Source organism: Streptococcus nakanonensis (genome assembly GCF_059738785.1).
Map to the genome: position 1 here is coordinate 1,456,041 of NZ_AP027139.1, position 671,697 is coordinate 2,127,737.

Consider the following 671,697-nt stretch of genomic DNA (forward strand, 5'->3'; position numbering starts at 1 on the left):
CCACCTGGTCTGAAAATCATTACCAATACCAAGGCCAAAGCGTAGATAATCATACGCACGCTAGCAACATCTTGGAGAAGCATATTCAAAATCCCCAGAACAATAGCTGAAACAATGGAACCTGTAATGGAACCAAGTCCACCAAATACAACAATAATCAAAACGTTGATTGAGTTGATGAAAGTGTAATCTTTCGGTACAACAGACCCGATAAATCCTGCCTGAAGTGACCCTGCAATACTTGCAGTAATGGCACCAAAGACAAAAGCGATGATTTTAATTTTAGTCGTATTAACCCCAACTGACTCAGCAGCGATTTCATCCTCACGAACAGAGAGGGTTGAACGACCAATTGGACTACGCAAGAAATTCAAGGTTGCAATGGTTGTAATCACGACAAAGAAGTATACCATTTGCCAAGTTGTAAAGTTTGGAATTCCCAAGATACCTGCCGCACCATTTGTAAGGCTTCCACCATTGATGATAAAGATACGGATAATTTCAGAAACACCAAGAGTTGCTACCGCAAGATAGTCCCCCTTCAAGCGCAAGGTTGGAATTCCGACAAGCAAGGCAACTGCTCCTGAAAGCAAAGCTCCTACCAGCATGGCTCCAAAGAAGGCACCGTAGGTTGGTGATTTAGAACCAATAATAGCTGCTGCATAGGCACCAATCGCCATGAAACCAGCATGACCAAGTGAAAATTGTCCTGAAAAACCAACGATTAAGTTGAGACCAACAGCCAGAATAATATTGATTCCGATTTGTTGTAAAATCTGTACATAGAATAGGTTGAGTACTCCGACTGAAACCAGTACACTAATCAAGCCATAGCCAGCTAACAAAAGGAGTAACCATAGAATATTAACTTTTAAATTTTCCTTCATCGTTTACACCTTCTCTTTCACATTTTTACCAAGGATACCAGCTGGGCGGACAATCAAGATCAACAACAAGATTCCATAAACAATGGCATCACGGAAGTCTGACATTCCAAAGGCTGTCGCAAAGGTTTCCAATAGACCAATCACAAAGCCACCAAGAGCCGCACCAGGAATGATTCCGATACCGCCAAGTACTGCGGCAACGAAAGACTTAAGACCTGGAGTAACCCCCATCAAAGGCTCAAGAGAGTTATAGTAGAGGGCAATCAGAACACCAGCCGCACCCGCAAGAGCTGAACCTAAAGCAAAGGTAAAGCTGATAGTACGATTTACATTGATCCCCATCAATTGCGCTGCATCGCTATCTACAGATACAGCACGCATGGCTTTCCCCATCTTAGTCTTTTGGACAATGACTTGTAACAAAATCATCAAAATCAAGGAAATGGCCAAAATCATTAACTGCACGTTTGTTAGGCTAACTGGTCCCAAATCATAGCGAACTGTTTGAATCGCTTGAGGGAAGGCGCGAGTATTGGCACCAACCAGATAGACCATGCCATACTCCAGTAGGAAAGAAACCCCAATAGCCGTAATCAAAACAGCAATACGCGTAGAGTGGCGCAAAGGTCGGTAAGCAAGGAACTCAATCACGACACCAAGAATGGCTGTCGCTAGCATCGCTACAATAAGCGCTACAAAGAAATTCATTTGGAAAGAATTGATCAAGAAATAACCGATAAAGGCTCCCATCATATAAATATCACCGTGGGCGAAGTTGATGAGCTTGATAATTCCGTAAACCATGGTATATCCTAGGGCTAACAGCGCGTATACACTACCTAGAATCAAACCATTTACTAGTTGTTGGAGCATAGGATTCACTCTTTCTATTTATAATTCCGAGGGTTGCCCCTCACTTTTGATAGGTTCTTAAACATCGAAACAGGGAGTGAGTCCGAGGCTCATTCCCTATTTCAACATTTTTCTATTATGGTTTTACAACTTCTGCTGCTTCAACCTTACCATTGTTCATGGTCATCATGTAAGCAGTTTTGACTGTGTTGTGGTCTGCATCGAAGCTTGTTTGACCAGTTACACCTTCAAAATCTTTTGTTTTAGCAAGGTTATCCTTGATTTCACCAGAGTTTTTAGCACCTTTTGCTGCATTTGCTACAAGGTGAACTGAGTCATAAGCCAAGGCTGCAAATGTTGAAGGCTCTTCATTGTACTTAGCACGGTATGCATCAAGGAAGGCTTTTGCTTTAGCTGAAACTTCTACAGTAGTTGAGAAGCCTGAGATAAAGTAGATGTTTGATGCTTTTTCAGCAGTTGCTTGTTGTACAAACTCTTCACCGTTGAATCCATCACCACCAACGATTGGTTTGTCAATTCCCATACCACGCGCTTGGTTTACAATTTTACCAGCTTCAGTGTAGTAACCAGGGACGATGATAGCATCAAAGTCTTTCCCTTTCATTTTTGTAAGGGCTGCTTGGAAGTCTGTGTCACCTGCTACGAAAGTTTCATCTGCAACGATTTCACCCTTGTAGGATTCTCGGAAAGATTTAGCAATCCCTTTAGCATAGTCACTGGCATTGTCAGTGTAAAGAACCACTTTCTTAGCATTTAATTTTTCAGAAACATAGTTTGAGATAATTTTTCCTTGGAAGCTATCTTGAAAAGTTCCGATAAAGAGGTAATCTTGACCTTTAGTCAACCCATCTTGCGTCGCACTTGGTGAGATCAATGGAACACCTGCTTTTGTAGCATTCGCTACCGCAGCTGCAGTTGCACCAGATGTCGCAGGTCCTACGATTGCTGATACTTTAGATTGAGTTACAAGGTTAGTTGTTACTGAAGCAGCCTCTGCTGTTTCAGACTTGTTATCTTTATCGACTACTTCGATTTGTTTTCCATCGATACCACCTGCGGCATTGATTTCGTCAACAGCCAATTGGGCACCTTTTTGTTCAGATGTTCCGTAGGCAGCTACGGCACCAGTTTCTTCGAAGTTAAATCCGATTTTAATTGTCTTTTCCTCTACTGAGTTACCAGCAGTGTTAACTGCTCCAGACTTCACTTCTCCACAGGCTGCAAGAAGTGCTACACTTGCAAGCGCCACAAAGGATAGGGCAAATTTTTTCTTCATCTTTTTTGTCTCCTTATTTCTTAAATAGTCTGTTAAGAATATACCGAATTATCAGAAAATTGTCAACACTTTTCTTTAAATTTTTATCTGATAACGTTTTCCTCTCGATAAAGATTGCCCACAAAGGGTGTTTCCAGCTCTTGGATATGACAAACTCTGACTTTTTTGATAAACTTTTCCTTGCCCAAGCGCCCGACTAATTGCTCCATTTCTTGAGTTGGAACATAGAGTTGTAAGTAACGATGTTTCTTGGAATGATAGGTAATATCTCCATAATCCTGCAGTTTTTTGGCATCACGATTATAGTAAAGATAGATAATCAAGCCAGATCGATTGACTTTTTCAAACATGGTAAATCCTCTTTCTAAGAAATCTCTCCCTATTATACCAAAAAAAGCAAACCCAGTCGAGTTTGCCTCCTTTGATTATTAGTTCAATGAATTGTTGGCCATGATTTCATCAATAAAGCCATATTCAAGTGTTTCTTGGGCACTCATCCAGTTATCGCGTTCTGCATCTGCGTGAACTTTTTCGATTGACTGACCTGAATTTTCAGCCAAGATTTTTTCCAAGGTGTTACGAGTTTTAAGCAAGTGTTCTGCAGCGATAGCCATATCAGTTTGTTGGGTACCACCACCTGTACCACCCATTGGTTGGTGAATCATATACTCTGCATTTGGAAGCATGAAACGTTTGCCTTTTGCTCCACTTGATGCAATGACTGTACCCATAGATGCAGCCATTCCCATAACGATGGTTTGGACATCTGCCTTGATAAAGTTCATGGTATCAACGATTGCCAAACCAGCTGATACAGAACCACCAGGTGTATTGACATAAAGGTAAATATCTTTTGTACTATCTTGGGCATCTAAGAAAAGCAATTGGGCAATAACAGAGTTGGCCATGTTGTCTTCAACTGGACCTGTCAGCATAATGATGCGGTCTTTGAGAAGACGTGAGTAAATATCGTATGAACGTTCTCCACGGCTTGTTTGTTCAATAACTACAGGAATCATTTATTTCTCCTTTTGAGTTTTAATTTTGTTGGTCAAATGACTGAAGATAAGACTATTATAATATCTTGGTCAAAAAAGGTCAAATTTTTGCTCTGTTTTCATTAGACAGAAACAAAAATTCAACCTCCTTTCGTGACTGGAACTTCTTTTCCAAGTCAATCTCTTTTTAATTTTATTTTGTACCGAACAAGCGGTCTCCAGCATCTCCAAGACCTGGAACGATATAACCGTGTTCGTTCAAACGTTCATCCAAGGCTGCTGTAAAGATTTCTACATCTGGATGAGCTTCTTGAAGGGCTTTTACACCTTCTGGAGCAGATACAAGGCAGACAAATTTGATATTTGATGCGCCACGTTTTTTAAGAGAATCAACAGCCAAGATTGCTGAACCACCTGTTGCCAACATTGGGTCTACGACAAAAATTTGACGTTGGTCAATATCTTCAGGCAATTTCACCAAATACTCAACTGGTTGAAGCGTTTCTTCATCACGGTACATACCGATGTGACCAACCTTAGCAGCTGGAACCAAGCTCAAGAGTCCATCGACCATCCCGATACCTGCGCGCAAGATTGGAACGATGGCCAATTTCTTACCTACCAATTGTTTTTGAACTGTTTTTGTAATTGGTGTTTCGATTTCCACATCTTCTAGTGGAAGATCACGAAGTACTTCATACCCCATCAACATTGCAATCTCATCTACTAGCTCACGAAAAGCTTTTGTGGAAGTATCTGTACGACGCAAGATTGACAATTTGTGTTGAATCAGCGGGTGATTAATAACTTCAATTTTTCCCATTTTTGGAATTCCTTCTTTCAATTTATTCTTCTTATTATACCAAAAAACGGTTTAAAAATCTTTCTAAACCATTTATTTTTGATATTTTTTACATTAGATCAGCCTCTTTAAGAGCTGTCTGTACGGTCTCAAGTGGTAAATGAGTCAATTCTGTTCCCTTTTCTTGATAGAGGTATTGGGCGTAGTCATCCATTCGGTACTGGTTGATATAAACCACACGCTTACAACCGACCTGAAGCAATTGTTTTGTACAGTTGAGACAAGGAAAATGGGTTACATAGGCTGTAAAGCCTTTAGGAACACCACGTTCTGCACCTTGAAGGATAGCATTGACCTCAGCGTGAAGGGTGCGAACACAGTGACCTTCAATGACCAGACATTCGTGGTCAATACAATGCTCGGTACCTGACACCGAACCATTGTAACCAGTGGAAATCACCTTATTATCCTTAACCAGAATTGCACCCACTTTAGCGCGTTTACAAGTGGAACGATTGGCAATTAGTAATGCTTGGGCTGCAAAATACTCATCCCAGGCCAGTCTTTTTTCAGTCATATCTCTTCTCCTTTTTCTCTATTTTTTAAAAAATGGTAACCGTAAATCTGCAATCTTTTCAGCAGGTACCTTCATGCCATCCTTAATCCATTTTAGAAGGACAGAGACGATAGCCGAGCTCCAGAAGGAATGAAGATAAGAGCTGACACCTTTTGATTTTCCATGGTATTTTTCCAGAAACTCCTGCATGGCTTGGACAAAGATTTTTTCCAGATGGTAATCCAAGGCCAGTTGAATCACTCTGGCTTCCTTTCTGGCCTCTCGGAAAAGGTGAACCCAGACCAGATAAAGGTCTGTCTTTAAATCATAATGATGCAACTGTTCCATAATATTGTGGACAGTTCGTTTAAAGACACTTTCTAAAATCTCCTCTTTGGAATCATAATTGCGGTAAAAGGCCGCACGCGAAACGCCTGCACGTTTGACCAATTCAGAAATACTAATCTTGGTCAGGTCCTTTTTTTCCAAGAGCTGCAAGAGGGCTGTTTCGATGGCTTCTCTAGTTAATAAATTCGATTCTTGGTTTGATTTTCTGAGATTTTCAAGAGACTTTTCAGAGATTCTACGTTCAGACATAACATTTTCTTTCTACTTGTCACAACAGATGGATGAGGCTTTTGTTTCAAGGGCTTTCATGATATAATTGTAAAAAAAGACAGAACCTTTGTCAATGTATAACTGACAAAGATGGAGAATTTCTATGACTTGGAAGATTATTGCTGACTCTGGTTGTGATTATCGTCAGCTGGCAACACCAGCTATTGATACGACCTTTGTGAGTGTTCCCTTAACCATTCAAGTAGCTGATCAGGTCTTTGTTGATGATGCCAGTCTTGACATTGACCAAATGATGGAAACCATGTATGCAACTGCAGAAGCTTCAAAATCAGCTTGTCCAAGCCCAGATGATTATTTGCGAGCATTTGAAGGAGCCAAAAACATTTTCCTAGTAACCATCACTGGTACTCTTTCTGGCAGTCACAATAGTGCTCAACTAGCTAAGAATATTTATCTGGAAGAACATCCTGATACTAAGATTCATGTAATTGATAGTTTGTCTGCTGGTGGGGAAGTTGACTTGCTCGTAGAAAAATTGAATGATTTGATTGACCAGGGCTTGTCTTTTGAAGAAGTGGTTGAAGCTATCACCGCCTATCAAGAAAAAACCAAGTTGCTCTTTGTCCTAGCTAAAGTCGATAACTTGGTGAAGAACGGCCGTTTGAGCAAGCTTATCGGTACGGTCGTTGGCCTTCTAAATATCCGTATGGTCGGAGAAGCTAGTGAAACTGGAACCCTCGAATTGCTACAAAAAGCACGAGGACCAAAGAAATCAGTTCAAGCCGCCTATGATGAGTTAGTAAAAGCAGGATATGCTGGCGGTCGTATTGTCATGGCTCAACGCAATAACGAAAAATGTTGCCAACAGCTTTCAGACCGAATCCGTGAAAATTTCCCACAGGCGGATATTAAAATTCTCCCAACATCTGGTCTCTGCAGTTTCTATGCAGAAGATGGCGGTCTGCTGATGGGATATGAAATTGATTAATTGCATTCTTGACAAGAGGTGACTTCATCTCTTGTTTTTTTGTGGTACAATAGAGCTATGAAACATTTTGATACTATTGTCATCGGTGGAGGACCTGCTGGCATGATGGCTACGATTTCCAGTAGCTTTTATGGTCAGAAAACCCTCCTCATCGAAAAAAATCGGAAACTTGGGAAAAAATTGGCTGGGACTGGTGGAGGACGTTGCAATGTGACCAACAATGGTAGCTTGGACGACCTACTAGCTGGAATCCCTGGGAACGGACGCTTTCTCTACAGTGTCTTCTCCCAGTTTGATAACCATGATATCATTAACTTTTTTACAGAAAATGGTGTTAAACTTAAGGTCGAAGACCACGGACGCGTCTTTCCTGCTAGTGACAAGTCTCGTACCATTATCGAAGCTTTAGAAAAGAAAATCACTGAGCTAGGTGGCCAAGTTGCTACTCAAACCGAAATTGTTTCGGTTAAAAAAATCGACAACCAGTTTGTCCTTAAGTCCGCAGACCAAACCTTCACTTGCGATAAACTCATTGTCACAACTGGTGGTAAATCCTATCCTTCTACTGGTTCGACTGGGTTCGGTCACGAGATTGCCCGTCATTTTAAACACACCATTACCGAGCTTGAAGCAGCTGAAAGTCCTTTGTTGACAGATTTTCCACACAAGGCGCTTCAAGGAATTTCACTGGACGATGTGACCCTAAGTTATGGCAAACATGTCATCACTCACGATTTACTCTTTACCCACTTTGGTTTGTCAGGCCCTGCTGCCCTGCGTATGTCTAGTTTTGTAAAGGGTGGGGAGGTTCTCTCACTGGATGTTTTGCCTCAACTTTCTGAAAAGGACTTGGCGGTATTCCTAGAAGAAAATCGTGAAAAATCCTTGAAAAACGCTTTAAGAACTTTATTACCTGAGCGTTTGGCAGAATTTTTTGTACAAGGCTATCCAGAAAAAGTCAAACAGCTTACTGAAAAAGAACGAGAACAACTTGTCCAGTCCATTAAAGGACTTAAAATTCCTGTAACTGGTAAAATGTCTCTTGCCAAGTCCTTTGTTACCAAAGGGGGCGTCAGTCTCAAGGAAATCAATCCCAAAACTCTAGAAAGTAAGCTGGTACCTGGACTCCACTTTGCTGGCGAGGTCATGGATATCAATGCCCACACGGGTGGGTTTAACATCACTTCTGCCCTCTGTACTGGTTGGGTGGCGGGATCAAACCCAATCTAAATCTGAATTATTTAATGGCTAAATCAGCCCCAAAAGAAAGGAAGTCCTTTGGAACATATTATCTTGTTAAGGGGAGTTACTCCTAATGGAAAAAATGCTATCCCTAAAATGTCTTATCTAGTAGATATCTTAACAGAAGCCGGTTTTCAACAAGTTCGAACCTATATTCAAAGTGGAAATATTATTCTTGAAAGTAACTTAGCTCTCGAAGAAATACGAGAACAGGTTCATACTCTAATAAAGGAAAAGATTGGAGCCAATCTCAAAATAATCATTAAGAATAAGGATGATTTTGAAAACATTGTCCAAGAAAACCCGTTTGGAGAACACTATCTTTATGACCGTATACACGTGATTTTTTATCAAGAATCTATTCAAAGCCTCCCTTTAGACAAATTGAAAATCGATTACGGTGAAGAAGAAATTTGTATCGGTAACCATTGTCTTTACCTCTATCTCCCTAGAACTGCAAAACAAAAGAAACTCCATACCAACTATCTTGAAAAGCTTTTTAATGTAGATTTGACAATGCGAAAACTAAATGTAGTAGAAAAATTATTAAGCAAGTAGTACTTGAATTTAGTAAAAATCGGAAGAATACTCCTCCGATTTTATTTTGTCTGAGTTTGGACATAGTGGGCAATCACATCTGATGTGTACTGGGCTGTTCCAGTACCAAATTTGTCAATGTTTTCCTTAAATTCTGGGTTGTAGACGTAGCCTTTACCGATATGACCGAATACCTCAATAGAGCAGTCAAATCCATAAGTACGGATGGCTTGCAAGAGTTTAGCAGCTTCTTCTTGGTTTTCTGTTGCTGTTACAGGTATACCAGCTTGAAGATTTTGTGACAAGGCTCGAAAAACTTGGTTGAAGGCAGCCGTAGCTTCGTCTTCGTGACCTTTCTGGCGCTCCAGCGCTTGGTCCATGACTTCTTGACCATATTTCTCTACCGCCTCTTGGTGGTATTTTTGATGATCTTGGTAGTTAAATCCAGCGAATTTCTCTTGAATGCTCATTTCTCTTTCTCCTTTTTGTTCTTGAATGGTTTTTTGCAAGGTTGAAATCAAGGTATCCAGATGTTCCCTTTCTCGAGTCAAATAGTCCAACTGTCTGGTCAAGTGAGGCAACAAATCTGATCTATCTCCCTTTAATAGCTCTGCTATTTTTTCTAAGGAAAAGCCTAGATATTTATAGTAAAGAATGACCTGAAGACGTTCCAAATCTTCTTTACTGTAGATTCGATAACCGTTTTCTGACTTTAAAGGAACTAAGAGTCCTATCTTGTCATAGTGGTGCAGGGTCTTGACAGAGACGCCCGAAAGCTGCGCAGCTTCTTTTATATGGTACATGATTTCCTCCTTATACTCAATGAAAATCAAATAGCAAACTAGAAAGCTATCCGCGGGTTGCTCAAAGCACTGCTTTGAGGTTGTAGATAAGACTGACGAAGTCAGTCACATATATAATCCAAGGCGACGCTGACGCGGTTTGAAGAGATTTTCGAAGAGTATTACATTGATAGTATAACCCCTCCCCTTAGGTCAGAGTCAAGCGTTTTTGCGAAATTTTTTACTTTATCATAACATGAAAATGGTTTTCTTGACAGACCTTAGAAAACATGATAGGATAGTCAAGTCTATCAATCAAAAGAAACACTCACTTTGAGTACTGATGAGGCTATTTGCCAAGGGCAGTAGCTTTTTCTTTTGTAACACTAATTTTAGGAGTTTAACTATGTCTGAAAAATCGCAATGGGGTTCTAAACTGGGCTTTATCCTAGCATCTGCTGGTTCAGCCATCGGACTTGGTGCCGTTTGGAAATTCCCTTATATGACTGCTGCTAACGGTGGAGGAGGCTTTTTACTAGTCTTTCTCATCTCCACTATTCTAATCGGTTTCCCTCTTTTGCTTGCAGAATTTGCCCTCGGCCGAAGCGCTGGTGTCTCAGCTATCAAAACCTTTGGAAAACTGGGCAAGAATAGCAAGTACAACTTTATCGGTTGGATTGGTGCCTTTGCCCTTTTTATCCTTCTCTCTTTCTACAGTGTTATTGGGGGATGGATTTTAGTCTATCTAGGCATTGAGTTTGGAAAATTGTTCCAACTTAGCGGAACGGATGATTATGCTCAGTTATTTACTTCAATCATTTCAAATCCAGCCATTGCGCTTGGAGCTCAAGTAGCCTTTATCTTATTGAATATCTTCATTGTATCACGTGGGGTTCAAAAAGGGATTGAAAGAGCTTCGAAAGTCATGATGCCCCTGCTCTTTATCATCTTTGTCGTCATCATCGGTCGTTCTCTCAGTTTGCCAAATGCCATGGAAGGGGTTCTTTACTTCCTCAAACCAGACTTTTCAAAACTGACCAGTGCTGGCCTCCTCTATGCTCTGGGACAATCTTTCTTTGCCCTCTCACTAGGGGTTACAGCCATGCTGACCTATGCTTCTTATTTGGATAAGAAAACCAATCTGGTCCAATCAGGAATCTCCATCGTAGCCATGAATATCTCGGTATCCATCATGGCAGGGCTAGCTATTTTCCCAGCCATGTCAGCCTTCAATATCCAGTCTGAAGGGGGACCGAGCCTGCTCTTTATCGTCTTGCCTCAACTCTTTGACAAGATGCCTTTTGGAACCATTTTCTACATCCTCTTCCTCTTGCTCTTCCTCTTTGCGACGGTCACTTCTTCCGTTGTTATGCTGGAAATCAATGTGGGCAATATCACCAATCAGGACAACAGCAAGCGTGCTAAATGGAGTGTTATTTTAGGAATTTTGACCTTTGTCTTTGGAATTCCTTCAGCCCTATCTTACGGTGTTATGGCGGATGCTCACATCTTTGGGAAGACCTTCTTTGACGCTATGGACTTCTTGGTTTCCAATCTCCTCATGCCATTTGGAGCTCTCTGCCTTTCACTTTTTACAGGCTATATCTTTAAAAAGGCTCTTGCAATGGAGGAACTCCATCTCGATGAAACGGCATGGAAACAAGGACTTTTCCAAGTCTGGCTCTTCCTTCTTCGTTTCATCATTCCAATCATCATCATCGTGGTCTTCATCGCCCAATTTATGTAATCAAAAAGGACTTGAGTAGTAAACTCAGGCCCTTTCTTTTTTATGGATGGCTAACAATCAATTCCAAACCTTTCCCTTCCAGAGTCCAAGCCTCAACATCACTAGGTAGGATAAAGTGGCTACCTTTTTGAATTGAATAGTTTTTTCCATCAGCAGTTAGCTGACCTTGACCAGCTAAGACACTGAATAAGCTGTAATCAGCTGTCTTTTCGAAGTCAACTTTTCCAGTAATTTCCCACTTGTAAACTGCAAAAAAATCATTGGATACAAGGAGAGTTGAGCATAAATCATCAGCTTTGACAGTTACAGGACGGCTATTTGCAGGCTCACCAATGTTCAAGACATCAATGGATTTTTCAAGATGAAGCTCACGCAAGTTGCCATTATCATCCCTACGGTCAAAGTCATAGACACGGTAGGTTGTGTCACTAGATTGTTGTGTTTCAAGGATTAAAATACCTGCACCGATAGCATGCATGGTGCCACTTGGCACATAGAAGAAATCTCCAGCTTTAACTGGTACTTTTGTCAACAAAGCATCCCAATTCTTGTCCTCAATTTGCTGACGGAGTTCTTCTTTTGACTTGGCATTGTGACCGTAGATAATCTCTGAACCTTCATCCGCAGCGATGATGTACCAGCATTCTGTTTTTCCAAGTTCGCCTTCATGCTCGAGTCCGTAAGCATCGTCTGGGTGAACTTGGACGCTGAGCCAGTCGTTGGCATCGAGGATTTTGGTCAAAAGCGGAAATACAGGTTCTGGACGATTGCCAAACAATTCACGGTGTTCTGCATACAAAGTTGCTAGGTCTGTTCCCTCGTAACGACCATTTGCCACCTTTGAAACTCCATTTGGATGAGCTGAGATGGCCCAGTATTCCCCTATTTTTTCTCTTGGGATGTCGTAGCCAAACTCATCACGTAGCTTGGTTCCACCCCAAATTTTTTCTTGCATAACTGATTGTAAAAATAATGGTTCTGACATGTCAATCTCCTGTCTGTTTTCTCCTTTCATTATAGCAAAAAAAGAGTTTCAATTGAACTCTTTTTCACATCTTATAAAGTAGGGAGAAGATTTTATAAAAATAGTAAACAAATGTGCTCTACTTAATACTTGCACCATTGCTGGCAATGACATCCTTATACCAGTAGAAGGATTTCTTCTTGCTCCGTTTGAGAGTCCCATTTCCTGCATTATCTCGATCTACATAGATAAAGCCATAGCGCTTATTCATTTCGCCTGTTCCAGCTGAAACCAGATCGATACAGCCCCAAGTCGTATAACCAAGCAAGTCAACTCCATCGTTGTAAATAGCATCTCGCATGGCCTTGATATGAGCCTCTAAGTAAGCAATCCGATAGTCATCTGCTACATAACCATTCTCATCTGGCGTATCCATAGCACCGAGACCGTTTTCCACGATAAACATAGGCTTTTGATAACGATCCCAGATGGCATTGAGGGTGATACGAAGACCAAGTGGGTCAATCTGCCACCCCCATTCTGATGATTCGAGATAAGGATTTTTGATAGAGGCAAAGACATTTCCAGCGGTCAGATCCCTCACTTCTGGATCTCCTGAGGCTACTCGACTTGCATAGTAAGAGAAGGAAACAAAGTCAACAGTGTGATTCTTTAACAAATCTAAATCTTCTGTGGTCATTTCAAGCTCAATTCCTTCACGTTCCCACTGCTTCTTGGCATAATTTGGGTATTCCCCACGCGCTTGAACGTCAATGAAGAAGTAACTCTTGCGTTCTTCCTCCATGGCTGCCCAGTAGTCTCTCGGATGGGCTGTGTTGGGATAGTATTGCCCTGCTGCCAACATACATCCAACCTTGTTTTCTGGGTCAATTTCGTGGGCAATTTTCGTCGCAAGGGCTGAAGCCACCAACTCATGGTGAGCCGCTTGGTATTTAACCTGTTCTTGATTTTCTCCTTCTTCAAAACAGAGCCCAGCTCCCATAAAGGGGGCATGGAGAATCATGTTGATTTCGTTGAAGGTAAGCCAATATTTGACCAAACCCTTATAGCGGGTAAAGAATGTGCGACAAAGTTTTTCATAGAAGTCTAACATGCGACGATTGCGCCAACCACCGTATTTTTCAATCAAGTGCATAGGACAGTCGAAATGCGTGATAGTCACTAGAGGTTGGATTCCATACTTGTGACATTCCTTAAACAAATCCTCATAAAAGGCTAGACCAGCTTCATTTGGCTCCGATTCATCACCCTTAGGAAAAATCCGAGTCCAAGCAATGGAAAACCGATAGGTCTTAAAGCCCATTTCTGCAAAAAGAGCAATATCTTCCTTGTAATGATGGTACATATCAATGGCTTCTTTGGCTGGGTAAAAATAACCCTCCTCAAACGAAAACATCTTTTTCTGACCTGTGATAATGGCTTCACGGTCAGGACCGATTGGAACAACATCCACGTTGGCCAATCCACGACCGTCTAAATTATAAGCACCTTCACATTGATTAGCTGCCGTAGCACCACCCCAGAGGAAACCATCTGGAAATTCTAGTCTTTCTGTCATCACTTTACCTCACTTGATTTATTACTTCTATTATACTAAAAAAGGAGATAAAAAGTTTGAAACTATATGGATAATGATGTCCTGAGCTTGCTCACATGTACGAAAAAAAGACTGAAAGCAGTCTTCTTTTTAAATCAAAGCTGTAATAGCCGTTACTAAACCAAAAACGATACCCGGTGCATTGGCAGCTGCAAGTGGAATATCTCTTTCGTTTTTGAAAAGACCATAGTAAACCCAGAGACTACAGTTGATAGCTGCGACTAGGGGTTGAATGAAGTTGCCTTTTTGACCGGCAAGATTATTCATGATTTGTGGGAAGTAAGACACATACATCATAACAGACATAAAGGTCGCTACCCACCCCAACACTTTCATTTGTTTTTCAGACATTTTCAAAACCTCTTTTATTCTTTTATACTTTCTATTTTATAATTTAATACAAAAATAAGCAAGACTTTAAGACTTTTATTATAAAAATGTAAACTATCACAGTCTTGTAATAAGAAACAGACCGGATTGCTCCGATCTGTTTGATCCATAAAATGTAAAAATGAATAGCTATTGTCAATCAATGGATGGACTGATTGATTGTCAGTAAGCCGTGGTTAATTATTGCTGCAATATCTTCAAGACCATGCAAAATAAAACTTCCTATAATCAGTCCTATAATAACTGAACAGATAATCATGGTCACACAGATTAGATAAATATCCTTTTTTTGCATCTCTTTCCTCCTACTATCTATTCATGGAGATATTTCAATCCCAAGTTCCAATGAAATAAGAAAATCCACTTACTACAGCTGTTTAATCATATTTCTCCTTTCCATATCAGTTTCATTTTCTACTGTTATATTTTTATTATAAGATTTTAAGAAAGCGCTGTCAGTTATTTATATGCAATTTCTTTATATTAAAAAGACCGGATTGCTCCGATCTTTCAATAGTTCCTATTCTCAATTTCTGTTTTAAAAATAGCTAAGGTTAACGTCAAATGACTAAGCGCCTTATTTTATACGATAAAAATCAATCACTAGACCAGCAGGACCTTTAACTAATAAGGACTCTGTCCCCCAATCGGTTAGAGCTGGACCGTTTAAAACCTGGATACCAAGCTCTTTCAACCGTTGGTAGTTCTGGTCTACATCCTCAACCTCGATATGAATAATGATTCCTGACTGAAAATTTTCCAAAGGAACCAAATGATTTTGGGACAACATCAAACAGTGACTGCCAATCGTAAACTGAGCAAAACCTTGGTCAACATAGTCTGCCTGTTTATCCAAAATACGCTCCAAGTCAGCACAGACTTGGGGAACATCTGAAATGATAATATCTAATTGATTTAAATCCATTTACTATCCTCCATAAAAAGACCGGATTGCTCCGATCTTTTCAAGTTTCTCTCTATGAAAATCAAAGAATAAAATCTACAAGTTTTATATTTGATTTTCGGCTAGAGGAATTATTTAATTGCGCGTGATTGCAATCCTTCTTCTTCCAAGAAGAGACGAAATGGTACGAGTTCTTCTGCTTCGTATTTTTCCTTGAAGGCTTTGATTGCTTCTTCTGAGTGTTGTTTTGGATCCAACTCAAGTACTTCTACTGGAAGTGGACGGTGTGGAGTGATGCGAGCATCGATCACAACAGTTTTACCTTCTTTGTTCAATTTAACAGCTTCTGCAACAACTGCATCGATGTCTTCGATACGGTCAACTGTAAATCCTACAGCACCTTGTGCTTCAGCGATTTTCGCATAGTCAGCATTAGAGAAGTCACAACCAAACAAGTGTTTGTTTGTGTCTTCGTATTTGTCCTTGATGAAGGCATATTTACCATTTGAGAAGACAACGTTGATAACTGGAAGGTCGTATTGAACGTTTGTGATAACGTCTGGGTAGCACATGTTGAATGCACCGTCACCCATGATGTTCCATACTTGGCGATCTGGATTGTCTTTCTTAGCAGCGATACCACCAGGCAGGGCAATACCCATTGTCGCAAAGAGTGGAGATGTACGCCACATGTTCTTAGGTGTCATGTGAAGGTGACGAGTAGATGTTTGAGTAGTGTCACCTACGTCGATTGAGTAGATAGCGTCTTGATCAGCATGTTTGTTGATTGCATTGTAAACTTGATACAATTGCAATTCACCCTCAGTTTTACCTTCGAGTTTGTTCATGTAATCACGCCAGTTTTGGTTGTTCTTAACGTTTGCACGCCACCATGGAGTAGATTCAACTGGGTTCACTTTGTCAAGGATAGCTTTAGCTGCTTGACCTGCGTCACCAAGGATAGATGCGTCAAGGGCATGACGTTTACCAAGTTTGTAAGGGTCGATATCGACTTGGATGAATTTTTCAGTATTCTTGAATGCTTCGTAAACTTCAGCAAATGGGAAGTTTGAACCAAGGAAAAGAACTGTGTCTGCTTCAAAGACCACTTCGTTAGCTGGTTTCCAACCAACACGGTAAGCAGAACCTGTCAAACCTTCATAGTTCCATTCGAAAGCTTCAAAGTTTTTACCAGTTGTGATGATTGGTGCTTTGATTTTACGTGACAATTCAGTAATCACTTCACCAGCTTTAACACCACCGTAACCAGCATAGATAACTGGACGTTCAGCATTGTTCAAGATTTCAACAGCTTTGTCGATTTCAACTTCGTTCAAGGCAGGAGCGATAAATGAACGCTCGTATGAACCTGAACCATAGTATGAGTTTTCGTCGATTTCTTGGAAACCGAAGTTTACTGGGATTTCAACAACAGCTGGACCTTTTTTAGAAACTGCAGCACGGCAAGCTTCGTCGATTACTTTTGGCAATTGCTCAGCGTAAGCTACACGTTTGTTGTATACAGCGATGCCGTTGTACATTGGGTTTTGGTTCAATTCTTGGAAAGCATCCATGTTGAGTTCGTTAACTGGACGTGATCCAAGGATCGCTAGGAATGGAGTGTTATCCATAGCTGCATCGTAAACACCGTTAATCAAGTGAGTCGCACCTGGACCACCTGAACCAACTGCAACCCCGATTGAGCCACCGAATTTCGCTTGCATAACCGCTGCAAGAGCACCTGTTTCTTCGTGGCGAACTTGCAAGAAGCGGATATCTTTTTCTTCAGCCAAAGCGTCCATCAATGAGCTGAGTGTTCCTGATGGGATACCGTAGATTGTGTCTACGCCCCATGTTTTCAATACGTTAAGCATTGCTGCAGATGCAGTAATTTTCCCTTGAGTCATAGTGATAACTCTCCTTCAATTTTTTTAGACTTGGAGAATACGATTACATAGAATTGGAAACGTTCTCCAAACTTTTACTATTCCACTGTATCATATTTATGCTGACTTTTCTAAAAATCTGCTCAAAACTCTCTATTCTCTATTCTAATACAGTTTTGAAAATGCTGCTATCCCTGTTTTATAACAAAGAAATCTAGTCATTACTTTTAGTCTATTTTAGTAAAGTTTAACAGAAGAGAACTGGTCAAAACAGATACAGAACTAAAGGCCATGGCTAGACCTGCCAGTTCTGGATTGAGGGCCAGTCCAACACCAGAAAAGACTCCTGCTGCAATCGGAATTCCGACAACATTGTAGATAAAGGCCCAGAAAAGATTGAGCAGAATTCGATGGAAAGTTTTCTTACTCATATCAAAGGCACGCACCACTCCTAAGAGGTTATTGGTTGTCAACACCAAATCGGCTGACTCGATAGCGATGTCTGTTCCAGCTCCCATGGCAATCCCCACATCTGCTACACTAAGGGCAGGAGCGTCATTGATACCGTCCCCAACAAAGGCTACTTTGCCAGCCGCTTGTAGTTTATGGATTTCATGAGCTTTTTCTTCTGGCAAGACACCTGCAATGACCTCTTCGATTCCGATCTGATCGGCAATCGCACGCGCCACACCTGCATTGTCTCCTGTCAGCATGACTGTTTTAAGACCTCGTTTTTTCAACTGACTGATGGCAAGCTTAGCATTTTCCTTAGGAATATCTTGCAAAGCAAGCAAGCCTTTGATTTCATTGTCAACAGCCAAGAAAACAACTGTCTTAGCTTCTTTTTCCAGTTCTTCTAGTTTTTCTTGATAAGTGCTAGAAATGTTCATGCCATCCAGCATTTTAGCATTTCCAAGCAGAACTTGTTTTCCATTGATTTGCCCTGAGACACCTTTTCCGTGCAAGGCTTGGAAATTTTCAACATTGTGAAACTCAAGTCCAGCTTCACTCGCTCGTTTCACAACGGCTTCAGCCAGTGGGTGTTGAGAAGCTTCTTCCAAGGAAGCTGCCAATCCAAGCACTTCTACTTCGTCGCCGATGATATCTGTGACCACAGGTTTCCCTTCCGTCAAAGTCCCGGTCTTATCAAAGACGATAGTTTGAACTTTCTGGATTTCCTGTAGAACCATTCCATTTTTGAGGAGAACTCCCATCTTGGCACTGCGTCCTGTCCCCACCATAAGAGCTGTCGGTGTTGCAAGTCCCAATGCACAAGGGCAGGCAATAATCAAAACAGCCACCCCATAGAGAAGAGAAGAGACAAAACTCGCTCCAAGCACAACTACACTATCCCTGAGCAAGACGAACCAAACCCAAAAGGTCACAATCCCTAAAATGACAACTGCTGGGACAAAAATGCCTGAAATTTTATCCGTCAAGTCCTGAATCGGCGCACGACTTGTCTGAGCTTTCTTCACAAAATCCACAATCTGAGCCAAAACAGTCTCTGAACCAACTTTTTCTGCTCTAAAAACAAGTGTTCCACTATTATTGATGGTTGAACCAATGACGGTATCTCCAACTGTCTTGTCCACAGGCAGACTCTCACCTGTCACCATAGACTCGTCAATACTAGAGATACCTTCTACTACGACACCATCAACCGCAATCTTTTCACCGGGACGCACTCGAATCAGGTCACCTACCTTGACTTGTTCCAAGGGGACTTGAACATAATTATCCTCACGCAAGACTTCTGCAGTTTTAGCCTGCAAGTCCAGCAATTTCTCCACAGCTTGGGAAGTATTTTTCCGCATTTTCTCCTCAAAAACGGCTCCCATAAGAACGAAGAAGAAGATAAATGCAGCACTTTCAAAATAAACAGGGAGGCCAGCGAAGAGGGCAACTAAGCTATAGAAATAGGCCACTAGGGTTCCCAGAGCAACCAAGGTATCCATGTTGGCATTGTGCTTTTTAAAACTAGCCCAAGCACTTTGGATATAAGGACCACCTGCTACTAGCATAATCGGTGTTGTGGCTAAAAAGGTGCCCCAACGCATGACTTGGTGACTAATTCCTCCTGTCGACATCCCAATCATGAGAATCACAAGAGGCACAGTAAAGATACTGGTAATCCAAAAACGCTGGAGTAGGGATAGAGATTTTCGAGTCTTCTCTACGACTGTATAACTTCCCTTTTGCATCTTCATGCCACAAGAAAATTCATGTTGCCCTAATTCTTGAGGTGTAAAACGAATGACTTTCTCCTCATCCACGCCGATTGGTTCCAAGATACCTTCTTCTTCAAACAGAATTTCCTTATAACAGTTTGAAGGAGTGGCGCGATGAAAGGTAATCTCAGCTGGAATTCCCTTTTGAAGCTGGATATGGGCTGGATGGTAGCCTTTGTCTGCCGTGATACGGATTTTTTGAACACCATTTTCAAGACTTGCTTTTACAATTTCAGTCATATCATTCTCCTATTCTACAATCATCTTACCGTGCATCATATTCATGCCACAAGAGAAACCATACTCTCCAGCCTGCTCAGGCGTGATTTCCACTACATACTCTTCCCCCATAGGCAGGTCCGCATGTACACCAAAATCTGGAAAAACAATTTGGTCCAGACAGGGTGAAGGGTCCTTACGGTCAAAGACAATGCGGGCTGGCACTGATTTTTTGAGGATAATCAACTCAGGCGCATAGCCCCCCATGACCTCCACTCGAATCTCTTGGTAGCCGTTTTTTTGCTGAGCCTTTTGTCCAGATTTTTCAGGCTTTTTGAAAAACCAAAACAAGATAAAGGCGATAAGGGCAATACAAATAATGGTTACAATACTATTTAACATGACGTCTCCTTTACATACAATTACATTTTACTTCTGTCACAGCGCTTGATTTCTTCTCAGAAATCACAGCTTCCAAGTCTTCCAAGTCAGCCTGAGTAAAATCACATTCAGCAATCAAATCAGCCAACAAGTTCTTAATCCTACGAGAACAAACCTTGTCCTTGATATCTTTAACAAGCAAGTCTCGACTTTGGTCCAAAGTTAAAAGTGCTGAATAGACAAAGGACTTGCCTTCTTTTTTCCTCGTCAGGCACTCTTTCTCAACCAAACGAGCCAAAAGAGTCTGAATGGTCGACTTGGACCAGTCGAACCGCTCAGCCAGAACCCTGATTAAATCCGTACTGGTCTGCTCTCCTTGCATCCAAATAATCTTCATGACCTGCCATTCTGCATCTGAAATCTGCATCATCACACCTCCTAAATCTACATTTGTCAATTACAATTATTAGTATACTTCAAAAATCTACATTTGTCAATTATAAAATCAATCTTTTCTTTGAAAAATTGAATTTTAACCATTTGATAAAGGATTTGCAGTCAAATATTACTATATAAACAATAAAAATATGCTATACTAAAGAAAAAAGAAAACAACCACTAGGGGTGCGTAAAGCTGAGATTAACAACTGTTAGACCCTTTGACTCAATCTAGGTAATGCTAGCTGATGGAAGTGGAAATGATAATGGGGACTAGCAGTCTTCTATTACCTTTCTAAAACAGACCAGCTTGTTCTTAAGAATACAAACTTCAGTTGGTTGGGAGGTTTTAGATGACTTATTTACCCGTTGCTTTGACCATTGCAGGGACTGACCCTAGTGGCGGTGCTGGCGTTATGGCTGATTTAAAGTCATTCCAAGCGAGAGATGTCTATGGAATGGCCGTTGTGACTAGCCTTGTTGCTCAAAATACCAGAGGCGTTCAATTGATTGAGCACGTTTCTCCTCAAATGTTGAAAGCCCAATTGGACAGTGTCTTTTCTGATATTCCACCTCAGGCTGTAAAAACTGGAATGTTGGCAACTACTGAAATCATGGAAATCATCCAACCCTATCTTAAAAAACTGGATTGTCCCTATGTCCTTGACCCTGTTATGGTCGCTACGAGTGGGGACACTCTGATAGATACTAGTGCCAGAGACTACCTAAAAACAAATCTGCTTCCCCTTGCAACCATCATCACACCCAATCTTCCTGAGGCAGAAGAGATTGTTGGTTTTTCAATCCATAATCCAGAAGACATGCAACGTGCTGGTCGCCTGATTTTAAAAGAATTTGGTCCTCAGTCTGTGGTCATCAAAGGTGGCCATCTCGAAGGCGGTGCCAAGGATTTCCTCTTTACCAAGGATGACCAATTTGTCTGGGAAAGTCCACGAATTCAAACCTGTCATACACATGGTACTGGATGTACCTTTGCGGCAGTGATTACGGCTGAACTAGCCAAGGGCAGAAGTCTTTATCAGGCAGTTGATAAGGCCAAGGCCTTTATCACGAAAGCTATTCAAGATGCCCCTCAACTCGGTCATGGTTCTGGTCCAGTCAACCATACAAGCTTTAAAGATTAAAAAAAACTCTCTAGTTCCCACTTTAAGGGAATTAGAGAGTTTTTATACTCTTCGAAAATCTCTTCAAACGACGTCAGCTTTATCTGCAACCTCAAAATACTGTTTTGAGCTGACTCTTATCTAAAACCTCAAGGCAGGGCTTTGAGCAACCTGAGGCTAGCTTCCTAGTTTTCTCTTTGATTTTCATTGAGTATTAGTTAGGAAATAATGTCATCCAACTTTGATAAAAAGGCTTGGGTTTTTGCCTCAATATCTTCTGCCTGCATCAGATCGCGTACGACTGCTACTCCAGCTATGCCAGTGCCAATAAGCTGGTCAATATTCTCTGAAGTCAAGCCTCCAATAGCAACTACTGGAATGGCAACCGTTTGGCAAATTGTTTTCAAGGTTGAAATCAGGGTGATAGGCGCATTTTCCTTGGTGGTAGTTGGGAAAATGGCTCCTGTCCCCAAGTAATCTGCACCTGATGTTTCTGCTTCCAGAGCTCTTTTTATTGTTTTAGCAGTTACACCAAGGATTTTTTCAGGTCCCAAGACTTGTCGGGCAACCGAAACTGGTAGTTCATCGTCTCCGATATGCAGACCAGCAGCATCAACCGCAAGACAAACATCCAAACGATCATCGATTATCAAGGGTACCTGATAGGCATCTGTTATTTCCTTGACTTGTTTTGCCAGTTGATAATATTGATTGGTTGTGAGATTTTTTTCTCGTAATTGAACTATGGTAACACCTGAACGGCAGGCAGTCTCAACTTTTGCAAGAAAGCTTTCCACGGAATCTTGATAGCGATTGGTTACCAGATATAGTCTAAATGCTTCTCTATTCATAAACTTCTCCTTTGATAGCGTCTAGCCAGTTTTCATCTCTTTTGAGGAGCGAAAGCTGATTGAGTACTTGGTAACGAAATTCTTCCAATCCCATTCCTTGAAAAACTATTCTCTCAGCGGAGATATTGAGATAAGAAACCGCTAGACACGAAGCTACAAAGCCAGTCTTTCCTTGGCTGAGAAAAACAGCTGTTAAAGCTCCAACCAAATCTCCTGTCCCTGTTATCCAGTCTAACTCTGCACAGCCATTCTCCAATACAGCGACCTGATTCTTCGAAACGATAAGGTCCTTGGGGCCTGTGACTAAGAATGACATACCAGGATAGGTCTGACACCAGTCTTTCAAGACTTGAAGCAAATCCTCCGTTTCTTGGTCTTTAGCACTCGCATCGACCCCAACGCCGTGGTGTTTTAAGCCAACAAGACTTCGAATTTCTGACATGTTTCCTTTAAGGACTTTAGGTCTATAGTCTAAAAGGTCTTTAACTAAGCTCTTACGAATGGATGAAGCTGTTACGCCAACTGCATCTACTACCATTGGGAGAGAAACTTGAGTTGCATAAGAAGCTGCCATACGGATTGCTTTTTCCTTCTCAGCTGACAAATGCCCCAAATTGATGAAGAGAGCCTGGCTTTGCTTAGTAAAATCAAGAACCTCACGGGGATCATCTGCCATGACAGGTTTGCATCCCAGAGCCAAAATCCCATTTGCCAGCATCTCACAAGAAATCTCATTGGTAATACAGTGAATAAGAGAACTCGTTTCCAGAGAAAAAGGATTTGTCAATTCCTGCATCAGTCTATCCTTTCAGCAAAGAAATATCCCTGCACTTTTTTAAAGAATTCCTGCTTGATTAAAAATCGAAAGGCAATAAAGGAAATCGCTGTACCAATCAAGGTTGCTCCGAAAAATCGAGGCGTGTAGATAAACCAGCTGAGCTTGGCCGCAGATCCCGTAAAGAGAACCATGACAGGATAGGAAACAATAGAACCAATAATACCTGTTCCCAAAATTTCTCCCAAGGCAGAAAAGTAAAATTTTCGACCATACTTATAAAAGAGACCTGCTAGAAGGGCTCCAAAAGTCGCTCCTGTGAGAGCTAAAGGTGGAATCCCTTGAGTCGTCATACGGATAAAGGCTGTCACTGTAGCCATAACCAAGGCATAAACAGGTCCCATCATGATTCCTGCTAGAATATTGACTACACTGGACATCGGTGCCATTCCCTCAATCCGAAAGATAGGCGTAAGGACTACATCAAGGGCAATCATCATGGATAAAATGGTTAATTTGTGAACTTGTAATTGGTGCTTTCTCATGTTTCTATTCTTCTCCTGTCTCTAAAGACTGTAAATCACTCTTCCATGTCTGGTGTTGGTAGGCCATTTGCCAAAACTTGGCTTCCATATGAACACTGATGTGGAAGGCATCTAGCATTTTTTTCTTGTCTGTCTCGTCACTTTCTCGATAGAGTTGATTGACCAGCGCTCCCTCTTCTCTGATCTGCTGCTCTAACTCATCCGTAATATACGTTTCAATCCATTGTTGGTAGAGAGGATTTGGTGATGGTTTACGATTAAGTGATTTGCCTATATCATGATATAGCCAAGGACAAGGCAGCAAGCTCGCAAATGCAATGCCCAAGTTTGGCTCTGCAAATTGACGATAAATATGAGAAATGTAATGATAACAGGTTGGAGCGATTGGATGTTGCTCCATTTCCTGGTCGCTGATTTCCAATTCCTTGAAAAATTGTTGGCGGATAAATAACTCACCCTCCACTAGACTCTGAGCATTTTGTTTCAAGAGTCTTTTCATCTCTTGGTTTGAAGTCTTATCAGCCAAAAGGTGATAGATTTCTGAGAAGGCCTTCAGATAGTAGGCATCCTGAATCAGGTAATAGCGGAAAATGGCAGGTTCTAAATTCCCCTCTTGTAATTGTAAAATAAAGGGATGATGAAAGGAAGCCTGCCAAGCTTTCTTGGATAATTCCATCGCAATATCTGTAAATTCCATAATAACTCCTTTATAAAAATAGACTGGTTTGAAGCAATAAAAAGAAAAGCAGGTAGATGAATATTGTCCTTTGAGGAATATAAAAAGTCCTATAGCTATTCTTCAACTGTGCATGTTCGTCATATCCATGCGCCGACAGAGCTCTCAGGTAAAGATGGCGCCACCTAAAGACTGTCATCAGAACCTTGCTGTAAATCAAGGGAGACCAAACATGCAGTTCTTGACCGCGTAATAAGCACGCTTCCTTGAGGGACTTGATTTCTTGCTGAATAAGGGGAAAGGAATTGAATACCACAATCAAGGCATAAGCCCAAGACCGTGATAGCCCCTTTTGAGCCAAGTATAAAAGAAGCTCTTTTAGGGAAATAGAGGAAACAAAGACAAGACCAATACAAACGGTAACAAAGGCCCTCGTTCCAAGTATGACTGCCTGCGAAGCATCTCCATGTAACTGAACTGCCCAGTAGTTGGCAAAGGATGGCAAAATGGCAAGCAGAATCATCCAAGCCAATACTTTAAATCTACGGTAATAGAGCATAAAGAGAATACAAAATGCAACTACCGAGAGATTAAGAGCAATCGAAGGAATGAAAGATGTTTCCAAGGATAAAATCAGCAAAAAGAGACTGATAATCGGTGTCTGGGTTGCTACTTTGACCATACTATCTCACCTCCCCTTGGGTATTGCTACTCTGAGATGTGAGTGGTTTGGTAATTGTCACTGCTTTCACATGACTGAGACCCTGACTAGTCATCTCAATCCAATAATCAACCACAGAGATCAAGGGATCCAAACGATGGCTAATGATCAGAAAACTTCTTCCTTGATTTCTCTCCTCCACAATCCACTGACAAAAATAATGACAAGCTCTATCATCCAAACCTGCAAAAGGTTCATCTAGTAAAATCACAGAAGCCTTGCTGGTCAAGATGGTCAAAAGCTGAAGAATCTTTTGCTGACCACCACTTAATTGATAGGGACTCTTATCAAGTTCCTTCTCCAGATCAAAATATCGTAAGGCTTGAAGAATACGCTGATTTCTTTCAGAATCAGGTCCATCTAATTGAAGTTCCTCTCGCAGACTGGATCGAATAAACTGCTTCTCAGCTTCCTGAACCACACCCGTCAGGTCATGATACAAACTCTTTTTCTTTTTCAGAACTGTCCCCTTCCAGGTAATGCGCCCCTTATACTTTTGAAATTGAAGAATGGAGCGAAAGAGGGTTGATTTCCCGACACCATTATCACCCAAGATACAGGAAATTCCTTGGTAGAATGTGAAATCTGCAATCGAAAAGAGGGGGCGATTATTCAGCTCACAAGTTGTTTTGTCCATATGGAATAGTTCTGGGCTAGAAGCAACCTCCTTTGAAGCAACCTGTGTCATTTCAGAGGTAGGGATTTGAAACACTTCCCTTAGTTGACCATCTCTTAGCTCCACCATATGGTCAATATAGGCTTCATAGTCCGTTAAATCATGGTCGCACAAAATAACTGTCTTCCCATCAGAGACCAACTCTTTTAGAATCTCCAATATCTCTATCCTACTCTTGCGGTCAATGGAAGCGAAAGGCTCATCCAAGAGATAGACCCTAGGATTCATAGCAAAGAGAACAGCCAAGGCAGCCTTTTGCTTTTCTCCACCTGATAAGTGATGGATGGGACGGTGCAAGATCTTCTCACAGCGACATTGTCGAACCACCTCTGCTATTTTTGAATCAATTTCCTGAAGGTGATAGCCGATATTCTCCAAGGTAAAAATCAGCTCCTCAAACAAGCTCTCCATGGTAAATTGATGATTAGGATTTTGAAAGAGAATACCAACCGTCTGGACACGTTCGATGATAGAAAGCTGACTGACCTCGCTCCCATTTATCAGTACTTGACCGCTATAGGGAAGAGAACTAACTTGGGCAATCATTTGAAAGAGACTCGATTTTCCAGAACCACTGCTCCCAACCAACAAGGTAAAAGCTTGCTCATGAAAAGTAAAATCAATCGGTTCCGAAAAAATTGGGGACTGAATCTCCCGTAATTCCAGACCCATCTATGCTTTTCCTCCAGCTGCAAACTGATGATAAAGTTTGACAATGGCACGAACCAAGATGGTACAGAAGAAAAAGACGGAAATAAAACGTACCACTAGCAAGGAAAGTACAAAAGGCACTGAAAAGGCGTAGTAACCTAACTTAATGTATTCATAGACAAAGCTAACAAGCGTAATCCCAATACTATTGGCAGTTAGAGAGAGCCAACTTTCATAGCGATTCTTGGTTACGATAAAACCAAGTTCACTTCCCAAACCTTGAACCAAGCCAGACAAAAGGGCACCTAGCCCGAATTGGCTACCATAAAGGACTTCAGCAAGCGCAGCTAGCACTTCTCCAATCGTTGCACTTCCGACTCTCGGAACAAAGATGGCAGCAATGGGCGCAGCCATACACCAGAGTCCAAAAAGGATTTCATTGGCAAAAGCCTGTAAACCAAGAGGTGTTAAGAGTAGGCTGAGAATATTATACACATATCCTGAACCAACGAAAACCCCACCAAAAAAGATAGACAAGAAAGCAAGCAAAATAACATCTTTTAACTGCCATTTTTTCAACATAAAAAACTCCTTTTTAAAGAAAAGTGGGGTGCTCAAGGTGAGCTGCCAAAAGGCTTTATAACACCTTCATCCAGTTTCGTAAAAGAAAAAACTCTAATTACAGATAGGAATTAGAGTTCAGCTTACAAGATTAGACCGTTCTTTTCGACATACGAAAAAAGCGTTTCACATTTCCCTTCGCCAGTCTTAACTGTATCAGGTTCAATGGGTATCATCTCAGCCTAAAGCACCCCAAATGTCTTTATTATTTAATTATGTGATTATTATAACACACATTTTATACTAGTTCAAGAAATTGAACTGGAAATACAGCCTTGCACTCACAAAGACAGCAGATCTTTCTTTTGCAAAAAACAAATGACCTGTTTGATGAATTAGCCATTCAAGCTGAATCTGGACATATCTTTTTAGAAAAGGAAAACTTCCACTTACTTAGAATCCAAGGATAGATACCTATTGTTCACTCATTTCTCGAACAGTTTTTTCTATATTTTTTGCATACGATATTGCTGAAATGATTGAAACACCGTCAACATTGGTCTTCATAATGTCTTTAATATGTTGCGTCTGTATCCCACCAATTGCAACTAAGGGCATTTGTGGCAATAGTTTTCTCATCAATTTAAGACCTTCATAACCTATAGCGCCACCAGCATCATCTTTTGACTGGGTATCAAATACAGGACCAACACCAACATAATCTACATATTCAACTTTTGACTGTTGAAATTCTTTCTCGTTTTTTATAGAAAGACCAATTATTTTATCTGGCATCAATTTTCTAATTTCATCAACACCTAGGTCATCTTGTCCTACATGAACCCCATCAGCATCTATTTCTAATGCCAACTCTATATCATCATTTACGATAAACGGTACATTGTATTTTTTACAAAGTTTTTTAAGTTTTATTGCTAATTCCAGTTTTTCTTTACCTTCTAAAGCACCTTTACCTTTTTCTCGAAATTGAAATAAAGTTATACCACCTTTTAAAGAATCTTCAACAACTGTATATAAATCCTTACCTAAGCAAGTAGTCGTTCCACAAATAAAATATAATTTTAATAGTTCTTTATTAAACATCTTATTTCACCTTTTTAAATGTTTCTATATCTTTATCAGTAACTTCATATAATGCATTAATAAATTCAACTTTAAACGTTCCTGGTAGATGTCCATTAGGACGCTTTTCTGCCATTTCCCCGGCAATATTATATGCTAACATTGCTGTTTCTAAAGATTTCAATTCTTGACCTTTTTCTAGTCCGATAAAGCTTGCTACTACAGCACCTAATAAGCATCCTGTCCCAATAACTTTTGGCATCATGGCACTACCATTATGAATCGTTACCACTTCTCCATTTACCGCAATAGCATCCACTTCACCTGTTACTACAATTGGAATATTGAACTTAGCGTTGGCTGCTAGAGCAATCTCATCAATATTATCCACACCAGCACTATCTACTCCTTTAGATGCCACATTTATACCTACTAAAGAAGCAATCTCTCCAGCATTTCCCCTAATCGCAGCTAGTTTGTAATTGTTGATTAAATCATCTGCTACTTTTTTTCTATATTCTCCTGCTCCACAGGCTACAGGATCTAAAACTGCAGGGACATTATATTTTTCAGCAATTTTTAGTGCCTCTTGATACAGCTTCCAATTTTCATCCGTTAAAGTCCCAATGTTAATCAATAATCCTCCAGCATATTTTAATAAATCTTCTAAGTCTGCTGGGTACTCGCTCATAGCTGGTGACGCACCCAGTGCTACTAATCCATTTGCTGTGAAATTTTTTACTACATCATTGGTGATGCAAATGACCAAAGGTGCTTTTTCTTTTAATAATTTTAAACTTGTCATATTGAAATCCTTCCTTTTCACTTTATACGATATACTGATTTCGATTTATCTCTATCTTTTGTTAAGAAATTTTTTTCATTTACATTGAATGATTTACCTCATCAAATTTGTAACTATCCTAAACTTTCTCTAGGCGTCATAACCAATATCAAAAAAGGCTAATTCTAAAGCGACCGCTTGATTCCAGCGTTGCTGAAGTTCTGTCAAATCTTCTCGACCTTTCCCAACACGATTGAGTTCGTCAACCAGAAATTGAACCCACTCTGCAAAGAAAGGACCTCTGTGGAGATTGATCCATTCCGAATGAATATAGGCTTCAGGTAGAGCCAAATCTTTAGAACCCCAGTCTAAATAGAGACCTTCTGCAATGACCAGCATGACCAAAAGATGGGCATAGTCTGATGAAGCCACTGCCGAATACATAAGATCCTGAAAGGCTTTTGTTACAGGGTGCAAGGTCACTTCCAGATAATCATTCTCAGATACTTTTAACTCTTTGAAAGCCTTTTGGAAATAACCATCTTCATCTGCTTCAAGAAAGCCTAGTTGCTTGGCAAAACGAAGTTTGGATTCAAGCTGGTCTGCGTGAGCTACGCAGGCACCCAGCATGGATAAGAAGGCATCAAAGAAGTGATAATCTTGAATTAGGTAGTCTTTTAAGACCTTATTCTTAATTGTCCCTGCAAAAAGTTCCTTGACAAAACGATGATTGACAGCAGCCTGCCAATCCTTCTGACTACTTTTTAATAATTCTCCAACAGTCAAACCTGGCTGAAATGCATAAATCTGTGTTTCCATATTTATTTTTCCTCTCTTTACTCCTTAGTAATCAATAAAATACCAAGCAAAATCCTAGTTTCACTTGACCCTTTTAAAGAAAATCTAGGGCATTTGCAGAGAGCTACCTAAACAAGCCTATCCAGTTTTATATAAACAAAAAAACTCCAATTACAATCAAGAATTAGAGTTGACTTACAAGATTAGATCGTTCATTTCGCCATACGAAAAAAACTGTTCACATTTCCCTTCGCCAGTCTTAACTGTATCAGGTTCAATGGGTATCATCTCAGCTTAAAGCACCCCAAATGTCTTTATTATTTAATTACTGCACCAGTATAGCAAAAAATGAAAGCTCTAGCAAGATATTTGACCGAAAAATATCTTTATATAGTTTTTGATAGCGATTTATTCTTCCAATACACGAAGAAAAACCTCCACATTCAGTGGAGGCAATCTCTTTTATCAATACAATTTTAAGTCACGTGGGTCAACTGGGAAGGTTGGGTTGTATGGATTGTGACGGAGCTTGAAGTGTTTGACATCTTCAATAGTCTGAGTTCCAGACAACTGCATGACTGTCTTCAATTCCGCATTCAAGTGTTCAAAGACTTGACGCACACCAACACTACCGCCGAGAGCCAAGCCATAGATAACCGGGCGACCAATAGCTACTAAGTCTGCTCCTGAAGCCAAGGCTTTAAAGACGTGTTGACCACGGCGAACACCAGAGTCAAAGACAATCGGCACACGTTTGTCAACTGCTTCTGCTACTTCTTGAAGTGAGTCGAAGGCAGCTGGTCCACCGTCGATTTGACGACCACCGTGGTTGGTTACCCAGATACCAGAAGCTCCTGCAGCAAGCGAACGTTCAACGTCCTCACGGCATTGTGGTCCCTTGACATACACAGGAAGTCCTGAGTATTCAGCGATAAATTCTACATCGCGTGGAGACAAGCGTTGTTTAGCTGATTTGTAAACAAAGTCCATTGATTTACCAGCACCTTCTGGCAGGTATTCTTCAACAATCGGCATGCCAACTGGGAAGACAAAACCATTACGCTTATCCACTTCACGATTACCCCCTACAGTAGCATCTGCCGTCAAGACAATCGCCTTATAACCTTCAGCCTTCACACGGTCCATGATGTGGCGGTTAATGCCATCATCTTTACTAAAGTAAAATTGGAACCAATGAGGTGTCCCTTGGAGGGCTTCAGAAATCTCTGGAAGGTCAACAGTAGAGTAAGAACTGGTTGTGTAAAGAGAACCGAACTCATGCACACCACGCGCAGTTGCCACTTCACCTTGTTCGTTTGCCAATTTATGAGCCGCAACAGGCGCCATAATGATTGGTGAAGACAATTTTTCACCTGCAAATTCAATTTCTGTACTTGGATTTTCTACATTGCAAAGCGTATGCGGAACGATGAGTTTGTGGTTAAAAGCACGGATGTTCTCCCGTAAAGTAAAAGTATCCTCTGCTCCACTGGCGATATAACCAAAGGCTGCTTTAGGGATCACTTTTTGCGCCATGGGCTCCAAATCATAGGTATTGATGAAATCTACATGACCTTCTGCATTGCTTGTTTTGTATGACATAAACTGTCCTCCTTGATTAAGTAAGCGTTTGCTTTTTACTATACAACTATAATAACTCTTTTTTCAATCATTTTCAAGAGTTTTGCTTAAAAACCATCTTATTTTTTCATACAATATACTATCCCTACTTTCCTTAAACTCTAAACTTTAGTCTATATTAAGTGAATCGTTAAGATTTTTTGCTGCCAGGCATTTGAACTACTTTTTTATTTGCTGATTCTATCTACTAATGCTATAAAAAACAAGTGAATACGACACCTCAACATCCCCATGGAGCGGCTATTGACTTGTATCAATTCCATACCTACCATTTAAGCGAGGTGCTATCCCACTTATTAATTTTTTATTTATAGTGAATCTGAACAAATCAATTGGAGAATCCAAGTCAATTTCTAGTACTTTTTGAAAAGTTTCAGCGTACTATCGTAAAATGAAATAAAACATGCGCAAATTGATTAGGGAATTTAAACCAATTTCTAACAATGTCTTAGAAATCAAAGTGTACTATTTCAACTTCAATACACTATACTTCATTTTCTCCTTAAATTCAGTCTCTTTTTGCATCAAAAAAATCCTCTGACAAGTACCAGAGGATAAGCGTTTATTTCATTGTTGGGAAGAGCAATACATCACGGATAGTAGTTGTATCCGTGAGGAGCATGCAGAGACGGTCGATACCGATTCCCAAACCACCTGTTGGTGGCATACCATATTCAAGGGCTTCGATGTAGTCATAGTCGATACCTGTCGCTTCATCGTCACCAAGTTCTTTAGCTTTAGCTTGGGCTTCAAAGCGACTAAGTTGGTCGATTGGATCGTTGAGCTCAGTAAAGGCATTGCCGTACTCCTTAGTCATGATGAAGAGCTCGAAACGGTCAGTAAAGCGTTGGTCTTCAGGATTTTTCTTAGCCAGTGGAGATACAGCTACTGGATGTCCATATACAAAGGTTGGTTGGATCAAGGTTTCTTCAACAAACTCTTCAAAGAAGGCATTGATGATGTGGCCAACTTCAGTGTAGTGTTTCTCAACTGGAACTTTCTTCTCAGCAGCGATAGCTTTGGCTTCTTCCAAAGTCATGTCTTGCCAGAAATCGACACCAGTAATTTCTTTGATAGCATCCACCATGTGAACACGTTGGAATGGTTCGTTGATTTTGATTTCAGTTCCTTGGTAATTGACTGGGCCGTCGCCTTTAACTGATTTAGCAGCGTATTGGATAATACCTTCAGTCAAGTCCATGATGTCTTGGAAGTCAGCATAAGCTTGGTAGACTTCGATAGAAGTAAACTCAGGGTTATGAGTAGCATCCATTCCCTCGTTACGGAAGATACGGCCAATTTCATAGACACGTTCCATACCACCCACGATAAGGCGTTTCAAGTGAAGCTCAGTCGCGATACGAAGCACCATGTCAATGTTTTGGGCATTGTGGTGAGTGATAAATGGACGGGCAGAAGCACCACCGGCTTCGTTATGAAGAACAGGTGTTTCCACTTCAAGAAAACCTTTTTGGTCAAGGTAACGACGGATTTCAGAGATGATTTTTGAACGAGTGACAAAGCGCTCAAAGCTTTCACGGTTAGAAATCAAGTCAAGGTAACGTTTACGGTAAATTGTTTCAACGTCTGTCAAACCATGGAATTTCTCTGGTAGAGGACGAAGAGCCTTAGACAAGTGTGTGATGTGAGTAGCCTTGATAGAGAGTTCTCCCATATCTGTACGCATCACTTCGCCTTCGACACCAAGGAAGTCACCAAGGTCTGCTTTTTTGAAGATTTCGTAGTTTTCTTCACCGACAGCATCCTTACGAACGTAGATCTGGATTTGACCTTCGCGGTCTTGAAGGTGGGCAAAACCTACTTTACCTTTACCACGTTTGGTTACCAAGCGTCCTGCGATAGTAGCTGTTTCGTTTTTATCATGTAATTGTTCTTTATCGAGGTCGGCATATTTATCTTTTAATTCTTGTGAATTTGCAGTACGTTCAAAACGTTTTCCGAAAGGATCGATTCCTTGTTCACGGAGCGCAGCCATTTTTTCACGGCGAACGATCTGCTGGTCATTTAGTTCTTCCATATGTTCTGTAGACATGGGATCCTCCTAGTTTTACTCAAAATTGAATACGATGAGTCATTTTTTGCGATACTCCCATTTTATCATAAATAACCAAGAAATTCACGGATAATCTTTCAAAACTAAAAAGAACTTGACGCTAAAATCACTGAAAAGACTGGGATAAGCAAGAAATTCCAAAATCTCAGAAAAGGAAATCTGACCATGTTTATGGATTATACTTTAACCCTTGTAACTTTCATGACGTGTGCTATTTTTTATATAAGAGCAAGCCAAGCAAATCTAAAACTTAAACAATTGACGTAAAAAACATTAACAACTTGAATCTTGTCATTCATACACCTGATATGACAGAATAGTATAATTTTTAACCTTTTAGTCTTTTGATTTTTTACACCTCTTGCCAATTCTCTTGGTCTTCTTTAAAGCGTTTTAGAAGATCAAGGCCTTCTGGTGTGATATACCCTTCTTCTTGGGCTAGGTGGATGAGTTCACTGTAGTTAGAAAGCGTCACAAGTTTAACACCAGCATCTGCAAAGTTCTTATCTGCTTTTGGCAATTGGTAGCTGAAAATCGCTACAACTCCAAGTACATCTGCTCCTTCTCGCTTGGCTGCTGCTACAGCTTCAAGAACTGAACCACCCGTTGAAATAAGGTCTTCAACCACTACCATTTTTTGACCTTGAGCTACGCGACCTTCGATTTGATTACCAGCTCCGTGGTCTTTTGGTTTGCTACGGATGTAGGCAAATGGCAAGTTCATCTTATCAGCAATGATAGCTCCGTGTGGAATCCCAGCTGTCGCAGTTCCTGCAATCACTTCAACCTCAGGAAAGGCTTCTTTGATAGCATCTACAAAACCATTTTCAATTAAGGTACGAGTTTCTGGATAGGCAAGGGTCACACGGTTATCCGTATAAATCGGTGACTTGATACCAGATGCCCAAGTGAAAGGCTCCTCTGGTTTGAGGTAAACGGCTTGAATTTTCAAGAGGTGGCTAGCGATATCTTTAGCAAGTGTCATGGTCTTCTCCTTTTGTTTTTCTAATCTATTTCTTTAATTCTAGTCTTGGTTCCATTCATCCTTGATAGCATGATAAGCTACAACAGGATCCTCAGCTTGAGTAATGGGACGTCCCACTACGATATAGTCACTACCGATTTGATAGGCATCAGCAGGTGTCATAACGCGTTTTTGATCTCCAACAGCAGCTCCGGCCGGACGAATGCCCGGTGTTAGACAGATAAAATCTGGATTGGTAGCCTGCTTGATGACTTGCACTTCCTGAGCCGAGCAAACGACACCATCCAAACCCGCTTCAGCTGTCTTCTTAGCATAATGAATGACAGATTCTTGCAGGCTGGTTTGGATATTTTGAAAATCCTGCATCTGGGCTTCTGACGTTGAGGTCAGCTGAGTCACTGCAATCAATTTGGCTTGGATTCCAAGACCTTCACGCGCAGCCTTCATCATCTCTACACCCCCAGCCGCATGAACATTGGTCATGTCCACACCAAGCTGAGACAGGACCTTCATGGCTGACTTAACTGTATTGGGAATGTCATGAAGTTTGAGATCCAAAAAGACACTGTGACCCAGATCTTTCAAGTAAGACACAATCTCAGGCCCCGTTGCGTAATAAAGCTCCATCCCTACCTTTAGATAAAGGCTTTCTTCTGCTGGGAAAAGAGCTAAAAATTCCTTGACCGCCTCAAAACTAGGAAAATCAAGAGCAATGACTGGACGATGTTCTCGCATAGGTTTCTCCTTTTACCTTTGCTAGTGAGAGAGTCTGGCCACAAGAAGCCACGAAAAAAGGAACCTGCCAACAGCAAGGTTCCACGAAAAATAGGTAGTCTCCACCCTTTCACCGTCTAACCTTAGCTGCCTCTCTGGACTGCTTTAAAGGTTTTTTACTATTCTATTATTTCTACTAGCACTTGTCAAGTAAAAACATGGAAACTAAAGGGCTATAGGAGAAAAGCTAAACCTAACGACGCGATGAACGCTGATTTGTTTGATTTCGATTGCTCTCTTCCTCTTGTTTTTTCTGTTCTTCTTCTAAACGTTTACGTTCTTCTTCCTGCTTTTTCTCGGCTTCCTTAGCCTCTTGTTTGGCTTTTTCCTCAGCCTCCATAATTAATTTATCCGCCACAGTGTAACTGTAAATTCCAGCTTCCATGTCGACCACACTTGGTTCTGACAATTGTGGCTTAATCTTGCTGTAATAAGGCAATTTCTTACTCATTTCAGAAAGGGGAACCAAGATTTCGTCCGAATCATTCATGGTCAATCGAATTAAATCGGAAGTCACCTTGCTTGGGGCTAGTTCCACCTTTTGGATCTCTGCCTTGAGTTCTGGGCTAATTTGAGCAAGTTCTGAGACAAAAGCCTTGATTTGTTCGCTGTCATTAAAGAAAACTGATATATAAGTTTCTGGCAGACTGACCAGGCTCACAGAACTAGTCTCAAGCTGACCGCTGGAAAGAATAGGATAATGATTTTCACCAGAAACATAGTAGGCCACAATATCGTATTCCTTGACCTTGATAGTGAACTTGGTTGGAAATTGATAAACAAGCTGAGCTGATTCAACCCAATAGTTAGACTTAATCTGCTCTTCATATTTTGCCTTATCTAGCAGAAGGTTAATCGTATAATCCGAATCCTGAATGCCTGAAGCCTGTCGAATATCATCAGCCGTAGTTTGCACTGTTCCCTCAACACGGATATCCTTCATAGTCGCATAAGGGCTGAGCAAGTAGGCAGAGACAATCAATAAAAGCAGACTTGGAAATAAAATCGTTAAGGCTCGTAAGATATGGATGCCAGGAATCTTTGCTTTGGCTGTTTTTTCCTTAGTAGCCTTTTTAACAAGCTTTTTATCCTGTTCCTCCTTCTCTTTAGACCCTGATTCTTCTATCTCTTCTTCCTCTTTGTCAGCCTCTGAGGATGCTACTTTTTCGTCAGACTCTCCCTTAGCTGATTCTGGGTCTTTTGGATCAAATTCACTCTTCTGGTTCTCAGTTTCATCTGACTCTTCGGATTTTGAAGCCATTCGAGCTTGTCTTTCCTTTTCCTTCTCCTCAGCTAAGGCTGCCTCTTCTTCAGCCTTCTTTTTTAGGTATTCTTGGTTTCGTTTCTGCCATTCTGATAACTCTTTCAATTCTTCGAGGATTTCTTTGCCCTCATTTTTCTTATCTTTTGACATTTACTTTCCTTATGATAAATCTTTTTTCAACAATTGATAAAAATCTGCTAGAGATTTCAATTCCTTTGAAGCCTTCATCTTGGCTTGGTAATCTTCCTTGTGACTTAGTAAGTGAGAAAGCTTCTCTTCCAAACTATCCAAGGTCAAATCGCTTTCTTGAAGCTCTTCTGCATAGCCTTTTTTTACAAAGTAAGCTGCATTTTCAATCTGGTCACCACGACTAGCTTCACGACCAAGTGGCACAATAACATGCAATTTTGCCATGGCCAAGAGCTCAAAAATCGTATTGGCACCACCACGTGTCACAACAATATCAGCCAATTCCATCAAGGGTTGATAGAGATTGGTCACATAGTCAACACGAAAAAGATTTTGGCTCAACTCGTTCAGGCTAGAATCTCCAGTTAGATTGATAATATTGTAGCGTTCTGTCAGTTCTTTCTTATGGTCTGTCACCAATTGGTTAAAGACACGAGCACCCGCAGAACCACCGACAAACAATACAGTTGGCAATTGGGGATTAAAGTGGGTTTGAATATCTACCAATTCATCTGGTTCTGGATTTTTTTGATCTGAAACCTTGGTCACTGCTCCCACATGCTCGACCTTAAACAAACTTGAAGCTTGCTCAAAGGTTGAATACATCTTAGTCGCAAATTTATAAGCGATTTTATTGGCCAAGCCCATAGACAGGTCAGATTCATGAATAAAGACAGGAACTCCTGAAACACGCGCTGCGATAACTGGCGGCACAGAGACAAATCCTCCCTTTGAAAAAAGGGCCTGTGGACGAACTCGTAACATGATAAAGAGCGATTGGACAATTCCCCAACCAACTTTGAAGACGTCCAGCATATTTTGCCAAGAGAAATAGCGACGCAATTTTCCAGTCGCAATGGAGTGGAAGGTGACATCTAGACCCGACTTGAGGATTTCTTGATGTTCGATCCCACGCTTATCTCCGATATAGTGGACTTCCCAGCCATCTTCGATGAACTTGGGCATTAACAAAAGGTTGAGGGTCACGTGTCCAACCGTCCCCCCACCTGTAAAGACAATTTTTTTCATATTATTCCTTTAACTCCGCTACTGTGTCGATAAAGAGGTCGCCACGTACTTCAAAGTTAGCATACATATCCCAGCTGGCATTGGCAGGACTGAGAAGAACCACGTCTCCTTGAGTCGCAAGCTCGTAGGCCTTGCGGGTCGCATCTGCAATATCAGTCGCATCCACATAAGCCACACCAGCCTTATCTGCTGCCCGTTTGACACGTTCTGCAGACTGGCCCAGGATGACCATCTTCTTGAGTCCAGTAATATCTGGCACCAATTCGTCAAACTCATTGCCACGGTCTAAACCACCTGCAATCAAAATGACCTTGCTATTGTCAAATCCTGACAAGGCTTTTTGAGTCGCCAAGATATTGGTTGATTTGCTATCATTATAGAACTTCACACCCTTGATTTCATCCACAAATTGGAGACGGTGTTTGACACCACCAAAGGCTGAAAGAGTTTCTTTGATAGTTTGGTTATCCACACCACGAAGCTTGGCAACAGCAATAGTCGCAAGGGCATTTTCCACATTGTGGCTACCTGGAACTCCGATTTCATTCGCTGCCATGACCACTTCCCCACGTAAGTAGAGCTGACCATCTTCCAAATAAGCTCCATCAACCTTTTCCTGTGTTGAAAATGGTACAACGGTAGCTTGTGTTTTAGTAGCCAATTCTTTTGCCAAGTCTTGGTTAAAGTTCAAGACAAGGAAATCAGCTGCTGTCATCTTGTTCTGGATATTCCACTTGGCTGCTACATATTCCTCAAATGAACCATGATAATCGATATGAGTTGGCATGAGGTTGGTAATAACCGCAATCTCAGGATGGAATTCTTGAACACCCATGAGTTGGAAAGAAGAAAGTTCCATGACCAGCGTGTCCTTGTCTGACGCAGTTTGAGCAACCTGACTGGCAGGATAGCCGATATTTCCTGATAAAAGACCATGTTGCCCAGCAGCAGTCAAAACTTCCCCAATCATAGTCGTTGTGGTTGTTTTACCATTTGAACCAGTAATACCAACAATCGGTGCTTCTGAAATCAAGTAAGCCAATTCCACCTCAGTCAAGACTGGAATTCCCTTGGCCAAAGCCTTTTCAATCATAGGATTATTGTATGGAATACCTGGATTTTTCACCATAAGAGCAAACTCTTCATCCAAGAGTTCCAAAGGATGGCCACCTGTAACGACCTTGATTCCTTCTTCCAACAAACTTTGGGCAGCTGGATTGTCCTCGAATGGTTTTCCATCATTTACTGTCACAATGGCACCTAGCTTATCCAACAAACGAGCTGCCGATTCACCAGACTTGGCCAAACCTAAAACAAGGACTTTCTTATTTTTAAATTGATCTATTACTTTCATGTCTCAAACTCCATTTCTACTCCTACTATTTTACCATTTTTATGGAAATAATTCTAAATGAAAATGCTCAGATTAGGCATTCTAACAAGCAAAAAGAGAGCCGAAACTCTCTTTTTTATCTTCTTTTACTTTTTTTGACTGGCATGAGTGTGATGTCTCTCACACTAAAGTAAGCTAGGATTAACATGGCTATTGCTAGGAATATTTCTGTTGGTAATTGAAAAATTTTCAGAAAAGATAGAGCCAACAAAACCAAAAGTGCCACTAAAATACATACCATAGCGACGATATTGACTGTCCCTTTAATGCTTTCTGGTGTCGCAAATACATAGAGTAGGAGCAGTAAAATTCCTAGGACTAAATAGACCATCTTTCTCTCTTTCTAGCTCTTATTCAGCTGATTTTTTCTTCTTGTTAGCTTTCTCACGCTCTGCTTTGTTAAGGATTTGTTTACGCAAACGGATAGACTCAGGCGTTACTTCCATGTACTCATCGTCGTTCAAGAACTCAAGAGACTCTTCAAGTGTCAAGATACGAGGTGTCTTGATAACAGCTGTTTGGTCCTTAGTAGCTGAACGAACGTTGGTCATTTGTTTCGCCTTAGTGATGTTAACTGTCAAGTCATTTTCACGAGAGTTTTCACCGATGATCATTCCTTCATAAACCTCAGTACCTGGGTTGACAAAGATCGTACCGCGTTCTTCGATAGACATGATTGAGTAAGTTGTAGCCTTACCAGCATCGATAGAAACAAGGGCACCACGGTGACGACCACCAATTTCACCTGGAATCAATGGCAAGTATTGGTCGAAGGTGTGGTTCATGATACCGTAACCACGAGTCATTGACAAGAACTCAGTTGAGTAACCAATCAACCCACGCGCTGGAACAAGGAAGACCAAACGAGTTTGACCATTACCAGTTGAAATCATATCCAACATTTCACCCTTACGTTCAGAAAGGCTTTGGATAACAGAACCTTGGTATTCTTCTGGAGTGTCGATTTGAACACGTTCAAATGGTTCGCATTTAACACCGTCGATTTCTTTTACGATAACTTCTGGACGAGATACTTGAAGTTCATAGCCCTCACGACGCATTGTTTCGATAAGGATTGACAAGTGCAATTCTCCACGTCCTGAAACAGTCCATTTATCTGGAGAGTCAGTTGGGTCGACACGAAGGGAAACGTCTGTTTGCAATTCTGCCTGCAAACGTTCTTCTACCTTACGAGAAGTTACCCATTTACCTTCTTTACCAGCAAATGGTGAGTTGTTAACCAAGAAAGTCATTTGAAGAGTTGGCTCATCGATGTGTAGGATTGGAAGAGCTTCAACTGCATCTGTCGGAGTGATAGTTTCACCGACAAAGATATCTTCCATACCAGAAACGGCAATCAAATCACCTGCTTTTGCTTCTTGGATTTCACGACGTTCCAAACCAAAGAAACCGAAGAGTTTTGTAACACGGAAGTTTTTAGTTGTGCCGTCAAGTTTAGAAAGGGTAACTTGGTCCCCAACCTTAACAGTACCACGGAAGACACGACCGATACCGATACGTCCAACGAAGTCGTTGTAGTCCAAAAGTGACACTTGGAACTGCAAAGGCTCATCTGAGTTATCTACTGGAGCTGGGATATGGTCGATAATTGTGTCAAAGATTGGTGCCATAGTAGCTTCTTGGTCAGCTGGATCATCTGACAATGAAGAAGTTCCGTTGATCGCTGAAGCATACACCACTGGGAAATCAAGCTGGTCGTCATCTGCACCAAGCTCGATGAAAAGTTCCAAGACTTCGTCCACTACTTCTGCTGGACGAGCTGATGGTTTATCGATTTTGTTAACAACCACGATTGGGACAAGGTCTTGTTCCAAAGCTTTTTTCAATACGAAACGAGTCTGTGGCATGGTTCCTTCGTAGGCATCTACGACCAAGACAACACCGTCAACCATTTTCATGATACGCTCAACTTCTCCACCGAAGTCCGCGTGTCCTGGTGTATCCATGATGTTGATACGAGTTCCGTTATAGGCAACGGCTGTATTTTTAGCAAGGATGGTAATTCCACGCTCTTTTTCGATGTCGTTTGAGTCCATAGCACGCTCAGCCAATTCAGTACGTGCATCAAGCGTTTCTGATTGTTTCAACAATTCGTCAACGAGGGTTGTTTTCCCGTGGTCAACGTGGGCGATAATCGCAATGTTACGGATATCTTCTCTTAATTTTGTCATGATTTCCTCTATAATATTCAAAATTTATTTTCTAACTGAACGATTATACCATAATTTCAGGTAAATAACATAACTCAAGCAAGTGTAAATGTTTTCACTCTGCTTTTCTTTTCACATCAAGCCTTTTCAAAGCAGGCGACTTATGATAAGATAGGCACAGTATGCGTTTAGATAATTTATTAGCCCAAGAAACAGTTAGTCGAAAGGGCATGAAGCAAGCCTTACTCAAAGGGGAAATTCTAGTCGATGGTCGCCCAGCCCGCTCCCTAGCCCAAAATATCGATACAGGACTACAAGAACTCCTTTTTCAGGACCGAATCATTCAAGGCTATGAGCACACCTACCTTATGCTTCATAAACCTGCTGGTGTCGTTACAGCCAATAAAGACAGGGAACTTCCAACTGTCATGAACCTGCTGTCACCTGACATCCAGTCTGACAAGCTCTATGCCGTCGGCCGACTGGACCGAGATACGACCGGCCTCCTCCTCTTGACCGATAACGGTCCCTTGGGCTTTCAGCTCCTCCATCCCCAATATCATGTCGATAAGACTTATCAAGTTGAGGTCAATGGACTTCTGACACCTGACCATATCCAAGCATTTCAAAAAGGAATTGTCTTTTTAGATGGTACTGTCTGTAAACCTGCAAGCCTAGAAATTCTATCTGCAAGTCCTTCCCACAGTCAAGCCTCTATTACCATTTCAGAGGGGAAATTTCATCAAGTCAAGAAAATGTTCCTCTCGGTTGGTGTCAAGGTGACCTCCCTCAAACGAGTTCAATTTGGTGATTTTACATTAGACACAGAACTAACAGAAGGCCATTACCGTCCTTTGAATCCAGAGGAATTGGAAATCATTAAAAATCACTTAGAGAAAAGTGGATAAAAGAAAAAAGCTTTATGTTTAAAGCTTTTTGTTTATTGCTTATCTAAAAAATACTGCGACGGCTACAATCCAGTTAAGTACAGAAACCACAAGTCCTACGATGTTGAGAATTTTTTCTGTTTTATAGTCTAGTCCAGATTCTTTTTGGTATGAAAAAGCCAAGACCAATCCTATGATCCCCAAAATCAGGCCTACAATTGGAAATAACAAACCAAGAATAATCGACAAAATACCCATAAAAAGTGGATTCTTCTTCTTTTCTTTCATGTTCTAAGAACTCCTTAAATTTTATACAAATTAATTATACTATAAAACAATAGCTTCATCCTATCATTCGACTAATTTGGAAATAAGGTTAGCTAGTCTTCACTTTCCCTTTCCAAGAATCCAATCCATAAGAAAGGATATAAATCTCAGAAAAACCTTGTTTTTTCAAGTAAAGGGCTGCATTTGTAACTCGTTGCGCACGTTGGTTTTCGTAGAGAAGGACAGGTTTATCCTTACGAAGGGCTGCAAGACTCGTCTTCAACTGACTTGAAGGAATATTGCGGGCACCAAGGATATGTTTTATGTGGAATTCAGCTGGGTCGCGCAAATCAATCAATTGACCTGTACGAATCAAGGCTTCAAACTCCTCATTGTCTACAATTTTAGCCGCACGACGAATACGAAGATAGTTAAAGCCCATCCACGCCAACATTGCTAGTATAAGTGCCCACAAAATCCAAGTAACCATTAGTTCTTTTCTCCATTTTTCTCAATATAATCCAATTCTACCTTGTGCTCTCTGCGAAGAACCGCTTCTGCTTCTAGATAGTCTAATTTGTCCATCAACCCTGCATCGTAAATCCGAGAGAGTTCCAGCTTCATCAGTTCAATATCATATAAGCGTTTTCCCATGTAAACAATAATACCAAATCGTTTGAGGAATTGCTGCACATCATAGAATGTTTTCATAAGACTCATTCTAGCAAATTTTTGTCTTTTTTTCAAGAAGAGACTCATACTCTCCCCCTTATTTTCCTATCTTCTTTGGCGATTCTGACGCAAGTGTGGTACAATAAAAACATGAGAATTCAACAATTACATTATATTATCAAAATCGTCGAAACTGGCTCCATGAATGAGGCAGCCAAGCAACTCTTTATCACTCAGCCGAGTCTTTCCAATGCTGTGAGAGATTTGGAAAATGAAATGGGCATTGAAATCTTTATCCGCAATCCCAAGGGAATCACCTTGACCCGTGATGGGATGGAGTTTCTCTCTTATGCCCGTCAGGTTGTCGAGCAAACTCAGCTTCTGGAAGAACGCTATAAAAATCCTGTCGCCCACCGTGAACTCTTTAGCGTTTCGTCTCAACACTATGCCTTTGTGGTCAATGCCTTTGTTTCTCTACTCAAGAAAAGTGATATGGAGAAATACGAGCTCTTCCTTCGTGAAACTCGTACTTGGGAGATTATCGACGACGTCAAGAACTTCCGTAGTGAGGTCGGTGTCCTATTTTTTAACAGCTACAACCGTGATGTTTTAACCAAGATGCTGGATGACAACCACCTCCTGGCTCATCATCTCTTTACCGCCCAACCGCATATCTTTGTCAGCAAGACCAATCCTCTAGCAAAGAAAGACAAGGTCAAACTAGAAGACTTGGATAACTTCCCTTACCTCAGCTATGACCAAGGAACTCATAACTCCTTCTACTTCTCTGAAGAGATTCTCTCGCAGGAATACCACAAAAAATCTATCGTAGTCAGCGACCGTGCTACCCTCTTTAATCTCTTGATTGGTTTGGATGGTTATACCATTGCAACAGGTATTTTGAACAGCAACCTCAACGGAGACAATATCGTTTCTATCCCACTGGATATTGATGACCCTATCGAGCTGGTCTATATCCAACATGAAAAAACCAGCCTTTCTAAGATGGGCGAACGCTTTATCGACTATCTCCTAGAAGAAGTCCAGTTTGATAGTTGAGAAATAATAAGAACCAATATGTAGGTTAGCAACAACCTGCACATTGGTTCTTTTTACTTATAATTAAAAGTTTCCCCTGCCAACTTATCAGCTAGCTTGGGAAAGAGAGTATAAAACTTATGAGCTAGATTCAACAAAACTGGGAGATTGAGTTCCCGTTTGTTTTTTCCTATAATCTTGACAATCTTTTTAGCCACTGTATCTGGTTCTAGCAGGAAACGGTCAACCGACTTAAGATAAGTTCCATCTGGGTCAGCTTGGTCAAAAAATCCTGTTCGGATTGGTCCTGGATTGACTGTTGTCACATAGACTCCATATGACATAAGTTCGAGACGTAACGCATTTGAAAAACCAATGGCCGCAAACTTGGTCGCTGAGTAGAGACTGGACTTGCCAGTAGCGATCAAACCTGCCATGCTGACGATATTGATGATATGACCTTTTCGACTTTCCTTCATTCGAGCCGCAAGACGACGAGACAGATTCATTAGGGCAAAGGTATTGACCTCGAACATCTGATGAATATCTTGGTCGGAAATCTGGTCAAATTCCTCAAAAATCCCGTAACCAGCGTTGTTTATCAAGACATCAATCTTGCCATAACGGAGATAGAGGTCTGCTACCAGAGTTTCTAAGGCTGAATCATCGGTAATATCGATTTCAATCAATTCTGCATGGGGATGGTCTCCGTAGAGTTGGGCTAATTTTTCCTTATTTCTACCAAGCAAGATGAGTTGGTCATTTTGCAAGAGTTTGACCATTTCTTGGGCTAGGCCACCGCTAGCTCCGGTAATGAGAATAGTAGGCATACTTATCCTTCCCCAATCTTTTAGATTTCCACTTCTTCCAAGTCTTTGACCACATGGACATTTTCAAAAACACTAGCAGCGTCTTTTTTGAGCTTGCTGATATCTTTTGAGAGGAAACGGGCACTGATATGGTTGAGCAAGAGGCGTTTGGCACCTGCTTCTACTGCGACCTCCGCTGCCTGCATATTGGTTGAGTGACCATGGTTACGAGCAATTTTTTCATCACCCTTGCCATAAGTGGACTCATGAACAAGGACATCGGCATTGACAGCCAGACGCACACTGGCATCCGTTTTTCGAGTGTCTCCTAAAATAGTGATAATTTTACCTGGACGTGGAGCTGAGATATAGTCAGCTGCCTTGATTTCAGTTCCGTCTTCCAAAACAACATCTTGACCGTTTTTGATTTTACCAAAAAGTGGGCCAAATGGGACACCAGCTGCCTTGAGTTTTTCAGCATCCAGCGTTCCTTCCAAGTCCTTTTGAATGACACGGTAACCAACACAGAAAATAGTATGATACAGCTCCTCTGCATACACCGTGAATTTATCGGTCTCAAGGATTTTTCCTAAAGAATCTTGGTCAAACTCATGAAAATGAATACGGTAAGGCAGACGCGAACCTGACACACGAAGGCTGGTTAAGACAAAGGACTTGATCCCTTGAGGTCCATAGATTTCCAAATCTGTCTGCTCTTCATTGGCCTGAAAGGCACGGCTAGAAAGGAATCCTGGCAAGCCAAAAATGTGGTCTCCGTGCAAGTGAGTGATAAAGATTTTGCTGATCTTACGCGGTCGAATTGTGGTTTCCAGAATGCGATTTTGCGTACCTTCTCCACAGTCAAAGAGCCAGACTTCGTTAATCTCATCCAAGAGTTTCAGGGCGAGACTTGAAACGTTGCGGGCTTTAGAGGGCTGACCTGCCCCCGTTCCTAAAAATTGAATATCCATTCGATACTTTCTAATTAATCAATATATAACATGGCTGTGCGGTTTTCCGATCGGAAATAGCGCTTGCCAGAAAAAACAGCAGCTTCTTGCAGTAAATCCTCTTGGCTGTAGCCTTTGAGACGTTTGCGACCATCAGCCAAGTTTTCCAAATCTGTCAAAGCTGTGAGACTCTCTACACTAACAACTTCCTCATCTCCGACAGCCTTCATGTAAATCTTGCCAGACTCCTCAAAGACTAGCTGATGGGGGAAAATTTGCGCAATCTCAAAGAGTAAGTCATCCGAGATTTTCTCCTCATTTTCAGAGAAAATCCGACCAAGATCCTCACTCTCATAACAAAAACCAAAGGATTTACCAGACAGATTCAGACGAATAAAGGGCTTATTTTCAAAGGTGAAACTTGGTTCAGCATTGTAGAGATTCAGTTCCTGACTGACTTCTGCAAAATAATCCGTCGCAGCCTCAGGACTTTTTTTCTGGTAGAGTTCTGCAAAGTAAGCATTGACCACGCTAGGTGGAGGAGTGATCAGTGCCAACTGCTCTTGCTCTGTTCTACCAGCTAGAAGTTGATCCAGATAGACCTTATCCATACTTGTATAGCCCCCATATTTTAGAGCCAACGTTTTAATATCAGTCATAAAATTCCTCTAACCTCCATTTATTTTTCTCGGAAATGTAGCCTGTAATGACTTCGCCGTCCTCCTGATAATCACGTTCTTCAAGAATCGCAACACTTTCTAAATCATGAATCTTGTAGGACTTAGAAAAAGGCACGCGCAGGGTAAAAGATTCAAAAATATCCTTGATTTTCTCCAAAAATAGTGCCTGCAAGTTCTCACGACTATCCTCAGACTTGGCAGAAATGAGGGCATAAGGCGTTTGGGTAGGCGTGAAATCTTCCACCAAATCCGCTTTATTATAGAGGGTCAGGCGAGGAATATCTTCCATATCTAAGTCTTTCATAATAGACAGAACCGTTTTTTCATGCTCCTCATGGTAAGGATTGCTGGCATCGATAACATGAACCAGAAGGTCCACATGCTTGCTTTCTTCCAAGGTCGACTTAAAACTGGACACCAACTCTGTCGGCAAATCTTGGATAAAGCCCACGGTATCTGTCAAAGTTACTTGAAGATTGCCCCCCAGATGGATACTCTTAGTCGTCGCGTCCAGAGTCGCAAAGAGCTCGTCAGCCTCATACTGGGTTTTACTGGTCAAGGTGTTCATAATAGTTGACTTCCCAGCATTGGTGTAACCAATCAAACCAATCTTAAAGGTGCTGGACTCCAGACGTTTTTCTCTGATTGTGGCCCGATTTTTCTCAACCACCTTGAGTTGGCGCTCGATATCCGTGATTTGATTGCGAACACTACGACGGTTCAACTCCAGCTGGCTTTCACCAGGACCACGGGAACCAATTCCCCCTGCCTGACGGCTGAGCATAATTCCCTGACCAACCAAGCGAGGCAAGAGATATTTGAGCTGGGCTAGGTGAACTTGGAGCTTCCCTTCATGGCTTCGAGCTCGCATGGCAAAGATATCCAAAATCAACTGCATACGGTCAATGACCTTAACACCCAGAACTTCTTCTAGATTGACATTTTGCCTTGGGGTCAGACGGTTGTTGACGATGACAGTGGTGATTTCTTCTGCATCCACCATGAGGGCAATTTCTTCCAACTTACCAGAGCCGACGAAGGTCTTAGAATCATACTTTTCACGTTTTTGTCTGTAGCTATCTACAACGACTGCCCCAGCTGTCTTAGCTAGACTGGCCAATTCTTCCATAGAGAGAGCAAAATTGTCCATGCCCTGCAATTCTACACCAATGAGCAGGACCCGTTCCTCTTTTTTCTCCGTTTCAATCATCTAAAAACTCCTCTATCTGGCTTAAAATTCGGTCTTGCACACCAGCTTCTCCAATCTGATAAAAGGTGACCTGCATGCGATTACGGAACCAGGTCAACTGACGCTTGGCAAAACGACGGGTCGCCTGTTTGAGGCTCTCACTAGCTTCCTCCAAACTCTGCTCTCCACGGAAATAAGGAAAGAGTTCCTTGTAACCAATTCCTTTAGCAGCCTGCACATCAGGGTAATGGTCAAAAAGCCACTTGGCCTCATCCAAAAGCCCAGCCTCAAACATCAAATCCACTCGATGATTGATTCGTTCATATAATTGACTGCGCTCATCATCCAAGCAGATAATCAGCGGTTCATATAGACTCTCTTGATTTTCCAAATCCTGACCAAAATGAGCAATTTCCAAGGCACGCATAGCACGACGACGATTAAACTGGGGAATCTCAAGACCTGCTTGCGCCACCAGATGAGCTAATTCCTCATCTGTATAAGGCTCCAAACTAGCCCGATAGGTCAAAATCTCTTCATGGGGAGTCTCCCCACCCAGGTGATAACCTTCTAGCAAACTCTGGATATAAAGTCCTGTTCCACCAGCGATAATAGCAAGCTTGCCACGGCTGTGAATATCCTCAATAGCCATCTTAGCTTCTGAAACAAAATCAAAAGCCGAGTAAGACTCGGTTACCTCTCTAACATCGATTAAATGATGAGGAACAGTTGCCTGCTCTTCTAGACTAGCCTTAGCCGTTCCAATATCCAGACCTCGATAGACTTGCTGGCTATCTCCACTAACCACTTCGCCATTAAAACGCTTGGCCACTTCAATGGCTAGAGCCGTCTTTCCAACTGCAGTCGGTCCAACAATCACAATTATTTTTGTTTTCATCTTTTTTCCTTGAAAAATTCCCATTTTTTCGTTACTATTATTATAACACAAAAAGGTCAGTCAGAAAAATGTGACCTCTTGAGGAGGCTGGCTGATTAAGAAGATAAAGGAGGAAGACTCATGGCTAAAGGATTCGCTAAAGGTCTTGTAACAGGTGTCGCAGGAACTGTCGCTGCCGTTGCAGGTGCAGTATACGCATTTAAAAAGAAAGTAATCGAACCAGAAGAGCAAAAAGCAGCTTTCATCGAAGAAAACCGTAAAAAAGCAGCTCGACGTCGCGTATCACGTTAAGAAACAAAAGAAGTTGGGAGTTATTTTCTCAACTTCTTTTTTCTATTCTTTTATACTCAATGAAAATCAAAGAGCAAACTAGGAAACTGGCCGCAGGTTGCTCAAAACACCGTTTTGAGGTTGTAGATAAGACTGACGTAGTAAGCTCAAAACACCGTTTTGAGGTTGTTGATGAAGCGACGCTGACGTGGTTTGAAGAGATTTTCGAAGAGTATTAAATAGCTAGATCAAACTTCAACTGTGGCTTGACAGGGTCATAATCCACCAACTCAAAATCTTCTGCTTTGATATCAAAGAAATTGGTCCCATCTGGAACATTCAAGACCAAACGTGGTTGGCAGTTTGACGGCTCACGACGAAGCAATTCCTGAGCTTGTTCAAATTGATTGTCATAGATATGGAGGTTGTTGATAAAATAGAAGAACTTCCCAACCTTCCAGCCAAAATGCTTGGCAATCATCATTTGAAGAGCCACGTACTGCATAGCGTTGATGTGGTGGGCCACCAGCATGTCATTCGAACGCTGGGTCAAGGTCGCATCCAGATAGATTTCCCCATCAACACGACGGACATCAAACATGGTCTGAAAAGCGCATGGGAGCAGCCCATCTGTTTCTTCGAAAGCTTGGTAATCCCAGAGGGAGATGATATTGCGGCGGTTCCAAGGATTGGCTTCCAACTGTTTAAGAAGCTTATTGATAATGTCGTGTTTCTTAACAACGGCACCATAGCGCTCACCGATGGTTCCTGTATTTCCCACTTCCCAATCATTCCAGTAGTGAACATTGTATTTGCTATTCAGCACTTCTAGGCTATTGGACTGGTCTTGGTAGATCCAGAGAACTTCTTTGATGGCGGATTTGATGGCAATGGGACGCAAGGTTGTGATAGGAAATTCTCCTTTTGCCAAGTCATACTCAGCAAATGCACCCGTTACATATTTAGAGTTGGCAACAGTCCCATCCTTGTACTTGGGACGGGCCTGCTCAGAAAAGACACCGTCTTTGAGGATTCGTTCAATATTCTCTTTAAAAATCGTATCTGCTTTTGTCATTTACTCTCACCTCATTTATTGTCCTAACTAGTATAGCATAAAAAAAGAAAGGAGGAAAATCACTCGCTTTTAGAAAGCAATTTTCTCCTTCTTTATCTTATTGCAATACAAGTGATGCTGCTCCGATAACTCCAGCGTCATTTCCTAGAGTTGCAAGAGCTAATTTAGTAGATGTGCGTACTTGTGGGAAACTATTTTCATCGTAGACTTTTTGAACACCTTGTAGAAGGAATTCTCCCGCAGCTGATACACCACCACCGATAACGATTGTTGATGGGTTTAGGATTGAACCAATGTTAGCACAAGCGATTCCCAAGTAACGTGAGAAGTTACGGTAAACGATTAAAGCAAGGTCGTCTCCTTCTTTTGCCAAATCAAAGACAGTCTTAGCAGTTACTTCTTCTCCGTTATCAATCAAGCGTTTCAAAGCTGCATCGCCTTCGTATTCATCCGCATAGCGACGAGTCAAGTTGACAATCCCTGTTGCTGAAGCAACTGTCTCAAGGCAACCTTTCTTACCGCAAGTACATGCAATTGGTTGGTCAAAGTCAACAGTGATGTGGCCAAGCTCACCTGCTGCACCAGCAACACCGTGAAGCAATTTACCTTCTGCAACGATACCGCCACCAACACCAGTACCGAGTGTCATAAAGACAACATCTGGTTGGTTATCACCAGCACCCATCCAGCGCTCACCAAGAGCTGCCACGTTGGCATCATTATCGATGAAAAATGGAATGCCCAAGGCTTTTTCAATCTTTTCTTTGATTGGTTGAAGGGTTTTCCAGTTGAGGTTGTAGGCACCGATAACAGTCCCTTTTTCACGGTCAACCACACCTGGTGATCCCATTCCGATACCTTGGAAGTCTGCTGCTGCCAATCCAAGCAAGTCCAAACGATGTTGAATAGACTCAATCATATCATCTACGATATGACTTCCCTCATCCAAAATGTTAGTCTTGATAGACCATTTTTCTTGGATTTCTCCTGCTGTTGTCAAGATTGCAAATTTGATAGAAGTTCCACCAAGGTCAATCCCAATAATCTTTTGACTCATCATATTCTCCTTTTTCATTGTATAATAATTGAAAATGCTTACAGATATAGTATAACAAAATTCATTTACTTATGCAAAGGTTTGCATTAACTTTCTAAATTTTATCTGATTTATGGTTTCCAGAGACCTGAGGCATCTACATAGTAGCGGCCTCCATCAACTCGCTCATTTTTAGCCATTTTACCATCTGATTTCAAATAGTAATTGCCTTGCCATGCATTGCGAGCGTATGAACCATCTGATTTCAAGTAATACCAGGCTTGATAAGAAGAGTCATAAACCCACTCACCTTGTGCCATTTTACCGTTTGACTTAAGGTAGTAAGCTCCTTGCCATGCATTCTTTGCATAAGATCCATCTGATTTCAAATAATACCAAGCTTGATAGGAAGAATCATAAATCCATTCGCTCTGGGCCATTTTCCCGTCTGCTTTCAGATAGTAGCTTCCCTGCCATGCATTTTTCACTGGATTGCCATTTACATCAAAGTAATACCAAGCACCATCCTGCTTAACCCAGCCACTTGTTGTTGCTGAACTTGTATCAGTTTGGGTTGTAGTCTCTTGTTTTGCTTTAAAGGCACCCTTAGGGGCATTTTTCAATTCACAAGCCACACCATCATGATCGCGGTCTAACTTGGCAGAATATCCAGGTTCTCCCTCGTGAATATCTGCGTATCCATTCGCCCAAGCTTCTTTACAACTAGAAAAATGAATGTTTTCTTCTGCTAACACAGGTTGTGAAAACAAGGCTAAAACTGGCAAGGTAGCCAGACTCATTTTTAAAAATAGACGTTTATTCATTTCTTTCTCCTCTAACAATGTTATCGATTTCAATATTATTTTATCAAACTTATTTCAGCAATTCAAGAGTCTCTGTGGGCTTATCCTTCAATTGATTCTGAACTTCTTTCCAAGACTCTGCTGACTGCCCCAACCCATGCAAAAATATCAGTTTCATCTAGTTCTCCTCAAGGCTTAGTTCATACAAGCCTCTCACTGCATTACAGCCGTAAATAGCTTCTGCTTGGGCTAAATCTACCAAGGTCAAGGATTTCTCTTCTACCTGTCCTGTTTCTAGCAAATGCTGACGGTAAATTCCTGGCAAGATTCCAAGTCGGATAGGCGGTGTGTATAGTTTTCCAGCGATTTTCAGAACCAAATTTCCTATAGAGGTTTCAAGCAGTTCTCCTGACTTATTGTGGTAAATGATCTCTTGTTCTCCTAGGCTCAAATGCGGTCTATGAGTCGTTTTGAAATAGGTAAATGCTAGTTGCAAATTGGCTTCCTGCAGGCAAAGTTTGGCCTGACAAAAACTTGGACTAAGAAGTGTTAAGATTTGTCGACTAAGTTCTATCTCTCCAGATTTGCTAAGGCTAATTCGCAAGCGGTAATCTTGATTAGCATCACAAGCCTGACACTCTTCCTCTATCTTTTGTCTTAAGTCTTCTGCATCAAAAGGAAAGGCAAAATATCGACTAGCTTTTCTCAGTCTTTCCAAATGTTGTTCTTCAAACAACAAGTTCTTCTGGCTGATTTTCCCAGTCGTAATCAGCTGAAAACGAGCTTGTTTACGATAGAGAACAGCAGCCTTTTGATGAACTTCACGGTATTCAGATTCCCAAGTACTATCCCATGTAATACCTCCGCCAACTCCATAGATGGCTTGCCCCTTGTAAAGTTGAATGGTCCGAATGGCCACATTGAAAATCCGGCGCCCATTTGGAAGCAGGAGACCAATCGTTCCGCAGTAGACTCCGCGCGGTTGTGGCTCCAAGTCCTTTATAATCTCCATAGTCGCAATTTTCGGTGCGCCCGTTATGGATCCGCAAGGGAAGAGGGAGCGGAAAATTTCAACAAGGTCCACATCCTCTCGCAACCGACTCTCGATGGTCGAAGTCATCTGCCAGACAGTCGAATACTGCTCCACTTGACACAAACGCTCCACATGCTCACTTCCCACTTCAGAAATACGGTTCATATCATTGCGCAAGAGGTCCACAATCATCATATTTTCAGACCGATTTTTAGGATCCTGCTCCAACCAACTGGCTTGTTTTAAGTCTTCTTGGTCAGTCACGCCACGCTGAGTCGTTCCCTTCATTGGTCGCGTCGTCAATTCACGGTCATTTTGCTCAAAAAAGAGCTCTGGACTCATGGAAATCACTGCCATATCGTCATGTTCCACATAGGCATTATAGCCCGCCTCCTGCTCTACTACCATACGATTGTAGATGGCAAAAGGATTGGCACTTAAGTCCTGCTTGAGTTGGACGGTGTAGTTGACCTGATAGGTGTCTCCCTGTCGCAAATGATGGTGAATCTGTGCAATGGCCTTTTCATAGTCCTCTGCAGGCGTTACTTCCTGCCAATTTGAAGGCAAATCAACCTCATCATAAGTCAGAGGAATAGGGGATGTTTCTACGCTATCATGAACAGTAAAGTAAAGCAAGTACTCGCCCAGTAGAGGAGCCTTATGAACTGCTAATTTTTCCTCAAAAGCAGGTGCAGTCTCGTAGCTGATATAACCCACCACATAATAGCCTTGCTCTTGGTAGCTTTCCACTTGTGCCAGCAAGGCTGTTACTTCCGCTAAATCTCTCGTTTTTAACTCTTTAATCGGCTTGGTAAAGGTGTATCTCTCCCCCAAAGCCCTAAAATCAATCACTGTTTTTCTATGCATACCTTAAGTATAGCATAAAAAGGCAGATACAGACAAAGCTGATCTACCTTTTTTCATTTTACTAGTCCTATCTACTATTTAGTGAATAAATCTCCAGTAAATCCGTCTGATTTCTGCAATAGTTGTTTGTAAACTTTCCATTTAAGATTCACTGTATTATCAAATTTATTACCTTGAAGGTCTTTTTCAATTGCAGCATCGAATAGCTCTTGAAGTTTTTCATATGTTGAAATCTTTTGACCATCAATTTCAATTTCTACAAAACCTTTCTCAGCTTTAGCTCTGACTTCTTTATACCATTCTTTCTTCCACTCTTCTAATGTATTAAATCTACCTTTAGAAACTTTTTGGATGATAAAATCATCACCTAGACCTACGTTGCCGGCTGCTTTAGATTCTTGTTTATACTTGTTAGATGCATACCCTAAGAATCCATCAAGGTAACCGTAGTAACCCCACATACGGAAGGCATTGTGTTTAAATGATAAGGCAGGCGCACCATCACTTGAGTTACCTCCATAGATACCAGCCATCATATTTACATTAACATATGCAGAACCGAAGTCTTCAGGGCGATATCTACCATTACCTACACCATGTTTAGTTGCAAAGTTATTATCAACTAGTTGATCGATAGTTGTAAGAGCCATAGTCTTCTCAGTATCGTTTAAATCACGAACTAGATTCAATTGATGAGGTGCACCGATTAAATCGTTATGATCAGCTTTTTCACGATATTTCTTATCGATTCTCTTGAACCACTTATCGTTAGTTCCAGTGTTTTTCTTAATTATAGATTCAGCTTCTAAGTAATCAAGCATCATCATAGATTCATTATAGTTCTTCATGTAGTGGTCAATTTTCTCACGGAGTTCTTCTGGTGTCAAATACGTAGTACTATCCGTTACAATCGCAATTTTCATTTACTAGACTCCTTTTCTTAAAATTAGCAATCACGTTACTTTCTGTAGTATACCAAATATATATTAGGAGCACACGTTGGAAATTAGCAGAGCCACAAAAAGGAGCTAGGCTTTCACCTAAACTCCTTAACACTAAAATTTTATTTTGTAAAAACTTCTTCTTTAAAACTATTTGTAGCTTGTAATAATTTTTTAAAGACTTTTTCTTTCAGTGAAACTGTGTTTGTATATGATTCTTTGCTTGTTCTAGCCATTTCTTCTTTATCTTTTTGAACTGCTTCTTGGAATAGTGTTTCCAATTGCGCATATGATGAAATGGTTTTTCCGTCTATCTCAAATTCATGTATCCCATCTTTAGCTTGGGCTACAACTTTTTTGAAATATGCCTTCTTCCAATCTTCTAAAGTATGGAATTCACCTTCAGAAATTTTTTCAATAATATAGCTATCACTTAATACTTTATTTTCTTTTCGAGCTTCTGCACTATATTTATTTGATGCATAACCGACAAACCCTTTTTCATATCCATAGTATCCCCACAGACGGAATGTATTGTGTTTAAATGATAATGCTCCTGGAGAACCTTCACTCGTATTTCCTCCATAGATTCCCCCGGTAATTCGAACATTGACATATGCTGTTTGGAAGTCTTCCGGTTTATATAAACCATGGAAATCTCGATTTGTAATGAAATTGTTCGTAATTAAATCATCGACAGAATTTAGCGGTACTTGTTTATCAGTATCATTCAACGGACGAACATTGTCCCATTGATCTTTAGAGTTAGCTGGATTTCGAAGTTGTTTGTCCATCTTCTTGAACCATTTGTATTTTAATGCTGTATCCTGTTGTTTAACAACCGTATCCCCTTCTAAATAATCCAAGAGCATTAACGTATCATTATAACCTTTCATATAATGATCAATTTCCTCACGTGATCTTAATTCGTTTGGATTTGTATTATACCATTGATTTCCATTATTTGGACGAATGTAAGCCATATTCAATCCTAACGCTCCATAATCTCCTTGGTGCCCAATTTCAGAAGGCGATTGTAACATTCCTTGCGCAAACGCTTCAACATTAGTTCCCGGACGATGTCTCCATCCACCTAAGTAAGCCATACGGTCGTTAACGTGTGTCGTTTCATGCGTAAAAGCTGAAATCCCAAACGGACTAATCATATTGGTAAGCATAAAGAATACTGATGCTTCAGGTCTATTCGGATCATCATAGATAGATGCCATTGCCCCCATACGTGTATCAGTATTATGATATGTTCCTGTCGGTCCGAACACTTCCCGAATCGGTGCAATTGCTGTTCCTTGATTTGAATACCCTAGACGATTTGCAGATACACCTGGATATAATTGATTATCCCAGACCGGAGTTGGTACTATATTTTTACTCTTCAACAGACGTTCTCGAACATTTGGTAACGCTAATCGAGACCAGAAGTCTAAATACGCTTGTTGAGCTGTAGCCACCTTATCAATTTCCGGTTTAAATGCATTTCTTTCTTCTTCCGTCATCTTGCCATATTTCTCAAATGAACTAAAGGATAATGTATTATAAGTTGAAATTAAGAACATATGCGCATTCTTTACGTTTAGAAGCGGTAAAATCATCTTAGCATGGGTACCATTATTCAATCCATCGTAAGCACGATGTTTCTTATCTTTAAAATCTTCCGTTGTTGTCTCTGGTTCCGAAACATATACATGATCTCTCGTTGCATCAATAAACCAATCATTCATATTATCAATATTTGTAAATAATTTACGATTATAATCTAAGAATTGATGTAAATTACCAGACAATGTATCCTTCGCTAAGATTTCACGGAATGCATCTTGCGTACGGTTACCTTTGAGGTTATTCTCTTTTGAACCAATCTCAATCAATCGATCCAATACACTTACGTTTTTACCATAGAAATCTGGTTTGAATAACATTAATTCTTTAATATTTACCTCTCCAAATTTTACTCCGTAATAACGATTTAGATACGTTAATCCAAGAATTAAAGCCGCTTTATTCTTTTCAACTTTATCTAAAATCATTTGTTGTGCTACTAGAGAATCATTTAATTGATGATTTTCATTTTGAACTAACTTAGTCACTAGTTCTGTTAAGTTATTCTTCACATAATCAAAGCTTTCTTCTAAGTAAAGATTTTTCACTGCATCAAATCTTCCTGATCCCAGTCGATTAAAGTGTTTATAAATAACATCTGATTGTAATTCAATCGGACTTAATTTTGAAACAATTCCATTCACTAAACCATCATAATTTTTTTGAACAATATTTAATGTATATTTAACTCCTAAATCTGTTACAGTGTATTCTTTAACATTACTTAATCCTTCTGTACTGCCAGATAGATTTAAGTATTCTTTTGTTCCATCCGCATAGTGAATCATAATTTTATTCACTTCTTCTAAATTTGTAACGAATTTTGTATCATGCATTGGTGTTACAGAAAGAACTTCTTTCGTATTTAAGTTATGTGATTTATCCAATTTATTAGCTTGATGTACAATATATTCTTTATTATAGAATGGTTGTAATTTTTCAAAATTCTTATATGCTAATTTATATTCATCGTTATAATCTTGGATTTGATCATAAGCAGAATTTTGAGACACTGTTGCGTTTAATGTAGCCACTAGTGATTTTTTGCTTTCAAAAGTATTAGCAGTAATATTATAGCTAGCTACTTTTTCATCAGCTTCTTCTTTTGTCAATTCAATTTGTTTATTAGGATATTTAGTGTATGACTTTTTACCTTCACTATATCCAGCTACACTGTATAATTTATCAATTTGTGGATGTGCATAATCATCATCAATATCATTTGAACCAAATAACATTTCTGCATTTTTCACTTTTACATAACTAACATTATCTTTTACTGTACCAAAAGGCCATGTCTTACTTGCAAACGCTCCAGTTTGTACTGGCGTAACTACATTAATCATTCCTTTGGCAACAGATTTGGTCAAGTTTCCTTTAGTTCCAGTTAAATAATCGCCTACCATTCCGTATTCAACATATGGAATTAATGAGCTTGCTCGTACGTTATTACCTGTTAATATTGCATCTACATAAGTTCTCGTTACAATGCCTCGATAATTTTTATCAGCAATACCACCTAACATAGAACCATTTGCATGTAATTTTCCGATGAATGCAACATTTTCAATGCGAGTTCCATCGTTCATATTATTAACAACACCCGCTACATTATTACGTCCAATAACAGAACCTGTAATTTTAACATCTTCAATGACAGAAGTGCCATTCATTGTATTTGCTATTGTAGCAACACCATCATCATTTTTACGATCGATATCGACATCTTCAAAATTAATATTTTTTATAGTAGCATTCTTAATAACATTGAATAAAGGTCGTTCTAACTCTGTAATAGCATAACGTTTTCCGTCTTCACTTAATAATTTTCCTGTAAATTCACTCGTGATATACGATTTTCCATTCGCAGATGCATTTCTAGCACTCATACTTTGACCTAATCGGTATTCTCCTGCTGGATCTTTTTGCATTGCTGAAACTAAATCTTCAAAATCATAATAAACATTTCCGTTAGCTGCAACTGATTTTTCAATGTAATGAGTATATTCAGATTCAAATGTTTGATCTTTTTGACGCCCAACTAAATTATCTGCTGTTGCAGTTACTTTATACATTTGTTTTCCATCAACGGTTACTTCTTCAATATTTTTCACTGCTAATAATGTTGATTTTTGATCATGTGAAGTGACTTTTAAGTAGTATTTACTCTTATCCTCTGGGATTGATTTTAATCTAGATTCATTCGTTTCTGTTTCTTGATCATATTTGATTAAATCAGTTCTTCTAATATCTTTGATTTCAACTTTTTTAAGATCTAATTGAATTTTTTTATCTTCTAATGTTTGAGTTTCTTCGCCTTCACCTCTGTCATAAACCATTTTTGTAGATAGAGTGTAGCCTTTATAATATTTCAAGTCTTTTAATGTTGCTTGTAAATCATTTTCCGGCACGTCAACTTCTTTAACTACTTCACCAGCTTCATTTTTTAAAGCAACTTTAATCGATTTAATCGTAACTCCAACTGGTTTATTTAAAGTGTATTTAGCGGTAGCGCTCTTCTTCAATTCATCTTTATCTGTTGTATTCCATTGTAATGTTGGTTTTTCTAAACCTTTTGTACCATTCTTAATAATTTTATCTTGAGGTTGTAAGATAACTTTTTCTTCTACTGTTGGAGCGTCGTTTGTTTTTTCTCCACGAATCGTTTTATACGTCTTGGTAATTTGTTTCTTACCGTTTACACCTTCTTGAGCAACTGTAGTTGTTCCACGTTTTAAAGTGTCATCATCTTCTGTTTTTGTAGCAAAAGGAATGGCTTCTTCTCTTGTTTCAATTGTTGTTCCTTCAACTGGTTTTGTTCCTTTTTTAACGACTTTAGGAACAGCAGGAGTTTTTACGTCTGTAGTTGTTGAAAGGACTTTGTTTGTTTCCACACCTTCCACTGTTTCGTAAGTTGTTTTCGTAACTTGAACTCCTTTAGACCCTTGACGTTCAACAACTTCTTCATCTACATATTTTGTGTCATCCGGAACTACTTCTGTTGTGAAATCTAATTCACTTTCGGTAGACTTCTCAACTGTACCTGTTGTTACTTTATATTCTGGGTTTACTTCTTGTACTGGTGCTTGACCTTCTTTGCCTTCTTCTTGCGTACCTTTAGCTGTTTTGGTCTCCTCTGTTGGTTCTACAGTTTCTTCAGCCTTGGTCTCTGGAGAGACTTCTACTGGTTTCGGGGTTTCTTCCGAAACCTTCTCTTCCTCAGAAGCTTCTGGTTGCTTTTCTGGAGAGACTGGTGCCTTTTCGTCTTCACTTGGCGCGACTGGTTCACCTGCTTGTTCAACTTTTGGTTCCGTTTGTTTTTCTACAGCAGGCATTTCCACTTTTGGTTCTTCAACAGGTTGATTAGCAGCCTCCTCTTTTGATTCTACTACTGCTGGCTGTGCATCTTCTTGTTTCGGTGTCTCTTCCGATACCTTATCCTCTTTAGGATCTTCTTGTTGTGATGAATCTTTTGGTATCCTTGGTTGCTCCGGTTGTTCTGGGACTTTTGCTTGTTCTACTGGTGGTTCAACTTTTGATTCCTCAGCTGGTTTGTCTGATGGTTGACTTTCTGGCTTAACTGCTACTTTTTCCTCTGGTTTTGACTCAACTTTTCCACTTACTTCTTCAACTGGAGCTGGTTCTACTGAAGCTTCTTTTTCTTCTTTTCCTTTAGGGAGGGGCTCGTCAGTAGGTTTTACCTCCGATTTTGGTTCTTCCTTTGGACTTTCTTCTGTTTTAGGTGCTTCTTCTTTTGGAGCTTCCTCTGTCTCTACTGCTTGGTTTTCTGGCCTCGCTTGCTCCTGATTTGTTGTTACTTGGGGATTCTCAACTTCGACTACAGTCACCTCTCCAGGTTTAGCTGAGGCTTCTTCTAAAACAGTGTCCAAGCCAAGCGTTTTGAGGATGTCACCTGATAGATAACCAACATAGCGATAGCCCTCCATTTCAACAATACCCTCTCGACTAGCCGGTGCTAGAGTCGCAACTGGGTCTACAGCTCCTGCACTAGGAAGAACTACCAATCCCATAGCTCCAACTAGAAAGACGCTGGCAATTTTCTTTCTCTTGTAGATTAAAAGTAAGCTCCCAACAGTCAGCAAACCAAAAGCTGTCAAAACAGATGCTTCTGTCCCTGTTTGTGGCAACTGGTCTTTTTGATATACCAAACCATATACAACTTCATTTCCATCAGGCTTTCCTGTTTGGATTAAATCTTTAGCTTCTTGTGAAATAACCTCTTTATCTACATAGTGATAGGTAGCTGCGTCCACTACAGAAGGAGCCATCAAAAGGCTTCCGAGAAATACAGAACCTACAACTCCATTAATCTTACGAATTGAAAAACGGTCTTTTTTAAACACTTTCATCTCCTTTATTCATTCTCACGACTTTCTGATAGAATCTTGCGGATAGTGCGCACGCGCACCTCCGATTAATTTTGGACGACTAGCCAGTGCCGTTACATGGGCATGACCAATCTCTCTCAAAAGAGGGCGAATCGGAACCTGAACATGCTTAATATGCATACCAATTGCAGTGTCTCCGATATCCAATCCAGCATGAGCCTTGATAAATTCAACCTCAACTGGATCCTGCATAAACTTGAAGGCTGCCAACTGACCTGAACCTCCTGCATGAAGAGTTGGAAGGACACTGACGATTTCCAGACCAAACTGCTCTGCCACTTGACGTTCAACAACGAGGGCTCGATTGACATGTTCACAACCTTGAACGGCTAAATGGATACCTCTACCACCTAGAATACCCAAGATAGTCTCCACTATCAGCTCACCAATCTCTTGACTGGATTCTTTCCCAATCTGACCACCTATCACCTCACTAGAAGATAGACCTAAAACAAAAAGGGCCCCCTGCTTCAAATTGGCCTTTTCTAAAACATCTTCTAATACCTGACGTGTTTCTCTTTGAATCTGTGTCTCGTTCATCTCTGTCACCTCTTTTGTCACTCTTCTATCATACCGTTTTTTCTTGTTTTTAGCAAGATAGACAACCTAGAAAGCTTGCCCAATTACGCATAAAACTCCCAGAATTGACTGGGAGTTAGCTAGTTTCTATTCCATTTATGTATATTTCAACTTTCGTTCCTTTTGAGGGGGCAGAATCAATCTTCATCTGGTAATTGTCTCCAAAATGAAGTTTAAGACGCTGGTCAACATTTTGAAGGCCTACTCCTCCACGTTTGAGGTTACTCTGACTACTATCGCCAGCAGTTTGGAAGCCAACGCCATCATCCTCAATACGGATGACCAATCCTGAATCCTTTTTCTGAACAGAAACTCTAATATGTCCCTGACCTTCCTTCTCCTTGATGCCATGGTAAAGAGCATTCTCTACAAGAGGTTGTAGGACCAGCTTGGGCAAGACTAGATTATCAAAGGTAGGATTTTCCTCAATCTCGTATTCCAGCTTATCTCCATAGCGTTGTTTCTGGATAAAGAGGTACTGGCGAACATGATTGATTTCATCAGACAGGCAAATCAAGTCCTTACCTTGATTGAGCGCTAGGCGGAAATAGGTTGCCAAAGACTTGGTCACCTGCACCACTCGCTGACTATCCTGAAATTCAGCCATCCAGATGATGGTATCCAAAGTGTTATAGAGGAAATGGGGGTTAATCTGGCTTGATAGGGCTTGAAGTTGGTACTGACGGGTCGTTTCTTCCTGCCTGCGAATATCTGCCATCAGCTGATCAACCTGATCCAACATGGCATTGAACTGACGAGACACTTCTCTCAGTTCATAGGCACCAGTTTCCCTGGCACGAAGATTCTGATTACCAGAAGCAATTTCCAGCATGGTTTCTCTCAAATCCTTCAAAGGAGCAATCCAGCGTTTAAGACTAAGCCACACCAAGCAGAGACAGACAAGAAGAGATGTGATACTAGCCCCAAGCAAGGTCCACAAGAGTTGATTCCGAACCTGGTCTAACTTCTCCAACGAAGACACACCAAGCACCGTCCAATCAGTTCCAGCAATCTGTTCCTGACTGACGTAGGATTTGTGACCAGGAGTATAGCCCTGACCCGTCTCAATGTAGGATTTCATGGCCTCCATTTCGCTAGACGAACTATAAACTGTGTGTTGAGGATGGTAAACAAATTCATGTTTTTCATTGATAATGAAAGCAAATCCCTGCTGACCCAACTGAAGCTGGTTGAGATAGGCTTCCAGAGTTTCGTAGGAAATATCCAAACGAAGCACGCCCAGATTAGCTCCCTTTGCATCAACAAGTTCTTGAGTGACAGAAATGACCCATTGACTATCTGATTTACGAGCTGGAGTCAAAACGGGCATGGCTCCCTGATGAATAGCCTTTTGATACCAATCCTCAGCCATCATATCAGAGGAAGTTTTCATCTGCACACTGTCATCTGTAGAAATGACCTGACCAGATTTGGTCACCAGCACAACAGTTTTCAAGTCCTGATCTGCCTTTAAGATGGTCAAAAACAGATCTCGGATTTCCTTGACCTTTTCTTGACTGGGATTCTCAGCATAGGCTAGGACATCAGTCTGCTGGGTCAAACTGGTCGAGGTGGTTTCTAATTTTTTGATATAAGACTGGATAAAGTGGCTAGTCTGGCTGATGGTCGTCTGGCTATTGCCCTCAATGCTAGTCTCAATGGCAGAGGAACTAGATTGATAGTAGAAAGTCCCAACAACAGCTAGGAGAATGAGAAAGACCAGAAAGATGGAAATAACCATTCTGACTAGGAGAGAAGAACGCTTCATCGGCCTTCTCCCTTCTTAAACTGACGAGGTGTCACACCCGCAATCTGTTTAAAACGTTGGGTAAAATAGTTCATATCTTCAAAACCAACCTTTTCTGCAATCTCATAAATCTTCAGATCTGTAGTTAAAAGCAAGAGTTTGGCTTGTTTAACACGTTCTCTCACCAGATAATCCTGAAAAGGCAGACCCAGCTCTTTCTTAATCAAGGAACTCAGATAGGTCGGACTAAAACCTAAGTCACTGGCCAAGCTCTTTAAACTAAACTGGCTATCAGCCAGATGAGATTGGATTTTCTGGGCCATGTTTCCTTCAAACTTATCAGTTAATAAATCTTGTAACTGCTCTTCCTTTTCTTCCTTATCCAACTTTTGCTTGATTTTCCCCAACATTTCCTCAATATCCTGACGAGAAAAGGGCTTGAGCAGGTAATCGTCCACACCGAGTTTGACAGCAGACAAGGCATAATCAAAATCATCGTAGCCAGTCAAAAAAACTAGATGAACCTGAGGATAGGTTTCTCGTACCAGACTGGCCAACTGGATGCCATTCAGCTGAGGCATGTTGATATCGGTTAAAATAATATCTGGTATCTGTTTTTGGATTAAGTCCCAAGCCTGTCTTCCATTTTCAGCCTGACCGATGATTTCCATATCGTAGGCTGCTACATTGACCAGCTTGGTCAAGCCTTGTCTTACCAGATATTCATCTTCTACGATTAAGATTGTGTAGGTCATGCTTCTCTCCTTTGTCACTTACTAGTATCAGTATAGCAAAATTCTCCTCTAACTGCTTAGGAAAGACTTCTTAATCAACATAATCTAGTAAATAAGCGTAGCCTTTTTCTTCCATTTGGTCTTTGGGAATAAAGCGGATAGAGAGGCTATTGATACAGTAGCGCAAGCCACCCTTGTCCTGTGGGCCGTCCGTAAAGACATGGCCAAGGTGAGAATCTCCTACTCGGCTTCTCACTTCCATGCGCGTCATATTGTAGGACTTATCTTCTTTGTAAGTAGCAACATCTGGACTGATGGGTTGGGTGAAACTAGGCCAACCACAACCAGACTCAAACTTGTCCTTTGATGAAAAGAGGGGTTCGCCAGTTGCCACATCCACATAGATACCAGATTCAAATTTATCCCAGTAGCGGTTTGAAAAAGCCCGTTCTGTTTGATTTTTCTGGGTGACTGCATACTCCTCAGGTGACAAGGCCTTTTCCAATTCTTCATCACTTGGTTTGGAATATTTGCTGGCATCAATGACAGGATAAGCCGCCTGATTAACATTGATATGGCAGTAGCCATTTGGATTTTTCTTGAGATAGTCTTGGTGGTAATCCTCAGCCACTACGAAATTCTGCAGACTCTCCTTTTCAACTGCTAGAGGTTGATCGTATTTCTTAGCAACTTCATCAAAGACTTGGTTAATCACCTCTAAATCCTTGTCATCTGTGTAATAAACACCAGTACGGTACTGGGTTCCCACATCATTTCCTTGTTTATTTTTGCTGGTTGGATTGATAATGCGGAAATAATGAAGCAGGATTTCCTTGAGGGAAATTTGCTTGGCGTCATAGGTGATATGAACAGTCTCCGCATGACCTGTTTGGTTAATCAATTCGTACTTGGTTGTTTCCCCTCTACCATTTGCATAGCCTGAAACGGAATCTGTTACCCCAGGAACTCGAGAAAAATACTCCTCAACTCCCCAGAAACAACCACCAGCTAGATAAATTTCGTGCAAGTCTGCATCTTTACTAACTTCTGTTTTTTTCACTGTTTTTCCTCCTTGGCTAACTGCCGCTTTCTCAATTTGCGAGGCATCTGTCTGCCCTGCATTTCTCATCAATAGAAAATAGAAACCGGTTATGGCTAGGAAAAAGATTCCTGCCAAGACAAACAATTTTACTTTATCATTCATGACCTTTCCCTACCCCATTTCTTTCAATGTTTTTAAAATCATATCCTTATCCATAAAACCTGGTTGCGTTTTGACCAGCTTTCCTTCCTTGTCTATAAAGGCTTGAGTTGGGTAAGAACGGACACCATAACTTTCCAAAAGTTTGCCTGATGGGTCAACTAGGACTGGGAAATTTTTATAATCCAAGCCCTTATACCAATTCTTAAAGTCCGCTTCAGATTGCTCTCCCTTGTGTCCTGGTGACACTACTGTCAAGACAACATAGTCATATCCAGCTTCTTTAGCGATTTCGTCCGTATCTGGAAGGCTAGCTAAACAGATGGAACACCAAGAAGCCCAGAATTTAAGATAGACTTTCTTTCCCTTATAATCAGACAAGCGGTAGGTCTTGCCATCTACTCCAGTTAGCTCAAAATCAGCCACCTCTTTCCCTTTAGCCGTGCTTGTTTTACTAGCTGTCTGCTCCATCTTCATCTCATCTTTCATTTGGTGTTCACTGGTCATGGACTTGCCTGAACAAGCCGTCAAACAAAGGAGCGAACCTGCTCCAAGAACACATGTTTGCCATTTTTTCATACTGATATTCCTTTCCGTTTTATTCAAATAATTGACTTAAAATTGAAGCATTTCCAAACAGAACCAAGAGTCCCATCACAATAATGAGAAACCCACCCACTTTTTTGAGGATTCCGAGATAGGGATGAAGTTTTCGGAAATGTTTCAAAACATAACTAGAGGCCAGAGCTAGAAGCAAGAATGGTAGCGCCAAGCCCAACGTGTACACCAACATGAGACCCGCTCCCTGCCAAGCTCCTGAACCACCTGAAGCCGCCAAGGCTAAAACAGACCCCAGAACCGGCCCCACACAAGGCGTCCAAGCAAAACTAAAGGTCAAGCCCAATAAAAATGCCTGACTATAGCCCTTACCATTTTGCCCCTGTCCTTGCAGTTGTAACCTCTTTTCCTTATAAAGCCCCTTAAAGTGTAGAATCTCCATCTGGTGCAAACCTAAGAGAATGATAACCGCACCCGTCACATATTGAAACCAAGATGCATAAAGCAAATCTCCTAAAAAACCAGCTCCATAGCCCAACAAAATAAAGATAAAGGAAATCCCCGCTATAAAGGCCAGCGTTCGCAATAAACTAGTAACTGAGATGGAAAATTTGCCACTAGAAGCCTGAGCACTATCCTTATCATCTAGTAACACCCCTGCATAGACTGGTAACAAGGGTAAGATACAAGGAGAAAAGAAGGATAGAACCCCTGCCAAAAAGACACTTAGAAAAAAGAAAATATGACCCATAAAGTTCCTCCTATCATTTTATTGATAGATTTATTATACTCCTTCCATTTTCGAAAAAACAGGGACAATGATAGGGAAAAATAGGAATTTAATCAGATGATTTAGAAATCTTGGACAAAAATTATACAAAAACTGTCAAAGCACAAAAGCGCATAGTATCAAGGCTTTATAGAACCTTGATACTATGCGCTTTTGTAATAGATAAATAGTTAATCTTTTCTAAAGCTCGGATCTTTCAAGCTCTGAACACTGGCATTGATCACCGCGCCTAGGATAACAATTTTAGCAATCAAGATAAACCAAAACATCATAACAACAAGAAGAACTGAACCTAAAATTCGGACATCCACCAAATGATGGACATAGTAATTGAGATAACTAGAAAACAGAGTTAGTAGAACTAAAATCACTAAGAGAACAAAGGTACTGCCTGGTAGGGTATAGCTAATTTTCCTGTTAGATAGATTAGGAAGAAAATAATAAAGCATGACCAAGATAGCAAAGAGGAGGGCGTAAGTCAGAGGACCTGCCAACCCTTGTAAAGCCTGATAGATAATGCCATCTTTTGTCCAATAATGAGCAAGTAAATCCAAAATCATCTGCCCAAATAAGCTCAAAAACAAGGCAAAAGCAAAGAGGAGCTGCAAACCAAAACTGACTAGGAGACTTACCATCTGATGGGAAATAAGTCCACGACTCTTTTCGACGCCATAAGCCTTGTTAAAAGCTTTTTGCAAGAAATTCATAGATTTTGAAAAACTCCATAGAGCCGATAAGACAGAAAAACTCAATAAACCTGTTGAAGGTTGAGTCAAGACTTCTCTGGCTATTTTTTCCACACCTTCATAGAGGCTTGGGGGCAGGACGTCTTTCATAAAGCCCAGAAATTCTCCCACAGGAATCTGAAAATAAGGCAGGATATTGACCACCACCAAAAGCAGGGGAAAAATCGAAATCAACCAATAGTAGGCTACCGCGACACTGGTCAACTCACTATCTGATGCTTGATAATAATGCAAAAAAGCTTTTACTAAAGGCTTGTCTATCAGCTCTTTCCAGCATTTTTTCATGTCACACTCCTTCACTTACAATCTTATACTCAATGAAAATCAAATAGCAAACCAGGAAGCTAGCCGCAGGTTGCTCAAAGCCCTGCTTTGAGGTTGTAGATGAAACTGACGAAGTCAGTCACATATATAATCCAAGGCGACGCTGACGTAGTTTGAAGAGATTTTCGAAGAGTATTAACTAATTTCTTCTTACCAATTCCACCATATCATAAGGCAGGGTATTGGCAGCTTCCTTCAAGGAATAGTTCTCTAAGTTATTGACATTTTGTCGTAACTTCTTGGCATACTTGGTCGTAATCAATCGTTTTTCTTCGTATTCGAAAATCAACTTACGCTCCAGATAATATCCTCTCAGCATTTCATCGATATTGTTGGGCTTAACGCGATTGATAACCCGTTCGACAAAGGCACCACTGCTGATAATAGCTGTTTCACGAAGACGAGACTCCTGCATAAAACTAATCAAAGAGCGTCTATAGACTCCCTTCAGGTTTTCCAAACTTTCAATAATCATCTCTGTATTGGCAAGATAGAGCTCTGCTATTTGGTCATAATCAAGAGCACGGAGACGGCTTTGCTCCTTGTCCTTCCAGCTACGGAAGGTCTTTCCGAGAGTAAAAACTTCATGCAGGAGAAAACGTAAAATCCGCAAGGAAACAAGAAAATAATAGGTCAGTCTTGACGCAAACTTACGATTGATTCCTCGTTCTATGTTTTTCAGATAACGTTGGTAAACTCGGTAAGCACGATTGCTAATGTTCCCCTCTTCATAGGCCTGTTCCAATCCATCACTTTCAATACTAAGAATCAAGAGTTTCAAAGCAGCCCAGTCTTCTTGAGCCCCCTTATTTTCTTGACTCAGGATGAGATTTTCAATACGTCCATGATAATTGTCAATAGCTGCATAGAGAGGAAGCTTATTTCTGGTATCTTCCAACTCTTTTTCCAACTCTATCGTTACTTCATTCAAAATGGCGATATGCATGAGATAGTCCTTGCTTTCTTCCTGTTCATCAGAAAGATGAGGCAAGACCACGAGGCCTGTTAAAAAGCTTACAAGCGTCACACCTGCAACGAGGAAAAGTAAGAGAGGATACTCCTGCTCTAGATTACTTGGTATCAGAAGGATTGTCGCAATCGACACCGTTCCCTTAACACCTGAGAAGGTCAAGAGAAGCATGTCCTTCATATACTTATTTAGCTTTTTCTTGAGACGTCTAGTCCTATAGGCATAATAGCCATAAATCATGATAAAACGAATGGCAAAGAGGACAAAGGTCAGGGCGACAAGAGATAGCAATAAAAGTAAGGGATTATAGATTGGATTGGTCAAGATAGGCTCTGCTATCATTTCCAGCTCCATCCCTAAAATCACAAAGACAGAACCGTTGAGCATAAAGTTGACTGTGTGCCAGACCGTCTCGGTCACCGTATCCACTTGGGCTTCGAGTAGCGTAATCTTCTTAAAACGGCTTGCCTTTAAAATCCCAGCAACCACAACGGCAATAATCCCCGAAACATGGACTTCTTCTGCTAGGAAGAAGGTCACCAGAGGCAAACTCAATTCTAATAAAAGTTCGCTGGCAATATCTGTTGCTCGCACACTTAGCAAGAATGTGTGAAGGAAACGGTTGGTCATAGCTGTTAAAAAGCCAATCAAAAAACCGCCTAGAATTGAAAAGATGAGCGAACTACTAGCTTGCCCAAGGGAAAAAGCTCCAGTTGTCCAAGCTGTCAAGGCAACCTGAAAAGCCACCAAACCAGAAGCATCATTCAAGAGTCCTTCACCTTTAAGGATATTGGACACGCGCTTAGGAAAGCTAAAACGCTCCGAAAGAGAGGCCAAAGGCAACCAAGTCCGTAGGGCCAAGTGCCGCCCCAACAGCCAAGCAAGCTGCCAATGGAAGGCTGAGCCAAAGAAGATGGGCCAAGCCACCCAAACTCAGAGTCGAGATAAAAATCACTGGAAATATGAGATAGATAATGATTCGCCAGTGTTTTAAAATAGCTGTAATGTCCGCTTCTTCCGACTCTCGAAAAAGCAAGGGCCCGATAACCAGTGCCAAAAACAACTCCGTATTGAGGTGAAAGTCGGTATTGGGTAAAAAGAGACCAATCACAATTCCCAAAAGAATTTGCACCAAAGGAAGAGGCAAAAAGGGGAGGAGCTTATTGGTTGTACTTGAGACAATCAAGACCAGTAAAAATAGGATGAGGTAAATCAGTAATTCCACGCACTTCCTCCTTACTCTTTTTTACAACAGGATTCAAATATCTCCTTCTGCTCTTTGATTTTTTGGTCAATCTTGGAACAATCCTTGTGCTCAATTTTTCTCTGGCACCGTTCCATTTCAAGAGCAACTAATTTTTTCTTGATTTTGAGCATTTTTTTGCTCATGTGTGCTTGGTCTAGCACGCCCACCGCTCGTTCGTGGTGGGTTGATTCAACAAAATTCTGGCGCATGGCATCCAGCTTTTCACGTAGGTATTGTTTATCCATGTCTATATCTCTCTAATTTTTCAATCATTACTAAAAACGGTGGATTGTTGACTTGGTTTAAAGTTCGATAAATAGCAGCTGTGTACTCTTGTTGGTTCAACTGGCTAACAAAATCCAAGACAGCATCCCTCTCGAGGTCGCCTCCATCATGACCATAATAGATCATAATGGCAATTCGTCCACCTTTGACAAGTAAATGACACAGCTTTTCTAATGCTTCAATCGTTGTCTGAGGTCGGGTGATGACAGACTTATCAGCTGATGGCAAATAGCCCAGATTAAAAATCCCTGCCTTGGCTTCTGTCACAAACTGGTCCAGTATCTCATGGCCTTGCAAGATTAACTGGGCATTTGTCATTCTAGCCTGGTCCAAACGCTTTTGCGTCTTTTCCAAGGCTTGCTCCTGAATATCAAAAGCATAGACTTGCTTAGCTAGCTTGGCTAGAAAAAGGGTATCGTGACCATTTCCCATAGTCGCATCTACTACGATATCATCCTGAGTTACAACCTCAGCCAAAAAATCATGTGCCATTTCAAGTGGTCTTTTCATTTTCAAACTCCTGTTTTACAGCCTTGCATCCTTGAACACTTCCGCGACGTCGCATCTCCATCTCAATGCTGTTAAGGACTTCCCATTTATTGAGGCTCCACATAGGCCCAATCAGCATATCTCTCGGTGCATCTCCTGTGATGCGATGGATGACGATATGCTTGGGAATGATTTCCAGCTGATCACAGATGACCTTGACATATTCATCCTGACTCATCAGTTGCAAACGTCCCTCGTGGTAATCTCGTTGCATACGCGTATTGGTCATGAGGTGAAGCAAGTGCAGTTTAATCCCTTGAATATCGTTATCCGTGACACAACGGCGTACATTTTCAAGCATCATCTCATGGGTTTCACCAGGAAGTCCATTGATCAGATGGGAAACAATCTCAATCTTGGGATACTTTCTCAAACGCTTGACCGTTTCCACGTACAATTCATAGGAGTGGGCACGGTTAATCAAATCAGAGGTTGTTTCATAAGTGGTCTGTAAGCCCAATTCAACCGTCACATGCATGCGTTCCGATAACTCAGCCAAATATTCAATGGTTTCGTCTGGTAAACAGTCAGGGCGTGTTCCGATATTAATTCCCACTACACCTGGCTCGTTGATAGCCTGCTCATAGCGTTCCCGAATCACTTCCACCTTTTCATGGGTATTGGTAAAATTTTGAAAATAAACCAGATACTTCTGCACGTCTGGCCACTTGCGATGCATAAAGTCAATTTCCTTATAAAATTGCTCACGGATAGGCGCATCCGGTGCTACGATAGCATCTCCAGAACCTGAAACCGTACAAAAAGTACAGCCTCCATGAGCCACAGTTCCATCACGATTGGGACAGTCAAATCCCGCATCAATAGGGACTTTAAAGGTCTTTTCTCCAAAAAGTTTTCGATAATAATCATTCAAGGTATTATAAGATTTCATAACCTTCATTATAACAAAAATCACCCACAATCTCAAAAGCCTAACTTTCCTATAAATTCCTCTGTTTCTCGTTTCCATTAGACTTTTTTTATGATACAATATGGGTATGATTTTAATGAAATTAGCATCTATTTTATTATTGATACTGACCTTAGTCGTCTGCATTATCATAACCAAACTGTTTAGATTAAAAAAACTAGGACGAAATTTTGCGGATTTGGCTTTTCCAGTCTTGGTATTTGAGTATTACCTAATCACAGCTAAAACTTTTACCCATAATTTCCTCCCTAGACTGGGTCTAGCCCTCTCAGTCCTAGCTATTATTCTCGTCTTTTTCTTCCTTTTGAAAAAACGCAGCTTTTACTATCCTAAATTCATCAAATTCTTCTGGCGTGCAGGATTCTTATTAACCCTTGTCATGTATATCGAGATGATTGTTGAATTGATGGCTCAGAAATAAAAAACTAAATCAAAAACACCTCAATCAAACTAAAATACAGTGATTGAAGTGTTTTTCTTTATATCTTTTTTAATAATTCTTATTTTCCTTCTTTATCAGGAAAAAGGTAACCAATACCTACACAAGCCAGCACACCTGCTCCAATCACCAAGCCACTTGAAATTGGCAACAGGTCCAAAATTGCATTGGCAATAATAAAGGCAATAATTAAACACATCAGACTAGCCTTGTAATCCTTTTTCAAAAGATTCTCTAGTGTGAAAAAGAGGAACAAGCCTACCGGAATCAGTGACCAGAGATTGACATCTAAACTTGGCCAGCCAACAGAACCAAAATACACTACTGTCGCTGCTGCTATTAAAAATACAATCCCCAATAACTTTTTCATTTGTTTATCTCCAATTTCTTTTTTAGGAACTTGACTTATCTGATAGTGACGCCTCCTGTTCCTTACAAAAATCATTATAGCAGAGGAGTTTCTCAAGAACAAGTTCGTTTGCCTATCTGGTCTCAATCTCGGTCTAAGTGGCTCAATAATAGCCGTAAAATAAGGAAATAGGTGAAAAACTTCCTTCCAAATAAAAAGGAATTAAGCAACCAAACGCCTTAATTCCTTGAAATTGTCTCATCACCTCTATTAGCCTTTAAATTTTGATAGACTCTATTTTCTAATCAATATGACCAATATTGTCAATACTAACCCTTTCAATCAATTCATTAGTTATCGAAACTAAGTCTATTAATAGATCCAAAAAAGAGTATCAATAGTAAAGTAAACTAAATAATTAAGTTATAAATAGCTATTTTTACAAAACTGTTTCATCATCATACTATCTCAGTACACAAACCATTTTTCTATAGCTTTTGTCTTAATCTTGATCTTTTTTCTTTAATCCAAGAAATGCACCTAAGGTAAACATTATTCCAGCAATGAATGGTGTAAAACCTTCTCTAACTGTTCCGGTTTTTGGCAATCTATCAGAATTGTTAGTATCCGATTTACTATCGATATTGGTATGTTTATTAGCTATATTCTCTGGTTCATTAAGATAAACTTCCTTCTTATTTTCAAAGTTTTTATCATTTTTATCAGGAACTGGAGCTGTAACATCCTTAGTTGAATCAGATCTTTGACTTTCATCTAATTGACTATAATTTACTTGTACAGAAACTGTAGATTTGACATCCTTAGTTGAATCAGGTTTTTGTGAATGATGTTCTCTTTGTAAATCCTCCTTTTTGTAATTTTCATCTAATTGACTATGATTTGCTTGTACCTTATCTTTCTTTTTCGATACATCAAAAGTAGGTTTATTTTCCTCCTCCTTTTTCTCCTCTATTTTCTTAAATACAGGTTTTATAAGGGTATCTTTTGATAGATTAAGAACATAGCCAACGTCTTTTTTCCCTTCGAAACCAGAAATTTCCCAGCCATCAAATTGATATCCTTTTTCTAATTCACCCTCATAGACAGGTAAAATGAAATCTTCTTCCGACACTATCGTTGAACTCATTTCTTTTCCATTTTGAATGGTCACAGTTACCCTATGAGGTTTTAGTTCTCTTACCTCTCCCGTATCTTTGTTTAAAATGAATTCTTTTACGGTTGTATTTCTTGCGAAATCTTTTACAAGAATCTTAATATTTAGTGTCTTATCTGTTAGTTGTTTAATATCATCAAATGATTTATATTCTTTTCCATTTACATAAATATGTTTGTCTTGAATCTCACCATTGAATCCATTATCTCTTTTATCATTGATGTTAAAGACTACAGATTTTCCATCAGCATATTCGATACTAGTATTTCCCTCAGGATCAATGTTTACTTCTGGTTTAACATTATCATATAAAAATTGATAGTGTACTCCAACCGCTTTCGCATTCAAATCGCTATAGCCAGTTTGAAGATAAACATTTCCATCCATATCTGTTACCTTATCTGGAAATCCGTTTGCTTTATAGTCTTTCATTCCCCAGTCCATGATGTCACCGTCTTTAACATTAAGCTTAACGTTAAAATCTCTAGTGTTATCAATGTGTAAATCTCCGTAGATTAAATAATTATCTACAACAGATTCATTAACTCTCAATTCCCAGTTAAAACCACCCTTATCAGAAATCTTACCTCTTAAATAAAACTCTGGATTTCGTACATAAATTTTATTAAATTTAGATGGATTAAAGTAGTTCTTGTCCATTGAAAGGTTTACTGGTTTTGCATCAATAAATAACGTAGAGCCATCTTCTTTTATAGCTTCTACATTGGACTTATCCTCTCCAGTGTACTCTTTATCATCTTTACCAAATAATACAAGTTTAGAAGGATCTGTTACAAGATTTCCATCTTTATCGATTGCCTCCCCTTTATCGTTCATTTTAAATCTAAACACTTGATACCTTACAATGTTAAAGCCGTCCAAAGCCGACATTAATACAGCTTGAGTACTTCTTCCATCTTCAACATTTCTACTGTCAGAATAAATTATTTTTTCTGAAAGGGCTCTTAGATTAGGATTGGAATTTTGTATTTTTGCTATATCTTCCTTGCTATAGACTCCATTTCCTTCTAACATATCCGTTTTTCCAGGATTATAGGTAGTCACTTTTAGTGCATAGCCTTTTCTCAGAATGATATTATCCTTTAATAGATATTGTTGTTTTTCTGAATCAGAATAGATTTTACCAGATTCCATTTCAGTTAAATTGTTTGGTTTGTTCTTTGAAAGATCTCCTTCCCCTAATTCTATTATATTCCCATAACTTGATGCATAGAGATATTCTGTCTTAGTTTCCCTATTTTTTTCAGGCATTCTAATCTTCGTTTCAGCTTTTCTCTGACCATCATCTGTAACAAAGAATCTCATATCTCCTGCAAAAGCTAATCCATCCACAATATCATTAATATTAGCGTATAAATCAAATGTCATCGTTTTTGAATTGGAATCATACTTGGTCGCTTTGATTTCTATATATTTATAGGTATTTCCATAATATACCTTGGCATTTTTAGACACATTACGTATCTTTCCAAGAATTTCAAAGTGTCCATCTTTAGACGGGCTTAGAACACCATAAATTTTTGATTTGATTTCGTCAAGTTTTTCAGTTTCATATTCTAAGGCGCTACCATCGTCATAGGCAGCTATATTTCCTTTATCGTCATATCGATAATCAAGTTCTACTGTTCTTGTACCACCATTTACAAAGTCCTCTTCTTCCCTATATTTCTTTTTAATGAGTTTCTTTAGGTCTTTATTTTCAAAGTTTCTAATTGTTGAAATAGTTTTATTTATTTCAAGGCTAGCTTCTCCCTCAACTGAACTTTCTTCATCTGGTTTTGAATCTTCATCCTTAGCTTGATTATTATTGGTATTTTCCTCTGAGCTCTTTGCATTTTTGAGTTTATCTTCAGAAATTTCACCAAGTTTTTCATATTTAGAAGCATCTTTGTCAGGATCTACTAGGTAATAAGAAATCATCCCCTTTTCATCAGCATGATCAGCAAATTTAATTCTATGAATCTTTGTGAAATTACTAGAGCCATCTAATGCAATGACTTCAATGATTTTTCCTCTTAAATCTCCTGCACCATTAATTTCATAAATAGTATTTCCGTCTTTGTCAAGTTTTCTGTTTCTTCCTTGACCCTCACCTGCATAAGTTACTTCAAGATTTTTCTCAACCTCTCCATCTTCATTAACAAGAGCGGCGCCAGCATACCAAACTTCGTTTGCAATCTCGTCAAATTTTTCAGGATGTTCTTTTTGATCTCTAGCAAACAAGGTTTCGTGTTTGTACTCATCCTTTACCTTGTGGTAGGTATCTTTTGCGATCAATTTAATTTTATCTGGATTAGAAAAATCAATTGAAATAATTTTTGGAGCTGTATTATCAATTTTTACTGGTATATAAGAAACCTGCCATGGGTAATCCTTGGTTAATCTATATTTAAATTTATAGAAATATTGACCTTCCGCAATCGGTTCAAATTGACCTCTTATCTTAGTAGCAGGATCTTGATTATCCTTACTTTCTGGTGCATTTTCTTCTCTACCTCTAGGATTATAGATGAGTCCATCCCACTTCAAGTCACCCCAAACTTTTAGTTTAGAGGATTTGATTCCCTTTGCATCATTGCTTTTAGAATTTAAAATTCCTCTAATAAAGTGTTCTCTCGAAATGACTTTTAAGTCTCTTTGATTTTCTCCCTCTTTATTTGTATTTACTATTGAAATTAATCCTTCTTCTGCACTTCTTAATACAAGTGGAGAAGGTGTTAATCCTCTTTCAAGTTGAGCCTTTTGAGGATTTCCATTTGAATCTAAAGGATAAATGTTAGCAATATTAGAACCACTTGATGATGCATTTAGCCCTTCGTTATTGAAAGCAAATAATTCTGGATTTTGATCTAGGGATGTTCTATTTTTATCTTTTCTATTTTGTATAACTCCTGCTGGATTAAATTTATCTATACCATGTTCTCCACCAATTCCCTTATTTAAGGTTCCTGGAATTTTCGGTTTACCATCATCATCATAACCTCCCATTGTTTTTGATTTTGATCCTTCTTCCCAAGCCCATTTATCAAGGATTGGTTCGTGATTCCAATTTCCAGCAAAGCCCATTAGAGGCATCGATAAAGAAGGTTGGAAGTTTATTTTCTTCCCGTTAGAGTTTAGAGCTTCCATTTCTTCCACTGACTCAAAATGAATAAATGATTCTACAAATTTATTTTTGTTTTTAGCCTCTCCAACATTTATAACCGCATTCAAATCAAAGCTAGAATTTGCGCCTATAGTGAAAGTATCATGCTCAAATGTGATATTTGCTCCTTTGATTTTTTCTGGATGGATTTCTGGAACAATTTGCTTACCATCTGGAGATTTTTCATCTTTATATGTTTCATCAAGTTTTAATCTGTCAGTTAGAGAATCTGTAGTTATCGCTGATGCTGAAACTTTAAAAGTCAAAGGTCTGTTTGATGTATTGTGAAGCTTAATTTTAAAATATTTTTCTTCTCCTTTTATTTCTTTAAGAGAAATAGAACCATAAGAGTTTACCAAACCTTTAGAATCCTTGTTTTTAAAAGTCGCTACAACTTCATTTCTCAAAGCATTGGCCACATTAATTAGCCCTGCTCCCTGTTGTCTAGGTGATGCAAAGTATTGGCTTTTTTCTTTCCAAGACGTTGCGTCCATCATAGGTCGCGCAGTATTTTGTAAAGCAATTTTTGTAAGACTTGTAAGGTCTATTTTGTCATCTCCCTCAAGATTTTTCAATACAGGTCTTTCAAGCATTTCCTTTAACTTCGGTCTAATCAAAACAGTAGAAGCTGCTACGATTGGAGTTGCCATACTAGTTCCTGACATATAGCCATAAGTTGATTTCCCATTAATGACATTGAGAGTAGATTTAATGTTTTTACCAGGTGCTGAAACATCGGGTTTTAAAAGTAAATCTATTCTTGGCCCCCAAGATGTGGATCCTGCTGGAACGATGACATCTTCTTTATAGAGTTCTTTGTCTGTGTCAGGTGCAAACTTAAAGTCAATCTCTTTTTCGTCACCTACATTCGGTTTGTTGGAATTAAAACTTTCCATATCAATTGGATAGTATTGCTCCAATTTATCTTTAAAATCTTCTTTATTATTCCTTTTAATCTCAGTTTTTTTATCAGGATTAATCATGTTCCATAGCTTTACACCATCATCTCCTGAAATTGAAAACACTTGACTTTTAGTACCTTCATCCGCTTCATATCCCATAGCTGGAAGTTCTGTCCAATTATCTCTATTGTAGTAATTGACAGTATTTACAACCATAATGGCGCGTGCTCCCTTATTCGTTGCTCTTTTAAAAGCATCTTTTAAATCCTTGGTATAAATTCGATCCATTACTGCAATTTTGCCTCTAAGATCCAAACCTATCAACTCTTGGTCTTGGCCTTTGCCTATATATACAAATTTCAATTTATCAGGAGCTTTTGAACCATCTTCATTTGTTGTGATTTTATTCTTATCGAAAAAGGCTCCTATATTTCTGTATTTAAAACTTTTTCCTCCAATCTTAACTTTATCAAACTCAACTGTCTGATTTTTAGCAGAAGCGACCGCTATCGCATCTTCATGTGCTGCAGTTCGCGTTACATTTCCAGTATCTGTCATTTTCAGATTATTATTTGCCACTAAATCCCATGAAGAACTTGAAGCAGAAGTCGCATAGTTACCTGTAGCTACAACCATTGGAATGCCTGCTTTTCTTAATGCTCTAATAGCTTGCCAATATTTCTCACCTACAAGACCTGTTCCTGTAAAACCAGATGATACCGAAACAACATCGACATTGTGTTTAATGGAATCTTCAATAGCATGAAACATTGTTTCATCTCCTGCGAAGCCAGATCCTGCGTCAGAGTACATTTTATAAGAGAAGATCTGTGCATTAGGAGCAATTCCATCTATTCCGTTAAAGTTTTTAATATCTTTTTCAGTATCATTTCCCGCAAGAATCCCTGCAATATGCATCCCATGTGGATCAAAATAATCGCTCCCATCATCAGCTTTTTCTACAGTAATTTTACCACCATTATAATAATTGAAAGCATGAGGAATCTTATCACTCAACCAGAAATTTTTATCAGTACCTTTTAAGTCTTCTTTTTTAAATCTCATTGAGTCTTTAGCATCATCATCAATCCTCATGGCCTTATGCCTATAATCTGTCCCGGTATCGATATTTGAAATAACCATACCTCTACCATCAAAATTTTTACCAAATGGAGCATTGATAGATTTTAGGTAATCAATTGCCTCTTCAACTCCAATTTCCTTCCTAGCATGATTCATCATTGGCTGGACTTTTTGTGATCGTTCAACCGATGAGATACCTTCTATTAGTTTAATTTTGTCCAGATTATCTGGAGTTGTTTCTATTGAAACACCATTAAAAATCGTATTATAGGTATATAAAACGTTTGTATCCTTAAGATTGGATAATTCCTTGATTGCTTTTTCTCCAGATTCTTTATCTTTAAATTCAGCAATATAGACAAGTTTATCCTCTTTTTTGGGACTTTCTGGGTCTTTAATTGCAGACGAGTCCGCTTTATCTTCTTTGGATTGATTGGAATCTTCTTTGATTTTTTCTTCTTCATTGCTAGTTTTGTTATCTATCACAGATTCTTTACTAACAACTTCTTTTTCCTCAATAACCGTTGTTTTCTTCTCTTCAGTATCTTTTGAAGTTTCTATAGCATTATGAATATTTTCATGTTTTTCTTTATTTTCTGCTTCCTTATCTACTACTACTTTTTCTGTATCAGAGATATTTAAAGCATCTTCAGAGCTAGATGTGTCTGCTAAAACTACCTCATTAGGGACATATGCTGCTAAAATAACTGCAGCTGTGGTTAATGACAATACTGTACTTTTTTTCATTTTAATTCCTTACATATTTATTTAAATTCCAATAGATAGTAAACTTTAACTTTGCTAGCCTTTGTTATAAAAAGTTTTACTAAGTATTATCTAGGAAATAGAGTAGTACATTTATATATAATTGTTAGCTCTCCATAAAAATAGTATATCATTTAAAAAATTTAAGTCAAGAAAAATTAAGGCAGGTTAATTTTATTTTTAACGCATGTTAATAAATGATGCAAAAGTTTCGTACTTAACGGGGATACATTATAAGCACATTCATACCATCAAAAATAGTAGCAATCAAATTGAACCACTACCAAAATCACAAAGTCAAACATCATTGATGAAATATCAGCGCTATTAAACAATATAAATAACCGCTAAGAATAAGGCTTAACGGTTATTTATACATATCTATTTTTTCAAATCTTCAGTCATATGTTCACCTGTGACCTAGGCTTTACGAGTGCCTTGCTCTAGCAACTAATACTCAATGAAAATCAAAAAACAAACTAGGAAGCTAGCCGCAGGTTGCTAAAAGCACTGCTTTGAGGTTGTGGATAGAACTGACGAAGTCAGTCACATATAAACGGCAAGGTGAAGCTGACTTTGTTTGAAGAGATTTTCGAAGAGTATGAATACTCACGTCCCTTACAAAAATTATTATAGCAGAGGTCAGTTTCAAGAACAAGTTCGTTTGCCTATCTGGTCTCTATACCGGTCTAAGTGGTCTGATTTTCTTTAAAAAGAAAAAGAAGCCTGATGAGACTTCTTCACTTTGCCGATTGCAGGGATCGAACCTGTGACCTAGGCTTTACGAGTGCCTTGCTCTACCAACTGAGCTAAATCGGCTATTACACTTACAGTATAGCACTCTGAGAATAGATGTCAAGGAATTTTCATCTCTATTAGAAAAAGCCTGTCCTGAGACAAGGCTTTGAGTTTCTTCATCTTAGGACCCAGCACTTTCGTAAGAATCCAAGCCCCTGTCCCAGAGTTTAAGGGAAATACCAAAAAAGACAAGGGAAATCAAAATCAAACCTCCAATGTTAAAGAGTACATCCTTGTCCTGCAAGAAATAGCTAGCAGGATAGTATGCCGTAAAGGCAAAAGGTACAATAAAACTGATTAACCAACGAAGAAATGAATTATAAATTGAAATGGGATACTTGGCAAAATCATTAAACATATAGAAAATGTAGATCATGGCGCCTGACTGCTTGGTCCAAAAAGCGATACTAGCTGTCGCGATTTTCAAGGAAGTATAAATCAAGGTCGCAAAAGGAATACAAACTAGGAAAAGCAGGAATTTTGGAAGAGTCCAATCAATGCTTGATACTGTTGTCGCTAGTAAAATTCCACCGACCAAGAGTTCTCCCAAGGCATCAATCTGAAAGGTCTCAACTAGAATATGAAAGAGGGGATTAATAGGACGAGTCAGATACTTGTCAAACTCACCTTTTCGCACTAAGCGCTGTCCCAGAGCCCAAAGATTGTCAAAAAAGAGATGGTCCAAACCCTTGGGAATCAAAGAAAAACCATAGATAAAGGCAATTTCTTGAAAAGTCCAACCTTCTAGGGATGGGATGTGTTGAAAGATGACATTGAGAAACAAGAGATTCAAGCCTTGAGTCAAAAAAACTCCCAGCACACCAACCACAAAATCCACCTTGTACTCCATAATTTGCTTGATGTATTGTCTAATAAAAATCAGATGCATGCGTTGATATTTTTTCATACTAACCTCCTTGAATGGTGATAAATGACTGGACTCGTTTCCAAATCAACTGAGACAAGCCCACCATCACTAAGAGCCAGAAAAACTGCAAAAGGAGCGCCTGAATCATCTGACTGGCATCGTATTTCCCAACAATAATCATGACCGGAGTGTAGATCAAGGATGAAAAAGGCAGGAAGGACAGAATATCTGAAACAACCTTTGGAAAGAAAGCCAAGGGAATCAAACTTCCAGACATAAAGGCCACTATGGAAGTCTTAAGTAGGTTGGAACCCCAAAGATTTTTAAATACAAAGGCTGAAAATCCAAAGCAAATATTAAAGAAAAAGTTAATCAGATAGGCCAGCGTTAAGCTAAAAAGATAAAGGACAGTTAATCCCAGCACCTCTGCAATCCCTTGCCCAGATAAGATTTTCATCAAGACAATGACACTTAAAAATGGAAGGCCAACGCTAATAAAAATCAACCACTTGGAACCAAGTTCTGTGAAAAGATAAGAAGCCGCAAAATGCACTGGTCGCAACAAGCGCATGATAATGGAACCATCCTTGACCTCCTCCCCAATCATAAAAGAGCTATCGGATCTAGTCAGAAGATTGGTCACAAAACTCATGATGATGTAGAGGGTGATATCCGCCATACTGAAGCCCTGAATTAAAGACTCCTGAGAGGAATCAAAGACAGCCTTCCAGAGATAAAAAGCCACAAAAGCCCCCATGACATCGCCAATCCGATAGAGAATAAAGTTGACTCGGTAAGTAATCAACTCCTGAACACCTGCATTGATAAAGGGTTTATAACGTCTCCACAATTTGACCATCTTAGAGCTCCTTTCGATAGAAGCGACGGATAATATCCTCAATATCCGTATCCACCATCTTCAAATCACGGACTTCAAAATCAGATAAGGTTTGCTTGATAATATCAGCTGATTGGTAGCGAGAACTATCGAATTCAATGTTGAGACTGTTTCCTTGTCTATCAACGGTCATATCAGGCAAGCCTTCATAGTGAGAGACGAGATGACTTTGACCTGGCACTAGGTCAAAGGAGAGCGTCTTCATCTTACCAAAGGTCTCCTTGAGTTGGCTCACCGTTCCATCAAAAATCTCCTGCCCCTTATCAATCATAAAAATCCGATCACAGAGTTGCTCAATGTCGCTCAAGTCGTGAGTGGTCAAGAGAATGGTTGTTTCTTCCTCTTGATTGATCTGAGTAATGGCCCGACGAATGTTGTCCTTGACCGAAACATCCAAACCAATAGTCGGTTCATCTAAAAAGAGAACCTTGGGATTGTGAAGCAAGGAAGCCGCTATATCCGCTCGCATCCGTTGTCCCAATGAAAGAGTTCGTACGGGATCCTTGATAAAGTCCTTCAAATCCAAGACTTCATTCAAAAAATCCATGCGCTTATGAAAGAGCGAGTCTGGCACGTCGTAAATCTCCTTTAAAACCGTGTAGGTCTCTTGCAGAGCCAAATCCCACCATAGCTGGGTACGTTGTCCAAAAACAACCCCAATATCTTTGACGTAATCTTGACGATTATCCTGAGGAATCTTGCCGTTAATCCGACAAAAACCAGATGTCGGTTTCAAAATCCCAGTCAGCATTTTAATGGTTGTCGACTTCCCAGCACCATTTGCCCCGATGAAGCCTAAAATCTGCCCCTTGGGAACCTCAAAGGTCAAATCTTTGACCGCTTCAAAGGTCTGCTTTTCAGGATGAATAAAGGAGCGCAAAGCCCCCTTCAAGCCCGGTTCCTTAACTGTCTTCACAAAATTTTTCTGAAGATGTTCCACTTCTATCATTGCCATATCTATCTCCCTATGGTAAGGAATTGCAACATTGTCTTTTGACTACAAATATTCTAAATCCTTACTTTCTAAACCTTCAACATTTTATTATTACAAAAGGCTTTATACCAACCTATTATAGTCCAATAAAAACTAGAATGCAAGCGTTTGCCTAAAATTTGTGAAATTGAAAATTTTTCTCTTAAAATACTACTTTTAATCAAAAATTCTGTTTAATAGTTTAAATTACCAACCTTCCACCCTTCCCTACTAAAACATCCCTTGACTTTCTCTATCTTTTTTTGTAAGATATGTGTAATACAATATCATTACAAGGGGAAATGCCATGTCAAGACTTACACGAGACCGAGTTTATAACTTCCGCGTCAATACTCAACTATTTGAAGAAGCAAAAACCATCCTAGAAAGCCAAAACATCAGCCTTTCAGATGCCCTCAACCTCTTTGTAGAACAAATCGTCCTTGAAAAAGGTCTCCCAATTAAAACAGCCGACCAACTCAAAGCAGAAATCTTCCTAGGCGAACTCAAGGCAGAACTAGATAAAGGCTACCAAGACATCATCGAGGAGCGTCTCTACGACGCAGACGAGGTCTTTTCAAAGTATGGACTATAAAGTACGCTTTACAGAACAAGCCAGACAAGACTTGGACGCTATTTTCATCTACTACTCCACAGACTTCAGTGAAAACATAGCCAAGAAAGTCTTCACTCGTCTCCAACAAATTATCAACCTACTCACCTTCTCACCAGAGGGCGGTATTAACTTTGACCAAAAAATCGGATACTCCCTCTATCCAGAAAATATGCTCAGAATGATTGTCTCTAAACAATACCTACTCTTTTACCTCATTCATGAAAAAGAAGTCCATATCCTGAAAATTATCAATTCACGCACCGACTACCTAAACCAACTCGACCACCTCTTTCAACATATCCAAGACTGAGAAGTAAGCTCTCAGTCTTTTTATTTACTGTAAATCAATGGCATATAAAAAGCATAAACAAGGATTTTTTAAAACTCCCAATCCTCTAACATATCAAGGAGCTCCCCAACGTTCGACTCATGCACAAGCTCACGTTTGGAGAGAGCAGCAATCAAGGCATGGAAACCATTCTCTTTTTAGACTCAAAATGACGAGATTCTGGAACTTCTACAGGTACAAGAACTTTTAACATTATAGTTGATTGAATCTGGAATAGTCCGCCGAGTTTTCTAAAACATTGTTATAAGTTGGTTTAAATCCCCCAATCAATTTATCCATTTTTTATCTCATTTCACTATACAATAAGTAAGACTGAAAAAGTCTTTAAAATTAAAAAACGCATAATATCAGGTCTTGAAAACTTGATACTATGCGTTTTATTGTGGCTTCATTTTATCCTGAAATGAAGTTTTTGCCTATCCTCATTAAGGACAATCTGTTCATTGCAAACAAATTATACCCATTAGAAAGATTAGTCTTCTTTTTTCTTGCGAGCAAGAAGTCCAAATCCACTCAATACTCCAAGAAGTCCAAGTGCTGCAAGACTAGCGTTAGCTTCTGTACCAGTATTTGGTAATTCTTTTTGACCATCAACATATTTAGGTGTTGCTGGCATTTGAGGTTTAGCTGGCTGTTCAGGTATTGCTGGTGTTGCTGGCTCTACCGGTTGTGCTGGTTGAGTCGGTTCAACCGGTGTTGGAGTTGGCATCTCAACTTTGTGGAAGATATGTCTGATATTTCCATTTGAACCTGTCACAGTCTTCACATATTCGTAACCTGGAATTGTTCCCGGTTCTTTAGAACCTGGCTCAGTTGGTTTCAATGGATTTCCATTCTCATCAGTCCAAGTAGTTGTATTTTGCTTACCTGGATTTGGTTGAGGAGCTGGTGGTGTTACTTTTTCATAAACATGAACAGTATCTCCATTTGACAGTTTCTTAGTCTCTACGAATTTATAACCTGGAATCGTTTTAGCCGGAGTTTCTCCTTCTTCTGTTGATTTCACAGGGTTGTTGTCTTTATCAACAGTAATAAGATTGCCTTCCTTATCCTTGAATGTTGTTGTTACTTTTTCGTAGATGTGTTCGATATCTCCGTTTGGAAGTTTCTTAGTCTCTACAAATTTATAACCTGGGATCGTTTTAGCTGGGATTTCTCCTTTTTCCGTTGATTTCACAGGGTTGTTGTCTTTATCAACAGTAATAAGATTGCCTTCCTTATCCTTGAATGTTGTTGTTACTTTTTCATAGATATGAGTTGTATTACCCTTGTTATCAACTTTAGTTTCAACAAATCTATAACCTGGGAAGTCCTTCTTATCAACTTTGCCATCTTCTGTAGTACTTCCTGAAACAACATTCCCATCTGTATCTTTAAACTCCGTTACAGGACGCACAGTTGGAGTATAAGTTTCAGAAACTACCTTACCATTGACGTCTTTCACTTGAACTGTTACTCCAGAAGTTTTCCCTACAAAATCTTTTTCTGGTGTAAATTCAACGACTCCATCCTTGAGTACATATGTTCCTTCTCCTGGAACTACAACTTCTTTCACTTCTTTACCAGTTTTATCAACTAATGTTAGAGTAGACTTATCAAGTTCAACTTTTTCATGACCTTTATTAAAGTTTACTGTTGTATTATCTTGATCTGGCGTATCAAATACTACAGGAGATGTTTGAATAGTTCCACGAGCTCCTTCAGTAACCGATGAAGCACCTGTTGGAGTTACAGCTGTTACCGTTGGAGTGTAAGTCGTTGTTGTAATTGTTCCGTTGGCATCCTTCACTTGAACTGTTACTGGAGTTGCCTTTCCTACGAAACTTGAAAGAGGTTGGAAGGTGATGGTGTTGGTGTCTTTGTTTAGACTGTAGGTACCTTGATTTGCCACTGTGACAGTTGTAGTTTCTGCTCCATCGGCATCAAGAAGCGTTACCGTTCCCTTATCTAGCTCGACAGACTTCTCAACAGTTTCAACCATAGCACTACCTTTAGTAAAGTTCACAGTGCTAGCGTCTGTATCTGCAGTGTCATACTTAATAACTGAAGTCTGGGCTTGTCCTTGCGGTCCAGTTGTCTCTGAAGCTTCAGAGCTTGGTGTTACTGGAATAACTGTTGGGGTGTAGGTAGCTTCTTTCGTAATGCTTGCAGTTTCATTCTTGGCATTTTTAACAGTCGCAGTTGCTTCAACTTTGATGGCATCTGGTGTCCCCTTATACGCACCATCTGGTTGGAAGGTTACTTTACCTGTCGTTGAATCAATTGTATACTTACCAACTGATTGAACAACTACAGATGTTTCATCTGTCGCTTGGCCTGTAGTTGGATCCACAAGCTTATAGCCTGTGATAGTCGTTGTTGCTTCTGCTCCATTTGACAAGGCAAAGGTTGGAGTTCCTTCTTGTTCTGCCCCTTGAATGTCTTTCGATGTCACATTAGTCGACGTTAGAGAAACTGGAGTAACTGTCGGAGTGTAGGTAGCGGTTGAAGTTTCACCATTTGAGTCCGTTGCTTGAACAGTAACACCTGTCCCCTTCTCTTTGTATGATGGATCTGGTACGAAGGTCACAAGACCTGTTGTTGGTTCAATTGTGTACGTCCCCTCACCTGGAATTGTCACACTATCCGTTGCTTGATTTGTTTCTGGAGAAATCAACTGGTGCTTCACAACTGTTACACTCTTGTCTGAAGTCTTAAAGGTTGGAGTTCCACTTTGAGTAGCCCCTTGAATACCAGTCGATGTAGCATCTTCAGATGTCATGGTCACAGCTGTTACCGTTGGAGTGTAAGTCGTTGTTGTCGCTGTTCCGTTGTCATCCTTCACTTGAACTGTTACTGGAGTTGCCTTTCCTACGAAACTTGAAAGAGGTTGGAAGGTGATGGTGTTGGTGTCTTTGTTTAGACTATAGGTACCTTGATTGGCCACTGTGACAGTTGTAGTTTCTGCTCCATTGGCATCAAGAAGCGTTACCGTTCCTTTATCTAGATCGACAGACTTCTCAACAGTTTCAACCAGAGCACTACCTTTAGTAAAGTTCACAGTGCTAGCGTCTGTATCTGCAGTGTCATACTTAATAACTGAAGTCTGGGCTTGTCCTTGCGGCCCAGTTGTCTTAGAAGCTTCAGAGCTTGGAGTTACTGGAATAACTGTTGGGGTGTAGGTAGCTGTCGCAGTTGCAGTGAGTGGGTTGCCAGTAGTATCATTAGCAAATGTTACTGTCAAACGTACTGTAACTGCTGGTGCTTCCCCTGTAAAGTCTTTTTCAGGAGTGAAAGTGACCAATCCTGTATCTTTATCAATCTTGTAAGTACCTATTGTCTTACCATCTTTTGTAGCCGTTACAGAGCCATCTATCGCTCCTTCAAGGCTATAGAGTTTTGTTCCCTGATCAATCTCTGTCTCTTTCTCAGTCTCAGTTTCGGTATCTGTTTTAAACTCAAATGTTGGGTTACCTGATTGTGGACGTCCTTGAATAGCCAATGATTTCGTAGGTTGACCCTCTATATCCAGAGGAGTAACAGTAATAGTGTAGACTGTTCTTGCCGTGGATGTGTTTGCACCATGATCTGTCCCTGCTGTTGTCTCACCAACGTTTGTCTCATCAACTAGGTTAGTATTACTATCCATAACATCTACTGTAACCGTATAAACACCAACTTCTGTCAATTTTAAGCTTGTTGCATCTGGGTAATTATGAGCATCACCAGTCTTTGTGTAAGATGCAACCACCCCACCATTTGGATCAGTTACTGTAATAGTTGTTATCTTGGTATTGTGACTAGTCTTGAAAGTTTTCTCAGCATCACTTGTAGATGGAAGTGAGTCATCTTCTGCATCAGCTACTGTCACATGAGCATTAGTTGTTACCGTACTTACTCCGTCCAAACTGCGATCTACTAAGTCTACAGTTGTATTCATCTTAGTTGTATAAGAAGTCGAAGTAACAGTTGGTTTTCTATTGATAATCGTAGCTTCGTCCGTTGATTCTGCTGTAGTAGCCTTAACCACACCAGAAAATCCTGATGAAGTAGATACTTCCCAATGATCAGCATCTGTCTTTCTAGCTGTCACTACTGACTGATCCGATGACGACCATGTGTTCGTAGCTTTATCGTAAGAAACTGTTACATAGGTTCCATTCCCAACTCTTGTAGCTAAGGTATTTTCTCTCGCATAAACTGTTTCTTTACGAGTCACATCATTAACTGCTGTAACCTTTCCTGTAGCATCATAACTACGGTTATAGGCATAAATATAGAACTTGATAGAGCCATCCGCTTGCACAGAGGTGTAAACTTCTCTATTCGTTACATCATAAGTACCATCTCTGTGATCGGTTCTAACAGTCGCATATTCAGCTGGTAGTTCCCAACGTCCACTTGTTTTATTCAAGGTTGCAACATGTGACGAGTTATCATTATCTTGGAGTGTGACAGATGAACGCATCAAGGATGCTGTAACAGCTTCTGTTTTAGCATAAACAGATATCTTATTTACACCAGCTGTTGCTGTCATTTCACTTGTAACTTTTAATTTAAATTGTTCACCAACTGTTCCGACTAATTCACCAGCTGTCACTGCTGTATTTGTAGTTCCCTCCGCGGCAACATACCACTTGCCTTCTCTATTTTCAAGTGCTGTGACACTTCCATCAGGCATGGTTACCTTGGCATAGGTAGCTCCTTTAGAGATAGTCACTGGGACTTCTGTTCCATATGCAGCAATGTTGAGGACATCAATTTTCGGTGCTACCTTAACTGTGATACCTGCATGGGTTTCTTGCCCCTGGGTTGTCCAACCATTTGCACCTGTTGGCTGGTTCCAGTCCTTAGCATAGGCTGTAACATAATAAATACCAGCTTCCGTTGGAGTCCCACTAATCAAGGCCTTCCCTGTATAACCCGTAGTCACACCGTCAGGACTAGTTAAGGGTTTACTACCATCTAGTGCATAGGTCAATCCCGGAATCTCTGTATCCACGGCACGAGCTGTTCCAGTAGCTGTCACAATATTACCCGAGATTCCTGTAGTACTTGGTCCGTATTGATTACGGACTGTAACATTCGTCCCATCTGCTAGCGTATAGCTAACATTAGCACCGCCAGACATAGCACGAGAACCTGAAGTATCTGAGTAGTGGATATCAATACTATTTGTAGAGTGACCTTGTTCATTGGTAAAGCTACTTTTACCAACCTTTCCTTCAAAGACCTCTCCATTGGTTCCAATGTTTGGTGGAGTTGTATCTTGCCAACCAATCCAACCCCCACGAAGATTTCGGTACACTGCACGTACAGTAGCATTGGTCTGTTTATTGGTATAGGTCACATACATCCGCGTATCATATACCCCATTTGCCAGACCATCTGTCACAATCTTCCCCTGAATAGTATCTGTAGCTGCATTATAGGTTAAACCTGTTGGTAAGTTTGTCGGCTCTACCTTTGAAACCTCCCAGCCAGCTTTGGCTGCTTTCTCTGTCACACTAAATCGTCCCTTGATTTTTTCGATATAAACACGGTCAGTACCTTGTTCATAGACATAGTGATAGATGTGGGTTGCAAGGTATTCATATCCTCCTCCTGCACCAAAAACTACATTATTACCTGTTGAAATTGTTGACCCATCTGCACGGAGTTTTCCTTTCCAGAGGGGAGCTTCTGCAGCCAAGGCTTCTGCTTGTTCCTTGGTTAGAGGAAAATCCATTCGACCTTTATTATTATTTCCTTGACCTGAGTTGCCAGGATTCGTGTCGGTACCTGTCCGTTGGTGAGAGTACACGACTGCTTCCAGAGTCGTAATATCTCCACTGATTCTATCCGTTGAGACATCTCCTCTTGTAGCGGCAGTTGCACCAAAGGTATAGATATCCTTACCTGTTGCAGAGGCTTCTGTTATAGCTGTTGAAACTATCTTATAAGTGCCATCCCCCTGCGGAATGGATATATAATCTTTGGCATTTGGTTGTGCAATTACACCACCGGCAGGAGGCGTATCAGCCAAGGAAACAGAAAATTCTTCTTTGCCTGTTTTACGGAGAGTAACATAGACAGCTTCAATAGATGACTTCAGTTCTGCCATCGATTGGTTAAGGGCTTGGGCACTCGCATCACCATTTGCTAAAGCAGCCTTTGCTTCTGTAATTTTAGCAGCATTGCTGGCTATGGCAGCTCTAATAGCACTCTTGACATCTTCAGAAAGACTTGAATCATTTGCTTCTTTTTCCAAAAAACTATTTGCTAAACGATTGGTTACATCCGCCTCTGACACTCGCTTTTCTAACTCTACTTTTTCAGATGATTGATTTGTTTCTGCTGTATCGACTTGATTAGCTTGTGCTTGACTAGACGCCTCTGCGATTACAGTAATAGCATTTGTTAGGGCTTGAACTTGCTGAGCGACCTCTTCTTGACTTGTTTTAGCTTCTAAAACTGCTTGCGCACTTGTCAATGTTTGATTAGCAAAGTCAAGAGCTAGACTGTCTGTCCCCTTAGTAGCCGACTGGATTGCAGTACGTAAGGTCAAAATTTTCGATTGTAGTTCCGTCTTATCTGCAACTGTTTCTGTAGAAGAGCTAGTTGCCGCTGCTTCGGTATTCTCATCGCTAGCTTGGGATGAGGCAGTATCTTCACCGCCGTCCCTAGTTAGGACTGGTTTTGCGTCATAAGTAGTGGATTTAGATGAGTTAGCACCTTGATTAGCACCCTCATCGCCTATGGTCGGTGTTGGAGTAGCTGTTGAAGATAGTTCATTAACTCCTTCTACTTCTGTTGCTGATACCGCACCAGCTCCAAGAAACATCAAACCAGCCGCAATTGCCACTGATGCTGCCCCAAAACTATACTTACGAATACCATATCGAAGGTATCTTTCAGTTCTAAAATCTTGTTGACCTCTCTTCATGAGATTCAACCTCCTTGATTTATTTTATTCGTGTTGATTTAAAGCATTAGGGCAAATAAAAAGCCCCCCCCTTAAATTTTTTAGTAATATTAAGAGAAGAACATCTTAAAAAAGATTGCTATATGATTGTAAACACTTTAACTGATTATAACATTTAAATTTATAGCATTCAAGTATTATAACTGATAATTATTGAGTTTGAATGAGTGTTTTTTAATTTTATTAGAGATTTTTCTATTTTTCATTAACGATGATCAATGCTTTAGTATAAAACCAATTTAAATACTCTTAAAGAGTATTGTATTGAAACACGTGACCCTAAGAATAACAGCAGTAACTTAAATTTATACTCTTCGAAAATCTCTTCAAACCACGTCAGCTTCACCTTGCCGTACTCAAGTACAGCCTGCGGCTAGCTTCCTAGTTTGCTCTTTGATTTTCATTGAGTATTACCTTACAAGAAGATATTTTGAAATCAAAAAAAGTTGAGACATAGCGTCTTCAACTTTTTTACATTACTTTAACTACTGATTAAAGTGAGTTTACGTCAACTTTGATACCAACACCTTGAGTAGTTGTGATAGTCAAGTTTGTTACATAAGTTCCTTTAGCTGTAGCTGGTTTTGCTTTTTGAATTGTTTCGTTGAAAGCTTTGAAGTTTTCAACCAATTTTTCAGCTTCAAATGATACTTTACCGATGATTGCTTGAACGTTACCTGCACGGTCAGCACGGTAAGTGATTTTTCCACCTTTAGACTCTTCAACTGCTTTAGCAACATCCATTGTTACAGTACCAGTTTTAGGGTTTGGCATCAAGTTACGTGGTCCAAGGACACGTCCAAGACGTCCAACAAGAGCCATCATATCAGGTGTAGCGATAACTACGTCGAAGTCCAACCAACCGTCGTTGATTTTAGCAACAAGGTCATCTTCACCAACAAAGTCTGCACCAGCAGCTTTTGCTTCTTCAGCTTTTGCACCACGTGCGAAAACAAGAACGCGTGAAGTTTTACCAGTACCGTTTGGCAATACCATTGCTCCACGGATTTGTTGGTCAGCTTTTTTAACGTCGATGTTCAAGTTGTAAGCAACTTCTACAGTTGCGTCAAATTTTGCAAAGTTAGTTTCTTTTGCAAGTGCTACAGCTTCTTCTACGCTGTATGCTTTTGTGCTGTCGATTTTCTCAAGAGCAGCACGAAGTTGTTTGCTTTTTTTAGCCATTTTCTATTCTCCTTGTAAGTGGTTCAATCGATTTTCATCTCCCACGTCACTTCTCGAAATGATGAAGTCTTGCGGGTTATATTGGGGTGTTATTGATTAGTCAACAACAGTGAATCCCATAGAACGAGCAGTACCTTCGATCATACGCATTGCAGACTCTACGTTTGCTGCGTTCAAATCTGGCATCTTAGTTTCTGCAATTTCTTGTACTTGCGCACGAGTAACTGTAGCAACTTTAGTTTTGTTAGGTGTACCTGATCCTTTTTCAACACCTGCAGCTTTTTTCAAAAGAACAGCAGCTGGTGGTGTTTTAGTGATGAAAGTAAATGATTTATCTTCGTAAACTGAGATAACAACTGGAATGATCATACCAGCTTGGTCAGCTGTACGAGCGTTGAACTCTTTTGTGAATCCCATGATGTTGATACCAGCTTGACCAAGAGCAGGTCCAACCGGTGGAGCTGGTGTAGCTTTACCAGCAGGGATTTGCAATTTTACAAGTTTTTCGACTTTTTTAGCCATTTTTAAATCCTCCTTTGTGGTTTTGGCGGTAATTAGAGATTTTTACCTCCCACAAGTATGCTTTTCACATACCCATCTATTATACACTATTTATCTGGAATTGCAAGAGAAAAGTTTATTTTTTAATCGACGTAATCTCCGCCTTCAAAGCCATAGTATTCTTCCAAACTGAGACCACTCTCAGCAATTTCTTTTGCTTCTTTTCCTACATAACGCAGGTGCCATTCCTCAGCCATATAGCCTGTTTCCTTTTCCTTACCTTTGAGATAACGGACAACAAAACCATAATCAGCTGCATGATCCAAGAGCCATTGGGCCGCTTTTTCTTCTGTCACCAAATCACCATTTGTCCCAATCACATCAAAGGCCAAGCCAGTTTGGTGCTCGCTATAGCCAGGACGGGCAGAATAACGGTCAGCAGCTTCTTTCCCATCTTGATTGACATAATCTTGATAGAGCTTGGTCTGAGTTTCATAACTTCTAAAGCCACTGTAATGATCGCTGATTGGGAAACCTGCCTCTTGCATGGCTTTGATGAGCTTGACCAACTCTGCCTTGGCTGTTGGATTTTCCCCTGGATTGTAGTCTTTCGACAATGGATAGTGTTTATTGGCTACGATGATTTCATCGTATTTCCCTTGAATGCTGTAATAGTCTCCTTTGTTAACCACTTCTGCTTTTTTCTGAGCAGCTCCTTGAGACTTACTTCCGACTGTTCCATCAGCTTTGGCTGTTTGTTCTGTCTTAGCTGCTCCATCTTCATTTTTTGATTTTTCTTGTGAACAAGCTGCTAGACTCAAGGCTAGCAAGGCTGTCAAAACTAGGTATCTTTTTTTCATCTCTACTCCTTTATTTCTAATAGTTTATCTACTTCTGACGATAAACATTTGACTAATCTTTCAATCTCATCCGGTTTTACTTGGCAGGTTTCTGCTGTCATTTCTTCAAAAGGAACCCACCAAACTGGCCCACGACCTTTAAGACCGTGGCCATTCATATCACCTGTCCGTCATGGAAACAGATGCCAATGAAGATGGGCATCGCCATTTCCTAGCAGTTCGATATTCATTTTCTCAGCAGCAAATGCCTTGGCAACTGCCTCTTGGACTAGACTCATTTCTTCGAGAAAACGGAGTCTTGTTTCCTTTTTCAAATGGTGCAATTCGGTGACGTGTTCCTTGGCTAGAAAAAGACTATAGCCTGCAAAATACTGGTGATCTCCAATGACCACATAGCCTGTTTCCAACTCTTTGACAAAGTAAGGATTTTCTCCCTTCTTGATGAGGTCAATTCTCTGACAAATCAGGCACATATTAGTCTACCAATGCGCTCTTAAGATAAGCATCAACCATACGCTCTGTTGCGACTACCGAGTCAATATGAGTACGTTCATATGAGTGACTAGATTCGATACCCGCACCAAGAAGGGCATGCTTGACCTCAGCCCCTGCAGACATAGCCGCTGAAGCGTCCGAACCATAAAATGGATAGATATCCAGCTTGAATGGAATATCTTGGTTTTTAGCCAAGGTCACCAAATGTTGACGGAAGTCATAGTGATAAGGACCTGAAGCATCCTTGACACAGATGGACACTGTGTACTCATCTGTTTGCTGATCATCCCCCATAGCTCCCATATCCACAGCCAGATATTCGACTACTTGAGCAGGAATATTAGAATTAGCACCATGCCCCACTTCTTCAAAGACTGAAAAGGCAAAATGGGTTGTTACGGGCAACTCAATCTTCTCTTCCATATAAATACGAAGCAGGTTAAGCAAAATCGCTGCGCTGACCTTGTCATCCAAATGACGAGACTTGATAAAACCTGTCTCTGTCACGACAGTTCGTGGATCAAAACTGATAAAATCACCGACCTCAATCCCCAAGGCACGAGTTTCTTTTTCATTGGTTACTTTGGCGTCCAAACGCACTTCCATATTGTCCTGGGTACGTTCTGCAGTTCCTGCATCCTTGTAGACATGGCAAGAAGTTTGGTGGATGAGGATGGTGCCTGATACTTTTTCACCTGTGCTAGCCACATGAACGATACAGTTTTCTCCTTCGATCATGTTCCAAGGGAAGCCACCGATACGGTCCAATTTGAGACGGCCGTCTGGTTTGACAGCACGGACAATGGCACCCAGCGTATCCACATGGGCAGTCACATAGCGTTGTTGCTCATCATTTTGACCTTTGATAGTCACATTGACACCGCCCTTGGCTGTGCGAACCGGCTGGTAACCGAAACCTTCCAGAGTCTTGACTAAATAGTCCGCAATCTCACGAGTAAATCCTGTTGGCGATGCGATGGCTGTCAGTTCTTTGATATATTCTACTGTTTGATTCATTTCTTCACCTCTTTTGCTACCTATTATAACACATTTATCATCGGATAAAAAAAGAAAATCACCCCTGTAGACTTAGCTACAAAAGTGATTTTATACTCAATGAAAATCAAAGAGCAAACTAGGAAACTAGCCGCAGGCTGTACTTGAGTAGGACAAGGCGACGTTGACGCGGTTTGAAGAGATTTTCGAAGAGTATTAGTGATTATTCCATTTCAAAAACATCGCTCTCTTGCTTGTTTGGTAGAACCAATGAAAGCAAGATTCCGACGATGGCTGGTACCAACCATGGGAGAGATGCCTTAGCAAATGGAAGAGCGTTGACAAGGTTTGCAAGAAACTCAACTTTAAACGAGCTTCCTAGTACGCTTGCAATGGCAATAGCTGTAACAACAGCAATTGTCAACTGCATACCTGGTTTTGAAAGAGCCACAAATTTGTTGACAATGACAATCATAACGATGGCAATGGTGATTGGGTACAAGATAACCAATACTGGAATGGAGTACTTAATAATCGCATCAAGGCCCAAATTAGCAATGGCAAATCCAATCAAGGTAAAGGCTGTCGCATAAACCTTGTAGCTGATTTGTGGGAAGCGCTCATTAAAGAACTCAGCTGTTGACACAATCAGACCAACTGTTGTTGTGAAGCAGGTTACAGTAACCATAGCTGCAAGGAAGAGTTGAGCTGTTGAGCCAAATATTTCTTGAGTAGCTTGTGACAAGATGTAAACACCAGGTGTTCCACCTTTCATCGCTTCAGCTGGTACTGGGAAATGATTTCCAAGGAAACCTAAACCGATATAAAGAGCACTAAAGGCAAGGGCAACAACGATACCAACAACCCAAATAGTTGAAATGTATTCTTTCTTGCTTGAAAATCCAAGTTGTTTCAAGGTTTGAACTGCGATTACGCTAAAGGCAACTGAAGCAAGGGCGTCCAAGGTATTGTAACCTTCTAGGAAACCTGTACCAAAGGCAGAAGCTTGATAAGCGGCTGACGCAGCTTGAGGACTTGTTCCACCGTATTTGAAAGCTCCCAGAACAACCAAGATAACAATCAAAATCGCAAAAACTGGTGTTAAAATACGGCCGATACGGTCTAAGATTTTTGATGGATTAAGCGAAATCAAATAGGCTGCCGCAAAATACAGAACCGTAAATACAATCAAGCCAAGTCCTTTATTTGCATCCGACAAAAGGGGGCTAATCCCTACTTCGTAAGCTGTTGTAGCAGTACGTGGGATAGCAAAGAATGGGCCAATTGACAAGTAAAGAACTGAGAGGTAAAGAGTCGCAAACCAAGGCGCTATCTTTGTTGAAATCTCGTAGATATATCCTTTAGGATTTAACGTTCCAATAATCAGAGTCAAGACGGCGATACCGACACCTGAAAAGACAAAACCTGCGATGGCAGGAAGAAAATGTTCTCCAGATAGAGCACCTAGAGAAGGCGGAAAAATCAAGTTCCCCGCACCAAAAAATATTCCAAACAGGAGCAAACCTGTTAAGGCACCTTTTTTAGCCATGAAAATCTCCTTCATATTTATAAAATACTGACCTAGTATATCATGAATAGGAGTATGAAAAAAGCTTCACGAAGTAAATATTGAATGTTTTCAAGATTCTCAAAAATGAGAATTGTCTAAAAATAGGCTCTATAATATTTGTAGTGGGTAAATCCCCTATAGATATTATGGAGCCTATTTTGTTGTAGAAAAAAAGTCCCATATGACCTATAATGAAAAGCGACAAAACAACTCATTAGAAAGAATCATATGGAACAATTACATTTTATCACAAAATTACTAGACATTAAAGACCCTAATATCCAAATTATGGATGTTGTTAATATGGATACCCACAAAGAAATCATTGCTAAACTAGATTGTGAGGCCCCATCTTGCCCTGAGTGCGGAAGTCAAATGAAGAAATATGATTTTCAAAAACCTTCTAAAATTCCTTATCTTGAAACGACTGGTATGCCTACTAGAATTCTCCTTAGAAAGCGTCGATTCAAGTGCTATCACTGTTCAAAAATGATGGTCGCCGAAACCTCTCTCGTCAAGAAAAATCACCAAATCCCTCGTATTATCAACCAAAAAATTGCGCAAAAATTGATTGAAAAGTCTTCTATGACCGATATTGCTCATCAGCTGGCTATTTCAACTTCAACTGTCATTCGTAAGCTCAATGATTTCCGTTTTAAGTCTGATTTTTCTTACCTCCCTGAGATTATGTCCTGGGACGAGTACGCCTTTACAAAGGGAAAGATGAGCTTTATTGCGCAAGATTTTGACAAGCTCAATATCATCACTGTTCTTGAGGGGAGAACACAAGCTATCATCCGAAATCACTTTCTGCGCTACGATAGAGCCGTTCGTTGTCAGGTGAAAATCATTACTATGGATATGTTTAACCCCTACTATGACTTGGCTAAACAGCTTTTTCCAAACGCTAAAATCGTGTTGGATCGTTTCCGTATTGTCCAACACATGAGCCGTGCTATGAGTCGTATGCGTGTCCAAATCATGAATCAGTTTCATCGAAAATCCCATGAATACAAGGCTATCAAACGCTACTGGAAACTCATCCAACAAGATAGTCGGAAACTCAGCTATAAACGTTTTTATCGCCCTACTTTTCGCATGCACTTGACGAATAAAGAAATTCTAGACAAGCTTTTGAGCTATTCAGAAGACTTGAAACATCACTACCATCTCTATCAACTCTTGCTTTTTCACTTTCAGAATAAGGAACCGGATAAATTTTTCGGGCTCATTGAGGACAATCTAAAGCAGGTTCATCCTCTTTTTCAGACTGTCTTTAAAACCTTCCTCAAGGATAAAGAGAAAATTGCCAACGCCCTTCAACTACCCTATTCCAACGCCAAACTGGAAGCCACCAATAATCTCATCAAACTTATCAAGCGCAATGCCTTTGGATTTCGGAACTTTGAAAACTTCAAAAAACGGATTTTTATCGCTCTGAATATCAAAAAAGAAAGGACGAAATTTGTCCTTTCTCGAGCTTAGCTTTTCTTCAACCCACTACAGTTGACAAAGAGCCTAAAAATAAAATTCTCCTACCCAGTCCACACCAAGTAGGAGAAATGCAAAATTTTAAAGTTCTTCAAAGGCTAACATGCCACCCTGAACATTGATAACTTCATAACCCTGTTCAGCTAGAAATTGACAAGCACGCGCCGATCTCATTCCAGATTTGCAAATAACATAATGTAACTGGTCCTTGTCCAACTGATCATAGGTATCAGCCAATTGACTCAGAGGAAGATTCTGAGCACCTTCTAAGTGAAGAGCTTCAAACTCATCCACTTCTCTCACGTCCACTAGAGAAAGTTGGTCATTTTGGTAAAGCTGGTAAAATGCGTCAAAGGTTATTTCTTTCATTCTTTTTCTCCTAATACTCTTCGAAAATCTCTTCAAACCACGTCAGCGTTGCCTTACCGTAGGTATGGTTACTGACTTCGTCAGTTCTATCCACAACCTCAAAACTGTGTTTTGAGCTGACTTCGTCAGTTCTATCCACAACCTCAAAACTGTGTTTTGAGCTGACTTCGTCAGTTCCATCCACAACCTCAAAACTGTGTTTTGAGCTGACTTCGTCAGTTCCATCCACAACCTCAAAACTGTGTTTTGAGCTGACTTCGTCAGTTCCATCCACAACCTCAAAGCAGTACTTTGAGCAGCTTGCGGCTAGCTTCCTAGTTTGCTCTTTGATTTTCATTGACTATAAAATGGTTTTAATTCTTTTTTTCAAATCTGGCACCACTTCTGACTCAAACCAAGGATTTTTAGCCATCCAGATTTGATTTCGCGGTGAGGGGTGAACTAGTGGAAAATAGGTTGGCAAGTAGTTCTGGTAATGTTTTACTCGTTCTGTTACCTTGCCACTGACTTTCTCCTGCAAATAGTAGGCTTGGGCATATTGGCCAATCAAGAGGGTCAATTGAATATCTGGTAATTCTTGCAAGAGCTGTGGATGCCATTTTTCTGCAAAGCCAGTTCTCGGTGGCAGGTCACCTGATTTTCCATGCCCTGGAAAGTAGAAATCCATAGGCAGAACAGCAAAATATCCTGAATTGTAAAAGGTATCTTCATCCACACCTAGCCAGTCTCTCAGGCGGTCACCACTCTTATCTTTCCAGTAAAGGCCTGCTTCTTGGGTTTTAAGACCAGGCGCTTGACCGATGATATTGATGCGAGCAGTCTTTGGCGCTGCAAAGAGAGGCTCAATGCCACGCTCTGTATAGCTGGCATTTTGTGGATCTGACATAATAGCCTGCTTGATTCTTTCAATTTGAGACATCTACTTTTCCTCCAAAAAGAAGTCTAAGCATACAATCTCAGACTTCTATCGTTTTATTTGATCAATTCGTAAATAGCTTCGGCATAGATTGCTGCTGCTCGGAAGAGATCATCCAAGGCGATAAATTCATTGGCTTGGTGCATGGTGTCAATTGAGTCTGGGAACATGGCTCCATAGGCAACACCTCGTTCTAGCAAGCGACCAAAAGTTCCACCACCGATGACTTGCTCGTGACCTTTAAGACCAGTTTGTTTTTCATAAACATTCAACAAGGTTTGTACAAGTGGATCTTCCATTGGCACATAGTGAGGGGTATGACCGTGTTCAGAAAGGCTAACAGAAGCAACTGGCAAGTTTTCAAGAATTGACTTGATTTGTTCTGGACTTGTTCCTTTTGGATAGCGGATGTTAAGGGCAATGGTATTATCAGCGCTTGTTTCATCAAAGCGGAAGACACCGGCATTCATAGAAAGGGCACCCATCTTTTCATCCACATGGGCAATCTTGAGATTTTCACCTTCATGGTCGTTCAAAAGAATCTTACCAGCGATATCAAGGTAGTCTTTTGCTGGACCAGCAAAGTCAAACTGGCTGAGGAAGAGGGCTAGGTAAGTCGCACCATTGACACCTGAAGCAGGCATAGCACCGTGGGCTGATTTACCAATGATGGTCACCCTGTATTGGCCAGCTTCTTCTTGAATTTCTCCTCTGAGTTTGTGTTCTGCAACAAAGGCATCTAGTTTAGCTTGCAAGTCAGTCAAATCACCTGAAACAACGGCTGTTGCTGATTCAGGCACCATATTTTCACGCAAACCACCTGTGAAGCTATGAAGACGAGCAGCGCCTGCATTTTCACCTGCAAAGTGGAGGTATTCAGTGATATTTCCTTTTTCACCATTGATGATAGGGAATTCAGCGTCTGGAGAGAAACCGAAGTCTGGTTTGGCAAGTCCTACGTGCTCGAAGTAGTAGTCCATGTCTGCCCAGCCTGATTCTTCGTCTGTTCCGACGATGAAGCGAACTTTTTTAGAAGTTGGAAGGCCCAATTCTTTGATGATTTTCAAGCCATAGTAACAAGCTGTTGTAGGACCCTTATCGTCTGAAGCACCACGCGCATAGAGGCGACCGTCTTTGATAGTTGGTGTGTATGGGTCTGTGTCCCAACCGCTACCAGCTGGCACCACGTCCATGTGGGCAAAGATTCCGAGAACTTCTTCTCCATCACCAAACTCGAAATGTCCTGCATAGTTATCAACATTCTTAGTTGGATAGCCATCACGGTCTGCGATTTCAAGGAATTTCTCCAAGGCTTTTACTGGACCAGGCCCAAATGGATGCTGGGCATCTGCCTTGCTATCATCACGTTCAGAGTTGATTTCCAAAAGGCTAAACAAGTCAGCCAAGAGGTCTTCTTTGCGTTTTTCTACTTCTGCTGTAAAATTAATTGCTGTCATATTATCTTCCTTCTATCTTTTCTCGATGATTTCATCTACTGGCAAGCGGTAGCTTGGTTCCAATTTTTCATCTGTGTAACCTACCGTAATCAAGAGTTCTGGGCGGAAACGGTCTTCAATGTCCAAAACTTCGTTGACTTTTGATTTGTCAAATCCAAGAATCATATTTGATCCGATTCCTTGGTCTGTAAGAGCGAGAATCAAGTTCATAGCAACCAAACCTGCATTGAGGGCTAGGTAGTCACTAACTTGTTGTTCATTGTAGCGTGCAAATTCAGCTGGCAAATTTTTCATGAAGTATTGAAGTTGTTCTTCTGAGAAATTGTTAGCACCACCAACTCGGGCAATCTTACGAGCACGTTTAGCTAAATCTGTGTCTGTAAAGAGGGCAATAGTTACAGGCGCTGATGATACCTGCTCAAAGTTGGAACCGTAAGCCAACTTTGCCAATTCAGCATTTTTCTCACGAACGACCACAAATTTCCAAGGCTGGCTATTGTGGGCACTTGGAGCCAAGGTTGCAATTTCGATAGCCGTACGCACATCTTTAGGATCCACTGGCTTATCAGTGAAATGCTTGGTCGCATGACGTTTTTTATTTAATTCAAGAAATTTCATAATCGATTTCCTTTTCTAATTCTACTGCTTCCATTCTACCATAATTTGAAAGAGCTTGCAGGGATTTTTCATGATTAAGATTTTTTATTACAGCCATAAAAAATATATATTGGTTCATCGGGAAAGTTTCTGATAAACTAGCAGATAACTTTACATTTGAATGGAGACATTATGAAAAAATTTAGCCTATTACTAGCCATCCTACCATTTTTGGTTGCCTGTGGAAATCAAGCTACACCTAAAGAGACTAACTCCCAAAAGACAATCGTCGTTGCTACAGCTGGTGATGTGCCGCCATTTGACTACGAAGACAAGGGCAATCTGACAGGCTTCGATATCGAAGTCCTAAAAGCAGTGGATGAAAAACTCAGCGACTACGAGATTCAATTCGAAAGAACTGCCTGGGAGAGTATCTTCCCAGGACTTGATTCTGGTCACTATCAGGCTGCAGCTAATAACTTGAGTTATACAAAAGAACGTGCTGAAAAATACCTCTACTCATTTCCAATTTCAAACAATCCCCTCGTCCTTGTCAGCAACAAGAAAAATCCTTTGACTTCACTTGATCAAATCGCTGGCAAAACAACTCAAGAGGATACCGGAACTTCAAACGCTCAATTCATCAATAACTGGAATCAGAAACACACTGACAATCCCGCTACTATCGTTTTTTCTGGTGAAGATATCGGCAAACGAATCCTAGACCTCTCTAACGGAGAGTTTGATTTCCTAGTCTTTGACAAGGTATCCGTTCAAAAGATTATCAAGGACCGTGGCTTAGACCTCTCGGTCGTTGATTTACCTTCTGCCGATAGCCCCAACAACTATATCGTTTTCTCAAGCGACCAAAAAGAGTTTAAAGAGAAATTTGATAAAGCGCTCAAAGAACTCTATCAAGATGGAACCCTTGAAAAACTTAGCAATACCTATCTAGGTGGTTCTTATCTTCCAGATAAATCTCAGTTACAGTAAGATAGACTAAAAGCGATTGGACTAGCCAAGCGCTTTTTTAGTTTGCATTGCTTATTTTAGGAAACTCTTACAAAAAATCAAAAAAATCTTTCACATCCTTTACATACCCATGCTTTTCTATTAAGCTGGCTAAGAGTTCCAGATTGTGTCCCTGATAGTTGTCTTCTCTTCGTAGCTCTTCATACATTTCGATAAAGGGAAGTCCCTTGGACTTGGCCAATTCTAACTCAGCCTCGTAATCATAAGCGACTTTACGAAATTGGATATTGACCAATTCCCCATCTTCAATTTCTATCACGGCATACTGGGCACGGTGATTTTTTAACGCCTCCCAATTAAAATAGGGCATGCCAATCGACCCTGGATTGATGATTTGTTGCCCTTGACTGCCATAACGAAGCAACTGCTTGTGAACATGACCATAGACTGCCACGTCGGTTTCCGCATCTAGCAGTTGGTCAAATTTTTCTGTATCATTCCCAACCAGTAGGTCCCCACCATAGTTTTTGTCAGGTAAATTATGAGAGATAGAAAAGCGTAGTCCCTCAACTTCTTTCTTTTCCAGCAAAGGCAAGCTTCGTAGCCAGACAATCGTTGCAGGATCCATTCGCTCCATCAAAAACTGGGTCATGCGCATTGACTGGATTTCTTTCGGATGTTCCAAACCATATTCGCCATCCAAGGCCTCAAGGACACGATCATCCCAATTGCCTCGAACACTGGCTGTGATAGGAAGGTCCTTTAGCAGGGCGACCAAGTCATTCGCACCGGGACCAGGAAGAAAAATATCTCCCAGAAGCCAGTATTCACTGACTCCTTGATTTTTAGCATCTGCAATCACTGCTTCTAAGGCAGTTGTATTGCCATGAATATCTGATAAAATTGCGATTTTATGTTTCATTGTGATTTCCTTCCGTTTGATAATCTACTCTTTCTTCCGCTACTTGGGTCAACTCCACTTCTTCCTGCGGGTTCAACTTCCTCTGCACAGCCTCTGCAACGGCTCTTGGCACCCCAACTTCGACAATCTCATCCACACTGGCTTCCTTGATTTTGGTCAGAGACTTGAAATGCTTCATGAGATTTTGCTTGCGTTTAGGTCCCAGCCCTTCAATGCCATCCAATTGTGATGAAAAAGAATTTTTGGAGCGCAGTTGACGGTGGAAAGTAATGGCAAAGCGGTGGACCTCATCTTGGATGCGTTGGAGGAGGAAAAATTCTTGAGAATTGCGAGACAACTCCACCACCTCAAGCGGATCTCCAAAGAGCAATTCATGGGTTTGGTGCTTGTCATTCTTTTGCAGACCTGCAATTGGAATATCCAAGCCTAGCTCCTCTTGGATGACTTGCTTGGCGATATTGACCTGACCTTGCCCCCCATCAATCACAATCAAATCTGGCGGAGTCAAGCCGTCACGTTGAACTCGACCATAACGCCTGCGAATGACCTCTCTCATGCTGGCATAATCGTCTGGACCGACAACCGTTTTTATCTTGTACTTACGATAATCCTTCTTACTTGGTTTGCCGTTGACAAAGACCACCATGGCTGAAACAGGACTGGTTCCCATGATATTGGAGTTATCAAAGGATTCGATGCGGACTGGTGTCGGGATTTGGAGCAAGCGTCCTAGATTTTCAATAGCTCCTTGGGTCTTTTCGACTGATTTTTCTAGCAGATTGAACTTCTGCTCCAGACTAACACGGGCATTTTTTATGGCTAGATTGACCAGCTGTTTTTTCTCTCCACGCTGGGGTTTGAGAATCTTGGAATCCACTAAGGCTTTAACGGCTTCTTGGTCAATATCCTGCGGAATCAGTACCTCATTGGGAACCAGGTGAGATTTTTCTTGATAGAACTGTCCCACATAGGTCAAGAAATCCTCATCTGGATCATTGAAGTAGGGGAAGAGATTGACATCGCGCTCGATAAGCTTGCCCTGACGGACAAAGAAAACCTGAACACACATCCAACCCTTGTCCACATAGTAGCCAAAGACATCCCGATTTTGGAGATCCTTAGCCATGACCCGTTGCTTGGTTCGAAGTGTTCCAATGGCCTGAATTAGGTCACGGTATTCCGCCGCACGTTCAAATTCCATAGTCTGGGCTGCCGCTGACATTTTGCCCTTGAGGTCATCAATGATTTTGTCATCCTGCCCTTTTAAGAAGTCAGAAACCTCCTGAGCCATAGACTTGAAATAGGACTCATCCTTCTTACAGATAGTGTGAGCCATGCATTGACCGATATGGTAATAAAAACAGACCTTAGACGGTGGGTTTGTACACTTGCGAAAAGGGAAAATTCGATCCAGCAGTCGCTTGATTTCATTGGCTGCCCCCACATCTGGATAAGGCCCAAAGTAGAGACCACCGTCCTTTTTGACCTGACGGGTAATAATCAAACGAGGATAGCGCTCGTTGGTGATTTTGATGAAAGGATAGGACTTGTCATCCTTGAGCATGATATTGTACTTGGGCTTGTTTTCCTTGATTAGGTTGATTTCTAGGAGAAGTGCCTCAATATTAGACTCCGTAACGATAAATTCAAAATCCACAATTTCAGACACCAAGGCCTCTGTCTTGGTATCGTGACTCCCACGGAAATAAGATCTCACGCGGTTACGCAGATTTTTAGCCTTTCCTACATAGATAATGGTGCCGTTTTTATCCTTGTGAATGTAGCAACCAGGGCTGGTCGGCAAGAGCTCTAGTTTTGATTTAATCAAGTTGTTCATAATTCCATTATAGCAAAAAAGTAGGGAAAGATTGTTCCCTACTCACTAGTCTCATATATTTTTCGGAGGTTTGCAACATCCTCTTCCTGGATACCATAAAAAGAACCTGCTGGTTGCATGACAGACTTCTCATCTGTATGGTCCAAGCCAATCGCATGACCCAACTCATGTTCTGCCGTATGGACAATACGCTCATAGGAATAGCCATAGTTAGGATTGGACAAATAATAATGATTCAACCGTACCGTGACAGATAAGAATTGTCCTGTCAAGAGATTGGTCTGACTTTCAGCCTCTCCTGCCACAGGAGTGTTTCCGTCGTTCATCTCAGTAGCCAAGGTATCCGCCTTGCTGGACTCAGCGACAATTTCAAAGTTAAAAGCACCAGTTTGATTCCAATTCTGGATTGCTTCTAAATAAGCTTCTTGAAAGCGTGAATCCATCTGGGGATTCAAGTAAATACGAGCAGAAGCCTGTGGCCATCTTCCTTCAGAGTGTTGATGGCTATCTGTCTGGTTCAACTTAGGCAGTTGCCCTGTTCTTTCCCATTGGTCGATACTTTGTTGACCAATCTTTACTGACCGTTCTGCTTGCTTTAGCGCCCCTTGAAAATCCCCGTTCAGATACCAGAGAAATCCGAAAGCAAGCACACATAAGAGCACAACTATCCAAACCAGACGCCAAAACAAACGCCAAACAAAAGAAAAGAAAGCCCCTATCAAACGAAAAAGCCAGCGCATATCCTTCCACCTTTCTAGTAAATAAAGTCTATTTTACTAAAAGAAGCTGAAAGAAAACTAAATACTGACTTTTTCATCTTATACTCAATGAAAATCAAAGAGCCAAACTAGGAAGCTAGCCGCAGACTGCTCAAAACACTGTTTTGAGGTTGCAGATAGAGCTGACGTGGTTTGAAGAGATTTTCGAAGAGTATTAACGTCCTAATATTTTTTTGAATAACTGAATAGTTTTGTATTTTAAAGGCGATGGATGATAACGGAAAGTACCCGCTTTGCGTACAATATAGCCATTAAAATTTTGTTTAAAACGCAAAACACCATCACTACCATCAAAAATCCCTTGAATGCCTAGGAAGTTGTATTTAGGTATTCCACGTTTTATACTTTCCAACATAACATATTTTTGAAGCAGTGCAGGGGCATAGAATTTATTAAACTCAGTGTAGGAACCACTAAAGAGGTAAGTCGTTTCCTGAGGCATATAGACAAATAAACTCCCAGCTAAAACAATATCTTCTTCTCCATATTTTTCAATCAAGTCTCGCGCTTCTGCTTTTCGAACTTCAAACGTTTCAAATTGACTAGAGTATTCTCTCAGTTGATTTTGTTTTTTCTCAGAATGAGGATTTTTACTCAAATCAAGTCGCAACTTGTCCAAGACTTCTTCTAGTTTACTTTGCTCACCTTGCAATTTGCTCATATAGTCCGAAAAATTCAAGCTTGCTATGAGAAACTCAGCTTGTTCTCCAAAAGAATCATAAAAGTGCTCATAATATTCTAAACTTTTATCACTATATTCTCTACGTTCAGAGGTTTCTTTTGTGATGTTCTTAAAAATCGATAGTTCTTCACGTTTTAACTTTTTCAACCGAATGCCAAAGGTTTCAGCCTTTTTCACCAAGGGTTTCCCTTTTTTACTAAAACTTTTAAGCAAATTCTTTTCAGTTAATTCAGTCAAATCTTTATAGTATAACCAATCTGGTTCTCCACCTGGATACCCTGTCGTCAATCCATCAAATTGATAACCTAAATCAGTCAAACCTTGAATCATACTTTTTTTCTCAGCATCTATTGGATTACCTTGGCTATCAAAAGTTTGATAAGTTTCATAAGGTTTTACAAGCAACTCTAATACACCATTTTGCTTGGCATATTCTTTTAACTCCGCATAAAAAACTGGAAGGGCATCTTGTTGGGTATAAATCGGCCCCGAATTGAGCTCCATATGCAGACCACCCAGCATGGGCAAGCTATAAACCAGAGCTGCAACTTGAATTTCTCCTTCTTGTTTCAAAGCAAGATAAACAATTCGAGCCCCTCTTTTTTCTAACAAGTCCCCCATCTGGACAGATTGCATAAAGGAACGAGAAGAAACCTGATCAGAATAAGTCTGAAACTCTTCTTTCGTGAGTGTTGTTAGTACCATATACTTACTTTCTATGTTTTTTTCTTAATGTTTTACGGAAATCAAGAGCAAGTCTTAACAGAGGATAGAGAGGATGGGTAGGCATTGTAAATTCACCCAAGTATTCTTCAATCGTTGGATTAAATTTTTCCTTAAAATGATACAGTCCACCATTGAGAGAGTTTTCAACACCACCTAAATTTTGCCAGACCATACCTCGCTCAAAGGCATAGCGAGCCGTTTCATACCAAGTTAAAATTGGTGCATTGTAACGTTTAAAATCATCATCCATACCAGCATATAGATTGACAGAGGTAGTACCAAATTCCAAACTCAAAGTAGCCGCTAAGGGAACTCTCGCTTGACCTGCATCTATATATTCCTGCAGGAAAGTCAATTCCTCTAACAAACGTTCTTTTTCCTTCTTCTGCGCTTCTACTTTTGAAGTGCGAGTCGACTCAGTAAAGGTCTCTTCCAAGGCTCTATTTTTCGCCAACTGTTCTTCTAATTCTTGCGAACGTTTAGAGACATCCAAGGTTGCCAAGGTGATGTAGGCCTTGTCCTTAAAATTATCTAACAATTTTTTATAATAGGCTTCATTCCTCAAATGAATCTCTTTCCGCTTCTCGGTTTTTTTCATCAAAAAGGAAAAAGACTCCAATAATTCAGTTCCGCCAAATTGAATCTCTACCCCCTTATTCCGTGCTGTTCGAATAGCCTGTTTTGTTGATTTAGAAAGTTTATCTTCTTCAAAATTTTCTTTATATATTTTCGCCTGAATACGAGGCTGAATGGTGTCATCCATTTCGGTTGTCCGCCCAGACCACTTCACTCCTAATTGCCCTAAAATCTCAACAATAGAAAGTTTTTCAGGATATTCTGTTTTATCTTGATTAACCAAATGTTGAGATAGACAAATACTTGGATCGAAAGTCACAAAAACCGCTCTCTTACTGCGAGCATAAGACTTAATGGACTGAATGACAAAACTCAAAAGTTCCGTATCCCCATAATCCAATATAGGTCCTCTTGGGATGTAAAACATTTTATAGCCTAGCGGAAGAGTTCTAATCAAAATACTAGCTGTCGCCAGTAATTTTTCTTCCCTGTAAACACCAAACTTCTCATGTTCCCAGTCAGACTTCACTTCTTCCCAAGCACTACTTTGTAATACATTGGCTAATTCATGGTCTTTGACAAACTGATCATATTCTAATGCGGGAATGCCAATTTGATAACGGTACATTTCCTACTCTCTTTCCTCCAGTATCTTATTACTATTCTACTACTTTCGCTTGAAAAGTCTAGTGAAAACATATTTTATTTTAGTTCTACTCCCCCTATGCTGAAGTTCAAACTAAGTCAATCTCTCTTCTAATTTGAAATCGATTGGCAGGGTTGCTAAGAACCGTTCCAATTGTTTTTCCCAGTAGTACCATTCGTGAGTTCCAGCGCTATGGCTATAGGTCACATCAAATCCAAGTTTTTTGAGATTTTTCACTGCGAGATTATTAGCTTCATACAAGAAATCCTGCTCGCCACACCAAGCCCAGAGCTTGGTCTTTTTGTCCGATTTTTTAGCCAGACTTTCAAGAGAATAGGGGCTAGCTGTCCAATCTTTAATCTCCCCAAAAATACCTCTCCAATAAGCTGGCGTTCCCAAATCTTGGCTTTCAGGAGAAAAATCTTGAAAACTAAGGGCACCTGAAAAACTAGCTGCATGAGAAAAACGATTTGTAGCAAGAGCCAGTTTAAAGCAGCCGTAGCCTCCCATAGAGAGACCAGCGATAAAGGTCTTTTCACGCTTGCTAGTCATGTTAGGGAAGAAGCGTTTTAAAACCTGTGGTAATTCCTCTGCTAGAGCCGTGTAGTAGTCAAAACCATATTGGGTATCGGTATACCAACCGTTGCTGGTATTGGGCATAACAACGATGAGATTGGTTCCTCGAAGTAAGCGTTCTACATTGGTTCTCTTGAGCCAACTATTATGATTACCAGACATCCCGTGCAAAAGGTACAAGACGGGAATATCTTCACACTCTGGTTCTTCCACTCGATTGGCATCGGGGTAAAGAACATTCACTCCCCACTCCATATCCAAAACTTGTGAGTAATACTCAATTTTCATTACTGCCATGATTTGCTCCTTCTATTTTCCGATAAGAAAAGCCAAAACTCGGCTTTCTCTCTGTTTATTTCAAAGATTATTTCGCTTCCATCACCACTGGTAAAATAGCTGGACGACGCTTGGTTTGGTCAAAGAGATACTTGGTCAGATTATCCCGAACCTTCCCTTTAAGATCTGCCCAGTCAAAGTCATCTCCTTGAAGATAGTCTTCTACCGTTTGGTTAATCAATTCTGAACTTTCACGGAGAATATCGCGACTCTTCTTGAGATAAACAAATCCACGCGTGTGAACACGAGCCTTAGCTACAATTTTCTTCTCACGTCGGTTAACTGTAATTGCGACGATGAAAATGCCATCCTCTGACAAGACCTTACGGTCACGAAGAACCACATTTCCAACATCACCTATGGCATTCCCGTCAATCAAGACATCCCCTGCCGAAACTGCTCCAGCTGGGACAAAGTCTCCATTCTCATAAGCCATGCTGGTTCCCTTTTTAGGGATGAAAATGCGTTCTGGCAACATACCTACTGCCATAGCAGCCTTAGCATGGGCATCCAACTCGCGGTATTCCCCTTGAATTGGGAAGAGATACTTAGGTTGCAAGAGATTGATCATCAACTGCAAATCACGCGCATTTCCGTGCCCTGATACATGTAAACTTTGGGTAATCAATTTGACAACCCCTCCTGCCTGATAAATCATATTTTCCACACGCGCAACGAAGGCTTCTTTAGCAATAGACGGAGCCGTAGCAATATAGACCAGGTCCCCATCCTTGATTTCTACATAACGATGGCGACCAATCGACATCTTACGAAGTCCATTGATAGGTTCACCCATACGACCTGTCTCAAGAATAATCAACTCATGGTCTTCAAAGCGAGACATATCTTTCGGCTTAATCAAGAGAATTTCGTTGGCTAAAGACAACTTCTTGAGACGAATCGCTGTGCGGACGATATTTTCAATATCAAATCCTGTCAAGACGATACGTCGACCTGTTTTATCCGCAGCGTCAAAAATCTGCTGGATACGAGAAAGGTTACTGGAAACAGCTGCAACGATGATACGACCTTCCCAGTCAGCAATGGTTTGGGTAATTTCATCTCTAACTTCACTTTCACTAGCCACCTGAATATTGCTGTCCGCATTGGCCGAATCACTGAGGAGAGCCAGGACGCCGTCACGACCGATTTCTGCCAAACGAGCGAAGTCTGTCGCATAGGATTCACTAGCTGTCTGGTCAAATTTGAAGTCACCTGTATAAACGATGCTCCCTTCAGCTGTCTTCAAGACAATTCCCAGGCTCTCTGGAACGGAGTAAGTCGTAGGGAAGAAGGAAACCACTGTCCCACCAAAATCAATCTCCGTATCTTCATCAATAACATGAAAATCATTAAATTTCTTGACTGCGTCATTTCCTTTGACAAAGAGTTTTGCCAACTCAATGGTCAACTCAGAGCCAAATACAGGTACCTTGGCTTCAGCCAAGAGATAAGGCAGAGCACCAATAGCATCTGCATGTCCGTGAGTTAAAAATACCCCAGCAATTCGATCTTTATTTTCAAAAAGGTAGTCCATCTTTGGAATCACCACATCGACCCCTAATTGTTCATTTTCGGGATATTTTAACCCTGCATTCAAAACAAAAATGGACTCTCCAATTTCAGCAATGTACATATTTTTCCCATTTTCACGTACACCACCAAGTGTTGTTAAACTAATATTACTCATTTTTCCTCCAAAATCTTAGTTTATCTTGATTATAGGGTTGCTTACCCTCTTATTCTAAAAGCACTATTACTGTTAGCCGAATCTTTTCCTACCATTATACCATTTTTTTGATGATTTTCAAAATGAAGATTTGTTTTCAAAAAAGAGCTGGTTTCCCAACTCTTTCCTATGATCTACTCTTTTTCCATTAAAAAGTCATAAATTTCTTGCACGGTACCCAGCGCCATCATTTCTTGGTCTTTGACGGTTTGTTTGAGATTTTGGTAAATCTGACTTTCTCCGATTTCTCTCTTTGGCGCTTCTTTATTGACTGTCATAACCCCATCTTTGATCGTCACAAAGCCTAGTTCTTCAAATACTTGAATCATCTTAACCAGCAAGATTTGTTGGATATTGAGATAAGCAGCCAAATCCTTGAGCTTGTAGCGAATATCAAACTCTGGAAACTGGTAGATAGTCTTGTACAATTTGGCAAACTGCTCTCTAGTCCCATAGCCTGTCAGATAGTAGGCCTTGTCAATATCATTTTTGAAATAGACAGCGGAAAAATTCTGTTTCTGAAAAATGGTCTTCAGCTGAGTAATATCCTCTGGAATGGTTTTTACGACAACAGCTTCACTATTTACTAGACTCGGTAATTCTCCAGCAAAATCCAAGACTGGAACCCCTTCTGGCAAGACTGCATTCTTCCCACGGATGTTAAAAAGTTGAACACCCTCTACACGCGCATCCACCATCATCAATTGGAGGGCAGTTTGGCCATTCCATTGGTTGACAGACAATTTGACTGCCAACTCTAAATTCTTGGTTTGAGCAAATTCTGTTGCCCACCTGCCTTGTCCGAAGGCCACCACTTCAAAACTCGCCTCACCTTTGGAAATTTTCAACTTGAGATGAGCATTGCCTGCCCCCATAGTACGGGCACTTTCGACCTGAAAATCCTTTATATAAAAGACAGGTTTCTGATTATCCATTCCAAAAGGTGCCAAACGTTCAAAGTTCTTGACTGTTTCAAGACTCAAAGTCTCCAAATCCAGTTCTTCATCTAAATTTAACTTGTTCTTGCCACCAGCATCTGCGCCTTTTTCACGGACATAATCTTCCAAGACCTGAGATAAATCTGAGAGTTTCTCAACTTCCAGCGTCATGCCAGCCGCACCAGCATGACCGCCAAAGGCGATGAAGAGGTCTCGATGAGGATCCAGAGCCTCAAAAATATCGACCGCTTCCACACTACGAGCACTACCCTTGGCACGACCGTCTTCTATATTGAGAACGATGACTGTCTGTCCTAGTTTTTCCAGCAAACGACCAGCCACGATTCCTAGAACCCCAGGATTCCAGCCTTCCTTGGCCAAGACTTGAACCTTCTTCTCAGGGTCCACCATGGTCTTAGCTTCTTCATAGATAGACTGAACTATTTCCTTGCGCTCTTCATTTTTCTGGTGAATCATAAGGGCAATCTCGTGCGCCTCCTCATCATCAAAGCCAGTCAGCAAATCAATGGCAGGATTAGGATCATCCAAGCGCCCCAAGGCATTCAAACGAGGGGCAATCTGGAAACCAACTGTCTCTTCTGTCACTTCATTGGCAGCAATCCCAGCCATATCCATCATTTCTTGTAGACCAATGCGCTGAGTGTGTCCCAACATTTCCAACCCATACTGAACCAAGATACGGTTCTCATCTGTCAAACTAACCATATCAGCAATGGTACCAATAGCAACCAAATCAAGCAATTCCACTTGTACTTCTTCCAAAAGTGCACAAGCCAACTTGAAAGCAACTCCACAACCAGCCAAATATTTGAAAGGATAGTCCGCATCTGGATGTTCAGGGTGAACGATAGCATAGGCATCAGGCAGGGTTTCAGACATAGAATGATGGTCAGTCACAATGACATCCACTCCCATCGACTGGGCCAATTCAATGGCTTCGTGACCAGCAACCCCATTATCCACCGTCACAATCAAGGAAATCCCTTCTTGCTCGATAAAATATTTGTAAACACTGGCATTAGGTCCATAACCGTCGGTAAAACGATTAGGCAGATAAACCCGGCACTCGGCACCAAGCTGTTCCAAACTTTCCTTAACAATAGAAGCCGAAGTCATTCCATCCGCATCGTAATCTCCATAGATGAGAATATTTTCCCCTTCTTCAATGGCCTGACGAATACGAGCCACTACCTTGTCCATATCATGGAGCAGATAAGGGTCATGCAAATTCTCCAAGGAAGGTTCTAAAAACTTCTTCAGACTTTCTTGGTCCTGAATCCCTCTCTCAAATAATAACCGAGCCACCTCAGGACCCAGTCCAGCCTTCTTGGCTATTTTTGTAAAATCCGCATCTTCTACCTGCGGGGCAAACTGCCATTCATAAGTAGGTGTTATCAAAAAGACATCCACTCTTTCTAAGAATTCTATTGCTTCATTATAACACGATTTAGGCTTTTTCTCTATCCGGATTGCTTTTTTATAAAATTTTAGTGAATTTTTAAGATATGATTTGACAAGACAAATCTTTTGGTGTAGAATCATGTTATAAAATCTAACACAAAGGAGATTCCTTATGGCTTTAGTAGAATTTGAACACGTCGAAAAATATTACGGAGACTACCACGCACTCCGCGACATCAATCTCCGTTTTGAAAAAGGACAAGTCGTTGTCCTTCTAGGTCCATCTGGTTCTGGAAAATCCACTCTTATCCGTACCATCAATGGTTTGGAGGCTGTAGACAAAGGAAGTCTTCTAGTAAATGGTCACCAAGTTGCTGGTGCCAGCCAGAAAGATTTAGTTCCTCTTCGCAAGGAAGTCGGCATGGTTTTCCAGCATTTTAACCTCTATCCGCATAAAACAGTGTTAGAAAACGTAACACTTGCACCCATAAAAGTTCTAGGAATTGATAAAAAAGAAGCTGAAAAAACAGCCCAAAAATATCTGGAATTTGTAAATATGTGGGACAAGAAAGATTCTTATCCAGCCATGCTGTCTGGTGGACAAAAACAACGAATCGCCATTGCTCGTGGACTCGCTATGCATCCGGAACTCCTTCTCTTTGATGAACCAACATCTGCCCTTGACCCTGAAACCATCGGTGATGTTCTGGCAGTTATGCAAAAATTGGCCCACGATGGTATGAATATGATTGTCGTTACCCATGAAATGGGCTTTGCCCGTGAAGTCGCTGACCGCATCATCTTTATGGCTGACGGAGAAGTGTTGGTGGATACAACAGATGTTGATGACTTTTTCGACAATCCAAGCGAACCTCGTGCCCAACAATTCCTCAGCAAAATCATCAACCACGAAAGTGACAAAGTCAAATAAGGAGGCGCCTATGAAAAAGAAATTCTTTTTATCCGCATTATTGATTAGCCTTTTCGGCCTTGCTGCTGTAAAACCAGTCCAAGCTGATACCAGTGTCGCAGACATTCAAAAAAGAGGCGAGCTAGTTGTCGGTGTAAAACAAGACGTTCCCAATTTCGGCTACAAGGACCCTAAGACAGGGACCTATTCTGGTATTGAAACTGACTTGGCCAAGATGGTAGCTGATGAGCTCAAGGTCAAGGTTCGTTATGTGCCTGTTACCGCTCAGACACGTGGCCCCCTTCTAGACAATGAACAGGTTGACATGGACATTGCAACCTTCACCATCACAGACGAACGCAAAAAACTCTACAACTTTACCAGTCCCTACTACACAGACGCATCTGGATTTTTGGTCAATAAGTCTGCCAAAATCAAAAAGATTGAGGACCTAAACGGCAAAACCATCGGAGTTGCCCAAGGTTCCATCACCCAACGCCTGATTACTGAACTGGGTAAAAAGAAAGGTCTGAAGTTTAAATTCGTCGAACTTGGTTCCTACCCAGAATTGATTACTTCCCTGCACGCTCATCGTATCGATGCCTTTTCCGTTGACCGCTCGATTCTGTCTGGCTACATCAGCAAGCGCACAGTACTACTAGATGATAGTTTCAAGCCATCTGACTACGGTATCGTTACCAAGAAATCAAATACCGAGCTAACCAAGTATCTTGATAACTTGGTTACTAAATGGAGCAAGGATGGTAGTTTGCAGAAACTTTATGACCGTTACAAACTCAAACCATCTAGCCATACCGCAGATTAAGGAGGACACCCTATGACAGATTTATCATCTTGGACAGCCTATTTTCAGGATTTTGGACAATTTTTCAATGGTTTCCTCTTCACCCTTGCTCTAGCGATTGGATCCTTTATCCTAGCCATGGTTTTGGGCATCTTCTTCGGAGCCATGTCAACCAGCAAACGTCCAATTTTGCGCATTTTAGCTCGCATCTTTGTCGAATTTTACCAAAATACTCCCCTCTTGGTGCAGTTTGTTATCGTTTTTTATGGCCTACCTCTTATCAGTGACCATATCATCATGATTCCGATTTATTGGACAGCTGTTCTCTGCGTCGGACTTTATCACGGCGCCTATATCGCTGAGGTGATTCGCTCAGGGATTCAGTCTATTCCTAGCGGTCAGATGGAGGCCGCCTTGTCGCAAGGTTTTACCTATATCAGTGCTATGCGTTTGATTATCTTGCCTCAGGCCTTCCGTATTATTCTCCCTCCTTTGACCAACCAAATCGTCAACCTCATCAAGAACACCTCTACAGTCGCTATCATCTCTGGAGTGGACTTGATGTTTGTGACCAAGTCTTGGTCAGCACTTAACGGAAACTACATTCCAGCATTTTTAGGCGCTGCCCTTCTCTACTTTTCTCTATGCTTCCCTGTTGCCCAGTTTGGTCGCAAGATGGAGCAAGCCAACAAAAAAGCCTATTCACTTTAGGAGGTTACTATGGAATCCATTTTAGAAGTTTTGACCCCAGATAACCTAGTCTTTATCTTTAAAGGATTTGGCTTGACCCTCTACATTTCTCTGATTGCCATCGTCCTCTCTACCCTTATCGGTACGGTGCTAGCTGTCATGAGAAATGGCAAAAATCCTGTCTTGCGCATCATCTCCAGCATTTACATCGAGTTTGTGCGTAACGTTCCCAACCTCCTCTGGATTTTCACTATCTTTTTAGTGTTCAAAATGAAATCCACACCAGCAGGTATTACAGCATTTACTCTCTTTACCTCAGCGGCCCTAGCTGAGATTATCCGAGGCGGTCTCAATGCCGTAGACAAGGGGCAGTACGAAGCAGGAATGTCACAAGGATTTACTTCTGCACAAATCCTCTACCACATCATTCTCCCACAAGCAATCCGTAAAATGCTGCCAGCCATCATTTCTCAGTTTGTAACTGTGATTAAGGATACCAGTCTTCTATACTCTGTTATCGCCCTACAAGAACTCTTTGGATCTAGCCAAATTCTCATGGGCCGTTATTTCGAACCAGAGCAGGTCTTCAGTCTTTATATCCTGATTGCCCTCATCTACTTCAGCTTCAACCTAGCAATTTCTAGCCTATCTCATATGCTAGCAAAACGTTGGCAACAAGCTGCAGAATAATACTCTTCGAAAATCTCTTCAAACCACGCCAGCTTCACCTTGCCGTATATATGTTACTGACTTCGTCAGTTCTATCCACAACCTCAAAACAGTGTTTTGAGCAGCCTGCGGCTAGCTTCCTAGTTTGCTCTTTGATTTTCATTGAGTATAAACAGCCACTCTCCAGTTCAATTGGAGAGTTTTTTGATGATAGTAGATATTTATAGACCTCAATTTGACACCATACTTTTTCTATGATAAAATGTAACAAATCTGTTTACAACTAATCAAAATCTTAATGAAATGGAATTTTCTATGAAATCAATCAAAGGACTACTCTTTATCATAGCTAGTTTTATCTTGACTATTTTGATTTGGATGAACACTTCTCCCCAATTCACGATTCCAGGACTAGCTTTAACAAGCCTATCTCTGACTTTTATCCTAGCCACTCGTCTCCCCCTACTAGAAAGCTGGTTTCACGGTTTGGAGAAGGTCTACACCGTCCACAAATTCACAGCCTTTCTCTCCATCATCCTACTAATCTTTCATAACTTTAGTATGGGCGGTTTGTGGGGCACTCGCTTAGCTGCTCAGTTTGGCAATCTTGCCATCTATATCTTTGTCAGCATCATCCTTGTCGCCTATTTAGGCAAATACGTCCAATACGAAGCTTGGCGATGGATTCACCGTCTGGTTTATCTAGCCTATATTTTTGGACTCTTTCACGTCTACATGATGATGGGCAATCGTCTCCTCACATTTAATCTTCTAAGTTTTCTTGTTGGTAGCTATGCCCTTTTAGGCTTGCTAGCTGGTTTTTATATCATTTTTCTATATCAAAAGATTGGCTTCCCCTATCTAGGGAAAATTACCAATCTCAAACGCTTAAATCACGATACTAGAGAAATTCAAATTCATCTTAGCAGACCTTTCAACTATCAATCCAGACAATTTGCCTTCCTAAAGATTTTCCAAGAAGGCTTTGAAAGTGCTCCGCATCCCTTTTCTATCTCAGGAGGTCATGGCCAAACGCTTTACTTTACTGTCAAAAATTCAGGTGACCATACCAAGAATATCTATGATAATCTTCAAGTCGGCAGCAAAGTAAGCGTAGACAGAGCTTACGGGCACATGATTATAGAAGAAGGACGAGGAAATCAGGTTTGGATTGCTGGGGGTATTGGGATCACCCCCTTCATCTCTTACATCCGTGAACATCCTATTTTAGATAAACAGGTTCACTTCTACTATAGCTTCCGTGGAGGTGAAAATGCAGTCTACCTTGATTTGCTCCGTGACTATACTCAGAAAAATCCTAATTTTGAACTCCATCTAGTAGACAGTACAAAAGACGGCTATCTTAATTTTGAGCAAGAAGAAGTGCCCGAACAGGCAACCGTCTATATGTGTGGTCCTCTTTCTATGATGAAATCACTTGCCAAACAGATTAAGAAACAAAATCCAAAAGCAGAGCTTATTTACGAAGGATTCAAGTTCAAATAACCACTCATACTCTCCTGAAATTTCCCAGGAGAGTTTTTTATAGCCAAATGAAATAAGACCGGAGCGATGGAATTTTGGCATTCAAATCAATTGATAAGAATGTTTTATAGTGGAATGAAATAGGATACGAACAAATTGATTAGGAAAATCAAATGAATTTACAGAAATCTTTTAGCAGTCATGGCATCCTATTCCAGTTTCAAAACGCTATAGAAGCAGCATTGTGCTAGTCTAGTTTCAGTTTACTATACTAAAACGAGTAGCTTGAAACACCAAAAAACCCACCCAATGGGTAGGTTTCATCTGTATTATTCAGCTAGATTATGCTTTACCTTCTGAACCGAATACGTCGATACGTTCTTCAACTGATGCTTGGATAGCTTTTACACCGTCAGCCAAGAATTTACGTGGGTCGAAGAGTTTTTTCTTGTCGTATTCTGCTTCGTTTGCTTCGTAGTCACGAGCAAATTTACGAGTTGCGTTAGCGAATGCGATTTGGCATTCAGTGTTAACGTTAACTTTCGCAACACCAAGTTTGATAGCTGCTTGGATTTGCTCGTCAGGAATACCTGATCCACCGTGCAATACGATTGGGAATCCTGGAACAGCTTCAGTCAATTTTTGCAAGTGATCAAGGTGAAGACCTTTCCAGTTTTCTGGGTAAGGACCGTGGATGTTACCGATACCAGCTGCCAAGAAGTCGATACCAGTTTCAACCATTGCTTTAGCGTCTTCGATTGGAGCCAATTCACCATCACCGATGATTCCGTCTTCTTCACCACCGATAGTACCAACTTCAGCTTCCACTGATACACCATTTGCATGAGCAAATTCTACAACTTTACGAGCTTTTTCAAGGTTTTCTTCAACTGGAAGGTGTGAACCATCAAACATAACTGAAGTATAACCAACTCGGATACACTCAAGTGCATCTTCGTAGTGACCGTGGTCAAGGTGGATAGCTACTGGTACAGTGATACCCATTGATTCAACAAGGTTAGCGATCAAGTTGCGAGCAACTTTGTAACCACCCATGTATTTAGCAGCACCCATTGAAGTTTGGATCAAAACTGGAGCTTTTTTAGCTTCTGCTGCGCGCAAGATAGCTTGAGTCCACTCAAGGTTGTTTGTGTTAAATCCACCAACTGCATAACCGTTGTCACGAGCTGCTTGGACAAATTTTTCTGCTGAAACGATTGCCATTTTATCAGGCCTCCTGTATATTTTTATGGGTCATCCCATTTACATTGTTCATTTTATCACTTTTTGACAAAAAAATCTAGTTTTTCCCGTAGTTTCGATTGAATTTCTTCTAGCTTCATCTATGTAAACCCTTTCTCTCTAGTCTTGGGCGACTTTTGGAAAAGCTATAAAGAAGGTTAAACGATTCTCCGCCATCTCAAAACGATAAGCTAATTTTTCATGTTCCAATAGACTTTTGACCACAAAGAGGCCCATCCCAGATCCCTTTGCCTTGCGACTAGCATTATCAGAAAAAGACTGGGCTAGTTTTTCTTGTTCTTCTGGGCTACAGCTATTTTCTATAAAGAATTCCCCTTCTCTTTCTCCAATGCGAACCAAGCCACCTGGAACAGAGTGCTTAATGGCATTGCTAATGAGGTTAGACAGGATTAACTTCATAACTGATGGATTTAGATAAGCCTGCTGATGGGTCAAACTATTGTCTATCTGGAGTTCTCTTTCCTTGGCTAGTAAGGCATAATCCTTAACGAGACTTTGCGTCATCTGGTGTAGGTCAATTTGTTCCCTATCATCTCGCAATTCCTGCACAGAAGAAAGAGAAAGTATCTGGAGAACGTGGTGATTGAGCTCATCCACAATTCCTAAGGCTACTCCCAGATAGCGGTCTCTATCCTTATAACGACCGACATTTTCTTTCATGTTTTCGATCAGGATTTTCAAACTAGCCAGCGGTGTTTTCAATTCATGAGAAGCCCCTCGTAGGAATTCGACCTTCATCTTCTCCAGCTGGAGAATAGCTTCATTCTTGTCATGCAAGTCCGCAATGACAGTCAAAAGATGCTGGTAGAGGCTATTGATTTGTTCCTTGAGATCACCAATCTCATCCTTAGAATCCACGCGCAATCGCACTTGAGTATCCAGTTCCATCATCCGTCGGGTCACCCGCTTGATTTCCAAAATCGGGGCCACAATGGTCCGAGCGTAGATGTAGGCCACCAATAGGGAAATCAGAAAGGAGGCCAGCAGGGTATAGGGAAGAAACTGGAGACTGATTTGCTCTGCTTCCTTTTGCAAATCCATGGACGCTAAAAACTGGAGAGTCATGGTACCACCGTCCTGCGTTTTCACCTCACGCTCCTCGATAAAGAGAGAGGTGGTCTGGCGGTCTGTGTCCAGAGGAAGATTGTCCTTGACTTCTAACTTGTCCTCGGTCATCTCACCCTTGACCGCCCCCTTAATCTCACTAGTCTGGGAATACAGCTCTAACACTTGCTCGATACTCTGCCTATCCTTCCCTTCTAGGGACTGAGCAATGGCTGTCGCTTTCTGGCCAATGGTTTCCTGACGATGGCTCAGATAAGTCGAAGGAAAAAGAAAATAAATGGCTAAATGGAGACAGACGACTAGAACACTAAAAATCGAGAAGGTATAGATAAATATCTTTGTAAATAAACCTGTTCGTTTCATTTTCGCTCCAATTTATAACCAACATTGCGCACAGTGAGGATGCAGTCCAGGTCTAGCTTTTTCCGCAGTTCCTTGATATAAACATCAATGACTCGGTCAAAGGGAACCTCATCTGTCGCCTTCCAGACTGCATCGATAATCTGAGAACGAGTCAAGGCTCTTCCTTCATTTTTCACCAAATAATCAAGAATTTCTAACTCTTTGGCATTGATAGCTACTTCCTCACCTGCGAGGCTTGCACTGTAGCTTTCAAAGTCCACCTTGGCATCCTTGTAAGAAAAGATTCTTCCCGTATCATAATAGCGCTTGAAAATCGCATCCACCCTCACTTTTAAGAGGGAGAGGGAGAAGGGCTTTTCCAGATAGCCATCTGCTAGCGAAGCAAAGGCACTCATCTTGTATTCTTCATCCTGAAAGGCTGTCAGCATCAAGACAGGGACTTGGCTGGTTTTGCGAATCTCTGCTAGCACTTCTAGACCATTGAGCTTGGGCATCTGGATATCCAGTAAAACCAAGGCTACTTCATAGCTGGAAAATTTTTCTAAGGCTTCTTGCCCATCTGCAACCTCAATGGTTTCATAACCACAATCCGTCAAATAATCACTGATCCCCTCACGAATCATCTCTTCATCTTCTACAATTAAAATTTTCATACTTTAACTGCTCTCTATTTTTTATTTTTCTTAGAATAATACTCAATGAAAATCAAAGAGCAAACTAGGAAGCTAGCCGCAGGTTGCTCAAAGCACTATTTGAGGTTGCAGATAAGACTGATGAAGTCAGCTCAAAACACGGTTTTGAGGTTGTGGATAAGACTGACGAAGTCAGTTACCTATACCTATGATATCTACGGAAAGGTAAAGCTGGCGTAGTTTGAAGAGATTTTCGAAGAGTATAAATACCTACTCTATTTATTATAATCTCTTATTGGCATTTTGTCTTTAAGAAACTTGCTACTAGATAAAACAAAGAGAGCCTATCGCTCTCTCTGCTCATATTTCACTCCCTATGGAATGAAAATTATTTAGCTGCTTTTGAAAATGTTACAACGTAGTTATAATCTTTCCCATTAGCTTGATAGACATAGTCCTCTTTGAAAGTATAGCCACGTTCACGTAGTTTATCTTTCATAGCATCAACTTGAGTCTTGACAGCTTCTTTCACCTGTTCGTTAGTTGAACCAGCTGCGACTTCAAGAGGGGTTCCATTGATATCTCCTAGAAAACCTGCAATATCCTTCATTTTATCAAAGTTATAAAATACATTTACTTTGACCTTTTGAGGAGCTGGCTGTTCTAGACTTCTACGATTTCTACTAGCGCGTGGTTGAACTGCTGGAGCCATTCTGAAACCTGTGGTTCCTACTGGCTGTGTTTTGGATTCTTTTGTGAATTCTACAACATAATCATAGCTATCTCCACCCTCAACGATTTGATCCAAGTCTGTTGTGGACTTAACTGTAAAGCCTTGTTTTTTCAGTTTCTCAATTTGTGCTTTTGTTTTTTCTACAACAGCTTTTTTAATATCTTCTTTAGTTGCATTACCTGGTAAAGTTAAAAGATTATTTTCTCCTACTTCACCTAATGCTCCAGCTATATCTTTAAGAGCTGTTAAATTATAGTAGATATTTATTTTTTTAGTTTTATTAGATAAATCTCTTTTTACAACTTTTTTAGCTCTAACTTGAACTTTTGGTGCAATTCTGAATGTTGATGTCCCTTGAGTTTCTTTTGAAAATACTACTATATAGTTATAATTTTTCACTTGCGTATTTTCTTCAAAAATTATCTCATTCTTAACATTGTAACCGTGTTTTTTCAAATCAGCTATTTTCGCATCTATTTTTGCTTTTACCAGTTGTTTAGCTTGTTCTTCTGTGGCATTGTTTGGAATTTTTACTGTATTATTTTCCCCTGGATCAGCGAAAAAACCATTTATATCTGGCATCCCAGCAAAATTATAACTAATATTTACTGTACCCTCTTGTTCTCCTGCTGCACGAGCTACTCTTCTTGCTCTTGGTTGATATGAAGGAGCATTTCTGAAACTTGTATTTTCTGTTGTTGGCTGAGTAGTTTCTGAGTTTTCTGTTGTAGTTGCGTTTGCTGAAGTCGCTGGCTGTGTAGCTTCTGTTCCTGCTTCTGGTTGCGTTACTCCTGAAGATACTTCTCCTGAACCATGCCCTATTACCGTACTTCCATTATCAATTGTAGTTCCATCATTACGTCCATTTGATAAGCCATCCTTGTTATAGTTAGGAGATGTAATTTCCTCACCAGGAACTTCTAAAGCGAGAATCTCATTCTGATATTTATCTGTAATCTCTGATGCAGTTTCATCATCTGGCGCTGCTTGGATTTCTGCAATAGCCTTTGTTTTCAACTCTTCTAATTTCGCTTTAAAAGAAGTTTTATCAGATTCATCTGCAACTTTTTCAATCGCAGCTAATTTATCAGCATAAATAGAGTCAATATTTGTCAAATTTTCTTTCTTAGCTTCCTCTAATGCTGTATTCAACTCTTTTTCTTCCTCCGTTGCAGCTGCTGATTCTGTTTCTTTCGATGTTTCTGTTCCAGCTGGTTGTGTAACTGTTGTATCTCCAGCCGAATCTTCTGCTTTCGGAGCTGAAATTCCAGGTTGTTCTGTAGTTTCATCATTTGAAGGAGTAGCGTCTGTTGATGGATTATTTGAAGGGACATTGTCCGTTACTGGAGTTGATTCTGCTTCTTTTGTTTCTGAAGATTCTTCTACTGGTTGACCTTGATTTCCTGAAGTTGTAGCCTCTGACTCTTCAACTTTCGGAGTTTCTGCTTTCTGTTCAGATTCTACATTAGCTCCGTCTGTTTCTTCAGTTCCATTTACTACTTCTTCTCTTTTTGCTTTATCAGAAGTTGATGTTGTTGATTCTGAGTTTCCGTCTCCAGTTGAGGCTTCAGCATTTTGTGAATTTGTTTCTTCTTTATTGCCTTCTGTTACTGAATGTGATGACTCTGAATCGCTTGAATCATTTGTAGCATCTACAGATGGAGTAGTTGAAGTTTCTGACGTTACTTCTGGAGTTTTTTGCTCAGCTTCTTCTGTTTCATCAGAAGTCAACGTTGAAGGAGTTGAATTGCCATCCTCATTTGACTCACTTGTAGATGATACTGAATCTCCAGCTGGTTTGGCAACCTCTGAATCTGGCTCTGTTGATTCTGCTCCCTCATTCGATACTTCTGGAGCTGATGGTTGTTCCTCTACTTTCGGTTCTTTTTCAGATTTACCTTCTTCTCTAGCTGGTTGTGTAGCTGGCGACCCACCTTCAGAAACAGTTGATGGTTCTGTTGAATCCCCTGATTGCTCATCAGCTTCTTTCTCTTCTTTTCCTTCATCTCCTGCTGTTGTTCCCACTTCTTTTGGAGCTGGTTGTTCTTCTTTATTTTCCGAAGTTGTACCCTCTACCACTGGTGTTTCTGAAACTTCTGCTTTCGGAGCTGAACTTCCTGATTGTTCTGTAGTTTCATCATTTGAAGGAGTAGCGTCTGTTACCTTAGTGGATCCACCTGAATCAGTACTAGTTGTAGCACCTGTTGATGGATTATTTGATGTTTCGACGTTACCTTCTTCTCCTGCTGGCGCTGTCTCCTCAACTTTCGGAGTTACTCCTTCTGTTCCTTCAGCTCCATTTGCCGCTGATTCTGTTGAAGCTGGTGCTGATTCCACAGTTGCAGATGTTCCTGGTTCTGCTTTTGCTTCTTTTTCTGTTACTTCTGGTGTTGTTTCTGAAGCTTCTCCTGTTCCCTCTGGAGTTACGTCTGAAGTTCCTTCTTCTGCTGTTGCACCTGGTGTAGTTCCTTCTGTTTCATCTTCTTTAGGTGTTGTTTCTGCTGAAGTTCCTGAAGCTTCTGTTGATTCTGTTGGAGCTTCTACTTTTGGTTCAGTTGGTTTCGCTGCCTCTGGCTCTGTTACTTCAGCTTCCTTTGCTACTTCTTCTGTTGAAGATGGTGTTTCTGGTTTTGATGGTGCTGGGGTTTCTTCTGCTGGTTGATCTTGTTCTCCTGAAGTGCCTTCCTCTACCACTGGCGCTGGTTCTGTTGGTTCAGCTGACGCCTCTGGTTGTTCAACTTTCGGCGCTTCTATTTTTCCTTCAGTTGCATCTTCTTTAGGTGTTGGAGTAGTTGGCGCTTCTACTTTCGGAGTTGGAGTTTCTGCGTTTGGTTCAGCTGGTTTCGCTACCTCTGACTCTGTTACTTCTGGTTCCGGTGCTTCTGTTGCACCTGGTTGTTCTTCTTTATTTTCCGGAGTTGTCGGTGCTTCTGTTTTTGGTTCAGATGATTCTGTTGGCTCTTCCACTTTTGTCGCTGGAGTCGCTGGCTTCTCTTCTTTCGGCGCTGGTGTTACCACCTCTGGTGCTGTTTCTTTTGGTGCTACTGGAGCTTCTGTTTCTTCTTTAACTTCTGGGCTTGTCACAGCTGGTGCTTCTGAGGCAGGCTTTTCACCTAATTCTTCTGCTCTTTCCACTACTGGTGCTGATACAGGCTGATAGACTGGGCTATAGTTCACAGTCATTTTTTCAACTTTCTCAGTGACATCTGTTAATTCAAAGGTAACAGCTTTTGTTTCCTGATCTTTCTTGAGCAAGACTTCGTAAGTGCGAACTTCGCCACTTGCACCACTTTCTTTGATGACAATCTTGTGTTTTGTGACTGTATCTGAAACCGTTTCAGCTTCGGTAAAGTACAATTCATTGTGTGGTAAGAATAAATTCTTGCCTGAAGCTTGATTCATTTCTTGGAGTACATCTACAGGGATATTGCTTGCTTCGCTGATAACACTTAATGTATCTCCCCACTTAATGACATACTTAAATAAATCACCTTCTTTTTGAAGGTCAGCTTTCACTTCCTCAACTGTTCTGGCTACCCAAACACCATCTTGTTCACTGGCTGATACAGTTGGAGCTAAAAAGCCTAGCCCCAGTAGAATCACACCTGTCGCAACGATTGCACCAGTTCTCAATTTTCTAAAACCACGGAGGGACAAGCTTCCTCTAACATTTGTTTGTCTCATAATGTTTATTTTTCCTCACTATTCTATATTTTCCAAAGTAGACCTTGCCTAGGTCTACTAGCCTATGTTTGCGATATGGATAGGCTTCTACAGATTTATCTATCTATTTTCAAGATAAGATTTCTATAGACTTTTATGCACAATTACATATATAAGTTATGAAACCCCTTTCTAATAAATTCCATAACTTTAGTATATCATATTTAAGTACTAAAGTCCAAAGAAAGCAACTGAAAGCAATGATTGTTACCATTGCTTTCTGCTTCATGTATCATTTTAAAACTTTCAGTTGCTAGCCTCATTTTTCAATCTAGCATCAGTATTATTCACCATCGAGCAAGAGCTCTTTTGGTTGTTTTCTGAGGAGATTGCTTGATGCAAGTGCCATAACGAGAACCACTAGAACTAAAGCAAGGACAAAGACGATGATAAAGTCTGATGTCTGAATGGAAATATCTAGGCTTGACAAGGTCTTGTTAAAGCCATCTACTTCTGCACCACCACCAAGGTTAGAGGCTTGAGCCGCCTTGCTAGCCTGTTTGGCAACACCTGAAGTCACATTGGCAAGGACAGTGTTTCCAATTGCACGAGCTGTGTAGTTGGCTAGGAAATATGATGCAACAAGAGCTGGGATAGCAATCAAAATCGATTCAGTGATGAATTGACCCAAGATACTTGCCTGCTTGAGACCGATAGAGAGGAGAATTCCCACTTCCTTGCGACGGGCGTTGATCCAAAGACTGAGCAAGAGGGCAAGGAGAAGAACTGAGAAGCTCAAGCTACCCCAGAAGAGGAGGTTGGCCATCTTGTACATACCAGAGATGGATTGCTCAAGAGCTGGGTAGTTAGAGGAGCTCTTCACAAGTGTGTAGCTCTTCCAGTTGATACCGCTGATGCCACTCAACTCTTTCATAACATCATCCAAGTTCTTATCCGCTGTTACAAAGAAGGTTGCGTCCCCATAAATAGCTGTGTCTTCTGTATAACCATATAGTTTAGCAGCAGTATGGATGTCTGTGATGGCTGTATTTTCGTAAAGCTCTTGTGAGTAAGTTACTGCTGACTTATTATGACCATCAAAGAGTCCCTTGATTGTCACTTGGACTGTTTCCTTGGCTCCTTTTTCATTATCGGCATCGTAGATATTGGAGTCTAGTTTGACCTTATCCCCGACTTTCCAGCCGTGTTTGGCTGCCAAGTCCTTGTGCAGGAGAATCTTGTCTTTGTCATCGTTTGTTAGGTGCTCACCTTCGACCAGCTTATAAGAACCAGAGACAAACTTGTCTTCTTTAGAGGAGTCATTGACACCTGTAATCATCAAGCTACTTCCAAAATGTTTAGCACGGTCAGGTGTCAGATTTTTCTTGGTTTCTGGAGTTTCAATGAGGTCATATCCAGTCAAATCTCCGATAGCATTGATGCGTTTCACATAAGACTCAATGGCCTTGTTTTCAGTGATTTTTTTGATGTCTTCACCCTTAATATTCCCAGCACCACGTGGCGTCCCTTGATTAACGCGACGATTGATTTGCATGGAGAAGCTGTTGGTGATATTTTTAAAGGTCTCCTGAGAAGCTTTGGCAGTAGCTCCCTTGATCGACAAGCCGACCAAACTCAAGCTCGCCATAAGGAGAATAATCAGGAAGATGACAATCGATTTGAAAAACTTCCTTGTAACATAGGCAAATGCGTTGTGTAACATAGGTTCCCTTTCTAAATGTTGTTTTAATCATTCTATCAAAATAAGCTCATATTATTTCGTCGTATTGCGAGTTTCAGTCAGTTTCTTGTCCTTCAACTCAAGTGTAATATCTGACGCTTGTGCCACTTCTTTGCTGTGAGTTACGACGATGACACATTTACCTGTTTTCTGGGCAAGTGATTTGAGCAGTTCGACAATATCTCCAGCAGTTTTAGGATCCAGATTTCCCGTTGGTTCATCAGCAAGAATAACTGGAGCTTCTGAGACCAAACTACGAGCAATGGCAACACGTTGTTGTTGACCACCTGATAACTGGAGAACATTCCGCTTGATCTGACTTTCATCCAAACCAAGCTCAAGCAGTGTATCCTTGCTTGCTTTTTTGTTGACCAAGCGGATATTTTCCAGTGGAGAAAGATAATCTATCAAGTTATAATTTTGAAAGACCAGGGAAATATGGTGCATGCGATGGTAGGAATAACCCTTCTTACGAATGTCCTCTCCTTGGAAAAGGATAGAACCTTCAACAGGACTATCTAGACCAGCCAGTAGGGACAAGAGAGTGGATTTCCCCGCTCCTGACTCCCCAATAATACTGTAAAATTTCCCGGGTTCAAAATGATAATTGATCTGATATAAAACTGCCTCAGCAGTGTTCTTATAACGGTAGGTAAGGTCTTGTAATTGTAATAAAGTCATGATTTCTCCTTCTTAACTAATAGATGATAAAATTTCTTTCGGCGATTTTCTAAATAAGAATAGGAAACAAAGGGCTACAGATAAGCAACTAAGCAGAACTAGAAAAACATAGGATTCTGCAAAAGATAGGATGCTGGTTGATAAACTGCTTGCTTTGGATAGCGTGTCTTGTAGGGTTGTCTGATCTCCACTTGCGAGTAGTGTTTGGAGTAGGTAAGATGTGATGGCGTTTCCTGCAACAAATGCTGGAAGCAAGGCACCGAGAGATACCAAAACTACCTCTAAACAGAATTGTAGGAAGATCGAGCTCTTACCTTTTCCAAGTGCTAGAAGGATTCCCACTTCGTAGACCCTTTCTCTCAACCAGAGAGACAAGACCAAAATCAAAGCTCCTGCTCCTGCTATCAACATTCCATAAAGGAAGATGGTTAGGAAAGTTTGGAAGGTAGCAACGGAGTCTTTGATTTGTTCAAAGGCCTTATTTTCCTTCTCTACTTGGTAACCTTGATTTTCCAAAGCCAAGTTTTCCACTTGCTTGATGAGTCCATCCATTTCCTTAGGATTTTCTACATAAAAGCGCGCTGCAGTGACTTGTGGTTCACTATTCCCCAAAAGGCTTTGGCTACTTTCATAGTCTGTAAAGACCTGGTTTTCACTGAAGTCGGAAGACAAGCCTGTGAATTTCTCTTGTTTTTTACCAGAAAAGATGCCGACAATCTCAAATTCTACTGTTTGTCCTTTACCAGATTCTGACTGTCCAGCATCCAAGCTAATCTTGTCATGAAGCGAAAGACCATTCTTCTTAGCCAACTCTTCGTGGATCAAGATTTTCTTGGAATCCCCTTTTTGAAGGTGTCGACCTTCTTTTAGATTGAAAGCTGAACTGGTAAAGGTCACATCCTTGGATGAATCCTCAAGAGCCGTTAAGCTAACCAAGTTCTTGTCCGCTACTGACAAATCATCACGTTCTACGCTCTGCTCGCCACTCACTGCTTCCTTGTCTTTTAATTTTGCGACCGTCTCGAGTTCAGGAGAGACATTTTCCAGTCCCTTAATCTTGTTCACAGCCACTAATTCCGACAACTTGAAGGTCTGCCCATTTTCTATCTTCTTAATAGAAAAAGATGTATTGAGTGATTTGTAAAGATTGGTTTCCACTGTTTTGTTGGACTTCATCAGAGTCAAACAGGCTGAAATTCCGGCCAATAGGACCAATAAAATCAGAAATAAAATAAAACTTCTCAGTCGCTTTCTGCTGACATAAGCCCAAGCTCTTTGGATTGGATTCATTTGTCACCTCCATATTTGTAAGACTATTATAAAACCCAAATATGAAATGTTTATGAAATACAAAAAAAATATCAAAAAGAGCAACGGCTTTCACCGTTGCTCTTTCGAGTACTATTCTAGCTAGTTTCCGACTAGTCTAAGCTTAACTTATCTTAACTGAGTAAGAATAGCTTTGAGTTTATCAATCAACTCATCTTCTGTGTGGTCAGACTCTTTCTCATTGGCTAGGAAGACAACTGCTTGAGCGAGAGCTTCTCGTGCTTGATCAAGGACTTTCGCATCTACACTTGTAAGGTCACCGTCTTGCAGAACCTTAGTCAATTCCTTGGTCAATTTCTTGAGTTCTGACTCTTTCTTACGACGCGCGATGAGGAAGAGAAGGAGACCAAGAAGGGCGAGAAGGCTGCCAATCATCGTACCGTATGGAAGATGACCTTGCTCTTTCCTTGTTTGTTTCGTTTCTTCTTCATCCTTAGTCGCTTGCTTGCCTTTCAAGGATTCGAGTGCTTCTTTGACCTTGTCAGTCATCTCTTTCAAGCCTGCCTCTGTCAAGTCAGCATTTCTAAGGGCTTCTTGACCCTCTCCGAGAATGACCTTCGCAGCGTCGATGACAGATTGATCAATACCATCCAAGTCTTTCAAACGAGTTTCCAGTTCTTCAACCAATCGAGCAAGTTCAGACTTGTCAACAGAACGAGTCTCACTAGGAGTCACTGGAGTGCCTGAATTGTTTGAAGTAGATGTAGAAACTGGTGTTTCTTGAGCTGGAGTACTTGCTTGAGCCTGTCCAACAGTAGATGATGGAGTAGCAGGGGTGGTGTTGCTACTATCGTCTGTCGTCACACTAGGGACTGGAGTGTTGCCACTGTTACCTGGTGTCACACTGTTGCTATTGCTGTCAGCAGGGGTGGTAGTACCGCCGTTGTTCGTGTTAGCACCGTTATCGGCATTAGTACCGCTGTTGGTGTTAGCACTGTCGTCAGGACGTGGAGTTGGATTTGGACGAGGAGCAGGCTGAGGATTGATATTATTGATAGCGGTAGTGCCATTATTCTTCGCTTCATCTACCTTATCGTTAGTTGGAGCGTCGTCAATAGCTTTCTTAGCGTCTTTTGCTGCTGTATCAACATCAGATTTCGCTTTGTCCTTCTCTTCTTTCGTCAAGTCGGTACGCTTATCAATCTCAGCTTTCTTAGTCTCAGCCGCTTTGTCGATTTCTTTCTTAGCTTCAGATTTCTTATCGCCAGTTGGATTGATGTTATCGATAGCTGTATTGCCATTATTCTTCGCTTCATCTACCTTATCGTTAGTTGGAGCGTCGTCAATAGCTTTCTTAGCGTCTTTTGCTGCTGTATCAACATCAGATTTCGCTTTGTCCTTCTCTTCTTTCGTCAAGTCGGTACGCTTATCAATCTCAGCTTTCTTAGTCTCAGCCGCTTTGTCGATTTCTTTCTTAGCTTCAGATTTCTTATCGCCAGTTGGGTTGATGTTATCGATAGCTGTATTGCCATTATTCTTCGCTTCATCTACCTTATCGTTAGTTGTCGCGTCGTCAATAGCTTTCTTAGCTTTTTCTGCTGCTGTTTCAACATCAGATTTCGCTTTGTCCTTCTCTTCTTTCGTCAAGTCGGTACGCTTATCAATCTCATCTTTCTTAGCCTTAGCTGCTTGGTCGATAGTCCCTTTAGAAGCATCTGTGATTTTATATTTCACTGGTACATTTTCCGTACTACCATCTTCATATGTCACTGTAAGTTCAATATCATGGAAACCATCTGTTGTAGGATAGCTTGTTCCATCTTTCAACTTAGCAGACTGTTTGTGTTCAGCATTTACAGCGTCTAACAAATCATTATCTGTAACATTTTGTTTGTATGGTTTGACTAGTGTATTTGTAGTCACACTGTGACTTTGTTTCGTGTGAGGCGTACTGCTAGCGCTATTTTCAAGATCACCTTCTCCAACTTTTGCTGTTACGGTGACGCTATCGCCTACTTGGTTCGCTGGAACTTCAATCGAACCTTCTCTCACCTTAACGTCTGGATGGTTACCCTCTACAGTCCAAGTGCCGTCTTGTCCTTTCTTGACAAGTACTTTATCACCTGAAGCTAACGGAATCTCAATCTTATCTCCTCCATTTGTCGTATCTGGAGTCACTTTCAAGTTACCGTTTTGCCATTGTCCTACCGTTGGTGCGGTTGGCGCGGCTTTCGTCACTTTCAAGGTTACCGTTGTGCTTTCTTGAGAACCATCACCGTAAGTAACCAAGACATCTACTTGTTTTTCAGTATCAGCTTCTACTTTTGGTAGAGTTCCTACAGAGGTGACTGATGTGATTCCTGAGTCTTTATATGGCTTGTCTTGATCATTTTCACGAACGCCCACAACTCCCGTATTGGTATGAAGGTCTTCACCACTCAAGCTTTCTGTTGGTTTCTTAATGATATCCTTCTTCACAAGACTGTGACTTTGTTTCGTGTGAGGCGTACTGCTAGCGCTATTTTCAAGATCACCTTCTCCAACTTTTGCTGTTACGGTGACGCTATCGCCTACTTGGTTCGCTGGAACTTCAATCGAACCTTCTCTCACCTTAACGTCTGGATGGTTACCCTCTACAGTCCAAGTGCCGTCTTGTCCTTTCTTGACAAGTACTTTATCACCTGAAGCTAACGGAATCTCAATCTTATCTCCTCCATTTGTCGTATCTGGAGTCACTTTCAAGTTACCGTTTTGCCATTGTCCTACCGTTGGTGCGGTTGGCGCGGCTTTCGTCACTTTCAAGGTTACCGTTGTGCTTTCTTGAGAACCATCACCGTAAGTAACCAAGACATCTACTTGTTTTTCAGTATCAGCTTCTACTTTTGGTAGAGTTCCTACAGAGGTGACTGATGTGATTCCTGAGTCTTTATATGGCTTGTCTTGATCATTTTCACGAACGCCCACAACTCCCGTATTGGTATGAAGGTCTTCACCACTCAAGCTTTCTGTTGGTTTCTTAATGATATCCTTCTTCACAAGACTGTGACTTTGTTTCGTGTGAGGCGTACTGCTAGCGCTATTTTCAAGATCACCTTCTCCAACTTTTGCTGTTACGGTGACGCTATCGCCTACTTGGTTCGCTGGAACTTCAATCGAACCTTCTCTCACCTTAACGTCTGGATGGTTACCCTCTACAGTCCAAGTGCCGTCTTGTCCTTTCTTGACAAGTACTTTATCACCTGAAGCTAACGGAATCTCAATCTTATCTCCTCCATTTGTCGTATCTGGAGTCACTTTCAAGTTACCGTTTTGCCATTGTCCTACCGTTGGTGCGGTTGGCGCGGCTTTCGTCACTTTCAAGGTTACCGTTGTGCTTTCTTGAGAACCATCACCGTAAGTAACCAAGACATCTACTTGTTTTTCAGTATCAGCTTCTACTTTTGGTAGAGTTCCTACAGAGGTGACTGATGTGATTCCTGAGTCTTTATATGGCTTGTCTTGATCATTTTCACGAACGCCCACAACTCCCGTATTGGTATGAAGGTCTTCACCACTCAAGCTTTCTGTTGGTTTCTTAATGATATCCTTCTTCACAAGACTGTGACTTTGTTTCGTGTGAGGCGTACTGCTAGCGCTATTTTCAAGATCACCTTCTCCAACTTTTGCTGTTACGGTGACGCTATCGCCTACTTGGTTCGCTGGAACTTCAATCGAACCTTCTCTCACCTTAACGTCTGGATGGTTACCCTCTACAGTCCAAGTGCCGTCTTGTCCTTTCTTGACAAGTACTTTATCACCTGAAGCTAACGGAATCTCAATCTTATCTCCTCCATTTGTCGTATCTGGAGTCACTTTCAAGTTACCGTTTTGCCATTGTCCTACCGTTGGTGCGGTTGGCGCGGCTTTCGTCACTTTCAAGGTTACCGTTGTGCTTTCTTGAGAACCATCACCGTAAGTAACCAAGACATCTACTTGTTTTTCAGTATCAGCTTCTACTTTTGGTAGAGTTCCTACAGAGGTGACTGATGTGATTCCTGAGTCTTTATATGGCTTGTCTTGATCATTTTCACGAACGCCCACAACTCCCGTATTGGTATGAAGGTCTTCACCACTCAAGCTTTCTGTTGGTTTCTTAATGATATCCTTCTTCACAAGACTGTGACTTTGTTTCGTGTGAGGCGTACTGCTAGCGCTATTTTCAAGATCACCTTCTCCAACTTTTGCTGTTACGGTGACGCTATCGCCTACTTGGTTCGCTGGAACTTCAATCGAACCTTCTCTCACCTTAACGTCTGGATGGTTACCCTCTACAGTCCAAGTGCCGTCTTGTCCTTTCTTGACAAGTACTTTATCACCTGAAGCTAACGGAATCTCAATCTTATCTCCTCCATTTGTCGTATCTGGAGTCACTTTCAAGTTACCGTTTTGCCATTGTCCTACCGTTGGTGCGGTTGGCGCGGCTTTCGTCACTTTCAAGGTTACCGTTGTGCTTTCTTGAGAACCATCACCGTAAGTAACCAAGACATCTACTTGTTTTTCAGTATCAGCTTCTACTTTTGGTAGAGTTCCTACAGAGGTGACTGATGTGATTCCTGAGTCTTTATATGGCTTGTCTTGATCATTTTCACGAACGCCCACAACTCCCGTATTGGTATGAAGGTCTTCACCACTCAAGCTTTCTGTTGGTTTCTTAATGATATCCTTCTTCACAAGACTGTGACTTTGTTTCGTGTGAGGCGTACTGCTAGCGCTATTTTCAAGATCACCTTCTCCAACTTTTGCTGTTACGGTGACGCTATCGCCTACTTGGTTCGCTGGAACTTCAATCGAACCTTCTCTCACCTTAACGTCTGGATGGTTACCCTCTACAGTCCAAGTGCCGTCTTGTCCTTTCTTGACAAGTACTTTATCACCTGAAGCTAACGGAATCTCAATCTTATCTCCTCCATTTGTCGTATCTGGAGTCACTTTCAAGTTACCGTTTTGCCATTGTCCTACCGTTGGTGCGGTTGGCGCGGCTTTCGTCACTTTCAAGGTTACCGTTGTGCTTTCTTGAGAACCATCACCGTAAGTAACCAAGACATCTACTTGTTTTTCAGTATCAGCTTCTACTTTTGGTAGAGTTCCTACAGAGGTGACTGATGTGATTCCTGAGTCTTTATATGGCTTGTCTTGATCATTTTCACGAACGCCCACAACTCCCGTATTGGTATGAAGGTCTTCACCACTCAAGCTTTCTGTTGGTTTCTTAATGATATCCTTCTTCACAAGACTGTGACTTTGTTTCGTGTGAGGCGTACTGCTAGCGCTATTTTCAAGATCACCTTCTCCAACTTTTGCTGTTACGGTGACGCTATCGCCTACTTGGTTCGCTGGAACTTCAATCGAACCTTCTCTCACCTTAACGTCTGGATGGTTACCCTCTACAGTCCAAGTGCCGTCTTGTCCTTTCTTGACAAGTACTTTATCACCTGAAGCTAACGGAATCTCAATCTTATCTCCTCCATTTGTCGTATCTGGAGTCACTTTCAAGTTACCGTTTTGCCATTGTCCTACCGTTGGTGCGGTTGGCGCGGCTTTCGTCACTTTCAAGGTTACCGTTGTGCTTTCTTGAGAACCATCACCGTAAGTAACCAAGACATCTACTTGTTTTTCAGTATCAGCTTCTACTTTTGGTAGAGTTCCTACAGAGGTGACTGATGTGATTCCTGAGTCTTTATATGGCTTGTCTTGATCATTTTCACGAACGCCCACAACTCCCGTATTGGTATGAAGGTCTTCACCACTCAAGCTTTCTGTTGGTTTCTTAATGATATCCTTCTTCACAAGACTGTGACTTTGTTTCGTGTGAGGCGTACTGCTAGCGCTATTTTCAAGATCACCTTCTCCAACTTTTGCTGTTACGGTGACGCTATCGCCTACTTGGTTCGCTGGAACTTCAATCGAACCTTCTCTCACCTTAACGTCTGGATGGTTACCCTCTACAGTCCAAGTGCCGTCTTGTCCTTTCTTGACAAGTACTTTATCACCTGAAGCTAACGGAATCTCAATCTTATCTCCTCCATTTGTCGTATCTGGAGTCACTTTCAAGTTACCGTTTTGCCATTGTCCTACCGTTGGTGCGGTTGGCGCGGCTTTCGTCACTTTCAAGGTTACCGTTGTGCTTTCTTGAGAACCATCACCGTAAGTAACCAAGACATCTACTTGTTTTTCAGTATCAGCTTCTACTTTTGGTAGAGTTCCTACAGAGGTGACTGATGTGATTCCTGAGTCTTTATATGGCTTGTCTTGATCATTTTCACGAACGCCCACAACTCCCGTATTGGTATGAAGGTCTTCACCACTCAAGCTTTCTGTTGGTTTCTTAATGATATCCTTCTTCACAAGACTGTGACTTTGTTTCGTGTGAGGCGTACTGCTAGCGCTATTTTCAAGATCACCTTCTCCAACTTTTGCTGTTACGGTGACGCTATCGCCTACTTGGTTCGCTGGAACTTCAATCGAACCTTCTCTCACCTTAACGTCTGGATGGTTACCCTCTACAGTCCAAGTGCCGTCTTGTCCTTTCTTGACAAGTACTTTATCACCTGAAGCTAACGGAATCTCAATCTTATCTCCTCCATTTGTCGTATCTGGAGTCACTTTCAAGTTACCGTTTTGCCATTGTCCTACCGTTGGTGCGGTTGGCGCGGCTTTCGTCACTTTCAAGGTTACCGTTGTGCTTTCTTGAGAACCATCACCGTAAGTAACCAAGACATCTACTTGTTTTTCAGTATCAGCTTCTACTTTTGGTAGAGTTCCTACAGAGGTGACTGATGTGATTCCTGAGTCTTTATATGGCTTGTCTTGATCATTTTCACGAACGCCCACAACTCCCGTATTGGTATGAAGGTCTTCACCACTCAAGCTTTCTGTTGGTTTCTTAATGATATCCTTCTTCACAAGACTGTGACTTTGTTTCGTGTGAGGCGTACTGCTAGCGCTATTTTCAAGATCACCTTCTCCAACTTTTGCTGTTACGGTGACGCTATCGCCTACTTGGTTCGCTGGAACTTCAATCGAACCTTCTCTCACCTTAACGTCTGGATGGTTACCCTCTACAGTCCAAGTGCCGTCTTGTCCTTTCTTGACAAGTACTTTATCACCTGAAGCTAACGGAATCTCAATCTTATCTCCTCCATTTGTCGTATCTGGAGTCACTTTCAAGTTACCGTTTTGCCATTGTCCTACCGTTGGTGCGGTTGGCGCGGCTTTCGTCACTTTCAAGGTTACCGTTGTGCTTTCTTGAGAACCATCACCGTAAGTAACCAAGACATCTACTTGTTTTTCAGTATCAGCTTCTACTTTTGGTAGAGTTCCTACAGAGGTGACTGATGTGATTCCTGAGTCTTTATATGGCTTGTCTTGATCATTTTCACGAACGCCCACAACTCCCGTATTGGTATGAAGGTCTTCACCACTCAAGCTTTCTGTTGGTTTCTTAATGATATCCTTCTTCACAAGACTGTGACTTTGTTTCGTGTGAGGCGTACTGCTAGCGCTATTTTCAAGATCACCTTCTCCAACTTTTGCTGTTACGGTGACGCTATCGCCTACTTGGTTCGCTGGAACTTCAATCGAACCTTCTCTCACCTTAACGTCTGGATGGTTACCCTCTACAGTCCAAGTGCCGTCTTGTCCTTTCTTGACAAGTACTTTATCACCTGAAGCTAACGGAATCTCAATCTTATCTCCTCCATTTGTCGTATCTGGAGTCACTTTCAAGTTACCGTTTTGCCATTGTCCTACCGTTGGTGCGGTTGGCGCGGCTTTCGTCACTTTCAAGGTTACCGTTGTGCTTTCTTGAGAACCATCACCGTAAGTAACCAAGACATCTACTTGTTTTTCAGTATCAGCTTCTACTTTTGGTAGAGTTCCTACAGAGGTGACTGATGTGATTCCTGAGTCTTTATATGGCTTGTCTTGATCATTTTCACGAACGCCCACAACTCCCGTATTGGTATGAAGGTCTTCACCACTCAAGCTTTCTGTTGGTTTCTTAATGATATCCTTCTTCACAAGACTGTGACTTTGTTTCGTGTGAGGCGTACTGCTAGCGCTATTTTCAAGATCACCTTCTCCAACTTTTGCTGTTACGGTGACGCTATCGCCTACTTGGTTCGCTGGAACTTCAATCGAACCTTCTCTCACCTTAACGTCTGGATGGTTACCCTCTACAGTCCAAGTGCCGTCTTGTCCTTTCTTGACAAGTACTTTATCACCTGAAGCTAACGGAATCTCAATCTTATCTCCTCCATTTGTCGTATCTGGAGTCACTTTCAAGTTACCGTTTTGCCATTGTCCTACCGTTGGTGCGGTTGGCGCGGCTTTCGTCACTTTCAAGGTTACCGTTGTGCTTTCTTGAGAACCATCACCGTAAGTAACCAAGACATCTACTTGTTTTTCAGTATCAGCTTCTACTTTTGGTAGAGTTCCTACAGAGGTGACTGATGTGATTCCTGAGTCTTTATATGGCTTGTCTTGATCATTTTCACGAACGCCCACAACTCCCGTATTGGTATGAAGGTCTTCACCACTCAAGCTTTCTGTTGGTTTCTTAATGATATCCTTCTTCACAAGACTGTGACTTTGTTTCGTGTGAGGCGTACTGCTAGCGCTATTTTCAAGATCACCTTCTCCAACTTTTGCTGTTACGGTGACGCTATCGCCTACTTGGTTCGCTGGAACTTCAATCGAACCTTCTCTCACCTTAACGTCTGGATGGTTACCCTCTACAGTCCAAGTGCCGTCTTGTCCTTTCTTGACAAGTACTTTATCACCTGAAGCTAACGGAATCTCAATCTTATCTCCTCCATTTGTCGTATCTGGAGTCACTTTCAAGTTACCGTTTTGCCATTGTCCTACCGTTGGTGCGGTTGGCGCGGCTTTCGTCACTTTCAAGGTTACCGTTGTGCTTTCTTGAGAACCATCACCGTAAGTAACCAAGACATCTACTTGTTTTTCAGTATCAGCTTCTACTTTTGGTAGAGTTCCTACAGAGGTGACTGATGTGATTCCTGAGTCTTTATATGGCTTGTCTTGATCATTTTCACGAACGCCCACAACTCCCGTATTGGTATGAAGGTCTTCACCACTCAAGCTTTCTGTTGGTTTCTTAATGATATCCTTCTTCACAAGACTGTGACTTTGTTTCGTGTGAGGCGTACTGCTAGCGCTATTTTCAAGATCACCTTCTCCAACTTTTGCTGTTACGGTGACGCTATCGCCTACTTGGTTCGCTGGAACTTCAATCGAACCTTCTCTCACCTTAACGTCTGGATGGTTACCCTCTACAGTCCAAGTGCCGTCTTGTCCTTTCTTGACAAGTACTTTATCACCTGAAGCTAACGGAATCTCAATCTTATCTCCTCCATTTGTCGTATCTGGAGTCACTTTCAAGTTACCGTTTTGCCATTGTCCTACCGTTGGTGCGGTTGGCGCGGCTTTCGTCACTTTCAAGGTTACCGTTGTGCTTTCTTGAGAACCATCACCGTAAGTAACCAAGACATCTACTTGTTTTTCAGTATCAGCTTCTACTTTTGGTAGAGTTCCTACAGAGGTGACTGATGTGATTCCTGAGTCTTTATATGGCTTGTCTTGATCATTTTCACGAACGCCCACAACTCCCGTATTGGTATGAAGGTCTTCACCACTCAAGCTTTCTGTTGGTTTCTTAATGATATCCTTCTTCACAAGACTGTGACTTTGTTTCGTGTGAGGCGTACTGCTAGCGCTATTTTCAAGATCACCTTCTCCAACTTTTGCTGTTACGGTGACGCTATCGCCTACTTGGTTCGCTGGAACTTCAATCGAACCTTCTCTCACCTTAACGTCTGGATGGTTACCCTCTACAGTCCAAGTGCCGTCTTGTCCTTTCTTGACAAGTACTTTATCACCTGAAGCTAACGGAATCTCAATCTTATCTCCTCCATTTGTCGTATCTGGAGTCACTTTCAAGTTACCGTTTTGCCATTGTCCTACCGTTGGTGCGGTTGGCGCGGCTTTCGTCACTTTCAAGGTTACCGTTGTGCTTTCTTGAGAACCATCACCGTAAGTAACCAAGACATCTACTTGTTTTTCAGTATCAGCTTCTACTTTTGGTAGAGTTCCTACAGAGGTGACTGATGTGATTCCTGAGTCTTTATATGGCTTGTCTTGATCATTTTCACGAACGCCCACAACTCCCGTATTGGTATGAAGGTCTTCACCACTCAAGCTTTCTGTTGGTTTCTTAATGATATCCTTCTTCACAAGACTGTGACTTTGTTTCGTGTGAGGCGTACTGCTAGCGCTATTTTCAAGATCACCTTCTCCAACTTTTGCTGTTACGGTGACGCTATCGCCTACTTGGTTCGCTGGAACTTCAATCGAACCTTCTCTCACCTTAACGTCTGGATGGTTACCCTCTACAGTCCAAGTGCCGTCTTGTCCTTTCTTGACAAGTACTTTATCACCTGAAGCTAACGGAATCTCAATCTTATCTCCTCCATTTGTCGTATCTGGAGTCACTTTCAAGTTACCGTTTTGCCATTGTCCTACCGTTGGTGCGGTTGGCGCGGCTTTCGTCACTTTCAAGGTTACCGTTGTGCTTTCTTGAGAACCATCACCGTAAGTAACCAAGACATCTACTTGTTTTTCAGTATCAGCTTCTACTTTTGGTAGAGTTCCTACAGAGGTGACTGATGTGATTCCTGAGTCTTTATATGGCTTGTCTTGATCATTTTCACGAACGCCCACAACTCCCGTATTGGTATGAAGGTCTTCACCACTCAAGCTTTCTGTTGGTTTCTTAATGATATCCTTCTTCACAAGACTGTGACTTTGTTTCGTGTGAGGCGTACTGCTAGCGCTATTTTCAAGATCACCTTCTCCAACTTTTGCTGTTACGGTGACGCTATCGCCTACTTGGTTCGCTGGAACTTCAATCGAACCTTCTCTCACCTTAACGTCTGGATGGTTACCCTCTACAGTCCAAGTGCCGTCTTGTCCTTTCTTGACAAGTACTTTATCACCTGAAGCTAACGGAATCTCAATCTTATCTCCTCCATTTGTCGTATCTGGAGTCACTTTCAAGTTACCGTTTTGCCATTGTCCTACCGTTGGTGCGGTTGGCGCGGCTTTCGTCACTTTCAAGGTTACCGTTGTGCTTTCTTGAGAACCATCACCGTAAGTAACCAAGACATCTACTTGTTTTTCAGTATCAGCTTCTACTTTTGGTAGAGTTCCTACAGAGGTGACTGATGTGATTCCTGAGTCTTTATATGGCTTGTCTTGATCATTTTCACGAACGCCCACAACTCCCGTATTGGTATGAAGGTCTTCACCACTCAAGCTTTCTGTTGGTTTCTTAATGATATCCTTCTTCACAAGACTGTGACTTTGTTTCGTGTGAGGCGTACTGCTAGCGCTATTTTCAAGATCACCTTCTCCAACTTTTGCTGTTACGGTGACGCTATCGCCTACTTGGTTCGCTGGAACTTCAATCGAACCTTCTCTCACCTTAACGTCTGGATGGTTACCCTCTACAGTCCAAGTGCCGTCTTGTCCTTTCTTGACAAGTACTTTATCACCTGAAGCTAACGGAATCTCAATCTTATCTCCTCCATTTGTCGTATCTGGAGTCACTTTCAAGTTACCGTTTTGCCATTGTCCTACCGTTGGTGCGGTTGGCGCGGCTTTCGTCACTTTCAAGGTTACCGTTGTGCTTTCTTGAGAACCATCACCGTAAGTAACCAAGACATCTACTTGTTTTTCAGTATCAGCTTCTACTTTTGGTAGAGTTCCTACAGAGGTGACTGATGTGATTCCTGAGTCTTTATATGGCTTGTCTTGATCATTTTCACGAACGCCCACAACTCCCGTATTGGTATGAAGGTCTTCACCACTCAAGCTTTCTGTTGGTTTCTTAATGATATCCTTCTTCACAAGACTGTGACTTTGTTTCGTGTGAGGCGTACTGCTAGCGCTATTTTCAAGATCACCTTCTCCAACTTTTGCTGTTACGGTGACGCTATCGCCTACTTGGTTCGCTGGAACTTCAATCGAACCTTCTCTCACCTTAACGTCTGGATGGTTACCCTCTACAGTCCAAGTGCCGTCTTGTCCTTTCTTGACAAGTACTTTATCACCTGAAGCTAACGGAATCTCAATCTTATCTCCTCCATTTGTCGTATCTGGAGTCACTTTCAAGTTACCGTTTTGCCATTGTCCTACCGTTGGTGCGGTTGGCGCGGCTTTCGTCACTTTCAAGGTTACCGTTGTGCTTTCTTGAGAACCATCACCGTAAGTAACCAAGACATCTACTTGTTTTTCAGTATCAGCTTCTACTTTTGGTAGAGTTCCTACAGAGGTGACTGATGTGATTCCTGAGTCTTTATATGGCTTGTCTTGATCATTTTCACGAACGCCCACAACTCCCGTATTGGTATGAAGGTCTTCACCACTCAAGCTTTCTGTTGGTTTCTTAATGATATCCTTCTTCACAAGACTGTGACTTTGTTTCGTGTGAGGCGTACTGCTAGCGCTATTTTCAAGATCACCTTCTCCAACTTTTGCTGTTACGGTGACGCTATCGCCTACTTGGTTCGCTGGAACTTCAATCGAACCTTCTCTCACCTTAACGTCTGGATGGTTACCCTCTACAGTCCAAGTGCCGTCTTGTCCTTTCTTGACAAGTACTTTATCACCTGAAGCTAACGGAATCTCAATCTTATCTCCTCCATTTGTCGTATCTGGAGTCACTTTCAAGTTACCGTTTTGCCATTGTCCTACCGTTGGTGCGGTTGGCGCGGCTTTCGTCACTTTCAAGGTTACCGTTGTGCTTTCTTGAGAACCATCACCGTAAGTAACCAAGACATCTACTTGTTTTTCAGTATCAGCTTCTACTTTTGGTAGAGTTCCTACAGAGGTGACTGATGTGATTCCTGAGTCTTTATATGGCTTGTCTTGATCATTTTCACGAACGCCCACAACTCCCGTATTGGTATGAAGGTCTTCACCACTCAAGCTTTCTGTTGGTTTCTTAATGATATCCTTCTTCACAAGACTGTGACTTTGTTTCGTGTGAGGCGTACTGCTAGCGCTATTTTCAAGATCACCTTCTCCAACTTTTGCTGTTACGGTGACGCTATCGCCTACTTGGTTCGCTGGAACTTCAATCGAACCTTCTCTCACCTTAACGTCTGGATGGTTACCCTCTACAGTCCAAGTGCCGTCTTGTCCTTTCTTGACAAGTACTTTATCACCTGAAGCTAACGGAATCTCAATCTTATCTCCTCCATTTGTCGTATCTGGAGTCACTTTCAAGTTACCGTTTTGCCATTGTCCTACCGTTGGTGCGGTTGGCGCGGCTTTCGTCACTTTCAAGGTTACCGTTGTGCTTTCTTGAGAACCATCACCGTAAGTAACCAAGACATCTACTTGTTTTTCAGTATCAGCTTCTACTTTTGGTAGAGTTCCTACAGAGGTGACTGATGTGATTCCTGAGTCTTTATATGGCTTGTCTTGATCATTTTCACGAACGCCCACAACTCCCGTATTGGTATGAAGGTCTTCACCACTCAAGCTTTCTGTTGGTTTCTTAATGATATCCTTCTTCACAAGACTGTGACTTTGTTTCGTGTGAGGCGTACTGCTAGCGCTATTTTCAAGATCACCTTCTCCAACTTTTGCTGTTACGGTGACGCTATCGCCTACTTGGTTCGCTGGAACTTCAATCGAACCTTCTCTCACCTTAACGTCTGGATGGTTACCCTCTACAGTCCAAGTGCCGTCTTGTCCTTTCTTGACAAGTACTTTATCACCTGAAGCTAACGGAATCTCAATCTTATCTCCTCCATTTGTCGTATCTGGAGTCACTTTCAAGTTACCGTTTTGCCATTGTCCTACCGTTGGTGCGGTTGGCGCGGCTTTCGTCACTTTCAAGGTTACCGTTGTGCTTTCTTGAGAACCATCACCGTAAGTAACCAAGACATCTACTTGTTTTTCAGTATCAGCTTCTACTTTTGGTAGAGTTCCTACAGAGGTGACTGATGTGATTCCTGAGTCTTTATATGGCTTGTCTTGATCATTTTCACGAACGCCCACAACTCCCGTATTGGTATGAAGGTCTTCACCACTCAAGCTTTCTGTTGGTTTCTTAATGATATCCTTCTTCACAAGACTGTGACTTTGTTTCGTGTGAGGCGTACTGCTAGCGCTATTTTCAAGATCACCTTCTCCAACTTTTGCTGTTACGGTGACGCTATCGCCTACTTGGTTCGCTGGAACTTCAATCGAACCTTCTCTCACCTTAACGTCTGGATGGTTACCCTCTACAGTCCAAGTGCCGTCTTGTCCTTTCTTGACAAGTACTTTATCACCTGAAGCTAACGGAATCTCAATCTTATCTCCTCCATTTGTCGTATCTGGAGTCACTTTCAAGTTACCGTTTTGCCATTGTCCTACCGTTGGTGCGGTTGGCGCGGCTTTCGTCACTTTCAAGGTTACCGTTGTGCTTTCTTGAGAACCATCACCGTAAGTAACCAAGACATCTACTTGTTTTTCAGTATCAGCTTCTACTTTTGGTAGAGTTCCTACAGAGGTGACTGATGTGATTCCTGAGTCTTTATATGGCTTGTCTTGATCATTTTCACGAACGCCCACAACTCCCGTATTGGTATGAAGGTCTTCACCACTCAAGCTTTCTGTTGGTTTCTTAATGATATCCTTCTTCACAAGACTGTGACTTTGTTTCGTGTGAGGCGTACTGCTAGCGCTATTTTCAAGATCACCTTCTCCAACTTTTGCTGTTACGGTGACGCTATCGCCTACTTGGTTCGCTGGAACTTCAATCGAACCTTCTCTCACCTTAACGTCTGGATGGTTACCCTCTACAGTCCAAGTGCCGTCTTGTCCTTTCTTGACAAGTACTTTATCACCTGAAGCTAACGGAATCTCAATCTTATCTCCTCCATTTGTCGTATCTGGAGTCACTTTCAAGTTACCGTTTTGCCATTGTCCTACCGTTGGTGCGGTTGGCGCGGCTTTCGTCACTTTCAAGGTTACCGTTGTGCTTTCTTGAGAACCATCACCGTAAGTAACCAAGACATCTACTTGTTTTTCAGTATCAGCTTCTACTTTTGGTAGAGTTCCTACAGAGGTGACTGATGTGATTCCTGAGTCTTTATATGGCTTGTCTTGATCATTTTCACGAACGCCCACAACTCCCGTATTGGTATGAAGGTCTTCACCACTCAAGCTTTCTGTTGGTTTCTTAATGATATCCTTCTTCACAAGACTGTGACTTTGTTTCGTGTGAGGCGTACTGCTAGCGCTATTTTCAAGATCACCTTCTCCAACTTTTGCTGTTACGGTGACGCTATCGCCTACTTGGTTCGCTGGAACTTCAATCGAACCTTCTCTCACCTTAACGTCTGGATGGTTACCCTCTACAGTCCAAGTGCCGTCTTGTCCTTTCTTGACAAGTACTTTATCACCTGAAGCTAACGGAATCTCAATCTTATCTCCTCCATTTGTCGTATCTGGAGTCACTTTCAAGTTACCGTTTTGCCATTGTCCTACCGTTGGTGCGGTTGGCGCGGCTTTCGTCACTTTCAAGGTTACCGTTGTGCTTTCTTGAGAACCATCACCGTAAGTAACCAAGACATCTACTTGTTTTTCAGTATCAGCTTCTACTTTTGGTAGAGTTCCTACAGAGGTGACTGATGTGATTCCTGAGTCTTTATATGGCTTGTCTTGATCATTTTCACGAACGCCCACAACTCCCGTATTGGTATGAAGGTCTTCACCACTCAAGCTTTCTGTTGGTTTCTTAATGATATCCTTCTTCACAAGACTGTGACTTTGTTTCGTGTGAGGCGTACTGCTAGCGCTATTTTCAAGATCACCTTCTCCAACTTTTGCTGTTACGGTGACGCTATCGCCTACTTGGTTCGCTGGAACTTCAATCGAACCTTCTCTCACCTTAACGTCTGGATGGTTACCCTCTACAGTCCAAGTGCCGTCTTGTCCTTTCTTGACAAGTACTTTATCACCTGAAGCTAACGGAATCTCAATCTTATCTCCTCCATTTGTCGTATCTGGAGTCACTTTCAAGTTACCGTTTTGCCATTGTCCTACCGTTGGTGCGGTTGGCGCGGCTTTCGTCACTTTCAAGGTTACCGTTGTGCTTTCTTGAGAACCATCACCGTAAGTAACCAAGACATCTACTTGTTTTTCAGTATCAGCTTCTACTTTTGGTAGAGTTCCTACAGAGGTGACTGATGTGATTCCTGAGTCTTTATATGGCTTGTCTTGATCATTTTCACGAACGCCCACAACTCCCGTATTGGTATGAAGGTCTTCACCACTCAAGCTTTCTGTTGGTTTCTTAATGATATCCTTCTTCACAAGACTGTGACTTTGTTTCGTGTGAGGCGTACTGCTAGCGCTATTTTCAAGATCACCTTCTCCAACTTTTGCTGTTACGGTGACGCTATCGCCTACTTGGTTCGCTGGAACTTCAATCGAACCTTCTCTCACCTTAACGTCTGGATGGTTACCCTCTACAGTCCAAGTGCCGTCTTGTCCTTTCTTGACAAGTACTTTATCACCTGAAGCTAACGGAATCTCAATCTTATCTCCTCCATTTGTCGTATCTGGAGTCACTTTCAAGTTACCGTTTTGCCATTGTCCTACCGTTGGTGCGGTTGGCGCGGCTTTCGTCACTTTCAAGGTTACCGTTGTGCTTTCTTGAGAACCATCACCGTAAGTAACCAAGACATCTACTTGTTTTTCAGTATCAGCTTCTACTTTTGGTAGAGTTCCTACAGAGGTGACTGATGTGATTCCTGAGTCTTTATATGGCTTGTCTTGATCATTTTCACGAACGCCCACAACTCCCGTATTGGTATGAAGGTCTTCACCACTCAAGCTTTCTGTTGGTTTCTTAATGATATCCTTCTTCACAAGACTGTGACTTTGTTTCGTGTGAGGCGTACTGCTAGCGCTATTTTCAAGATCACCTTCTCCAACTTTTGCTGTTACGGTGACGCTATCGCCTACTTGGTTCGCTGGAACTTCAATCGAACCTTCTCTCACCTTAACGTCTGGATGGTTACCCTCTACAGTCCAAGTGCCGTCTTGTCCTTTCTTGACAAGTACTTTATCACCTGAAGCTAACGGAATCTCAATCTTATCTCCTCCATTTGTCGTATCTGGAGTCACTTTCAAGTTACCGTTTTGCCATTGTCCTACCGTTGGTGCGGTTGGCGCGGCTTTCGTCACTTTCAAGGTTACCGTTGTGCTTTCTTGAGAACCATCACCGTAAGTAACCAAGACATCTACTTGTTTTTCAGTATCAGCTTCTACTTTTGGTAGAGTTCCTACAGAGGTGACTGATGTGATTCCTGAGTCTTTATATGGCTTGTCTTGATCATTTTCACGAACGCCCACAACTCCCGTATTGGTATGAAGGTCTTCACCACTCAAGCTTTCTGTTGGTTTCTTAATGATATCCTTCTTCACAAGACTGTGACTTTGTTTCGTGTGAGGCGTACTGCTAGCGCTATTTTCAAGATCACCTTCTCCAACTTTTGCTGTTACGGTGACGCTATCGCCTACTTGGTTCGCTGGAACTTCAATCGAACCTTCTCTCACCTTAACGTCTGGATGGTTACCCTCTACAGTCCAAGTGCCGTCTTGTCCTTTCTTGACAAGTACTTTATCACCTGAAGCTAACGGAATCTCAATCTTATCTCCTCCATTTGTCGTATCTGGAGTCACTTTCAAGTTACCGTTTTGCCATTGTCCTACCGTTGGTGCGGTTGGCGCGGCTTTCGTCACTTTCAAGGTTACCGTTGTGCTTTCTTGAGAACCATCACCGTAAGTAACCAAGACATCTACTTGTTTTTCAGTATCAGCTTCTACTTTTGGTAGAGTTCCTACAGAGGTGACTGATGTGATTCCTGAGTCTTTATATGGCTTGTCTTGATCATTTTCACGAACGCCCACAACTCCCGTATTGGTATGAAGGTCTTCACCACTCAAGCTTTCTGTTGGTTTCTTAATGATATCCTTCTTCACAAGACTGTGACTTTGTTTCGTGTGAGGCGTACTGCTAGCGCTATTTTCAAGATCACCTTCTCCAACTTTTGCTGTTACGGTGACGCTATCGCCTACTTGGTTCGCTGGAACTTCAATCGAACCTTCTCTCACCTTAACGTCTGGATGGTTACCCTCTACAGTCCAAGTGCCGTCTTGTCCTTTCTTGACAAGTACTTTATCACCTGAAGCTAACGGAATCTCAATCTTATCTCCTCCATTTGTCGTATCTGGAGTCACTTTCAAGTTACCGTTTTGCCATTGTCCTACCGTTGGTGCGGTTGGCGCGGCTTTCGTCACTTTCAAGGTTACCGTTGTGCTTTCTTGAGAACCATCACCGTAAGTAACCAAGACATCTACTTGTTTTTCAGTATCAGCTTCTACTTTTGGTAGAGTTCCTACAGAGGTGACTGATGTGATTCCTGAGTCTTTATATGGCTTGTCTTGATCATTTTCACGAACGCCCACAACTCCCGTATTGGTATGAAGGTCTTCACCACTCAAGCTTTCTGTTGGTTTCTTAATGATATCCTTCTTCACAAGACTGTGACTTTGTTTCGTGTGAGGCGTACTGCTAGCGCTATTTTCAAGATCACCTTCTCCAACTTTTGCTGTTACGGTGACGCTATCGCCTACTTGGTTCGCTGGAACTTCAATCGAACCTTCTCTCACCTTAACGTCTGGATGGTTACCCTCTACAGTCCAAGTGCCGTCTTGTCCTTTCTTGACAAGTACTTTATCACCTGAAGCTAACGGAATCTCAATCTTATCTCCTCCATTTGTCGTATCTGGAGTCACTTTCAAGTTACCGTTTTGCCATTGTCCTACCGTTGGTGCGGTTGGCGCGGCTTCTTTGACTCCCACATAAACAGTCAGTGCTTTGCTTTCTTTACCTTGGCTGTCGACTGCTTTCAGAGCTACTTTATATAATCCAGCTGGAGTTGCGCCTGTTGCTGTAGGTAATCCAGATACAACTTTAACATTTCCTGTTCCGTATGGTTTTTCACTTTCAGTAGTACGACCATCTTCTGCATCTGTTACTGTTACCAAATCTTTTAACACATCGGCTGTCAACCTTGTTCCAGAATCATAGACTTTTCTATGAGTTGCATCTTTTCCTGCGTCACCTTTTACTTTGATAGTAGGTGCTGTATTCGTAACATTAACTACTTTCCAATTTCCAGCATCCGTTGGGTCTTGTCCTGCTTCTGGCTGATATTCTACACGCAAACCTAGTCCTTTGCCGTAGGTTGCTGTATTATCTCCGTTAGCAGCTTCTTCTCTAATATAAAGTTTCTTACCGTTACGTTCTTCATTCAGAGGAATAGTAATAATATTTTCTGCTGGATTCGTCTTGCTTGCGCTAGAACTAATTCTTCCGACATATCCAGAAGCATCTGTCACGCTTGTGTTTTCTGCTCGTGTGGAATCTACATGCCAATCTCCACCATCTGCACCACGTACAAGAGTGATACTGTTTACTTTATCTCCTGTTTCCGTACTGTTATGGAAGCGTAATTCTACTCGTTTAGCATCATGCGGAACTGTAATATCGATATGCTTGCTACCTGCAATTGTAGGTGATACAGAATAAGCACCCATTGAGACTTCTTTTGCATCACTTGTAGTAGAGATTGTCGTACCTGCAACCTTATTCTCTACTGTAATACCTGATGGTTTGGCAGTTTCTCCATTTTTAGCAACTGATTGGCGAAGTTTTACATTGTCTGGAAGTTTAGCTATCCATTTATCTCCAGTGATTGTCACTTCTCCAGAGTTTGCACTTGATAAAACTGTATTATGTTCATCGTTCAAATGAACTTCGACTACTTTATTAGGAGCATCAAATCCACCTAATGTACCGCTTAGCGTACGACTAGTTGAAGTCACTTTTGCTGTATCAAAAGTTGGTTTTTGAGGAGTGACTTGGGCATCATCACTGTTTGCCGATGACAAGTTATAGGCTGTAGTTCCGCTACCACCCGCAACTTTAACCACCGCATAAACTTTCTCTCCAAGAGTCAGATTAGACGTATAATTAGTAGTATCGAAATGAACTGAACCTGCTCCATTAGTTACCTCATCGCTACTTAACTTTTTAGAAGCTACTTTGTTACCGCCTTGATAAAGCTCAACCGTAACTTTTGCATCTTGCCCTAACTGATTAGCTGTTGGAAGATTGCTCACTGTAATCTCTGGTCTAGTTCCTGCTTTACCTTGGAATTGATTTGCAGTTAGGGTTGGTGGTTGGGGTAAAACAGCAAATTTAACATCTAAGTTTTGATCGCTATAGTGTCCACTTTGAGTAGCGGTATCTCCTCTAGCTGTAAGAATACTATTATACCAAGTATTAATTACACCGCTATAAATTCCTACTTTCTTCTCGATGTTATCAACCGGAGTGCTATTCCCTTGTCCATTTCTATTCCAATAAACCCCTCTACCTGTAGTTACAGTTTTATTGATTGGTCTCACATACTCGTATCTGTACTTAGAAAATGCCTTTCCTACCGTAGTTTCAAATCGATCTTTACCGTTTTCATAAGCTATCTCATCACCATAAGTAGTGATAGTTATTTCTTTCTCAGTAGTTACACCATTAGGGTAAGTTACAGTTATAGTTTTCGTTCTTGTACCGACATCTTCTCGACGACTTCTATCTGGAAGGTTTCCATCCTTAAAGGTAATTGACGTTCCATTTGGTTTACGTCCATCAAATGATATATACCATTCCGCTTCAAATGGATCTCTAATATGCCCTCCATTTTCATATATAGCCCCTGTCAACGGTTGACCCACAATCTCAGAGTACCTACTTACTTCTTGATTATCTTTTTTACGATAAGTAACCGCTGGGTACTGTGTTTTAAAGAATCCTAGACTTGTTCCATCACTATTATCTTCAGAGCTCTTATTACCAGAACTATCCACCGTTTTAGCTAAAAGCTCATAGACTGTTGTTGGAGTAGCATCTTGATACAATTTATCGATAACACTAGTCTTCTCTACCCCATTTTCCACGATTTGAGTCTTAGTATTTCCTGTTTTAAGCCACATATTTAGCTTGCTTCTTAACGTATTGGTATTCGCATTGGTATCATCATCTTTATCATAATTATCTGTTAATTTCACAAGACTAGTGAAAGATGGGCGCCCCTGTTTCGGTAAATAGTCATAGACTCTTTCAGTAACCCCTAAATTATTTGTACTAGAACGTTGTACCTGTGGTTTTTCTACATCTATAGGTACAAAGTAAACATTTATAACATTAGTCGTTGTATCTTTATTCTCACCTCTCTTAGTTAAGGCGTCAGAATTAACATACTCAGGACGTAGATATAACTGGGCTTTGTAAATAGCTTGGCTACCATTAGGCACATTTTTCAGTAAAGGTAGTAGTACGCCATTTTCTGCAGGCAGATTGGCATTTTGTAAAGTCGTGTTTACAGTATTAGAGCCGCCTTTCCCTGTTTCTACTAGCTTACGAGGTGTATTTGCAACCTCTTTACCTCCTACTAGAGTTTCTCTCTCTACTAAGTCAAGGGTATTGATATAATCTTCACCTTTTTTAAACTCATTTGTTCCAGAGGTTTTACTAAATCCTTCTCTTCCGTTTTCTGCCTTATCTTTATCACCACCATTAGCTTCTACAAGAGATGGATTTTCTACACTATTTGTACCAGCTTTAGGTTTCAACGTTAATGTTTTCAATACATCGTTTAAAGTGAATTTTTCACCTTTTGTAGCATCATAGTAATAGATTAAGCTACGATTACCATTTACAGTTGGATCAGTAGTAGTACCAGCCCAAACAAATCCCTTATCAGAATCCCTGTTCGGAAGTTTTGTTCCTTCGATATTTTCTAGCAAGAAATCTTTACGAATATTTGCAAATCGAGTAACATATCCAGCACCATTATCTTTATTTGGATTAGTTTGCAACCAACCTCGTTTTTTATCACTAGTAGTTACAACAATAGCACCACTATCACTAATTTCAATATTGTCATCATTCAAATTAAGAGTTGAATTTGCTTTTCTTAAAGCTATACGAATCGCTCTTTTTTCTGCATCATTAAGTTTTGTATCATTCGCTTGAACAATACGATTGTTAGCATTTTCCGATAAGTTTAATCGTTCTGTTACTAGACGAGCATCTCCATTATCTGAAATAACAGATCTTCCCTGGTCTGTTACAACAACCTTAGCATAAAGTTGCTCATTAGCATTTAAACCATTTGGACGTTTTGCTTGATAATCAGCTGCTGTAAAACGACTTGTTCCTGTATTATCTGTTATAGTCTTTTCTGCTAGCGGTGCTAAACTATTCAAGCTACTAAATAATTGTACTTTCCTAGTTGCTGTGGCACTAACCTCGGTTGATTGGATAATATTAGAAACTTCTATTTCTGGTTTTTGACCACTTTGTCCATAAAGTTGACTTTCTTCTATAACAGGTGCTTTGGGAGTAACCAATAGACGAATATCTCTTGTAATAGTTCTTGGAACAAATAATCTTCTTGTAGTGCTATTTTCATTTATCGGTTCACCTGTACCAGTAAAGTCAGCTTCCACTTTTTTAGTATAATATCCTGCTTTGTCTAGCACTTCGCCATATTGATCGTGACCATTATTCTGTTTCCATTTCCAACGCATACCTTGTGGTAGATAACTATCCCCACGAGATGTATTTGAACTATCATCAATTACTGATAGAAACTCATGTGCATCTTGATTTTTAGGGTGGTCTTCTTTACTAAGAGCTACACCTTGGGGAACAGATACAGCTGGGAATCCGTCAAAATTTTGAGTACTATTAGCTATCGTCAAATCAACAACTCTATATTTGAATTTAAACGTACTAACATCTGTTTCATTTGAACCTGTTATTTTAACAGTTGCTTCTCTTATTCCTAAAGTCTCTGAAGTTGAAACACTACCAGAAGCTAATCGTTGACTGTATTTATTTTCCTTTGTCTTACCTTTTTGTTCAGTAGAAAGTCCACTAGGTGAAATTCCTGATGGGAGACCAGATATTTCGATTTTTTTTATTTTTCCAGAGTTGTCCCACACTTTTAATTCTGGATTAAAAGTAGCCCCTCTGAAAATCGTAAAGTCTGGCTCTGTAGATGTTGTTCCTAACGAAATACCATTTAAACTAGCTTGTGGTTTTTCATTATCCGCTACATTAAACGTAATTATCTTTTTAATTGACTCAGGAGCATAGATTGTAACATCTCCACGTTTAACACCTGAACTTGTTCTAGACCCCATAGGAAAGACTGCCTTAGCTACCTTCGTAACGGTGCCTGGCGTTTTGAATGTTTCTTCACTATTAGCATTTTCCCATTGCCAACTCATCCCTTCTGGAAAACTTTTATCACCTCTACCATGAACACCATTTTCAGTATCTTCTAAATAATTATGTGAATCGCCTAGTTTATCAGTTACACCTACAGCAGCTGGTGAATTTTTTGTTTTAATATCAACGATAGTATATTGAAACTTGTAAGTTCTACTATTTCCTGCAGCATCACTAACGTCTACACTAGCTATTTTTGTTCCTAAAGCAGCATTATCATCCACTTTCTTATCGCTAAAATGGAAGTTGTCGTTATTAGACATTGATGCTATTGCTGGATCTTGATTATTTTGTCTATTGAACCAAACACCCGGTGGTACATCACGAATTTTAAAGTTTCTGATGTTATTTGAATTATCTGTTACTTTAAATGTTGGATCGAAATTAGCTCCTCTAAAAATAACGAATTTATTGTCTTCAGCATTTGTTGTCAAAGCTTTTCCATTTATCATAACAGTTGGTGCTTGAGTATCAGGACTTTTAGCCATTCCTATCGCAGAGCTTTCATCACTATTCAAATAAGTAGCAACCCCTCTTACTGAAGTATTATCAGCTACTGTTGGTTCTGAAATTAATACACTTCCCGAAGAGCTATCAACTGTAATTCCAGATGGACGAGTACCTACCACTCCCCAAGATGTTCCCTCTTTTTTAACAGTGATTGTCTTATCAGTACTTTGACCGCTAGGTCTGTATGATACTACCAGCTTATCTGTTGTTCCTGTTGGAGTTACTGATACAGAACCATCTACCGGTGTATCTACTCTTGGGGCAGAAGGTGCCACTTCTTTTCTTATATTTTTGAATAAGACATCTACATAATCCACAGAATCATCCTGATGATTTGTACGTGCATTATTTTCATTATCGTAATAAGTAACCTTGATTTGTTTTTTCACCCATACAGGAGTTGTTTCAGTAACAGTAGGAACTGTCCCTACAAGATTACCATGTTCATCAAATGTTTGATAAGTATTTCTGATTTCTTCGTTAAGTTTTCTTACATTTTCCGCTGAAATCTTCCCTCCTGGAAGCACATCAATAGTACTTGGAACTGTAAATAATGTTTTCTTGTTATCCTTAAGAGTTAATTCGATAACTCTTGAACCTGTAGAAAGAGCTGAACCTCCTACCCACTCAGTGCTTCTAACCGATTGGTCTTTTATTTGATCACTTGTTGTTGGGAACGATTCTATCAAATCTTTATAAAATGCTCGCCCTGGATTTGGGGCAGTCATATCTCGATAGTCTGGTCTTTTAAATTTGGGGATAGTAGATGAAACATCAGCATAACTTTTTATATAAGTCGACGCATCCTTTAATTTTTCTGAATAATTTTTTGTATCTAAAACATCTGAAACTATAGGCTGATACACATCTGCTTGCGTTACTACCCTGTACGGTAGATTAAACTCAATTTTTTGATCATCAATACTTGCTTCAATATGTAAAAGATGATAACCTTTTGTACTATCTGCCGTTACATCATCAGGTGCAGAAGCATTTTTATGACTATACCTATTGTGAATATTGGCGTAGTAATCATTATAGAAGTTTCCAGTAGGCTTATATGTCTTGTAATCTACTATATGAGCCTTCTCTGGGTTAAGTTTCTTGTTATTATTATAAGTATCTTCTAATGTAATAGCACCACTTTTCAACCCTCTCTCATCATCAAATAAACCAACTCCCGTTCCTTTTAAGAAAGTTGTTTTAGCCTCGCTATCATCAACTTTTATATTATAGCGTTCTTGTGCCCTATTCCATTGCTGGTAACTTTTATGTTGAAAAACTCCTCCTCCTGCCTCATAAGATTTCATACCTGCTATATAATATAGTGGAGTAGTAGTATTCCCCTTGGTATCAAATTCGACAGTATAAGTACTTCCTGCGTTGTATTCCTTTGGTTTCAAAGAGAAGATGTTTTGAGTAGAACCTTTAATCTTTTCATACAATTTATCCGAAACATCAATATCTTTTTGAGGAATACCATTCCTATTAAAATAACGTCCTGTATCGTTTTTAACAAAATCATCTAAGGTTCGAATACTATCCCTGTTACCTATGATAGAATGAGTAACATTTGCAATGTTTTCATAGTACGGAGTTCCATTAACCCCAGATTCAGGAGAACCCACCGCTGTCTGATATTTATCATTTGCGCCATTAAATACCTGTGCAACCCCTCCACTTTTCACAACATTCCCATTCTCTTTTAATGTCATGTTAGTTATAGCTTGTCCAGCAGGAATCGTAAAGTAATAAATCGGATTTTGTCGTGGTTCCTTACCTTCATTAAAAATTATCTTCCAATGATAGCCGCTTCCATCAGCTGCTTTAGTTACTTCCGCGAAAACTTTTCCCTTTAATCTATTAACAGGTTGACGACCTAAATCTGGACTAGAAAAAGCTCCAGTTCTATCATCATTGTGCGATATATATAAGAAAGTACCCGGTTCGTATCCATACTTACGATCTTCTTCTTTTGTAAAATATCCAACTAAAGCATTTTCTTGCCCTGAATTACCTTGAGCGTTATATACTCTTCGTCTTGCTTCTCTATCGTCATAAGCTCTAAAATAAGCATCTTTATTCATTATATGCCCATTTAACAAATCACGTTTTCCTGATTTTTCACGAGTAAGCGCTAAGGCAAGTTTCTTCTCAGCTTGCTTCCCTTTTTTGAGGAGTTCTTCAATTTCAGCTGGTGTTAACTGAGGCTGTAATACACTAGCTTCAATTGATTTAACAATTTCTTCTACTCCTTCTAAAAGTTTCTTAGTCTCAGGACGTGTGATTTCATTTGCCTGTATCAAATAGGCAGACAAATCTTTCGAAATCGCTTTCAATTTTTCTTTATTCTGATTATCACTAACTTCTGACTTTGAAAGTTTAGTTGATGGAGTCCTAACTTCTCCATTAGTTGATGCTACAGGATTCTTCTCTAGGACTTTTGTAATAGCCTCCTTTGGAGTTAGTACAGTCCCCTCTGGAGCAGCCAGCGTAGTGTTTGTCAGACCTGCTTTTTCTAAGACTGGAGGAGTTGAAACTTGAGGTGACAAAGCTTCCCTGACCCGACGAGTCAGGTCTTCCATGAGTTTGACTTGCTCATCAACCTGTGCTTGCGTTGCTTTTGGATTCTCTAAGACCGCCTTAGCCTTTGCGAGACCTTCTTCGACTTCTATGTGGAGAGCCTTCATGGAGTCTAGGGTCAGATTTGCCAACAAAGCTTCTAGGGTGCTTTGTGTCGATTTGGCTGCACTTGTGTCAGCTACTGGCGCTGATACTTCCTGATCTTTTTCCTTCGCCACCTGAGGAGCTTCTTCTTTATCGTCTATCTTAGTCTCGGGCTGAGGACTTTTAACTTCAGCTTCTGATTCTTCTTGACTTCCTTCTTCAGCTTTAGCTTCTGGAGCGCTAGATTCTCCTGCTGATTTGAGATCAACTGGCTGTTCAACTACTGCCGTTTTCTCCGGATTCTCCTCATCTGAATCCTGTGGATCCCCATCTGAATTTCCAGAAGGTCCAGCAACTACATCACTAGCTGTTACCGGAGACACTGCAGGGGCCTGCGCTTGCACCCCATTCGCAAAGAACATCAGAGCCGCCACTGCAACACTAGCAGCCCCAAAATGATATTTCCTTATTGAGTAACGGTAAATTTTTTCACCATTATCATCACGATATGATTTTCTCATTATCTTACCTCTCGTTTTCCCTTTCTGGAGGTACCAAAAAATACCCCCCCCTTAAATATTTTAGGTATTTAAAGAAAGGATATGTTTCTTTTTATTCCCACACTTGTCAAAAGACAAATTCCGAGATAGTATTATTATATCCTATTTTCGCAAATTTGAACAGCAAAACGCGAAGTTTTTAGCAGTCTCGTGGAGACGTTAAAAAAGTAACAAAAAAGCCGATATAATAGCATTTTCTCGCGATTATATATATATATATATATATATGCACACCCTTATCTATCAACCTTATTATGGATAATATTTTAAATTTAATATAAATAAAAAACAGACCTTATCTATAGAAAGATAAAATCTGCCATTTTTTCGATATAAAATCAACAGAAGCATTCTGCTGAAAATAGTGAAATACGATGTAAGTTTCCTAGCACTCTGATAAGATTTTGAGGGAAAAGCTAGATACATCCCCTAACTTACAAAAGCGCCTCAAACTCAGCCACGGTCATACCCAGTTGCTGACTGGCAACCTCAGGTGTCAGAAGACCTTGACGAACTAGATTTAGTAGCATAGACAAACTTCCTTCAGCTTTCCCACGTTCAAGTCCTTGTTCAACTCCTTCAGCTCGTCCACGCTCTAAACCCTCTGCACGGCCACGTTCAAGTCCACGCTCTAAACCTTTTTCTTCAGCTTGTTCCAAGGCATAGTCATGTGCTAACAAGGCTTGTTCTTCTCGCATACGTAGTTCACTAAACATTTTCCTGTCCTCCTCGGACCAGCTCTTGTAATCCAGCAGTTGGTCTGCCTGGCTGATGGCTCGCTCAGGGTGCTGGGTAAAGGGTTTATTCCCGAAAAACTCCAACCACGGTTTGCGAATACTATCTTTGCTGGTTTCTCTATATTTTTTTAATTCCAAGAATGCCATCTTGACTAGATGGTTTTCTTGTCCATTGTTTGTGATGGTTAAGACTTCACCTGTCGTGTCTTCGCGCATACTGAAACTGTGGAAAGCTAGATCATCTTGGAAATAATTACTATCCACAATAGCTATTGCGTAAACAGGTGCGATATGCTTGTAACTCTGGTGGGTATCACCTTCTCGCTGACGAATTTTTTCTAGGTTTTGATTGACCTGACTACACAGGTAAGCCCACAGGCGATTGATGAAAAAATTCTGATGATGAACTTGAATTTCAATGATTACTTGGGTTCCATTATCTAGTTCAGCTAAAACATCTATACTGGTATAGAAATCCTGCGCTGAGTAAGGCAGGGAGGGCAAGACATGAATATTACTTCCCTCCAAAATGGTTACATTTTTGGCTGGTAAATCCAACATATCGCGAATAAATTGACAAGTGATTTCTGGGTTGCTAAAAATTTTCTTAGCAACCAAGTCGTTGGTTGGGCTGATGCCCGGATGTCTGAGAATCATCTTTTTCCTCCTTTTATTATACCACAGTTTTATACTCAATGAAAATCAAAGAGCAAACTAGGAAACTAGCCGCAGGTTGCTCAAAACACTGTTTTGAGGTTGCAGATAAGACTGACGAAGTCAGTCACATATATACGGCAAGGCGACGTTGACGTGGTTTGAAGAGATTTTCGAAGAGTATTAAATCTAGGTTTACTAGATTCACTGCTACTATCTATTTATTCGGAAAAGAAAGGAGAAAGTTAAAAATTTTTAGACTTCACAGGTTGAAATTTACATAAAAAAGCAGCTGATTCTTTTTTTGATTCTACCATATTTCTAGCGATTACTCCTATAAATAGGATACATTCCAGTTTCTAGTAGAAAAGGACTCTGAAAAGCAAACAAAACCCAGTATTAGGAAGAGTTAAATCTTATCTGAAAATGACTAGCTCTCAAGCTATAGTTTTGTGTCTAGATATAAGTATCACTAGGAAAAACTCCATAAGTAAACACACCAAAATTGGATGTTCCTACTATGCGAAAACCTCTTCAAACTACGTCAACTTTGCCTTACCTACAGCTTCAAAAGGACGTTTTGAGTCATCTGCTGGTAGATTTATTCATTGATTTTCAATCTTCTAATACTAAACAAAAATCAAACAACTATAGTAAAATAACACAAAATTTGCATAAATAGATTAGGAAAATCAAAGCAACTTCTAAGAATGTTTTAGCAATCGCAGTGTACTTTCCCAGTCTCAATCCACTATAACTCTGCACATAAAAATGGAGAAGATGGAAATCCTCTTCTCCAAATATTAACTTCTTTACAAACCAACTATAGTTGACAAAGAACCTAAAATCAATTGATAACACAGAGTCAGGTCGGTCAACTCCTTCAACTGTAGCCCTGTCAATTCTTCCCACTTATCAATCTTGTATTGGAGAGAATTGCGGTGCAGATAGAGTTTCTGGGCTGTTTTAGTGAGAACAGCACTATTTTCCCAAAGAGAGAGGATGATTTCCTGAATCTGATCTTGATCCAAAATCATCTGGTGTAGACATTCCTTGATTGGCTTCAAGTCTACAATTCTTTCCCCCATACTCCAAAGATAGAGTTGTGAAAAGGTATGAACACCTTGGTGACCCTGACGCCACCAAGTCTTAAACAAATCCCGCTCCGCTTTAATCAAGTCTGATAGGGCTTGATAGCCTGTCTGAGACCAAACCTGACCCAACATGATTGACAGACGAAGTCCAAAGTCATACTCAACCGCTTCAATCGTATCACTTAAAATAGCTCGTACAGAGGTGTATTTGTCTTGTTGAAGCACGAAAACATAATCCTGAGCTCCGACCTGAAGCACCGTCTGACAGTTGGGAAAAAGAGTCCGCATCATATCTAGCCAAGAAGCCAGATTTTCCTGCTGAAAATAGGAAAGATGACAATAAACCAGCTGAATTTTTTTAAAAGATTGCGGTGCCTGACCCTTGCCCTCAATCAGATAAGAATACCAAGGATTGAGCGAACGAGCCTGCTCCTGCTGGGTCAAAAGGGAAATCAACTGCTTTTCACGCTCACTGAGCCCAGTTTCCTCCAGCAAAATCCACTGCTGAGAAGCTAAAGGGAGAGTGAGATAGCCTTCTTTCTCTACTGGTTGGTCTGAAATCTGAGCTTCAGGAAACCAGTCTTGTAGTTCTTTTGACATCATGTCCTAACCCTCCACTTTTTGGATGCACCACGAAATCAAGCTCTCAAGACGTTCCAGATTTTCAGTCATATGGAGATAGCCCATGACTGCTTCAAAACCTGTGGACATGCGATAAGTCACCACATCAGCATTTTTAGCCTTTGTGTGACTATTGGTATTGCGACCACGTTTGTAGATTTCTTCTTCTTTTTCCGTTAGGACCTGCTCCTCCAACATGAGAGAAATCAGGCGAGCCTGAGCCTTGGCTGAGACATACTTGGTCGCTTCTTGGTGAAGTTTATTGGGTTTGGTCATGCCTTTGAGGATGAGGTGACGGCGAATATACATGGAATATACCGCATCCCCTTCAAAGGCTAACGCAATCCCGTTAATGAGATTGACATCAATCACGCCTCCACCTCACTCCATCCTTGGTGTCAAGGAGCTTAATTCCTTGAGCAGCCAATTGGTCACGAATCTGGTCCGCTGTCGCAAAGTCACGATTGGCACGCGCTTCTTGGCGTTTTTGAATCAAAGCCTCGACCTCTGAATCCAAAACTTCCTCAACAAAGACAATTCCAAAGACCTCTAACATAGCCGCAAGAGCTTCCTTAACACTTGCATCATAGTTGCCGGAATTGATCCACTTGGCCATTTCAAAGACTACTGTGATACCATTTGCAGCGTTGAAATCCTCATCCATAGCCGCCACAAACTTATCTTTAAAGGTCTGTAATCCTTGAGCATCTACAGTCCCAGAAAATGGTTGCTCATAGGTGTTTTTCAAATACTTGAGATTGGTCTCGGCATCGCGAACTGCTTTTTCCGTAAAGTTGATGGGCTTGCGATAATGTTGAGTCGCAAAGAAGAAACGAAGCACTTGCCCATCAAGAGTTTTAAGGGCATCGTGCACTGTGATAAAGTTGCCCAAGGATTTGGACATCTTGACATTATCGATATTGACAAAGCCATTGTGCATCCAGTAGTTGGCAAAGGTCTTGCCTGTTTTTGCTTCTGACTGAGCAATTTCATTGGTATGATGCGGAAACTCCAGATCGGCTCCGCCACCGTGGATATCAATGGTATCGCCCAAAATCTCTGTTGACATGACCGAACACTCGATATGCCAACCCGGACGACCAGGTCCCCAAGGACTGTCCCAAGAAATCTCGCCTGATTTAGCAGCTTTCCAGAGGGCAAAATCCACAGGATTTTCCTTACGAGCCGTTTCTTCATCGGTACGACCTGAAGCACCTAACTCCAAATCTTCCAATGTTTTATTGGCCAACTTGGCATAGTTGTGAGATTTTTCCACACGGAAGTAAACATCCCCTTGACTCTCGTAGGCAAAGCCTTTTTCAATCAAGTCTTCCACAAAGTGGATAATGTCAGCCATAAACTCCACCACACGTGGGTGTCGTGTCGCAGGCTTGACACCCAAGGCCGTCACATCCTCACGAAAGGCAGCGATGTACTTATCCGCAACCTCCTGAGGCGTGATGCCTTCTTCCTTGGCACGGTTGATAATCTTATCATCCACATCCGTAAAATTGGAAATATAGGCAACCTCATACCCACGGTACTCAAAATATCGACGAATGGTATCAAAAGCCACCGTTGAACGGGCATTTCCCACGTGGATATAGTTATACACGGTTGGCCCACAAACATACATCTTGACCTTGCCGTCCTCGATTGGGACAAATTCTCGCAAATCACGAGACATAGTGTCATAGATTTTAATCATAAATCATAGTCAGGAAAGCTAAAATCCAAGAACTGTTAGTTTCATCACTAAAAGTTCAATTGAATTTCAGTCCGAATGTCTCTACACTTCGGAATCCCTTGCTCCTTTCTAAAAAGTAAAAGAAGAATCAAATAAATGCAAGAAAAGGGCTGACAGTCGCCCTTTTGCTTTACGACCTACTCAGTCGAATATCGTCTTTTAAAAAATGTTAATAGATAAAAGAATCATCATAAATTATAATCCAGACGATCTGTGACTGGCATCTTTAGCCTGCTCGAGTTTATTGACGTAGTACTCTCGTTTTTCTTCGACTTCGTGGATCGTCGGTTCATCCTTCTGTCCATGAACTCGGACAATCTTGGCCGGAATACCGACAACCGTCACATCACTAGGTACATCTGCTACGACAACTGCTGCAGCACCGACCTTGGCATTTGCACCAATTTCTACAGGACCAATAACTTGGGCATGCGCTGATATAAGGGCACCCTGACGAACGGTTGGATGGCGTTTGCCACAGTCTTTCCCTGTTCCCCCAAGAGTCACCCCATGATAGAGGAGAACTCCCGTCTCAACGATAGCCGTCTCTCCAATCACCAAGCCAGAACCGTGGTCAATAAAGACTCCAGAGTCGATTTGAGCACCTGGATGAATCTCAATTTGAGTCCAAAAGCGCCAAAACTGGCTGTGCATACGCGCCAAGAGTTTAAAGCCATGCTTCCAGAGAAAATGCGAGAGACGGTGGGCCGCCAAGGCCTTGACACCTGGATAAGTCAGCAAAACCTCCAAAGTGGTGCGGGCCGCTGGATCATTTTCTTTTACGATATCAATGGTTTCGCGCCACCATCCCATACATTTCTCCTTTTCTTATTCTGAATCTTTTGGTGTTTCTGTAAATTCTTTCTTAGGTTTGTGGTCCTTGTGATGACGTGGGCGGTGAGGTCGCTCAGACTTTTCGCCTTTTTCATCACGTTCAGGTTTTGGTGGACGAGGAAGAAGGGCTTTCATAGAAGCATCCACACGTCCTTTTTCATCAATCTTGATAACCTTAACATCAACTTCATCCCCGATTGCTACCAAGTCTTCGACATTATTGGTACGCGTCCAAGCCATCTCCGAGATATGAACAAGGGCATCTGTCTTATCAAAGAGGTTAACAAAGGCACCAAATTTCTCGATACGAACGACTTTAGCACGGTAAACTTCGTCCACCTTAGCTTCACGAACCAAACCAGCAATGATTTCTTTGGCACGGTTAATAGCATCTTGGTCACTAGAGTAGATAGACACATTTCCTTCTTCGTCGATATCGATCTTAACGCCTGTTTCAGCGATAATCTTGTCGATGGTTTCTCCACCCTTACCGATGACAATCTTGATCTTGTCCACATCGATCTTGATGGTATCAATTTTCGGAGCAGTTGGAGCCAATTCTGGACGAACTTCTGGAATGGTTGCTTCAATCACATCAAGGATTTCAAAACGCGCTTTCTTGGCTTGGGCAAGGGCTTCAGTCAAGATTTCTGCAGTGATCCCTTGAATCTTGATATCCATTTGAAGGGCTGTAATCCCGTCACGAGTACCTGCAACCTTAAAGTCCATATCTCCAAAGTGGTCTTCCAAACCTTGGATATCTGTCAAGACTGTGTAATTATTTCCATCTGAGATAAGTCCCATTGCAATACCAGCTACTGGCGCCTTGATTGGCACACCACCAGCCATAAGGGCAAGAGTTCCCGCACAGATAGAAGCTTGAGATGAAGAACCATTTGATTCCAAGACTTCTGCTACCAAGCGGATAGCATATGGAAATTCTTCCAAGCTTGGCAAGACTTGAGCCAGGGCACGCTCACCGAGAGCACCGTGACCGATTTCACGACGACCTGGTGCACCGTAACGACCAGTTTCCCCTACAGAGTATTGTGGGAAGTTATAGTGGTGCATAAAGCGTTTCTTGTACTCTGGATCCAAACCATCAATGATTTGAGTTTCTCCCATTGGAGCCAAGGTCAAGACAGAAAGGGCCTGAGTTTGCCCACGAGTAAAGAGACCAGAGCCGTGCACACGAGGAAGGAAGTCAACAACCGCATCCAAAGGACGGATTTCATCGACCTTACGACCGTCAGGACGCACCTTGTCTTCTGTAATCAAGCGGCGCACTTCAGCGTGTTCCATTTGTTCCAAGATTTCAGCCACATCACGCATGATACGGTCAAATTCTTCGTGGTCCGCATATTTTTCTTCGTAAACAGCAGTCACTTGGTCTTTAACTGCTTGAGTTGCAGCTTCACGGGCCAATTTTTCTTCTACTTGAACCGCTTTTTGAAGGTCGCTGTTGTAGGCTGCGATAATTTCAACTTGCAAGTCAGCATCTACATGAAGCAATTCTACTTCTGCTTTTTCTTTACCAACAGCAGCAACGATTTCTTCTTGGAAGGCAATCAATTCTTTAACTGCTTCGTGCCCTTTAAGGAGAGCTTCCAGCATGATTTCTTCTGACAATTCTTTAGCACCAGACTCTACCATGTTGATGGCGTGCTTGGTACCAGCTACTGTCAATTCAAGTAGAGATTGCTCTGCTTGTTCTTGCGTAGGGTTGATGATGATTTCACCGTCGACATAGCCCACCTGTACCCCAGCAATTGGTCCGTCAAATGGAATATCTGAAATAGAAAGCGCCAAGGATGAACCAAACATAGCAGCCATTGGTGCAGATGCATTTTCATCATAAGAAAGTACTGTGTTGATGACTTGTACTTCATTACGGAAACCTTCCGCAAACATAGGACGGATTGGACGGTCAATCAAACGCGCTGTCAAAGTCGCATCTGTTGAAGGGCGTCCTTCACGTTTCATAAAGCCACCAGGAAACTTCCCAGCTGCATACATTTTTTCTTCGTAGTTGACTTGGAGAGGGAAGAAATCCCCAGTTGCCATTTTCTTAGACATAACTGCCGCAGTCAAGACAGTTGACTCACCGTAACGCACAACAACTGCGCCATTTGCTTGCTTAGCAACCTGACCAGTCTCTACAACCAACTCACGACCCGCAAAAGTCGTTTGAAACACTTGTTTTGTCATTTTAATCCCCTTTGGATTGATGAAATTATACGCCTTGCCTACAAAAATCAAGATACTAAGCCGTAAAGCAACTCAAAGGAAAATAGGAAATCGAACGACGGAGCGACTGCTCCTAGGTAGATTTATCTTTTTCCACAGAGTTGTAGGCGAGTTCAATTACTCAAGATATAAATCATTAGAAAGGTTTGATACTAAAGCATCTAAACCTTTCACGCTAATCGCTATCAGGCGATTAGCTAAATGCTTTACTAACTCTCTCGTCAAATAATATCGATTTGACTCGCTCGTGTCGCTCCAACCACATTTGAAAAAACCTTTAAAACTTCAATACCCTCATCTTTGTATCAAGTACGTACAGAGTCTATTTTATCATATTTTTCTTAAAAAGTGCGGTCTTTACCATTAAAAAGGAACCATTCCCCTCAGCTGAGAAGAATGGTTTGCTTTTTATTATCCTAGAGACTGGTGATTAAACAAGGCATGGGTTGCTTGGTGGATGTATTTTGCTGTATCCGCATTGTTCATGGTGTAGAGATGCACACCGGCCACATCCTGAGTTACCAAGTCCACGATTTGGTCCACCGCATAGGCAAGTCCTGCTGCTCTGAGCGACTCAGGGTCATACTCATACTTGTCTAAAATAGCTTTAAATTTGCGTGGAAGATGGATATTCTCACAAGTCTTCAAGAGGCGGAGAGCCTGATTTCGATTCAGAATTGGCATAATCCCTGCATGAATGGGAACATCAATCCCAGCCAAGATGCACTTGTCTTGAAAATCATAGAAGCGCTCATTGTCAAAGAAAAGCTGAGTTACAAGGCTCGAACAACCTGCATCCACTTTCTTCTTAAGATTTTGAATATCTGAAATCTGATTTGGCGAATCTGGATGCCCTTCTGGATAGCAAGCACCAACAATATCAAAGTGAGGGGCTTGTTCCTTGATGAACTCGATCAAGTCAGTTGCGTAGCGGAAATCCTTTTGTGGTTCCACATCAGGAATAATATCCCCACGAAGAGCCAAGATTTTCTGCACCCCAACCTTGTCCAAGTCTGCAATAGTTTCAGCAACCTTGTCCTTAGTCAAATAGATGGCTGGCAAGTGAGCAATAGTCGGAATCGCCAAGTCATTTTGGATAAAGTCAGCCAAACGGACCGTCGTTTCCTTGATATTAAATTTATTATTGCTGGCAGTCACACTGATAAAGTGGGGAGCCAACTCCTGCATATCTTGAAGAGCAGAAATAATGTTATCATTACCCACTGCTGGGTTTGGAGGGAACACTTCAAATGAGAGTGACGGTGTTTGGCGTGACATAGTCTTATCCTTTTCTAGTTGATTTTTTCGTTAGCTGGACTCTTAGAATCCGAGTGAAACAGGCAGATTGACCAAACAGTGCTTCTAGAGAAATCTTGTCTTACAATTTCTCACGCGCAGCTTTAGCTGCTTCAACAAGGCGGATCAAGCTTTCTTTTGTTTCTGGAATACCACGTGTTTTCAAACCACAGTCTGGGTTGATCCAAACTTTCTTACTTGGTACTTTAGCAAGGATAGCTTCGATTGTGTGGTCGATTTCGCCTTCATTTGGCACACGAGGTGAGTGGATATCGTAAACCCCAGGTCCCACTTCTGTTTGGAAGTTTTTCGCTTTGAGTTCGTCCAAGATTTCAAGGTTTGAACGGCTAGCTTCAAAGGAAATAACATCTGCATCCATGTTGTCGATAGCTGGGATGATATCTGTAAATTCTGAGTAACACATGTGAGTGTGGATTTGTGTGTCTGGCGCTACTGTTGAGTGTACCAAGCGGAAGGCAGGAATTGCCCAGTCAAGGTAGTCTTCGTACCAGTCGCTACGACGAAGTGGCAATTTTTCACGAAGAGCAGCCTCGTCGATTTGGATGATTTTCACACCAGCAGCTTCAAGGTCAAGCACTTCATCCTTGATAGCAAGGGCGATTTGAAGAGTAGAATCCTTGATAGAGATGTCTTCACGTGGGAATGACCAGTTGAGGATGGTAACAGGTCCAGTCAACATACCTTTAACAGGTTTGTTTGTACGGCTTTGTGCATAGCTAGACCATTTAACAGTAATAGGGTTAAGACGAGTGACATCACCCCAGATGATTGGTGGTTTAACTCCACGCATACCGTATGATTGTACCCAACCATTTTTAGAGAAGAGGTAACCTGACAAGTTTTGACCGAAGTACTCAACCATGTCATTACGCTCAAATTCACCGTGAACAAGGACATCAAAGTCGATATCTTCTTGCCATTTGATCCATTCGTCGATCGTTTCAGCAAGGAAAGCATCGTACTCTTCTTGAGACAATTCACCCTTACGGTAAGCCAAACGCTTCGCACGAACTTCCTTAGTTTGAGGGAATGAACCGATAGTTGTTGTTGGAAGAGCTGGAAGTTTGAAAGCTTCTTCTTGGATAGCTTCACGTTCTGCAAATGCTGGCAAACGAGTGTAGTCTGCGTCTGTCAAGCCAGCGATGCGCGCACGAAGTTCCGCATTTTCACCCACACGCTCAGTCGCAAAGAGTTCTTTGTTGGCCGCAAGAGCTGCTTCATCTTGACCATTGCGGATAGCATCCAAATCACGGATTTCGTCTAATTTTTCAACTGCAAAGGCAAAGTGGTTCAAGATAGCTGGTTCAAATTCTTCGTTAGCTGTTGTAAATGGCACATGAAGAAGTGAGCATGAACTTGTCAAGACAATATTTTCAGCTGGGATTTGTTCAAGAACAGCCAAGCTCTTTTCGTAGTTGTTGCGCCAGATGTTTTTACCATTGACAATACCTGCATAAAGAGTCTTATCAGCTGGGAAACCACCTTTAACCAATTCAAGAGTTTTCTTACCTTCAACGAAGTCAAGACCGATAGCATCAACAGGCAAGTTTACAAGGTCAGCGTAAACGTCACGAACGTCACCAAAGTAAGTTTGAAGCAAGACTTCAAGACCTTTTTTGTCAGCCAACAATTTGTTGTAGAGGTCCAAGAAGAGAGCTTTTTCTTCAGCTGTCAAATCTTTTACAAGAGCAGCTTCATCCAATTGGATACGAGTCGCACCAAGTTCTGCCAATTTAGCAAAAACTTCTTGGTAAGCAGCCACTAAGCTGTCTACGAAGTCTTCTGCTTTCACGCCTTCTTCAAAGTCTGACAATTGAAGGAAAGTGAATGGACCTACAAGAACTGGGCGAGTGTTCAATCCAAGTTCTTTTGCTTCTTGGAATTCATCGAAAATCTTATGACCTGCAAGTTTAACTTGAGTGTCTTTTTCAAATTTAGGAACGATGTAGTGGTAGTTGGTGTTGAACCATTTCTTCATTGGAAGGGCGCGAACGTCTCCTTTTTCTCCTTGGTAACCACGACCCAAAGCGAAGTAGCGCTCAAGGTCAGACAAGTCCAAGTTTTGAACTGAAGCAGGTACCACGTTGAAAAGGAAAGCTGCATCTAGGAAGTTGTCATAGTGAGAAAAGTCATTTGATGGAATTTCAGTGATGCCTTTTTCTTTGACAATGTTCCAGTGTTTAGCACGTAAGTCTTTTGCTGCTGCAAGGAGTTCTTCTTCTGTGATTTCTTTTCTAAAGTATTTTTCAGTTGTAAATTTTAACTCGCGGAATTCGCCCAAACGAGGGAAACCGATGATTGTAGTTGACATGATGTGTCCTCCAAAATTTGTTGTTGAAACTATCTTAACAGAAAAGAAATCATCTGTATAATTGTAAAAAATTAGGCTTTGATATAGTTTGAAACTATATCTCTATTTTAGACAAAAGAAAAAGACTTGAGACAAGTGCCTCAAATCCTTTGTGTAACTTGTTTTTTAACTATATTTCAGTTAGACGGTTCAAACGCGTTATTAGTAATTCTTATAAGTGACTATGGCTTGTTATTAGAAAAGATTATAACTGATTCTAGTCAACTTTTCCCCTGTTCGAGTGGGACGACTGCTAGTGTCTTTCCTAAACTGGCTAAAACTTTCAAGACTGTATCCAACTGAGGACTAGTCTTTCCTGTTTCCATTCTAGATATTACAGGCTGGCTTACTCCACTAAGTTCTTCTAGCTTTTTCTGGCTGATTCCTTGCTCATGCCTAGCCTCAATCAGCTCACTCATGATAGCCACTCGCATATCACTTTCAAGGATTTCCTCCTTGGTAAAGAGCTCAGAGCGGATATCCTTCCAATTACTCCCGATAGCACTATTCTTCATCACTTACCCCTCTTTCTTTTAGATCTATATATTTTTTGAAAAAATGAGCGAATTATGATTCGATAGATTGACCAGCGGGTTTAAAATTGGTGCTAGCTTGTTTCTTAAGCGCTTTTCCTTTTCTAGGATAAAGCAGATCCTGTTTGCTTAACCCCAATTTTCCATGATGAATCCAGTAGTAGATGGTAGAAATTCCCACGTTAACGCCCTTAGCCTTGACCATCATTTCGGGAGAAAACTTTTTGTTATAATAGTGGAGAATCTTTTCCTTTAGTTCCTTGCTTAAGCTTGATTTCAGTATGGATAGTTTGAGGAGCTTTTCCTTTAGTTCCTTGGTCAAGCTTGATTTCTTGACCGAGTACTTGCGATTGCTTTCATAAGATTGTTGAGCATAGTCAGCAGAATAAACCTCTTTAAAGCGCCCTTTTCCAAGACATTGTCGGACTGTCCCACGCTTGATTTCAGTATGGATAGTTTGAGGAGCTTTTCCAAGTAGAGAGGCAATTTCTCTATTTGATTTCCCTTCTTTTTTCCATCGTTCGATTAAGCAACGACTATCGATTGTCAAATGTTTACCTTTTGTAGTATAATTGTCTTGCATCTCTGTGCCTTTTAATCATTTCAATCTTAAATTGGACTTTTTTTACTTGGATTGTACTTAATCTATAAGGAAGACAATAAAAAGAATATCAATCTAGTAAAGTCACAAAGTCACATTAGCTCCGAGCAACCATTGCAAATTGAGGTACTCATACAATGATTAAAACATTTCTCTCTGCCCTTTCCCTCATTCTCTTCGCTATCCCTATCATAGCTTATTCTTTTTTCCCATCTTCTAATCTTAATATTTGGCTATCTACCAGACCTATCTTGGCACAGATTTATGCCTTCCCCTTAGCTACTGCAACTATGGCTTCTATTTTAAGTTTCGTATTTTTTTCCCTATCTTTTTACAAGAAAAATAAACAAATACGGTTTTACTCTGGCATTTTGCTCTTATTATCGTTCATATTACTATTATTCGGAACAGATAAAACCCTTTCTTCCGCATCAAATAAGACTAAAACCTTAAAATTAGTAACTTGGAACGTCGCTAATCAAATAGAAGCACAACATATTGAGCGAATTTTTAGCCATTTTGATGCCGATATGGCTATATTCCCTGAACTAGCTACCAATATCAGAGGTGAGCAAGAAAACCAGAGAATCAAACTATTGTTTCATCAAGTTGGACTTTCTATGGCCAACTATGATATTTTTACTTCTCCACCTACTGACAGTGGAATAGCTCCTGTGACTGTGATTGTCAAGAAAAGCTATGGTTTCTATACAGAAGCTAAAACTTTTCATACAACACGTTTTGGGACAATTGTATTACATTCGAGAAAACAAAATATACCAGATATCATTGCTTTGCATACTGCTCCTCCTCTGCCAGGTTTAATGGAAATCTGGAAGCAAGACTTAAACATCATTCATAATCAATTGGCTTCAAAATATCCAAAGGCTATTATTGCAGGTGACTTTAATGCAACTATGCGTCATGGAGCACTTGCAAAAATAAGCTCTCATAGGGACGCATTAAATGCACTTCCACCCTTCGAAAGAGGAACTTGGAATAGCCAAAGTCCAAAGCTTTTTAATGCAACAATAGATCATATTTTATTGCCTAAAAACTACTACTATGTTAAAGATTTAGACATTGTAAGTTTTCAAAACTCTGATCATAGATGTATTTTTACAGAAATCACATTTTAATTATTTTATACTCTTCGACAATCTCTTCAAACCACGTCAGCGTCGCCTTACCTTAGACATATGGTTACTGACTTCGTCAGTCTTATCTACAACCTCAAAACAGTGTTTTGAGCAACCTACGGCTAGCTTCCTAGTTTGCTTTTTGATTTTCATTGAGTATTATATAAAATCACCCCTCTAGTGTTCATAAACTAGAGGGGGAATTTGTATCATACTATCGTTTAACGCACTTCTGCATTGACTTTTTCTTCGAGAGACGCTTGGATTTTTTCCATATAGCGTGCGACTTCTTCGTCCGTTAAGCTGTCTTCCGGATTTTGGAAGGTCAAGCTATAAGCCATTGACTTCATACCTAGTCCCAATTTCTCACCTGAGAAGACGTCAAAGAGTTTGATATCTGTCAAACGTTTCACGCCGGCAGCTTGGATCGCGTCCACAACTTCTTGGTGAGTCACTTCTGCCTTGAGAAGGAGGGCAACGTCACGGCTGACTGCTGGGAATTTGGTGATTTCCACAAATGGAGCAGCAGGTTGAAGGGCAGCTTCGATGGCTGAAAGGTTAAGCTCAGCTACATACGTTTCTGGAATATCGTAGGCCTTAGCAGTGACTGGATGCACTTGGCCAAGGAAACCAAGAACTTGGTCACCGAGTGAAATCATAGCTGTACGACCTGGGTGGAGGCTTTCAATTTCAGCTGTAGCTGTATAGGTCACTTCTAGTCCCAAACGAGCAAAGAGGGCTTCAAGGATTCCCTTAGCATAGAAGAAATCAACTGGAACTGCTGCTGTTTGGAAATCTTTTTCAGCAACCAAGCCTGTCAAGGCAAAGGCAAAGCTGTTGATCTCATTTGGAAGTTCTTCTTTTGGATTACCTGTTTGTTCAAAGACTTTTCCAATCTCGTAAAGGGCCAAGTTTTTGTTCTTACGAGCCACGTTGTAAGCAACTGTATCTAGGATACCTGAAATCATATTTTGACGGAGAACAGAACGGTCCACTGTCATTGGCCACATGAGTTCAGTAAGGTTGCTTGGTTGAGCCGTAAACTCAACTGCTTTTTCAGGAGTTGTTAGAGCATAGGTGATGATTTCTGTCAAACCTGCTCCTTCAGCAATGGTACGAACTTGACGTCGAAGTTTTTGTGTCGCTGTCAATTCACCAGCTGTCCCATCGTCTTTTGGAAGACTGGTTGGCAAGCGGTCATAACCATAGATACGAGCGATTTCTTCAAAGAGGTCTGCCTCGATAGTGATATCCCAACGACGACGTGGGACTCTGACTGTAAAGCTATCTGCATTTCCAGAAAGGCCAAATCCAAGACGACGGAAGACATCTTCTACATCCGCGTAAGAAAGTTCTGTACCAAGGACACGGTTAACATCAGCAAGCGTTGAAGAAACTTCCACATCAGAGGTATCAAGTTCACCTGCTGAAACGATGCCTTTACGCACCGTCGCACCTGCAAGTTCTGCAATCATACTAGCCGCTGCATCAAGGGCTTCATTGACTGTTGCCACATTGATGCCTTTTTCAAAGCGAGAAGAGGACTCAGAACGAAGGTTGAGGCGACCGCTGGTCTTACGAATTGATTTACCATTGAAGACTGCAGCTTCAAGGACAACACGACTAGATTTTTCAGAGATTTCTGTTGCTTGACCACCCATGACACCTGCAAGAGCAACTGGCTTGTCTGCGACAGTGATGACTAGGTCATTCACGTCCAAATCACGTTCTTCACCATCTAAAGTCACCAATTTTTCACCAGCACGCGCTTCACGCACACGGATGTCATTTCCTTCAAAGGTATCCAAGTCAAAGGCGTGCATTGGTTGACCAAAGTAGAGCAAGATGTAGTTGGTCACGTCCACTACGTTATTGATGGGACGGATACCTTCGTTCATGAGGATATTTTGCAACCATTGTGGACTTGGTGCGATAGTCACATTGTCCAAGATACGAGCTGCATAGTAAGGCGCCTTGTCTGTCTCAATGCCCACAGAAAGAGCATCTGCTGCAGCTTGATCAGTTTCTGAAAGAGTAAATTCTTTAAAGTTGACTGCCTTGTCATAGATGGTCGCCACTTCGTGAGCCACCCCACGCATAGAAAGGGCATCTGCACGGTTGGGTGTGATAGACAGTTCGATGATTTCATCATCCAAGTCTAGGTATGAGAAGACTTCCTCACCTGGAACGGCATCTTGAGGCAAGATTTGGATGCCATCTGCGAATTCCTTTGGTACAACAGAGTCAGAAATTCCCAATTCACCAAGTGAACAAATCATCCCAAGTGACTCAAGACCGCGGATTTTCCCTTTTTTGATTTTGTAGTTGTCAGCGATGCGAGCTCCTGGAAGAGCCACCATAACCTTGATGCCATCACGCACATTCGGTGCACCACAGACGATTTGACGGGCTTCTTCTTCGCCAACGTTAACCTGACAAACATGGAGGTGAGTTTCTGGCACATCTTCGCAAGACAAGACCTCACCGACGACAATTTTCGAGAGACCAGCAGCCGGTGATTCGACACCTTCTACCTCGATCCCTGTAGTTGACATTTTTTCAGCCAACTCTTGTGATGGAACATCAATGTCCACCAATTCTTTTAACCATTTATAAGATACAAGCATAATTTAGTTCTCCAGAATGACAGTTGCCACTCTAGTTCTTTTCCTTTCCTATCATTTCAATAGAAGAATCCTCTTCTTACCTTAATTTCTTTTTCAGTAACCAATCCGTATCTACTTTTTGACCAACCATAAAATGATGTTGGCTAAATTTTTCAAAACTATATCGGTTATAAAACGCTTGAGCTTTTGTATTATGCTCCCAAACACCTAGCCAAGCCCAAGAAAAACTATTTTTTTCAGCAAGTTCAAGAGCAAATTCAAACAGTTGCTTACCTAGTCCAAATCCTTGGAATTTTTGTAGCACATAGAGGCGTTGAATTTCAAAAGCGTTCTCTAATTCTCTCTCAGTTTGAGCATTTCCCCAGTTGACTTTGAGAAAACCAGCTATCTCCTCTTCGTGCATAATGAAATAGGTTTCGGAGTTAGGATTTTCCAACTCAGTTAACAAAACTCTCAGACTATAAGCCTCTTCAAAGTATTCCTGTAACTGCTCTTCCGTATTATCATGCGCAAAAGTTTCACGAAAGGTTTGTTTGGCAATTTTAGCCAACACCTCAACATCTGCCATTTCTACTTTTCTAATCATTATTTAAACTGTTCTGAGAAGCGGACATCTCCTTGGTAGAAGCCACGGATATCATTGATTCCGTAACGGAGCATGGCTACACGCTCTTGTCCAAGACCAAAGGCAAATCCAGAGTAAACAGTCGCATCGATACCACTCATTTCAAGGACACGTGGGTGAACCATACCGGCACCCATAATTTCGATCCAACCTGTTTTCTTACATACGTTACAGCCTTCTCCACCACACTTGAAGCAAGAAACATCCACCTCAACAGATGGCTCTGTGAATGGGAAGTAAGAGGGACGCAGACGGATCTGACGCTCTTCACCGAACATTTTTTGCACAATCAATTGAAGGGTTCCTTGAAGGTCTGCCATAGAAATGTTCTTCCCAACAACCAAGCCTTCGATTTGGTGGAACTGGTGACTGTGGGTTGCATCGTCCGTATCACGACGGAAGACACGCCCTGGTGAGATCATCTTCAAAGGACCTTTAGAGAAATCATGGGCATCCATGGCACGCGCTTGAACTGGAGACGTGTGAGTACGGAGTAAGATTTCTTCTGTGATATAGAATGTGTCCTGCATATCACGAGCTGGGTGATCCTTTGGAAGGTTCATACGTTCAAAGTTATAGTAGTCTTGTTCAACTTCAAATCCATCCACCACTTGGTAACCCATCCCAATGAAAATATCTTCGATTTCTTCACTGGTTTGAGTGAGGACATGACGGTGACCAGTCGCAACTGGGCGACCTGGAAGCGTCACATCGATACTCTCACTTGCTAGTTGAGCTTCCACTTTCTTTTCTTCCAAAAGCTTAGCTGTTTCTTCAAAGGCTGCTGTCAAGACATCACGAGCTTCATTGACGTGTTTCCCAATGATTGGACGCATCTCAGCAGAAACATCTTTCATCCCTTTGAGGATTTCAGTAAGCGAACCCTTTTTACCAAGGACAGAAACACGCAAATCTTGCATCTCTTTTTCATTTTCAGCAGTAATCTGCTTCAAGCTAGCTAGCGTTTCTTCACGAAGCGCTTTTAATTGTTCTTCAATAGTTGACATAATTCCTCCATCAGTCTCTCGTAGATAAAAAGAAAACCACATGCCAAAAACTCCACTCGGAGCGTTGACACGCGGTACCATCCGTTTTCATCTGACAAGTCAGACCTTCATTTCTAAATCCATGCGCAAGTGAATTCACCCAGCTTTCATATAGAGAGCTTGCAGTCACGGCTCTCCTCCCTCATATACTTCCCTTGGGCTACTAGTCTTGCAGATTCCTATTCAATTACTACTTAGTTTATCAGATTTTTACCATTCTTGCAAGACCTATCTCACTTCTGTTTGTTAGCTTATTCTTATCTAAATCAACTATTTATAATTTCTGTAACAAAATTAAATTAATTAATCCCCCTATAAAATAAAGAGGTTTAGAATTTGATGTCTTCCAAACCTCTTTATTTCATATTTAATGAGATGTTGCCTTAACCGTGATAATAGCTAGTCATCAATAAAAAACTATTTGAATAAGGATTCTCCATTTGATTCAATCACTTCTTTATACCAAGTAAAAGACATTTTCTTATATCGATTTAATGTACCACTTCCATCATCGTTTCGATCAACATAAATGAGACCGTACCTTTTAGAAAGTTGTGCAGTGGACATAGAAACACAGTCAATACATCCCCAAGACGTATAGCCCATAATTTCAACACCATCCTGTAGAGCTTCAGCTACTTGCAATAAATGTTCTTTCATATACTGAATTCTATAATCATCTTGGACGGTTAAGTTATTAAGTTCATCTTTTATTAGTTGATCTTTAGCACCTAATCCGTTTTCCACTATAAATAATGGGATTTGATAACGGTCATAATATCTATTTAAAATTATACGTAGTCCAATTGGATCAATTTGCCATCCCCACTCAGAAGACTCTAAATAAGGATTTACTAAACCACCAATAATATTCCCTTGTCCTGAATTATACTGTGTTGGAAGAGCAGATTGAGTCACACTCATGTAATAGCTAAACGATAAAAAATCTACAGTATAATTTTTTAATAACTCTGCATCTTCAGCTGCAAACTCTATGTTAATGTCATGTTCCTTGAAATATCTTTTTGCATAATTCGGATAATAACCTCTAACATGCACATCTGAAAATAGATAATTTAGATTCTCATACTCATGAGTCGCCCATACATCTTTTGGATTTGGAGTCATTGGATAAGCTGGCATAGCTAATACCATACACCCCACCTTAAACTCTGAATGAATCTCACGAGCAATTTTTGTAACCAAACTCGAGGCGACTAATTCATGATGTATAGCTTGATATAATTCTTGTTTCGAAAGATTCTCCTTAGGTATATCTATTCCTCCACTAGTAAACGGTAATTCCAAAACAGAGTTTACTTCGTTAAATGTAAGCCAATATTTAACTTTATCTTTATACCTTTCTAAAACTGTTCGAGCAAATTTTTCATAAAAATGAATCATTCTCCTATCAATCCATCCATGATATTTTCTTGCTAAATATAATGGAGTCTCATAGTGTGAAAGAGTTACAAGTGGTTCTATCCCGTGAGCATGTAGTTCATCAAATAATTCATCATAATATTTTAAACCAGCTTCGTTAGGTTCTTCCTCATCTCCTTTTGGAAAAATTCTACTCCATGCAATAGAAGTACGAAAAACATTAAAGCCCATTTCAGAAAACAAGGATATATCTTCCTTATATTTATGATAAAAATCAATACCTATCAATTTTAAGTTATCTTCTGTAGGATTTTCTGTTGCTTCTCCTAATCCACCTTTGGGTAACACATCCTGAACTGATAAGCCCTTACCATCTTCATTATATGCTCCCTCTACTTGATTAGCTGCAACAGCTCCACCCCAAAGAAAATCATCTGGAAAAATGGTCATAACTTTCCTCCATTATAATATTACCAGTAATTCCTTAGAATGCTCGATTGTCTGATTATTAGGTAATACTAATACATCTAGAAAATCATTGGTATTCGTTACAATTACTGGTGTAACTGTTTCGTAGCCTTTACTCTTGATTAAATTCAAGTCCATTTCAAAAATCAACTGATTTTTGAAAACTCTGTCTCCTTCTTCTACATGACTAATAAAACCTTGACCTTTTAGCTCAACAGTATCTAATCCAATATGAATTAGTAACTCAATACCCTCATCACTCTTCAATCCAATTGCGTGCTTAGTCGGAAAAATATTTGTAATTTTCCCATCGAATGGTGCATAAACCTTACCTTCACTTGGGATAATCGCTACTCCGTCTCCAATTAGTTTATCTGAAAAGGTTTTATCCTGGACATCGCTTAACGGAATGATTTCTCCTGATATAGGAGAAAATATCATTTTTTTATTTGAAACTCCAGCTTCAACTTCTAAATTACTAGAACTCTCTTCTTCATCGATTCCAAATATATAAGCTAATACAAAGGTAATAACAACCGAAATGACCGCCACAATTAAAGCATTTACAATATTTGATGGTGCATCAGAATAAATAAATTGAGGCAACGCTATCAAAGATGGGACAGCAAATAGATAGGCTTTAACACTAGTAAGACCTGCAAATAATCCCGCTAATCCACCACCAATCATAGCTGCATAAAGCGGTTTTTTATATTTTAAAGTCACACCATATAATGCAGGTTCGGTAATTCCTGCAAGTAAGGCTGAGAAACCTGCTGCAAAAGCAATTTGTTTTGTATTATTATTTTTACTCTTTAATGCAACAGCCATCGAAGCAGCCCCTTGAGCTAAGTTTGACCCTAACATTGCTGGAAGAATTAATACGTCTGGAGTAGCAATAGATGCCGCCAAAAAAATAGGTGCAAAAGCCCAATGCATTCCAGTCATAACAATAAATGGCATAATAGCACCAAGAATAGCTAATGTAAGCCATCCAGCTACACCATACATGTGCCCAACTAGATTTGATAATCCTTCACCAACAATTACTCCAATAGGTCCGACTACAACTAAGGCAATAAAGCTTGATACTAATAATACTAGCGTAGGTTGCAAAAAACTCTTAGTAACAGCTGGTGTTAATTTAGCAATCATTTTTTCAATATATTTCATCAACCAAACCATAATAAGAATTGGAATGACTGATGAACCATAACTAGCTGGTGTCACAGGTGCACCAAATAAACTAAGAGGATTCCCTGATTGCACCATTTGAACAAAATTTGGATGGAGAAGTACACCTGCTACAGACATAGCTAATGTAGATGTTACTTTTAATTTTTGTGATGCAGAATAAGCTAATAACAGCGGTAAGAAATAATATGGAGCATCCCCAAAAAATGTCAAAAAAGCAATAGTCTGAGAATCTGATTGCAATATACCAAGCATTGGTAAAATGATTACCAAGACTTTCAACATACCTCCCCCTAACATTGCTGGAATGATTGGAGTCATGGAACCAGCGATATATTCAATGATTCTTTCTAAAATATTCCCTTTATGCCCTTGATCAACTGAATCTGTTTCAAAATTGCCAAGTTTAATGAATTCTTTATAATAATTGGCTACATCATTACCAAGTATAATTTGATATTGCCCATTCTTTTTCATAATACCTATTACACCTGGTATCTTCTTCACATCATCATCATTGACTAAATTTTCATCTTTTAATTCTAATCTTAAACGTGTTACACAATGGGTAACTCTATTGACATTTTTTTCGCCTCCAATTACATCGAGGATTTTTTGTACCGTATCTTTATAACTCATGGTATTCTCCTATTCTATTAATCTAAATTTTTTGTTAAGCGACGAATATGAGCCATCAAATAAACTAATTCACTAGAAGTCAGCAAATAATTGTACTCAGTTTGTATAAACATTGCCACCTGTTTACCACATTCATATTCCCTAGGATATTTATTTTTCATTAATGCTAACAAGTCTTCATCATCATCGTCACAATAAGTTGTATTTTCAACCAAACGATGGGCAAATAATTTTATATGAGTTATGAATCTATAATAATCAATAGAATCTTGGTTAAACTCAGTACAATAGAAATCTTGAATGATTTTCTCAATTCCCATAATTATTTCAGTGATTTTATACGACTCTTGAAAATTATTTTCTAAATTAGCATTAACAAAATGTAGCGCTATGAATGCAGCTTCGTCAATTGGAAGTTCAATACCTAACTCTTTTTTTATTATTTGTAAAGCCCTTTTCCCAAGCTCAAATTCTTCTTTATAATATTTCGAGATTTCCCAACGTAGGGGATTCGAAATAATAACTCCTTCTTTATAACGTTCTATACTCGAAGAAATATGATCCGTTAGATTTATATAGATAATCTCATCAAAATTATTACCCAATGTTATTTTACCGAGATTAATTATTTTTTCGGTGATGTACACCAACTCCAAAGGAACGTTAATAAACATCTCTGTAAAACGGGTCATATTATCTCTATTTTTGAGAAAAAAACTTTTCTCAATATCAATTGGATTTACTTTATCTCCAATTTTTCTTCCAAAAGCTATTCCCCTTCCAAAAAGAAGAATATCGATATCTTTTTTACTTTGCGCAATTACAGCATTGTGGTTTAGTATTCGTTTTATGATCATAAAATTTCCCTTTTAAAATAAAAGGAACCTACTTAAAAACATCAAGAAACTTCTTCCGATGTGATTAAATAGGTTCCTGCTCACTTGTATTAGTGATAACATCCTTTTATTTCAATTTTTAATGGTGACATGAAGCTTAAATAATTAATAACTCTGTAACCATTTTCATTTTAAGATATTTCAATCTATTTGTCAAGTACTTGTAGAAATTTTTTTATTTTGTGTGATTCGAATGTGATAATGTCAACAGCCTCACTAAAAAATGAAAATCATACATAGAAATTTTTAAAAGTTTTCTCTATCGTAAACCTGCCACTAGTTCAGAAGCTATACTAGCTGATTCCAAACGTAATATGGTCTTTTCATCTACCTTCCCTAATAATGGCATTGCACCATACCAAACAATGGTCTTGTTTACCAAAAGAATAGGCGTGACTATTTTTGATTGAGTAAAAGATACTTTAATTTTCTGGCTCTTCAACTGGTCTAGCCATGCTTTGTTTGCAACCGTCTCTGGTATACATATCTCAATTTGACTAATCCTAAATTCTTTTAGAAAATTCATCAGTTTTGTCTGGTGCACATAAGGTAAAACAAGTATACACTCCTGTCTTTCCCCTGCTAAGTCCTCTCTCAGCACATTCTCATATCTACTATCAACATAAACGAATTGTTTCTCCTCACCCTCGATGGCACGATAATCCATCTTTCGATAAGCTACTTGTCGTTTCTGAAACATCTTTTCTAAATAAGGAACATGAATATCCACATAATCGAAAATACGTACCAAAGACTTATCCTTGTAGTTTCTATGAATCCGACCTGCATACTGAATCAAATTATTTTTCCAAGAAAAGGGCGCTGCCAAGATAAGCGTGTCTAGCTGAGGCAAGTCAAAACCTTCGCCAATGTATTTTCCAGTAGACAACAAAACAAACCCTTTATCTAGCTGTTCTAGCGTCTCTAGTAAACTTGTTCTCTCTCGGACTTTGGTTTTGCCACTAATAATATAAAAATCATCAACCTCTTTCTCTTTCAATAATTTTTCAAAGACATCTATCTGTTGAATTCGATTGACTAGAACCAAGATATTCCGCCCTTCTGCCACTTGGCCTAGAATATCCTTAAGAATCATCTGATTCCTCACTGAGTCAGTAGCAATCCAATCACTAAGCTGTATAAAATTACTTGCTTTGGTCTTTTCAATTTCCAAATGACCAAAGGAAGTGAATCTTAGTTGCAATTGCCGTTTAAAATTCGTTCCCCTCTTATCAGCAGTATGAAGTATCTCACCAATTCTCTGAAAAACGATAGGCTCATGACCATTCTTACGCTCAGGCGTAGCCGTCAAACCGTAAAGATACTTCCCTCTAAACTGAGCAACAACTTTTTCAAACATCAAGGCAGAGACATGATGACACTCATCCACAATCATCATCTCATACTCATCCAAAAGACTTTGACTATTTTCCAACTTAAATAGAGATTGGATCATAACGACATCAACCAGTTCACTCAGCCATTTCTTAGTCCCACCGTACTGCCCGACATAGCCTATTACCCTTTCACGACCTGATGGCGTATAACGGGTAGCTTCTTCCTCTTCGAAAGTCAAAAAGCAGTTTAAACGATCCAGCCATTGGTCTAAGAGTTGCCTATTATGAACTAGGATAATTGTTTTGGTCTTCCGTTCAGAGATGAGAGCAGTACCTAAAACGGTCTTCCCAAAACCAGTCTCCGCATGGAGTAAACCATTTTCTTTGGAAATCATATTTGACAGGGCTAACTCTTGCTCAAAAGTAAGTTCTCCCTTAAATTCCACTCTAATAGACCTCTGTACCTTTCTCCTATCTTCCACAGATACCTGCTTAAATTTATCTTGCAATGTATACAGCAAGCCTCTTGGCAGCCATAAATAATGATCGGATTCTCCAAATAAATACATTCGCTCAGGAATTTGATAGGTTGGCTGTCGCATAGCCTGCTTTAAATAAAATTCGGGATTAGAAAATGAAGCCATATTTTTCAAGAAAAACAGTGTCTTGGGTGTCACAGACGATTTTTCAAGTTGGATCATATTGGATAAGACGACCTTCAACTCCTTATCCAATTCTTGCTTGCCTAACTCCTCTTGGATTAACAGTGTCACTTTAGCAGTTGAAACCCTCTGAATCTCTTGTAGATACCTCCATTGGTCTTCATAAGGCTGAAACTGTTCATCCACAAAGACCGTTCGCCCTTGATGATAAGCTTCTCCTTGAAAAGGAAGGGCAATCAAATTACCAAATCCCCCCTTAGGAAGAACATCCTGATTTGGAAACATGCGATCAAAAGAATCAAAGGACAGTTGCATACTTTCCTGCATAGCCAATTCTAATAGTTTCTTTCCAAATAAGCGAGCCTCTTGACTCGGAATCGCTTCCTCAAAGAAGAACCAAATATGGAGTCCATGACCCGAACGAGAAATCTCTAAATGGGCTTCCATCTGGCGTTCCCTGGCTATTCTTTGAATGACTAAACCGGCTTCTTTCCAATCTCTTTCATCCAAATCAAGTACCAAAAAATAACAGCTATCATCTAAGTGCATAGGAAAGATACCGATAGCTGTCTCCCCACGAAAATGAGATTTCAAAACGGAGTCCGTTAATGTCTGGAAACTCCGTTTTTCAGGCGGCAACTGCTTCCAACCATAATCATAGGATGGAAAATATTGAATTTTCCCTTGATCATTGATAAAACTCTTAGCATAAACATCAAAACGGCCAGCAAACACAGAGGTAAACAATTGTAATTTTTCTTGCGTCGTCAAGTGACTACTTTGAAGTTGGAACATCTCCTCGAACTGAGAGCGTTCCATCACAAACTGACTCTTGTCTTTAAGACGTTTACACAAGAAAAATTCACTATCCCCATTGAAAGAAGAAAAGACATCAAGGACTTCTACCACAATTCCATCCAAAGACACAAAAACAGCCATAAAAGTCGCCTCCTTGATTCCTATAGGCTGATTATAACAAGACTAGCTGAAATTATACACGAAAATAAAATCCCTTACTTGTTACAATAGCTTTGAAAACTTTTATTTCTTTGCTACCCAGCCAATGGCATCGCTTGGGGGATTTTCGGTATCAATCCAGATAAATTCAATACCGATTTCCCCATTTTTAAACTTGGTTAAACGAATACCGTTGATTTCCAGTTCATTGAATCGTTGACCCGTCAAGACTTCTCGTTTTTTCAACTGGAAAACTTAAGGGGGAACTAATACAAATCTTCTAAGCTTCTGTATTCAATAATTTCATTTTTTATAATATTCTTTTTAAACTCAAAATGTTTTAAAGGATTATCAACTAATACTAACTTTGGAATATCATCAAGGTTTGTGACCAAGGATAAAATAAAATCCGATTGAAACTCCTTGGCTTTTTCAAATTCTTTTGCAGTTAAACGCACACGCCCCTTAGATTTTCGGATACCTTTTACTTCGGCAAGGTAGGAATGCTCTTGGACATCTACTTGGAAATCATATCCATCACCATAAAGACGGGCATCGGTTAACTGTCCACCTTGGAATTTTTCTTCTTTATCAAAATGAAGGATAAAATAATTCTCAGCCTCCATTCCCGTTTCCTGTAGACGTTTGAATTTAGTTCGAATAATTGGTTTTTCAATGGTAGTAATGCCTATTCGCTTTCCTTCGCTGGCAAGTAACATTTTAACTATTTCAGCATAACTCTGAACATCTTCATTTCCAAACATCATATCAATTAAATCTTTACGAAAACGGTAAACTTCAGCTTTCTGCCACCAACCTTTTCGATTATTGTCAAAATAAGGATCAAATAAATCCATTCTATTTTTTACAACTCCAGTTGTTTCAGCAATTCCCAGAGAAACCACATAGCGATAAAACTCCGACTTACTAGAACATTGAAATTCTTTTATAAAAAGCTTGTCAAACTTGGCAAGACCGTAGCCAATTAAATTTAACAATTCATAATGTGGGTGCTTAGACATCACTTTCTCCATCAATAGATATTGATTTCATTATACCAAAAAACACGGCTCATCACCGTGTTTCTGTGTTTATTTCACCAACTTCTTCATCTCATCAATACGTGCGACGGTCGCGTCGTATTTAGCTTGGTAGTCAGCTTGTTTGTCGCGTTCTTTTTGGACGACTTCTGGTTTGGCATTAGCTACGAAGCGTTCGTTAGAGAGCTTCTTGCCGACCATGTCCAGTTCTTTTTGCCATTTAGCTAGTTCCTTGTCGAGACGAGCAAGTTCTTCTTCGACATTGAGGAGGTCTGCCAGTGGCAAGTAGATTTCTGCTCCTGTGATGACGCTTGACATTGCAAGTTCAGGCGCAGGGATGTTTGACGCGATTTCCAAGTGTTCTGGATTTGTAAAGCGTTTGATGTAGTTGACATTGCTGTTAAAGAAGGCTTCCAAGTCGCTATCGCTTGTCTTAACAAGGATAGTAATAGGCTTGCTTGGCGCTACGTTTACTTCCGCACGCGCATTACGAACGGCACGGATCAAGTCTTTGAGGCTTTCTACACCAGTGTGAGCCGCAAGGTCTTCAAAGGCTGGGTTAACAGTTGGGTATTCTGCTATCACGATAGAGCCTTCTGAGATTTGTCCAAAGATTTCCTCTGTCACAAATGGCATGATTGGGTGAAGGAGACGAAGAATCTTGTCCAAAGTATAAAGGAGAACAGAGCGTGTGATGACTTTCTCTTCTTCATTATCGCTGTAAAGGACTTCCTTGGTCAACTCAACATACCAGTCCGCAAACTCATCCCAGATGAAGTTGTAGAGGATGTGTCCAGCCACACCAAACTCAAACTTGTCAAAGTTGGCAGTTGCTTTTCCGATGGTTTCATTGAGGTTGTGGAGAATCCAGCGGTCTGTGACATTTCCAGCTTCTTTGTTGACCACTTTTTCGACATTGGCAGTTGCTTGCTCAAGGGTCAAATCTTCATTGTTCATGAGGATGTAGCGAGAGATGTTCCAGATCTTGTTAATGAAGTTCCATGAGGCATCCATTTTCTCGTAAGAGAAGCGCACGTCTTGGCCTGGTGCAGAGCCGTTTGAAAGGAACCAACGAAGGGCATCCGCACCGTATTTCTCGATGACGTCCATCGGGTCAATCCCGTTACCAAGAGATTTAGACATCTTGCGTCCTTGCTCGTCACGAATAAGACCGTGGATAAGCACGTTTTTGAATGGTTGACGGCCAGTGAATTCCAATGATTGGAAAATCATGCGAGACACCCAGAAGAAGATGATGTCGTAACCTGTTACCAAGGTTGAAGTTGGGAAGTAACGTTTGAAGTCTTCTGAATCGACATCAGGCCAGCCCATGGTTGAGAATGGCCAGAGGGCAGAACTGAACCAAGTATCCAAGACATCTTCATCTTGAGTCCATCCGTCACCTTCTGGAGCTTCTTCGCCAACGTACATTTCACCCTCGGCATTGTACCAAGCAGGGATTTGGTGACCCCACCAGAGCTGACGAGAGATTACCCAGTCGTGGACATTTTCCATCCATTGGAGGAAGGTATCGTTGAAACGAGGTGGGTAAAATTCGACCTTGTCCTCTGTGTCTTGGTTGGCAATAGCATTTTTCGCCAATTGGTCCATCTTAACGAACCATTGAGTAGACAAACGTGGCTCCACCACTACACCTGTACGCTCTGAGTGTCCAACACTGTGGACACGTTTTTCGATTTTAACAAGGGCACCGATTTCTTCCAACTTAGCAACGACTGCCTTACGAGCTTCAAAACGGTCCATGCCTGCAAATTCGAAGGCAAGCTCATTCATAGTTCCGTCGTCGTTCATGACGTTGACTTGTGGCAAGTTGTGACGTTGACCCACCAAGAAGTCGTTTGGATCATGGGCAGGTGTGATTTTTACGACACCAGTACCAAACTCAGGATCTGCATGCTCGTCTCCAACGATTGGGATGAGTTTATTAGCGATTGGGAGGATGACGTTTTTACCAATCAAGTCCTTGTAGCGTGGGTCTTCTGGATTTACCGCAACCGCAACGTCCCCAAACATAGTCTCAGGACGAGTTGTGGCAACTTCAAGGGCGCGTGAGCCATCTTCCAGTATGTAGTTCATATGGTAGAAGGCACCTTCGACATCCTTATGGATAACCTCGATATCAGAAAGGGCTGTGCGAGCTGCTAGGTCCCAGTTGATGATAAACTCACCACGATAGATCCAACCTTTCTTGTAAAGATCTACAAAGACTTTGCGAACAGCTTTAGACAAACCTTCATCAAGAGTGAAACGCTCACGAGAGTAATCTACAGAGAGCCCCATCTTGCCCCATTGTTCCTTGATGGTAGTGGCATATTCGTCTTTCCATTCCCAGACCTTATCGAGGAATTTTTCACGACCTAGGTCATAACGTGTAATGCCCTCTCCACGCAAGCGCTCCTCAACCTTAGCCTGAGTGGCAATCCCAGCGTGGTCCATCCCCGGAAGCCAAAGCGTATCGAAACCTTGCATGCGTTTTTGACGGATGATGATATCTTGCAAAGTAGTATCCCAAGCGTGACCAAGGTGAAGTTTCCCAGTTACATTTGGTGGCGGAATCACGATTGAATAAGGCTTAGCCTTTTGATCGCCTGAAGGCTTGAAAACATCGGCATCAAGCCATTTTCGGTAACGACCAGCCTCAACCTCGGCTGGATTGTATTTAGGTGAAAGTTGTTTCATTTTAGTTCTCCTTTATTGTTGTAATTCGATTATAATACTAGGGTCTTCAATGAGTGATTCAATAATATTCATAATAATTTCACTTAAAATCATATTAAATTTTCTGATTTGATCAAATACACCATTTGACTCAGCATCTTCTGTTAGGGATTGTTTATTAAATATTTGATTCAATTCGTTAACCACTCTTCTAAAGTTATTATGAATAACTTTATTTCTGATTAGAGCTATCTTCTCAGATATTATTTCTTTATTCAGAAGTTCTGAAATAGGCTTATAATCTTCTTTAAGATACACAGGCCAGACCATAAAATTAGAACCACTTATAAAACTGGGGAGTTTTTCTTTAGCTTTTTGTTTATTGTTACTATTATCGGAAGGATTAAAAATTAATAGTTCTACAATATTAAAGAATTTATTAATTTTTAGTAATGAGTGATCATACTTTGTTTCAAGAAAATCATCTAAAAAAAGTAGCAATTGATATAATTTCCAAATATCATTTCCCCAATATTCCAAAATTAAATTTAAACCTTGTACAAACTTTGCAATATCTTTAGAATTCCGATTAGTATAATACAGTTTTTGAAGAATTTTGGATAATGTAGTATCGAAGCTATCTTCATTTGTTCGATAAATTCTTGAACCATATATTTCTGGTAATAACGACCCTTCATAATCCTCAGTAGAAATAACTAAATACATATTATCTGAAGTACAATAGTAAAATCTATTTCCTATCATCTCTAGACTATAAGGATTTTCTTTATTATACTTAACATCATTCTTTCTCGTATCCTCTAGACATTCAAATTCACATAATTTTAAAGCTAATTTTTGTGATAAGAAAATTTCATTTTTCATTTTAAAACGACTCCAATTAGATTAATAAGATTTTGTAGTTTTATTCTTGAGCCCCCCACTCACTCCTCAGCAAACCATATATCAGACTGTCACAGCGATTCCCTTGGGCATCTTTGCGGTCTCGGATACGAGCTTCGAGGGTAAATCCAAGTTTTTCTGCGACTCGTTGACTTTGGACATTATAGTCAAAGCGAGTTAGTTCAATCTTGTGAAGGCCCAAATCTTTAAAGCCTAAATCAATCAAGGCACGCGCAGCTTCTGGCACATAACCTCGCCCCCAATAGTCTGGGTGTAAGGTATAGCCGATTTCCAGCACATCATCTTCATGGCGATGGTTGAAATCGACAGAGCCAACGATCTTATCCGTTCCTTTGACGACAATCCCGTAGCCTGCTGGGAGATTTTCCTTTTGATTACGCTCCGGAAGAATGTGCTCCAGATAATAAATCTCATCTTCCAAGGTCTTGACGGGTAGAAAGCCTGCTGGGTAAGAGACTTCCGGACGACTAGCATAGTCAAAGATATCCTCAGCATCCGCCACAGTACGGACTCGTAAAACGAGACGTTCTGTTTCCAAGCGTTCTGGTAACTCAACTCTTGTCATCCTTCTTCCTCGCTTTTTTGATGAAGCTCCCCTTAATATCTACACGCTTGTCCAGATAACGATAGACGCGCTGATATCCATCTCCCATGAAATATGTTGGGGCAAACAGTTCATTTCTAAAATGCCCCTTTTCATCCAAAAGTTCTGGGTCAACAAGTCGCTCAACAATCTTAGCAAAGATATGACAGATTCCATCTTCCTCGATAATCCGATCTACCTGACAATCCAAAACGACTGGACAATCCTCTAAAATTGGTGCCTGAGTTCGTTCAGAAATTTCATAATGCACTCCCAAACGTTCCAATTTCTCCTGATGACTGATAAAACCAGCCTGCTCCATCTCGAGCATGAGATTTTCATCAGGGATATTCACAGTAAATTTTTGATAATGTTTAATTTGCTCTGCAACATTCTCTCTCGCAACAACTCCAACCACAATCCAATCTCCTAGACTATAAGAAGAACTACAGGTCGTGATGTTATAGCCAAAATTCTGATCTTGATATCCTAAAATAAAAACAGGAAAGCCATAGTATAGTTTATTAGTTTTAAATGATTGTTTCATAACAACCTCCTTTGCCTAAGACACAAAAAATCGCCCCTGCCATCTACATGACAGGGACGAATGTGCTTATCCGCGGTACCACCCAATTTCGGGCAGTTGCCCGCAACTTTGTTTATTTCATTTTCATCCATTAGCAACCAGTTTTGACACATTTGTGGACTTCTCAGCGCCGCCACTTTCTGTAAAATGTGGGATTCAAAACACCTCTAATGGCTCTATTGTAGCAAGATTTTTACGGAAATGCAAGGCACAAGAAAGATTACTTGAACTTGATGCCATTTTCCTTCAATTTCTTGATTGTAGCTGGGCCGATTCCTTTCAAGGCAAGGAGTTCTTTTTCAGTCCAGTTTTTGAAATCTGACGCAGACTTGATTCCTTCATCATAGAAAGTCTTAGCACGGTCAAGTGGAAGTCCACCCAAGTTTGCTGCAAAATCTTCTACAGAATTGGCTACTTTTTGAGCTTGCTCTTTGGTAGCTTCCACTGCTTGTTCAACCTTTTTAGAAACAGCCTTACCAGCTTGGCTCGCTGACTGCTCTGCACGTTTCACGACTTTTTTTGTCTCTTCTACAACCTTAGTCACAGTACTTGAAAAGGCACCTGCACGACGGAGGCTATTTCGTAATTGTTTTTTACGATTGAGTTTCTTTGACATGATAAAATCCTTTCAATAAAAAATCCCTGCTCTGACAAGGATTTAATATAAATATTCTATCAAGATTTTAGTAAAAAATCAAGAATCTTTCTCGTTTAATAATTTCGCTCACCAAACAAGCCATCTGGCAAATCATGGAATCCCTTGCCTGCTTTGAAGTTTTCAAACTTACCAAGCAAGAACTGATAAGCATCCAAGCGGCTTTCATAGCGAATCATGGCATCTTTGGCACGCTCATCTTGGTCTTCTTCGTAGACTTTTTGGCTTTCCTTGTGTGCCATGTCGTTGATCATGATTTGGGTATTGACCCAGGCTTCAAATTCCTTCATAAATTCTTGTTCGTAACTCATTTTTTCTCCTTATTCTAATCCACGGAAATAGTCCGTATCAATCTCACGGTAGGGCTGGATATCCTGAACGTATTCCAGTACACCTTGGAATTCTCCGTTTTCATCGTGCACTGCTGCGTAAGTGATGTGGACAAACTTGCCTCGTGACTCAGATTTGAACCACATTTCATACTTGTCTTTACTTCCCTCACGAAGCCCCTTCATGATGGTCTTGACCTTGTCCAAGTACTTAGGTGGATGGCAGAGTTCGACATTCCGTCCAACTTGGGACGGTGTCCGTTTGAAAATCATCTCATCAGCTGGCGTATTGTCATTGTAATACTGGAAAATGTCGTCTTTATTGACAAAGGTAATCTCCATAGGGAGGTGATTGAGGATGAGATTGGCCTGCTCGACTGAGAGATAACCATTGCCAAAAGCCTGTTGACTATGGCGATCCAACACCGCTTCCTTTTCCTTAGGAGTAAAGGTAATAGTAAACTGTCCTTCTGGTGTATCGATAACTTGCTGAACTTGCCCCTCTGCCGTGTCTAGTTGTACAGGCTCCTCTTCGCTCTTTTCCTCAACAAAACTCTGTCTTTCTGGCACCCATTTCTCAGACGGACGGATGATAGCATAACCATAAGCATCACTCTCCTCTGCAATCTGAAGCCAGTCATCCTGAGTAAAGGACTCAAGGAGAATCATGAGGAGGATGGACTCTTCCTTGAAAATCATACTTTCAAACTCTGTCGCAAAGGCTTCAAAATCTTCTTTTACACTGCGAGTCGGCACTTCTGGTAGTGACTTGGCTGTCGCTAGAGCTGTCTGAAAGAGCTCCCTGATCTGGTCATCCACTCCCCACATGACCTTAGGAGGTGAATCGTGACCATAACGCTCCATGATGGGGAAAAAGAGCTCTTCCTTGCGCTGGTAGTGGATGTCAAATTGCCCCAACAGCCCCATTTGACGGACCAAGCCCTTGCGCATCTCTGCCAGCATTTCCTCGTCTTCCATAGACTCATAAGTATCTAACAATCTACGAATGCGAATCAAGGCAGCGCGGAGAGCCAGATTTTCATCCTTGAAGACCCGAACTGGGTGACCTGGGTGCTCGGTATCTGCAACTTCGACACCCTTAACAGCATTTTTAAAAAGATTGGCATGGACATCACAGAGTTCCATAACATCTTCAAAGGTGACACCTGAGTCTGAGTTCATCAGCTCGTGCTCCATGAGAGAAATCTCGATGGCTGAGACACCCGCAAAGGTCGCATCAAAGCGCTCCTGAACCGACTCAGGAGAGGCGCCATTGTGCAATTCTAACAAAATATCCCGTAGGATATGAATCCGTTCATCTGCCATTAGTCTAATCCAATCACTTCGTAGCCATTGGCTTCCAACGTGCGGACAATCTTGTCCATAGGGGTTCCTTCAAGCTTAGAACCCTGTTTGAGCGATACTTTGCGACCAACAGTATTACGCATCAAGGGATTGGCAAGGGGTTTAAATCCAAGCTCAACTAAGATTTCCAAGACTTCTGGATGCTTGTCCACCACTTCTGCAACAGGAATTGACACATCGATGATATTGTCCATAACGACCTCCATTGTATGTTCTAAAATGATTTTACTGCTTATATTATACCATATGGAAAGAGATTAAAAAACTAGCAGTGGAGTTCCTGCTAGTTCTCTGCGACTTGGATTACCATCTAGATAAGTTTAAAGAGCCAATCCAATATTTTAAATAATAGCTTGTAAAACAGCAATTGGACTGCAAAAGAGATGATCATCCAAAAGAATTTCACAATTCCAATAATCGGTTTGATAAAAAGAATAGCAAGAAGTCCCCAGAAAAATTTCATTCTCTCTCCTCTGGCTTGATGAGCCACCGAGCCGTATCTATTAGCTTGTCTGCAATAAAAAGTTTTCCCAGATCGACAACAGCGTGGTCATCTTTCTTTATCGTTTTCATTACTTTTACACCTTGCATGGTCAAAAAGTAATTCCCATAAGTTTTAGCTAGAATTTTTATGAGTCCCATATTACTCTCCTTCGATGATTTCAGCCTCTTTTCGGATTGTTTCAACATCTTCTTGATATTGAACTTCACTATAGTTGATTAGTTTAGACAATTCTTTCTGCAAGCTTTCCCCCATCGGTTTCATAGTTGCAAAGGTTAAACCACCTGAAATGATACCTCCCAAGATAGGTATGAATTTCCCCATTCCTTTGGCCAACCCTCCCTTGGTCAGATTCACACCAAATATTTTTAAGACTTTTTTCAAAATAGGGTACCAAAGCGTCTTTGTTAAAGCTTTATTAGGTACTGTTTTCATTACCTGTTTGGCAATTGTTATACCACCAGCACGTAGCAAGGCAGCGGTTCCATTTACCCCCAACATGACGCCTAGATAAAGCAAGAGGGTATTTTGAGCATCTTCACTCAACTCCTCGCGTGAAGCCCAAAGATCCTCATAACCATAAATATAACCTAATTCTTGAGCCAATTTCAGAGAGAAACCATAAAATTGAGCCACATCAGCTGGAATGGTAATTGCCATAGCAATCCCTCCAGGTAATCCTGCCAAAACAGAGGTTCCACTCGCTAATAAAACATTATCCCTAATACAGGCATTAGCCACTCGATCTAAGGTTTCTTGAGATAAGAGAGACGTTGGACCTTGTTCTAATAAGGTAGGAATGTCCTGTGGATCCAATTCTTTGGAAAACTTATCCACTAAAAATTTCGAACGTTCAACCTTAACAACTGGTAGTTTTACCACTTGTTGTAATACTTGCATAGCTAACTCTTGTTCAGCCATATACAAACTCCTTTTACTTCTGTAAGTTATATTCTATGATAGCATACTCTTTTAAAGTATGTTTCAAATCCCCCTCAAAAATTTTCAAAAAATCCTTAGCAACTTATTTGTTTTGTTAAAGATTTTTAATAGTCTTTGTAGAGACAGCTAGAATATTCCACTCCTACCTTTACAACATGATATTCTATCTGTGAACGATAGTCTATTATTGTTTCACCTAAAATGTTCCTTGAATACACACTAACTATGAACTTTCGAGCTTCATCTTATAAATCCATAATTTCTTTTTTCTTTCGATCAAATTCTTCCTGAGATAATATCCCTGCATCCAAAAGAGATTTTAGTTTTGTAAGTGCCTCTATTTGCTCATCTAATGATAGACTTGGTTTCATGGCTTTTTCATCTAAACTTTGAGCCATATTCATTCCAAATATCATTCCAGCACTATCACCTAGACCATGTTGCTCCACTCCTGATGCAATTTTTTGTTGTGCTGCAATATTAGAAGATTTCTGCGATACATCATCATAAGCTTTTAAATTCATCTTATTTGATGAAAATTGTTTAACCAATTCCTTAGATTCTGGTGAGAACTCAATATTAGCAATGGCAACTTTTACAATCTCAAATCCAAAACGTTCTTTCCAAGTCCCTGCATACTGTCCATCATTCGATACTTGGGTTGCAAGAACTGCAGCTTGTGAGGGTAATTGTGAAATACGATAAGTTGTTGACAAAGAATTAAGTGCAACAATAAAAGATTGAAGAAACTCTGTTACTATTTGTGATCTAGCTTGAGCGCTATCAAAGGTATAATAAGTCACATTGGCAGGAAGAAAGTTTCTGATAAATTGCTTAGCATCTGTAATTTGGATAGAAAATGTTCCAAAAGCACGTACTTCTAAATCTGTCCCATAAAACAAATCATTATACATGACTGGACCACGAGTCCCAAATTTAATATCACGAATTTCTCTCAAATTAACAAAACAAATCTGTTTTTGCTGATCACTTTGACCACCGAATCCAACACGATTAACAACATTGTCAAACAGTGACTTTTTCAATCCATCACCGTTAAAAACACTGCTCTCACCATTTTGGTATTCATATCCACCTGGTTCTGTAATAATTTCCTCGATACCAGACTGACTAAAGATAAAGGCAGCAGTATTTTCTGGAATAAAAATCTTGGATCCGTTGGAAATAACACCTACAGATCCCTTCGTATTGACACCCCTACCATTATTACTTTCTTGAACAATACCTGGACTTACAGCTGTATGTTCATCAAAAGCTTGAACTGTGATAATTTCTTTCCACTGATCTGCAAATGTCCCACCAATAGAATCTGTGATGGCTTTTATCAACCCCATTTAATTGCCCCCTTATAAACTCTGCTCCATATCACAATAGGCACATCTTACTGTTTGCTTCACTTGACCTGACAAAGGTGCTCCACAAAAGCTACACTTGGTTGAAATCTTTTCTGGCTCTGCATCCTTAATCCCAAGCCCTGCTTTAAAAGTGTCAAATGTATCCTTAAATGTTTCTGCCAAAACATCTGCTCCAAACAAGCTACTATCCCCCAAGGTTTCAAAATTACTTGTATCCCCTGAAATCAATTTAATAATGTTTCTAGCCCACTTGTCAGTATCCTTAGTATTATTAAATGCAAAGATAGCTTGTCCGCCATTATAATAAATTTCCAGCCGTTTCACACCATTGGTTTTGGTTACTGAAACTTGAGGTTTCCCTTCAAAAATTTTAATCTGGTTAATGGGTATGGTAACTTGGTCTTTTTTTCCTCCCCACAAACCTTTTTTGATATATATTAAATGTAGATTCGTTAAAATTAATTCATCTGTAGACAAACCATTTTTCCCAAAACTCACATGGTCACTATTCATAACCATATATTCATGTGGCAATAATTGATAATCCATATTGAACTCCACTCTTCCTATTACAGACTAGCTTTCCACTGCTCCACTTGTTCATGTAGATTATCACGATAATCTTTTAGAGTCTTAATCACTTCTTCTTTCCCTTGAATCGGTGCTTTCTTTAGTGGACCATATTGTTTTTTCAAATCTTCCATTTCTTTTTTAGTGCTATCTTTTAGTTCTTGGATAGCAGCGCTATCTTCTAAAACAGTCCCTTTAAAGGCTTCATCTGCTTCTGTATAGTAATTATCGATTATTTTCTCATTCATAATCAAGTAATCTTCATAGGTTTTTATAGACTCAATTGTCGTATCGCTAACATCTTGTGGGTTGAAATCGCTTGAACTGAGTTTTTCTTTTGCTTTAGCAAACAATCCTTTCTTTTCAGAACTACTAGATGAAGTTTCTGTTTGATTCTCACTAGAAGAGCTACTTGTTTTTTCAGAAAGAGAACTACAAGCAACTAGAGTAGAGACGGAAAGACATAGCAAAGCTAAACGACAAACTTTTTTTATATTATTCATTGATAGAATCTCCTTTTATTTATGAAATCATCATATCATATTTCCTAAAAAAAAAAAAGCATTTTCTGATTAGCTAACATTAAAAAATACAGAATCCCTTTTTTAAAAGAATATTTTTCCATTTCAAATTCCACCTATTTTCCCCACCAAAAAAAGAGGGTTGCCCCTCTTCTTTAGTTCTTATCCAGATTGCGTAGCATTTCGTCAATCTTGTTCCCATATTCGATGGATTCGTCTTTGACGAAGGTCAAATCTGGGATTTTGTACAATTTCAAATTGCGACCAAGTTCACGTTTGATAGTCCCAGTTGCTTTTTCAAGCCCGATTTGAGCTTTTTGATTATCTGAAGCAAGGTTACTCAAAATGGTGTAGTAAACCTTGGCAACAGACAAGTCACCTAGCATCTGAACATCTGTGATGGTCACACCTTGGACACGCGGATCACGGACTTTCTTTTGCAAAATCTCATTGACTTCACGCTTGATTTCCATGCCCACACGATCCGTACGGAAATGATTTGCCATGATATTCCTTTCTCTACTTTGAACCAAAAGCTAGGCCAGCAGACCTAGCTATTTTTAAATTTCTTGATTTTCATTTCAAATTGGAACGAAGTTCAATTTGAAATCATCTGCTTCTTTCGCCGTGGTGAAAGTGATGGAACTGATTGATCAGTCCCATCACAGTGGATTTTTGAGACTCTAGGCTCAAAAATAAGCAATGAAACCATCGGTTTGCTTGCGTCCCTCACCACCTAAGAAAGGAGCAAAAATCTTATCGTTTGATTTCTTCCATGACATAGGCCTCAATCACATCATCCATCTTGATATCATTGTAGCCATCGATCATCAATCCACCTTCACGGCCGTTTGTAACTTCCTTAACGTCGTCTTTGTAGTGTTTCAAGCTTGCGAGTTCGCCGTCATAGATAACGACACCGTCACGGATAACACGGACTTTAGAGTCACGGGTAACCTTACCGTTGATAACCATGAATCCACCGATAGTTCCCACTTTAGATACCTTGAAGGTTTCACGAATAACTGCTTCACCGATAACTTTTTCTTCAAATTCTGGATCAAGCATCCCTTTCATGGCTTCTTCCATCTCTTCGATAACCTTGTAGATAATACTGTGGAGACGGATTTCAACATCATCAGCTTCTGCTTGTTGACGAGCTTGTGGTGTAGGGCGTACGTTGAAACCAACGATAAAGGCATTTGAAGCTTCGGCAAGGGTCACGTCAGATTCGTTGATAGCACCGACCGCTGAGTGGACGATAGTAACTTTAACACCTTCCACGTCGATCTTTTGAAGTGAGGCAGAAAGGGCTTCAACAGAACCTTGTACGTCTGCCTTGATGATGACGTTAACAGACTTAAGTTCACCAGCTTTGAGGGTATCAAAGAGGTTTTCAAGGCTGACACGTTGGGTAGCTTGACGTTGTTTCATAAGGGCACGTTTGGCACGCTCTTCACCTGCTGCACGCGCAGATTTTTCATCTTCGTAAACAGCAAAGTGGTCACCCGCCATCGGTGCTTCGTTCAAACCTGTAATTGAAACTGGTGTTGATGGCCCTGCAACCTTAACACGACGACCAAGGTCATTGGTCATGGCACGGACACGACCGAAGGTATTTCCGACAACGATTGGGTCTTGAACATTCAAGGTACCTTGTTGAACAAGAAGGGTTGCGACCGCACCTTTTCCTTTATCCAAGCGAGCTTCGATAACTGTACCGATCGCACGAACTGTTGGGTCTGCCTTGAGTTCTTGGATTTCAGCTACAAGAAGGACTGTTTCCAACAATTCTTCGATGTTTTGGTTGAATTTAGCCGAGATTTCAACAAATTCAGAATCTCCACCCCAAGCAGTTGACATAACTCCATGCTCTGCCAATTCACCGATAACGCGTTCTGGGTTGGCACCCGGTTTATCAATCTTGTTGATGGCTACGATGATTGGAACGTTAGCCGCTTTTGAGTGGTTAATAGCTTCGATTGTCTGAGGCATAACACCGTCATCCGCCGCTACGACCAAGATAGTAATATCGGTAACAGAAGCACCACGCGCACGCATTGATGTAAAGGCCGCGTGTCCTGGTGTATCAAGGAAGGTAATCTTCTTGCCATTTTCAACGATTTGGTAGGCACCGATATGCTGAGTAATACCACCTGCTTCACCTGTCGCAACACGAGAATTACGAAGGGTATCCAATAGGGTTGTTTTACCGTGATCAACGTGTCCCATGATGGTTACAACTGGTGGACGCTCTACCAATTCATCTTCATTGAGATAACCATCTTCAACAAAGAAACGTTCGATGTCAGCATTATCCACTTCAACCTTTTGTTTGGCTTCGATACCATAATCCACCATGAGGAGTTCAATGGTTTCCCCATCCAAGGATTGGTTTTGTGTGGCCATGACACCCATCATAAAGAGTTTCTTAACGATTTCAGCTGGTTCACGTTTGATACGTTTTGCGATTTCCGCAACCGTCATACCATCTGTATATTCAAATTCTGTTGGCAATTCATGGAATTTACGCTCTGTAACAGGTTTTGGAACCTGATTACGGTTGTTCTTGTTATTGCCTTTTTTATTCTTTTTGTTGTTATTCCAGTTACTATTCTTTTGATTTCTCACTTGATTTTGACTACTTCGATTCTTTTGTTGTTTTCTAGGACCATCTTCTTCGTGATCATAATCGTCACGATTTTTGTCTGGTCGAGCTTGTTTTTTACGACGTGTATCCACTGCAGGTTCTTTTTTCTCAGGGACGACTTCAACCACTGCTTGAACTTGCTGTGCTTGTTGCGCTTGTTGCGCTTGTTCAGCTAACTTAGCCGCTTCTTCAAAGATTTCCTCTGGTTCCTTGCGTTTGTTAGCTTGAGCCAAGGCTTCTTTAGCAGCCTGATACTGCTTGAAGCGTTCCTCACTTGAACGTGCGTACTCTGCATTTTGCTCTGCTTTTAGGGCTGCTGCACGGGCTTTAAAGTCAACACGTGGAGCCGCTTGATTTGGACGTTTGTCCTCTTGCTGACGGCGCTCATTTCTACGATTTTGCTGACCTTGCTGTTTCTTAGCTTGGTCATTAAAGCGACGATTGTCGCGGTTGCCTTGAGCTTGTTTCCCACCATTACGACCGTCGTTTTTCTGACGGTTGCCGTTTTGTTGTTGGTCACGGTTATTGCCTTTATTTTGCTTGCGTCGTTCTGCCTGCTCTTTAGCACGTGCTTCACGCTCAGCCTTGAAATTACGACTTTGCGGTTTAGCCACTACTTTTTCTGCCTTCGGAGCGACTGCCTCAGCTGGTTTTGCCTCTTCCTTGGCTACAGCTGGTTTTACTGGTTCAGACTTTTCGGCTTTCTTTTCTGCACTTGCTTTTGGGGCTGCTGGTTTTACCTCTTCCTTAGCTACAGCTGATTTAGCTGGCTCAGATTTTTCGGTTTTCTTTTCTGCACTTACTTTTGGTGCTGCAGGTTTTGCTTCTACTTTCGGAGCAGCTGCAGGCTTAAAGCTAGCAGCAATTTTTGCAGCGACAGCTTCTTCCACACTTGATGAGTGGCTTTTCACATCCAAGCCCAACTCTTTTGCACGCGCTACAACTTCTTTACTTTCTTTTCCAAGCTCTTTTGCGATTTCGTACAATCTTTTCTTAGACAAATCATGTCCTCCTCTTCTATTCCATAAGAGACCTCATTTTCTTTGTAAATCCAGCATCTGTTACAGCCAAAACCTTTCTCGATTTTCCGACTGCTATGCTTAATTCCAGTGTTGAAAACACGGTTACAATTTCTACTTGATAATAATGACTTTTATCTTGAATCTTCTTGGTCAGATTGGGTCCAGCATCATGGGCTAGAAAGACCAACTGGGCCTTGCCGTCTTGAATGGCCTTAACCACCAATTCCTCACCCGATATGATCCGCCCTGCTCGCTGAGCAAGCCCCAAGAGATTGCTTATCTTTTGCTTATTCAAGTCCTAACTCTCTTCTTTTCACTTTGTGATCCACATAAGCGATCAACTCGTCATAAAAGCTTTCTTCCACTTCCATGCTAAAGCTGCGGTTAAAGACCTTCTTCTTTTTCGCCTCTAGGGCTTCTGCGTTGTCTAGCTTGATATAAGCGCCACGGCCATTGGCCTTGCCTGTCGGATCGATAAATACTTGTCCTTCTTTGTTTTTGACAATGCGGAGCAAATCCCGCTTATCAATCACTTCATTGGACACAACAGACTTGCGCAAAGGGATTTTTCTCGTTTTCATCTTTCCCTCCTCTAGCAGCTTTTATTCTTCTACAGTATCGTTTTCTGCTTCCAAATCTACCGAACCAGCTTCTTCCATGGCTTCAAATTCGCTAGCAGACTTGATATCGATACGGTAACCAGTCAAGTGAGCCGCCAAGCGAACATTTTGCCCACGACGACCGATAGCAAGAGAAAGCTTGTTATCAGGAACAACCACCAAGGCACGTTTGCTGTCGTTTTCGTCAAAGATAACTTGGTCAACCTCTGCAGGAGCGATGGCATTGTAAATAAATTCAGCTGGATCTGCTACCCACTCGATAACGTCGATGTTTTCTTCGATTGGTACCATACGGTCATTTTTGGCATCGTAACGAGCTGGGTGGAATTTGCTAGTGATTTTCTTGATATTGGCTCCACCGCGTCCAACGATTGTACCGATAGCATCCACGTTTGGATTATGACTGCGAACGGCAACCTTGGTACGGTCACCAGCTTCACGAGCCACGCTCATGATTTCAACAGTTCCGTCATAAACTTCTGGAATTTCTTGCTCCATCAAGCGTTTGATCATTTCTGGATGGCTACGGCTAACAAAGACGTTGACACCACGAGGGTTGTCTTCAACCTTGTAAACATAGACTTCGATACGATCATGAGAAGCAAAAACTTCACCAGGGATTTGGTCTTGTTTTGACAATTGGGCTTCGATGCTGCCAAGGTTGACATAGATAAAGCGGTTGTCAAAGCGTTCTACAGTACCAGACATGATTTCTTGTTCATGCTCTTTGTAAGTATTGTAAGTGATGGCACGTGTTTGCTTGCGCATTTTTTCCATAATGGTTTGTTTGGCAGATTGGGCTGCTACACGACCAAACTCAGCAGGTGCTTCTTCAAACTTGATTTTATCACCAAGTTCATAGGCTGAATTAATGGCAAGAGCATCTTTCAAACTGATTTCCAAACGGCTATCAAATACTTCATCAACCACTTCACGGACAGTATAGACTGTAAAGTCACCTGTTTTTTCGTTAAAGTCAATAGCTACGCTGTCTGATTGACCATAGCGTCTGCGATAAGCGGAACGAAGCGACTCTACTACTGCGTCGATGATATCTTCTTTTTTGATTCCCTTGTCTTCTTCCAAAATGCGGAAGGCCTCTAGCATTTCTTTACTCATGTTTTCTTCACTTTTGAATCCTCAAAAGCTATCCTTTCTTTTTCTATAATTTAACTGCTAAACGTGCTTTTGATACTAAACTGTATGGAATTTGGACAGTTTTCTTACGCGTCTTGTCCATATATTCCATGGTCAACTCGTCCTCTTCAAAGGACAACAAGGTTCCTTCAAAGACCTTTTGCTTATCGATGGCTTGATAGAGCCCGACATGGATGTATTTCCCAACCGCTCCAGCAACTGCATCCTTGGTTTTCAAAGGACGTTCCAAGCCTGGACTTGTGATTTCTAGGAAATATTGTTCTGGGAAGGGATCCGGCTTGATAGTATCTAGGACAGGACTGATTATTTCTGTCAAGTCCGCTGTGTCGTTCAAGGTAATTCCTTCAGGTTTATCTACAAAAATACTGAGAATCATGTCACTGCCAATCTTTCCATACTCGATATCCACGAGTTCGAAAGGAGCTTCTATGACAGGTTCTACAACTTCTCTGACTAATTCTACGATTGTTGCGATTGCGTCCACCTCCTCATAAGCAAGAGGCGAAGATATTTCCCCGCCTCACTTTTCATATTCTTACTCTTAGTATAGCACGTTTGCCAACTTATGTAAAGCAAAAGCACTTATACAACCTGATTTCAGGCTATTTCTTAAAATTCTGCCTCAACTCGGTAGATAACTTGCCCCTTGTTGGAGAATTTTTGCTCGTATTCTGTCATGACATTGCCTTCAAAATCACTAGCATGTAAATCAAGCCAGACGCCGTTGAGCTTCATGCCATACTGAGAAAAGCTCACTAAACTGTACTCAAACAAGCCACGGTTGTCCGTCTTGAAATGAATTTCTCCATTTTCAGGCAAGATACGCTTGAAGGTATCCAAGAAGGTCTTGTAGGTCAAACGACGCTTTTCATGGCGTTTTTTCGGCCATGGATCTGAAAAGTTCAGATACAAACGATCAATCTCACCGTCTTCAAAGTAGTCAGTCAAGTCAGAACCATCTACCCACAAAAGCTTAATATTAGGTACTCCAACTTCAAGTACCTTGTCCAAAGCGTAGCTCAAAACAGACTTTTGAATATCAATCCCGATATAGTTGATATCAGGATTTTGTTTGGCCATACCTGAAACAAAGGCACCCTTTCCACTTCCAACTTCCACATGAATGGGATTATCATTGCCAAACAAGTTCCGCCATTTCCCCTTGGCTTCCAAGGGATTGAGGACCACATACTGGGGATTTGCCTCTAGTAATTCTGTTGCCCCTTTACGATTTCTAACTCTCATCTTCTCTTTCCATACTTGTCTCGGAAGTGACGCAAGCCATGAATCTCCCGATTAACATTTTCTAAATCTTGGTTCATATAATACTTGGAAATCTGGCTCAAATAAGACAATTGACCGTACCAATACAATTTACTTAATACCGTTTGATTGTACTTATAACCGTAGTAGGTCAGCCATTCCTTCCACTGATGTTCTGGAATATAATGGCAGAGCATATGGGCCACATCAAACATGCGGTCGGTCAAGCGAACCGAATCCCAATCTACCAAATAAATCAAGCCACTGTCTGTCTCAATCCAATTACTATGTCGTACATCTCCATGGACAATGGTCGCATAGTCCTCTCTAAATCCTGGAATAGTCTGACGTAAATCAGCCATCACTTCACTGATAAAATGATTTTTACGCAAAGCGTCTGGAGCCATCTCTTGCCAAGACTGTAGTAAATCTACAGGTGTTTCCATGGCATAGCCCAACCGACTCAACTGTGTCATCAACGGACGTGAGCGATGAAGGCGGGTTAAAATATTGACGATTTGTTTACGATTCATATCATAGGGGGTCAATATCTTGCCTGTCAACCATTCTTGAGCACACATATCACGCCCATCTGCCAAACGGCGACTCCATAATAATTGTGGAGCAATTTGTTCTCTAGCTAGACCAGGTAGGATTGGAGAGGTGTTCATTTTTACAAAGATGCGCTTCCCATCAGGATAGCTACCCATATAAGCCTTGCCACTTTTCCCAGGTATGGGAGTCAGTGTTAGCTCATTATCACCCAAATCCATTTCTTTCCTCCGTATAAAGTTTCCTTACTATTCTACTAGTTTTTGGCCTATTCGTCAACCGCTCCACACCCGATTCTAAAAGAAAAGCCTCTGGTGTAACTTCTCAAAGTAACTTCCACTTGCCTGACCAAAGTGGAAATTAGTCTAAAACGGATTTTTATGGTGGAATTAAGTGTGAGACGTTTGAGTTAGAAACGAGGTCTACTATGACAAAACATAAACACCTTACCCTTTCAGACCGTAATGATATCCAATTAGGTTTAGAGCGCAGTGAAACCTTCAAAGCTATTGGACAATCCATTCTAAAAGACCCGACTACTGTTTCTAAAGAAGTCAAACGAAACAGACAAGTCCGAGAGTCTACATGCCATAACCTTCCTTGCCCTCTACTCGACAAAGCTCCCTTTGTCTGTAACGGCTGCCCTAAAAGAAGACAGAATTGTGGCTATAAGAAGATCTTCTACCTCGCTAAGCAAGCTCAAAAACAATACGAACAAACTCTTGGCGAAGCTCGTGAAGGAACTCCCCTCAATTCCAAGACCTTCTGGGACATGGACAAAGTCATTTCTGATGGGGTTAAAAAAGGACAACACATCTATCATATTCTCAAAACTCATAACCTTGATGTCAGCTCCTCAACTGTCTATCGACACATCCGAAAAGGGTACCTATCTATCGCTCCGATTGATCTTGCCAGAGCCGTTAAATTCAAAGAAAGACGAAAAAGTAAGCTACCTTCCATCCCTAAAGAAGCTAAAAAAGGCCGTTCCTATGAGGATTTCCAAAACTATTTAGCACTGAATCAACTAGACTCTTGGCTGGAAATGGACACAGTTATGGGGAGAATGGGAGGTAAAGTCCTACTCACCTTCAATCTATCTTTCTGTAACTTTATCTTCGCTAGACTTCTGGATAATAAAACTGCCCTTGAGGTTACCAAACATCTCTATGACATCAAGAACACTCTTCACCAAGCGGACAAAGATTTCTTCCAACTCTTCCCTGTCATTCTTACCGATAATGGTGGAGAGTTTGCCAGGGTTGATGACATCGAAATGGATGTGCGAGGAGAGAGTAAACTCTTCTTTTGTGACCCTAATCGCTCTGACCAGAAAGGGAGAATTGAGAAAAATCACACGCTGATTCGCGACATTCTACCTAAAGGAACTTCTTTTGACAATTTAACTCAAGAGGACATCAATCTCGTCTGCTCTCATGTCAACAGCGTCAAACGTGCTGCTTTGAATGGAAAGTCAGCTTATGAACTCTTTGCCTTTACTTATGGAGAAGAAATTCCTAAGCTTCTCGGTATTTCTAAAATACCTGCAGAAGACGTCTGTCAGTCTTCTAAATTACTCCAACATAAGTTCTAAAAACTAACCTAAAACCCTATTCAAACGTCTCACACTAACTTCCACCATAGCGGAACTTAATCTGAAACGCTTTCAGATAAGAGGATTTTGTGCGCTCTTTTTTTCGATTCATTTTGGCTACAAAAGCAATAAAATCAAGCATTAGTAAAACATGTGAACTAGAGTAGAAACCCATAGGTTTTGGCTCTTTTTATAAGCAAAGCCCAGCAACAAGCCCCCAAGTAGATAAAAAATAAACGAAGGGACATTAGAAGGTCCATGCATGAAAGAAAAGAGAGAGGAAGTTAGCACAAGCCCTAACCAAGAGTTGTCAAAAACCGCACCTTGAAGAAGTCCTCTGAAAATGAGTTCCTCCTGGATTGGTCCAAAAACTGAGGTAATCAAAATCAAAGACAGGGAAATTCCTCTGCTGACTTCCGCCAAGTGTTGAACTCCTGCGCCAGAAGAAATAGCGAAGAAATGAATATAAACCAACGTCTCAAGCACACTTAGAAGAAAGATTACAATGAAAAGTAAAAGTTGTTTCTTGCTTAACATCCCAAAAGAAATCATTTCAAACTTTCTAGCATAAGCAACACTCACCAAAGTTACAAGAAGACTTACAATAATCAGTGCAGGCTCATTTTGAAAAAAATCCCCATGGTTAATCGTATAAGGAACTGTAATGACAATTATTAGTACTAAAAATCCAAAACAAAAGGCATGAAATTGATCAAAAAACTCCATAAAACTATCCTCCTCACCAAACAGACTTCCTACGCGTCATCCTTTAGCTCTAACCTTTCCAAAACAAACCATTTTAGTAACCAAAATCCAACCACATCGCCAGCTCCTAAGAATATAGCCATTAAAGATAGCATGGGATTCAGAAAATAAAACATCACAACAGATACAAAGGTTAGCACAAAAACATTAAAGGCAATGGTGTCAGAAGCCAAGACCAGAATATAAGGTGTCAACCAGTCTAAGGTTTTTGAATCTAGGAAAAATAAGTGTTTATACATGATAACCTCCTCTATGGCTGAAAAGCAAGCCTTTGGTTTTTTTACCCTAAGACCCTATGTAGAAAAGTAAGCAAAAATGGTAAGTTTGCAATGATATTATTAACAATATGAATCGAATAAGAAGGATAGATACTCTTCGTATAACGCGTTAGACAGGCAAATAGACAACCCACTGCCGTATAGACAAAAATATCTGCGAGACTTGGCAAGCTAGAAAAGTGGGGCAAGGCAAATAAGAATGACGGAAAGAGAAGATCCAGCCCCCACCTCGAATTCTTAAAGAAGGCATGTTGAAGCAATCCCCTACATACCAATTCTTCCATCAGAGGTCCTAGTACGATTAAGGTTAGGTAAACACCAAACTCCGCAAAATTTGTCTCACTATAGGCAATAAACAAATTCCACCCTTCATTAGTTCCCTGAACGTGTTTAGCTGTCAGATAGTTAAAGCAGATAAGTACAACAGCGGCTAACACCGTCAGAACAGAATAGCTCAACCACTTTTTCCTAGGGATACGAAAGAGATAAGCATGGCCCGACCTGACCAAAATCCAAATCATCAAGCAGATGAAGAGAAGACTGATGATGTTTCGAATCCAGATAAGATTTCCTACCCAAGACGAGAACTCCCAATAATTGCTCCAAAATTGGGTTGTCCAAAACAATCCGAAAAACAAAAATAAATAAGAAAGAATGGCACTCGTTTTGAAAAGAATAGCGTGTTTTTTCATAGAACTCCTCCTACTATCTACAAGGCAACGACTAGCCTAGTACCTCCCCTTGCCAGACCATAGGTTAGTCCCATATAAAACAAGCTACTTTTTATAATACTTCAAGCCCCAAATGAGCAGAAGCATGATAAGCAAGCAGAGAATAGCACCAATGTAGGCAATCAATTGCTGATAGGATTCTCCTGCTGTGATCCCTCTATACAAACAAATAATAGACATAAAACCTGTCAAGCCGATGAACATGAGTTGATTAGTTCTAGGACTAACCAAATCATCGTCTTCAAACTCTTTTATCCGCATTTCCCTAGTGAGGTAAACAGTGACCAAAATAGAAGCTAAGTTAATAACCACTAAAAAAAATTGGAAAACTAAGGAAAAATTTAAAAACTGACGAGATAGAAATAGATAAGTAGAGACAAGCAAGGGCAACTGACCTAAGAACAATCTCGCAAGGAAGATGTTCCGTTTTTTAGCAAGAAAAATTTTCATTTCTTTTCTCCTTTCTTTTTATTGATAGCAAAATAGATCATAACTGCAATCACATAGGCTATGGTATAAAATAGCTGATACCAAGCACTCTCCCTAAGCGGATATAGAAAGATGGACATGATTAGATACAAGATGAAAATGACAAGTATTTTTTTCTTCATAAGATTTCCTCCTAAATGTTTGTTGAGCTAGAACCTTTACACTATTAGTATAGCACTTATTTTGACCTTGGATCACTCAAATCACAAATGGTCATCAAAACATCTTGAATTGTAAAAAATTTAAAAAGCAAGCATGAAAAACATACTTTCCTCTTTATATTGTATTGATACCAACTTGTTTGTAGACTTTTCATCCTGCTATCACATATCATTTTGACAGGCGAAACAAAATTAAAGAAACTCCCCTGTAAATTAAGCTAGCAAATACAGGGGAGAAATTTATTTTTTAGGGGGTACTATCCGTATCCTTTTTGGGAGATTTTGAAAATATTTTTCTAATTAAATCATCCATATAAGGACCAAATATACCAACTACTAAACCAATAAGAAAACTTTTGAAATCCATAATTACCTCCAAGTATAGCTCCTCTACTTACAGGCTCAAGCCTTTAAGCAAGCATAATAGCCAATGGTAATATTGTTTTTGCATTCACGAGGAATACCTCTTTTTACTTTTGTCCTATTACAACCTTAATAAGGTTAGTATACTACTATTTTTTAAAATTTTCCATCCAAATCACAAATGGTCATCAAAACATCTTGAATTGTTAAAAAATTTAAAAAACAAGCATGAAAAACATACTTGCCCTAAGGGAACTTGACAATATGAAAATACAAAATAGAAAACTATTCACCCTTACTTTCGTCTGTTCTGATAGATTCTCATGATTGCAACAAGGATACAGGCTGTCCCACTTGCCAAAACTAGGAGGGTAATGATAATGTTGAAAATTTCAGGCGTCCTCTCTATTCTGTTGACAAGACGGACTAAAGACAATACTGTCAATAAGAGTAAAGCTACTGACTCTGTCCTAATTAAAGAAGCCATTCGGTTCTCAACCGCATACAAAAATGATGGTAACATAACACAGGCTATAGCAATCACAAACAGGTTGCTCCCCGTTTCTTCTCCCTTGTTCACTACGGAAATCATGAGAAGATTCGACGCTATAATCAACGTAGAACAGATGATAAAAAAGGATTTCTTATTCATTTAATATACCTCACATACTATGGAATTTTAATTGATGACTACAGGCAGTACTTCTTCCCACAAGTCTTCTAATCATCAACTGACATCGAGTGAACCGTTAAAACCTGACGAAAGACTTGATTTTGACAGGTGGTATTTAGACTGGTATTAGGATGGCTTTCCACAATTTTCATGACAGTATAGAGACCAACTCCTCTCTCCTCCCCTTTAGAACTTGCTCCAAAGGAGAAAATCTCAGAAATATCTATGCCCTCTTCTTTGATGGAGTTTTCGATGATAAAGGTCTCCTGTGCTCCATTTTTTAAAAAGGCGATTGAAACATGAGGTTGACTAGCCTCTGCACTGGCTTCAATAGCATTGTCACAAAGGATAGACACAATAGTCAGAAAATCAAGCAGGCTCATCCCCTCTACCTGAATCTCCTCAGGAACTTCGACATTAAAGACTATGTTCTTATCTCTAGCTTTTAGAAATTTCCCTGCTAAGAGACTTTTGAGGGCTTTATCACGAATATTCACTAATCTGCCCAGGTCGTATTTGTTGTCCTGCAATTTTTCACTAGAATCCTTTAAGACCGAGTCGTAGACCTCTTTTATCTGCTCCATGTCCTCCTCTTCAATGCCTAGACGTAAACTGGTCAAGAGGTTAGTGTAGTCATGGCGAAAGCTCCGGACTTCCTTGTAAAGTTCCTCTATATGCCGACTATATCGCTCCATATCTCTGTAGCGCAAGGCCTGCTCTTGGTCCAATCTCTCATGGAGTTTGTCCTTCAAATAGGTATCCAGCTTCTTGATAATCCCCATAAAAAAGAGCAAGTAAAACACTAGAATCAGATGGCGAACAGTCGTTGATTGAATACCTTGTTCATATTCAAAGAAAGACAGACTTTGCATCACTAGATAGTAAGTCCCCATTATCCAGTTAATCGTAGTCAGGGACTTTTGAAAACCTTTATCGAGAATCTCCTTTCTCAAACTAGTAAAATCATAGTTCAACCATTTCAAAAAGGCTAGAGAAATGAAGAAATTGAAAATTATTATACACAACCAAATCAAAGAGTAATCATCATGTACTTGCCCTTGTCCCAAAAATGGAAGCACAAAATAAGAAATACCTCTATAAAAGAGATTCACCAATATCATTGGAAAGAGACCATAAAAGAAAAGGAGTTTTTTAGGAAGCCCTCTTAACAATAAGAAAGACAAGCCTATGCCGTACAAGGGGTCCATAAAATAAGATAGGTAATGATTTCCTACTATATAGCTAATCGTTACAAAAGCAACTGCCAACAGTATCTTAAAAAGAAAGGACTTAAAAATTCTCTCCAAAGTGAGACCAATTCCATCCACCTTAAAAAATATAAACAATTCCAATCCAACTATCAAAAATGTATATACTATCTTCCAAACTATTTCCATTACATTACCTCACTTAGTGTAAGTTATTGATAGCTTCAGACACTTCCCTGACCTTATAACGCGCAATCATACAGCTTCCGCCATTGGGAAAGTAAAGAAGTCTTTCTTTCTTATCCAAACGAACCACATTGGCAGGATTGATGAGAAAAGAGCGATGGCACTGCAAGAGACGGGGTTCCTGCTTGAAAACCTCCTCTAAACTCGCTGTAAATTCCAGCCTGTCTGTCTTGGTATAGAGAATAACACGATGGGCTCTGGGCGACGTTTCAAGATAGTAAACCTCTTTAAAAGGATACTGAAATTGGGCAAATTTTGATTTAAAGTAAAAGCAATCTTCAGCTAGACTCTTACTGTCTTGACTATTGGCATAGAGAAGGGCTGTCTCGATACGAGACTCAAACTCCTCAGCTGACAAGGCCTTATCAATATAGTCCAAAGCAGACACTTGGTAGCGAAAGGACAGAGGCATAAACTCCGAGTGAGTCGTCACAAAGACAATCAGGGCATAGGGGTCTCGATCCCGAATCCTTCTAGCCACTTCTAGCCCCTTCATCTCTTCATTTCGAATCTCAATATCCAAAAAGAATAGCTGATGGGCTCCCTTCTCATGCACCTCTGCCAGCAGTTGGTCTGGCTTGCCAAAGACCTCAAAAGAGCTGGGAGTGATATGATGTTCCTTCAAGAGTTTCTCAATCGTCGTTTCAATCCTAGTCTGCTGGGAAAAATCATCTTCTAAAACAAATATTCTCATCTTCTTACTCTCCTTGTTTCGATTTCTTCCTAAAAAGAGAATAGCAAAAATACTTTGATACAAGCCCACCAAATCCTAAACAGGCCTTTAACGCTCCTGAAGGGTATCTTGTTCCTCAAATAAGCATGATAATCTTACCACTATTTTATCATAAAATCTTAACAGTATCATTCAGGAAATTTCAAGGGCAATTAAAGATTTTATGGTGAAAAAGGAGATAAAAGTGATAGACTAACAGTATCAAAACACAGTTGCTAGAATCAAAACTAGCACCTAGATTAAAGGAGGAATTCTCATGACAGATACAGACCCTATCAAAAGAGCTCAGACTTTGATTACTGACTTAAACAAAGCCTATCAAGCATGCAAACAGGCAACCGCTGACGACGTCCGCTTTCAGGAGCAATTAAACTCTATTCTTGGTTTTCTAGCCAAGGCTGAAACAGTGGATAATCGAGTCTTGATTGAACTGGAAAAATTTTACCAGACTTCCAGTCTTCTCATGGGACTCAGCGCTCTTGATCCAGATGCTCCAACTCGCGCCGCTTGGCGGGCCTATGACCGCTTCCACTTTGACCAAGTCAAGACCAAGTTGAGTCTCTACGGACCAACCATTATCCTGTAGAAAATAAAAGAAGTTGAGACAAACTGAACTCAACTTCTTTTTTAATATCATATAAGCAAGTTTTAGTCCTGCATCTGACGTTTTACCTGATAAGGTAAATACAAGACTAGTAAAACCAAACCAGCTCCCAGTAAGGCTAAAAGGGCTAGTTTTTCTTGGAAGGTAATCAATCCAACAACTAATTCCACTACTAAGACCAAACTGGTCAATCCTCGGACTACAGCCTGTAAGCCCTTTTCCTTTTGCCCCTTGTCCAGCGGAAAAAGTTGGGTCAAATACTGGTAGTCAAAGGCATGATAGAGGGCCAACAACTGGAAAAGCAAGAGGTAGTTAAACAGCACTACCACTGCTGTCGCAATCCAAGCTTGCTCGATAAAAATCTGCGCCAGTAAGGAAAGCAAGAGCAGACGGAGACTGAGGGCAAAGAGGTCTCCATTTCGCAGATAAGAACGCAGATAGAGATTTTGCCAAATCTTTCCAGGCACCTTCTGAACAGCCTTTAGGATAAAGTCCAGATAGGCACGACGCTTGACGCTGTTTGAAATCCCCTTTACCTGGGTAAAGAGGGCAAAGAAACGAAGCAAGACTTGCTTACGCTTGCTTTCTTGGGAAATAACATAGTCCCAGTCCAGTCCAGTTTCCGTGAAAAATTTGCTGGCCTTTTGACGAAAGAGGAAATATTTTCCTACCCCCAATAAAAGCACATAGACAAAAAAAACAGGCAAGCCATAACCCATGGCTAAAAATAAGGGCGCAAATAACAGCAAGAAAAGGGTCTGGACAAAGAGCCAAAAGACTAGGGAAATGCCAGTTTGACGCTTGAGATGGAGTTTGATTTCCTCTTCTCCGACTAAGAGAAAGAGCTTGTCTGGAGCCTCCATATAGGTGGCAATTCCTCCCCAAAGCAAAAGTAAAACAGACGTAATTCCTACAAATAAAAGGATAGGCCAATGATTTTCAGGAAAATCTTGTAAGAGTTGACTGTACTGGTAGGCTAAAAACCCCAGCAAGACAAGCAGGAACAAGACAAAGTGGTCATTGAGAACATAGCGCAGATAACCGACACACTCCTTACGAAAAGCCTGCTTTCTCTTTAAAAACAAGTCTTTCATAGCTCCTCCTCTTTGGTCAGAGCCAAGTAAATATCATTCAAACTAGCCTCAGGCATATCAAAGGCTTGGCGCAGTTGCAGGAGATTTCCCTTAGCACGCACCTCACCCTTGTGGAGAATGACAAAGGCATCACACATCTTCTCCGCCGAATCCAGCACGTGGGTACTCATGAGAATGGACTTGCCCTTTTGCTTTTCCACTTCCAAAAGCTGGATCAAGTCAGAAATAGCCAAGGGATCAAGACCAAGGAAAGGCTCATCCACGATAAAGAGACTCGGATCCACCACAAAAGCACAGATAATCATGACTTTCTGCTTCATCCCTTTTGAAAAATGAACAGGAAACCAGTCTAATTTCTGGTCCAAACGGAACATTTTTAACAAGGGCTCTACTCGCTCAAAAGCTACTTTCTGCTCAATACCATAAGCCATAGCCACCGTTTCGATATGCTCTCTGAGAGTCAATTCCTCATACAGGCTAGGCGTTTCTGGAATGTAGCCAATTTGCTTGCGGTAACTTGTCGCATCTTCTTGCAGGGTCAAGCCATTGATATTGATGGAGCCACTATAAGGTGTCAACAGACCAATAATCTCATTGATTGTCGTCGATTTTCCAGCACCATTGAGACCAATCAAACCAACCAACTGCCCACTTTCAACAGTAAAGGACACATCTTTCAAGACAGGGACATGGACATAGCCACCTGTCAGGTTTTTAATTTCTAACATATTTTCTCCAAATCTGGTATAATGTAGCTATATTATATCAAAATTCAATACAGTAGAGGTAGATTTTATGTCAGATTGCATTTTTTGTAAAATCATCGCAGGGGAAATTCCTGCTTCAAAAGTATATGAAGATGAGCAGGTTCTTGCCTTTCTTGATATCTCTCAAGTGACACCAGGACACACCTTGGTCGTACCAAAAGAGCACTATCGCAATCTTTTGGAAATGGACGCTACTAGCGCCAGCCAACTCTTTGCCCAAGTACCAAAAGTAGCTCAAAAAGTCATGAAAGCTACCAAGGCTGCTGGTATGAATATCATTGCCAACTGTGAAGAAATCGCAGGGCAAACAGTCTTTCATACCCACGTTCACCTCGTGCCTCGCTACAGTGCGGACGATGACCTTAAGATTGATTTTATCGCCCACGAACCAGAATTTGACAAACTTGCTCAAATCGCTGAAACCATCAAAAATGCCTAAGGAGTTGCCATGAAATTATCCAACCTACTGCTATTTGCAGGAGCTGCAGCCGGAAGTTATCTGGTCACAAAAAATCGCCAAACCATCACAGATGAAGTCTTGAATACCACTGACCGCGTTCAAGCTATCAAGGATGATGTGGATATTATCCAAAGCAGCCTGCAAATCATCGACCAGCAAAAAGAACTCATTAAGGAATACCAAGAAGACCTAGCTTACAAGTTTAAGGTCTTGGAAAAAGATATCCAGACTAGACTAGCTGTCATCAAAGAAACACAGGAAATTGAAAATAAGTAAAAAGAGCCCAACGGCTCTTTTTTAAAACGTAAACAAGTTATATCCCATCAATTATACATCATAATTTAGGCAACTCATTCACCGTTTCATAACTAAATCGAAGAATTTCCCCGACTTTACGCCGTAATGAAAACACCTGAAACAGCTTAGTTTCAGGTGTTCGGAAACTTTGAGACCTAGGCTCAAAGTTTAGGTATGGAACTTCGAATAAGATCGCTACCGTCCGTCATTACTTAAGGAAAGTTTTTAAAAATCTATAAACAAAAAGAGCCCGACGGCTCTTTTTACTTTATTCTCCATCAAAGGCATCTTTAATATGGTCAAAGAAGCCTTTTTTCTTTGGATTGACTTTCAAGTCACCAGCAACTGCGAATTCTTTAAGCGCTGCTTTTTGGCGGTCATTCAAGCCTGTCGGTGTTACGACATTAACTGTAACGTATTGGTCCCCAACTGCACCACCACGAAGGCTCGGAGCTCCCTTGCCACGTAGACGAAATTTCTTACCAGTCTGAGTTCCCTCTGGGATAACCAATTCAACATCACCGTGAACCGTTGGGATATCAACTGTATCACCAAGAGCCGCTTGGACAAAGTTGAGGTTGAGATTGTAGAAGATAGTGGTTCCTTCACGTTCAAACTTATCGCTGGCTTCCACAGAAACCACTACATACAAGTCACCATAAGGTCCACCGTTAAATCCAGCTTCACCTTGACCAGCTAGGCGAATTTGTTGACCAGTTTCCACACCAGCAGGGATTTTGACATGTACGCTATGCGCTTGTTTTTCATGACCTGTTCCGTGACATGTTGTACATGGATCTTTGATTTCTTTTCCGCGACCATGACAGACATCACAGGTTACTTGGCGACGCATCATACCAAGCGGAGTCTGTGTATCGACGTTAATGACACCAGCACCATGACAGCGTCCACAAGTGACTGGACTTGTTCCTGGCTTAGCACCAGAGCCATTACATGTACGACAACCAGCTTCACGATGATACTTGACTTCTTTTTCAGCTCCAAAAATAGCTTCTTCAAAGGTCAAGTTCACACGATACTGGAGATCATCCCCCTGACGAGGAGCATTTGGATTGCGTGAAGCTCCGCCTCCGCCGAAGAAACTTGAGAAGATGTCCTCAAAACCACCGAAGCCACCTGCCCCATTGAAACCGCCAGCTCCACCACCGAAGCCTCCAAATCCACCATTGGCGCCTGCAGCACCATATTGGTCATAGGCAGCCCGTTTTTGGTCGTCACTCAAAGTCTCATAGGCTTCCTGAACTTCCTTGTATTTTTCCTCAGCACCAGGCTCCTTATTGATATCTGGGTGATATTTTTTCGAAAGCTTACGATAAGCCTTTTTGATCTCGTCTGCCGAAGCGTTTTTTGACACCCCCAGACGATCATAAAATTCAGTATTGTTCATACAAGATACCAAGACCGTAAAATTCGACTGAAAAATAGGAAATCTGACGCTGGAGCAATGCTCCTAGGCAGATTTATCTTTTTTCCGAGAATTTAGGTCGGGTTCAATTCCTTTCTTTCATATTGAATAAGAAATTCTGGAACCCGTGTTCAATTCCCTGAACACCCTTGTTCCTTTCTATAATTTACATGTAAATCTTTAGAGGCTGTTTTCTATACTCTGCTTCACTTGATTAAACTCTTCATCTGATAGAGTAAATATCAAATCCTCTTCAGCATACTCGTTCTGTTCTTTAAAATAGTTGTCCGTATTCTCTGCCAACCCTAAACCGAAAATCACTTTTCTTGCAAACTCTTGATGTGCAAAACCGATAGCCGTAATGATTTGTTTATCTTGGACAAGAACTTTCGGTTGGAAATTCTCACGTGGAAGAAATTCAAAATAGTCAAAGAAGTTTTGCCAAATTCCACCTGTAAATTTCGTGTCGTTCAACAAGCCAGCTTTCGCCAATAAAAGGGGCGCTGAAGAAATGGCTACAATTAGGATATCTTGCTCATTAAGACTTCTCAAAAACGAAATCAATTTCTCATCTTGTAGAGCAGGACCTATATTTACCATTCCTGGCAAAATCACACAAGAATAATCTTCTATACGGATCTGATCCAATGTTTTCGTCGGTTGACAGGGCAAACCATCCTCAGAGACCACCATCGAATTCTCAGAAGATACATAATCAATCGTGATATCAAAAGACAGAGCTAAAGTACTTGTTAAAGCGGTTATCTCATAAAGAGAAAAATTAGGATAAATGATACAAAGTACTTTTTTCATACACAACATCCTCTATTTTATCGAAAAACAGAGGCTGGGTTGCAACCTCTGGATTTCTTCCTATCATTACGACGTTCGAGTTTTAAAAATCAAACTAGTAATGCTAAATCGAGCACTCCCTAACCTCTTGGTGAAAAAGACAAATCTTCCTAGAAACTAAAGTTTCTGCGTCAGATTTCCTATTTTCACTGTGAGGTTTTAACGGGCTTTGCATCTTATTTTTCCGTAAACTCTCCGTCTACGACGTCATCACCTGCGTTTCCTGTTGCTTGTGCGCCTTCTGCTCCTGCTTGAGCTTGTTGGGCTGCTGCGGCTTGTTCGTAGAGTTTCACAGCAAGTCCTTGAGCTTTTTCGTTCAATGCTTCAAGTTTTGCTTTCATGTCGTCCAAGTTATTGTCTTCTTGCGCTTTCTTAAGGTCATCAAGGGCAGATTGGGCAGCGTCACGTTCTGCGTCGAATCCTTTGCCTTCAGTTTCCTTGATTGTCTTTTCAGTCGCAAAGATCGCTTGGTCTACTTCGTTACGAAGGTCAACTTCTTCTTTACGTTTCTTATCTGCTTCAGCGTTTGCTTCTGCATCTTTCATCATGCGGTCGATTTCTTCGTCAGTCAAACCTGAGTTTGATTGGATGACAATTGTTTGTTCTTTTTGAGTTCCAAGGTCTTTGGCCTTAACAGACACAATACCGTTCTTGTCGATATCAAATGTTACTTCGATTTGAGGAATTCCACGAGGTGCAGCTGGGATATCTGTTAATTGGAAGCGTCCAAGAGTCTTGTTATCTGCTGCCATTGGGCGTTCCCCTTGAAGAACGTGGATATCAACGGCTGGTTGGTTGTCTGCCGCAGTTGAGAAGACTTGTGATTTAGATGTTGGAATAGTAGTGTTGCGGTCGATGAGTTTTGTGAAGACACCACCCATTGTTTCGATACCAAGTGACAATGGTGTTACATCAAGAAGGACAACGTCTTTGACATCACCAGTGATAACACCACCTTGGATGGCAGCACCCATAGCAACTACTTCGTCAGGGTTTACTGATTTGTTTGGTTCTTTACCAGTTTCAGCTTTAACAGCTTCTACAACGGCTGGGATACGAGTTGAACCACCAACAAGGATAACTTCGTCGATTTCTGACAAGCTCAAACCTGCATCTGAAAGGGCTTGACGAACTGGAACTTTTGTACGTTCAACAAGGTCACGAGTCAAATCGTCAAATTTCGCACGAGTCAAGGTCATTTCCAAGTGAAGAGGTCCAGCTTCACCAGCAGTGATAAATGGCAAGCTGATTTGAGTTGAAGTTACACCAGAAAGGTCTTTCTTCGCTTTTTCAGCTGCATCTTTCAAACGTTGCATTGCCATCTTGTCAGTAGACAAGTCAATACCGTTTTCTTTTTTGAATTCTGCTACCAAGTGGTCGATGATTTTTTGGTCAAAGTCATCACCACCAAGTTTGTTGTCCCCTGCAGTTGACAATACGTCGAAGACACCGTCACCCAATTCAAGGATAGATACGTCGAATGTACCACCACCAAGGTCAAATACCAAGATTTTTTCTTCTTTATCAGTCTTGTCCAAACCATAAGCAAGGGCTGCTGCAGTTGGTTCGTTGACAATACGTTCTACTTCAAGACCAGCGATTTTACCAGCATCTTTTGTTGCTTGACGTTGAGCATCGTTAAAGTAAGCTGGAACTGTGATAACTGCTTTAGTTACTTTTTCACCAAGGTAGTCTTCAGCATAACCTTTCAAGTATTGAAGAATCATAGCTGAGATTTCTTGTGGAGTGTATTCTTTGCCGTTTGCAGAAACTTTTTCAGAAGTTCCCATCTTAGATTTGATAGAAATAACTGTATCTGGATTTGTTACTGCTTGGCGTTTTGCAGCATCACCAACGATGATTTCGCCGTTTTTGAATGATACTACAGATGGAGTTGTGCGGTTTCCTTCTGGGTTTGCGATGATTTTGCTTTCAGTTCCTTCAAGAACTGCTACTGCTGAGTTTGTTGTACCTAAGTCAATACCGATAATTTTAGACATGTGTTTTTCTCCTTAAATTTTATATTCTATTTTTCTTTTTGATACTCTTCTTAAGTGGCGGCGCCGTCAGAGCTTGACTTCGTCAATCTCTTTGACTAAACTTTGAGCCTAAGGTCTCAAAGTTTGCGCAAATAGCGCCACGGCGAAGAGTATCGTCTTTGGTCCGCTTCGCTCACTATTGCAAAGCCAAACATATTTTATCTTTCTTCATAGTTTATTGTCATTTCGGACAAGTTTTGTCAAGTTTTCTAAACTAGTTATAGACAACTACCATAGCTGGGCGTAGGATGCGGTCATGGAGTTTGTAGCCTTTTTGGAAGACTTGGGCGATGGTATCTGCTGGGTGTTCATCGTCTGCTGGGAGAGTTTGGATGGCCATATGATAGTTATGGTCAAATTCGCCATCAGCTGCGATTTCTTCGATTCCTTCTTCTTTCAAAGCGTGAATCAAGCTTTCTTGCACCATCTCCAATCCTTTTTTGACATCGTCTGTCAATCCTTCAACTGCGAGTGCACGCTCAAGATTATCGAGTGATGGCAAGATTGCTTTTGCCAAATCCTGGCTACGATAACGTTGCAAGTTTTGACGCTCTTCATTGGCACGGCGTTGGATATTTTGCATTTCTGCATGAGCGCGAAGGTATTTATTTTCGAACTCATCCGCACGTTCATTTGCCAAGTCCAACTCAGATTTCTCAGGAGTTGTTTCTTCTACCGTTTCCACAACTTCCTCTTCTTGGACTTCTTCTACTTCTTCATTTTTTATATCTTGGGCCATTTTCGCCTCCTTTAATGATTTCAATCTTAATGTACTTCGTAATGATTACTGCTGAGGTAGCGGTAAAAATCTGTCAACTTCATGGTCAAAACACGGTTGACCACATTGACTTGGTTGATTAGCTGTTGGTAATCCAGATTAACAGGACCGATAATGGCTAGAATTCCAACTCCCCGATAAGGAATGAGGAACTTGCTACTAATCACCGCTAGGTCAGCTAGACAGGACTCTTGACTGTCTGCAACACGGACGTTTTGCATCTGATCCTCACGCAACCCCTCACGAATCTCCAGAGCCACCTTTTGCGGTTGGTCAAAGAACTGATAAGCTGCCAGATTGGCAAAATTCAAGAGATTAACCTTGCCCGCCACCACAATGTTTTCGTTGAACATTTCCTTAAAGATGTGTTCAAAGAGATCGATAACATTATCCGTCGTTGTAAAGTAACGCTGGATAATCTGCGGAATCTCCGTCCGAATCTTGTAGTGAATATCTAGAACGGTGTGGCCGAGGAAACGTTCCTGAATGATACTCTTCAGTTTCAGCAAATCCTCCTGCAAGAAGTTCCTTGGAATCAGAAATTGACTGGTAACCGTGCGCGATTCGTCTAGGGTAAATACTGCCAAGGCTGTATGTTGCCCCAAAACAACGATATCAAAGGCTGTCAAACGTTGCCTGCTCGGCTCAACATCCAGTGCCACTACCGTACAGCCACTCAGGTCTGTCAGTAGATTAGCAGCTTCTTGCAGAATATCCTCTAGCTTGAAGAATTCCTGATCAAAGGCTTTGACAATCTCGTAAACCTCATTTTCAGCCAGTCGATCAAAATCCAGTGAGTGTTTTACATAGTACTGAAAACCAGCAACACTTGGCATCCGACCGCTTGAAGTATGAGCCTTCTCAAGCAAACCTTGCTTTTCTAAAGCCGCCATGTCATTACGAATGGTTGCACTGCTAGAGTTAATAGACTCTTGCAAGGCTTTGGATCCGACAGGTTCGTGCGTTTTGGTAAAGATGTCAATAATCAGATTTAAAATATCCTGCTGACGCTCTGTAACCACCTCATCACTCCTCTCTGTCTGACCAATTAGCACTCGATACACTCAAGTGCTAACTTATAATTCTATTATACACCCTTAGAAGAGAATGTCAAGATAAAAACTCAAAAAATTAGCACTCTTTTATCAAGAGTGCTAAAAATCAGTCTACAGACCGAGAAACTCACCTTCCATCTACTTGATATTTCCTTTTTAGTCTGAAATAACCATGGATTAGATAAGAAATCATAAAGGCATATAGAACAAAAATGACAAAGAAAGGTTGCGACAGTTCTTCTCGAAACAAACTCATACAAACAACAAGACCACCTAAGAAAGTAGCTGCACATGAACGAAATCTATATCGCATAACTTCCCATCTGAGCCCCTTACTCATATAGACTTGATCCTCTGGAAGTAAATTAGAAGACGATTTACGAAGAATTGAACAAAAACCTCTTTCTATCAATTCCCAATCTCTATTTCTAAAATCTTGCAGTTCACGCTTATGCTTTTTAAGAAATCTAGAATCATAGATACGGTAAATGACATCGTCTGGTTGACATTGGTCAAAATAGAATAAACCAAAACGACTCGTTCTATACCTCCAACCTTTCAAATGCATCTCATGTAAATATTCTTCTTCCTTGTCCAAATCAACAATAGTGAAAATCCGAAATTGTACTCTGCTATTCATTGTCTTACCCCAAAATTAGAAAACACGCCTGGCGTTATTTATTAGATAATTCTTTCCACTTTTGACTCAATCTCCAAAAAATATAAGAAATCTGAATCGCAAAAACTATCAATAAAACCCAATCTATTATGAAAATCAAAAATACTTCCCCACTGAAAGAACTACCCCCACTGACAAACTTTGAGAAAACCGGTAGTAGAGCTAAAAAGAGAAGCAAAATAGGAAGCATTCGCCTCGTTAAAATCCGTTTGACCATAGCTAACTTCCCGGCTGCGTCATTATAAATTTCAAACTCAGCATCCGACTCAATTCCAGAATGAAGTTTTCTAAAGTAGGAAAAACCATTAAAGTCTGTAATATGCTCCCAGCCACAGTCTTTAAATAATTGTAAATAGGAGGCTATATCGGATTTTTTCATGGGATAAAAGTCCAACTGATAAGACACTTGCTCAGGGTGACACTTTTCAAAGGTATACTTAACTGCAAACAATAAGATAGAATAGCTTACTTTCCTAAGCTTCCAGCCCTTAGCATGCATTTTTCTAAGATATAAAGCCTCTCTATCATAATCCGCAATGGTAGCAATTCGATAAACAATTTTCTTTTCCATCATCCTTCCTCCCGACTATTTCTGTAGAGGCGTTCAATACGCTTCAATTCAATATCTAAGACTTTTCGTCCCAAGTCTGTGATCTGATAGATTTTCCGTTTTTCCTCTTCGCGGACAAAGGAAATCAAACCATCCTTTTCCATCTTTGACAAGGTTCCATACATAGTTCCAGGACTAATCGAAACTTGCGAATCCGTCATCTCCTTGACCTTTTGCGTAATACTATAACCATGACCTTCCTTTTGCAGACAGAACAAGATATAAAAACCCGTTTCCGTCATCGGAAGATAAACACGACGAATCTTATCCGGTAATTCCATTTATATCCACCTCCTATTTAGTTCGATATATCGCACCTCGTTATATAAAATATATCACACCTCGATATAAAACACAAGAAAAAAGACTACCCTCAGGCAATCTTTCCTCTATATTAATAAAGATCTAAATAGTTATCAATTTCCCATTGTGAAACGAAGGTTGCATAACTTGCCCATTCGATTCGTTTGGCTTCAAGGAAGCTAGTATAGATGTGTTCTCCGAGAGCTGCTCTGACAACCTCATCCTCTGTTAAAGCCTTCAAAGCGTTGTGAAGAGTTGATGGAAGGTCTGTAATACCAGCTTCCTTACGCTCTTCTGCTGTCATAATGTAGATATTTTCTTCGATAGGAGCTGGTGCTTCGATTTTATTTTCAATACCATGCAAACCAACTTCCAACAGAACAGCCATCGCGATATATGGGTTTGCCATTGGGTCCACTGAACGCAACTCAAGACGAGTTCCCATACCACGTGAAGCAGGCACGCGCACAAGTGGCGAACGGTTACGACCAGCCCAAGCAATGTAAACAGGCGCTTCATAACCTGGAACCAAACGTTTGTATGAGTTAACCGTTGGGTTCATGATGGCAGTATAGTTGTAAGCATGTTTGATCAAACCACCAAGGAAATGGTAGGCCGTTTCTGACAACTGCATTCCTTTTGGATCATTTGGATCAAAGAAGGCATTGTTTCCTTCTGCATCAAACAAGGACATATTACAGTGCATACCTGATCCAGCAATACCAAATTTTGGTTTGGCCATAAAGGTTGCGTAAAGCCCATGTTTGCGAGCAATGGTTTTAACAACGAGTTTAAAGATTTGAATCTTATCACAAGCACGGAGAACTTCATCGTACTTGAAGTCAATCTCATGTTGTCCAACTGCAACCTCGTGGTGACTGGCTTCTACTTCAAATCCCATTTTGGTCAAGACATTCACAATCTCACGACGTGTATTGTCCGCAAGGTCAGTAGGCGCCAAATCAAAGTAGCCACCCTTGTCATTCACTTCAAGCGTTGGATCTCCATTTTCATCCAACTTAAATAGGAAGAATTCTGGCTCTGGACCAAGGTTGAAAGATTTGAATCCTACTTCTTCCATGTGACGAAGAGCACGCTTCAAATTGCCACGAGGGTCACCTGCAAATGGTTCACCTTCTGTTGTATAGACATCACAGATCAGACCTGCAACACTTCCATTTTCATCTCCCCAAGGAAAGACTGTCCAAGTATCCAAGTCTGGGTACAAGTACATATCTGACTCATTGATACGTACAAAACCTTCAATAGAAGATCCATCAAACATCGCCTTGTTTGACAAGACTTTATCTAACTGTTCATCTGTGGCAGGAATTTCGACGTTTTTCATGGTTCCCAAAATATCTGAAAACATGAGACGAATAAAGGTAACATTTTTTTCCTCGACTTCACGACGAATATCTGCAGCTGTGATTGGCATGAGTTTTCTCCTTAATGTATGACTACTTGCGGTTGCCTAACCGCGACCAAAAGGTGATTGCACCGAAGCAAAGCGACCCTGTTGGAGGAGTTCATTGTGAAGTGCACGGCGCACCTCAGTCTGACTCACCGCTTTCTTGGATTTCGCTTCACGTTCAGCATATTTTTTCTTAATAGCAGCGATATTATAACCTTCAGAGATATAATCTTTGATTTCAAGCAGACGATCCATGTCATTCAAGGAATACATGCGACGGTTCCCTTCGTTTCGATCAGGTTTAATCAACTCTTGATCTTCATAATAACGAATCTGACGCGCCGATAGATCGGTCAACTTCATAACACTGCCGATAGGAAAAACAGCCATATTTCGGCGAAATTCTTTTTCCTTCATTTACAATTTCCTTCTTTCTGTCTATTATAGTCTAAAAAAAGACAAACGTCAATTGATAATGTTATAAAATGTAACATTATTTTTCTTTTTTCTCTAAAAGGAGCCGAATACGATCAATATCGTAATTTACGAGAATTGCGACAAAAACTCCCATGAACGTTTCTGATACACGCGCAAATACGTACAAAATCGTTTCGCCACTCGGAATCGATAGGGTAATGATTAACATAGCTGCTACACCACCAATAACTCCTGCTTTGTTATTCATGGCTACATTTGTCATAATGGTTAACATGGTGCAAATTGGAACAACTACCAAGGTCACCCAAAAGGCTTCGTGGAAAAAGGTATTTAATAGGAAGAAGAGGAGGGCATAGAGGCCACCGATACTATTTCCTAGAATACGCGAAGTCCCAAAATGGACACTCTTATCAAAACTCTCCCTCAGGCTAAAAACGGCTGTCAAAGCACCGATTTGAAGACCTTTCCAGCCAAAAAAGCCAAAAATCAAGAGAACTAGAAAAACAGCAATACCTGTTTTAAAGGTTCGCATACCAAGTTTAAACTGGGATTTATCGAATTTATATTTTTTAAAATAACTCATAATCTCAACTTTCTATTTCCATTTTATCATAATTTGGGTGATTTTATGAGCAATAGTTGAGAGGAAGCGTTTTTATTTTAAGCAAAAGAAAAGAGGAACTCTCATCCCTCTCTTCTTTGATTTAGTTATAAAATCTTATTTTTCTGTCAAGGCTGCAAGTCCTGGAAGAACTTTACCTTCGAGAAGTTCCATTGATGCTCCACCACCAGTAGAGATCCATGAGAATTTATCTGCACGTCCAAGGTTGATCGCTGCGGCAGCTGAGTCACCACCACCAATGATTGATTTAACTCCTGGTTGTTTCACGATAGCGTCCATCACACCAATTGTACCAGCTTGGAAGTCTGGGTTTTCAAATACACCCATAGGTCCGTTCCATACAACTGTTTTGGCACCAGTCAAAGCTTCGTCAAATTTAGCGATAGATTTTGGACCGATGTCAAGACCAAGGAAGCCTTCAGAAACTGCTTCACCTTCAGTGTCACGCACTTCAGTGTAACCAGCAAATGCGTTAGCTTCTTTAGAGTCAACTGGTAAGATCAATTTTCCGTTTGCTTTTTCAAGAAGAGCTTTCGCAACATCCAATTTGTCTTCTTCTACAAGTGAGTTACCGATTTCGATACCTTGTGCTTTGTAGAATGTGTAAGTCATACCACCACCGATAAGGACTTTATCAGCTTTTTCAAGCAAGTTTTCGATAACACCAATCTTGTCTGAAACTTTTGAACCACCAAGGATAGCTACGAATGGACGTTCTGGAGTTTCAACTGCTTCTTGGATGTAGGCAATTTCGTTTTCAAGAAGGAAACCAGCAACTGCTTTTTCAACGTTTGCTGAGATACCAACGTTAGATGCGTGTGCACGGTGAGCTGTACCGAATGCATCGTTTACGAAGATACCATCTCCAAGTGATGCCCAGTATTTACCAAGTTCAGGATCGTTTTTAGATTCTTTCTTGCCGTCAACATCTTCATAACGAGTGTTTTCAACCAAAAGAACTTGTCCATCTTCAAGAGCATTGATTGCCGCTTCCAATTCAGCACCACGAGTGACACCTGGGAAAACAACATCTTGACCAAGTTTTGCTGCCAAGTCTGCTGCTACAGGAGCAAGTGATTTACCAGCTTTATCAGCTTCTTCTTTCACACGTCCAAGGTGAGAGAAAAGAATTGCACGTCCACCTTGTTCGATGATGTACTTAATAGTTGGAAGAGCTGCTGTGATACGGTTGTCGTTAGTGATTACGCCATCTTTCAATGGTACGTTGAAGTCAACACGAACGAGGACTTTTTTACCTTTCAAGTCAACGTCTTTAACAGTAAGTTTTGCCATGTTACAAAAACCCCTTTATTTATTTTATTCGAAACTATTATATCACACTTTGGAAATATAAGGAAAGATTTCACAAGATTTTTCGATATTTAATCTTCATGTCATGCTAGAGTGTATTATTTTTACTTTTTCTAACGAATTTTCTTTCTAAAATCTTAGCTTAACACTTGTTAGATTTACTTTTATCCTTTAAAATAGAATAGGAGATATTCCGCGATTATTTTTCGGAGGAAAAAGAAATGTCCATTAATTGGCAGGAAATTTTATTTCACTTTTTAGGTGGTCTGGGACTATTTTTATATAGTATCAAGACCATGGGAGACGGTTTGCAACAAGCTGCTGGAGATCGCCTTCGTTTTTACATTGACAAATATACTAGCAATCCTTTCTTTGGAGTTCTGGTTGGTATTGGGATGACTGCTCTAATTCAGTCTAGTTCTGGTGTAACAGTTATCACAGTCGGCCTGGTCAGTGCCGGTCTCCTAACCTTACGTCAGGCTATCGGGATTGTCATGGGCGCTAATATCGGGACAACTGTCACATCCTTTCTCATCGGTTTTAAACTAGGTGACTATGCCCTACCTATGCTCTTTATCGGTGCCGTCTGTCTCTTTTTTACGAAAAATCGGACAGTCAATAATATCGGACGCATCCTCTTTGGTGTCGGTGGTATCTTTTTTGCCCTCAATCTCATGAGCGGTGCAATGGCTCCACTCAAAGATTTACAGGTCTTTAAGGACTATATGATTGAGCTAAGTAAGAATCCTGTTTTGGGTGTCTTTGTCGGTACCGGCTTGACCTTGCTAATTCAAGCTTCCTCGGCTACCATTGGGATTTTACAAAACCTCTACGCCAGCAATCTGATTGACCTACAGGGAGCTTTGCCAGTTCTATTTGGTGATAATATCGGGACAACCATTACAGCCATCATTGCCTCTTTAGGGGCTAATATTGCAGCTAAACGGGTAGCAGGAGCTCATGTTGCCTTCAACGTTATCGGAACAGTCGTCTGCGTTATTTTTCTAGTTCCTTTTACAGCCCTGATTCATTGGTTTGAAACCACGCTAAATCTAGCTCCAGAAATGACCATCGCCTTTGCTCACGGAACCTTTAATATCGCCAACACCATTGTCCAGTTTCCATTTATCGGAGCCTTGGCCTACTTTGTAACCAAGATTATTCCTGGAGAGGACGAGGTTGTCAAATACGAACCCTTATATCTTGATGAACACTTCATCAAACAAGCCCCATCTATCGCTCTCGGAAATGCTAAGAAAGAGCTCTTGCACTTAGGAAACTACGCTGCCAAAGCCTTTGACCTTTCCTATAAGTACATCATTGACTTGGATGAAAAAGTTGCTGAAAAAGGGCATAAAACCGAAGAAGCCATTAACACCATCGATGAGCAATTAACACGTTATCTCATTGCCCTTTCAAGCGAAGCTCTCAGCCAAAAAGAAAGCGAAGTGCTCACCAATATCCTTGATTCTTCCCGTGATTTGGAACGAATTGGAGACCACGCGGAGGCTCTACTCAATCTGACTGACTATCTTCAACGGAAAAATGTTGAATTTTCTGATGCCGCCTTGAAAGAATTAGAGGAAGTTTACCGCCAAACTAGTGACTTTATCAAGGATGCCCTTGATAGCGTGGAAAACAATGATATCGAAAAAGCTCAAAGTCTGATTGAACGCCATAAAGAAATCAACAATATGGAACGTATTCTCAGAAAGACTCACATCAAACGCCTCAACAAGGGCGAGTGTTCAACACAAGCTGGGGTCAACTTTATCGATATTGTTTCCCACTACACTCGTGTATCAGACCATGCTATGAATTTAGCTGAAAAGGTCATCGCTGAACAAATCTAAGAACCAAGAAGCTATCCATCATAATTGGATGGCTTTTTGCTTTTTCCTAAGCAAGACTAGGCTGAATGAAACTGAAAGAGTATTCTGCAGATATAGTGGATTAAATTAAAAAAGTATAGTGTATTGAATCTATAACAGTACACCTTGACTGCTAAAATATTTCTATAAATTGATTTGGATTCCCGAATTAATTTGTTCAGATTTTATTTCATTTCAATATACTGATAAATCCATTCGCTAGCACAGGGCAAGCGGGAGTCGCTATTGATTTCAAGGGTAGTAGGTACATACAGAGGACTCCTACCTCAGATATACTGCAATATCATCGTATGCAAAAAACCTCTGAGATTCTTCTCAAAGGTTCTGATTTTCCTAATTGCTGTTCTCAACCGCTGCAGTGACAAAGGCAGTGTAGAGTTCTTCTGGACGATTTGGACGGCTTGAAAGTTCAGGATGATACTGACACGCTACAAAGAATTTATTTTCAGGAATTTCCACAATTTCTACCAAACGATTATCTGGAGAAACTCCTGAGAAGACAAAGCCTGCTGCCTCAAACTGCTCACGGAAGGAGTTGTTAAACTCATAGCGGTGACGGTGACGGCGTTGCACCACTTCTTGATTGTGATAAGCAGCTGCTGCCTTAGAGCCACGTTTCAACTTAGATGGATAAAGCCCCAAGCGAAGGGTTCCCCCCATATCCTCAACATCAATCTGATCACGCATGATATCAATGATAGGGTATTTTGTTTCTGGTGCAAGCTCTGCAGAATTGGCACCTTCAAGACCTAAAACGTGACGAGCAAATTCGATACATGTCAACTGCATGCCCAAGCAGACACCCAACATTGGAACATCATTTTCACGCGCATAGCGAATGGCTTGGATTTTCCCTTCCGTACCACGTTGACCAAAACCACCTGGTACGATAATTCCGTCTGCATCAGACAAGAGCTCTGCCACATTCTCTGCTGTCACATCATTGGCATTGATCCAATTTATCTTAACTTCTGCGTCGTTGGCATAACCAGAGTGTTTCAAGGCTTCAACCACAGAAATGTAGGCATCTTGCAATTCCACATACTTACCGATAAGGGAAATTTTAACTTGTTTCTTGAGGTTCATGACCTTATCCACCATGGCTGACCATTCTGTCATATCCGCTACTGGTGCGTCTAATTTCAAATGATCACAAACAATTTGGTCCATACCTTGTGTCTGCAAGTTCAGTGGAATTTGGTAGAGATGCTCAACATCCAATGATTCGATGACAGCTTCTGGTGCCACATCACAGAACTGGGCTAGTTTGTTTTTAATTCCTTGACCAGCTGGCTCTTCTGTACGAATAACCAACATATTTGGCTGGATTCCCAAGCCACGTAATTCTTTGACAGAGTGTTGGGTTGGTTTGGTTTTCATTTCACCAGCAGCCTTGAGGTAAGGAAGCAAGGTTGTATGAATGTACATGACATTATCCGCACCAACATCTGCCTTCATCTGGCGAAGGGCCTCTAAAAATGGCAAGGACTCGATATCCCCAACGGTTCCACCAACCTCTGTGATAATGACATCAGAATCAGTCGTTAGAGCGGCACGCTTGATTTTTTCTTTCAAAGCATCTGTGATATGAGGAATAACCTGAACAGTTGCCCCAAGGTATTCTCCACGGCGTTCCTTACGAAGAACTTCACTATAAATTTTACCAGTTGTCACGTTGGAATATTTGTTAAGATTGATATCGATGAAACGTTCATAGTGACCCAAGTCCAAATCTGTCTCAGCTCCGTCATCTGTCACAAAAACTTCCCCGTGCTGGTAAGGACTCATAGTTCCCGGATCAATATTGATATAAGGGTCAAACTTTTGAATGGTTACTTTGAGACCACGATTTTTCAAGAGACGGCCTAGACTCGCTGCAACAATCCCTTTCCCAATAGACGATACCACACCACCAGTTACAAAAATATATTTCGTAGACATAGATTCCTCTTTCTAAAATGCTCAAGGCCTTGTTAACTACGAGGGGAGATAGAAAACAAGACCCTACTAATAAGAATAATCTGGGACAACTGCACCAGATTCACAACTAATACTCTTCGAAAATCTCTTCAAACCGCGTCAACGTCGCCTTGCCGTAGATATGTGTTCCTGACTTTGTCAGTCTTATCTACAATCTCAAAACAGTGTTTTGAGCAACCTGCGGCTAGTTTGCTCTTTGATTTTCATTGAGTATAAAACACAAGAAGATAACTTCTTAAAAAAAACAAAAATAGCTCCCTAAGAACTAGGGAGCCCCGACCTCTAAAAGAGGTGCCCGAACAATATGATACCTAAAAATAGGATAATTGTCAATAGCTAACTTTTATTCTTCGCTGGTTTCAGCATCATCTTCTGAGAACTCGTCATCTTCTTCGTTGAGATCCACGTCTTCACCCAAGTCATCAGGAGCGATTTCGTTGATTTCTGCATCATAAGCTTCCACTTCGTTTTTCTCATCATCTGGATTTTCATCATCGTATGAAAGAGCTGGATCTGCTTCATATGCGTCTTCATCCTCTGGATCATCTGCATTGTAGTCAATAGCATCTGAATCGCCATCCATGAAGGCATTGACACGTTTTTTCTTAGTTTTTGGTGCTACTTCATCATCGTCATTTTCTTCAAGAGCGATGATTTCTTCGTCAATTTCGTCCACACCATACCATGAACGAAGACCCCATTTGTTGTCTCCAAGTGAGATGAAGCTACCGTCAAAGTTCAACTCTGTGTAGAACAAAGGTAAAGCTTCACGGATATCGCTATTTGATGTTCCAAGGTAGTTTTGAATTTCGTTTACAAGATCGCTAAAATGCATCTCATGATCGCGACCACGAAGTTCCAAGATAGCACGCGCCACCTCAATCATAGATAGTTCACTTTTTTCTTGCCCAGCAAATACTTCTAATTCCAAAGCGTTTCTCCTTATTTTTACTACTATCGCCAGAGCAAATAGACTCTGACCTCATTTTATCATGTACTCTTTATTGTACGATAATTTTGCAGAATAGTCAAAGGTTAAGGGGGAGAAAGTGACAGGATTAGATTATTTTCAATATAAAACTCATTCCTTTTTCTGTTGCTCCATTTTCCACAAATCCAAGCGACTTGAAACACCTCCTAGAAGCATGATTGTAGGTGTAGATTTCCTTGACTCTCAATTCTTTCCATCCTTTTACTCGAGCCAATTCAATCAAAGCACTTAGAATCTTTTTTCCAAGTCCTCGATGTTGGTAAGCGGGATTCCCAATCACAATGGGGAGATTATCCTGAGATAGTGTAACATCCCCAATTGGAAACCATTCTCCCTTCTCCTTGACTTCAATCCAAAAAAGCTCACCATGCTGATCCAAATAGGAATACATAGCTTCCAAAGTTTCTTGACTATAAGGTCTCTTCACACCATCTACGAGGTAAACCAAGTTCACATCCTGATACCAAGCAAAAGCTTCCTCACAATGATTGACCTTATAATAAGGAACAAGACGCAGTGCATTATCTATTTGTAAAATCCGTTTCATCTGCTTTCCTTTTCAATAAGAGAGTTGCTGCTTGATTAAAACCATCACACCAGTTATACCATTTTGCTTCATACTCATCTTGAGCTAAGATATGATTTTTCAAATCCAGAACAGAGTAAATCTTTCTTTCCTCACAAGCTTGCGCATAAAGATGATATAGTTCGTCACCACCATCTCTATCCCACTCAGCAGAAATCGTATCCCGACCTGCCAATAAAGCCTGATAAGCCCTGTGATGCCCATCTGTAATTAACAAGTAATCTCCGCACACAAGAATACTGATTGGATCGACTTGGTTTGTTTCTGCCGACTGGTAAAGCATCTGAATATTTTGCAACTTCTTTTCTGATAAGTATAGTTGAGTCGGATGAAGATCTGCTATATTGACTTTCATTTCTTTCTCCTCAAGGGAATTTGATACTCACTTCTGCTTGCCTTTAAATCGCCATTGGAAGCGTAGCTTGTCATAGAAGGGAAATTCGATAAACAAGACTCCCAAGCCCACACAGAGACTGGCAAGGACATCTGATGGATAATGAACTCCCAGATAGACCCTTGATACCAGCACACTGACTAGGTAGAGACCTAGCACAATTTGCATGATTTTTCTCCAGACCGGATTTTTCATCCGTTGACTGAGAATGACAATCAGAGAGCCGACCATCAAGGTTACAGCCAGAGAATGACCACTTGGGAAGGAAAATCCCTTCTCCTCAACCAAGTGTAAAATAGCTGGTCGTGGGCGCTGGTAAATATTTTTAAAGGTCACGATTAAAAGACCTGCCAAAGCCAGATTTCCCAGCATGAAGAAACTTTCTATCTTCCACCGCTTACGATAAAAGACAAAAGCTGTAATGACAACCCAAGTGATAATCACTGGAATATCAATCAAGCGTGTGATTGCTCGGAAAAGAATAGTCAAATAATCTGGCAAGTCTCCTCGAACGGCAGTCTGAATCGGTTGGTCAAAACCGAGCAGCGTTTTAGGGTAAAATTTGACCATGTAGCCAAGAATAACGAAAAGTAAAAGGGCAAAACTGCCCTTCATTAAAAATGTTTGTTTATCTTTCATAATGTTTTAAGGTTGGTTTCAAAAGGACGTACAACAACCAGAATGAAACGGAAAAGATGATACCCTCAATCAAGTTAAAAGGCAATACCATAGTCATTAGGTAGTTGGAAAGTCCCAAAATTTTTCCAATATCAAAGTTAGCAAACTTAGCGTACAAAGGAACAGCATAAACATAGTTGAGAACCAACATAGCCACGGTTAAACCAATAGTCCCAGCTAGAGAGCCTAGTAGGAAACGAAGAGTTGTCCGTTCCTTTTTCCAAATCAAAGCAAATACGATGACAAAAACTCCCAAAGCTACGATATTCATCGGCAAACCAATGTAAGTATTCACTCCCTGGCTGTTAAGAAGCAGTTTCAAGAGTGAGCGAAGCAAGAGAATTCCTAGAGCAGCAGGCAAATCCATGACCACCAAGCCCACAAGGACTGGCAAGATACTAAATTCGATCTTGAGGAAAGATGCCGCTGGCAAAAGCGGAAAGTCAAAGTACATCAGCACAAATGAGATGGCTGATAAAATCGCAATGGTCGAAAGTCGACGTGTGTTTGTCATAACAGGTTCCTCCAATTTTCTATAAAATCAGAAGAAGTTAGAAAGGATTCCTCTATCTATTCTCACTTTTTATATCCCAAATCTTCCCTCTCACTTTACCAAAGCAAACTAAAGCAAGCGGTTACAATCTAGCTATAAATCTATCAGAACAGACAAAGCTATTCTTTCGTCTTCTCCCATCCAGACTATACTGTCGGTTGTGGAATCTCACCACATCAGCTTACGCTCGCGGACTTATTTGGCTAAGATATTTTAGATTTATCTAGGCGTCGCAGTCGAAGATAATACTTAAAGTATATCGAGACCAGACAACGACGAGAAAGCTAAAATAGCTAGTCAAATTTACCGCCGGTCGGGAATCACACCCTGCCCTGAAGACTCTTTTATCATAACAAAAAACGCTTGCAAGCGCAAGCATTTTGTTTATTTTCATTTTCATTTTCATTTTTTATTTCAATTTATCCACTTCATAGGTATGAACGAGCTCAAGACCTGCAAAATTCTGCTGGCGGAGAGCCTCATAGACAATCATGCAGACGGTATTAGACACATTGAGACTGCGAACATGTTCATCATTCATAGGAATACGGAGAGCTTTCTCAGGATGTTCGCGCATAAAGTCCTCAGGCAAGCCCTTGTCTTCACGTCCAAATAGAAAATAATGGTCTTCGTCAGTCGATAAATCTACCTCAGAATACACTTTCTCAGCAAATTTCGAAATCAGATAGAGTCTTCCCTTCATCTGAGACATGAAATCATCCAAACTCTCGTAAAAATAAATCTCTAGTTTATCCCAATAATCCAATCCAGCTCGCTTCATCTTGCGGTCATCAATAGGAAAGCCCATTGGCTTGATGATGTGGAGGGGAGAATTGGTCGCAGCGCAAGTACGCGCGATATTGCCTGTATTTTGTGGAATTTGTGGTTCAAATAATACAATGTGATTTGTCATGACTTGCTTCCTTTCACCATTGCAAAAAAATAGCCACACTGCCCGGAGTCAAGCTCAGCAAACAGCGTGGTTAAGGCATCGTTAACTTACCTCACAACAGGTTTGAAGTAAATCAGCGAAACTACTTTCTTAGTATAACACTTTCAGAATCATTGTCAATAGAAACGACTTGATTTTTTCAATTTTTTCAAGCTATTTCCAAGGGTTGTAAAATCGTCCGTGATTCTGCAAGATAAGTAGTAAACTAGCTACTAAAAACAAGATTGCCAAGAACAAGGTAAGATAGTCTCCTTTTTTCAAAGCCTGATAACTATACCAAGTGCGTTTTTTCTCTTTCCCAAAGCGTCGAAGCTCCATGGCGGTCGCGATGGTATCAATCCGTTCTAGCGAGCTAAAAATCAAGGGAGTAATAATGCGCAGATTACCTTTGATTCGTTGCATGAGAGAAGCTTTCTTGGATAATTCCAGCCCACGCGCCTCCTGAGACATCTTGATAGTAAAGAATTCTTCCTGCAAATCTGGAATATAGCGCAAGGTCAGACTGACTGAATAGGCAATCTTGTAAGGCACACCAATTTGATTTAAACTGGAAGCAAACTGACTAGGGTGGGTTGTCATCAAAAAGATAATAGCCAGAGGAATAGTGCAAAGGTACTTAATGGCCAAATTTAGCAGATAAAAGAGCTCTTGGCTGGTCAGAGTGTAGGCACCGATTCCCTGCCAAATCACACTTCTCTCTCCGTAAAGTCCAACCCCATACTCGGGAGAAAAGAGATAGACCATCAAGACGTTTAAAACGGCAAATACCGTCGCAAAAACGGCCACAAAGGAAACATCTTTAAAGCGGATTTCTGACAAATAGAGGAGAAAGACCGAAAAGATGGCAATCAGAACAAGCAGTCTGGTATCATAGCTAATCATGGCCGCCAATGATACAAGGATGAAAAAGAGGAGTTTCCCAGCTCCTGACAAGCGATGAATCACAGTATCTCTATGCTGGTAACCAATTAGTTTAGCTTGCATCCTTCTCTCCTTTCTTTATAAAATGCCGTTAAAGCAAGTGGATCCACGTCTAGTTTTTTAGCCAAGTTGAAGATGGAGGTTTCTTTTAGATTGGCTTTTATTAACAGCTTAGGATTGCTCAACAGACTAGCTGGATCAGTATCAGCAATCAATTCTCCGTCCACCATGACAAGGGCCCTGTCTGAATAATCCAGCATCAATTGCATATCATGAGTAATCATGACAATGGTATGCCCTTTTTGATGCAACTCTTCGAGAAATTCCATAATCTCAGTATAGTTCTTCTGGTCTTGACCTGCTGTCGGTTCATCTAAGAGGATAATTTCAGCCCCCAAGACCAAAATCGATGCAATGGTGACACGTTTTTTCTGACCAAATGACAGGGCAGAAATGGGCCAATTACGGAATTCATAGAGACCACAGATTTTCAAGGTTTCATAGACTTTCGTTTCAATTTCCTGCTCGTCCACACCTCGCAAACGTAGTCCCAGAGCCACCTCATCAAAAATCATATTGATTGAAATCATTTGATTAGGATTTTGCAACACATAGCCTACTCGTTCCGCCCGCTCTGCAACAGAATCTCCTTTTATATCCTGCTCTTCCCAAAGATAGCGGCCTTCAGTCTGAATAAAAGCACTTAGAGCCTTGGCTAGAGTTGATTTCCCTGCTCCATTTTTTCCGACAATGGCAATCTTTTCGCCCTTTTTAATATCCAGATAAATGGATTTTAAAATCGGTCTATCATCATAAGAAAAAGACACGTCCTCTAATTTAAAGAGTGACTGCAATTCTGGGGTTTCTTTTGCCAATTCATTCTGCAACTGAATCTGGCCTTTTGAGATAGACAAGTTATCCAGATTTGCTAACTGTTCTTCCTTGGCTAAATCCACACCTAATTGACGGAGAGTGGTTAGATAAAGGGGTTCCCGAATTCCATTTTGTGTCAATAAATCAGTCGCCAGTAACTGGTCAGGACTCCCATTAAAGAGGATACGACCATCGTTTATCAAGACAATTCGATCCACAGGTCGATGCAGAACATCCTCCAAACGATGCTCAATAATAAGTGTCGTCGTTCCCTCTTCCTTATGAATCTGATCAATCAATTCGATAATATCCTGACCTGACTTGGGATCCAGATTGGCGAGTGGCTCATCAAACAAAAGAATCGGACTCTCATCAATCAAGACACCAGCCAGACTGACTCGCTGCTTTTGTCCACCTGACAAATCCTGGGGACGCTGAGACAGTAAAGGGAGAAGGTCCAGCTTTTCAGCCCATTTATGAACACGACTTTTCATCTCTTCTAGTCCTGTTACATCATTTTCTAGAGCAAAAGCCAAGTCCTCTGCCACGGACAAGCCGATAAACTGCCCATCTGTATCCTGCAAAACTGTACTGACTAGATGAGATTTATCATAGATACTCATATCAAAGGCTGCTTGCCCCTTGATCAAAAATTCTCCAGACATCTGCCCCTTGTAAATATTGGGAATAATTCCATTCAAACACTGACTCAAGGTAGATTTACCTGACCCAGATGGCCCAACAATTAAGACTTTCTCTCCCTTGTAAATGGTCAAGTCTACCCCTTGCAAGGTCGGTTCTTGTTGTGTTTCATACCGGAAAGAGAAATCCTTCCACTCAATTATAGCTTCTTTCATTTTACTCTCTTCATTCGCTTCTTAGACTTCTATTTTATCATAAATCTACCCCTTCTTGCAGTCTCTTCTCTTAAAATCTTAGCGCCAAAAAGATTCCTATCCTAGCTTACTTGCCTAACTAATCTATAAACATCGAAAAAGACTGGTTGCCCAGCCTTCCCCATCATTTTAGTCCTTTTTCAAACTTCCTGCACGAGTTTGAGTTCCTGCATAGGCAAGCAAGAGAAGAGTTCCTGCAATAGCTACAGATACACCATTAGCAATTCCCGCAACAATTCCTTGTGCAAATACTTTTTCTGCCGCTTCTTGATAAATCACAACATCTCCAAGTGGTGCCAAGACACCCCAAACAAGGGCATTTGCAAGTAGTTGAATGAGGTTAAAAATAAGAATATCTTTCCAGTCAAAGACACCATTGATTACACGAACGTACTTTCTAAAAAGTCCCACAACTAGACCAAAGAGCCCGCTAGCGATAATCCAAGTCCACCACAGACCATATCCAGCAAGAGAGTCCTTGATTGCATGACCAATCAACCCGACAAGCAAACCGATAATCGGTCCAAAAATAATAGAAAGTAGCGCTTGTACCGCATACTGAAGCTGGATGCTTGTATTTGGAACAGGGGTCGGAATGTTGATCATCCCGATGACGACAAAGAGGGCAGCGCCAATTCCGACAGCAACAACTTGTTTAATTGTAAATTTGATTTCCATACTATTTATTCTCCTATTTTATCCTTCTATTTTCTTTATTTCAATTGTCCAAGATGAACCGACACCCACATTATAGGCCTTGGCAAAAGAACCTTGGTTGATAGCCAGACCTAAACGATAGAGAGAGTTGATGTAAAGGATGGGTTGCCCAATTCTCACATCTGCAAATGATTTGCCATAAACAACCTGATTTTGATAGACCAGCATATCAGCGTGATAGATGGTCACTTCAAAACGATCACCGAATGCTGGTTCCAGTTTGTAAAATTCTTCCCGTGTGATAGAGGTCCAGAGCGAACCAAAACGCACATCCAGAATATCAATAGCTCCCTTCACCAGATGATCTTCAATGATGGTCTCTACGACTGGAAGCTCTACAATATGGTCTACACTGAGCTCTGGCCCCACTTCCTCAAAAGTAATGTGACCGCTGGCTAGTTTAGCACCAGTATAAGCATAGACATCACGACCGTGGAAGGTATAAGAATGCTCTGTATTTTGACGTCTATTGGCCACCTCAGAAATTTCACGAATAGCTACAATGCCAACGTGTTTCTTGATAAAAGAAAGCGTCCCATTATCTGGCGTGACAATGTATTGATTTTTTGCAGTCTTGGCAACCACACTCTTACGTTTCGAGCCGACACCTGGATCGACAACCGATACAAACGTCGTTCCCTCAGGCCAGTAATCCACCGTCTGAAAGAGACGGTAGCTCCCCTCAAAAATATTATATGGCGTGATATCGTGCGTCAAGTGATGGATTTTTAAGGTTGGAGATTCTTCTAAAGCCACTCCAATCATAGCCGATACCGCACCATCAACCAGACCAAAGTCTGATTGTAATACCAGTAAATTATTATTCATTTTATCTCCTTGTATATCCTTTATCATACCATATTTCAGAGAAAGTCGCTAATAGCTATTTCAATTGCTTAGGGTATAGTTTTACCTTATAGCAAATTTCCTACTAAAAGCTCTGGTTATTAGCTAGTAGGTGCATTTTTTCTTGAAAAAAGGTATGATAGTTACATAATGAAGAAGTAGGTTTTATTATGAAAATTATCCTTGTCGGAGGGGGAAAAGTTGGTTTTGCCCTCTGTCGCTCCTTGGTTGCAGAAAAGCATGATGTTTTGCTGATTGAGCAAGACGAAGCTGTTCTCAATCATATTGTTAATCGCTTTGATATCATGGGTATCCTTGGTAACGGGGCCGATTTTACCATCCTTGAGCAAGCCAGTGTCCAGGATTGTGATATCTTTATCGCCCTGACTGAGTACGATGAAGTGAACATGATTGCAGCCGTTCTAGCCAAGAAAATGGGAGCTAAAGAAACTATCGTTCGGGTACGAAATCCTGAATACTCTAACTCTTATTTCAAAGAAAAGAATATTCTCGGTTTTTCTCTTATCGTTAACCCTGAGCTCTTGGCTGCCCGCGCTATCGCGAATATCATTGACTTCCCCAACGCCCTCTCTGTCGAACGTTTCTTTGGCGGACGCGTTAGCCTCATGGAATTCACTGTTAAATCCTCCAGTGGTCTTTGCCAAATGCCCATTTCTGATTTTCGGAAAAAATTTGGCAATGTCATTGTCTGTGCGATAGAAAGAGATCATCAAATTATCATTCCAAGCGGTGACATGACTGTACAGGATAAAGATAGAATCTTTGTCACTGGTAACCGTGTTGACATGATGCTCTTCCATAATTATTTCAAGTCTCGTGCCGTAAAGAGTCTCCTTATTGTTGGAGCTGGTAGAATTGCCTATTATCTACTAGGTATCCTCAAAGACAGTCGTATTGATACCAAGGTTATTGAAATCAATCCTGAAATCGCTAGCTTCTTTAGCGAGAAATTTCCAAATCTTCATATCGTCCAAGGAGATGGTACTGCAAAAGATACCCTGCTGGAAGAAAGCGCCCAACACTATGATGCCGTTGCAACTCTAACAGGAGTCGATGAGGAAAATCTGATTACTTCGATGTTCCTCGACAGGGTAGGTGCACAGAAAAATATTACCAAGGTCAATCGGACCAGTCTCCTCGAGATTATCAATGCGCCTGATTTTTCAAGTATCATCACCCCTAAAAGCATTGCCGTAGACACGATTATGCACTTTATTCGTGGTCGTGTTAATGCCCAGTATTCAAACCTTCAAGCCATGCACCATCTAGCCAATGGCCAAATCGAAACCCTGCAATTCCATATCAAGGAAGCCAATAAAATGACTGCCAAACCTCTTTCTCAACTGAAACTAAAAAAAGGAGTTCTTATTGCAGCCATCATTCGAAAGGGCAAGACTATTTTCCCTACTGGGGAGGATATGTTGGAAGTTGGAGACAAGCTCCTAGTAACAACCTTGTTGCCAAACATCACCAAGATTTATGACTTAATCGCGAGGTAAGAAATGAATAAAAGTATGATTCGTTACCTCCTTTCAAAGTTACTTTTGATTGAAGCTGTTCTCCTCTTGGTTCCTGTGTCTGTCGCTGTCTATTACCGTGAATCGAGCCAAGTCTTTACAGCCCTCTTTTCGACCATTGGGATTCTCGTATTACTAGGCGGTTCAGGAATTTTACAAAAGCCAAAAAATCAACGGATTTATGCCAAGGAGGGAGTCTTAATTGTGGCCCTCTGTTGGATCCTTTGGTCTTTCTTTGGCGGTCTCCCCTTTGTCTTTGCTAGACAAATTCCCAGTGTTATAGATGCCTTTTTTGAGATCAGTTCTGGCTTTACAACTACCGGAGCAACTATTCTGAACGACGTTTCGGTCCTCAGTCGTTCCCTCCTCTTCTGGCGAAGTTTTACCCACTTGATTGGAGGGATGGGAGTGCTTGTTTTTGCACTTGCTATTATGGACAATGCCAAAAATAGCCACCTAGAAGTGATGAAGGCTGAGGTTCCTGGTCCCGTCTTCGGTAAGGTTGTATCCAAACTCAAAAATACTGCCCAGATTCTCTATCTCCTTTATCTAGCTCTCTTCTCCCTCTTTGTCATCATCTATTATCTAGCTGGTATGCCCCTATTTGATAGTTTTGTCATTGCCATGGGAACAGCAGGTACAGGAGGATTTACCGTCTATAACGACGGAATTGCTCACTATGGCAGCTCATTGATTACCTATCTGGTTAGTATCGGAGTTCTGGTGTTTGGGGTGAATTTCAACCTCTACTACTACCTCATGCTCCGTCGCGTCAAAGCCTTCTTTGGTGACGAGGAACTTCGTGCTTACTTGGTCATTGTACTGCTTTCTACAGGATTGATTAGCCTCAATACCCTCTATCTCTACCCAGGATTTTCAAAGAGCTTTGAAATGGCCTTCTTCCAGGTTTCCAACATCATTACAACAACTGGTTTTGGATACGGAGATATTACCAACTGGCCCCTCTTCTCCCAGTTTATCCTCCTCTTCCTCATGGTAATCGGTGGCTCTGCTGGATCAACTGCAGGTGGACTCAAGATTATTCGAGGCCTCATCCTTTCAAAAATTGCCAAAAACCAAATTTTGTCAATCCTATCGCCCCACCGTGTTTTGACCCTCCATGTTAATAAAACGGTGATTGACAAAGATACCCAGCATAAGATTCTCAAGTACTTTGTCATCTATTCTATGATTTTGCTAGCGCTTATCTTCATTGTCAGCCTAGATAGCAATGATTTTCTGGTTGTGACCAGCGCTGTCTTTAGCTGTTTCAATAATATCGGACCTATCCTAGGAACCACTTCTAGTTTCTCAATCTTTAGCCCTATCTCAAAAATCCTCCTCTCCTTTGCAATGATTGCAGGGCGCTTGGAGATTTATCCTATCTTACTTCTCTTTATGAAGAGAACTTGGTCTAAGAGATAAAATACAACCACACCTTGTGTCTTACAAAGTGTGGTGTTTTTATTTCTGATGATCTCTCACCCCCAACTAACTCTCTTTTTAAACCAAGCGAGACACTTCAGATCCTGACTTAAAATATTTAAGAATCCCAAAACCCTCAGTCGACTGACCGAGGGTTCCTTATTTCATTATTCAAGAACTTGATTAGCTCAACGCATCCAAGGCATCATCCATTGAAAGAACTTCGTGGAAGACACGTTGTGTCAATTCAGTTTTTTGTTCTGGAGTGAGATATTTAGTGTTTACACAGTATCCAGAGATACGTACGATAACATCTTCACCTGACATAATCTTTTCGTAAACATCGTTCAAGTCCATAACGTTCAAGTTAACGTGTTGTCCACCGTTTTCGAAGTAACCATCAAGGATTGTTACCAAGTTATCAACTTGTTCGTCACGAGTCTTACCAAGAGCACGTGGAGAAACCTGAGTAGTCAATGAGATACCATCAGCTGCATAACTAAAGTCAAGGCTAGAAAGTGAGTTCAAGTTTTGCAACCATCCACCTTTAGCTTTGTTAGATGGGTTAGCACCTGGTGAGAAGAATTCCAGTTTAGACAAGTTCACAGAACCATCTTCGTTGAGGTATACACCTTTGTGGACTGGTGAGTTACCAGTTTGTTTAGAGTAAGCAACGTTTGATGTGATAGTCAAAAGTGAAACTGTAGCTTCTGCGTCTTTGTAAAGTTTGTGGCTACGTAGACGAGTTGTGTAAGCTTCGATCAACCATTCTGCCAATTCGTTTGAACGTGGGTCATCTTCACCCCAACGTGGGTATTCACCGATTGTTTCGTAATCGTAGATGTAGCCATTTTCGTCACGGATTGGTTTAACTGTAGCGTATTTGATAGCTGACAATGTATCAACAGTGTTGGCAAATCCACAGATACCGAATCCCATGTTCGCACGTTGTTTAGTTGGCAAGAAGGCCATTTGAACAGCTTCGTAGTTGTACTTATCAGTCATGTAGTGGATGATGTTCAAAGCATCTACGTAAGTGTCAGTCAACCAGTCAAGAGATTTTTCAAAGTTAGCTTTAACTGATTCAAATTCAAGAACTTCGTCACGGATTGGTTCGATGTCAAATACTTTGTAGTCTTTGTGAACATCGTCGTAACCACCGTTCAAACCAGTAAGAAGGGCTTTCAATACGTTTACACGCGCACCGAAGTACTGGATGTTGTGGCGTTGTTCTTCATTTTCTGGGTCAAGTGGAGACACACAGCATGAGATACAGCTCATTTCACCATATCCGTCTTTAGCCATTGTTGTTACACCTTCATATTGGATTGAAGAGTGTTTGTGGCTCATGTGCATACAGTAGCGACGGAAGTTGTATGGCAATTTATCAGTCCAAAGAACTGTCAAGTTTGGTTCTGGAGAGTTACCGATGTTGTCAAGTGTGTTCAAGAAACGGTAGTCCATCTTAGTAACACGGTGACGACCGTCGTTACCCATACCAGCCATAGAAGTTGTGATGAAAGTTGGGTCACCTGAGTACAATTGGTCGTAAGCTTTTGTACGAGCAAATTTAACTGTACGAAGTTTCATAACGAAATCATCAACGAATTCTTGGATTTCTGATTCAGTAAATGTACCACGAGCAAGGTCACGTTCTGCAAAGATGTCCAATACGATTGGTACACGTCCTAGAGATGTAGCAGCACCGTTGATAACACGGCAGACAGACATGAAGGCGATGTTAACCCATTGGATAGCTTCTTTAACGTTCATCGCTGGTTTGCGAACGTCAACTCCGTAAAGGTCACCCAAGCGAACAACTTGTTGCAATGCTTGGTATTGAAGGTTGATTTCTTCACGAAGACGGATTGTTTCTTCATCGATTTCTTCGATTGCATTCCAGTCGTTTACTTTTTCTTGCATCAAGTAGTCTGCACCGTAAAGAGCAAGACGTGCATAAACACCGATGATACGTCCGCGTGAGTATGCATCTGGAAGACCAGTTACAGTGTGAGCGTGACGAGCGCGACGAATGTTTGAAGTGTAGGCACGGAAGATACCGTCGTTAACTGTTGTTACGTATTTAGTAAAGATTTCGTGAACAGCTGGATCTGGTTCGTATCCATTTTCTTTCAAAGTAGTTTCAGCCATACGGATACCACCTTTTGGCATGAAGTTCAATTTGAAGAGTTCATCGTTTTGGATACCGAAGATAACTTCGTTTTCTTTATCGATAAATCCTGCTGGGATATCAGCGATAGATGTTGGACGAGTGTCCATTGGGAAACGAGTTTCTTCGTAGTGAGCCTTCGTTTCTTCTACAATTTTTTTGATGTGAAGTGAACGTTCTGTTGGTCCAGCAAGGAAGCTTTCATCTCCATCGTAAGGTGTGTAGTTAGCTTGTACGAAGCGTGATACACTTGCTTTTTCTTTCCAATCTACGCCTTTGAAGCCTTCCCAAGCTTTGTCAAAAATATCTTGTGCTTCAACAACTGTTTTAACAACCATGTTAATGTCCTCTTTTTTCTTTCTAGTAACAACCATCTGTTACATTTATGAGACAAGTATACCACACAGTAACCGATTTCAACAAGTGAAAATTCCCTATTTTTACACTTTCTTTTCTAAAACAGTCTACATTTTATTTCAAACTGTATTATATTTTTGAAAAAATAAAGTCCTTTTTTCTTTTTTTCAGAAAAAAGGGTATAATAAAAGAAAATAAGCGGTAAAAAGGGGCTAGGTATGTTGATTTTTCCTTTGTTAAATGATTTGTCAAGAAAAATCATCCATATTGACATGGATGCCTTTTTTGCTGCAGTGGAAATCAGGGATAATCCTAAACTCAGAGGAAAACCTGTCATTATCGGAAGCGACCCTCGGCAAACAGGTGGACGTGGTGTCGTTTCCACTTGTAGCTATGAGGCTCGAGTTTTTGGTGTCCATTCAGCCATGAGCTCCAAGGAAGCCTACGAACGTTGTCCCCAGGCCGTCTTTATCTCAGGAAATTATGAGAAATACAAATCTGTGGGACTCCAGATTCGAGCTATCTTTAAGCGTTATACAGATTTAATAGAACCCATGAGCATTGACGAAGCCTATCTGGATGTGACAGAAAATAAACTCGGTATCAAGTCAGCGGTCAAAATCGCTCGCCTCATTCAAAAAGATATCTGGCAAGAACTCCATCTAACTGCTTCTGCAGGCGTTTCTTATAACAAGTTCTTAGCTAAAATGGCTAGCGATTATCAAAAACCACATGGTTTGACAGTAATTCTACCTGAACAGGCTGAAGATTTTCTCAAACAAATGGATATTTCCAAGTTTCATGGAGTGGGAAAAAAGACGGTAGAACGTCTGCATCAAATGGGTGTTTTTACTGGCGCTGATCTACTTGAAGTCCCTGAAGTGACCCTAATAGACCGCTTTGGCAGACTGGGATACGACCTTTATCGAAAGGCTCGTGGTATTCACAATTCCCCAGTTAAATCCAATCGCATCCGTAAATCAATCGGCAAGGAGAAAACCTATGGAAAGATTCTCCGTGCCGAGGAAGATATCAAAAAAGAGCTGACTCTCCTATCAGAAAGAGTCGCTCTCAATCTCAGTCAACAAGAAAAAGCTGGAAAAATTGTCATTTTGAAAATCCGCTACGAGGACTTTTCAACTCTTACCAAACGAAAAAGTCTGGCCCAAAAAACACAGGATGCTGGTCAGATAAGCCAAATAGCCCTGCAACTCTATGAAGAACTAAGCGAGAAAGAAAGAGGTGTCCGCCTGCTGGGGATTACCGTGACTGGATTTTAAAACCTTGAAGAGCTGCCTCTTCAAGGTTTTTCTTATACAAATAAACGAACAAAGCTATAAAGTAGCAAGACACTACCAAGCACGATACGGTATTTACCGAAAAGGGTAAAGTCGTGTTTTTTCACATAGCTGGTCAAGAAGCGAATAGCAACCATGCTGACTGCAAAGGCGACTCCCATCGCAACCAAGAGCAAGAATAATTGCCCAAAGCTCAAGAGCTGTCCTGCTTTTATAAATTTGAAAATCTTTAAGGCACTGGCTCCAAACATAACAGGAATCCCTAGATAGAAAGTAAATTCTGTCACAACTGAACGACTGGTTCCATTTAACAAACCACCGACAATCGTTGCCCCAGAACGACTCGTTCCTGGTAAAAGGGCAAGAACTTGGAAGAGGCCGATATAGAAGGCTGTCGTATAAGGAAGCTTGTCCAACTCTGTTACACTTGGTTCAATAGCACGAGCTTTATTGCGCTTTTCCAAATAGATAAAGGCAATCCCATAGATACTCAACATGAGAGCAACAGAAACCATATTATGGAAGTGGGTATCAAACCAATCATCAAATTTAAAGACGGCAAGTAAAGGTAAAGTTGCAATCAAGACCTTCAACCATAGTCTCCAAGTCTTACGAACTTCCTGTTTGTCCTTAGTCGGTTTGAAAGGGTTGAGCTTGTTAAAATAAATCACCATAACTGCTAAAATAGCACCAAGCTGAATCACGACATTAAACATGGACATAAAGGCTTCATTTTGATTTTGGTATTGGATAAACTCCTCTGCTAAAATCAAGTGCCCTGTACTGGAAATCGGCAACCATTCCGTAATTCCTTCAACAATCCCGAAGAAGATAGATTTTAAAATTTCAATAAGATACATAGATTACTCCTTTTTTCTATCTTCCATTATAGCATACTTTTTCAGTCCTGTGGCAGTTCTCTTTAAAAGGCTCCTATACTGCCGCCACCTCCGCCTCCAGAGAAGCCACCCCCAGAACTTCCACTTCCAGAAGATACGGAGTAGGTACTTGCTGTATTTGCAACACTAGCATAATGGCTCATTTGTGCCGTTGAATGATAAAACATACTGTGCCAGCCATAAGCTACATAGAGATTGATATCTGGATTTTCTACTTGGATGTGATGCACCTTCATCAAATGACTAACCTTATCCGCATAGCCAAATAAGGTCGCATAGACCAAGAGGCGATTCCAGACCACAATACTTTCCAACTCTGCCTGATCCAATCGTGCAATCTCACGCAACATATTTTCAAAACTGGTCCAGAGATAGTAGACCTCTGCTCCTGCTTCATTCAGAACACCATCACGATTATCTAGTCGAAGCTTCCAATAATAGAAAACAGCCAAAACCAAACCTAGAAAACCAAGTATAGGCAAGGGGAGGAAAAGATAGCCATAAACATCCAAACTGTACAAGAACAAACCAAATCCGATAAATAGAGGCAGGACAGTAGAGAGTCCCATACCCACTTGCAAGACCTTTTCTCCACCAGTCAAGGGACGATAGTAATCTGGAAGCCCCCAGAAGGTAACCCGATTTCTCACCCCTTCTTGCATCTGGTTCAATACTTCTTCAAAAGAAGATTTGAGTTGAAGCCCTCTTGCTTGAATCCGTTTTTCATCAGAGACTTTTGCTCTACGATAAAGACTATCAGATACCTTGTAATCCGCAAACAAATTGGAAAGAGTTTCTTCTTTTTTACCTGAAAAAGCCAGATTTAGACAGTCTCTCTCAAAACTTGACAAACCATCTTCTTTGACCAGCCTCAAACCAACTGCATCTCCTTCTGAAATGATAGAGACATTCCCACGGTCTATCACATCTAGCAAGGTAGCTTGAATAAGTTGATCAAAGGTGAATTTTCCAGCTCCCTTGACCAAGGGACTCACTTCCTCCAAGGAGGTCGAGTAGACTGCTTCTGATAAAACCATAGGCTCTAATTCCATTGGTGGTTCATAGAGACGATGATTTTTAGCATATTTGACGGAAGGAGTGGTCTTTCTTCTATAAATAAAATAAAAGCAGACACTCAATAACAAGGAGATAGAAAGTATCGAAGGAAACACCCACGTAACGAGTTGTTTACTTTGCTCTTTTTCTTTAACAATCGAGTCTTCTATCTTATTAAACTCGTCTAAACGATTCCCTTTCAAACCCTGATCCCTAGCGCTAGCAAAATCAGTTCGAGGCCAATAGGCATGCAATTCAACTCCACGCTTAGCCGGAAGATTGTCTAAACGAATAGTATAATCAAGGTTACTCTTTTCAACCATTCTCTCTCTAAAGAGTTTCCCTGTATGGAAAAAGAGTTTTTCTGCCCCCATGTCTCCTCTTACATGAAATTCAAACTTTCCAATAGTCCCTGAACTATCTGTCAGAGGTTGCCAATTTAATTCAGCGATGTCATCATATAGAAAAAGCAAATTTTTTAAGTTCCATGTAAGGTCAACTTCAACTATGTCGCCCTCCTGACCCGGATTGTAGACTTTCACAGTATAACCATCTGCTCCTTCTGTCACTTCGCTAGTAACGTCTGCTAGCTCAGCACCGTTTTTCGCAGCCTGAACCTTTGGATGAGGGTCAATGTCAAATCCACTAGGCATCTTGCCAGCACGTCCAAGTCCCACGATTTGGCCCTTAAAGTCCTCCTCAAACTGGTAAACTATCTTCTGTCTAAATTCTGCTGTATTGTCTGCATGAATATACAAATCCCCTTGGTAAGAGTTTATCTTGAAATCAATGGCAAAAACAGAGAGTGGCAGAAAGCAAAACAAGCCTAACACCAGTAATAAAAAAATTTTTTTCATCAACTAAGCCCCCTTTTTATCTTTCTTATCATTATAGCATTTTTTCGTAAGTAAAGGCTTACTTATGTTGAAAAATTACGCATTTTTCGATAAAATAGGAGACAGTTATTTTTTAATAGATTAGAAATAGGAGAAATCATGAGAAAAATATACTTATCTATTTTCACAAGTCTCTTGCTGATGCTGGGACTTGTCAATGTTGCTCAAGCTGATGAATATTTACGCATCGGGATGGAAGCAGCATATGCTCCCTTTAACTGGACTCAGGATGATGATAGCAATGGGGCTGTCAAAATCGATGGGACCAACCAGTACGCTAATGGATACGATGTCCAAATCGCCAAGAAAATCGCTAAGGACTTAGGTAAAGAACCTTTGGTTGTTAAAACCAAGTGGGAAGGTCTAGTCCCTGCCCTTACTTCTGGTAAGATTGACATGATTATCGCAGGTATGAGTCCAACTGCCGAACGCAAACAAGAAATTGCCTTTTCGAGCAGTTACTACACTAGCGAACCAGTTCTACTAGTCAAAAAAGATTCTACTTATGCAAACGCAAAATCTTTGGATGACTTTAATGGTGCGAAAATCACTTCTCAACAAGGTGTCTACCTTTACGATTTGATTGCACAAATCCCAGGTGCTAAAAAAGAAACAGCCATGGGAGACTTCGCTCAAATGCGCCAAGCTCTTGAGGCTGGTGTCATCGATGCCTATGTTTCTGAACGCCCAGAAGCTCTGACTGCCGAAGCTGCTAACTCTAAGTTCAAGATGGTCCAAGTAGAACCAGGTTTTAAAACTGGAGAAGAAGATACAGCTATTGCCATTGGGCTTCGTAAAGATGACAATCGTATTAGCCAAATCAATGCCAGCATTGAAACCATTTCAAAAGATGATCAAGTTGCCTTGATGGATCGTATGATCAAGGAACAACCTGCCGAAGCTACAACAACTGAAGAGACTAGCAGTAGTTTCTTTAGCCAAGTCGCTAAAATTCTTTCTGAAAACTGGCAACAACTCTTGCGTGGTGCTGGTATCACTCTTTTAATCTCTATCGTCGGAACCATCATAGGTCTCATTATTGGTCTTGCCATTGGTGTCTTCCGTACTGCTCCTCTCTCTGAAAACAAAGCCATTTATGGCCTACAAAAACTAGTCGGTTGGATCCTCAATGTCTACATTGAAATTTTCCGTGGTACACCAATGATCGTTCAATCGATGGTTATCTACTATGGAACTGCCCAAGCTTTCGGTATCAATCTGGACCGTACACTGGCTGCTATCTTCATCGTTTCAATCAACACTGGTGCCTACATGACCGAAATCGTCCGTGGTGGTATCCTAGCAGTTGACAAGGGACAATTTGAAGCTGCGACTGCTCTTGGTATGACCCATAACCAAACCATGCGTAAGATTGTCCTACCTCAGGTTGTCCGCAATATCCTACCAGCAACTGGTAATGAATTTGTCATCAATATCAAAGATACATCTGTATTGAACGTTATCTCTGTTGTCGAACTTTATTTCTCAGGAAATACCGTGGCAACTCAAACTTATCAATACTTCCAGACATTTACAATCATCGCCGTGATTTACTTTGTCCTCACCTTCACCGTAACACGTATCCTACGCTTCATCGAACGCCGAATGGACATGGATACCTATACTACAGGTGCTAACCAAATGCAAACGGAGGATTTGAAATAATGACCCAAGCAATCCTTGAAATTAAACACCTCAAAAAATCCTATGGACAAAACGAAGTGTTAAAAGACATTTCACTCACTGTCCACAAGGGAGAGGTCATCTCTATCATCGGAAGCTCTGGAAGCGGAAAATCAACCTTCCTACGCTCCATTAACCTCCTTGAAACGCCAACTGATGGACAAATCCTTTATCATGGACAAAATGTCCTCGAAAAAGGCTATGACCTCACGCAATACCGTGAAAAGTTGGGAATGGTGTTCCAATCCTTTAACCTCTTTGAAAATCTCAACGTTCTTGAAAACACAATAGTCGCTCAGACGACTGTCCTTAAACGCGAACGTACAGAAGCTGAAAAAATTGCCAAAGAAAACCTAGAAAAAGTCGGCATGGGAGAACGCTACTGGCAAGCCAAACCAAAACAACTCTCAGGTGGTCAAAAACAACGTGTGGCTATCGCTCGTGCCCTTTCCATGAATCCTGATGCTATTCTCTTTGATGAACCAACATCAGCTCTCGATCCAGAAATGGTTGGAGAAGTCCTCAAAATCATGCAAGATCTGGCTCAGGAAGGCTTGACTATGATTGTCGTAACCCATGAAATGGAATTTGCCCGTGATGTCTCTCACCGTGTTATCTTCATGGATAAGGGTGTAATCGCTGAAGAAGGCAAACCAGAAGACCTCTTCACCAATCCTAAAGAAGATCGTACAAAAGAGTTCCTTCAACGCTATCTCAAATAAAAAGAAAAGGCTGCATCAACCATGCAGTCTTTTTGCTGTTCAAAATGAAAAGGCAGATTCTCTATCTCTACTACTTGAGGGTCAAGAATCCGCCGTTATCCAAAGATTAATCTTCAAATTTTTCATAATTTTTTTCATAGAAATCAATTAGGCCTAGGGCTGTTTCAAATGAAATATTTTTTACTTTTGCACGACCCTGCGCCAGAGCAATGATAGACATTTCACGCGCATTCGTTTCTTTAGAGATACGGTAGCCTGTGATTTTCTTATCACGAACCCAGCCAACAACTGATTCTACTTTTTCAAAGTTTGACTTAGCCATGTTTTTCTCCTATTTTCTTCTTTACAATATTTAATTGTATACGTTTTTACTACTTTTGTCAATAAAAAAACATATATTCAATAAAATAAATGATCTAGAATATTCTTACTTCCTTTTTAAAGCCGATAATATATAGGTTTTGCTAGCCTCTACACCATAAATATTTGCTAATAAAAATATTGTATTATTACCCTCTTGAGGTGCAAAATTATTCAAGCTTTTAAAAAAATGCTTCCCTATTTCCGTAAGATAGCTTATTTCTTCGATTTAATAACTGAATATGACAATCCTAACCTTTAGAAATCCAAGCCTTCACTAGCTCAAAAACTCCTATCTTTCTTCCTCAAGAAATCATCTGATAGATAGCTATTCCTTATATTCTTCAAATTCATCACTCATTTGGATATTGAGGTGCTAGCCTAAAACCAAACACCTGATTCTCTAAACCATCCTTAATAAAGATAACAAGACAGATAAGCTCAGTCAATTACTTATATATCCTTTTAATATGGTATATTTGTCAATGAAAAGAAATCAAATCACATCTTAAAGACCATGTGAGTTTACTTTTCAAAATAGATGGGAAATCAAAATGAAGGATAGAAATCTGAGCCAAACATCATAAGTGCTATAATGAACAGAAGTAAGAATTGCACGATAAGCTTCCTAAAACCATAGGAATCGCCCCCTTTCTTCATCTTCATTATAGCACCTATACATCAGTTGTGCAAATAATATGATATTTTTTTATTAGTCCTCAGACAAGCATATTATAAAGCGTTTCATTCCCATTTAAGTTAATATAAGCCGGATCAAAACCTTCCATTCGACGGATCAAACCTGCATAATCATGCTTATCCGCTAAGGCGATTCCGATCAATACTGGGCCTGTTCCCTTGCTAGCTCGTTTGATATACTCAAAACGTGTGATATCATCATTTGGCCCCAGGATATCATTTACAAACTCACGCAATGCTCCTGGACGCTGTGGGAAATTGACCACAAAGTAATGCTTAATCCCATCATAAATCAAGGCACGCTCTTCCATTTCTGGCATACGGTTGATATCATTATTTCCTCCAGAAATGATACAACAAATGGTTTTCCCCTTGATATATTCAGCTAAAACTTCTAAAGAAGCGATACTAGCCGCTCCAGCAGGTTCTGCTACAATCCCTTGTTTAGAGTAAAGGTCAATCAAGGTTTCAGAAATCAATCCCTCATCGACACCTACTAAGGTTTGAACATGTTGGCGAGTTGACTCATAGGTCAACTGTCCCACCTTTTGTACAGCAATCCCATCCGCAAATTTGTCAATTTCTTTGAGTTTAACAGGTCCACCAGCTTCAAAGGCAGCCTTCATAGAACGCGCTCCATTCGCCTCTACCCCGATAACCTCAATCTCTGGACTTGTTTCCTTGATATAGGTAGAAACCCCGGCAATGAGACCGCCACCACCAACAGGAACCAAGACAGCATCAAAATCAATCGATTCTTTTCGAGCTTCTTCTAAAATCTCATAAGCAACAGTCCCTTGACCTGCTTGGACATGAGCATCATCAAAAGGATCAATAAAGGTACGATTTTCAGAGACTGTAAATTCTTGAGCTGCTTTGGCTGAGGCATCAAAGGTATCTCCAACTAGTTTAATAGTTACGAAATCCCCACCAAAAAAGCGAACCTGCCCAATTTTTTGTTGCGGAGTAGTAATGGGCATAAAAATAGTAGCAGGAATTTTCATCTCATTACAAGTATAGGCAACTCCCTGCGCATGATTTCCCGCAGAAGCGCAGACTACTCCACGTTCACGCTCTTCCTTGCTGAGTTGGGAAATGGCATAATAAGCACCACGAATTTTAAAAGAACGAACACGTTGGGCATTTTCTTTTTTCAAATAAATCTTAGCACCATACTTCTCCGATAAATAATGGTCATAATCAAGCGGTGTATTAACGACCACACCATTCAAGACCTTGTGAGCCTTGATGATATCTTTTGAACTTAACATCTTTTTCTCCTAGACTATTTCATACTTATCTCAATCCATCCTCTTAAAAGAAAGCTGAATTGATTATAAAAGCGAGTTAGTCCCCCAACTCGCCTTCACCTTAATTTCTATCAATTAGTTATAGATTTTGAATGCATCATCGTCGTTTTTACCAACGAATGGCATTGCTTTACGCAATTCTGCACCAACTTTTTCAATTTCAAGGTTAGCTGCTTGTTCACGGTAAGCAGTCAATTTTGGACGTCCAGCTTTATAGTCATTTACAAAGTCATTTGCAAATTTACCATTTTGGATGTCTGCCAAGACAGCTTTCATGTTTTCTTTAACTTGCTCAGTGATTACACGTGGACCTGATACATAGTCACCGTATTCAGCAGTGTTTGAAATAGATTGACGCATTTTCTTGAATCCACCTTCATAGATCAAGTCAACGATCAATTTCATTTCGTGAAGAACTTCAAAGTAAGCCAATTCTGGAGCATATCCTGCTTCTGTCAAGACTTCGAAACCTGCTTCGATAAGGGCAGTCAAACCACCACAAAGTACAGCTTGTTCACCAAACAAATCTTCTTCAGTTTCTTCTTTGTAAGTTGTTTCAAGAAGACCTACACGAGCTGCTCCAACACCTTTACACCAGTCCATAGCAATGTTTTTAGCATTTCCTGTTGCATCTTGATATACTGCGTAAAGAGCTGGAACACCAAATCCGTCTTCGTAAGTACGACGTACCAAGTGTCCTGGTCCTTTAGGAGCACACATGAAGACATCTACATCTGCAGGAACTTTGATAAATTCAAAATGAATGTTGAAACCATGAGCAAATCCAACTGCGTTTCCAGCTTCCAAGTTTGGAGCGATTTCTGCTTCGTACAATTCTTGTTGGATTTCGTCTGGTGCCAAAATCATGATAACGTCAGCCAATTTAGTTGCTTCTGCTACTGTGTAAGTGTCAAATCCGTCTTCTTTTGCTTTGTCAAAAGATTTACCTGGACGTACACCGATAATAACGTCACGACCTGAATCACGCAAGTTTTGAGCATGCGCATGCCCTTGCGAACCATAACCAATAACGGCGATTTTTTTACCGTCCAGTGCTGCTACTTTAACATCTTTTTCGTATTCCATTTGAACTGCCATAGTTTTTCTCTCTTTTCTATTATTTATTGCCTTTTAGGCTGGTTTAACAAATTTAAGTTGGATTTTTAGTCGCGGGTAAATCCAGTTGCACCCGTTCGAGCAATATTGCGAATACCGTATGGTCGAATGACTCGCAATAGAGCTTCACTCTTTTCAGCATTTCCTGTCATTTGAATGGTAATCGAGCTTGGCGCTACGTCTACCACTGTTGCACGGAAAGGTTGAATAATCGCTAGAATCTCAGCTCGCTTCTCAGCTGGTGCTGACATCTTAACCAAAATCACCTCGCGCTCCAAATGAGGCTTGTCTGTAATATCTCGAATGCGAATCACATCAATCTGACGATTGAGTTGCTTGATGATTTGCTCCACTTCATCATGTGAAGCTACATCAATAATAATGGTAATGCGCGATACATTCGGATCTTCTGTTGCTCCAACAGAGATGCTTTCGATATTAACCTGACGACGAGACAGAACGCCAGTAAAGCGATTGAGGACTCCTGAACGATTTTGTAGTTTTGCTGTTAACATTCTACGCATGGAACTTCACCCCCAACATCTCATGATTGCTCTTACCAGCTGGCACCATTGGTAACACCTGCTCCTTACGAGAAATATCTACCTCGATTAGCATAGGAACATTCTCAGTGATGACTTCAAGGTCTTGAGCCAAGGTCTCAGGATTGTCAAACTTATAGTTTTTAATGCCATAAGCTTGTGCCATCAATTGGAAATCAGGAAGAGTGTCGAAGACCGACTCTGATGTTCTACCTTCATAGAAGGATTCCTGCCACTGGCGAACCATTCCAAGTGAGTGATTGTTCAGCATAACCACCTTGATTGGCACCTTGTAAATGTTCAAAATAGCCAATTCTTGGTTGGTCATTTGGAAACCACCATCCCCAACAAACAAGACTACTTCCTTATCTGGGTTAGCAATTTTAGCCCCGATTGCTGCTGGAATTCCAAATCCCATCGTTCCCAAACCACCTGAAGTCACTAACTGACGTTCGTTTTGGTAGGGATAATACTGAGCTGTCCACATTTGGTGTTGACCAACGTCTGTTACCACAATGGCATCTCCATTCGTCAATTCACCAATTCGTTCAATAACGGCTTGCGGTTGAACCACACGCTCTTTCTTGTCATAAGAACGAACACGGTTCTTGTCTTTAGTGACTTTCTCAATCCATTTCTCAGTATTGTTATGAACGGTTGGTTCTGCCAGCAACATTTGCAAGGCTTTCTTAGCATCTCCAACTACAGGAATATCTGCACTGATAATCTTGCCAATCTCAGCTGGGTCAATATCAATGTGGGCAACCTTAGCATTCTTAGCGAAGGTCTTAGGATTTCCTGTCAAGCGGTCATCGAAACGGCAACCAATACTAATCATAAAGTCCGCTTCCGTCATGGCAATATTAGCTGCGAATGACCCGTGCATGCCTCCCATTCCAAGGAAGAGTGGATGACTAGTTGCAATCGTTCCTTGTCCCAAAAGACTGGTTACCACTGGAATTTGATAGCGTTCTGCAAATTCATTTAATTCTGCAGCTGCTTCAGCATAACTAATTCCACCACCAGCTAACAAGACTGGCTTTTTAGCCTTGGATAATTGCTTCAAGATTTTCTTGATTTGCATATCATTCGGCTCAAGAGTTGGCTGATAGCTTGGTAGATTGACTTCTGGTGAATAAATGAAGTCTGTTTCCAAAGCAGATACGTCTTTAGGTAGGTCAATTACGACTGGCCCTGGTCGACCTGTAGTTGCGATATGGACAGCTTCCGTAATGATACGCGGAATATCTGCCGTCTCACGAACTTGGTAATTGTACTTAGTGATTGGCATGGTAATTCCCACGATGTCTGCCTCCTGAAAGGCATCCTTCCCAATACCTGCTCGCGCCACCTGACCTGTAAAGACCAAAAGGGGAACGCTATCGCTCATGGCATCCGCAATCCCTGTAATGGCATTTGTTGCTCCTGGTCCACTAGTGACGACGGCAACACCCAACTTTCCAGTTGATTTGGCATAACCTTCAGCTTCATGCAAACAACCTTGCTCATGGCGCCCTAGAATGTGGCGAATGCCTTTAAAATTATATATCGCATCATAAAAAGGCAAGACTGCACCACCAGGATAACCAAAGATGGTATCAATTCCTAAATCACGAAGTGTTTCCAAAACTAGGTCCGACCCCGTCTTAGGAGATTCTAAACTGATTTTCTCCATTGTTCCCCTTTCTTTCCTCTTAAAAATAACTTGTTACTATCATACCATTTTTTCAAGATTTTTCAAGAGAAAAGAAGAAATTTTCTGAATTTTCTATTTTAACGTTTATTTATGAATATTATTTTTGTTTTTATAAAAAAGATACCGATTTCATTTACTAAAAAAGAAAAAAGAACTGATTTCTCAGTCCTTCATTAATCTTATTCCACACTAAATAGGTATGGGTAAACAGGTTGTTGGCCTTGGTGAATCTCGACTTCAACGTCTTCGAATTCTTCTGCGATTTCTTGAGCAATTTCATTGGCAAGTTCTTCGCTTCCGTCTTCACCGACATAGAAGGTTACGATTTCACTATCTTCATCCAACATATGTTTCAAGGTTTCAGTCAAGGTTTGGTGCATATCAGGGTTTGACACAAGAATTTTCCCATCCACCATACCAAGATTATCATTTTCATGGATTTCTAAGCCATCAATAGTTGTATCACGAACAGCTGTTGTGACGCTTCCGCTAACGACATCGCTAAGAGCAGCAGTCATACGCTCTTGGTTTTCTTCGATGGACTTGCTTGGATCAAAGGCAAGAAGACTTGTCAAACCTTGAGGAAGAGTACGAGCTTCTACCACTACTGCTGGTTGCTCCAAAACTTCTGCTGCAGATTGAGCTGCCATGAAGATGTTCTTGTTGTTTGGTAGGAAGATAATGTTACGAGCATTGACCTGTTCAACAGCCTTGATAAAGTCTTCTGTTGAAGGGTTCATAGTTTGACCGCCCTCGATAACATAATCCACACCTTGAGAACGGAAGATATCTGCTAGACCTTTACCAGCCACTACAGCAATCAAAGCATACTCTTTTTCTTCAGATGGTTTGCTAACTTGGGCAGCTTCTTTCTCAACCTGTGCTTCGTGTTGGTTACGCATATTGTCAACTTTTACCTTGACCAAGCTACCATATTTGAGACCTTCTTGCATAACAAGTCCGGGATCTTCTGTATGGACATGGACTTTGACAATTTCATCATCATTGACAACAAGGAGAGAATCCCCAAGTTCATTCAAGTAGTTACGGAATTCGTCGTAGTCAAAATCTTTGGCATAGGTTGGACCTTGCTTAAGAGCTACCATGATTTCAGTACAGTAACCAAATGTGATGTCCTCAGTCGCTACGTGACCAGCCACAGACTTATGATGCTCTGCATTGATCATCTCACTCATGTTGGCAGGAGTGGCTACAAAGTCCTCAGATGCAATATATTCGCCAGTAAGGGCTGAAAGGAAACCTTCGTAGATAAAGACCAATCCTTGACCACCTGAGTCCACAACACCAACTTCTTTCAATACTGGAAGCATGTCTGGCGTTTTAGCTAGAGCTGTTTTAGCACCTTCTAAAGCTGCACGCATGACTTCAACAGCGTCATCTGTTTGCTCAGCCTTTTTCTTAGCACCGATAGCAGCACCACGAGAAACTGTCAAAATCGTTCCTTCAACTGGCTTCATCACTGCCTTATAGGCAACTTCCACACCTGATTGGAAGGCAAGGGCCAAGTCTTGACCTGTTAACTCGTCTTTATCCTTGATAGCTTGTGAAAATCCACGGAAAAGCTGAGATGTAATAACTCCTGAGTTCCCACGCGCACCCATCAAAAGACCTTTGGCAAGAATGCTCGCTACCTCGCCAACTGTAGAAGCTGGCTTGTCTGCAACTTCTTTGGCTCCATTTTCAATGGTCATCCCCATATTTGTCCCAGTATCTCCATCTGGAACTGGAAAGACGTTTAATGAATTGACATATTCAGCTTGCTTATTCAAGCGAGTTGATGCAGCCTGCACCATTTCTTGAAATAAGCTAGTAGTAATTTTTGACACGGTTATTCTCCTACAACTTTGATATTTTGAATGTAGACATTTACAGTCTGAGCAGTAATTCCAAGCTGGTTTTCCAAGCTAAAGGCAACACGCTCTTGAATGTTTTTTGACACTTCACTAATCTTTGTTCCGTAGCTCAACACGGTATACACATCAACTGCAATGCTGCCATCTTCGGCTGCCTTTACGACGACACCTTTGGAATAATTTTCCTTACCTAGAAGGGCTTGAAAATTATCTTTGAGGGCATTTTTACTAGCCATACCGACCACACCAAAAATCTCAGTTGTTGCACCGCCTACGACAGTTGCAATCACTTCATCTGTTAGTTCGATTTGACCATCTTTTGTATTGATTTTTACAGTCATCCTTTTTACCTCAACTAGTTGATACTCTATTTTATCATATTTCAGCCCGAGTGTAAAAGCAGAATAGTGTATCAGCGGATATTTACTCTGCTTTTAAAATGATTTTTTCACTCTGACAAAAGAAAAAGACCCTGAGGTCTCCTTACTTTTATTATTAAACGCGTTCAACTTTACCTGATTTCAAAGCACGAGCTGAAGCCCAAACTTTTTTAGGTTTACCATCGATAAGAACAGTAACTTTTTGAAGGTTTGGTTTTACGGCACGTTTTGTTTGGTTCATCGCGTGTGAACGGTTGTTTCCTGATACAGTCTTACGACCTGTAAAGTAACATACTTTAGCCATTTGTGTTTTCCTCCTATTAGATCTAATATAGCGGATGTGCTAGCACCACATACCGTACTATGTTATCACACTTTCTTCATTTTTGCAAGGGAATTGGAAGATTTTTTTATTTATTGTGATTCGAAGGTAACTTCTCAAAGTAACTTCCACTTGCCTGACCAAAGTGGAAATTAGTCTAAAACGGATTTTTATGGTGGAATTAAGTGTGAGACGTTTGAGTTAGAAACGAGGTCTACTATGACAAAACATAAACACCTTACCCTTTCAGACCGTAATGATATCCAATTAGGTTTAGAGCGCAGTGAAACCTTCAAAGCTATTGGACAATCCATTCTAAAAGACCCGACTACTGTTTCTAAAGAAGTCAAACGAAACAGACAAGTCCGAGAGTCTACATGCCATAACCTTCCTTGCCCTCTACTCGACAAAGCTCCCTTTGTCTGTAACGGCTGCCCTAAAAGAAGACAGAATTGTGGCTATAAGAAGATCTTCTACCTCGCTAAGCAAGCTCAAAAACAATACGAACAAACTCTTGGCGAAGCTCGTGAAGGAACTCCCCTCAATTCCAAGACCTTCTGGGACATGGACAAAGTCATTTCTGATGGGGTTAAAAAAGGACAACACATCTATCATATTCTCAAAACTCATAACCTTGATGTCAGCTCCTCAACTGTCTATCGACACATCCGAAAAGGGTACCTATCTATCGCTCCGATTGATCTTGCCAGAGCCGTTAAATTCAAAGAAAGACGAAAAAGTAAGCTACCTTCCATCCCTAAAGAAGCTAAAAAAGGCCGTTCCTATGAGGATTTCCAAAACTATTTAGCACTGAATCAACTAGACTCTTGGCTGGAAATGGACACAGTTATGGGGAGAATGGGAGGTAAAGTCCTACTCACCTTCAATCTATCTTTCTGTAACTTTATCTTCGCTAGACTTCTGGATAATAAAACTGCCCTTGAGGTTACCAAACATCTCTATGACATCAAGAACACTCTTCACCAAGCGGACAAAGATTTCTTCCAACTCTTCCCTGTCATTCTTACCGATAATGGTGGAGAGTTTGCCAGGGTTGATGACATCGAAATGGATGTGCGAGGAGAGAGTAAACTCTTCTTTTGTGACCCTAATCGCTCTGACCAGAAAGGGAGAATTGAGAAAAATCACACGCTGATTCGCGACATTCTACCTAAAGGAACTTCTTTTGACAATTTAACTCAAGAGGACATCAATCTCGTCTGCTCTCATGTCAACAGCGTCAAACGTGCTGCTTTGAATGGAAAGTCAGCTTATGAACTCTTTGCCTTTACTTATGGAGAAGAAATTCCTAAGCTTCTCGGTATTTCTAAAATACCTGCAGAAGACGTCTGTCAGTCTTCTAAATTACTCCAACATAAGTTCTAAAAACTAACCTAAAACCCTATTCAAACGTCTCACACTAACTTCCACCATAGCGGAACTTAATCTGAAACGCTTTCAGATAAGAGGATTTTGTGCGCTCTTTTTTTCGATTCATTTTGGCTACAAAAGCAATAAAATCAAGCATTAGTAAAACCAGTGGAACTTACCCTGACATGGATTTCCACTGGTTTTTACAATTTTTATCAGATTAACTTCCACTTCTACTAGCGGTGGAACTTAGTTTGGGAATTTACCATTGTGATTCGAATGTGATAATGTCTTTAGTAAATCGAACGTGAAAATGTCTCATTTGATAGAATAGTCATATGAAAAGGATCCAACTAAATATGAATGAAACGAAAAAATATCTTGTGATAACAGCTATTGCCCAATGAAAAAAACAAAGAAACGAGCCTGTGTCGAACTCAATCTTTCTGAAAGACAAATCAATCGTCTGCTACTGGCCTATCAACCGAAAGGAAAAGAATCCTTCAGACACGGAAACAGAGAATTGGAAGATTTTTTATTTGTGTCTTAAATCAGATCTTACGTGACATTTTCTGCTCTCCACATGTCATTGTTAATTAACAAAAAACCAGCATTGAAAATAGGTGTATAAAAATCATCTCTAACTGCTACTAAGGAGATGCCTGTCAAGTCCAAGTCCCACAGCTCATCTATCTGTTTTCTTACGATAATATCCGAGTCTAAATACAGTACACGAACCTCACTTACATACTTAGGGATAAAATACCTAAATAAGGGAGCGTAAGAAAGTCCCTCAAAAGGGAGACGATAACCTTTCAGAATCCTACTGTTAATCTGAACGTTCACAATCTCACTGTTCAAAGTTTCTAGTCTTTTCTCCATCACTTGGAACCATTCTCGTGGAAGATCATCATTAAAAATATAAAACTTCCGATTATCATGATGAACACAAAGAGATTTTATCGTAGTCTCAACTTTATTCATACTGAGCATTACCTGCGCCTAAGATAATCGCTTTTTTCTCTTCTTTCACTCTTTATCTCATTTCTTTTTATTCCCATCATATGTTTCTACGTAACCATTATTTTCGCCCATTCGTTCGTAAAACCATACCAGTGGAAATTTTAATTGAAGTCCCATTACGGTTTACGATTTTCACATTACGACACGAAGAGATGAAAACAATCTTTTTTCGCCGATGAGTTAGTAAGGCAATTAGCTAGGCAGCTTCCTTCCCATTATGACGGCAAAGCGTTTTGGTAAGGCTATCTTTTACACTACGACACTGAGTTTTACAAATCGATTCCATTTGTAAAACTCAGTTAGTGAGGCAGTTAGCTAGTTCGCCAAATAGCGACTAGCGTCCAACAATTTGGAACTTTAGTTCCAATTGTTGGTACTGAGTCACATTTTCTCTTCCAACTCTACATCTGGATACTTGTCTGCAAACCAACGGAGGGCAAAGTCATTTTCAAAGAGAAAGACTGGTTGGTCGAAACGGTCTTTGGCCAAGATATTTCGGCTTGACGACATGCGTTCATCCAAGTCCTCAGGCTTGATCCAACGAACGGTCTTTTTACCCATTGGGCTCATGACAACTTCTGCATTGTACTCGCCTTCCATGCGGTGTTTAAAGACTTCAAACTGGAGCTGACCAACAGCTCCCAGCATATACTCACCTGTTTGGTAATTCTTATAAAGCTGAATGGCACCTTCTTGCACCAATTGCTCGATTCCCTTGTGGAAAGATTTTTGCTTCATGACATTCTTAGCAGATACTTTCATGAAAATTTCAGGTGTAAAGGTTGGTAGGGGTTCAAATTCAAATTTGTTTTTGCCAACTGTCAAGGTATCTCCAACTTGATAAGTACCTGTATCGTAAACACCGATAATATCACCTGCTACAGCGTTGGTTACATTCTCACGACTTTCAGCCATGAACTGAGTGACATTCGAAAGTTTAGCCCCCTTACCAGTACGAGGCAGGTTGACACTCATGCCACGCTCAAATTCACCTGATACGATACGGACAAAGGCAATACGGTCACGGTGACGAGGGTCCATGTTGGCTTGGATTTTAAAGACAAATCCTGAGAAATCCTTGTCGTACGGATCCACAACTTCACCGTCTGTTTTCTTGTGTCCATGTGGTTCTGGAGCAAACTTAAGGAAAGTCTCAAGGAAGGTCTGAACACCAAAGTTTGTCAAAGCTGAACCGAAGAAGACAGGTGTCAATTCTCCAGCAAGGATAGCTTCCTCTGAAAACTCATTTCCAGCTTCATTTAAAAGCTCAATATCATCCTTGACTTGCTCGTAGAAAGGATTGCTACCAAAAAGCTTGTCCCCATCTTCAAGACTAGCAAAACGTTCATCCCCTTTATAGAGCTCCAAGCGTTGGTTATAGAGGTCATACAAGCCTTCAAAAGCTTTCCCCATCCCGATCGGCCAATTCATAGGGTAGCTAGCAATGCCCAAGACTTCTTCCAACTCTTGCAAGAGGTCTAGTGGCTCACGACCGTCACGGTCTAGCTTGTTCATAAAGGTAAAGACTGGAATACCACGGTGTTTGACAACCTCAAACAACTTCTTAGTTTGGGCCTCGATACCCTTGGCAGAGTCCACGACCATGACCGCAGCATCCACCGCCATCAAGGTACGATAAGTATCTTCTGAAAAGTCCTCATGCCCTGGCGTGTCGAGGATATTCACACGCTTGCCATCGTAGTCAAATTGCATCACAGATGAAGTAACCGAAATCCCACGTTGTTTCTCGATATCCATCCAGTCAGACTTGGCAAAAGTCCCTGTTTTCTTTCCTTTTACGGTACCAGCTTCACGAATCTCACCCCCAAAGTAAAGCAACTGCTCAGTGATGGTTGTTTTCCCTGCGTCTGGGTGGGAGATGATGGCAAAGGTACGACGTTTCTTAATTTCTTCTTGAATATTCATAATTTCTCTTTCTTTGATTCTCTATTTTTCTTGTTTCGATAGCTAAGAATGATTTTTACATTGGATTTTACCATTCCTTTCAACACTCCATTATATCGGATTTTAGCATTTTTTTCAATTTCTATTTCTTTTCACTTCCCCCTCCCTTATTTATAGGAAAATATGGTAAAATAGAACAGACTAAAAATCATCATTTCACGAAAGGATGCAAGATGAAAATTACGCAAGAAGAGGTAACACACGTTGCCAATCTTTCAAAATTAAGATTCTCCGAAGAAGAAACTGCTGCCTTTGCGACTACCTTGTCTAAAATTGTTGACATGGTTGAGTTACTGGCCGAAGTTGACACAACTGGTGTTGCACCTACTACAACCATGGCTAACCGCAAGACTGTACTCCGCCCTGATGTGGCCGAAGAAGGAACAGACCGCGATCGCTTGTTTAAAAACGTACCTGAAAAAGACAACTACTATATCAAGGTACCAGCTATCCTAGACGATGGAGGAGATGCCTAATGACTTTCAACAATAAAACCATTGAAGACTTGCACAATCTCCTTGTCTCTAAGGAAATTTCTGCAACAGAATTAACCCAAGCAACGCTTGAAGATATCAAGTCTCGAGAGACAGCTATCAACGCTTTTGTCACCATCGCTGAGGAGCAAGCCCTTGCGCAAGCTAAGGCTATTGATGAAGCTGGAATTGATGCTGATAATGTCCTCTCAGGGATTCCATTGGCTGTTAAGGATAACATCTCTACAGACGGTATTCTCACAACTGCAGCCTCAAAAATGCTCTACAACTATGAGCCAATCTTTGACGCAACAGCCGTTGCCAATGCAAAAGCTAAAGGCATGATTGTTGTTGGGAAAACCAACATGGACGAATTTGCCATGGGTGGTTCAGGCGAAACTTCTCACTATGGTGCCACTAAAAATGCTTGGGACCAGACCAAGGTTCCTGGTGGTTCATCAAGTGGTTCTGCTTCAGCCGTAGCCTCAGGACAAGTCCGCTTGTCACTAGGTTCTGATACTGGTGGTTCTATCCGCCAACCTGCTGCCTTCAACGGAATCGTTGGTCTCAAACCAACCTACGGAACAGTTTCACGTTTCGGTCTCATTGCCTTTGGTAGCTCATTAGACCAAATCGGACCTTTCGCACCAACTGTTAAGGAAAATGCCCTCTTGCTCAACGCTATTGCCAGCGAAGACGCTAAAGACTCTACTTCTGCTCCTGTCCGAATCGCCGACTTTACTTCAAAAATCGGTCAAGACATCAAGGGCATGAAAATTGCTTTACCTAAGGAATATCTAGGCGAAGGGATTGACCCAGAGGTTAAGGAAACCATTCTGAATGCAGCCAAACACTTTGAAAAATTGGGTGCTATCGTCGAAGAAGTCAGCCTTCCTCACTCTAAATACGGAGTTGCCGTATACTACATCATCGCTTCATCAGAAGCTTCATCAAACTTGCAACGTTTTGATGGTATCCGTTACGGCTACCGCGCAGAAGATGCGACTAATCTTGATGAAATCTATGTAAACAGCCGTAGCCAAGGTTTCGGTGAAGAAGTGAAACGCCGTATCATGCTAGGTACTTTCAGCCTTTCATCAGGTTACTACGATGCCTACTATAAGAAGGCTGGACAGGTCCGTACCCTCATCATTCAAGATTTCGAAAAAGTCTTCGCGGATTACGACTTGATTTTGGGTCCAACTGCTCCAAGTGTTGCCTATGACTTGGATTCACTCAACCACGACCCAGTTGCCATGTACTTGGCTGACCTCTTGACCATCCCAGTCAACTTGGCAGGACTTCCAGGGATTTCGATTCCTGCTGGATTCTCTCAAGGTCTACCTGTCGGTCTGCAATTGATTGGTCCTAAGTATTCTGAGGAAACTATTTACCAAGCTGCTGCTGCTTTTGAGGCGACAACAGACTACCACAAACAACAACCCGTGATTTTTGGAGGTGATAACTAATGAACTTTGAAACAGTCATTGGACTTGAAGTCCACGTAGAGCTCAACACCAATTCAAAAATCTTCTCACCCACTTCTGCCCACTTTGGAAATGACCAAAATGCCAATACAAATGTGATTGACTGGTCTTTCCCAGGAGTTCTGCCAGTTCTCAATAAAGGTGTTGTCGATGCCGGTATCAAGGCTGCTCTTGCCCTCAACATGGACATCCATAAAAAGATGCACTTTGACCGCAAGAACTACTTCTACCCTGATAATCCTAAAGCCTACCAAATTTCTCAGTTTGATGAGCCAATCGGTTATAACGGCTGGATTGAAGTCAAGCTAGAAGACGGTACGACTAAGAAAATCGGTATCGAACGTGCCCACCTAGAAGAAGACGCTGGTAAAAACACCCACGGTACAGACGGCTACTCTTACGTTGACCTCAACCGCCAAGGGGTGCCATTGATTGAGATTGTATCTGAAGCTGACATGCGTTCTCCTGAAGAAGCCTATGCTTATCTAACAGCCCTCAAGGAAGTTATCCAGTACGCTGGTATTTCTGATGTTAAGATGGAAGAAGGTTCGATGCGTGTGGATGCCAATATCTCTCTTCGCCCTTATGGTCAAGAGAAATTCGGTACCAAGACAGAGTTGAAAAACCTCAACTCCTTCTCAAACGTTCGTAAAGGTCTTGAATACGAAGTTCAACGCCAGGCTGAAATTCTTCGCTCAGGTGGTCAAATTCGCCAAGAAACACGCCGTTACGATGAAGCTAACAAAGCAACCATCCTCATGCGTGTCAAGGAAGGGGCTGCAGACTACCGCTACTTCCCAGAACCAGACCTACCTCTCTTTGAAATTTCAGACGAGTGGATTGAGGAAATGCGTACAGAGTTACCAGAATTTCCAAAAGAACGCCGTGCGCGCTACGTATCTGACCTTGGCTTGTCAGACTACGATGCTAGCCAGTTGACTGCAAATAAAGTCACTTCTGACTTCTTTGAAAAAGCTGTTGCCCTAGGTGGTGATGCCAAACAAGTCTCTAACTGGCTCCAAGGAGAAGTTGCTCAGTTCTTGAATGCCGAAGGCAAGACGCTGGAACAAATCGAATTGACACCAGAAAACTTGGTTGAAATGATTGCCATCATCGAAGACGGTACTATTTCTTCTAAGATTGCCAAGAAAGTCTTTGTCCACCTGGCTAAAAACGGTGGTGGAGCGCGTGAATACGTGGAAAAAGCAGGTATGGTTCAAATCTCAGATCCAGAAATCTTGATTCCAATCATCCACCAAGTCTTTGCGGATAACGAAGCCGCGGTTGCCGACTTCAAGTCAGGCAAACGCAACGCAGACAAGGCCTTCACAGGATTCCTTATGAAAGCAACCAAAGGCCAAGCCAACCCACAAGTCGCCCTTAAACTCCTTGCTCAAGAATTAGCGAAGTTGAAAGAAGATTAATATGTAAAAGAAACCAGCCCTGAGGTTGGTTTTTTTCTCCCCTACCATCTCCCAATAACTATTTTGGCTTTATTTCCAGAAGATTTTATGGTAAAATGAAGAGTAATAATATTTATTAAAGAGGTAAAAACATGATTGAAGCAAGCAAATTGAAAGCTGGTATGACATTTGAAACTGCAGACGGAAAATTGATCCGCGTTTTAGAAGCTAGCCACCACAAACCAGGTAAAGGGAACACGATCATGCGTATGAAATTGCGTGATGTCCGTACTGGTTCTACATTTGACACAAGCTACCGTCCAGAAGAAAAATTCGAACAAGCTATTATCGAGACTGTTCCAGCTCAATACTTGTACAAAATGGATGAAACTGCCTACTTCATGAACACTGAAACTTACGACCAATACGAAATCCCAGTCGTAAACGTTGAAAATGAATTGCTTTACATCCTTGAAAACTCTGATGTAAAAATCCAATTCTACGGAACTGAAGTGATCGGTGTAACTGTACCAACTACTGTTGAATTGACAGTTGCTGAAACACAACCATCTATCAAAGGTGCTACTGTTACAGGTTCTGGTAAACCAGCAACTATGGAAACTGGACTTGTTGTCAACGTTCCTGACTTCATCGAAGCTGGACAAAAATTGATCATCAACACTGCAGAAGGAACTTACGTTTCTCGTGCCTAATCTCTAGAAAGAGGTCATTCTATGGGAATTGAAGAACAATTTGGCGAAATCGTTATCGCTCCACGTGTACTTGAAAAAATCATTGCTATCGCAACTGCTAAAGTTGATGGTGTCCACTCATTTTCAAATAAATCCGTATCTGACACCCTATCAAAACTCTCTCTTGGTCGTGGCGTCTACTTAAAAGAAAGCAACGAAGAACTAACTGCTGACATCTATCTCTACCTTGAGTACGGTGTGAAAGTACCTAAAGTTGCTATGGCTATCCAAAAAGCTGTTAAGGACGCTGTTCGTAATATGGCTGATGTGGAACTTGCTGTTGTCAATATTCACGTTGCGGGAATCGTTCCAGACAAAACACCAAAACCTGAGTTGAAAGATCTGTTTGACGAGGACTTCCTCAATGACTAGTCCATTATTAGAATCCAGACGTGAACTTCGTAAATGCGCTTTTCAAGCTCTTATGAGCCTTGAATTCGGAACAGATATGGAAACTGCTTGTCGCTTTGCCTACACACATGACCGTGAAGATGAAGATGTGCAAATCCCAGCCTTTCTTCTAAACTTGGTTTCTGGTATCCAAGCTCAAAAAGAAGAGTTGGATAAACAAATCAACCAGCACCTCAAATCAGGCTGGACAGTTGAACGCTTGACCTTGGTCGAAAAAAATTTACTACGCTTGGGTATCTTTGAAATCACATCATTTGATACACCTCAGCTAGTAGCAGTCAATGAAGCCATTGAACTCGCCAAAAATTTTTCAGATCAAAAATCAGCCCGCTTTATCAATGGACTGCTTAGTCAATTTGTAACTGAAGAAAATGAATAATCGAAAAGGTGTTTGGTCTTCCAAGCACCTTTTTTCTTCGTCCTTTATACAGAGTAATACTCTTCAAAAATCTCTTCAAACCGCGTCAGCGTCGGCTTGTCGTATAGATGTTACTGACTTCGTCAGTTCTATCTGCAACCTCAAAACAGTGTTTTGAGCAGCCTGCGGCTAGTTTCCTAGTTTGTTCTTTGATTTTCATTGAGTATAAGAAGCACATAAAAACTAGAACTGACTGCCAGTTCTAGTTTTTGTATTAGTATTTTCTAAATCGTTGATAGCGTTCTTCCAACAACTCTTCTAACGATTTTTGTGAAAGTAGAGCTAGCTCAGTTTGGAGTTCTTTTTTAACATTCTTAATCAATTCTTTGCTAGAAAGTCCTGCTTCAGAAATCACCTTGTCTACTACGTCCATTTCTAACAGTTCGTGTGAAGTGATTTTCATCAGTTCTGCCGCTTCCATGGCACGACTGCCGTCCTTCCATAGAATGGAAGCAAAGCCTTCTGGGCTGAGAATAGCATAGATAGAATTTTCCAGCATCCAGACACGGTCCGCCACGGCCAGAGCCAGAGCTCCACCTGAACCACCTTCACCGATAATGATGGCGATAATCGGAACTTTCAGGTCACTCATTTCCATGAGATTGCGAGCGATGGCTTCCCCTTGACCACGTTCTTCCGCTCCCACACCAGGATAGGCACCTGCTGTATTGATAAAGGTCACAACTGGACGGCCAAATTTTTCAGCCTGTTTCATCAACCGTAGAGCCTTGCGGTAGCCTTCTGGATGCGGTTGTCCAAAATTCCGTTTGAGGTTGTCTTGCAAACTCTTGCCTTTTTGGATACCAACCACTGTTACAGCTTGGTCACCAAGCCAGCCAATACCACCAACAACTGCACCATCATCGCGAAAAGAACGGTCACCATGTAATTGGATAAATTCATCAAAAATGCCTGTCGCAAAGTCCAAGGTTGTCAAGCGACTCTGCTCACGCGCTTCTCTGACTATTTTTGCAATATTCATCTAGGACTCCCTCCGTGCAATCTGACTAGGCTAGCAATGGTGTCTGGTAAATCTCTTCTTTTGACAATCGTATCCACAAAGCCATGTTCCAATAGGAATTCTGCCTTTTGGAAATCCTCAGGCAAGCTTTCACGAACCGTATTTTCAATGACACGACGCCCAGCAAAACCAACCAAACTCTGGGGTTCAGCCAAAATGATATCCCCTTCCATAGCGAAAGAAGCCGTTACACCACCTGTCGTTGGATCTGTCAAAATGGTCAGGTAAAAGAGGCCTGCATTTGAATGACGTTTAACTGCTGCAGAAATCTTGGCCATCTGCATGAGACTCATGATTCCTTCCTGCATACGGGCGCCACCAGAGGCTGTGAAGAGAACAACTGGCAATTTTTCAACAGTCGCATACTCAAACAAACGAGTGATTTTTTCCCCTACAACTGTACCCATAGAAGCCATGATAAAGTTAGAATCCATAATCCCAAGAGCCACAGTCTGACCTTTTATAAGAGCAGTTCCTGTCACAACAGCTTCATCCAGCCCTGTTTTTTCACGCATAGATGCCAGTTTCTTTTGGTAACCAGGGAAATGCAAGGGATCCTTGCTTTCAATCCCTGTAAACAATTCTTTGAAGGTTCCCATATCAATCGTCAAGGCCAAGCGTTCTTGGGCAGAAATACGAAAGGTGTAGCTACAATGTGGACAGATACGCTCACTTCCCAGATCCTTCTGATAGATGGTATGCTTACAGCCCGGACACTGGGAAAATAATTCATCTGGAACCTCTGGCTTGGCTTGAGGTTTTTCCCTAACCGAACGATTGGGATTGATTCGAATATACTTATCTTTTTTACTAAATAGAGCCATTGATTCCCCTTTTCGGTTTAAACTCTTGAAGTCATTTTATTCTTTTTCTTGATATTTGGGTAAGAAGGTTTCCATCAAGAAGGAAGTATCGTAATCTCCAGCAATGACATTGCGATCTGAAATGAGGTCAAGCTGGAAATCTGCATTGGTCTGCACCCCTTCAATCTCTAATTCATATAGGGCACGTTGCATTTTCATCAAGGCATCAAAACGATTTTCACCGTGAACGATGATTTTGGCAATCATACTATCATAATAAGGTGGAATGGTATAACCTGGATAAACTGCTGAATCCACGCGCAAGCCAACTCCACCACTTGGAAGATAGAGATTGGTGATCTTACCTGGACTTGGAGCAAAGTTGAAGGCTGGGTTTTCTGCATTGATACGACACTCGATGGCATGACCGCGTAGGACAATATCTTCTTGCTTAACAGACAAAGGCTGACCTGCCGCAATGCGAATCTGTTCCTTAACGATATCCACACCTGAAACAAACTCTGTTACTGGATGCTCTACCTGAACACGAGTATTCATTTCCATGAAATAGAATTTTCCACTGGCTTCATCAAGAAGAAACTCAATGGTCCCTGCATTTTCATAACCAACAGACTCTGCCGCTCGAACAGCCGCAGCACCGATTTCATGACGCAGCGTTTTTCCGATTGCAATTGAAGGACTTTCTTCCAAAACCTTTTGATTATTTCGTTGAAGAGAACAATCTCGTTCACCCAAGTGAATCACATTTCCGTGTTCATCTCCTAGGATTTGAACCTCGATGTGGCGAGCTGGATAGATAACCCGTTCAATGTACATGGCACCATTGCCATAGTTGGCCTTGGCTTCGCTAGAAGCAGTTTCAAAGGCTGAAACAAGGTCTTCTGGTTTTTCAACCTTACGAATCCCTTTACCACCTCCACCTGCTGAAGCCTTAAGCATAACAGGATAGCCAATTTTTTCAGCAACAGTCAAAGCTTCCTCAGAGTTATGCACTTCTCCATCTGAACCTGGTATGACAGGCACGCCTGCTTTAATCATCTGAGCGCGCGCATTGATCTTATCCCCCATCATATCCATAACATGACCAGATGGGCCGATAAACTTGATTCCCACCTCTTCACACATAGTTGCAAATTTGGAATTTTCACTGAGAAATCCAAAACCTGGGTGAATGGCTTCTGCTTCAGTCAAGACTGCGGCTGATAGAACCGCGTTAATATTGAGATAAGACTCTGTTGCCTTGCCAGGACCGATACAAACTGCTTCATCTGCCAAAAGCGTATGAAGGGCTTCCTTATCAGCAGTTGAATAAACCGCTACCGTCGCAATCCCCAATTCACGCGCCGCACGGATGATACGAACCGCAATTTCACCACGATTGGCAATTAAAATTTTTCGAAACATGGAGAACCTCCTTAGTTCCCAATTGCAAAGGTAAGAGTACCACTAGCTGCAAGCTTGCCATCCACTTCAGCCTTTGCTTCAACCACGGCTATGGTGCCACGACGTTTTACAAAAGTCGCTGTCATAACCAATTGGTCGCCTGGTACAACTTGCTTCTTGAATTTGACCTTATCCATACCAGCGTAAAAGACCAGTTTTCCTTTATTTTCAGGTTTTGACAACTCCAACACACCAGCTGTTTGCGCCAAGGCTTCCATGATCAGAACACCTGGCATAACTGGATATTGAGGAAAGTGACCGTTAAAGAAAGGCTCGTTGATGGTCACATTTTTGATAGCAACAATAGTATCCTCGCTCACTTCCAACACACGGTCCACTAGGAGCATAGGATAACGGTGGGGAAGGGCTTCTTTGATTCCTTGAATATCGATCATTTGATGCGTACCAATCCTTTACCAAACTCAACCATTTCTTCGTTAGAAACAAGAATTTCCGTTACCACACCATCCTTAGGAGCTGGGATTTCATTCATGACTTTCATGGCTTCGATAATCACTAGTGTTTGACCTTTTTTGACACTATCACCAACTGTAACGAAGGCAGGTTTATCTGGGCCAGCAGCCAAGTAAGCCACCCCAACAAGTGGGCTCTCTACAATATCTCCCTCAGCAGCCACACTTGCTTCAGCTGGCGCTGAAGTTTCTTCCACTACAGTTTCTGCTGGAGCAGATGTAGGAGCTACTGGACTCGGTGTTGCTTGAACGGGTGCTGGAGCGACTTGAGCTGTAACTTCAGGCACAAGTCTAGCTTCATTCTTGCTGAACTGCAACTCATCCGTCCCATTTTTATAAGAAAATTCTCTCAAACTTGACTGGTCAAATTGGGCCATCAAGTCTTTAATATCGTTTAAATTCATACTTATTTATTCTCCCAACGTTTGAAAGCAAGAACTGCATTGTGGCCACCAAAACCAAAGGTATTTGAAATAGCGTATGGAATTTCTTGCTCCAAGCCTTGTCCATAAACGACATTGGCTTCGATATAGTCTGATACTTCGCTTGTGCCAGCTGTCATTGGTACAAAGTTATGACGCATAGCTTCAATTGTGACGATAGCTTCTACCGCACCTGCAGCACCTAGCAAATGTCCTGTGAAAGACTTGGTTGATGATACAGGCACTTCCTTACCAAGAACAGCTACGATCGCACCACTTTCTCCTTTTTCATTAGCAGGAGTTGATGTTCCGTGAGCATTGACATAGGCTACTTGCTCTGGAGAAATCTCAGCTTCTTCCAAGGCTAGTTTGATGGCCTTGATAGCTCCTTGACCTTCTGGATGTGGTGAAGTCATGTGGTAGGCATCACAGGTATTTCCATAACCAACCACTTCAGCAAGGATAGTTGCCCCACGTTTTTCAGCGTGTTCCAGACTTTCAAGAACCAACATCCCTGAACCTTCACCCATAACAAAACCGTTACGGTCCTTATCAAATGGAATAGAAGCACGAGTTGGATCCTCTGTAGTAGAGAGAGCTGTCAGGGCTTGGAAACCAGCAATAGCAAAAGGGGTAATAGAAGCTTCTGAACCACCTACCAACATAACATCTTGGAAACCAAACTTAATTGAGCGGAAGGCATCCCCAATCGCGTCATTTGATGAAGCGCAGGCAGTATTGATGGATTTACAAACACCGTTTGCTCCAAAACGCATAGCAACATTTCCTGAAGCCATATTTGGCAAGGCTTTTGGAAGGGTCAATGGTTTCACACGTTTTGGTCCTTTGTCATTTAGGCGAAGCACTTGATCTTCGATTTCTTTGATTCCACCAATACCAGAGGCCACGATAACACCAAAACGATCTTTATCAAGGGCCTCCACATCAAGACCTGCATGATTGACAGCTTCTTGAGCCGCATACAAGGCATACAAAGAGTAGTTATCGAAACGATTGGTATCTTTCTTAACAAAGTATTTATCAAAAGGAAAATCTTGGATTTCTGCCGCATTATGCACATCAAAGTTACTATGATCAAATTTTGTAATTGGACCAATTCCGATTTTTCCACTTGTCAAACTATTCCAAAATTCTTCTGGTGTATTTCCGATTGGAGATGTTACTCCATAACCTGTTACTACTACGCGATTTAGTTTCATCTTTTTTACCTCTAGCTTCTGCTACATACTGAGGCCGCCATCAATGGCAACCACTTGACCAGTTAGATAATCTTGGCCTGCTAAAAATACTGTCAAATCTGCAACCTGCTCTGCCTGACCAAATTCTTTCATAGGAATTTGCGCCAGCATGGCATCTTTTACCTTGTCCGATAGGACAGCTGTCATATCAGACTCAATCATTCCTGGTGCAATAGCATTAACCCTGATATTGCGATTGGCCACTTCACGAGCCACAGACTTGGTAAAACCAATCAAACCAGCCTTAGAAGCTGCATAGTTAGCTTGACCGATATTTCCCATCAAACCAACAACACTAGACATATTAATGATAGCACCTTCTCTGGCTTTCATCATCGGTTTCAAGACTGATTGTGTCATGTTAAAGGCACCAGTCAGATTAACCTTGAGAACTTTTTCAAAATCTGCTTCTGTCATCTTGAGCATCAGGGTATCTTGGGTAATCCCTGCATTGTTGACCAAAACGTCTACTGAACCCAGCTCTGCAATAGCTTGATCAACCATACGTTTAGCGTCTGCAAAATCGGATACATCTCCTGAAATGGGAACTACCTTGACACCATAGTCTGCAAACTCGGCTAGCAAGTCCTCTGAAATTGCCCCACGGCTGTTTAAGGCAATGTTGGCTCCTGCTTGTGCAAACTTGTGGGCAATGGCAAGACCAATACCACGACTCGAACCTGTAATAAAGATATTTTTGTTTTTTAGTTGCATTCTTTTCTCCTGTTTCCTCTTGTATTTATGGGAGAAGGGATTACTCGTTTTCTAGCAAGGCTTCCAAACTCGCCTGATCTTCAACATTGGCTAGTTTAGCTGTCTTATCAATTTTTTTGACAAAGCCTGACAAGACTTTCCCCGGTCCAATCTCGATAAAGTTGGTTACGCCTGCTTCTTGCATAACCGCAATACTTTCATAGAAACGAACTGGCTCCTTGACCTGACGCGTCAAGAGTCGAGCGATGTCTTCTTTTTTCATGACAGCAGCTTCTGTATTGCCGACTAGGGGACAAGTAAAATCTGAAAAACTTACCTGAGCTAGAGTTTCAGCTAGTTTCTGACTAGCAGACTCAAGGAGAGCGGTATGAAAGGGACCTGACACCTTGAGAGGAATCAAGCGTTTGGCACCTGCTTCTTGCAAGAGTTCAACAGCTCGATCAACTGCAACCACTTCTCCACCAATCACGATTTGTGCAGGTGTATTATAGTTTGCTGGGGTAACCACTCCAAGTTCAGAAGCTTTTTGACAGGCTTCTTCAATGACCTCTACTGGTGTATTGAGAACAGCCACCATCTTGCCAGAGCCAGCAGGAGCCGCTTCTTCCATATAGGCTCCACGCTTAGCGACCAAAGCCACCGCATCTTCAAAATCCAAAGCGCCACTAGCTACCAAGGCAGAGTATTCTCCAAGAGACAAACCAGCAATCATATCTGGCTGATAGCCCTTTTCTTGCAATAAACGGTAGATAGCAACTGAAGTTGCTAAAATAGCTGGTTGCGTATAGCGGGTCTGATTGAGTTTTTCTTCTTCCGTATCAATGAGATGACGCAAATCATAACCGAGTACCTGACTCGCTTGATCAATCGTTTCTTTGACAATCGGGTAGTGATCATAGAGATCCCGTCCCATACCTAGATACTGGGCACCTTGACCAGCAAATAAAAAGGCCGTTTTAGTCATTTCTTACAACTCCTGCCCAACGAGAGGCTTCTTCTTGAATTTTCTTAGCTGCTCCGTAATACAAATCTTTTAGGATTTCTTCAACGGTTTCTTCTTTAGAAACAAGCCCTGCAATCTGACCTGCCATAACAGATCCGCCATCCACATCACCGTGAACAACTGCTTTGGCTAGGGCACCTGCTCCCATTTGTTCAAAGATTTCTAAATCAGGATTTTCCTGTTTAAAGGCATCTTTCTCAGCTTTTTCAAAATCACGAGTCAATTGATTTTTAATAGCACGAACAGCATGGCCAAAGTGTTGAGCTGAAATCGTAGTATCAATATCTCTAGCTTTTAAAATCTTGGCCTTGTAATTTGGATGTGCATTAGACTCTTTGGCAACGACAAAACGAGTTCCAACCTGAACAGCCTCTGCACCTAGCATAAAGCCAGCCGCAGCACCTTCACCATCCGCAATCCCTCCTGCCGCAATAACAGGAATAGATACAGCTGCCGCCACTTGACGCACCAAGGTCATGGTTGTTAATTTACCGATATGCCCCCCAGCTTCCATTCCTTCTGCAATAACAGCGTCCGCACCGATTTTTTCCATTCGCTTAGCTAGGGCAACACTTGGTACAACAGGAATGACTGTGATCCCGGCTTCATGGAAACGTTCCATGTATTTACCAGGATTTCCTGCGCCTGTTGTCACTACCTTAACACCTTCCTCGATAACAAGGTCTACAATATCTTCCACAAAGGGAGACAAGAGCATGATGTTGACACCAAAGGGTTTATCCGTTAACGATTTGATCTTGTCAATATTTGCCTTGACAACTTCTTTAGGGGCATTTCCCCCACCGATAATGCCTAGTCCCCCAGCTTTAGAAACAGCCCCTGCCAAATCACCATCAGCAACCCAGGCCATCCCTCCTTGAAAAATAGGATAATCAATATTCAATAATTCTGTAATACGCGTTTTCATAGTGCCTCCATCGTTTCTTGCTTACGTAATAGTTCGATACTGTCATAATTTGAAAATCAAACTATTGCCTAAACAAGAGGGAGCGGGTTTCCCTACTCCTTCTATTTATATTCTGCTTATTTTGTTTGCTCTTCAACGTAGGCAACCAAGTCACCAACTGTTTTCAAGTCATCTTCTGCTTCGATTTGGATATCAAAAGCATCTTCGATTTCTGAGATTACTTGGAACAAGTCCAATGAATCTGCGTCCAAATCATCAAAAGTTGATTCAAGTGTTACTTCTGATGCGTCTTTTCCAAGTTCTTCAACGATAATTTCTTGTACTTTTTCAAATACTGCCATGATAGGACTCCTTTAAAATAAATAGTTTTTTATAACAATGTGTTCACCACATGATTACCTAAATTGTAAGAATGAGCGTGCCCCAGGTCAAGCCTCCACCGAAGCCTGATAGCAGAACAGTCTGGCTACCATCTAAAGGGATGAGGCCTTGTTCTACACACTCTGAAAGTAAAATCGGGATACTGGCTGCACTGGTATTGCCATATTCCATCATATTAGCTGGAAGTTTGTCTCGGTCAACACCAATTTTTCTAGCCATCTTATCCAAAATACGGATATTAGCCTGATGCAGTAGCAGATAATCCAAGTCTGTCGCCTCTACAGGAGATTCATCAATAGTCTGCTTGATAGACTTGGCTACATCCCGAATAGCAAAATCAAAGACTGCGCGTCCATCCATCTTCAAAAATGAATCTACACTTTCTTGATCTGAAAATGGAGAATGTAAGCCTGAGTGTCCATAGGTCAGACACTCGCTGCGACTTCCATCACTATTGAGACTCTCCGCTAGGAAATGTTGCTTATCGCTAGCTTCTAACAAGACGCCACCAGCACCATCTCCAAACAAAACAGCTGTTGATCGGTCCGACCAATCGACTGCTTTAGAGAGGGTTTCACTACCAATCACCAAGCCTTTTTGAAAGCGACCAGAAGCGATAAACTTTTCAGCAGTTGAAAGAGCAAATACAAATCCACTGCAAGCAGCTGTTAGGTCAAAAGCAAAAGCTTTTTTTGCACCAATATTAGCTTGAACACGAGCAGCTGTAGAGGGCATCATCGAATCTGGAGTAATGGTAGCTAGGATGATAAAATCCAACTCCTCCCCTGTGATTCCTGCTTTTGTCATCAGTTTCTTAGCAACCTCTGTAGCCAAATCACTGGTAGATTCTGTTCTTGAAATATGCCTTTGTCGTATTCCCGTCCGACTTGAAATCCACTCATCATTGGTATCCATAATCTGAGCCAAGTCGTGATTTGTAACCACTTGCTCTGGCACATAATGAGCAACCTGGCTTATTTTTGCAAAAGCCATTATTTCAAATCCTCCAAAAATTGATAAAGATTGGTCAAACCTTTGCTCATAACATCAATTTCTTCCTTACTCATACCATCAATGATTTTTTCAACCATGGCCTTGTGGAAGCGTTTATGCAGCCTATGAACCAAGCGACCCTTCTTTGTCAAATGTAGATGCACCACACGACGATCCTGCTCTGAGCGAATGCGTTCAATGTAACCCTTGCGTTCGAGATTATTCAAACTAGTCGTAACTGTCCCAAGAGTCACCATCAACTCTTTTGACACTTGACTTGGTGTCACGTCTGGGAATTTCCCAATCACATCAATCGTATGCATTTCTTTGATGGAGATATCCTTGAAACGACTACCTCTCAAGCTCACTTCCTCAATGACAAGGACATTGTTAAATATAGATGTTAAATATTCATTAATTCGTTGGTAGTCCATTTTTCATATCCCTCCTTCTCAAAAAAACTTTTACAATCAAAACATTTGACAAGAGAATTATATCAAAGTTCAAAGAATGATGCAAGTATTTTTTTATTTTCCTGTAAATTTAGGTCTTCTTCTCTCCGAATGAGCTCGCACTCCTTCTTTGAAATCCTCTGTTTGAGCTAAGGATTCCTGTAGGTTCAGTTCTAAAGTAGCGTAATCCTGCCAGTCTTTAAATTGGCTCTCCCAAACCAACTTCTTAATGGCAGCATAGGAATTACTTGAACCACGTCTTAATTTTTTAAGAAGCTGTTCTCTCGTCTTTTCAAGTTTATCAGCTTCAGAAACGCGGTAAACCAATCCCCATTCTAGGGCTTTTTCTGCGGTCAAAGCCTCACCTGTCATGGCTAATTGAGTTGCACGCGTCACACCGATACTGCGACTCAAGAGATGAACTCCCCCTGCATCTGGAGCCAAGCCAACGCCAACAAAGGCTTGGATAAACTTAGCCTTATCCGTCGCCAGACAGAAATCTGCCGCAACAGCCATATTCGCTGCGGCACCTGCAACAGCACCGTCAACTTCCATTAAAACAGGCTTTGCAATTTGCTTGATTTTATAAGAAATAGCATTGACCAACTCTGCGATTTTTGTCAATGATGGAATATCATCCTCATCCACTGCCCGCTTCATCTCTACCAAATCTCCCCCAACAGAGAAGACTTTGCCATTCGCGTTGATTAAGACAAAATGCACAGCTGAATCCTCTTCCGCCAGAATCAAGGCTTCTAAAATTTCCTCACACATAGGAATATGAAAACCATTAGCGACATCAGGACGGTTTAAAGTAATAATTGCCAAATCCTCTTCAAGCTGATAAATAATATGTTCCATCTGGGCTCCTTTTTATTTTTATAAGCAAGTTAAATCATTTTATTAGCAAAGTATATCTTTTTCACTCTTAAAAAGCAAGAATAAGAATGTAATAAGTGTCTCAGCCGATTTTAGATTCCTTATCTTTCCCTGTAAAATAGCTTATTTTCTTCATTGAAAAAAGGCTTTCTTTCTGCTATAATCGTATAAAATACTTACTTTAGGAGTTCTTATGAAAGTTGTTAAATTTGGAGGTAGCTCTCTTGCCTCTGCTGGTCAATTAGAAAAAGTTTTAAACATCGTTAAAAGCGATCCAGAGCGTCGTTTTGTAGTTGTTTCTGCACCAGGAAAACGCAATGCTGAAGATACTAAGGTTACGGATGCCTTAATTAAATACTACCGCGACTATGTTGCTGGTAACGATATTAGTAAGAGTCAAAACTGGATTATCGACCGCTATGCTGCTATGGTTAGTGAACTAGGACTAAAACCTGCTGTTTTAGAAAAAATCTCTAAAAGCATTCGTGCCTTAGCCACTCTTCCTATTGATGAAAATAAATTTCTCTACGATACTTTCCTAGCAGCTGGTGAAAATAACAATGCTAAATTGATTGCTGCCTACTTTAATCAAAACGGGATCGATGCACGCTATGTGCACCCTAGAGAAGCTGGTATTGTGGTCACAAGTGAACCTGGTCACGCTCGCATCATTCCATCAAGTTATGACAAGATTGAAGAATTGACAAATGCAAATGAAGTCCTTGTCATTCCTGGTTTCTTTGGAGTTACCAAGGAAAATCAAATCTGTACCTTCTCACGTGGAGGATCAGACATTACAGGTTCTATCATTGCTGCTGGTGTCAAAGCTGACCTCTATGAAAACTTTACGGACGTTGATGGTATCTTTGCAGCCCACCCTGGTATTATCCACCAACCACACTCGATCCCTGAGTTGACCTACCGTGAAATGCGTGAATTGGCCTATGCAGGCTTCTCAGTCCTTCATGACGAAGCCCTTCTTCCTGCCTACCGTGGAAAAATCCCTCTGGTTATCAAGAATACCAACAACCCTGACCACCCAGGTACTCGTATCGTTCTAAAACATAGTAATGATGAATTTCCAGTTGTGGGAATTGCTGGTGACTCAGGCTTTGTCAGCATCAACATGTCTAAATACCTCATGAACCGTGAGGTGGGATTTGGACGCAAGGTTCTGCAAATCCTTGAAGATCTTAACATCGGTTGGGAACATATGCCAACAGGTATCGACGATCTTTCGATTATCCTCCGTTCTCGAGAACTAACTCCTATCAAGGAAGAAGAAATCCTGCGTCAGTTGGTTCAAAAGGCTGAAGTAGACCATGCAGAAATCGAACACGACCTTTCTATCATTATGATTGTTGGAGAAAAAATGAAGAGTCATATTGGTGTCACTGCTACTGCGACACGCGCTCTATCTGAAAATAAGATCAATATCCAGATGATGTCTCAAGGTTCTAGTGAAGTTTCTATCATGTTTGTTGTCAATAAAGACCAAGAGAAAGCAGCAATCAAAGCCCTCTACAATGCCTTTTTCGGAGAAAGTAAGGAAGACTAATCATGGCCCAATCACTTAATAAAACAGTGCTTCTCAGCACGACAGGCACTTCCTACCTCTCTATCGCTGGAAAAGTTGGGAAATTCCTTGTCGGAGATCAGGCCTTAGAATTTTACCCAGACGTCAATGTCGAACAATTTATCCAGATTCCTTGGGGGCATATCAATCAGATTGGAGCCAATGTCACTGGACGAAAAATCAGTCGCCACTTCGAAGTCTTTACAGACAGAGGAAAATTCCTCTTTGCATCAAAAGACTCAGGTGCCATTCTCAAAATTGCACGCGAAAAACTAGGCAATGACAAGGTCGTCAAACTTCCTACCCTGATTCAGACAATTGGTAAATTCCCAAACTAAGTTCTACTGCTAGTAGAAGTGGAAGTTAATCTGATAAAAATTGTAAAAACCAGTGGAAATCCATGTCAGGGTAAGTTCCACTGGTTTTACTAATGCTTGATTTTATTGCTTTTGTAGCCAAAATGAATCGAAAAAAAGAGCGCACAAAATCCTCTTATCTGAAAGCGTTTCAGATTAAGTTCCGCTATGGTGGAAGTTAGTGTGAGACGTTTGAATAGGGTTTTAGGTTAGTTTTTAGAACTTATGTTGGAGTAATTTAGAAGACTGACAGACGTCTTCTGCAGGTATTTTAGAAATACCGAGAAGCTTAGGAATTTCTTCTCCATAAGTAAAGGCAAAGAGTTCATAAGCTGACTTTCCATTCAAAGCAGCACGTTTGACGCTGTTGACATGAGAGCAGACGAGATTGATGTCCTCTTGAGTTAAATTGTCAAAAGAAGTTCCTTTAGGTAGAATGTCGCGAATCAGCGTGTGATTTTTCTCAATTCTCCCTTTCTGGTCAGAGCGATTAGGGTCACAAAAGAAGAGTTTACTCTCTCCTCGCACATCCATTTCGATGTCATCAACCCTGGCAAACTCTCCACCATTATCGGTAAGAATGACAGGGAAGAGTTGGAAGAAATCTTTGTCCGCTTGGTGAAGAGTGTTCTTGATGTCATAGAGATGTTTGGTAACCTCAAGGGCAGTTTTATTATCCAGAAGTCTAGCGAAGATAAAGTTACAGAAAGATAGATTGAAGGTGAGTAGGACTTTACCTCCCATTCTCCCCATAACTGTGTCCATTTCCAGCCAAGAGTCTAGTTGATTCAGTGCTAAATAGTTTTGGAAATCCTCATAGGAACGGCCTTTTTTAGCTTCTTTAGGGATGGAAGGTAGCTTACTTTTTCGTCTTTCTTTGAATTTAACGGCTCTGGCAAGATCAATCGGAGCGATAGATAGGTACCCTTTTCGGATGTGTCGATAGACAGTTGAGGAGCTGACATCAAGGTTATGAGTTTTGAGAATATGATAGATGTGTTGTCCTTTTTTAACCCCATCAGAAATGACTTTGTCCATGTCCCAGAAGGTCTTGGAATTGAGGGGAGTTCCTTCACGAGCTTCGCCAAGAGTTTGTTCGTATTGTTTTTGAGCTTGCTTAGCGAGGTAGAAGATCTTCTTATAGCCACAATTCTGTCTTCTTTTAGGGCAGCCGTTACAGACAAAGGGAGCTTTGTCGAGTAGAGGGCAAGGAAGGTTATGGCATGTAGACTCTCGGACTTGTCTGTTTCGTTTGACTTCTTTAGAAACAGTAGTCGGGTCTTTTAGAATGGATTGTCCAATAGCTTTGAAGGTTTCACTGCGCTCTAAACCTAATTGGATATCATTACGGTCTGAAAGGGTAAGGTGTTTATGTTTTGTCATAGTAGACCTCGTTTCTAACTCAAACGTCTCACACTTAATTCCACCATAAAAATCCGTTTTAGACTAATTTCCACTTTGGTCAGGCAAGTGGAAGTTACTTTGAGAAGTTACAGATTCAGACAATTGATCAAAAATTTAAAAATCTATTTGCAAAAAAGTAGAAACTTTAGTATAATCATAGCAACGGATAAGTAGGTTATCTTCTTCTTTCAGAAAGTCTGCGGGTGCTGCGAGCAGATAGGAGGGATAGGTGAAATTCTACCGTTAATAACAATTACATAAACAATCAAGTGCACACCTGTGAAGTTGGATGGAACCGTGGCCCTGCCACTCCAACGCTTTGTCAGGTGTGCTTTTTTCATAAAGGAGTTCTTATGTTAGATATCAAACGTATTCGTACAGACTTTGATGCTGTCGCAGAAAAATTAGCTACACGTGGTGTAGATGCTGCTGTCTTGAATGAAATGAAAGAAATCGATGCTAAACGTCGTGATATTTTGGTCAAGGTTGAAACTCTCAAAGCAGAACGCAACACAGTTTCTGCTGAGATTGCCCAAGCCAAACGCAACAAAGAAAATGCAGACGACAAGATTGCTGCTATGCAAACCCTATCTGCTGAAGTAAAAGCCTTGGATGCTGAATTGGCAGAAATCGATGCTAAATTGACAGAATTTACCACTACTCTTCCAAATATACCAGCTGACAGCGTTCCTGTTGGGGCTGACGAAGACGACAATGTGGAAGTTCGTCGTTGGGGCACTCCACGCGAGTTCGATTTCGAGCCAAAAGCTCACTGGGATCTTGGTGAAGACCTTGGTATCCTCGACTGGGAACGCGGTGGTAAGGTAACAGGCGCTCGTTTCCTCTTCTATAAAGGTCTCGGTGCTCGTTTGGAGCGTGCTATCTATAACTTTATGTTGGATGAACATGGAAAAGAAGGCTATACAGAAGTCATCACGCCTTACATGGTTAACCATGATTCTATGTTTGGGACTGGTCAATATCCAAAATTCAAGGAAGATACTTTTGAACTCAGCGACAGCAATTACGTCCTTATTCCTACAGCTGAAGTTCCTCTAACAAACTACTACCGTGATGAAATCCTTGACGGTAAAGACCTGCCAATCTACTTCACTGCTATGAGTCCATCATTCCGTTCTGAAGCGGGTTCTGCTGGTCGCGATACTCGTGGCTTGATTCGTTTGCACCAATTCCACAAGGTTGAAATGGTTAAATTTGCCAAACCAGAAGAATCTTACGAAGAATTGGAAAAAATGACAGCCAACGCTGAAAACATTCTTCAAAAACTTAACCTTCCATACCGTGTCGTTGCTCTCTCTACAGGAGATATGGGCTTCTCAGCTGCCAAGACTTACGACTTGGAAGTTTGGATTCCAGCTCAAAATACCTACCGTGAAATATCAAGCTGTTCAAATACAGAAGATTTCCAAGCCCGTCGTGCCCAAATCCGTTACCGTGATGAAGCAGATGGCAAGGTTAAATTGCTTCACACCTTGAACGGTTCTGGACTTGCAGTTGGACGTACAGTGGCTGCTATTCTTGAAAACTACCAAAATGCAGATGGTTCTGTGACCATTCCAGAAGCACTTCGTCCATACATGGGTGGAGCTGAAGTCATCAAACCATAAAAATAAGGTTTAGCTATTTCTAGCTAGACCTTTTTTCGTAACCAAATCAGATAAGCGCCTAATACAAAGAATAAAATAGTTAGACAAATAACGGTTTCAGCCACTACCAGATAATCCAGAAATGGAAGTTTCAAAATTCCCTGAGACATCTTGAGCGCGATAGCTGTGCTAATGGTTGGGAAGGGAAGGGCTGAGAAGGATGGTTGAAAGCCTTGTTTTAAAATATTGGGCAGGCGAGTTAAAACAAAGAAAAAGAAGGATTGAGAAGCCAAAATCATGACGATTAAGACCCAATTTGGTAAGCTCTCTCCTCCAACTCGAACAAGGGAAGCCAAGAGTAGAGAGAAAGGAGCACAGTAGATTCCTTCTTGCGCAAGCAAGGCTAGCGGGAGTGGATGTTTCTTTAAATCGCTATAAATAAGGGGATAGAGATAGAAGGTCAAGAGAAAACCAAAACTCAAGGTCGCATAGGCAATCTCGATGATGCCTACCAGAGGATAGGTCAAGGCTGCCACTGCTATCCCCACATAAAGCACCGTCCAGCTGGGAGTAGAGTTTACTCTCTTACATGGATAGGCAAATTTAATTGTAAAAATAACAATCAAGGCCCAATCCAAGAGAAAAGAAAACCACCAGAGTCCTTGCGCTACTATTGGCAAATGAGGGAAAATGCGAAAGACATAAGTCGATAAAATCATCCCAGCCATGGGAAAGGTCCCCATTCCTGACAAAAGAGGAGGCTTAGTCAACTCTTGCTTGGTTTCCTTCCAACTAAACAAATGCAAAATCAGAAAGTAAATCCACAAAATCAAACCTGTCAGACTAAGCAGATGGGACAGAATCGGTAACGTATCTAACATAAGATTTCCAGCTCCTGCCAAACCTAGCAAACAACCAGAAAATACCAAGGGGAGTTTTTTCATCTTAACCTCCAATAATCATGTCAGTTTCAGTATAGCATAAAAGTGCTTAAATGAGGGGATAAAAAAACGAAGTCCGATTATTTCAGACTTCATTTTACTCAGATATGAATTAAGCATAAGGTTGCAATTCTGGATTAATTGGGGTATTAGCTAGGTTGTTGGCATAGTTACAAAGGCTTGCTAGGCTGACACCAAGAACCACATCCAAGGCATTTTGTTGGGTGTAGCCAGCTTCTAAAAATTCAGATAAGGCTTCATCTCCTACACGACCCTTGGTATTGATAACCGCCAAGGTAAACTTAGCTAGGGTGTCCAATTTAGGATCTGTTTCAATTGGAGTACGATTGCGGAGGGCTTGCAAAAGGTCATCATTCATCTGGATTTGTTTGATGGAAAAGGCTGTGTGACCTGCGACGCAGAAGGCACAACCATTGGTTACGGCTGCTGTGATTTGCACCACTTCACGCTCAACGGGTGTCAAGCTGTTGCGACGGTTGATAGCTCCGACAGTACGGTAAGCCTCTAAAGCAGTCGGTGCATTAGCCAAGAGACCAATTAGGTTAGGAATATAGCCATTGTTATCTTTTTCTACTGTTTCAAGAACTTCTTTCACTTCTGCTGGTGCTGATTCGACTGTATGGATTGTAAATGTTGTCATCATAAAACCTCTTTTCATGTTGTTGAAATCTAGTCTATCACAGATTCTATACCGTGTATAATATATATTTTAAATTACACCGATAGAAATTTTTTATGAATGAAAAAAATCACACGAGCTGTGTGATTTCATTATTTATCAAAATACTTTTTAGTTTCAGCAATAACGACTGGTGACAAGACTAAGAGGGCAATCAAGTTTGGCAGAGCCATCAAGGCATTGACAATATCTGCGATAATCCAAACCATATCCAACTCGATAAATCCTCCCAACAAGACCATGAGCACAAAAACCACACGGTAGAGCCAGATAAAGCGAACCCCAAAGAGAAACTCAAAACAGCGTTCTCCATAGTAGTTCCAACCTAGAATCGTCGTAAAGGCAAAGAGCACAAGGAAGATGGTCAAAAGGGCAGGTCCAAAGTGTGAAAAGACTGTTGAGAAAGCAGACTGAGTCAAGGCAACCCCATTTAAGTCGCCACTCCAAACACCAGTTACCAAGATGGTCAAACCAGTCAGAGTACAGATAATGAGTGTATCAATAAAGGTTCCTGTCATGGAAATCAAACCTTGCTCTACTGGTTCATTTGTCTTAGCCGCAGCAGCTGCAATAGGAGCTGAACCTAGACCAGACTCATTTGAAAACACACCACGCGCCACACCATTTTGAATAGCCATTCGAATGGTAGCACCGGCAAATCCACCTACCGCAGCAACAGGACTAAATGCTGATGTCAAGATTAAAGCGATTGTGGCAGGGATTTTTTCGATATTAAAGAAAATAACTGTAAGAGTTCCCAAAATATAAATGATAGCCATAAAAGGAACAACGGTAGTTGAAACCTTTGAAATGGACTTGAGTCCACCAAAGACAGCAATCGCTACAAAGACAGACAAAACGAGAGCGGTGATGGCTGGCGAAATAGCCGTTGTATTTTGGATAGATTCTGTAATCGAGTTGACTTGGGTAAAGGTCCCGATTCCTAATAAAGCTACTAACACACCTGCCAGAGCAAAGAAGATAGCAAGGGGACGCCACTTTTCTCCCATCCCTAGAAGGATATAGTGCATGGGACCTCCCGCCACTGCACCATGGTCGTCCTTTGTGCGGTATTTAATAGCTAGTAGTCCTTCCGAATACTTAGTAGCCATCCCAAAGAAAGCAGCCATCCACATCCAAAAGAGGGCTCCTGGGCCACCGACCTTGATAGCCGTCGCCACCCCGATAATATTTCCCGTACCAACTGTAGCTGCGAGGGCTGTACACAAGGCCGCAAAACTGGATACATCGCCATGCCCCTTGTCCTTAGTAAAAATAAGCTGGAAGGCCTTGGGCAGACGCAAAACCTGCAAGAGGCCTAGACGGGCAGTTAGGTAAATCCCTGTTCCGACCAATAAAATCAAAAGGGGTGGGCCCCAAGCAAAAGCATCGATTGATTTAAGCAATTCTAACATTTCCTTCTCCTATCTTTTCAACCCCAAAAGAAAGAGCACATGCAAGATACATGTACTCTGGAATGCTTAGATAAATGCTAAAAAGCGGTCTATCCTAGCTCTGTCCTTTTACCTGAGAGTTTGAGCAGTTGCCTGCCTTGCCCCTTCGGTGCCTTTACGGTCTCTCCAGAGTTCCGTCCATTTACAGTCATGGAAAATCAAACAATTCCCCACTTCTATTAAACTTCATTCGGTGTTGGTATTTAATTGATTCTTATTTTACAAAAAATGTTGGCTTTTGTCAATGTGTTTATTAGTAAAAATTAGTTCAACAGTTTTTACTTTATAAAGTCCAGAATACTGCTATCCTTTAAAAGTCACAATAGTCGCGCCACTGCCTCCAGCATTTTGTGGGGCATAACCGAAACTCTTGACATGCTTGTTTCTTTGTAGATATTTGGTAACTCCTTCACGGATGACACCTGTTCCGATACCATGGATGATATCAACTTGAGCCATATTATTAAGCAAGGCTTGGTCTATAAAGGCATCTAGCTCATTCATGGCTTCTTCATAGCGCTTGCCTCGAAGATCCAGTCTAGCTTGAGGTCCTCGACCAGAAGTTCGTTTCACCACATTGACTTGTTTCTTCTTGACTGGTTTTTCTTGCTGGACTTGAACGAGGTCAAATTCTTTCTCTTCCAAAGTCATCTTAATCAAACCGACTTGGGCTTCCCAGCGGCCGTCCTTGAGTTGACTGGTCAAGGTACCACGCTGTCCATAACTGAGAACCACGATGTCATCTCCCACCTTCGGAGCTCGTTTTTTCTTGGCCTTTTGAAGGACCTTGTTTTTAGACAAGTCCACTTTTTCAGGAGCCAATTTTTTCAATTTAGCCTTGGCTTCAATGATTTCGTGGGGTTTGAGTTGAGATTTGCTGTGGAGATTTTTGAGAATCTGGTCACTCTCACTTAGAGCCATGTCCACAATCTCAGCAGCCTGTTCACGCGCCTTGTTGAGCTCGGTTTCCTTTTCACGATTGAGCTCGTTGTAGAGTTTTTTGAGAGCACGGTTCATCTTGAGATTTTCTTGCTCCACCTCACGGATATTATCCAAGCGTTTGCGACTCTCTAGCGTCTGCTCTTCCAGTTGCTCAATGATACGGTTAACATCATTGTCCTGATCGACCTGCTGGCTGGCATCCCCCACGATGACTTCAGATAGGCCTAGACGTTTGGCAATTTCAAAGGCATTACTTCGACCAGGCACTCCCTGCATAAAGCGATAGGTCGGGCGAAGAGTCGCAGTATCAAACTCCATGCTGGCATTTTGGACAAAAGCTGTCTCAATACCATAGGCCTTGAGTTCTGGATAGTGGGTGGTCGCCATAGTCTTAACTTGACGCAGGCGAAGGTCCTCCAGAATAGCCATAGCAAGGGCAGCTCCTTCTTGAGGATCCGTACCAGCCCCCAACTCATCCAAGAGTAAGAGTGAATGTTGATTGACCTTGCCAAGAATATCCACAATATTGGTCATGTGGCTAGAGAAGGTAGACAAGCTCTGCTCAATAGACTGCTCATCGCCAATATCAGCAAAAATTTCTTCAAAAATACCAACACGACTTCCCTTATCTGCTAAAATCGGCAAACCAGACTGAGCCATAACCTGCGTCAAGCCCAGAGTTTTAAGCATGATGGTCTTCCCACCTGTATTGGGACCTGTAATAACAATGGCTGTTAAATCTTGACCAAAATGGACATCATTTGCGACGGCATTTTTGACCAAAGGATGGCAGACATGGAGCAATTGAATTTCCTGATTTTCTGACAGCTGAGGAACGACTGCTTGCCTTTCTTGGATAAAGCGGACCTTGGCACGAATCAAGTCCAGATGACCGATAATCCAAGCATCATTAGCAATCTCAGCCGCATGAGGGCGAACACGCTCAGAGATTTCTTGGAGAATGCGAAGCATTTCATAACGCTCATCTGCTCGTAAACTAGCAATTTCTTCGCTCAGTTTGACCACCTCACGGGGTTCGATATAGACGGTGTTTCCACTAGCAGAAATATCATGAACGACACCTGCAATCTTATTGCGGTAGGTATTTTTGACTGGTAAAACCTGACGACCATTTCTGCTAGCAACGATTCCTTCTGTCAACATCTGCGCTTTTTGTTTGAGCAAATCTTGCAAGACATCGCGGACCTGACTCTCGCTGTCATGGATTTTTCGACGGATGCGCGCCAATTCTTCACTGGCAAAATTTTCAATGAAACCTGCATCATTAAAGGCTTGGAGATTTCCTTGTAATTGCGGAAAATCGTGTAGTTTCTCAAACCAAAGGGCTAATTCTTCCAAACTGACATTTTCCAGATTAGCATAAAAACCTTGAAGCTCTCGGCTAGAAAGAAGCACGCGCTTCAAGAGTAGGAACTCCTCAATATTGAGGTCTGCTCCCATCTCCAACCGCTTGCAGACTCCTGCAATTTCCTTAGTTGCGAGAATGGTAAAATGCGGTTGCTCGACAAAGAGAGCCTGCATTTCCTTCATCTCAGCAAAAGCCTGTTTGATTTTATCTGCTTTGGCAGTCGGAGCCAGCTGTCTCAATTGCTCCAAGCCCTGCTCGGTCAACAAATGGGGTTCAAACAAGGCCTTGACCTTATTGAACTCTAATGTTTCTAATATTTTCTTGTTCATCGTTATTTCCTTGTCTTTGAATGTCTAGGTGGGATAGCTTTTTACATTCTGGTAGATTCGAGTCAATCTGTAAACAAAGGGCTAGGAAAACTCCTGCCCTTTTTATCCGATTAAATTTGTCACCCAGATTTGTTTGAGCCAACTAGTTGTTACTGGTATGCTCTGGATGATATGTTTTGCGACGATACTCTTTTCAAGAGGATTTTGTACAGCTGCCATGGGAATGGTTGCTAGTATGGTCAAGGCCATTTGCAAGACAAATAAGGTCACCAACATGGACAAGATCCCTGCTGAAACTTGGAACAACTTACCACCCAGTTTTTTACTAGGAAGTAAGTGTAAAAGGAGACCAAGCAAACGACCGATGCTATAGACTATCCCAAATACAAGCAAGTAGCCGATCCCTGCGTAAAATACCTTATCCAACTGAAAGAGTTGATCCGATGGGAAAAAGAAAGTCCCCTGACCTTCCTGCGGATTTGCATAAGGGAGCAATAAATGGAACTGCTCTCCAAGTCCCTTGTAAAACTGGCCAGCCATAAAAGCCGATGCCATGGCTGAAATCAGGTAATAAACCTGCAAGAGCAGACCTCTCCGATAGCCAATATAAAATCCCCAAGCCAAGACCAATAGAAGAAGGAGTGAAATCATAAGGAATCCTCAATCTTGCTCTGTTCTTGCTTGCAAGTCACAAGCTTGTGACGGAGTTCTTCTAATTCTTGCTCCTTATCATCAAATTCAATCTCACGGCTGAGCTGAGTTGATAAACAGTTGACTGCCAACAAAAGAGCGATTGTTTCATCGTCTGCACTAGGCATTTGTTCTTTAATTGCTTGGTATTTTTCTGTCGCAACCTTGGCGATTTCCTCCATAAAAAGGTTATCATGCTCGCTTGTCAAAGTTAATGATTTTTTCCCGAATGTAAATTTGAATCGATTTAGATTTGCCATAAAATTCACCTCACGATATTATACCAAAATTCGCTAATTTTGTCAGTTTTTACAAATTTGCCTGCTTTTATGGTACAATAGAAACTATGGCAAGTATAACACTCACACCAAGTGAAAAGGAGATTCAGGCTTTTCTTGAACACTATCAAACCAGTCTGGCTCCCAGCAAGAATCCCTATATCCGCTACTTTTTGAGGCTACCCCAAGCAACGGTTTCTATCTATACTTCTGGAAAGGTCTTACTTCAGGGTGAAGGGGCTGAGAAATACGCTCGTTTCTTTGGCTATCAAGCTGTAGAGCAAACCAGCGGACAAAATCTCCCTTTGATTGGGACAGATGAGGTAGGAAATGGTTCCTACTTTGGTGGACTTGCAGTTGTGGCTTCCTTTGTCACACCTGACCAGCATACCTTCTTGCGAAAACTCGGTGTAGGGGATTCCAAGACTCTGACCGACCTAAAAATCCGTCAGATTGCCCCTATCCTCAAAGAAAAAATCCAGCACCAGGCACTGCTTCTCTCACCAAGCAAGTACAACGAGGTCATCGGAGACCGCTACAATGCTGTTTCGGTTAAGGTTGCCCTCCATAATCAGGCTATCTATCTCCTCCTTCAAAAAGGCATCCAGCCCGAGAAAATTGTGATTGACGCCTTTACCAGTGCTAAAAATTATGACAAGTACTTGGCGCAAGAGGCCAATCGTTTCAGCAATCCTATTAGCCTAGAAGAAAAGGCCGAGGGCAAATACTTGGCCGTCGCAGTTTCTTCTATCATTGCGCGTGATCTCTTTCTAGAAAATCTTGAAAATCTGGGACGAGAACTGGGCTATCAACTTCCAAGTGGAGCTGGAACGGCTTCTGACAAGGTGGCTAGCCAGATTTTACAAGCCTATGGTATGCAGGGACTAAATTTCTGCGCCAAACTGCACTTTAAAAATACTGAAAAAGCGAAAAAACGCTTAGAAAGGTAAGTTATGAATTCATTTAAAAATTTCCTAAAAGAGTGGGGATTGTTCCTCCTGATTCTGTCATTACTAGCTTTAAGTCGTATCTTTTTTTGGAGCAATGTCCGCGTAGAAGGGCATTCCATGGATCCAACCCTAGCGGATGGCGAAATCCTCTTTGTTGTCAAACACCTCCCTATTGACCGTTTTGATATCGTGGTTGCCCATGAGGAAGATGGCAATAAGGACATCGTCAAGCGCGTAATTGGAATGCCTGGCGATACTATCCGTTACGAGAACGATAAACTTTACATCAATGATAAAGAAACGGACGAACCTTACCTAGCTGACTACATCAAACGTTTCAAGGATGATAAACTCCAAAGCACCTACTCAGGCAAGGGCTTTGAAGGAAATAAAGGAACTTTCTTTAGAAGTATCGCTCAAAAAGCCCAAGCCTTCACAGTCGATGTCAACTACAATACCAACTTTAGCTTCACTGTTCCAGAAGGAGAATACCTTCTCCTCGGAGATGACCGCTTGGTTTCTAGCGACAGCCGCCACGTAGGTACCTTTAAAGCAAAAGATATTACAGGGGAAGCTAAATTCCGCTTCTGGCCAATCACCCGTATCGGAACATTTTAAGAGACCTAAGAGGCCGAGAATCAAGAATCTCAGCCTCTTCTTCTATCGTGAGAAGTGATTGTTTATTGACTAATACTCTTCAAAACACGTCAGCTTCCATCTGCAACCTCAAAACACTGTTTTGAGCAACCTGCGGCTAGCTTTCTGGTTTGCTCTTTGATTTTCATTGAGTATAAAATAAAAACAATCCCAACTCTCACCTATTCATGCAAAGGAATTTTATGGAAGTTTATTTTTCAGGAACCATTGAACGGATTATTTTTGAGAATCCCAGCAATTTTTATCGCATCCTCCTCCTAGAAATCGAAGATACGGACGCAGAAGATTTTGATGATTTTGAAATTATTGTCACCGGCACCATGGCTGACGTGATTGAGGGAGAAGACTATACTTTTTGGGGGCAAATTGTCCAGCACTCCAAGTATGGGGAACAACTGCAAATCAGCCGATATGAACGCGCAAAACCAACTAGCAAGGGCTTGGTCAAGTACTTTTCAAGTAGCCATTTCAAGGGAATTGGTCTCAAGACAGCTCAGAAAATTGTGGATACCTATGGCGACAATACCATTGACGAAATTTTGCAACACCCAGAAAAGCTAGAAAGTATCTCAGGACTCTCTGCCAAAAATCGCGAGGCTTTCGTCTCCACTCTTCGTCTCAACTACGGAACGGAGATGGTTTTGGCTAAACTAGCCAACTACGGCATTCCCAACAAACTAGCCTTTCAGATTCAAGACTTTTACAAGGAAGAAACCCTTGATGTGGTTGAAAATTATCCCTACCAACTGGTTGAAGATATCAAGGGTTTGGGCTTTACTATTGCTGACCAATTAGCGGAGGAGCTAGGCATCGAAAGTCAGGCTCCTGAACGCTTCCACGCCGGTCTAGTTCACAGTCTTTTTCAGGCCTGTATGGAAACAGGGGACACCTATGTTGAAGCTCGGGATTTGCTAGAACAAACCCTTACTCTCCTTGAATCTTCTCGCCCAGTGGAACTGGATCCCAGCCAAGTGGCCCAAGAACTCTCCTACCTGATTGAAGAAGACAAGGTCCAGCAGATTGATACCAAGATTTTTGACAACAGCCTCTTTTTCGCTGAGGAAGGCATCCGCAGTCACTTGGTTCGTATTCTTGAAAAAGGAAAACAGAAGAGTCATGATTTAGAAACCATTCAAAAACATATCGCTACTGTCGAGGAAGAGCTGGGGATTGAGTATGATAGCATTCAAAAACAAGCTATCTGTGATGCTATCCAGAACAAGGTCTTTATCCTAACAGGTGGACCTGGTACTGGTAAGACAACTGTGATCAATGGGATTATCGCTGTTTATGCCCTCTTAGAAGGACTTAACCTCAGGAAAAAAAGCAATCTGCCGATTCTTCTTGCTGCTCCAACTGGACGAGCCGCTCGACGTATGAATGAATTGACAGGCTTGCCTAGCGCGACCATACACCGTCATTTAGGAATGACAGGTGACGATGATACCAGTCATCTGGAAGATTATCTGGATGCCGACTTTATCATCGTAGATGAATTCTCCATGGTGGATACTTGGCTGGCCAATCAACTCTTCTCCAACATCTCTTCTAACAGTAAAATCCTCATCGTGGGTGACAGCGACCAGCTACCGTCTGTCAGCCCTGGACAGGTTCTAGCGGATCTACTCCATATTCCCTTGATTCCTCAGACTCGTTTGGAAAAAATTTATCGACAAAGCGAAGAATCAACCATAGTAACCTTAGCAAGTCAGATTCGACAGGGCATCTTGCCAGCTGATTTCACCCAGAAAAAAGCAGACCGTTCCTACTTTGAAATTGCTAGTGGCCATATTCCTGCTACTATTGAGAAAATCTTAGGCGCTGCCCTCAGAAGTGGTATCCCTGCTCGTGATATTCAGGTTCTAGCTCCCATGTACCGAGGGACGGCAGGGATTGATGCCATCAACCAGCTCATGCAAGACCTCCTGAATCCACCACAAAAAGACCAACTCAGTTTTGAAGCTCCCCAGTGTCACTATCGTAAGGGCGACAAGGTCATTCACTTGGTCAACGATGCTGAAATCAATGTCTTTAATGGAGATTTAGGAGTCATCACAGACCTGATTCCTGGCAAATACACCGAGTCGAAACAAGATGAGATTGTCATTGATTTTGATGGCAACGAGGTCTCTTACCCACGTAACGAATGGTACAAGATTCGCCTGGCCTATGCTATGAGTATCCATAAGTCACAGGGAAGTGAGTTCCCTGTTGTCATCCTGCCTATCACTAGTGCTAGTAGGCGTATGCTGGAGCGCAATCTCATCTACACAGCCATTACTCGCGCCAAAAGCAAGCTTATCTTACTAGGAGAATTACAGGCCTTCGATTATGCTACTCAACATATCGGAACTGCCCGAAAAACCTATCTGATTGAACGCTTCAGTGATTTATTGGAGAATGTTGAAGAAAAGCAACAAGCGGTCTCTGAAACAGTAACATCAAGTATCTCTGAACAATCCTACATCCTAACCGAAGAAAACTGGGACAGCATCCCAGCCATGATTGGGATTACAGACGCAGACCTCAAAGAGATTTTTGGAAAATAGTGTATAAGAAAACCCACCAATTCAGGTGGGCTTTTTGTTTATTAAGATTATTTTACTGTTGCTGTGCTTGTGATCAACTCAACAGCTTTTTTGATTGTGATATCGTGTTTCAACATATCAGCTGAAAGCAAGCTTTGTACTTGAGCAACTTCCATGTTGTAGTCTGCTGCCAATTGCTCGATTTCTTTTTGGATTTCTTCTTCTGAAGCGTCAAATCCTTCAGCTTTGGCAACTGCTTCGATAACAAGGTTAGTTCTAGTACGTGACTCAGCTTCTGCTTGGTATTGGTTGTGAAGGTCTTCTTGAGTAGTTCCAGTGATTTGGAAGTACATGTCAGGGTTGATACCTTGACGTTGCAAGTTCCCAAGGAATTCGTTTACTGAGCGGTGAACTTCTTCGTGAATCATTTCTTCTGGAAGTTCTACGATTTCAGCGTTTTCTACAGCTTTATCAATTGCTGCACCTTCAACTGCATCTTTGTAAGCTTCTTCTTTAGCAGCAGCCAATTCGTTGCGGTATTTTTCTTTCAATTCAGCAAGTGTTTCAACTTCTTCGTCGATGTCTTTTGCAAGTTCATCATCAAGAGCTGGAACTTCTTTAGCTTTAACTTCGTGGATAGTTGTCACGAATTTAGCTTCTTTACCTGCAAGGTCTTCTGCTTGATAGTCTTCTGGGAATGTTACGATAACATCAACAGTTTCGCCAGCTGAGTGACCTACCAATTGGTCTTCAAAGCCAGGGATGAATTGACCTGAACCAAGTCCAAGTGAGAAGTTTTCACCTTTTCCACCATCAAATTCAACACCGTCGATAGAACCAACGAAGTCGATGACAACAGTGTCACCGTTTTCAGCAGCAGCTTCTTTGATAACCAATTCAGCCAAGTTGTTGCGTTCGCGTTCGATACGCTCTTCAACGTCAGCATCAGTTACTTCTTTTTCTACATCAACTGATACTTCAAGGTTTTTGTAGTCACCCAATTTTACTTCAGGTTTTGTAACAACTTCAGCAGTGATAACCCAGTCTTGACCTTTTTCCATTGAAGTTACGTCAATTTTTGGTTGTGCAACGACTTCAAGACCAGCTGCTTTTACAGCTGCTTCATAAGCGTTTGGCAAAAGAGCGTTCATAACGTCTTGATAAAGTGATTCTTCACCAAATTTTTTGTCGAAGATAGAACGTGGAAGGTGACCTTTACGGAAACCTGGAACATTAAGAGATTTCTTCACTGAGTTGAAGACACGATCCAATTCTGGTTTAATTTGGTCTTGAGAGATAGTGAAAGTCAAGACACCACGGTTTGTTTCTTTGTTTTCAAATGATACAGACATTCTGTCATTTCTCCTTAAAATTTTTTAAATACAGTCTATTATAACATAAATGGACGACTTTTTTCAAGTAATGACTGCGCTTTTCAATGATGCTAGAGGTACTTGCTCGCTTCTTTGATACTAAATTAAGTCATTTCTCCGATATTATTTTATATAACTACTAAAACTCCTCACGCCCTACCAAACGATGCTGAAAGGCATAGACTGCCGCCTGGGTACGATCACTGACTTCAAGTTTGGCAAGGATATTGGACACATGGGTCTTGACCGTCTTGAGAGAGATAAAAAGTTCGTCTGCGATACGCTGATTTTCGTAGCCCTTGGCAATCAGTTGGAGAACATCTCGCTCACGCGCAGTCAAATCCTCATGTAGTTCCATGTGATTGCGGTGGTATTCAACCTTCTTGCTGACCTCTTGCTCAATGGCCAGCTCACCAGCAGCCACCTTACGGACGGCATGGAGAAGTTCGTCAGCACTAGAAGTCTTGAGCATATAGCCCCTAGCACCTGCATTTAAGACAGGCATGATTTTTTCATTGTCCAAGTAAGAAGTCACAATCAAAATCTTGGCTTCAGGCCATTCTTTGAGGATAGCCAAGGTCGCGTCAATTCCATTCATCTCAGGCATGACAATATCCATGACAATGACATCTGGACGCAGTTCCAAGGCCAAGTCAATTCCTTGAGACCCGTTGGACGCCTCGCCCACAACTTCTACATCATCTTGGAGGTCAAAGTAGCTTTTCAAGCCCAAGCGGACCATTTCATGGTCATCTACTAGTAAAATTTTCATCTTTACTCCTTTATCATTCCTTATCTAGCAGGGGAATACGAATATCAATTGCCATCCCTTGCTTGGGAGCTGTTAATAACTGAACCGTCCCTGCCATATCTTCAACCCGCTCCTTGATATTTCGCAGTCCATAACTCAAGTCGTCTAAACTCCCTAACTGAAAACCAATTCCATTGTCCACCACCTTCAGTTGCAATTCAACATCTGTCTGATAGAGATAGACATCTAAACAAGAGGCCTGGGCATGGCGAAGGGTATTGCTGATCAACTCTTGCAGGATACGGAAAATATGCTCCTCAATTTTCTTGGGCAATTTCGTTACATTATGCTTGAAACCAACCTTGAGATCACTCTTGTCCTCAAGCTCTTTTAAGAGGATTTGGATTCCCTCAACCAGATTCTTCTGCTCCAGCTCAACTGGTCGCAAATGCAAGAGCAAGACCCGCAAATCCTTCTGGGCTGTTTCTAAAATAGCTGTGACACTCTGCAACTGGGGCTGCATCTTTTCTCTATCCAATTTCAAAGCCTGCTGACTGATACCCGATAAAATCATGTGGGCCGCAAACAACTCCTGACTGACTGTATCGTGCAAATCCCGAGCAATTCGCTTCCGTTCCTTCTCGATGATTTCCTCTTCCTGAGCAAGGCTATGATTTTCAGCTTTTTGAAGAGCCTCTGTCAAAAGGTTAAGTTTACCTGACAAGGACTTGAAACTGGCATCCAAATCTGGATCTGCAACCTGAACCACTTCTTGCCCTGCCAATAAACGCTTGAGATTAGTCTGCATTTTTCTTAGAGAAAGCTCTTCGATACCTCTCCAAAACAGGGCTAAGAGACAGGTCATGGACATGCTGAATACCAACAACAAAAAGATAAATTTTTCTGTTTTTTCGACATCGTGCAGAAAGATAGACCAGTCAAAGTCAAGGATTTCCAGCAAGCTGTGGGAGAAAAACAAGACAAACAGGAAGGAGGTGAGGACAATGATTACATAAGCTTGTTTTTTCATCCTCTGACCACCTCCACATCCCCAATCATAGTAGTCAAGAAAATCTTGACACTCTTGTTACTCTTGAGATAGTCTCTTGTTTCTTGATGATAGTGTTCATTGCGGAGGGCTCGCTTGGGCTGGTTGAAAAAAGTCAAATCACCATAGAGACAGTTAACGCTAAGGCTGACTTCCACATCTACAGGTACAATGATTTTGGTCGTTCCTACCATCTTTCTGAGGATAATGACATTGTCATGATTGGTTAGGATGACCCTCTCCAGATGAATAGTGTCCTTGCCCATGAGGCGAAAGAGATTGATATCATCAAACTGGCAAGTCTGGTAGCTTGAAAAATGATGGAGATTTCCAAACCAACGATTTTTCTCCTTCTTAACCGTTACCACCTCTTCAAAAACCAAATTGGTCTGCTCTTTTTCCTGGTTCATCATCGGATAAAGAAGAAAGAGGCTGTAGATGACCGCAACAAAAATAGCTAAAATCACAAAAGGATTGAGCATGACGATGAAAAAGAAAAGAATGGTTGCCACCACTAAAAGAAGATTATTGCCCTCTTTACCAGTGTAATAACGAATCAAAAGCAAAAAGAGGAATAAAATCAGCAGAAAACGCGAAAAATGCTCTGAAACCATCAAAATCAGAGCTCCTGTCAAAAGACAGGTTTCGATAAATAAAAAGATTTTAAATTTTCTCATAAGTTCATCCTCTGCTTTCTATTTTATCACAATTCAAAAAAGTCACCTCAGTCTAAAGATGGAAAAAAGGCGGTGGTTACGCCTTTTTCATCTGATCCTTTGCTTCTTTTAATTTTCCATAAAGAAGATAGTCTACTTTTTGCAGATCTGCTATGGTGGCACAATTAAGAGCACACATAATCAAGCGTAGATCTGCTTTCCAGCCTTGGACAATGCCAATCACTTCTTCGACTGTGTAGCTTTCAACCAATTCTAGAACTGTTCGAGACAGTCCTACAGCCTTAGCACCAAAGACCAAGCACTTAATCATATCCAGCGGATTCCGAACCCCTCCACTAACTAAGAGTTCGACCTTGTCTTTCCATTCTTGGGCATTGAGAAGGGCCTGCATGGTGGACTGGCCCCATTGATTAAGATAATCACGCTGACCACTGCGACGGTTTTCGATATAAGCAAAGCTGGTGCCACCACGACCTGATAGATCAACAGTTCGAACGCCTAGTTCATAGGCTCTTTCGATGGTCTTGGCATCCATTCCAAAGCCCACTTCCTTGAGGGCAATCGGAACAGGGATTTGCTTGCTATAGTCTGCTAGATTCGATTGCCAGCTTCTGAACTTCCTTTCTCCCTCAGGCATGAGTAATTCCTGCATGACATTGACATGCACTTGTAGGAGAAGAGGATTCATTTCTTCTACCGTCTGAAGTCCTAACTCGACAGGCTTGTCTAATCCAATATTGGTTCCAAGAAGGAGATTTGGATGACTAGACTTGACAGAAAAAGAGGCATCTGATGGATCTTTGAGAGCCGCACTATAAGAGCCTGTCACAAATAAAATACCACAGGCTTCCGCCACCTGAGCTAGTTTTTGATTGATTTCTTTACCTTTTTCACTCCCACCTGTCATGGCATTGATATAAAAAGGAAAAGCCCACTTTCGACCAGCGAACTCTGTCGACAGATTGACTTCATCCAGGTCGTAAAGAGGCAAGGAAGAATGAATCAACTCCACCTCATCAAAGCTATTATAGGAACTTTTCTGCTCAAGGGCATAGCGGATGTGCTCATCCTTACGATTTGTCGTCATGTCCTATCCTTTCTTGGTATAAAAGCTCAATCCCCAGATCGGCCCAACGGTTTTTTAGGGTTTCAGTTGATTGCTCATCAAAACTCAAGGCAATACCACAATCACCACCACCAGCGCCGCTACTCTTAGCAACAGCCTGCAAATCTTGACTGGCTTCTTTCAACTGTCTAAGCGAAGGCGTGTAAATATCTGTACTCAAACCTTCTAAAAGCTGACTGGCTGTTTCCACCTGCTCAATGATTTTTTCTGCATTCCCTTGCTCCAAGGCTTCTACCAAAGAAGCCACCGTTTCTTTTGAGGAACTTAAAAAATTCTGATTGATATTTTGCTTGATTTGCTGAACCATGTTACTAGACACAGCTACTTCCTTGGTCCATCCCACTAGGAAATCACATTCTAGGGCAGGTTTCACTTGTAAGATGGAAAAGCCCCACTCACGCTCCAAAACTGTCGTCAAGTTTTCTTCTTCCAACCAAGCAGCCACCTTCTGGCGATTAAATGACTGGTAGAGAACCAAATCCTCTGCTACAATACAGGCAAGGTCGCCCATGGAACCATTGTCTCCTCGCTTGAGCAAGACAGCACTAGCCAGCTTAAACAAGAGATCTTGATTAACCGAAAGATCATATAGAGCAAGCAGAGCCTTGATAACCAAGACAACGATGCTACCGCTAGAACCTAGACCAAACTTTTTCCCTTCTCGTTCCATTTTCCCACGAATTTCTAGAGAAAAAGGTCGCAAGGTTTGCTCACGATAAACGAGGAAATCTTGCACTAAAGCAATTGTTTCTTGAATCAAGCTATAGTCAGGATTTGGCGTCAAATCCACTGCGAAATCAAACATATCTGAGTAGATACGGTAACTATCAGAAAAAGTAATCTCGCCCTTCATATAGATGGGAATGGCATTTATCAAGGCCAACTGCCCTGGCTCTAAAATAGCATATTCACCTGCCCAATAGAGTTTTCCGCAAGTTTTAACAGCAATCATCTTGACTCAAATCCTTTGTTTTTGACACAATCAAGCGATAACGTTGACCGAAGATTTCTGATAAATGCTCCAAGTCTTTCTTCTGACAGAGGACCTTGACATTGGGACCAGCATCCATGGTAAAGTAGCAGGATTCTCCTTGCTCACGAAGCTGGCGGACAAAGTCCATGGCTTCATAGCTTGCATCCGTCAGATAAGAAAAGGCTGGTGACGCAGTTTTGGTCGTAGCGTGCATAGCAAGGGCATTTTTCTCCGTTAATTCCCCAACCTTGGCAAAGTCATTTTCCTTAAGGTAAACCAGCATATCCTGATAATCCTTCTCAGACTGACGCACCCAGTCATCAAAGGTCGTCGAAGTTTCCACACAAAGTTTCATCCCATCACGACTAGAGATTGGTTTTTTCTTGTCCTCTAGCACCAACATAATCATAGCTAGCTTCAAGTCTGTCTCTACAGGGTAAATTTCCCCGCTATCCTTATCCCAAGCACCGAGTGGTCCATAAAAACTCCGAGAGGAAGATCCTGAGGCAAACTTAGCCTCCTGTGCCAACTGGCTCCGAGTCAATCCAAGCTGAAAATAAGCATTACAAGCCTTGACCAAGGCAGACAAACCACTAGAACTTGAGGACAGACCCGCTGCCGTAGGCATATTGTTTTGAGTATCGATACGGACAAATCCTTCTCCAACTGGACGGTAGCGGTCAATAATCTTGCTCATCTTGGCATGCTCCACCTCATTTTGTAGCTGACCATTGATGTAAAAGGCATCAGCTGTCGCATCCGTCGGTAGAGATGACAAAGTCGTCTCCGTGTACATATTTTCCAAAGTCAGAGAAATACTGCTAGTAGCAGGTACCATCTCTTTTTCTTTTTTCTTTCCCCAATATTTGATAATAGCAATATTTGCGTAGGAACGTACTGTTACAGGCTCTCTATCCATGTCTGAACAGCTCCTTTCTCTTCTAATCTTTCTGCTAGTTCTTGAGCTTGAGTCAAATTGGTTACCAAAGCTATGATACAGCCTCCTAGCCCACCACCGCTCATCTTGGCACCCAGAGCACCATGGCTAAGAGCCGTTTCAACTAGAGAATCCGCCTCAGGGCTACTAACACCAATTTCTTTTAGATGTAAATGCGCTTGACTGAGGATTTTTCCCAGTCCTTCAGCATCTTTTCGTCTAATCGCATCTTCTGCCTGCTGGGTCAATTCTCCCAAGGCATGCAAAAACGGCAGGGCATCCTTCCCCTTGTTTTGAACCACTTGGATGGCTTCACGAGTATGACCATAAACACCCGTATCTGCAATGACCAAATAGGCGGATAAATCCATCTCAAGCTCTGTAAATCCTACGTTCTTGATAAAGCGAATAGGCTGGTCACTGAGACAGGTCTTAGCATCCAAACCACTTGGATTCATATGGGCAATCATCTCAGCCCGATTGACCAAGATTTCTAGTACATCATGAGGTAGTTCTGCCTGATAGTAGTCAAATACCGCACGAATGGCCGCTATGCTGATAGCCGCTGACGAACCCATCCCCCGTTTCTCAGGGATAGCCGAGTCAATCTCACAACGAATGCAGGCCTCTGTGATATTCAAATACTCCAGTGAGGCATAAACCGCCATGGACAAGGTATCCTCCTCATAGAGACGCCAAGGACTCACTGCAGGAACTACCTTACAAGTCACCTCCACCTCTAAAAGAGGCAGGGAAATGGCAGGATAGCCATAAACGACCGCATGCTCCCCTATTAAAATAATCTTACTATGTGCCTGACCGACACCAATTTTTTTTGTCATTTTTTCCTTTTACTAGACGAAAAAGCCGTCCCATTTTTCATACAAGTATTTATTCTTTCCTATCTATTTTATTATATTTTCACAAAAAAAGCGATTGTTTCCATTCACAATCGCTTTTCCCATTATAAGGATATATTTACATCATTTTATTATTTAAACGATTTTTATCATATCCTATTCTTCTCGTTTTTTAGAAAATACCGTCAAAGCACCTAGGAGAGATAAGCCACCTAGAGCTACCAACCATTCATCTTGTTGACTACCTGTCTGAGGTAGTTCATCCCGCTTGTGCACTTCAGTACTTCCTTGATCCCAATTCTCTGAAGGAGTTGGGCTTGGTTTTGGTTCCGGTTTAGGCTCTGGCTTAGGCTCCGGTTTTGGTTCTGGCTTAGGCTCTGGTTTTGGTTCAGGTTTTGGCTCCGGCTTCGGTTCTGGCTTAGACTCCGGCTTAGGCTCTGGTTTTGGCTCCGATTTTGGTTCTGGCTTAGGCTCTGGTTTCGGTTCTGGCTTAGGAGTCGGTGCGTTAGCCACGAATACCCATGTTCCTACAAACTCTACATCTGCTTTATTTACTACTTTATTTTCAGCATCGTAACTCTTGAATACCCATTTACCATCGTTTTCTGCATCTACGTACTCTTTAGTTGTCGGTTGTGTTGGTGTTACATTTGCTTTATCTGCATAACGATTTTGGTCTGTTGGTTTATAGCCTTCGATTGCTGCTGGCAATGTCTTACCCGGGGTTCCACTTTCAAATTTGTAGGTTACACCGTATTTATTAGCTTCGAATACCCATGTTCCTACAAACTCTACATCTGCTTTATTTACCTGTTTATTTTCAGCATCGTAGCTCTTGAATACCCATTTCCCATCATTTTCTGTATCAACATACTCTGTTTTTGTTGGTTGAATTGTTGTTACATTTGATTTATCTACATAACGGTTTTGGTCTGTTGGTTTATAGCCTTCTATTGCTTCTGGCAATGTCTTACCTGGTGTTCCACTTTGGAATTTGTAGGTTACACCGTATTTATTAGCCTCGAATACCCATGTTCCTATAAACTCTACATCTGCTTTATTTACCTGTTTATTTTCAGCATCGTATTTTTTAAATACCCATTTACCATCATTTTCTGTATCAACGTACTCTTTAGTTGTTGGCTGAATTGTTGTTACATTTGATTTATCTACATAACGGTTTTGGTCTGTTGGTTTATAGCCTTCTATTGCTTCTGGCAATGTCTTACCTGGTGTCCCACTTTCAAATTTGTAGGTTACACTGTATTTATTAGCTTCGAATACCCATTTTCCTATAAACTCTACATCTGCCTTATTTACTGCTTTATTTTCAGCATCGTAGCTTTTGAATACCCATTTTCCATCATTTTCTGTATCAACATACTCTGTTTTTGTTGGTTGAATTGTTGTTACATTTGATTTATCTACATAACGGTTTTGGTCTGTTGGTTTATAGCCTTCTATTGCTGCTGGCAATGTCTTACCTGGTGTCCCACTTTGGAATTTGTAGGTTACACCATACTTATTAGCTTCGAATACCCATGTTCCAATGAACTCCACATCTGCTTTGTTTACTTGTTTTTTAGCTTCATCATAATCTTTGAAGACCCATTTCCCATCGTTTTCTGCATCTATATACTCTGTAGTTGTCGGTTGTGTTGGTGTTACATTCGCTTCATTTTCGTAAGTAGCTGTATCTTTTGGCTTATAGTTTTCGATTACTGCTGGTAATACTTTTCCCTCTGTTCCACTTTGGAATCGGTAGGATACATTATAAAATGTAACATAACCTAGTTCTAAAACGTTAGCTTCTACTTTGTCAATAGGTAAATTTGTAGCTGAATTAAACCAACCGATTTTACCTGCATTTGGGTGAACATTACCCTCAACAGAACCTGTTACTTTTAAAACTGTTGTACCATTTGTATCTGCTAACTCTTTGGCTTTTTCTTGATTAATACGAACAACCATCTGATTGATTTCTTCATCACTCTTATTAGGGAATAAAGCTTTAAGTTCTGTTGATGTAAGAGAGCGAAGTGTCATATTGCGCATAATTGTTTCAGCAACAGACTTCCCTTCATCCGGTTTTACTACACTCTCAGCTATACGCTCATTACGTTCACCTTCCGGTCTATTACTATCATTTCCGTTTAAAGATCTAAGAATCATTCTAAATGTTATATTATGGTTACCTTTAGTTTCAACACCAAATGTGACTCTAGGGTCCGTATTACTAACGATTGAATTAAAGCTATCTTTTGCATTTCCTAACGCTGTTCCATCTTTTGAATACACATTTAAGATTTCCTTCGTTCCATCTTCCTTAATTCCAAGAGCATATAAAGGTCTCCATGAATAACCATTAAACTCTGCATATAATTTTTCCGGAACAACTAAATCTTTGTCTAAATTCACATTTAAGTCTACATAGGTGTAAGTTTTTCTCCTTTCGCCCAATTCAAATTGATTCCCTTTATATGAATTAGATAAAACAGGACCAACATATCCTATATGAGGATTTCTATACACAGTCATCGCTGTAGTTTTATCCATTTCAAACTCAGCTTTTAAAACCACTTCATTCACTTTTGTAGTATCATTATTGTCCGGTTTATACTCATCGATGATACGACGTGTATTTTTTTCTTTATCTTCTGTGTCTTTGTTTAACTTAGTATTGGGTAATACATCATCCGATTTTACATTTGTATCAATATTAACCTTATTATCGTTAATTTTAAATTTATTCATTCCACCTATAATCGCAAATCCCATAGAAAATTTATCTGTAGGGAAAGGCTCATCTTGATCATTTAAACTGGCATAAACACCATACAGCTTGGAATCAGCTTTCAATCCATCTGGAAAGGCAGTGGCTAAAGTGTCTTCTGGGGAGAACAGTCTTGCTCCTTCTGCAATTTTTCCATCTACAGGCGGCTTGTCAGACCAACCAAGAAAAGTTTTTGCAGCAGCACGGAAAAGACCGGTATTTGGTAAGGGACTCCCTAATTTATCTGTAGCATTCTTATATGTATTTTCAGTATCTTTTTTTTCGTGTGATTCACTTGTCCATTGACCGATAAGACTTACTTTACCATCATAATTTGCTGGTTCTGTTGCTCTTTCAAGCCCTCTAGGTTTCTCATTATTATTTCTTGCTTCAACATTATCTTCTGGCTTAATAGGCCCATTTTCTGTTAATGCAGCTCTATTATTTCCATTACTCTCAGTTGATGCAGCTGTATTTGTATCTGTATTTGTATTTTCTATTTCTGTGTCACCAGTATTAGCACCAGAAGTGCCTAGTGTGCTTGTTGTACTTGCTGAACTTGCTGAACCTGGTGTACTTGGTGGGGCTGGTGTGCCTGATACTGGTTCACCTGCTCCTGGTCCATCCGCTTGCACAGTCGCCACACCAGTTGCAAAAAATAATACCGAAGCTACTGCTACACTAGCTACTCCCAAATGATGCTTTCTAATAGAATAGCGTAAAACTTTTTTCCCGTTTTCTTCACATTTTCTTGACTTAAAGTTCATTTTCAACCTCATTTCTTTTTTACAAATGGGTACTTATACCCCCCCCCCTTAAATATTTAAGTATTTAAAGAAGGTTCGATTTTTAAGCCTAAAATTGTAATTGTTGTGATGCTTTCAAAAAAACACTTGATATTACACTAACATTATATACCTTTTTCTAAAACATGTCATGTAAAACTGGGCAAAACTCAATTTTGTTAAAAATAAGTAAATCTTTCCACAATAAACCGCATATTATCAAGGTTTTGCCAATTTTTTGACGCCTGATAATATGCGGTTTTCTGATTTTAAAAACTTTTTATCCAGTATCACTTCGTGAAGCTGCACTCTTACTTAAAATTTATCTCAAATTACAAAATACTATCATTATTTATTGAACCCATTCGCCATTATAATTGACAGAATAGCCATCTACAGTCGTATTTACTGCCAAAGTACCTGAGCTATAGGCGTAATACCATTTACTACCGATCTGGAACCAGCCTGTCGCCATAGCTCCTGATGAACGGAGATAGTACCACTTGTTGCCAAGGTTTTGCCAACCCGTTTTCATATCACCATTTGACTGGTCTAAGTAGTACCAAGTTGAACCTTCCTGATACCAACCAGTTGCCATGGCCCCCGATGAACGGAGGTAGTACCACTTATTATCAAGGTATTTCCAACCAGTTTGCATTGCAGCACTTGTTGGATCCAGATAGTACCAAGTTGAATTATCATTGATCCAGCCAACACGTCTTTCACCCCCAAGGTAGTCTTTCCCTGAATAACCTATTTTTGCTAAGTAATACCAGTTAGACTGATCATAAAGCCAACCTGTTTTTAAAGAATGGTCTTGATCAAAGTAATAATTTGCTAATTTAAGAACTTCTAAGCCTTCAAAGCCCTCACCATGTTTTTTGCCAACATTTAACGAATCCTTAACTTCTAATTGTTTCCATCCAACAAATTCTTGAAGAACCCCATCTTGATTAAAGTAGTACCACTTCGGTTGAAGGGCAATTTCGAAAACTGGTCGATTATCAAATAAATCATCACGATAACCTGTCCCAGGGATTTCTAAGTATTGCCAACCGACTACCATTTCTCCACTATCACCAAAATAGTAGGTTTTACCGTCTATTTTATGCCAATAGATTGCTTTATGGTCATCTTTTATATAATATTTTCTATTATCCTTATCAACAAACTGTCCACCTGTAGTATCCGCCAATACTGCACTTGTTACCAGTAAGCTAAAGAACAAGACTGCTAATGCGATTGGCATCAATTTTTTTATTATTTTCATTAGACCTATCCTCCATAACTGATTGTAGCAAAGACCCGACTGCATGTCAATATATAAAAGCTCCTCAAAAAAAGCAGTTACATAACTGCAACTGCTTTCTATTCTGGCTCTATAATATTTGTAGTGGGTAAATCCTCTATAGATATTATGGAGCCTATTTTTGTATAGAAAAAAAGTCCCATAAGATCTATAATGAAAAGCGACCAAACAACTCATTAGAAAGATTCATATGGAACAATTACATTTTATCACAAAACTGCTCGATATCAAAGACCCTAATATCCAATTTATGGATATCATCAATAGGGATACACACAAGGAAATTATCGCTAAACTGGATTATGAGGCCCCCTCTTGTCCTGATTGCGAAAGTCAAATGAAGAAATATGACTTTCAAAAACCGTCTAAAATTCCTTACCTCGAAACGACTGGTATGCCTACTAGAATACTTCTTAAAAAGCGTCGATTTAAGTGCTATCATTGCTCTAAAATAATGGTCTCAGAGACCCCTCTCGTCAAGAAGAATCACCAAATCCCTCGTATTATCAACCAAAAAATTGCGCAAAAGTTGATTGAAAAGACTTCTATGACCGATATCGCTCATCAACTGGCTATTTCAACTTCAACTGTCATTCGCAAGCTTAATGACTTCCGTTTTAAGCCTGATTTTTCTAGTCTTCCTAAGATTATGTCCTGGGACGAGTATGCCTTCACTAAGGGAAAGATGAGTTTCATTGCACAAGATTTTGATAATCTCAACATCATCACTGTTCTTGAAGGCAGAACACAGGCTATCATACGAAATCACTTTCTGCGCTACGATAGAGTCGTTCGTTGTCAGGTGAAAATCATTACGATGGATATGTTTAGTCCTTATTATGACTTGGCTAAACAGCTTTTTCCATGTGCTAAAATTGTTCTAGATCGTTTTCATATTGTGCAACACTTAAGCCGTGCTATAAGTCGTGTCCGTGTTCAAATCATGAATCAATTTGAGCGAAAATCCCATGAATATAAGGCTATTAAACGCTACTGGAAACTCATTCAACAGGATAGTCGTAAATTGAGTGATAAACGATTTTATCGCCCTACTTTTCGTATGCACTTGACGAATAAAGAAATTCTAGATAAGCTTTTGAGCTATTCAGAAGACTTGAAACACCACTACAATGTCTATCAACTCTTACTCTTTCACTTTCAGAACAAGGAGCCAGACAAATTTTTCGGACTCATTGAGGACAATCTTAAACAGATTCATCCTCTTTTTCAGACTGTCTTTAAAACCTTCCTCAAGGATAAAGAAAAGATTGTCAATGCCCTTCAACTACCTTATTCTAATGCCAAATTAGAAGCAACTAATAATCTCATCAAACTTATCAAACGAAATGCCTTTGGATTTCGGAACTTTGAAAACTTCAAAAAAAGGATTTTTATCGCTCTCAACATCAAAAAAGAAAGGACGAATTTCGTCCTTTCTAGATCTTAGCTTTTCTTCAACCCACTACAGTTGACAAAGAGCCTCTATTCTTGCATGGTGTAACCGACACCACGCACGGTTTTAATGTAGCTTTTTTGACCTTTTACATCAAGCTTGCTACGTAGATAACGGATGTAGACATCCACGATATTTGTTTCGGTCGCACTTTCATACTTCCAGACACTTTCCAACAACTGCTCACGAGTCAGAACTTTCTTGCTTCCCATAAGAGTAGCCAAGAGGTCATACTCACGACGGGTCAGAGCAATCATCTCTTCGCCACGATAAACAGTATGATGTTCTACATCCATACGCAGATTGCGGTAAGACGTTGGAACCTTCATCTGACTACAGTGTTGGTCGATGAAGTCCCTACCTCGGAAAATCGCTGAAATACGAGCCACCAAATTGTCAATAATAACCGGCTTATAGATGTAAGAAACGGCAAAGCGTTGGATTGTCTCAATCTGATCTTGCAAATCTTCACGATGGTCCAAGACCATGATGACTGAAGCTGGCTTAGTCCGACTCAGCTTATCTGCAAAATCCTGGGCTGTCATATCCCCCAGACGAGCATTCAATAAAATCAAGTCATAGTCTGTCTGAAGAGCCATGGAGAGGGCTTTTTGCCCCTCCTCAACCTGATCAACTCGGTATTGCTCTTTTTGGAGTTCCAAACTTAAAAAATGAGCTAGATTTCGTTCTTTCTCAAGTAATAAAATCCGTTTCCCCATGGCAGACCTACTTATTTTTCGTCATACCAAGAGTAGTGGAAGGTTCCTTCTTTGTCTTTACGTTGGTAAGTGTGGGCACCAAAGTAATCACGTTGTGCTTGGATCAAGTTAGCTGGAAGGTCAGCTGAACGGTAGCTATCAAAGTAAGTAATCGCTGCTGAGAAGGTTGGTACTGGTACACCAGCTTGAACAGCAAGAGCTACGATATCACGCACTGCTTGTTGGTACTTGGCAGTAACATCCAAGAAGTACTCATCCAAAAGAAGGTTAGCAAGGTCTGCATCACGGTTGTAAGCATCTGTAATCTTTTGCAAGAAACGAGAACGGATGATACAGCCATCACGCCAGATAGATGCGATGTCTGCAAATGGCAAGTTCCAGTTGTTTTCTTTAGAAGCTACACGCAATTGAGCAAAACCTTGTGCGTATGAAATGATTTTTGAGAAGTAAAGGGCTTGACGGATCTTTTCAATCAACTCAGCCTTGTCTCCTTCAAATTTGAAGGCGGCTGGTTTTGGAAGAACCTTGCTAGCATGCACGCGTTCTTCTTTGTAAGTTGAAATGTAGCGGGCAAATACTGACTCAGTGATGAGTGACAATGGCACACCAAGGTCAAGAGATGATTGGCTAGTCCATTTACCAGTTCCCTTGTTACCTGCAGCATCAAGGATGTAGTCTACGATTGGTCCATCTTGACCTTCATCGTCTTTGCGGCTCAAGATGTCAGCTGTGATTTCGATCAAGTAGCTGTCCAATTCACCCTTGTTCCACTCAGTAAAGATTTCAGCCATATCTTCTGCAGAAAGACCTAGCAAGTGTTGCATCAAGTCATAGCTTTCTGCGATCAATTGCATATCCCCATACTCGATACCGTTGTGAACCATTTTTACATAGTGACCAGCTCCATCAGGGCCGATATAAGTCACACATGGTTTGCCATCTTCTGGTGCTTTAGCTGAGATTTCTTCAAGAACGTCCGCAACCAATTCGTAGGCTTCTTTTTGTCCACCAGGCATGATAGAAGGACCTTCAAGGGCACCTTTTTCACCACCAGAAACCCCAGTACCGATAAAGTTGATACCTGAGTTTGCCAATTCTTCATTACGACGGATGGTATCTTTGTAGAAAGTGTTTCCGCCATCAATCAAGATATCACCCTTGTCAAGGTGTGGAAGAAGGGCTTGAATTGTCGCATCTGTACCAGGTCCAGCTTGAACCATGAGCATGATACGACGAGGTTTTTCGATTGAGTTTACAAAACTTTCAACGTCATAGCTTGGTACAAAGTTCTTTTCAGGATGGCAAGCAATTACATCTTCCGTTTTTTCTTTACTACGGTTGTAAATAGCAACTGTGTAACCACGAGATTCAATATTAAGGGCAAGGTTACGACCCATTACGGCCATACCTACGACACCAAAGTTAGCTTTTGTCATTTGACACTCCTCTTGTTTAATTTGTTTTATTTTATCATTTTTACTTTTGAAAAGAAAGAATTTTGTAACGACTGCTTAGTAGTCCAAGTCATCCGCATGACCAGCGCCATTTCCGACAAAGTAGCCTGTCTTACAGTTAAGGGTAAAGAGATAGGTTCCATCTGGCTTGTAGAGGTTGTAATAACCATTGCCGTTAACGATATTGACACGTTCAAGGATGTATTGGTCTCCAGTGATATAGCCACGTGAACGTGAAGTAGCTAGAATTTGTTCCAAGACACCATCCGCAAAATCCCAGGCAGAGTTGTTACTATCATCAATAGCAGACTGATTATAGGCAACACGACTAGCACTTCTTTGAACAGCAACCCCTGCACTTGATAGACCCATATTGACTTCGCTACGAGAACTTCTAGTCTCATTTGAGGCAGTATTTGAGCTACTTGGGCTTGTCTCACTGGTCGTATTTGAGCTTGCTTGACTAGAGCTTGAGCTACTAGTTTGACTTGAACTTGAGCTCGAAGTACTTGTTTGCTGGCTCTTACCAAGGCTGATAGCTTTATCTAGCACTTTATCAAGCTCCGTATTTCCAGTTTTAATATCTGTAAATTTAGCATCCGATTTGGCTTTGGCATTGGTATCCAACACACCATCCACAATAGCTGGTTTTTCAAATTGTGCATTGACGTCTTGAATGGCCTTGATTTGCGTTGCTAGACTATCATATTTAGATTTGGCAAGGGTATGTTCACGACTACCTTCCAGCTTATCAAGTAAGTTCTTGAGTTGACTCAGTTTATCAAACTGACTATTTTTCAAAGCCGTTTTATTGCTGTCTGTGTAGAAGGCGTCATAAAGTGTATTAAAATCATCCACATCTGATTGATTGGCTGTAACTGATTGAGAAGTTTCAATTTCCTTGGTCGAGCGATTCACTTGACGATAGACATAATAAGCACTAACACAGATAATTACTGATACAAGTGCCAAAGCGGTTAAAACAAAGCCTTTTTTGCTTTTCTTTTCTGAGTCTTCTTGTTCCAGACGAGAAAGGTTTTGCTCCTCTTCCACTTCTTCAGTCATTTCTGTTGGACTTTCATCCTCTAGCAATAGAGGATCCAAGCCTTGCCCCTCGTCGTCCAGAGGCAAGGGTGGTAAGATGTCTTCAGAAGATGAAACTTCCTCCGAAGAAGCTTCTGACTCTTCTACAGCCTCACGCATCTCTTGAATTAAATCATCCAGACTCTGTGTTTCAACTAACTCCTCTTTTTTGTATTGGCGAGTCGCAAACTTATCCGCCTCAATTTCATCTTTGTGTTGTTTAACATACTTGTCCAAAATGGAATCCTCAGGCAAGACTCCTGCTTCCACTTCTTCATTTTTACGAATAGCTTGACCAACTGTTAGCTCTTTTGCTTCATCAAAATCAAATTGCGGTTCTTGACCTTCTTTTTTATGACGATTTCGTCTTTTTTTACTCATGAGTATCCCTTTCTATTTTACCTCTTGCCGTTTAACACGCTGACCAAAATATTGATACAAATCCACTTTCAAGGTTCCGTTGTATAACTTACGCTTCTTATCTGCTTGGCTACCATACTTGCTTTCAAAGGCTTCATCACTAGTTAGGATAAATTTGCTCCAAGTTTTCAGTGGTGCAAATACCTGACCCATCTCAGCATAGAGCTTGGTCACCCCTGCATCATCTGACAAACGTTCCCCATAAGGTGGATTTGAGATAATCACACCATTGATTTTATCGGAACGTAAATCCTGCACGCGCATCTGCTTAAATGTAATATCCCCTGCAACACCAGCTGCCTGAGCATTAGCTTTAGCAATTTCCACCATGCGAGCATCAATATCACAGCCCATGATATCCAGTTCCAGCTCACGATCCACTTTCTTAGCCGCTTCTGTACGCACTTCCTGAATCAGTCGATCGCTAATCCAGTTCCATTCCTCAAAGGCAAAAGAGCGACGAAGACCAGGCGCCATCTTTCGAGCAATCATGACCGCCTCGATACAGAAAGTCCCCGAACCACAGGTCGGATCAATCAAAGGCTTGTCTGGATACCAGTTAGAAAGTTGTAAAATGGCTGCCGCCATGTTTTCCTTGATAGGGCCCCCCCCTTTTTCGGTACGATAGCCACGTTTAAAGAGACTGGAGCCTGTCGTATCAATCATGACAGTTGCTATGTCTTTAAGAATAGAGACCTCAATCTTAAACTCTGGTCCATTCTCCATCAGAGGAACACCTTCTGGGCGGGCGTAGTGTTTCTGCAATTTCTTGACAACAGCTTTCTTAGAAATAGCCTGTACACTTGGCTCATTGTGAAGTTTGGACTTAACACATTTGGCTTTTGAAATCGGAAACCGAGCTCCAAGTGGTAAATAATGTTCCCAATCTAAAGCAAAAACTCCCTGAAACAGTTCCTCAAAAGTCTTAGCTGGGAAAGTTCCTACGATAATTTTGATACGATCTGCTGCTCGAAGCCAGAGGTTGGTTTCGATAATAGCTCTCACGTCTCCTTGAAAACGAACACGTCCATTTTCAACCTGACAATCGTAGCCCAGCTCTCGCACTTCTCGTCCTACAACAGCTTCAAGCCCTGCTGCTACAGTTGCAATTAAATTAAATTCTTTTTTCATGTTACAGTCTTGCAAGACCTTTCTATATGTCCACTTTAAAAAATGAGGTTGAGAAAATTTCTCAGCCCCAACCTATATGCAATTTTCTATAAGCCATGTTTTGTTCCAGAAGTGACTAGGACCACTTCCTTCGATAATCATCTGTCTACCACTAACAGCTCTAGCTGATAGCAGTCAGAATACTACGTTCGTTTCCGCGTACTCCATGCCCCGACCAAAATTTGGGTTGCTAGCTTGAGGGGTTTACCGCGTTCCACTCTCTCTGTTTCCAGAAAGACTCCGTCACTGTGGCACTTTCAAGCCTACTCTGACCTATCCAAGGACTTAGCCATTTCAACTGCCGTAACGATTTCTCGTCCCTAGGCTTATGGTTTCGCCTAGCACAAACACTACAGGCATCACAGCCTGTGCTAGCATGGACTTTCCTCATGAGAAGCAATTCTGCTCACGCGATTATCCAAAAATTGCATGTAACAAGACCTGAATTACAAATCAGTATTGTCTAAAATTTGTTTACCGAATACTTCTTTTTCAAGACGATTCAAGCGTTTCAAAATATCAAAATTCGTCATAGAAGATGAAGCTGCCACATCAATTGGATCTGGGTGACTAGGACTTGGAGCCGAACTCACTTGCGGTTTACGGGCTAATTCTTCCTTCAAATCTGCAATTTCCTGACGAAGTGACTTGACCAAGGCAGCATAGGTTTCATAGTCCTTGATGACATCGTCTAAAAACTCGTCAACTTCTACCTTACTATACCCTCGGACTTCACGCCCAAACTCTTGTTCAAAAATATCTTTTGCTGAAAAAATAATACTTGCCATGTCTCTCTCCATTCTCGCTTGCTAGTATTATTATATAAAAAAAGGCAAACAAAAATCAAGGTCAAAGCTTCAATTTTCGGAAAAATTTTCAGCAAGTTCATTTAATTGATCAAATGTTAATCTCTTTATAAAATAGTCCTCTTGATTTTTCATCTTTTGGTAAAAATAAGCTAATTTCGTTTCATTTTCTTCATCATAAAAAAGATAGGAACTATTCGTATTTTCCAGTAAAAACTGCTGGTAATCTCTTAACTGCCCCTTGTGTTCATAGCGAGGATAGGCATATTTGACAAAATCTACTTGCTTAAAACGACTCAGTTTCATCTGATTGTCTTCATTCCAATTTTCCCCATGGGTTTCAAAAGCAAAAATGGTAGCCAACTGGAAACCGTACTCGGTTTTCATCTCCTGAGCAACCTCTAAAACCCAATATTCAAAACCCAAACTTCCTGTAAACACAAGCCAAGACACCCCATCTGTTGCCATAGCCTCTAAATCTTTACGTATCGCTTTTTTAATCAATTTAAGACGAGGATCCTTGTCAGAAAACAAACCCAAATCAAAAGCAGAATAGCCTAAAACCAAAGCTGTAGCCATTTTTAACCCTTTCTGTGCAAATTTATGGTATAATAGAGTGATGTTATTGTACCAATAAGGAGAATTATGGTCAACTATCCACATAAACTTTCATCACAAAAAAGACAAACATCTCTTTCTCAACCCAAAAATTTCGCAAATCGAGGAATGTCTTTTGAAAAGATGATCAATGCTACCAACGACTACTATTTGTCTCAGGGCTTGGCTGTTATACACAAGAAACCAACCCCTATTCAAATTGTACGAGTGGACTATCCACAGCGAAGTCGTGCCAAGATTGTTGAGGCCTATTTTCGACAAGCTTCAACGACGGACTATTCTGGCGTTTATAATGGATATTACATCGACTTTGAAGCCAAGGAAACAAAACAAAAACGTGCGATTCCGATGAAAAATTTTCATCCACATCAAATTCAGCATATGGAACAAGTCCTTGCCCAACAAGGAATCTGCTTTGTCCTTCTTCACTTTTCTTCTCAGCAAGAAACCTACTTATTGCCGGCATTCGATTTGATTCGCTTCTACCATCAAGATAAGGGACAAAAATCAATGCCACTTGGATATATTCGAGAATATGGATATGAAATCAAGGCTGGTGCCTTCCCTCAAATTCCCTATCTCAATGTTATCAAAGAACATTTATTAGGTGGTAAAACAAGATGAACAAACAAACTATCCTGCGAATAGCTAAGTATGTGAGTATCTGCTTCTTAACTTTATTTATCACAGCAGTTATGCTGGGAGGAGGCATATTTCTCTATTACGTCAGTAAAGCCCCAGCCCTATCTGAGAGCAAATTAGTCGCAACCACGTCTAGTAAGATTTTCGATAGTAAAAACGAACTGATTGCCGATCTGGGCTCTGAACGCCGAGTAAACGCTCAGGCCAACGAAATTCCTACTGATTTGGTCAAGGCTATCGTATCAATCGAAGACCATCGTTTTTTCGATCATCGAGGTGTCGATACCATCCGAATTATAGGAGCTTTTTTACGTAACTTACAAAACAACTCTCTCCAGGGAGGATCAACCCTTACCCAACAATTAATTAAGTTGACCTATTTCTCAACTTCCACTTCTGATCAGACCATTTCACGTAAAGCCCAGGAAGCTTGGTTGGCTGTTCAATTAGAACAAAAAACCACAAAACAAGAAATTCTGACCTACTACGTGAATAAAGTTTACATGTCTAACGGAAACTATGGAATGCAGACGGCTGCCCAAAACTATTACGGCAAAGATTTGAGAGAACTATCACTACCTCAACTTGCCCTACTAGCAGGAATGCCACAGGCTCCAAATCAATACGATCCCTATTCTCATCCAGAAGCTGCCCTTGACCGTCGTAACTTGGTACTTTCAGAGATGAAAGGTCAAGGCTACATTTCTGCCGAACAGTATGAGAAGGCTATCAATACTCCTATTACTGATGGACTCCAAAGTTTGAAATCAGTCAATAGCTACCCAGCATATATGGACAATTATCTCAAAGAGGTTATCGACCAAGTAGAACAAGAAACTGGCTATAACCTTCTAACTACTGGAATGGATGTTTACACAAATGTAGACCAAGAGGCTCAAAAACGTCTGTGGGATATCTACAACTCCGATCAATACGTCTCTTACCCTGACGATGAATTGCAAGTCGCTTCTACCATTGTTGATGTTTCTAACGGTAAAGTCATTGCCCAGCTAGGAGCACGCCATCAGTCAAGTAATGTTTCCTTCGGAATTAACCAAGCAGTGGAAACAAACCGCGACTGGGGATCAACTATGAAACCGATCACAGACTATGCTCCTGCCTTGGAATACGGTGTCTACGATTCAACTGCTACTATCGTTCACGATGAGCCCTATAACTATCCTGGGACAGATACCCCTGTTTATAACTGGGATAGGGGCTACTTTGGCAATATCACCTTGCAATACGCCCTGCAACAATCGCGAAACGTCCCAGCCGTGGAAACGCTAAACAAGGTCGGACTCAACCGTGCCAAGACTTTCCTAAATGGTCTCGGAATCGACTACCCAAGTCTTCACTACTCAAATGCCATTTCAAGTAACACAACCGAGTCAGACAAAAAATATGGAGCAAGTAGTGAAAAGATGGCTGCTGCTTACGCTGCCTTTGCAAATGGTGGAACTTACTATAAACCAATGTATATCCATAAAGTCGTCTTTAGTGATGGGAGTGAAAAAGAGTTCTCTAATGTCGGAACTCGTGCCATGAAGGAAACGACAGCCTATATGATGACCGACATGATGAAAACTGTCTTAGTATACGGAATCGGACGTGGAGCCTACCTACCTTGGCTTCCACAAGCAGGTAAAACAGGTACTTCTAACTATACTGACGAAGAAATTGAAAAGTATATCAAGAACACTGGTTACGTAGCTCCAGATGAAATGTTTGTAGGGTATACCCGCAAATATGCAATGGCTGTATGGACAGGCTATTCTAACCGTCTGACACCACTTGTAGGCGATGGCCTTACGGTCGCTGCCAAAGTTTACCGCTCTATGATGACCTACCTGTCTGAAGGAAGCAATCCAGAGGACTGGAATATGCCAGATGGCATCTATCGAAATGGGCAGTTTGTTTTCCAAAATGGAGCAAGACCGACTTGGACTGAAACGACATCCCAATCATCTTCAACCGAAAGCTCATCAACAAGTGCAGAAAGCTCTACTAGTCAAGCACCAGCAACAAGTCCTGATGCTAGTACTAATGGTCAAAATCAAGCACCAAATGCACCAGGAGCCAATCAAAATCCAGCTCCACAGACTCCTCAAGTCCAACAACAACCACAACAGTAAGATGAAGAAAATCCTGAGAACTCTAAACTCAGGATTTTTTCATTTTCAAAATAAAATACAGAAATCAAGTAAAGTAGATTGAAATATAGTGAAGTGAAATAAAAACAGGACAAATCAATCAGTATAGTCAAATCAATTTCTAACAATGTTTTAGAAATCAAGATGTACTAATCTAGCTTCAATCTACTATAAAAACTAAGCAAATTGATTAGAAAATTCAAATCATACTCAATGAAAAGCAAAAAGCAAACTAGGAAGCTAGCTGCATCTTGCTCAAAACACTGTTCTGAGATTGCAGATGGACGCTGACGTGGTTTGAAGAGATTTTCTAAGAGTATGAATAGATTTTCGAAGAATATAAAGGAGTCGGCTACAAACCAACTCCCTTACCTTTATTTCACATGTTTTGCGAGTTCTTCTTGCGCTTTTTTATTGGATTCTGCTTTTTCTTTCATCCATTTTTCTTGAGCTTTTTGATATTCATCTGCAGTAACTGCCTTGTCTTGAAGTTCAAGGTATTTATACAAGACTGGGTCACTTGTACCTTTATTTCCTGACAATGCAAATGGTATTGTAAATGGTACCATCTTAGACAAGATTGGACGACCAGTTTTAGAAGTTGTTGGGATGATCAAGGCACTATCTGTCAACCAAGCTTGGGCTGCTGCGTATTTATCATATCGTTTAGCAACATCTGTAGTCTCATCACCAGCTTCAGTAACCAATTTTTCGTAGTCATATAGACCTACTTTTTTAGCAGCTACATTATCTTCCCCTGAGTCAAATCCTAAATATGTTTTAGTACTTTCTCCTACAGAAGGTTTGATAATATCAAGGTAGGTTGATGGATCGGCAAAGTCTGGACCCCAACCGACATTATCTGATAAATCCCAGTCTTCGCCAGCAGCATTTTCGGCAAATAGAGTTACATTAAGCAATTCATCTTTTTGCAATTGTTGGATATCAATAACGACATTATCAGTTCCTAAAGTTGCTTCCAAGGATTGTTTCATAGATTGGACACGTTGAACTTTTGTAGTTGCTGTCTGGTCAACAGGCATATCTAGGTGAATTGGGAATTGTACTCCCTCAGCTTGTAGGGCTGATTTGGCTTTGGCAAATTCTGCTTTAGCTTTTTCTGGATTGTAAAGACCATCTTGTGAATCTGCAAGATTGACATCCTTCCATTCATCCCCATAAGTCACTAATTTTTCTTTGACTATATCGCCAAAGTTCTTCCCATCTGCTTGAACAAATGTTGGTGGCACAAAGAGATTACGCAAGATTTTGCTTGCTCCAGTTTCTCCATTCAACTGAGAGGCATAGGCTGTACGGTCAAAACCAAAGGCAATAGCCTGACGGAAATCCTTGTTTAAGAGAGCTTTTTTAGTAGATGTCTTTTGTTCGTCGCTAGTCTTAGATGTGTGTTTATAAGATTGACGGTCAATATTTGTTCCTACTAAATAAGTCGTAGAGTCTTGTTGAGTATAGACAATATTGTCTTTCATACTCTTCTCAAGCTCTGCGAAACTTGCACTTGTTGGATAAAGACGAGCTGCTGTAAGGCTACCATCTTTAAAGTTTTCTGCTGGTTTGCTGGTATCTTGCCCATCCCAGAATGACAATTTGACCTTGTCAATATGCACATTGTCTTTATCCCAGTAGTTCGGATTTTTCGCAAATTCAACAGAGGATTTAGTTACAATGGATTTCAACAAATAAGGGCCGTTATACAAGAGACTACTTGGATCCGTAGCTTTGGCAAAATCATCCCCTTTTGAATTCAAAAACTCTTCATTAACTGGCGCAAGCACACCCATGGTTGTTTTTGAGTTCCAAAAAGTTTCAGGTTTGTTCAAGGTGTATTGGATTGTTTGGTCGTCAAGGGCTTTAATCCCGACTTGAGCGAAGTCTGTGATTTCACCTTTGGCATAGGCATCCAGACCTTTGATTGAATCCTGTACCAAGTAAAGGGCTTCTGCTTTCTTATCTGTTGCATATTTAAGTCCTGTTACAAAGTCCTGAGCCTTAACAGGAGCGTACTCTTCTCCCTCAGATGTATACCACTTGGCATCCTGACGAATCTTATAAGTATAAGTCAAGCCATCCTTAGAGACTGACCAGTCTTCTGCCAATGAAGGAACAAGGTTCCCGTATTTATCATTTTCAAGTAGTCCATCAATCACATTACTAGTAATCTCAGAAGTTGCTGCCTTACCAGTTGTCAAATAGTTGAGATTATCTGGATGTGTCTCGTAGGTAAATGCAAAGGTCTTTTCACCTTGAGCGCCTGAACCCCCAGAACAAGCAGCTAAAACACCAGCTGCTAATAAGGTTACTCCCGCAAGAGCCAATACTTTTCTTGTTTTCATAGTATTCTCCTTTGTTTTTTTATTCATTATAGACTCTTTTTCAAGTCCTGTCAATAGAATTTTCTGAATTTTAAGAGTTATTTGTTATATTTGATATATTCTGAAAAATAAAATTGTTCATTTATGCTAAAAAAGCCAACATAGGTTCTCTTCTGATAAGCAGAAAAGAATCTTGTTGACCTTACTTCTAAAAATCTTAAGTAGCAAAGATTCTAAAATAACGGAATCCTTGCATTATTGTCCCAACTCTTCCTCGACCACTTCCAAAGCCCGTTCAATGACCACATGCATGTCATAGTATTTATAATCTGCTAAACGACCACAGAAAATAACCTTATCATTTGTTGCCGCTTCTTCCTGATATTTGGCAAATATAGCATTGTTTCTCTCATCATTGATTGGATAATAAGGTTCATCTCCACGTTTCCAATCAGCTGGGTATTCACGAGTAATGACCGTTTTAGCTTGTGTACCATACTCAAAGTGTTTATGCTCAATAATGCGAGTATAAGGAATTTCTCGTTCTGTATAGTTGACAACAGCATTTCCTTGATAGTTTTCTTCATCAAGAACTTCATGCTCAAAACGAAGACTACGGTATTCTAACTCACCATGTTTATAATCAAAGTATTGGTCAATCATCCCTGTGAAGACAACCTTTTCAGCAGAAGCTTCTAATTCCTGACGATTGGCAAAAAAATCAAGACCAAGTTCTACTTCCACATCCTTGAGCATATTTTCGATAATGACATTATAGCCACCGATTGGAATTCCTTGGTAACGGTCATTAAAGTAGTTATTATCAAAAGTCAAACGAACTGGTAGACGTTTAATAATAAAGGGTGGAAGGTCAGTCGCAGAACGTCCCCATTGCTTTTCAGTATATCCTTTAATCAACTTTTCATAAATATCTGGACCGATCAACTTGATAGCTTGTTCTTCCAAGTTTTCAGGTTCAACGTCCTTCATGTGAGCCGTTTGCTCAGCAATCTTATCTTTGACCTCTTGAGGAGTTTTTGTCCCCCACATAGCATAGAAAGTATTCATATTAAAAGGTAGATTATAAAGACTACCCTTGTAATTAGCTAGAGGCGAATTGATATAGTTGTTAAACTCAGCAAATTGATTCACATAATCCCAAACTTTCTTGTTAGAAGTATGGAAGATATGGGCACCGTATTTATGAACATTAACTCCTTCTACATTCTCACAGTAGATATTCCCACCAATGTGGTCACGTTTATCAATAACTTTTACTTTTTTCCCACGCTTGGTTGCTTCATAAGCAAAAATTGCTCCCGACAAACCAGCACCAACGATTAGATAGTCGTACATAGTCTCTTCCTTATCACTTATCTTTACATCTCCTTAACTATAGTAAAAGAGAGAATCTTATACTCTTCGAAAATCTCTTCAAAGCACGTCAGCGTCCATCTACAACCTCAGAACAGTATTTTGAGCTGACTTCCCAGTTACTCTTTGATTTTTATTGAGTATTCGTTTCAATCTATTTTAGCACAAAACAAATCATTTCTCAGTTTTCGATAGCCGAGTGATTTAAAAAGACAAGCACCAAAACTGATGTTTGTCTTTAGGATTTTGCTTGAAAAGGCTATTTCTAACTATTTAACATGTTTTTCTGCTTCTTTTTGGGCTTTTTCAATTGCTTTTTTGCTTTCTTGCTCCCATTTAGTTTTAGCTTCTTCATACTGTTTGGTTGTTACAGCATCTTTTTGCAGTTTCATGTACTTGTAGTTATTGCCATCACCCTTAATACCAACCAGTGAATAGCCTCTTGTAAATGGCGTTACTTTGGTTACAGACGCTGTTCCACCACTTGACATAGCGGACATGATTAGAGAATTGTCAATCATCCAAGCCTGTGCTTCAGCATATTTTTCATAGCGTTTGGCTACATCTTTATTTTCAGTATCTGCATCTTTGAGCATCTTGGTATAGGTATCAAGACCCAAGCTAGCAATCTTAGCTTTATCTTCCTTAGCATCTAAACCAAAAATCTTGAGGTAGAATCCATCCTCTGCATTGAAAGGATTGAGATAAGTTGACGGATCTTGGTAGTCACCTACCCAACCATCAAAGTTCAAATCGTAGTCTCGATCAGCTGGTGTCGGTGCCAAGAAGGCCACATTATTGAAATCATCTGTTGACAGTTGTTGAACATCAATGACAATATTATCAGCACCTAAAACTGATTCAAGAGTCTGTTTCACAGAATTCATACCAGTCACAGCATTTTTACTTGTCTGATCAACAGCCACATCCAAGTGAATAGGGAAGGTCACACCTTGACTTACCAATTCTTTTTTAGCTTCCGCAAATTTTGCTTGGGCTTTTTCTTTGTTGAAATAGGCATCCTGAGCATCTGCCAAGTTAATACCTGACCATTCTGTTCCGTAGTTGACCAATTTAGCAGCGACTACTTCCCCGAAGGTCTTGTCTCCAACTTGGACAAATGTAGGAGGCACCAGGGTGTTACGAAGAGTCTTGCTAGCTGCTTCTTCCCCATTTGACTGGGCAGAATAGGCTGTGCGGTCCAAGGCAAAGTTCACTGCTTGACGGAAGTTTTTGTTCAAGACAGCTGTCTCAGTCGACTTCTTCTGCTCATCTGTCGTTTTAGATGTATGGTTGTAGGCCTTACGGTTGACGTTGAAATTAAAATACCAAGAAGTCTTGTCCTGCAAGCTATAGACGATATTATCCTTATATTTCTCCTTGGTCTTAGCAAAGTTAGAACTATTTGGATAAACCCCAGCGATAGAATAGGCTCCACTTTCAAAGTTACGGATGGTCAATTCTTGGTCTGAGCCATCAAAGTAAGCCAATTTCACATGTTCAATCGATACTTTATCATGATCGTAGTAATGCGGATTTTTCACATACTCAATCGATGATTTTGATGTGAAATCTTTTAACAAATAAGGTCCGCTGTAAAGAATGCTATCTGGAGACAGGGTCCCAAAATCTTTCCCTTTTGAGTTTAGAAACTCTTCATTCACTGGGAAAAGAATACTGTTGGTTGTTTTTGAATTCCAGTAAGGTTCTGGGCGTGTCAAAGTATACTCAACAGTCTGGTCATCAATGGCCTTTACCCCAACCTTAGAAAAGTCAGAATCCGCTCCTGTAATATAATCATTCAAGCCCTTGATCGAGTTTTGAATCAAGTCAATGGCCTGTGATTTATTATCCACTGCATACTTGATACCTGTCACAAAATCTTGTGCCTTGACTGGGGCGTACTCTTCACCGTCAGCCGTGAACCATTTGGCATCTTTTCTCAGTTTATAGGTATAAGTCAGACCGTCGCTTGAAACAGACCAGTCTTCTGCCAAAGATGGAACTAGGTTTCCATGATTGTCATTTTCAAGCAAACCATCAACTAGGTTGGTAATGATGGCTGTATTATCAGCGTAGTAGTCTAATAGGTAGTTAAATGTAGTTGGGTTTCCACTAAAGGTTGATGAGTAAGTTTTTGTATCTGAACCTGATTGACCGCAAGCAACTAAAAGCAAAGCAGCCGTAAAGGTCAGGCCTGCGCTAAGGACACGCTTTTTTGTATTCATCTTCTTTCTCCTTTATGTCAGTTTTTGTAACATAGGTTTATTTTACCAAAATAGTGGGAATTTGTAAAGTTAATTGAATTTTGAGAATGAAAGTTTATAAATCTTGGCCATAAAAAAACAAAGGATTTCCGCCTTTCATACAGTCCTCCCTTGTTTTTATGCGATTTATCATTTAAATATCAATGAATTAACTGATAACCTAACGAAAGCAAGATTCTCATTCACATTATTTTATGTGCTTTTCTAAATCCTTTTGATACTGAGCATTCGATTCCAGTTTTTCCTTTTGCCACTTTTTGAAGGCCGCATCATACTCTTTAGTTGTCACAATATCATTTTGAAGTTCCATTCCTTTAAAAATAAATGGATCCCCCTTAATACCAACCTGTGAATAAGCTTTGGTAAATGGAACAGTACGACTAACCATAGGAGAGCCCCCTGAAGAAGCAACTGGAATAAGAAGTGAACTATCAGTAACCCAAGCCTGTGCTTTGGCATACTTTTCGTATCGTTTATCAAGATTACTTGTCTCAGAAGCCGCATCATCCAAGAGCTTCTTGTATTCATCCAAGCCAACTTTCGCCACAACTTCAGGATCCTTACCCTTTGTTATACCTAGATGTTTCAAGGCAGAACCCTTCTTAGCATCTAAAATATTGAGATAGGTTGCTGGATCTTGGTAATCTGGTCCCCAACCTGTTCCGTTCAAATCATAATCTTTCTGGGTTGGAACTTTAGCTTGAGAAGTAATACTTTCCTTCTCATTATCTGTCATTTGAAGAACATCTACAATGACATTCTCCGTTCCAAGTGTTTCTTCAATTGATTGTTTTAGAGAATTGGTTTGTTGAACCGCAACTACATCAGTTTGCTCAACAGGCACATCCAGATGAATCGGGAAACTCACTCCCTTAGCTTGCAATTCTGACTTCGCTTTTTCAAATGCAGACTTGGCCTTTGTTGGATTGTAAATTGTATCCTTACCATCTGTGAGAGTCACATCTTTCCACTGTTCTCCATATTTCAGTAGTTCATCCTGAGCCAACTGTCCGAAGGTCTTCCCAGCTACTTGAACGTAATTATCTGGCACTAGACTATTACGAATAATCTTATCCGCACCCTCTTCACCGTTTAATTGAGCTGTATAGGCGTGGCGATTAAATGCAAAATTAAGAGCCTGACGGAAGTTCTTATTGAGAAGAGCTTCTTTTGTTGATGTTTTTTGTGACTCATCTGTTTTAGCTGTTTTATTGTAAGACTGGCGGTTTACATTCACAGTGAGGTAGTAGCTTGTTGCCTCTTGTGGACTATAGACAATCTTATCTCCGTACTCTTTCTTAGTTGACTCAAAGTTTGAGCTTGCTGGAAAAAGACGTGCAGTGGTATAGGCACCTTGTGTAAAGCTACGAATTAAGGATTCTTGATCTGAACCATCATAGAATGTCAATTTAACATTATCAATTTTGACATTGTCCTTATCCCAATAGTTAGGATTTTTTTCATATTCAATCACAGATTTAGAAATCAAAGATTTCAAAAAATATGGGCCATTGTAAAGAATACTTGATGGAGTTGGCGCTCCGTAATCCTTGCCTGTTGCATTCAAAAATTCTTCATTTACAGGAAGCATGGTTGCTGTGGTTACTTTAGAGTTCCAAAAACTTTCCGGGTTATTAAGGGTATATTCTACCGTATAATCATCAAGAGCCTTCACACCTACAGTTGAGAAGTCGTTTGTCTCACCACTAACATAAGCCTCCAATCCTTTGATAGATTTCTCAACCAAAGAAAGACCATCAGACTTTCCATCTGCTGCATGTTTCAGACCTGTAACAAAATCCTGAGCTTTAACTTCCGCATACTCTTCTCCTTCTGAAGTATACCACTTCACACCTTTACGTAGTTTGTAGGTATAAGTCAAACCATCTTTAGAAACTGACCAATCCTCTGCTAGAGAAGGAATGAGATTCCCATATTTATCATTCTCTAAAAGACCGTCGACGACATTACCTATTACGTCAGAAGTTGAACTTTTACTTGTAAGGCTATAATCCAAGGATGATGGATCAACTGCATAAACATAAGAAAATGTTTTGGGAGCATCTGCATTCTTTTCACTTTTCCCACAAGCTGTTAAAAGAATGGCTGTGCTCAAGGTCACTCCTGCTCCTAAGAGCCACTTTTTCGATTGCATAAATAATCTCCTTCAAAATAGTATTTTCACTATTATACCCTATTTTTTTATAAATGCAAGACTTCTTGTAGAATTTGTTAGAAAATTCTAACAAATGTTTTTAAAATAGTTTTTTATACAACTTTTAGCAAAAAACCTCAAGCTCTAAGGCTCAAGGTTCTCACTTTTTAGTTAGTCATTTCCACACAGAAAGCATCCCATGGAGCTAAGATTTGTTTTTCAAAGACTTCTTGAGCTAGGGTGTTTTCAATCAAGACAGATTTGACATTTCCTTCTACTACAAAGACTTGCTCTTCATTGGACAAGTTAGCCACGACTAGGAAGCGACGGTCGCCATCCTTACGGATATAGGCAAAGACCTTATCAGCCGTATCAAGCAATTCAAAGTCAGCTCGAATCAGCCAGCTGTTTTCCTTACGGATTTGAACCAGTTTCTGATAGGTATAGAAAATAGAATCTGGATTTGCCAGCGCTTCTTGAACGTTGATTGTTTGATAGTTTGGATTAACCTCCAACCAAGGTTGACCTGTTGAGAACCCGGCGTTTTTGCTCTCGTCCCATTGCATAGGGGTGCGGGCATTGTCACGTCCAATAACACGGATACTGTCCATGATTTCTTCAATCGGAACACCTTTTTCAAGAGCCTCACGCGCATAGTTGAGGGATTCAATATCTTCTACTTGGTCCAGTGTTTCAAACGGATAGTTGGTCATCCCAATCTCCTCACCTTGGTAGATATAAGGTGTCCCTCTCATGAGATGAAGCAAAATCGCAAAGGCTTTGGCAGATTTTTCACGGTATTCCTGGTCATTTCCCCAGATTGAGACGATACGAGGGAGATCATGATTGTTCCAAAAGAGGGAATTCCAGCCATCCTCAACTCCTAATTCTGTCTGCCATTTGTTGAAAATCTCTTTTAACTTAGCAATATTCAGTTCTTTTTGATAGTGCCATTTAGGCTGCCCTTCCTGATACTGAAGACCGATATGCTCAAACTGGAAGACCATAGACAATTCTTGCCCCTTTGGATCAGAGTAGAGCTTGGCAATCTCTGGTGTTGCTCCCCAAGTTTCCCCCACCGTCAAGAGATCTTTATCTCCAAAGGTCGCTTGATTCATCTCCTTGAGATAGGGGTGGAGCATAGGACCATTATTGACTACCTTCTCGTCAGGAATTTTCCCAATCATATCAATAACATCCATACGGAAACCGCCAATCCCTTTATCAATCCAGAAATTCATCATCTCATAAATTTTCTGGCGAAGTTTTTCATTTTCCCAGTTGAGATCCGGCTGTTTCTTACTGAAAAAGTGGAGATAGTATTGACCTGACTTTTCATCGTATTCCCAAGCAGATCCGCTAAAGATAGAGTCTAGGTCGTTGGGCTCATCGCGCCAGATATAGTAGTCTCTCTCAGGGCTATCAGGATTTTCACAGGCCTCGACAAACCAAGCATGTTCATCTGATGTATGATTGACCACCAAGTCCATGATAATACGAATATCACGCTTCTTGGCTTCCGCAATCAGCTCATCCATATCCTCCATGGTTCCGAAAATAGCTGCAATCGCTTGATAATCGGCAATATCATAGCCATTATCATCCATGGGGCTGTCATAAACAGGAGAAAGCCAAATCGCTGTAATCCCCAGCTTGGCTAGATAGTCTAACTTACTAGTAATTCCTGGCAAATCGCCAATTCCATCTCCGTTGCTATCCATGAAACTCTTTGGATAAACTTGATAGACTACGGCATTGTGCCACCATTTTTCTTGCATCTTCTTACCTCATTATTTTCATAATCTATAGTCTATGATAGCGCTTTTTAGAATTTTGTGCAAGCGTTTGCCTAATCTTTTTAATTTCTTTTTTGACTCCATAGTTTCCTAACTTCCAATTTTTTATTATAATAGAGGTCAGAGGTAAAAAAATGAAAAAACAAGCTTTTAGTTCTGAACAATATTTGAATCTACAGCGCGACCATATTTTGGAGCGCATTAACCAATTTGACGGCAAGCTCTACTTGGAGTTTGGTGGCAAAATGCTAGAAGATTTCCACGCTGCTCGCGTGCTTCCTGGTTATGAGCCTGATAACAAAATCAAGCTCTTGCGAGAGTTGAAAGAGCAAGTTGAGGTTGTAATTGCCATCAATGCTAGCAACATCGAACATTCCAAGGCACGTGGTGACTTGGGTATTTCTTATGACCAAGAAGTTCTTCGTTTGATTGACAAATTCAATGAACTGGGAATTTTTGTCGGCTCCGTTGTCATCACACAGTACGCTGGCCAACCAGCTGCAGATGCCTTCCGCAACCAACTCGAGAAAAACGGAATTGATTCTTATCTTCACTATCCAATCAAAGGATATCCGACGGATATGGACCACATCATTTCCCCAGAAGGCATGGGAAAAAATGACTACATCAAAACCAGTCGCAACTTGATCGTCGTAACCGCTCCTGGACCTGGTTCTGGAAAATTGGCAACCTGTATGTCCAATATGTACCACGACCAAATCAATGGCATCAAGTCTGGCTACGCTAAGTTTGAAACCTTCCCAGTTTGGAATCTTCCTCTTCATCACCCAGTCAATTTGGCCTACGAGGCTGCCACAGCTGACCTTGACGATGTCAACATGATTGACCCCTTCCATCTCCAAACTTACGGAGAAACCACTGTCAACTACAACCGTGATATTGAAATTTTCCCAGTTCTCAAACGCATGTTAGAACGTATCCTAGGAGAGTCTCCATACGCTTCTCCAACAGACATGGGTGTCAACATGGTTGGTTTCGCTATCACAGATAACGAGGCTGCCATTGAAGCCTCTAAACAAGAAATCATCCGTCGCTACTATCAGACTGTCCTTGATTTCAAAGCCGAAAAAGTGGGCGAATCTGCTGTCAAGAAAATCGAGTTGCTCATGAACGACCTCGGCATCACACCTGCAGACCGCAAGGTTGCTGTCGTTGCCCGTCAAAAGGCAGAAGAAACTGGCGGACCAGCCCTAGCACTTGAATTGCCTAGCGGGGAAATTGTCACTGGTAAGAACTCAGAACTCTTTGGCCCTACAGCAGCTGCCTTGATCAACGCCATCAAGAAATCAGCTGACATTGCTAAAGAAGTAAAACTAATCGAACCTGAAGTTGTTAAGCCAATCCAAGGTCTTAAAATCGATCATCTGGGTAGCCGCAATCCACGCCTGCATTCAAATGAAATCCTGATTGCACTTGCCATCACAGCTACAGAAAATCCTGATGCTGCTCGTGCTATGGAAGAACTTGGCAACCTCAAAGGAAGCGAAGCCCACTCAACCATCATCTTGACAGATGAAGACAAGAATGTCCTTCGTAAATTGGGTATCAACGTAACCTTTGACCCATACTACCAATACGACCGCTTGTATCGTAAGTAACGATTTGAACCTCTCCACCCTCGGAGAGGTTTTCTCTCTGTCTCAGGAGCAACCTTTATGATATAATGAAAGAAGAAAACTGAAAGGATTTACCATGTCAAAAGAAGTTATTGTCGAAAGTTTTGAACTTGACCACACCATTGTTAAAGCACCTTACGTTCGCTTGATTGGGGAAGAAACAGGGCCAAAGGGAGACATCATCTCCAATTATGATATTCGCTTGGTGCAACCAAACGAAGACTCTATCCCTACTGCCGGCCTTCACACTATCGAGCACCTCTTAGCCAAACTCATCCGTACCCGCATCGACGGCATGATTGACTGTTCACCATTTGGTTGCCGCACAGGCTTCCACATGATTATGTGGGGGCGTCATACCAGCGCTGAAATTGCAGCAGTTATCAAGGATTCGCTCAAGGAAATCACTGAAACTACTACTTGGGAAGACGTCCCTGGAACAACCATCGAATCTTGCGGAAACTACAAGGATCACAGTCTCTTTTCTGCTAAAGAATGGGCTAAACTCATCCTAGAACAAGGTATTTCAGATGATGCCTTTGAGCGTCATGTGATTTAAATGTAAAAAAGGAACCAGTTTTTTTCAGCTGGCTCCTTCTTTTTATTCTCAAAATCTTGGCTTATACTCAATGAAAATCAAAAAGCAAACTAGGAAGCTAGCCACAGACAGTACTTGAGTACGGCAAGGCGAAGCTGACGTGGTTTGAATTTGATTTTCGAAGAGTATTAGGCTTTTTCACGAATGACCAAAACACCATCTTCCATATCTGCTTCCAGATGTTTAGCATCTAGGTGATCCAAGTGGAAGTCTGTCACCTTATCCCGAATTTCTTGTTCAACCACGCGACGGAGCGGACGAACACCCATGACTTCGTCATAACCTTCTTCTGTGATATAGTCCTTAGCTGCTTGACTGACTACCAAGTCAATGTCTTTCTTAGCCAAGGTTTGGTTGACTTCAGCCAACATTAAATCCACAATCTTAGAAAGGTCTTCCTTCGTCAAGTGCGAGAACTCGATAACTGCATTAAAGCGGTTGAGGAATTCTGGACGGAAGAAGGGTTTCAAACGGTCCATCAATTCTGGTTTGTCCGCATCTTCTGTCAAGTTAGCTTCATAGCCAAAACCAGCATTTGATGTTGCGATAATGACTGTGTTTTTAAAGTTAACGGTATTTCCTTGACCATCTGTCAAACGACCATCATCCAATACTTGGAGGAGAAGGGTAATGACTTGAGGATCAGCCTTTTCAATTTCATCCAAGAGAATGATAGAGTATGGATTGCGACGAACACGTTCTGTCAAGGTATTGCTATTGTCATCATAACCCACATAACCTGCTGTGGTACCAATCAGCTTAGAAACTGCTGTGCGGTCACTGTATTCAGACATATCCAAACGGATGATGGCGTCCTTAGTTCCAAACATATCCAGCGCCAATTGCTTAGCAAGTTCTGTCTTACCAACCCCAGTTGGTCCTACAAAGAGGAAGCTGCCGATTGGGCGATTACCTTCATCAAAACCAGCACGGTTACGACGGATAGCACGGGCCACTGCTTCTACTGCCTTATCTTGACCGATTACCTTATCTTGCAAGCGATGAGCCATATCTTTCAAACGCTCGATGTCTGATGCTCCCATTTGCGATACTGGAATACCCGTCATACGTTCTACAGATTCAGCCACATCGTTGACACTTGCAGTCACTTTCATATCTTCTGTGTGGTTTTCGATTTTCTTTTCCAATTCTGCGATGCGTGTTTTATAGTTTAGAGCTGCTTCAAAATCTTCTGCCTCAACTGCTTTTTCTTGCTTGTCTTTTTCTGCCTCGATTTCACGTTCAACAGCATGCACATCTGTTACAGGATGCTGAGCTGCCAAGTGAGCAGCCGTTACATCGACAAGGTCGATAGCCTTATCTGGCAAGCTACGTTGAGGAATATACTGAACAGAATAATCCACCGCTGCTTTCAAGACTTCGTCTGGCAAGATGACATTGTGGTGTTGTTGATAGAGGTCACGAATTCCTTGAAGAATTTTAAAGGTATCCTCTGCTGAAGGAGCATTGACCTTGACTTCGTTGAAACGACGAGCAAGAGCTGCATTCTTCAAGATGGTGTTACGGTATTCATCTTGAGTCGTTGCCCCAATCACTGTCAATTCTCCACGAGAGAGGGCTGGCTTGAGAATATCCGCAAGCCCTTTAGAACCACTGTCTCCACCCGTACTACCTGCACCGAGGATTTGGTGAATTTCATCAAAGAAGAGGATAATATTCCCTGCTTCTTTCACTTCATTGACTAGGTTTTGGACATTTTCTTCAAAGCTACCACGATATTGAGTCCCAGCCTCAAGACCTGAGATGTCAATGGAAATAATTTCCTTGTTCTTGATAGCAGCAGGAACATCACCATTCACAATAGCTTGTGCTAAACCTTCGACAACGGCTGTCTTACCAACACCTGCATCTCCGACAAGTACAGGATTGTTTTTAGTACGGCGTGAGAGGATTTCAGATGTTTCTTGAATTTCCTCGTTTCGTCCGATAACAGGATCCAACTTGCCCTCGCGAGCTTCTGCTGTCAAGTTTCGACCTAGTTTAGCAAGGACACCGTCTTGTTTCATACCTGACGTATGTTGTGGCATTTGGCCATCAACTTCTGCATTTCCTGGTAATTGACCAGTCGCACGATAGTGAGTAAATTCCTCAGGTGTGACTTCACGTCCATTAATCAAGTAACGACGATTTTCAGAACTGTATCCGCGCATACCACCCATCAATTGGTTAAATAAATCATCCATGTTGTTAAAATTATTAAAGTTGTTGTTCATATTCTTTACCTCTTTTTGTTTACTTAGTTATGATTACTGATATTGACTATCTTTGACCTTTGTTTTAAAAAATTTAGACTAGCTAAATCGCTACTCTAGGTACTATTTCTGGTTTTTCTTTTTCAAGCAGGAGTAGACTATCTTTACTTCTGAAGATTTCTAGATTAAACATAGACCCCACCTCTTTCTATTTTACTTTAAATAAGTGTTCGAGTAAGGCTTTCATTTACCTTACGTTCATAATATACTACATTAGTCAGAAAAGGTCAAGTGATTTGACTTTGACTGACCAATATTTTTTATACTCTTCGAAAATCTCTTCAAACCACACCAGCTTCGCCTTATCTACAAGCTCGAAACCGTGTTTTGATAACCTGCAACTAGCTTCCTAGTTTGCTCTTGATTTTCATTGAGCATAAGTGTTCGAGTAAGGCTTTCATTTACCTTACGTTCATAATATACTACATTAGTCAGAAAAGGTCAAGAAATTTGACTTTGACTGACCAATATTTTTTAAAAAGCAAAAACACCCTGAAACGTCAGGGTGCTATTCTTACATCAAATATAAAATTGCTAGAGTCAGGAGACTTGCTAGAAGCCCCACTCCCCAAAAGAAGAAGTCAACCTTCCACTCGCTCCAAGGATTTCCTTTACCAGACAATCCTCCAAGCTCAAAATGGTGATGTACAGGCGTCATACGGAAAATACGTTTACCACCTGTCAGTTTGAAATAGCTGACTTGCATCATGACCGAAGTTGTTTCAAAGACATAAACAATTCCGATAATCAAGAGAGTCCATTCTTGGTGGAGAGCCATAGAAATCGCTGCCAGCATTCCACCTAAAGCCAAACTTCCCACATCCCCCATAAAAACCTTAGCAGGCTTGTGGTTAAAGACGAAGAAACCAAGCAAACCACCAATCATGGCAATAATCACTAGAAGAATATCCATCTGACCTTGCACATAGGCAATAACTCCATAGGCAGACAAGCTAATCACAACGGAAATACTAGCTAGACCGTCAATACCGTCTGTCAAGTTGACTGCATTTGAAAAACCGACTAGCCAGAAAAGAGCGAAGAAAATATAGAAAAATCCCAAATGAACTGGATAACCAAATACAGACAGGATATCCCCCCCGCGCTCATAGAAAAGGTAGAAGATAACTCCACCTAGAAGCTGAAGAGCCAATTTCTGCTTGGGATTTAGCCCCTCATTGATTTTACGAAAGACCTTGAGAAAGTCATCTAAAAATCCGACCAAGCCATACAAGACCAAGATGAACAAAATCATTCCCACATTATTGCTGAATTGGCTACTAAATAGGGCGAAAAAGAAAGCAACCAAAACAGAAGTAATTAAGAAAACCAAACCTCCCATTGTAGGAGTCCCAGCTTTTGCCTGGTGCTGTTTAACATCCTCATGCATCTGCTGGCCTGTAATTTGCGCCTTTCTATAAAATTGGATAAAGGCCGGAATTCCTACTAAAGTTAGTAAAAATGTCACAATTCCAGCACTAATAGAAATAAACATATTAGTCTCCTAAAGTTAATGTAATTTTTTTAATGTTTTTGATAGCTGTATTAGTCCGAACATCTTGCTTCTGAACAACGGAACCTGAACCTTCAAATTCCAGTTCAATATCCAACCATTTAGCAAAGGTCTCGGCAGTCTCTTTTTTCCAGCCATACATGTCTGGAATTTCTTCTACCTTATCCGATAAAAGGAGAACTTGTTGGTTTGGTGCAAGATTGGTCCCTTCTTCTACAGAAGTCTCTTTAATCTTTGTTCCAGTACCTACAACGATTGGTTGCACAATATTTCGGCGTAAGGCTTCCGCCAACTCACCAGGTGAAATATCCTTGATGCTAGGCATTGCATAAGAAGATTCTGTCGTAACTTTATCTAAATTTTTGGCTGGAGATTGAAGATTGAGAGATTCTTTCATAGCTGAAGCCCGCTCCAAGATTGGGGTGGCAAATTCTCCCAACTGGATACCTGAATAATGCTCAGGCTGTTGAACCGTTACATACAAGATAAAATCAGGATTTTCAGCAGGGTTCATCGATACAGCCGAAAAAATGTAATTGGTCATACCAACCAAGTAACCTCCATTTTTCTCATCGGCAATCTGGGCTGTACCAGACTTGAGGGCTACATTTTGACCAGGAACAGTTACAGTTGGCTTGCCTGTACTGTGGTTATGCATGGTTCCATAAACTGGATCTGTTCCTACCAAAACCATGTTGGTTCGAGTTAGACTGGCTGCATCTTTGGAAACAGGATTTCCTACAATCTCTTTTTGAGATTTCCGAACAGATTGGTCATTTGGGTCATACAAGGCACTGATAAATTTAGGTTCTAGCATAACTCCATCATTGGCAATAGCCGTGAAGGCACGAATCATTTGCGTCTGGGTTACTGAAATCCCTTGTCCAAATGAACTCTGAGCAATATTTACGATATTGTCAGCCGGAAGTTGACCTGCATATTCATCCGTCAAGCCAAAACGAGTCGGAACACCAAATTTAAAGCGATTTAGATAATCCAGCCAGGTAGCATCTCCCATCTTTTGCTCAAGAAGCGTCATCCCAACGTTACTTGAGTGCGCGAAACCTTGAGAAAAGGTCATCATTCCTCCGCCAGTTAATCCTTCATTGACGTCCCAATCTCGGATAGTAGCATCTGCTACTTTTAACTCACTACTATTGAAGACTTCTCCGCCTGGGAAAGTGTTATTGTCAATAGCAGCAGCGAGCGTCATGACCTTCATGGTTGACCCTGGCTCATAGTTACTTTGATAGAGGATATCACGCCAAACAAAGTCCTTGGTAAGTCCTTCCTTAGTATCGGCATCAAAGGTTGGTCTCTGCGTCGTTGCAAGAATTTCTCCCGTTTTAGCACTAACCAAGGTTGCTGTCATATACTTACCTTTTACTTTTTCTTGAAAGGCATTCATCTGGGTCTCCATGAAGGACTGAAGGGTGCTGGAAATAGTCGTATAAACATCCTTGCCATCTACCGTTTGTTGGGAAACTTGTTCTGTTCCAGGGACAATATTACCCAGACGATCCTTTTCATAGGTAATAATACCGTCTTTCCCTGCAAGAATACTATTCAAGGAACTCTCCATCCCAGAAGTTCCCAGCAAACTCTTGCTTCCATCTTCATTTTCATGGAGTTGAGCTAAACCAATAAAACTAGAAGCAAATTGTCCGTTTGGGTAACTACGATTGGGACTGGTTGTAAAATCAATCCCCTTGACCTCTGCAGTTTCCAACTCTTTTTTGATAGACATCATATTGGCATAGGTAATCCCATTGCCCTTTGCTCCAAAGGAAACTTGCTTGAGATTAGGTTGCGAGAGTTGCTCTCTTACATAGGATTCTTCCATGTCCAGATACTTATGAAAGACCTCTGCAACCTTGTTAAATTGTGTTTTTTCTACGTAAAGAATCTTACCCGTTGCTGACTTATAGTTCTCATCAATGACCGCATAGACATTATAAGATGTCGCATCCTCAGCAATCGGGACTCCATTTCGGTCATAAATAGTCCCACGTTTGGCAGGGACTGTACGGGTGGTTTGATGAACCTTCTTAGCTTCCTTCGCTAAATCTGTTCCAAAGCGAGTGCCCGTCCCAATAATGACCGCAAAATTGACTAAAAAAACGGCAAAAACAAAGACAGATAATAAACTCAGACTTTTTCCAACTCTGCGTCTGTTTTCAGCCGGCGATTTCCGATTTTTGGTCGCATAACGGATTACTTTTTTTGTCCACTTCATATCTTACTCCGCTATTCGAATATTTTCATTGTTTAATTGCAAATCGTGTGAATTGGCAATCTCTTTCAAACGTTCTGCACGTAATAGTTCATTGACCTCTTGCTTGGCATCGTCCAATTCGGTCTTCTTTTCCTCTATCTGCGCATTGATTTTTGTCAAATCATTCTGCACCTGCAAGAGCTTGGTCTGCATAAAAATAATACTAATGGCTACAATAAGAGTGGTTACAGCAATGGAAAAGTAAAAAGCTTTTTCCACACGCGAAAACCGTTTAAGTTGCATCTGTAGTATTTGACCTGTTTTTTCCATTCTTTCTGCCATCTTTTTTCCTCTTACTTGTGAATTTTTCTGGCCACGCGCAACTTGGCTGAGTGCGAGCGGTTATTGGCTTCTAACTCTTCTGCACTTGGCAAGATTGGCTTACGGGATACCAATTCCATCTTGGGCTTGAGATCATCTGGGATGAAAGGTAAGCCTTTTGGAACTTCAACTGTTGAAGCTTCCTTGAACAATTGCTTGGTCAAACGGTCTTCCAAGGAATGAAAGGTAATCACTGAAATCCTACCATCCAGAGCCAACATATCCATAGCCTGCTGGATGGACTCATCTGCCGCTCCCAGTTCATCATTGACTTCAATTCGAATAGCCTGGAAAATCTGTTTGGCAGGATGGCCCTTCTTCTTGAGCTCCTTGGCAGGTTTGGCCGACTTGATAATCTCTGCCAGCTCAGTCGTTGTCTCGATTGGCTTGACTTCACGCGCTTGTTCAATCTTACGCGCAATCTGTTTAGAAAATTTATCCTCACCATACTTGAAGAAAATACGAACCAAGTCATGATAGTCATAATTGTTCACCACTTCATAGGCTGTCAGACTAGCATCCTGATTCATCCGCATGTCCAATGGTGCATCCTTTTTATAAGAAAAACCACGCTCACGCTGGTCCAGCTGAGGACTAGACACTCCCAAGTCATAACAAATTCCATCAATTTCCTGAACACCAGCTTCGCGCAAACGTGCCTGTAAATGACGGAAGTTATCCTTTATAAAAGTCACCATCCCTTTTTCGATATAGGGTGCCAAACGTTTTTGCGCATTGGCAATGGCATTCTGGTCCTGGTCAAAGGCATAGAGATGGCCTTTTTCACTTAATTTACTCAATAAATATTCGCTATGGCCCGCTCCACCCAAAGTCGCATCAACGTAGATACCGTCAGGCTTTACGTCGAGCATATCAACCGTTTCGTGGAGTAAGACCGTTACATGATGAAATTCTTTTGTCATATCTTATCTATTTTACCACAAATCCTACTAGCTTGCACTAGTCAGACAAATAGGTCAAAAAAAGTAAGATTTCTTTAAGAAATATGTCAAATATGCTTGACATTCGCTCTATAGAAGAATATAATATAGTCAAATATATACGACACAAATCAGAAAGGAGACCAGATGAATCGTGTGAAAGAATTTCGCAAGGAACTAGGTATTTCCCAGCTCGAGCTCGCCAAGGATATCGGTGTTTCGAGACAAACCATCAATATGATTGAGAACGACAAGTACAACCCAACTCTGGAACTCTGTCTCAATCTCGCCCGCAGTCTCCAAACTGACCTCAACAGTCTCTTTTGGGAAGATAATTTTTAAAAAAGGAGCAAACTTATGAAAAAAGAAACCTTCACTGAAAAACTGATCAAGCGCACATACGGTATTTCTGATCCCCTTGACGAATACAAACGACGCGAGGCAGACCGTATAGGTAACCAAGTCTTTATCTTCCTCTTTTATCTGATGATTTTCGGAAATCTTATTCCACTCCTTCTGGCCTATAAATATCCTCAACTAGTGGCTCTAGTCTATCCTCCTCTGATTTTAGCGATTGCCCTCATCGCTGCTGGCTATGTCACCTATCAAATGCAAAAAACAGGGATTACAACTATTGAACCAGATATGCTGAATGAGAAAGAAAGCAAGCAACTACACTACCCAGGTCTGAAAGCTGGGATAGTCTATGGATTAATGAGTTTTTTTACAACCCCTCTTCTCCATATACTGCTAGGTGAGAGTCAGGACTATCTTCAGTCACTTCTCGCTTTTAAAAATATTTTTTCAAGTATCCTCCAGTCTGTCTTCTTTGGAGTGGTTATACAGATTCTCATCTCCCGTCGCATTGCAAAAACTAAGAAAGATCAAGATGAGGATTAGGAGGTGCCCTATGAAAAAAGAAAAGAAACAGTCACGTTATCCTGGTCTGAAAGCAGGTTCGATTTATGGAACAGTGATATTTTTTATAATTCCACTCATTGATACCCTAACAAGTGAAAATCCAAATTTTATCAGTTCTCTTCTAAATACAAAACATATTTTTAAAACTATACTGGGAGCTTTCTTTTTCGGAGTGATGATACATATTGTCGACTCACTTCGTATTGCAAGAGCTAAAAAAGACCAGGATTAGGAGGTGCCCTATGAAATCACTACTAACTTTACTTACCTATCATCTTTTGTTCAGTTCTCTTCTCATCTTCATCATCGTTTCAGGGGACTTGCCATTCAGCGAGATATTCCTCCTTCTAGTCTTTATTCCAGCCCTCAACAAAGGACTGACTTATCTAAAGATTGACTCCCAAAAAACACGCATACTCAACTTAGCACTGTGCTTTATGATTCTATCTTTTCCACAACTGATGCTCATCTCAAGCGGTTGGAAATATTATTTACTGCTGACTATTGCTAGCCTTTCTTCTATCACTTATCTTTATTATCTCTATCAATTCGTAAAAGAAAATCAGTAAAACCGCTCATTTAGGAGGTTACTAGTATGAAAAAAGAAGACTTCACCACTCGCCTACTTCGAAATCTCTTTCATATCCAAGGCCCTTTTGATGAATGCCGACAAGAGATTATCTACAAGGCTTGCGCCCGTTCTATGGTTCAAATCGTTTATTCTTCCTTCTTCCTCTTCTTATTTTATCTGTTATTTGGACGCTTCATAGAAACCGTTCGCTATGCTATGCCCTACGTTTACACTGGACTCATTTTTTTCATTACTTTAAAAACTCAAAGAGCCGTCAAAGAACTCCATCTGGAAAAAGATGACAAGTCAGAAATCATCCTCAAAACCTACAGCAAAAAACAAATCAAATTTCGAAGCTGGGTTGTGTTTATCGGTCTTCAGATTGGCCTCTTTACGCTACTCATCTTTCATAAAGTCTTCGTTCAGCAGATGTCCCTTCCAGATTTTATGAAGTTGCTCATGCAATTTGATAAAAGTGGTCCTTTCCTAATGTACGGCCTGATTATCGGTAGCATTTTTGGAACCCTGACCTACGGCTTTCTATCCCTACAGGAGGAAAAAACTCCTAAAAATACCAAACAGAAAGAGAAAAGCAATCAATGACTTCACTATACGATTTTTCAATCTTGAACCAAGACAATCAAGAAACCCCATCCAATGGAAATTTCCAATATTCCTAGTCGTAACCATCATCTCAAGTTTGGTCTACTTCTATAACTTTTATCAAGTAGTTAAAGAAGTAAATCAAAAACAGTTGATTTAGGAGATTACTCCCATAATTTCTCATTTTATAGACAAATAATCCCGTCCAGCTCATGCTAGATGGGATTATTTTATTTCTTAACAGAGGTTGCCAGTTATTTCCCTTTCATCTTAGAAAGTCGACTCTTTCCAACTCACACTACAATCCAAGACTTGTTGCCTTTCTTCTTGATTGAGGCCTTCAATCTGGTCAATCAAAATCTTTGTAGCCTGTTGTCCTTCTTCAAAGGCGGGCTGAACCAACGTCGAAACACTTGGAGAAGAAAAGCAAGTCCACTCCGTATTGTCAAAACCAATCAACCCAACTTGTGGCAAGTTATAATTCAACTCTTTGATAACGGTAAAGACTGGAGGTAGGGCCCAACAGTTAGGAACAAATACCAGAGTTTTTTCATCGGGATTGATTTCTTTTTGTAAAAATTCCTTAATTTGTTCCAAATTCGTATGCTTATCTTCAATGGTTAGCCTAGCGTGGCGCATATTAGCATCTGTTAAAGCATCCACAAAACCACTTGCCCGCTCAATCCGAGTACTCAAACGACTCGTATCCGCTGTAATCAAGAGAAAATGCTCATAACCTTTTTCGATACAGGACTGGGTCATATCATAAACGGCATCATAGTTATTGGTTTTGACCCAGCTAGTCCGGTGTTCATAGAGCCGACTATCAAAAAAGACCATTTTCTTCTTTTTCTCATCGATGATACGAGAATATTTTCGGAAATTAGAGGTAGGCTGAATAATAAAGCCGTCTACTCCCAAGAGAAGCATGCTTTCAATATACCTGTCCTCACTCTCTTGGCTGTAGTTACTATTTCCTATCATTACCTGGTAGCCATTCTGGCTGGCGATATCCTCAATTCCCTTAACAATTTGGGTTGAGAAACTGTTGGTAATATCACCAATCAAAACACCAATTAATTTTGTTCGTTTGGAGTTTAAGCTACGCGCAACAATGCTCGGTTTGTAATTTGTTTCATGAATAACTTTTTTAATCTTTTCACGTGTCTCTTGGGACATTTTTTCATATTTCCCGTTTAGGTAAAATGACACGGTTGTTTTCGAGGTCTGAGCCATTTCTGCAATATCTTTTATGGTCAGTTTCTTCTCCAATCTAAAACACCTCCTACTAATACTCATTATAACATATTCACTATTCAAAACGCCTATTTCTAGCACTGCAAGCGAATCATTCTCTCATTTATTTTATCATATACTAGACATTTTCCACGCATTTTTGTTCCGTCAACGAGGCATAATTTTTCACCTACACAAATATCCTCGCTTAATAACAGAATCAGCTTGTCTGTTTCGTCATTTTTCACTTCAAAAGCCAGAGCATTTTCTACTTGATGACCATCTGTCTGGTAGACAGAATGACGGATGATTTCAAAACTCTCATGCGCAATGATTGTATAATCCAGCATCTGATTCTCAAAGAATTGGTGTTTGGTGAGTTTGCTACTTTTTTCAAGCTCATTGTATTTAGGAGAAATGATCGTAGCTTCCAAATCAAAATCAACTTCACTCCATAGTTTCAACTGATTGATTTTCCCATCTTGATAGGTCACATCCTTGTCAAGGATAAACTGAGTCAACGCCTCATGCTGACCTTGACACCTGATATCATCTACCAAGAGCCATACATCCTCTGCCAACATGAGGATTTTTCTCCTGTGAAGATAAGGCAAATCAGGTTCTGCTGACAAATAAGCCCCCTCAATATAATGCACTCCCTCTCTTTCTTTGTGGTGACAAAACAGGGAGTGAGGATAGTATTCATATTTCCAGGATCCCGTGATTCTTTCCGGAGCTTTCCCATCTACAATGCAGGTCGAATGACTCCAAGCACTCTTTAAGAGATAACGTTCATATATCTCCCGATAAGAATAACGCCCAGCATCTATGAAAATAGGTTGGCCTTGATACTGTAAGCAAAAACTATTCTCATCACTATGGCTATGGGCACTTCCTAGCGGACCATTTTTGAAAAATAGATAACGATGTTCATCCTTAATGCAGACATGTCCAGAGTCTTCAAAGATCATGGACTTAGGCTGCCAAGCTCTCTTTTCAAATTCCTGCAGTCGCTTGACCTTTTCTCGCCCCAGGAACAAGAGGCTAAGCAAATCGACTTTAACATCCAGACCGTTAAGAAGGTCTTCCTTGTTCAACATCACAGCAGACAGGCTCAAAATTTCTGTCGTTTCTGTAGAATCGCTATCACCAAAAGCCAGAGTCCGTCCATCTAAGCCTGTCATCATTTGAATATAGGTCGCCATCTTTTCCAGCAACTCTTGGTAACTATCTTGCAAGTCTGGAAGCAAGAGACACAAATCCAGCAAGGCTTTATGAACCTCTACATGATAGAGAATCGACTGTTCAAACTGGCTTCCATCACCTAAAATCTGTGTCTCAATTTGCTGTTTCAACTCCTTTAAAGCAAAATGGTAAGCTTCTTCTAGGTCCATCTTATCTGAAAGGAAATGATAGGTTGCAAGTATCGGAATCGTTTGTAAAATCCCCCAGTTACTAAGGGTGTACTTGGCGCGATAATGGCTTTTCATAAAGTCAATCTGCTTTTCTAGACTGACCAAAATTTTCTCTAGTTCTTCCTCCTCTAGCAAGTCAAATTTCAAGAGGAGCAAGAGTAGTTTCAACCAAGTAAAGGAACGAATACCCGTATCCAAGGTTCTAGTCATCAAAGATTGAGGACGAAATTCTCTCACCTGCTCAATCCAGTCAAATAGAAAGAACTTACACTTTTGAATATAACCCTTATCTCCTTCTACCAGATACCCTATCATAAACTGCAAGAGATATTCTTGTCGATTGAGCATATAAGCCCATTCTGGATCATCTTCAAATACTTGATTCCACACCATCGGCTGGATTTGATGGATTTTTGAACAAGGTTCCATATCCCAAGGACTATCAAACATAAAACGATTGTCCATCAAGCGTTCAAGGGAACGCTTGACTTTCTCATAGTCTTGTGAACAGTGGGACAAGATATAATCACGATATTGATCCCCATCAATTCTTTCAAAAAATTGTCTTCTTTCTTCTTTCATTATCTATTACCAGAAAAAGAACTACTTAAAAAGCAGTTCTTTTGTCTTTCCCATTACACTTTCCTTTTCTACATAGATGACCACACCTTTTGCAATCTGCAAGGAGACCAAGTCATCTTTGATAGAAATGATTTTTCCATGAATTCCAGACAATAACAACACTTCATCACCAGATGTTAAAGAAGCTAAATACTCTTTTCGTTGCTCCATCTGTTTGCGAAGCAACTTTTGCTGACGAATAGAATGAAAGCTTGACAGTAAAAGGGGGCTCACTGCCAAGACAATCACTATTCCATAAAACAATGTTGTATCCATTAAGCTAGAATCTTAAGCCAGCTTCCGATAATTCCGATGATAACTGTTAAAATAACGAGTTTATATGTTGTCCATTTCTTTTCTTTGATCAAGTAGTAAACTAAAAGTGTAAATAGGGCTGGTAGAAGAGCTGGAGCAACCTTATCAAGCATTCCCTGAATACTTACGATACTTTGTTTGGTATCTGCTTTAACTTCCCCTGCAGCAAAGGTGATTGGCACCATAATCTTCACAGATGTCGCTGCCAAACCAGCAATTACGGTTACACCGATAATATTAGCAATACGAGAAATCGTTGCCATCTGTTCACTTAGTTTATCAATCACAGTCGTTCCTAGTTTGTATCCATAGAGACCAGTTGACAATTTAATCGCTGTCAAAATCGTATTCATCGCTAGGAAGAACAAGATTGGACCGACAACCAGGCCTTCTTGAGCAAAAGAAGCGGCGATGGTTGAGAACAATGGAGCTAAACAGAATTGAGAAAGAGAATCCCCAATACCTGCCAATGGCCCCATCAAGGCCATCTTGATGCTACGTGTCTCTTTTGCCGGACGGCCATTTTCCAACATTACAAGGTGCAAACTGGTAATAAAAGGCAGGAAGTGTGGGTTGGTATTATAGAATTCACAGTTTTCTTCCAAGGCTTGGTAGAAACCTTCCTGATCCTCTCCATAGTGTTTTTTCAAAGCAGGATACATCACATTGGCATATCCCAACCCTTGATAGTTACTATAGTTAAATCCATTTTGACAAAAGAATGCCCGCAAAGACGTTTTAAGATAATCACGTTTTGTTAATTTGTTAGATCCAGTCATCGTGTGCTTCCTCCTCTACCACATGATTCGCTGTTTTTGGCTTGTTATAAAATTCAATCAAAGCAAAGATAGTACCTACAATTGCAATACCAATTGTTGGGATGTTTAGATAAGCTGCACAAACATATCCCAACAAGACAAAGGGAATCAACTCTTTCTTAGCCATCACTGACAAGATCATCGCAAAACCGATAGCTGGGAGCATTTTACCAGCAACTGTCAAACCTGTAAGCAATACCGGTGGAATGTAGTCTACGAGTTTCAACAAGGTATCCATTGAAAGGGCACCCAAGCAACCCAAGGTAAATCCAATAAAGGCAAACAACCAAATTGTTGCATTTAGAGTGAACTTGAATTTCTTCAAATTATGGTTTTTCAAGTGCTTCATCGCCGTTTCAGGCGCACCAGCACGTACAGTGTAGGCGAAAGTTTGTAAGAATTGAATCGCCACAGCAATCGGAGTAGAGAGGGCAAGAGCCGCTTCTGGACTGACTTTACCAGCACTAGTGATAGCCATCAAGGTACCAAAGATACCAGGTCCGATTGGGTTTGGTGGAACAGTACCTCCAGCACCAACACCGAATCCCATATAAGCCAATTCACCAATAGCTCCCATTGCAAGAGCAGTAGGCAAATCACCTAGAATAATTCCGACACCAAATGACAGAACAATACATCTATTGGTGTAAATTCCTAACAGCATTCCACTAAAACAGAAAGCTGTCCATAATCCAATTAAAATCGCTTGAAATACATTAATCGACATAACGATCTCCTCTTTTAAATATAGTCCATAATGTTGACTTCAACAGCTCCATCATTTCCTGTTGGAGTTGTTTTCGTATTAAATGTTACTTGATAAGTTTGGTTCAATTCCTTGAGGGCTGCCTTGTCCTCTTCACCCAGGAAGATGGAGCGTGTCACTTGCTCTTTACCAGGGGCATTGTGAATGTTCCCAATATTGATTTCTTCAATAGGGACACCACCTTCTACCAAGGTTAAAGCGTCCTTCACATCCTTTACAACGATAAAGATCGTTTGAGCAGGATTAGCCTTGTGAATGATATCAATCACCTTTTGCAAAGGGAAGAAACGCATGGCAACTGAGTCTGGCACAACTGTTTTCATCAGAGTTTGTTGCATCTTGTCCGTGCTTACTTCATCATTGGCAACAATGACCGTATTACAACCTAGGTATTTTACCCAAAGTTGTCCTTGCCCATGAATCAACCGTTCATCGATACGGGTCATAATAATATTTGGCATTGTCATATTTCTCCTCCTACCAATATAGGTTCCAGTCTTTGTAGAAACGGATAAGGGCTTCTAGGTAATAGTAGTCACCCCAGATATTGCCTTCGTCCACTCCTTTACCTGAATGCCATGAGTACACACCGTGGAGGAGACTTGTCCCACCAGGGGTAAATTGATCATTTGCATAATGTTCGATCAAAGAACGAAGCATGGCATGCATAGCATGTTTATAAATATCTTTGTCAGCATCCACCTCTGGGAGATGTTTTAGCATTTCATGAATCCCACAGACAGCGATAGCTGTTGCTGAAGAATCTCGTGATTGATCACTACCATCATTAAAAATCAAATCCCAATAAGAAACATGATCTTTTGGCAGACGATTCAAGAAATAATTGGTTACACCCTTAAACAAGTTAAAGCAGGACTCGTCTTTCAGGTGACGATAAGTCAAAGGAATACCATAGACTCCCCATGATTGACCACGTGCCCAGCATGAATCATCACTATACCCTTGTCTCGTTACACCTTTAAGGGGTTGACCTGTCTCAGGATCAAAGTAGAAGGTGTGGAAGGACGAAGCGTCATCACGGATTACATTATTAGCTGAAACATAGAAATGGCTTTCTGCAATATCGTAGTATTTTTGATCGCCTGTTTCTTGATAAGCAAAGAATAAGAGTTGGATGTTGAGCAAGCAGTCGATAATCAAACGGTAATGCTCTTTCTTGCCCAAGTCTCCCCAAGCTTGAATAAAACCACCTTTTTCTTGATAGCGTTCAATCAACTTATCTGCAGCTTTCAAGGCTGCCTCTCTGGCCTCTCCATCTCCATTTATCTTATATTCAGCCATACAAGACGGTGTGTACAAGAAGCCGAGATCATGGTGATCCAATTCTACTCTCTTATTGACACGATCCAGGAAAGAAAGAACATTTTTATGAGCGATGTTTTTAAATTCATCCTGTTGACTGTATTCATAAGCCAACCACAGTTCTCCTGTCCAGAAACCATTGGTCCATTCCGTATTATCCATGATTGGATAGACATTATCAAAGGTAGCTGGCGTCGGGAAATCTTCCTTGAAATAGTCAAGGTTGAGTTCTAACTGCCGAATAACCTTATCGATTGCCTGGCCGACTTCTTCTTTCGTCAGAAGTGGTACTTCTAAGAAGCGCTCAGGCGATTTTATTTCTTCAATCGTAACCTTTTTTATCATTCTTTTACCCTTTAAATACCCGATTCGAAATCTTCTTCCTCTTCCTCTGCATCCGTTGAAAACAATTCTTTACCATTTACGACTCCGCCCTGAGCCGCCACTACTGATTTATTAACAACCTCATCAAAGCTATGAGTCATTCTAGCAAAGACTGCTTCCATTAACATAGCTAAGTTCAAACCCGAGAGAACATTCATTGTTTTGGCTGGATTTTCTCCCATTATGGTAGAAGAAACCTTGAATGGCGATCCTCCCAAGAGATCACTTAGGATTAAAACTTCTTCTTCATTTGAAATTGCAAGTAAGATTTTTTGCTTGAGTTCATCTGCTGACATTCCTTCCACAAAGTCAATCGCCTCCACATTTTCTTGATTGCCTGCAATCAATTGTAAAGAACTATAAATCCCTGTGGCAAAATGTCCATGCCCTACAAGTACAATTTTCATCTTTTCTCCTTTCTTTTTTGAGTTTACCGGTTTACTCTATATTTTACATTGTAGACCTTTATTTTTATCTTGTCAATAGTTTTTTCAAAAAAATATTAGCGCTTTCATTACTTATTTAACCATTACATTAGACAGAAACTTCAAAATCTTCCGTTTTTTTAGGAAAACAAAGATTTTCAGAAATAAAAATATTTAATTATTGACAAAACCGGTTTACTAGAATATAATTTGGTTATAGAGAAGTCTTAACAAATTTGAAAGGAAGTATCAAATGACAAATACATCATTCTCAATTGAGCAGTTTTCTTTAAAAGGAAAAATTGCTCTCATCACCGGCGCTTCTTATGGAATTGGATTTGCTATTGCCAAATCCTACGCTGAGGCCGGCGCTACTATTGTCTTTAACGATATCAATCAAGACCTGGTCAATAAAGGGATTGAAGCTTATCGTGAAGTTGGCATCGAAGCCCATGGGTATGTCTGTGACGTGACAGACGAGGACGGTATCCAAGCCATGGTCAAGCAAATCGAACAAGAGGTTGGTGTCATTGACATCCTTGTTAATAACGCTGGTATTATCCGCCGCGTTCCAATGTGCGAAATGAGCGCCGCTGATTTCCGTAAGGTCATCGATATTGACTTAAACGCACCATTTATCGTTTCAAAAGCAGTCATTCCTTCTATGATAAAGAAAGGGCATGGAAAGATTATCAATATTTGCTCGATGATGAGCGAACTGGGACGTGAAACGGTTAGCGCTTATGCTGCCGCTAAAGGCGGCTTGAAAATGTTGACCCGCAACATTGCGTCTGAATACGGTGGAGCCAATATCCAATGTAACGGAATCGGACCGGGTTATATTGCCACTCCTCAAACAGCACCTCTTCGTGAGTTGCAAGAAGATGGTTCTCGCCACCCATTTGACCAGTTCATCATTGCAAAAACACCTGCTGCACGTTGGGGAAATCCTGAAGATTTAATGGGCCCTGCTGTCTTTCTCGCTAGTGATGCCAGCGACTTTGTCAATGGCCACATCCTATATGTAGATGGCGGTATCTTAGCCTACATCGGAAAACAACCTGAGTAAAAATAGAAAGAGGATCTTATGAAAATCGCATTAATCAATGAAAATAGTCAAGCTAGTAAGAATCACATTATTTATGATAGTCTAAAAGAAGCGACAAATAAAAAAGGCTACCAATTATTTAACTATGGTATGCGTGGAGAAGAAGGTGAAAACCCATTAACATACGTACAAAACGGCCTAATGGCTGCCATCCTTTTAAATACAAAAGCAGTCGACTTTGTTGTTACCGGCTGTGGTACGGGTGTAGGAGCTATGCTTGCTTTAAACAGCTTCCCTGGTGTTGTCTGTGGTCTAGCAGTGGACCCAACTGACGCTTACCTTTATTCTCAAATCAATGGTGGTAACGCCTTGTCTATCCCTTATGCCAAAGGATTTGGCTGGGGGGCAGAACTGACCCTCAAATTGATGTTTGAACGCTTATTTGCTGAAGAAATGGGCGGTGGCTACCCAAGAGAACGTGTAATCCCTGAACAACGCAACGCTCGTATCTTAAACGAGGTAAAACAAATCACCTACAATGATTTGATGACCATCCTTAAAACAATCGACCAAGACTTCCTCAAAGACACCATCTCTGGCAAATACTTCCAAGAATACTTCTTTGAAAACTGCCAAGATGATGAAGTCGCTGCTTATTTGAAAGAAGTATTAGCCAAGTAAAGCTATTCTAAACCAGAAAGGAACTAATGGATGACGAAAATATTACTGTTTGGCGAACCATTAATTCGAATCTCACCATTAGATGCCACCAGTATCGGCGATCATGTTGCCAGTTCGACTTATTTTGGCGGATCAGAAATTAACATCGCTTGTAATTTGCAGGCCCTGGGTATCTCAACGAAAGTCTTTACCGCACTCCCTGCCAACGAGATTGGAGATCGTTTTCTCACATTCTTGAAACAGCACCAAATCGATACCAGTTCAATCTGTCGGCTTGGCGATCGAATCGGCCTCTACTTTTTGGAGAACGGCTTTGGTTGTCGTCAAAGTGAAGTTTTCTACGATCGTAAGCATACGAGTATCAGCCAGATTCGGCCAAACATGCTAGATATGGATTCTCTCTTTCAGGGGATTGGCCATTTTCATTTTAGTGGAATCACTGTAGCTATCGGTCAAGAGGTTCGTACGCTCCTTCTCCTACTCTTGGAAGAAGCCAAGCGCCGAGGGATTATCGTTTCAATGGATCTCAATCTGAGAACAAAGATGATTTCAGTCCTAGAAGCCAAGTATGAATTTTCTAAGTTTGCACGTTTCGCTGACTATTGCTTTGGTATTGATCCTCTCATGATTGATGACCAAAATCTAGAGATGTTCCCAAGAGACAGAGCCAGCCTAAAAGAGGTGGAAAATCGCATGCGACAATTAAAAGAAGCCTATGGTTTCAAGGCCATTTTCCATACCCTCCGCTCTAGTGATGAACAAGACAAAAATGTCTATCAGGCCTATGCTCTGGGAGAACGATTTGAAGAGTCTGTCCAACTAAAAACTGCAGTCTATCAACGAGTTGGTAGCGGGGATGCCTTTATATCTGGTGCCCTTTATCAACTACTCCATCATTCCTCCTTAAAAACTACCATTGACTTTGCAGTTGCGAGCGCAACTCTCAAATGCACTCTTCCAGGAGACCATCTCTCCACTTCCGAAACTAGTATTGAAAAATTACTGGCAAATGCACAAGATATCATTCGTTAGGAGAATTACATGACCAAATCAGATACGATTATTGAACTAAAAAAACAAAAAATTGTCGCTGTTATTCGAGGAAATACAAAGGAAGAAGGACTGCAAGCCTCGATTGCTTGTATCAAGGGAGGTATCAAAGCTATTGAAATCGCCTATACCAATCAGTATGCAGGGCAAATCATCAAGGAACTTGTAGACTTGTATCAGGACGATCAAAGTGTTTGTATCGGTGCAGGTACTGTGATTGATGCCGTAACTGCTAGAGATGCTATTCTAGCCGGAGCAAATTACGTTGTTTCTCCATCTTTCCATGCTGAAACTGCAAAAATGTGCAATCTCTACAGCACACCGTACATTCCAGGCTGTATTACTCTCACAGAGATAACGACTGCACTTGAAGCCGGTAGTGAAATCATTAAACTCTTCCCAGGTAGTGCTCTCAGTCCAGCATATATCTCTGCAGTCAAGGCACCGATCCCACAAGTTTCCGTAATGGTAACCGGAGGAGTCGGCCTAAACAACATTCCTCAATGGTTCGCTGCTGGTGCAGACGCCGTTGGAATTGGTGGCGAACTCAATAAACTCGCTTCCCAAGGCGACTTTGACCGCATTAGCGAGATTGCCCAACAGTATGTTACACTCAGATAAAATGAAGTGAAAAGAGTCTGGGACAAAAGTCTAACCTTAAATATAAAAAGCGAACAAAACGAGTTATCTGACACTCAGAATTCTGTATTGTTCGCTTTTTTGTCTAATTTATCGATTTTTAAAATTTATAATAAAGAATTTCTAAAATCAAAATCTTTTTGTTCCAAACTCTTTTTAAAAGAAAAATCCGAAGATGTTTGACTTTCTTCGGATTTTTTCTATTTTCCACAGTTTCATGTGATTCATCTTAGATGATGAACAAATCAGTTATTCTTTCCTCTACGGAATAGATAAGTCGCCCCAAGTAGCAAGAGCCCTAGACTTGCCAAGATTGACTGACCTTCTCCTGTCTGAGGGAGATTCTTTTGATCCGAATGGTTCTTTTCTTCTTCAGATTTTTCCTTTTCTTTTGAATCCTGAGTTTGTGGTTGAGCTGCTTGTTCTAACTTTTTAAAGACTTCCTGATCTGGAGCTGATTCCTGGGTTTCAGGATTGTAGTAGGCAACCTTATAGTCATCCCCTTCTTTTCGAATCGTATAGACCCCACGTTTCAAGACTTGGAATTGGTTGGAAATAGTAGAGACAGAATCATCATATTTCACAATGCCCCAAACTCCTTGTTTGGCATCATAAACAGACTGAAGGATCTCATTGTTATCGATGAGACTACTTTCTAACTCTTTTACCATTTGATTGAAGGTGGCACGATCCACGTTAGGGATGAGCATATAGCCATAAGAATCCCCATTTTACTTATGAGCCTGACTAATCGTAAGAAATTCATTTTCAACTTCCTTGTCTGACTGTCCTTCATTGATATCCTTCCAAGATCCCTTTTGGACAGCCTTACTCATACTGATTGAACTCTTCTTAAAGAAAAAGTAACCAATATTCTTTTTCGAATCGGACGATTCTAAGAAGACACTTTGGGTTTCAGGATAATCCTTTTCTTGTTCCGTGAGGGAGGCTTCTTTATCATTGACATAGACTTTATATGGATCACTTGATTCCAGTTTTCTCTGGTCAATTGTAGTTGCAGCAGTATCTGTTGAAGTGTTTTGGATATTGCTTCCTAAAAAGGCGATCTTATCCTTCAGCATAAACCAGCTCTTATGAGCAGTCAGTGTTTGATTCCAGTTAGTGAGATCCATGGTTGCTGTCGCATTGGCCTCATCTAGTTTGCTCGTTCCAACGAAAGCAGACGGTAGAACTTTACCTGTATCACTATCCGATCTCTTAGCATCTGTTCCTGTCGCACCAGGCATCTTATATGGATTAACTGTTGGCCAGTAGCCATCGCTATAGTGACTCAAATCGCCATTGTAAAGATAGAACATCCCATCACTCGTATACCAACCACGTTTGTTTTCCTTGTTCATGTGTTCGTAATTCAAGATACGACTGGAAAAGAGTGACAAGCCAAATCCAAACCCTTTCTCCGCATTGTACATAGCTGTTTTATCCATCTTATTAAAGGCAGATAGGTAACTGGTTCTTGGAACACTTGCGACTCCAGCATCGCTTAACAAAGATTGCATCAAACTGATATCCTTATAAGTCTTCAAATTCTTAAAGACATCATAATAACTATCCGATTGGACAATGGTCTTCACAAAACTCTGCAAACGTTGTTTGGTTTCTCCTTCAGACATATCCGCTATCCGGTGAATCCCTCTTAGCACTTCTACTACGGCCACGTGCCCCTCGCAATTTGCACGACTGATCGAGCGTCCACGACTCATATCCATCAGCTCTCCATTCACCAGCAAAGGGGCAAACGATTTATCAATCCAGCGGTACATAGTTTGCATTTTATCTTTATTGATTGGGCTCTTGGTCTTTTGAATGACTGGCAACAGTTGAGACAGGCCATCAATCAAGACATCCCCATAAGCACCCGTATAGGCAACATTGGTGTGGTCGATATAGAATCCATCTTGATAAAAACCTTCACCTTGGTCTACCAACTTGAACACTTGCTCAATCGAACGAATGATAGAAGAAATTTCTTGGTCATCCTTGCGCAGTAAACCAGCTATTACTTTTACCCTTCCCATATCCACTAAGTTTCCACCTAGGGACTTAAATGGGTTATCAGTCGTCTTTCGGAAATATTCGGGATCTGGCGCAAATTTTTCAATCACATCTGTATACTTTTTAATTTCCTCATCAGAGAAGTATTCTTTCATCAGAGACAAGGTATTGTTGATGGCACGAGGTATACTGATTCCATAATCCCGCCAACTCCCAACAATGCTTTTTTCACTATTGTAGACATGTTTATGCATCCATTCCATGGAATCCCTAACTGTTCGAATAACGGTTTCATCCTGATAATAACGAAAAGAAGGATTGGTCACTTGCTTGGTCATCTCCTCCAATTTCCGATAAGTGGCAGTTAGATTCGCAGACGTTTTATAATTTGAAAATTTTTCCCACAAATAGGTGCGGCCCGCCTGACTTGAAATACTGGATAGGCTATCAGCCACCTTTCCTTCCAGTTCCTGGTTTAATTTGGCCATCTGTTCATTTTTAGAATCATAGTATTTATTCCCAGCGATGATACCATTCCAGTCATCCAAACGGGCTGTGTATGCATCCTTAATAGAGGCTAGAATCTTCAAAGGAATCTTTTTCACCTCCTTGCCATTTTTACTGACAATGACATTGGTTGTCCCTTCCTTAAGAGGTTCTAAAATTCCATTTTTGACTGAAGCAAAATCAGGATTTTCTACCTTATAAGTATAGTCTGCAAGAGCAAAGACATGTTTTTTCCCAATTGGTAAATCAATCTTTTCCTCGAGCTGTTTATCTGTTTGAGAATCCTCAGAAGGCTGGTCTGCTACCTCTACCAGCTCAATATCCTTAAAAGAAATAGTCCCAGTTCCCGTTTCATAGAATAACTCCAGCTTGATTTTATCAACATCTAAAGTCGGGCTATAGTCTGCTCCAATGGTCTTCCAGTCCTTTGTTCCTGACGTCGTTCCAAAATTCCACAATTGCTTGTCCTTACCACTTTCCTAAATGATACGAACCTTAGCAATCCCGACTTTATTATCTGTTTTAATCTTGAAACGCAGTTTATACTTTTTCTTAGCTTCAATAGGAACCATACGGTGAACCACTGCCCTTAATTTCTCATGGCTTGAGATAGTGATAGCCCCATCCTTAGCCTCAATAACTCGAGTTGAGGTATCTGCAGAACTATTCTTCTGGTCTACCCAAGCTGACCACCCCTGAGCTTTGCTTCCTGTCCACGGACTGCTTCCGTCCTCCGTCTGACCAAAATCACCATTTTCAACTAAATTTTTGTATCCCTTTGCTGATACTGAACTTCTGGCTTTTCTGAATGGTATTCGTAGTCGTTTCTTTCGCTCCAACTGTCAGATAATGGTGTAATAAAAATCCTGATAAAACAAGTGAAGACAAACTCACAATGAGTTTCTTTGTTTTTGTTTGCATGTATACACTCCAATAAATCAATAGGAACTAAATCTCAAATTAGAGATTTATAGCAACTAAGTAACCCGGCTTAATTAAACCACACCATTTTTTTAAGCTATTTGTAAACGGTTTCTATTATATCAAGAACCTATTTTTCAACAACATCTTCCATCCGACTCGACGAAAAAAGTAAAAACTGTTACAATGTAGAAAAAGAAAAGAGACCCTCATGACTTCACTTTATGATTTTTCCGTTTTAGACCAAAACAACCAATCAACTCCCTTGGAGAGCTATAGTGAGAAAGTTCTCTTGGTTGTCAACACTGCTACTGGATGCGGTTTAACGCCCCAGTACCAAGGTCTCCAAGAACTCTATGATCGCTATCAAGAACAAGGTTTTGAGATTTTAGACTTCCCTTGCAATCAGTTTATGGGACAAGCACCAGGCAGCGCAGAGGAAATCAACACCTTCTGTAGCCTACATTATCAGACCACCTTCCCACGTTTTGCCAAGATCAAGGTCAACGGTAAGGAGGCAGATCCCCTCTATGTTTGGTTGAAAGACCAGAAATCTGGCCCACTAGGTAAACGAATCGAATGGAATTTCACTAAATTTCTCATCGGTCGTGATGGGCAGGTCTTTGAACGCTTCTCTTCAAAAACAAACCCAAAACAAATTGAAGAGGCCATACAAACCCTACTATAATTTCACAATTTCACTATGATTAGGTTTCTTTTAGCCTAAGAATAGTGGGATTTTTTGATTGGCTTTGACTTAAATAGAAAAACACTCCATGATATGAAACATGAAGTGTTGTAAAAATGATACATTCATAGCAGACAATTCACTACTAAACACTATTTTTAACCCCAGCATATACATAGGTCCTATTTCTAGGACACTCTTTTTCCGTTACCACCCTAAAATAAAAGCTATGCTCCCGACCATCCTTGGCATTTTCCTTATTTAAGACAAAGTAGTTTTTCTGATTCATCGCCATGGTTCGTAGGATGTCATCAATCAAAAAAGTCAAGGGCACGTTCATGGCAGAGTATTTTTGAAAATCCTCTTCAAAACGAATATAGTCATCTGAAAAATAATCCATCTGCAGTTTGTTTTCATACAGCTCTTTTCTAGTCATACACTCCCTCCTCCCACAGTCGAATTTCGAGGACATCTGCAACCTCTATCAACCTATATCCCTCGTTTGTCCTAATAGATAGAGTCTGATGTGATAATTCTCTCACCACACCGATAATAGTGATTTTCTGCTTCTTTCCCTTTACCACAAAGCGTCCCTTATGTTGGCCAACATAAAGCTGAGACAGCAAGTGCAACTTCTCAACTGGGTTCAAATCCGTCGAAAAATCAACCCGATTTTTTTCTTCACTGAGCGAACCGGTGTGTTCTGAAAGGTAAAATCCCATCCACTTCTGCATACCTGGATCTTGATAATCTCGCGCGGATTGAAAGGGTAAGTAAAAACGATCAATCATTTTAATCCATCTAATCCTCCAGCAGAATGTCCCCCAATCAGCTTGCTTCTGGCAAGACTCCTAGAGGCTTCTTCCAGTGCATTGGCTCTTAAAAGGGAAGTGAAACCAAATTGTTCCCGAATCGAGTCAATGGCCGTCTGGAGCCTTTCTTCTTTTTCTAACTTGTCAACATCATTAAAGAGGGAAATCAATCCAAAGGACTCGTCTACAAAGCCTGAATAGTTAACTCCGACACTTCTGACTGCTCCAGAAGTGTATTTGTTATGAAATAACTTCAAAACATAATTCGTTAAGACAGCTGTATTATTGGTCGGTTCGATCTTTATTTGTGTGTGAATAGACGGCCTAACTTCCTGTTTAGAGAAACCGACATAGATAGAGACAAGGGTTGTTTTCTTGCCAGACCTTCTCAGTCTAATAGCTACCTGCTCTGCCATTTCTCGGAGAATAATTTCAATATCCCGTAGCTTCACGTAGTCTCTCGGCAAGATTTGAGAATTCCCCAAGCCCTTGGATTTGGCTTTATAGGGCTTATGAACATTGCTCTCATCAATCCCGTTAGCATGAAACCACAAACGCAAGCCAGACTGACCCAGAACTTTCTTTAGCTGGTCAGGATTGCTGGTTGCCAATTCCTTGATGGAAAAAATCCCCAGAGCATGCAAGCGTTTCTCCATCCGCCTGCCAATCCCCCAAAAATCCGTCATCTTAGGGATTGCCCAGACCTTCTCTTCCACATCCTGGTAAGACCAGTTGGCCCTCATGGTCGGAGTGTGCTTGGCCTCATTATCCAGAGCCAACTTGGCCATTAAAGGATTGGCATTTGACATGCCCACTGTAGAGTAGATCCCTGTCTGCCTCCAAATATCCCTCTGAATACGAGCAGATAGCAAATCCAACTTGTCTTTACGAGAGAGACTCTTATCTGGGATGAAATAGTTTAGCGAACTAGTCAGGTCAATAAAGCCCTCATCGATAGAGTAGGGATAAATATCATCTGGACTGCCATAGTTTTGAAAGATTCGCTGGATTTCCATATTGACTGCTATATATTCATCCATCCTAGGTGGCACAATCAAGGTCACTTGAGCCCAATCTTCGATGTAGCGAACATAGTCTGAGTCGGTCGGTAACCCTTGCTTTCGAGCATTGTAATAAGAAAATTTTCGCGTTTTGATATCAAAGGGCAGATCATAGGCCCGACCAACATTTGACTTGCCAAAAATCTTCTTAAACAGGGGAGAGGAGGCTAGAATAAGACCAGTTGAATTATCCGCGCGACTCATGACACAAAGCGAGGTTTTCAGCGGATGTAAGCCCCTTTTCACGCACTCAACACTGGCATAAAAGGATTTCATATCGACAAAGGCAATATCACTTTTGGGCTCTCTAGAATAATCAAAGTAGCCCATTGGCTAGCCCTCCATCGGCACAAAGTTCCCAACGATAATCCCCACAATCCGATGATCTTCCTCATAGGAGATGAAAATATCCTTGTATTTAGGATTGATAGAGACCAGACGCAATCCATTCTCCTCTCGATAGACCCGTTTGATATAGGTCTGGTTGTTGCAAACCACTGCATAAACCGCCCCGTCATAGTCAAATCCTGTCTCTCGAATCAGAGCTACTGAACCATTTTGGTATTTAGGTTCCATGGAGTCCCCAGACACCCATGACGCAAAATCATGGGCCAACTCCTCATTAAAGTAAACCGTATCAAAATTCTGATCATCGTAGACCGAAGCCCCAATCCCTGCTGACATGCGTTCATAAACACGGTACTCGTAGAGACGCTCTGGAATAGCTGTTACTTTTTGGGCTTGCTCCTCTTGAGATAGGTTGCGAGCATAGAGAACAACCTTCTCCTGCCCTTGCTTGGAGAGGCTATGGTAGAGACGGACAATCTCGATCTGAGTAAAATATCCTTTTGGTACTTTTAAAATATTCTCTAGCTGGAATACCTTCTCCTTGGACGGTTCCTTGACTCCACGTTCCCAAGCTGAGTAAGCCTGAAAGCTAATCCCAAGTTGCTCTGCAATTTCCTTTTGTGTTAGTTTTAACTCTTTCCTCCGAGCCTTTAATTTTTCTGGCTGATACATACTTCACCTCCTATTATGATGATTTAATGGACATTATCTCCCTTAGAAAGACTAATCGATGCTTGAATCCAGATTTTTAGGACTCAACCAACATGGTTTAGTTTTATTAAATAAAAAAAGTAGACAAATGTCCACTAGGAAAAGCAGAAACATCGTGAGTTTTATACTCAATGAAAATCAAAGAGCAAACTAGGAAACTAGCCGCAGGCTGTACTTGAGTACGGCAAGGCGACGTTGACGCGGTTTGAATTTGATTTTCGAAGAGTATTAATCAAACTAAAAGGACCTAGCCCTATACAATACAGAACTAAATCCTTTGAATGAATAATTGCTCTAACTTTTAGAATTCTTACAGAAATTCCAGTTTTTCTCTATTTGATACCAGACATTAGTTTTTCAATACGTGGAACGTAGAAGAGTAAGATAATACCGAATACAATCGTAATTCCTCCAACAATTCCATAGTAAGCCACTTCAGTTTCGCTTGTATAAAATTTTACAATTTGAGCATTGATAGCTTGGGCAGCAGCGTTACTCAAGAACCAGATAGACATCATTTGTGCTTGGAAGGATTTTGGTGCTAGCTTAGTAGTGACTGATAGACCAATAGGCGAAATCAACATCTCCCCCACAATCACAATAGCCCAACTCATAATCAACCAGAAAGGACTGACCTTAACATCTGTCCCAAAGAGCATCCCTGGTAACATCATCCACAAGAAGGATAAACCTGCTGCTAATAAACCGTAAGCAAATTTCTTAGAAGAGGACGGTTGCTTTTTACCCATTTTCCCCCACAACCATGCAAAAATCGGCACATAAATCATAATGAAAAGTGGATTGATACTTTGGAAAAAGCTAGATGGGAAATGAATCTGATTCCCAAATACATTAAAGTAAAGTCGAGTTTGATCATCCGCAAATAGAGCGAGAACAACAGACCCCTGCTCCTCAATAGACCAGAAGAGTACTCCAGCGATAAATAAAGGAATGTAGGCAAATACTCGGGATCTCTCAGTAGCAGTTATTTTCTGACTAGATAAAATTTTGAAGAAATAGTAGATTGGAATGATTACCGCTATCACTGTAAAGATATTAACAATCATATCCACGTTAAATTGGTGAGTAAAGACTAAGCCTATAATCACCAGAATAACCATGACAAGTGTAAGTAGCAAGCGTTTAATCAAGGTCTGCTGGTCCTTCTGTGAAAGTGGATCAGTGGGGTAAAGACTTGATTCAGGAAGATATTTCTTCCCATCTAAAACATACTTCACCAGACCAAAGAACATCCCAATGGCAGCTAATGAGAAACCTAGATGGAAATTGACTTCCTGACCTAGATAACCTACTAAATAAGGGGCAACGAAGGCACCTAAGTTAATACCAAAGACAAAGATACTAAAACCTGCATCCCGTCTATCATCCTCTTTCTCATAAATTCCCCCAACCATATCTGAGATATTGGGTTTTAAAAATCCAGTTCCAAAGATAATCAAGGCAATAGAAAGATAGAGAGCCACTTGTCCAAAAGGTGTTGCCAAAGCAATATGCCCTAGCATAATCAGAATCCCACCGTAAAAGACAGTCTTACGGCTTCCTAAAATACGGTCACTGACAAAACCACCGACAACCGAGGACAAAAATACCAGTGAGCCATAAATCGCCATAACCGATGCAGCCGTGGTCTTATCCATCCCCAACCCACCATCTTGCACACTATAGTACATATAGTAAAGTAGGATAGCTCGCATCCCATAGTAAGAAAAGCGTTCCCACATCTCTGTAAAGAAGAGGGTGGACAAGCCCATAGGATGTCCAAAAAATGTTTTCTGTTTTTCCATATATATTCTCCTTTAGCGATGTAATAATTCATTTTACAGAATTTTCAAACAAATCCTGTTTTTTTAGAAAATTTTCTGAAAAAATCACACGTCTCATACTTAATTTCACCATAAAAATCCATTTCAGACTAACTTTTACTTCGGTCAGGCAAGTGGAAGTTACTTTGAGAAATCACCTTTAAAAATTTGCTCTTGTTTAGTTTAAAAAATATTTCAAAACTTGAAACTTACTTATCTTATCCTTTCCTCTTCAGTAAACAAAAAAATCCCTATGCAAAACTTGTAATTACTAAAATACAAGTCAATAAGCATAGAGATGTAAAACTATTACACATTAAATAATAGAAATTGTGTACGAAATTTCTCAATTAGTTTTGGCTAGTAAATATCATTTCCAACAAACGTCCTCTCAATTCCTTATTCTGATGATGCAAGATATTCATTAAGTCATGAGAATTTTTGGCATTGATGAATTGATTTAACAATCTATCTTTTAATTCATATGGAAGAGAAGCCGTCTTTAGTAGTCTAAAAACTTCATCATTTAGAGATGGCATTTTATTTTCTTTGCATTCAAATCTAGCTGTATCATTCTTATTTGGCCATTCAATTATAGACACATTCGTTCCTTTAAAATGAATTCTATGTCTTCTATTACTTGGAACGATACTAGGATCTCCTTGTAATGCTAACTCTACCATTCCCTTTTCCCAATCAATCGATAATCTTGTTTTATATCTTTGACCATTTTGATCTTCAATCATTTCAAAAGAATGTTGTTTGCCTGGGAATACATACCAATCTACAACTTCAGGTAAATCAACACCCATATCTATCTCAGAACCAACCAAGGGAATGATTGCACCACTTTTAGCAAACACAGGTATAGTCGAAATGTCCCTATAAACACTTAATTTCACACCACCTGTATATTTTTTCTCTGAAAAGAAGTCATACCATTCACCTTCAGGGAACCATACATCCACTTTTGCAGATTGGAATGCCAAATCCATCTTTTCTACAATGGGAGCCACCATCAGTTCTGTTCCAAAAAAGTATTGATTTGGAACATTATAGCTCTCATCATTCTCTGGGTAGAAATAATAGATTGGGCTGATTAAAGGGGCACCTTCCTCATGTGTCTTTACATTCATGGTATATAGATATGGAATCATCTGATGTCTCAAACGAAGGTATTTCTTCATAATCTTAGATGTTGTTTCTGAAAAAAACCAAGGTTCTTTACTATTGAAGGGACTTCTAGAACTATGTAATCGAGTAATCGGACTAAAAACACCAAACTGTAGCCATCTAGTTTGTAACTCTTCGTCATAATCCCCCAACATGTGTCCACCGATATCATGACTCCACCAACTATAACCGATATTTGATGCTGTCGCTGTAAAATAAGGTTGAAATCTTAAGGAATTCCAACTAATAATGGTGTCCCCTGAAAAACCAACAGGGTATCGGTGACTTCCAGGACCTGCATACCTTGATAAAATCAAGCCACCTTCTTCATTTTTACAACTATCCTGATAGTGATAATGGTTTAAAAGCCACAGTGGATCCAACATGCCTTGAGTCCCTTGTTGCCAGTCAATCCACCAAAAATCTACTCCCTGCTTTTCTAGCTTATAATGAACATCTTTAAAGTAGGCTTCCCTAAAAGAGGGATTAAAAAAATCAAAAATAGCAGGTTCTTCTAGTTCTACATTTAACCCCAATCGTTTGGCAACTCGAGGATAAGCTTCTTCATAAGCCCGTATACCATCAGCAGGATGGACATTTAAGGAGAGTTTTAACTTTCTATCATGAAGTTGTTGCAATAACTGTTCTGGATTAGGTATTAAGTTTCTATTCCAACTATATCCTGTCCACCCACTTCCAAAACGGGCTGGAATTTCAGTTATATGCCAATCCATATCTAAAACACCGATAGATAATGGAATTTTCTCTGTTTCAAATCTGTCTATTAAATCCAAGTATTCATCCGACGTATAAGGCCAATACCTACTCCACCAATTTCCTAAAGCATATCTTGGCAACAAGGGTGTTGAACCAGTCAAATGGTAAAAGTCTCTGATTGCTCCTCTATAATCATGCCCATAGGCAAAGAAATACAGGTCAATTTGATTTTCTCTCTCAATATAACCAGACTGTTCATCCCAAATCAATCCTTGAGAATCATCCAATAAGGCTATACCATTTCGGCTAATAATTCCATCTTCTAATGGGATGGCTCCATCTGCCTCATCCAGAGTCCGAGCTGTTCCTTTTAACGTTTCAATAGATTCACCAAAATACCAGCGACTACCATATACAGCAAAATTTCCTTTTAATTCTATAAATAAATTTTCGGCGTTAAATTCTCCTTTATTAAAATGCAAATGAAAATATTCCGTCATAATATCTAGTACGTTTGGTGTCTCGATATAATCTAACGAAACTTGGCCAAAATCTCTATTATAGATAAGTTGTGTAGTCCTACCCTCAAAACTTCCAGTTTGAGAGTATTCTAGCCTTACTAGCTTGTCTGTTAATACAGAAATTCGATAAAACTCTCCCTTAAAAATTTTCAATTTGTTGTCCTCCTTTTAGTAAATTTCTTTACCTTATCAAACATTTTATTTGTTATCGTTACATTCATCAATCCGCAAAAAGCAAATCCCCCAAATGTAAATACGTAAATAGCTGTTAAAACTCGTTCTGGACTACTAAAACTCATATACAGTACAGAAATATTAAATAAAACCAACATGATAGCTTGTATTGGATTTAACATACAAATTAATACGCTATTTACAATACTATTTTTTAGATTATCTTTAAATAAACCAATATAGGGAAAAATAACACTCATCAAAAGTATTATAACAAATAAAAAGGGCAACACTAACAATAAACTATACTCTGAAAATAAACTTGAATAGCCCCAAAGACAATAGTTCACATATAAAAGTAATTCTATTAGGAGGATAAACAACCAAATAAAAGTTGACTGTTTAAAATTTCGTCTAAAGATCCGAAAATAATGATAAGCAATATCGGTATCTTTACCTTTTAAAATACGATACCACATTGTCGTAAGAGAAGTTAATGATGCCCCAATTGTAACTATTGGAATACAACTAACAATAAATAGAGTATTTAAAATAATTAAATCTGTCAAAAAAGTTAAAATTCTAACCACTTTTCCATCTAATGAAAATAATTTTTGCATAATATATTCTCCATAAAATCAATCGTCTTAACTCTATATTTTAGAATGTCAGTTGCACAAAAATATTACCTAAATTATTTAAAAAACATTTCCAAATTTCTTTAAAAATTAGAATAAAGGAAGCGAGATAATTTGATGTTATCAGTCTCGCTTCCTGTAATTAGCTAGTCCCTTGTTTATACAACCAAGAGTTCATATAAAGTATTACTCTTTTACTTCTTTTTGGTAACGATTATATGCTTCCTGTTGAATCTTCATAAATTCGTCCAATCCCATATTCTTAAGAGTTTCTTTGTATGAGTCCCATTCTTTTTCTATGCCGCCTTCAACTACCCATTTAGATGCTTGTTGTTTGACATAAGATTCAATACTCACATAGATTGATGATAATTTGTTAAGTTCTTCTTGTGAATAAATCACATTAGGGTAAGCTGGCAACGCAAATTGTTTCAAATCTTGGTCCATCTTCAATTTCAATCCATCACCTTGTGTTTGATCGATTTCTACGCGACTATTGATATCATCGCTTACGTATTTAGGACCAAAATCTCGAAGTGAATTAATCCATGCCCATTCATCAGCTGATTTACCATCTTTAGGAGGTAACACTTTAAACTTATCACCATTCTTTTCAGTAGCTATTCCAAATGATCCATAGAAATTCTGAATACTTGCTTCATCTGTATATAATTTATCCAACCATTTCAATAATTTAGCAGGATTTTTACTCTTATTTGTAATCAAAATTTCATTTCGACCATAGTTGTAATGATCTGGATCAGAAAAGACATATTGTTTACCATCCATACCTTTTAAAGCAGGTAGAGCAATATATTCACTTGAATGTAAGCCAAACGTTGCATCTGCTGTCCAACCACTAGAAACACCTACTCTAGATACTCCCTTATCCATACGTTTTGCTACACTCATAGAGGTATCTTCTGTAAAGATTTCCGGATCAATCAAACCTTTTTTATAAGATTCGTGCATTGCTGCAATCCCTTGTTTATAACTTTCCTCTGTACGAAGGTAGACTGGTTTCCCATCTTTTACAGACATTTCATACGTATTATCTGCCCCTAAACGATTATTGAACGGAAGAATATATGAGAATGTTGGATCAAAGTTTCCTGCTCCGAATGGAATTTCATCAGAAGCATCTCCATTTCCGTTCGCATCTTTATCCTTAAATTCTTGTAGTACTTTTACTAAATCATCATAAGTTTCTGGAACCTTTAATCCTAAATTATCCAGCCACTTTTTATTAATAAATAGCTGATTAGCTACTGTAGGACGCATCGGTAATTTTTTAGGTAGACTGTAGATATGACCATCTGGTGAAGTAATCATAGCTTTAATCTTAGGTTCTTTCTCCATAGCCTTAGTTAAATTTGGCATGTTTTCTTTGATTAAATCTTCCAATGGAATAAATAAAGATTGGTTCTGAGCAATTTCTGAATCTGTAAAAGCATTTGAACCTAAAAATGCATCTGGTAAATCTCCACTAGCAACCAACACAGATTTCTTATCTGCCCAATCTGCGGCTACAAGTGTATCCCATTTAACATCAATACCTGCTTCCTTGGCCGAATCTGTTAGAAAACCTTTATGATAATCTTCCCCCCAGTCAGACCAACGAACAGTTGTGATTTTATAAGAATCTTCTCCAGACTTATCGTCCTTATTCGCATTATTGGAATTTGCACAGGCTGTTAAGCCAGCAAGTGTAACTGTTCCTAAGAACAAATATGTAAATGATTTATGTTTCATGTTTTTCTCCTATTCTTTCAAGGCTCCAATCATTACGCCTTGATTAAAATATTTTTGAACAAAGGGATACAACAACATAATCGGAGCGGTTGAAATAACAATTGCTGCATATTTCATCATATCAGCTTTGATACGAAGATCTGATGCAACTTCTCCTGTTGCTTGCGATTGTAACATTTGATTACTAATTAGTAAACGTCGTAAAATTAATTGCAATGGCTGTAAATTTTCATTCGTTAAATAAATTAAAGCATTAAACCACGAATTCCAAATACCAACTGCAGTCCAAAGTCCAATAACTGCTATAATAGCTTTTGATAACGGAACAACTATTTTAATAAAATAACGAATTGTACCACAGCCATCAATTTGCGCAGCCTCCCACATCCCGTCTGGAATACTATTATTAAAGAAAGTTCTAGCAACAATAATATTGTATGATGAAACTGCAAAAGGTATTACCATTACCCAAAATGTATCAATCAAGCCTACATTCTTTACTGTTAAGTAGGTAGGAATCAAGCCACCTGATACAAACATAGGGATTATGTATAGAATACTCATCCACTTTCTACCAACTAATTCTTTTCTAGATAAAGCATAACCAGCTGGAATATTGACTACTAAAGCAACTAAGGTACCAACAACAGTATATAAAATGGTATTTAAATAGCTACGCAAAAATAAAGGTTGTTGAATAAGACGTAAATATCCATCTAATTTCCATTCTCTAGGAATAAACCATACCTTCCCATTTGCAACATCTGAAGGATTACTAAAAGATGCAATCACTACAAACCATAACGGATAAACAATTAACAGGATAAGGAAAATTGCTAAACCATAGGTAACTATATCAAATAATAATTCAGAGTTTGTTTTTCTTGATTTATGAAACCATTTCACCTTGAGCACTCCTTCCTTTAAAAAAGACCCGTTCTAGTATATCTTTTCGAGAACCAGTTAACAGATAACAAAATTATTAGATTGACTACGGTGTTAAATAACCCTATAGCTGTCGAATAACTATACTGAAAGTTCACCATACCAACTTTATAAACATAGGTCGAAATTATCTCACTTCCTGCTAAATTAAGTGGATTCTGCAGTAGTAACACTTTCTCAAAACCTACACTTAATAAACTACCTGCTCTTAATATTAATAAAATCATAGCAGTCGGCAAAAGCAATGGTAATTCTATATGCCGAATTTTTTGTAACCTAGAGGCACCATCCATAGTTGCAGCCTCATAATATGTAGGATCAATTGCAGAAAGCGCCGCCAGATAAATAATACTATCCCAACCAATATGTTGCCATACATCACTCCAAACATAAACACCTGCAAAATGACTAGGTTTTGATAAAAAATCTGGAATAGTGATTCCAACAGACTTAAATACATTCGCTAACAAACCACTAGTAGGAGATAAAAATAAGATGATCATCCCACACATAACCATTGTAGAGATAAAATGAGGTAAGTAAGTTGTCACTTGAAATATTTTTCTAAATTTCCCAACTCTTAACTGATTACTAATGATAGCTAGTATAATAGGTAAGGGGAATCCTACTACAATACTATAAAGTGAAATTTTTAATGTATTGAACATAGTTGTCCCGAATTGGAATGATGAGAAAAATTGAGTAAAGTACTTAAATCCTACCCACTGACTAGCAAAGATACCATTGGCTGGTGAATAGTCTTTAAATGCAATAATTAGTCCCAACATGGGAATATAGGAAAATAAAATTAATAGCAATATTGAAGGAAAAAGTAATATATATAACGGAATACTATGCTTTAATTTTATTTTATGAAGTTGAGATGCTACTTTCATGTTTTTCCTCCCATCTGATTTTCTACGATTATTTTACACCATATAGAATTCTCTTAATAGAACTTTTTGGACTAGGTTTATCAATTTTTCAGTTTTTTAATTTTAAAAACTATTACTTTTCCGACATCTTGAAAAAACATATCTGTTTTGTTACATGATATCGTATTTTCAAAGTGCTATAATTTTAAGAGGAGAATAGTATATGAAATTAAATCACGACTTATCAAAAAAACATTCCATTCATTTTTTCTTTAAACTCCTACTTGTACTACTATTGATAAATATTTTAATCAATATTGCTATGAGTAACATCACCAGAAATTTTATTAAAAACCAAAATATAGTACACCTACGTAGTTCAATTGAAATTTATGCTGATTCTGTTAATGAGAAATTGCATTCTGTAGAACGCTTTATGTACTCAACAATAACACATAATGAATCTTTAGAGAACTTAAATCATGTACAAACGTTTCTTGAGTATCAAGAAAATCTTAAAAAAGTTCAAACTAGCTTTACAGAGTTTGAATATCAAAATGAAACTCATATGACATTCTTATTAGAAACCGATAGTACTGAACATTTTATAAACGTCTCCAATCTTTATATTCCATATGAAGATTATCTACTATTAAAATCAAATCTAAAATCATTGCGTAGTGATATAAGTGACCGTAAATGGAAAAATGTAACCACTAAAAACAGCGAATACTTAGTTAAATCTGTTCATTACGAAGGAAAAATCATTTATGCCGTCATATCTTCAGAAGATATCCTAAAACCTCTAAGAAAACTTAATATTGGAAATAATGGTAAACTCTCCCTAAAAGAGCCTAATAATATACCCTCCGAAAACTACCTGATTCATGCTCAAAATGAAAAAACGCATTTACCTTTCGATATTTATGTTTTAGTCGATTATGCCGAAGTCTTTAGAAATATCACACTCTTAGAAGTATTTTTATCAGCCGTTCCTATCATTATTACCATTTTATCAATCATCATTATCCTGTATATTCGTCAATGGATGATTAAACCAATAACAAGACTCACTGAACGACTCTCTCAACTTGGGGACTCCATCCCCCCTTCTGAATTTTTTATATCTGAAGGTATACTAGAAATTGATAAGGCAAATGATAAACTTAATAAAGTAATATTTGACATGCAAGAATTAAAAATACGAGAATACCATTCACAACTAGAACTTAAGAAGATTGAACTTAATTATCTTAAAAATCAAATCCGACCGCATTTCTACTTAAATATGTTATCAATGATTCATAGTATGCTTCAAACAAAAAACTATAAGGAAATTGAAGAGTTAACTATCCTAACTTCAAATTATCTCCGTCATTTATTTATGGCTAATCAAGATTTTTCAGAACTTAAAGATGAAGTTCAGCATATTAAAGATTATTTAGAAATACAACGAATTCGATATGGAAATAGTATCTACTTTTCACTAGACTACAATTCTGATTTACAAAATACTCTTGTCCCATCATTACTGTTACAAACGTTTATTGAAAACACAATCAAACACGGTTTTTCATTTCAAGATTTATTTACAATTTTACTATCAATAAAAAAAGTAAAAACTGAGAACTCAGATTATATTCAGATTTGTATCGAGGATAATGGTCCAGGTTTCTCTGAAGAAATTTTATCAAAACTAAATCAAAAACAGTCTCTAATAACAGAAGATGGACATCATATTGGGATCACAAACACCATCGAACGTTTAAATCTTCTCTATCCTAATGACTATAGTATTGCATTTGAAAATAATGAAGAAGGTGGGGCTAAAATTCTTTTACTTATTCCATACAAGATTATAGACGGAGGTTATAATGAACATCTTATTAGTTGATGACGATCGCTTTATCATTGAGGCTTTACGAGAGAAAATAAATTGGGCTAAACTACACATTGACACTGTTTATGTTGCCTATAGCCTCACTCAAGCTCAAAATATTATTAGAGAGCATCCTATTGATCTCATGATAAGCGATATAGAAATGCCTCAAGGCAGCGGCCTCGAACTCTTATCGTGGATTAGAAATGAAAAATATGATATAAAAACAATTTTTTTAACCAATTACGCCGACTTCAACTATGCTCAAAAAGCAATTGAATTACAAAGCTTCGAATACTATCTAAAACCCATTAACTTTGAAAAATTAGAATTTATTATTCAAAAAGCCATTAGTAAAATTGAGAATCATAACTTAAACGGAAAAAATGATGCACTTTTACAAATAGAAGAGAACTTCTGGTATGATTACCTTAGAAAACCTCAAATTTCTCGCATTGATGAGCTAGAAAACATAGCAAGCAAACAAGGTTTTATTCTTAAAAAACACCAATATTTTTTCCTTGCAGTTTTAACAATCAATCTTAATGAAGAAGATTATTCTGCAGAAACTCCATCATGGACTTCTCAACTAAAAAGAGAACTTCAAAGAATTTCACAACCTTCTTATAAGCTGATAAGTTTGTTCAAGATGGAAAGCCAGGTTGATCAATATGTTTGTCTCTTTAGAGTAGACTCATCCAAACGTAGTGACAAATTGGCATATGAAATTCATTCTCAAATTTCTAATAATTTTAGTAAATACTCAAACATTATATATAAGAGTTGCCATAAACTATCCGATATTTTATTTCATACCAAAGAACTCTACACTTATAATGAACAATATGTTTCTTATTGGAATACTATTACATGTGTTCCACATAGTTTTCCAACTTCCTTTAAAACAGAAACTCTTTCAATTACTTTTTTAGATACCTTAAGTGAATACGAATTAAGAGAAAAAATTAATTCACTTGCTTATAATTCTCAAATTCCTACTTTCACACTACAACAAATTTTACTAGATTGGACTCAACAAATAGGAATATATCTAGATCAAAATGGAATCTCGGCACATAAATTGTTCCAAAATAGCACTCATGATTTCTTATTCCAACGACGCTTTCATTCAATTGAATCTTTTCAGGATTACTTTGATTATTACTGGTCACATGCTAAGAAATTTGCAACAAACATTGAAAACCAAAAAAATAGTATTCAACGCATCGTCGAATACATAGATCATCACTACTATGAAGATATAAATCGTTCTATCTTAGCAGATATGGTTTATCTCAGTGCAGATCATTTAGCTAGAATTTTTAAAAAAGAAACTGGAGAAACTCTTGTTAAATATATAACGGATAAGCGCATTAATGCTGCTAAATCTCTCCTATCTCAAACAAATATCTCGATATCACAAGTATCTTGTCAAGTAGGGTATGATAATTATTCTTACTTTACTAAAATTTTTAAACAAAGGACTGGACTTTCTCCTGGAGATTACCGTAAAACATATCAAAATAAAATGTAAGCAATCTAAATCATTGAAATGATAAGTAAAATTCAAGGTCTGTAGTAATTTTTGACATTCTACAGTTTTTCCAAAGATAAGTCTGGGACAATAGTCTCTTATGTCCCAAAAAAAGCAACGGATTTACCGTTGCTTTTTTGCATGGTTGCGATAGTCTTGGTAAAATAGAATTGCTTAATAAACCATTTAGGAAGGCTATCCCATGCATATTCACTATAACACAAATCAAACAACTTTACCACTAGAAATCAGTTCCTTCTTGCCACAAGACCATCTCGTCTTTACGATTGAAAAAGTGGTGAATACCTTGGAAGATTGTCACTTCCATACCTTCTATCATGCCTTTGGTCGCCCGTCTTATCACCCTAAAATGCTTGTATCTACTCTTCTATTTGCCTATTCACAAGGGATTTTCTCTGGTCGAAAAATTGAAAAAATGATGGTTGAAAATCTGGCTATGCAATACCTAACAGGGCAGTTGCTTGTCAGCTACCGCACCATCAATCGGTTTCGTGTAGCTGAAGGGATGGAAGAACTCATTCGCAATCTTTTCATCGACCTCAATCTTCGTTTAAAAATGGAAGAGTTAGTGACTTTAGATTGTCTGTTTATTGACGGGACTAAGATTGAAGCCAATGTCAACAAGTATAGTTTTGTGTGGAAGAAAGCGACAGAGAAATTCTCCGCCAAACTTCAAGAACAGATACAAGTCTATTTTCAAGAAGAAATCACACCCCTTATCCATCAGGCTATTAAGCTGGATGAAGAAGAAGCAATTTCTTCAGAGCAGTTGCTTGCATTCGCTCAAGTCCTTGAAGAAGAATTAGAAAAACTGAACCAGGACATTGAGGAGACACCCGTTAAAGGAAAGGATGAACGTAAAACCCAGCGTCGTAAACTCAAGAAAGTCTTGCGTAAAGTCAAGGAGGATTTTTCAGTACGTGCTGAAAAATATGAAAACTATAGGCTGCTTATAATCTTCAAATCGCTACTGAAAATCAATTTGTTCTTCACTATGATGTCTTCTCAAATCCGACAGACACCAAGACTCTTCTGCCATTCCTTGAAACTTATCCGCATGACTTGAAGACAGTTGTCACAGATGCTGTATATGGAAGTGAAGAGAACCTCCTTCGTTTAGATGAAAAGGAGGTAAACCATCTGATTAAATATGCCATGTTTGATAAGGAACAGAAAAGAGGGTATAAACAGTCGGCTAGAAACTTAGCGAATTGGTACTATGATGACAAGGAGGATAGCTACACACATCCTGATGGCTGGTGCTATCGTTTTCACCATATCAAGCACCAGAAAACACAGACGGACTTTCAACAGGAAATCAAGGTTTACTACGCTGACGAACTTGAATCAGCCCCCCAAAAGGGACTGTATATGAACGAACGCTATCAAAACTTGAAAGCTAAAGAATGTCAGGCGCTTTTATCTCCTGAAGGTAGACAGATTTTCGCTCAACGCAAGATTGATGTGAAACCTGTCTTTGGGCAGATAAAGGCTTGTTTGGGTTACAAGAGATGTAATCTGAGAGGGAAGCGTCAAGTGAGAATTGACATGGGATTGGTACTTATGGCCAATAACCTCCTAAAATACAATAAGAGAACGACTCAAAATTAAAAAGCTAGAGTTCCACAATTGGAAATCTCTAGCTTTTTTGTGGTCGAGAACTATTTTGTCTCAGGCTCTATTATTTCAACCTTGCGAAATAGAAGAAATATCTATTATCTATCGTTTTATTCTTAAGTTTAAGTAATTCAGTAAGCTCTTTTCTCGTTATAACAATACATTCAAATTTTATTTCAGTTATTTTAATAGCGAAAATAAAGAACGATATGCTATGGTCATTAATTTTTTTCTCTGTCAACACATTCCATGAATGCCACTCAAATTTCTCCTTATCACTATCTTTCATTTCTGGAATAAAGTTTTTACTAATACTAATAAAACTATTGTCTTTAGACATGTTGTTAAGTGACTTTTCATATACTCTTTTCAAGATATTGAAAATCTGCTGTTTAACACCTGAATTTTCTTCATTTATACTAACGTCTAAAGCTTTTCCACATTCTATAAACATGTTTATCGGTCCATAGTCTGATAAATCTCTACGTTCATATATAAAAGGCTTTCGATACTCTTCCTCATCTTCTCCTCCTGTATCAGCCAATATCTTTTGAGTCTTATTCTTTTGTTTTCTATTGATTGCTGAATTTAAATCTTTTTGATTATCTTTAGAAGTTTTTTGTTCAGTGGACATTACAGTTTTTTCTTTTGAAATTTCTTGATCAGTCTGATATTTATGAATAGAACCAAATTCATCAATATAGAAATAACTTTTTAACTCAATATCATCCTTAATTTGAGAAATTTCCTCAGAAGTTAGTTTCCTGTCCAAGAAAACATCTTTAAAAATATATAAACCATCATTCACAGTAATAAACTGCATTAAATCATTAGCTTTAAACTCACAGCCATAAAAAGACGAAGCTCGTGCATATTTCCAAAGCAAATCAGAATTTTTATTAAAATCAATAGCACAAACATCTTCAAAATTCATATAATTAGGAGCTGTAGATTTTATTTTATGTATAATTTTATTATTGAGAATCCTCCAAGAATAATATAGTGAATTGGGATCTTTTGAAATTTCAAATTCAGGTCTAAGATTCTTTAATTTTTCTTGTATCGATACAAATAAGGACAAGAAATCAATAGGTTCAAATGATTCATTAGGTTTATCTACTTCACTTCCTGAAATTCTCTCAAACAGCTCAATTCTATCAATAATCTGTTCAAGGCTAACCAAAGTTAAAATTTGATTCATTTCTTTTTTGTGAAAGTCTTCTTTCAATTTCAGGTAATCACTTTTTAACTCCGTATATACTTGATAAATATATTGCTTCTTTTTAGTCTCATTCTCTTCTTTTTTTTCTTTTTTATCTTTTCGATACCATGTTAGCAGAATAGGAAAAGCAACTGCAATTCCAACTATAACCTCACCCGAAACTAGTTTATGAAACATACCCGTTTCAGAACGAAAAGAATTGTAGCCTCCAAAAACGATTGCTAATGAAAATAACGAACCTAATAAAGCTTTACTTAAATCTTTGATGTAGTCATCTTTTGACCTATTTATATTCCACAATAAAAAAAATAAAGCACTCAAAAATATTATAGCAATCCAAAATTCTTCATGATTAATAATCAATTTTAAAGCCTCCAAAATGTTAACAACATTATATCAAGCTATTACTAGTTTTTCAATAGTTATCACTAATTCTTTCTCTCAAAATACTTCTTCCGCTCTTCCATAAACTCAATCAACTCTTTCTTGAATACTTCCTTTTCTTCTTCGGTCAGTCCCTTTGAGTTCATACGGAAAAGCAATTCAATATTATCTAATTCATCTGATTTTTCTTCTGAGTTCCCAACTAAATAGTCAATTGAAACATTCAAAACTTGTGCAATTTTAACAAGATTTTCTTGTGTTGGTTTTTTTACTCCACGTTCCCATGAAGCATATGCTTGTTGGGAAATGTCTAGTTTTTCAGCTATTTGAGCTTGTGTTAGTTTCACCTGTTTCCTTAGTGTTTTCAAGCGTTCTGCAAATTCCATATGTGACCTCAAAAAATATTTTAAATTTTTGCAAAAAATCGTTGACAATAACAACTATTAGTTGTATAGCGATTGAAAATAATAACCTTATCTTCAAAGCTAAATCACGATTATTGACAATTTAATAAAAAGTGCGTCTGACAACCAGAAGACTGATTGCCAAAACAACACTAAACTTCGTACCTTTATTGTAAATGTTTTGATAAGAAAAATCAAGCCCCTTTTATGGTTGAAGTGAAGATAGAAAACAAGCGATAGAAAACAAGATTATATTCTTATGGGCTTCCACGCATTTCGGACTTTCGCACTTTTCCGAATAGTAAAGTGAACTAGCTTCGCCAAAGGGCGTAAGAGAACCCAATGAGTATGATAATGACTACCTATTGAGGTTGGCTGGGAGAGCGATAGTAATTCATGCAAAGCACCTTGCTAAACGTTGCCACCGTGAAGGAGGGATCCTTCAACCAAATAACTTTTCTTTACTGCTGTCTATCCTTATCAGATAGACTCACTCTCAAGCTACTAAGTCTTCTTTTTACTTAGTAGCTTTTTCACTTTTATAATAAAGGAGAAAACTATGACTAACTTTTTTCGCACTACAATGTAAACGACTTTACGATAATTACACTTTTACTTATAGAATATTCAGTTCATCTGATAAGCTAACCGCACAGCTATACACTCAAGCTTTGAATGATTTAGAGTCTTTAGCAAAGAAATCACTTGTTACAGGATTTTCTCATGCGAAGTGGAATTCTATACTAGAATGTTTAAACGTAAACTCTCTACTCACTACTACTCAAGAGGCTGGGACAAAAAGATTTTGATTTTAGGAATTCTTTATTATAAAATTTCAAAATCGATAAATTATACAAAAAAAGAGAACAAAAACAGGATTCTAAGTTTCAGATAACTCGTTTTGTTCGCTTTTTATATTTAAGATTAGACTTTTGTCCCAGCCTCTTTTTATTTTACAATCAGAAAGGAAAAAACTTATGATCCCAGAAACTTTAAAAATGAAACCAGAATTTATCGGTCTAGCTTACTATGAAAAATTGGGAAACACTCCTCGTTATGTCTTTGGTAAAGAAGGAAAGTACCAAAGACATATTCTAAATAGTGAAACTCATGGTGCCTTCCACGTTATCACACCTGCTTCTACCACTGTCTTTCCAGAAGATACTCTTGTTGAAGCAGTTAATCCTATTTTCTTATCAGATACTTCGCTGAATGGAAATTCTGTCGCACCTGCTCCCAACGTTTTTGCTGAGAAGCTAGTGATTAAGAAATAACAAAATAAAGGAGAAAACAAAATGGCTAAAACTGGATTAAACTATGAAATCTATAAAGCTCTAACACACAGCGATACAGGTATAACTCAAATTTATGTCAATACTTCTAACGTTATTCCCATGACCGTTGGTGAATTTGCCTTAAAGTCTCTAAAACAATAAGGTGAAAATAAGGTAAACTTTGAGGTGAACTTTTTCAAAAAACATAAAAAAAGCACCCATGAGGTAAACTCTTGAGTGCTTTGAAACGTTGATATAACCGTATTGATTAACGTTTTGAGAATTGTGATGCTTTACGAGCTTTCTTAAGACCTGGTTTCTTACGTTCAACTTTACGTGAGTCACGTGTAAGAAGTCCTGCGCGTTTCAATGAATCGCGGAAGTCTGGGTCTACTTGAAGAAGGGCACGAGCGATACCGTGACGGATAGCTCCTGATTGACCAGCGTATCCACCACCTACAACGTTAACGAAAACGTCGTATGAACCTGTAGTTGAAGTAACTGCGAATGGTTGGTTGATTACAAGACGAAGGTCAGCGTGTGGGATGTACTCTTCAACATCTTTTTTGTTAACAGTGATTTTACCAGTTCCTGGAACAAGGCGAACGCGTGCAACAGCGTTTTTACGACGTCCAGTACCTGCATATTGTGCTTGTGACATACTTTATTGTTCCTTTCCTTAGATAAGTCCTGAAATATCAAGAACTTCTGGTTGTTGTGCAGCGTGAGTGTGCTCAGCTCCAACAAATACTTTCAACTTCATACCTTGAGCGCGTCCAAGAGTATTGTGTGGAAGCATACCTTTAACTGATTTCTCAATCAAACGTACTGCATTTTTAGAACGAAGTTCACCTGCAGAGATTTGTTTCAATCCACCTGGGTGGTTTGAGTGAGTGTAGTAGATTTTATCAGTTGCTTTTTTACCAGTCAATTTAACTTTTTCAGCATTGATAACAATCACAAAGTCACCTGTATCAGTGTGTGGTGTAAATGTTGGTTTGTTTTTTCCGCGAAGTACGCTAGCAACTACTGCAGAAAGACGTCCAAGTGGTACATCAGTTGCGTCAACTACGTACCATTTACGTTCAACTTGGCCTGGTTTAGCCATAAATGTTGTTTTGTTCATGATTTCTCCTATATATAGTTCGATTTTTGTTTACGGTGATGGGTGTTCCTTCCCATCGAAAAGTATTTGGAAGGTTCCGGGGCCTTTCAAATGGGGTAAACAATACCGCCTACTATAATACCAAATTTCACCCCTAAAAGTCAATAGATATGAAAAATATTTTTCTGAACGGTAACTTCCGTAACTTCTCAAAGTAACTGAAAGTCATATAATCAAGTTAATTTGGGAATTTACCTATTAACTTCGGGAGATTTTTGGGATTTTTTCCCTGTAGCTAAAATCCTTTTCAAAAAATCACCTTTTCTTGATTTTTAATCCTATTTGCTGTATGATAAGGGAAAAGAAAGGGGGCAAAAATATGGCTTTTACCAATACCCAGATGCGGTCTGCTAGTTTTGGCATTGTTACCAGCTTGCCTGATGATGTCATTGATTCTTTTTGGTATATTATTGACCACTTCTTAAAAAATGTCTTTGAATTGGAAGAAGAACTTGAGTTTCAATTGCTCAATAACCAAGGAAAAATTACCTTCCACTTCTCAAGTCAACACCTCCCCACAGCCATTGATTTTGACTTTAATCATCCTTTCGACCCTCTTTATCCCCCGAGAGTTCTGGTTTTAGATATGGATGGTAGAGAGACTATCCTCCTCCCAGAAGAAAATGACCTATTTTAATACTCAATGAAAATCAAAGAGCCAATTAGGAAGCTAGCCGCAGGTTGCTCAAAGCACTGCTTTGAGGTTGTGGATAGAACTGACGAAGTCAGCTCAAAACACTGTTTTGAGGTTGCAGATGGAAGCTGACGTGGTTTGAAGAGATTTTCGAAGAGTATAAAAACTCTAGCCTTCAGTTGCAAACGACTGAAAACTAGAGTTTTTTCTATTTTTTCAAAGCATTATACAAGTTACGGATCGGTTGCTTTAATGTCGGATGGATAAAATGAGGCGCAATTTCCTGTAAGGACTCAAGGACAAAAAGGCGTTCCGCTATGTAAGGATGAGGCAGGATGAGGTCGTCTGTATAAATGACCTGGTCCTCCACAAAGAGCAAGTCCAAATCAATCAAACGAGGTCCCCAATGCACTTCTCTCACCCGTCCCATCTCTGCTTCAATGGTTAACAAGGTTTCTAATAGCACTGGGGCAGGCAACCATGTTTCTACTTCAACCACTTGATTAGCAAAGCTATCTTGCTCCACACCACCCCAAGGCTCCGTCGTCAAGACACTGGACTCTTTGAGAATATGGATACCTCGATTTCGCATTTTCTCAATGGCTTGTCTCAAGTTTGCTTGTTTATCTCCCATATTGCTTCCTAGGGCGATAAAGGATCGTTGCTTGCGGCGATGAATGGCTACCGAGCAAGTATCTAGTGGCAAATGCACTGGCGCCCAAGGTTTTTTCAGTTCCAGCTTCATTTCTTGGACAAGAGGATAGGCCTCAAAAGTACGTTCCACCAGTTTATAAGCTACCGTTTCAATCAAATCCTCAGTTGTTTCCTGAAACCAAGTCGTCCACTGCTGACACAGTTCTCCATAATGGACAGAAGCCGTTAAATCCAAGTCTGTCGCTGCCTTGGTCATATCATAGGATAGGATGGCTGAAACGACAAACTTCTGCCCCAATTCTTTCTCACTAGGAAAAAGACCATGATAGGCAAAAATTTCCAAATCTTTAATCTGCAGTTGATCCATAATGATTCCTTTCTCGAAAAATCCGCTTGAAGCGGATTCTTTTTATACTCAATGAAAATCAAAGTGCAAACTAGGAAGCTAGTCGCAGGCTGCTCAAAACACTGTTTTGAGGTTGCAGATGGAAGCTGACGTGGTTTGAATTTGATTTTCGAAGAGTGTTATAGTCCCATTAAACGATAAGCTTGGTCGCGGAGGTCCTTATCTGTTTCAAATAGACCACGAGCTACTGTCGTCAAGGTTGCAGTGCCTGGTTTTCTGACACCACGCATGCTCATACACATATGTTCTGCTTCAATGACAACAAAGGTTCCCTTAGCACCCAGATAATCCATCAAGGCATCGGCCACTTCGATATTCAACCGTTCTTGAATTTGTGGCTTTTTCGAATAAACTTCAACCGTACGGGCTAGCTTAGACAAGCCTGCCACACGGCCATCTGGAATGTAGGCAATGTGCGCTTTCCCATAAAATGGCAAGAAGTGGTGCTCACACATGGTGTGGAAAAAGATATCCTTTTCTACCACCATATTATCGTCAATAATCTCAAAGGATTTTGACAAATGTTCCTCTGCTGTTTGACCAAGACCTGAAAAAATCTCTTGGTACATACGGGCCACACGAGCAGGTGTTTCCTGCAAGCCCTCGCGATTAACGTCCTCTCCGACGGCCTCGATAATCATTTTTACAGCTGCTTCAATCTTTTGTGTATCCATTTTCGTTTTTCCTCTCCATTAGATAGGCTCTCACTTGGCTCAAGAAATACAAGGAACCTGTGACAATCCTAACTGTTTGTTTCTCTTCTTTTTTATCTGTCAATTTCTGCTCTAGAAAATCCTGCCAACCTTGGTAGTTGAGATTTCTAGACTTAGCTGCCTCTTTCAGCACGCTTTCATCAGTCGCCCGACTATCGTCAAAATGTGTTAGAGTAAGCTCGGTATCTGGCATGGCCCCCAGCAAGTCCAACATATCCTCCAAGGCCTTGGTTTTGATACAAGTAAAGAGGATTTCCTTACGATAATCCGCAAAGCGTTCTTGCAAAGTTGCTATTAAAGCCTTGATAGCATGGGGATTATGGGCTCCATCCAAAATCATCAAGGGGTCTCTCAACACAACTTCCAAACGTCCCGGCCACCTTGTTTCTTCCAAGGCTTGATCAAGCAAGTCATTGCTTACTAGTTCTCGACCATCTTCTTTACAAAAAGTATCAAGTAAAGCTATGGCCATCCCAGCATTCTCTATCTGGTGCAAACCAAGCAGGCCGGTCTGGAAGCGACCTTGTCTGAGAGAACTGGTATAGTCAAAGACTTCCCCTGTCACCACACTTTCTTGATGACGAACCTGATAATCTGTCCCATAGGCAAGTCTCGGCGCATTTTTAGTTGCCGCAATAGAGTCAATCACAGCTAGCGCTTCTGGAGCAATACGCCCTGTTACCAAGGGAATCCCTTGTTTGATAATACCTGCTTTCTGCTCTGCTATGGCCTCCAAGGTGTCACCAAGTAGGGCCACATGATCCAAGCCAATGGTCGTAATGCCTGTTAGAATAGGCTGGCAAACATTGGTACTATCTAAAAGCCCACCCATGCCCACTTCCATGATAGCCACTTCTACTTGCTCCGAGGCAAAGTAGTCATAGGCTATGGCTGTGATAATCTCAAACTCGGTTGTCCCCTGCAAATTGGCAGCCACTTCTCCTTCAAGCAAAGACTGATAGTCTGCCATGAGGGCTTCTAGCCTAGACACTGGAATGGATTCCCCATTGATGCTAATCTGGTCTGTGTAATGAATGAGATAGGGCGAGCTGAAAACACCAACTCTCAGCCCCATCTTTTCTAGCATATTTTTCAAAAAAGCAATGGTCGAACCCTTGCCGTTAGTCCCTCCGATATGGATGACCTTGAGTTTGAGATGGGGATTGCCACGCAAAGCTAACAGTTCCACCATTCGTTCCAATCCAAAATGCGGTTGATCCGTCCGGTAGTTAGCAATCCACTGATTGTTTTCAATTTCTTTCATCTTATTTATATTGTTTTAAATCTAAATTTTCCGCTTCATCAGCCAGACGAATGGCAGAGGCAATTTCAACTGCCATCCTGTGACTAGCTACGTCATGCACGCGCACCACTTCTACACCCTGTCTCGCAGCGATACTAGTTACATGAGCCGAAGCCGTGTCCCGATTTCGGAAACCAAGCTCTGTCTCAGGATTGACTTCAAACCCACTTTCTTCAAGGATATTGATGACAAATCGCTTGCGCGACACTCCGAGAAAGATTGGATAGCCCTTCTGATGTAGTTTATCCAGGTCCCGTAAAAGGAGGAGATTTTCTTTCTTGGTCAGACCAAAGCCAATTCCTGGATCCAACAGGATATTTTCTGGTGCAATACCAGCTTCTGCCGCTCTCGCTAGTGCTCGTTCAAAGAAAGCCTCCATCAATTCTTCGATTGGCAATGTTTCAAAGTCAGCTAACTCTTCCTCTGTAAAAGCTTGACCAAAACCAAAATGAGGGAAGATGAGCGAGCTAGGGTGCTGAGGTCGCGCCATAACTGGATTAAACATGATGACCACTTGCGCTCTCGCTTCAGCTACCACATGAGCCATTTTCTCATCACCCATAAGACCAGTGATATCATTGACTAGATCGGCACCAGCAGCCAAAGCAGCCTCTGCTACTTGACTCTTCCAAGTATCAATAGAGATGAGGACATCACTTTCCTTGCGAATCGCTTTGATCACTGGAACAACACGCTGGATTTCCTCTTCTATCTCAACATAGCTACTGCCCGGCCGAGTCGATTCTCCGCCGATATCGAGCATACTGGCTCCTTCTGCTATCAATTTACGAGCCTGCTGGAGTGCCTGCTCAAGAGCAAAAAATTGACCACCGTCCGAAAAGGAGTCTGGGGTTACATTGATAATTCCGCAAATAGCTGTTTTTGCATGATTGGCTTTACTTGACATATCGGTCACTCCCTCAAGGCTTTTCATCTTATTATTTTTCTATTTTACCATAAAAAGAAAAAGATGGACACGATTGCATTCATCTTTCCCTAGTAGAAAGAGGTCGGTTTCTACATAAAAGCTTTTAAACAGAAATTCCTAATGTCCGACTCATAATCACCACAAGAGCCAACAAACAGAAAGCAATCCCATTAACAATCATGTGAAGCAAGATCGACATTTCCAAACGTTGGGTCTTGTAGGTCGTCCAAGACAGAACGATCGACATACCTCCATAAATCAATAAAGAAGGTAAATTACTTGGTTGATGCAATAAAGCAAACACAATCGTACCGACTACAAATCCCAAGTTCTCCTTGCCTCGGAAAATCTTTTTAGGAACAATCCCTCGACATAAAATCTCCTCACAAATAGGAGCTATTAGAACCAGTAAGAAAAAACTGGAAATTAAGGAACTATTCTGGACCAAATCATTAATATTTGATTGATTGCTGGTTGTTGTTTCATTCATCAAACGCAGTAAGACCACACCAAGAATATTAAAGGCAAGAATCACTAGATAGCTTAAGGCCAATCTAGCCAAATCCTTAGCCTTGAAAAACGATAAACCAAAACTAGCCAACTGTGTTTTCCTAGCACCTATTATAAATACAGTTAAAACCACAAGAGATAAGACCCCTACTAATAGTCCAGTTTGAAGCAGTGGAAATTTTCTGCTAGTTAGAAAAGTTGCTAGGGCTAAAGGAAACTGAGAAAACAAAAGCCCTACTAGAAAGATTATTAACCACTTCCCCCTGTTTAATACTTCATCCCAAATATTCTTTTTTATCATCAATTATACTCCTACCATTCAATCAAAATCACCTACCTAGTTTGAAGCAATTTTCAAGTAACTATAATATAAAAAGGGGAGAACCCCTTTTTATATTATAGCATTTATAGGGCCATGCTGATGTAGTTCAGGATAAACAAGGCATCCAAAATCCAAATCATGACATGAACATCTTTAGCTTGACCTTTGACAAGCTCAGTCAAAGTGTAAGTCAAGAAACCAACTGCAATCCCTTGAGTGATAGAGTAGCTGAATCCCATAAAGATAGATGTGAAGAAGGCAGGAACCGCTTCAGCCATATCGTCCCAATGGATATTTTTCAAGCTAGCCAACATCATAATCCCAACGATAATCAAGATTGGAGCTGTAGCGGCTGTTGGTACAATCGCTAGAAGCGGGCTAAAGAAGCTTGAGATCGCAAAACAGATAGCTACGACCAAGGCTGTCAAACCAGTACGTCCACCTGCACCAATACCAGCAGCAGACTCAACATAAGTCGTTACGTTCGAAGTACCTGCGATGGCACCGACTGTCGTTCCAATCAAATCAGAGTAAAGAGCCTTATCCAACTTAGCTGATTGGTGATTTTCACCATTGGTCGCTACGATACCAACTTTTTCACCTGTACCGATCAGGGTACCAATTGTGTCAAAAATATCTGTCAATGAGAAGGCAAGAATAGCCATAAGCGTTTCAGGCAAGCGAGCTGTATCTGAAACCAAAGCTCCCAAACCTTCTGAACCAAGAGCTGCACCAAAGACTGTCTTCAAATCTTCAAAAGCTGCACCAACATGGTTATTAGCAAAATCGATGCTTGACAAATCTACCAAACCAACTGCAATAGCAAGAACAGTTGTTGTCAAGATAGAGAGGATAATTCCCCCTTTAATCCCTTTGATAACAAAGAAGATAGTAATGGCAAGTCCTGCAAGAGCCACCAAAACAGCTGGATTATTAAAGCTGACCAATCCTGGAACTGCTGAAGAGTTTGCTGCAATCGTTGCTTGCGCTTTGTCAGCCCCTTCTCCTACAACAGTATAGTTACCTGGATCAATCGTAAATTTCAAAAGTCCAGCATTCTTAATCCCTACATAGGCAAGAAAGACACCGATACCAGCTGAAATAGCTGAACGAAGGGCGTTTGGAATCGATTCAATGATCATTTTACGAACATTTGTCAAGGTAATAATCAATGAGATAATTCCACAGATAAAGACCATAGCTAGAGCTTCTTGCCATGAATAACCAAGCCCGAATACAACTGTAAAGGTGAAGAAGGCATTGAGTCCCATACCTGGCGCTTGGGCATAAGGTAAGTTAGCGTAGAAGGCCATCATCAGGGTACCAGCTACTGCACCAATAATCGTTGCTAGGAAAACACCCTGAGCAGGCATCCCTGTTTGTGAAAGCATTTGCGGGTTTACAAAGAGAATATAGCTCATTGCAAAGAAAGTTGTTAAACCAGCGAGAACCTCTGTACGAACGTCTGTACCGTTCTCTTTTAGTTTAAATAATTTGTCCATTATCAATCTCCTTTTAATTTTTACGAACAATAATAGAATTATATCATTTATCATTCACTTTTTCAATATCTTTGTTTGATTTATTTAAGAATTTGATAGAATTTCATTTTTTGTTTCTAATCTGCTTTTCTCTCTGCTTTTTGTTATAATAGAAGACATCTTATCTGGAAAGAGACTAGAAAGGTTTATATGACGAAGAAAATTATTGCAGTTGACCTGGATGGAACCCTGCTCAACTCGGACAGTCAGATTTCTGACTTTACCAAAGAAACTATTAAAAAAGTTGCTGAAAAAGGCCATCAGGTTATTATTACGACGGGTCGCCCTTACCGCATGTCAAAAGATTTTTACCGTGAACTAGGCTTAGACACTCCTATGATTAATTTCAACGGCTCCCTTACTCATTTACCAGACCAAGTTTGGGACTTTGAAAAGTGTTTGACGGTAGACAAAAAATATCTGCTGGATATGGTTCAACGTTCAGAGGACATTCAAGCCGATTTTATCGCTGGAGAATATCGGAAAAAATTCTACATTACAAACCCTAATGAAGAAATTGCCAGTCCTAAACTATTTGGTGTAGAAGCTTTCCAGCCTGAAGATCAATTTAAGCCTGAGTTGGTAACCAAGGATCCTAACTGTATCCTCTTGCAGACCAGAGTCAGTGACAAATATGCCTTGGCAAAAGAAATGAACGCCTTCTACCAGCATCAACTGTCTATCAATACCTGGGGAGGTCCGCTCAATATCCTTGAGTGTACCCCAAAAGGTGTCAATAAGGCCTTTGCTTTGGACTACTTGCTCAAGGTAATGAACCGCGATAAAAAGGATTTGATTGCCTTTGGAGATGAACACAATGATACCGAAATGCTAGCTTTTGCTGGAAAGGGCTATGCCATGAAAAATGCCAATCCAGACTTGCTCCCCTATGCAGATGAGCAAATCGCCCTAACCAATGACCAAGATGGGGTTGCTAAAACCCTGCAAGACTTATTCTTATAACCTATACTGATACTCAATGAAAATCAAAGAACAAACTAGGAAGCTAGCTGTAGGTTGCTCAAAGCACTGCTTTGAGATTGTATATGAAACTGACGAAGTCAGCTCAAAACACTGTTTTGAGGTTGTAGATGAAACTGACGAAGTCAGTAACCATATATACGGTAGGCGAAGCTGACGTGGTTTGAAGAGATTTTCGAAGAGTATGAGTCTGGGACAAAAGTCTAACCTTAAATATAAAAAGCGAACAAAACAGAATTCTGTTTTGTTCGCTTTTTTGTCTAATCTATCGATTTTAAAAACTTATAATAAAGAATTCCTAAAATCAAAATCTTTTTGTCCCAGACTCTTTGTGCTCTTTTCACAGTCTCATCAACCAGTTAATCGATTGTTCTACTTTTTGCCTCCAAAACCTTGGAAAAGGCTTTCTTTTGTGATATACTTCACATATAAATACAAGAGAGCTCGTCACACTCGACTCTGTTGACACAAAATCAATCCAGTCCCGTTGTCCCTGTTCTCGGTCAATATAAAGGAGGATAGCTATGAAAGCTGTTGTTGTAAATCCAGAAAGCACTGGTGTTGCTGTTGAAGAAAAAGTACTCCGCCCACTTGAAACTGGGGAAGCACTTGTAGAAATTGAATACTGCGGTGTTTGCCACACCGATCTCCACGTTGCTCATGGTGACTTTGGTCAAGTACCAGGACGTGTTCTTGGCCACGAAGGTGTTGGTATCGTTAAAGAAATTGCCCCAGATGTGAAAAGCCTTAAAGTCGGTGACCGCGTCAGCGTTGCTTGGTTCTTTGAAGGATGTGGCACTTGCGAATACTGTACAACTGGCCGTGAAACTCTTTGCCGTACAGTAAAAAATGCTGGCTACTCAGTAGATGGTGGTATGGCTGAACAATGTATCGTAACTGCTGACTATGCTGTCAAAGTTCCTGACGGACTTGATCCAGCCCAAGCTTCTTCTATCACATGTGCTGGTGTAACAACCTATAAAGCTATAAAAGAAGCAAAAGTTGAACCAGGTCAATGGGTTGTCCTTTACGGTGCAGGTGGACTTGGTAACCTCGCTGTTCAATACGCTAAAAAAGTATTCAATGCTCATGTTATCGCAGTCGATATCAACAACGACAAACTTGCCCTTGCAAAAGAAGTAGGTGCTGATGTCGTTATTAACGGCCTCGAAGTTGATGATGTACCAGGACTCATCAAGGAAAAAACTGATGGAGGAGCTCATTCAGCTGTCGTAACTGCTGTGTCTAAAGTTGCCTTCAACCAGGCTGTTGACTCAGTTCGTGCCGGTGGTCGCGTCGTCGCTGTTGGTCTTCCTTCTGAAATGATGGAACTCAGCATCGTGAAAACAGTTTTAGATGGAATCCAAGTCATCGGTTCTCTTGTCGGAACTCGTAAAGACTTGGAAGAAGCCTTCCAATTCGGTGCAGAAGGTTTAGTAGTTCCAGTTGTTCAAAAACGTCCAATAGAAGATGCCGTAGCCATTTTCGACGAAATGGAAAAAGGTCAAATCCAAGGACGTATGGTACTCGACTTCACCCACTAATCTATTAGAAACCTATTTTAAAAGTTGGAAACTTTTTCCAACTTTTTTATATTAAATTTTTAAATAAGGATTCAAAAAAACTTCTCTAAAACTCAATATATCAATATTTTCAAATGTAGTTTTTTTAATTATTTTATTATAAATAGTTGATTTTTAGATGAAAACGGTTTATACTTAAAAAGTCTTAAAGTTTTCTTAAACGAAAACTAAAACAAAAAAGGAGGAATGACAATAATGAGTATCGGAATCATTATTGCGAGCCACGGCGAATTTGCTGCGGGTATTCATCAGTCAGGATCTATGATCTTTGGTGAACAAGAAAAGGTTCAAGTTGTAACCTTTATGCCAAATGAAGGCCCTGATGATCTATACGCTAAGTTTAATAACGCTGTTGCTGCATTTGACGCAGAAGATGAGGTTCTAGTTTTGGCTGACCTTTGGAGTGGATCTCCATTTAACCAAGCTAGTCGCGTGATGGGAGAAAATCCTGAGCGTAAGTTTGCCATCATCACAGGACTTAATTTACCGATGTTGATTCAAGCCTATACAGAGCGCCTCATGGATGCTGCTGCAGGTGTAGAAAAAGTCGCTGCGAATATCATCAAAGAAGCCAAAGATGGCATCAAAGCTCTTCCAGAAGAGCTCAACCCAGTTGAGGAAGTAGCAAGCGCTGCAGCTGCTCCAGTTGCCCAAGCTGCTATTCCAGAAGGAACTATCATCGGAGACGGTAAACTCAAAATCAACCTTGCACGTCTAGACACTCGTTTACTTCACGGTCAGGTTGCAACTGCTTGGACTCCAGATTCAAAAGCAGACCGTATCATCGTTGCTTCAGATAACGTAGCTAAAGACGAATTACGTAAAGAATTGATTAAACAAGCAGCTCCAGGTAATGTCAAAGCTAACGTGGTTCCAATTCAAAAATTGATTGAGGTTTCAAAAGACCCACGTTTTGGAGAAACACATGCCCTTATCTTGTTTGAAACACCTCAAGATGCCCTTCGTGCCATCGAAGGAGGCGTGCCAATCAAGACTCTTAACGTTGGTTCTATGGCTCACTCAACAGGTAAAACAATGGTCAACAACGTTTTGTCTATGGACAAAGAAGACGTTGCTACATTTGAAAAAATGCGTGACCTGGGTGTTGAATTTGATGTCCGTAAAGTACCAAACGACACAAAAAAAGATTTGTTTGACTTGATCAATAAAGCAAACGTACAATAATCGATTTTATGAAAGGATTTTAAAGATGTCTATTATTTCTATGGTTTTAGTAGTCGTTGTAGCCTTCCTAGCAGGTCTTGAAGGTATCCTCGACCAGTTCCAATTCCATCAACCACTTGTAGCCTGTACTCTTATTGGGCTTGTAACAGGTCACTTAGAAGCAGGTATTATCCTTGGTGGTTCTCTTCAAATGATCGCCCTTGGTTGGGCTAACATCGGAGCTGCCGTAGCTCCTGACGCTGCTCTTGCTTCTGTTGCTGCTGCCATTATCATGGTTCTTGGTGGCGACTTTACCAAGACAGGTATCGGTGTTGCCCAAGCGGTTGCTATCCCTCTTGCAGTTGCTGGTCTATTCTTGACTATGATTGTCCGTACACTCTCTGTCGGATTGGTTCACACTGCTGATGCTTCTGCTAAAAAAGGTGACTTCAAAGCAGTTGAACGTGCTCACTTTGTCGCACTTCTTCTTCAAGGTCTTCGTATTGCAGTCCCTGCAGCACTCCTTCTAATGGTACCAACTGAAACCGTACAAAGTATCCTTAGCGCTATGCCAGACTGGCTCAAAGACGGTATGGCTATCGGTGGTGGTATGGTCGTTGCCGTTGGTTACGCTATGGTTATCAACATGATGGCAACTCGTGAAGTATGGCCATTCTTCGCTATTGGTTTCGTGCTTGCTGCCGTGTCAGATATTACTCTAATCGGATTTGGTGCTATCGGTGTTGCTATCGCTCTTATCTACCTTCACCTTTCTAAAACTGGTGGAAATGGTGGCGGAGGAGCCGCGACTTCTAACGACCCAATCGGCGATATCCTAGAAGACTACTAAGATAAGAAAGGACTGAAAACATCATGACTGAAAAACTTCAATTAACTAAATCAGATCGTAAAAAAGTTTGGTGGCGTTCGACTTTCTTACAAGGTTCTTGGAACTATGAACGTATGCAAAACTTGGGTTGGGCTTACTCATTAATTCCAGCTCTTAAAAAACTCTACACTAAAAAAGAAGATCAAATCGCTGCTCTTGAACGCCATCTTGAATTCTTCAACACTCACCCATACGTAGCCGCTCCAATCATGGGGGTTACTCTTGCACTTGAAGAAGAACGTGCTAACGGTGTTGAAATTGATGACGCTGCTATCCAAGGGGTTAAAATCGGTATGATGGGACCTCTTGCTGGTATCGGTGACCCAGTATTCTGGTTTACAGTACGCCCAATCCTTGGATCACTCGGTGCTTCACTTGCCCTTACTGGCAATATCTTGGGACCACTCCTCTTCTTCGTTGCATGGAACTTGATTCGTATGTCATTCTTGTGGTATGTTCAAGAGATTGGATACAAGGCTGGATCAGAAATCACTAAAGATATGTCTGGCGGTATCCTTCAAGACATCACTAAAGGAGCTTCTATCCTTGGTATGTTCATTCTTGCTGTCCTTGTTCAACGTTGGGTAAATATTAAATTTGCTTTCGATGTTGCCAAAGTTCAACTAGATGAAAAGGCTTATATCCATTGGGATAAATTGCCAGAAGGATCTAAAGGTATCCAAGAAGCATTCGCACAAGTAGGACAAGGATTGTCTCAAACACCTGAAAAAGTTACTACTTTCCAACAAAACTTGGATATGTTGATTCCTGGACTATCAGGACTACTCCTTACTTTCCTTTGCATGTACTTGCTTAAGAAAAAAGTATCTCCAATCACTATCATCCTTGCCCTCTTCGCAGTGGGTATTGTGGCACATGTTCTTCACATCATGTAATCAAGCAACTTAAAAGGAACCAGGTTCTAAAATCTGATTCCTTTTTTCTATGCTTTTATACTCAATGAAAATCAAAGAGCAAACTAGAAAGCTAGCCGCAGGTTGCTCAAAGCACTGCTTTGAGGTTGTAGATAGAACTGACGAAGTCAGCTCAAAGCACTGCCTTGAGGTTGTAGATGAAACTGACGAAGTCAGTGACCATACCTACGGCAAGGCGAAGCTGACATGGTTTGAAGAGATTTTCGAAGATATTATTCAGCCAAGGCACCCATTGGATCCCATGGTGCTAACACGATTGGTTCTGCTTCATAAGCAACTTGTTCTTCTGCTGTCAGCAATTCTTTGCGAACAACGATTTGGTAAGTGTATTCGTCCATCCAAGCGTCTGAGGCAACAAAGTAACCATCTGTACCAACCTTGTCTCCCCATGAGTTTTCAACCTTCCACTTGGTTGACTTGCCATTTTCATCCAAGTCAACACCTGTCAAGACCATAGCGTGGGTCATTAAGCTTTCGCTGTAGTCCAAACGTCCAGCCTTGTCTTGAGTGAGTTTAATGTCCATGCTTGATTCAAAGTCATAAACATCTGTCGCAAGAATTCCAGCTTTGCGGTTGCTGAGCTGACCGACATCTGAACCAAACCAAACAGTCTCACCTGCTTGCATTTGAGCAATTGCCAACTCTTTCAAGCGCTCCATAGGAACGTTGATATAACGAACCGCACGGCTACCAACCACATTTCCTAACATCTCAACTGTATAAGATTTGCCGTAAGGCTTGTCAGCAGTTGGTGCGTTGATAACAGAAACATAGTCTTCTAGCGGAAGATTGACATATTTCTTGTAAAATTCTTGTGGTGTGATACATTTTTCGCTTTGGTAGTTGTTATCCTTATCGCGATAAGCAAAGTCAAATTTACGTGGTGGAAGTCCTAAAGACATAGCAAGAAAGTTAAAGATTTCTTGCAAGAGGTCTTCTTTCTTAGCTTGAACAGTCGCTTGATCAGCACCTGAAGCTAATAGATCACGCAAAATTTGAGCATCTTGGCGAAGCAATTTGTTAAGAATTGCATTTAGCTCACGGCTGCTACTAGATGAAACAGACTCAGGGTAAACTGACTTAGGCACGACACCGTATTTCTCAAAGAGAGAAACGACCATATCCCATTGACCGCCATCTTGTTGTGGTGTTTGAAGTAGGAAGCTAACCTTACGGCTCGTCAAGCCTTGGTCTGCAGTCTCAATGACTTGCTCCAAGAACCAGTTTGATTTCTCATACTTGTCCCAGAAGAATGTGTGGGCCTGTGATAACTCAAAATTTTCCAGTTTGTATTGTGAGATGAGCTTGTGGCGGAAGGTGTTGAGAGCTGCAAACATCCAGCAACGACCAGATGCTTTCTGGTTAGTAACCTTGTCCTTGGTCAAATCCAATGAGAAAACAGGTGTGTTGTCTACATGGCTTTGGCGACGTTCTAAGGCTGCAAAAATTCCGTTGTGGCTGGCAGCATTTTCAATCGCTTGGTATTTGACATTTGCTTCATAATTGGCAAATAGTTTATCAGTAAATGATTCTTGAATCGCGTTCATAGATTCCTCCTTTTATTCTACAGTCTATTATAACTCTTTTCACAAAGTAAGCAACTGAAAAACATAAAAGGCAGGGATATTCTCCCTACCTTTTTCGAATATAAACTAAATTAAGCAATACTAGCACGGAGAGCTTCTAACTCTTCCTTGGTCAAGCGACGCCATTCTCCTCGTTCTAGGTTCTCATCCAATACTAGAGTTCCCATAGTCAAACGTTGCAAATCTACTATTTCCTTGCCACAGTAGGCCACCATACGCTTGACCTGATGGAACTTCCCTTCTGCAATGGTCACACGGATTTGGCTTTGATTCTTTTCTGGATCTATGGACACAAGTTCCAGTCTAGCAGGCTGACAAGTAAAGTCTTTGAGAGGAATTCCCTTGGCAAATGTCTCCACATCTTCTTGGGTCATCATTCCCTTAACATGGGCCAGATAAGTCTTGTCCACATGACGCTTTGGTGAAAGAAGAGCATGGGCAAGCTTGCCATCATTAGTCAAGAGCAAAAGACCATGCGTGTCAATATCCAAGCGCCCTACTGGGAAAACTTCCTTGCTCCGAGCAGTATCATCCAGCAAGTCCAGAACGGTTCTGTGCTTAGGATCCTCAGTCGCTGAGATAACTCCTTGGGGCTTGTTCATCATGTAGTAGACAAACTCTTCATACTCCAACACTTGCCCATCAAAGCGAATCTCATCTATTTTTTCATCAATCTGCAATTTAGCTGATTTCTCTTTTTTACCATTTACCGTCACGCGCCCAGCCTTGAGCAAGTTTTTGACCTTAGTCCGGCTCCCCACAGCGCAGGCAACTAAAAATTTATCTAATCTCATAGAACTATTATATCATACTCAAAAGGAGGCTGGTACAATGACCAACTTCCTTTTCGTTTCATACTCTTCAAAAATCTCTTCAAACCACGTCAACGTCGCCTTGCCGTATAGATGTTACTGACTTCGTCAGTTCTATCTGCAACCTCAAAACAGTGTTTTGAGCTGACTTCGTCAGTTCTATCTACAACCTCAAAACAGTGCTTTGAGCAACCTGCGGCTAGTTTCCTAGTTTGCTCTTTGATTTTCATTGAGTATCAGATTTAAGAAATTAACTTCCTCGTCTCCAGAAAATCGCTAAGACAATCATGGAACCTAGTACTGCCGGAATAATGGCAGTTCCTGCTATTATCGGTCCCCAAGTCCCAAAAAGCAAGTGGCCTATAAAGGAACCAATCCAGCCTAGGAACATTTTTCCAAAACATCCCATGCGTTCTCCACGATTGGTTAGAGTACCTGCTAAAAATCCCACTAGGAGACCAACGAACATACTTCCTAACATATTATCTCCTTAATTTGCCCAATCTCCGTTACGGAAAAGTGGTACACGTGTCCCATCCTCACGGATACCATCGATATCCATTTGGTTAGAACCAATCATAAAGTCTACATGAACATCTGAACGGTTAAGCCCCGCGGCTTCAAGCTCCTCTTCGCTCATCTCCGCTCCACCAGCTACGCTAGTCGCATAGGCTGCACCGATAGCCAAGTGGTTTGAAGCATTCTCATCGAAAAGGGTGTTAAAGAAGGTAATGCCTGACTGAGAAATTGGGCTTGGATCTGGTACCAAGGCACATTCACCCAAGGCACGCGCACCCGCATTTTCAAATACTAGGTCTTTCATAACCTGATCCCCCTTCTCAGCAGTAATGTCAACGATTTGTCCATCCTTAAAGGTCACCTTAATACCTTCAATGATATTTCCGTTGTAGCTAAGCGGTTTTGTAGAAGTGACATAACCATCTGCGCGACGGAAATCAGGCGCTGTGAAGACTTCCTCTGTCGGCATATTTGGCAAGAATCCTTCACCCTGTGCATTGATAGCACCTGCTGATTCCCAAACGTGGTTCTTCGGCAATCCAAGGGTCAAATCTGTCCCTGGCGCTGTGTAGTGAAGGGCTGAAAATTGCTCTTTATTAAGCATATCAGCCTTGCTCTTAAGGATAGCTGCATGATCTTCCCAAGCCTTAACAGGATCTTCTTCATAGACACGGCAAGTTTTGAAAATTTGATCCCAAAGAAGATCAACTGCTTCTTCATCGCTCGCAGCATTTGGAAAGACTTTTTTAGCCCACTCAAGTCCAGCAGCGGCTGCCACAGTCCAACTGACTTTATTGGATTGCGTTGCGATACGCATTGGCTTCATGGCAAGTCCCATAGCTTTAGCAGAAGCTGAAAGCTTGTCAGCGTCCACTCCATTCAAGGCACCTGGGTCAGAAGAACGAACCCCAAGACGGCTAGCCTTATTCTCCAAGAGATAGTTCATCTCAGCAATCTTGTATTCTGGCACATTGTCCAGACGCCCCATCGGCGCATGGAGGAATTTCTCACGGTTAATCACATCATCTGTCCACTGAACGATGACCTCATGCGCACCCAAGGCATAAGCTTCTTTGACAATTAAGTGAGCCAACTCACGTTGCTCCACATCGATAGAGAGAGCCAAAGTGTGACCAGGTTGCACGTTAATTCCGTTCGCAACCAACAATTTCGCATATTTTTCTAGATTTTCTTTAAAATTTGGTAAAACCTTGTTGTTTTCTCTTTTCCATTTTTATTTTTCTTTCGAAGCAGAAAAGATTCCTGCTAAAGCAATAGCACCTGCCAAGAATGCTGTTGATAGAAGAATTGTCTGATCAGCAAGTTCTAATTGATATTCAAATACCTTCTCAGCTGGCCTATCTTCCGCAAAAATTCTTAGTTTTTTCCTGAACCCCTTAAAATAGATTAAAATAAATCACTATGACTGCCTGTCCGCAGCAAATTTAAAAGCAATTCTTCCTTGTCTACTTTATAAACCAAAAGCCAATCCGGCTGGATATGGCATTCACGAACTCCTTGAAAATGCTTAGATGCCGTTAATTGATGATCACGATATCTAGCAGGAAGTTCTTTTTTCTTGAACAAGAAAATTTAAAACTTCTTCTAATAATTCTGCCCTAAAACCACGCTTCATAGCCAACTTAAAATCTTTTTTAAACTGTTTATGATAACGAATCTTAAGCACGCAAGTCCTTCATCAAGTCTGAGACTGATTCAAAGGATGGGCTCATATTACGATTTTGGTCTAAATCCGTTAACACTTGGAGCAACTTCCAATTTTCGTCTAGTCTAACATCAAAAGGTAATCCCTGATATTGAATAGCCTGACGAAGAAAAATATTGATAGCTGTTGTCATATCCATTCCCAGGTTATTAAACACCTGTTGGGCCTGCTCCTTAACCTCACTATCCAGACGGATACTCATACTCGTCTTTGACATACTCTCACCCTCTTTCTATAGACTATTTTAACAAAAAAGAAGGCTAATGTAAATCTATTGGATATACATTAGCCTCTTTGGATAGATGATTAAACAATTTTTTAAAACAACTCATCAAACAAACTCAACTGGTTATCCTCTGGCATATTGCCGAGAATCCCCATTTCATCCATCTTCTCAACCAAAGTTGATGAGAGTCCACCGCGTTTGCGTAGTTCTGTTTTAGAGAGGAATTCTCCCTCTTCACGCGCTCGCACCAACTGCTTAGCAACGTTCTCTCCCAGACCATCCATTGCTACAAATGGCGGAATGAGGGTATCCCCATCGATAAGGAACTCTGTCGCCTGACTACGGTAGAGATCGAGTTTGCCAAACTTGAAACCACGTTCCCACATCTCATTTACAATCTCAAGAGTTGTATAGAGATCGATTTCCACATTAGAGGCCTCATTGTTCTTCCGTTTTTCAGAGATTTCTTCCATTCTGCGTTTGATGGCATCCAAGCCCGCACCCATAGTCTTGATATCAAAAGCCTTAGCACGGATTGAGAAGTAAGCACAGTAATAATAAATAGGATGGTGAACCTTGAAGTAAGCTACACGCAAGGCCATCATAACGTAGGCTGCCGCATGGGCTTTAGGGAACATGTACTTAATTTTCCCACAGGACTCGATATACCACTCTGGCACCTTATTAGCCTTCATGGCTTCGATGTAGCCATTACGTTCCTCTTCTGAAATCTTGAGCCACAAGCCCTTACGTACCCGTTCCATGATAGTAAAGGCCATCTTAGGTTCAAGACCCGCATGCATGAGGTAAACCATGATGTCGTCCCGACAACCGATAACAGTCGATAGATCCGCTATTCCTTGCTTGATCAAATCTTGGGCATTTCCCAACCAAACGTCGGTACCGTGGGACAAACCAGACAGCTGAAGCAACTCCGCAAAAGTCGTCGGATGCGTCTCATCTACCATCCCACGTACAAAGTTGGTTCCAAATTCTGGAATCCCCAGCATACCTGTCGGCGTTCCGATTTGTTCAGGAGTCACACCTAGCACATCAGTCCCAGAAAAGAGGGCCATCACACCTTCATCATCCATAGGAATTTCATTAGGATCAATCCCTGACAAATCCTGCAGTTTCCGAATCATGGTCGGATCATCATGTCCCAGTACATCGAGTTTGAGGACGTTCTCGTCTATATCATGGAAGTTAAAGTGAGTGGTCTGCCATTCAGCCGTCACGTCATCCGCTGGATACTGAACAGGCGTGAAATCATAGACATCCATGTAGTTCGGAATAACAACGATTCCCCCCGGGTGTTGGCCTGTCGTTCGTTTGACACCAGCAGCTCCCTGGGCTAAACGTTCCACCTCTGCATCACGATAAAACTTGCCATAATCTCTCTCATAGCCCTTGACAAATCCATAAGCGGTCTTGGCAGCTACTGTACCAACTGTTCCTGCACGGAATGCATATTCCTCACCAAAAATATCACGTACATCCAAGTGGGCGCTAGGCTGATCTTCTCCCGAGAAGTTCAAGTCAATATCGGGAACCTTGTCCCCATCAAAACCAAGGAAGGTCTCGAAAGGAATATCCTGTCCGTTTTTGCTGAGCTTATGACCACATTTAGGACAGTCCTTATTGGGCATATCAAAACCTGAACCATAAGAACCATCTGTGATAAACTCACTGTACTGACACTGACCACAGACATAGTGTGGAGAGAGAGGATTAACCTCTGTAATCCCAATCATGGTCGCAACGAAACTGGACCCAACAGACCCACGAGAACCAACCAAGTAGCCCCGTTCATTGGAACGTTGTACCAGCATCTGCGAAGCCAGATAAATCACAGCAAATCCATTCCCCAGAATAGAGGTTAGTTCTTTTTCAATCCGCAAATCAACAATATCTGGCAGCGGGTTTCCATAAATCTCAAAAGCTTTCTTATAGGTCAACTCAGCAACTGTTTCTTCAGCCTTGTCGATGAAAGGAGTGTATAAGTCACCCTTAACAACCTCAACGGGTTCAAAGATTTCTGCCAAGGCATTGGTGTTTTCAATAACCAATTTCCGAGCTAATTCCTCTCCCAAGAAGGCAAATTCATCCAACATCTCATTGGTCGTTCTAAAATGAGCCTTTGGAAGTGGTGCCGGTTGGGCATGTTCTCCATGACCGATAGTTCGGTTAATCATCGCCCCCTGGCCTAGACTACGGACGATAATTTCACGATAAATCTCTTCTTCCGGTTCGATATAATGGACATTTCCCGTAGCCAGAACGGGCTTACCAAGACGGTCTCCAACTTCTATCAAACTTTTGATAATGGTCTGGAGTTCTTCCATATCCTTGACCTGCTCCTTGGCAATCAAGGGAGCATAGATAGCTGGTGGCATGACCTCGATAAAGTCATAATACTTGGCCACCTCAACCGCCGCATCCACACCTTGGGAAACGACTGCATCAAAAACTTCACCTTCAGAGCAAGCTGAACCTAAAATCAAACCTTCCCGATGAGCATCTAGAACTGTTCTCGGAATTCGTGGCACCCCTTCAAAGTACTTGGTATTGGATAAAGAAACCAGCTTAAAGATATTTTTTAGCCCTACTTGATTCTTGACATAAATGGTCGCATGTTTAATCCGAGCTTTTTTATAAGAATCTAGACTAATCAAATCAATGTTGAGTCTAGCTAGATCGGTCACACCATGTTTTTCTGCAACCTCTTTGATAAAGATGAAGAGCAGGCGACCTGTAGCTTCCGCATCGTAGTTGGCCATGTGATGGTGTTCCAGTGCCACACCGAAACGCTTAGTCAAAGGGCCCAAACCATGACGTTTATACTCAGGGTAGAGATTTCTAGCAAATTCTAGAGTATCGATTACTGGCTGGCTAATCTTAGGCAGACCATGGCGCTCATAGTTGGCATTCATAAATCCAACGTCAAAGGTAGCATTGTGGGCAACTAGGACCGTATCCTTGCAAAACTCTTGAAATTCTTGCAGAACTTGTTCCAGTGGTTTGGCATTTTTGACATGATCATCTGTAATTCCAGTCAACTCAGTAGTAAAAGCTGACAAAGGATGTCCAGGATTGATAAATTCATCAAATTCAGCAATGACATTCCCCTTGTACATCTTAGAAGCCGCAACCTGAATCAAGTCATTATAGATGGCTGAAAGGCCTGTCGTTTCCACGTCAAAGACCACGTAGGTCGCTTCCGACAAGTTCATCTCCACTTCGTTATAAACGATAGGAACACGGTCCTCCACGATATTGGCTTCCATACCATAGATCAGCTGGATTCCCGCTTTCTTAGCCGCCTTATAGCCATGTGGGAAGGACTGAACATTTCCATGGTCTGTGATGGCAACCGCCTTGTGTCCCCACTTAGCAGCTGTCGCAACGATTTCTTCTACCTCTGGTAGAGCATCCATGGTCGACATATTAGTATGAGCATGAAACTCAACCCGTCGTTCTCCTTCTGGCATTAAATCCTTCCGCTCATAGTGAACAACTTCCTGCACGTCTTGCACGTTCATAGTCAAATCGCGTGTGAAGTTATTCATCTCCACATTCCCACGAACACGGAGCCAAGAATTTTTCTTGATGAGATCAAATTTCTGAGCCTCTTCCTCATTCTTAACCCACTTTTGCATCGAAAAACTTGAAGTGTAGTCCGTCATTTTAAAGTTGATCAAAACACGCCCTGTTCTGGTCACTTTTTGCTCCACATCAAAAACAACCCCTTCAAAGACCAAACGATTTTCCTCCGTCGTCACTTCAATCATAGGAGTAATCTCTGCCTTATCCAGCTTCGGTTTAGCTGCAGCTTTTTTAGCTTGAAAATCAAAGGATGGTTTCTCTTCCGCTGGAGGAGGTGCCATCTGTTCTAGTTGTTCCATAGCACGGAGCGCTTCCTCATTGGCCGCTTGAACAATCTGCTCATTTTCAGCATGAAATGCTTCTTCCTGCTCTTGAGTCAGCACATCATTCTTCTCGACTTGACAATTAAAAGTTGGAAAACCAAATTTTTCAAGTTGTTTGGCTAAATTAGGAAGATGATTTTTCTTAAAGTGTTCCTTATCAATCGCCTCAGAGCCTTCAATAAAGAGCTGATTGCCCTCCGCACGAACTTGCAAATTTTGATAAAGGGACTTAAAACCTTGACTAGCACATGGCCCCTCAGAAAAAGCCTCTCTATAATAGGCCTGCAAGAGTTGATTTGAAAATTCTTGAGACAGAGCCTTGATTTCGAAAACAGCTTTATTGCCTGTCTTAGAAAATTCTTCGCTCAAACCTCTCTTTAATTCTAAAAAGATTTCAATCGGTAAAATATTAGAAAATACGAAATGAAACTCCCATACCTTACTAATTTTATGAACCACAACTCGCTCAATATCGGCCTGTGCTAAAGCAGGAGCCTGTCTCATCTCAGCAGGCATCCCCAGTTGATTCATTAAAATTTCAAAACTGTTTGACATTCATTTTCCTCACATTATTCTCCTACTATTTTACCATACTTAGAGGTATTTTCTAAAGACAAAAGGAAGCCACTAAGTGACTTCCTTCTAGAGTGAGGACTGATTAGTCTTCACCTTTATTTTTCTTAATGATTTCTTCTTGTACTGACTTAGGTACATCTTCGTAGTGGTCAAATACCATCATGAATGTACCACGTCCTTGAGATGCAGAACGAAGAACTGTTGCGTAACCGAACATTTCAGCAAGTGGAACGTAAGCACGAACAATTTGGCTGTTACCGTGTGCTTCCATACCATCTACACGTCCACGACGAGCAGTTACGTGACCCATAACATCACCAAGGTTTTCTTCTGGAACAGTGATTGTTACAAGCATCATTGGCTCAAGGATAGCTGGTTGTGCTGATTTAGCAGCTTCTTTAAGAGCAAGTGAAGCCGCGATCTTGAAGGCAGTTTCGGATGAGTCGACATCGTGGTATGAACCATCGTAAAGCTTAGCTTTAACGTCAACCATTGGGTAACCTGCAAGAACACCGTTAGCCATAGATTCTACCAAACCTTTTTCAACCGCTGGGATAAATTCACGAGGAACCACACCACCGACGATTGCGTTTTCGAATTCAAATCCTTTACCTTCTTCGTTTGGAGTAAATTCAATCCATACATCACCGAATTGACCTTTACCACCAGACTGACGTTTGAAGAATCCACGTGCTTGAGTAGAAGCGCGGAATGTTTCACGGTAAGATACTTGAGGAGCACCTACGTTCGCTTCAACTTTGAACTCACGACGCATACGGTCAACAAGGACATCAAGGTGAAGCTCACCCATACCAGAGATAACTGTTTCACCAGTTTCAACGTTTGTTTCAACGCGGAATGTTGGATCTTCTTCAGCCAATTTTTGAAGGGCGATACCCATCTTATCTTGGTCAGCTTTAGATTTTGGCTCAACCATCAATTGGATAACTGGTTCTGGAACGTTGATTGACTCAAGGATGATTTTAGCTTTTTCATCTGTCAATGAGTCACCAGTTGTAGTATCTTTCAAACCAACGGCAGCAGCGATATCACCTGAGTAAACAGTGTCAATTTCTTGACGGCTGTTGGCGTGCATTTGAAGGATACGTCCGATACGCTCACGTTTACCTTTAGAAGTGTTCAATACGTATGAACCTGATTGAAGCACACCTGAGTACACACGGAAGAATGTCAAACGACCTACGAATGGGTCTGTCATGATCTTGAAGGCAAGAGCTGCAAATGGCTCTTCGTCAGATGCTGGACGAGTTTCTTCAGCGTCTGTATCTGGGTTAATACCTTTGATTGCTGGGATATCAAGTGGGCTTGGAAGGTAGTCAATAACCGCATCAAGCATCAATTGAACACCTTTGTTCTTGAAGGCTGAACCACACAATACTGGGAAGAATTCAACGTTTATAGTCGCTTTACGGATACCAGCTTTCAATTCTTCGTTAGTGATTTCTTCACCTTCGAGGTATTTCATCATCAATTCTTCGTCAGTTTCAGCAACTGCTTCAATCAATTTTTCACGGTATTCTTGAGCTTGATCAAGGTATTCAGCTGGGATGTCTTCCTCAAGAATATCTGTACCAAGGTCGTTCGTATAGATTTCAGCTTTCATCTTGATCAAGTCGATGATACCACGGAAGTCATCTTCAGAACCGATTGGCAATTGGATTGGGTGGGCATTTGCTTGAAGACGATCGTGAAGTGTGCTTACAGAGTAAAGGAAGTCAGCACCGATTTTGTCCATTTTGTTGGCAAATACGATACGTGGAACTCCATACTCAGTTGCTTGACGCCAAACTGTTTCAGTTTGAGGCTCAACACCTGATTGCGAGTCAAGAACTGTAACCGCACCGTCCAATACACGAAGAGAACGTTGTACTTCGATAGTGAAGTCCACGTGTCCTGGTGTGTCGATGATGTTTACGCGGTGGTTGTTCCATTGAGCTGTTGTCGCAGCAGATGTGATAGTGATACCACGTTCTTGCTCTTGCTCCATCCAGTCCATTTGTGACGCACCTTCGTGAGTTTCACCGATTTTGTGGATTTTACCAGTGTAGTAAAGGATACGCTCAGTTGTAGTTGTTTTACCAGCATCGACGTGAGCCATGATACCGATATTACGAGTTTTTTCAAGTGAAAATTCGCGTGCCATGAGGTTTGTTTCTCCTATTTATTTTTGATTTCTATTCTATTATAACACGATTTTAATAAAAACGGATAGGCAGGACCTACCCGTTCTCAATGTTTTCATGCTATTGTTGGTTTCAACTTACGAGCTGGTAAGTTGAGTTATAGCTAATACTAATCGATTTAGCTAATTTGAACCCAGGCTAAAAGCTCGGAAAATAGATAAACTCTCCTAGAATCTTCGATTCTTCGTCAAGTTTCCTAATTTTCAGTCGCTTTTTTAACGCCCTTAGTATCTTAATCTTACCAACGGAAGTGTGCGAATGCACGGTTAGCTTCAGCCATACGGTGAGTGTCTTCACGTTTCTTAACAGCTGCACCAGTGTTGTTAGCAGCATCCAAGATTTCTTTTGCAAGACGGTCTTGCATTGTGTGTTCACCACGAAGACGAGCGATTGTTACCAACCAACGAAGTCCAAGTGTTGTACGACGTTCTGGACGAACTTCAACTGGGACTTGGTAGTTAGAACCACCAACACGACGTGCACGTACTTCAAGTACAGGCATGATGTTTTCCATAGCTGTTTCAAATACTTCAAGTGCATCGTTGCCAGTAGCTTCTTTGATTTGCTCAAAAGCACCGTAAACGATTGAAGCAGCTGTACCACGTTTACCGTCAAGCATAACGCGGTTGATAAGACGAGTAACTAGTTGTGAATTGTAAAGCGGATCTGGCAATACGTCACGTTTTGGAGCTCTATTTTTACGACTCATTTCTCTTTATCCCCTTTCCTTATGCTTTTGGACGTTTAGTACCGTATTTAGAACGGCCTTGTTTACGATCGTTAACACCTGCAGTATCAAGTGCACCACGGACGATATGGTAACGTACCCCTGGAAGGTCTTTTACACGTCCACCACGAAGAAGCACCACGCTGTGCTCTTGCAAGTTGTGTCCGATACCTGGGATGTAGGCAGTAACTTCGATAAGGTTGCTCAAACGTACACGAGCGAATTTACGAAGGGCTGAGTTAGGTTTTTTAGGTGTCATTGTTCCAACACGAGTTGCAACACCACGTTTTTGTGGTGAAGAAACGTTTGTTTGAACTTTTTTATGACTGTTGTAACCAACGTTCAAAGCTGGTGATTTAGATTTTTCTACTTTTGATTTACGCGGTTTGCGAACCAATTGGTTAATTGTAGGCATCTACATTCTCCTGTGTTTTTTTATTTTTGGTGATGATACACTTGGTGACAGCTATCATCTGTGTGTACTTTTGCAACATTTGTCAGCACGTCCCTGTACACTCTTGAGAGACCAAAAGTAAAAAGTACCGTCTATTATTGTAACAAAATTTTCCATTGGTTGTCAAGATATTTTTCTTTTTTATTGTTAATCGTAACTTCTCAAAGTAACTTCCACTTGCCTGACCGAAGTGGAAATTAGTCTAAAACGGATTTTTATGGTGGAATTAAGTGTGAGACTTTCCGTTCCATCGTTGAGAATATGGGAAAAGGTCCGTCAACGATTTCAAAGGAAATTAAGCGCAATCGCATCATGCATCCAACATCCGTCAAATCTGATTGCACGGATTGCCCACTTCTCAAAAAGCTCCTTATGTCTGTAACAACGCGTTTTTCTCATACTAAAAGCTAGGTTGTGGAAAACTGGAAGTTGGTTTTATATTGAATTGAAATAAGACATGAACAAATCTATTGGGAAAGTCAACTTAATTTCTAGAAATGTTTTAATAGCAATAACGCACTATTCTAGTTTCAATCTGCTATAGAAGTTCCCATTTTCATCTTTTCATTCTCTCAAAAGTCAATCATAAAAGAGGAGAAATCGAAGTTCCTCCTCTTCACTGTTTACTATCGAATCAAGTAAATCAAATCGTTACTCATTCACAATTTTTTCATCAACTTTAGGGTTTAGAGTTGTTCCCCAATGTGTAATTGTACGCTGTTGTACTAGTGGTAAGTCTGTGCGGTTGTAAACTGTACGCCATGGTTCCCATACAAGACCCGTCTTTTCTTGAACCTTGATACGAAGATTACGGACATTTCCTTTAAATTGAATCTCTGTTTGGAAGCCTGAAGTTCTGTTTTTTCCGTTATCTTCCCATTGACGTGAACGAATTTCTGGATTTCCTTGTTCATCATATGTAATTTCATCCCAATAGATGTAGTAACGCGCAACATAAGCACCCTTATGATGAAGTTTCAAGAAGCCATTTTTATAAGAAGTAACCTTCGTTTCGATATAGTCTGTACTATTTTGTAAAGTTGCTTGGGCATTATCTTTTAGGAAGGCAGTCTTATATGAGATTGGCACAGCTGGACTTTGAGCGCTAAAGTCAGCTCCTTCTCTGATGAGTTCCTTCAAGTTTTCGACTGTTCCTGTGACAACTTTGGCAGCACCGCTAGCATTACCTCCTACAATTACCGCTGTTACAGAAGTATTCTTCAATAGACGGCTCCATTCAGAATTTGGAGCAATTGTTGCGCCTTTGATAACCGCATTGATAGCTGCTTTTAATTCAGTAGACTTACTTGTTGACTCAAACTTAACATAGATTTGACGTCCGTAAGAAACGTTTGATACATATACAGGTGGAGTTTGTGAATCAACGCCTCTTTGTTTTAAATCTTCAGGTGTCACACTCTTGTCAAATACAGCTGCTGGATTGGTCGGTGCATCAAATGTCGCTGTATAGTAGATTTGTTTAAAGTTTACAACTTCAATTTGCTTTTCACCCTTTTGCACAGCCTCAAAGTCAATCTTGAGCGGTGCGCCTGCTTTTTCAAAGTCTGCACCAAATTTTGCTTTCAATTGGTTCATGCTATAGGCTGTAGTTGATTCATACTGAACACGGGCAGGAACGGAATGGCTAGATGAATAATTCTTTGTCCATCTTTCAACCAAGGTATTCATCGCAGACTGCATACCACTAGTTGTAGGAACTGCTTCAATTCGGCTGTCAGACTGAATCATACCAGGTAAATCGACGCTGACTGTCCCCTTTGCACGGGCAAGACTAATCAATTCTGGCTGATTTTCTAGCAGATTTTGGTTTGCCTTATACAAGCCACCTAGGAAGACATTTTGATTTCCATTGATGGAAACATCTGCTGTGCCTGTAGAGAGGGTTTTCTTGATTTTTTCTACAACGACAAACTCTCCATTTTGTTCCTTAGCACTTGTGTTGTAGCGATTTTCTAAGGTTTCTCCCTTGCGAGTTAAAATATCCAAAGGATTATAAGTTAAGCCAAAAAGGTAGTCTTTCAATGCTGATGTTTGATCTACTACTGGTGCAGTTCTATCCTGTCCAACTTGAGTTGTTGCTGAACGGAATACTTCCACTTCTGCCAAGCTCAATGGGGTATTTTTAGTTTTCAACTCCACTTTTACATAACGAGCGTCTTTGGCTGTGAAGAAAACTTCAAGTTCTGCCTTCCCGTTCAAACTATCAAAGTGTTGACGAGCAACTTCTTGTTTTGCTTCATTTAACAAAACAACATCAAAATTGGAAAGACGATTAGCTACATTCCCATCTCCACGATTGTAGAGTTTAACTTTTCCAACATTCTCTGTTTTTCCAAGATCAACTTGCCACCAAGCATTGTCTTCAAAGTTTGTGTGCGTTACAGAATGGTGTCCATAGTCACTATCAACATTACCATCCACTGCTCGTGTAGCAGCTCCTCCATAAGCAGTAGAACTTTGACTAGCTTGTTTTCCACGAGCAATGTTTTCTGTCTCAACTGGACGATTCCCTTGCTCTGTAGCCAAAGCTACTCCCTGAGCGTTCAATAAAAAGGCCGCAACAACAGCACTACACACACCGAGTCCACACTTTTTGACAAACCGATGCAAACGTTTTTCTTGATTCATTCCTTATTCCTCCGTTTTTAAATGAATACGTTTTCCTATTTGTCTATAGTTTATCAAATTTCAAGTAAAAGTCAAGCACAAATCAGCAAAAAAGTCAAGAAAATAAGAAGAAAACGTTTGCTGAATTTTTCTGATATTTTCTTTAGATTTCCAGTAAATACTATGGTTTGGAAACTAGATAAAACTTGAGAAGCGCTAGCTTTTTCTCTTCCTATTTATAGTTTCGCTAGATGAACTTTTTAAAGAAATATTAGAGAGCAATTTCTGAATAAAAATAGCTGAGAACACGTCCTCTTCCTAATAATACGTCTTGTCTTATGTGACATTTTTATACTCTTCGAAAATCTCTTCAAACCACGTCAACGTCGCCTTGCCGTACTCAAGTACAGCCTGCGGCTAGTTTCCTAGTTTGCTCTTTGATTTTCATTGAGTATTATTTCCATTATTTATACTGATATATAAAATAATACGGAAAACTTCTCAAAAGTAAGAATTTCTTTGACAAACCAAAGAAAACGCTTGCACTATTTCCTGCTACATGCTATACTGATATAGAAATTTATTGATTGGAGAATCATTATGAGAAAAACACCATCTCAAACTGAGAAAAAAATGGTCTACAGCATCCGTTCCCTCAAAAATGGAGCTGGTTCTGTCCTTATCGGCGCAAGCCTTGTCCTACTTGCTATGGCTACGCCAACTATCTCAGCCGACGAAAGTACAACAACCACTAACGAACCCAGCAACGGAAATACAACCATCCTTGCCCAACCTCTTACTGATACAGCAGCTGGCTCTGGTAAGAAGGAAAGTGATATTTCTTCACCCGAAAATGCAAACGCTTCCCTAGAGAAAAAAGAAGAAAAACCTGCAACAGAGCCAACAACTCCTGTTGCAAGCCCAGCCGATTCAGCACCACAAACTGGACAAGATCGTTCAAATGAGCCAACTACTTCTACTAGTCCAGTAGCAACTGAAACTAAGGCAGAAGAGCCAATCGAAGACAACTACTTCCGTATCCATGTCAAAAAACTTCCTGAAGAAAACAAGGATGCTCAAGGACTATGGACTTGGGATGATGTTGAAAAGCCTTCTGAAAATTGGCCTAACGGAGCCTTGTCCTTCAAGGATGCCAAGAAAGATAACTACGGCTACTACCTAGATGTCAAATTAAAGGGAGAACAAGCCAAGAAAATTAGCTTCCTCATCAATAATACAGCTGGAAAAAATCTAACCGGCGATAAATCTGTAGAAAAACTAGTTCCAAAAATGAACGAGGCTTGGTTGGACCAAGATTACAAGGTCTTCTCTTACGAGCCACAACCTGCAGGTACTGTTCGCGTCAACTACTACCGCACTGACGGCAACTATGACAAGAAATCTCTCTGGTACTGGGGAGATGTGAAAAATCCAAGCAGCGCTCAATGGCCTGACGGAACAGACTTTACAGCTACAGGCAAATATGGCCGCTATATCGACATTCCTCTTAAGGATACCGCCAAAGAATTCGGCTTTTTATTACTAGATGAGAGCAAAAAAGGAGACGACGTGAAAATCCGTAAAGAAGATTATAAGTTTACAGATTTGAAAAATCATAGCCAAATTTTCCTAAAAGACGATGATGAATCGATTTACACAAATCCATACTATGTCCATGATATCCGTATGACAGGTGCCCAACATGTAGGAACTTCTAGCATCGAAAGTAGTTTTTCAACACTAGTCGGTGCCAAAAAAGAAGATATCCTCAAGCACTCCAACATCACTAATCACCTAGGAAACAAAGTAACTATCACCGATGTTGCAATCGATGAAGCTGGTAAGAAAGTGACCTACAGCGGAGATTTCTCTGACACAAAACATCCATATACTGTTAGCTACAATTCCGACCAATTCACTACCAAAACAAGCTGGCGCCTGAAAGATGAGACTTACAGTTATGATGGCAAACTGGGAGCTGACCTAAAAGAAGAAGGAAAACAAGTTGATTTGACCCTTTGGTCACCAAGTGCTGATAAGGTTTCTGTCGTTGTCTACGACAAGAATGACCCTGACAAAGTAGTTGGAACTGTCGCTCTTGAAAAAGGGGAAAGAGGAACTTGGAAACAAACTCTAGATAGCACAAACAAATTAGGAATCACAGATTTCACTGGCTACTATTATCAATACCAAATCGAGCGTCAAGGTAAAACTGTTCTTGCACTCGATCCTTACGCTAAATCCCTCGCTGCTTGGAATAGTGACGATGCTAAGATTGACGATGCCCATAAAGTGGCTAAAGCCGCCTTTGTAGACCCAGCTAAACTAGGACCTCAAGACTTGACTTATGGTAAGATTCGCAACTTCAAATCGCGCGAAGATGCTGTCATCTATGAAGCTCATGTGCGTGACTTCACTTCAGATCCTGCCATCGCAAAAGATTTGACTAAGCCATTTGGTACTTTTGAAGCCTTTATCGAAAAACTAGACTACCTCAAAAACTTGGGTGTAACCCACATCCAGCTCCTTCCAGTCTTGTCTTACTACTTTGTCAATGAGTTGAAGAACCACGAACGCTTATCTGACTATGCTTCAAGCAACAGCAACTACAACTGGGGATATGACCCTCAAAACTACTTCTCATTGACTGGTATGTATTCAAGCGATCCTAAAAATCCAGAAAAACGAATCGCAGAGTTTAAAAACCTCATCAACGAAATCCACAAACGTGGCATGGGAGCTATCCTAGATGTCGTTTATAACCATACAGCTAAAGTCAATCTCTTTGAAGATTTAGAGCCAAACTACTACCACTTTATGGATGCTGATGGGACACCTCGAACTAGCTTTGGTGGTGGACGTTTGGGAACAACCCATTATATGACCAAACGGCTCCTAGTTGACTCTATCAAATATCTAGTTGATACCTACAAAGTGGATGGCTTCCGCTTCGATATGATGGGAGACCATGATGCGGCTTCTATCGAAGAAGCTTACAAGGCTGCACGCGCCCTCAATCCAAACCTCATCATGCTTGGTGAAGGTTGGAGAACCTATGCTGGCGATGAAAACATGCCTACTAAAGCTGCTGACCAAGATTGGATGAAACATACCGATACTGTCGCTGTCTTCTCAGATGACATCCGTAACAACCTCAAATCTGGTTATCCAAACGAAGGTCAACCTGCCTTTATCACAGGTGGCAAGCGTGATGTCAACACCATCTTTAAAAATCTCATTGCTCAACCAACCAACTTTGAAGCAGACAGTCCTGGAGATGTCATCCAATACATCGCAGCACATGATAACTTGACCCTCTTTGACATCATCGCTCAGTCTATTAAAAAAGACCCAAGCAAGGCTGAGAACTATGCTGAAATCCATCGTCGTTTGCGACTTGGAAATCTCATGGTCTTGACTGCTCAAGGAACTCCGTTTATCCACTCTGGTCAGGAATATGGACGTACTAAACAATTCCGTGATCCAGCCTACAAGACTCCAGTAGCAGAGGACAAACAACCAAACAAATCTCACTTGTTGCGTGATAAGGACGACAACCCATTTGACTATCCTTACTTCATCCATGACTCTTACGATTCTAGCGATGCAGTCAACAAGTTTGACTGGACTAAGGCTACAGATGGAAAAGCTTATCCTGAAAATGTTAAGAGCCGTGACTATATGAAAGGGTTGATTGCCCTTCGTCAATCTACAGATGCCTTCCGACTTAAGAGTCTCCAAGATATCAAAGACCGTGTCCACCTCATCACTGTTCCAGGTCAAAATGGTGTAGAAAAAGAGGATGTAGTAATTGGCTACCAAATCACTGCTCCAAACGGTGATATCTACGCAGTCTTTGTCAATGCGGACGAAAAAGCCCGCGAATTTAATTTGGGAACTGCCTTTGCCCACCTCAGAAATGCTGAAGTTTTAGCAGATGAAAACCAAGCAGGACCAGTAGGAATTGCCAACCCGAAAGGACTTGAATGGACTGAAAAAGGCTTGAAATTGAATGCCCTTACAGCTACTGTTCTTCGAGTCTCTCAAAATGGAACTAGCCATGAGTCAACTGCAGAAGAGAAACCAGACTCAAGCCCTTCCAAGCCTGAACATCAAAATGAAGCTTCTCTCCCTGCACATCAAGATCCAGCTCCACAAGCTAAACCTGATTCTACTAAACCATCTGCAACAGTAGCTGATTCAGAAAATAAACCTAGCCAAGCTACAACTGGTTCACAAGCTGAACAACCACATAAAGACAATAATACTCAATCACTTCCATCTACTTCTACACAAGCTATTGTAACTTCCTACACCCCAGCTTATACAAATAAGAAACCGGAAACTCCAAATCAGACAACTAAAGCTAGTTGGAAACAAGAAAATGGCATCTGGTATTTCCATAAAGCAGACGGTTCTCTAGCTACTGGTTGGATAAAAGATGGAGATACTTGGTATTATCTAAAAGATGATGGCTCTATGGTAACTGGTTGGGTAAAAGATGGCAATGTTTGGTACTTCCTAAATAGTAACGGCTCTATGTCAACCGGTTGGGTTAAGGATGGAGATACTTGGTACTATCTTGAGCCATCAGGAGCTATGAAAGAAAATCAATGGTTTGAAGTTTCTGGCAAATGGTACTATGTTGATTCATCAGGTAAACTTGCAGTTAATACAAGAGTTGAAGGCTATTTGGTTAATGAAAACGGTGAATGGGTTAGCTAAAACTGCTACTGTATAACCTTTGCATAGCTAGATATAACTAAGCTCAACGATAACAAACTCCTGTTTGCAGGAATCAGCCTCCTTGCCCTTCTAGGTCTCGGGTTCTTGCTAAAAAACAAAAAAGAGAACTAAACTGGCCCTCCTATAGAAAAATCCCCCTAGACTTAATGCTTGGGGGATTGATTTTTGTACAATATTTGTTGTCCTAATAAACTTGATTAGTATTTTTTATTAAGCCTCTTTCATGGCAAAATAAGCCCGGACTTTGGGTGCTACTTGCATTCCGAAGAGTTCAATAGCTCTCAGAACCTGATCATGTGGCATGGAACCAAGCGGTAGATGGAGCATGAAGCGTTCCAACCCTAGATCTTCAATCATACGAATCAATTTTTCGGCCACCTGATCTGGATTTCCCACAAACATGGCGCCATTTGGCCCAACTTGCTCCAAATATTGCTCATAACGCAATTCTTGCCAGTGCGGACGATCTTTAGAAATAGCATCCACCACTTGCTTGGTCGGATGGAAATAATCTTTCACCGCCTGCTCGCCATCTTCCGCAATCCAACCCCAAGAATGGGCTCCAACCTTTAGTTCCTGACTGGCATAACCCGCTTCGCTCCCAATCTCACGATAAGCCTGAATCAACTTTTTAAAATAACGAGGGTTACCACCAATAATGGCATAGACAATCGGTAGACCAGCCTGAGCAATCTTCACTGTTGATTCGACATGACCACCTGTCGCTACCCACAAGGGCAATTTGTCCTGAACTGGACGAGGATAAACTTCTTTGCCAGATATTGTTTGAGTCAATCGCCCTTTCCAGTCTAGCTTGGTCTTTTCATTGACTAACTGAAGCAAGGCCAATTTCTCATCAAAAAGAGCTTCATAGTCTTTCAAATCATAGCCAAACAGAGGAAATGATTCCGTGAAAGAACCCCTTCCAGCCATAATCTCCGCACGTCCATTTGACAAAGCATCGATAGTGGCATACTGTTGGAACAAACGAATAGGGTCCATGCTCGAGAGAATACTGACTGCACTGGTCAAACGAATTTTCTTGGTATTGACTGCCCCAGCTGCTAGTACAATCTCTGGCGCAGATACCGCAAAATCCGCTCGATGGTGCTCACCAAGCCCATATACATCCAAACCAACCTTATCAGCCAGTTCAATTTCTGCCACCAACTGGCGAATGCGTTCAGCATGACTATAAGTTTGCCCAGTTCCTTCAAGCGCCGTTGTTTCCCCAAATGTTGAAATTCCCAATTCTACCACAGTGATTCTCCTTGTCTATTTCTGTTCTTCAATTTGAAAAATTATTCTAATACTCAATGAAAATCAAAGAGCAAACTAGGAAGCTAGCCGCAGACTGTACTTAAGTACGGCAAGGTGAAGCTGACGTGGTTTGAATTTGATTTTCGAAGAGTATAACACGAATCATGAGTACAAGCAACCAATCTGCTCACAAGAAAAAGCCTAGATAACTAGACTTTTTTAGCTTATTCTACCGTTACTGACTTAGCAAGATTACGTGGTTTATCCACATCAAGTCCACGGTGAAGGGTTGCAAAGTAAGCGACCAATTGCGTTGGTACAACCATTGAAATTGGTGAGAGGTATGGATGTACAGTCGTAAGAACGATATCGTCTGTATCTTTGGCAACATTTTCTTCTGCGATAGTGAGGACTTTAGCACCACGGGCTGCGACCTCTTGGATATTTCCACGAGTATGGTTGGCAAGAACTGGGTCTGACAAGAGGGCCAAGACAGGTGTTCCTTCTTCAATCAAGGCAATAGTTCCATGCTTGAGTTCTCCTGCCGCAAAGCCTTCACACTGGATGTAAGAAATCTCTTTGAGTTTAAGGCTTGCTTCCATAGCTACGTAGTAATCTTGACCACGTCCGATGTAAAAGGCGTTGCGAGTTGTTTCAAGAAGTTCACGAACCTTAGCTTCAATCGTTTCTTTCTCTGAAAGAGTTGATTCGATAGACTGAGCCACGATTGACAACTCATGAACCAAGTCAAATGCTGACGCTTTAGCATTGCCATTTGCTTCTCCGACTGCTTTTGCAAGGAAAGCAAGGGCTGCAATTTGCGCTGTATAGGCCTTTGTTGATGCCACGGCAATTTCAGGACCTGCATGAAGAAGCATGGTATGGTTAGCTTCACGAGAAAGAGTTGAACCTGGTACGTTTGTCACTGTCAAGCTTGGGATTCCCATTTCATTAGCCTTAACCAAAACCTGACGGCTATCCGCTGTTTCACCAGACTGGCTAATAAAGATGAAAAGTGGTTTCTTGCTGAGAAGTGGCATACCGTAGCCCCACTCAGATGAGATTCCAAGTTCAACTGGTGTATCTGTCAATTCTTCCAGCATCTTCTTAGAAGCAAATCCTGCGTGGTAAGATGTCCCAGCTGCAAGGATGTAAATACGGTCTGCGTCTTGAACAGCCTTGATGATAGCTGGGTCTACGACAACTTGACCAGCCTCATCTGTGTAGGCTTGGATGAGTTTACGCATCACTGTTGGTTGCTCATCAATTTCCTTGAGCATGTAGTAAGGATAAGTTCCCTTACCGATATCTGACAAGTCAAGTTCTGCAGTGTAGCTAGCACGATCACGACTGTTACCATCATAGTCTTGAACTTCAACACTATCAGCCTTGACGATTACCAACTCTTGGTCATGAATTTCCATGTATTGGTTGGTCTCACGAATCATAGCCATAGCATCTGAGCAGACCATGTTATAGCCTTGTCCAAGACCAATCAAAAGTGGTGATTTATTTTTAGCCACGTAGATGACTTCAGGATCTTGTGAGTCAACCAAGGCAAAGGCATAAGAACCACGGATGATGTGAAGAGCTTTTTTGAAGGCTTCAAGAACTGAGAGACCTTCTTCTTCCGCAAATTTTCCAATCAAGTGAACGGCGATTTCAGTATCTGTTTGCCCCTTGAAGTGGTGTCCTGCAAGGTATTCTTCCTTGATTTCAAGATAGTTCTCAATGACCCCATTGTGAACCAAGACAAAACGTTCTGTCTCAGAGCGGTGTGGGTGAGCATTGTCCTCAGTTGGTTTCCCATGAGTCGCCCAACGAGTATGTCCGATACCAGTTGTTCCCTCAACACCAGCTGTCTTGGCAGACAATTCTGCAATACGGCCAACCGCCTTAACCAGATGATTTTCAGAACCACCTAGGACAAAAATTCCCGCAGAATCATAACCACGGTATTCGAGCTTTTCAAGCCCTTGAATCAAAATATCAGTTGCATTTGTGTTTCCAACAACACCAACAATTCCACACATAATATATACGACACAGACCAGCTGTGCTTTCTCCTTAAAATTGGTATAGTCTGATTCCTCTTTTATAGAACCAGCAAAAACAGTATATACTTGTTTCTTTCACTTGTCAAGAGTAAAAATTGGTATAGTTCAAATTACGCTCCTGTAAGCAAAAGACTCTGACCAATTAGGATAATCAGTCAGAGTCCTTTTTTAAAATCCATTATTATCGCTTAATTCCTTGAACCAGTACCCTGATTTTTTCAGACGACGTTCTTGCGTTTCCAAGTCTAATTCGACCAAACCATAGCGATTTTTATAGCTGTTGAGCCATGACCAGCAGTCGATAAAGGTCCAGATTAAGTATCCTTTACAGTTGGCTCCGTCTTCAATGGCACGGTGAAGTTCACGCAGATGACCTTTTACAAAGTCAATACGGTAATCATCTTGAATCATTCCATCTTGACGGAATTTTTCCTCTCCTTCAACACCCATACCATTCTCAGTCAACATCCACTCAATATTGCCATAATTTTCCTTGATATTTTGGGCGATGTCATAAATCCCTTGCTCATAAATCTCCCAGCCACGATGAGGATTGATTTTACGTCCAGGCATTATATAAGGCTCGTAAAAATGTTCTGGCAAAAGAGGACTCTCTGGATTCTTAGCAAATCGAGGTGCCATAACACGCAAAGGCTGATAGTAGTTGACACCAAGGAAATCCACTGTATTGTCACGAATGACTTCCAATTCTTCCTCCGTAGCATCAGGCAAGAGACCGTGTTCATGCAAGATTTCTATCAACTCCTGTGGATAAGTCCCCAAAACAGACGGATCTAAGAAAGATTGGGCCTGAAAAAGGTCCGCAATACTAGCAGCCTTGACATCAGCAGGATGCTGGCTACGTGGATAAGCCGGTGTCAAGTTTAAGACAATCCCAATCTTGGAATCTGGCAAAAGTTCATGACAAGCCTTAACCGCCCGACTGCTAGCCAATTGTGTATGATAAGCTACTTTAACGGCTGCCTCTGCATCCACCTTATGTGGATAATGGGCATCGTAAAAATAGCCAAATTCTACAGGAACGATGGGCTCGTTAAAGGTAATCCATTGATCCACTAAATCTCCATAGGTCTCAAAACAAAAACGAGCATAGTCTTCATAGGCTGAGACAGTCGCCTTATTTTCCCAACCATCACCATCTTCTTGAAGGGCAAAAGGCAAATCAAAATGATAAAGATTCACTAAAAGACGAATCCCTTTGTCCTTAATAGCCTCAAAAACCTTACGATAGAAATCCACACCTTGAGCATTGACTTCCCCACGCCCTTGTGGAAAAATCCGTGACCACTGAATAGAAGTCCGAAAGGCCGTGTGACCAGTTTCTAACAAGAGGTCGATATCCTGTTCCCAATTTTCATAAAAGGTCGATGTTTTATCTGGACCAATTCCATTATAGTAGCGATTTGGCTCCACTTGGAACCAGTAATCCCAGAGATTATCTCCCTTACCGTCACCAGCTATACGTCCTTCTGTCTGCGGCCCAGAAGTAGAGGATCCCCAGACAAAATCCTTTGGAAATCTTAGCATACATTTACCTCTTTATCTACTCATTTTTCCCATTATACAGAAAAAACAAGGTAAAAACTAGTTACATTTTTTCCTTGTTTTTCTTCTGATTATAGTTTTTATTTCTTGCTGAGAATTTCAAGCGTTTCAAGTAAGTTATCTGCATGAACTTCGATGGTGTCACCAGTCGCTTTAATCTTCACTTCTACGATGCCATCGGCTGCTTTCTTCCCAACAGTGATACGGATTGGCAATCCAATCAAGTCGCTATCGCTAAATTTAACACCGACACGTTCGTTACGGTCATCTGTCAAGACTTCGTAACCAGCTCCCATCAAGCTTGCTTCAAGCTTTTCTGTCAAGGCTTGCGCTTCTTCATCCTTGACATTAACAGTAATCAAGTGCACATCAAATGGTGCCAACTCTTTAGGGAAGTTGATTCCCCAAGCGTAACGGTATTCACCTTTTGGCGTTTTGTTAACAAAGAGGCGAGCGTGTTGCTCCATCACTGCTGAAAGGAGACGACTGACACCGATACCGTAACATCCCATGATGATTGGCACAGCACGGCCATTTTCATCCAAAACATCTGCTCCCATGCTTGCTGAATAGCGAGTGCCGAGTTTAAAGATGTGACCAATTTCGATACCACGCGCAAAGTTAAGGACACCTTGCCCGTCTGGGGAAATTTCACCCTCACGAACTTCACGGATATCCACATATTCTGCAGTAAAATCACGGCCTGGGTTCACACCAGTCAAGTGGTAGCCATCTTCGTTAGCACCGACAACTGCATTGCGAACATCTTGCACCTTACGATCTGCAATAATTTTAATATTCTCTGGCAAACCAACTGGGCCAAGTGAACCAAATCCTGCTTGAACAAGATTCGCCACTTCTTCTTCGCTAGCAACGTCGAAGAAATCTGCTCCCAAGTGGTTTTTCAACTTGACTTCGTTGAGTTGGTCATTTCCAACTAGAAGGGCCGCAACAAGCTCTCCATCTGCCATGTAGAAGAGGGTTTTGATCGTTTGTTCTTCTGGAACGTTAAGGAAGGTTGCAACCTCATCGATTGATTTAACATCTGGTGTTGCAATACGAGTCACTTCTTCTTCAGCGACAACACGGTTGCTTGGTTTGTACTCGTTTGTTGCCATTTCCAAGTTAGCAGCATAGCTAGACTCACTTGAGTAAGCAATGGTATCTTCACCAGAAACCATCCACTTAAGCAATTCTGCCTTGATTTCTTCTTGCACTTCTGCAGGAATTTCGTCAAATGAGGCAACTGACTTGTCCAAGACAACCCAGCGGTCAAGGTCTGTACGAGCAGGTGTAATGGCCATAAATTCTTGGCTGTCCTTACCACCCATGGCTCCACCGTCACCAATGATAGCCTTGAAGTCTAAGCCACTACGAGTGAAAATACGCTCATAAGCAGCCTTGTACTCATCGTAAACACTATCCAAACTATCATAGTTAGCGTGGAAGCTATAAGCATCTTTCATGATAAATTCACGTGTACGAAGAAGTCCATTACGTGGGCGTTTTTCATCACGATACTTGGGCTGAATTTGATAAAGGTTAAGTGGCAATTGCTTGTAAGATTTAACAGAATCACGAACAATAGCTGTAAAGGTTTCTTCGTGTGTTGGACCTAGGATAAAGTCGGATTTCTCACGGTTTTTTAGTTTGTAAAGGTCCTCACCATAAGTTTCGTAACGACCTGATTCGCGCCACAATTCTGCACTAAGAAGGGCAGGAGCCAACATCTCAACGGCACCAATCTTATCAAATTCTTGGCGCATGATATTTTTGGCTTTTTCAATCACACGGTTGGCAAGTGGTAAGTAAGAATAAACACCTGCTGAGACTTGGCGAACATAACCAGCTCGCAACATAAGAGCATGGCTAATAACTTGAGCATCGCTTGGCATTTCGCGAAGCGTTGGGATAGGCATTTTACTTTGTTTCATAATATTCCTCGATTATCTAAAAAAGAGTCGCATGATGTCATTCCAGGTCACAGCAATCATCAAGACAACCATGATGACCACTCCGGCCAAGGTGACATAGGTTTCAATTTCTTGTTTCAATGGTTTGCGGCGGATAGCTTCTAGGATATTGAGCACAATCTTACCACCATCCAGGGCTGGAATCGGAATAAGATTAAAAATCCCGATATTGATGGAAATCATTGCCAAGAAGTACAAGACATTCTCAATTCCATTTTTAGCAGCATCACTACTTGCCTTAAAGATGGCAACAGGTCCACCCAACTTGTTCAAATCCGGTTGGAAAATCAGATTTTTCAGTGCTGATAAAATTCGTAGGGCCGAGTCAGCAGCAGTTGTAAATCCACCTACAAACATAGATAGAAAATCTGACTTAATCCCCGGTTGAACACCTAGAAGGTAACGGCCTTGACTTTCTTCCGGAGTAACAGTGACTTGTTTGTCACTACCCTTTTCAGAAATAGTCACATCCAAGGTCGGGGCTGTCTTATCTTTGGTTTCTGATTCCACAGCCTGAATCAAACTTTCCCAGTTGCTAATCTCATGTGAGCCAATCTTGGTAATTTGTGCCGTTTCTGGTACTCCTACCTTAGCCAAGGCCCCTTGAGGCATGACATGAAACTGATTAGTGTCAACATCTCTGACACCACCCTGCATAAAGATTAAAATCCAAAAAACAACGACCCCTAAGATAAAGTTATTCATAGGGCCTGCAAAGTTGGTAATCAGTTTCCCCCAGATAGTCGCATTTTGGTATTGAACATCTAAGGGTGCAATCCGAACCTCAGTTCCATCTGCTTCCACAACCGTCGCATCGTGATCCACTGCAAATGTTTTTTCTTCTTCCAGAACCAAGCCCTTGATAAAGAGCTTGTCTTCAAAGTCAAACTGAGTCACCTGCATAGGGAGAGCTGTTTGATCCAACTTTTTACCTGAAAGATTAATGCGTTTAACCTTACCATCGTCAGTAAGTGTCAAACTGACAGGAGTACCTGTCTTGATTTCAGTCGTATCATCGCCCCAACCAGCCATACGAACATAGCCTCCCAGAGGCAAGATTCGAATAGTATAGGCCGTTCCATCCTTGCCAATATGAGCAAAGATCTTGGGTCCCATGCCAATGGCAAATTCACGCACTAGAATTCCTGATTTCTTAGCAAAATAGAAGTGTCCGAACTCGTGCACCACCACAATAATCCCAAAAATCAGAATAAAGGTTAAAATTCCGAGCATAGTGTTTCCTCCGTCTTTTGATTAAAAGAGTCCAAACAAGTGCATGATTGGAAATACAAGCAACATACTATCGAAACGATCCAAAACACCACCATGTCCTGGGATAAATTTCCCAGAATCCTTGACACCAAAGTGACGTTTGATCGAACTTTCTAGTAAATCACCAAATTGTCCAGCCGCACTAAAGAAAATAGCAAAGACTGACATCTTGTAAATTCCATACGGCAGAGCGACTGTACTGTCAACTATCATAAAGATGATGGTTACTAAAATAGCACCTAAAATACCACCCAAGGCACCTTCAAGAGTTTTATTAGGCGATACCCTTGGTGCTAATTTTCGTTTCCCATAGTTCATCCCAACAAGATAGGCACCACTGTCTGTTGCCCAAACAATACACAAGGCTAATAGTGCCTTATCTAAACCTGCAATTCTAGCATCTAATAGAGCATTAAAACCAAAGCCCACATAGAAACTCATAGCAAGAGGGAAAACCGCATCCTCAATCGTATAAGACTTGCTAAAAACGGTCGTTCCTAACATGATTGAAATCAAAACACTATAGGCAACCACATTCCCATCAACTGGCAAAAAAGTCAGGTAATTCTCCAAGGGAATGGTCAATGCAAAGGTTGCAAAGAGGGTCAAGAGGCCCTCCATCGTCATGGTCTCTAGACCTCTCATCTTCAAAAGTTCATGCATGGCTAGCATGGCTATGATTCCGATTGCTATCTGAAGCAAGAGGCCCCCAATCATTAAAATTGGTAGGAAAATAGCCAGGGCAATCCCTGCAAACAAGGTTCTTTTCTGTAAATCCTGGGTCATATTTCCTCCTAAACTCCTCCAAATCGGCGATGACGACGATTATAGGCAAGAATAGCTTCCTGCAAGGCCGCTTCGTCAAAATCAGGCCATAAGGTGTCCGTAAAATAAAGCTCACTATAGGCTCCCTGCCATGGAAGGAAATTGCTCAAACGCAATTCTCCACTAGTACGGATAATCAAGTCTGGGTCTCGTAAGTCCTTAGGCAAATGCTGGGTAAAGAGATAGTTACCAATCAATTCCTCTGTGATGTCACCTGGATTGATTTTGGCATCTAAAACATCCTGGGAAATCAACTTAAGCGCCTGTGTAATCTCAGCACGTCCACCATAGTTAAGAGCAAAATTAAGAATCAATCCTGTGTTGTTCTTAGTCAATTCCTCAGCCTTGGTTAAAGCTTCAAAGGTTTGCTTAGGCAGGCGGTCTGTTTCTCCGATCATTTGAATCTTAACATTATTCGCATGCAGTTCCGGGACATAATTATCATAAAACTCTACTGGCAAGTTCATGATAAACTTGACTTCCTGATCTGGACGGGTCCAGTTTTCTGTAGAAAAAGCATAGACCGTAATAACCTTAACGCCTAGTTTGTTAGCTGCCTTGGTCACGGTTTGCAATGCTTCCATGCCCGCCTTATGTCCAAAAACTCGCGGTTGCATACGTTTTTTAGCCCAACGGCCATTTCCATCCATGATGATGCCGATATGAGCAGGAACCTGTGTCGGAACCTCTACTTCCACAGCCTTATCTTTCTTAAAAAATCCAAACATGATCTTATTCCTATTCAAAAATCTATCGTTTCATTATACCATATTTCCCTATTTTCTTCTATCACTAAGCTATTTATTCTCAGGCACCAAGACCATTTTTCAAAAAAATGTAACTTCTCAAAGTAACTTCCACTTGCCTGACCAAAGTGGAAATTAGTCTAAAACGGATTTTTATGGTGGAATTAAGTGTGAGACGTTTGAGTTAGAAACGAGGTCTACTATGACAAAACATAAACACCTTACCCTTTCAGACCGTAATGATATCCAATTAGGTTTAGAGCGCAGTGAAACCTTCAAAGCTATTGGACAATCCATTCTAAAAGACCCGACTACTGTTTCTAAAGAAGTCAAACGAAACAGACAAGTCCGAGAGTCTACATGCCATAACCTTCCTTGCCCTCTACTCGACAAAGCTCCCTTTGTCTGTAACGGCTGCCCTAAAAGAAGACAGAATTGTGGCTATAAGAAGATCTTCTACCTCGCTAAGCAAGCTCAAAAACAATACGAACAAACTCTTGGCGAAGCTCGTGAAGGAACTCCCCTCAATTCCAAGACCTTCTGGGACATGGACAAAGTCATTTCTGATGGGGTTAAAAAAGGACAACACATCTATCATATTCTCAAAACTCATAACCTTGATGTCAGCTCCTCAACTGTCTATCGACACATCCGAAAAGGGTACCTATCTATCGCTCCGATTGATCTTGCCAGAGCCGTTAAATTCAAAGAAAGACGAAAAAGTAAGCTACCTTCCATCCCTAAAGAAGCTAAAAAAGGCCGTTCCTATGAGGATTTCCAAAACTATTTAGCACTGAATCAACTAGACTCTTGGCTGGAAATGGACACAGTTATGGGGAGAATGGGAGGTAAAGTCCTACTCACCTTCAATCTATCTTTCTGTAACTTTATCTTCGCTAGACTTCTGGATAATAAAACTGCCCTTGAGGTTACCAAACATCTCTATGACATCAAGAACACTCTTCACCAAGCGGACAAAGATTTCTTCCAACTCTTCCCTGTCATTCTTACCGATAATGGTGGAGAGTTTGCCAGGGTTGATGACATCGAAATGGATGTGCGAGGAGAGAGTAAACTCTTCTTTTGTGACCCTAATCGCTCTGACCAGAAAGGGAGAATTGAGAAAAATCACACGCTGATTCGCGACATTCTACCTAAAGGAACTTCTTTTGACAATTTAACTCAAGAGGACATCAATCTCGTCTGCTCTCATGTCAACAGCGTCAAACGTGCTGCTTTGAATGGAAAGTCAGCTTATGAACTCTTTGCCTTTACTTATGGAGAAGAAATTCCTAAGCTTCTCGGTATTTCTAAAATACCTGCAGAAGACGTCTGTCAGTCTTCTAAATTACTCCAACATAAGTTCTAAAAACTAACCTAAAACCCTATTCAAACGTCTCACACTAACTTCCACCATAGCGGAACTTAATCTGAAACGCTTTCAGATAAGAGGATTTTGTGCGCTCTTTTTTTCGATTCATTTTGGCTACAAAAGCAATAAAATCAAGCATTAGTAAAACCAGTGGAACTTACCCTGACATGGATTTCCACTGGTTTTTACAATTTTTATCAGATTAACTTCCACTTCTACTAGCGGTGGAACTTAGTTTGGGAATTTACCTTTTTCAAAAAAATAAGTCGCCTGATTGGGCGACTTATTTTTTATAGGGAGATTATTATGAAAAAGTTTTAGGAGTTTAAGTTAAGGTCTTCTTAACTTATGGACTTAGTATACACTCCCTAGCTTAAAGTTTCCTTAAGTATTTTTAAAAATCAAATTTTTCCATTTCTCCTGCCAATTTTTCTTGGATAGACGTGTTTGATAAAGTTCCATTCGGTCTTGATTCTCTAAAAAATGAGGAGTTGGACGAACTTGAAAATTCAAAATATCCTCCAAACCGTAAGGTACATAGAGCTCAAAATCCGATTCTTCATTCAAGCGCAGTCCAACTGCCGTACACCGTTCTGGATACTTACTCATTGCATCACAAGAGTGGCTATAGGGAGCAGTATGAGGGCTGTGCTGGTGCATATAGACTTGATTTTTCAATTCCCACTGGTACTGAGGAAAATCCTCTCGCAGTTTTTTCTCTAGGGACAAGGTTTCCTCATAAGAAATATCTGGATCAAAGAAAATGACATCTACATCTGTTTCACAGTCAAAAGGGGATTTGTCTGACAAGAGATTCCAGATAAAATTTCTGACAGAACCTGCTGCCAGCCAGGAATCTGTCAACTCCAGATTTCGGATGATAGTCAGAATAGCCATCATATCTGAATTTTTTCTAAAAGCCTCTAGAATTTCTTGCTTATTTTTCATTGTACTCATACCCCAAATGATCATATGCCTTAGCAGTCGCCACCCGTCCAGAACGTGTCCGCATGATAAAACCTTTTTGAATCAAGTAAGGCTCATACATGTCTTCGACAGTCTCGCGCTCCTCGGCAATATTAACAGAAAGAGTTCCTAGACCAACAGGACCACCACCGTACATCTCAATCATGGTGCGAAGGATTTTTTGATCCACATAGTCCAAACCTTCATGGTCAACATCCAGCATAGTCAAAGCCTTATCCGTAATAAGATCATCGATCACCCCATTCCCCATTATCTGGGCAAAATCGCGCACGCGCTTGAGGAGACGATTGGCAATACGAGGGGTCCCACGACTACGTAGGGCCAACTCAGATGCTGCCTCATGAGTGATTTCCATCTCAAAAATATCTGCCGTCCGCTCGACAATTTCCGTCAAGTCAGCATGGGCATAATACTCCATGTGACCTGTAATTCCAAAACGTGCCCGTAGCGGATTTGAGAGCATACCTGCCCGAGTCGTCGCACCAATCAAGGTAAAAGGTGGCAACTCCAAATGAACACTGCGACTGCCTTCACCAGCCCCAATCATGATGTCAATGTAGAAATCCTCCATAGCACTATAAAGCACCTCTTCCACTGACATGGGCAAACGATGAATCTCATCAATAAAGAGAACATCCCCAGGCTCTAAGTCATTCAAAATCGCTACCAAATCCCCAGCTTTTTCAATGACTGGACCCGAAGTCTGCTTGAGATTTACTCCCAGTTCATTGGCAATTACAAAAGCCATGGTCGTTTTTCCCAAGCCTGGAGGGCCAAATAAGAGCACATGATCCAGTGCTTCATCCCGCATTTTGGCAGCTTCGATAAAGATTTGGAGCTGGTCCTTGACCTTGTCCTGCCCAATATATTCACGTAAGTACTGAGGACGGAGTGTGCGTTCGACTAACTCCTCATCCCCCATTATCTCATTATCTAAAATTCTACTCATGACTCTATTATATCAAAAATCCAAGTCACAAACAAAAAAGCCACTGGATTGGTGACTCCCGAGTTTAACACTTATGTGGTGTAATATTCTACGGCACTTCTACAGCTCCTACGAAAGGAGGTGAGATAGCCCATGATGGAACTAATCCTTAAAACTATCATCTGACCAATCGCGGTCGGTGTCGCTCTTCGATTAGTCGATAAATGGCTAAACAAGAACAAATAGTGTCAAAAAGACCCCAAGCTTATTTGGTCGTGAGCTTGCGGTCTTTTCTAGCCTATGATATAGACACAATACTTAATTCTCTTTTATTATCCCATAGTTCACAAAATTTGTCAAAACTTTACATCCTCTTTAACCGCTGTACGACAAGACGTTCAAGATTAAGCGAAAGTTATCGGAAAATGATGTTTAGAAAACTCCCGAAAAGCCTGAAATAGAGCCAAAAAACTCCACCTGATTGGGTGCCTCCCGAGTTTAACATTTATGTGGTATAATATTATACGGCACTGCTACACCGCCTACGAAAGGAGGTGAGATAGCCCATGATGGAACTAATCCTTAAAACTATCATCGGACCGATTGTGGTCGGTGTCATCCTTCGCTTAGTCGATAAATGGCTAAACAAAGATAGATAGTGTCAAAAAAGACCCCAAGCTTATTTGGTCGTGAGCTTGGGGTCTTTTCTAGTCCATGATATAGAACTAATCCTTAATTCCTCTCCATTATCCCACAGTTCACAAAATTTGTCAAAACTTTACATCCTCTTTAACCACTGTACGACAAAACGTTCAAGGTTAAGCGAAAGTTATCGGAAAATGATGTTTAAAATAGTCCCCAAAAGCCTGAAATAGAGCCAAAAAACTCCACCTGATTGGGTGACTCCTGAGTTTAGCACTTATGTGGTATAATATTATACGGCACTTCTACACCGCCTACGAAAGGAGGTGAGATAGCCCATAATGGAACTAATCCTTAAAACTATCATCGGACCGATTGTGGTCGGTGTCATCCTTCGATTAGTCGATAAACGGCTAAACAAAGATAGATAGTGTCAAAAAAGACCCCGAGCTTAATGTGGAAGTTAGCTTGGGGTCTTTTCTAGTCCATGATATAGAACTAATCCTTAATTCCTCTCCATTATCCCACAGTTCACAAAATTTGTCAAAACTTTACATCCTCAGCTTCTCAAGCTTTAACCGCTTTACAACAAGACTTTCAAGTTTAAGAGAAAATTAGGGATTCTATCAATTTCATAGAAATTTTGATTTAGTAAACGAATAGACAACCTTACATGTCACTCCTCATTTAATACGCCACTACTGGACAAGCAAAATCATTATTACAGCAGTTTCAGTCCTTCAATTAACAGTCGCTTACAATCAAATTGAGTTTGAAATAGCTGAAGCGACAACAGACCTATTTCTTAGCCATATTCGCTAAAAAATCCCCGCCAAAATCTCAAAAAGTCCCCGCCAATTCCCCGACCAAAATCCGAAAAATACCGAAAAATATCGAAAAATGATTTTTAGAATAGTCCCCAAAATCCTGAAATAGAGCCAAAAAACTCCACCTGATTGGGTGGAGTTAAGGGAGATTATTATGAAAAAGAAAAGTTTAGGATTTTATTAAATAAAGTTAGGAGGTCTTTATTTAATAACTATATGATACAAGACAAAGCTTAAAACTAGCTTAACTTTTCTCAAATTCTAGCATTTTTTAAAAATTTCTATCAGCATCACATCACCCCACAAAAAAGCCACCTGATTGGGTGACTTCATTAGGAGATTATGATGAAAAAAAGTTTTAGGATTTCATTAAATAAAGTTAGGAGGTCTTTATTTAATGACTATATGATACTAGACCATCCTTAAACTTTGCTTAAGAAAAAACAAGTTTTGTTATTTTTCTCGATTCGTCCAAATCATTCCTGTACAGTCATAGGTGGATAAGATTTCAAAGCCCATAGAACGATAAAATCCCACGTTTTTTTCTGTCTCTTCTGTCACCAGCTGGACTTGATAGGCCTCTTTAAAATTTTCTAAAGCCTCTTTCATCAAGGAGCTACCAATCCCTTGGCGCTGATAGCTAGGCAAAACAATCAAATCCTGTACAAAAACTGATGAGAATCCATCTCCAACCAAACGAATCAAGCCCACCACAGCATCTCCATCAAGCGCCAAATAAATCACTAATGAATGAGATAAGGCCTGCTCCAGCATCTGAGGTTGATGGGTATAATTTGTCCAACCGACAGCCTGATAGAGATACAAAACATCCTCGAGCTTGACGATTTCTTGCTTTCTAATAGTTATCATATCATCACCTCTTAGAGTTCCCTCAAGCTCTTGTACTGCTGTCCATTTTGGTCAAAATTTTCAGGACGCAACCATGTTTCCAAACGATCTTTGACTTGAGGCCAGTCCATATCAATCATAGACAACCAATCCGTATCTCTCGTACGCCCCTTATAAACCACCGCCTGGCGGAAGGTTCCTTCATAGACAAATCCCAAACGCTCCGCAGCTCGTCTTGATGGCAGATTAAGAGCATCGCATTTCCACTCATAGCGACGATAGTTAAGCTCTTCAAAGACATAGCGAGCCAGTAGATACTGGGCTTCTGTCCCTATCCGTGTCCCCCTGAGCTCTGGAGAAAAAGTGACAGCTCCCACTTCTATTACTCGATTATTCTGATCAATACGCATGAGAGAAAAAGTTCCCAAAGCCTTACCAGTTGCCTTATCTATGATTGCATAGTAAAAACGGTCCTTACGAGCTAACATCTGATTTAAAAGGCTAACCAACTCCTCCATATCTGCTACTGGCTCCTGAAAAAGGTAGGTCCACATCTCCCGAGGCGTATCAGGGCCATAAACAGCTAATAAATCCTCCGCATGCTTTTCCACTGAAAGAGCCTCTATCCTAGCATAACGCCCTTCTAAGAAATCAATAGAAGGCAGTGCACCGGGTGTATAAGCTTCCATTGACTCCCCAATCATCTGACCATATTCATTTACTGGCATAGCTTTCTCCTTTTTTCACTTTTCAAACTTTATAGTTGCCCATAGTATATCATACTTTCATAACAAGATTCAAAAAATCCCCCAGATTCTACTCTGAAGGATTTATTTCTTATCTAACAACGATATTGACGAGTTTAGTTACCTTCACTTTAGAAAGAGCAACACTACGAATTATTCAACTTAGTCAAATAGGAAACCCCTCTTTTCATATTTAAAAAATTACTTTTTAACCTTCATAAACATCAATTGGGTACGATATACCAAATACATCTGAAAATTCATCATCAGAAACTTTCATAAATTCTTCATCAGAAATATTAATATTATTGACTGATTCTAACACATTAGTGATATGCAATAATGGAGTCAATGCCGATATACTCATACAAGGTTCAATATCCTCCTCAATTCTCAATACCTTTAGAAAGATATCCTTATATTTTTCAAATAATTCAGCTATATCTCCTATAGTCCTCAAATCCAATTTTTTCGCCCTCTGAATCATAGTAGATAGAAAAGAACTATCAATATTAAAATCTATATCCATATCTGATGATTTAATCGTATTCAATAGTTCAATGTAATTTTGATCTTCTTTTACATAAGTCATAAGCGTGCTGCTATCTATCGGTAATTCTTTTTTCGAAGTAGATAATTTCTTCTTTATCTCCTGCTCATAGTTATTAATATTATTTTTTAACTGTAAAAAATTATCATCGGCCAATTCAATTAGTCCCGCCAATCTGGAGAATTGTCTTCTATATTGATCAGGTATATCTTCCTTACTTTTATATCCCAAATCATGTTCAATTTCAGCCCAGGCATGCTGCATAACTGTCCTAATTTGTATCTCTAATTTTATATTCTTAAATCTATCATATAAAGTAGGTGAAGTATTCTCTTCTTTTAAACCCACCACATAATGAAGTGAAACATAACCAAATTTTGTTGGATCCTCACTTTTACGTTTATCAATAGTATTCTCTACATCAACCTCGAATTCTTGACTGATTAACTCAGCTATTTTATCAACATCATCACTAAAGTACGTTATGATACGAATACCGCATAAATCGGTAATCTCAGCTAAATTAGAATAATTTTTCCTTTTGACTTTGCCTTTAAGAGACTCTACAGTTTTTACTCTCCCAATTATTTCATGAACGTTAATAGATTGACTTTTAATAATATTCTTTACAGTATTCTCTACATAATTTAAGCAATCTTCATAACTCCCCTGTGAATCAGAATATCCATCAACAATCTTCTTATGACTTTGAGTCATCATTAATCCCTCCTAAAAAGTGAACAAAAAAACTGTTTCTTTTTTTAATCAACCATAGTCTATAATTATTTCACAACGATATTTACCAGCTTGTTAGGTACCGCAATCACTTTCACGATTTCCTTACCGTCAATTTCTGCTTTGACTTTTTCATCCGCTAGAGCAATTTCTTGCAATTCTTCGCGTGATAGGTCTTTAGCGACCATGAGTTTAGCACGGACTTTTCCTTTGATTTGAACGACGATTTCGATTTCGTCTTCAACCAATTTGCTTTCGTCCCACGTTGGCCAAGCCACGTAAGAGATTGACTCACCTGTTGCTGCAACTGTTTGCCAGAGTTCTTCTGCCAAGTGAGGTGCAAATGGGGCAATCAATTGGATAAAGCCTTTGGCATAGTCCACATAGAGCTTGTCTTCCTTGTTAGCAGCGTTGACAAAGACCATAAGTTGGGCAATGGCTGTGTTGAATTTCATGGATTCGATTTGCTCAGTGACAGATTTAACGGTTTCGTTATAAACCTTGTCAAGAGCACCATTGTTTTCCGCAATAATTTCCTTACTTGTAATCAAACGGTAAACACGATCAAGGAATTTACGACTTCCTTCCAGACCTTCTTCTGACCAAGCGATTGAAGCATCAAGTGGGCCCATGAACATTTCATAAACACGAAGGGTATCGGCACCGTATTGTTCCACCACATCGTCTGGGTTGACAACGTTCTTGAGCGATTTAGACATCTTAGCTGGTGCTTGCTCCAATTCTTCTCCTGTTTCCACATGGAAGAAAGAACCGTCACGTTTTTCAACCTTATCAGTTGCCACAAGAGCCCCACGGTGGTCACGGTAGCTTGTTCCCAAAATCATTCCTTGGTTAAAGAGTTTTTGGAATGGTTCCTTAGTTGGAACGACACCGAGGTCATAGAGGAATTTGTGCCAGAAACGAGCGTAAAGCAAGTGAAGAACAGCATGCTCTGCACCACCCACGTAGATATCTACTGGCAACCATTGTTTGAGAAGGTCCTCATCAGCCAATTTCTCAGTATTGTGTGGATCAATATAGCGGAGGTAGTACCAGCTTGAACCTGCCCATTGTGGCATAGTATTTGTTTCACGACGACCTTTGACACCATCTTCACGAGTCACTTCAAGCCAGTCTGTCAAGTTAGCTAGTGGACTTTCACCAGTACCTGAAGGGCGGATGTCCTTGGTTACAGGCAAGACAAGTGGCAATTCACTTTCAGGAACAGCTGTTGAAGTTCCATCTTCCCAATGAATGATAGGAATTGGTTCACCCCAGTAACGTTGACGGCTAAAGAGCCAGTCGCGGAGACGGTAGGTAACCTTCTCTTGTCCATAGCCTTTTTCTTCCAACCAAGTTACAATCTTGGCAATAGCGTCTTCTTTGTTGAATCCATCTAGGAAGTCTGAATTGACATGAAGTCCATCTTCTGTGTAGGCAGCTTCTGCTACATTTCCACCTTCAAGTACTTCTACGATTGGAAGGTCAAATTGTTTGGCAAATTCCCAGTCACGTTGATCGTGGGCAGGCACAGCCATAACGGCACCTGTTCCGTAACTAGCAAGAACATAGTCGGCAATCCAGATTGGAATTTCCTTACCATTGACAGGGTTGATGGCATAAGCACCAGTCCAAACACCAGTTTTTTCTTTGGCAAGGTCTGTACGAGCCAAGTCAGACTTAAGGCTAGCTTGGTGTTTATAGTCTGCTACTGCCTCTGCTTGCTCTGGACTTGTGATAGCGTCAACCAAATCATGTTCAGGAGCCAAAACAGTGAAAGTCGCACCGAAAAGGGTGTCCGGACGAGTGGTAAAGACTGTGAATTCCTTGTCTGTTCCCTTAACTTTAAAAGTTACATTAGCACCAGTTGATTTCCCAATCCAGTTGCGTTGCATGTCCTTGATAGACTCTGGCCAATCTAGTTCATCTAAGTCATTGAGCAAGCGCTCTGCGTAGGCCGTGATTTTGAGCATCCATTGGCGCATTGGTTTGCGGACAACTGGATAGCCTCCACGCTCAGAAGTTCCGTCAGGAAGAACCTCTTCGTTGGCGATGGCAGTTCCCAATTCCTCAACCCAGTTTACTGGCACTTCCGCTTCATAGGCCAAACCTTTTTCGTAAAGCTTAGTGAAAATCCATTGCGTCCACTTGTAGTAGTTTGGATCTGTTGTATTGACTTCACGATCCCAGTCATAAGAAAATCCAAGCGCATTGATTTGGCGTTTGAAGTTGGCAATGTTCTCAGCCGTAAATTCTGCTGGGTCATTACCTGTATCCATAGCGTATTGCTCTGCAGGCAAACCAAAAGCATCCCAACCCATTGGGTGAAGGACATTGTAGCCTTGCGCACGTTTGTAACGACTGAGGATATCGGTTGCAGTATAGCCTTCTGGATGTCCTACGTGCAGACCCGCTCCAGACGGATAAGGAAACATGTCAAGAGCATAAAACTTCGGTTTTGATGCATCTGTTCCAGTCTTAAATGTATGATGTTCTGCCCAGTAGCCCTGCCACTTAGGCTCAATTTCTTTATGATTGTAAAAACTCATGGTCTCTCTCCAATTTTGTGATGTTACTATTATACCATTTTTGAGGGAATTTGAAATGTGTTTAAAGAAAAAACTGTATACTGTATCTCATTAATTTTGATGACTATGGATTGCTCTATCACTCACTTTTTTATCTTATTGTTATGCGGGAAATCAAAGAGCACAACAAGAAGCTTATCTCTTATAACACAAAATACTAATTTTAGACCGAAGATACGACTGGAATGCTAATTAATGTATTTATAATAAATAGCCGACAACCTATGTCGCTTTTTGATTTATGAAGAACGTCGGATTCAATACGAGGATCAATAAAAGACTACCATTTGGAAAACAGTAGTCCTTATTGTTTATTTTGAATTTACATAAGCGTCTACAGCGATGATAGCTTGAGCAACATCTGAAGGCGAAATCTTAAACGGCATCTGATGGATTGTCTCACCCTCCATAGTTGCTTGTTTACCAACTTTTATTAAATCATCATATCCAACTTGATCTAAATGAATTTCTTTTAGAGTTGTTGGCATACCAATTTTTTTGTAAAACTCAATATACTTATCAAGTTCTTCTTTAGGTCTATTTTCCAATAATAGTTGTACCAAAGTTCCATAAGCTACTTTTTCACCATGTGTTAAATGATGAATGTCACCTGTCAATGCAGTAAAACCATTATGAATTGCATGCGCCGCAGCTAATCCTCCACTTTCAAAACCTAGGCCACTCAATAAAGTATTAGCTTCAACAATATTTTCTAATGCTGGTGTCACCACTTTAGCTTCACAAGCTGCCATAGCCTGTAAACCATCTGCAAACAGCGTTTCTTCACATTTCTTCGCAATTGCAACTCCAGCCAACGTTTGCTGTTGTCCTAACATAGTTTTTCCATTTGCCTGCATAACCGCACGCGCCTCAACCCAAGTTGCTAAACCATCTGCAATACCAGACGCTAATAAACGCTTAGGGGCTTGTGAAATAACTTTTGTATCAACCAAAACTAAATCTGGATTTTTAGAATAAAATAGATAATGATCAAATGCACCTTCATCTGTATAAATAACAGATAAAGCAGATACAGGTGCGTCGGTCGATGCAATTGTTGGAGCAATAATAACAGGCTTTTCAATCAAATCTGCAATAGCTTTTGCGCTATCAATCGTCTTTCCTCCACCAAGACCGATAATACTATCACAATTTTCTTTCTCAGCCAAGGCAACAACTCGATTGATTTCATTGTCAGAAGCTTCACCATTAAACTGGGCTAGAACAATATGGAAACCATACCTATGTAGGTAATCTTCAAATCGTTTTCCAACAATATCATAAACCAACTGATCGCATAATAGAATCGGACGATTTCCCAAATCCAATATTGATTTGGCATTTTCGAACAAGGCATTCTCCCCTTGAATATATCTCGAAGGACTAGCAAAAATTCTCATGTTTGTTTCCTTTCTACCTAAATGGAACGACTATTTTGAATAACAAACCAATCGTCAGAAAAATCATCAACCGCCTTTTGGATAGATGGCATGGCGAAAGCTGATTCAAAAACATCTGCTCCTGCTGTAACAGCATGCGCACCTGCAGCTAAAGCATTATTTACTTGTGCTACATTTTTAAAGGATGCAGCTAAAATCTTACTAGGAGAGTTCTGTCTATCAATAGCAAGAGCTAATTGACGAATGACAGAGTTTGAATCAATATTCAGATTTTCCATTCTATTATAATATGGAGCTAGGTAATCGGCTCCTGCTTCAATAGCTAATAATCCCTGAATAACTGTATAAATAGCTGTTGCAGTGATAGGATAGCCCTCTTTTTTTAGCACCTTTATTGCACGTAATCCAGCTGGAGTAACAGGTACTTTGATAAATGTATCATCTCCTGCTTGTCTCCGAATTTCATGAGCATCCTTTAAGATGCCTTCAAAATCTTGAGAAATCACCTGAACATGAATAGAGGGCGCAGAGCCTATCAATTCTCTTACATCTTTGATTCGTTCAAAAAAATTAATAGAACCCTCTCTTTTTGCAATAGTGGGATTTGAAGTTACCCCAGCTAGTGGTAAAATTTCAGACCACTTTTTAATCTCATCTAAATTTAATGTGTCAAGCATAAATTCCATAAAAAGAACCTCTTTATTTTACAAAGTATGCTCAGTACGTCCTATAATATCATCTTGGGTTGCCTTAGAAAGAACATTGAAGAATGCAGAGTATCCTGCAACACGAACAATTAAATCTCTGTGTTTTTCAGGATGTTTCTGAGCGTCAATCAACGTCTCTCTGGAAACAACATTGTATTGAATATGGTACCCATGTAAACGATTAAAGAATGTTCGTAACAAAGCAATTAGTTTTAATTTATCTTCTTCTTTGGCTAACGTTTGAGGATTTACTTTCTGATTTAAGAGAACCCCACCTACGATTTCATCTGTTGGTAATTTTGAAACAGATTTTAAAACAGATGTAGGGCCGTGTTGATCCATATTATGTGATGGTGAACAACCCTCTGCTAACGGTGTACCCGCGTTGCGTCCATCTGGAGTTGCTAATGTTCCACGTCCCTGCCCTACGTTGGCTGAGATAGAAGATGTTCCTGAATAACGAATTCCTCCAATAGGACCTCTTCCATAACGTGTATTAGGATATTTAGCAATTTCATCAACATAAATGTCATAAGCAGCAGTAACCAATTTGTCAGCATAATCATCATCATTACCGTACTTAGGTGCATCATGAATCAACATTTCTTGAATGACCTTACCTTCTTCTCCGGCATAATCTGTTTCCAGTGCATGCCAAAGCTGACTTGGGCTTATACGTTCTTCCTCAAATACCAATTTTTTAATTGCAGCTAATGAATCCGACAAATTTGCAATTCCAACTTGCAAACCTGATATATAATCATATACTGCTCCACCTTCTTTAAGGTGTTTTCCACGACCAATACAATCATCAGTCAATGCTGAACATAGAATATCAGGAACTTCTCGTTCCAATGATAAATCAATAGAATTTTCAACAATAACACTCATTCGTGTCAAATATCTTAGTGTTTTATCCCAAGCATTTTCTAATTCAGAAAAGTTCTTCATATCCTTAAAATGACCAAAGCTTGGTGCAAACCGTTTCCCCGAAGCTGGATCAATTCCATCATTCATCGTGATAAGTAGAACTTTAGGGAAGTTCATGTAACTCATACCTGTGCAACGATATCCCCATTTCCCTGGAACTGCCGTTTCAACACATCCAATGGCACTGTAATCATAAGCATCATCTTCCAATACTCCTTTTGCAATAAAAGAAGGAATAATAATCTCATCATTATTAAATGCAGGCATACCAAAACCAAGTTTCATCACTTCAATACACTCATTCATGAAACGAGCATCTAAACCTGCATGGTAACGTACAGTTAGATTAGGTTGCGGTAGATGGGTTTGTGCAACTGATTTTAATACCAAATAAGATAATGGGTTAACAGCATCCTTCTTATCTCGAGTCTGTCCACCAATTGTAACATTTTGATATAAAGGACTTCCTGCTGAAGAAAATGTATGTGCTTGACTGCGAACCTTATTAATTGTAATTGTCTTAATCCAAAGATTTGTTAGACGTTCAACAATGCTATCTTCTGTTTCTTTACCACTTTCTAAATCAGCCTTCATATATGGATACATATATTGATCAAAACGGCCATATGAAAGAGAGTGGCCATTAGATTCAATTTGTAAAATACATTGAATAAACCAGACTGATTGAATAGCTTCTGCAAAAGTAGTTGCCGGTTCATATGGGACTCGAGAGCAAATATCTGCAATCTCAAGTAATTCTTTCTTACGTTTAGGATTTGCATTTTCGGCTAAACTTTTAGCAAGATCAACAAAGCGATTTGCATATACTTTAATAGCATCGATTACGATAAATATAGAGTCGTAAAAATGATATTTATCAATACTTGCTGGATCTGTTAAATCTAGCGCTGCTTTCGCTTTACGAGCCCGCTCTTCAAAACCTCTTAAACCAAATTGCAACAGTTTCTGATAGTTAACTGCTAAGTGAGCATCTCCAGAATTCATCTTACCTTCCATACCGAAGAATCCTGTTTCCATATAAACAGACACTTCTTCAGGTAACAAGGCACCAGCTCTAGCACGTAAATTATTATTTTCCCAAAACGGAGCAATACTTCTAAGTTGTTCTTTTGTTTCTTCTGTAATATAGAAAACATCTCCATCACGCTTTTCAAAAAGATCCAACTCATTGAGAACAAATTCTAGCGTATATTCTGGAAAAATAGGAGCATCTTTATTGGAAGAAGCTTGATTTCCCGCAATCATAGATTCTTCTTCGATATAGATAGTCATATTTTCCAAAATTTCTTTGAGCATATAGGCGCGTTTTAGGACATTAGGTTGTTCCTTATATCGATCATAAGCGCGTGTTGCTAAAACTGCTCTTTCAGCATCAATATAAGGTTTTTTATTTAAAACATCTTCTCGATATTTGTTCATCCTTTCAGTAAGGCTGCCAAAATATTCTGTCTTGATTGTTGTTCTTGCTACTTCTGTATTTACCATCGTAAGCACCTTTCTTTCGAAAATATTTTTGTTTCTTTCGAAAATATAATACCTGGTTTTTTAGAAAATTTCAAGCTTTTAACTAGAAAAACTTTAACTCTCTAATTTTTAGCACAAATGTGTATGTTTAATGATAATACACAAATGTTTTTTTAGAATTATCATGCTTCATTCTGATAAGCTAAACGATCCTGTACTTTAAAGAATGGGAAATAAACTAATGTAGACATCGCTAATATCACCAGCTGAGTAATAACTCCTTGCCATCCACCAACCATAAATCCTGATATAATAGCTGGGGTGCTCCAAGGTAATGTAACTCCTGAAAATGGCTGCATGAAACCTGTTGCAATAGCTCCATATACTATAACAGCTGCAAGTACAGGAACAAGAATGAAAGGTACAAACATAACTGGATTCATGACAATCGGAAATCCAAATACAACTGGCTCATTTACGTTAAATATTGCTGGAAAAGCTGCTACTTTCCCTAAGGCTTGGTATTGTTTTGATTTTGCTGCAAAAAGCATGGCAACTACAAGACCAAACGTAATCCCTGAACCTGATAGAATTAAAAATGAATCTAAAAATTGTTGAGTAACAATATGTGCACCATTTTCTAATGATAGATTACCAGAGGCTAACATAGCTTTATTAGCATCAAGATTAGATAAAAGCAGAGCTGTCACTACTCCATTTACTACCGATTGTCCATGGACACCAAACCACCACAAAAATGATATAAAGAATGCAATTCCAATAGCACCATACAAAGATCCAGTTAAACCTTGCAACGGAACTTGAATAGCAGAATAAATCATTTCTATGAATGTTCCGCCATTAGTCAGTGACTTCGCTAAAATATATACAATCATAGAAAATAAGAAAATTACAAATGCTGGAATCATTGCTTCAAACTGTTTCGCAATAGCTTGTGGAACTTGTTCTGGCATCTTAATAACAATTTTTCTCTTTATAAAGAAGGTATAAATACTTCCTACTACCAAACCTATAATGATAGCACCGATAATTCCTTGGCCTCCAAACCAAACTTTACTAATAGCGTCTCCAATCGCCTCACCTTGTTTAGGGATATAAGACGATCTTAGCAAAATAAAGAATGCAGATACAGAAAGAACCCCAGCTGGCAATGCCTCTACTCCGCTATTCTTAGCATAAGAATAGCCAATTGAAAAACAAGAAATTAGACCCATAATCGCAAAAGTTCCTGAATAGACTTGCATAAAAGGCTCTGTCCAATCTGCTCCAAATACACTAGCAATACTTTGATTCAATCCTTCAAAGGGTAATTGCCCCATAATTAGGAACAAACTCCCAACTACTGTTAATGGCAAAATTGCTAACATACCATCTTTTAGAGCTATAATACCAAGCATATTCACAAACTTCATCATAGGTGCAATGATTTTTTGAACATCCATCTTTGCCATAATAAATCTCCTTTTCTTACCCACTAATTAAAGATAGGGCTAAATCTAATACTTTTTTCCCATCTAACATACCATAGTCCATCATCGGAATAACAGCTATCGGAATATTACACTTATCACAAATTTCTTTTGATTTATCTAATGTATAAGCAACTTGCGGCCCCAATAGTGCGACATCTATATTTGGAGCATAATCCGCTAATTTGGACTGAGAAAACGCCTCTATTTCTGCTTCAACTCCACTAGATTGCGCTGCAATTTTCATATTATTTACAAGCATACCAGTAGAAAATCCTGCTGCACAAAACAAACCAATCTTCACCATTATATTTTCCTCCTCTATGTTAATAACAATGATAATACTCTAGTATTATTTTTTATGAAGTTCTTTTCTCAAACTAATAATTTCTTTGATTAAATTAATCTCCGTCATACTAGTCATGAGATGATCTTGTGAATGAACAAAGAGAGCTGTAATTTCTGTCTTTGTACCAGACGCTTCCTGTGCCAAGAATTTTGTTTGTAGATTATGGGCTTCTAATAAGGCTGCATCAGCTAACTGGATTTCTTCTTCACATCGTTCACATGTACCGTTTTTTATATAATCTAACGCTTTATAAATATGTTGTTTCGCATCGCCAGCATATAAAATTAAACCCATGATAATTTGATCTGGAACAATCATTTCCATAAATTCCTCCTCATTTCACTATGTAAAAAGCTTTTTTCATTTGAAATTTTAAAATTTTCTTTTGTAACTATAGAATACAACTACATAAGAAACTTGTCAATCCAAAAATCAACAAATAAACAATTTTTATTTATATAAGCACAAATGTGCAATCTACTAAAAAGAAAAACGATAAACTGAATCAGTCTATCATTTTCACTCACATAAAATATTTCGAAAAGAAAAATCACCATCTTCTTCCAAAACTTTTAAAATGGTATTTTTATCTGTAATCAAATGATTTACTAGATTAGCACGCAAGACAGAAAGAATCGCAGATACTTTCGTATCACCATAAGCAACAGCTAAACTTTGAGGAATATTTTTTAAATCTTCCAAAGAGATTGCTATCGTTCTTTCCTGTAAGTTTTCATAGACTTCTTTACCTTTTGAATCAAAAAATCGACAACAAATTTCTCCTACAGTTTTAACTTTGGTCAATTCTTTAAAGTCATCCTCTGTAAGCATGTCTAACCATTGATGTTTTCCTTTATTGCTAAAATCACCAATTCCGACTACAGCTATATCTAAATCTTTCCAACTATTTTTCAAATCTTCAAAATATCTTGATTGCAAAATACCATCTGCTAACAATTTATTTTCTTGCACAATCGTTGCATTCATAAATGTACACTCTCCATGAAATTTTCTAGACATTTCATAAATCAGTGTATTCACATGGTATTTAGCGTGTATGTGACTAGGACCACCTGCTAGAGGATAGAAGTGAACATTTCGGACACTTTTACTGTGAATTAAATCTACTAAATTACTTAAACTTTTCCCCCAAGAAAAGCCAATTTTCATATTATCATCAATTAGATTCCTAAGGACGCCTGCTGCAACTTGAGAAATTCTTTCAGATAAAATTGTTGGATTGTCATCAAATTCATTTGGAATAATTTCTAAACTTTCCAGACCATATTTTTCTTTTACATAATTTTCCAACTTAAACATATTGGTATCAAAATTCTCTATTTCAATTTTAACAATTCCTGCATTCCTTGCTTCTGTTAACATTCTACTAATAGAGGTTCTATAAATTCCTAATTTTGCTGCTATTTGTGACTGATTTAAGTTTTCAATATAATACAGATAAGCAATTTTAGAGAGCAGTTTATTCCTATCTTGATTCATACACTTAACCTCTTACGAAACTACCTTAACCATTATCCCAGCATTTTCTAATGTAGCTATATTTTGTTTAGAAAGTCCTTCGTCTGTTATTACTTCATAGACTTGACTTAAAGCAAATCTTCTTACTGTACCCCTTTTATCAAATTTACTTGAGTCAGTTAGCACAATGACTTTATCCGACGCTGCTGAAATATATTGAACTACCTCACTGCGCATTAAATCTTTTCCTGTAAAGCCCATCTCTTTATCGTAGCCATCTGTCCCAACAAAAGCTTGACGCACATGAAAAGTCTGTATCATTTCTTTTAATAAAGGTCCTACAGTAACCTGTGAATCTTTCTGAAACTCTCCACCAAGAACAATAACACGACATGAATCATAAGCTCTCACAAAATTTGCTATAAAAAATGAATTTGTTACAATAGTGACATTTCTTTTTTGCTTGCAAATTTCCTCAGCAAGTAAAGCACAGGTCGATCCTGATTCTATCATTATGGTTTCATTATCTGATACCAATTTTACTGCTTCTTGAACAATTTTTCTCTTAATTTCATAATTAATTGACAAGCGTACATTTAAGTCATCTCCACTATTTAACACGGCATAGCCATGCTCTCTGTGTAATAAACCTTTTGACTCTAATTTATCTAAATCTTTTCTAATCGTTACTTTCGATACATTTAATTTTTCCGATAATGTATTAACGTCAATCTTTTCATATTCTGATACTAATTTAATAATTTGTTCCAATCTTTTCATTTTACACCTCCGTTTTATTCTACCAAAATAAAAAGCAAAAAACAACAAATTAAACTTTCGTTCGTAATTGTTTTTCTTTCGTTTTTGTGATAGGATAGACTTATGAAGAGGAGGAACTCTTATGGAAATATCTAAAGGAATTATTTTTAATATTCAACACTTTTCAATTCATGACGGTCCGGGTATTCGTACAACTGTTTTTTTAAAAGGATGTCCTCTGCGCTGTCCATGGTGTTCTAATCCTGAATCTCAAAGAATGAAACCTGAAAAAATGAAAGATGCTCAACGAGAAAAATTCACTTTAGTAGGTGAAGAAAAAACTGTAGAAGAAATTATTACAGAGGTATTAAAAGATAAAGAATTTTACGAAGAATCCGGTGGAGGTTTAACTTTATCAGGGGGTGAAATATTTGCTCAGTTTGAATTTGCTAAAGCCATCTTAAAGTCAGCTAAAGAACATCACATACACACTGCCATTGAAACTACTGCCTTTGTTGATCATGAAAAATTTGTTGATTTAATCCAATATGTGGATTTTATCTACACAGACCTAAAACATTATAATTCTATAAAACATAAAAAAGTGACTGGGGTTTTTAATCAAATGATTATTAAAAACATTCATTATGCTTTTTCTCAACATAAAACTATCGTTTTAAGAATCCCGGTTATTCCTGATTTTAACAATAGTTTAGAGGATGCAGAAGAATTCGCTACTCTATTTAACTCATTAAATATCGACCAAGTTCAACTACTCCCTTTTCATCAATTTGGTGAAAACAAATATCGTTTATTAAATCGGAAATATGAAATGGATGGAGTCAACGCACTTCATCCCGAAGATCTTATTGATTATCAAAAGGTATTTCTGAACCATCATATTAATTGTTATTTCTAGTTTATTTCCTTGAAATGCTCTAGCTATTTGCAGATAACAATCATCTATAATACATACTTAACTTTTCAAAAGGTTTAGCTAAAAAATTTTAGCCAAACCTTTTCTATTTTACCTTGCTCTAAAATTTTTAAACTGCTATACTTATAACAGAAAACCCTTCCAAGGAGGTAGCGGATGTCTCATTCCTTTAAAAAATCTCTCCAAAAAGAAATTCTCCATAGAAGCTCTATCGCAGCCTTTGTGACCTCACTCTTACTACTCATTTTACTTTTTGGTTTTTCCTATTTTTTACAAAAGCAGCAACTCTCCAAAGATACGAGACAGATTGTAAAACAGGTTCAAGAAATGAAAGAAGCAAATAATGAGCTCCTGACTACCATGAACCATAAAATGATTCTTGAATTTTTGGATGGCAAACACACAGAGCGAGAAGTCTTTAGCTTATTTTACGAGACAAAAGCTAGACTGAAGCTTAGTTCCGACCTCATTATTCTAAGCGATACAGGTGAATTACTATTTAGTACCAATCGAAATCATCAAGAAAGTATTTTATCTCCCTACTATCTAAAACTGCTCATTCAAAATCCTTCTCAAGATAAAGTTACAGAAAAAATTGCACTCTCTTCAGATAAGCAACATTACACACTCTTTATCAAACCACTACTTCAAAACCAACGAGTTAAGGCCTATACTATTGCTTTCGTAAATGAGAATGATTTCATTTCAAGTTTCCCAATGATCAATTCCAAATACATCATTACCGATAGCTTTGGAAATATGTTTTCCAACAATACAAATCAGTTTACTCGTTCCACTCTTGAAAAATTGGATGAAAAACTCCTACACTCTCGCACCCACTGGTATGCGAATGAACCGCTTATTGTTCAAAAAGAAAAAGTCGGTGCTATTTTTTCAATCTATACTTTTCAATCCTTCTTTCCCATTCCTAGCTTACTCGGTCTAGCCTCCGTCCTCACCTTATGTATATTCTTCCTCTACTTCTGGCAAGCGAGACGAATTGCTCATAAGATTGCTACACACAATGCTGTTCCTATTGAAAGTTTGGTTTATCAACTTCAAGAAATTCCTAAACAAGCAGAAAAAAGGCTTTCTCTACAAACAGGTGATGAGTTTGAGTTTATGGCAGAAAAAATCAACAATATGTTGTACGAATTAGATCAACTTCATCAAAAAATGTTGACCATAGAAAAAGAAAAGTGGATTTTTGAAAGAAAAATGCTGGAAGCTCAGTTCAATCCTCATTTTCTCTACAATACACTTGAGACGATTAAAATCACTTCTTTAATGGATGCAGATCTCACACAAGACCTGATTCAAAACCTCACGCGCATTCTTCGCTACAGTATCACCGATTTAGAAAAAGAAACAACCATTTGCCAAGATTTAAAGATTATAGAGGATTACCTGATGATTCATAAGATTCGTTTCGAGCACTTTTCCTATGATATTGTCTGCCCAGAAACTGTTGATAATCAGCCTATTCCTAAGCTTTTCTTGCTTCCTCTAGTAGAAAATGCTATAAAATATGGGATGCAATACCGTATTGATCTTCATATTGATATCCAAATTACCTTGGAAGCAGATTCTCTGACTTTTTTAGTCAAGGATAATGCCGGAGGGCTCACCAAACAAGAGCGACTCGCTATTTTAGACTCTTTAGAAAGCCCTCATACCCAGCATGGCATCGTGAACAGCTACAAACGATTGAGCAATTTCTTTTCTGATGTCCAGCTAGATTTAGGAGTCAATCGCCAAGGAGAAACTTGGGTCAAATTTGTAACGAAAGGACTAACTCATGTTTAAGCTCATTATCGTAGAAGACGAACACCTCATTCGCAAATGGCTAGAGATTGCCGTAGACTACTCTGCCTTGGGTATCCAAGTCGTAGGAACTGCCAGTCACGGTCAAGAGGGAATGAAACTCATCCAAGAAAAAGAACCTCATATTGTCTTAACAGACATCACCATGCCAATTATGGATGCTTTTATGATGTTTGAAGCCACTCGTACCCTTTCCTATGAAAAAGTTATCTTATCAGGTTATAACGATTTTCAAAATGCCAAAAAAGCCATGCAATATGGAGCAGTTGATTTCTTATCCAAGCCAATTGATACCAAGGAATTGACAGAATGTCTTCAAAACATTGTTTTGCGATTACAAGGTAGCACCTATCAAGAAACTCCTTTTTTAGAAGAATATCAAACTTTACTCACCTCTATCCAACAGGTTGATACACAAAACCAAATCATTCAGCAAATTATTTCCTTTGTCCACAAGCATTATACAGAGCATTTTACGATTGCGACTATTGCTGAATCTTTAAACTATAGCGAAAGCTATCTATATAAGGTTATCAAAAAAGACTTCCCCATGACTCTAAATGAATATATCTTACAATATCGTCTGAAACAAGCTATAGATAAGATGGCTGAATCTCCCAACTCCCCTCTAAGCGACATCTCTGATCAAGTTGGATTTTCAGACTATAAATATTTTGCCAAAGTTTTTAAAAAGTATCTCCATATTTCTCCAAAAGAATTGAAATCACTCGGAAGAATAGTAAAATAAGCTATTCTTCTTTTTGTAGAGAATTTTACTCTAATAGAATAGAATTGTCAGTTTTAAAAACGCTTACATTGTTTTAAAATAAACTTAAATAACACAACGGAGGTATCCATCATGAAAAAGAAATGGATGTATTATGCTGCTTGCGGACTAGCTCTTTTTGGTCTTGCTGCTTGTTCTTCTAATGAATCTGCCGATGGCGGTTCATCTGATAAAGGAGACGGCGGTTCGCTAGTCGTTTATTCACCAAACTCAGAGGGCTTAATTGGAGCAACTATTCCTGCCTTTGAAGAAAAATATGGTATCAAAGTAGAACTGATTCAAGCTGGTACTGGAGAACTTTTCAAAAAACTAGAGTCAGAAAAAGAAGCGCCTGTAGCTGATGTCATCTTTGGTGGTTCTTATACACAATATGCTACCCACGGAGAACTCTTTGAAAACTATACTTCAAAAGAAAATGATAATGTTATCAAAGAATATCAAAACACAACTGGTTACTCTACACCTTATACACTAGATGGTAGTGTTTTAATCGTCAATCCTGATTTAACGAAAGGCATGAACATCGAAGGATATAGCGACCTTCTCAAACCTGAACTAAAAGGAAAAATCGCAACTGCTGACCCAGCAAACTCTTCTAGCGCCTTTGCTCAATTAACAAATATGCTACAAGCTCAAGGTGGTTACAAAGACGATAAAGCCTGGTCTTATGTAAAAGATCTCTTCACACTTATTGATGGGAAAATCGGTTCAAGCTCATCTGGTGTCTATAAAGCAGTCGCTGACGGAGAAATGGCTGTTGGTCTCTCTTATGAAGATCCAGCAGTTAAACTCTTAAATGACGGAGCTAATATCAAGGTAGTCTATCCAAAAGAAGGAACCGTCTTCCTACCTGCTAGTGCTGCTATCGTTAAAAAAGCGAAAAATATGGAAAATGCCAAGAAATTTATCGATTTTATTATCTCTCAAGAAGTACAAGATACACTTGGTACAACCACTACTAACCGTCCTGTTCGTAAAAATGCTAAAACAAGCGAAAACATGAAACCAATTGACAAAATCAAAACACTCACTGAAGATTATGATTATGTCATCAAGAATAAATCAGATATTGTTAAGAAATACAACGAAGTCTTTACAGATATCCAATCTAAACAGTAAAAGAGGTTCACTATGAGTGAGATCAAAATTATTAACGCCAAAAAAATCTACCACGATGTCCCTGTTATTGAGAATTTGAACATTACAATTCCAAAAGGAAGTCTCTTTACCCTTCTTGGGCCTTCAGGGTGTGGGAAAACGACCCTTCTTCGTATGATTGCAGGTTTCAACAGTATCGAAGGTGGAGAATTTTACTTCGATGATACAAAAATCAATAATATGGAACCCAGCAAACGCAATATTGGCATGGTTTTCCAAAACTACGCTATTTTCCCACATTTGACTGTCCGAGATAATGTCGCTTTTGGTCTCAAGCAAAAGAAAGTTCCAAAAGAAGAATTGATTCAACAGACCAACAAGTATCTTGAACTCATGCAAATTGCTCAATATGCGGATCGGAAGCCCGATAAACTCAGTGGTGGACAACAACAACGTGTCGCCTTGGCACGTGCCTTAGCTGTTAATCCAAGTGTTCTCCTCATGGACGAGCCGCTCAGTAACCTAGATGCCAAACTTCGCTTGGATATGCGTCAAGCCATTCGAGAAATCCAACACGAAGTGGGAATTACAACTGTTTATGTAACCCACGACCAAGAAGAAGCCATGGCTATTTCAGACCAAATTGCTGTTATGAAAGACGGAGTCATCCAACAAATCGGTCGGCCAAAAGAACTCTATCATAAACCAGCTAATGAGTTTGTAGCCACCTTTATCGGACGCACAAATATTATCCCTGCCACTCTTGAAAAACGGAGCGACGGCGCTTATATCGTCTTTTCAGATGGCTATGCCCTTCGAATGCCAGCTCTTGATCATGCTGAGGCACAAGCTATTCATGTAAGCATTCGTCCTGAAGAGTTTATCAAAGATGAATCTGGAGATATTGAAGGAACTATTAGCGATAGCGTCTATCTTGGACTAAATACGGAGTATTTCATCGAGACAGGCTTTGCCTCAAAAATTCAGGTTAGTGAAGAATCAACTTTTGAAGAAGATCTACAAAAAGGCGATCGTATTCGTCTACGAATCAATACCCAAAAATTAAACGTCTTTTCTGCAGATGGTTCCCAAAACCTGATAAAAGGAGTCAACCATGGAACGTAAAAAACTAAATATTTGGACAGCCTCCTCTTTCTTCATCTTTCTTACCTATCTTGTCTTTCTCGTTTATCCTATCGTTACCGTGCTCAAGCAAGCACTTATACATGAAGGGCAATTCTCACTAGCTAATTTTGTCACTTTCTTTGGTAAAGCCTACTACTCTGAGACACTTGTCAACAGTTTCAAGGTTTCCATTACCGCTACTGTCACTTCCTTAGTTGTAGGAACCCTATTAGCTTATCTCTTCTCTATGTATGACTTCAAGGGGAAGAAATTTCTACAAATATTGATTATCATTGCTTCCATGTCAGCTCCTTTCGTGGGAGCCTACTCCTGGATTCTCTTGCTGGGACGAAATGGGGTCATTACTAAATTCCTGACAAATACCCTTCATCTTCCAGCTATCGATATTTATGGATTCAAAGGAATTGTACTTGTCTTTACACTGCAACTATTCCCACTGGTATTTCTATACGTTGCTGGAACAATGAAAAGCATTGACAATTCCCTACTTGAAGCCGCTGAAAGCATGGGGTCCTTCGGATTTAAGCGTATCGTAACGGTTGTTTTACCTCTCCTCGTTCCAACCTTACTAGCAGCTGCCTTGCTTGTATTTATGAGAGCATTCTCAGACTTTGGAACACCGATGTTAATTGGTGAAGGATATCGAACTTTCCCTGTCCTGATTTATACCCAATTCATTAGCGAGGTTGGAGGAAATTCTGCTTTTGCATCTGCTTTAGCAATTATGGCGATTATCATTGCCTTGACAATTTTCCTTATCCAAAAACACATTGCAAACCGCTACAGTTTCAGTATGAATTCGCTCCATCCAATTGAGCCTAAAAAAACTACAAAAGGAAAAATGGCTGCCATTTATGCAACAGTCTACGTAATTATCTTTATATCTGTTTTACCTCAAATCTACTTGATTTATACTTCCTTCCTAAAAACATCAGGTATGGTATTTGTCAAAGGTTATTCTCTAAACAGTTACAAGGTAGCTTTCAATCGTATGGGATCTGCTATTTTCAATACCATTCGTATCCCTTTGATTGCCTTAGTACTAGTTGTTCTATTCGCAACATTTATCTCCTACCTAGCCGTTAGAAAACGGAATTTGTTTACAAACTTAATTGACAGCCTCAGTATGGTACCTTATATTGTACCAGGAACCGTTCTAGGGATTGCCTTCATTTCTTCCTTCAATACTGGTCTATTTGGAAGTGGATTTCTTATGATTACAGGGACAGCTTTCATTTTGATTATGTCCCTATCTGTCAGAAGATTGCCTTATACTATTCGCTCATCTGTTGCTAGCTTGCAACAAATAGCGCCAAGTATTGAAGAAGCTGCTGAAAGCTTAGGAAGTAGCCGTCTCAATACCTTTGCCAAGATTACAACTCCAATGATGCTATCTGGTATTATTTCTGGAGCCATCCTATCTTGGGTCACAATGATTTCAGAACTCTCTACTTCTATCCTCCTCTACAATGTCAAAACAAGAACAATGACTGTAGCTATTTATACAGAGGTTCTCAGAGGGAATTACGGTGTAGCCGCAGCCTTGTCAACTATCCTGACTGTTCTAACAGTAGCTTCCTTGCTCTTGTTCATGAAAATCTCTAAAAGCAATAGCATTACACTTTAGTTTTCCCCATCAAAAACAGCCGAAAGGATTACCCTTGGCTGTTTTTTCTTATCTTGATATTCTTATCAAATCCCTAGTTCATGGCAAGCAAGTCTAGACTGATTAAATAGAGGCTTCCTCCATCTTCTCACGTCCTAGTTCCCGGTAACTACGGTCGCCGACAACCTCAACGCTAAACTGGCCATCTTCATATTCAAGGATCGTCACGCTACCATTATCGAGACCATGTGGATGCATACCATTGATCAGATAAACAATGGTTCCAATAGTCATTCCGTGGCTGACAACGAGGGCATTGCCCCCGCCTTGTTCTTCCATTTCTTTGGCAATTGCTTCAAAACCTTCCTTGATTCGGCTACTGAGTTTTTCCCATCCTTCAGCCCAACCAGCTGTATCGACCTCTACCAAACCCTCAGCCAGTTCAGCATAAGATAATTGGTGAACGTGGTCCACATTAAAGATACGAGGAATAATGCCCATGAAAAGATCGCCATCGTAGGCCCCATCAAAACTACCAAAACACCATTCTCTGATACGCTTGTCCATGCGATAAGGGATTTTCCCCTGCAGACCAAGTTCTTCAAGGATAATTCCCATAGTCTGAATGGTGCGACCAGAATCACTCGAATAAGCGCGCTCAAACTGTAGACTAGACTCTCGCAAACCGATTCCTAATTCTTGAATCCCTCGCTCACCTTCAGCTGTTAAGGGAGTATCGCTCCAACCTTGCGCGCGACCAATCGTGTTAAACATGGTCTTGCCATGACGTACCAAATACAATCGTACTTTTACCATTTTCCGTCCTCCGTTTGCTTCTATTATATCATGGATAATAAAACAAAAGCCACCCAGACAGGCGACTTTTGCAGGAGATTATTATGAAAAAGTTTAGGAGTTCTATTAAATAAAGATATTAGATGAAAATCAAATTCAAACTAAATCAGAGTTATCTGTTTCAAATAATATTAGGAGGTCTTTATTTAATGATTATAGTATACACACCTAACCTTAAATAGAACTTAAAATTTCTCCTATTTTCTTAATTTTTAAAACTATGAATTGGTGCTGGGATTTGTCCTCCACGAGAGATGAAATCAACAGACGAAGCCCCATTGACTTTCATAACTGGTGCAGTTCCTAATAGCCCACCAAACTCAATCATATCTCCTTCTTTTCCTTTTGGAATGATACGAACAGCCGTTGTCTTCATGTTAATGACACCAATTGCCGCTTCATCTGCAATCATAGCCGCAATGGTTTCAGCAGGTGTATCCTCCGGAATGGCAATCATATCCAAACCAACAGAACAGATAGCCGTCATAGCTTCTAGTTTTTCCAGATTAAGGGAGCCATTTTGCACTGCAGCAATCATCCCCTCATCCTCGGAAACAGGAATAAAGGCACCAGACAAACCACCGACTTGGTTGCAGGCCATCACTCCACCCTTCTTAACTTGGTCGTTCAAGAGTGCCAAGGCAGCCGTCGTCCCATGCGTTCCAACTGTTTCTAGCCCCATTTCCTCAAGGACACGTGCAACAGAATCTCCAACCGCAGGAGTTGGCGCCAAACTCAAGTCCACAATACCAAACTCCACACCCAGTCTCTCACTGGCCATTTGACCAACCAATTGACCGATACGAGTGATTTTAAAGGCAGTTTTTTTAACTGTTTCGGCTACTACATCAAAGCTCTGTCCACGAACTTTTTCCAAGGCACGTTTCACCACACCAGGACCAGAAACCCCGACGTTGATGATAACATCAGCTTCCCCAACACCGTGGAAGGCACCTGCCATAAACGGATTGTCCTCAACAGCATTAGCAAATACAACCAACTTAGCTGCACCCATATCAGATAAATTAGCCGTTTCCTTGATAACTCGTCCCATATCTGCGACAGCCGTCATATTGATACCAGACTTGGTTGAGCCGATATTGACTGACGAGCAGACCTTGTCCGTTTCAGCCAAAGCACGAGGAATAGAATTGATAAGAATCTCATCTCCCTTTTGGTACCCCTTTTGTACCAAGGCAGAGAAACCACCAATAAAATCCACACCGATTTCTTTCGCAGCCTTATCAAGCGCTTTTGCCAGAACCACGTAGTCCGTCGCATCTGTCGCGGCCCCTATCAGAGAAATAGGAGTCACCGATACACGCTTATTAACGATAGGAATTCCCAACTCAGCTGCAATTTCATCACCAACAGCTACTAAATTTGCTGCCTTGGTCGTAATCTTTTGATAAACTTTCTCCGCGGCACGATTGATATCTGGATCGATACAGTCCAACAGGGAAATTCCCATGGTAATGGTTCTAATATCAAAGTTTTGCTCCTCAATCATGGCGATGGTTTCAGTAACTTGTCTAATATCCATGATAACCTCCTAGATATTATACATAGCTTCGAAAATCGCTGCACTCTGAATATTGATTTTCACATTCAAAGTTTGCCCAAAAGCTTCAAATTCATTACGAAGATAAGTGAAATCTTGTTTTTCATCACTAGAGACGACAGCCATCATCGTGAAATATTCATCCAAGACAGTTTGAGAGATATCATCAATATTCAAACCCAATTCTGCAATTTTACCAGAAACACCTGCAACAATTCCAGATTTATCTTTACCAACAACAGTTATAATCGCTTTCATAAGCAAACTCCAATTCTTCTTAAAATAAGAAACCTGAACATTAAACAGGATTCTTTTCAAATAGTATAGCATAATTCCAACTAAAATACTCAAAAACGCCTGCTTACGAAGTTGTTCTTAAGAAAAAAACAATTTCGTAAACAAGCGTCTACTATCCCAACTTATGATGAGTGTTCCCGCTAGGACCGAAATCCTAGCGGTAGACCAGAGCTAGACTAAGAGCACAAGACTCCATCATCATAACACTCAACAAAATTGATGATTTTATACTAATTCGATGATCGCCATTGGCGCTGCATCACCACGACGTGGTTCAGTTTTAAGGATACGAGTGTATCCACCGTTACGTTCAGCATAACGAGGTGCGATTTCTGAGAACAATTTTTGAAGTGCTGTAGTAGAAGTGTACTTATCAGTTGCTTCATCATAGTTTTCAGATGCGATTTCATTACGTACGAAAGCAGCTGCTTGACGACGTGCATGCAAATCACCACGTTTACCTAGAGTAATCATTTTTTCAACAGTTTTACGGATTTCTTTAGCACGAGCTTCAGTTGTCACGATTGATTCGTTGATCAAAAGGTCAGTTGTCAAATCGCGAAGCATTGCTTTACGTTGTGAGCTAGTGCGTCCTAGTTTACGGTAAGCCATGTATTCCTCCTTTATTTATCTTTTAATCCAAGACCCAAATCAATGAGTTTGAGTTTCACTTCTTCCAAACTCTTGCGTCCAAGATTTCGTACTTTCATCATCTCTGCTTCAGATTTTTCTGTCAAATCATGCACAGTATTGATACCGGCACGTTTCAAACAGTTGTATGAACGCACAGACAAGTCCAGTTCCTCAATCGTACGATCCAAAATACGGTCGTCAGATTCAGTATCAGCTTCTTTCATCACTTCAGTTGACTTAGCAATCTCAGTAAGATTTGTAAACAAATCAAGATGTTCTGTCAAAATACGTGCCGAAAGCCCTAAAGCATCTTCTGGAATAATTGTTCCATTTGTCAAGATTTCAAGGGTTAGTTTGTCAAATCCATCATTGCTACCTACACGAGCAGGTTCCACTTGATAGTTGACTTTTGTAACTGGTGTATAAATAGAATCTACAGCAAGTGTTCCAACTGGTGCATTATCTTTTTTATTTTCATCAGCAGGTACATATCCACGACCACTGTTAACAGTCATAGTCGCTTTTAGGGAAGAACCTTCACCGATTGTAAAGAGATAATGATCTGGATTTACAATTTCAATATCGCTATCTGTCAAAATGTCACCAGCTGTTACTTCAGCAGGACCTTCAACATCCAGTTCGATGATTTTTTCGTCTTCAACGTACGATTTCACTGCAATTCCTTTAATGTTCAGAATGATTTGCATCACGTCTTCACGAACACCTGGAACTGTGTCAAACTCATGTAACACGCCATCAATGTTGATAGATGTCACAGCTGCTCCTGGTAGAGAAGCTAGAAGTACACGACGAAGAGAGTTACCAAGAGTTGTACCGTAGCCACGTTCAAGTGGTTCGATTACAAACTTGCCATAATCTTTATTTTCATCAATTTTTGTTATATTTGGTTTTTCAAACTCGATCATTTAGTTACTCCCTCTTAAACGAAAAGCAGTGTAATGCGATGATTATACACGGCGACGTTTTGGAGGACGAGCACCATTGTGTGGCACTGGAGTCACATCACGAATTGCTGTTACTTCAAGACCAGCGGCAGCAAGCGCACGAATAGCTGACTCACGACCAGAACCTGGACCTTTTACAGTAACTTCAACTGATTTAAGACCGTGTTCTTGTGCAGATTTAGCAGCAGCTTCAGAAGCCATTTGAGCAGCGAATGGTGTAGATTTACGAGAACCTTTGAAACCAAGAGCACCAGCTGATGACCAAGCAATTGCATTACCATGCACATCAGTAATCATAACAATAGTGTTATTAAATGTAGCGTGAATATGAGCAATACCAGATTCGATATTCTTTTTCACACGACGTTTACGTGTTGGTTTAGCCAAGACTTTTACCTCCTATATTATTTTTTCTTACCAGCAATCGCAACGGCTTTACCTTTACGAGTGCGAGCGTTGTTTTTAGTGTTTTGTCCACGGACAGGAAGTCCACGACGGTGACGGATACCACGGTATGAACCGATTTCCATCAAACGTTTAATGTTCAAGTTTACTTCACGACGAAGGTCACCTTCAACTTTGATTGCATCCACTTCACGACGGATAGCATCTTCTTGATCTGATGTAAGATCACGTACACGAACATCTTCTGAGATTCCAGCAGCAGCCAAAATTTTCTTAGATGTTGCAAGTCCGATACCATAAACATAAGTCAATGAGATTACTACGCGTTTGTCATTTGGAATGTCAACTCCAGCAATACGAGCCATGTTTTCTCCTTTCTATCTTATCCTTGACGTTGTTTGTGTTTTGGATTTGCTGGGCAAATTACCATAACACGACCATTACGACGAATAACTTTACAGTATTCGCAAATTGGTTTGACCGATGGTCTTACTTTCATTTCTTATCCCTCCAAGTTTTTCGATTATTTAAAGCGGTAAGTGATACGTCCACGTGTCAAGTCATATGGACTCATTTCGACAGTAACACGATCTCCCGCTAAAATACGAATATAGTTTTTACGAATTTTACCAGAAACTGTTGCTAAAATCTGATGTCCATTTTCAAGTTCAACCGTAAACATTGCATTCGGCATTGTATCAACTACTTTGCCTTCAACTTCAATCACATCGTCTTTTGCCACGCAAAAGCACCTCCATAAATTTCGATTCGATGCCTCTAGACACAGAGACAACAATTATAAGTCAGACTATCTTAGTATAACATTTGTAGCGGATTTTTGCAAGTGTGAAAAACGCTTTATTTCAAATTTGTCAATACTTTTTCGATATCTGAGAAGACATCATTGATATCTTGATTACCTTCGATGTCATGAACCAAACCTTTGGCACGGTAGTGAGCAATGATTGGTTCCCCTTGAGCAATATTCACATCCAAACGACGTTTGACTGTCTCAGGCTTATCATCTTCACGTTGGTAGTAATCTTCTTCTTTATAGTCAACTGGTGGGTTAAAGACCTTGTGGAAAGTTTCTCCAGTTACGCGATGGATGATACGACCACTCAAACGTTCCAAGAGACTGTCAGGATTCACTTCAATGTTGATGACACCTTCTAGTTCAATGCCAAGTTCAGCCAATGTTTTGTCCAAAGCATGAGCTTGTTCGATCGTACGTGGGTAACCATCCAACAAGAATCCTGTTTCTTTAATATCATCTTGTGAAAGACGTTCTTTTACGATCCCATTTGTAACTTCGTCAGGAACCAATTCACCCTTGTCAATGTATGACTTAGCAAGAACACCCATTTCAGTTTGATTTGCCATAGCAGCACGGAACATATCACCTGTTGAGATATGCGCAACATGGAATTGTTCTACGATTTTTGCTGCTTGAGTTCCCTTACCTGCACCAGGTAAGCCCATAATCAAAAGATTCATGATTCGATCTCCTTATTTTATTTTTAAATAGAAGCAAAAAGTCTTTTCACCCCTATTTAAAAACAAAATAGAAGAGGGGAGACCAAACTCTCACAAATGTTAGAGTTTAAACCTCCACTCCCTCAGTATTTACTAATTCATACTCAATGAAAATCAAAGAGCAAACTAGGAAGCTAGCCGCAGGTTGCTCAAAGCACTGCTTTGAGGTTGCAGATAAAGCTGACGTGGTTTGAATTTGATTTTCGAAGAGTATCAGTAAATACTTTTATTCTGTTCTATCCATGAAACCAACATACTTACGTTTCAATAGGTAACCTTCCAATTGCTTGATTCCTTCAATACCTGTAGAGATAATGATCAAAAGACTTGTTCCCCCAAAGGCAACAACATCAGAAAGACCAAATACATCTTTAGCTGCAATCGGCAAAATGGAAATCACACCAAGGAAGAGGGAACCAACCGTTGCAAGACGACGAAGAAGTTTAGACATATATTCTTCTGTACCTTTACCAGGACGAACTCCATGGATATAGGCACCGCTCTTTTGTAGGTTCTCTGCCGCTTTTTCAGGATTAATCTGTACAAACGTATAGAAGAATGTAAAGAGAATAATCAATAAAGCATACATGGCAATACCAGTTGGTGAAGTGGTTGCCAACATCTCTTGTGCTACCCTTACCCAAGCCCAATCATGACCTGTAGCGCTCAAAAATTGAAGAATCGCCGCAGGCGCTGCAGTAATCGAACTGGCAAAGATAACAGGGATAACTCCAGCAGGGTTTACCTTCAAAGGAAGATAAGAGCTAGATGGAGCACCTTGTGCAACCTTAGTATATTGGATTGGAATTTTGTATTCTGCTTGTTGAACATAAGTTGTAAAGTAAATAATCAACAATACAGTAATAATCAAAATGATTACGAAAATGATAGATGAAGTGATACGGCTACTTGGCACGTTCACAAAGTAGTCCACATAGATGCCCTGAATCATCTCTGGAATTGAGGCAACAATCCCGGCAAAGATAATCATGGAAACACCGTTTCCGTATCCCTTATCTGTAATTTGCTCACCCAACCAAGTGACAATCATACTACCAGCTGTTAAGATGATACCAATCGTCAGAAAAACTTGTGGAGTTAAAGCAGTTTTAATCAATTGAGCTCCAGCCAAGGTATTAAAACCAGCTGTAATCCCGATAGATTGCACAAAAGCGAGAACTAGAGCAATATAACGAGTGGCTTGATTCAATTTTCTTCGGCCTACTTCCCCTTGTTTTCCCCACTCTACAAACTTGGGTAAAATATCCATTTGCAAGAGCTGGACAACAATAGAAGCGGTGATATAAGGACTAACTCCTAGGGCAAAAATCGAAAAGTTTTTTAGGGCATTCCCTGAGACCAAGCTCAACATGTTTAAGAAGGATAATCCACTTAAAGCATTCAAGCTATTGGCATTCACACCAGGAACTGTAATGCTAGTCCCGATACGAAAGACCAAAACGATAAAAATTGTAAATAAAATTTTTGATCGAACCTGCTTGACTTTAAGAGCTTCTCTTAATAATTTAAAAAACATAGGTCACCTCTCTTAGATGACTTCTACTGAACCACCTTTAGCAGTGATAGCTTCTTCAGCTGATTTAGAGAATTTAGCTGCTTTCACAGTCAATTTCTTAGTCAACTCACCGTTACCAAGAATTTTAATACCTGATTTTTCAGCTTTAACAATTCCTGCTTCGATAAGAACAACTGGAGTTACTTCAGCACCATCTTCAAAGACGTTCAATTGGTCAAGGTTCACAATTGCGTATTCTTTAGCGTTGATGTTAGTGAATCCACGTTTTGGAAGACGACGGAACAATGGAGTTTGTCCACCTTCAAAACCAAGGCGAACTCCGCCACCGCTACGAGCTTTTTGACCTTTTTGACCACGACCAGATGTTTTACCGTTACCTGATGAAGTACCACGACCAACGCGGTTACGTACTTTACGAGAACCTTCTGCAGGTTTCAATTCATGAAGTTTCATTTTTATTTTCTCCTCTTTTGTAAAATGCTAGCGCCGATAAGGGAGAAAAGGTTGTCTCCCCCATCAACTCGCCTATACGACGTCATCATAGATGACTATATCTAGTTTTAGGGGATGGTATAGTGCACATCCCCTAAAAATTCATTAGTTTACTTCTTCAACTGTTACCAAGTGAGATACTGCTGTGATCATACCACGGATAGCAGCGTTATCTTCTTTAATAACAGAGCTGTTCAATTTGCCAAGTCCAAGTGCTACAACAGTTTTACGTTGTGATGGAATGCGTCCGATTGGAGACTTAGTCAAAGTAATTTTAATTTGAGCCATTTTATCCCCTTTCTTATGCCAAATCAGAAACTGAAATACCACGAAGGGCAGCAACTTCTTCAGCGCGTTTCAATTGTTTCAAACCTTCAACAGTTGCACGAACAATGTTGATTGGAGTGTTAGAACCAAGTGATTTAGATGTAATATCTGCCACACCTGCCAATTCCACAACGGCACGAACTGCACCACCAGCGGCAACTCCAGAACCTTCTACAGCAGGTTTCAACAATACTTTAGCTCCACCGAATTCTGAAAGAACTTCGTGTGGGATTGTTGTTCCAACCATAGGAACTTCGATCAAGTTTTTCTTAGCATCATCTACTGCTTTACGGATTGCTTCTGGAACTTCTTGAGCTTTACCAGTACCAAATCCTACGCGACCGTTGTGGTCACCAACAACAACAAGAGCTGCGAAACGAAGACGACGTCCACCTTTAACAACTTTTGTAACACGGTTGACAGCAACTACGCGTTCTTCTAATTCAACTGCATTGTCTTTAAATGCCATTTTCTAGTGTCCTCCTATTAGAATTTCAATCCGTTTTCACGAGCTGCATCAGCCAAAGCTTTCACACGTCCGTGATATAGATATCCACCGCGGTCGAACACCACTTCTGAAATACCTTTAGCGTTTGCACGTTCTGCAACGAGTTTACCGACAGCAACGGCTTGTTCAGTTTTAGTTCCTTTTGAAACTTCTTTGTCAAGAGTTGAAGCACTTGCGAGCGTTACACCCGCTACGTCATCAATCACTTGAGCGTAGATGCCTGTATTAGAACGGAATACGTTCAAACGTGGGCGATCAGCAGTTCCAGAGAGTTTTCCGCGAACGCGACGGTGGCGTTTTTGGCGGAGTTTGTTTTTATCTGGTTTTGAAATCACAGTTTTCACCTCTTTAGTTTTAAATCGTGTGCTATGCACAAAGTTGGAAAATAGGTTGGTGGTTGAAAATCAACCACTCAACATTATTTACCTGTTTTACCTTCTTTACGGCGAACGAATTCACCAACGTAACGGATACCTTTACCTTTATATGGTTCTGGTGAACGAAGGCTACGTACGTAAGCAGCTGTTTGCCCAACTACTTCTTTTGAAATTCCGCTAACAACGATTGTTGTTGGGTTTGGAAGTTCAAAAGTAATTCCTTCTGGAGCTTCAACTTCGTCTGGATGAGATTTACCAACAGCCAAAACAAGTTTAGATCCTTGAAGTTGTGCACGGTAACCAACCCCGCGCATTTCAAGTTCTTTCTTGAATCCTTCTGATACACCAACAACCATGTTGTTCAAAAGGGCACGAGTAGTTCCGTGGATAGTTTTCATTTCTTTTGAATCGTTTGGACGGTGAAGAGTTACTTCAGTGCCTTCCACACGGATTTCAATATCTTTTGAGAACTCACGAGTAAGTTCTCCTTTAGGTCCTTTTACAGTTACAAGGTTGTCATTGTTAGTGAGTTCAACACCAGCAGGCAACACGATAACTTTATTACCAATACGTGACATGTTTATTTTCTCCTGTTAAATTGTCAGGCCAGAACGGCCAGTTTTCACGGGGGTCAGATACTTATTTAGTTCAAGAGCTGAACTGAACACGCTCTAACGTGCTTTGTATCTTGATTTGAGTTCGAGCTAAGAATTTGGTGAAAAAGATAAGTTTGTCTTGGAGCATCGCTCCTGCTACAAACTTCCTATTTTCACTGCATTCTTTTAACGCTCTCACATCATCAATTACCAAACGTAAGCGATAACCTCACCACCAACATTCTTTTGGCGTGCTTCTTTATCAGTAAGCAAACCTTCAGAAGTTGAAAGGATAGCAATTCCAAGTCCGTTAAGAACTTTTGGAAGGTCTTCACGTTTTTTGTAAACACGAAGTCCTGGTTTAGAAACACGTTTCAAGTTAGTGATAACTTTTTCACCGTTTGGTCCGTATTTAAGGAATACACGGATGATGCCTTGTTTGTCATCTTCGATGATTTCAACGTTTTTTACAAAACCTTCGCGTTTAAGGATTTCAGCAATCCCTTTTTTGATGTTTGATGCAGGTACTTCAAGTACTTCGTGTTTAGCTTGGTTAGCGTTACGAATACGAGTTAGGAAGTCTGCGATTGGGTCAGTCATAACCATTTTGTTTTTCTCCTCTTACTAGTAGTTTGCAAGTTGCACTTGCTAGTTAATGATTGAGCTAGGCTCAGAATATGTTTCTAGGTTTCAATTCCTAAGTGAGTCTAGGCATCTGCTTGCAGACATAACTTGAGTTAGGCAAAAGCAGATAACGACGAATCACGACGGGATTGAAAGTTAGAATTACCAAGATGCTTTTGTTACACCAGGAATTTGTCCTTTGTAAGCTAATTCACGGAAGCAAACACGGCAAAGTTTAAATTTGCGGTAAACTGAATGTGGACGACCACATTTTTCACAACGAGTATAAGCTTGAGTAGAGAACTTCGCTGGACGTTTGTTCTTAGCAATCATTGATTTTTTAGCCATTAGATTTACCTCCTATATTATTTTGCAAAAGGCATTCCAAGGCCTGTAAGCAATGCACGTGACTCTTCGTCAGTGTTAGCAGTTGTTACGATAACGATGTCAAGACCACGAGTTTTGTCAACGTCATCGAAGTTGATTTCTGGGAAGATCAATTGTTCTTTCACACCAAGTGTGTAGTTTCCGCGTCCGTCAAATGATTTTGTTGGAACACCGTGGAAGTCACGTACACGTGGAAGTGAAACTGAAACCAATTTATCCAAGAATTCGTACATACGTTCACCACGAAGGGTAACTTTTGCACCGATCGCAACACCTTCACGAAGACGGAAGCCGGCGATTGATTTTTTAGCTTTAGTGATAAGTGGTTTTTGACCTGAGATAAGTGCCAATTCTTCAGCAGCTTTTTCAAGGCTTTTAGCGTTTGATACAGCTTCACCAACACCCATGTTCAAAACGATCTTATCTACTTTAGGCACAGCCATCACTGATGAGTAGTTGAATTGTTCTGTCAAAGCAGGAACTACTTCATTAAGATATTTTTCTTTTAAACGATTTGCCATTATACTTCTCCTTTCCTTCGTGATTAATCAAGCACTTCGCCTGATTTTTTGTTGTAGCGAACTTTTTTACCGTCTACAAATTTGTAACCAACACGACCAGCTACACCATTTTTGTCCAAAACTTGAACGTTTGATACGTGGATAGCTGCTTCTTTCTCGATGATACCACCTTGAGGAAGCTCGTTAGTTGGACGTTGGTGTTTCTTAACGATGTTAACACCTTCAACGATAACTTTGTTTACTTTTGGAAGGGCAGTAAGGACAACAGCTTCTGTTCCCTTATCTTTACCAGCGATTACGCGAACTTTGTCGCCTTTTTTTACAAACATTAGGTTTCTCCTTGATTTTTCTTACGCCCATAAGGGCACCCTGGAGGTAAATCCAGGGGACTAGTTTGTTTCTAAAAATTAAAGTACTTCTGGAGCAAGTGACACGATCTTCATGAAGCCACCTTCACGCAATTCACGTGCAACTGGGCCAAAGATACGTGTTCCGCGAGGAGTTTTGTCTTCACGGATGATAACTGCTGCGTTTTCGTCAAATTTGATGTATGAACCATCAGCACGACGAGCACCTGATTTAGTACGAACGATAACTGCTTTAACAACGTCACCTTTTTTAACCGCACCACCAGGAGTAGCTTGTTTTACAGATGCCACGATAACATCACCGATGTTTGCAAATTTACGTCCTGAACCACCAAGAACTTTGATAGTCAAGATTTCGCGAGCACCGCTGTTGTCTGCGACTTTCAAACGAGTTTCTGTTTGAATCATTTCAGTTTTCTCCTTTCAGGTTTGATTAGATGATGACCGCTTCTTCAACAACTTCTACAAGACGGAAACGTTTTGTAGCTGAAAGCGGGCGAGTTTCCATGATACGTACGATATCGCCTTCTTTGGCAACATTGTTTTCATCATGAGCTTTGTATTTTTTAGAGTAGTTAATACGTTTACCATAGACTGGGTGGTTACGTTTTGTTTCAACTACAACTGTGATTGTCTTGTCCATTTTGTCAGATACAACACGTCCAACAAGAACTTTACGATTATTGCGTTCCATTGAAATTTCTCCTTCCCTAGTCTATTATTTCGCTTCAGATTGAACTGTTTTGATACGAGCGATTTGTTTTTTAACTTCTTTCAAGCGAGCTGTTTGTTCCAATTGACCAGTAGCAGCTTGGAAACGAAGTTCAAACAATTCTTTTTTCAATTCGTTTTCGCGCTTCGCGAGTTCTTCTTGAGAAAGACCACGAAGTTCTTTAACAAATTCTTTTACTTCATTAAGTTTCATGCCTTCTCCTTATTCTGCTTCACGTTTTACGAATTTACATTTAACTGGCAATTTGTGGCTAGCAAGACGAAGCGCTTCGCGAGCGATCTCTTCAGATACACCAGCGATTTCGAACATCACTTTACCACGTTTAACTGGTGCTACCCAACCTTCAGGTGCCCCTTTACCAGATCCCATACGCACACCGATAGCTTTAGCAGTGTATGATTTGTGTGGGAAGATTTTAATCCAAACTTTACCACCACGTTTCATGTAACGAGTCATGGCGATACGAGCAGCTTCGATTTGGCGGTTAGTGATCCAGTGGCTAGTTGTAGCTTGAAGACCGTATTCACCGAATGCTACTTCTTTTCCACCTTTTGCTTCACCGCGCATTTTTCCACGGAATTCACGACGGTGTTTAACACGTTTAGGTACTAACATTGGTTATTTACCTCCTTTAGTGTTTTTGCGAGCTGGAAGAACTTCACCACGGTAGATCCATACTTTAACACCAAGTTTACCGTATGTAGTATCTGCTTCTTCCCAAGCGTAATCGATATCTGCACGAAGTGTGTGAAGCGGAACAGTTCCTTCAGAGTATCCTTCAGCACGGGCGATATCTGCACCGTTCAAACGACCTGATACTTGAGTTTTGATTCCTTTAGCTCCAGCACGCATTGCACGTTGGATTGCTTGTTTTTGTGCACGACGGAAAGCAACACGTTGCTCCAATTGACGAGCAATTCCTTCACCTACAAGGTGAGCATCCAAATCAGGTTGTTTGATTTCGATGATGTTGATGTGTACTTGTTTTCCAGTCAATTTGTTAAGTTTTGCACGGAGTGCATCAACGTTAGCACCACCTTTACCGATAACCATACCTGGTTTAGCAGTGTGAAGTGAAACGTTAACTTTGTTTACTGCGCGTTCGATTTCAATAGTTGAAACTGCTGCGTCAGCAAGTTCTTTTTGAACGAATTTACGGATTGCAAGATCTTCATGAAGGTAATCCGCGTATTCTTTTTCAGCATACCATTTGGCATCCCAATCACGGATGATGCCGACACGCATACCAATTGGATGTACTTTTTGACCCACGATTTTACCTCCTTATTTTTCTGCAACAGCTACAGTGATGTGAGCTGTACGTTTGTTGATTGGTGAAGCTGAACCTTTCGCACGTGGACGGAAACGTTTCATAGTTGGTCCTTCGTTTGCGAATGCTTCAGATACTACCAAGTTAGCTTTATCCAAACCAAAGTTGTTTTCAGCGTTAGCTACAGCTGAGTTCAAAACTTTCAAGATGATTTCAGCAGCTTTGTTTGGAGTGAATGTCAAGATTGCGATTGCATCGGCTACGCTTTTACCACGGATGTTATCAAGAACAAGACGTGATTTACGAGGTGAAACACGTACTGTACGAGCCATTGCTTTAGCTGAAGTAATTTCTGCCATTTATGTTCTCCTTATTTTCTACGTGTTTTCTTGTCGTCTGCAGCGTGACCTTTGTAAGTACGAGTTGGTGCAAATTCACCAAGTTTGTGACCTACCATGTCTTCTTGGATGTAAACAGGTACGTGTTTACGTCCGTCATAAACTGCGATAGTGTAACCAATGAAACTTGGGAAGATCGTTGAACGACGTGACCAAGTTTTAATAACTTTTTTCTTTTCGTCGTTAGCTTGAGCTTCAACTTTTTTCATCAAATGCTCATCGACGAAAGGTCCTTTTTTAAGACTGCGTCCCATTTTTATATTTTCTCCTTTAAATGTTGTACCACAGCGGCTTGCGCTCCTATGGAGTGCTACCGAGCTGGCGGATTTACTAGTTGCTTAAGCGACTAGTTTAATATTATTTCTCGTTGCGACGACGAACGATAAGTTTGTCAGATTTCGCTTTCTTGTTACGAGTTTTAAGACCAAGAGCAGGTTTGCCCCATGGAGTAGATGGTGCTTTACGACCAACTGGTGCTTTACCTTCACCACCACCGTGTGGGTGATCGTTAGGGTTCATTACAGAACCACGAACTGTTGGGCGGATACCTTTCCAACGGCTACGTCCTGCTTTACCAAGGTTTACAAGTCCATGTTGTTCGTTTCCGACAACACCAACTGTAGCACGGCAAGTTCCAAGAATCATACGAACTTCACCTGATTGAAGACGAACAAGTACGTATTTACCTTCAGAACCCAATACTTGAGCAGATGCTCCAGCAGCACGTACTAATTCACCACCACGACCTGGTTTCAACTCGATGTTGTGGATCAAAGTACCAACTGGGATGTTAGCAAGTGGAAGAGCGTTTCCGACTTTGATATCTGCTTCTGGACCTGAAACGATACGTTGACCAACTTCAAGACCTTTTGGAGCGATGATGTACGCTTTCACACCGTCAGTGTAGTGTACAAGAGCGATATTTGCAGAACGGTTTGGATCGTACTCGATTGTTTTAACAACTGCTTCAACGTTGTCTTTGTTACGTTTGAAGTCAACCAAACGGTAGAAACGTTTGTGTCCACCACCTTGGTGACGAACTGTGATACGACCGTTGTTGTTACGACCAGCCTTGCTCTTCAATGCAACAAGCAATGATTTTTCAGGAGTGCTTGTTGTGATTTCAGCGAAATCCAAAGAAGTCATATTACGGCGACCGTTTGTTGTTGGTTTATAAACACGAATTCCCACGATATTTCCTCCTTAGATTATTCAGCTTCAGCAGCAAACAACTCGATTGCTTTAGAATCAGCTGTAAGTGTGATGATAGCTTTTTTAGTTTTGTTAGTAAAACCAGTGTAACGTCCAACACGTTTAGCTTTTGGTTTTACGTTGATTGTGTTAACATTGGCAACTTTAACACCTTCGAAAGCAGCTTCAACAGCTTGCTTGATCAAAAGCTTGTGTGCACGAGTGTCAACTTCAAATACATATTTGCCTGCTTCAAGTTGAGCCATTGAGCTTTCAGTGATGACAGGTTTTTTGATAACATCATACAAATTCATTATGCAAGAACCTCCTCGATTTTAGAGATAGCTGCTTGAGTAACAAGAAGTTTGTCACTATTTGCGATGTCAAGAACACTTGCAGTTGTAGCAGTCGCAACTTTCACGTTTGGAAGGTTACGAGCTGAAAGAGCTGCGAATTCGTTTCCTTCTTCAAGAATAACAAGGACTTTAGAATCGATGCTCAAAGCTGCAAGAACTTTTGCAAATTCAGCAGTTTTTGGAGCTGTAAATTCAAGAGAATCAACGGCTACAAATTTATTTTCAGCAACTTTTTCTGAGTAAACAGATTTAAGCGCAAGGCGACGAACTTTTTGAGGAAGTTTGTACGCATAGCTACGTGGAGTTGGTCCGAAGACGATTCCACCACCACGCCATTGTGGAGAGCGGATAGAACCTTGACGAGCACGTCCAGTTCCTTTTTGACGCCATGGTTTGCGTCCGCCACCTGAAACAGCTGAGCGGTTTTTAACTGCGTGAGTTCCTTGACGAAGGCTAGCACGTTGGCTGATAATCACATCAAACACAACAGATTGGTTTGGTTCGATACCAAAGATTGCATCGTTAAGAACAACTTCGCCCGCTTGTTTACCAGTTTGGTCGAATAATGTTACATTTGCCATTTTGACTGTATTCCCCTTTCCTTATTATTTACCAGCTTTAACTGCTGATTTGATAGTGATAAGAGATTTCTTAGCACCTGGTACGTTACCTTTGATAAGGATAACGTTCTTTTCTGGAACAACTTGTACAACTTCAAGGTTTTGAATTGTTACGCGGTCGCCACCCATACGTCCTGCAAGGTTTTTACCTTTGAATACGCGGTTAGGTGCAACAGGTCCCATAGAACCTGGACGACGGTGGTAACGAGAACCGTGAGCCATTGGTCCACGTGATTGTCCGTGGCGCTTGATAACACCTTGGAAACCTTTACCTTTAGAAGTACCAGTTACGTCAACAACATCTCCAGCTGCGAATGTTTCAACTGTGATTTCAGCACCAACTTCCAAGCCTTCAACGTTTTTGAATTCACGAATGAAGCGCTTAGGAGCCGTGTTAGCTTTCGCTACATGTCCTTTAGCAGGTTTGTTGCTCAATACTTCGCGTTTGTCATCGAAACCAACTTGGATAGCGTTGTATCCGTCTGTTTCAACAGTTTTAACTTGAAGAACAACGTTTGGAGTTGCTTCAATAACTGTTACAGGGATCAATTCGCCAGCTTCAGTGAAGATTTGAGTCATTCCCACTTTTTTCCCTAAGATTCCTTTTGTCATGAGAAAATAGTTCCTTTTCTATATTTTTTATTCAAAAAGTTTTTAACGAGCGTTTTTTATGCTCAAGTCTAAGATACAAAGGGCGTCAAACTCAAAGTGAAAATAGGAAACTGACGCAGTGTCTAGCAGACACTAGGAAGTTTGTCTTTTTCACACCGAGTTTAGCCCGTGTTCAATTAGATTGAAACACCAGCCTCTGCTCTTTTATATTTTAGATTAAAGTTTGATTTCTACGTTTACACCACTTGGAAGATCCAATTTCATCAAAGCATCAACTGTTTTTTGAGTTGGGTTAACGATATCGATCAAACGTTTGTGTGTACGCATTTCAAATTGTTCGCGAGAGTCTTTATATTTGTGAGTCGCACGAATGATTGTGTAGAGGCTACGTTCAGTTGGAAGTGGGATTGGACCCGCAACTTGTGCACCTGTACGAGTAGCTGATTCTACGATTTTTGCAGCCGCTGTGTCAAGCGTACGGTGTTCGTAAGCTTTCAAACGGATACGGATTTTTTTGTTTGCCATCTTTTTCTCCTTTTCGTCTATTTAAGATAATAGGCTAGCTCCACAAGAAAACCGACGCGGTGTTGCGTGGCAATGCAACCGAGCGTGTCGCAACCTCTTGCATCAAAGCTAAAGCTGTAATTTACAGCACCATAATAGAATAACACAAAGCCCCTGCGATTGCAAGGGATTTGTTGCTGTTTTTTCGTTTTTTTACAATGAAACTGTTTTCCTATTTTTTCTTTCTAGAATTAGGGATTTTCTTTTATATAAGTTGAGTTCTCTTGACTTCAAATTTACCTTCTGATTGATCCACTAAGACATCCGCCTTAGACTCAGTTTCTTTATAGTATAACAGATACTGCTCCCGTCTCATCTGATGACTAGCCAATATAAAGGATGCAGCACGATTTCTCACAGTCGTATCTCGAGCTAGGCGCCGCTTTAATTCGGTGTCCTCATCCGTGTAGAAACAGATGGTTTTGTCAAAGAGTTCCTTGGGTAGAAAGCCAACAGACATCCCTTCGACAATCAAAATTAGTTTGGTTCCAGACAAGACCTCACTAGCCTTCCAAGGTTCTTCAATTGTTAAGACATCCATACCTGCTTGTAAGGCGAGGATATCTCTCTGCAAACTCGCCAGTTCATGCGCCACTGGCAGACAGGCTGTCACCTTTTGATTCGGCGCGTACTTTGGTACTACCAGATGACGTTCTGAAGTGATATAAGGATCTGTTTCTAGCAAATTTACCGTAGTAGAATCTAAAGCTTGGTACAATTCCTCTGCAAAGGTTGATTTACCTGAAGCTCCATGACCGTATATTCCCAGTGTTTTGACTTTTCCAGCTTCTATCTCTGAAACCAGTTGTTTTATCAGGTCTTTTTTCTTCATTCTCTCTTCACCTGTTCATAGCTTTCTTTTCCGTCATTGAGCTTGTCCCAAATCACTACTTGCCCACTTTGGAGCGATTTTTGCACATCTATAATTCGTTGGTTGGACGAACCTCGAAACTGGAGCATGAGATTTCTCTTAGTTCGATCGTATCGTCCATCAACCAGAATGTCAATCAGTGATAAGAGTTCCAGTTTATCTTGTGTCTCCAACATCATTTCTTCCCAAGTGTAGCCCGTCCAGGACCAGATGTCTTTTTCTGGCAATTCCTTTCGGATGCGTTTAACCAGAGGTAAGAGAATCCCAGTATTGAGAAAGGGCTCCCCTCCCAGCAAGGTCAATCCTTGAACATAGGGCTGGGCAAGGTCTGCCATGATCTGTTCTTCTAGCTCTGCTGTATAGGGAATGCCAGCATTGAAGGACCAGGTAGCTACATTATAGCATCCCTCGCAGTGAAACATGCAACCTGATACATAGAGAGAGTTGCGCACTCCTTCTCCATCTACAAAGTTAAAGGCCTTGTAGTCAATGATACGCCCTTGACTTAGCTCCTCACTTTTCCATTCTTGTGGTTTTGGATTATTCATTCGCTACCTCTATCCAATAACGCTCCACACCATTGCGAACATCCTCAATAAGACCTCCATTTGCTAGAATAACTACTCTGCTAGCAGGATTCTTCACGCTACAGGTCACTAGAGCTTTCTTGATGTTCTTTTCCTTAGCAACTTGCAAGCCCTGACGGAGAGTCTCTTTTGCATAACCCTTGCCTCTTTCAGATGGACGAATGGAGTAGCCAATGTGGCCAGCATAATTCAGTAACCCCTCATTCAGTCTCAATCGCAGATTCAAAAACCCTAGAGCATGACCTGCATCATCAAATGATACAAATTGAATAGAAGGAACACGATTTTCAGGCAAGTTTATTCCCATTTCTTTTTGCATATTTGTTTCCAACCACTCTTCATACACAAAGTTCTCTGTATCCCAAAATCCGCCATCATGGGCTGATTGGCTCTTTTCAAACTCTGCCATCATCTCTAAAACTGTTTCTTTATCTGCTAATCTTGGTCTGCGTAATTCCATCCTTACCTCCCACTAAGAGAAAAGCGAGAGCTGACTCTCATACTCTTCGAAAATCTCTTCAAACCACGTCAGCATCGCCTTACCGTACTCAAGTACAGCCTGCGGCTAGCTTCCTAGTTTGCTCTTTGATTTTCATTGAGTATCACTTTTATTTTTTCTTGTTCTTGTTTAAAAATTGTTCTCTGAGGCTGAGCAAGCGTTCTTTTTTACCAGCTCCACCTTTAGAGTGTTTCTCGTGATAACGGGTCACTTGTGCGCGTCCCTTATCGTCTAATTGATATTTTCCCATTTCAGTTCTTTCTAATTTGTTACTTGATGGCCAGCTATTTTAATCGTTGAGCCATTCATGTGTTTGACACGCGCAGCGATTTCCTTGTGACGGCCGTTGACCATCGGTCTCGCTTGAGGATTGCCAAGATAGCCACAAGTCCGTTTAACAACGTCTACTGTTTTAGGGTCGCTATTGCCACAGTTAGGACAAGCAAATCCTCTCTCAGTTGGTTCAAAATCCCCTTCAAAGTCACACTTGTAGCAACGGTCAATTGGAGTATTGGTCCCCAAATATCCCACACGGTCATAGGCATAGTCCCATACAGCTTCCAAAGCCTTTGGATTTTGCTGGAGGACTGGATACTCACAATAATGGATGAAACCACCTGACGCACCTGCTTCTGGATAGACTTTCTCAAAGTCTAATTTTTCAAACGGTGTTGGATTTTTACGAACATCGTAGTGGAAAGAGTTGGTATAGTATTCCTTATCTGTAATATCAGGAATAGAACCAAACTTGTCTGTATCTAGTCGACAGAAACGGTCTGTCAAACTTTCAGACGGTGTTGAGTAGATAGAGAAATGATAGCCATATTGATCTGACCACTCTTCTACACGGCGTTTCATATCACGAATGATATCCAGCGTGAATTCCTTGGCTTCTAGATTGCTTTCCCAGCTATTTCCAAAGAAAACAGTAGCCACTTCGTACAAACCGATGTAACCCAGCGAAACGGTCGCTCGACGATTCTTAAAGAGCTGGTCAACACTTTCTTCTTTACCTAGACGATGACCAAAAGCACCGTATTGATAAAGGATAGGAGCATTTGCTGGTGTTGCTTCTTTAGTGCGTTCGACACGGTAAACCAGAGCATCTTCAGCGATATTCATCCGCTCGTTGAAGATCTCCCAGAACTTATTCATGTCTCCCTCAGACTCGAGGGCAATACGAGGCAGGTTAACCGTCACAACGCCTAGATTCATCCGACCTGAATTGACTTCTACACCATTTTCATCCTTCCATCCTTGAAGGAACGAACGACATCCCATAGGAACTTTGAAAGAACCTGTCAACTCGATAATCTTATCATAGGACAAAACATCTGGGTACATCCGCTTGGTTGCACACTCTAGAGCCAACTGCTTAATGTCGTAGTTTGGAGTCCCTTCTTCCAAGTTAAGGCCTCTTTTCAGAGTAAAAATCAGTTTAGGGAAGATAGCCGTACGATGTTCTGAACCAAGGCCCTTAATGCGAATGTTTAAAATTGCCTTTTGAATTTCACGCTCAAAACGATTGGTTCCCAGACCAAAACCTAGCGAAGTAAAGGGTGTTTGACCATTTGAAGTGAAGAGAGTATTGATTTCATACTCAAGAGATTGCATGGCATCATAGATGTCTTTTTGGGTTTTCTTCCAGGCATAATCTTCTCGTTTTTCAGGCAATACCCACTCTTCTGCATCTTTGAGATGTTTTTGATAGTTCTTCTCTGCATAAGGCGCCAAAACTTCATCGATACGGTCAGCTGAACAGCCACCGTACTGGCTAGAAGCAACGTTGGCGATAATTTGGGAAATCTGAGCTGTCGCAGTCTGGATAGACTTGGGACTTTCTACCTCTGCATTTCCAATCTTAAAACCATTTTCCAACATACCTTTAAAGTCAATCAAACAGCAGTTGGTCATAGGGGTATAGGGGCTGTAGTCCAAATCGTGATAGTGGATATCTCCCTTTTGGTGGGCATTGGCTACGTGCTTAGGCAGCATTTGCAGTCCGATTGATTTCCCAACAATCCCTGCTGTCAAATCACGCTGGGTATTAAAGACATCGCTGTCTTTATTAGCATTTTCATTGACAACTGCTTGGTCTTTGTTGAGTAGTTTATGGATACTAAAGTTAATATCTGTCGCTTTTGAGCGCTCAAAATCCCTCTGCGTCCGATAAGTAATATACTCCTCAGCCAGCGCATATTCTTTGGCTTCAAGGAGTTCATGTTCTACAATATTTTGAATTTCGTAAATCTTAACCCCCTGTGGAAAGCGACTATGAATTTCTGTGACAATTCGCTCGGTCAGAGCATTGAGGCGTTTTTCGACCAAGGGTGTCACATCCATAACCTTGTCTGCCGCCTTGTGGAGAGCCTTGTCAATCTTGTCCACATCAAATACAACACGTCTCCCATCTCGTTTCTCGACGAAGAGAGTTGGCAAAATTGTAATTTTTTCTTCTAGTGCAATCATATGCATTCTCTTTTCTAAAATGTTCTTTCTAAAAAGTATTATACCACTCTAAAAAGAAAAATCAATATCTTGTGTTAAAAATCCTAAAATTTTTAAAAATACACAAGATATTGATTTGGTTATTTAATTTTATAGACTTTAAACTCTGAGTAATCCGTCTTTACTGGTTGGTAATTTTCTTTTAAGAGTGTTTCCACTTCAGACCAGACTGGCACCTTGTCATTCACCACAATCACCTTAGGTTGTTTTTCTTTCAAGTCATTGAGTAGCTTATTCCGGTTTTCCTCAGTTGCTGTATAGTGCACGGGAGACAAAATCGCCGATGGCGACAAGCGCTCACTCTTACGATAAAGAGTCGCAGTATCATCCCATGCATAGATAGCATCTTCCGTATTTGTCTCCTCTTTTACCAAATCAGCAAGACGATTACGTTCTTGATAAGGTACCGGATAAAGGACAAACTTCATCAAAAAAGGAACAGTCAAAAGATAGACAAGCCCTAAAACTGGCAGATATAGATTTCCTTTAAAAAAACGACTCCATAGGCTAACTGGCGTTTCTCTTCGTCTTCTTCTAACACTACGCCCCCTCTGTTGACTCTTAATATTGGTTACCAATAAAAGTAGGAAAACAGGGAAGACGACCATCAAATAAGAAGCGTGCAGAGGCTCTTGTGAAAAGAAAAGCAAAATCAAACCTAAAATTGTCACAAGACTTGCAGGAACCGAAATGACGTATAGTTTAGAGGGCTTGGATTGAAAGAGACCTAAAAAGATACAAACCACAAATCCCAAACCAAGGGACAACAAGCCATAAAAAGCCATATTCTCTAAAATTTTAGAAGTGAAATCAAAGCTAATACTGTCAATAGGATAACGAATACCACTAATGGCATCCCCAAAACTTCCTGTTGCAACACTATAGTAGGCAGTTGGATAAAAGATAAGTGAAAAACCTAAAGCCACTGCAAGAAACTGATAAAACCCATGCGCAAAGCGTCTATGCCCAAGGTTAAAGACCAACAAGCCTAAACTCACTACAGCAATAAACAGGAGCGATGACAAGGGGGCAAAGAAAAATCCTCCCGCCAAAGCCAGCCCAATCCGTATAAATCCCTTATCATGGCTTGGATTGCTTAGATAGGCCGCAACTAAACTAAAGGCCGCGAATAAGAAAGGAAGCGCTAAAAGAGTCGCATAACCTCCACCAAAAGCAAGACCTGTAACTAGCATGTAAAAAATAGTCACCACTTGTCCAGCTTGGTCTCCTTGCTCTGTCAAGGTGTCCGCCGATTGAAAGAGGAAAAATCCTCCTGCTACCAAGGCTAACCACTCAAAAATGGCAAAGAAAAATCCGCCCTGAGTCACATAAGTCAGCAAATAATAAAGCAAACCTTGACTTCCATAATAGTCGCTGTAAATCTTCCCTGTCTGATGAAGCGCCCAACCTGCATAAAAATCCTGCACTTCTTGTGCACTCATTAAATCGAGTAATAGCGGTACTCCTAGAGTTATCCCCGTTACAAGCGTACTCCATAGTAAAATTTTCACCAAAGGAAGACGACTTGATTCACGATGATACGATTCTTGTTCGATTTGGTATTCTAGAGGTTCACGATTCTCCTGATGAACTTCTTCTACTCTACCATACACACTCATATCGTTTCTCCTATTCAATTTATCTGTCTTAGTATATCAAAAAGTCCTAGGATTGTCAGCTTGCGATGGCTGTTTGAGTGATTTTTTGCATAGTTTCACAAAGGTTTCAATTTCCCGAAAGCGGTGTAAATGTGTCTGTTTGAATGTCAGGATATAGTTTATTTCTTTCTGAGTCATCATCATCCCTCCTATATCTTTCTATTCGTAAAAATCAAGAAAAAGAGGACTCGGTCATTTCCTAAGTCCTAGATTTCTTATAAGATTGGGGCGAATAACTGGGCAATTTCTTTTACAAGTTTTTGATACCAGCTCGTTTTGATAGAATGAGGATAGACTTCCTGAGAATCTGCAAATATATTTTGAAAATCTCGGGCTATTTCCATTATAGAAGGAGTTTTATAGAGTAAGACTGCATTTTCATAATGGTGCACCAAGCTTCGGTAGTCGAGATTGATTGTCCCCACCACCGCAAAATCTTCGTCTACCAACATCTGCTTACTATGAATAAAACCTGGACTATACTCATAAATTCGAACACCAGCAGAAAGAAGGTCTGGATAAGCCCCTCTTGTGACTAACTGAATGAACTTCTTATCTGGTATGTAAGGGGTGACAATCCGAACATCGACCCCTCTCATAGCAGCATTTTTGATTGTCTCCGTTAAATCATAATCTATGATCAAATAAGGTGTCGTAATATAGACCGATTCAGTTGCTTGATTGATCAAACTCTGATAAACCTTTTTCCCTACCTGCGTTCGAAAAATTGGCTTGGGTCCACTTCCGTATGGAATGGTTAAACCGTCACTTGGGATAGAATGATTTTCTAAATGATATTGATCAAAATCACTAATCTCTCCTCGATTGATGTACCAAGTGGTCAAAAATAAGCGTGTCAGGGCTTTTACCGCTAGTCCGTCTAAGCGAATTCCACTATCCTTCCAATAACCAAATCTCTCGACGTGGTTAATGTACTCATCTGCCAGATTGACCCCACCAGTATAGGCTATCTGACCATCAACAATCAATATTTTTCTATGATCTCTGTTATTATAGGCCACTGTCAAACGAGGAATAACTTTATTGAATTTATGGGCCTCGATGCCCAGCTGACGAAGTCGATGTGCATAATCTCCTGTTAAAGTAGCCATACAGCCAATATCGTCATAGAGCAGTTTAACTTCAACTCCTTGAGCGACTTTTTGCTCCAAGATTTCTAAAATACGATTCCACATCAAACCTTCTTCTATAATGTAATATTCCAAGAAGATAAATTTCTCAGCCTTTTTAAGATCTTCTACCATCTTTTTCCACATAGCCTCTCCGTTAGGAAAAAATGTAGAGGCAGTTTGATCATAGACATCGGCATTGGTATCCATACTCAATAAGGACTTGATGACGCCATAAGCTGCCTTATCACTTTCTTTTAATTCCTCTTTTAGTAGCTGGCTATTTGCTTCTTGGAAATGCATAGAGCCTAGCTTCTTCAGTTGTTTGATTTCTTTTTTGGACAAGCGCCTTTCACCAAACATCAGATAGAGCAAGGGGCCAAATACTGGTACAAAGGCTACTAACAACCAGGTTACCTTATTCTCAGGAGTCGTATTACGGTTGACTATCGAAATGATTGTGATGATACTCAGTAGAATGAGGACAGTAATCCATAAAATGGGAGCCATGCGCCCTAAATAAAGAAAGAGACCAAAAACCAGACAAAGTTCAAGTAGCATAATCGAAAGACTAAAGCCATACTTGGACATCAATAATTGAAATTTTCTATATTTCATATCCTCTCCTTGATATTTTGATACTCAATGAAAATCAAAGAGCAAACTAGGAAGCTAGCCATAGGTTACTCAAAGCACTGATTTGAGGTTGCAGATGGAAGCTGACGTGGTTCGAAGAGATTTTCGAAGAGTATGAATGCTAAAAACAGATAATTGATACTAGTATAACGCAGGTATTCACTAAAAGGCAAGTACTTATTATCATTTTTCTAAGTGAAAGCAAAAAGGCTGAAAAATCCAGCCCTTTCTACTTGCATAGTCTTATTTAGTTAAAACGATTTGGTCCGATGGATCTCTATCCATATCGTCTACGACGATTTGATTACCGTTTACAGTGTAAATTTTGACATCATCGCCAATAATCATGCGTTGATTTGCTGCATCAAATGTAACCTGTTTGACTTTCTGATCCCCGTCAGATTCGAGCTCAGTCCATGTACCAGTCGTTCCAGTGACCACTAAAGTGATACGGTCTCCGTCATCCTGACCAGTATAAGTTCCATCAATATCGGTCGGTTGAGCAACAGGTTGGTTCTGTACTGGAGCCGCTTGATTTTGGTTAGTCCCTGCATTTGCAGTATTGGTATTCTGTTGAGCAGGTTGTTGAGCAGGTTGTTGGACCTGCTGCTGAGCCACAGGCTGTTGAACTGGTTGTGTTCTTTGGGAACAAGCAACTAGCAAAGATACACTCGCTAAAGAAACAATAGAAAGTGCTGCTGTTTTGAATGTCATAATAAATGTCCTTTCTCTTGCCATGCTAGAAAAATAGATTTTCCTTAGCCAGCAATTCCCCTAGCATAACAAGTTCAAAAAAGTGGTCAATTTATCTGCTCATGCCCCAGTATGTGGCTCCGTACTTCTGAGATAAAATAGAGAGACCCTGTAATGAACAACAAATCCTGGGCATCTGCTCTTTCTTCGAAACTGCTGATAAATTCTCGGTAAGAAGAAACTATATCGTAACCTGTCACATCCCTTTCGTCCAAAGCTCCCTGATAGTCAAAGCCGGTCACCTTGAGTTCCACCTGAGGCAATTTTTCAGTCAGATAAGTCAACATCCCTTGATAATCCTTCCGTTTCAAGGCTCCAAATAGGATTTGAGGACGATAACCTTCCTGCTCTTTTTCTTTGATAAACTCAACCAAGCGAGTCAAGGCAGGGAGGTTATGAGCACCATCCAAGTAAATCTGAGGACGAATACGCTCCAAGCGACCAGCCCAATGGGTCTTCTCCAAAGCCTGTCTTACAACCTGCTCATCAACAGCTTCCTTTCCTTCTCTCATAAAGAGAAGAAACGTTTGTAGCGCCAAGGCCGCATTTTCCTGCTGATAAGCTCCTTCCAATCCTATTTTCAACTGCGAAAAAGTTCCCAAAGAGCTTGAAAAATCGCCATTCAGCATTGAAAATTCCTGGCCTGCCTGATAAAGGGCAACAGCTAAAGAGTCGGCTTTTTTCTGACAGACAAGTCTAGCTTCTGGAGGCAATTTCGCAATCACTGCCTTTTTACCAGCCTTGAAAATACCAGCTTTCTGCTCTGCAATTGCTGCTATATTGTCACCCAGAGTCTCCTGATGGTCAAGTCCGATGGAGGTGATGACAGCCAGCTCTCCAGTTACCACATTGGTCGTGTCAAGTAAGCCGCCAATCCCCACTTCTAGTAAAACCAAGTCCACCTCTTGCTCCCTAAAGTAGAGGAAAGCAAGCAAGGTCAGCAACTCAAAAAAAGACAACTGGTCATGAGTTTGCAGAAGCGTTTTCTCCATCTCCTTGACCTGCTCAACCAAACGGATGAAGTCTGCGTCTGCTATAGGTTGCCCATTAATGCAGATTCGGTCATTGATAGAGACGATATGAGGGGAGGTAAAAGTCGCAACTTTTTTGCCATGTCCCATAAATAACTCCCTCATGAAAGCAATGGTAGATCCTTTCCCATTAGTCCCTGTTACGTGGATAATAGGGTAAGACTGCTCAGGATTTCCTAACAAATCCACTGCTTGCTGCATTCGGCCCAAACCTGATCGAAAATTCAAACCAATCCGACTATGGAGCCATTCTTCTACTTCAAACATATACATCTCCTTGACAAAAGTCTAATCAATTATCTAGCAAAATTCCGTAGATAACAAAAAATGAGGTCAGGATTTTCGTCCCGACCTCTTACCTGGTTAGCTAATCACTAGCAACTATGAATGTTAATCTGGAATAAAATTCTCCCCAGATGTTCCAACCCTTCCAATTTCTAGGGGTTGGGCTGATACAGTCTCCCAGACTACCTGCGTTTCTAATTTCTAGCGCAGGGCTAAAAACGTCCCCGAACTTACCAGCTCTTTTTTATTTCAAAGAGCTGGGCTAAAAACGTCCACTGGACGTTCCAACTCTTCCAATTTCTAGGAGTTGGGGTAAAAATATCCCCCGGATATTTTTACTCCTCCATAAAACTATTGAAGACTTCTTCAATCATGTTCCATTCGTCTTCTGAGTCTTCTGGGATTGGTTGCAATTCGCCTTCTGTTCCATCTTCGTTTTCGATGAATGAGTAAGCTTGAATTTCAACTTGTCCGTCTTCGTCTTCTTCTGCGTTAACTGGTACTAGAAGAACATAGTTTTTACCAAATTCTTCTTTTCCATCAATCGTCAAAAGGATTTCAAACAAGGTTTCATTTCCTTGCTCATCTACTAGTGTGATTAGTTCACGTTCTTCGTGGTCGTGGTTATGATCGTGTGACATAGCCTCTCCTTTATATTAAAATTTTCTATCTAAATAATTTTGTAAAATCAGCTGAGCTGCTAACTTATCAATGACTTTTTTACGCTTATTGCGACTGATATCTGCTTGTTCAATCAACATGCGCTCAGCAGCCACTGTTGTCAAGCGTTCATCCTGATAGTCTACTGGTAAACCAAAAAGTTCTTCTAACTTCGCTCCGTAGGCTTGACTAGCTTCCACGCGCGGTCCGCTTGTATTGTTCATGTTTTTAGGCAAGCCCACTACAAATCGTTCCACCTTGTAAGCATCAACCAATTCCTTAACGCGTTCAAAACCAAATTGGCCTTGCTCCTCATTGATTTGGATGATTTCAAGCCCTTGAGCTGTAAAACCGAGCGGATCGCTAATAGCCACCCCTACCGTTTTTGAACCGACGTCCAATCCCATAATTCTCATAGGTTACAGATCGACTCCTTGTCCTTTAAGGTAGTAGCGGACCAATTCCTCAACGATTTCATCACGCTCATACTTACGGATTTGATTTCGTGCATTATTATAACGAGGAACGTAGGCAGGGTCTCCACTCAATACGTAACCTACGATTTGGTTAATTGGGTTGTAGCCCTTATCGTTCAACGAAGCATAGACATCAGTCAAAGTTTCGCTAATTTCTTTTTTATTGGAATCGTCCAATTTAAAACGTACTGTTTCTTCAGTAAATCCCATTCTAACACCCTCTTTCCTTAGAATAGTACCATTATAGCATAATTCCTTACGTTCTACAATTCAGGCAGTCTATTTATTTGGATTTTCTATTGTTCTGTCGCGCCATTTGCCAATCTGTCTGAAATATATTTGCTCGGTTCATTTTTCAAAAGATTTTCCAAGCCAATATTCTTCAGATATTCCAACTGAGAAGCCTTTTTGACGTCCAAAACTTGAAAATCAAAACTAGTCGTTGTTTGAAGTTCTGTTGCACTCAATAGTTTAGTTTCAAGCTTAAATCCTGCTAATTTACGAGCTTCTATGATGGCCTCATCCTTCTCCTCCGCCTCAAGAAGAGCTTTTTGGGTTTCTTCCACTCCGTGTTGGTCAATATAAGTTTTCAACTCATCAGAGACTGGACGCTTTTGTTGGATAGTTAGACTCAAAAAAGTCTTGTCTTTATATGTAATGGTTTGAGTTTGCTGGCTGCCATCATCTGACTTGGGCAAAACCAAAGTCTTGGTTACAACTGTATTCTTCTCGGCATTTTCAATAACTGGCAATGCCGACTGAAGCGTATCTTTTTCTGTTTTTGTAGCTGGTCCAGTTTCTTTTTTCTGTCCGCAACCAACCAGGACAAAAAGGAAAGCTAGACTAACAAGAACTATTTTTTTCATTTCATTCTTCTTTCTTTTTGAAATTAAAATAGAATAAGACTGGGAATTGCTCCCAGCCTTGATGTTTATAGAGCTGCACGCAAACGTGCTTCTGCATTTTCTACATTACGGACAGAGCGTGGTAGGAAGGCACGAATATCATCTTCCTTATAGCCAACTTGCAGGCGTTTTTCATCTACAAGGATTGGGCTCTTTAAAATTCTCGGTGTTTCCATAATCAGATTGAGGACTTCGTTGACACTCAAATCTTCAATATCCACTCCAAGGGCTTTGGCATAGCGATTTTTAGATGAAACGATGCTGGCTATTCCGTTATCTGTTTTGGTTAGAATATCCAGTAATTCTTCTCTCGTAATTCCTTCTTTACCAAGGTTTTGTTCTTTATAACTTAACTGGTGGGCATTGAGCCAGGTTTTTGCTTTTTTACAGCTAGTACAACTTGAGACTGTATAAATTTTAATCATGTACCTACCCCTTTCGCTACATGTTACTATCAGTTTAGTCTATTATACCATAAAAAACATCCGACTTGCGACCTATTTTTAAATTTTTTTGACTTTTTTCGTCATTTTCGTACTTTTTTCTTGACAAAATGAAATTTACAGCCATTCATTATATTTCTTGATATAGATTTTTTTCACAATTGTCACGCTAATCATATACAAAATAATGATGAAAAGTAAAAAGATGAAATAAATCGGTTTTAAAGGAGTTAAATGAAGTAGGACTGCGAGTGGACTGTAGGGAAGAAAGGTCACAAAGGCTGCAGCCAATAAGGTTGTCACAAGGACTAGCCAGGCTGGACGACTTTGTAAAAAGGGAATTTTAGCTGAACGCAGCATATGAATAACCATGGTCTGTGACCACATGGACTCGATAAACCAACCTGTCTGAAACAAGACAATAAATCCTACGGCAGACTCCGCTCCATGGACATAGGCTTGACCTGTCGTCATGGGTACAATGATAAAATAGAGCAAAATAAAGGTCAAAATATCAAAGGCAGAAGAGATAGGCCCCATCCAAACCATGAAACGTGTGATGGACTTAGCTTCCCAGGTATGCGGATTTCTCAAAAAATCTTTATCCACCTTGTCAAAAGGCAAGGCAATACAAGACAAATCATAGACTAGATTTAGGATAATCAAATGGACTGGTGCCATCGGTAAAAATGGTAAAAAGATTCCAGAGACCAATAGGGATAAGATATTTCCAAAATTAGAACTCACTGTCATTTTGATATATTTAGTCATATTGGCATAGACCTTGCGACCTTCAACAAGTCCTTTTTCCAGCACCATGAGATCCTTATCAAGTAGGATAACATCGGCCGTTTCTTTGGCAATATCTACTGCTGTATCAACAGAAATCCCCACATCTGCAACTTTCATAGAAGGAGCATCATTGATTCCATCTCCCATATAGCCTACAGCATGACCATTAGCCTTAAATTGCAAAATAATCCTTGCTTTTTGGTCAGGAGAAAGTTTGGCGAAGACGGTTACCTCCTCCACGGCTTGAGCCAATTCTTGATCACTCATCTGATCAATTTCAGATCCTAACAGCATCTGATTGATATCCAAACCAACCTTTTCACAGACTGCTTGAGTAACTTTTTCGTTGTCTCCCGTCAAAATCTTTGTTTGAACCCCATGTTCTAACAGAGCCTTAATTGCTGGTGCTGCAGATGGTTTAGGAGGATCTAGGAAGGCTAAATAACCAGTTAGAATCATATCCCCTTCATCATCAACTGTATAGGCATGGCCTTCCCTCAAACCTGACTTATAGGCCACTCCCAAGACACGCAAACCTTGTTGATTTAGTTGTCTGACTTCTGCTAAAATTTCTTCTCTAATAACATCTGTCAAGGGAGTAATCACTCCTTGGTATTCCGCATAACTGGAAATCGTCAACATTTCCTCTAGGGCACCCTTGGTTACCAAACTAACAACTTCGTGTTCATCCTTAACGATAACACTCATCCGTCTACGTTCAAAATCAAAGGGAAGCTCATCTATTTTTTGAAAAGTTTGAGCCAGATTTTGCAAGAGGGCGTGTTCTTTGGCTTCCTTTTCAGTCCGTTTGATGATGGCTCTGTCCATCAAATTTTTCAAGCCCGTTTGAAAATAAGAATTGAGATAAGCTCGTCTCAAGACGGTCAAATCCAAGCGTCCATGGATGTCCAAGGGATATTCAAGGACAATTTCGTCTTGGGTTAGAGTTCCTGTCTTATCTGTACACAAAATATCAATCGCCCCTAAGTCCTGTATGGCATTGAGTTTCTTGATAACCACTTTTTCCTTGGCCATAATGATGGAGCCTTTTGCTAGACTGGCCGTGATAATCATAGGAAGCATCTCAGGTGTCAATCCAACACCAACACTCAAAGCAAATACGCCAGCTTCCAGCCAGTCACCATCTGTTAAACCATTGGACAAGAAAACGATGGGCACCATGACCAGCATCAAACGAATCAAGAGCCACGAAATACTATTCATCTCCCGCTCAAACGAAGTAGGCTCGTCATAGGTGTTCAAAGTCTGCTCAATGGCTCCCATCATGGTATCATCACCAACTGCTAAAACCACGGCCTTGGCACTACCAGACAAGACATTGGTTCCCATAAAGGCGAGCGCTTCTGCTTCTAGCAGACTATCAGATTGTTGAACTGTTGCCTTGGTAAAGGCCAATTTTTCAACCGATTCACTTTCACCTGTCAAGCCCGACTGTTGTACAAAGAAATCGCGCGACTCAAATAAAAGAAGATCTGCTGGAATCATGTCTCCAGCGCTTAATTTAACCACGTCACCCACTACCAAATCATCGATAGGTACTTCTTGGATTTCTCCTTGACGAATGACAGTCGCTGTGTTGACAATCATTTTTGATAGATTGGTCGCAGCCTTATCACTACGGAGTTCTTGGACAAAGCGTATGCTACCAGAAATGAGGACTAGGACAACGATGATAATGGAAGTTGTCGGATCTTCTTGATCTGGTTTTGCCAACCAGACATTGGTCACCAAGGAAATCACGGCGATGACCAGCAAGATGATTGTAAAAGGATTGATAATGGATTCGTAAATCTTTTTGAGGATACTGTCTTCTTGACCCTTTGTGATGGTATTTTCGCCATATAGGTCACGATTTTTCTCCACCTGCTCCTCAGTCAAGCCTGTTAGACTTGTCTTATAAAAAGATAGAGTTTCGTTTAAAGATGTATGAATAGCTGTTGCTAATCTTTCTTTTGTAGTTTTCATTGATTTCTCCTATCTGTATGAATGATGTGTTTCATACACAGAGACCAATCACTTTACAAGGGCAGAACGACACAAATCAGCGATTGGCTGTGTATGTGCGGTTCCGGATGGTCGTCAATTTGCATCGTCTATCTCCTTTCTTTGATTTAAACAGTAGAAAATCCCACCATAAAATGGCAGGATTAAAAAACTAGTTATCTGTTTTTTCGTTCAAGCTTTAACTCCATAGGGCAATGTAATGAGCTTAGTCTTGGCCTTCGCGACCAGGACTGTTGACCAACGAGTAGTGTCTCCACTGCTTTGCGGTAGTCATCCGTATCCCTATGGTAGCCTCACCTACCGTTTTCGTCTTTCAGTATAAACCTTTAAAATTTAAAAGTCAATCATTTGAGTTGTTTAACTCTTAAATGACTATCAACTCTTTTGGAGCTAGGGTCAATAATTCACAACCTGTCTCTGTAATCAAGATATCATCCTCGATACGAACCCCGTATTTACCTTCGATATAGATACCTGGTTCATCTGTCAATGCCATACCTGCCTTAATAGTTTCAGTAGAAGTTTGGCTAAAGTAGGGTTCTTCGTGGATATCCAGTCCAATACCGTGGCCAATACCGTGAGTAAAGTAGTCGCCATAGCCTGCCTCGATGATAATATCGCGAGGGATTTTGTCAAAGTCACGGAAACCTAATCCTGCCTTAGCTTGATCAATCAAGGCTTGGTTGGCTTTCAAAACCGTATTGTAAATCTCTGCTTGCTCGTCGCTCACATGTCCTAGATAGATAGTCCGTGTCATATCACTGACATAGTGGTCATAAAGGCAACCGAAATCCATAGTAATGGCTTCTCCTAGCTCCACTGGTTTGTGCATAGGATGGGCATGGGGTTTGGAAGAGTTGATACCGCTAGCTAGAATGGTGTCAAAAGACAAGCCAGATGCTCCCAACTCACGCATGCGGAAGTCAAGGAAGTTGGCAATCTCAATTTCAGTCTTTCCTGGCTTAATGAAGTCAAGCGCATCGCGGAAAGCTTGGTCTGAGATAGAACAAGCCTTGCGAATAGCTGCAATCTCCGCTTCATCCTTAATCATTCGAAGACCTTCGACAAACTGAGTTTGTGGAAGCAAGTCAATTCCTTCAAAGGCTGCCTGCATACGGTGGTAATAAGAGACTGAAATCTCATCTTCAAAACCGATTCGAGACAAGCCCATGTCCTTGACAATGCCTGCAATGACAGCCAATTCATCACGGTCAGCCACAATCTCAAAACCACTGGTTTCTTGCTTGGCTGCAATGATATAGCGAGAATCCGTCACCAAGACCTGACGGTCACGGCTGATGAAGACTGTTCCGTTTGAGCCCCAAAAACCAGTCAGGTAATAGACGTTTTTAAGGTTGTTGATGATGATACCATCTAGTTCTTTTTCTTGCATTTTAGCTAGAAATGCTTGTACACGTTTATTCATGATGTAACTTTCCTTTCAAATACTGTCCTGTGTAGCTGGCTTCATTGGCCGCTACTTCTTCTGGAGTTCCTGTTGCGATGATGGTTCCACCGCCGACACCGCCCTCAGGTCCCAAGTCGATAATATGGTCTGCTGTCTTGATAACGTCTAAATTGTGTTCAATGACGAGAACTGTATTGCCATCGTCGACAAAGCGAGCCAAAACCTTGAGCAAGCGAGCGATATCCTCTGTATGAAGACCTGTCGTCGGCTCATCCAGAATGTAGAAAGATTTTCCTGTCGATCGTTTGTGGAGTTCACTAGCCAGCTTCATACGCTGAGCTTCTCCCCCAGAAAGGGTGGTAGCTGGTTGTCCTAAGGTCACATAGCCTAGCCCCACATCCTTGATGGTCTGGAGTTTACGTTGAATCTTTGGAATGTGTTGGAAGAATTCCACCGCATCATTGACAGTCATGTCCAAGACCTGCGAGATATTCTTTTCCTTGTAGTGAACTTCTAGAGTTTCACTGTTATAGCGGGTTCCGTGGCAAACTTCACAAGCCACGTAAACATCTGGCAAGAAGTGCATCTCAATCTTGATAATCCCGTCACCTGAGCAGGCTTCACAACGACCACCCTTGACATTGAAACTGAAACGCCCCTTCTTGTAGCCTCGAATCTTGGCTTCATTTGTCTGAGCAAAAAGGTCACGTATATCGTCAAAGACACCTGTATAGGTAGCTGGGTTGGACCTAGGCGTTCGTCCGATAGGGCTCTGATCAATATCAATCAAGCGGTCTACATGCTCAATCCCTGTAATAGTCTTAAATTTACCAGGCTTGTCTGAATTACGGTTGAGCTTCTGGGCAATGGCTTTTTTGAGGATACTATTGATTAGAGTAGATTTCCCTGAACCTGATACCCCTGTCACTGCGATAAATTTTCCTAGTGGGAAGCGAGCTGTGACATTTTGCAGGTTGTTCTCACGCGCACCTGTCACTTCGATAAAACGACCATTTCCGGCACGGCGCTCTGTTGGCACTGGAATAGCACGTTTACCTGATAAATACTGGCCTGTGATAGACTTGCTGTTGCGAGCTACCTGCTTGGGCGTACCTGCAGCAACAATCTCCCCACCAAAAACACCCGCACCAGGACCAACGTCAATCAAATAATCAGCCTCACGCATGGTATCTTCATCGTGTTCCACTACGATGAGAGTATTGCCCAAATCACGCATCTTTTTCAGACTGGCAATCAGGCGGTCATTGTCCCTCTGGTGAAGACCGATTGATGGCTCATCTAGGATATAGAGCACACCTGATAGGTTGGAACCAATCTGGGTCGCCAAGCGAATACGCTGACTCTCTCCACCTGAAAGGGTTCCTGCCGAACGTGACAGAGTCAGATAGTTAAGACCCACGTTATTAAGGAAGGTCAAACGATCCTTGATTTCCTTGAGGATTGGGCGAGCAATGATGGCTTCATTTTCAGATAGAGTCAACTGGCTTACCAAGTCCAAGTGGTCTGCGATAGACAGGTCTGAGATTTCTCCGATATGTGGCCCTTGCTCGCCACCCACACGGACAGACAAGGCCTGGTCATTGAGACGATAGCCGTGACAGGTTCCGCAGGTCAGCTCATTCATGTAGAGGCGCATTTGGGTGCGCGTGTAGTCACTATTAGTTTCATGGTAGCGACGTTTGATATTATTGACAACTCCCTCAAAAGGAATATCGATATCGCGCACGCCACCAAATTCATTCTCATAGTGGAAATGGAATTCCTTACCATCAGATCCATAGAGAATCAAGTTCTTATCTTCTTCTGACAAATCTTCAAAAGGTTTATCCATATCCACTCCAAAGGATGTCATAGCCTGCTCTAGCATGTTTGGATAGTAGTTGGATGAAATAGGATTCCAAGGAGCCAAGGCTCCCTCACGCAAGGTTTTGCTGGCATCTGGCACTACCAAATCAGTATCCACCTCCAGCTTGATGCCCAAGCCATCACACTCACTACAAGAGCCAAAGGGAGCATTGAAAGAGAAGAGACGCGGCTCTAACTCTGGGACAGTAAATCCACAAACTGGGCAGGCATAATGCTCAGAGAACAGTAACTCAGAGTCGTCCATAGTGTCGATAATGACGTAACCTTCTGCGATACGAAGGGCAGCCTCAATGGAATCAAAGAGACGGCTACGAATGCCCTCCTTGATGACAATACGGTCAACCACGACATCAATATTGTGTTGCTTGCTCTTGGACAACTCTGGCACTTCGGTCACATCATAGACTTCCCCATCCACACGGACACGGACATACCCGTCTTTCTGAACCTTCTCAATGACACTCTTATGTTGGCCTTTTTTCTTGCGGATGACAGGGGCCAAAATCTGCAAGCGCTGGCGTTCAGGCAATTCTAAAACCTTATCCACGATTTGCTCCACAGAAGAAGCCTTGATAGCCCCATGCCCGTTGATACAGTAGGGCGTCCCCACACGCGCGTAGAGGAGACGCAGATAGTCATTGATTTCAGTCGTGGTTCCCACCGTCGAGCGAGGGTTTTTGCTAGTCGTTTTCTGGTCAATGGAAATAGCTGGGCTGAGACCATCAATAGCGTCTACATCTGGTTTTTCCATATTGCCCAAAAACTGACGAGCATAGGCTGACAAACTCTCCACATAGCGACGTTGACCCTCCGCATAGAGGGTATCAAAGGCCAGACTGGATTTCCCTGAACCTGACAAGCCGGTCACAACAACCAACTTGTCTCGCGGAATCTCCACATCAATATTTTTTAAATTATGGGCACGCGCCCCATGAATGACAATTTTATCTTGCATCTTTGTTCTTTCTAGTCCATTATTGCTTACCATTATACCAAAAAAAGTGAGATTCTATTACCCAAAAGGCCGATTTTGTAGTATAATAGTACGGTGTGAAAAAATCTGAAAAATGAGAAAGGATAAGGGATATGAAACAAGTTTTTCTCTCTACAACAACTGAATTTAAAGAGATCGATACGCTTGAACCGGGTACTTGGATCAATCTCGTCAATCCGACTCAAAATGAATCACTCGAAATCGCCAACGCCTTCGATATCGATATTGCCGACCTCCGAGCACCGCTCGATGCGGAAGAAATGTCTCGTATTACGATTGAAGACGAGTATACCCTGATTATCGTAGACGTTCCAGTCACAGAGGAAAGAAATAACCGCACCTACTACGTAACCATCCCGCTTGGTATTATCATCACTGAGGAAACCATTATCACTACGTGTTTGGAACCACTACCAGTCCTCGATGTCTTTATCAACCGTCGTTTGCGTAATTTCTACACCTTCATGCGTTCGCGTTTTATCTTTCAGATTCTCTATCGCAATGCAGAGCTTTACCTAACAGCCCTTCGTTCAATCGACCGTAAGAGTGAGCAAATCGAAAGTCAACTGCATCAATCAACTCGTAATGAAGAATTGATTGAGCTCATGGAATTGGAAAAAACTATCGTCTATTTCAAGGCTTCCCTCAAAACAAATGAGCGTGTGATTAAGAAATTGACCAGCTCAACCAGCAATATCAAGAAATACCTTGAGGACGAAGACCTGCTTGAAGATACCCTGATTGAAACCCAACAGGCCATCGAGATGGCAGACATTTATGGAAACGTCTTGCATTCTATGACGGAGACCTTTGCCTCTATCATTTCCAACAACCAGAACAACATCATGAAAACCTTGGCCCTTGTGACCATCGTCATGTCCATCCCAACCATGGTCTTTTCTGCCTACGGGATGAACTTTAAGGATAATGAAATCCCCCTAAACGGTGAACCAAATGCTTTTTGGTTAATCGTCTTTATCGCCTTTGCTATGAGTGTCTCGCTCACTCTCTATCTCATCCATAAAAAATGGTTCTAAGAGGAGTTCCTATGTCTCAGATTGATCTACAAAAATTAACAAAGAAAAACCAAGAGTTTGTCCACATCGCTACCCAACAATTCATCAAAGATGGGAAAACAGACGCTGAAATCAAGGCTATTTTTGAGGAAGTTATTCCCCAAATCCTTGAGGAGCAAGCCAAGGGTACGACTGCTCGTTCCCTCTATGGTGCACCGACCCACTGGGCTCATAGTTTCACTGTCAAGGAACAATATGAAAAAGAGCATCCAAAAGAAAATGATGATCCAAAACTGATGATTATGGACTCAGCTCTTTTCATCACTAGCCTCTTTGCCCTCGTCAGCGCCCTCACAACCTTCTTTGCGGCAGATCAAGCTTTCGGCTATGGATTGATTACTCTTCTATTAGTTGGACTGGTTGGTGGATTTGCCTTCTACTTGATGTACTACTTTGTTTACCAGTATTATGGACCAGACATGGATCGCAGTCAACGCCCACCTTTCTGGAAATCTGTACTAGTTATCCTAGCTTCTATGTTCCTTTGGTTGCTTGTCTTCTTTGCAACAAGCTTCCTACCAGCTAGCCTTAACCCAGTACTTGCTCCATTGCCGCTGGCTATTATCGGAGCAGCCCTCCTAGCCCTTCGCTTCTATCTAAAGAAACGCTTGAACATCCGCAGCGCAAGTGCAGGACCAACACGTTATTAAGAAGAATGATAAAAGCAACTGCAGGTGCGGTTGCTTTTTCACTTACTTTTTTGATTCTAAAGTATTCTTCTGACATCCCACATAGCTCTATCTAATCTTTTGTGATAAAATAGACTCAATCTATTTCTAGGAGGATAAAATATGATTTCTACTATTGGTATTGTTAGTTTATCTAGTGGCATTATCGGAGAGGACTTTGTCAAACACGAAGTGGACTTAGGTGTCCAACGTCTCAAGGACCTGGGACTCAATTCTATCTTTTTGCCCCATTCGCTAAAAGGATTAGACTTTATTAAGAATCATCCTGAAGCGCGTGCAGAGGATTTGATTCATGCCTTTTCTGATGATAGCATCGACATAATCCTATGCGCCATCGGTGGAGACGATACCTATCGCTTACTACCTTATCTTTTTGAAAATGACCAACTCCCAAAGGTTATCAAACAAAAAATTTTTCTTGGCTTCTCGGATACAACCATGAACCATCTCATGTTGCATAAATTAGGAATCAAGACTTTTTATGGTCAATCCTTCTTAGCAGACATTTGTGAATTAGACAAAGAAATGCTAACCTATAGCCTTCACTACTTTAAAGAATTGATTGAGACGGGAAGAATCTCAGAAATACGCCCTAGCAATGTTTGGTATGAGGAACGAACTGATTTTAGTCCTAAGGCTCTGGGAACACCTCGTGTCAGTCATGCAAATACCGGTTTTGAGTTGTTGCAAGGAAATGCACAGTTCGAGGGGAAAATCCTCGGTGGTTGCCTCGAATCCCTCTACGATATCTTTGACAACTCTCGATACGCAGATAGCACGGAGCTCTGCCAAAAATACAAACTTTTCCCTGACTTGTCAGACTGGGAAGGAAAAATCCTCTTGCTAGAAACAAGCGAAGAAAAGCCTGAGCCAGAATACTTCAAAAAGATGTTGCAGACTTTAAAGAACACTGGTATGTTCGAGGCTATCAGTGGACTCCTGGTCGGAAAACCTATGGATGAAACTTTCTATGACGACTATAAAGAGGCACTATTGAATATTATTGACAGCAATATCCCGATTATCTATAATCTAAATGTCGGCCACGCAACTCCAAGAGCAATTGTACCCTTTGGGGTCCATGCTCATGTAGATGCACAGGAGCAAGTCATCCGCTTTGACTATAACAAAAAATAAATAGTTTCTCTATTTTTGTGCTTTTGTATTCGTTTTCGTTACAATTTGTATCTGAATTTATTGCATTTCGCTAATTTCTATGTTATCCTTTTGAAGGAGGTGTATATGACAAAACAAAAAATTAATCGAATCGTAGGTTCTATTGGTGCCTTTATTGGAATTATAGTATTTATTGCCTACATACCTCAAATTATCGCTAATTTACAGGGAAATAAAGCTCAACCATTTCAACCTTTATCAGCTGCTATATCTTGCTTAATCTGGGTTATTTATGGATGGACAAAGGAACCTAAGAAGGATTGGATACTAATCATTCCAAATTCAGCTGGTGTTATTTTAGGTGGAATCACTTTTTTGACTTCACTCTAACAAATCTAATAGTATATATAAAAAGCTGGGAAAAGTTTCTCAGCTTTTTTCTATATTCTATTCTCAGATATGCGAGTTACCTGTACACACTAATGACCGCTTTTCCACTCACAATCATTCTCATGGTCATCAACCAGACCTGCAGCCTGCATAAAGGATAAAACGGCGACTGGTCCTGTAAACTTGAAGCCTCGTTTTTTGAGATCTTTGGCTAATTTTTCAGACAAAGGTGTTTTAGCTGGGGCTTGGCGGTAATCGGGAACATCGTTAACGATCGTTCTCCCCTCAACAAAAGACCAAAGATAGACATCAAAAGAGCCATATTCTTCCTGTAGTCGTAGAAAGGATTGGGCGTTAGCGCGTGTAGCAAAAATCTTGGCTCTATTTCGGATGATGGCTGGATTATCCAGCAAGCCTTCCAATTCAGTGTCGGTCATCTCTGCGACCGCTTGAATTTGATAGCCATGAAATGCTTCTCGGAAAGCTTGACGTTTGTTGAGCACCGTTTCCCAAGACAGGCCTGCCTGATAGGTTTCCATACACAACAACTCAAACAATGCTTGGTCATCATGGAGGGGCTGGCCCCACTCCTCATCATGATAGGCGATGTAGAGCGGATTGGTCATCTTGACCCACGAACAACGTTTTGTCATGCTCTGCTCCTATTTGACCAACATTTTAAGAGCCGACTTGATATAGTTCTCAGCTGTATCTGTCGTTCCTTCAAAGAATTTCTTGATTTTCTTGAGCTCTGTTGCCTTGTAGCCCAGAGCCAACATGGCTTCCATGGCTTCTTCCAATTCTTGGTTTTCTACGCTAGCTTGCACTGCCACCTTAGCAGGAAGGTCATCTCCTACAACTACTACCTTGCCTTCCAAGTCCAGCACCATCTGCTGGGCTGTTTTCTTGCCAATTTTAGGAAACTTGGTCAAGTAGGTGATGTTCTTGGTTTCGATGGCTTGAACCAAGCCAGCATTGTCATCGGCAGCGATAATAGCGAGAGCTGATACAGGACCAATCCCAGAGACCGAAATCAGACTAAGAAAGAGCTTTTTCTCATCTTCTGAGCGAAATCCATAAAGCAGATGGGCGTCCTCACGCACGACTTGGTGCACATAAATTTGAGCTTCTTGATTGACCTGTCCTGAATAGGCATAAGGATTGGCCACATGCAGGATATAACCGATACCATTGGTTTCAAGAACAATGTATTTGGCCGTGATTTTGGTAATGATTCCTTTTAAATATTCGTACATAGTTTTCCTTTTAGTTTAATATTTCCCCAACTCACGGAGACTGGTGTGATTTTCCTGAATGCGTCGGAACATCTTTTCCATATCCGACTTGGTAAAATGCACCAAAACAGGACGTCCGTGAGGACAGTTATAGGGATTGTCACATTGAGAAAGCTGATAGAGGAGTTGTCTAGCTGAATGATCATCAATACGATGATTGGCCTTGATAGATCGCTTGCAAGACATCATGATAGCCAGCTCTGCTCGGTATTTCTTGATAGAAACTTCCTTGGTCAAAAGGAGCATGTCGCACATCTCATAGATGCCTGATTCAATCTCTTCTTCTGCCATCCAAATAGGATGTTCACGTAAAATAAATTGATTTTCTCCGTACTCTGCTAGAAAGACGCCCACTTCCTCTAAGAGAGACATTCTTTCCTTGAGACGCAGGGCATCATCCGCAGGAAATTCAAAGATATAGGGCACTAGGAGTTGCTGCTGGCTCTGGTCAACATTGCCAATGCTTTCACGGTACTCCTCGTACTTGACCCGTTCCTGAGCAGCGTGCTGATCTATGATGTAAAGTCCATCTCGCCCTTGGGCAAAGAGATAAGTCCCGTGCATTTGCCCGAAAAATTCCAACTCTGGGAAGCTGGATGATTCTTCTCGCTCCAGCTTGTCATAAGCCTTATCAAGACTCGCAAGGTCTAACTCTGGGTGATCTAGCTGGTCGTAGTTAGCAGGCTTTCTCTCTGCAAAATGCAGTTTGCTAAGCTTAGTCAGCTGCTCCAAGGTTTCCTTGGCAAATAGGGTTAAATCCTGTCCTTCCTCAGTCAATTCCACCTGATAATCAGCTACTTCAGCTTGACTAGGTCTTGTCGGATCTGTTTTCTCATAGTAGAGCGTATTTTCTTTGAGTGGAAGAATAGTTTGTTCCACCTTCTCACGATTTCGCACAGTCGATTTGGCAAGATTTTCCAAGGCATCTGGTATCAAGGTTTGTTCCTTGAGACTATTGGAAATAGCTTCTGAAACCAAGGCCATCAATTCTTTTTCCTTGGAAATCCGCACCTCTTGCTTAGTCGGATGCACATTGACATCCGCTAGATAAGGATCGATATGGATGTGAATGACAGCCAGTGGAAAACGCCCCACCATAAGCTTGCTGCCATAACCATCTAAAATAGCACGATTGAGTAGGAAATTCTTGATATAACGACCATTGATGAAGAGGCTGATATAGTTGCGATTAGCCCGAGTCAACTCAGGCAAGGATACAAAACCTGAAATTTCGAAATCAAGGTCAGAATTTTCAATTTCAATCATCTTCTTGGCGCTAGCTAAACCGTAAATCCCTGCGATAGCTTGGCGCAATTGACCTGTTCCCGCTGTTCGCGTCATTTCCTTACCATCACTAATCAAACTAAAAGAAATCTCAGGATGGGCCAAGCCCAGACGGTTAACAATATCAATGATATGAGACAACTCTGCTTGCTGGCTCTTCATATACTTGAGGCGGGCAGGCGTATTGAAAAAGAGATCCTCCACGCAAACCTTGGTTCCCACAGGACTAGTCGCTGGGATGACTTCTTCAACTTCTCCCCCACGCGCAACGAGCTTTGTTCCGTGACTCGCACCATCCACCGCCGTCAACAAAGTCAGGACACTGACAGATGCAATAGAAGGCAAGGCTTCACCACGAAAGCCAAGCGTCCTAATCCGAAAGAGATCTGCCTGATTTTTTATCTTACTGGTCGCATGACGACGCAGAGCCAGCTCTACCTCATCGTGGGCAATTCCATGACCATTATCTGTGATTTGAATCTTCTTGAGACCTGATTCCTCAATCTCAATGATAATCTGACTAGATCCCGCATCAATAGCATTTTCTACCAACTCTTTGACCACACTGGCAGGACGTTCAATAACCTCTCCAGCCGCGATTTGGTTTGCCAGCACCTCTGGCAATTCAATAATATGAGACATTTTTCAGCCCCTTTCTGTATCTATTTTCCTAGAAATTGATTAGTGCTATTATACCATATTTCAGATAGGACAGAAAAGCTCCACCACATAGGATACAAATCCCTCCACATAGACAAAGTCCCTTGCCAGGTGTCGTAAAATAGTGTTTAATAAAGGTGTACAAGAAGTGATCACAATTTTGTATGAAAAACAAGGAGAGAAATTTATGAAAGTAGAACTACAGATTAGTGAAACTTACGAAGAGGAAAAGCTGATTGTTCAAGCACCTCAGCCGACAGATAAAGTCCAGAAAGTCATCGAGTTCGCAGAAAATCTTGACCAAAAAGAAACAATCAAAGGAAAGATTGATGATCAAGTCTATCTAGTTAAGGTTGGTAAGATACAACGCTTCTATATCGAGAATCGGAAGGTTCTAGCAGAAACGGCGAGTCAGACCTACAGCATTGATTTGCGACTCTATCAGGTTCTTGAAATTCTGCCGACCAATTTTATCCAAATTTCCCAATCAGAAATCATCAATATCAACTCCATCTCCCATCTCAAGCTAACTCCCAACGGTCTAGTAGAAATCTTTCTAAAAAACGAAAGTTTCACCTACTCTTCACGCCGTTACCTAAAAACCATCAAGGAGAAATTAGAACTATGAAAAAACAAGTATTTCACGATGCAGCTGCCGGTGTTCTTATCGGCCTCATCCTCTCTATCATCTTTTCACTCATTTATGCACCAAATACCTACGCACCACTAAGTTCCGACTCTCTCATCGGCCAAGTGATGGCTCAACATCAGGTTCACGGTGCCCTGGTCTTGCTCTACTGCACACTGACCTGGGCAGCCATTGGTATTCTCTTCAACTTTGGCAAGCGATTATTCAGCCGTGACTGGAGCTTGCTCCGTGCAACTCTGACCCATTTCTTCCTCATGCTAGTAGGCTTTATCCCATTAGCAACCCTAGCAGGTTGGTTCCCCTTCCACTGGATTTTCTATCTCCAGCTCATTCTTGAGTTTACAATTGTCTACCTCATCATTTGGACTATTTCCTATAAAAGAGCATCAAAAAAAGTAGACCATATCAATCAACTCTTGGAGCATAGAAAGTAAGAACCTCATAATAAGCAAATCCGAGAAAGAAACTTCTCGGTTTTTCTTTATCCTGCTGTACCTTACTATCATAGCAGTTATTTTCAGATCTTCTTTGTAAATTTTCTGTAATTTTCTATCTTTTTTCAAAATATTCTTGCATTTTCCCAAAGTTTTTTGTAGAATATAGATTACATATCCAGATTATTCTGAAAATTCAAAAAGGAGTATTTATCATGTCACAAGCTATTTCCTTAAATCAATCAACCTGGGCAAGCAAGCTAAAAGCAATGGGACCTGGAATCCTAATGGCAACTGCCGCTGTTGGAGGTTCCCACATTGTATCTTCCACTCAAGCTGGCGGTTCTTACGGTTGGTCTCTACTTCTCTTGGTCATCTTAGCCAATGTCTTTAAATATCCATTTTTCCGTTTTGGTGCTGAATACACAGCTGATACTGGAAAGACTTTGGTTGAAGGTTATGCCGAAAAAGGAAAACTCTATCTCTGGATTTTCTTTATCCTCAATGTTTTTTCGGCTATGGTCAACACAGCTGGTGTCGCCATTCTGTGCTCAGCTATCATCGCCAGCGCCTTCCCAATGATCGGTCTTAGCATCACTCAGTGGTCCCTCATTCTCGTTGCAGTCATTTGGGCTATGCTACTCTTTGGAGGCTACAAACTCTTAGATGGTATGGTCAAATGGATTATGTCTGCCTTAACCATTGCGACTGTTCTTGCAGTTATCATCGCAGCGGTCAAGCATCCAGAATACAGTTCTGATTTTGTCGAGAAGACACCTTGGCAAATGGCAGCTCTGCCCTTCATCGTCTCCCTCCTAGGATGGATGCCGGCTCCTATTGAAATTTCAGCTATCAATTCACTTTGGTCAGCTGAAAAGAGAAAGACCGTCAACTTTAACACAGAAGACGCTCTGTTTGACTTTAACACTGGTTATATTGGAACAGCTATCCTAGCCGTCTTCTTTGTAGCACTGGGAGCACTGATTCAGTATCCTACAGGGCAGGCGGTTGAAGCTGCTTCGGCCAAATACATCTCTCAATTCGTGGGCATGTATGCCTCTGTTCTTGGCGAATGGTCCCGTTACTTGATTACCTTTATTGCTTTCCTGTGTATCTTTGGAACAGTTATCACTGTTATTGATGGCTATTCTCGTGTCAATCAGGAATCTCTCCGACTGCTAATCAGTCAAAAAGAAGACAATCGTAAATCTTTGAATATCTGGATGACCATTACTGCTATCATCGGTATCGTCATTATCAAGTTCTTCTCTGGTCAGGTGTCAACCATGCTCCGCTTTGCCATGATTGGCTCTTTCCTGACAACACCTTTCTTTGCTCTTTTGAATTACGCCTTGGTAACGCGTGAAAACAAACATCTTCCTTCTTGGCTCAAACACCTTGCCATTGCAGGATTGATTTTCCTCTTTGGCTTCGCCATCTTCTTTATCTACGCACTCGCAATCGGAAAAGCAGGATAATCGACAAAGTGCGAGATAAAGATAAGGTTTCATTTCAAGAGAAAATGCAGCAAATATTTCTATGATAAAAAGCATAAGAACAAGGTTTCGAATACCTGAACTTATGCTTTTTTACGTTCTCAAAGACTGTTTATACTCAAAAAACAGCTAGCAAATCCCAAGCGCCTCTTATATTGACTTTAATTCTCCCTTTCCAACTCATACAAATCTGCGATAATAGCTGCGACACGTTTGATATCTTCCAGCATGCCTCGCATTTCAAAATCAGCCAATACAGGGAAACCAAAACGTTGACTGTATTGCTTGGCTGTCAGGCAGTATTGGTTATTAAAGTTACGATTTCCTGAACCAACCACACCAAAACACTTACTAGCATTGTCACCATAGGCGATAAAATCTCCCACTGGTGTCGTCAAAATCTCGACATCTCCGTTATCCACACCATTCCCACCTTCGAGATAGGTCGGCAAAAAAGCGACATAGGGATGGTCCATTTCATAGAAATCGTGACCTTCCTTGACCAAATCCTTGATATGAATCTTTTGAATCTCAATCCCTTTGTACTGGGACAAGAGATAGTCTTTCAGGCGTGTCACAAAACTCTCAGTGTTGCCACTCAAACTAATATAAACTAAAGAAATTGTCTTCATATGTACCTCCATGATTTTATTTTTAATCGAAAAAGAACTACCAAGATTGTATCTTGATAGTTCTTTTTTGTCAATACTTAAGCAAGTTCTTCTGTTTCTTCTTCTGCCAAGACTTTCTGCTGACGCCACATCTTATAGAAGACAAGGGCTAGGAAGAGAACATTGATGACGATATAGAAAATACTGACAGCTTTTGAACCAATACTCATTGTCAAACGCATGCTTTCATCTTGAACCAACTGCACAGCGTCCTGTAAACCAACATAGCCATAAATCGAACCGATAATAGCTAACAAAACATAGCCAACGTAAGTATAGTTTGCATATTGCAAATTCTTACGAATAAGGAAGACAATCGCTACGACCACTAAAATAACAGATAGCACAATCAAGGCCATATTAAAAATAGAATGATACGCTTCTGCTACTCCATAGTTATAATTAAGCTGGTCTTCTAATTGCTGAGCACTGACCCCTGCAACTTGTTTCTGAGCAGCACGAAGGGCTTCTTTACTAGGCAAGGGACTCACAATCCCAAACAGAGACGGAACTGAAATAAGGGCAGACAAGATTAACAAGACCCATAGATAAATCGGTTTCTTTTTCATGATAGAACCTCCTAATAATATTATTCATATTATAGCACATTTTGTAAAGGAATACAAATCTTATAGTATCGTTTCTACCTGTTTTCGGTAGGCTTTTGGCGATTTTCCGCACAATTTTCGGAACACTTTATAGAAATATCCAAGGTTACTGTAACCAACAGCATAACAAATATCTTCGATACTGTCACTGGTTGAAAGCAAGAGCTGCTGGGCGGCCTTAATACGTTGTTTGTTTAGTAACTCTGCGAAGGTCGAATCGGTTTCTCGCTTAATCAACTGCCCTAGATAGACAGGATTGATAAAGAGAGCCTTACTGATATCCTTGAGAGAAAGCTCCTTTTGGTAATCACGACCAATGACTTCCAGCACACTGACCACATTTTCATTCATACGGTATTGACCGAAAAAGCTGGTCAGAGTTTCCTTGATATAAGAAACCAATTCATCGAAGGATTGAATAGCATGAATCGTTTTGACAATGTCCGTCATATCATCAGCTTTGAGATGTTCAAACAAGTGAAAGACATCCATGACAAACTGGATAAAAAGCTGTTTGGTAATCGGAACACGGGGTGTATTTTCAAGAACCACCTTCTCCAAGAGGTTTAACTCTTCCACGATTTGATTGAGGTTCCCCTGAATGATAACCCTATAAATCGGTTCGTAATAGGCAAAGAGACTCTCAGACTGTTTTAAATTTACAGAACCGTAAAAGAGGGCTTTCTCAGCATTCAGCTTCCAGCGTTCAAAGTGTTCTTGATAGGGAGCTTCAAAGGGAGTAACGACTAAACCATCTAGGGGTTGATCAGAAATAAAAATCTGCCAGTCTTGACCCAATACATAGTAGGGAATAGTGAAAGAGCCTTGTTTTTCCTTGGATAGACCTATCCACCAATTCTCCTTACCTCCTAGATAACTAACAAATCCAGCCTCGTCTAAATCTTGACTGAGGGTCTGACTTTTCTTTCCTCTCTCGCCGAGCTGACCTGCAATCTTCTCCAGCAGATTTCCTAACTCTACCTTATCAACAGGCTTGACCAGATAGTCCACCACACTAAGGTTCATGGCTCTTTTTACATAATCAAACTCCTGATAACCTGAAAGCAGGATATAGGCAGCATCTGGTAAGATTTCTTTCATCTCCCGAATCATATCAAGCCCTGTTTTGTCGGGCATATTGACATCTGAAATGATGACATCGACGGGATTGTTCTGAACATATTCTAGGGCTTCATCGGCATGACTGGCTGTTGCGACGACCTCCATATCCCACTTATCAAAGGGAATCAAACGTTTCAGACCTTCTGTCACCATGTACTCATCATCTACTAATAATACTTTATACATTTTCTCCCTTTCTACTCATCTTGAATTGTAATACGATACTGAACACCTGCTTGCTCTGCAGACTCTATCGTAATGGCATAGCGGTCTCCAAAATAGAGCACAAAACGCTCATGTACATTGACAATCCCGATAGACTGCCTTTGATCACTGTAGCTGGCTTGGTGTTCAAAATGTCTCTGACTTAATTTTTCTCGAATACTTTCCAGCTTTTCAGCAGACATCCCACGACCATTATCTACCACTAAAATTTCCACAAAACCATCCTGTTTAAGAGCCTTGATACTAATCACATTATCTGTCCGTCTATGGTCAACACCATGCGCGAAATAGTTTTCTACCAGCGGTTGCAAGGTGAACTTAGGAATCTTCATATTCTCTAACTCTGGGTCTATCTTGAAACCATAGGCAATGGACTTGGGATAGCGAACCATGCAGAGATAGCTATATTTACGGCAAAATTCTAATTCCTGTTTGAGAAGAGTTTCTCTTTCGTCAGAAATATTGTTACGCAAGAGACTACTGAATTCATAAATGATATCTGCCAACTCATCTTGACTCTGCATAACTGCATACATGCGCAAGAATTCCAGCGTATTATACATAAAATGAGGATTGATTTGCGCCTGCAGGGCTCGCATATTGGCATCTTTTTGACTAAGCTCTAACTGGTAAATATCATGGATATTCTTTTCCAATCGATCCAACATATCATTGGTGGTCTCTGCGATTAGGAGCAATTCCTGATCCTTTTCAAGTGTGTCAATGCGAAGACCTTCTTCCCCTTGGGCAATAGCCTGAATGGAATCCACCAAATCCACTACCTGCTTTTGGTAGTTAGCAAAGGTCTGCCTCAACGTCAGATAAAGAATGACAATAAAGAGAAGGCTCAAGCTCACAATCAAAGCAGAGCTAGTCACTGTTCCTTGTAAAACAAAGTTTTTGGGAACTGCCACCTGAACCTGATAACCATGAGAAGTTAAGCCAACTAGCCAATTTTCACTCTCCTTATCAACTGTTTCACCAATATGAAAAATCTCCGTATCAAAAGGTGAGGTCACTGTTACTGCCATCGGAGTATGACCTCTAGTATTATCAATGGCATGGTATAAAACAGCAGGATCCAAGGAGATGTAAATCACTCCTAAGTCTTGATCTGACACTGGATCTGACACCGGAATGGCAAAACTATTTCCTGCTGGTTTGAAATCCTCAGCCCTGATTTTTTCTCCACTACGTTTGTCTTTAGTAGAAACATAGACTTCCTTGTAATCTTGAAAAGCAATGGCCACTCCAGTTACAAAATCATTTCGAACATAGAGGTCATCAACATTTTCATGCAGAGAGACCGATACATAAGGCGAAGCTTTCCGCTCTAATTGCCAGTAAAAATAGTCTGGCATGCTAAGGCTAAAGTATTTATAGATTCCCTCAATACGAGCTTGATTTTCAACTAAAGCCTGAGCTATTTGGGTTGACTCTCTATGGTAATATTCAATTTCACTCACTGTTCTAGCAGTTACACGCTGGGCTACTCTCTGGGCTTCCTTTTCCCGTGAATCCCAGTCAGCATAGGAGAGTAAGATTGCAAAACTCGCAATAATAATGATCATAACTGAACTGTAGGTTCGCAGAAGCGTATGTAGCCAAAACTGCTTCATTCTATTTTGTCGCCAATTTTTCATGGATACTTTCATATACCGGTTCCAACATATCACTGATAAAGAAATGCCACATCCCAATTCCTACAAAGAAAAGTAGGGCAGGCATATAGTAACCAATTGCCACAAGTAGCACAGTTCCAAGGAGAACCTTGCCCACAGCTGCTAGACTCATAAAGATGCCAATCAAGGATAGTTTGAGACTATTTCGATAAGACAAGTCAAAATAAACTTGTAATTTCAAAGATACTGTATAAGCCAAAAAGATCAGGGCAACTACTAGAACATTTAAAAAGGTCGCAATCAAATGAATAATAGTCTGATGAGGCAATTGCACCAAGAGATACAAGCCATAGACCAAAACTAGATCCACTCCTAAAAAGCTATAGAAAATCAGGTTGCTTGAGACGAAATTTTGCTTATAAAGAGACCACGCCTCCTTCAAGCTATATTCCCGAAAACTATAACCATGTTCTGCATATAGGCTCATCAAGGTAGCACTAGCTGGCGCTAGACCAAGGATAATCCCTCCTACTAAAGTTAATAGCCAAAAGAAGGCTGTCGCAATCATCCCTAAAAAGAAACGATTAAAGACAAAGTCTAAAAATCTCCCCATGATATCCTCCTAAAAATAACTATGAAACTATTATATCATATTTCAAGCGTTTTCAAAAACTTCTAGTATCCATTTACAATCCCATCAAACAGTGGTACAATGAGAATTGTGAAAAAATTATCAGGAGACAATTCATGAAAAAATCTATCTTAACTACACTGCTTTTTGCAATTCTTTACTTCCTCTGCATGGGGATTGGTGTCCTTTTGGGCAATCTCTTTGACCAAACTGGAAACATGTTTTATGCGCCTGCCTTTACTGCCCTTGTCGGCGGTAGCGTCTATATGATTCTGGTCTCAAAAGTTCCGCGTTTTGGAGCCATTACAACTATCGGCCTTGTTATTGCTCTCTTTTTCTTGGGAACTAAACACGGTGCCGGTGCCTTCCTTCCTGGAATTATCTGTGGGCTGCTAGCAGATGGAGTAGCTAACCTCGGAAAATACAAGAACCAAACTAAGAATTTCCTTTCTTTCATACTCTTTGCCTTTAGCACAGCAGGACCAATCTTGCTTATGTGGATTGCGCCCCAAGCCTATATGGCTACTCTTCTAGCAAGAGGAAAATCGCAAGAATATATCGACCGTATCATGGTTGCGCCAAACCCTGGAACTGTCCTTCTATTTATCGCAAGTATTGTCATCGGAGCCCTAGTGGGTGCCTTGATTGGACAAGCCTTGAGTAAAAAATTTGCACAGAAAATCTGATTAGTTAAAAAGAGCCAGGCGGCTCTTTTTTATTTATGGCTCAAGACTTGGTCAAGAAGTCTCCCAAGAATTGATACTCTTCGAAAATCTCTTCAAACCACGTCAACGTCGCCTTGCCGTAGGTATATGTAACTGACTTCGTCAGTCTTATCTCCAACCTCAAAACAGTGTTTTGAGCAACCTGCGGCTAGTTTCCTACTTTGCTCTTTGATTTTCATTGAGTATGAATTTAAAGATAATCAAAATGATAATGATGGTTGCCAAGATAGTTTTATCGTGATTGTAGCGGTTAAATCCATAGGCGATAGCTACGTTACCAATACCACCAGCTCCAACCGCACCGGCCATAGCTGTTTCCCCAACAAGGGAAATCAAGGTCACAGTCGTCACACGGATCAAATCTGGAAGACCTTCTAGTAAGCCTGATTTGCCTAGGTTAAACTTTTTTACCTGAAAAACTTCTTTTTTCTAGTGATAAAATCAACCCTATCACACTCACTACCAAAAATACCCACCAACAAAGCCTGATATCTTGCAAAGCTAAGAAGGAAAATACAGACATCCCCAAAGGTAATGTTAGGGAAACAATCATACTCAAGAGATTATTACTTCGAGCTAATACATCCGCGCTCAAATTAGACAATAACAGAGTATCTAATTTAGGCATTGATTTCGACATCAAATACATGACAAAGGTTAAGCAGGCAACACCTACTAGAGGAGAAAAATCTAAAATATTAGCAGTAGCAAGCAAGACAAACAGACTTGCATTGAGCGATAGCAAACTTGAAAACGACAATTTCCCAAAATAATCATTGGGGGTTAGGCTACCAAGAATAGCTCCTCCCAAGCTAACACATTCAATTAAAAATAGGGCTTGAGCATAGCTGAGATGATAGATAGTATGGTCTAATAAGTAAAAGTGATAAATACCTCCAACAGCTCCTCCCAAAGTATTCATTACCAAAATGACAAGGATCATTTTAAACAAAGATTTACTTTCTCTTTGCCTAAAGATATCATCCATGTCCGCATAGATTGCCTTAACTTGTTGAAGTAAACTAATCGACTCATTCTCTACCGTTACAGACAAATACGTCAATTCTCTTCTATTTTTGAACAAAATAAGAGAAGATAGTAAAAAGAAGCCAGCATTCACAATTGCAACAAAAGAAAAATTTTGATTGCTGGTTGTGAGTAACCACACTCCTAAGGCTTGACCTCCTAGATTTGATAAATAGGAGACAAACTGAGTAAAGGAATAAGCTTCATAGAGCTTATCTTCCGAAATATTATGCTGGATAATCGGCATACGAAGGCCTGCTGTATAATCCGATAAAATATCTGAACAGATATTAACCATACAGATAAAAGCAAACGTTACGAAGTTCTGATCATGAATCACACTAGCAATCAAAAGAAATAGTAGACTTTGCACACAACCAACCCAGATAATTATCCCTGCTTTATTCCGAGTATGATCAGCCTTAATCCCAACATAAAAAGTAAATAGAAAAGGTAAAATCGTAATCATATTCGCCATAAATACAGCTATATTTTTAAAGGGTAGACTCGCAGCATAAACGATAAATACCAGATTATAAATATAAGCTCCACTTGAGCTTAAAAACCTCGATAAGGTCAGTATCCTAAATAAATGATGTTTTAAGAATAGTTTCATAATAGGCCTTTCTCACATTTCAAAGAGTATTCTATTGAAATCAGTCTAACAAAAAAAGCGGGACTCCCCACTTTTTTGTAATATATTTTTTCTGAAAATAGAAACTCTAGCGCCTAGAAACTGCTAATTATCAATCCATCTACAAGCCTATTTATTTTGCATCAATAGATGTAACGAGAATATATTACAAATCTTTATTTGAGAGCTGATTTGCAAAATAATTTTCATAGTATCTTGCACCACCTACATACTCTAAATCTTGTAAGATTGTAATGCCTCTCTGGATTTTTTCAAGACCCTTATTTTTTACATTAAAAATAGTATCATAATACCCTTTAGCAATCATATAAATGATTTTAAGATAAGCTTGAGATTCTGGCAATTCTCGTTTTTCAATCTGAAAGATAAAATAATCTGCTTTTAATTTATCCTTTTCCTCTATCGCTTTAAAGAGTCCATTAATTAAAATGGTGTCAATACCAACTTTGTTACTAGGTAAAGAGCCTAATAAATCTGTCTTTTGTAACATCTCCCTAGAATATTTAAAATAGAGGGGCAGAGGAAACAAAGTAGAAATCGTTGAAAATAGTTCTAATTCATAATTTCCCCAGATATCAATAGTAAAAAAATAGTCATAGAGAAAAGTCAGTTCTTCATCCGTTGCTCTTATTTCTGAATCAAAAAACACAAGAAGGCTTTTGATACGAATCATTTGTAAAAGATAGCTTGTTTCACCACTTGATCTATACTTTTGAGTCATCTCTTCATACAAGGAATGGAGAGAATCAATCCCTTCTCTGTCATATAAATCCCAAAGATTTTCTTGAAAAGCCAGAACCTTTTTCTGAGAAAAACCACGTACCAAGTACATAAATTCATTCAAATCAGAGTGAATGTTATCTAAGGCAGTAATCAATTTCATAGATGATAAGTCTGCTTCTCCACGCTCAAATTTGCTCAGCATGGAATAAGTAAACTCTCCTCCTGTCGCCTCCTGTAGGGATACATTCCGACTCTTTCTCAATTCTTTAAAAACTTCTCCCAGATTTTGCATATTGACTCCCCACAATTCTGAACTCTCTAACTCATAAAAATAACAACCGATAGTAGCTAGTACAGAGAATTTTAATACTCAATGAAAATCAAAGAGCAAACTAGGAAGCTAGCCGCAGGTTGCTCAAAACACGGTTTTGAGGTTGTAGATAAGACTGATGAAGTCAGCTCAAAACACTGTTTTGAGGTTGTGGATAGAACTGACGAAGTCAGTAACCATACCTACGGCAAGGCGACGCTGACGTAGTTTGAAGAGATTTTCGAAGAGTATAAGTCTTGACTATAACGACAACTCCTAAGAATGATGTACAGATTGCCTAGATTTTTTTATTTATGACTCAATTTCTTGGTCAAGAAGTCTCCCAAGAATTGGATTGCAAAGATAATCAAAATGATAATGATGGTTGCCAAGATAGTTACATCGTGATTGTAGCGGTTAAATCCATAAGCGATGGCCACGTTACCGATACCGCCAGCTCCAACCGCACCAGCCATAGCTGTTTCCCCAACAAGGGAAATTAAGGTCACAGTCGTCACACGGATCAAATCTGGAAGACCTTCTGATAGGTAAACACCCACGATGTCCCAGAAAGTCGCTCCGCTCGCTTGAGCCGCCTCAATGACACCACCATCTAACTCAGCCAATACCACCTGTACTTGACGTGCAAAGAAGGCAAAGACTGCAAAAGATAGTGGTACGATAGCCGCATTTGGACCAATGCTTGTTCCTACGATTAGGTGTGAGAAGGGTGACAAGACTGCCAAGAGGATGATGAAAGGAACCGCACGGAAAATAGAGGTAATCTTGTCTAAAATCCAGAAAACGACCTTATTCTCCAAAACACCACCTGGTGCTGTCAAAACAAGGAAGAGACCTGCCACCAGTCCCAAGAAACCTCCGATGATGAAAGAAAGAACTGTCATATAGAGGGTTAGGTAGATGGCTGTTCCCCAGCCTGCCTGACCAGCCCAACCCATCTTATAGACGTTTGGTAAGTATGCTTTAATCAATTCTGCCATCTTACTGTCCTCCCTTCAATACTTTTAGCTGTACGCCTGCTTGACGAATGGCTTCTTGGGCACCTGCCAACGCTGCTTTTTCACCTGACAAGACCACAACTAATTCTCCAACAGGAGTACCATCGAGAATTTCGATATTTCCATAGAGGATATTAGCCGTTACTTGGTAATGCTTATACAATTCATTCAAAAGTGGCTCGTCTGTTGAAGCACCTGCATACTTGAGCTGTACCAAAATGCTATTTTCAGACAAGTATTCCACGATTTCTTGCTTCTCGATTTTGACCATAGCTTCATCAATGCCTGTGGCTGTTGAGATAAAGTCTTGAGTCAAAGGTTGTTTAGGGTCTGAGAAGATTTCAAGCACACTACCCTCTTCAATCAAATGCCCGTCCTGCATAACTGCTACACGATTGGCAATGTCTTTGACAATCTGCATTTCATGCGTAATTAAGACAACAGTTAAGCCTAATTTTTGGTTCAAATCTTGCAACAAGGCCAAAATCTGCTTGGTTGTCTTAGGGTCAAGGGCAGAAGTTGACTCGTCTGAAATCAAGATTTTTGGATCATTTGCTAAGGCACGCGCAATGGCTACACGCTGTTTTTGCCCTCCAGATAATTGTGAGGGGTAGTTTTCAGCGCGATCTGCCAAGCCGACCAAGTCCAACAACTTAGCAACTTTAGCCTTCTTCTCTTCCTTGCTAAGTCCAGAGTGTTTAAGGGCAAAGGCTACATTCTCCTCTGCTGTCTTTTGGCTCATCAGGTTAAAATGCTGGAAAATCATTCCAATATCTTGACGTTTACGACGCAACTGTTCTGCCGTCAAGGTCACCTTGCCATCAAAAATCACATCGTCGTCAATGGTAATTTTCCCTGCAGATGGTTTTTGCAAGAGGTTAATCACCCGTACAAGGGTTGATTTCCCTGCTCCAGAATATCCAACGATTCCGTAGATATCCCCTTCTTGGATGTGAATGGTCACATCCTTGACCGCTGTGATAGTTCTCTTCTTTTGATGAAAAGTCACATCGATCTGATCTAACTTGATAATATCTCTACTCATAGCTTCTAATCAGCTCCTCTACTAATTCAATATGGGTGTAATAATCGGCGATTCGCACGTTCTCATCTCCACCGTGGTCTCGGCTATTGGCATTTCCTAGGCCAAAGGCCACCATTGGTACTTCTAGGGCATCAAAAACCGTATGCATAGGACCTGTCCCCGCTGTAGTCGGCAAGACTGAAACGCCCTGTGGATAGAATTTCTTGGCCAACTCGATCACATTGAGAATGGCTGGTGCGCTCATATCGCTTCGATAGCTCATCTCTCCCAAGGTATAGTATAATTCTACCTTATCAAAGCCATTTTTGTCTAGCTGTTTCCGAATTTTTTCCAGAACATCATGCGGTTCTAAGCCCGGAACCAGACGAACTTCTAGCTTGGCACTGGCTTCTGCAGGCAAAATCGTTTTGACTCCTAGTCCTTGATAACCTGACTGGATTCCTTCGATATTAAGCGCTGGCTCGAAAAAGAAACGTTTTAGAAAGGCCATCCGCTCCTCCTGTAAGAGAGGCAACTCCAATCCATAGATCCGACTAACTTCCTCTGGGTTTCGTTGACCATAAGTTTCTAGCAAGGCCATTTCTCGTTCATTTGGCTCTTGCACTTCTTCGTACAAGCCTTCAACCAAGATACGGCCATCTGCAGCGCGAAGAGACTGTAGGGCTTGGAGGAGATACCAGGGAGCTGATTCCACAACCCCACCATAACTAGAATGGATATCGACATCCGCACTTTTTACCTTGGCATCAAAGGTCACAATCCCCTTATTTCCACCAGAAATTTCCAGCTGTTCCAAGGCATTTTTGGTCCCTTGTTCCCAGACCAACAAATCCGCCCCACGGAGTTTATCCGCATGTTTTTCCAGATACTTATCTAGGTCTGTCGAAGCCGATTCCTCCGCACCCTCCATGATAAAGCTGATATTGACAGGCAGGTCATCGTGGTGCTGCATGTATTTTCTCAAAGCACTCAAACGAGCTGTGATATGACCCTTATCATCGTCAACCCCACGCCCATACATGAAACCATTGCGCACCGAAAGCGTAAAGGGATCCTCTGTCCACACTTGATCTCCGTCCGCTGGCACAGTGTCATAGTGGTTATAGAAAATCAAGGTTTTGGCATCTGGACGCGAACTCTTGAAATGCGCCATGACAAAAGGCGCCGTGTAAGACTCATCAATCTCCACTTCAGCCCCAACACGCTTGAAAATCTCACCCAGATAGTTGGCAACTTCTTTGAGACCCACCTGTTGGGCAAAGACCGACTTCTTAGAAATCAAGGTACGCAAAACCTCAAAATAATGCTGGGCTACATGATCCTTTTCAAATTTTTCAATCTGTTCTTGTTCACTAGGAAAAACCATATTCTCTCTACCTTTCTATGAACTACTCTTCCTGACAATCCATGCTCTATACAAAAGCAAGAGGTGGAATTCTCTCTCCCACCTCCCTGTTTCTTATTACCAAACTGGTTGATCCAAACCGTCTGATGTTTCTTCGATAACTTTTTTCACTTCATCTGTATGGTAAGCTGCGATCACTTTCTTGATAGCATCAGCTTTTGGTGATGTTTCCCAATCTTTTTTCGCAACGATGATGTTGTACCATTGTTTTGAGTTTTCATCAGCTTGTTCTTTGAAAAGTGCTTTCTTGTAGTCCAATTTTGCTTCTGTAACGAAGGTATTGTTTACAACGGCAGCGTCAACTGATGACAATGAACGAGCTGTTTGGCTAGCGTCCAATTCAGTGATTTTCAAGTTCTTTGGATTTTCTTTGATGTTAGCAACTGTTGCAAGAGCAGTTCCTGAAACGTCCAATTTAATCAAGCCAGCTGATTGAAGCAAGTAAAGCGCACGGCTTTCGTTTGTAGCATCGTTCGGTACAGCGATTTCTCCGTTTGCTGGGATGTCTTCTACTTTAGTGTACTTGTTGTCACTTCCATTCAAACCTGAGTAAAGGCGGATTGGAGAGATGTAAGTATCAGCAATCGCTACAAGGTCTTTCCCGTTTTCCTTGTTCCAGTTGTTCAAGAAGTTATAGTGTTGGAAAGCGTTCAAGTCTACTTCGCCATCAGCAGTTGCCTTGTTTGGTTGTGAGTAGTCTGTGAACTCTGTAAATTCCAAAGTGATTCCGTCTTTTTTAACCAATTCTTGAACTTTATCCCAACGAGCTTCTTCAGAACCGCTACGGTTAACAGTTGCAATTTTGATAGTTGTTGCATTGTCTGCTTTCTTTTCTGAGTTTCCGCAAGCTGCAAGAGCCAAACCTGCGACTGTAGCAAGGGCTGCTAGGCCAAGCCATTTTTTAATTTTCATGATTCTTTCTCCTTAAAAATAATACCGTACTAGTATCTCATACTTTGTTCAATTGCACAAATTGTTATTAGATAATCAGATATATAGTTTAAAACTATATCCCTAAAAACTGAGAAATCACCCATCTTACTCAGAATGGATGACTTCAAAAAATTATTTAATATCAGCTTCTGCTGGTAGATAAGTATCTCCGAAGAATTGTTTAGACAATTTTTCAAGCGTTCCGTCTTTGTAAAGTTCTTTGATGCGTTTGTCTACAAATGATTTCAACTCATCTTGACCTTGAGCAAGAAGTGGGTAAACGTAAGGTTGTTGGTCGCTTGGAAGTTCGATAACTTTCAAGTTGTCCAAACCTTGGTTCTTGATAACTGTTTCAACACCAATTTTATCAAAAATCTTATAGTCAAATTGTCCATCGCTCAAACGTACCATGATTTGTTGGAAGTCTGCCTTAGTATAGTTAAGGATAGTTGGGTTGTCCGGGTGTTCAGCGTTGTATGCTTCTAACTGCTTAGCTGATGTAGTGGCTTGAACGACTTCCGTCGATTTTCCACCGATATCAGCGAGAGACTTGATGCTAGAGTCGTCTTTCTTCACTACAAGGACATTAGGGTTTTGGGCAATTGGTGCGGCATAAAGGTATTTCTCCGCACGTTCTTTAGTGTAGCTAAGATTGTTGACAGCCATATTGTAACGGTCAGCGTCAAGACCAGCAAAGACACCTGACCATTCTGTCTTTTCAAACTTGACATCATATTTGTCAGAATCTTTAAAGATAGCGCGAACGACTTCAATCTCGTAACCAGTCAATTCGCCATTTTCTTCATAGATAAATGGTTTTGGCGAGCCATTGGTTGCAACGATGATTTCTTTCTTGCTAGCTGCTTCTCCTTCTTTCTTAGCACCACCTGAGCAAGCTGCTAACACACCTGCAGCAACAAAAGCAAGGGCCGCAAGAGATGAGTATTTAACGATTTTTTTCATGTCATTTCCTCCAAAATAGAATACCTTATAATCTTAACAGAAAAAGACTATTTACGCCATTATATGATATCTATCTCTGTGATAAGTTTTCTTTATGGCTGATTTATACTCAATGAAAATCAAAGAGCAAACTAGGAAGCTAGCCGTAGGTTGCTCAAAGCACTGCTTTGAGGTTGTAGATAGAACTGACGAAGTCAGTAACCATATATACGGCAAGGTAAAGCTGACGTGGTTTGAAGAGATTTTCGAAGAGTATTAAAAGACCAAACGCAAGACTGCAATTAAGACCACTCCAAAGAGAACTGTTCCGACTAGATTGCGGTAGCGAAAGGCTACCCAAGCTGTTGGAAAGACGGCTAAGAAGTCCAGCCATTTGATTTGAGGAAAGCTCCCAACCTTGCCTGTCACTACGCTTGAAAGAATCAAGGCAAAGATAATAGAAACGGGCAAGAACTTCAAAAAACGTTCAACAATCGCAGGCAAACCCTTATACTTGACTAAGATGAAGGGAATCATACGGGGAATCCACGTCACCAAGCCAGAGAAAATAACTGCTAATAAAAGATACTTACTGACCATCTAAAACCACCCCCATTGTACAACCAAGTAGCGTCGCAAAGAGAACAGCTAGCGACTGAGACACCACTGTCAAGAGTAAAAAGAAGGACACCGCAACAACTGCTAGGATAATGAGCAAATTGCGGACAGGAATCCGTCTTTGCATAATCTGGAATTGCGAAGCAAAAATGCCGATAAACATCCCAACTAGGGCAAAATCTAAACCAAAGATTTCTGGATTTGGCAGCAGGCCACCCAGAGCCGTTCCGACCACTGTTCCCACAAACCAAGCCACATAACTGTTGAGATTGTTCCCGTGCATCCACATAGGATTGACCTTGTCTGCATGGGCCAATTCGCCCATCAAAACACCATAAGTCTCATCCGTCAAGATACTAGACATACCGATATTGTGCCAGAGACTAGTATGACGAAAATAGGTCGACGCATGCAAACTCAACAAAAAGAGACGCAAATTGATCAAAAAAACCGTCATAGCAATAGCTGCCACAGGAGCTTGAACCGCAATCAGTGCCAGCATGGCAAACTGGGCACTCCCAGCATAAACAAAGAGGCTCATCAAGCCCATCTCCACAGGTGTCACATAGGGCGCACCAATAATCCCACAGGCCAGGCCGATACTGACATAACCAAGTGCCGTTGGCATAGCTGCCTGCGCCCCCTCCCAAAATCCTTTTTCTTTCATCTTTCTCCTCATATTGTCTTAATAAATGGGCTGAAAAGGCTCCAGCCACAGCATGGACTATTATAACATATTCAGGAAAGAGAAAAAAGTCTGCTGATTGTAATCAGACAGACTCCATTTTATTCTATAGTATCAAAAACAAGACTTGGTTTGGCATTGAAATCCAAGTCTTGCTCATATTCAGATTCATCCATTATGCGATGCTCATGCCGTATTTTATAATGAATCATATTTTAAAAATACCAGACCACACTACTCCCTGCTTATATTTAGCTTCTTTCTTTTGGACAAATTTTGCCAAATCCAATAACTCTGTCGGTGGTTCACCTTTAAAGCCCAATAATTCTTTAGAGACGGCAAATGAGAGACGTACAGCTAGCAAATCTTCACTAGTACTAGAGAACTGTTTTGCTGTTTCCAGCAATTGCTTCCTAAATTCTTCCGTCAAGCTAATTTCTTTATTATTGTACAGGGAATGAATTAAAATTTGTAACTGACTCTGTTTTTCCATCGTTTACCTCATTTTATCTAGGACGCCAAGGACCATATTTAGCCCAACCATCCACCATAACATTTACAGTGTGTTCCAAATTAGAAATATATTGTACAGACTTCCAGTTGCTAGGTGAAATTTCGTTTCTTTCATGGACACCTCTAAAAATTTTTAGAAGTTCTTTTCAAATAATCATGCAACATTCATATAAAATAAATTTTAACAATTAGTATCATTCTTTTTGAAAAAATTACAAATAACTAATAAATAAATTCCTATAGATAGTGTAAATCCATTTATTAAAATACCCAAAATTTTTATATCTGTATAAAATTGAGGAATAATCAAAAATAGAATGGCAAATAAAGCATATAAACTTGAATTAGTCGAATATATCAATCCCATAGTGTCGTATCTATACTCTGAGTAAATCATTTTTTCAAACATATTTCCTGATATACCTATTAAAATAAATGCTAAAAAAAATAACAACAACTTTATTAACGGAAATGGAGTAATAAATACTAGCATGAGTGCTAATCCAGATACAGTATAATCAATAAAGAAAAACATTTTATACGGAATTCCCACTCTAGGAGCCAAAATTGCTCCTATCAAATCGGCAAATCTTTGAGCTCCTAGTACCAATCCCAAATATTGAATAGGTATGCCTTCTGATAAAAGATACAGTGGCATTAAAGTTAAAAGTAGATCTGTACCCCCACTTAAAATTGACTCTGTAACTACTATAAAAGAGGCAAATTTTGATTCTCGAAAAGCAGAAACAGTTTCCAAAAATTGGAAAGAAGAATTACTTTCCAAATCTACCTTTTCAGGTCGAACACTTTTAGTATTGTTTTTGGAACCGGGCAATCTGATTTTAATCATAAAATAAATAGCAGCCACAAAAAACGGAATACTTAAATTAAAAACAACAAAATAAGATAGAAGCCCTAATAGTAGAGATGCAGTTAAATTACTAATAATATCTAACACATTTGATGCCAAGTATTGAACATCTATCGATTTCTTTATTAGCATGTCATCATTATTTAAAGTTTCTGGAACAATTTTCATCTGCAGTGTATTTAATAAATTAGTTGATAATGCGAACAAAAAATTCAATACATAGATATACACAACACGAAAATGATACCTTAAACACAGAATTGTAATCACAATTATAATAAACTGGAGAATCTGGAAAATCACTAGCCAAATTTTATCTCTCTGAATTTTATTTATAAAACTTCCATAAAAAACAGCAAGCAAATTTGGGATAAAACCAATTAGAGTAAATAGAGATAACTGTCCTGCCTCAATATGATATACACTTACTAACCCTATCGATAAAGCAATAAAGTAAAAACTATCTGCAATATTCCTAGACGATCTACCTAATATTAAATTTATAAAATTTTGGCTAAATTTTCTTAATATCATGCTTATAAACCTCAAAATTCATGCAATCGATTTGAATATAATCCGTTAAATTCAATAATCCTGTTAAAGTATCTAATACTTTATAAGATATGATTGATGCAGCCATATATGATATTGGAGAAATAACACTATACGGTATTCTACTATCCAAAACATGATCATCTGTTATCATAAAGTCCCTATAAAACTCCCTCAATGAAATAGTTTTGCCCGGAATAATATGTAGGTAGTTTATTACCGTAGATGCATATGAGCCAACAATAATAGGTCTCGTATATTTATGAGCTAAATCATCAAACCAGTAGTCTATCTCTATTCTAGGAGTATCTGCACAGCATAAAGCAATGTCAAAATTATAATCTTTAAAAATAGTTTCTAAGTCATTCTGACACTCTAACTTCCTATAAATAGTTGTCACATTTGAATCAGAAATCTCTTGAATATGCTGTTTTATTATGTCTATTTTTAGCTTACCAATATCAGATTTCTTAAAGGATGTTTGTCTAGTAAGATTTGACTCTTCCACAATGTCAAAATCTACTAATATGAAATTACCTATACCTAGACGAGCTAAAATTTCGACTGTTGTTGATCCAATACCCCCTACACCAACAATTAAAACTGTTGAATTTAATAATCTATCCTGATACTTACTAGGGTCTAAATTTTCTGACAAATCAACCCACTCAAAGAAATTAATATTTCGGGAATATTTGGAATTATCATATTGATTACTAGTCACTAATCCCATAGATATCATCGACTCAACAACTTGTTTTTCTCCATTAGACAACAATTTTATATCAATGTCATTATCTAATTTTTTTATTAAATTGATGTTCTCTTCATTAAAATCAATCTCCCTTACAAGAGAAGCATTACCAAAACCAAATTTTATTTTATCTTTAAATATATACGGTTGAAGAGTTCTCTTTATTCTCATTTAGATCCTCCTAATCAAAAACTATTAAAAGATAAACAACAAATAGGAGTTTGGAAAATATTTTCCTAAACTCCAAAATTATAAATACGAATACAACTCATTTATAATTTCTATCCATATAATAAATTAAAATACAAAAAACTTATCGACTTCTAAAATTCAGTTAAAATCTTAATAGCATGCAGATATTAACTTTTAAACATTATGAATATCATCATTCTTCACAATTATTAAGATTTAAGATTTTTTGTATAATATCCGTTGCATTTGCAGCAAAATATATATTAATTAGAATTTTTGTCGTATATGTTTATCTTGATTTCAATCCACTATATCTAATCCAAAGTTTATCTTTTCTATCCTATAGATTGCTATTATTTAACTAACGGCCACCTAAACGATGCCCTTGAAATGAATATGGTACAGCAGACATTGTTTCTCCTCCAATTATTTTTCTTTGTAAACCACTTATGCGACCTAGGATTTGCTTCAAGTACTTTACAAGAACACTATAACACGAAAATTGGCGTATTTGAGAAAATCGCATATTTGATATTTTTTCTTATAGAAATTTCTGATTTGCGATTTTGGTGGATTTGATTATTTCCCTGGTATAATAAAGTTACTACTAACAAGGAGGGATATAATGATGAAAAAAAGAAAAATCCAACTGATACTCCTGCTTATTTCGGAGTGGGTTATCGTCTTCCCGTTTCTAATCAATCGATAAGTTCTTTGTATTGCTGAAAACGCAATTCGAATAGAGCTGTTAATTGTGGATTTTCTAATACTTGCAGAGATTGGATAAAGTGTTCAATCTCTTTTTGATTGCTTCCTTTAGTTTGAAGAAAGACACTCATTTTCTTTAAAAATTGCCACGATACTTTCTCAAAAACATCGTACGGACGCAACATGCTCTCCAACTCGGCTTCGAAGATTGGGATGTATGAGAAAAGTTTTCGCTCCATGAGCTCTGATATAATATTCAGAAATCCACTTTTCATATACAGTCTATTATGTACCAACTCTTTAAATTCCTTGGATTTTTCAAGCAAAGAGGTTGATAAAAAGATTAGGTCTTGATTGCTCAAGAAGGGCATGGTATTACAAAAGAGATAGAGTTCAAACCAGGTCCAAGACTCAATAGCATAGAGATAAGTAGTCAAAAACTCCCTATCCTCCTCTGTTAGCAGATAGCTCTTATTTAAGGAATGAATAGCATTTTTAATCACAATGGCATTCAAACGACGATAGGTCTCTGCCATCTGTTCTTGCTCGACTTCCTCCAACAGTTGCTCTAAGCCAGCAATATCTTGATGGGCAAAGCGATCCACAACCCTTCTACCAATTCGCATATGTGGGGATTCTTGATAGTTGTTGAGCTTATGCCCAAACTCATCAAAATTCATATTGATTCCTTGAATAGCTAGAATTAACTTGTCCGCAGATAACATAGACTGCCCTAGTTCAAACTTAGACAACTGAGAAGCTGTTAGTCCAGCACAAGCCACATCTGACTGCTTGAGCTTTCTCGCCCAGCGCAATTCCTTGTAAAATTCTCCCAATTCCATTCTCTCAATCATCTTGCCACCTCCTAGCTTTTGCATATTATATCATTATTTCTATAGTTTTGTCAAAATATTCTGACACTTTGGTGATTAAAAAAGCCAGCCTTAAGCTGACTCCATTTTATTCCATCGTATCAAAAGCGAGACTTGGTTTGGCATTAAGATCCAAGCTTGCAAAGTTTTCTTTGTTCCACTCGCTGACGCTAGCATAGGCAATCATACCTGCATTGTCTCCGCAGAGGCGCAGAGGTGGAATGATGACCTTGACATCTGTGATTTCAGTTGCTAGGCGTTCTCTGAGACCTTTATTGGCTGCCACACCACCTGCTACGACTAAGGTTTTAACAGGGTATTTCTCCAAAGCCTTCTTAGTTTTTGCCATAAGAATATCCAAGACAGTTGCTTGGAAGGAAGCACACAAATCCTCTGTGGACAAGCTTTCTCCCTTTTGCTCGGCATTATGGTGAAGATTGATAAAGGCAGATTTCAAACCTGAGAATGAAAACTCCAGATTATCTTCCTTAATCATGGCACGAGGAAAATCATAAATATCCTGCCCCTGATGAGCCAACTCGTCAATCTCACGACCAGCAGGATAGGTCAAGCCCATGACACGGCCGACCTTATCATAGGCCTCGCCAACCGCGTCATCTCGCGTTTCTCCAACAATCTTGTAGTCACCAGCCTCGGAAACATAGACCAACTCCGTATGTCCACCGCTAACCAAGAGGGCTAGCAAGGGAAACTCCAAAGGCTCCACACTCTGAGCGGCCATGAGGTGGCCAGCCATGTGGTTAACGGGAATTAGCGGAAGTCCATGTGCCCAAGCAAAGGCCTTAGCAGCTGACAAGCCAACTAGCAAGGCTCCGACCAAGCCTGGTCCATAGGTAACCGCAACAGCTGTCACATCCTCTTCCGTAATCCCTGCTTCTGCTAGCGCCTCCTCGATGCAGGCTGTAATGACCTCGACATGGTGACGACTGGCTACTTCAGGCACTACGCCCCCAAAACGTTTGTGGCTCTCAATTTGACTGGCAATGACATTGGACAAGAGCTCATCGTCGTTTTTCAAGACGGCGACACTGGTCTCATCACAGGATGTCTCAAATGCTAAAATATATCTATCCTTCATCTATTTCTCTCTTCATGATGATGGCGTCCTCGACTGGGTCATAGTAGTAGGCCTTTCGCTCAGCGATAACCGCCATCTTTTCTTTCTTGTAAAATGCTTGCGCTCGATGATTTGACTTTCTGACTTCGAGGAAAATCTCCTTGTCTGTCGGCAATTGAGCAAACAAGGCTGACGCAATTCCCTGACCCTGATAGGCTCCTTTGACAGCGATTTGCAGGACTTCTACTTCAAAGAGAGTCTCCTGCACAGCTAGAAAGCCAATCACTTCTGCCCCATCATAAGCCAGAGCATACCAAGTCTGATCTTGAGCTAGGTCTGCTTGGATTTGTTCCAGCGTCCAAGGGCTGACTGGGTAAACAGCTGCCATGACAGCGTAGATGGCTTGAGCCAAGTCAGGTTGCTGTTGGATTCGTTTAATTTCTATCATAGGCGTTTAATGTAAGACTCGCCAGACTCGGTATGGTTCTTGAGCCAGTTTTCCTCAGCCTCGACACGCTTGAGGTAGTTAGGCACAAAGTCGTGCAAGGAGTCTGCTTCCTTGTCCCAAGCCAAAAGAGCTAGATTGGCTGCATTAGGCAAGGTTTCTTTGTAATTAGTCCTTGGTAAATGTTCTTGAATCTGCTCAACAAAGGGGCCAACTTCTCCGACAAAGGTTACCTGACTAGCCCCCTTGATTAACTCAATCACTCGCTCAAAGGGCAGGTGTGCTTCTGGCATGACAGGTTTGGCATTTTCATAAAATCCTGCGTAAACATTGTTGCGACGCGCATCCATCAAAGGAACGAACAAGCCTTCTTGTTGATATGGCACCAAAGCCAAGAGGCTAGACATACCAACCAACTCGATGTTCAGAGTGTGAGCTAAGGCTTTGGCAGTTGCCACCGCAATTCGCAAGCCTGTGTAGCTACCTGGCCCTTCCGCCACCACGATTCGGTCCAAATCCTTGGGCGTCCAATCCAAACTTGCCATCAAAAAATCAATGGCAGGCATGAGGGTAATACTGTGATTTTTCTTGATATTAATCGTCGTCTCGGCAAGAACCTGCTTGTCCTCTAAAATAGCGAGAGAAAGAGCCTTGCTGGACGTATCAAAAGCTAATACTTTCATAACACATTCCTATCTTTTTATCTGCTTACTATTATACTACAAAAGCTGGCACATGGGAATTTTCTTTATCCCCAAACAAAAATGCCTATACTTAGCCCAAAAACAATTCGCAAATAAAATTCAAAAAAATGCTCACTTTTCCTTTTCTTTTACGAATATAAAAGTGAACAAGAAAAAAGGAGGAAAGTTCAATGACAAATTTTGACGTTCTTGACAATCAATTTTTATCCTTATCTGAAAATGAATTATCAGATATTGATGGCGGTCTCGCTCCCTTGGTTATATTTGGAGTAGCAGTATCTTGGAAAGCTATTGCAGGTGGAACAGCACTTATAGGTTCTGGTTTGGCAGCTGGTTATTTTTTAGGAGGAGATTAATATGATGAAAGATTTGAACAACTATTGTGAAATTTCTAATAAGGAATTGCAAGAAATAAAGGGTGGCTTTGGTGTAGGTGTTGGTATCGCTTTATTTATGGCAGGTTATACCATTGGAAAAGACCTTCGTAAAAAGTTTGGTAAGTCATGCTAGATAAGAAACACATTTTTAGAAGGATAAATTTTATTGTCTTCATCTCTTACAGTTTTCTCAGCATTCTCAATGATTTAAACATGACTACTATCCCTTTACCAATTGATCTATCTGTTTGTATTGTTTTATTTTTATGCTTCAACTCTATTTTTGAGCAGAACAATGACTCCCATAAAAATAATAAGCTCTGAAAATTCCACTGTCATGTCATTTTAGAAAAATGCAAAGATCACCTCATCTTGATAGATGGGGTGGAATTTTTCGTATCGTAAATCTACTATCTCTATATCCCCAAACAAAAATGCCCCAGCATAAGCAGGGCATCTAGGCATTTAATCCAAAGTAAAATACAAACCAAACGACATAGGTTACGAGGAGGAGAAAAAGCGAGTAGAGAGTCACAAAGGTAATTTTCCACAAGAACTTGGTTTGTCGTCGTTCCAGTTTGGCAAATAGAAGATTCCCCGCATAAACGCAAGCAACAAAAACAATAAAAGCTACCAAGCGAGCTCCGATAGCAAAAGCAAATAAGTTATACATAGGACAACCTCCTTGACTTAAAAACTATATGGAATTATGACAAGCAATAAATTTCACTTCCGTTATCAATATAACACATTTTCTTTATTTTTGCAAGCGCTTACCAAAGAAATCACCCCATGACTTTCTCGTTTCCGTCTTTTACTAATTTTTCATTTTGTGGTATAATTGAAATAATTGTAACGAATCAAGGTCAATCTAGACACAAAATGGAATGAAATCAAGCAAATCTATGCTAAAAGTTTGGAATAAGCTGACCTGTAAAATAGAAAGGAACTATATGATTTACAAAGTTTTTTATCAAGAAACAAAAGAACGTAGCCCACGTCGTGAAACAACACGCGCACTTTACCTAGACATCGATGCCAGCTCAGAACTTGAGGGTCGTATCGCTGCTCGCCAACTTGTCGAAGAAAATCGCCCAGAGTACAATATCGAGTATATCGAACTCTTGTCTGACAAATTGCTAGATTACGAAAAAGAAACTGGCGCCTTCGAAATTACGGAGTTCTAATATGGCCTACACTCTTAAACCTGAAGAAGTCGGCGTTTTTGCCATCGGTGGTCTGGGAGAAATCGGGAAAAATACATACGGGATTGAATACCAAGACGAGATTATCATCGTCGATGCTGGGATTAAATTCCCAGAAGATGACTTGCTTGGTATCGACTATGTCATTCCTGACTACTCTTACATCGTGGACAATATCGACCGCGTCAAGGCTGTTCTGATTACGCACGGACACGAGGACCACATCGGTGGGATTCCTTTCCTGCTCAAGCAAGCAAATGTCCCTATCTATGCTGGTCCACTTGCCTTGGCTTTGATCCGTGGGAAACTCGAAGAACACGGCCTCTTGCGCAACGCCAAACTTTACGAAATCAACCACAATACTGAGTTAACCTTTAAAAACCTCAAGGCAACTTTCTTTAGAACGACTCACTCTATTCCAGAGCCTTTGGGAATTGTCATTCATACTCCTCAAGGGAAAATTGTCTGTACGGGTGACTTCAAGTTTGACTTAACACCAGTTGGTGAACCTGCGGACTTGCACCGTATGGCAGCCCTTGGTGAAGAAGGCGTGCTCTGTCTCCTGTCTGACTCAACAAATGCGGAAGTGCCAACCTTTACCAACTCTGAAAAAGTCGTTGGTCAGTCCATCATGAAGATTATCCAAGGTATTGAAGGACGTATCATCTTTGCATCCTTTGCCTCAAATATCTTCCGTCTCCAGCAAGCAACAGAAGCTGCTGTTAAGACTGGACGCAAGATTGCGGTCTTTGGTCGTTCCATGGAAAAGGCCATTGTCAACGGAATCGATCTTGGCTACATCAAAGCTCCTAAGGGAACCTTTATCGAGCCAAATGAAATCAAAGACTACCCTGCAGGAGAAATTCTGATCCTTTGTACAGGTAGTCAGGGTGAGCCGATGGCAGCCCTCTCTCGTATCGCCAACGGAACCCACCGTCAGGTACAACTCCAACCAGGTGATACCGTTATCTTCTCTTCAAGTCCAATCCCTGGAAATACGACTAGCGTCAACAAGCTGATCAACATCATTTCTGAAGCTGGTGTCGAAGTTATCCACGGTAAAGTGAACAATATCCATACATCTGGACACGGTGGCCAGCAAGAGCAAAAACTCATGCTCCGCTTGATTAAGCCAAAATACTTCATGCCTGTCCACGGTGAATACCGCATGCAAAAAGTCCACGCTGGACTAGCAGTGGATACTGGTGTTGAGAAGGACAATATCTTTATCATGAGCAATGGTGATGTGCTTGCCCTCACCGCAGATTCTGCTCGTATCGCAGGTCATTTCAACGCCCAAGACATCTATGTAGATGGAAATCGTATCGGTGAAATCGGTGCTGCTGTCCTCAAAGACCGTCGTGATCTATCTGAAGATGGTGTCGTTCTGGCAGTCGCAACTGTTGACTTCAAATCGCAGATGATTCTGTCTGGTCCAGACATCCTCAGCCGAGGCTTTGTCTACATGAGAGAGTCTGGAGACTTGATTCGCCAAAGCCAGCGTATCCTCTTCAATGCCATTCGTATCGCACTGAAAAATAAGGATGCTAGCGTTCAATCTGTCAATGGTGCCATTGTCAACGCTATTCGCCCCTTCCTTTATGAAAATACAGAACGTGAACCGATCATTATCCCTATGATTCTCACACCAGATGAAGAATAATACTCTTCGAAAATCTCTTCAAACCACGTCAGCTTCGCCTTGCCGTACTCAAGTACAGCCTTCGGCTAACTTCCTAGTTTGCTCTTTGATTTTCATTGAGTACAAGTCAACAAAACAGCCCCGATTTTTCGGAGCTGTTTTTCTCTATGCTTTCTTTTCTTGATTTTTAGAAATACTACGATTTTTACCTTCAAGATACACCATCAAAATAGAAATATCTGCTGGATTTACTCCCGAAATACGGCTGGCTTGGCCGATGGTTTCTGGATTGATAAGTTTGAACTTCTGACGGGCTTCGGTTGCGATAGAATCAATGTCATCCCAGTCGATATTGGCTGGAATGCGTTTTTCTTCCATGCGTTTCATCTTGGCAACCTGGTCCATGGCTTTGGAAATATAGCCTTCGTACTTGATTTCTGTTTCAATCAATTCGATAATCTTGTCATCCAAGTCCTCTGCAGCTGGTCCGATAAAAGCCACCACATCTTGGTAAGACACTTCTGGACGGCGAAGGAATTCCTTGGCTGTCACTGCATCGGTCAACGGCTTAAAGCCCATCTCCTCAACCTTGGCATTGGTTTCCTTGACTGGCTTGAGTTTGATGCTGTCTAGGCGTTTCATCTCATTTTCAAATTGATTTTTCTTGATTTCAAAACGAGCCCAGCGTTCATCATCCACAAGACCAATCTCGCGTCCCATCTCCGTCAAACGCATATCAGCATTGTCATGACGGAGGATAAGACGGTATTCAGCACGACTGGTCAAAAGGCGATAAGGCTCAATCGTTCCCTTGGTCACCAAGTCATCAATCATCACCCCGATATAACCGTCACTGCGCTTCAAAATCAATTCAGGCTTGCCTTGGATTTTCAGAGCCGCATTGATCCCAGCGATAATCCCTTGGCCTGCTGCCTCTTCGTAACCTGACGTTCCATTAGTCTGACCAGCAGTGAAAAGTCCGGAGATTTTCTTGGTTTCCAGAGTCGCACGCAACTGGTGAGGCAAGACCATATCATACTCAATGGCATAACCTGTCCGCATCATCTCTGCATTTTCCAAACCTTTGATAGAATGAACCAAGTCACGTTGGACATCCTCAGGCAGACTGGTTGAAAGTCCTTGGACATAGACTTCCTCTGTATTGCGCCCTTCTGGCTCAAGGAAGAGTTGGTGGCGTTCCTTGTCCGCAAAGCGCACAATCTTGTCCTCAATCGATGGACAGTAACGAGGCCCCACTCCCTTGACCACACCTGTAAACATAGGCGCACGGTGGAGGTTATTTTGGATAATTTCATGACTGGTACCATTGGTATAGGTCAACCAGCATGGCACCTGATCCTTGACATAATCCTCATCACGTGAAGTGTATGAGAAGTGATTAGGCGCTTCATCTCCTGGTTGGATTTCTGTCACATCGTAGTTGATTGAAGAAGCCTTGACACGTGGAGGGGTTCCTGTCTTGAAACGACCGATTTCGAGACCCAATTCCTTGAGATTGTCAGCAAGGTTAATAGATGCTAGGCTGTGGTTAGGACCTGATGAGTACTTGAGGTCTCCGATGATAATTTCCCCACGAAGGGCTGTCCCTGTCGTCACGATAACGGCCTTGGCAGCATACTCTTGATGGGTCGCCGTACGCACACCGACAACCTTGCCAGCTTCCACCAAAATCTCATCAATCATGGTCTGACGAAGGGTCAGATTTTCTTGATTTTCAACCGTCTTGCGCATCTCCTTAGAGTAAAGCTCCTTGTCAGCCTGCGCACGAAGGGCACGGACAGCTGGACCTTTCCCAGTGTTGAGCATCTTCATCTGGATGTAAGTCTTGTCAATGGTCTTGGCCATCTCGCCACCGAGGGCATCAACTTCACGCACGACAATTCCCTTGGCAGACCCACCGATAGAGGGGTTACAAGGCATGAAAGCCAGCATTTCAATGTTGATAGTCGCAAGCAAGACCTTACAGCCCATACGGCTAGCGGCCAAGGAAGCCTCGACCCCAGCGTGTCCCGCACCAATTACAATAATATCGTATTCTTCAGTAAAATGATAAGTCATATTTCTCTCCTATTCCTCAAGATGAATGTGTCTTAGTTGGCCGTCCCAATCTGGTAGGGCTGTTTTTAGAAAGGCTGGAACTAGCTGGATATTCTGGAGCTTATCCAAATCAATCCATTCGCAAGGTTGCGTCTTCTCATCTTCCTGCATAGTCAATGGGGCATCGTCAAGCAAATTCACTAGATAATGAAACTCGATATTGTGATAGGAAACACCGTCCTGTTCAAAACGATTTTCAACCACGAAAGCTAGCTGCCCAGCTTGAGCTTTGACACCCAGTTCTTCCCTCACTTCACGGACTACCGCGTCTTCCGTGCTTTCATTGACTTGAATCGCACCGCCAATTGTGTAATACTTGCCCTTTTCTTTGGTAACTAGGAGCTTGCGATTTTGGACAATCAAGGCTGTCGCCCGAACACCAAAAACCGTATTTTCTACTTTTGTCCGAAAGTCTTGTTGAGTCATTCTTGTCCTTTCCCTTAAACGACACAAAAACAGTCAAAACTCCAAAGAAGTGCAGGACAAAAAAGCCTGCAACATCCATGAGCTTTGACCATCATTTCTATTGCTGTTATTATTGTAGCAGATTGAGAAAATTTGTCAATCTAAATGTACTGACAAACTTGTCCATCTCGATAAGCATTGTCAATCAAGCCACCACCTAGACACTCTTCGCCATCGTAAAAGACAACTGCCTGTCCTGGTGTAATCGCGCGTTGCGGTTCTGCAAAGACGACCTCTGCCTTGTCTCCTTTGACATGGACGGTCACCTTCGAATCAGGTTGACGGTAGCGGAATTTAGCCGTACATTCAAGCGTAAACTCCTCTGGCATGTCACGAGTAAAGTGGACTTGGATAGCCTCTAGGCTGGTTGACATGAGCGAATCATGGTAGAATCCTTGACCGACATAAAGGATATTCTTGCTCAGGTCTTTTCCGACAACGAACCAAGGAGCATTGTCTCCGCCGTGTTGTCCACCGATACCGAGACCTCCACGCTGACCAATCGTATAATACATAAGACCTGCATGCTCGCCCATATCGCGACCATCCACAGTCATCATGCGACCAGGCTGAGCTGGTAGGTAGTTGCTAAGGAAGTTTTTAAAGTTCTTTTCTCCGATAAAACAAATCCCTGTCGAATCTTTCTTCTTAGCAGTCGCAAGTCCTGCTTCTTCTGCTAGTCTGCGAACTTCAGGCTTTTCCAAATGTCCTAGTGGGAACATGGTTTTTTGAAGTTGTTCTTGCGAAAGCTGGCTGAGGAAATAGGTCTGGTCCTTGCCATTGTCCACGCCACGAAGCATATGAACAGTACCATCTTCATCACGCGCTACTCGGGCATAGTGCCCAGTCGCTACATAGTCTGCCCCCAAGGTCATGGCATAGTCCAAAAAGGCCTTAAACTTGATTTCCTTGTTACACATAACATCTGGGTTTGGCGTGCGCCCTGCACGGTATTCCGCTAGGAAATACTCAAAGACGCGGTCCCAGTACTCTTTTTCAAAATTAACAGAGTAGTAAGGAATACCAATCTGGTCTGCCACCGCAGCCACATCCTTGTAATCTTCGGTCGCCGTACAGACGCCGTTTTCATCTGTGTCATCCCAGTTCTTCATGAAGATACCGATCACATCGTAGCCCTGCTCCTTGAGAAGAAGAGCCGTCACCGACGAATCAACACCACCACTCATCCCCACAACAACACGTGTTTTAGAGTTATCACTCATGGTAAGTCTCCCATCTATTCGTTTATTCACGATTGAAGGTCGTGTGTGCTTCAACGATTGAAGGTCGCTTGAGCAGTATTCATTATAACATGCTTGGTTGGAGAAGACAAGAAAGAGGCTGTCAATCGACCAACCTCTTATTCTGAACCTATCAATCTAGCACTTTTTAGCTTCATTCGCTTTCTTAGCAACTGCAATTTGGTATTTCACTTGGTCAAATCCTGTACCTCCCAAGGAATTTCGTCTTTGAACAGCAGTTTTAGGTTGCAAGTAGACATAAATATCCTCGGCAATGAGGGAATGATAGGTTTGCAATTCCTCCAAAGTCCAATCTTGAATATTTTTAGCAGACTTGATAGAGTCTAACACTAATCTTCCCACAACCTCATGAGCTTCTCTAAATGGCAAACCTTTCCCTGCCAAATAATCTGCCAACTCAGTCGCATTTGAAAAATCCTTCTCTGTCGACTCTTGCATTTTTTCCTTGTTTACCTGCAAGCTGGATAACATACCTGCCAACACATCGAGGGAATTTAAAATCGTCTCGACCGTGTCAAACATCCCTTCCTTATCCTCTTGCAAATCCTTATTATAAGCTAAAGGTAAGGACTTCATGACTGTCAACAGTCCAAACAGATTCCCATAAACTCTACCAGTCTTTCCTCGAATCAACTCAGCCATATCTGGATTTTTCTTTTGGGGCATAATAGAGGAACCTGTTGTAAACGTATCCGACAAGGTAATGAATTGGTACTCAAAGCTACACCAATTGATCATTTCTTCACAAAAACGGCTCATATGCATCATGAGTATACTGGCATTGAATAGAAATTCTAAGATAAAATCGCGGTCACTAACAGCATCCAAAGAATTTGTATAAGGTTGCTTAAACTCCAGCAAATCGCTAGACAATTGGCGATCAATGGGGAAAGTCGTCCCTGCCAAAGCTGCCGCACCTAGAGGGCATAAGTCTGTATGCTTCTGGTTAAATTCAAAACGTTCACTGTCTCTTTGAAACATATTGTAGTAAGCCATCAGGTGGTGGGCAAAACTAATAGGCTGGGCATGTTGCAGATGGGTATAGCCCGGCATGATCGTCTCCACATGATTTTCCGCCAAGTCTAATAAAACACCCTTGAGATGAGCCAGTTTATCTAGGACATGACCTAGTTGGTCCTTGAGATACAAGTGCATATCTGTCGCAACTTGGTCATTTCGAGAACGAGCTGTATGTAGCTTCCCTGCAAGGGGACCAATTTTTTCTGTCAGCAACACTTCCATATTCATATGAATATCTTCGTTTGCGATATCAAAGTCAAGTTGGCCTGCCTCTAGCTCTTCTAAAAGCTCTTTCAAGCCTTCTTGAATCTTTTCTGACTCCTTCAAACTCAAAATGCCCGTCTGACCCAACATCTGAACGTGGGCTAAAGAACCAATCAAGTCAAATTTAGCTAATTTCTGGTCAAAAGATATACTCGCACCAAAGCGCTCTACCCAGTCTTCGACAGTACCTTCAAAGCGACCACCCCATAATTTTGTATTCTTAACCATATCACATTCACCTCTCTAGTCAATCGCCCTATTTAGCGCTTTTTTGAACCTCAGAATGAACCTTGGTTGGAAGTCCCCACAACTTAATAAAGCCAACAGCTGCATCTTGGTCAAAGGTATCCGCACTGGTATACGTCGCCAAATTTTCATCGTAAAGTGAATTTGGTGATTTCCGAGCCACGACCTGAGCACTTCCCTTATACAGTTTGACTTTTGCAGTCCCATTGACAACTTTTTGAGTCTCTTTAATATAAGCAATCAAGGCTTGCGTAGCTGGACTAAACCACAAAGCATTATAAATGAGATTTGATAATTCATTTTCTATGATTGGTTTAAAATGAGCCACTTCTCTCACAAGCGTCAAGTCCTCAATTTCCTTATGAGCTGTCAGTAGAGTCACTGCCCCTGGGCATTCATAGATCTCTCTTGATTTAATCCCAACCAAACGATTTTCCACGTGGTCAATCCGTCCGACCCCATGTTTTCCAGCTATTTCATTGAGTTTTTGAATTAAATCTGCCAATTTTAGCTCTTCTCCATTGAGGGAAACTGGAACACCTTCACTAAACTCAATCTCAATGTATTCTGGCGTATCTGGAGCTTGCTCTGGAGAAGTTGTGATACCAAAGGCTTCTTCTGGAGCCTGATTCCATGGATTTTCCAAAATACCACACTCATTGGCACGTCCCCAAAGGTTTTGGTCAACAGAGTAAGGATTGTCAAGGTCAGCAGGAACAGGCACCCCATTTTCCTTGGCATAATGAATTTCTTCCTCCCGAGACCATTTCCATTCACGAACTGGCGCAATCACTTTTAAATTGGGATCCAAGGCTGCAATCGATACTTCAAAACGCACTTGGTCATTCCCCTTACCTGTACAACCATGAGCAATTGTAGTCGCTCCTGTCTGATGCGCGATTTCAACCAATTTTTTAGAAATAAGAGGGCGGCTCAAGGCAGATACCAAGGGATACTTTTGTTCATAATAGGCATGTGACTGAAGAGCCACTAGCACATAATCTGTAGCAAATTCGTCCTTAACATCAATGACATAAGATTCGACTGCCCCAACCTTAAGAGCCTTATCATGGATGAAATCTAAGTCTTTCCCTTCACCCACATCCATACAAACTGCAACAACATCATAGTCTTTCTTTAGCCAGGTAATAGCAACTGATGTGTCCAAACCGCCAGAATAGGCCAAAATTACTTTTTCTTTACTCATGTTCTTTTCCTTCTTTCTATTTTTCAATGGACGCTTTAAAGGCATCCTCAATGAGTTTGTCTAATTCCCCAGATTCCTTCAACTTTTGAATGGTTTTATCGATTGCCTCTTTTAATTCCTTGCTATCTTTTTTCATGGCGACCGCATAAGAATCATCTTGCTCTTTTTCAAAATTGAGGTCTGCGATTGCTAAATCAGGATTATTTTCCACAAATCCCTTGGCAACTGGTTCTTCAAAGATAACGGCATCCACTTGTCCTGATTTTAAATCTGTGATTAAATTCCCATTTTTAGGCAGAGATACGAGGGAAGAATTTTGTAGCAAATCTTTCGCCATCGTCTCTTGAATCGAACCTTTCTGCGCTCCAACCTTTTTCTGTGCCAAGTCGTTTACAGACTGATAAGTGGCTAAATCAGATTTTTTGACAATGAGCTTATTTTTTGCAGTATAGTAGGGAGTTGAAAAATCGAACACCTTGCTCCGTTCATCTGTCTTAGAAACACCTGATATGGCAAGATCAGCTTTTCCTGATTGAACACTAGCCAGTACATTGTCAAAACTCATGGGAGATAGTTCCAATTCGACACCTAGTTCTGTTGCGATAGCTTTGGCTAATTCGATATCTGAACCCACAATCTGATTTTTCCCATCAACCACTTTTTGGTATTCAAATGGAGCAAAATCTGGATTGAGGGCTACAACCAATTTCCCTTTGGACTTGATGGCTTCAATTCCAGCCGATTGATTGTTACTACAAGCAAATAGTAGGGGGAGCATCACTAAACCAAACATCGTCATCAACACCTTCTTCATCTTATTCATAACAAAGCCTCCTTTATGTTTATTCCTTTTGTTTGTATAAATAATACACCTATCTTCATCCCTTGTCAAGCCTAAATTGTAATTTTTTTCAATTTAAAACAGAAAAACCTAGGAAAATTACATAAAAATGTCATTCCTAGGCGTATTTATGCTATTTCTCTTTGGGAAATATGAGTATTCAGTCAGTCAAATGAAGCTGAACGAACTCATTTCCCCTCGCCCAATTCAATGATCCGATGACATTGTTGGGCTACATAAGCATCGTGGGTCACGATAATGACTGTTTTCCCTTCTCGATTCATCTCTAAGAGAAACTTCAAGACCAAATCTCTATTTTCAGGATCCAGCGAACCTGTCGGTTCATCGGCTAAAATCAGCTGGCTGGGTTTTAAGATGGCTCTAGCAACTGCAATTCGTTGTTGCTCCCCACCAGACAACTCGGAGACCTTTTGATGCAACGTAGCTGACAAACCTACTCTCTCTAAAATCTCTTCCACCTTTTTGAGCTTGTCTTTCTTAGACAATTTTACATATTTCAGCGCCAGCATAAGATTGTACTCGACCGTTTCATCATCAATCAGGGCAAAATTTTGAAACAGATAAGAGATATGTTCACGGATTATTGTTTGTGACTTGGCAGAATTAACCGCTAGATTTGTCTGACCAAAAATCTCATACCGTCCACTATATTCACCATCTATCAAACCTAATAAATTTAACAAGGTCGACTTACCACTACCACTCTTGCCAACAATGGCTACCAAATCCCCCTGATCAATCCTAAGAGACAAGTGATCCAAAATCACTTTTCCTCCAATGGTTTTGGTAATATTTTCCAACTCAATCATAAGATGCCCCCTTTCAATAATTCTACTAGACTTCTTTTCTCCATCCTAGAAGCCAAGACTAGCACAAATAGTATATCCAAACATGTAAAACCTGCAAAAAGTAGGAGTGGCAAGAGCGCATGGGAAAAGAAAATCAGGACTAGAAGAGGGAGACTATAGCCCAGCAAGAGCAGAACTAAGAGAGGACGGTAGCGATCGACCAGTTTCCACCCCATAAACTTCTTGGTAATGATATCCCTGCGCTTCAACAAGAAAGTAGTAACGAGTAAAAAGTAGGAGACAATCATACTGAGAAGAGCAAATAAGGCAAAAAGAACGTTAAAATTACGAACAGAATCCCGATAGGTATCAACTATCCCCTCTTGAATGGCTTGAATAGATGAAAATTTTAAATAATTTCCATCTGACAATTTCTCAACTAACTCTGTAATCTCTTTTTGATGTTGAACCGTATTTTCAATTTTAATCGGATTATTTAAGCCAGTTGTTGACAGGGAGGCTTTCTCATCCCACATCATATCAGAATCATTGACCAAGCTAATAATTGGATTGGAGAGATTTTCCTTTCGCTTATCACTATATGGGAAAAATGACCAATCTCCTTCATAGTAGGCAATTTCTACATCCATATCTTCTATCCTTTGCTTTTGCTGATCTTCATACCTCATCGAATGAAAGGCAATTAACTTCCCCAAGAGCTGATTTTTATCTTCTTCACCTTTCGTACTTGCTGGCATCAAAATAACTTTTTTAATACCGGTATCTGGTAGCTTGAATCCCTTGCTCTTTAGAAAATTGCGATTGGCATAGTAAACATCCACCGTATCTGTTAACTGATATTGCTGAATCTGTTCTGATTGGACAAAATTTTTTACAGGAAGACTGCTACTCTGCACATAGCCCGCCTGCGTTTTTTCTACCAAATCCTGATAAAATCGATAGAAATAATCTGTAGATTTCCCTGACCCTGCTAGCTCTTCTTGCCACAGATTATCATTGAGTTTGAAGGTTTCTAAGGTCAGGTAATTACCTTGACTTACCCACTGTTGCTGATAAGCAAGTTCTTTGTTTTCTTGTTCTAAACTTCTGCCCACCCCAATCAGTAAGACCGTCAGTAAAATAGTTGTCCCTATTTTCATCACATAATTGAAGATAAGACCAAGTTTGACAGATGAAAAACCTTTCAACATGGAACTGACTGTCATTTTCTGAATCATCAGGTAGGTCAGCCAACTGATGAACAAATACAACTGTAAAAGTAGAAATTGGGATAAGAGTAAACTTGGGAACAGAAGTTTTGGTCTGTAGTCCAGCACTAAAAATAGTCCCAAGTCAATGATAAGACTTCCACCCAAGAGAAGATAAAAATTAGTCTTTACAAAACCAGCTAAAATCACCCTGCTTTGAAAACCAAGTAACTTTTGAACCCCCACTCGTTTCATCTCCATCATCGGCTGATAAACTGTCATTAAAATCACAAGCAAGATTGCCAAGATAAAGATAATGATAGATAGTAACAACTCTTGATTTAGCACTCCAACCTGACTTCGGTAAGTGGGTTCTAATAAAATCGTCTTATCTATCTGGAAAAAATCACTCCACTTTTGTAGAATGGTATCGCGATCTATCTCTTTGCTGGAGGTAATCATGTAGCGCCCATTTACAGTATGGGATTTATCCTCAATATAAGATTGGAAGGTCTGGAGTCGAATGAGTTTCACCTTTAAAAAAGTGGGAATGGTTCCTAGATTATTGGGAAGATCCTGGTTGCTGTAGACCCCCTTCTCATTCTTTGAAAAATCAAGAGAAGTCAGACCGAACTCCTGATAGGGGAAGGTTTCCTTATTAAAAACACCAGCCTTGACGGCTTCATCGCCATTATCTACTTTGATAATAGAAACCTTGTCTTGATTTGCAACCTCTTCAAAAAATTGGAGAATCGTTTCTGTCGGTTTAGTGACATCTTTCAAGTACAAGTCAAATGAATAGGTTGTCTTGCCCATCTCCTGAATCCGCACTATTTCTCGTGTAACATTTACATTCAGGACAAAAAACGTAGTACACAGCAAGAGCAGGAGCATACAAAGATGACTGATTTTTTTCATAGAGATACCTCCCGTGAAGAGACGAAAGCGAGATAGGTGCAGGTACTTTTTATTTTTTACTAAATTTTAAATAGGTGTAAATAAATCCTGCACTTATAGCCAAAGTTGTCCACCATTTAAAATCAATATGCAAAAGTGAAAAGATTATAAAACTGATGATTAGCGAGGCTAAAATATAAACAATGATTAAAATTTTATTTTGCATAGGAATTGCCTTTCTGAATAGATTCTAGTGTTTACAGCTCATTTGTAAAGTTTACAATAAGCTGTTAGGGCAATTGTCTATCAGAATGTCCTTTTATCTGTCAATAATCCTAGAAAATCTTGTCTCTTTAAGTCTGAGAAATGTTTGGTAGAAAGACTTCCTTTTTGAAGTCCATCATCTCTAACCTGCAAATAATAGCTATGTTGGCTTGTTTTAATTGTCAAAAAATCGCCAAATACAAAAAATTTTTTCCAGTTACGAATCTCAAATTCTTTCATCTCTGATTTTGGAATGCGGATAAGTCCTTGCCGCAAATCACGATGATGCTCACTTGTGAAAGTCATCCCATTCCCAAGATTTCTTATCAGTAGTTCATCTGGAGTTACCATCACCAGCGCTATTTTAGTTAAGAAAATTTCAACTGTTGGTGGTAAAATCGCCAAATCAAACCAGGGATGTAGGTAGCGATAGGCTAAGAAATAATGAGGCTCCTCACCCAATCCTAGTTGTTTATATAAGGTCTTGACCTCACTATCTAACCTCGCTTCAAAAGACACATCCGAATGCTCTTCTTCCTTCCTCTGATTAAAATAACGCATCCAGACGAGGAAACCTATAAAGGCTATGATAAATATTCCTGATAAGATATATTTTAAATTGTAGTTCATCACTTAACCTCCTGATTCACTACTCCGCCTAAAGCAGAGGCCTATCTATTTTGAAAATAGTTCCATAACAACTTTAAATAAGACTTGTGTCATTGTATCAAGCTAGAATTCTTTCTTTTCTAGCTACATCATAGTACTACTTAAACTTATTTTAGTTTTCTCCCTTACTTTCTATATTACTATTATACAATATTTTTGCTAAGATTTTATTATTTGTTAACTTTTTTCATAAAAAGGAGTACATCATGCGTTATGATTTCGGGAAGGTCTATAATAAAGTTAGCCACCTACCATTACTAAAAGTTAGATATCTCAACTAATTTACCATTTTTCAATTCAAGAACAATATCAGATAATACTTCAATATCCTCTTTATTGTGAGATGTGACCAACATAGTAATATGATTCTTTCGAGCATAACTCTTAATTATTTTTCTAAGTTCTTCTACACCTTCATAGTCCATACTATTAAATGGTTCATCTAGGAGTAAAATCTTAGGATTTTCCATCAATGCTTGGGCAATCCCTAACCTTTGTAACATACCTAATGAATAATTTTTTACTTTTACATCTTTATCCTGATATAAACCTACCTTATTCAATACTTCCTCAATCTCTTTCTTAGTAATTTTATTTTTGATTGCAGCTAATTGCTCTAAATTCTCTAATGCAGTTAGACTAGGCAAAAATCCCGGATGTTCAATAAGTAACCCTACATCAAGTGGCATAGAACCATTTTCCCCAACAATTACACTCCCAACTGTAATCTTACCAGTAGTAGGTTTCATTAATCCTGAAAGCATTTTAAATAATACACTTTTACCGCATCCATTGGTTCCTACAATTCCATATATTTTACCTGATTCAAAAACATAACTAACATCATCTATAACATACTTTTTCCCAAATATTTTTGAAAGATGATCTACTTTTATACAATTCATACGTTTCAACTCCTTACTCATTTTGATACTGCTTACTTCCTTTAGGTAATGCAATATCTTTATTTTCAAATATTTTAAAATTTAATAGAAGCAACATTGCATCAACAAATACCAATATCCCACATCTACCAATGAAATTTATGCCGTAACCATACACTGAACCAGAAATGGAAAACAATGAAAATGCTCTCAGATGTTCTCCTAAAAAGCCCAATGTTGAACCCGCCATTATAATCAAAATGCCCGTATAGATAACAAATACTAACGATTGTGATATTCTAAACTGTGTTAAAAGTGCATGGAGCAGGGAAAAGAAATATAGCAATAATCCTTGTAAAATTATTATCTTTACTATCTCATAAATTACTATATTCGTTTCAAAATTTCCAAATAAATACGTTTCTGAAAATTTTTTTGTGGCTGTTGAAATGCCAATGCCAAAGTTAGAATCTCCTATTCCTACTATAGTGGAAAATATACAAATACTAACCACATAATAAATCACACTTTTCAAAATTTTAAAATGCTTATTTCTATAAAAATCATTTCTACTTGAATACCTACTTAGTACAAAAAATATATTTTGTTCAACTGGGCTTTGTAGCATCATTATGAAAGCTAATAAAAACGGAAATGTGAAATATCCAGTATAGGAATCATTAAACATGATAAGAATCAGCTCACCAAAATGAAAATTCCCAAATTTATATTTCAATACTATCAGCTGACTAAAATTTGCTAATATAGCAAAAGCAACTAATAAATATATAAAACCTATATAAAAATCTTCTTTATTTTTTAATTCTTTAAATTTCTTCATCAGTTTCTATATCCCTTTTAAATTTTTTATACGATATCCAATATGATATTACTACTATAAGGATTAAGTATACAAAAACAAATATTACGCTTATTCCTTTTACTCTTGAAACATCAAAAATTGCCATTGGTTCAATTTTAGTAAGACCTAAAAACATCGCAAACAATGATCCTATTGTCGTTAAAATAAATGGGGATAACCATGCAACAAATTTGCTCTTAATAAAATATGACATCGCCAATCCAACACTACTATATGCAACGCCAACAAAGGAACAATGTAAAATGATTATTACTACATAAAATAACGGAGATGTCCTCACTGCTGATTCATAAATAGAAACTTTTGTTATTGCATAATAAGCATCCATATTTATACTTCTATTAAAAAATAAAATTGACATTATCAAGAATAATAACATTCCAAAAATAAATGTTGTAAATGATATGAATCCATTGATTATAAAAATAGAATTAAAATACTGTTTATATCCCATCCTTGATACAATATATTTCATTGTTCCACTTTTTCTATTTTCGATATGCTGTGACGCAAAAGGAATTGTTGCAATAAGAGGTGCCAAAACTATTAACAACGACCTATCACCATTATAACCTTGTAAAAATGCCACAATATAATCGTGATTAAAAAAATACTCCATCCCCTCTTCAATAAATGCACTTACAGAAAATATCATAGAAGTTAAAATAATTAATATTGCTAAAAAGAATTGCTTATTTTTCATCCCTTTTAAAAACATACTGACCTTGTAATCCATACTTCTCTCCTATAAAACAAATGGGATGAGCGAACATGCTCACCCCCAAATATACAAACCTATATTCTAGCTCTTAATACTCATCAGGACTCCATGAACCTCTGGTTTGAACTTTAACATATGTTGCGAACCCTGTCCATCCACCCAATCTAAGATTAGATCCTTCTGCATCTGATGGACTATTATAATTCAAATAAATCCTATCTCCACTGCCTGCAGAATATGTATGTGTCATTTGAGCGTCACCTCTAAAAATAGCACAGTGCATTGTATAACCACCACCGATTGATGTATTATTATTTACTCCTCTTGATTGATTTGTTTTATATAATGAGTCAGTCACTGTACGACCTCCAAATCTCGGCATAATCATATCGTAGTCCGAAATTTCTCTAGCAGAGACAGCCATTGCACCAATCATTAACGTAGCACATATACTTGCAAATAACTTTGTTTTAGTATCTAGTTTTTTCATTATTACAATCCAATCCTTTCGCTCCACTTACGACACAATACAAAATGAAAAACATGTTGTATTGTGTTGTTTTCTTTAATTTGGGATATGATATACTTTCTGTGAAACCAAATATGATAAACTAAAAATCAAAATTATAATGAATTCAAATTTATAGAATAACTACCTTAAAACGAAATTAACATTCACAGAAAATCTTATGTAATCACTAAATAATCCATTGGACTCACCTTCCTTTCATTTTTACAACTAGCGCATTATATCGGCCATTTCCATGGGAAAACCGTAGCAATGCTGAATAAGAAAGCAAGAGCGAAAAACTTTTTTATTCATACTTTTTCCCTCCTCCCTGTATTTTGTATCTACAGTATACCTCTTCTTTACTCTATTTTAAAATTAGTTAACTTTTTTCACACAATATTTTAGTTTTCTTTTTTACTATTCCTGTTATTATGATACAATATTTTTAATAGGATTTTATTATTTGTTAACTTTTTTCACAAAAAGGAGAAAGCCCATGCGTTATGATTTCGGAAAAGTCTATAAAGAAATACGTGAGTCAAAAGGATTGACCCAAGAAGAGGTCTGTGGGGAGGTTCTCTCAAGAACCAGCTTATCAAAGATTGAAAGTGGTAAAGTAACTCCCAAATATGAAAATATGGAGTTTCTTCTCCGGCAAATCAATATGAGTTTTGAAGAGTTTGACTATATCTGCCACCTCTATCAACCGAGCCAACGAACAGAAATCATGCAAACCTATCTCAATATGAGCTCAACCCTAGGGACTAGTGAACTCGAAAAACTATTTCAAAAATGCCAAGACTATCTCAAAACCCACCACGACCTGCCCATAGAAGAAATCAGAGATATGTTGGAAATTGTCATTCATATCCGTCAACATGGTACAGAGCAACTGTCAGACCAAGTGAAACAGACTGTCACAAAACTTTGGGAAAAAATTGAAAAACAAGATACATGGTATGAAAATGATCTAAAAATCCTCAATACCATCCTTTTCAGCTTTCCCATTGATCACCTCCATCTCATTACTGGAAAAATCCTGCAACGCTTGGAAGTCTATAAAAACTACCAACATTTATATGACTTACGAATGGCAATCCTACTCAATCTGTCCACCATTTACTTATACCATCAAGACAAAAACATGTGTCAACAAATCTGCTATACTTTACTAGAGGATGCCAAGAAAAAGAAGCACTACGATAGGCTTGCTATCTGCTATGTCCGTATCGGGATTTGTAGGGATGACGCTAGACTTATCCAAAAAGGGTTCTCCCTTCTGGAGCTGACCGAGGAAACTTCTATGCTGTCTCATCTCAAAAAAGAAGTGGAGAACTATTATCAACCGAAAGAAATATAAAAAGTCGAGGGATTTCCTCGACTTTTTCATATTATTCTGTTCGTTATTTCTTAATACCAGCCGTTGTTAAGCCAGAAGTTTTTAGCGGCTGTCCATGAACCGTAACGTCCTGCAACGTAGGCATCTGCTACACGTTCTTGGTTTTCAGCTGAGTAGTCACCATTCAAGTATGAATCTGTCAATTGGTAACGTCCGATGTAACGGCCATTTGTAGCTGTGTAGCTACCACCTGATTCTTTTTGAGCGATCCATTCTTTAGCTTCTGCTTCAGATCCGTTTACAGTTGAAGCAACAGTTTCTTCTGCTACTGTTTCGCTTACTACTGGAGCTTCTTCTGCTACTTCTGTAGTTTCTGTCACTGTAGCTGAAACAGCCTCGTCTTGGGCTGCTGGAGCTTCATAAGTCGTTGAAGCTGGTGCTACTGGCGCTGCTGGACCGTCGATAACCAACTCTTGACCAACATAAATCATATGGATGTTGTCAATGTGGTTGTTTTCTGCTAATTTCTCAACAGTTGTGTTGTGAGTTTCAGCAATTTCTGAAAGTGTATCACCTTCTTTAACAGTGTAAGTTGATGATTCTTGAGCAGATACAAATGATGGAGCAAATACTGCAAACAAGGCAGCTACTCCTGCAAGAGTTGTTTTAATCTTTTTAGTTGTTGATTTCATATTTGAAAATTCTCCTTCTTTCTATACTTCTATCATACCCTTTAAATATTACCGTTTCTTGACACTTTTATGTAGAAATATTACAAAATTATTTTTTATTTCCCTAAATAAAGTGTTTTTTGTCATAAAAGATACTATTTTTATGCTATTTGAGGTATTAGAAAGGTTTTCATCCACAATTAAAGTCAAGACCTTTATTCTTTGATATAATGGAGATAAGAATTTTTATAAGGGGAAACTGATGAAATCACTTCGTTTTCAATCTGTCTTTGATATCATCGGACCAGTTATGATTGGCCCATCTAGTAGTCATACCGCTGGTGCTGTTCGTATTGGGAAGATTGTCTCTTCCATTTTTGATGATACTCCGACAGAAGTCGAATTCCAACTTTTTAACTCATTTGCCAAGACCTATCGTGGTCACGGGACAGACCTAGCCCTTGTTGCAGGTATTTTGGGCATGGATACAGATGATCCTGAAATCCCAAATAGTCTGGAGATTGCCCACAAACGTGGTATCAAGATTGTCTGGACCATTCAGAAAGACAGTAATGCTCCTCATCCAAACACCACTAAAATTACCGTCAAAAATGCTCACAAGACCATCAGCGTGACTGGTATTTCTATCGGGGGAGGGAATATTCAGGTCACCGAACTCAATGGCTTTGCCGTCTCTCTCAATATGAATACACCGACTATCATCATTGTTCATCAAGATATTCCAGGTATGATTGCCCTCGTAACAGAGGCTCTTTCACGCTATGGTATCAATATCGCCCAGATGAATGTTACTCGTGAAAAAGCTGGTGAAAAAGCCATTATGATTATCGAAGTTGACAGTCGTAACTGTGATGAGGCTATCGAAGAAATTCGAAAAATCCCTCATCTCCACAATGTCAATTTCTTTAAATAGGAGGAAGTATGTTTTATTCTATTAAAGAATTGGTCGAGCAGGCAGAACTAGACTTTCAAGGAAATATCGCAGAACTCATGATTACAACAGAGTTTGAATTGACCGGTCGCGAACGTGAAGAAGTCTTCCTTCTCATGGAACGCAATCTGGAAGTTATGAAAGCCTCTGTCCAACTTGGCCTCAATGAAAATAAATCTCGTAGTGGCCTGACAGGTGGAGATGCTGCCAAATTGGATCACTACATCAAAAACGGAAAAACTCTGTCAGATTACACAATTCTCTCTGCTGCCCGAAATGCCATCGCAGTCAATGAACACAATGCTAAAATGGGCTTGGTCTGCGCTACTCCGACCGCTGGAAGTGCCGGCTGTCTCCCTTCCGTTCTCACTGCTGCGATTGAAAAATTAGACCTCAGCCACGAGCAACAGCTGGATTTCCTCTTTGCTGCGGGTGCCTTTGGATTAGTCATCGCCAACAATGCCTCTATCTCAGGTGCTGAAGGTGGTTGTCAGGCCGAGGTTGGTTCGGCCTCTGCTATGAGTGCTGCAGCCTTGACTCTAGCTGCCGGTGGAACACCTTATCAGGCCAGTCAGGCCATTGCCTTTGTCATTAAAAATATGCTAGGCCTCATCTGTGACCCTGTTGCCGGCTTGGTCGAAGTTCCCTGTGTCAAACGCAATGCCATGGGAGCTAGCTTTGCCTTCATCGCAGCAGACATGGCCTTGGCAGGGATCGAATCTAAAATTCCTGTAGATGAAGTTATCGATGCCATGTACCAAGTAGGAGCAAGCATGCCAACTGCCTTTCGTGAAACGGCTGAAGGTGGACTCGCTGCCACCCCTACTGGTCGTCGCCTCCAAAAAGAAATTTTCGGAGAATAAGCTTATCAAATAGGAGAAACCATGACCTCTATCTCAGCTATCTTTTTCGATCTGGACGGAACCCTCGTTGATAGTTCTATCGGGATTCACAATGCTTTTACCCATACCTTTAAGGAGCTGGGGGGGCCTAGCCCTGATGCCAAAACTATTCGTGGTTTTATGGGGCCGCCTCTTGAAAGTAGTTTTGCGACCTGCCTGCCTAAAGAACAAATTTCTGAGGCTGTGCAGATATACCGATCTTACTACAAGGAAAAAGGCATCTATGAAGCTCAACTCTTTCCTCAGATTGTAGAATTACTTCAAGAACTATCCAAGAATTACTCTCTTTATATCACCACGACAAAAAATACTCCAACTGCTCAAGATATGACTAAAAACTTGGGAATCCATCATTTCTTTGATGGCATTTATGGTTCCAGCCCTGAAGCACCCCATAAGGCAGATGTCATTCGCCAAGCCTTGCAGACACATCAACTAGCACCGGAACAAGCCATCATCATCGGAGATACCAAGTTTGATATGCTTGGAGCTCAAGAAACAGGTATTCAGAAATTAGCCGTCACTTGGGGATTTGGAGAGCAAGCAGATTTGCTCAACTATCAGCCTGATTATATCGCCCACAAACCCATAGAAGTTTTGGGGTATTTTCAATAACATAGACAGGGCGACAACCCCATTTCAGAAGAAAATGAAGTAAATCTATACATAACAAAACGCATATTATCAAGACCACTTTTAAAGTCCTGATAATATGCGTTTTGCTTTTTTTTATTCAACGTGGGTTGTTTGATTAGCAAAGGCGATAATGGCTTGCTTCAACTCATCTCCACTGAGAGTACGGAACTCTTCAATTTTTTGGTCGATTGCTTCTAGAGGCATGACATTGACCTTACCAACGAAAATCTTATCCATAACTTGGTTATCAACAAGTTCGGTTGATACCAAGAGTTCTTCGTAGAGTTTTTCACCTGGACGGATTCCAACTTCAACAATTGGAATTTCGCTTTCGGTATGTCCACTTAGAAGGACCATTTTTTTGGCCAAGTCATAAATCTTGACTGGTTTGCCCATATCAAGGATAAAGACTTCCCCATCCTTGGCATAAGCACCAGCATGGATAACCAGACGGCTAGCTTCTGGAATAGTCATAAAGTAACGGGTCATGCGGAAGTCTGTGACCGTCACAGGACCACCTTCAGCAATCTGACGTTCAAAGACTGGAATAACACTACCACGGCTACCAAGAACATTCCCAAAACGAACTGCACAGTAGGTTGATTGGCTACGTTGGTTAAAGCCTGTGACAATCAACTCAGCCACGCGCTTGGTTGCTCCCATAACATTTGGTGGATTAACCGCCTTATCTGTCGAAATCATAACCATCTTAGGTACTTTGGCTTCATCAACAGCCTTAGCAACATTGTAAGTTCCACGAATATTGTTTTTGAAGGCTTCTTTTGGATTGCGCTCCATCATAGGAACATGCTTGTGGGCTGCCGCATGATAAACAATAGCTGGTTTGTACTGCTCAAAAACTTGCAAGAGACGGTCATAGTCTTGAATGTCCGCAATCACAGGTACATAATCAATCCCTTGGAACTTACGAATCAATTCATGATAAACAAGGTAGATTGAATTTTCCCCATGACCGAGCAAGACGATGCGTTCAGGATTGAAACGACTAACTTGGCGACAGATTTCAGAACCGATTGAGCCACCAGCCCCTGTAACCAAGATTGTTTTTCCAGTAAGTTCTACGCCCAGACGCGATTCGTCAAGACGAATTTCCTGACGGCCCAAAAGGTCTGTGATATCAATTTTTTGGAAGCCAGTAGCTGCTTGGTGAAGGCCTTGAACAACAGTTTCAACTTTAGGCATCTTGTAACATTTGACACCCAGCTTATTACACATCTGCAGGATACGCTCATATTCTGATGGATCAAGCGACGGAATCGCAACAATGACACGCTCGATTTGATGGCGTTTAGCTAATTCAGGCAATTCATCATATGAACCCAAAACAGGAATCCCACCAAGTTTTTGTCCCTTTTTCTTCGCATCCTTATCCAAAATACCAACAAGTTCCAAATCACTGGTTGGATGTTGGTAACTATCCATAAAGAGGGCCCCACCATCACCAGCACCAATCAAGAAGGTTCGACGGTGTTCTCCATCGCCACTTCCTTTTTTGCGTCTAGAGTAGATTAACTGCCAAGTAATCCGTGGCAATAAAATCAAGAAGGTACTCAACAAGATAAAGAGAATGATGAAACGGATTGAAAAGAGTGGCAAGAAGGCATAGCAGATACTATATGACAAGACGCTGCTCGCAGTCACACCAAAAAAGATTTTCATAAAGTCCGTAATCTTGCTGTAACGACTAATACTAGCATTCAAGCCCCAAAATCCAATCATCAATTGATAGAACAGGAAGGCCAAACTCGTATAGATAATGTAGTCAACAGGTGCTGGATTAATCAAGCCGTAGAATAAAATATAAGATACAATGATGGAAACCACCATACTGAAAATATCAAATATTCCCCAGAAAACCTGCTTTTGTTGTTTATTTAAAATTTCCACCAGATCAATCACATAATCTGTTAGTTTTTTATTCATGTCAATCTACTCCTCCTTAAAAGAGCTGGATATTTATATTGTTATTATAACACTTTTTATCCAGTTTACGATTTACTACAATCTTTTAATTGCTTTTTCGTAACAGTTTCATAAAAATAAACTGTCTGACAAATCCTGGACAAAGAGCAACAACCATCTGAATGGCAACACTCTTGGCATACTCCATGTAAGAAATTTGCCCTCTCTTCAGCATGCGCTGACGAGCTTGACGATAGAGTTTGAGGTAACGCAGTCCCCCACGACGCTCAAACATCCCTGCTCCGACACGAACCTGACACAAGATTTGATCCAGATTTCCAGTCTTGGCTCCTGCAGCAATCATATTAAGCCAGAGGAGGTCATCTTCCATATAAAGCCCATCTTCATAATTGCCTGCCTTGAGAACCATTTCCTTCTTGAACATGACAGTCATGTGGTTAAAGGCACTTCTCATCCTTTGATAAGCCACAATATCTGCATGTTGAGTCGGAACACGACGGTAAGAAACAATCTCATCAGGATTATCAATAAACTCTGCAATATGTCCACCTAATAGGTCGAGCTTGTCCTTCTCCATTAACTGAACCTGTTTCTCAAAACGATCTGGAACAGCTATATCATCCGTATCCATACGAGCGATAATATCATACTGACACTGCAAAACACCCTGTCGAAGAGCCAGACCCAAACCTTGATTCTGCTCAAGAGGATAGCGTTTCACTGGAATATCAGACTCAGCTTCAAGCTGGTCTAATACCTGATAGAGCTCAGGAGTCAAAGGCCCATCTTCAACCAGAACCAATTCGCTCGGTTTCAGGGTCTGATTTTGAACACTCTCAATAGCATCCTTTAAAAATGTCGGATTTTCCTTGATATAGACCGACATCAATACGCTGATTTTTTGCTTTTCAGACACAGTTTTTCTCCAATGTATAGATTTCCTTCCACTATTTTATCATAATTTTCAAGACTTTCCCATTTTTATCTTGAAAGCCAGAAACCTTACTTGACATTATAGGGAAAAAACCTTAAAATAAGCTGTTATTAAAATCAGTTAGAAGAGGTATTATATGAAAAAGCAATCACTCTTTTTTGTTCCAGGTATTATCCTGATTGGTGTTTCCTTGCGGACTCCTTTTACTGTTTTACCCATTATTTTGGGAGATATTTCGCAAGGGCTGGGAGTAGAAGTTAGTTCGCTTGGTGTCCTAACTAGTCTTCCTCTCCTCATGTTTACCCTCTTCTCGCTCTTTTCTACCCGACTGGCTCAGAAAATCGGCTTAGAGCATCTCTTTACCTACAGCCTCTTCTTCTTGACTATCGGTTCTCTCATTCGACTAATCAATCTGCCCCTGCTCTATCTAGGAACCTTGATGGTTGGGGCAAGTATCGCAGTCATCAATGTTCTGCTTCCTAGTCTTATCCAAGCCAATCAACCAAAGAAGATTGGTTTTCTGACCACCTTATATGTAACCTCTATGGGGATTGCAACGGCTCTAGCCTCCTATCTGGCTGTGCCTATTACACAAGCCAGTTCTTGGAAAGGACTTATCATCCTCCTCACCCTGCTCTGTCTAGCAACTTTTTTGGTCTGGCTGCCTAATCACCGCTATAATCACAGACTGGCTCCACAAACAAAACAAAAAAGCAAAGCAAAGGTCATGCATAATAAACAGGTCTGGGCAGTGATTGTCTTTGCAGGTTTTCAATCCTTGCTCTTTTACACAGCTATGACCTGGCTACCTACCATGGCCATCCATGCAGGCCTATCTAGTCACGAAGCTGGCTTGCTGACTTCTATCTTCTCTCTGATTAGCATTCCTTTTTCAATGACTATCCCAAGCCTGACAACCAGCTTGTCTACTCGCAACCGTCAGCTCATGCTCACTCTGGTTTCACTAGCTGGTGTGGTCGGTATTTCCATGCTCTTTTTCCCAATCGGTAATTTCTTTTACTGGCTTGCCATCCATCTCCTCATCGGAACCGCAACCAGCGCCCTCTTCCCTTATCTCATGGTCAACTTTTCACTCAAGACAAGCGCCCCTGAAAAGACTGCCCAATTGTCTGGCTTATCTCAAACAGGAGGCTATATCCTAGCAGCCTTTGGGCCAACCCTCTTTGGTTACAGTTTTGACCTTTTCCACTCTTGGGTGCCAGCTGTAGCTGCCCTCTTACTCGTCGATATCCTGATGACTGTGGCCCTCTTTACAGTGGACAGAGCTGATAAAATCCTTTAAACTTCTAGTTTTTCCTAGAAGTTTTTTATATATAAAAATTTTACACATTTCTCTTGACAGGGCTTTCTTTTAGATGTACAATGTATGTGTAGAAAAATTATATATAAAAATCTTACACATTAGAAAAGGAGGTTTCCCATGTACTTTCCAACATCCTCTGCCTTGATTGAATTTCTCATCTTGGCCGTACTGGAAAAAGGGGATTCTTATGGTTATGAGATTAGCCAAACCATTAAGCTCATCGCCAATATCAAAGAATCCACACTCTATCCCATTCTCAAAAAATTGGAAGGCAATAGCTTTCTGACAACCTATTCTAGAGAGTTCCAAGGTCGCATGCGCAAATACTACTCCTTGACAAATGGTGGTATAGAACAGCTCTTGACCCTAAAAGATGAATGGACACTCTATACAGACACCATCAATGGCATCATAGAAGGGAGTATCCGCCATGACAAGAACTGAATACCTGACTCAGCTAGAACTTTATCTCAAAAAACTGCCTCAGGCTGACCAAATTGAAGCCATGGACTATTTCAGAGAACTCTTTGACGATGCTGGAGTCGAAGGAGAAGAAGAACTCATCGCTAGCTTGGGAACTCCTAAAGAAGCGGCCCACGAAGTTCTCTCCAATCTTCTCGATAAAAAAATCAATGAAGCACCCGCTCAAAAAAATAACCGACAAATTTTGCATATCGCCTTGTTAGCTCTCCTTGCAGCCCCTATCGGTATTCCTCTGGGAATCGCCATCCTCGTGTCCCTGTTCGCAATCCTTGTGGCAGCCTTGACTGTCATCTTGGCTTTCTTTGCGGTTTCCATACTTGGTATCATCGGCGGATTCCTATTTTTAGTTGAAAGTTTCACTGTCCTAGCCCAAGCTAAATCAGCCTTTATCTTGATTTTCGGCTCTGGTTTACTAGCCATCGGTGCTTCTTCACTAGTCTTACTAGGTATTTCCTATGTAGCCCGCTTCTTCGGCCTACTCATTGTTCGCCTGGTACAATTTGTTCTCAAAAAAGGAAAAAGAGGTGACCAGCATGCGTAAATTGACAAAAGGATTTCTCATTTTTGGTGTGGTGACTACCATTATCGGCTTTATCCTGCTCTTTGTAGGGATCCAATCTGACGGGATTAAGAGTCTGCTTGCCATGTCCAAGGAGCCTGTCTATGATAGTCGGATGGAAGAGTTGACCTTTGGCAAGGAAGTCGAAAACCTAGAGATTACTCTCCATCAACACGCACTGACCATCACAGACTCTTTCGATGATCAAATCCACATTTCTTACCATCCATCTCTTTCTGCTCACCATGATCTTATCACAAATCAGAACGATAAAACGCTGAGCCTCACTGATAAGAAACTGTCTGAAAGTCCATTTCTCTCTTCTGGAATTGGCGGGATTCTCCATATCGCAAGCAGCTACTCTCGTCGTTTTGAAGAAGTTATTCTCCAATTACCAAAAGGGAGAACTCTAAAAGGAATCAACATCTCAGCAAATCACGGTCAAACCAGTATCACCAATGCCAGCCTTGAAAATGCGACCCTCAATACCAATAATGCCTATCTCCTCCGAATTGAAGGAAGCCGTATCAAAAACAGCAAATTCAAAACACCAAATATCATCAATATCTTTGATACAGACCTTACAGATAGTCAGCTAGAGTCAACGGAACATCACTTCCACGCTGAAAATATCCAAGTCCATGGTAGGGTTGAACTGACTGCCAAATATTATCTCAGAATCATCCTAGACCAGAAAGAGAGCCAACGAATTAACTGGGACATCTCAAGCAACTATGGTTCTATCCACCAATTCACAAGAGAAAAGCCTAAATCAAGAGGCACGGAATTAAGCAACCCTTACAAAACTGAAAAAACCGATGTCAAGGATCAACTCATTGCTAGATCTGATGATGATATTGAACTAATATCCACACCAAGCAGACGTTGACAAAAACGCTTACATCTGCTACTATGGAAACATATTTATCTAACTAAAAGGAGGTTCTACCATGAAACAAGAATGGTTTGAAAGTAATGATTTTGTAAAAACAACAAGCAAGAACAAACCTGAAGAGCAAGCCCAAGATGTTGCAGACAAGGCTGAAGAAACGATAGCCGATCTCGATACACCAATTGAAAAAAATACTCAAGTAGAGGAGGAAGTCTCTCAAGCTAAAGTCGAACTGGAAAGCCAGCAAGAAGAGAAAATTGAAGCTCCTGAAGACAGTGAAGCGAGAACAGAAATAGAAGAAAAGAAAGCATTAGATTCTACTGAAGAAGAGCAAGATCTTTCTGGGGAAACAGAAAAAGTCACTATAGCTGAAGAGAGTCAAGAAGCACTTCCTCAGCAAAAAACAACCACGAAAGAGCCCCTTCTTATCAGTCAATCCTTAGAAAGTCCTTATATCCCTGACCAAGCTCCAAAATCGACGGATAAATGGAAAGAGCAAGTACTTGATTTTTGGTCTTGGCTAGTAGAGGCTCTCAAATCTCCTACAAGCAAGCTTGAAACAAGTAGCACACACAGCTACACAGCCTTCCTCTTGCTCATTCTGTTTTCTGCATCTTCCTTTTTCTTTAGTATCTACCACATCAAACATGCTTACTATGGACATATAGCAACTATGCATAATCACTTCCCTGAACAATTTGCTTCATTGAATCTCTTTTCGATTATCTCTATCCTAGTAGCAACAACACTCTTCTTCTTTTCATTCCTCTTGGGTAGTTTCGTCGTGAGACGATTTATCTACCAAGAAAAGGACTGGACGCTAGAAAAGGTTCTCCAACAATATAGTCAACTCTTAGCAATTCCAATCTTCCTCACTGCTATTGCTAGTTTCTTTGCCTTCTTTGACAGCCTACGATTTACAGCCCTCTTGTGTGTGATTAGCGTTGGAATCATTCTACTTGCTAGCCTCCATATCATTACAAGACCAAGTCAAGCAAGTGAAACCGACTCCTTCTATCAGTTATTCTTGTCTGTCCTTGTGAACGGAGTCATTATCCTCCTCTTCTTTGTAGCTGAAGTCGCACTGATTGGAGATTATCTTCGTATCTTGGCCCTTCTTTAAACTTCATACTCTTCGAAAATCTCTTCAAACCACGTCAGCTTCGCCTTACCGTAGATATATGTTCCTGACTTTGTCAGTCTTATCTACAACCTCAAAACAGTGTTTTGAGCAGCCTGCGGCTAGCTTCCTAGTTTGCTCTTTGATTTTCATTGAGTAGCAATCCTGTCTTTCATGGCAGGATTTTTCTATGCCAAAAAAGCAAGTCAATTGACCTGCTTCTGCTTTACTCTTCTTGTGTTAATGTTTTAAAATCTTTGTCTAAGATGGGTTGCACTTCTAATTGATTGGCATCTAGTTGGTGGTAAGATGCTGATGGTAGTGACTCTAGGAATTTTGCATAGTCCAAGCGGGCAATGGCTTCATAGTTTTCTGGTTTAGAGCCATCTCCTGTGATTTGAACCAAGTCAATCTCCCACTTGACTTCCTTATCCACCAATTGCTCCATATAGGCTACAGGAACAAATGGCTCTCTCGGTAAAACAGTCTTGACTCCTTGAGCTAGATGGTAAACGCCATGCACTTTTCCTTCTCCATCCTGATAGAAGGAAACTCTCGCAAAGTAGGCATCGGTCTCTTGAACTGCACGCACACGCGCTTCAAACTGTGCCAAACCATCTTCCCCTAAAAAGCTTTTCAAATCCTCATGACTAAAGAAAACAGGATTAAAAATTCCTTGGCAAATCGTAAAGCGCGCTCCAGTGTCTGCCAAATGGGCTTGAATACTTGCTTGAAAATAAGCTTCAAAATCAAAACCATCTAGCCCTTCAATCTCAGTTCCTGTATAAGCAAGCAGAGCATCTAAAAATGACTTGATAATCTGCCAGTCTGTCTTCGTGAGTAGGTCAGGAAGATCGACACGATATGCCTTTTGATCATCAGCATAACTGACCTTAAAAAGAAATTGCGATTTCCCCACTATCGCACATTCGATATACTCGAGACGGTTAAGAGGCTGACGGAGATAGACAGCATCATAACTATGCGACTCCAAACCGTCTAGCAAGGCCAAGATCGACTTGGCAGTCAAAATCTCCTGTTCTCCTAAAATGCTCTGTTTATTTGGAATAAAAAATGTTTTCGCCATAACTGGGCTCCTTTGAAATCGTTTACATATAGTATACCTTATTTTTCTGAAAGATACAAAAACAAACTTTATACTCTTCGAAAATCAAATTCAAACCGCGTCAGCTTCGCCTTGCCGTACTCAAGTACAGCCTGCGGCTAGCTTCCTAGTTTGCTCTTTGATTTTCATTGAGTATTAGATTTTTGAGTACAAAGCATAGAAAAACAGCCCCTGAGGACTGTTTGATCTTATACAGTAGCTGCTTGATCCAAGCTTTCACCGATAGCGGCTAGGCGCTCAATCACTTCAGCTTGTGTCAATTCATGTTCTGAAACATAGCGGTTACGTGGGTGAACACGGCACTCGTGTGAGCATCCACGAAGGTACTTGTCTTCATTTTCTTCTGATGTCAAGATACGACGGTTACAGAAGGGATTTCCACAGTTGACATAACGTTCACATGGTGTTCCATCAAACCAGTCTTTCCCTACGATGGTTGGGTTGACATGGTTGACATCAACGGCGATACGCTCGTCAAAGACGTACATTTTTCCATCCCAAAGCTCACCTTGAACTTCTGGGTCTTTACCGTAAGTTGCGATTCCTCCGTGCAATTGGCCAACATCTTTGTAACCTTCACGGACCATCCAACCTGAGAATTTTTCACAGCGAACGCCACCTGTACAGTAAACCACGACACGCTTGTCCATGAATTTTTCCTTGTTATCACGGACCCACTGTGGCAACTCACGGAAGTTGCGGATGTCTGGGCGGATAGCCCCACGGAAATGTCCTAGGTCGTACTCATAATCGTTACGTGTGTCAAGGACAACGGTATCTTTATCAAGAAGCGCTTCTTTGAACTCTTTTGGAGACAAGTAAGCACCTGTTGTTTCAAGTGGGTTGATGTCATTGTCAAAGTCGTTGTCTTCCAAACCAAGGTGGACAATTTCTTTCTTGTAGCGAACAAACATCTTCTTGAAGGCTTGTTCATTTTCTTCGTCAATCTTGAACCAGAGGTCTTCCATACCTGGGAGGCTGTGAACGTAGTCCATGTATTTTTGAGTTGTTTCATAATCACCTGAAACTGTTCCGTTAATTCCCTCGTCAGCGACTAGGATACGGCCTTTAAGGCCGATCGATTTACAGAAATCCAAGTGGTCTGCAGCAAATTGCTCTGCATTTTCAATTGGAGTATAAAGGTAGTAAAGTAAGACACGAATATCTTTTGCCATAAGATTTGTTCTCTTTTCTATTCTTAAATTTTCTAAATTTTTTATTTATCCATACCAGTATACCTGCTTGAGAAAACGAATGCAATTTATTTGACTGGAAATTGCTATATTTCAATTTAGAAAAAAATTTCTTGTACACTACACTTAGTATCAATCATATTTTAAAAAATCCTTGGATTTTCCAAGGATTCATTTTTAAACTTTTTTAGCTTTAGCCATATAGAACAGTTGGAGTAAAATACCAAGGATAGCCATGCCGATAACGATAAAGAAGGCCATTGTATAATCTCCTTGGTTTGCCTGTGCAAGACGTGCTCCTAACTGAGGACCAGCAATAGCAGCTACGCCATAAGCAGTAAACATCCATCCATAGTTTGTCCCTACGTATGTAACTCCCCAGTTTTCAGCAGTAATTCCTGGGAATGAACCGAGGAAGCCTCCAAATGACAAGGCAACCATCATAATTCCAAGGATGGCCAAGATGCTTCCAGGACCTTTGAATAAGGCTGTGAGCAACAAACCAGTAGCAACCGCTCCAAACATGGCAATAACGGTAGGATAGCGACCAATCTTATCAGATACCGTACCCCAGAAGATACGACCAAATGTATTAGCGATAGATACCAGCATAACAAAGAGTGTAGCTTCTCCTACAAGTTTATACTGGTCAGAAATTGATGCTGCAGTACCGATAATCATCATTCCACCAGTAGCACCAAGAACGTAAATCAACCATAGAAGCCAGTAATTTCCATCACGAAGCATTTCTTTGTAAGTTTTACCTTCTGGTTGAGCTGTTCCAGATGCCGGCGCTGCTGCAGGAGCTTTCTCCATTACCAATGAAGAAGTACAAATAACAATTAGAAGAATGATACCTAATACTTTGAATGTTGAGTAAACACCCATAGAAGCAATCAAAGCTTTGGCAACTGGACCGATAATGAGTGGGCCTAACCCGAAACCTGCTGCTGTCAAACCACCAGCTAAACCTTTTTTATCTGGGAACCACTTAGTGGCAACTGAAGTAGATGCTCCATAAGCTGAACCAATACCAAGTCCTAGGACAACCCCATAAGTGAGGTACAGGACTGGAAGAGAAGTAGCAAATCCAGTAGCAAACATACCAGCACCGAAGAGAATACCACCTAGGAATACAAATTTCTTAGGTCCTGCTGAATCAACCTTAGGACCGAAAATAATCATACCAACAGGTACCATTGCAAAAGAAATACTAAAGGCCAAAGAAGTTTGGGCTTGAACCCATCCTTGACTAGAATTGGTTTCTAGCAGCGCCTTTTGAAAGACTGACCAGGCGTAACCAGCACCTAGAGATAGATTCGTTAAAATGGCTGCTGCCAAAATTAACCATCGATTGGGTGTTTTTTTCATTTGAATAACCTCATGTAAAATTTCTTGTTCCTAAAAAGAATAAAGAACAACTTTTATCATTTTTTCACCTACCTCGTTTAAATTGATCATTGTATAAATTTTTAAGTATATAGAACTATGTAAATGATATACATCTATATACGACTGCTTAAAAATTTGTATCTATAGATCTCTTAAATCAGAACAAGATGAATTTTCACAATGTTAAGCGCTTTCATTGTACTCTTATTATAAGCTACTTTATTCTAAAAATCTACTTAATAAAAATTAATAAAGATATAAGAAATTTTAATATTTTAATCACCTGTTATCATTTTAATATTGTTTGCATCATCTAATTCGGATAATTATCTAAATAAGGTAAAAAATCACTGCCTCCCCCAGACCAACCTGAGGAAAGCAGTGATTCTTATTTTAGGAGTTAGGAATTGAATGTAAGGAACTACATTTGACGTTACTATACTAAAAATCAAAAACAAGGTATAATCTTTATTGAAAACGACCATAAAGATAACCACTTAAACACTAAGTACACCTTCCTACAAGTCATCCTTTACCTCCAATCTCTCTAAAACAAACCATTTTAATAACCAAAATCCGACAACATAGCCAGCCCCTAAGAATATAGCTATAAAAGCTAGCATGGGATTCAGGAAAGAAAAAACCACTACAGATACAAAGGTTAGCACAAAAACATTAAATGCAATGGTGTCAGAAGCCAAGACTAGAATATAGGGTGTCAACCAGTCTAAGATTTTTGAATATGGAAAAAATAAGTGTTTATACATGATACGTTCCTATACAGTATAGAGAGTATAAGCGCAAAGAGATACCCAGATTAATAATTCTATATCCTAACTAAATCCTCTAATGTGGCCATAAAACTGAAGCTGCCGCCCCACCAGCTGCACAAATTAAATAAATCTGCGGAGTTGGGAAGGGGATTGTCTGTGCACAAAGCGAAAGCCCCTCAACTGCACCACCTACTCCACTTAAAAATCTGTCTGCAAGTTGTTTATCACCAGCTGTTATCATTGTTAATTTTTCATCGGATAAAATGATAAAATTATTTACTGATTGTTCCATTCTTTTCACACTTTCTTTGTTAAATTAATTTGGCTAGTAGACAAAAGATAAACTAAGGCATTAAAGACAATGAAAATATTTCCATAAAGTAAAATCAGTCTCTCATCCAAACCAAGATAAAGTTTTACCGCCAAAAAGATGAGCAAAAGAATTTGAAACCATAACGTTTTTCCAAAAATAAATTTAAAGCGTTTTTGAATGTCTGATTCCTTGATTTTTACCGCCAAACCTTTATTAGCAAGAAGGAAAACTCCTGCTTCAAATAAGCCACTGTAGAGAACAATCCACCCAATCGATACATTCGAGATTTTCAAAAATGTACCTAAAAGAATATCCAAAACACTACTCAAGAAAATAATAAGAAATAATCTGTATTTCATATAAATCACCTCCTTTTACTACTATTTCCAATCTACTATATCGCTAAAAGTTTAACTTGCTCTAAAAGCTCCCCAAGCCGCTGTACAAAACTGTGCTCCTAAAACCCCGCCGGCAAGAGTTCCCACAACTGGGATAACACTCCCCAGAGCTGCACCTCCTATTGTACAAATTCCTAATGCTTGAACAACTTCTCCAGCCCCTACTTTATCTCCACCTTCAACACGAGCAAGCATTTCATTATCCATAACAGAAAATTGTGACATTGTTTTTGTATTCATGATGAATACCTCCTTTTTATTTTTAATTTTTGTCTTGTTGCAACCTTAACAACATCAATATATCATAATTAACTGATATCATTTCTTTAAAATCATAAAATGTCTTTTTTTCATCACGAAATGTTTTTCATAAATTTTATCAAAGACCAAAACTAATATATACTATCGTCAACTATAAAAATCAATGGTTCATCTTACTTAATAAAAATTACTGTTCATGACAATATAAATACCGTTTACGATTTAGCAAGAAGTTTTTTAGTAAAGTTTGGCATAATATACCTATCTACTATATGAAAGGAATTGCCAATGACTTCTTATAAACGTACATTTGTTCCTCAAATAGATGCTAGAGACTGCGGTGTTGCTGCCTTAGCCTCGATTGCTAAATTCTATGGTTCAGATTTTTCTCTAGCTCACTTGAGAGAACTTGCAAAGACCAATAAAGAAGGAACGACTGCCCTTGGCATTGTAAAAGCCGCTGATGAAATGGGCTTTGAAACAAGACCTGTTCAAGCAGATAAAACGCTCTTTGACATGAGTGATGTCCCCTATCCATTTATCGTTCACGTTAACAAAGAAGGAAAACTCCAACATTACTATGTTGTCTATCAAACAAAGAAAGACTATCTGATTATTGGTGATCCTGACCCTTCTGTAAAAATCACTAAAATGTCAAAAGAACGCTTTTTCTCTGAATGGACTGGAGTAGCTATTTTTCTAGCTCCCAAACCCAGCTATCAACCCCATAAAGATAAAAAGAATGATCTACTAAGCTTCCTTCCTCTGATTTTCAAGCAAAAATCTCTCATTGCTTACATTGTTCTCTCAAGCTTATTGGTCACGATTATCAATATAGGTGGTTCTTATTATCTCCAAGGAATCTTGGATGAATACATTCCAAATCAGATGAAATCAACTTTAGGAATCATCTCAGTTGGTCTGGTTATCACCTATATCCTCCAACAAGTCATGAGCTTCTCCAGAGATTATCTCCTAACTGTTCTGAGTCAAAGATTAAGTATTGATGTAATTTTGTCCTATATTCGCCATATTTTTGAACTTCCTATGTCTTTCTTTGCGACACGTCGTACAGGAGAAATCATTTCACGGTTCACAGACGCTAACTCTATTATAGATGCCTTGGCTTCTACCATTCTTTCTCTTTTTCTGGATGTTTCTATTCTGATTCTTGTAGGAGGCGTCTTACTGGCACAAAACCCTAATCTCTTCCTTCTTTCTCTTATTTCCATTCCTATATACATGGTCATCATCTTTTCTTTTATGAAGCCTTTTGAAAAAATGAACTATGATGTCATGCAAAGTAATTCTATGGTTAGTTCTGCCATTATCGAAGATATCAACGGGATTGAAACTATCAAGTCGCTCACGAGTGAAGAAAATCGCTATCAAAATATAGACAGCGAATTTGTAGATTATTTGGAAAAATCCTTTAAGCTCAGTAAATATTCTATTTTACAAACGAGTTTAAAGCAGGGAACAAAATTAGTTCTGAATATCCTTATCCTATGGTTTGGCGCTCAATTAGTCATGTCGAGTAAAATTTCTATCGGTCAGCTGATTACCTTTAACACACTTCTTTCTTACTTTACAACTCCTATGGAAAATATTATCAACCTCCAAACCAAACTCCAATCTGCGAAGGTCGCTAATAACCGTTTGAACGAAGTCTATCTAGTCGAATCTGAATTCCAAGCCCCAGAAAACCCTGTTCATTCACATTTTTTGATGGGCGATATTGAATTTGATGACCTTTCTTATAAGTATGGTTTTGGACGAGATACCTTAACAGATATTAATCTCACGATTAAACAAGGAGATAAGATTAGCCTAGTTGGAGTTAGTGGTTCTGGTAAAACAACTTTAGCCAAAATGATTGTCAATTTCTTTGAACCCTACAAAGGACATATTTCCATCAATCATCAGGATATTAAAAACATTGATAAGAAAGTCTTGCGCCGTCATATTAATTACCTACCCCAACAAGCCTATATCTTTAATGGCTCTATCTTGGAAAATTTAACCTTGGGCGGTAATCATATGATTAGCCAAGAAGATATTCTAAAAGCTTGTGAATTAGCTGAAATCCGTCAAGACATTGAAAGAATGCCTATGGGCTATCAAACTCAGCTCTCTGATGGAGCTGGTCTATCAGGAGGACAAAAGCAACGAATAGCCCTCGCTCGTGCTCTTTTAACTAAATCTCCTGTTTTAATACTAGACGAAGCCACTAGCGGTCTTGATGTCTTGACTGAGAAAAAAGTTATAGATAATCTTATGTCCCTAACTGATAAAACCATTCTCTTTGTAGCCCATCGTCTCAGTATAGCCGAACGAACTAACCGTGTCATTGTTCTTGACCAGGGGAAAATCATTGAAGTTGGTAGTCACCAAGAGTTAATGCAGGCGCAAGGCTTCTACCATCATCTATTCAATAAATAAGGAGAATGTCATGAATCCTAATCTTTTTAGAAGCGTCGAGTTTTATCAGAGACGTTACCATAACTATGCGACAGTGTTAATTATACCTCTTTCATTACTACTTACTTTCATCTTGATTTTCTCCCTTGTTGCCACAAAAGAAATTACTGTTACTTCCCAAGGAGAAATCGCTCCTACAAGTGTCATTGCATCCATTCAGTCAACCAGTGATAATCCTATCCTTGCTAATCATTTAGTGGCAAATCAAGTAGTTGAAAAAGGGGACTTACTCATCAAATACTCTGAAACAATGGAAGAAAGTCAGAAAACTGCCTTAGAAACTCAATTACAAAGACTTGAGAAGCAAAAAGAAGGACTTGGAATTTTGAAACAAAGCTTAGAAAAAGCAACTGATCTTTTTTCTGGCGAGGATGAATTTGGCTACCATAATACCTTTATGAATTTTACTAAACAAGCTCATGATATTGAGCTAGGTATCTCAAAGACTAACACCGAAGTTTCAAATCAAGCCAATCTTGCCAATAGCAGTTCATCAGCTATTGAACAAGAAATTTCAAAAGTTCAACAACAAATTGGAGAATATCAAGAGCTGAGAGATGCTATCATAAATAACAGAGCACGCTTACCAACTGGCAATCCGCACCAGTCAATTTTGAATCGTTATCTTGTAGCCTCACAAGGACAAACACAAGGAACTGCAGAGGAGCCATTTTTATCTCAAATTAATCAAAGTATTGCAGGTCTTGAATCATCTATCGCAAGCCTCAAAATTCAGCAAGCTGGTATCGGAAGTGTAGCAACTTATGACAATAGTTTAGCAACCAAAATTGAAGTACTCCGTACTCAATTTTTACAAACAGCCTCACAGCAACAACTAACCGTGGAGAATCAATTAACAGAATTAAAAGTACAACTAGATCAAGCAACGCAGCGCTTAGAAAACAATACCTTAACCACCCCAAGTAAAGGTATCATTCACTTAAACAGTGAATTTGAAGGTAAAAATAGAATTCCAACTGGTACAGAAATTGCTCAAATATTCCCTGTCATCACAGATACAAGAGAAGTACTAATCACTTACTACGTATCTTCTGACTATCTACCTCTACTAGATAAAGGACAAACTGTAAGATTAAAACTGGAGAAAATTGGAAATCACGGCATTACCATCATCGGCCAACTTCAGACAATTGATCAAACTCCTACCAGAACAGAGCAAGGAAATCTCTTTAAATTAACCGCTCTTGCAAAACTATCTAATGAGGATAGTAAACTCATCCAATATGGCTTACAAGGTCGCGTCACTAGTGTAACTGCAAAGAAAACATATTTTGATTATTTCAAAGATAAAATTTTAACCCATTCTGATTAATTTTCAGATAACACTCTATAACTATTTATTATCTTATCAAAAAGGAGAATCATAACATGGATAAGAATCAAAACCTAACCTCATTTCAAGAACTAACAACTACCGAACTCAACCAAATTACAGGTGGAGGATTGTGGGAAGAGCTATATGAAACTATAACAACACCATTAAAATTACGGACTACTTTCAAACCATAAAAAATCTATAGAATTATAAAAACGCATAATATCAGATTTCAAAATGACTGATACTATGCGTTTTATCATGAAAAGATTATAGAAGATACAAGTCACCCATCCCCACCTATACTTCTATATCTAAGACTTGTTTAAATCTAAAATTAGAACTTGTAGTTTTTAGAATGATATTTGGGTATTTTGTCAAAATACTATTAACATTAGACAAACCAACTCCTCTATTCTGCCCTTTAGACGACATTCCTCTCTCAAATATTTTTGTAACATCAATCTCTCTATCTAGGGTCGGATTTTGGATAATTAAAACTTGCTTATTACTTCTAATATCTTCAAAAAAACAAACACTTAGAGGTTCCTCGACAGTGGCGCTTGCAGCGGCCTCTATCGCGTTATCTAACAATATAGAAACAACTGTTAAAAAATCAATTTCCTCAATCTTTTTGATAGTAATTGGTTTTTCTATTTCCAAAGAAACTGGCACTAGTAAACTCTGAGCCTCGGATAATTTTGAGATTAATAAACTCTTCAAGGATAAATCCTCTATATTTCTCAATCTCACTACATCAAATTTTGTATCTTTTAAATTTTTCCCTGAGTCTTTCAAGACACTGTCATAAATTTGAGCAACTAAATCAATATCTTTTCGGTCTATTCCTATCTTTAAACTTGTTAAGATATTTGCATAATCATGCCTAAAGCTTCTAACCTCTTGATAAAGTCCTTCTACTTGTTTACTATAGCTCTTAAGATTTTGAAGTTGAATCTCTTTTTGAAGTACTAAATCTTTTTGCAATTCCTCACGTACATTTCTATCCAGTATATTGACAAAATAGATAAATAAAAAGAAATAGATTGCAGTTATAGCTCCTTGATAATGATTTATAGATAAGTTCAAGATTTTTTTAATATAACCAATAAAAGGAACCAAGATAAAATAACCCAACATTGCAGCATTAGCAATCCTCATTATTTGAGCTAAATGTTTATCCAACACTTTACTTCTTAGATAGCTAAAATCATACTGAAAAACTTTTATTATAAGCAAAGATAGGAGACTTGCTAAAATCGAGAAAATTGTGGCATCGTAATAAACATATATGTCTGTTAAACTAGCAAAATTAGGAATAATAAAATCAACAAAGAAATCATAGATAATCGACCAAAATGTGATAGGAAACAGAGCATAAAAAAGTGTCAATATCAGACTGTACTTCTTTTTATCCAACAAAAATGTGTAGATAATAAAAAAGATGGGATAATCTAGTACTGTAATAACAACAGGGATATAGAACGTCTTAATCAAGATTAAAAGTAAAAACTCTAATAAAAAATAGAAAAGCAATAACTCTAAAGATCTCTTTATAGTCAATTGATAGCCATAAATTTTTGCATGAAGAAATAAAAGTATGTAAAAATTCAAAGATACTAACACAAAAGACATTTACTACTCCTTACTATCATGTAAATCTTTAACTATATTCAGCAATTCCCTCATTTTTAACCTAGATACTAGGCAACTTGACCCGTTCTTCAAATAGACTAGTTTTTCTTCCTTATCTATTGAAGAGATATTATAAGGATTCACAATAAAAGAGCGATGACACTGAACCAATCTTGGTTCTTGCTTCAATATATCAGAAATTTTACCGTAAAACTCTATTCTTTCTCTCATAGAATAAAGAACTAGCTTATGAGGAATCATTGACGTTTCTATATAAAGCAAATCCGAAAATGGAACCTGAACGAGTGCTTTAGAATTTGTAAACACAAAAGAATCTTCAGTCATTAGTTGATGTTTATTCTTGTGAACATAAGCGATTGCCTTTTCCACACGTTCCTTAAAAGAGCTTTCAGGTAATTCCTTATCAATAAAATCTAAAGCTGATACTTGATATTGAAAACTAACAGGCATAAATTCTGAATGAGTTGTTACAAAAACAATGACTGCATTTGGATCTCTATCTCTGATTTCCAAAGCAATATCTAACCCTTTTCTAACATCGTTTTTAATTTCAATATCCAAAAAGAAAAGTTGATGACCTCCACGTTCCATCATATCTTCTAACAATTGATTCGGTTTACCATAAACACCACAGTGCTTTACTTCCCAACAATTCTTCTCTAAAATATCATACACCAGATTTTCCATCCTAGTCTGCTGTATAAAATCATCCTCTAATATAAAGATATTCATTTCTCGTCTCCTTTAGTATTTAACCATCTTTCTTTTACAGTTTTAAAATATCTTCTAGAGCAGATAATATCCGATACTCTTTCATCCATAAATAAAATGGTCTTCGTTTCATACTTCAATCCTATTACTTTGGATAAGTTAACAAGAAACTTTCTATGACACCTGAACAATTTCCCCAGACTCATTTCCTCAACTCTAGCTAGGCTCATATACTTCTCAAATACTCCATCAGCTGTAATAAAAATAACAGCATGTGCCTTCGTAGGATGTGTTGTCACATAGTAAACCTTAGAATGAGGCACTTTAACAACTGCTCTGCCTTGGCTTAAAATATATTCTTGCATATTTTTCCTCCTTACTCTCCTATATCATATCAAAACTAGTATCCTATGATGGGAAAAATCTTAAAAGGTATCTGAGTTATCATAAATGGTTATTTTTCAACATTTCATGCTAACAGTTATACAATCTAAGATTTCGACATCTTCTATCGGATGTTTTTGATATGATAGAGCAAGAGGAGAAATATGGATACAATTCAAATTCTACATTTTTCATTATTAGGATATATCATCACAAGTGACATCAATTCTTATATTAAAGAAAACTTATCAACAAAAACGAGAATTATAGCTTCTAGGCGTATCATCTATTCCTATAACACTACTACCTATTTTATCATAAAATCAATGTTTTTATCTTCAGATACAATGTATTCTTATATAGAAGATATACGACTCCGTTCTGAATTTGCCCACATTATTATCATAGGAAGTTACATTGATTATGACAAACTTTTCCGTAGTCATTACAGAATATTCGGTGTCATTGATACAGCTAGAAATCATTCTTTACAATCTATACGACAAGAAATTCACTCATATTTAGATGGTATTTATAACAACCTGAAATAAATTAGGTTTGGTAGCCTTTATACATTTCCTCAGCATACATGGCTTCAAAAACTTTCAAAAAATCACTGCCCTCCTCAGACCAACCTGAGGAAAGCAGTGATTCTTATTTTAGGAGTTAGGAATGAATACACGAAATCAATTGATCTTATGATTTTTTGTTTTTCAAGAATTCATCGTATTGTTTTTGCATTTCGTTCAATACTTTTTCGTAGGCACCTTCAGATTTCAATTTTTCCATCAATTCTGGAATCGCTTTATCTGGGTCTACAGTACCAGTGTTGATAGCTGTATCAAATTGTTGCATTGTGTTAGAAATAGCTGAGATTTCAGATTTCACATTGTCAGTATTAAAGATAAATCCAAGCGCTGGAGATTCTTTAGCTTCTGCCAATTCTTTCTTAGAATTTTCGATTTGTTGGTCTGTAACGTTTTCGTTGATGTAAAGGATCCAGTTGTTACCAGTGTTCCATCCACCCATGTGAGTGTTTCCTTTGTAGCCATCAAGAACGCGAACACGGTTTTCTTTACCTTCAATTTTTTCCCAGTTCTTGCCTTCTGGACCGTAAACAAGACCGTTCAAGAGTTCTGGGTTCGTATTCAAGAGGTTCAACACTTCCATTGATTTTTCTTTGTTCTTAGAGTTGTTTGAGATGACAAAGTTAGCAACTTGTGTTGTTTGGTTTTTCTTGATGAAGTTAGTGAATGATTTGATTTGGATATCTTTGTTGGCAACACGTGAAAGCAAGCTGTTACCGTAGTCAGCTGGTCCTACTGTTTCTTCACGAACGAACCAAGTATCTTGTTGAAGGTCAAATGTAGTGTCACTTGTTGCGACGTCTTTTGGAATGTAGCCAGCTTCATAGAATTTGTGAAGAGTCTTTAAGTGTTCTTTGAAACGAGGAACGTCATAACGGTTTACAATCTTAGTAGTATCCCCTTCAAGGTCGATAACGAATGGGAGACCGTTTGCTACTGGGTAGTCAAAGTTCTCAGAAGGGATGAAGTTCTTAGTAGCTGCAAATGGTACTACGTCTGGAGCTTTTTCTTTGATTTGTTTCAAGACTGGCTCAAGAGTTTCGTAAGAAGTAACACCTGAAATATCGATACCATATTTGGCAAGGAGAGTTCCGTTGAAGGCAAAGTTTTGAGATGATGCAACGTTGGCTGCAACTGGAACAGCGTAAATTTTACCGTTTACAGTATTACCCTTGATGTAAGCTGGGTCAAGTGCTTTGTAAAGATCTTTACCTTCTTTTTTGTACAATTCTGTCAAGTCAGCGTAAGCACCTTTTTGAGCATTTACAATGTAGTTATCTGCAAAGGCAATATCATAGTTTTCACCAGATGATGTGATAACTGACATTTTCTTACCATAGTCACCCCAGCCAAGGTATTGGATATCCAATTTGGCACCAACTTTTTCTTCGATGATTTTGTTGGCATTTGCTAACAATTCATCCAAGTTGTCTGGTTTGTCACCGATTTGGTACATTTTGATAACAGGTTTGTCACCTGAATCAGCAGCTTTTTTGCTGTTACCTGTCAAATTTCCACAAGCAGCAAGACCTGCAGCCAAAGCGACTACACTAGCAGATGCAAAAGCATATTTTTTCCAGTTTTTCATGATAAAAACTCCTTTTTTTATTTTTAAACTTATAAACAATGTAATGATCTTATACTCAATGAAAATCAAAGAGCAAACTAGGAAACTAGCCGCAGGTTGCTCAAAACACTGTTTTGAGGTTGCAGATAGAACTGACGAAGTCAGCTCAAAACACAGTTTTGAGGTTGTAGATAAGACTGACGAAGTCAGTTACCTATACCTACGGCAAGGCGACGTTGACGCGGTTTGAAGAGATTTTCGAAGAGTATTAACTTCACACAAGGGAAGTTGGGAACTGAGAAATGTTCTTTCTCAATAAGCACTATTCTTTCACACCACCGATAGTCAAACCTTTTACAAAGTAGCGTTGGAAGAATGGATATAGAATCGCGATTGGAAGGGTTGCAACCACAACCATGGCCATACGACCTGTTTCTTTCGGTAGAGCAACTCCCAGTTGACCAGTCAAGCCGACCGCTTTGGCAATGTAGTCCATATTTTGTTGGATTTGCATGAGCAAATATTGCAATGGATACAAGTTGTCACTCTTGATGTAAAGAAGGGCGTTGAACCAGTCATTCCAGAAACCAAGAGCTGTCAAAAGCGTGATGGTTGCGATACCTGGTAGTGACAATGGCAAACAGATTTGGAAGAAAATCCGGGCTTCACTGGCACCATCGATACGAGCGGATTCAAGAATGGCTTCTGGAATGGTCTTCTTGAAGAAGGAACGCATCAAGATGATGTTAAATGGTGAGAGAAGCATTGGAACAATCAAGGCCCAAACAGTATCCCCAAGCTGAAGCACACGGGTCACCATGATATAACCTGGTACCAAACCAGCGTTGAACAACATACTGAGCAGAACGAAGATGGTAAAGAATCTGCGATACTTAAAGGTTGTCCGTGAAATAGCGTAGGCATAGGTTGTTGTGATAAAGACATTTGTAAATGTCCCAACTACGGTTACAAAGACAGAAATGAAGAGGGCTTGTAAGATTTTATCCTTAAACTGTGCCAAGAACTCAAAACCGTCTAATCCAAATTGGGATGGGAAGAAGCTGTAGCCGTATTGGAGGAGGCTTTTCTCGTCCGTCACTGAAATAATGATAACGAATACGAAGGGTAGGATACAAGAGAGGGCAATCAAACCCGAAATGATACTGAAGAAGATATCTGCTTTCTTACTGAAGGAGTGAATGCCGACATTATCAATTTTTTCTTTTTTAATTTTCTTTTCTGCCATATTCTCCTCCTTTCTAGAACAAAGCTGAGTTTGGATCAACTCGTCTTGCAAGTAAGTTTGATAGAACCACCAGAATCAATCCGACTACTGATTGGTAGAGACCTGCTGCTGAAGCCATCCCGATATCCGCTGTCTGGGTCAGACCATTATATACATATACATCCAAAACGTTGGTTACGTTATAGAGCTGACCAGCATTGTGAGGGATTTGGTAGAAAAGACCGAAGTCTGCACGGAAGATATTTCCGACTGCAAGGATGGTCAATACGGTTACCAGCGGTGTCAACTGCGGAATGGTGACATTGCGAATGCGTTGCCATTTGCTGGCTCCGTCCACTGTCGCTGCTTCGTAGTAGGTTGGATCAATTCCCATGATTGTCGCATAGTACATGACACTGCTATATCCAAAACCTTTCCAAATACCTAGGAAAAGTAGGAGATAAGGCCAGATTCCCAAATCAGCGTAGAAGTTGACTTCTTTTAGACCAAGACTTTCCAATAAATGATTGAACACCCCTTTATCAATATTTAGGAAGGCATCTGTAAAGAAACTGATGATAACCCAAGACAAGAAGTAAGGGAACAACATAGAAGTTTGGAAAATCTTCACCATTCTCTTGGAACGGAGTTCACTGAGGATAATGGCAATCCCTACAGACACAACTAAACCTAGAAAGATGAATCCAAGATTGTAGAGGACCGTATTTCGTGTGATAATAAAGGCGTCTCTTGAACTAAATAAGAATCTGAAATTATCGAGTCCGACCCATTTACTATTTATGATACTATCTATGAAACCATTACTGGTCATGTGGTAGTCTTTGAAGGCGACCACGTTCCCAAATACTGGAATGTAGAAGAATAGAATCAACCAGAGTGCCCCTGGCAAAACCATCAAGAGAAAGATCCAGTTGTCTCTCAAGGTTTTTGAAAACTTATTCATAATTTCCTCCCTTTTTATTTTGATATCCATCTAAAAATTCCTTTTTAGACTTTTGATAACGATTACATTATTAGTATACTCCAATTTGCAGATTAGGTTAAACTCCTAATTATAGAAAAAACTCCACAAATTATGTAGCGGATTTAAAACTTTATCACCACTATCAAACAAATGTCCTAAATCAATTGTTTATTTTATCTCTATTTGCACCGTGATGGCGTCACTCTGTTATCCTGTGCTAGTCTCTCAAACTAAATTTTAGGAGCAATGAAGCCCACTATTCTTAGAAAAAAGCCTATTATCAAGTTCCATAGACTTTTGACCATAGGCGTTTTTCTCTTTTTAACGTTTTTTCTCAAAACTCATCATGAGCTCTGTCTAAAAATAAAGGTACTGATTTTCTCAACTTTTTTAGAAAGCTAATACTCTTCGAAAATCTCTTCAAACTACGTCAGCTTCCATCTGCAACCTCAAAACAGTGTTTTGAGCAACCTGCGGCTAGCTTCCTAGTTTGCTTTTTGATTTTCATTGAGTATAAGGCAAGGCCAAATCAATTTATAACAATGTTTTAGAAGCGATATTGTACTAGTCCAGACTCAGTTCATTATAGTGTCTGATTTCTCCGAGACTGACTCCCTACAAAAAGTGCAAATAAGAACTCTCCAGCTTAGTAACTATCAGTGAGTTCTCGAGTCTGGAAATTTTTCAATATACTTCGTTATTGAATGGTTACAGTTTGCCGTCCACTTCCTGACATGCAAAAATCTCCTAGCAGGCTTTCCTACTAGGAGATTTTCTTATGAGAGGTACTTGTTTCAGCTTTGAAAATCGGATTTATCATCTGATAATTATCAAACAATCTACCAATTAAGCTTCTTCGTCTTCTTTACGACGACGGCCTGCAAGACCAAGACCAAGTAAGGCACTTGCGGCTGCTGCTACCATAGCTATAGTAGAATCTGCTGTACCTGTATTTGGCAATTCTTTAGATTCTTTAGGCGCATTTGCTTGTGCTGATGCTTCTTGGTTGGCATTCGCTGCTTGAGCAGTAACTGGAGCTACAGCTGGTGTCTGAACACTTTGATCCTCAGCTGGAGTTACATGGTCAGCTGCTGGAGCAAGTTTCGCCATAAAGTCTTCGATACGTTTCACCATTGCATCCACTTCTGCTTGACTTGCGTCTGCGTTAGCAAATACTTTCTTAGCATCTGCTGATAATGCATTCGCTTCTTTTGCAGTTTCTGCATCAAGCTTAGCTGATTCTTGGATGATTAGCTCATCTAGCTGATGAATAGCACTTTCTAACTTGGATTTATTCACTTTGGCTTGAGTGTTCGTCATTCCGTTATCGGCAGAAGGGCCGTAGTTTCCACCATTATATGGAGGTATCATATCTTGATTGTTTGGTGAAATCACTTCAACTGGAACTTCAAGTTTTTGTACACTTCCATCCGCTAGTCTTAATGTCACTGTAGCAATTTTAGTACCGATAGTATTCGTATCAGGCAATACCATCTTGATGACTGAGATTTCTTCTGGTAAATCTAATTTCGCTAACACATCTGCTTGGGAAAGGGCTTTACCACGTTCAACTTTCACTACTCCATTGATTAAAGCTTTCAGGGCATCTTCTAGTTTTAATTCTGGAAGATCAGCTACAAGTGCATCTTGATCAACTTGGTATAAGAAGGTTCTGAGTGCTTTATCGAGTTCTGCTTGGGTTGTGGAGTTGTCGATGGCCTCTAATGCTTTTTCTTTTAAGGCTTCAACTGTATCAAGTACTTTTTGCTTTTCCTCATCAGAAAGTTTTTTATCTGCTTTGATACTTGCAATTTTTTCATTTGCTGTCGTTTCAACTACTTCTCTAGCTTCTACAGCATCAAGTAATGATTTTTTCGCAATTTCTAAAGCATCTTTTGCCTTAATTGCTAGTTCTAAGGCTTTGTCAACCTCAACCTGTGAAGCATTTTCATTATCAATAACTTTTTTAACTTCTTTTAAAACTTTCTCTGATTCTTCTTGTACTTTTTTATACTCATCAATCGTCGCTTTGGTCTTTCCTTTTGTCGAATCTTCTAAAATTAAATTATTTAATGCGTCAGTGGTGTTTATCAATTGTGTTTTATCAGTTGGTGCTCCATCTAAGGCTTTTTTAGCCTCTGTAATGGCTTTGAGCGCTTCATCTACTTGGGGTTGCGTAGCGTTTGGATTCGAGATAACGTCAGCTGCTGCTGATACCGCCGTATCATACGCTTGTTTCTGAGCGTCTGTTCCGTTGTAGTACTTCGCATCCGTTGTTTTGGTGTTTTGCGCATCTGTTGTTGAAGCTGTTTTTAAGGCTTCTTTATCAGTTGGTGCTCCATCTAAGGCTTTTTTAGCCTCTGTAATGGCTTTGAGCGCTTCATCTACTTGGGTTTGCGTAGCGTTTGGATTCGAGATAACGTCAGCTGCTGCTGATACCGCCGTATCATACGCTTGTTTCTGAGCGTCTGTTCCGTTGTAGTACTTCGCATCCGTTGTTTTGGTGTTTTGCGCATCTGTTGTTGAAGCTGTTTTTAAGGCTTCTTTATCAGTTGGTGCTCCATCTAAGGCTTTTTTAGCCTCTGTAATGGCTTTGAGCGCTTCATCTACTTGGGTTTGCGTAGCGTTTGGATTCGAGATAACGTCAGCTGCTGCTGATACCGCCGTATCATACGCTTGTTTCTGAGCGTCTGTTCCGTTGTAGTACTTCGCATCCGTTGTTTTGGTGTTTTGCGCATCTGTTGTTGAAGCTGTTTTTAAGGCTTCTTTATCAGTTGGTGCTCCATCTAAGGCTTTTTTAGCCTCTGTAATGGCTTTGAGCGCTTCATCTACTTGGGTTTGCGTAGCGTTTGGATTCGAGATAACGTCAGCTGCTGCTGATACCGCCGTATCATACGCTTGTTTCTGAGCGTCTGTTCCGTTGTAGTACTTCGCATCCGTTGTTTTGGTGTTTTGCGCATCTGTTGTTGAAGCTGTTTTTAAGGCTTCTTTATCAGTTGGTGCTCCATCTAAGGCTTTTTTAGCCTCTGTAATGGCTTTGAGCGCTTCATCTACTTGGGGTTGCGTAGCGTTTGGATTCGAGATAACGTCAGCTGCTGCTGATACCGCCGTATCATACGCTTGTTTCTGAGCGTCTGTTCCGTTGTAGTACTTCGCATCCGTTGTTTTGGTGTTTTGCGCATCTGTTGTTGAAGCTGTTTTTAAGGCTTCTTTATCAGTTGGTGCTCCATCTAAGGCTTTTTTAGCCTCTGTAATGGCTTTGAGCGCTTCATCTACTTGGGGTTGCGTAGCGTTTGGATTCGAGATAACGTCAGCTGCTGCTGATACCGCCGTATCATACGCTTGTTTCTGAGCGTCTGTTCCGTTGTAGTACTTCGCATCCGTTGTTTTGGTGTTTTGCGCATCTGTTGTTGAAGCTGTTTTTAAGGCTTCTTTATCAGTTGGTGCTCCATCTAAGGCTTTTTTAGCCTCTGTAATGGCTTTGAGCGCTTCATCTACTTGGGTTTGCGTAGCGTTTGGATTCGAGATAACGTCAGCTGCTGCTGATACCGCCGTATCATACGCTTGTTTCTGAGCGTCTGTTCCGTTGTAGTACTTCGCATCCGTTGTTTTGGTGTTTTGCGCATCTGTTGTTGAAGCTGTTTTTAAGGCTTCTTTATCAGTTGGTGCTCCATCTAAGGCTTTTTTAGCCTCTGTAATGGCTTTGAGCGCTTCATCTACTTGGGGTTGCGTAGCGTTTGGATTCGAGATAACGTCAGCTGCTGCTGATACCGCCGTATCATACGCTTGTTTCTGAGCGTCTGTTCCGTTGTAGTACTTCGCATCCGTTGTTTTGGTGTTTTGCGCATCTGTTGTTGAAGCTGTTTTTAAGGCTTCTTTATCAGTTGGTGCTCCATCTAAGGCTTTTTTAGCCTCTGTAATGGCTTTGAGCGCTTCATCTACTTGGGGTTGCGTAGCGTTTGGATTCGAGATAACGTCAGCTGCTGCTGATACCGCCGTATCATACGCTTGTTTCTGAGCGTCTGTTCCGTTGTAGTACTTCGCATCCGTTGTTTTGGTGTTTTGCGCATCTGTTGTTGAAGCTGTTTTTAAGGCTTCTTTATCAGTTGGTGCTCCATCTAAGGCTTTTTTAGCCTCTGTAATGGCTTTGAGCGCTTCATCTACTTGGGTTTGCGTAGCGTTTGGATTCGAGATAACGTCAGCTGCTGCTGATACCGCCGTATCATACGCTTGTTTCTGAGCGTCTGTTCCGTTGTAGTACTTCGCATCCGTTGTTTTGGTGTTTTGCGCATCTGTTGTTGAAGCTGTTTTTAAGGCTTCTTTATCAGTTGGTGCTCCATCTAAGGCTTTTTTAGCCTCTGTAATGGCTTTGAGCGCTTCATCTACTTGGGGTTGCGTAGCGTTTGGATTCGAGATAACGTCAGCTGCTGCTGATACCGCCGTATCATACGCTTGTTTCTGAGCGTCTGTTCCGTTGTAGTACTTCGCATCCGTTGTTTTGGTGTTTTGCGCATCTGTTGTTGAAGCTGTTTTTAAGGCTTCTTTATCAGTTGGTGCTCCATCTAAGGCTTTTTTAGCCTCTGTAATGGCTTTGAGCGCTTCATCTACTTGGGTTTGCGTAGCGTTTGGATTCGAGATAACGTCAGCTGCTGCTGATACCGCCGTATCATACGCTTGTTTCTGAGCGTCTGTTCCGTTGTAGTACTTCGCATCCGTTGTTTTGGTGTTTTGCGCATCTGTTGTTGAAGCTGTTTTTAAGGCTTCTTTATCAGTTGGTGCTCCATCTAAGGCTTTTTTAGCCTCTGTAATGGCTTTGAGCGCTTCATCTACTTGGGGTTGCGTAGCGTTTGGATTCGAGATAACGTCAGCTGCTGCTGATACCGCCGTATCATACGCTTGTTTCTGAGCGTCTGTTCCGTTGTAGTACTTCGCATCCGTTGTTTTGGTGTTTTGCGCATCTGTTGTTGAAGCTGTTTTTAAGGCTTCTTTATCAGTTGGTGCTCCATCTAAGGCTTTTTTAGCCTCTGTAATGGCTTTGAGCGCTTCATCTACTTGGGGTTGCGTAGCGTTTGGATTCGAGATAACGTCAGCTGCTGCTGATACCGCCGTATCATACGCTTGTTTCTGAGCGTCTGTTCCGTTGTAGTACTTCGCATCCGTTGTTTTGGTGTTTTGCGCATCTGTTGTTGAAGCTGTTTTTAAGGCTTCTTTATCAGTTGGTGCTCCATCTAAGGCTTTTTTAGCCTCTGTAATGGCTTTGAGCGCTTCATCTACTTGGGTTTGCGTAGCGTTTGGATTCGAGATAACGTCAGCTGCTGCTGATACCGCCGTATCATACGCTTGTTTCTGAGCGTCTGTTCCGTTGTAGTACTTCGCATCCGTTGTTTTGGTGTTTTGCGCATCTGTTGTTGAAGCTGTTTTTAAGGCTTCTTTATCAGTTGGTGCTCCATCTAAGGCTTTTTTAGCCTCTGTAATGGCTTTGAGCGCTTCATCTACTTGGGGTTGCGTAGCGTTTGGATTCGAGATAACGTCAGCTGCTGCTGATACCGCCGTATCATACGCTTGTTTCTGAGCGTCTGTTCCGTTGTAGTACTTCGCATCCGTTGTTTTGGTGTTTTGCGCATCTGTTGTTGAAGCTGTTTTTAAGGCTTCTTTATCAGTTGGTGCTCCATCTAAGGCTTTTTTAGCCTCTGTAATGGCTTTGAGCGCTTCATCTACTTGGGGTTGCGTAGCGTTTGGATTCGAGATAACGTCAGCTGCTGCTGATACCGCCGTATCATACGCTTGTTTCTGAGCGTCTGTTCCGTTGTAGTACTTCGCATCCGTTGTTTTGGTGTTTTGCGCATCTGTTGTTGAAGCTGTTTTTAAGGCTTCTTTATCAGTTGGTGCTCCATCTAAGGCTTTTTTAGCCTCTGTAATGGCTTTGAGCGCTTCATCTACTTGGGTTTGCGTAGCGTTTGGATTCGAGATAACGTCAGCTGCTGCTGATACCGCCGTATCATACGCTTGTTTCTGAGCGTCTGTTCCGTTGTAGTACTTCGCATCCGTTGTTTTGGTGTTTTGCGCATCTGTTGTTGAAGCTGTTTTTAAGGCTTCTTTATCAGTTGGTGCTCCATCTAAGGCTTTTTTAGCCTCTGTAATGGCTTTGAGCGCTTCATCTACTTGGGGTTGCGTAGCGTTTGGATTCGAGATAACGTCAGCTGCTGCTGATACCGCCGTATCATACGCTTGTTTCTGAGCGTCTGTTCCGTTGTAGTACTTCGCATCCGTTGTTTTGGTGTTTTGCGCATCTGTTGTTGAAGCTGTTTTTAAGGCTTCTTTATCAGTTGGTGCTCCATCTAAGGCTTTTTTAGCCTCTGTAATGGCTTTGAGCGCTTCATCTACTTGGGTTTGCGTAGCGTTTGGATTCGAGATAACGTCAGCTGCTGCTGATACCGCCGTATCATACGCTTGTTTCTGAGCGTCTGTTCCGTTGTAGTACTTCGCATCCGTTGTTTTGGTGTTTTGCGCATCTGTTGTTGAAGCTGTTTTTAAGGCTTCTTTATCAGTTGGTGCTCCATCTAAGGCTTTTTTAGCCTCTGTAATGGCTTTGAGCGCTTCATCTACTTGGGGTTGCGTAGCGTTTGGATTCGAGATAACGTCAGCTGCTGCTGATACCGCCGTATCATACGCTTGTTTCTGAGCGTCTGTTCCGTTGTAGTACTTCGCATCCGTTGTTTTGGTGTTTTGCGCATCTGTTGTTGAAGCTGTTTTTAAGGCTTCTTTATCAGTTGGTGCTCCATCTAAGGCTTTTTTAGCCTCTGTAATGGCTTTGAGCGCTTCATCTACTTGGGGTTGCGTAGCGTTTGGATTCGAGATAACGTCAGCTGCTGCTGATACCGCCGTATCATACGCTTGTTTCTGAGCGTCTGTTCCGTTGTAGTACTTCGCATCCGTTGTTTTGGTGTTTTGCGCATCTGTTGTTGAAGCTGTTTTTAAGGCTTCTTTATCAGTTGGTGCTCCATCTAAGGCTTTTTTAGCCTCTGTAATGGCTTTGAGCGCTTCATCTACTTGGGTTTGCGTAGCGTTTGGATTCGAGATAACGTCAGCTGCTGCTGATACCGCCGTATCATACGCTTGTTTCTGAGCGTCTGTTCCGTTGTAGTACTTCGCATCCGTTGTTTTGGTGTTTTGCGCATCTGTTGTTGAAGCTGTTTTTAAGGCTTCTTTATCAGTTGGTGCTCCATCTAAGGCTTTTTTAGCCTCTGTAATGGCTTTGAGCGCTTCATCTACTTGGGGTTGCGTAGCGTTTGGATTCGAGATAACGTCAGCTGCTGCTGATACCGCCGTATCATACGCTTGTTTCTGAGCGTCTGTTCCGTTGTAGTACTTCGCATCCGTTGTTTTGGTGTTTTGCGCATCTGTTGTTGAAGCTGTTTTTAAGGCTTCTTTATCAGTTGGTGCTCCATCTAAGGCTTTTTTAGCCTCTGTAATGGCTTTGAGCGCTTCATCTACTTGGGGTTGCGTAGCGTTTGGATTCGAGATAACGTCAGCTGCTGCTGATACCGCCGTATCATACGCTTGTTTCTGAGCGTCTGTTCCGTTGTAGTACTTCGCATCCGTTGTTTTGGTGTTTTGCGCATCTGTTGTTGAAGCTGTTTTTAAGGCTTCTTTATCAGTTGGTGCTCCATCTAAGGCTTTTTTAGCCTCTGTAATGGCTTTGAGCGCTTCATCTACTTGGGTTTGCGTAGCGTTTGGATTCGAGATAACGTCAGCTGCTGCTGATACCGCCGTATCATACGCTTGTTTCTGAGCGTCTGTTCCGTTGTAGTACTTCGCATCCGTTGTTTTGGTGTTTTGCGCATCTGTTGTTGAAGCTGTTTTTAAGGCTTCTTTATCAGTTGGTGCTCCATCTAAGGCTTTTTTAGCCTCTGTAATGGCTTTGAGCGCTTCATCTACTTGGGGTTGCGTAGCGTTTGGATTCGAGATAACGTCAGCTGCTGCTGATACCGCCGTATCATACGCTTGTTTCTGAGCGTCTGTTCCGTTGTAGTACTTCGCATCCGTTGTTTTGGTGTTTTGCGCATCTGTTGTTGAAGCTGTTTTTAAGGCTTCTTTATCAGTTGGTGCTCCATCTAAGGCTTTTTTAGCCTCTGTAATGGCTTTGAGCGCTTCATCTACTTGGGGTTGCGTAGCGTTTGGATTCGAGATAACGTCAGCTGCTGCTGATACCGCCGTATCATACGCTTGTTTCTGAGCGTCTGTTCCGTTGTAGTACTTCGCATCCGTTGTTTTGGTGTTTTGCGCATCTGTTGTTGAAGCTGTTTTTAAGGCTTCTTTATCAGTTGGTGCTCCATCTAAGGCTTTTTTAGCCTCTGTAATGGCTTTGAGCGCTTCATCTACTTGGGGTTGCGTAGCGTTTGGATTCGAGATAACGTCAGCTGCTGCTGATACCGCCGTATCATACGCTTGTTTCTGAGCGTCTGTTCCGTTGTAGTACTTCGCATCCGTTGTTTTGGTGTTTTGCGCATCTGTTGTTGAAGCTGTTTTTAAGGCTTCTTTATCAGTTGGTGCTCCATCTAAGGCTTTTTTAGCCTCTGTAATGGCTTTGAGCGCTTCATCTACTTGGGTTTGCGTAGCGTTTGGATTCGAGATAACGTCAGCTGCTGCTGATACCGCCGTATCATACGCTTGTTTCTGAGCGTCTGTTCCGTTGTAGTACTTCGCATCCGTTGTTTTGGTGTTTTGCGCATCTGTTGTTGAAGCTGTTTTTAAGGCTTCTTTATCAGTTGGTGCTCCATCTAAGGCTTTTTTAGCCTCTGTAATGGCTTTGAGCGCTTCATCTACTTGGGGTTGCGTAGCGTTTGGATTCGAGATAACGTCAGCTGCTGCTGATACCGCCGTATCATACGCTTGTTTCTGAGCGTCTGTTCCGTTGTAGTACTTCGCATCCGTTGTTTTGGTGTTTTGCGCATCTGTTGTTGAAGCTGTTTTTAAGGCTTCTTTATCAGTTGGTGCTCCATCTAAGGCTTTTTTAGCCTCTGTAATGGCTTTGAGCGCTTCATCTACTTGGGGTTGATCCGCATTAGCATCAGCTATTACTGTTTGTCCACTTTTTATCGCTTCATCATATGCATTCCTCTTTGTTTTATCTGCATTATAATATTTAAAGTTTCCTTTAACAGTAGTTTCTTCTCCTACCGCTTTTCTTAACTCCGTCTTATTTCCTTTTTCAACTAACAAGCTTTTAGCTTCATCTAATTTGCGTTTTACTTCCTCTACTTTTTGTAATACTTGACTGACCTCATCTTTAGTTGCATTTCCTTGTTTGGCTAAAATAGTCCTTAGTTCTTCTTTTAATGACCGAATGTCCTGATTGTACTTATCAAACTCTTCATTGTATTTATCAATGCTTTCAGGCGTTTTATTTTCTGTTGATACCTTTTTCAACGCATCAACTTGCGCAGATAGATTAGTCTTTTCTTCATTTGTTGCCGCAGGTACTAAAGCTTCTTGTTTTGCTAAAAGCGTTGAAAACGCCTTTTTATAGTCTGCTGTTGTTTTTAACTGTCCAGTAAGAAGATTACGTACTTTTTCAAGTTCAGCTGTATATGCATTGATAGTATCGTCCGTTTTCCCTGCCTTATCAGTCGTTTCCGTTTCAAGTAATTTATCATAAATTCTTTGTAAGAGGTTCTTCGCAACTATACTTGTATCTTGATTTACATTGAAGTCCAATCCAGTAATAGGTAAAGAGTACTGTAAATAAGATGAATTATAACTCATACCAGCTTGATGTTTGTTTTCCAAACTAATTCTCACCTTATATGAAGTTACTCCCTTTGGTAAATTAATTTCTCTACTTGTAAATGTCCCTCCTGTTGCATTCGGTCTATTTTCAGTTAAAGCTAATTTTTCTTCTATCTGTTCTTTTGAAAGACTATTAGCACTAAAAGTCTGATTTTTTGCATTTCCATCTCTTGCAGCAACTACTTTCATTTCAGGACTATTCACGTTTTTTTCTGGTGAGACTACTGCCGTATAAATTAACTGTTCATTGCCATTTTCAATACTGAACACTTCTACTTTATATTTAGCTTTTGATCCATTATTATCACCAGTATAACCCGTTTTAAAGTTCACTGTTACTTTTGTTCCTTCATTCGAAGCATATGCTTTAAAAGTTTTTTCAATTCCATCAAACCACTTAGCTGCTCTCGCTGTTTGTGCACCGGGTTCATTATTTTCTAAATAGGGTTTATCATCATAGACTGGTTCGTCTCTATTCTGTTTAGTAACTAATTTTGATAGTAATAAAATATATTCACTACGTCTATCAAACGATTGCTCCCTAACCCAAACCTGATTAGTTCTAGTAATATTTACTGTATATGCTGGGAAAACTCCAGCTTCAGTTTTTCTAGCAATCGCAAATTTCCCATTTTCACCTACTGCTTTCCATCCACCAAATTCTTTAATATCCCTAACACTACCCTTTGCAATATTTTTTTCATTCCCTAATGCATCCATATTTTGAATTTTTTTATTATTCTCAATAACTTCAGGCAATGCTTTTAACTTATCTGCTAACGTTTTTAAATCCGCATTCTCTGCAGGTGCTGTGTAAGTCTGATTCGCAGCTGGATCAGTATCCGTCGTTGTCTCACCTGTTCGGAATGGATTATTTCTATCTAGGGCTTGTCCATTACGTGAATCATGTTGTCCTGAGTTTGCGATAGAGTTGGTTCCTGTAGCTTTCTCAGTATTGCTTGCTTTCTTACCGACAGTCGCTTTTCCTTCTGTCGTATCTAGTTTAGGACTTTCCACTTGCGCTTTAGGCTTATTACGTAAACCGCTGCTAGCTGTCATAAGAAGTTTTCTGTAAGCTTTTGTTAACTCTTCTTGACTTTTGGCTGTTGTTAGGGCAAGTTTTGCTAATTCTAAATGTTCTTTAAGGGTTGCGACACTTTCATCTGTCTTAGTTGCATAGCTACCTGAGGCTAATTTAGCATCAATTTCTGCTACGTAATCTTCCAGCTGTTTTGTATCCAAGGTAGGTCTAGCCTTTTCTTCTACTTCTTCTGCTGATGGAGTAGTAGATGACCTATCAGTCTTGTTCCCAGCTTCTGTTGCTGAAACACTAGACGACGCTACTGATGAACCGCTTACATCAGTAGGTGTTGGAGTACTTGTCTCTTCTTGACCTTTCGGAGCAGTAGTCTCACTGCTACCAGAATTTCCATCCAACTGACTGACTACTGGAGTCGCCCCATAGGTTCCATTCTGGACATCTGGATCTTTCAGTGGTGAGCCTTGTGTTTCCTCATTAGTTGGGGTTACACCTTGCTCTGTGGCAGACACTGCCCCATTTCCCAAAAACATAAATAAGGCAGCTACTGCAACACTAGCTGCTCCAAAACTAACCTTACGAATACTATACCGTATGGTTTTCTCCACTTGTGAACGATCATGCGATCCTTTATAATCAAACATTGCTACACTCCTTTTGCGATAATTATCTGTTGATATATATTAAGAAGGACAAATAAAAAGCCCCCCCCTAAAATATTTATGCATATTTTAGACTGGCATAATTCATTATACTCTTTTTTGTTTTATAAATCAAATGTTATGAACTAAGCTTGATATGATGCATCTTATCCAATTCTTCTGTTTCACGCGAAACACCCTGCGCTAGGCAAGGTGTTCTTGTTTTAGGTTGTATAAATCGTCGAAGCTGTCGCAATAGTATGCCATTGGTTGGCTGTTGTGGCTGCGAAGCCCTTGTCTGCGTAGAAGTCGTTAAATGGCAGGATTTCCACTTCTAGTTCGTCGATGCGGTCAAGCTGGCCAGCCAGATAAGCCTTGATACGGCTTTCTGCTCGTTTGATGCGTTGCAAGAGTCCGCCCATACGGATGTCAACTGTATCCAAACCAAAGACCTTGTTTTCTTTCAGCCATTGGTGGCTAAAGAGGGCATGGAAGTGTTCAATTTGGCTTCTGAGTTCTGGTAATTCTTGCCTTGCGATTTCTTGCAGACTTTCCTTATCATTCGCTTGATAGGCTTGACGAATGCGTCGTCCCACATCGACTTTGCTACTTAAAATCTGGTTCAACTGAGCCTGAGTTTCAAAGAGGTAAGAGTAAGCACCAGCTTTTTCTTTGATTTCAGCAAGTATCTCAGCAGCCTGAGCAAAGTGCGGTTTGTCCTGTTCAGGTGTCATGTGTTGATCAAGAATCGGACAGAGAACATCCTGATAAAAGACATAGCGGTTAGGATTGATGCCACTGAGATTGCCTGGTAGATCTGGTAAGAGATTGGCAAGGTCAATCTGCATGAAATCCTCAACCGATAGACCAGTATTGGTCTGGAAGTGAGCAGACAAACGGTCTAGGTCATTGCGATAGCTGAGTTCTGCCCAGATTTGCAAGCTTGGGAGAATAGAAAACTGAGCTGTCTCACCACCATTGTCCCCCCAACCCGTCACGATGACTTCTTTGATGTCATTGGCACGACAGGCTTTATTAGCCTCGATAGCCACTAGACGGCTAAAATGGTTGTGAGGTGTAAAACCAATCCACTTCCAAGCACCACCTGCAAAGGCAAGGTCATGACTAATCTTATGATGATTGCGGAAATTACGGTTGTATTTTTCCTCGCTATCCTGATAATAGTCCCAGTAAACCAAGGTCACACGGTCTTTGAGACGGTCTAGGTAGACACGAGTGTCTTCTGGAATTTCCACATCACGGTCGTACTGGCCATCCGCTGACATAAGTTTAAAGAACATATCGCTCCACATCTGGCAGTGGAAACCATATTTATCAGCAATATCCAGCACGCGCTCCAAGTGTTGGCACATGAGGAGACTACGGTCCACAACACCGTTCAATATCAAGTAGCGTCCCAAACCAACCAAGTGGGCTTCGTCCATCCCGATATTGACCTTGCGAGTTTGTAGTTTAGATAGAGTAGCAAACATGCCATCAATCAGATCATAAACCTTTTCTTCGCCGATAAGGAGAATGTCCTCTACATCACGGAGTTCCTGCACTTCTTTGACACCCCATTTGACGAAGGCTGACAAGTGGGCCAAGGTCTGGATACAAGGCACAAAGGTCATGTCAAACTGTTGGGCATAGGCTTCGATTTCCTGCAATTCCTCAGCTGAGTAGGCTCCACGGAAATAGCCAAAGTAAGGCTGCCCTTCAATCTGGTAGGTGTCTTCCATGTAAAGCTCAAAGGTTGAGTAGCCCATGAGAGCCAAGACCTCAACCATCTGCTTGGCAGAAGCGACATTCAGCACTGCATTTCGAGAACAGTCTGCCATGTAGGCTAAATCTTCATAAGCCGCCTGCTCCTCAATCTCTACTTTATCAGCTTCTGCTAGAACTGTTGCCAACAAGGACAAGGCTCGATAAAGTTGGTGGGGTTTGCGGTAAGTTAATTGATAGTGGCCACCCTCACCCTTGATAGAGATAGAGGCTTGGTCAGACTGAGCGACAGCTACCTCTACATCTGGTAGCAGAATGTGCTTTTTAAGCAACTCTAATGCTTGCTCTTGTTTGTCACTAATTCCTGTAAATCTTACCATTGGTTTTCCTCCTGTAGCCAGTTAACAAGGGCACCGTAAAGATTAGCATCTGCATGATAGGTGCAGGCTTGGATAACGGGTGCGACCGTGTATTCTTCGTAGGTATCGACAAAGTCTTCAACAGCTTCCTTGACACCTTGGATAAAATCTGGATTTTGGCTGATAGAGCCTCCCAGGCTAATGACATCTGGATCGATCAGATACTGGATATTAAGCAAACCTTGCGCCAGATTACGGTTCATGCGCTCAATTGCTTCTTGGCAAAGGGTATTTCCTGCTGCGGCCTCTTGGTAAATCTTGCGACCGTCCCAATCAGTCTGACCAGATTTTTCAATCACATATCGTACCATATTCCCAGTTGACGCTAGTTGCGACCAGTTGTTGAGCTTTTCAGCAGGGGCAAGGGTTGTCATGTAGCCAAATTCTCCACCCAGGCCGTGGCGACCTCGATGAAGTCTACCATTGATAATCATGGCTCCGCCAATCCCTGTCCCAATCACGACACAGGCTGCATTTTCAAGTTCTGGATGAGCCAGTAATTCACTGAGTCCAACGCAGTTGGCATCATTTTCCAGATGGACAGGAATCTGATAAGAGCTAAGCGCCTCATACCAAGAAAATCCGTGAATGTAGGGCACCGCACTGAAGCCATCAATCACACCTGTCTCTTGATTGACCGCACCTGGAACGCTCATAGCAATCCCGCTGTAATCCTGCTCTGACAAGCGCTGGTCTAACCAAGCTAGTAATTCCTCCAAACTTTCTGGCGTTGGGATGCTTGTCTTATCCAATATTTTCCCATCAGGAGTTAGACTAGCAAACTTAATCCCAGTCCCTCCGATATCAATCGTTGCAATGGTCATTGTTTTTACCATAAAAAGGGGCGAATCAGCAGTTAGTTCTTACTTTTTCGCCCCTCCTTTCTTTTTATGTTTACTTTTTGAAATTAAATTTCTTCTTTTTTGATGAATTCTGTACGAATCTCTTGTGGTGCGATGAGGCCTCTATGAACTGGGTATGGTCGTTCAAGTAGGTCAAGAAAGAGATGTTGACTTTCCGGTACACGCACATTTTCACTACACATATTGTAGTAGCGAAGAACATAGCCTTCTTCATTTTCAGCTACCTTAAAGGCTGTTGGACAGATTTGCGGTATGCTGAGAACAGAATGGCTCAAGAGGCTACCAGTCGCAGCGACGCTTCCTTCTTGTCTAGCAAGCTGAAGGCTGGTGAATGGTGTCTGCAAGGCTTTGGCGCGACGATAGGCTGAGAAGCGTTCTTGGGCTTGGTGGCATTCAAGAGCAAACTCGACTTCAAATTCACGCAAGCATTGTGCTTCTGGTGTTGGGAAGTAGCCCCAGTCACCTAGCTCACCTGATGCACGCAAAATAGTCACTGCAATAGTGTCGTCTCCAAGGATTTCGTATTCATTCAATCCCTTGTTGGATACAGTCACACCTTTTTCATCGTCATACAGACTAACAAAGGCTTGTTGGTGTTGAGGATTTTCAGGATTTTCCCATGAAGCTGCTGGTTTGTTTGGTCGTGTCACCACCTCATAGATGCTTTCAGAATCATTGCTTGGACGCGTGTTATGAGTCTTGACCAAGAGACGGATACGGTGATCTTTGGCAGTGTTAGTAAAGCGAGTCTTGCAACGGATTTGTGGATTATCAACGAAGATAGTCATCTCAGTTTCAAGAGGAATGCTTGTCAATTCTTCTGAACGTCCAGCTTCACGCTTCATAAACTCGATGATGCCTTTTTGCTCTTCTTCTAGCTTTTCATCTGCACTGACAGGCACGGTCAATTCATGTTTGAGCAAAATCTTAGCGTAGCGAGCTGTGTTTTCCAAGACCTCGTAGCCCTTAAGCTCTGCATAGATTGGCTCTGTTCCTTTTGGTTGGAAATAGATATACTCGTTTCCGATGTCCCCACGGTCTTCAAAGCGGATAAAATCTTCATAGGCTTCGTGAGTTGTCTTGTCATAAACTGTGATGTTGTCATCCACACTCACCGTTATAAATGGCGTATCAATCACTCCGTTTTGGTAAATACCGTCGCGGTGTTCTTGTTCTCCTTCCAGCAATTGGAAAGTTGTCCAAGAAAGCGGCGCTAGGTGAACTGGAATGGTCACGCGCACTTGTCGAGCAATACGAGCTTGGCGAAACTTATCTTTTGGTAAATCGTACTCAAAATTAGCTCCGAGATCTTCGATTTTAGCCTCTACAGGACGCCCATCCAAGTCCTCCACACGGTAACTTGGCAAGGTAAGAGCAGCCATCTTCTTGTATCCCTCTGTTGGGTGTAATTCCTTGAAATCACAAGTCGCCACATCAATCACTGTGCTGACAGTATCAACCTTATCATGCAAGCCTGTGTTAATAACCGTAAAGAGATAGTCACTTTGAGCCTTAGCCGTAGCAATTTTACCCTTCCACTCGTTGAGAAGATTGGCCTTAACAAAGTTTCCTACTTGATTGACCTTGGCAAAACGAGTTTCCATCTCTCGGTGAACTTCGTCCACGCTACAGCCACAGATGCTATCATGTGGCGCATTCTGCAAAAGAGTTTTCCAAGCATAGGTCAACTGATCCTTGTGGTTATGACCCCCAGTGATAATCGTCAAGGGTTCTACAACTTGCTCTAGGAGGTTGCTATTTTCTTGGAAGGCTTGTTTGAGATAAATACGAGATGAAGAAGTGTTGGCAAGTGTGTACCAGCCATCTGTTTCCTGACTGGTCAACTCTCCTGTCACCGTTGATAATTGCTCTGGAAGCGCACCTTCCACGGCTTGGACATATTCATCAAAAGAACTATGAACAAAGGTTACATCTGGGAAGAGTTCATTTGCCACACGAATGGCTTCGCTCAGATTTTTCTGTACAGGCTGGTGGTCACATCCGTTCATCATCAACCACTGGTTGGTCGAAGCATAGGCACGCACATCTGACAATTTTTGTTCCCAGAAGGTCAAGGCCTCATCTTTATCAACTGGGATTTCATTCCCGTTACTGTACCAGTTGGCAAAGAGAATCCCGAGGACACGACTACCATCTGCACCCTGCCAGTACATTTCTGAAAACTGAGAAGTAAACTGCTCATCTTCGAGAACTTGGTTGTCAAATCCAATCGGCTTCACACCACGACCAAAAGCTGCCACATGAATGCCTGATTTTTGAAGAATTTGAGGCGCTTGTCCCATATTTCCAAAGGTATCTGGGAAGTAACCAATCTGGGTTGATTTGCCCCATTTTGCAGCCTCCTGCTGACCGATAAGAGTATTACGGACATTGGCTTCACTTGAAATCAAATAATCATCCTGCAAGATGTAAAATGGACCAATCTTCAATTTTCCTTCGTCAATGTAGCGTTGAACTTTGTCGCGATTTTCAGGACGAATCTCCAAGTAGTCATCAAGGACAATGGTTTGTCCATCCAAGTGGAAACTCTTGAATTCAGGATCATTTTCAAAAAGATCAAAAAGATTGTCAAACAATTCCACCAACTGCATACGGTGGCTTTCAAAAGGCAAGTACCACTCACGGTCCCAGTGACTATGTGAGATAATATGTACGACAACATTTTCCATGAAGTAAAACCTCATTCTAAATTTAAATTTTTATTGTTAACGTTTTTGGATGTAAATTTGTGATTCTTTCCAAGAATCAGTGAAGCGAAGGCGAGCTCCTTATACTCAATGAAAATCAAAGAGCAAACTAGGAAGCTAGCCGTAGGTTGCTCAAAGCACAGCTTTGAGGTTGCAGATAAAGCTGACGTAGTTTGAAGAGATTTTCGAAGAATATAAAGCATGTTCCCTAGCGAATATCTAGGTAATCCAAGACCAATTCACAGAACACCATGTTAGCCCAAGAGAACCATTCACGAGAATAAAGAGTTGGGTCATCTACGTGGAAGCTTTCATGCATAACACCTGTACCCCCATCGCAAGCAACCAGCTGATCCAGCAAGAATTTTTTCTCTGCCTTATCTCTTGTTGTCAAACCTTGGATAGACAGAGCGATTGGCCAGATATAGCGATAGAAGGTATGAGAACTTCCGAGACCGCTAGCGTATTCTCCTTGGTAGAAATATGGATTTTCCGGGCTCAGAATGGTACGACGAGTGGCTTGATAAACTTCGTCGTCAATATCGCAGTAGCCCAGATAAGGTGCAGCCAACAAACTTGGTACGTTTGGATCATCCATGATGCTGGCATTTCCTAGACCATCCACTTCAAAGGCATAAATCTTTTCGCCCTTGCTGTTGCTTGTGTAGGCGTAGTTTTCGATACCTTCTTGGATTTCAGACTGGAGGCGCTTGGCATCAGCAATAACACTCTGGCTATCAGCTAGATTCAATTCTGCAAAGATCTCTTGCACATAACCCAAGACTACTACAGCAAACATATTGGACGGAATCAAGTAACTATACTGGCAGCAGTCATCGCTCGGACAAAAAGCTGACCAAGTCATGCCTGTCACTGCAAAATCAGGGCCAAAGCCATCATTTACCAAGGTATCTTCCTTGCGGTCCGTATCTCGGACAAAACGATAAGGAGAGTTGGTGTGGTCTTGTTCCACTGTCCACAGATGGAGAATTTCCTTAGTCGCTGCGACAAAAGTCTCATCAAACTGACTAGTCTCGCCAGTCTCTTTCCAAAGGAGATATGCTAACTGCAACGGATAGCAAAGCGAGTCCACCTCGTACTTGCGTTCCCAAATCCAGCCGTTAAGGTCGGTATGGTCAGTCTCATGGTGCCCCTTCCAGTTTTCCTCAATGTTAAAGGAATTGGCATAAGGATCCTTGAGTACCAAGGTCATCTGACGTTTGACCAAACCTGCAATGGTCTGACGCAGGAGCGAATCTCTTTTAGCCACATGCAGGTAGGGTCTGAGTTGGGCTGTCGAATCTCGAAGCCACATAGCAGGAATATCCCCAGTCAAGACAAAGGTTGAACCATCTTCTAGGATTTCAACCGTATTGTCCAAGGTGTCTGTGTAGCAACGCTCGAAAACATCCACCCACTCTGGATGGTCCTTAGCCCGCTCTGCTACTTCATCTAGCCATTCTCTAACAATTTCTTTTGAATAAATCATCGTGCAGTATCCTCTTTCAAACAAGTTTCATTTTCAGTATATAGCTTTTGAGACAGAAAATACATACACAAATGATAGTCATTTTTCTACAAAATAGTTATCTTTGAAACTCCTTTTCTAAAGGCCCTATTTTTCTGATATAATGTAGAAAAACAGCTAAAGGAAAGACTATGAAACCACTACTTGAAAGCATCGATACCCGCTTTGGAACTGCCAGCAAGCATGCCTTTTCTCGGGGAAATACCCTGCCATACACAGGCCTTCCTTTTGGGATGAATTACTTTGTGCCCCAGACCAGTGACCAGGAGAGCTCTTGGTTTTTTGATCCACATCTGCCTATCTTTCAGGGGATTCGATTGACCCATCAACCAAGTCCTTGGATTGGGGACTACTCTTGGCTCCTTCTGACACCTGTCACCGGTCAACTGGGTGGAGACAGCCTCTTTCACCGCCAATCTTCCTATGACATAGATAAGGCCTCTTTCCAACCTCATTATCTGAAAATTTTCTCCCTGCGCTATCAGATTGAAAGCCAGCTTACACCGACTTGCTACGGTGCTTCTATTCGTTTGAAGCAAAAGCAAGGCAAAGCCCTCTCCCTCTATCTTCACGCAGCAGATGAACTGACAGTAGAACAAGTAGATAAGCGAACTCTCGCCCTGCGACAAGAAGGAAAAACTGAGACTAACAAAAATCCGCTAAAACTATTCACTGCCATGCAAATGAATACGGATATTCTTGCTGTCAGCCAAGAAGGGGGAGACTGGCGAATTGACCTGGAAGATAGCCATGCAGAGATTCAACTAGGCACTTCTTTCATCTCCCCTTCTCAAGCACTGCTTAATCTACCTCAAAAGGACTTTGATAGCTGTAAAGAAAATGCACAAGCGAACTGGGAAAATCTCCTCCATCGTTTTGACGTTATCGAGACAGGAGAGGCTGACCGAACCTTCTTTGATCACTGCCTTTACAGACTCTTCCTCTTCCCACAGACTTTTTATGAGGTTAATGAATCAGGGCAAGCCAGCCACATAGATCTGGCTACTGGTTCTGTCAAGCCCGGTGTCCTCTTTAGCAACAATGGTTTCTGGGATACCTTCCGTACCACATTCCCCCTCTTTGCCCTTGTCATACCGGAACACTATCGTTTCTTTTTAGAAGGTTTTCTCAATAGCTACCGCGATACTGGTTTCCTTCCAAAATGGTTGGCTCCAGATGAACATGGCATGATGCCAGGTACACTTTTAGACGGCATTATCGCAGATAGCGCCTGCAAGGACATGGCTCCTGACCTAGAAGAAGAACTCCTCCAAGCCATGCTTGAAACAGCCAGCAAGTCCGACCCTCTCGGCATCAATGGCCGTCACGGACTAGCCCAATACCAAGAACTAGGCTACCTCTCTACCGACCACCACGAAAGCGTCAGCCACACTCTTGACTATGCCTATAGCGACTTTTGTATCGCCAGCTGTGCCGAAAAACTTGGTCAGAATGACATCGCGGAAACTTATAGAACTGCGTCACAAAATTACCGCCATCTATTTGATGCTGAGACAGGTTACATGCGAGCGCGAGACAATCAAGGAAACTTCCGTCCTGACTTCTCTCCCTATAGTTGGGGACGAGACTACGCTGAATGCTCTGCCATCCAAGCGACTTTAGGCGTCCTCCAAGACATCCCAGACTTAATTCAACTTATGGGTGGAAAAGAAACCTTCAGCAACTATCTTTTGAAAGCCTGTCAAGATGCTCCCCTCTTTGAGACAACAGGCTATGGTTACGAAATTCACGAAATGAGCGAAATGGCTACTGCTCCTTTTGGACAACTCGCCATTTCTAACCAACCGAGTTTCCACATTCCTTATCTCTTCCGCTACAGCGATTACCCTGACTACACTGCCCTTCTCATCAAGACTCTACGTCAAAAAGCTTTTCACCCAAGTTGGGAAGCCTATCCTGGTGATGAAGACAATGGCAGTCTCTCGGCCTGGTACATCTGGTCGGCTCTCGGATTTTATCCAACCTGTCCAGGCAAGCCCAGCTATGATCTCGGAATCCCTCTCTTTGACCACCTCCGTATTTATCTAGCTAAAGAAGATAAATGGTTGGATGTCCATACTAAACAAAACCACAGCCATTTTAACTTTGTCAAAGAATATCGACTAGATAATACCTCTATAACTAGCATTCAACATCAAGACCTCTTAAAAGCTGAACAGCTAACCTTTACACTTAGCTGGTTGCCAAGTCAGCCGTCCACTTCCTGAAATGCAAAAATCTCCTAGCAGACTTTCCTGCTAGGAGATTTTCTTATGAGAGGTACTTGTTTAAGCTTTGAAAATCGGATTTATTATCTGATGTTTATCAAACAATCTACCAATTAAGCTTCTTCGTCTTCTTTACGACGACGGCCTGCAAGACCAAGACCAAGTAATGCACTTGCGGCAGCTGCTACCATAGCTACAGTAGAATCTGCTGTACCTGTATTTGGCAATTCTTTAGCTGCTTTACGCGCGTTTGCTGCTGCTCGGTTGGCATTTGCTGCTTGAGCAGTAGCTGGAGTTACATCTGATGTTTGAGCAGCTTGGTCCTTAGCTGGGCTTGTAGGGTCAGTTGCTGGAGCAACTTTCGCCATGAAGTCTTCGATACGTTTCACCATTGCATCCACTTCTGCTTGAGTTGCGTCTGCATTAGCAAATACTTTCTTAGCGTCTGCCAATAAGTCAGTCGCTTCTTTTGCAGTTTCTGCATCAAGCTTAGCTAATTCTTGGATGAACAATTCATCTAATTGATGGATAGCACCTTCCAACTTCGCTTTATCTGCTTTTGCGTCAGTGTTAGTAGCTCCGTTATTACCTCCACCATTTGATGGTACATAAGGACGTTGTTTGAATGCATCATCTCTTGGAATTGCTAATACTTGACCTTCTTTTGTAACGATTGTTACATTTCCAGCTTTGTCAATGTTAATAGCTAATTCTTTCTTACCATCTTTTTCGACTGTTGCATTACCATCTTTGTCGATTGTAATTTTCACTTTACCATCTTTAGATGTGTAAACTGTATTTCCGTCTTCTGTTGACTTAATGTAAGCATCTAAATCGAATTCTTCTACATTAGTGATAGCACCTAGAACTTTGAATTGGAATTTCGCTTTTTCTTCTGGAGTAATATTAGCAAGGTTTGCTACCGTTACTTTACTCAAGTCGAAATCAAGATTATTACCACCGTTTTTAGCTTTCGCTTCTTCTGCATTCTTCACTAGTTGTTCTTTAGAAATTGTTGCTGTAGAACCGTCTGGCATTGTTACTGTTGCGTTTCCTTTATCGTCTACTACTACAGTTGCACCTGGGTTAACTGCTTCAATTGCTTTCTTAACAGCGTCTTTTTCGTCTTTTGTTAAGTTTTCTTTATTTCCAACTAATGTACGGATAGCTGGTGTTTTCACTTTAGCGTTCTTAGCTTCGTCAGCTAATTTTTCTGCTGGGATGACTAAGTCTGAAGCTGGAATGTTAAGAACTGTGCCATCACCTTTGGTTACTGTTGCGTTTCCTTTATCGTCTACGACTACAGTTGAACCTGGGTTGACTGCTTCTACAGCTTTCTTAACAGCTTCTTTTTCAGCATCTTTAAGTTTCTCTGAATCTGCTACTACAGTCTTAGCTGCTGGTGTGTTCGCATCGTTACCACCATTTGGTTTCGTAGCATCATCTTCAACTTTCACTAAGTCTGTTGATGGGATAACTGAAACATTACCATCTTTAACTACTGTTGCATTTCCTTGGTCGTCTACGACTACAGTTGCGCCTGGATTTGCTGCTTTAACTTTATCTTCGATGGCTTTCTTCTCAGCTTCAGTTAAGGCATTTGGATTTGCGACTTTTGTCTTAGAGGCTGGTGTAACTGCATTGTCTTTAGCTTTTCCATCGTTCACATCTTTTTCAGATTTTGTTAAATCTGATGCTGGGATAACTGCTGTATTTCCGTTTGGAAGAGTTACTGTCGCATTTCCTTGGTCGTCTACGACTACAGTTGAACCTGGATTTACGGCTGCTACTTTAGCTGCAATTGCATCTTTCTCATCTTGTGTTAATGAGTCTGGATTTGCAACTTTTGTCTTAGAAGCTGGTTTAACGATGTCGTTTCCTGCTTTTGGTGCCTTTTCTGCATCTGCATTCTTCGTTAAGTCTGCCGCTGGAATGACCGCTGTCTTACCATTTACTGTTACAGTTGCATTTCCTTTATCGTCAACTACTACAGTTGCGCCTGGATTTGCTGCTTTAACTTTGTCTTCGATTGCTTTCTTCTCTTCTGGAGTTAGAGCATTTGGATTTGCTACTTTTGTCTTAGAAGCTGGTGTAACTGCGTTGTCTTTAGCTTTGCCATCGTTCACATCTTTTTCAGATTTTGTTAAATCTGATGCTGGAATAACTGCTGTATTTCCGTTTGGAAGAGTTACTGTTGCGTTTCCTTGGTCGTCTACTACTACAGTCGCATCTGGATTTACTGCTTTAACTTTAGCAACAATTGCATCTTTCTCTTTTGGAGTTAGAGCATTCGGATTTGCTACTACAGTCTTATCTGCTGGTTTAACGATGTCGTTTCCTGCGTTTGGTTTAGCTGCGTCTGCTGCTGTCTTAGTTAAGTCTGATGCTGGAATTACAACTGGTTTTCCATCTTTAGGTGTAACTGTTGCATTTCCTTTGTCGTCTACTACTACAGTCGCATCTGGATTTACTGCTTTAACTTTAGCTGCAATTGCATCTTTTTCGTCTTTTGTTAACGATTCTGGATTTGCTACTACAGTCTTATCGGCTGGTTTAACTACGTCGTTTCCTGCGTTTGGCTCTTTAGCTGAATCTGCTGTCTTAGTTAAGTCTGATGCTGGAATGACTGCTACTTTACCATCTTTCGTTGTTACTGTTGCGTTTCCTTGATCGTCTACTACTACAGTTGCTCCTGGATTTACAGCTTTAACTTTGTCTTCGATTGCTTTCTTAGATGCTTCTAAGTCATTTGGATCCAAGACTGTCTTATCGGCTGGTGTGTTTACATCGTTTCCTGCATTTGGCTTAGCTGCTTCTTCTGCTGTTTTCACTAAATCTTTCGCTGGGATAACCACTGTCTTACCATCTTTAGTTGTTACAGTTGCATTTCCTTGGTCATCAACAACTACAGTTTTAGCTTCTGGATTTACTTCTGCTACTTTAGCTGCGATTGCATCTTGCTCGTCTTTTGTTAATGATTCTGGATCTTCTACAACTGTCTTGTCAGCTGGTTTAACTACGTCGTTACCTGCGTTTGGTTCTTTAGCTGAATCTGCTGTCTTAGTTAATGCCGCCGCTGGAATGACCGCTGTCTTACCATTTACTGTTACTGTTGCGTTTCCTTTGTCATCTACTGCTACAGTTGCACCCGGGTTAACTTCTGCTACTTTAGCTGCGATTGCTTTTTTCTCATCTTCCGTTAATGGTTTAGTAGAATCAACCGCTACTTTATCAGCTGGTGTATTGACATTGTTTCCTGCATTTGGTTTAGCTGCTTCTTCTGCTGTTTTCACTAAATCAGTAGCTGGAATTGTTGCAACTTCTCCATCTTTAGTTGTTACCGTTGCATTTCCTTTATCGTCAAATGCCACCTTAGCTTCTGGATTTACTGCTTTGATTGCTTCTGTAATCTTAGCTTTATCTTGGTCTGATAAATGATCTGGATCGCTTACAACTACTTTATCTGCTGGTGTGTTAACTTTGTTTCCTGCATTTGGTTGTTTAGCTTCTTCTGGACTTGTTACTAAATCTGCCGCTGGAATTGTTGCTGTTTCCGTATTACCGTCTTTATCTTCTATAGTTACCGTTGCATTTCCTTTATCATCTACGAAGATCGCTTTTGCATCTGGATTTACTGCTTTAATCTTAGCTTCAATCGCTTTTTTCTCTTCTGGAGATAATGGTTTAGTTGGATCAGCTACTACTACTTTATCAGCTGGTTTGTTAATGTTGTTTCCTGCTTTTGCATTTTTAGCTTCTTCTGGAGTTTTCACTAAATCTTTTGCTGGAATTACAAAGCTTCTACCATCTTCTGTAGTTATCGTTGCATTTCCATTGTCATCAACAACAACCGTTGAACCTGGGTTAACTTCCTCAACAGCTTTCTTAATAGCTTCTTTATCCACGTTAGCTGGATCTGTTACTAATACCTTATCAACAGGTTTCTTAATTAAATCTTGTTTCTCAGGTTTTAATAGATCTGCTTTTGGTTTCGCTAAGGCTTCTACAGGAATTGTTGCGATGTCTCCATTTGCATTCTTAACAGTCGCATTTCCTTTTGCGTCAAATACTACTGTTGCTCCTGGGTTAACTTCTAAAATGTTTTTCTCAATTTCTTGAATATCTTCCGCTGTCAATTTGTCTCTGTCTTTGACTAAGACTCTGTCTGCTGGTGAATTGATTTTATTTCCTGCATTCACTTTAGCTTTATCAGCGTCAGTCTTCGTTAAATCAGCTACTGGAATTGTTGCAGTTTTACCTTCTGGTGTTGTTACTGTCGCATTTCCTTGGTCATCTACGAATACTGTTGCTCCTGGATTTATACGTTGAACTTTAGCAGCGATTTTCGCTTTAACATCATCCGTGATTTGTCCATCTTTAACAAACACTCGATCTGCTGGTTTGTTAATAACGTTACCTGCTTTTGGATCGCTTAATACTTCATCATCAGTTTTCACTAAATCATCCGCTGCGATTACAGCTGTCTTACCATCTTTAGTTGTTACTGTCGCATTTCCTTTTTCATCAACTACTACAGTTGCTCCTGGGTTAACTTCTGCAACTTTAGCTTTAATAGCTTTACGGTCTTCATCAGTTAATGCATCTTTATCAGCAACTACTGTTTGATCGATAGGTTTCTTAACTGGGTTTTGTTTAGCTGGATCCAATAGATCTTTTTCAGCATTTGATTTCACTAAGTCACTTACAGGGATTGTCGCTGTAGCCATAGTACCGTCTTGATTTGGTACTGTTACTGTTGCGTTTCCTGCTTCGTCAAATACGACTTTAGTTCCTTCAGGATTTACCGCCTGAATTGCTGCAGTAATCTTAGCTTTTTCAGCATCAGTTAATTCAGCTGGATTTGCTACTACTGTTCTTTCAGCTGGAGTATTTACTTTGTTTCCTGCTGATGGAGTTTCTTTAGCTGCTGGATCTTTCAATAAGTCTTCAACTGGGATTGTTGCTGTCTTACCGTCTGGTGTTGTTACTGTTGCGTTTCCTTGGTCATCAACAAAGACAGTCGCACCTGGGTTTACTGCTTCAACCGCTTTTTGGATTTTAGCTTTAACTTCATCTTTATTCGGTCCAACTAAATCTGCCGCCGCTGCCGCTACTTTATCCGCTGGCTTGTTGATGTTATTTCCTGCTTTTGCACCATCAACTTCTTGTGGAGATTTCACTAAGTCTTCTTTGGCGATTACTACAGTTTTTCCTTCTGGAGTTGTGACTGTTGCATTTCCTTCGTCATCAACTACGATAGTTGTCTTCGGATCTCTATTTACCTTAGCGATTTCTGCTTTGATTGCATCTTTTTCAGCTTGAGTTAATTTACCTGCTTTCTTAACAAGTGTTTTATCTGCTGGTTTCTTAACTTCATCTTGCTTGTCTGGCTTAGTTAAGTCAGCTGCATCTTTTGCTAAATCAGATGCTGGAATTGTTGCTACAGCTCCATCTTTCGTTGTTACTGTTGCGTTTCCTTTGTCGTCAAATGCAACTGTTGCACCTGGGTTAACTTTAAGAATTTCTGCTCTAATCTTATCTTCATCAGCCTTGATATTAGCAGGATCTGTTACAACCACTTTCGTTGCTGGAGTGTTTACTTTGTTTCCTGCATTTGGTTGAGTTGTATCTTTGATAAGATCTTCAACAGGGATTGTCGCTGTTTTACCATCTGGAGTTGTTACAGTCACATTTCCTTGGTCGTCTACGAATACTTTTGAACCTTCTGGGTTCACTGCTTCTACAGCCGCTTTGATTTTAGCTTTAACGTCTGCTTTCTTCGCATCATCAGCTAAATCAGCTTTTGTTGCTGCTACTTTATCTGCTGGTTTGTTGACGTTGTTTCCTGCTTTTTCATCTTTAGCTTCTTCTGGAGATTTCACTAAGTCAGTTACTGGAATTGTTGCTGTTTGACCGTCTGGTGTAACTACTGTTGCATTTCCTTTTGCATCAACTACTACTGTTGCATCTGGGTTTACTGCTTGAACTTTAGCCTTGATTGCTGCGATATTTTCAGGAGTTAAGGCATCTTTAGCAGCAACTACTTTGTCTACTGGTTTGTTGATGTTATTTCCTGCTTTAGCAGTTTCTTTGTCAGCTTCTTTCTTCACTAAGTCAGCTTTTGGAATCACTACAGTTTTACCTTCTGGTGTTGTTACTGTTGCGTTTCCTTTGTCATCAACTACTACAGTAGAATCTGGATTTACTGCTTCTACAGCTGCTTTAATAGCATCTTTAGCGGCACTTAAATCTGCATTTGGATCATCTACTAAAGCTGGATCCACTACTACTTTGTCTGCTGGTTTGTTGACAGCATCTTGTTTCGCTGGGTCAGCTAAGTCAGCTTTAGCTTTTACTAAATCGCTCGCTGGGATTGTTGCCACAGCTCCGTCTTTCGTTGTTACTGTTGCATTTCCTTTTTCATCTACAACAACTGTTGCATCTGGATTTACTGCTTGAATTTTAGCTTTAATAGCGTCTGTAACTTCTTGTGGTAATGGTGCATCTGTACTGTCCACCACTACTCTATCAGCTGGAGTGTTTACTTGGTTTCCACCGTTAACATTCTCTTTATCCGCATCTGATTTGACTAAATCTGCCACTGGAATTGTTGCAGTTTTACCATCTTTAGTTGTTACAGTCGCATTTCCTTGGTCATCGACTACTACTGTAGCATCTGGGTTCACTGCTTCAACTGCTGCTTTAATTCTAGCAAGTTCAGGGTCTGTTAATTGCTTACTGTTATCAACACGTACTCTGTCAGCTGGGTTGTTGATGTTGTTACCAGCTTTGGCAGTTGATGTTTCATTAGGTTTTTTAATTAAATCATCTGCGTCAATAACTGCTGTTTTACCTTCTGGTGTTGTTACAACTGCGTTTCCTTGGTCGTCAACTACTACAACTGCACCTGGATTTACAGCTTCAACTTTTGCTTTAATTTCAGCTTTTACTTTATCAAGTTTTTCTTTATTTGCTTCACCTTGTAATGCTGCAATATCTTCTACAACTGTTTGAGCATTCGGTTTATTGATGTCATCGCCACCGTTTGCTTTCTTAGCATCTTCTTCTGTCTTGAATAAGTCACCTGCTGGAATTGTCGCAATTGTTCCGTCTTTAAGAACTACTGTTGCATTTCCTTCATCGTCATATTTAACAGCTTTAACTTTTTCGTCGCCACCATTTAATTTTTTCAGTTTTTCAGTTACTTCAGCTTGTGCTGCCGGGTCTGTCGCTAGTCCAACTTTTTTATCTGCTGGCTTACGAACACCTGCATTACCTGAATCAGGATTTGCTGCATCAGCTAAAGTACGCACCAATTCTTTGGCTGTAAATCCTGCTGTATTTCCTTCTGGTGTTGAAACCGTTACTGTACCATTGTCATCAATTGTCACAACAGCATTAGGATTTACTTCACGAACAGCTTTTTTGATGTTTTCTTTATCTGCATCTGTCAAACTTTCAGGATTTCCAACAATCACTTTATCCGTTGGACGGTTGATGTTGTTGCCACCACCTGCAGTATCTAAAGCATTTACATCTTTTGTTAGGTCTGTTTGTTTTAATGTTTCAGGTGCTTGCTTCCCTGGTAAGGTTACTTCAGCACTTCCATCATCCTTAACAACTACCGTCGTTCCAGGAGGGTTTACTGCTTTAATAGCATCTTCTAGTTTTTTCCGTTCATCCTCATTTAAGGCTGTTGGATTTTCAGCAATTACCTTGTTCGCTGGTAAACGAGCAGAGTTGATGGCTTTAATCGCTGCTTCTGCTGATTTCTTAGCGTTATCAACACCGGCATTTTTCTTAGCACCATCGATTGCCTCTTCCGAAGCTTTCTTAACAGCATCTACCTCAGCTTGAAGTTTTGCTCTAGCTTCTTCAGTCAAGGCTGCGTCTTGAGCAATTTCTTGCTTTTTAGCAGCGGCTGTAGTTTCTACCGCTGTTTTAGCTGCTGGTTTTTTAGCAGCAGGTTTAGTAACACCCTCTACCTGTGTTTTTCCAGTATCGCCTGCTGTATCGATTTTACCTTGCTCTTGTGTAGCTGCTTCAGGCGTTTCTGCATTATCATTTTTATCCTTAATTTCAGCTTTCTTAGCATCAGCAAGTTTTTTAGCTTCTGCCTTCGCTTCTGCCTTTTCTTCCTCTGTTAGGTCAGTGCGGGCATCCATTTCTGCTTCTTTAGCTTTTAAAGCTTCATCGATTTTGTCTAATGCTGCTTGTTTACCGATTGGGTTGATTTTAGCAACTTCTTTGGTTCCTTCAGCTTGTTTTTCATTTACAGTAGTTTGAGCTGCTGTTGCCGCAGCTGCTGTTTCTGCTGTTGCTGGTTGTTTTTCGATTTCAGCAAGGGCGGCGGCTGCCTTGTCTTCAGCATCTTTTTTAGCTTTTTCCTTCTCGGCTTGTGTTAAGCTATCATTGTTCGCAATAGCATCCTTCTTAGCTTCCAAAGTCTTAGCGATTTCTTCTTTAGCTTTTTCTTTACCGATTGGATTTACTTTCGCTACAGCACCAGTACCTTCATCTTTACCTGCAGTTATATCTGCTGCATTTGTTGCATCAGCGATTTTTTCTAATGCTGCGTCTTTATCTTTATTAACTTCAGCAATAGCTTTTTCTTTTTCAGCTGGTGTTAACTTATCGTTACCATTGATAGCTGCGATTTGTTCTGTCGCTTTGTTAGTAACCGCATCAATAGCTGGTTGTTTATCTAATTTCACAACTTTCTCTACAGGAATTGTATCTTTAGAATCATCTTGATAAGTTACTACTAAGTTCGTACCCTCTTGAACAAGATCTTTTACAACCTTCTTAGCATTTTCAGCTTCTACTGCTTTTCCTTTTTTATCTTCTAAGTTCTTATCTTCATTTTTCTTAGAGTATTCTAATGGAAGATTTTCTTTAATATTAGCTAACTCATCTGCTGGAATATTATCAATGTTTGATACCACCGGTTTCTCAGCATCAGCCAACTCTCTAATGTCATATTTTTTCGTTTGAGATTTTAATACAATACTGAATGAACCTGGGTCAGTTTCATATGAAGAACCTTTAGCAACATTACGAATTTCTTTTCCATCTGTGTCAGTTGCAGTTGCATAACGAGTTACAATTTTAAGTTCTTGATTTGCTTCTTTAGGGAATTTGCTCTCGGCAATTCCAGAGTTATCTTTTGAAATATTACCTTTAATTTTTACAATAGCAGGCTTTTCTGCTGTTGCTACTGTTTCAGTAGAAATTTTTTCAACTGTTGTATTGTACTCATTATCTAAAATATCAGGATTAGATTCATCTTTAGCTGGCGAATCCTGATTCCCACCACGTTTAATTGTCGCAGATGCTATTTTCCCTGAATCATCTGTATATTTAATAGGAATTTCAAAATCTTCATTTGCATATACATATACATCTTTTTTACCGTCTACAGAATAAGGGATTGTTACTTCTGGAGCATTGTTTGTACGTGCAAAATCAGTCAATGGTCTAGTGTCTGTTGAACCATCTTTATAAGTTACAACTAGATTGTTATCAACTTTTTTAATGCTTGCGATACGTTCTTCTTGATTTTCTACAGTTTGACCTTTTTTATCAGCTAGACGAGCATCCATATTGTTTTTAGAGTACTCAATCTTAAGCTTTTCTTTGATTTTATTAAATTCTGCTTCAGTTACTTCCGATGCATCATCCACTGCTACTTTATCAGCTTCTGCTGGTGTTTGAATGTCATATTTTTGAGTTTGTGGTTTAAGCATAACTCTAAGTGACATGTTATTAGCAGTTTCTTTTCCAGAACCTACAAATTCTTTTCCTTCAGAATCGACTACTTTTAAATAACGCCATCCTAAAGCTACGCCTGGAGGGTTCTCTCCTTTAGTTGCAGCCTCTAATTTAGCTTGTGTAAATGACCCTTCTGGAGCTGGGGTACCTGAGTATGTAATAACTGCTGGCTTAGCTTCTGTGGCTGTTGTCTCAGAAGAAATAACATTAGCTGTATATCCATATTGTGTATTGACTTTATCTGTTTCACCTGCTACAGGTTTAAACGGATTACTTCCCCATTGTAATAAAGTCGCACTTTTAATCTTATCCGCATCGTCTTTAATTTTGATGTCGAATGAGTTTTCTTCTGCTCCGTACACATAAATTTCTCGTTTAGGTTCATCAGAGAACGGGAACTCCACTACAGGATCCAGATCCGTACGTGCCACATCAGAAATTGAAGCTGTGTCTGTTGAATCATCGTTATAGGTTACAGTGATAGTTTGTCCATTTACGTCAATACTTTTCACTACAGAAGCTTGATTATCTAAATCTTGACCTTTTTTAGATTCAAATCTAGCATCTTGGCTAGTTGTAGAATATCCAATCTTGATTTGGTCTTTAATTTTCTGAATATCATTTTCCGTTAAGTTGTTAATATTTGAAACAGCAATTTTATTAGCGTTATTTTCTGGTTGTTGAATGCTGTATTTGTATGTTTGAGATTTAACAACTAGTCTGAAATAACCCTCTCCGTTTGTACCTGCTCCTGCTTCAATCTTTCCTCCTGCTGCATCATAAATTTGCATAAACCTAGCACCTAATCCAGCATCTTGGTTTTCTTGTTTTGTATATGCAGAAAGTTCTTTGAACTTATCATTTGGTTTCCCTGTTACTCGAACTGTTACCGGTCCTTGAGCTGGTGTTAAAACAGAGTGATAAGTCCAACCCCAACCATCTGTTTCCTCTGGTTTAGGATCCGAATGTATATCTCGTTTATCTAAATACTGACCGCTTCCTCCCTTAACATAGGCTTTTACAATATTTCCAACGGTTGAATTTACAGAAATACTAACATCCGCATTTTCTTCATTGTATAAGTAGATTTCTTTTTTAGATTGATTTGAATATTCCAGAGTATAGCTAATGTCGCCTTTAGTCTCAGTCGTCTCAGCTCTAAACGCATTCTCTTTATCCATCGCTTTACCGTTGCGTTCGTCTTTTGAACCGGTGTTTTCGATTGAGTTAGTACCAGCTTTTGGTTCTGTGTTTTCTGCTTTTTTACCTACAGTTGGTTGTCCGTTAGTAGTGTCTACTTTCGGAGCTTCTTTTGAACCTTTTGGTTTGCTTGTTAATTTTGAGTTTACTGTATTGAGAAGGTTTCTGTAAGCTACGTTCAATTCATCTTGAGTAGTTGCAGAAGCGAGTGTAGACTCAGCAGAAGCCAATTCCCCATTCAAAAGAGCAAGGCTCTCCTTTGTTTTATTAGCATACGTACCTGCAGAAAGTTTTGATTTAACTTCTGAAATGTAGTTTTCAAGTTGCTTTTTGTCCAAAGCTGGAGTTATTACTTCTGGTGCAGCTGGTTTTGCTGGTTCTTCTACAACTGGTTGTGCTGCTGGAGTTGATGGGGCATCAAGGGCTGGCGCTACTACCGAAGCACTGTCTGCTTCTTGTGGTCCCTCATGTTCAGAGGCTAGCCCTGGAGCTGCTAGAGATGTCTCTTGTTTGCTTAGCTCATTAGCTGATACAGCTCCATTTCCCAAGAACATGAACAGGGCAGCAACTGCTACGCTGGCTGCTCCAAAACTATATTTACGGATTGAGTAACGTGTGACCTTTTCACGGTGCAAGCGTTCAACACGACTCATAGGCGATTTCTTCTCCACTTATTGTGTTCTCCTTAAAAATATTTTTTTATGTCCATATCTACATGCAAAGATTCCTCGCCATAGGCGAGGTTTTGCATATGATACCTTACTTCTTCATTGTACATGATAAGTGATATATATGCAAACTAAATGCTCATCAAATTCACAAAAAAAAAAAAACATTTTCAGACAATTTTTACAATTTGTTCGTTTTTATAACCAAAATTATGAATTTTTTAACTTTAAAATCAGGAAAATATTTTGATTTTCTGCACGTTATTATATTGTATTAAAACCTGAAATTCGGAAATGAATTTGGATAAAATCTTTTTATTTTGAAAAGCAGATAACTTTGATACCTAAAAGGAACTATTCTACAATTTTTAAACAAAACATTCGTAAAATAAATATACAAAAATTTTTAGGTTTTTGGCTTTTTTTCTTCCAAAAAAGAGAACCTGTCAGTTAAATGCCCAGATTCTCTGATAGCTTTCTAGCAGAGCCCAACAGAACCAGACCCTATCTCTCATATGCACTATTCTCTTAAAATTCAAAGGCAAAATACGCCAGAGTCGCCTCACCGTAGAAATATGACTGACTTCCACATCCTAATTACGACCTAAAAGTGTTAGCATTCTCTGGCTGGTCTGCCTGTTGCAACTAACAACTAAAGCTAAAATAAAACATGCTACCTCATTCTGGCAACATGTCATCTGTTCCTATTTACAGCAATGCCTCAAACTCAGCGACAGTCATGTCTAGCTGCTCACTTGCAACCTCAACGATTAAAAGATGTTGGCGAACCATATCTAAAAAAGCAAACAGTTTTCCACGTTCTAAGCCCTTTTCCTCCGCTTGTTCCAAGGCATAGTCCTGCGCTAATAATGCCTGTTCTTCACGCATACGTAGTTGACTAAACATCTTCCTGTCCTCCTCGGACCAGCTCTTGTAGTCCAGCAGTTGGTCTGCTTGGCTGATAGCTCGCTCAGGTTCTTGGGTAAAGGGTTTATTCCCGAAAAACTCCAACCACGGCTTGCGAACCTCGTCTTTGCTGGTTTCTCTGTATTTTTTAGGTCTTATTTATGATGGTCTTTCAGCAACGATTCAAACTCCGCGACTGACATACCCAGTTGCTGACTCGCAACCTCCGAAGTCAGAAGACCTTGACGAACCATATCTAGGAAGGCAAAAAATTTCCCTTCCTCCCTAGCTGTTTCCAAGGCATAGTCCTGTGCTAACAAAGCTTGTTCTTCTCGCATACGTAGTTGACTAAACATCTTCCTGTCCTCCTCGGACCAGCTCTTATAGTCCAGCAGTTGGTCCGCCTGACTGATGGCTCGCTCGGGTTGCTGAGTAAAGGGCTTGTTGCCGAAAAACTCCAACCATGGTTTACGAACCTCGTCTTTGCTGGTTTCTCTGTATTTTTTTAATTCCAAGAAAGCCATCTTGACCAGATGGTTTTCTTGTCCGTTATTGGTAATAGTTAAAACCTCACCTGTCGTATCCTCTCGCATACTAAAACTGTGAAAGGCAGAATCATCTTGGAAGTAGTTGCTATCCACAATGGCGATGGCATAGACTGGTGCGATGTGTTTATAGCTCTGGTGAGTATCACCTTCACGTTGGCGAATTTTTTCAAGATTTTGATTGACCTGACTGCACAGATAAGCCCACAGGCGATTGATGAAAAAATTCTGATGATGTACTTGAATCTCAATGATTACTTGAGTGCCATTATCTAGTTCAGCTAAAACATCTATACTGGTATAAAAATCCTGCGCTGAGTAGGGCATGGAAGGCAAGACGTGAATATTACTTCCCTCCAAAATGGTCACATTTTTGGCTGGCAAGTCCAGCATATCGCGAATAAATTGACAAGTGATTTCTGGGTTGCTGAAGATTTTCTTAGCAACCAAGTCATTGGTTGGGCTAATGCCCGGATGTCTTAAAATCATCCTTTTCCTCCTTTTATTATACCACAGTTTTATACTCAATGAAAATCAAAGAGCAAACTAGGAAACTAGCCGCAGGCTGTACTTGAGTACGGCAAGGCGACGTTGACGTGGTTTGAATTTTATTTTCGAAGAGTATTAAATCTAGTTTTACTAGATTCACTGACTCTATCTATTTATTCGGAAAAGAAATGAATTGTGAAGATATTTTATCTCGTTTCAACTAAAATATGAGCTTGATCAACCAGTTGTCCATCAACAGTCAGATTCAGATAGAAATCCAAGGTCTTATCAGCAGCAAAATACAGGGTTGGTATGGTCAAATCTTTTTTGCTTTCCCCAGCTTGGAATTGAAGGACTTGAATCTCGTCCTGATAGACGACACCATGGACACCTGTCCCCGGTTGAATCGAAATCTTAGTCTCCAAAGGAGTATTACTTTCGCTACGTTCAATCCTAAAATGAAGAGTCTCTCCCTTTGCTACAGCTAGACTTTTTTCTGCAAATGCTAGTCCCTGACCAACTACTTTTTGTGATAAGCTAGGAGTTTTATAGAGTGAAATCTTGGTCAGTACAGGTAAATCCTGTGCCTCTGTAATTATCACGCGCACCTTCTGTGCCTCTACTAGCGGACCTCGCAAGAGACGCTTATGACCAACGGTGAAGCCCGTACCAAATTCCTGCCAGACGCCATCCACCTCTACTTGCACATGAAAAGCAGCGATTCGTTGCCCCAGCTTCAAATCTTCTCTTAACTCAATTACATCAAAAGTTTTAGGTGACCCTAAGTCTAGTTCTAGCTGGATGGGCAAGTCTACATCGCTTGCCCAAGAACTGGTCTCAAGGCCATCTGTCAGATGATGACAGGCAAAGTCTGTGGAAAGAGCTGGACCAGATACCTCAGATCCCAGAGCCAAATCTTCTTTATAGAGCTCATTGCGATAGGCCGCAAATTCATAGAGACGTTCAATATCCTTTGCATCAAAGAGCCCATCTTTATTCGGCGGAATATTAAGCAAGAGTGGAGTTCCCCGACCCACCGAGTGAAAGTAGATTTCGACCAACTCCTCAAGAGACTTAGGTTCTTGATCCTCATGGTAAAACCAGCCCGGTCGAATGGAAACATCTGCCTCACCAATTGAAAAAATAGTGCCTGAAGAATCTCCATGCTGAAGATAATCCAGCTCTGCTTCTGTTCCTAGTTTGTCAGGATTCACCTTTTGCCACAGTGGATCACCTGCATACCCTCGTTCATTGCCAATCCAGCGGATACTAGCGCCTTCTGTTGAAAAAATTAAGCAATCGCCCTGCAGGTCACGAATGGTTTCAAACCATTTTTCAAATTCATAATTGACCTTTTGAGCGCCCTCTCCTCTGGCACCATCCATCCAGACCTCAGCAAATTTCCCTCCATTTCCATAGGCAGGATTTGATAAAATCTCCTTCAGCTGAGCCAGATAATAAGCATTATAGTCCGCTTCTCGGTCCACATGATAGAGGGGGCTGTGGGCGTCCCACGGCGATAGGTAGACCCCCATATCCATATCAAACTCTGTGGCAGCTTGGGATACTTCAAGGAGCAAATCCCCCTCCCCATTCCTCCAAGGACTGGTCTTGATCGAATAATCTGTGTGAACTGTCGGATAAAGGACAAAGCCATCGTGGTGCTTGACCACCAAAATCAACTTCTTAAAGCCCGTTTCCTTGAGCATGCGAACCCATTCACGCGCGTCTAACCTTGTCGGGTTAAAGCGTTCAGGATCCTCCTGACCTGTCCCCCATTCCTGGTCATAAAAGGTATTGGGCCCAAAATGTATAAATGCTGCTAGTTCATCCTCTAAATAAGCTAGCTGGGCCTGACTAGGCAAGGGGCCATGCGGTTTTATTTCTCTTACCATACTACTTCCTATCTACATTTTTCTTTACTTTTTTGGCATGCACTTGCAATTCTGTTAACGCTAGTGGATTTACCAAGTTTTCAAATCGAAGACGAAGGGCATAGGTCTCCACCTTGTCAAATTCAAAACGAAGCTCTTCATCCTTGTCACTTGACACTTTTCGGATAGCTGATACAGGGCGCCAATTCTCCTCTTGTTTGAGTAGAGAATCCTTGTCCAAATGATTGGGAGTCCGAGGCAAGCTAGGTTCATTCCCTACATAATAATCAATAAAGGTCGGCTCAACAGCCACATATTCTGGATTTTCAACATAATACAAGGTCAGGTTATCCACAAATCGCGGTTTTAAAATCCCTGCATCTCCAAACAGAATGCCGACGCTAGCTTGCTCTGACTTGATAATCCAAGTATTGCCTGTCGATTTCTTCCGAGAAATGACCTTGTCATTGAGGTAAGAAGCTGGGTGATTCGGCTCTGAATGAGAAGCAAAGACCAGAGGCAGGTTGGACCCTGTCCACTGATTGGAAATGACTTCCCCATCTACACTGGCATCTGTCACATGAATGGTGACTGTTGCTGGCAATTCACATCCCGCTACTTGTCCTATAAGTACACACTCTCCTACCTGAGCATAGACTTGGGGTTCAAGTTCATCCCAAGTCACCTTGGCCGTATCTCGTCTGCCATCTGATAAGACTAGCTTAACTCTGTCTGGTAAGTGTGGGGCTTCCTTAACAAGCGTCCAGACCCTTTCAGGCTCAATAGCGCAAATCCCTTGAACACAAACCTGAGCCGAAGCCTTTAGATCCAGCCCCTCAAGCTGACCAGATACCATAAATTCATGAAATTTTTCCAAATCTTCTTTAGGAATTTCCTCCCAGACAACCTTGACTCGTTTTGCATCGCCTGACTCATAGTCCACCAAGACCGAGGACGGAAGCTGTGGATAAGTTCCCTTAGCTGTATACAAGCGAAGTGGTCGCACAGAAACTGCCTGCCCTAGTGAGGTATTTTCTGCGACCTGCAAGTGAGTTTGATAGGTTTTCCCTTGATAAATGGCACGGATAGCCAAGTCACCTGCAGACATGCAATGAAGCACTCCCTGCTTGATAATGGCGTGGGCACTACCACTCGTCTCCCAAATCACTTCACTATTTCCCACTTTGTTCACAGGGTTATCCACAGTTTGTGGATAAAGTCCAATGGCTGGGGAATCCCCTTCTTGTAATCCTGCCTGCTTGTCCACTCGAATCTCAAACAAGCGCTGATTTTTCACTGGCTGGCAATCAAAAGCCTCTCCCACTAAGAGATCAAAACTTGCTGGCTCTAGCCCTCTGGCACTGGCCTTTACTCTGACTAGACCCACCTGCTCCAAGCTCTGAACTAAGAGGACACCTCTGCCATGAAAGGCTTTCCGCTTAAACCGACCATTTTTCTGGGCTTGGTAACGTTCACGACTAGCCTGCCTACCATTATCCACACCCACAATGCGAGCAGGGCCCTCAATTTTAAAATGAATCTGATTGGAAGCACTCGGCACCCAATTTCCATCCTTGTCCAATACATCAAAATAGAGATAGAGGAGGTCTTGCCCATCTGGCTCCAGTTGTGTTTTCTCGGCATGTAACCCGATTTTGGCTGGCTTACCTGCAGTCACTACCCTATCTTCTGCCACAATCTGACCTTGATGATCATAGGCTACAACATGCAATTCTCCTGGTTGATAAGCCAAGCGCCATTCGAGATAGAGTTGGTCAGAACCTTGTCCCTCTTGGTATTTTCTGCCATCTGAAGTCCATTTTTCCTGAAAAGTCTTCCTGCCTTGAGATTTTCCATTGAGAAATAGCTCTACAGAACCAGCATTTGAATACACTCGAACAGGGATATCCCCATACTTATCCACAACTTGTTGATAACTCTTGTGGATTTCCCAATTCCAGTGGGGCAGGATATGAACCATGGGATGCTGATTTACGTCCACCCACTGACTTTGATAGAGATAATAATCATTTTTAGGAATCCCTGCTGTGTCCACAAGCCCAAAATAGGAACTCTTGACAGGCGTATCATTTTGGTTGTGCCAAGGAGTCGGCTCACCGATATAGTCCACTCCTGTCCAGATAAACTGACCTGCATAGTCTAGCCGATTTCTATCTGCTATCCAAGAAGCCGTCGCTGTCTTCCCCCAAGGAACCCGATCATTGCCATAGTCTGACTGTTCAAAATTCCGCACGCGGCGATTATCCCCAACCCATTCCTTAGCTGGGCGAAAATAGCTATCACGCGTTCGGGTAGCCGATGAGGTTTCAGACCCGTAAAGTCGCCACTTGGGATGTCTTTTACGAATCCTATCAATATTATCTTCCGAGTAATTCAAGCCTACCACATCCAGCAAATCAGCAATCTTTTCATGACCTCCAGAACCATCTCCAAAGCGGAACTGGTCCATTCCCATGGTCACAAAACGGCTATCATCAATCTCATTGACCCTTTCCAGCAAGCGTTTAATAGTTTTCAATGAATGGGCATCGCCATTTGCTTCGCTGACTTCATTTCCCAAGGACCACATAAAAATCGCTGGATTGTTCTTGCCACGCTCAATCATAGTGCGCAAGTCGTAATCTGACCAGAAATCGCCTGCTTTCGCTTCTGGATGAGTCGCTTCTTCCTCAAAAAAGCGACCATAGTCATATTCTTTCTTGCCTCCATACCAGGTATCAAATGCTTCTTCTTGAATAAGTAGCCCCATTTTAGCAGCCACATCTAGCAAGATACTACTAGCTGGATTATGGGTGATTCGAATCGCATTGACGCCCATTTCCTTCATCTGGCGCAATCGTCTCTCGGCAGCTGACCTGTTTTCCACAGCTCCCAGAGATCCATAGTCATGGTGCAGACAAACTCCATGAATCTTCAACCAGCGACCATTTAGAAAGAAGCCCTTATCCGCTTGCCAATCTATATAGCGGTAACCAAAGCTCTCCTCTTCTTCATCAACCAAAATGCCATTTTTATAAAGGCGAGTCTTCAACTGATAGAGATGAGGATGGTCAATATCCCAAAGCAAAGGTTGGAAAATTGATATGGCTTGTTGGAAAGAATATTTGTCCCCAGACTCAATCACTAGAGAGTCTGTCGCCTGCCAGTCTGACAGCTGTTGTCCATCATACCAGATACTCTGTTCTAAATATACCGACACAGACTGAGGCCCATCATTTGAAACTTTACTTTCAAGCTGAGTTTCCACCCATCCATCTCTTTGCTCCTTGAGCTTGGGACTTGCTATCTTAATCCCATATAAATCCAGATGCACCGAATCTGTCATCAACAATTTTACTTCTCGGTAAATACCGCTACCAGAGTACCAACGACTGCTAGGTTGCTGATTTTCCACAAAAACCGCAAGCTGGTTGGCCGTCCCATCATTTCTTAGATAAGGCGTGATATCATAAGAAAAAGGTGTGTAACCATTGGGATAATAGCCCAGCACTTGCCCATTGATATAGACTTGGGCATTCATGTAAACCCCATCAAAGAGCAAACGCACCGATACAAGACTGACATCTTCTTCCAAGTAAAACTGCGTCCGGTACCAAGCCTGACCACCGTTTAACTGGCCACCCTCATTTTGCGCTGGCGAGTACTGGTCAAAATCATTGTAAATACTCCAGTCATGTGGTACTTGAATGGCCTGCCAATTTTCCCTCTGAAAATACGGTGCCAAGGCATCTTCTTTCCCCACCTCTTGACTAAAAAACCAGTGATTTCGTAAAACTTCTTCTCTTCTCATACAAGCATTCCTCTTTAAACAAGTCTATTGACTTGACTATAGCACAAAACAAAAGCGCTTTCAATACTTCCTCTATCACTCCCTAAATCCTCAGAAAAGATTCTATAATTTGTGGAAAAGTCTGAAAATCATTCCATATTCAGGCAAACTGTAATTTTCAAGAAACAGGGTCAAACCTTACAAAAGCGCAAAAAACACCTCTCTGAATGTTCATTCCAGAGAGATGTCCCTTTTGTCTTAACTATTGTAAATCGACTGTCTAAAGTCATCTGAATCTTTGAGATAAGCTTTATAAATCGCTTTTTTCAGTTTTTGAACGGGTGTTTCGATAAACTCAAACTTTTTAGCCGTGGTATTTCCTGCTTTTATTTGAGCAAGTTCTTCTTTAACAGCTTTATTCATAAGCTCTTGTAATTTTTCTTTACTATCAATCACTTCTTCTTTTCCGTTATAATTTATAGTAATTGGTTTTAACTTACCTAATTTATCAACACGCTCAGTTATTTGCTCTTTTTTGAAAGCTGCGTAAGATTTTCCCAAAATGTTATCGAAAATATATTTATCAGATAGCGGTTTACCTTCTTCTTCAGCTTGGTTTTTATATTGATTTGATACATAAGGAACAAATCCTTCATAGTAGCCCAAAGCAGCCATCAATTCAAAGGCTTGTTTTCTAAAGGTGATGTCCCCACTCATACCAGAGTCATTTTGACTAACACCATAAATGGTATCAAACATATCCACTAAATAATATCCATTAGCTTTTATATCACCTGTTGCATAAAATCCATTTATGATATAACGATTAACTAAAATATTATTATCAATCAGACTATTGATATCCGTTAGTTTTTCCGCTTCTGTCAGTGTAATTTCTGAGATTTTTTCACTCTTATGCGTAGATTTAACCGCTGGATTTGTGTATGTTACTGTCGCTCTAGGTCCTATCGACGCAATTGGTGTTATTTTTTTGAAATATTTAGTTTTATCTTCTGCTGTAAGTTCCATTGTTGCTTCCGCTTCTAAATAATCTAAACTATACAGCACATCAAAACTTCCATGCATATAAGATTTCAAATCTGCATCCGTCTTAAATCTATCTGGCGTTTTGTTGTAGAAGCCATTTTTCTTACTTTCATCGTAAACAAAGTTTAAGTTGAAATATGTATCTGTCTCTGGTGTATAAGAATTCTCGAAGATTCCTCTAGCATAAAACTCTGCCGCTGTACCATCTCGACGACCGTGATTATTAAACAAGACCGTTCTATCTAGTAAGTGCGTCATTTCATGAGAATAAGTCGCTGAACCCCTATCATCCAGAACTCTGTCTATGAAGTAACGGACACCTACTCCGTTCGCTTCTGCACCTACATTTTGCGATGGCGAGTACATTCCTAAAGGTGTCATGAAGTCTTTAACCCCTTTATCCGCTGTTGGTCCTGATTCTTTAGACCATGTTGTCGCTATTCCAGCAGACGTATCCGTCGTATATTTCTTCATCGTATCTACAATTACTCTATTTGTAATTAGTTTCGGACGATTTTCTTCTTTTGTTATTCTGTATAAAGTGTCAACATAATTAGCCTGTCTTGTCGCAGTTAATTCTATCAATGCTTTAACTTTTTCTAATTCTTCTTTATACTTAACTGGATTCGTTTTCTCTAAAGAAGTATCCATATACGTTCCGATGTTTCCGTAGGTTACCGTCGCTATGTTAGTTATAGCATACACGCTTGGTTCTTTGATATTTACCAACCCTAATAATGTAGCTACATTTTGTTGTCTTCTACTTTCTATTTGACGATTTTCAGCTCCATATTTCTCAGGAGGGGTAGTTAATTTTGTATATAAGTCTACTTTTTCATCAGGTTTTTCTTTCGAAGCTTTTTCAACTACGATAGCTTTAGTCGCTTTCTTCAACCACGTATCGCCATCCATATTAGTGAATGTAGTTCTATTGTAATCTAGGAAATCTAATAGCGTTGGTTTATCTGTAATTTTTCTAAAGTAATTCTCAAAGGTTTTTGGACTATTCGTTAATTTAAGTTCATCATAACTCATAGACCCAAGGTGTGTTAACCAATCTAAAGCAGTAACCTCTTTCTTACCAAATGAGCTTGGATTATAAGCTAGAATATCACGGATGTTGGTATCTCCAAAATCAATATTATAAAAACGATTGATATAGGATAACCCTAGTAATATTTTCTCTTTATTAGCTTCAATATCACCTTTTACTTTTTCTCTATTTTGTTGATTGTCACCTAAAATACTCAAGGTATGCGCCGCAACTTTTTTCAAACTAGCTTCTAAATCGGTTTTAGTCGCATCGAGTGTTTCTTTAATCGATAATTTTTCAAGATATTCTTTTCGTAGAATTTCTCTTACTTCACTATCCCTTATCTGCGGCTGCGTTTTTTTCAACTCACTACGTTTTTTATAAAAATCACGCTCTATTTCTAAAGCAGGCGGAGTTAGTTGCGCTTTAAAGTTTTCATCTGTTAAGAAGTCTACAGACTTCATTTCTCTACTAGCTTCCATCACATCCACTGCATTTTCTAACTCACTATTTTCTGGCAGTAAATGCGGTTTGTCTTCTTTAGTACCAACCAAGATTACTTTTTGGCGCATAGCTTTAGTTACTTCAGTTTTCTCAGTTGGATTTGTTAATTCTCCTGTCTCCGGATTAACTTCATAAGTGTTAGTGACGGTTGTTTCCCCTTGCTCACCTTCATCTTCAACCTTTTCTTTTCCTTTCAGAAGTTCAGGAGCGTCTTTTTTCACCTCTGTAATTTCTATAGGTGATACTATCTTTTCCACATTACCAACTTTTACTATTTTGTCTTTAGCTGGAGTGTTCTCTGTTGTAGTTTCTTCTGAGATAGCTCCTGTTTCTTGATTTACTGTGTATTTTGTAGTTGATACTGAGCTACCATTCTCCCCTGGTGTTTCTTCTTCTTGCACATTGTAACTTAAAACTGGCGATGCTTTATAAATTGTCTTAAACGGAATTTCTTGTGATTGAACTGTTGGTTTTGTTCCTACTGCCGTTATTTTCGCTTGCATTGCTTTGGCTACTTTTGTTGAAATTTCTGGTTCTGTCAACTCTCCTGTTTGCACATTTACTTTGTAGACTTTTATTGTTGTCGTTTCTTCGTCCTGACCCTGATTTCTGACTTCTTTGACACCTTTATCAAGTGACTCATCCGCAACAAACTGTTCGCGTCTTTTGGTTATTGATGTTATTTCTTCTATATTCCCAATCTTAACAATTCTATCCACCGGTTGTTTCTCTATTTTTGTTGAGGTATTTTCCACTATTTTTCCAGTATTTTTGTCAAGAGTATACGTAGTAGTAGTTACTTCCCTTCCTTTTTCTCCTGGTGAGACTTCTTGTTGCTCTTTGTAATTTAAAGTTGGCGATGCTGTATAGATTGTTTTATAGTCCAATACTTTTTCTTTCATTACTGAACTCGGGACAGTTGGTTGCACTTGTGAATCTGACTGTTCTTGGGGAGCTAAGGGGTCAGGCTGAACAGCTGGTTCTGGTTCGTTTCCTTGACTTGGGTTGACCTCTGGAGATGGAGCCGTTTGTTCTGGTTGTTTTTGGGTTTCTTGTGGGGCAGACTCACCAGCATCTTTTGCCCCCTCAACTGGATTCTCCAGCTGGTTCTCCTCACCCTTTTGTTCCGCAGGAGATTGATCTTCTTCGCGTCCTGATTCCACGGCTGGGGTTGCTGGTTCAGAATCTTTGGTCTCAGCAGTTTCTTTAGATGGTGGCTGGGACTCAGTACCTTGTGGGGCATGAGTTTGATTTTCCTCGCCCCCTGATTCCATGGCTGAGGTTGCTGGATCTGGTTGCTTCGGCTCGGCTTCGAGTTTGTCAGGTGTTTGTTTCTCGCCCGGTGTTGCTTCTGTACCCGGCGTTTCTTCTGCTCCTGGTCTTGGTTGTCCTATTCCATCAGCTGGTTTTGTCTCTGTCTCATTCTCTACTATTGGAGTTTTTTCAGGTTGAACTGGTTTAACTTCCTCTGGCTCTGGAGTTACAGGTTGTGTTGGTTTTGGTGCAACTTCTTCCTTAGTCCCAACTGCAATCACCTTGTCCACCGGCTCTTTTGTGATTATATTTTCTATAACTTTGCTAGATTTTTCCCCATTAACGATAGTGACTTCCGTATAGATGGTGCGTTCACCAACAACACCTTCTTGAACAACTTTAGTTTGCCCTTTAGCTAAGGTTGCATCTTCTTGTTCTATCGTTTGGAAAGCAATCTCCTCTGTAGTGACTAGCAATTCTGGTTTCTCTACTGTGGCATTTAACACGCCTTCCTCAGGACTTGTTTTATAATCACTATTATTCTCTGATTTCGGTTCTTCTCCTTGGGGATTTCCTGCAACTTCTTCCTTAGTCCCTATAGGCACAATTTCATCAGGAGCTTGTTTGCTTACAGGAACTTCAACAATTTTCTCAACTGCGTAGGATGGTTGAGGAGATTGCACAAGGTCTTCAGTCGAGCTAAAATGAGATGCAGTCTGTGGTACAATCTTCTTAGATTGAGGTTCTGAACTGTCCTCCTTTTGAGATAATGCTGGCGACTCTACCTTATCGACAGAAAGTTCCTTGTTACCACTATCTCTTACCAAATAATATCCCGTAAATTCATATCCTTGAACTCTTTCAGGACTTGGTAAAAACTGACCTTCTACTCTCTTAACAAGGGCTGGTTGCAATTCTACCAGATTTTCGAAAGCAGAGATGGATGCTCCCCATCCACCAACAGCAAAGACTGTCACAAGGAAGTAAGACGCTCCCCTTTTTCTCTTGATTAAAGTGAAGGAAAGCAATAATAATCCTGCTCCCAGGATAAACGTCCCATCATTAGAAAAAAGACCTGTTTCTGGTAATCTTGTAGCCAATTTTCGATAGACAAAGTAGTATTCTTTTCCCTCTTTTACCTCAATCTTATTTTCTTCAAACCATTGCAACTCAGATTTCAGCTTTTCAGATAAATCCTGCTCATCCAAATAATGACTTGAAATTAGTGTTGAACTCGTTTCGGTAGCCTGTACAGGCTGAGCATCCATACCAGCAAAAAATAAACTCGTTCCTAGCAAGACCGAACAAGCTCCTATTGCATATTTCCTCAAAGAAAAACGCTGCTTTCGCTCAAATTGAAATTCTTTCATCCCATCTCCCATCATTCATTATTACTGTATATTTAGTATATCAGAAATAGTTTGTATTCACAAATCTTTCTAGTTATTCCCTTATCATTCCAAGTTAAGGGCAACAACATACAATAATTTTTATTTAATACTCTTCGAAAATCTCTTCAAACCACGTCAGCTTCCATCTGCAACCTCAAAACAGTGTTTTGAGCAACCTGCGGCTAGCTTCCTAGTTTGCTCTTTGATTTTCATTGAGTATAAATGTATATCAATGTTCTTTGTTTTTCTTAACAAACGCAACGCAAAAAGAGCCTGTTGCCAAGCTCTTTAGTCTATTATTTCTTCTCAGCGCGAAGGGCTGACAAGATTTGTGTACGGATATCATCCACACCATTTGGCGTATTTGGTAAAAAGATGGTTTGATTTCCTTTAGAAGCAAAGGTATTCAAAGTGTCCAAATACTGGTTGGTCAATAGGATGGACATGATTTGTTCTTCTGTCATGCCAACATTGGCTTCCTTGAGTTCGGTGATAGACTCTGCCAATCCATCCACAATCGCCTTACGTTGTTGAGCAATCCCCACACCATGAAGGCGGTCTTTTTCTGCTTCGGCTTCAGCTGCAGTGACAATTTTAATCTTATCGGCTTCTGCCAATTCTTGCGCCGCGACCCGCTTACGTTGCGCCGCATTGATTTCATTCATGGATTGCTTAACTTCTGCATCTGGCTCCACCTTAGTAATCAAGGTTTTCACGATAATGTAGCCGTAAGTAGTCATTTCTTCTGCTACTTGGTGTTGAACTTCAAGAGCAATCTCATCTTTTTTCTCAAACAATTCATCCAAGGTTAATTTGGGAACAGAAGAGCGAAGAGCATCTTCGATATAAGATTTAATCTGAGATTCTGGACGCATGAGTTTATAGTAGGCATCTGTCACGCTCTGCTCATTGACACGGTACTGAGTCGCTACATTCATCATAACGAACACATTGTCCTTGGTCTTAGTCTCAACCACAATATCACTTTGCAACAAGCGTAACTGAATGCGTGCTGCAATCGAGTCAATCCCAAAAGGCAAGCGAATGTGAATACCGCTATTGGCAACCTTTTGGTATTTCCCAAAGCGTTCAATAATCGCCACCGACTGCTGACGAACCACATAAACCGTACTCAGTGTGACTATCAGCAATAAGAGCACACAAACAATCAGAAAAATCATGAAAAATATTGCCATGATGGAACCTCCACAAGTATTTTTCTAGTATTATAGCACATTTAAAGAAGGCTGTACCGTTTTTACTGCGATTTTTCCTGAAATGTCAATAATTAGAGGTAAATTGTCCTATTGTCGTCTAATCTCTTGCTAAAATAACTGGTAAGAAATTAGGTGCACCATGCCAGTTCTTTCTAACTCCGTTGATTATCAACATACTATCTGAGTTTTTCAAACCGTGGACAAAGAACCGAAACAAGTAACAGTTAATCCCTTTAAAAGACTCACAAAAAACATCATTGAAGTGAACCGCACTCCAATATTTCAAGAGTTAAGTGAGATTGATGATCTAAATTTATTGTGGTATACTATTTTGGTCATCGGTTACCGATTACGTTCCTTACGGTTCGTGAAAGGAGGTAAAACTAATGAGCCTTATCATAGAGCTCGCTCTTACTATTATAGCGGATGTTATAGCTGGAGTTATCTTGTATTTCGTCTGCAGATGGCTAGATAGTAAGGAGTAGACCGAGTGACTAGTCTATCAACACCCGTTAAATCGCTAAGATACGTCAAAAAAGCCCTTAACTACGGCAATAGTTAAGGGCTTTGGTGTTCTAATGAACCTTATCAATTAACTATATTCTAGCATATAATCTACAATAGTTCAAGCATTAAGTGAGGTTGATGATCTAAATTTAGTGTGGTATAATACTTTTGTCATCGGTTACCGATTACGTTCCTATGGGTTCGTGAGAGGAGGTGAAACTAATGAGCCTTATACCAGAGCTTGCTCTTACTATTATAGCAGATGTTATAGCTGGAATTATCTTGTATTTCGTCTGCAAATGGCTAGATGGTAAGAAGTAGACCGACTGACTAGCCTATAAACACCCGTTAAATCGCTAAGATACGTCAAAAAAGCCCTTAACTACCGACATAGTTAGGGGCTTTGGTGTTCTAATGAACCTTATACACTAACAACATTCTAGCATATAATCTACAATAGTTCAAGCATTAAGCAATGTTGATGATCTAAATTTAATGTGATGTAACTTCTCAAAGTAACTTCCACTTGCCTGACCAAAGTGGAAATTAGTCTAAAACGGATTTTTATGGTGGAATTAAGTGTGAGACGTTTGAGTTAGAAACGAGGTCTACTATGACAAAACATAAACACCTTACCCTTTCAGACCGTAATGATATCCAATTAGGTTTAGAGCGCAGTGAAACCTTCAAAGCTATTGGACAATCCATTCTAAAAGACCCGACTACTGTTTCTAAAGAAGTCAAACGAAACAGACAAGTCCGAGAGTCTACATGCCATAACCTTCCTTGCCCTCTACTCGACAAAGCTCCCTTTGTCTGTAACGGCTGCCCTAAAAGAAGACAGAATTGTGGCTATAAGAAGATCTTCTACCTCGCTAAGCAAGCTCAAAAACAATACGAACAAACTCTTGGCGAAGCTCGTGAAGGAACTCCCCTCAATTCCAAGACCTTCTGGGACATGGACAAAGTCATTTCTGATGGGGTTAAAAAAGGACAACACATCTATCATATTCTCAAAACTCATAACCTTGATGTCAGCTCCTCAACTGTCTATCGACACATCCGAAAAGGGTACCTATCTATCGCTCCGATTGATCTTGCCAGAGCCGTTAAATTCAAAGAAAGACGAAAAAGTAAGCTACCTTCCATCCCTAAAGAAGCTAAAAAAGGCCGTTCCTATGAGGATTTCCAAAACTATTTAGCACTGAATCAACTAGACTCTTGGCTGGAAATGGACACAGTTATGGGGAGAATGGGAGGTAAAGTCCTACTCACCTTCAATCTATCTTTCTGTAACTTTATCTTCGCTAGACTTCTGGATAATAAAACTGCCCTTGAGGTTACCAAACATCTCTATGACATCAAGAACACTCTTCACCAAGCGGACAAAGATTTCTTCCAACTCTTCCCTGTCATTCTTACCGATAATGGTGGAGAGTTTGCCAGGGTTGATGACATCGAAATGGATGTGCGAGGAGAGAGTAAACTCTTCTTTTGTGACCCTAATCGCTCTGACCAGAAAGGGAGAATTGAGAAAAATCACACGCTGATTCGCGACATTCTACCTAAAGGAACTTCTTTTGACAATTTAACTCAAGAGGACATCAATCTCGTCTGCTCTCATGTCAACAGCGTCAAACGTGCTGCTTTGAATGGAAAGTCAGCTTATGAACTCTTTGCCTTTACTTATGGAGAAGAAATTCCTAAGCTTCTCGGTATTTCTAAAATACCTGCAGAAGACGTCTGTCAGTCTTCTAAATTACTCCAACATAAGTTCTAAAAACTAACCTAAAACCCTATTCAAACGTCTCACACTAACTTCCACCATAGCGGAACTTAATCTGAAACGCTTTCAGATAAGAGGATTTTGTGCGCTCTTTTTTTCGATTCATTTTGGCTACAAAAGCAATAAAATCAAGCATTAGTAAAACCAGTGGAACTTACCCTGACATGGATTTCCACTGGTTTTTACAATTTTTATCAGATTAACTTCCACTTCTACTAGCGGTGGAACTTAGTTTGGGAATTTACCAATTTAATGTGATATACTATTTTTGTCATCGGTTACCGATTACGTTCCTTACGGTTCGTGAGAGGAGGTGAAACTAATGAACCTTGCCCCAGAGCTCGTTCTTACTATTGTAGCGGACGTCATAGCAGGAATTATCTTGTATTTCGTCTGCAAATGGCTAGATGGTAAGAAGTAGACCGAATGACTAGCCTATCAACACCCGTTAAATCGCTAAGATACGTCAAAAAATCCCTTAACTACTGCAATAGTTAAGGGATTTGGTGTTCTAATGAACCTTGCCTATCGATTTTATTCTAACATACAGGTCCAGATATTTCAAGAGTTTTATTTATTATTTAAAGTTCCTTAGTTCTGAAAGGTATTTGATTTTTCATCAATTCATTTAAAAATACTATACAAATTTCTTACATTTTCCATAAGTGTGATATAATGGACTCAATAAGATAACTTGTGAAGGATAAACGCTGGGTCCCAGAATGGGGTAGACTGAAAGGTTGAGCATTCCTATGTGCCTGGGGGTATCTTTTTATTTTGATTTTTTAAGGCTCTCTACAAAGTTTAGAGGGTCTTTTTCTATTCCTGTAGAATATACCAAAACACCCCTTAACTACGGCCATAGTTAGGGGCTTTGGTGTTCTAATGAACCTTATCCGATGGAATTATTCTAACATATAATCCCAGATATTTCAAAAGTTTTATTTATTTTTTAAAGTTCTGAAAGGTCTATAATGAAGCTAGCTATCTAGTACCCAAAAACCGACTAGATCATAGGAACTAGTCGGTTTCTCATCAATGCGCCAACATTTCTTGGGCGATTTCTTGGCCAGATAGGTTATCTGGGTAGTAGGTTGGCCAATTATCCATTTCTTCAAAGAGGGCTTCTTGGCTTGTGCCTCCAAAGAAGATATGGAAATGTTCTGCCTTAACTGGGGCGATATTGTGGTCGCTAAACTGAACATACTTGAACTGTCCAGCATCCGCATCTGTGGCTTCAAAAAGGAAGCGCACGCCACGATTGCCTTTCTTGTAAGTCAAAATTTTCTTACCCACATACTTGTAAGTGTATTTCTTGCTTTGTCCACCTTGAACAAATTCCATAGTGTTATCAGTAATGTTAATCTTAGTCACATCTGTCTGGTAGCCTTTTGTATAGTAAGCCTTGTACTCAGCCTGAGTCATCTTACCTGTCAACTTAGCCTTGTAGTCAAAGACCTGATCCAAAGTTCCATCTTCAAGGAAAGGATAAACTGATTGCCAGCTACCTGCATAGTCACTCAAGGTGCGATCCTTGACATCTGCATCCTCAAAGTAACCATTTTGGACTGTCTTGGTATCCTCTGCCTTTTCAGGCTCGATTGCTGGGCCTTCTTGGTCTGTTGTTTGTTTTAGAGCCTTGAGATTTTTCTCCATCACGGAAATATAGTTTTCACCAGCCTTGGTGTCCTCTTCTGTCAGACTTTCCAAAGGATTGAGGACATCTGTTTTGACACCTGCCTCTTTTGAAAGTGTATTGGCGAGGGCCTGTGAGGCATTTTCCTCAAAGTAGATATAGGCAATTTTATTTTTCTTAACGTACTCTGTCAATTCTGCCAGACGAGCAGCTGATGGTTCTGCATTTGGAGAGATGCCTGAGATTGCGACTTGTTTGAGTCCATAGTCCAAAGCGAGATAGTTAAAGGCTGCGTGTTGCGTTACAAAGCTCTTTTGTTTGGCTTGAGACAAACCTTCTGCATAAGCCTTATCCAAGGCTTGCAATTTTTCGATATAAACAGCAGCATTCTTCTCAAAGGTCTCTTTTTTATCAGGATAGTCTGCTGACAAGCTGTCACGGATGTGCTCTACTAGTTTAATAGCGCGAACTGGTGATAACCAAACATGGGGATCGTACTCATGGTGATGACCTTCTTCTCCATGGTCATGGTCTCCCTCTTCTTCCTCACCACCTGGTAAGAGCAACATATCGCCTGTCGCTTTTATGGTTTTCACCTTTTTCTTATCCAAGGTATCTAGCAATTTAGGGACCCATGTTTCCATGTTTTCATTTTCATAAACGAAGGTATCTGCGTCTTGGATTTTGGCAACTGCTTTGGCAGATGGTTCATATTCATGGGGTTCTGTACCAGCACCGATTAGGAGTTCTACATTAGCAGTATCTCCTGCGACTTGCTTGGTAAATTCATAGACAGGGTAAAAGGTTGTCACAATATTTAGTTTGCCATCTGCCTGCTTTTGATTGGAACAAGCCACTAAAAACAGGGCACATAGACTAGCGAGTAATAAGCTAATTTTTTTCATCTTAGTCTCCTATTTAATAAAACGTCTTACTAAACTGATTAGCAAGAAAACAGTTACAAAAATAATAGTAATACTTGCACTTGCAGGTGTTTCTGCATAGTAGGAAATGTAAAGTCCTGCTACCATTCCCAAAAATCCAATAGCACTGGCAAGCAGCATAACCGATTTAAAGTTTTTCCCCAGACGCAGGGCAATACTAGCTGGCAAGACCATGATGGTCGACACCAAAAGAGCTCCTGCTGCAGGAATCATAAGGGCAATAGCCACCCCTGTCACCATGTTAAACAGAATGGACATGGTACGAACTGGCAAGCCATCCACAAAGGCCGTATCCTCATCAAAAGTCAGGATATACATTGGTCGAAGGAAGAGGAAGGTCAAAATCAAAACAACCGCTGCAATGACAAAGAGGGACATGACCTGCTCTTCGCTGATAGTCACGATGGAACCAAAGAGATATTGGTCCAAACTCATTGAACTCGAGCTTTTACCCTTGCTCATGACAATCAGAGAAACAGCCAAACCTGTTGACATGAGGATAGCTGTCCCGATTTCCATAAAGCTCTTGTAAACCGTACGGAGATACTCCAGAAAGACCGCCGCAATCAAGACAATGGCAATAGTGGAAATAGTCGGAGAAATCCCTAGTACCAGACCAAAGGCTACACCCGACAGCGAGACATGGCTAAGGGTATCACTCATCAAACTCTGACGGCGCAAGATAAGGAAGGTTCCAAGAACTGGCGAGAAAAGACTCATAGCAATAACCGCCAGAAAGGCACGCTGCATAAAGTCATAAGATAATAAACTAAGCATGGCCCACCTCCTGGTCATTCTCATGAACGTTGAAACAACGCCATGGCGAGTCTTGGTTACGGACTAGATGAATATTGCGGTCCGCATAGTCCTTAACTTCTTCAGGGTCATGGGTAATCATCAAAACAGCCTTGCCATGATGATGGGCGCTGTGGTGCATGAGTTCGTAAAATTCGTTTTTACTTCCTGCATCCATCCCCGTTGTCGGCTCATCTAGGATAAACACATCAGGGTCAGAAGCAAACATACGCGCAATCACCGCTCGCTGCTTTTGCCCCCCAGAAAGAGACCCCAAGCGTTTGTCTCGGTGTTCCCACATGCCAACTGAATCCAGACTGGCCTTGATATGCTCCTCATCATGAGCATTCAAACGACGGAACCATCCTTTTCTCGGATAGCGACCCGACTTGACAAATTCATAAACCGTACTTGGAAAACCAGCATTAAAGCTGGCAATCTGTTGAGGAAGATAGGCTATTCTCAATTTCTTACCCTGCGTATTTGTCTTTGAAATGGTTACCTTACCAATGCGTGGTTGAAGGATTCCAAGACTGGCCTTGATGAGCGTTGTCTTAGCCGCCCCATTTTCTCCCGTCAAGGTCACAAATTCTCCACTATCAACACTATAATTGATATGTTCAAGAACGGGCTCCTTATCATAATAGAAGGACAAATCCTCTACCGTAATATATCTCATTATTTGATTTCTCCTACTAAAGCAGTCAAAAACCGCTGAATCACTTTTTGTTCATTTGGAGTAAACTGAGTCGCCACTTGTTCATAGGTTAAAAGCGTATGCTCATGGTGATGGTGGTGCTCCTCAGCAATTGGACGAGCCAAATCAGTCAACTGATAAAAAATCACACGCGCATCCTTAGGATCTTTAGATGTTTCCAACATCCCTTCCTTGACCAAAGACTTAATGGCCTTGGTAACCGCCGCCTGACTGACATTGAGACGACGAGCCAACTCTGAATTTGTTAAAGATTCCTCTGACAAGAGCATGAGAATGTGCTCTTGAGTATTGGTCAGGGCCACCTCACTAGTGCAATGACCTATTAGAATTTCATGCTGATTTTCTGCCTGCAAAATTACCTCATTCAAAAAAGCATCGATATCCTTCGCTAGCTGTCTCATATCTGACTCCTTTCCTTTTAGACTTCTCTTTTTTAAGAGAAAAATACTATTCTTTGAAAAATTGTTTACCAGTTAATTATATCACAAGCAAAAAAAGAGTCAAGAAAAAACGTAAAAATCGGCTTCATTCTTGAACTCTTCTATATTATGATCTATTGAAATTCCTTGACATCTCCATCATAAGTCGCCCAGTCTTTGCTGAAAAAGCGCTCATTCAGATGGTAAGTCGGAGCTGGTGTGGGATTGGATAGGAAAGGATCAACGGCCTTGTCAAAAGCCAACCAACCCAACCAACCAAGGTGAATGGTGTCCTTCATAAAGAATGGCTCCCCGCCGTCCTTAGAAAAATCTGCGATATTGTCAAACCCTTGACTTTCTAACTGATAGCGAATCTTCTGCACCGTCTGTTGGTACATGTCCTCTCGTAAACCAGCATAATCCATCCATTTTTTGTTAACAGGTGGAATGATAAAAATTGGGTTTACCTTAGATTTAGAAAACTGTGTTAAAACCAACTGCAGGTCATTATATTCTGGCGATTTGAGGTAGGTGAAGTTTTTCTGAGAATCCTTTAATTTCTTCAAATCCTTCTTGATCTGCTTACTATAGAAATCATTCTCCATTCCCAGATCATTATTGGAAGTATTTTTTTCAGCATCTGCTTTAACAATATCTTCTATGGCTTGATAAGAAAACTGATCTGGCAAGGTCTTTAAATACTTAGCTACATGCTTCTCGTAGTTGATATAGCCTCTAACCGAAAACTGACCAAAAAAGGAAGCTTGGCGTTCATTAAACCGAGCCAATAATTCAATCATTTCATTGTCTGCCGTCGACAATTCTTCTTTACTTGCCAACTTCTGAACCAAATCCTTCATAGCTACGTTTGGGAACTGCTGCAGTAAGCGAGTCGCTGCATATTGACTAGCCTGATCTCCAGATTGATGTTCCAGAAAACTGGTCAACTGGTCTCCATTAAAATACTGCTGAAAGGCTGCTGGCTCATAGCCATTTTTACTGAACCACTGGGGCGAGATAACATACACAACTTGTTTATTCTCCAGTTGTGGCAACATCTGTTGCATTCCAAAATACTGGTTAAGCGATGCAGCTCCCCTCTGTCCTAAAAGATAAGGACGGTAGGAGCGATTGTATTTCTCAGCTAATACCGCAGGATGGGCACCGTCAAAACGAAGCCATTCACTAGAGCCAAAGAAGGGAACAAAACGCATATTTGGATCAGATAGTGCTCTGACTTTTTGACTTCGCTCCTTAAAACTATCGATAGTAGTAGCCACCGCTGAACGCTTTTCAGCTCCTAGATTATGACGCATCTCAGTAGGATAAAAGAAAATGAGCAGAAAAACCAACAAACCAGCTATCAAGACCGGTCCGAAGATCATCCATAAGCGTTTAAGCATTTTGTAGCTCCACAATACCAGCTATGATTTTATTAGCTGTATTCCAGTCATCGCGACCAAACTCTGTCACAGGGACACGAATGTCAAAACGGTTCTCAATCTCCACAATCAATTCAACCGTTCCCATACTATCCAAGACACCTGCATCAAAAAGATCTTCATCCATTATGTCAGAAACATCTTCCATAAACAACTCATCAATAATTTCGATAACTTCTGATTTGATATCCATATTTTATTTCCTTTTATTTTTTAAACCATAGATCATTCAAGAATCCAGAAAAGATTAAGAATGACAGCATGACGACATGGAAGGTGACAACCATGCCAAGCAACTGAATCCAGCGATTCTCAGGTAGAGCAGGCTTCCCTGCTTTTTTCCGCTCCTTATTGAGCGTTTTTTTCTTACGAATCCAAGCGTCATTGATAACCAGTCCAATCCCATGAAAGAGGCCATAGGCGATATAGTACCAGGTCACACCATGCCAAAATCCCATAACCAGCATATTTACAATGTAGACCACACTTGAGGTTACATTTCGATTCTTAAAGACCTTCTTTCTGGTCAATACCATCACCATTCGCATAAAGACAAAGTCACGGAACCAGAAAGAGAGACTCATGTGCCAACGATTCCAAAATTCCTTTAAATCCCTTGATAAAAAAGGCTTGTTAAAGTTGATAGGGCTACGGATTCCCATAAAGTTTGAGATGGCCAAGGCAAACATAGAATAACCTGCAAAATCAAAGAAAAGCTCCAAACCAAAGGTATACATAACTGCCAAGGCATAGAGGTTAAAGAAGCCACCTGACTGCAAGGCTAAATTCTTCAAAGGAGGCAACAAGGTCTCTCCTAAAACATGAGCTAGGATAAACTTGTACAAAAAGCCCCACATGATATAGCGAACAGATTCATCCAGCATATCCATCAACTCATCCCGCTCAGGAATGGTCTGATAATTTTCATTAAAACGCTTAAAGCGATCGATTGGACCACTTGAAAAAGTCGGCATGAAGAGAAGAAAACGGAGGAATTCCCAGAGGGTAAAATCCTTAATCACTCCATCTCTCAGCTCGATGATAATCCCAACCGAACGAAAGGTCAGGTAAGAAATTCCCAAAAAGCCAAGCAAAGACTGCGTTCCATTGATAGCCGGCTGCACCTTGACAAAGATAATCGGAAGGAGGGACAGAAAACTAACTAAGTAGAAGACCCACTTGCCATCCTTGCTTTTTCGATAATGCTTGTAGAAAAGCAGGAGCAATATTTCCCAACAAAGGTAAATACCCAAGGCAGCCAATTGGTTAGTCTTCCCACCTACCAACATGGTGACGATAAAGAAGAGGCTAACCAATACCTCGTACCAGGCGAATCGTTTCTTGAAAAAGAGGCCTATAAAGATGGGCAAGGTTGCAGCAATCACATAGACAAAATACTGAGGATTCCCATATGGCTCTAAATGAGGAAGCTGTTGAAAAAACTCCATCATCTCTTGTTCACCTCGTTAATCAATCCTTTGATGTCAATCTTTCCATTTGGAGTCAGTGGCAAACTGTCTCGATAAAGGAATTTAGACGGCATCATGTAGGACATCATGATATCTGTTAAATCCTCCTTGATAGCCTTGGTAATATCAATATCTCGCTCAAACTGCTCACGCACACCATCTTTTAAGATGACATAGGCCAACAGATTTTGCACCTTATGATCCTTGTTATAACGTGGAACAGCAACAGCAGACTCGATAAAGCGAGACTTGTTGAGGTTTTGAGAGACATCTTCTAACTCAATGCGGTAACCGTTGAACTTAATCTGGAAGTCCATGCGTCCGCCGTAGAGAAGTAAGCCTTCATCTGTCATAGTTCCCACATCTCCTGTATGGTAGGCTGGTAGACCTTCAAATTCAAAGAAGGCTTCCGCTGTTTTTTCAGGATTGTTCATATAGCCTTTTGAAACGGCTGGTCCAGAAACAATGATTTCTCCCTGTTCGCCATTTGGCAATTTATTGCCTTCCTCGTCAATGATAAAGGTTGGAGAGTCAGCCTTGGTATAGCCGATTGGTAGGCGTTTGAGAGTCGCTAGCATCTCGTCTGTCACAGCAACTGCTGATAGGGCTACTGTCGCTTCTGTTGGACCGTAAGCATTGATAATACGGGCATTTGGGAAACGCTCGCGCAGTTTTTGAGCCGTTTTAACCGTCAATTCTTCGCCATCAAAGTAGAAATGCGTGATGCCAGGCATTTTCTCACTATTAAAGTCTTCAGACAACATGGCCATATCTGCAAAAGAAGGGGTTGATGTCCAGATAGCAATTGGCAATGAAAAGATGGTCGCAAAGAGTTGCTTAAAGTCCTGAGTAATAGCTGAAGGAAGAGCGAAAAGCGTACCACCAAGTGCCAAGGTCGGTGCCCAGTACATGACAGACAGGTCAAAAGAATAAGGTGGCTGAGCCAGCATTTGCGGACGACTTGGCGTCGCAAATTCCTTGTCCGTAATCATCCAATTGGTAAAGCTGAGGAGATTATCATGTGAAATCTGCACTCCCTTTGGCTTACCAGTTGTACCAGAAGTAAAGATAATGTAGTAGTTATCATCGCCCTTGACTGGATGCGTGATCTCATAGCTAGTCCCTTGGGCAAAGGCTTCTTGAACCTGAGCTAGAGTCATCATTGGTGTAGAAACCTGCTCCAAGGGAAAGTCTGAGATGGCAATAATCAAGCTTGGCTCTGCTATTTCTAAAATAGATGAAACTCGCTCCAAGGCCGAATGGCTATCAATTGGAATGTAGGCATGACCTGACTTAGTCAGCGCTACAAAGGTTGCCAACATTTCATATTCTTGGCCACCAAAAACAACCACAGGAGACTTCTCAGGCAAGCCTAGTTGGTCAATGGCTGTAGCCAAACTATCCGAATCAGCCTTTAAATCGCCATAAGTGTGTTCCTGCCCCAAAACATTATAGACAGGATAGCTAGGCTGGGTCTGAGCAAAATGCTCAATGGTTTCAATCATATCTACTATTGGTTTATTTGACACAATAGGGATTCTCCTTCAAGTTAAAATTCATTATAGATAAAGCTTCCTTGACCCTGGCCAAGATAGCTAAAGAAGTAAAGCAGCCCTAGAAAGATAAGAAAATACAAGGCTGTCCGACCAAGAAAGAGGTACAATTCTTTTCTCTGTTTCATCAAGAAAAACCATTCATTTCTGTAATTTTTGCTAAATAAGATAGACTCTTACTATAGTATTTTTCTACTATTGTACCACTTTATAGACTAGTTTTTCAATTGTTTACCGTACATTTTCACTAGATTTCAGCTTATTTTAATGATTATGCGGTTTTTCTATGTATATTTTAAAAGAAAAGAACCCGAGATTTTCATCTCAAGCTCTATCAACATAATTGTTTTCCAGATTAGAAAAGTGAAAATACAAGCACAGCCAAGGCTGCACCGATAACAGGCCCCACAACAGGAATCCAAGCGTAAGACCAGTCTCCGTCTCCCTTGTTTGAAATCGGAAGGATACTGTGCATGATACGAGGTCCAAGGTCTCGAGCTGGGTTCAGGGCATAGCCTGTTGTCCCACCTAGTGATAGACCGATACCGACAATCAAAGTCCCCACCGCAAAGGTTCCGATACCTGCCTGAAAATCGTAAAGACCCAAAGCAAAGATTGTTAAGACCAAAACAAAGGTTCCAAGGATTTCGCTGATCAAGTTTGATACAGTATCTTTGATAGCTGGTCCAGTACTAAAGGTTGCAAGGATATTACCTGCATTTTCTTCTGCCTCATAATGCGGTTTAAATTGCAACCAAACCAAAATCTGACCGAGCATGGCCCCTGCGAACTGAGCTAGGATATAAGGGAAAACGGAAGCCCAAGGCAAACCACCTTTTAAGGCCACACCGATGGTCACAGCTGGGTTTAAATGAGCTGGACTGAGCTTGCCAGATACAAATACTGCAACCGCAACTGCAATCCCCCACCCCATAGTAATCACAATCCAACCTGAACTGTTGCTCTTAGTTTTAGGAAGAACCACACCTGCAACAACACCATTTCCTAGAAGAATCAGGATTAAAGTCCCTAGAAATTCTCCAAATAATTCATTCATCATCTTTCTGTCTCCATTAAAAAGAAGGAGAGGGTAAACTAGGAGTCCTGCCCTCCGCCTCTTTTATTTTTTCTTAATTTTTTAATTCTGCTAAGTCATTTTGAGCGAGAGCCGCTTCGACATCCGCACGGTAGCCTGCTTTTTCTTCTTCTGACCAATCATAGAATCGTCCCATTTCATTCAAAACTGGCTCAACGATGCTATCCAAACTATCACGCATAAAGAGCATATGGTTGGTACGACGAAGAAGGAAGTCAACTGGGCTAAGAGCCAACTCATTGCGCATTGCATAGTGAAGGGACAAGGTATCTGCCAAGCTGAGTCCTGGCGCTTGTTCCAAGCTGTGAGCAAGGGCAAAGACTTTCGGTGCATTTGAACCGTAAAGATTTGCCAGATAGTGAGCTTCCTTACTATCCAAGCCACGTGACACTCCAAGTTGCGCAAAAGCTTCGATTTCTGAGTCCACATTTGCTGGGTTCAATTCCCCACCTGAAACAGGGTATGTCTTAGAGTTGATGAGTTTAAAGCTGCGGTCAAATTCTGCTTTGAGGATGTCAACCACGCGCTCCATAGCTCCTTCAGCCATCTTACGGTAGTCTGTGATTTTACCACCAGCAAGGGTCAAGAGGCCATTATCATCTCGGTCCAAGCTAGAACCACGAGAAACTGCAGATGGGGCCAAATGTTTCTCAGATGTGCTGCTTTCAAGCTTGCTGACAGCAGACTCAACATCTTCACGTGTTTTTTCTTTAGAGAGATAAGATTCAACAGTCGCAATCAAGTTGTTAAAGCTTTCATCACTGATAGTTCCGTTATTTCCGCCATTGTAGTCAGAAGCGCTATTGCCTGCGATCAATGGACGAAGACCTGCCCAGCTACTTTCAATGTCAGCAACTGTAATATTCGCTTCTGGGAAGCGGTTGTTGACAATGCCAAGTAGGTAATCTACATCTTCTTGAGTTACTTTTGGATGTTCCAAATCACCTGTGTAGTCTGTATCAGTTGTACCAAAGTAAGTCTTGTTTTCACGTGGGAGAACAAAGACCATACGGCCGTCACCCAAACCTGTGTCAAAGTAAACTGGCTGTGAAACCTTGATCTTGCTTGAATCCACTACCAAGTGAACTCCCTTAGTTGGACGCATTTGTGAGAATTGGGTTCCCTTATTAGACAAATTGCGTACCTTATCACTCCAAGGACCTGTTGTATTGATAACCAAACGGGCCTTGATTTCAAATACTTGGTCTGTCAAGAGATCACGAGCTACAACACCTGTAATATTGCCGCTTTCGTCAAAGAGGAAACCTTCTGCCTTCACGTGGTTAGCAATGAGGGCACCGTCTTGGTTGGCACGTTTAATGTTTTCAATCACCAGACGCGCATCATTGTTACGGAAGTCAAGGTAAACCCCACCTCCTACCAAGCCTTCTTTCTTCAAGTTTGGCTGGCGTTCCAAAACTTCTTCCTTGCTCAAAACCTTGTTAGCAGCTGGTGTGTTGTTAACTCCTGCCAAAAGGTCATACAAGTCCATAGCTACTTTCAGACGGAAGAGGCTAAAGGTCGCTCCATCTTCATCGTAAACTGGCAAGAGCATTGGGTCTGGTTTCGGAATGTGGGGAGCGATTTGTTGAACCACTGCACGTTCAGAAACTGTATCTGAGACCACTTCTACGTCAAATTGTTTGAGGTAACGAAGACCTCCGTGAACCAATTTTGTTGAACGGCTAGATGTCCCTTCTGCGAAGTCCTGCATTTCAATCAAACCAGTCTCAAGACCGCTAGCTGCTGCCTGCAAAGCTACACCAGCCCCTGTGATTCCTCCACCGATAATCAAGAGGTCCAGGGTACGTTCCTGCATTTTTTTAATTGATAATTCACGTGTTTTCTTTGAAAATTCCATTTTTACACACTTTCTAACTGAATCGCTTTATTCTTCCAATATTAGTCGTCTACTTCCGCAAAGACTTGGGTTGCTTTTACAGCCTTCTTCCAGCCCTTGTAGAGTTGTTCCTTGCGAGATTCGTTCATAGATGGCTCAAAGAGTTCTCCTGTCTCATTCAAGAGTTTCAACTCATCCAAGTCCTTCCAGTAACCTACTGACAAACCTGCTAAGAAGGCTGCCCCCAAAGCTGTTGTTTCCAAGTTTTTGGCGCGTGCGATATCGATTCCCAAAATATCAGCTTGGAACTGCATGAGGAAATTGTTCATAGCTGCACCACCGTCTACTTTCAAGACTTGGATAGCTGTCTGCGCATCTACTTGCATGGTATCGATGATGTCACGCACTTGATAAGCAATAGATTGCAAAGTCGCCTTGATAAAGTCTTCTTTAGTTGTTCCACGAGTCAAGCCAAAGACAGAACCGCGAGCGTTTTGGTTCCAGTATGGAGCACCTAGACCTGTAAAGGCTGGAACGACATAAACTTCATCGTTGTTGTGAGAATCACGAGCGTATTTTTCAGACTCTGGTGAATTTTCGACCATGCGAAGACCGTCACGAAGCCATTGAATGGCACTTCCTGCGATGAAGATTGAACCTTCCAAGGCATAGTAAACCTTGCCATTGATTCCGTAACCAATGGTTGTCAAGAGGTTATTTTCAGACAACTGCATTTCTTCACCAGTATTCATGATGATGAAAGAACCTGTTCCATAAGTATTTTTAACCATACCAGGTTCAAAGGCCAACTGTCCAAAGAGGGCTGCTTGTTGGTCCCCAGCCATACCTGAGATTGGCACTTGTCCACCATAGAAATGGAATGGCGCTGTCTTACCGTAAATTTCAGAGTTAGAACGAACTTCTGGAAGCATAGCCTTAGGAATGTTGAGAATTTCCAAAATCTCATCATCCCATTTGAGTTCTTTAATGTTATAAAGCATGGTACGAGCTGCGTTTGAGTAGTCAGTCACGTGAGCCGCACCGTCAGTCAATTTCCAAACCAACCAAGTATCAATGGTACCAAAGAGCAATTCACCCTTTTCAGCTCTCTCTTGAGCGCCCTCTACATGGTCCAAAATCCAACGAACTTTAGTAGCAGAGAAGTAAGCATCGATGATCAAACCAGTCTTTTTATGGAATTTTTCCACATAGCCTTGACTTTTTAGTTGCTCAGCCAAAGGTGCTGTCTGGCGTGACTGCCAAACGATTGCGTTGTAGATAGGAAGCCCTGTTTTCTTATCCCAGACAACAGTTGTTTCACGCTGGTTGGTAATCCCGATTGCTTCGATTTGATTTGGCTTGACACCACTTTCGATGAAAGCACCCGCAATAACTGACTGGACTGAGTTCCAAATTTCATTGGCATTGTGCTCTACCCAACCTGCCTGAGGGAAAATCTGAGTAAACTCTTTTTGACTCGAGCTAACCTTCTCTCCTTTTTTATTAAAAATGATGGCACGAGAGCTTGTAGTTCCCTGGTCAATGGCCATGATGTATTTTTCTTGTGACATGTGCTGTCCTCCTGATAAAGATCTTGAGGATGTTTCCTCTTTACACTTACTAGTATACAAAATAAAGCGCTTTCTTGTTTATCAACTTTTTTTAATTTTTAAAAAAATGTGAGGAAATTGTGTGAATTTCACAAAAAAGACCTGGAACCACCAAGCCTTTTAAGTGAATAATAACTGACGAATAGCCGCCAAATCTTCCATATCCAAGTCATTTTTTAAATAATAAACTGGGGTCTGTTCCTTCTTATGAATCGGGTTATTGGTAACCAGCAAATCATAATGGCGAGTTCGGTCATAGGCTTCAATGGTAATAAAACGATTGTATTCCAAATACCGTTTCAAAATGGCTGCCATCCTTGAAAAGACAAGAAAACCAGATGTCAAATCCAGACCAATTCGCATATGCTGGCCACCATTTTCAGCCATATATTCGATCAACTGCAGCCATTCCCAGAGAATTTTCTTATCCAAATCCGTCCCCTGCTGAAAGGCAGGTAGAGCATGAAAAATCTCCTCTGCTGTCCCCTTAAAATCATGTTCCATCAGTAAATATGGATGACGATTCTCTAACTGATACTTGTAGCGATCCTGTAAAATATAACCCTTATAGAGATAGACTTGAGCACAAAGCTGGCTAAGTTCATAGGTGACATGGTCCTCTGTGTAGTCCCCCAGCAGCTCCTCCTTCTTCATTTCTTGAATCAATTGCGTCAGCAAATCTACCAACTGCCCTCCAAAACCAAGGATGTACTCCATAGTATGAAGAGGAAGAATGCGATGAGACAAGAGGAAAGAGAAGAATATCATCATCTCACCATCCTCAGTTCCTAGAGGAAGGTGTTGCCCAGCAAAAAAGGACGGAGCCTTTCTCAGCAAACGAAGATAAAAGATATTGTCAAAATACCCTCGCATTTTCTCTTCTATGACTTGAAACTGACAGGCGTTGACCCGAAGACGCTGTTGACTGATATGAGCCCAGAGAATCAAGTCCAATTTCTGACCCGAAGACAAACTCGCACCGCAGATTTCTTCTAGTGTAGCAATTTCCTGCTTTCTCTCTGGTTTCTGCATGTGACCTTCCCACTCCTGACTGGACCAGACCTTGCGGAAAATACAAAAATAGAAATAGCGAATCTGATGCTCTGGACCTCGCCAACGTCCATTTTGGATGGATAAATCAAATTCTGACAAAATCTGATTTAAGCTAGCTAAGTGACGACCAAGCGTAGCCTCGCTAATCATCAATTCTTGAGCCAGCTGATGGGCTAAAAACTGTTGGTGGTAGAGAAGATAGACCAAAATCTGGTATTTAACAGCATTCTCCAAAAACAAGCTCCGGATATCTCTCCCCTTGGTAGCTGCACCGATTAACAGACTCAGATTTTCATCTTCTAAGGAGATAGTCAGCTCTAAACCACTTTCCAAAGTCTTGTCATTGAGCAGGGTGACATATTTGGTTAGGGTTGCTTTTGAAAATCCTGTTTCCTCCATTACAGCCTTGACGGTCGTCTGAGACTCTTGTAATAGAAAGGAAAGGATTGAAAATTGACCACACTCGGCTTTCTCCATCAAATCTCCTAAATACATTTGTTACCCCTTTCATTTTCTACCTTAAGCATAGCATAAATCTTAGAAATCCTGAAATAATCTGTTTCTCTTTTTATTTTCATGCTGATTTCCTGGTCCATTATCCTGAAAATCAGCAAACACACGGCTCCCCCTTTGGGCATTTTTATGCTAAAATAGTAGCTATGGATAAAATTATTAAAACTATATCAGAAAGTGGCGCCTTTCGTGCTTTTGTCCTTGACACCACAGAAACCGTCCGCACTGCTCAAGAAAAACACCAAACCCAAGCTAGCTCAACTGTAGCGCTTGGTCGAACTCTTATCGCTAGCCAGATTCTCGCAGCCAATGAAAAAGGAAATACCAAACTAACAGTGAAGGTACTGGGAACTAGCTCTCTAGGAGCCATTATCACCGTTGCTGATACCAAGGGGAACGTCAAAGGCTACGTTCAAAATCCTGGTGTTGACATCAAAAAGACTGCAACTGGTGAAGTCCTAGTTGGACCTTTTGTTGGAAATGGTCAATTTCTCGTTATCACAGACTACGGCATTGGAAATCCTTATACTTCCTTGACCCCACTCATCTCTGGAGAGATTGGGGAAGACCTTGCCTTTTACCTGACTGAAAGCCAACAGACCCCTTCTGCAGTCGGTCTCAATGTCCTTTTGGACGAGGAAGACAAGGTCAAGGTTGCTGGTGGTTTCCTAGTTCAAGTCTTGCCGGGAGCCAAGGAAGAAGAGATTGCTCGCTTTGAAAAACGCATCCAAGAAATGCCAGCTATCTCAACTCTTCTAGAAAGTGAAGACCATATCGAAGCCCTCCTCAAGGCAATCTACGGGGACGAGGCCTACAAGCGTCTTTCTGAAGAAGAAATCCGTTTCCAATGTGACTGTAGCCATGAGCGCTTTATGAATGCTCTTGCCAGCCTTCCAAGCTCAGACTTACAGGAAATGAAAGAGGAAGACCACGGAGCAGAAATCACTTGTCAATTCTGCCAAACTACTTACAACTTTGATGAAAACGACCTGGAGGAACTCATTCGTGACAAATCTTAATACACCTTTTATGATTGGCAATGTTGAGATTCCCAATCGTACTGTTTTAGCACCCATGGCTGGTGTGACTAACTCAGCCTTTCGGACCATCGCAAAAGAACTCGGAGCGGGACTCGTTGTCATGGAAATGGTCTCTGACAAGGGAATCCAATACAACAATGAAAAAACTCTACATATGCTTCATATCGATGAAGGCGAAAACCCTGTCTCTATCCAACTTTTTGGTAGTGATGAAGACAGCCTAGCACGCGCAGCAGAATTCATCCAAGAAAATACTAAGACCGATATCGTCGATATCAACATGGGCTGCCCAGTTAACAAAATCGTAAAGAACGAAGCTGGTGCTATGTGGCTCAAGGATCCAGATAAGATTTACTCTATCATCAACAAGGTCCAATCTGTCCTTGATATTCCACTTACTGTCAAAATGCGTACCGGCTGGGCCGACCCATCTCTGGCAGTAGAAAATGCCCTCGCTGCTGAAGCAGCAGGTGTTTCTGCCCTTGCTATGCACGGCCGTACCCGTGAGCAAATGTATACAGGTCATGCAGACCTTGAGACCTTGCACGACGTAGCTCAAGCTCTGACCAAGATTCCCTTCATCGCCAACGGTGACATCCGTACGGTCCAAGAAGCCAAACAACGTATCGAAGAAGTCGGTGCTGACGCAGTCATGATTGGCCGCGCTGCCATGGGAAATCCTTACCTCTTCAACCAAATCAACCATTACTTTGAAACAGGAGAAATCCTCCCTGATTTGACCTTTGAAGACAAGATGAAAATCGCCTACGAACACTTGAAACGTTTGATTAACCTCAAAGGGGAAAACGTAGCAGTTCGTGAATTCCGTGGCCTCGCTCCTCACTACCTCCGTGGAACATCTGGCGCAGCCAAACTCCGTGGAGCTATTTCACAAGCTAGCACTCTGGCAGAGATTGAAGCTCTCTTGCAGTTGGATAAGGCTTAATAGATTAAAACCCGTAACTCTCTTAAAGTTTACGGGTTTTTCCTTGAGTTATATACAAGTAATGTCTATATGAAATTAGTCATTCTCCGTCTTTTTTCCTTTTAATAGATAAACACCTACTAGAGATATAAGACCTAAGAATTCCATAAGCAACGTTGACATTGTTCCAGTTGATGGGAGCGCTCGCTTATCTTTTTTATCTGAATTTGAACGATTTTCACTCATTTGATTTGCTTTATCAGCAAGAAGAACCATTTCCTTATCATCAGATTGAGTTTTTCTTTCCCTATTTGCCTCTGGCTCGGTAGCCATTTGTTTTTTAGGAAGTGTTTTAATCGCAAATAAGCTGAAATGACTCGTTTTGAAAACGACTTGCCCATTTTCAACTGTTGATGGGAGCAACTCCAATTCTCCGTTTTCTTTCACATGGTAAACTTGAATCTCAGAATCAATATTACCAATTGCAAGACGAACTACTCTCTCTCCCTTCACATGGGTTTCTTTTCCATCTTTTGAAAGGGAAATATCAAATATGCGCACTGTTCCTTGCCCTGTTTGACGGGTAACATTATCAATCATTTCTTTTGTTGTTACCTCTTTAAGATTGACAGAGTCTGCTTCTGTAGCAGTTTCAAACATAACAGTAATCTTGGTATTTCCATTTTGAGTTGTAAATACCTTTTGAACAGTAGATGTCGGTTGAGATGAGAGAGTAGGAGAAAGACTGTTAGATCTTGTAGGAGATGAAGAATTTGTCTCGTTTCCTGATGGTTTACTTGGGGTAGATTGTTCTACTTCTTGCTCTTTTTCTGGAGATTTTGGTTTAGTGGAAGCACTAGAACTTCCTGAAGAGCTAGTGGAACCGGAGTGACTTCCTGCAGTGGATCCTGATGGGTTCTGCTCTTTTTCAGCAGGTTTGCTTGGAGCAGGTCGCTCTGGTTTTTCTGGAGTTTCTGGTTTAGTGGAAGCACTTGAACTTCCTGAAGAGCTAGTGGAACCGGAGTGACTTCCTGTGGTTGAACCTGATGGATTCTGCTCCTTTTCAGCAGGTTTGCTTGGAGCAGGTTGCTCTGGTTTTTCTGGAGATTTTGGTTTAGTGGAAGCACTAGAACCTCCTGAAGAGCTAGTGGAACCGGAGTGACTTCCTGCAGTGGATCCTGATGGGGTCTGCTCTTTTTCCGCAGGTTTGCTTGGAGTAGGTTGCTCTGGTTTTTCTGGAGTTTCTGGTTTAGTGGAAGATCCTGAATTTGACGAAGAAGATAAGCCCTTTTTAAAGTTAGACAAAGCTTCATCTAGTTTTGATTGACTTTCTGTAACCAGATTCTGTAGTTGGGCTTTTTGGGTTGAGTCATCTAATTTATGCAAATACGTTTTTTCAATATCTTTTAGCTTTTTAATTAGCTCTACAGTATTGATATGTTGCTCTTTTTCTAAATTTTTCTTGATGTCATCCAATAAGCCTGTTAGATGTTTAGTAACTGCAGCCTTTGCCTTATCTCGCTCTAAGCTGATTTCTCTATTTTGATGAGTAGCTATCAGTTCATCAATTGCCTGTTTAGATTTTTCTATCAGAGCTTCCACTTCTTCTTTACTCGAAGCACTCTCAAATTGCGTACTATATTCGGATAAAGTCTTTTGAGACGCCAACAAGAGGTCTCCAAACCAAAAAGCAGCTGGATTTAATTTTGTTAAACGACTTTTTCTATAATTATCCAAAGTTGTTTTAGCTGTTTCTTTAGCTTCTTTAAGATTTGTCTCCGTAGTTTTTTCAGTAGAAACTATATTTCCTCCTTGATTTTCTACTTTTGGTGGAGTTGGATTATTATGTTCTTTTCCAGAAGGTGAATCAGAATCTAATCCTTGATTCGCAGGCTTAGTCGTATCACCTCTACCATTAGAAGAATTAGAATTTCCTGATGGTTCACTTTGTTGATTTGATAAACTATTCTTAAAGTCCTCTACCAACTTATCTAGCTCACTTTGTCCTTTTTGTCTCATCTGTTCCACTTCTGCCTCATCATAAGCTTCATCAAACATACTTTGATACTTTCGGACAATACTTTTAACACCCTCTACTATCTCCCCGATTTTAGAATTATCTTGTTTTTCCAATTTTGTAAGTTCGTCTAAGCGATGTTCCATATATTTAGATAGAAGTAACTTAGCTTGAACAACTGCCTCATTACGTTTAGTCTCACGTATTGTCCGAGCCTCATCATAAAATTGATTTTGTACGCTCGCTAATGTTGAATAGTCCTTCCCATCTTCAATTTGTTTTCTATAGTCAGCTTTTCTATCACTAGATAAATCCGTATCTTCCAACTCTTTTATCAACTGCTGCTTGTATTCCTTCAACCTATCTTGCCCACTAGATGTAACCATGGGGTTATTCCCACCACCAACCACTTCTGCATGGACTACTCCTCCTAAGAACAGACTAGCAACTACTACACTAGCTACTCCAATACTAAATTTACGAATTGAATAACGTACTTTTCTTTCACTTTTTGATGCAAACATAATTATTTCCTCCAATATTTTTCTTAACACTACTATATCATTTCAATATGAACTGTATATGAATTGAATCTTGTATTTATCTCTTTATGCTTCCATTTGGGATTATAACTTCATGTAATAACTTTTCCTCTTCAGCTATTCGTCGATACAAAATAACTGCATAAACTGGAAAAACTAAAACAAAAGTCATATAGGCATGACTCAGCAAGGTTAAGCCAATCAACTCAGGAAGGATATTTAAAAAGTAATTGGGATGTTTTACTGTCCTAAATAAGACATGATCCACAAACTTATGATTTGGTGCCAACATCAACTTGACTGTCCAAATATCCCCAAGCAGATGAATAACAAGTAGCAACATCAACATAGAAAATATCAGGAGCACCAAACCCACAACACTCATCATATTGAAAGACGGTCGATAGACTAGGGCTTCCATAAAACAAGCCATATAAAAAACAATATGAACCAAGGTAAGACGTTTGGTATTTTTAATGCCAAATTCTCGCCCACCATCCCTACGAAGCCGTTTTTCATTTGCAATTGATTTCTTTAGGAACAACAAGCGAATTAAAAATACACAGATAATGATTATTGCTATCATCACGATCCCCTTTCTTTACCACTACTGTAACATCTCTATGTTAACCCAATATGAATTGAAAAAGAAAAAGAACGAAAACTGATTCCGTTCTTTGATTTACTCTATCACTACCATTCAAACTATGCTTCCTTAAATTATCCTCAAGTAAGAAAAGAGTATCACTAAAAGCTAACTATCTGGTAACAAGCAGATTTTAAATTCCATCCCTTGTTCATAAGGCAAGAAACTATAGGACATACGATGACTTTCTAAGATATTCTTCACAATATAAAGACCCAATCCTGATCCTGTTTCTCTGTCTGTTACAATTTGTGAATGGTAAAAAATATCAAATAAATGTTCTAACTCTTCCTGATTCAACGGAGCACATGTATTCCTAATAGAAAGATAACCATCTTGCTCAGAAATAGTCACAATGCCAGATTGATCTGAGTATTTGATAGCATTACTGATAAGATTTGTCAAGACTTTATCCAAAGCCTTCAAACTCATCCTTACTTTTGTATCAGTAGTCAACTGATTATCAATCACAAGATTTTTAGAAAATGCCAATTCCTGATATCGAGACAAAACATCTGTCAAAACGGTATTTACCATTAAAATCTCACTGCACTCTGTCCATTCTTGAAATTTAGAAGATTCCAACACTTCCTCTAGCAAGAAACTCATCTGATCGATTTTATCAATACTCTTTTCAAGATACTTAGGATGATCTTTATAATCCCCCACATTGTATTGCATATTTTCTAAGATAATCCTGAGAGTAGCTAGAGGTGTCTTTAATTCATGTGATGCTCCACGGACAAAGGAAACCTTTTGATTTTGCAATTTTACAATTTGCTCATTGCGATTTTCCAACTCATGAATAACTTTCAACAAGTGCTCATACACACCATTAATCTGTTTTCCAACTTCCCCAACTTCATCTTTTCTGCTTTCATCAAAACGAATATTGTCATCCAAATCTTGCATCTTACTAGTCACTTCTGAAATGTAAAAAAGAGGATTGAGCAAGCGTTTCGTATAAAAATAAGAAAAAACAAAGGAAAAAGCAATTGTAACCAAAAATGTATAGGGGAGATACAAAAGCAAAATATTCTTTGCTTCTTTGTAGATATCCACTCCCTGCACAAACTGCACCGTTACCTGTTTACCATCTGCTGTACTAACAGTCTTATCTAACATCACGATATAATTTGATAGCTCTCCATCTTTAATATCCAAGTCATGCACAAGAGGGAGCCGCTTATCCAAGATATCTCTTTTAAGGTGAGCAGATATAGTCAAGGACTTTGAATAAGACTGGAGTAAGCTTGGAATTTCGTCAGCTGTCTTAGTCTTTAAATACTCCGTAAACACTCTTGCGCTCTCATTAAACTTTTCCCCCTCCAATTGAATATAATAAAAAGGAAAGGTCAGATAAATAGCTATATGAATGACTAGACCAACACCACCTAGAATTGCAAAACTTCTTAAAAAAGACTTGGTTAATAATTTAGGATTTTTTATCATAAGCTAATCTTATACCCAACATTTTTCACAGTCACAATGCAATCTAAAGCCAATTTTTTGCGAAGAGTACGAATATAGACATCAACTACCCTATCACAAGGTAAATCAGCTACATCTTTTGAAATTTCTTCCAATATCTGCTCTCTACTTAAAACTTGATTTTTATGCTGAATCAAACACTTTAGTACCAATAATTCCTTTGGTTTGAGATCAATTTCTTCATTTTTATAATGTGCTTTGTAAGAGGTAAAATCCACTGTTACATCCTGATATTGCCAAAGATCCTCTATGACGTAGTAACGTCTGATAAGCGCTTTAATACGCTTGGCAAGCAGTACCAAAGAAAAAGGCTTTGTCACATGATCATCAGCATAGAGATCAAATACCTGTGACTGAGTAGTTTCATCTCCCAGAGCACTCAAGACGATGACAGGAATATCGTGCTCTTGATTGATTTCTTTTAACACTTCAAAACCACTCTTCCTAGGCATCATTAAATCCAGTACCATGAGATGGATAGGGAGATCTTGAAATTTTTCCAAGGCCTCTTGTCCATCCTTAGCCATAATGACATGATAACCCTCTTCTGTCAGAAATGCTGCAATTCCTTCTCTAATCATTTCCTCGTCATCTGCAACTAAAATGTTCATCTCTCTCCCTTTCTACTACCAGAACTCCACACATCTATTTCCTGTATGTTATTTGAAAATTTCCTACCAGCCTATCATCTATGATAATGGAATGGATTTCATTTATCCGCTACTTGTTGTCAACAACAACGTAAATACAAGAAAATCATTTATCTTGCAGCTTAGTTTGATTTTTCAAATACCAGCTAGAACGGATTTGACATGCAAAAAAGAAACAGGTCTCTTTTGAAAGGATAAAAATTTCAGATAAGACTGCTCTTTTTCTACTACACACGCTCTAAGACAAATACGATGGAGGGTAATAAACATATGAATTTTGGGTTGAATAGTGAAAACCACGGATCCTTTAGAAGCTATAGGTTTTAGTTTCATACTCTTCGAAAATCTCTTCAAACCACGTCAGCTCTATCTGCAACCTCAAAACAGTGTTTTGAGCAACCTGCGGCTAGCTTCCTAGTTTGCTCTTTGATTTTCATTGAGTATCACTCCACTGTGACTTATGGTCAGATGCTGATACTTTTATTCTTTTATACAATATCAAATTTTAACTGGCCTGCTTTGACACCAATCTTAAGTGTGCTACCTGCCACTAATTCTCCCTTAAGAAGAAGTTCTGCCAACTTGTCTTCCACTTCTGTTTGTAGGGTTCTGCGAAGTGGACGAGCTCCCATCTCTGGGTCATATCCTTGATTGGCCAACAATTTCAGTGCGGAAGCTTGTAATTTCAAGTCAATGCCTTTTTCAGCCAAACTTGCCATTAAAGGTTTGACCATAATCTTTACCACTTCCTGCATATGGTCGCTAGAAAGGCTATGGAAGACCACCTTTTCATCAATACGGTTGATAAACTCAGGTCTATAAGCTTTTTTCAGCTCTTCAAACATTCGTTTTTCCATATTTTCCTGATCAAAACGAATATCCTTAGCTCCAAAACCGACGGTCTTGTCATCCCGAAGGGCTGTCGCACCAAGGTTTGACGTCATGATGATAATGGTATTTGAAAAGTCAACCTTGCGGCCCTTGCTATCGGTCAAAACACCATCATCCAAAACCTGCAAGAGAACATTAAAGATGTCTGGGTGGGCTTTTTCTACCTCATCAAAGAGGAGAACAGAGTATGGTTTGTTGCGAACCTTCTCTGTCAACTCCCCACCTTCTTCATACCCCACATAGCCTGGAGGAGCTCCATTGAGACGGCTGGCTGCGAATTTCTCCATATACTCACTCATATCAAAGCGGATAAGGGCTGATTCGTCGTCAAAGAGAACTTCCGCCAGAGCCTTGGCCAATTCGGTCTTACCGACACCTGTAGGCCCTAGGAACATAAAGGAACCAATCGGACGCTTGTGACTACGAATCCCTGACTGGTTGCGGCGAATCGCACGGCTAATGCTTGAAACAGCTTGATCTTGCCCGATAACACGTTTGTGCAATTCAGCTTCCAGATTCAGGTATTTCTTAGCATCAGTCTGAGTCAGTTTTTGGACTGGAATTCCTGACAAGCGACTCAAGGTAGTCAAAATATCAGACTCTGTCACCAAGTCTTTATAGACAGGCACTTCCTCTTCTTTTGCGATTAGCTGGGCTGCCTGTTTCCACTTGCCATCCATCAAGGCCTTGTCAGCTGGACTCAAACCTAAATCGTCTGCTTTTACATTCTTAGCCTTATTTTGCACTGTTGCTGCTGCTTCATCTAAGAGGTCGATAGCAGAGTCTGGCAAATGACGACTCGTCAAGTAACGATGGGCCATCTTGACCGCTGTTTCAACCGCTTCATCTGTGATTTGCACACGGTGATGCTTCTCATAAGTCGCCTTCAAGCCTTGTAAAATGGTCATGCTGTCGGCCACACTTGGCTCTTCAATCGTTACTTTAGCGAATCGACGAGAAAGGGCCGCATCTTTTTCAATGTGTTTTTGGTACTCTTCCTGAGTTGTCGCACCAACCGTTCTCAAAGTTCCACGCGCCAAGGCTGGCTTCAAGATATTGGCCGCATCCAGAGTTGAGTCAATTCCACTCCCAGAACCCATGATGGTATGAAGTTCATCGATAAAGAGAATGACTTGGCCATCTTCTTCAATATCCTTGATGATATTGTTCATGCGTTCTTCAAAGTCACCACGGAAGCGTGTCCCTGCCACGACATTCATCAAATCAAGCTCTAACACGCGCATCTTAGCCATTTCCGCAGGCACGTCACCACTAGCAATACGCTGGGCAAGACCAAGTGCCAGAGCAGTTTTTCCGACACCTGCATCCCCAACCAAGACAGGATTGTTCTTGGTCTTTCGACTCAAGATTTGAATCATACGTGAGATTTCCTTATCCCGACCGATGACTGGTTCTAACTTGCCAGAACGCGCTTGCTCTGTCAAATCATGCGTATAGTCCTCAAGACCACCGCTCGGAGTCTGCGGCATGCCCATCATATTAGCCATAGAATTTTGCTTGTCAGCTACTGTACGATGACGTTGGCGTAAAGCCTTGAGATCTTCACGAGTCCAACCTGCCCGTTCTTCTAAATTTCGACGTAGGGCAGCAATCTTGACCTGATCTTTCTTGTCTTCATAAGAAAAACCAGCCCTTTCCAAGATACGAGTCGCCAAGGCATTGCCATCATGCAAAATCGCATAAAGGAGGTGCTCTGTCCCTAGCACCTTAGCATGGACCACTGACGCTACATATTCTGCTTCATCAAAGAGAACCTGCAAACGATGGGAGAACGGCAATTCCGTATAGGTTTCATCCTGGCTATAGTCCGTTTCAGTCAGTTCCAAAGCGACTTCTTCTAAACGGTCTATCTCATATGGATAATCATTTAAAGTTGCCCCTGCCACACTATAACTGTGATTGGACATGGCAATCAACAAGTGCCAAGACTCTAGATAACAAGCTCCAAAATGGCCAGCCACCATGTAGGCACTTTCGATACATTCATTCAATGCTTTTGAATAGTTCATCTTACTTCCCTTTTCTATCTACCTCTTGTATGACCTGTCGTAGCATATTAGCACGAACAACTGGAGCTTCTTCTCCTAGAACGCGATCCAAAGCTACTGATACTAGCAAATTCATCTCCTGCTTGGTCATCAATTCCTGCTCAACCAAAAGCTGCAGAATATCTTCATAAATTTCTTGACTGACCCGCTCACCAATCGAGTAAAGCAGTTCTCGGAGCATTTCATGATGACTAGAAAACTCAATCCGTCCTATACGAATATAGCCTCCGCCCCCACGCTTACTTTCAACCAAGTAGCCTCTACTTTCCGTAAAGCGTGTCTTGATCACATAGTTAATCTGACTGGGAACAACCTGAAAAGTATCTGCCAACTGACTCCGTTGCAACTCCACAATTCCAGATTGATCTAAAATCGCCTTGATGTAGGCCTCAATATGATCCGATGTATTTTTAAATCTCATTACAAACCCACCTCTCTCTTTAAACCTTGACTATCTTTGACTATTATACCGAAATTTTCTCATTTTTAAAAGAAAAAGGGCGCTGGTAAAGGATAATCTTCACCAACTCCCTATTTTTCTACTTATCTAAGCCTAATTCTGCCAAGATTTGACGTTTGTAGGCAATCTTTTGGACTTCCTTGTCCTCATCTTCAGACCAATCTAGTTTAATTTCTGAAACAATCTGCCCAGGGCGATTTTTCAAGATATAAATGCGGTCGCTGAGACTGAGGGCCTCCTCGATACTATGCGTGATGATCAAGGTTGTGAGCTGCAACTGCTTGTGAATCTCAAGGTACCAAGCGTGGAGTTCCATCTTGGTCATCTCATCCAAGGCGCTAAAGGCTTCATCTAAGAGAAAGAGCTTGTGTCCGAAAAGGTAAGTTCGAAGCAAGGCTACACGCTGACGCATCCCGCCACTGAGTTCATGAGGATACTTGTCCCGTACAGCTGTCAACTGGAAGGTCGCAAGAATGTCATCTGCGCGAGCAATAGCTTCTGCCTTATCCACCTTTTGAATCAAGAGGGGCAGAATGATATTACCAAGCACCGTCTTGTGCTCCAAGAGCAGATCCTTTTGCAACATATAACTCACGCGCCCCTTGGGATTTTCTTCACCATCAAGGACAATTCTCCCTGACTGAACTTCTAAAATCCCCGCAATTAAGTTGAAAAGCGTAGTCTTACCAACACCACTTGGGCCTAAGATAGAAACCACTTCTCCTGAAGTCACCTGCAGGTTAATGTCCTCTAAAATCCTCTCTTGACCATAGGCATAACTGACGTGTTCTAGTCTAATCTCTGTCATTATTTCACAAATTCGTTGGTGAAGCCTTTGTCTGTCAAGTCTTCTTTAAGGATACCATTTTCTTTATCCCATTTGTAGAAGGCATTCCAGCGAGCTGCATCAAATTGACCCCATTTTTCCTTGTCGCTTGCGTATTCTTTTGACAAGTATTTTTGAGATTCGATGACAAAGTCACGTTTTTCCTTGAGTTCAGGTGCATTTTTGATGAGGATATCAGCTGCTTCTTCTGGATGCTCCATAGCATATTGGTAGCCTTTTTTGATAGCTTGGATGACTTTACGAGCTTCTTCTTTGTTATCTTTCAAATAGTCGTTGTTTGCGATGATAACTGGTGAATAGTAGTCAAATTCTTTAACGTAGTCTTTCAAGTACATGAAATTAGCATCTACACCTTGAGATTTTGCAAGGATACCATCCCATCCATAGTAGATCCAAGCAGCATCAAAGACGCCATTGGCAATCGGTGTGATCGAGTTTGAATCGTTATTTGGTACTTTTTCGACCTTCTCAAAGTCTCCACCTTGAGATTCTACCAAGGTTTTCAACATAGCCAGTTCCGTTGGGTCATTCCAGGTTCCGTATTTCTTACCAACCAAGTCTTTTGGACTAGCTACATTGTCAGATTTACGAGAGATGATTCCTGATGTATTGTGTTCAACAATAGCTGCAACGGCAGTAATTCCTGCCCCTTTTTCCAATTTTTTAGCCATGTAATCTTGGAAATAAACTGCAAATGGTGCCTTTCCGTTAATAACCAAGTCAGAAGAACTTTCTTCTGGTGGCAATTTCAAGTCAACATCCACTCCAGCTTCTTTGAAATAACCTTTTTCCTTGGCAACATAAAGCCCTGTGTGGTTGGTATTTGGTGTCCAGTCTAGGATAAAGTCAATCTTCTTAAGTTCTGCTTCCTTATTATCCTTAGAAGCAGTTCCTTGGCCACAGGCCACAAGCACAACAGCTACAAAAGCTGTTACAAGCGTTAAAAACACTTTCCATGTTTTTTTCATTTTGATTTCCTCTTTTCTTTTTGAAACATTCTAATTCTACGAACGTTTCCATTTAATAACATATTTTTCACTGATATCGACCAACTTCATACCAAGAAGACTGATAATCGATACCAGAATAATAATCGCGAACATGGTATCATACTGAAACAGTTTCTTGGACTGAATCATGTAGACACCTAGTCCTTCAAAGCCTCCCAACCACTCAGATACCACTGTTGTGATAAAGGCGTAGGAGACACTGACCCTCAGACCTGCATAAAAGTAAGGCAGGCTGACTGGAATTTTAAAATGCCACAGGATTTGCCAAGGCTTGGCCCGCATCAAACTAAACAAGGTCAGCATATCCTTGTCACAATGCCTAAAACCGTCCAAAATACTGACGATGATAGGAAAAGTTGTCGTCAAAATAATCAAGACAATCTTGGGCAGAATCCCATAACCTAGCCACAAGACCAAGATAGGAGCTATGGCAATGGTCGGAATGGTCTGAACAACCACCATCATAGGGTAAATCAGGTCATTGAGCCAAGTTAAACTATCCATAAGTACAGCCATGAGACAGGCAATCAAGACTCCCAAAATCAGTCCCAATAAAGCCACTCTCAAGGTCGCCCAGCTATGGTGCCAGAGAAATTCTCTGTCACGAACAAAGGACTGGAGAATTTCAAGAGGTGTCGGCAGGATAAACTTGGGGAGAAGTTTAAGAAAACCTGCTAACTGCCAGATTGACAAGACTCCCAGAAAGCCCAATAGACTAATGTGTCGTCTCAGTATACTTTTCAAGTTTCTCATCAATACTTAAAATCTCTCCTACATTTATTTTGACATTGGCAAAGACATTATCTGCCTCCTGCCCTGCCACTTCCAGCGCTTCTTTTAGAATGCGCATAAGCTCATCAAACTCCCCTTCCAAGACCGTTTCAAATGGTGTCACCACCATGGTCACTTCTTGAACTTGCAGATAAGCAATGACCTGATCGATAACAGCTATCCGATCAATCCCCTGTGCTAGGGGTAAAACTTGCAAGGCAATGCTTGCTTTCATAAAAACCTCCTCTTCTCGTTTTCCTTTGACAAAAAGAAAAACCTTTACCATATATGGAAAAGGTCAAGAATAGACTAAGTATCGTTCCCTACGCTGGCATTACCCAGATCAGGTGCGGTCGAAGTTTAACACTTCCTCTCAGACTGTACACAGACTCCCATATATTATATAGATATATGATAGCGCAAAATAAGAAAAATGTCAAGGAAACTGCTTACAGAAAAGAGCAGGAAACATTTCCTACTCCAATTTTCTATACTCGTTCTCCATCACTGTTTACTCTGTAGCCATCCACCGTCGTATTAACAGCTAAGGCACCTGAAGAGTAAGAATAATACCACTTACCAAAAACTTGATACCAGCCTGTTTTCATTGCCCCTGAACTATCCAGATAATACCACGAGCCATTTTCCTTTAACCAGCCTGTCTGCATTTCACCAGATGATTTCAAATAATACCAGCTGGAACCATCCTTCAACCATCCCGTTGATTTAGACCCATTTGATTTAAAATGATACCAACTACCATTTATTTTCTTCCAACCGACAGTCGATCCATTATTTGAGCTATAATTAGAGCTATTCCCTGATTGGTTCTGATAATTCTGTGAAGAAGTCACTCCCTCTAGCTGTATATAGCGATGACTTCCGTTATAAGCTGTATAACTCAACCACTTGTATCCATCTTTTTCGAGAATTTGATCATAATGAACCTTCTCCCCAGGATAATAGTAATCAATCACAGTTGCGCTAGCTAGAGGTTCAGTTTTAATAGCAGACTTGGTCTTAAAATAATGAGTTCCACCGGTTGAAGAAAGAACAGAATTACCTAGAGGATTTTTATTCACAGCCTCCAATTGAACATAACGATAGCTTCCATTATAGGCAGTATAACTCAACCACTTGTACCCATCTTTTTCGAGCATTTGATCATAATGAACATTCTCCCCAGGATAATAGTAATCAATCACAGTTGCGCTAGCTAGAGGCTGATTTTTGATAGCTGACTTAGTCTTAAAATAATGTGTTCCTCCTGTTGAAACTGAGGTTTGACTATTCCCAACACTGCCACCAGCCAAATCTTTAAAATGAATAAATCCTGTCATCGTATTTGCTTTTATAATTCGTTTATTATAGGCTTCTGTATAACCATAGTTATATTCCTCAATCTCAATCTTATCTCCCATTACATTTGACACCCAGGCAACATGCCCATAAGTTCCTGCAGTAGACCAAGCAATGGAGCCAATCGTCGGTGTATTATCTACACGATAGCCTTCATGACGAGCACGGTGCCCCCATTCATTCGCATTTCCATAAGCCCTTGGAATCTCAAAACCATTGACACTACTCAAACGAAAGGCTGCAAAAGAAGTACACTGACGAGAATACATGCGCCACTGATCAATCTCCTGACTCCCATTTTTATAATAAGCAGGATAATCATCCCCACGCGCAATTGATCCATTCCCTCCAGAATAGGCATAGACACTATCACCCGCTGCTAGCATCAATCCTACTACTAAAAAAGGAACAAGCTTTTTAACTGACATCTTCAAGTAATAACTTGTCCCTCTTGCTATAAACGGTAAAATTTTCATTCTTCCTCCTTGAAAAATAATATAAATCGAAGATTGCCTTCACTTAAACTATTCGGAGAAAAAAGAAAAAGTGAGAAAATTTCTCACTTTAGTCCAGATAATGAATCAAATTCTTTTCAGTAAGAATATCTGAGTAAGTAAAGGATTCAACGTAAACATTAGCTTGTTTATCTCCTTCCACATTCCCAAATTCCACAATAAATAGGGATGGATAAACTTCAATTAACTTACCCAATCTATTTTTTTGGCGCTTACGACCATTTTCCAAAGTCATTTCGATTACATGACCCTCATGCGCCTTGATTTCCTCTTTGATTTTTTTCATCTTGGCTACATCTGTAAATGCATCTGACATCTTATGCCTCCCTCTTTGAGATACTTGAAAATTTATTGTATTCTTTTTGGAAAATTAATTCCACCGTTCCACGAGCTCCACTACGGTTTTTCTCGATAATAACTTCTACCTTATTATTTGGGATGCCTTCCTCTTCTTCACCACCACGCTCATAGTAATCGTCGCGATAAAGAAAGGCTACGATATCAGCGTCCTGCTCAATAGACCCAGATTCACGAATATCAGACAAGACCGGTCTCTTATCCTGACGTTGTTCTACCCCACGAGAAAGCTGACTAAGAGCGATTACTGGAACCTTCAGTTCCTTAGCTAAAATTTTCAACTGACGTGAAATTTCTGAAACTTCTTGTTGGCGGTTTTCTCGCCCAGTTCCCGTGATAAGCTGCAAGTAATCTATCAAAATCAAACCAAGATTCCCAGTTTCTTGAGCCAGTTTACGAGAACGAGAACGAATTTCCGTAATCCGAATCCCTGGCGTATCATCGATATAGATACTTGCATTAGCTAGATTCCCTTGAGCAATGGTATACTTTTGCCACTCCTCATCGGTCAATTGACCTGTACGGATAGAATGGGATTCCACCAAACCTTCTGCCGCCAACATACGATCCACTAGACTTTCCGCACCCATTTCCAGTGAAAAAATAGCAACCGTTTTGTCCAACTTAGTCCCAATGTTCTGAGCGATATTCAAGGCAAAGGCTGTCTTACCAACCGCCGGACGAGCTGCTAAGATAATCAACTCCTCTTCATGCAGACCAGTCGTCATATGATCTAAATCACGATAGCCTGTCGCAATACCTGTAATATCGGTCGTTTGTTGCGAGCGAGCTTCCAGATTTCCAAAGTTGACATTCAACACATCTCGAATGTTCTTAAATCCACTTCGATTAGCATTTTCGCTGACATCAATCAGGCCTTTTTCTGCCTGAGCAATGATTTCATCAGCTGGTTGTGAAGCCTCGTAAGCTTGGTTGACAGACTCTGTCAACTTGGCAATTAAACGACGTAGCATTGCTTTTTCTGCAACGATTTTAGCATAATACTCCGCATTAGCAGAAGTGGGCACAGAATTGACAATCTCAACTAGGTAAGACAGGCCACCAATATTCTGCAAATCACCTTGATTATCAAGAATGGTACGAACCGTTGTTGCATCTATAGCATCACCACGATCGGATAAATCAACCATAGCTTGGAAAATCAAACGATGGGCATACTTAAAAAAGTCCCGAGACTCAATGTATTCTCGCACAAAAACAAGCTTACTCTCATCAATAAAGATAGCCCCTAAAACGGATTGCTCAGCTAAGATATCTTGAGGTTGTACTCGTAACTCTTCTACTTCTGCCATCAGACTTCCCTTCCTTTTACAATCTTGTCAAGAAGGTGTAAACTTATCCTTCTTTCACACGAAGATTGATTACACTTGTAATATCTTGATAGATTTTCACTGGTACATCAATCAAACCAACTGCTCGAATCGGAGCTTGTACTTGAATATGACGTTTATCAATCTTAATTCCAAATTGCTTTTGCAATTCTTCTGCAATTTTCTTATTGGTAATCGAACCAAAGGTACGACCATCTGGACCAACTTTTTCAACAAATTCTACAATAGTTTCCTCTGCTTCTAATTGGGCTTTAATTGCTTTTGCTTCTGCAATCATCTCAGCATGAGCTTTTTCTTCAGATTTTTGTTTACCACGAAGTTCACCTACAGCTTGAGCAGTTGCTTCTTTGGCTAGATTCTTTTTGATAAGAAAGTTTTGCGCATACCCTGTTGGTACTTCCTTAATTTCGCCTTTTTTACCTTTTCCTTTGACATCTGCTAAAAAGATTACTTTCATTCTTCTTTCTCCTTTTCCTTTATTTCATTTAATACAATTTCTGTCAGTTTTTCACCTGCTTCTGACAAGGTTAAATCCTTAATTTGAGCTGCAGCTAAATTAAAGTGGCCCCCACCGCCTAACTCTTCCATAATCCGTTGTACATTCAGTTTACTACGACTCCGAGCTGAGATGGATATAAATCCTTGTGTATTTTTCGCAAGGACAAAACTCGCTTCAATACCTGACATAGCTAACATGGCATCTGCTGCCTTACTAATAACAACTGTGTCATAGCATTTCGTGTTCTTAGCCTCTGCTATTAGTACATCTGAACCTAATTTACGCCCCTGTAAAATCAGTTCATTGACCTCACGATATTCTTCAAAATCTGTCGCAGCGATTTCTTGGATAGCAATACTATCGCTTCCGCGCGTTCTGAGATAGCTAGCAACATCAAATGTCCGACTAGTCACTCGTGAGGTGAAATTTTTAGTATCCAGCATCATACCAGCCATCAAGACGCTTGCTTGCATACGACTCAAACGATTTTTCTTAGAATTCTGGAACTGAATCAATTCCGTTACCAACTCACTGGCACTGCTTGCACCACTTTCGATATAAGTAATGACCGCATTATCTGGAAAATCCTGATCCCTTCTATGGTGATCAATAACGATGGTCTGTGTAAATAAATCATAAAATTCTTTCGATAAAGTTAAAGCTGTCTTTGAATGGTCTACAAGAATCAACAAAGAACGATTGGTTACCATCCCCATTGCATCCTTAACAGACAACAACTTCGTAACTCCTTCTTTTTCTAAGAATGAAACAGCTCGTTCAATATCTGGAGACATTTGTTCTTCATCATAAAGAGCATAGCTATTTTCAATCACATTGCTGGCGAACAACTGCATACCTACAGCAGAGCCCAAGGCATCCATATCTAAATTTCTATGCCCAACTACAAACACTTGATCCACACTACGAATCTTATCAGATATGGCTGTCATCATTGATCGAGTACGGGTACGAGTGCGCTTGATGGACGCAGCAGATCCACCGCCAAAGTAGACTGGATTTTTCGTTTCATCATTCTCCTTGACAACCACCTGGTCGCCACCACGTACTTCAGCCAAATTCAAGTTGAGCAAAGCAACTTTCCCTATTTCATCATGATTTCCATCGCCATAAGAAAATCCCATACTTAAGGTCAAGGGCAACTGTCTCTGTTTCGACTCTTCTCTGAAAGCATCAATAACAGAAAATTTATCATTCATCAAGCCCTCAAGCACCGTGTAGTCAGTAAATAGATAAAATCGATCCATACTTACCCGACGAGAAAACATCATGTATTTTTCTGAAAACTCTGATATAAAATTAGCTACAAAACTATTGATTTGACTAATATCTGACTCAGAAGTTGCATCCTCCAAATCATCATAATTATCCACAGATACAACTCCAATCACTGGTCGACTCGTTACTAATTCATCTGTTATGGCTTGCTCCCTGGATACATCTACAAAATACAAAACACCGGAAGAAGCATCCATATGAACAGCATAACGCTTCTCACCCAGTTTGGCATAAGTAGACGGATTTCCTACTGAAGCCTTGATAATCGTTTGAACAGCTTCCAAATCAAAATCGCCATCTTCCTTGGTCAAAATCAATTCAGCATAGGGATTAAACCACTCAACTTCTCCAGAAGATAAATTCAATTTCATAACACCTACAGGCATCTGTTCCAATAGAGCTGTCAAACTTTCTTCCGCTTGGTGGTTTACATACTGTATCTGTTCTACATCACTCCTTGTATAATGCACTCTCAGTTTCTTAAATAAAAAAACATAGCCTCCTACAAAAAGAAACAAAATGAAAACCGTCAACAGATTATTATTAACAAAAATAATGAAAGTGGATAAGACTCCAAACGCAACCAATCCTACTAGAATAGGAAAAATTGGACTTACATAAAATTTTTTCATTCCAAACCTCTTGGCACCCATTATACCATAATACCCCTCAAAAAGCGACTTTTTAAAAGTGTAATCAGTAATTCTATCAATTATAAGAAAAAAGAGGTTTACAATTCAGTAAACCTACCTTTACACATATTGAAATTAAGATTCTTTAACCTCTAACAAACCAATTTCGCCATCCTCACGACGATAAATCACATTGGTTGTCTGATCTTCAACATCCACATAGATAAAGAAATCATGTCCTAACAAATCCATTTGTAGAATAGCTTCTTCCAAATCCATTGGTTTTAAATCAATTTGTTTTGAACGAACAACTTTAGACTGGACAACATTTGGATCTTCCACCAAAGCATCTGTAAATAATTGACTAGTTGCTACCTTATTTTTATTTTTACGCTCGATTTTTGTTTTATTTTTACGAATCTGACGTTCAATTTTATCAGTTACAAGGTCAATTGAACCATACATATCTTGAGATACATCTTCTGCGCGGAGAGTAATAGATCCAAGCGGAATCGTTACTTCCACTTTAGCCGTTTTTTCACGATAAACTTTTAAGTTAATTCGGGCATCCAACTCTTGTTCTGGCTGGAAGTACTTTTCGATCTTTTCGAGTTTAGAAACTACATAATCACGAATTGCTTCTGTTACTTCTAGGTTTTCACCACGGATACTATATTTAATCATATGAGTACCTTCTTTCTAAACATTTTTGTTTTTATGATTTTATTATAACGCTTTCATTCTATTTTTGCAAATTTTTTCCTCATCTTACAAGGGAAAATGTTTTTACATCCTCAGCACCAGCTTCTTCCAGCAGTTTCTTCACACGATTTATAGTTGTTCCTGTAGTATAAATATCATCTATAAGTAGGATTTTCTTAGGAATGCGGACTCCACTTTTAATAAAGAAAGGAAGTTCTGTCGCCAAGCGCTCTGAGCGACTTTTAGAAGAACTGGCTCGTTCTTCTCTTTTCTCTAGTAAGTCTTGAAAAGAGAACCCTGCTGCTTCAACTAAACCTTCAACCTGGTTAAATCCCCTCTCGAGCAATCTTTCAGGACTTAGGGGAATGACTACAAATTGATACTCTTTGTACTTTTTTAACTCCGCACTTAAAAATGAAGCGAAAATTTTTCTTAAAAGGAAATCTCCATCAAATTTATACCGACTGAAAAAATCCTTCATAGCTTGATTATAAGTAAAAATCGCTCTATGACTGACTTCAACTCCTTCTTTACACCAAAGTTGACAATCTTGACACTTTGTTGACAAACCTGTTTTCATACAATTTGGACAGTTCTCTTCCCCAATTCTTTCAAAAGTAAAATCACAGTCTGAACAAAGACAGGAGTCATCATTCCTCAGAAGCAAGAGACTACTAAAAGTTAAAACAGTCTTCATAGTCTGCCCACATAACAAGCACTTCATAGACCAGCCTCCTTATTCATCATCTGAATTTCCTTAATCGCCTTCTTGATTGAATCATTTAACCCATCATGGAAGAAAAGTAAATCTCCTGTCGGTCTATCCATGCTTCGTCCAACTCGTCCACCAATTTGAATCAAACTAGACTTGGTAAACAAATGATGATTGGCCTCTACTACCAAAACGTCCACACAAGGGAATGTAACTCCACGCTCCAAGATTGTCGTACTGATAAGTATTGTCAGCTCCCCATCTCGAAAAGCTTGTACTTTCTCTAATCGATCCTCTGTTACAGAAGATACAAATCCAATTTTCTCATTTGGAAATTGCTCCTGTAAGATTTCTTTTAACTGCTCCCCTTTCTTAATTTCTGATGCAAAAATAAGTAACGGATAAGATGTCTTTCTCTGCTTATCAATATAGGACTTTAACTTTGGCGACAAACACTTCTTATCTAAGTAGCGATTAAAATCCGATAACCAAATTGGTTTTGGAATAATCAACGGATTTCCATGAAACCGTCTCGGTAAACTCAGTCTTTTTAGTTCTCCTAAACGGACCTTTTTATCTAACTCATCGGTCGAAGTCGCTGTTAAAAAGATTCTCAGCCCATTCTCCTTTACACTATTCTTGACAGCATGGTAAAGCATGGGGTTGTCAACATAAGGAAAGGCATCTACTTCATCCACTATCAGTAAATCAAAAGCTTGATAAAATTTCAATAACTGATGGGTCGTCGCAACAACTAGTGGTGTTCGAAAATACGGCTTTGATTCTCCATGTAGGAGGGCTATCTCGCAAGAAAAATCCTTTTGCAGGCGCTTGTATAGCTCCAAACAAACATCTATGCGAGGACTAGCCAAACATACTGAACCACCCCTATTAATCACCTTAGCCACAACTTGATAAATCATTTCTGTCTTTCCAGCCCCTGTTACCGCATGTACTAAGGTTGGCTCGTGCTTGTCTACTGCTTGAAGCAGTCCCTCTGACACCTTCTCTTGAAAAGGAGTTAATTGACCACGCCATTTAAGAACATCTTGCTTCGGAAAATCCTCCTGCGGAAAATAGTATAAAGCTTGATTACTCCTGACTCGCTTCATCAGCAAGCACTCTCGACAATAGTAAGCACCGATGGGCAAATACCATTCTTCTAGAATAGTACTATTACAACGTTGACAGAAAATCTTCCCCTTTTCCTTTCTCATTGCTGGAAGTTTCTCCGCCAACTGACGCTCCTCTTCTGTTAATTCATTCTCCGTAAACAAACGACCGAGATAATTTGGATTTACTTTCATACTTCTTTATTCGTAAAAACTAGCACTTTAGATGATTTTTTAGTACAATTAAATCATGGAATTTAGAACAATTAAAGAGGACGGTCAAGTCCAAGAAGAAATCAAAAAATCACGCTTTATCTGTCATGCCAAGCGTGTTTATAGCGAAGAAGAGGCTCGTGACTTCATTACTGCTATCAAAAAAGAACACTACAAAGCGACGCATAACTGCTCTGCCTTCATTATTGGAGAACGTAGTGAAATTAAACGTACAAGTGATGATGGTGAGCCTAGTGGTACTGCTGGCGTTCCCATGCTTGGGGTGCTAGAAAATCACAATCTTACCAATGTCTGTGTGGTAGTGACACGCTACTTTGGTGGTATTAAACTAGGCGCTGGAGGACTGATTCGTGCTTACGCCGGCAGTGTCGCCTTAGGTGTCAAAGAAATTGGTATTATTGAAATAAAAGAACAGGCTGGCATTGCTATTCAAATGTCTTATGCTCAGTACCAAGAGTACAGTAACTTCCTTAAAGAACATGATCTCATGGAGCTGGATACAAACTTTACAGATCAAGTCGATACGATGATTTATGTTGATAAAGAAGAAAAAGAAAATATTAAAGCTGCACTTGTAGAGTTTTTTAATGGAAAAATCACTTTAACTGACCAAGGTTTACGAGAAGTTGAAGTTCCTGTAAACTTATTGTAAACAATGGATAATACAGCGTTTCGTTGACATTCTCACAACTACTTTAGCGAGCAAAATAAAAAGATGCTTGCCAAGACCTACTAGAAAATGAAGCAATTCAAAAAGAAAACGGATAGCATTCTCCTTTACACCTATTTACTAGAATTAGCCTATCACAATCGCTTGAAAATTAATAGCTTTGACCTATGATATAAAAAAATCCTATCACTTCGATAGGATTTCTATATTTTACAAATGTTATAGATAGCGTTATACTAGAGATATCTTATACAAAGAGGTATTCATATGTCTATTTATAACAACATTACTGAATTAATCGGTCAAACTCCGATTGTTAAACTCAACAACATCGTGCCAGAAGGTGCTGCGGACGTCTATGTAAAGCTTGAAGCATTTAACCCTGGTTCATCGGTAAAAGACCGTATTGCTCTTAGCATGATTGAAAAAGCTGAACAAGACGGTATTCTGAAACCTGGTTCTACTATTGTTGAAGCAACAAGTGGAAACACTGGTATTGGACTTTCATGGGTAGGGGCTGCTAAAGGGTATAAAGTTGTTATCGTTATGCCTGAAACTATGAGTGTGGAACGACGTAAGATTATCCAAGCCTATGGTGCTGAACTCGTCCTTACTCCTGGTAGCGAAGGAATGAAAGGTGCTATTGCTAAGGCTCAAGAAATCGCTGCTGAACGTGATGGTTTCCTTCCTCTTCAATTTGACAACCCAGCAAATCCAGAAGTACACGAAAGAACAACAGGAGCTGAAATACTAGCTGCTTTCGGTAAAGATGGACTAAATGCCTTTGTTGCTGGAGTGGGTACCGGTGGAACGATTTCTGGTGTTTCTCATGCACTCAAATCAGCAAATTCAAACATTCAAGTTTATGCAGTGGAAGCTGATGAATCCGCCATTCTATCTGGTGAAAAACCTGGTCCTCACAAAATTCAAGGTATCTCAGCTGGATTTATTCCTGATACACTTGATACTAAAGCCTATGATGGTATCGTTCGTGTAACATCAGATGATGCTCTTGCACTCGGACGTGAAATTGGTGGAAAAGAAGGCTTCCTTGTAGGGATTTCCTCAGCTGCAGCTATCTACGGAGCCATCGAGGTTGCCAAAAAATTAGGTACAGGTAAAAAAGTTCTTGCTCTAGCACCAGATAACGGTGAACGTTATCTCTCTACAGCACTCTATGAATTTGAAGTTTAGTCTCCTAAATGCACTTAGCCCTTATTATAGGGCTTTTTATTTTTACCTTGAAAATAGGAAGCTCTCCCTATAGGGATCGACTGCATAGAAAAAAGGAAGCAAATTTACTTCCTTTCTATAATTAGTTATTCAAGGCTGCTGCCATTGTAGCTGCAACTTCAGCTTCAAAGTCGTTTGCAGCTTTCTCGATACCTTCACCAACTTCAAAGCGAGCGAACTCAACTACTGAAGCGTTAACTGATTCAAGATATGCTTCAACTGTCTTGCTATCATCCATGATGTAAACTTGTGCAAGAAGTGTGTAAGCTTGGTCAACTTTAGTGTTGTCAAGCATGAAGCGATCCATTTTACCTGGGATAATTTTGTCCCAGATTTTTTCTGGTTTGCCTTCTGCAGCCAACTCAGCTTTGATGTCAGCTTCAGCTTGAGCAATAACATCATCAGTCAATTGAGCTTTTGATCCATATTTCAAGTGTGGGAGAGCTGGTTTGTTAACCATTGCACGGCTTTCGTTATCTTGGTCGATAACGTGGTTCAATTGTGCCAACTCATCTTTAACAAATTGCTCATCCAATTCTTTGTATGAAAGAACTGTTGGTTTCATAGCAGCAATGTGCATTGAAATTTGTTTAGCAAGTGCTTCGTCTCCACCTTCGATTACAGAGATAACACCGATACGTCCACCGTTGTGTTGGTATGCTCCGAAGTGTTGTGCATCTGTTTTTTCAATCAAAGCAAAGCGACGGAATGAGATTTTTTCTCCGATAGTCGCTGTTGCAGATACGTATGCAGCTTCAAGAGTTTCACCTGAAGGCATAGTCAAAGCAAGTGCTTCCTCATTATTAGCTGGTTTTCCTTCAACGATTGCTTTAGCTGTTGCGTTTACCAACTCAACAAATTGAGCGTTTTTCGCAACGAAGTCAGTTTCAGCATTTACTTCAACAACTGCTGCAATGTTACCGTCAACATAAACACCAGTCAAACCTTCTGCAGCAACACGGTCAGCTTTCTTAGCTGCTTTTGCCATACCTTTTTCGCGAAGCAATTCAATCGCTTTTTCGATATCGCCTTCCACTTCAACCAATGCTTTTTTAGCGTCCATAACACCAGCACCAGATTTTTCACGCAACTCTTTAACAAGTTTAGCTGTAATTTCTGCCATTTTGATTCTCCTATATTTTTTAAAAATAGGAGAGCCGGGCTAAGCCCCGCCCTCCTAGGTAATTACTATTTATATAAATTAAGCGTTGTCGCCTTCTACAACTTCAACGATTTCTTCAATTGAATCTGCTTGAGTTTCTGAAGCTGCAAATTCTGCTTCAACCGCTGCTGCATCTTCACCTTGACGTCCTTCGATGATAGCGTCAGCCAATTTAGCTGTAATCAATTTAACAGCGCGGATAGCGTCATCGTTAGCTGGGATAATTACATCGATATCATCTGGATCAGTGTTTGTGTCAACCATCGCTACAACTGGGATTCCCAATTTTTTAGCTTCTTTAACAGCGATTTGCTCTTTATGTGGGTCAACTACGTACATCACATCTGGAATACGAGGCATATCTTCGATACCACCCAAGAATTTTTCAAGACGCGCACGTTGTTTGTTAAGAAGTGCAACTTCTTTCTTAGGAAGAACTTCGAAAGTTCCATCTTCTTCCATACGTTTGATTTCTTTCAAACGAGCGATACGTTTTTGGATTGTTCCCCAGTTTGTAAGAGTTCCACCCAACCAACGGTGGTTGATGAAGTATTGACCTGAACGTACTGCTTCTTCAGCAACTGCATCAGCTGCTTGTTTCTTAGTACCAACGAACAATACAACTGCATCGTTAGCTGCTGCATCACGCATGAAGTCGTATGCTTGGTCAGCGTATTTTACAGTTTGTTGCAAGTCGATAACGTGGATTCCGTTACGTTCTGTAAAGATGTATTTAGCCATCTTAGGGTTCCAGCGACGAGTTTGGTGACCAAAGTGTACACCAGCCTCAAGAAGTTGTTTCATTGAAATTACTGCCATGAGTATTTCTCCTTTTTGTTTTTTTCCTCTTCTTGACTTCAACTCGCAAAACGACCCAAGAGCAACTGCTTCACAATTCATCAAGAATGAGTATTATCGTTCACACGACAATTTTCATTTTACCATACTTTTCCAATATTTTCAAGCTATTTTGATATAATTTTTAATAGTTATTGTCTCTGGTAAAACCTGAAAAAGAGGGCTCTATTCGAGTCCCTCTCTCTAATTAGTCTGCATAAATATATGTTACAAAACCTTCAGAAGTCGTTGTTGGATTAAACCATCCACGGTGGTTTCCAAGTGTACGATTACCTGCATAGTTTGATTCTGATACTTGGATACGTGTTGTTGATTCAACAGCTGTAACAACCGCTACGTGTCCATATCCACCATCGTTCCAACATGCAATTGCTCCAACTTGAGGTGTCGATCCTGTACGGAATCCTGCTGCAGCTGCACTTGTAGCCCACTGTGCTCCATTACCCCAATAGTCTCCAGCCCAAGGTGCTAATGTTTTAACTCCCCAGGTACATTCTCCAATTGGGTAAGTTGAGGCATCCGTGTTATATGTTGGACGTACTTTAGCCTGAACAGGTGCTACTGCAGATTCAGATACTGCTTGTACCTGTGCTGTTAGGTTTGTATTACCTGAAGCAAGTACTGATTGTTGTTGGCTAGCTTGTTTTTCTTTATAAGCCGCTTCTTCTGCTGCTGCTGCACGAGCCTCAGCCTCAGCTGCTGCTTTTTGCTCTAATAGGCTTGCTTTTTCCCCTTCAGCTGTCGCTTTCTCAGCAGCAAGACTCAATTCAGCAGCTTTTAGTTCTGCCTGTTTCGTAGTCAATGCTTGAGCATCATCAGCTAATTTTTGTTGATTAGCAATTACAGTATTGATAGCATCATTATTTGCTACTTGTTTTTCAGAAATAGCTTTTTTATCTGCCTTTTGTTGTTCCAACATTTTGTTGTTAGCAGATACGATTTCACTCATTGCAGCAACACGTGAAATAGCTTCTGTAATTGATTTCGAGTTTACAATGGTATTGATATAGCTAGTTGCGGCTCCATTTGTTTGAGCACTACGAGCTTGTTTTTCCAAAGATTGGTTACGAGAAACAATGTTTTTAGAAAGTTCTGTAATCTCACCCTCGAGTTTCTTAGATTCTGCTTGTAATCTATCATTTTCAGATTGCAAGTTAGATTGCTCTGCTTGAATAGCAGATACTTGCTCCTGAATTTGATCAACTTGTTTTTGTGCTTCTTCTTGTTGTGCTGTTAAGTTACTAATTTTATTATCTTGAGCAGCAATTTTGTCATCAGTCGTTTCTGCATGGGCAGTCGTCAATACTGCTGCCTGGGAAACCATTACTGTACTTAATAAAAGCGAGGCTAAGATTTTTTTCTTCATGGTTAATAAATACTCCTTCTGTTTAAGACAATACTAGTATACCAAAAAAAACTCCAATAAATATTACGCCTTTGTTACATTTATATGTCGTTCTTATAGATAATATTTTTCAAAAATAAATTGAAAAACAGTAATCCATAAAAAATTTAAAATCATCGTCGGTACCAAGCTATAGACTATAAAAATCGACATGTTATCCACTGTCAGCCCTACCATAAAAGCCAAAAGATAACTACCCATTTCAAACAGGAAGGTCAGGACAATCATAGAGAGCATTCGTGTCCAACGATTCAACAAAATAACACTATTCAATTTATGAAGAAAGGCTCCCAATAAGATAAATAAGAGAGTTGCAATCCCTATTAGATGGAAAAAGTAAACATCGTAAACCAAGCCCACCATAAAACAATAGACTAGATAGAGATATTCTGATACTTCTATTGTCTCAAATAAGAGAAATAGAAAAAGAAAATGACTAGCCAAATGTACATGGGGGAAAAATGAGCCCAGAAGCTGGCTAATATGGGCGTCAATTAGAACAAAGAAAGGGAGCAATAAAAACACTCCAACCCGCTTCAACTGTCTCATTATGAATTCCCCACTAATTCTATCACATCCACATTATGAGTATCTGCACTCAATTTAACAGTTACTTCTCGTGTCAAATAGTCTGTACTATGCGTTGTGGCAACCACTTCACCTACAGGAATATCAGCAACGTTAAAGTTTCCTAATCCACCCGTTGTCACCTTATCTCCCGCACTAATATCGCTATTGCTATTTAATTGGCTAATTTTAAGAACTTCATTTTCTTTATCATAGCCAACAATAATTCCATAAATTGTGGTAGAACCATGTTGAATTTTTACCGAAATCTTATCAGCATTTTCTGTATTTGTCAGAAGGTTGACCATAGTAGAATTGTCCTCCACTTTTGAAACACTCCCAATCAAGCCACCATTTGCAATAGCTAACATGTTCTCAGAAGCCCCTTTTGATTTCCCTGCATCTAAGGTCAACTCCTGCTTCCAAGATACTGGAGAACGCATAATAACATCTGCTGCCAAAGTCTCTGTAGCTTGCAATTTGGACTTCATATCAAGCAATTGGCGCAGTTGCTCATTTTCTGTCTTTAAACTTTCCGCCTCATTTGATTTAACTTCTAATTGGTAAATTTGTTTCTTCAAACTTTCATTTTCATTATATGTTCGTGTCAAATGAGCCAAATCTGATTTGACAGAATCAAACCACCGAAAAGGTTTTTGTACAACCCTATCAACCAATGAGATTCCATCTCCTAATTTTGTCACAATTGTACTTGAATAAGTCGTCGCCAAGAGAGCTGATACAAGCAGAACAGTGACAAAAACAATAATGACATATTTTGATTTTTTAAAACGGTTCATATCCCTACCTTTATATCAAGAACTGTTACAGTAACTTTTTTATCAATTCCTGAAAGCTACTAAGATTTTAAGAAAAATAAACAACAACCAAGTACGAGAACAACAAGTATGGTTAGCGTATCCTTTCGAGTCCATTTCAATTGTCTGTATTGACTTCTGCCTTTTCCACCCTGATAACCACGCGCTTCCATGGCGATAGCCAAGGAATCTGCACGTTTTAAACTTGTCGCAAAAAGAGGAATCAAAATGGGAATCATCGCCTGTACTTTTTGAACGATGCTTCCTTCACCAAAATCCACTCCACGTGCTTTCTGTGCATTCATAATCCGCGTCGTATCATCCATCAAGGTTGGGACAAAACGCAAACTCATAGACAGCATCAAACCAATTTCATGAACTGGAACTTTCACACGCTTTAAAGGCGCTAACAAAGCTTCGACAGCTGATGCCAAACTTAAGGGCATGGTCGTTAAGGTTAACAAAGTTGAAAAGAAAATAATCAATACGAATCGACAAAAAATAATCCCAGCTTGTTGCAAAGCATAATCTGTGATTCTCACAAACGAAAACTCAAATAAAACATTCCCATTAGAAATGAAAAATAGTTGAAAAATAGTTGTGAAGGCAATCAAGAAAAACATAGACTTCAAGCCCTGAATAAAAAATGAAAGAGATACTCCTGACAAGGCAATAAATATCCCTGTCGCTATAAAAAGAATTAAATTCGTCAAGGGATTATTAGCCCAGAAAACGATTAAAATCAGTAACATCATAGCAAGCAATTTGCTACGTGGATCCAATCGGTGAACAATCGAATCCCCTGGGATATAACGCCCCAAAATCATACTATCCATTTAGCGACTCCTTGAACTCCTCTATCTTAATCGGTAATCGTTTAAATGACACGCCTCTATCAGCCAATCGTTTACAAAAGGCCGTAATTTTAGGTACTCCCAACTGCACTTCTTCCATAAAGACAACATCTTGAAAGACATCACTTGGCTTACCACCCTTAACTAGACGTCCCTTTTCCATCACATAGACTTGATTCGCATATTCAGCAACATCATCCATCAAATGCGTTACCAAGACAATGGTCATCCCTGACTGGTGGAGTTTTTTGAACAAATTCATCAACTCTTTTCTACCCAGAGGATCCAGGCCTGCTGTGGGTTCATCTAAGACTAATACAGCTGGCTCCATGGCAAGTATGCCTGCAATGGCCACACGTCTCATTTGTCCCCCTGACAGCTCAAACGGGCTACGATTTAAAAGTGATTCATCAATTCCAACCAGAGCCAGTTTCTCACGCGCAATCTTCTCCGCATCTTCTTCAGAAACTCCAAAATTTTGCGGTCCAAAAGCAACATCCTTCAAAACCGTTTCTTCAAAAATCTGATTTTCAGCAAACTGAAATACCAAGCCAACCTGTTTTCTAATTTGACGAATATCTTTATTTTTAGAAGTCGAGGTGATTAAGGTATCAAAAACCCTCACACTCCCTTGACTTGGTACCAATAAACCATTTAAAAGTTGTAAAATAGTTGATTTACCACTACCTGTGTGCCCAATTAAAGCTGTATAAGAACCATCTTCAATCGTCAAAGAAACATCCGACAAAGCTGCTGAAGCTAATGGAGTACCTTCTTGATATGTAAAACTCACATTTTCTAGAGCAATTCCCATAGCTTATCCTCTAGCTCACTTTCTGTCAAATAATTTTCAGGCAAATCATAGCCATTCTGGCTCAAAGAATGTTTTAATTGATTGGCAAAAGGATCGTCTAATCCAATTTGATCTAAATCATTTCGAGAGAAAAGATCTCTTGGACTATTAGTTGATTCAATTTCCCCTTTTTTCATGACCAACACACGGTCACTCATGGCAACTTCTTCCAAATCATGTGTAATGGAAATGACCGTCATATCATAGTCTTTCCGAATTCCTTTTACTGTCTCAATCAGTTCTCTACGACCCTCAGGATCCAACATACTCGTTGCTTCATCTAGAATTAGAATAGCTGGTCTTAGGGCTACAACACCTGCAATAGCTACACGTTGCTTTTGGCCACCCGATAGACGCGCTGGCTCTCTCTTTTTAAAGTCCAACATGCCAACTAAAGCTAGAGCTTCCTCCACTCTCTTTTTCATTTCTTGACGAGAAAGACCCTGATTTTCCAAACCAAAGGCAACATCATCTTCAACAGTCGCTCCAACAAATTGATTGTCTGGATTTTGAAAAACCATACCGATTTGACGACGTATATTCCAAACATTTTCCTCAGTCAGCCGTTGGCCATCTATTACAATCTCTCCGGATTCTGCTTCTAGTAAGCCATCAATTAAACGAACCGTCGTTGATTTACCACTACCATTATGCCCTACAATCGAAAGCCATTCTCCACGTTTCACGTGAAACGTAATATCCTTCACATCATAGTATTCCTGATTTTCCTTATAACGAAAAGAAAGATTTTTTACATCAATTATTGATTTCATTTCGAACCAAATGTCCTTTTAAATACATAGGCACTACCCTTAAAATAATCATAGCCAGAGTAGATAGTGAAAAATAAGGCTACATAAAGTAGAACTTGACCAAGCAAAGTCCAATGTAATAGCAAGAAAATAATGGCAAACATCTGACTAAAAGTTTTAATTTTTCCAGGCATTGCTGCTGCTAAAACTGTTCCTCCAGTTTCAACCAATAAAAGCCTTAAACCTGTCACAGCTAACTCACGACAGATAATTACTGCAACAATCCAAGCTGGAGCCATACCTAACTCAATCAGCATAATAAAAGCCGACATAACTAGTAACTTATCCGCCATAGGATCTGCAAATTTACCAAAATTACTGACCACATTCCATTTACGTGCTAAATATCCATCTAAATAGTCGGTAATACTGGCAACAGCAAAGATAATAGCTGCCACTATATGACTCTCTATCGAATTTCCTACTGTTAAAATAAAGATAAAAATAGGTATAAAGAGAATTCGACCTATTGTTAAGAGATTGGGAATTTGTTCTTTTTTCATTCGTTTTTCCTTAATTTTTAGTAAAGGTTACAGTGATTTGTCCAGTCTGCGCTGTTAACTTCGATAAATCAACAGTCTGATTATCTACTGTCAAAGTAACACCTTTTACAACACCTAACGTAATTGTTACAGGATTTTTTGTTGCAACTGTTGCTTCTGCACTTTTATTATCCGGTGATAAGGTTACACCGCCCTCAAGTTCGCTTTCTGAAACGCTGATCCAACTTGTAACATCTGAAACTGCCAATTGCAATTTAACTGTTTCCTTACTTGTCTTATAAGCGATTTCTACATGATTTCCTTCACCTGACACACTTATAGCTGATTCTACACTAGAAGAACTGCTAGATGAACTACTACTTGAAGAGTGGGGAACAGAGCTAGTTGAACTTATTGAACTTGTTGATTGAACCACACTGTAATTAGAAAGAGAAGCCCCCTCTGGTTGAGTTTGAATATAGTTCCAAACATAATAGGTCACAAAAATTAAAATCGATAAAGCAAAAAGGATAAAATAGAATAAAGGTAAAAATGATGTTTTTTTCTTCTTTTTCTTACTTGAACGTCTACGACCTGTCAACTCGTCTTCATCAACATCTACTTCCTCATAAGTAATCATACTCCCAGAATCATAAGCATCCAAAACAATTTGGTCATCTAACTCAACAGCCCATGCATATTTTCTCAAGAAAGAACGCGTGTAAAAAGGACTTGGAAGTTGATCGAAATCGTCTGCTTCCATTGCTTCCAACATATCTAACTGGATTTCTGTTTTTTTCTGCAATTCATCTAAACTCAATCCCTGATTGATTCTAGCTAATCGTAAAACCTCTCCAATTGTTTTTTTTCTCATACTTGTCATCCCTTCTTTCTAGTGTCTATTATGATAGGTTACTACGATGGGAATATTGTAAAATCAACTATATCCCCTTCATCTATTAAATGATGTCCAGCATCAAGGACATCCTCTAAAGTAATTTCCTGTAAAATCTTCGGCAAATCAAAGATTGTCTCACCTTGTCCAAAAGTATCATATTGCGTTGCAATAAATTCAAGAGAGTTCATGCTACTGAAAAATTCTCCAAACATCTCTCTTTTGATAGTATCCAAATGATCCTCTGTAATATCTAAATCCTTTGTAAAATTACGAATGGCCTTCCTAAACTGATGAGATAAAGCAACTGGCTCTTTTGTATCCATTGTCAACATGACAAAATGAAAGCGACTTGTTACTTCAACTTCCAGAGATAAGGACGCATCAATTTTACCTGATTCATATAATTTTTGAAAACGATCAGAAGTCCAACCAAACATCATTGCAAACAATAATTTTAATAAAATATGATGTCGATAGCAATCGGCCTCAGCAACTTCTCGCTTACCTCTAATCCCAATCGCTAATTTAGGAGAAGACACTTCCATTCTCATACTGTCTGTTTGCTTTACATCTTGTAAAACAAACTTTTCTCTTGCTACTTCCTGAACATCTAAATCTTTACGTTCTTTTCTTTCAAAGTAGTCCTGTACTTGATCCACATCAAAATTACCAACTAAAAACAGAGACATGTTTACAGGTTTGTAAAATCTTGTAAAATTTTCTTGCAAATTAGTTAGATTGATTTGGAAAATGGACTCCTCACTACCAACTATATCAGTTGCTAAAGGTGTTCCTGGATACAAATTCGCTAAAGTTGAAAAGAATAAACACGAATCTGGATCATCTTGATACATTTCTCGTTCTTGCTGGATAATATCCTGCTCTCTCAGAATGGAGTCTTCAGTAAAGTGTGCTGATGTTACCAATTCATCAAGTAAGTCTAAATTTTCTAAAAAATGATCCGTTGCTGAAAAAAGATAACTTGTTTTTGTAAAGCTTGTAAAGGCATTACTATCTGCACCTAGACTCGTAAAAGCCGACATCAAGTCGCTAGAATCTTCTCTTTCAAATAATTTATGTTCAAGAAAATGAGCAATTCCTGCAGGATATTGTTTTACAGCTCCGTCAACTCCTGTGACAAGCGCATCTGCTGAACCAAACTGAACAGTGACACTCCCGTAAACCTCTTTAAATTCCTTTTTAGGCAAAAGAGCAACTGTCAATCCGTTGGCCAAACGAGTCCGATAAACCATTTCTTTTACAGCTGGATAGTATTTTTCTTCAAAAATAACCTTTGTCATTCTATTCCTTCCATAAAGTAAATCGCCTGTAGTTTCACATTATTAGCTGCTCTACAAATATCATCTTTGGCAACTTGCTCGAGTTTTGCAATCCAACTTTTAAAGTCTGCCGAAAATTTTCCAAGTAAGGCATTTTGATAAGCACGTTCAATCAATGAAGATTGATTATCTTGAGAAAGTAACAAAGACCGACGAATCATTTCCTTGGTCTGCTCTAACTCAAGCTCTGTAAAATATCCTTTTTTTAAATCAATCAGTTGATTATTCATCATTTTACGAGCCTGGTTACGATTTTCTCGATTGATACCAGCATACATCTTCAAGAATCCACTAAACAAATCAAGCTGACTTGAAATAGTATAAGCCAATCCAGCATTTTCACGGACATTTGTAAATAGTTTAGAGTGAGCAAATCCACCAAGTAAACCATTCATTACAATCATGGGGAAATGTTGCTCATCACCATATTCAGCAGAGCAATGATATCCCAACTCTAAAATAGACTGTCCCACATTTTTCCTAACCATGCCTTCTTGCAAGATATTGGAATAAGGTTGGCAATATTGAATCTTCACATCCACTTCTCGACCTTTAAAGGCAAATGATTCTAATACATTTTGAATTTCAACCTCATTAAAATCACCTAGGAAAAAGAAATCGATTCGATCATTGGCCAAAAATTCTTGGAAACAAGAATAAGAACTTTGTGGAGTTTCAGCTAAAATACGATTTCGTAAATCACTATATTCCAATTGGAGACGTTCATCATGAAAAAATAATTTATCTAATTCTTTATGTGCGAAATAAAAAGAATCATCCATATCAGCTGCTAAACTTGCTAGCAATTGCTTTTTCTCAATTTCAAATAAGGCCGAATCAAACCCATTATCAACTACTACGGGTGAAAAAAGAGTTTCTTTTACAAGTTCCAAAACCTGAGAAGTTAGCATATTTTTCCTACTTAAAAACTCATCACGAACATAGGTAAATGTCAATTCTACAATGTGACTTTGCCCTCTTCTGAAACAATTGGTTGACATATCTGTACCGTATAGACTGGCTAAATGTCTTCTCAAATCTTGAGAAGTGGGGTACATCTGATTAGCAGTCTCTAGCATACTCGCACTCAACATGCGACCTGCAATCGTATCGAGGGATAATGGAGTGGTAAAACGCACGGCGATTTTGTTCGTTTTAAACTTCTTTGATTGGATAAAATGTGTTGAAATTCCATGCACTAACTCCATGATTTACCTCCTTATATACAGACTTCTATTATATCACGAAAACCTGAAATTTTCTTGTTCTCTGTAACACTTTTGAAATAAAAATCGCTTACATTTCTCCCTGTTTCTCTCACTATTTTTAGGAAAATATGGTATAATACCAAAGATTGAGGTGAATTATGGAATACAAATTATTTGAAGAATTTATTACCCTCCAAGCACTACTCAAAGAACTTGGAATCACACATAGCGGAGGAGCTATCAAATCCTTTCTCTCTGAACATTCTGTTTACTTTAATGGGGAATTAGAGAGTCGTCGCGGTAAAAAACTTCGTATTGGCGATAAAGTTGACATCCCTGACATGAATATTGACATCTTGTTGACACAACCTACTTCTGAAGAACTAGATGAATACCAAGCTGATAAAGTTGAAAAAGAACGAATCGCTAAACTTGTTAAGGAGATGAATAAAGGAGTAAAAAAAGACAACTCTAAACCTACTTCATCACCAAAAAGCAAACAAGCTCCGCGATTCCCTGGTAGATAATCATGTGGCTACAACACCTATCTCTCAAGACTTTTCGTAATTACAAAGAGACGAAAATAGACTTTAATCCTAAATTGAATGTCTTTTTGGGACGTAATGCACAAGGAAAAACAAATATGTTAGAGGCTATCTATTTTTTAGCCTTAACGCGTAGTCATCGAACTCGAACAGATAAAAATCTCATTCATTTTGATGAGGAACAACTTCATCTTTCAGGTCTTGTTCAGAAAAAAACGGGATCTATTCCCCTCGAAATCGAACTAACACAAAAAGGACGTGTGACAAAAGTTAATCATTTAAAACAGGCACGCCTTTCAGATTATGTAGGACACATGAATGTTGTCTTATTTGCTCCTGAAGATTTACAACTAATTAAAGGAGCACCTTCGGTTCGACGAAAATTCATTGATATGGAACTTGGACAAATCAAGCCAATCTATTTATCTGACTTAACCAATTATAACCACATCCTAAAGCAAAGAAACACTTACCTAAAATCAGCTCAAAAAATAGATGAAACCTTCCTTTCAGTACTAGATGATCAGCTAGTTGATTATGGATGTCGTGTGATGAATCACCGCTTAGATTTCATAAAAAAACTAGAATATTTTGGCCGTAAGAAACATTTTGAGCTTTCTAATCAGATTGAAGAGTTGTCAATATACTATCAATCTTCTGTCAAGCTAACTGACAAAGAAGACTTATCCGAATCTTTCAAAATTTCTTTAGAAAAAAGTAGATCCAGAGATTTATTAAAAAAGAATACTGGTGTCGGTCCTCATCGAGATGACATTTCTTTTTATATAAATGGGATGGATGCTAGTTTCGGAAGTCAAGGCCAACATCGTAGTCTCGTCCTTTCTATAAAATTAGCAGAAATCGAATTAATGGAAAGTATTACTACAGAATCTCCAATATTACTGCTTGACGATGTCATGAGTGAACTTGATAACACTAGACAATTAAAATTATTAGAAACGATTTCTCATTCAATCCAAACCTTTATCACAACAACAAGCTTAGATCATCTTCAAAATCTGCCAGAAAATCTAAGTATCTTCACTATTCAAGATGGTAAAGTTATTGTAAATAAAACTTGACAATATTGTAAAAGAACTCCTGTTTCCATGGGAGTTCTTTTCATTGTTTTTTACATAGAATAATTTGGTGCCTCATTAGTAATTTGTACATCATGAGGGTGGCTTTCTTTCAAACCAGCACCAGACATTTCAATAAATTGAGCATTATCGTGTAGTTCTTTAAGGTTAGCTGCACCACAGTAACCCATACCAGAGCGAATACCTCCAATCATTTGGAAGACAATATCAGCTGCTGCTCCTTTATAAGCAACACGACCTTCAATTCCTTCTGGAACAAGTTTATTTGCTTCATTGACAGAACCTTGGAAGTACCGATCGCTTGAGCCTTTTTTCATAGCAGCAATTGATCCCATACCACGGTAAGTCTTGAACTTACGTCCTTGGAAGATTTCAGTCTCTCCTGGAGCTTCATCAGTTCCAGCAAACATTGATCCAAGCATAACTGCATTTCCACCAGCAGCAAGAGCTTTTACAATATCTCCAGAATACTTGATTCCACCGTCAGCAATGATCGTTTTTCCATATTCACGCGCAACGGCTGCAGCATCGTAGATAGCTGTTACTTGCGGAACACCAACACCAGCAATCACACGAGTAGTACAGATAGAACCTGGTCCAATACCAACCTTGACAACGTCTACACCTGCTTCATAAAGGGCACGCGCTCCCTCAGCAGTAGCAATATTTCCAGCAATCAAAGTACGATCTGGGAAGTGAGCACGAATCTCAGCAATTTTACGCAAGACACCTGCAGAATGACCATGTGCAGTATCAATAACAATCGCATCCGCTCCTGCCTCAAAAAGAGCCTCTGCACGTTCAAATGTATCTGAAGTAACACCTACTGCACCTGCAACTAGAAGACGACCAAATTCATCTTTAGCAGCATTTGGAAACTCAATAACTTTTTCAATATCTTTGATAGTAATCAAACCAGAAAGACGACCAAACTCATCTACCAAAGGAAGCTTTTCAATACGGTGCTCTTGAAGAATACTCTCAGCTGTTGAAAGATCTGTACCTACAGGAGCAGTCACAAGATTTTCACTGGTCATATGATTTGAGATTGGTTGGTTATAGTCAGAAATAAAACGAAGATCTCGGTTTGTCAAAATACCAACCAATTTACGATTTTCAAGTGTTTCAACAACTGGAACACCACTGATGCGGTAACGACCCATAAGCTCATCTGCTTCAGCAATTGTATGTTCAGGCGTCAAGAAGAACGGATCAATAATAACTCCATTTTCAGAACGTTTTACCTTACGAACCTCGTCTGCTTGTTGAGCAATTGACATGTTTTTATGGATAACTCCGAGACCGCCTGCACGAGCAATAGCAATAGCCATTTGACTCTCTGTAACTGTGTCCATGGCAGCGGTAATAATTGGGATATTTAAAGTCAGATTATCTGCCAATTTAGTTGTTAAATCTGCATCGTTAGGCAACACATGACTTTCAGCTGGAATAAGCAATACATCATCAAAGGTAAAACCTTTTTTCAAAAATTTAGTGTCCCAATTAGACATTCGAAGTTTCCTCTTTTCTTTCTTTTTGAGCTTGACTCTTTTTATATTGTATCTATCATACCATTCTATAAAAATTTGTCAAATGTTACAGGGGTAAATAAAAAACTATCTTTTCTTTGAGATAGAAATGATAGTTTCTTATAAAATAAACTTAGTTAAAGTAATGAAGTCCCATTGCTCCTTTAACTTCAGATAGGGTTTGACCTGCAACTTCACGCGCTCTTTCACTACCTTTTTGAAGCATATTATAAACTTCTCCCATATCCTTAGCAAATTCGATACGGCGCTCACGAATAGGACCAAGTTCACGTTCTAATATTTCAAGTAGATAACGCTTGGTCTTCACATCACCAAGACCACCTCGTTGATAATGTTCTTTCATGTCAGCAATTTCTTGAGCATCTTCTGGGCGACCAAAAACATCTAGATAATGGAAAACCATATTGCCCTCAATCTTACCTGGATCTTCCACCCGAATATGATCTGGATCTGTATACATACTCATCACTTTTTTACGCAAAGTATCCGCATCATCAGCTAAATAAATACCATTATTGAGTGATTTAGACATTTTAGCATTTCCATCTAAACCAGGCAAACGCCCTGCTCTCTCATTTTCTGGATAAATACCTTCCGGCTCTACCAAGACATCACAGTTATATGCATTGTTAAAAGAACGAACAATTTCACGAGTTTGCTCAATCATTGGTTTCTGATCTGTCCCAACAGGAACATAGTTAGCCTTGAAAGCTGTGATGTCAGCTGCTTGAGCTATTGGATAGACCAAGAATCCTGTCGGAATGCTTTCTCCAAATCCTTTCTGAGCAATTTCTGTCTTGACAGTTGGATTACGCTCCAGACGTGCTAATGAAACCAGATTCATATAATACATAGACAACTCAGCCAACTCTGGAATCTGGCTTTGAATAAAGATAGTTGATTTACTTGGATCCAATCCAACTGCAAGGTAATCCAAAGCCACATTTCCGATAGACTCTACAATGGTTTGAGGATCTTTGGCATGATCTGTCAAGGCTTGTTGGTCAGCCAAGAACACAAACATATCATACTTATCCTCTTCCTGTAATAATACTCGATTTTTGAGACTTCCAACATAATGTCCAATATGCAATTTTCCTGTTGGACGGTCTCCTGTTAAAATAATGGGTTTAGTCATTTTATTCTCCTTCGATATGGTCCCTTCAATTATAGCATTTTTTTAATGAAATAACCGCAATTTATCAAAATAAATCAACCTTGCTATTTACGGATTTGCGTAAAGTATGCTGTAAATTTAATTTACACAAAATTGACAGATAAAAATTTGAATATTTCCGTATTTTCTAGTAGAATAAATATATTACACATATAGGAGAAAAACATTGCTTACAGTATCTGATGTTTCACTACGTTTTAGTGATCGCAAACTTTTTGATGATGTCAATATCAAATTTACAGAAGGAAATACTTATGGATTAATTGGTGCTAATGGTGCCGGAAAATCAACCTTTTTAAAAATTTTAGCCGGAGATATCGAACCTACTACTGGTCACATCTCTCTTGGTCCAGATGAACGTCTCTCTGTTCTTCGTCAAAATCACTTTGACTATGAAGATGAACGTGCCATTGATGTCGTTATCATGGGAAATGAAAAACTTTATAGCATCATGAAGGAGAAAGATGCTATCTACATGAAGGAAGATTTCTCAGATGAGGATGGAGTGCGTGCTGCCGAACTCGAAGGAGAGTTTGCCGAGCTTGGGGGCTGGGAAGCAGAAAGTGAAGCCTCTCAACTACTTCAAAACCTAAACATTCCAGAAGAATTGCACTATCAAAACATGAGCGAATTGGCCAACGGTGAAAAAGTAAAAGTTCTCCTAGCCAAAGCACTTTTTGGTAAACCAGATGTTCTTCTCTTGGACGAGCCTACCAACGGTTTAGACATCCAATCGATTACTTGGTTAGAAGACTTCTTGATTGATTTTGATAACACTGTTATCGTAGTATCCCACGACCGTCACTTCTTAAACAAAGTATGTACTCACATGGCCGACCTTGATTTTGGAAAAATCAAACTCTATGTCGGAAACTATGACTTCTGGAAGGAATCTTCTGAACTCGCTGCTAAATTGCTAGCAGACCGTAATGCTAAAGCAGAAGAAAAAATTAAACAATTGCAAGAATTCGTTGCTCGTTTCTCTGCTAATGCTTCTAAGTCAAAACAGGCAACATCACGTAAGAAAATGCTTGATAAGATTGAACTTGAAGAAATTGTACCATCTAGTCGTAAATATCCATTTATCAACTTTAAAGCGGAGCGTGAGATTGGTAATGATCTCTTGACAGTAGAAAATCTAACTGTAAAGATTGATGGTGAGACTATTTTAGATAATATCAGCTTTATCTTGCGTCCAGGTGATAAAACAGCACTTATTGGACAAAATGACATCCAAACAACTGCATTGATTCGTGCAATCATGGGGGACATCGACTATGAAGGAACTGTCAAGTGGGGAGTAACTACTAGCCGTTCTTACCTGCCAAAAGATAACTCAGCTGATTTCGCAGGGGGAGAATCAATTCTTGACTGGTTGCGTCAATTCGCAAGTAAAGAAGAAGATGACAATACTTTCCTACGTGGTTTCCTCGGCCGTATGCTCTTCTCTGGAGATGAAGTTAACAAACCTGTAAATGTCTTGTCAGGGGGAGAAAAAGTTCGTGTCATGCTTTCAAAACTCATGCTCTTGAAATCAAATGTCCTTGTCCTTGATGATCCAACCAATCACTTGGACTTGGAATCTATCTCAAGCTTGAACGATGGATTGAAAAACTTTAAAGAATCAATCATCTTTGCCAGCCATGACCACGAGTTTATTCAAACTCTAGCCAACCATATCATTGTCTTGTCTAAAAATGGCGTCATTGACCGTATCGATGAAACATATGATGAATTCCTAGAGAATGCAGAAGTACAAGCAAAAGTTAAAGAACTTTGGAAAGACTAAAAAAATTCAAAACTCAGTTGGGTTAACCAGCTGAGTTTTCTAACATTTTATGAGGTAACATGAAATTATTTTTTAAAACATATTGGACCTATTTTGTTTCTTTCATCATTCCCATAATCATTATGATAGGAGTATATCTATCTCAAGGTATCTACTGGAATAGCGATACATCTCCACTATTAGGAGATGGCTTTCATCAATACGTTATTTTTGATATAGCTCTAAGAAATATCCTACACGGAAATGGTAGTTTGTTCTACACCTTTACAAGTGGCCTCGGATTGAATTTCTATGCCCTATCTAGTTATTACTTGGGAAGTTTCCTTTCACCTCTAGTTTACTTTTTTGATCTAACGAATATGCCAGATGCTGTCTATCTGACAACTCTCTTAAAATTTGGATTGATTGGTTTGTCAACTTACTTTAGTTTAAATAAATTATTTCAATCGATTCCTAAGCCTTTAAAACTAGCTTTATCTACTTCCTATGCTCTGATGAGTTTCACTGTCAGTCAATTAGAGATAAAAACCTGGCTAGATGTTTTTATCTTGATTCCTTTAATTATCACTGGTTTACATCTACTGATAACTGAAAAGAATTTCCTATTGTACTTTACAAGTCTGTCAATCTTATTTATTCAAAATTATTATTTTGGATATATGACAGTATTGTTTCTTATTTTCTGGTATCTCTGTCAAATTTCGTGGGACTTTAAAACCCGAAAATCATCTGTTCTTGATTTTGTTGTGACCTCCTTTTTAGCTGGTATGGCTAGTTTGATTCTGACTCTTCCTACTCTGTTTGATTTACAGACACATGGGGAAAAATTGACTGAAGTTACAAAGTTTCAAACTGAAAGTAGCTGGTATCTTGATCTCTTTGCTAAGCAATTCATCGGTTCCTTTGATACAACCAAGTATGGGGCTATTCCAATGATTTTTGTTGGACTACTTCCCTTTATTTTGACTATTTTATTTTTTACGCTGAAATCCATTAAGTTTCACGTGAAACTTATCTATGCAATCTTCTTTGCATGTCTAATTGCAAGCTTTTATATTGAATCTCTTGATTTATTTTGGCAAGGCATGCATACTCCAAACATGTTTTTACATCGCTATGCTTGGATTTTCTCTACCTTGTTAATTTACACAGCAGCGGAAGTCTTAAATCGTCTGAAAGAAATTAAAATCTGGAATTTTTTAGTTTCGCTTTTTCTTATAGTAACAGGATTTTTAGCTACCATCTATCTAAAATCACATTATTCTTTTTTAACAGATTTGAATATTCTACTGACTCTTGAATTTTTGGTTGTCTATTCTCTTTTACTCCTTGCAGTTATCAAAAAGTTTATCTCTGTAAATCTATTTGCCATTCTAATCTCTTTATTTATAATGGTTGAAATAAGTTTAAATGCTTCATCTCAAATAGACGGAATTGCTAAGGAATGGGGATTTGCTTCTCGAAGTGCATATAATCGAGATATCCCAGCTATGGAATCTTTCTCAACATATATTGGAAATCAATTTACTCGTACTGAGAAACTAGAGACTCAGACAGGAAATGACAGTATGAAATTCAACTACAATGGAATCTCTCAATTTTCATCTGTTCGAAATCGTTCAGCAAGCTCTACTTTGGATAAACTTGGGTTTAAATCCTCTGGGACTAATCTCAATCTCCGCTATGCAAATAATAGTATTTTGGCTGATAGTTTATTTGGTATCCAGTATAATATCTCAGACAGTCCTATTGATAAGTATGGTTTTAAAGATATCTATCAAAAAGATAATCTTACCCTATATGAAAATCAATTCTCTCTTCCGATTGCCTTTGCTAGTCAGTCTGTTTACAATGATGTCAAGTTCAATGAACACACTTTGGATAATCAAGCCTCGTTTTTAAATCAACTTGCCAACGTCAATTTTGATTATTTTTCTCCAATACCTTATGAAAAAACTGAAAATACTGATGATTTGATTAGTGTTACAAGTTCTTCAAATGAGGATGCAGCAATCCAGTATCAAATTGAAGTACCAGAAAACAGCCAAGTTTATCTTTCTTTCACAAATCTTCACTTTTCTAATGATAAACAAAAGAAGGTTGACATCCTTGTAAATGGAGAAAAGAAAACTTTTACAACTGATAATGCCTTCTCCTTCTTTAATCTAGGTTATACAAAAGAGACAAAAACTTTCAATATTCATGTTAGTTTCCCTGGAAATTCACAAGTATCATTTGAATCTCCTACCTTCTATCGTTTAGATACCCAAACTTTCACCAAGGCAATTCAAAAAATTAAAGAACAACCTGTAACAGTATCAACTTCTAAAAACAAGGTTTTTGCTACATATGATGTCCAACAAGATACATCTATTTTCTTCACTATTCCTTATGACAAAGGTTGGTCTGCCTACCAAGATGGTAAGAAAATAGAAATTAAACAAGCTCAAACTGGCTTTATGAAAGTTGACATTCCAAAGGGAAAAGGAACTATTACACTTTCCTTCATTCCCAATGGTTTTATTACTGGAGCAATCTGTTCCTTTACTTCTCTTTTACTATTTGGAATCTATAATCACAAACGAAAGTCTTCTAAGACATAAAAGAGGCTAGGCAAAAACTCAATTTCAGGAAAATGAAGTAAATCTTCCCACAATAAAACGCATAGTATCAAGGTTTTCAACACCTGATATTATGCGTTTTTATGATTTTAAAGACTTTTTGCCCAGCCTCTTTTAATCTTCCTCCATTTTCTTAGGTTGATAGGCTAGCATACCTAAACCAATAAATAGAGCTAGTATCACGGCAAGGAAAACGACTTGATGATAAATATTTCCTGTCATAGAAATTGTTTGTCGTAATCCAGAAACCGAATAACTCATTGGTAACCAAGGATTAATGGCTCTAAAGAAATCATTTGTCAAGGCAAGTGGATAAGTACCTGCACTTGATGCTAGCTGTAATAAAAGCAAAATAAGAGAGAAGAAAGCTCCTATACGGCTATTCCATGTTGTTAAAGCAGTCACCATGGACATGAATACTAAACTTGTTAGGATAATGAGAATAAATGTTCTCATTTCATGATTAGCAGTTAAACCAATAATATGAACTCCTCCATATACCAAAATTCCTGCTAAAACAGCTATAATACCATTTATTTCAGCTCGAGATTTCAACCAAGCCCAACGACTCTTTGGATGACGTCCTGAAGGCAACTTCGCAAAGATCATATTCGTTGATATTGCTGCAACAAAGAGAGCAACTGATATCATATAAGGAGCCATTGCGATTCCATTTACATGAACTTGCTCATTGTCTGTTTTGGAAAGATTGAGTGGATTTGACAAAATCTCTGCATTTTTAGATTCCGTTGATGCTGATTTAAGTTGATCACTAGCATTACTTAGTCCTTGTCCTAAAGAAGCAGCTCCTGTCTGTAAACCTTCCAATCCAGAAGTTAACTTTGTTCCACCTTCTGCTAGTTTCCCAGATCCATCTGCCAATTTATTAGCTCCATTCTCTAATTGAGAAGCACCTGAAAGTAACTGACTGGATTTGTCTGCTAATTTCCCAGATCCTGATTGTAATTTATCAATTCCTGCTATCAATTCTTGACTCTTTTGATTCAATTGGTTAGAGCCAGTTGATAATTTTTCAATACCAGATACTAATTCTGGAGTTTTTTCAACTAATTGACCAACTCCTGCTGTCAAGTTAGAAGATTTTTGTGTCAAGGTAGTTGAGCCTGAAACTAGTTGATCCAGACTACCTGTCAAGGTGGAATTCTTTTCACTTAGTTGACTTGCGCCTTGAGAAACTTTATCAACACCTGCAGTATATGCATTTACACCCGATGTAATCGACTGACTGGCAGGAACTAATTTGCTAGCAACAGCTCCTTGTATCTCTGTTAATCCACTTGACAATCCTGTCAAAGAAGTAGAAGCAAGCGGTAATACTTGATTAGCTTGATTTTTTAAAGTCGAAAGATTAGAAGATTGATTTTGTAAGTTTTCTAAACTTCCTTGTAAACCTTGAACTAAAGCTACAATTGACTGTGCTGATTGAATACTATCAGTCGAATTTTGAGATACAGAAGCACTTATCTCAGCTTGTTGCTCACTTGTCAATGATTGATAAGCTGCTGTCGATTGAATATTAGCTAATGTAGTCGCTTTATCAGACTGAGCACTTGCTAACATTTGATTAGAAAGAGATGCTATACTTGATAAAACAGAATCTAATTGTTTTGTATCTCCAACATCAATATTTTGAATAACTTGATTTAACTGATTCAGACCAGAAGATAATTGAGCAATTTGATCTTTTTTCCCAGACGAAGCATCTAACTTGCTAGAAAGTTGTTGAATTCCTTCATTTAATTGCTCCACACCCATTCGAAGTGTAGCTGATTGATTGGATAACTGATTAGCACCTGTTGCAAGATTTCCCACTCCATTGGTGTAGGCACTAACACCAGATGAAAATTGATTAAGACCAGCATTAAGCTGAGAAACACCGCCAGTATAGGATTCTACACCAGTATATAACTGATTGATTCCTCTTACTAATTCAGGACTTTTAGAAGATAATTGACCTAATCCGCTATCTAATTGACTCACTGCACCAGTATATGTAACTAAACCACTATTAAAATTCCCTAAGCCAAGATGAAGTTGTTCGACACCAGAAACATAAGCAGATAATCCTTTAGTAAACTGCTCCGTTCCATTTGAAAAGGTTAAACTTGAAGCTGCTAAAGAGTGTAGGTTAGTAGTTAATGTTTGACTTCCTGTCACTAACTGATTCGCTCCATCAGTTAATTTTTCACTACCAGAAGCTGCTTGACTCATGCCATCCTTTAAATCAATCATTTTGTTAAATAAGGCTTTAGTATAGGTCTCAGTTACATTTGTAGAAACATTCTGCTTCAATTGTGTCATCGCAGAATCGCTCATCTTGCTGGCAATAAAGCTATGACCACTTGAAGTCTGATAATCAATTTGCATTTGCTCTGGATGATCCGTTAAAATAGAAGCTGCTTTTTCAGATAAATCACTGGGTAAAGTCACTACCATATAGTAATCTCCATCTTCCAATCCCTTCTTTCCTTCATCTTCATCCACGAAATGAAAATCCAAGGTTTTATTTTCTTTTAAATTGGACACCATGTCTTTTCCTATTGCCATAGTATTACCATTATAGGAAGCCTCTTTATCATTATTGACAACTGCCACAGGTAAGTCAGACAATTGACCATACGGATCCCACATTGAGGACAAAAATATAATATTGTACAGAGCTGGAATAAGAGAAATCCCTATCATGACAATAATAAAGGTTGGTTTTTTAAAAATTGCTTTCCATTCTTTAAACATAGTTTCTCCTTTTTTACACATATTGTCTAAAATTTTGATATAATAGATTATACATTAAAAAATCTAAATTACAAGATAAAAAATCTATTTTTAGACATATAGTCTAATTTGTTTATAAGGAGAAAATATGCAAGAAAGTAACAAACGCTTAAAAACAAAGCGAACTATTGAAAATGCTATGGTACAATTACTGATGGAACAGCCATTTGATCAAATTTCTACTGTAAAGTTAGCAGAAAAAGCCAGAATTAGTCGTTCCAGCTTCTATACTCACTATAAGGATAAGTATGATATGATTGAGCATTATCAAAGCAAGCTATTTCATACATTTGAATATATTTTTCAAAAACATGCTCATCACAAAAGAGACGCTATTTTAGAAGTCTTTGAATATTTGGAATCAGAACCACTTCTGGCTGCCCTTCTTTCTGAAAATGGAACCAAAGAAATCCAAAATTTCTTACGAAATAAACTTCATATCATGCTCAGTACAGATTTACAAAAGCGATTTATGCAACTGAATCTCAATACAACTGAATTAGAATACAGTAGCATCTATCTAACTCATGCACTTTTTGGTGTCTGTCAAACTTGGATTGCACATGGAAAAAAAGAAAGTCCTCAAGAAATAACAGATTTCCTTATGAAGATGCTTGGTGATACAAATTGATACAAAAAGAGGAACACAGTTGTGTTCCTTTTTATCTATACTCCGCCAGTAGGACTCGAACCTACGACATCATGATTAACAGTCATGCGCTACTACCAACTGAGCTATGGCGGATAAAATAGTCCGTACGGGATTCGAACCCGTGTTACCGCCGTGAAAAGGCGGTGTCTTAACCCCTTGACCAACGGACCTTCTATCTGTAGCAGATATAACCATTATATCAATTTCTTACTAATTGTCAATCACTTTTTAGATTTTTTCTCTAAAATATCTTTTAATTTTCTAATTTTTAATCTTGAAATAGGACAACGATGATCTTCATAGAAAACAATTTCTAGGTTTTTTCGATCAATCTCTCTAATATTGCCTATATTTACCAAAAATGACTTATGAGGAGAATAAAATCGCTGAGTATGTTTGTCCTTTTCCTGAATATCTGTCATGGTACCGTAAAACTCTTTGGCAAAATTCTTACCAATAATACGTAATTTATGAGAGACTCCTGTCGTTTCAATATACAAAATATCATGGTAAGGGATTTTTAAATCATTTCCCTTGTAATTGTAGTCAAAATAATCCACCACATCTTCATTTTCAAGTAACATACTCTTCGTGTAAAAGATATTTTGCTCAATTCTCTTCTTAAACATCTCATCGTTGATATCCTTATCAACAAAATCTAGGGCTGATACCTGGTATTTATAGGTTAGAGTCGCAAACTCTGATCGACTGGTGATAAAGACGATAATAGCGTAAGGATTGTAATGACGAATGAGCTGAGCCACTTCAAATCCCTTTTTCTCAATTCCATGAATATCAATATCTAGGAAATAAAGCTGATTTACTTCATCGTTTTCAATGTATTCTTCAAATTCACGGACTTTTCCTGTTGTCTTGTATGATATTGGAATATTCGATTCTTTCGAAATTTCATCCAATATTCTCTCTAGTCTCACTTGATGTTCAATAACATCTTCTAAAATTAAAACTTTCATTCAAATTCCCTCTTAAATCTAATAATTTGTCTAAATGTACTGCCTTCCATCTCTGTTTCTAAAATAATATTGTTGTACTTATCTAGTAGTTCTTTCACATTATTTAATCCTACCCCGCGATTTCTTCCCTTAGTGGAGAATCCTAAAGCAAATAGATCTCCTGAAGGAGTCATCGTCATTTTACATGAATTCTGAATCACAATAACTGTTTCAGTTTCCATCTTAATAACTGCTACTTCCATCTGCTTTTTATAGCTATCAGCCGATCCTTCGACAGCATTGTTCAATAAAACGCTCATGATACGAACCAAATCCAATAGTTCAATTGGGAGCTTGGTAATCGTATCTTTTACTTCCAGTGTAAACTCTACACCATTATTTCGAGCATAGACAATAGACTGAGCAACCAAACTTCGTAAAGCTGAATCTTCTATGTTGTTCAAATCAAAGTAAGTGTACTTATCTGAACGCAATTTATGATTTGCTTTGACCAAAACTTCATTGTAAACTCTGTCAATTTCCTGTAAATCACCACTGTCAATTGCCATCTGCATACTGACAAGCATTCCAGCATAGTCATGTCGAAAACCACGGATTTCATTATACAGTCCGACAATTTCATCTGTATAATTCTGTAAATGTTTCTGTTCAAATTTCTTCTGCTTCAAAGCAATCTCTTTTTCCATTTGTTCTTTATGCGAATTCATTGCAAAGAAGGTCAAAAGGAGAGAAATAAAGACAATAGATGACAAGATACTTCCAAAACTATTCAAATGTTTAATCGTACTTACTATATCTGAAACGAAAGATAAAAGATGTAACAATAGTAAAGCAAAAAATACTTTTTTCAAGAAAGGATAAAGGTAGTCCTTGTCAAAATAGGTTAGTTCTAAGTGGAAATAATGAATGATTTTTAATATAACAACATAAGTCAACACCGTTACAACGAAAAAGAATGGGAAATGATATTGTGAAACAAAATTGTCTCCTGTTATAGAGGAGAAAGTTACGGACAGAAAGTTATGAGTGCTCTCATATAAAAGAGATAGTAGTAAACTTAGGAATAGTCCTCTATCCCTCTCATACTGTTTCATCCATCGAAAATAGGAATATAAGCCCAAAGGAAATAAAAATCTTTCAATCCCTATTTTATCTAAATATGGAAGATAAAAGGAAAGTTCAAGTACTGCTTCTACTAGTAATGTATAGATACCAAAAACATATAGTTCTTTTCTATTTATTTGACCTTTACAAATTAAACGGTAACTGTGACTAATAATTAAAAAATGAACAATAACTGTCCCAAATCCAAGTAAATCCATTACTCTTTCTCCTTATTTTATTACTTTTTTCGTAGGAAAAGAAAATCAAGGATGATTCTTGAAACCCTACTTTCCCCACCTCGAATCTCCTGCAAGTCTTTTTCCTTCAAGGCTACAAACTGTTCCAATTTAACTGTGTTTTTCATAATAAAATCTCCTAAAATGTTTTTTTCTTGTAAGCTAACTTACAAAAACCATTATACAAAATGGAATTTCATTTTAGATAAAATTCTCTCAACTGTCATTTTTTTCTCCCCAAGTGTACTTTTTTAAGAAAAAAGCCGGGAAAATTCCCAGCTTTGCTACTATATTGATCCCAGCAGGATTCGAACCTGCGACCGTTCGCTTAGAAGGCGAATGCTCTATCCAGCTGAGCTATGAGACCTAACACAATTATTCTACCAAAAATTCAATTAAAAGTCAATTCTCTATTTATGATAGGGTGATCCCTGCTGAATCGTAAAAGCGCGATAGATTTGTTCAACAAGAACTAGTCTCATTAACTGATGGGGCAAGGTTAAACGGCCAAAGCTGACAGAAAGATTGGCTCTCTTTTTTACAGCTGATGATAATCCTAAACTCCCTCCAATGATAAAGGTAAGAGTAGAAAATCCTTTTATAGAAGCTTCTTCTAAATTCTTACTAAATTCTTCCGAGGAGAAAGTTTTCCCTTCAATGGCTAACACAATAACAAAATCACGGTCACCAACTTTTGATAAAATTCTCTGACCTTCTATTTCTAAAATCTTTTGATTTTCTGATTCACTGGCCCTATCTGGTGTTTTTTCATCTGCTAACTCAATCATTTCAAGTTTAGCAAATCGAGAAATTCGTTTTGAATACTCTGCAATACCATCTTTTAAATACTTTTCTTTCAGTTTCCCAACTGTTACAACTTTAATTTTCATGACTCTATTCTAACATATTCTCTATTTTTTCACATCTTATTCACAAAATAAAAAATAGATTTCAATTGAGAAAATCACAGTTTTAAAAGAGTTATCCACAGTTTGTGTAAAACTTTTTGTGTTTAAGTTATAATTAAGCTAGTCAGTTTATACTTTCAGTAATTCAAAAATATGGAGGCAAATATGAAACATTTAAAAACATTTTACAAAAAAGGGTTTCAATTATTAGTCGTTATCGTCATTAGCTTTTTTAGTGGAGCCTTGGGTAGTTTTTCAATAGCTCAACTAACTCAAAAAAGTGGTGTAAGTAGCTCGAACAACAATAGCACTATCACACAGACTGCCTATAAAAACGAAAATTCAACAACGCAGGCTGTTAATAAAGTAAAAGATGCCGTTGTATCCGTTATTACTTATTCAGCAAATAGACAAAATAGCGTATTTGGCAATGATGAGACTGATACAGATTCTCAACAAATCTCTAGTGAAGGATCTGGAGTTATTTATAAAAAGAATGATAAAGAAGCTTACATCGTCACCAACAATCACGTTATAAATGGCGCTAGCAAAGTAGATATTCGATTGTCAGATGGGACTAAAGTACCTGGAGAAATTGTCGGAGCGGACACTTTCTCTGATATTGCTGTCGTCAAAATCTCTTCAGAAAAAGTGACAACAGTAGCTGAGTTTGGTGATTCTAGCAAGTTAACCGTAGGAGAAACTGCTATTGCCATTGGTAGCCCGTTAGGTTCTGAATATGCAAATACTGTCACTCAAGGTATCGTATCTAGTCTTAATCGAAATGTATCTTTAAAATCTGAAGATGGACAAGCCATTTCTACAAAAGCCATCCAAACTGATACTGCTATTAACCCAGGTAACTCTGGTGGCCCACTGATCAATATTCAAGGACAGGTTATCGGAATTACCTCAAGTAAAATTGCCACAAATGGAGGAACATCTGTAGAGGGCCTTGGTTTTGCAATTCCTGCAAATGATGCTATCAATATTATTGAACAGTTAGAAAAGAACGGAAAAGTGACACGCCCAGCTTTGGGAATCCAGATGGTTAATTTATCTAATATAAGTACAAGCGACATCAGAAGACTCAATATTCCAAGTAATGTTACATCTGGTGTAGTTGTTCGTTCTGTACAAAGTAATATGCCTGCCAATGGTCACCTTGAAAAATACGATGTGATTACAAAAGTAGATGACAAAGAGATTGCTTCATCAACAGACTTACAAAGTGCTCTTTACAATCATTCTATCGGAGACACCATTAAGATCACTTACTATCGTAACGGTAAAGAAGAAACTACATCTATTAAACTTGACAAGAGTTCAGGTGATTTAGAATCTTAATTGACATCTATGTAAAGAAAGCTTTACATAAGAGAAAAGATATGTTAGTGTAGAATCATGGAAAAATTTGAAATGATTTCTATCACGGATATACAAAAAAATCCCTATCAACCTCGAAAAGAATTTGATGGAGAAAAACTAGATGAACTAGCACAGTCTATCAAAGAAAATGGACTCATTCAACCGATTATTGTTCGTCAATCTCCTGTGATTGGTTATGAAATCCTTGCAGGAGAGAGACGCTATCGGGCTTCACTTTTAGCTGGTCTAAGGTCTATCCCAGCTGTTGTTAAACAGCTTTCAGATCAAGAGATGATGGTCCAATCCATCATTGAAAATTTACAGAGGGAAAATTTAAATCCAATAGAAGAAGCACGCGCTTATGAATCTCTCGTAGAGAAAGGATTCACCCATGCTAAAATTGCAGATAAAATAGGCAAGTCTCGTCCATATATCAGCAACTCCATTCGTTTGCTTTCCTTGCCAGAACAGATTCTCTCAGAAGTAGAAAATGGCAAACTATCACAAGCGCATGCACGTTCTCTAGTTGGGTTGAATAAGGAACAACAAGACTATTTCTTTCAACGGATTATAGAAGAAGATATTTCTGTAAGGAAGTTAGAAGCTCTTCTGACAGAGAAAAAACAAAAGAAACTGCAAAAAACTGATTACTTCATAAAAAAAGAAGAAGAGCAGTTAAAAAAACTACTCGGATTAGATGTAGAAATCAAAATGTTTAAAAAAGATAGTGGAAAAATCATTATTTCTTTTTCAAATCAAGAAGAATACAGTAGAATTATCAACAGCCTGAAATAAGGCTGTTCTTTTATTTTTTTATCTCACAAGGTTATCCACTATTTTTTTCAATAAAAAGCTTAATAAATCAATAGTTTCTGCTTTTATCCCCAACCTGTGGATAAAACTTGGT

The 671,697-nt window shown here is 40.3% G+C and carries 571 protein-coding genes, 4 tRNA genes, 1 other RNA gene, 15 pseudogenes and 7 riboswitches (1 of these 598 cut by a window edge); of the genes and pseudogenes, 127 read left to right on the plus strand and 464 right to left on the minus strand.

Annotated elements, in window-relative coordinates; genetic code table 11:
* From AC6I9F_RS07070 to AC6I9F_RS07105, 8 genes are all read right to left on the minus strand, one after another.
* Positions 1–887, minus strand: partial view of a branched-chain amino acid ABC transporter permease gene (locus AC6I9F_RS07070; RefSeq protein ID WP_262081717.1) — the 5' portion only. Its footprint begins 70 nt before the window's first position; 887 of the gene's 957 nt are visible here — the first part of the coding sequence; the start codon lies at positions 885–887; its stop codon lies beyond the left edge, outside the window.
* 3 nt (positions 888–890) lie between these two features.
* Positions 891–1,760, minus strand: coding sequence for a branched-chain amino acid ABC transporter permease (locus AC6I9F_RS07075; RefSeq protein WP_000941427.1), 870 nt, complete (start codon positions 1,758–1,760; stop codon positions 891–893).
* A gap of 115 nt (positions 1,761–1,875) precedes the next feature.
* Positions 1,876–3,036, minus strand: coding sequence for an ABC transporter substrate-binding protein (locus AC6I9F_RS07080; RefSeq protein WP_138700164.1), 1,161 nt, complete (start codon positions 3,034–3,036; stop codon positions 1,876–1,878).
* An 83-nt stretch (positions 3,037–3,119) separates the two neighbouring features.
* Complete coding sequence (locus AC6I9F_RS07085) at positions 3,120–3,386, minus strand: YlbG family protein (protein ID WP_050236911.1); 267 nt, start codon at positions 3,384–3,386, stop codon at positions 3,120–3,122.
* 78 nt (positions 3,387–3,464) lie between these two features.
* The gene (gene clpP / locus AC6I9F_RS07090) at positions 3,465–4,055 is read right to left on the minus strand and encodes an ATP-dependent Clp protease proteolytic subunit ClpP (RefSeq protein ID WP_000613475.1); all 591 of its coding nucleotides are present in this window, start codon (positions 4,053–4,055) and stop codon (positions 3,465–3,467) included.
* A gap of 172 nt (positions 4,056–4,227) precedes the next feature.
* Positions 4,228–4,857 (minus strand): uracil phosphoribosyltransferase, encoded by a 630-nt coding sequence (upp, locus tag AC6I9F_RS07095; protein WP_054370555.1) that lies wholly within the window; start codon positions 4,855–4,857, stop codon positions 4,228–4,230.
* Positions 4,858–4,945: 88 nt separating this feature from the next.
* Positions 4,946–5,413, minus strand: a complete 468-nt coding sequence (locus AC6I9F_RS07100; protein ID WP_000136976.1) for a deoxycytidylate deaminase — start codon at positions 5,411–5,413, stop codon at positions 4,946–4,948.
* 18 nt (positions 5,414–5,431) lie between these two features.
* Positions 5,432–5,989: a TetR/AcrR family transcriptional regulator gene (locus AC6I9F_RS07105; protein WP_000004136.1), complete on the minus strand. Its 558-nt coding sequence runs from the start codon at positions 5,987–5,989 to the stop codon at positions 5,432–5,434.
* Between the two features lie 124 nt (positions 5,990–6,113).
* On the opposite strand from AC6I9F_RS07105, the gene AC6I9F_RS07110 reads away from it, so the two are divergent.
* The 3 genes from AC6I9F_RS07110 to AC6I9F_RS07120 are packed head-to-tail and all read left to right on the plus strand — an operon-like array spanning position 6,114 to position 8,759.
* On the plus strand, positions 6,114–6,959 hold the full coding sequence (locus tag AC6I9F_RS07110) for a DegV family protein (RefSeq protein WP_498021322.1): 846 nt from the start codon (positions 6,114–6,116) through the stop codon (positions 6,957–6,959).
* Positions 6,960–7,016: 57 nt separating this feature from the next.
* Positions 7,017–8,189, plus strand: a complete 1,173-nt coding sequence (aao, locus tag AC6I9F_RS07115; protein ID WP_498021324.1) for an aminoacetone oxidase — start codon at positions 7,017–7,019, stop codon at positions 8,187–8,189.
* A gap of 48 nt (positions 8,190–8,237) precedes the next feature.
* Positions 8,238–8,759: a DUF1697 domain-containing protein gene (locus AC6I9F_RS07120; RefSeq protein WP_498021326.1), complete on the plus strand. Its 522-nt coding sequence runs from the start codon at positions 8,238–8,240 to the stop codon at positions 8,757–8,759.
* A gap of 41 nt (positions 8,760–8,800) precedes the next feature.
* Here AC6I9F_RS07120 and AC6I9F_RS07125 read toward each other — a convergent pair whose 3' ends face one another.
* Positions 8,801–9,541, minus strand: a complete 741-nt coding sequence (locus AC6I9F_RS07125) for a MerR family transcriptional regulator (RefSeq protein ID WP_498021328.1) — start codon at positions 9,539–9,541, stop codon at positions 8,801–8,803.
* Between the two features lie 385 nt (positions 9,542–9,926).
* Between AC6I9F_RS07125 and AC6I9F_RS07130 the strand changes: the two genes are divergently transcribed.
* Positions 9,927–11,267 (plus strand): sodium-dependent transporter, encoded by a 1,341-nt coding sequence (locus AC6I9F_RS07130; RefSeq protein ID WP_498021330.1) that lies wholly within the window; start codon positions 9,927–9,929, stop codon positions 11,265–11,267.
* A 40-nt stretch (positions 11,268–11,307) separates the two neighbouring features.
* Here AC6I9F_RS07130 and manA read toward each other — a convergent pair whose 3' ends face one another.
* From manA to AC6I9F_RS07175, 9 genes are all read right to left on the minus strand, one after another.
* Entirely contained in the window at positions 11,308–12,252 is a 945-nt protein-coding gene (gene manA, locus AC6I9F_RS07135; protein ID WP_498021332.1) for a mannose-6-phosphate isomerase, class I, read from the minus strand.
* Between the two features lie 118 nt (positions 12,253–12,370).
* Complete coding sequence (locus AC6I9F_RS07140) at positions 12,371–13,810, minus strand: 6-phospho-beta-glucosidase (RefSeq protein WP_498021334.1); 1,440 nt, start codon at positions 13,808–13,810, stop codon at positions 12,371–12,373.
* Between the two features lie 129 nt (positions 13,811–13,939).
* Entirely contained in the window at positions 13,940–14,200 is a 261-nt protein-coding gene (locus tag AC6I9F_RS07145) for a SemiSWEET family transporter (RefSeq protein ID WP_498021336.1), read from the minus strand.
* Between the two features lie 178 nt (positions 14,201–14,378).
* Positions 14,379–14,534 (minus strand): hypothetical protein, encoded by a 156-nt coding sequence (locus AC6I9F_RS07150; protein WP_173233699.1) that lies wholly within the window; start codon positions 14,532–14,534, stop codon positions 14,379–14,381.
* Positions 14,535–14,816: 282 nt separating this feature from the next.
* Positions 14,817–15,164 carry a VOC family protein gene (locus AC6I9F_RS07155; protein ID WP_498021338.1) on the minus strand — a complete coding sequence of 116 codons (348 nt, stop codon included), beginning with the start codon at positions 15,162–15,164 and terminating at the stop codon, positions 14,817–14,819.
* A 110-nt stretch (positions 15,165–15,274) separates the two neighbouring features.
* Complete coding sequence (spxB, locus tag AC6I9F_RS07160) at positions 15,275–17,050, minus strand: pyruvate oxidase (protein ID WP_112443465.1); 1,776 nt, start codon at positions 17,048–17,050, stop codon at positions 15,275–15,277.
* 206 nt (positions 17,051–17,256) lie between these two features.
* The gene (locus AC6I9F_RS07165; RefSeq protein WP_498021340.1) at positions 17,257–19,500 is read right to left on the minus strand and encodes a heavy metal translocating P-type ATPase; all 2,244 of its coding nucleotides are present in this window, start codon (positions 19,498–19,500) and stop codon (positions 17,257–17,259) included.
* A gap of 9 nt (positions 19,501–19,509) precedes the next feature.
* Positions 19,510–19,881 (minus strand): cupredoxin domain-containing protein, encoded by a 372-nt coding sequence (locus AC6I9F_RS07170; protein WP_498021342.1) that lies wholly within the window; start codon positions 19,879–19,881, stop codon positions 19,510–19,512.
* A gap of 10 nt (positions 19,882–19,891) precedes the next feature.
* The gene (locus AC6I9F_RS07175; RefSeq protein WP_485674787.1) at positions 19,892–20,287 is read right to left on the minus strand and encodes a CopY/TcrY family copper transport repressor; all 396 of its coding nucleotides are present in this window, start codon (positions 20,285–20,287) and stop codon (positions 19,892–19,894) included.
* A 183-nt stretch (positions 20,288–20,470) separates the two neighbouring features.
* Positions 20,471–20,568, plus strand: a riboswitch (TPP riboswitch).
* Positions 20,569–20,651: 83 nt separating this feature from the next.
* Here AC6I9F_RS07175 and thiD point away from each other — a divergent pair.
* On the plus strand, positions 20,652–21,443 hold the full coding sequence (gene thiD, locus AC6I9F_RS07180; RefSeq protein ID WP_498021344.1) for a bifunctional hydroxymethylpyrimidine kinase/phosphomethylpyrimidine kinase: 792 nt from the start codon (positions 20,652–20,654) through the stop codon (positions 21,441–21,443).
* A 197-nt stretch (positions 21,444–21,640) separates the two neighbouring features.
* Here thiD and thiE (AC6I9F_RS07185) read toward each other — a convergent pair whose 3' ends face one another.
* From thiE (AC6I9F_RS07185) to typA, 19 genes are all read right to left on the minus strand, one after another.
* Positions 21,641–22,273 carry a thiamine phosphate synthase gene (thiE, locus tag AC6I9F_RS07185; protein WP_498021346.1) on the minus strand — a complete coding sequence of 211 codons (633 nt, stop codon included), beginning with the start codon at positions 22,271–22,273 and terminating at the stop codon, positions 21,641–21,643.
* The gene (gene thiM, locus AC6I9F_RS07190; RefSeq protein WP_498021347.1) at positions 22,266–23,069 is read right to left on the minus strand and encodes a hydroxyethylthiazole kinase; all 804 of its coding nucleotides are present in this window, start codon (positions 23,067–23,069) and stop codon (positions 22,266–22,268) included. The genes thiE (AC6I9F_RS07185) and thiM (AC6I9F_RS07190) overlap by 8 nt, the downstream gene beginning before the upstream one ends.
* On the minus strand, positions 23,069–23,593 hold the full coding sequence (thiW, locus tag AC6I9F_RS07195) for an energy coupling factor transporter S component ThiW (protein WP_020900146.1): 525 nt from the start codon (positions 23,591–23,593) through the stop codon (positions 23,069–23,071). Before thiW ends, thiM (AC6I9F_RS07190) begins: the two co-directional genes overlap by 1 nt.
* Positions 23,594–23,597: 4 nt before the next feature.
* Positions 23,598–24,290: a thiaminase II gene (gene tenA / locus AC6I9F_RS07200; protein ID WP_498021349.1), complete on the minus strand. Its 693-nt coding sequence runs from the start codon at positions 24,288–24,290 to the stop codon at positions 23,598–23,600.
* Positions 24,291–24,300: 10 nt separating this feature from the next.
* Positions 24,301–24,951: an energy-coupling factor transporter transmembrane component T gene (locus tag AC6I9F_RS07205; RefSeq protein ID WP_498021351.1), complete on the minus strand. Its 651-nt coding sequence runs from the start codon at positions 24,949–24,951 to the stop codon at positions 24,301–24,303.
* A gap of 1 nt (position 24,952) precedes the next feature.
* Positions 24,953–26,338, minus strand: coding sequence for an ATP-binding cassette domain-containing protein (locus tag AC6I9F_RS07210; protein ID WP_173233687.1), 1,386 nt, complete (start codon positions 26,336–26,338; stop codon positions 24,953–24,955).
* A complete protein-coding gene (locus AC6I9F_RS07215; RefSeq protein WP_173233684.1) occupies positions 26,339–26,899 on the minus strand; it encodes an ECF transporter S component in 561 nt (186 codons plus the stop codon).
* A 155-nt stretch (positions 26,900–27,054) separates the two neighbouring features.
* Positions 27,055–27,143: riboswitch (TPP riboswitch) on the minus strand.
* A gap of 209 nt (positions 27,144–27,352) precedes the next feature.
* Positions 27,353–27,982, minus strand: coding sequence for a thiamine phosphate synthase (gene thiE, locus AC6I9F_RS07220; protein WP_166731202.1), 630 nt, complete (start codon positions 27,980–27,982; stop codon positions 27,353–27,355).
* A 1-nt stretch (position 27,983) separates the two neighbouring features.
* The gene (thiM, locus tag AC6I9F_RS07225) at positions 27,984–28,766 is read right to left on the minus strand and encodes a hydroxyethylthiazole kinase (protein ID WP_173276684.1); all 783 of its coding nucleotides are present in this window, start codon (positions 28,764–28,766) and stop codon (positions 27,984–27,986) included.
* 129 nt (positions 28,767–28,895) lie between these two features.
* The gene (locus tag AC6I9F_RS07230; protein ID WP_173276685.1) at positions 28,896–29,564 is read right to left on the minus strand and encodes a TenA family protein; all 669 of its coding nucleotides are present in this window, start codon (positions 29,562–29,564) and stop codon (positions 28,896–28,898) included.
* A gap of 207 nt (positions 29,565–29,771) precedes the next feature.
* Positions 29,772–29,860: riboswitch (TPP riboswitch) on the minus strand.
* Between the two features lie 148 nt (positions 29,861–30,008).
* On the minus strand, positions 30,009–31,145 hold the full coding sequence (lctO, locus tag AC6I9F_RS07235; RefSeq protein WP_088791092.1) for an L-lactate oxidase: 1,137 nt from the start codon (positions 31,143–31,145) through the stop codon (positions 30,009–30,011).
* 601 nt (positions 31,146–31,746) lie between these two features.
* A complete protein-coding gene (gene lysS / locus AC6I9F_RS07240) occupies positions 31,747–33,237 on the minus strand; it encodes a lysine--tRNA ligase (protein WP_498021354.1) in 1,491 nt (496 codons plus the stop codon).
* A 373-nt stretch (positions 33,238–33,610) separates the two neighbouring features.
* Positions 33,611–34,243, minus strand: a complete 633-nt coding sequence (pyrE, locus tag AC6I9F_RS07245) for an orotate phosphoribosyltransferase (protein WP_138335561.1) — start codon at positions 34,241–34,243, stop codon at positions 33,611–33,613.
* Between the two features lie 39 nt (positions 34,244–34,282).
* A complete protein-coding gene (gene pyrF, locus AC6I9F_RS07250) occupies positions 34,283–34,978 on the minus strand; it encodes an orotidine-5'-phosphate decarboxylase (RefSeq protein WP_112443452.1) in 696 nt (231 codons plus the stop codon).
* A gap of 232 nt (positions 34,979–35,210) precedes the next feature.
* Positions 35,211–36,431 carry an FtsQ-type POTRA domain-containing protein gene (locus AC6I9F_RS07255; protein WP_112443451.1) on the minus strand — a complete coding sequence of 407 codons (1,221 nt, stop codon included), beginning with the start codon at positions 36,429–36,431 and terminating at the stop codon, positions 35,211–35,213.
* 9 nt (positions 36,432–36,440) lie between these two features.
* A complete protein-coding gene (locus AC6I9F_RS07260; RefSeq protein ID WP_498021357.1) occupies positions 36,441–37,499 on the minus strand; it encodes a UDP-N-acetylglucosamine--N-acetylmuramyl-(pentapeptide) pyrophosphoryl-undecaprenol N-acetylglucosamine transferase in 1,059 nt (352 codons plus the stop codon).
* A gap of 1 nt (position 37,500) precedes the next feature.
* The gene (gene murD, locus AC6I9F_RS07265) at positions 37,501–38,853 is read right to left on the minus strand and encodes a UDP-N-acetylmuramoyl-L-alanine--D-glutamate ligase (protein ID WP_498021359.1); all 1,353 of its coding nucleotides are present in this window, start codon (positions 38,851–38,853) and stop codon (positions 37,501–37,503) included.
* Positions 38,854–38,968: 115 nt separating this feature from the next.
* On the minus strand, positions 38,969–39,223 hold the full coding sequence (locus AC6I9F_RS07270; protein ID WP_000262803.1) for a DUF3165 family protein: 255 nt from the start codon (positions 39,221–39,223) through the stop codon (positions 38,969–38,971).
* 19 nt (positions 39,224–39,242) lie between these two features.
* Positions 39,243–41,084 carry a translational GTPase TypA gene (typA, locus tag AC6I9F_RS07275; protein WP_000164111.1) on the minus strand — a complete coding sequence of 614 codons (1,842 nt, stop codon included), beginning with the start codon at positions 41,082–41,084 and terminating at the stop codon, positions 39,243–39,245.
* 161 nt (positions 41,085–41,245) lie between these two features.
* Between typA and AC6I9F_RS07280 the strand changes: the two genes are divergently transcribed.
* Complete coding sequence (locus tag AC6I9F_RS07280) at positions 41,246–41,971, plus strand: pseudouridine synthase (protein ID WP_498021368.1); 726 nt, start codon at positions 41,246–41,248, stop codon at positions 41,969–41,971.
* A 39-nt stretch (positions 41,972–42,010) separates the two neighbouring features.
* On the opposite strand, the gene AC6I9F_RS07285 is transcribed toward AC6I9F_RS07280, so the two are convergent.
* From AC6I9F_RS07285 to AC6I9F_RS07295, 3 genes are all read right to left on the minus strand, one after another.
* On the minus strand, positions 42,011–42,238 hold the full coding sequence (locus tag AC6I9F_RS07285; RefSeq protein ID WP_498021370.1) for a hypothetical protein: 228 nt from the start codon (positions 42,236–42,238) through the stop codon (positions 42,011–42,013).
* Positions 42,239–42,326: 88 nt separating this feature from the next.
* Positions 42,327–42,707, minus strand: coding sequence for a rhodanese-like domain-containing protein (locus tag AC6I9F_RS07290; protein WP_498021372.1), 381 nt, complete (start codon positions 42,705–42,707; stop codon positions 42,327–42,329).
* On the minus strand, positions 42,707–42,976 hold the full coding sequence (locus AC6I9F_RS07295) for a YqgQ family protein (RefSeq protein ID WP_112443446.1): 270 nt from the start codon (positions 42,974–42,976) through the stop codon (positions 42,707–42,709). Before AC6I9F_RS07295 ends, AC6I9F_RS07290 begins: the two co-directional genes overlap by 1 nt.
* A 63-nt stretch (positions 42,977–43,039) precedes the next feature.
* Between AC6I9F_RS07295 and AC6I9F_RS07300 the strand changes: the two genes are divergently transcribed.
* Entirely contained in the window at positions 43,040–43,948 is a 909-nt protein-coding gene (locus AC6I9F_RS07300; RefSeq protein WP_070528091.1) for a LysR family transcriptional regulator, read from the plus strand.
* 53 nt (positions 43,949–44,001) lie between these two features.
* Here the strand turns inward: AC6I9F_RS07300 and AC6I9F_RS07305 are convergent, their stop codons facing one another.
* Genes AC6I9F_RS07305 through miaA form a run of 5 tightly spaced genes read right to left on the minus strand, consistent with a single transcriptional unit; the run spans position 44,002 to position 48,453 of the window.
* Positions 44,002–44,757, minus strand: a complete 756-nt coding sequence (locus AC6I9F_RS07305; RefSeq protein ID WP_498021374.1) for an SDR family NAD(P)-dependent oxidoreductase — start codon at positions 44,755–44,757, stop codon at positions 44,002–44,004.
* A 20-nt stretch (positions 44,758–44,777) separates the two neighbouring features.
* Positions 44,778–45,707: a ribonuclease Z gene (gene rnz / locus AC6I9F_RS07310; RefSeq protein WP_498021376.1), complete on the minus strand. Its 930-nt coding sequence runs from the start codon at positions 45,705–45,707 to the stop codon at positions 44,778–44,780.
* A gap of 14 nt (positions 45,708–45,721) precedes the next feature.
* The gene (locus AC6I9F_RS07315) at positions 45,722–46,345 is read right to left on the minus strand and encodes a cystathionine beta-lyase (protein ID WP_261074758.1); all 624 of its coding nucleotides are present in this window, start codon (positions 46,343–46,345) and stop codon (positions 45,722–45,724) included.
* Complete coding sequence (gene hflX, locus AC6I9F_RS07320) at positions 46,338–47,576, minus strand: GTPase HflX (protein WP_498021378.1); 1,239 nt, start codon at positions 47,574–47,576, stop codon at positions 46,338–46,340. Before hflX ends, AC6I9F_RS07315 begins: the two co-directional genes overlap by 8 nt.
* Positions 47,569–48,453 carry a tRNA (adenosine(37)-N6)-dimethylallyltransferase MiaA gene (gene miaA, locus AC6I9F_RS07325; protein WP_173213816.1) on the minus strand — a complete coding sequence of 295 codons (885 nt, stop codon included), beginning with the start codon at positions 48,451–48,453 and terminating at the stop codon, positions 47,569–47,571. Before miaA ends, hflX begins: the two co-directional genes overlap by 8 nt.
* A gap of 120 nt (positions 48,454–48,573) precedes the next feature.
* On the opposite strand from miaA, the gene AC6I9F_RS07330 reads away from it, so the two are divergent.
* Positions 48,574–48,744: a DUF3042 family protein gene (locus tag AC6I9F_RS07330; protein WP_001051780.1), complete on the plus strand. Its 171-nt coding sequence runs from the start codon at positions 48,574–48,576 to the stop codon at positions 48,742–48,744.
* Positions 48,745–48,803: 59 nt separating this feature from the next.
* Positions 48,804–48,962: a hypothetical protein gene (locus AC6I9F_RS07335; RefSeq protein ID WP_498021391.1), complete on the plus strand. Its 159-nt coding sequence runs from the start codon at positions 48,804–48,806 to the stop codon at positions 48,960–48,962.
* Here AC6I9F_RS07335 and AC6I9F_RS07340 read toward each other — a convergent pair.
* The 18 genes and pseudogenes from AC6I9F_RS07340 to mnmL all read right to left on the minus strand — a co-directional run bounded on the left by AC6I9F_RS07340 (position 48,959) and on the right by mnmL (position 71,134).
* The gene (locus tag AC6I9F_RS07340) at positions 48,959–49,798 is read right to left on the minus strand and encodes a thymidylate synthase (protein WP_173229551.1); all 840 of its coding nucleotides are present in this window, start codon (positions 49,796–49,798) and stop codon (positions 48,959–48,961) included. The genes AC6I9F_RS07335 and AC6I9F_RS07340 overlap by 4 nt on opposite strands.
* Positions 49,799–49,895: 97 nt before the next feature.
* Positions 49,896–50,855 (minus strand): ROK family glucokinase, encoded by a 960-nt coding sequence (locus AC6I9F_RS07345; protein WP_033684051.1) that lies wholly within the window; start codon positions 50,853–50,855, stop codon positions 49,896–49,898.
* Between the two features lie 110 nt (positions 50,856–50,965).
* On the minus strand, positions 50,966–51,658 hold the full coding sequence (locus tag AC6I9F_RS07350) for an excalibur calcium-binding domain-containing protein (protein ID WP_498021393.1): 693 nt from the start codon (positions 51,656–51,658) through the stop codon (positions 50,966–50,968).
* A gap of 58 nt (positions 51,659–51,716) precedes the next feature.
* Positions 51,717–51,815: pseudogene (locus AC6I9F_RS07355) on the minus strand (alpha/beta fold hydrolase); the annotation flags it as partial.
* Entirely contained in the window at positions 51,816–53,537 is a 1,722-nt protein-coding gene (pabB, locus tag AC6I9F_RS07360) for an aminodeoxychorismate synthase component I (protein WP_498021395.1), read from the minus strand.
* Between the two features lie 74 nt (positions 53,538–53,611).
* Positions 53,612–54,406, minus strand: a pseudogene (locus AC6I9F_RS07365) (ZmpA/ZmpB/ZmpC family metallo-endopeptidase); the annotation flags it as partial.
* A gap of 194 nt (positions 54,407–54,600) precedes the next feature.
* Positions 54,601–60,459, minus strand: coding sequence for a ZmpA/ZmpB/ZmpC family metallo-endopeptidase (locus AC6I9F_RS07370; protein ID WP_498021397.1), 5,859 nt, complete (start codon positions 60,457–60,459; stop codon positions 54,601–54,603).
* A 21-nt stretch (positions 60,460–60,480) separates the two neighbouring features.
* Positions 60,481–61,044, minus strand: a complete 564-nt coding sequence (locus AC6I9F_RS07375; protein WP_498021399.1) for a TIGR01440 family protein — start codon at positions 61,042–61,044, stop codon at positions 60,481–60,483.
* Between the two features lie 115 nt (positions 61,045–61,159).
* Complete coding sequence (locus AC6I9F_RS07380; RefSeq protein WP_498021401.1) at positions 61,160–62,851, minus strand: cache domain-containing sensor histidine kinase; 1,692 nt, start codon at positions 62,849–62,851, stop codon at positions 61,160–61,162.
* Positions 62,848–63,585 carry a response regulator transcription factor gene (locus tag AC6I9F_RS07385; RefSeq protein WP_498021402.1) on the minus strand — a complete coding sequence of 246 codons (738 nt, stop codon included), beginning with the start codon at positions 63,583–63,585 and terminating at the stop codon, positions 62,848–62,850. Before AC6I9F_RS07385 ends, AC6I9F_RS07380 begins: the two co-directional genes overlap by 4 nt.
* Positions 63,586–63,655: 70 nt before the next feature.
* Positions 63,656–64,768, minus strand: a complete 1,113-nt coding sequence (gene msrB / locus AC6I9F_RS07390; RefSeq protein WP_173270727.1) for a peptide-methionine (R)-S-oxide reductase MsrB — start codon at positions 64,766–64,768, stop codon at positions 63,656–63,658.
* Positions 64,769–64,777: 9 nt separating this feature from the next.
* The gene (locus AC6I9F_RS07395) at positions 64,778–65,344 is read right to left on the minus strand and encodes a TlpA family protein disulfide reductase (RefSeq protein ID WP_173217731.1); all 567 of its coding nucleotides are present in this window, start codon (positions 65,342–65,344) and stop codon (positions 64,778–64,780) included.
* Between the two features lie 19 nt (positions 65,345–65,363).
* Positions 65,364–66,074: a thiol-disulfide oxidoreductase-associated membrane protein CcdA2 gene (gene ccdA2, locus AC6I9F_RS07400; RefSeq protein ID WP_498021405.1), complete on the minus strand. Its 711-nt coding sequence runs from the start codon at positions 66,072–66,074 to the stop codon at positions 65,364–65,366.
* Positions 66,075–66,283: 209 nt separating this feature from the next.
* Positions 66,284–67,144 carry a YihY/virulence factor BrkB family protein gene (locus AC6I9F_RS07405; RefSeq protein WP_498021406.1) on the minus strand — a complete coding sequence of 287 codons (861 nt, stop codon included), beginning with the start codon at positions 67,142–67,144 and terminating at the stop codon, positions 66,284–66,286.
* A gap of 178 nt (positions 67,145–67,322) precedes the next feature.
* A pseudogene (locus tag AC6I9F_RS07410) lies at positions 67,323–69,378 on the minus strand (cation:proton antiporter).
* An 11-nt stretch (positions 69,379–69,389) separates the two neighbouring features.
* Complete coding sequence (locus AC6I9F_RS07415; RefSeq protein WP_049521301.1) at positions 69,390–69,644, minus strand: hypothetical protein; 255 nt, start codon at positions 69,642–69,644, stop codon at positions 69,390–69,392.
* Complete coding sequence (gene mnmM / locus AC6I9F_RS07420) at positions 69,637–70,194, minus strand: tRNA 5-(aminomethyl)-2-thiouridylate-methyltransferase MnmM (RefSeq protein WP_498021408.1); 558 nt, start codon at positions 70,192–70,194, stop codon at positions 69,637–69,639. Before mnmM ends, AC6I9F_RS07415 begins: the two co-directional genes overlap by 8 nt.
* Entirely contained in the window at positions 70,178–71,134 is a 957-nt protein-coding gene (gene mnmL, locus AC6I9F_RS07425) for a tRNA modification radical SAM protein MnmL/YtqA (RefSeq protein ID WP_261053797.1), read from the minus strand. The genes mnmM and mnmL overlap by 17 nt, the downstream gene beginning before the upstream one ends.
* Before the next feature lie 91 nt (positions 71,135–71,225).
* Between mnmL and AC6I9F_RS07430 the strand changes: the two genes are divergently transcribed.
* Positions 71,226–71,585 (plus strand): DUF3397 domain-containing protein, encoded by a 360-nt coding sequence (locus AC6I9F_RS07430; RefSeq protein WP_023945634.1) that lies wholly within the window; start codon positions 71,226–71,228, stop codon positions 71,583–71,585.
* A gap of 79 nt (positions 71,586–71,664) precedes the next feature.
* Here AC6I9F_RS07430 and AC6I9F_RS07435 read toward each other — a convergent pair whose 3' ends face one another.
* The 6 genes from AC6I9F_RS07435 to AC6I9F_RS07460 all read right to left on the minus strand — a co-directional run bounded on the left by AC6I9F_RS07435 (position 71,665) and on the right by AC6I9F_RS07460 (position 82,561).
* Complete coding sequence (locus AC6I9F_RS07435) at positions 71,665–71,973, minus strand: hypothetical protein (RefSeq protein ID WP_285306204.1); 309 nt, start codon at positions 71,971–71,973, stop codon at positions 71,665–71,667.
* 481 nt (positions 71,974–72,454) lie between these two features.
* On the minus strand, positions 72,455–79,024 hold the full coding sequence (locus tag AC6I9F_RS07440) for a S8 family peptidase (protein ID WP_498021411.1): 6,570 nt from the start codon (positions 79,022–79,024) through the stop codon (positions 72,455–72,457).
* 764 nt (positions 79,025–79,788) lie between these two features.
* Positions 79,789–79,861 (minus strand) — tRNA-Thr (locus AC6I9F_RS07445).
* Between the two features lie 100 nt (positions 79,862–79,961).
* A complete protein-coding gene (locus AC6I9F_RS07450) occupies positions 79,962–80,747 on the minus strand; it encodes an ABC transporter permease (protein ID WP_498021414.1) in 786 nt (261 codons plus the stop codon).
* 1 nt (position 80,748) lies between these two features.
* On the minus strand, positions 80,749–81,567 hold the full coding sequence (locus tag AC6I9F_RS07455; RefSeq protein WP_164226854.1) for an ABC transporter permease: 819 nt from the start codon (positions 81,565–81,567) through the stop codon (positions 80,749–80,751).
* Position 81,568: 1 nt separating this feature from the next.
* Positions 81,569–82,561 carry an ABC transporter ATP-binding protein gene (locus tag AC6I9F_RS07460; protein WP_498021417.1) on the minus strand — a complete coding sequence of 331 codons (993 nt, stop codon included), beginning with the start codon at positions 82,559–82,561 and terminating at the stop codon, positions 81,569–81,571.
* Positions 82,562–82,886: 325 nt separating this feature from the next.
* On the opposite strand from AC6I9F_RS07460, the gene relB reads away from it, so the two are divergent.
* Positions 82,887–83,174 (plus strand): type II toxin-antitoxin system RelB/ParD family antitoxin, encoded by a 288-nt coding sequence (relB, locus tag AC6I9F_RS07465; protein WP_498021418.1) that lies wholly within the window; start codon positions 82,887–82,889, stop codon positions 83,172–83,174.
* Positions 83,164–83,505 (plus strand): type II toxin-antitoxin system RelE/ParE family toxin, encoded by a 342-nt coding sequence (locus tag AC6I9F_RS07470; protein WP_498021419.1) that lies wholly within the window; start codon positions 83,164–83,166, stop codon positions 83,503–83,505. The genes relB and AC6I9F_RS07470 overlap by 11 nt, the downstream gene beginning before the upstream one ends.
* Positions 83,506–84,016: 511 nt before the next feature.
* On the opposite strand, the gene AC6I9F_RS07475 is transcribed toward AC6I9F_RS07470, so the two are convergent.
* The 7 genes and pseudogenes from AC6I9F_RS07475 to brnQ all read right to left on the minus strand — a co-directional run bounded on the left by AC6I9F_RS07475 (position 84,017) and on the right by brnQ (position 96,070).
* Positions 84,017–90,448: a YSIRK-type signal peptide-containing protein gene (locus tag AC6I9F_RS07475; protein ID WP_498021421.1), complete on the minus strand. Its 6,432-nt coding sequence runs from the start codon at positions 90,446–90,448 to the stop codon at positions 84,017–84,019.
* 531 nt (positions 90,449–90,979) lie between these two features.
* Positions 90,980–91,669 carry a 50S ribosomal protein L1 gene (gene rplA, locus AC6I9F_RS07480; protein ID WP_001085675.1) on the minus strand — a complete coding sequence of 230 codons (690 nt, stop codon included), beginning with the start codon at positions 91,667–91,669 and terminating at the stop codon, positions 90,980–90,982.
* 96 nt (positions 91,670–91,765) lie between these two features.
* Positions 91,766–92,191: a 50S ribosomal protein L11 gene (rplK, locus tag AC6I9F_RS07485; RefSeq protein WP_001085807.1), complete on the minus strand. Its 426-nt coding sequence runs from the start codon at positions 92,189–92,191 to the stop codon at positions 91,766–91,768.
* Positions 92,192–92,313: 122 nt separating this feature from the next.
* Complete coding sequence (gene ldcB, locus AC6I9F_RS07490) at positions 92,314–93,030, minus strand: LD-carboxypeptidase LdcB/DacB (protein WP_498021434.1); 717 nt, start codon at positions 93,028–93,030, stop codon at positions 92,314–92,316.
* Positions 93,031–93,032: 2 nt separating this feature from the next.
* A pseudogene (locus tag AC6I9F_RS07495) lies at positions 93,033–93,503 on the minus strand (HIT family protein).
* Position 93,504: 1 nt separating this feature from the next.
* On the minus strand, positions 93,505–94,542 hold the full coding sequence (locus tag AC6I9F_RS07500) for a M42 family metallopeptidase (protein ID WP_498021436.1): 1,038 nt from the start codon (positions 94,540–94,542) through the stop codon (positions 93,505–93,507).
* 202 nt (positions 94,543–94,744) lie between these two features.
* Positions 94,745–96,070, minus strand: a complete 1,326-nt coding sequence (gene brnQ, locus AC6I9F_RS07505; RefSeq protein ID WP_001074581.1) for a branched-chain amino acid transport system II carrier protein — start codon at positions 96,068–96,070, stop codon at positions 94,745–94,747.
* A gap of 249 nt (positions 96,071–96,319) precedes the next feature.
* Here brnQ and AC6I9F_RS07510 point away from each other — a divergent pair, with 249 nt between their 5' ends.
* Entirely contained in the window at positions 96,320–97,576 is a 1,257-nt protein-coding gene (locus AC6I9F_RS07510) for an ISL3 family transposase (protein ID WP_498021438.1), read from the plus strand.
* An 87-nt stretch (positions 97,577–97,663) separates the two neighbouring features.
* Here the strand turns inward: AC6I9F_RS07510 and AC6I9F_RS07515 are convergent, their stop codons facing one another.
* Genes AC6I9F_RS07515 through AC6I9F_RS07535 form a run of 5 tightly spaced genes read right to left on the minus strand, consistent with a single transcriptional unit; the run spans position 97,664 to position 100,942 of the window.
* Complete coding sequence (locus tag AC6I9F_RS07515; protein ID WP_125410107.1) at positions 97,664–97,951, minus strand: rhodanese-like domain-containing protein; 288 nt, start codon at positions 97,949–97,951, stop codon at positions 97,664–97,666.
* Positions 97,952–97,961: 10 nt separating this feature from the next.
* The gene (locus AC6I9F_RS07520) at positions 97,962–98,288 is read right to left on the minus strand and encodes a hypothetical protein (protein WP_498021440.1); all 327 of its coding nucleotides are present in this window, start codon (positions 98,286–98,288) and stop codon (positions 97,962–97,964) included.
* Positions 98,289–98,291: 3 nt separating this feature from the next.
* Positions 98,292–98,870, minus strand: coding sequence for a uracil-DNA glycosylase family protein (locus AC6I9F_RS07525; protein ID WP_164226835.1), 579 nt, complete (start codon positions 98,868–98,870; stop codon positions 98,292–98,294).
* Positions 98,871–98,923: 53 nt separating this feature from the next.
* Positions 98,924–100,324, minus strand: coding sequence for a dipeptidase PepV (gene pepV / locus AC6I9F_RS07530; protein ID WP_498021441.1), 1,401 nt, complete (start codon positions 100,322–100,324; stop codon positions 98,924–98,926).
* A gap of 12 nt (positions 100,325–100,336) precedes the next feature.
* Positions 100,337–100,942 carry a nitroreductase family protein gene (locus AC6I9F_RS07535; protein WP_000670160.1) on the minus strand — a complete coding sequence of 202 codons (606 nt, stop codon included), beginning with the start codon at positions 100,940–100,942 and terminating at the stop codon, positions 100,337–100,339.
* Positions 100,943–101,113: 171 nt separating this feature from the next.
* Between AC6I9F_RS07535 and AC6I9F_RS07540 the strand changes: the two genes are divergently transcribed.
* Positions 101,114–101,914: an amino acid ABC transporter substrate-binding protein gene (locus AC6I9F_RS07540; RefSeq protein WP_498021444.1), complete on the plus strand. Its 801-nt coding sequence runs from the start codon at positions 101,114–101,116 to the stop codon at positions 101,912–101,914.
* 67 nt (positions 101,915–101,981) lie between these two features.
* Here AC6I9F_RS07540 and AC6I9F_RS07545 read toward each other — a convergent pair whose 3' ends face one another.
* The 8 genes from AC6I9F_RS07545 to recJ all read right to left on the minus strand — a co-directional run bounded on the left by AC6I9F_RS07545 (position 101,982) and on the right by recJ (position 113,059).
* On the minus strand, positions 101,982–102,815 hold the full coding sequence (locus AC6I9F_RS07545) for a metallophosphoesterase family protein (RefSeq protein ID WP_498021446.1): 834 nt from the start codon (positions 102,813–102,815) through the stop codon (positions 101,982–101,984).
* Positions 102,805–104,652 (minus strand): excinuclease ABC subunit UvrC, encoded by a 1,848-nt coding sequence (gene uvrC, locus AC6I9F_RS07550; RefSeq protein ID WP_498021448.1) that lies wholly within the window; start codon positions 104,650–104,652, stop codon positions 102,805–102,807. Before uvrC ends, AC6I9F_RS07545 begins: the two co-directional genes overlap by 11 nt.
* A gap of 38 nt (positions 104,653–104,690) precedes the next feature.
* On the minus strand, positions 104,691–105,392 hold the full coding sequence (locus AC6I9F_RS07555; RefSeq protein WP_173234568.1) for a M57 family metalloprotease: 702 nt from the start codon (positions 105,390–105,392) through the stop codon (positions 104,691–104,693).
* A gap of 193 nt (positions 105,393–105,585) precedes the next feature.
* Positions 105,586–106,818: a peptidoglycan bridge formation alanyltransferase MurN gene (murN, locus tag AC6I9F_RS07560; RefSeq protein ID WP_196312418.1), complete on the minus strand. Its 1,233-nt coding sequence runs from the start codon at positions 106,816–106,818 to the stop codon at positions 105,586–105,588.
* 4 nt (positions 106,819–106,822) lie between these two features.
* Entirely contained in the window at positions 106,823–108,043 is a 1,221-nt protein-coding gene (gene murM / locus AC6I9F_RS07565; protein WP_498021451.1) for a peptidoglycan bridge formation alanyltransferase MurM, read from the minus strand.
* Positions 108,044–108,154: 111 nt separating this feature from the next.
* The gene (locus tag AC6I9F_RS07570) at positions 108,155–108,934 is read right to left on the minus strand and encodes an alpha/beta hydrolase (protein ID WP_050307302.1); all 780 of its coding nucleotides are present in this window, start codon (positions 108,932–108,934) and stop codon (positions 108,155–108,157) included.
* Between the two features lie 67 nt (positions 108,935–109,001).
* Positions 109,002–110,663 carry a ribonuclease J gene (locus tag AC6I9F_RS07575; RefSeq protein ID WP_000065626.1) on the minus strand — a complete coding sequence of 554 codons (1,662 nt, stop codon included), beginning with the start codon at positions 110,661–110,663 and terminating at the stop codon, positions 109,002–109,004.
* Between the two features lie 173 nt (positions 110,664–110,836).
* Complete coding sequence (gene recJ / locus AC6I9F_RS07580; protein ID WP_164226844.1) at positions 110,837–113,059, minus strand: single-stranded-DNA-specific exonuclease RecJ; 2,223 nt, start codon at positions 113,057–113,059, stop codon at positions 110,837–110,839.
* Positions 113,060–113,234: 175 nt separating this feature from the next.
* On the opposite strand from recJ, the gene AC6I9F_RS07585 reads away from it, so the two are divergent.
* From AC6I9F_RS07585 to AC6I9F_RS07605, 5 genes are all read left to right on the plus strand, one after another.
* Entirely contained in the window at positions 113,235–113,993 is a 759-nt protein-coding gene (locus AC6I9F_RS07585) for an amino acid ABC transporter ATP-binding protein (RefSeq protein ID WP_001229569.1), read from the plus strand.
* A gap of 10 nt (positions 113,994–114,003) precedes the next feature.
* Positions 114,004–114,798: a transporter substrate-binding domain-containing protein gene (locus AC6I9F_RS07590; RefSeq protein ID WP_498021455.1), complete on the plus strand. Its 795-nt coding sequence runs from the start codon at positions 114,004–114,006 to the stop codon at positions 114,796–114,798.
* 12 nt (positions 114,799–114,810) lie between these two features.
* Positions 114,811–115,488 (plus strand): amino acid ABC transporter permease, encoded by a 678-nt coding sequence (locus tag AC6I9F_RS07595; RefSeq protein WP_000131137.1) that lies wholly within the window; start codon positions 114,811–114,813, stop codon positions 115,486–115,488.
* A 9-nt stretch (positions 115,489–115,497) separates the two neighbouring features.
* Positions 115,498–116,157 carry an amino acid ABC transporter permease gene (locus AC6I9F_RS07600; protein ID WP_498021457.1) on the plus strand — a complete coding sequence of 220 codons (660 nt, stop codon included), beginning with the start codon at positions 115,498–115,500 and terminating at the stop codon, positions 116,155–116,157.
* 294 nt (positions 116,158–116,451) lie between these two features.
* Positions 116,452–117,642 (plus strand): ferredoxin reductase family protein, encoded by a 1,191-nt coding sequence (locus tag AC6I9F_RS07605; RefSeq protein ID WP_498021458.1) that lies wholly within the window; start codon positions 116,452–116,454, stop codon positions 117,640–117,642.
* A 321-nt stretch (positions 117,643–117,963) separates the two neighbouring features.
* Here the strand turns inward: AC6I9F_RS07605 and AC6I9F_RS07610 are convergent, their stop codons facing one another.
* From AC6I9F_RS07610 to AC6I9F_RS07695, 18 genes and pseudogenes are all read right to left on the minus strand, one after another.
* Positions 117,964–118,845 carry a class II fructose-bisphosphate aldolase gene (locus tag AC6I9F_RS07610; RefSeq protein WP_001019006.1) on the minus strand — a complete coding sequence of 294 codons (882 nt, stop codon included), beginning with the start codon at positions 118,843–118,845 and terminating at the stop codon, positions 117,964–117,966.
* Between the two features lie 138 nt (positions 118,846–118,983).
* Positions 118,984–120,312, minus strand: a complete 1,329-nt coding sequence (vncS, locus tag AC6I9F_RS07615) for a sensor histidine kinase VncS (protein WP_498021460.1) — start codon at positions 120,310–120,312, stop codon at positions 118,984–118,986.
* Positions 120,309–120,965 carry a response regulator transcription factor VncR gene (gene vncR, locus AC6I9F_RS07620; protein ID WP_173253501.1) on the minus strand — a complete coding sequence of 219 codons (657 nt, stop codon included), beginning with the start codon at positions 120,963–120,965 and terminating at the stop codon, positions 120,309–120,311. Before vncR ends, vncS begins: the two co-directional genes overlap by 4 nt.
* Before the next feature lie 367 nt (positions 120,966–121,332).
* Entirely contained in the window at positions 121,333–125,361 is a 4,029-nt protein-coding gene (locus AC6I9F_RS07625; protein WP_498021462.1) for a hypothetical protein, read from the minus strand.
* Between the two features lie 322 nt (positions 125,362–125,683).
* Positions 125,684–127,063: an ABC transporter permease subunit Vex3 gene (gene vex3, locus AC6I9F_RS07630; protein ID WP_164227009.1), complete on the minus strand. Its 1,380-nt coding sequence runs from the start codon at positions 127,061–127,063 to the stop codon at positions 125,684–125,686.
* A gap of 51 nt (positions 127,064–127,114) precedes the next feature.
* On the minus strand, positions 127,115–127,762 hold the full coding sequence (gene vex2, locus AC6I9F_RS07635; protein ID WP_049512209.1) for an ABC transporter ATP-binding subunit Vex2: 648 nt from the start codon (positions 127,760–127,762) through the stop codon (positions 127,115–127,117).
* A 12-nt stretch (positions 127,763–127,774) separates the two neighbouring features.
* Positions 127,775–129,052, minus strand: a complete 1,278-nt coding sequence (locus AC6I9F_RS07640; RefSeq protein WP_498021465.1) for an ABC transporter permease — start codon at positions 129,050–129,052, stop codon at positions 127,775–127,777.
* Positions 129,053–129,199: 147 nt separating this feature from the next.
* A complete protein-coding gene (locus AC6I9F_RS07645; RefSeq protein WP_498021466.1) occupies positions 129,200–156,211 on the minus strand; it encodes a DUF1542 domain-containing protein in 27,012 nt (9,003 codons plus the stop codon).
* 473 nt (positions 156,212–156,684) lie between these two features.
* Positions 156,685–157,644: an Rpn family recombination-promoting nuclease/putative transposase gene (locus AC6I9F_RS07650; RefSeq protein ID WP_498021468.1), complete on the minus strand. Its 960-nt coding sequence runs from the start codon at positions 157,642–157,644 to the stop codon at positions 156,685–156,687.
* Positions 157,645–158,453: 809 nt separating this feature from the next.
* Entirely contained in the window at positions 158,454–159,338 is an 885-nt protein-coding gene (locus tag AC6I9F_RS07655; protein ID WP_498021470.1) for a helix-turn-helix domain-containing protein, read from the minus strand.
* A gap of 3 nt (positions 159,339–159,341) precedes the next feature.
* Complete coding sequence (locus tag AC6I9F_RS07660; protein WP_000567927.1) at positions 159,342–159,728, minus strand: Mini-ribonuclease 3; 387 nt, start codon at positions 159,726–159,728, stop codon at positions 159,342–159,344.
* Positions 159,721–161,064: a cysteine--tRNA ligase gene (gene cysS / locus AC6I9F_RS07665; protein ID WP_498021473.1), complete on the minus strand. Its 1,344-nt coding sequence runs from the start codon at positions 161,062–161,064 to the stop codon at positions 159,721–159,723. Before cysS ends, AC6I9F_RS07660 begins: the two co-directional genes overlap by 8 nt.
* Positions 161,065–161,298: 234 nt before the next feature.
* Entirely contained in the window at positions 161,299–161,916 is a 618-nt protein-coding gene (cysE, locus tag AC6I9F_RS07670) for a serine O-acetyltransferase (protein WP_112445046.1), read from the minus strand.
* Positions 161,917–161,931: 15 nt separating this feature from the next.
* Positions 161,932–164,145: a polyribonucleotide nucleotidyltransferase gene (gene pnp, locus AC6I9F_RS07675; RefSeq protein WP_498021475.1), complete on the minus strand. Its 2,214-nt coding sequence runs from the start codon at positions 164,143–164,145 to the stop codon at positions 161,932–161,934.
* A gap of 450 nt (positions 164,146–164,595) precedes the next feature.
* Positions 164,596–165,462: a methylenetetrahydrofolate reductase [NAD(P)H] gene (metF, locus tag AC6I9F_RS07680; protein WP_498021477.1), complete on the minus strand. Its 867-nt coding sequence runs from the start codon at positions 165,460–165,462 to the stop codon at positions 164,596–164,598.
* Between the two features lie 100 nt (positions 165,463–165,562).
* Positions 165,563–167,812, minus strand: a complete 2,250-nt coding sequence (metE, locus tag AC6I9F_RS07685; RefSeq protein ID WP_498021479.1) for a 5-methyltetrahydropteroyltriglutamate--homocysteine S-methyltransferase — start codon at positions 167,810–167,812, stop codon at positions 165,563–165,565.
* A gap of 260 nt (positions 167,813–168,072) precedes the next feature.
* Positions 168,073–168,366, minus strand: a complete 294-nt coding sequence (locus tag AC6I9F_RS07690; RefSeq protein WP_498021481.1) for a helix-turn-helix domain-containing protein — start codon at positions 168,364–168,366, stop codon at positions 168,073–168,075.
* 58 nt (positions 168,367–168,424) lie between these two features.
* Positions 168,425–168,967: pseudogene (locus tag AC6I9F_RS07695) on the minus strand (transposase); the annotation flags it as partial.
* A 155-nt stretch (positions 168,968–169,122) separates the two neighbouring features.
* Here AC6I9F_RS07695 and AC6I9F_RS07700 point away from each other — a divergent pair.
* Positions 169,123–170,124: an endonuclease/exonuclease/phosphatase family protein gene (locus tag AC6I9F_RS07700; RefSeq protein ID WP_498021483.1), complete on the plus strand. Its 1,002-nt coding sequence runs from the start codon at positions 169,123–169,125 to the stop codon at positions 170,122–170,124.
* A 221-nt stretch (positions 170,125–170,345) separates the two neighbouring features.
* Here AC6I9F_RS07700 and pheT read toward each other — a convergent pair whose 3' ends face one another.
* From pheT to ccrZ, 31 genes are all read right to left on the minus strand, one after another.
* Positions 170,346–172,751: a phenylalanine--tRNA ligase subunit beta gene (gene pheT / locus AC6I9F_RS07705; RefSeq protein ID WP_498021485.1), complete on the minus strand. Its 2,406-nt coding sequence runs from the start codon at positions 172,749–172,751 to the stop codon at positions 170,346–170,348.
* Positions 172,752–172,827: 76 nt separating this feature from the next.
* A complete protein-coding gene (locus tag AC6I9F_RS07710; RefSeq protein ID WP_498021486.1) occupies positions 172,828–173,337 on the minus strand; it encodes a GNAT family N-acetyltransferase in 510 nt (169 codons plus the stop codon).
* Positions 173,337–174,383, minus strand: coding sequence for a phenylalanine--tRNA ligase subunit alpha (gene pheS / locus AC6I9F_RS07715; RefSeq protein ID WP_008289063.1), 1,047 nt, complete (start codon positions 174,381–174,383; stop codon positions 173,337–173,339). The genes AC6I9F_RS07710 and pheS overlap by 1 nt, the downstream gene beginning before the upstream one ends.
* 456 nt (positions 174,384–174,839) lie before the next feature.
* Complete coding sequence (locus tag AC6I9F_RS07720; RefSeq protein ID WP_498021489.1) at positions 174,840–176,255, minus strand: glycoside hydrolase family 1 protein; 1,416 nt, start codon at positions 176,253–176,255, stop codon at positions 174,840–174,842.
* 12 nt (positions 176,256–176,267) lie between these two features.
* Positions 176,268–178,106 carry a beta-glucoside-specific PTS transporter subunit IIABC gene (locus AC6I9F_RS07725; RefSeq protein WP_061642359.1) on the minus strand — a complete coding sequence of 613 codons (1,839 nt, stop codon included), beginning with the start codon at positions 178,104–178,106 and terminating at the stop codon, positions 176,268–176,270.
* A gap of 17 nt (positions 178,107–178,123) precedes the next feature.
* Positions 178,124–178,963: a BglG family transcription antiterminator LicT gene (licT, locus tag AC6I9F_RS07730; RefSeq protein WP_050242269.1), complete on the minus strand. Its 840-nt coding sequence runs from the start codon at positions 178,961–178,963 to the stop codon at positions 178,124–178,126.
* 298 nt (positions 178,964–179,261) lie between these two features.
* On the minus strand, positions 179,262–181,940 hold the full coding sequence (locus AC6I9F_RS07735; protein ID WP_498021492.1) for a TOTE conflict system archaeo-eukaryotic primase domain-containing protein: 2,679 nt from the start codon (positions 181,938–181,940) through the stop codon (positions 179,262–179,264).
* 102 nt (positions 181,941–182,042) lie between these two features.
* The gene (locus AC6I9F_RS07740; protein WP_498021494.1) at positions 182,043–182,204 is read right to left on the minus strand and encodes a hypothetical protein; all 162 of its coding nucleotides are present in this window, start codon (positions 182,202–182,204) and stop codon (positions 182,043–182,045) included.
* 20 nt (positions 182,205–182,224) lie between these two features.
* Entirely contained in the window at positions 182,225–182,980 is a 756-nt protein-coding gene (locus AC6I9F_RS07745; protein WP_498021496.1) for a protein NO VEIN domain-containing protein, read from the minus strand.
* Positions 182,981–183,049: 69 nt separating this feature from the next.
* On the minus strand, positions 183,050–185,698 hold the full coding sequence (locus AC6I9F_RS07750) for a valine--tRNA ligase (protein WP_498021498.1): 2,649 nt from the start codon (positions 185,696–185,698) through the stop codon (positions 183,050–183,052).
* Between the two features lie 12 nt (positions 185,699–185,710).
* Positions 185,711–186,562: a hypothetical protein gene (locus AC6I9F_RS07755; protein WP_498021500.1), complete on the minus strand. Its 852-nt coding sequence runs from the start codon at positions 186,560–186,562 to the stop codon at positions 185,711–185,713.
* 40 nt (positions 186,563–186,602) lie between these two features.
* Positions 186,603–187,166, minus strand: coding sequence for a GNAT family N-acetyltransferase (locus AC6I9F_RS07760; protein ID WP_498021502.1), 564 nt, complete (start codon positions 187,164–187,166; stop codon positions 186,603–186,605).
* Positions 187,153–187,731, minus strand: a complete 579-nt coding sequence (locus tag AC6I9F_RS07765) for a flavin reductase family protein (protein ID WP_125393101.1) — start codon at positions 187,729–187,731, stop codon at positions 187,153–187,155. The genes AC6I9F_RS07760 and AC6I9F_RS07765 overlap by 14 nt, the downstream gene beginning before the upstream one ends.
* 259 nt (positions 187,732–187,990) lie before the next feature.
* Positions 187,991–188,386: a helix-hairpin-helix domain-containing protein gene (locus tag AC6I9F_RS07770; protein ID WP_000038635.1), complete on the minus strand. Its 396-nt coding sequence runs from the start codon at positions 188,384–188,386 to the stop codon at positions 187,991–187,993.
* A 95-nt stretch (positions 188,387–188,481) separates the two neighbouring features.
* A complete protein-coding gene (locus AC6I9F_RS07775) occupies positions 188,482–188,736 on the minus strand; it encodes a DUF1912 family protein (protein ID WP_000119706.1) in 255 nt (84 codons plus the stop codon).
* A gap of 9 nt (positions 188,737–188,745) precedes the next feature.
* Positions 188,746–190,080 (minus strand): DUF438 domain-containing protein, encoded by a 1,335-nt coding sequence (locus AC6I9F_RS07780; RefSeq protein WP_498021505.1) that lies wholly within the window; start codon positions 190,078–190,080, stop codon positions 188,746–188,748.
* Complete coding sequence (locus tag AC6I9F_RS07785; protein WP_000368739.1) at positions 190,080–190,313, minus strand: DUF1858 domain-containing protein; 234 nt, start codon at positions 190,311–190,313, stop codon at positions 190,080–190,082. Before AC6I9F_RS07785 ends, AC6I9F_RS07780 begins: the two co-directional genes overlap by 1 nt.
* Before the next feature lie 116 nt (positions 190,314–190,429).
* A complete protein-coding gene (locus AC6I9F_RS07790) occupies positions 190,430–190,582 on the minus strand; it encodes a hypothetical protein (protein WP_000668202.1) in 153 nt (50 codons plus the stop codon).
* Positions 190,579–190,761 (minus strand): hypothetical protein, encoded by a 183-nt coding sequence (locus tag AC6I9F_RS07795; RefSeq protein WP_498021507.1) that lies wholly within the window; start codon positions 190,759–190,761, stop codon positions 190,579–190,581. Before AC6I9F_RS07795 ends, AC6I9F_RS07790 begins: the two co-directional genes overlap by 4 nt.
* A gap of 1 nt (position 190,762) precedes the next feature.
* Entirely contained in the window at positions 190,763–191,542 is a 780-nt protein-coding gene (locus AC6I9F_RS07800) for a hypothetical protein (RefSeq protein ID WP_498021509.1), read from the minus strand.
* A 266-nt stretch (positions 191,543–191,808) separates the two neighbouring features.
* A complete protein-coding gene (locus AC6I9F_RS07805; protein ID WP_498021510.1) occupies positions 191,809–192,918 on the minus strand; it encodes an SPFH domain-containing protein in 1,110 nt (369 codons plus the stop codon).
* Positions 192,919–192,930: 12 nt separating this feature from the next.
* Positions 192,931–193,488 carry a C1 domain-containing protein gene (locus AC6I9F_RS07810; protein ID WP_000386258.1) on the minus strand — a complete coding sequence of 186 codons (558 nt, stop codon included), beginning with the start codon at positions 193,486–193,488 and terminating at the stop codon, positions 192,931–192,933.
* Positions 193,489–193,508: 20 nt separating this feature from the next.
* The gene (locus tag AC6I9F_RS07815; RefSeq protein WP_173277947.1) at positions 193,509–194,012 is read right to left on the minus strand and encodes a hypothetical protein; all 504 of its coding nucleotides are present in this window, start codon (positions 194,010–194,012) and stop codon (positions 193,509–193,511) included.
* A 173-nt stretch (positions 194,013–194,185) separates the two neighbouring features.
* Complete coding sequence (gene rbfA / locus AC6I9F_RS07820; protein WP_001273601.1) at positions 194,186–194,536, minus strand: 30S ribosome-binding factor RbfA; 351 nt, start codon at positions 194,534–194,536, stop codon at positions 194,186–194,188.
* A 250-nt stretch (positions 194,537–194,786) separates the two neighbouring features.
* Positions 194,787–197,681: a translation initiation factor IF-2 gene (gene infB, locus AC6I9F_RS07825; protein ID WP_498021513.1), complete on the minus strand. Its 2,895-nt coding sequence runs from the start codon at positions 197,679–197,681 to the stop codon at positions 194,787–194,789.
* Between the two features lie 16 nt (positions 197,682–197,697).
* Complete coding sequence (locus AC6I9F_RS07830; RefSeq protein ID WP_016399195.1) at positions 197,698–197,997, minus strand: YlxQ-related RNA-binding protein; 300 nt, start codon at positions 197,995–197,997, stop codon at positions 197,698–197,700.
* Positions 197,990–198,283: an RNase P modulator RnpM gene (rnpM, locus tag AC6I9F_RS07835; RefSeq protein WP_000857562.1), complete on the minus strand. Its 294-nt coding sequence runs from the start codon at positions 198,281–198,283 to the stop codon at positions 197,990–197,992. The genes AC6I9F_RS07830 and rnpM overlap by 8 nt, the downstream gene beginning before the upstream one ends.
* 21 nt (positions 198,284–198,304) lie before the next feature.
* Positions 198,305–199,441: a transcription termination factor NusA gene (nusA, locus tag AC6I9F_RS07840; RefSeq protein ID WP_000032274.1), complete on the minus strand. Its 1,137-nt coding sequence runs from the start codon at positions 199,439–199,441 to the stop codon at positions 198,305–198,307.
* Between the two features lie 43 nt (positions 199,442–199,484).
* Positions 199,485–199,964, minus strand: a complete 480-nt coding sequence (gene rimP, locus AC6I9F_RS07845; protein ID WP_082888105.1) for a ribosome maturation factor RimP — start codon at positions 199,962–199,964, stop codon at positions 199,485–199,487.
* Between the two features lie 125 nt (positions 199,965–200,089).
* On the minus strand, positions 200,090–200,725 hold the full coding sequence (gene trmB / locus AC6I9F_RS07850) for a tRNA (guanosine(46)-N7)-methyltransferase TrmB (protein WP_001266103.1): 636 nt from the start codon (positions 200,723–200,725) through the stop codon (positions 200,090–200,092).
* Complete coding sequence (ccrZ, locus tag AC6I9F_RS07855) at positions 200,722–201,516, minus strand: cell cycle regulator CcrZ (RefSeq protein ID WP_498021527.1); 795 nt, start codon at positions 201,514–201,516, stop codon at positions 200,722–200,724. The genes trmB and ccrZ overlap by 4 nt, the downstream gene beginning before the upstream one ends.
* 206 nt (positions 201,517–201,722) lie before the next feature.
* On the opposite strand from ccrZ, the gene AC6I9F_RS07860 reads away from it, so the two are divergent.
* The gene (locus AC6I9F_RS07860) at positions 201,723–202,889 is read left to right on the plus strand and encodes an IS30 family transposase (RefSeq protein WP_000160552.1); all 1,167 of its coding nucleotides are present in this window, start codon (positions 201,723–201,725) and stop codon (positions 202,887–202,889) included.
* Positions 202,890–203,030: 141 nt separating this feature from the next.
* Here AC6I9F_RS07860 and AC6I9F_RS07865 read toward each other — a convergent pair whose 3' ends face one another.
* The 8 genes from AC6I9F_RS07865 to AC6I9F_RS07900 form a co-directional block, all read right to left on the minus strand.
* The gene (locus tag AC6I9F_RS07865) at positions 203,031–203,615 is read right to left on the minus strand and encodes a CPBP family intramembrane glutamic endopeptidase (RefSeq protein WP_498021529.1); all 585 of its coding nucleotides are present in this window, start codon (positions 203,613–203,615) and stop codon (positions 203,031–203,033) included.
* 29 nt (positions 203,616–203,644) lie between these two features.
* On the minus strand, positions 203,645–203,893 hold the full coding sequence (gene blpZ, locus AC6I9F_RS07870) for an immunity protein BlpZ (RefSeq protein ID WP_498021531.1): 249 nt from the start codon (positions 203,891–203,893) through the stop codon (positions 203,645–203,647).
* 41 nt (positions 203,894–203,934) lie between these two features.
* A complete protein-coding gene (locus tag AC6I9F_RS07875) occupies positions 203,935–204,624 on the minus strand; it encodes a CPBP family intramembrane glutamic endopeptidase (protein ID WP_498021533.1) in 690 nt (229 codons plus the stop codon).
* A gap of 84 nt (positions 204,625–204,708) precedes the next feature.
* Positions 204,709–205,113 (minus strand): immunity protein, encoded by a 405-nt coding sequence (locus AC6I9F_RS07880; protein WP_498021535.1) that lies wholly within the window; start codon positions 205,111–205,113, stop codon positions 204,709–204,711.
* Positions 205,110–205,274: a hypothetical protein gene (locus AC6I9F_RS07885; RefSeq protein ID WP_498021537.1), complete on the minus strand. Its 165-nt coding sequence runs from the start codon at positions 205,272–205,274 to the stop codon at positions 205,110–205,112. The genes AC6I9F_RS07880 and AC6I9F_RS07885 overlap by 4 nt, the downstream gene beginning before the upstream one ends.
* Before the next feature lie 286 nt (positions 205,275–205,560).
* Complete coding sequence (locus AC6I9F_RS07890) at positions 205,561–205,680, minus strand: PncF family bacteriocin immunity protein (protein WP_261121228.1); 120 nt, start codon at positions 205,678–205,680, stop codon at positions 205,561–205,563.
* A gap of 716 nt (positions 205,681–206,396) precedes the next feature.
* Positions 206,397–207,746, minus strand: a complete 1,350-nt coding sequence (locus AC6I9F_RS07895; RefSeq protein ID WP_498021539.1) for a sensor histidine kinase — start codon at positions 207,744–207,746, stop codon at positions 206,397–206,399.
* A 13-nt stretch (positions 207,747–207,759) separates the two neighbouring features.
* Positions 207,760–208,497 (minus strand): response regulator transcription factor, encoded by a 738-nt coding sequence (locus AC6I9F_RS07900; protein WP_498021541.1) that lies wholly within the window; start codon positions 208,495–208,497, stop codon positions 207,760–207,762.
* A gap of 295 nt (positions 208,498–208,792) precedes the next feature.
* Between AC6I9F_RS07900 and AC6I9F_RS07905 the strand changes: the two genes are divergently transcribed.
* On the plus strand, positions 208,793–209,122 hold the full coding sequence (locus AC6I9F_RS07905) for a hypothetical protein (protein ID WP_004261043.1): 330 nt from the start codon (positions 208,793–208,795) through the stop codon (positions 209,120–209,122).
* Between the two features lie 62 nt (positions 209,123–209,184).
* Here the strand turns inward: AC6I9F_RS07905 and AC6I9F_RS07910 are convergent, their stop codons facing one another.
* Together AC6I9F_RS07910 and AC6I9F_RS07915 are read right to left on the minus strand one after the other, a co-directional pair.
* Complete coding sequence (locus AC6I9F_RS07910; RefSeq protein ID WP_498021543.1) at positions 209,185–210,234, minus strand: ABC transporter permease; 1,050 nt, start codon at positions 210,232–210,234, stop codon at positions 209,185–209,187.
* Entirely contained in the window at positions 210,231–210,962 is a 732-nt protein-coding gene (locus AC6I9F_RS07915) for an ABC transporter ATP-binding protein (protein WP_498021545.1), read from the minus strand. Before AC6I9F_RS07915 ends, AC6I9F_RS07910 begins: the two co-directional genes overlap by 4 nt.
* 67 nt (positions 210,963–211,029) lie before the next feature.
* Here AC6I9F_RS07915 and AC6I9F_RS07920 point away from each other — a divergent pair, with 67 nt between their 5' ends.
* The gene (locus AC6I9F_RS07920) at positions 211,030–211,440 is read left to right on the plus strand and encodes an HIT family protein (protein WP_498021546.1); all 411 of its coding nucleotides are present in this window, start codon (positions 211,030–211,032) and stop codon (positions 211,438–211,440) included.
* A gap of 9 nt (positions 211,441–211,449) precedes the next feature.
* Positions 211,450–211,737: a hypothetical protein gene (locus tag AC6I9F_RS07925; protein WP_498021547.1), complete on the plus strand. Its 288-nt coding sequence runs from the start codon at positions 211,450–211,452 to the stop codon at positions 211,735–211,737.
* 289 nt (positions 211,738–212,026) lie between these two features.
* On the opposite strand, the gene dnaJ is transcribed toward AC6I9F_RS07925, so the two are convergent.
* The 12 genes from dnaJ to AC6I9F_RS07985 form a co-directional block, all read right to left on the minus strand.
* Positions 212,027–213,166 carry a molecular chaperone DnaJ gene (dnaJ, locus tag AC6I9F_RS07930; protein ID WP_498021548.1) on the minus strand — a complete coding sequence of 380 codons (1,140 nt, stop codon included), beginning with the start codon at positions 213,164–213,166 and terminating at the stop codon, positions 212,027–212,029.
* Between the two features lie 198 nt (positions 213,167–213,364).
* On the minus strand, positions 213,365–213,997 hold the full coding sequence (locus tag AC6I9F_RS07935) for a DJ-1/PfpI family protein (protein ID WP_498021549.1): 633 nt from the start codon (positions 213,995–213,997) through the stop codon (positions 213,365–213,367).
* A 215-nt stretch (positions 213,998–214,212) separates the two neighbouring features.
* The gene (gene dnaK / locus AC6I9F_RS07940) at positions 214,213–216,036 is read right to left on the minus strand and encodes a molecular chaperone DnaK (protein ID WP_033679701.1); all 1,824 of its coding nucleotides are present in this window, start codon (positions 216,034–216,036) and stop codon (positions 214,213–214,215) included.
* A gap of 253 nt (positions 216,037–216,289) precedes the next feature.
* Complete coding sequence (gene grpE, locus AC6I9F_RS07945; RefSeq protein WP_000046038.1) at positions 216,290–216,814, minus strand: nucleotide exchange factor GrpE; 525 nt, start codon at positions 216,812–216,814, stop codon at positions 216,290–216,292.
* Between the two features lie 26 nt (positions 216,815–216,840).
* On the minus strand, positions 216,841–217,875 hold the full coding sequence (hrcA, locus tag AC6I9F_RS07950) for a heat-inducible transcriptional repressor HrcA (RefSeq protein ID WP_000255759.1): 1,035 nt from the start codon (positions 217,873–217,875) through the stop codon (positions 216,841–216,843).
* A 160-nt stretch (positions 217,876–218,035) separates the two neighbouring features.
* Positions 218,036–218,548, minus strand: coding sequence for a DUF2812 domain-containing protein (locus tag AC6I9F_RS07955; RefSeq protein WP_498021550.1), 513 nt, complete (start codon positions 218,546–218,548; stop codon positions 218,036–218,038).
* 34 nt (positions 218,549–218,582) lie between these two features.
* Positions 218,583–219,158 carry a DUF2812 domain-containing protein gene (locus AC6I9F_RS07960; RefSeq protein ID WP_498021551.1) on the minus strand — a complete coding sequence of 192 codons (576 nt, stop codon included), beginning with the start codon at positions 219,156–219,158 and terminating at the stop codon, positions 218,583–218,585.
* Positions 219,158–219,478, minus strand: coding sequence for a PadR family transcriptional regulator (locus AC6I9F_RS07965; RefSeq protein WP_498021552.1), 321 nt, complete (start codon positions 219,476–219,478; stop codon positions 219,158–219,160). The genes AC6I9F_RS07960 and AC6I9F_RS07965 overlap by 1 nt, the downstream gene beginning before the upstream one ends.
* A 113-nt stretch (positions 219,479–219,591) precedes the next feature.
* On the minus strand, positions 219,592–220,938 hold the full coding sequence (glnA, locus tag AC6I9F_RS07970) for a type I glutamate--ammonia ligase (RefSeq protein WP_001122878.1): 1,347 nt from the start codon (positions 220,936–220,938) through the stop codon (positions 219,592–219,594).
* A gap of 36 nt (positions 220,939–220,974) precedes the next feature.
* On the minus strand, positions 220,975–221,331 hold the full coding sequence (gene glnR / locus AC6I9F_RS07975) for a transcriptional repressor GlnR (protein WP_000659547.1): 357 nt from the start codon (positions 221,329–221,331) through the stop codon (positions 220,975–220,977).
* A gap of 76 nt (positions 221,332–221,407) precedes the next feature.
* The gene (locus AC6I9F_RS07980; RefSeq protein ID WP_064275931.1) at positions 221,408–221,935 is read right to left on the minus strand and encodes an FUSC family protein; all 528 of its coding nucleotides are present in this window, start codon (positions 221,933–221,935) and stop codon (positions 221,408–221,410) included.
* Between the two features lie 135 nt (positions 221,936–222,070).
* On the minus strand, positions 222,071–223,267 hold the full coding sequence (locus tag AC6I9F_RS07985) for a phosphoglycerate kinase (protein ID WP_001096743.1): 1,197 nt from the start codon (positions 223,265–223,267) through the stop codon (positions 222,071–222,073).
* 239 nt (positions 223,268–223,506) lie between these two features.
* Between AC6I9F_RS07985 and AC6I9F_RS07990 the strand changes: the two genes are divergently transcribed.
* Entirely contained in the window at positions 223,507–225,138 is a 1,632-nt protein-coding gene (locus tag AC6I9F_RS07990; protein ID WP_498021553.1) for a Na/Pi cotransporter family protein, read from the plus strand.
* 372 nt (positions 225,139–225,510) lie between these two features.
* On the opposite strand, the gene pyrG is transcribed toward AC6I9F_RS07990, so the two are convergent.
* The 11 genes from pyrG to AC6I9F_RS08045 form a co-directional block, all read right to left on the minus strand.
* Entirely contained in the window at positions 225,511–227,118 is a 1,608-nt protein-coding gene (gene pyrG, locus AC6I9F_RS07995; RefSeq protein WP_498021554.1) for a CTP synthase, read from the minus strand.
* 382 nt (positions 227,119–227,500) lie between these two features.
* Entirely contained in the window at positions 227,501–228,088 is a 588-nt protein-coding gene (gene rpoE / locus AC6I9F_RS08000) for a DNA-directed RNA polymerase subunit delta (RefSeq protein ID WP_173307090.1), read from the minus strand.
* 127 nt (positions 228,089–228,215) lie between these two features.
* Positions 228,216–228,665, minus strand: coding sequence for a GNAT family N-acetyltransferase (locus tag AC6I9F_RS08005; RefSeq protein ID WP_498023204.1), 450 nt, complete (start codon positions 228,663–228,665; stop codon positions 228,216–228,218).
* Between the two features lie 4 nt (positions 228,666–228,669).
* Entirely contained in the window at positions 228,670–229,089 is a 420-nt protein-coding gene (locus tag AC6I9F_RS08010) for a chromosome partitioning protein ParB (protein WP_498021555.1), read from the minus strand.
* 27 nt (positions 229,090–229,116) lie between these two features.
* Positions 229,117–229,767 (minus strand): phosphatase PAP2 family protein, encoded by a 651-nt coding sequence (locus AC6I9F_RS08015; RefSeq protein ID WP_498021556.1) that lies wholly within the window; start codon positions 229,765–229,767, stop codon positions 229,117–229,119.
* Positions 229,757–230,320 carry an ECF transporter S component gene (locus AC6I9F_RS08020; protein ID WP_020902736.1) on the minus strand — a complete coding sequence of 188 codons (564 nt, stop codon included), beginning with the start codon at positions 230,318–230,320 and terminating at the stop codon, positions 229,757–229,759. Before AC6I9F_RS08020 ends, AC6I9F_RS08015 begins: the two co-directional genes overlap by 11 nt.
* A gap of 164 nt (positions 230,321–230,484) precedes the next feature.
* Positions 230,485–230,703, minus strand: a riboswitch (FMN riboswitch).
* A 65-nt stretch (positions 230,704–230,768) separates the two neighbouring features.
* The gene (locus AC6I9F_RS08025) at positions 230,769–231,272 is read right to left on the minus strand and encodes a tRNA (cytidine(34)-2'-O)-methyltransferase (protein WP_498021557.1); all 504 of its coding nucleotides are present in this window, start codon (positions 231,270–231,272) and stop codon (positions 230,769–230,771) included.
* 192 nt (positions 231,273–231,464) lie between these two features.
* Positions 231,465–232,295 (minus strand): energy-coupling factor transporter transmembrane component T family protein, encoded by an 831-nt coding sequence (locus AC6I9F_RS08030; protein ID WP_498021558.1) that lies wholly within the window; start codon positions 232,293–232,295, stop codon positions 231,465–231,467.
* Complete coding sequence (locus AC6I9F_RS08035) at positions 232,280–233,962, minus strand: ABC transporter ATP-binding protein (RefSeq protein ID WP_368080870.1); 1,683 nt, start codon at positions 233,960–233,962, stop codon at positions 232,280–232,282. Before AC6I9F_RS08035 ends, AC6I9F_RS08030 begins: the two co-directional genes overlap by 16 nt.
* A gap of 168 nt (positions 233,963–234,130) precedes the next feature.
* Complete coding sequence (locus AC6I9F_RS08040; RefSeq protein WP_000403162.1) at positions 234,131–234,679, minus strand: ECF-type riboflavin transporter substrate-binding protein; 549 nt, start codon at positions 234,677–234,679, stop codon at positions 234,131–234,133.
* Between the two features lie 18 nt (positions 234,680–234,697).
* Positions 234,698–235,546 carry an SAM hydrolase/SAM-dependent halogenase family protein gene (locus AC6I9F_RS08045; protein WP_173226209.1) on the minus strand — a complete coding sequence of 283 codons (849 nt, stop codon included), beginning with the start codon at positions 235,544–235,546 and terminating at the stop codon, positions 234,698–234,700.
* Between the two features lie 188 nt (positions 235,547–235,734).
* Here AC6I9F_RS08045 and trkA point away from each other — a divergent pair, with 188 nt between their 5' ends.
* Together trkA and AC6I9F_RS08055 are read left to right on the plus strand one after the other, a co-directional pair.
* Entirely contained in the window at positions 235,735–237,084 is a 1,350-nt protein-coding gene (trkA, locus tag AC6I9F_RS08050; RefSeq protein ID WP_498021563.1) for a Trk system potassium transporter TrkA, read from the plus strand.
* Positions 237,085–237,087: 3 nt separating this feature from the next.
* A complete protein-coding gene (locus AC6I9F_RS08055) occupies positions 237,088–238,527 on the plus strand; it encodes a TrkH family potassium uptake protein (protein ID WP_173217906.1) in 1,440 nt (479 codons plus the stop codon).
* Between the two features lie 183 nt (positions 238,528–238,710).
* Here the strand turns inward: AC6I9F_RS08055 and pflB are convergent, their stop codons facing one another.
* On the minus strand, positions 238,711–241,035 hold the full coding sequence (pflB, locus tag AC6I9F_RS08060) for a formate C-acetyltransferase (protein ID WP_000260631.1): 2,325 nt from the start codon (positions 241,033–241,035) through the stop codon (positions 238,711–238,713).
* Positions 241,036–241,272: 237 nt separating this feature from the next.
* On the opposite strand from pflB, the gene dinB reads away from it, so the two are divergent.
* The gene (gene dinB / locus AC6I9F_RS08065; RefSeq protein WP_498021565.1) at positions 241,273–242,334 is read left to right on the plus strand and encodes a DNA polymerase IV; all 1,062 of its coding nucleotides are present in this window, start codon (positions 241,273–241,275) and stop codon (positions 242,332–242,334) included.
* A gap of 32 nt (positions 242,335–242,366) precedes the next feature.
* Here the strand turns inward: dinB and AC6I9F_RS08070 are convergent, their stop codons facing one another.
* A complete protein-coding gene (locus AC6I9F_RS08070) occupies positions 242,367–243,212 on the minus strand; it encodes an undecaprenyl-diphosphate phosphatase (RefSeq protein ID WP_498021567.1) in 846 nt (281 codons plus the stop codon).
* 62 nt (positions 243,213–243,274) lie between these two features.
* Entirely contained in the window at positions 243,275–245,164 is a 1,890-nt protein-coding gene (locus AC6I9F_RS08075; RefSeq protein ID WP_498021569.1) for a DUF2207 family protein, read from the minus strand.
* A gap of 138 nt (positions 245,165–245,302) precedes the next feature.
* Between AC6I9F_RS08075 and AC6I9F_RS08080 the strand changes: the two genes are divergently transcribed.
* Complete coding sequence (locus AC6I9F_RS08080) at positions 245,303–246,868, plus strand: ABC transporter substrate-binding protein/permease (protein WP_042751707.1); 1,566 nt, start codon at positions 245,303–245,305, stop codon at positions 246,866–246,868.
* Positions 246,868–247,608, plus strand: coding sequence for an amino acid ABC transporter ATP-binding protein (locus AC6I9F_RS08085; protein WP_000189477.1), 741 nt, complete (start codon positions 246,868–246,870; stop codon positions 247,606–247,608). The genes AC6I9F_RS08080 and AC6I9F_RS08085 overlap by 1 nt, the downstream gene beginning before the upstream one ends.
* A 106-nt stretch (positions 247,609–247,714) precedes the next feature.
* Here the strand turns inward: AC6I9F_RS08085 and AC6I9F_RS08090 are convergent, their stop codons facing one another.
* From AC6I9F_RS08090 to rpmB, 9 genes and pseudogenes are all read right to left on the minus strand, one after another.
* Entirely contained in the window at positions 247,715–247,930 is a 216-nt protein-coding gene (locus AC6I9F_RS08090) for a capsule biosynthesis transcriptional regulator (RefSeq protein ID WP_001130038.1), read from the minus strand.
* Between the two features lie 105 nt (positions 247,931–248,035).
* A pseudogene (locus AC6I9F_RS08095) lies at positions 248,036–248,158 on the minus strand (SPFH domain-containing protein); the annotation flags it as partial.
* Positions 248,159–248,687: 529 nt separating this feature from the next.
* The gene (ilvA, locus tag AC6I9F_RS08100; protein ID WP_498021585.1) at positions 248,688–249,938 is read right to left on the minus strand and encodes a threonine ammonia-lyase IlvA; all 1,251 of its coding nucleotides are present in this window, start codon (positions 249,936–249,938) and stop codon (positions 248,688–248,690) included.
* A gap of 114 nt (positions 249,939–250,052) precedes the next feature.
* Complete coding sequence (gene ilvC / locus AC6I9F_RS08105) at positions 250,053–251,075, minus strand: ketol-acid reductoisomerase (RefSeq protein ID WP_042751709.1); 1,023 nt, start codon at positions 251,073–251,075, stop codon at positions 250,053–250,055.
* 65 nt (positions 251,076–251,140) lie between these two features.
* Positions 251,141–251,617 carry an acetolactate synthase small subunit gene (gene ilvN / locus AC6I9F_RS08110; protein ID WP_001253803.1) on the minus strand — a complete coding sequence of 159 codons (477 nt, stop codon included), beginning with the start codon at positions 251,615–251,617 and terminating at the stop codon, positions 251,141–251,143.
* A complete protein-coding gene (locus tag AC6I9F_RS08115) occupies positions 251,610–253,310 on the minus strand; it encodes an acetolactate synthase large subunit (RefSeq protein WP_033682350.1) in 1,701 nt (566 codons plus the stop codon). Before AC6I9F_RS08115 ends, ilvN begins: the two co-directional genes overlap by 8 nt.
* A 200-nt stretch (positions 253,311–253,510) precedes the next feature.
* Entirely contained in the window at positions 253,511–255,178 is a 1,668-nt protein-coding gene (locus tag AC6I9F_RS08120; protein ID WP_203175565.1) for a DAK2 domain-containing protein, read from the minus strand.
* Between the two features lie 2 nt (positions 255,179–255,180).
* A complete protein-coding gene (locus AC6I9F_RS08125) occupies positions 255,181–255,546 on the minus strand; it encodes an Asp23/Gls24 family envelope stress response protein (RefSeq protein WP_050089938.1) in 366 nt (121 codons plus the stop codon).
* Positions 255,547–255,700: 154 nt separating this feature from the next.
* Positions 255,701–255,889: a 50S ribosomal protein L28 gene (rpmB, locus tag AC6I9F_RS08130; RefSeq protein ID WP_001140948.1), complete on the minus strand. Its 189-nt coding sequence runs from the start codon at positions 255,887–255,889 to the stop codon at positions 255,701–255,703.
* A gap of 237 nt (positions 255,890–256,126) precedes the next feature.
* On the opposite strand from rpmB, the gene AC6I9F_RS08135 reads away from it, so the two are divergent.
* Together AC6I9F_RS08135 and AC6I9F_RS08140 are read left to right on the plus strand one after the other, a co-directional pair.
* Positions 256,127–257,293: an IS30 family transposase gene (locus AC6I9F_RS08135; protein ID WP_000160552.1), complete on the plus strand. Its 1,167-nt coding sequence runs from the start codon at positions 256,127–256,129 to the stop codon at positions 257,291–257,293.
* Positions 257,294–257,637: 344 nt separating this feature from the next.
* Positions 257,638–257,798: pseudogene (locus AC6I9F_RS08140) on the plus strand (ISNCY family transposase); the annotation flags it as partial.
* Between the two features lie 38 nt (positions 257,799–257,836).
* On the opposite strand, the gene AC6I9F_RS08145 reads toward AC6I9F_RS08140, so the two are convergent.
* Both AC6I9F_RS08145 and AC6I9F_RS08150 read right to left on the minus strand, forming a co-directional pair.
* Positions 257,837–258,262 carry a glycosyltransferase gene (locus AC6I9F_RS08145; RefSeq protein ID WP_225904793.1) on the minus strand — a complete coding sequence of 142 codons (426 nt, stop codon included), beginning with the start codon at positions 258,260–258,262 and terminating at the stop codon, positions 257,837–257,839.
* Between the two features lie 420 nt (positions 258,263–258,682).
* The gene (locus tag AC6I9F_RS08150) at positions 258,683–260,227 is read right to left on the minus strand and encodes a peptide chain release factor 3 (RefSeq protein ID WP_173218060.1); all 1,545 of its coding nucleotides are present in this window, start codon (positions 260,225–260,227) and stop codon (positions 258,683–258,685) included.
* A 212-nt stretch (positions 260,228–260,439) separates the two neighbouring features.
* Here AC6I9F_RS08150 and gatC point away from each other — a divergent pair, with 212 nt between their 5' ends.
* From gatC to nusB, 6 genes are all read left to right on the plus strand, one after another.
* Positions 260,440–260,742, plus strand: coding sequence for an Asp-tRNA(Asn)/Glu-tRNA(Gln) amidotransferase subunit GatC (gene gatC, locus AC6I9F_RS08155; RefSeq protein ID WP_173233489.1), 303 nt, complete (start codon positions 260,440–260,442; stop codon positions 260,740–260,742).
* Positions 260,742–262,208 carry an Asp-tRNA(Asn)/Glu-tRNA(Gln) amidotransferase subunit GatA gene (gene gatA, locus AC6I9F_RS08160; RefSeq protein ID WP_173217929.1) on the plus strand — a complete coding sequence of 489 codons (1,467 nt, stop codon included), beginning with the start codon at positions 260,742–260,744 and terminating at the stop codon, positions 262,206–262,208. Before gatC ends, gatA begins: the two co-directional genes overlap by 1 nt.
* Entirely contained in the window at positions 262,208–263,650 is a 1,443-nt protein-coding gene (gatB, locus tag AC6I9F_RS08165) for an Asp-tRNA(Asn)/Glu-tRNA(Gln) amidotransferase subunit GatB (RefSeq protein WP_498021596.1), read from the plus strand. Before gatA ends, gatB begins: the two co-directional genes overlap by 1 nt.
* A 131-nt stretch (positions 263,651–263,781) precedes the next feature.
* Positions 263,782–264,342, plus strand: a complete 561-nt coding sequence (efp, locus tag AC6I9F_RS08170; RefSeq protein ID WP_000568643.1) for an elongation factor P — start codon at positions 263,782–263,784, stop codon at positions 264,340–264,342.
* 21 nt (positions 264,343–264,363) lie between these two features.
* The gene (locus AC6I9F_RS08175) at positions 264,364–264,753 is read left to right on the plus strand and encodes an Asp23/Gls24 family envelope stress response protein (RefSeq protein WP_498021598.1); all 390 of its coding nucleotides are present in this window, start codon (positions 264,364–264,366) and stop codon (positions 264,751–264,753) included.
* Complete coding sequence (gene nusB, locus AC6I9F_RS08180) at positions 264,746–265,171, plus strand: transcription antitermination factor NusB (RefSeq protein ID WP_449161060.1); 426 nt, start codon at positions 264,746–264,748, stop codon at positions 265,169–265,171. The genes AC6I9F_RS08175 and nusB overlap by 8 nt, the downstream gene beginning before the upstream one ends.
* A gap of 253 nt (positions 265,172–265,424) precedes the next feature.
* Here nusB and AC6I9F_RS08185 read toward each other — a convergent pair whose 3' ends face one another.
* The 13 genes from AC6I9F_RS08185 to AC6I9F_RS08245 all read right to left on the minus strand — a co-directional run bounded on the left by AC6I9F_RS08185 (position 265,425) and on the right by AC6I9F_RS08245 (position 275,984).
* Complete coding sequence (locus AC6I9F_RS08185; protein WP_498021600.1) at positions 265,425–266,192, minus strand: acetyl-CoA carboxylase carboxyl transferase subunit alpha; 768 nt, start codon at positions 266,190–266,192, stop codon at positions 265,425–265,427.
* Positions 266,189–267,055: an acetyl-CoA carboxylase, carboxyltransferase subunit beta gene (gene accD / locus AC6I9F_RS08190; protein ID WP_498021602.1), complete on the minus strand. Its 867-nt coding sequence runs from the start codon at positions 267,053–267,055 to the stop codon at positions 266,189–266,191. The genes AC6I9F_RS08185 and accD overlap by 4 nt, the downstream gene beginning before the upstream one ends.
* A 36-nt stretch (positions 267,056–267,091) precedes the next feature.
* Positions 267,092–268,459, minus strand: a complete 1,368-nt coding sequence (locus AC6I9F_RS08195) for an acetyl-CoA carboxylase biotin carboxylase subunit (RefSeq protein WP_218774119.1) — start codon at positions 268,457–268,459, stop codon at positions 267,092–267,094.
* A gap of 11 nt (positions 268,460–268,470) precedes the next feature.
* Positions 268,471–268,893, minus strand: a complete 423-nt coding sequence (gene fabZ, locus AC6I9F_RS08200) for a 3-hydroxyacyl-ACP dehydratase FabZ (RefSeq protein WP_000565515.1) — start codon at positions 268,891–268,893, stop codon at positions 268,471–268,473.
* Positions 268,890–269,375 (minus strand): acetyl-CoA carboxylase biotin carboxyl carrier protein, encoded by a 486-nt coding sequence (accB, locus tag AC6I9F_RS08205; protein ID WP_498021604.1) that lies wholly within the window; start codon positions 269,373–269,375, stop codon positions 268,890–268,892. The genes fabZ and accB overlap by 4 nt, the downstream gene beginning before the upstream one ends.
* A gap of 2 nt (positions 269,376–269,377) precedes the next feature.
* Positions 269,378–270,613, minus strand: a complete 1,236-nt coding sequence (fabF, locus tag AC6I9F_RS08210) for a beta-ketoacyl-ACP synthase II (RefSeq protein WP_498021606.1) — start codon at positions 270,611–270,613, stop codon at positions 269,378–269,380.
* A gap of 21 nt (positions 270,614–270,634) precedes the next feature.
* Entirely contained in the window at positions 270,635–271,366 is a 732-nt protein-coding gene (fabG, locus tag AC6I9F_RS08215) for a 3-oxoacyl-[acyl-carrier-protein] reductase (RefSeq protein WP_498021608.1), read from the minus strand.
* Positions 271,367–271,406: 40 nt separating this feature from the next.
* The gene (fabD, locus tag AC6I9F_RS08220; protein WP_498021610.1) at positions 271,407–272,330 is read right to left on the minus strand and encodes an ACP S-malonyltransferase; all 924 of its coding nucleotides are present in this window, start codon (positions 272,328–272,330) and stop codon (positions 271,407–271,409) included.
* The gene (fabK, locus tag AC6I9F_RS08225) at positions 272,323–273,297 is read right to left on the minus strand and encodes an enoyl-[acyl-carrier-protein] reductase FabK (RefSeq protein ID WP_000857440.1); all 975 of its coding nucleotides are present in this window, start codon (positions 273,295–273,297) and stop codon (positions 272,323–272,325) included. Before fabK ends, fabD begins: the two co-directional genes overlap by 8 nt.
* A gap of 116 nt (positions 273,298–273,413) precedes the next feature.
* The gene (locus AC6I9F_RS08230) at positions 273,414–273,638 is read right to left on the minus strand and encodes an acyl carrier protein (protein WP_000257838.1); all 225 of its coding nucleotides are present in this window, start codon (positions 273,636–273,638) and stop codon (positions 273,414–273,416) included.
* A 58-nt stretch (positions 273,639–273,696) separates the two neighbouring features.
* Positions 273,697–274,671, minus strand: a complete 975-nt coding sequence (locus tag AC6I9F_RS08235; RefSeq protein ID WP_498021613.1) for a beta-ketoacyl-ACP synthase III — start codon at positions 274,669–274,671, stop codon at positions 273,697–273,699.
* Complete coding sequence (gene fabT, locus AC6I9F_RS08240; protein WP_000386353.1) at positions 274,671–275,105, minus strand: fatty acid biosynthesis transcriptional regulator FabT; 435 nt, start codon at positions 275,103–275,105, stop codon at positions 274,671–274,673. Before fabT ends, AC6I9F_RS08235 begins: the two co-directional genes overlap by 1 nt.
* Before the next feature lie 93 nt (positions 275,106–275,198).
* The gene (locus tag AC6I9F_RS08245) at positions 275,199–275,984 is read right to left on the minus strand and encodes an enoyl-CoA hydratase (protein ID WP_498021615.1); all 786 of its coding nucleotides are present in this window, start codon (positions 275,982–275,984) and stop codon (positions 275,199–275,201) included.
* A 211-nt stretch (positions 275,985–276,195) separates the two neighbouring features.
* On the opposite strand from AC6I9F_RS08245, the gene AC6I9F_RS08250 reads away from it, so the two are divergent.
* Together AC6I9F_RS08250 and AC6I9F_RS08255 are read left to right on the plus strand one after the other, a co-directional pair.
* A complete protein-coding gene (locus tag AC6I9F_RS08250) occupies positions 276,196–277,560 on the plus strand; it encodes an aspartate kinase (protein WP_498021617.1) in 1,365 nt (454 codons plus the stop codon).
* A gap of 2 nt (positions 277,561–277,562) precedes the next feature.
* A complete protein-coding gene (locus tag AC6I9F_RS08255; RefSeq protein WP_498021619.1) occupies positions 277,563–277,916 on the plus strand; it encodes a DUF956 family protein in 354 nt (117 codons plus the stop codon).
* 234 nt (positions 277,917–278,150) lie between these two features.
* Here the strand turns inward: AC6I9F_RS08255 and AC6I9F_RS08260 are convergent, their stop codons facing one another.
* A complete protein-coding gene (locus tag AC6I9F_RS08260; protein WP_000160552.1) occupies positions 278,151–279,317 on the minus strand; it encodes an IS30 family transposase in 1,167 nt (388 codons plus the stop codon).
* Between the two features lie 374 nt (positions 279,318–279,691).
* Between AC6I9F_RS08260 and serS the strand changes: the two genes are divergently transcribed.
* Positions 279,692–280,966 (plus strand): serine--tRNA ligase, encoded by a 1,275-nt coding sequence (gene serS / locus AC6I9F_RS08265; protein ID WP_033686469.1) that lies wholly within the window; start codon positions 279,692–279,694, stop codon positions 280,964–280,966.
* 23 nt (positions 280,967–280,989) lie between these two features.
* Here serS and AC6I9F_RS08270 read toward each other — a convergent pair whose 3' ends face one another.
* The 6 genes from AC6I9F_RS08270 to zapA form a co-directional block, all read right to left on the minus strand.
* On the minus strand, positions 280,990–281,889 hold the full coding sequence (locus AC6I9F_RS08270) for a TDT family transporter (RefSeq protein WP_498021621.1): 900 nt from the start codon (positions 281,887–281,889) through the stop codon (positions 280,990–280,992).
* A 109-nt stretch (positions 281,890–281,998) separates the two neighbouring features.
* Positions 281,999–282,547 (minus strand): carboxymuconolactone decarboxylase family protein, encoded by a 549-nt coding sequence (locus AC6I9F_RS08275; RefSeq protein ID WP_004256949.1) that lies wholly within the window; start codon positions 282,545–282,547, stop codon positions 281,999–282,001.
* Positions 282,548–282,678: 131 nt separating this feature from the next.
* Complete coding sequence (locus AC6I9F_RS08280; protein WP_498021623.1) at positions 282,679–284,001, minus strand: alanine/glycine:cation symporter family protein; 1,323 nt, start codon at positions 283,999–284,001, stop codon at positions 282,679–282,681.
* Between the two features lie 90 nt (positions 284,002–284,091).
* Positions 284,092–284,180, minus strand: a riboswitch (glycine riboswitch).
* 163 nt (positions 284,181–284,343) lie between these two features.
* Entirely contained in the window at positions 284,344–286,680 is a 2,337-nt protein-coding gene (locus tag AC6I9F_RS08285) for an endonuclease MutS2 (protein ID WP_498021625.1), read from the minus strand.
* Positions 286,681–286,782: 102 nt separating this feature from the next.
* On the minus strand, positions 286,783–287,331 hold the full coding sequence (locus AC6I9F_RS08290; RefSeq protein WP_368079968.1) for a CvpA family protein: 549 nt from the start codon (positions 287,329–287,331) through the stop codon (positions 286,783–286,785).
* Positions 287,328–287,630, minus strand: a complete 303-nt coding sequence (gene zapA / locus AC6I9F_RS08295; protein WP_000002019.1) for a cell division protein ZapA — start codon at positions 287,628–287,630, stop codon at positions 287,328–287,330. Before zapA ends, AC6I9F_RS08290 begins: the two co-directional genes overlap by 4 nt.
* Positions 287,631–287,716: 86 nt before the next feature.
* Here zapA and rnhC point away from each other — a divergent pair, with 86 nt between their 5' ends.
* The 3 genes from rnhC to recD2 all read left to right on the plus strand — a co-directional run bounded on the left by rnhC (position 287,717) and on the right by recD2 (position 291,804).
* Complete coding sequence (rnhC, locus tag AC6I9F_RS08300) at positions 287,717–288,598, plus strand: ribonuclease HIII (RefSeq protein WP_173217963.1); 882 nt, start codon at positions 287,717–287,719, stop codon at positions 288,596–288,598.
* Between the two features lie 3 nt (positions 288,599–288,601).
* Positions 288,602–289,216, plus strand: a complete 615-nt coding sequence (gene lepB / locus AC6I9F_RS08305) for a signal peptidase I (RefSeq protein ID WP_001083986.1) — start codon at positions 288,602–288,604, stop codon at positions 289,214–289,216.
* 221 nt (positions 289,217–289,437) lie between these two features.
* Complete coding sequence (gene recD2, locus AC6I9F_RS08310) at positions 289,438–291,804, plus strand: SF1B family DNA helicase RecD2 (protein ID WP_498021639.1); 2,367 nt, start codon at positions 289,438–289,440, stop codon at positions 291,802–291,804.
* A gap of 47 nt (positions 291,805–291,851) precedes the next feature.
* On the opposite strand, the gene tig is transcribed toward recD2, so the two are convergent.
* The 10 genes from tig to AC6I9F_RS08360 form a co-directional block, all read right to left on the minus strand.
* Entirely contained in the window at positions 291,852–293,135 is a 1,284-nt protein-coding gene (gene tig, locus AC6I9F_RS08315) for a trigger factor (RefSeq protein WP_498021641.1), read from the minus strand.
* A gap of 160 nt (positions 293,136–293,295) precedes the next feature.
* Entirely contained in the window at positions 293,296–293,928 is a 633-nt protein-coding gene (locus tag AC6I9F_RS08320; RefSeq protein WP_112444370.1) for a response regulator transcription factor, read from the minus strand.
* A gap of 13 nt (positions 293,929–293,941) precedes the next feature.
* The gene (locus AC6I9F_RS08325) at positions 293,942–294,937 is read right to left on the minus strand and encodes an envelope stress sensor histidine kinase LiaS (RefSeq protein ID WP_262079533.1); all 996 of its coding nucleotides are present in this window, start codon (positions 294,935–294,937) and stop codon (positions 293,942–293,944) included.
* Complete coding sequence (gene liaF / locus AC6I9F_RS08330) at positions 294,934–295,632, minus strand: cell wall-active antibiotics response protein LiaF (RefSeq protein ID WP_084929911.1); 699 nt, start codon at positions 295,630–295,632, stop codon at positions 294,934–294,936. The genes AC6I9F_RS08325 and liaF overlap by 4 nt, the downstream gene beginning before the upstream one ends.
* Before the next feature lie 76 nt (positions 295,633–295,708).
* Positions 295,709–296,719, minus strand: coding sequence for a type 2 isopentenyl-diphosphate Delta-isomerase (gene fni / locus AC6I9F_RS08335; RefSeq protein WP_050141812.1), 1,011 nt, complete (start codon positions 296,717–296,719; stop codon positions 295,709–295,711).
* Positions 296,703–297,710 carry a phosphomevalonate kinase gene (locus tag AC6I9F_RS08340; RefSeq protein WP_498021645.1) on the minus strand — a complete coding sequence of 336 codons (1,008 nt, stop codon included), beginning with the start codon at positions 297,708–297,710 and terminating at the stop codon, positions 296,703–296,705. The genes fni and AC6I9F_RS08340 overlap by 17 nt, the downstream gene beginning before the upstream one ends.
* Positions 297,697–298,650 (minus strand): diphosphomevalonate decarboxylase, encoded by a 954-nt coding sequence (mvaD, locus tag AC6I9F_RS08345; protein ID WP_368081791.1) that lies wholly within the window; start codon positions 298,648–298,650, stop codon positions 297,697–297,699. The genes AC6I9F_RS08340 and mvaD overlap by 14 nt, the downstream gene beginning before the upstream one ends.
* Positions 298,632–299,510, minus strand: coding sequence for a mevalonate kinase (gene mvk / locus AC6I9F_RS08350; RefSeq protein WP_368081790.1), 879 nt, complete (start codon positions 299,508–299,510; stop codon positions 298,632–298,634). Before mvk ends, mvaD begins: the two co-directional genes overlap by 19 nt.
* 174 nt (positions 299,511–299,684) lie before the next feature.
* Positions 299,685–303,068 (minus strand): SHIRT domain-containing protein, encoded by a 3,384-nt coding sequence (locus AC6I9F_RS08355; protein WP_173253057.1) that lies wholly within the window; start codon positions 303,066–303,068, stop codon positions 299,685–299,687.
* Between the two features lie 370 nt (positions 303,069–303,438).
* On the minus strand, positions 303,439–304,356 hold the full coding sequence (locus tag AC6I9F_RS08360) for an N-acetylmuramoyl-L-alanine amidase family protein (protein ID WP_498021647.1): 918 nt from the start codon (positions 304,354–304,356) through the stop codon (positions 303,439–303,441).
* Positions 304,357–304,585: 229 nt separating this feature from the next.
* Between AC6I9F_RS08360 and AC6I9F_RS08365 the strand changes: the two genes are divergently transcribed.
* Positions 304,586–305,842 carry an ISL3 family transposase gene (locus AC6I9F_RS08365; RefSeq protein WP_050213065.1) on the plus strand — a complete coding sequence of 419 codons (1,257 nt, stop codon included), beginning with the start codon at positions 304,586–304,588 and terminating at the stop codon, positions 305,840–305,842.
* Between the two features lie 35 nt (positions 305,843–305,877).
* On the opposite strand, the gene AC6I9F_RS08370 is transcribed toward AC6I9F_RS08365, so the two are convergent.
* From AC6I9F_RS08370 to AC6I9F_RS08400, 7 genes are all read right to left on the minus strand, one after another.
* Positions 305,878–306,567 carry a response regulator transcription factor gene (locus AC6I9F_RS08370; protein WP_498021649.1) on the minus strand — a complete coding sequence of 230 codons (690 nt, stop codon included), beginning with the start codon at positions 306,565–306,567 and terminating at the stop codon, positions 305,878–305,880.
* 11 nt (positions 306,568–306,578) lie between these two features.
* Positions 306,579–308,003, minus strand: a complete 1,425-nt coding sequence (gene gnd, locus AC6I9F_RS08375) for an NADP-dependent phosphogluconate dehydrogenase (RefSeq protein WP_000158778.1) — start codon at positions 308,001–308,003, stop codon at positions 306,579–306,581.
* Positions 308,004–308,078: 75 nt separating this feature from the next.
* Positions 308,079–309,485 carry a cell division site-positioning protein MapZ gene (gene mapZ, locus AC6I9F_RS08380; RefSeq protein ID WP_498021651.1) on the minus strand — a complete coding sequence of 469 codons (1,407 nt, stop codon included), beginning with the start codon at positions 309,483–309,485 and terminating at the stop codon, positions 308,079–308,081.
* 12 nt (positions 309,486–309,497) lie between these two features.
* Positions 309,498–310,655 (minus strand): THUMP domain-containing class I SAM-dependent RNA methyltransferase, encoded by a 1,158-nt coding sequence (locus AC6I9F_RS08385; protein ID WP_498021652.1) that lies wholly within the window; start codon positions 310,653–310,655, stop codon positions 309,498–309,500.
* An 84-nt stretch (positions 310,656–310,739) separates the two neighbouring features.
* Positions 310,740–311,120: RNase P RNA component class B (rnpB, locus tag AC6I9F_RS08390), an RNA gene on the minus strand.
* Positions 311,121–311,140: 20 nt separating this feature from the next.
* The gene (gene gpsB, locus AC6I9F_RS08395) at positions 311,141–311,482 is read right to left on the minus strand and encodes a cell division regulator GpsB (RefSeq protein WP_000146530.1); all 342 of its coding nucleotides are present in this window, start codon (positions 311,480–311,482) and stop codon (positions 311,141–311,143) included.
* A 69-nt stretch (positions 311,483–311,551) separates the two neighbouring features.
* On the minus strand, positions 311,552–312,079 hold the full coding sequence (locus AC6I9F_RS08400; RefSeq protein ID WP_050269449.1) for an SLOG family protein: 528 nt from the start codon (positions 312,077–312,079) through the stop codon (positions 311,552–311,554).
* Between the two features lie 66 nt (positions 312,080–312,145).
* Here AC6I9F_RS08400 and recU point away from each other — a divergent pair, with 66 nt between their 5' ends.
* Together recU and pbp1a are read left to right on the plus strand one after the other, a co-directional pair.
* Positions 312,146–312,742: a Holliday junction resolvase RecU gene (gene recU / locus AC6I9F_RS08405; protein ID WP_000248777.1), complete on the plus strand. Its 597-nt coding sequence runs from the start codon at positions 312,146–312,148 to the stop codon at positions 312,740–312,742.
* On the plus strand, positions 312,739–314,895 hold the full coding sequence (gene pbp1a, locus AC6I9F_RS08410) for a penicillin-binding protein PBP1A (RefSeq protein ID WP_498021655.1): 2,157 nt from the start codon (positions 312,739–312,741) through the stop codon (positions 314,893–314,895). The genes recU and pbp1a overlap by 4 nt, the downstream gene beginning before the upstream one ends.
* Positions 314,896–315,287: 392 nt before the next feature.
* Here the strand turns inward: pbp1a and AC6I9F_RS08415 are convergent, their stop codons facing one another.
* From AC6I9F_RS08415 to AC6I9F_RS08435, 5 genes are all read right to left on the minus strand, one after another.
* Positions 315,288–317,267 carry a peptide ABC transporter substrate-binding protein gene (locus AC6I9F_RS08415; RefSeq protein ID WP_498021657.1) on the minus strand — a complete coding sequence of 660 codons (1,980 nt, stop codon included), beginning with the start codon at positions 317,265–317,267 and terminating at the stop codon, positions 315,288–315,290.
* A gap of 234 nt (positions 317,268–317,501) precedes the next feature.
* The gene (gene glf / locus AC6I9F_RS08420; protein WP_498021659.1) at positions 317,502–318,602 is read right to left on the minus strand and encodes a UDP-galactopyranose mutase; all 1,101 of its coding nucleotides are present in this window, start codon (positions 318,600–318,602) and stop codon (positions 317,502–317,504) included.
* A gap of 287 nt (positions 318,603–318,889) precedes the next feature.
* On the minus strand, positions 318,890–320,848 hold the full coding sequence (locus tag AC6I9F_RS08425) for a peptide ABC transporter substrate-binding protein (RefSeq protein ID WP_498021661.1): 1,959 nt from the start codon (positions 320,846–320,848) through the stop codon (positions 318,890–318,892).
* A 226-nt stretch (positions 320,849–321,074) separates the two neighbouring features.
* Positions 321,075–323,042 carry a peptide ABC transporter substrate-binding protein gene (locus AC6I9F_RS08430; protein ID WP_050141364.1) on the minus strand — a complete coding sequence of 656 codons (1,968 nt, stop codon included), beginning with the start codon at positions 323,040–323,042 and terminating at the stop codon, positions 321,075–321,077.
* A 167-nt stretch (positions 323,043–323,209) separates the two neighbouring features.
* Complete coding sequence (locus AC6I9F_RS08435; RefSeq protein ID WP_498021663.1) at positions 323,210–324,820, minus strand: glycoside hydrolase family 13 protein; 1,611 nt, start codon at positions 324,818–324,820, stop codon at positions 323,210–323,212.
* Between the two features lie 152 nt (positions 324,821–324,972).
* Between AC6I9F_RS08435 and AC6I9F_RS08440 the strand changes: the two genes are divergently transcribed.
* On the plus strand, positions 324,973–326,457 hold the full coding sequence (locus tag AC6I9F_RS08440) for a DUF1846 domain-containing protein (protein WP_498021665.1): 1,485 nt from the start codon (positions 324,973–324,975) through the stop codon (positions 326,455–326,457).
* Positions 326,458–326,551: 94 nt separating this feature from the next.
* Positions 326,552–327,034: an S-ribosylhomocysteine lyase gene (locus AC6I9F_RS08445; protein ID WP_164226660.1), complete on the plus strand. Its 483-nt coding sequence runs from the start codon at positions 326,552–326,554 to the stop codon at positions 327,032–327,034.
* Between the two features lie 167 nt (positions 327,035–327,201).
* Here the strand turns inward: AC6I9F_RS08445 and AC6I9F_RS08450 are convergent, their stop codons facing one another.
* The 5 genes from AC6I9F_RS08450 to rsmH form a co-directional block, all read right to left on the minus strand.
* Positions 327,202–329,307: an ATP-dependent Clp protease ATP-binding subunit gene (locus AC6I9F_RS08450; protein ID WP_173262406.1), complete on the minus strand. Its 2,106-nt coding sequence runs from the start codon at positions 329,305–329,307 to the stop codon at positions 327,202–327,204.
* A gap of 553 nt (positions 329,308–329,860) precedes the next feature.
* Positions 329,861–330,841 carry a phospho-N-acetylmuramoyl-pentapeptide-transferase gene (mraY, locus tag AC6I9F_RS08455; protein ID WP_498021668.1) on the minus strand — a complete coding sequence of 327 codons (981 nt, stop codon included), beginning with the start codon at positions 330,839–330,841 and terminating at the stop codon, positions 329,861–329,863.
* 1 nt (position 330,842) lies between these two features.
* Positions 330,843–333,095 (minus strand): penicillin-binding protein PBP2X, encoded by a 2,253-nt coding sequence (gene pbp2x / locus AC6I9F_RS08460; protein ID WP_498021670.1) that lies wholly within the window; start codon positions 333,093–333,095, stop codon positions 330,843–330,845.
* Positions 333,096–333,098: 3 nt separating this feature from the next.
* The gene (ftsL, locus tag AC6I9F_RS08465) at positions 333,099–333,416 is read right to left on the minus strand and encodes a cell division protein FtsL (RefSeq protein WP_000840840.1); all 318 of its coding nucleotides are present in this window, start codon (positions 333,414–333,416) and stop codon (positions 333,099–333,101) included.
* Between the two features lie 11 nt (positions 333,417–333,427).
* Positions 333,428–334,378, minus strand: coding sequence for a 16S rRNA (cytosine(1402)-N(4))-methyltransferase RsmH (gene rsmH, locus AC6I9F_RS08470; protein WP_498021674.1), 951 nt, complete (start codon positions 334,376–334,378; stop codon positions 333,428–333,430).
* Positions 334,379–334,543: 165 nt separating this feature from the next.
* On the opposite strand from rsmH, the gene AC6I9F_RS08475 reads away from it, so the two are divergent.
* The 5 genes from AC6I9F_RS08475 to AC6I9F_RS08495 are packed head-to-tail and all read left to right on the plus strand — an operon-like array spanning position 334,544 to position 336,491.
* Entirely contained in the window at positions 334,544–334,738 is a 195-nt protein-coding gene (locus tag AC6I9F_RS08475) for a helix-turn-helix transcriptional regulator (protein WP_001082471.1), read from the plus strand.
* 15 nt (positions 334,739–334,753) lie between these two features.
* The gene (locus AC6I9F_RS08480; RefSeq protein ID WP_498021678.1) at positions 334,754–335,296 is read left to right on the plus strand and encodes a DUF3278 domain-containing protein; all 543 of its coding nucleotides are present in this window, start codon (positions 334,754–334,756) and stop codon (positions 335,294–335,296) included.
* Positions 335,297–335,306: 10 nt separating this feature from the next.
* Positions 335,307–335,549, plus strand: coding sequence for a hypothetical protein (locus tag AC6I9F_RS08485; protein ID WP_000711749.1), 243 nt, complete (start codon positions 335,307–335,309; stop codon positions 335,547–335,549).
* Between the two features lie 10 nt (positions 335,550–335,559).
* Positions 335,560–335,886: a hypothetical protein gene (locus tag AC6I9F_RS08490; protein WP_000838783.1), complete on the plus strand. Its 327-nt coding sequence runs from the start codon at positions 335,560–335,562 to the stop codon at positions 335,884–335,886.
* A 26-nt stretch (positions 335,887–335,912) separates the two neighbouring features.
* Complete coding sequence (locus AC6I9F_RS08495) at positions 335,913–336,491, plus strand: DUF3278 domain-containing protein (protein ID WP_498021680.1); 579 nt, start codon at positions 335,913–335,915, stop codon at positions 336,489–336,491.
* 270 nt (positions 336,492–336,761) lie between these two features.
* On the opposite strand, the gene AC6I9F_RS08500 is transcribed toward AC6I9F_RS08495, so the two are convergent.
* The 8 genes from AC6I9F_RS08500 to AC6I9F_RS08535 are packed head-to-tail and all read right to left on the minus strand — an operon-like array spanning position 336,762 to position 343,776.
* Positions 336,762–337,763 carry a LacI family DNA-binding transcriptional regulator gene (locus AC6I9F_RS08500; RefSeq protein ID WP_000412459.1) on the minus strand — a complete coding sequence of 334 codons (1,002 nt, stop codon included), beginning with the start codon at positions 337,761–337,763 and terminating at the stop codon, positions 336,762–336,764.
* 59 nt (positions 337,764–337,822) lie between these two features.
* A complete protein-coding gene (locus AC6I9F_RS08505; RefSeq protein WP_050390650.1) occupies positions 337,823–339,724 on the minus strand; it encodes an alginate lyase family protein in 1,902 nt (633 codons plus the stop codon).
* 21 nt (positions 339,725–339,745) lie between these two features.
* Positions 339,746–340,039, minus strand: coding sequence for a preprotein translocase subunit YajC (yajC, locus tag AC6I9F_RS08510; protein WP_000381733.1), 294 nt, complete (start codon positions 340,037–340,039; stop codon positions 339,746–339,748).
* The gene (locus AC6I9F_RS08515) at positions 340,039–340,857 is read right to left on the minus strand and encodes a PTS system mannose/fructose/sorbose family transporter subunit IID (protein WP_000148015.1); all 819 of its coding nucleotides are present in this window, start codon (positions 340,855–340,857) and stop codon (positions 340,039–340,041) included. The genes yajC and AC6I9F_RS08515 overlap by 1 nt, the downstream gene beginning before the upstream one ends.
* Positions 340,844–341,623, minus strand: a complete 780-nt coding sequence (locus tag AC6I9F_RS08520; protein ID WP_000026611.1) for a PTS mannose/fructose/sorbose/N-acetylgalactosamine transporter subunit IIC — start codon at positions 341,621–341,623, stop codon at positions 340,844–340,846. Before AC6I9F_RS08520 ends, AC6I9F_RS08515 begins: the two co-directional genes overlap by 14 nt.
* 14 nt (positions 341,624–341,637) lie before the next feature.
* A complete protein-coding gene (locus AC6I9F_RS08525) occupies positions 341,638–342,129 on the minus strand; it encodes a PTS sugar transporter subunit IIB (protein WP_000178618.1) in 492 nt (163 codons plus the stop codon).
* A 10-nt stretch (positions 342,130–342,139) separates the two neighbouring features.
* Positions 342,140–343,330, minus strand: coding sequence for a glycoside hydrolase family 88 protein (locus tag AC6I9F_RS08530; protein WP_049513583.1), 1,191 nt, complete (start codon positions 343,328–343,330; stop codon positions 342,140–342,142).
* A gap of 11 nt (positions 343,331–343,341) precedes the next feature.
* Positions 343,342–343,776: a PTS sugar transporter subunit IIA gene (locus tag AC6I9F_RS08535; protein ID WP_000706828.1), complete on the minus strand. Its 435-nt coding sequence runs from the start codon at positions 343,774–343,776 to the stop codon at positions 343,342–343,344.
* A gap of 271 nt (positions 343,777–344,047) precedes the next feature.
* Here AC6I9F_RS08535 and AC6I9F_RS08540 point away from each other — a divergent pair, with 271 nt between their 5' ends.
* Genes AC6I9F_RS08540 through AC6I9F_RS08555 form a run of 4 tightly spaced genes read left to right on the plus strand, consistent with a single transcriptional unit; the run spans position 344,048 to position 347,194 of the window.
* A complete protein-coding gene (locus tag AC6I9F_RS08540; protein WP_000185873.1) occupies positions 344,048–344,863 on the plus strand; it encodes a gluconate 5-dehydrogenase in 816 nt (271 codons plus the stop codon).
* 18 nt (positions 344,864–344,881) lie between these two features.
* Entirely contained in the window at positions 344,882–345,523 is a 642-nt protein-coding gene (locus AC6I9F_RS08545; protein ID WP_000684789.1) for an RpiB/LacA/LacB family sugar-phosphate isomerase, read from the plus strand.
* 30 nt (positions 345,524–345,553) lie between these two features.
* Positions 345,554–346,555 carry a sugar kinase gene (locus tag AC6I9F_RS08550; RefSeq protein ID WP_000161469.1) on the plus strand — a complete coding sequence of 334 codons (1,002 nt, stop codon included), beginning with the start codon at positions 345,554–345,556 and terminating at the stop codon, positions 346,553–346,555.
* Between the two features lie 9 nt (positions 346,556–346,564).
* A complete protein-coding gene (locus AC6I9F_RS08555; RefSeq protein WP_049513598.1) occupies positions 346,565–347,194 on the plus strand; it encodes a bifunctional 4-hydroxy-2-oxoglutarate aldolase/2-dehydro-3-deoxy-phosphogluconate aldolase in 630 nt (209 codons plus the stop codon).
* A gap of 263 nt (positions 347,195–347,457) precedes the next feature.
* On the opposite strand, the pseudogene AC6I9F_RS08560 reads toward AC6I9F_RS08555, so the two are convergent.
* A pseudogene (locus AC6I9F_RS08560) lies at positions 347,458–350,656 on the minus strand (LPXTG-anchored hyaluronate lyase).
* Between the two features lie 211 nt (positions 350,657–350,867).
* Here AC6I9F_RS08560 and AC6I9F_RS08565 point away from each other — a divergent pair.
* Positions 350,868–351,344, plus strand: a complete 477-nt coding sequence (locus AC6I9F_RS08565) for a glutathione peroxidase (protein WP_173274370.1) — start codon at positions 350,868–350,870, stop codon at positions 351,342–351,344.
* 145 nt (positions 351,345–351,489) lie between these two features.
* Here AC6I9F_RS08565 and AC6I9F_RS08570 read toward each other — a convergent pair whose 3' ends face one another.
* The 10 genes from AC6I9F_RS08570 to AC6I9F_RS08615 all read right to left on the minus strand — a co-directional run bounded on the left by AC6I9F_RS08570 (position 351,490) and on the right by AC6I9F_RS08615 (position 362,915).
* Positions 351,490–351,780: a DUF5960 family protein gene (locus tag AC6I9F_RS08570; protein ID WP_173274369.1), complete on the minus strand. Its 291-nt coding sequence runs from the start codon at positions 351,778–351,780 to the stop codon at positions 351,490–351,492.
* On the minus strand, positions 351,773–352,135 hold the full coding sequence (locus AC6I9F_RS08575; RefSeq protein ID WP_498021688.1) for a hypothetical protein: 363 nt from the start codon (positions 352,133–352,135) through the stop codon (positions 351,773–351,775). The genes AC6I9F_RS08570 and AC6I9F_RS08575 overlap by 8 nt, the downstream gene beginning before the upstream one ends.
* Positions 352,132–353,547, minus strand: coding sequence for a Y-family DNA polymerase (locus AC6I9F_RS08580; RefSeq protein ID WP_173274367.1), 1,416 nt, complete (start codon positions 353,545–353,547; stop codon positions 352,132–352,134). Before AC6I9F_RS08580 ends, AC6I9F_RS08575 begins: the two co-directional genes overlap by 4 nt.
* 3 nt (positions 353,548–353,550) lie before the next feature.
* On the minus strand, positions 353,551–354,237 hold the full coding sequence (locus tag AC6I9F_RS08585) for a helix-turn-helix domain-containing protein (RefSeq protein WP_173274366.1): 687 nt from the start codon (positions 354,235–354,237) through the stop codon (positions 353,551–353,553).
* 371 nt (positions 354,238–354,608) lie between these two features.
* On the minus strand, positions 354,609–356,081 hold the full coding sequence (locus AC6I9F_RS08590) for a peptide MFS transporter (protein ID WP_173274365.1): 1,473 nt from the start codon (positions 356,079–356,081) through the stop codon (positions 354,609–354,611).
* Positions 356,082–356,449: 368 nt separating this feature from the next.
* Complete coding sequence (locus tag AC6I9F_RS08595) at positions 356,450–358,663, minus strand: glycoside hydrolase family 31 protein (RefSeq protein ID WP_262079600.1); 2,214 nt, start codon at positions 358,661–358,663, stop codon at positions 356,450–356,452.
* Entirely contained in the window at positions 358,660–359,304 is a 645-nt protein-coding gene (locus AC6I9F_RS08600) for a DUF624 domain-containing protein (protein WP_262079602.1), read from the minus strand. Before AC6I9F_RS08600 ends, AC6I9F_RS08595 begins: the two co-directional genes overlap by 4 nt.
* A gap of 204 nt (positions 359,305–359,508) precedes the next feature.
* The gene (locus tag AC6I9F_RS08605; RefSeq protein WP_261016375.1) at positions 359,509–361,074 is read right to left on the minus strand and encodes a type 2 periplasmic-binding domain-containing protein; all 1,566 of its coding nucleotides are present in this window, start codon (positions 361,072–361,074) and stop codon (positions 359,509–359,511) included.
* 9 nt (positions 361,075–361,083) lie between these two features.
* On the minus strand, positions 361,084–361,980 hold the full coding sequence (locus AC6I9F_RS08610) for a carbohydrate ABC transporter permease (RefSeq protein WP_000870790.1): 897 nt from the start codon (positions 361,978–361,980) through the stop codon (positions 361,084–361,086).
* 17 nt (positions 361,981–361,997) lie between these two features.
* Entirely contained in the window at positions 361,998–362,915 is a 918-nt protein-coding gene (locus AC6I9F_RS08615; RefSeq protein ID WP_000861540.1) for an ABC transporter permease, read from the minus strand.
* A gap of 202 nt (positions 362,916–363,117) precedes the next feature.
* Here AC6I9F_RS08615 and AC6I9F_RS08620 point away from each other — a divergent pair, with 202 nt between their 5' ends.
* The 3 genes and pseudogenes from AC6I9F_RS08620 (at position 363,118) to AC6I9F_RS08630 (ending at position 367,939) form a co-directional block, all read left to right on the plus strand.
* Positions 363,118–364,788: a sensor histidine kinase gene (locus AC6I9F_RS08620; RefSeq protein ID WP_498021693.1), complete on the plus strand. Its 1,671-nt coding sequence runs from the start codon at positions 363,118–363,120 to the stop codon at positions 364,786–364,788.
* Positions 364,769–366,307, plus strand: a complete 1,539-nt coding sequence (locus AC6I9F_RS08625; RefSeq protein ID WP_498021695.1) for a response regulator transcription factor — start codon at positions 364,769–364,771, stop codon at positions 366,305–366,307. Before AC6I9F_RS08620 ends, AC6I9F_RS08625 begins: the two co-directional genes overlap by 20 nt.
* Before the next feature lie 202 nt (positions 366,308–366,509).
* Positions 366,510–367,939: pseudogene (locus AC6I9F_RS08630) on the plus strand (IS1182 family transposase).
* A 70-nt stretch (positions 367,940–368,009) separates the two neighbouring features.
* On the opposite strand, the gene AC6I9F_RS08635 reads toward AC6I9F_RS08630, so the two are convergent.
* Positions 368,010–369,530 carry a hypothetical protein gene (locus AC6I9F_RS08635; RefSeq protein ID WP_173282925.1) on the minus strand — a complete coding sequence of 507 codons (1,521 nt, stop codon included), beginning with the start codon at positions 369,528–369,530 and terminating at the stop codon, positions 368,010–368,012.
* Between the two features lie 65 nt (positions 369,531–369,595).
* A complete protein-coding gene (locus AC6I9F_RS08640; RefSeq protein WP_084888172.1) occupies positions 369,596–369,937 on the minus strand; it encodes a helix-turn-helix domain-containing protein in 342 nt (113 codons plus the stop codon).
* A 995-nt stretch (positions 369,938–370,932) separates the two neighbouring features.
* Between AC6I9F_RS08640 and AC6I9F_RS08645 the strand changes: the two genes are divergently transcribed.
* Positions 370,933–371,229: a cytoplasmic protein gene (locus AC6I9F_RS08645; RefSeq protein WP_173282926.1), complete on the plus strand. Its 297-nt coding sequence runs from the start codon at positions 370,933–370,935 to the stop codon at positions 371,227–371,229.
* 21 nt (positions 371,230–371,250) lie between these two features.
* On the plus strand, positions 371,251–371,391 hold the full coding sequence (locus AC6I9F_RS08650; protein WP_173282927.1) for a ketohydroxyglutarate aldolase: 141 nt from the start codon (positions 371,251–371,253) through the stop codon (positions 371,389–371,391).
* A 106-nt stretch (positions 371,392–371,497) separates the two neighbouring features.
* Here AC6I9F_RS08650 and rpsI read toward each other — a convergent pair whose 3' ends face one another.
* Both rpsI and rplM read right to left on the minus strand, forming a co-directional pair.
* The gene (rpsI, locus tag AC6I9F_RS08655; RefSeq protein ID WP_004257208.1) at positions 371,498–371,890 is read right to left on the minus strand and encodes a 30S ribosomal protein S9; all 393 of its coding nucleotides are present in this window, start codon (positions 371,888–371,890) and stop codon (positions 371,498–371,500) included.
* A gap of 18 nt (positions 371,891–371,908) precedes the next feature.
* The gene (rplM, locus tag AC6I9F_RS08660) at positions 371,909–372,355 is read right to left on the minus strand and encodes a 50S ribosomal protein L13 (protein WP_001044624.1); all 447 of its coding nucleotides are present in this window, start codon (positions 372,353–372,355) and stop codon (positions 371,909–371,911) included.
* Positions 372,356–372,713: 358 nt separating this feature from the next.
* Here rplM and AC6I9F_RS08665 point away from each other — a divergent pair, with 358 nt between their 5' ends.
* Both AC6I9F_RS08665 and AC6I9F_RS08670 read left to right on the plus strand, forming a co-directional pair.
* Complete coding sequence (locus tag AC6I9F_RS08665; protein WP_000886037.1) at positions 372,714–373,031, plus strand: DUF960 domain-containing protein; 318 nt, start codon at positions 372,714–372,716, stop codon at positions 373,029–373,031.
* Positions 373,032–373,037: 6 nt separating this feature from the next.
* Complete coding sequence (locus AC6I9F_RS08670; protein ID WP_262081894.1) at positions 373,038–373,160, plus strand: hypothetical protein; 123 nt, start codon at positions 373,038–373,040, stop codon at positions 373,158–373,160.
* A gap of 76 nt (positions 373,161–373,236) precedes the next feature.
* Here the strand turns inward: AC6I9F_RS08670 and folK are convergent, their stop codons facing one another.
* The 6 genes from folK to AC6I9F_RS08700 form a co-directional block, all read right to left on the minus strand.
* The gene (gene folK, locus AC6I9F_RS08675) at positions 373,237–374,049 is read right to left on the minus strand and encodes a 2-amino-4-hydroxy-6-hydroxymethyldihydropteridine diphosphokinase (protein ID WP_173253115.1); all 813 of its coding nucleotides are present in this window, start codon (positions 374,047–374,049) and stop codon (positions 373,237–373,239) included.
* Between the two features lie 158 nt (positions 374,050–374,207).
* On the minus strand, positions 374,208–374,762 hold the full coding sequence (folE, locus tag AC6I9F_RS08680) for a GTP cyclohydrolase I FolE (RefSeq protein WP_485678372.1): 555 nt from the start codon (positions 374,760–374,762) through the stop codon (positions 374,208–374,210).
* Positions 374,743–376,065 (minus strand): bifunctional folylpolyglutamate synthase/dihydrofolate synthase, encoded by a 1,323-nt coding sequence (locus AC6I9F_RS08685; protein ID WP_498021700.1) that lies wholly within the window; start codon positions 376,063–376,065, stop codon positions 374,743–374,745. The genes folE and AC6I9F_RS08685 overlap by 20 nt, the downstream gene beginning before the upstream one ends.
* Position 376,066: 1 nt before the next feature.
* On the minus strand, positions 376,067–377,011 hold the full coding sequence (gene folP / locus AC6I9F_RS08690; RefSeq protein ID WP_431716747.1) for a dihydropteroate synthase: 945 nt from the start codon (positions 377,009–377,011) through the stop codon (positions 376,067–376,069).
* Positions 377,012–377,135: 124 nt separating this feature from the next.
* Positions 377,136–377,843, minus strand: coding sequence for a CPBP family intramembrane glutamic endopeptidase (locus tag AC6I9F_RS08695; protein WP_498021701.1), 708 nt, complete (start codon positions 377,841–377,843; stop codon positions 377,136–377,138).
* Positions 377,844–377,947: 104 nt separating this feature from the next.
* A complete protein-coding gene (locus AC6I9F_RS08700; protein WP_498021703.1) occupies positions 377,948–379,366 on the minus strand; it encodes an NCS2 family permease in 1,419 nt (472 codons plus the stop codon).
* 189 nt (positions 379,367–379,555) lie between these two features.
* Between AC6I9F_RS08700 and AC6I9F_RS08705 the strand changes: the two genes are divergently transcribed.
* From AC6I9F_RS08705 to AC6I9F_RS08730, 6 genes are all read left to right on the plus strand, one after another.
* Positions 379,556–380,368, plus strand: coding sequence for a Cof-type HAD-IIB family hydrolase (locus tag AC6I9F_RS08705; protein WP_498021704.1), 813 nt, complete (start codon positions 379,556–379,558; stop codon positions 380,366–380,368).
* Positions 380,369–380,384: 16 nt separating this feature from the next.
* Positions 380,385–380,543: a hypothetical protein gene (locus tag AC6I9F_RS08710; RefSeq protein ID WP_498021706.1), complete on the plus strand. Its 159-nt coding sequence runs from the start codon at positions 380,385–380,387 to the stop codon at positions 380,541–380,543.
* 367 nt (positions 380,544–380,910) lie between these two features.
* Positions 380,911–381,930 carry an alcohol dehydrogenase AdhP gene (adhP, locus tag AC6I9F_RS08715; RefSeq protein ID WP_218764683.1) on the plus strand — a complete coding sequence of 340 codons (1,020 nt, stop codon included), beginning with the start codon at positions 380,911–380,913 and terminating at the stop codon, positions 381,928–381,930.
* Between the two features lie 234 nt (positions 381,931–382,164).
* Complete coding sequence (locus tag AC6I9F_RS08720; protein ID WP_498021708.1) at positions 382,165–383,154, plus strand: PTS sugar transporter subunit IIB; 990 nt, start codon at positions 382,165–382,167, stop codon at positions 383,152–383,154.
* A 25-nt stretch (positions 383,155–383,179) separates the two neighbouring features.
* The gene (locus AC6I9F_RS08725) at positions 383,180–383,983 is read left to right on the plus strand and encodes a PTS mannose/fructose/sorbose transporter subunit IIC (protein WP_498021710.1); all 804 of its coding nucleotides are present in this window, start codon (positions 383,180–383,182) and stop codon (positions 383,981–383,983) included.
* Between the two features lie 23 nt (positions 383,984–384,006).
* Entirely contained in the window at positions 384,007–384,918 is a 912-nt protein-coding gene (locus tag AC6I9F_RS08730; protein ID WP_173278061.1) for a PTS system mannose/fructose/sorbose family transporter subunit IID, read from the plus strand.
* Positions 384,919–385,169: 251 nt separating this feature from the next.
* On the opposite strand, the gene pepC is transcribed toward AC6I9F_RS08730, so the two are convergent.
* The 11 genes and pseudogenes from pepC to rpsL form a co-directional block, all read right to left on the minus strand.
* On the minus strand, positions 385,170–386,504 hold the full coding sequence (pepC, locus tag AC6I9F_RS08735; protein WP_173234410.1) for an aminopeptidase C: 1,335 nt from the start codon (positions 386,502–386,504) through the stop codon (positions 385,170–385,172).
* Between the two features lie 110 nt (positions 386,505–386,614).
* The gene (locus tag AC6I9F_RS08740; protein ID WP_498021713.1) at positions 386,615–387,337 is read right to left on the minus strand and encodes a pseudouridine synthase; all 723 of its coding nucleotides are present in this window, start codon (positions 387,335–387,337) and stop codon (positions 386,615–386,617) included.
* An 89-nt stretch (positions 387,338–387,426) separates the two neighbouring features.
* Entirely contained in the window at positions 387,427–387,585 is a 159-nt protein-coding gene (locus tag AC6I9F_RS08745; RefSeq protein WP_025173180.1) for a hypothetical protein, read from the minus strand.
* A gap of 20 nt (positions 387,586–387,605) precedes the next feature.
* The gene (locus AC6I9F_RS08750; RefSeq protein ID WP_498021715.1) at positions 387,606–387,836 is read right to left on the minus strand and encodes a GlsB/YeaQ/YmgE family stress response membrane protein; all 231 of its coding nucleotides are present in this window, start codon (positions 387,834–387,836) and stop codon (positions 387,606–387,608) included.
* Between the two features lie 9 nt (positions 387,837–387,845).
* On the minus strand, positions 387,846–389,042 hold the full coding sequence (locus AC6I9F_RS08755; RefSeq protein ID WP_498021717.1) for an aminopeptidase: 1,197 nt from the start codon (positions 389,040–389,042) through the stop codon (positions 387,846–387,848).
* 239 nt (positions 389,043–389,281) lie between these two features.
* A pseudogene (locus AC6I9F_RS08760) lies at positions 389,282–389,561 on the minus strand (type II toxin-antitoxin system RelE/ParE family toxin).
* On the minus strand, positions 389,554–389,817 hold the full coding sequence (locus AC6I9F_RS08765) for a type II toxin-antitoxin system RelB/DinJ family antitoxin (protein ID WP_023396570.1): 264 nt from the start codon (positions 389,815–389,817) through the stop codon (positions 389,554–389,556). The pseudogene AC6I9F_RS08760 and the gene AC6I9F_RS08765 overlap by 8 nt, the downstream one beginning before the upstream one ends.
* A gap of 101 nt (positions 389,818–389,918) precedes the next feature.
* Positions 389,919–394,310, minus strand: coding sequence for a PolC-type DNA polymerase III (locus tag AC6I9F_RS08770; RefSeq protein ID WP_498021719.1), 4,392 nt, complete (start codon positions 394,308–394,310; stop codon positions 389,919–389,921).
* A 103-nt stretch (positions 394,311–394,413) separates the two neighbouring features.
* Entirely contained in the window at positions 394,414–396,495 is a 2,082-nt protein-coding gene (fusA, locus tag AC6I9F_RS08775; RefSeq protein ID WP_000090345.1) for an elongation factor G, read from the minus strand.
* Positions 396,496–396,773: 278 nt separating this feature from the next.
* Complete coding sequence (gene rpsG, locus AC6I9F_RS08780) at positions 396,774–397,244, minus strand: 30S ribosomal protein S7 (protein ID WP_000087873.1); 471 nt, start codon at positions 397,242–397,244, stop codon at positions 396,774–396,776.
* A gap of 19 nt (positions 397,245–397,263) precedes the next feature.
* Positions 397,264–397,677, minus strand: a complete 414-nt coding sequence (gene rpsL, locus AC6I9F_RS08785) for a 30S ribosomal protein S12 (RefSeq protein ID WP_001142332.1) — start codon at positions 397,675–397,677, stop codon at positions 397,264–397,266.
* Positions 397,678–397,950: 273 nt separating this feature from the next.
* On the opposite strand from rpsL, the pseudogene AC6I9F_RS08790 reads away from it, so the two are divergent.
* Positions 397,951–398,102 (plus strand): annotated as a pseudogene (locus tag AC6I9F_RS08790) (IS30 family transposase); the annotation flags it as partial.
* Positions 398,103–398,367: 265 nt separating this feature from the next.
* Here AC6I9F_RS08790 and AC6I9F_RS08795 read toward each other — a convergent pair.
* Positions 398,368–400,365, minus strand: a complete 1,998-nt coding sequence (locus tag AC6I9F_RS08795) for a thiol-activated cytolysin family protein (RefSeq protein WP_498021722.1) — start codon at positions 400,363–400,365, stop codon at positions 398,368–398,370.
* 579 nt (positions 400,366–400,944) lie between these two features.
* On the opposite strand from AC6I9F_RS08795, the gene AC6I9F_RS08800 reads away from it, so the two are divergent.
* Together AC6I9F_RS08800 and AC6I9F_RS08805 are read left to right on the plus strand one after the other, a co-directional pair.
* Positions 400,945–405,069, plus strand: coding sequence for a pullulanase (locus tag AC6I9F_RS08800; RefSeq protein ID WP_498021724.1), 4,125 nt, complete (start codon positions 400,945–400,947; stop codon positions 405,067–405,069).
* A gap of 33 nt (positions 405,070–405,102) precedes the next feature.
* Positions 405,103–405,201, plus strand: coding sequence for an LPXTG cell wall anchor domain-containing protein (locus AC6I9F_RS08805; protein WP_220042005.1), 99 nt, complete (start codon positions 405,103–405,105; stop codon positions 405,199–405,201).
* Positions 405,202–405,300: 99 nt separating this feature from the next.
* Here the strand turns inward: AC6I9F_RS08805 and AC6I9F_RS08810 are convergent, their stop codons facing one another.
* From AC6I9F_RS08810 to uppS, 7 genes are all read right to left on the minus strand, one after another.
* A complete protein-coding gene (locus tag AC6I9F_RS08810) occupies positions 405,301–406,350 on the minus strand; it encodes an LLM class flavin-dependent oxidoreductase (protein ID WP_498021726.1) in 1,050 nt (349 codons plus the stop codon).
* A 224-nt stretch (positions 406,351–406,574) separates the two neighbouring features.
* On the minus strand, positions 406,575–408,383 hold the full coding sequence (gene glmS, locus AC6I9F_RS08815) for a glutamine--fructose-6-phosphate transaminase (isomerizing) (RefSeq protein ID WP_498021728.1): 1,809 nt from the start codon (positions 408,381–408,383) through the stop codon (positions 406,575–406,577).
* A gap of 192 nt (positions 408,384–408,575) precedes the next feature.
* Positions 408,576–409,955 (minus strand): 6-phospho-beta-glucosidase, encoded by a 1,380-nt coding sequence (gene bglA / locus AC6I9F_RS08820; protein WP_498021730.1) that lies wholly within the window; start codon positions 409,953–409,955, stop codon positions 408,576–408,578.
* A 98-nt stretch (positions 409,956–410,053) separates the two neighbouring features.
* Positions 410,054–411,907, minus strand: coding sequence for a proline--tRNA ligase (locus tag AC6I9F_RS08825; protein ID WP_112444625.1), 1,854 nt, complete (start codon positions 411,905–411,907; stop codon positions 410,054–410,056).
* 12 nt (positions 411,908–411,919) lie between these two features.
* Positions 411,920–413,179, minus strand: coding sequence for an RIP metalloprotease RseP (gene rseP / locus AC6I9F_RS08830; RefSeq protein WP_498021732.1), 1,260 nt, complete (start codon positions 413,177–413,179; stop codon positions 411,920–411,922).
* A gap of 21 nt (positions 413,180–413,200) precedes the next feature.
* Entirely contained in the window at positions 413,201–414,004 is an 804-nt protein-coding gene (locus tag AC6I9F_RS08835) for a phosphatidate cytidylyltransferase (protein ID WP_112444621.1), read from the minus strand.
* A gap of 8 nt (positions 414,005–414,012) precedes the next feature.
* Positions 414,013–414,771 carry an undecaprenyl pyrophosphate synthase gene (uppS, locus tag AC6I9F_RS08840; protein ID WP_000466719.1) on the minus strand — a complete coding sequence of 253 codons (759 nt, stop codon included), beginning with the start codon at positions 414,769–414,771 and terminating at the stop codon, positions 414,013–414,015.
* A 220-nt stretch (positions 414,772–414,991) separates the two neighbouring features.
* Between uppS and AC6I9F_RS08845 the strand changes: the two genes are divergently transcribed.
* Positions 414,992–416,158 carry an IS30 family transposase gene (locus AC6I9F_RS08845; RefSeq protein ID WP_000160552.1) on the plus strand — a complete coding sequence of 389 codons (1,167 nt, stop codon included), beginning with the start codon at positions 414,992–414,994 and terminating at the stop codon, positions 416,156–416,158.
* Positions 416,159–416,545: 387 nt separating this feature from the next.
* On the opposite strand, the gene AC6I9F_RS08850 is transcribed toward AC6I9F_RS08845, so the two are convergent.
* Together AC6I9F_RS08850 and ruvB are read right to left on the minus strand one after the other, a co-directional pair.
* The gene (locus AC6I9F_RS08850; RefSeq protein ID WP_301351473.1) at positions 416,546–417,118 is read right to left on the minus strand and encodes a nucleotidyltransferase family protein; all 573 of its coding nucleotides are present in this window, start codon (positions 417,116–417,118) and stop codon (positions 416,546–416,548) included.
* The gene (ruvB, locus tag AC6I9F_RS08855; RefSeq protein WP_023939112.1) at positions 417,099–418,097 is read right to left on the minus strand and encodes a Holliday junction branch migration DNA helicase RuvB; all 999 of its coding nucleotides are present in this window, start codon (positions 418,095–418,097) and stop codon (positions 417,099–417,101) included. The genes AC6I9F_RS08850 and ruvB overlap by 20 nt, the downstream gene beginning before the upstream one ends.
* 165 nt (positions 418,098–418,262) lie before the next feature.
* Between ruvB and AC6I9F_RS08860 the strand changes: the two are divergent.
* From AC6I9F_RS08860 to AC6I9F_RS08870, 3 genes and pseudogenes are all read left to right on the plus strand, one after another.
* Positions 418,263–418,322: pseudogene (locus AC6I9F_RS08860) on the plus strand (type I toxin-antitoxin system Fst family toxin); the annotation flags it as partial.
* A 320-nt stretch (positions 418,323–418,642) separates the two neighbouring features.
* A complete protein-coding gene (locus AC6I9F_RS08865) occupies positions 418,643–418,735 on the plus strand; it encodes a type I toxin-antitoxin system Fst family toxin (protein ID WP_000970294.1) in 93 nt (30 codons plus the stop codon).
* 321 nt (positions 418,736–419,056) lie between these two features.
* Entirely contained in the window at positions 419,057–419,149 is a 93-nt protein-coding gene (locus AC6I9F_RS08870; RefSeq protein ID WP_112444613.1) for a type I toxin-antitoxin system Fst family toxin, read from the plus strand.
* Between the two features lie 849 nt (positions 419,150–419,998).
* Here the strand turns inward: AC6I9F_RS08870 and AC6I9F_RS08875 are convergent.
* The 12 genes from AC6I9F_RS08875 to AC6I9F_RS08930 form a co-directional block, all read right to left on the minus strand.
* Positions 419,999–420,415 (minus strand): GNAT family N-acetyltransferase, encoded by a 417-nt coding sequence (locus tag AC6I9F_RS08875; protein ID WP_498021745.1) that lies wholly within the window; start codon positions 420,413–420,415, stop codon positions 419,999–420,001.
* 11 nt (positions 420,416–420,426) lie between these two features.
* The gene (locus tag AC6I9F_RS08880; protein ID WP_498021747.1) at positions 420,427–421,122 is read right to left on the minus strand and encodes a GNAT family N-acetyltransferase; all 696 of its coding nucleotides are present in this window, start codon (positions 421,120–421,122) and stop codon (positions 420,427–420,429) included.
* Positions 421,123–421,348: 226 nt separating this feature from the next.
* Positions 421,349–422,407, minus strand: a complete 1,059-nt coding sequence (locus tag AC6I9F_RS08885) for a GTP pyrophosphokinase (protein ID WP_498021749.1) — start codon at positions 422,405–422,407, stop codon at positions 421,349–421,351.
* 65 nt (positions 422,408–422,472) lie between these two features.
* Positions 422,473–424,974 carry a leucine--tRNA ligase gene (leuS, locus tag AC6I9F_RS08890; protein ID WP_498021751.1) on the minus strand — a complete coding sequence of 834 codons (2,502 nt, stop codon included), beginning with the start codon at positions 424,972–424,974 and terminating at the stop codon, positions 422,473–422,475.
* Between the two features lie 350 nt (positions 424,975–425,324).
* Entirely contained in the window at positions 425,325–426,413 is a 1,089-nt protein-coding gene (locus AC6I9F_RS08895) for a glycerol dehydrogenase (protein ID WP_498021753.1), read from the minus strand.
* 17 nt (positions 426,414–426,430) lie between these two features.
* Positions 426,431–427,099, minus strand: a complete 669-nt coding sequence (locus AC6I9F_RS08900; protein WP_498021755.1) for a fructose-6-phosphate aldolase — start codon at positions 427,097–427,099, stop codon at positions 426,431–426,433.
* An 18-nt stretch (positions 427,100–427,117) separates the two neighbouring features.
* Positions 427,118–429,556: a glycyl radical protein gene (locus AC6I9F_RS08905; protein WP_000248298.1), complete on the minus strand. Its 2,439-nt coding sequence runs from the start codon at positions 429,554–429,556 to the stop codon at positions 427,118–427,120.
* A 161-nt stretch (positions 429,557–429,717) separates the two neighbouring features.
* Positions 429,718–431,007, minus strand: a complete 1,290-nt coding sequence (locus tag AC6I9F_RS08910; protein ID WP_498021757.1) for a PTS sugar transporter subunit IIC — start codon at positions 431,005–431,007, stop codon at positions 429,718–429,720.
* Positions 431,008–431,023: 16 nt separating this feature from the next.
* Positions 431,024–431,332 (minus strand): PTS sugar transporter subunit IIB, encoded by a 309-nt coding sequence (locus AC6I9F_RS08915; protein ID WP_498021759.1) that lies wholly within the window; start codon positions 431,330–431,332, stop codon positions 431,024–431,026.
* A 45-nt stretch (positions 431,333–431,377) separates the two neighbouring features.
* On the minus strand, positions 431,378–431,698 hold the full coding sequence (locus tag AC6I9F_RS08920; protein WP_000425250.1) for a PTS lactose/cellobiose transporter subunit IIA: 321 nt from the start codon (positions 431,696–431,698) through the stop codon (positions 431,378–431,380).
* A gap of 195 nt (positions 431,699–431,893) precedes the next feature.
* Complete coding sequence (locus AC6I9F_RS08925) at positions 431,894–432,874, minus strand: sugar-binding transcriptional regulator (protein ID WP_001070837.1); 981 nt, start codon at positions 432,872–432,874, stop codon at positions 431,894–431,896.
* A gap of 12 nt (positions 432,875–432,886) precedes the next feature.
* On the minus strand, positions 432,887–433,633 hold the full coding sequence (locus tag AC6I9F_RS08930) for a DeoR/GlpR family DNA-binding transcription regulator (RefSeq protein ID WP_176139451.1): 747 nt from the start codon (positions 433,631–433,633) through the stop codon (positions 432,887–432,889).
* Positions 433,634–433,754: 121 nt separating this feature from the next.
* Here AC6I9F_RS08930 and AC6I9F_RS08935 point away from each other — a divergent pair, with 121 nt between their 5' ends.
* The 6 genes from AC6I9F_RS08935 to AC6I9F_RS08960 all read left to right on the plus strand — a co-directional run bounded on the left by AC6I9F_RS08935 (position 433,755) and on the right by AC6I9F_RS08960 (position 441,031).
* On the plus strand, positions 433,755–434,531 hold the full coding sequence (locus AC6I9F_RS08935) for a glycyl-radical enzyme activating protein (protein ID WP_000406173.1): 777 nt from the start codon (positions 433,755–433,757) through the stop codon (positions 434,529–434,531).
* Between the two features lie 174 nt (positions 434,532–434,705).
* The gene (locus tag AC6I9F_RS08940; protein ID WP_498021764.1) at positions 434,706–436,355 is read left to right on the plus strand and encodes a sensor histidine kinase; all 1,650 of its coding nucleotides are present in this window, start codon (positions 434,706–434,708) and stop codon (positions 436,353–436,355) included.
* Complete coding sequence (locus tag AC6I9F_RS08945) at positions 436,348–437,121, plus strand: response regulator transcription factor (RefSeq protein WP_498021766.1); 774 nt, start codon at positions 436,348–436,350, stop codon at positions 437,119–437,121. The genes AC6I9F_RS08940 and AC6I9F_RS08945 overlap by 8 nt, the downstream gene beginning before the upstream one ends.
* Positions 437,122–437,232: 111 nt before the next feature.
* Positions 437,233–438,279 (plus strand): ABC transporter substrate-binding protein, encoded by a 1,047-nt coding sequence (locus AC6I9F_RS08950; RefSeq protein WP_000731166.1) that lies wholly within the window; start codon positions 437,233–437,235, stop codon positions 438,277–438,279.
* A 12-nt stretch (positions 438,280–438,291) separates the two neighbouring features.
* A complete protein-coding gene (locus tag AC6I9F_RS08955) occupies positions 438,292–439,383 on the plus strand; it encodes an ABC transporter ATP-binding protein (RefSeq protein ID WP_164226674.1) in 1,092 nt (363 codons plus the stop codon).
* Complete coding sequence (locus AC6I9F_RS08960) at positions 439,373–441,031, plus strand: ABC transporter permease (RefSeq protein ID WP_498021769.1); 1,659 nt, start codon at positions 439,373–439,375, stop codon at positions 441,029–441,031. The genes AC6I9F_RS08955 and AC6I9F_RS08960 overlap by 11 nt, the downstream gene beginning before the upstream one ends.
* 102 nt (positions 441,032–441,133) lie before the next feature.
* Here the strand turns inward: AC6I9F_RS08960 and AC6I9F_RS08965 are convergent, their stop codons facing one another.
* From AC6I9F_RS08965 to uvrA, 49 genes are all read right to left on the minus strand, one after another.
* Complete coding sequence (locus AC6I9F_RS08965) at positions 441,134–441,826, minus strand: histidine phosphatase family protein (RefSeq protein ID WP_498021771.1); 693 nt, start codon at positions 441,824–441,826, stop codon at positions 441,134–441,136.
* A 244-nt stretch (positions 441,827–442,070) separates the two neighbouring features.
* Entirely contained in the window at positions 442,071–443,408 is a 1,338-nt protein-coding gene (locus AC6I9F_RS08970) for a PFL family protein (protein WP_498021773.1), read from the minus strand.
* Positions 443,409–443,417: 9 nt separating this feature from the next.
* The gene (locus AC6I9F_RS08975) at positions 443,418–443,684 is read right to left on the minus strand and encodes an ACT domain-containing protein (RefSeq protein ID WP_000644124.1); all 267 of its coding nucleotides are present in this window, start codon (positions 443,682–443,684) and stop codon (positions 443,418–443,420) included.
* A 264-nt stretch (positions 443,685–443,948) separates the two neighbouring features.
* Positions 443,949–444,335, minus strand: a complete 387-nt coding sequence (gene rplQ / locus AC6I9F_RS08980) for a 50S ribosomal protein L17 (RefSeq protein ID WP_000331493.1) — start codon at positions 444,333–444,335, stop codon at positions 443,949–443,951.
* An 11-nt stretch (positions 444,336–444,346) separates the two neighbouring features.
* Positions 444,347–445,282 carry a DNA-directed RNA polymerase subunit alpha gene (locus AC6I9F_RS08985; protein ID WP_000568988.1) on the minus strand — a complete coding sequence of 312 codons (936 nt, stop codon included), beginning with the start codon at positions 445,280–445,282 and terminating at the stop codon, positions 444,347–444,349.
* A gap of 42 nt (positions 445,283–445,324) precedes the next feature.
* Positions 445,325–445,708 (minus strand): 30S ribosomal protein S11, encoded by a 384-nt coding sequence (rpsK, locus tag AC6I9F_RS08990; protein ID WP_001118385.1) that lies wholly within the window; start codon positions 445,706–445,708, stop codon positions 445,325–445,327.
* Positions 445,709–445,725: 17 nt separating this feature from the next.
* Complete coding sequence (rpsM, locus tag AC6I9F_RS08995; protein WP_000090781.1) at positions 445,726–446,091, minus strand: 30S ribosomal protein S13; 366 nt, start codon at positions 446,089–446,091, stop codon at positions 445,726–445,728.
* A 17-nt stretch (positions 446,092–446,108) separates the two neighbouring features.
* Positions 446,109–446,225 carry a 50S ribosomal protein L36 gene (gene rpmJ, locus AC6I9F_RS09000; protein WP_001808836.1) on the minus strand — a complete coding sequence of 39 codons (117 nt, stop codon included), beginning with the start codon at positions 446,223–446,225 and terminating at the stop codon, positions 446,109–446,111.
* Positions 446,226–446,249: 24 nt separating this feature from the next.
* Positions 446,250–446,468 (minus strand): translation initiation factor IF-1, encoded by a 219-nt coding sequence (infA, locus tag AC6I9F_RS09005; RefSeq protein ID WP_001029883.1) that lies wholly within the window; start codon positions 446,466–446,468, stop codon positions 446,250–446,252.
* A gap of 116 nt (positions 446,469–446,584) precedes the next feature.
* Positions 446,585–447,223 carry an adenylate kinase gene (locus tag AC6I9F_RS09010; protein WP_001050436.1) on the minus strand — a complete coding sequence of 213 codons (639 nt, stop codon included), beginning with the start codon at positions 447,221–447,223 and terminating at the stop codon, positions 446,585–446,587.
* A 265-nt stretch (positions 447,224–447,488) separates the two neighbouring features.
* The gene (gene secY, locus AC6I9F_RS09015; protein WP_049511466.1) at positions 447,489–448,799 is read right to left on the minus strand and encodes a preprotein translocase subunit SecY; all 1,311 of its coding nucleotides are present in this window, start codon (positions 448,797–448,799) and stop codon (positions 447,489–447,491) included.
* Positions 448,800–448,811: 12 nt separating this feature from the next.
* Positions 448,812–449,252: a 50S ribosomal protein L15 gene (rplO, locus tag AC6I9F_RS09020; RefSeq protein ID WP_000766087.1), complete on the minus strand. Its 441-nt coding sequence runs from the start codon at positions 449,250–449,252 to the stop codon at positions 448,812–448,814.
* A 144-nt stretch (positions 449,253–449,396) separates the two neighbouring features.
* On the minus strand, positions 449,397–449,579 hold the full coding sequence (gene rpmD, locus AC6I9F_RS09025; protein ID WP_000057241.1) for a 50S ribosomal protein L30: 183 nt from the start codon (positions 449,577–449,579) through the stop codon (positions 449,397–449,399).
* 13 nt (positions 449,580–449,592) lie between these two features.
* On the minus strand, positions 449,593–450,087 hold the full coding sequence (gene rpsE, locus AC6I9F_RS09030; RefSeq protein ID WP_000874202.1) for a 30S ribosomal protein S5: 495 nt from the start codon (positions 450,085–450,087) through the stop codon (positions 449,593–449,595).
* Positions 450,088–450,104: 17 nt separating this feature from the next.
* Positions 450,105–450,461 (minus strand): 50S ribosomal protein L18, encoded by a 357-nt coding sequence (gene rplR, locus AC6I9F_RS09035; protein ID WP_000624044.1) that lies wholly within the window; start codon positions 450,459–450,461, stop codon positions 450,105–450,107.
* 83 nt (positions 450,462–450,544) lie between these two features.
* The gene (gene rplF / locus AC6I9F_RS09040) at positions 450,545–451,081 is read right to left on the minus strand and encodes a 50S ribosomal protein L6 (RefSeq protein ID WP_000086635.1); all 537 of its coding nucleotides are present in this window, start codon (positions 451,079–451,081) and stop codon (positions 450,545–450,547) included.
* A 225-nt stretch (positions 451,082–451,306) separates the two neighbouring features.
* The gene (gene rpsH / locus AC6I9F_RS09045) at positions 451,307–451,705 is read right to left on the minus strand and encodes a 30S ribosomal protein S8 (RefSeq protein WP_000245504.1); all 399 of its coding nucleotides are present in this window, start codon (positions 451,703–451,705) and stop codon (positions 451,307–451,309) included.
* A 180-nt stretch (positions 451,706–451,885) separates the two neighbouring features.
* Positions 451,886–452,071, minus strand: coding sequence for a type Z 30S ribosomal protein S14 (locus AC6I9F_RS09050; protein WP_001085697.1), 186 nt, complete (start codon positions 452,069–452,071; stop codon positions 451,886–451,888).
* A 17-nt stretch (positions 452,072–452,088) separates the two neighbouring features.
* Complete coding sequence (rplE, locus tag AC6I9F_RS09055; protein WP_000013542.1) at positions 452,089–452,631, minus strand: 50S ribosomal protein L5; 543 nt, start codon at positions 452,629–452,631, stop codon at positions 452,089–452,091.
* Positions 452,632–452,654: 23 nt separating this feature from the next.
* Positions 452,655–452,960, minus strand: a complete 306-nt coding sequence (rplX, locus tag AC6I9F_RS09060; RefSeq protein ID WP_000497691.1) for a 50S ribosomal protein L24 — start codon at positions 452,958–452,960, stop codon at positions 452,655–452,657.
* 78 nt (positions 452,961–453,038) lie between these two features.
* Positions 453,039–453,407, minus strand: coding sequence for a 50S ribosomal protein L14 (gene rplN / locus AC6I9F_RS09065; protein WP_000616545.1), 369 nt, complete (start codon positions 453,405–453,407; stop codon positions 453,039–453,041).
* A gap of 25 nt (positions 453,408–453,432) precedes the next feature.
* A complete protein-coding gene (gene rpsQ / locus AC6I9F_RS09070; RefSeq protein WP_000440801.1) occupies positions 453,433–453,693 on the minus strand; it encodes a 30S ribosomal protein S17 in 261 nt (86 codons plus the stop codon).
* A 24-nt stretch (positions 453,694–453,717) separates the two neighbouring features.
* Positions 453,718–453,924 (minus strand): 50S ribosomal protein L29, encoded by a 207-nt coding sequence (gene rpmC / locus AC6I9F_RS09075; protein WP_000772918.1) that lies wholly within the window; start codon positions 453,922–453,924, stop codon positions 453,718–453,720.
* A gap of 9 nt (positions 453,925–453,933) precedes the next feature.
* A complete protein-coding gene (rplP, locus tag AC6I9F_RS09080) occupies positions 453,934–454,347 on the minus strand; it encodes a 50S ribosomal protein L16 (RefSeq protein ID WP_000960946.1) in 414 nt (137 codons plus the stop codon).
* Positions 454,348–454,350: 3 nt separating this feature from the next.
* The gene (rpsC, locus tag AC6I9F_RS09085; protein WP_000529936.1) at positions 454,351–455,004 is read right to left on the minus strand and encodes a 30S ribosomal protein S3; all 654 of its coding nucleotides are present in this window, start codon (positions 455,002–455,004) and stop codon (positions 454,351–454,353) included.
* Between the two features lie 12 nt (positions 455,005–455,016).
* Positions 455,017–455,361, minus strand: coding sequence for a 50S ribosomal protein L22 (gene rplV, locus AC6I9F_RS09090; RefSeq protein WP_000818137.1), 345 nt, complete (start codon positions 455,359–455,361; stop codon positions 455,017–455,019).
* 11 nt (positions 455,362–455,372) lie between these two features.
* On the minus strand, positions 455,373–455,654 hold the full coding sequence (gene rpsS / locus AC6I9F_RS09095; protein ID WP_000533766.1) for a 30S ribosomal protein S19: 282 nt from the start codon (positions 455,652–455,654) through the stop codon (positions 455,373–455,375).
* Positions 455,655–455,757: 103 nt separating this feature from the next.
* Entirely contained in the window at positions 455,758–456,591 is an 834-nt protein-coding gene (gene rplB / locus AC6I9F_RS09100; protein WP_000512911.1) for a 50S ribosomal protein L2, read from the minus strand.
* A 17-nt stretch (positions 456,592–456,608) separates the two neighbouring features.
* The gene (locus AC6I9F_RS09105) at positions 456,609–456,905 is read right to left on the minus strand and encodes a 50S ribosomal protein L23 (RefSeq protein ID WP_001055347.1); all 297 of its coding nucleotides are present in this window, start codon (positions 456,903–456,905) and stop codon (positions 456,609–456,611) included.
* Positions 456,905–457,528, minus strand: a complete 624-nt coding sequence (rplD, locus tag AC6I9F_RS09110) for a 50S ribosomal protein L4 (protein WP_000024549.1) — start codon at positions 457,526–457,528, stop codon at positions 456,905–456,907. Before rplD ends, AC6I9F_RS09105 begins: the two co-directional genes overlap by 1 nt.
* Positions 457,529–457,552: 24 nt before the next feature.
* Positions 457,553–458,179 carry a 50S ribosomal protein L3 gene (gene rplC, locus AC6I9F_RS09115; RefSeq protein WP_000160197.1) on the minus strand — a complete coding sequence of 209 codons (627 nt, stop codon included), beginning with the start codon at positions 458,177–458,179 and terminating at the stop codon, positions 457,553–457,555.
* 216 nt (positions 458,180–458,395) lie between these two features.
* On the minus strand, positions 458,396–458,704 hold the full coding sequence (rpsJ, locus tag AC6I9F_RS09120) for a 30S ribosomal protein S10 (protein WP_001284513.1): 309 nt from the start codon (positions 458,702–458,704) through the stop codon (positions 458,396–458,398).
* A 244-nt stretch (positions 458,705–458,948) separates the two neighbouring features.
* Complete coding sequence (locus AC6I9F_RS09125; RefSeq protein WP_498021832.1) at positions 458,949–459,575, minus strand: uridine kinase family protein; 627 nt, start codon at positions 459,573–459,575, stop codon at positions 458,949–458,951.
* Positions 459,572–460,162, minus strand: a complete 591-nt coding sequence (gene nrdG, locus AC6I9F_RS09130) for an anaerobic ribonucleoside-triphosphate reductase activating protein (RefSeq protein WP_050313374.1) — start codon at positions 460,160–460,162, stop codon at positions 459,572–459,574. The genes AC6I9F_RS09125 and nrdG overlap by 4 nt, the downstream gene beginning before the upstream one ends.
* Entirely contained in the window at positions 460,155–460,661 is a 507-nt protein-coding gene (locus AC6I9F_RS09135; RefSeq protein WP_101514505.1) for a GNAT family N-acetyltransferase, read from the minus strand. The genes nrdG and AC6I9F_RS09135 overlap by 8 nt, the downstream gene beginning before the upstream one ends.
* A 148-nt stretch (positions 460,662–460,809) precedes the next feature.
* Entirely contained in the window at positions 460,810–460,950 is a 141-nt protein-coding gene (locus AC6I9F_RS09140) for a hypothetical protein (protein ID WP_000521621.1), read from the minus strand.
* A gap of 11 nt (positions 460,951–460,961) precedes the next feature.
* Positions 460,962–463,169, minus strand: coding sequence for an anaerobic ribonucleoside-triphosphate reductase (nrdD, locus tag AC6I9F_RS09145; protein WP_498021842.1), 2,208 nt, complete (start codon positions 463,167–463,169; stop codon positions 460,962–460,964).
* 119 nt (positions 463,170–463,288) lie between these two features.
* Positions 463,289–464,827: a glycosyltransferase family protein gene (locus AC6I9F_RS09150; RefSeq protein WP_173282723.1), complete on the minus strand. Its 1,539-nt coding sequence runs from the start codon at positions 464,825–464,827 to the stop codon at positions 463,289–463,291.
* Positions 464,828–465,081: 254 nt separating this feature from the next.
* Positions 465,082–466,614, minus strand: coding sequence for a cardiolipin synthase (gene cls, locus AC6I9F_RS09155; protein WP_164226538.1), 1,533 nt, complete (start codon positions 466,612–466,614; stop codon positions 465,082–465,084).
* A gap of 261 nt (positions 466,615–466,875) precedes the next feature.
* A complete protein-coding gene (locus tag AC6I9F_RS09160) occupies positions 466,876–467,346 on the minus strand; it encodes an SP_0198 family lipoprotein (protein WP_050390709.1) in 471 nt (156 codons plus the stop codon).
* Positions 467,347–467,432: 86 nt separating this feature from the next.
* The gene (locus AC6I9F_RS09165; protein WP_498021845.1) at positions 467,433–468,683 is read right to left on the minus strand and encodes a folylpolyglutamate synthase/dihydrofolate synthase family protein; all 1,251 of its coding nucleotides are present in this window, start codon (positions 468,681–468,683) and stop codon (positions 467,433–467,435) included.
* Positions 468,684–469,036: 353 nt separating this feature from the next.
* Positions 469,037–469,342 (minus strand): DUF1292 domain-containing protein, encoded by a 306-nt coding sequence (locus AC6I9F_RS09170; RefSeq protein WP_000017620.1) that lies wholly within the window; start codon positions 469,340–469,342, stop codon positions 469,037–469,039.
* Between the two features lie 15 nt (positions 469,343–469,357).
* Positions 469,358–469,777, minus strand: coding sequence for a Holliday junction resolvase RuvX (gene ruvX / locus AC6I9F_RS09175; RefSeq protein WP_054404839.1), 420 nt, complete (start codon positions 469,775–469,777; stop codon positions 469,358–469,360).
* A gap of 3 nt (positions 469,778–469,780) precedes the next feature.
* A complete protein-coding gene (locus AC6I9F_RS09180) occupies positions 469,781–470,047 on the minus strand; it encodes an IreB family regulatory phosphoprotein (RefSeq protein ID WP_000507059.1) in 267 nt (88 codons plus the stop codon).
* 86 nt (positions 470,048–470,133) lie between these two features.
* Positions 470,134–470,703: an SP0191 family lipoprotein gene (locus AC6I9F_RS09185; RefSeq protein ID WP_000725139.1), complete on the minus strand. Its 570-nt coding sequence runs from the start codon at positions 470,701–470,703 to the stop codon at positions 470,134–470,136.
* 65 nt (positions 470,704–470,768) lie between these two features.
* Complete coding sequence (gene spx, locus AC6I9F_RS09190; protein ID WP_000591165.1) at positions 470,769–471,167, minus strand: transcriptional regulator Spx; 399 nt, start codon at positions 471,165–471,167, stop codon at positions 470,769–470,771.
* Positions 471,168–471,302: 135 nt separating this feature from the next.
* The gene (gene mgtA, locus AC6I9F_RS09195) at positions 471,303–473,963 is read right to left on the minus strand and encodes a magnesium-translocating P-type ATPase (RefSeq protein ID WP_112444555.1); all 2,661 of its coding nucleotides are present in this window, start codon (positions 473,961–473,963) and stop codon (positions 471,303–471,305) included.
* 194 nt (positions 473,964–474,157) lie between these two features.
* Positions 474,158–474,309, minus strand: a riboswitch (M-box (ykoK) riboswitch).
* Positions 474,310–474,366: 57 nt separating this feature from the next.
* Positions 474,367–475,428: a M24 family metallopeptidase gene (locus AC6I9F_RS09200; RefSeq protein ID WP_061758925.1), complete on the minus strand. Its 1,062-nt coding sequence runs from the start codon at positions 475,426–475,428 to the stop codon at positions 474,367–474,369.
* Positions 475,421–478,252: an excinuclease ABC subunit UvrA gene (gene uvrA, locus AC6I9F_RS09205; RefSeq protein WP_498021860.1), complete on the minus strand. Its 2,832-nt coding sequence runs from the start codon at positions 478,250–478,252 to the stop codon at positions 475,421–475,423. Before uvrA ends, AC6I9F_RS09200 begins: the two co-directional genes overlap by 8 nt.
* Before the next feature lie 131 nt (positions 478,253–478,383).
* Here uvrA and AC6I9F_RS09210 point away from each other — a divergent pair, with 131 nt between their 5' ends.
* From AC6I9F_RS09210 to AC6I9F_RS09225, 4 genes are all read left to right on the plus strand, one after another.
* A complete protein-coding gene (locus tag AC6I9F_RS09210; protein ID WP_000815623.1) occupies positions 478,384–479,328 on the plus strand; it encodes a magnesium transporter CorA family protein in 945 nt (314 codons plus the stop codon).
* A gap of 11 nt (positions 479,329–479,339) precedes the next feature.
* On the plus strand, positions 479,340–480,017 hold the full coding sequence (locus tag AC6I9F_RS09215) for a DUF1129 domain-containing protein (protein WP_112444551.1): 678 nt from the start codon (positions 479,340–479,342) through the stop codon (positions 480,015–480,017).
* A 141-nt stretch (positions 480,018–480,158) separates the two neighbouring features.
* Positions 480,159–481,193, plus strand: coding sequence for a S66 family peptidase (locus AC6I9F_RS09220; protein ID WP_498021862.1), 1,035 nt, complete (start codon positions 480,159–480,161; stop codon positions 481,191–481,193).
* A 105-nt stretch (positions 481,194–481,298) separates the two neighbouring features.
* Positions 481,299–481,562: a SemiSWEET family transporter gene (locus AC6I9F_RS09225; RefSeq protein ID WP_000166114.1), complete on the plus strand. Its 264-nt coding sequence runs from the start codon at positions 481,299–481,301 to the stop codon at positions 481,560–481,562.
* 89 nt (positions 481,563–481,651) lie between these two features.
* Here the strand turns inward: AC6I9F_RS09225 and AC6I9F_RS09230 are convergent, their stop codons facing one another.
* Genes AC6I9F_RS09230 through mutL form a run of 3 tightly spaced genes read right to left on the minus strand, consistent with a single transcriptional unit; the run spans position 481,652 to position 484,783 of the window.
* Entirely contained in the window at positions 481,652–482,215 is a 564-nt protein-coding gene (locus AC6I9F_RS09230; RefSeq protein ID WP_498021865.1) for a DNA-3-methyladenine glycosylase I, read from the minus strand.
* Between the two features lie 9 nt (positions 482,216–482,224).
* Complete coding sequence (gene ruvA / locus AC6I9F_RS09235; RefSeq protein ID WP_498021867.1) at positions 482,225–482,818, minus strand: Holliday junction branch migration protein RuvA; 594 nt, start codon at positions 482,816–482,818, stop codon at positions 482,225–482,227.
* A 15-nt stretch (positions 482,819–482,833) separates the two neighbouring features.
* On the minus strand, positions 482,834–484,783 hold the full coding sequence (gene mutL / locus AC6I9F_RS09240; RefSeq protein WP_498021869.1) for a DNA mismatch repair endonuclease MutL: 1,950 nt from the start codon (positions 484,781–484,783) through the stop codon (positions 482,834–482,836).
* Positions 484,784–484,988: 205 nt separating this feature from the next.
* Here mutL and AC6I9F_RS09245 point away from each other — a divergent pair, with 205 nt between their 5' ends.
* The 3 genes from AC6I9F_RS09245 to AC6I9F_RS09255 all read left to right on the plus strand — a co-directional run bounded on the left by AC6I9F_RS09245 (position 484,989) and on the right by AC6I9F_RS09255 (position 487,362).
* On the plus strand, positions 484,989–485,429 hold the full coding sequence (locus AC6I9F_RS09245; RefSeq protein ID WP_153219793.1) for a LytTR family DNA-binding domain-containing protein: 441 nt from the start codon (positions 484,989–484,991) through the stop codon (positions 485,427–485,429).
* Positions 485,426–485,884, plus strand: coding sequence for a DUF3021 domain-containing protein (locus AC6I9F_RS09250; RefSeq protein ID WP_498021871.1), 459 nt, complete (start codon positions 485,426–485,428; stop codon positions 485,882–485,884). The genes AC6I9F_RS09245 and AC6I9F_RS09250 overlap by 4 nt, the downstream gene beginning before the upstream one ends.
* 215 nt (positions 485,885–486,099) lie before the next feature.
* The gene (locus AC6I9F_RS09255) at positions 486,100–487,362 is read left to right on the plus strand and encodes an NRAMP family divalent metal transporter (protein ID WP_173225074.1); all 1,263 of its coding nucleotides are present in this window, start codon (positions 486,100–486,102) and stop codon (positions 487,360–487,362) included.
* Positions 487,363–487,541: 179 nt separating this feature from the next.
* Here AC6I9F_RS09255 and nrdI read toward each other — a convergent pair whose 3' ends face one another.
* The 5 genes from nrdI to AC6I9F_RS09280 form a co-directional block, all read right to left on the minus strand.
* Entirely contained in the window at positions 487,542–488,012 is a 471-nt protein-coding gene (gene nrdI / locus AC6I9F_RS09260; RefSeq protein ID WP_498021873.1) for a class Ib ribonucleoside-diphosphate reductase assembly flavoprotein NrdI, read from the minus strand.
* A gap of 77 nt (positions 488,013–488,089) precedes the next feature.
* Positions 488,090–488,620, minus strand: coding sequence for an ABC transporter permease (locus AC6I9F_RS09265; RefSeq protein WP_498021875.1), 531 nt, complete (start codon positions 488,618–488,620; stop codon positions 488,090–488,092).
* A 60-nt stretch (positions 488,621–488,680) separates the two neighbouring features.
* Positions 488,681–489,967, minus strand: coding sequence for a response regulator transcription factor (locus AC6I9F_RS09270; RefSeq protein ID WP_049513076.1), 1,287 nt, complete (start codon positions 489,965–489,967; stop codon positions 488,681–488,683).
* 11 nt (positions 489,968–489,978) lie between these two features.
* A complete protein-coding gene (locus AC6I9F_RS09275) occupies positions 489,979–491,649 on the minus strand; it encodes a sensor histidine kinase (RefSeq protein WP_080976840.1) in 1,671 nt (556 codons plus the stop codon).
* Positions 491,627–492,241, minus strand: coding sequence for a YesL family protein (locus AC6I9F_RS09280; protein ID WP_498021877.1), 615 nt, complete (start codon positions 492,239–492,241; stop codon positions 491,627–491,629). Before AC6I9F_RS09280 ends, AC6I9F_RS09275 begins: the two co-directional genes overlap by 23 nt.
* Before the next feature lie 134 nt (positions 492,242–492,375).
* On the opposite strand from AC6I9F_RS09280, the gene AC6I9F_RS09285 reads away from it, so the two are divergent.
* Positions 492,376–492,945: an MptD family putative ECF transporter S component gene (locus AC6I9F_RS09285; RefSeq protein ID WP_498021879.1), complete on the plus strand. Its 570-nt coding sequence runs from the start codon at positions 492,376–492,378 to the stop codon at positions 492,943–492,945.
* 92 nt (positions 492,946–493,037) lie between these two features.
* Here AC6I9F_RS09285 and AC6I9F_RS09290 read toward each other — a convergent pair whose 3' ends face one another.
* The 4 genes and pseudogenes from AC6I9F_RS09290 to AC6I9F_RS09305 form a co-directional block, all read right to left on the minus strand.
* On the minus strand, positions 493,038–493,163 hold the full coding sequence (locus AC6I9F_RS09290; RefSeq protein WP_257379697.1) for a hypothetical protein: 126 nt from the start codon (positions 493,161–493,163) through the stop codon (positions 493,038–493,040).
* A pseudogene (locus tag AC6I9F_RS09295) lies at positions 493,141–493,365 on the minus strand (hypothetical protein); the annotation flags it as partial. The pseudogene AC6I9F_RS09295 and the gene AC6I9F_RS09290, both read right to left, overlap by 23 nt.
* A 16-nt stretch (positions 493,366–493,381) precedes the next feature.
* Positions 493,382–494,626, minus strand: a complete 1,245-nt coding sequence (locus AC6I9F_RS09300; RefSeq protein ID WP_498021881.1) for an MFS transporter — start codon at positions 494,624–494,626, stop codon at positions 493,382–493,384.
* Between the two features lie 184 nt (positions 494,627–494,810).
* A complete protein-coding gene (locus AC6I9F_RS09305) occupies positions 494,811–495,680 on the minus strand; it encodes a helix-turn-helix domain-containing protein (protein WP_498021883.1) in 870 nt (289 codons plus the stop codon).
* A gap of 81 nt (positions 495,681–495,761) precedes the next feature.
* On the opposite strand from AC6I9F_RS09305, the gene AC6I9F_RS09310 reads away from it, so the two are divergent.
* The gene (locus AC6I9F_RS09310) at positions 495,762–495,926 is read left to right on the plus strand and encodes a hypothetical protein (protein ID WP_498021884.1); all 165 of its coding nucleotides are present in this window, start codon (positions 495,762–495,764) and stop codon (positions 495,924–495,926) included.
* An 80-nt stretch (positions 495,927–496,006) separates the two neighbouring features.
* Here AC6I9F_RS09310 and AC6I9F_RS09315 read toward each other — a convergent pair whose 3' ends face one another.
* The 5 genes from AC6I9F_RS09315 to AC6I9F_RS09335 all read right to left on the minus strand — a co-directional run bounded on the left by AC6I9F_RS09315 (position 496,007) and on the right by AC6I9F_RS09335 (position 501,063).
* A complete protein-coding gene (locus AC6I9F_RS09315) occupies positions 496,007–496,699 on the minus strand; it encodes a methionine ABC transporter permease (RefSeq protein WP_173270475.1) in 693 nt (230 codons plus the stop codon).
* A 1-nt stretch (position 496,700) separates the two neighbouring features.
* Entirely contained in the window at positions 496,701–497,762 is a 1,062-nt protein-coding gene (locus AC6I9F_RS09320; RefSeq protein WP_138704585.1) for a methionine ABC transporter ATP-binding protein, read from the minus strand.
* Positions 497,755–499,128, minus strand: a complete 1,374-nt coding sequence (locus AC6I9F_RS09325) for a M20 family metallopeptidase (protein ID WP_276145111.1) — start codon at positions 499,126–499,128, stop codon at positions 497,755–497,757. The genes AC6I9F_RS09320 and AC6I9F_RS09325 overlap by 8 nt, the downstream gene beginning before the upstream one ends.
* Positions 499,129–499,224: 96 nt before the next feature.
* Complete coding sequence (locus AC6I9F_RS09330) at positions 499,225–500,079, minus strand: MetQ/NlpA family ABC transporter substrate-binding protein (protein ID WP_000694496.1); 855 nt, start codon at positions 500,077–500,079, stop codon at positions 499,225–499,227.
* A gap of 153 nt (positions 500,080–500,232) precedes the next feature.
* A complete protein-coding gene (locus AC6I9F_RS09335; RefSeq protein WP_173274946.1) occupies positions 500,233–501,063 on the minus strand; it encodes an amino acid ABC transporter substrate-binding protein in 831 nt (276 codons plus the stop codon).
* 112 nt (positions 501,064–501,175) lie between these two features.
* Between AC6I9F_RS09335 and AC6I9F_RS09340 the strand changes: the two genes are divergently transcribed.
* A complete protein-coding gene (locus tag AC6I9F_RS09340; protein WP_498021887.1) occupies positions 501,176–501,322 on the plus strand; it encodes a hypothetical protein in 147 nt (48 codons plus the stop codon).
* Here AC6I9F_RS09340 and AC6I9F_RS09345 read toward each other — a convergent pair.
* The 9 genes from AC6I9F_RS09345 to tsaB all read right to left on the minus strand — a co-directional run bounded on the left by AC6I9F_RS09345 (position 501,319) and on the right by tsaB (position 509,013).
* Positions 501,319–501,642 carry an AzlD domain-containing protein gene (locus AC6I9F_RS09345; protein ID WP_004263021.1) on the minus strand — a complete coding sequence of 108 codons (324 nt, stop codon included), beginning with the start codon at positions 501,640–501,642 and terminating at the stop codon, positions 501,319–501,321. The genes AC6I9F_RS09340 and AC6I9F_RS09345 overlap by 4 nt on opposite strands.
* Complete coding sequence (locus AC6I9F_RS09350) at positions 501,632–502,327, minus strand: AzlC family ABC transporter permease (protein ID WP_078135725.1); 696 nt, start codon at positions 502,325–502,327, stop codon at positions 501,632–501,634. Before AC6I9F_RS09350 ends, AC6I9F_RS09345 begins: the two co-directional genes overlap by 11 nt.
* 226 nt (positions 502,328–502,553) lie before the next feature.
* Positions 502,554–502,838 carry a hypothetical protein gene (locus AC6I9F_RS09355; protein WP_000415011.1) on the minus strand — a complete coding sequence of 95 codons (285 nt, stop codon included), beginning with the start codon at positions 502,836–502,838 and terminating at the stop codon, positions 502,554–502,556.
* Between the two features lie 201 nt (positions 502,839–503,039).
* A complete protein-coding gene (locus AC6I9F_RS09360) occupies positions 503,040–503,897 on the minus strand; it encodes an MFS transporter (RefSeq protein ID WP_498021889.1) in 858 nt (285 codons plus the stop codon).
* A gap of 346 nt (positions 503,898–504,243) precedes the next feature.
* Positions 504,244–505,206: a HesA/MoeB/ThiF family protein gene (locus tag AC6I9F_RS09365; protein ID WP_050271616.1), complete on the minus strand. Its 963-nt coding sequence runs from the start codon at positions 505,204–505,206 to the stop codon at positions 504,244–504,246.
* A 719-nt stretch (positions 505,207–505,925) separates the two neighbouring features.
* Complete coding sequence (locus tag AC6I9F_RS09370; RefSeq protein ID WP_498021892.1) at positions 505,926–506,789, minus strand: XRE/MutR family transcriptional regulator; 864 nt, start codon at positions 506,787–506,789, stop codon at positions 505,926–505,928.
* Positions 506,790–506,895: 106 nt separating this feature from the next.
* Positions 506,896–507,906, minus strand: a complete 1,011-nt coding sequence (gene tsaD, locus AC6I9F_RS09375) for a tRNA (adenosine(37)-N6)-threonylcarbamoyltransferase complex transferase subunit TsaD (protein ID WP_498021894.1) — start codon at positions 507,904–507,906, stop codon at positions 506,896–506,898.
* Positions 507,896–508,333, minus strand: coding sequence for a ribosomal protein S18-alanine N-acetyltransferase (gene rimI / locus AC6I9F_RS09380; RefSeq protein ID WP_498021896.1), 438 nt, complete (start codon positions 508,331–508,333; stop codon positions 507,896–507,898). The genes tsaD and rimI overlap by 11 nt, the downstream gene beginning before the upstream one ends.
* Entirely contained in the window at positions 508,330–509,013 is a 684-nt protein-coding gene (gene tsaB, locus AC6I9F_RS09385) for a tRNA (adenosine(37)-N6)-threonylcarbamoyltransferase complex dimerization subunit type 1 TsaB (protein WP_498021897.1), read from the minus strand. Before tsaB ends, rimI begins: the two co-directional genes overlap by 4 nt.
* Before the next feature lie 191 nt (positions 509,014–509,204).
* Here tsaB and cibA point away from each other — a divergent pair, with 191 nt between their 5' ends.
* Together cibA and cibB are read left to right on the plus strand one after the other, a co-directional pair.
* Positions 509,205–509,390, plus strand: a complete 186-nt coding sequence (gene cibA / locus AC6I9F_RS09390; protein WP_000180841.1) for a fratricide two-peptide bacteriocin subunit CibA — start codon at positions 509,205–509,207, stop codon at positions 509,388–509,390.
* A 1-nt stretch (position 509,391) separates the two neighbouring features.
* Positions 509,392–509,544 (plus strand): fratricide two-peptide bacteriocin subunit CibB, encoded by a 153-nt coding sequence (cibB, locus tag AC6I9F_RS09395; protein ID WP_000974044.1) that lies wholly within the window; start codon positions 509,392–509,394, stop codon positions 509,542–509,544.
* A 324-nt stretch (positions 509,545–509,868) separates the two neighbouring features.
* Here the strand turns inward: cibB and AC6I9F_RS09400 are convergent, their stop codons facing one another.
* Positions 509,869–510,084 carry a hypothetical protein gene (locus AC6I9F_RS09400; RefSeq protein WP_000282478.1) on the minus strand — a complete coding sequence of 72 codons (216 nt, stop codon included), beginning with the start codon at positions 510,082–510,084 and terminating at the stop codon, positions 509,869–509,871.
* Positions 510,085–510,364: 280 nt separating this feature from the next.
* Between AC6I9F_RS09400 and AC6I9F_RS09405 the strand changes: the two genes are divergently transcribed.
* A complete protein-coding gene (locus tag AC6I9F_RS09405; protein ID WP_000639572.1) occupies positions 510,365–510,598 on the plus strand; it encodes a DNA-dependent RNA polymerase subunit epsilon in 234 nt (77 codons plus the stop codon).
* A 1-nt stretch (position 510,599) separates the two neighbouring features.
* Positions 510,600–512,279: a ribonuclease J1 gene (gene rnjA / locus AC6I9F_RS09410; protein ID WP_049521946.1), complete on the plus strand. Its 1,680-nt coding sequence runs from the start codon at positions 510,600–510,602 to the stop codon at positions 512,277–512,279.
* 144 nt (positions 512,280–512,423) lie between these two features.
* On the opposite strand, the gene mnmG is transcribed toward rnjA, so the two are convergent.
* From mnmG to AC6I9F_RS09475, 13 genes are all read right to left on the minus strand, one after another.
* Positions 512,424–514,337 carry a tRNA uridine-5-carboxymethylaminomethyl(34) synthesis enzyme MnmG gene (gene mnmG, locus AC6I9F_RS09415; RefSeq protein ID WP_498021900.1) on the minus strand — a complete coding sequence of 638 codons (1,914 nt, stop codon included), beginning with the start codon at positions 514,335–514,337 and terminating at the stop codon, positions 512,424–512,426.
* Positions 514,338–514,346: 9 nt separating this feature from the next.
* The gene (locus tag AC6I9F_RS09420) at positions 514,347–514,802 is read right to left on the minus strand and encodes an NUDIX hydrolase (protein WP_498021902.1); all 456 of its coding nucleotides are present in this window, start codon (positions 514,800–514,802) and stop codon (positions 514,347–514,349) included.
* Between the two features lie 140 nt (positions 514,803–514,942).
* Entirely contained in the window at positions 514,943–516,064 is a 1,122-nt protein-coding gene (gene mnmA / locus AC6I9F_RS09425; protein ID WP_498021904.1) for a tRNA 2-thiouridine(34) synthase MnmA, read from the minus strand.
* A gap of 156 nt (positions 516,065–516,220) precedes the next feature.
* Positions 516,221–517,615, minus strand: coding sequence for an argininosuccinate lyase (argH, locus tag AC6I9F_RS09430; RefSeq protein WP_498021906.1), 1,395 nt, complete (start codon positions 517,613–517,615; stop codon positions 516,221–516,223).
* A gap of 28 nt (positions 517,616–517,643) precedes the next feature.
* Positions 517,644–518,840: an argininosuccinate synthase gene (locus AC6I9F_RS09435; protein WP_301351394.1), complete on the minus strand. Its 1,197-nt coding sequence runs from the start codon at positions 518,838–518,840 to the stop codon at positions 517,644–517,646.
* 16 nt (positions 518,841–518,856) lie between these two features.
* Positions 518,857–519,663, minus strand: a complete 807-nt coding sequence (locus AC6I9F_RS09440) for an ABC transporter substrate-binding protein (protein WP_498021908.1) — start codon at positions 519,661–519,663, stop codon at positions 518,857–518,859.
* A 206-nt stretch (positions 519,664–519,869) separates the two neighbouring features.
* Positions 519,870–520,511, minus strand: coding sequence for an ABC transporter ATP-binding protein (locus AC6I9F_RS09445; RefSeq protein WP_371502719.1), 642 nt, complete (start codon positions 520,509–520,511; stop codon positions 519,870–519,872).
* Positions 520,508–522,616 (minus strand): bacteriocin-associated integral membrane family protein, encoded by a 2,109-nt coding sequence (locus AC6I9F_RS09450; RefSeq protein WP_498021910.1) that lies wholly within the window; start codon positions 522,614–522,616, stop codon positions 520,508–520,510. The genes AC6I9F_RS09445 and AC6I9F_RS09450 overlap by 4 nt, the downstream gene beginning before the upstream one ends.
* Before the next feature lie 285 nt (positions 522,617–522,901).
* On the minus strand, positions 522,902–523,489 hold the full coding sequence (locus AC6I9F_RS09455; protein WP_498021912.1) for a hypothetical protein: 588 nt from the start codon (positions 523,487–523,489) through the stop codon (positions 522,902–522,904).
* A 296-nt stretch (positions 523,490–523,785) separates the two neighbouring features.
* The gene (locus AC6I9F_RS09460) at positions 523,786–524,433 is read right to left on the minus strand and encodes an ATP-binding cassette domain-containing protein (RefSeq protein WP_498021914.1); all 648 of its coding nucleotides are present in this window, start codon (positions 524,431–524,433) and stop codon (positions 523,786–523,788) included.
* A 13-nt stretch (positions 524,434–524,446) separates the two neighbouring features.
* Positions 524,447–525,253, minus strand: a complete 807-nt coding sequence (locus AC6I9F_RS09465) for a hypothetical protein (RefSeq protein WP_261446783.1) — start codon at positions 525,251–525,253, stop codon at positions 524,447–524,449.
* Positions 525,240–526,031, minus strand: a complete 792-nt coding sequence (locus AC6I9F_RS09470) for a hypothetical protein (protein WP_049531981.1) — start codon at positions 526,029–526,031, stop codon at positions 525,240–525,242. The genes AC6I9F_RS09465 and AC6I9F_RS09470 overlap by 14 nt, the downstream gene beginning before the upstream one ends.
* Before the next feature lie 73 nt (positions 526,032–526,104).
* Positions 526,105–526,506, minus strand: a complete 402-nt coding sequence (locus tag AC6I9F_RS09475) for a hypothetical protein (RefSeq protein ID WP_498021916.1) — start codon at positions 526,504–526,506, stop codon at positions 526,105–526,107.
* A 517-nt stretch (positions 526,507–527,023) separates the two neighbouring features.
* On the opposite strand from AC6I9F_RS09475, the gene AC6I9F_RS09480 reads away from it, so the two are divergent.
* Positions 527,024–527,887, plus strand: coding sequence for a helix-turn-helix domain-containing protein (locus AC6I9F_RS09480; protein ID WP_498021918.1), 864 nt, complete (start codon positions 527,024–527,026; stop codon positions 527,885–527,887).
* A gap of 50 nt (positions 527,888–527,937) precedes the next feature.
* Here the strand turns inward: AC6I9F_RS09480 and apf are convergent, their stop codons facing one another.
* Complete coding sequence (gene apf / locus AC6I9F_RS09485; protein WP_265471708.1) at positions 527,938–528,558, minus strand: aggregation-promoting factor; 621 nt, start codon at positions 528,556–528,558, stop codon at positions 527,938–527,940.
* Between the two features lie 241 nt (positions 528,559–528,799).
* Between apf and sdaAB the strand changes: the two genes are divergently transcribed.
* The 3 genes from sdaAB to AC6I9F_RS09500 are packed head-to-tail and all read left to right on the plus strand — an operon-like array spanning position 528,800 to position 531,006.
* The gene (sdaAB, locus tag AC6I9F_RS09490; protein ID WP_000838912.1) at positions 528,800–529,471 is read left to right on the plus strand and encodes an L-serine ammonia-lyase, iron-sulfur-dependent subunit beta; all 672 of its coding nucleotides are present in this window, start codon (positions 528,800–528,802) and stop codon (positions 529,469–529,471) included.
* Between the two features lie 8 nt (positions 529,472–529,479).
* The gene (sdaAA, locus tag AC6I9F_RS09495; RefSeq protein ID WP_498021931.1) at positions 529,480–530,352 is read left to right on the plus strand and encodes an L-serine ammonia-lyase, iron-sulfur-dependent, subunit alpha; all 873 of its coding nucleotides are present in this window, start codon (positions 529,480–529,482) and stop codon (positions 530,350–530,352) included.
* Positions 530,353–530,373: 21 nt separating this feature from the next.
* On the plus strand, positions 530,374–531,006 hold the full coding sequence (locus AC6I9F_RS09500; protein WP_498021933.1) for an HAD family hydrolase: 633 nt from the start codon (positions 530,374–530,376) through the stop codon (positions 531,004–531,006).
* A 114-nt stretch (positions 531,007–531,120) separates the two neighbouring features.
* On the opposite strand, the gene AC6I9F_RS09505 is transcribed toward AC6I9F_RS09500, so the two are convergent.
* Both AC6I9F_RS09505 and AC6I9F_RS09510 read right to left on the minus strand, forming a co-directional pair.
* Positions 531,121–532,971, minus strand: a complete 1,851-nt coding sequence (locus AC6I9F_RS09505) for a polysaccharide biosynthesis protein (protein WP_498021935.1) — start codon at positions 532,969–532,971, stop codon at positions 531,121–531,123.
* Between the two features lie 85 nt (positions 532,972–533,056).
* On the minus strand, positions 533,057–533,887 hold the full coding sequence (locus AC6I9F_RS09510; protein ID WP_498021936.1) for a glycosyltransferase: 831 nt from the start codon (positions 533,885–533,887) through the stop codon (positions 533,057–533,059).
* Positions 533,888–534,041: 154 nt separating this feature from the next.
* On the opposite strand from AC6I9F_RS09510, the gene AC6I9F_RS09515 reads away from it, so the two are divergent.
* The 5 genes from AC6I9F_RS09515 (at position 534,042) to AC6I9F_RS09535 (ending at position 538,286) form a co-directional block, all read left to right on the plus strand.
* Positions 534,042–535,208, plus strand: a complete 1,167-nt coding sequence (locus AC6I9F_RS09515) for a CynX/NimT family MFS transporter (RefSeq protein ID WP_125454325.1) — start codon at positions 534,042–534,044, stop codon at positions 535,206–535,208.
* A gap of 138 nt (positions 535,209–535,346) precedes the next feature.
* Positions 535,347–535,673: a PadR family transcriptional regulator gene (locus AC6I9F_RS09520; protein ID WP_000273855.1), complete on the plus strand. Its 327-nt coding sequence runs from the start codon at positions 535,347–535,349 to the stop codon at positions 535,671–535,673.
* Positions 535,660–536,253 carry a DUF1700 domain-containing protein gene (locus AC6I9F_RS09525; RefSeq protein WP_000198700.1) on the plus strand — a complete coding sequence of 198 codons (594 nt, stop codon included), beginning with the start codon at positions 535,660–535,662 and terminating at the stop codon, positions 536,251–536,253. The genes AC6I9F_RS09520 and AC6I9F_RS09525 overlap by 14 nt, the downstream gene beginning before the upstream one ends.
* Positions 536,246–537,160 carry a DUF4097 domain-containing protein gene (locus AC6I9F_RS09530; RefSeq protein ID WP_498021938.1) on the plus strand — a complete coding sequence of 305 codons (915 nt, stop codon included), beginning with the start codon at positions 536,246–536,248 and terminating at the stop codon, positions 537,158–537,160. The genes AC6I9F_RS09525 and AC6I9F_RS09530 overlap by 8 nt, the downstream gene beginning before the upstream one ends.
* Positions 537,161–537,221: 61 nt before the next feature.
* A complete protein-coding gene (locus tag AC6I9F_RS09535) occupies positions 537,222–538,286 on the plus strand; it encodes a DUF6574 domain-containing protein (RefSeq protein WP_498021940.1) in 1,065 nt (354 codons plus the stop codon).
* Between the two features lie 223 nt (positions 538,287–538,509).
* Here the strand turns inward: AC6I9F_RS09535 and AC6I9F_RS09540 are convergent, their stop codons facing one another.
* The 7 genes from AC6I9F_RS09540 to AC6I9F_RS09570 all read right to left on the minus strand — a co-directional run bounded on the left by AC6I9F_RS09540 (position 538,510) and on the right by AC6I9F_RS09570 (position 543,718).
* A complete protein-coding gene (locus AC6I9F_RS09540) occupies positions 538,510–539,370 on the minus strand; it encodes a DUF4299 family protein (protein ID WP_173228647.1) in 861 nt (286 codons plus the stop codon).
* 227 nt (positions 539,371–539,597) lie between these two features.
* The gene (gene trhO / locus AC6I9F_RS09545) at positions 539,598–540,584 is read right to left on the minus strand and encodes an oxygen-dependent tRNA uridine(34) hydroxylase TrhO (RefSeq protein ID WP_173220065.1); all 987 of its coding nucleotides are present in this window, start codon (positions 540,582–540,584) and stop codon (positions 539,598–539,600) included.
* Between the two features lie 195 nt (positions 540,585–540,779).
* Positions 540,780–541,973 carry an L-lactate MFS transporter gene (locus tag AC6I9F_RS09550; protein WP_166730974.1) on the minus strand — a complete coding sequence of 398 codons (1,194 nt, stop codon included), beginning with the start codon at positions 541,971–541,973 and terminating at the stop codon, positions 540,780–540,782.
* 539 nt (positions 541,974–542,512) lie between these two features.
* The gene (gene blpZ, locus AC6I9F_RS09555; RefSeq protein ID WP_112444786.1) at positions 542,513–542,761 is read right to left on the minus strand and encodes an immunity protein BlpZ; all 249 of its coding nucleotides are present in this window, start codon (positions 542,759–542,761) and stop codon (positions 542,513–542,515) included.
* 79 nt (positions 542,762–542,840) lie between these two features.
* On the minus strand, positions 542,841–543,059 hold the full coding sequence (locus AC6I9F_RS09560) for a hypothetical protein (RefSeq protein ID WP_173213201.1): 219 nt from the start codon (positions 543,057–543,059) through the stop codon (positions 542,841–542,843).
* A 5-nt stretch (positions 543,060–543,064) separates the two neighbouring features.
* Positions 543,065–543,439 carry an immunity protein gene (locus AC6I9F_RS09565; protein WP_173213199.1) on the minus strand — a complete coding sequence of 125 codons (375 nt, stop codon included), beginning with the start codon at positions 543,437–543,439 and terminating at the stop codon, positions 543,065–543,067.
* Between the two features lie 51 nt (positions 543,440–543,490).
* Positions 543,491–543,718 (minus strand): Blp family class II bacteriocin, encoded by a 228-nt coding sequence (locus AC6I9F_RS09570; RefSeq protein ID WP_164226314.1) that lies wholly within the window; start codon positions 543,716–543,718, stop codon positions 543,491–543,493.
* A gap of 309 nt (positions 543,719–544,027) precedes the next feature.
* On the opposite strand from AC6I9F_RS09570, the gene blpA reads away from it, so the two are divergent.
* From blpA to blpC, 3 genes are read left to right on the plus strand one after another with little or no spacing between them, the layout of a single operon-like run.
* A complete protein-coding gene (gene blpA, locus AC6I9F_RS09575; RefSeq protein ID WP_498021944.1) occupies positions 544,028–546,181 on the plus strand; it encodes a peptide cleavage/export ABC transporter BlpA in 2,154 nt (717 codons plus the stop codon).
* Positions 546,182–546,191: 10 nt separating this feature from the next.
* Positions 546,192–547,553, plus strand: a complete 1,362-nt coding sequence (gene blpB, locus AC6I9F_RS09580) for a peptide export ABC transport accessory protein BlpB (protein ID WP_173228651.1) — start codon at positions 546,192–546,194, stop codon at positions 547,551–547,553.
* Between the two features lie 56 nt (positions 547,554–547,609).
* Positions 547,610–547,750 carry a quorum-sensing system pheromone BlpC gene (gene blpC / locus AC6I9F_RS09585; RefSeq protein ID WP_173213192.1) on the plus strand — a complete coding sequence of 47 codons (141 nt, stop codon included), beginning with the start codon at positions 547,610–547,612 and terminating at the stop codon, positions 547,748–547,750.
* Positions 547,751–547,856: 106 nt separating this feature from the next.
* Here blpC and AC6I9F_RS09590 read toward each other — a convergent pair whose 3' ends face one another.
* Genes AC6I9F_RS09590 through AC6I9F_RS09600 form a run of 3 tightly spaced genes read right to left on the minus strand, consistent with a single transcriptional unit; the run spans position 547,857 to position 550,288 of the window.
* Entirely contained in the window at positions 547,857–549,191 is a 1,335-nt protein-coding gene (locus AC6I9F_RS09590) for a sensor histidine kinase (RefSeq protein ID WP_498021947.1), read from the minus strand.
* A gap of 3 nt (positions 549,192–549,194) precedes the next feature.
* Positions 549,195–549,944 carry a response regulator transcription factor gene (locus AC6I9F_RS09595; protein ID WP_262080016.1) on the minus strand — a complete coding sequence of 250 codons (750 nt, stop codon included), beginning with the start codon at positions 549,942–549,944 and terminating at the stop codon, positions 549,195–549,197.
* On the minus strand, positions 549,941–550,288 hold the full coding sequence (locus AC6I9F_RS09600) for a LytTR family DNA-binding domain-containing protein (protein ID WP_112444768.1): 348 nt from the start codon (positions 550,286–550,288) through the stop codon (positions 549,941–549,943). The genes AC6I9F_RS09595 and AC6I9F_RS09600 overlap by 4 nt, the downstream gene beginning before the upstream one ends.
* Positions 550,289–550,471: 183 nt before the next feature.
* Here AC6I9F_RS09600 and AC6I9F_RS09605 point away from each other — a divergent pair, with 183 nt between their 5' ends.
* Positions 550,472–550,858 (plus strand): hypothetical protein, encoded by a 387-nt coding sequence (locus tag AC6I9F_RS09605; protein WP_498021949.1) that lies wholly within the window; start codon positions 550,472–550,474, stop codon positions 550,856–550,858.
* 145 nt (positions 550,859–551,003) lie between these two features.
* Here AC6I9F_RS09605 and AC6I9F_RS09610 read toward each other — a convergent pair whose 3' ends face one another.
* Positions 551,004–552,482 carry an ABC transporter substrate-binding protein gene (locus AC6I9F_RS09610; protein ID WP_498021951.1) on the minus strand — a complete coding sequence of 493 codons (1,479 nt, stop codon included), beginning with the start codon at positions 552,480–552,482 and terminating at the stop codon, positions 551,004–551,006.
* 58 nt (positions 552,483–552,540) lie between these two features.
* Here AC6I9F_RS09610 and AC6I9F_RS09615 point away from each other — a divergent pair, with 58 nt between their 5' ends.
* Positions 552,541–552,711 carry a hypothetical protein gene (locus AC6I9F_RS09615; RefSeq protein WP_254867338.1) on the plus strand — a complete coding sequence of 57 codons (171 nt, stop codon included), beginning with the start codon at positions 552,541–552,543 and terminating at the stop codon, positions 552,709–552,711.
* 72 nt (positions 552,712–552,783) lie between these two features.
* Here AC6I9F_RS09615 and AC6I9F_RS09620 read toward each other — a convergent pair whose 3' ends face one another.
* The 7 genes from AC6I9F_RS09620 to AC6I9F_RS09650 all read right to left on the minus strand — a co-directional run bounded on the left by AC6I9F_RS09620 (position 552,784) and on the right by AC6I9F_RS09650 (position 573,344).
* A complete protein-coding gene (locus AC6I9F_RS09620) occupies positions 552,784–553,707 on the minus strand; it encodes a carbohydrate ABC transporter permease (protein ID WP_000818348.1) in 924 nt (307 codons plus the stop codon).
* A gap of 13 nt (positions 553,708–553,720) precedes the next feature.
* The gene (locus tag AC6I9F_RS09625; RefSeq protein ID WP_007284784.1) at positions 553,721–554,650 is read right to left on the minus strand and encodes an ABC transporter permease; all 930 of its coding nucleotides are present in this window, start codon (positions 554,648–554,650) and stop codon (positions 553,721–553,723) included.
* 867 nt (positions 554,651–555,517) lie between these two features.
* Positions 555,518–566,143, minus strand: coding sequence for a YSIRK-type signal peptide-containing protein (locus AC6I9F_RS09630; RefSeq protein ID WP_498021953.1), 10,626 nt, complete (start codon positions 566,141–566,143; stop codon positions 555,518–555,520).
* 221 nt (positions 566,144–566,364) lie between these two features.
* Complete coding sequence (locus tag AC6I9F_RS09635) at positions 566,365–568,245, minus strand: beta-N-acetylhexosaminidase (protein ID WP_498021955.1); 1,881 nt, start codon at positions 568,243–568,245, stop codon at positions 566,365–566,367.
* A complete protein-coding gene (locus AC6I9F_RS09640) occupies positions 568,239–569,108 on the minus strand; it encodes an ROK family protein (RefSeq protein ID WP_498023209.1) in 870 nt (289 codons plus the stop codon). The genes AC6I9F_RS09635 and AC6I9F_RS09640 overlap by 7 nt, the downstream gene beginning before the upstream one ends.
* An 83-nt stretch (positions 569,109–569,191) precedes the next feature.
* Positions 569,192–571,837, minus strand: coding sequence for an alpha-mannosidase (locus tag AC6I9F_RS09645; RefSeq protein ID WP_498021956.1), 2,646 nt, complete (start codon positions 571,835–571,837; stop codon positions 569,192–569,194).
* 226 nt (positions 571,838–572,063) lie between these two features.
* Entirely contained in the window at positions 572,064–573,344 is a 1,281-nt protein-coding gene (locus AC6I9F_RS09650; protein ID WP_498021957.1) for a glycoside hydrolase family 125 protein, read from the minus strand.
* Between the two features lie 170 nt (positions 573,345–573,514).
* Here AC6I9F_RS09650 and AC6I9F_RS09655 point away from each other — a divergent pair, with 170 nt between their 5' ends.
* Positions 573,515–575,611, plus strand: a complete 2,097-nt coding sequence (locus AC6I9F_RS09655; protein ID WP_498021959.1) for a GH92 family glycosyl hydrolase — start codon at positions 573,515–573,517, stop codon at positions 575,609–575,611.
* Between the two features lie 113 nt (positions 575,612–575,724).
* Here AC6I9F_RS09655 and AC6I9F_RS09660 read toward each other — a convergent pair whose 3' ends face one another.
* The 7 genes and pseudogenes from AC6I9F_RS09660 to AC6I9F_RS09690 all read right to left on the minus strand — a co-directional run bounded on the left by AC6I9F_RS09660 (position 575,725) and on the right by AC6I9F_RS09690 (position 601,264).
* Positions 575,725–587,253, minus strand: coding sequence for a MiiA motif-containing surface protein (locus tag AC6I9F_RS09660; protein ID WP_498021960.1), 11,529 nt, complete (start codon positions 587,251–587,253; stop codon positions 575,725–575,727).
* 705 nt (positions 587,254–587,958) lie between these two features.
* Positions 587,959–588,306 (minus strand): annotated as a pseudogene (locus AC6I9F_RS09665) (Rpn family recombination-promoting nuclease/putative transposase); the annotation flags it as partial.
* 5 nt (positions 588,307–588,311) lie between these two features.
* On the minus strand, positions 588,312–589,190 hold the full coding sequence (locus AC6I9F_RS09670; RefSeq protein WP_498021962.1) for an Rpn family recombination-promoting nuclease/putative transposase: 879 nt from the start codon (positions 589,188–589,190) through the stop codon (positions 588,312–588,314).
* 206 nt (positions 589,191–589,396) lie between these two features.
* Positions 589,397–591,085 carry an alpha-L-fucosidase gene (locus AC6I9F_RS09675; RefSeq protein WP_498021964.1) on the minus strand — a complete coding sequence of 563 codons (1,689 nt, stop codon included), beginning with the start codon at positions 591,083–591,085 and terminating at the stop codon, positions 589,397–589,399.
* Position 591,086: 1 nt separating this feature from the next.
* A complete protein-coding gene (locus AC6I9F_RS09680; RefSeq protein WP_498021966.1) occupies positions 591,087–594,875 on the minus strand; it encodes an Ig-like domain-containing protein in 3,789 nt (1,262 codons plus the stop codon).
* A 237-nt stretch (positions 594,876–595,112) separates the two neighbouring features.
* Positions 595,113–600,062, minus strand: coding sequence for a ZmpA/ZmpB/ZmpC family metallo-endopeptidase (locus tag AC6I9F_RS09685; RefSeq protein WP_498021968.1), 4,950 nt, complete (start codon positions 600,060–600,062; stop codon positions 595,113–595,115).
* Positions 600,063–600,379: 317 nt separating this feature from the next.
* Positions 600,380–601,264: an SPFH domain-containing protein gene (locus AC6I9F_RS09690; protein WP_050104214.1), complete on the minus strand. Its 885-nt coding sequence runs from the start codon at positions 601,262–601,264 to the stop codon at positions 600,380–600,382.
* Positions 601,265–602,420: 1,156 nt separating this feature from the next.
* Between AC6I9F_RS09690 and AC6I9F_RS09695 the strand changes: the two genes are divergently transcribed.
* Positions 602,421–603,587: an IS30 family transposase gene (locus AC6I9F_RS09695; protein ID WP_000160552.1), complete on the plus strand. Its 1,167-nt coding sequence runs from the start codon at positions 602,421–602,423 to the stop codon at positions 603,585–603,587.
* 1,041 nt (positions 603,588–604,628) lie between these two features.
* Here the strand turns inward: AC6I9F_RS09695 and adcA are convergent.
* From adcA to AC6I9F_RS09760, 13 genes are all read right to left on the minus strand, one after another.
* Positions 604,629–606,134 (minus strand): zinc ABC transporter substrate-binding lipoprotein AdcA, encoded by a 1,506-nt coding sequence (gene adcA / locus AC6I9F_RS09700; RefSeq protein ID WP_498021970.1) that lies wholly within the window; start codon positions 606,132–606,134, stop codon positions 604,629–604,631.
* A gap of 9 nt (positions 606,135–606,143) precedes the next feature.
* A complete protein-coding gene (locus AC6I9F_RS09705) occupies positions 606,144–606,950 on the minus strand; it encodes a metal ABC transporter permease (protein ID WP_498021972.1) in 807 nt (268 codons plus the stop codon).
* Entirely contained in the window at positions 606,943–607,647 is a 705-nt protein-coding gene (locus AC6I9F_RS09710) for a metal ABC transporter ATP-binding protein (RefSeq protein WP_001269496.1), read from the minus strand. Before AC6I9F_RS09710 ends, AC6I9F_RS09705 begins: the two co-directional genes overlap by 8 nt.
* The gene (adcR, locus tag AC6I9F_RS09715) at positions 607,647–608,087 is read right to left on the minus strand and encodes a zinc-dependent transcriptional regulator AdcR (protein WP_001249308.1); all 441 of its coding nucleotides are present in this window, start codon (positions 608,085–608,087) and stop codon (positions 607,647–607,649) included. Before adcR ends, AC6I9F_RS09710 begins: the two co-directional genes overlap by 1 nt.
* A gap of 152 nt (positions 608,088–608,239) precedes the next feature.
* Positions 608,240–609,508, minus strand: coding sequence for a D-alanyl-lipoteichoic acid biosynthesis protein DltD (gene dltD / locus AC6I9F_RS09720; RefSeq protein WP_498021975.1), 1,269 nt, complete (start codon positions 609,506–609,508; stop codon positions 608,240–608,242).
* Positions 609,501–609,740 (minus strand): D-alanine--poly(phosphoribitol) ligase subunit DltC, encoded by a 240-nt coding sequence (gene dltC, locus AC6I9F_RS09725; RefSeq protein ID WP_411865160.1) that lies wholly within the window; start codon positions 609,738–609,740, stop codon positions 609,501–609,503. The genes dltD and dltC overlap by 8 nt, the downstream gene beginning before the upstream one ends.
* A 13-nt stretch (positions 609,741–609,753) precedes the next feature.
* A complete protein-coding gene (dltB, locus tag AC6I9F_RS09730) occupies positions 609,754–610,998 on the minus strand; it encodes a D-alanyl-lipoteichoic acid biosynthesis protein DltB (protein ID WP_498021977.1) in 1,245 nt (414 codons plus the stop codon).
* Entirely contained in the window at positions 610,995–612,545 is a 1,551-nt protein-coding gene (gene dltA, locus AC6I9F_RS09735) for a D-alanine--poly(phosphoribitol) ligase subunit DltA (RefSeq protein ID WP_498021979.1), read from the minus strand. Before dltA ends, dltB begins: the two co-directional genes overlap by 4 nt.
* A 20-nt stretch (positions 612,546–612,565) precedes the next feature.
* Positions 612,566–612,697 (minus strand): teichoic acid D-Ala incorporation-associated protein DltX, encoded by a 132-nt coding sequence (locus tag AC6I9F_RS09740; RefSeq protein WP_000813667.1) that lies wholly within the window; start codon positions 612,695–612,697, stop codon positions 612,566–612,568.
* Between the two features lie 227 nt (positions 612,698–612,924).
* The gene (locus AC6I9F_RS09745) at positions 612,925–613,629 is read right to left on the minus strand and encodes an MIP/aquaporin family protein (RefSeq protein ID WP_000980823.1); all 705 of its coding nucleotides are present in this window, start codon (positions 613,627–613,629) and stop codon (positions 612,925–612,927) included.
* Positions 613,630–613,699: 70 nt separating this feature from the next.
* Positions 613,700–615,526 carry a type 1 glycerol-3-phosphate oxidase gene (gene glpO, locus AC6I9F_RS09750; protein WP_498021983.1) on the minus strand — a complete coding sequence of 609 codons (1,827 nt, stop codon included), beginning with the start codon at positions 615,524–615,526 and terminating at the stop codon, positions 613,700–613,702.
* Positions 615,527–615,567: 41 nt separating this feature from the next.
* The gene (gene glpK, locus AC6I9F_RS09755) at positions 615,568–617,076 is read right to left on the minus strand and encodes a glycerol kinase GlpK (protein WP_498021984.1); all 1,509 of its coding nucleotides are present in this window, start codon (positions 617,074–617,076) and stop codon (positions 615,568–615,570) included.
* 159 nt (positions 617,077–617,235) lie between these two features.
* Positions 617,236–618,663 carry a helix-turn-helix domain-containing protein gene (locus tag AC6I9F_RS09760; RefSeq protein WP_498021986.1) on the minus strand — a complete coding sequence of 476 codons (1,428 nt, stop codon included), beginning with the start codon at positions 618,661–618,663 and terminating at the stop codon, positions 617,236–617,238.
* Between the two features lie 164 nt (positions 618,664–618,827).
* Here AC6I9F_RS09760 and hslO point away from each other — a divergent pair, with 164 nt between their 5' ends.
* Positions 618,828–619,700, plus strand: coding sequence for an Hsp33 family molecular chaperone HslO (gene hslO / locus AC6I9F_RS09765; protein ID WP_498021988.1), 873 nt, complete (start codon positions 618,828–618,830; stop codon positions 619,698–619,700).
* Complete coding sequence (gene dusB, locus AC6I9F_RS09770; RefSeq protein WP_033678731.1) at positions 619,687–620,667, plus strand: tRNA dihydrouridine synthase DusB; 981 nt, start codon at positions 619,687–619,689, stop codon at positions 620,665–620,667. The genes hslO and dusB overlap by 14 nt, the downstream gene beginning before the upstream one ends.
* A 75-nt stretch (positions 620,668–620,742) precedes the next feature.
* On the opposite strand, the gene AC6I9F_RS09775 is transcribed toward dusB, so the two are convergent.
* The 18 genes from AC6I9F_RS09775 to AC6I9F_RS09860 all read right to left on the minus strand — a co-directional run bounded on the left by AC6I9F_RS09775 (position 620,743) and on the right by AC6I9F_RS09860 (position 640,771).
* Positions 620,743–623,187 carry an RICH domain-containing protein gene (locus AC6I9F_RS09775; protein ID WP_498021990.1) on the minus strand — a complete coding sequence of 815 codons (2,445 nt, stop codon included), beginning with the start codon at positions 623,185–623,187 and terminating at the stop codon, positions 620,743–620,745.
* 76 nt (positions 623,188–623,263) lie between these two features.
* A complete protein-coding gene (locus AC6I9F_RS09780) occupies positions 623,264–623,791 on the minus strand; it encodes an isoprenylcysteine carboxyl methyltransferase family protein (protein ID WP_173253007.1) in 528 nt (175 codons plus the stop codon).
* Between the two features lie 168 nt (positions 623,792–623,959).
* Positions 623,960–625,303, minus strand: a complete 1,344-nt coding sequence (locus AC6I9F_RS09785) for a HAMP domain-containing sensor histidine kinase (RefSeq protein WP_498021992.1) — start codon at positions 625,301–625,303, stop codon at positions 623,960–623,962.
* The gene (gene rr06, locus AC6I9F_RS09790) at positions 625,300–625,953 is read right to left on the minus strand and encodes a two-component system response regulator RR06 (RefSeq protein WP_049513297.1); all 654 of its coding nucleotides are present in this window, start codon (positions 625,951–625,953) and stop codon (positions 625,300–625,302) included. The genes AC6I9F_RS09785 and rr06 overlap by 4 nt, the downstream gene beginning before the upstream one ends.
* Before the next feature lie 527 nt (positions 625,954–626,480).
* Entirely contained in the window at positions 626,481–628,913 is a 2,433-nt protein-coding gene (locus tag AC6I9F_RS09795; protein WP_498021994.1) for an ATP-dependent Clp protease ATP-binding subunit, read from the minus strand.
* Position 628,914: 1 nt separating this feature from the next.
* On the minus strand, positions 628,915–629,373 hold the full coding sequence (locus AC6I9F_RS09800) for a CtsR family transcriptional regulator (protein ID WP_001211279.1): 459 nt from the start codon (positions 629,371–629,373) through the stop codon (positions 628,915–628,917).
* Positions 629,374–629,491: 118 nt separating this feature from the next.
* Positions 629,492–630,220: an ABC transporter ATP-binding protein gene (locus tag AC6I9F_RS09805; RefSeq protein ID WP_485740747.1), complete on the minus strand. Its 729-nt coding sequence runs from the start codon at positions 630,218–630,220 to the stop codon at positions 629,492–629,494.
* Positions 630,220–631,227 (minus strand): ABC transporter substrate-binding protein, encoded by a 1,008-nt coding sequence (locus AC6I9F_RS09810; RefSeq protein ID WP_498021997.1) that lies wholly within the window; start codon positions 631,225–631,227, stop codon positions 630,220–630,222. The genes AC6I9F_RS09805 and AC6I9F_RS09810 overlap by 1 nt, the downstream gene beginning before the upstream one ends.
* Before the next feature lie 36 nt (positions 631,228–631,263).
* Positions 631,264–632,022 (minus strand): ABC transporter permease, encoded by a 759-nt coding sequence (locus AC6I9F_RS09815; protein ID WP_001245134.1) that lies wholly within the window; start codon positions 632,020–632,022, stop codon positions 631,264–631,266.
* Entirely contained in the window at positions 631,985–632,275 is a 291-nt protein-coding gene (locus tag AC6I9F_RS09820; RefSeq protein ID WP_000647665.1) for a thiamine-binding protein, read from the minus strand. The genes AC6I9F_RS09815 and AC6I9F_RS09820 overlap by 38 nt, the downstream gene beginning before the upstream one ends.
* A 68-nt stretch (positions 632,276–632,343) precedes the next feature.
* Positions 632,344–632,446, minus strand: a riboswitch (TPP riboswitch).
* 82 nt (positions 632,447–632,528) lie between these two features.
* A complete protein-coding gene (gene cbpD / locus AC6I9F_RS09825; RefSeq protein ID WP_498021999.1) occupies positions 632,529–633,875 on the minus strand; it encodes a choline binding-anchored murein hydrolase CbpD in 1,347 nt (448 codons plus the stop codon).
* Positions 633,876–633,963: 88 nt separating this feature from the next.
* Positions 633,964–634,230 (minus strand): Veg family protein, encoded by a 267-nt coding sequence (locus AC6I9F_RS09830; protein WP_001278160.1) that lies wholly within the window; start codon positions 634,228–634,230, stop codon positions 633,964–633,966.
* Between the two features lies 1 nt (position 634,231).
* On the minus strand, positions 634,232–635,584 hold the full coding sequence (gene dnaB, locus AC6I9F_RS09835; RefSeq protein WP_000852490.1) for a replicative DNA helicase: 1,353 nt from the start codon (positions 635,582–635,584) through the stop codon (positions 634,232–634,234).
* A gap of 43 nt (positions 635,585–635,627) precedes the next feature.
* The gene (gene rplI, locus AC6I9F_RS09840) at positions 635,628–636,080 is read right to left on the minus strand and encodes a 50S ribosomal protein L9 (protein WP_000864213.1); all 453 of its coding nucleotides are present in this window, start codon (positions 636,078–636,080) and stop codon (positions 635,628–635,630) included.
* Complete coding sequence (locus AC6I9F_RS09845; protein WP_498022001.1) at positions 636,077–638,050, minus strand: GGDEF domain-containing protein; 1,974 nt, start codon at positions 638,048–638,050, stop codon at positions 636,077–636,079. The genes rplI and AC6I9F_RS09845 overlap by 4 nt, the downstream gene beginning before the upstream one ends.
* Positions 638,051–638,185: 135 nt before the next feature.
* Positions 638,186–638,734, minus strand: a complete 549-nt coding sequence (gene hpf / locus AC6I9F_RS09850) for a ribosome hibernation-promoting factor, HPF/YfiA family (RefSeq protein WP_049513313.1) — start codon at positions 638,732–638,734, stop codon at positions 638,186–638,188.
* 79 nt (positions 638,735–638,813) lie between these two features.
* Complete coding sequence (locus AC6I9F_RS09855) at positions 638,814–639,476, minus strand: ComF family protein (protein WP_218764583.1); 663 nt, start codon at positions 639,474–639,476, stop codon at positions 638,814–638,816.
* A complete protein-coding gene (locus AC6I9F_RS09860) occupies positions 639,473–640,771 on the minus strand; it encodes an ATP-dependent helicase ComFA (RefSeq protein WP_498022003.1) in 1,299 nt (432 codons plus the stop codon). The genes AC6I9F_RS09855 and AC6I9F_RS09860 overlap by 4 nt, the downstream gene beginning before the upstream one ends.
* A 55-nt stretch (positions 640,772–640,826) precedes the next feature.
* On the opposite strand from AC6I9F_RS09860, the gene AC6I9F_RS09865 reads away from it, so the two are divergent.
* The 3 genes and pseudogenes from AC6I9F_RS09865 to cysK all read left to right on the plus strand — a co-directional run bounded on the left by AC6I9F_RS09865 (position 640,827) and on the right by cysK (position 642,674).
* Entirely contained in the window at positions 640,827–641,462 is a 636-nt protein-coding gene (locus AC6I9F_RS09865) for a YigZ family protein (protein WP_218764581.1), read from the plus strand.
* 93 nt (positions 641,463–641,555) lie between these two features.
* A pseudogene (locus tag AC6I9F_RS09870) lies at positions 641,556–641,651 on the plus strand (PH domain-containing protein); the annotation flags it as partial.
* A 96-nt stretch (positions 641,652–641,747) separates the two neighbouring features.
* Entirely contained in the window at positions 641,748–642,674 is a 927-nt protein-coding gene (cysK, locus tag AC6I9F_RS09875; RefSeq protein WP_498022005.1) for a cysteine synthase A, read from the plus strand.
* Between the two features lie 121 nt (positions 642,675–642,795).
* Here cysK and tsf read toward each other — a convergent pair whose 3' ends face one another.
* The 12 genes from tsf to yfmF all read right to left on the minus strand — a co-directional run bounded on the left by tsf (position 642,796) and on the right by yfmF (position 653,970).
* A complete protein-coding gene (tsf, locus tag AC6I9F_RS09880; RefSeq protein ID WP_000808091.1) occupies positions 642,796–643,836 on the minus strand; it encodes a translation elongation factor Ts in 1,041 nt (346 codons plus the stop codon).
* Positions 643,837–643,914: 78 nt separating this feature from the next.
* Positions 643,915–644,694: a 30S ribosomal protein S2 gene (gene rpsB, locus AC6I9F_RS09885; protein WP_014017378.1), complete on the minus strand. Its 780-nt coding sequence runs from the start codon at positions 644,692–644,694 to the stop codon at positions 643,915–643,917.
* 226 nt (positions 644,695–644,920) lie between these two features.
* The gene (pcsB, locus tag AC6I9F_RS09890) at positions 644,921–646,099 is read right to left on the minus strand and encodes a peptidoglycan hydrolase PcsB (RefSeq protein WP_498022008.1); all 1,179 of its coding nucleotides are present in this window, start codon (positions 646,097–646,099) and stop codon (positions 644,921–644,923) included.
* Between the two features lie 93 nt (positions 646,100–646,192).
* A complete protein-coding gene (mreD, locus tag AC6I9F_RS09895; RefSeq protein ID WP_498022010.1) occupies positions 646,193–646,687 on the minus strand; it encodes a rod shape-determining protein MreD in 495 nt (164 codons plus the stop codon).
* Positions 646,687–647,505 carry a rod shape-determining protein MreC gene (mreC, locus tag AC6I9F_RS09900; RefSeq protein ID WP_498022012.1) on the minus strand — a complete coding sequence of 273 codons (819 nt, stop codon included), beginning with the start codon at positions 647,503–647,505 and terminating at the stop codon, positions 646,687–646,689. Before mreC ends, mreD begins: the two co-directional genes overlap by 1 nt.
* A gap of 59 nt (positions 647,506–647,564) precedes the next feature.
* A complete protein-coding gene (locus AC6I9F_RS09905; RefSeq protein WP_498022014.1) occupies positions 647,565–648,359 on the minus strand; it encodes an energy-coupling factor transporter transmembrane component T family protein in 795 nt (264 codons plus the stop codon).
* Entirely contained in the window at positions 648,352–649,191 is an 840-nt protein-coding gene (locus tag AC6I9F_RS09910; RefSeq protein WP_023940630.1) for an energy-coupling factor transporter ATPase, read from the minus strand. The genes AC6I9F_RS09905 and AC6I9F_RS09910 overlap by 8 nt, the downstream gene beginning before the upstream one ends.
* A complete protein-coding gene (locus AC6I9F_RS09915; RefSeq protein ID WP_498022016.1) occupies positions 649,176–650,003 on the minus strand; it encodes an energy-coupling factor ABC transporter ATP-binding protein in 828 nt (275 codons plus the stop codon). The genes AC6I9F_RS09910 and AC6I9F_RS09915 overlap by 16 nt, the downstream gene beginning before the upstream one ends.
* On the minus strand, positions 650,000–650,545 hold the full coding sequence (gene pgsA / locus AC6I9F_RS09920; protein ID WP_498022018.1) for a CDP-diacylglycerol--glycerol-3-phosphate 3-phosphatidyltransferase: 546 nt from the start codon (positions 650,543–650,545) through the stop codon (positions 650,000–650,002). The genes AC6I9F_RS09915 and pgsA overlap by 4 nt, the downstream gene beginning before the upstream one ends.
* Positions 650,546–650,555: 10 nt before the next feature.
* On the minus strand, positions 650,556–651,398 hold the full coding sequence (gene rodZ, locus AC6I9F_RS09925) for a cytoskeleton protein RodZ (RefSeq protein WP_173218759.1): 843 nt from the start codon (positions 651,396–651,398) through the stop codon (positions 650,556–650,558).
* Between the two features lie 41 nt (positions 651,399–651,439).
* Positions 651,440–652,723 carry an EF-P 5-aminopentanol modification-associated protein YfmH gene (yfmH, locus tag AC6I9F_RS09930; protein ID WP_164226124.1) on the minus strand — a complete coding sequence of 428 codons (1,284 nt, stop codon included), beginning with the start codon at positions 652,721–652,723 and terminating at the stop codon, positions 651,440–651,442.
* Entirely contained in the window at positions 652,720–653,970 is a 1,251-nt protein-coding gene (gene yfmF, locus AC6I9F_RS09935) for an EF-P 5-aminopentanol modification-associated protein YfmF (protein ID WP_498022020.1), read from the minus strand. Before yfmF ends, yfmH begins: the two co-directional genes overlap by 4 nt.
* A 158-nt stretch (positions 653,971–654,128) precedes the next feature.
* On the opposite strand from yfmF, the gene yaaA reads away from it, so the two are divergent.
* A complete protein-coding gene (gene yaaA / locus AC6I9F_RS09940; RefSeq protein WP_061438545.1) occupies positions 654,129–654,497 on the plus strand; it encodes a S4 domain-containing protein YaaA in 369 nt (122 codons plus the stop codon).
* Positions 654,498–654,499: 2 nt separating this feature from the next.
* Entirely contained in the window at positions 654,500–655,597 is a 1,098-nt protein-coding gene (gene recF / locus AC6I9F_RS09945; protein ID WP_498022022.1) for a DNA replication/repair protein RecF, read from the plus strand.
* A gap of 50 nt (positions 655,598–655,647) precedes the next feature.
* Here recF and guaB read toward each other — a convergent pair whose 3' ends face one another.
* Complete coding sequence (gene guaB / locus AC6I9F_RS09950; protein WP_173234343.1) at positions 655,648–657,126, minus strand: IMP dehydrogenase; 1,479 nt, start codon at positions 657,124–657,126, stop codon at positions 655,648–655,650.
* A 151-nt stretch (positions 657,127–657,277) separates the two neighbouring features.
* Positions 657,278–658,303 carry a tryptophan--tRNA ligase gene (trpS, locus tag AC6I9F_RS09955; protein ID WP_000165457.1) on the minus strand — a complete coding sequence of 342 codons (1,026 nt, stop codon included), beginning with the start codon at positions 658,301–658,303 and terminating at the stop codon, positions 657,278–657,280.
* 205 nt (positions 658,304–658,508) lie between these two features.
* On the opposite strand from trpS, the gene AC6I9F_RS09960 reads away from it, so the two are divergent.
* Together AC6I9F_RS09960 and AC6I9F_RS09965 are read left to right on the plus strand one after the other, a co-directional pair.
* Positions 658,509–660,131, plus strand: a complete 1,623-nt coding sequence (locus AC6I9F_RS09960) for an ATP-binding cassette domain-containing protein (RefSeq protein ID WP_498022025.1) — start codon at positions 658,509–658,511, stop codon at positions 660,129–660,131.
* A gap of 59 nt (positions 660,132–660,190) precedes the next feature.
* Positions 660,191–662,734 (plus strand): YfhO family protein, encoded by a 2,544-nt coding sequence (locus AC6I9F_RS09965; RefSeq protein ID WP_498022027.1) that lies wholly within the window; start codon positions 660,191–660,193, stop codon positions 662,732–662,734.
* A gap of 132 nt (positions 662,735–662,866) precedes the next feature.
* Here the strand turns inward: AC6I9F_RS09965 and AC6I9F_RS09970 are convergent, their stop codons facing one another.
* Positions 662,867–665,509, minus strand: coding sequence for a YhgE/Pip family protein (locus AC6I9F_RS09970; protein WP_498022029.1), 2,643 nt, complete (start codon positions 665,507–665,509; stop codon positions 662,867–662,869).
* A gap of 127 nt (positions 665,510–665,636) precedes the next feature.
* Between AC6I9F_RS09970 and AC6I9F_RS09975 the strand changes: the two genes are divergently transcribed.
* Entirely contained in the window at positions 665,637–666,179 is a 543-nt protein-coding gene (locus AC6I9F_RS09975; RefSeq protein WP_119941849.1) for a TetR/AcrR family transcriptional regulator, read from the plus strand.
* Between the two features lie 40 nt (positions 666,180–666,219).
* Here the strand turns inward: AC6I9F_RS09975 and AC6I9F_RS09980 are convergent.
* From AC6I9F_RS09980 to rlmH, 7 genes are all read right to left on the minus strand, one after another.
* A tRNA-Asn gene (locus AC6I9F_RS09980) sits at positions 666,220–666,293 on the minus strand.
* 5 nt (positions 666,294–666,298) lie between these two features.
* A tRNA-Glu gene (locus AC6I9F_RS09985) sits at positions 666,299–666,370 on the minus strand.
* Between the two features lie 51 nt (positions 666,371–666,421).
* On the minus strand, positions 666,422–667,174 hold the full coding sequence (gene comE, locus AC6I9F_RS09990; RefSeq protein ID WP_000866064.1) for a competence system response regulator transcription factor ComE: 753 nt from the start codon (positions 667,172–667,174) through the stop codon (positions 666,422–666,424).
* Positions 667,171–668,496, minus strand: a complete 1,326-nt coding sequence (gene comD / locus AC6I9F_RS09995) for a competence system sensor histidine kinase ComD (protein ID WP_164226121.1) — start codon at positions 668,494–668,496, stop codon at positions 667,171–667,173. Before comD ends, comE begins: the two co-directional genes overlap by 4 nt.
* A gap of 20 nt (positions 668,497–668,516) precedes the next feature.
* Positions 668,517–668,642 carry a competence-stimulating peptide ComC gene (comC, locus tag AC6I9F_RS10000; RefSeq protein WP_112445417.1) on the minus strand — a complete coding sequence of 42 codons (126 nt, stop codon included), beginning with the start codon at positions 668,640–668,642 and terminating at the stop codon, positions 668,517–668,519.
* A gap of 165 nt (positions 668,643–668,807) precedes the next feature.
* Positions 668,808–668,881, minus strand: a tRNA-Arg gene (locus AC6I9F_RS10005).
* Between the two features lie 43 nt (positions 668,882–668,924).
* Complete coding sequence (gene rlmH / locus AC6I9F_RS10010; RefSeq protein ID WP_112445415.1) at positions 668,925–669,404, minus strand: 23S rRNA (pseudouridine(1915)-N(3))-methyltransferase RlmH; 480 nt, start codon at positions 669,402–669,404, stop codon at positions 668,925–668,927.
* A gap of 183 nt (positions 669,405–669,587) precedes the next feature.
* Between rlmH and htrA the strand changes: the two genes are divergently transcribed.
* Together htrA and AC6I9F_RS10020 are read left to right on the plus strand one after the other, a co-directional pair.
* The gene (gene htrA, locus AC6I9F_RS10015) at positions 669,588–670,769 is read left to right on the plus strand and encodes a serine protease HtrA (protein ID WP_112445413.1); all 1,182 of its coding nucleotides are present in this window, start codon (positions 669,588–669,590) and stop codon (positions 670,767–670,769) included.
* Positions 670,770–670,826: 57 nt separating this feature from the next.
* Positions 670,827–671,585 (plus strand): ParB/RepB/Spo0J family partition protein, encoded by a 759-nt coding sequence (locus tag AC6I9F_RS10020; RefSeq protein ID WP_498022034.1) that lies wholly within the window; start codon positions 670,827–670,829, stop codon positions 671,583–671,585.
* Positions 671,586–671,697: the final 112 nt, after the last annotated feature.

Coding starts and splice junctions, on each gene's coding strand:
- AC6I9F_RS07075 (WP_000941427.1), bottom strand. CDS start 1,760: ATGCTCCAACAACTAGTAAATGGTTTGATTCTAGGTAGTGTATACGCG.
- AC6I9F_RS07080 (WP_138700164.1), bottom strand. CDS start 3,036: ATGAAGAAAAAATTTGCCCTATCCTTTGTGGCGCTTGCAAGTGTAGCA.
- AC6I9F_RS07085 (WP_050236911.1), bottom strand. CDS start 3,386: ATGTTTGAAAAAGTCAATCGATCTGGCTTGATTATCTATCTTTACTAT.
- clpP (WP_000613475.1), bottom strand. CDS start 4,055: ATGATTCCTGTAGTTATTGAACAAACAAGCCGTGGAGAACGTTCATAC.
- upp (WP_054370555.1), bottom strand. CDS start 4,857: ATGGGAAAAATTGAAGTTATTAATCACCCGCTGATTCAACACAAATTG.
- AC6I9F_RS07100 (WP_000136976.1), bottom strand. CDS start 5,413: ATGACTGAAAAAAGACTGGCCTGGGATGAGTATTTTGCAGCCCAAGCA.
- AC6I9F_RS07105 (WP_000004136.1), bottom strand. CDS start 5,989: ATGTCTGAACGTAGAATCTCTGAAAAGTCTCTTGAAAATCTCAGAAAA.
- AC6I9F_RS07110 (WP_498021322.1), top strand. CDS start 6,114: ATGACTTGGAAGATTATTGCTGACTCTGGTTGTGATTATCGTCAGCTG.
- aao (WP_498021324.1), top strand. CDS start 7,017: ATGAAACATTTTGATACTATTGTCATCGGTGGAGGACCTGCTGGCATG.
- AC6I9F_RS07125 (WP_498021328.1), bottom strand. CDS start 9,541: ATGTACCATATAAAAGAAGCTGCGCAGCTTTCGGGCGTCTCTGTCAAG.
- AC6I9F_RS07130 (WP_498021330.1), top strand. CDS start 9,927: ATGTCTGAAAAATCGCAATGGGGTTCTAAACTGGGCTTTATCCTAGCA.
- manA (WP_498021332.1), bottom strand. CDS start 12,252: ATGTCAGAACCATTATTTTTACAATCAGTTATGCAAGAAAAAATTTGG.
- AC6I9F_RS07140 (WP_498021334.1), bottom strand. CDS start 13,810: ATGACAGAAAGACTAGAATTTCCAGATGGTTTCCTCTGGGGTGGTGCT.
- AC6I9F_RS07145 (WP_498021336.1), bottom strand. CDS start 14,200: ATGTCTGAAAAACAAATGAAAGTGTTGGGGTGGGTAGCGACCTTTATG.
- AC6I9F_RS07150 (WP_173233699.1), bottom strand. CDS start 14,534: ATGCAAAAAAAGGATATTTATCTAATCTGTGTGACCATGATTATCTGT.
- AC6I9F_RS07155 (WP_498021338.1), bottom strand. CDS start 15,164: ATGGATTTAAATCAATTAGATATTATCATTTCAGATGTTCCCCAAGTC.
- spxB (WP_112443465.1), bottom strand. CDS start 17,050: ATGACTCAAGGGAAAATTACTGCATCTGCAGCAATGCTTAACGTATTG.
- AC6I9F_RS07165 (WP_498021340.1), bottom strand. CDS start 19,500: ATGACTGAAATTGTAAAAGCAAGTCTTGAAAATGGTGTTCAAAAAATC.
- AC6I9F_RS07170 (WP_498021342.1), bottom strand. CDS start 19,881: ATGTTAAATAGTATTGTAACCATTATTTGTATTGCCCTTATCGCCTTT.
- AC6I9F_RS07175 (WP_485674787.1), bottom strand. CDS start 20,287: ATGCAGATTTCAGATGCAGAATGGCAGGTCATGAAGATTATTTGGATG.
- thiD (WP_498021344.1), top strand. CDS start 20,652: ATGACTTATTTACCCGTTGCTTTGACCATTGCAGGGACTGACCCTAGT.
- thiE (WP_498021346.1), bottom strand. CDS start 22,273: ATGAATAGAGAAGCATTTAGACTATATCTGGTAACCAATCGCTATCAA.
- thiM (WP_498021347.1), bottom strand. CDS start 23,069: ATGCAGGAATTGACAAATCCTTTTTCTCTGGAAACGAGTTCTCTTATT.
- thiW (WP_020900146.1), bottom strand. CDS start 23,593: ATGAGAAAGCACCAATTACAAGTTCACAAATTAACCATTTTATCCATG.
- tenA (WP_498021349.1), bottom strand. CDS start 24,290: ATGGAATTTACAGATATTGCGATGGAATTATCCAAGAAAGCTTGGCAG.
- AC6I9F_RS07205 (WP_498021351.1), bottom strand. CDS start 24,951: ATGGTCAAAGTAGCAACCCAGACACCGATTATCAGTCTCTTTTTGCTG.
- AC6I9F_RS07210 (WP_173233687.1), bottom strand. CDS start 26,338: ATGGGTCTGGAATTACGGGAGATTCAGTCCCCAATTTTTTCGGAACCG.
- AC6I9F_RS07215 (WP_173233684.1), bottom strand. CDS start 26,899: ATGTTGAAAAAATGGCAGTTAAAAGATGTTATTTTGCTTGCTTTCTTG.
- thiE (WP_166731202.1), bottom strand. CDS start 27,982: ATGTTTAATAAAGAACTATTAAAATTATATTTTATTTGTGGAACGACT.
- thiM (WP_173276684.1), bottom strand. CDS start 28,766: ATGACAAGTTTAAAATTATTAAAAGAAAAAGCACCTTTGGTCATTTGC.
- AC6I9F_RS07230 (WP_173276685.1), bottom strand. CDS start 29,564: ATGGAAACACAGATTTATGCATTTCAGCCAGGTTTGACTGTTGGAGAA.
- lctO (WP_088791092.1), bottom strand. CDS start 31,145: ATGTCATACAAAACAAGCAATGCAGAAGGTCATGTAGATTTCATCAAT.
- lysS (WP_498021354.1), bottom strand. CDS start 33,237: ATGTCTACAGAACATATGGAAGAACTAAATGACCAGCAGATCGTTCGC.
- pyrE (WP_138335561.1), bottom strand. CDS start 34,243: ATGACACTTGCTAAAGATATCGCTAGCCACCTCTTGAAAATTCAAGCC.
- pyrF (WP_112443452.1), bottom strand. CDS start 34,978: ATGCGAGAACATCGTCCAGTCATTGCTCTTGATTTTCCTAGTTTTGAG.
- AC6I9F_RS07255 (WP_112443451.1), bottom strand. CDS start 36,431: ATGTCAAAAGATAAGAAAAATGAGGGCAAAGAAATCCTCGAAGAATTG.
- AC6I9F_RS07260 (WP_498021357.1), bottom strand. CDS start 37,499: ATGAAAAAAATTGTCTTTACAGGTGGGGGGACGGTTGGACACGTGACC.
- murD (WP_498021359.1), bottom strand. CDS start 38,853: ATGAAAGTAATAGATCAATTTAAAAATAAGAAAGTCCTTGTTTTAGGT.
- AC6I9F_RS07270 (WP_000262803.1), bottom strand. CDS start 39,223: ATGGTCTATTTAGTCCTAGGAATTTTACTGCTCCTACTCTATGTATTT.
- typA (WP_000164111.1), bottom strand. CDS start 41,084: ATGACAAAATTAAGAGAAGATATCCGTAACATTGCGATTATCGCCCAC.
- AC6I9F_RS07280 (WP_498021368.1), top strand. CDS start 41,246: ATGCGTTTAGATAATTTATTAGCCCAAGAAACAGTTAGTCGAAAGGGC.
- AC6I9F_RS07285 (WP_498021370.1), bottom strand. CDS start 42,238: ATGAAAGAAAAGAAGAAGAATCCACTTTTTATGGGTATTTTGTCGATT.
- AC6I9F_RS07290 (WP_498021372.1), bottom strand. CDS start 42,707: ATGGTTACTTGGATTTTGTGGGCACTTATACTAGCAATGTTGGCGTGG.
- AC6I9F_RS07295 (WP_112443446.1), bottom strand. CDS start 42,976: ATGAGTCTCTTCTTGAAAAAAAGACAAAAATTTGCTAGAATGAGTCTT.
- AC6I9F_RS07300 (WP_070528091.1), top strand. CDS start 43,040: ATGAGAATTCAACAATTACATTATATTATCAAAATCGTCGAAACTGGC.
- AC6I9F_RS07305 (WP_498021374.1), bottom strand. CDS start 44,757: ATGCCTACTATTCTCATTACCGGAGCTAGCGGTGGCCTAGCCCAAGAA.
- rnz (WP_498021376.1), bottom strand. CDS start 45,707: ATGGATATTCAATTTTTAGGAACGGGGGCAGGTCAGCCCTCTAAAGCC.
- AC6I9F_RS07315 (WP_261074758.1), bottom strand. CDS start 46,345: ATGACTGATATTAAAACGTTGGCTCTAAAATATGGGGGCTATACAAGT.
- hflX (WP_498021378.1), bottom strand. CDS start 47,576: ATGATTGAAACGGAGAAAAAAGAGGAACGGGTCCTGCTCATTGGTGTA.
- miaA (WP_173213816.1), bottom strand. CDS start 48,453: ATGAAAACAAAAATAATTGTGATTGTTGGACCGACTGCAGTTGGAAAG.
- AC6I9F_RS07330 (WP_001051780.1), top strand. CDS start 48,574: ATGGCTAAAGGATTCGCTAAAGGTCTTGTAACAGGTGTCGCAGGAACT.
- AC6I9F_RS07335 (WP_498021391.1), top strand. CDS start 48,804: ATGAAAATCAAAGAGCAAACTAGGAAACTGGCCGCAGGTTGCTCAAAA.
- AC6I9F_RS07340 (WP_173229551.1), bottom strand. CDS start 49,798: ATGACAAAAGCAGATACGATTTTTAAAGAGAATATTGAACGAATCCTC.
- AC6I9F_RS07345 (WP_033684051.1), bottom strand. CDS start 50,855: ATGAGTCAAAAGATTATTGGGATTGACCTTGGTGGAACTTCTATCAAA.
- AC6I9F_RS07350 (WP_498021393.1), bottom strand. CDS start 51,658: ATGAATAAACGTCTATTTTTAAAAATGAGTCTGGCTACCTTGCCAGTT.
- pabB (WP_498021395.1), bottom strand. CDS start 53,537: ATGCATAGAAAAACAGTGATTGATTTTAGGGCTTTGGGGGAGAGATAC.
- AC6I9F_RS07375 (WP_498021399.1), bottom strand. CDS start 61,044: ATGAACGAGACACAGATTCAAAGAGAAACACGTCAGGTATTAGAAGAT.
- AC6I9F_RS07380 (WP_498021401.1), bottom strand. CDS start 62,851: ATGAAGCGTTCTTCTCTCCTAGTCAGAATGGTTATTTCCATCTTTCTG.
- AC6I9F_RS07385 (WP_498021402.1), bottom strand. CDS start 63,585: ATGACCTACACAATCTTAATCGTAGAAGATGAATATCTGGTAAGACAA.
- msrB (WP_173270727.1), bottom strand. CDS start 64,768: ATGAATGATAAAGTAAAATTGTTTGTCTTGGCAGGAATCTTTTTCCTA.
- AC6I9F_RS07395 (WP_173217731.1), bottom strand. CDS start 65,344: ATGAAAAAATGGCAAACATGTGTTCTTGGAGCAGGTTCGCTCCTTTGT.
- ccdA2 (WP_498021405.1), bottom strand. CDS start 66,074: ATGGGTCATATTTTCTTTTTTCTAAGTGTCTTTTTGGCAGGGGTTCTA.
- AC6I9F_RS07405 (WP_498021406.1), bottom strand. CDS start 67,144: ATGAAAAAATGCTGGAAAGAGCTGATAGACAAGCCTTTAGTAAAAGCT.
- AC6I9F_RS07415 (WP_049521301.1), bottom strand. CDS start 69,644: ATGGATAAACAATACCTACGTGAAAAGCTGGATGCCATGCGCCAGAAT.
- mnmM (WP_498021408.1), bottom strand. CDS start 70,194: ATGAAAAGACCACTTGAAATGGCACATGATTTTTTGGCTGAGGTTGTA.
- mnmL (WP_261053797.1), bottom strand. CDS start 71,134: ATGAAGGTTATGAAATCTTATAATACCTTGAATGATTATTATCGAAAA.
- AC6I9F_RS07430 (WP_023945634.1), top strand. CDS start 71,226: ATGGGTATGATTTTAATGAAATTAGCATCTATTTTATTATTGATACTG.
- AC6I9F_RS07435 (WP_285306204.1), bottom strand. CDS start 71,973: ATGAAAAAGTTATTGGGGATTGTATTTTTAATAGCAGCAGCGACAGTA.
- AC6I9F_RS07440 (WP_498021411.1), bottom strand. CDS start 79,024: ATGAAAAAAAGTACAGTATTGTCATTAACCACAGCTGCAGTTATTTTA.
- AC6I9F_RS07450 (WP_498021414.1), bottom strand. CDS start 80,747: ATGAAAAAATATCAACGCATGCATCTGATTTTTATTAGACAATACATC.
- AC6I9F_RS07455 (WP_164226854.1), bottom strand. CDS start 81,567: ATGGTCAAATTGTGGAGACGTTATAAACCCTTTATCAATGCAGGTGTT.
- AC6I9F_RS07460 (WP_498021417.1), bottom strand. CDS start 82,561: ATGGCAATGATAGAAGTGGAACATCTTCAGAAAAATTTTGTGAAGACA.
- relB (WP_498021418.1), top strand. CDS start 82,887: ATGTCAAGACTTACACGAGACCGAGTTTATAACTTCCGCGTCAATACT.
- AC6I9F_RS07470 (WP_498021419.1), top strand. CDS start 83,164: ATGGACTATAAAGTACGCTTTACAGAACAAGCCAGACAAGACTTGGAC.
- AC6I9F_RS07475 (WP_498021421.1), bottom strand. CDS start 90,448: ATGAAGAGAGGTCAACAAGATTTTAGAACTGAAAGATACCTTCGATAT.
- rplA (WP_001085675.1), bottom strand. CDS start 91,669: ATGGCTAAAAAAAGCAAACAACTTCGTGCTGCTCTTGAGAAAATCGAC.
- rplK (WP_001085807.1), bottom strand. CDS start 92,191: ATGGCTAAAAAAGTCGAAAAACTTGTAAAATTGCAAATCCCTGCTGGT.
- ldcB (WP_498021434.1), bottom strand. CDS start 93,030: ATGAAAAAAAGATACCTAGTTTTGACAGCCTTGCTAGCCTTGAGTCTA.
- AC6I9F_RS07500 (WP_498021436.1), bottom strand. CDS start 94,542: ATGAATCAAACAGTAGAATATATCAAAGAACTGACAGCCATCGCATCG.
- brnQ (WP_001074581.1), bottom strand. CDS start 96,070: ATGGCTAAAAAAGGTGCCTTAACAGGTTTGCTCCTGTTTGGAATATTT.
- AC6I9F_RS07510 (WP_498021438.1), top strand. CDS start 96,320: ATGGAACAATTACATTTTATCACAAAATTACTAGACATTAAAGACCCT.
- AC6I9F_RS07515 (WP_125410107.1), bottom strand. CDS start 97,951: ATGAAAGAAATAACCTTTGACGCATTTTACCAGCTTTACCAAAATGAC.
- AC6I9F_RS07520 (WP_498021440.1), bottom strand. CDS start 98,288: ATGAAAATCAAAGAGCAAACTAGGAAGCTAGCCGCAAGCTGCTCAAAG.
- AC6I9F_RS07525 (WP_164226835.1), bottom strand. CDS start 98,870: ATGTCTCAAATTGAAAGAATCAAGCAGGCTATTATGTCAGATCCACAA.
- pepV (WP_498021441.1), bottom strand. CDS start 100,324: ATGACAGCAATTAATTTTACAGCAGAAGTAGAAAAACGCAAAGAAGAC.
- AC6I9F_RS07535 (WP_000670160.1), bottom strand. CDS start 100,942: ATGAAATTTCTTGAATTAAATAAAAAACGTCATGCGACCAAGCATTTC.
- AC6I9F_RS07540 (WP_498021444.1), top strand. CDS start 101,114: ATGAAAAAATTTAGCCTATTACTAGCCATCCTACCATTTTTGGTTGCC.
- AC6I9F_RS07545 (WP_498021446.1), bottom strand. CDS start 102,815: ATGAAACATAAAATCGCAATTTTATCAGATATTCATGGCAATACAACT.
- uvrC (WP_498021448.1), bottom strand. CDS start 104,652: ATGAACAACTTGATTAAATCAAAACTAGAGCTCTTGCCGACCAGCCCT.
- AC6I9F_RS07555 (WP_173234568.1), bottom strand. CDS start 105,392: ATGCGCTGGCTTTTTCGTTTGATAGGGGCTTTCTTTTCTTTTGTTTGG.
- murN (WP_196312418.1), bottom strand. CDS start 106,818: ATGGTACTAACAACACTCACGAAAGAAGAGTTTCAGACTTATTCTGAT.
- murM (WP_498021451.1), bottom strand. CDS start 108,043: ATGTACCGTTATCAAATTGGCATTCCCGCATTAGAATATGATCAGTTT.
- AC6I9F_RS07570 (WP_050307302.1), bottom strand. CDS start 108,934: ATGGCAGTAATGAAAATTGAGTATTACTCACAAGTTTTGGATATGGAG.
- AC6I9F_RS07575 (WP_000065626.1), bottom strand. CDS start 110,663: ATGAGTAATATTAGTTTAACAACACTTGGTGGTGTACGTGAAAATGGG.
- AC6I9F_RS07585 (WP_001229569.1), top strand. CDS start 113,235: ATGGCTTTAGTAGAATTTGAACACGTCGAAAAATATTACGGAGACTAC.
- AC6I9F_RS07590 (WP_498021455.1), top strand. CDS start 114,004: ATGAAAAAGAAATTCTTTTTATCCGCATTATTGATTAGCCTTTTCGGC.
- AC6I9F_RS07595 (WP_000131137.1), top strand. CDS start 114,811: ATGACAGATTTATCATCTTGGACAGCCTATTTTCAGGATTTTGGACAA.
- AC6I9F_RS07600 (WP_498021457.1), top strand. CDS start 115,498: ATGGAATCCATTTTAGAAGTTTTGACCCCAGATAACCTAGTCTTTATC.
- AC6I9F_RS07605 (WP_498021458.1), top strand. CDS start 116,452: ATGAAATCAATCAAAGGACTACTCTTTATCATAGCTAGTTTTATCTTG.
- AC6I9F_RS07610 (WP_001019006.1), bottom strand. CDS start 118,845: ATGGCAATCGTTTCAGCAGAAAAATTTGTCCAAGCAGCTCGTGACAAC.
- vncS (WP_498021460.1), bottom strand. CDS start 120,312: ATGAAACGAACAGGTTTATTTACAAAGATATTTATCTATACCTTCTCG.
- vncR (WP_173253501.1), bottom strand. CDS start 120,965: ATGAAAATTTTAATTGTAGAAGATGAAGAGATGATTCGTGAGGGGATC.
- AC6I9F_RS07625 (WP_498021462.1), bottom strand. CDS start 125,361: ATGAGACAAACAAATGTTAGAGGAAGCTTGTCCCTCCGTGGTTTTAGA.
- vex3 (WP_164227009.1), bottom strand. CDS start 127,063: ATGTTACACAACGCATTTGCCTATGTTACAAGGAAGTTTTTCAAATCG.
- vex2 (WP_049512209.1), bottom strand. CDS start 127,762: ATGACTTTATTACAATTACAAGACCTTACCTACCGTTATAAGAACACT.
- AC6I9F_RS07640 (WP_498021465.1), bottom strand. CDS start 129,052: ATGAATCCAATCCAAAGAGCTTGGGCTTATGTCAGCAGAAAGCGACTG.
- AC6I9F_RS07645 (WP_498021466.1), bottom strand. CDS start 156,211: ATGAGAAAATCATATCGTGATGATAATGGTGAAAAAATTTACCGTTAC.
- AC6I9F_RS07650 (WP_498021468.1), bottom strand. CDS start 157,644: ATGATTCTCAGACATCCGGGCATCAGCCCAACCAACGACTTGGTTGCT.
- AC6I9F_RS07655 (WP_498021470.1), bottom strand. CDS start 159,338: ATGATGTCAAAAGAACTACAAGACTGGTTTCCTGAAGCTCAGATTTCA.
- cysS (WP_498021473.1), bottom strand. CDS start 161,064: ATGATTAAAATCTATGACACTATGTCTCGTGATTTGCGAGAATTTGTC.
- cysE (WP_112445046.1), bottom strand. CDS start 161,916: ATGGGATGGTGGCGCGAAACCATTGATATCGTAAAAGAAAATGATCCA.
- pnp (WP_498021475.1), bottom strand. CDS start 164,145: ATGACAAAACAAGTGTTTCAAACGACTTTTGCGGGTCGTGAGTTGGTT.
- metF (WP_498021477.1), bottom strand. CDS start 165,462: ATGTCACGCCAAACACCGTCACTCTCATTTGAAGTGTTCCCTCCAAAC.
- metE (WP_498021479.1), bottom strand. CDS start 167,812: ATGTCAACTACAATCATCGGTTTCCCTCGTTTGGGCGAATTCCGCGAG.
- AC6I9F_RS07690 (WP_498021481.1), bottom strand. CDS start 168,366: ATGAAGAATAGTGCTATCGGGAGTAATTGGAAGGATATCCGCTCTGAG.
- AC6I9F_RS07700 (WP_498021483.1), top strand. CDS start 169,123: ATGATTAAAACATTTCTCTCTGCCCTTTCCCTCATTCTCTTCGCTATC.
- pheT (WP_498021485.1), bottom strand. CDS start 172,751: ATGCTTGTATCTTATAAATGGTTAAAAGAATTGGTGGACATTGATGTT.
- AC6I9F_RS07710 (WP_498021486.1), bottom strand. CDS start 173,337: ATGATTAGAAAAGTAGAAATGGCAGATGTTGAGGTGTTGGCTAAAATT.
- pheS (WP_008289063.1), bottom strand. CDS start 174,383: ATGTCAACTATTGAAGAACAATTAAAAGCGCTTCGTGAAGAAACGCTA.
- AC6I9F_RS07720 (WP_498021489.1), bottom strand. CDS start 176,255: ATGACCATTTTTCCAGATGATTTTCTTTGGGGTGGAGCTGTTGCAGCT.
- AC6I9F_RS07725 (WP_061642359.1), bottom strand. CDS start 178,106: ATGAGTTATAAAGATACGGTACAAAAAATCCTCGATGTAATTGGAGGC.
- licT (WP_050242269.1), bottom strand. CDS start 178,963: ATGATCATAAAACGAATACTAAACCACAATGCTGTAATTGCGCAAAGT.
- AC6I9F_RS07735 (WP_498021492.1), bottom strand. CDS start 181,940: ATGGCTGTTTTTGTGTCTTTGGATGGAATTGTGGTAGAAGTCCTTGAT.
- AC6I9F_RS07745 (WP_498021496.1), bottom strand. CDS start 182,980: ATGTCTAAGCACCCACATTATGAATTGTTAAATTTAATTGGCTACGGT.
- AC6I9F_RS07750 (WP_498021498.1), bottom strand. CDS start 185,698: ATGAAACAACTTTCACCTAAATACAATCCAGCCGAGGTTGAGGCTGGT.
- AC6I9F_RS07755 (WP_498021500.1), bottom strand. CDS start 186,562: ATGAAAAATGAAATTTTCTTATCACAAAAATTAGCTTTAAAATTATGT.
- AC6I9F_RS07760 (WP_498021502.1), bottom strand. CDS start 187,166: ATGACAAGAGTTGAGTTACCAGAACGCTTGGAAACAGAACGTCTCGTT.
- AC6I9F_RS07765 (WP_125393101.1), bottom strand. CDS start 187,731: ATGAAACAATCATTTAAAACTAATAAACTATACTATGGCTTTCCTGTT.
- AC6I9F_RS07770 (WP_000038635.1), bottom strand. CDS start 188,386: ATGTCAAAGAAACTCAATCGTAAAAAACAATTACGAAATAGCCTCCGT.
- AC6I9F_RS07775 (WP_000119706.1), bottom strand. CDS start 188,736: ATGAGTTACGAACAAGAATTTATGAAGGAATTTGAAGCCTGGGTCAAT.
- AC6I9F_RS07780 (WP_498021505.1), bottom strand. CDS start 190,080: ATGGCAGATGAACGGATTCATATCCTACGGGATATTTTGTTAGAATTG.
- AC6I9F_RS07785 (WP_000368739.1), bottom strand. CDS start 190,313: ATGGACAATATCATCGATGTGTCAATTCCTGTTGCAGAAGTGGTGGAC.
- AC6I9F_RS07790 (WP_000668202.1), bottom strand. CDS start 190,582: ATGAAATTTTTCTGGGGACTTCTTGCTATTCTTTTTATCAAACCGATT.
- AC6I9F_RS07795 (WP_498021507.1), bottom strand. CDS start 190,761: ATGGGACTCATAAAAATTCTAGCTAAAACTTATGGGAATTACTTTTTG.
- AC6I9F_RS07800 (WP_498021509.1), bottom strand. CDS start 191,542: ATGGCTGAACAAGAGTTAGCTATGCAAGTATTACAACAAGTGGTAAAA.
- AC6I9F_RS07805 (WP_498021510.1), bottom strand. CDS start 192,918: ATGGGGTTGATAAAAGCCATCACAGATTCTATTGGTGGGACATTTGCA.
- AC6I9F_RS07810 (WP_000386258.1), bottom strand. CDS start 193,488: ATGGATTATCAATTATTGCCACATGAATATATGGTTATGAATAGTGAC.
- AC6I9F_RS07815 (WP_173277947.1), bottom strand. CDS start 194,012: ATGAATAATATAAAAAAAGTTTGTCGTTTAGCTTTGCTATGTCTTTCC.
- rbfA (WP_001273601.1), bottom strand. CDS start 194,536: ATGGCAAATCATTTCCGTACGGATCGTGTGGGCATGGAAATCAAGCGT.
- rnpM (WP_000857562.1), bottom strand. CDS start 198,283: ATGAAAACGAGAAAAATCCCTTTGCGCAAGTCTGTTGTGTCCAATGAA.
- nusA (WP_000032274.1), bottom strand. CDS start 199,441: ATGAGTAAAGAAATGCTAGAGGCCTTCCGCATTTTGGAAGAAGACAAG.
- trmB (WP_001266103.1), bottom strand. CDS start 200,725: ATGAGAGTTAGAAATCGTAAAGGGGCAACAGAATTACTAGAGGCAAAT.
- ccrZ (WP_498021527.1), bottom strand. CDS start 201,516: ATGGATTTGGGTGATAATGAGCTAACACTGACTCCCATACCTGGGAAA.
- AC6I9F_RS07860 (WP_000160552.1), top strand. CDS start 201,723: ATGACAAAACATAAACACCTTACCCTTTCAGACCGTAATGATATCCAA.
- AC6I9F_RS07865 (WP_498021529.1), bottom strand. CDS start 203,615: ATGGAGTTTTTTGATCAATTTCATGCCTTTTGTTTTGGATTTTTAGTA.
- blpZ (WP_498021531.1), bottom strand. CDS start 203,893: ATGTATAAACACTTATTTTTCCTAGATTCAAAAACCTTAGACTGGTTG.
- AC6I9F_RS07875 (WP_498021533.1), bottom strand. CDS start 204,624: ATGAAAAAACACGCTATTCTTTTCAAAACGAGTGCCATTCTTTCTTAT.
- AC6I9F_RS07880 (WP_498021535.1), bottom strand. CDS start 205,113: ATGAAAATTTTTCTTGCTAAAAAACGGAACATCTTCCTTGCGAGATTG.
- AC6I9F_RS07885 (WP_498021537.1), bottom strand. CDS start 205,274: ATGAAGAAAAAAATACTTGTCATTTTCATCTTGTATCTAATCATGTCC.
- AC6I9F_RS07890 (WP_261121228.1), bottom strand. CDS start 205,680: ATGGATTTCAAAAGTTTTCTTATTGGTTTAGTAGTTGGTATATTTGGT.
- AC6I9F_RS07895 (WP_498021539.1), bottom strand. CDS start 207,746: ATGGAAATAGTTTGGAAGATAGTATATACATTTTTGATAGTTGGATTG.
- AC6I9F_RS07900 (WP_498021541.1), bottom strand. CDS start 208,497: ATGAGAATATTTGTTTTAGAAGATGATTTTTCCCAGCAGACTAGGATT.
- AC6I9F_RS07905 (WP_004261043.1), top strand. CDS start 208,793: ATGACAGATACAGACCCTATCAAAAGAGCTCAGACTTTGATTACTGAC.
- AC6I9F_RS07910 (WP_498021543.1), bottom strand. CDS start 210,234: ATGAAAGACTTGTTTTTAAAGAGAAAGCAGGCTTTTCGTAAGGAGTGT.
- AC6I9F_RS07915 (WP_498021545.1), bottom strand. CDS start 210,962: ATGTTAGAAATTAAAAACCTGACAGGTGGCTATGTCCATGTCCCTGTC.
- AC6I9F_RS07920 (WP_498021546.1), top strand. CDS start 211,030: ATGTCAGATTGCATTTTTTGTAAAATCATCGCAGGGGAAATTCCTGCT.
- AC6I9F_RS07925 (WP_498021547.1), top strand. CDS start 211,450: ATGAAATTATCCAACCTACTGCTATTTGCAGGAGCTGCAGCCGGAAGT.
- dnaJ (WP_498021548.1), bottom strand. CDS start 213,166: ATGAACAATACTGAATTTTATGATCGTCTGGGGGTGTCAAAAAACGCT.
- AC6I9F_RS07935 (WP_498021549.1), bottom strand. CDS start 213,997: ATGAAAAAAGTACTTTGTATCATTTATCCTAATTTTTCTCTTTATGAG.
- dnaK (WP_033679701.1), bottom strand. CDS start 216,036: ATGTCTAAAATTATCGGTATTGACTTAGGTACAACAAACTCAGCAGTA.
- grpE (WP_000046038.1), bottom strand. CDS start 216,814: ATGGCCCAAGATATAAAAAATGAAGAAGTAGAAGAAGTCCAAGAAGAG.
- AC6I9F_RS07955 (WP_498021550.1), bottom strand. CDS start 218,548: ATGAATAGCAGAGTACAATTTCGGATTTTCACTATTGTTGATTTGGAC.
- AC6I9F_RS07960 (WP_498021551.1), bottom strand. CDS start 219,158: ATGGAAAAGAAAATTGTTTATCGAATTGCTACCATTGCGGATTATGAT.
- AC6I9F_RS07965 (WP_498021552.1), bottom strand. CDS start 219,478: ATGGAATTACCGGATAAGATTCGTCGTGTTTATCTTCCGATGACGGAA.
- glnA (WP_001122878.1), bottom strand. CDS start 220,938: ATGCCAATCACAGCTGCAGATATTCGTCGTGAAGTCGAGGAAAAAAAT.
- glnR (WP_000659547.1), bottom strand. CDS start 221,331: ATGAAGGAAAAAGAATTTCGCCGAAATATGGCTGTTTTTCCTATCGGC.
- AC6I9F_RS07980 (WP_064275931.1), bottom strand. CDS start 221,935: ATGAGTTATTTTAAAAAATATAAATTCGATAAATCCCAGTTTAAACTT.
- AC6I9F_RS07985 (WP_001096743.1), bottom strand. CDS start 223,267: ATGGCAAAACTTACTGTTAAAGACGTTGACTTGAAAGGTAAAAAAGTC.
- AC6I9F_RS07990 (WP_498021553.1), top strand. CDS start 223,507: ATGTCCATTAATTGGCAGGAAATTTTATTTCACTTTTTAGGTGGTCTG.
- pyrG (WP_498021554.1), bottom strand. CDS start 227,118: ATGTCTACGAAATATATTTTTGTAACTGGTGGTGTGGTATCGTCTATT.
- AC6I9F_RS08010 (WP_498021555.1), bottom strand. CDS start 229,089: ATGAAAGTCAATATAGCAGATCTTCATCCGACTCAACTATACTTATCA.
- AC6I9F_RS08015 (WP_498021556.1), bottom strand. CDS start 229,767: ATGAAAGATAAACAAACATTTTTAATGAAGGGCAGTTTTGCCCTTTTA.
- AC6I9F_RS08020 (WP_020902736.1), bottom strand. CDS start 230,320: ATGACAAACACACGTCGACTTTCGACCATTGCGATTTTATCAGCCATC.
- AC6I9F_RS08025 (WP_498021557.1), bottom strand. CDS start 231,272: ATGACAAATCACATTGTATTATTTGAACCACAAATTCCACAAAATACA.
- AC6I9F_RS08030 (WP_498021558.1), bottom strand. CDS start 232,295: ATGCAAGCTAAACTAATTGGTTACCAGCATAGAGATACTGTGATTCAT.
- AC6I9F_RS08035 (WP_368080870.1), bottom strand. CDS start 233,962: ATGAAAGAAGCTATAATTGAGTGGAAGGATTTCTCTTTCCGGTATGAA.
- AC6I9F_RS08040 (WP_000403162.1), bottom strand. CDS start 234,679: ATGGAAATCAAATTTACAATTAAACAAGTTGTTGCTGTCGGAATTGGC.
- AC6I9F_RS08045 (WP_173226209.1), bottom strand. CDS start 235,546: ATGAATAATAATTTACTGGTATTACAATCAGACTTTGGTCTGGTTGAT.
- trkA (WP_498021563.1), top strand. CDS start 235,735: ATGAAAATTATCCTTGTCGGAGGGGGAAAAGTTGGTTTTGCCCTCTGT.
- AC6I9F_RS08055 (WP_173217906.1), top strand. CDS start 237,088: ATGAATAAAAGTATGATTCGTTACCTCCTTTCAAAGTTACTTTTGATT.
- pflB (WP_000260631.1), bottom strand. CDS start 241,035: ATGGTTGTTAAAACAGTTGTTGAAGCACAAGATATTTTTGACAAAGCT.
- dinB (WP_498021565.1), top strand. CDS start 241,273: ATGTTGATTTTTCCTTTGTTAAATGATTTGTCAAGAAAAATCATCCAT.
- AC6I9F_RS08070 (WP_498021567.1), bottom strand. CDS start 243,212: ATGTATCTTATTGAAATTTTAAAATCTATCTTCTTCGGGATTGTTGAA.
- AC6I9F_RS08075 (WP_498021569.1), bottom strand. CDS start 245,164: ATGAAAAAAATTTTTTTATTACTGGTGTTAGGCTTGTTTTGCTTTCTG.
- AC6I9F_RS08080 (WP_042751707.1), top strand. CDS start 245,303: ATGAGAAAAATATACTTATCTATTTTCACAAGTCTCTTGCTGATGCTG.
- AC6I9F_RS08085 (WP_000189477.1), top strand. CDS start 246,868: ATGACCCAAGCAATCCTTGAAATTAAACACCTCAAAAAATCCTATGGA.
- AC6I9F_RS08090 (WP_001130038.1), bottom strand. CDS start 247,930: ATGGCTAAGTCAAACTTTGAAAAAGTAGAATCAGTTGTTGGCTGGGTT.
- ilvA (WP_498021585.1), bottom strand. CDS start 249,938: ATGTTAAGTTCAAAAGATATCATCAAGGCTCACAAGGTCTTGAATGGT.
- ilvC (WP_042751709.1), bottom strand. CDS start 251,075: ATGGCAGTTCAAATGGAATACGAAAAAGATGTTAAAGTAGCAGCACTG.
- ilvN (WP_001253803.1), bottom strand. CDS start 251,617: ATGCGTAGAATGTTAACAGCAAAACTACAAAATCGTTCAGGAGTCCTC.
- AC6I9F_RS08115 (WP_033682350.1), bottom strand. CDS start 253,310: ATGGAGAAAATCAGTTTAGAATCTCCTAAGACGGGGTCGGACCTAGTT.
- AC6I9F_RS08125 (WP_050089938.1), bottom strand. CDS start 255,546: ATGACTGTAAAAATCAATACAAAAGATGGTCAAATCGAACTAACAGAT.
- rpmB (WP_001140948.1), bottom strand. CDS start 255,889: ATGGCTAAAGTATGTTACTTTACAGGTCGTAAGACTGTATCAGGAAAC.
- AC6I9F_RS08135 (WP_000160552.1), top strand. CDS start 256,127: ATGACAAAACATAAACACCTTACCCTTTCAGACCGTAATGATATCCAA.
- AC6I9F_RS08145 (WP_225904793.1), bottom strand. CDS start 258,262: ATGAATAAAGTTGAGACTACGATAAAATCTCTTTGTGTTCATCATGAT.
- AC6I9F_RS08150 (WP_173218060.1), bottom strand. CDS start 260,227: ATGAATATTCAAGAAGAAATTAAGAAACGTCGTACCTTTGCCATCATC.
- gatC (WP_173233489.1), top strand. CDS start 260,440: ATGAAAATTACGCAAGAAGAGGTAACACACGTTGCCAATCTTTCAAAA.
- gatA (WP_173217929.1), top strand. CDS start 260,742: ATGACTTTCAACAATAAAACCATTGAAGACTTGCACAATCTCCTTGTC.
- gatB (WP_498021596.1), top strand. CDS start 262,208: ATGAACTTTGAAACAGTCATTGGACTTGAAGTCCACGTAGAGCTCAAC.
- efp (WP_000568643.1), top strand. CDS start 263,782: ATGATTGAAGCAAGCAAATTGAAAGCTGGTATGACATTTGAAACTGCA.
- AC6I9F_RS08175 (WP_498021598.1), top strand. CDS start 264,364: ATGGGAATTGAAGAACAATTTGGCGAAATCGTTATCGCTCCACGTGTA.
- nusB (WP_449161060.1), top strand. CDS start 264,746: ATGACTAGTCCATTATTAGAATCCAGACGTGAACTTCGTAAATGCGCT.
- AC6I9F_RS08185 (WP_498021600.1), bottom strand. CDS start 266,192: ATGAATATTGCAAAAATAGTCAGAGAAGCGCGTGAGCAGAGTCGCTTG.
- accD (WP_498021602.1), bottom strand. CDS start 267,055: ATGGCTCTATTTAGTAAAAAAGATAAGTATATTCGAATCAATCCCAAT.
- AC6I9F_RS08195 (WP_218774119.1), bottom strand. CDS start 268,459: ATGTTTCGAAAAATTTTAATTGCCAATCGTGGTGAAATTGCGGTTCGT.
- fabZ (WP_000565515.1), bottom strand. CDS start 268,893: ATGATCGATATTCAAGGAATCAAAGAAGCCCTTCCCCACCGTTATCCT.
- accB (WP_498021604.1), bottom strand. CDS start 269,375: ATGAATTTAAACGATATTAAAGACTTGATGGCCCAATTTGACCAGTCA.
- fabF (WP_498021606.1), bottom strand. CDS start 270,613: ATGAAACTAAATCGCGTAGTAGTAACAGGTTATGGAGTAACATCTCCA.
- fabG (WP_498021608.1), bottom strand. CDS start 271,366: ATGCAACTAAAAAACAAAAATATCTTTATTACAGGTTCGAGTCGTGGT.
- fabD (WP_498021610.1), bottom strand. CDS start 272,330: ATGACTAAAACGGCCTTTTTATTTGCTGGTCAAGGTGCCCAGTATCTA.
- fabK (WP_000857440.1), bottom strand. CDS start 273,297: ATGAAAACGCGTATTACAGAATTATTGAATATTGATTATCCTATTTTT.
- AC6I9F_RS08230 (WP_000257838.1), bottom strand. CDS start 273,638: ATGGCAGTATTTGAAAAAGTACAAGAAATTATCGTTGAAGAACTTGGA.
- AC6I9F_RS08235 (WP_498021613.1), bottom strand. CDS start 274,671: ATGGCTTTTGCAAAAATAAGCCAGGTTGCTCATTATGTGCCAGAGCAA.
- fabT (WP_000386353.1), bottom strand. CDS start 275,105: ATGGACTACCAACGAATTAATGAATATTTAACATCTATATTTAACAAT.
- AC6I9F_RS08245 (WP_498021615.1), bottom strand. CDS start 275,984: ATGGAACATATTATTTATCAGCTTGAAGAGGATTTGGCAATTATTACT.
- AC6I9F_RS08250 (WP_498021617.1), top strand. CDS start 276,196: ATGAAAGTTGTTAAATTTGGAGGTAGCTCTCTTGCCTCTGCTGGTCAA.
- AC6I9F_RS08255 (WP_498021619.1), top strand. CDS start 277,563: ATGGCCCAATCACTTAATAAAACAGTGCTTCTCAGCACGACAGGCACT.
- AC6I9F_RS08260 (WP_000160552.1), bottom strand. CDS start 279,317: ATGACAAAACATAAACACCTTACCCTTTCAGACCGTAATGATATCCAA.
- serS (WP_033686469.1), top strand. CDS start 279,692: ATGTTAGATATCAAACGTATTCGTACAGACTTTGATGCTGTCGCAGAA.
- AC6I9F_RS08270 (WP_498021621.1), bottom strand. CDS start 281,889: ATGAAAAAACTCCCCTTGGTATTTTCTGGTTGTTTGCTAGGTTTGGCA.
- AC6I9F_RS08275 (WP_004256949.1), bottom strand. CDS start 282,547: ATGACAACATTTACAATCCATACAGTCGAATCAGCACCAGCAGAAGTG.
- AC6I9F_RS08280 (WP_498021623.1), bottom strand. CDS start 284,001: ATGTTAGAATTGCTTAAATCAATCGATGCTTTTGCTTGGGGCCCACCC.
- AC6I9F_RS08285 (WP_498021625.1), bottom strand. CDS start 286,680: ATGAACAAGAAAATATTAGAAACATTAGAGTTCAATAAGGTCAAGGCC.
- AC6I9F_RS08290 (WP_368079968.1), bottom strand. CDS start 287,331: ATGATTTCACTCCTTCTTCTATTGGTCTTGGCTTGGGGATTTTATATT.
- zapA (WP_000002019.1), bottom strand. CDS start 287,630: ATGGCAAATCTAAATCGATTCAAATTTACATTCGGGAAAAAATCATTA.
- rnhC (WP_173217963.1), top strand. CDS start 287,717: ATGGCAAGTATAACACTCACACCAAGTGAAAAGGAGATTCAGGCTTTT.
- lepB (WP_001083986.1), top strand. CDS start 288,602: ATGAATTCATTTAAAAATTTCCTAAAAGAGTGGGGATTGTTCCTCCTG.
- recD2 (WP_498021639.1), top strand. CDS start 289,438: ATGGAAGTTTATTTTTCAGGAACCATTGAACGGATTATTTTTGAGAAT.
- tig (WP_498021641.1), bottom strand. CDS start 293,135: ATGTCTGTATCATTTGAAAACAAAGAAACAAACCGTGGTGTCTTGACT.
- AC6I9F_RS08320 (WP_112444370.1), bottom strand. CDS start 293,928: ATGAAAATTTTACTAGTAGATGACCATGAAATGGTCCGCTTGGGCTTG.
- AC6I9F_RS08325 (WP_262079533.1), bottom strand. CDS start 294,937: ATGAAAAAACAAGCTTATGTAATCATTGTCCTCACCTCCTTCCTGTTT.
- liaF (WP_084929911.1), bottom strand. CDS start 295,632: ATGAGAAAATTTAAAATCTTTTTATTTATCGAAACCTGTCTTTTGACA.
- fni (WP_050141812.1), bottom strand. CDS start 296,719: ATGACGACAAATCGTAAGGATGAGCACATCCGCTATGCCCTTGAGCAG.
- AC6I9F_RS08340 (WP_498021645.1), bottom strand. CDS start 297,710: ATGATTGCTGTTAAAACTTGCGGAAAACTCTATTGGGCAGGTGAATAT.
- mvaD (WP_368081791.1), bottom strand. CDS start 298,650: ATGGATAGAGAGCCTGTAACAGTACGTTCCTACGCAAATATTGCTATT.
- mvk (WP_368081790.1), bottom strand. CDS start 299,510: ATGACAAAAAAAATTGGTGTCGGTCAGGCACATAGTAAGATTATTTTA.
- AC6I9F_RS08355 (WP_173253057.1), bottom strand. CDS start 303,068: ATGAACTTTAAGTCAAGAAAATGTGAAGAAAACGGGAAAAAAGTTTTA.
- AC6I9F_RS08360 (WP_498021647.1), bottom strand. CDS start 304,356: ATGAAAATAATAAAAAAATTGATGCCAATCGCATTAGCAGTCTTGTTC.
- AC6I9F_RS08365 (WP_050213065.1), top strand. CDS start 304,586: ATGGAACAATTACATTTTATCACAAAACTGCTCGATATCAAAGACCCT.
- AC6I9F_RS08370 (WP_498021649.1), bottom strand. CDS start 306,567: ATGGGGAAACGGATTTTATTACTTGAGAAAGAACGAAATCTAGCTCAT.
- gnd (WP_000158778.1), bottom strand. CDS start 308,003: ATGACAAAAGCTAACTTTGGTGTCGTAGGTATGGCCGTAATGGGTCGT.
- mapZ (WP_498021651.1), bottom strand. CDS start 309,485: ATGAGTAAAAAAAGACGAAATCGTCATAAAAAAGAAGGTCAAGAACCG.
- AC6I9F_RS08385 (WP_498021652.1), bottom strand. CDS start 310,655: ATGAAAAAAGAATTTAATTTAATTGCAACTGTAGCAGCAGGGCTTGAA.
- gpsB (WP_000146530.1), bottom strand. CDS start 311,482: ATGGCAAGTATTATTTTTTCAGCAAAAGATATTTTTGAACAAGAGTTT.
- AC6I9F_RS08400 (WP_050269449.1), bottom strand. CDS start 312,079: ATGGCTACAGCTTTGGTTTTAGGCTATTCTGCTTTTGATTTGGGTTTG.
- recU (WP_000248777.1), top strand. CDS start 312,146: ATGGTCAACTATCCACATAAACTTTCATCACAAAAAAGACAAACATCT.
- pbp1a (WP_498021655.1), top strand. CDS start 312,739: ATGAACAAACAAACTATCCTGCGAATAGCTAAGTATGTGAGTATCTGC.
- AC6I9F_RS08415 (WP_498021657.1), bottom strand. CDS start 317,267: ATGAAAACAAGAAAAGTATTGGCTCTTGCGGGAGTAACCTTATTAGCA.
- glf (WP_498021659.1), bottom strand. CDS start 318,602: ATGTACGACTATCTAATCGTTGGTGCTGGTTTGTCGGGAGCAATTTTT.
- AC6I9F_RS08425 (WP_498021661.1), bottom strand. CDS start 320,848: ATGAATACAAAAAAGCGTGTCCTTAGCGCAGGCCTGACCTTTACGGCT.
- AC6I9F_RS08430 (WP_050141364.1), bottom strand. CDS start 323,042: ATGCAATCGAAAAAGTGGCTCTTAGGAGCAGGAGTGACCTTGAGCACA.
- AC6I9F_RS08435 (WP_498021663.1), bottom strand. CDS start 324,820: ATGCAAGAAAAATGGTGGCACAATGCCGTAGTCTATCAAGTTTATCCA.
- AC6I9F_RS08440 (WP_498021665.1), top strand. CDS start 324,973: ATGAAAAAACAAGCTTTTAGTTCTGAACAATATTTGAATCTACAGCGC.
- AC6I9F_RS08445 (WP_164226660.1), top strand. CDS start 326,552: ATGTCAAAAGAAGTTATTGTCGAAAGTTTTGAACTTGACCACACCATT.
- AC6I9F_RS08450 (WP_173262406.1), bottom strand. CDS start 329,307: ATGAACAACAACTTTAATAATTTTAACAACATGGATGATTTATTTAAC.
- mraY (WP_498021668.1), bottom strand. CDS start 330,841: ATGTTTATTTCTATTAGTGCTGGAATTGTGACATTTTTACTAACTTTA.
- pbp2x (WP_498021670.1), bottom strand. CDS start 333,095: ATGAAGTGGACAAAAAAAGTAATCCGTTATGCGACCAAAAATCGGAAA.
- ftsL (WP_000840840.1), bottom strand. CDS start 333,416: ATGGCAGAAAGAATGGAAAAAACAGGTCAAATACTACAGATGCAACTT.
- rsmH (WP_498021674.1), bottom strand. CDS start 334,378: ATGACAAAAGAATTTCATCATGTAACGGTCTTACTCCACGAAACGGTT.
- AC6I9F_RS08475 (WP_001082471.1), top strand. CDS start 334,544: ATGAATCGTGTGAAAGAATTTCGCAAGGAACTAGGTATTTCCCAGCTC.
- AC6I9F_RS08480 (WP_498021678.1), top strand. CDS start 334,754: ATGAAAAAAGAAACCTTCACTGAAAAACTGATCAAGCGCACATACGGT.
- AC6I9F_RS08485 (WP_000711749.1), top strand. CDS start 335,307: ATGAAAAAAGAAAAGAAACAGTCACGTTATCCTGGTCTGAAAGCAGGT.
- AC6I9F_RS08490 (WP_000838783.1), top strand. CDS start 335,560: ATGAAATCACTACTAACTTTACTTACCTATCATCTTTTGTTCAGTTCT.
- AC6I9F_RS08495 (WP_498021680.1), top strand. CDS start 335,913: ATGAAAAAAGAAGACTTCACCACTCGCCTACTTCGAAATCTCTTTCAT.
- AC6I9F_RS08505 (WP_050390650.1), bottom strand. CDS start 339,724: ATGAAAGAAGAAAGAAGACAATTTTTTGAAAGAATTGATGGGGATCAA.
- yajC (WP_000381733.1), bottom strand. CDS start 340,039: ATGGATACAACATTGTTTTATGGAATAGTGATTGTCTTGGCAGTGAGC.
- AC6I9F_RS08515 (WP_000148015.1), bottom strand. CDS start 340,857: ATGACTGGATCTAACAAATTAACAAAACGTGATTATCTTAAAACGTCT.
- AC6I9F_RS08520 (WP_000026611.1), bottom strand. CDS start 341,623: ATGTCGATTAATGTATTTCAAGCGATTTTAATTGGATTATGGACAGCT.
- AC6I9F_RS08525 (WP_000178618.1), bottom strand. CDS start 342,129: ATGACAATGCCAAATATTATTATGACCCGTATCGATGAACGGTTGATT.
- AC6I9F_RS08530 (WP_049513583.1), bottom strand. CDS start 343,330: ATGATAAAAAAGGTTACGATTGAAGAAATAAAATCGCCTGAGCGCTTC.
- AC6I9F_RS08535 (WP_000706828.1), bottom strand. CDS start 343,776: ATGAAAATTGTACTTGTAGGGCATGGACATTTTGCCACAGGGATTTAT.
- AC6I9F_RS08540 (WP_000185873.1), top strand. CDS start 344,048: ATGACAAATACATCATTCTCAATTGAGCAGTTTTCTTTAAAAGGAAAA.
- AC6I9F_RS08545 (WP_000684789.1), top strand. CDS start 344,882: ATGAAAATCGCATTAATCAATGAAAATAGTCAAGCTAGTAAGAATCAC.
- AC6I9F_RS08550 (WP_000161469.1), top strand. CDS start 345,554: ATGACGAAAATATTACTGTTTGGCGAACCATTAATTCGAATCTCACCA.
- AC6I9F_RS08555 (WP_049513598.1), top strand. CDS start 346,565: ATGACCAAATCAGATACGATTATTGAACTAAAAAAACAAAAAATTGTC.
- AC6I9F_RS08565 (WP_173274370.1), top strand. CDS start 350,868: ATGACTTCACTTTATGATTTTTCCGTTTTAGACCAAAACAACCAATCA.
- AC6I9F_RS08570 (WP_173274369.1), bottom strand. CDS start 351,780: ATGACTAGAAAAGAGCTGTATGAAAACAAACTGCAGATGGATTATTTT.
- AC6I9F_RS08575 (WP_498021688.1), bottom strand. CDS start 352,135: ATGATTGATCGTTTTTACTTACCCTTTCAATCCGCGCGAGATTATCAA.
- AC6I9F_RS08580 (WP_173274367.1), bottom strand. CDS start 353,547: ATGGGCTACTTTGATTATTCTAGAGAGCCCAAAAGTGATATTGCCTTT.
- AC6I9F_RS08585 (WP_173274366.1), bottom strand. CDS start 354,237: ATGTATCAGCCAGAAAAATTAAAGGCTCGGAGGAAAGAGTTAAAACTA.
- AC6I9F_RS08590 (WP_173274365.1), bottom strand. CDS start 356,081: ATGGAAAAACAGAAAACATTTTTTGGACATCCTATGGGCTTGTCCACC.
- AC6I9F_RS08600 (WP_262079602.1), bottom strand. CDS start 359,304: ATGCAAAAATTATTTTCATTAGATGGAAAAGTGGTTAGAATTTTAACT.
- AC6I9F_RS08605 (WP_261016375.1), bottom strand. CDS start 361,074: ATGAAACATAAATCATTTACATATTTGTTCTTAGGAACAGTTACACTT.
- AC6I9F_RS08615 (WP_000861540.1), bottom strand. CDS start 362,915: ATGAAAGTAGCATCTCAACTTCATAAAATAAAATTAAAGCATAGTATT.
- AC6I9F_RS08620 (WP_498021693.1), top strand. CDS start 363,118: ATGAAATTAAATCACGACTTATCAAAAAAACATTCCATTCATTTTTTC.
- AC6I9F_RS08625 (WP_498021695.1), top strand. CDS start 364,769: ATGAACATCTTATTAGTTGATGACGATCGCTTTATCATTGAGGCTTTA.
- AC6I9F_RS08640 (WP_084888172.1), bottom strand. CDS start 369,937: ATGGAATTTGCAGAACGCTTGAAAACACTAAGGAAACAGGTGAAACTA.
- AC6I9F_RS08645 (WP_173282926.1), top strand. CDS start 370,933: ATGATCCCAGAAACTTTAAAAATGAAACCAGAATTTATCGGTCTAGCT.
- AC6I9F_RS08650 (WP_173282927.1), top strand. CDS start 371,251: ATGGCTAAAACTGGATTAAACTATGAAATCTATAAAGCTCTAACACAC.
- rpsI (WP_004257208.1), bottom strand. CDS start 371,890: ATGTCACAAGCACAATATGCAGGTACTGGACGTCGTAAAAACGCTGTT.
- rplM (WP_001044624.1), bottom strand. CDS start 372,355: ATGAACAAAACAACATTTATGGCTAAACCAGGCCAAGTTGAACGTAAA.
- AC6I9F_RS08665 (WP_000886037.1), top strand. CDS start 372,714: ATGGCTTTTACCAATACCCAGATGCGGTCTGCTAGTTTTGGCATTGTT.
- AC6I9F_RS08670 (WP_262081894.1), top strand. CDS start 373,038: ATGAAAATCAAAGAGCCAATTAGGAAGCTAGCCGCAGGTTGCTCAAAG.
- folK (WP_173253115.1), bottom strand. CDS start 374,049: ATGGATCAACTGCAGATTAAAGATTTGGAAATTTTTGCCTATCATGGT.
- folE (WP_485678372.1), bottom strand. CDS start 374,762: ATGGATACACAAAAGATTGAAGCAGCTGTAAAAATGATTATCGAGGCC.
- AC6I9F_RS08685 (WP_498021700.1), bottom strand. CDS start 376,065: ATGAAAGAAATTGAAAACAATCAGTGGATTGCTAACTACCGGACGGAT.
- folP (WP_431716747.1), bottom strand. CDS start 377,011: ATGTCAAGTAAAGCCAATCATGCAAAAACAGCTATTTGCGGAATTATC.
- AC6I9F_RS08695 (WP_498021701.1), bottom strand. CDS start 377,843: ATGATAAAAAAGAATATTTGGGATGAAGTATTAAACAGGGGGAAGTGG.
- AC6I9F_RS08700 (WP_498021703.1), bottom strand. CDS start 379,366: ATGGACAAATTATTTAAACTAAAAGAGAACGGTACAGACGTTCGTACA.
- AC6I9F_RS08705 (WP_498021704.1), top strand. CDS start 379,556: ATGACGAAGAAAATTATTGCAGTTGACCTGGATGGAACCCTGCTCAAC.
- AC6I9F_RS08710 (WP_498021706.1), top strand. CDS start 380,385: ATGAAAATCAAAGAACAAACTAGGAAGCTAGCTGTAGGTTGCTCAAAG.
- adhP (WP_218764683.1), top strand. CDS start 380,911: ATGAAAGCTGTTGTTGTAAATCCAGAAAGCACTGGTGTTGCTGTTGAA.
- AC6I9F_RS08720 (WP_498021708.1), top strand. CDS start 382,165: ATGAGTATCGGAATCATTATTGCGAGCCACGGCGAATTTGCTGCGGGT.
- AC6I9F_RS08725 (WP_498021710.1), top strand. CDS start 383,180: ATGTCTATTATTTCTATGGTTTTAGTAGTCGTTGTAGCCTTCCTAGCA.
- AC6I9F_RS08730 (WP_173278061.1), top strand. CDS start 384,007: ATGACTGAAAAACTTCAATTAACTAAATCAGATCGTAAAAAAGTTTGG.
- pepC (WP_173234410.1), bottom strand. CDS start 386,504: ATGAACGCGATTCAAGAATCATTTACTGATAAACTATTTGCCAATTAT.
- AC6I9F_RS08740 (WP_498021713.1), bottom strand. CDS start 387,337: ATGAGATTAGATAAATTTTTAGTTGCCTGCGCTGTGGGGAGCCGGACT.
- AC6I9F_RS08745 (WP_025173180.1), bottom strand. CDS start 387,585: ATGAAAATCAAAGAGCAAACTAGGAAACTAGCCGCAGGTTGCTCAAAG.
- AC6I9F_RS08750 (WP_498021715.1), bottom strand. CDS start 387,836: ATGTTAGGAAGTATGTTCGTTGGTCTCCTAGTGGGATTTTTAGCAGGT.
- AC6I9F_RS08765 (WP_023396570.1), bottom strand. CDS start 389,817: ATGTCAAAGACGAGTATGAGTATCCGTCTGGATAGTGAGGTTAAGGAG.
- AC6I9F_RS08770 (WP_498021719.1), bottom strand. CDS start 394,310: ATGTCAAACAGTTTTGAAATTTTAATGAATCAACTGGGGATGCCTGCT.
- fusA (WP_000090345.1), bottom strand. CDS start 396,495: ATGGCACGCGAATTTTCACTTGAAAAAACTCGTAATATCGGTATCATG.
- rpsG (WP_000087873.1), bottom strand. CDS start 397,244: ATGAGTCGTAAAAATAGAGCTCCAAAACGTGACGTATTGCCAGATCCG.
- rpsL (WP_001142332.1), bottom strand. CDS start 397,677: ATGCCTACAATTAACCAATTGGTTCGCAAACCGCGTAAATCAAAAGTA.
- AC6I9F_RS08795 (WP_498021722.1), bottom strand. CDS start 400,365: ATGAATCAAGAAAAACGTTTGCATCGGTTTGTCAAAAAGTGTGGACTC.
- AC6I9F_RS08800 (WP_498021724.1), top strand. CDS start 400,945: ATGAGAAAAACACCATCTCAAACTGAGAAAAAAATGGTCTACAGCATC.
- glmS (WP_498021728.1), bottom strand. CDS start 408,383: ATGTGTGGAATTGTTGGTGTTGTTGGAAACACAAATGCAACTGATATT.
- bglA (WP_498021730.1), bottom strand. CDS start 409,955: ATGCTAAGATTTCCAAAGGATTTTGTCTGGGGATCCTCTACTTCTGGG.
- AC6I9F_RS08825 (WP_112444625.1), bottom strand. CDS start 411,907: ATGAAACAAAGTAAAATGCCTATCCCAACGCTTCGCGAAATGCCAAGC.
- rseP (WP_498021732.1), bottom strand. CDS start 413,179: ATGCTCGGAATTTTAACCTTTATTCTGATTTTTGGGATTATTGTGGTG.
- AC6I9F_RS08835 (WP_112444621.1), bottom strand. CDS start 414,004: ATGACCCAGGATTTACAGAAAAGAACCTTGTTTGCAGGGATTGCCCTG.
- uppS (WP_000466719.1), bottom strand. CDS start 414,771: ATGTTTGGATTTTTTAAGAAAGATAAGGCTGTGGAAGTAGAGGTTCCG.
- AC6I9F_RS08845 (WP_000160552.1), top strand. CDS start 414,992: ATGACAAAACATAAACACCTTACCCTTTCAGACCGTAATGATATCCAA.
- AC6I9F_RS08850 (WP_301351473.1), bottom strand. CDS start 417,118: ATGAGTACAATGAAAAATAAGCAAGAAATTCTAGAGGCTTTTAGAAAA.
- ruvB (WP_023939112.1), bottom strand. CDS start 418,097: ATGAGTAGAATTTTAGATAATGAGATAATGGGGGATGAGGAGTTAGTC.
- AC6I9F_RS08865 (WP_000970294.1), top strand. CDS start 418,643: ATGATGGAACTAATCCTTAAAACTATCATCGGACCGATTGTGGTCGGT.
- AC6I9F_RS08875 (WP_498021745.1), bottom strand. CDS start 420,415: ATGATAACTATTAGAAAGCAAGAAATCGTCAAGCTCGAGGATGTTTTG.
- AC6I9F_RS08880 (WP_498021747.1), bottom strand. CDS start 421,122: ATGCCAGTAAATGAATATGGTCAGATGATTGGGGAGTCAATGGAAGCT.
- AC6I9F_RS08885 (WP_498021749.1), bottom strand. CDS start 422,407: ATGACTCAAAGTCATAAGAAGATTGTTGATGGATATTCTGATTCACAG.
- leuS (WP_498021751.1), bottom strand. CDS start 424,974: ATGAGTTTTTACAATCATAAAGAAATTGAGCCTAAGTGGCAGGGCTAC.
- AC6I9F_RS08895 (WP_498021753.1), bottom strand. CDS start 426,413: ATGAGAATTTTTGCTAGTCCTTCGAGATATATTCAAGGGGAGAATGCC.
- AC6I9F_RS08900 (WP_498021755.1), bottom strand. CDS start 427,099: ATGGAATTTATGCTTGACACATTAAATTTAGATGAGATTAAAAAGTGG.
- AC6I9F_RS08905 (WP_000248298.1), bottom strand. CDS start 429,556: ATGGTAAATACAGAAGTAGCAAGAACAACAATCAAGACAGAATATTTT.
- AC6I9F_RS08910 (WP_498021757.1), bottom strand. CDS start 431,007: ATGGCAAAGATGGATGTTCAAAAAATCATTGCACCTATGATGAAGTTT.
- AC6I9F_RS08915 (WP_498021759.1), bottom strand. CDS start 431,332: ATGGTGAAGATTGGTTTGTTTTGTGCAGCAGGATTTTCTACTGGTATG.
- AC6I9F_RS08920 (WP_000425250.1), bottom strand. CDS start 431,698: ATGGAAATGATTGTTCCAGATCAAATTATCATGGGTTTAATTTTATAT.
- AC6I9F_RS08925 (WP_001070837.1), bottom strand. CDS start 432,874: ATGAATCAAGATAGGAATAAACTGCTCTCTAAAATTGCTTATCTGTAT.
- AC6I9F_RS08930 (WP_176139451.1), bottom strand. CDS start 433,633: ATGAAAAGATTGGAACAAATTATTAAATTAGTATCAGAATATGAAAAG.
- AC6I9F_RS08935 (WP_000406173.1), top strand. CDS start 433,755: ATGGAAATATCTAAAGGAATTATTTTTAATATTCAACACTTTTCAATT.
- AC6I9F_RS08940 (WP_498021764.1), top strand. CDS start 434,706: ATGTCTCATTCCTTTAAAAAATCTCTCCAAAAAGAAATTCTCCATAGA.
- AC6I9F_RS08945 (WP_498021766.1), top strand. CDS start 436,348: ATGTTTAAGCTCATTATCGTAGAAGACGAACACCTCATTCGCAAATGG.
- AC6I9F_RS08950 (WP_000731166.1), top strand. CDS start 437,233: ATGAAAAAGAAATGGATGTATTATGCTGCTTGCGGACTAGCTCTTTTT.
- AC6I9F_RS08955 (WP_164226674.1), top strand. CDS start 438,292: ATGAGTGAGATCAAAATTATTAACGCCAAAAAAATCTACCACGATGTC.
- AC6I9F_RS08960 (WP_498021769.1), top strand. CDS start 439,373: ATGGAACGTAAAAAACTAAATATTTGGACAGCCTCCTCTTTCTTCATC.
- AC6I9F_RS08965 (WP_498021771.1), bottom strand. CDS start 441,826: ATGGTAAAAGTACGATTGTATTTGGTACGTCATGGCAAGACCATGTTT.
- AC6I9F_RS08970 (WP_498021773.1), bottom strand. CDS start 443,408: ATGGATATTAGACAAGTTACTGAAACCATCGCCATGATTGAGGAGCAA.
- AC6I9F_RS08975 (WP_000644124.1), bottom strand. CDS start 443,684: ATGAAAGCGATTATAACTGTTGTTGGTAAAGATAAATCTGGAATTGTT.
- rplQ (WP_000331493.1), bottom strand. CDS start 444,335: ATGGCTTACCGTAAACTAGGACGCACTAGCTCACAACGTAAAGCAATG.
- AC6I9F_RS08985 (WP_000568988.1), bottom strand. CDS start 445,282: ATGATCGAGTTTGAAAAACCAAATATAACAAAAATTGATGAAAATAAA.
- rpsM (WP_000090781.1), bottom strand. CDS start 446,091: ATGGCTCGTATTGCTGGAGTTGACATTCCAAATGACAAACGCGTAGTA.
- rpmJ (WP_001808836.1), bottom strand. CDS start 446,225: ATGAAAGTAAGACCATCGGTCAAACCAATTTGCGAATACTGTAAAGTT.
- AC6I9F_RS09010 (WP_001050436.1), bottom strand. CDS start 447,223: ATGAATCTTTTGATTATGGGCTTACCTGGTGCAGGTAAGGGAACTCAA.
- secY (WP_049511466.1), bottom strand. CDS start 448,799: ATGTTTTTTAAATTATTAAGAGAAGCTCTTAAAGTCAAGCAGGTTCGA.
- rplO (WP_000766087.1), bottom strand. CDS start 449,252: ATGAAACTTCATGAATTGAAACCTGCAGAAGGTTCTCGTAAAGTACGT.
- rpmD (WP_000057241.1), bottom strand. CDS start 449,579: ATGGCTCAAATTAAAATTACTTTGACTAAGTCTCCAATCGGACGCATT.
- rpsE (WP_000874202.1), bottom strand. CDS start 450,087: ATGGCATTTAAAGACAATGCAGTTGAATTAGAAGAACGCGTAGTTGCT.
- rplF (WP_000086635.1), bottom strand. CDS start 451,081: ATGTCACGTATTGGTAATAAAGTTATCGTGTTGCCTGCTGGTGTTGAA.
- rpsH (WP_000245504.1), bottom strand. CDS start 451,705: ATGGTTATGACTGACCCAATCGCAGACTTCCTAACTCGTATTCGTAAC.
- AC6I9F_RS09050 (WP_001085697.1), bottom strand. CDS start 452,071: ATGGCTAAAAAATCAATGATTGCTAAGAACAAACGTCCAGCGAAGTTC.
- rplE (WP_000013542.1), bottom strand. CDS start 452,631: ATGGCAAATCGTTTAAAAGAAAAATATCTTAATGAAGTAGTTCCTGCT.
- rplX (WP_000497691.1), bottom strand. CDS start 452,960: ATGTTTGTAAAAAAAGGCGACAAAGTTCGCGTAATCGCTGGTAAAGAT.
- rplN (WP_000616545.1), bottom strand. CDS start 453,407: ATGATTCAAACAGAAACTCGTTTGAAAGTCGCAGACAACAGCGGTGCT.
- rpsQ (WP_000440801.1), bottom strand. CDS start 453,693: ATGGAACGCAATAATCGTAAAGTTCTTGTTGGACGTGTTGTATCTGAC.
- rpmC (WP_000772918.1), bottom strand. CDS start 453,924: ATGAAACTTAATGAAGTAAAAGAATTTGTTAAAGAACTTCGTGGTCTT.
- rplP (WP_000960946.1), bottom strand. CDS start 454,347: ATGTTAGTACCTAAACGTGTTAAACACCGTCGTGAATTCCGTGGAAAA.
- rplV (WP_000818137.1), bottom strand. CDS start 455,361: ATGGCAGAAATTACTTCAGCTAAAGCAATGGCTCGTACAGTACGTGTT.
- rpsS (WP_000533766.1), bottom strand. CDS start 455,654: ATGGGACGCAGTCTTAAAAAAGGACCTTTCGTCGATGAGCATTTGATG.
- AC6I9F_RS09105 (WP_001055347.1), bottom strand. CDS start 456,905: ATGAATTTGTATGATGTTATCAAAAAACCTGTCATCACTGAAAGCTCA.
- rplD (WP_000024549.1), bottom strand. CDS start 457,528: ATGGCAAATGTAACATTATTCGACCAAACTGGTAAACAAGCGGGCGAA.
- rplC (WP_000160197.1), bottom strand. CDS start 458,179: ATGACAAAAGGAATCTTAGGGAAAAAAGTGGGAATGACTCAAATCTTC.
- rpsJ (WP_001284513.1), bottom strand. CDS start 458,704: ATGGCAAACAAAAAAATCCGTATCCGTTTGAAAGCTTACGAACACCGT.
- AC6I9F_RS09125 (WP_498021832.1), bottom strand. CDS start 459,575: ATGAAGAAAAAAGACCTGATAAAACAACTGGTTTCAGAGATAGAAGCT.
- nrdG (WP_050313374.1), bottom strand. CDS start 460,162: ATGAATAATCCAAAACCACAAGAATGGAAAAGTGAGGAGCTAAGTCAA.
- AC6I9F_RS09135 (WP_101514505.1), bottom strand. CDS start 460,661: ATGGAATTACGCAGACCAAGATTAGCAGATAAAGAAACAGTTTTAGAG.
- AC6I9F_RS09140 (WP_000521621.1), bottom strand. CDS start 460,950: ATGGGAAAATATCAATTAGACGATAAGGGACGCGCACAAGTGACCCGT.
- nrdD (WP_498021842.1), bottom strand. CDS start 463,169: ATGATTGCACTAGAAGAAAAAATTACAATTTTGCCAACTCTCTTCGTC.
- AC6I9F_RS09150 (WP_173282723.1), bottom strand. CDS start 464,827: ATGAGTGTGTATGGTAGAGTAGAAGAAGTTCATCAGGAGAATCGTGAA.
- cls (WP_164226538.1), bottom strand. CDS start 466,614: ATGAAATATAGAAAATTTCAATTATTGATGTCCAAGTATGGCTTTAGT.
- AC6I9F_RS09160 (WP_050390709.1), bottom strand. CDS start 467,346: ATGACATTCAAAACAGCAGCACTTTCTATTGTTTCTTTAGCGAGTGTA.
- AC6I9F_RS09165 (WP_498021845.1), bottom strand. CDS start 468,683: ATGTTTGAAGTAGAAGAATGGCTCCATAGTCGGATTGGTTTGAATTTT.
- AC6I9F_RS09170 (WP_000017620.1), bottom strand. CDS start 469,342: ATGTCACACGATCATAACCACGACCACGAAGAACGTGAACTAATCACA.
- ruvX (WP_054404839.1), bottom strand. CDS start 469,777: ATGAGAATTATGGGATTGGACGTCGGTTCAAAAACGGTAGGGGTGGCT.
- AC6I9F_RS09180 (WP_000507059.1), bottom strand. CDS start 470,047: ATGGGATTTACTGAAGAAACAGTACGTTTTAAATTGGACGATTCCAAT.
- AC6I9F_RS09185 (WP_000725139.1), bottom strand. CDS start 470,703: ATGAAAAAAATAGTTCTTGTTAGTCTAGCTTTCCTTTTTGTCCTGGTT.
- spx (WP_000591165.1), bottom strand. CDS start 471,167: ATGATTAAAATTTATACAGTCTCAAGTTGTACTAGCTGTAAAAAAGCA.
- mgtA (WP_112444555.1), bottom strand. CDS start 473,963: ATGAAAACTACAAAAGAAAGATTAGCAACAGCTATTCATACATCTTTA.
- AC6I9F_RS09200 (WP_061758925.1), bottom strand. CDS start 475,428: ATGAATAAACGTGTACAAGCATTTCTAGCTAAAATGCAAGAAAAAGAA.
- uvrA (WP_498021860.1), bottom strand. CDS start 478,252: ATGCAAGATAAAATTGTCATTCATGGGGCGCGTGCCCATAATTTAAAA.
- AC6I9F_RS09210 (WP_000815623.1), top strand. CDS start 478,384: ATGAAACAAGTTTTTCTCTCTACAACAACTGAATTTAAAGAGATCGAT.
- AC6I9F_RS09215 (WP_112444551.1), top strand. CDS start 479,340: ATGTCTCAGATTGATCTACAAAAATTAACAAAGAAAAACCAAGAGTTT.
- AC6I9F_RS09220 (WP_498021862.1), top strand. CDS start 480,159: ATGATTTCTACTATTGGTATTGTTAGTTTATCTAGTGGCATTATCGGA.
- AC6I9F_RS09225 (WP_000166114.1), top strand. CDS start 481,299: ATGACAAAACAAAAAATTAATCGAATCGTAGGTTCTATTGGTGCCTTT.
- AC6I9F_RS09230 (WP_498021865.1), bottom strand. CDS start 482,215: ATGACAAAACGTTGTTCGTGGGTCAAGATGACCAATCCGCTCTACATC.
- ruvA (WP_498021867.1), bottom strand. CDS start 482,818: ATGTACGAATATTTAAAAGGAATCATTACCAAAATCACGGCCAAATAC.
- mutL (WP_498021869.1), bottom strand. CDS start 484,783: ATGTCTCATATTATTGAATTGCCAGAGGTGCTGGCAAACCAAATCGCG.
- AC6I9F_RS09245 (WP_153219793.1), top strand. CDS start 484,989: ATGAAAGTAGAACTACAGATTAGTGAAACTTACGAAGAGGAAAAGCTG.
- AC6I9F_RS09250 (WP_498021871.1), top strand. CDS start 485,426: ATGAAAAAACAAGTATTTCACGATGCAGCTGCCGGTGTTCTTATCGGC.
- AC6I9F_RS09255 (WP_173225074.1), top strand. CDS start 486,100: ATGTCACAAGCTATTTCCTTAAATCAATCAACCTGGGCAAGCAAGCTA.
- nrdI (WP_498021873.1), bottom strand. CDS start 488,012: ATGAAGACAATTTCTTTAGTTTATATTAGTTTGAGTGGCAACACTGAG.
- AC6I9F_RS09265 (WP_498021875.1), bottom strand. CDS start 488,620: ATGAAAAAGAAACCGATTTATCTATGGGTCTTGTTAATCTTGTCTGCC.
- AC6I9F_RS09270 (WP_049513076.1), bottom strand. CDS start 489,967: ATGTATAAAGTATTATTAGTAGATGATGAGTACATGGTGACAGAAGGT.
- AC6I9F_RS09275 (WP_080976840.1), bottom strand. CDS start 491,649: ATGAAAAATTGGCGACAAAATAGAATGAAGCAGTTTTGGCTACATACG.
- AC6I9F_RS09280 (WP_498021877.1), bottom strand. CDS start 492,241: ATGGGGAGATTTTTAGACTTTGTCTTTAATCGTTTCTTTTTAGGGATG.
- AC6I9F_RS09285 (WP_498021879.1), top strand. CDS start 492,376: ATGAAAAAATCTATCTTAACTACACTGCTTTTTGCAATTCTTTACTTC.
- AC6I9F_RS09290 (WP_257379697.1), bottom strand. CDS start 493,163: ATGAAAATCAAAGAGCAAAGTAGGAAACTAGCCGCAGGTTGCTCAAAA.
- AC6I9F_RS09300 (WP_498021881.1), bottom strand. CDS start 494,626: ATGAAACTATTCTTAAAACATCATTTATTTAGGATACTGACCTTATCG.
- AC6I9F_RS09305 (WP_498021883.1), bottom strand. CDS start 495,680: ATGCAAAATCTGGGAGAAGTTTTTAAAGAATTGAGAAAGAGTCGGAAT.
- AC6I9F_RS09310 (WP_498021884.1), top strand. CDS start 495,762: ATGAAAATCAAAGAGCAAACTAGGAAGCTAGCCGCAGGTTGCTCAAAA.
- AC6I9F_RS09315 (WP_173270475.1), bottom strand. CDS start 496,699: ATGGCAGAATTGATTAAAGCATACTTACCAAACGTCTATAAGATGGGT.
- AC6I9F_RS09320 (WP_138704585.1), bottom strand. CDS start 497,762: ATGAGTAGAGATATTATCAAGTTAGATCAGATCGATGTGACTTTTCAT.
- AC6I9F_RS09325 (WP_276145111.1), bottom strand. CDS start 499,128: ATGGTTTTTCCTAGTGAACAAGAACAGATTGAAAAATTTGAAAAGGAT.
- AC6I9F_RS09330 (WP_000694496.1), bottom strand. CDS start 500,079: ATGAAAATTAAAAAATGGCTTGGCCTAGCAGCCCTTGCTACAGTCGCA.
- AC6I9F_RS09335 (WP_173274946.1), bottom strand. CDS start 501,063: ATGAAAAAAATCGTTAAATACTCATCTCTTGCGGCCCTTGCTTTTGTT.
- AC6I9F_RS09340 (WP_498021887.1), top strand. CDS start 501,176: ATGAAAATCAAAGAGCAAACTAGGAAGCTAGCCGTAGGTTGCTCAAAG.
- AC6I9F_RS09345 (WP_004263021.1), bottom strand. CDS start 501,642: ATGGTCAGTAAGTATCTTTTATTAGCAGTTATTTTCTCTGGCTTGGTG.
- AC6I9F_RS09350 (WP_078135725.1), bottom strand. CDS start 502,327: ATGAAAGAAAAAGGATTTTGGGAGGGGGCGCAGGCAGCTATGCCAACG.
- AC6I9F_RS09355 (WP_000415011.1), bottom strand. CDS start 502,838: ATGGAAAAACAGAGTCAGTTACAAATTTTAATTCATTCCCTGTACAAT.
- AC6I9F_RS09360 (WP_498021889.1), bottom strand. CDS start 503,897: ATGAAAATTGTTCCAGAAACTTTAAATAATGATGACATGCTAATAAAG.
- AC6I9F_RS09365 (WP_050271616.1), bottom strand. CDS start 505,206: ATGAGAATAAAGAGAACTCTTCAACCGTATATATTTAAAGATAAAATA.
- AC6I9F_RS09370 (WP_498021892.1), bottom strand. CDS start 506,789: ATGATTGAGAGAATGGAATTGGGAGAATTTTACAAGGAATTGCGCTGG.
- tsaD (WP_498021894.1), bottom strand. CDS start 507,906: ATGAAGGATAGATATATTTTAGCATTTGAGACATCCTGTGATGAGACC.
- rimI (WP_498021896.1), bottom strand. CDS start 508,333: ATGATAGAAATTAAACGAATCCAACAGCAACCTGACTTGGCTCAAGCC.
- tsaB (WP_498021897.1), bottom strand. CDS start 509,013: ATGAAAGTATTAGCTTTTGATACGTCCAGCAAGGCTCTTTCTCTCGCT.
- cibA (WP_000180841.1), top strand. CDS start 509,205: ATGACAAATTTTGACGTTCTTGACAATCAATTTTTATCCTTATCTGAA.
- cibB (WP_000974044.1), top strand. CDS start 509,392: ATGATGAAAGATTTGAACAACTATTGTGAAATTTCTAATAAGGAATTG.
- AC6I9F_RS09400 (WP_000282478.1), bottom strand. CDS start 510,084: ATGTATAACTTATTTGCTTTTGCTATCGGAGCTCGCTTGGTAGCTTTT.
- AC6I9F_RS09405 (WP_000639572.1), top strand. CDS start 510,365: ATGATTTACAAAGTTTTTTATCAAGAAACAAAAGAACGTAGCCCACGT.
- rnjA (WP_049521946.1), top strand. CDS start 510,600: ATGGCCTACACTCTTAAACCTGAAGAAGTCGGCGTTTTTGCCATCGGT.
- mnmG (WP_498021900.1), bottom strand. CDS start 514,337: ATGACTTATCATTTTACTGAAGAATACGATATTATTGTAATTGGTGCG.
- AC6I9F_RS09420 (WP_498021902.1), bottom strand. CDS start 514,802: ATGACTCAACAAGACTTTCGGACAAAAGTAGAAAATACGGTTTTTGGT.
- mnmA (WP_498021904.1), bottom strand. CDS start 516,064: ATGAGTGATAACTCTAAAACACGTGTTGTTGTGGGGATGAGTGGTGGT.
- argH (WP_498021906.1), bottom strand. CDS start 517,615: ATGGTTAAGAATACAAAATTATGGGGTGGTCGCTTTGAAGGTACTGTC.
- AC6I9F_RS09435 (WP_301351394.1), bottom strand. CDS start 518,840: ATGAGTAAAGAAAAAGTAATTTTGGCCTATTCTGGCGGTTTGGACACA.
- AC6I9F_RS09440 (WP_498021908.1), bottom strand. CDS start 519,663: ATGAATAAGATGAAGAAGGTGTTGATGACGATGTTTGGTTTAGTGATG.
- AC6I9F_RS09445 (WP_371502719.1), bottom strand. CDS start 520,511: ATGATTGAGTTGGAAAATATTACCAAAACCATTGGAGGAAAAGTGATT.
- AC6I9F_RS09450 (WP_498021910.1), bottom strand. CDS start 522,616: ATGAAAAAAATCAGTCATCTTTGTATGCTCCTGCTCTTGCTGTGTACT.
- AC6I9F_RS09455 (WP_498021912.1), bottom strand. CDS start 523,489: ATGAACTACAATTTAAAATATATCTTATCAGGAATATTTATCATAGCC.
- AC6I9F_RS09460 (WP_498021914.1), bottom strand. CDS start 524,433: ATGAATTGTATAAAAGTAGATCATCTTTCAAAAATATTTGGGAAAAAG.
- AC6I9F_RS09465 (WP_261446783.1), bottom strand. CDS start 525,253: ATGAAGAAATTTAAAGAATTAAAAAATAAAGAAGATTTTTATATAGGT.
- AC6I9F_RS09470 (WP_049531981.1), bottom strand. CDS start 526,031: ATGGATTACAAGGTCAGTATGTTTTTAAAAGGGATGAAAAATAAGCAA.
- AC6I9F_RS09475 (WP_498021916.1), bottom strand. CDS start 526,506: ATGAAAAAACTAGATACTAAAACAAAGTTATTTGCAAGTATATGTGCT.
- AC6I9F_RS09480 (WP_498021918.1), top strand. CDS start 527,024: ATGCGTTATGATTTCGGAAAAGTCTATAAAGAAATACGTGAGTCAAAA.
- apf (WP_265471708.1), bottom strand. CDS start 528,558: ATGAAATCAACAACTAAAAAGATTAAAACAACTCTTGCAGGAGTAGCT.
- sdaAB (WP_000838912.1), top strand. CDS start 528,800: ATGAAATCACTTCGTTTTCAATCTGTCTTTGATATCATCGGACCAGTT.
- sdaAA (WP_498021931.1), top strand. CDS start 529,480: ATGTTTTATTCTATTAAAGAATTGGTCGAGCAGGCAGAACTAGACTTT.
- AC6I9F_RS09500 (WP_498021933.1), top strand. CDS start 530,374: ATGACCTCTATCTCAGCTATCTTTTTCGATCTGGACGGAACCCTCGTT.
- AC6I9F_RS09505 (WP_498021935.1), bottom strand. CDS start 532,971: ATGAATAAAAAACTAACAGATTATGTGATTGATCTGGTGGAAATTTTA.
- AC6I9F_RS09515 (WP_125454325.1), top strand. CDS start 534,042: ATGAAAAAGCAATCACTCTTTTTTGTTCCAGGTATTATCCTGATTGGT.
- AC6I9F_RS09520 (WP_000273855.1), top strand. CDS start 535,347: ATGTACTTTCCAACATCCTCTGCCTTGATTGAATTTCTCATCTTGGCC.
- AC6I9F_RS09525 (WP_000198700.1), top strand. CDS start 535,660: ATGACAAGAACTGAATACCTGACTCAGCTAGAACTTTATCTCAAAAAA.
- AC6I9F_RS09530 (WP_498021938.1), top strand. CDS start 536,246: ATGCGTAAATTGACAAAAGGATTTCTCATTTTTGGTGTGGTGACTACC.
- AC6I9F_RS09535 (WP_498021940.1), top strand. CDS start 537,222: ATGAAACAAGAATGGTTTGAAAGTAATGATTTTGTAAAAACAACAAGC.
- AC6I9F_RS09540 (WP_173228647.1), bottom strand. CDS start 539,370: ATGGCGAAAACATTTTTTATTCCAAATAAACAGAGCATTTTAGGAGAA.
- trhO (WP_173220065.1), bottom strand. CDS start 540,584: ATGGCAAAAGATATTCGTGTCTTACTTTACTACCTTTATACTCCAATT.
- AC6I9F_RS09550 (WP_166730974.1), bottom strand. CDS start 541,973: ATGAAAAAAACACCCAATCGATGGTTAATTTTGGCAGCAGCCATTTTA.
- blpZ (WP_112444786.1), bottom strand. CDS start 542,761: ATGTATAAACACTTATTTTTTCCATATTCAAAAATCTTAGACTGGTTG.
- AC6I9F_RS09560 (WP_173213201.1), bottom strand. CDS start 543,059: ATGGAACAATCAGTAAATAATTTTATCATTTTATCCGATGAAAAATTA.
- AC6I9F_RS09565 (WP_173213199.1), bottom strand. CDS start 543,439: ATGAAATACAGATTATTTCTTATTATTTTCTTGAGTAGTGTTTTGGAT.
- AC6I9F_RS09570 (WP_164226314.1), bottom strand. CDS start 543,718: ATGAATACAAAAACAATGTCACAATTTTCTGTTATGGATAATGAAATG.
- blpA (WP_498021944.1), top strand. CDS start 544,028: ATGACTTCTTATAAACGTACATTTGTTCCTCAAATAGATGCTAGAGAC.
- blpB (WP_173228651.1), top strand. CDS start 546,192: ATGAATCCTAATCTTTTTAGAAGCGTCGAGTTTTATCAGAGACGTTAC.
- blpC (WP_173213192.1), top strand. CDS start 547,610: ATGGATAAGAATCAAAACCTAACCTCATTTCAAGAACTAACAACTACC.
- AC6I9F_RS09590 (WP_498021947.1), bottom strand. CDS start 549,191: ATGTCTTTTGTGTTAGTATCTTTGAATTTTTACATACTTTTATTTCTT.
- AC6I9F_RS09595 (WP_262080016.1), bottom strand. CDS start 549,944: ATGAATATCTTTATATTAGAGGATGATTTTATACAGCAGACTAGGATG.
- AC6I9F_RS09600 (WP_112444768.1), bottom strand. CDS start 550,288: ATGCAAGAATATATTTTAAGCCAAGGCAGAGCAGTTGTTAAAGTGCCT.
- AC6I9F_RS09605 (WP_498021949.1), top strand. CDS start 550,472: ATGGATACAATTCAAATTCTACATTTTTCATTATTAGGATATATCATC.
- AC6I9F_RS09610 (WP_498021951.1), bottom strand. CDS start 552,482: ATGAAAAACTGGAAAAAATATGCTTTTGCATCTGCTAGTGTAGTCGCT.
- AC6I9F_RS09615 (WP_254867338.1), top strand. CDS start 552,541: ATGAAAATCAAAGAGCAAACTAGGAAACTAGCCGCAGGTTGCTCAAAA.
- AC6I9F_RS09620 (WP_000818348.1), bottom strand. CDS start 553,707: ATGGCAGAAAAGAAAATTAAAAAAGAAAAAATTGATAATGTCGGCATT.
- AC6I9F_RS09625 (WP_007284784.1), bottom strand. CDS start 554,650: ATGAATAAGTTTTCAAAAACCTTGAGAGACAACTGGATCTTTCTCTTG.
- AC6I9F_RS09630 (WP_498021953.1), bottom strand. CDS start 566,143: ATGTTTGATTATAAAGGATCGCATGATCGTTCACAAGTGGAGAAAACC.
- AC6I9F_RS09635 (WP_498021955.1), bottom strand. CDS start 568,245: ATGGTAAGATTTACAGGAATTAGTGACAAACAAGAGCAAGCATTAGAG.
- AC6I9F_RS09640 (WP_498023209.1), bottom strand. CDS start 569,108: ATGACCATTGCAACGATTGATATCGGAGGGACTGGGATTAAGTTTGCT.
- AC6I9F_RS09645 (WP_498021956.1), bottom strand. CDS start 571,837: ATGGAAAATGTTGTCGTACATATTATCTCACATAGTCACTGGGACCGT.
- AC6I9F_RS09650 (WP_498021957.1), bottom strand. CDS start 573,344: ATGATTTATTCAAAAGAAATTGTTAGAGAATGGCTAGATGAAGTAGCA.
- AC6I9F_RS09655 (WP_498021959.1), top strand. CDS start 573,515: ATGAAACCACTACTTGAAAGCATCGATACCCGCTTTGGAACTGCCAGC.
- AC6I9F_RS09670 (WP_498021962.1), bottom strand. CDS start 589,190: ATGATTTTAAGACATCCGGGCATTAGCCCAACCAATGACTTGGTTGCT.
- AC6I9F_RS09675 (WP_498021964.1), bottom strand. CDS start 591,085: ATGGTAAGAGAAATAAAACCGCATGGCCCCTTGCCTAGTCAGGCCCAG.
- AC6I9F_RS09680 (WP_498021966.1), bottom strand. CDS start 594,875: ATGAGAAGAGAAGAAGTTTTACGAAATCACTGGTTTTTTAGTCAAGAG.
- AC6I9F_RS09685 (WP_498021968.1), bottom strand. CDS start 600,062: ATGAAAGAATTTCAATTTGAGCGAAAGCAGCGTTTTTCTTTGAGGAAA.
- AC6I9F_RS09690 (WP_050104214.1), bottom strand. CDS start 601,264: ATGATTTTTCTGATTGTTTGTGTGCTCTTATTGCTGATAGTCACACTG.
- AC6I9F_RS09695 (WP_000160552.1), top strand. CDS start 602,421: ATGACAAAACATAAACACCTTACCCTTTCAGACCGTAATGATATCCAA.
- adcA (WP_498021970.1), bottom strand. CDS start 606,134: ATGAAAAAAATTAGCTTATTACTCGCTAGTCTATGTGCCCTGTTTTTA.
- AC6I9F_RS09705 (WP_498021972.1), bottom strand. CDS start 606,950: ATGCTTAGTTTATTATCTTATGACTTTATGCAGCGTGCCTTTCTGGCG.
- AC6I9F_RS09710 (WP_001269496.1), bottom strand. CDS start 607,647: ATGAGATATATTACGGTAGAGGATTTGTCCTTCTATTATGATAAGGAG.
- adcR (WP_001249308.1), bottom strand. CDS start 608,087: ATGAGACAGCTAGCGAAGGATATCGATGCTTTTTTGAATGAGGTAATT.
- dltD (WP_498021975.1), bottom strand. CDS start 609,508: ATGCTTAAACGCTTATGGATGATCTTCGGACCGGTCTTGATAGCTGGT.
- dltC (WP_411865160.1), bottom strand. CDS start 609,740: ATGGATATCAAATCAGAAGTTATCGAAATTATTGATGAGTTGTTTATG.
- dltB (WP_498021977.1), bottom strand. CDS start 610,998: ATGATGGAGTTTTTTCAACAGCTTCCTCATTTAGAGCCATATGGGAAT.
- AC6I9F_RS09740 (WP_000813667.1), bottom strand. CDS start 612,697: ATGAAACAGAGAAAAGAATTGTACCTCTTTCTTGGTCGGACAGCCTTG.
- AC6I9F_RS09745 (WP_000980823.1), bottom strand. CDS start 613,629: ATGATGAATGAATTATTTGGAGAATTTCTAGGGACTTTAATCCTGATT.
- glpO (WP_498021983.1), bottom strand. CDS start 615,526: ATGGAATTTTCAAAGAAAACACGTGAATTATCAATTAAAAAAATGCAG.
- glpK (WP_498021984.1), bottom strand. CDS start 617,076: ATGTCACAAGAAAAATACATCATGGCCATTGACCAGGGAACTACAAGC.
- AC6I9F_RS09760 (WP_498021986.1), bottom strand. CDS start 618,663: ATGTATTTAGGAGATTTGATGGAGAAAGCCGAGTGTGGTCAATTTTCA.
- hslO (WP_498021988.1), top strand. CDS start 618,828: ATGGATAAAATTATTAAAACTATATCAGAAAGTGGCGCCTTTCGTGCT.
- AC6I9F_RS09775 (WP_498021990.1), bottom strand. CDS start 623,187: ATGTTTGCATCAAAAAGTGAAAGAAAAGTACGTTATTCAATTCGTAAA.
- AC6I9F_RS09780 (WP_173253007.1), bottom strand. CDS start 623,791: ATGATAGCAATAATCATTATCTGTGTATTTTTAATTCGCTTGTTGTTC.
- AC6I9F_RS09785 (WP_498021992.1), bottom strand. CDS start 625,303: ATGATAAAAAATCCTAAATTATTAACCAAGTCTTTTTTAAGAAGTTTT.
- rr06 (WP_049513297.1), bottom strand. CDS start 625,953: ATGAACATTTTAGTTGCAGATGACGAGGAAATGATTAGAGAAGGAATT.
- AC6I9F_RS09795 (WP_498021994.1), bottom strand. CDS start 628,913: ATGAACTATTCAAAAGCATTGAATGAATGTATCGAAAGTGCCTACATG.
- AC6I9F_RS09800 (WP_001211279.1), bottom strand. CDS start 629,373: ATGAGATTTAAAAATACATCGGATCATATTGAGGCCTACATCAAGGCG.
- AC6I9F_RS09805 (WP_485740747.1), bottom strand. CDS start 630,220: ATGACAGAGATTAGACTAGAACACGTCAGTTATGCCTATGGTCAAGAG.
- AC6I9F_RS09810 (WP_498021997.1), bottom strand. CDS start 631,227: ATGAAAAAAACATGGAAAGTGTTTTTAACGCTTGTAACAGCTTTTGTA.
- AC6I9F_RS09815 (WP_001245134.1), bottom strand. CDS start 632,022: ATGAGAAACTTGAAAAGTATACTGAGACGACACATTAGTCTATTGGGC.
- AC6I9F_RS09820 (WP_000647665.1), bottom strand. CDS start 632,275: ATGAAAGCAAGCATTGCCTTGCAAGTTTTACCCCTAGCACAGGGGATT.
- cbpD (WP_498021999.1), bottom strand. CDS start 633,875: ATGAAAATTTTACCGTTTATAGCAAGAGGGACAAGTTATTACTTGAAG.
- AC6I9F_RS09830 (WP_001278160.1), bottom strand. CDS start 634,230: ATGTCAGATGCATTTACAGATGTAGCCAAGATGAAAAAAATCAAAGAG.
- dnaB (WP_000852490.1), bottom strand. CDS start 635,584: ATGGCAGAAGTAGAAGAGTTACGAGTACAACCTCAAGATATCTTAGCT.
- rplI (WP_000864213.1), bottom strand. CDS start 636,080: ATGAAAGTAATCTTTTTAGCAGATGTCAAAGGAAAAGGTAAAAAAGGC.
- AC6I9F_RS09845 (WP_498022001.1), bottom strand. CDS start 638,050: ATGAAAAAATTTTATGTAAGTCCAATTTTTCCTATTCTAGTAGGATTG.
- hpf (WP_049513313.1), bottom strand. CDS start 638,734: ATGATTAAATATAGTATCCGTGGTGAAAACCTAGAAGTAACAGAAGCA.
- AC6I9F_RS09855 (WP_218764583.1), bottom strand. CDS start 639,476: ATGAAGTGCTTGTTATGTGGGCAGACTATGAAGACTGTTTTAACTTTT.
- AC6I9F_RS09860 (WP_498022003.1), bottom strand. CDS start 640,771: ATGAAAGTAAATCCAAATTATCTCGGTCGTTTGTTTACGGAGAATGAA.
- AC6I9F_RS09865 (WP_218764581.1), top strand. CDS start 640,827: ATGGAATTTAGAACAATTAAAGAGGACGGTCAAGTCCAAGAAGAAATC.
- cysK (WP_498022005.1), top strand. CDS start 641,748: ATGTCTATTTATAACAACATTACTGAATTAATCGGTCAAACTCCGATT.
- tsf (WP_000808091.1), bottom strand. CDS start 643,836: ATGGCAGAAATTACAGCTAAACTTGTTAAAGAGTTGCGTGAAAAATCT.
- rpsB (WP_014017378.1), bottom strand. CDS start 644,694: ATGGCAGTAATTTCAATGAAACAACTTCTTGAGGCTGGTGTACACTTT.
- pcsB (WP_498022008.1), bottom strand. CDS start 646,099: ATGAAGAAAAAAATCTTAGCCTCGCTTTTATTAAGTACAGTAATGGTT.
- mreD (WP_498022010.1), bottom strand. CDS start 646,687: ATGAGACAGTTGAAGCGGGTTGGAGTGTTTTTATTGCTCCCTTTCTTT.
- mreC (WP_498022012.1), bottom strand. CDS start 647,505: ATGAACCGTTTTAAAAAATCAAAATATGTCATTATTGTTTTTGTCACT.
- AC6I9F_RS09905 (WP_498022014.1), bottom strand. CDS start 648,359: ATGGATAGTATGATTTTGGGGCGTTATATCCCAGGGGATTCGATTGTT.
- AC6I9F_RS09910 (WP_023940630.1), bottom strand. CDS start 649,191: ATGGGAATTGCTCTAGAAAATGTGAGTTTTACATATCAAGAAGGTACT.
- AC6I9F_RS09915 (WP_498022016.1), bottom strand. CDS start 650,003: ATGAAATCAATAATTGATGTAAAAAATCTTTCTTTTCGTTATAAGGAA.
- pgsA (WP_498022018.1), bottom strand. CDS start 650,545: ATGAAAAAAGAACAAATTCCCAATCTCTTAACAATAGGTCGAATTCTC.
- rodZ (WP_173218759.1), bottom strand. CDS start 651,398: ATGAGAAAAAAAACAATTGGAGAGGTTTTACGATTAGCTAGAATCAAT.
- yfmH (WP_164226124.1), bottom strand. CDS start 652,723: ATGACAAAGGTTATTTTTGAAGAAAAATACTATCCAGCTGTAAAAGAA.
- yfmF (WP_498022020.1), bottom strand. CDS start 653,970: ATGGAGTTAGTGCATGGAATTTCAACACATTTTATCCAATCAAAGAAG.
- yaaA (WP_061438545.1), top strand. CDS start 654,129: ATGGAATACAAATTATTTGAAGAATTTATTACCCTCCAAGCACTACTC.
- recF (WP_498022022.1), top strand. CDS start 654,500: ATGTGGCTACAACACCTATCTCTCAAGACTTTTCGTAATTACAAAGAG.
- guaB (WP_173234343.1), bottom strand. CDS start 657,126: ATGTCTAATTGGGACACTAAATTTTTGAAAAAAGGTTTTACCTTTGAT.
- trpS (WP_000165457.1), bottom strand. CDS start 658,303: ATGACTAAACCCATTATTTTAACAGGAGACCGTCCAACAGGAAAATTG.
- AC6I9F_RS09965 (WP_498022027.1), top strand. CDS start 660,191: ATGAAATTATTTTTTAAAACATATTGGACCTATTTTGTTTCTTTCATC.
- AC6I9F_RS09970 (WP_498022029.1), bottom strand. CDS start 665,509: ATGTTTAAAGAATGGAAAGCAATTTTTAAAAAACCAACCTTTATTATT.
- AC6I9F_RS09975 (WP_119941849.1), top strand. CDS start 665,637: ATGCAAGAAAGTAACAAACGCTTAAAAACAAAGCGAACTATTGAAAAT.
- comE (WP_000866064.1), bottom strand. CDS start 667,174: ATGAAAGTTTTAATTTTAGAAGATGTTATTGAACATCAAGTGAGACTA.
- comD (WP_164226121.1), bottom strand. CDS start 668,496: ATGGATTTACTTGGATTTGGGACAGTTATTGTTCATTTTTTAATTATT.
- comC (WP_112445417.1), bottom strand. CDS start 668,642: ATGAAAAACACAGTTAAATTGGAACAGTTTGTAGCCTTGAAGGAAAAA.
- rlmH (WP_112445415.1), bottom strand. CDS start 669,404: ATGAAAATTAAAGTTGTAACAGTTGGGAAACTGAAAGAAAAGTATTTA.
- htrA (WP_112445413.1), top strand. CDS start 669,588: ATGAAACATTTAAAAACATTTTACAAAAAAGGGTTTCAATTATTAGTC.
- AC6I9F_RS10020 (WP_498022034.1), top strand. CDS start 670,827: ATGGAAAAATTTGAAATGATTTCTATCACGGATATACAAAAAAATCCC.